Below are 907,639 nucleotides of genomic sequence, written 5' to 3' on the forward strand. Positions count from 1 at the left end.
AAAGATTTTCAATGGAGTCTGATGTATACATTTGCAAGAGACAGAAATGTGGTTCTTGAGTTACCAGTTGGATTGAATAAAGTAATTATTAATTCTGCTTATGATGCAGAGTTCGTGGCACAGGTAGGTAAACCAATGGGAACTTTCTTAGCTCCCGTTCCATCTTATGATCCTCAGAGAATAATAATCGTAGGTGACAATGGATTTCCGATAGTTGCAGCAGATAATGGTGAATATGGGTCGATGCAGCGCGATTTCTCTATGGGCTTGTCTAACTCATTTACTTATAAGAACTTTAATTTAGGCTTTACATTTGATTGGCAAAAAGGCGGTGTTTTCTATTCAGGAACAGCCGATTTGTTAAACTTTGTAGGTGCGGATAAGAAAACACTTTATAATGACCGCAGACCTTTTATTGTGCCTAATTCGGTAAAACAGGTAATTGATGCAAATGGTAAAACTACTTATATAGAGAATACAACCAGAATCACTGAAGGAAATATAGATGATTATTATTATCCTACGACAAACAGAGCATTGGTTTACAAAAACAGGATTTTAAGTAAATCATTCCTGAAATTGAGAGAAGTGACTTTGGGTTATAATTTACCTCAGGGTGTTGCTCATAAAATAGGGGCTCAGCGTGTTAATGTAGGTGTATTTGGCAGAAACTTAATTACCTGGTTGCCGGCTTCAAATCAAACAATTGACCCTGAAGTATCTAACTATGGTAATGATTTAACAAGTGAATTCGGTGAATTCAGAACCGCACCTCCGGTAAGATTCTTTGGTGCTACGTTAAAAGTTACATTCTAAATCAAAAGAAAGATGAAAAAGACTAATTTTAAATATAATACGCTGGTATTTTCAGCAATTCTACTGCTTTCATTTGGGTGTAAGAAAACCCTGGATGTAAACACGGATCCAAATAACCCATTAGTTGAGAAGGCTACGCCTGAAGTACTGTTCCCTTCTGCAGTAATGTCTACAGCGGCCGTTGTAGGTGGGCAGTTAACGATTCTGGGAGGTATCTGGTCTCAGTATTTTACGCAGGCTCAGGCTTCCAATCAATATAAAAATATTGATTCTTATAACCTGACAAAAAATGATGTTTCTGTTACGGTTCCTTACACGGAAATGTTTGGCGGGGCATTAATGGATTACAATGTGGCGCTTCAAAAAAGCGCAGGCACGCAGCGACTGGAAATATAACCTGATGGCTACTGTAATGAAAGCATATTCTTTTCAGGTGCTTGTTGACTTATATGATAAAGTGCCTTACTCTGAAGCATTTCTGGGGGCGGCAAATCTGCAGCCTAAATTTGAAAACGGAGATGTCGTGTATAATGGATTGTTAGCTGAGATCGATGCTGCTTTAGCGAAAGATTATATGGGTGGGACGGCGCTTACGACTGCGCAGAAAAACACAGATTTTTTGTTTGCTGGTGATATGAACTTATGGAAACAGTTTGCAAATACACTAAAGCTTAAAATGTATTTACGTATGATCAATGCTAATCCAGCAGCAGCACAAGCTGGTATTAATAAATTGTTTCAGGATAATGCTGTCTTTTTATCAGTAGGCGTAGGAATTAAAACATGGGGTGGAACACCAAACAATAGTAACCCATTCTATGAATTCAACATCAGACGCTTAAATACTTCAACTAATATAAGAGCGAGTGTTACGTTTGTAAGCTGGCTGACGGAAAAAAATGATCCAAGGATTGTTAACTATTTTGGCTCAGACCCGGTCATTCCTATGAATCAGGGAGACTTTGCTGCTACTAATGCACAGCAACCTACTTATGGTGATGCTACGGTATTTGTTCAGTCACCTAAAGATCCTGTTTGGTTTATTACTAAAGCAGAATCTTATTTTATGCAAGCAGAAGCTTTGGAGCGTTACGCTGGTGGTTCGGGTGCTGAAGCAGCATATAATAATGGCTTGCAGGCAGCATTTGACCAGGCAGGAAAAACGCTTAGCGGAGATTTAGCTACTACTTATGCTTATCCGGCAGCAGGCTCCCTTGAAAATAAAATAGAAGCAATTATTACACAGAAATGGGCGTCGTTCCCTGGAACACATGATATTGAAGCCTATTTTGAACAACAACGTACGGGATACCCTAAGTTCAGTCCTGTATATTCAACAAACCCGGCTTATATTCCCGGACAATTGGTGATTATTACACCAAATTCTGTTACCGCAGGTTTGCCTCCAAGACGATTGGTGCTTCCGGCAGCTGTAACTGATAGGAATTCTAATGCCCCGGCTGCAGTTCCAATTACCACTAAAGTGTGGTGGGCTAAATAGTTGTACCTAATTTAAAATCGACGATGAAAAAATATATAGCAATCATTGGCCTGGGCATTCTGGGTCTGACGATAAGTTCTTGTGAGAAAGAACCTTCATATAATTATCCGGCAGGACATGTTGGAGATTCAAAAATCACGGTTTATGCGACGGTGGTCCTTAAAGGAGATAAGACTGTCTTACTGACTAAGGGAACGGCCTTTACTGATCCTGGGGTAACGGCGCTGGAGGGAACGGCTGCGTTAACTCCTGTAGTTAAAGGTGCAGTTGATGTGAATACGCCTGGAGTATATCCTATAACCTATACTGCAACAAATAGTGACGGTTTTTCTATTGCTAAAACAAGGACTGTAATTGTGTATGATACAAAAGCAGACGCAGTAGGAAATGATTTCTCAGGTACTTATTCAATTGCTGAAGGTCAGGAATCTGTATGGACGAAACTGGCTGCCGGGGTTTATTCGGTTACTGATCCTGCGGGCACTGGATCAGGGGTGGCTCTGATTGCGTTTAATACAACTGGAAATACAATTCATGTTCCGGTTCAGTTGTCTGATGATGGGACGCTGATAAGTACTAAAAATGAGAGTTATGACCCTGTTGCTGGCACGTATTCATGGAGTATTGTTAACTTGGAATACCAACCGGATGCGCTTACTTTTGTTAAACAATAAATAATAGATTGAAGATGAAAAAATACTTATATATATTAACACTATGTGTGTTAAGCCTGGCGTCCTGTAAAAAGGATGAGGATCCGGGAGGAACTAAGGTACAGTCAATGGCTAATGAGTGGTTTGTTCAGGTGCAGACGGTAAGTGCGTCGACTGGTGCGGTAATCAAGCCATTTAATACTTATTCTCTGTTTCGACTTATAATACTTCAGATGATTCATCTGTATTGATGTGGTTGACGATGGACGCTACGAGTAAAAACGTAATTGGCTTTTCGACTAAAGTAAATGTAGACTTAGGAGCGAAGACTTTTAACGTTACTAGCGGTGATGACCAGAGTAATACAAGAAAGATAACTGTAAAAAATGGTAAAGTTGTTGTTGATGGTGCAGTAGGATCGGAAACTAAGACTGTTACAGATGCTATTTCTTTTGATGTCACTGTTGACAGCGATCCTTCAGTAATTTATCAGGTAAAAGGCTATGGCCGTACCAGGTTCACTGAAGATGATCACTAAATAATTTTAATTTATTATTAAAGCCCCGCGCGATTTAAATATATCGTGCGGGGCTTTGTTTTATATGGGATTTTGCGAAGATAAATTTAATATATATGGACTCCTGCTATAAGTTCAACCTTTTACTTCAATATAATCAGCAGATAATTTTTGTGTTACAACACGCAAAAAAGGAAAAAAAAAAACTAAAATCAGAATATTTTAGTTTATCTTAGATCCTAATTAACTTATTAATAACCTAGACGAATAATTTTATGAAAAAACTTATACTAAGTTTTTATTCTTGTTCTTGTCTATTGCAGTAGCTGCATTAGCTCAGGACAGAACAATAACTGGTACTGTTACAGGAAAGGATGACGGTCAACCTATTCCTGGTGTCAGTGTGAAACTCAGAGGAGCTCAAGGTGGAGCTCAAACAGGTGCTGACGGTAAGTACGCAATTAAACTTCCAGCCGGAGCTACCGGTATCGAGTTTAGCTCAATCGGATATATTTCTCAATACGTTCCGCTTAAAGCAGGAAACTTAATCAGTGTTAGTTTAGCTGGGGATTCAAAATCATTAGGTGAAGTTGTTGTAACAGCTAACTCAATCAAGAGAGAAAAGAGAACATTAGGTTATTCAGCTCCTACGATTAAAAATTCTGAATTAACTGAAGGTGGTAGTCCAAGTGCGATTACCTCTTTAACTTAACTGGTAAAGTTGCCGGTGTAAACATTACTTCAACTTCAAATACACCAGGTAGTTCGTCTCGTATCGTTCTTCGTGGAGGATCTTCAATCTCTGGAAATAACCAGGCGCTGATTGTTGTTGATGGTGTGCCAATTGATAACTCTTCAACAGTGGGTGGTCCTTCTGATTTATCAAGTATTGACTATGGTAATAGAGGAAATGATCTTGCTCCTGATGACATCGCATCTGTGACAGTCTTAAAAGGCCCGGCTGCTGCTGCCCTTTTCGGATCACGTGCATCAAATGGTGCGTTGATCATTACCACAAAAAGCGGAACTAAAAATGCTGCAAAAACCGAAATCACATTAACAACTTCAAATACATTTTCTTCTATTTTGAAGTTACCTGAATTTCAGAATGAATATGGACAAGGTTACTATACAGGAGATGATACAGGAAGACCATTAATTGTTAATGGTGTTTACCAATATACGAATGATCCTAGAGAAATGGTAGCTGGGGTGGCCCATTTACAGGTGTTGTACAGCCATGGGGACAATCTATTGACGGCGTGCGTCAGCAAAAAGCTTATTCTGCAGTTAAAAACAATGCAAGGGATTTCTTTGACACTGGTTTTTCAACAGACAATAACCTGAGTTTTTCAGGGGGTGGTGAAAAATCTAGTTTTTATTTAGGTTTAAATGCACTGAATTCTGATGGTCCATTTCCTGGTAAAAGCGATACTTATAATAAATATGGTGTAAGATTTAATGGTACAGCTGATTTTAGTAATAAATTTTCTGCAGGTGTTTCCTTTAACTACGTTAATATTAACAGTAATAATGTAGCTGGTGGACAAGGTGGTTCTTCTGTTTTAAATAACGTTTATCAAACGCCAAGAGACATTAATTTGACTGGTCTGGCTGATTTGAACAATAAATATAATGGTTATGGATACACAGATGCTCAAGGTTTACCTCATGATAACCAATACGGCTATTATGGTGCTATACGCTAAATCCGTACTGGGTATTGAAAAACTATCAAAATACTGATAATTTAAGCCGTATCACTGGTAACTTCAATATTTCATACAAAGCAAATAGCTGGTTAGATATTAAAGAAAAAGTTGGTATTGATACCTATTCTGATAGACGTAGACAATTAGCTCCTAAATATAGCTTTACTCCTGCTGATGATCTTGCTGCTAGCTCACCTGACAAATTCTATACTGCGGGTGATAACACAATTTCGGCTCAGGGTGGTTACGAAATCGATCAGGCTAACGTTACTGAATTGGTTCATGATTTGACGATTACCGCACGTCATAAATTCAATGAAGATTTTGAAGGATCATTAATGTTAGGTAATAACATTCGTCAAAGATCTACCAATTTCAATAATACTGCTACCAATACAGGTGGTGGTTTAGTTGTTGCTGGTTTTTATAATCTGTCTAACAGCAATGGACCTGTTAACATCTTATTAGATCAAATGAGTAAAAGAAGATTATTTGGTTTATATGGAGATTTAAATCTTTCTTATAAAAACTTAATTTATTTAGAAGCGACTGAAAAGAAATGACTGGTCTTCTACTTTACCTACAGCTAATAATTCATTCTTTTATCCTAGTGTAAGTACTTCATTTGTGTTTTCAGAACTATTGAAAGGATCATCAATAGCAAACTGGTTAACTTATGGTAAGGTGCGTGGAAGCTGGGCTCAGGTAGGTAATGATACTGATCCTTATCAGTTGACAACTGACTACAGAAGAGGTTTGATTAACGGTGGCTTTGGGCAAACAATTTTTCCATTTGGTAATGTTCCGGGATTCATGATTAACCCTACTGTTGGAAATCCTGATCTTAAGCCAGAAAAAACTACTTCTTTTGAAATAGGTACTGAACTTGGTTTCTTTGATAACAGATTATCTGTAGATTTTAGTTACTACAAGAACAGCTCTAAAAATCAAATCCTTAGTGTTCCAATCGCTGCATCTTCAGGATATGCTTTGGTGTAGTTAATGCTGGTGAACTTCAAAATAAAGGGGTTGAATTAAGCTTAAGAGGAACTCCAATTAAAACAACAGATTTCTCATGGGAAGTTTATGGTACCTACACTAAAAACGTCAGTAAGGTAATTTCTTTAATGCCTGGTGTTGATCAGATTAGTCTTGGTGGTTACAGCGGGATGAGTATTGTTGCTGCAGTTGGCAGACCTTATGGTGAGTTCTACGGTGTAGCAAATCAAACTGATGCCCAAGGCAGAACAATTGTAAATGCTGCTACTGGTATGCCGGTTAAAACGACTACTGCACAATATTTGGGTAGTTATAATCCTGATTACCAAGCTTCATTTGGTACTACTTTCAAGTACAAACAATTATCATTGGCAGTTCTTTTTGATACTAAACAAGGCGGTAAATTCTTCTCAAGAACTAAAGATATCTTAGGTTTTGCGGGTAGTTCTGCTATAACAGGTGGTGACAGGATGACTGCAATCTGGCCTATTCAGTTTATATATTGATAATACAGGTAATAGCGTAGTGAACAGCACTGTGACTTATAATAAACAAGACTATTATACTAATCAGGCTAACGTAGCTCCTAGTAATAATATCGTTGATGCTTCTTATGTTAAATTACGTTCGGCAAGTCTTTCTTATTCCTTTACTAAAGATCAGTTAAGACGTACTCCATTCGGTGCATTAGCAGTAGGACTTTATGGTAACAATTTATTCATGTGGACAGCTAAAGAGAATAAATATGCAGATCCGGAAATTAACTCTTCGGGTGCTGGTAATGCACAAGGTTTCGACTTTACTGCGCAGCCTTCTGTAAGAAATTACGGTATTAATCTAAAAGTTTCATTCTAAATATTACTCATAATGAGAAAAAAAAATATATATAACCCTAAGAAGTTAATCCTTCTTGTTTTTGTAGGCCTGATAGGTTTATCTGGTTGCAAAAAATTCTTAGACATTAATCAGAATCCTAATAATCCTAATGTTGTAGATCCGAACTTACTGTTTCCTACTGCACAAGCAGCAATAAGTCAGGTTGTAGGTAATAACCTTCAGATTTATGGTGGAATGTGGGCACAGTATTGGACGCAAAACACAAGTTCTGGTCAGTATAAAAATATTGACTTATACTCTCCAGTAAATACAGATTCAGACAGGCCATGGGCTAATTTATATAGTAAGGCACTGATTAATTTTCAGTTAATTATTGATAATAAAGGGTCTAATTTGGAGTACCTGAAAGGGATGTCTTATCTGATGAAAGCTTATACTTTTCAGGTGGGTACTGACGCGTGGGGTGATATTCCGTTAGCGGACGCTTTACATGCGGATAATGTAAAACCTAAGTACGCAACTCAGGAAGTTGTTTATGATAGTGTTTTCAATTATATTGATAAAGGTATTGCTTTATTTAGTGTGACTGGATCTACAAGCCCTGGCGCTCAGGATTTATTTTTTCAAGGTGACATTGCAAAGTGGAAAGCTTTCGCGAATACTTTAAAACTGAAAGCTTATTTAAGATTGTCAAAAGTTAACCCTGCTAAAGCTCAGGCTGGTATTGCAGCGTTATATGCTTCCGGCGCTACTTTTCTTACTCAGGATGTAACTCTTAAATATTCTTCTGTTAGTGGTAATGATAATCCACTTTATAATGAAATGGTTGGATTAGGCAGAACGCAAAATCTTGCAGCGAGTTCAACTGCTGTAGATCAGTTTAAGGCAAATAATGACCCAAGACGTCTTAAATTTTATAGTCCAATTGGTACTGGCACGGATATCACTTCTATTGCTCAGGGTAGCTATAATATATTTCCAGGTAAACCTACTTCACTTCCAGCTTCTTTGGTAGGTGCAAATCCAAGAGCTGCTGCTTCGGCATTGGCTCCTGTTAAGTTGTTCTCTTCTTCTGAGAGTTATTTCCTTCAGGCAGAGGCGGTAGCAAGAGGATGGGGTTCTGGTGATATTAATGCTCTTTATGCAAAAGGTAACTAACTGAGAGTTTTGCTGCGACAGGAGTTACTGATGCTGCTGCTATATCGACGTATATGACTGCTGCTAAGGATGGTCCGTTAGCTTTAGCTGCGGCCGCTACACCTGAAGCTAAGATTAAAGCAATCATTACGCAAAAATATTATGCAATGTGTGGGTTCCAGGGATTTGAAGCGTGGACAGAGTATCGCAGAACAGGGTATCCTGATTTCCTTGTGATTTCTGTTGCAGCTGCAGGCCAGGGTGCTACAAAAAGACCAGAAAGAATGATTTATCCAAATAGTGAAGCTATTTATAATGCGAACTTTCCGGGTAACGTAGATATTTTTACTCCAGTTTGGTGGGCTAAAAAGTAAAACAATTTGATACAAGCATAAAAAAAGAGGCCATCGTTAGATGGCCTCTTTTTTTATGCTTGTAATTTTTCTAAGTCTTATTTATAGGATAGCGTTACTTCATGACTATTGACATCCAGGATAGCTGTGCTTCCAACAACCAATGCCCTGTTATCTGGAATATGCCCTACCGGGAAATTAAAACAGACAGGATAATCATATTCCTTAACAATTTCAAGGATCAGCTCTTCTGGCGTTTGTCCAAAAGGAATCTCATCTGGTTCAATATTATTAAAGGCTCCAACAATTAATCCCTTTAGATGGGTTAATTTTCCACTGCGTTTGAGCATGCGCAGCATTCTGTCAATGGCATATTCTTGTTCTCCTACGTCCTCTATAAATAAAATCTTGTTAGTATAGTCCATTTCAGAAACTGAACCCTGCAGTGCGATCAGCAATGACAGGTTGCCTCCGATTAAAACTCCCTCTGCCTGACCTTTTCGGTTTGGAAAAGTACTGGTATAAGTATATTTGAGTTCTTCTCCAAACAGAGCTTTTCTTAAAGTTTCTATTGATAGTGGACTTGCGTTTTCAAAAGAAGCTAACATTTGTCCATGAATACTTTGGGCATGAAGTGCAGCCTCGATATGTGACAGGAATGTTGTTGTGTGTGTCGCTGAATCCGGCAATCCATTTAGGACTTTTATTAAAAGCATTGAAATTCAGTTGGTCAATAATCCGGATGCCTCCATAGCCTCCTCTGCCAGCGATGATGGCTTTTATACTATTGTCATCCAGAAATGTTTGCATATCGGCCGCTCTGAGCTGATCGTCTCCTGCAAAATTAAAATGGTTACCTGTAATCGTTTTACCAGTTATGACCAGGAGTCCCCAGCTTTCTAATATGGTAATTGCGGGAGCGATGGATTTCTTTAATTTATTTGCCGGGCAGACAATAGCGACCTTGTCTCCCTTTTTTAGATATGGCGGTTGTATATTCATAGATAAAGTCTTAATCGGCGGAAAAGAATATAAATTGGCTTGAATTGCCGTAATATAAGTAAACTATTTGTTACGTTATTTATAGGGTGTTATTTAGTGGAATTATGCTTAAAATCCGCTTTTTATATATTCATTTATTGCTTTAGAGTTGCTTTTTTATTTTCTTTTTGGTTATAATTCGTCGTTTTGAATTACACTCGTGAGTGGCTTTGTTTTAAATACAATAAAATTTATTAGAAATGTCCTTTGTGATTCATATTTCCCGATAATGAGGATTAATATATGTTTTCATTTTTCTCTGGTATTCTGACTAAAGAGGAGTAATTAATGAGTGATGTATTTAGGTAACTAAAGATTACTTAATTAATGTATTATTGTTGTTAATTGTTTTAATTATTAAAATTTGATTTTGTTATGGTAAAAAAAGTTTCTTTATTTACTTAATTTTGCTTCTTAACTATTTATTGTGCAGGTGTTTAATAATTGAGTCATTATTGTGTCATAAAGTGTTTTCTGTTCATTTTCTGCTGTTTTTTTTTTATTGCTAAATCGTCTATATTGGATTATTAACTAAACTAAAAACCAAAGAATTTATGAAAAAACTTCTACAAAGTTTATTCGTATTGATGCTATTTGCAATTTCAGCAATGGCTCAGCAGCGAACCATTACCGGTACTGTTACCGGAAAAGAAGATGGGTTGCCAATACCCGGCGTGAGCGTAAGGGTAAAAGGAACCAAAACCGGCTCACTTACGGGTGCAGCAGGTAAATATTCAATAAGTGTGCCTAAAGGGTCTGTTGAATTGATCTTTTCATCTTTAGGGTATATTTCACATACCAGAAACGCAAATTCAGACGTGGTTAATATTACTTTAGAAAGTGATGTTCAATCTTTACAGGATGTCGTTATTACTGGTGCTTATGGTAGTGAACAGACAAAAAAAACTCAGACGGGTTCTATTGGGATCGTAAGGGCTAAGGATCTTGAGGCAACGCCATTGGTTTCTATAGATAAGGCTTTACAGGGGCGTGTTGCAGGGGTAATGTCTGTTTCAGGAAATGGACAACCGGGATCAAGCCAGGATGTGCGTATTCGTGGTACGAGTTCTGTGAATGCAAGTAATCAGCCTTTGTATGTAATTGATGGGGTTCCTGTAAATATTGGGGTATTGCTCGTAATACGACTACTAGTAATACGCTTGCCGGACTTAATCCTAACGATATTGAAAGTTTAACTGTCCTGAAAGATGCTTCAGCTGCATCAATTTATGGTTCCAGGGCTGCTAATGGTGTAATTTTGATCACAACAAAAACAGGTAAAGCAGGTAAAACCAAAATCAGAGTTGATGCGGAGTACGGAATAGCGAAATCTGCCTTTCTGAGTGGGGTAAACACGCCGCTTAATGCTACTCAGTTAAGAGAATTGACAGCAGAGGGGTTAGTTAATGCGGGAAAAGTAAGTTCAACAGTTATCCCTGATCTTAATGCAGCATATAATTATTATGATAACACGATTGTGGGAGCTTCAAGGCAGGGGGTTAATACAGATTGGCTTGGTTTGGTAACACAAACGGGTAAACAGCAACAATATAATATTTCTGCAAATGGTGGAACTGAACAAACTCAATTTAATATATCAGGGGGCTATTTCAAGCAGGAAGGTACAGTAATTGGTTCTGAGTTTAACCGTTATTCAGGGAGTGTGAATGTCAGACATAAATACAATGACAGATTGTCTTTTGGTATTAATTTAAATGTATCTAATTCAGGTCAAACTGGTCCGTCAGCTGGTGGAGCATTCAGAAACCCTGTATTGGCAGCCTATTTTTTGAACCCTTATCAAAGTCCGCGTAATGCTGATGGAAGTGTTAATAATTCACCAACGGACTTTACTCCCGGAGCGATATTTAATCCTCTGACAGTTCTTGAGCTGGATAAAAATAAGTATAGCGCTCTTAAAGGAATTGGGGGAGTCGATCTTGCCTATAAAATTCTTCCAAACCTGAAATTTACTTCAAAGATTGGTATAGATTACAATGCTCTTGAAGAGGATTCTTATTGGAACCCGACATACGGAGATGGAAGAAATACAGCAGGTCAGTCGGCCAGATATTATACAAGATATTTTAACTGGGTAGCAACCAACTTATTGAATTACTCAGCAACGTGCTGGCCGATCATTCTTTAGTAGCAAATGTTAGGGCTGGATATGAAGCTCAAAAATCGAGTCGTTATACGCTTACTGCAATAACTACGGGTTTACCGGCTAATATTGATCTGAATGTTCCTTCTGCAGGTTCAGTATTAAATACTGCGAATGGTTCTAACGAAGATTATACTTTTGCTTCGATGCTGGCTATTGGAGATATCTCTTATAAAAACAAATATGTTTTACAAGCGAGTTTCAGAAGAGATGGTTCTTCAAGATTTAGTTCGAATCATGCTTATGGTAATTTCTGGTCTGTAGGTGCAAGCTGGAATATGGATCAGGAAGAATTTATTAAACAATACAAATGGATTGACCAGGTTAAGATCAGAACGTCTTATGGTACAAACGGGAATGCCGGTATTGGTAACTATGATTGGAGAGCATTATATGGATTCGGTGGTAGTTATAATTATAGTGGTCTTGGAGGAAGTGCTCCGTCGCAGGTAGGAAACCAGATTAACATGGGAAGTAAATAAACCATTTGATATTGGTGTGGATCTTGCATTTTTCAAAAACAGACTGGCACTGAATGTGGATTATTATTCAAGGAAATCTGAAAAATTATTATTAGATGACCCTTTGTCACTGACATCTGGTTTCGCCTCTTTCAGTAATAATGTCGGATCAATGAGAAACAGAGGGGTCGAGATTGGTATTACCGGAACACCAGTTGTTGCAGGTGACTTTAAATGGGATGTGTCATTCAATATTGCTTTCAATAAGAATACATTACTTGAATTGTCGGGTGGTGCAACCAGAGCAATTTCAACTGTAACAGTAAGAGATATTGGTTCTAACGTGACAACCTGGTTTATGAGAGAGTGGGCAGGTGTAGACCCGGCAAATGGTAACCCATTATGGTATACCGATGCCAGCAAAACTGCAACGACAAGTAATTATGGTTCTGCACAGCAGGTAAATACTGGAAAACAGGCAGATCCTAAAGGGTTTGGAAGTTTTTTAACTAACGATTTAAATTTAAATATAAAGGATTCAGTCTGGATGCAATGCTGTATTTTAGCTATGGTAACTACATAAGAGATGCATGGGCTGCCTATACGCAATCGGACGGTGCGAATGCGACGTTTAACAGAGTTGCTGCACAAATGGACAGATGGCAAAAAGCTGGAGATATTACTAATGTTCCTAAATATGTTTATAATAACTCCAATAGTTCTAATGCAACATCTACAAGGTTTTTGTATAAAGGAGATTATATTAGGTTAAGAGATGTGACTCTGGCCTATGACCTGCCTAAGTCTGTGTTGACATCCCTTAAAGTTTCAAGCATTAAAGTTTATGCAAGAGCATCAAACTTGTATACTTGGGTAAGAGATAAAAATCTACCTTATGATCCTGAGTCTTTTGCAACCAGTTCAACAAATTTTACAGTTTATATGCCAAAAACAATTGCTTTTGGAGTAAATGTAGGTTTCTAATTTAAATGATAATAAAAATGAAAAATATATATAAGAATTTCAATCATACTGACTGGGTTCATTGTACTGGGGACATTAAACTCCTGCAAAAAAAGCTTCCTTGATCAAAAACCATATACCAGTTTAAGTGTTGAAGACGCGATCACTTCCGAAAAGGATATGCTTGCAGCCCTAAATGGCACCTATTCTTCTCTCAGGTCGGCACTTGTCTCTTTTGGGGGAGCGGCATCTGCTGCTACTGCTACAAATGGTTTTGGCAGAAATATGCCGGTAATCGGAGACCTGGCAGCAGATAATGTGTTTGTATCAGCGAGAAATTCAGGTAGATACCTGACTTTTGGCGCTTATACCTGGACACTGGCTGCTACAGAATACCGTGATATGTGGGCAAATATGTATGCCACAATTTTAAAGGCGAATAATATAATTAATTCTCCTCTGGCACAAAGTGTAACTACAGATCAGTATAAAGGTGAGGCTTATGCGGTAAGAGCATTATGTTATTTTCAGCTGGCTCAATTTTTTGCAAAACCATATACTGACAGCCCTACCGGTGAGTGTGTTCCTCTTGTGCTTAAATTCGATGCATCGTTAAAACCTAAGCGTAATACCGTTAGTGAGGTTTATACACAAATACTTTCAGACCTGGAAAAATCATATACTTTGGCTGTTGCGTACAGAGGTAGTGGATATTTTTCTAAATATGCTGCGCGTGGTCTGGAAGCTAAGGTGGCGTTATTTAAAGGAGATTATCCGACAGCTTTAACATATGCTGAGGATGTAATTAAAAATAGCGGCTTTAATCTGTTAGTTTCGGCTAATGTTGTTAATTACTGGGCGGCAACAGCACCGCAGACAGCGACTAAAAATGAGACCTTGTTTGAAGTTGTTTCAGACAATGTTTTGAACCTGGGGACTGACGAGCTTGCTTATATGTACAGTCAGGATGGATATGGTGATTTGTTGTGCGCTCCGGAACTTTATAATTTATATCGTGCAACGGATGTGAGAAGATCTCTTATTAAGGCTGTGCAAGAACTAACGCAGAGAATCCGGCTTATATCGTTACGAAATTTAAATCTGTAACTGATGACAGGGATGATAAAAAAGTGATCAGAGTATCTGATGTTTATTTAATTGCGGCAGAGGCAGCCAAAGGAGCCAGTAATGAGCCTTTAGCTTTAACTTACCTGAATAAGCTGGTGTCTGAGAGAGACCCTGGTCTTATTTATGCATCAGCCGGATCACAGTTATTAGATGATATCATAACTGAGCGTAGAAAAGAACTGGCATTTGAAGGTGACAGACTACATACGCTTAACCGCTTGAGAAGAGATATCAAAAGATCAAATGTATTCCCTACGGCTGCTATGAATATCCCTTATACTGACTTTAGAAGGATTGGTCCGATCCCTCAGACAGAAACTAATAATAATCCGAATATTTCTCAGAACCCTGGTTATAACTAAGGTTTCAGAGGTTATATCTTAAATAAAAAAAATGGGCTGGTTTTCTTTAAGAGAGCTGGCCCATTTTTTTAAATTCTTTGCTATATTTAACTCTATATAAATCGATAAAATGAAAAAGATTCTTCTATTATGTTTTATGATGTTTTTTTTGACTAGTCTGAGGTCCAGTGCACAAAATATGTATATGTCGGATGTTAGTGGAAGACCAATACTTGGCAATATCTATGCAAATGTAACAGGTTCGCCTTATTTAAATGATGACTGGGTTTTGGGTAGCATTGTCCTGACAGATGCTAAAGCATATGAAAATGTTAGTCTGAAATATGACGAAATTAATGATGATGTGATTTTTAAAGGGAAAGATGGCGTGGCTATGGCTGCTGATAATGTAAAGCAATTTAAGTTAGCCCCATATGGAGATGTTAAAGATAGCACCTTATTCAGAAGTGGGTTTCCGGCAGTTAAATCTAATACGGTAAGGGGTTTTTATGAGGTTTTGGTTGATGGAAAGGTAAAACTCCTTAAAAAGACAATTAAAACAATCAATCAATTCCTTCCAGAGAATATACTCAACTCAGCTAGCGTTGATAAAACAGTGGTCGCTTCTTCTACCTATTATTTATTTACTCAAAGCAGTAATATAGTCTTTATTTCAAAAGACAAAAAGTCAGTATTGAAGGTGCTGACTGGAAAAGAAGCAGAATTGGATACTTTTATCTCTGCTAACAAGCTAAATCTAAAGAATGATGCAGATCTGGCAAAACTTGTTACTTATTATAATGGGCTATAGTCTTTAAGGCTGGTTCTCTGCTTTGAAATGAGTTCAGTTTCGTCTGTCTTTTTAGGGCTGGTGGTTACATAATCAGCCGTAAAACTCTTATCTTTGAGCAAATAATAAAAATAGTTTTGGATAACAGTAAAATAAAAAGATATACCGTTACGGCGGCATTACCCTATACGAATGGTCCGGTACACATTGGGCATTTAGCTGGTGTTTATTTGCCTGCTGATACTTATGTGCGCTACCTTCGTTCGAATAAAAAAGACGTTAAATTTATTTGCGGTTCTGATGAAAATGGTGTACCCATTACATTAAAGGCTAAAAAAGAAGGCGTTACTCCGCAAGTTGTAGTTGATAAATATCATAAAATTATAGGTGATTCTTTTAAAGAGTTCGGTGTATCTTTTGATATCTATCACCGTACCTCTTCTGAAATGCATCATGAAACGGCTTCTGATTTCTTCAAAACTCTTTATGATAAAGGTATTTTTACTGAGGAAGTAACAGAGCAGTATTATGACGTGAAAGCTCAGACTTTCCTTGCTGACCGTTACATCACCGGAACGTGTCCGAAATGTGGTAATGAGCATGCTTATGGAGATCAGTGTGAGAATTGCGGAAGTACATTGAATGCAACTGATCTGATTAATCCAAAGTCAACGTTATCTGGCGAACCTCCTGTCAGGAGAGAGACTAAAAACTGGTTTCTGCCACTAGAGAAATACGAAGAACAATTAAGAACTTATATTGAAGGGCACAAAGAGTGGAAACCGAACGTTTCCGGTCAGTGTGCCAAAGCTGGCTGAATGCTGGTTTACAGCCAAGAGCTATGACCAGGGATCTGGACTGGGGCGTAAAGGTTCCTGTAAAGGATGCTGAGGGTAAGGTCTTATATGTTTGGTTTGATGCACCAATCGGTTATATTTCCGCAACTAAAGAATTGTTCCGCTTTGCGGGTGCAGAAGGTGCAAATCCTAAAGCAGATGAATATTATCTGAATAAGGATGGTGTAGTACAAGGAAGCTGGGAAGATTACTGGAAAGATGATACGACGAAACTGGTTCATTTTATAGGAAAAGATAATATAGTATTCCACTGTATTATTTTTCCGGCGATGTTAATGGCTCATGGTGATTATATCCTGGCTGATAATGTCCCTGCTAATGAGTTTTTAAATTTAGAAGGACAGAAAATTTCTACTTCTAAAAATTGGGCGGTATGGTTAAATGAGTACCTGCTTGAATTTAAAGATAAACAGGACGTGTTGCGTTATGTTTTGACCGCAACTGCGCCAGAGACTAAGGATAATGATTTTACCTGGAAAGATTTTCAGGCAAGAAATAATAACGAATTAGTTGCTGTATTAGGGAACTTTATCAATAGGGTGGTTGTATTAACGCATAAGTATTTTGGTGGCAAGGTGCCTGCGCTAATGGAGTTAAATGAGCAAGATCAGCAGGTAATTGATGAGCTTGCTTTATATCCTGCAAAAATCAGCACTTCTATAGAGACTTACAGATTCAGAGAGGCTTTAACAGAAGTGATGAATGTGGCGCGTTTAGGGAATAAGTACCTGGCGGAGACTGAACCATGGAAAGTTATTAAAACTGATGAGAACAGGGTAAGAACGATCTTAAATATCAGTTTGCAGATTGTTGCCAGTCTGGAAATTTTAATAGAACCATTTTTACCATTTACCGCTGATAAATTAAGAGGTATGCTGAACCATGAAGGTCATTTATGGGGAGATGCCGGTAAAATGACTTTATTACAGCCAGATCATCAGTAATAAATGAAACGGCTTTGTTATTTGAAAAGGTAGAAGATGCTGAGGTTCAGGCTCAGATTGATAAGTTAAATCAAAGTAAGGTGGATAATATAGCGGCTAACGTTGTTGTTACTCCTGCTAAAGAAAATATAGATTTCGAACAGTTTAGCGCGGTGGATATCCGTGTGGCAACGATAATTGCCGCTGAGAAAGTTGAGAAAACTAAGAAATTACTGAAACTGACGTTAGATACGGGGTTAGATGAACGTACTGTTGTTTCAGGGATTGCAGAGTATTTTACTCCTGAAGAGGTAATTGGTCAGCAGGTTAGCTTACTGGTTAATCTTGCTCCAAGAGAAATCAAAGGAATATTATCTCAGGGAATGATTTTAATGTCTGAAAATTCGGATGGAAAACTTACTTTTGTGTCGCCTTTACAAAACCATGCGAATGGAAGCGTAGTCAGGTAGTACAGGTCCCGTAGTTCAACGGATAGAATAGAAGTTTCCTAAACTTTAGATATGAGTTCGATTCTCGTCGGGACCACTTTAATAACATTTTAAGCATCACAAACAGCCTTTACAGATCGTGGAGGCTGTTTGTGTTTTACACTTTTCCATATAACAGCGATAGACCGACAACCAAACCGACAACCAAATATGAGTTGTCACTGGTTCAAATAATCGTAACATGGCAGAGATTAACTTCAATCTTAGAAAACCAAACTCAGAAACTGAGACACCCATTAATGTAATCGTTAGATACGACGGTCGAAAACTTGTTTATTCTAGTGGTAAAAAGATCCTTCCTAAATTCTGGGATGTAATTAGTCAAAAGGCAAGAAAGGTAAAGGAGTACCAACAGGCAGATATTCTTAATTCGAATTTAAGGAGTATTGCAGAGGTTATATTCTCTGAATTGGAGAATTATCAAAAAGAGCATAGCCAACGTTTACCGGAGGTAATAGAGCTTAAGAACATCCTTGACATTAAATTCAGTAGGACGTCTGTGCCAGTTAAACGGAATTTCTTTGATTTCATCGATTGGTTCAGCTATCAATATGCTCCCAAAAAACAATTAGTCACAAATAATGAAACTAATCTTACAAGCGCTAACACACTTAAAACATATACTACCACGCTTCGGCTTTTAAAGGTCTTCGCAAAAGATGAAGGGCTTTTCGATTTTAAGGATATTAATATAGATTGGTATTTCCGGTTTACCGATTGGTGCAATGCTAATAAAAATTATAACCCAAGTACCATTGGCAAGCATATTAAAGTACTTAAGACATGGTTGAGAAAAGCAGAGGAAGAAGGATTACACAGCAGTACCTTCTACAAGCATAGAGACTTTAGGAAGCCTGCATACTTATCCGAAACAATATATTTGAATAAAGAAGAGTTGAAATTGATTTATGATCTGGACTTGTCACGGAGGATAGAGTTAGATCGTATCAGAGATTTGTTTCTTATAGGTGCATGGACAGGTTTAAGGTTCAGTGACTTTAACAGACTTAAAAGGAGGGAGGCCACATTCAAGAAGGATTTATAAGAATAAAGACGAGCAAAACAAGTTCTACAGCAGTAATTCCTATTAATAAGATTGTCGGCAATATATTTGAAAAGTATAATAAAGAAATACCTAATGGATATGCTAATCAGTATATGAATAGGCAATTAAAGGTGATATGTAAAATGGCGAGAATAGATTCTCCCGAAACTAAAGTCCAATTTTTAAACGGTAAAAAGAAGGTTGTTGAAGTCGAAAAATGGGAGCTTGTAAGCACGCATACTGCAAGAAGATCTTTTGCTACTAACTTATATGGACTAGTGCCGAATAATACAATAATGGCGATTACGACTCATAAGACTGAATCTGCGTTTTTAAGATACCTACGGAAGAGTAATGATGAGCACGCGCAAATTCTAAAAACGGTAATGGATAAGATGTAACATAGACAAATAAGGCGGAGTTTAATCCTCCGCTCTTCTTTTAAGCAAAATGTTATTTTTGTAATATAAGATCAACATTCAGATATATGCCTAATAACCCAAATGCAATCCTAGACCATGCCTTTTGCAAAGGCAAGAACACTAATGAATTTGAACTAATAGTCGACCTAAGATTAATTCGCAAATTTCACAAAATTGCAGAGTTTGAGGCGTACAACAGAGAACAGAATATTCTTGATAATGGAGAGACTCTATATCTAAACCTAGATGATGATAATTCGTTTATGATGGATCAGTTTAAAATGGACATTAAAATTGAGGATCTAATTGAGCTTAGTAACTTTCACAACCAGATAATAAAATTGAAAAAACAGAATATAGATTTAATACATTACCACAATTTAATCTATTCCGCTCAACAATCAATCACACTAGAGGAGCAACTTTTTAAAGAACATTTGATTCGTTACAGTTATATCCGGGAGAAGCTTCAATTTCTCCTTAAATTAGTTTCCCATCTACAGTCTAAGGATATAGGCAGAATAGAATTGGCCTTTTACTCTCAAATAGGTTCGCTAAAAAAGAAGAAGATTGTTTTGACTAACAATCAGCCTGATGACTTGATGAAGGTTTTAGTAACCCATTATAAGAATCGAATGTTAGATATCTATTTACCTATAATAAACGAGGTTCTCCAGAGTAAGCTAAATAAAAGGACAATACGATATTCGGATTTAGAGACGGTAATATCTAAACTTGATGATTATGTTAAAGCCAATTCCAAAGAGGCTGCACAAGAACATCTTAGATCAACCTTGCTTGTTTATATTCGAGAGAATAAAATTTTTAAATCCAAACCCGATTCAACGGTTTCAGATCACCCTAATTCCAATGAAGCTCGTTTAATCTATTTTATTCTTTGCACTACTGGGCAAAGACCAGTGTTATTACCACTCCCAAATCTTGAAAATAAATGGGAAGGAGATTTAAATAATCAAAATGATAGAATAATCAATCAAGTAATTAAACAGTTTAAAAAGCCATTTAAACATATAGCTTCTTTCGCTCCAAAGGATTCAAACATTTTCGAACCATACCTGTCTGCCTTTTTTGAATAAACGTTCGAAATCATTGTGGTTTATTTGCAGTGAACAAAGAGTAATACCGGTTAAGCTCATAGTTCATTAAATAATAAATTTTTATAAAATGATAAATATGTTAAAAGAACAGACGGTCTCCGAAGCAGATCAAAACGAGCAAGTATCTCATCGTACTATTAATGGAACAATTGCAGAAATAAAATCGTTCTTTACTGATGGAAAGACATTTGGTTTCTTTACTAAAGATGAATTTCTTAAATATATCGATACACTAAAAACGAAGAGAGTTTATTACATCTCGGTAAAATGTTCGAATTCTCTTCCAAAAGCTACCCAATTAATCATCTGATTAAGATCCAAAAAGATCACGCTAACGATACACAAATTATAAACTGTATTTTCAGTTTACCGAATGGAGATATTAGTTTAACTGTACCCGCGCATGTTGGCGTATTGCTCTTTCTATCCTGCTATCAGGAGGACATAGAAATGGGGTGGCGGGAATTGGACGATCTACTGCAAGAGGCTCATGATTACTAATATTAAATAATAAAATCCATCGGGAGTTGTTTCAACTCCTCACTTAATTAAGAATTTCTAACAATAAAAAAATCACGACACGGATCGTACAGGGATTCTATTGCCCTAAAAAAAATAAATTATGTATAATATGACTCCTCAAAAAAACGATGACATGCTTAATATGATTGTTTCAGAAAACATGAAAGCAAAGGCAGAAGCAACAACACAGAATGAACAATATAAAACGATGTTAGATGATAAAACATTTTTCATTGATAATATGGATGAAGGAATTATTCTAAAAAAGGATTTTATGAATCTAATAAGAAGGTCTTCAGTAAATGAGATTAAGTCTTTCTTCGGTTTACTGTCAATGATGACCGATGCAATTAAGTTTAATACTTCTAGTTTTCCTATGACCGACTCGGACGGAAAAGAATGCTATTGGATTAAACAACATGGCGATAAGGGAGGAACAACATTAAGAGTTGCAAATTTTACTGGTTTAAGCAAGCTAATTACTGGTTACTTATTTGGCGCCTATAATGTTAATGTTAGTATGCAAGGTCTATATGAAGAGGCAAAACTGGGCTAGTTGAGTCCAGAAAGGAGAGCATTTCGCTCTCCTTTCTATTAATCTAATTTTTAATTATTTAACCATCCTGTTGATGGACAAACAGATAGATAATGAATCAAGTAAAAATCAAACTTGGAAAAGGCCATTACATGGAAGATATCATGGAAGCCTTAATCTCAAACAGTATATATTTTAAAGTAATTCCTGGTATTCGTGCCACATCTATGGAACTTAATGCAAAAAGACATTCTATAATACTGGAGCCTAATGTTCCGGTAATACGTGGAAAAAGAACAAAAGGCTTCTTTGGGATATATGAAGGTATATACATAGAGGATATAGTAAACTACATGAAAAATGATAAAGTTGTGTTTAAGAAAATAATGGTAACTCCAGAATCTTTTTATAAGGTCATGGAAGCAGCAGAAATACTCGACATAGATCTTTATAAAGAATACTTTTTGCTTTTTGATGAGTGCGATCGAACAATGAAGGATGTTGCGTTCCGTGAGAAAATTCTTTTGCCATTGGACGACTTCTTTAAATTCGATCGGAAAGCATTTATATCAGCTACTGCTGTTTTACCAACTGATCCACGATTTATGGAGAACAATTTCCAGCAGGTATTAATAGAACCTACATATGACTATCGAAAAGAAATAGATATAATCCAAAGTAACAATGTATCTCTATCGCTTAAAAAGCTAATAGAGGGGCATAAAGACGCGACTCTTTGTATTTTTCTAAATTCCATCCGTGCCATAACCTCAGTAATTGAGGATTTACAGATAAAGGCAGAAAGCCAGATATTCTGTTCAAGAGAAAAGATGTATCCTCTTCGATCAAAGGGCTACAATTGTGATGAACAAATAACAGTAAGTTTGCCAGAATAAATTTCTTTACCAGTAGATTTAACTCCGCAGTTGATATAATAATGGATGTTAACCCAATAGTTATAATGGCAACAAACCTACATTTTGCTCACCATACAATGATAGATCCAAGATCCGAAGCTATTCAAATCGTTGGCCGATTCAGAAAGGGAGTTAACAAAATATATGCGGTAACCAATTTCTCTGAATCACTTAATGCTAAAAGACCTGAACAATGTATTAGTTTCCTTGATGGATGCGAACAGAGTTATAATGATATTAAGCTTCTGAGGCAATCTACCAATGATGAAGGTGCCATTCAAACATTGGATGAAGCCTTAAATTTAGTCACGTATTCCAATTTTATAAACAAGGATGGCTCAAAAAACCATTTTATGGTTGATCACTTTCTCTATGATCAAAGTGTAAGAATGATATTTCAGTCTTCTGACAATTATAAGGCAGCTTATAAAAATAATTACTTCAAGCCGATTATTACCCAAGAGTTTTATCATCAAATCGCCGATGCTGATTACAAAGTGGCACCCAATGGTATCTCAATGAAAAATTTAGTAATTAGTATTATTGATACCAAAAAAAAAAAAAGCAAAGGAATCAGCTTCAATGTATTTAATAGATAACAGGGACATTATACTTAATGAAATACAGAAGTGTTATCCAGACATTTATGAAGCATATTTTGTTTTAGGTGAAGAAGAATTACTGAAAATAGGATACTCCCGTAAGAAAATAATTGCAGCTACAAATGCAAAAAAAAACTTACAGAGAAGAAATCTAACTTTAACTTTATCCATGATTTAGATGAAGCGTTTGCTAATGATTTTGAAGCCACAACCGATGTTCTAAAATTTATGTTAGCGAAAATTATTGATAAAAACGAACTGTCGCTGAAGCCTACAATCAAACTTTTGGAAGAATATTTTGAATTAGGGCCACGGACTACACTAAAGTCTTATCCTGATAAAAAGGGATATAAAATACTCCGGGCCAAATTTAATAGAAAAAAAAAAAGTAAGACAGTAATTTATTGTATCTAACCCCAGATAAATTCGTGTCTGAAAGTTCTTCCTTAAACAGAAGAACTTTTTTTTTTTTTTATTTCTTATAATCTACCAAAAATATTTTTTTTGAAAATTTCTGGGGCATTTCCTCTCAAATCCTCTATCATCTAAGACCCCTTACATTATCTGGATGGGAAACGATTGCCTATTAGAAAAGACAAACCTCAGTTAAGAACAAGGCACGTCAATCGGACTGCATCTTTTCTTTTATAATAGATAAAACTCACCCGGATAGAATCCTAAAACCACTTAATAGACATACGCGACAAATTCATTCATAGAAATACGCAAGTCTAATCCATCCATTTTCCTTCCCGCAATACAACATATATAATCCACTAATAATTCATTAAACCCAATTAAAAGCAAGCTCTGAAATCTCAGGGCATTATATCGTTATGTCAAAAAAAAAAAACACAGTCAGTAACCAAATTACAAACCCTTAAAACCCAAGATGAAATGACCGTAATTGCACCAAGCGAAGAAACAATTCTCGTACAGAACTTAGAATTAAGAAATGAAAATGTTGAAAAAGCATATTACAACATTGTTAAACACACTAAAGAGCTACTAACAGCATTTGAAACGCTGAAATACCGGATTTCGGTAACTGTGGATCATACGCAGTCTGGTAAGGAAACCAAACTTATAAATGAATGGCTATGCTTCTTTTATAACTATACCCTAACCATGAACAGATTTGGATACAAGATGATTTACGTATCCTATGATGAAGACGCTCTAACACGCTTCGGAGATAAGCTATTCAACAGAATGCTACGGATTGTATTTAAATGTACCAATCTGGAATCCTCAGATATTAATATTGAGAATTGCATTAGAATAGATCATTCCGCTACAGATATTCAGCCTTTCTTTATTAACAGGTTATTCAATCAAGAAAAGGATTATGTGACTGTGACAACAGAAGAAAGAGTTCCTTCTTAAACGGCAAACGGCAATGAGTTGCGCTATAGTTTCATTCTTCTTTATATCTTTACGAGAAATAAAAACGGAGGAAGAAACCAGTGAGTTAAACTATTACTAAGAATTTACTTTATTTAAAATATAGCGTTAGCTATCAGTCTTTGCCTAAGAAATCTGGAAAATTTACAAGCACAAGGACAGATAAGTTTAATGCCTGCGCAATAGCGTGGGCTTAGCTTGTTTGTTGCATGGGCTTTTCCAGAGCCTCTTAGGACAGACATAGTTAGGTTCCACGCTATTTTGTTTACTAATTGGCCATATAGGAACATTATTGGCTCTCAAACCTAAATGAAGTTCGTAAGAAGCATTTTATCTCTAATAGGATTCTATCTATTATTCTGGATAGCAAAGTCCATCTATTATTCATTCCTCACCGAAGACGTTAAAATTGATACTATTACTAAAGTTGAATGGTGGATTGCAGGAATATCGGCTGTCATTGTGATTTTTATTAACTCAGCTATAATCAATGACAAAGACGAACAGCCCTTCTCTCCTGCTACAATAGTACTTGTATTAACTTTCTTTGCAACTTTTCTGCCCTTCTCATGGGGTTTCGTTGTCCTCTACAATATAGGAATCATTGGAAGCATCATTTGGTCTATTTATCAAAAACAATAAGCCCTATATATGCGACATTACTATAGAACAGCAATTAAAGATGGTTACAAAGGATGGGAAATATTCATATCAAAGGGATACAGCTATAGTAATGATCTTAAGGTCACTATAAGCCCAGGAGTTCAAATGGATAAAACGGTAACTCAACATTTGTCTCAGGTTGATAGTATGAAATTCAACATGCAGTTACAGAATAAGAGAGTAAAACACAGCCATGAACTTAGAATACAGGCTACAAAGACATTATTCATATTCCAATTTGTAACGCCTTGGATTCGTGCCAGAGAAAAGGCTAAAAAATTCATAGATAGCCGATTAGGGAATTTCAATCTACAGAAATTCATCTACGCACCTTAAAATCATTGTATAATTAATCACTAATAAATAATCTCAGTAAATGAAAACAACGAACATGTTAATGTTAATGGCGGTGCTTGCACTAAGCTCTTGTAAGAAGAATGGTAATAATGAACCTGAGAAGGTTTCTGGTAACTGTAAAATTGTGTCAATCAAAGAAGATAATGAACCTGCCACCACCTACAGTTACAATGCTTATGGTAAAGTTTCTAATGTGGCTAACCTTTATGGATTTGGAACTGGTGAATTTGCTTACCAAACTGGTAAGGTTAATTTTACTGATGCTAAAGGGACAGATAACAAATCCTTCAATGTTGATGCTTCTGGTCGTATAATCTCTGATGAATTTGATACTTATAAATATAATTCTGATGGTTACCTAATTGAGAAAACTGGTAAATCAAGCACTACACCTGAGTTTGTCTTATCATATAATAATGGTAATATGGTAAAAGTGGTTACTGATGGGACAGAAACGGCAAACATACATATTATGATGAGGATGAAGCTTCTCAGAATCTATTAGGCTATGAAAATGCTATTTATAGCAGCTTAATATTCAACCTGCATACGTTCTCAAATTTAACGGCAACATTTACTGGTAAGCCTTCTAAGAATTTTGTTAAAACTATTGCAATGCAGAGAACTGAGCAGGGTAAACTTCAACAGTTCAAGGAAACTTATGTTTATAAAAAAGATCAGGATGGAAAAATAATCTCATTGGTTATTACAAGAGAAGCTCCGGCTGGTTATGGCGCGGGTGTGAATACTATTAACTTCACATACGAATGCCAATAACCTATACAAACATATTACATAACACACCAAGATTAGAGCCGCATTTGTGGCTCTTTTCATTTAAACTTGTTACCTATAGTAATTGAGCAAGAGCCTTTGGAGGCATCAGATAACCTTCTTACCACCCACTAGACAAATGAGTGTAATTATTAGAAATGAAATGCTAAGTGCACTGGTAATTAACCAATGGATAAAATTCATTCAAATAAAACAGATTATGTTGATTCGTTGTTTATATTTGATACATAGCCAAATAGATTGACATTTACCGGACATCCACATGCTAACGAACAAGAAATACAAATCTGATAAGATAGTCATACCCTTAATTGTTTTACTAGGGATTGCTTCTATTGTAATCTATGTTACATCAAATAATAAGATCCTGTTATTAGTTTCTATAATTGCATTCATCACCACAATGCTTGGGGTGCCCATTTATCGAAGTTTTTTAGAAGATAATTGGAAAGGAGTTTTATACAATGCGATTGCTTTACTGCTATTATACTCCTATCTGATAATTTCAGCTCTGTATTTAAATCCCATAAAATTATGAAAGAGTGGCATATCAAATCACATAACATTCTATTGTCTGTGGATGGTGAGAATACAAACTCACTACAATTCAATGGGATTTGGATTAAATTTATGGAACAAGGCAGATCGATTATCACCCAAACGCATCAATGCGCATATATCGACACCGTAACAGCACGTGGTGAGCAAGGCCGGATACATTCTGGAGAGACTACCAGATCTGACGGAAGGATGGAGGAGATTAGCGGTAAGTTGAGAACAACAAACTCACCAACTCAACGAGATTCTCTAATGAATTTAAGCCGTGTTCAGAATTTGTTCCCTCAGGGAGTTCGTAACTTCAATAACCTGATCTACAATATAAAATCTTATAACAAAGCTCATTTTAACGAACAGAAGAATTACTACGCAGACCGTAAAGGCTTTGGTAAAAAGTATCTTGATGGTACTTTTACCGCTGCAACAACAGGCCCATTCCTGGGAAGTACGTTTCAAGCCGCTGCACTTCCAATTAAGGTATTTGCTCGAATTGGTACAGGCGTTGATTTTATGAATATGCTTAGTGAGGCATCTTTTAGTAATCTTTATGAGAATCTCGTTAGTCAATCCACCAAGAAGCCAGTTATTATACTGGATTTCGATTTCGATAAGGAGAACGACAGCCTAAGAGATTCAACTGGTCATGTAATTCGTGCCTTCAGCCGGAATATTATAAGTAAGCATAATGAAGTTATTTCTGACGACAATATCTTTCAAGCCATGTATCATGGTGTCTCTGGATATATAGATGGTTACATTAAACGAGCTAAGAGCTTACAATAATGAATAGCATTCCCAAAGCCATCCCTTCCACAGAAAAGCGGCTTAAGCCGTGAAAGGGATGGATTGGTCATTCGGTTATATTATAAAGTTCTTGCGGTGGTATTAAACCTGTGCCAGTACGGACTATTCGTTCTATCATTCTGGTTGTGGATTAACAAAGCTAGTCGCCGGAAAATCGGTATTCGTAACTACTAAGCTTTTGCATAAAAATCGCCAGATTTGCAATCTGTCATTCTTTATGCTGAAAGCAAGCGGCGTTACTCATAAAAAGCTTCTTATCTTCATTAAAGTCTTTACTTCGTTACGTCTTTAATAAATCTAATACTTTTTTCAGTTCAGCACCTACGCTCACCTACGTTCTCACTCAGGCTTCACAACTGTTATGATATTTGAGTCAAATATCTCACCAGTTGCTCGTGTTAAAACAAAGTCAATTGACGCACTTTGTGCTACCCCAATTGACACCTTCGATCAGTTCGCAGGCGGTGAGCATAAAGTTGTATTTTGTATTATTTGTGTTATTCTTGGAGAAGAAAGGGCATTCAACTTCGACAGTTCTACTATTAGTTTGCTAATAAATCAGTAATGGAATTATGGATTAGCCGTGAATTTGAATCGATGAATCATTGCAGTCTAGCACGACAATATGAATCCATATATCGGCCAATGATTAAAACCGAGAAACCATATTGCATGCACGACTAATATATTAACAAAACATTTCTGTTTGCATTTAAACTGGTTACTATTAATTTTCTTTACCACTAAGTATAAAGATAAGCCTATATTTGGGACTAGTGTCATAACCGTGGGCCGCCACCAACAGCCCTGTATTATGTTATACTGTGTAAAAATCTAACAAAATCTAAATTAAGATGTTACCATCTATCATAAAAAACAAAGTAAAAGAATTGTGGAAACAATTTTGGAGTGGAGGAATTAGCAACCCTTTGAATGCTATTGAACAAATCACTTATTTATTGTTTCTGAAGCAACTTGATGAAAATGATGAAATAAAAATAATTAATGCAAAACAGGTTGGTCAAAAAAATATAAATCAATATTTGATGGGGCAATTGAAGAGAAACGAGAAGATGGAACAATCTTAAAGACTATTCAAAAGTCATCATTAAGGTGGCGTAATTTTACAAAGCTTCCCGAAGAAACAATGTTTAATGTTGTTGGAACGCAGGTGTTCCCATTCATAAAAAGCTTAAATGGCTTAAATTCGCATTTTACTAGGCATATGAGCAATGCCCATTTTTTAATTCCCAGCTCAAGATTATTGTCTGAGGCTGTTAAGACAATTGACCAAATATATGAAGAGTTAAATAAGCAGAAGCGTTTTTTGGATGGATGCCCAAGGAGACTTTTATGAGGAGTTGCTAGATGAACTAAAAACCTCCGGCAAAAATGGTCAATTTAGGACTCCGACACATATCATTGAGTTGATAGTTGAATTAATTCAACCGAAGTTGGGACAAAAGATTGCGGATCCAGCGTGTGGAACTTCTGGTTTTCTAATTGCAGGCTACAAATATATTTTGACAAGTCAAACTAGCAAAAAGTATCTTCAACCTGATGATAACGGATTTGTTAGAGGTACAATGGCGGATAAATTAAAAAAAAAACATCCGATCGCGAATTATTGGAGGAAAATACTTTTTTTGGTTTTGACATTGACCCAACAATGATACGGATTGGATTAATGAATCTAATGATGCACGGAATAAGTCAGCCGAAGATAGATTATACAGACACTTTAAGTAAAAAATTATAATGAGGACAATTTTTATGATGTTGTCCTTGCGAACCCTCCTTTCACCGGTAGTATTGATAAGGGAGACCTAAAAAATCATTTACGGTCAATACAAATAAAAGCGAACTCCTATTTTTGGAAAGAATATATAAAATGCTTAATCACGGTGGAAAGGCTGGTGTAATTATTCCGCAGGGAGTTTTGTTCGGCTCTGGTACAGCCTTTATAGATATAAGAAAGATTTTAGTCGATCATTGTAACTTGGAAGCCGTAATAAGTATGCCTAGTGGGGTCTTCAAGCCTTATGCTGGAGTCGCTACTGCCATTCTCATTTTCACAAAAGGTACTATATCGAATAACGTGTGGTTCTATGACATGAAAAGCGATGGGAGAAGTTTAGATGACAAAAGAGCTGAGTTAAGAGATGAGAAGGGCAAAAGAGATTTTGGAGACTTACACAAAATAATACACGAATTCAGATCTGACAATAAAAAAATAACAAGGGATGATCAACATTTTCTTGTTCCTGTTGAAGAAATTAGAGCAAATGGCTATGAATTATCCTTTAACCAATATAAAGCAGACACATTCGGGATTATCTTTATGAGGATCCTAAAATACTTTTAGGCAAACTCATGACCCTTGAAAAAGAAATCTCTGATGAAATGAAATCGCTAAATAAAATACTAAGATGAAATCCAATTTTCCAATAGTAAAACTCGGTAGTTACATCGATGAGCTTTCTGTTAGAAATAACAAAAATAGGATCGATCAAGTTTTCTCGATTACAAATTCAGAAGGGTTTGTCAAATCCACGGATTTTTTTGATAAAGAAGTATTTAGTAAAAATATAAGCAATTACAAAATAGTACTTCCCAGCCAATTTGCATACAATCCATCCCGTATTAATGTTGGATCTATAGATTACCTTAGAGAAGACTTCCCAGTAGTCGTCAGTCCACTATATGCTGTGTATCAATGCCACCCAGAACTTACACAATCATATTTATTAAATTTCCTCAAAAGTCCCATGGGAAATATTCAGATAAGGAATAAAACTCGTGGAGCGGTTAGAGATAATTTAACCTTTGATCGATTAAAGGATATTGATATTCCGCTACCTTCGATACCAAATCAAATCAAAATAGCATTATTGCTATCTAAAATAGAAAATTTAATTAAGAAGAGACGGAATGCCATCCTAATAGCTGATGATTTTTTGAAAAGTCAATTCAACAAATTGTTTGGGGATCCTATTAAAAATGAAATGGGTTGGGAAAGTGATTATCTCGAAAACCTCGTCGCACCTACCTGCCCTGTTGCATATGGTATTGTTCAACCAGGAGACGAGGTTCATGGTGGAATTCCAATTGTTAGACCAGTTGACTTACATAAAAGGTTTATTGATCGCGTAGGTTTAAAAAAAATTGATCCAGTCGTGTCTAAAAAGTATAGTAGAACAGTATTAAAAGGTAATGAAATCCTTATGTCTGTTCGTGGTGTAACTGGAAATATGGCATTCGCAACAGAAGATTTAAATGGCTGCAATGTTTCAAGAGGCATTGTTCCACTGTGGTTCGATGGAACATTCAGTAAACTATTTGCATATAATCTGCTAAAAACAAAAGCATTTCACAATGAAGTCCAGAGGCTTACTTATGGAGTTGCATTGCAGCAAATTAATTTAGTAAGCTTACGAAAAATCAAGTTAATTAAGCCGCCGAAACAATTACAAGCGGACTTTGAATCTTATGCCATAAAATTAGAATCCATTAGAAGGAAACACGAGCTGTCATTACAGTATTTAGAATCTCTGTTTATAAATGTAAGTACTCTAGCTTTCAATGGTGATTTGAAACTTGATAAAGTTCTAATTGATCACATTGAACCACGTACAGAAATTGCTTTAAATTATAGCAATCTAGTTTTATCCAAATACGAGGATAATACCTTTAAAAAGGATATTTTTGATGAGGTAATAAACCGTGATTTTAAAGTTAACTCTTTTACTTTTGAAGAATTAGCAGAGAATATTCAGTCGAGCTTAGGAGATGAAGAATATGATTATAATTTAATTAAGGAGCGCATTTTTGATGCCTTAAGAGGAAAAGGCAATATTAAACTTGTACAAAAATTTAATAGGGACTTGAACAAAATCATGCTTAAATTAGAAAAATGAAATTAATACGGTTGAAGATTCTAGCACCCTTTAGAAGCTTAAATGCTGGATTTGAAGTTAATTTTATTGAGCATTTACAGGAAGGGAAATTCAAGTTTGCGCCATATTGTCTAATCGGGAGAAATGGAAGTGGTAAATCTAATATCTTGGAAGCTTTAGCGGCTATCTTTTACCATTTAGAATGTACTAACCTAAAAAATCTACCCACAAGTTTTGTTTATGAAAAAGATGACAATCCTAATGGCTTTTCAAGTGACAAAGCAACAATTGACGAATTTGAATTAGAATATTATTTTCCTGTTGAGAGGTCGGTTAAAATTTTGCATCAACCAGAGATGGTTCATATCCTGATAAAAAAAGAAAAAGAAAAATCTCCGCAGATATTTAGAGTTTACAAAAAAATCACACAGGGAGACCTGAAAATGTTCTATTGACATCTTTAGAGTCGAAACAATTTTTTTCCTGATTATATTTTGGCGTACTCATCTGGAGAAAATGAAATATTAAGTCTTCCATTTTTCAAAATGCGTTTTATCAACTACGATGAGTATGAGCAGGCTCTTAGAGATGAGTTGCCTTACGTACAACCGGAGGGAAGGCTAATATACTTTGATAATAATTTTAGCCAAGCAGTATTTCTTACAAACTATTTAATGCAACCTACGAAAGTTTTGGAACCTATTCACAGGACTTTAGGGATTAAGGGAATATTACAGTTTCGAATAATAATTCGATTAAATGAAATAAGACAATTTTATGTACCGCTAGAATATGGTGCTGAGTCAATGAATGCATCTATACAAGATAGTGAAATAAAAACTGTTAGCTTAAGCTCCAAACTGGAGGGTTTAATTACAACTTTAAAGAACTGCTCAACTTCATGGGATAACTCTGAGGGGGTTCTTTTGCTAGATATTGTGTAAGTGAAGAGACTAAAGAGGCATTCAAAGCTAATTTTGATAATGATGAAATTAAGTTATTCCAATCATTTCAAATATTACTCACCTTAAATTTATTTGATGTAAGTTTCGATTTAAAAAAGGAATTGTACGAAAGTAATAGCCTTTATGTCAATGAGACTGTTCCTATTCTAGCATCTGATAAAAGAATAATGAGATTTAAGGATCTAGAAATTGAGACTGTTTTAAAAAAAAAAGAATATCTATAATAAATCTTTATCAGATGGCGAGCATCAATTTCTTCATGCCATGGGTATATGTCTCCTATTCAGGAATTCCAATTCATTATTTTTAATGGATGAACCTGAGACACACTTTAATCCCGATTGGAGGTCAAAGTTCATCAGTACTTTGAAAGACTGTTTAGACCAGAAGAACCAGACTTATCTGTCTGAACTGCTAATTACGTCTCATTCTCCCTTCATTGTGTCAGATTGTTTTCAAGAAAATGTTCTAATTCAAAAGTCAAAAGCATAAATTTGGTTCAAAAAATGTATCAAGACCTGATTTCAATACATTTGGAGCATCAGTAAACCTATTGACACACAAGTTGTTTCAAAAGGATGAGACGATCTCAGAAATAGCTAACATGGAACTTAAGAAGATACTGAAAAATTATAAAGCCAAGAAGGTTACCGCTGCTGAAAGTATATTTAAAGCAAACGAATTAGGTGATTCAATAGAAAAGCTTATTGTAATTAATGAGATCAAGCATATTGAACTAGAAAGCAAATCTAAAAAGATGAAATAATGCTCTACCACTATAAATCTGTCAAACACGATTTCCAGAAATTTCATACTTATATCGAACATCTGGTACTTAAGGTCTGGTGTAATCCAACTGGAAACTATTCTATTAGTAAGTTGCACCCCGACTTCATTCCAATTGTCGAGGGGCTAAATCCAAAATATCTTAAAAAACCTATTCATGAAATTTATAAGATATGTAAAAATCTAACTGCTGCTCAGAGAGGGCTATTGATTAATGGTTTTAATAATAATAATTCAATTGAAGATTTATGTAAGGGGATCGGGACACCATTGTTATATGGCCAAATTGGTCTCTTCAGTATTCCTTTACAACGTAAGTTGAATCTGTTTTTTAAAAATATTTATTCTATAGTGCCACAGAGGTCTCCCTTTAAAGTTGTTTGTGGAAATCTTGATGATTATTATGATGATCTTGTTGGGCTTAACGAGAAGTGCCCCTTTTGTGGTATTGCTGACATTTTAGGATCTGGGCATTCAAAAAGAGATGCTTTAGATCATTATCTTCCAAAAGATTCATATCCATTTAACTCTGTTAACCCTAATAATCTAGCACCTATTTGCAGAACATGTAATGAATCCTACAAAGGAGTTTCAAGTCCCATTCAAGATAGTTCAGGAACCAAAAGAAAGGCATTCTACCCATTCGCTAGTAAGAGTTATAAATTAAAGATCAAAGTGGATTTATAAAACCCACCATATCAAAACTTACAAAACAGGATGTAAAAATCACTATTACCAACGTTGGTTATACCGAAGAAATAGACACATGGAAGAAACTATTTGGTATTGAGGAAAGGTACAAAATGAAATTGATTAGTAAGGACGCTATAGTGTGGCTCGACACTATGCTTATAGATTTCAAGCTTAATCCGAAAACGAAGAACAAAAGTTACAAAGAAAAAATTAAGTACTTTGAAGGGAATCCAATTGCAGATAATAATTTCCTTAAGGTCCCTTATTTTAAGGCTTGTGTAAAAATTGGAATTTTATCATTGTAAATAATGACTCCACCGGGCTAAGGCTTGTTACTTCAGTAGGTTTAAAGAAAGCAATACATGCAAATTGATTGAAGCCCGGAGGTTATTAAAATTGCTAACTAATGAAATAAGAAATTCTTCAATTTTAGCAACATGAATTAAGAGCGAAAGTTTAAAGTGTTGTTGTGCTAAACAGTGCTGGTCCAAAGAGATGACGGCGAAAGGGGTATTGACTAACACAAACGTATTTACTGCGAATACTATAATGAGACTAAATTCGAAACAGTAAATTATAATGAAGATATGATTAAAAGGGCATAAGTGATTTGTAAATTACTCCACAAAGGTAAGGCTTGTCCCTTCAACACGTTTCAAGAAATTCCGGCATAAATACTCAAAATGGCCTTTGCGCTCATTGTCCATTTATTCCGTTGCTTCTTGACTTAGTTGAGTTGAAAGCTTGGTTGGGTATCCATAATTAATTAAAATCATATGGTATTACAATCAAAATTATTCAAAGTTGCAGAAGTGCAGATCAGTTACAATCTAAAGTTTAAGGTTTCAGAAAGGCCGCAAATAAGAGGCTGTGAGGATGCCTACGGAGTGTTAATACAGCAATTGAGTAAAGACAGAATCGAGTACTTAGAAGAGTTTAAAATCATCCTCGTAAATAGGAGAAACAGAGTGTTAGGTCTGGTTGACATTTCACAAGGTGGAATACATGGAACACTAGCTGATCCAAAAGTGGTATTTGCAGTTGCATTAAAAGCGGGTGCTAGTGGAATTATACTCGCACATAATCATCCTAGTGGAGAACTGGAACCGGGAGTCGAAGACATTGAAGTCACAAATAAATTGAAAGAAGGAGCTAAAATACTTGATATGGAGATTTTAGATCACTTGATCATTAGCAAAAATGGATACTATAGCTTCCAGGAGAATGGGATATTATAAAGTATCATAACTTCGCAATTAATTAATCAAATTTATAACATGGTTAATTGCTGTTGTATTTGAAACGGATGAAGGTAAAGCGACAACCAAACCGACAACCGAGGTAAATGAGTGATGGCTTAAAGTGTTAAAAGGTCCCGTAGTTCAACGGATAGAATAGAAGTTTCCTAAACTTTAGATATGAGTTCGATTCTCGTCGGGACCACAAAAAGGGTGAAATAATGTAATAATTATTTCGCCCTTTTAGTTTGTTGTACAACTTTTTTTGCGGGGTTGGACAAAAAATAATTTCTCTGACTCCATTTTGGTAATTTAAAACCTTCTATCAGGCAATTGAATATCAGAACATTTGTATCTGGCATAAAATCTTTGTCTTAACTGAACTTAATACAGGTTCTCTATTTGGTATAAAGCAGTATTCATTGTTTTTTGCTGAAATTCACAAGCGTATCGTCAACCAGTTGAGAGATTTTTAAAAAATTGGAGGCAAGTTTTAATACCTCATGTTTAAAATTATCAGCATCAGTCTTTACCCAGCCTTCCATTAATGTTAAGGGGCCGAATTTTAGGCTAACATTTGGCCACTGGTTTTCAAGCGGTTTAAAGTAAGAACGGAATAACTCCGCAAATTTTTTGCTTTCTATCTTATAGCCACGAAGCTCTCTTAATTTAAGTGCGTGGATGTTATAAAATATTTTTTGCTCGTTGTGTACATCATCACTCATCCAAATAGAAAAGAATATCCTGGACCGCGCTGTCAGGGGCTCCTCATGTAAATTAGCCCAGGATCTTTTATAGAGCTTTAAAGCGACACAATTCAGGACTTCGACTACAGCAACTTCAATACGGGTTTCTTTTAGTAGTTTTTGGTCAAGGTGATTTGCAGTTTCCTGGAATAATTTTAAATAATTAGCTGACTCGATCATAAATGGTTTTCTGATAAAAAATCGATTAAATTTCTATTTCCTCTATTGTCGATTTTCCTAATTTAAAATTAATTGTAAAATCTTCTTTTATATAAAATGAGATCGTCCAATCAGGGCTAAGCAAAAGCAAGTTAAGGCTAATTCTCTTAAGAATGGGGTAAGTCTCTGTAAAAGAGATCAAAAATCTGGATTTGAGACGAGGGAATTTATCATATAATTCGAGGATTGCCTAAATTATTCTTCAACTGAATGCCGGCGAATTCAGCTGAGGGTTTCCCGGCTAAGGCCTAAATGGATGCGGAGTAATAAAAATTCTTAACTCACTGTCCACTCATTTTTGGTAACTCCAAACTATTATATTGTAGGATAATATGTAAGTATTGACTTTAGTAATGCACTAATCCCAGAATATATTCAATCTTAAAGGATCATTTGTTGAGAGCAGAACACAAATAATCAAAAAGGCTTTAATCTGTCCAGACTTTAAATGGATAGATAGATCCGGCAAGACTTAATTAATGAGTTTTAATGACTTTTTCTCGTCCGAGAGCGATGAATGTTCCGTATATTCATGAGTTAAGTTAGCTGTGAGTTAAAAAGAATAAATAAACTCAAAATTATGAAAAACTTTTATCTATACTTTGCATGCATTTTAATTTCAGCCCAAATGAATTTATCTGCTCAAAATCTAAAAAAAAGAAAGACAATTATACTTATGTAGTAAGAGAAGAAAAAGGCGACTTAAATAATGACGGTAAAAGAGACAAAATAATGGTAAAAATGGACACAATAGGTGAAACAAGACCATTAATATTGCAAATTTTTTTTCTATCTCAGCCAAATGGAAAATTAACTTTAGCTGTATCTTCAACTAAAATAATTGAACCACAATATCCTGCTGAAAACCATGGAAAAACATAGTGAATTCCAAATTCCAAATTTTTTTATTGAAAAAGGGATTTTAAGAATGTGGAGTGAAATTGAAAGGGGAAATATTACATGCGATTTCAAATATCACAATGGCAATTTTGAATTAATTAAGGTGGAAAAGTTTACCAATAATGCAACAGAAGGATATATTAACGAATATACAATATTTACGGAAACTAAATTTAACTTAATCACGGGGCTCAGAACCGAAACTGATGATAGCTTATCATCAGGGAAAATATTAAATAAAAGAAAAAAAATAGTTTTAATTAGACCCTTGCCTAAAATACAGGATTTCAAGTTTTCCGATAAAAAATTATATTAAAAGTACCGAACGGCTAATATCAGCTTGACAATATGGCTTGGTGTGGTGCTAAATTCAATTTGAAATAGTTATTAATTCGACAAGTGCCATTCCAAACCAAAGGAGGTTCTGTTTTTAGTGTTTTTGATGGCTACTAAAAACAAGCTTGCTTTTAGTAATGAATGTTAAGTCATATCAAAAGTTTGAAGTTTATGAAAGGAAAACTAGTCGTATTAATCGTTTTAACCTTTTTGAGTTGTAATTCTGCAACTAAAGATCAGGAAAAGAAAATCATTGGTAATTGGGTTGGAGAAATAAAGCTTCCTAAAACGGGTAAATACATCGGGAAAATGTATTTACAGTTCACCCAAAAAGGTGAGTTTTTCCAAAAAACAGGAGAAGGAAGCGAACAGGTTGTTTCAAAAATGACTTATAAACTTAGGAGGGATAAAATTTTTTACAAAGGGAAAGCAACCTCAAATGAAGAATTCGGTTCCAATTATTCTTTTAAGGGGGGATACTTTAGTTGTTGAATCTGAGGGCGAAAAGGCTGAATATGTAAGAATTAAATAGAATTTGATTAGTATTTATCTATTTTGATATATTAATAAGTAATTAATAGGTATATTCATATAACTTATTAATCCTAAATATAAACAAATGAAAAAAAAATATTAATCAGAACATTGCTGGTGTCAATGTTTTTAAGCTTCTCGATTTTACCTTCGTTTGCAAAAACAGTAACTCCTGTTCATAGCAATCAAAAAGCAAATGCTTACTTAGGTTACCTTTACCAGGGTCAGTATACCATTTACATTTATGGGGATCTTCAGACGGGCAGAGTCTCATCTGCTAATATTATCGTGACTGCTACTGGTCAGGAGATTATAGTTGCTGATATACAAAATGGAGGTGTTAGTGAAAGTGGTGGAGTGGTTCGCGTAAATATAAAAATCACTACCACAGATGGGACTCTGATCAGGGTAGGTGGAACACTTACTAAATAATCGAGCTTTAGAAATAAGTTTGATCCTCATCAGAACCATAACAAAAAAGCCACTCTAAAAGTGGCTTTTTTGTTAATTACTTGGATGGCTTAATTAACGGATTAGAAGAATGAGAAATTATAGAGTTGCCATATCAATAACGAATCTATAACGAACATCTCCTTTAAGCATCCTTTTGTAAGATGCAGTGATATCCTTAATGTCAATAACCTCAACATCAGAAACAATATCATGCTCTGCACAGAAATCAAGCATTTCCTGAGTTTCAGCTATACCTCCGATACCTGAGCCTGCAACACTTTTGCGTCCACCCAATAAAGAGAATGGCTGAATTGCGTAAGCTTCTGAAGGTACACCTACACAAATATGCGTCCCATTAGTTCTCAATAAGGAAATGTACATATCCATATCATGCACAGCAGATACCGTGTCTAAAATAAAGTCAAATGAGCCTTTTACTGCCTCAAGTTGCGCTGGATCTGAAGTCACTACAAAGTGATGTGCACCTAATGCTTTTGCGGCTTCTTCTTTTGAAGGAGAAGTGCTTAATACGGTTACTTCTGCACCAAAAGCTACACCAAACTTAACGCCCATGTGACCAAGGCCCTAAACCTAAAACAGCAAGTTTATGTCCTTTACCAACTTTCCAGTGGCGTAAAGGTGAGTATGTAGTAATACCTGCGCAAAGTAATGGTGCTGTTGCTGCCAGAGATAATTTTTCCGAAATGTGCAAGACAAATTCTTCGCGGACAACAATTGTATTGGAGTAACCTCCGTAGGTTGGTACGCCAGATCTGTCATTATTATTATAGGTCTGTGTACTGCCCTCGAGGCAATATTGTTCCAGCCCATCCTTACAGTTCTCACAAATCTGACAAGAATCGACCATACAGCCAACGCCAGCAAGTTCTCCAACGCTGAATTTCTTCACGTGATCACCAACTTTAACAATTTTACCTACAATCTCATGTCCGGGTACCATTGGGAATATACCAGGGAACCAATCGTTTTTAATCTGGTGAAGGTCAGAGTGACAAACACCACAATATGATATTTCAATCTGGACGTCGTGTGCTCCGACTTCTCTGTGTTCAAAATTCCAGAGCTAAATCTGTTTGAGCATCTTGTGCTGCATATCCTTTGGCTTGTATCATGGTTGAAATCTTATGTTTTATATGACACAAATGTATGGTCTGTAGTTTGAACTATAATTGCAAGATTCAAACCAATAATTATACTTTTCAAAGAGTTTTTCGAAAGCTCATTGGAGTAAGACCAACATGTTTTTGAAAAAAAAATTATTAAAATATGAAGCATAATCAAAGCCAAGGCTGCGCGCTATTTCTGCTACATGCCAATCGGTATGTGTTAATAAGGATCGTGCTTCGGCAAGTATTCTATTGTTAATGTGATGGGTGGTCGGCCTGCCTGTTATTTCACTTACTGCTGCATTTAAATGGTTAACATGAACAGCTAGCAGATCAGCATAATCACTCGCCTTTTTGAGTATAAGGGTGTATTGCTGGGAGTCTACCGGGAATTGTTTCTCTAATAGTTCCAAAAATAGTTTTGCAATGCGTGATGCCGCTTTCTGTGGTGAAAAATAGGCGATTGCAGGTTGCATTTTAATTGCTTCGTGAATGATGAGGTTCAGGTAGTTACGGATAAGATCATGTTTGTAAATGTATTCGCCCGCCTGTTCCTGTTTCATTCTGTCAAAGATACTATTGATATAATCGGCCTGCTGATCATTCAGGAAATAAATGGGATCACCGCCTGCTTTAAATAAGTTTGATTCTTCAAGGTTATGTATGCGCCCGTTTTCCTGAAGAAACTCCTTTGTAAATACACAAAAGTGCCCTACTGAGGTCTCTGGATTGCCTTCCCATGAATAAGGGATCATAGGGGTGGTGAATACTAGTGCCGGGCCGTTGATCTCAATAGCTCTGTTGGGATAATAAAGGACACTGTTGCCTTCCAGTGTTAGTGTGATTTTATAAAAATCACGACGGTTATATGAAGCCAGGCTACAGTTGGCCGTGCACGTGTCAGCTACCCTGAATTGTGTGCGCTCAGTATTTATGTTTTGCAGATATTGATCTGTGATGATGCCTGTTTCCTCTGGTAAGCTCATAGACAAAGTTAAATATTTCAAAGAGAAAATATCTGGGCTTAATCAGCCGTGTTTAGTTTAGGCTCTTAATGATTTTAGCTGCATTCGTATTGTTTGGATCAAGTTTGAACGATAGTAAGTAGTTTATTTTAGCTTGGTTTTTATCTCCGGCAGCCAGATAAGCCTCCCCAAGACTATCGTAAACATCCCCGCTATTAGGATATAGTATTGCATTTACTTTGAAAATATCTATGGCCTTTTTGACTTCCCTGGTTTTTAAAAAAATCTGTAACCTAGTCTGTTGATGTAAGCCTGGCTTAGTGCAAAATGTTCCGGACTCTCAGTTTTTGCCTGCTTGTAGGCTGACAATGCTTTTTCAAACTGGCCATCCAGTATGAATTCAAAAGGAACTTTTTCTTCAGCTTTTAACTCTGGATTTATAAAAGAAACAGAATCGGTACTCAAAACAGAAGCCAGATACCTGATGTGATCAGAAGATTATGAACGATTTTAGTCTGTGTTTCCCAATTTCGTAATGCATAAGTGTTTGCTGCAACTTTGAATAGTTCTTCAGGTTCTTCTGCATTTTTTTGAAGGAAGAGCCTTTCTCCATCGGCATAGATTTTTATTAACTCATATTTATCTGACCGGTACCTGCCGCCATTATTCTCTATATCAGCGGCCGTAATCTCTATCTTCTTATAAATGGGTAATACATAGTTGGGCCAGTTATAACTGATCGCTACAGAACGGATTAATTCTTCAATAAGCATTGGCTGATTCCCATTTGTAAGTATTGCCACGCCATAGCCTTTATCTTTATGGGCAATTATCTTACTTGAAAAACCTTCGTTCCACCCTCCATGGTTGAAATAAATATCCTGTTGCTTCTTCTCAAGAAAAATTCCCAAACCTTCAAAAGGTTCAATTAATGGACTGGTCATTTTATCCGCCATCTGCTGAGTCAGTACTTTTTTGCTTTGTCCCTTTACGGTTAATTGTAATTGTACGTCAATTGCAAATTTTGCAAGATCTTCAGCTGTAGTCCAGAGGCCGGCAGGAGCCATTTCGGGATAGGTATGTCTTTTCCCGGGAGTCTGTTTGCCATCAGGCAGATAGCCTGTTGCTGCCCATTTCAATTTATCTGCTGGTAAAGGTTGGCTATAGGTGCTATTTTTCATTTCAAGCGGGCCCAGTACCAGCTCTTGCATGATGTCTGGAAATGGTTTGCCTTCAATATCGATCAGCATCTGCTGTGCAATACAATACCCTCCTCCTGAATAGCTAAAAGTACCCCTGGTTCTTTATATACCCGGATCGCTCCTGAGTTGGCTGGAGTAGCTCCATTAAGTACCTGAAGTAGCGTAGGAACCTTATCGGAAATTGCATAACCTGCGAAACCCGATGCTGTGAGCCCTGCGCTGTGGCTAAGAATGTATTTCAGAGAGACTTTCTTTTTTGCTGTAAATTCATTTTCCGGGAGCTTCCATGATTTAAGATATGAATTTACATCTTCATCCAGATTGATTTTTCCTCTTTCGACCTCCTTTAGCGCTGCATAAGCACTTACTGGCTTACTGATGGAAGCTGCCTGAAAGAGTGTTTGATCCGTGACCGGTCTTTTAGTTTCTCTGTCAGTTACTCCATAACTTTTGACCCATATTATTTTTGAATCTTTTATGACTGCTATACTAAGACCAGGAACACCATAATGTTTCATCCGGTCTTCAATAGTCCATACAGAATCCCCTTCAAAACGTACAGGAGGTACTAAGCCTGATTCAACTTTTCTTATTTCTGCTTTAGTTATATTGTCAGTTTGAGCCGAAATATTCTGGCAGTATAAGGAAGCAATTAAAAATAGGATGCCTATAGACGCTTTGTTTTTCATAATTCTAATTAATTGAGAGAATTTATGAAAATGAAGATAGTTAATTGTTAATTAAATGAGGAATGAAACAAGAAGTGTTGCCTGTGATTAAACTATCATCTTCGCGAATGCCATACCTGAGGGTTGCTGGCCAATAATCCAGGAGCCGATAATCGGGATTTTATTTTCGAACCTTGGGATGTTAAATGTTTTTTGGCAGATGAAACCCTCTTTACCATATATGCCTTTGGTTTCCTCTATGATCTGCCCATTCTTAACTATACTGATATTGGCCCCTTCTCTGGAGTAAATAGGTTTTTTTACATAATCCTTTAAGTTGTTTTCTTCTTCAAAATAACACTCCAGGATGTAAGGGCAATTTGGAAATAATTTCCATAATACTGGCATCAGCGCTTTGTTGGAAAGGAGCATTTTCCAGGCTGGTTCTATCCAGTATACTTCTGGATTTAGCAGTAGCTGATCAAAGAAAGGCTCATTAACCATCCATTCCCAGGGATAAAGTTTAAAGATGTTCTTAATCTCCTGATCTTCTAAATCTATAAACTCACATTCTTCCTGATTCCATCCGATATCATCAATAAAAATGAGTTTTGTCGATATTCCAGCTTGTATTGCACAGTCTCTCATGTACTCTACGGTAGTTAAATCTTCCAGAGATTGTTTGACGCAGGCAAAGTGTAAAATTCCCTCATGCAGATAGGGCTTTAAGTATCTCCAGTAATCAATAAGACGTTCATGTACGGAATTGAACTGATCTTTATGTGATGCAAAATCCTGTAGCCAAAACCACTGTACAATTCCAGCCTCAAATAAAGACGTTGGAGTATCAGCATTAAATTCAAATAACTTTAAGTCATTTCCATCAAACCCGAAATCAAAACGTCCATAGATAGCAGGGACATCGTCATTCCAGCTTTTTTCTATAATTGCTATTGCTTTCTCAGGGATGGCAAATTTATGATATAGTTTGTTGTCTATAATATACTGTACGGCTTCAAGGCACATGCCCCAAAGTTCGGCTGTAGCAGTTTCGATTTTATTGACTTCCGAAAGTGAAAATTCGTAATAAGCCTTTTCATCCCAATAAGGAACATCCAAAGTATGGAAGCCCAAAGCCTATTTTTTTCTACTGAAGCCTGCCAGTTATTTCTGGGTGTAACGGTATGTCTTTGCATTATGATGAAACCGAGAATGAATGTGAACCTCCAAATCCGCCTCTTATTGTTGCGCCTTTCATTGCTGATCTGCCAATGTTTGAACGTTCAGAGATTGAAGAAGAATAATAGCCTGAATGGTGATATCTGCCACCGTAAAACATGCCGTATGGTCTGAATGCGTAGTACCATAGGAATGGTGAAAGATGCATGCCCTGGGTATGTGTGTAATTCGCTGTAGTATCAGAACGCATATAGACTTCATTAGAATCCCAGTCTGGCTTGGGCTTGCTGCAGGAAGCGAGGGCTGCGGTAACGAGTACGAGGGTTACTACCTTTGATTTCTTCATATTAGTTTACTGTAATAAAGATCTGGTAGTTTTTTTTAACCTTTATAGTAGAGTCCTGACCAGAACTGTTCTCTCCTTGTTCATCTGATATTCCCAGTGCTGGTATGGTGTCCAGCCGGATCACTCTTTTAACATCCTTGTTTTTGACCCAGAATATGTTTTCAGTTTTCATTACATCAAGTGAATCGGTTAGATGTGCGATGTGCACTTTAGTTTCTACCGAACCATTCTTATCTACCGCTTTGACTTTGTCATCATTTTCTTCCTTACATGCCATTAGCGACAAGATAAGGATGGAGAGTACCAATTTTTTCATGCGTTCTATTTGAGCAGTTATTATTGGAAAGATAAGAAAACTTAGTGCGATAAGAAAAATTAGATGATGGATTAATTCCTAACAGAAAAAATGGCCTTTCTAATTTAGAAAGGCCATTTTTTCTGAGCTTTTAAAAGCTTTCTCCTTTAAATAAAGAGTTTATGGTAATGTCTTTAATTTTTGCTAACCACAGTCAAGACATTTCCATTCTACAACGCCGTCGCCTGTTCCAAAGCGCTGCATAGTGAATTTTTCAATGTCAATTAAGAATCCAATCCCATTTTCATTGGCATTTTGTAGTACAGCATCCGTGACAATCGGAATCGGCACATTCGTCATAAACTTTGACGTCAAGTTGCTTACTTCCTTGTCTTATTCTCAGCGTTTTTAATTTATACTTACCAGCATCTTTGGAATGAATAGAAGCGATATCATGTGATTTTACCCAGCTTAATGGCTGAACGCCATTTAAAAATGCGAACTGACCGGCCCATAGGCAGCCATTGTAACCATCCGGGCTGCATTCTTCACTGCCGGGAGCCGGATAGGACTCGAAATTAGTAAGGTTAGCCTTACGCCACACATCGGGAGCGGCATTCACATTTTTTGTGGAAGCATCTGGTGATTCCGGACTTTGAACTTCACTTTCTTTTTTACAGGAAGCAAGCATCATCATGCCTGCCAGGATGAAAAGGGCAGTCTTAGCCCTTAACAACGTAGAAATTGTTAGGTTTTTCATAGTTTTTAGTTAGATTGTTGTAAATCAGTTATTTGGTAATGTATTTTAAATATAATTATTTTTTTAAGATTAAAATACAATATTTAAAATTTATATTATTTAATAATAAATGGAGTTATTTTTTGTATATTTGATATATAACGAATGCTATTTCTTTAGAAATTTATAAATATGATAAAATTGAAAAATATTCTTCCCGATGAACCGGGCCGTCCTCTGGCGAAGAAGTAAACATGAATTAGTCAATTAACTGAGTTCGTCTATTTTTAACTGAATTTCTTGTTGTTCAGTTAGTGTTTTGGCTAAAGAATACGCCCGCCCGAAGTTGAGTCTTGCTTTTTGGCGGTCGGTGGCTTTGTAAAGCTCGCCAAGGAGGATAAAGTAAAAATGATTGCTTTCTAGTTTTAGTTTTTCTGCCTCAATTAAAGCTGCCTGCTGTCCATTTGCTTTATATAAGGCAAAAGTCCTGTTCAGGGCGACACTTGGGGAGTAGTTAACGAGGAGGAGCTGATTATACAATTGTAAAATGTCTTCCCATTTTTCTTTTGTATCCTCTTTGATGATGCAATGCCAATAGGCAATTCTTGCTTCTAAATGATAGGAGCTGATCTCGTTTCCCTGTGCTGAAAGGCTTAAAAAGTATATCCCCTGATTTATTAAATCGGTATCCCATAATTGTTCATCCTGTTGTTCGTAAAGGATCATGGCACCCTCACTGTTCTCTCTTGCACTAAAGCGGGAGGCGTGGAAACACATCAGCGCAATTAAAGCATTTGTTTTTGGCCGGTTAGTTCTTTCATATGCGGTTAACATCAAACCCAGCCGTAATGCTTCCAGACACAAGTCTTTTCTTAAAATCTGATTTTGAGTTTTTGAATAATACCCCTCGCTGAAAAGTAAGTAGATAATATGTAAGACATTGTCGAGCCGGTTGGTTATTTCATTTTCTGACGGCAGCTCCATTTGCACCTTTTCAGTGCGTAATTTTTCTTTTGCCCTGAATAATCTCTTATTAATAGTTTCTTTATTGGATAAAAATGCTTCTGCAATTTCATCAATGCCGAAACCGCAAAGAATACGCAGCGCTAATCCAATCTGTGCTTCACTGGCAATAACAGGAGTACATATAGCAAAGAGCATTTGTATCTGGCTGTCTTTGATGTTCTGGCTGGAGAAGCTCAATTCTGAGATTTCATAGTCATTTTCTTGTCTCAGGTTTAGTTCTGGAAGAATTTTGTCGTTTAAAATCTTATTTCTTCTAAAATACTGAAGTGTTTTTTGCTTAGCTACGACATAAAGCCAGGCTGTTGGATTTTTAGGAATACCTTTCATTTTCCATGACTCGGCCGCAAGCAAAAATGTTTCGCTTACAATGTCTTCAGCAAGTTCAATATGCTCCAACCCAAAAAGCTTGCTGATGACGGCAACCATTTTAGAGAACTCCTGTTGAAACAGATACTTTAAAGATTCGCTTTCCTTTTCCATAATTAAACGCAAAACCTGCTCCTGTGATAGAGAAGGTTTTGCGTATTTAATAAGTTTTATACGAGTACAGGACGTATTTCAACACTACCACCAGCATCCAGTGCAGGACTGCCGTGAGCTAATGTAGTTGCCTCCTCTAAGCTATCTGCTTTAACAACAATAAAACTACCCAGGCGCTCTCTGATTTCAACAAATGGCCCATCAGTGATCACTCCACCAGCTTTAAGTACTTTGCCTTCGGGAGCAAGACGTTGCGGACCATTACTGGCGAGTTTTCCCTGTGCTGCTATTGCTCCAACCCAATCGTACCATCTCTTTGTAAGTGATTTCATCTCCTCTTGTGAGAGGTTACTGTAGTCATAGCTGGGTTGACGGAATAATAACATGAAGTCTTTCATCTTTTTCTGTTTTTATGGTTATTGAATATATGAATTACAAAATTCACTATGTAATAAAAATCTATTTCGTTTGTGCTGTGTGCTGATAAGATCCTCCCTTGATGCCGAAAGCAATGTTAAGACGATTATAGCTGTTGATCGTTGTAACAGCCAAAGTCAAATCAATTAATTCCTTCGCTCAGAAAATTGCTTTACAGCATTTTCGTAAATTTCATCAGGAACCTGGCCGTCTGTGATTTTAGTAACCGCTTCTGCCCAGGCAAGTGCCGCACACTCTCTGTCGCTATAAAGCGGTGCTTCACGCCATGCATTCAATACATAAAGACGCTGTTCTGTTTCGCCCATTGCACGCAATTCTTTTGCATGCATATCAAGACAATAAGCACAGCCGTTAATTTGTGATACTCTAAAATAAATTAATCTTAAAAGTGATTGTTCAACTGGCGATTTCGCCAGATAGGTACCTAAGCTATACATTGCTTTCATAGCGTTCTGACCTTTTTCGTGAAGATTGATTCTCTGTCCCATTTTATTTTAATTAATAATGATTTATACCTCAGTAATGTTTGAGATTATAGGAATTGGACATCCGTTGAGAAATTTTTCTGTTGCCCTTGTTTTTTATTCTTTAACACTTAGATTTTCAGCTGGCAGATTACGTTATATTTGAAAACCTCATTCGATCGATGGAATTTTATGAAAGCAATACTTTTTTCTATTCTTCTCCTTTTTTTAGTCAATACAGCTGTCTTTTCTCAGGAATGTAACTGTGCCGAAGAATTTCAATATGTTAAAAGTAAGATCGAAAAAAACTATGCTGGATTTAAGGATAAAGTCAACCCTAAAACCATGATCGCTTACCAAAAATATACTGCGCAGGTGTTGGAAAGATCAAAAAAGATCACTTCTTCACCCTATTGCATTAATCTCATTAACGAGTGGATTGGGTTTTTTAAAGATGGACATATTGAAGTCGGGCGGAACAGACTTTCTAAAGAGAAATATGATGCCGATCAGCAGAGGCTGATTGCAGGTGTCGAAAAACAGGTGGTGGGTGAAAACGAATTAAGCAGGCTAAAAAAATCTGTGGGTATAGAGGGAGTCTACTGGGATAAAGACTCTGTTTATAAGGTCGCGGTGATAAAAAACGAAAATGGTTTTCGTGATTATGCGGGTGTCATTCTGGAATCAAAGATCAAAGCATGGAAACCGGGCTTTATAATTTTAGAATTAAAAGATGAGAAAAAGATTTTAAAAGGAATAGCTTATGATAAATACTATACGCCTGAACCGGTATCTTTTAAATTAGGTCAAAATGCATTAGGCGATTGGCAAAGAGAGGGTACAAGCAGGACAAAAGTGGAAAAAGTTTTGAGTGATGATGTCTCGTGCAAATTGCTTTCTGATCAAACGTTCTATATACAGATTGGGACTTTTAACCAGAGAAATGCTAAAAGTATTGACTCTTTAATTCTTTTTAATAAAGAAATTCTGGATAAAACACCTAACCTGATTCTGGATTTGAGAAATAACGGAGGTGGTGCAGATTTCTCTTACCGCCCTCTGATACCTTATTTTTATACTAATCCAATTAAAACTGTTGGCCCGGATATCTTATCTTCAGATGATAATATAGCCGGTTGGGCCGGGCTGTTGAAAATGAATGATATGCCTGAAGATCAGAAAGTGTTTATCCGTGAAAAGATAGCAGCGATGGAGTCGCACAAAAATGAATTTATTGATTTAGGGGCAGACAAAGATCTTGTCCTGGATAGTATCAGCGTATTCCCTAAAAGGATTGTTGTCTTGATTAATAAAGGCTGTGGCTCAACAACCGAGCAGTTTCTTCTGGCCGCAAAACAAAGTAAAAAGGTAACCGTTATGGGTGAAAATTCTGCCGGAGTATTGGATTACGCGAATGTTAGAGATATCTCATTTAGCTGTATGCCATACGCGCTGCACTATGCAACGAGCAGGAGCAGAAGAGTCGATAAGGGGCAGGGTATTGATAATGTTGGTATCAAACCTGATCATCTATTGACCCCATCCCAAAATTGGGTAATAGCGGCACAACAGTTTTTAGAGAAAAAATAAAGCTGCTTAAATGGTAAATCCTTTGCCAAAAACATCATGCACGTCGTGGATCACAACAAAAGCATCAGGATCTGTTTCGTGTACCATAGTTTTTAGCTCTATTAATTCAGGCTTACTGATCACTACATAAATGACCTCTTTGCGATCTTTGGTGTACGCACCATGGCCGTGTAGTACTGTCGCCCCTCTTACAAGGCCTTTAGTTATTTTTTCGGCAATGATTACGGATTGAGCAGAGATGATTGTAACCGCTTTTTTAGTATTGAATCCTTCGACAATAAAATCTACAACTCTGGCGCCGATATAAACTGCAACAAGCGTATACATTGTTTTTTCAGGGCCGATAATGAAGGTAGATAGTCCGATAACTACAATATCAACAATCAGCATTGCTGTGCCTAGTTTCCATCCCCATAATTTTTGAAAAAGACGGGCTATAATTGCAGAACCACCTGTTGTTCCCCCAGATAGGAAAACCAATCCTATACCTCCACCGACAAATAAGCCAGCAAATATAGCGGCAAGTAAAGGATCTGAAGTTAAAGGAGGATGTGTGTTTTCTGTAAGGAATAGAAAACAGAGAGGAAAAGATACCGAACAGCGTATATACAATTGTACGTTTGTCGAGTAATTTATACCCTATGGCCATCAGTATAGCATTCAGGATCAGGTTTAAAATACCTGGCGACCAGTGGAAATAATAAAAGGCCACAATGGTCAATCCGATTACCCCACCTTCGGATAATTTATTTGGAATGGCAAAGTAGTTAATACCCGAGGCAAAAATAAGGGTCCCTAAAATTATCAATGCGATATTTTTTGCGTGTTCTTTTGTTGCCAGCGTTGCCATGATGTTGTTTTAGATATTGTAGGTAAATAGAATTGAGCGATCGTTAAAAAGGCTTTCAGCGATATTTATTCTGCAAATATCTAAAACAAATCCGGGTTTTATACAACTAATTCCATCCTCCTCCTAACGAACGGTAAAGATCTACCATTGCACTGAGTTGCTGACGTTCTATATCCATGAGGCTCAATTCACTCTGTAAAACATTACTTTGTGCAGTAATTACCTCCAGGTAATTGGGCCATTTTTTTTTGAAGAGCATATCTGCATTTTTGATAGCCAGCTTCAGGGTTTGTACCCTTGATTCTTGTAAGCCGCGTTGTTTTTTTAATTTATTAAGTTTCACAAGCGCATCAGTTACTTCAGTAACGGCGTTAATAATTGACCGTTTAAATTCTATAACGGACTTGTCTTTGTCAATTTTGGCTAGTTCAAACTGCGTTTTCAGTTGACGGCGCTGAAATATTGGCTGCGTTACACCTCCTGCTACTGTACCGAATAATGAGCCTGGAATATTAAACCAGTTGCTGGCTTTAAAGGTATTAATACCTCCGCTTGCAGTAATCGTTAACGAAGGATACATACTGGCCTGTGCAGCTCCAATCCGGGCATTTGCAGCCATAACATTCAGTTCTGCGGCTTTGACGTCTGGTCTGATTGCAAGGATATCAGCAGGGATACCTGTTGTTAAATGTTCGGCTACAGAAAATGCTCCTAAGCTCACTTTTCTTTCAATTTTTGAAGGGAAAGTACCTGCCAGTGTTCTTAATGCGTTTTCCTGAATGGTGATGAACTGTTCCAGTTGAGGAACAAGTAATGCTGCAGAGAGCTGTTGTGCTTCGGCTTGTTGGACAGCAAGGATGTTTACCTGCCCCGCATCTTTCTGTAGACGGATAACAATCAGTGTGCTGTCATTAAGAACTACATTATGCTTCGCTATTTCTAACTGTGCATCAAGCATAAGCAAATTGAAGAATCCTTGTGCAACATTAGCTACAACCTGTGTTTGAACAGCTCTGGCGGCAGCTTCTGTTTGCAGGTAGCCATCCAGTGCGGCTTCTTTCGTTCTTCCAATTTTTCCCCAGATATCTGCTTCCCATGACAAGCCCAGGTTTGCGTTATAATCCTCAATATGTTTTGTTTGGGCAAACTCTGCAACACTTATCCCGTTGAGACTGTTGCCCGAAGGTCTGCTGCTTGATGCATTTATCTGTAAATTTACTTCTGGTAAAAATCCTGCATTGGCTAGTTTCAGGCTTTGTTTAGCACTCTCTATATTTTTAATCGCAAATTGCAGATCAAAATTGCGTAACACGGCGCTGTCTATTAATTCCTTTAAGGTCGGTTCTGTGAAGAAATCCTTATAGGCAATATTTGCTATACTTGGCCCGGAAGCAGTAGCTGCTGTCCGGGTATTGAATTGTTCTGGCAGGGCAGTCTGGGGTCTGACATAATCCTTCCCCATTTTACAAGCCGATAAGACCAGTGGTATAGATAAAACGTATATATATTTATTCAGTTTCATGTTCAAAATTTCTAAAGACCTGTTAAATTCTGTTCTTTGTGTGTGCCACTGATTTTCTCATGCAAATACTGAAAGGCGACGTAAAGTACTGGGATAATGAACACACCCAGTATTACACCCAGTACCATTCCGCCTGCCGCACCCGTTCCAATAGACCGGTTACCAAATGCTGATGGACCAACTGCCCGCATCAATGGAATTAATCCTACAATGAACGCAAGGGAAGTCATAATAATCGGACGTAGTCTGAGTTTAGAGGCTTCCAATGCAGATTCTAATAATGACATTCCTGCTTTACGGCGCTGTACAGCATATTCAATAATCAGAATTGCATTTTTTGCCAGTAAGCCAATCAGCATGACCATTGCAACCTGAACATAAATATTGTTCTCCAGGCCAGCCATATTGACTGCTAATAATACACCCAGTATACCTACAGGAACAGAAAGAATAACTGCCAGAGGTAAAATATAACTCTCATATTGGGCCGCCAGCAAGAAGTAAACAAAAAGTAAACATAAGCCGAATACTGTGGCAGCCTGTCCGCCGGATGATTTTTCTTCCAGAGACATCCCCGTCCATTCATAGCTATAACCAGCCGGTAAATATTTGTCAGCTACTTCTTCTGTTGCCGCGATTGCATCGCCTGTACTGTATCCGGCTTTAGCCATCGCATTAATACTGATCGCATTGAAAAGGTTATACCGTGAAACGGTTTCAGGTCCATATACTCTTTTCAGTTTAATCAGCGTATTGACAGGAACCATTTGCCCTCCCGTATTTTTAACAAATATTCCATTGATTGATTCAGGAGTAGCTCTTGACGCTACATTTGCCTGTACAACAACTCTGTAATACTTGCCAAAACGGTTGAAATCTGAAGTTTGTATACTTCCATAATAGGCTTGCATAACACCCATCAGGTCTTTGATGCTCACCCCCAATTGTTTGGTTTTTACGGCATCGACTTCCATTTCCAGCTGCGGATAGTCAGTTCTGAAAGTAGTAAATGCAGCCTGTATTTCTTTGCGTTTCATGAGCTCCTGCGTAAAGCCCTGAGCGATTTCACTGAATTTATCAAGTTTGGCTCCTGTACGGTCCTGTAAGACTAATTCAAGACCGCTTACATTCCCGAAACCAGGGACTGTAGGCATCGTGAATACAAATATGCTGCCTTCCAGAATGGTTGATAGCTTTTGGTTCATTACGCCAATGATTTCATTGATATCCTTTACTTCGCCCCTTTTATCGAGATCTTTTAGTTTGACGAAACCAACGCCAAATGATGGACTGGTAGCTGAGCTCAGCATGTCAAAACCAGAGATACTGGTAATGTTTTCAGTTGATGGCATCGTTTTGATAATACTGTCTGCTTTTTTCAAAGCTTTTCCGGTCCGGTCTAAAGAAGACCCGGCAGGCATTGCCATAGAAAAAACAACAAAACTGCCATCTTCATCAGGAATAAACCCTTTTGGTGTGGTACGCAGCATCCAGAAAGTTAAAAGCATCAATAAAGCCAAAGCACCAAAACTTGCCCATTTGAAACGGATCAGGACTTTGATGCTTTTAATATATCTATCGGTCATTGCCGAAAATCCAGTATTGAAAGCCGTGAAGAACTTGTCGCTGAATCCAACTTTTTTATTAGGATCTGTATGGTTGTTTTTCAAAAACAGCGCACATAATGCAGGACTAAGTGTTAATGCATTCACGGGGCCGAAATCACAATAGCAATTGCCAGTGTAAAAGCAAACTGTCTGTAGAATACTCCTGTAGGGCCTTCCATAAATCCTACTGGTAAGAACACGGCGGCCATAACCAATGTGATGGAGATTACTGCTCCGGTAATATCATGCATGGCAGATAAAGTTGCCGGGCGCGCAGCAAGATGTTCATGTTCCATTTTTGCGTGTACAGCCTCAACCACGACAATAGCATCATCCACCACAATTCCAATTGCCAGAACTAGTGCGAACAGGGTTAATAAATTAATAGAGAACCCAAATAGCTGCATGAAAAAGAATGTTCCTATAATCGCCACAGGGACTGCAATAGCCGGGATCAATGTCGATCTGAAATCCTGAAGGAAAATAAACACAACAATAAATACCAGTATAAAAGCCTCTATCAGGGTATGTATTACCTGTGAAATAGATTGATCCAGCTGAACTTTTGTGCTAAAAGGAGTCTGATATTTTAAGCCTTTAGGGAAAGTCTTTGAGAGAGCTTTTCCATAGCCATATTGATCTCTTCCTGTACTTTGTTAGCATTGGATCCAGCTGTTTGGTAAATAGCCATACCAGCACCAAATTTGCTGTCTACCCAGGTGTCTCCACTATAGGTATAAGAGCCAAATTCAACTTTAGCCACATCTTTTACACGTAATACTGAACCATCGGCATTGGCACGTATAATCATTTCTTCGAAACCGAATGGCTGATTAGATTTTCCTTTATATTTCAGGACATATTCAAAAGCTTCTTTACTTCCCTCTCCAAATTTACCGGGAGCAGCTTCAACGTTCTGATCCTGGATGGCTGCCATTACCTCCTGAGGACTCAATCCATAAGAAGCCATTTGCTCTGGATTTAACCAGATACGCATCGCATAATCTTTGTTCCCGAATACGGTGACGTTACCAACTCCTGAAACCCTTTTCAGTACTGGAATGACATTTATTTTTGCATAATTTTCTACAAAGGCAGCGTCGTATTTTGACTTTCATCGGAAATAGACATGAACATAATCATGCTGTTTTGTTGTTTCTGCGTAGTTACACCAATTTGGACAACTTCGGCTGGTAATTGACTTACTGCCTGTGATACTCTGTTCTGCACGTTTACTGCCGCCTGATCAGGATCTGTTCCAAGCTTAAAATAGACCTGCAAACTCAACGCACCGTCGTTACTTGAGGTTGACTTAATATAAGTCATGTTTTCCACACCATTGATTGCATCCTCCAAAGAGGGGGCAACAGTACGAGCCACCGTTTCTGCATTCGCACCAGGATATACTGCGGTAACGAATACACTCGGCGGTGCAATATCCGGGAACTGCGTAACCGGGAGTTTTGTCATACTTAAGAATCCAAGTATTAACAACAAAATGGAGATCACCGTAGCTAATACGGGTCTTTCTATGAATTTCTTAAACATGGGGTAATTGTATTATGATGCCGGATAATTCAATTACCCGGCTTATGTTTATATTATTTTTTCAGCTTTAACAGAGGCCGATGCAGAACCAGGCGTAATAACCATTCCTTCCTGTAAGCGATCAAGCCCTGTAAATACGATCTTGTCACCAGGTTTGAGACTGCCTTTAATGATGTAATCTGTACCGCTTTTACCAGCTATATCAATCATCACTCTGCTGATTTTATTGCTGTCAATTAGCTTATAGACAAATACTTTGTTCTGCAATTCCATTGTTGACGCTTGCGGAATCATTAAAGAGCTTTCGTGAACCTGATCGATTCTTACTTTTCCTGTATTTCCTGCACGTAACAAGCCATCCGCATTAGGGAATGTTGCCCTTAGCATAATTGAACCAGTGTTTTTATCAAACTGTCCATCAACCATGGTGATATGTCCAGGATGAGGGTAAATAGTGTAATCAGCCAGAAGTAACGAAACCGGAGGTATCTGTTTGATCTTCTCAGTCAGCGTTTTACCAGGGTATTGTGCTTTGAAATTGATGAAGTCACACTTTCTCTATTGAGAAATAAGCATAGATTTCATGTACGTCTGAAAGCGTTGTTAATGGTTGCTGGTCATTTTTACCGACCAAACTGCCCAGTCTGCGCGGGATTCTGCCTATGAAACCACTAACAGGAGCTTTGATACTGGTGAAAGCCAGGTTGATTTTTGCCGATCCTACAGCTGCTCTGGCTTGCTCAAGATTCGCTTTTGCCACATTATAAGTTGCCTGTACCGTCTTCAATTGTATAGGTGAGACTACATTGCTTTTAACCAATGGAATTACTTTATCTACTTCAAGCTGCGTATTGCTCAGGGTCGCTTCTGCGGCATGCATTACTGCAATTGCATTATTTAACTGCTGCTGGTAAGGCTGATCGTTAATTTTAAACAGTAGCTGGCCTGCCTGAACAAAAGCACCTTCATCTATATAAACTTTGTCCAGATAACCATCTACCTGAGGTCTGATTTCAACGTTTACTTTCCCTTCAAGTGTACCAGTATAGTCTTTAGTAGTTGCTGCAGATTTAGCAAGCGTAATTACTGGTATTGCAGGTGGAGGAGTCTGCCCGCCAGGGTTTTCATCCTTTGAATGGCAACCAAATAAAACAGTAATCAGTAATGCGGAACAAAATAAGATGCCCGGTCTTCGTAATAGAAGAGATTTGTTTTCAACTTTCATGAGTCTGATAGGATTTTCATAATTGCGGAAACCTATATTGCTTAATGAAATACAGATTACAACGATGCAATTTTATGATTAAAGCGACAAAGTGAAGGTGAAGAAATAACTGAGAACGCTTTATTGGCAGATGAAACAACTTTCAGCGCAACTGAATCAGCTATCGAGCCATTTTTTAAACTGGCTGGCCTTTTCTTTACTAATATGTATTTCGGCCGCTGCCGCAGGAGCAAGTATCAGCTTCAATTTTCCGTTAAAATAGTTGTGAATACTCTCCAGACTTTTGATATTAATCAGGTATTGTCTGTTAGCACGAAAAAATATTGCAGGATCAAGCTGTTCTTCCAATTCGTCCATTGTATAGGAAATAGCTTGTTCCTTTGCATCACTCGTCACAATATTTGTGATTTTGTTTTCTGAATAAAAGTAAGCGATGTCAGGAACCATAATTGTTTTATAACCATCCCTGTATGGGATTAGAAAACGGGAACGGTAATTAGGATTTTGTTTTTTAATAATCGCAACAACTTCCTCAATTGTTCCGGAAGAGATTTTCTGGGTGTTTTGTTGTTTGAATTTGGAAATACTTCCCCTTAATTCTTCTATATCTATTGGTTTTAAAAGGTAGTCGATGCTGTTCACCTTAAATGCACGCAGTGCATATTCATCATAAGCTGTAGTAAAGATAACGGGTACAGTAATCTCCACCTTAGTGAATATTTCAAAACAGATACCATCTGCCAGGCGTACGTCCATTAGAATCAGGTTGGGGTGTGGATTTGACCGCAGCCATTGCACACTATCGGCAATCGTATCGAGTATCGCAATGATTTCAGTCTGGCTGGCTATCTATTTCAAGCAATATTTTTTGCAGACGTATCGCGTTTAGTTTTTCATCTTCTATGATTAATACATTCATTTTATATTATTCTGATATTTCTAATAAAGGTAATTTAACGATGAATGTGTTTTCATTCTCCGTTATTTTCGGACAAGCGTCCGATAAGAGCCGGTAACGACTAATAATATTCTTCAGCCCTACCCTTGTTGAAGGGATATGAAAATTCACTAGCTGCAAATTATTCGAAACTTCGAGCCACCCATCTTCGTTGATACGGATGTCAATGTGTAAAGGGCGCGAACGGGATGCAATATTATGTTTAATTGCATTTTCTATCAGTAATTGCAATGTGATCGGTGGAACGCCTTTTGTTTCATAATCTTCTGGTATATTTATATCAATTTGCAAATTATCTGATACTCTTATTTTGATCAGGTAGATGTAAGAATTGATAAACTTAATTTCATCCTTTAATGAAATAATATCCCTGCTCAGATTAATAATCATATAGCGGTATACTTTAGAAAGGTTATCCAGGAAAAGAAGAGCAGAATCCGGGTTTTCAACAATCAGACTTGATAAAGTGCTGAAATTATTGAACATGAAATGCGGGTCGAGCTGTGCTTTTAATGATTGCAGTTCTGCCTGCATGGCGATCTGGTTCAGGTCATATGCCTTAAGTTCGAGTGCTGATGTTTCCAGCATAGAGATTTTCCATTTACGCAGGAAAAAGTCGGCGGTATAGATTGCACTGATTAATGTACTTATCACAATACTTACCATGAAAACCTGCCAGCTGAATGTTTTATCGCTCTGTGAATAATTGTTGTTTTGCGGATAAACGAGATGATCAATATAGAGCAGCATACTGATGACTATACATGCACTGATAATCTGTAGAAAAAACTGGCAAAAGAAACGTAATACGGGGGATTCCAGCCATGGTATATGACGATCCAGCCATCGGGCAATGAGTAAACTGGATTCCGTAATTAAAAAACAGACTACCATTACACCCAGCCATTCAGTCAGTAAGGTGTATAGGGTCTGGTCAAAATACCTGCTCCAGGATGGATCATAGGGATTTAACAGGTAAATAAAAATGTAAAAACAAAAGAAGACTATAGGTAAAATGAAAAATCTGAAATTCTGATAAAAGGCACGTTCACTTACTGTTTTATTCTTGGCCATAGCTTTAATGTTTATTATTCATCAATGTAACAGGTTACAACCTGTAAAATTAATGCCAGAATTAATAATGTAATGAGCTTATTGACTGAACGTCATATTTGTCACGCTGAAACAGTCTTTTAAGTTGCTCAATAGTACCAGCCATTAACGGGGCCTTTCACAGATATGACAAAGATAGAAAAAACAGGAGTGTAATCCTTACAGCTCAATATGGCTTTTTTATGTTAGCTAAATAGATTTTTCTATTTTGTAATACACTTTAGGTATAAATGCTTTCTTTTTGATAAAAATAGTTCTGAAATACAATAAATAATTCTTATTTAGCTAACTATTCTTACAAGAATAATTTATTCTACATATTGTGCCCCAAATAACAAATAACTAATCTTATTTATTCTAAATGAAAAGAAAACTACTCAATTTTATTGTGTTGAGCTTGCTATGCATTAGTTCTGCATTTGCACAAAACGCAACAATAAAAGGTAAAGTTACAGGCAAGGATGATGGTCTTCCAATTCCAGGAGTATCTGTGAAGGTGAAAGGCAAGACTGCAGGTGCTCAAACAGATGGAAACGGGGCCTTTATTGTAGGGCCGGTAACTCCAACAGACGTGATTGTTTTTTCAGCAATCGGTTATACTACTAAAGAACAGACGGTAGGATCAAATACAGTGATTAATGCCGCATTAAGTGAAGATTCTAAGTCTTTAAGTGAGGTTGTGATTAATGTCGCTTATGGAACTTCAAAGAAAGAAGCCATTACAGGTTCAGTAGCTCAGATTGGCAAAAAAGAGCTGGAGAGAGACCATTGACTAATATTAACAGCGCACTGTCAGGATCTTCTGCTGGTGTGATGTCTAGTGCAGGAAGTGGTCAGCCAGGTGCTGCAGGATCTATACGTATTCGTGGTTTTGGTTCTATTAATGCGTCAAATGTACCATTATACGTAGTTGATGGTGCACCTTATGATGGAGATCTTGCAAATCTGAATGTTAATGATATTCAGAATATTTCAATTTTGAAAGATGCTTCTGCATCGGCTTTATATGGATCACGTGCAGCGAATGGTGTCGTGATTGTAACCACAATTAAAGGTAAAAAAGGCGGCGATCAGTTAGGGGTGAATATTACTCAGGGCGTAAGCTCAAGAGGAATTCCTGAATATGAAAGAGTTGACGCAAATCAATATTATCCTCTGGCATGGGAGGCTTATAAAAACAACCTCGTTTTTAAAGGGGAAAGTGATGCGGCTGCCAGAATAAAAGCTAGTTCATCCATTAAAGGCGCTTTAGGATATAATCCTTTCAACGTCGCTGATGGTGCTATTGTAGGTACTAATGGATTGTTAAATCCAGATGCAAAGCTTTTATATAATGACTTTGACTGGACAGAACCATTAAGACGTGTTGGTAAAAGAACAGATGCGAATATCAATTACAGTGGTGCTTCTGAAAAATCCGACTATTTCATGTCACTAGGTTATCTGGATGACAAGGGATACGTTCAGCGTTCAGATTATAACAGGGTTACTGGTCGTATTAGCCTTAATGCAAATCCATTGACATGGTTCAAAACAGGTTTAAATATTTCAGGAAACCTGACTAAATCCAACAGAGCGAGTGGTCAAACCTTAAACTCTCAGGGAACGACAGCAACAACAGGTTATAACAATCTTTTCTATTTTGCGCGTAATATAGGTCCAATCTATCCAGTTTATATGCATGATGCTTCTGGAGCATTCATTACAGATAAAAACGGTGATAAAGTATACGATTTAGGTGATAAACGTCCTTCTGGTGCAAGTAGTGGCAGACAGACACGTTGTACAAGAAACACTTTTAAACACCGATTTAACTAAAATAAATACTTTGAGTGCAAGAACTTATGGAGAAATTACTTTCCTGAAAGATTTTAAATTCACTCAGAAACTTAATGTAGACGTAACGAATTTTAGCGCGAATGGTTATAATAACAAGTTTGTAGGTGACGGAGCTCCATCGGGGGCTGCTGACAATGTTCGTTCTACAACAACCTCATTCACTTCAACTCAGGTTTTGAATTACAATAAAACTATTGAGAAAAGTAATTTTGATTTTCTTGCGGGTCATGAAAACTATAAATATGATTATTCTTATCTGACAGGAGAAAGAAATGGTCAGGTTTTAGATGGAAATACGGAACTGATTAATTTTACTACAACAAGTGATCTGAATGGCTATAAAAATGTTTATAACCTTGAATCTTATTTCACGCAGTTAAATTATAACTACGATGGTAAGTATTTTGCTAACGGTTCATTCAGGCGTGATGGTTCATCTAAGTTCGGGCCGAATACAAGATGGGGTAACTTCTTCTCGTTGGGAGCTTCCTGGTTAATTTCTGCTGAAAACTTCATGAAAAATACCACTTGGGTAGACTATTTGAAATTGCGTACATCTTATGGTTCGGTAGGTAATGATAGATTACTGGATGCTGATGGCAGAGAAATCTACTACAACTATAAATCATACTATAGCTTAAACTATAACAATAACAAAGAAGGTGGATTAGTGATCAATACTTTGGAGACCCCTGCATTAAAATGGGAAACCAATTACTCTACAGATATCGCTTTAGAATACGGATTGTTTAAAAACAGGTTACGTGGTACGCTGGAGGTATTTGACAGAAGATCAAATAATTTATTATTTAATGTACCTAACCCACTTTCCAGTGGAGTCTCTACGATTGCCAGAAATGTTGGAAGTATGTACAATAAAGGTATCGAGATTGAAATTGGCGGAGACATTATTAAAAGAAAGAACTTTAAATGGGATGCCAATATCAACTGGACTGCAGTTAAAAATAGAATTACACAACTAGCTGATGAAACACCAGTAATTGTGAGTGGAACCAAGCAGTTAGAAGTTGGTCATTCCAGGTATGATTTCTGGTTAAGAAAATGGGCTGGTGTAGACCCTGCTGATGGACTTTCATTATATGTAAGAGATAAGAACATTCCTGCTGGCGATGCGTCGAAAAACAGAACCATTAACGGGGTAGATTATACCACAGATCAGAGTAAGGCAGAATTTGGTTATGCAGGTACTGCTATTCCAAAATTTGCAGGAAGTATTACTAATACGTTTAGCTATAAAGATTTCCAGTTTTCATTTATGGTTAATTACCAGGTTGGCGGTAAAGTTTATGACTCATCTTATGGCGGGTTAATGTCTTATGGTTCATATGGAGGAGCATTGCACGTTGATGCATTAAATGCGTGGAAAAATCCAGGTGATATTACTAATGTACCACGTTTGGATGTTGTACGTACGTCTGTTTCCAATAATGCAGCCTCAGACCGCTGGTTAATTGATGCTTCTTACCTGGCTTTCAGATCGGCAACTTTCTCTTATAGTTTACCAAAAGCATTAATTGCAAAAGCTGAACTTAAAAGTGCAAGGGTTTATGTTGGTGGAGAAAACTTATTCTTATTGTCTAAACGTAAAGGTCTTGATCCTAGTTCTTCTTATACAGGAACTGTTTCGGCTGGTTATTCACCAACGCGTACAATTACATTGGGTTTAAATGTTGCATTTTAATTAATTAAGCACGGATGAAAAATTTAAAATATAAAATACTTTCTTTTTTACTGATTGCATTGACCTTTGCATCGTGTAAAAAGTCTTTTTTGGAAACGGTTCCAACTGACAGGGCAGACGATGCTACTGTGTTTAAGAATACAACTAATATCATGGGAGCCTTAAATGGTATTCATCGGATGATGTATAAGCAGTTTGATACTGATTATCAGGATCAGGGTGGAGAATCTGGTATGAAAATCATGATTGACATGTTGGGAGAAGATGTTGTAATGACTGCAGCTGGTAACGGCTGGTATAATCGTGTTTACCAATGGATAGACCACAGAAATGCCGCCAGTGCGAGTGATAAATATGCTTACAAATTCTATTATACAGTCATAGTAAATGCAAATAAAATCATTGAAAAGGTAGATGCCGCCGAAGGTCCACAGGTAGAGAAGGATGTAATTATGGCCGAAGCACTAACCTATAGAGCATGGGCCCATTTTATCCTTGTGCAGTTATATGCCAAACGTTATGATGCAGATGGCAATAACACACAAGCTGGTATACCTATTGTACTAGTTGCGAATATTACACCACAACCAAGAGCAACTGTTGAAGCGGTTTATACGCAGGTAAATAAGGATATAGATGCAGCTATCGCTATTTTCGGTACCACACCAGCAAGAGCTAACAAATCTCACTTTGATTTGAAAGTAGCAAAAGGTATTAAAGCAAGAGTTGCCTTAACTCAGGGGCAATGGACTGTTGCTGCGGCTAATGCTGTAGCGGCAAGAGCTGGTAGCCCATTAATGAATAACGAACAATATAAAAGCGGATTTAATGCTTCTGAAAATCCTGAATGGATTTGGGGAAGTAAACAAATTGAAGATCAGAGTTCTGGTTTCTCTTCTTTCTTCGCTTATATGTCTGCTAATTTTAACTCTAGTAATATCAGGGCAAATCCTAAAGCGATTAACTCCGTATTGTATGATAAGATCTCGCTTACAGATGTAAGAAGAGGGCTTTGGGATCCAACAGGTACAAATAAAGATTTCCCAATTGCACCAAATGGCGCAAGAAAAACCATATATGAATAGAAAATTCCTGGTAGCCGGTAAAACTAGTGTAGGTGATGTTGTACACATGCGTACTGCTGAGATGTACCTTATTGAAGCTGAAGCTTTAGCAAGAGCTGGTCAAACTGGTCCGGCACAGGCTGCATTGTTTATATTAGCTAATACAGAGATGCTAAATATGCTTTATCAACCAAAACAGGTGACGATTTGATTAATGAAATTCTAATTCAGCGTCGTATTGAATTATGGGGCGAAGGTTTCCGTTTTACGGATCTTAAGCGTCAGAATTCTGCTTTAGACAGAACTAAATCTAATCATACTACTGAACTTGCACAAACTTTAAATGAAGTTGCTGGTGATGTGAGATGGCAATGGATGATTCCTCAGGATGAAATCAATACAAATCCATTGATTGGTAAAGGTGGACAAAACCCGTAGTGTTTTTTTATAGTATTCAGAGGCTATCCCAATAGGATAGCCTCTTTTTTTTGCAAAAATCTATTCTGATGACTTTAGAACAGCGGTGAGCTCCTGAAGGGTTTTATTTTTTACATCAGATTTCCATGGCTGAATCTTTCCGTCGCTGTAATAATCAAGTGTATAGGTTCCTTCAATGTCCCCGGCCTTATAAACGAAGCCGCTTACTTTACCGTCATAAACACCACAACTACCCATGTATACGCCCAGGCCATCATTGTTATCTGCTAGAAATTCCTTAAAAAAGGCATTGTCCAGTGGCTTGCCCCGGTCGTCGTATAAATACATGGAAAGTTTTTTCAGCTTACGGCTGTATTCTCTCTCATTGTTCTGACTTTCTTTTTCTGCAGCTTGCTCAAGGTAAAGTTTGTTATTTCTCTGAAAATAGGAGTAAAACCTTTTTTTATCAATGTTGTCCTGATCTGAAAAATCATAATACCTATATATAGTGGTTTTTTCAGTTTTATTATCCGGAGTTAAATCTTCTATTTTCCTTCCTCCTGGACTAAAGGTGATTCTCATTCCATTTTCTCCTGCATGTTCAAGCAAGTAGCCATGTGGAATTAAAGTCACGACGATCAGTTCTACGGCATGCGATCCAAAAAGACCAATCCTGAAAGCTTCTGTTTTTGAATTGTTAACCGTACGGACGATATCTCCAGAACCACCCTTGACCCGAACTGGAGAATTTCTATACCGTTCTCCAAAACACCATTGATGAAGCTGTTTTTTTTATCGACAGTCGTGAAGGCTGTCTGGTTATCTTGTTCAGTCATCATCAGCTTATAGAGGTCATTATACCATTGCTCAATTAGCTTTCCATTTTTATAATAGTCGAAAATCAGCCAGGGGCTACCAACGTTTGTCTGCTTAAAAAAACCATTATAGGGTTTTCCATCTTTCAGATCGCCTGTCAGATAATCACTATATTCAGCATTGCCCAGATATATTGGATTTATCCCTTTTTTGAGTACTGCTGAAACATGCAGATTCATATTGAGTTGTTTTGCGATTTTTTGCTGTGCGTTCAGACAATCATAACACAGTGCATATTCTCTCGACAATTCCTCGTTTTTAACACATTTGAAATCACTTTTTGTAGTTGTAATTTCATTTTTGCTATTCAAATAGAACTCATCTTGCTTTTCGTTTTGCGCAAAAGTAAGTAGTGGTGTCATCAGGAGTAAAGTGTTAATTTATACATATGATATTTATAGGATAACAGTAAATGTAGTTGAATGTTTTCCTGTTATCTCCTGAAGTTATTAAAATAATCATTTAGCTTTCCGGTAATCAATTAATATCTTAGCAGGATGTCATCGCATCATATAGTCAGAGAAAAACAGGAGCCAGCCTTATATATTCACAACCTGGGCAATTTTGATGAAGAGTATTTGGGACAGATCCTGGAATGGAGCCCTACTTTAATCGTCAATGGTGCCATTTATGAAAAAGTTCTGAGCCTGGGATTAAAAGTAGACGTTATTTTAAATAATGTAGAAGGATTAGTTCCCCAGGAAAACACGAAGTCTATTATTGGCCCGGGAGACGAATACAATACAGTATTAAATTATCTGATTTCAGAAAAATACCCAGCTGTAAATATCATTGATGATCAGAAAGCATTGTCAGATCTGGCTTTCTATCTTCCCAAAATCAACATTGTTCTATTTACAGCAACGGAAAAATCATATGCTGTTAAAACAGGGTTTAATGTTTGGAAGCCTGCAGGAAGTGTTTTTTTGATTGATGTAGTTTCCTATTTTGAAGCAACGAACCTGATGCAAAAAGAAGAGCGAGGATTTGAAGTAGTGAAGGATGGTTTTGTAGAATTCACCTTTAGTACTGAATACGTGTTTTTAACGGAAAAGATATGATTACTCTAAGAAAAGCGAAAGAAGAAGATCTGCCTGTTATTCAGCGGATCGGTACAATTACATACGGGCCAACTTATACGCACCTGATTGGTCAGGAGCAGGTTGACTTTATGCTTGATAAATTTTACAATATCGTTGCCTTAACGCAGCAGCTGATGGAAGGTCACACTTTTTTGATTGCACAGGAAGGAGACACCGATCTTGCTTTTGTATCTTATTCATTAGAAACACGCGGAGAGCGCAGTGTGGTCAAATTACATAAGTTATATGTTCTGCCTGAGGCTCACGGAAAAGGATTGGGTAAACTTCTGGTTAACGAAGTGCGGAATAAAGCTATAGAAGCTGGTGCAGTGAGCCTGGAGTTAAATGTAAACCGTTACAATAAGGCAAAAAGATTTTTATGAGAAGGCTGGTTTCATTATTAAAGAAACCGTCGACATTGAAATTGGCAACGGTTTCCTAATGAATGATTATGTGATGGCACTGCCTTTGGTACCTGTAAAATCCTAATTAGTTAGTTTAGGTATTCTGGTCGGCGTATCTGTACCTTTTACAATAGTTATCGCACTTTTAGCAATTGCTTTAATCGTGGATAATATGTTATCAGTATCCAGGGAGCTGTATTCATCTTTTACTGTATGATACAGTTTGTCTGTATCTATCTGATCAGTACTAATCGTATGCGCAGGTACACCTAAAGCAGCTAGAGTAGCATTGTCACTTCTGTAGAACAGATTCTGTTGCGGATAAGGATCAGGATGAAAAGTAAATGCCGTTCCTTCCAGATTCTTTTGCAGGATCTTTCCAAATCTGATTTATCAAAACCGGTAATGAAAGCTGTATTTTTTCCGAACTTACTTTCTTTCCCGATCATCTCAATATTAAACATTGCGGTAACTTCATCAGGATTCAATTGCTGTGAGAAATATCTTGCACCAAAACCTCCTATTTCCTCCGCTGTAAAAGCAACGAAAATAAGTGTGCGCTCATTGTTGTTCAGTTTTTTATAATATTTGGCAAGGGCTATCATTGCTGTAGTACCAGAAGCGTCATCGTCTGCACCATTTGCAATGCTGTCCTGATCTGCTGAATGAATTATGCCCAGGTGATCGTAATGTCCGGAAAAGACCACTAATTCTTTGGCTTTTGATTTCCCGGGAATAATTCCTGCAACATTAAACAGTGGTAATTTATCGATGTTGTTTTTTAAGGAAACATTGAAGGTTTTTAAAGTCGTATCAGAAGATAATACCAGCACTAAAACAGATGGATTAGCGTGATCTACGGTTTCTTCGTCTACAACAGCAGCTTTTGAAACGTAGTCCTTTAACTGGTTAAATTCATTGGTGAATTTTTTTTATCTACCAGAACCAGCTGACGTTTTTTGTTGCGTACTAAAAGCCTGTATTGTTCTCTGAATGACTTTGAAGGATCAAGTTTTACCCAGCCATCGCTGTTTGTGTTGTCTAAATTCAGAGTGGCAGCAGTATTTCCCCAAATAGCTACTTCGGCCGGAGTGATAGCTTTTCCGTCAATAGATACTTCTGCTGATGTTGGTTTAACCTGGTATTTATAGAAAGTTTGTCTGTAGCTTGCGGCACCTTTTAATGGTTGCAATCCAATTTTCTTGAACTCAGCTTCAATAAAGGTTGCAGCTTTATCAATCCCGGGACTAAATGTTGCTCTTCCCTGCATATCATCACTACTCAGGGTTTTAATCAGGTTGTCTACGTAATCTTTAGAGATAATTTTATCAATATCCTGGGCTGTTGCCGTTCGGGCGATAAAAAGTAAGATTAAAGGGTAATAAAGTATTTCATCATAATTTAGTTAATGTTTCTTTTTGATTCTCTATTGCTGTTTCTACTCTCGTATCATGCACTCCATCGGTAACTTCAATCTCAAAATCCCTGTCTTTCTCCGAAGTATGGATCTGACTAGTCTCAAGATTTTCAACTGACCTGTCGTATGGACCTCTGGAACTCATCATTTTCACAAAAACGGGCAAACATTCAAAGAAGATAAAGAGCAGGCCGATGAATGTAACAGCCAGTGCAGTTGTCGTATCCCGGCTGCCATTCGTATTAAAGCTTAATTGCCCTAATGCCCAGTTGCGATCGGCGAATCCGGCAATATTTGTTAAACTATCCAATTGTTTGCCTGTGTAAAGCCGTTCGGATAATAAACCATCAAATTGCTTTCTGCCATCCACAAAATGCTCCATCCTTCTTACATCCGCATTCAGCGAATCCAGGTTTTGTTGTCTTTGTTTTAATTCTTCTTCTTTTCTTTTTGCATAAGGGCCATACCCCATTACCCCTGATGTTTCAGTTGTTTTGGTGCCGAAGACTTCAAAGTTAAGCTTTTGTCTGTCAGATTTGATCCCGCTTTCCAAAGAATCCCGCTGCGCTTTAGATTCCTTCAGCTTGTTCAGCTCTATGGTATATTTATTTGTGAAAGCCTTATTTAAGGTGTCGATCTTTGAACGCTGATTATTCAGATAACTTACTTTTAGCCGCTCTTTAATCTCCTTATCGAAGATTTTAAGTTCTAACGGGCGTGAAATTACCATACCAATCATAATGGCCAGTAATATACGCGGGGTTGCCTGCAAAATCTGCCTGGTTGAAGAAGAATTCTTATTGATACTGGACACGATATAGCGGTCCATGTTAAAAATAGCAAGCCCCCAGAGTATGCCGAAAAATATGGCAAAAAGGACAGCGGCAGTATCACCCTTAAAAACAAAGTACATGGCATATCCGCCAGACAATGCGGCAAATAAACCGGTAAAGAAAATAGTTGCGCCAATACCAACATATTTAGTGTGTTCGGTAGGGTGCTTCTCTAATGTAGGCTGGTGTATTCCAGAGCAGAACCAGAAGAAACGTGACAGAGCATCCATAATAACAAAGTTAAGAAAGAATACTATTAAACGCCCGGCATTCTTAGTTGTTACAACGTATAAGCCGAAACCATAAAATTTGACGTGTGTTTAGCAGATAAGTTATTGATAAACTTTATATTTGGAAATTATATATGGATAATGAACCATCCATTTAAAAGCATAAAAGATGAAAGAAATTAGCGTAGAAGAACTGAAACAAAAAATAGATAACAAGGAAGATTTTCAACTGATTGATGTAAGAGAAACTTTCGAATATGATACCTCAAACCTGAACGGTGAAAATATCCCTTTAGGAGGAATTCTGATTGAAGTGGATAAAATTGCTACTGATAAACCAGTAATTATGCAATGCAGAAGCGGTAAACGCAGTGCCGCGGCAGTAATGCAGTTAGAGCAGCTTCACGGTTTTACAAACCTTTATAATTTAAAAGGTGGTATTCTTGCGTGGCAGGCGGCATTTGATCCTAGCATGCCAGTTTACTAAGATGAAGAAGAAAATTGCATTAAATACATTTTATACCATAGGTATAGTAATCTCTGTAATCGGTCTGAAATGGGCTTTCCAGAATGCTAATTATCCAATTGCCGGATTATTAATCGCTACAGGTTTATTTTTCATTTACCTGAAGATCAATATTGTCAAAGAAGTAAGAGCTGGTATAAAAGAAAAAGAAAATAGCCTGAATTCTTCCGTTAAGGATGAAACAAATTAGGAGAAAGACCTTTCAGCCCTAAACCTGGAAGGTCTTTTAGCACATATCTGCCATCTTTAAATTCAGGTTGGTCAAATGGGTTGTTCTTAGTCAGGAAAGGCCCATCCAAATCTGCCCAGTCACATAAAGGAGCGAGTGCCAGTCCGGCCAGAGTAGCTACAGAAGTTTCACTCATGCAGCCAATCATTACCTTCATTCCATAAGAGCGGGCTTTTAAAATCATCTGGTGTGCTTCATAGATCCCACCGCTTTTCATCAGTTTGACATTGATGCCATGATATGCACCCCTGATCAAATCGATATCTGATAACCTTTGTACAGCCTCGTCTGCAAGAATAGGAATTGGACTGCGGCCGGTTAACCAGGCATTGCCATCCATATTTTTTTTGTCCATAGGCTGTTCAATCAACACTACTCCCTGATCATATAGCCAGTAAATCAGATCTATAGCCATTTTTCTGTCTGTCCAACCCTGATTAGCATCTACATATAGCGGTAAATTACTCACACTTCTAATCGCGGTGATCAGTTCTTTATCATTCGCTGATCCTAATTTGACCTTGAGCACTTTAAAATTTTTAGCCCCGGCTACTTTTTCTTTAATAATTTCCGGTGTGTCAATACCTATGGTATAAGATGTAACAGGCATCTTCGCAGGATCTGCTTTATAGATCTCAAAACATGGTTTTTGTAAAATCTCTTTCCATTTATATCATTCAGGGCGATGTCAATCGCAGCCTTTATAGCTGGATTACCAACGTCAATAGTATTCAAATAGTTAATTACTTCACCAAAGTCAAATGGATGCTTAAAACGTGTCCAGTTTACTTTTTTAAGAAATGCTTCTGCTGAATCATAACTCTCACCCAAATAGGGAACCATAGAGGCTTCGCCATATCCTTCAATATTTTCATAAGTCAATTTCAGTAATAGTAAAGGAGTGCTTGTTCTGGTAAATCCGGCAATAGAAAATGGGTGTTTAAGTTCCAGGTTAAAAGAAATATGAACTGCTTGCATGTGTTTTAAAAGCTTTTGGTAATATCAAAGTTAAAAAATGGGCGCCTCACCGAATGTAAAAATAATATCCCTAATATTGCGCTTAATATGAGTAACACAATCTATCAGCCGTTTAAAAACTTCGACTTTAAATTCAAAAACTGCTTTTTGAGCGGAGATACTTTTGATGCACCTATATCATACAGACAGATATATTACCTGCATGGTTGTTAGAAGTAGCTAATTTTAGCGGCGATGAGCAGATTAAGTTACTGGATGAGTCTATCAGATCCTACAATACGCTAAAAGTACCTGTTAGTGAAGAGGTGCTACTCAATTTTATCGGCCCGCTGGAGGATAAAATAGCAGCTGCTTTTGCGGAAGGATTTACCAGAGTTTCCAAATTGGATGAGCTGGATTTGTTTAAATGGGTTGGCAAATTTCTATATAGTCTGATTTATATTGAAATGAATGCAGCTGTTCGTTTACAGCAATTAAGTGATGATGGTCTGAATATGTCACAGGGCCTGATGCATAAATTCGGGAATTTGCAGACAATGATCCAGGGTATTTACCGGAGTGTTGTGCTGGAAGATTTTACACCATGGTCTTTCGTGATTGTACCGTTAGAGCAGAACGATATTCCTTTCAGCTTCAGAGATGAAATCAATACACTTACTTTCTCTTTAAAACTAAAGATTTTTGGTATCATAGCCTGTTTACAGGATAATGGAACCAATAAAAGATATCACCAGGAGATTCTTGATCAGATTGGCGATGGAAAAGTAACAGACCAGCAATTTGAAGAATTATGCGGACGTTTCTTTTATTCTGCTTATTTGTTCAATCGCTTACCGGAGTATACGATTATGCCGGTCGAAGGAGCTATCTATATTGATGCGATGCCTTTAAGAGGAACTACTAATAAACCCTTATTTGACGCCTGGCAGCATAAAGTTTATGCCCAGGTTTTAGAAACTTTCTGGAAACCATGGGGAAACCTGCTGATGGAAATCAGAAAAGATCCGACAGCACCAACAAGTTATTTCGATCCACCGTCTTTACCGTCTACAGACTAACCTCCGAAACGGGCGGTAATTGCAGCTATAAAATGTGGTACGATACCTGGAACTACTAATATCGTGATGATTATGCCTGTGATCGCACCGAATAAATGCGCATCATGGTTAATGTTATCTCTGGAGAGCTTTTTGACATATAATAAGAGTATACCAGGTATAATACACCAAATAAAGCTGCCCAGATAGGAATTGGTAAAGGGAAGATCATTAATGTATTCAGCGGATAGAATAAAATATAACTGAATAGTACGGCCGAAATTGCCCCGGAAGCACCAAGACTATGATAATGATAATCATCTTTATGTTTGATTACAGAAGGAATATCACTTAAAATTAATCCTATAAAATAGATCAGTCCGAATCTCAGGCTTCCTACCGTAGCTTCCAGGGAGAAAGCAAAGAAAAAAAAGTAAACATGTTGAATGCCAGGTGCATCCAGCTTCCGTGAATCAGTCCGCTGGTTAATAAGGTATAGACATTACTTCTACGGTATACACTGTAAGGATGAAGCATGAATTTCCCGTAAAGTGAGTTATCATTAAAGGCATAGATACTCGTAACCAGTGTGAAAATAAAAATCAGAGAGGCAACAGGGGTGTTTATAAGGTATTCCATCATATTGTATCGAATCGGATTTAATAATTATTGCAATCTAGCAATTGGATAGCGTAAATGTGTTTTTTCGTAATAATTTGAATTCTTATATACAAATTCAAGCTGTGCCGATGGGTTTTGAGCAAATGTACTATCACTTATTTTTTTTTGATTCAGTTTAGCTTTAAGATCGGGGTTATCTTTAATAAACCGGCTGCGGTGTCTTCAAATACATAAGGAGAATAATGCTCTTTCTGATCAAGGATAGAATCGAAAAAATTCCAGTTAAAGAAAGAGTCCGTCGCCTGTGGTTCCAGTGTTTCCATGATATATCTGTTTTGTGGCTGATCTACATAAACCAGGTAATCACCTTTGTAGAAATTTAAAGTCTGCTTTTTTGTGCTGAGCTCAACACTGTTATGAATGTAATGGCCTTCGTAAGGTCTGGATGAAGTTTTATAGTCGGCGATATAATAAACATCTACAGCAAGTTCTTTATCCTCTTTTAGCTCCTGTAGTTTACACCGTTTAGTTTTAACAAGTCAATTACCTTATCCCATCCCTTTGGAATTACATAAGCGAGAGGTTTCTGTACCGTAAGTTGCGGCTCAAATTTGTTCCAGTACTTAATGTTTTTGGTATAGGGTTCATTTCTGTCATAATAGAGCCTGTCTGCGCCACTCACAGCACTAGGTTTATACTTAGCTGCAAATCCTTTAAAAGAAAGAAGTTCATGTGTAGTTTCATTCAGTTTCCAGCTCAAAGGAAATTCTTTTTGATTCGCAGTAGCTTCATCAGCCTTGCGTTTATTTTCCCCGATAATTTTCGCATCTCTGCTGATCAGATCAATATAGGTTTGTAGCAATTGATAGGTAGATTCTACTCTCTTTTGATAAGCTTTCAGCATATGTGTCTCTGGCATGAAACCAATGGTATTATGTAATGCAGCATAACCGGTTGAGTAACGGGGAGTTTCCAGAAATCCAGTAATTCCCGCATCCGGAGTGTTTTCTACGGAGTTGATGATGTATGGAATTAGTTCGAACCCCTTTTTCTTCATCTCTGTATATAAAGCAGGAACCATTGTATCTGTCAGATAATCGGCGAGAATAGGATTTAACTTGTCTTTTTGCGTTGGGATAAGTGTCATTGTATATTGATAGTCCGCACCGTTGCTGGTGTGGGTATCTACAAAAATTTCTGGTTGCCAGATATTGAATATCTCCTGAAAAGCTGCTGAGTTTTTAGAATCAGTTTTAATGAAATCTCTGTTGAGGTCATAATTTTTACTGTTCCCTCTAAAGCCATAAGCTTCGGGGCCATTCTGGTTTGCCCTTGAGGTGCTGCTACGATTAAATGCCCCATCTATATTATAAACCGGAATAATACAGATGATCACATTATCTGGTAAATGATTGTCTTTTAATAAGTCTCTGGCCAGCATCATTGAAGCATCTATACCTTCGGGTTCGCCAGGATGAATGCCGTTATTTATTAATAATATTCTTTGATTATTTTTCCTGATTTCAACGGGGTCAAAGACCTTGTTTCTGGATAAGACAAGCAGATGAAGTGGTTTCCCAAAATCTGTAGTTCCATAGGAAAGAAGTTTTGCCTGTGGAGATGCTTTGGCCAGCAGTTTGTAAAAATCAATGGCCTCCTGGTAAGTCGCTGTCTGATTCTTACTACTTAACTCGTAAGGTGTTTTTTGTGCAAATGTTTCCATCGTTAATGTAAGGATTAAAAACAGTAAAGAATGTTTCATTGTAGCATATTTATAATCGGGTTAATCACCTTGTAAGGTTAAAATCACCGGAATGTTTTTTTATACAGGCCCATTTTTCCGAAGTTGTATTTAACCCCTATCGAATAAAAAGTATAAATGTCGGGGCTACCGGATCTATGACGCTGCATGGAGTCGTCATAGCCATCAAGACCTTCCCCAAGAGTTACATTACCCTGGCAGTTAATGTTCAGAACATATCTGTAAAAACCATCGTGATCCGGGAAAAAGAAATTTATTTCCAAGGTTCAGCGGGAAGAAAATATCCTTTGAGGTGTCCTCTCCCGGGTAATAAATGTCCGGATCAGTGAGATTGCGGCGGTTTATTCCTTTCATCTTGTTTTGAATAACCCCTATGCCGCTGCCTAAATACAGGCCTCTGAGTTTGTTGGAAAAGCTGTTATAGTTAAAATCTATAATCTGGCCCAAAGATATTTTGCCATTAACGGATATTGCCTGATACGAATTGATGAATTGACGGTTATATGGATCAGTATTGATATTTCCTCCATTGATTTCTCCTTTTTGGAATTCCAGGCCAAGACTTACATAAGGTGTAAATAAATAATCAAGTGTACCATATCCAGCCAGCCCGAAGTCATGTTTCCTGACATCTGCAAAAGACTGTGTGACACCGGCGCCAGCACCAATAGAAAGTTTGTAGAAATTTGACTGTGCAAAAGACTGTAACGTTAATGCTAATAAAATGGTAGAAATAAGTATCCTTTTCAAGTTATGCTGATTGTTTATAGATAAAATATCATCTTTGGTTACCTTTACTTTTTTAAAATTATGCTAAAATATCATAACACAGGTAATTCTTTGCAAAATAGATTTACTGAATACGTAAAAATAGACACACAGTCTGATCCTGAGTCCGCAAGTGTTCCTTCAACTGAAAAACAGAAGAACCTTGGAAAGGTCCTGGTTGCTCAATTATTGGAGATGGGGATAACCGATGCGCACCTGGATGAATATGGATATGTATACGCGACTATTCCTTCAAATACAACTAAAAACGTTCCTGTAATTTGCTTCTGCTCACATATGGATACTTCTCCGGATTGCAGTGGTTACGGCGTTAAGCCTATTATCCATACCAATTACCAGGGACAGGATCTTGTCCTTCCTGATGATCACTCCGTAGTACTGAGAATGAGTGAACACAAAGATCTGAAAGATCAGATTGGAAATGATATTATTACTGCCAGCGGTACAACTTTGCTGGGTGCAGATAATAAGCTGGTTTAGCTGAAATTATGGAGGCAGCAGCTTTCCTGATGCAGAACCCGGCACATAAACATGGTAAAATAAGAATTCTTTTTACCCCTGACGAAGAAATTGGCAGAGGAGTAGATAAAGCAGATCTGGAAAAACTAGGTGCTGATTTCGCTTATACTATAGATGGAGAAACCTGTGGTTCTATCGAGGATGAAACTTTTTCTGCAGATGGAGCTGTCTTAACCATACATGGTATTAGTTCTCATCCTGGTTTTGCAAGAGGCAAGATGGAAAGCGCTATTAAGATTCTGAGTGATATTATCAGTGCTTTACCAAAAGATAAGCTGACACCAGAAGCGACATCGAAAAAAGAAGGGTTCTTGCACCCGGTTACTATGCAGGGAAATGTAGAACAGGCAGAAGCACATTTTATTATTCGTGATTTTGATGATGCTTTACTGGCCGAACATGGTCGTACTTTAGAAACTATTGTTAAAAAAGTTATAGCTGCATATCCAAGTGTGCTACTTACGAGCTGAAAATTAAAGAGCAGTACCGTAATATGAAAAAGGTACTGGATCTGCATCCGCAAGTTTTAGAATATGGTGTTTTGGCTATTGAACGTGTAGGTATTCCGGTGAAAAGACAAAGTATCAGAGGTGGAACTGACGGTTCAAGATTGTCGCTGATGGGCTTACCTTGTCCAAATGTTTTTGCAGGAGAACACGCATTCCATGGTAAACAGGAATGGGCTTCGGTACAGGACATGGAAAAAGCTGTTGAAACCATTATAAATATTGCACTGATCTGGGAAGAAAAGAGCAACTAAACTATTTCAGATACATTGCTGCTAAAAGCTCGTAAGAACGCAGCCGGTCTTCGAAACTCTCTGTGATTGTTACGGCCATCAGCTCGTTTACCTTGTAATCAGCCAGCAATGTATCTATTTTTACCTTCAATACATCCGGGGTTCCGATTAACATTCTTTGCCTGTTATGGGCTATTCTTTCCTGTTCGGCAGCAGCATTATAACTGACCTGTTTAATGTCATCATAACCAATGGGAAATAGCTTTCCCCCCTTTTCCAGCTGGAGATATCTGTAATCCATTACTGCCTGCTGACGAAATATCACTTCCTCATTTTCCGAGCAAAAAATACCCACGCCCACATTTACCTCAGGTACAGATCTGTCAATTGAAGGCTGGAATCGATCGCGATAAAGCTGAACAGACTCTGGTCCGCCTTTCGGGTTAATAAAATGTGCAAATGACATCCCCATCCCAAAATGTGCTGCGAATAATCCACTTTGTCCACTGGAGCTTAATAACCACATCGGTGGCACGGTTAAGGCCTGTGGAATTGCAATAATTCTTTCTTGTATAGTACCCGGTTCTGCGGTGTCATGCAGGTAATTCCTCAGCTCGTTCAGTTGCTCTAAAAAATCTTGTTCTTTCCATTGATTGGAAGGATTAAGCACACTCGCGGTAATTCTGTCTGTCCCAGGTGCCCTGCCTAACCCAAGATCAATCAATCCTTCCTGGAAAAAAAAAGTACCTCGAGCATGCGGAAATTTTCAGCTATTCTTAATGCGCTGTGATTAGGAAGCATTACGCCTCCTGAGCCTAACTTTATATTTTTAGTTACTCCTGCCAGATGTGCGATCAGGATTTCTGGTGTAGAGCCAGCAAGTGCAGTAGTATTATGATGTTCAGAAACCCAGAAACGGGTATAGCCAAGATTGTCTGCAAGTTTTGCAAGTTCAACGGTTTCCTGTATTGCTTGCTGTGCGGAAACGCCTTTTCTGACCGGTGATTGGTCAAGGATACTTAAACGGATAGGGTTAGTGCTCATATTGACAAATTGTACTACAAAAATACAATGTCTGTATTCCGCAAATGAGTTTCTGAATTATTGTGACTTCCAGATTATTGAGTTACTCTCATTTCTGCAAGATACTGGTCCTGGCCGTCATCGAAAAGTAAATGACATTCCCATCCGCATTCCTTAGCAATTAGCAATTTTTTTTAGGAGCTGGGGGTCCCATATAAAGCCAGTTAAACCATTCGCCTTTCTGTTCTCTATACTCATATTGATAGGCTATTTCCCCGAGATATTTATCAGCAGGTTTTTCCATATCTTCATAGAGGTAAGAAATATCAGAAGTATCAAATAATAATTGCCCGTCTTCGTTTAATAATGATTTTGCATGATTGAGAAATGTCTTGAAGCCTTCGATTGTACCTGTTAGTCCGATCCCGTTCATCAGGAATAGTAAAGTATCAAACTTTTCCCCCTGATAACTGAAAACGTCTCCTTCTACGGCATTTTTCACGCCTCTTGTTTTCATGATTTCAACTGCGATTGGAGAGATGTCAAGTGCAATCACGTCAAAGCCGCGTTCTTGCAGGATAAGTGCATGACTGCCTGCTCCTCCGCCAACATCCAGGACTCTGCCTTCACAAAGATCCATTGCTTCCAGTTCTATGTCCGGCATTTCTTCTTCTGTACGGAAAAAGATGTCAACAGGCATCTCCTCCGGTTCATCATCATAAGAATTATGCAGCATTAATGTTGCTGCGGTACCATTAGTAAACTGATCTTGTAAAGCAATTCCGAAAACGTCCATCGGGGCAAAGATATCAAATTATTTTTTTTTTTTTGAAGTATGGCATCACCTTCTTCGTGCCCTGGTTTGTTTTTGTATTCCAGTCTTGTTTTAGGTAAGCTTTCCGGGTAGTTCTCTCTGACGAAAGCTATCATTTCTTCCCGGATGTAACAGCGGAGGTCAAATGCCTGTGAAGAATTCCGTGCGCTCATTAAAAAGCGAACTTCTACTACCGATTCTTTATTATCTGTTAGCTGGACGACATTAACTCTCTTGTCCCATAAAGGATGGGTAGTAAGTAATCTTGTTAATTCATCTCTTAACGGTGGGATAGGGATGGTATAATCAAGATATAGGAAAACAGTACCTAATAGCTGAGCAGATACTCTTGTCCAGTTCTGAAAGGGCTTTTCAATAAAATACGTAATAGGTAAGATCAACCTGCGCTGGTCCCAGATGTTTATCACCACATAGGTTAATGTAATTTCTTCTACCCGGCCCCATTCTCCTTCAACAATTAAGACATCGTCAATTCGGATAGGCTGAGTAAAAGCAATCTGAAAACCCGCGAGCAGGTTCCCTAGTGACTTTTGAGCTGCGAAACCAATAATAATACCGCCAATACCTACCCCTGTCAGCAAACCTGTGCCAATTTTACGCATACTCTCAAAGCTTAGCAGGATAATAGCAACGGTAACCACGATAATCAGCGAGACTACAAATTTCCGGATAAACTGTAGCTGTGTTCTGATTTTCCTTTCTTTAAGGTTATCCTCTTTATTAAGATCATATTTATGATAAAAGTAATCCTCAAATACTTTTATGATCCGGATAAGGATTAAAGCAAATGTGACCGTCAGGCATATTTCTATTATCCTGCTCAACTGAGTTATGATGGGTTTGTCCATGACCATAAAACCCATTGATATATTAAGCAGTAGTAATGGAATGGAATAAAGATGCCAACCGGGCCATTAAGATGTTTAATAATGGATTGAATCTCAAAGGTAGCCCAGAATCTGGCGAAAAATTTAAAGATTTGCCGAATGATTACAGTGAGTATAATCCCCAGCAAACAGCTACAAACAGCTATAATTATATTTTGAAGGAATTGTGGAACCTCGTATCCAAAAAAATCATTTATGTATTCCATACTGGTTTAGCCTCGCAGTCAAACACCTGGTGATATTCAGGAATAGCCACATGTTTAAATCCATGGTCATTCAGTCGTTTCGCAAAATGCTGTTGTACCGGGTATTCCCCATGTACAAGGAAAAGCTGTTTCACCAATGATGGGTCCTGAGAAGAAAGGAATTGTAGTAAGTCTTCGTAATCCCCGTGTGCACTCATAGACTGGATAGAAAGTATCTCGGCGACTACTTCAATATTTTGTCTGAACAAATATACTGTTTTATCTCCTGCCAGCAGTCTGCCTGCCAATGAACCAGGAGAGAGGCATAACCAACCATTAAAATGGTGTTTTTACGATCTCCGATAGTATTATTGATGTGGTGTCTTACTCTTCCTCCTTCGGCCATGCCGGATGAAGAAATAATTACGCAAGGTCTGTGGTCGTTATTGAGTGCTTTAGATTCCTCTACGCTTTCAATGAATTTCAGCCCTTTGAAGCTAAATGGATCTTCATCTATTTTCATTACTTCCTTAACCCCGTTGTTATAAACTTCGGGATGATTCTTTAAAACCTGTGTAGCCTGAGCAGATAAAGGACTGTCTACGTAGAAAGGAACATCCGGTAATTGATGTTTAAGCTCAAGGTTATTTAAAGCATATAATAATTCCTGGGTTCTTCCTACACTAAATGCAGGAATAACTACTTTACCTTTTTTATCTATACAAGTATGCTGAATAATTTTAAGCAGCATGCTTTCGATTGGTTCAATATCTTTATGTAATGAATCACCATAAGTAGACTCCATGATAATATAAACTGCCTGCCTGTGAAAAGGTTTGCGGGCTTTTCAGTAAAAGATCCCCGTATCTGCCCACGTCTCCGCTAAAAGTAACCCGTGTAGATTCACTATCTTCTTTGATGTTAAGGTGTACTGCTGCACTGCCTACAATATGTCCTGCGTCGGTGAAGCATACAGATACTTCCGGGCAGATATTAAATTCTTTACCGTAATCAACAACTTTGAACTGACTTAATGCTGTGACCACATCGTCATCTGTATATAAAGGTTCTTCGGCTTCTTCTCCCTGCTTTTTTTTTTTTATTTGCATATTCAGCATCCTGCATCTGAATTTTTGCAGAATCCATTAAAAGGATTCTTGCCAGATCCATTGTTGCCGGTGTACAAAATATGTTTCCCGTAAAACCTTCTGCGACCAAACGGGGCAGCAGGCCGCAATGATCAATATGAGCATGCGAAAGAATCATGAAGGTAACTTTTGAAGGTTCAAACCCGAAATAACTATTGAGTTTTTCTGTCGCTTCTCCCATGCCCTGAAACATGCCGCAATCCAGTAGTATTTGAGTGTTGTTTTTTAAAGTAATCAGGTGTTTACTACCGGTAACGGCGCGTGCTGCACCATGGAAAGCGATTTTCATCAGATGTTATATTAGGTATAATAGTAATAATGGCACTGGTATTTACCGGTGCCATTTATAAAATCAAAAGAGCCTTAAGCTCTTACTTTTGCAATTTTGTCTTTTACAGTATCAGTAACATCTGATATCTTGTCTTTAGAAGCATCCAGTAAATCGCAGAACCAATCTGTTACTTTATCTTTTAAGTCATCACTTTTGTCTGAAGATAAGATTAAAGCTACCGCAGCACCTAAGGCAGCTCCTGCCAATATACCTGCAACTATTTTCGTTTCTTTTGTCATAATAATTGTCTTTTTGTAATAGTGTAACAATATGCGAATAAAAAGGTTCTGATAAACTGTTAATTTTACATAATAAACGTGGTTTTTGAAAAAACAGATATATGCTTTAAACTTTATCCTATCTGAACCTAATTTTTGCAGTCCTTTATTTTTTGGCCTATTTACTGAATGGTAATCGCTGGGTTGTTTTTGGGCTGCTGATTGTCATCGTTTTTAACTGGCTGATTTTGCGCGGCATGGAAACCCTGCAAATAAAATGGTCAGTTTTTCAATGGCTGGCAGGAGTTATAACTTTATTATTTGCTTCCTATATGGGATATAGTGCAGTTTTGTTATTAATTGATACCAGTCGATATAATTACTATCCCACAGAAACGATCTTATTAATCAGCTCGGGTCTTTTATTCTCTTTTACTATCTTTTTACAGCTTTTAATAAGCTTGTATAAAAAAATAGATAAAAAATGTGAGTAACTATTTGAAAATTACACATATTAATCTATCTTTGCAGTCCCTAAATCCTAGGGGAAAAAAATAATTGTTTAACAAATTAAATACAAGCAAGTGAATACGTTAAGTTACAAAACTGTCTCTGCCAATGCTAAAACTGTTAACAAACAGTGGGTTGTTGTTGATGCACAAGGCGAGATTTTGGGGCGCTTGTCATCGAAGATCGCAATGATCATCCGTGGTAAAAACAAGCCTGAGTACACCCCACACGTAGACTGCGGCGATAATGTGATCGTTATCAATGCGGACAAGATTAAGTTGACCGGAAATAAAATGAACGACAAACAGTACGTTTCATATACTGGATATCCAGGTGGTCAGCGTTTCATCTCTCCAAAAGAGTTATTGGCGAAACATCCTACACGTGTAGTAGAAAAAGCAGTTCGTGGTATGTTACCTAAAACAAAATTAGGTGCGAAATTATACACAAACCTTTTTGTTTATGCAGGTACTGAGCATCCTCATGCAGCACAATCACCAAAAACCATTACACTTTAATTAAAGGAAGAAAGAAATGTCAGTTACTAACACTTCAGGAAGAAGAAAAACTGCTGTTGCGCGAATCTACATGAAAGAGGGCAACGGTACAATTACGTAAACAGTAAAGATCACAAAGTATATTTCCCTACATTACCTTTACAATATATTGTAAACCAAAGTTTTGAAGTTTCAGAACTTATCGGTCAATATGACGTAAAAGTAAACGTAGCAGGAGGTGGTATTAAAGGCCAGGCAGAAGCTGTTCGTTTAGCTATCGCTAAAGCTATTGTTGAAATAGATGCTGAGAAAAAACCGGCATTACGTGCTAAAGGGTTAATGACCCGTGATATGCGTATGGTTGAACGTAAGAAACCAGGTCGCAAGAAAGCTCGTAAAAAGTTCCAATTCAGTAAACGTTAATCTCAAGGAGGACAAAGACAATGGCAAGAACAACATATCAAGACTTATTGGATGCAGGTGTACACTTTGGTCACCTTACCCGCAAATGGAATCCAAAAATGGCACCATATATTTTTATGGAACGCAATGGGATTCACATTATAGATTTAAACAAAACTTTAACTAAAACTGAAGAAGCTGCTTCGGCGATCAAACAGATCGTAAAATCAGGTCGTAAGATCTTATTTGTAGCGACTAAGAAACAAGCTAAAGAAATCGTTGCTGATCAAGCAAAAAAAAGTAAACATGCCTTTCGTAACTGAGCGTTGGTTAGGTGGTATGTTAACTAACTTTCAAACTGTACGTAAGTCAATCAAAAAGATGTCTAACATCGATAAAATGACTAAAGACGGTACTTACTCTATTCTTTCTAAGAAAGAGCGTTTGATGATCCAGCGTGAGCGTATTAAATTAGAAAGCTTATTAGGTGGTATCGCGGATTTAAACCGTTTACCGGCTGCTATCTTTTTAATTGACGTTAAAAAAGAGCATATCGCTGTTAGTGAGGCGTTGAAATTAAACATTCCAACTTTCGCAATGGTTGATACTAACTCTGATCCTTCTAACATCGATTTCCCTATTCCAGCGAATGATGATGCAACTAAATCTATCTCTTTAATTACTGATGTTATCATCAAAGCAATTGAAGAAGGTTTAGATGAGCGTAAACGTGAAAAAGATGATGAAGCTGAAAAAGAAGCTGTAGCTGCTAAAACTGCTGCTGATGCTCCTGAAACTGCTGCACCTGGCGCAAGAAGAGCAAGAAAAGAAAATGCTGATACCGAAGAAGGTACAAGCGAAGCATAAATAATATATTTTTGGGTTGTATGTTGTGCGTTGCGGGTTATTACTTACAACATACAATGTACAACCCATAATTTTTTAGATAAAAACTTAAAAAGAAAATAAAATGTCAGTACAAATTTCTGCAGCAGATGTAAACAAATTACGCCAACAAACCGGTGCCGGTATGATGGATTGCAAAAAAGCATTAATAGAGGCCAATGGCGATTTCGAAGCTGCGGTTGATTACTTACGTAAAAAAGGAGCTAAAGTTGCAGCAAGTCGTCAGGATCGTGATTCTAACGAAGGTGTTGTAATTGCAAAAGCTACAGCTGACGGAAAACGTGGTGTTGTAGTTGAATTAAACTGCGAAACAGATTTCGTAGCTAAAAATGCTGATTTCATCGCTTTAGCAAATAAATTCACTGATTTAGCAGTTGAGAAAAACCCAGCTACATTAGAAGAATTATTAGCTCTTGAAGTTGATGGTCAGAAAGTTTCTGATATCATCGTTGAAAATACTGGTAAAATCGGAGAGAAAATTGGTATCTCTAAATTTGAAACAGTATCAGGCGAAAAAGTTGTTCCTTACATCCACAGTAACTACCGTTTAGGTGTTTTGGTTGCTTTAAACCAAGTTGTTGCTGGTGCTGACGAAGCTGGAAAAGATGTAGCTATGCAAATTGCTGCAATGAACCCGGTTGCTTTAGATAAAGCAGATGTAGATACACACACTATCGAACGTGAAATGGAAATTGCTAAAGAGCAAATCCGTGCAGAAGGTAAACCAGAAGAAATGGTTGAGAAAATTGCTGCTGGTAAACTGAACAAGTTCTACAAAGACAGTACTTTATTAAACCAGGAATTCGTTAAGGATTCTTCTTCTAAAGATGTTCGTAAATTTTTAAATGACACAGCTAACGGTTTAACTGTTACTGCATTTAAACGTGTTCAATTAGGATCATAGTTCCTTCATGATAAATTAAAAGGTCCCTTATTTTAAGGGACTTTTTTTTTGGCCTTATTTTTTGCCCATATTTAGGAATTGTTTAGAAATTTATCGGATTAGCCTCTTTTAATTATTAAAATCAAGACATGATAGCAATCAAGAATTCCAGATTTTTTAAAGACAAGCAACTGATCACCGATGCGACTGTTTTAATCGCAGATGGGTTGATCAAAGAAATTACTCATGATGTTATTCCTGCAGGATATGAAATTGTAGATGGTCAGGGAAGTTATCTTTCTCCAGGGTTTATTGACCTGCAAATATATGGCAGTGGTGGTAATTTATTTTCGGCATACCCTACTGTGGAGACATTGAAACAGATGGATGATGATCTGATCATTAAAGGAACAACGGGTTTTCTTGCTGCCTGGCAACAAATACTCTTGAAATATTTAAGGAAGCCATAGAAGCTGCTAAGGCATATATGCCGCATGCCCGTGCATTTTTAGGTTTGCATCTGGAAGGCCCGTATTTAAATCCTGAAAGATTAGGAGCACATCCGCTTGAATATGTTCATAAAGCAACTCTTGAAGAAGTAAAATGGTTATTAGAAGGTTCAGAAGGTGTGGTTAAAATGATGACTATAGCTCACGAATTACAAGATGAGGAAGTAATCAATTATTTACTGGATCAGGGAGTAGTCTTGTCTCTTGGACATAGCAATGCCAATTTTGAACAGGCAAATCATGCTTTTAGCAGCGGTTTTACGACCACTACACATTTATACAATGCAATGCCTTCTATTCATCATAGAAATCCAAACTTACCAGCAGCAGTTTTTAATCATCCTGTTGCTATGGCCAGTATTATTGCAGATGGTGCCCATGTCGATCTGGAAATTGTTAAGATGACTTATAAATTAATGCCTGAAAGATTATTTCTGATTACAGATGCCGTTACAGCCTGCACCATTGGCCCTTATAAGCATCAACTGGAAGGGACAAGGTATGTTACCCCTGAAGGGACAATTTCGGGTTCTAATATTACTTTACTGGATGCGGTGAATAATTGTGTTAAATATTGTGATGTACCTTTGCCCGCAGCCTTAAACATGGCTTCAGCTCATCCGGCTAGAGTTCTGAAAATAGATACTCAATATGGACAGATAGCCGTAGGAAAAGCAGCGGATTTATTATTAATAACGGATCAATTGACCTTACAAAACGTTTTTGTGGCTGGTTTGAGAAACGTTTAAATATTTCAGCTTAATAATTAAAACAAATAGTTATTTTTTGGAGTCATGAAGTATAAAAGGATCCTACTCAAGTTAAGCGGAGAGTCGCTAATGGGCGAAAAGCAATATGGTATTGATAATGACCGCGTTAAACAGTACGCAGAAGATATTAAAGCTGTTCACGCACAGGGCCTGGAAATTGCTATAGTTATAGGTGGTGGTAATATTTTCAGAGGTTTGAGCGCAGAGAAATCTGGTATGGATCGTGCACAGGCTGATTATATGGGAATGTTAGCTACTGTAATTAACAGTATGGCTTTGCAGGATGCACTGGAAAAAGTAGGACTTAAAACAAGATTACTTACAGCAATTAAAATGGAGCAGATCTGTGAACCATTTATTCGCAGAAGAGCAGTAAGACACCTTGAAAAAGGGCGTGTAGTTATATTCGGTGCAGGTACCGGGAACCCTTACTTCACAACAGATTCGGCTGCAGCATTACGTGCAATTGAAATTAAAGCAGATGTAGTACTTAAAGGAACGCGTGTAGATGGTATCTATACTGCAGATCCGGAAAAAGATCCTTTGGCAACCCGTTATAATGAAATCACTTTCAAAGAAGTTTACTCAAAAGGATTAAACGTTATGGACATGACCGCTTTCACACTTTGCGAAGAAAATGAGCTTCCTATTATTATTGTTTTCGATATGAACAAGACAGGAAACTTTATGAAAATTGCTCAGGGCGAAGAGATTGGAACACTGGTAAAAGGCTAGATTTAATACAAATATATTTTTTGATAAAAAGCACAAATTATGAACGACCTCATAAAGAAACAATTACAAGATGCTCAGGCAACAATGGACAAGGCAATTGCTCATTGTGAAACTGAATTGACTAAAATACGTGCGGGTAAAGCGTCAGCAGGTATGCTGGACGGAATTATGGTTGACTATTATGGTAGTGCAACTGGTTTAAGCCAGGTGGCAAGTATCACGACCCCTGATGCACGTACTATTCTTGTTCAGCCTTGGGAAAAAAAATATGTTAGTCCCTATTGAACGTGCAATTATGGAAGCTAACATTGGTATCAATCCACAGAATGATGGTATTGTTATTCGGTTGGTAGTTCCACCTCTTACTGAAGAACGTAGAAAGGACCTGGTAAAAAAGGTTAAAGAAGAAGCAGAACGTGGTCGTATCACTATTCGTAACATTCGTAAAGATGCGAATGAGAAAATCAAAAAGCTGAAAGGTGAGAGCGTTTCAGATGATGAAATCAAAACTGGTGAAGGTGAAGTACAGAAAATGACTGATCTTTATATTGTGAAGGTGGATAAACACGCTGAAGCAAAAGAGAAAGATGTAATGACTGTATAAGTCTGAACAACACAAATATAATTTGAGAGTAATTAAAAGGGAATGTGGCTTTTGCTATATTCCCTTTGTTTATTTTTTTGTCCTCTATTTTTTCTCCATGAACTTATTAGTACAATACCTTAAAAATTATAAATGGATAGTTTGTCTGGCTCTTGTCCTGGCTGCCATTAACATAGGTTTTTCTTTGCTTGACCCTTATATTACAGGACGTATTGTAGATCGGTTCATCGAGAAGAAAGATGTCCTGAGCAGGGATCAGTTTGTCTGGGGTGTCCTGGGATTGATCGGATTAGGTGTTGGGGCTGCTATGGTATCCCTATAGCTAAGAATTTTCAGGATTATTTTACCAGTATTATTGTTCAGAAAGTAGGTGCACAGATGTATGCTGACGGTCTGAAACACTCTCTTGAATTACCTTACCAGGTTTTTGAAGATCAGCGTAGCGGAGAAACATTGGGCATCCTTCAGAAAGTGAGACTGGACAGTGAAAAGTTCATTACTTCTTTCATCAGTATTTTATTTGTCAGCCTGATTGGGATGGTCTTCGTGATTGTTTATTCCGTGACCGTAAGCTATAAAGTAACAGTCATTTATTTCCTGGCTATTCCAGTGATTAGTTTTGTCAGCTGGTTTCTGAGCAGAAAGATTAAGGTTATTCAGCGTAATATTGTTGCTGAAACTACCGCATTAGCTGGTTCAACAACTGAATCGTTAAGAAATATTGAACTGGTAAAGAGTTTAGGACTTGCCAATCAGGAAATTGACCGCCTGAATAAAACCACATACAAAATTCTCGGACTGGAACTTAGAAAAGTTAATATGTAAGGAGTATGAGTTTTGTACAAGGAACTACAGTTAATCTGGTCAGAAGTATCATGGTCGTAGTGCTGCTGATCCTTATTTTTGAAAATACAATTTCTGCCGGACAGTATTTCTCTTTCCTGTTTTACTCATTTTTCCTTTTTGGCCCTTTGCAGGAATTAGGTAATGTGATTTTATCCTGGAGAGAGGCGGAGGTTTCCCTTGGTAATTTCAAAAAAATCCTCAGTACCCCTATTGATCAAAAACCTTTAAATCCTAAGGTGCTTAATAAAATTGAATCACTAGAGTTTTCAGGATTAAGTTTCAGACATCTGACCGGTAAAACAAATGCCCTGACTGAGATTAGTTTTAAAGCCAATGATGGAGAAACTATCGCTTTTGTAGGGCCGTCGGGTTCAGGTAAAACAACTCTGGTCAAACTTTTAGTCGGGCTTTATCAGCCAGAAGTTGGAGAAGTATTGTATAACGGTATTACCAGTAAGAGAGAGATTGATCTGATCAGTTAAGGGAGAAAATTGGTTTCGTGACTCAGGATACGCAATTGTTTTCTGGTACAATCAGAGAGAACCTTCAATTTGTTCGTCCGGGAGCAACTGATGAAGAATGTTTACGTGTTATGGAACAGGCAGCTTGTCAGACACTTTTAGCACGTGCAGATAAAGGACTGGATACAGTGATTGGTGAGGGGGGAGTGAAAGTATCCGGAGGAGAGAAGCAAAGGCTGTCAATTGCCAGAGCGTTATTACGCAGACCGGACATCCTTGTTTTTGATGAGGCAACATCTTCACTGGACTCTTTGACTGAGGAAGAGATTACAGCAACTATCAGAGAGGTTTCAGAATTTACGAATCATATTACGATATTAATAGCACACCGGTTATCCACTATCCGTCATGCAGACCGGATATATGTGCTTGAAAAAGGGCATATTATCGAGCAGGGAAAGCATGCTGACCTTTTGGAAGAGAAAGGACTGTATTATGCCATGTGGAGACAGCAGGCAGGTAGAGAGAAAGATAAGTATTAGATAGTTTCTTCGTGAATATCCTGTAAAGTAAGGCCAAGCAGGCTTTTGGTTTTGGTATAAGTGATACCGGCTATAATAATAGTCATGCATCCGCCAAAAAAAAACTACTGCGGGAACTGTTCTCATTAATTTTGCTGTAAGGCCGGATTCAAATGCACCGATTTCATTAGAGGAGCCTATAAACATACTGTTTACTGCTGAAACCCTGCCGCGCATTCTGTCTGGGGTCAGTAATTGCATGATTGTAGACCTTATAAGGACGCTCACGCTGTCAAACGCACCTTCCATAAATAGGAAGACTAAGGTTAAATAGAAGTTCTTAGAAAGACCGTAGCAGATAATACTGGTGCCAAAGCCAACTACAGCTACTAAAAGGTTTCTCCATGGTTTGTTCATCGGAGAGATCCTGGTCATTACCAGCATAGTTAATACGGCACCTCCTGATGCTGCAGCACGCATAAAACCAAGGCCTTCAGAACTACATTTAAAATATCATTCGCAAATACAGGCAATAAAGCAACTGCACCACCAAAAAATACAGAGAACAAGTCTAAGCTCATTGCGCCCAGCATCATTTTACTCTTGAATACAAACTGTACACCCTCAGTAAGACTTTTCATAATGCTTTCTTTAGGAATATACTTTGGCGGATGTGATTTTAGAAAAAATACACAAACTAAAGCAATGAAAATAAAAAGGATAATGACCATATAAGTAATCGTGATCCCATAAAAGCCATAAATTAATCCGCCAACTGCGGGACCCAGAATAGAAGCTGTCATATAAGACGAGCTGTTCCAGGTACTGGAGTTCGGATAAAGTTCTCTTGGAATGGTCATAGCCATCAAAGAAGATGTAGCAGGGCTGAAAAATCCTCTGGCTATACCTATCCCAAAGACCATACAGTACATAATGGGTACAATATAGCTTTCCGGTACATAAGGCCGCATTTGATGTGAAGTAGAAATCAGCATAACCAGTGTGAACAGATAAATACGCCCAGAAATATTTTGAGCAGTAACCCTCTTTTTTCAGACTTATCGGCCACATAACCTCCATAAAGTGCAATACCAATTGCAGGAAGTGCTTCGCAAAGACCAACCAGGCCTAATGCAAGCGGGTCTTTTGTCAGGTGGTAAATGTGAAAGCCGATAATTACAGCTTGCATCTGATAGGCAAACGTAAAAAAGAAACGCATACCAAGGAAAGATCTGAACTCCCTGTAACGCAGGGCTGCATAAGGATCTTGTTTGTCTACAATTGTGGGACTGTCCAAAAGAATTTGATTTGGAACAAATGTATATTATAAGAAAGTATTTTTGAAATGTAATGTCAAATATGACAGAATCATATTTGACATACGTAATTATTTTACAAGATCGTAGAAATCCTGATAGGCATGTTTCATATTTTCAGCCTGATTAATTGCGGAAGAAGCAGCAATTCCAAATATGCCAGTTTCCATCAATGCTTCAACATCAGTTAGTTTAACCCCACCAACAGCTAACACCGGCAGGTTAATCTCTTTTTCTTTGAGTGCAGAAGCAATTTTTGCGTAACCCTCCAAACCTAACCACGGCGCGTTATTAGGTTTGGTATCGGTATGGCTAAACGGCCCGCAGCCAGCATAATCAGCACCTTCGTCAGCTATTCTGATTAATCCTTCGAGTGTATTTGAAGAACCTCCTATAGTGATGTCTTCACCTAATTGCTCACGTAAAGCTTTAAAATCAGCATCCATATCCTCTATGTGAAAACCTTGTATATCTGCTTTTCTGTTCAGATGAATATGATTGGTCACGATCAATGTAGCTCCCCAGTCATCACAAATCTCTGCTATAGCATGAATATCTTTTAAAAGGGCTTCATCATCTTTAGTCAGACAACGATACTGTACCCATTTTGCTCCTGCTTCACAAGCAATCTGTGCTTGTTCTATGTGAGTTAAAGTATCAATATCGTGTGTGATAAACTGAAGCTTCTCAATGAATTTTTTCATTAGTATATATTGTTATAAAGGCTTTCTAATTAAAATTTTCTAAAGTTAAATCTTAAAACTTAACATTCAGGGATAATAATAAGTTAGTTCCTGCTTGTGGAAAATAGTAATTGCTAGTTGTACGTTTACCATCACCATAAGAAGCATAGGTAGCGCCATTGGACTCATACTTTTTATTCAGGATATTATTTGCCAGTAAACCAATATTCATGTTTTTTACACCTTTAAAACTGAAGTCATAGCCTAAACGGATATTGTTTACCCAATAGCCATTCAGTTTCCTGCCTTCATTTTGTGTATTATCCAGGTATTGCTTACTCACATATTTACTTTGTAAAGCAATAGCGAAACTGCTAAATGGTTTATAAACCAATTCTCCAAACAAGACCGCGTCTGGTGAGAATGATATATCCGTATTCGGGTAGTTAAACAGAACTTCTTGCTTCGTATCACCATCTTTAAGCACCTCAGTGAAGTTCTTGATTTTATTTTTACTCAATGCAGCATTTGCATTGATCAGAAAATAACGGCTTAATGTGTAAGATCCATCAAATTCTACCCCTATTCTGGAGCTGTTAGGGACGTTTTGACGAATAGGTGCGCCTACATCACTTAACTTGCCGGTTACTACAAGCTGGTCTTTGTAGAACATACCATAAACGTTCAGGCCAGCGCTATAACTGGCATCTTTGATACGATATCCTGCTTCTACATTATATAGACGCTCGGGATGAGGAACTGTTCCTACATTGGCATTTACATAATCATCACGGTTACCTTCTTTATTTCCAACACTCAGAGAAGCATAGATATTACTTTTTGGATCTACAAAATAGGATGCGCCAATTTTTGGATTGAAGAAATTAAGCTTGTCATGGATATTTAGCGGTAACAGATCATTGTCCTTACCAGTAATATCGTAGTTCAATCTTCTATATTGTAAATCTGCAAATAAGTTAAGTTTTTCAATAGGGCTATAGAGACTTTTGCATAGATATTGAAATCGTTTTTATTTCCATCTCCATCATAATAATGGTCAGTATTATTCAGGTTTGAAGAAACCTGTGACCAGTTGATCTGGCCATAATGTTTACCGCGATATTGGTTATACGCGCCGCCAACCGTGAAATTTAATTTAGAAGAGGCTTTGTAATTGAAACTATAAGTTGCCCCATAAAAATTATTGTTCAACCAGCGTCTTCTGACAAGATCTGTCGTTAATACCGGTGCTCCGTTGATGATTGGATTTGGTAATCCATAGTCTGCAAACAGTTGTCCGGGTTGAAATTCTTCATAATAACCTCTTCCATAGGTATAGTGCAATGCACCATTAAAAGAAAACTTATCATTTAACTGTTTCGCATACAATACCTGATAATGATCCTGCCAGTAATTATCATTCTGATCTTTGTATAAGAAGGAATTATATTTTCTGCTATCAGAATTTAATAAGTTTGCCGCGTCGGCTTCATTGAGACCATTTTCGGCAATATAATTTTTAATCGCCGGCACATCACCTCTTAGTTTGAATTCCGGGATACCATTCCATGATTGGTAAGTTTTTTCTGAACCAGAAAAGACATTGATACGTAACAGATCCGTTTTTCCATGATAAGCACCAGATAAGAAATAAGATTTCAATAAGGATGCACCACGGTCTATAAAGCCATCTGATTGTATGCGGGATAAACGGCCATCAAAACTGAATTTATTATCGATCAGTCCTGTTCCGATTTTTACTGTATTTTTTAGTGTGTTGAAAGAACCGTACGTACTGTTGATTTCTGCATAAGGCTCTAAACCAGGGGCAGAAGTCTGGATGTTTAAGCTTCCGCCAAATGCGCCTGCACCATTAGTTGATGTTCCGACACCACGCTGAATTTGAATGCTCTCTACAGAAGAGGCAAAATCCGGCATATTAACCCAGAATGCACCCTGACTTTCAGCATCATTTAATGGAATTCCATTTACGGTGATATTAATCCTTGCTGCATCACTTCCTCTGATCCGGATACCTGTATAACCGACACCAGTACCTGCGTCAGAAGTCACTACTACGCCCGGTGTATTGTTAAGGATAAAAGGTAAATCCTGTCCAAAATTGTTAGTCTCAATATCAGACTTACTCAGGTTTTTATAAGTTGTACCTGATTTTTCAGTGGCTCTTGTGGCCATGACAATAACTTCGTCGGCAAGATAAGCAGATGACTCCATAGCGAAATCAATACGCTGATCTCCATTAAGCTCTATAGTTTTATGCTGTGTTTCATAGCCGAGAAAACTTACAGTCAGGACATATTTACCTGCTTTGATGTTTTTTAGCTGATATTCTCCGCGGGTGTTACTACTTGTGCTGCTTATATTTTTTAAGCTGATACTTGCTCCGGGTAAGCTGTTATGATTGGTTTTTTCGGAAACAGATCCCGAAATCGTGAATTGCGCTTTGGCAAACACAGGTAAAAGGAACACAGCTATAACTGCGATCGATCAATAATTTTTTCAATTTGCTACTGTTTTTTAGTAAAACCTGTTGTAAATAGGGCGAATACAACATAATTAAACTCCATAACTCCAATCCCTCCGCCGGCATTACCCGGATCAGGTGCATATTTGAATAGCATGATATAAAATCAGCTCTCAAATAATGGGTATGATCTCAGCCTGTCTTTGTGTTTTTTACAAAACAAGGCACCCCTTTTGATATCGGCAAATGTATAAAATATTTTAGATATAGCAATTAAGCGGCATTTGTGCCGTTATTCAATATCTTCTTTTTCGTTTAATGCGTTATTATATCCTTGCGAATATTTGATACTTCCCCAGGCAGTTAACATGGTGATAATATCTTCATCCTTAAGCGGACCTGTTAATTGACTTTTACAATAATCTAAAAATTCTGTTTCGTTCATCTCGTATTCTATTTTATTCTCTAAATTTTAAACAGGTTTTATTCCTAAAAACTGATCTACTGCTGCAATTGCGTTTGCAGACGGTCTTCAATGCCATTAATAACAAGATAATTAGCATTCAGGTTTTTCAATTCTTTATGCCACGTGGACATAAAATGTTCACGCATATGAGGAAAGTCGCGCAGCGGATCTTCCTGCCATGGCAAATCAATGTCCAGCAGTAAATAAAGATCGTAGGTTCTCTCAGTCAAAGCATCCAGTACCATTTGCGGAGTCTCACCAAGCATCTCATCACTCCATATTTTTACAGTCAGGAAGGTTGTGTCACAAAAAATGAAATCTTTTTCTGTAGTAGCGAGAATAGATTCTTCAAGGGCAACTTGTCCGTGAAACATGTTAATCTCATCCTGCATAGTACACGGGGCTGTTAGTGCGGCACAATAATACCGCGCAAACTCAGCTACCCAAAGTGTATCATAATGTTTAGCCAATAATTTTGTAATCGTTGATTTTCCCGTGCTTTCAGGGCCAACAATAGCTATTTTCTTAGTCATGACTTTTTAATTAATTGCGTTTCTAACCGTGATTTTTTCCATCCCTGGTACCCTACCCATGCGATATAAACATATAGAGCATACATAATTGCCGTAGCATAAAGATCTTTTGAAATATAAACGCCCACATAAATAATATCAACAAAGATCCAGATCAGCCAGTTTTGTAAAACTTTTCTGGCAAGGAATATTTGAGCGACAAGGCTGCAAGCTGTACAAAAACTATCCAAAAACGGATAAGATGCTTTTGTAAAGTAATGAAGCAATGTTCCGGGAAGAATGGTCAGGAGAATAATAGCGATAGCAGATAAGCCCATCTCTTTGTTGGTAATGATACTGACTGGTCTGGATGATTCAGGATTATTTCTGTTTTTGCTCCAGAAATACCAGCCATAGGCATTGGTCACTAGAAAATAGACCTGCAAACCCATGTCTGAGTATAATTTACTTTCAAAAAAGATGAAAATATAGATCAGTACGCTAATAATAGCAAGAGGCCAGTTCAGGATATTATTTTTTGCAGCCAGCCACACGCAAAGTGTTCCGGTGATTACACCACACCATTCCAGCCAGCTGGTTATTTTGAAAAAATGTTCAATGCTCTCTCTGATTACATCAACTATAGCTACCATGCGTCAAATGTAAAATTTTTTTTTTTGCCTGCTATCTATTTAGAATTGTTTTAAATAGTTTGAGTTTTAAGGTTTCATCTCTTGCTTTTGCGATTATTCATAATCAATCCAAATAACACACGTCAAATGCTTATGTTTTCGGAGTGAAGGGCTATGGGACTTTGCCTGTTGATCTTTCACAATCAGATCCTTTGATCCCGCCTGCTATTATCAACGGCCAGAGCATCACTCTGAATGTACGTGAATGCCGATGGAACAATCATTCGCAGCATGGCGTTAAGAAATTACAGAATAGGCATTTATTATTTTTTATTGTTGGGTGAAGAGCTGAAACTCAGAGAGGTTCTGACGCTCACATCCGTAGTTAATTTTTTCTCTTAATACATATTCCAGTCTTACTTTCACACTATTGCCTTTAACATATTTGTCTACAAACTGGGAATTATCGATATCCAGTACCAGGGAAGACCCAATATGTTCTGCAACATCATTTCTTGAGGCAACCATAATTTCACCACTGGTTCCATTCGAAACAAATATTTTGATGGATTTAAATATACCCATGCTTTTATCATTCGGATCAGCTGCGATAATCTTCGCTGATGCAATTCTGACATCTCTGATGTAATCACTTCCACTCTGGTTCCCAAATACTTCATCAAAACTGCTGGCCGTACTTGTCACCGAAGCAGTTGTATCTGTTTTGGAAGATTTAGGAATAACCAGTGTTGCAGTATATGGAAAACTGGATTTAATGATGGATTGGACAGTTCCGCATCCACTAAATAAGATAACAGCCGCTAAGACTGTAAATAGTGATTTTTTCATTGTTTTTTTTTATATAGTATGACAGCGTCAGATATTTTCTAATTAACGCACAAAAGTTGTTCAAGTAGTACGCTAATAAAAATCAAACCGCCTCCAGCGCTAAATAATCCCATTTTTTGACTATAATTATTACATACTTTATTTAAGAAATTCTTTAAAAAAATCTGAATTATTACCGGCTAATGATGTATCTTTGCATCCCGACAGAACAGTCGGGATTCTTTAGCAATAGCACATAAAATCTCGCCCAGCTATCAGTCTTACAAGACGAACATTTTTTAACAAAACACTTTAGACTTTTTTAAAGCCTTATGCCTAAAGACACCTCCATACGTTCAGTATTGATTATCGGTTCCGGACCTATTATTATTGGCCAAGCCTGTGAGTTTGATTACTCCGGATCCCAAGCTGCCTTATCCTTAAAAGAAGAAGGAATTGAAGTTTCTATTATAAACTCCAATCCTGCTACGATTATGACTGATAAGATCATTGCAGACCATGTTTACCTCAGACCTTTAACGGTAGACTCTATTGAGCAGATTTTAATAGAGCGGAAAATTGATGTGTATTGCCAACAATGGGTGGGCAGACTGCCTTAAACCTTTGTATAGAAGCTGAAGAACGTGGTGTTTGGGAAAAACACGGCGTTAGAATAATTGGTGTTGATGTTGCTGCAATTGAAAAAACAGAAAACAGAGAAGCTTTCCGCCAGTTAATGGTTGATATAGGTGTAGGTGTTGCACCCTCAAAAATTGCAAACTCTTTCCTTGAAGGTAAAGAAGCAGCACAGGAAATTGGCTATCCGCTGGTTATTCGCCCTTCTTATACACTGGGAGGATCGGGTGGTGGTTTCGTACATAAGAAAGAAGAATTTGATGCTGCGTTAAAACGTGGTCTTGAAGCTTCTCCAACACACGAAGTATTAGTAGAAAAAGCCGTTTTAGGCTGGAAAGAATATGAACTGGAGTTATTAAGAGACAGCAATGATAATGTGATTATCATTTGTTCTATCGAAAACTTTGACCCAATGGGTATTCACACTGGTGACTCGATTACAGTTGCACAGCAATGACTTTATCTGATACCTGTTACCAGGAGATGCGTAACCAGGCCATCAAGATGATGCGTTCGATCGGTACTTTTGCAGGTGGGTGTAACGTACAGTTCTCAGTTAACCCTGACAATGACGATATTATTGCCATCGAAATTAACCCAAGGGTTTCACGTTCATCAGCATTGGCAAGTAAAGCAACTGGTTATCCGATTGCTAAAATTGCTTCTAAGCTGGCGATTGGTTATAACCTTGATGAGATCGAAAATCAGATTACTAAAACTACTTCGGCTTACTTTGAGCCTACGTTAGATTACGTAATCGTTAAAGTACCACGCTGGAACTTTGACAAATTTAAAGGTGCAAATATGGAGCTTGGCTTACAGATGAAGTCTGTTGGTGAAGTAATGGCTATTGGCCGCAGCTTTATCGAAGCGCTTCAAAAAGCATGTCAGAGTTTAGAAATCGGACGCGCTGGTTTAGGTGCTGATGGAAAACATAACAGAAGTATCGAAGAGATTATGCACGGCTTAGAACATCCAAGCTGGAACCGCTTATTCCTGATTAAGGATGCAATGAGCATGGGCGTTCCACTAGAATCTATCCGTAAAGTAACTAGAATTGATAAATGGTTCTTATCACAGATCCAGGAATTGGTACACCTGGAAACAGAATTAAAACGTTATTCATTAAATAACATACCGAAGGAATTCTTCTTCACGCTGAAACAAAAAGGATTCTCTGATATCCAGATTGCATACCTTTTAGGTAATGTAACGGAAGATGAGGTTTATGACCGCAGAAAATCGTTAGGGATCAGAAGAGTATATAAAATGGTAGATACCTGTGCAGCTGAGTTCTCTGCACAAACACCATACTACTACTCAACTTTTGAGGAGGAGAATGAATCTATCCCTTCAGATAAAAAGAAAATCATTGTATTAGGATCAGGCCCGAACCGTATTGGTCAGGGAATTGAATTCGATTACTCTTGTGTGCATGGTTTACTTGCAGCAGCAAAAGAAAGCGGATTTGAATCTATTATGATCAACTGTAACCCTGAAACTGTTTCTACAGATTTCAACATGGCAGATAAGTTATACTTTGAGCCGGTATTCTGGGAACATGTACGTGAAATCATCGAACTGGAAAATCCGGTAGGTGTAATTGTACAATTAGGTGGTCAGACTGCTTTAAAAATGGCAGAAAAACTTCATGAGAATGGAATTAAGATTATCGGTACTTCTTATAACGATATGGATGTCGCAGAAGATCGCGGACGTTTCTCAGACTTGTTAAAAGAACTGAATATCCCTTACCCTAAATATGGTGTTGCGGAAAATGCGGAAGAAGCTATCGTTGTAGCTAATGAAGTAGGTTATCCGGTACTGGTTCGACCTAGTTATGTATTAGGCGGGCAAGGAATGAGCATCGTGATCAATGATGAAGACCTGGAAAAAGCAGTAGTGAAGTTATTAGGTGATTTACCGGGTAACAGAGTACTGATTGACCATTCCTTGACAGAGCAGAAGAAACCGAGTCAGATTCAATCTGTGACGGTGAAGATGTACATATCGTAGGTTTAATGGAACACATTGAGCCTGCGGGTATCCACTCAGGAGATTCATTCGCAGTATTACCTCCATTCAGCCTTTCTGCTAAAGTGATGGAAAGCATGGAGACGTACTCTAAGAAAATTGCAAGAGCTTTAAATGTAATTGGTTTACTGAACATTCAGTTTGCTGTTAAAGATGAGCAGGTATATGTAATCGAAGCGAATCCAAGAGCTTCAAGGACTGTTCCTTTTATCGCTAAAGCATATGATGTTCCTTACATCAATATTGCAGCTAAGATAATGTTAGGTGTTAACAAACTGAAAGATTTCAAAATTGAACGTAAGTTAGAAGGTTATGCGATTAAAGAACCAGTTTTCTCTTACGATAAATTCCCTGAAGTACCTAAGGAGTTAGGTCCTGAGATGAAATCAACTGGTGAATCTATCCGTTTTATCAAAGACCTGGAAGATCCATATTTCAGAAAGCTGTATAAAGACAAATCAATGTATTTATCAAAATAATAAATAGTTGAAAATGAAAAAGTCCCGTAATTACGGGACTTTTTTTATGTGTTGATTTTAATTATTCTCTGAACCCCTGGAAAAAGACAGGCTAAACGACTGGTTTGAAGATCCGTTTTAAATGGATGTTTTCAACCGGATAAACCACTAGCGGGATCTTTTCAATAATGGTTTCACTGGTATCCAGTCCAAAAGCTTTGGTGTCAGATTGAGCGAGTCTTTTAATTGCGAAATAGCTTCTGAGTATAAAGCCGTCTTTCAGGCTGAACTCGTTCTCATAAGAGAGGAATTTTTCCATGATCACAAAACGGAAATCTGCCGCCAGGTTAAATTTATTCAGGGAATCATATTTACTGGTAATATCAATTTCTTTATTGGCTACCATCTCCTGTACCACTTTTCTGAATAGTACATTGATCCGGGGATGGATACGGAACCCAGTCTGAATTCTATGCGGATAATTTTATCATCGGCTAGCTCCTCAACCATAAATTCCATTGTATACGGTTCATCTGTTCTTTCAATATGTACAAACCAGTATACATCGGCCCGCTTAGGATTACGGCTAAATATAGAATAAAGAACTTTTTGTTCAATTTGTTTACTGTTGTTCGCTTTGGTCAGATAGATCAGGTGTGTACAATATTTAGCTATCGAGCGATCTTCACTTAAAGCCTGCAACATTGGAACCTGGTCTTCAAGATCTACAAATTTCAGGAAGCGGTTAGTGATTTTACGGGCTTTAAACCAAACAAACATGGTGAAAATCAAGCCGACCTCAAATACTAAAAAGAATAGACGTTTGACGATTTTTACCGAGTTCGCAACGAAGAATGATAGCTCTATAACTGCAAAAATACTTACGATCGGAATGACCAGCCAAAGTGGCCAGCGCTTTATATAGCGCATAAAATAGTACATCAGAATGGTGGTCATCAGCAGCATCGCAATGGTAATGGAAAAGCCATATGCTGCGGTCATATTTTCTGATGTCCTGAAATACAGTGAAACGGCAATACATCCTATGCAAAGTAACCAGTTTATACTTGGGATGTAAATCTGTCCTCTGATGTTGGTCGGATATTTTATCGTAACCTTTGGCCAGAAATTCATACTCACCGCCTCACTAATCAGCGTAAAGGAGCCTGAAATTAAAGCCTGACTGGCAATAATAGTGGCCATTGTGGCTACAATTACTACAGGGATCAGAAATAAATGAGGAACAATCTCAAAGAATGGATTTATCCCGTTAAAACTTTTCTGCGGGCTTTGCATTAATACCCATGCACCTTGTCCTAAATAGTTAAGGACCAATGCTGTTTTTACAAAGATCCAGCTGATCTGGATGTTTTTCCGGCCGCAGTGGCCTAAGTCAGAATAGAGCGCCTCTGCACCCGTCGTACATAAAAATACCGCTCCTAACAGCCAGAAGCCATGTGGATGATCCATTAACAACCTGGCACCGTAATATGGGTTTAGGGCTTTAAATATATCAGGATAATGAATCACCTGTACAAGTCCAAGCAAGGCAATCATTAAAAACCAGCAGAACATAATCGGGCCGAAAGAGGCGCCAATAACTTTAGTTCCGAATTGCTGAAAGAAGAACAGTAAAACAATGATTGTAATGACTATACCCAGAATCAGGGTATTGCCAGGAACAATAATCTGAGATAAAGCTGGAACGAGGTTTAGCCCCTCAATGGCTGATGTGACTGAGATAGGGGGTGTAATAATTCCATCTGCCAGTAAGGTTCCTGCCCCAATTATAGCAGGAATTGCCATCCACTTGCCATAACGCCTTACTAATGCATAAAGCGAAAATATGCCTCCTTCTCCTTTATTATCGGCCTGAAGTGTAATGAAGATGTACTTGAAAGTAGTTTGCAGGGTAAGTGTCCAGAATACGCACGAAATAGCGCCTAATACCAGGGGGCCGTTAACTTGTCCACCCTCTTTGAGTAATACCTGGAAGGTATAAAGCGGCGAAGTTCCGATATCACCGAAGATGATACCGAGTGTAACTAACATACCCGCTGCGGATAGTTTTTTAAGATTAGGATGCATGATTATTATTTGGCTATTTTTAATCAAAACTACGCTTTCTTATTCTATGCCAGGGACATGTGGTTTAATTTTAACCACATTTTAATCCTTGACCAAAAATATTTTTCCTCAAAGGAATAGGTTGCTATCCAAACAATAAAGTGAAAACATCTTCTATTTTGTTTACACCAGTAATCTCCAGTTTGTATTTATCTGTAATCAGTCCTTTCAAATTATAATTGGAAACAAAAATCCTTTCAAAACCCAGTTTGTCAGCCTCTGCAATCCGTTGCTCTATCCGGTTTACGGCGCGAATTTCTCCGGATAAACCTACTTCTGCTGCAAAACAGATTTTTGAAGAGATAAAGATGTCCTCGTGAGATGAAATGATTGCCGCAAGAATAGCCAGATCAATTGCAGGATCTTCTACTTTAATACCACCAGCGATATTTAAGAATACATCTCTTGTACTTAGCCTGAAACCACAACGTTTTTCCAGCACAGCAAGCAACATGTTCATTCTTCTGGTATCAAAGCCAGTAGCTGAACGCTGAGGCGTGCCATAGGCTGCGGTGCTCACCAAAGCTTGCGTTTCAATTAACATCGGTCTTGCGCCTTCTAAAGTCGCAGCAATAGCAATTCCACTTAATTCTTCGTCTCTTTGGGATAACAGGATTTCAGAAGGGTTAGATACTTGTCTCAGACCACCGCTGTGCATGGCATAAATACCCAGCTCTGCAGCTGCACCAAATCTGTTTTTAATGGAACGGAGGATCCTGTAAACATGATGTCTGTCGCCTTCAAATTGTAAAACGGTGTCAACCATGTGCTCCAGGATTTTAGGGCCGGCAATGGCTCCATCCTTGGTGATATGCCCGATTAAAAATACCGGAGTATCTGTTTCTTTAGCGAAACGTAATAATTCTGCTGTGCATTCCCTTACCTGCGAAACGCTGCCGGGTGTGGAGTCAATATGTGCTGAATGAAGTGTCTGTATAGAATCAACCACAATAATATCTGGTTCCAGTACTTCTATTTGTTTGAATATATTCTGGGTTGAGGTTTCAGTAAGAATATAACATTCTGCAGTTGGACTGTTTGTTATCCTTTCTGCGCGCATTTTGATTTGCTGTTCACTTTCCTCTCCTGAAACATACAGTACTTTTTTTCCTGTGATGTTTAAAGCAAGCTGTAACATCAGTGTAGATTTACCTATTCCTGGCTCACCACCAATAAGGACAACAGAACCTGCAACGAGTCCTCCACCGAGTACACGGTCAAGCTCGAGGTCATTAGTGGAGATTTTGTTCTCTTCAGAGAAAGCAATATTTGTTATTTTGTTAGGCTTGTTAGATCTTTTTGTTGATCCGGATGTCTGCCATGCAGGCACACTGGGCTCCTTTTTTTCAATTACTTCTTCTACGAAAGTATTCCATGAATTACAAGAAGGGCATTTCCCAAGCCATTTGGCTGATTCATACCCACAACTCTGACAGAAATATGCTGATTTAGTTTTAGCCAATTGATTTGAGATTAAGACACGAATTTAAGATAATAATAACCTGTTTAAAACATTAAACGGACATAAAATAGAAAAGCCCGGTACTTGAGGTGACCAGGCTTTTCTATTATGTTTTGAACATGAGATTTACAGTTTTATTTCTTCGTCTTTAGAAGAAATAAAATGAAACTCTGTTAGTAAGTAAGACGGAACTGCCTTTACTTTAATTTTCTGTCCGAATTTAAAGAACCACTTCCATTGCAGGGAGTAAATACCTTTTTTGATAAAGGCCTCTATATACGGGTGTACACAAAGTGTAATATTTTTTTCATTCTGCTCACGCAAAATATAGTTCATATTACTTTCAATATCATCCATTAAAACAATACTAGCTTTAATTTCACCAGTACCATGACACATAGGACAAACTTCGCTGGTCACAATGTTCATCTCAGGACGAACACGCTGACGTGTTATTTGTACAAGGCCAAATTTACTTGGAGGCAGAATAGTGTGTTTAGCACGATCCAACAGCATTAATTCGCGCAGGTAATCAAATAACATTTTACGGTTAACTGGTTTGTGCATATCGATAAAATCGATGACAACAATACCACCCATATCACGTAGTCTGAGCTGACGCGCAATTTCTTTTGCGGCCTCTTTGTTTACCTGTAAGGCATTTTCTTCCTGATTCTCTTTATTGGCTGTTCTGTTACCGCTATTTACGTCGACAACATGCAGTGCTTCGGTATGTTCAACAACAAGATAAGCTCCGCCGGCAAGATTTACGGTTTTGCCAAAGCCATTCTTAATTTGTTTTTCAATTCCGAAATGCTCGAATATAGGCTCCTTGTGCTTATAAGGTTTTACTATTTTCTCCATTTCAGGAGAAAATCTCATGCACATAAGAACGGATATCTTCAAACAAACCTGCATCGTTCACATAAACATTGGTGAAATCTGCACTTAAAATGTCACGAATTAACGTTGACGTTCTGTCCATTTCTCCCCAAACACGTTTGGAAGGCTCTGCATCAGGTAATTTCTTGATGAAATTTTCCCATTTAGAGACAGAATCCAATAAGTCTTTTTGTAATTCCTCAACACCTTTACCTTCAGAAACTGTTCTGATGATGACACCGAAATTTTTAGGTTTAATACTTTCAATAATCTTTTTTAAACGATTACGTTCAGTATTACTCTTAATTTTTTTCGAGATTGAGATTACATTAGAAAATGGGACTAATACAATGTACCGTCCTGCAATAGAAAGATCAGAGCTTAGACGCGGTCCTTTAGTTGAAATAGGCTCTTTAGCTATTTGAACAGGTATAAGCATGTTTTTGGAAACGACCTCAGATATTTTGCCAGCCTTATTAATATCGGCTTCAAGCTTTTAAATTGTCTAATAACGTCCCACTAACAGTGCCATTCCGCTTAATTTTTGTAAGCTTTAATAAAGATTGAACTTGCGGACCAAGATCGAAATAATGCAAAAAAGCATCTTTCTCATAACCCACATCAACAAACGCAGCATTTAGTCCCGGCATAATTTTTTTTATGCGGCCTAAATAAATATCGCCTACGGCGTAATTTGTATTGATGTGTTCTTTATGAAGTTCTACAAGTTGTTTATCTTCAATCAAAGCTATGGTTACTCCCGTAGGAGACGAATCGATAATTAATTCCTTTACCAAAAGCTATACATTTAAAGGGATGAATCCCTTATTAAACACATGGACTGAATATATAAAAAAAACAGATCAACGAACAATAGATACTAAGAATATTCCTAGTATCTATTGTTCGTTGATCATGAAGAAAAATCTATTTTTTCTTATGTCTGTTTTTTCTTAAACGTTTTTTACGTTTGTGGGTGGCCATTTTATGTCTTTTTTTTTTTTTTACCGCTTGGCATAATTGTAAGGTTTAAATTTTTTTTATAAATCTGTTTATTAGTTTTTGGTTTTCAGTTCGGCCACTTTCTTATCAATGAAGTTAGATAAGGTTGGATTTGCTGCCAATTTTTTACTGTTCAGGTAAGCCTCAACAGCTTCCTTGTTTTTGCCCAGGTTTTCATAAGCTGTAGCCAGATAGAAATAAGCATCTGGTGAAGGCTTCTTGGCAATTATACCATTAAACCTGGTTATTGCTTTATCAAATTGTCCGGATTTTATTGCAAAAGTTCCTAAGCTCATGTTTGCTTTCAGATTATCAGGATCTTTTTTAATGACGTCCAGCAACATTGCTATTCCCGACATTGGTGCACCCATGCCATTAACGACAGTGATTCCCAACCCAGTTTTAGCTTCAAGATTTGTTGAATCCAGTGCTACAGCATTCGTATAAGCTGCATTTGCTTTTTGTAATAAAACCGGAGAGATTAAACTAACTATCCGAGTATTATCAAAAGCTTTCATCAATCTGCCACCAGCAGCTAACCAGGTATTCAGGCTACGCTCTTTACCAGCAATGATTTCCAGATATAACGCGCTTGGAACAGCTTGCTCAACATCATCCCATTTTTCTGCAAGAACTTTCGCTGCATTCACTTTTTGATCTTCAGATGCAGTTTTATATGCATTTTCCAATGTAGTGATTTCAGCAGCTAAGTTAGCATTAATTGAATTTTTAGCAGCGGTCGAGACCTCTGTTAAATTAATTGTACTGCCTGCTGAAGTAAGTTGTCCTCCGGCAGGAACGCCAGATGTTTCTTTCTTCGGCTTCACTAAACCTTTAATATCTCTTGTAAACAAAAATACTGCAAGCAAAACTACTGCTGCAATAATAAGTGTTTGTTTAGACCGGATAGTGTTCATCATAAGCAGATTAAGCTTCTACGCTTAGTTTTTTTGAATTGTTTTTTACTTTATCAACAAATACTTTTGCTGGTTTGAAACTTGGTACAAAATGCTCTGGAATAATAATCGCAGTGTTTTTTGAAATATTTCTGGCAGTTTTTTTGCTCTTTTTTTAACAACAAAACTTCCAAAACCCCTAACGTAGACATTCTCGCCACCGATCATACTACTTTTGATTACTTTGAAAAACGCCTCAACGGTTTCTTGTACATCTACCTTTTCAATTCCTGTTTTCGTTGATATTTCTGAAATAATATCTGCCTTAGTCATATTTTCTATTATTAATTGTTGTGTGTTTAATATTATAAGTGATTTGGGGTTGCAAAAGTATTGCTTTTTAATGAGATAGGAAAATAAAAGATCAATTATTTATCTCGAATAGTATCAGGGAATTGCAAGTTTTACAGAAATGGACTTTTCTACACGGTAAAGCAAAATATACATTGGAGAATTTTGAGCTCGGAAAAATAATAATTTATAAATCGACAAAATAATGGATTACTTGTATTTTTGGGGTTATGGCATTTCAGCAAGAGCTTATCAGATGGTATCTGGTCAACAAAAGAAGTCTCCCCTGGAGAGATACACAAAACCCATATATTATCTGGCTATCAGAGATTATATTACAGCAGACAAGAGTGGAGCAGGGATTGCCTTATTTTAACCGGTTTCTGGAAGCCTATCCTACAGTTCAGGATTTTGCTGCTGCTACAGAAACACAGATTCTAAAGCTCTGGCAGGGGTTAGGATACTATTCCAGGGGTAGAAATATGTTGTTTACAGCCCGCCAGATCATGGATTTACATGCGGGTGTTTTTCCTGTAAAGTACCAGGATCTAATCAAACTTAAAGGTGTTGGAGAGTATACTGCGGCTGCGATTTCTTCTTTTTCATCAGGTGAGGAAAAGGCCGTTTTAGACGGTAATGTATTCCGCGTACTTTCCAGATATTTTGGAATCAGCAACCCGATAAACAGCTCTTCTGGTAAAAAAGAATTTTCGGAACTTGCCCAATCTTTGATTTATAAAGACGATCCGGCGTTATATAATCAGGCGATTATGGAGTTCGGTGCTTTACAGTGCAAACCAAAATCCCCTGATTGCGGGGTTTGTCCCCTCATGCTTTCCTGTTATGCAAAAAATAATAATCTGGTCCCAGTCCTTCCGGTTAAACTCAAAACGGTGAAGGTCCGGACACGATATATTAACTATTTTGTCATGGAAAAGGAGGATAATGTACTGGTAAATAAAAGGATTTTTGAAGATATCTGGCAGCATTTATATGATTTTCCAAGGATTGAAACTTCTATAGCAGCTGATACTGATCAGGAAGAATTTACTAAAGAAGTTAAACAAAACTTTGGTTTAGATGTTGTTATCCGTCCGCTAATGCAGGCGAAACATTTGTTGACGCACCAAATTATATACGTTCAATTTTTTGCTTTAGATAATTATATCACTAACTTTAATGTTAGCGCAGAAGCGAATTGGGTCACTTGGGCCGATTTAGATCAACTGCCACAACCGAAAATTCTAACCAAAAATTTATTAACTTCTATTTTAACAAATAGTAAACTCCAAATTCATGTCAGGTATTAACAAAGTAATTTTAGTTGGACATTTAGGGAAGGATCCTGAAGTCCGTCACTTAGATGGTGGTGTTACTGTTGCCAGTTTTCCATTGGCTACGTCAGAAACCTATAACAAAGATGGTAAGCGCATTGAACAAACGGAATGGCATAATATCGTGCTATGGAGGGGATTAGCTGAAGTGGCATCAAAGTATCTGCAGAAAGGAAAACTCGTTTATATAGAAGGAAAACTACGTACACGGTCATTTGAAGACCGGGAGAAGATAAAAAAATATGTAACTGAAGTCGTTGCAGAGAATTTTACTATTCTGGGCAGGAAAAGCGATTTTGAAAATACACCAGTAACGACTAATAGTACACCAAAAAGTGAAAATGATTACCTGGATGCAGATGGCATTTCAGGTGATTTGCCTTTTTAATCCGGCAAACCTAAAAAATTTAATATTTCGTATAAAAAGCCTGGATATCCTGATGTGATATTCAGGCTTTTTTTATTTAAGCTCCTGATGGGATGGTCTGGTCTGGGTCGGACGAACATGCGTGTGAGTCCACGTCAAGTCCACCTCGGGTCCACCTCGAGTCCGCCTTTTTCTGTAAATAGGTGGATTCGGGATGTAACGCACGTTGATCTGAGATGTAAACACACAGATCAACGTCAGGCTACTACCTTAATTTGCTGCGTTGATCTGAGAATGTCAGGAAACAAAACAGGCCGCCCTGATACGGCAGCCTGTTTCTGATTATATATCGTTAAAACCTAATTCGGGTTTTTAATGTAGTAGATGTTAAGTCTGATTCTTCTCTTTGTAGTAGAGGGATCTTTACTAAAGGCACCGATTGTTGCTCTTCCTCCAGAAGTTGGATAAGCAAATACATTAAATTCAGACGCAGCTGTTACACCCAGATAGGTTCCGTAATCAACAGTTTTATTGTCAATCAGATCCTGAATATAGTTCGTTCGTAATCACAAACGTATAGCTTTTCTTCGTGTTATCGTAATAACCTCCAAAAGGGAATACAGCACGTGGGTCGCCCGACGGATTCGTTTGTGAAGCCGGGTTGTTATCAGGTAAATTCTGTCTCTGTTTTGCTATATCTAATTTGTATAATGAAAGACGTGGTGGTATTTTAAATGGAATTGAATCAGCGGGATCATTGATGTCAACGACAAGTTCGGCCTTGTTGATTACAATTTTACCTAAAGAAGCTTTCAGGTTTTTAAGATAAGGAAAGGTGATCAGGTTTCTTACGCCACTCATAGCCTGTAAATAAGTTACGGGATAATCGGCAGGTGTTGCAATTTGTGCAGCTACAGGAGTATTTGTATAGTCATGCTGAACAGATGCGGCTACCGGAGTCGTAGTGCCACTCAGAGAAATTGGGAATGAAGCAAACACTGTATCTATAGCTTTATTAGCTACTGTACTTGTTCTTTTATAATAGATCTCCAGGTTAGCAGCATTTCCAGTTCTGAATTCAAAGAACATGATTCCTCCTGGTTTTCCTGAAGCTTTTTTTTTGCTGTTACCTTTAAGCCTCTGAATGCTGCGTTCAGATTGCTATTAGTACTTAAGGTTGCTGAATCCAGGGCCAGAATTTTACTTTGTATCATGGCTGCGTTCAGTTTAACCCTGATCTGAGGTACTGCATTGTAAACAGTGTCAGGTTTGCTGTCTATTACTCTTGTAACTTTAACAGAGGTAGTTGGTCTTGACAACATCTGTAATGAGCCAAGCTGATCAGTTGATGTGTATACCGTGTTACTCATAAACTTAGTCTGCGCATACAGATTCTGATCTAACTGACTTACATTTACGGTGAAAGCTGTTGTACTGTCTCCATAGAATGGTGAGAAAAGATTCAGTGCAGCTGTACTTCCGGCAGTTACCTGGTATGGTAATACTAAAACCGCTGAGTCAATTACTGCATTTTTACCAACAGTATAGCCAGCGCCTGAAAGGCAGGCCAACTGACAGTGCCAGGCTTGCTGTAGTCGATCCGAAAACAGGATCAAGCATTTCTCCCAGTGGATATCTTGGCAATCCGGCGAATCCTCCTGAGGTACCCGAAGAGAAAAAGGTCGCCGAAGGCTCATCTAAAACAGTTCTTGACGTTACAGTAGCTGTATCCACAAGTATTCCATCAATTCTGGTGGCAGGGCTAACATCTAAACCAATGGTACTGGAGTCTTTACAAGACGAAAAAAAAAAAAAGACTTATCAACAGGGTCAATAAGTCTAGTTTTGAAAATTTCATAATTAATTTAATAATACCTGAGTTTATGCTATTGAAACCAATTCATCATTCGAGATTTCCTCATATAAAGAGTAAAAGTTCTCGAAATTTTCGGTTAAATTAAAGGCTAAAGTTGGCTTATTTGAATCTTTAACAAATTTTAACACATCAGCATCAATTTTTTCATCGGCCAAAACTACGGCGTCAGAATAAGTAATAATTGCCGATATGCAAAGTGTTGCTGTCTGCATTTTCGAAAACTTTAGTGTCATCTGCTGTCATATTGTTCATCACTGCTTTTTTATGCAAATCAGCATGCAAAGTTTCAGTGAAGCAATTCTCATATACAGAATAAACCACTTTTGAGTTCTTAAATGTCGGGTCGTTTTTGTAAGAAGTCTTAATATATACAGGAACAAGTGAAGTCATCCAGCCATGGCAATGCACGATATCCGGTGCCCAGCCTAACTTTTTAACAGTTTCTAATGCACCTTTACAAAAGAATATTGTTCTTTCGTCGTTGTCTGCATAAAACTTATTCTCTTTATCTCTGAATACATACTTGCGCTGGAAATAATCTTCATTATCCAGGAAGTAAACCTGCATACGGGCTGCTGGAATAGATGCGACTTTGATAATTAGTGGGTTGTCATTGTCATCAATCATGATGTTCATCCCCGATAAACGAATAACTTCGTGCAGCCTGTTCCTACGTTCATTGATATTTTTCCGAACCTTGGCATAAGAATACGGATCTCAAATCCTTTTTCTTGCATTGCCTGAGGCAATTGACGGGTAATCTCTGAAATTTTGGTGAGTTCCAGGAAAGGCGACATCTCGTGTGTAACAATCAGTAGCTTCGTTTTTGCCATCTCCATATTTGTGAATAAATATTTATGTTAAAGAAAAGATAATCAAGGGGGCAAAGGTAAGCAATTTATTCAAATTTATCAATATCTTGCCTAGATGTTTTGTTGGGATTATATAATTAACCAACTTTGGACTTTGAAATTTTACAACCCGGTTTGGAAGTTATAAATACTATAGCAGGTTTAAATAGCTTGCTGAAGCCACGAAAATTGGCTCAACAAAAAATTGCATTAGTGCCTACAATGGGCGCTTTGCACAAAGGACACGTATCTCTCGTTAAGATTGCTCAGCAACATGCAGATGTTGTGGTATGCAGTATTTTCGTGAATCCAACACAGTTTACAGACCCAAAAGATCTGGAAAAAAAGTATCCAAGACCCCTGCAGCATGATATCGAAATGTTACAGGATGCAGGGTGCGATTATGTGTTTATGCCCTCTGTTAAAGAGATGTATCCTGTGCCTGAGCACTGGCATATTGATCTTGGGCCTGCTGAATTTTTGCTGGAAGGTGAATTCAGACGCGGGCATTACCAGGGAGTCACACAGATTGTTAAAAAACTTTTTGATGCAGTTGATCCTGATGTCGCTTTCTTTGGTCAGAAAGACTTTCAGCAGGTGCTGATGATCCGGAATATGGTGGCGCATTTCAAGTTGCCGGTGCAAATTATCTCCTGCCCGATTATCAGGGAGGATGATGGTTTAGCGATGAGCTCAAGAAATATTCACCTTTCTGCTTTGGAGCATGAGCATGCATTAGTGCTGAGTAAAGCGTTATCTTATGTGAAAGACCATTTTCAGACTGAAAACATAGAAGCCTTACTCAAAGAGGCTATAGCTATTATTCAGCGTGTAGAAGGCGTTGAACTCGATTACTTTACGATCGCGAACAGTGAAACCCTGCTTCCTGAAAATGATAAAACGGCGCAGCATCTGGTTGCCCTGGTTGCGGCGAAAGTCGGAGAGACCAGGCTGATCGATAACATGATGCTGAACTGACACGAATTACAATGAATCAATATAATATTATCTAACTTTACAGCATGATTATCGAGATATTAAAATCGAAAATACACCGTGTCAGAGTGACACAGGCGGAATTAAACTATGTAGGCAGCATCACAATTGATGAAGACCTGATGGATGCCGCGAATATCATTGCTAATGAAAAGGTGCAGATTGTCAATAATAATAATGGGGCAAGATTTGAAACCTATGTGATTAAAGGTGAGCGCGGTAAGGGTACAGTATGTTTGAATGGTGCGGCTGCAAGGCAAGTACAGGTAGGAGATACTTTAATTATCATTTCTTATGGATCCTTGCCAATAGAAGAAGCTAAAAAATATAAACCAATCCTGGTTTTTCCTGATGATAACAATCACTTGCTGAAATAAGGCGTTTTATGGTATTATAATTATTTTTTCGGAAAGATACTATGCAACCATAGTATCTTTCGATTGGAAATACTAAATTTGGCAAAAAGTAATTTTCCAAAAATAATTATTATGCTATTTCAACTAAGTGAAGAACAATTGATGATCCAGCAGGCTGCGAGAGATTTTGCGCAGAATGAATTGAAGCCTGGCGTGATTGAAAGAGACGAGCACCAGAAGTTTCCTGCAGAGCAGGTGAAAAAACTTGGCGAACTGGGGTTTTTAGGAATGATGGTTTCAGAGAAATTCGGCGGCAGCGGATTGGATGCAGTATCCTATGTGCTGGTCATGGAAGAACTTTCTAAAATCGATGCTTCAGCTTCGGTTGTGGTTTCAGTTAATAATTCTTTGGTTTGTTACGGTTTGGAAGCTTATGGTTCTGAATTCCAAAAAGAAAAATATCTTAAACCTTTAGCTTCAGGGCAAAAAATTGGTGCATTCTGTTTATCTGAACCAGAAGCAGGTTCTGATGCGACTTCTCAGCAGACTACAGCGGAAGATAAAGGTGATTATTATTTGTTAAACGGGACAAAAAACTGGATAACTAACGGAAGCACTGCCTCTACTTACCTGGTTATTGCCCAAACTCATCCGGACCTTAAACATAAAGGAATTAATGCTTTTATAGTAGAAAAAGGAATGGAAGGCTTTACTATTGGGCCGAAAGAAAATAAAATGGGTATCCGCGGATCTGATACACATTCTCTGATGTTCAATGATGTTAAAGTTCCTAAGGAAAACAGAATTGGCGAAGATGGTTTCGGATTTAAATTCGCTATGAAGACATTGGAAGGCGGCCGTATTGGTATCGCAGCCCAGGCACTGGGTATTGCGGCTGGTGCTTATGAGCTTGCTCTTGCCTATTCTAAACAACGTAAATCATTCGGTAAGCCGATTGCAGAACATCAGGCAATTGCCTTTAAATTAGCAGACATGGCAACTAGTATTGAGGCAGCAAGAATGCTGGTTTATAAAGCAGCCTGGTTAAAAGATCAGGGGCTTCCTTATACGCTGGCCGGTTCTATGGCTAAATTATATGCTTCTAAGGTAGCAATGGATGTGACAGTTGAGGCTGTTCAGGTGCATGGTGGTTATGGTTTCGTTAAAGAATACCATGTGGAACGTTTAATGAGGGATGCAAAAATCACACAGATATATGAAGGTACTTCAGAGATCCAGCAAATGGTAATCTCGAGAGAGATACTGAGATAGTATTATTTATCATTAATAAGAAAAGTCGCTTGGATAATTGTCTTTTTTTTTTTTTTGTTATTGGTAAAGTTTTTTTTTTACGAAAATAATATGAGTGATTATTTTATAATTAATTAATGTTGATGCATATTATTTTGATTATTATTGCAAATAATCAAAATAATATGAAAAATAAATTTATTAAAACGTTAAAAATTGCGGTTTTGCCATTTTTGTTTTATGCTTGCTTTATCGGCGTGTAAAAAGGATGAGAGAGCTATTCAGCAGGTTGACGTATCCGCCAAAGTTATGGCAGATCAAAAACTGGATCAAAAAGTTCTAAACTATTTGTCAAAAATACGAGGGAAGTGAAACTTGAAGAAATCAAATTTGATAAAATAAAAAACAGTTACCTGATACGCGGATATGAGCTTCTTAACAGGGATACTGTTTTGGCTCAATATGGTAGAGCAAATGAATACAAATTCAACTTTGAAAAATAGTTAATTATATAATAATAAAAAAAGCACTAATATTATTTGCTATTCTGATTTTTGTGAATGTTTCACTGTCAAAAGCTACAATAAATGTTTCCTCTTTTGCTATTAACGCAAAGTATCTTCAAAATGGATCGGTTTATGTAAACCCGGCTACTGGCCAAAACATTCATTGGGGTGTGGAATTAATTAGAACTACTTTACAAGATCTATCCTATGAAGACGGAACGTGTACAATTACCCTGGTTATGAACACTAATCTTGGATATAGAGATATTTCAGTTCCTAAGAAACTTACAGAGTCTGATTGGAAATCGTCAGGTGATAATGTTTCGAGAGGTACAACTGTGATTAACCAAACTTCATTAATCCCTGCACTAAATGCTTATGGCAGGCTTTATCTGAAGATAAACCGATATAATAAAGATAATAAAGTTTGGGAAGATGTTTACTCTGGTTTTTCGTATCCAATAACTACAGTTGTTACAGTTGCGTTACCCGAAAGTATGAAGAAGTTTGTTCTGATTAACGACGTTCTTCCTGCGATGCCGAGCACGAAATTTTATCCAAGTAGTACTGTTCCAATATTAACTGTTGGACAAAATGTATATTCTCCTAATCGTCAATATTATCTTACTCTACAGACAGATGGCAATCTTGTTTTGTATCGTGCTGATGGACTTGCAGTTTGGTACAGTAATACAAATAATACTAGTCCAGTGCCTGCCCAGTCTTTATTTTTTCAAACAGATGGCAATCTTGTTTTATACGTTGGTTTTGGTGATAATCCGAATTCAACCTGGAGTAGTAAAAGGTATGCTACTAATGGAGAGACCTTAGGCGATAATGCCTATTACGCACTTGAGGATAATGGTAACCTTGTTTTGTATTTCACTTACCCAGGTTTGTCTCCGGGAGTAACAATGGCTTATGTTTTGGCATATTCCGGATCAAATGGTCATGTCAGTCCTTTTCCAGGAAGACTGGCGCCCTAGTAGTTAATGAATTGAATAATCTTTAGGCCAGTAAACTTCATGTGCGTTAATGCAGGAAGCTTACTGGCTTTTTTACAACTAATTATTATCTGTACCGGCAATAGTGCCGAACAACGCCTTGATTATAGCTATAACAATCGCTAAAAATGCAGCGGCGAAGAATCCCGAGGTGTTAAATCCTGACATCATACTATCTACTAAAAGAATCATTAATACGGTGATAATAAATGACATCAAACCTAAAGTCAGGAAGTTAACCGGAAAAGTAAGCAGTCTTAAGATGAATCCGATTGTCGCATTTGCGAGTGCAATCAGGATGGCAGCAATAATCGCGGTACCAAATCCGTCGATATGAACGCCGGGAACGATGTATGAGCCTAGCAGCATGGCCAGCCCCATCAATAAAATTTCGATAATAAGTTTCATAATGTTTAGTTTTAAAAAATGTACAGCTATTTATTTAAAATACCGCCGTTGTTGTTTGGGGTGGCCTGTTTAATGTCTTGTTCATTAGCAAATAATAAGCCACTTTCTATAAAATTTTCGGCTGATAGCACTTCAATTGTCTTTTCTGATATTGATCCTGCTGGTTTATGGCAGATTAAGAACAGGCCGGGTATTGATACTGCACATGCTGACGTGGTCTCGGTATTGGAAATGTCATCTGATGATGATACTTCTGGTATAGAGCATAATGTGGCTGGTAAACTGATGATCACAGATAGTAACTTGGTTTTTAAACCAGTGAAATCATTTATTTCAGGAAAAAATTATTTGGTTATATCTTATATGAATGTAAAGTTTGCTAGTAATCAAAAGATAATCAGTGGACAACTAAATCATAGTGTAAAGCCTCAGCAGGTGGTGCTAAAGCGTTAAGTCAATTCATTCATCCCGATTTTATTTTTTTTTATTTTCTGTTTCAGGCTGTTATTTAATTTTTTTAAATTAGATCTGGTAAACGTCCAATGGATTTACAAGCGGTATTTGTTTTTATTTTTGAAATAAAATTCCTACCTTTGCACTGTTATAGAGGGGCAAGAGGGGGCAGATGTCCCCTCTTTTCTTTTATCCGCAAATTGGTTTATGCAAGTAGAGAAAAGAGTAATAGAATTAGTAGAGGAAAAAATTTCGGACAGACCGGAGTTATTTTTAGTTGAAGTAAAGTTGCTGCCTGGCAATAAGTTAATCATTCATGTGGATGGTGACGAAGGCATCAGTATTCAGGATTGTGCTGCGATTAGCAGACACATGTTGGATTTCATCTGGAAGAAGAGAATACTATTGAGAAAGCATATAACCTGGAGGTTTCCTCTCCTGGTGTTGGCGAACCTCTGAAACTTAAAAGACAGTACGAGAAAAATATCGGACGCGAATTAAGTGTTAAGGTTACCGGAGGTGATATTATGGAAGGAAAACTGCTGTATGTAAATGAGCAGTCGATTACCATAGAAGCGAAAGTAAAAGAAAAAGGAAAGAAAGCACAATTGGTTGAAACCAGTCTGGACTTTAATAATATAATAGAAACAAAGGTTTTAATTTCATTTAAATAAAAATGAGCAATATTAATTTAATCGATTCATTTCAAGAATTCAAAGAGTTCAAGAACATCGACCGTCCTACGGTGATCAGTGTGCTGGAAGAAGTATTTCGTAGCATGTTACGTAAGAAATATGGTACTGATGAGAATTGTGATGTAATTGTTAACCCTGATAACGGTGATTTAGAGATCTGGCGCACAAGAAAAGTAATGGAAGACGGCTTTTCTGAGGATGATGATCTTGAAATCGAGTTGGCTGAGGTTAAGCAGTTAGATGCAGATATGGAAGTTGGAGACGACTACATTGAGCAGATTACTTTAGAGAGTTTTGGAAGAAGAGCTATTTTAGCTGCACGTCAGACACTGGTATCTAAAGTACTTGAATTAGAAAAAGACGAGATCTTTAAGAAATATAAGGACAGAGTTGGAGAAATTGTAACAGGAGAAGTTTACCAGGTTTGGAAAAAAGAAACGTTAGTACTGGATGATGAAGGTAATGAGTTGATCATGCCTAAAACAGAACAGATACCAGCTGATTATTTCAAAAAAGGTGATACGGTTCGTGCGGTAATCTTAAAGGTGGATATGATGAATAGTACACCAAAGATTATTATTTCAAGAATTGCTCCTGAGTTTTTACAGCGTTTGTTCGAGATTGAGGTTCCTGAGATTTTTGATGGTTTAATTACCATTAAGAAAATCGTTCGTAACCAGGAGAACGTGCTAAAGTTGCTGTTGAATCTTACGATGACAGAATTGACCCGGTGGGTGCTTGTGTTGGTATGAAAGGTTCACGTATTCATGGAATCGTGAGAGAACTTAAAAATGAGAATATTGATGTAATCAATTTCACTAATAATATTTCTCTTTATATCACAAGGGCTTTGAGTCCTGCTAAAATCACTTCAATTAAATTGGATGACGTTACTAAACATGCTTCGGTTTATCTGAAGCCTGACCAGGTTTCTCTTGCAATTGGACGTGGCGGACATAATATCAAGCTTGCCGGTAAATTAACTGGTTACGAAATTGATGTTTACCGTGAAGCTGGTGAAGAAGATGAAGATGTGGATATCGAAGAATTCTCGGACGAAATCGATAGCTGGATTATCGACGAATTGAAAGCAATTGGTTGTGATACAGCAAGAAGCGTACTAGCGCTGTCAGTAGACGAATTAGTAAAAAGAACTGATCTGGAGGAAGAAACTATTAAAAGTTATCAGTATATTACAGTCAGAATTTGAATAAGCGTTGACTTGATGAGAAAAAAAAACAAGAATAAACGTTACTTTTGTATAAGAATTAAGAAAAAATAGGATATCAATGTCAGACGACAAACCAATAATTTTATTCAAAGCAGTTAAGGAACTTAACGTAGGGATAGCTACGGCCGTTGAGTTTTTAGAAAAGAAAGGCTTTTCTGTTGAGAATAAACCCACTACTAAACTCTCCCGCGATATGTATAATGCATTATTGAAAGAGTTTCAGGGAGATAAAATCGTAAAAGAAGAAGCCAATCAAATTGTTATAGGTAAAATTCGTCGTGATGAGCCTGAAGTAACTGAAAAAGTTGCTGACGCACCTAGAAAGAATGCTGAATTCGAAAGCGAGGGTATTTTAATCAAAAACCTTCATTCCTATACTCCTCCTACAGTTGAGAAACCTAAGGAAGAAGTCGCTCCTGCACCTGCTCCTGAAAAAGAAGCAGCAATAGAAAAGGAAGCTGAAAAGGTTGAAGAAGGAACGCTGAAAGGTGTTAAAATTGTAGGGAAAATTAATCTTGACGATTTAAACGCTAAGACCCGCCCTACTAAAAAAGAAGAACTTCCAGTTACTGAAGTTGTTAAAGCGGAAGCTCCGGTTGTTATACCGGCGGCTCCTGTAGAAGCACCTGTTGTACCAGCAGCAATTATCCCAGAGGCACCTAAGGTAGTTCAGGAGGAAGTTAAGCCAGTAGAAAAACCTATTGAGGCTAAACCTGTTGAAATTAAACCTGAAGTAGTTAAAGCTGTGGAAGAAGTTAAAGAAGAAAAACAAAAACCTGTGGAATCACCTGTTGTTAAAGCAGAGCCGGTTAAAGAAGTTGTTACACCGAAAGCGGATAAACCTGACGAAGTCGAGGTTATCAAAGCCCGTTCAGTAAAACTTTCCGGACCAAATATTATTGGTAAAATTGTCTTGCCGACAACACCTGAACGTAAATCACAACCTGTAGTAGCTTCTTCAGCTGACAGTAATGATGCGAAAAGGAAACGCAAGCGTAAAAAGGCTCCGGGCTCACCTGGACAGAATCAGTCGTCAGGAGGTAATCCCTCAGCGCCTGGTCAGCAAGGAGGAAATAATCCTGCTACACCTGCAAAACCTGCGGGCGTGCCAACTTTTACCAACAGACCTGATTTCAGGAACAATACGAACAATACAGCCAACAGGCCTAACTTTAGAAACAGCAAACCAGGCGGACCTGGAGGCTCTAAAGAAGAACCTACGGAAAAAGAAATACAAGATCAGATTAAAGCAACGCTTGCACGTTTAAGCGGCGCTGGTAAATCTGGAAAATTTGCACAACGTGCAAAACTGCGTCGTGGTAAACGTGATGATGTGGCTCTTTCTGCGGAAGAAGCTGCAATGGAACAGGAACTACAGTCTAAAGTGTTGAAAGTAACAGAATTTGTTACGGCAAACGAACTGGCGAGTATGATGGATGTACCAGTTACCAAAAAATTATTGGTACTTGTATGAGTCTTGGTATGTTCGTTTCGATCAATCAGCGTTTAGATGCAGAAACATTAACGATTGTTGCAGATGAGTTTGGTTACGAAATACAATTCGTTAAACCAGATGATGAAGGCGATAGTATTATTGAAGAATTAGATAATCCTGAAGATTTAGAGCCAAGAGCTCCGGTTGTTACGATCATGGGTCACGTCGATCATGGTAAGACATCTTTACTGGATTATATCCGTAAAGCGAATGTTGTAGCTGGTGAAGCAGGTGGTATTACACAGCACATTGGTGCTTATATGGTAACTACACCTACTGGTAAAAAAGTAACCTTCTTAGATACACCGGGTCACGAAGCCTTTACAGCGATGCGTGCACGTGGTGCGAAAGTAGCGGATATTGCAATTATTGTTGTTGCAGCGGATGATGCAGTAATGCCTCAGACTAAAGAAGCAATTGCCCATGCTCAGGCAGCCGGCGTTCCTTTAGTGTTGCTTTCACAAAAATTGATAAGCCTGGTGCTAACTCTGATAAGATCCGTGAACAGTTATCGATCATGAATATCTTAGTAGAGGATTGGGGTGGTAAATTCCAGTCTCAGGAAATCTCAGGTAAAAGCGGCTTAAACGTTGATCTTTTATTAGATAAAGTATTATTAGAAGCTGAATTATTAGAATTAACAGCTAACCCTAATAAACGTGCTACTGGTAGTGTAATTGAAGCGACCTTAGATAAAGGACGTGGTATTGTAACTACTGTACTGGTTCAGGCTGGTACTTTAAAAGTTGGTGATCCGATCTTAGCGGGTAGCTACAGTGGTCGTGTGAAAGCGTTATTTAACGAACGTGGACAAAAAGTAGAACAAGCTGGTCCATCAGTACCGGTACAGGTATTAGGTATGCAGGGCGCACCTACAGCAGGTGATAAATTCAATGCGGTAGAGAATGAGTCTGAAGCGAGAGAAATTGCAAACAAACGTTTACAATTAATGCGTGTGGCAGGGCTTGAGAACACAGAAACATATCACTCTTGATGAGATTGGCCGTCGTTTAGCAATTGGTAACTTTAAAGAGCTTAACCTGATTGTTAAAGGTGACGTGGATGGTTCGATTGAGGCATTAGCCGATTCATTACTGAAACTATCGACTGAAGAGATTCAGATCAATATCATCAGTAAAGCGGTGGGTCAGATTTCAGAATCTGATGTATTGTTAGCTTCGGCTTCTGATGCGATTATCATCGGTTTCCAGGTTCGTCCTTCTTCAGGTGCAAGAAAACTGGCTGAAGCTGAACAAATCGATATTCGTTTGTACTCTATCATCTATGACGCGATCAATGAGATCAAAGCTGCGATGGAAGGTATGCTTGCTCCTGAGTTCCAGGAGAAAATTACTGCAAACGTGGAGATCAGAGATACCTTTAAAATCACGAAAGTGGGAACCATTGCTGGTTGTATGGTATTGGATGGAACGATTACACGTAATAGTAAGATCCGTATATCGTCAGAGACGGTGTGGTTGTCTACACTGGTGAACTTGCTTCACTGAAACGTTATAAAGATGACGTGAAAGAAGTAGCAAGAGGTTACGAATGTGGTCTGAACATACATAACTTTAATAACATTGAAGTTGGTGATATCGTTGAAGCTTACGAACAAGTAGAAGTAAAAAGAAAGTTATAAGTTTTTATTTAAACTCATATCAAAACGCCCTGTTAATGAATCTTGAAAAAGATTTATAACAGGGCGTTTTTTATTGTATTAAAACTAAATTAGCGTTCTGTTTGGAATGATATCTATTCTGCAGGAAAGGGCACCTAAAATGAATATAAAAAGAAGTATCAGTAAAAAGGTCAACAAAATATTTGGAGTAAAAATTACAAATCCTGATGATGCGCCAATTTATAATCTATATAAAACAGATTATAAGAAAACCGTCCTTATATCTTATATAACACAGCCATTTCATAAGGCTAATCATTTTACTCACCAGAATTATATCACGTCACATGTCATCGCTGAGAGCTTCTCTGAATTGGGATATAATGTTGATGTCGTAAATTATCTGGATCAGACTTCTGAGATTAATTATGGAAAATACGCGGTGATATTTGGCATGGGGCATCGTTTCGAGGACTCCTTTTATTATCCTGACCGAAGTATTCCTCGGGTGATGTTTGTGACTGGTGCCCATGAAAATCTGCACAATGAAATGTGCTTAAGAAGTATCAAGGACTTTTATAAATTATCTGGATTATGGATGGCAAATGAAACTAATGTTGTTACTGCAACCACCTATTTTTCTCTTTTTAATTCGGATTTCGCAATTATTCTTGCCAGAGGATTTGTTTATGAGGATTATAAATCTAGGTTTGAGAATCATTTATATTCATTAAATAATAATATTCTTGGTTCATTCAGTCAGTTTAAACTGAAAACGGCCGAAACCCGTACGAAAAACTTTTTATTTCTGACTGGTGCTAAACTGGTGACGAAGAAGGTTTGCATATTTTACTGGAGGTTGCAAAATTACGGTTAGATTTGAATTTCTATATTGTAGTGCCGGGTATGGATACATATTTTGAGAATTACTATCAGAAATTATTATATGAGAGCCCTAATGTATTTTTGTATAAAAACATCAGAATGGATTCTGTAGAAATGAGACAGATTATAGAAAATTGCAGCTATACTGTTGCAAGTAGTTATATTGATGGCTTACCGGGAGGAACAATTGAACCCATGTCTGCAGGTGTAATCCCTATAGTAAGTAAATACTGTGGCTTTGCTCAGGAAAAATTTATATTTGAAATGGATGAATTGTCACCAGCTGGGCTAATTGGAGCCATTGACAGGGTATTGGCTTTAGACGAACAGACTTATGCTGAGTATAGCGCGTTAGTGAAAGATTATACGCTAAATAATTTCTCTGCTGCTTCTGTTAAAAGTGATTTATTGAAGCTATTGAAAAAAGAACTTGATCATGTTTAAACTGTATGGTGAATTATCGCCATATTTAGCCTGAAAGTAATTTATAAGTGTATTTTTTTAGAGAATAATGATGAAAAGTAAGATTACCGGTGGATTAACTAAACATATTTTTAATGCCAAAATACTGGGTAAATATGATGTTAAGTATTATCAGTGTGAGGAGACTGGATTTATTCAAACTGAAGAAGCTTATTGGTTAGAAGAGGCTTATTCATCAGCAATAACAAAATTGGACCTGGGGCTTGCTCATCGGAATGAAATGCTTAGAGAGCGCGTAATTAAGGTATTGAATAAGTACTTTGATAAGAATGCGGTCTACCTCGATTATGCAGGCGGATACGGGTTATTTACCCGGATTATGAGGGATAAAGGATACAATTTTTATCATAGTGATATCTATTGTCAAAATTTATTTGCTGAACATTTTGATGTTAGTGAGCTGAATACCAATACGAAATTTGAATTGGTAACTGCTTTTGAGGTATTTGAACATATGTCTGATCCGGTTACCGAAATAGAGGTAATCACACAAAAAATATGGGGACAATATCTTGTTTACTACAGAAATACAGCCAGAACAGGACTTGACTTCAATAGCGGACTGGTGGTACTTTATACCTGAAACAGGACAACATATTGCGCTGCATACCAAAAAATCTCTTGAATATATTGCACGTTCATTAGGGTATAACTTTTATACGGACGGGCAGAGCAATCACTTGTTTACCAAAAAAGAACTATCAACTAATCCTTTCTCAGTAAACAGAGATCCATTTTTTATCAGAAAGATGAAAAAAATAGTTAACAAATTTGATCGCAAAGCAATACCGGAAAAAGAATCCCTTTTGGCTAAAGATTTTGATTTTGTGAAATCAAAGCTGAGCTAAGAATTATTCTTTAACTCTTCTTCCACTAATAAATCTAAAGTCTGATAGATATCCAGGTCATATACCCAGCCTAATTCTTGTTTGGCTTTAGAATTATTACCATAAATATTTTCAATCTCTGCGGGTCTGTATAGCTGATCATCTATCTGGTACAAATCATGGGAGATATTCAGTTTATCGAAGATATAATGAATAATTTCACGTAAGCTTATGGTTTGTCCTGAACAAATGAGGTAATCAGAAGGGTGTTCCTGCTGTAGAATGAGATACATAGCTTCAGTGTATTTAGGAGCATATCCAAAATCCCTTTTGACATCAATATTACCTACTTTAAGAACGTCGATCAGCCCCTTGCTTATTTTGATACTTTCTTGTATAACCTTCTTTACAAAGAAAGTATTTTGTCTGAGGTAAGACTCATGATTAAAAAGCACTCCGCAACTGACATGTAATTTATAACTTTCCCGGTAATGAATACAGGTAAAATGTGCTGCTGCTTTAGAGATTGCATAAGGGCTTAAAGGGTGCAGTACGCTGTTTTCGGTAATAGGTAGTTCATTCACTTTTCCATACATCTCACTACTGCTGGCCTGGTAAAAGCGAATGGTTTTATCAACCATTTTTATGGCCTCTCTAAAAGTTTAAATACACTGAGTGTATTGAATTGAAATGTTCCGATTGGTTGCTGGAAAGAAAGAGATACGGAGCTTTGTGCTGCCAGATTATAGATATGTGTAGGTTTAAGCTGCTGGATAATCTTTATGATTTGTGAGATGTCCAGTAAATCGCAGGTTATTAGTGTAACTTTTTCTTTTATACCCAGATAGGAAAGCCCGTTTAAGTTGTCGTTATGGTAACCACGTGTCAGTCCGATCACTTTAAAATTGTCATTAAGCAATAGCTGAGCAAGATAAGCTCCATCCTGCCCTGTAATACCTGTTATAATTGCAGTTTTCTGCGTCATAATACTGTTTGATAAACTTTTAAACATTCATCTGTTGTTTTTTTCCAGTTAAATTTACTTGCCTGAATTAAACCTTTTAATTTATATTCTTGTCTGAAACTGATATTGTCTAGCAGTAGGGTTAGTTTCTCCTTTAAATCGGCAGGATTGTTGAGTTCGAAGTATATATACCTGCATCTCCGGCCACTTCGGGGAAGGAGCTATGGTTTGTTAAAACTACTGGACATCCGCAAGCCATTGCTTCGAGCACGGGAATGCCGAAACCCTCATATTCTGAAGGAAAGACGAAACACAATGCTTTTTTATAGTAGTCAGCTAATTCTGAATCTTTAAAATTACGCTGTATCAACTGATCTCCGACTCCTGATTCACTAATGAGCTGAGTTTCTTCCTCATTAAAGTCATTTCCGCCTGCACAAAGAATAAAAAGATCTTTACGATTCTTCAAAATGGGCACAACGGCTTTTAAAAAGAAGATGAAATTTTTATAAACCGTTCTGTTGCCAATAAATAGAATATAGTTTTCAGGAGTTTGTACTTCCGTCTGAACTTCTGTTTTTATAGTATGTGCTAAATAAACAATGTCAATTTTTTCTGCAGGAATATTTGGATAGATCCTCAATATATCTCTTTTAGTGCTTTCTGATATAGCAATTATTTTTGCTGCATTCCAGCAGCAGTATTTTTTTGTTCGGGACTGTAGTTTTGTCGTTTGTGAAATAGTGAGGATATAATTCGTGGATCATATCATACACTGTAAGTATGAATGGTTTGTTTTTTAAATGAGCCAGGAAATAAGGATCATAATAAGTAGGAATAAAAACGTCGAACTCTTGCTTTTTTAGTAGAGATATTGTCTCTTTTTTGCTTTTCTTTTTTAATTTTCTTGGTAAATAGCCTCTGAATAACTCACTATATTTTATTAGAATTTTTTTTCTTTTCTGATAGCTGTTTTTGAAAAGAGGACTTTCTTTAAAATGAATATTATCTGTATAAAGAATGGGGCAGGTAATTTGTATTTCGGGATTATTTTCGAACGCACTATAAAGTTCTGTGTAATATCTGGAGATACCACCGAATTCCTGAAGAATAAATATTTCTGGGTCTAAAAGTACTCTTGTCATTCTTTAAATGTGCTCTTTGTACCTGCTAAAGGTAATAAACTTGTGTTAGAACCCCACCGTTAATTAATTGGGTAACTATATTCTCTTTTTAGGGATAAATAAGAGAATTGTTTTGATACAGGCTTTTAGAATCTTCCATGCAAAGGGATGCTCTTTAATATAAAAGAATTGCTTCACCCTTCTGTGTTCTAACTCGGATATCTGAGTATAGTCATCTATAAAAGCGGGAAAATGCTTAAGCAGAGATATCTTACGCTCCTGGTACATCATTTTAAGGTTATTGGAATCTGAGGAGATGCCATTCCCATCATAAATGGTAGTTAATACATCCAGATGTTTATAAGATACATTCTGTTTGCAGATCGCATAAATAAAAAATTCCCAGTCTGATACTATTTTAAAATCTTCGTTGTATAGGAATATCTCCTCAAAAAGTGTCTTTTTTATAAAGCTTGCCTGATGTGACAAACTCTGTTTGAAAAAAAAAGTGAATGATAGTGTATCGGGAAAAACAACCTTTTTTTGTTGTTTGGGTTCATCGAAGATAATATCACCATAATAAATGCCATAAGTACCATCTATTTCACTATCAATCTGTTTAATCACCTCATTGTCAAATAATACATCACCGCTATTTAAGAACAGTAAGTATTGTCCGGTAGCCATTTGGATACCTTTGTTCATAGCATGGTAAATACCGCGGTCTGGCTCACTAACCCAGCGCATAGACTGATCCCTGTTTTGCTGCAGAAATTCTTTGCTTCCATCATTGCTGTTACCGTCAATAATTATAAATTCAAAATTTCTGAGGGATTGATTTAAAACACTATTAATTGTTTTTTGTAATCCGGAATTGTCATTATAATTGACAGTAATTATTGATATTTTAGTACTCATAATTACCCTTTAAAGCCTCTTTTTCTCCGTTTATGAGGCAAATAAAGATTCGAAGGTAATGTTAATTTTATTCAAATACAGCCGAAAGAGAACCAGATTGTTTTTTTGTAAGTTTGTGCTGCTAAGATCGTGGCGGTTTCATCAATATTTAACTACGTTTGATCTTGAGCATCAATAAAAGACATAATACGACGAAATAATATATACTGATGAAAAAAATTGCCTTAGTTGTACAGCGATACGGTTTAGAAGTGAATGGTGGGGCAGAATATCTTTGCAGAACATTAGCAGAGAAATTGAGTTCACTATATGAGGTGGAGATCCTGACTTCTTGTGCTAAGAATTATTTTACCTGGGCAAATGAGTATCCTGAAGGAGTAACAACAATCAATGGAGTAAAAGTGAGGCGGTTTAGTGTGCCTCAGGAAAGGAATAAGAGTAAGGTGCATCGTTTAGTGCGAAAATTGCAATCCAGAACTTTTTCTCAAAGAATATTGAACTTGTTTGGGATCGCGGATCGTACTGATTTTGAAAAAAAAAAACAGTTATGAATGGTCTAAACAACAAGGGCCGTTTACGCCCGGACTGATCAGTTATCTGGAAACAAATCAAAATGAATATGATGCGTTGATTTTCTTTACTTATCTCTATTCCCTACGCTTTATGGACTCAAAGCAGCGGCAGACCGTTCGATCTTAATTCCTACTGCACATGATGAAGAAGCAATCTATTTACCTGTGTATAAATCTTTCTTTAAATTGCCGAAAGCTATCTTATACCTTACGCTTTCTGAAAAAAGGCTGGTAAACCGGTTATTTAATAATGAAGATGTTTACAGTGATATTGTTGGTGCTGGAATTGAGAAAATAATACCTGAACAAAAGTTTAGTGCAGCAGAGGTTTTAAAATCTGATCAGCCTTATATGATCTATATCGGACGAATTGATCCTGATAAAGGTGGAGTGATCCTGTTTCAGAATTTTTTAAAGTATAAAGAGGCCACTGGCAGTCCGGTGAAATTAGTGCTGGTTGGAACTCCATTTATGGATATTCCCAAGCACGAAGATATTATCAGTATGGGATTTATAGCGGATGATGTGAAGCATGCTTTGTTACAAGAGGCAAAAGCACAATTATAATTATGCCTTCCTTTTAAAAGTTTGTTTGTCGCTGGTTACTTTAGAGGGGATGCTGGCTGGAGTTCCGGTTATTGCTAACCGGGATTGTGAAGTGCTTAAAGATCATATTGAAAATAGTCAGGCAGGATTTACTTTTAATGACTTTGAAAGCTTTAAATCTGCCGTAGATAAGGTATTGAATGATGGTCTTGATCTTAGTCTTTTACAGCAAAATGGTAAGAAATATATAAATGATAATTATAGCTGGGAAGCGGTGATTAGTAAAATGACCCAGGCCATAGACTTTGTTTCTGAATAAAGCTATTGATTTAAAGTCTCTCTATAAACCTTCCAGTAGGCTTCGGCACTACGATCCCAATTAAACTGTTTGGTGTGGTTGATGATTTGTTGTGCTGGCTGAGTTCGGTTATAGGTATTCATTCCATCTTCAAATACTTGTTTCATGTCCGCAGGGTCATAAGTGTTAAAATAATAAGCTGCATCTCCTCCGATTTCTGGTAAAGAAGTGGCTTTGGAAAGGAAAGTCGGTTTTCCAAATCTCATGGCTTCTATAGGGGGGATGCCAAATCCCTCAGCGATGGACGGAAATAGAAAAGCTTCGCAGTTTTTATAGTACCATAATTTCTCCTGTTCAGAAACGGGACCAATAACTTTTACTCTGTCTGCCACTTGATGTGCTGCTGCCTCCTGCATTATTTTGTCCCTGTAGTCAGGCTCAATTTTTCCTGCAATAATCAGCTCAAAATCGTTACCAGTCAGTAAAGGGATTAAGACATGGAAATTTTTCTTTGGATTTACTGTTCCTAAAGCAAAAAGAAATGGGCTGGCAACTACATATGCTGGTTTTTCTGAAATGGATAGTATTCCTTCAGCGCAGCCATTGTAAATTACTGTGATTGGCTTATTTCTTGTATCCAGATTTTTTAGGATATCCTGTTTGGTGAAGTTTGAAATAGCTACAATATGATCTGCTAAGTCGATGATTTTTTGGTGTTTCTTTAGGTATTTTTCCGTTTTGGAGGAGGATTTACCTTCGTGTAAAAAGTTCAGATCGTGAATTGTCAGTACACGTTTAATGGATTTGCTTGTTGGAATATAGGAAGACAACTGGTAGGTAGTATGCCATAAGTCTATCTGTTTATGTCTTGGAAAAATGAACTTCTGAAAGCTATTCTGATCAAGAAAGCTATCCTCTTTATTGAAATATTGCTGTAGATCCGGATGAAGATAATAACTGATCTGATCTGTAACATCCCTGCCTGCCTTTAATGCCTGGCCCAACTGATGACAGTACTCAAATATTCCTGTATGAGAATACTTCATTCGTTCACAATCAAAGGCTAATTTCATCTAGTAAAGGGTTGTTGGTTTCAGTTTGTATGGATTAATCTGCAAAGGTCTGCATGTCAATAAGCCTTCTGTAAAGGCCATTCTGGGCAAGTAATTCAAGGTGGGTACCGCGCTCTGAAACTGTCCCGTTATCTATTACAATGATGGTGTCAGCATGCTGAATTGTACTTAACCTGTGTGCAATTACAATTGAGGTTCTATTTTTCATCAGATTATTTAAGGCATCCTGTACCAGTTTTTCAGATTCTGTATCTAATGCTGAAGTTGCTTCGTCGAGCAGCATGATTGGTGGATTAGCTAACACTGCTCTGGCAATACATATCCTTTGTTTCTGACCACCTGATAATTTATTGCCCCTGTCCCCTATGCTGGTTTCATAGCCAGTGTCTGTCTTCAGAATGAAATCATGTGCATTGGCAATTTTTGCAGCGGCAATAACTTCTTCCTGAGTCGCTTCTGGTTTTCCGAATGCAATGTTATTATAGATGGTGTCATTAAAAAGAATAGATTCCTGATTAACAGTTCCCATCTGATGTCTCAGACTGTTAAGTGCTACGTCTTTTAAATTGATACCATCAATAAGGACGTTGCCGGATTTCGGGTCATAAAATCTTGGGATAAGGTCTATAAGTGTACTTTTTCCACCACCTGAAGGGCCAACCAGAGACTGTCTGACCTTTGGTAATTGTAATATTGATATCTTTCAAGACTTCTTTATCACCGTAATTGAAAAAAATATGCTCAAATTGAATACGGTCATTAAATTCACTGATCTGGATAGCATTTTCTTTATCTGTCAATTCCGCTTTAATATCTACCAGGTCGAGAACTCTTTCACCGGCTGCTATCCCCGTATGGATTGCACTGAATGAATCTGATAGCGCTTTGATTGGCTGCATTACCTGTGAAAATACAGCAATGTATACCAGGAATTTTGAAGGGGTAAGATCTCCCTGGTTGTTCAGAATCATTGATCCTCCGTATAATACAATAAAAACAACCACAAGTACTCCCAGCGTTTGAGATACCGGTGAAGCCAGTTGTTGTCTGCGAGCTATTTTTCTCGTTAAACCCGAATAATAAATATTTTCATTGTGAAATTTATCCTTTATTCTTGTAGTTGCATTAAAGGCTTTAATGATTCTTATCCCACCTAATGCCTCATCTAAAAATCCGATCATCTTCGCAAAACTTTCATGTAACTCCTTTGCCTGCTGTCTTAATCTTTTAACAATTTTACTAATGATAAAGCCGGAAATCGGAATAACCAGAAGAGAAAATACGGTCAGTTTTACAGAAATAGACAATAAAACTCCAATATAAAATATGACCTGAACCGGCTCTTTAAAAACCACCTGCAGCGTATTGGTAACTGTACCTTGTACTACCTGAACATCTGATGCAATTTTAGAGATAATATCGCCTTTCTTCTCATTGCTGAAATAACCAATATGCTGATCCATAATATTATTGAAAACCGCCCGGCGTAAATTAAGCAGGGTGTGAACTCTCAGGTCTTCCATGATGCGCTGAGACATGTAACGGAAAAAATTCGCTAGGAAGACGCTTGCAACTATAATTCCGCAGACTATCTTTAACGTATATAATTTACCATAAGTGACTATAGTAAAATTGATATAGCTATTGAACTGACCAATAAAGTCAGTGCTGATGCTTTTTCCAGCATAGTAACTTTTGTAGTAGCAAATAAGGTTTCCAGCAAGGGCCCTAACAGAGTAAAGAGAAATGTATTGAAAAATATAGCGAGCAAGGTTACCAAAATATATGGAATGGCATATTTTTCAATTGGTTTTGCAAAGCTTAATAACCTGAAATAGATCTTCATTGGAATTTAAAAATTTTTCAAAGCTACGGATTTACTAGCTTTGTTTATAATAAGTGTTATTTACCGGGTTTCTTTGCGGTTTCAATAGCTCCGGTAATTCATTTCCAATATTTTAAACAGAAACAAAAATGACTAGCTGTTCATCTCTTATTGCCGATATTAAGAAGGGAAATTTTATAGCGCTGGCCAGAGCCCTTACGCTGGTTGAAAATAGTATTAAAGGGAGCGAAGAGTTATTAAAAGAGATAAATATTAATCAGCATATTCCTGTTATCGGTATTACGGGGCCTCCGGGAGCAGGCAAAAGTACATTGGTCAATGCGATGATTGAAAAATGGGCTGGTATGGGAAAGCGTGTAGCTGTTATTGCCGTCGATCCCACTTCTCCATTTAACCTGGGATCACTTTTGGGAGACAGGATCAGGATGTCTGCTCATTTTAATAAACCGAATGTATTTATCCGTTCGGTTGCCACAAGAGGATCTGTAGGTGGGCTTTCAGCAAAGATTATTGAAATGGTAGATGTTTTGAGGTCTGCTGATTTTGACTATATAATCGTGGAAACTGTTGGAGTGGGCCAATCGGAAATAGAAATTGCTGGTCTGGCTGATTTAACTGTCATAGTACTAGTACCTGAGGCAGGTGATGAAATTCAACATATCAAATCTGGTTTGATGGAAATCGGAAATGTTTTTGTAGTGAATAAGGCTGATCGGGATGGGGCGGCAACATTTGCGAATAACCTTACAAAAATGCTGCATCAGCGAAGTACCATTGTTCCCGTTTTTAAGACTGTGGCGGATAAAGGAACGGGTGTAGATGAACTTTTAAACTGGATCAGCGAGACACCGGTTCATGAAAATGAGCGAAAACTATATTTATATGCTGAAAAGGCGTTCAAGCTCATTCAGAATTACAGAATGAAAGATGTGATCAGGCTGGAACTTCAGCAGAAAATAGCTGAAGCCTATAACAGAGCTGATTTTAACTTATATCAATTTATCAATCAGTATAAATAGATTATTTGACGATTTTATAGTTTTTATATTCCCCAATCCTGATTCCGGTAAGTTTATATATTTTCAACAATAACCTGATTCGGAAACTATCATTATTCTTTGTTTTTGTGGGGTCAATACTAAATTTCCAGTTTGCCTGAGCGATACGGGCAGCCATTACGGCTGGATGAGTTCCTTTAAAGTGGATGAGCTTATCTGCGTTACCGTAGTCAAAAGTTGCGGTTACCGGTACCTCTCTGATTACCGCATCAGGGTTATAGAAGGTATTGAAGTTTAGTCCTTTTTTAACTAACCCATGTGGTGGTTTTACCCAGCCATAGTGGTTAATATGGGCATCGATCAATTTAACATTTATTTTTCTTCCGTCAATTCTGAAACCCTGGGCATCTCTGTAAGAGCTGACATTTAAATTTCTTCTTACAATCCGGATTTCTCTTCTGTACCATCTTCTGGATTCGGCGGTATAATCATATGAACCGTAGAAATGATTGTACTTAAAGAGCAAACCTTCAACCTCCTGATTTTTCAGGTTATCCTGCATCTGTTTCAATATTTCAGGAAGGTCATCTTCATGTACACATTCATCTCCCTGTATATAAAAGGCCCAGTCTGTATCTTTTGAAATTGCTGCAAAAGCTTTATTTGTTTCAGTTGCAAAGACAGCTCCGCCCTCTCTGAGATTTTCTTCCCAGATGGTGTCAATCATTTTTATTTTAGGTGAGTTAATCTCTTCAATCAATTTTCTGGTACCATCTTCTGATTTTCCAACTGCAACAATAAATTCGTCACAAATAGGAAGAATAGAGGAAATTGCTTCAACAATAGAATAGTCATTTACTACTGCATTTTTAATAAAGGTAAAACCGGCAACTTTCATGGATAATTTTGATTGGATTATTAATTGCGACAAATATAGGTTTATTCGGGCTTCAGAACCGGCTTTGTCAATTGTGCTTTTTTCCAGTGTTCACCTTTTTCATAAAGGAACTTGCTCAATGGATATTTAAATTTAAAATGATGATCATAATCTACCCCTAAAATGCGGTGAGCAATGCCGGGCGATTCTTTTAAACATTCACGAATAGCTCTGGTATAAACTGAGGGACCAGTCATTTGATGTACGTCATGTGGATATTTATTGTTTCTGATATTCTGGCACATCAGCTCCATTGTTTTTTTTTTAGGAAAGGATGGTGAGGTTCATATACCAGTGCCCACTGTACAAACAGGTCTGGATTCCCTTCAGGAGCAATTATGGCGCTGTCGCTGTCTAGTATAAAATCATCGAGACGATCATTAATTCCACTATCTATCAATATCCAGGTAAACTCCACCCTTTTTGTATAGGACTGCATATCTGAAAAAATCTGCTTTGGCAGCTCCGATATTAATCCTTTTATATAGAGACAGCATATCTTCATCAAATTCCTTCAATAAGAAGGCTTCAATCCGCAGGTCATCATAAAACTCGTAACTATACTCAGGATTTTTCTTTCTGAATCTTGCAATATGCCAACGCGTGATCACCGGTAATTTAGAAGTCTTAAATGTTTGATGTATGATTTTTGGTATTGACATCTTTAAATGAGTTCTGTTTTAATTTAGATGGAACTGTTCATGATTTCTTCAATTTCTTCGGCATCAATTGGGATATTTGCCATTAAATCGATATTTCCGTCAGCAGTTATTAAAATATTGTTTTCCAGGCGAATACCAAATCCTTCTGCGGGTATATAGATTCCTGGCTCACAAGTTAATACATTACCGGCCTGAAAAGGAGTGTAACGGTGGGCGAAATCATGTACATCAAGTCCAAGGTGATGGCTTATCCCGTGCATAAAATATTTTTTATAAGCCGGATGGGCAGGGTTTTGATTTTTCACCTCCTCCATAGAAATTAAACCTAGTCCGATCAGTTGTTCAGTCATCAGTTCACCTACACTTTCGTTGTAATCATTTCCTGAAATGCCCGGTTTCAGCAGTTTTTTGGCTTCCTCCATGACATATTGTACAGACTGGTATACACTTTTTTGTCTGGGTGTAAACCTGCCACTAACAGGAATGGTACGGGACAAATCTGCATTGTAATTTGCGTATTCTGCACCGAAGTCCATGAGAATCAATTCATTCTCTTTGCAGATTTGATTATTATCACCGTAATGAAGAATGTTTGCATTATTGCCTGAGGCGATAATTGGGGGGTAGCCATGTCCGGTTGCCTGCTGTCGGATAAACTCGTGTATGATCTCTGCTTCGATTTCATATTCGGTTACCTGCGGACGGGTAAATTTAAGTACCCGTATAAAGGCATCTCTGGTTATATCACAGGCTTTTTGAATTAATTTTATTTCTTCATCAGATTTTGTTTCGCGCAACTGACGCATAATAGGTGCGGACCTTTCATAGTGATGTAAAGGATATTTCGACTTCATCTGTTCAATAAAACGGATATCCCGGTCGGCTACAGTATATGGTGTGTTATCATTCTCGTTCGTATTCAGGTAAATGTGATCCGCATAGGATATAATACTGTGAAGAATATTATCAAAATCTTCCAGCCAGCAGATTTTTTTTATACCTGATGACAGTTCTGCCATTGATTTGGTGTATTTATGGCCTTCCCACACTTTGATGTGCTCATTTGTCTGTCTTAAAAAAAGGACTTCTCTATATATAGGATTAGGACAATCCGGGTAAAGTAAGAGGATAGTCTTCTCCTGATCAATACCAGAAAGATAAAACAGGTCACAATTTTGTTTGAAAGGAAAACTCTGATCACCGCTTCTTGGAAACTCATCATTAGAATGAATATAGCTAATGAATTGTTTTTGAGGTGTTTATTTAAATTTGTTCTATTCTTAACAAAGATTTTATTTTCTAAATTCTGATATTTCATATCCAGCATTATGAGTGGGCAAATAAAGTCATTTATATTGAATTCTTAAAATTTGTTAAAATTGGAACGGAGTTTGTATATGCCTTGTGAGAATTAAAAATTTGTTTAATTTTGCTACACAAAAAAATTATACATTTTTAAATTTGTTTAACCTTAAAAAAGAAAAATTATGAATTATTCTACTTTAAAGAAGGGTTTAGCAGTTTCTTTTGTTGCTGTAATGGGTGTTACCACTCTTGCTTCAGCTCAGGATTCTACTTCAACTTCAACTTCAGCCAAAGTGTTTGGCGGAAGAGGCCAGTACAGAACTTGGTCTATTGGTGTTAATGCAGGTGTTTTATCTCCATTCGTTGCGATTGGTGGATCAAATGACTTCAAAAATGCTGACGTTAACTTAGGTTACGGTATCTCATTGAAAAAAAACAACTAGGTCATGCTTTTGGTTTAGAAGGTAACATTTTCCGCGGAAAAGTTTCTGGAACAAACAAAGATATGCCAGGTGGTCAGGCAAATGGTATTACTAACTTTGAAACTCAAATCGGTTATGCAGCTGACATCCGTGGTGTTGTTAATGTTGCTACTGTAGATTTCTTGCGTCGTGAGAACTCAGTTAACTTCTTCGTTACTGTTGGTTACGGTTTAGTTGCTTATGCTCCTAAAGTAACTTCAGTAGGTGGTGGTGTTACTGACTGGAAAGACAAAGCTGGTGATAACCATGACAAAACTTACGTTAAAGAATCTTACATCCCAGTTGGTGCTGGTGTGAAATTTAAAGTTTCTGACCGTGTTGCTTTTAACTTAGGTTACACAATGCACTTCATTGATGGTGATAACTTCGACGGAGTTTACGCTAAAGGAACAACTAAAGATAAATTCTCATACGGTTATGCTGGATTAGAATTCTCATTAGTTCTAAAGCTAAACCAAACCTGGACTGGGTTAACCCACTTGCTATGATGTATGATGAGTTGAAAGACCCTTCATTACGTCGTGAAGTTGAAGCACTTAAAACTCGTGTATCTAACGTTGAAAAATCTGTTGAAGATGAAAAAAAAAGATAGCGATGGAGACGGTGTTTCTGATCAGTTTGACAAATGCCCAGGAACTCCTGCAGGTACTGCAGTTGACGGATCAGGATGTCCTCTTCCAGTTGCAGCAGCAGTAGCTACTGTAGTTAACGCTGGTAACTTAACTGGTTTCGAAACTATCCAATTTGAATTCAACTCTTCAGTTTTAAAAACTGAATCATACCCAACTTTAGATAAATTATCTTCAGTGTTGAAAGAAAACAACGGTAAAGCCTTAGTAAAAGGTTATGCTTCTAGCGAAGGTACTGCTGCTTACAACTTGAAATTATCTAAAGACAGAGCAAACTCAGTAAAAACTTACTTAGTTAACTCTGGAGTTAGTGCTAGCAAAGTTGCTACAAAAGGTTTAGGTGAAGCAAATCCAATCGCTTCTAACGATACTGAAGAAGGTCGTATCCAAAACCGTCGTGTTGAAACTTCAAGAAACTAATATTTCTTAAACAACATAGAAAAGGGTTCTGATTTATCAGAGCCCTTTTTTTATGCGCTGGATTTTATACATTTGTGACATGTACTTTTTTAGAAAAAAAGATCCGAACAGGCCAACTAGTATTGACATAAAAATCATGCATGTCATCAATGCGCTTGCCATATCAATTTTCGTAATTGGAATCATCTTGAAACTTATACACTGGATATAATGAAAACAATCATCAATACTTCGAATGCACCAGCTCCAATCGGTCCTTATAGCCAGGCTGTTTTAGCCAATGGATTTTTATATGTATCCGGACAAATCCCAATTAATCCTGCAACAGGAGAACTTACACAATCTTCAATCAAAGAAGAAACCGAGCAGGTTATGCGTAACCTGAATGCTGTCTTATTTAGAGGCGGGATTTGAATTCACACATATTCTGAAGTCAACTATCTTTTTATCGGATATGGATTTATTTGCAGAAGTGAATGAAGTTTACGGATCGTATTTTGAATCTGACTTTCCTGCACGTGAAACTGTAGCTGTAAAGGGACTTCCTAAGGGAGTAAATGTGGAGATCTCAGTGATTGCTTATAAAGGATAAATTGGCGAAGTCAAATGTACGTTACCTGCTGGCAGGATTCATCCCTTTTGTAATCTGGGGATGCTTTTCTATTCCATTACGGAATATTAAAGGCTTCCCATCCGAAGAAATTCTGTACTACCGTATATTCACTTCGTTAATTCTGCTATGGACAGTTATTCTGCTTTTTAGAAGGAAACAACTAAAAACAGATATAACTTATATTAAAGCTGTAACTAAAAAACAGAGAGTAACCTATATGTGGCAGATTCTTCTGGCAACTATATTTTTGACGCTCAACTGGTACACCTTTATTTATGCGTCAATAAAATATGTTAGCCTCACTTCAGGAGCATTTGCTTATATGGTCTGTCCGCTGCTGACTGCATTTGGCGGGTTTGTGATTCTTAAAGAGGAGCTGTCCCGCCTGAAGCTGATTTCATTGGTTGTAGCACTGATTAGTGTAGTCTTTTTAGCTACAGGTTCGTTGAGAGATGTCATGTGGTCGGTTGTTATTGCTGCATTTTATGCTGGTTATCTTGTTATTCAGCGGAAAATGCAGGGAATTGATAAACTCAATGTACTGGCTGTTCAGTTTTTAGTTTCCTGCTTAATACTGCTGCCATTTTACTTTTATCAGTATCAAGGCGTTCCGCAAAGCGGGTGGTTTTGGTTACATATTATCATTATTGCTGTTGTGTTTACGATCATTCCCTTGTTTTTAAGTCTTTATTCGCTTATTGGCATACCTTCATCGACACTGGGCATTCTGATTTATATTAATCCGATTATTGCCTTTGCAATAGCTGTGTTGTATTTTGGTGAGCGATAAATGCTAATCAGGTATATGCTTACCTGTTATTATTGTTTTCAGTAATTTTGTTCAACTGGAACCTGATCAAAGAGATGTTTTCTGTCAAAATAGTTAATACCTAATTACCAACAACTTGTTTGCTTCTGATTTAGATACAACGATTGAATTTTTGAAAGGGGTAGGCCCTAAGCGTGCCGAAATCTTACAAAAGGAGCTGGGTATATTTACCTATGCCGATTTACTGGGCTGTTATCCTTTCCGGTATATTGACAGAACACGTTTCTATAAAATCAATGAACTCCATTCGGATTTACCCTATGTTCAGATTCTTGGACGTATTACTGGTAAAGAAACTATAGGTGAAAAACAAAAAAAAAAGAATTGTAGCAAGGCTGACCGATGAGACAGGAACTATTGAATTGGTTTGGTTTCAGAGTTTAAAATGGGTGGATGAAAATGTGATGCGTGGCAAGGTCTATATTGCATTTGGTAAGCCTGCTGTTTTTTTTTAATGGCTCTTACACAGCATTTCTCATCCTGAAATGGAGACTTATCCACGGCCGGCTACCATCACAGGAAACCTGACTTTACAGCCTGTTTATAATTCTACAGAAAAGCTGAAGAAATTTTCTCTGGATAGCAAAGGAATCCAGAAGATGCAGGCATTAGTGATTGAACAATGTTTGCATGAAATCAAAGAAACAATTCCAGCTTATATTTTAGAGAAGTACCGGATGGTTAACCGCCGGGAAGCATTATTAAATATTCATTTTCCAAAAGATACTACAGCTTTACAGAATGCAGAACGAAGACTGAAATTTGAGGAATTGTTCTTTATTCAATTGCAGTTACTGAGTAATAAACAATTCAGAGAGCTGAAATTCAAAGGTCATCTGTTTAGTACGGTTGGTGAAAGGGTTAATACCTTTTACAATGATATATTACCATTTGCGCTGACGGGAGCCCAGAAACGGGTGATCAAAGAAATCAGAACTGATACGCAGCGGGGCATTCAGATAACCGTTTGGTACAGGGGGATGTGGGAAGTGGAAAAACTGTAGTTGCACTAATGAGTATGTTGCTTGCAAATGATAACGGTTATCAGGCTTGTATGATGGCCCCCACGGAGATCCTGGCACGCCAGCATTATCATTCTATATCCTCGTTATTAGATGGAGGATTAATTAAGGTTGATATCTTAACAGGTAACACAACTAAAAAACAGCGGATACTTTTACATGAACAGCTTGAATCTGGTGAAATTGATATCCTTGTCGGGACGCATGCGCTTATTGAGGATAAAGTAGTCTTCAAAAACCTGGGATTGGTCGTTATTGACGAGCAGCATCGTTTTGGTGTGGAGCAAAGAGCTAAGCTGTGGCGTAAAAACAGTATACCTCCGCATATTCTGGTGATGACAGCGACGCCGATTCCAAGGACGCTGGCAATGACCTTATATGGTGACCTGGATGTCTCTATGATAGATGAACTTCCTGCTGGCAGGAAGCCGATTGAGACTAAACATTTGCTGGAAGGACAGCGTTTGAGAATGTTTGGTTTTATGAAAACCGAGATTGCTAAAGGCAGACAGGTTTATGTTGTTTATCCGCTAATTAAAGAAAGTGAGAAGCTGGACTTACTTCATCTGGAAGCCGGTATCGAACAGATGCGTTATCAGTTCCCATTACCGGACTATCAGATTAGTATTGTTCACGGGCAGATGCCTAATAAGGATAAACAATTTGAAATGCAGCGGTTCATAGATGGTCAGACGCAAATCATGGTAGCGACAACGGTAATCGAGGTTGGTGTGAATGTCCCTAATGCTTCTGTGATGATTATAGAGAATGCAGAGAGGTTCGGTCTTTCACAATTACATCAGCTGCGTGGAAGAGTAGGCAGAGGTGCTGAACAGTCCTTTTGTATCCTGATGTCTGGTGAAAAGCTAAGTAGAGAAGGCCGGAAAAGACTGGAGACGATGGTACACACTAATAATGGATTTGAGATCTCTGAGATAGACCTTGAACTGAACGGGGGGGTCCTGGTGATCTTTCAGGTACAATGCAAAGCGGTGTGCTGGATCTTAAACTGGCAGATTTGGTAAAGGATCAGCAAATTCTACAGGAAGCAAGAAATACGGTAATTGAAATTTTCCAGCAGGACCCTACACTTTCTTTACCGGAAAACGCTTTACTTAAGCGCTTTGTCGATAAAAAAAGCAGAGGGATCGCTTTGGATAAAATATCTTAGTTTATTAATCTTCGTCACTTCCTGGCATAGAGCCGCTTCCTGTATAGGCACCTTTTCTGATTATCGGAACACCAAGGTGTTTGTACAGATCATCTAAATGCATTAAGCTTCCGTTAGTCAGATTACCCAGAAAAATAATAACGATATTCTTTTGTATGTCACGTACATAGATGTGACGGAACCCATGCCACCAGCCAGTATGGTAAACTACTTTGCGTCCGTTTTCCCCATCAAACATTCTCCATCCGTAACCATAGTTAAAGTGGCCGTTAATAGCTTTATTATGTCCCGTGTAAGCAGAATCAAGACTGGCTTGTTTTAATAATCTGCCTTTCTTTAATGCATTGTCATAGAGTACCAGATCATGGATTGTACTGTAAATACCTTTATCGCCAACAGGGCCATCAAGGAAATTTTGTACCACTGAATATTTCCAGGTACGGTCATGTCCTACTACATCAACCGGGATTTTTGAGTACGTAGTCGTAGAATATACGTGGGTATGTTTCATGCCCGCAGGCTTAAATACATTTTCCATCATATAATCAGCATATTTTTTACCAGTTACTTTTTCAATAATGGCACCCAGAACCATGAAATTAGAATTGTTGTAATGAAATCTTGTATCTGGTTTAGCGTAACGGTTAGGTTTATATTGTGCAATGAGGTTCATGACATCAACATTACTCATGGGTTTCTTTTTGTCTTTCCAGACACCGTCACTGAAATAAACATAGTTCATCATTCCGCTGCGGTGTGTAAGTAATAGCTTTACAGTGATATCTTCATATGGGAAATTAGGGTAGAATTGTTTAACATTATCTGTTAATTTAAGTTTGCCCTGTTCAACCAGCTGCATGATAGCAACTCCTGTAAATGTTTTGGTAATAGAGGCCAGTTCAAATTCAGAATTGATCTTTAAACTATCACGGTGAAGATAATCTGCCCATCCAATCGCTTTTTCATAAAGTATTTTGCCGTCTTTGGCAACGAGCATATTCCCGTTAAACCCAAATTTCTTATGCAGATTGTCTACAAAATTAGCGATCCATTTATCCCCTTTAGCCGGGTCGTATGAAATGAGCAGGCTATCAGTCTTATCATCATTTGCGGTTCTGATCTTTGGATCCTGATCCTGATGTTTTTTGTTAGTATGTGAACAGGCGCTAATGAGTAAAGTGGCTAGTAGAGCCACGGGAAAAAAGGTACGGTAGGTCATGAATTAGATTAGTCTTTTTTGAAGGCCGAAAAATAAACAATATTAACCCTTTAAACGCAAAAGAGTTTTAAACATTATCATATACTTTACATTCTTCTATAGAGATAAAAGCTTATTTTTGAAAACCATTATGATTTTTCAAATTTCACAGGAAATAAATATAAAATCATAATAGCTTCATCATCGATGAAAAACAAACTATACATTGAAAAAAAAAAACAAAAGAAATGAATTTTAGAACCGAACACGACACCATGGGCGAAGTGCAGGTCCCTGCTGATAAGTATTGGGGAGCACAAACTGAACGTTCACGTAATAATTTTAAAATTGGTCCTGAGGCTTCAATGCCAAAAGAGATTATCCATGCTTTTGGTTATCTCAAAAAAGCTGCAGCACTGGCCAATAAAGAACTTGGTGTGCTTGCAAGTGATAAAGCGGAATGGATTGCTAAGGCATGCGACGAAGTAATCGCTGGAAAATTAGATGATCAGTTCCCACTGGTAATCTGGCAGACAGGTTCTGGAACGCAGAGTAATATGAATTCAAATGAAGTGATTTGCAAACCGTGCACATGTGATGAACGGTGGCAGCCTGACAGATGAAAAGAAAATCCTGCATCCGAATGATGATGTCAATAAATCACAATCTTCAAATGATACTTATCCTACAGCTATGCACATTGCTGCATATAAACAAGCTGTAGAGATCACTATACCAGGATTAGAAAAACTGGAGAAAACATTACAGGCTAAAGCAGCTGAGTTTGCACAGATTGTAAAAACTGGAAGAACTCACTTTATGGACGCAACTCCGTTAACGCTTGGACAAGAGTTTTCAGGTTATGCACAGCAAATCACGAATAGTATCAGAGCAATTAAAAATGCTTTGGTTATGATTACTGAATTAGCTTTAGGTGGTACTGCGGTAGGAACGGGATTGAATACCCCTAACGGATATGATGTGCTGGTTGCCCGCAAAATTGCAGAACTTACTGGTTTACCATTTGTTACTGCTCCAAACAAATTTGAGGCATTGGCTGCGCACGATGCAATGGTAGAATTATCCGGTGCTTCCGGTGCTTACAAACGTGCTGCTGTAGCTTTAATGAAAGTTGGTAACGATGTAAGAATGTTGAGTTCAGGCCCGCGTTCAGGTATTGGTGAAATTATCATTCCTGACAATGAGCCGGGATCTTCTATTATGCCTGGAAAAGTTAATCCAACTCAGCCGGAAGCACTGACAATGGTTTGTGCACAGGTAATGGGAAATGATGTAACTGTAGGAATTGGTGGTAGTAACGGACATTTTGAACTGAATGTTTTTAAACCGGTTATTGCTGCGAATGTATTACAGTCGGGAAGATTATTAGGTGATGCCTGTGTATCATTTAATGATAACTGTGCCGTAGGTATTCTTCCTAATTTACCAGAGATCAAAAAACACCTTGAAAACTCTTTAATGCTGGTTACAGCTTTGAATCCGCATATCGGTTACGAGAATGCTGCTAAAATTGCTAAAAAAAAAAAGCACATAAAGAAAATAAAACTCTTCGTGAAGCTGCGGTAGAACTGGTTTATTAACCAGTGAGCAGTTTGATGAATGGGTAAGACCAGAAGATATGGTGGGTAGCTTAAAATAATATGAATAGATACCATTATCTGATTATTCTAATTTGTTTGATGGCGTTTCTCGGTTGTGAGAGACGCCCAAACGTTCAGGGTAATGGAGAGAAATTTTTGCAGGGTGTCTGGAATCAGGATAGCATCACTAATGCATCTAAACTGATGAATTATACACAGCACCAGGTGAAAATTACCTGTGATTCCTTTTATGTTGACCTGACTACACACTCGAAGGTCAATTATTATGAAGATCCATGTTATAATAATGGCGTTTGGAAAGAATATGCAAAGGGTGTATACCAGGTAAGAAAAGACAGTTTGTTTTTAGAAGGAACTTATACCAAAGCTAATTATAAGCAAAAAGTTTTTCTGGTTGTTATACCGTTGGGATATATAGAAAAAGCTTCCTGATTAAATCAGCTGATTCTACTCACCTTTCATTACAAAGTTTAAGTGATCAAAGAGATCTCAATCTTGTTCTGAAACAAAAAATCACGTGTGTACCACAAGAATTATAAAATAAAAATAATGATTTCAGTAGTTAAAATTAAAAGGGTTTGTATCGCTATTGCACTGATCGCCTACCTGCCATTGAACGCCGCTGCCTGGGGACAGACTGGGCACCGGATTGTTGGGCAGATTGCCGATTATTATCTCACGGCAAAAGCCCGTAAAGGAGTAAAACAGGTTTTGGGAAATGAAAGCATGGCGATTGCGAGTAACTGGCCGGATTTCATCAAGTCAGATACAACGTATAACTATATGGGCAGCTGGCATTATGTAAATATCCCTGGTGATTTAGATCAGAATGGAGTATTTAACTTTTTGGAAACCAGTAAGGACGCGAATGTTTACAATAAGATTCCAGAGATGATTGCCATACTTAAGGATAAAAAAAGTACTGCAGATAAACAACAATGGGCTATGCGCTTATTAATACATATGATGGGTGACGACGTTTCATCAGCCAATGCATACTGCAAGAAAAGAAGATCTTGGAGGTAATAAAGTAAGCGTAATGTGGTTTGGGCAACGTTCTAATCTTCACCGTGTATGGGACGAGGATCTGATTGACAGACAGCAGTTAAGTTATACAGAATATGCAGAAGCGATTAATCATCCTTCAAAAGAACAATTCTCTAAATGGACCCATGACTCGCTAAAAGAAACAGTTTATGAATCTTATATGGCTTGTAATAAAATCTATGACAAGACTAAGGCTGATGATAAATTAAGCTATCGCTATAATTTTGAGTTTATCGATTTGCTGAATGAGCAATTATTAAAAGGTGGTGTGCGTCTGGCACAGATGATTAACGATATTTATTCATAGACCTATGAAGATCCTGATGGTTTGTTTAGGTAATATCTGCCGTTCTCCCCTTGCAGAAGGAGTAGTCAGGCAATTAATTGCTGATGAGAATCTGAATTGGGAAGTTGCTTCGGCAGGAACGGGAGACTGGCATACTGGTCAGCCGGCCGATCATCGTAGTATCGCCATTGCTAAGAATTATGGATATGATATTTCCAGACAGCGGGCCCGTCTTTTTGGACAGGAGCTGTTTGATGAATTTGATCATATCCTGGTGATGGATAAAAACAATTTGCGTGATGTATTAAAGCTAGCTGCAAATGAAGAACATCGTAAAAAAGTGAGATTGTTCCTGACAGAAGATCAGGAAGTTACTGATCCTTATTTTGATGACCAGTTATTTGATCCGGTTTTTCTAACCATTGAAGAAAGAGCGAAACTTCTGATTGAGGAATTAAAAAAATAAAGAATGGAGTCTCTGAAATTATATCAATTGTTATTAGGTTGTAAACCTGCTGGCAGGAATACAGAACAACATGATGTGTTGTTTGCTGTAGGAACCTGTTTAAAAGATCTGATCCCGGAAATCCTGAATTTCTGGCCGGAGGCAAATGGTAAAATACATTTAGATGCCTGGAGGAAGTTACTGTTACTGCTGTTGAAGGTTTCAGTATACAGATCGTAGATAAAGAGAAGGTACAGGAACAATCTGCAGAAGCACTGTTTTTTCTCAACCTGGGAGGTTATAAAAAGGATGAGTTTGATGAGTTGCATTATAAAATGCTTTTAATCGGGGCGGATAAAGCTGAGGTTATTAAAAAAGCTAAAGAATCGGCGTTTTATCTGCACGCGGGTTTTTTGCCGGAGCGCCATCTCATATAGATGATAAATATGGTGTTGATGTAGATGATATCTTTGAAATTGAAGATGTACTGCCATCCGGAGTTAAAGAAAAGTATAAGATTGTAATATCAGCTTCTGAAAATCTGGTAAAGGATGAAATCCATCTTGGGTATTTTGCTTTAAAAAGTTTTTAAATGTGCCATTCTAAAAGAGAATACCAATAAAAAGGCCGGAGATTTTAAGAGGGCACTGAAAAAGTCCTTTAGATTTAAAGGTTAAAAAGCGAGCAGAAAAACTAAGGTTTACTGCTCGCTTTTTTTTTTATCTTAAAGTTCGATTTAGAAATGCTTTTAGATGTTAGCTCACCAACAAGAACTTCAGTTCAGTTCCTTTTCGAGGTTATATGACCTGATCATTCCCAAGGACAATCTGCTTCGCAAGATCAGCGAACTGATAGATTTCACCTTTATCTACGAAGAACTGCTGGACAAATACTGTTCAAATAATGGGCGTATGGCGGAAAGTCCCGTGCGCATGTTCAAATACCTGTTGTTGAAAACAATCTATACTGTTTCGGACGTTGATGTGGTTGAGCGCTCGCGCTACGATATGTCCTTCAAATATTTCCTTGACATGGCTCCTGAGGATGAAGTTATCAATTCCAGTTCATTGACTAAGTTCCGAAAGCTCCGTTTGAAGGATACAGATTTATTGAACCTGCTGATCGGAAAAACGGTCGCTATAGCCCTTGAAAAGGGTATTATTAAGTCCAGATCTATTATTGTTGATGCTACCCATTCTCTGTCCAGATCAAATCCAAATCCATATTCCGTAGTTGAGGTGCTGAGAGAACGCTCAAAGTTGTTGCGAAAAGCGGTTTACAGTATAGATGAAGAGATGAAAGAGCGCATGCCGAAAAAGAACGATTCGGCTGAGCTGGAAAAGGAATTGGCTTACTGTAAGGAGCTTGAAAAGCTTATTGAATCAGATCATACATTAAGTTCAATTCCAGCGATCAAAGAGAAGTTAAATCTATTGAAAGAGACTGTGGAAGATACACAGGAAAACTATACGCTCTCTAAAGATACGGATGCCAGAACCGGTCATAAATCAGCTGACAGCAAATTCTTTGGCTACAAGACCCACCTGGCCATGACAGAGGAACGCATCATTACAGCTGCAGTGGTCACCTCTGGTGAAAAAGGTGATGGCCCTGAACTGCCAATGCTATTGGAAATAAGTCAGGATAATGGAATCGAGGTAGATACGATAATCGGTGATTCAGCTTATTCCGGTAAGGAAAACCTTATACTGAAAACAACGACGACGATCAGAACATAAAGATAGTAGCAAAGCTGAACCCTTCAATAACCCAGGGGTTTAGAAAGGAAGAAGACAAGTTCGATTATAATAAAGATGCTGATATGTTTGTATGTCCCGCCGGACACATGGCCATCCGAAAAGCGCGGCAGGGGAAGAAGAATATTGGTCAAAATCAATCGTACACTTACTATTTTGACGTTGAAAAATGTAAGACCTGTCCATTAAAACAGGGGTGTTATAAACCTGGAGCTAAGGCAAAAACTTATGCAGTAACTATAAAATCAACCATACATCAGGAGCAACAAGCTTTCCAGCAAACAGATTACTTTAAAGAAAAGGCCAAACATCGATATAAAATCGAAGCGAAAAATAGTGAGTTAAAAAATGTACATGGTTATGGACGGGCGACATCCTATGGCATTACAAATATGCAGATGCAGGGAGCAATCGCCATATTCACTGTTAATTTAAAGAGAATCATCAAATTAACCCCCTAAGTCTGTAAAACCGAAAGGAAACGGGCTATCAGACCAGTTATCGCCCTTTTTTAGCGCCAGTTCATCCGCAGGTATTACTCACGATTCCATAGCCAATAAAAAAAGCGATTAAGTAAAAATCATGTTTTACTTAATCGCTTTAGAATGTTACCCATTAAAGAGGAACTTTTTCAGTGCCCTCGATTTTAATCTCCGGCCTTTTTATATCAATTTGTTTTGGGTTGCCCAATTAACGAGGAATTATATACCAAATTCCTTATCCAGATATTCTGTTACCTTTTCTATTGCACTGTCAATTGTATCACTTAGAATAGTGATAAAAGAACCTGATTTTGCAGTTGCTATTAAGAACTTCAAGCAGTCTGAAGAATCATTGTTAATGATGATTTCCATGTTAGGCTTGACTTCTTTTATTCCTGATATCAGCAAGTCTATAATTTCCTGTGGCTGACGGCCGCGGAGATATCTTTCCTGACAAATGATAATTTTATATCAAATCATCTGTGCCGAAATACGGGCGGTTTTTCTTTAATATCCTCATCACGTCTGTCACCAGTACCTGAAATTACTCCGATATGTTCTGTAGCTTCAATAGTTTTCAGATAATCTTTGATCCCGTTAAATCCGTTTGAGTTATGTGCAAAATCAACAAGGATTTTAAACTCTTTAAATTTAAAGATGTTCATTCTTCCCGGTGTTTGTGCAGCAGAAGGAATGAAAGTTTCCAGTGACATTCTGATATCTTCAATCTTATATCCCCAAAGGAATGTCGACAATGTTGCAGCCAGGACATTCTGGATCATAAAATCAACACTACCACCAAAGGTCAGGGGGATATGAGTAACTTTATCTACTCTTATCTTCCAGTCGCCTTTTTTAATGGTTATATATCCGTTCTCATAGATTGCCGCTGAACCGCCTTTTTTGCAATGTTCTACAATAACAGGATTATTTTCATCCATACTAAAGTAAGCTACCTTGCAATCTGCAGTTTCAGCTATTTAAACACAGTGTTTATTGTCTGCGTTCAATACTGCCCACCCATCTCTTTTAACAGCGCCAATAACAACTGCTTTTACTCTTGCAAGATCATTTAAGTTATGAATATCTGCAATGCCAAGGTGGTCTTCCTGAATATTGGTTACTACACCAATATCACAGCGTTTAAACCCAAGTCCCGCTCTTAGAATACCACCTCTTGCAGTTTCCAATACCGCAAATTCTACTGTAGGGTCTCTTAAGATAAATTCTGCACTGACAGGACCGGTAGTATCGCCTTTCATCAGCATCGTGTTTTGAACGTAGATACCATCTGAGGTCGTAAAACCAACTCTGGTTCCATTGCTCTTAACAATGTGAGCGATTAGCCTTGTTGTTGTTGTCTTTCCATTTGTACCCGTTACTGCAATGATCGGGATCCTGTTTGCTTTACCGGGAGGATATAACATATCAATAACCGGAGCAGCAACATTCCTTGGTAAGCCCTCACTTGGTGCAAGGTGCATACGGAACCCTGGTGCAGCGTTAACTTCGAGAATTACACCACCATTTTCTGTTAGTGGTTGTGTAAGATTTTGTGCCATTACATCAATTCCGCAGATATCTAAGCCGATAATGCGGGATATGCGTTCACTGATGAAAATATTCTGTGGGTGTACAAGGTCTGTTACATCTATAGATGTTCCGCCTGTACTCAGGTTAGCTGTTGATTTTAAATAAACAAGTTCTCCGTTAGGTACAACCGTTTCCAGTGTATAGTTCTTTTTAGATAGTAAATCCAGCGTATCGCGGTCAACAAGAATTTCTGTTAAGACATTTTCATGTCCGTATCCGCGTCGTGGATCTTCATTTTCTTTATCAATCAGTTGTTGAACAGTTGCAATTCCGTTGCCGGTTACATGAGCAGGTACACGTAAAGCAGCTGCCACCATTTTGTTATCGATTACCAATATTCTGAAATCATAGCCCGTGATGAAGCTTTCAATGATTATTCTTCTGGAGTATTTTTTTAGCATGTTCAAATGCAAGTTTTGCAGCTTCCGGGGTTTTTACATTGATCGATGCACCTTTACCGTGATTGCCATCAAGAGGTTTAAACACAAGAGGGAAACCAATACTTTCAATGGCATCATCCAGTTCGCTGATATCAGAAATGGTAACTCCATTTGCAACTGGTATCGCAGAATCCTTTAAGATACGTTTGGTCTCATCTTTATCGCCTGCAATATCTACAGCGATACTGTTTGTTCTTTCGGTCATGGTAGCCCTGAAGCGCACCTGGTTTTTACCGTATCCTAACTGGATTAAAGAACTTTTGTTCAATCTGATCCATGGAATATCCCTTGCGATCGCTTCATCAACAATAGAGCCGGTACTTGGGCCAAGGCGTTCCATTTGTCTTAATTCCCTTAATCTGTGGATATCAAATTCAAGATCATAATCCAGATTGTCAATTAAGGCTTCAGCAATTCGAACGCTGGCTTCAGCTGCATAAATACCTCTTTTTCTTCAAGATAACTGAATACCACATTATATGTACCCTCAGTTTTAGTCTGTCTTGTTCTTCCAAAGCCAGTGTCCATTCCTGCCAGGGTTTGGATTTCAAGGGCAATATGTTCTATAACATGGCCCATCCATGTTCCTTCTTTGATACGGGCGAAGAAGCCTCCGGGTTCACCTTTCGAGCATCTGTGCGTAAATAAAGTTGGCATCATTTTTTCCAGACGATCACCAAACCCATCAATTAAATTTGTAGGACGTTGTTCCATGTCCTCCAGATCTAATCTCATTTGTATTAGTTTTTTTCTGTTGACCGACCAGATATTTGGTCCCCTTAGCACTTGAATGCCGAGTATTTTCATATATTTTCTTATTGTTTTTTAATGGTAATGAAGCTTGCCGGGCTGAAGAGCCCTTACAGGTTTCATATATTTTCTTATTGTTTTTTAATGGTAATGAAGCTTGCCGGGCTGAAGAGCCCTTACAGGTTTCATATGTTGTCTATTGTTTTTTTTGTGTGATCAAGAGCTCGCAGGCTCAGTCCGTAAGATTTTTGGTAATGCGACTTATTTGAAGCCTATCTATTCTCTTTTTTTATAGGTAATGTTTTTTGCATTAAACCTGTCGTTCCTGAGGAACACCCGGTTTCAGGTTATTCTGTGTTAAATTTCAATAAGGCCGTATATGGATAATTATCCGTTGTTGTCTAATTGGGTTTTTGTTCTTAAAAACGCTGTTAAACAGAAGTATTAATATATGAATTTTTTTTTTTTATAAATAACACATGTTATCCGGTTAAAAACGCATAAAATATAAACGTGCATAAATTTAAGCAAAGAATTGGATTATAAAGGAATAATTGTTGTTTGCACTCAGATTATTGATGAAATATGGTAATATTTAAAGTAATGCATATATATTTGAGATTTTAGGTTAAGAAAATAAATAAGATGGTTCCAAAAGGTAAATTGATAATTATTGGTGGTGCAATAAATACCGGAAGTTTTACTGAAACACAATTCGGGCTACCTCAGAATATGAATTTCTTTGAGCGCGGAATTCTAAAACGTATTACTACTGAGTCTGCAAAAGAAACATTATCCCGTTTCGAAATTATTACTACGGCCTCATTGGTTCCGGAGAAAGTTGGAGAAGAATATATTAAAGCCTTCGCGCAGCTTGATGTCCATGATGTTGGCGTATTAAATATTGTGAACAGAGAACAGGCAAATGACTTGTTAAATTGTGAACGGGTTAAAGCAGCCGACGTACTTGTCTTTACCGGAGGAGATCAGTTAAGGCTTTCTTCTATTTTTGGAGGAACGGCTATACATGAAATATTACTGGATAAATACGCAAACGAAGAAGTTGTCATTGCGGGAACGTCGGCCGGAGCTGCTGCAAGTTCAAAAAACATGATATACCAGGGTAACAGTAAAGATGCTTTGCTGAAGGGTGAGGTGAAAATTACTGCTGGATTAGGATTTATAGATGGTGTGATTGTCGATACACATTTTGTACAGCGCGGACGTATCGGACGTCTTCTTTATGCAACAGCCAGCAGTCCGGGGATACTTGGAATTGGTTTGGGAGAAGATACTGGTCTTTATATCTCTAACGGAAATACAATGGAAGCCATCGGTTCTGGTATGGTAATTCTAGTAGACGGAAGAAGTATGTCAGATACCAATCTGACTGATGTTGAGATGGGGCAGCCGGTTTCTATCAAAAATATGGTTGTACATGTAATGTGTGACGGTGATATTTATGATCTTACCGCTCATCAGCTAACTATTCATCACCCTAAGGTTATACCTACAGCTTAATCAAAATGAAGTTAATTATCCACGGTGGTTTTTTTAGTGAGTCTTCAACAAATCAGGAAACTAAGAAAGCCAAACAAGACGCATTAGCAGAAATTGCTACACTTTCTCATGCCTATCTGCAATCCCATACAGCTTTAGAAACGGTAACTTATGCGGTGAATCTGCTGGAAGACAACATACTTTTTTTTTAATGCTGGTTTAGGATCACAGATTCAAAGCGATGGCAAAGTAAGATTAAGTGCCTCTATTATGGATGGGAAAACACAGAAATTTGCCGGAGTAATTAATATCGAAGATATTCAGCATCCAATTGAGGTTGCTTCTTTGCTATTAAACTATGAAGACAGTGTTTTAAGCGGGGAAGGTGCTGCCGGTTTCGCCCGGAAAAATGGATATCCCTATTTTGATCCCATTACACCTCAGCGTTTAGCTGAATATGAATTGAAACTTAATCAGCAGAATAAACTGGGAACAGTTGGTTGTGTTGCGCTCGACGCTGCCGGAAATCTTGCTGCGGGAACCTCTACAGGAGGGAAAGGGTTTGAAATCCCATGCAGGGTCAGTGATTCTGCAACTGTGGCTGGTAATTTTGCCAATGCCTATGCAGGTATCTCATGTACAGGTGTAGGTGAGGATATTGTTAGCGTAGCTTTGTCTGCCAGGATTGTTACCCGTGTTATTGACGGCTTTACTTTGAAGGATGCCTGCGACAAATCTTTCGATGAGCTTAAAGCTATAGACGGCTTTGCAGGGGTAATTGGCATAAGTGCTGCGGGCGAAATTTACCATACTGATTCGCATCCTTATATGGTATGGGCTTCTTTTGATCTTAGTTTACAGGTGTTTAACTAAAATATATATATATTTGTAATATGTATAAACTCTGTTTCGCTTTGCTATGTCTTGTGTTTTCGGGAACAGCAATGGCACAAACAAATACTTTTGTTCAGCAGGAACCACTTTCAAGCAATGGCTCGATCACTATTGCTGTATCCGGAGCGGATGGTGATTTTTATTTTGAACAGGCTGAAAAGAATGAAAAGAGCGGCGATTTGAACGACGCCGTAACCCTGTTTGGAAAAGCTGCTTTTGAGTATAACAACTCTAAAAACTTTTCCCGTTATGGTGCTTCTCTCTTAAGGTTAAGTAATGTTCATTATTTAATGGAGCATTATACAGAAGCGAACAAAGTTACTTTAAACGTTGCACTTAAAACCTATTCCCGTTTTGGAAACAGGGTTGGGCAAATGGCCTCCTACAATCAATTGGGGAAAATTTATCTGGCATCAAACAAGCTTACACAGTCGATGTGGTTTTTTACCCAGCAGGGAATTTTGGCGAAACAGGTTAATAATAATTCAGCTTATATTGACTCTATTCTGGGTCTTGTACAGGTGAAAATGAGAAAAAAAGAATTTTCACTTGCTTTAAAAGATATTAACCGGGCTGAATTATTGGCTAAAACGTCAAAGATTAATCAGTTTAACGGGCAGTTTAAGCAGGCAAGAACCTCTATTGCTGAAAAAAAGAGCAATTTAAAATAAAATCAAGCAAATTTATTTAAGCTGAAAATGCTGTTTACGTGGGTTTTAGCATGTATTTTAATTGTGATGTTGGATCGCATTATACAGTATTTAATTATATTTGGTAAAGATTACAGAAAAGAGACAGTATTATGCTGTCTCTTCTTTTCTGTTTATTTGAGAAATTGGTATCATATTGGTTGTTAATATAAAAATGGATTTTAAATTATTTAAAGAGATGTTAAAAAGAATATTACTGGTAACCTTCACTGCAGCTGTACTCGCTTGCTCTGCCGCACCAAAACCACAGCAGCTGGTTGAAGGTATCCCTAATATTAAGCCTGATGAGCAACAGAGTTTGGTATGCAAGGAAATCGTTGCACTGATAGAAAACTATAACTATAAGAAATTAACAGTAAATGATTCTATTTCATCTCTCGTACTTGACAAATATATCAAGGCCCTGGATCCATACAGAAGCTATTTCCTGGCTTCAGATATTAAAGATTTCGAACAATTCAGAACTACTCTGGATGATGCTTTCAGAGCAGGAGATTTAAGTGCTCCGTTTTATATTTTCAACGTTTATTCTAAAAGATATAATGAAACTCTGAATTATGCGATGGCTCATATCAAAGACAAATACGATTTTAACCAGAATGAACCTATGTTTTTGACAGAGAGAAAATGCCATGGGTAACTTCTACATCAGCGTTAAATGACATATGGAAAAAGAGAGTAAAGTACGAACTGATCAATTTAAAAATTGCAGGTACACCTGAGGTAAAAAATGTAGAAACTTTAACTAAAAGGTATCAGAGTCTGAAGTCGCAGTCTTCTAAATTGAATAATCAGGATGTATTCCAGATGATCATGGATGCTTTTACAGAAACTATTGATCCGCACACTAATTATTTTAATCCAGCTAAAGCGGTTCAGTTTAACGAAGACATGGCGCGTTCATTTGAAGGAATTGGTGCTCGTCTGCAATTAGAGAATGACATCCTTAAAATTTCAGAAATCATTCCTGGTGGACCAGCTTTCAAGAGTAAACAATTAAATTCAGGAGACCGGATTATTGCTGTTGGACAGGCGACAGGTGAGTTTGAAGATATTATCGGTTGGAGAATTGATAACTCTGTAGCAAAAATCAAAGGCCCTAAAGGCACTAAAGTAAGATTGAAAATCATTCCTGTAGGTCAGGATATGTCTTCTAAGCCAATCATTGTTGAAATGACCAGAGAGAAGATCGTAATGGAAGATCAGTCTGCTAAAAAAGAAGTAAAAACGATCGAATCCAATGGCAAAACCTATAAAATAGGTATCATTAGTGTACCTGCATTTTATGCTGATTTTAAAGCAGCCAATGCTGGTGATCCAAACTATAAAAGTACAACACGCGACGTAAAGCTATTAATTGATACCCTGAAAAATAAAGATAAAGTAGATGCTATCGTAATGGATCTTCGTGCTAATGGAGGCGGTTCTTTACTGGAAGCAATTGATCTGACGGGATTATTTATTGATAAAGGTCCGGTTGTTCAGGTTAAGGATTTAAAAGGTAATGTAGAAGTTAGTAATGACGAACATCCGGGTGTTGCCTGGGACGGGCCTTTCGGTGTAATGGTTGACCGTTTGAGTGCTTCAGCATCTGAGATCTTTGCCGGTGCGATACAGGATTACGGAAGAGGAATTATTATCGGTACACAAACTTATGGTAAAGGTACTGTTCAGTCCTCTATTGACTTAAATAAGCTTGTTAATCCATCAATCCTTCAACGTCTGGCAAGTCTTGTGCAGAAAGGAGCCCCTGGGTCTGGTTTGGCTATCAAAGGAGGAAAAGACACTCCCCAGTTAGGACAAATCAACTTAACTATGGCTAAGTTCTACCGTGTAAACGGCAGCAGTACCCAGCATAAAGGAGTAATGCCAGATATTACTTTACCATCATTCTATCCGATGGATAAGATCGGTGAGGATACAGAAACATCGGCATTGCCATGGGATGAAGTTCAGAAATCTAACTTCGTACCAGTTGCTAATTTAGCATCAGTTAAACCAGAGCTGATCAAACTTCACGAAGCAAGAATGGAGAAATCATTAGATTATAAAATTCTGATTCAGGGAATTGCTGACATGAAAAAACGTGATTTGGAAACATCAGTAACACTGAATGAAGCCAAATTGAAATTAGAAAGAGACAGTCTGGAAGCCAAATCTTTAGAAAAGACAAATAAGCTCAGAGCTTCAAGAGGTCTGCCAGCGGTTAAAAAAGGTGATAAGATCAACAAGAAGGAAGATTTTGACTTCTTCCAGGACGAGAGCTTAAGAGTTATGGGAGATTATATCCAGGTAAAGAAATAGCAATATTAAGACAGCAATTGTCTTAGTAAACAAATATAACATAGAAATAAAAAAAGGCCCTTCTCAAATCGAGAGAAGGGCCTTTTTGTTAAGCTATATTCCTGATTAATTTTTAGGCTTCTGGAATTGCATCGCCATCATTTCTTTCATTGTTTTGTTCATCCCGTCAGTAGAACCGTCAAGGAAAATCACATTACCATCGCTATTCTCAGCAAAATGCTTAATAGATTCAGTCCACATCGTAAACAGGATTACTGAAATATCCAGGTTTGCTTCTTCCATTTCCTGAGCAGCTTTATCATCATACCATGAGCAACTTCTGCTCTGAATAATGCAATACCCTGTCCGCGCAATTGCGCAGCTTCGCGTTCAGCTGCCGCTGCAATTTTAATCGCATTACCGTCAGCCTCGGCCCCTTTGGTTTTAGTAATTAATAAAGCCTGTCCTTCATTCTCAGCTGCGGCCTTAAGGTTATTTGACGCTACTACGCGGCTCATAGAGCGCATAATTTCATCATCAAAAGTAATATCATTCAATTGCAGGTCCTGCAAATGATAACCCCACGACTCCAATACGATATCAATCTGTTCCTTCACATGCATAACAATCTCATTTCGCTGAGCTAGAACATTAGCCTGATTCTGCGTTGCTACATAAGCCCTGATAGAGCCTTCAATAGTGCGGATCAGTGCTTGCATTAAGTTTGTCGCATCGACGAATTTAAAAGCCACATTCTTAATGGTTTCCTCATCATGATTCAGTACCGAATACAATAGCATGGCCTTGAAATACACATTGGCCTGATGATCCTGGGTTACTGCTTGAAAAGATAACTCTACCGAACGGTTCTGAATTGAAATTCTGGAGTGAATAACTTCAACAAGAGGAATTTTAAAATTTAGTCCAGGTCTCAGCTGGCGTCTGTATTTCCCAAAGACTGTAACAACAGCAATTGTACCTTGCTTTACCGTTACAAAAGAGCTAAAAAGCACGATGAGGACAAAGAAGAAAAAAATGTACATGGCGTAATTCATGATTAGTAATTAAATAAGTTAAACTTTCTCAAGATACGCAATAACTATCAAATGCAAATCTTCTGGTGTTTAAAGACTCCGGGCACAGATATTGTATAAGAAGATTTGAATTAACCTAATCATTATGAACGTAAAAAGAATTTTTGGTACAATTTTAACTATCCTTGGCATTATCGGTCTGATCTATGCTGGTATTGGATTTGTAAAGCATACGATGATGACGCGTGAACTTTTAGTTTCAGCAGTAATCAGTATAATATTCTTTTTTTCTCAGGTATAGGTCTGATTAAAAACACAAAAGATGAAGCTTAATCCTTCATCCGGATCTTCTGGTCAGTAAATTTTAGATTATGGCCAGGAAAATCTGCTGCTGTTAAAGAGATTATCTTTTTGAAAGCAGTTTGCGCTGTATCCAATGTAAGCCTATGAACCTTATCCTGCTTAACAGAAACTACATCGGCATACAGAAAATCTCCTTTACCATTGATTTTAATCGTTAAAAGAGGGGCAAAACCATTTGGCCCCTTTAAACTGAACATGCCATAAGTGCAAAAATTACCCAGGCTGTATGCTATGAACTTGTTCTTATAAACCTCAACTGCACGTGTAACATGAGGCCCCTGTCCTAATACAATATCTGCACCTGCATCTATTACCGCATGAGAGAAAGCATAAACATTTCCCCGGTTTTCCTTATAAAAGATCTCATTTGCTCTTGGTACATGCTCAAACCTTGCACCCTCACCACCACCATGAAAAGAAACGATCACGATATATCTACCTGTTTTTTAAGGAAAGCAACTAACTGTTTCGCGCTGTCTACCTGGTTAATCGAAACCGTGTTTTCATTAGGAGCAAAGGCACAAAAACCATATTTAACACTATCTTTTTCAAAAATTGTATAAGGATGAGAAGTTAAACCAGCATATTTAATATCCAGAGAATCCAGTATAGCTGCACTGCGTTTTCTTCCTTTCCATCCGAAATCTCCCACATGATTATTGGCTACGCTCAATAAATTGAACCCTGCTTCTTTATAAATACCCGCATAACGCTCCGGCATTCTGAAAGCAAAACAGCTATTCCCTATGGTATCCTTGCATTTCGTAGATTTTCCTGAGTTCAGGAAACATCCCTCCAGATTACCGAATACGATATCCCCCTTTAAAAAAGAAGCTACATTTTTGAAACTGCCAACCGCGTCATCTGAAGGAAGGTTAGATTTTGAAGGATAAGCAGAGCCCAGCATGATATCACCAACTGCTGTAATAGTAAGCGCGTATCCTTCTTTGGTCTTAAAGTCGTATCTCTTTTTGTCTCTTTTGCTGTCGTCTGTTCGGCAGCCATATTAATGTTACCTGTACAACTTAACAGGATAAGGCTTGTGATTGCAGTAAGAAGAATAAAGCCTGTTATTTTAAGTTTCATTGGTATAATTTGTTTTCTGTATATCTATTGCATAAAAAAATCCTTCTAAAAAAAAAAAAATCTAGAAGGATCGTATGTTTATTTGAACTGAAGATATTATTCTTCGATCAGGTCTTTTTTAGCAGATTCTAAGATCCGGCCACCCTTATAAAAGAAGCGCGAATAGTAAGGCTCGTTCAGATTGCTGATCACGACACCTCTTGAAGATGAAGCGTGTGCAAAGCGGTTATCGCCTAAATAAATTCCTATATGTGTAATTCTTGTACTTCTGATTTTAAAGAAAACTAAGTCTCCTTCTTTTAGTTCATCTTTAGGTAGTGGGTCTACCATGCTGAAGATGTCTCTTGAATTTCTTAACAATGTAGTGTTGAAAACTTTATCGTAGATCGCCTTTGTAAACGCTGAACAATCAATTCCTTTCTTGGTATTTCCTCCAAACCGGTAAGGAGTTCCTATCCATTCATAGATGAATTTGTAGAGTTTAACGTTTGATGTCGCGTCGACTGCGATACCCATTACCTGGGAGAAATATTGGGAAGCTAAGTTGTCAGGATCCTCTAATTTGTTGGTTTCTTTTGTTTTAGTTTGTGCGTTTAAAGCAGTTACGCTGCACAAAGCAATAAGGGCAGAAAACAAAAATCTTTTTATCATGTTACACTATTAAGTTTGGGTAAAAGGTACTTGCACTTAAACGTACACCAGCTAAGGCTTATTGTCAGGTTGTCAAAACTATGTAAATAAGATATGTTATCCAAATGTATTTTGATGAATTGTGTGACTTATTAACATTTTACGGTCATTGATCACATCCATTTTACAGTAATCCTTCGATATATTACAATAAAAAAGTAGATTTGCTCTCTCTCATAAATAAAAATCAATAGCCAAAAATGAGTGCAGTAGAAATTAATAAGGATACCTATCTGAAGTGGTTTGAGTCGATGTTACTAATGCGTAAATTCGAAGAGAAAACTGGTCAACTTTACGGACAACAGAAAATCCGTGGTTTTTGTCATCTATACATCGGTCAGGAGGCTGTGGTTGCCGGAGCGATTTCTGCATTACAACCTGAAGATTCTATGATCACTGCTTATCGTGATCACGCTCATGCTTTGGCGAAAGGTGTAAGTGCAAACAGTATCATGGCAGAGATGTACGGTAAAGCTACAGGCTGTTCCAAAGGTAAAGGTGGTTCAATGCACATGTTTAGCAAAGAACATAATTTTTATGGTGGTCACGGAATTGTGGGTGGACAAATACCATTAGGTGCAGGTATCGCATTTGCTGAAAAATTTAAAGGAACTAAAAATCTGAACGTTTGTTATATGGGTGATGGTGCTGTTCGTCAGGGCGCACTGAATGAATGAAGCCTTTAATATGGCCATGTTATGGAAACTTCCGGTAATCTTTGTTTGTGAGAACAATGGTTACGCAATGGGAACTTCTGTAGAGCGTACTACTAATATGTTAGATCTATATAAAATCGGTTTAGGGTTTGATATGCCATGTGCTCCGGTTGACGGAATGGATCCTGTTGCTGTTCACAATGCAATGGACGAAGCTGCTCAGCGTGCACGTAATGGTGAAGGACCAACATTCTTAGAAATGAGAACTTACCGTTACCGTGGACATTCAATGTCTGACCCGGCTAAATATCGTACTAAAGATGAATTAGAAGAATATAAAGCTAAAGATCCAATTGAATCAGTAAGAGAAACTATTCTTAAAGAAAAGTATGCTGATCAAGCCTGGATCGAAGAAATTGAAGCTAAAGTGAAACAGATCGTGGATGAGTCTGTGAAATTTGCTGAAGAGTCACCATGGCCAGAGGCATCAGAATTATATACTGATGTTTATGTACAACAAGACTATATCCATATATCCAAGATTAATTTTACAACCTATTTTCAATTGATATTATAGAATGGCTGAAGTAGTTAAGATGCCCAAAATGAGCGACACCATGACCGAAGGGGTAATGGCGAAGTGGCATAAAAAAGTTGGCGATAAAGTTAAAAGTGGAGATGTTCTGGCAGAAGTAGAAACCGATAAGGCGACTATGGATCTGGAATCCTACTGGGATGGCACCATCCTTTTTATTGGTGTAGAAGAAGGAAAAGCTGTTCCTGTTGATGCTGTAATTGCAGTTATTGGTAAAGAAGGCGAAGATTATAAAGCTGCTCTTGATGCAGAAGGTGCAGTTGCACCGGCAAAAGAGGAAAAAGCTGCAGAAACAAAACCTGCTGAAGAAGCTCCTAAAGCTGAATCAAAAGGAGCTGCGGTAACTGATGCTGATCTGGAGAAACAAGGTGTTACCGTAGTACGGATGCCTTTGTTAAGCGATACGATGACTGAAGGCGTAATTGCTGAATGGCATAAAAAAGTAGGTGATAAAATTAAAAATGATGATATCCTGGCTGATGTAGAAACTGATAAGGCGACTATGGAAGTAATGGGTTATGCAGATGGAACTTTATTACATATTGGTGTAGAAAAAGGTGCTGCTGCTAAAGTAAATGGTATTATCGCGATTGTAGGTCCGGAAGGATTTGATATCAGCGGGATACTAAGTCAGGGTGATGCTCCGGCAAAACCTGCTGCGGATAAAGCTGATGCTCCTGTTAAAGAAGCTGCTGCTCCTGCAGAAGCACATGAAGAACAACATACTGCTGATGGTTCACGCCTGAAAGCATCTCCTTTAGCAAAAAGAATTGCAAAAGAAAAAGGTATAGACCTTGCACAGGTTGCAGGTAGTGCTGATGGTGGCCGTATCATTAAAAAAGATATCGAAAACTTTAAACCAGTTGCTGCTCCGGCAAAAGGTACAGAAGCTGCTTCAGCACCTGCATCTGCTGAGAAACCGCTCCTGTTCTTGCTCAATATATCGGAGAAGAAAAATATACGGAGAAACCAGTTTCTCAAATGCGCAAAGTAATCGCGAAAAGATTATCTGAAAGCTTATTCACTGCACCACACTTCTATCTTACTATGAGTATTGATATGGATGCTGCTATGGCTGCACGTGTGAAGATGAATGAATTTTCTCCGGTTAAATTATCATTCAATGATTTAGTGATCAAAGCGGTTGCTGTTGCCTTAAAACAACATCCAAATGTTAATTCTTCATGGTTAGGTGATAAAATCCGTTACAATGAGCATGTTAACGTTGGTGTAGCAATTGCAGTTGAAGATGGATTATTGGTTCCTGTAGTACGTTTTGCTGACGGAAAATCATTATCGCGTATCTCAGCTGAGGTTAAAGATTTCGCACAACGTGCAAAAGCTAAAAAACTTCAGCCTTCGGACTGGGAAGGTTCAACTTTCACTGTATCTAACTTAGGTATGTTCGGTATTGATGAATTTACAGCTATTATTAATACACCTGATTCTTGTATCCTTGCTGTTGGCGGGATTTCACAAGTACCAGTAGTTAAAAATGGTGCTGTTGTTCCTGGAAATGTAATGAAAGTTACATTGAGCTGTGATCACCGTACGGTTGATGGTGCTACAGGTGCTGCATTCTTACAAACATTCAAAGCATTATTAGAAGAACCAGTAAGATTATTGGTTTAATAATATTGAAATATTTAAAAAGCTGCTTCGGCAGCTTTTTTTATGCGTTGTACTTTTTGTACTTTTGCCCCCATGTCAAACATTAAACCGTCTTTAGCAAAAGGAACCCGTGATTTTTCACCTCAGGAAATGGTGAAACGTAATTACATATTCGATACTATTAAAAAGGTATTTAAGAAATATGGTTACGCTGAAATACAGACCCCAGCGATGGAAAATCTTTCTACGCTGACAGGTAAGTATGGGGATGAAGGAGATAAACTGATTTTTAAGATTTTAAATTCAGGAGTTTTTCTAAAGCTAAAGCTAATGCAGCTCATTTAAGTACATTAAATTCTAATGCACTGATTTCGTCGATTAGTGAGAAAGCATTGCGTTATGACTTAACTGTGCCCTTCGCACGCTACGTAGTCATGCACCAGAATGACATTTCTCTTCCGTTCAAACGTTTCCAGATCCAGCCTGTATGGAGAGCTGACAGGCCTCAAAAAGGACGTTACCGTGAATTTTATCAATGTGACGTAGATGTAGTAGGTTCTGAGAGTTTATTGAATGAAGCAGAATTTGTACTGATCTATCAGGAAGCTCTGTGTAATTTAGGGATGACCGATTTCACCATTAAAATAAACAACAGGAAAATTCTTTCAGGAATCGCCGAAATTATCGGGAAACCAGAATTGATTATCGATATGACTGTTGCCATAGATAAACTGGATAAGATCGGCTTTGATGGGGTAACCAAAGAATTGCTGGAAAGAGGGTTTACCGAAGACGATATTACAAGATTAAAACCTGTAATCTTATTAGAAGGTACCAATGCAGAGAAACTAGGCAGGTTAAAAGAAGTTTTAGCAAGTTCTGAAGTTGGATTAAAAGGAATAGCAGAAATTGAAAGCGTATTTGCTTATGTACAGGGACTGTTAAAAAACAGCGGTCTGAGACAGCCGGATCTGGAACTGGACATTACATTGGCCCGCGGTTTAAACTACTATACCGGTTGTATATTTGAAGTAAAAACAAATGAAGCAGCAATGGGAAGTATCTGCGGAGGTGGTCGCTATGACGATCTTACCGGAATGTTCGGATTAAAGGGGTTGACAGGGGTGGGTATCTCTTTCGGAGCTGACCGTATTTATGATGTTTTACAGGAGTTGAATCTGTTCCCTGAATCAGCCGCTGCCGGGACAAAGGTGCTGATCAGCAATTTTGATGCAGAGTCAGAGCTTTATGCTTTGCCATTACTGCAGCAACTAAGAGATGCAGACATTGCTGCAGAACTTTATCCTTCTGCGGCTAAACTAAAAAAAAAACAAATGGGTTATGCAGATGCTAAATCTATTCCTTATGTAATATTAATAGGAAGTGATGAATTGCAGAGTGGTATACTGACCTTCAAAAATATGCATACAGGTGAGCAACAAAAAATCACAGCAGCAGCCATTATAGAAATACTTAAAGCAGAAATATCAGCCAGTTAACTGGCTAATATTTCATCGAAGAATAATAACATATGTTTCCATGATCTTTTCGCGGCCAGTTCATTGTAAGCTGAGCCTTTTGAATTGGAATTGCCAGCTTCACGGTCAGTAAATGCATGTACAGCATTTGCGTACTCAATCATTTGCCAGTCAGCTTTAGCAGTTCTCATTTCCTGCTGGAAACCTAATACCTGTTCCGGAGTCATCGTTGGATCATCTGCGCCATGTAAGATCAATAATTTGGGCTTAATGATCACAGAAGCTCTTTCTCCTGCATATTGAGCCAGGCCACCGTGAATAGAAACCACACCTCTGACAGGGAAATTAGCTCTTGCGGCCTCCAATGCCCCTGTGCCACCAAAGCAATAGCCGATAATTATAATTCTTGAAGGATCAGCACCTGCTTTGACAAGCTGTTCCATAGCAAGCTTAATTCTTTGCTGATATGCTGCAACGTCCTTTTTATAATGACTTGATTGCTGGCCAGCTTCTTTTGCGTCTTTAGGGTAGTTACCCTCCCCATATATATCTGCTATAAAAGCATAATAACCTTGTTCACCTAATTTAGCTGCAGCTTCTTTCGCATTGTTATCTATTCCTTTCCATGCCGGAAGGATTAGTATTCCTTTTTTTTTCTGTGTCGCCTTAGCCGGCATAACCACAAGACCCGTTAATTTTTGCGTACCATCTTTATAAGCTACAGGTTTGAGCTGTGCGAAGGAACCGGATACGATAAGTGTCATAACAATTGTAAGAACTGGTTTCATCTTAATTTATTTATTGTTTTTTTTCTGTTAGATGAACCCGACATGATTAAATAATTATTTTAATCATGTCGGGTTCATAATTGAGATTTATTAATAATAACAAAAAAGCCAGGCATAATGTTTAACCATGATTAAGCACGGGCAGTAATATATAAACGAAGATTTTCAGCGGCCCGCTTACGGATCTTATTTTTCAGAAAATCTGTCCAGCCTAACAATATTCCAGGTAAACCCAGGGCCTGACTGGACCATTTATAAAAGCTGAAGCTGTCTACATGCTTCACTATTTTTCCATTTTCGAATACAAAGGATGCGTTAATCCTGTTGACTACCTTTTTTCCTGTAGCTGAAAAAGTATAATGTGCCACCCATTCTGCAGAGCCTGTTTCCTCATTTGCTTTCACGTGATTATATTCGACACGCATATCTTTTCCGCTTTTAATAAGCATTTCCCACATACTGCGAACCTGTGCAGCATCCAGATTTCTAAATGCCTCATCATTGAAGGTCGCATTATCGGCGTAACAATCCTGCATGCCTTTAATATCCTTGTTTTTGAAAAACAAGTATAAAAATGATGAATGAGGTCTTCGTTGGTCTTCATAGGTTTTTAGGTTGTGATTAGCGTTTGGGTTTTAGCTACACTAATATATGTATTATTCTGTACACTGGATTTTGATATGTTGTTTTTCTGTAAAAGAAACATGCTGTGTATGAGTGTGTTTTTATTTTTTTAATTTATTTTTATCATTAATGTTTGTTTTTGGTATTTAAATTCTTTATATGAAATTTATATTGTTTTAAGGTTGTTTTTTTAAATTCAATTAAATAAATTTAAAATACTATAAAGATATTTTTTTTTCATTTCTTTGCGTTTTACTAAAATATGAATATGAAAAAAAAAACTAGTATCATCATTGCTGTTATCAGTAGTTCTTCTTAATGCCTGTAAGAAGAATGAAAAATTACAAGAGAGTCCGGAAGGACAAAAAATAACTAATGAACTGAATCAGTTTAAGGACCTTAAAACTCCAGAAACTTCTAAATCCGCTGAGTCAGATAAAAAGAAAAGTGGTTTAACCAGAATGGATGCTACTGGAGACTGTGCTCCTGTGTTGCACACTCAATCTACAGAATTTGATAAGTTATCTGTGCTGGATCCTTCTACTGATATTATGTATGTGGGGTCATTGATGGACGGGGCAAGTATCCAAAACGGGACCTATAAGCCATTGTTTTTGCCATCTGACTATGTACGTAAGCCTATTACCTACTCTGTTTCTATTCAGGGGTCTAATAGTCCAATCATTAAAACTATCAATCCCGATCTGGCTAGTTTTAGGAATTCTATGCAAGAAGTTATGAATTCATATATTGTTGGTCAGCAGCCTGCCAACTTTACATTTGAATTGGTTCATGCACGTTCCAGAAGAGAAATAGAAATGAAGATTGGTGCTAATCTAAAGATTGGATCATTCTTCAGTTCTGTAGCAAACTACAATGAAAGTTCAACTAGTACAAGAAGTTATTATCTATTGAAAATATACCAGAAATTCTTCTCTGCGGATATTAATATTCCTGCAGATGGCAACTTGTTTAATAAGCCGGCTAATTTTGATGGTACCGTAGCTCCGGTGTATATTTCCACAATTGATTATGGAAGAAGTGCGTATTTACTTATGGAAAGTTCTTTCGATTCTACTCGCGTCCAAAAAGCTCTTGAAGCATCGTTTGCCTTCTGGAAAATTGGAGGCGGAGCCAGTGTTTCTGAGGAACATAAAGAAGTGATGGACAACATGACAATAAGTGGGACTATTGTTGGCGGATCATCTACTGATGCGGCAAAAACGATAAACGGTGTTCAGGCTTTCCATGATTATGTTGTGAATAGTGGTAATCTGGGACCAGATTCAAGGGGTGAAATCATTGCCTATAAATTGAGAAACGCTAAAGATCACGGTATCTATAAAACTCTGATCAATGGAGATTATTACTCATCAGACTGTTATTCTGAATTATCAGCTGTTACAGCTTCTGTTTATAATATGCATTCAAGTGGTCCAGGTGGTGTAAATTATTTATCTATCGACGGAGTCATTCCGGGTGGGTTCAAAAGAACCGGAACAGCCTTTAAAGCTTATAAAAAACAAATTGCAGGTACAGTGCCTATCTATGAATATATCGGTTACAATAAAAGCGGAGAGTGGTCTCCATATGATTATCTGTATAACCAGTCACCAACGCAGAACAATTACTGGAGATATCAAAAAGTTGCATTTTATGCATTTAATACGCAGGTTCCCGGTTCTGTTCCAATTTATGCAAATACAAGTCATGGCAATAAAGACTGGCTTTTCTCAACATGGCCTGGAAATGATTCATACTGGAAAAACTGGGGAGTTTATTTCTATGCTTTCCCGGTAAACTAATGATTAAACAAAACACCTGGGTTAAGTTCCGGCTGTTTTGTTTAGTCACTATTTGATGATAAATGATGTTTTCCTAATAATAATAGGAAACATGTTGAAATGTTAAAAAATAGTTTCAATCTCATTGAAACCTTTTCAGTTCATTTACGTCTTATATACAAGTTTTTAGGTTACAGAGGTATAGTTGTGGCGACTATACCTCTGTCTTTGTTATAGATAGCAATTTGCCCGTTTAGTAGGAAATTAGCTGATATGCGGATTGTAAGTGTCTGTTTTCACTGTAGCCTTTAATTCATGCAGAATTGTGTATAAGCCGAAATTAGTACGGTTTATATAAATGAAGTGTTTTTTACACCTCTTGCTTGTTTAAACTCGGGTGTTTTAGCGATTTTCTCCCCATAAGCATATAACTGAGCAAAGAACTCTGGCTGACTAAAGTCAAAGATTTTGCTTGTATAAGGTTTGGCAAATAACTGTATCATTTCCAGATACGCTTTATAATAAAATTCCAGCTGTGCCGGGGTATCATCTGCATGTATCATTTCCAGTTTCCTGAAAGCTTCAATAGTTTTCTTTTTATCATTGATAATATCCGATGAAATCAGCGAGAAGAAAGGCTGATAAAAATCATCAGGCATTTCTTTGATACAGCCGAAATCTATTACCCCTAATTTTTCATCAGGCGTAATCATAAAATTCCCCGGATGAGGATCTGCATGTACAGCTCTCAGCTCATGCTGCTGGAAATTATAAAAATCCCATAAGGCCTGACCGATTTTATTTCTCAGCTCTTGTGGCGGATTAGTCAACAGGAATTCTTTTAAATGAAGACCATTAATCCAGTCCATGGTGATGACCCGTTTGCCTGAAAGTTCAGGGTAGTAAGTTGGAAACACCACGTTGTTTAAATCCTTACAAGCCTCAGTAATTTCAATAGAACGGCGAACCTCCAGTTCATAATCAGTTTCTTCCAGTAACCTTTCCTCAACCTCTTTAATGTAGATGTTGAGTTCTTTCTCGTTCATCCCCAATAAACGAAAGGCAAAAGGCTTTACTAATTTCAGATCTGAAGAGATACTATCCCCGACTCCGGGATATTGAATTTTAACGGCAAGTTTTTTTCCATTCAGCTCTGCCTCATGAACCTGTCCTATAGAAGCCGCATTGGTAGAAACAAGGTTGAATTTATCATAAATAACCTCTGGAGTTTTACCGAAACTCTTCGTAAATGTCCTTACAATCAGCGGGCCTGATAGTGGCGGTGCATTATATTGAGATTGTGTGAACTTGTCAACATATGATTTGGGAAGGATGTTTTTATCCATACTCAGCATTTGTGCAATTTTCAAAGCACTGCCTTTAAGTTCACTCAGGGACTTGTAAATATCAGTTGCATTGTCCTCATTGAGTTCATCCCTGCCTAATTGCGGATTAAACAGTTTTTTAGAATAATGCTTAATATAGTTTCCGCCAATCTGAAAACCAGTTTTAACAAATTTGGCAGACCGTTCTGTTTTAGTTACGGGAATACTGTTCTGTTCTGCCATGTTATTGGTTGCTCCTGTTTTCTGCGAATTTTCCATTTCTGGATAAGAACTTTCCATATTCTAACAGGTTATCAATAGGAGAACGCTGAAATAAATCAAAAGTCACATTGATACCTTTTTCAATAGCTTCATCTGTTTTTTCAAATTCAGCACTATCATCATTAACCCAGAAATTGATGATAAAAGCATACTGAATCCAAAGTGCATCTTTATAACGCTTAGAGAAGAACTTCCGGTCTGCCAGTTCGCCACTTTCCAGGCCCTCATTGATCAGTCCTTCTGCGAAGTTTTCAAAAACAGGTTTTACGCCAGATAATACCTGCGGAGTAGCAAATCTGTCTTTATGGTTTTTAAGACTATAAACAATAAAGCTTCTGTGTTTTTTTAACAATTCAACATAGCTGTAGAAAAATGAAAGCATTCTATCTCTCGAAGAATACTGTGCCCAAACCTCTTGTTGTTCGATAGCACCAATAGTTTCCACCGTAAGGTCAACCCAGACCATTTTTTCAATGCTTTCAAAAGAACCATAGAATTCATAGAACTCAGCTTCTGTAATCTTTAGTTTTTTTGCAAAACTATAAACAGACTTAGGTTTTTCGTCCTGCGTTAATACATAATCGATGTAAGCAGTTCTGATTTGTTGAGACGTTGCCATATCTTTTCTATAATTAACGGTTTATAACCTGGAATAGTTTTCTCATAACTATAATGGATCATCTTTTGAATGAATAAAAGCATTCGGATGACATATCTTTTTGTTTTAGAGCTAAAACGCTATTCTATGCTGTTTTGGGCCATATAAAAGCATTGTTACGTGAAAATTACCCGAATTGTGCAGATTTGATTACTTTTGTCTTTAATTGAACAATAGACGTTTACATATCAACCGGATTTTCGCAACGTTACTGCTTTGGGTATTTGCCATTGCACTGACACCGTGGAGCTCTCTTCATCATCATGAAGAGCAGTCAGACTATTGCGCAAAAAGTGGTAAAGAATGTATGCATAAAGTGCATGTTGGCAGCGAAAGACATAATTGTCTGATCTGTTCTGCACATTTTGAAAAGGATTATTATACTGTTGTTGCAATAGCTTATCAGGCAAAGCTTGAAAGCAAAGCAATCGAAAAAAAAACTATGCTTTGACAGGATTTGCTTATACTGCATTAATCAGTACTTCTCTTCGCGGGCCCCCTATAGCCTGATTTTCTAAGAACATTTTAATTTATTGATATAGCTGAACTGGGTTATACTCGTACAGATATATGCGATTTTATTCAAAAAGACACACACATTTATGAAACCTGAATGAGCTTTTCTGCTCATCAAAGCTTCATAACCAAAAAAAATATAGGGAATATGAAAAAGATACATCTATTATTAGTTGTACTACTATCCGCTTTTAGTTTCACCAGCGCATTCGCTGCTGATATCGCTGAATTCAAAGGCAAAATTATTGACGCTCAAACTAAATTACCATTGCCAGGTGCTTCAATCACTATTCCTGATTTGCGCACCTCAGCTATTACTAATCAAAACGGGGAATTTACTTTCAAGAATGCACCAGCACACGGACGCTTTCTGTTCAGATCAGCTATATAGGCTATAGAACAATCACGCAATCTATAGACTTAGCTAATCCGGGGAAATTGGAGTTTGCTCTAGAGCCAAGTGTTATCGAAGGCAGAGAAGTGGTGATTACGGGGTCGGCTTCCAGCTCTGACAACCGTAAGAACAGTACTTCAGTAACGACTGTTAGTAAGGCTGACTTATTATACCGCCCTTCTACAAACCTGATGGATGCGATTTCGCGTGTACCAGGAGTGTCTCAAATCACTACAGGCCCTGCGATTTCCAAACCAGTTATCCGGGGTCTGAGCTATAACAGAGTAGTTACGCTGAGCGATGGAGTAAAGCAACAAGGGCAACAATGGGGAGATGAACATGGAATTGAGATTGACCAGTACAGTGCAGACCGTGTAGAGGTTTTAAGAGGCCCGGCAAGTTTAATGTATGGTTCGGACGCATTGGGTGGGGTAATTAATATCCTTGATGGATTACCTGCACCAGAAGGAACCTTAAGAGGTGAGTTTTTAACCAATTACGCGACCAATAATGGAATGTCAGGAAGTTCATTAATGCTTCAGGGTAATGAAAATGGGTTCATTTACAAAGCCCGCGGATCTTATAAAAATGCTTACTCTTATAAAACGCCTACAGAATACGTACCTAATTCTGGTTTCAACGAAACCAATTTTGAAGGACAGGTCGGATTAAATAAAAAATGGGGATATGCGCATTTGGATGCTTCCGTTTTCCGTACAAATATTGGCTTTTATGAACCTAAAAGGAATGAAACCGGTCAGTTGGTAGGAGAGGATGATCAGCCATTTACAGATGCACAAAATAAAGACAGAACGCTTGCTTATCCTAAACAGGATGTTCGTCACTATAAATTAGCTTTAAACAGTAATATCCTTTTAGGTGAAGGTAGTTTGAAAGCCACTTTAGGTTATCAGCATAATTTACGCAGAGAGCTGGGTACAGCAGGAGAAGGTCCTGATTTGTTCCTGAACAGCTATATTATAGTTATGACCTGAAATATTCCCTTAAAGAAATAAATGGCTGGGCACCAGTTGTTGGTGTTTCCGGAGAATATATCCATAGTTTAAATACTACAGGAAAAGAACAGTTAATTCCTGATTTTGATACCCAGGCATTTGGTGGTTTTGCTTTCGTTAAAAAAACTTGGGACGATGATACCTTTAATGCAGGTATTCGCTTTGACTATAGAAAAATGACCGGGAAAGAATTTCATGGTGATTCAGATTATCCCGCATTCAGCAATAAATTCTCTCATATTACCGGAGCCTTGGGTTATACCCACGAATTTAATGAAGCTTTTAGTTTTAAAGCTAATGCCGGAAGTGCTTTCAGAGCACCGAACATTGCAGAATTAGCCTCTAATGGTGTACACGAAGGCGTATTCCGGTACGAAGTAGGTAATCCAAACCTTAAGCCAGAGCAGAGTTACCAGTTTGATGCTTCCTTTGATTATCAGAATCAATATGTAAAGTGCTAGTTTAGGTGGGTTTCGCTAATTATATCAATGATTATATTTATTATAATACTGACGGAACTACCAAAAAGGTGGATGACAGAGATTTTCCAGTATATAACTTTGTACAGGATAATGCTTTTTTGCGTGGTATAGAGGCATCCTTAACCTTACATCCGGTTAGTTTTATCCATTTCGAAAACGGATTCTCTTATACCAGGGCAACTAACCGCACAACTAAACAATCACTTCCATTTATCCCGGCGGCAACTTTACATAATGAATTGCGTTTTGAGCCGACTATAGCCGGAACTTCACATTCTTATGTTTCTGTAGGAATTGATAATTACTTTAAACAAACCAAGATTGATAGTTTTGAGCAACCAACCTCAGGTTATACTTTGTTAAATGCGTCGGTTGGAACAACTTTAAAATTAAGCAAGAATCAGGACATCACAGTTTATCTGGCTGGAAAGAACTTGTTGAACAAAGCTTATTATGATCATTTAAGCCGCTTTAAACCAGGAAGGCTTAGCGATGAGGATGAAAACCTTGGTATTTACAATATGGGCCGTAACATCACATTTGGGGTGAACATTCCATTTACATTAAAAAAATAACAAACAGACGATAAACACACACACGTTTGAAACGAAACCTCGCTTCCTGTTTAAGGAACGGGGTTTTTCTGTAAAATAATCGTTAGTTTTAGAACTTTCGGCCTCTAGTTTTGTTTGTAGGCTAAATCATCGAAATTATATGTTCAGAAAACTACTTTTACCTGCTATCCTTTTATTTTGTGCTTCTCTATCCGTATCTGCGCAACAGGCAGATACACTGTCTATTACATTAGAGAATGTCAAATACGCTTATCCAGTAAAATACTTCCCTATTCACACTGAAGGACAGGACATCCGTATGGCCTACATGGACATCGCTCCTGTGCAAAATACAAACGGCAGGACAGTAGTCTTGTTTCATGGTAAAAACTTTGGAGGATATTACTGGACAAATGTAATTAAAGCCTAACAAGCAGAGGATTCAGGGTAATTGTACCAGATCAGATCGGGTTTGGTAAATCTTCAAAACCATATATCCATTATAGTTTTCATCAGCTTGCACGCTGGAATAAAGCACTTTTAGATACACTGGGTATTCAGAAAGCAAATATTCTGGGACATTCCATGGGAGGGATGCTGGCCACGAGATTCGCTTTAATGTACCCGCAGACGACTGAAAAGTTATTACTTGAAAATCCTATTGGCCTGGAAGACTACCGTGCCTTTGTTCCCTATGTAAATACAGAAGATCAATATAAAACAGAGCTTAAAGCAACTGCAGAAACTATCAAAAAATATTATCAGAGTTCTTATTTCACTGTTTGGAAACCAGAATATGATGAACTGGTCAGAATTGCTGCGGGTGTAACTTTTAGTTCGGATTACCCGCGATGGGCAAAAGTGGCAGCTATGACTTTTACGATGATCTATGAACAACCTGTTGTTTATGAATTTCAAAATTTAAACGTTTCCAACTATTCTCTTTATCGGGAAAGAAGACAAGACTATTGTAGGAAAAGGCTTATTAAGCCCACAGGAGCAAGCACTTCATGGTCAGTATAAATTGCTGGGAAAACAGATTGCAGCGAAAATACCGAATGCCAAGCTGATAGAATTTGATGGCAGCGGGCATATCCCTCATCTGGAAGTGCCCACTGAATTTACAGTTGCCTTATTAGGCGGTTTGTAAAACCGGTTTAAATCAGGCTTTGTAATTTATTTCTTTACCGGATCTTGTGAGAACGTAGCAGAAAGAATTTCGTAGAGTTCAGGGTGTTTATCTTTGAACTGCGCTGGCTTTTCAAAAAAATACTCTGAAACTACGGCAAGAAATTCTGCTTCGTTGGTTACCGCATACGGATTGATATCAGATTTTCCAGCCTCAATTTTATTGATTTCCTGATGGATCATTTTTATCCAGGGGATGATATACTGATGGGGCATCAGGTTTTCAGGGATCCCATCTGTTGCACCATCCATCCGATTTATCCAGCAGGTGTACAAACTCATGGATAGCTGTATTTTCCTTATCTGCACTAATAGAAAACCCTTCTAATAATGCAGAGCGTGACAGGATCATTTGTCCGTTCATATACCCTGTACCTACCATTCCAAGAATGTTGCGGTCACCACCTTCAAATTGAAAATCTTTATTAAAAGTATCAGGGTATAAAATTACTGCGTGAAGGTTCTGATATTTCCAATGCCCAAATCCAAAGACCGGAATTATCGCACTGCATGCGATTAATAAACGATCAGTTGCATCCGGGGTCAGGTCTATTCCCTCAATGCGTACATAACTTAAAAAGTCTCCGAGCATTTGCTCGAATTTTGTTCGGTTTACGGCGTCCAGGTTTTGATAATAAGCAACATGATTCAGTAATATCTGCTGATCTGCTCCATTAATGGTGTTTTCAGGAAGCTGTTTTGATTTTTTATCTCTGAATATAAAATACAGCGCAATTAAGAATGCGGCAAGTAAGATGATATAAGTTGTCATTATTCAGCTTCCAGAATTTCAATCTGCTTTAATATTTCTTCCTGTAATATAGGAAATGGCTCATCGTTGACCATTGATTGATATACTGCTTCAAAAAGAGAAATATAGCTTGCTGGTTTAGAAGGGATGAGACGTTTTGTTCTGTCTCCATTTTCATGGATCAGTGTAAGTTTGCCTTCTTTACCTTTCGCTTCGATTCCAAAGCCAGGTTCATTTGGTTTGATACCTTTTAAAAGCTGTTCTTCCTGTACATCAGCTCTTTCTTTAATGAAGCTGCCATTTCTTCCGTGGAGCACAAAAGAAGGCTGTATGTCAGTAATCATCATGTTTGAATGAACAAAGACATTTAAGCTGTCAGGATAACTCAAATGAATTGATAAAAAGTCATCTACCTGTGTGTTTTCCCTGTTTCTGCCTAGTATTTTATGAAATGAACCTGGCTGGCCAAACAGACTAATCGCCTGATCTATTAAATGCGGGCCTAAGTCATATTGTAAGCCACTCGCTGCTACCCCGGATTCTTCCTTAAAGCTTTTCACACCAATACTGGCCTTATATCTGTCAAATCTGAGATGAACCTCTGATAATTTTCCTAGTTTATCACTTTTAATTATGTTTTTTACGGTGACAAAATCACTGTCCCATCTGCGGTTCTGGTAAACAAATACTTTTTTACCCAGGCTTTCTGCCAGTTCAAATATTTCAATGGCTTCTACAGACGTTGCCGCAAATGGTTTTTCTACTAAAATATGCTTGCCGGCATTTAAAGCCTGTTTAGCATAGTCGTAATGTGTATAGTTAGGAGTGTTGATAATAATAAGTTCAATGCTTTTATCATTCAATAAGTCTTCTATACTATCATAACTGATTATTCCTGCGAAATCTTTCTCCGCATTCTTTTGATTACGTTCCGTTACCGCATGGAGTTTAAATCCCTGGTGTGCGGTAAGAAAAGGGCCATGAAATATCTTGCCAGACAGACATACCATAAGCCATCAGGCCAGTTGTGATTACTTTATTCATCAATATCTATATTTTGACGACTAAATTAGTAAATCCAAAACCTGATGTTTTAATAATATTGTCATAAACTGTCCAACCCATGGTATTTATTGAATAAATATAAAGCGGGGCCTTACAATTTTTTATCTTTGATTTATGAAGCCCGCAGAAATTAACGCAAAATGGAAGATTCTACAGCAAAAAATTGCTCAGGAATTTGATTCAGATATACCTGATTTAAAGGTAATGTTATTCTTGATAGGCGTTCAGGAACTCGGTAAGGGGCCAGGTAAGTATAGCAAACGTCAAAAAGAAGAGCTTATGCATATCGCTACCTGTCGTTTAATGAGTGAAATGGGATTTTACGAGCTTGAAGGACTGGATCAGGACGGATGGCCGCATTGGAAGCTGGTAAAGCAGGTTCCGTCATTTGCAATGATGGAGCAGGAATTACTCTTGAAATCCCTGGCAATTCATTATTTCGAAGATATCTATCAATAAAACAGGATAAAAAATCTATCTCCATAAAAAAGCCGAAGTACAATTACTTCGGCTTTTTTTTTATGGAGATATTTTTTTTTATTAGTCAGCAGGAAAAGCATAAAATGCTATCCCGTAATTTGACCAGTATCTGCTGTCAAGATTTGGATTCGGTGTTGTAAAATGATCACCCTTACGTGCTGCATGGTTGTAGTATAGGTAAATTGGAATTGTTCCGGGTACCTGGGTTGGGTAGGCATAGAAAGAAATTCCTAAGTATGTCCAGTTTGGATGACCACTTACAGCATTAATATCCATTGAAATATGATGATTAAAACCTGGATTCTGATAAAATAAATAAACAGGTTTTGTTCCTGGAACCTGGCTTCTATGTGCTTTAAAAGAGACTCCTTCGAACTGCCAGCCTGAAAAACCATCTACTGCATCCATATCCGGGGAGGTATAATGATTACCTGCGCTATGGTAAAATTGATAATAGGTTCTGGCGAAGATGATATCTGGCTGTTTAATATATACTTCTCGACATATGCTTTAACCAGGCTCCTTTTACCAGCATCTGGAATTAACTCATAAATAGGAATCAATCCATTACTCCTGATATCGATCAATTGTGAATTTTCAATAGTCACACTACTCTGCCAGGAAGTTACATTGATTACTGGTAAATCCTTGCCTATAGGTATTTGTCCGATTAAAGAGATTGTTGGATCGCCACCTACGGTTTTATAATTTATTGACTGACTATAATTCTTCAGGGATTCCTTAGAATCTGTATTAATGTCTGCAGTAATTCCAAATATTTTGGCTAAAGGCATATTGATTCCAGCCATTGCGGCTTTAATTCTATCTGTATTTTTGGTTTCCGAACGATAAAGAAATGATATTTTTCCACCAAGAACAATATTAGATAAAACGTGAGTGCCATATCTTGCAACAATATTTTGAGGCGTACTTTTTTGAGCATCAGCTATAAAGCTGCGGATAGATATTCTCTTAACAACTCATTGTCCGCACTGAATTTTAGTGCTTTGCGCTGAATAATATTCTCATAACTGCTATACAGATATTTTGATGAGAATTTGCTAGAATCAGCATAAGAAGATTTTATTGTTCCAGTGAATAATTTCAGACCAAGTGAGGCCTCAAATTTTGCACTTAGGTTTTTTGTGTAATCCTCACTATTTTCTCCAACGTCAAGTTTTGGGTAACTAAATTGGGATGGATCAATATCCACCCGGGTATTGTGTTCTCTTTTTAATTTAGCAACATCTACAACCAGGTACCTTGCGGCGCTTGGATTTGCATACTCTCCGGTTACGTCATAGCCATAACCGAGAAAGTCATATTCACGTTCTGCTGCTGATTTGACTTCCATAGATTCTGTATTGGCCGTTTTTGTTGAATCATGGTGGAATTTTTCCTTAGCGCATCCGCTTATTAGAACGATAGCTGCGATTAATAATTTTTTGGTAAATTATTATTCTCATAATATGATATTTTTTATTTTCCTGAAAATAATCAATGGTATCCTATTATGTGTTTGTTTTACGTCAACATGATTTTTCTCAATGCGAACTGTCTGCGTTATTACGTGAATGAAATTTTTACTATAAATAAATAATAAATATATGAAAGACGCTAAGAGATCATATGAATTGCGAATATTATGAAAAAGCTTATCGCATAAAAAAAGCCGAAGTACAATTACTTCGGCTTTTTTTTGTTATTAAAATAGGTAGATCTTAATATTTTTAGTTGTTAGCTGATTGAGCTTGTTTTTTCAATTGATCATTAGCAACGATAACAATTTCAACTCTACGGTTAGCAGCTCTTCCAGCGTCAGTTGCGTTATCAGCAATTGGCTCAGAGAAACCTTTACCAACAGTAGTTAAACGTGATGATGGTACACCTTGTGAAACTGCGTAAGCTTTAACAGATGCCGCTCTTCTTTCAGAAAGGCTCATGTTATAAGTTTCAGTTCCTTTACTATCTGTATGACCAATAACTTTGATTTCAGTATCAGGATATTTTTCTAACGAACCTGCTAATGATTTTACATTGTCTTTAGCGTTCACTTTTAGGTTTGCACTATCAAAATCAAATAAGATTCCACTATCAAATTTAACAATGATACCTTCACCTTCACGTACTACTTCTGCGTTTGGAATAGCATTCTGAATTTCAGCTGCTTGTTTGTCCATACGTTTTCCGATGAATCCACCAGCAGTACCACCAATTGCACCACCTAAGATCGCTCCAATTGCAGTGTTACCAGCTTTCTTTCCGATAATAGCACCCAAAACTCCACCTGCAGCGGCACCAATACCAGCTCCTTTTTGTGTTTTAGTTAAACTGTCACAGCCTTGAAAAGCCATTGCGCTTAATGATAACGCTATACTGAATGTAGCTATTTTGAATTTCGAAGTAATCATGATAATAAGTTATTTGTTTATAAGGGCATTTACTCAAAGGTAATGCCAGTGTGTAAGTTTTCTGTGATTTATCGTATTAAGAGAGGATTTTTTCATAAATTCCAGTGAATAATTGACACAGTATTGTCTTGATATACGCAAATTGACTACAATTCTGTACAATTTGTCTTGAAAAAGGAGACATCTAATCGAAACAATGGACATGCACAATTGAAAGAATAGTGATACAATTGAACAGGCTATCTAGTAATCGTATTTGTCTTTCCAGTTTTGCTTAAGTTTTTCTCTGAGTTTATCCTCTGCCGGATTATGTCCGGGATCATAAAGTTTAGTCCCGCTGATCAGATCGGGTAAATACTCCTGAGCAGCGAAATTTCCTTCATAACCATGAGAATATTTATAATCTTTTCCATAACCGATGTTTTTCATCAGTTTGGTCGGTGCATTTCTGATATGTAATGGAACTGGTAAATTACCAGTTTGCTTAACCAGTTGCTGTGCATTATTGATGGCTTCATACGAAGCATTGCTTTTTGCCGATGACGCCAGAGATAAGTAACGGCCTGAGCAAGGATAATCCGGGCTTCCGGATATCCGATTACATTCACTGCCTGGAAACAGTTATTAGCCAGTAATAAGGCATTCGGGTTGGCATTGCCAATATCTTCGGAAGAAAGGATAAGTAATCGCCTTGCGATGAATAAAGGGTCTTCTCCGCCTTCAATCATTCTGGCCAGCCAATATACCGCTGCATTCGGATCACTTCCCCTGATTGATTTGATAAAAGCAGAGATGATATCATAATGCTGTTCACCTGCTTTATCATATAAGGCGAGGTTCTGCTGGGCATGCTTTAATACATTTTCATTGGTTAATACTATCTTTTCGCCTCCGATACCATTAACGGCAATTTCCAGGACATTTAATAACTTTCTTGCATCACCGCCCGATAAGCGGATCAGGGCTTCATGTTCCTTAATGGTGATTTTCTTCTCTTTGAGAATCACATCTTCGCGGATAGCTGTTTGCAATAAACCAGAAAGCTCATCTTCGTCAATCCAATGATTTAAGGATATAAACCTGGCTCCGGGATAATAAAGCGGAAATGACTTCAAAAGAAGGGTTTTCTGTTGTAGCGCCAATTAAAGTTACCAGTCCGCGTTCTACCGCCCCCAGTAAACTATCCTGTTGTGATTTACTGAATCTGTGAATCTCATCAATGAATAAGATTGGTAAACCCAGGAAGCTATCTTTTAATAATGCCGCTTTATCAATTACGTCACGTATGTCTTTTACGCCTGAATTAATCGCACTCAGATTAAAAAACGGGCGGTCAAGCGTTTGTGAAATGATATAAGCCAGGGTAGTTTTTCCGACTCCGGGAGGGCCCCAGAAAATCATAGAAGGAAGCTGCCCGCTTTGTATCGCTTTGCGCAAAACGGCATCCGGTCCTACCAAATGTTGTTGTCCAACATATTCGTCCAGATTTTGAGGACGCATGCGTTCTGCTAATGGAGGTAGGTTTTGCATAAATGTAAAGATAAAAAAACAGGAGCAAAAAAAATTACTCCTGTTTTAGAACTGCTTAATTTTACAAAAATAAGCGTTAACCGATTTGAAAATAAACGGCTTCTTAATATTATTCAGCTTTTGGAGCAGAACCTTCTGTCTTGGGCGCAGCATTTTCAGCCTTTGGAGCGCTTTCAGCTCTTGGAGCCGAACCTTCTGTTTTTGGTTTCTTTTTCCAAAATTTACGCTGGGGTGCTTTTCTGTCTTTATGCTCTGATCTTGAAGATGCTGTAGCCGCTGTTTCTACAGGTGCTTCGCCCAAATGTTCAGGTAAAGGCATTCTGTCAATAGTTTTGTCAATCAGCTTCTCAATGTTCGCAAACTTACGTTTATCCTTATCGTTCACTAATGTAATCGCAGTACCGGTAGTTGCAGCTCTTGCTGTACGGCCAATCCTGTGAATATAGTCTTCCGGATCGTGAGGCACATCAAAATTGATAACCAGTGAAATTCCTTCTACATCAATACCTCTAGATAATACATCTGTTCCAATGAGTACAGGAACACGTTTATTTTTAAACTCTGATAAAATAGCTTCTCTTTCTTTCTGTCCCAGATCTGAGTGAAAAGCTTCTGCTTTAAATCCAAGTCCACGGAAAACCTTACCCAGATTTTTAACCTTTTCTTTAGTTGAAGCAAAGATTAATATACTTGGGAAGTCCACATTTTTCATCAGCTCTGTCAGTAATTTTACCTTTTGGGTATCATGTACGATATAAGCCTGCTGATTAATTCCTGCTGCTGGTTTTGAAATTGCAATACTGATCTGCTCAGGGTCCTTTAATAGAGTGCCCGCAAGCTTTCTTATTTTAGGAGGCATAGTAGCCGAAAACAATACAGTCTGTCTTTTCTCAGGAAGGAAACTTACGATGCGCATAATATCATCGTAAAAACCCATATCAAGCATTCTGTCAGCTTCATCTAAAACAAGATGTTGTAACTGATCCAGTTTGAGTAATCCAGATGAAAGATGAGAAATAAGTCTCCTGGTGTAGCAATGATAATATCAACGCCTTCACGCATACTGCGCTTCTGCTGTTCATAGGCAATACCATCACCACCTCCGTATACGGTCAGCGAACTGATATTTGTGAAATAAGAAAGAGCTTCAACCTGCAAATCAATTTGCTGTGCAAGTTCACGTGTAGGGGCAAGAATAAGTGTATTATTATGTCGGTTCTCCGTCTGGCTGATCATATTCATAACCGGCAGCAAATAAGCTCCTGTTTTCCCTGTTCCCGTTTGGGCACACGCTATCAAGTCTTTTTTTGCTAAGATGAGGGGAATTGCTTCCTGTTGTATAGGGGTTGCATTTCTGAAACCCATTGCTAATAAACCCTCTAATAAATCAGGGTTAAAATTAAAATCTTTAAAATCCAATATACTTGTATGTTATTCGTAATTGTTCTGCATAAAAGTAGCCTTTATTTCTGGCTTTTTTATTTTTTTTTCTGATCGGCGTATCCGAATACTTTTTGAAGTACTGATGTGGTACGGCCGCCTAAATTATTTCTGATAGTCAATTCTTCCTGTGCAACCTGAATAAACATACCTTCTACTGCTTTTTGAGTTACGTAACCTGTAAGATCTGTAGTTACTGGTTTAACCAGAGGTAATTTGTTATACTGGCCCGTTGCATCTCCCCAATATTTTGCTGCTCCAACCTTGCTTAAACTCGCATTAACCACAGGCTTGAATTTTTCCATCAGCTGTGCTGTAGTTGCTTTTTTAAAATATTCAGTTGCTGAGTTTTCACCTCCTAATAAAATATTTGTGGCATCAGTAATGGTCATTTGTTTAATTGCAGAAACAAATATCGGTTTAGCTTCTTTCGCTGCATCTTCTGCGGCTCTGTTTAAACTTGTGACTACATTATCAGCCAGAGAACCCAGACCGATACTTCTTAATGTTTTCTCGACTTTTTGTGCTTCTGGAGGGAATAAAATTTTAACAGCCATATTTCCTAAGAAACCATCTTTTAGTGATAACTGATCTGCACCTTTAGAAATCCCTGCTTCTAATACTTGTTTGATCCCGGTACCGATTTCTGAGGTTGTTGGTTTAACGACTGTAGAAGTAGTTGCTGTAGCTGATGACTGATTTGCTGGTGTTTTAGTCTCTGTTGCAGATTTTACTTTCTTTAAAATGCTTCCAAGTGATTGACTTTTTGCATTGTAGCTGTTGAACGCAATGGCTGCAACAGCCAGAGATACTAATTTAAATTTATTCATGATTTTGTGTAAAACCAATAGTAAGCAAATTTCCAGCCATTAAATGATGATTATTGATTTTATCACTTGATAATCATATCCTTTTGATGATTTTTAAGGTATTCTAGGAAAATATTTTTATACTTGAAAAGAATTTTCCTTCATACACACCTTGAAAATTTATAAAAAATACAACAGGAATCAAAGATCTTGATGATGCAGCCCTTCTTTTACGGTACAAAAGTACAGGAAGTCTGGATGCGTTGGGAATGCTTTTAACCGGTATATGCACCTTGTTTATGGGGTTTGTCTTAATTATTTTAAGGAAGAAGAAGCTAGTAAAGATGCGGTTATGCAGATCTTTGAAGAACTCGTCGTCAAACTGAAGATCCATGAAGTGCAGAACTTCAAAAGCTGGCTGCATGTGCTAACCAGAAATCATTGTTTAATGGCATTGAGGAAGTTAGCAAAAAACAATACGGTATCAATTGATGATACTTTTGTGGAAAATACCGATTTTGTGCATCTGGATATAGACGATACCAAAGAAAAGCAATTGACCATTATGGAAAAGTGTATGGAGACCCTGACCGAAGAGCAGCGCAAGAGTGTTGATTTATTCTATCTCCAGGAGAAATGTTATAAAGAGGTGGCAGAGCTAACCGGTTATGAAATGGTTAAAGTCAAGAGCTACATCCAAAACGGGAAACGAAATTTGAAAATTTGTATAGAGAAAAACAGCAGTGAATAACGATTGGTTAGATATAGAATTACTGGAAGATTAAGATTACCTGGATGGTAAGCTTGATAGCAAAGCTATGCACAAGATTGAAAAGGAGGCTCTCGAAGATCCTTTTGTTGCACAGGCGCTGGCTGGATTAAGTGAGTCCCGCGGGAAAGCTGTACAAACTGTATCTCTGCTTCAAAAACAGCTATACGAGCGTATTGCACAGCAACAGGAAACGAAGAAGGAAACCGTGTTTACCTGGCAGCGTTTAAGTGTTGCGGCGGCGGCTGCAGTTATGTTTATTTCAGTGAGTATCATGTTCTTTATGAAGGATAGGGAGAAAAGGGAACAAATGGCAAAGAATCAGCCTAAAAAGGTAGAAGTAAATATTGCTCCTTTAGCTGGTCAGGCAGTTATAGATTCTGCTAAAAACGATATTTATGCGGCCAACATTCCTGCAAAAAGAGAAAAAACAGTAGTTGCCGGACAGGTAAACCCTAAAAAAGAAATACAGGCAGAAATTGCTATGGATAGAGTTGTTCAGCCTTATGCGATCACAAAGTGCACCTGTTAAAATAGATAGTGCCACGGTTCCTGTACAGGCGATGCGCAGAATGAGTAAAGCTGCTCCGGCAGCAGCAGAGCCTCTGATGGGGAAAGTAGCTGATGCAGCTGTTTCTATAGCAATACCCTCTGTTTCCACTCCGATAGGCGGATGGGTAAATCTGGACACCTACCTGAATGACCACAATAAACTGCGTGGTACAGGGGACAAACTGGTTGAATTAAGCTTTTTGGTAGATAGCGAAGGAAAGCCTGCTGACCTGAAAGTAACTAAAGGGATTAATAAAGAATTTGATGAGGAAGCCGTTCGGCTGATTAAAGAGGGCCCGAAATGGGAACAGCCTAAAAATAAGGAAAGCCGGGTGAGTTACACCGTTTCATTTTAAAAAATAAAAAGCCCTTGAATGTAAAATTCAGGGGCTTTTTGTATGATGTTAATTCTGTTTAGACAGCTCCAATACCTGGAAAGAAAAAGTCAACCAGTTTAAAGATGATTGCAGCCAGTAATGCTGAAACCGGAATGGTTAATACCCATGCCCATAGCAGACTTACCGTTACTCCCCATCTTACTGCTGAAACTCTTTTTAATAAACCAACCCCAACAATTGAACCTGTAATGGTGTGTGTCGTAGAAACCGGGATACCAAAGTGTTCTGTGATTCCAAGAGTTACCGCACCTGCAGTTTCTGCTGCTACGCCCTCAAAAGCATTTACTTTCGTGATTTTTGAACCCATTGTTTTTACAATTTTCCATCCACCACTCATGGTACCTAAAGAGATCGCTGCATAACAAGTAAATGGAATCCATTCTGGCATCGTATCGCCTGTCTTTAAGACTTTGGCAGCAACCATGGCCACATAGATAATACCCATTACTTTCTGTGCATCATTTCCACCATGTGTGAAACTTAGTGCTGCAGAAGAGATCAGTTGTAGTTTCTTGAACCATTTTTCCGCAACTGATGGTCTTGCATTTTTAGAAAGATGTAATAAGATGATCGAAATGATCACCGATATAAACATCCCGATAACAGGGGCAAGAACAATAAAAGCGATGATTTTAAGAATCGGAGCAAGGTTGATTGCAGACATGATTCCGAAACCCAGTGAACCTGCTTTAGCCATACCAGCTCCGGCAAAACCACCAACTAAGGTGTGTGATGAACTCGAAGGGATACCATACCACCAGGTAAATAAATTCCAGGTGATAGCTGCAATCAGTCCGGCGAGGATAACCTCGAGGGTGATAAAATTCTCTACAACCGTTTTAGCTATAGTATTTGCAACTTTGTGATCTGTAAAATAGAAGTAAGCAGCAAAGTTAAAAAGTGCTGCCCAGAGTACTGCCTGAAAAGGAGTAAGTACTTTTGTTGATACAACCGTTGCAATAGAATTGGCTGCATCATGAAAACCATTGATATAATCGAAACCGATAGCCAGTACAATTACGACGATCAATAAGGGTGTAAGCATTTCGTTGAATTTTAAGCGTTTAACCAATATAGATTCCAACACATTTGCTGCATCTTCACATTTATCTGTAGCCATTTCAAGTGTTTGAAGAACTTCTTTTTGTTTGATCAGTTCAATTGCATTGGTTTCAAATTCAAATAACCTTGCAATTGCGATATTACAAACGTAGTCCGCCTGATTTTCGCCACTATTAATACGCACACAAGCATCAGCAATGACACGGATGTTTTTAAAGCTTCTCAATTCTTTGATCGCTTTATCTAAATCTGTACACATTTCAACCAGTAATTCTGCCAGTTTAATCATGGCATCACCGATATTCGTGATGTTATACAATTCTATATTACTTGCCGAAGCATGAATATAATCTGCAATATCATCCACTGCACTTGCCAATGCATGAATATCTTCCCTGTCGAAAGGTGTGATAAAGTTTTTACTTAATTCTAAGAAGATAGAGTGAGTGATATCATCACCAACGTGCTCAAGACGTTCAATCTCTTTTTATATATTTTTTTTTTTTCCAGATCTTTGGTACTTAAAGCAAGAAAAAGTGCTTCTGAGATCTTCAATACATTACTTCCGGCTTGTTCAAACAGCGGTTGGAATTTTTTGTCTTTTGGTGTAAAGAACTTAAAAATATTATTCATGTTAACTATAAGATATGGTTACAAAAGTAGGATCGCAATGTTAAGTTAGTGTTAAGTGTTAACATAAAAGGAATATTTCTTTAAATCTTAACCGATTTTTTGCAATGTAAACGCAAAAGTTGTTCCGATCTGAAGGGTACTTCTAACCGATATAATCTGTTGATGCGCTTCCAGAATATGCTTTACAATAGCCAGTCCCAGGCCTGTTCCGCCCACTTCTCTTGATCGGTGAGAGTCTATTCTATAGAAACGTTCAAAGAGTCTTGGCAAGTGTTTTTCATCAATTCCAATTCCATCGTCTGTGACTTCAATCAGGTATTGGTCATGCAGTTCAAATATCTTAATTGCAGTAGATCCGTTCTCTTTTCCATATTTAATGGAGTTGGAAATCAGGTTAATCATCACCTGTCTGATTTTTTCACGGTCTGCATTTACAAATGCAGGGTGCATATATTTCTCTTTAAAGGAGAGTTGAACAGATCTTTTACCGGCTTTATCCTCTAAGGCATCCATGACCTCTTTGGCGAGCAGGACAAAATCGAATTTCCGGTAATCAATAGGTACTTCGCCAGATTCCAGTTTGGAGATTGCATCCAGGTCATTGATCAGATAGCTCAGGCGTTCTACATTCTTTTCCGCTTTTTTCAGGAATTTAACGGCCATTTCAGGGTCGTCTAAAAGACAGTCCTGTAAAGTTTCTATATAGCCCTGAATCGCAAAAAGAGGGGTTTTAAATTCGTGAGAGACATTAGATAAAAACTCTCTTCTGAACTGTTCTTGTTTTTTAAGCAGGTCGATTTCCTGTTTTTTTGCTCCCGCCCATTCTTTCACTTCATGTTCCACATCATTAATTGGATCAGTACTGACATATTATTCGCCTAATGCATCTTTCAGGTCTTTACCCAATTTAAGATTATGGATCAGTTTATAGATCAGTTTGATTTTGGAATAGATATACTTTTCCAAGAGATAGTAAAACATGATAAAACTCGTCACAAACGACACGGCGAAAGAGACAAGCATAAAATACCAGCTTTGCTGGAAGTGAAAATTTACCAGCCCGATAGACAGGCCGACTGCGAGGGCGGTAATTAGAACAAGGACACTTAACTTCATAGAGGCAATTTACAAGATAATTTTTAATTTATTCATCTGATCAATCCTGATCAGGTTGTTTTTCAGTAAGGTATTTCCAGTATCTTTTTGGGACATGCTGAATATGTAATTTAGTATTTTTTCTGGCTGCAATATTTGTGCTTTTAAAATAGTCTTTCCAAAGTACAGCATAAAAGCCCTCTTTTTCTGATAAGATGGAGCCTGATGTGTCTTTCATTTGCTGCTGCCGATTAAAATTTATATTTATTTCTTCTTCACTTTCTGAAGATCGTAAAACAAACCATAATCTCTTTTAAGATCATAAATGATCCATTGCTGATCAGCATACCGGTTCTTGAAATGTGCTGCAATTAATGGCAGAACATTAAAATCCGGGTCTATTCCACAATAATAAATACCATCTGCATTTTGTTGAAAGCGGATAAAAGCTTCCATCCGATGTTTTTCCCTTTCTACTTTTCTGGCTATTTTGCTTAGGGCAAGAACATAAGGATTGCCATAGTTTTTTTCTATTGCTGCCCCCTCTGTAAACAGATAACAGGCAAATTCTAATAATGCCGTATAACCTTCATCGAGCTCTGATAAATAAGTACAGTAAAAATTCCGGATTGCAGCTTTGGATAACTTTGATTGTAAGCCATTCCAAACCCGATCTGCCTTTTGCCGCTCGCTGGCTATATGCAGACAAGGTGTAAAAGCATCCGGCTGGAAAGTAGCTGCTGTTTGAAGTTTTATGCTGCCGGGTCTGCGTTCAAAACCAATTAAACACCGCACACAACAAGCCCTCAAAACTTCCGTCGAATACATAGATATACATTTAAAAAAGAATAAGCTGGGCGGTGTCATATTTCAGATATTTACTTTGACTTTCAGCCTGTATAAATGATTTGATCTGGTTCCCCTGGTAATCTTTAAGCTGATATGGGCTGTCTGCACATTTGATGAAATATTTAGCACGGTTATAAGCCACTCCGATTTTTTTAAGCTGATCAATACGTAATTTTCCGAATTTACGTGCCTGCACGATTTTTTTTGCAGAACTAACCCCAATTCCCGGAATGCGGAGAATAACCTGATAAGCAGCAATGTTAATATCAACAGGGAAATGCTGTAAATTACGCAGGGCCCAGCTTAATTTTGGATCAATATCAATGTCCAGATGTGGATTTGAATCGTTGAGGAGCTCATTGACGTGGAAGCCATAGAACCGCATCAGCCAGTCAGTTTGATATAGCCTGTTTTCTCTGATTAGCGGTGGTTGAGAGCCGATCATGGGTAGTCTCTTATCGTTGCTTATGGGGATGTATCCCGAATAGTAAACTCTTTTCAGAGAGAAACTGCGATAAAATTTATCTGCGGTCTGCATGATTTCCTGATCTGTTTCGGGAGTTGCGCCGATAACCATTTGCGTACTCTGACCGGCGGGAACGAATCTTGGAGTGCTTTTAATAAGTTTACGTTCCTCCTTAAATCTGACCATCTGATTCTGAATAAAATTTAATGGACGGATCACTTCCTGATGATTTTTTTCAGGGGCAAGGAGTTTAAGGCCACTCTCAGTTGGCATTTCCAGGTTAATACTCATTCTGTCTGCATACATACCTGCTTCCATAATGAGTTCTTCACTTGCTCCCGGAATTGTTTTTAGATGAATGTAACCGTTGAAGCGTTCTTCGAGTCTGAGTTTTTTTACAACCCTCAGTAAACGTTCCATGGTGAAATCGGCATTTTTGAAAATCCCCGAACTTAAAAAGAGACCTTCTTCAATATAGTTTCTTCTGTAAAAATTCATAGTGAGTTCTACTACTTCTTCTACAGTGAAGGCGGCTCTTTCGATATCATTGCTTTTCCTCGAGACACAATATGCACAATCAAAAATACAATGATTGGTCAGCAGGATTTTGAGTAGAGAAACACACCTGCCATCTTCTGTATAGGTGTGACAGATGCCAGAAATATGACTATTTCCCAGTCCTTTATTATCATTTTTTCTATTCCCACCGCTTGATGAACAGGATACATCATATTTAGCGGCATCCGCCAGAATATTTAGCTTTTCTCTAAGACGTTCAGACATAATACTATATTTACTAACAAATATAGTATTTAATTGCTAATTATTTTAGCTTAAACCTTCCCATTCTGAATAAAACTGATCCAGATAAAGCTGCATAAACTGATGTCTTTGCAGTGCGAGCTCTTTTCCGGTTTTGGTTTTCATCAGATCTTTTAAGCGAAGAAGTTTCTCATAAAAGTGGTTGATGATGGTTGGGGCAGTAGAATTTTTATAGACTTCTTTACTCATATTCAGGTCAGGCTGGATTTCGGGGTCGTAGAGCACCCTGTTTTTAAATCCACCATAAGTGAACGCTCTTGCAATTCCAATCGCACCGATAGCGTCTAACCTGTCTGCATCCTGTACAATATCCAGTTCTTTAGAAAAGAATTCTATTTTGCCAAGACTTGCTTTATAACTCAGGTTTTTGATGATTTGCTGTACTTGCAGAATAATGTGGTCGGCAATGCCGATTGTTTTCAGAAAATCGCCTGCAACTCTGGGGCCGATCTCTTCATCTCCATTATTGAATTTACTATCTGCGATATCGTGTAATAACGCGGCAAGAGTGACAATCAGTAAATCACCATCTTCTTTTGTATTGATGCTTAAGGCTGTTTTATAAACCCTTTCAATATGAAACCAGTCGTGACCTGCTTCGGCTCCTTCAAGTGTTTTTTTTACAAAGCTGATCGTTTTTTTTTTTATAGTATCCAAGTCCATTTGCATGAAACAAAGATATTATATTCCCGGTTATTCGGTTAATTGATTAAGGTTAATACCATGACTATGATCTACAATTATCAGCTGCATGACTCTCACATCCAGTATGGCTGCTATCTGGAATAATCTTTCTACAGTAAGCTTGCTGTAGCCCAGTTCAATTTTGCTATAGGCATTTTGAGAAATTGACAGTTTGGCGGCAAGATAATCCTGAGTGTAATTTCTGAATTCTCTGATTTTCCTGATGTTTGCTGCTACAATTTCTGGTTTTAGATCCAGGACGTCTTTCATAAAAATGAGTTAAGCATACATAATGACCTAACTAACGTAAATTAAGAATGCGCGGATTTCAAAATGAAAAATATATTCCTGATAGGGGTATAGAAGGGTAATTCAATCAGCATATATGAATAAGCCACAGGATGTGTAAAACATGTGTAATGGGTTTATGTTGGGAAGGGGTTGGTAAGGCCATTGGCCTTACAACCCCCTTCCCAACATAAACGTCAACCCGATCACTACCCGTCCCTGTTGTCACAGTGAGCTTTACATCCATAAAAAAAGACCTGTAAGCCCGGACATTTTTTTTCCTTTTAGGGAATGTCCGGGCTTACAGGTCTTTTATATCATTACCTGCTTTAAAACAGGATTAATCTTCCTGGTTTTCCTCTTTAGGTGCCTGTTCTTTAGGCTGAGGTCTTTCGTCTTCAGCTCTGCGTGTACCATCATACAATTCATACTCCATCATACGGCAATCTAATTTACCATTGTAGAATTCAACTTTGCGTGATGCTTTTAAGCCGATTTTTTTAGCCAGATCAGGATTACCAGTGAAAATATAACCACTGTAACCTTTACAATCTTTCTTTAAGAAATCGCCAATACGTTTGTATGTCAGTTCCAGTTGAGAGTGAACACCTAAACGCTCACCATATTCAGGATTAAATACAACTACACCTTTTCCGCCTTCAGGAACCTGTGTGTCTGCGAAATCACAAACTTCAAAAGTAATTAAGGTATCTACACCTGCTGTCTGTGCATTTTTACGGCTGATATCAACTGCATCTTCAGATAAATCTGTAGCTACGATTTGTAAATCAATATTTTTGATCACCTGTTCTTTAAGGATTCTGCGTTCAGCAAAGAATACTTCCTCATCATAACCGATGATATGCATAAAGCCATAATTCATACGGAACAATCCAGGTCTTCTGTTTGTCGCAATTAATGCAGCTTCAATTGCCAGAGTTCCGGAACCACACATCGGGTTGATAAATGGTGATTTCTGATCCCAGTTAGTACTCATTACCACACCTGCAGCAAGGGCTTCAAGCATAGGTGCTTTTCCAGGAATTTTACGATAACCGTGTTTAGCTAAAGTTTCTCCTGAAGTATCGATGAAAATATCTGCTTCGTCGTCTTTCCAGTATAGGTGGACGACAGTTTTGTTAGCATCTGAACCTGAATTCGGACGCATTCCTTTTGTCTTTTATTCTGTCAACGATTGCATCCTTAACTTTCAGATTGGTGAAAAGCGGGGTAGTTATCGTTGGATTATCTACGTTAGAAGTAACCGAGAAATAGCCTGAAAAATCGATCAGATCTTCCCATGGCATGTCTACCAGTTCACGGTACAATTCTTCTGGATTATTGACTTTAAAGCTATTTAAACAGTATAAAATCTGACTGGCACATCTTAAGTTTAAATTCAGTTTAATGCACTCTGTCAGAGTGATATTAAGCTCAACTCCCGTAGGGAAATCTCTTACGATTTCATAGCCAAGCGCTTTTACCTCTTCTACCAAATAAGGCGAAAGTCTTTTGTTACAGGTTAAAATAACCTTACTTTTGTTGTGGAAAACTTGCATAATTATTGTGCTAAGTTATCAATAATAATATAGAGATTTGAACTAGTAAGTAGAATAAAAGAGTTATTGTTATGGAATTAAAAGGAAAAGTGCACGAAATTGGTGCATTACAGCAGGTGAGTGAGACTTTTAAAAAGCGTGATCTCATTATTGAATATGCAGAAAACCCAACTTATCCTGAATATATCAGGTTCGAGGCTTTACAAGATAAAACTGCTTTATTTGATAGCTTAAAAACTGGTGATGATGTTGAAGTTTCCTTCAATCTGCGCGGTCGTCCGTGGACAGATAAAATGGGAAAAGTTTCTTATTTCAATAGTTTAGTAGTTTGGCGTATCAATGCGCTAACTAATAGTGGTGCTGCGGCTTCTACTCCACAATATGCTCCCCCTGCAGATTTAAACAGTGCACCGGGAGAAGAAGATGATTTGCCATTTTAAAAGATCTTTTTTATAGGAAACAAATTGTATGAAAGTGCCGGGAATCAGTTCCCGGCACTTTTTTTTGTGCTAATAGCGGGATTTTAAAATCTCATATTGAGTATGCCCCCTGTACGCAGGACTTTCAGTGATTTTTTCTTTCCATAAAGGGTCTAAACGATCCAGAATATAACCAAGAGCAGCTCCTTTTTTGAGTAGGAGGCTGTTCTCTCCAGGAAGTAATTATTCGTACTGTCTTTTAATATACCCTCCTAAATCCGCATAATTATTTTCTGGCGTTCTTTTTACAGCGAAACTAAAAACGAACAGCATAAATGCTCCTGCCAGCAAAAAATAAAGAAGATGTATTTAAACAGGTTTTTGATGAAATTCATTTTTCTGTGTAACAAATATTAAACCACTCGTGTTAAATATTGTTAAAATAGAACTTATTGCGTCACTCTTCCTTATTTTTGATTTTCAATAATGAAGAAAAGAAGTCTTTGGCTAATCACTGCCCTCATGACCATAGCTCTGCTTGGCGTGTTTGTAATGCAATTGTATTACATCAGGGAAGCCTACAGACTTAAAAACCAGCTTTTCGAACAAGAAGTAAATCAGGTCTTAAGTTCTGTAGCCGATAAGGTGCAGCGTTTAAATGCGGTAACCCATATCAATAAGAAAGGTATGGAATGGCAGATTAAATTGGAAAATCAACGCCGTGACCGTACACGTCAGTTAATAGATCTGGATCAGAAATATAAAGAAGAAGAACGGAAAAGGAAATATAATCAGCGTAAGCAGATGATTGATGAACTCAATTATCAGGATGCAATGATCAGAAAGATGTATCTGAGTCCGACTATAATCTCTGAAACTGACTTTTATAATCTCGCGAACCAGGAAAGTACACCTTTGAACGTGGATGTTAACGTTGGTTTTGATGCGAACCTGAATATGGTTGGAAGCAACGTACAGAAAACTTTCAAAATCGGATCTGTTAAAACTTTTGATATAGAGCCGACAAAATTACCAGATAGTATCCGTTACCTTGTATATAGTCGTTATGACAGCAGACCTTTAAGAGTTTCTCTGCCTAGTTTGAATGGGGATATGCGTATCAAATTCAAAGTAGAAGATGAAATCGCAACCAGAAGACGGAATTATGCTTTAAAAGAATTACAGGCAGATACTGTCCGTCTGTTAGATGAACGAAGCTTTAATGTCCTGGAAGCAGCAGCTAAAGAAATGAGCCAGATCGCTGTTCCATTAACTGAGCGGATCTCAAAAGCCACATTGGATACTTTATTGCGCGCAGAGCTGAATAATAAAAACATCAATCTGGATTATAATTTCTGGTTGAAAAGTGTAGTGAACGATTCTGTTTTGTTTCGTAAAGTATCTTCCATTTCAGGTGAGATATTGCCTTCCAATACCTATAAAACTACGCTTTTCAGTAATGATGTCATCAGAGATCCGGGAATGCTGTATATCAGCTTCCCGAATAAAAATGAGGCAATATTCAGTAATCTGGGTGTAACGATGGCCTCGTCCGCAGGACTATTGATTGTATTGATTTCTATCTTCTCTTATACGCTGTATGCAATATTGAGACAGAAAAAGATTGCGGAGATGAAGACTGATTTCATTAATAATATGACTCATGAGTTCAAAACTCCGGTTTCTACGATTATGATTGCGCCAGTGAAGCGCTTAGAGATCCTGAGATTTTGGAAGATAAAGCCCGGATAGGAAGGCTTGCAAGCATTATATATGATGAAAATGTTCGTTTGGGCAATCATATCGAACGTGTGCTGAGCATTGCAAAACTAGATAAAAAGGAACTGAAGTTAGAGGCAGAAGATGTTGATATGAACGAACTGGTTGCCGCTGTAGCAGATAGTATGAGTTTGCAGTTGCAGAAGAGGGATGCTGTTTTGACTTTAAACCTGAATGCTTCCTGTTCGGTAGTAATCGGAGATGAGCTGCATTTATCAAATGTAATTTATAACTTAATAGATAATGCGAATAAGTACAGTATCGGGCCGCCTCAAATTATATTAAGCACAAGGAATTCCGGTAAGAATCTTTATATAGATGTGGAAGATACAGGTATTGGAATGACAAAGGAACAGTGTAAGCGTGCTTTTGATCAGTTTTATCGCGTGCCTACCGGAAATTTACATGATGTAAAGGGATTGGGCTAGGTTTGAATTATGTACTGGACATCGTTACACAGATGAACGGCACAATCAAGGTGAAGAGTGAGAAGGATAAAGGAACATTATTTGAAATAATTATACCCCTAAAATAACATGAAGAAACCTGCTGCAGCTGCAAGCTCCAGCAAGCTTCATTGCCATTAAAAAACAATAAGCGCTTATGAAAATTCTATTGGTCGAAGATGATCCTAATCTGGGAATGTTGCTGCAAGATTATTTACAGCTAAAGGGTAAATTTGATGTAGTGTTATGTGCAGATGGCGAAGAAGGCCTGCGGGCTTTTAATAAACAGGCTTTCGATTTATGTATCCTGGATGTAATGATGCCAAAAAAGGATGGATTTGCGTTAGGTAAAGAGATCCGCAAGACCAATGAAAATATTCCTATTATTTTTGCTACTGCAAAAGCAATGATGGAAGATAAAGCCTCTGCTTATGATTTAGGAGGGGATGATTATATTACTAAACCTTTTTTTCGTATAGAAGAGTTATTGCTAAGAATCAATGCTTTATTGAAACGGGTGTCTGCAAAGGAAACAAAGGTCACTGAACCTGTTCAGTCACAGTTTCAGATAGGCAGTTATACTTTTGATTATACCACACAGCTCATTCAGCACAATGGACAACAGCAGAAACTTTCAACCAAAGAGGCTGAGCTGTTACAGTTACTTTGTTTAAAACAAAATGCGGTCCTTACACGTGAAGAAGCGTTGCTAAGTATCTGGCATGATGATAATTACTTTAACGGAAGAAGTATGGACGTGTTCCTGAGCAAACTCCGTAAGTATCTGAAAGAAGACCCTAAAGTGGAGATTTTAAATGTACATGGCAAGGGCTATAAACTTTTGATTAATTAGTTTCTGGAAAGCTTTAGTACCTTTGCATTTCAAAATTGGTGCAAGATATGTCTGAATACAACCCTGCTGAGATAGCGGCTAAATTTATCAATTACACTTCAAGGCACATCTTCCTTACGGGGAAGGGCAGGAACCGGGAAGACTACTTTTTTGAGAAATTTAATTGAACTGACGCATAAAAAAGCAGTTATTGTGGCTCCTACAGGGATTGCTGCAATTAATGCTTCGGGGGTAACAATTCATTCGCTTTTTCAGCTTCCATTTGGGACTTATTTGCCTAAGCAACCCACTGTAGAGCCTGTTAATCAGCAGTATAATACGCCAAGGTCTATTGTTCGTCACTTACAGATGAACACGACCAAAAGAAGAATATTTCAGGATCTTGAATTATTGATTATCGATGAAGTAAGTATGCTGCGTGCAGATTTACTGGATGCGATTGATATGGTTCTGCGTTATATCAGAAAAAATAATGCCAGTTTTGGAGGGGTACAGGTTCTGTTTATCGGAGATTTGCATCAGTTGCCCCCGGTAGTGAAATCTAATGAATGGCAGCTTCTGGGCGAGTTTTATCAAAGCGTCTATTTCTTTGATGCCCATGCATTGTATCACAATCCACCGGTTTATATAGAGCTGGAGAAAATATACAGGCAGGCCGATTCTGTATTTATTAACTTATTAAATAACCTCAGAAATAACGAAATCACGGCAGAGGACATCGCCCTGCTGGAAAAATATTATAAAGCTGGTTTTGAACCGGCAAAAGAGGATAAATATATCACACTGACTACTCATAATCAGCGTGCTGATACTTTAAATAAGAAGAGCCTGGAAGAACTTGGCGGAGATTCTTATTTTTTCAAGGCTACTGTAGAAGATGAGTTTTCTGAAAATTCTTATCCGGCAGAGAACTCGCTGGAATTAAAGCTGGGTGCCCAGATCATGTTTATTAAAAATGATCAGAGTGGAGAACGCCGTTATTTTAATGGAAAAATCGCAACTGTTATTAGTCTTAGGAACGATGCTATAGAAGTAGAAACAGAAGGGGAACGGGAAAAGATCGTTCTGGAGAAGTTTACCTGGAAAAATATAAGATATAGTAATCATAAGGTTACCAATGAGATTGAAGAAGAAGTAATAGGTAAATTTATTCAGTATCCAATCAAACTGGCCTGGGCGATTACCGTCCATAAAAGCCAGGGTCTGACTTTTGATAAGGCTATTATTGATATTGGGAATGCTTTTGCTCCCGGACAAATTTATGTGGCACTGTCACGTTTGCGTTCGCTGGATGGGCTGGTGCTGACTTCTCAGATTTCCAGAACAGGGATCAAACAGGATCAGAATGTGTCACAGTTTTCAAAAAACAAACAGAAAGAAGAAGAGCTGAATGCACAGATCGTACAGGAAAGTGAAGCTTTCCTGAAAAGTTACCTGTTGACTTGTTTCGATTTGACGCCACTTGATAACTATGTCTATGAGCATGTTCATTCTTATAGTAAGGATATCAATAAATCTGCGAAACAAAAACACGTAAAGTGGGCTCAGCTTTTGTTAAAGGATCTCAGTGAGATCAAGACCAATGCAAATAAATTCCTTGCGCAGATTCAAAGGTTAAGTAATGATCAGTCAGAAGAAGGACTGGCTAACCTGCTGGTGAGAACTACCGCTGCGGAGAATTATTTTAATCCGCTGATCCTGGATCTTTCCAAACGGATTTTTGAGCGAATGGAATTAGTTAAACAAGATAAGCAGGTAACGGCTTTTCTAACTGAATTGCTGGAAATGGAATCATTGTTTTATGAGCAATTTAAGAAGATAAGAAAGGCTACCGGGCTATTGCAGGCCACGATCAATGGAACAGATTTCACGAAAACCGACGTTGGTTCTTTATTGAATCAGAAAGAACGTGAAGCACAGATGAAAACGGTTTACGCAATGCCGAATAAACTGGATTTTACGGCTAAAAAAGAAAGGTCGAAAAAACCTGCTGTTGCTAAAGCACCAAAAGAAGATACCAAAGTGGTTTCTCTGGAGCTGTTTTTGAAAGGCAAGAGCATCATTGAAATTGCTGAAGAGCGAAAGATGGTGATGGGAACTATAGAAGGGCACCTTGCCCATTATGTAGCTTTACAGGAGATTTCTGCTCAAGATATCTTAGGGCGCAAAAAACTGGATAATATTCTTCAGGCCATTAAAGATTTGAAGACCATGAGCCTTGCGCCGATCAGAGACCATCTGGGAAAGGGTTTTACTTTTGGAGAAATTAAAATAGGCATTGCTGCCCATCTCGCAGAGAATTAGCATTCATCTTGCAGAGGGTTAATTCTCTGCTTAAATGTGCTTGATATCTCCTTCAAAAACAAGTTCTGCAGGGCCGCAAAGGAATACTTTAGTAAACTCATTGCCGTCATAATTGAATCCAACACGAAGATTTCCACCCAGTACTTCTATATCGGTAACCTGGCTGCCTGTTTTTCCAGTATGTTTGGCCATAGCCAGTGCAACCGCAGTAACCCCGGTTCCGCAAGCAAAAGTTTCATCTTCTACACCACGTTCAAAAGTTCGGACAAATAAATGATCGCCTTTGTCTTCTACGAAATTTACATTGATCCCTTCTTTTTGTAGGTAGAATTGTTGCGGATCTTTATGCCTTTTTTATAGACATCCATTTCTTTTAATGCTGTAACCTGCTCTACATAATGCGGAGAGCCAGTATTCAAAACATAGGCGTCGCCATCTTTACCGATTTGATGGACATCAATCATTTGCAAATCAACCCAGTCACCTTTCGCTGTAATTTTGGCATAATGAGGGCCATCTACTGCCAAAAAGTTAGTCTGAGTATCTATGATACCCAAATGTTTAGCAAAGGCGACAATACATCTTCCTCCGTTTCCGCACATGCTGCCCAAGTTTCCGTCAGCGTTGAAATAAACCATTTCAAAATCGTATTCTGAATGGTTTTGCAAGAGCATTAAACCATCAGCTCCGATACCAAAACGCCTGTCACAGAGTTGGTGAACAAGATTATTATCCTTATATTCAAATGTTTGACGGCGGTTGTCGATTAAAACAAAATCGTTGCCTGCTCCCTGGTATTTGTAGAAATGAGGTTTTAACGGATCGATCGATGGATTTGGTATTTAACATTTTTTAACAATTAAGGGATGCTTTGGTGACACAAATATCGTTGTATTGGTATTAAATTTGAATTGTATTGGCAAAGGAAATTAAATATTACACACAAATGAAACCTGCATGGGCTAACTTGCTCAAATTAAGGAATAAACTTAAGCTCACGCAAGCTTCGATACCATTAATTAATAAATTAACAAACTAATGAAAAAAATAGCATTAATAGTTTTAGCTGCATTCATTGGAGGTGCAGTAGCAATTGGCGGTTATAAAATGTTAGAACGTAATACAAGCGGACTGACGCTGGCTGAAAAGCAAAATGTTCTTTTTGCAAGTAATCCATCAAACATCTCTTCGACGGGAGCCGTGGATTTTGTACAGGCAGCAGCAGCGGTTTCTCCGGCAGTAGTACATATCAGAACAACTTTTAAGTCTGAAAGTTCAGAAGGAGGCTCAGGTTCTCCGATGGATATGATGGAAGAGTTTTTCGGTGGCCGTGGAGGCGGTAGAAGATCACGTGCACCAAGAGCTGCTTCTGGTTCTGGAGTGATTTTAACGCCTGATGGTTATATCGTTACAAACAATCACGTGGTAGATAATGCAGAGAAGATCCAGGTAGTTTTATCTGATCGCCGTAAAGTTGACGCTAAAGTAATTGGCAGAGACCCAAATACAGATCTGGCTTTAATTAAAGTTGATGCGACGGATTTACCTGTCGTAAAAATGGGTAACTCTGATAACGTTCAGGTAGGGGAATGGGTATTGGCTGTAGGCTTTCCATTAGATTTGCAGACTACTGTAACTGCTGGTATTGTAAGTGCTAAAGCACGTTCAATCGGTATTTTAAACAGAGATCAGCAGCCTACTGAAGAAGAATATGAAGAATATCAGCGTACTGGAAAAGCACCTGCAAGAACTAACAGTGCTATAGAATCCTATATTCAGACTGACGCGGCAATTAATCCTGGAAACAGTGGTGGTGCATTAGTGAATGCGAACGGTGAGCTGATTGGTATCAATGCAGCGATTGCTTCTCAAACAGGAACTAATGAAGGCTATGGTTTTGCTATTCCGGTAAACCTTGCTAAAAAGATTCTTGAAGATTTCAAAAAAAATATGGAAGTGTGAAACGCGGTTATGTTGGAGTTACTTTCCAGGAATTGAATGCTGATGCAGCAGACAACCTGAAAATTAAAGACGTTTCTGGTTTATATGTAAATGATGTCATGCCAAATGGTGGTGGTGCTGCGGCAGGAATTAAAAAAGGTGATATTATTAAAAAGGTAGAAGGTAAAGAGGTGTTTGCTTCTCCGGATCTACAAGAAAAGATCGGTCGTATGAGCCCTGGTGATAAAGTTCAGCTGACTATTTCCAGAGATGGAAAAGAGCAGAATGTGAATGTTACTTTGAAAGGTGATGAGAGTTTAAATAAAGCGAAAACTACTTTAGCTGCAAAAACTACTGGAACAACAATGAGTAAGCTGGGTGCTTCCTTTGCGCCTGCCTCACCTGAGGTGAAAGCTAAATTTGGGGCTAAAAATGGAGTGGTTGTGACAGCTGTTGAGCCGGGTAAGGCTTTTGATAACCTTGATATTCCTAAAGGATTGCTGGTAACAAGTATCAATGGTAAACCTGTGAACAGTGCGAAAGACGTTGAAGCTGCTTTGCCAACTTCTAAAAACGGAAAAACAACTGTTTCGGGAGTAGGACCTAATGGAAACTATACTTTTAGCTTTAACTAAAATAAAAATCCGGATATAAATAGCTTTAAATTTTAAAGATTTTCTAACGGGAAGCAACAACATCGCTTCCCGTTTTTTTTATGCCCCAGAATTCGTGTAATTTGTACAATAACCCTCTAAAAGCATAAAACTTAGAACGTTTCTAAATAGTTTATTTATTGATTTTAACTGGAATTCTTGTATAAATTAAGTCATTTATTAAATACTTTTGCAGGAATAGAACTCAAAAATATAAATCTAATGGCTAGTTCGGAAACGCTTTTTTTCCTCGTCTATAGGGAAAAAAAAAAACTAATAATGGGTATCACCGGCCTGTTTCTTATTTTATTTCTAATTGTGCATTGCTTTATCAATTCGTTGATATTTCTGAATGACGGTGGATTAACATTCAATCTTGGTGCTCACTTCATGGCTACAAACTGGTTAATCAGAGGGTCAGAAGTTATACTGATGGTTGGTTTGCTTGCGCACATTGTGCAGGGGCTTCGTCTGACTTTTCAAAATCAGGCTTCCCGTCCGGTAAAGTATGCAGTGAATGATGGAAATGCAAATAGTAAATGGTACTCCCGCTCAATGGGATTATTAGGAACATTATTGTTAATCTTCCTGATTGTGCATTTATCTAATTTCTGGATAGTATCTCGTTTTACAGGTATCCCGACAACAGATTCAAATGGACATGAAGATTTGTTCGCAGTAATGAGAGAGACTTTTCAAAATGTTTGGATCGTGGTTTTATATGTCCTTGCAATGGCATCTTTAGCTTACCATTTATTACATGGTTTCGCTTCTGCATTCCAGACATTGGGATGGAATCACAAAAAGTACACTCCGCTTATTAAAGGGCTTGGCGTATGGTATTCAATTATCATCGCGTTACTTTTTGCAGCTATGCCAATTGCAGTGCATACAGGACTTATTAAATAAAATTTCGAACGTATAAAACGCTAAATAAAATGGCAGATTTTAATGCAAATATACCGGAAGGGGAACTGACCGTGAAATGGACTAAACTGAGGTCTTCAATGCCTCTGGTTAATCCGGCGAATAAAAGAAGTATAGAAATTGTAGTAGTAGGTTCAGGACTTGCGGGTGCTTCGGCAGCAGCGACCCTGGCTGAAATGGGATATAAAGTTAAATGTTTTTGTTTCCAGGATTCACCACGAAGAGCGCACTCTATTGCAGCTCAGGGTGGTATCAATGCAGCAAAAAATTATCAGAATGATGGTGACAGTGTTTACCGTTTATTCTACGATACAATTAAAGGTGGTGATTACCGTGCCCGTGAAGCTAACGTTCACCGTTTAGCTGAAGTAAGTGCGAATATCATTGACCAGTGTGTAGCTCAGGGAGTTCCTTTAGCAAGAGAGTATGGTGGATTACTGGATAACCGTTCATTCGGTGGTACCCAGGTTCAGCGTACATTTTATGCTGCCGGACAAACTGGTCAGCAATTGCTATTAGGTGCATACAGTGCTTTAGAGCGTCAGATTGGTATGGGTAAGGTGGAGATGTTTACCCGTCACGAAATGCTTGAAGTAGTTGTGATTGAAGGTAAAGCCCGTGGTATCATTGCACGTAACTTAATCACAGGTGAACTGGAACGTCATTTTGGTCACGCTGTATTATTAGGGACCGGTGGTTACGGAAACGTATTCTATCTTTCTACAAATGCAATGGGAAGTAACGTTACTGCGGCATGGAAAGCGCACAAAAAAGGAGCTTTCTTTGGTAATCCTTGTTTTACCCAGATCCACCCTACGTGTATCCCGGTATCAGGAGATCACCAATCTAAATTAACCCTGATGTCTGAGTCATTACGTAATGACGGACGTATATGGGTTCCTAAGAAAAAAGACGATCAGCGTAAAGCAACAGATATTCCGGAAGACGAAAGAGATTATTATTTAGAGCGTCGTTACCCTGCTTTTGGTAACCTTGTACCACGTGATGTGGCTTCAAGAGCTGCTAAAGAACGTTGTGATGCAGGATATGGTGTAGGTGTTTCTAAACTGGCTGTATACCTGGATTTCAAAGCGAATACAGAACGTTACGGACGTATTGAAGCTTCAGTACACAATATCCACAATCCGGATAAAGAAACATGCATGCGCTTAGGCCGTGATGTAATCAAAGAGAAATACGGAAACTTGTTTGACATGTACAAACAGATTACCGGTGAAGATCCTTATGATTTACCAATGCGTATTTATCCAGCGGTTCACTATACAATGGGTGGATTATGGGTAGATTATACCTGATGACAACTGTACCGGGCTTATATGCTTTAGGTGAAGCTAACTTTTCAGACCATGGTGCTAACCGTTTAGGTGCTTCTGCTTTAATGCAGGGGCTTGCGGATGGTTACTTTGTGATTCCTTATACTATTGGTTCTTATATTTCTAAAGAGCTTGCTACTAAAGCAATTCCTTTAGATCACCCTGCATTTGTAGAGGCTGAGGCCAGCGTTAAAGCTATCCTTGATAAATTCATCTCGATTAAAGGGACTAAATCTGTAGACTTCTTCCACAAGAAATTAGGTAAGATCATGTGGGATAAATGTGGAATGGCCCGTAATGCAAAAGGATTATCTGAAGCGATTGTTGAAATTCAGCAGTTGCGTAAAGATTTCTGGTCTGATTTACGTGTTCCAGGTTCAACAGATGAGTTCAATCCTGAATTAGAAAAAGCTGGCCGTGTGGCTGACTTTATCGAGTTAGGTGAGCTGATGTGTATGGATGCATTGAACAGAAATGAATCATGCGGAGGTCACTTCAGAGAAGAATATCAGACTGAAGAAGGTGAAGCTTTAAGGGATGATGAAAACTATGCTTACGTATCTGCATGGGAATACAAGGATGATGTTAAATTCGAACTTCATAAAGAAGAATTGAAATTCGAGAACATCAAAATTGCACAAAGAAGTTATAAATAATCTAGTACTAAAATCTCAATACCATGAGTACAGGAAATATGAATTTAACGCTGAAAATCTGGCGTCAGAAGAATAACAAAGCCAAAGGTAATTTGGTAGACTACAAAATATCAGAAATTTCTCCTGATATGTCTTTCTTAGAAATGTTCGACGTTTTAAATGAGCAGCTAATTAATAAAGGTGAAGAACCGGTAGTTTTCGATCATGATTGCAGAGAAGGTATTTGCGGTGCATGTTCAATGTATATCAACGGAAGACCACATGGACCAAAAGACGGTATTACTACCTGTCAGTTGCACATGCGTTCTTTCAAAGATGGTGATACCATTGTTGTAGAACCATGGAGAGCGAAGGCTTTTCCGGTAATTAAAGATTTGACGGTAGATCGTACTGCATTTGATAGAATTATTGCAGCAGGAGGGTTTATTTCAGTAAATACTGGTAATGCGCAGGATGCTAACAATCTGCCTATTCCTAAATTCCAGGCAGATTTAGCTTTCGAGGCTGCGGCATGTATCGGTTGTGGTGCTTGTGTGGCTACTTGTAAAAATGCATCAGCGATGTTATTTACTTCGGCTAAGATTTCACAATTAGCGTTATTACCTCAGGGTCAGCCAGAAAGGTACCGTCGTGTACAAAGTATGGTTGCGCAAATGGATGCTGAAGGTTTTGGTAACTGTACCAATACCGGTGCTTGTGAAGCTGAATGTCCTAAAGGAATTTCTTTAGAGAATATTGCAAGAATGAACAGAGATTTTTATTCAGCAAAATTTGTTTCTGAGGAAGAAGTTTAATAAATTTAGACAACGAGACAAGGATTTAAACACAGAACCCCGGCTATTTTAGCTGGGGTTTTGTGTTAAATGTCTTCTTTCTTTTTTTTTTTTGTTGTGATTACGATTACGCCGTTCTCACCACTTTTACCGTAAAGTGCTGTAGCTTTTTCTCCTTTTAAAACGCTTACTGATTCAATATCATTAGGATTGATAGCATCCATAGCGGCTTTATCTGAAAGCTTTTTACCATCTATAACGTAGAGTACATTTGCAGGCGGGCCGCTTGGTTGAGCAGGTGACGCCGGACCTTTATTGTCCGATACCATTGAAAACGAGATAGGTATATTGTATTTAACACGAACAGGTTCATCATTCTGATAGCCTGGAGTCCATTTTGGGGAATTCTGTAAAAGTCTCACAGCCTCTTCATCAGTTCCGCCTCCGAGTCCGCGCATTACCTGGATATCTTTCAGCTGCCCATCTTTTTCTACAATAAACGATAGAAACACTTTTCCCTGGATGTTGTTTTTTATTGCTTCTTCCGGGTATTTAACGCGCTCGCTGCAAGATATTTATAGAATTTATCCATTCCTCCAGGGAATTCAGGTTGTTTAGTTATAGAAACAAAATCATAAACCTTAGCAGCATCATCCTCAGGTTTCTTACTGTTGTAAGCTGTAATTGTAATTAACTTCAAAGGCTTATATCCTTTTAGCGTAATGTTACCAGTGTTTTCTGGTGGCGTAGTTACTCCGTCCAGTCTGAAAGCCACCGTAATGGTAAACTGGCCATTTTCAGCTGATTTAAAGCCATCGAAATTCAGAATAGCTCTCATTACCTCAGTGTCACATCCAGACCCGAGCTGGTTGATTGCACCTACGTTTTTAGGCTCGCCATTTTGGAGTGCAAATTTAACAGTTACATTTCCCTGCAACTGTCCTTTATAAGCAGATGCCGGATATTTAATATGCTTTGCTAAATACTTATAAAAAGGTGCCCATACGCCCGTTTCTTTTTTAACTACGTTATTGTTAAGTGTTGGTAAAGGTGTGATTCAGAGATTGAAATTGGAGCGGAGATTTTTTCTGCTACTTCTTTTAAGCTTTCATTTCTACTGATTGTTGCTGAGGATAATAGCAAAGTGACTGCGAACAGTGGTAAAAACAGGCCATATTTCAATATGGCTGTTTTGGCAGAGCGTTGTTTGTATAGCATAAATACTCGTTTTTTAATTAGTGATTTGTTGAAAAAAAAAAACTATTAGTTAATACATTCTGATCTACTCCGAATGCCTGGCTCAGAATAAGCATGGCATAAGTTTCCTTGTCCCCCTGAAATATTGCAGCTTCTTCATCTGCCAGATATTCATGGATGTTTTTTACTGTGGTTTTATATAAATAAATAATGGGATTGCACCAGACGAGGATGCCAAGGAGTTCGAAAAATAAAACATCGAATGTATGATGCTGACGAATATGGATGTCTTCATGTTTTTCGATAATATCTGATCCCGGAAGTTCGGGGTCTATTACTTTCTTCCCAAAAAATGAAAAGGCATCCCTCCGGGGTTTGCTTTGATTTTTTTTTTTTAACCGCATACAGCTGGAAAATAAACCGGCCAATGAAGAATAGAACCCCAATCAGGTAAATCACAACCAAAGCTTTAATCAGGCTAAACGGATGACTTTCATCTGGTGCTATAGTGCCTTGTGCCATCATCATATTCAGCTGGTCAATACTGATTTTGATTTGTTGAGTGGCTGGCTGTCTGACGAACCATTCAGGTCTTAAAAATGGGATAATCAAAGAAAGCCCGCCTGCAGCAATCAGGTATATCCTGTTCAGTACAAAGTAGGTCTCTTTATCCAGTAACAATTTATAGAATGCGTAAAATATAACCAAGTATATGTTTACTTGCAGAAAGTAGTGGGCCCAGGTCATTTTGATTTATTTTTAAGTTTGCTGATCATTTTAAGAATTTCATCCACATCACTTACGTCCATCTTTTCTTCCTTCACAAAAAAGGAAAACATACTCTCTACTGAGTTTTCAAAATAGCCCCCAGTAGTAGTTTTTCAGTTGCATGGCGCTTATAGTCCTCTTTAGAAATCAGCGGATAATACCGATGAGCTTTTCCAAATGCTTCATGACCAATAAAACCCTTGACTTCCAATATTCGGATAATAGTAGATACTGTATTGTAAGCCGGCTTGGGTTCGGGTAAAAAATCCATCACATCCTTGACGAATCCTTTTTCAATTTGCCAGACAATCTGCATGAGTTGTTCTTCGGCTTTTGTGAGATCTTTAATTTCCATATAGCTAGTATTCTTTGGTTTAGGTGAGAACTAAAAAAGTAGTTATATAAATGTATGAACTAATTATTTAGTTTCAAAATATAATAGCAAAAAAAATGGAGACCATCCAGTCGCCATTTTTTTTAACTATTAACTAAAAACTAAATTATAAGGGAAGATCCAGGATTATTTCGCCTGGTAATATGCTGTTTTTGCAATTTCATTTGCAGGAGCAGCTTTCATAGCCACCTCATTGCGCTGAGTGATACTTTTATTGCTGGTTATGGCAAAAATCATCATTACAAAAACAGGGATCAGCAAAAGGATAAAGGGAGATACATTTGTTAATTTTTTCATGATATAAGTATTTACATTACTCAGTTTGCTGATTTCTAAACGATATGAATCGTGCAGTCTGTTATTTACAGTAGTATCGAAGTATTGAATAGATGCAGTTTTCATATGATTATATTTTTTTTAACGGTGATGAAGCTATCATGTGCTAGTTAGTTTTGTTTACTTCGGATTGTGTAGTGCTGCACATGATGGTTTCATAATTGTTTCGTTTTGATGAAACAAATAGACTCAAAAAATGAGTATCGCTAAAATGTTTTATACCAAGTGGATATAATTATAGATCAACGGGTTTTTTGGCCATGAAAAGCTAGAATACATAGTTTTTAACCGTTCGTAGAAAAAAAATGCCAGTTCGTCGAAAGCTACGGCCGAAAAACGTTACTTTCATTACTTTGGAAGGCTAATATAAGGGGCATCGGTTAAACAATAAATTCAAATGAAGGATAAAAGAGAGTTAATAGCACATTTAGTTTACTGGCTGTTTCTTGGCGGGATTTTCTGTCTGGCAATGCTTTTAAATGCCAAGAGTATTAGCCCGCAGGAGTTCATGGTGGTTTTTGGCTATTATTCAGTCATTAACATTTCTATCTTTTACATCAATTATACCCTGCTTATTCCTCAGTTGTTGAAAAAATACTGGGTATATGTGATTTCTATTGTTGTGCTGATCATTGTCATGGCCGGAGCTAAAACGATACTCGCTGTACTTTACAGGGATATAATTTTGCAGCATGTCAATCCTAAAACAGGAGTTGCTGAATATAAGGATCTTGTCTCTTATGTGATTGTGACCATATTTGTCTCCGGATTTTTTATCATTTCGAGTTGTCTGATCAAGTTTATGCTGGACTGGTTTAGTAATACCCGTATCCAGCGCAGTCTTGAAACAGAGAAAAAGAAAAAGGACATGGAACTGCTGCAATTTCTAAAATCGCAGCTTAACCCTCATTTTCTTTTCAATTCTCTGAATAATATCTATTCACTTGCTTATCAGAAATCAGATAAAACGGCAGATGCGATTTTAAAGCTTTCGGAAATTATGCGCTACATGATCTATGAAAGTAATGATAGCTGGGTAGCTTTAAGCAAGGAAATTGAATATGTACAAAGTTATATTGAGCTTCAAAAGCTAAGATTTAAAAATGGTGCTGCAGTAGAGATGACGTTGAATGGGGAGATTGATGACCAGCAGATTATACCATTGATACTTATTTCATTTGTTGAAAATGCATTTAAACATGGGGTTGCCAATGATCCTAAAGATCCTATCAGGATAAATATTATTGCCAATCAGAAGATCCTGCACTTCAGTATCACGAACAAGAAAAGTACCGGCAATAAGGATGAAGTGGGTGGAGTAGGCTTAAATAATGTTGAACGTCGTCTGCAGTTACTTTATCCTGAAAGGTATAAGTTAAATATTGTAAATTCGGCTACCCATTATACAAGTGAGTTGATGCTTGATATATAATAGAATCAAAAAAGATAAAAATAATTACAAATGACACTAAAATGTATAGCTGTAGATGATGAGCCTTTAGCGCTGGATATCATTGAAGATTATGTTTCAAAAGTGCCCTTTCTGGAATTGGTGAAAAGGACAGAGAATGCTATTGAGGCTTTGCAGCTCGTTCAGGCTGGGGGCATAGATTTGGTATTCTTAGATATACAGATGCCGGATTTAACAGGTATTCAGTTTCTGAAAATAGCCAATAATAAAGCGAGTTACATTTTAACAACAGCCTATTCACAATATGCGCTGGAGAGTTATGATCTTAATGTTTCTGATTATTTATTAAAGCCAATTGCTTTTGACAGGTTCTATAAAGCTGTAGAAAAAGTGCATAATCAGCATAAGAATAATGCAGAAGCTGTGGCTATTCCTGCTCCGGTGGCTATTGTCGCTCCCGTTCCGGTGGCATACATACAGCCAGTTCAGGATTTTATCTTTGTAAAAACCGAGCATAAAATTCAGAAGATTGAGTTGAATGACATTCTTTATATCGAAGGATTAAAGGATTATATCTCAATTTTCACGAAAACAGAGCGGGTAATTACGCTTCAGAACATGAAAAAGATGGAAGAAACATTGCCTTCCGCTCAATTCATCAGGGTACATAAATCTTATATTATTGCACTCGATAAAATAGAGAGCATAGAGCGTAGCCGGATTGCGATTTGCGGAAAGATTATCCCAATAGGAGATACCTACCGGGATGAATTTTTTAAGCGGATAGAGAATAAAAATATTTAGCTCTGGGGCCTGCTTTAATCTTTATTGATTTAAAGCCTTTTTAATAGCCTGTTCGGCGGCAAGTGTAAGTTCTTCAGGGTTCAGGCCAGTTGTTTGAATAGGAGGAAGGACAGTCCATCTGATCTTTTCTCCGCAGCTTAGCGGAAAGGCTCCATACTGTACAAATTTTCCAGGAGTTCTCAATTGCGATCGGAACAATCATTGCACCAGGTGCAGCCTTTAACAAGGTTGCTATTCCTCCCACATGGAAAGGCTTCACCTGGCCATCTTTGGCTCTTGTGCCTTCTGCAAAAATCGTAGCAGACCAGTTGTTATCCTTCATTCTGCGCCCTAATTTGATAATCTCAGACACTGCCTGTTTGCTATCCTTGCGGTCAATATTTGCGCCGCCACCATATTTTAAATTAAATGATATTGAAGGAATACCCTTAGTCAGTTCAATTTTTGAAATGAACTTCACGTGATGTTTCCTTAAAAACCAGATAATTCCCGGAATATCGTACATACTCTGGTGATTGGCCACAAAAATAATTGGTCTGTCGGTTGGCAGATCCTGGTGATTAGTAAACGTTGTTGAATTGCCTAAAAACACCTGGCAGTACGTCAGGAAAAAATTCAAACAATCTACCGAGACCTTATGTGCTTTATAGCCAAAAAGGCGGAAGCATATCCATTCCATTGGATAGGCTGAAAGATAATTAGTGTCAGAAAAAAGAAAATGTAAAATACAGGAGTAAAGATATATCCTAAAAATTTGTTCATATGATTTCTATAGTTTGCCTTCGAGTAATAATATTTTGGTCTTCAGCAATGCTGCAACACTCATGCTATCGGTAATCCTTCCGTCAATTGCCATTTGATAAGCTTCCTCAAACGGTAACTTACGTAAAACCAGCTCTTCAGTTTCTTCCGGTTCAGCTTCCCCCATGGTGAGTCCTCTTGCCACGTAAATGATTGCAAGCTCATTGCTTACCGAATTTGATAAATGCATTCTTTGTATCTCAGTCCAGTCCGTAGCAGCCAGTCCGGTTTCTTCCTGGAGCTCACGTTTGGCACTATCCAGTGGTGATAAACCCAGGGGGCCGCCACCTTCAGGGATCTCCCAGCTATACGCCTTAAGAGGGAAACGATACTGACCGACAATCCACGTATTCATATCCTCATCCAATGTAGAATGCCAATTGCATAATTCCGGAAGTGTACCTCCCCATAGATGCCTTTTCCACCAGAAGGATTAATAACATTATGTTCAGTTACCCCAATCCAGTTATTTTCATAAATCTTGCGGCTATCTAAAATAGTCCAGGGATTGTGGTCTTCCATGCCCGCAAGTTACAAATTTCTAAAAAGTATAGCTAACGATAAATCTAAAGCCGGTAATAAAATCAGATAACAAATTGTAAATTCAGTTGTTCTAAGAGCCTGTAAACAATTTTATCCTCTAAACTTAAACAAGCTTTAACACTAATTAACCAAACCAAAACCAAAACCAAAACATAACCATATGTGGGGAGATCAACCTTGGGATAACGACCGTGCTGCCGATTGGTATGGCACGATGATGAAGAAAACAGGTCTGGCAGCACACGTCCGTAAAACCTTAACGGAGGAGCTACATAAAGATAGTTCGGAGGTACTCAGAGCAGCAGCATTTTGTGTCGTGCAATTGGCGCATTTATGTATGGCCAGGTGATGAGCTTAGAGATGACCTTAAACTGGCGATCGGGGCATTGAATCAAGTCCTGAATGATGATGACTATTGCCATTCCATAGAAATCACTGTTGATGTCCGCGCTGAACTTGCACAACTCGAGGAGCGTTTAAAAACTATCATATGGGATGTCTGAGCGTATAGCTTAAAGCCATATCAAATGGGGAACTTAAAAGTATAACTAAGGGTGTAGTCTAAAGCTATATCAAGTGGTATAATCTAAAGCTATACCAAAGGGGTGTGGTGTAAAAGTATAACTAAGGGTATAATCTAAAGCTATACCAAAGGGGATTGGTGTAAAAGTATAACTAAGGGTATAATCTAAAGCTATACCAAAGGGGATTGGTGTAAAAGTATAACTAAGGGTATAATCTAAAGCTATACCAAAGGGGATTGGTGTAAAAGTATAACTAAGGGTATAATCTAAAGCTATATCAAGGGTGTGTGGTGTAAAAATATAACTAAGGGTATAATCTAAAGCTATACCAAAGGGGATTGGTGTAAAAGTATAACTAAGGGTATAATCTAAAGCTATATCAAGGGTGTGTGGTGTAAAAGTATAACTAAGGGTGTAATCTAAAGCTATATCAGGGTGTGTGATGTAAAAGCAGTAGTCGGTGGGTTTTATTTCCCATGACGCAGAAGGAGGGCCCGAGTCTTGTTGAGGGGCTTAAAGAATTTTAAAAAAAGACGGCCATGTTTTTTGACATTGTTCCTCCCTTCAGAGGAACGCGGTTAAAAAACATGGCTGCTTTTTTTAAAACCCTGAGAAGAAACTCCTAGACGAAGCTTCCTTAAAAGGAACCTTCGTCCGGTTTACCTTCCTGCTGTTCCGGTTTCTTACTTTTCTTCATAAAGCTCGTTTTTCCAAACCTGTATGAAAAAGTCAAATTCCCCATTGGTCCTTGCTGGTATCTTTGAAAGTCGATAATAGAATTCGTATCCTGTGTAACCATGGCCCATTTCCTCGTATTAAAAATATCCCTTACATTCAAACTAAGCGAAGCCTTCTTATTTTTAAAATCATATTTTGCACCACCGTCAACCCCGTACATCGCCTTTCTTGTACCCTGCGCCATAACCTGTGAAGAATTATAATCCGCTCTAACCTGAAGCGTAATACTGTGCGGTAATACAAAATTATTAGTCAGATTCGCATTCCAGCTGAAACCAGAATTGCCCTTAATATCGTAGGCCGGTACAGCGTCAATCTTACTATGATAAATATTCACATTCCCGGTAAAGTTCCATGCTTTCACTGCATCCACTTTCGCGATAAACTCCAGTCCGCTCGAAAGATCCTTCGTTAAATTCTGAGGAGTCGTTGTAATTACACCATCAGCATCAGGAACTGAGCGTACCCTTTGAATCAGGTCATTCGTCTGTCTCATATAAGCACTGGAAATCAAGGTCACCTTAGGCCAGAACTTACTATAGCCTAATTCAAAAGAATGCACATCTTCAGGCAGTAAATTTGGGTTACCCTTACGCCAGTTCAGCGGATCAGAATAATCAATAAACGGATTCGTGTCCCATGGTCTCGGTCTGTTTACCCTTCTGGTATAGCTTAACTGAATCTGCTGTTCGCCCGTAAATTTCTGCGTTAAATAAACACTCGGATATAATCGTTTATAAGCAATGCGTGCGGGGGCAGAAGCGAATTGACCTGTCAGATCATAGCCGCCCGAAGTTGTATTCAGCAAAGCATCCTCAGCCCTTAATCCAATCTGGTATCCAAAATTCTTAATCTGATTCTGGTAGTTCAGGTAAATCGCATGAACCTGATCTTTACTGTCAAAATCATTTGATAGTGGCAGATTATCTACATAAGTACCAGAAACATCATCAAACCTCTTCGCTACTGTATTCGCATCAGAAAACTTAATCTGGCTTCGGTAACCAGTTTCAATTTTACCAAGCTTGCCTAGTGGCATCATATAATCAATCAATCTGTATATTATATTCTTATTCGTTCCGTCATTCGTGTTATTCAGCAATTCGGGATTTGCAGAAACAGGAACCCCATTTACACTATAAACCGAAGTATTATAAAGTTGAAAATTATCATTCGTTCCATTAGAATATCCAAAATTAAAAGTCAGTTCCTGGTTAGGCTTAAATTTGTGGCTATAATCCAGATTCAGATCATAACTATGCCCGCTTCCATTATTCGTATTGGTTCGTCTGCTAAATTCCAGCGGTGCTCTTCCCTGTCTGTACTTATTTATATTCAGATTTTCAGTACGGTCATTGTCCCGGCTATTAAACCCTCCCGAGAAACCTAAGATATCCTTATCCGTCAGGTAATAATCCAGACCAGCTTTTACATTATGACTTTTATCAGTCGATTCCCATTTGCTTAACTGATCAGCATAAGCCAGTGAATCTTTACGCGTCAGGTATTGAATATTATTATAGCCGCCACCCGGGCGATTGCCATACCTGTAACCATAATTTCCATAAATATATTGATCTTCTTATTCTGGAAGCTTAAACTCATATTTCCATTATAATTGTCTCTGTTACCCGCAGTCAATGCCACATTTCCATTAAAACCCAGCTTAGTATTCTTCTTCAATACAATATTAATAATACCCGACTGACCTTCCGCATCATATTTTGCAGAGGGATTGGTGATCACTTCTACCGTTTCAATAGAGCTGGCAGGTATAGAGGCCAGCACCTGTGCGATGTTACCACCCGCAATCAAAGAAGGTTTGCCATCTATTAAAACTTTAACGCCAGTAGACCCTCTCAAACTCACATTGCCATCAACATCAGTTTGCACAGAAGGGACATTTTGTAATAAATCACCAGCAGAGCCTCCCTCGCTTACCAAACTTTGATCTACAGAGAAAACCTTTTTATCGATACCCAGCTGGATCGGACTTTTCTGCCCCGTTATGGTGACTTCACTAAGTACATTTCCTTTTGCTGCTCTCATTTTTATAGTCCCTAAGCTATTAGCCGCTGATTTTTAGTGATAGCCACCGAATCCCTGACCATAGTCTGATAGCCAACATAACTAATCTTAAAAGTAAACACACCTGTTGGTACATCATTCATAATTAATGAACCATCGGCATCAGTCTGAGCTACTTTTACAGTCGCTTTTTTTTTTTCTATTAATTAATACAGCAGTCGCAAAAGGAACTGTTTCATTATTTTGGTTGTCTACTACTTTTCCAGTAAGTTTACCGTTAGACAGGTTTTGTGCATTTAGTTGAAAAATTGTAGTACAAATAGTGAATGTTACGAATAGAAATTTAAAGAGATACTTCTTCATTTAGAATGGTCTGTGTTTAGGTTTTTTATATAGCGGCAAAGTAACGGCCTGAGAACGGAAAAAACTGGGGGTAACTATTTTATTACAGCATGATTATGAGTAATTACAGTAATATTTTTGTGAATGAAGGATTGACCTATTTCCAATATAGGGATTTGATAGATTCTCTTCTTAAAAGCAATAAAACAACGGGCGAAGACAATAGTGAAGCGATGCTGCACTATAGTAAAATGAACGTGCAACGGATGAGCAGGGTTGATAAAACTGCTGTGCTCAATGAAGCTTTCATCCATGCGATCAAAAAGCTGGATAAGAAATACCAGCTATTGGTGATTTCTGAAGGATGGTGTGGAGATGCTGCACAGATCGTTCCCTTGTTTCATAAGATGACCCAGTTTGCACCAGATAAATTTGCTTTGCGGTTTGTGCTCAGAGATAAAAATCTGCCATTGATAGATGCACACCTGACAAATGGAGGCAGAGCTATTCCAGTATTGTTATTACTCGATGCAGAAGGTGAGCTGATTTCGAAATGGGGTCCAAGACCCGATGTCCTGCAACATTTATTAGGCGGATGGAAGACTGAAATCTCTGATATGTTTGAATTAGCTGAGCGTTTGCATTTATGGTATGCCAGAGATAAAACACAAACTACCCAGCAGGAATTAACCGCATTAATCAGTAACCTGGAATCTTAATCTACAGTTACTGTTAAGCCTTCCTGCTGAAGGATTTTACGGTATACCTCCATTTCAGTGAAAGAACCTTCCAGTACAGCACATTTACCTTTATTATGCACTTCCCATGCGATTTTTTCTGCCTGGGAGTCTGTATAATCAAGGTATTTTGTCATACAGTAAATTACATGATCAAAAGTATTTACATCGTCATTCCATAAAATCAGTCTATGCGAGGTTTTAAGTGAAGTTAAAATCTCCTCCAGTGTAAACGTTTCTTCTTTTGTTTCTGTTGACATGATACAAAAATAAGCTATTATCAGATGAATTTTAAATGGTTTACAGAAATAAGAGACTGTTTGTTTATAAATTAACAGTCTCTTATTACATTCTGAATGATTTTAGCTAAAAAGAATCAGATTAACTGCCTTTGGCTGATCTGGTCATTTGTTCAAAAGCATCCCACATTTCGCCGGGAATAGCTTCCAGTCCGTTGAATTGTCCTGCTGCTCCCTGTAACCACTCACCACCGTCGATAGTAATTACTTCTCCGTTGATATATCCTGAGAAATCACTGACCAGGAATGCCGCAAGATTTGCCAGCTCCTGGTGGTCACCTACACGTTTCAGCGGTACACGGTTTTTGAAATCAAACTTTTCTGCCAGATCACCAGGAAGTAGACGCTCCCAGGCACCTTTAGTAGGGAAAGGACCGGGTGCAATTGCATTTGTCCTGATTCCATATTTCCCCCATTCGACAGCAAGAGATCGTGTCATGGCTAATACCCCACCTTTGGCACAAGCCGAAGGAACTACGAAAGCCGAACCAGTGAAGGCATAAGTGGTGACGATATTTAAAATGCTGGCTGCTTGTTTTTCTTTGATCCAGTGTTTACCAAAGGCAAGTGTACAATTCACCGATCCCTTTAATACAATATCAATTACTGTAGAAAAGGCATTGGCCGATAAACGCTCAGTAGGAGAGATAAAATTCCCTGCTGCATTATTGAGCAGGCTATCTACACGTCCGAAAGTTTTCAGCGTTTCTGCCAGTACATTTTCCACCTGTTCATAATCTCGTACATCGCAGGTTACAGCCAGAACTTTTCCACCAGTTTCTTTTTCCAGCTCATCAGCTGTTTTTTGTAATACATCAGCTTTACGACTGGTAATTACCAGGTTCGCGCCCAATTTTAGAAAGTACGTGCCCATTGCTTTGCCCAGACCAGTACCACCGCCTGTAATTACAATTGTTTTGCCCTTTAAAGCATCATCTCTTAACATAGGTTGATTGTACATAGCTTATTTCTTTTGAAGGTTATCAATAATCATTTTCAAAATATTCCTGGTAGCTGGAGACCACCATTGTGCGAGCATAATTTTTAGTGCATCAGACTGATCAGCAGAAGTCGCAGTAATCAGCTCCTTTCTGATGTTCAGTTTACTTTGCTGCCATGTATTAGGCTCCAGTGCCATATACTTTCTTATCCTGCGCTCTGCGCTCTGCCGCAGTCATAATACTATCCTGATTAACCAGTTCATCTACCAGGCCAATAGCCAAAGCCTCTTCAGGACTAAACAATTTACCTTCCAGTAAACTTCTTGTTGCAGGACCTTTCCCTAACCAGAAAGAATACAGGCTGAAAATGCTCTCTGGTACGATAATTCCCACCGGGACTTCATTCAGGCCAATAATAAATTTGCCTTCGGCCATAACCCTGGCATCACAAGCAAGCGCGATCACACATCCTCCGGCAGGAGAGTGTCCATTGATTGCGGCAACCATTGGCTTTTTAAAAGCCGTAATCTTAGCTATGAAATCCAGGAATAAATGCCAGAAAGATTTGGCTTCTTCTTCATTATAGCCATAAAGCTCAATCAGGTCAAGGCCAGCAGAAAAGAAGTTCTCCCTGCCTGCAATGATCAATCCGCCAATATTATCATCATTGGCTATATTATGGAGCATATCAGTAAGCTCAGTAATCATTTCCCTGTTCAGGGCATTAGATTTACCTCTGTTAAGAGTTATCAGCGCTAAACGGTCTTTTATTGTCACATTTATTGTGTTCATAGCTTATTTTATTTTACGTCGTAAGTATATACTTTTCTGGCCAGATGACCTTCGGCATTGATTCCTTCTATAACAACTCTATAAGTTCCGGATTCGTCTGTATTGTAGAAATTAAATTTAGCAGATCCGGTTGCATTTGTCGGCAAGTGAGGATTCCAGTAAACCGTAGTTCTCTTGTCAGCTGCTCTTACAGCTTGCGGGGTCTCATATTTTGGAGAATAGAACTGTCTTACCGCATAAAAGCCAGCAGGTGTAGTAGTGACAATTCCCGGAGCATATCTGACATAGCCCGAATCTCCGCCTCTTTTGGTGGTGATGATTAAAAAAACACCGCCTGCTCCCTGAGAGCCATATATGGCTGTATTACCACCACTTTTTAAGACCTCAATAGTTTCTACCTCAGTAGGCTGTATGTTATCCAGAAAATCAGATCCAACATTTAGTCCGTCCGTCCAGGATAATTTGCATAGGCGTATTATTGCTTCGCATTAAATAAGCTTTTCCATCCCTGACCATTAGTCCGGCAACTCTTCCCTGCAGACATTGAGATAAATTGATGCAATAACTCAAATCTGATGCTTTTATAATGGCGTCAGCATGGCCGGCACCATTTAGATTTGAAGAGTTTTTTGCTTGTATTTTCTTCTGTACAATATTGATCTGGTCAAGTGTATAGCTTCTTTCCAGTAAGCCCCGTTTCGCGAGGTCATCAAAATAGCCTTCACTTTTCATGATGTAGCTTTGTATAGCCTCATTGACGTTAACTTCAATGTCGCCGGTATTTTTATTCCTGGTGACCACTTGTCCCGGAACCCTGTCTATGTTTATTTCAACGAACTTTTTGTCTTTGGCGTTACGGGCCTGAACAACAAACTTCGTGCTGTCACCAAACGTAAGGTTATCAAAGTTAAAATGGCCCTTAGCATCTGTTAAAGTGTCGAGCATAAAGATGCCCCCGGCATTCGAAAATAAAGTAACCTTGCCATTAGGGATTGGTTTTCCACCCGGAGTGGTCACCGTGCCGCTAACTTTTAGTGACTTTTCTGCCGCGAATACAGGCTTGGTCAGTGTATTACCGATGATGTCTTTCCATAGCAACCTGCTCCAGCCTTGTGTCAGCATGAGCTGATCTAAATTCTCTCTTGTTTGTTTACTGTTATCGCGGAAATACTGATTAGGTTTCTCAATATATCCTTTCAGATCTGAGCTCAGCAATAAAGAAGTCAGGATATTACTTTCATTGTCGATGTCAGGATCTACAATGCTGGCATTGGTTACTGCAATAGAAAAACTACCTATCGTAGGCTTTCCTTCATCTTTAGCAGCTAATTCAAGTGGAACGTTTTCTCTGATACCATATGATTTTTTTAAATTCAGCAGTTCAGCATCGATCTGATCGGCAGGATTGTTAATAAAGATCAGTCTTTCCCCAGCAGGAATATTACTGGCGTAAACAAAGTGAAATGAAGTATGCCCGAGGGCAGATCTTTTTTATTCAGCGCCATTATGCTCACCTGTTTTATCATATTGACTTTCAATACTGTCGATACCGTATTGTTGTGCTGAATAACCAGTTTCATTTCTCCTTTGTTCAGTAAAGATTCAGAGATTAATAACTTAACGCTCACTTTACTGCTGTCTATATTGTTTATAGTCATTACATAACCCGCTGTGAGTGCTTTAGGCAGCGCTATATTTTGAACAGAGCCATCTTTTAGTTTAATCTTTGCAGTATAAGTTTTTCCAGGCTGCGGGTTCAGAACGAAACTGCCCATACCCTGGTGCGTAGTTTTGAAGGGAAGTACTTCCGCACCTTCATTGTCTGTAATTGTACCTGAGACGTTTTCGCCAAGACCAGAAGAATTAATAGCTTTTATCCCTACCCTTGAAGGAAGATCTTCAACCAGATTTCCACTTTCCGGGAATAGCTGAACAGAAAGTGCATCAGAAATTGCTTTTAACGGGATAGTTTTAACAATTTTCTCTTTAGTTGGTAAAGTTAGTGTCGCTGTGATTTTTCCGGATATATACGAATCCGATTGTTTGCTGTTAAAGGAAATAGACACAGCACCCTGTGCATTAGTTACCGCTTTTCCTCTTTCTACTGTTTTATCTTTTAACTGAACATTATAGCTGACAGGAAGCTCTCCATAAGGTTGTCCTTTTTTGTCCGTAAACGTAATTTCTGCATTTACATTATTGTCGTTGCCGGTTTTGCTATAGGTATATTTTGTGCTCGTCAGGACTTTGTTTGCCCAGGCATTTCCAATTTTTAAAGTTTTATCGAAAAAGAAATCGGGCCCGGCATTTCTCATCCATTGGGTATATGCCCTGATCCTGTAATTCCCTTCCGGTAAAGTGTCCGTTAGTTTGAAATCTCCCCATGACAAGCCAGATTCCAGCGGAAGTTTAACCTGTCTTTTTACAGAGTCATTTTCATTACAGTTCTACATATAAAATATTGCTGATTTTGGAAAGCTGGTTGGTGGAGTTATCCGTGACATAGGCTTTGAACCAGATGTTATCGCCAATAGCATAATAAGGTTTGTCCAGATGCAGGTGAACTTTTTCCTGCGGATTTTCCTCATTATAATCAGAAAGTTTTTTTAAAAGATTTTCGAAGGGGTCATCTGCCAGTTTGAATGCAAAAGAAAGCATGCATACCAATAAAAAGAGACAGGCATAAAGATATTTGGTTTTCATAATACAGCCTAAAAAATAGAGCCTCAATATAGGGATATTGAGGCTCAAATGCTATATTATTAACGCAAAGTTTAAACAGATTCTAAAACGTGTTTTTCCACATCATACTTTCTACCGGCTTGGTAGTTTTGTTGCTATACTTCGCATCGTCCTTTGCATTGTACAGGGTTTCAATGTCACCTTCTACTGCAAAATAAATCAGCTGCCCGATAGGCATGCCTGCATAAATTCTTACTGGCTGTGCACAGGAAATTTCCAGTGTCCAGGTATTGCAGAAACCTACATCACCTTTTCCGGCGGTAGCATGGATGTCAATTCCTAAACGGCCTGTGCTCGATTTTCCTTCCAGAAAAGGAACATGAGCATGGGTTTCAGTATATTCAAGGGTTACGCCCAGATATAAAGTGCCTGGTTGCAGAACAAAACCATCTTTTGGAATCTCAAAATGCTGAATTTTATTATGTGCCCTGGCATCAAGCACCCTGTCAGTATAAGTCGCCAGGTATTTCCCAAGATGAACATCATAGGAATTTGTGCCTAAACAACCTGGATCAAAGGGCTCAATAATTATTGCACCTCTGTCAATTTCTTCTAGAATACGCTTATCGGAAAGTATCATTTGTAAAGTCTTTGGGCGAAATTATGATTAATTTAAGATACTTTTGCATTGATTTTTTAAATACGATGCCTGTAATCTATAATAAAGACATTGACGATCAAACCATACTTGCCGTATGGAAATTGAAGAACGGGAAGAAGACCTGATTTCCGGCCTGCAGTTAAAGAAGCATGAGCTGGATTTTCTAGCCACTTTAAACAACGGTAAACGACTGTTGCACTGGTTAAGTACGCGATTGCTTTTGCGCACGATGCTGAACACTGCAGACTATATCGATTGCCGGATTGATGAACATGGAAAGCCATATCTGGTTAATTCAACCTCTACGATTTCGCTAAGTCATTCTTTTGATTATGCGGCTGTGATGATTGGTAAAAAAAATGGAGTAGGCGTAGACATTGAAAGAATCGAACCTAAAATCCGCCGGATTCAGCAAAAATTCCTGTCGCCTCCCGAACTGTTACATGTGGAGGATAATATTGATGCACTGTATGTTTGCTGGTGTGTTAAAGAAGCCATCTATAAATGGTATGGTAAAAAAGGGCTTGAATTTAAGAAGCATATCCATATACAACCATTCGAGTTGCATGAAGAGGGTACGCTGACTGCTTTTGTCGATCTGCCTGACGGAAGAAGAACTTTGACCGCGAACTATTTTAAAACAACAGATGGTTATATGCTCGGATATGTGGTTGCCTAATTTTGATAAAAATGAATAAAAAAGTAAAATTTGTTGATTGGGGATTGGTGGATTATCAGGATGCATGGAATAACCAGGAACTTATTTTTAAAGATACAATTGTTGTTAAAACAAATAACAGAATACAAGGCACGACTGACGAGACGCCTAATTTTTTGGTGTTTTGTGAGCATCCCCATGTCTATACTTTAGGTAAAAGCGGACATCCGGAATATCTTTTACTGGATGAAGAAGGGCTTAAAGAAAAAAATGCCACCTATTATAAAACTAACCGTGGTGGCGATATTACCTATCACGGGCCTGGTCAGATCGTAGGTTATCCAATCCTTGATCTTGATAATTTCTTTACCGATATCCATTTATACCTGAGAACACTTGAAGAAGCGGTGATTCTGACACTAAACGATTATGGTATTACTGCTGACAGATATCCAGGATTTACAGGAGTATGGCTGGACGCAGATAACGAAAAAGCAAGAAAAATTTGTGCACTGGGTGTGCGCTGCAGCCGATGGGTAACTATGCATGGCTTTGCTTTTAACGTAAATGCTGATCTGGATTATTTCAAAAACATAATTCCTTGTGGGATAGATGATAAGGATGTAACCTCTATGCAAAGAGAACTAGGCTGCGAATTAAATTTGTCTGAGGTGAAAAATGTACTTAAAAAACATATTTCAACTCTATTTCAAATGGAGTTTATTAAGTAATTGTTATTTGTCAGATTTTAGTAAAACATTTATTTATTTTTTTTCCTATCTTACGAAATACTAAAAAAATAAATTATGGATTATAACTCTTCAGGAACTTCAGGTCTGTCTACAGGAATAGGCGTATTTGGTGGGTTCACGTACTTCGCAATCATCGTTTTGATTGTTTACTCCTTGTGGAGAATTTTTGAAAAAGCTGGTAAACCGGATGGGCTGCAATCATTCCCATTTATAACATCATTATCTTATTGGAGATCATAGGGAAACCACCGATCTGGATCTTATGGATGATTTTACCATGTTCGAATATTGTTTTCGGTATCTGGTCGATGAACCTGTTAGCCAAAAGCTTTGGTAAAAGTGAAGGTTTTACAGTAGGCTTACTTCTTTTACCATTTATATTTTACCCATTACTAGCTTTCACAGATGCGAGATATCTGGGCCCATCTGCTAAAGAAGCGAACGGTTTTGGTCCTAATAATCAATTTGGTGCAAATAATCCTTTCGGTGATAAGAATCCTTTTGGAGGAAACAACCCTTTTAATCAACCACCGGCTACACCACCATCAACACCGAATCCTCCTACACCTCCAACAACACCAGAGGCTTAATTTCAATGCATAGAATATTTCTTTTATCCGCTTTCTCTTCTTTTTTAGAGAAAGCGGGTAATTATATGCTTCCCTGTCCGGTTAAATATGTTATGTTACAGGATACGATTGTCCCGGCTGCGGGTTTCAACGGTCTTTTTTAGCACTGCTTAAAGGAGATTTTTATCATTTTTTTTTATCTATATCCTGCGACTGTTCCTATACTGATTACTGTGATAACTGGTGTCTCTGCCCATTACTGGTGGGGTCCGAAAAGTAAAACTCTGATTAATGTGATGTACATGATTACAGCGTCAATCATTACGATCAGTTATTTGCTCAAAATTTTTGCGCCACATGTTCATCAATAAAAGGTGATCTGTTCAAAACAAAACATATAAATTATTATCTTCAGCATCTGATTCCTTACATCCTTCGTAAATTTCTGAATGAAGTTAACGACAATACTTATCCTGCTGATTTTCCTGATAGGATGTGAAAAAGATTCAACAAATGGCATGAATAAAACTGTTATACCTCAAACCGATCCACCCACAAACCAGTTGTCTTATCTCGCACTCGGAGACTCTTATACTATCGGAGAACAAGTGATGCAGAGCGAGAGCTTTCCTTATCAGTTGAGAAATAATCTGAGCAAGCTTTCAATAAATTTATCGGCACCTAAAATTATCGCCACAACCGGATGGACTACCGGGGAGTTAATTGCGGGGATTAAAGCTGAAAAACTCAATGCTAAGTATGGTCTGGTTACCTTGCTGATAGGTGTTAATAATCAGTATAGAGGTAATTCAATTGAGCTGTACCGTACAGAGTTTAAAGAGCTGTTACAAACAGCAATTGCTTTTGCAGGCGGAAATATCGCACATGTATTTGTGATATCTATACCAGACTGGGGAGTTACGGCCTATGGTGCACAAAGTGGAAGAGATGTGAAAGTTATTGCGAAAGAAATAGATGATTTTAATGCTGTCAATAAAGAAGAAGCTTTAAGAGCAGGGATAAGCTATACTGATATCACTCCGGCTTCAAGAAATGCATTGACAGATGTCTCACTGATCACAACTGACGGGCTTCACCCCTCTGGAAAAATGTATAAAGAATGGGCAGATAATAATCTTAGCCCATCCATTATTAAGTCCTTCAAATAATTAACATTCAGGTAAGCTGATTGGGATATTAGTCGCTAAGCCACCGTCCGAAGTTTCTTTATATTTAGAGTTCATATCCAAAGCAGTTTCCCACATGGTATTCACAACTGCGCCTAAACTTACTTTTGCCTTATCAGGATTACTTTGTAAAGCCAGCTGACTTGCAGTAATCGCTTTAATTGCACCCATCGTATTCCTTTCAATGCAAGGAATCTGCACAAGTCCGCCAATAGGGTCACAGGTTAAACCTAAATGATGTTCCATGGCAATTTCTGCAGCCATCATCACTTGTCGCTGAGAACCGCCCATACATTCTGTCAGTGCTGCCGCAGCCATTGCAGAAGAAACACCGATTTCGGCCTGACAACCGCCCATTGCAGCTGATATAGTTGCCCCTTTTTTGAAAATACTTCCTATTTCAGAAGCACAGGCAACAAATTGTATGACTTTTTGACTTTTTCTTCATCGAAGCCAGCCATCGCAGAAAGCGATGTAATATTGCAGTACTGCCGGAATTACACCCGCAGCACCATTTGTTGGTGCGGTGACTACACGGCCAAATGATGCATTTTCTTCATTCACAGCCAAAGCGAAACAGCTTACCCAGTCTAAAGTATAATTAAAGCTATTTCCGCCCGCTCTGATGGCTTCAATCCAGCTTTCATAATCTGTATAAGGTCTGTTACCAATCAGTTTCTTATTTAAAGCTGCGGCTCTGCGGCCAACATTTAATCCCCCTGGTAAAAAGCCTCCGGTATGACAGCCACGGAAAGTACATTCTTTCATCACTTTAAAGTGCTGTAGAATCCCATGTTTGGTTTCTGCTTCAGTACGCCACATCAGTTCGTTTTCCATGACAACTTCAGAGACTTTTAAGCCTGTAGTCAAACACCAGTGTAGTAAATCTCCTGCAATTTCAACAGGGAATGGTAGTTCTACCTGTTCTTTATCTCCACCAGATTCACCTTCTTTGACTACACAAAGCCACCGCCAATAGAGTAATAAGTTTCAGAAAATGCAGTTCCGTTAGTCAGAAAAGCCTGAAAAGTAACTGCGTTAGGGTGAAAAGGCAGACTTTCATTAAACAAGAAAATCAGGTCATCAGTATAACTAAAGGCGATCTGATGCTGTCCGGCAAGTGATAATAGCTGCTCAGTTTTAATCGATTCAATAGTAGAATCAATTGCATTGACATCAAAAGTTACCGGATCAGCACCGACCATTCCTAATAGAATAGCGATGTCAGTACCGTGGCCGTGACCTGTTTTTGCAAGGGAACCATAAAGCAATATTTTTATTTGTTCAACATCGCTCAGCAAATTTTTGCTGGCTAAAGAAGCGGTGAACTGCTGTGCAGCCCTCCAGGGTCCTAAAGTATGTGAACTTGACGGGCCTATCCCGATTTTAAAAATATCGAATACGGAGATTTGTTCTCTATGCATAGTGCAAAGCTAAATAGTTTAAGGTGAATTAAAGGCGGTTTAGAACTGAAATTCAAGAATTTTTTCATCTTGTAACATGTGATCGACAAATAGCTTGTGGTTTTTGGGACTGCCAACAGCAATCCATGTACCACTGATAATTCCATCTGACATTCTTTGCTGGCCACGGATTAACTTTAAGCGGGCGATTTTAAAATGCTCCTCATAACTGTCAAGCCCCTCATTTTCGTATTGTTTTACAATTTTGTACTCTCTTGAGGTAGAGCGGCTTTGAACAAACTCTTCTACATAAGGAAAGAAAATCAGCGCAAGTAAAACGACTATAGTCACGCCAATAGACTGTTCAGAATAACCGGCACCTACAGCCATGCCAATAGCTGCTACAATCCAGATTACACAGGCAGTTGTTAATCCCTTTACCCGGTTCTCTTCTTTGAAAATCACGCCGGCCCCAAGGAACCCAATACCTGTAACAATGTTGGAAGCAATACGGTCCTGGCTGCCTAAACCTATCTTAATAGATAGAACGGTAAATAATGTAGAGCCCAGGCCAATCATAATCATGGTTTTTAACCCTGCTTGTTTAGCTCTTAATTCGCGCTCGAAACCAATGAGGCCGCAAAGTAATATAGTCAGTAAAAATTTATATACTTCGCTCTGCGTAAGAAAATGATTGCCCTCAATAAGTTGTTCCATTGTGATCAGAGATGTAAAAACTGTTTGAAATTTCAAACTTTTATAAAGATAATGAAAGAATTTCAGATAGTTTAACGGCTCTAGTAGAAGTCATAACACCTTAAACCATTGAATTTATTATAACTGGAACTATTGGGGAAATACTTTTGATAACCGACACTAGCTTCTGTTGTACCATTTGTATTGGTATAATTGATTTTCGAAGTTGTTGCATCGTGACTGATCCCCAGCCTTAGTTTCTCTCCGTTTTCACGGCCGGTAAAAATATCGAAGATCAGGGAAACCACGATCGCGTCGGGGCCACCTTCACCGGAGGTTCGATACCAGAGTCCGGATTCAGCCCTTTTGTGTTTAAACTGTGCACCTGCGCTCATAGAGGATACATTTCCCTGTTTGTAATAAACCACAGAGGGGATCAGGTAAGATGCCTCATCTGCACCATAGGTATAGTTTTGTGTTAAAGCAATTCTGTAACTGGCATAACCCGTAAGCCGGGCTGGAAGTTTTGCCTGGGCACCACTAAAGGACTCGTCAGGCTGGTTAATATGGTGCATTGCAGCACCTGCCATGAAATTTCCGTAAACCAGATTGACTCCTGCTGCAGGGTCGAAATAGTATTTGCGTGATTGACCTGGAGATTGTGCAGCGCTGATACTCCCCGGAATATATCCCAGCCGGTTGTCAATCTGATCGGAGAAAACAAGTTTGCTCCAATCGATTTGCCTGCTGGTGAAACCTGCCTGAATACCGAAAGATAAAATAAACCCGTCAGTTCCCACGCTATAAGAATAAGTTGCGGCAACGTTGTTTTTTACCAGGAATGCTGTGCCTTCTGAGCTGCGGTTAAACTGTAAGCCTACGCCACCACCAAAGCGTGGAATATTCAGGTCGGCCGAAGCATTGATGTAAGACAGTGTTCCATTGAGTCCTGTCCATTGATTCCGGTAGATCATATTCATTCTGAAATCACCCTCAAACTGCCCGGTTAGTGAAGGATTTAGATATAGTGGGGCATTAAAAAACTGGGAATAGATATGGTCCTGCGCAGATACAGTGGTGGATCCGGCAAACAAGCATAAGAGTAAAATACATTTTGAAAGCTTCATTTTCCGGTTATCTGATCAAGTGAATAATTCCTGTTTTTTTTGGTGCAGAAGAATCGTAGGTCATTCCTTTCCAAGCGGTACCATTAATCAATTCAACGTCGATCTTCCAGAAGTATACGTCCTGAGGGACGGGGGTTCCACTGAAGATACCGTCCCAGCCTTCAACAGGCCGGCCTTCCTCCAATTTGGTTGTTTCCCAGAGTGATTGCCCCCATTTATTGAAGATGCTCATCTTCCACGTTTTAATGCCAGATCCTTTGGCTTTAAAAACCCGGAGCTCAGGAGTTTCGCTACCCGGCATAAATGAATTGGGGACATATAAATATCCAGGAACGCCAACTATAGTTACTTTTTTGAAAGTAGTCGTAAAACATCCCTGCTGATTGGTCACTTTTAGGGTCACTACATAGGTTCCTGTGTCAGGATAAGTATGCGTTGGATTCTTTAAAGCAGAAGATTGTTTATCTCCAAAATCCCATGACCATATCGACGGATTTCCGGTACTCTCATCTTCAAACCTGAACGTATAATCAGGGATGCTAATCAGCGTTGATGGTAATACGTTGAATTGAGCAACAGGAGGGGGCACAATATGAATATATTGAATCATTGCCAGGGTATTTGTACAGCCTAGCGTATTGGTTGCCTGAAGTGAGACCGTGTAAAACTCCTGATTACCATTGAAAATATGTTTTGGTTCAAATTCAGCTGATGTAGTTCCATCTCCAAAGTCCCACAAATAGCTAATCCCGCCGCTGCTGGTGTTTTTGAATTGAACAGCTAGTCCGGGGCAACCTAAAGTTATATCAGCTGTAAAGGTAACAGCTGGTTGTGGAAGAACTTTAATGGTTTCTGTAGTGGTTGTGTCAGAACATCCGTTTGAAGCAGTTAGCGTAACGATAAAGGTTCCTGAAGTGTTGAATGTATGTGTTACAACCTCTGGTGCAGTTCTTGTCACCAGGGTGCTTCCGTCTCCAAAATCATATTTGAAGCTGCTTGCTCCTTTACTATTGTTATAGAAGTTTACTTTCAAAGGAGCACAGCCTTCTTTTTCGTTCGCATTCACTACTAATTCTGGTAAAATGGTATTCGGAGATACGCGGATTGTGTAAGAAGTTTCTTCGCTGCCGCAATCATTTTTAGCTATCATTTTGACCACATAATCTTTTACAGCTCCTGTGATATAAGTATGTTCAACCGGCGATTTATCAGTTTTTGTCAATAATGTACCATCTCCAAAATCAAAATAATAGGTGTTTGTCCCTCCGGGAGAGGTATTACTGAAAGTTACTTTCATTGGCGAGCAGCCGGCTGTTTTATCCGGAGAGAAAAGTGAAAGTGGTTTAGCTTTAACAAATACGCTATTGATCACTGTAACTGCACCGCAGGAAGTGGTTGCCGTCAATGAAACATTATAGGTGGTATCCTTGCCCAGCGGATCAGGTAAAAAAGTAATCTGACCAGGCATGACCTGTGTGGTGGTTATACCATTTCCAAAATCCCATTTGAACGTTGCATTGGTTAAAGAAGTTGATGTATTGATGAAATTGACTTTCAGCGGACCGCATCCTTCTTTTGCGCTTTGGGTAAAGGCTGGTACTACATTTTCTATGGTACTGAAAGTGTGACTGAATTCATCTTGCGTACATCCCAGGCTACTGGTTACAACCAATTTAATCACGACAGTAGCATTGCTGTTTTTCATAATATAGCCCGAAAGCTTAAAGCTTACGCGGTACCTATGGGTAAATTGTCGGCGTACCACGTGTAAATATCATTACGGTCAGGGTAAGGAACGGTAGTTATATTTAAAGGGAAAGGGATACAGCCATTGTCAGCTGTAAAAGTATATTCTGCTTTCGCATTAGGTTTAACTGTGATTTTAACAGACGGACTAATACTTTGTAAAGCGCCATTACAGGTTTGAGTGCTCACTTTTCGTCTGTAATATGTGGTTGTGGTCAAAGCTCCTGGGCTATAATCAGCAAATACAGCACCGCTGATGTCTGCCCAGTTTGCATTATCGGTGCCAGACTCCCACTGATAATTAAAATGACCATCTGATCCGGTTGGAATACTGCCTGCTAAAGGAACCGGAACCAGTCCGGTACAGATCGTCTGAGCTGTACCGATCGTGTTATCTTTAATTGGCGGTTGTGCGATAACACTGATTACGTTGCTTATTTTTAAACATGGGCTACTGTTTACCGTTCTTCTGAAGCTTAAAGTTTGTAATAATTGAAAATTCAAATCTTTCAGCGTCTGGCCGGTAATGAGGTCCCATGTAGTCCCGTTATCTGCACTGTTTTCCCAGGTGTAGGTGTAACTTCCGTTTCCTCCGGCTGGCGTGTCACCTGTAATCGTGATGTTTTGTCCATAGCAAACTTCTGTGCTGCTGCTGGTAATCGTATTGCTTATTGGAAGAAGATCAGTAATTGTTACTTCTGCGTAGGTTGGTGAGCATTGAGCACCTTTAATAGTCCATCTTAAAACATAGGTTTGACCTGCACTCAATCCTGTTATTGAAGTTGCCGGATTTGCCGGATCTGTAATAACAGGTGCTCCTGAAATAATTGACCATAGTCCTGTTTCTCCGGTTTTGGGTGTGTTGCCCGCAAGAACGGTACTGTTTTGGGCGCATAGAGTCTGTGCAGGCCCGGCGGTAGCAACTGTTATTGCCGGATCAACCGTTATTGTGATGGTTACTATAGTGCCTTTACAATCAGTAGCAGAGATGGGGGGGGGTAATTGAATAAGTAACGGTTCCCTGTACAGCACTACTATTCGATAAGATATCATTGATAGCGGTCAAAGCGGCAGGAACAGCCTGGTTGGTATTGCCGGTTATACCTGCAGAAGCTGTACTTGTCCAGGTATATTTTGTATTTGAAATCGTTGAAGTCAGTGTAATTCCCGCAGGCTCATTACCACAAATGACTGGTTGAGCTGCGGTAGCGGTAGTCACTGGGATTGGTGTAATGGTTACGGTGAAAGTGTAAGGAACACCATCACAACCATTGCTTTTAGGGGTAATTGTATACACTACCACAGCATTGGCTGTTGCATTTGTATTCGTGATCGCTTCATTAATCGGCCCAGTCCCGGAGGGTGAAAAGCCAGTTGCTAAGCCATCGGTATTTATAGCTGTCCAGTTAAAAGTACTACCTGTTACGCTGGATGCGGGTGTATGAAATGCACTTTGACCGGAACAAATATTCTGCGTGACATTTGTCCCTGTATTGTTAGGAAAGATCTGAATTAACAGATTGGTTTCAACCTGTGCACAGGGCTCTGGAAGGCCGGTTTTAACCCGTAATATAATTGTTGCAGCACCTGCGTTACGTTCAGCAGCAGTAGGCGTATAAGTTGTAGTCAGGTTATCCGGTGCAGAGAAAATACCACCATTGCCAACCCATTCAAATTTAGTATTTGGATTGTCATCAATAATTTTCCCTGTTAAACTGATTGCTGCATTATAACAGACTGGGTTTGGCAAGGCTGTTATTTCTGGTTTTGGTGATTTTGAAAGCGTAATGTTTTGTGTTTTGATGACCGTACCGCAATTGTTGGTATGGGTTAATGTGACCGTGTAAGCAGCATAATCAGCAAAGTTGATAGTCGGATATTTTGTGGTGGGACCATCAGGAGTGACAAAAGTGTAATTACCTCCGCTAACTGTCCAGTTATAAGTTCCGTTGATTTCATCGGCAGTTCCGCTAATTGTGGATTGGGTAGGGCAGCTGTAGGGTTAAAAGTATAATTTCCGGTAGCGCATAAGATAACATCAGGTGACAAAGATGCCTGAGGTTGTGTATTGACTACAATTTTTTGCGGAGTGGTGGTCACTGAGCAGGTCCCTGACTGAACAGTCAGCGTCACGCTGTATATTCCGGTCTGAGTGAATTTGAATTGCGGGGTTTTGCTGTTTGGGGCAAAAGTGACACCAGTCGAAGGACTGACTTTCCATGTATAAGCAGGCGTAGCGGCAGGACAAGTATTATCCAGAATAGTGGTATTGGTTGGTGTTAAAGTTCCTGGGGTTAAGCAAATGAGCGGGTTCCCCAGATCAAAGCCCGGTTTTGGAGGATCCTGGACACAGACATCCTGCTCCACGTCATCAGGCTGACAATTGCCCAAGCTCCTTGCAGAAAGACGTATCTTATGCTGCCCTTTGGTTGTAAATACAATATCAGGGATAAATGAAAAGGGTACATCCGTTGCAATGGCTACACCATCCGCATACCAGGTATAATAAATCTGATTATCAGTACAGCCGGAAGAATTAGAGTTCGGATTTTGACCCGCAGTAGACTGATTGGTTATAGCAAGATGATCACCAAGACAGGCAACAGCAGGGGCGCTGAATCTGTTAATAGGTCTGGAGACAACTCTTGCTGTTGTGGAAATAGGCGTACCAATCGCTGCGCAATACGGACTGTAAACACCTACATTAATCCCAAATGCATTATAGGTAGTCTGATTGCCTGTCGTATAGGTGAACCCACAGGATGATTTGGTAAATGTGTGCTGTACTTTATTATTATTAGAGGTGATATCACAAATCGTATATTCATTTGATGTTCCGTCTCCCCAGTCTATTTTATAAGTATTACCTGGAAAATTTGCCCCGATACCTGATTGTTTGTTTACATCTACACCATATTCAAAGGAACCTATAGGATAACAGACCGTATTGCTGCTTGAAGTAGTAAATGCAGTTACGGCAAGATTGTTAACAAAAATAAGCCTGTGTACCTACTGTCCCATCAGGGGCTGTTGCTTTGACAAAAATGGTATAGTGAGCCAGATTTGCTTTGAATGTATTTACGGTGGTAGCACCAGAGTAGGTTAATGTCGCTGGCGTTCCTGGATTTAACTCATTGTTAATTGAAGCCGTTACCTGGTTGGTAGAGGAGGTGTTGGTGAAATTGAAATCAGTATTATTTGCGCTGTTGCAGGAGCCAAAAGTTACCGGATTATTGCTGATTGTAGAAGCTACGCTACTGAGGGATGCTTTAACTGGTGTGCCAGCTCTGATTTCAAAAAAAACTGGCGAATCAGTACTCAGTGCGGGGTTTGTAGATTTAACCCTTAATTTATAACCTGTGCCGGCCGGGGTGTTTGCTGGTATTACCCCATTGACAAAAGTAGTGTAGAATCCATTGTAAGATCCGATGTTGATTTCGTTCCCTGCGGTATTGACTAAAAACAGGTTGAACGTATTACCAATCTTAATGCAGCTGCTTCCTTCCGTCAATCGTAAAAGTGGCGCTAATGGTCGATCCGGGCGTATAAGGTCCTCCATCCACCATTCCAATAGTAAGTTGTGCATTGGAATGAAAGGATATAATACTAAGGAAGAGAGCGAAAAAAGCAGTTAGAATTTTCCTCATATTGTATCGGTATATCAATTTAGAAAATAGAATCTAATTTTCCAAGTAACTGCCTAACAACGAGTTGAAATTTCTACAACGTAAAAAACCTCTGGATTTTGGCCCAGAGGTTTTAATTGATGATTAACAGAATTGGCTTACATCATTCCGCCCATTCCACCGCCACCCATAGGAGGCATAGCAGAACCACCAGCATTATCTTCAGGATCATCAGCTAATACACACTCTGTTGTTAACAACATCGCTGCGATAGAAGCTGCGTTTTCTAAAGCTACACGACCAACTTTAGTTGGATCGATAACACCTGCACTGATTAAGTTTTCATAAACATCAGTACGGGCATTGTACCGAAATCACCTTTACCTTCTTTAACTTTTTGAACTACGATAGAACCTTCAATACCTGCATTCTGGCAGATTTGACGTAATGGCTCTTCGATAGCACGTTTAACGATTGCGATACCAGTAGTTTCGTCTTCGTTAGATCCTTTCATACCTTCTAATGCTTCGATAGCACGGATGAAAGCAACACCACCACCAGCAACGATACCTTCTTCAACAGCCGCACGGGTTGCATGTAAAGCATCATCAACACGGTCTTTTTTCTCTTTCATCTCAACTTCAGAAGCTGCACCTACGTAAAGAACTGCAACACCGCCAGCTAATTTAGCCAAACGCTCTTGTAATTTTTCTTTATCGTAATCAGAAGTAGTAGTCTCGATTTGAGCTTTGATCTGGTTAACGCGCGCTTTGATATCATCAGATGAACCAGCACCGTTAATTATAGTCGTATTGTCTTTGTCAACAACGATTTTCTCAGCAGTACCTAAATAAGTAAGGTCAGCATTTCTAATTTGTAACCTCTTTCTTCAGAGATTACAGTACCACCTGTTAAGATAGCAAGATCTTCTAACATTGCTTTTCTACGGTCACCAAAACCTGGAGCTTTAACAGCAACAACTTTCAGAGAACCACGGATTTTATTTACTACTAAAGTAGCTAAAGCTTCACCATCTAAATCTTCAGCGATGATTAACAATGGTTTGCCAGTTTGAACTTGTTTCTCTAAAATCGGTAACAATTCTTTCATGTTACTGATTTTTTTGTCATAGATCAAAATGTAAGCGTTTTCTAGTTCCGCTTCCATTTTATCAGCATTAGTTACAAAGTATGGAGATAAGTAACCACGGTCAAATTGCATACCTTCAACTGTTTTTACTTCAGTTTCAGTACCTTTTGCTTCTTCTACAGTGATTACGCCGTCTTTACCTACTTTACCCATTGCTTCAGCAATCAGTGCACCAATAACTTCGTCATTGTTTGCAGAGATAGACGCAACCTGTTTGATTTTGTTGTTGTCTTCACCTACAGTTTGAGACTGAGCTTTTAAGTTCGCTACAATTGCAGTCACAGCTTTATCGATACCACGTTTCAAATCCATTGGATTTGCACCAGCAGCAACGTTTTTAATACCCGCTGTAACGATCGCCTGAGCCAATACAGTTGCAGTTGTTGTTCCGTCACCTGCGATATCGGCAGTTTTAGAAGCAACTTCTTTAACCATTTGAGCACCCATGTTTTCGATTGGGTCTTTTAATTCAATTTCTTTTGCTACAGTAACACCATCTTTAGTAATAACTGGTGAACCGAATTTTTTATCAATGATTACGTTACGTCCTTTTGGACCTAAAGTTACTTTTACTGCATTAGCCAAAGTATCAACACCTCTTTTCAGGGCGTCACGGGCTTCTACGTTATATTTTACTTGCTTTGCCATTTTTCAACTATTTTTTTAATATTTGGTGTGATTCGCCGGGATTAAACCAGCAACTAAAGAACTGCGTAAGATCAGTCTCGCGCATAATAAGATACTCTTTACCTTCAAAAGTAATTTCAGTACCTCCGTATTTGCCATATAAAACTACATCACCAACTTTAACGCTCAATGGTACTAAGTTTCCTGTTAACTCGGCATATTTACCCGGGCCAACCGCAACTACTGTTCCTTGCTGAGGTTTTTCTTTAGCTGTATCCGGGATATAAATACCCGAAGCAGTTTTTTCTTCGGCAGGAGCAGCTTCAACAACTACTCTATCTGCAATGGGTTTAATGTTTAAAGCCATAACTTAATTATTGTTTTAATTTAAAGGTTAACGTATAAATTTTGTAATAACGCTAAAGATACATCAGTTTTTATGCCAAGGGGCATTGTGTTGCCAAATTTACACAGGCTTGTCAGCTAATAGATTATGCACCTATTTTTTTTGTGTCAGACTGGCAGGGATAAACGAAAGAAGCCCGTCAGAAATATTTTCTGACGGGCTTCCTGAATGATGTATTTCAGCTTATTTTTTCGGTGCTGCCGGCGTAGTTGCAGGAGCAGGAGTTGTATTTGGTTTTAAACCACCGCCAATTGGTGAAGGTGCAGGTGTTTTATCCAATTGTTGTTGAATTTTAGAATCTCCACCGCCAGTAGCGCCAATTGATCCTGTTTTTCCAATAGCAGTAATCGCCAGTGAAAATACAACAACTAATGTTAAAAGAACCCAGGTGCCTTTTTCAAGTACATCACCTGTACGTTGCACGCCGAACATATTGCTGCCCGATCCGCCTGTTGCCAGACCACCGCCTTTAGGGTTTTGTATTAATACAAACAGGCCTAATGCAACACAAATAATGATCAATAAAATAATTAAAAAAAGCATAGTATGTTAAAGGTTAAATTTTCTTTTCTATAGATTGGATAAGGTCGGCAAAGTAACGTCTTTTTTCTGGAAACTTCAAACTTAATTTTTCATAAGTATCTATCGCCTTGTCGTAAAGCATTTGCTCGATGTAAATAATTGGCCAGTGTTTCAGATACAAGGTCATTCTGATCCTCTGCACTTTTCTTAGCCTTGTTTTCATTGTCGATCTGCTCTGCTTTAGGAGGCATAATCTGCGGATCGTTTTTGATAAAACTTTCTATAATCTCAGCATCTTTCGTTGCCGGTCTGTGTTGTTCTTCATTTTCCAGTAAGGGGTCACTGCCGGTCAGATGGCTCTGTATATGGAAAATATGTTCCACATATTGCTGCTGTAATTCCTGAGAGTTATTTGTTTTTGGTAAAGCATAAGGCTGAAATATACTCTGATGCTCTTTACGGGTTTTTGCCAGCCACCATAAAAAGGTATATGGTAAATTTTCATCATGGTAATTGCTGATCTGGCTGTTTTCTACTTCAGCCGCTGCCACTGCTTCATGCTCTTCAATAACAGGTATTGTCAGCTCTTCTGCAGCAGGCTCTTCCTCTTGCGGTTCAGCAGTCTCCGTACTGAAATTCTGTTCAAATGCGAAGAAATCTGTAGAAACAAACAATACTTTCGAATACAAAGTCATCTTCCAGAGAATTCTTGCGTTCAGTAGTTTCCTGAGTTCTTACAGTTTCGGCAGGTTGCTCTGAATTTTTAAACGGACGATAGTTTGTATGATCAATTTCTGCAATTTCCTCATAGACCTCTTCCAGCTCATCAAAACTTTCCTGTTCATTATCTTCCCGTACGCCCTTACAGCCATTGACAATCAGAAAATTTGCCGGTGTATTTTCTGTCTTAAACAGGAATTGGTGTAATAATAGCCCGTTGGTATAAAGCGAGGCCTGAGCAAGCTGATTCGTGTCTTTTGCCCGCTGCAAATCGGCTTTCGCCAATAACAGATGTAAAGGTTGATAATAGGGGTAAACCTGCAATAAATTACTTAACATAGCAGAATGCTGCGAAGATGCCTTTTGAGGATCCGCAATTAATTCAGCAAGTTGTTGTTGTATGTCTTTATCGAGCTTCACGAGACTAAGTTAATAATTGAAATTTTTATAATTAGAGAATATCTGTTTTTTCTATTCCCCTACCATTGCGCAAAAGCCCGGTTGAATATATCTTCACTGAGCTGAAGATTGATATCCTTAATTAATGCATTTTGAACCGACTCTAAACTTTGAGACCCCATATTAAACACTTTGAATCTTTCAAATGCTTCTTCAAAACTTTGCTTTGGATTCAGATTATTCGTGTATTTTACACTAATTCTGATCGTCAGCTGATTTGCACCCGCTACTGGTGCATTGTTGTTTTGGAGGGCGACAGGTTTGATATCATAACCTGTGATTCTTCCTTCAAAAATCGCATCAGCATTACTTTGCGTAACAGCCAGACGTGTCTGATTCCTTATCCGCAGTTTTAATGCCTCCGTGAAATCAGCACTTAATGTTGGAATAACCAATGGTGCATTATTTTCAAAATAGGATACTGTTACCGTTTTCATCTCTGCAGGAATAGAAGCTCCGTTTAATTTTACTGAACAAGAGTTCAAAAAGTAAGTGCAGGAAGCAGCAACAGTAAACATATGGTTTTGATCGGTGTATATTGTTTCATCACTAATTTAAATTTAGTTCCTTGATTTTTCTATACAATGTACGTTCTGAAATCCCCAGTTCCTGGGCTGCGAACTTACGTTTGCCTTTATGTTTTTTAAGCGCCTTTTTAATTAAGTCAGATTCTTTGTCAATCAGGGAAAGTGATTCTTCCACCTCTTCCGCATCATGCGTATAGTTATAATCTACAGGAGTATTCTGAGGAGATTTTTTAATCGTAAAAGTTGAATCATTACTAGTCGTCTGATCTACCTCCTGGTAAAGCTGATTAATATAATGTGGGTTATCTTCCATAATATGCGAAGTATTTCCACCACTCTGAATAATCTCAGCAACCAGTTTTTTCAGATCCATCATATCCTTTTTCATATCGAAAAGGACCTTGTAAAGGATGTCTCTTTCAGAAAAATCCTCTTTATTGTTTCCATTATTTAAGGCATTGGCAAATTACTACCACCTTCGTTAGGAATATAATTCAATAAAGCATTGGCCGTTACATTGCGGTCTTTCTCTAATACACAGATCTGTTCTGCGATATTCTTAAGCTGTCTTACGTTTCCAGGCCAGCTGTAGTTACTCAGCATCTGGATCGCATCTGGTTCCAGGTGGATACCCGGGCTGCGGTACTTATCGCTAAAGTCGGCGGAAAACTTTCTGAACAGCAGGAAAATATCTTCTTTACGTTCATGTAAAGCAGGAATGCGTAAAGGCACTGTGTTCAAGCGGTAATATAAATCCTCACGGAACTTACCTGATTTAACTCTGTTATAAACATCCACATTTGTAGCTGCAATGATACGAACATCAGTTTTCTGTACTTTAGAAGAACCTACTCGTAAGTATTCCCCGCTTTCTAATATCCTCAATAAGCGCGCTTGTGTGCCTAAAGGTAGTTCCGCAACCTCATCAAGGAAGATTGTACCTCCGTTTGTTTGCGACTTCAAAATATCCTTTACGTGCTTCGTGTGCACCAGTAAAAGAGCCTTTCTCATGTCCGAATAATTCTGAGTCAATTGTACCTTCAGGAATTGCCCCACAGTTTACAGCAATAAAAGCACCATGTTTACGGGTGCTCATCTGGTGGATAATGTGTGAAAATACTTCTTTTCCACTACCACTTTCTCCAGTAATTAATACTGACATATCCGTTGGTGCTACCTGTCTGGCAATATCAATAGCACGGTTTAAAAGTGGAGAACCACCAATAATACCAAATCGGTTTTTAATATCTTGTACGTCCAAAATAATTTTATATTTAAATTTTCACCAGGATGTATTTTTTTTATTTTAATCAGTAATCCTGCCCAGTAATGTCGCTGATGTACAACGCTCAATAATGACATTTACATATTGCCCGGGCATCACATTTTCTACCGCAGGGAATACAATCATTGCATTCTGGTCATTTCTGCCACAAAGATCTTTGTCAGATTTTTTTTTAGAGAACCTTCTACTAAGATCCTTACCGTTTTTCCGACAGATTTTTCTAACCTGTAATGAGATGTGGTCTGTTGTTTTAATAAGATTTCCTGCAGACGGCGTTTCTTTACGTCTTCCGGAATATCATCTTCCAGTTTTCTTGCTGCCATTGTTCCTGGTCTTTCAGAATAACTGAAACAGAAGGCGAAATCATAATGTACATAGTCCATCATGCTCAGTGTTTCCTGATGGTCTTCTTCAGTCTCAGTGCAGAAACCAGCAATGATATCAGAAGAAATTGCACAATCCGGAATAATACTTCTGATGGCATCAATCCTGTTAATATACCATTCACGGGTATAAGTACGGTTCATCAGTTCCAATATCCTTGAGCTTCCCGATTGTACCGGTAAGTGGATATTATTACAGATATTATCATATTTTTTAATTGTATATAATACTTCGTCAGTAATATCTTTAGGGTGAGAAGTAGAGAAACGGATACGCAATTCAGGGCTGATTATTAGTGCACTTTTTCCAGTAACTGGGCAAAGTTAACCATGATCTCTGCTCCATCTTCTGCATCGTCCTTGCCTTTCCATTTATAGGAATCCACATTCTGTCCAAGCAATGTAACTTCTTTATAACCGCGGTCATGCAAATCCTGCGCTTCAGCAAGAATAGAATGAGGGTCACGGCTGCGTTCACGTCCTCTTGTAAAAGGAACCACGCAGAAAGAACACATATTATCACAACCACGCATAATGGAAATGAAAGCAGTAATCCCGTTTCCGTTTAAACGAACCGGACTGATATCTGCATAAGTCTCTTCTCTTGATAATAAGACGTTAATTGCTTTCTGTCCTTCACCCACCTGTTCTATCAGCTGTGGTAAATCACGGTAAGCATCAGGGCCTACAACCATATCAACCAGTTTCTCTTCTTCAAGGAATTTAGATTTCAAACGTTCTGCCATGCAGCCTAAAACCCCAACAATCAGTTTAGGATTTTTACGTTTTTCTATACCAAAACTGCGATAACCTGTTACGGACACGCTGTTCTGCATTTTCCCTGATAGAGCAGGTATTGATAAATATTGCATCTGCTTCCTGGTAATTACCTGTTGTTTCAAAACCCTGATCTAACAGGATTGAAGCAACAATTTCACTATCAGCGAAGTTCATCTGGCAACCATAACTTTCAATATATAGCTTTCTCGCATTAAGCAGTTTTGGGGCATCAACAACCAGGGCTTCACCCTGGCGGCCTTCATCATGTGTTTTGTCTGTTAGCTGTAAATCGATCATAAATGGTAACATTCTATAAGGGGACAAAAATACTAAATTTAATTTGTAAATGACAAATTGGCAGAATTTAAAAACGAGAGACTAATTAAATTATTATCCCCATAAACTTATAATCGGGTCTTACTCGTTTCAAATATCGAAAACATTATAAGTCCTGAGGTGTAATCTTAATGAAAAAATACAAATATGACAGACAAAAGATCAGGGAGTAAAAAGTTATATGCATGGATTACTGCAATAATTATCACTCTGATCGTCATTATTGGTAGTGCTTCTCTGTATGTGAGTTTAAGCTGGAAACCAGTATTGATAAAGAAGATCAAGGAGGTGGTTTACAATGGATCAGAACAGTTATACAGAATTGATTTTAAGGATATTCACCTGAACCTGCTTTCCGGAAGTGTAACTGTTGACAGCATTTTACTTGCGCCGGATACGGTCGTTTTTAATGCAAGAAAGAAGCTCGGAACAGCACCTGTACACTTATTCCAGGTTAAATTAGCCAGGTTACGGCTGCGCCGGATAGGGGTCTTGAAAGTCTATTTTCAAAAAAAGATAGATATGAATGATATCATCCTTGAAAATCCTTCGATCAATATGATCTATAACAAGGTTTATAAAAAAACTGCGCCTGTTAAGGATACACGCAGTCTTTACCAGCTGATCTCTAAAACACTGGCTTCTGTTCATATCAGGGGAATTAAAATTGCTGATGCTGATTTTGATTATATCAATGGCTCGACAGGTCGTTTGCTTAATTCGGTAAAGCATCTCAATGTACAGGTGCGGGATTTCAAACTTGATGGTAGTACCGAACACGATACAACAAGATTTTATTATGCTAAAGATGTGTCTTTTGAGCTGGCAGGGTATCATTCTTTATCAAAAGATAAACTTTATACAATGAAAGTTGATACCATTACCGGCTCTGCAACAGGTAAAACAGTCCGGATTAAAGGGGCTAAAATGATTCCGATGTATCCTGATCTGGCTTTCAGCAGAAAACTTAAGACTCAAAAAGATCGTTATGACTTGATTTTTGGTCTGCTCACCTTTAAAGGGGTTGATTTTGTAAAATTTAATACCGATCGTGTGATCCATGCGCAATGTCTAAAAATTGAGAATACGGAGGCTAAGATATTTATGAACAGGGAAATGCCTCCTGGCCATGCGGATAAAGGAAACAATTTCCCGCATATGGCTTTACAGCGATTACCTGTCTCATTGACTATCGATACACTCAGGCTCAAAAGGGTTAATGTTGCCTATACAGAGTATAATCCAATGTCACAGCAGCGGGGAACAGTGAATATTGACCAGCTGAATGGTCAGGTGCTTAATGTGACAAACGATTCTGTATCCCTCGCTAAAAATCATTATGCGGCGGCTGATTTGCATGCATCCCTGATTAAAGCTGCAAAACTTCATATCCTTATAAACTTCAATTTGTCCTCCAAAAACGGGGCATTTAATTTTAAAGGGACCATCGGGCAACTGGATATGGTGAAATTAAATCCATTGTCTAAGCCGCTTGGGATGGTAGAGATTGAAACAGGACAAATACAGAAAATAGACTTTCAGGCTGTTGCGAATGAAAAGGGGTCTGATGGAACTATGCAGTTGTATTATAATAAGCTGAAAGTGAAATTGCTGAAAGAGGGAGAAGATGGGAAGCCTGCCCAAAAGAAGGGTCTGCTATCTTTTCTGGCGAATACATTAATTTTAAAAGATGCGAACCCCTCAAAAGGAGATGCTGTACGGACAGCAAAAATTCATTTTGAGCGTCCTGCTGGCGCTTCTTTCTTTAACCTTTTATGGAAAAGTGTTTTTGTCGGCATGCGTGAAACAGTAGGACTGGGGATAATCCCAATGGAAAGCCCTGAAAAAGGAAGAAAAGCTGTGGTGCAAAAAATGGAAGAGCGTAAAGAGAAAAGTGCCAAAAAGAAGCAGCAGAGCAAGTAAAAGGAAAATAATTTTGTTTTATAGCGTTGTTAAAAAACGTATATTGGATTTCTGTTTAATTTAAACAGATTCTGGTTTTTATATGCAGGTTAGGAATGATTAAAAGAACCCGAAAAACATTTACGGTATTTAAATGGGTTGCAGGAATCATGTTTCTGCTGTTTCTGGCAGCGGATGCCATGTCCTGGTATCTTAGCGTGAAACTAAGGCCTGTTATTACAAAAGAACTTAAAGATTTGGTGCTGAATGCAACGGATAGCTTATATCGTATTGAATTTTCTACAGTGAACACGAATTTCCTGCTGGGGAATGCTTCTGTCAGCGATGTGAAAATTATTCCTGATACCAACATCTTTAATAAATTGATTACGCTTAAGCGTGCTCCGAATAATATTTATGAAGTGAGTCTGAAGAAGCTGACTATCCGGAATTTTCACCCGCTTAGTATTTATAAAGATAAAGAGCTGAATGTCGATCAGCTTTTATTTGAACATCCTAAGGTGGTGATGATCAACAGGCAGTTTGATTTTAATGAAAATAAACCGCCAAGACCGAATAAGTCGCCTTATGAATATATTTCAAAATTCCTTAAAGTAGTTAGTGTTGATCAGATCAAACTGAAAGAGATCAGCTTCAAATATATTAATAAAAACCAGCCAGTACCGGAGATAGATTCTGTGAATAAGTTGGATATTACACTCAAAGATTGGTTAATTGATGCACAGTCGGCTACAGATCCAACTCGTATCTATTTGTTAAAGGATGATGTTTGATTAATCTGAATGATTACCAGTTCGCAACTCCGGATAGTCTATATTTTGTACAGATGAATGAGTTTTCTTTTGCTGCCTCCACAGGGAAGTTAAATGTTAAAAAATTTGGTGTTGTCCCCCGGTATTCCGAAATGGATTTTGGACGTAAAACGGGATTCTCTAAAGAAAGGTTTAGTATCCAGCTGAGTGACATTAACCTGAAGGGGATTGATTTGCCGCTATATGTAAAAAAACAGGTCCTGGTGGCTAATGAAATGAATATTGCTAACGGGTATGTCTCGGTATTCAATAACAATGAACTGCCTGGGCAAGGTGCAGAACGTGTAGGGAAGTTTCCACATCAGCTTTTACAAATGGTTAAAGCGCAACTTACAGTGAAAAAACTGAATTTGAGTGATGTGGATATCAGCTATGCTGAATATGATAGTGATAGCAAACAAAAGGGAAGGATCACTTTTGAGAAAACGTCGGGGACAATTTTAAATGTGACGAACGAAGCAAAAAGGTAAAAGCGAAGAACCCGTTTATGCAGGCTAACCTGAATACTTATATGATGGGGCAGGGGAAATTGATGGTTAACTTTAAGTTTGACCTGAATGCGAAGAACGGTGCTTTTTCTTATAATGGTGAACTATCTAACATGGATGGGGGTGTGTTAAATAGAATCACTAAACCTTTGGGCATGCTACAGGTGAATAGTGGTGTAGTTAAGAAGTTAAGTTTTAACGTGGTGGCCGATGAGGCTAAAGCAAGTGGTGATCTGAACTTTCAGTATAAGGATCTTTCTATTGGGCTACTGAAAAAGGTACAAGGAAAAAATAGACTGGTTAAACTGGGGCTGTTTTCTATGCTGGCAAATTCTTTGGTTATCAGACCGGATAATCCTGACGCAAAGGGGATCATGGTGCCTGCTTCTATTTATTTTCAACGTGATCCAAGGATTTCCTTTTTTAGCTTTATCTGGAAAACTTTGTTACAGGGTATCAAGTACACGGTTGGGCTGACGCCTGAGAAACAGGCAGAAATTGATGAGCAGATCGCGAAGTTTGAGAAAATGAAGAAGGATAGGGAGCTTCGCAGGGAAGCTAGACGGCTGCGCCAAATAAAAAAATAAGGTATACCACATTCAGACTTCGTCCCCCTGAAGAGGGGAACAGCTATGTCTGAATGTGGTATACCTTATTTTTTTATTCTGTACCCACCATGGAGAGCGCCTTACCTGGAGACGCTTTAGGTGAGTTATTAGATAACGCCTTAAGATAGAACCCTTGATTTGAGGGATCTGTCTTAAGGTACAACTATCAGGTGAGATTTGTTACTTTAAGACTTCGGCTGGTGCAGGTTTATCGAGCAGGTTATTATAGTAGAAACGTGCGCGCTCTGAAAAGTCATGCTTGCCTTTAGCTGGTTTCCAACCGTGTCTGCCACCAGGGTATATCATTAATTCGAAGTGTTTGTTTTCATCTTCTAGTTTGTTGATTTGATTAGCTGAATGGTTTTTTGCATATGGACGTTATCATCCATATCGCCATGCATGATACGTAAAAGGCCTTTGTATTTTTCTGTGTAAGTTAATACGGAAGCGTTTTTGTAGCCTTCCGGGTTTTCCTGAGGGGTATCCATGAAGCGTTCTGCATAAACGGTATCATACAATTCCCAACTGGTAACTGGTGCACCTGAATAACCGTAGTCGAAGTAGTCTGCTGCATAGGTTAAAGCCATTGCTGTCATGTAACCGCCGTAGCTGTGACCGGTGATCAATAGCTTTTTATTGTTTACCCATGGTTTTGCTTTTAACCATTTTTTGCGGCTGTGATATAGTCTTTCATCTCCCATTTGCCAAGGTTCCTGTGCATTAAGGCTACGCCTTCTTTACCGAATTTACCTGAGGCACGGTGATCTACTTCAATCTGGATTATGCCTTCATTTGCCCACCATTGCAGGTCATTCTTTTTCCATGTGTTTTTTACGGTTCCTGCGTTAGGGCCTCCGTAAATACTGAAAAAATAACCGGGTATTGCTTAGTGGCATCGAAATCTACAGGATAGGTAATTACGGCTGGCAGGTTATAACCATCGTCAGTTGGAATGGTGATCATCTCAGTTTTTCCAATGTTGTAGCTGGCGAAGTCTGCTGATTTACTATCTGCGATTTCTTTGATGATCTTTCCGGTGTTATCTACTAATGTACGTTTTGTTGGGGTAGATACGTTGGAGTAAGTCGTGATGAATTTACTGCCGGATGGGGAAATTTCTATTTCGTGGGTATACTCACCAAAAGTCAGTCTTTTGAAGTCTTTGCCGTTATAGTTTACACGATATAGGTCGGTTCTTGTTGAAGCTTCTTTAAAGGCAGTGAAATAAACAACTTTGTTCTTTTCATCAACTTTGAGGATGTCTTTTACCTGCCATTTACCACTGGTTAATGGATTGATCAATTTACCGTCCAGGGTGTACAGATAGTAATGTGCCCAGCCTGTTTTATCGCTTTTTAAGATGTAGTGTTTTTTATCTTTCAGATAGGTGATACGACCATCATAGTCTAAGTCTACCCATGAGGACTGTTTCTCGTCGTAGATTTCTTTTTTGGCCCCGGTTTCTGGTTTAACGGCATAGAATTTCAGGTTATCCTGTCCTCGGTTCATCCACTGAACCATCATATTGCTGCCGTCATGACTCCAGTATGGGGTCCCGAAATACTGATCGTCTTTTTCATTGAAATCTGCCCATACAATAGTACCGCCGGCTGCCGGAACGAAACCTATTTTTACTTCTGGATTTGGATCTCCGGCCTTAGGGTAACGTGTTTTCTCTACGTACCCGTGTTGCCCGGTTGATCCGTTAATAGGAAACATCGGTACTTTGGTATCGTCGAAGTGCATGAAAGCAAGATGTTTGCTATCTGGTGACCACCAGAAAGATCTGTATTTTGTAGGTCTTCCCAGGATCTCTTCGTAATAAACCCATGAAGAATATCCATTGTAAATTACATCTGTGGCATCAGTGGTATATATCTGATCTCTTTACCTGTTAATACGTTTACTGCATAAAGGTCATTGTCACGGGTAAAAGCAACGTATTGACCATCTGGTGAAAGCGTAGGGTTTTTCTCCTCCTGAGGATTATTGGTTAAGCGTTTTGGCTCAGCCTTACCGTATTGGATATAGACATCATTATCTTTCACCATCACATCTACATCGCTTTTAGGTGGCGGAGTATATGCTGTACGTGTACCAGAATTGATATCTACTGCGTATAGCTGACGGTTTTTATCGTCTTTTTCTATGAAATGATTTTCATCGCTCCAACCATATAGTTTATTCAGACTATTGGTCAAAGAGGGTGTGTGGTCCTGGGTTTGCTCAAAATTAAGTCTGTGCTGCTGGGCTTGCAGATTGAAACTGATAGCTAATCCAACGGCCAGACTAAATAGTAGAGAATTCTTCATGTTAAAATTTTTTTGAGGCAAACATAATAAAGCTGATGCGCATTATGTGTATTGTTTAACAGATGTTACTTTATAAAAAAAAGCATGCTGTGTTTGAACATAGCATGCTTTTGAAAGTATATCCTGATTTGCAGGAATTTATTCTATTACTCTTTTGGCGTCGTCGTGTTTGATCCGGTATCTAAATCAGACATGCCAAACATCACTACGAGTTTATTGCCGAGGTAAAGATTTAAAGTCTGATCGGCAATGTCGTATCTGAATGTTTTATCATTCAGCATATTCACAAAAGCATTTTCTAATTTCATTTTCTCTTCAGAACAAGCCATCATTGTACTGCCGATTTGCTTAAAAGTAATCGCTCCTTTGCTGAATTCATAAGCTCCGAAAATATTATTGCAACCGGCTGATCCGTTAAATCTCTGGTCTTCTCTATGAAAAATCAGGTACGCAGGAGATTGTTCCTGAGTAATCCCGTCCAATTGAATCAGGTTCCATTTATGATTAAATATAAAGGCTGTTTCAGCTGTATTTTGTGTTGTTCCGGTCCCCTGAGATATTTTTTGTCTCTTAATAACTCTCTTTACTCTATAAAGGTACATGGACGCATCAGCGGGGACATTTGTTCTTCTGGTGCGGGTAACTAAAAGGGTATAACGATAGCCGGGTTTGTAATTGAAGCCTGTGATACCACCATAGAAAAATTCCCAGTCTTTACTGGTCTTGTATTTAACAAGGTAACAGGTCTGAGGCCCCATCCCAGTACAGTTTGCACGCTCTTCTTTGATAACCATCTGGATGTCCTCCGCTTTGGTATAGATCGAGAGGCCAACTATAAATGCAACTGTTAAAATTAGTTTTGTGCCGAAGTTTTTTAGTGTGTGTGTCATTGTGTATGTTATTATTTACTCCAACAAGATGTCCAAATGGACTCTTTTCCATAAATATAAAAAAAGGGATGCTCATAAACTATGAACATCCCCACTTTATTTCGAAATTGTTTACGATAGAGATGTAAAATTTCTTTTGTTTATTTTGAATTAAATCGTCCAGTTCCAGCCGCCGAATTCGTCAGCCGTAACTCCGTAGCGGATATCATTTAATTTTTTAGCGATTGCAGTAGAAACAGTACGGGTGGCAGGGTCTGTAAGGTTGTATTTTTCACCTTCATAAGTGATCTCACTGATTTGGGTAACAGTTGCCGCAGTACCTACAGCAAAAGCTTCTGTTAAAGTGCCATTTTCAATGTTGTCCAAAACTTCCTGGATCAGCACCCCCTTCTTTCTTCTACTTCAATACCCATGCTTTTTGCCAGAAGGATAATCGTATCTCTTGTTACACCGTCCAGAATAGTTTCACGCACTTCAGGAGTTACGATTTTACCATTGATGACAAACATCAGGTTGGCTGCGCCTGATTCTTCTAAGTATTTATGTTCTTTAGCATCTGTCCAGATTAACTGGTCAAAACCCTCAGCCTGTGCTTCAGCAGTAGGAAGCATTGCTCTTGAGTAATTACCTGCTGTTTTCGCAGCACCGACACCACCATCAGCCGAACGTGATAATGTGTTTCAACTTTAACTTTTAGTGGTTTGCTGTAATATGGAGCACTTGGATTAGCAAGGATCACAAACTTGTAAGTTGATGACGGTTTTACACCTAAAACAGGGTCCGTAGCAAACATTACTGGTCTCAGGTATAAAGAATAATTTTCTTCAGATGGAACCCATGCTTTATCAATATCAATCAATGCAGCAATACCATGCATAAATACTTCTTCAGGAATAGTTGCCATCGCCATGCGGACAGCAGATTTATTGAAACGTGCAAAGTTTTTATCGGCTCTGAATACGCTTACGCTGCCATCAGCTTGTTTATAAGCTTTCAGTCCTTCAAAAATTGCCTGTCCATAGTGTAAAGCAGAAATAGCCGGACTCATCGGAATAGGGCCATAAGGAAGGATTTCGAAATTCTTCCATTCTCCGTCTTCATAATCAGCCACGAACATATGGTCTGTAAAAACTTTTCCAAAAGGCAAGTCAGTATAATCTGTTTCAGCAGTCTGGAATGACCAGCTTTTGTGGTTTTTATAGTTAATGTATCTATCACGGTTTCTCTATTTAAATCAGTACAAAATTACGAAATGTTCGGCTTATAAAATATTTTATTTCTATTTATGACAGTTCTCCGTTATCGTTGATAGGGGCTGCCATGAAAAATTTGTTATCTTTTGATAGTCTTCAGGACGTTAACCACCCATGCTTTTCCCCATTCTTCCACTTGTTCTTCTGTCCACAGGAAAGGGTAAAAGATCCTTTTCTGAAAACGCGGAGGCAGGTATTTCTGCCAGTTGGTTCCTCCTGTAGCAGCGATGTCTACCGGGTCTCTTTCCAGATATCTTACCGCAGACTTATAATGTGATAAAGGCCATTCTACATTGACAAAAAGATCCAGCTTTCTTAATTCTTCTGCTAATAAACTTACATCCTGACCATCGTCAGCGAATTTTGTATATAGAACAGAGAAATTAGTGTGTTCCCGTTCCTTAATCAACCCAACCCGACTGTGTCGCATATTTGGAAATAAACTGTTTTAAGGTCAGTGTTTGTTTGCCGGTAGCCAGTTCTGTTGCACCAAACTTCCAGTAGATATTCTCAAACTTCTCTTCAATACTTGCATTTGCAAGTTCTTCTCTTTTACTCTTATCAACTAATCTTGTAAAATCAGTTGCGCAAATTTCTATCATTCTATACTGGCCGGACTGAAAACCACTGGCTGGTAATAATGACATCCGGAATTTAAGAAACTGCTCCTTTTCCATTCCATCTACCATAACATCAAAAGAACTTGTCAGGGCAGTGAAATAAGCATTGATACGTTTCACACGGGTGGTGAAAAATTCTACTGTTAAAGCAGGGTGTTCAGCGATTTGTTTGCATTCATGCAGGCAAAGCTTAAAATAAAGCTCTGTAATCTGATGATACATAATGAAGATTTCCTCGTCCGGAAACGGTGTTTTCGGATTCTGAAGGCTTAGTAAGGTATCAAGATGGATATAATCCCAGTAGGTTAAGAAATCAGCATATAGGAGCCCGTCTAAATAGGCGGCCATGTCCTGGCCCATAGCTTCATACTTTTCCTGTAGTTTATCCAGCTTGCTTTTTATTTCTGGTGTAAGTTCCATTTTAGTAGAGTACTCTGAATTTTATTGTATGTTCAATTTTTTTTAAAGACTTAAAAAGGTCTTTGTCATATTCTGCATTGATGTCTGTAATTGCATAACCAATAGTAGCGTTGGTCATCAGAAACTGGCCGACAATATTGATGCTGTGTTTCGCAAAAACAGTATTGATCTGCGCCATAATTCCTGGTACGTTATGGTGGACGTGGATCAAACGGTGAGAAGCATCAATCCTTGGCAATTGTAAATTAGGGAAATTACTACTCAGATAAGTCGTGCCTTTATTCATAAAATCCAGCATCCGCTTAGGAACAAAATTGGCGTTCCTTGGATTGTTTTTTGGATCTTCAAAAACCACGATCCCCATAGCTGTACAAGTTTGTGTAAATCCAGTTTTCCAACTGCACTGCCCAGGTAACCTATTGTTTTTAGTTTCAGAGCGATTTTTAGTTTTTCAGGATCCATTTTCTCGCCTTTAGCCAGCAGGATCATATGGACATCTTTCACATATTTATCTTCAAAAGAAGTTTTGTGACGAATAGAAAGACCGTCTTTTTTTAAAAGTGCAAGGCTTTCTTCCGGGATATCTCCGATAGCCAGACATAAAATCCTGTTTTTAGGATAAGAAATCGCCCTTGGCAGATTGTTGACGTATAAAAACTCGTCAAAACTTGGTGTAACATGGTCAGCTCTGCTTACAATGCTTTCCCGGGAGATGTTTTCCGTAAAAGCATAGAATTTTTTTTTGATCATCCCGCTTTCACGAAGCTGAAAATCTGAGTAACCATCACCAATTCCATACAAGTCTCCTTCAAGGTTCAGATGCTGCATCAGTTTTACTTTGCCGCCTTCCTCGCTCAATGGGTTTGCATGATCGTAATCTATATTTTTTGCCGTCTCCAGTGGTCACAAAAGTATTGGCGTAAATATTTTCTTTTTTGATATGATACTGACTTACCACGGGGGTGATAAATTCTTTAAATCCTCCGGATACAATCAATACCTGATCGGCATGTTTCTTAAAGAAAGCTGCATTGCGGGAAAAGGATTTTGATACTTTCTTCTTTAACCGGGTAATCAATTGTTTCAAATGATCTTCTGAAGCTTCCAGTAATTTTACCCTTTGCGCAAGACTTTCACCAAATGATAATTTCCCTTCCATCGCGAGGTTGGTCAGGTCTTCAATCTTCTTGAAGATGGCCTCCTTATCCGGATGTTTTTTTAGCGAAATACGGGCAAGCTCATCAAGAGCCTCTACCTGGGTGAAGGTACTGTCGAAATCAATGATGTAAATATTCTTTTGCTTCATTTTAAAGTTTTTTTAAACCTGCACACACTTCTTGAATACTCTGATGCAGGGGCTTAAAGGTGATACCCGTAATATTTTTGATTTTATCGTTACTGTATAAACTAATATTTAAACTGCTTTTGGCAGCATCGCTGGTCAGTGCGGCTGTTTTTCCTGTAAACAGGGAGGCTAATTTTGCTCCGCGCCATGCCAGGCCAAGCATCCATGGTTTTGCTTCTTTGGATGGAGTTTTAACACCCATACCCTGAGCAATTTCTGAAAAAAACTGTTTATAATGATAATTCTCTGCCGATATTGTAAATCTTTCGCCTGTAATTTCACTTTCCATCAGTGCGATCATACTCTTTGCAACATCTTCTACATCTACAATTCCAGTAGCGCCTTTGGTATAATAGCCCAGACCGTCTTTGACAAGTTTGAAGATTGCACCGCTGCCTGTATACCCGGCATTGGCGCCGATGATTACTGAGGGGTTAACGATGACGGCATCCAGGCCTTCGGCCATGCTGCGCCAGACTTCCATTTCTCCTTCGTATTTGGAGATTGCATAAGAATGCACATTCGCATCATACTCCCAAAGTCTTTTTCTGTAATCTGTTTTCCTTTTTTAGGTTCACCCAATGCGGCAACTGAACTTACATGAAGAAGCCTTGCATTGTGATGAACACATAGATTGGCCACATTGCTGGTGCCTTCAATATTAACCTTTAATAAGGCTGCTTTATCTTTGGGATCAAAAGATACTATTGCTGCACAATGATATACTTTAGTGATACCTTCAAAGGCATCATCCAGTGCAGACAGGTCATTGATGTCGGCTACAAACCATTCAATGCGTGTATTATCTTTCAATAAAACAGGAATTGCAGATTGTTCCCTTTTCAGGGCGCGTACACTTTTACCCTGCCCCGTTAGCTGATGAATGAGCTCAGATCCTAAAAATCCTGTAGCACCGGTAACTAAAATCATTTCATTTTTTTTAGGATGTTCATTAATATATGATCTCAAAAATAGATATTTGATGGCATAGATACCATTAATTATGTCCTTATCCGATTTTTTCTCCCCTTTAGCTCTCGAAAAATTCACGCCTAAACAGGGCTTTTATACCAGTCAGCTGGGAATGAAGGCTAGTTTTTACACGGAAAAATTTCCTGAACTGGGTGATAAAGAATTTGATATTGCTATTATTGGTGTTAAGGATGACCGTGCTGCGGTGAATAACAGCGGCTGTTCTTTAGGGCCGGATTACTTCAGGGAACAGTTTTATCTGTTACATGAAGGCGCTTTTGAAAGCCGTATAGTAGATCTGGGTAATATCCTTGCCGGAGCAACAATTTCTGATACTTATGTCGCTGTAAAAATGGTAGTCACTGAACTGATGAGACTGGATATTGTTCCGGTAATTATTGGTGGTGGGCAGGATCTGACTTATGCGCAATACATGGCTTACGAAGCTTTAGAGCAGAAGGTTGATTTAGTGGTTGTGGATAATAAGTTTGATCTGGATGAGGATGAAAACGAACAGGGGAGCATAGCTACCCGGTCAGATAGTTATCTGAACAGGATATTTATGCATCAGCCCAATTACCTTTTCAATTTTAGTAATATCGGTTTTCAGACTTATTTGGTGAATCAGGATAGCTTAAAAGTGATGAACAAACTGTATTTCGACGTTCACCGTTTGGGTGAGTTTTTAACTGATGTGAGTTCTGCTGAACCTGTGATCAGGAACGCAAACATGATGAGTTTTGATTTTTCCTGTATCCGTTCTTCTGATTCTTCGGCAAATGGGAATGCTTGTCCGAATGGGTTTTATGGCGAGCAGGCTTGTAAGATCGCGCATTATGCGGGATTAAATGATAAGTTAACCTCTATCGGCTTTTATGAATTTAACCCCGCTTTTGATAATGGCAGTCAATCAGCAATGCTGCTGGGCCAGATGGTCTGGTACTTTGTAGATGGTTTTTATAACCGTAAAAAAGATTTTCCATTAAATCCTAAATCTCAATATTTAATTTATCGTGCAAGTCTGAATGACGGAACAGGTGAAATGCTTTTTGTAAAGAGCAAAAAATCTGACCGCTGGTGGATGCAGGTACCTTATCCTTCGGGAGTTTCTAAAAACGAAAGATTCCATCTTGTTCCGTGTAGGTACGAGGACTATACGATGGCCGTGAACGGGGAGATGCCTGATTTATGGTGGCGTACTTATCAAAAGCTGCTTTAGACCAGTTGGTTCGACCCCAGGTTCTATCCTCCGCAAAGAGAAAATCTCCTTCTGTGATGATCGCACTGCAGATTTGTGCCGGATTAAAGTCTTTATGATTATAAAGCAAGGTCAAATTATATTTTTTGTAAAAGTACTGAATGGCGATACCTGTTATACAAAGACAACCAGCTGGCAGTTGAAAGCTTAATTCTTGTTTTTCTAGTGTTTCCTGGTCTTGTTTTATCTCTATCTGTCTGATGTCAGGATGCAGCGATCTATAGCCATTATTCATATCAAAGGAATTTGTGCTGATGGTAATGGTACATTTTTCGCAGTCTTGTGGGAATTTCAATTCGATAGGGATTTAATTTCAGGCAGGGTCACCCGAAGCTCATTGCCTGATAAAGCAGTTACCGGTTTTACCCACAGACTTTTATTTAAAGGTGAATTCAGATTGAAATCGAATCCGTTTAATGCCGCAAAACCATCTGTCGTAAATTGGTGTATTTCATTGTCCCCGGGGTAGTATGGCAGGAGTATTTCCTGAAGTTTTTTGGTTAAACGGTTAACCATAGGGCCATCATGAAATTCAAAAATGAGATTTTCAACTAATGTGCGGATAAATTTCCCTAAAGTACTTGCTCTTCCAAAAAGGTAAGCCTTTTTTTTGGTGTCTGGTGTTTGTCTTACCATGCCCTTTCCGGGCTTGGTCTGCAAAATCTGTACATTTTTTTGTTTTCTGTAGACGAGGTTTTTTAGCTTTCCAGTCAGGAAATTGCCTTTGCGTATTGCCATAATGTGAATAATTAATTGTGAATTTATATTTTGTTCTACTTCAAGTTAAGTTAACTTCTGTGTGAATCCAAATCTGGTAAATTGACGGTACATCGTGAGTCCACCTATTTTCATGAAAAGGTAGACTCACTGTGGACCCGAGGTGGACCTGACGTGGACTCACACGGATGCTGGAGCGACGTTAGCTCTATTAGTAAAGGTTTTTTTGACTTTGCGTAGTCTGACTTTATATTTTGTCTTTTAAGTGTTGTTTGTGTTTGTTCCTGGGCAAATAAATAACCTATTTTCGGTAGGTTTTGTCATTTTGTTCGTATATTGGGTGACGTTTACCTGTCTAATAGCTGTGTTTGCGTAATAAATAGGATTGGGGACAATATTCCAGCCTAAACGATAAGATAATCAAAAAAAAAAACAGGTCAGAAGATATGAATTATATGGTAATGTATACATTGGCCGTAAGCCTTGCGGTATCGGGCTTTGGTCTCTTTAAGATCCTTCGTAGAAAACAATATAAGAGATCTGGAATAAGAGTTGATGGTATTGTTTCTGATGTGGTGATGAGCGGGAGGAATTTATTATCCGATTGTTCGTTATAAAGCACTGGATGGAGTTGAGGTTGAAGAAGAGTATTCGTTGGGAACTTCTCCATCAACCTTTAAAAAAGGTGAACGCATTGCCGTGTTTTATAAGCAGGGAAATTGTAAGAAATTCATTATTGATCATAAAAAGGCTGAATATATTGAGTTTGGTATGGTAGCAATTGGAGCACTGGTTTTTCTGGTTTCTGGTTTTTGTTTAATAGATTCAGACTTGGTTTGACCCCTCCATAATTAAATTTCATAAACTGGTATAAGATGACAAGAGCTAGTGTAAATCTGATTGTAATGCCTTGAATTACTTATTAAAAATCGGGCGTTGGCCATTATTGCTGACCATATTTGTTCCGGCTATTATGCTGGAGATATTGAAGCCTGAAGACGGAAGTGTCTACAGCCTGTTTGGGTCTATTTGGATAATGACTGTTTGTCTATTGTGGATTTATTCAGTCGGAACCATTAAAAAAAAAACGTACGTACACTGGTACTTCCTGTTCTTATCGGAGTTCTTTTATGTGTGTTCGCTTACGACAGCTATCTGCAATATTCTGCTTATGATCCGGAGATGGTGAGTTTTTCATACGAGTTTGTTTTTTCGTGTTTATTAGGAGCAATTGCTTTTTTATATCTTCTATATTTTACTTCTGGCGCTTATGTTGATTTTAGAAAATCAAAAGGTGAAGAAGATGTAAGTTTGCTTTTAACTTTTGTTTCTTTTTGGTTTTTTCCTGTGGGCGTGTTTTTGATGCAGCCAAAGTTAAACGAATGGCAGCCTCATAAGAGCCCTTTTCTTGGGGATGGGGAGGAGAGGCCTTTGGCCACTGTAGGTGGGTTGCTTATCGATGATTTAGATACATTAACAGGGACCTTAAAAGATGTGACAGATATCTTAACAGGAGCATTTGAAGATTGGCCGGTTCCTGCAATAACACTGGATGATTATGAATTTGCAGTTAGCCAATTTATTGGAGGAGAAACAACTGAGGATAGAATATCTTGTGCTTTAACTTATTGTGTTGACTACTCAAATTATATGTGGCAGGCTGAGTCCTTAAGGGGACTTCTGGAGGTATTTTGTTTTTATAATGAAGGAATATCTCTTAAAGAGATTATAGCAGAACTAAAGATTAAAATTGTAGAAAAAAAAAACAATAGGAACGCCAGTTCTTTAAAGATGAATGAGTTAAAGAAACATAGGCCATATGAATATTGAAATAGACAAAATTCCAAATTCGGACACGAAAATTATATTTGGTGTTCTTAGTATACCCTTGTTTCTCTTATTTGGATTTCTTTCATGGAATATGATTTTCAGGCCTGATCATTTAGAACTGGTAAAACAAAGAGATCTGCCTCTGGAATTTAATGGAAAGATTGATTCATTATATTTTGATGAGCGTAATCATAATGTGAAAGTTGCGGTGTTGAATAATCAATACGAATTTCATATTCCCAGGAACTGGGAGCACCATTTAGAGATAGGTGATTCATTGTTAAAGAAAAAAGGCTCGTTTGAAACGGAGGTTTACAGGGATGGCAAAAGGAAAATTATTCTGGACTATACTGATTTTTATACAGATGAAGAACGGAAGTTATTGGCGAGAGTTTTTGTTTCACCTATTTTTGAAGACAGTGGAATGTTAGATAAAGATGCGGTATTAAAAGCAGAATTTAAAAAAAACTCTCCGCCTTTGAACAGTTCCCGGATTATGGCTATCATTTTTTAATTACGGCTGAAGGGAAAATAAAACCATCTTCTTTTCGTAGAGGGGTTATTTATAATCCACTCAATAAACTGATTAAGGAAACTTTTAACTCCTATAAATGGAAGCCGGCTTATCAGACAAATAATCCGAAAACCGGAATAGCCGGAACAGGGAGTCTTTCTGTTAATTTTTTAAACAATAAAAGGAATGTCCGGCTCAAAATTATCTTCCGGGATGAATATGAGCGTTTTGAATGGAAAACAGTTTATGACAAAATATACTATTATGATAGGCAGAAGTATCTGTTAAATAATAGAAATTAAAAAGGCCATTTTTTTTTTACTTTTGGTGCAGATTCACTGAAAGCATATGATATATCCGATAAAAACAACCGCTCTACAAGAAAACCTTGACTTCTATGCTGAAGTGATCCTGATGGAGGAGAAAGCAACTCAATATATAAAAGGATTTCCTTGGTGTAAAGCGGTTATAGAATCGTCGCTTTACTTCAATTTGGGAGAGAAATTATGTGTTTTCTTATATGAAATTGATAATTCTTCAAGTAAGGAAGATAACTTTCTCTGGGTAGTAGTTGGTGATCTTCCTCCTATGTATCTGGATATTTATGGGCCTAAAAATACTGTTCATGTACTTGCAGATTATGTTGACCTGGCAAAAAACTGGATATCAAATATAGAGGCTGGTTTGTCGGTTGCAGGTTGCTACCCTTTTAATGTTGCACCGACAATGGAAATGGCAGATCTGTTAAAGAAGAGGATTGTGTTGATTGAGAATGCAATTCTTGCTAATATGGATGAGGTTGAACTGCCGGATGCTTTGCTAAAGGGCTTATAGGGTGTTCGTTATGTTCATCTTTGGAGTTGTAAACTATTATACCTGGAGTTGTTAAATCAGAGAATAAGGAAAAAGCAGGTTCAGGAACTCTGAGGAAAAAGAGGCTTGATAAATTGAGAAAAGAATGGGAAGAAGCTGAGAATTATGTCTCGTTATCTGAAGATTGGATCTCAAATGTTGAATCGGGATTGTCAGTTAAGGATTGTTATCCTTTTGATGCTGATCCAACATTGGAAATGGCTGATCTTTTAAAAAGACGAGTAGCTATAATTGAAAATTCTATTATTCCTAATATTGATGAAATTGAATTACCACCATTAGTTAATGGCTCTATAAGCTTGGAAGTGTCTATTGTGAAGCTAGTAGGCAAAGCTTGGCTATAAGCCGGGCTTTACTGTTTATTGCCCGTAAGCTTTCCTGGCATTTGCATCCCTAAGAAAGGCATCAATAATAACCAGTGGCTGAGGATAATGAACTTTGACCAAAGCAGCCAAAGTGATATGCCCAGGCTACTGGGTGAGTTCCTGAGCTTTCTGGTATCCTATGGCTACCAGGTGGCCTTTTGGTTTTTAATGGTTTTTTGAGTGAATAGGTTAAAGATTATAAGGGGGCAATTGGGATTTTTTATCTTCTTATGACTAATATTGTTATGATATTTGTTATATTTGATATATGGAAAGGCTAAGTATTCAAAAAAAAAAGAGTAGTCGTAGTTTTTTTGGAAAAATAACACAGAGAATCCTTTTGAAGTATTTTCTAATCTAAAGAACTTTTGTTTAAGCTATTCACAGTTTAATTACAATACCATAAGTAATTATTTGAGTAAGGCTAAAGTTGCTTACGAAAATCAGGAAATACGAATAGAACGTAAAAATATTATTTTAAAGCCTAAGATTGCTCCTGAACCCCGAATTAGAAAAATAGTACCTGTACTAAGAAGGGTTATGATGAAAGATGCCAATGATGAACAAGATGACCTGAAATATTGGTTAGGCCGGCCGGTAAAAGAGCGTGCTGCCGCTGTTACTTACATCATTTCTCAATCTTTAACAAAGGGACAAAGAATGGATAAAACTAAGCTGGTAAAGAAAAGAATGTACGCATGACGTTAGCCGAAGATTTTGAAGATTTTGTTAAATTGTTAAACCAATACGATGTTGAGTACATGGTTGTGGGAGGCTATGCACTGGCATTTCATGGTAAGCCTCGTCACACAGGTGACATCGATATTTGGATCAATGTATCTGAAGAAAATGCAATTCGAATGCTCAAAGTTGTGAATGATTTTGGGTTGCAATCTCTTGGCTTCCAAAAGGAAGATTTTTTAACAGAAGGATTAATTAGCCAGATTGGATATCCACCATTACGGATTGATGTGCTGAACCTCATTGATGGCGTTAAATTTAGTGAGGCGATCTTAAATATGGAAAAGATAGAACTCGAACTCGAGAATGATCTTGTCATCAACTATATCGGCCTTAGTGATCTAAAAAAAATAAACAAGTCTCCGGCCGCAGACAAGACATCACCGATGTTAAGACATTACAAAAGTTAATAAAATCTAAAAAAGGTGGTTTTCTGGATACTGCCGATGAACATTAATGGCATATGATTAATAGACTTCATAGTCTTACAGTTGTTTGTATCGGTGGTTATTAAAACAAAAGCTATGATGGTGTTATTGTCCAGGAGGGTACTTATCAGCCATACTATCTGAAAGAATCAAAGATCGGCAATATAAAAGGAATAAAAAGAGTGAAAATCTGTAGGTTTAAAGAAGGTGATTTTTTTAGCTATATCATTATATTTATAGTTACAAATGATTTAAAACTTGAAGTTCGGAAACCTGATGTCAGCAGGTACAAATATTTATTAGATGCTTTAAAATCCAATGGAATTATCCTTGACACATCTATAATTTATAGAATTGTATTTGCGCGAATGCTGAAATGAATAATAAACTTATCGCAATAAAGTTCAGAATCATATATAAATCAAAAGGCCCGGACAATTGTTCCGGGCCTTTTGATTTATATATGATTCTGAACTTACATCAAATCAAATCCTATATCTTCTCTGAAATATTTACCATCAAAATATATCCTTGCGGCATCAGCCGTTGCTGACTGTAACGCCTCAAACATGTTATCCTGTAAACTAGTTACCGCTAAAACGCGTCCGCCGTTACTTTTGATCACACCTCCTTCAGCAACTGTTCCGGCGTGGAAAGCTAAGGACTGACGAATATTATCAATTCCGGTCATTACTTTACCTTTTTCATAGTCGCCAGGATAACCGCCTGCTACAATCATTACCGTAGCTGCGCTTTTAGGACTGATCTTTAACTGAACATCTTTCAGCTTCTTCTTAGAAGTAGCGATGAAAAGTTCTACCAGGTCATTTTCAATTCTTGGTAAAACACTTTCTGTTTCAGGATCACCCATTCTGCAGTTATACTCAATGATCATTGGTTTATCACCAACTTTGAATAAGCCGAAGAAAATAAAGCCTGTATAATCTATCTTATCTTTCTTTAATCCGTTTATAGTAGGAATGATAATGCTGTTTTCTACTTCTTTTAAGAATTTCTCGTCCGCAAAAGGAACCGGAGAAACAGAGCCCATACCTCCTGTATTCAGTCCGGTGTCACCCTGACCAATACGTTTGTAATCTTTTGCTTCTGGTAAAATCACGTAATTATCACCATCAGTTAATACAAATACGGACAGCTCAATACCTGTTAAAAACTCTTCAATAACTACGATTGCTCCTGCATTACCGAACTTGCCTTCACTTAACATCAGGGTCAATTCTGCCTGCGCATCTGCTGCGGTTTCACAAATTAAAACACCTTTACCTGCTGCCAGACCATCTGCTTTTAAAACAACTGGTAAGCTGTGGTTTTCAAGGTAAGCTAATCCATCTGCCAGTGTATCTTGGTGAACGATTTAGAACCCGGATGCGGAATATTGTGGCGTGCCATAAATTCCTTTGAAAAATCCTTGCTGCCTTCTAATATAGCGCCTTCTTTTTTAGGGCCAATTACCGGAATTCCTGCAAGTTTTTCGTCCGCCAGGAAGAAATCGTGAATACCATTTACTAAAGGTTCTTCCGGCCCGACCACAACAAGCTCAATTTTTTCCGTTAAAACAAATGTTCTGATTGCTGCAAAATCATTTGGATTAAGGTTTACATTTTTACCATATGCTGCTGTTCCGCCATTACCTGGTGCGATAAACAGTTTTGAGCATTGTTCAGACTGACTCATTTTCCAGGCGAAAGCGCTTTCTCTTCCACCAGAACCTAATAATAAGATATTCATATCAGCAAAGATAAACGCTTTGCCTAAATTTTAGACAGACTCTCTTAAATTATATTCACCTGATCATTACCTAAAGATGACAATTTGTACTTATCTGCTTAAATAAAGCCAGTATAGCCGTTACAATTACAAGATATTTTGTAGTTTTATCCCTCGATAACTGCCAAAGTGACTTGTCAAATGGTGTGGCTTGGTTGTTGTAAAATGATGATTTTAAAACAAAAAAAACATAAATAGAAACGATGCTAGGATTTTTAACCAAAGTTTTTGGAAGCAAATCAGAAAGAGATATTAAGGCAATCCAACCACTTGTCATTAAGATAAATGAAGAATACGCTAAACTTTCGGCTTTAAGCAATGATGAATTGCGTAACAAAACTGTCTACTTTAAAGACGTAATCGCTAAATCTTTAGCTGAAATTGATACTCAAATAAGTACACTGAAAACTGATGCTGATGGTCAGGATTTATCCTTACCTGAAAAAACTGCCATTTATGAGCAGATCGATGTATTGGTAAAAGACAGAGATAAAGCATTGGAAGTTGTATTGATGGAAATTCTTCCTGCTGCTTTTGCGGTAGTTAAAGAAACTTCAAGACGTTTTGCTGAAAATCCTGCACTTGAAGTAACAGCTTCGGCTTATGACAGAGACTATGCAGCACGCAGAGCCAATGTTAAAATCGAAGGTGATAAAGCTTTCTGGGCTAATTCATGGGATGCCGCGGGAAGTACAGTAGTATGGAACATGGTTCACTATGATGTTCAGTTAATCGGTGGTATCGTATTACACAATGGTAAAATTGCTGAGATGGCAACGGGTGAGGGTAAAACGCTGGTAAGTACATTACCTGCTTACCTGAATGCTTTAGCTGGTCAGGGTGTACACATTGTAACCGTGAATGATTACCTGGCACGACGTGACTCGGAGTGGAATGGTCCATTATTCGAATTCCACGGGATCAGAGTAGATTGTATCGATAAACATGAGCCTAACTCTCAGGAACGCAGAAATGCTTACCTGGCTGATATTACTTATGGTACGAACAATGAGTTCGGCTTTGACTATCTGCGTGACAATATGGCGCAGGAGCCAGGACAACTGGTACAACGCAAATTGCATTTTTGCAATGGTTGATGAGGTCGATTCAGTTTTAATTGATGATGCACGTACTCCGTTAATTATCTCAGGTCCGGTTCCTTTTGGAGATCAGCATGAATTCCATGAGCTGAAACCAAGAATCGAACGTTTGGTTAACGCACAGAGAGAATATGTAACCAAAGCTTTAAATGAAGCTAAAAAATTAATCGCAGATGGTAAGACCGGAACCGAAGAAGGTGAAGGTGGTTTAGCTTTATTAAGAGCACACCGTGGTTTACCAAAAAACAAAGCACTGATCAAGTTTTTAAGTGAAGGAAACAATAAAAATATCCTGCTTAAAACTGAAAACAGCTATATGGCTGATCAGTCGAAAAATATGCCTAAAGTAGATTCTCATTTGTATTTCTACATTGATGAGAAAAACAACCAGGTAGAATTAACAGAAAAAGGAATTGAGCTGATCACTAAATCTGGTGAAGATGAGCATTTCTTCGTATTACCTGATGTAGGTACTGAAATTGCTGAAATTGAGAAATCAGCTTTAGAAAGTGAAGACAAACTTGCTCAGAAAGATGCGTTGATGCGTGATTACTCTATCAAGGCTGAACGTGTTCACTCGGTGAACCAGTTGTTAAAAGCTTATACCTTATTCGAAATCGATGTTGAATATATCATCGATGAAGGTAAAATCAAAATTGTAGATGAGCAGACTGGTCGTATCATGGATGGCCGTCGTTATTCTGATGGATTACACCAGGCGATTGAAGCTAAAGAAAATGTGAAAGTAGAAGATGCTTCACAAACTTATGCTACAGTTACTTTACAGAACTTCTTCAGAATGTACCATAAATTATGTGGTATGACTGGTACGGCAACAACTGAAGCTGGTGAGTTCTGGTCTATTTACAAACTGGATGTGGTAGAAATACCTACAAACAGAGTGATGCAGAGAAATGATGAGCAGGATTACGTTTACCGTACTGTTCGTGAAAAATATAATGCACTTGCAGAAGAGATCGTTATCGTTAAATTAACAGAAGCAGGAAGACCAGTATTGGTAGGTACTACCTCTGTAGAGATTTCTGAACTGTTAAGCCGCATGCTGAAATTACGTGGTATTAAACACAACGTACTGAATGCAAAAATGCACCAGAAAGAGGCTGATATTGTAGCTGAGGCTGGTCAGGCTGGTACGGTTACAATTGCAACGAATATGGCTGGTCGTGGTACCGACATTAAATTAGGTGCTGGTGTTAAAGAAGCAGGTGGTTTAGCTATTGTTGGTACAGAACGTCATGAGTCACGCCGTGTAGACAGACAGTTACGTGGTCGTGCAGGTCGTCAGGGAGATCCGGGTTCTTCTCAGTTCTTCGTTTCACTGGAAGACAACTTAATGCGTTTATTTGGTTCTGAGCGTATCTCTAATATCATGGTTAAAATGGGAATTGAAGATGGTGAAGTGATTCAGCATTCTATGATTACCAAATCTATTGAGCGTGCACAGAAGAAAGTAGAAGAAAACAAACTTTGGTATTCGTAAACGTTTACTGGAATATGATGATGTGATGAACTCACAGCGTTCGGTAATCTATGCTAAACGTAAAAATGCTTTGTTCGGTGAACGTCTGGATGTAGACATGAACAACATGGTATTTGATGTTGCTGAAGATGTTGTTTCTGAATATAAAGAAGCTGGTAACTATGAAGGTTTCAAATTAGAGGTGATTAAAAACTTCTCTTTGGATACTGATATTACTGAGTCTGAATTCAATTCAAGAAGCATTCATATTTTAACGGATAAGTTGTTTGAAGAAGCAACTACTTTTTACGCAAGAAAATCTGAGAACATCATTCTTCAGGCGATGCCGGTATTAACACAGGTGTTTGAAGAACGTGGTGAGCATATTGAGCAAATCGTTGTTCCTTTCACAGACGGAATCAGAAGTATCCAGGTTCCTGTGGAATTGAAAAAAGCAATTGCCAATCATGGCAGAGAAGTAACGAAGTCATTTGAAAAAACTATCGTTCTTGCTTTAATTGATGAATCATGGAAAGAGCATTTACGTGAAATGGATGAATTGAAACAATCTGTTCAGAATGCAGTTTATGAGCAGAAAGATCCCTTAATCATTTACAAAATGGAAGCTTTCAACTTATTTAAAAATATGTTGAACGCGGTAAATAAAGAAGTAGTAAGTTTCTTATATAAAGGTGGTATCCCGATGCAGCAGGAAGCTGATGACATCAGAGAAGTTGAAGCACCAAGACCAGCACCAAGCAGACTTAAGATGTCAAAACCTGAATTTGCTTCGTCAACCAGTACAGGAGATGTACAGTTTGATGACACCCGTGAGGCTGTTCCGCAACAACCGATACGTAAAGAAGTTACTATCGGAAGAAACGATCCTTGTCCTTGTGGAAGCGGCAAGAAATACAAAAACTGTCATGGTGCAGGATTGTAATTTGTAATACACATAAAGAATGCCGATTTTTGTAAAAAGAAATCGGCATTCTTTTTTTTTAACAGTTTTTTACCCCTTCCTATGAGATCATTTTTTACATTTATTATTTGTTGCTTTTCTTTAGCTGGTTTTGCCCAGAAGAGAGGGGAAGTGGTCATTGTCAAAGATCCGCTGGTAGACAGCCTGATTGAGAAGAGGATCGCTTTAAACAAAAAATCGGCTCCTGTAGCTACGACTACTCATAGAGCTGGCGGGGCAATAGTTTCGCAAATGGGCTTCCGTGTACAGGTCTTTTATGGCTCAGACAGAAGACAGACTTTTAATGAACAGGCACGTTTCAAATCGGCCTATCCAAAACTGAACACTTATATTACTTATAAAGTACCTAATTACTATCTCCGTGTGGGAGATTTCAGAACACGTCTGGAAGCCCAGAGACTGATGAATGAACTCAGATCAACATTTCCGACTCTGTTCATTTTCAGAGAAAAAATCAATGCACCCCGTTTATAGCCAATCAGATGATTAATAAAGAACAGATTCAAAATTTAGCACATACTATCTTTCAGGACGTTGTCGGTTATCGCCAGCATCTTCACATGAATCCGGAACTTTCTTTTGAAGAGTTTCAGACCTCAGCATTTATTAAGGACAAACTAACTACATGGGGCATCCCTTTCACGAGTATGGCTAATACTGGTGTAGTTGGCCTGATTAAGGGAGATCTGCCGTCTGAAGAGGTTATCGCCCTGCGTGGTGATATGGATGCTTTGCCAATCATTGAAGCGAATGATAAGCCTTATGTTTCGCAGAATCCGGGTGTAATGCACGCCTGCGGACATGATGTACATACTTCTTCTTTGTTAGGAGCTGCTTATATTCTGAATCAGATGAAGGCAGAGTTTGGGGGAACAATTAAACTGATTTTCCAGCCGGGTGAAGAAATTCTGCCAGGCGGTGCAAGTCTGATGATTGCTGAAGGTGTATTGGAAAATCCAAGACCAGCAAGTATTATCGGACAGCATGTAATGCCGTGGATTGATGCCGGAAAAGTTGGTTTCCGTTCGGGTATTTATATGGCATCAGCCGATGAATTATATGTAACTGTTAAAGGAAAAGGCGGACATGGTGCGCAACCTCAGCAGAATATTGACCCGGTATTGATTACTTCTCATATTATTGTTGCCTTACAGCAGATTGTGAGCCGTAATGCAGATCCAAGATTACCTTCTGTGCTTTCTTTTGGAAAGGTAATTGCAAATGGTGCGACTAATATTATTCCTAATGAAGTGAAACTTGAAGGAACCTTCAGAACACTGAATGAAGAATGGCGTGCAGAGGCGAAACGTCTGATGAAGAAAATGGCCGAAGGTATTGCCGAAAGTATGGGCGGCAGCTGTGAATTTAACATCATGCATGGTTATCCTTTCCTTGTAAATGAAGAAAAACTAACTGCAAGTGCACGTGGTTATGCTGAAGATTACTTAGGTAAAGAAAATGTGGTTGATCTGGATATCTGGATGGCTGCAGAAGATTTTGCTTATTATTCTCAGGTAACTGATGCTTGTTTCTACCGTTTAGGTACAGGAAATGAGGCTAAAGGAACTAAATATTCTGTCCACCATCCTAATTTTGATGTGGATGAGGATGCTTTGAAAATATCTACTGGTCTGATGGCTTATATAGCTTTAAAGCAATTGGGTAACTAAATGAAGAGTTTGCTTATCGCTGCTTTAATGGTATGCTGGTATGGAGGATTTGCGCAGCAGATCCCCCGTTTTAATCCGGATACGATTAAAACCATTCAGCTGGATTCTAATGTGAATATCGTAGCGCAAAAGCTAAGTGTGGAAACCTTTATTAAGGCTATTACGACTGATACGAGTTTCTATGCTGCGTTCAGAAAGATGAAAAAGTATAGTTTCATTGCTGAAAACCGCATTTTCACTTATGACAAGAAGAATAAAATAAACGGAAAGATTTATCGCAAGATCAGACATTCCAATTCAGGTCCTGTAAGAATGGAGTATCTGGTTAAACAGGATACAGGTAAGGTCTTTTAGAAGAATGGCAAATATCAGCTATACACCGTAGAAATGTTTGATTATATTTTTATGAATGCTTATAAGTCTGACCTGGTTTCTGATGCACCAACTTCTTCTCCGGGAGGAAAAGGTGATACCAATTCAGGTTATAAGGATAAATTGAAAACGTTGATTTTTAATCCGGGAAAACCGGTAAAGGGAATCCCTTTTATTGGAAGCAAAACGGAAATTTTTACGGCGAATATGCGCCAGTATTATGATTATAATTTCCAAAGCGGAACTTACCTGGATTCTATTCCGGTATATCGTTTCAAGGTTAGCGTAAAGGATGATTTGAGTAAATGGACTAAGGATGGTTTGATGATTAAAGAGCTGGTTACGATTTTTGATAAGCGTGATTTTGCAATCCTTGGCCGTTATGTAGATATGAAATACAGTAATATGCTATTTGATTTTGATGTGCAGATGAACATTGAAATGGGGTATTTCGGGGAGGATAAATTACCAACCAAAATTACGTATATCAGGGTAATTGGAATGTGCCTTTTAAGAAAGAAGAGCGGGCAAGCTTTTTGATATTGCATAAAGATTACCACTAAAAACAACTAATTATCCTTGCAAATCGAATATTTAATGTTATAATTGCAAGGATGATAGCTAGGAAAGTAAAACAGGAAATCGTTGAATTGCTAGAAGAATTTCCGGCAGTAGCTGTATTAGGGCCTCGTCAGGTTGGTAAAACAACACTAGCGATAGAGATTGCTGATTCAATGACGCAGGAGTATATTTACCTGGATTTGGAGAGCCCTGCTGATCAGGCTAAATTGAGCGAAGCTGAGGCTTATTTTGAGTTCCATAAAGGAAAACTAATTATTCTTGATGAAATTCAGCGTGTCCCTGAACTTTTTGCTATTCTTCGTGGAGTTATTGATAGAAGGCGTAAGCAAGGGTATCGAACCGGTCAGTTTCTTATTCTTGGATCTGCTTCTCTGGATCTTTTAAAACAATCGTCTGAAAACTCGCTGGACGTATTGCGTACAAAGAATTATCAGGGCTTAACGCAATTGAAATAGAATCTGATGAAAGAACACAAGATGAGCTTTGGCTTAGAGGCGGTTTCCCTGATAGTTTTCTGGCAAGAAGTGATGAGTCAAGTTTAAGATGGAGGTTGAACTTTATCAGTACTTATCTCGAAAGAGATGTCCCTCAATTGGGACCCCGAATTCCAGCTGTAACTTTAAGACGGCTTTGGACCATGCTAGCTCACCATCAGGGAGGCCAGCTTAATGTTGCACATCTTGGCGCAAATCTTGATGTCACTGCGCCAACGGCAAAAAGATATATAGAATTATTAGAGGATTTATTATTGATCAGAACAATACGTCCATGGTCAGGAAATATTGGAAAAAGACTTGTTAAATCTCCTAAGATATATATTAGAGACAGTGGTCTTGTTCATGCGCTACTTCAGCTGAAGACGATTGAAGACATCTTAGGGCATCCGGTTGTTGGAGGAGCAAGCTGGGAGGGTTTTGTTATGGAAAACCTACTTTCCTGTTTACCCATAGGTGTCACACCATGGTTTTATCGTACAGCCGCTGGTGCAGAAATTGATCTCGTTATCGAACAAAATCTGAAAAGTATATATGCTATTGAAATAAAAAGATCAATGACACCAGTGCTATCAAAGGGGTTTTATTTGGGTTGCGAAGATGTTGGTGCTACAAAACGTTTTGTAGTTTATCCGGGAAAGGAAAGTTTCTCTATTTCTAAGGAGGTTAAAGCGGTGACTTTAACTGAAATGATGCGCATAATTAACGAAATTAGTTAATATTAAGCTTTACCTAAAAAACAGCTAAATTGGTTACCTTTGATTCCCTGGGGATTTTAACCAGATTTCCGGCTGTACAAACCTATTCTAACCATCAAACCGCATGTTAATGAAAAGACTTATCCAAACCATGGCATTTCTGGCTGCAGGATGCCTGTTGATTACTTTTACGGCTATGAAAGCCAAATCTAAAAAGATTATTTTCTTTGGAGATTCTATTACTGAGCAGGGTGCTAAGCCCGGTGGTTATGTTGATCTGATCAGCAAAACATTAAGTTCCTCAGCCTACGAAGTAGTAGGTGCTGGTGTGAGCGGTAATAAAGTATATGACCTTTATCTGCGTTTAGAAGATGATGTGTTAAACAAGAAACCTGATGTGGTGGTTATTTATATCGGCGTAAATGACGTTTGGCATAAACAGACTTCTCATACGGGTACTGATCTGAATAAGTTTGTAAAATTCTACCAGGCTTTAATTAATAAAATTCAGGCTAACGGCGCTAAAGTTGTGGTTTGTACACCTGCTGTAATTGGAGAGAAGAAGAACGGTGCTAATGAAATGGATACTGAACTGGATAAGTTTTCAGTTGCTATTCGTGAACTGGCAGTTAAAAATAAGCTGCCGTTGTGTGATTTAAGAAAGTTGTTTACGGATTATGATTTGCAGAATAATCCGGAAGATCTTCCGAGGGGGGATTTTGACAACTGATGGAGTCCATCTGAATGAAAAAGGTAACAAAACTTTGGCTGAGACGTTGTTACCATTTGTAAAGTAATTTGTTTTAATGATATATCAGGATACTATTAACAAAATCATGGACACTTCCCGTATTGAGGAGGTTGTTGGTGATTTTGTGTCTTTAAAAAAGCGTGGGACAAGTTTAATTGGTAACTGCCCTTTTCATAATGAAAAAACACCTTCTTTTCACGTATCGGTAACTAAAGGTATTTATAAGTGCTTTGGTTGCGGTAAGGGAGGGGATTCTGTACGTTTCATTATGGACCACGAGAAGTATTCTTATCCTGAGGCTTTAAAATACCTGGCGCAGAAATACAATATTGAGGTTGAGGAGAAGGAAGAAAGCCCGGAAGTTCTTGAGGCTAATAATGCAAGAGAAAGTCTATATGTAGTATCTTTATATGCGGCAAATTATTTTGCCAACGAGTTATGGACTGGTGAACAGGGACGCGCAATCGGGCTAAGCTATTTTAAAGAACGCGGGTTCCGGGAAGATATCATTAAGAAATTTGAATTGGGATATTCTCCTGATCAGTGGGATGCTTTAATCTTAAGTGCAGCTTCGGCAGGGCATAAGGAAGAGTATCTGGAAAAGACTGGTCTAGCAATCCGCAATGAGAAAGGAAAGGTTTATGACCGTTTCCGTGGCAGGGTAATGTTCCCTATTCATAATTTTACGGGCAGGGTGATTGGTTTTGGTGGCAGAACGCTAAAAACTGATAAGAATGTTCCGAAATATGTCAACTCTCCTGAAAGTGATATTTACCATAAATCGAATGTGCTTTATGGCTTGTTTCAGGCTAAGAAGGCTATTCGTGATGCTGATAATTGTTATCTGGTAGAGGGTTATGCGGATGTACTTTCTGTACATCAGGCAAATATTGAGAATGTAGTGGCCTCGTCTGGTACTTCACTGACTATAGAGCAGATCAGGCTGATCGGGCGTTTTACACAGAACGTAACTATCTTATACGATGGGGATGCGGCGGGTATTAAAGCTTCACTACGCGGACTGGACATGATCCTTGAAGAAGGGTTGAATGTGAAGGTTGTTAACTTTCCTGATGGCCATGACCCGGATTCGTATATGCACAAGGTTGGTGCTGGTGCTTTTAAAATCTATATAGAAAATAACCGTAAGGATTTTATTCTTTACAAAGCTGACACGCTGCTTAAAGAGGCGGGGACAGATCCGATTAAACGTGCGGGTATTATCAGGGATATTGTAGAAAGTATCGCAAAGATACCTGATGATATTAAAGCTTCTGTCTTTATCAGGGAATGCAGCCATCTGCTCCAGGTAGAGGAGCGTATGCTGATGACTGAACTGAATAAAATCAGGGCAGCTAAGTTTAAAAAAGGGGGCCAGGGTGGGCAGCAGTATCAAAGACCATCCGGTAACCAGTCGTCTTCTCCGTATCCGGATGGGCCGCCAGATAATCTGTTTGATGATAATGCCGGTCCTGACCTTCCGGAGATAGAGGTCGCTGCAGACGATGATTTACTACAGGAACATGAGATCATCAGACTTTTATTAGCTTTTGGGCATGAGCTGGTGAGCTGGGACAATATTGATAATATGTACATCGGATCGTTTATCATGCAGAATCTGTCTGATGTAACTTTCGAAGATGAAATTTGTAAACTGATTATTCAGAATTATAAAGAAGAAATTGAGAACGGACATTTACCTGTAGCAAATCAGTTTATCACCAATGAGGATCGTAAAATCGCAGATTTGGCAATTACTTTATCTACTTCTCCGTATTCACTAAGTGAGAACTGGTATAATAAACATCAGATTTATGTGCGGGATGAAACAGTTAATTTGAAAGCTACTATTCTTGGTGGGCTTTATCACCTGAAAAAGAAGAAAGTTGAACGTCTTTTATTAGGTTTATTGCAGGAAATAAAGGTGGAACCTGACCCTGTTAATCAGGATATTCTGATGAAATACGCTTTTATGAAAAATGTGGAGCGTGAGATATCTAAATTTTTAGGCTCAGTAGTTATTAAATAATGGCAGCACATAACGAGCTGGGGAAAAGAGGGGAGCTGCTTGCAGCAAACTATCTGGAGACCTGCGGTTATCGTATTCTGGAAAGAAACTGGGTTCATAGAAGGGCAGAAATAGACCTGATTGCTTTTTATGACAGTAAGCTTATTTTTGTGGAAGTAAAAACCCGTAGCTCTGTCAGCTATGGAGAACCGGAGGATTTTGTGGACTGGAAGAAAGAGAAACAATTGGAATTTGCCTCCTCTGTTTATATCGAAAGAAAGAACCATCAGGGGGAAATTCGGTACGATATTGTTGCAATTGTTTTTGAAAATGAACAACTTTATAAAATTAATCACATCGAAGATGCATTTTGGCCAAACTAATACGCTTATCAAATTACCTAAATTAATCCTACTGATCTGTGCGCTTACGGGCATTACTTTCGTGATTTCTGTAAAAGTGGTGGCAGTCATAGTGAGATGCTGAGTTTCAAAATGCCTGAACAGGGACAGGGTTACGGACTGGGTGAAGACGTTAAAGTACAGCTGAATGTACCTGCGGATGATAAAATCAGTAGTGTGAACTATTTGCTGGATGGTAAAGTGGTTGGATCAAAGAATAATGCAGAAGCGTTGACAATCAAAACTGATGGTTTATCTCTGGGTTATAAACTGATCACAGCAATAGTGGATAACGGAGCTAAGAAAGATACGGTTACGATTAATATTGTCTTAAAATCGGCGGTTAAACCGACTGAATTTAGTTATAAAGTTATCAATACATTCCCGCATGATACAAGTTCATATACACAAGGGCTAGAATATCATAATGGCCGTTTACTGGAAAGCAGCGGTGAATATGGCTTTTCTACTTTAAAATGGGTAAACCTGCAAACTGGTAAAGCGTCTCCAAAGATCGATCTGGAGAAGAAATTCTTTGGAGAAGGTTTACGCTGATCGGGATAAAAAAAAATCTTCTGCTGACCTGGAAAGAAGATATTGGCTTTGTTTATGACGCGAAATCTTTAAAACAATTGAGCACTTTCCCTTATCAGAATAGCAGAGAAGGCTGGGGACTGGCGTTTGATGGAAAGCGTATCATCAAGTCTGACGGAACGAACAGGATCTGGTTTTTAAACAAAGATACCTATCAGGAAGAAAGTTATATTGATGTGTATGACAATAACGGTCAGGTAGATCAGCTGAATGAACTGGAGTATGTTGACGGAAAAATTTATGCGAATATCTATCAGACAGATAAAATTGCTGTTATTGACCCTAAAAACGGCTCTGTAGTGAGTTATATAGATCTGACCGGGATCTTGCCTGCAAAAGATAGATTTCCTAATACAGATGTCCTGAACGGCATTGCGTGGGATGCTGCTGGTAAGCGTCTTTTTGTTACAGGCAAGAAGTTTAGCAAACTGTTCCAGATACAACTGGTTCCGGCTGTTCAAAATAGGTCTTTATTGCTTGTTTTCCTTTTTTAGCTTGGGCTCGTTTATCGTTCCGGTATAGCTAATGGACTGCTGACTATTACTTGTGATGGTCAGCGAAGCGTTGCCTGTTTTGGTCACGGAAAGTGTCAGGTTGTAATTGTCTTTCACATCTTTTGGCTTCATCTGGATCAGCCATCCGCCTTTTTTATTCTTTGTGCTTTTATAACTGAAATCTTTAGACTTGAATTTGATCCCGCTATCATTAGAGTCTCCTATTTTTGGGGTATAAGAACGGCCATAATACGGAAGGTAAGCGACAAGACTGTCTGGTGTGATCGATAGGTCATAGTTTGACCCGTTGAGGTTAATATTGCCTCCGCCTGTATAACCAGGCATTTTACTCATTACGTTATTGATGTCTGCTACATTTAAAGGAGTTGCACTTGTGGCTGCAAATACATAATTCTTAGCGTCAATAACTTTTGCTGTGGTTTCCTGATCGCTCTGTGCTTTAAGCTGTAAGCCTGAAAAAAGCAGGGCCAGGATTAGAAAATTTTTAAACGTTTCCATTTGTATTTATTTATGTGTGTAGAACTTAGATGATCTTTTGATACAAAGGTTTAAACAATAACTAAAGATACGAATGAAAACGTTTATATAATAGAGCTGTTTTAAAGCTTAACTGGCACTTTACGAGTTTATTAAGCTTTAAAACAGCTCTTGAACTATCTCCAGTTTTTATACTGGTTGATCAGTCCGTTGGTCGAAACATCATGTGAAGAAACTGCATCGTTATTCTTCAATTCAGGAAGGATGCTTTTTGCCAGTTGTTTTCCCAACTCAACGCCCCATTGATCGAAACTGAAAATGTTCCAGATAATTCCCTGAACAAATATCTTATGTTCATAGATCGCAATCAGGGTTCCAAGACTACGTGGAGTAACTTTCTTCAATAAGATAGAGTTAGTTGGTCTGTTACCTTCAAAAACTTTGAATGGTGCAAGTTTTTCTTGATTTCTTCTTCAGATTTGCCTTCTTTTTTCAATTCTGCGGTAACCTGTTCTTCGGTTTTACCGTTCATCAGGGCTTCTGTCTGTGCAAAGAAGTTAGATAGTAAAATCGGATGGTGTTCGCCTATAGGGTTTAAACTTTGTGCGGGTGCGATAAAGTCACATGGGATGATACGCGTTCCCTGGTGGATCAATTGATAAAATGCGTGCTGACCGTTTGTACCTGGTTCTCCCCAGATGATCGGGCCTGTTTCGTAAGTTACGTCGTTACCGTTACGGTCTACATGTTTCCCATTACTTTCCATATCTCCTTGTTGGAAATAGGCAGCGAAACGGTGTAAGTACTGATCGTATGGCAAGATCGCTTCTGTTTCTGCATCAAAGAAATTGATATACCATATGCCAATTAAAGCAAGGATTACAGGAACGTTATTTTCGAATGGAGTATTTTCAAAGTGTTCATCTGCCGAATGAGCACCAGCAAGTAATTCTTTGAAATTAGCAAATCCTACGCTCAGGGCGATAGGCATTCCGATCGCACTCCATAAAGAGTATCTTCCGCCAACCCAATCCCAGAAACCAAACATGTTTTCGGTATCAATACCAAATGCAGCTACATCTTTAGCATTGGTTGACAAGGCCGCGAAGTGTTTCGCTACGTCATCTTGTTTTGCACCTTTGCTCAGAAACCATTCTCTTGCTGTATTGGCATTAGTCATTGTTTCCTGAGTAGTGAACGTTTTAGAAGCTACCAGGAATAAGGTGGTTTCAGGATCAACTGTTTTCAGGGTTTCTACGATATGTGTGCCGTCAATGTTAGACACGAAATGCATTGTTAAATGGTTTTTATATGCTTTTAAAGCTTCAGTAACCATTACTGGCCCTAAATCAGAACCACCAATGCCGATATTTACTACATCTGTAATTGCTTTACCTGTATAACCTTTCCATGAGCCGGAGATGATTGCTTCACTGAATTTCTCCATTTTGGCTAGTACTTCGTTTACACATCGTCCATGACATTTTTACCATCAGCATAAACCGGCTTATTGCTCTGGTTACGCAATGCGGTATGTAAAACGGCTCTGTCTTCTGTCTGATTGATCTTTTCTCCGCTAAACATCGCCTTAATGGCTTCATCCAGTTTACATTCTCTGGCAAGCTGCATGAGTAATGCAAGGGTCGTATCATTGATCCTGTTTTTAGAATAATCCAATAGGATATCTTCGAAAACTAGGGAAAACTTCTCAAAACGCTTTTCATCTTCTGCAAACAGTTGTTTTAAGTTTTTCTCATTGATGTCAATGAAGTGATCGGCCAGATATTTATAGGCCGCTGTCTCTAAAAAAATTTATGGTTGGTAGCATAATGTTGGTGTTTCTTTCTGTAAATGTAATGATTTATAAGATGAACTAAATGTCGTCAGAATGGGTTGTAATTAATAGTAAAAAAGACACTAAGTAAGAATATTTTACTTTACACTGTTGTTTGGTAAACATTAATGTTCATCCTCCTGATGTTACTAGTTAAATGGGCAGCTCCCATCCGGAATATAAGCTGATAGTTAATGTATTATAAGATTAGATGCAATGATCTGATTTTGAAGAAATAGTGCTTTTTTTATCGTGCATCTCTGGTTTTAATTATATTATATTTAATAAAAAATAACTTTCACCTATAAAACTACCCATCATGTTAGAAAATTTAAATCAATTGGTAAAAGATAGTACTCAGGATGCTATCGTAAATAATACTGATATTCCTAATGAGCACAATGAGGCTGCTATTTCTGCTGCTTCGGGCTCTATCATTGATGCCTTAAAACAACAATTGTCTTCTGGTAATATCGGGGGTCTTGTTGACGCATTTAAGGGTGGGAATATTGAAGGAAGTGCTGTTGCTCAGGATGCCTCGGCAGGCTTTGTTGATAAACTGGCTGGTATGGGTATCAATCTGGATACTGCTAAAGGAATTGCGGCTTCTGTGATTCCCGGTATAATCGGTAAATTCATTAATAAAACAAAAAACAAATGATCCTAATGACAGTTCTTTTGATATCAAAGATGTCCTGAGTAAAATATCAGGGCCGGATGGGAAATTTGAACTGTCTGATCTGACAAACTTGTTCACTGGTGCTAAAGAAGGCGAAGCTGGTGCTCAGGGTGGTGGTATTGTAGATAAGCTTAAAGGGCTTTTTAGCTAAACACATAAAAGAAATTTGACAAAAGGCTATCTGGACATTGTTCAGGTAGCCTTTTGTGTTTAGCAACTGTTTAAATTTAAACGGGGTCTTAATATTTATATATTTGTGATTATGACAAAAGAACAAATACAGGATTTAAGGGACAGAGTAGCGTCACTGAGGAGGCATCTTTGACGTCGAAACCCGACTCGAAGCTATTTACATAGAACAGGAGCTTACCTTACAAACAGATTTTTGGGATGATCCTAAAAAGGCTGAAAAGCATTTAGCGGAAATGAACGCTAAAAAAGTGTGGACTGATGCATGGCAGAAAGTAACGCTGAATTTGAAGATACACAGGTGTTATTTGATTTCCTGCAATCAGGAGATGCGACCAAGGAAGAGATGGAGGAGCAGTACGAAAGATGTCTGCACCTGATCGAGGATCTGGAATTAAAAAAACATGCTGAGCAGCAAGGAAGATCAGCTGAACGCGGTAATGCAGATTACTGCCGGAGCTGGTGGAACTGAAAGTTGCGACTGGGCAGCAATGCTGATGCGGATGTATATCATGTGGGGTGAAAAGAACGGCTACAAGGTAACTGAACAGGATTTTCAGCCTGGTGAGGTAACGGGTGTAAAAACGGTTACTTTACAATTTGCGGGAGATTTCTCTTATGGATATTTAAAAGGAGAAAATGGAGTACACCGTCTGGTTCGTATTTCACCTTTTGATTCTAATGCACGCCGTCATACTTCATTTGCTTCAGTTTACGTTTATCCTTTAGTGGATGATACTATTGAGATCGAAATTAAAGATGCTGATATAGAATTTGAAACTTTTTCCGTTCTGGTGGAGCGGGTGGGCAAAATGTAAATAAAGTGGAAACAGCGGTACGATTGTATCACAAGCCTTCTGGTATTGTAATTAAAAACCAGGAGTCGCGTTCGCAGCTGCAAAATAAGGAGAATGCATTAAGGCTCCTTAAATCACAGTTGTATGAGGCGGTAATGCGTGAAAGAATGCTGGCATCTGCGGCAGTAGAAGGCTCAAAGATGAAAATAGAATGGGGCTCACAAATCAGGAACTATGTTTTACATCCGTATAAACTGGTCAAAGATCTGAGAACTAATTACGAAACTTCAAATGCTCAGGCTGTCCTTGATGGAGAGCTGAATGACTTTTTGAAAGCATATTTAATGGAATTCTAATGAATAAATGCTGGTTGCTAATTTTGGTTATGGGAATAATAGGTTTGAATGGGGTAAATGCTCAGGAAATCATGAAATTGTATCCGGGGAAAATACCGGGGGCAATAGCTGCACCTGTTACGTATATAGGAAGGAAAAGGAAACAATCATCAATGGGAAAGTCTTTGGACTGAGCAAGGTCACTGACCCTTCGCTCAGTCTTTATAAAGCTGATCCGCTGAAAGCAAATGGAACAGCTGTTATTATTTGCCCGGGTGGCGGCTATGCATTTCTGGCAACTGACCACGAAGGGGAAGAAGTGGCACGCAGATTTGCTGCATTGGGTGTAACAGCCTTTGTTTTGAAATATCGGCTGCCAAGTGATACGATTATGACAGATAAGTCTTTCGGTCCTTTACAGGATGCTCAGCAAGCAATTTATATGGTGCGTAAAAATGCAACAGCCTGGGGTATTAATCCTGCTAAAATTGGGATTATGGGTTTTTCTGCTGGCGGACATCTTGCGGCTTCACTGGCTGTTCATTATGCAGACAGTAAAATTAAAAATACTGAAGGATTGAGTTTGAGACCAGATTTTGCTGTTCTGATCTATCCTGTAATCAGTTTCACTGCTTCTGCACATACCGGGTCTGTAAAAAATCTGATCGGTGCTAATGCCAGTCAGTCACAAAAAGAATATTTCTCTAATGAGCTGCATGTGAATGCACAAACTCCAATAAGTTTCCTGGTGCATGCGAATGACGACGATACTGTACCAGTTGAAAATACCATCCTGTTTAACCAGGCCATGGTGAAGAACAAAGTTGCTGTGGAAACACATCTTTACCAGGCCGGAGGGCATGGTTATGGAATGCACAACAAGAAAACTTCTGATGAATGGTTTCTTCGTTTACAGGAGTGGATGGCTGGTAATCATTTACTGGATTAGAAATGGCCTAAATTTCTGGATTGATCAGAATATCCTGTAATTCTTTCAGTTCCTGTACCTTCTCTTCTGAACCCAGATTCTCATAAGCTGAGATCAGGTTACGGATAATCCTGCGTATAATTTCCACGTTACTGCAAGGGGCATAGAATCCTGGTAATGGTTTCAGATTAAGCTGACGCAGAAACTGGTCTACATCATGTTTGCAAAGATCGCTCCCTTATTGAAGGCATTTATATAAAACAGGACACCGAACTCATGCTCTTCTCTTTTACTCTCATCAATATAACCGAGGATGAAGTGCTGCGGCAGGTTGACACCATAAACCGGAATATCAAGTTTCTGTGCAATGGTTGCATATATAATTGCCAGTGAAATCTGGTTCCCCTTTTTAGTTTCGAGTACCTGGTTAATATAGGAATTTTGCGGATCATGGTGATTTTTCGTATTCCCCTTGAAGCCGTGTATGTTGTAAAAAATATGGTTAATGAGTTTGATCTTTTCTACAGAACTCATCTCATACTGTAAGCTGGTCCATATTTCTCTTTTAATTTCTTCGAGCTGATTGATTACCTTTTGTTCGTCAAGATCGGGGTACTGGTAGCGGTTGATCACTAAAGCTCCTTGTAAAAGATCAAAAGCCCCACTCTGATACCAAAGGTTAAGGTCTTCTTTTACAGTATTAAACTGGATTTGATGAACGATGTTTTCAATTCGTTCCTGTAATAAAGTGTCGAGTGATTTTTCCCATTCTGTTTCCAGAAAATGAATTACAGAGGTTCCATGTTCGAGCAGTCGCTTTGCGACTTGTTCGAAAACTTCAGGATCAGTATCATCCAGTAATTTTACCAGTGCTTTTATTTCTGTACTATTTTCCATTAAAATACCAATTAGAATAATCGTTTATCTATTTTTGCAGTTATGGCATTACAATTTATCAGTGACTATCTGAAACATCGTTTAACCTCTAAAAGCAGACACGGAACTCATTCACCCTTTGTTTATCATTTGGTAGATGAGGTAATTTACGACTTTAACTCCAAAACTGAATATAAAGGCATTGAGGAACAAAGAAAAAAACTTTTAAATGACGATGCCTTAATCACGGTTACGGATCTTGGTGCGGGTTCTCATCTGAACAAAAACCGTACTAAAAAGGTAAAAGAAATCGCTAAAAATGCTTTAAAATCACCAAGGCTTGCGCAGTTGATCTATCGCCTGGCTAAAAATAGTAAACCTGCTAATATAATTGAACTGGGAACTTGTCTGGGGATTACGACGGCTTATTTGTCTAATGGCTGTCCTGATTCGGACATTATTACGATTGAAGGTTGCCCGGAGACTGCAAAAAAAGCATATCAGAATTTTCAGGATCTTGAACTGGATAATATAGAACTGCAGGTTGGTAACTTTGACGAGCTATTGCCAGCAGTTATTGAACACGCTCCTCAATTGGATTTTGTCTATATCGATGGTAATCACCGTAAAGATGCAACTATAAATTATTTCAAATGGTGTCTGCCTAAGGTGCATGAAAATTCATTACTGATCTTCGATGACATCTATTGGAGCAAAGGGATGAAAGAAGCCTGGGAAGAAATAAAAAACCATCCGGATGTTACAGTAACTGTTGATTTATTCTGGATAGGTCTTGTTTATTTCAAAAAAGGGCAGAAAAAAGAGCATTTTAAGATTAAATTCTAAAAATGCTTCTGCAAGGCTCAGGTAAAACCCTGATTGTCTGGCTTCGTTAGGCCTTTTTTCTCCAACGGCATAATCTGCTCTTACGCTCAGGCCTTTAGCCGGATCGTAGAAGTATCTTACCCCAGCACCGAAGGATGGTTTAAACTGTTTAAGAGAGAAATCGCCATTAGCAAAAACACGTCCGCCACCACCAAATGCAACTAAACCAAAGCGGTTATTGTAGCGGTAGCGTAATTCTGTTTGTGCTGCCAATAAGTTTTCATCTCTGTAGCGGCCCGAATAATAACCGCGCATCATTTCGTCATTACCGAGTTGTGGTAAAAGATAGAATGGGGTATTACTGCTTTGTACAGTATGATAAATCCCGTTAACACCTAATACGAATTTTCTGGAAATTGGCCAGAAGTTACGGACAACAACTTTGATCTGACTGCCTGAAAAGTCATTTCCACCAAAGATGTTTGGCGCGTACTGGTAGGATACTCTTCCGAAAAATCCTTTAGTAGGGTAGTTGTTTGAATTTCTTGTATCGTAAGTCTGGGATACACCAAGATAGACAACTGATCCGCCGTTTTTACCTAATACAGCAGGGTCTGTAGCATAAATTCCTCCCGGTTCTTTATCCTTGAAACTAAAGTTCTCGAATCCCAGGGATACTCCTGTATAGGCAAATGGAAGGATGTTTTTCTCTACGTCAAAAAAGGCCCGGACCTGGCGTTGTACCAGCCTGTCTTTATTAGCTTCAAGGGTTTGGTTACCTATTCCGAAAAAGTCAAAAGGCATGCTTCTGAAACGCAATTCGCTGATCAGGTGAAAAGTATTATGTTTTGTCCATACGTCGCCTTTCAGGCTGACATTATATTGTTTCTCAGTAGAAAAAGAAAGTACGGTAGAAAAATTAGAACTACGGTTTAAGGTATCTTTTCTGTCCAGATATGTCGAATAAAGACCGCCAAAACCAAACTCTAAACCTGTCTCCTGTGAATATCTTAGCAGGGGAAGCGGCATAAAACTCGCTTTACGCGTAGTGTCTACATCCTCTGATAGCATACGTTTGATCAGTTTCATTTGTCCAAATCCATGAAGCGTTGAGAGCAATAGGGTGGTGCAAAGTAAAAATTTTCTCATTAGAAGGGGCTGCGCGCTTTATAAATGGTAAAATAAAGGCGCTAAAGTAAGCAATATTAAGAATAAAATCAGGCTGTGCTTTAATTATCGCTACTGGTTTGTTCCCGGCTCTGTTCCCATCAGGGTGTAGACTTCTTTCATGAATACGGCTTCGTTTAACATAGAACGGAAAGCATCCAGCTCTTCATAAGTAAAAGCAAAGCTGATATCTTCATGTGGTGTACGTAATAATATTCGCTCTTTCTTATCAGGAAAAGGGAGGCTTGTCTCAGTAAATGAGAAGTTTTCAATGATATCCTTGAAATTCAAAAAGTCGTTGTGGGTGAAGTTTAATAGCAAATTATTGTGCCATATGTAAAATACATCGCAGCAAGCAATGAGAAATTGCAGTGTCTTTTCCTGAACTTAAAACTGTTGTTTTGCACATAATATTGCATTTTTGAGTTTAACCATTAAGCATAAAAAATGAGAGCGTCTTTCTGGAATAATTCAAACATAACACATTATTTATAATAATTCTAAATAAAATAGAGTATTAATTTTTACCTATATATAATTAGGTGTCCTGTCTTTTTTTTATCCCGGTTGTTCATTAATAATATGGTCTGTGAACCGGAACTCGTTTTTACATAATATTTACTAATTTTGCGGCGGTTTATACAAAACAGAATAATCTTAATTAAAATGAGCGTAACAAGAGGACCAATATCAAAATTCATGGAAGGGCACTACCTCCATTTCAATGCAGCAGCAATGATGGACGCGGCTAAAGGCTATGAAACGCATTTAGACGAAGGTGGTAAAATGATGATTACCCTTGCAGGTGCAATGAGTACTGCTGAACTGGGAATTTCATTAGCGGAGATGATCCGTCAGGATAAAGTTTCTATAATTTCATGTACAGGTGCGAATCTGGAAGAAGATATTATGAACCTTGTTGCCCATTCACATTATAAACGTGTACCTAACTACCGTGATTTAACTCCTCAGGACGAGTGGGATTTATTAGAAAACCATTATAACCGTGTAACTGATACTTGTATCCCTGAAGAAGAAGCTTTCAGACGTTTACAGAAACATATCCAGGATATCTGGTCAAATGCTGAAAAAGCAGGTGAGCGTTATTTCCCACATGAATATATGTACAAAATGTTGTTGAGCGGTGTGCTTGAACAATATTATGAAATCGATCCTAAAAATTCATGGATGCTTGCAGCTGCGGAAAAAAATCTGCCGATTGTAGTTCCGGGATGGGAAGATTCAACAATGGGAAATATCTTCGCTTCCTATGTAATGAAAAACGAATTAAAAGCTTCTACTGTGAAAAGCGGAATTGAGTATATGGGTTACCTTGCTGACTGGTATATTAAAAAAGCGGTGGAAAAGGAATCGGATTCTTCCAGATTGGTGGTGGTATCGCCGGAGATTTCCCGATTTGTGTAGTACCTATGCTGTATCAGGATATGGAAATGGAGAACATTCCTTTCTGGACTTACTTCTGTCAGATCTCTGATTCGACTACTTCTTACGGATCGTATTCTGGTGCTGTTCCTAACGAAAAGATCACCTGGGGCAAGCTGGATATCAATACGCCTAAGTTTATCGTCGAGTCTGATGCGACGATTGTAGCGCCTTTGATTTTCGCATGGATATTAAAAATGTAAATTAAAATTCCAAATCCTTCTTTGGATTTTGTAAGTAAGAAAATCAGCAAATAGAAAAATTTGCTGATTTTCTTCGTTTAAAGCCATAAAAAGGAAAAGTTTAGAATGATTATAAATTGTATTTACTGTCATTTCTTTGTCATTGGTAACTTAATAAATTTTACTTTTGTGGACGTTTTGGTGAAGAACAAGAGTTTAAACATCAATCGTTTATTAGTTTTTTAAAAAAAAATAAAGCATAAAATACTCATTATGAGGAATATCTCATTGATCATTAGAAGAGTTTGGAAGTCGGCATTTATGTTTACGGCTCTATCTGTTTTAATCGTTTCTGGTACGCAAGCACAAGACGCAGTAGAAGGTAGAAAAATCTTCAAGGAAAAATGTACTTCATGTCATGCACTGGACCGCGATTTGATCGGCCCGGCATTACAAACGATTGTACCTACAAAGAGCGAAGCGTTTTTGTTGAAATGGATAAACAATGCTCCGGCATTTATCGCGTCGGGAGACAAAGAGGCTGTAGAGGCTTCGAAGTTCAATCCGAATGCCGATATGACAGCGTTTCCATCATTAACGCCTGAGCAGATTAAAAGTATCCTTGCTTACGTAAAGGCAGGTGAGCCTAAAAAAGTTGAAGCTGCTGGCGCTGCTACTGGTTCTGATGAAGTTTCAAACTTCTCTATCGTAGGAGTAATTGCAGTAATCCTGATCTCTATTATTGTATTGGTGATCCTGGCAAGAGCAATTAAGATGCTTGAGCGTCTGATCCTGAAAAAACAAGGTGTAGAAATCGAAGAAGAACAAGAGAAAGTTTCAATGATGGCTGGCATTGGTCAGTTATTCAAAAAAACAAGAAGTTTGTTTTCTTTGTGATCCTGTGTTTAGTAATAAGCTTAGGTTCATTTGGATGGATGGGGATGTGGAACACTGGTGTTGCCACTGGCTATCAACCAACTCAGCCAATTAAATTCTCTCACGAATTGCACGCTGGTGTGAACCAGATTGATTGTCAGTACTGTCATGCTGGTGCATTTGAATCTAAAAACGCAACCATACCTTCGCTTAACGTTTGTATGAATTGTCACAAACAGGTTCAGGCCAGAGACAGCCATGATGGAAACATCTCTCCTGAGATTCAGAAAATCTACAATGCATTGGGTTACGATGCAGATAAAATGACTTATGACAAGTCTAAAGAAAAACCAATTGAGTGGGTACGTGTTCACAACCTTCCTGATTTCGCTTACTTCAATCACTCTCAACACGTTGTTGTAGCTGAAGAAGCTATCCGTAAAGAAAAAGGGTTGAAACCAAACGAACCGGTTTGTTTTGCTTGTCACGGACCAGTTAATACAATGGAAGAGATCTATCAGTATTCTCCTCTAACCATGAAATGGTGTATCAACTGTCATAAAGACACCAAATTAGAAGTTAAAGACAACGCATTCTACACCAAAATTATTGAGGCTCATGAGAAAATCAAAAAAGGTGAGAAAATTACACCTGCAGCATTGGGTGGAATTGAGTGTGGTAAATGTCACTATTAATAGAGTTTAGTAAAAAGAACGTTCGATAAACAGTAATATAGCTTAAATGGAAAGCAATAAAAAATACTGGAAAGGCTTAGAGGAATTTAACAAGACCTCCGATTTTGTTGAAAACAACAAAAACGAATTTGCGGAGCCGCTTCCAATAGAAGATGTTTTAAATGAAGCAGGAGCAGGATTAAGTACAGTAACTCCTCGCCGTGACTTTTTAAAAGCCTTAGGCTTTGGTCTTGGTGCGGTAACACTTGCCGCTTGTCAGCCTGCTCCGATTCACAAATCAATACCTTACCTGATTAAACCTGAAGAAGTAATCCCGGGTATCCCGAATTACTATGTTTCAAGTTATAATGGCCAAAGTATCCTGGTGAAGACCAGGGAAGGAAGACCTATCAAAATTGAGCCAAATCCTAACGCAGGAGAATTCAATTGTGGTACTGATGCTCAGGCTCAGGCTTCTGTACTTGATTTGTACGATGTTTCGAAACTTAAAGCACCTGTATTAAAGAATGATGAGACTACCTGGGCGAAGGTTGATGCATTTGTAGCTGCAGAGCTGGCAAAAGCAAAAGCTTCGGGCAAGAAGATCCGCATCGTTTCTTCATCTGTAAACAGTCCTTCTACTAAAGCAGTAGTTGCAGACTTTATAGCTGCTTACCCTGCAACAAAACATGTACAGTACGATGCAGTATCTTATACTGGTATCATCAAAGCAAATGAGAATAGCTTTGGTAAGGCTGTAATACCTAAATATAACTTCGACAAAGCTGACTTAATCGTGAGTTTTGCTGCTGACTTTTTAGGAACATGGATTAGCGAGAGAAGAATTCACTTCTCAGTATGTGGCTAACAGAAACCACAAATCACTGGCAAAAGGCAAAATGTCCCGTCATTTCCAGTTCGAAGCTGGTATGAGTTTGACAGGTACCAATGCTGATACACGTATCCCGGTTAAATTATCAGAGCAGGGTCCTGCGCTGATTACCTTATATAATGAAATCACTGGTGGCAATTTAGCTGGTGGTTCTTTACCTAAGAATGGTACTGCAGAAAAAGCACTTAAACTGATTGCTAAAGAATTAGTTCAGCAAAAAGGAAAAGCTTTAGTTGTATGTGGTTCTAACGATGTTTCTACTCAAATCCTGGTAAACGCGATCAACGCTGCTATTGGCAGTTATGGTACAACTATCGATTTGGATAATCCTAACAAACGTTATTCAGGTAATGATGCTGAATTTGCTGAATTCTTAAATGAGATGAACAGGGGCGAAGTTGCTGCTGTATTCTTCTTAGATAATAATCCTGCTTACGATGTGGTTAATTCCAAATCATTCACTGATGGATTAAGTAAAGTTCCATTGAAAGTTTCTTTCTCAGACCGTAAGGATGAGACCTCTACTTTATGTGATGTAATTGCAACTAATCAGAATTACTTAGAGGCATGGGGTGATGCAAACAGCTACGAAGGATCTTATTCTATCGTTCAGCCAACAATCAACCCGGTATTCAATTCACGTCAGGCTGAAGAAAGTTTACTGATCTGGTCTAACGCACCTGTTAAAGAGTACTACCAGTATGTACGTAACAACTGGGAGAAAAATATACTTCCTGCTTTAGGTAAAACATGGAATGATGTATTAGAGACTGGAGTATTTGCTTCAGCACCTAAAACAGCAGGAGCTTACAGCTTCAATCTTTCTTTAGCAGCTGTTGCTCCATCAGTAGTAAAAAGCAGTGCTGCTTTAGCTAAGGATATCGAGCTTCAGGTTTATGAAAGTGTAGCAATGCGCGATGGTAGACATGCAAACAATGCATTTTTACAGGAATTGCCTGACCCGGTTTCTAAAGTAACCTGGGATAACTACATCGCTCTTGCGCCTAAATTCGCAGAGTCTTTAGGAATTAAAGAATTTGATGTTGTTGACGTAAAAGGAAGCAACGGATATACAATCACTTTACCAGTTCTGGTTCAGCCAGGACAAGCAATTGGTACTGCTTCTATAGCTTTAGGTTATGGACGTACTAAAGTAGGTAAGGCTGGTGATAATGTAGGTAAGAATGCATATCCATTTGTAACTTTCAGCAATGGAACATTACAGTATGCAAATACCATCACGATTACTAAAACTGGTGCTACCAACGAGCTTGCTCAAACACAAACTCACCACTCTTTTCGAAGGAAGAAACATTATCCGCGAAGCAACTTTCAAAGAATATGTGAAAAAAATCCTTCAGCTGGTACTGGTAAGCATGACAGCGAACATAAAACTTACGATTTATGGGATAAATATGAGAAACCAGGAAATAACTGGGTTATGGCAATCGATCTGAATGCTTGTACTGGTTGTGGTTCTTGTATTGTAGCCTGTAACGTAGAAAACAATATCCCTGTAGTTGGACGCGATGAGGTTCGCAGACGCAGAGAGATGCACTGGATCCGTATTGACCGTTACTATAGCTTTGAAGAAGGTGATAAGAGTGTGTCTGAGGAAAAAGAGATTGCACACATGGAAAATCTTGACCGTGTAACTGTTGTACATCAGCCGATGTTATGTCAGCACTGTGATCACGCTCCTTGTGAAACTGTCTGTCCTGTACTGGCAACGACTCACTCTTCGGATGGTTTAAACCACATGGCTTATAACCGTTGCGTTGGTACTCGTTACTGTGCAAATAACTGCCCATATAAAGTTCGTCGTTTCAACTGGTTTAACTACTGGAATGATTCACGTTTCGATAACTACCTGAACAATGAATTCACTCAACTGGTTCTTAACCCAGACGTGACTACCCGTTCAAGAGGTGTTATGGAGAAATGCTCAATGTGTATCCAACGTATCCAGGCTGGTAAATTGTCAGCTAAGATTGCGAAACGTCCGTTGAAAGATGGAGATATCAAAATGGCATGTCAGGAAGCTTGTTCAGCAAATGCAATTATATTTGGTGATGGCAACGATCCGGAATCAGAAGTATCGAAAGCATTACGCAGTGAGCGTATTTACTATGTATTGGAAGAGGTAAACACTCAACCGGGAATAGGTTACATGACAAAAATTAGAAACACAGATTCATTACCAACAGTACAAGCGTAAGCTGATATTAAAGAAAACACATTATGTCAGGACATAACGAATCAATATTAAGAGAACCACTAATCACCGGCAATGATATCACGTATGCAAAAAAAATTACGGATGATATCTTAATGCCAGTTGAGAATAAGCCCAACAGGGCCTGGTGGATAGGTTTTATAGTTTCCCTTATGGGAGCGACCTTATGGTTAGTTGCAGTAAGTTATACTTTCTGGAACGGTATCGGATCATGGGGTCTGAACAAAACTGTAGGATGGGCATGGGATATCACCGGTTTCGTATGGTGGGTAGGTATTGGTCACGCAGGAACATTGATTTCGGCGGTACTATTACTTTTCCGTCAGAACTGGCGTAACTCGATTAACAGGTCGGCAGAGGCGATGACGATTTTCGCCGTTATCTGTGCCGCAACATATGTTGTATCCCACATGGGAAGACCATGGTTAGCTTACTGGGTATTACCTTTACCGAATCAGTTCGGTTCATTATGGGTAAACTTTAACTCACCACTGGTTTGGGATATGTTTGCGATCTCTACTTACTTCTCTGTATCCTTATTATTCTGGTATACAGGTTTATTACCGGATATTGCTACTATCCGTGACCGTGCGACTGGTTTACGCCGCAGAATTTACTCTATCTTCTCTTTCGGATGGAGCGGTAACGTTAAAACATGGCAGCGTTTCGAGACTGTGTCTCTGATCCTTGCCGGTATCTCTACGCCACTGGTACTTTCGGTACACACAATTGTATCGATGGACTTTGCAACCTCAGTTATCCCGGGATGGCACACTACAATCTTCCCTCCATATTTTGTGGCTGGTGCGATCTTCTCTGGTTTCGCCATGGTGTTAACCTTATTACTGGTCGCCCGTAAAGTATTGGGTCTTGAAAACTACATCACCATGTTCCATATTGAATCGATGAATAAGATCATCATTCTTACAGGATCAATCGTAGGTGTGGCTTACATCACTGAGTTTTTTATTGCCTGGTATTCAGGTTCAGAATATGAAGCATATGCATTCATCAACCGTTCAACTGGTCCATACTGGTGGGCATACTGGATGATGATGACTTGTAACGTAATTTCTCCGCAGTTACTGTGGTTCAAGAAAATCCGTTTGAGCATACCTGCAACATGGATCTTATCTATCGTGGTTAACATCGGTATGTGGTTTGAGCGTTTCGTAATTATCGTTACCTCATTACACCGTGATTACCTTCCATCAAGTTGGGCGATGTTCTATCCAACATGGGTAGATGTGAGTGTCTTTGTAGGTTCAATCGGGGTATTCTTTACTTTATTCCTGTTGTTCTTAAGAGTTCTGCCTTCAATTGCAATTGCAGAGGTGAAACTATTACTTAAAACATCAAGTGAGCAAGCTAAACTTGCACAGATTAAAGAAGGTCATTTGGACAAAGCTCACGTTAAAGAATACGTTGAGTCTCTAGAGAAATTTGATAGTGTTAAACAAGAAGAATACGCAAAAATATAACAATGAGTAATATCAAATATATTTTAGGCAGTTTTGGCGATCCTGACGAAATGATGCATGGCATCGAAAAGTTACAGGAGAACAACATAAGATCCATCCATGATTTTTATACGCCTATGCCTATCCACGGCATCGAAGCCAAACTAGGAATTAAAAGATCAAGATTGGATATCCTTGCATTTTTCTGCGGGATAACAGGAACAGTATCTGCATTTGCACTAATCTACCTTACTTCGGTAGTAGACTGGAGACATAATATTGGTGGTAAACCAGCTTTCGCATTACCGGATTTTATTCCGATTATGTTTGAGGTAACTATTTTATTCTGTGCATTTGGATTAGTAGGATCTTATTATGCATCTACTCACCTTTTCCCAGGAAGAGCACCAAGAGTAATGGATTTAAGAGCCACAGATGATAGATTTATTATAGCTGTTGATGCTCAGGAAAACGGAGATCACAGTAAAATTGACGGATTATTAAAAGAAGCTGGTGCTATAGAAGTTAAGCACAATGAAAGGAAGTATATTAGCTATGAATAAGAATAAAATAGTTGCAGCCTCATTTGTTGTTCTTGCCCTTGCTGTTACAACACTTTCGTCTTGCAGGAATAAGAATAATCCAGGTTTGGAATATGCGAGGAATATGTATGATCATATTGCTTACGACCCTGATCAGGCAAATAAGAATTTTGCAAACGGACAAACTGCACAAACGCCTCCTGCTAACACAAGTCCGGTAGGATTTGTAAAGTATGAGTATGCAAATACTAAAGAAGGTTACGAAGCCGCAGGTTTAAACCTACACAATCCTTTAGCTAAGACACCACAGAATTTATTGTCAGGTAAACATTACTTTACTGTATTCTGCGGACCTTGTCATGGTGAAAAAGGAGATGGTAAAGGACACCTTGTTCAAATTGAGAAATTTACAGGTGTACCAGCTTATCATGGTGATGCAGCGTCATCACGTGGTGGTATGATGAAAGATTTATCAGAAGGTAAAATCTATCACACTATCATGTACGGGTTAAATAACATGGGGTCACATGCCTCTCAGCTTACTCCAGATCAAAGATGGAAAGTTGTGATGTATGTTCAACAATTACAAAAAAATACAATAGAAAAGCAGATATAAATGGGAACTCACAATTATAATTTCAATGAGCAGTTTGAGTTTACAGGAAAGGCTAAAACTTTAAGCATTGCAGCGATCGTTATTGGTATCGCAAGTATAGCTTATGGTTTCTCTGATCATGGACTCCATGAGCGGACTTTTGCCAACCTGTTACTTATGGCCTATTACTTCGCCTGTGTATGTATGTCGGGTGCATTTTTTTTAGCTGTTCAGTTTGTAGCGCAGGCGGGATGGTCTGCATCTATCTTACGTGTACCTCAGGCTATGGCAAAAACATTGCCTATCGCAGTAGTGATCCTGATCGCTGTTATTGGTCTGGGACTATACACACATAATCTTTATCATCACTGGAATGCACCGGGCTTAACTGATCCGACTTCTGAACACTATGATAAATTAATCGACGGAAAATCAGCTTTCTTAAATGTGCCTTTCTTCTTAGGACGTCAGGTTGTATTTTTAAGTATCTATTCTTTCTTCGCTATCTTACTTTCTAAATTATCAACTAACGAAGATTTAGAAGGTGGTTTAAATTCATACACGAAAAGTTTTAAATACTCTTGTATATTTTTAGTTATCTACGGTTTTACAACTCCAATCTTTGCATTTGATACTGTGATGTCATTAGAGGCACACTGGTTCTCAACTATGTTTGGATGGTACAACTTCGCAGCAATGTGGGTAAGTAGTTTAGCTACAATTGCTATCATTATCATCCTGTTAAGAAAAGCAGGTTATATGCAATGGGTTAATAATAGTCACCTTCATAACTTAGGTCAATTCATCTTCGGGTTCTCAATTTTCTGGACTTATGTATGGTTTGCGCAATTTATGTTGATCTATTATGCCAACATGCCGGAAGAAACTGTGTATTTTTACAAACGATTTGAATTCTACAAGTTCTGGTTCTTCCTGAATTTAGTATTGAACTTCCTTGCTCCGGTTCTGTTATTGATGGATCGTGATAATAAAAAAAGGCAGGAAAATATTATGCTGGCTGTATGTATAGTTGTTTTGTGTGGTCACTGGGTAGATTACTACCAAATGATTATGCCAGGAACTGTAGAGTCACATAATGGTTTTGGTATTATTGAAATAGGAACAGCTATTGGTTTTGTAGGCTTGTTTACCTTTACAGTATTATCTGCATTAAGTAAGAAACCTTTAATTGCAAAGAATCACCCTTTCTTACAAGAAAGTCTGAATCATCATTTGTAGTCCCGGGTTAGAGTTATATACATTAATTTATAGTAGAAGTACATCGTACTACTTTTAAGAAAATGAGTTTAAGAAAATTTATAAGCAATAAGACAATAGCGGCCCTGGCAGTAATTCTTACTGTGTTTGCAAATACGAGCGCATTTGCACAAGAAGCTGCCGCCGGTGCTGCCGCTACGGCTGCCAAAAAACCTATTGATATGTTCCCGGTCTATAAGTCGGCAGCATTCTATACCCTGTTATTTTTACTGCTTTGCTTATTTATAGCAATAGTTGGTAAAGCGATGCGTGTGTATGAATTAACACGTGAAGCTCAGGATAAACCTGCCGGAATCAACTGGAATACTGTGAATGGTGTTCTGTTTGTGATCTTCTTAATCGTTGGATTATACGGTGTTTATTTTGAATATACAGTTCATGGAAACATGATTCTTCCTGATGCTGCTTCTGAGCACGGTGCGAAAATTGACCAGATGTTCAACATTACGCTGATCCTGACAACTATCGTATTTATCGGAACACACCTGGTATTATTCCTGTTCTCTTATTTCTACAAGAATACTGGTAAAAGAAAAGCTTATTATTACCCACACAATAATGCATTGGAGCGTATCTGGACAATTGTTCCTGCGTTAGTGCTTACTGTATTGGTATTAATGGGATTCCTTACCTGGAGATCAATCTTTTACAAAATTGAAGATCCTAATAACAAACCATTGAGTATTGAGATCACTTCTCAACAGTTTGCATGGACTATCCGTTATCCGGGAGCTGATAAGATTGTAGGAAAGAAAAACTATAAATTGATTACCGGAACAAACAGTTTGGGTATGGACTTCAATGATAAAGACAATCTTGATGATCAGATGGCAGAGGAAATGGTTATTCCTGTCAACAAACCTGTAAGATTGATTTTAACAAGTAAAGATGTCCTGCACAGTTTTTATATGCCGCATTTCAGGATTCAGTTAAACACTGTTCCGGGTATGACTTCTTATTTTGAATTCACACCAACTATTACTACTGCTGATATGCAGACTAAAGTAAATGATCCAGCATTTAAATTCTTGTTCTATTGCTCAAAAATCTGTGGATCTGGTCACTATAATATGCAAAAGGTTGTTAGAGTTGTTTCTCAGGCTGAATATGATGCATGGGTAGTTAAACAACCTAAGTTTATCAATAACGATTTGAGAAAGCAATTTAACTTGCCAATCGTACCAGAACCAGCAGCTGCACCGCGGCGGCGCAGCAGCACCAGCTGATAGTACAGCTAAAGCTGCGACAAGTGCTCCTGCTGTAGCAATGAATAAACCGGCTTTAACAAAATAATTATACTGGAATAGCGCATTATGTCAACTATAACATTACACGATACACATAACAACGATCACCATGACGGTCACGATCATGGGCATCACGAACAATCTTTCATAACTAAGTACATTTTTAGCCAGGATCACAAAATGATCGCTAAACAGTTTTTAATAACTGGTATTGTTATGGCTGTTATTGCAATGGGATTGTCTATCTTATTTCGTATGCAACTGGCCTGGCCAGACAAAAGTTTTCCTATTCTTGAAACATTTTTAGGAAGATGGGCAGAAGGAGGAAGAATCAAACCTGATTTTTACCTTGCTCTGGTAACGATACACGGTACCATCATGGTATTCTTTGTACTGACTGCAGGATTGAGCGGGACGTTTAGTAATTTACTGATTCCTCTTCAGCTCGGGGTACGGGATATGGCATCATCACCATTTATGAATATGCTTTCATACTGGTTATTCTTTATCGCTTGTATCGTAATGATGAGTTCATTCTTTATTGAAACAGGTCCTGCAAGTGCCGGATGGACAGTATACCCACCATTATCTGCGCTTCCAAAAGCTATTTCAGGTTCAGGTTTAGGTATGACATTATGGTTAATCAGTATGGTTCTTTTTGTAGCTTCTCAGTTAATGGGTGGTATCAACTATGTAAGTACTGTATTAAACATGCGTACTAAAGGTATGGACCTTTGGAAAATGCCATTAACGATCTGGGCTTTCTTATTAACAGCTATCTTAGGTATCTTATCATTCCCTGTTTTAGTTGCAGGTGTAGTGTTATTGATCTTTGACCGTAGTTTCGGTACAAGTTTCTATTTATCTGATATCGTTATGGGTACTCAGGTATTACCTAACGAAGGTGGTTCTCCAATCTTATGGCAGCATTTATTCTGGTTCCTTGGTCACCCTGAGGTATATATTGTAATTATGCCGGCTTTAGGTATCTCTTCGGAGGTTATCTCGGTAAATTCAAGAAAACCAATTTTTGGTTACCATGCGATGGTTTATTCACTAATCGGTATTACTATCCTTTCGTTTATTGTATATGGGGGGGCACCATATGTTTGTAACGGGGATGAATCCGTTATTAGGTGTGTTTTATGATCACTACACTGATTATTGCTGTTCCTTCAGCAGTAAAAACTTTCAACTACTTAGCTACACTGTGGCGCGGTAATATCAGGTTCACACCTGCAATGTTATGTGCTATTGGTATGGTTTCATTCTTTATCTCTGGTGGTTTAACTGGTATCTTCTTAGGTAATGCATCTTTAGATATAAATCTTCACGATACTTACTTTGTAGTTGCCCACTTCCACTTAGTAATGGGATCTGCTGCTATATTTGGTATGCTTGCCGGTGTTTATCACTGGTATCCAAAAATGTTCGGAAGAATGTTAAACGAGAAATTAGGATATCTTCACTTCTGGGTTACATTTATCTGTGCTTACTTAGTATTCTTTCCATTACACTTCTTAGGTTTAGATGGTGTACCACGTCGTTACTATGCATTCACTGAATTTGAATTCATGCAGAAATGGGTTACAGTAAACATCTTTGTAACATGGGCTGCGATCGTTGCCGCTTTAGCTCAGGTTGCGTTCCTGTTCAACTTCTTCTACTCGATCTTCAAAGGTAAAAAAGCAACACAGAATCCTTGGGAATCTAATACATTAGAATGGACTACCCCTGTTGAACATATCCATGGTAACTGGCCAGGAGAAATCCCAACAGTATACCGTTGGCCATATGATTACAGTAAGCCAGGTGCTGAACATGATTTCATCCCTCAAACTGTTCCTTATTCTCAGACCATGAGCTCTAACATGCCACATGACTTTGAAGGAAACGCTGAATCTGAGCGCATCCAGAGAGAGTGGGAAGAAAAACAAGCAAAAGAAAAAGCAATACTGGATTAATCTCCTTTATTAAAATTATACAATGAGGTTATCTGCTTGAGTATCTACTTAGAACGATAACCTCATTTTTTTTAAAATCAAACCAATGGTTCCTAAATCTGAAAAGAGATTTATCCGGTTAAACCTGATTACTTTAATAGTGACGTTAGTACTTATCTTAGCAGGTGCAGTAGTACGCAGTACAGGTTCAGGTATGGGGTGTCCGGACTGGCCAAAATGTTTTGACCAATATGTTCCACCAACCTCGGTAGATCAGCTTCCGAAAGACTATAAAGAGAAATACGTAGCAGGCAGGGTTAAAAAGAATGAGCGCTTTGCGCTTATACTTGATAAAATGGGTAAAAAGGATGTTGCTGACAGTATTCGTCACGATCAAAGCATCACAGTTCCTGAATCATTCAATGCTGCTAAAACCTGGACTGAATATATTAACCGGCTTACCGGTGCAGCTACGGGATTTTTATTAATTGCAGTAACCGTTCTTTCATTTACGTATAAGAGTAAAAGCTAAAAGGATTATAGTATTAAGCATACTGAATTTTTTTATGGTAGTTTTTCAGGCCTGGCTGGGATCAATAGTAGTTTCAACCAATTTATTAGCCTGGGTTGTAACTGTTCATATGCTGCTCGCCCTGGTTATGCTGGCGATACTGGTCTATACTTATTACTATGCGCAAACACTGTATAAGGAAGCGACAGTAGTCATTTCTAAAGTATTCTGGTTAAAGGTGCTGATCCTTGTTTCTTTAGTGCTGAGTATATTGCAGATTGTTTTAGGAACAGAGGTAAGGGAAGCAATTGATGAAATTTCAAAAAATCTGTTGTATCAGGAAAGACATACCTGGATAGGGAAAATAGGTGATATATTCTCTTATCACCGCGATCTGGCAATTTTTGTAGTCGTACTGAACGCATTTATTTACCAGTTTGTGATGAACAAGTTTGGTGGTAAAGCAACAGAATTGAAGTTAGGTAATTCAATTGTGCTGTGTGCTGATGGTACAAATTGCGAGTGGGTTATTATTAGCTAACTTTGCACTGCCGCCTGCAGCTCAGGTTATACATTTAGTGTTCTCAACAGTTCTGTTTACACTCCAGTTTTATCTATATCTGCTGGTATACAGAACAAGTACTTATAATCAATAATATTAAAACACATAGAATTGAAATTATTTTTCTCAGATTTATCTAAACTCATCAAATTCAGACTTACTTTTCTGGTTGTGTTTTCTGCGTCAGTTACTTTTCTAATTGGTTCAAGAATGCAGGTTGCCAGGGGAGAGGTTCCGTCTATTGACTGGGGAAACTGGCTTATTCTGGTTGCGGGTGGATTTTTAGTTACCGCAGCTGCCAACTGCTTTAATGAGATTATAGAAAAGGATTTGGATAAACTGATGACCCGTACAATGGATCGTCCGATGCCAGCAGGTAGAATGACAACAGGCCAGGGCTTAGTTTTGGGGTTGATCATGGGCATGCTCGGAACCTGGTTATTAGGGAAATTAAATCTTGAAAAAGGGGGCTTTTATCCGTCTTCTCTATCTTATTATATGCTTTTGTGTATACGCCTTTAAAACGTAAATCTCCGATTGCAGTATTTGTCGGAGCAATACCAGGTGCTTTACCACCGCTAATTGGTTATTTAGCGGCCTTAGGTCATACAACAAACTTTACGCATGTGGATTATGAAGTGGCAGGAATTCTTTTCCTTGTTCAGTTCGTATGGCAGTTCCCACATTTCTGGGCAATTGCATGGGTTTTTGATGATGATTATAAAAAAGCAGGTTTCAGATTGTTACCTACTAAAAAAAGAGATAAAACAAGCGCATTTCTTGTTTTCTTAAGCACGTTAATATTAATACCTGTGAGTTTGCTTCCTACCTTTTTTGGATTTGGCGGTTATTATATTGCAGGGGTTTCAATCATAGCCGGAGTGATCTTTGCATTGCTGGCATTTAAACTACTGGTAAAACTAGATATAGACAGCGCTCGTAAAGTCATCATGTTCTGTTCTTTCTTTTATATACCACTGGTTCAACTGATTTTATTGTTTGATTTTATAGGTAAATAGTTTTTTTTTTTTTATATGGTACATACATTAAAACAGGAAGACGTGGCGCAGGATAGATTAGCTACCTCTTTTAAAGCTAAGAAATTTGTTCTTTGGCTTTTTGTAGTCTCTTCAACTATTATGTTTGGGGGATTTACAAGTTATTATATTGTTTTTGCAGCATCAAAAGGTAAAGGACATGGATTAGTTCTTCCGGACGTCTTTGCGTACAGTACAGCGGTGCTTGTATTAAGCAGTATCTGTTTATTTTTCGCGGCAAAGGCCGTGCGTCAGCAAAATATACAGACACAAAAAATATTTCTATGGGCGACCATGATATTGGGGATTGCTTTTGGTTATCTTCAAGTCGATGCGTGGTCGGCATTATACCGGAGTGGTGCTACACTTGTAAACAATAACGCAGCAATTTCTACGATTTATATTGTTTCGGGGATGCACTTACTACACATTTTTGCAGGTCTTTGTTTCATCCTGAACAGTCTTTGGGGTGCATATAGCAAAGTTCCTAAAGAAAATGCGGTATATCGTATAGAAATAGCTTCTATATTTTGGCATTTTATAGATATATTATGGATATATCTCTATGTTTTTTTACTTTTGAACAGTTAGACTTTTTAACAAACTATTACAATTTTTAAAATGAATTCATTATCACAATTAGATCAGGTAAAAACTACTCCATGGAGTGGCGGCCGTTCACCGTGGTCGGTAGAGTACGGAAAAATAATGATGTGGTTTTTCTTGCTATCAGATGCATTTACATTCTCTTCATTATTGGTATACTACGGAGCACAACGTTTTACAAAGTTTACATGGCCTGATCCGGATTTGGTATTCCAGTCTATTCCAGGCATAATGGATTCTGGAGCACCGTTGGTGTTCGTAGGTTTGATGACTTTTATCCTGATCATGAGTTCAGTAACGATGGTATTAGCTGTTGAGCTGGCTGGTCACAGACGTGCTAAGAAACAAGTTATCTGGTGGATGGTTGCAACCATTATTGGTGGTTTTATGTTCCTTGGATGTCAGGCATTAGAGTGGTCTCACCTTCACCATGAAGGTTTCTGGTGGGGAAGTATTCCTAAGCCAGAAGAATTACAGCATTTCTTTGTTGGTCCTGTGTCTAACGTTGCAGCACAACAGTTTGCTAACCTATTCTTTACCATTACAGGATTCCACGGATTTCACGTATTTACAGGTGTGCTATTAAATATTATCATTTTATGTATGACTATCAACGGAACTTTCGAGAAACGTGGTCATTACCTGATGATTGAAAAAGTAGGTTTATACTGGCACTTTGTTGATTTGGTTTGGGTATTCGTATTTACCTTCTTCTATTTAGTTTAATTCCCTAAAATAAACCATCATTAGCCGCAGGCTCATGATAGCTTTAGTACCAATTAAAATAAATGTTATCTAAATAAAAAAATATTATGTCTGACAACTTACTTAAAAATACAGAAGAGCATGCACATGATGAGCATGCTGGCCTAAGCAAATCTAAAATCTGGCAGGTATTCTTTATCTTATTAGGGATTACTGTAGTAGAATTTATCATTGCATTAGTGATTTTACCAAAAAATCTGATTCCTCATACTGCTGGTAATATTGCTTATATCTTATTAACCCTTTTAAAAGCATATTATATTGTTGCCTACTTTATGCACCTTAAGTTTGAAAAGACCGGGTTGCAACTGTCACTGGGGCTTGCATTTATATTTATCGCTTACTTTATAACCTTGATGCTTATCGAGGGTGGTTATTTGCATATACACATGACTGTTTAATTCATGAAGTTTACTTCAATAAAGAAAATAATAATCCTGGTATCGATTTTAGCGGTACCGGGATTTTTATATTATGAACTGGTTGAACAAGGAAAGAACAGGTATAAGCCATTGCCCTTTTTCGGCCCTAAAAAAGTAGCCACTACTTTTCATTCTAAAAGAGGAAAACAGATTCCTGATACCATTTATCATCAGTTGCCCGACTTTAAATTCATTAATCAGCAGGCAGACACAGTAAGCTGGAATAATTATAAAGGAAAGATCCTGGTGCTGAATTTAGTTTATACTTCTGGAAACAACTATGCGGTAGAGTTTGCTAACAAAGCAATGAATGTTTTTGCGAGTACCTATGCTAAGAACCCTTTAATTCATTTTATAGGTCTCAGTATAGATCCGGTAACGGATGTACCAGCCAAACTGCTTCCTTATGCAGCTCATTTAAAAGCTAGGGCGGGTAAATGGGATTTGCTAACGGGAGATAGTACCGAGGTTTATAACTGGATCAATAAAGGGCTTTATATTGATGCCCAGCAGAATATTGAAAAAGGACAGCGCAAATTTATTTATAACAATCTATTTGTTCTTCTGGATCCTCAGCACCGTATCAGAGGTTATTATGATGCGACTAATCAGGAAGCGCTCTCTAAGCTGAATGATGAAATAAAAAAGTTCTCGTTGCCGAAGAGCTTAGAAATGTAAGAGACGGAAGGTAGCCAGCTTTGCAGGCCGCCTGATGCTTAAAATAAGATACACACCATGAATATTAATGACAAATTCTTTTTACGTCTGATCTGGATTGTTACCGCAGTAGTACTTGCAGTAGTAATTACCTTAAAGGTCGTACCCCCACCTACAGTAAAACCATCATTTATCTATTTATTACCTCATTTAATCGGTGGTATTAATGCAACTTGTGCAGTATTGCTGATCCTTTCTCTGATTTTTATTAAAAAGAAAAATATACAGGCGCACAAAGTAACGAACGTGATTACGTTTATTCTGTCAGCTATCTTTCTTGTTTTTTATATCCTGTTCCACCTGTATGAGAAGGATACTAAATATGGGGATATAGATCATAACGGGATACTATCTGTTGCTGAATTAGCGGCTGTAAGTGGAACCAGGATGATTTATTTCATTATTCTGATTACACATATCATGCTGCTGGCCATCGTTGTGCTGCCACTGATTCTGATTAGTTTCCTTAGAGGCTTCAGTATGCAAATCGAAAGACACCGCAAGATTGTCAGATGGGCTTATCCCGTGTGGTTATATGTTGCGGTTTCAGGTGTAATTGTATACCTGATGATTTCTCCTTATTATAATTTTTAAGGAAGGCCCGGCATTTTTACATTAGACTTATGTAAATGCGGGGCTTAATTGTTCGTTTAATCTTATATTTGCTGTAGTTAGTAATTAACATCATGAAACCTGTTTTATTACAAGCTTCATAAACAATAGAATTGATGAAACCATCATGTGCAGCAGAACACAAACCGAAATGAACAAAATCGGGTAGTACATGATAGCTTCATTACCGTTAAAAAACAATTATATACTAATGAAAAAAGCACTTGTTATTTTTATTCTTTTGATTGCTGTAACAGCAGGAGCTGGTATACAGAAAGCGGCAGCACAATGTGCGATGTGTACAATACAAGTGCTGAGAGCAGGGGACTCAAAATGGGAATACGCAGGCTGTAGGATTAAACACTGGTGTGTTATACCTGATGGCGATTCCTTATTTGATGATTGCTGCTATTGGCTTTCTGTGGTATAAGAGATACCGCAAGTCACAAGCTTCTCTTCGTTCCTGATTTCTAACATTTTAAATGGAGAAAACAACAAAACTATATGCACTGGTACATGGTAAATGTCCGCATTGCCGTAGGGGGGATATCTTCACAGGTTCTTTATATGGTTTCAATTTACAACGTACAAATGATATCTGCAGTCACTGCGGGCAGCGCTACGAGATAGAACCAGGATACTTTTATGCCTCGATGTATGTCAGTTACGCCATGAATGTGATGGAAATGATTGCTGTAGGAATTGCAACTTATGTTTTTTCGGGTGGTAATCTTGAATTTGATTCTTTATGGCTTTATGTAGGTGTAATTTTCAGCGGATGCTTTATACTTGCACCGTTTAACTATCGTTATTCACGTGTGATTTTATTACATTGGCTCTCACCAAAAATTAGTTATAACGCCTATTACGACCAACCATGATTAAGCCAGATACACTAGCTTTTTTAAGCGCAGTAGCAGCAAATAATAACAGGGAATGGTTTGCCCTGAACAAGGAATCTTATGAAACAGCTAAGGCTGATGTTATTGGCTTTGTTGAGAAGCTTATTCCTGTTTTAGCAGTTGTAGACCCGCAGTTCCCACTAGAAACGCAAGCTAAGAAATGCGTGATGCGTATTTACAGAGATGTTCGTTTCAGTAAAAATAAAGATCCTTATAAAAACAACTTTGGCATTTCATTTTCTGTTAAAAATACAAATGGAAACGGGCCTGAGTTTTATCTGCATCTTCAGCCAGGGAATTCTTTTCTGGCAGGTGGGTATTGGATGCCTGAAGCGTCACTGCTGAAAAAAAAAAATAAGAGAAGAAATAGATTATAATACCTCTGAATTTCTGGAGATCATTGAGGCCGAAAGTTTACGGAGCTATTCAGTTTAAGTAAAGAAGAGACTTTAAAAAAGGCGCCTAAAGGGTACGATCCGGAGCATCCTCAAATTGAGCTGCTGAAACTGAAGAGTTTTATTGGTTTGCTTCCGATCAAAGACGAGGACTTGTTAAAACCAACAATAGTTAATCACTTAAAAAAGGCTTTTACGGCTATATATCCGTTTATCCGCTTTTTGCGGGGAGCCATTGCACCATAATTATGAAGAGAGTCGTTTTATTTTTAAGTATTGGCTTATTAGCCAGTGCATTTAGTTCGTGTGTAGTCCTGTCACCTAAAAAGTATAAAGCTTTACTGGCGAAACAAGACTCCTTAAGCAATGGCTGGAGTGCAGCACAGGTCTCTATGGATGAGCTGCAAAGTGCTATTGCTAAATTACAACGCGATACCGCAAATTTGAAGGGACAGTTGAATGAACTTCAGGGCAAATATAAAGCGATAGATGGCAATTATGCCAAATTGAAGAACAATAGTTCATCTGCAATTAGTAAGCTGTCAGAAGACCTTAAAAAGCGTGAGCAACGTCTTAAAGAAGTAGAAGAGGTTTTACGTAAGCGTGATGAAGCTTCTAACCAGTTAAAAGAGAAATTACAACAGGCTCTGCTTGGTTTTTCTAAGAATGGGTTAACTGTAGAAATGAAAAACGGAAAGGTCTATGTTTCTCTGATGGATAAATTACTATTTCCTTCGGGAAGTATAGTGATCGATGAGAAAGGTAAGCAGGCATTAACTCAGCTGGCCAAAGTTCTGAAAGAACAACCTGAAATCATTATTGCCGTGGAAGGACATACCGATTCACAGAAAATAACTAATCTGGGTCAGATTAAAGATAACTGGGATTTAAGTGTATTGCGCTCTACCTCTGTGGTTCGTTATCTTACAGAATCTGAAAAGGTTCCGGGAGTAAGACTGACTGCTACTGGAAAAGGAGAATTCCAGCCATTAGAATTAAATACTACACCAGAAGGACGAAGCAAAAATCGCAGAATTGAGATTGTATTATCACCTAAACTGGATGAACTGTACGACCTGATCAAAAAATAAACCATAAACTATTCAATTAAAAAGAGGGATTCCGGATTATGGAAGCCCTCTTTTTAATTGAACCTTCCTTTAAGGAAGATTGAGAATACTGAGTTAAAAAGGACTCACGAAATCTTTAAATGAACTTAAAACAAGATCTTTATCAGAAAGTAAAAGCTCTTCTTTAGCCAGTTCTTCGCTCCAGTTGATATTCAAATCCGGATCATTCCAGATTACACCACATTCAGAATCTTTATCATAATAGCTAGTCACTTTGTAAGTGAAAATAGTATCATCTTCAAGAGTTAAGAAGCCATGAAGGAATCCTGGTGGAACCCATAACTGTTTATGGTTATCTCCACTAAGTACAATACTGAAGTGCTGACCATAGGTAGATGATTCTTTTCTTACATCCACTGCAACATCAAGTACCTTTCCCTGTATTACTTTACCAGTTTACCTTGTGCAAAAGGTGCTTTCTGTGCATGCAAACCACGCAGCGTTCCTTTTTGCGAAAAGGATTGGTTGTCCTGTATAAAATCGGCTTTAATGCCAGCTCCGGCAAATGCACGTGCACTAAAACTTTCGTAAAAATAACCGCGGTTATCTTTCCATATTTTAGGTTCGATGACAAAAAGGTCAGCTATTGGTGTTTGTATTATGTTCATATTTAGGCTATATATTCCATTACGGTAGTGAAAGAAACAAATTTGTCTTTAAAACGGCTGTTTAATTCTGCTGCAAATGTATCAGCATGTTTGAGCTGATAAGCATCATAATCTTCGATTGACTGAACGACATACTGGGCACAATAAGTTACACCTTCATTTGGTGAATCAACCACTTTTAACAACCTGTTGGAAACAAATAATCCAGTGGCCATCACTTCAGGCACATGCTCTTCTTGCATCCATTGCAGCCATGCTGCAGCAGAAAAACTTCTTCAATAATCAGGGTTACATTGTATAATAACATGGAGCAAATATATAAACTAAGATTCAATATTATCACCTCTGATTTTTCTGAAATGTTTACGTGCTTCAGTCACAAACATGCTTCCTGGAAAATCCGTAATCAATTGCTGATAAAGTGTTTTTGCCTGCTCAGGATCATTTAGCTGATCTTCATACAACCCGGCAAGAATAAAAAGAGCTTCATCTGCCCAATTGCCTTTTTGCTGATGATTGATTAGCTCTTTGAGTAGCGGGACAGCCAGTAAGAAGTCTCTGTTTTTGATATAAATGTCTGATTTGAACATTAAAATATCGTCAGTAAGGCTGTTTTTCGGATACAATATTGGAATGCTGTCCACTTTGGCAATCGCTGCTGCTGAGAGATTGCGAAATTGTAATGCCCCGGCAGCTGCATACATTTTGAGTGCCAGTGTATCTGTTGAGGTCTCCAGATGATCGGAGATTAAAAGACTAAGGTTAAGCGCATCATTTGCAATTAATTGTTCCGTTGAAGCTTTTAATACATCAGCCTGAGATTTTGCATAGCTGAAATTTCCCTGCTCAAATGATAACCTGGCAGATCTGTATTTCGCTTCTGTTCCTATGTTTTGATTCTCAAATTCTTTAGCAACCTGCCCATACATCAGAATAGCTTCCCATGGTTGCTGGGTAAGCCGGTAAATATCGCCTAACTCTAGTTTCATCTCGCCCATTTCTGTACTGGAGATACCAGGTAGTTTTATGGCTGTTTCTAATGCAGCCTCCGCTTTCTTTGGATCCTGCAAATAATAAGTTTGTAAATTGGCCCACTTTCTTAAGGCAAAAAGTGTTCTTGCATTGCTTCCATATTCGTTCAGAATTTCCTGATATTGATCGGCAAGAATGATAACATCTTTTTTGTCATTTTTACCGGCCAGCAGTAATTGATACCGGGCATCAATCATGGCTAATTTTGAAGGGAGGTAATATTCGCCCTCTTTGCCTTTTAACAGTAAGTAGGTATAAGCTTTGATTGCCGTGTCAAAAGCTTTGTTGGATGTAAACAATTGTGCATGCTGAAATAAAATAGTCCCGTTATCTTTAATTCTTTTATCCTGTGCAATTAATTGGCGCAGTGCCATTTCATAATCTTTCTGCTGGATGTACTGCCAGATTAGCAGCTTTGAGTAAGATTCATTTTGAGGGTCCTTCTGTATTCTCCTGAGTAATGAATTTTGCAATGTAAGGTAATCTGCATTGGTCTCAAATACAGAAGGAAGCACTGTTTCTGCCTGCTGGAGCATTTGTGGCATTGTGGACAACGCATTCAGATATTCCTCACTCAGCTTGATCTTCTCTTTTTTAAAGCGGTAAAGGCTCAGCAATTCAAAAGTAAAAGCCTGATCGTTTTTTAGATTTTTCCTCCCCTGTAAAAACACATTCACAGCGAGTTCATATTCACCCAGCTGATAAATATCATTAGCAAGAGATCTTATTTTAGCCTCATCATCAGGCAATGCACGCAAGAGGTTGTCAAAAGCTTTGGCTGAATTTTCAAGATCACCTTTTTCTTTATAAATTCTACCAAGTAAAAGCGCATATTTTAAGGATTCTGGATTCTGTCTGATTAGCTTTTTAATTGCCTTATCAGCTATTTCATATTGTTTTGATTTCAGCAGGGCATTAAAATAAAGATCCAGATAAGCTTCGTTTTTTGTTTTGAATACTATCTTTTCGAGCAGAACCGCGGCTTTTTGATAATCTCCATTTTGATAGTATTGCATGGCCATTTCATTATCATTATTATCCTGTGCAAATAAAGTAATTGAGCAGGCAAGAAAGAAGATGATTGCAAATACTGTTTTTATCATGTTGTGAATCATTCTGAATATCAAAAATAAAGATAATAAATTCCGTATGCCTTCTTTAATGTCACCCCGGTATTTTAAATGTTACCCTGTTTTTCTTTGACAGCGGTAAAATATTGCTATTTTGACTCGCTCTCCATTTGCGGTTAAGGTAACAATATTAGTGTATTGCCCGTTTAGACAAATGGCGTTGCGTATTTTTGCAGGCTACCAGAATGCTATGACCGTAAAGAAAAGATATCTATTTATTGTTCTCCTTGCCCTGTTCAGTGCTTGCCGGCAAAACATGCAGGTCAGAGTTATTCCTGTGGCAGACTTCTTTAAGTCGCAGGAGAAGGGGTTTTATGCGATTTCTCTGGACGGTAAAACGATGTCTTATTTAAAGCTGCAAGGTAAAAAACAGAATTTGTTTGTTGAAGATCTCGCAACAGGGAAAGCGGCTCAGATCACCCAATTAAATGAGAAAAATATCAATTACTACTTTTGGGTAAGTAATGATGAGATTGTCTATTATAAAGAGAAAGCGGGAGCAGAGCGGCTATCAGATTTTTTTATAATCAATAAAAACGGAGAAAATGAACGTCAGTTGAGTGACAACGGTAAAAGCCGGATGCATGTACTGAAAGATCAGCTGATAGATGGCAAGTTTTTACTGGTTTCCTCTAATAAAAGAGATTCAACTGTATTTGATGTTTACCGGTTAAACGTAAGAGATGGCCTTATGGATATGGCTGCCAAAAATCCGGGTAACATTACCAATTGGGTTACTGATTCTAAAGGACAGATTCGTCTGGCAACAACCAGCGATGGCGTAAACCAGACTTTACTTTACAGAGAAACCGAAAATCAGGCTTTCAGATCTATAGTAACCAATAATTTCAAGACTACTTTTACACCTATCGCCATCTCGGATGACAGGCCAAATATCGTTTATGCGATTTCTAACGTAAACAGGGATAAAAATGCATTGATAGAACTTAATTGTGTTACCGGAAAGGAAAGCAAGGTGCTTTTCAGTAACGATACACTGAATGTTGTAGATGCGCAATACTCCGAGTCTAAAAAGAAGATAGGTTTTGTGATTTGTGAAACCTGGAAAAAAGAGAAGCATTATCTGGATTCAACGGTTAGGAAACTATATGCAAAACTGGATAAGCTGTTACCTGGTACTGAATCAAAGATTATTGACAGGGATAAAGCAGAGAATACTTTTATTGTAAGGACTTTTACAGATAGAAATCCAGGATCTTACTATCTTTATGTAGCAGATAAAGGTACAATCAGGAAACTGAGCGATTTTAATCCTTATGTGAAGGAAGGTGAGATGTGTGAGATGAAACCTGTTTCTTATACTGCACGTGACGGATTAAAAATCCAGGGTTATCTCACCTTGCCAATTAATAAACCGTCAGAGAATCTTCCTGTTGTTGTGCTGCCGCATGATGGCCCGGGGCGTAGAAATTCATGGGGTTACAATGCCGAAGTGCAGTTCCTTGCTAATAGAGGGTATGCAGTTTTTCAGGTTAATTACCGTGGATCATCTGGTTATGGGAAGTCCTTTGCTGCTGCAGGGTCTGGTCAGTGGGGGGGTAAAATCAAGGATGATATTAATGATGGTGTCAGGTGGCTTATCGAAAATAAGATAGCAAATCCCGAAAAAATAGCCATTTATGGTACGGGGTTTGGTGGGTATATTGCATTAAATAGTCTGTACTCCAGTCCGGGAATGTATGTGTGCGGCGGATCAAATTCAGGAGTACTTAATTTATTTAGTTATTTAAAATCTATTCCTCCATTCTGGAAAACCAATTTACAGATGTACTATGAGGTAATAGGTAATCCTGCAACAGAGGGTGACCGGATGCGGCAGGTGTCGCCGGTTTTCCATGCAGATAAATTCAGGGTGCCAGTGTTTATTGCGCAAAGCCCTAAAGATCCAAGAAGCAATTCGGGTGAGGCTATTCAGTTTGTAAAGGAACTCAAGAAACGGAACGTAAATGTTACCTATCTTGAAAAGGAATACAACGAGTTTTCTCCGCAGGGCGAAGATGTGCGTCAGGCACTGTATGCTTCATTAGAACAATTTTTATCGGCTAATTTGTCTAAGAAATAGACTATATGGGTTCAGAAAAACAAAGTGGCTACCGTAAGAACTTTTCATTGATCGTGACCTTTATTGTGCTGATCTCTGTGCTGTTTGTTTTGTCGTTGTTTTTGGCTTATAACTTTAGTAAGAAATTCATAGAAAATGAATTTGTATCTGAAAAAGTAAAAGTATTAGAAGAAAGTATCAAACCATATAATGAATTCTTTCAGAATAAGGTTCCTGAAATTTCTTATTATAACGGCTTTCTTGACTCAGCAAGTGCATCAAAATTTGTAGATACAGTAATCAATAATTACCCATTTGTTTCAAAAGTGGTGTTTTATGATTCGGAGATTGGAAATACGCAAGTAGGAGATGGATTAAATACTGGTCACTTTGCTTTTGGTCCGAAATCTATTTATCAGTTTGGCGATCTGGTTCCTTTGGATTCAGTGAAACTGTTTTCAAGAGATGATACAAAAAAGTTTAGCCGGGGTGATGATTTTAATGCTTTAGGAATAAAGCTGATCTCTTATATTGAAAGTCTGGATACCACAAAGGCTCCCAGTCAGGAAGAGCTTTTTACCAATTTCAGTATTATTCGTTCAAACAAAATCACTTATTTAAATATACCAAGGCTGGAAGATCTGAAAGTTTATAAGCAGATGCTCAGGCAGCAACTTAGTCCATCACCAATTTATCAGCAGGACATGTTATCTTTTCATCTTGATCCTTATAAGATTAAGATTATCAATACGCGTCCATTATTATATCAAAACATAAGAATAGAGCCGTTAACCTATGACCCTTTAAATACGTCAACAGAATATGTAGCTACGGAAATTACTCTGCCAGGACCATTTTCTGACTATAAGCTCTATTTTATTTCTGCAAAGTCATTTGTCGCTCAGGAAATCCTGAGTTATTTTCTGCCTATAGCCATGGTGATGTTATTGTTTTATGGGATTTTGGTACTGGTCACTGTGCTGATTTACAGAAACCTGAATATTAATCACAAGATGTTTAAACTGCAATACGATTTTATGAATAACCTGACTCATGAGTTTTAAGACTCCTGTCAGTGTAATTAAAATTGCGGGCAACAATATCAAAAGTGCAAGTTCACTGACTGAGCGCGAGCTTAAGTTATATGGAAAAATCCTTGATGAGGAGGCCGATAAATTAAATGGGCTGATGAATAAGCTTCTGGCTTTCACGCAAATTGAAAATGGAGCCATACAACTGAACCAGGATGAAATCAATATCGTTGATTTTATTGAAAGCACAATCGAGTCTCATACCTTGAAACACCCTGATTTTGCGGTCACCTATGAGGTAACGGGGTTTACTACATTTATTACGGACCCGGTATTATTGGGCAGTCTTTTTGATAACTTAGCTGAAAATGCTTATAAATATTCACCCCCTGAACATAAGCGACTGCACATCGTAGCAAGGATGATCAAGGGAAAAGTTGTATTCAGGTTTATAGATCAGGGAATTGGTATTCCTACACCAGAAATTAATAATATCTTTAAGAAGTTTTACCGCATACAGAACCAGTACAATCAAAATGGAAGCGTAGGCCTTGGTTTAGCTTTCTGTAAAGAGCTGGTGAATTTTATGAAAGGTGAAATCACGGTAAAAAGTAAAGTAAATAAAGGAACGGAATTTAAAATAGTACTGCCTTATAATAATTAATGATATGTCTAAAGGAATTAAAATACTGATAGTTGAGGATGATGAGAATTTAAGGTTTTTAGTGGTACACAGGCTAAAATCAGAAGGCTATGAAGTGCTGGAAACCGGTGACGGAGAGTTGGCGGTGAAAGTTATCATGGAAGAAAAACCTGATATTGTTTTGTTAGACTGGATGCTTCGGGTAAGCAGGGATCAGAAGTTTGTCAGGAAGTTCGTGAGCAGGGGTTTGAAAATCTGATCATTATGATGACGGCCAAAGCTCAGGATGTAGATAAGATCGATGCTTATACTTTTGGTGTCTCTGATTATGTAACCAAGCCTTTTAATATGGATGTACTGGTTGCTATGCTGGAAAGTAAAGTGAAGTTTCTATTGAACAATGATAAATCAGAAATTCATCGTTTCGGAGATATGGAGCATCATCCAAATATCCATACGCTTTACAGAAGCGGAAGGAAAATCGAACTGACCATATTAGAGAATAGAATTTTATTGTATTTCCTTAGAAATCCTAATAAAGTGATTAACCGCGATGAGCTGATGCTGGTTGTGTGGGGATATAATTCTGATGTGAACACGCGTACACTTGATATGCATATCGTTCGTTTAAGAAAGAAAATTGAATTGAACCCTGATAACCCTCAGTTGCTGCAAACTGTAAGAGGAGTGGGATATCGTTTTAACGCCGGATAATCAGACTGGCGTTTAGAAATGTTTAAGATGGAACATTTTTTTTTTTATATGACAAGTTCTCTTATAATAAAAGAAGCTTGTCATATAATATATTTTAATCTTTCAGGCGGGTCGCCCAAAAAGGATAGGCTTCTCCTTCTTTAACGAAATTCAGGAAATAAGTCTCGTCCGGCAGGATTAATACGCCGTGAATTTTTCTGATGACACTGAATATGCTCTGATCATGCCGATGGCCTATTAGGTCCGGATGCTGAATAGCGGGGTCTTTCTCATCTGTAAATAAAGAGGAGTTTTCATATAAGGTATCGTACCACAGGTTGACAAGGTTGGTCGTATGCTCACATTTTCTAAGCAGAATTACAGTTGCCATCAATTGATCTGAATTGATAATTGAATCCGACGTTTGAAAATGATCAAAAACTTCATGTTTTGTATATTCATTCTCTTTATGAGGTAATTGAAATGCAAGCGCACCTGTATCGGTGGCTTCCAACAGAAGTTTGTAGTCGTTGAAGCGTTGCTTTTTTTTTTATTAATTAGACATCCTGCATCAGCATATACAAGTATATCGTCATCGGGAAGGTCATCCAGTGTTTTTTTGATAAAGTAGGGTTTCCATATCCAGTACCCTCCTCCTTTGCCTTGTTCAAGAATAGATTGGAAGCGTTTGGCAAAAACGGGTTCGATTCGATAGAAGAGGGACTGAAAACCTTTACTTCGTCAAAAAAAGCGGAATTCAGAGCTGTTTGCTTGAGAAGTTTCCTCTGATCTCTGTATTTATCGTCTCCGTAGGTTATAAAGTGAGTTTTCATAGCGATTAATTTATTAATAATGTAATAAATTAATTTTAACGAGTGCAAAGGAGTTGTTAAAGAGTTCTCAACAAAAAAAAAATAATCATGCTATGTTCGGTCGGCATTGCCTTCGCTGAAGAGCTCGGAAAGCTATGCCCTCACATTAGCATAATTATTTTTTTTCTATTTCCAACCCTGAGAGGGTGGTTACTGGATAAGATATGGTTTGTTATTAGAGTTGCTTTATGGCGAACTACTGGGATTGCTTTATGGTTTGTTATTAGAGTTGCTTTATGGTTTACTATTAGGATTGCTTTATGAGTTACCTATTAGGATTGCTTTATGGTTTACTATTAGGATTGCTTTATGGTTTACTATTAGGATTGCTTTATATGGTTTACCTATTAGGATTGCTTTATGAGTTACTAATAGGATTAAGCTCTTTTAAGTGTGAAAATTGTAATCTCTGGTAAGATACCTACTCTGCCGGGATAACCCAGGAAACCGTAGCCTACGTTGACGTAGAGCTGTTGTTTTTGTTCCTGATATAATCCTGCCCATTCTTTATAGATATACTCTATTGGGCTCCACTGATATTTTTCGGTACGGACACCGAATTGCATACCATGGGTGTGACCACTAAACATCGCATCTATCTGAGGGTATTTCGGAAGTACTTCGGCACGCCAGTGTGAAGGGTCGTGTGAAAGTAAAAGCTTTACCGGAAGGTCATCTGTGTTTTTAGTGGCGAGATCCATACGGCCATATTTAGGGAAACGTCCCATACCCCAGTTTTCGATACCAAGGATACCTATTTCTTCCCCATCGATTTTTAATCTCCGGTGCTCATTCATCAGCAGATCCCATCCCATCAGTTCGTGGGTTGGGTGATCACATCTTTGAGGTTTCTGGCTTTGGCAGGAGAGGCTTCTTTTCCAAAATGATAGTCTCCGTAATCGTGGTTTCCAAGGGATGAGAAAACTCCAAGGGGAGCCTTTATTTTACTGAAGATATCCTGATAGTCTCTCATCTCAGTAGCCATGTCATTGACGATGTCACCAGTGAAAAAGATAAAGTCAGGCTTTTCTCCAAGAAGCATTTCTACACCGCCTTTTACGGCCGTTTTATTATAGAAACTTCCAGAGTGAATATCTGAGATCTGCCCCATAGTGATGCCGTCAAAGGCAGCTGGTAAATTTGGCAGGATCAGGGTTTTTCTTCTTACCTGGTAATCATAAGCCCCGGATGTAATCCCCCACGTTAAAGAAGTCAGCGGAACGGCTGCTGCAACCAGACCTGCTTTCACGAGAAATGAGGAACGGCTGATTGGCTCGGCACCTGTTAAAATAGCTGGATTGGCTACAGGGTTTAAATCCGTTGAAATTTTACTTCAGACTTTCTGAGCTTTCTATACAAAGTGATAATTAATCTGCGCAAATCATCAACTAAAAGAAATGGCAGCATCACGATTTTGCATGCTGTGGTAAGGAAAAAAGAAACCAGTATAATTGCACGCAGTGAAAGAAAGAGGTTTAAGAATATACCTGCAAACACCCCGGTCACTAATACAATTGTAATACCCCAGTAGATACGGGTAAACCTGGTTTTTGCTTTTTCACTCCAGTTTTTAAAGACAGATAAAATCGCCTTTACAAAATAAAAATCGAATGCTATTATTAAAAGGCATCCTGCAATAAGAAAGGGTAATCGGCCCATTATTTATGTTTAATATATAAAAATCAGAGATCTGTTTTTTGTACAGCTCTTATGCATTGAAGTCAATGTCATCATCGTCATCATCTCCTGGCTCAGTATTAAATAAGCTGTCGAACATATCAGAGAAACCAAAACCACCACTAAGGTATTTTTTGTTTAGCTGAGAATATTCTGCTGCTAGGCCGTGGAGGATGAATTCCATCATTAATAAGGTTTGGTTGGCGCTCAGCTTAGGATGAAACTTTTTAACCAAAGCATTCAAGCCTTCAACCTGCATCAGCTCTTTTTTTATATTGTGCTGCTGTTAGATTATCTGCAACATCAAGCGTGTTACCGTCTGTGAACCAATCTGTAACCGATTGATAAGGATTTGCTGTTTTGCTTTTCTTAGCTTTTTCAGGATCAGGGAAATAACGGTTGAAAAGACTTTTAATAGCTTTCCCGATTAAGGTATTGGCTACTTTAGCCGGGCCTTCCAGTTCACCTTCATAAACTAACTCTATTTTACCTGTTACTGCAGGGATGATACCAGTCAGATCAGCCAATCTGACAAAAGTGCTTTCTTCTCCATTGATCAGCATTCTTCTTTCTGCAGTACTAATCAGGTTTTCATAAGCCGAAATCGTTAAACGCGCAGACACACCGGATTTTTGATCGATGAATTCACTTTTACGTGCTTCAAAAGCAACCTGTTCAATCAGATCTTTGACTAAACCGTCAGCTTCAATAGTTAGTTTTTGCGCCTCTGTAATTTTGGCTTCCTGAAAAGTGATTTTTCTGGAGATCGCAATTGTTTTTGGATAATGCGTAAGGATCTGACTTTCAATCCTGTCTTTTAATGGTGTTACAATAGAACCCCTGTTGGTATAATCTTCAGGATTGGCTGTAAATACAAATTGTACATCTAACGGAAGACGTAGTTTGAAACCTCTGATCTGAATATCTTTTTCTTGTAGCATGTTAAATAACGCCACCTGTATCCTTGCCTGTAAATCAGGAAGCTCGTTGATCACAAAAATACTTCTGTGTGCCCTTGGGATTAATCCGAAGTGAATGACACGCTCATCGTTATAAGTTAACTTCAGTGTAGCGGCTTTAATCGGGTCCATATCACCAATTAAATCTGCGACAGTCACATCGGGAGTAGCCAGCTTCTCTGTATAGCGGTCCGAACGGTGCTGCCAGCTGATTGGTGTTGCATCACCATGTGCAGCAACTTCCTGCTTTCCATACCAGGAAATAGGGTTCAGTGGATCATCAAATATTTCACTTCCTGTAATGTATGGGATATATTCATCAAGTAAGTTGACCATTAAACGTGCAATACGTGTTTTAGCCTGTCCTCTTAAACCTAGTAACAAGATATTATGTCTGGATAAGATCGCAGTTTGTAATTCTGGAATAACAGTATCGTCGTAACCTAAAATCCCTTCAAAACCAGCGTCTTTATTTTGAAGCTGCTGAATGAGGTTCTTGCGTAATTCGTCTTTTACTGTTAATGAGATGTAATTTGAGGCTTTTAGTTCGCCAAGAGTTTTAATTGAGATCTGCTCCATATGTTTTCTTTCCGTATTAACGGACTGTTTTTCTTCTGTTCTTAATGTAATCTTCAAAAATATATTCACCTAAACCAGTCAGCGAGCTGTAGAATGCCCTGCCGCCATTTATTTCTGTAAATTCTCTTACAAATTGTTGTAAATAAGGGTCCTGAGCGATCATAAATGTAGTAATCGGGATATTCAGACGTTTACATTGAGCCGCCATATTCAGGGTTTTGTTAATTACCTTCCTATCCAGACCCATACTGTTTTTATAGTAACGGCCATTCTCTTTCAGGCAGGTTGGCTTACCATCGGTAATCATAAAAATCTGTTTATTATGAGTCTTCCGGCGGCGAAGTAAATCGGCTGCAAGCTCAAGACCGGCAAGGGTATTGGTATGATACGGACCAACTTGCAAATAGGGTAAATCTTTAACCGTAATCGGCCATGCATCATTACCAAATACCACAATATCTAAAGTGTCTTTTGGATAACGGGTATGAATCAGTTCAGCAAGTGCCATTGCGACTTTTTTTGCAGGGGTAATCCTATCTTCTCCATATAAGATCATAGAGTGGGAAATATCAATCATCAGCACTGTTGAAGTTAGTGTCTTGTAATCTTTTTCCTCTACCTCAAGATCGTTCTCCGTTAAAGTGAAATTGCCAATACCATGATTGATCTGTGCATTCTGGATAGAGGCAGTCATATCGATCTGGTCAAGACTGTCACCAAAAGTATATTCACGGCGATCCGCGTTCTTTTCTTCCCCGATACCAGAAATGTTACTGTTGTGATTGCCTTTGCCTGCTTTTTTTAGTTTTCCAAAGATTTCTTCCAAAGCAGACTTACGGATAACCTGTTCAGTCTTGGAAGTAATATCCATATTACCATCTTTTGAGTTCTCTTTGATGTAGCCTTTGTCTTTCAGCTCATCGATAAAATCACCCATACCATAGTCGCCTGTGGTAAACTTATACTGTTTATCCAGTTCGTTCATCCATGCCAATGTTTCACCTGCATCACCCGCAGTATAATTCAAGAGCTGGGTAAATAACTTCAGCATTTCATCAAACCCGCCTTTAGGCTTGTCATCTGCTTGAAAATTAGAAAAATGGAAACCTCTCATATTGTTATATATAACGGAATATCGAAGGTAAAAGTTTGACCGGGAACTAATGTTACCTGCTTGTAAAAATACCCTGGGGAAAATTTATAAAAAAAGAACCCGTACTCAGGGTGAATGAGTACGGGTTTATAAGTGATAGTGGCTATATATATGCCATAATTTGAAAGATATTATGACACACAGATGTGTGCTTATTTTTTTGGATAACCTTTAGCTAATGCCTTTTCAGCTCTTTTAACTGCAAGTTTTTCCCTGAATTCAGCATAAGGAGCTTTAAGTGCCATTTTTAAAACACTATCCAGACCACCTTTGATCGCGAGATTAAATAAACTCTGCGCTTTTCTGATCGGAGAAGCATCCCATGCTCTTAAACTCAGAGAGAAAGAACCATCCAGATATTTCATCCAGTGCCACATACCTGTAGGCATGAACAGGGTGTCGCCGTGCTCAAGGAAAACTTCATATCCTTCTACACCTCTAAGTGCAGGGAACTTATCAAAGTCAGGATTAGCTACATCATAATCTTCCAGCGCATATGTTGCGTTTGGAATGCAATAAAGACGCTCTTTCCATTTGTTATCAAATAATATGATATGTTTTCTGCCACCAAAATGGGTATGGAAAAGGTGTGGGAGATCTATGTCATAATGCAGGAAGGTTACGGAATTTGAACCTCCAAAAAACATGGCTGGCATACTTTCAATAAAACCACCCATTAAATCTTTAGGCAGGACAATGTCTTTAATCAGACTTGGTACATGCTTAAACAGGTTAAAGAAAAATATACGCAGTTCCGTAGGTTCTGATTTAATCAAATCAAGATAATCACCGAAACGCATATGCGCCGCCGCTGAATTGATCGGTTTAGAAGGGTCTACTTTTGCATTGTCATATAAAGGGACTTCCAGGTCTCCGGCAATTTCCTTAAGGTATTCAGTTGTCCACTTTTCTCTTGCAGGCCAGCTTTTAGTTAAGCCCTTAATGATTAGAGGTCTTCTTGGGTCTAAATAGTTTTTTTTTTAAAGTCTGCTGGACTGATATTCTCAACGGTATCTACCGGCTTTAATATAAAGCTCATAATCAAAAAAGATCTTGTTTGAGAACAAAAGTGTAAATTAAATTCTATTTATTCATATAAAAAGGCAAGGTATGACTCAGAAATAGTTAACTATCTAAGATTAAACTGATTCTTAATTAGGATGGGACATGTTCTGCCAGCGCCTTATTTGCCCTTTTAACAGCCAGTCTTTCTTTCCATGCCATGTATTTCTCTTTGAAATTGGCTTTCATAAAATCATCGAATTTACGCTGGATGGTAAGGTTATATAAACTCCTTGCTTTGACTGCCCATGATTTGTCCCACGCCCTCAGGCTGATAGAAAAAGAACCATCCAGGTATTTCATCCAGTGCCAGTAACCAGTAGGCATAAACAGGGTGTCACCATGTTCCAGATAAACTTCTATACCTTTTACTCCTTTTAAAGCCGGAAATTTATCAAAATCAGGGTTCTCTATATCATAATCTTCCAAAGCATAAGTCGCATAAGGAATCTGATAAAGACGTTCCTTCCATTTATTCTCAAATAAGATGACATGTTTGCGGCCATTAAAATGAGTATGGAAGATATGTGCCATATCTATATCGTAATGAAGGAAAGTCACAGAGCCTTTTCCACCAAAGAACATATTTGGATAACTATCCAGAAAACCTCCCATCAAATCTTTTGGCGCGATATAGTCTTTTAATAAGTTAGGCGCCTGTTTAATCGGATCAAACAGAAAAATTCGGAGATCAGTAGGGGTAGTTTTGATCAGGTCAATATAATCTGCAAACTTCATTTCAGCAGCAGCAGCATTAATCGGCTTGGAGGGGTCCGCTTTCGAGCTGTCATAAAGTGGAACCATTTTGTCTCCAACTATAGTTTTCATGTAATCCATAGACCACTTTTGATACGCTGGCCAGTTTTTAGCCATGTTTTTGATCACTAATGGTCTGCGTGCATTGAGATAATTTTTCTCGAAATCCTCTTTGGAAATATCATCGACGCAATCAATCTGAGCTAAATCAAACTTCATGTTAAAATAATGTTAATTCATGTAAAATTATAGATTTTTCAATGCCCGTGCCAGTGTGTTTAAGAAAATAAAAAATTCTGACAATAAAAAAACACAGCAAGGATGGCTGTGTTTTTATTATTACAACAAATAAAATTCCGAAATTAGTTAGGCATCAAAACGCTGTCGATAACGTGGATAACACCATTTTTCTGCATTACGTTTGCAATAGTTACTGTAGCTGTTCCACCTTTTTCATCAGTTAAGATTAGTTTGTCACCATCCATAGAAGCCCATAATTTACCCCCCGATACAGTTGTTAACTCAGCTTTACCATTTCCGGCTTTAATCGCTTTGGCAATTGTTTTTGCATCCATTTTCCCCGCAACAACGTGGTAAGTAAGGATTTTAGTTAACATGGCTTTGTTTTCTGGTTTCAAGACTGTTTCCACAGTGCCTGCAGGAAGTTTGTCGAATGCTTCATTTGTTGGAGCAAAAACGGTGAACGGGCCTGCACTTTTTAAGGTCTCCACAAGGCCTGCGGCTTTAACAGCGGCAACTAATGTCGTGTGGTCTTTTGAGTTTACCGCATTATCAACAATATCTTTAGTGGAATACATTGCTGCGCCTCCAACCATCGGATTTTTTTGTGCGTAAACTGAAGTTGAAAATGTCATAGCTGCTATGACAAATACAGATAAGATGATTCTTTTCATGGTTTTGTTTTATAGCAGGAGATACGGCTAATATTAGCGCTTGGTTTTTTCTGATTACTGATATTTATTGTTCGCATGTATTTTGAAAACCTCAATGGGAAGAAACGTTTGAATAAAATACCTTTCACTTCTTTGCCACCCATATACACTTCTTCTTTGTTGAGCTGAATGGCTTTAACGATTTCCTTAGCGCAATCAGCTGGTGACAGACCGTTTTCCTGATTTTCGTCCATTTTTTTGTGCGCAGAGCCATTTGCAGTGACTGCATTCAATGAAATACTGGTCTTAATATAACCGGGACAAACCATCGTTATCTGAATATTTTTATCAAATACTTCTGAACGGAGAGAATCGAAATAGCCATGTAAAGCATGTTTTGATGCTGCATAACCAGAGCGTAGGGGAGTGCCAAATTTGCCCGTCAGGCTGCTGATGCAAACAATTTTACCACCGCCTTTAGCAATCATTTCGGGTAATACGGCTTTACTTAAAGCTACTGTCCCCCAAAAATTAACGTTCATAATTTTCTGTTCAACGCTCAGTTCTGTTTCCAGAGCTAAGGAACGCTGGCTGATTCCTCCACTGTTAATCAGCATATCTATCTGTCCAAAGATTTTCTGTGCATCTCTGGCTTTATCATTTAATGAGGCCGTATTTTCCAGATCCAGAGAAAGAACATGTACGTTAATCTGATTTTTACAATTTCCTTTTACTCTGAACAGTTCATCCCTGTTCCGGGCAGAAATAATCAATTTTGCTCCTGAATTATTATAGGCATATACGAGTGCTTCTCCAATACCGGAAGACGCTCCTGTGATCCAGACTACTTTATTCTTCATTCTCTTTAATTAATCTTCAGGATGTTCATCTAAAAGGAACAGTTCTGAAGCGATATAATCTGCAAATAACTTACCATCCGGTGTAAGTATCAATTTATTATTTTCATTTTTCAACCAGTCTCTCTGTATAAAAGGAACAATGTTTTTCATTGTGTCTTCCAAAAAGATCTTGCCGTATTCATTGCCTATCTTTTGTAAATCTGTGCCCCACATTGTACGCAGTGAAGTCATCACATACTCGTTAAAGCGATCGTAAATATCCAGTTCTTCGACAGTTTCGGCCAGTTTACCTAAGGCTAATTGCTGCATGTATTTCGCGTTGTTAGCAATATTCAGATATCTGTTATGACCATTGAAACCATGTGCAGATGGGCCAATACCTAAATAGGGAATACCTCTCCAGTAATTTGTATTGTGTACCGCATGACGGCCTGGCAAACTATAGTTTGATATTTCGTAATGATCAAAACCACCAATAGCCAGTTTCTCTGTCAATGTGATAAACTGAGCTGCACTTTGCTCATCATTAACAGGGATCTGCCTGCCCTTTTTTATGGCTGCGGCTAAAGCCGTTTTAGGTTCTACTGTTAAGGAGTAGGCCGAAATATGCGGTGTTTGCAGACTGATAGCTTTGTTGATATTACTCAGCCATTTTTCATCAGTCAGTAGTGGAAAACCATAAATCAAGTCAATACTCAGGTTCTCAAAACCAGCATCCTGACTGCGTTTAATACAAGTTTCTGCCTCGTTAGAAGTATGCGCCCTGTTCATCCAGACCAGGTCATCATTAAAAAAAGACTGTACACCAATGCTGAAACGGTTGACAGGAAGCTGGCGCAATTGTGCGATTTTGTTCGCATCCAAATCGTCAGGATTGGTTTCAATCGTGATTTCAGCATCACTGATATAGAAAAATTAGAAGTTAAAGTGTCAAATATTTTGGCGAGTGATTTCTCAGGTAAAAGAGAAGGTGTGCCTCCGCCAAAATAGATACTGCCTATTTGCTGATCAGAAATCCTGCTCTTTTTTAAAAGGATCTCTTTACAGATTGCGTCAGTCATTTCATCCACATGCTGCAGAGAAGTGCTGAAATGAAAATCGCAATAATTACAAGCTTGTTTACAAAAAGGGATATGGATATAAATTCCTGCCATGCTTTTATTTAAATATAGTTGTTAATAGAGGTGGATAGAATTTAATAGTCAAATGTTTGTTACTGTTTTTTACTTTTGTCACTCATAAAGCTCAAGATCATTTTTTGTTGATTAACAAAAGCTGTAAATCAAGGCTTCAGGTCGCAAAGGTAAGTGCAATTATGACTTTTTAAGTATCTGCACTGCTAAATAAGAAGAACCATGAAATTAGAACCAATATCTTTTATCTTAACCATGGTGTACTGGGTATATCTCATCGACCCATTTTGTAGCAGACCCTCTAAGCGCAATTATTTAAAATTATATAAAGAATCTCGATTTCTGGTTGTTAGCTTATTATTTGCTATGGTATTTCCAATAGTTAAGCTGTTTTATGTAACTTTTGATCATGTAATTGCTTTTTCTACCGTTCCTCTTTTTTTTATTATTATCGACTTGCTGCTTATTAAAGTATCAATTTTTCGTTTTGGACGTCCATTTAGATTTATTCAAAGGGGTGATTTCGTAAAAGGAAATTTTATTGAATATTTATACTCAATTGTCCTTCTCCTATTCCCATTCTTGTTGTCATTTGTTTTAGAAATGTTATTATTATGAAAAAGATTGTTTTAGCTACAGCATATATAATATGCAGTTTTGCTTTACCCTTATCGGTAAAATCGCAAACCAAAATCGTAATTATCCGGCATGGTGAAAAACAGGAGCAAAATGAAAACCTGAACTGTAAAGGGCTTAACCGGTCTTTAAAGCTTACTAGTGTGCTTTATAAGAAAATTGGAATGCCGGCCGCAATCTATGTACCTTCTCTGGGTAATGGAAATCAGACAAGTCATTCGAGAATGTTTCAAACCATCACACCTTTTGCAGTTAAATACGATATCAGGATCAATAGTAGTTTTGATGGAACTGATTTTACCAGTATAGCTAAAGAACTCAAGCATAAAAAAGGGACTATATTATTGGTCTGGAATCATGGCAATATTCCGGCTCTGGCTAAAGCTTTGGGAATTAAGCACCAGAAACTTGTCTGGAACCAGAATGATTTTGACTCGATATGGATTATTACCGGTAGTGGTAAGAATAAAGTTTTGAAAGTAGACCGGGAAGGAATTCTGCCTGCTACTGCCTGCCCTGTGTATTAAGCTTTTTTTATCTATTCACGGCAAAGACCTATTGTAAACCTAAATCAGTAAAAACACTCCGCTTTTTGTAAAGTAAAACCAGTAGAAGACAAACGTACCGCGTGGGGGCGAAGATGCGTGTGAGTCCACGTCAAGTCCACCTCGGGTCCATCTTGAGTCCGCCTTTTTCTGAAAATAGGTGGATTCACTATATAATTGCGCTGCAGTTGAATTGGAAATACACAGAACTTCCTCCCTCTTCTATACGTTCACAGCTATTCTGCCACAATACATGAATGTGAAATAATAATATCTTAGCTTTGCACAAAGGAATAATCCCGTTACTTTTATAGGTCGATGTATAAATATTTTTTGGTAACTTTTTTCCTGCTGTGCATTGCGGGCTTTGGAAAGGCAAATGCGCAGAATCTGTCAGTTGTCAGAGATTCTACTGTGAAACGCAGGGTTTATAAACCCAGGTTTATCAGAGATTCTGCATTTTTAGCGCGGCAGAAGTTCGTTACTGATTCTATAATGACGCATACCTGGATCCTTCCGGATTCATTAATCAATAAGCACATCCTGATAGACAGTATCGTAAAAGCTAACGTTTTTGAGAAGCTTGTCTTGATGATGCCTGGTTCAAAAAGTACAGTAAACTGAAGAAAATAAGCCGTTTCAGAACAGGTAATCCTTTACTCAAAGGACAGACCTGGGTGCTCGGTTTTATAGTGCTCCTTCTGGTCATTTTTGCCATACTCCGGATCTCTTTTTCGAAGCAATTACAGAGTATTATTCAATCTTTTTACAGTAATCGCGGCTTAAATAATCTGAATAAAGAAGATAATGTGTTCAGTTCGTGGCCTTTTTTGTTCTTATTTATTCAATTTGGGTTCACAATTGGAATGTTTTTTTACCTGGTTGCGCAATATTATCAGCTCGCTTATGTTCATCAGGGCTTCCGTTTTTTTGTCAGCGTTTCAATTCTTATTGTGGTATTATATGCAACGAAAATTCTTTTATTGCGTGTACTCGGATATCTGTTTAACATCCAAAAAGCCGTCCACGAGTACGTTTCTATATTATATTTGAGTTATTTTAACATCTCTTTAATCTTCATTCCACTGGTTGTAGCTTTTGCCTTATCACCAATGAAATATGGTATATACTACATAGTTATCTCATTTATTTTGTTGGGGATTATCTTCACGTTTCAATTTATAAGAGCAGGAATAAATATTTTATCTCATTATCGGTTTTCTAAGTTCTATTTATTTATGTACTTTTGTGCCCTCGAAATATGTCCCATTTTGATATTAATCAAGGCCATAGGATTGGAGCTGTAATTAGGTAAAATGCAAGAAAAAACAGAAGATAGGTTGCGTAAAGTAAAAAGTATACTGATAACTTTGCCAAAGCCCGAAACAGAGAAGTCCCCATACTTTGATTTGGCTAAGAAATACAATTTAAAAATTGATTTCAGATCCTTCATCCATGTGGAAGGTATTCCAGCAAGGGACTTCAGAAAAGACAAGATCACATTAGCTGATTTTACTGCTGTAGTATTTACAAGCAGGAATGCGGTAGATCATTTTTTTAGAATTAGTGAGGAAATGCGGTACGAAGTGCCCGCAGATCTGAAATATTTTTGTATTTCAGAATCAACCGCGCTATATCTTCAGAAATATATCCAATACCGGAAACGCAAGATATTTTTCGGAAAGCAGACTGCTGCCGATTTATCTGAGGTATTGAAGAAACATGCGGGGGAGAAATTCCTTTACCCATGTTCTGATGTAGCGACAGAAGATACAATGAATTTCCTGTTGAAAAATGGATATGATCTGACACCGGCGGTATTATTTAAGACCGTAGTAAGCGATCTTTCAGATCTTGCTGAAGTGACTTATGATATCATCGCTTTTTTCAGTCCATCTAGTATTCAGTCACTTTATACAAATTTTTCTAACTTCCAACAAAATAATACTCGTATTGCAGCGTTTGGAGTAAATACGCACAAAGCGGTCATGGATAATAACCTGATCGTTGATATTGCAGCCCCGTCACCGGAATCCCCTTCGATGATTATGGCTATCGAAAACTACATTAAGAAGTCCAATAAATAAGGGAGACTGACTGTTGATTTATTTTCCCAATTTGGGGAATGAGGTCTCTTGCCGATAATTTTAAAATCTGAAAAGCAAGATGTTATGAAATCGTTAACATCTTGCTTTTTTTGCTTTTAAGACATATTTTTATCTCATAATAATTGTTTATATCAATCATAATTGATAAAATTGTTGTAAAATTGCTCTAGGGCTTATGAGGAAAATTTACACACTGGGTTTTTTTTATTAATAACAGCATTGTTTTCTAGTTGCGGAAAAGGCGGTCAGGGAGAGCTTGTTGGAGTTTATAGTAAGAAATTCAATAACAAGAAAATGCCGAGAGGAATGGTCTATATTCCTCAGGGTAAAACGCTGATCGGCATGTCTGACGAGGATATTAATAACTCACAGACTTCCCCAAGCAAGATGACCTCATTTAGTGCATTTTATATGGACGAAACTGAGATCACCAACGCGAAGTACAGACAGTTTGTGAATTGGGTAAGAGACTCAGTCGCTTTGACTACTGTTGGCCCAAGCGGAGCTCCTGGTTATTTCATTACCCCTAAAACCCAGACTGCTGGAGGCGCCAGCCTTACTTCAGGACAGAAAAATATCGACTGGAAGAAAGTTGGTAATGGTTCTGGACTCTGGAATGATAAAAAAGGCGGTTTAAGTGCTAAGTTCAAGGATATGTATTATTCCGGAGATGATGCTTTACCTGGCCGTAATGATTTAGACATTAGAAAATTCAGATATTCTTATAGTTTCGTGAACCTTGACCTGGCAGAAGCCGGCAGAAAAGATCCGACTAAAAAACGTAAAGACTTTATTGAAAGTTATGTGGATTCACCTGATCCGAATAATCCTAACCAGTTTCCATCGGTAAATGTTTACCCGGATACGATGGTCTGGAAAATAGATTATTCTTATTCTCAGAATGATCCAATGGTAAAATCTTATTTCAATCACCCTTCTTATGATAATTATCCTGTAGTTGGGGTAACCTGGGAACAGGCAAATGCATTTTGTGTTTGGCGTACGCGCTTATACGAGCCAGTTGCAGCTTCAAGAAAAATTCCTTTAAGCTCACGTCCTGAATACAGATTACCTACAGATGCTGAATTTGAATATGCAGCAAGAGGTGGTAATGTGAAAACAAAATACCCATGGGGTGGTCCTTACGTAAGAAATACTAAAGGATGTATGCAGGCCAACTTTAAAGTAGGAAGAGGAAATTATTCGGATGATGGCGGTTTATATACCGTTAATGTGCGTTCTTATTTTCCTAACGACTATGGTTTGTACAACATGGCTGGTAACGTTGCTGAATGGACGGTAACAGCTTATAACAATTCGGCAGCACCTTTATTGCTGGATTTTAACCCAAACTTCACTTATGTAGCTAAAACTACAGACAGTAAATATCTTAAACGTAAAGTGGTTAGAGGTGGTTCATGGAAAGACATCGGTTTCTTTCTTCAAAACGCAGTAGGCACTTACGAGTACCAGGATCAGGCGAGATCTTACATCGGATTCAGATGTGTTTCTTCATTCGCAGGTACTGACATTCATTTCAAAAACTAAAAAACAACATCTATTCAATAGAAATATGGCAGCTAAAAAGAATTCTAACTGGTTACACACGGCAATCTCATGGGGTGCGAGTATTGTAATTTTGGGGGCATTATGTAAAATCCTTCATATCGGAGGCATTTGGGGAAGTTATGCAATTGGTATAGGTTTAGGTGTTGAAGCGGCTTTGTTCTTTATCACCGGATTTTTTTTCCACCAGAACCAGAATTGGCATGGGAAAAAGTATATCCTGAATTAAGAGAAGATTTTAAAGGTGAATTGCCTGTAGCTACTGCAAGACCAGTTGCTGCGGCAGATTTTTTCATCTACAGCAGCATTGGATAAAATGCTGGGTGATGCTAAAATTGGCCCTGAATTAATTGAGAGCCTGGGAAGCGGATTACGTAATTTCGGTGATAAGGTTGCTAACCTGTCAACGGTTGCGGATGCTGCTGCAACTGCTGCTACGAATGACTTTACAGGAAGAGTAAAACAGGCTTCTGCTGGTTTTGATCAGTTGAATGGTGCTTTTGGTAAAGCAACATCGCAGCTGGTAGAACTGGGTGAAAGTGGTAATGCATCAAAAGCTTACCATGAGCAGGTAAATAACCTTTCTAAAAATCTATCTGCTTTAAACGCAGTTTATGAATTGGAATTACAGGATTCTACTTCGCATCTTAAATCAATGAACAAATTCTATCAGAATCTTTCTGCTACAATGGGTAATTTCAATGAATCACTGGATGATTCAAAACAATTTAAGGAAGAAGTAGGTAAACTGGCTAAAAATCTGTCGTCGCTGAATGCTATTTATGGCAATATGCTAACAGCAATGAATCAGCCACGTCCATAATCAGGTAATCAATTTATTTACTTAACCACAGAGAACCATAACTAATGGCCGGAGGAAAAGAAACAACGAGGCAGAAGATGATCAATATCATGTATTTGGTATTGTTAGCTATGCTTGCGTTAAACGTATCTGATACTATACTGAATGCCTTTAAGAATATCAATGATAGTCTTGATTCGTCACGAACAAATGTGAGTACGAGCATCGATCAGTTATTCACTTCATTTCAGAACACTAAACTTAAAGAAGAGCCTGCAAGGGCACAGCCGATTTGGGAAAAAGCCAATCAGGCAAAAAAATATGCGGATGACCTGAATGGTTATATTCAGCAGTTGAAACAACAATTCAACACTGCTGGTGGTGGTATAGATCCTGAAACAGGTGATTTAAAGGAAAGAGGAAATCAGGACATCGCCCAGGGAATTATGATTAATGCAAAAGAAGGCGAGAAGCTGAAAGCTAAAATCAATGAAACCCGCGAAAAACTAATTGCATTGTTAGAAAAAGATGACAGGGCGCATGTTTCGTTTTCTTTAGAAGCTAAGGATTCGGAAAAAAGTATAGAGGGGAAAAAGAAATGGGAAGATATTAATTTTGGTGAAGGCACCCCGTTAACTGCTGCAAACACAGTATTGACTAAAATTCAGTCCGATGCAAGAAATGCAGAGGCGGAAGTAGTTAAAAAGCTGTTTGGAAATATGGACAAATCGCTTGTTAATCTTGACCAATTTGCTGCTGTAGCTGTTGCACCTACTTCATATGTTATTCAGGGACAGCCATACAGTGCACAGGTATTCCTGACAGCAAGTGATTCTAAATCAAGTCCTGAAATTAGTGTTGGCGGTGGCAGACTCGCTACTAAAGATGGAAAAGGAACATATACCGGAGGAACTGGTTCTGTAGGTGTGTTTAAGTGGGTTGGAACAATCCGCGTAAAACAAACTGATGGACAAATTAAAGAATACAGAACACCAGAACAAACTTACCAGGTAGCGAAGCCATCGGCTACTGTTTCTCCTGATAAAATGAACGTGATCTATGCAGGGATTCCAAATCCGTTCTCTGTTTCGGCAGCGGGTTTCCCGTTAGAAAGTGTGAAAGCAAGTATTTCGGCGGCGGCTCAATGAGCGGTTCAAATGGTAAATATACAGTAAGTGTTGGAGGTGACCAGATTGGTAAAGTGTTAAACATTACTGTTACGGCTAATAATGCTGGTAAATCAGTTAATTTAGGATCGCAACAATTCAGAGTGAAAGCGTTACCTACACCAAAAGCCTTTATTAAAGGTAAATCGGGTGGAAGTGTTGATCTGGAATGGTTATCAAGATCTAATGTGATTGAAACTCAGCTGGATGATTTTGTGTTTGATATTAAATATAAAGTTGTCAGGTTTAACGCTACCTTTATTAACCCGAGATCAGATGCTGTGAATATCCCTAATAGTGGTGGTTCTTTCAGCGGACAGATCAAAGGCGCTTTGAATTCGATTAAGCCAGGGGCAACTGTTATCTTTAAAGATATTATTGCTGAAGGGCCTGATGGAAGACAAAAGAATTTAGATGGTATTACATTTACAGCTAAATAGAATCAAGATGAAAAAAATTTTTATATCTGATTATCCTGTTGTTCGTGGGCACTGCATCTTTCGCTCAGAACAAACCTGTAAAACCAATAGTAAGCCAGCGTCCTAAAATAAAACCTGTTAAACCGACGGCTACGCCAGTAACGCCTATTGCAGAACCTGCGGTTGCACCGGCTACACAAACTGTTGTGCCAGCAGCGCAGACGGTTACGCCAGCTAATAGCCAGACAGCTACACCAGTTGTAAATACCCCTGCTGTCAACACACCATCGGTAAATATCCCCGTAACTACAGCGGCTACTACTCCCTTGCTTAAAAAATCTAAGATAAAAACACCACCAAAAGATGGTTTTTTTTTTGCCAGAAAAGATGTGGATAGCAGCGTAATGGTTCCATATGCTGACGTAAGAGAAGAAGATGTGTTTTATTCTAAACGTGTATGGAGAGAAATTGACCTGCGTGATACGATTAACTCAGTCCTGAATACAGAAAGCTCTAAACTGATTGAAATCTTACTGGAAGCAGTAGGAAATGAAGAGTTGACAGCTTATTCACCAAAGGATACTACTTCGGGGAAATTACTGGAAGACAATGACTCTTTCAAGATTGCTTTAACTTCTGCCGAAGCATTGAGAAATGCAAGAGGAACATCTGAAGGTGAAGCTGATGAAAAAGGTAAAATAGGAGAGCCAATACTTAAACGCTTAAGAGCTGATGAGTTTTTGAAATACAGGATTAAAGAGGATTGGATCCTTGATACTAAAAGGTCAATATTTGAACCACGTATTGTTGGATTAGCTCCATTGAAAATGGTAGAAGGTAACTGGCAGCCGGTATTCTGGATTTATTATGATGAAGCAAGAACGTTGCTGAGCAAGAAAAAACTGGTAGATCCGGCAAATGATGCTTCGGTATTGACGTTCGATGATTTCTTTGTAAGACGTCTGTTCTCAAGTAATATCGTAAAAGAAACTAATCCGGCAAATAAAACTATCGTGGAGATTCTGAATCAGACCGATCCTAAAGATCCTAAAGATACAGAGAAAAAAGTTATATGAGTCTGAACGGATTAAAAAGGGGATGGCTGACTACGAACAGAGTTTGTGGGAATACTAAACCTGATATCAATTTAAACAAAAAGCACCGTCATCTTTAAGATAATGGTGCTTTTTGCTTTATAGAGGTTGCTCAAATATCTTTTGGAGTAAAGTGTGTAAGCAGCGTTTTGACCTGAGCTTTGTTTAAGACCTTTTCCAGTTCAGCTTCAGTTGCTTCTCTGATCTTTTTAACAGATTTGAACTGGCGTAAAAGCTTATCGGCCGTTGCCTTACCGATACCGGGGATATCTTCAAGTTCTGTTTTTAAGGTGCCCTGATCTCTTTTCTTTCTGTGGAAGGTAATTCCAAAGCGGTGGGCTTCGTCACGAAGCTGCTGGATCACCTTGAGCGTCTCAGACTTTTTATCCAGGTGAAGCGGGTAACTGTCACCAGGGTAGTAGAGTTCTTCGAGTCTTTTGGCAATACCGATCACTGTAACTTTATGTTCTATGCCTAATTTCTTTAAACTGCTTACTGCCGACGATAGCTGGCCCTTACCGCCATCAATGATAATGAGTTGAGGTAGTGACTCCTCTTCTTCTAACATGCGCTTATATCGTCTGTAAACGGCTTCTTCCATTGTAGCAAAATCATTGGGGCCTTCAACGGTTTTTACGTTGAAATGCCTGTAATCTTTTTTGGAAGGTTTAGCATCCTTAAATACCACAATTGCTGAAACAGGATAAGCCCCCTGGAAATTCGAGTTATCAAAACACTCGATATGTACAGGCAGCTGAGTAAGCATTAAATCTTTCTGCATTTGTGTTAAAATGCGTTCAGATCTTAAATCCGGATTTAGTTTTTCATACTGATTCAGTTTTTCGCGTCTGAAGAACAATACGTTTTTATGAGAAAGTTCCAGCAGGTTTTTTTTTTCACCTAGCTTAGGGACAGTAAACTTTAAATTTTCATCTTTTAATTTGATATCAAAAGGAACGATGACTTCTTTTGAGGTACTGCTGAATTTTGTCCTGAACTCTGTGATGGCTAGTGTAAGCAATTCTTCATCAGATTCATCCAGACGTTTTTTGATCTCTATCGTTTGGGTCTGAATGATGCTGCCATTCATAATCTTTAAGTAATTGACAAAAGCATAACGTTCATCAGAGGCAATACTCACCACATCGACATTGGTAATAGAGCTGTTAACCACAGTTGATTTACTTTGATACTTTTCTAAGACCAGTAATTTCTTTTGATACAAATGGGCATATTCAAAATTCAGTTCGTCGACTGCTTTTTTGATAATCTGTTTAACGTCTTTGATTACATTGCCGATCTTACCATTCAGAATATCCTTGATTTCTTCGATACTCTGATCGTAATCGGTATCTGTCTGATAAGCCTGACAAGGGCCTTTACAATTGCCGATCTGGTATTCCAGACAAACTTTGAATTTTCCGGCATTGATATTCTCTTCACTGAGCGGAAGATTACAGGTACGTAAAGGGTAAAGTTTCCTTAATCAGGTCGAGGATCGTATGCATCATCCCTACAGAAGCATAAGGGCCAAAATAGGTTGATCCGTCTTTAACCATTTTCCTGGTCCAGTACAAACGCGGAAAGGGCTCCTTTTTGATGATAATCCATGGATAGGTCTTATCATCTTTCAGCATGATATTATACTTTGGCTGATGCTTTTTAATCAGGCTGTTTTCAAGCAGCCAGGCATCAATCTCCGTATCAACAATAGTAAAAGTAATTTTGCGAATCTTGGAAACCAATACTTTGGTTTTACCATTCATCTGATTATCACTATTGAAATAAGAGCCGACCCGGTTTCTTAAATCTTTGGCCTTGCCGATATAGATCAACATATCTTCCTGATCCCAGTATTGATAAACACCGGGTTTATGTGGAATATCGGCTAATGCCTTTTTGTAATCAAAAATGCTCATTTAAAAACCCAGCTTCTTGTCCAGTTCTGTGGTATCAGTTTGCTGTTGTTGATATTGGTTACAGTCGTAAGTAATAGATACTCCGCCTTTCGGTGCTTCAAAGTCTCCTTTGCCCACTTTCAATTTAGGATTAGCGTATACTTTCTTGAAAAATCCACCGAAAACAGGCATCGCAGTTTTAGAACCTTCTCCTTCTCTGGTACTGATAAAGTGGAATGCACGGTCTTCACAACCTGTCCATACTCCTGCTACAAGATCGGGAGTAATCCCTACAAACCAACCATCTGAGTTGTTCTGCGTCGTTCCGGTTTTACCACCAATAGGATTTTTAAGTCCGTATTTACTAATCAGGCCGTAACCATAACCATTTTTAACCACACCTTCCAGCATACGGGTCATCACATAAGCGACGTCTTCGTTCATTGCAGGGTGTTTCTGTGGTGTTTGAGAGAACAGTACTACTCCGTTTTTATCTTCAATTCTTAGAATATAGGTAGGCTGTGTCCATACGCCTTTATTGGCAAATACGCTGTAAGCTCCAACCATATCAAATACAGAGGCAGAGGCATCAAAAGAGCCCAGTGCGATAGATGGATAAGAAGGTACATTGGAAGTGATCCCCATGTTTTTTGCCAGTGTAGCCACAGCTGTAGGTCCTACCTGTTTCATTAAATAGGCAGCAATATAATTCTGAGAAAATGCCAGTGCTTTTTGTAAAGTGATATAGCCTGGTAAGGTACCACCGGATTTTGGTGTCCATGGGGCACTGCCGGGAACTTCAATGGTAACAGGTTCATTTAAGACCTGGTAACAAGGAGAGTAACCATTTTCTATGGCTACTGAATAGGTGAAAGGTTTTGCCGTTGAGCCTACCTGTCTTGTTCCCATTTTTACCTGGTCGTATTTGAAATGCTCGTAGTTGATACCGCCAACCCATGCTTTAACATAACCTGTTTTCGGGTCCATCGCCATCATGGCATTTCTTAACAGCAGTTTGTAATATCTTACTGAATCGATCGGTTTCATCAGCGTATCCAGATTTCCTTTCCAGGTGAAAAATGCTCATTTCAGCAGGGGTATTAAAATCTGTTTTAATCTCTTCTTCAGATTTTCCTTCCAGCTGTAAAGCTTTATAACGGTCAGATCTTTTAACACCTTGTTCAATCTGCATTTCTTTGCCTTTGAAAGGATTTTTACCTTTCCAGCCTCTGATAAATTGTGCCTGAAGAACTTTCATGGCATCTTTCTGGGCTTCCTCAGCATAGACCTGCATATCATAATTGATAGTCGTAATAATTTTCAGTCCGTCTCTGTCCAGATCGTATGGCGTGCCATCAGCTTTTAAGATAGAACGTTCCTGGAAGATTTTCTTGATATCACTTTTTAATACGGCTCTGAAATAAGGAGCAATTCCGTCATTTACAGTTGCAGCACTAAATTTAAGCGCAAGTGGCTTTGCTTTTTCTTCATCAAACTGCTGTTGTGTTAACAGATCTTCTTTCACCATATTGGCCATTACCGTATTACGGCGGGCCAATGATCTTTCCGGGTTACGGGGTAGGTGAGTAGCGGGTAATTCCTTTTTGCAGCCCAACCAATGTCGCGGCCTGAGCCACTGTCAGCTGATCTGGAGTGGTATTGAAATAAACTCTTGCTGCAGATTTAATTCCATAGGCTTGATTACCAAAATCCACTGTATTTAAATACATGGTGATAATCTCTTCTTTGGTAAAGTTACGTTCCAGTTTTACGGCAACGATCCATTCCTGGAACTTTTGCATCAGACGTTTGAAAAAATTACGCTGACGGCCCTCTTCCGAGAAAAGGTTAAGTGCCAATTGTTGTGTAATGGTACTGGCACCTTGTTTTTTACCAACTATATTGTAAAATATAATAGTGAATGTACGTTTGAAATCGATACCTGAATGTTCTTTAAACCTGGTGTCTTCTGTTGAGATCAGCGCATTGATTACATTCTGAGAAATCTCAGGATAAGTTACATTAGAACGGTTTTGTACGAAATAAGTACCTAAAACCCTTTTGTCCTCTGTTAAAATTCAGTAGCCTGATTACTTTTAGGGTGTTCAATATCTCTGAAAGAAGGCAATGTTCCAAATAGCCCAAAGCCGATTGCAACGATAAAAATTGCAAACAGGATCATTGCACCTATCAATAACTTCCAGAGCGTAATGTTATAGCTTTTTATCTCTGCAGCCGAAATATTTTTGGTCATTTTTAGTAGTTGTTTTTGTAGAAATCTAAATACTTAGTTACCAGCTCCTTGTTCCGGAGTTTTTCGAAATTCTCCTTACTGATAATGAAGCTGCTGTAAACACCAGCAGGTACTTTCATAATCTGTTTTAATTGAGGAGTTATTCCGTCAGCGTAACTTTTTACTTCTGCAAAACTAAGAAAGTTCCCAACATATATCAGTTGGTCATTGTCAAATTCTGTTAATTGATGTCTCAAACCACCTCCGGGGAAGTTTCCGCGGTTAAATTGACCAATACCAAAACGCGAAGAGCTGAGCGTTAAACTGGCATCGGCAACGTCGATTACAAAATAATAGACTTTAGATATATCTGTGCTGAATATTTTGTCTTTGACAGGAACCGGAACTTCTACCGCTTTTACAGGGGCAGGGGTTTCTGTTGCGGGAGTGACAACTGCTACAACCGGTGCTTCTTTTACTACCTCAGTAACAGGAGGCACAGCAGTTGCAATAACAGGAGTGATTGGCTGATTTACAGGTACTACTGCTGCCTCTTTTGGTACTGCGGGTTGAACAACTGGCTGTTTAACAACTGTAGCAAGTTGTTCTTTTACAGGTTGTACAATAGGCTGAAGGTCTGGTTGAGCAGTAACCGGAACAATTTTCTCTGCTATTGGCGCTGAGGTGAAGAAACGAGGCTCTGCCGGGTCAAAATCTGGTAAGGCTACTCTTCTTTTACGGAATTCATCCTGATGAGTGGCAATATAGGCCAGGTGATCTTTCACTAATGGAACGATTAATTTATCATCCGGATACAGATTCGTAATCGCTTTGAATGCTGATGTCAAGCTATCAATCTGCTGGGTTCTTCCTATCGCTATGGCTCTCAGGTAACTTAATTGCGGATTAATCAGGCCAGCAGGATATTGCTGAATAGTTGTATTTACTTCGGTAATTACAGCAGGGAATGCTTTTCCCTCATAAAGTTCAAATACCTGGTTGTATTTCTTGATCCCTGCTGCTTCGAGGTCTGATTGTTTCATGGAGTAATCGGGATCCAGAATAGTTTTAGCATAAACACTTGCTGGAAATTTATCCAGTACCAGAGCTTTATACTTAGCTGCGTTTGCCGGATCTGATTTTTTAGAACATAGGTATAAACTATAATAAATAGAGCCCAGGTGATTATTGTCCGGGAAACGGCTTAGTATTAATTGATAAATACGAATAGCTTCCTGCTGATCATCCAGCTCCTGCTGATAGAAATTGGCAATTTCATAGTAAGCGTCAATAATTTTACCATTAGAAGCCATTATCGCCTGGGGTGTAAGTGGGATAGCGGCTATAGTGTGTTTTCCGCTGGTATCTTTTTCCGCTATTATTTTTTCTGCTCCAATACTATCCAGAGGATAACCATTATTTGTAACCTTAGCAATATTTTCTCTTGCGGTTTGCGAAGATGATTTAATACTCTGTCTCCAGTTATCTTCTAATTTTCTACTTCCCCATTTCGTCTGGAAATCACTCAGTCCTCTGCTTAATGCAGCTGGATTGCTGAAATAAAATGAACTTGTTTGTGCTCCGGCGGTATTATTACGTCTTTGCGCATCAGGGAAAAGGTCATTTCTAAATGTCACGGTATTAGCTGTAACGGGTATTACTTTAACAGCAGTAAGTTTTTTGATTTTAGCCATGCGGCTTGCTTCTGGTAGTTTTGCCAGCATTTGCAACGTATCCTGATAAGCAATAACATCATACCTGTTGGTAATATATTCCAGGTTCTGACTCTTCTTTAAGATTTGTACATATCCAGGATAATTTTTAGGCAAAGTGTTGACTGTTGACTGTACTGTCATAGTATATATGATTTTGCCTTTAAGAAGTCTTTATGTTTATTAAAGTTTAAATCTGCCATCCTGAGATAAGACAGTCCTTTCTGATAATTATTCTTGGTACTGTTCCGTATAGATAACTTATAATATTTTTCTGCCTCGGTGATATTGTCTTCTTCTGCGTAATCTTCTGCGATCTGATAATAGATCTGATCATGATAGTCCAGGTTCTTATCATCTTTTAACAGGGCAAGCAATTCTTTTGTCCGGTTTAAATGTTCTCCGTTTAATATACCTGTAATCTTAATCTTGTTTAGGTTAGCATTGAAGTATAATTCAAAACCCGCATTGCTTTTTTGCACTTTAGTATAAAGAGCTAAGGCCTGCTGATATTTTTTCTGACGTTCATACAACTGGGCAAGTATATAAGTCCAGCGAATCCGGTTGCGCTGAAGCGAACTTTCCTTGACTGCGTTTTCCAGAATAGGAATTGCATCATTATACCTGTTCTGATAAATATAGGACTGGGCAATGGTAGCCATTGGTTCAGATCTCTTTTTCTTGATCAGGGCCAGGTTATCATAAACAGTGTCCAGTATAATTGCAGCATCTTCCATATTATTCAGCTGCATCAGGCTTCGTGCTTTCCAGTTTTGAGCATTCACCAGCACATTCATATCTTTAGTATATGTTTTGGCGGTATAATCGAAGTATTCTTCGGCAACGAAATAGTTGGTTTTAAGATAATATGCCTTTCCTAATAAGAGATAGGCATCGTCTATATAATTACTGAATGCTTTATCAGCGATGATTGCTCTTGACTTTTTTACAATGGCATCCAGCGCTCTGTCATTGGCTGGCGGATGAAGCACGGTTTCTGAACTGAATTTCTCCGGATCGGTATATACCGGTAAAACATCACTGTAGTTATCTATATATGAATTATATGATTCTTCTTCGTAGTTATTCAGAATAACATTAGCATTGTAAATATAGTTATAGCGTGCAGTTAAATTTTGCATAGCTCTGCTGCTCGTTGCCGTATCTTTAGGAGTACTGCAGGCCATTAAGAAGGAGCTTCCCAGGTAAAATAATACTAATTTCAAACCAGAGCGTCGGAGATTCTTCAAATAAGTAGTTTGAGTGAACATTTAAAATAAGCTAGAATGTATGCAAAAATATTTTATTCATCTGTATTTCAGTGCAAATTATTAATTTTTTACCATGAGCGATCCACAGAAAGATAAAAAAGCAACAAACTTTGTTAAGTATACTGGGATTGGTTTTCAGATGCTGGCCACTATTGGCATATTTGCCTTTGCGGGATATAAAATTGATAATTATAGAAATAGTGAAAAATTGATTTTTACTGCATTGCTTGGTCTTTCTGGTGTGGTCATTTCGCTTTATCAGATTATCAGACAACTGAATAGTAAAGAGTAACACTAACAATCTTTACCAATTAAATAATTTTATCATCTAAATTCAAACAGATTCTCATACTTTTGTCAAAAAAAAGTATTTTGAGTGTTTTAAAGTTTACGTTATACTATCTGCTCTATTCGCTGCTCCTTGCCGGGGTCGCTTTTGCCTTACCTGTATTATTTCCCGGGGTTCCTTTACTAGCAAATAAATTTTGGTTGCTGTTTGGTTTTACAGGAGGTCTTACCTATATAGCCTATGTAATGGCTTATTTAGGGATAAAAATGGATCCGGAGACAGGTATAATGGCTATTATGGGGTCAATTGTTTTGAAAATGATATTTTCTATGGCTTTTGTCCTGATTTACAGCCTGAACACCAAGGAAAAGGGGTTGGTTTTCGCGCTCAACTTTTTTTCTTTATATTTATTGTTCAGCTTCTTTGAAATATACTCGCTGTTATGTAACTTGCGCCACCAAAATAATAAGTAAAAATCTGCCAGTAAATGGATTGTAGCCACGTTTTTGATTTTAAAGTTAATAGGTTAACCCTTGTTTTTACGCTTTTTTTAGCGTTATTCTTTGTAACACCCCTGTTATATGCACAGGAAGACACATCGAAAGCAACCGTAACCGCTCACGCCGAACCAGAGGCTGAGAAAAAGTTCAATTTAGGTAAGTTCGCCTTACACCACATTGCGGATTCGCATAGCTGGCATGTAATCGGTGACACTTTTATTGGCCTGCCAGTCATTTTGTATACACAAGGTGGATTGGTTATGTTTAATTCTGATGAGTTTCATGGAGATGATGAGGCGAAATTAGTAGTTGAGCGTGCCGGTCAGCGTTTTGTTAAGTTGCATGAAAAGATATACTATGCTTCTGAGGCTGCAAATGCCGAAGGAGAATATGTAGAGCTTGATGCAAATCATCATGCACATAATGCACGCCCTCTGGATTTTTCAGTAACCAAGAACGTATGTACTTTATTGCTTTCTGTAGTTGTGATGCTGGCTGTATTCTTAAATGTTGCTAACGGATACAAGAAAAGAAAAGGTAAATCTCCAAAAGGATTACAGTCATGGATTGAGCCTCTTATTTTATTTGTACGTGATGACATCGCAAGACCAAATCTTGGTCACAAGTATGAGCGTTTTATGCCATACCTGTTAACAGTATTTTTCTTTATCTGGTTCAACAATATGCTGGGCCTGGTTCCATTCCTTCCGGGAGGAGCCAACTTAACAGGAAATATTGCTGTAACTGCGGTATTATCAGTGATAACATTAATCATTGTGGTGACCAATGGTAATAAATATTACTGGAAACACATCTTTACTCCAGATGTACCATGGTGGTTATATATCGTATTGGTACCAGTTGAGATTATTGGTGTATTTACAAAACCTATCGCCCTTGCGATACGTTTATTTGCAAATATTACTGCAGGTCACATTTTAATGTTATCATTAATCGGTTTGATCTTCGTATTTAACTCTGTATATGTTTCCATAGTATCGGTTCCATTTGCCTTGTTCATCGGAGCAATCGAATTGCTTGTTGCTTTTATACAAGCGTTTATTTTTACCATGTTATCTGTTATCTGCGTTGTCATTGGAATGGCGATAGAAGAACACCATTAATTAGAATTTTTTAACAACAATTAATATATATAATCATGATTACAGGAAGTATTGCTGCAATTGGTGCTGGATTAGCTGCTATTGGTGCAGGTGTAGGTATCGGAAAAATCGGTAGTTCAGCTATGGAAGGTATTGCTCGTCAACCTGAAGCAGCCTCTAAAATTCAAACTGCGATGTTAATCGCTGCTGCATTCGTTGAAGCAGTTGCTCTTTTCGCAGTAGTTGTTGCATTAATTGCCAACTAAAAAAAATGGTCATGTGCTTTGCAGGATTGCTGCAAAGCACATACTATGATTTAAGAAATAAAGATTTAATATATATACTTAGATGGAATTATTAGTACCGGAAATTGGTTTAGTTGTTTTTCAGACAATAGCATTTCTATTGTTGATGTTTGTTTTGGCCAAGTTTGCATGGAAACCTGTATTAGCGGCTATTAAAGAACGTGAGCATAATATCGATGAAGAAGCTAAATAAAGCTGAATTGGCGAAACAGGAAATGGTACGCTTAGCTGCACAAAACGAGGAGTCTATGAAAGAAGCCCGTGCAGAAAGAGACCTAATGCTGAAAGAAGCAAAAACGTTAAAAGATTCAATCGTTAATGAAGCTAAACATCAGGCACAGACTGAAGGAGCTAAATTAATCGAAAAAGCAAGAATTGAAATTGAGAATCAAAAGAAAGCTGCTTTAGCTGAATTGAAAGATCAGGTTTCATCATTATCAATTGATATCGCTGAGCGCGTATTACGCAATCAGTTAGCTGATAAAGCTAAGCAACAGGATTTCGTTGCTGATTTATTGAAAGATATTGAATTGAACTAATTCCCTGCCAACAAATTAAATTAACATGTCAGAAAATAAAGCAGCATCAAGATACGCCAAATCATTAATTGACCTTTCTACAGAGCAAAATGCTTTGGAAGAAATGAGAAGTGACATGGTGCTTATTGAGCAGGTTATTGATCAAAAACAGTGAGTGAGCTTGAGGCGATTCTTCAGAACCCTGTTATTCCTCTGGATAAAAAATATTCGATTTTGGATGGAATCTTTGGTAAAAGCGTTCACGCGATTACCCGTTCTTATTTGAAACTGCTTGTCAGTAAAGGTCGTGCTGCTATTTTATTTGATACTACTAAAGCATTCGTCAGACAATATAATACTATCAAAGGTATTGTAACTGCTGAAGTATTATCAGCTATAGCACTAACTGATGCAAATAAAGCAGAGATTATCAGTGTGGTTAAAAGAGAAATTGGAGCAAACCAGGTAATCATTCAGGAAAAAATCAGCGATAAATTAATCGGTGGGTTTATCTTAAAGGTTGGCGACAAACAATTTGATGCCAGTATCGCTGGTAGTCTAAATAAACTAAAAAAGGAATTAGCCCAGGGCGTGGTTTAGATCCGATAACAATATACAGAATTACAAAAGAAATAATATAAAATTATGGTAGAGGTAAGACCAGACGAAGTATCGGCAATTATCAGGCAACAATTGTCGGGCTTTAAATCAGAAGCCGAACTTGAAGAAGTTGGTACCGTATTACAAGTGGGTGATGGTATTGCCCGTGTTTATGGTTTGACTAAAGTTCAATCAGGTGAGCTAGTTGAATTTGAAACAGGCTTGCAAGGTATTGTTTTGAACCTTGAAGAAGATAATGTTGGTGTGGTTTTATTAGGCCCGTCAAGCACGATCAAAGAAGGCGATACAATTAAACGTACTAAAAAAATTGCCTCTATTAAAGTTGGTGAAGGTATGTTAGGCCGTGTAGTAAATACATTAGGTGAACCTATCGACGGTAAGGGACCGATCATTGGTCAGACTTACGAAATGCCAATCGAACGTAAAGCTCCAGGTGTAATCTACCGTCAGCCAGTTAATGAGCCTCTTCAAACAGGTATCAAAGCTATTGATGCAATGATTCCTATCGGTCGTGGTCAGCGTGAGCTGGTTATTGGTGATCGTCAAACAGGTAAAAGTGCTGTTTGTATTGATACTATCATCAATCAAAAAGAATTTTATGAAGCAGGTAATCCTGTTTTATGTATATATGTTGCTTGTGGTCAGAAAGCAAGTACTGTAGCAAACGTTGTTCGTACTCTTGAAGAGAACGGTGCAATGGCTTATACAGTAGTAGTTTCAGCTTCGGCTGCAGATCCTGCTCCATTGCAGTTTTATGCTCCATTCTCAGGTGCAGCAATTGGTGAGTACTTCCGTGATACTGGTCGTCCGGCACTGATCGTTTATGATGATTTATCTAAACAAGCAGTAGCTTACCGTGAGGTATCTTTATTACTTCGTCGTCCACCGGGCCGTGAAGCTTATCCTGGAGACGTATTTTACCTGCACAGTCGTTTATTAGAACGTGCTGCTAAAATCAACTCTAACGATGATATCGCACAAGCGATGAACGATTTACCTGAATCTTTGAAAGGTATCGTTAAAGGTGGTGGTTCATTAACTGCATTGCCTATTATATCGAAACTCAGGCTGGTGACGTTTCTGCTTATATCCCAACTAACGTAATTTCGATTACTGACGGACAGATCTTCTTAGAATCTAACTTGTTTAACGCAGGTGTTCGTCCGGCGATCAACGTAGGTATCTCGGTATCACGTGTTGGTGGTAACGCACAAATTAAATCAATGAAAAAGGTAGCTGGTACTTTGAAATTAGACCAGGCTCAATACCGTGAATTAGAGGCATTCTCTAAATTCGGATCTGATTTAGATGCTGCTACTAAGTCTGTATTGGATAAAGGTTCAAGAAACGTTGAGATATTAAAGCAGGGTCAGTTCTCTCCGATGACTGTGGAGAAACAAGTTGCGATCATTTATATTGGTACTAAAAACCTGATGCGTTCAGTTCCTGTAAATAAAATCAGAGCATTTGAAGCTGAATATTTACAACAATTGGAATTACGTCACCCAGAAACATTAGCTGCTTTGAAAGCTGGTAAACTGGATGATGATGCAATTACATCTGTATTGGAAACTGTGGCTAAAGAATTAGCAGGTAAATACTAAATAAAATAAAAGAGCCTGTTTAATTTTTAAACAGGCTTAAAGAAGATTAAAAAAGAATGGCTAATTTAAAAGAAGTAAGAATTCGTATATCATCAGTGCAGTCTACGCAGCAGATCACCAAAGCCATGAAAATGGTTTCGGCAGCTAAGCTGAAGCGTGCAACTAATGCTATTATACAGTTACGTCCGTATGCTACGAAGCTAAAAGAGATCTTAGGGAATCTTTCTGCCAACCTGGAAGGATCTTCATCCCCATATATTGAAGAACGCGAGCCTAACAAGGTATTAATCGTAGTTGTGTCTTCAAACCGTGGTTTAGCTGGTGCATTCAATATGAATGTAATCAAGGCAACTAATAACCTGATCGCAGAGAAATACAGTGAGCAGTTCAAAAATGGTAATGTAAGTATTGTCGCTATCGGTAAAAAATCTCAGGATTTTTACGAGAAGAGAGTTACAACGTTATTGGTAACAACAACGAAGTTTATACTGCATTAACATTTGAAAACGTAACTAAAATTACTGATTCAATTATGGCCGGATTTAAAAACGGTGATTATGATAAAGTAGAATTAGTTTATAACCGTTTCAAAAATGCTGCTGTACAGATTTTAACTACTGAACAGTTGTTGCCTTTACCACAAAACGAAAAAGCAGAAGAAGTTAATCAGCACCAGGTAGATTATATTCTTGAGCCTTCACAAGAGGAAATCGTTAAAGAATTAATCCCTAAGTCGATCAAAATTCAGTTATTCAAAGCGGTATTGGACTCTCATGCTTCAGAACACGGAGCAAGGATGACTTCAATGGATAAAGCAACAGAAAACGCGGGAGACCTGTTGAAAGCATTAAAACTTTCATACAACCAGGCACGTCAGGCTGCAATTACTACAGAGCTTACAGAGATTGTAAGTGGTGCAGCAGCACTGAACGGATAATACGACCCGTTATCAAATAATTGAAAGGCTGTTGTCGTTAGATAACGGCCTTTTTACATATAAACAACTTTTTAAGGTGTTTGAATAATTATTTTTGCGCAAACATGATGATGATGACAAAATTATTTTTCCCGCTAGCATTGGTTTTTATGCTTCCATTAGGTTCATTTGCACAGACCAATCCGACTGCTGAGGCAGCAAAAGACTATACTATTGCTGTAGCATGGCAACAACATTCAGGCGAGTACAGAGCCCTGTCTTTTCAAGCCTATAACTTTGCTAAACTCTCTTTACAGGAACGTTTAAAAGGTGCAGATACGACAAAGCTTAACTGTGTTGTTGTTGATATAGATGAAACGGTTTTAGATAATTCTCCTTTTCAGGGACATGAAATTCAAAAGGGATTAAGCTATGCGCCTAAAGACTGGTCGGAGTGGACTGGTAAGGCAGCAGCTGATACTGTACCCGGTGCATTGGGTTTTTTAAAATATGCACAGACTCAAAAGGTAGAGACGTTTTTTACATTACTAACCGCGATCAGGCGGACTATAAATCGACCATGAGTAACCTACAGCGTTTAGGATTTCCTTATGCTGACGATGCGCATTTGATGGTTAAACAAGGTACTTCTGATAAGGAAGTACGCAGACAAGAAGTATTGGGAAAATATAATATACTATTGCTTTGCGGAGATAACTTAAGCGACTTTTCGAATGTCTTTTACAGAGAAGGAAAGAATACAAAAGAAGAGGTAGATAAAGCGCAGCAAGAATTTGGGAATCACTTCATTGTCTTGCCTAATCCAATGTATGGTGACTGGGAGAAACTACTTTATAAAGGGGGGCATCTGAGCGAAACAGAGCGGTCAAAACAACGAATTGAAGGCTTAAAAAGCTATTAGGAACATTATTCAATAAATTCTTAGTTGAACATGCCTTTTTTGTTGGAATAATATTAATTTTGCAGCAGAATTAAAAAATAAAAAAAATGGAGCAAACGCCAAAACACAATACTAAAAGCATGCATGCAAAATGCAAATCAAACATCAATATATAAATTATTGGTTGCGGGTATCGTTGTGAGCATGTTAGGAGTTTATTTGCGTTTCGCATTTGACTCGAATACTTTATCTCTGGTATCATGGATCGTATTATTCCTTGGTGCATTTATTTGCTGCAAAGCAGTATTCAAAATACTCGGTTCATAATCCCAGAAAATATAAATGGAAAAGCCTTCTGTAACTGATGTTGCAGAAGGCTTTTTTATGCTGTTAAATTCCTAAACAGTTATTGCTTTTGTAAAATACAGAGGTGCAATTTGAGGTAATTACTCCCGGACTCATTCCTGTAAAGGGTAAATGCTTAAATCCTTTTTCTTTCAGAAAAGGGAAAACTTCAGCATAGTCCGGACGCTCTGAATTGTCCAGTACAATTACCCCATCCTCAGTGAGTGACTGTAATGATTCCTTGCAGCAATTCACACGATCCCTGCCATCCACAATAATAATGTTAAACTTTTTGTTAGTTGTAACGGCACTTTTAGAATATTCACCACCGCGAACCAGTTCGCAATAGATCATTTTTACATTAGGTATTTTGATGCTTGCATTTCTTTCAAACCAGGCTTTGTCATGCTCTACAGAAGTTACCGATCTGGAGTTTTTTGCATAAAACAAAGTTGAGTTTCCACAGCCAAATTCAAAAATGTCATGCTGATTGTTGATCCTGTCTTTTATGAAATCAATGAAGGAATAGGTTACCCATGGGATTGCTTCTCCATGCTCGTCTACAGATGATTTTGTTTCAAGGGCTTTAAACCAGCCTTTTTGTGCTAAATATCCTTTAAATCCCAGTGATAATAATGTGCGTAATTTGCTGGGATTAAGTAGGGTTAGTTTTGATAGATTATTATCCAAAATTGTAATTGATTAAAACTCAAATGTACCATTATTTCACTCTTTTCTGATTGTCTTTCGCAAAAGCATCCCATCCTGAATAAGATTTGCCGCTACCACTTGTGGATACTCTCTCTGGAAAGAATGACAAACTGCAACTGCTAATCCGTCCGTTGCATCTAAGAACTCAGGAGTTTCTTTAAAATTCAGAAGTCTCTGCAGCATTGCTGCAACCTGCTCTTTTCCGGCACTTCCATTGCCTGTAATCGACTGTTTGATTTTTCTTGGTGCATATTCTGTAATCGGAACATCTCTTGACAACGCGGCAGCCATGCAGATTCCCTGCGCCCTGCCTAATTTAAGCATGACTTGAATATTCTTTCCATAAAACGGAGCCTCCAATGCCATGACATCAGGCTTATACTGTTCTACCAAACTGACTGTTTTGGCAAAAATGCGTTGCAGTTTTAAAAAATGATCATCCAGGTGATTCATCTTTACGATACCCATCGCAATGAGTTCTATCTTGCTCCCCTTCTCTAAGATTACACCGTAACCCATTACCGCGGTTCCAGGGTCGATGCCCATGATTACCCTCTCCTTTTTTTCAGCCAACATAGAACAATATTAAGCATATTTGCACAATATAAAAGAAACGATAACTTGAGATCTGACTATAAACGTATATTTTCCATTGCAATAAAAGTGACAATAGTTTCTTTTGCATTCTGGTTCATCTATCATAAACTCACTTCGAACGAGAATCTTGACAAGTTCAGGGGCATTATTTCGACCATCCCGCGCACAGAAATTATTGCGGTAATTTCGTTAGTACTTGTGCTGATGCTGGTCAACTGGGGACTTGAGGCGCTCAAGTGGAAAAGGTTACTCCGGCAGATTGAAAAACTAAGCGTATGGCAATCGATTGAATCTGTCTTTTGCGGTTTGACACTAGCGATCTTTACGCCAAACAGATTAGGTGAATATGGTGGAAGGGTATTTTTTCTGTCCCCTAAACGGAGGATTATTGGTGTAGTAGCCATGGCAGTAGGTAATATTGGTCAAATGGTACTAACCAATATTTTTGGTGCAATTGCATTGTGTATCTTTTTACTCCGTTTTCTTCATCTGGGATTACCGGCTTAATTATGCGATCATTGCTTTAGCGGTAATGTTCTGCCTGTTTTTCTTAACCTTCTTTTTTAATATCCGCTGGTTAAACGGGTTATTGCTTTCCATGCGTTTTACGAGGAAATACAAGAAGTTTTACAGTATTCTGGGACGCTATCATAAAAAAGAGCTTTTTCAAATACTGATGTTTTGTCTTGCCCGTTATGTTGTATTCAGTACGCAGTACTTTATTATGTTCTACTGGTTAATTGCAGATATTCATTATCTGGACATCCTGATGATGGTTTGTATCTTGTTTTTTGTACAATCTACCTTACCATCTCTTGATTTATTTGATATTGGGATAAGAAGTGCAACTGCGTCTTATTTTTTTAGCTTTGTAACCAAACAGGACGTCGCTGTCATTGCATGTACTGCAAGCATCTGGCTGATAAATATTATTATTCCTGCTATATTAGGTTCATATTTTGTTTTTAAATTAAATTTTTTTGGAAGTCTTAATCGTCGTTAGTTAGTTACCTATCCGCATTTTTAACCGTTATATATCTTCTTGTCGTTGCCGGGTTTATCCGGGGCTGGCATAAACTGATCCCATTCAAGTATAAGCAAACTACAGGTTCTACTGCTGTCTCTATTATTGTAGCTGCCCGTAATGAAGCTGATAATATTCACCGTACGCTAGAAGCGTTACTTGCTCAGGATTATAATAAAGCACTGACTGAAATCATATTTATTGATGATCACTCTACAGATAATACTGCGGAAATTGTCAGATCATATGCTTCATCTGGTGTAAAACTGATCTCTCTGAAAGAAAACCAGGCTTTAAATTCCTATAAGAAAAAAGCTATTCAGACAGCAATAGGGCAAGCTACCGGTGATTTAATTATTACGACCGATGCTGATTGCCGGATGGGAACAGCATGGCTTAAAACTATTATTGCGTTTTATGAAGAGAAGCGTTATAAGATGATTTCATCGCCTGTGGCCTATGATGAAGAGAAAGTTTTTTTGAAAGAGCACAGTCACTGGAATTCCTTTACCTGATTGGTTTAGGTGCTTCAACAATAGGAAACAAAAAACCTTCTACCTGTAACGGCGCAAATTTAGCTTACGAAAAAGCTGCTTTTTATGAAGTTGGCGGTTTCCAGGGAATAGATGACCTGGCTTCTGGAGATGATGAACTGTTATTACATAAAATTGCTGCCCGTTATGATAACCACATTGGTTTCCTGAAAAATTCTGATGCGATGGTTTATACACATGCTAAACCAAATCTGGGAGAATTTATACAGCAGCGTAAACGCTGGGCTTCAAAAAGCACACGTTATAAAAACAAATCTATCATTGTACTGGGTGTATTTATCTGGTTTTTCAATGTGAGCATACTGTTGAACCTGTTAGTAGGTTTGTTCTTTATCGGCTTCCTTAAAATTTTCCTGATCCAGTTGCTTTTAAAAATAATAGTAGAATTTATATTCCTGATGGATGTCACTAAATTCGCTAAAAGAAGAAGCCTGATGGTTTTATTGCCTTTGCTTAACGTACTCCATGTACTTTATATCATTTATATCGGGATCGCAGGTAACTCAGGTAAATACAACTGGAAAGGCAGAATGGTCAAGTAATGGAAAAAAGTGTTAGCCCCTCAAAAAGAATCTGGGCCAGGTTTAGAAGAAATAAACCTGCCGTTGGGGGACTAATATTTATTTTGCTGCTCTTATTAATGGGGCTGCTGGGTTATCTGATCACACCAGATCAGACGCCAATGGCCAATACTATGCATTTGCAGTTAAGCAATAAAAAGCCAGGCAGATCATTTCAGTTTTTAGTGATCAGCTACAACCCTGATTTTAAGAAGGTCAGTTTCCTGGAAAAGATGTTATTCGGAGAGGAAGCTGAATTCAAAAGCATTCCTGTTACAGGCTATAGAATTGCAGGAAATAAACTCTTCATCAAAGAATATATCGGTGATGATGAAGAGGCCGCAGAAAGCAGTATTCCGCTTCCTGCTGATCATCAGAAGTACCTTGCAGCACACATTTATCAGCAAACCTTCTGGCTTGGTACTGACGGCTATGGAAGAGATTTATTAAGCCGTTTAATTTTGGGTATCCGTGTATCACTCTCTGTAGGCTTGCTTGCTGTACTTATTTCAATGAGTATAGGATTAAGTCTCGGAGCTATGGCGGGATATTTTGGTGGAATGACAGATTCAGTAATCAGCTGGTTGATGAATGTGATCTGGTCTCTGCCTTCACTATTATTGGTTATTGCCATTTCTTTTGCTTTAGGCAAAGGTTTCTGGCAGATCTTTATTGCTGTAGGTTTATCCACGTGGGTAGATGTATCAAGATTAGTCCGCGGACAGGTTATGGCGCTCAAAGAAGCCGAATTTGTTGAAGCAGCCAGAGCATTAGGGTTTCCAACTTTCCGGATTCTTACCAAACATATCCTGCCTAATATAGCGGGCCCGGTACTGGTTATTGCTTCCGCCAATTTTGCTTCGGCTATCCTGCTCGAAACAGGACTGAGTTTTCTTGGTTTTGGTGCACAACCACCTATGCCAGGCTGGGGAAGTATGATTAAGGAAAACTACGGATATATTGTAATGGATGCCGCTTACCTCGCCATTTTTCCGGGGATGGCTATTATGCTGACCGTTTATGCATTCAATCTGATGGCAATCGGCCTGAGTGATGCTTTTAAAGTGAAATCTCCAGGCACACTAGTTTAAAAAATCCCTTAACTTTACCTCATATGTTATTAAACTGTTTTCAACAAGAATTTTTAGAAGCGGGTTGTGATGAAGCTGGCAGAGGTTGTTTAGCCGGGCCTGTTTATGCAGCCGCAGTAATTTTACCTTTGGATTTTGTTGCCGGAGAACTGAACGACTCAAAAAAACTGACACATAAACAGCGTGTAGCTTTACGATATATTATCGAAAAAGAAGCAATAGCCTGGGCAGTAGGCTCAGTTGATAACCATGAAATAGACGAAATCAATATCCTGAATGCTTCATTTCTGGCCATGCACAGAGCCGTTGAACAATTGGTTGTGCAGCCTGGATATTTAAGCATTGATGGAAACCGTTTTAAAACCTATCCTGATATTCCGCATAGTTGTATTATCAAAGGTGATGGTAAATACCTGAATATTGCTGCTGCCTCTATACTGGCCAAAACGCACCGTGACCAGTACATGGATAATCTCGCTGAGCAATTTCCGGTTTATCAGTGGAAGAAAAATAAAGGCTATCCGACTAAAGTTCATCGTTCGGCAGCACTGTTGCATGGGCTTACTCCTTATCACCGTAAAACTTTTGCAATAAGTGATCCTGAAAGAATTCTCGTTACAGATAATGCGGGATAATTCGTATTTTCACCTTATTGAAAACGCTTATACTCAGCAACCGTGTCCCTTTTCCTCCCAATAGCGGTTATCCGATCGTAGTTTACAACACGATGAAAGGATTACTGAATCTGGGGGTAGAAATTACTTTGTTCAGTATTAACACCAATAAGCACCGGGTAGATGTAGATGATATTTACGATCCGGTATATGATCAGATCAAATTTCACTCTTTTGATCTGGATACAGAGGTTAATCTCTGGGGTGCATTCTTCAATATCTTTTCCAATGAGTCGTATAATGTTTCCAGATTTTACGATGATGATGCTGCGAAATTACTAGAGAATATTCTTCGTGAAAACGAATTTGATATTATCCAGTTTGAAGGATTATTTGTGGTACCCTATCTGGATATCGTTAAAACTAACAGTAAAGCGAAACTGATTTACCGGGCGCATAATATTGTTTTTGACGTATGGGAACGTTTGGCGAATTCGGAACGTTTCACACCCAGGCGTAAATATCTCCAGTTTTTAGCACGCAGGTTAAAGATTTATGAAACTGAACAGATTAACCGTTTTCATCAGATTTTTGCAATCAGTCAGCCGGACAGACATAGCATTCTCTCCTTTGGCTGTGAGATAGGAATCAAGTATTCCCTGTAGCACTGGATTTCGAAAAGTATACAATTGACCTTTCAAAAACCAGTTTCCCTACTTTGTTCCATTTAGGGGCGATGGACTGGCGGCCTAATAAAGAAGGCCTGGAATGGTTTATAGAAGAAATCTGGCCGGATATAGAAAAACTAAGTTCAGAACTCCGGTTTTATGTAGCGGGTAAAAGTATGCCTCAGCATTTTTATGATTACGACTCCGATAACCTGGTGGTTGAGGGCGAGGTTTTTGATGCCGTTGAGTTTATGAATTCCAAAGCTATTATGATTGTTCCTCTGCTTTCCGGTAGTGGGATGCGTGTGAAAATTATTGAAGGCATGGCAATGAAAAAATGTATCATTGCTACTACTTATGCAGCAGAAGGGCTTAACTGTGAGAATGGTAAAGACATCCTTATTGCAGATACTGCAGACGAGTTTTACCGCTGTATTTTACAATGTATTACCCATCCGAACAGGTGGCGTGAAATTGGTGAAAATGCCCGTAGAACCGCAGAAAGAGATCATAATCTCGACACTATTTCACAAAGGATGCTGAAAGTCTATGAGCGATTAGTAAATGGATAATTTTTATGTACTTTTGCCCTCAATTTTAAGAGCAATATCGCATGAATAATACCGCATTAACAGAGAAACATATTTCATTAGGAGCCAAGATGGTTCCATTTGCAGGATACAATATGCCCGTTCAATACGAAGGCATTAATGCAGAACATGCTACAGTGAGAAAAGCCGTAGGCGTTTTTGACGTAAGCCACATGGGTGAATTCATCCTTAAGGGTGAAAATGCATTGGACCTGATTCAACGTGTAAGCAGTAATGATGCTTCAAAATTATATGATGGTAAAGTTCAGTATGCTTATCTTCCAAACGAAGATGGTGGTATTGTAGACGATTTACTGATCTACAGAATTGACGAAAAAACTTATATGCTTGTTGTTAATGCTTCAAACATTGAGAAAGACTGGAACTGGACTTCAAAAAAATTCAATACACAGGGTGTAGAAATGCACAATATATCTGATAAAACTTCTTTATTAGCAGTTCAGGGTCCTAAAGCAGCAGAAGCATTACAGAGCTTAACTGATATTGACCTGGCTTCTATGGAATACTATACGTTTACTAAAGGCATGTTTGCTGGTGTAGACAACGTAATCGTTTCTGCAACTGGTTATACAGGTGCAGGTGGTTTTGAGTTGTATTGCGATAATGAGCATGCAGAAACTGTTTGGAATGCTGTTTTTGAAGCAGGGGCAGCGTTTAACATTAAACCAATTGGTTTAGGTGCACGTGATACTTTACGTTTAGAAATGGGCTTTTGTTTATATGGAAACGACATCGATGACACAACTTCTCCAATTGAAGCTGGGTTAGGATGGGTAACTAAATTTACTAAAGCATTCACCAATTCAGAAGCTTTGCTTGCAGAGAAAGAAGCTGGTGTTAAACGTCGTCTGATTGGTTTTGAAATGATTGACCGTGGTATTCCACGTCATGACTATGAAATCGTTGATGCAGAAGGAAACGTGATTGGAAAAGTAACTTCAGGTACACAATCTCCATCGTTACAAAAAGCGATCGGAATGGGTTATGTAACTAAAGAATATGCTAAAGAAGGTACTGAAATTTATATCAGCATCCGTAATACTTCAATCAAAGCTAAAGTAGTAAAATTCCCTTTTTATAAATAATCCGCCCGCCTTTATATGCAAAGAAAGATAGAAGTCTGTTTAACTCCTGCCCTTATCGATTTATACACTATTGAAAATAGTATTGTCGTAGTGATAGATATTTTAAGAGCAACCTCTTCCATGGTTTATGGAATTGATAACGGAGCACAGTCGATCATCCCGGTAGCTCAGGTAGAAGAATGCATGAGTTATGCAGGTAAAGGCTATTTGCTGGCAGCAGAGCGAAACGGGGAAGTAGTTGAAGGATTTGACTTCGGTAATTCCCCGTTTTCTTATACCACTGAAAAGGTGTGGCAGGTAAAACGATTGTTCTGACTACGACAAATGGCACGAAAGCATTGCATTTAGCAAGAAAACGTGCAAGTCAGGTGGTGATTGGTGCTTTCCTGAATTTAGAGGCTTTATGCGAATGGCTTAAAACTCAGGATAAAGATGTATTACTGCTTTGCGCAGGATGGAAAGACCAGTTCAACCTGGAAGACACTATTTTTGCGGGTGCCGTAGTTAACCAGCTTCGCAATGGTTTTACGCATTACGATGATGCAAGTGTAGCGGCAGAGGATTTATATCTGCTGGCTAAGGATGACCTGAGAGCATATATTCACAAATCTTCTCACAGTCACCGTATGGTTGCATTGAATATTGAAGAAGATGTGAAATTCTGTTTGCAAACCAATATTTGCCGGACCATCCCTGTATTGGAAGGCGATCAATTGGTTGCTTTAAAAACCGGCTTATAAATCGTCCGGGGAGTTTATCTCTCTTAATAATTCTTTAAAAGCTTCGTGTGCTGAATAGTCTTCAGTGTCTCCTCGTAAGCAAGCCAGTAAATTGTTTCAGCTTTTTTCATGTCGAAAGTGCTGATTTCACCCATTCCTTTAGGTTCGATTAAAAGATTACAGAAAGCAGCCTTCTGTTCCATGTCTTTATTGACTGACATCAGCCCTGCTCTGGCCATTAAGGTGGTAATATGAGTGATACTGTCCACCGGCTTCAGGTGATTACAAGAAGATCCGATAATAAAATCGCAGTTATTCAGTAAGGGTTCAACAGGAAAGTTATTCAGGATTCCGCCATCAACATACATCTGTCCGTCAATCATAATGGGTTTGAATATGCCTGGAATACACGAAGAAGCCTGAACAGCTCTGATTAAAGGTCCTTCTGTAAAATAGACAAGTCTGCCTTCACTGAAATTGGTTGCTGTAATAGTCAATGGGATTTTCAGGTTTTCTATCTTATTATCTGGAAAAAAGTCCTGTAATAATTGTGCTGTATGTTCAATGCTAACTACTAATCCCAATGCACCTAAAGATGGTCTTACGAACCGCAGCAGCTTGGTTTTCATAAAGATATCCAGTGCATATTCGGGGTCAATTCCTGCGGCATAAAAGGCACCTACTATGGCTCCAGCACTTGTTCCGCTGATATGACTGAATGTTATTCCTGCATTGGTTAATGCTTTTAAAACACCAAGGTGAGCAATTCCCCTGATTCCGCCGCCAGACAAAACAATTCCTACTTTCTTCATAATTAACTTACATTTTGGGTTTATATTTTGCCCCGTTTAATATCTTTTGAGGATCTTGCTCTTTCATCAGTTCCTGCAAGGTAACCTTTGGGTTTTCGGCCATATATTTTCTGACCATTTGCCAGCCTATCCACACACCCAGTTTAGGAGCGGATTCATTTTTTACACCTAAGCCCGGAGTAAATGGGGCTTCACTAACATACATCTGTATTTTTTGACTGTCTGTTTCAAACAGCAGGTTGTTTTCAATCAGGTATGCCCAGATATCACCTTCAAAAGTCTTACACCAGGTCAGTTGTTTCTCTGTATAACCGATTTTCAGGGTATCCGGGGTGTTATCCGGTAATACTTTGTCCATAAAATACAGAATCTTTCCGTTCTCAACCATTTTGGAGAGCAGTGAATGATCTTCGTCTTTTTGAGGAAACAGTTCTTCCCTGGCAAACGTTTCCGTTATCCGGGGTACGATATAATCTGGGGTAAACCTTCTTGATAAATACTGAGGAACGCTTTTTACAATCGCTCTGTAAAATTTACTGTCTTTCCCTAAAAACATATCCAGTCCTATACCCATATACCCATCACCAATAGGGGTTTGAACAGAGAAACCGGAGACGAAAGAAATGAACCTGGGAACTTTGATTTTAGGGTAATAATATTTGATATATTTAAAGGTCTGGGTCAGTCCCTGTTCTATAGGTTTCATGTCCTTGAATACACTGTCGGCTTCGGCGTTCAGATCTGTATAAGCCTGATCCTTGTAGAGCGCGTAGACAAGATTTTATCGTCACTGTAACTTTTATCACCCACCATTCTGTGGATATAATCATCATAAAAATAATTATACTTTTTACGTAGAAACAAGTCCGTTTCCTCAATCTTTTTATGCTGTCCTGCGTATAAGTCCCTGTCAAATCTTTCGATCTTAATATCAAGCTTTATATCATCCACATCGGGCTTCCCTGCCTGTTTGCAGGAAAAAAAAGTGGCTATACACAGAAAAAAAATTAGATAGATTTGAAGATGTTTAACGTTATAGTTCATTGGTAACAAATATAAACAGATCAGGGAGTAAACCATCATCAGCCTGCTTCAAAAAAAAAGATAGAAAAGCCTGTGAGCGTGCTCCAATACTTATTACAAACAAATATGATACAAATGAAACAATTACTAACCGGACTTTTACTGACATTTTTAACTGCCACAGCTTTTGCACAACAAGGGCCTGAGCCTTATTATGGCTTTAGATTGGGCTTAACAGCACATCCTTTTTTGGATGGGCTAAACCTGAGAATGGTAAAGGCAACGGATTCAGTCTTGGTTTTTCTTATGGTTTAATGGCTGATTTCAATTTCGCAGAGAATTATAGCTTTGCTACAGGATTGACAATTACCAGTATCAATGGTAAAACATCAGAGATTAACCCAAGTCCTTATTATGATGCTGCGGCATATCCGAACCCTACGCTGTACGATTTGAAATATAAAATGCAGTATATTGAGATTCCTTTAACGCTGAAGCTGAAGACGGATAAAATAGGGGACGTGCGCTGGTACGGACAATTTGGTCTTTCCAATGGCTTTAATATCAGTGCGAGACAGGATGTTTCAGTTGCTGGAAAAAGCATTGTAAAGGATCAGCATATCAAAAAAGACACTAACTTTTATCGTGCTGGTCTGATTGTTGGCGCAGGACTGGAATATGATGTGGCAAAAAACACAAGTGTAACTACAGGGTTAACATTTAACAATGGATTTACTGATATTTTCTTCTGCATCAGGCAGGTCTGTACGCAGTCATTATGTAGGTTTAAATTTCGGGGTATTCTTTTAGCAGATTATGAAGATAACATTAGCGCAGCTCAATTACCATATTGGTAATTTTGAAAGCAACACAAAAAAAATAATAGACCATATTAAACTGGCAAAGGCCGATGGAGCAGACCTTGTTGTATTCGCAGAGCTGGCAGTTTGTGGTTATCCGCCACGTGATTTCCTGGAATTTGAAGAGTTTATTTCTTTATGTGAGGATGCGGGGAAAGAGATCGCTGAACATTGTACGGGAATAGCTTGTATTGTTGGTCTGCCGGTTAGAAATGAGCAGATTGCAGGTAAAGACTTATATAATGCGGCTTACTTCATAGAAGATAAGCAGATTAAATCGATTGCGAGAAAAGCGCTGTTGCCTAATTATGATGTTTTTGATGAATATCGCTATTTTGAACCTGCTACATCTTTTGAATGTATTGATTTTAAAGGGGTAAAGATTGCGCTAACGATTTGTGAGGATCTGTGGAATATTAACAATAATCCGCTATATGTTTCTAATCCAATGGATGCACTGATTCAGGAGAATCCTGATGTGATGATCAATATTGCGGCTTCTCCGTTTTCTTATCAGCACGATGATGAACGCAGGGTTGTACTGGCTGATAATGCGAAGAAATATAACCTGCCTTTGTTATATGTGAACCAGGTTGGTGCTCAGACGGAAATCATTTTTGATGGTGGCTCTATGGTGTTTGATCAGGATGGGGACATGCTGGATGAGATGGATTACTTTAAGGAGCAATTAAAGACTTATACGCTTGTTAAAGGGAAGATTGAAGGATACACTCCTTCAGAGCATAGACCTGTGTCTGATATCGCTCAAATCCATGATGCACTTGTATTAGGGATTCAGGATTATTTTGTAAAGTCTGGATTTTCGAAAGCGGTGTTAGGTTTGTCAGGTGGAATAGATTCTGCGATAGTTTGTGCGTTGGCTTGCCGCGCTTTAGGGCCGGAGAATGTAATGGCTGTATTAATGCCAAGCAAGTATTCTTCGGATCATTCTATTAAGGATGCGCTTGATTTAGTGGAGAACTTTGGTTGTCAGCATGAAATTATCTCTATTGCGGAAGCGGCAGATGCTTTTGATAGCATGATGGCAGGTGCGTTTAAAGGACTCCCTTTTAATTTGACGGAAGAGAATATCCAGGCAAGAAGCAGGGGGATTGTGGTTATGGCGATGTCTAATAAGTTTGGCTATATTTTATTGAATACTTCTAATAAAAGTGAATGTGCAGTAGGATATGGAACTTTGTATGGTGATATGTGCGGTGCGATTGGGGTGATTGGGGATGTTTACAAGACGCAGATTTATGAGCTTGCACATTATATTAATAAGGATGGAGAGGTTATTCCGGAAAATACTATTGTTAAGCCGCCTTCGGCGGAGTTAAGACCAGGGCAAAAGGATTCTGATTCGCTGCCGGACTATGATACGCTAGATACGACGATTTTTCCAGTTTATTGAACTGAAAAAAACATCGAAAAAAAACATCGAAGGATATTATAAAGATGGGTTATGAGGAGGGGTTAGTGAGAAGGATTATTAAAATGGTGAATGGTGCGGAGTTTAAGAGGTACCAGACTCCACCGATTCTGAGGGTTTCTCCGAAAGCTTTTGGCAGCGGGAGAAGGATGCCGATTGTAGGGAAGTACCTCGCTTAAGGTTTCATCCACCGTTAAGCGAATTCTTCGGTAAAATAAAGAAGGGTACTAGTTTTCTGTCCGCGTTCATGAATTATGAACGATGTCAGAAAACTAGTACCCTTCTTTATTTTTATCCGGAAAATTTTGAAGGTTCCTTCATTTGGGCATGATGCAGATTTATGTTATTTGTTGGATTGCTAATTTGGCGACGTAGTTTTTAAGGATTGCTATATTGACTGGAATAATAGGTAACTTGTTGATTGATTAGATTATACGTATATTTAATAATGCCAATATGATTATTGCCTTATTTATTGGTATTATATACATTATTCGTTATGATGTCTTAAATCTTTATGAATTGCAGTTAATCTAAATGTCCAGTCTTCATTTTAACCATCCAATAAGATGCCTGCTGAATATACCTCACTCAAGATTGATACTCCTAAGAAAAGTAGCTCAATAAATGAAAATGCAGGGACAAAAGGACTCCAGTTGCCTGCAGTGCCTATACAGTTCGTGGTTATACCAGATTTAGGTAAAAAGCCATTGCCTAATGAAGAGGTATGGGAAGAAGTGAAATTTTATATGGAAGAGTTACCTGTTTCTAAAGATCACGAACAATGGATGAAAACTTACCTGGAAAGCAGGGAGATGAAAAATAAATCGTTTGATACCTATGAGGATGTAGGTGACTTTCTGCTTGAAAAGGTGAATGCAAAGTTTGGTACTTCCTATCAAATTTCTGACGATGACAACGAAGATGAAGACGAAGATGCGCAGGAAAAACAAATGCCAAAGAAGAGCCTATTGAGCGCCGGGATGGTGGGCCTGGTAAAATACCTGGCTATTTTTAGTGCTGTTCAGGCAATTGGAGGTTCAATTCCGGGTGCTGAAGCGCATACCCTCCCCCCATCTCCAGGTATGAAGCCTCTTCCTGGTGTATGCCCGCCGCTTTCTGGCTTTGGAAATTCCTCAATTGTGCCAGTAAGTTTGCCAATGTGCCCGCTTCCGGAAGTAATCCCTTCACCTTCTCTTAATGTAGGCTCTTTAGCCAACTTGATCCCTTTTCAGCGAATATTGACGACAGATTCGGGCGCTGGATTAGTTAGAAACTCTTCTGCTTACAGTGATAAGATTGGATTAGGCAAGCCAGCTGAAGACCGAAGTATTGCCCCGGAGGAAGTAGACTATCTGCAAGGTGCTAGTTCAGAAGAATTTATAGGACGGTTTACACCATATGCGTTAGCGATACTGAAAAGCAACCGGGTAGCTCAGACAGAGAAGGCGAATGCTATGTCGCATTTTAATACCAGGCTTATATGACTACGAACCAGGGTAGTGAGCAGGCTAAAGTGCTGGGGGATGCACATGAACGATTTGAAAAGGGCAGACCCCAGGAAGGTGTAAAATCAGAACAATTGCCAGACTCTATCGCCGATAAGATCAATAATGCAAGGGCCCGTGTACTGGCTGAGGCATACAAATCACAAATGCCTGGTATTAACGAGCAGGTCGCTTTAGCTGTGATGCATAAATTAAAACTAACTTTTGATGCCTGGCGTGAAAAGGTTACATCTTCTCCTCTGATTTCTTTAGAGCCTTTCGTACAGCGGGACTTTGTGGATGTGCTTTTTCAACACTCCTGGGAGAGTGGCCACCTGGCAAAGGCTGTACCCCATGACAAGGATTATATCAAAAATCTATCTGCTAAAGACTTTCAGGATCATTTCATCACACCATTGTCCCATCTATGGCACGACTACGGTGTAACCGAACTGTTTACCAAAGTGGAGATGGAAGAATTACGAATAAAGATCCAATGTTCCCACAAAGGGAACGGATCCCCGTAGACCAGTTAATGCTTCCGGATTAGAGTGACCCAAAGATCTGTTAATTTTTAAGGGTATAACAGCTTATTTCTGGGATGACTCACTACTGTTTCATGCTTCCTTATTTTTATCGGGAAAATTACTCAAGGTTCCTTTATTTGGGCATGATGCCGATTTAGATTATGGTAATTTAGGCGGATACTCAATGCCTTCTTCCAGGATCAGTTCGTAACCATACTTCATGATCGTTTCGATAATAGGGATTGCCTTTAAGCCTTTTTCTGTGATGCTGTACTCTACTTTGGAAGGGACAACAGGGTAAACTTTTCGTTCGATTAGCCCTTTTTCTTCGAGATCTCTTAATTGGCTGGTAAGTACCTTGTCGGTGATATGGGGGATGTCTTTTTTTAGTTCACCAAATCTTAAGACATTGTTATGCAAGCGCCAGAGAATGGGCATTTTCCATGTTCCACCTATGTGGCTCAGGGCAAATTCGATGGGAGTGTAGTATAGTTTTTTATCGTGGAAAAATTCGGGCATAATGCGTGTTTTTGTTTTATACTTTCCTAAAGGAAAGTGTCATACATAAAGGTTTGTACGGTAAAGAAAGCTTGTTTGTTTGGCAAATTTGCACAAAAATAACAGCAACGAAAAATTATGAAACGAACACTTTATGTACTTGCCCTGGGTATTTTCGGCCTTGCCACAACGGAGTTTGGCGTAATTGGGATTTTACCTCAGATATCTTCTGCTTTTCATGTTAGCATTGATAAGGCGGGTTGGTTACTGAGCGCCTTTGCCTTGATTATAGCGGTGTTTGGACCTTTTATGATGATGGCGGTTTCCCGTTTTGACCGGAAGAAAATCCTGGCGTTGGTGCTGGCTGTTTTTACGCTGTCTAATATCATGTCGGCTCTTTCTCCTTCTTTTAATGTCTTGTTGATCGCCAGGATCCTGCCTGCATTTCTGCATCCTGTTTTTTTGGTCCATCGGGCTGGCAACAGCGGCTAGTTCTGTACCGGCAGAACAATCACCTAAGGCGGTAAGTATTGTGTTTTCGGGTTTTACCATTGCGAGCGTTTTTGGCATCCCTCTGGCTACTTTTATGGCCAATATTTTTAACTGGCAAGCCTCCTTTATTTTATCAGCATTTATAAATGCCATTTCTTTTGTGGGATTGTTGTGGCTTTTACCACCTATTCCCAACCCGGTAAAAAATGATATGACCGGACACCTGAATATTTTCAGAAAAAGGATCTTATGGATCAATCTTCTGCTTGCCTGTTTAATGATTTCAGCTATGTACGCGACTTATGGCTATATGGCGGCATATTTAGAACGGATTACGTTAATGAAGGGTGGGCAAATCAGCCTGATGCTTTTGCTTTTTGGTGTTACTGGTGTCGGAGGAAACTGGCTGGCAGGTAAATATTTAAGTAAGAATATCAATAGGACTACATTGGTCTTTATTGTTCTGTGATGGTCATCCACCTGCTTTTGTTTTGCTTTGGTGGTGATTTCGTTGCTATGGTTATTATGGTTTGTTTCTGGGGCTTAATCCATACGGGAGGATTTTTGATCAGCAATGTAACGGTAACTTCATCTACCACTGAGGCCCCGGAATTTGTAAATAGTATTTTTACTTCCTGTGGAAATCTGGCAGTCACCATCGGGTCTACTGTGGGTGGCCTGACGATAGCAAAAATAGGGATCCATCAAATCCCTTTGACCAGTGTGATTTTACTCGTACTTTCATTAGGTGTGCTGTTATTGAAACATATGTCGGCAATTGGGACTAAAAGGCAGGAATAATCCCCCTGAACTAAAGGAAGAGAATTAGAAAAGATGAAGAAATATAAAAAAAAGGTGCCCATGTTGGACACCTTTTTTTATACTGATTTTATGAAGTTAAAGCTATTACGTTTGCTTATAGCTTTGCTTTCTTCTTTTTGAAGAAGGTCTTGTAAGGGATAAACAAAGCGAGTACGATACCAATGATACTCAGGAGCTGAGCAATGATATCTCCGCTTTTTACATAAAGGGTAAGCTGATCGTTTAGATTCACATCCATTTTCAGGGCGTCACGTGTCCACCACTTAGATTGTTTGACAATATCCCCGCGCTGATTGATAAAGCCTGAGATTCCGGTGTTGGCAGAACGGACTACCCATCTGCGGGTTTCTATGGCTCTAAGCTTAGCGTATAGAAAATGCTGGTCTTTGCCGGAGGTGTTACCCCACCAGCCATCATTAGTGATGATAGCGATGAGCTGAGCGCCGTTTTTAACGGATTCGCCAATCCAGCTTCCCCAAAGGGATTCATAGCAGATAACCGGAGCTACGCCTACACCATTCTGGGAGTAGAAGACACCAGGATTCTCCTGCCATCCCCAGCCGGAAACAGTACCGCCAAGGCCCGCGAAAACAGGAGCAAGGAAGGATAAGGCTTTTGGAAAGGGCATTTTCTCTACACACCAGGGACCAGTTTTGATTTATGATAGAATTGAACATTTGCTGAGTTCTCAACCTGCATGGCTGAGTTGTAGTTGTCAAAGTATTGGTTGTTGTTAGGATCGAATTTGGCCGAAATAGTACTTTTATCGTTGTAGAATTTAAGACTTTCTATTCCTGTAATCAGGGTTCCGTTTTTGTATTTATTCAGGAAGGATAGGGCGGTCATGTATTCTGAGGTACTGCGAATGCGATCTTCGTTAGCGTAGCTTGGTATAGCGGTTTCCGGCCATATGAAGTATTCGGTGTTGACCTGTGCTACGGAGTCTGATAAATGGATAAGGGTTTTCAACTGGTCAGCAGGGGTGATACCTCCCATTTTTTCGTAGGGATCAATGTTAGGTTGTACCACAACTACGTTGATGGGCAGGTTTTTTTCTTTATAACCATAGTATTTGACAAGAGAAATTCCAGCGGGTACAATCAGAAAGATCAGCCAGCCAAGAGCAGGTCTGATTTTAAGGTAGTACGGTGTGTTTGCTTTAAAGCTTTTGTAAGCTTCAAATGCAAGAATATTACTGACTAATATCCAGATGGAGCCGCCGTAGACTCCGGTTGATTCATACCATTGGGCTAGCTGATGCATGCCGGCAAGTCCGTTACCCAGGGTCATCCACGGGAAGGCAAGATCCCAGGTGGCGTGGAGGTATTCCATGCCTATCCAAAAGCTGACTAAAGCCAGGTAAGCAATACGTTTGTGATGCACGATAGTGCTGAAACGGTAATAAAGCCAGAAAGCGAAAGTCATCAGTAGGGCTCCGAGTCCATAAGGGATCAGAGAGATTACCATGGCGACAGCGGGATTGTTATAGGCACTTATGGCATTGTATACCCAATAGATGCAAGCGGTATTCCAAACCAGAAAGGTTAAGCCTGCAGTCAGGAAAACCTTTTTACCTGTTTTTTTTTTTTTCTCCTTTAGCAATGATGTGATCGAGTGCGATAAACAAAGGTACAAAACCGACAAGTAAAAGGGGAGCTGCAAAGGTATGCGGTGGCCATGCCAGCCATAGTAAAAATGCACTTAATAGGGCAAGCAGGTAGGTTTGTATCGCTTTCATGGATAGGGTATGAGCTTAAAAAGTATCCAGGATGTCGGCTTTTTTAGCCTCGTATTCAGCCTGGGTAATTAGTTGTTTATCGTATAAAGTTTTTAGCTTCCTTAATTTCAGGGTAGTCTCATCCTCTGGCTCTTCCACTGGTACAGGTGGGACATAAGCTTCAACTACTGGTTCTTCTGCTGGAATGCTTTCCGGAACTATGGTTTCTATAACTGGAACTGCAGGAGCTGGCTGCTGTGCTCTTTTATCTTCAAGCTCGGCCTGTCTTAGTTGTTCTTTATAAGCTTCTAACTGCTCGTATGCTGCCTGATATAATTTTCTGGCTTGTACTTTAGGGATGTATTCTGTAATGATGTTCTCTCCATGCTGCGGTACACAAATGAATTTAGAACCGAAGATCTCTTCTTTGAAGGATACTACTTTCTTTAATGCTTTTCCAGGAGATGTCCTTGAAGTTCATCGTGATACCAAAGTTTGCGGGCTCACAATAAAAAATGCGTTTATTACTGACTACAATACAATCAGGAAGAAGATTTACTGCGGGTCTTTTTTGTACCGCAAGGTAGATCAGCTCTTCATTGGTCGTTAACATGTCATTCAGCTTACCTAAAACTTTTTCAACAGCTTTAGGATCTTGCTCATCGCTCAAAAATCTATCTATTAAAATCATATTGTTTTATTTTAAGCTCTTAGTCCTTTTCGTAAGAGCGTTTTTCCTTTTTAGTTTCTTCTTTACCAGCCACACAAATAACAAACTCGCCCTTAAGGATATTGTTTTCAAAGTGCGTTTTTTTTTATTTCTACTAATGTTCCTCTAACAGTTTCTTCATACATTTTAGTCAATTCCCTGCTTACGGAAGCTTGTCTTTCCTCACCAAAAAACTGGGCAAACTCTTCGAGTGTTTTTAATAAGCGGTGCGGCTCTCATAAAGGACGATTGTTCTTTCTTCGTCCGCAAGTTTCTTCATACGGGTTTGTCTGCCTTTTTTAACAGGCAGGAAACCTTCAAATACGAATGCATCTGTTGGTAAGCCAGAGTTGACCAATGCCGGTACGAAGGCAGTTGCACCCGGTAAGCATTCTACAGGTAAATCATTTTTTAACACTTCTCTGACCAGGAAAAAGCCGGGATCGGAGATTGCAGGTGTTCCTGCATCCGAGATTAGTGCTACATTTTTACCTTCCTTTAGAAATTTGATAATCTCTGAAGTAGCCTTATGCTCATTATGCTGATGATGTGAGTAGGCCTTTTTATCAATGCCAAAATGCTTCAGTAAAGGGGCACTTGTACGGGTATCTTCTGCCAGAATAACATCTGCTTCCTTTAAAACGCGGACAGCCCTGAAAGTCATATCTTCAAGATTACCGATTGGTGTAGGAACCAGAAATAGTTTACCGCCCATAATATTCTCCAAACTCTTGTTATATTTGTTAAAAAAATTAAATAATGCTGCAAGTTAACTATATCCGCGAAAATAGAGAGAAAGTTTTAGAACGCTTAGGCGTCCGTAATTTCAAGCAACCTGAACTGGTTGATGAAATTATCAAATTAGATGAAGAACGCAGACAGACTCAAACTTCGCTGGATAACCTATCCGCTATCGCCAATGCCAATGCCAAACAAGTTGGTGAACTGATGCGAAATGGTAAAAAAGAGGAGGCTGAGGCAGTTAAAGCAGAGACTACTTCTAACAAAGAACATATCAAAACGCTGTCTGACCAATTGAATGTGGTAGAACAGCATTTATACAATGCATTAGTACAATTACCTAATTTACCCGGGGAGTTGGTTCCTGCGGGTGCTACACCAGAAGAAAACGAGGTTGTATTGACACATGGAGCTCCGGCAGAACTACATGGTAAAGCTTTACCACACTGGGAACTGACTGCGAAATATGACATTATAGATTTTGAACTGGGTACTAAAATTACCGGTGCAGGTTTTCCAGTATATAAAGGTAAAGGAGCACGTTTACAGCGTGCCCTGATTAATTTCTTCTTAGACCGTGCTACAGAGCAGGGTTACAGAGAAATGCAGGTGCCTTTGATGATCAACGAAGCTTCTGGTTTTGGAACAGGACAGTTACCTGATAAAGAAGGCCAGATGTATCATTCTACAGTAGATAATCTTTACCTGATCCCTACTGCCGAAGTTCCTGTGACTAACCTTTACCGGGATGTCATTTTAAAAGAAGAAGAATTACCAGTTAAAAATACAGCTTATACGCCCTGTTTCCGCCGTGAAGCAGGATCATACGGCGCGCATGTACGTGGTTTAAACAGACTGCATCAATTTGATAAGGTAGAGCTGGTACAGGTTGTACACCCGGATAAATCATACGAGGTTCTGGAAGAGATGAGTGCTTATGTGCAAGATCTTTTAAAGGATCTTGGTTTACATTTCCGCGTATTGCGTTTGTGGGTGGTGATATGGGCTTTACTTCGGCAATGACTTACGATATGGAAGTGTGGAGTGCAGCACAGCAGCGCTGGCTTGAAGTTTCTTCTGTTTCTAACTTCGAATCTTTTCAGACTAACCGTTTGAAATTAAGATTCAAAGGAAATACAGGGAAAACACAATTGGCACATACTTTAAACGGTAGTGCATTAGCTTTACCACGTATTGTAGCAGCTATTCTGGAAAACTATCAGACAGAAGACGGGATTAACATCCCTGAGGTTTTAGTGAAATATACAGGATTTGACCGTATAGATTAATCCTTAGAAGTTATAAGCAATAAAAAAAGCTGATGCTCCTTTCAGGAATATCAGCTTTTTTATGTGAGTTTGTCTTGTGTTTGATTACAAGATCAGGATCAATAATAAGATAATGATGATAATTGCACCAACAGAAAGATAGACACCTCCACCCATAGCGCGGGCTTGTTTTTTCATTGTTCTAAGTTCCTTGCGCAATTCTCTTTTTCTCTGCTCTGGATAGATTAGACTTATCCATTGCTCTGATTTCTTCAACCCTGTTAGTAATTCTTTCTAACTGAACTTTTTGTTCAGTAGTCATTTCAACTTTGTCTTTAACTGTGGCAGCAGAGACAGTGTTAGCACTTAATCCTAAGACAAAGATTAGCAGAAAAGAGTAGATTAATTTTTTCATGGTTATAAATTTAAATTGAGTGGGTTTGACAGATTAACAGCATAACAAAAAACCTACCAAATTGTTGGTAGGTTTCGTTTGAATAGTATTAGTGTTTGATTGATAGCTATTTAGCTGAAGCACTAGCAGTCGTATTCATAAGCTGTATACGATTCATTCACATGAAATGTATACAGTAGTAGTCATTATTTAATTTCGAAAACTGTGTTCATCACATAGCTTAACTTAATTTTTTTGAAGTCAATCTCAGGAGCACTACCAGCAGAATCTTCTGCCATAGCAGATTTCATCATCATACCGCTTGCACGGTAAACAGGATAGGATAGTTTTCATTATTTTGTTCCTGAATATCAATTACACCACCTAACTGGTTTCCTAAAGCTTCAACTAAATAAGTTGCTTTTGTTTTTGCAGCCTGTAGTGCTTTAATTTTTAATTCTTTCTTTAAAGCTTCAATTTTAGAGTAATCGTAGCTATCAATATTTGTATAAGCTACACCTTTAGGATCTACTGAACCAATGATTTCGTTCCATTTGTTAAGGTCAGTAACCTTAAGGCGGTATTGTTTGCTTACTAAGAAATCAGGATTTTTCTTTTTCTCAGGAGCAGTATTGAAGCTCGATAAGCTGTTGATCATTAAATTTTCTTTGGCGATTCCAGCAGATTGTATCGCGTTGTATAACTGTTTTTCAAGATCAGTAATATCAACTTTCTTTTTGCTGTTACCATCTTTCAGATATTCCTTCAGCGAGATGCTCAAGTAAATAATATCCGGAGTAACTTCCGTTTCAGCGGTTCCGCTAACGGTGATCTTTTGCGTAAATCTACTTGTTGGGCCATAGCGCTAACACTGATTAAAGTAACAAAGGCAAATAATAATAACTTTCTCATAATAATGTTCAATTTGTGTGTATTTACAGATTAGATGTAAAAACCATGCCGATTCCATAACAAAAATGCAGGAATTTTAATTTCCTGCAAATTAAGAATATTCCCGGAGCAAGCCTTTATTTATTTTTTTTCATAAAAAACACCTGAGAATGAGCCCCTTTACGCCTCGGTGGATCGTATTGCAGGCTGATGATCTTCCAATAATTCATTCACAATTGATTATTATTATTTGTCTGGTCATTCAATCAAATTCAACCGGCACTCCACTCAGCAAGCCACTCTGTCATTTTTACATCAACCAACAAACAAACCAGCTGCATTTTCATGAAAAATATCTTTCACGAAAGAGGAGTTTTTTATAAAGCAATCCCCAGACGTGAAATCAAAAACAGTGTGTATAGTTTTCTGGCATCAGGGCCCTCGCAGAGGGAACGTAGCCAGAAAACTATACACACTGTTTTTGATCCCCGTCCTTCAGCACAAAAAAAGGCCTCCTCTTTCGAGAAAGCCTTTTAAATGAATTAAAATCAGCTAGTCTTCTACTACCTCATTATTTGGCCCAATCTCTTCCTTAACCTCTTCCTTGAAATATTTTTTCTGGAAGATAAGAATAGCGATTACCCCAACAGATATGGCAGCATCCGCGACGTTAAAAACCGGTCTGAAGAAAATGTAGTCTTCCCCGCCCCATACAGGCACCCATTTAGGAAAGACGCCCTCCATTATCGGAAAGTAGAACATATCCACTACGCGGCCATGAAACAGCGATGAATAGCCGTATATCTTACCATAAGCAACAGAGTCAATAATGTTCCCCAATGCACCGGCAAAGATCAATGCCACATTCAATACCAGTCCTCTGTGATATTTGTGTTTAACCAGGTAGTACAGACCATATCCGATCGCTGCAATCGCTGCAACCGCAGCTATTCTGAATAATGATAAAGCCAGTTTCCCAAATTCACCACCAAATTCCATTCCGAAGGCCATTCCATTATTCTCCGTAAAATGTATAATGAACCAGTTTCCAATAATCTTGAATTCCTGGCCGATATACATATTAGTTTTAATCCAGGTTTTCAACACCTGATCCACAAGGAGGACAAGGAAGATAACCAGCAAAGGTTTAGAATAGCCTTTCATTATGCTTGCTTCAATTTTGCTTCCATGCTTAAAGTTGCATGAGGTACAGCGCGTAAACGTTCTTTCTGGATTAGTTTACCAGTTTCACGGCAGATGCCATAAGTTTTGTTTTCTATACGTACCAGTGCAGCCTCTAAATTCTCGATGAATTTTTTCTGACGTGCAGCTAATTGATTTAATTGTTCTTTTTCCAACGTGGCTGACCCATCTTCCAAAGTCTTGTAAGTACCTGAAGTATCTTCAGTACCATTAGAGTTCGGGCTGCTTAAAGAATTCGTTAAGTTGAGAAATTCCTCTCTCTCTCGCCATACGCAGTTTATCCTGGATCAGTTCTTTGAATTCTTGTAGCTCGTTATCTGAGTAACGGGTTTTTGTAGGTTTTTCCATATTAATTATTGTTTTGCAATCAGAATCAGCAGTTCAACTTCATCGATTACGATTTTGTTTCCTTTATCTAAATTAGTTATCAAATTAATATCATCCGCCAATATTTCAGCGCAAATGTATGTTTTATTCTGTGCTACCGCGCCGGAGATCAAATTATGATTTTGTAAACTCACGGTAATGCGATCAGTCACTTCAAAATTAAGTTCTTTTCTTAAATTCTGGATTCTGTTGATCAATTCACGTGATAAACCTTCCTCTTTTAACTCTTCAGTTATGGTAACGTCAAGAGCAACAGTAAGGTTACCAAGATTTGTTACTTGCCACCCAGGGATGTCTTCAGCAATGATTTCAACATCTTCCAGCAAAATCACATAGCTCGTCTCCGGCACAAGATAAGAACCTTCTGCTTCAAATTTGCTTAAATCTTCCTGACTCATGCCGGTAATTGTCTCAGCCACCGATTTCATATCTTTACCAACCTTTGGCCCAAGAGCCTTGAAATTAGGTTTGATCTTTTTCTTGATGAAACCAGCCGCGTCAGTAATATATTCAATATCCTTGATATTCGTTTCTGACAGGATAATTTCTTTAACAAGTTCCACTCTCTCTTTGAAAGTTTTGTCCAGTACCGGTACTAATATTTTGGCCAGAGGCTGACGTACATTGATACTTGATTTCTTTCTTAACGAAAGGGCCATTGAAGAAATATTCTGTGCCAGTTCCATGCGCTCATTTAATTCTGTATCAATCAGTGAAGTATCACCTTCTTTCCACAAACTCAAATGTACAGACTGTTCTGCAGTTTTTTTATTGACTGATAAGTTCTGGTATAACCAATCTGCAAAGAAAGGAGCAACCGGAGACATTAACTGAGATACACTCATTAAACAAGTGTACAGCGTCTCTAAGCAGCCTTTTTATCGTCAGTCATTTCTCCTTTCCAGAAGCGGCGGCGTGACAAACGGATATACCAGTTACTTAAATGCTCATCTACAAAAGTCTGAATAGCTCTCGCTGCTTTCGTTGGCTCATAAGTATTATAACTTTCATCCACCTCATTGATCAGGTTCTGTAACAGCGATAAAATCCATCTGTCCAGTTCAGAACGATCTTTTACAGGCGTTTCATTGCTTTCGTCAATCTCAAACTTATCGATATTCGCATATAAAGCGAAGAAAGCATAAGTGTTATACAGTGTACCAAAGAACTTACGTCTTACTTCATCCAGACCTTCGGTATTGAACTTCAGGTTGTCCCATGGAGATGCATTACTGATCATATACCATCTGGTTGCATCAGCACTGTAAGTATCGATGGTATGGAAAGGGTCAACGCCATTGCCTAAACGCTTAGACATTTTGTTGCCGTTTTTATCCAGTACCAATCCATTGGAAACTACATTTTTATAAGCAATACCTTTATTGCCGATACGCTCATTGATCGCTTTGATCTCGTCGCTGGTTTCGCTTAACATGACGGCAATCGCATGTAAAGTAAAGAACCATCCGCGTGTCTGATCTACACCTTCAGCGATAAAATCTGCAGGATAAGCATTTTCAAACTCTTCTTTATTTTCAAAAGGGAAATGCCATTGTGCATAAGGCATTGCACCACTATCAAACCATACATCAATCAGATCCAGTTCGCGGGTCATTTTCTCACCTTTTGAAGAAGTTAAGATGACATCATCCACAAAAGGACGGTGCATATCTTTCAATTCAAAAGCAGCTTCCATGAAACCAGCGTCAACAGATTTTTTGATCTCTGCATTCAGTTCAGCGATAGAGCCGATACATTTTTCTTCCGTTCCATCCTGAGTTCTCCAGATTGGTAAAGGAGTTCCCCAATAACGGGAGCGTGATAAATTCCAGTCTACCAGGTTTTCCAGCCAGTTTCCAAAACGGCCTGTTCCTGTAGCTTCCGGTTTCCAGTTAATAGTTTTATTCAATGCTACCATTTTATCTTTAACAGCAGTTGTTTTAATAAACCAGCTGTCAAGAGGGTAATATAAAATAGGTTTGTCAGTTCTCCAGCAATGCGGATAGCTGTGTTCGTATTTTTTTACGTCAAATGCTTTGTTGTCTTCTTTCAGTTTAATTGCAATCAGGACGTCCGTAGGCTTGAAATCAGCCGCTTTACGTTCCTCATCACTATAGTATTCTTCTTTTACATAATAACCGGCAAAATCAGTGACTTCGTCCACAAATTTACCCTGTTTATTCACTAAAGGAAGTTCATTGCCCTGTTCATCTTTAACCATGACATAAGGCATGTCATTTTCTTTTACTACACGAAAATCGTCCGCTCCGAATACAGCGGCAAGATGCACGATACCAGTACCATCTTCTGTGGTCACGTAATCTGCAGGTATCACACGGAAAGCCTTTGCTTCTAATTCGGCATTAGTCACATAAGGCATCAGCTGGTGATAGTTCAAACCAACAAGGTCTTTACCTGTAAACTCAGCTGTGATCGTCCACGGAATCAGTTTGTCACCACCTTTGTAATCTTCAAAAGAAAGGTCTTTAGCCTCAGCTTTGAAATGTTTTCCAACCAGGTCTTTAGCTAATATTACACTAACAGGCAGGAAAGTATATTGATTGAAAGTCTTAACTTTTACATAATTTATTTTCGAGCCAACTGCTAGTGCACCATTCGACGGTAAAGTCCATGGTGTAGTTGTCCATGCAATAAAGGCTGTTTCTTCTGTATCGTTTTCAAATAATAAAGACATTGCCGGGTGCTGCTGCTCTTTTTTAATAGCGAACTGTGCAGTGATCGAAGTATCTTTCAGCATTTTATACGTACCTGGCTGGTTTAGTTCATGTGAACTTAAGCCCGTTCCCGCAGCAGGAGAATACGGCTGTACTGTATATCCTTTGTATAAAAGCCCTTTATCATAAAAGGTCTTTTAAGATCCACCAAAGAGACTCAATATATTCGTTTTCGTAAGTGATATAAGGTTTCTCCAGGTCTACCCAGTAACCCATTTTCTCAGTAAGGTCATTCCATATATCGGTATAACGCATTACTTCTTCACGGCACGCCGCATTGTATTCTTCAACAGTGATTTTAACCCCGATATCAACTTTAGTGATACCCAGTTTCTTTTCTACAGCAAGCTCAATAGGTAAACCATGTGTATCCCATCCACCTTTACGTTTCACCTGGAAGCCTTTAAGGGTTTTTGTAACGACAGAAAATATCTTTAATAGCACGAGCCATGACATGGTGAATACCAGGCATGCCGTTAGCTGAAGGCGGGCCTTCATAAAAAGTAAATGGGTTGGACTTCGGACGAGAAGAAATACTTTTTTCAAATATATTTTCTGCCTTCCAAAACTCCAGTATCTCTTCGCCTATCTTAGGTAGTTCTAATTGTTTAAATTCCCTATACATCAATCCATATCTTAAAAAAAATGAGGATGCAAAGTTAAGTATTAAGAATTAAAAAAAGGTAGATATAAAGGAAATACATTGATCTTCAAAAACTTAAATTGGTTTGGTTTTTGATGATCATACTTAAACAGTTTTTTAACTGACATAAATTAACAACATCAATCTCAAAGTTATGATCAAAGTAATGAAACTTCAAAGGGCGGTAATCGCCATAATTCTAGCTATAATCGCGCTTGTCGCTTATATCATTCTGAGTGCTAACGGGGTTGTATGGAGCAAATATGTGCTGGAAACATCCGGCTTATTCCTGATGCTGGGCGCACTTCTTTTTCTTTATCCTATATTATTTGCAAGAAAAGATAAAGAAGGATGTGTCGAACTTGATCCTGATGCACCAGTTGAAACTGCGAAACCTGTCGAAGATTGAGAAAGTCTATATATAAAAAAAATGGCTGTATCTTAAAAAGTACAGCCATTTCTTATTCGTGAGGATTTTATAATCCCAGTTTTTCTTTTTCTTCTTTCTTTAGTTAGTGCTTTTTTGGCAGTACAAGGCTAACCGTGTTAATGGCAAAATAAGGTTCAGAAACTTGTATATAGCCCTTGAACGGGCCTACTTCACCCCATGAGTTTTTAACTTTAAAAAAGTATTTTCCATCTGCTGATTGCTCCAGACCAATAAGGTGCATTAAGTGATCATCCTGTGTAGTTAAATCTTCATATAGCTGCTGACGCAATTCAGGAGTATAAGTCTTTTCTTTTATAGCCGGATTCAATACAGGTAATTTAGCATCAGCAGTATCTGCAAATAAGATCGCATAACCTTTTTTCTGCTGGAAGTTTTTATTGCTCACATCTGCATCCCACATGACAGTATATCCGTCTTTTACAGCTGTTTTAGTCATATTAATCATTTCTTCCAGAGGCAGGTTGTAAAAAGATCCGTTTGCAAAATTATCAGGAGCTTCCAGAATGAACGGAGCATAATAAGGATGATGTGTAAACGACGTGATGTTTACATAGTCATTCGCGTCAAACTTTAGTACTTCTTTAGCAAAAGTCTGTGGGGTATAGTTTTTTCCTTTATAATCAAAATTCGCTGGCGGATTACCAATTTTCTGATTCAGGATCTGCTCAAAACCCTTTAACCAGTTTGCAGCTAAAGGACGGTGTTTTAATACTTCATCAAGATAGTTTTTAAGTGTATCTGCTAAACCTCTGTGATCAGGGATCTCACCGGTTACTCCCTGGAAAGCCTCTTGCGGCACTGCGCCATAACGGGAAATACCACGGATCAGGTCATGACCAAGGCCACCTTCACTAAACTGTGCTTTGCCTTCACGTAAAATATAGTTTTTTGCTTTTTCTACGTAGATGTTACGTGCAATGTACATTTCAGAAAGATTAAATTCTCCTAATCCTTTACGCAGTTCTTCGGACTCGACAAGAGAAGTAGCAGAATAATTCCAGCAGGTTCCTGATTGTCCCTGATTCTTAACTGCTGTAGCAGCATTGACTTTAATGGGTTTTAAAGTGGCTTCCTGCGCTTGTGCAGAGAAGATTGCGCCTAATCCAAAGGCTATAAAGAGAATTCTTTTCATTATGTTAATAATTTTAGCTGCGATTACGGATTGTTTTAGAAGGCCTAAAATAAAAAAAATACCGGGCATAAAAGAGACCGTATCGTTTAAAATACAGTCTCTTTTATGAGCGGTTTAAAAATGAGCTATAAACAAACTTCAACAGTTGGTTGTTACTTGCCTGTAAATAATTTCATAATTTTTTTGAAAATTTCAGTATTAGAATAAGTACCAGTAAAATCACCAGAACGCGGACCGTATGCATAAACAGGTACCATAATATTGGTATGATCGTTTGTACTGAACTCTCCCTGAATTCTGCCTTCAGCAGCAGAAGCATCCAGTAAAGTAAGCCCGCCGGTTTCATGGTCAGCTGTGATTAAAACCAGCGTTTCACCATCCTGATCTGCAAAACGTAAAGCCTCAGCTACTGTTTTATCAAAATCATGTAATTCAGTTACTACATATTTTAGATCATTTAGATGGCCTCCGTAATCAATCTGAGCACCCTCAGTCATTACAAAAAATCCCTTTTTATTAGCTGATAACAACTTGATCGTATGTTTTAAAGATTGAGCAAGCATATCGCCTCTGCCGTCTTTTACAGGGCGGGTTGCCGAATCCGGTAATAAAACCAATTGTTTGCCACTAGTTTTTTGTTGGAAATCTGAGAGCGATTTATTTAAAGTATAACCTTTGTTCTCTAACTTTTTTATTAAACCAGCATCCGGATTCTGAAAAAAGCTTTTCTGATTAGAACCAACCAGAATATCTACATGACTATCCAGAAAATCCTTCGCAATAGCTTCACTATAAGAACGATCTAACTGATGTGCATAAAAAACAGCTGGAGTAGCATCGGTAATATCGCCAACACTGATAATGCCGCTTTTCAAACCATAAGTTGCTAAAGTGTCTACCAGGTTAGTCGTTTTTTTTATCATCCGGGCCCATCCCGATATAACGGTTATTTGTTTTTTTCTCACCCATGGCAATAGCCGATCCACCTGCCGCAGAATCTGTATTTCCCGAATTAGCAGCTGCGGTTTGTGAAAAACCGCTATTACGCAGCATCGTGATATTCAGGTTTCCATGATTAGCAATCCATCCCGCATGAATCTGAGCTAAACCCATTCCGTCACCAATCAGCAGGATGATGTTTTTAACTTTTTTATTTGAACCATCCGATTTATAAGTCGGCTGATAAACAGGATAAGCAACCGGGTTCGTATAAGTCAGTTTATCCTTACGTAAATAGAATTCGTGCAATTTTTCAGGTACATCAGTATTGATCCAGTCTACCCCGAATTTCTCCAGTTCTACCCAGGTATTCGGACTATCCTGGCTTGCCCAGAAGCGAAAAGGCTTACCTTTTTGATGCGCATCCTCAATTACCTTTTTCAGCTTCTCTGTATCAATCTCTGTAGGCGTTCCTTTACCATTCCAAACCGTATAGTTCTTTAAATCTTCACTGATCATGGCTACCCGCTCCAATTGTTCATTTGTATAAACAGTTGTAGGGCGGCCATCAAAAGAGATCAAAGCAGGATAGTTTTTAAAGTTATCCGGTATTGGCATATCCCCGCTGATCACGATACTTACCGCATCAGGGTTAACCGGTTTGTTTACCATATCCTGGAAAGGTTTTAATTCTTTCAGTAATTGGGGTAAAACATGCTGATAATCTTCTTTAACATCAATAACCAGTTGTAACTTTAATTTAGGGTCAGCATAAGGGTGATTCCCGTTTTGTTTATACAACTTGTAAAGCGGTTCCAGATATTGTTTTAAAAGTGTCGCTTCCGGCTTGATCTCTTTTAATTCATGCGCCACATATAATTGACCATTCTTCAAAAAGACATCGGCTTCAATAGATCCCATGCCCGCATAATAAGCGCGGAGCAAAGGGATATTTTGTTTATAATCATTGTGGCTATGTCCTGAATTAAATGATAAAGACTGTTGTGCCTGTACATTCACAGCCATTAGCAGCAGTGCAAAAAAGGAATAACGCGATAGTTTTTTCATGTGCTTAAATTTATTCATTTACCAGCCAGCATTTTGTGTAATTACACCACCGCTGTTATCAATTTCTTTTTGTGGAACAGCCCATACATCATGTACCTGTGGATTAAATCTTCTTGCAGGCCATACTATAACTCCGCTGAATCCATGTGCAGGTTGCGCATAAGCAGCCTCGGCATCTCCCCAGCGTACCATATCACGGTGTCTGTCTGCCCATTCACCCGCCAGCTCACTACGACGTTCTCTTTTAAGATCAGCCAGTGTCATTCCGTTTACAGCAGCAAGTTTTGCGCGTACACGAATCCTGTTTAATTCTTTATCACCAGCTCCGGCACCACGCTGCATAATCGCCGCTTCTGCTTTAATGAGTAAAACTTCTGCAAAACGTAGTAGTGGAAGATTTAGATCTGAGTCGGGTGATCGCCGCTTTGGCTGATATGTTTACCTACCGGATCGGCAAAACTAAACGGGTCCATATATTTTCTGAACTGGAAGCCAGATAAACTGTTGATAGACGAATAGACGTTGTCTTCGCCAAAGAACATAAAGTGATCGCCAGGTTTTAAGATGGTTGCCTCACGGCGGATGTCACCTGCCTGATAAGAATCATATAATTCTTTAGTTGGTACATAATAGCCCCAGCCATTGTATTTTCCCCATCCTTTATTTTCAAGCATTACACCCGGAAGGATACTTCCCCAGCCACCTGCACCTGCAGGAGTAGAAACTGCCGACCAGATATATTCCGGGCCCCAGTTGTTTGTTGCTTTGAAGACATCAGCAAAGTTTGGCATCAGGTCACGTTTTCCGAAATTGATAACAGAATCTGCATATTTTTCTGCATTAGCATAGTCTTTTTTATATAAGAAAGCTTTAGATAATACTGCCCATGCTGCTACCTTATGCGGAGGCCCATAATCTACTGCACCCAGCTGATCAAAATAAGGAAGATAATTTGCTGCCTGCTGTAATTCGCTGATCAGATAATCATAATTCAGATTAACATTTGCTGCTCTTGGTGTCGGGTTAGGATCGTCCATATTGGCTCTGCCAACAATAGGAACCCCAGCTTTGGCATTACCATAATTAGAGGCTAACTGGAAATACATATATCCGCTGGTAAAGTAAGCTTCTCCGATTAGTCTCTTTTTTAAGTTAGCATCCATTTCAATCGCAGGAACGTAACGGATTACATCATTAGCTCTTTTAATGGTTGCATATCTCATTTTCCATTGTCCTTCGGTATAATCTCCACCAATATAAGCAGAGTTGAAGTCTCTTACATTATCGCCCTGAGCCTTTACGCGCCCGGTAATCATGTCATCACTTGCATTGATGAACCAGAAGAAACCACGGCCGTAGAAGTTTTCGTCATCATAAAGGTCATACATGGCATTTGCACCTTTTACTGCATCGGTACTGGTTTTCCAGAAGTTACCTTTTGAAGGTGCGCCTTCGGGCGTGATATCTAATTGTTTTTTACAAGAGCTGATCGTTACAAGGGTTAAACCAGCTATGAATATGTGGAGTAAATTCGTTTTCATTATCGTTGATTAAATACGGGTTATAAATTAAGACTTGCACCAAACAGGAATGTTCTTGCTTGTGGGTAACGGCCTACATCTACTCCATACTGATCCATTCCTACTTCTGGGTCGAAACCAGAGTAATTAGTAATGGTGAACAGGTTATTAGAAGTTACATAAAGACGCAGATTACTGATTTTAGCAGTTTTCAAAAGATCTTTGGAGAATGTGTAACCTAGTGTAGCACTTTTTAATCTTAAATAAGAGCCGCTTTCCAGGTAAAAATCTGAAGTCGTAGAGAAATTGCCATTTGCATCACTTGCCGAAATACGTGGTAAACTACTTCCTGTATTGGTTGGGCTCCATGCATCTAACACACCTTTCAGCAGGTTGTAATTCTGACCGCTACCTGCATTCAATCCTGTATATTTTAGTGCGTTGAAAAGTTTGTTCCCTTTCACACCCTGAGCAAATAAGTTCAGATCAAAACCTTTGTAGCTTGCATTGAAACTAAATCCGTAAGAGAAATCCGGATAAGCACTGCCTCTGAATACGCGGTCATTGTTATCGATTTTACCATCATTATTGCTATCTGCAAAACGGAAATCTCCAGCTTTTGCATTTGGCTGAATCATATTTCCACTTGCATTTTTATAACTCTTAGCTTCTGCATCTGACTGGAAAATACCATCAGTTTGTATTACGTAATAAGAATATAATGGTTCACCAACTTGTAAACGAACCGGGGTCAGTGTACCACGAACATTAAAATCTACTGCCTGACTGGTCAGGCCTGCTGGTAAAGAAACCAGGTTGTTATTCATTTTAGTGAAGGTTGCATTAATACTGTATTGGAAAGCCGCTTCCGGTTTATTGTTGTAATTTAATCCAATCAACTTCAATTCCTTTATCTCTTGATAAACCGCCATTTTTCCATTGTCCGTCAACACCAGTAGTTCCTGATAAAGGCTGATAGATTAACATATCCTTAGTATCCTTAATGAAATAATCAGCAACCAGGCTCAGCCTGTTTTTGAATACGCTTAAATCCAGACCAATATTTGTCTGTTTAGATTTAGCCCAGGTTAATTCAGGGTTTGACAATACATTTTCATAATATCCCTGGTACTGACCCGGATTTAATCCCATGTAAATAGTTGTTTTTTTAAGGGTCGGGTTAACTGCCTGAGCGGTTACACTGGCAAGGTTCCCAAGCAGACCGTAACTACCTCTGATTTTCAGATTGCTGATCCAGTCAATTTTACTCATAAAATCTTCTCTGCTGATTACCCATCCTGCGGATGCAGAATAATAATTAGCAAAACGATTTTGCTTTGCGACCAAAGATGTACCATCTCTTCTTCCAATTAATGAAAGCAGGTATTTGTTTTGTAATCATAATTTGCACGGGCAAAAAACGAAGTCAGAGCTTCTGTAGATACATAACTATCTGGTAAGAATGGGATAGTTGCATTCACCATATAACGGTATTTAGGAGATTCATCATCAAATCCTTGTGCAAAAACAGTCAGATATTCTGCCTGTCTGTTCTGGTAAGAGAAACCGCCGATTGCATTTAAGTGATGTGAACCAAAAAACTTATCATAGGTAAGTACCTGCTCCGCTAACAGGTCATTTGTGTTGTTAGAAGTCTGTGTCAGCTGATTAAAATCAAAGATCTTACCAATTTCAGGAACTTTAGTCTGGAAGGTTTTACTGTTATTAAACGTTTTAGTGAAAGATAAGTTAGAACGGAATTTCAACCCTTTTAACAGATCAAGTTCTGCATAAGGATTAGCCACAATGGTATTTACAGGATTGCTTACATCCAGTCTTTGTAAATAAGCAACCGGATTGATAATATCTCCATAAGCACCGGCATATTTTAAAGGTAAACCTGAAAAACCACCTTCTGGTGTATATGGCGCTACATTTGAAGGATAAAAGATAGCTGATATAATTGCACCTGTATAGGCGCTTTTTGTATTCGCACCATTGATTGTAGGGCTGTTAGAGTTCGATCCGTTTCCATTGGTATAATCGTAGAAAAGATTTTCTCCTACTTTCATCCACGAATTGATACGGTGTTCGGAATTGATACGGAAATTATAGCGGTTGCCATAAGTGTTTAATAACGTTCCTTCTGCCTTACGGTAGTTGAAGCTCAGGTAAAAGCTCGACCTGTCGTTTCCACCGCTTATCCCCATATTGTAATCCTGAATTAATCCTGTTCTGAAAATTTCATCTACCCAGTCTGCGCGGGTAATCTGTCCATCAGGATATTTAATTGCGTCAAAAGCTTCTTTTCTAGGGATCCCTGCATTATCAGCAGCAAGGTTTGAAATGTCAGCAAATTCTTTTGCGTTTAATGATTTAAGTTTTTTCCAGGGCAGTTTGTGTGCCCACCTTTGCATCGAATGTGATATTCAATTTTTGGTTAGCTCCTTTTTTTGTGGTTACCAGAATAACCCCGCCCGAAGCTCTTGCTCCATAAATTGCTGCGGCCCCGTCTTTCAAAACAGAAATAGATTCTATATCATTTGGATTCAGTACTGGTGTGCCATAAAACAGCGATCCATCGATTACATATAAAGGACTTTCTCCGTTGATACCACCCTGACCACGGATATTTACTTTTGCCGTAGCCGTAGGGTCCCCACTTTCATTTACAACAACAACACCGGGTGCTTTTCCTTGTAAAATACTACCGATATCGCTCACTGATCTTGAATTTAATTTATCAAGTGATACTTCTGCTACAGCCCCTGAAACGGTAATTTTCTTTTGTGTACCATAACCTACAACTACAACCTCATTCAGTTGAGAGTTGTCTTCTATCAGCATAATATTAATAGTGCCTTTTCCTTCAATTTTTACCTGTTGTGTTTTATAACCAATCATGGAAAAAATCAAAGAAGATTCTTCAGGTGCAGAAACACTGTATTTTCCATCGGCATTTGTTGTTGTTCCCTGAGTTGTTCCTGATACTTTTACCGATACACCCGGCATAGCCAGTCCGGTAGAATCTTTGACTGTTCCTGAAACCGTACGGTCTGCTTTTTTTACAGGTGCAGGTTTTTTTTTTTTTGATGATCACATAATCACCTTTTTCCAGACACTCAAATCCAAGCTTATGCAACACAAATTCAACTTTTTCATTTTTAAAAGTCTCGTTCAATGCTTGTTTGTTGATGGATAGCTGATCCTGATTGTAAACAAAATGAAGGCCTGTTTTGGCTTCTATTTCTTTCAGAATTGCTTGTTGTGATTTCTCTTTTGTAATTGTTAAGGTTACGGTCGCACGATCTAATTTCTGGGCCATTGTTGCCGAGGCGAACAATGTTCCGCAAAAGGTACAAATGAGCGAGAAGATTAATAATGAATACTTCATGGCTTTTTATAAAGGGCTGTTAACCTCTTATAGGAGGGTGTTTTCATATTGTTAATTGTTTTTAGCGCGTTAATTGAATGATGAATTAAATGTAGAAGCGGGCGCTGATCTGACCGGCGCCGGTTGATGAATGGGGGCTAGCTGTTCATTACTTATAGATTTTAAATGATTTATGATCAGGGGTTGTCTCATATTTAAGATTATATAAACTGGAAATGATTCCAATGATTTCTTCTGGCTGCTGTTTACTGTGGAAGGTTGCTGTGCAGCCGAGGTTTCCAAGAAGGGCAGGGTTCAGGTTAATTTTTATGGTGTAGATATATTCTAGTTTTTGCAATGCCTGCTTCAGGTTTATCCCTTCAAATACAATCCTGGTATCGGGAACAGGAGTCTGGCTGATGATGGCCGTTTCTTTGTTTTTGTCATAAGTAATCTGCTGACCTTTAATCAGGGTTCCGAATACCTGGTTTTTATTTCCGACAGCTACCTTTCCTGTGTTTACCGAGATATTCATGGAGTTGGAAGTTTTAAAGGCGCGGATGGTAAATGAGGTCCCTAATACTTTTGTATAAAGTTTGCCGGGTAGCTGTACAGTAAAGGGGCGTTTTTCTTCATGGGCGATTTTGAAAAATGCTTCTCCTTCTTCAAGGGAAATCTGTCTTAGTGAGGAAGTGAATTTTGCAGGATAGGACAGCCGGCTTGATGGACTCAGGATAACCTCTGAACCGTCACCCAGTCTGATCGTCTTTTTTTCGTTTGGTTTGGTACTCGTTAATAAAGATGCAGCGGGAAGTGTTTTTTGTATAGGGTGGGGAGCGATTTTCCACCAGGCTAAACCAATACTGCAAAGCAGAATTGTTGATGCTGCAATTTGAAGAAAAGAATTTCTCCGGATAAAAGAGATCTTTGGTTTTGCATTCTCATGTATGTGCTGTTGCAGGTTAATCAGCATTCGGCGCTCTATAACTGCTTTCCGGTTTTGACTTAACACCTTGTTCCCCCCCCTTCATAGGAATTGTACCAGTTTTCGACCTGTTCAATTTCTTTTGGGGTAGCTTTAGCGTCTAAATATTTTTTCAGCAGATCTTCTGCAAGCCTTTTATCTTCCATCTACAAACCAGTCAGTTAAAAAGGTAAGTAGTACCGGGTCTGTGTGTTAACGTTAGGTTACGTTTGTGTTAAAAGAAGAATACAGTAAGATAAGCTAATCTTTTCCTGATAATTTTCAACGCTGCGGTAAGCTGGTTCTTTACCGTCTGTATCGACAGGTTGAGTTCTGTGGAGATCTCATTGTTTGATTTTTCCTGTTTCCGGCTCATGGAAAAAATCAGGCGCATCCGTTCTGGAAGCTCTGCTATAGCCTGGTCAAGCTCTTTGTGTATTTCTTTGACTGCTAGATTATTGGTTGCATGGAGAGTAGAGGTGTTGCCCATCAGAGAAAGGAGATCTTCGGTATATTTTTCTTTAGTAAGGTTGGCCTTGAAGTAGTTGATTACCCGATATTTTCACTGATCCCTGAAGATATGCGGCTAATGATTCCCTGATTTCAAGGGTTTCGCGCTTTTCCCATAAGGATATGAAAATATCCTGGGTGATGTCCTGTGCAATGTCTTCTGATCCAATACGTTTGTAGGCAGCATCAAAGACGTGCTCCCAGTGTTTTTTGTAAATAATTTCCATTGCTGTTTGATCGCCTTGTTTTAAGGAAGTGATGAGATCCATAGCTGTGATGGTTATTAGTTTTTTTTTGCAAAAGTAAAGTATTGGTGTTGTCTTAATGTTACGAAAAAAAAACAATCAGATAATATAATGACTACGTTCCCCTGCGGGGCCCTGATGTCATTATATTATCTGATTGTTTTTTTTCGCCAATGTCAGACTGGGGGGTGAGTTGCTGGTTGGTTAGATTGTTATTTGTTAGCGTTGATTTTGCTTTTGCCTGAAAAGGAGAAGTATATACTACTAGCGGTTCGCCTGTTATTGAAGGGGTATTGTCAATAAGTTAAGGTATGAAGTGAAAGAGGTTCAGTTCTATAAGACATTTATGTTGGAAGGGGGTTGGAAGGGCTAATCGCCCTTCCAACCCCCTTCCAACATAAATGTCTTATGCATGTGTCCTATACTGAGATTAGTTTACAGTCATTCTGTACACTTTGTCATACAGGATGTCTGAAGTCTTAAAGTCCGCATTTAACATATTTGCACTGTTTATCTGCCGGGATTTAGGGAGATGATTAAATTTATTTGATAAATTTGGTTCTATAAATAATCAAATATGTTCGCTAAAGAAATCTACCAGGAAAGAAGAAATAAACTTAAGTCAGTGATAGGTGAAGGAATTATCCTTTTGCCGGGAAATGAAGAAAGCGGGATGAATTTCAGGGATAATACTTATCATTTTCGTCAGGATAGTTGTTTCCTTTATTTTACAGGGATCAGCAGACCAGGGCTTTGCCTGGTGATTGATATTGATAATGATCAGGAGATTTTATTTGGGGATGAACTTACAGTAGATGATATTGTATGGACGGGTGCATTGGAGACGATTGAAGCTCAGGCTGAAAAGGCCGGAATTGCCTTTACAAGAAAGAAAACGGAAGTGATCAATGCTTTGGCCGGGAACAGGAAAGTTCATTTTCTGCCGGTTTACAGAGCGGAAACTTCTATGAAACTGATTGATTGGGGATTGACAGGACAACCATCGGTTGAACTGATTAAAGCGATAGTTGCACAGCGGGAAGTCAAAAGTGAACAGGAAATACAGGAGATTGAAAAGGCGGTTCGGATTAGTACCCTGATGCAGTTAAAGGCACAGGAAATTGCACGTCCGGGGCTTTCTGAATTTGAAGTCGCAGCGCAGTTACAGGCGGTGGCTATCGCAAATGGCGGTCAGCTTTCTTTTGCAAGTATCCTTACGGTAAATGGAGAGATTCTTCACAATCATGCAAGTAAGACTATCCTGAAGGACGGACAAATGGTTTTATGTGATTGTGGTGCTGAGAATGATATGTTCTATGCCGGTGACTTAACACGTACTTTTCCGGTTGGTAAATCTTTCACACCATTACAGCAGGATGTTTATAATATTGTTTTAAATGCACAGTTAAAGGCTGTGGAAGCTCTTAAACCAGGAATATTATTTAAGGATGTTCACTTGCTTGCGTGTGAACATTTAGTACAGGGATTAACTGATTTAGGTTTGATGAAAGGCGATCCGAAACAGGCAGTTGCTGAAGGCGCACATACTTTGTTTTTTCAATGCGGTTTAGGCCATATGATGGGACTTGATGTACATGATATGGAAAATCTGGGGGAAGAATACGTAGGGTATACAGCTGAGCTCAAAAAGAGTAAGGATTTTGGTCTAAAATCCCTTCGCTTAGGTAAAGAACTTGAACCAGGTTTTGTCGTTACTGTTGAACCGGGGCTGTATTTTATTCCTGTATTAATTGATTCATGGTCTGCTGAAAATAAACATGCCGAATTTATTAATTATGAAAAAGTGAAGCAGTTTCAGAGATTTTGGTGGAATAAGAATAGAAGATGATTACTTAATTACTACAGCGGGAAGTCGTCTTTTAGGCCCCCCGCTGATTAAGACATTAGAAGAGGTCCATGCTAACCGATAGGGGTTAGAATCGCTGTATAGCCGCCACCAGCGGCCATATCGATATGCAGGGTTTCTCCGGCACTAACTTCTTTACTGATGATCTGATAGTCGGCAGCATGTTTGCCGACATTAATTCCATCTTTTAATATTTCGATCTTATACTTTTTACCTTCCAGGAAAGTCAGGGGGATATCAAAAGCCCTGGCATCCCAGTTGGTCATTCCACCTATGTACCAGTTGTTCCCATTTTTACGGGCTACAACTGCGTATTCTGATATTTTACCTTCCAATGCAATTGTTTTATCCCATATTGTTGGAAAGCGGGCTATGTAATGCGTGTATACAGGCTCTTTTAAGTAGTTGGAAGGATTATCACAGAACATTTGCAGTGGACTATCAAAAGTACGTACATAGAGGTTTGATGCGCTCTTGTCCCTCTGCTTATTGGCGAAGTCATACTTACATGGAATTCATCTTTATTGCTGTTCAGCATAGCACCGGGTGTGTAATCCATCGGTCCTGCCACCATTCTGGTAAAGGGTAAAGTGGTATTGTGAACGGGGGTAATGGTTTCTTCCCATTTATTATTTTCCATTCCTTTGACTCCTTCATAATTGATGACGTTAGGATACTGACGATTTAAACCTACTGGTTTATAAGCTCCATGAAGATCGAGAAGTAATTTACGTTTAGCGGTTTCCAGGGCTGCTCTTTCATAGAAATTGACCATGTACTGATCGGCCCTTGCCATGAAATCTACTTTTATTCCTTTAACGCCCCATTTGACATATTGATCGAGGATGGCGTCCATATTTTGATCCAGAGGTTTCCAAAGTGCCCATAAAATTACGCCTACATTTTTGGCAGTTGCATATTTAACTAGGCCTTCGATATCAAGCTGAGGATTTGGTGCGAGCAGATCTGTTGTTGCCCGTGACCAGCCCTCATCGAGGATGATATATTCCAGACCATAGGCTGAGGCAAAATCGACATAATATTTATACGTTTCAGTATTGATGCCCGCTTTGAAATTAACGCCATATATATTGTTGTCGTTCCACCAGTCCCAGGCTACTTTACCTGGTTTGATCCATGCTGTAGCAGTCAGTACATTTGGTTCTGCGAGTTTATAAACCATTTCATTCTCCAGTAATCCTTTATCAGTTGGACTGATAATAATCGTTCTCCACGGGAATGTTCTGTTTCCTGTTGTTTTAGCATGGTAGTCCGCTTTTTTAACAATGATTTCTGCACGGTCTGAATTTGGTTTTGGTGTTGCCTCCAGGATAACTTTAGGGAAACGGCCCGTAAGTGTTTTAGTGCCTGTTCCATAGAGGAAGAGATTTGGATAGTCGTGAAGATCGGCTTCGGTGACAACCATCTTAGTGCCAGTTGGAGTAGCTATATATAGGGGTAGATAACCATATTGTTCAACAGGGATTTCCTCAAGTTTCATAGGTTTGAAATCACCTTCATAATGTGACTGTAATTCAGGATTATTCTCTTTAGGGAGATAGATCTGGCAATTCTCATTAAAATTGAAAGTCACCTCTTCATAGTTGACTTCAATTGGCTGTGAGCCTAATTCGGTGACGAAGCGATAAGCAACACCATCATTGTAGGCTCTGAACTCTAAGCCATAATTACCTTTCATCTGGAGTTTAAGCTCATTATAGATTTCAGGGATTAGTTTATTACGTACAGGAACAATTGAAACGATAGTTTGATTAACAGATTTACTGATAGCTTTTGAAACGACCGGTATAATACCTGGATTTTTGCCATCCTTTAAAACCATGCTCATTGCACTGGGCTTAATCAGGATTTCCTGATCTTTCATGACTGACCAGGTGATGTTTTTACCAATTGAAATTTTTATGGTTATTTTTTTATCGGGAAGCTTAAAGTGTAGTCTTTTGCGAAGGCTGCGGTTTGTATCAGCAAGGCAAAACATAGAATTTTAATTGTTTTAGACATAGTGAAATTGGTTGTTGATGAGCTGTAAATGATTGGGTTTGTTTTTGGTTTTGCTAAAACCTATTAACGTATTGTGTTGATAGTTAGATAAATATAGTTATTTATCGGAGCTGTCAAAATGTTTTGATAACCTCTGGTCAGGAGGCTGATATTTCCAGGAGAGGCTGGTATATATAAAAGATTTCAGGGTATTGATATGTTCAAAACAATCTCCTAACTTAGACTTGCTTAAACGTTTTACCTTATATAGTAATTGCGGGGGTTTAATTTAAAAGCAACCAAATAATTAAACAACAATTAATCATCTACCAAATTAATTAGTATGAACACAAAATTCAATGCAATCTTAAAAAAGACTGCAATCACTTCGGTGAGTCTTGTTCTTTTAATGGCTTCAGCCTGTAAAAAAGATCAGCCAGTTCAAAAATTCAGATCAAAGTCTTTCAGGGGCTAAAACAGAGGCTATCGGCCAGACAGGCCCGGTTGGGGTTTGTTATGTAGAAGTGAACAGTAATGATATGTTAGAAGTTGGTAAGTATAAGTTAGCGAATGGCAAGCAATTATTTGATATCGGGATAATCTTCGCTGCCAACATTAATTATAATACGACTACACAAAAGGCGGAGCTGTTTTTCAATCCACAGGTAACTAGTGTGCTAAATAATAGAGCAACTAAAATCAAGCCACTTCAGGATAAAGGTATTAAGGTAATGCTGTCTGTTTTGGGTAATCACCAGGGTGCTGGTTTTGCTAATTTCCCTAACCAGGCAGCTGCACAGGCTTTTGCACAGCAATTGAGTGATGCAGTAACGACTTACGGACTGGATGGTATTGATTTTGATGATGAATATTCAGAATATGGTAACAATGGAACGGGACAACCAAATTCAAGTTCTTTCGTATATCTTGTTACTGCTCTTCGTCAGTTAATGCCTAATAAAATTATATCATTTTATAACATTGGCCCATCAGCTTCTAACTTGTCTTATAACGGTGTAACTGTAGGATCTAAAGTGAATTATGCATGGAACCCTTACTATGGTTCATATTCTGTACCTAATATTCCAGGTCTGACTAAAAGCCAGTTAGGCCCCGCTGCAACTGATATTCAGGCAACAAGTGTTTCTACAGCAACAACTAATGCAACTAAAACTGTGAAAGATGGTTATGGTGTTTACTTGTACTATAATCTGACAAGCACTAATAAGGCTACTTATCTGTCCAGTATATCAAAAGCACTTTATGGTGGTCAGGCAACAACTTATACCCCATAGTATTTAATCATATACTACACACCAAAATGAATGAGGGGCGCCAAAAGCGCTCCTTTTTTATGCACTTCTGTTAAGACCCTTATCATCAGAAATAATCATTTTTGTTAAAGAAGGTGGCTTAGCAGATATGCATCTTGAACAAACGTTTGTGTGCAACTTTTGACCGCTAAACAGTCAGACAAATTTAATTCACTATTTTTCAGTTAATTACAAGAATAAATATCGACCTCAATAGAGGTGCTAGCCAGTGATTGTAGCAAAATAAACCTAACCAAGAGCTTTTTTTTACTATTATGTAGCTGGATTATTTGGAGATGCACCGTTGATCAACGAGTCAAATTACGCCAATACCGAAACGGCTAAAAGTTTGCCAGGATCGCCGGTGGCGAAGAATCCGGTATTAACACAAAATTCCGGTTATTAAAAGACGCTTATTTGTTTATATTTATGTTCTGTCAAAAAACGAATTGTTTAAAACAAATTGGCCCTGGTGATCGTAGTAAAAGTATCACAATAAATACTTAGAAATGGATTCAAATCTTAACATTGAAGAATTAGCAATTAATACTGTACGTACCTTATCAATTGATGCTGTACAGAAAGCGAACTCCGGACATCCGGGTATGCCTATGGGTGCTGCACCAATGGGACATGTGCTTTATGCTCATTACATGAAATTTAACCCGAAAAACCCGGATTGGGCAAACAGGGATAGGTTTATTTTATCAGCGGGGCATGGTTGCATGTTACAATACAGCTTATTGCACCTTACTGGTTTCAATGTCACTATTGACGATCTTAAGAATTTTCGCCAGTTAAACAGTAAAACTGCTGGTCACCCAGAATATGGTTTGATTGACGGTGTCGATGTAACTACAGGGCCATTGGGGCAAGGTTTTGCAAACGGGGTAGGTTTTGCAATTGGGCAAAAGCACCTTGCAGCAAGATTTAACAGACCAGGATTTGATTTGTTCGATTATAAAATTTACGCAATATGCAGTGATGGTGATATGATGGAAGGCGTAACTTCCGAAGCAGCCTCTTTAGCAGGTCATCTGGAGCTTGGTAATCTGATCTATTTATATGACGATAACCATATCTCTATTGAAGGTGATACCGACATTGCCTTTACAGAGGATGTATCCAAACGCTTTGAAGAAGCCTATAACTGGCACGTGCAGGAAGTGAGTGATGGTAATGATATTACTGCAATTATTAATGCCGTCAGAAATGCGAAAGCAGAAATCCATCGTCCGTCTTTAATTAAGGTTCGTACACAGATTGCTTATGGCAGTCCGAATAAAGCAAATACTGCTGGTTCCCACGGTTCTCCGCTGGGTGCTGATGAGATTAAACTGGTCAAAGAATTTTTTGGTTTTGACCCTGCGAAATCATTCTTTGTACCACCGGAGGTTGATGCATATTATCAGGCTGCGGGTAAAAAAGGAACAGAAGCTAATCAAAAATGGGATGAGCTTTTTGCACAGTATAAGGTAGCACACCCTGAGCTTGCTGAAGCATATGAACAAGCATACAACGGAGAATTACCAAAAGACTGGAAAAAATCATTACCGGTATTTGCCCCTTCAAAAGATAAAATGGCTACCCGTCAGGCCTCCGGAAAAGTATTGAATGCAATAGCTTCAAGTTTACCTGGTTTTGATAGGAGGAGCTGCGGATTTGGCCCCGTCTACCGATACCAACCTCAAAGAATATACCTCTTTTACTCCTGAGGATCGTACCGGACGTAACTTCCACTTTGGTATCCGTGAACATGCAATGGGCTCAGCTCTTGTGGGAATGGCCTTAACTAAAGGGGTTATTCCTTTTGGAGCAACCTTCCTGATGTTCTCAGAGTATATGCGTCCGCCAATCCGTTTGGCAGCCATTATGAAAATCAGGCCTATCTTTGTATATACCCATGATAGTATTGGTCTGGGGGAAGACGGAACCACGCATCAGCCTGTAGAACAACTTATCTCTCTGCGTTCTATACCAAACATTACCCTGATCCGTCCGGCTGACGCCAATGAAACAGCTCAGGCATGGCGTGTAGCCCTTGAGCATAAAGACGGGCCAGTTGTTCTGGTGTTCACCAGACAAGGTTTACCTGTACTTGATCAGGAGAAATACGGTAAAGCAGAAAATCTTGAAAAGGTGCATACATTCTGTCCGAAGCCGAAGGCAAGGCCGCAGATCTTATCCTGATTGCTACCGGCTCTGAAGTAGCGCTGATCCTTGACGCACAGGCGAAGTTAAAAGAAAGCGGAATAGCCGCCCGGGTAGTAAGTATGCCATCATGGGAGCTTTTTGAAAAACAAGATGCAGCCTACAAGGAAAAAGTTTTCCCTAAGGCAATCCGCAAACGTCTTGCTGTAGAAACTGGTTCTCCATTGGGCTGGCATAAATATGTAACTGACGAAGGTGACATCATTGCGATGCATACTTTTGGAGAATCCGCACCAGCAGAAGAACTTTATAAAGTATTCGGTTTCACAATCGATAATGTAGTTGCGAAAGCCAAAGCACTGCTAGGCAAATAAAATCTTTATGTTAAATAGAAAAGCCTTCAAATCATCATCTGAAGGCTTTTCTATTTACTGCTCTTTTCAAGTTTTCCTTCTAATTTTTTAAGATCTTTACTGAAAACTGCTAACCTGCTATATACGTTTGAGAACCATTCTATATGTTATTATAAATTATGATAGAAATACCAAAAGATATACTAAGCAATAATTCATATCTAAAGTTAAGACAGGCTGACATGTACGCGGTGATTATTGAAAGCGAACATAAATCTGAGGATGTGTTGCAAACTGGTCATTGTCTTGAACTTGTATTAACTGGTTCAATAGACATTAGGTCTGGCGGTTATGTTCAGCGTCTTTCTGTGAATGATATCCAGTTCAGGAAGCGGGGTAATTACCAGCTATTTCCATCTGATGATTATAAGAGCGTACTCGTTTTTATGGAAAATGAGTTTGTTCATAATTTTCTTGAAACTCACGTAATTGAGCGCAAGGAGGAGAAATTTAATGCGGATTTAGCTCCTTACCTTTTTAAAACTACAGATTTTATTGCAGTCAATCGTGCTGAGGCTATTCAGCATATTCAGCATCCTCAGGAATATTCAAGATGCATTTTGAGGTTTATTACCCATCAGATTCTTTTGCAGATTCTGTCGGGCGACAGCTCAAGGACGTTTGCGTCCTTTTTGAAATATTTGGTGAGTGAAAGGAAAATTGACCTCGCTTATTTTATGGAAGCTAATTTTTCCAGACAGCTGTCATTAAATGATATGGCAAAATTAACGGGTAGAAGTGTGAGTACCTTTAAGAAGGAGTTTGTAGAACAATTTAATACTACGCCAATAAAATGGCAAACAAACAGGCGTTTAGAATATGCAGAATACCAGATTAAGAGTTCCAGTGATACAGTTTCTATGATTGCATATGCCAGTGGATTTGAAAATTTGTCGCATTTTTCAAAAGTATACAAGCAAAAAATATGGTGTGTCACCCACTCGGGGGCGCGTGATAAAAAAACAAACAAATAAAGCCTCTCAGCAAAGTTTGGTAATGCGGGGAATTGCAATTTCGGGTTATGAAAATATTAAAAAACACATTACCTGCATTGATATTGATAGATATTCAAAAAGCTTTTGATCACATTGACCATTGGGGAGGAGAAAGGAACAATCCGGAAGCTGAGTTAAATGCGAGGAAATTATTAGATTATTGGAGAAAAAATGATCTTCCACTTTTTCATATTCAACACTGCTCCGTACACCCCGACTCTTTACTTGCGGAGGGCAACCCTGGAAACGAACATAAAGATATTGTAAGACCCCTGACTGGTGAGACAATTATCAAAAAATCAGTAAACAGTGCTTTTATTGGTACTGATCTGAAAGAAAGATTAGATGTCGCAAACATTGATACTTTAGTTATCATAGGTTTAACCACGGAACATTGTGTCTCAACAACAACAAGAATGGCCGCTAATTTTGGCTATAACGTCTTTGTTGCAGCTGATGCTACAGCTGCTTTTGCGAAAAAAGGGATTAATGGAGAGCGATATGATGCGGAGACCACACATCTAACTGCATTATCTCATTTGAATAAAGAATTTGCAATCATTGTGAACACTGATGAAATAATTTGTCAATTAGAAGAAACCACATAGACCTCCTGAAAATAAAGCGCCATCCAGTAGATATCCCCATGGATGATCAATTTTTTTCAAAAATAGAGAAGAAACTACCTGTCCCACCACGTTTTCGATGTCAGTAAATCTCCTCCAGGCAGCCTTGCCACGGCCGCCCTATAATTATCCGTATTGTTCAATACCTCTGTCGATAAATAAATAAGTCTTCTGGGAATGGTTCCATTCGTTACATTTCCAGGATAATTAACTGGGGTTAGTATTGGGTACCCAGATCTTTTCCAGTTCAGCCAGCTTTCAATAAAGTTAAAGTAAGTACCTGTAGTTATCCAGTATTGCGTATTAATCATCTCCAAAGCTTTCGCATTACCCGATTCATCCAGCGGATGTTTTGTCACATAATCATTAATCACCTCGTCAGGAATCACCGCCAGTTTATCCAGTTGCTCCATTCCTTTTAGCGCGCCACGTAAACCATTCGCATAATGTCCTGCTGCCGTGCCCTGAATATTCCATCCTCTTGTTTTGGCTTCAGCCAGCAATAATTCTGTTTCTGCATAAGTCATGATAAAATTCGGGCCTCCCAGTTTCAGGTAAACAGAAGTTCTTGGTCTTGAATATTTTCCAAGCGGGGCGAAATCAGAGCCCGTTCCCGTGCCTCCCGGATATCCTGTATATTTACTAATATCATATCCGCCACCTGATAAATCATAACCATTAGGCAAACCAATCTGTACTGAAGGATCAATATTCCCTGCAAGATTCTCATTGATGTTATTCGCTAAACCATTTTGTGGAACCTCGGCAATTACTTCCAGCCGGGGATCATTGGTTTTTCTCAATTCATCAATCAGAGTTTTGCTCCATCTTACTTCTCTGTAATCAGAGACCGTCCTTAGTGCCAGAGAAGTACCATTCTGACCATCCAGATTTGATTCGTCAGTCATGATCAGCGCATTATCACTAATATCAGAAAATGCTCCTGCTGCTGCTTTCTCTACCCATTGTTTAGCCTTGTCGGGGGCAACCTTTGTTAAACGCATAGCCACCTTTAACATTAGCGAGTATCCGAATTTTTTCCATTTCACAATATCCCCTTTATAAAACAAATCTGCCGTCGGTTTCGGTTTTGCGGGATCTAAACCACTGATCGCCTGGTCAAGATCAGCCAGCATTGTGTTATAAATATCCTCCTGTTTATCATACACAGGGTACTTAATTCCTTCTCTTGCTTTTGAAGCCTGCGAATAAGGTACATCTCCATAAGTATCCGTAATCCGCTGTAAGATCAGTACAAACATGATATCACCGATATTAATCAGGTTTGAATACTTCTCAGGATCTTTCTCCCTGGCAAGACGCTGCATCTCTCTGATTGTAGAAGCGTCAGCATACCCTTCCTCAAATATTCTGCCCTGGTAATCCGTGAAACTACCCGCGTTCACATATTTATCACCATTGTTATAATATAGATAAGTAGAGGCCAGCAGCTGCATCATGGTACTTTGATAAAGCAATTGATAGTACCCTTTATTAGAAGATTTGAACTGTGCTGTCGAAAGCAGCTCGTCCGGGTTATAAGACTCCCCGGGTAATTTTGTCGGATCAGTATTAATTTTATCCAGCTGTGCCTTGCTGCAACCCAATTCAATGACTATTAAAAAACTCAGCAGGAGTAAGCAAACCTTCTTCATTATTTCTTTGTTTGTTGAAATTTGAAATTGACATTTATACCGAAAGTCCGGGTGGCAGGAAAAGAAGCTCCTTCTATACCTGCATAATTCAGGCTGGAAGCAAATTCAGATTCAGGATCAATATTCCTGGTGTATTTAACCAGTGTAAATAAATTTCTAGCGACCAGGTCGATAGAAATAGCATTGAAAGGTGTTCTCTTTAATTGATGAGCGGGAATTGTATACCCTAAAGTAACCTGTCTCAATTTGATAAAGCTACCATTCAGAACAGATAGCGCTGAGATATTAGTCGCCGCAGCTGCGGATAATAATTATAGGCAGGCACACTGGTCGTATTTACTGTACCATCAGGATGTATGCCGGGTGCAATGATACCCGTCTCTCTGCCATCCAGCGTTGCTTTATTCAGCCCAAACACATAAGAGTAATTTTCTGTAGCTGATAAAATCTTGTTCCCATATTTGAAATCAATCAGCATGGAAAAGCTGAAGTTCTTATAGTAAAAGTTGTTGTTGAATCCGCCAAAAACATTTGGAAGGGTGCTTCCCATCGGTTTTAATTCTCCGCGTGCAGGTATACCATCAGAACCAATAACCATATTCCCACCAGCATCTCTTAAGTAGTCGTAAGCCATGATTTGCGTAATTGGTTTCCCAACGACCATGGCTGTATAAGCATTTAATGGTCTGTAAGTACCTGTTAATGCATATTTACTGGAACCATCAATTGATAGCAGGCGGTTATCAATATGACTGATATTAAAACCTGCTCTCCATTTGAAATTCTTATGGTCTATAACAATACCCTGCAAAAGTACCTCAACTCCAGAATTGCGTGTTTTGCCTAAATTAACATATGCAGAAGTAAAGCCAGAAGTAACCGACTGTTTCGCATTGATGATTTCATTATGAGTAACCCGGTGGAAATACGTAAAATCAAAGAAGAGACGGTTATTAAACATTTTTAAGTTAATCCCTGTTTCAAATTCATTAAGTGTAAAAGGCCTCAGATTATAATTAGGCAGATCTCTGGAGAAATTGCCCAATGGAACTCCATTTATATCACTGGTGGTATAATAATAAGTTTGCGTCGTATAAGGTTGAATCGGTTCTCCGCTGGTCTTGGCAAAACTTGCTCTTAATTTACCATAATCAATGCCCTTCAATTTCAACAGATCAGAAAAGACGAAACTTGCTGAGACACCCGGAACGAAGATGCCCCGGTTGTTTCGTGGTAGGGTAGAGTAAACATCATATCTGCCCGTTGCAGAAAGATTCAGATAGTTCTTATAGTTTAGATAGCAGTATAATAAGCAGATTCAGTTACAATTTTGGCGTAAGTATTATTGTTAATTATCGTGACAAGATTTGATGGGGTATACAAATAAGGGACAATGAATCTTGACCCCATCAGCCCGTTAGATTCTACTTCTCTTTTTCGGAAATTCGTTCCTACAGACACATCAAGGTTAAGATCCTGGGTAAGATTCCTGTTTGCAGCTAGTAAGAAATCACTGTTTAATTCTGATATGCTGGACTTCTTCATCGAATTGATACCCCCCTCTCCATTTACAGAAAAGGCAGCACCAGTTGGAATAACACTCAATATATTATCATTGCTCACATCATAGCCCAGGCGGGCCTGCAGATAAATCCAGTCACTAAATTTGTATTTAGCAGAGGCTGAAGAAATAAAACGGTTGCGACTTGAATAATCAGCCTGTTTATTGAGTATGAAATAGGGATTGGTTTTATACTCATCGTTGTTCCAGGGAGTTTCGGCTCCTGTATTTGGGTTAAATCCGGGGGGGGGCTAATGTTGCCTGGTCAATATTTGTGGCCAGTGCTGCGATACCATAATTGGTGTTCAAAGGCCCATCACTCAGGTAAGATCTGTTTTTATTATACTCATGGATATAATTTCCATTAAAAGTAACGCTTAGTTGTTTGCTCAGCTCATGGGTTGCGTAAAGGTTGACGGTTTTTCGGTCTAAACTGCTATTCCTGATAATAGACTGCTGGTTGAGCTTGGAAGCTGATAAATGAATAGTCCCGTTTTGTCCGCCATGGCTTATTGAAACGGTATTCGTAAAAGCCGGAGCTGTTCTGTAGAATTTCTGAATATTATCTTTTACCGCCGAATAAGGATGTTTATTTCCATCAAACTGGATTACCGGCTGACCATCCAGTTTTTCTCCCCAGCTATAAAGTCCGGAAGCTACAGCCGCAGCGACAGTCTCAGGTCTCTGGTTTTGTGTACCCTGACCATATACATACTGGAAATCCGTATTGTTAACCGCTTTTATCAAATGATAAATTAGTATTATATTCTATTGCGATACCTGAGTTTTTTCTTGCACTTTTAATGGTAATCAGGATTACACCATTTGCAGCACGGGCACCATATAGTGCCGAAGCTGCTGAACCCTTTAAGATAGTAATTGTTTCTACATCATCCGGATTGATATTACTGATGCCATCTCCGTAATCCGGGCCTCCATATTCATTTGCGCTTCCGCGTTGTGTATTGTCAAGAGGGACCCCGTTTACTACAAATAGTGGGGAGCCTGCAGTCATACTTGCTGCACCGCGGAGTAAGATTCTTGCGGAAGAACCTGGTCCGCCATTTACTCCGCTGATATTCAAACCCGCTACCTGCCCTTCGAGTGCAATCATGATATTTGATTCTCTTGCTTTTGTTAATGAATAACCGCTGATTGCAGATATGGCATAGCCAATTTTTCGTTCTTCTTTGGGAATATTCAGGGCTGTAATCAGTACTTCGTCCAGATCGTTTTGTAATGGCCGCATGGAAATTTCGACGTACGTGTTTTCTTTTATAGGAAATTCCCGGTGCTGATAGCCGATCTGGCTGAGCACAAGAATTGAATTTGGAGCTGCGGTTATCGAAAACTCACCTTTATCATCTGTTTTTGTCCCTAAACGGGTGCCTTTGACTTTAACAGAAGTTCTGGTTATGGAAATCCCGTTTTCATCTGTTATTTTTCCTCTAATCAGGCTTATATTCTTGTCTTCTGTTGCTGGTCTTATAGCAATCAGATTGTTCTCTAATAATTTATAGGTAAAGCCAGTATCTTTTAAGAGCTGATCAAGCACAGAAAAGACATCTTTATCCTGAACTTTAATAGTGGTTTTTTTTGAAGGTATCCGGGCTTCGCTATAAATGAAGTGGTAGGGAGTCTGGTTTTGTATGGCATCAATTACTTTTTCAAAATCTACAGATTTCAATTTCAGTGTTACCTTACTTTGTGAATGAGCATTCAGGGCAACTTGCAGCGCAAAAAAAATCAGCAGTTTTTTACTACGGTCTTCATCTATAACATTTACGCTTGGCAAAAAGCCATATCGCTTTAGCGATATTACTTTACAGCGTAAAGATAGATAGTTTTTCCTTGTATTTTATATTCAAAAGGGGTAATGGCTTGTAACGCTTTTAATGCTTCCGATAAGCTCTCTTTCTCAAATTCTCCGGTGAACTTAGCATTTTTCAGTTTATCTGATTCAAAGATAAAATTTACGCCGTACCATCTGGATAAACGCAGGCTCAGCAGGGAGAAAGTCTCATTTCTGAACAGGATTTTGTTATTCATCCATGAGGTTTCAAGAATAGTATTCTTGTCATTATTATAATAACTAATTGGTGTAATGCTGTATATATCTCCGTTCAAGTGCTCCACACTACTGTCTGCAGCATGAATTAATGTGAATTTTTCAGCAGGACTTAGCAGGATGTGTTTTGCCGGTCTATTATTCAGTGTAATTTCTACTTTTCCTCTCAGTAAAGTAGTTTCAGTTAAATGTTCTTCAGGATAGGACTTGACATCAAATGCGGTTCCAAGAACTTTGATGCTTATATTTTTGGTATGTACAATAAAAGGGTGCTGATGATCTTTTGCTACATCAAAAAAAGCTTCACCACTTAAATAGACTTCCCTTGTCAGACCGTTAAAGGTGTCAGGGTATTTAATTTCACTTTCTGCATTCAAAGTAACTTTACTTCCGTCAGCAAGTACTACTGTTGAGGTTTGCCTGCCTGGAGTATTTGTCTTTTTCCAGGCTATGGCTGTGCCTGTATCCGCAATATTTTTTGCTTCGAAGAATTGATAAGCGAAAAAGGTACAAAGTCCGAAAACAAAAATAGCTGCAATACGGTACCATTGCTTAAAAGGTTGTGCAGAAGGTTTTGAACTAAAAATCAGTTTAGGCTGGGCACCAACAACATTAATTCTTTCTTTTATTTGTTGAAATATACCATCGATGTTGTCATAAGGACGATCCTGCTGCTGGAAATAAAATAAGTACTTAAAGATTCGTATTCGCGTCTGTAATCTTCATTATCTGCAAGCATTGCCATAAAATACTGATCATTATCGGTGGAGATTTCTCCCGATAATTTTTCGCTAAGTAATTCAGTGAATTTTTGATCAGTCATTGGACAATATTTATACTTTGTATATAGTAGTACCCTTTTTTGTTAAAATTGCTTACAAGAATTGAAAAATATGTAAAAAAAAAAAAAATATTAAAACTATTAAATTGAGGGAGTTGTCGCTCTTTGTATCTTGTGTATAAATATGGTGATAAGCTTTAAGGCTTATCCTTAATTTATCTATTGCCCTGAATAATTGTGTCTGTACTGTCCTTGGCGAGATCTCCAGAATTTCTGCCACCTCTTTGTATTTCATGCCGTTTTCTTTAATTAGCTTAAAAATAATCCGGGCTTGCTTTGGAAGTTTGTCGATCGCCTGATCTAATTTATGATGTAGTTCTTTATTCTCCAATTCTTTTTCCGGATCTGCATGATCCAGAAACTGAAACTCATTAGATGGTTCGATTTCTACTAAATGTACGCTGGCGTGTTTTTTAATATATTTTAGAGATTGATTCCTGACTGCAGTAAAAAGATAGGTTTCAAGGTTGAGAATTACTGTTTCTGCCTTCCTGTTTTCCCAGCACCTGACCAGAATGTCAGAAATAATCTCTTCGGCTATTTCTTTTTTTCCTACATAATAAATGCAGAATTTGATAAGCCGATTGAATAAAAGATAATATAAAACTTCAAAAGCTTTAACATCATCTTCTACGCAAACCTTTGTCCATAAGGGAGATAAGTCAGGTTTCAAGGCCTTTGGGAATTAATAACAGTTATAAGAAAAGGCAAGATAAATAATATAAATAATAAATCAACCATAGTTTAAATGCTTGCTAATTCGATTTTATTGAAAAAAAAGAGATAATCTTGTAGGCAATTTTAGCGTTATAGGGGTCTCTACCTTAACGCGTATTTTTTTTACTAGGTACCGGGTTTGTCATCGCCGATTTTTGAAGACAAAAGAGCTAACCAAAATATTTAACTGTAATCAGCAAAAATGAAAAAAAAACATTACAATTGACGTGTTTACTACTTTACGCATCGTCGCATGCTTTTGCAACGGTAAAGTCAGATCATCCTAAACTATTAACGCCTTTATTGAGTATTCCGGGCTTCTCTGCTGCAGATGAAGTGAAAGGAACGGTACGTGATGCTAAAGGCGTTACATTACCTGGAGTATCAGTTCAGGTGAAAGGAACTAAGCTGGTTACGCAAACCAACGCGTCCGGACAGTATGGTATTACTGCTAAAGCAGGGGATATCATCGTTTTCTCTTATATTGGATATGATAAACAAGAAGTCACGGTAGGCAGTCAGACTACTGTTGATGTAGTGATGAAAGATAATGCACAAGAGTTGAATACTGTAGTAGTAACAGCTTTGGGTATTAAAAGAACGAGCCGTTCTACAACTTATGCTACGCAGTTGTTGCTGGTGATGAGTTAACAAGGGCTAAAGATGCCAACCTGGTGAACTCATTAAATGGTAAAGTTGCCGGTTTAACAATTTCACGCAGTTCATCTGGTGTGGGTGGTTCTGCAAAAGTAATTCTGAGAGGAAGTAAATCAGCTTCGGGAAGTAACCAGGCTCTTTATGTTATTGACGGAGTTCCGATGAATAACAGTATTTCGACTCAGGCAGTTTCAAGCACGGGGAACGGTGCTTCAACTCAGCCAAATTCTGCTTACGGCGGAAGTAATTCGTATGATGGCGGTGACCCGATCTCAAATTTAAACCCGGAAGATATCGCTAGCATATCTGTACTGAAAGGTGGTTCTGCAGCTGCATTATATGGTAGTCAGGCGGCAAACGGTGTAATCATCGTAACGACTAAGTCTGGTGAGGCAGGAAAAGCGAAAGTTAATTTCACTTCATCTTTAAGTCTTGATCAGGCGGCAACTAAACCGAAATTTCAAAATGGTTACGGACAGACTTCAGGAACTTCTTCTCAAAGCTGGGGACCTGCAATAACTAATGGTCAGGATAATTTAGACTCCTATTTCAAAACAGGACAAAGCTATACGAACTCAATCAGTCTGTCTGCGGGTTCTGAGAAATTACAGACCTATTTTTCTTATGCCAATACTACTGCATCAGGAATTCAACCAGGTAACAAGTTAAGCCGTCATAACATCAATTTGAAAGAGACAGGTAGTTTCTTTAATGACAAGTTAACGATTTCAGGAAATGTAAACTATATCAGACAGAAAATCGATAACTCTCCATTGATCGGTCTTTATTTTAATCCATTAACCGGATTATATTTATTTCCAAGGGGCAATGATATACAACAATACAAATCTGGATTTGAGAAATTTGATCCGACAAGAAACCTGAATACACAAAACTGGCCTTTCTTATCTGAAGACATTCAACAAAATCCATGGTGGATTAACAACAGAAATCAGAATGAGCTGAACAGAGATCGTCTGATGCTGAGTGTAAGTGCTAAATATAAAGTAAATCCATGGTTAGATTTTCAGGCACGTGGAAGTATGGATACCTATACTGATACTTATGATCAGAAAAACTATGCTGGAACCTCTGTTACCTTAACAGATAAAAATGGTGGGTATGTTTATACGAACAATAATTCCAGACAACAATACGCCGATGTGATTGCGAATATCAATGTTCCTTTAGAGCGGTTTAAAATTACCGGAACTGTAGGTACCAGTATTCAGGATTTTTATGATAACGGAGTTACTTTTAACTCAGGAAAAGACGGGTTGAATATCCCGAATAAGTTCGTGCTTCAGAATTTTAAAGCATTAAATCCTTTAAATTCTGGTAATACTTATAACCACAAACAGATCCGTTCAGTTTTTGCGAGTGCAAGTGTTGCATTTGATAACTGGATCAATTTAGATGCAACTATCCGTACTGACTGGTCATCGGCTTTAGCTTTTACTACAGGTAATCCGTTTTCTTATCCTTCGGTAGGTCTTAACTTTATTATTAACGAGAAGCTGAATCTGCCTCAATGGGTAAGTTTCGCGAAAATTCGTGGTTCTTATGCGCAGGTTGGTAATGATGTACCAAACTATGTGACTAACATCCTGAACTCTTTTGGTGCAGGTGGTGGAATTTCAACTCCAATTAAATCGTCTTTCGCGGATTTAAAACCTGAGCGTACTAACTCTATTGAGTTTGGAACAGAATGGAGATTCTTAAACAACCGTTTGAATTTTGACTTTACATTTTATAAAACGAATACTAAGAACCAGTTTTTTACAGCTGATGCTTCTCAGGCTTCTCTGTATAACCAATACTATTTCAATGCTGGAGATGTTCAGAATAAAGGTATAGAGGTTATTCTTGGTTACGATGTTTTAAACGGAGATGGTTTGAAATGGAAAACAACGGTTAATTATTCAATGAACAGAAATAAAATTCTGGCTCTTTCTCCAGAAAAATCACTGAATTTTACTTTAAGTGGTGCTTCGGGGGCTAATTATGTTTCTAAATTCAAAGAGGGTGGATCATTTGGTGATATCTATGGTACTTCATTAAAACGTGATGCTCAGGGAAGAGTATTGATCATTGATGGAAAACCTACGGCAGCTGATGGAGGTAATAATACTTTCCTTGGCAATGCTAATCCAAGATGGCAGTTAGGATGGGGTAATACATTCAACTATAAAAATTTCTCTTTAAGCTTCTTGCTTGATGGTAAATTTGGTGGTAAAGTAATGTCTATTACTGAATCTATGCTTGAACAATATGGAGTTGCTAAAGTTACTGGTGATGCCCGTGATCAGGGAGGTGTTTCTGTGAATGGTGTTGATCAGGCAGGAAATCCTGTTTCAAAAGTAGATGCACAGAAATGGTACAGCGTTGTTGGTGGTAGAGAAGGTATCTCAAGTGAGCATATGTACAGTGCTACTGTAGTTCGTATGAGAGAATTGTCTTTTGGTTATAATGTACCTATGAAACCAGGTTTCATTAAAAACTTAAAGTTATCTGTTACTGGTAGAAATCTGTTCTATCTGTATAAGAAAGCTCCATTCGACCCTGAATTGAGTATGTCAACAGCAAATGGGCTTTCAGGTGTAGATATCTTTATGCCGCCAGCGTTGCGTAATTATGGCTTCTCTTTAAATGCTAACTTTTAGTAATCAGTTGTTCTGTTAACAATAAGATAAAAAAAATGAAAACGAAATTCAATATATCAATTCCGGCAAGCAGGCTACGTGTAATGGGTGCACTATGTCTGGCCGTGTTGACAATCACTTCCTGCAAAAAAAGCTTTGAAAATATAAATACTGATCCTGTTGGTATCTCTGATAAAGAATTAATCTCAGATTATAATGACCTGAAGTTTTTCTTCCAGATGGAGCAAAGATCAATTGTTAATTTCTCTGGCGGTGGTGATCCAAACTCTTACCAGGTTCAGCAAAGTTTAAATGCTGATAACTTTTCTGGCTACTTTATGGCACCTAATCCATTTAATGGTGGTAATAATAATACCAACTATTTCATGGTTCAGGGTTGGAATGGTGAGGCATTTAAAGTGGGCTATTTAAATATAATGGCCAACGTTAGAAAATTAAAGAACAACGGAATCGATCAGACTTATCCATCAGTCTGGGCAGTATCTCAGCTGATCAAAGTTACTGCGATGAGCAGAGTGACCGATATCTATGGGCCTATACCTTATAGCACTGTTGGTTTAAAGGTGAATAATCCATATGATAGTCAGAAGGATGTTTATTATCAGTTTTTCACAGAGCTGGATGATGCTCAGAAGAAAATTAATGACTTCGTATCGACTGGCAAAACTCTTCCTTTCAAATTCAGTGACTTTGATTTGGTTTATAATGGTAACCTGGCTACCTGGTTGAAATATGCAAATTCTTTGCGTTTGAGACTGGCATTGCGCCTGGTGAAGGTTGATCGTGCAAAAGCACAATTAGAAGCAGAAAAAGCAATGAATCCTGCAAACGGCGGATTGTTGACAAGCCCTGCTGATAACATGTCAGTTAAAGTAGTTGGAGTAGGATTTAGTAACCCATTGGTGTTTATCTCTCAGGATTGGGCGGATACAAGAATGGGTGCTGCAATAGAATCTTATTTATCTGGTTATGCAGATCCAAGATTACCTAAGTATTTTGATAAAGCTACTGATGCTAAAGTAGCAGGTCAGTATAAAGGAATCCGTATCGGAGCAAATATTGCTTCGAAAGATGATTATTCTGGTTATTCTGGTCTTAATGTAAGTGATGGAACACCTACATTTTCAAAATCAAGCCCTGTTCAGTTAATGACTGCTGCGGAGGTTTATTTCTTACGTGCTGAAGCTGCCTTAAGAGGATGGGCCAATGCAGGTGGAAGTGCTCAGAGTTTATATGAATTGGGTATCAGTACCTCATTCCAGCAATATGGACTGGGTGATGCGACTGCTTATATCAATAATTCTACGAATGTCCTGCGCCTTATGCAGATCCTAGAAATGCATTGAACAATGCACCGTCGCCAAGTAATGTGACTGTAAAATGGGATGGTGCAGCTTCTAATGAGCAGAATTTTGAACGTATCATTACTCAGAAATGGTTAGCTATCTTCCCTGAAGGTCAGGAAGCGTGGTCTGAATTCCGTCGTACCGGATATCCAAAACTTTTCCCTGTTGTTCAAAATAACAGTGGAGGTACTATCAGTACTGCAATTCAGATCAGAAGATTGCCATTTCCACAAAATGAACGTAACACGAACAGTACTGAATTAGATAAAGGTATTCAATTATTAGGAGGACCTGATAATGGTGGTACAAGATTATGGTGGGATGTAATCGGTCCAAATTTCTAAAACAATAAAATTACACACACCGGTCTTTTTATCGCCTGTTTTTGGCATAGAAAGGCCGGTGTTTTTTTATTTTTACAAATTATATAATTAAAATGAGTAGAAAAAAAACAGGTCTGATCTTATTTGCAGTTTCATTTTTAGTTTTAATCTGAGTGCACAGAATAATTTGAGTCAATATGTAGATCCGATCATCGGTTCGGGTGCGCATGGACACGTATTTGTTGGTGCTAATGTGCCATTTGGAGCAGTGCAATTAGGTCCTGCAAAATATTTTTGAGGGTTGGGACTGGTGCAGTGGTTATCATTATTCCAGTAGTACTATCGTCGGTTTTACACATACGCATTTGAGTGGTACCGGAATTGGTGACCTGAATGATGTACTGGTTATGCCAGCTACAGGTAAGGTGCAATTGGACAAGGGGACTAAAACTGATCAGAAAAATGGTTATGTATCTACTTTCTCTCATGCGAATGAAGTAAGTAAACCAGGATATTACAGTGTTGTGCTTGATAAATATAAGATCAAGGCAGAACTTACTGCCTCTGAAAGAGTTGGTTTTCACCGTTATACTTTTGCCCCGAAACAAGGTAACCCGCATGTAATGCTGGATTTGAGTGATGGGATAGGCTGGGATAAACCGGTAGAAACTTATATCAAACAGGTAAACAGTACGACTTTGGTAGGCTACCGTTTGTCTACTGGATGGGCTAAAGATCAGCGTTTATATTTTGCTGTTAAGTTGTCACAACCTTTAAGCAGCATTTCACTTTACGACAGCACAGCGGTAGCTTCTGGTGTCGAAGCTAAAGGCAGAAAGATGAAAGCTGTACTGAATTTCAAAGCTATTGAGCAAAATGTCCTGCAAATGAAAGTGGGGATTTCTCCGGTAAGTTATGAAAATGCACTGGCTAATATAACCGCAGAGATTCCGGCATGGGATTTTGCGAAAGTAGTTGCAGCAGCAAATACTAAATGGAATAAAGAATTATCGAAAATTCAGATTGAGGGGAGTAAGGAGACTAAAAAAGTTTTCTATACCGCTTTATATCATACGATGATCGCTCCGTCATTATTTAATGATGCAAATGGCGATTATCGTGGTACGGATAAGAAAGTTTATCAGAAACCGGGATTTAATAACTATACTACTTTTTCTTTATGGGATACCTACAGGGCTTTTCATCCTTTGTATACTATTGTACATCCTGATAAAGTATCAGACATTATCAATTCATTTCTGGCCATCTATAAACAGCAGGGGAAATTGCCTGTATGGGAGTTAATGGGTAATGAAACTAATACGATGATTGGGTATCATGCAGTACCGATTATTGTAGACGCTTATTTGAAGGGTTTCAGAAAAAATATGATACGGCGCTTGCTTACGAAGCGATCAAACATTCTGCAATGCAGAAAGAGGATGGTATAGAATATGCACAGCAATTGAAATACATTCCTGCTGATAAAGTGAATGAAGCAGTTGCAAAAGGATTAGAATATGCCATTGATGACTGGTGTATCGCCCGTATGGCAAAAGCGATGCATAAGGAAGAGGATTACCTTTATTTTAGTAAAAGAGCTAAGCTATATGCGGAGTATTTTGATCCGAAGATAGAATTTATGCGTGGCAAACTGGCTGATGGCAGCTGGCGCAAACCATTTGACCCTGTAGCTTCTAAACACCGCGAGGATGATTATACTGAAGGAAATGCGTGGCAATATACCTGGCTGGTTCCGCAGGACCCGGAAGGTCTGATCCGCTTATTTGGCGGTGAAGGTGGTTTTACCAAAAAACTGGATTCTTTGTTTAGTATTAGTTCAGTAGTAGAATCGGGTGGTTCTCCTGATATCAGTGGTTTAATTGGTCAGTATGCACAAGGGAATGAGCCTAATCATCATACTCCTTATTTATATGCTTATGCCGGGAAACCGTGGAAAACGGCTCAGGTAGTACGTCAGATTACAGATTCTCTGTATACTTCTAAGCCTGATGGTCTTTGTGGCAACGAAGATTTAGGACAGATGTCGTCATGGTACGTGTTTTCGGCTTTAGGGTTTTATCCTGTTAATCCGGCTAACGGAGAATATGTATTTGGTTCTCCGCTAATCGATAATGCGGTTATTAATCTGCCTGCCTGAGGGTAAGAAATTTGGAATTAAGGTGATTGGTAACAGTCCGAAAAATAAGTACATCCAAAAGGCTGTATTAAATGGTAAGCCTTATACCAAAAGCTATCTGAGACACGCAGCTATAGTAGCAGGAGGGATGCTGACATTATATATGGGTGATCAGCCGTCTGCTACATGGGGTGTGATTGAGGCAGACCGGCCTAAGTCTGGTGGAGCTGAATAATGCACTGCTATATTCAATCTCATTAGTTTATACTAAAAGAGGGACGTCCATATCGGGCGTCCCTCTTTTAGTATAGTATTTACGCTGTTTGCCTATTTAACCTCGTTATAGCTGATTTTAAGTTTTTCCAATTCTGAGACCGCTGCTGCGGCTTTCTCAATATAGATGTTAAAGACAGCTTTATTTCTGAAATCTTCTTCTCCGGGATAATTAGGAACGTTATCCCATTGTTCGGCTACATCATTCAGCAAACTCAGTAAATTGGTTTTCCGGGCGAGGTTCTTTTCTTCACATAAGAAGAAAGAGTAATTACGGACTATAATAGCAAACCGCGATTCATCGAGCCAGCTTAAATCGTTCAGCAATTCTTCCAGTGAATCCAGACTGCTGCTATAGTAATCCGGAAAGTCCAGTTGTTTGGCTAATTCGTGAATAAACTCATCCACAGTTACAATTTCCCGGCCGTCTATCCGTACAATACGTGCGTTGTCCTTAATCAGGTCCTTTTCTTTTCCAGCTTCAAAGAGGCAAAATCCGTTCATATCTTTAAAATTTTGTAAATGTTCTATAATGATCTCCCGTATAATAGCGAACGCCATCGGCTCCAATGATAATTCGTTCTGCCCCTCTGTTCTGTCCTCTGACTTTGGGGTTTACGTCATATTCTTTATAAGCTACACCTTGTGGTAATCGCCCTTCCCTGTTCTGGAAGATTGTTCCGCCAACATAACCCTGAGGGGCTTTGTTGTTTTTAGCAATATAAGCAGCAACTGTATAAGCCTTTTGAGGGACTCCGGCTACCTTTACATTATCTTCGGCATCTGTATCCGTTGATGTTGCTGTACCTGCTGCTGTCGTTTCCTGTTGTGCTGCTGCCTGATCTATTGATGAGTGGGCTCTTCTGCAAGAAAAAAGCAGGATACAGCAGGTCATTAAGGTTAGTAGAATTCTCATGTTCTTCTTTTTTAACGGCTAAATACCCGGGCTTCATAAAAGTCCCCCTTAAATATCAATGATTTATATGATAAATTTATATGATTCCGAATATTTAATCAAATGATAATCACAATAAAACATATATAAATGTGATGATAAGATAAGGGGGGGACGTTAATTAATTTACATCAAACCAAAGTTTTGTGGTTAAGGCATCTGCTCCCTGATGAGCTACTGCTGCTTTATAACCGTCAGGATTTAATGATTGCTCAGTTCCAGGATAGATAAATCTTACAGGTATCTTACCGTTTAGTGAACCAGCTATTGCTGGTGTCAATATTGGATAATCAAGTCTTCTCCATTCGGCAAAGGCTTCTAAACCCTGACCAAATAAGGCTATCCATTTTTGGTTCCCAATTGATTTCTTATAATTTGAAGCATCATACTGAACATCTGGTCTTGCCTGATAAGTTGCAATGTCTGCCGTAGAAATACCATACTGTAACAAGGAAGCTTCTACTGCCTGGTTATAAAGTGTTGAAGCATCTTCGTTTGTAAACCCTCTGGCCGCAGCTTCTGCACGATCAAATAATATTTCTGCATAGCTGATGATTACGGCAGGTGCAGTAGGGGCAATAAAATAAGCACCTGGTTTTGAAGTACTGGTTAATCCAAGAGCAGAAGCATCACCAGGCAGTAATCCGTTAGGTACACCAGTATAAAGCTGTGTTTTAACTGCTTTACTTGCGTATACCGGGAGACGTGGATCACTTAAAGCAGTAAGCTGGTCTACAACTGTTTTACTGATCCGGTAATCGTCACGGGTGTCAAAGAGATTGCTGATCGGATTTTGGTTAGGAGAAGCCTTATAGTTCAGCTGTGCATTTTCAGCATTTGAGCTGATATAAGTGCCACCCTCGGTTTGTATAGCAGTAATAACCTGTTTTGCAAGTTCTGGTTCACGATCTGCAATCCGCAGTGCGATTCTTAAACGTAAAGAGTTTGCGAACTTTTTCCATGAGGCAATTGAGTTTGCATAAATTACATCACCCAAAATCGGTTTCCCGGCTGGATCTAAATTGGCTTGTGCAGTTTTCAGATCGTTTAATATGCCCAGGTATACATCCCTTTGGGCATCATACTTAGGTGTCAGATACTGACTGATGTCACCAGCCTGTGAATAAGGAACATCACCGTAAGCATCGGTTTCCAACGCGAAGATCCATGATCTGAGCACAAGTGCAACCCCTTTGTAATTTGTGTTTCCCTGGCCGTCTGCCAGTTTAATCAGCTGATTCAGGTTGACAACTCCCAGACGGTACCCTGATGTCCATAGTTCCTGAAAAGCTGTATTACTAAAGATATATCTGTCTGGGTCTGTATATTGGATTTTAGCCCAGTGCTGTACAAAAAGTAAACTTGAGTTCATATTATTGGTCGTGCCCCAATAAGTATCAGAAGTGTTCTTAATTGCCGCTGTTAGCAGAAATTCTGGTTGTGCTGTTTGTGAGGCATTTGGATCTACATTTGTTTCGTCCAATGCCTTTTTGCAGGATGTAGCTGTAATAAGTAACAATCCTGACAGTAATAGAGGTATATATTTTGTTTTCATGGAAATTAGAATTTGAAATTAAGATTGAAACCAATAGTACGGACAGTAGGTAAACCAAGATCTTCCAGACCTTGTCCGTTACCTGTGTTAAAAGCGGACTCGGGATCGATGTTAGGAACATTCTTATGCAGGATAAATAGATTTCTGCCTACCGCAGAAATAGTGGCACTTTGCAAGCCTATAGATTTTATCCATTGAGATGGAAGGGTATAGCCTAATTTTATTTCTCTCAGTTTAATATAGGTTGCACTGTAAACTGACGCTTCATCTATATTATTGAATGATTTATAATACTGACTGGCTGGTATGATTGTATTGTTCGCTGTGCCATCTGCTAAGAATCCTTTAAAAATCATTCCGTCGTCATATATGGTTGCACCTGCGGGGGTACCCGCACCAGCTTGTATCGCCTTTCCGGTAGAATTGATATAATAACTTATTCCACCATTTTCAGTCCCACGTCCTGGAAGGGTAGAAGCTAATACTCCTGTGTAGGTTCCTGTACTGTTGGTCCCTGAGTAAATCTGTCCACCAATGTGTGCGTCAACCAATACACTTAAACTGATGTTTTTGTAAGTGAAGCTATTGGTAACACCACCTAACCAGTTTGGTGTGTATTTTCCAAGAATCTTTTTAGAGGCGCTTGCCTGTGGTGTGCCGTCTGCTCCAACAATAATATCTCCGGTTGCGTTTCTTTCATAAGCAGTGCCGAAAATTGTTCCGTTGGCTGGCTGTCCAACAGTAGCCAGTATCTGAACTGATCCGTCTGATCCCAGCTGATAACTTTTTAAGTCCTGATAAAGGTCTTTTACTTTACTGCGGTTCATCGAGTAATTTACATTGATATCCCAGGTAAAGTTTTTTGTTTTAACGGGTGTAATTCCTAATTGCGCTTCGATTCCTTTATTATTAATTGTCCCGCCGTTAACCAGCTTTTTAAGGAAACCCGTAGTCGGACTAACATCCAGACTTAAAATTTGGTTAAAACTGTTTGTGTTGTACACACTGAAGTCAAAGCGTAACCTGTTTTTAAAAAAGCCCAGTTCAAAACCTGCTTCTGTCGAGTTGGTCGTTTCTGGTTTCAAATTGGGGTTCAGATCTGTATCGCTAAGGTTTTGCTGTGGATTACTGTCAAATGGTGCAGTAAATGAATAATTGTTATATAATTGGTATGGGCCAGCATCTTTACCAACCTTAGACCACCCGCCGCGAAGTTTTGCGAAATTAAGGACATCATCGTTCTTAATGTCAAATGCTTCGGTAAGGATTAAACTTGCATTTACTGAAGGATAGAAATAAGAGCGGTTTTGAGGAGGCAAAGTAGATGACCAGTCATTACGTGCAGTTAAGTTTAAGTAAGCGTAGTTTCTAAAGCCTAGCTGTGCAGAGCCAAATGTACTGTATACACGTTGTTTGGTGTAAACATTAGAAGAAATAAGCGGATCACGCGAGTTGCTTAAAGTATAAAGATTATTAATGGCCAGCTTGGGTGCTTTCTGGTCATTATTTTCAAAAGTAGTTGTACGTATATTTCCTCCTAATAAAAGGTCAAGGTTAAAATCTGAGTTCAGTTTTTTATTAAAATCCAATCTTCCTTCGGTATTGTTTTCGCTGAAGGTATAGGCATCTTCTTCATAAGAACCAAATGGGGTGCCATTTGTTCCATAGGCGATTTTGATTTTTCTGCGGTCTGTATAATAATCGTTTCCTGTTCTGAAGTTTGCAGATAAACCATCTATTTTTTTTTATAATTTAATTCCGCGCTTCCAATCAGCCTGTTACGGACCTGGCCAACTGTGTTCTCGTAAGCAACAAAATATGGATTGCTATAATAGCTGTTATTCCAGTTGATATTATTTCCAAAGGCATCTTTATAGGTTTTTAACTTGTCTACGTCAACCTGACGACCGAACCAGGTAAACTGCAACATTGTACTGCTTGCTCTTTTTCCACCTGAACCAGGCAGGTTAGCAGCACTGCTGTTTACATAATTTACTAAGGCATTGAAAGTTAATTTTGGCGTTATTTTATAGGTTGCATTTAGGAGGAAGGAGTTTTTTTTGATTGTGATGAATTTGGAATAACACCTGTTTGATCCAGATTGTTGTAGGAGAAACGTAAATCATATTTATCTCCTGATCCTGAAATAGCGATGCCATTATTAAGGGTACGACCCGTATTAAAGAAATCGCGTACATTACTTGGATGTGCGATAAATGGAACTGGTGTGCCATTAGAGAAAAAATTGCGGAATTAAACGTCCATCTAATCTTGGTCCCCAGCTTTCATCTACACCATCATTAATGCCTCCGCCTTTACCATCTACATAACTGAATTGCCCGTTAGCACCCTGTCCGTATGAATTCTGGTACGATGGGATGGTTAATAAAGTTGAAAATGTAGCATTTGAATTTACACTTATCCCCAATCCCTGTGCATTTTTACCTTTCTTAGTTGTAATCAATACGACACCAGCAGCAGCTCTGGACCCATAAAGGGCAGCCGCATTAGGCCCTTTTAGGACACTCATAGATTCAATATCTTCAGAATTGATATCTGAAATTGTATTGGCAAAATCGCGTGATCCACCTGTGCCTAAATTTTGTGCATTATCTACTGGTACCCCGTCAATAACAAATAATGGCTGATTATAACCTGATATGGAAGTTTCTCCTCTGATGATGATCCTGGATGAACCCATATCGCCCTGACTATTGGTTACCTGTACACCGGCTACCCTTACCTGATAAAGCATTGATCAGATTCGTTTCTTTTGCCTCAGATAAATCCTTTGATTTTAGCTCCTGTACTGAATAACCCAGTGATTTCTTTTCTTTAGGGATGTTCAAAGCAGTAACAACAACTTCACTTAAGGCGTTTGAAGATTCTTCCAGCTGAACAGCAAACGAAGTTGCTGTTGTTATTTTAAGCTCCTGATTGCTATAACCAATGGATACGATTCTTAGTATATCGTTTGGTTTAGCGGTGATACTGAATTTACCGTTGCCATCTGTCTGGGTACCGATATTTGTTCCTTTAACGGTAACACTTACCCCAGGGATAGGTTGCCCGTTAGATTTCTCTGTGACCACTCCAGAGATTTTTGAGGATTGTGCCGCAGCAGTCTGTACGATTAGAAAGGATAGTATTATCCCAAATAAGTATTTGTAAGTTTTATACATATCTAATTGAATAGCGGAATCATGTTCCGGATTTAAAAAATGGTGTGTTATTTTAAGATCGCTGATCAGCTGATCAGCGATTATTTGTTATGCGTTAACAACAGCAGGTTTTCTGCATATAGCTGTAAGACTGCATATATAGAAGATGTATTGGAGCAGAGCTGCTCTTAAAATGGGTGTGTAATTGTGTTTTCATCGAATTATATAATTGTTGTGTTTATTTCATCTGTATTTATGATCCGGATATCCCCTGAAGGTTTTTAATCCCAGAAATGATTAAGGAAACAGATGACAGTAAACCAAATTATTATATGATTATAGCTGTCACTTATCTTTTCCGCTTCATGTGGATAGGAGTTAGCACCTTTTACGTTATATTGTATAGGTTGCTAAGACTTCATAGGGCCTTTCCCTCGGTCTTTCTGGATAAGTAAAAATCAATGAACATTTTAAATCTTTGGCAAATATATAAATAAACTACTAAATCTATAGTATTTATTTTGTTAATGATGTTTTCTGAGATTTGGCAGACAAATGCTAAGGGATATTTTAGAGCAGATTTACAAATTATGAGGTAGTTCAACTAAAATGCACGAATGTTTGTAAGAAATAGTAGTATTTCTCTTTAAAGTGACATAATGTGAAATTGTTGACTATTTAAAGAAGGGCAATTCTCTAATTATTGCGTTTTTCATATATTATTTGATGTTTTTTAGTGAAAAATGTAATTTTTAATAAGTAATCGGGGTTTTTTTTTGTACTACATATGTAACTTTTGTGTTAAAATAATTTTAAATTTTTTTTTTTTGACTGCTAAATTATTTTACCTTACGGACGAATCACTATTAAAACCTAAATTTTTTATGAAAAAAAAAAGACTACTATTTTTCTGTGTCTTTTTGCTGTTTGCTATACAAGTAAACGCGCAAGATAAGACAGTAACGGGGACTATAACCTCAAAGTCCGATGGAATGCCACTTCCAGGTGTTACCATCCGTGTTAAAGGAGCGAAACAAGGAGCAATGAGCTCTACAAATGGAAAGTTCTCCATGTCTGTTCCAAAAGAGTCAACTACTATTGATATCAGTTACATTGGGTATGTTGCTCAAAGTATAACCATTCCGGGGTCTAATATTGTAAATGTTTCTTTATCTGAAGATTCAAAGCAACTGGAACAGGTTGTGGTTACAGCAATGGGTATTTCCCGGAAAAAGAATGAGCTGCCATTTGCTGCTCAGGAATTGAAAGCTGAGGAAATTACCAGAACAAGAGATATTAACCTTGTAAACTCATTAGGTGGTAAAGTTGCTGGTTTAGATGTTAAACGTAGCAATGCCATGGGTGGATCAACAAATATTGTTATCCGTGGTGCCAAATCCATTACTGGTAATAACCAGGCGTTATTCGTAATTGATGGTGTTCCCGTGTCAAATGCAAGTTCCAACACTGCCGATCAGAATTCGGGCCGTGCTGGTTATGATTATGGTAATGCAGCATCAGATATCAATCCTGATGACGTAGCTTCAATGACTGTCCTGAAAGGTGCAGCTGCTACAGCACTATACGGATCCAGAGCTGCAATGCCAATGGTGTAGTTATCATCACCACAAAGAAAGGAAGCAAAAATTCAACCAATATTACTGTAAACAGTGGTGTGACTTTCGGAAAAATCGATAAATCTACATTTCCAAAATATCAGACAGAATATGGTCAGGGATATGGCTCTCCGGCTACAGATGGAGACGGTAATGTTGTTCCAACACCAGGTTTCTGGTACAGGGACGTTTTTGGTACAGGTAAAGTAATGACTCCTCAGTTTAGTGCTGATGCTTCTTACGGTCCTAAATTTGATCCGGGCCTGTTGATTTATCAATGGGAATCATTGGATCCTTATTCTCCAAAGTACAAAACAGCTACACCATGGGTAGCGGGTGCTAATGACCCTTCAACTTTTTTCCAGACCGCTGTTACCTCTAACCAGAGTGTGAGCATTGATGGAGGTGGTGAGAAAGGTACCTTTAAAATTGGTTACACCCGTAACGATGAAAGAGGAATCCTGCCTAACAGTAAGATCACTAAGAACCTGTTTAACTTCGGTAGTACTTATGAAATTACAAAAAATCTTACCGTTAATGCTTCTGCAAATTACTCTAAAGTAGATGGTTTAGGCCGTTATGGTACTGGTTATACCGGGTTAAATCCTATGCAGGGTTTCCGTCAGTGGTGGAACGTAGCTGCTGATATCAAGGACCTGAAAACTGCGTATGAGAGAAACAATAAAAATATTAGCTGGAACTGGTCAGATGCAACTGGAAAAGGTCCTATCTATGCAGATAACCCTTATTTTAACCGTTATCAAAACGTTGCAGGCGATACAAGGGATCACTACTTCGGTAACGCTGGTCTGAATTATAAAGTAAATGACTGGTTTGATGTTATTGGCCGCGTATCTTTTGACGGGACTTCCAGCATGCAGGAAGAACATATTGCTATTGGTAGTACACAACTTCCTCTTTATTCACGTACTAACGGAACATTTGCAGAAACCAACTTTGACCTGTTGATGAACTTAAACAGAAAAATTTCTGAAAATATTTCATTCAAAGGTTTATTGGGTGCCAACTTACGCCGCAGTAAATTAACAAGCATTACGGCTAAAACGAATGGAGGTCTGGTTGTTCCAAACCTTTACTCTTTATCTAATTCAGTGAGTCCGATTGAAGCTCCTCTGGAGTTATTGGAAAGAAGAGCTGTAGATGGTTATTTTGCGAGTACTACATTCGGCTTTAAAGATCTGTTCTTTTTAGATGCAACAATCCGCAGAGATCAGTCTACAACTTTACCTACTAATAAAAATTCTTTCTGGTACCCATCAGTAGCAGGAAGTTATGTTTTCTCTAATTCATTGAAAGATCTGACCTGGTTATCTTATGGTAAGGTGAGATTAAACTATGCTGAAGTTGGTAATGATGCACCTCCTTTAAGTATTTTTGATACTTATTCTAAACCAACCGGATTTGGTACTATTCCACTTTTTGCTGTGGCGGATACAAAAAATAACGGGGAGTTAAAACCTGAGCGTACTAAAAGTATAGAGGCGGGTCTGGAAACGGCATTCCTGAAAAACCGTTTAGGATTTGAGCTGACTTTCTACAAAACAAATACTGTAGATCAGATTACACCGGTTCAGGTATCTTCTTCAACTGGTTATCTGAGAAAATTTGTGAACGCTGGTGAGGTACAGAATAAAGGGATGGAGGTATCTGCATTCTTTATTCCAGTAAAAACAAGAGATTTCTCATGGACATTGAACTTGAACTGGTCAATGAACCGCAGTAAAGTTGTTTCTCTTTTTGAGGGGGTATCTAACATACCTATTAACTATGCTTCTGCAACTGGTGCTACTACGCTATCAGGTTCTGTTACCTATAATGCCGCAGTTGGAGAGCCATACGGTATAATCCGCGGAACAAATTATATTTATAAGGACGGTAAACCTGTTGTGAATGCCAATGGATACTATGCAGCTACATCAAGTGCATCAGAAATTATTGGTGATCCTAATGCAAAATGGATGGGTGGTATTGGAAACACATTCAAGTATAAAAATGTTTCCTTAAACTTCCTGATCGATATCCGTAAAGGTGGTGACCTGTGGTCATTGGATCAGTGGTATGGTCAGGGAACTGGTTTGTATGCTAGTTCTGTAGGATCAAACGATTTGGGTAATCCGATAAGAAGTTCACTGGCTAATGGTGGCGGTATTATTTTACCTGGTGTTTTAGCTGACGGTACACCAAATACGAAACGTATCGACGTGTCTACTTCTGGTAGTTCTGCTTATGGTTATCCATTGAATCCACCACGTGCTTCAGCGATCTATGATGCAGGTTATATTAAATTAAGAGAGCTGGCTTTAAATTACGCTTTACCTGCTAAACTGGTTAGTAAACTGCGTGCATTTAAAGGTATCGATGTTTCCCTGATCGGACGTAACCTTTGGATCATCCATAAAAATGTTCCTTACGCAGATCCTGAAGATGGTTTAAGTTCTGGTAATGTTCAGGGCTATCAGAGGTGGGTCTTACCCGGCGGTAAGAACTTTTGGTTTCAATGTTAGATTTAAATTATAAGAAGATTATGAAAAAAATATATATCATTTTAGTAGCAGCAGCATTGTTCAGCTCTTGTGCTAAAAATATGGGAGACTACAACGTCGACCAGAAGAAGGCAACTGCGGTTCCTGGTGTTATGTTTGTCTCCAATGCGGAGAAAAACTTTACTGATATCCTGACCACTCCAAACGTAAACAGTAATGTGTTCCGCTTTTTTTATGTACAGTACTGGACCAGTACTGAATATTTGGATGAGCCAAGATATAATTTAACAGCAAGGGCTATACCTGCAGCACTTTGGGATGCAGTTTATCAGAAAGTAATTGTCAACCTGAGGGAAGGTAAAAAACTTATAGAGGCAGATGCGCTGCTTAATGCAGATATAAAAGCCAATCAGGTTGCGCAGGCAGAGATCCTGGAAGTAATGGCATGGTCTACTTTAGTCAATGCATTTGGAAATGTTCTTATAGCCAGCCAGGCAATGGATATTAATATCGTTAATCCAAAATATGATGACGCTGCAACGGTTTATAATGATCTGCTGGTACGTTTAGATGCGGCACTTGCGAAATTAAAACCTGCTGCCGGTGGTTTGGGAACAGCTGATATTATCTATAAAGGTGATATCAATGCATGGGTTAAATTTGGTAATTCCTTAAAATTAAGACTAGGATTAATCATTGCAGATAAAGACCCGGCAAAAGCTAAAACTGTAATTGAGTCTGCAGCAGCTAATGTTTTCAAAAGCGCAGCTGATAATGCAGTTTTTAAATACCTTGGCAGCTCGCCGAATAATAACCCTATTTCAACAAATGCGAATAGCTTATTGACAAAAAGACAAGATTATGTTGGAGCTAAACCATTCATTGATAGGTTAAACGTGTTGCAGGATCCGCGACGTAAAGGATTTTTTACGACAATCGGTGGTAACTTTGTCGGAGGAAATTACGGGGGTCTCTCTCTAACTCTTTGGGAATTGCTCTACGATGACTGACAAAATCATTTCTCTTGATTTTGAAGCATTGTTGCTTGACTACCCTGAAACCGAATTTGCGCTTGCAGAAGCTGTCGAAAGAGGATTCAATGTTGGTGGTACAGCTGCTGACCATTATAACAAAGCGGTAACTGCTTCTATTCTTTACTGGACTGGAACTGCAGATGAAGCTACAACCTATCTTGCCCGTCCGGATGTTGCTTATGCAACAGCTAATGGAAATTACAAAGAGAAAATTGGTACTCAGAAATGGATTGCACTTTACAACAGAGGTTTCGAGAGCTGGACAGAATGGAGACGTTTAGATTTTCCTAAACTGGCACCGCCAACAGCTGCTACTGCTCCTGCGGGACAAACTGTACCTGCTGGTTTAACTATACCGTTACGTCTGATCTATCCAATCGGAGAACAGACATTGAACGGAGCTAACTATTCAGCAGCAGCTGCTGCAATGGGTGGTGATGCTGTAACTAGCAGAATGTTCTGGGATCTTCCATAATAACTGTTAGTATTTTATTTTTTAAAGGCTGTATCATTTAATTATGATACGGCCTTTTTTATTTAGTTATATTTTTTTGCGTTAAATAACGGCCGAGGCAATTATATTTTCCTGATAACCCAATTCTAAAGCTGAATTTAATTTCCCGGATAAACTTTCCCTGGAAGGATAAACTAAAAGTGGTAAATTAGTATTCGCTGCCATCTTTTGGGTGTTACTCAGGTTCAAAAGCTCTTCGAGAAAGCTTTTATGACGATGTACCATCACAAATAAATCACAGGCAACGTTTTCAGTGAGCCATTTTAATCCTGCTTTAAGCGGGATTCCTTTTACTGTTCTGTAATATATTTTAGGATAGTTTATTTTATTGGATACTTCTTCCAGAAAATTAGTGACCAGTTTTTTGGTTTCATTCTCCGGTGTTCCCGGGTTTTCTATATAAGCTAACGTAATGTCTGCATGAGAAGGTTTTGCAAAGCGCTGTAAGCGACTGAATGATGTCAAGATCACTATCATTCATGTCTGTGGCAAAAATCAGTTTATCAAGCTTTCTGAAAGATTGATTTTCTGGTATGATCAGAACAGGAAGAGATACAGATCCTATGATATCCCGCATATGATTGCCCATGATTAATGAAGCAAGTCCTTTTCTATGTGTGCCCATCACCAGCAGCATCACATCTCTGTTAGCTGCTATTTTATTGATGTACATATACAAGGGGCCTTCCTGGCTTTTACAGGATATTGCTGGCCGGAAAGTATTCACAGAAGAAGTTGATAATTCCTCTCTCAGTCTGTCAGCTAGTAAATCCAGTTGTTTTTCACTGTCTTGCTGCAACACATTATAATCCTCCATTGACCAGTATACCTGGCCTCCTAATGGCTCTGCAGCAGGTACTAAAAAGGAATTATAAAGTATAATATTTGCGTGCAGCTGCTGAGCCAGGTGTATGGCATATTTTGCAGCATTTTCTGCTCTTTTTTCGAAAAAATCAGTCAGTCAGTACGGTTATAGTTTTCATAGCTGAGAATATTTAATTTTACTGCTATAAATTTCTGATAAATTCTATTGGTTAACTGTGATAATCATCACGTTATGGTATGATATTCATCATCATGAAAATATTTTTAGTACTAAATATTGGGAATAATAAAAATACTTGCTATATTTACGTAATCGGTTACGTAAATAAGTGTATATAATGGAATTCTTCAATCAGGTAGGTAAAAAAGCAATAGGAAGCAGACTGCGGATGTTAACCGAAAAAATAACAGAAGATGCGGCTCAGATTTATAAATTCTATGATATTGATATGCAGCCCAAATGGTTTCCTGTTTTTTATGTGCTTTCACAGGGGGAAGCAATGACTATTACAGCTATAGCCAAGGAGATTGGCCATTCTCATCCTTCGGTAAGTAAAATTATTGGAGAAATGGTAAAAAAGGGTTTGGTCGACGAAAAGAAAGATGAAGCTGACGGCCGTAGAAATATGGTTAGCCTTTCAGCAAAGGGGGATGAAATAACTGTAAAAATACAACATCAGTATGCTGATTTGGATAAGGCAGTGGCCGATATAGCTTCACAGTCCAGGAATGACCTTTGGAAAGCGATGGAAGAGTGGGAGTTCTTATTAGGGCAGAAAACACTTTTACGCCGGGTACAGGAAATTAAAAAAGAGAGAGAAAGCAAAGAAGTAAGCATTGTAAATTACATACCGGCTTATCAGCAGGCATTCAGGGCTTTGAATGAGCAGTGGATATCGAACTGGTTTAAAATGGAGCAGGCAGACTATAATGCGCTTGACGATCCTCAGGGTTATATTCTGGATAAAGGTGGCTATATACTGGTAGCCGTATATGAAGGTGAACCTGTTGGGGTTTGTGCCCTGATCAAAATGGATGATCCGGACTACGATTATGAGCTGGCTAAAATGGCTGTATCCCCGGCAGTACAAGGAAAAAGTATTGGCTGGTTACTGGGCAGTGCGATCGATCGCTCAGAAAGCAAAAGAACTGGGGGCTAAGAAAATATATCTGGAAAGTAATACGATTCTGAAACCCGCAATTAATTTGTACCATAAGTTAGGGTTTGTTAAAGTCGCCGGACGTATTACTCCATATGAACGTTGTAATATTCAAATGGAACTCAAGCTGAGCAAGGATTAGATTTTTTGCTGCGCCTTTATCGCCAGATACCGGTTAACCACGTTGATGGTTAACTTTTCTGGTGGGGTAAGGATACTCAGAATACCATGTTTGGCCAGTTCTTTGACCATTAACCTCTTTTCATAGACAAATTTCTCAGCGATAGTTTTAATGTAAATACCCTCAACATTCTGTGCGGGTATTTCACTCATCGATTTGACCTCAGTATTCTCAAAAAAGACGATCATTAATAAATGAAACTTAGCAATATGCTTTAAAAACGGAAGCTGTCTGTGTAATGCAGACATGCTTTCATAATTAGTGAAAAAGAGCAGTAAACTGCGTTGTTTGATGACCCTGCGAACTGCCAGATTCAACGCCTCAATATTGCTTTCCAGATACTGCGTCTTTTCTTTATATAAAACCTCCATTATTTTGCCAAGCTGACCGGGTCTGCGATCTGCTGGTACTATGCTTCCTATCTTTTCTGATAATGTGATTAATCCTGCTTTATCATCTTTTAACAAGGCTACATTAGAAAGTACTAAACTTGCATTGATTGCATAATCCATTAGACTTAATCCCTCAAAAGGCATTTTCATAGCCCTGGATTTATCGATGATGCAATAGATATGCTGTGCTTTCTCATCTACAAAAGAATTAACCATGAGCTCACCTTTTCTGGCTGTTGCTTTCCAGTTCACTGTACGGTAATCATCACCCTGTACATAGTTTTTAACCTGGTCAAATTCCATGCTATGGCCAATACGCCTGATTTTTTTGATTCCCATCTCAGTCAGTCTGTTTGATATGGCCATCAATTCATATTTACGCAGCTGGAGAAAGGAAGGGTAAACAGGTACGGTGTTTTCTTTTCCGAAATTGAATCTCCTGGAAATCAGTCCAATTGGCGATTTTACATACAAACGGGTCTGGCCAAATACATATTCACCTCTTTTTGTTGGTCTCAGTGTATAAGTGATAGTCTTATGTTCACCTGCTTTTAAAGTGCTTTTGAACCATAGATCTCTTTTTTGAAACTGGAAGGGGATTTCATCTATAATTCCGATATCGACCGGGAAGGTAAAAAAAAAACTCTCCACATAAATATGAAGCTCATTGTCATCTCCATTACTTAGTCTTTCCGGAAGGTCGCGACGAAGAAAGATACCTTTAGTCCTGAATAATAATCCCAGATCGATAAAGATCAGTAAAATCAATACGCCAAAGCAGATATAAGGCAGGTCACCCAGCCAGGGCAGGAAAAATGTAAACAGAAATAAACTTACACATAAGCCTAAACTGGCAAACAGTCTTCTACCCAGAAAAAGGTCTTTATAAAATGGTGAACAAGTCTTTCAATCTCTTGGTGATTTATCTTGGGATCTCTATTTTTTGAATGATCTGAGCTACAATGTCAACGGTGGTTAACCCTTCCATTTCTTTATCAGGACTAAGCATAATCCGGTGTGCAAGTACTGGTGCAGCTACTTTAATAATATCTTCTGGAGTCACAAAATCACGTCCCTGCATTGCAGCAATAGCTTTTGCGCCATTGATGATGGCTAAAGAAGCACGGGGAGAGGCACCCAGGTAAAGTGATTTGTTATTACGTGTTTCATGTACAATCTTTGCCGCATATTCAATTAATTTAGGCTCAACATGTAATGCTTTAATCATTGCCCGGCAGGTCTTGATCTGATCGATACTTAAAACGGGTTTAATCTCTTTTAGTTCATCTTCAAGTTTATGCTGATGCTGTCCGGATAAGATCATTATCTCTTCTTCAAGTGTAGGATATTTAATCTCTATCTTGAATAAAAACCTGTCTAACTGAGCTTCTTGGCAATCTGTAAGTTCCTTCATGTTCAATTGGGTTTTGTGTTGCAAGTACCATGAAAGGCTCATCCATCGGGTAGGTATGGCCATCAACAGTAATCTGTCGCTCTTCCATAACTTCGAATAATGCAGATTGTGTTTTTGCAGGTGCCCGGTTAATCTCATCAATTAATATAATATTACCGAAAACCGGACCTTTTCTATACTCGAAGGATGCTGATCTGGGATCAAAAACAGACGTCCCTAAAACATCAGATGGCATCAGGTCAGGTGTAAACTGAATTCTTGAAAAGACAGCATTTATGCTTTTTGCTATTAATTTAGCGCTTAATGTTTTAGCGACTCCTGGAACACCTTCCAGTAAAAGGTGGCCATCGGCCAGAATGCCTGCAATCAGAAATTCAATAGTATCTTTTTGACCTACAATGATATGACCAATTGATTCTCTGATTTGCTCTACGGCCAGATTAAGCTGGGTGAGGTCGGTTCTTTGATTAGATAGATTTCAGCTTCCATTATTTCGCTTGATTATAAAATTTCTCTATGAGTTTGTTCAGTTCTATGAGAAGGTTGTCGGTAACTTTATTACCATTTTGAATCCCATTGATTAAGATAAATAATTTTCTGACGGTTTCTTCCTGTGCGCCCGAAATCAGGATTAGAGCAGATATCAGTTCTTCGTCTGTTTTTAAAGTTTTCAGACGATAAGTTAATCTGATAAATTCCAGAAAATAATTGATCTTCTTTTGTGCGATATCACTGTTGTCACGCTCCTGATAGTATACCTTTCCGACAACCTTTACAAAATCGGCAGAAGAGTTTTTTAAAGGCAGTAAAACAGGGATAATCCGCTGTCTGCGTTTGATTTCATAAATGACAAAAACCAGCAGGCCAATTAGCGAGATATAATAGGCCCAGCGCAGCTGACCGTATTTGAGGAATACTCTGAGTAAAGATTCATTATTGGAGGTTCCCCTGGTGCTATGTTCATCCCATATCAGCGTTTCAGTTTTTTGAAGATAAGAAAGGGCTTTAGATGCGTAGTCTGCGCCCGCAGGATTTAGCAAACTATAATTAGTTAATAACTGCGGATTTGGCAAAATGTACAATGCCCCTTTACCAAAAGTATATTTTACAAAATTGATATCGCCTTTTCCATTTTTTCCAAGTACAGTACAGCGTGAAGAGTCAACACTGGTGAAATACTGATCTCCGATACCTTTTTCAAAGACATAACCGTTTTTTGATTTGAGAGCAGGGTTGACAAAGTAGACAGGTTCAGATCGTAGCTTAGGTGCGAAATTGTTGTTTACCTCTAGCTTCAGGGTGTCATTAAGTAGTTTTCCGAGATCGAACGCTGCAATAAATACCTGGTTCCCGCGGTTCATAAATTTCACAAGCTCCTGGTAATCCAGTTTATCAAAATTAAGGCTGCTCGCTATAAAAAGATAAGCAGTGTTTTTATAGTTATGATCTTTCAGCGTATTATATACAGGCAGCTTTGATTTTTTATAATCGCCTCCGGAAAGACAGCTGTCTTCTCGTGGTCTAAGATATAAAGGCCATAAGGGATCTTATCTTCCTTTAAATAACTTGGAGACCAGTCAGTTGGTTTAGGCTTATAATATTGTGCAGCCAGGTACAAGATTAATGCTGTGGCACTGCCGATAAGATATAATTTCATACCCTTCATCGTGTTTCAGTATTAAACTGGTCATAATTATTTTTCACCTGTTTGAAGTTCTCTTTATCAATAAAGAATTCTCCATACCATATGTATTCAAACTGCGTAGTAAGCTGACTGAATTGTTCTCTTTTATGCGGATCGGCAATCTCTTTGATATAAGTTTGATTAGTTTTCTCCGGTTGCCAGTTTATCAGATTGTTGTTGTTTAATGTCTTCAGTGAGCGCAAATACATCAATCTAACTGCAAGTCTGTAATTTGCGCTCATGATTGCTTTATCTATTTCCGTTTTGAAATCTATTTCATGGATATTATCAGAAGATTCAGCATAAGGAACAGTTATTGTTTTCGATTTTCCACTAAATAGCTTGAAGTCAACGCCGGTGAATTTAATGACGATAAAAACAATTAATGCGATGAAGGCGGCAATAATAATATACCTGAACATACTGGCCGAATAGTTTGCTGTAGCAATACCCCTGAATTGTCTCCAGAACCAGGCCCAGAATTTATCCCATAAACTACTATCTATAGGTAGTGTCTGATTATATCTGAATTCTGGCTGCTGTTTATAGATGTTGATTTTTTGCGTATCAAAGTGTCTGAGCTGTAGTTTGCTGCTGTCACTTTTGAGTTGTTTGGCTTTTACTTTTATAGGCACAGCCTGATCAGCAAGAACAGGGAAAGACTGTACTGTTAAAAACAAAAACAGGAAAGTGAACAGATATTTAAACATACTAGTATTCTTCTTTGCTCTGGAAGGGGTTTTCATTCTGACCCATTTTCTGAATGCGATCCATCAGACCACTGCTGCTTTGACGTTCAGACAAATTAAAATAACAAAGAGATATACCTATAATTGGTATAATCATAAAAATCTTGCAGAGTTCCTGCAGAATTGCAGAAAAAATGATGACCCCATCACTCAATCCCTTAAAGCCTCCGGTTAGTGAGCTGACCATAACCATAATAGTAGCTGGCAAAGAGGCGAAAGCAGAAGTTGCATAGGTAATGACCCACAGGATAAGTATGGTCGCTGCGGTAGTCCACCACTGTTCTTTCAATAGCTTGAAAGATTTGCTGAATGAATAGCTCAGGCTGGCATTTTCAAAAATCATAATTGGAAGCATCAGCGAGATCGCAGGAAACATATAAAAACCCGGAATAAGGCACATTGAAAAACTAATGATCATCAATAAACTTAACACCAGTCCACTGCCAAATACCCGCAGGAAATAATATTTAAAATATCCCCAGACTTCATCTACTGTAGGTGCTGTGTTCCCCTTTTTTCTATATATATAGCTATAAAACTCAGGATTGAAACATTTAATGCAGCATAGCTTACTGTTGCAATTAAGGCTACGAAAAAATAGCTGATAGAAGCATAGCCTGCAAGTCTGCCGAAGGTATCCCTGGGATCAATATTTCTCCATGCTCTTTGCATACCAGTCTGCTGTAGAATTGAGGCAACTATTCCAGCCAGGATAAATATCCCGCAAAAATAAACGAATACTTTAAGTAAAGCCCTAAAGTTCTCTTTAGAGAACCGGATGGTATCATTAATTATTTCTCCAAACTCTCTGAGTTTTTTGAATTCTACTTTTTCAGACATTTTTATTGAGTTGATTACGTTTTGAAAGAATTGATGGATAGATGATGACGTACCAGATGATAAAGATCAGGGATGCTCCAAGTATACTTATACTTAACCATACAGGCATTTCTGTATGGCGGGTAATAAAGCCTTCAAAAAAGGCAGCGACTAATATAACCGGTATGATACCCACTGCGATCTTGGTCCCATCTTTAGCACTTTGTTTAAAAGCCTGGAAACGGGTATATGTTTTCGGGAAAAGAAGACCATGGCCCAGTACCAGTCCCGCAGCTCCGGCTATAATGATTGCAGAAATCTCTAAGGTACCATGAATCCAGATGACCAGGATGGATTCTATACCCAATCCTTTACTGAAAAAATAATATTCAAATGATCCCAGCATAATCCCGTTTTGCAGCAAGTGATAAATCGGGCCGATGGATAAAAATATGCCACTTACAAACATCATTAGAGATACATAGGTGTTATTTGCTGCAATGGAGAAAAACATCGGGAGTTCAGAACTCTTTTTATATACGCCAAAAGGATCACCTTTGGTAATGTTTTCATTGGTCATATTTACATAACTGTCTCCCAGGATTAGCCTGATGAAATTATCATCATATTTTGCTGAAAGTGCACCTATTGATGCCGAAATTGTAAAAAACAAAAAGGCGTATAAGATTTGCTGACGATAAGTATGAAAAAGCACAGGCAATTCAAACTTCCAGAAATTGATAAACCTGTTTTTATCTTCCTTTTTATTCTTGTAAATTGACTGATGCAGGGTTGAAGCTAGACCATTCAGATAGGCTGTGGTTTTAGATTTGGAGTAAAAGGTTTTGGCGTAAGAAAGATCGTTGGTGATGTCAATGAAGCGGTCTGCAACCTCATCCGGGCTTGTTGCGGGTGAGCGTTCATAGGCCTTCCATTTCTCAGAATTCTGTTTAACGAACAATGCCTCCCTCATATCGAATCTAATTTTCTGTTAAAATACTGACAAAAAGTGATTTTGCAAAAAAAAAATTAAATATCAATATTATATTTGAACTTAATGGAAACAATAAAGGTAAATACCAGCCAGCACGTAGATATAGACTATCCGGTTGCAGGATTGGGCGAACGTATAGCAGCAAGAATGATAGATTTTGGTCTGCTGATCGCAGTACTTTTATTATTTTTCTTATTTGCAGGACTGGTCTCAGATCCAAAGACGAATGTCTTTTTATCGGGCTGATGATTATCTATGCTGTGGCTTATGTTTTTTATCATCTGATTTGTGAGATTTTTTTCAATGGTCAGAGTCCGGGAAAAAAAAAATTAATGAAGATAAAGGTCATCAGCCTAGATGGCGGTCAGGCAAGTATAGGTCAGTATTTTATTCGCTGGTTATTCAGGCTGGTAGACTTTTGGCTATCAGGACAGGTGGGAGGGTTGTTGTGCATCACGCTATCTGAACGTAAACAGCGGATTGGAGATTTGGTGGCGGGAACTACTGTGATTAAGACTGTAGGACGTACCACGCTTGAACAAATTGCTTTTGAACCTGTAGAAGAAGAATATATTCCTGTTTTTACCAATGTGCATCAATTGAACGATCAGGATATGGAACTGATCCATGAAGTACTGACTACCTATTATAAGACAGCACACTATGAGCTTATTTATGCAATGGCTGATAAAATCAAGATGCGTCTTGGGGTAAGCTTACCAGCAGGAATGCATGAACTTGCTTTTTTGAATACGATAGTTAAGGATTATAACCAGGTAACTTCTGTAGCGCAATAAACCTGGCTGAATAAATACCCAGCCAGGTCATCACATTAAAATGTTTATTTCTTTCCTATATTAAAGCGAAGGTTAATCTCAAAATCACCACCGGTATAACCTTTTAATGCGGAGGTTGCAGTGTTGTAATAGGCCATAATGTATAAACTCTTCATGTAATTTATACCAAATCCGACTGTGGCATTTTCTGTACTGTGATACATACCCATAACAGTTAATTTATCATCTGCAAAATTGGCATTTACACCTGCGTCCCATAGGTTTTTGTAGTTCCTGATACCTCTGAACACACCTTTAGGTTCCAGATTGACGCCGTCCATACCGTTGCCAAATGCAAGCCTATAGCTGATCGCAGTGTAGAATGTAGGTTTATCGGCATAATTTATATCATCCTTTCTTAAAACTGACCGCATATTAGGCAATGTAGCCTCGATATTTAGTCCGTTAGAAGTATAGGATGCGCCGAAATCTCCATCGAAATAATAACCTCTGTCATTAAAGCGGGCTATCGATGGATCATTGCTGTCACTGTTATGTACGCTGCTCATATCAAACCTTTCTCTGCTTGTTCCAAAGGAAATACCAAAATTCAGTTTCCGGTCGTCATCATTTAATGGTAAGTGATAAGCAAAGGTGGCCATCGCTTTGGTGATCTGTATGCCTCCGGATTTTTCATTGTACACGTTAATACCCAGGCCAACTTTGTCTAGCTGCTGATCTAAGGTAATGCCTTGGGTAAGTGGTGCACCAGGAATATCAGACCATTGTTTTCGTAGACTGGCATTGATATTTAAACCGCTGCCGATCCCCGCCATAGCTGGATTTGCAAAATATTTATTCTGAAAATATTGAGCATTAAGTGGTAATATCTGACTTTTTGCGGTAGTTGTAAGTAAAACGGTACCAGTAAGTAAACATCCAGTTATGCGGCTAATCTGTTTTCTATATATAATTAATCTCATGTCTGCTTAATATTAGTCTCTTAAAATATTGATATAACCTTTTAACGTTCCTAAGCCAGGGCCAAGTTCCAGGATGTAGTAATAGGTACCTTCAGTTAGCGGAAGCCCATTTACAGTACCATCCCAATCATTTGCATATGATCGTTTAGTATAAAACACGCGGCCTGCCTTATCAAATAATTTCAACGTGTTGTTTGGATAGTAATCTATGTTCTTAATCACGAACTTATCATTGATACCATCACCATTTGGTGTAACCAGGGTGCCTGCCTCCAGTTTATAATCATCAATAACAGTAATATAGATTGTCTGGTCTGAACTGCATCCGCTGATATTGGTTGCTTTAACTTTGTAGCTACCACTTTGTTTTGGTCTGATTGTTAAAACCTGATTACTTTGTCCTGCAAGTATTTCATTCCCGGTCCAGTTGTATTTTAAGCCCCCTGTTGCAGTAAGCTGTACTACTTCTCCTTTGGATATGCTTTCACCTTTATCACTAATGATTCTTATTGCCGGTAAATCATTAATAGTAACTACAGCTATTCCGTTCTGATACTGAGTCCCAAAAACGTCTGCAACACTGATCAGGGTATAGGTAAATACGCCTGAGTTATTTGTGGATACATTTAGTGTTGCGATAGCAGTGTTGGTCGTAATTGTTTTGGTACTTCCGTTCAGTGTATAAGTAAAAGTGTATGGAGCAGTTCCATTATTACCTGTAAAGGTTAGTACAGGAGATTTCTCATTTACACAAATTTGTACAGACCCGGTAAGGCTGGCAGTGGGAAGCGGGTGTACAATTACTGTTGCCGACCCTGTTTGTGTCTGACCACAGTTTGCATCACTTATACTTACCAAATTATAGACAAATGTACCTTCTGTATTAGTCGGAGCCTGCATTGTTGCTGTTGAACCAGTAACAGCAGAGATTGTTTGATTTGTTCCACCGTTGATATTGTAGGTAAAGGTGTATGGAGCTTCCGTTTGCAGCAGTAAATGTAATGACAGGTAAAACAGCATTGAGACTTGTTGATGCTGAACCCGATATACTTGCTGTGGCCAGAGGATTAACTGTAACCGTAGCCTGGCTGTTTTGAGCCTGAGCAGTATTTGCATCGCCGACCGACATCAGGTTATAAACAAATTTACCAGGCTGACTTGCCGGCGCCAGGATGCTGACTGAGTTACCAGATGTTGTTGTTGCAGTTAATGAATTACCTCCGTTAATGTTGTAAGTGAAAGTATAAGGGGCTGTTCCATTAGCACCAGTAAATATAACAGCCGCATCTGTAGAATTTAAGCATACGTTTTTTGTGCCGGAAATCGTGGCAGCAGGCAATGGGAAAACTGTAACTGTTGTGGATACATTTTGGATTTCACTGCTGTTCGCATCTGTGATTTTGGTCAGTGTGTACGTAAAGCTTCCTGCTGTAGTAGTTGGCGCTTCCAGAGTAGCCGTATTTCCTGTAGTTGTTAAAGTCTGCGCGGCACCATCATTGATCTGATATGTAAAAGTAAAGGGGCCTGTACCGGTCTTTGCTATGAAAGTAATTACGGGTGACGGTGCATTGACACTCGTTTTGATGTCTCCGCTAATATTACCTGAAGGTCTTTCGATAATCTGTAAAGCAGCAGGTGAATAACTGATCAGATAGTTTGAATCCAATGCCAGTGTTCCCTGATTGATTGTATAGCTTCCGGCAATCTCTCCTGCATCTCTGGTCAGGTTTCCTGTGAAAGCAGCGGTACCCACCAATGTTGAAGTCGTAGTATAGGTTAGTACCGGATCTGCAATACCCGTTAATTTCTGTTTAGCATCTGCTTTAACAAAAATAGACTTTGGAATTATAGTCAGTATTTGCTGCCCGGTTGCATCGCTAAAGTAAGCATCTCCTTTTTGATTGACAGTAATCGTAACTTTTCCTGGTTTAAGCAACTGTATTTTACCATCTGTAACTGTGGCTTTATTTGTGTCACTGCTGGTATATGTAAGTTTAATAGCTGGATTGTCACTGCTTGCACCTATTTCAAGATCAGGATCACCATAAGTAGCGCTTCTTTCCGGAGCAAAAGTGATCGTTTGTGTTTTTTTAACATAGCTATCATCGCGGTTATACCAGATTGGTGAAGTAATGATCCTGCTCCCGTCTGTTTCAATGATATCGGCATAATAGTAACCCGTTGTCAGGTTGGCTAAATCATTATGCGTAAAGTTTAAGGTTCCTGTAGAACTGCTTGTAATCTGGATAGGAGTAGTCCCGCTGCCTGGCGTACCGTAAAGTAGTTTTATACTGGAAACAGGGCTGGTTGTTGCTGTATTCAAAGAGATATCCGGGACACCTGCTCCGGTAAATATACTGCCAACAGGCTCTTTATTAACCAGGAATGTGACTTTTGCTGCTGAATCTTCAGAAGCGTAAAAACGCATTTTCTTCATTGCATCAAGCAAATCATTCTCTGTAAGTGCTGGTGCTGCTAAACAACTAGCCTTGCCCGTGTATGACGGCCAAAAGTCATGTTATGGTTATCGTGGTCTATTGTTGCACCAAGATGATAACCTCTGGCAAGCATCCGGTTATAGTAACTCAGATAACTCATCGAACTTGCCGGATCCGAATAAGTGAGGTTGGTAGAAAAAGCAGGTCCGCTTTCTAAAGCAGCCCCTACGATAGCGCTGTCAGCGCTGTTGTCGTAAGTTGAGGAAATATTATTGAAATCGGTTGTGTTGGGGTGGGCAAGGGTTGCAATAGCATTCAGACCATGGCGGTTAATGACTTTGAATAACCCTGCATTACCAGTGTAAGTGCTTTTTGGAACATAAATCTGATTCTCTCCAGGTTCCCATCCAATCAGAGAATCTATACCATAAACAATCACGTGACCACCACCACTGATTACTCCCCACTCCATACCATGAAGGGCAAGGAATGTCGATGTAGTTGCATTTTTTGCTGCATCAATACCTGGTTTCCAGTTTCAGCGACATACCTGCCTGTGTATGATTATGCTCTGAAATACCTAGAAAGTCCATTTTCATGGAGTTTTTGGCAAAAGCATAATCATCCTCTGGTTTTTTGTTTGTGTTGTCTTTATTTCCATCAGAATAACTGCTGTGACTATGCAGGTTTCCGTAATAGAAATTTAGATTGTCAGCATCCAGTACACCTGTTTTCTGAACACCGGTAAGTGGTGCTGCTATTAAATATAAGGGGCCGCCGCTGCAACTGCTGTTTACGGAGAAGATATAGAAATAATAAGTAGTGTTTTGTGCGAGTCCGCTTCTGATAAAGCTATTACCTGTACCTCTTTTAATGACAGTTCCACCGCCAATCTGATCACCGGTATTGTACATAGTCTGATTGGTTGGATTTGCTGTAAGTGAATTGCTGGTGCTCATCACGACAAGATATTCATCTGCTCCGGCAGCGGGCTGATAACTGCCCTGGATGAAATTGTAATTTGACGAGGTAACGGTAAAGTTTATCGGCTGGCTTGCTGGTGTAGCACAAACCGCTAAAGTTTTGGTGGTCACATCTGCCGTCAGGTAGTTTGTTGTCAGATATTTTGGCCCACCCGTACAGGAAACATTATTTAATGGAAATACGAAATAATAATATTTTGTAGAACTGCTCAGATTGATGTCAGTCAGGGTATTGTTCACAATGCGGCCGGAAACTATGCCTCCGCCTATTGCTGTACCCGCATTATAAACTGTTCCATCCTGAGGCAATGCAGTCAGGCTGCTGCTGGTACTGCGGATAATCAGATATTCATTCGCATCAGTTGAGGCTGTGAAGGCTGCTGTGATACTGTTTGTTGTTACTGCACTAAAAATTAAAGCAGTCGCAGCTATGGTTGGCGCTGTACATGGTGATAAATTAGGTGGGAAATGTACACCTAAGCTATTCAGGTCATCATCGTCAATAGCATTCTGAACAGTAGCTAAAGGCAGCCTTGTCCAGTCATCAGCAATAAAAGCAGGGGGCTGGGAGCAGTTACCGTTATATTTCTGACATAAGAAACATCTTTTGCATTTACACCCTGGCCAAAAGCATCAATAATATTATTGGCGGCATCCAGTATAGCTACACCATCATTTCCATTGAAATTAATGACAGCATTGTTGTTTTGAGCAGCACTGGTGGGTTTTAAATAGGGTACCTCATTCCCATTTCCTGTGTTCCCGATCAATACAGAACCCTGAGCAGGAATAATCACATTCAGATCCATCGTTTGAGAAGGGCTGGAGGTGATATTGATTGTTCCTGCATCTCCCGAAATATTATATAAAGCTAATTTGATTTGTGGAGAAGCGGTGTTTAACGGTGTATTTCCAAGATTAGTTAATTCGATCCATTTATTAACAGATGAACCTTCATAATACTGGCTGATAATAATTGGTGCACTGAGTAGCGGAGTACCGGTAGTGGTGGTGTTTAGTGTCGCAATTGTAGTCTGAAGATTCGGGGTTGTTGCTGCATCAGCAGCAGCGACAACATAAATATTATAGGCAGTTGATGCAGTAAGGCCGGCTATACTAACCGATGCCTCAGTATTTGCTGTATTGATGAAAGAACCAGCTTTGAAAGCGGGATTTCCATTTCCATCCTGGCCGGCTTTAACCTGGGCCGGAGTAGCCGGTGCCGTTCCGGTTGCCGGGATTAATATATAATAAGTTGTTCCTGCTTCATTGATGTTACTTAACAGGTTAACAGAGTTTGAAGTGATATTATTAGACTTTGGGTAAGTCGCTGTGTTTACCGGAGGAGTTAAATCACCAGCAGCCATTGTTGTTGCATTAATGGTAACGAAAGTGGATTGAAGATTTGGAGTTGTTGCGGCATCGGCCGATACTATATAAAGTTTATAAGCTGTGGAAGAACTTAAACCATTTAGTGTTAAGACTGCATCTGAATTCGCAGTATTGGCTAAGGAGCCTGATTTAAAGGCTGGGTTTGAATTTCCATCCAGACCAGATTTAATTTTGCAGTGCAGTAGTCAAAGGTGCAGTTCCTGTAGCAGGAATTAAGATGTAGTAAGTAGTTCCCGCTTCATTGATATTACTTAACAGATCAATAGAAGTTGAAGTGATATTACTGACTTTAGGATAAGTTGAAGTGTTAACTGGTGGGGTCAGGTCAGTACCCCCTCCAATATCTGTAATTGTGCCGCCTACTTTAAGTCCCTGATTTGGATCCGGTGAAAAGAACCCCCATCCGCCGGTTGTAGTTTGTCCGCTGGCAAAATAACGGAAGGTAACTGTGGTTCCTGAAGGTACATTTTGTAATGCAGTTACTCCCGAAAGGTCAATTGTGGGATATACCACGGCAGGAAGTGCACCTGTTTTTGTAATGATAGTAGGTGAACCAATCAGCGTAAAAGGGCCGCCATTCAGGCTATAGGCAAACTGATTTGAAGCACCGGCGCCGGCAAAATAAGTAGGAGTACCCTGATAGGCTGCATCTATGGTTGATAAGGACATTTTCTTGCCTTGCGCTTGCTGCGGAAAGTGCGAATTCAAAAAAGACAGGGTTTCCAGGAGCAATGGATAGATTTCCAAATTTGACCGTTCTAAATGAACTGCCACCTGCACTGGCGGCGGCAGCGGCAGACCTTATCAATACAGGAGTTGCAGACAGACCCGGATCAGAGGCTACTGCCGTAGAAGTTGTTAAGAGTCCTGGGCCCGTAAAATCCCATCGCGCGATCTGAGCAAAGATCTTTGCCGGCAGAAAAAGGCATGAATACAATAAGATTAAGAGTAGAGTTTTTTTCATATCTGAGATTTTTGTTTAGAAAACAAAAATATACGGATAAAAAGGCGCTGATGTTAGTATAACATTAATTATTGTGTTTGTGGAAAACTAAATTTAATATAGGCGTGCAGAAAATTCCTTGTAAACGAAAAAAAACCTCTCAGTATCACTGAAAGGCTTTTTGAAGTGGGAAATGAGGGGTTCGAACCCCCGACCCCCTCGGTGTAAACGAGGTGCTCTGAACCAGCTGAGCTAATTTCCCTTTGGTCTTGGTCAGTTTAGAGCCTTGACAGGCTTGGTTTAAATAAAAAACCTTCAATATATCTGAAGGTTTTTTATTTGGTGGGAAATGAGGGGTTCGAACCCCCGACCCCCTCGGTGTAAACGAGGTGCTCTGAACCAGCTGAGCTAATTTCCCTTGATCCTTCCTAACTTCGTTTTTGCTATTTGTGTAGCCTTCTTCGTTGTTGGGAGTGCAAATATACACCTCTAAACCAAAACTCCAAAACTTTTTTAATATTTTTAAGATAAGATCTCTTCCAATACCTGGTGAGATTTTATTTCTCCAAAAGAAGCGGTATGTAAGGTGTAGTATATCAGTATTTTATCAAGAACTATTCTTCTTGTTGCGTTATCTATTTTTATTTCATTTAATTTTTCAAAGGGCGTCGTGAAGAGCAGAATAAATAATTCAGCGGCAGTTTTTTCCATAAAATAAGGATGAACAGGTGTTAACGACTTGAATTCTCCTTCCTGTAAATCGAAATAACTCTGATCACTTTTCGTCTCCGTACTAGGTGCAAAACCTAAAAACCGGGATAGTTTTAATAAGAAGGCAAGATGAAAGTTTGCACTTGCCTGATCCGTTTCATCAAACCATGAAACAGCATTGAAGATATAATCAAAAATATTCTCATCCGCGTTCTGCTGGCGTATACTCTTATAAAGGACCTCATTGAGAAAAATTATAATTGTACTTTTTATAATATCATAAGGAATAGTGCGGAATACAGGAGAGGGCCGGAGTTCAGAAATACGCTGTATACTGGAGTTGGTTTTATGATAGACGACCATATCCACCAGGTGAAGAGCCTGCAACATATTCATTCTGATCTTAGCCTTTGGTTTTTTTACGCCATTAATCATATAAGACTGAATACCGAATTTAGCTGTAAAGATTTGTACAACTACACTGTTTTCACTGTATAAAGTTGTTTTTAAGACTATCCCACGGGTTTTTTGTGGAGCATATCAGATCAGTTTTGGAATAAAAATAATAGCAGCTATAATCACCGAAATAAAAGCAGCAACAATAACAGCTCCGGCGGCAACATCCTTCACCTTTCCCGCCTGTGCATTGAAATCCGGAGATACTAAATCAACCAAAAGCTCAATTGCAGTATTTAAAAGTTCGGCAACCAGGACAAGACCAATAGCCAGGACAATCCATAGCCATTCATTGCCAGATAGTTGTAAATACCATCCTGAAATTCCAACCAGCAGCGTAGCCGCCATATGGATCCTAAAGTTCATTTGCGTTTTTATGGTGTAAGCAATCCCGGATAACGCATATCCAAAACTCTTTATTAATCTTCGCATATCATGAGCTGTCAATCAAACTTACTGAATTAAATAAATATTTGGGTTTAATACCCTGTTACAATGTTATTTTTACCTAATCAACACAATTTTCCGTCTAAGAAACAGTTTATTTTCCTTTATTTGCTGATTCGATTAGAAGCCATTTAAAACGGTTCTTTCGTAGCAATTAACCAATTCAGATATTTTAATCAAACATGGAAACCATTAATCCCGTTAAAAAAAATAGTTCTATTATCCCTCTTGTTACAATGACTCTTCTTTTCTTTATGTGGGGATTTATTACCTGCATGAATGATATTTTAATTCCGCATTTAAAGGTGCAGTTTAATTTGAACTTTCAACAGTCAATGCTGGTACAATTTGCTTTTTTCGGTGCTTATTTTATCGGGTCATTAATCTACTTCCTGATTTCTTATTTTAATGGTGATCCGGTTAATAAGGTTGGTTATAAAAAAGGAATTATAGCAGGAGTACTGCTTTCTGCTGTCGGATGCTGTTTGTTCTATCCAGCGGCAACGCTATCTATTTATGGGGTCTTTCTGGCCGCCTTGTTTGTTCTGGGCTTAGGATTTACAATTTTGCAGATCACTGCAAATGCCTATGTGACCTTATTAGGGCCGGAAGGAAGAAAGTGCTTCACAAGCCGTTTAAACCTGACACAAGCTTTCAACTCATTCGGTACAACCATTGCACCAATTCTTGGCGGACACTTAATATTTACTTTGTTTCTTGAAAAAGACGGAGCAGCATCGGCAGATTCTACCCGTATTCCTTACCTGATTTTTGCAGGTATTCTAGTTTTACTAGCGGTAGTGATCAGTATGGTGAAACTTCCATCTTTCAGCAGTGAAGAGTCATCAGAGCGAGGTCTGGGTGCTTTGAAATTCCCTCAGCTTAAAATGGGGATCTTTGGGATCTTCTGTTATGTAGGGGCTGAAGTAGGTATCGGAAGTTTACTGATTGCTTTTATGGAACAGCCGGATGTAACCAACCTGACAGAAGTAGTTAGTAAAAATTATCTTGCCCTGTATTGGGGAGGAGCAATGATCGGAAGATTTTTAGGCTCGATTTCACTGAGTGAATTACCGCAGACTAAAAAGCTGATTTACATGATCCTTACAGCGGCAGCCGTATATTTGCTCTGGTATTCAGTATCGTTGATCTTACTTTTGCACAAACGAGCTTCTTTATCGTCTTTATTGTATTAAACATTATCGCTTTTGTAGTCGGTAAATCTGCTCCGGCACGTACACTGGTGATCTTTGCAGGTGTGAACATTGCATTATTGCTTCTTTCAGTTTTCAGCAAAGGCAGTATGGCCTTATACCCGATTTTAGGTATCGGTCTGTTTAACTCTATTATGTTCTCTAATATTTATACCCTGTCAATTTCCGGATTAGGAAAATATGTAAGCCAGGGATCTTCATTACTTGTTATGGCTATTTTGGGTGGTGCAATACTACCTTTAATTCAAGGTAGCATTGCCGATTCTAACGGTATTCAAAGCTCATTCATTCTGCCTGCATTATGTTATCTCTATATCCTGATTTTCGGGGTATACTGTGCTAAACGTGGTCATGGGGAGAATGAAAAGGCCGTAAGAACAAATCATTAATCGCTTTATCTAAGCTATAAACCGCCTGTTTTTAATTAAACAGGCGGTTTATGTTTTTATTAACAATATGGTAATGCCTGCTTCAAGTTAAGCGCATAGCCGAAGGATACTTTTGTCCTGTTATTAATTGAACAAGCTTAGAAATATGAACAGAAGATCATTATTAAAAGGAGGTTTGCTTGCCGGATTAGGTCTGCCTTTTTTATCGCCATCCGAATTATTAGCCCAGTCAAAGCCATTTGCTAAAAAGGCAAAGAACATTATCATACTGGTCAGCGATGGAATGAGTACAGGTACGCTGAACATGGCCGATATTTATGCAAACCGTGCCTTTGGTAAAGGAACGAACTGGATACAACTATACAAAGATTCTAAAGTTACCCGCTCACTGATGGATACCGCATCGGCAAGTTCAGTGGTTACCGATTCTGCTGCTGCGAGTTCTTCGTGGGGGGGCGGAGGGATGCGCGTGAAAAACGGATCTTTAAACGTAGGCCCGAAAGGAGAAATGCCTCAGCCAATTTTACAGAATTCAAACAAGGAGGTAAAAAGGTAGGTTGTGTGACTACTGTTCCGGTTACACATGCTACCCCGGCTGGTTTCTGCGTTAATATCGACAGCCGTGACGGGCAGGATGAAATTGCAGAAATGTACCTGAAATTGAAGTTTGATGTGATGCTGGGCGGCGGTGCTGAACATTTTAATGCCAAAAGAAAAGGCGGAAGTATTATACCCCAGTTTCTGACACAAGGGTTCCAGTTAGCTTTGAACAGGGGTGAAATGTTAAACCTTAAAAACTCCGGGCCGGTAATAGGGCTTTTTGCGGCTGATGGGTTACCTTATGAATTAGACCGTAAGAACTCCCCTGAGCTGATGAAAAGTGTGCCTTCGTTAGCTGAAATGATGAATAAAGCAATTTCGCTGATGAAAGATAATCCTAAAGGTTTCGCTCTTCAGGTAGAAGGTGGTAAGGTAGACTGGGCAGCCCATGGTAATGATACCGGTGGATTGATCTTTGATCAGCTTGCTTTTGATGAGGCTGTTGGGGCGGCTATTGCATTTGCAGAAAAAGATGGCGAAACACTCGTGATTATCACGACAGATCATGGAAATTCAAATCCAGGTTTATTTTATGGTGATAGCAATAAAGACTTTGACCGTATTCAGCAATTTAAACATAGTAATGACTGGATTTTAAATCAGCTGAACAATTCTTCGAGCGAAAAAAATGTAACCGAATTAATTGAGGCCGGAACAGGAATTGGAATTACATCCGCCGAAGCGAAACAATTACTTACACATTTCTCGGATATCATTCCTGGCGAATTATATAATGCCGCTAATCTCCCGTTTAATGAGCTGGCAAAAATCCAGGGGAAATATACACTGGTACAATGGGCTGGAATGAACCATACTGCAGACTATGTAGAACTGACTATGTTTGGCCCTGGAAGTGAGTTGTTAAAGCCGTTCATTAAGAATTACGAGCTGCATAATTTCATGTTAAACGCGGCAGAAATGTCAGCAGTTTTTTGGCTCCTGTGGTTAAATCCTAAGGTTATCTGTCAAAATCTATCAATTAACGCTTATCTTTGAGGTAAGCGTTAAATTATGTCTGTTGAAAAACAAATCCTGCATCCAAGAAATCTGCACCGTTCGAGGTACGATTTTCCACAATTAATTAACAGTTGTCCACAACTGGAGCCATTTGTGTTTATTAACCCTTATGGTGATCAGTCTGTGGATTTCTCAAACCCCGAAGCGGTAAAAAAACACTCAACAAAGCTTTACTGATCCATTTTTATGGCTTATCCGACTGGGATATTCCTGAAAATTATCTTTGTCCGCCTATTCCGGGCAGGGCCGATTATATTCATTATCTGGCAGACTTACTGGCATCTTCTAATGGAAATGAGATTCCAAAAGGTAATTCGGTGAAAGCGCTGGATATCGGCGCAGGAGCAAACTGTGTTTACCCGATTATCGGACATCAGGCATATGGCTGGTCATTTGTTGGCTCTGATGTAGAAAAAGAGCGATTAGTTCTGCAGAAAATATTGCTGCAATTAATCCTCCGCTAGCCAATGACCTGACTTTCAGAATGCAGAACTCTCCTTCAAGTATATTCAAAGGCGTAGTGAAACCCGGAGAATTATTTGATATAACCTTATGTAATCCGCCATTTCATGCCTCTGCCGAAGAAGCGCAAATGGGCAGTCAGCGTAAGGTTCGCAATTTAGGTAAACAAAAAGGAAGAGAGATTGTCCTTAATTTTGGAGGGCAGAATTCTGAATTATGGTGTAAAGGTGGTGAGGTAGAATTTATCCGCAGGATGGTTGAAGAAAGTGCTCAAATTGCCAAACAATGCGTTTGGTTTACGACTTTAGTTTCTAAAAGTGCACATCTCTCGACAGTTTATTACGCATTGGATAAGGTGGGTGTTAAAGGTGTGAAAACTGTAGAGATGGCTCAGGGTCAGAAACAGAGCCGTTTTGTTGCCTGGACATTTTTGTCTGCCGATGAGCAGGCGGAATGGAGTAAAAAGCGATGGAAAAAATAATTTAATATCTTAACTTTAAGCCATGATCTATAAACCCACTTATCAGGCGGCACAAATCATCGCTCCTAAGGTTGAAGCTATTTTTGCACAGCATCTTGCTGCTGCCAGAGAAAGTGGTGAGGAAGATCTTGCTCCTTTGCCTTCGGCAGAGATTGTTGAGGCTATTATTGACGCTACCTTTTGGGCGAGTATCCGTAAAGAAGAAGGGCATTCCCCTAAAATATCACTGGCCTTTTTGCCGCCCGCACAAGGAGGCAGTCCACTACTTTTTAAAAATCGCCTGCCACTTAACCCAACTATTTTAACCAAGATTGCACCCGGTGTTGAACGTGCGGGTATCCATATTGGGGTTTGGCAGGAAGATGGGGAGCTTTATATCTGGGGAACTACTACAAGTATTCCTAATTTTTGTTTTGTATTAGATGTGTCAGAACCTGCGCTGCTGGTGATTAAACACCGCAGGATCTATGGTTTTTTGGAAAGTTTACCAATATAGCAGTACTCAAAGGGGACCAGATTAAGATTGTCGATGTAAACAGTGCAAGACATCCGGATTGTCCGCCAATGTTGCTTTCACTTTTAGATCTTACAGCACCGTCTTACTGGAATGATACCGTTAATGTGCTGATCCAGCTTGCCGTTTCGATGCGTTCCCATGGGCGTGGAGGAACTTTATTAGTAGTTCCTAACGGTACCAAAAACTGGTTGCAATCCATTATTAAACCAATTCAATATGGTATACAGCCTGCATTTTGCGGTTTGTCTAATTTATTGAAACAAGATAGAAAACAGGCGAGCCAGATTTTCTGGCAAACTGTACTGAAAAGGGAAGTTGAGCATCTTGCCGGGTTAACCGCTATTGATGGCGCAACGGTGATCAGTGATGATTATGAATTATTGGCATTCGGTGCTAAAATAGGACGTGCAAAAGGTAAAGATCTGATTGAAGAATTATCATTTATTGAACCGATTGCCGGTGGTGGTGCCATTGTGATGCATCCTGCAAAAGTAGGGGGTACACGTCACCTTTCTGCTGCGCAGTTTATACAGGATCAGAATGATGCAATTGCACTGGTTGCTTCACAGGATGGACACTTTACTATTTATTCGTGGTCTCCGGTACAGGAACGTGTTATGGCACACCGGATAGACACGCTGTTGTTATAGACATAAAAAAAGCGTTCACCTCAGGCGAACGCTAAAAAAAAATTAATTATATTATTTAAAGCCTTTAAGAAAAGATAATTGCTCCGGCAATAACGCCAAGGAACAGCAAAATCATAACTACTCTGTCGATATTAACCCATTGTTTTTGAGTTATTGCTTTTTCTTGTCTCACACGCTCTGGCCTGGCAAAGGTTTGAGTTAACAGATTCAATTTAATTAGCATATCTGAGTATTTAATGATCTCTTGGTTTAAGACAAACCTTGCGCCAAAAACCTGGATAATGTTAAAATGTTAGTAATTATTTTCTTTCTGTTGACATAGCTTTTTTATTTTATAGAAAAGTTTTTTTTTTTTTGAATAATATTTAGCAGTCAACTTATTGTCTGTGTACTATTTAGAAGACAATTTTATAATGAAATTTATCTATTCCCTATTCATCGCTATGCTTTTTTCCAATGCTGGGATAGCCCAGGATAAAATAACTGCAGCACAATATCCCTGGTTGGCTAAATCAGGTAAATTTGGTTATTGTGATAGTGCTGGCAAGGTTGTCATTCAGCCCCAATTTGATTATGGAGAGCCATTTAAAAACGGTTACGCTGTAGTTAGCAAGAATGGGCTGGAAGGAGTAATTAACCGATCTGGAAAAGTAATCATCCCGCTTAAATATCCAACAGTTCGGCTTTATAACAGCGGATTATTTACGCTGGCGATTTACAAAAAAGAATACATTGCAAGGGCGAGATTCTGGAAATGGCGGGTAATGCCAGATTGGAATGTCTTAAGTACAAGTTATAAGGGCCCTTTTCTGTCAACCAGAGTTCCCAGAGCGGTATGGACGATTAAATCTTTGTCTGATGGAAAGGTTCTTTACAACACGAACAGAACTGAAGAAAGTCTGGAGAGGAGTCAATATTGGCGTAAAGACTGGCTTCCTGAACGTAATGTACCGAGGGACATCAAGATATCCGCTAAAGGGAAGGCTTTAAAAATAGCGGACCAATTATTCTTGTTAAATGCGCAGAATAAATTGAAAAAGATAGCAGATAATGTCCTGGAACTGATCGATGAAACCTCAGTTCTTGCTTTTAAGAAAGAACAATATTTTAAGATGAATATCAAAGGAGGTATTCAGGATAAGGAGAATTTTACGATGGTTGATAGTATCATTGTAACTGCTAATCCAGCTAAAAGCATTTATATCAGACAACAGAATCCTGGCATGTATCCATTCCGTACTATAGCTGATTTTATTTTTAAAAGCAGTAACGGTAAAACCTATCTCTTCCCGGATTTAAGGAAGTCATCCCATCCCATATTCAGGATTACAAAAGAGGCGAAGAGACAATTCCTGCTACAGAAATAATGGAAAATGCGATTACCATTGCTTCTGTTCCTGATAGTAAGTATTTTTTAGTATTGGCTATATTTGGAAAGATACGCGAACGCAGAACTTTACTGCTGGACAGTGACGGAAACTGGAATACTGAAATTCCGGCTTATACAGGTCTGGACCAGATGCTCGATAACGGAGAAATGCTGTTCACCCGTTCAGCTACAAAGGGTATTCTAACGCGTGATTTGAAATTTATATCATTCCCTTTTGCCCGTACTGCGCATCCCAATAATTTCTCTAAGAATATGTTCAGTGGTAAAGACGCAGTTTCTGAGAAGTATGGTATTTATGATTTTTTAAAACAGAAATGGCAGGTAACACCAGCTTACAGTTATATAGGAGATGAGGTGGTAATGGGAGTCTCTATTTATACAATCACAAAAGAAGAGAACGGATCCAAAAAAGAATGGTACGGGTTGATCGGTATTGAAAATAATACGCCCATTACTCCTCCGGTTTATGATACAATCAACTATGATTGCCGGGTTGGAAAAACAGAAAACGGGATGCAGATTTCATTTTATATTAATCCGTGTACAGGAAAAGAATACAGAGAATAAAAACGTTTCTGTACCTGTTTTTATGAGCAATAGCTTCCGTTCAAAATAGGGACTTTGACTTATATTGGCCAAAAATCATTAAAATATATCGTCTTAAATTATTTTTTAATAAAATTATACTGCTATAAATCAGCGTGTTATAATTTTATTTATATTTTATACAGTACTATGTATTGCATATTACTATATAAAACACATAACTTTGAATTATGATAGCAGAAAATACACAAACGCAAATGCGGAAGGGCATACTGGAATATTGTGTGCTCCTGATTATATCACGGGGAGAAATCTATGCCTCTGATATTATTGCCGAATTAAAGTCGGCGAAATTACTGGTTGTAGAGGGGACGCGCTCTATCCACTATTGACCAGGTTGAAAAATAATGGGCTGTTGAGTTATAACTGGGTTGAATCTACATCAGGGCCTCCTCGTAAATATTACACGCTAACGCCTTTGGGGACGTCAATATTGGCCCAGCTGGATGGAACCTGGCAAGAACTCTCTTTTGCTATAGCGAAATCAAAGAACCAAACTAACCTTTAAAACCATGAAGAAGACATTAAATATAAATATTGGTAACTCTATCATTCACATTGAAGAGGATGCCTATGAACTGCTTACCAGTTACCTGATCGAGGTTAAACAGCATTTTGGGAAAAGTGCAGATGATTTTGAAATTGTTTCTGATATAGAAAACAGGATAGCTGAAATGTTTACCGAGATTTTGCATACACAACAAAAGCAAGTTATCGAACTGGAAGATGTTCAGGTTGTAATTGGTTTAATGGGATCTGTTAAGGATTTTGAAGAGGGGGCTGACGAAGAACCAGCAGCTGACTATAACAATCCTTATTCTTCTGCATTTGCAGAACGTAAAATTTACCGGGATACAGATGAAGCAATGGTCGCGGGAGTTTGTTCCGGCTTAAGCCATTATCTTAAAATGGATGTCAGCATATTACGTGTCGTTGCGGTGTTGTCAGTTTTGCTGGGTGGTTCTGGTTTAATCGCATATCTGGTTTTATGGATTGCGATACCAAAAGCATCAACCAGAGCTGAGAAAATGGCTATGAAAGGAGAGGCTGCTAACCTGCAAGGTTTCAAGAGAAGTTTTGAAGAGGAATTATCTAATTTAAAAGAGAACCTTAAAAATGCGAACGAGCACTTACAGCCTTTAGTTAAACAGTCGGGTAATTTCATTACTGAGTTTATTGCAGTTTTAGGGAGTTTTTTGCAAGGATCAGGGAAGATCATTTTTAAGTTTATCGCAGTCATCATTTTGATTATCGGGTCGGTATTGCTGCTGAGCGATTTTATTACATTGGCAGCTGTTCTTGGTGTATGGTATGGAGTGACACAGGTTTTTCCTTTTAACATTGTTAACGGATCTTATTTAACGCTTTTCAGTATTTCTGCTTTCATTACTATAGGTATCCCACTTTTGGGAGTGATCTTACTTTCAGTGAGAGTAGCCTTTAACAGTCGTCCGATTAATAAGATGGTCTCTTACGGTCTGTTGTTAATTTGGTTATGTGCGCTTTCAGTTGGTGTTTTCTTTGTGGCAAAAATTGGAAGTGAGTTTAAAGAAGAAGCCAGTTTTACACAGGTTTTACCTTTGAAGACCCACCCTGTATACACGCTTGAAATAGATAAATCTATGTTTTTTAGTAAAGAAGATAGTTTACGCCTACAGTTGAATTCAACGGATTATGTAGGGAAAATTATTCAAAAAGATCCTGAAAGATCTAACTCAGCACCTAGAAGTGTAACGATCAGAATAGAGAAAAGTGAGGGTAATATACCGTCAGTTACAGAGAGCTACAGTTCACAAGGCAGAGATTTTGCAATCGCATTAAGCCAGGCAAAAAATATTCGTTATGACTTTATACAGAAAGATTCCCTGTTGAAATTCAGCCCGGAAGTTCACCTTCAAAAAAATGCTTATTGGAGAGATCAACGTGTAGAATTGTTGATTAAGCTGCCGGTAGGTACTAAACTAAGGATTAACAAAAACCTTGATCGTTATTTGAATGGATACTCTTTATGGGATTGTGATGATGATAATTTCGTAGATGACAGATATGAAGGGGTGATGACGGATGATGGATTAAAATGTCAGCTGGAAAAGAAATAAGGTTGTTTGCCCGAAATTTTACGCTGATAAAAAATACAGGTTAGGAATATACTATTTAAGATTTTTTTAGTAAATTTAATTAGCTAATTCTTAACCTGTTATGAAAACCGTAAAACAACTACTCAGCACTAAATCAGCACAGATCTTTTCGGTTACGGCAGAAACATCTGTTCTTGATGCCCTTAGCGTAATGATGGAAAAGAACATCAGTGCGTTGCTTATTCTGGAAAGCAGTCAACTATCAGGGATATTTACAGAACGGGACTATGCGCGGAAGATCGTTCTTCAGGGAAAAACTTCGGCCGATACCCCCCTAAGTGAGGTCATGACTGCAAATCCTATTACTGTTTCAAATGATGACAGTCTGGATCATTGCATGAAAACAATGACTGACAGGCATATCAGGCACTTACCAGTCGTATCGGATAACCAGGTGATTGGGATGGTCTCGATCGGTGATGTGGTTAAATTCATCATCGAAGATCAAAAACAGACCATTTCCCAACTGGAAGGTTATATCAATAGCTAATTTACCGTTAATACCTTTCTATTTAACAGTGTAACGATAAACGTAGCGGCCAACATTACCATTTACATCCACGCCTTCAATAACGGCTCTGTATGTTCCTTTGCCATCTGCGTTATAGAATTCAAGAACTGTATCGCCTGTGGCATTGGTTACAATTTTAGGGTTCCAGTAAATCGTTGTCCTTAAATCGTTACCAGTATATGAACTTGTTTGAGTCAGGTATTTAGGTGCATAGAATTCTCTTGTTTTATTATACCCTTTAGGAGTAAACTTAAGCATATTGCTTTGAGGCATCATTTTCTTTAAGTCAGCCAGACTCATATTTGATTTAGGTATTTTTTTAGTATTCACAACCAATACACCATTACAGTTGTAGTTCTTGAAAACAAGACCCAGCTGATCTTTTAAGAAGATTTCTACAGATTCTACGTCTGTTGGTTGAATACTGCTTAAGTTGATTGCGTCTACTGCGTTTCCGTTAATGAATACCTGTACCGGTGTGCTTTTGTTGCCCTGCATATAATCGCGGGTAACGAAAAATCTGTCCGTATCAAAAGTAAGGCCCATTGCCATTGATTTAAGACACATTAACATATCGTTGCACCCAGAGAACCGTTCGCCATCTATCAGGTGATCAGCCATCATGCTAAGCCCGGTTAAAGCTGTATGATGCGTGCGTGACTAGTTTTTTTTTTAACTGTTGCTCCTGTAATTTTCACCTCTTTCAGTGTACGCAGGTTACTGTATTTTTTTTTACTGTTATCCAGGTAAGCAGATAATGTACTGTCAATATTCACAACCTCAGTAGCCAGGTTAGGGTTATTCGTTATCTCAGGAAACGGAGGGTTATCCAATACAATCATCATATTGCTTCCTGCTGCATTATATTTTGCATTGATCAATAGTTCGGCTCCATCTTCGAAAACAAGATTTGGGAAAGCAAAAAGGCCTGAGTTTGTTGTCAGTGTTTCTGATGAAAGTGTTCTGCCCGGACTTGTTAAACGCAAAGCGCCTTTTCTAACCGGCATTCCTGTTCTATCTCTAAGAATTCCTGTCACACTTATTCCCTGTTCAGGAAGAAATGTGTTTGCAGGGAATCTGCTGGCCATGATCTCTTTGTATGAGAAACGGCGATAACCCTGTGTAAGCATTAATACATCCAGCTCTGCACGTTTTTTCTCATCGGTTTAACGAAGTAATAATTGGGACGCTCTACAAAACCCTGAAGGTCAGAGGTAAGCAAAAGAGAACTTAATATAGTCGTTTCTGTATTCTCATCTACAGGTACTTTCTGCTGATCGGTTACGCTAACTGAGAAATTTCCAACCAAACGTTGTGTTGAATCTTTAGCAGATACAGTCATTCTTACTTTTTGTCTGACTTTATAAGCAGGAAGATCTGTTTTTAAAGTCAGGTTCATCGCATTTTTATGAAGTACGAACACCAGGCGTTCACTGATAGGTTCTCCGGTTGCATTGAAAAGTGTTAACTGAATAATTCCTGAAGGGAATTTGTCAGTCGGTATTTTAGCTGCGGTAACCTGTGTCAATAATTTTGATTGTGCTGCATAGTAAACCTGACCAGCATTTTGTGCTACGAGATACACACTTTTACCCTGGTTTTGCTGGAAGTAGGTATCGCTGGCTACAATTTTAAAATTGATCAGGCCAGGATTTGCTGAGTTAGCCTGTACTGAAACTCCTGACTCTACAATTTTTGGCAAGTCTATTACTTTTTTAGTGCCATCACTAAAAGTAACCGTTGCTTTGTAGGTTTTTCCACCTTCAGGGTTCAGGTAGAAAGTACCCATACCCGCATGGGTTGAGTTAAAAGCCGTAATCTGATTACCATCGCTGTCTGCGATAGTTCCTTTGACTTCAATACTAAGGCCATCTTGTTTAATGGCCTTAAAAGCTATTTGAGTTGGGATACCTTTAATGAGTTCGCCACCTTCAGGGAAGAATTGGATATCAGTGCTTCCTGTTTTTGGCTTTAGCACAAAGGAAGAGTTTAAAACTTCCTGGTTGCCCATATTTAATTCAGTTGTCAGATCACCTTTAGTGATAAATTCATTTTTACGCGGACTGATACTTATTTTTAAGATCCCATTCTGGTCAGTAACTCCTCTGCCTTTGCTCACTACCTCGTAGTTAGACATTACACTCCAGTTGACTGGTTTATTGGCAAGGATAGGATAGCCTTATCCAGATTCTTAAACTGGATCTGCGCATTGATAACCTGGCTTTTATCGGTCTGTACGTTATTATAAGTTAAATGGGTGATCAGTTTTTTATCAATTGCCTCTCCGATAAGAATAGTTTTAGTGAAAAAATAATCTATACTTGAATTGAGCATCCATGTTGTATATGCCCGGACATAATAGTTTCCTTGTTTAAAATTCACCATGTCCAGTTCCAGACTTCCGTATGCCATGCTATTGGTTACTGGTAATTTAAGTGATTTTACCAGTGAATCCTGACTGTTCAGAACATCTACATATACTACTTTACTTAGCGGAGAAGGGATGTTTTGTTCAAAAGTGAGATAAGCTTTGAAGAACATGGTATCTGCTACGCTATAATAAGGTTTATCGAAATGGAGATAAACTTTTTCTACAGGATGCTGTTCAGCAATGATCTTGGATTTATTAAGAATGGAGCTTAGAATAACGGTATCCTGTTGAGCTGATGCTGGAAATTCAGGGAAAAGCAAAGTATAGATAGTGCAAATGATAATTTAAAGTAGTTCATGAATTGCTTATGATACAAGATTAATCTTGCTAATATATTGAATTAAGCAGGAGGTTCCATAACCTTCGGGAACGTTTAACATATTTTGACATTTCCAGACGGTTAGCAGGGTGGCTATGAAGCATTCGGAGGAACTTCTGTACGAATCCAGTTCTGATCCATAGGAGTTACACAGTGAATCCACCTATTTTCAGCAAAAGGCGGACTCACTGTGGACCCGACGTGGACTTGACGTGGACTCACACGCATGTTCGTCCGAACGTGGTACGCTTGTCTTATACTATCTTACCAAAGTCATTACGCCGCAGAACCGGGTTTTTTACCATAAAAAAAAGGAGCCGGGTTTCCCTGGCTCCTTTTCATTGATTGTCTGAATTTAAACAAGTATTATTTTAGTTATATTCAATAACGAATTCAGCTTTTGGTGTACGTACTTTTTTCAAGTTAACCAACCAGTCTTCACTTTCGCTTCTGTAACCTAATGGCAATAAAGTAACACTACGAAGACCTCTTTGTCTTAAACCTAATAGCTCATCCAGTTCTGCAGGATTAAATCCCTCCATTGGAGTAGCATCTACTTTTAACAAGGCAGCTTCTGCAAGTGCAACACCAAAACCAATATAGGCTTGTCTTGCAGCATGGTTAAAGTTGACTTCTTCAGTTCTTGTCGTGTAGTTTGAGCTCAGTTGGATTTCGTAGTCTGACGGAGTCTCATCTGGCAGACCGCGTTCTGCATTTGTACGTGCAAAAACAGATCTGATGTTCTGTTCAGTATAGTTATCCCATGCTGCGAAAATGAGCAGGTGTGAGGAATCAACTATTTGAGATTGTCCAAATGCAACGGTCTGGATTTTTGCCTTTAGTTCGGGGTTAGTAACCACGATTACTTTAAATGGTTGAAGACCAGATGAAGTAGGTGCAAGTCGTGCAGCTTCAAGAATTTGGTCAACCTTAGCTTGCGGGACCTTTTCTCCGTTCATTTTTTTTGTTGCGTATCGCCATTTAAGCGCATCTATTAAGCTCATATTTTTCTTGTTTCAGGGTGTAAAGCTGTTATAACACCTAATTAATAACAGTGTTAACAAATGTAAGTATGTTATTCAATTTTGATGAAAACGGCTTCTGATTTTACTTTTGTATGATATTATGGAACAGGCTCTGAATTAAATGAATAAAAGAAAACTGTCATAAGATTTGGATAAGTTTTCTTTTTTTAGTAAAATCGTTAATTGTTATGCTTGCATAAAATAATAATTTTAAAAAGCGGACACAATATCAATTTAATACCAACCAAATATGAAAAAGATTCTACTAAGTTTTTTACTGGCAGTGCCTATTCTTGGCTACTCCCAATCCTACCAGGTTAACCTTCAGGGACAAAAGCAGACCGCTATGGGCGGTGCGGGTACAGGGGTTGCTTTAGATGAAGCAGCTGTATTCTTTAACCCCGGTGCTGTATCATTTCTCAAGAAAAATGGAGTACAGGCTGGTGGAAGTGCAATTTTCCTGAAAGCAGCTTTTAAAGAGAATGGTTCTAACATCACAGAGTACACAAAAGACAAAACTGTAGTAGATCCATCAGCTTATGCTGTATTTGGTAATCCTAATAACAGACTTCGTTTTGGTCTGGGTGTTTACGTACCATTTGGTGGGGCTGTACACTGGGATCCAAACTGGACTGGTAAATACACAGTGACTTCATTAGACTTACAGGCTATTTTTGTTCAGCCTACACTGAGTTATAAAATTACAGACCATATCGGTATCGGTGCAGGGCTTGTATATTCAAGAGGAAAAGTTGATTTACAAAGAGCTGTTCCGCTTACTTTAAACGATGGTTCTTCGGCTACCGCACAACTTAAAGGAAATTCAAATGATTTCGGATGGAATGCGGGTATTTATGTAGAAACTGTATCTGGTATAACCATTGGTGTTACACACCGTTCACAGGTAACTGCACAGGTAAAAGACGGAGATGCTATATTTAAAGTTCCTGGTGCATTACAGGACGGATTTCCTACAAAATTCAGTGCTAATTTACCTTTGCCGGCAACATCTTCTATTGGTTTAGGTTTTTATCCAACTTCAAAAACTATTATTGCAGTTGATGCAAACTGGGTTCACTGGAGTAAATACAAAGTACTGGCCTTTGATTACAACAACAATTCAAGAATTCCAAATACAAGTTCTCCAAGAAATTACCATGATGGTGGTGCGGTGCGTATAGGTATTCAAAACATGGCTACAGAACGTTTGGCTTTAAGATTAGGTGCGGCTTATGCATTTACACCAGTTGGAAAAGGTTATGTAACGCCAGAAGTTCCTGATGCTAATCGTATCCTTTTAAGCGCAGGTTTAGGTTACAAAGCATCTGAGCGGTTCAGTATTGATTTATCTTTCTTATATGAAAATATCAAATCAAGAAATGAAACCAATATTGAAACCAATTTAAGCGGTGATTTCAAAACCGTTGCTTATATCCCTGGCATTGCTTTATCTTATAAATGGTAATCACCTTTCAGCAAAACATTATGAACTCGAAATTTATATTCAGAAGTATTCTTGCAGTCGCTGTTGTTGCAGCAGCATCCTGCAAGCCAGAACTAAAAACCATAACCCCCAGCAAAGGAAATGCTGATTTTTCAAGATATATTGCTGTTGGAAACTCCTTAACATCAGGGTTCGCAGATGGCGGATTGTATTTGGAAGGACAGCAAAATTCATTTCCATTAATGATTGCTACGCAAATGCAAACAGTTGGCGGTGGTACTTTCAGTACACCTTTTTTCAATGCCAACCAATCAGATGGATCGGGTTATAAAAAATTATCAAGCTTTACGGCTACAGGAGATCCTGTAATTACTGATGTACCAGCTAATGCAGTAATTGGTTCAGCAGTTGTACCAGGTTTCGGTACAGTGCCTCTTTTTGCAAAATATACTGGTGACCTGAACAATTACGGTGTACCGGGAATCAGGTTAAACAATATTACGCTTACTTATTATGGAAATGTAAACCCATATTTTGAGCGTATGCTTCCTAATACTTCACCAGCAAACACTACGCCATATCTTAATTTTGTAACGGCTAAGCCTTTTACCTTTTTCAGTATGTGGTTAGGAAATAATGATGTTTTGGGTTATGCATCAGAGGGAGGGGCAATAGCGTCAAGTTTCCCTACTGATAAGGCACTTTTTACTCAGTTATATAACCTTGCCGCCAGTACTATGGTGAAAGGGGGAGCTGGCGGTACTGGTGCTAAAGGTGTAGTTGCTACTATCCCTGATGTTTTAAGTACACCATATTTTACGACTGTTACATTAAAAGCATTGCTGGCAGCTGTTCAGGTTTCTGCACCAACTGTTCAGGCTATATTTATTCAGCCTGGCAGCGGAGCGCCAAGACCAGCTACAGCAGAGGATTACTTTCTGCTTCCTTTAAAGCTGCTAACGTAATTGGGAAGCCAAATGCAGCAGGTATCCCTTATGGTTTACATCCATTAAATCCGGTTGAAAGTAAATATGTACTGGATAAAGCTGAAGCAGCAATTGTTGTTGATTACACGAATTCATATAATGTTACGATCAAATCTGTAGCTGCTGCGAATGGTCTTGCTTTAGTTGATGCAAATGCTTTGTTTAAAAGCTATGCGGCTGGTAAAACGGTAAATGGTGCATTGGTAAGTGCGGCCTATATTACAGGAAACCTTTTCTCTCTGGATGGGATTCACCTGACTCCACTAGGCTATTCAATTGTTGCCAATGAATTTATCAGATCTATCAATGCACAATATGGTTCAAGTATTCCAATTGTAGATGTGACTAAATACAGAGGAGTAAAATTCCCTTAGTTTGGCTGTAATAATATAAAAAAAGGTGGCCTGATATCAGGCTACCTTTTTTTTGTGCATAGCTTTCGTGAGAAATTTAAAATTTATCAGTTCAATGTGAATGAATCACTTAGTGTTTTAGTTTGGCTTTAAAGATCTTTTCCAGTTTCTCCATCTTTGGCAGGATGACTAATCTGCAGTAAGGCTGATTAGAGTTCTTACTGAAGTAGTCCTGGTGATAACTTTCTGCAACATAAAAAGGCTCTGCTTTTGTTATTTCAGTAACTACTGGTTTTCCGAAGGCATTTGTTTTATTTAATTCGGCTTTATAATGTTCTGCTGCTGTTTTTTGTTCCGGAGAATTATAGAACACTACTGAACGGTATTGTGTGCCAGCATCAGCTCCCTGACGGTTCAGCGTTGTCGGGTCATGGCTTTTCCAGAACACTTCGAGCAATTCATCATAAGAGATCTTAGCAGGATCATAGGTCAATTCAATAACTTCTGCATGTCCTGTGGTGCCAGAACAAACGTCCTCATAAGTGGGATTGGGGATATTGCCGCCTTCGTATCCTGATTTTACTGCACTTACTCCATCCAAACGCTGAAATAAATGCTTCTGAACACCAAAAACATCCCATACCAAAAGTTGCTTTCTGTAGCTTTTTCTGCTGCGCGTTTGCACTGTTGACTGATAATAGGGTTAAAACCATAATTGCTAGATATTTCATTTTGACAGAGATTTAGAATGAAGAATAAATGAATTTTTAATCAGTAAACTATTTTAAAAAAAATACCTGATTGATATCAATTATACGTACGTAAGAAGCTTGTGGTTTTGTAATCAGGTTAATCTGATCTAAATTGACAGTGTGCTGATAAAATGGTTTTGCAGATTGCTATATGCGATCTGATTCAGCTCCCTCAAAAGATCTTGTCTAACAGCCGACAACTAGCTGATAACCTTTGTAAAACTTTTCATAGTAATAAATGTTAATAACTTAAAATGTTGTAAATTAGAATACTATGGTTCAATAATCCACCGCAGGCAACTTTATTAACAATTGTTTTATAATTTCGATTCAAACATTAAGCAAATATTATGTCTACACCTTATATTCCAACCTTAGATCTTGGTTCTTATATTGACGGAACAGAACACGACCGTAAAAAATTTTCTGATGAACTAGGCAGAGCCTTCAATGATTCAGGCTTTGTGACCATTACAAACCATGGCTTAAGCCAGGAGCTGATTGATAAATTATATCAGAATATCCAGGGAGTTTTTCGTTTACCAGCAGATCAGAAAGCAAAATACGAAAAACCAGAGCTTGCCGGACAACGTGGTTATACAAGCCCGGGTAAAGAAACAGCTAAAGGTGCTAAAACAGCAGATTTGAAAGAATTCTGGCAAATTGGTCAGACTGTAGTTGATGGAGACCCTATTAAATATGAGTATCCTGACAACGAATATCTGGAAGAAATCACAGGCTTTAATGAAGTGACAAACGAGGTTTATCAGAAACTGGAAAGTAATGGTAAACATTTGTTAAGAGCTATCGCTACTTACCTGAGCTTACCAATTGATTATTTTGATAAACATGTGCATAACGGAAATTCTATTTTAAGAGGTATTCATTACTTCCCTATTGAGAATCCGGATGCGTTACCAGATGATGCTGTTCGTGCAGGTGCACATGAAGATATTAACCTGATTACATTGTTAATCGGAGCAAGTGCTGACGGATTGGAAGTGTTAACACGTAGTAACGAATGGTTGCCGATTAAAGCACATCACTCTGATATTGTTGTAAACGTAGGTGATATGTTACAGCGTTTAACGAATAACAAACTTCGTTCAACTACGCACAGAGTAGTTAACCCGCCAAGAGAATTGATGAAAACATCACGTTTCTCAGTTCCTTTTTTCCTTCACCCGCGTTCTGATATGGATTTAACGAGTCTTGATTCATGTGTGGATGAAGCTCATCCAAAACAATATTCTGATATGACAGCCGGAGAATATCTGGACGAACGTCTGAGAGAAATAGGTTTGAAAAAGTAAGAAGTTTAAGCATAAAAAAAGGGTTCATGTAAATGAACCCTTTTTTTATTATTCCGAGCCTTCTATCGGGATCGAACCAATGACCTACTGATTACAAGTCAGTTGCTCTACCAGCTGAGCTAAGAAGGCTTTAAAGACGGTTATTCGCTAACCGGGTGCAATTATAGAAAAATTGATCCTGAATACAAAATCTCTCCCTTAAAAAAACGGTTTAATTTTATATCTGCCTGTTTTAGAGCGATTTTATTTTTCCATTCCCTTGTCAATTGCACTGTTAATTACATCCTGAATACGTGAACGAATTCCCATACTTACCAATTTATTAGTTACAGAGGGGTTGACCCGGTTTGATAAAAACACATAAACAAGCCCTCTTGCAGGATCTACCCATACAGCTGTTCCGGTATAGCCGGTATGTCCGTATGTTTGTGAAGAAGCTGTTGATGAAGGGTATTTCTTAGCTAAATTGGGGTCCCAGCGGTCAAAGCCAAGGCCTCTTCTGCTGATATTAGATTGCTGAGCTGTAAAAGTTTCTACAGTTTTGGGGTTTGAAATATTGCTGGCCGCCATAAGTTCCTTTATTCAAAAACATCTGATACATAATTGCCATATCATTTGTGCTGGCAAATAAACCGGCATGTCCAGAAACCCCGCCTACAAGGGCAGCACCCTGATCATGTACGTACCCAATCAATAATGTTTTTCTGAAATAAGTATCATCCTCAGTAGGGATGATCTGATCTTTGCTAAATCTGTTTCTGGGAAGGAAACCAGCAGTCTGCATCCCCAGTGGGGCGTAGAATTTCTCAGCTGTATAATCGTTTAAGTGTTCTCCGCTAATCTGTTCCACAATATCTTTCATCACATACATGCTGATGTCACTATAAACATATTTACCTCTGGTGCGGATCGGTGCATTGAGCATTTGCGGCCACATGACATCTTTAAAATAGTCTTTTCTGATAAAATATCCGTCGGCTACTTTAGTCGGGTAGGCTGCGGATGAATCCGGACTATGATCTGTGGGTCTTACACCGTCGTGGAACGCGATATAAGGGATAAAACCAGCCTGGTGCAGCATGACATCTCTAACCGGAATGTCATTCATTGCTGTAGGTCTTGCAAGGGCGATGTATGCACCAATATTGGTGTCTAATTTCAATTTGTTCTCTTCTACTAAACGCATGACCATAGGTGTGGTAGCTGTTATTTTAGTAATAGAAGCAACGTCAAATATGTCCGTAACTTTATCAGGCGGGCCGTCATAGGTATGGGTTCCGTAAGCCTTGTTAAAAATGACTTTTCCGTCTTTTGTAACTAAAACTACCATGCCCGGAGCAGCTCTTGCAGCAATAGCTTCGGCAGTAATATTATCAATTTCTTTCAGGTTATCAGAGTTGACGTCTGCGTCTTCCGGAACGGTATATTTTAAGCGGGTAACTGTTGTTGTATAACCGGATCCGGTAAGGTATTTACCTGAAATATTAGTGGTTAATTTATTGGTTGCGGCTATTCCTCCGAAAATGATTTGTGGAATCAGTGTTGCTGCCTGCATGCTTTTGTCCTGACTCCAGATTAACGGAGCGGTTAATGAGTCAAACGAGGTGAGGTTAGTTCTCAGACCGTATAAAGCAACAATAACAGATTTAGTCTTAGTTATCGAATTGATGAAGTTAATATATTTCGCTTTTGTTGTTTCCTGATCCGGGATGGAAACGATTACTGTATTGAAAAATTTCAGGTCATCTTCGAGCTTTAATAATTCAGGGGAATTCTCATATCCTGCAGAGCTGAAAGAAGTGACTTTCGCATATTTATTCAGTAAACTATCTGATACATTCTGAAAATCAAAGCCCAGGCTAACCGACGCAATATTCTTTTTTTCTAAGCCCGTTAAAGGAATAATCCTGTTCTGATTATTTAATAAAACAGTATGCTGGAGGATATTAGAATTGACTTTTAACAGTTCTTCATTTTTTTGATGTTCCTGTGCGCAGGCACTAAAAGAGGAAATGGCAAGAAAGCAAACAGTGATAGTTTGAACAAGATTTTTTTTGTACATAAAAAGCTTATAGTTCATTCAGAACGCTAAAGATATAAAAAGCTTGTACCGGCTTAGTCATTAAATGGTATTTATAATCAAAAGATTTATGTATAAGGCTTATTTTCGTTAAATTAGCGACCTTTACCAAGGAAATAAATGTCAGATATAATACAACTTTTACCCGAGAGTGTTGCGAATCAAATTGCTGCCGGAGAGGTAGTTCAGCGACCTGCATCGGCAGTGAAAGAGTTGATGGAAAATGCCATTGATGCGGGGGCGAATAAGATACAATTGATCCTTAAAGATGCAGGAAAAGCATTGATTCAGGTGATCGACAACGGATGTGGAATGAGCGTTTCTGATGCACGTAAGTGTTTCGAGCGTCATGCAACTTCAAAAGTGCGCAAGGCGGAAGACCTGTTTGCTATCCGTACCATGGGATTCCGTGGCGAAGCAATGGCGTCTATCGCAGCGATTGCACAGGTTGAGATGAAAACCCGCCGTTATGAAGATGAACTGGGAACTTTGATTGAGATTGAAGGGGCAACGATAACCAAACAGGAGCCTGTAGCTACACCGGAAGGGACAAGTATAAGTATCAAAAACTTATTCTTTAATACCCCGGCAAGGCGTAACTTCCTGAAAAGTAATCCTGCTGAAATGAGACATATTATGGATGAGTTTCAAAGAGTATCGCTGGCTAACCCTGCGATTTCTTTTACGCTGCACCATGATGGTATGGAGATTTTCAGGTTGCCTTCATCTGCTTTAAAACAACGAATAGTCCATTTATTTGGAAATAATTATAACGAAAGACTGATCCCGGTTGAGGAGGATACCACAATTATCAATCTTAAAGGATTTATTGGTAAGCCTCAGTTTGCTAAAAAAACCAGGGGCGAACAGTTCTTTTTTGTGAACAACCGTTTCATCAAGGATGCTTATCTGAACCATGCGCTTAACAAAGCTTATGAGGATTTATTATCAGATGATAACTTTCCTTTCTATGTGTGTTTTTTTATAGATATTGATCCTGCTAAGATTGATGTTAACGTACACCCTACTAAAACAGAGATCAAATACCTGGATGAGAAGTCGATTTATGCGATTATTCACTCTGCGGTAAAACGGTCTTTAGGCAGGTTTAATATTAGTCCGACTATAGACTTTGATCAGGAAACTGCTTTTAGCGGAATGATCAGTCCTAAGTCGCTGGATGAAATTATTCCGCCAAGTATTAGTTTTAACCCTGATTTTAATCCTTTTGCTGACGAGAAAACTGCTGATAAAGGCTTTTCCGGATTTAAAAGTGCAGATACGGCTGCTGGTACAGGGTTCAGAAATACAGAAAGCAGAGGGCAACAGCCTGTTGCTAAAAACTGGGGTTCGCTTTATGAAATTTCTAAAGAGAAACCCGTAGAGCAGGTTGCTATGGAGCTGCCTGGTAACGGGCCTGATGACAAATATGCGCCAATACAAAAACAGCTGATGCAGCTGCATAATAAATATATTATTTCGCAGCAGATTAAATCAGGTTTAATGCTGATTGATCAGCAGGCCGCACACGAAAGAATATTATATGAACGTTTTAGCGTAAACCTGGAGGATCGGAAGGGTGCTTCACAGCAAAGTTTATTTCCGCAGACTGTTACGCTAAGTCCTAATGACTATGAACTGGCTAAGAGTTTGCTGGACGATATTAAGAGCCTGGGATTTGAAGTGAGAGAGTTCGGAAAAAACACCCTGGTGATCGAAGGAATTCCTGTTGATTTGGGGAGTAACCAAATTAATGAGACGCAGCTCTTTGAACATTTAATAGAAGGGTTTAAAAACTCTCAGCAAGAATTAAAATTAGATAAAAGAGATTCTCTTGCCCGTAGTATGGCTAAAAACAGTGCAATTAAAAGTGGCGTTGTTTTGGGTCAGCAGGAGATGAATATGTTAATTGAACAGTTGTTTGCCTGTAAAGCACCAAACTTCAGCATCAGTGGCAGACCTGTAATCCAGACGATGTCACACTAACCGAAATAGACAGAAAATTTGATAAATAATGATGAATAATATTCATATACCCCCGGTTGTTAAAAATCTGCTGATCATCAACGGGTTGTTTTTTGCAGCTAAATATATTTTTGAATCTAAAGGAATTGACCTTGGTTATTTTCTTGGTGCCTTTTATTTTGATTCTCCACTGTTTAAGATCTGGCAACCTATTACGTATATGTTTATGCATGGGAATTTTACCCATATTTTATTTAATATGTTTGCCCTGTTTTCTTTTGGTTCGGTACTGGAGACAAGATGGGGAACCAAACGGTTTATCAACTTTTACCTGATTACTGGTTTAGGTGCACTGGCATTACAATGGGGGGTGCAGGCATTTGAAGTTTACCAGATGACTGGTTCTGCCATTAATCCAGGGGCTGTAACTATCGATATTGCAAAAGGAATGGCATCTTTAAATCTGAGAGGATTAACTCCTGATCAGGGTCAGACGCTATTAGGTATTTATCCGGCCCTATGGTTGGAGCTTCGGGCGCTATATTTGGTTTGCTGGTTGCATTTGGAATGCTTTACCCTAATGCAGAATTGTATATCATGTTTATTCCTGTACCTGTGAAAGCTAAGTATATCATTCCGGTGTATATTTTGATAGAACTGAGTTTGGGTGTAGCAAGTTTTCAGGGTGACTCTGTAGCACATTATGCGCATTTAGGTGGCGCATTGCTTGGATTTCTACTCGTGAAATTATGGAAAGAAAAAGATACATTTTACGATTATTATGACTAAGAAGAATCTGTTAGCGGAACTAAAATATAAAGTTTTCCAGTCTGGAAACCCGGTGTTTTTTTATATTGGTATCAATACGATTATTTATGTAGCTGTTGCACTTTTTGGTGTTACCTATTTTCTGGCCGGTAATACCAGTATCCGGTTTTTTGATTATTTGAGTGAGTATGTTGCTTTTCCGGCAGCATTGCCTAAACTTCCTTTTCGGTTCTATACAATACTGACTTATCAGTTTTTCCACACTGATATTTTCCACATATTATTTAATATGTTATGGCTCTTCTGGATGGGCAGGATCTTTTTAGACTTCCTGAAACCACGTCAATTCCATTTCGTATATCTTGCAGGAGGGATGATGGGCGCAGTGATCTATGCACTGGCTTATAATATCTTCCCTGCTTTTGCAAGTAGTGTTTATGCGGCAACGATTGTTGGCTCATCGGCATCGGTTATGGCTATTGCGGTAGCTACCGCAACTTTGCTGCCTGATTATACGATGAATCTGATGTTCATCGGCAATGTAAAGCTGAAATATTTATTAATGGCATATATTGTTATAGATCTGATCAGTATCGCTTCTCAAAATCCGGGCGGTAGTTTTGCACATCTTGGTGGTGCTTTGCTTGGTTTTGTTTATATTAAATTATTGCAGGGCGGGAACGATTTAAGTGGCTGGTTTGAACGTAAGCCGGTATTGAAGGTGGTTAAAAATGATAAACCTAATCCTGGAGCAAGAAATAAAACTGGTAAGGTTAATCAGAAAGAGGTTGATGCTGTTCTGGATAAAGTTTCCAAATCAGGGTATGATAAATTAAGTAAAGCAGAAAAGGAGATTTTATTCAAGGCGAGTAAGGATTAATGAAGAAACAGAAACGCAAGCTTACATTTTTAGGGAAGATCACACTGCTGGTTGGGATTGTTGCTGCCTTTGCCTTGCTACTAGGGATATTGGCTGGGAATCTTGATCCGCGTGAACATGAGCTCATCGCTTTCTTTGGGCTGGCCTATCCTTTTGTCTTGCTGATTAATCTAATCATTATTGGGTTTTGGATTTTACGTGGAAGAATAGTGTTTGCTTTAGGAACAATCGCCATCATATTGATTGGCTGGCATCCGCTGATTGCGACTGTTGGTTTTATAGGAGAATCTGGAGAAGGGCCAAAATCTGCACCAGAACTGGTTAGAATGATGACCTATAATGTGCATAGTTTTAAGCCTTATGGGGAAGCAAGTAACGAGTCTGTCAAGCAACAGATGCTGGAAGTAGTGAAAAATGAAGATCCTGATATTATCTGTTTTCAGGAATATTATACCCGTCGCAAAGGGACATTTGCAATCACAGATAGTTTGAAGCGTATTTTGAAGACTTCCAATTATTATTTCATTCCATCTTCGGGAATGACTATGAAGCTACCGGCCTGGCTATTTTCTCAAGATATCCGATCGTAAATAAAGGCAGTATTTTGTTTAGTACTAATCATGGCGGCAATGCGAGTATTTACATTGATATCCTGATTAATAAAGAGCGGGTAAGAGTGTATAATGTTCATTTGCAATCCATCTCTTTTGATAAACAGGATTATAATTACCTGGATAAAGTAACGCAGAAAATGGATACTGAGATCATGCCGGCAAAAAGAATTGCCAGCATGCTGAAAACGGCATTCCTTAAACGAAGTGGCCAGGTTGATATTATGAAAGATCACATGAAAACATGTAAAACCCCCTTTCTTTCTGATTGCGGGAGATTTTAACGATACGCCGGCTTCTTATGCCGTAACACAGCTTACAAAATCTTTGCATAATACCTTTGTGGAGCAGGGAACGGGGTTGGGCCGTACCTATAATGGGAAATTTCCTAATTTTCAGATAGATTATATCTCTGCAACAAAGAAATTCAAGGTAATTAACCACAGGATTATACAGTCCAGGTTATCCGATCATTTCCCTGTAAGAAGTGATTTAAGAATCAACTAATATACCCGCAAATTTTTATCTTTGTTATCCTGGGCCCTGCATATTCCTGGGCTAAATAAAAAATTATATACTAATGGAGAACGGTTTACAGCTTTACAATACCCTTACGCGCAAAAAAGAGAATTTTGAACCCCTAAACGGCCACCATGTGGGCATGTATGTTTGCGGGCCTACTGTTTATAGTGATGTGCATTTGGGTAATTGCCGTACTTTCATTTCGTTTGATTTAATTTTCAGATACCTTAAATATATGGGCTTCAAAGTTCGCTATGTACGTAATATTACAGATGCGGGCCATTTGGAAGGTGATCGTGACGAAGGGGATGACAAGTTTGCTAAAAGAGCAAAGCTGGAACAGCTGGAGCCAATGGAAATTGTTCAAAAATACACACTTGGTTTCCATGAGGTATTGAGAATGTTCAATACGCTGCCTCCAAGTATTGAACCAACTGCAACTGGTCATATTATTGAGCAAATTGAGATGATTAAAGATATCATCGCCAATGGCTATGCTTATGAAACCAGTGGAACGGTATATTTTGATGAAAAAAAAAATATAGTAAAACTTATAACTATACAGTATTGACCAATCGTAATCTTGATGATATGATGGCGAATACAAGAGAGCTGGATGGACAGGACGAGAAACGTGGAAGACTGGATTTTGCTTTATGGATTAAGGCTAAACCTGAAACACTGATGCGCTGGACTTCTCCATGGGGTGTTGGTTTTCCAGGCTGGCATATTGAATGTTCTGCAATGCAATGAGCGCGAAATATCTGGGCGAAGAATTTGATATCCATGGTGGTGGAATGGACCTTGCAGCAACTCACCATACCAACGAGATCGCGCAGTCAGAAGCTTGTTATCATAAACATCCTGCTAAATATTGGATGCATACGAATATGCTGACGGTTAATGGTCAGCGCATGTCTAAATCGGCTGGTAATGGTTTTATGCCTTTACAGTTGTTTTCTGGTGATCATCCTTTGCTAACAAAAGGATATAGCCCGATGACGGTTAAGTTTTTCATGCTTCAGGCACATTATCGCAGCACACTAGACTTCTCAAATGATGCACTGGATGCTTCAGAAAAGGGTTTCAGAAGATTGATGAATTCATTAAATCTACTGGAAAAACTAGTTCCTGCCGCAATCAGTGATTTTGAAATTGAGCCGATCAGATTAAACTGTGTAAAAGCAATGAATGATGATTTTAACAGTCCGGTAGTTATTGCTGAATTGTTTGAAGCTGCAAGAATTATCAATCAATACCGTTTATGATGGTAAGGCTGGTATTTCTGCTACCGAGCTTGAGAAATTAAAGCAGCTGATGCAAGACTTTGTTTATGATATCTTTGGACTGAAAGATGAAGAGAGTTCTAATACAGAATTAAATGATGTATTGGATATGGTTATCGATATCAGGAAAAGTGCGAAAGAGAATAAGGACTATGCTACTTCTGATAAGATCCGCATTGGCCTTCAGGATATCGGTATTCAATTGAAAGATAGTAAAGAAGGAACAACCTGGAATAAATTATAAATATATTATTAAACATGATCAATAAAATTATCTGCACGCTAATAGCTGCAACTTTTACTTTGGGTGCTTTTGCTCAACGTACAGATGGAAGTACAAGCTCATTAGTAAAAGCGGAACGGGAATTTGCAGCAAAGGCTGCAAAAGATGGTGTGAAATCTGCTTTTAACACTTATAGTTCCAAAGATGCACTGGTTTTCAGGCCTAACCCAGTAAATGCAAAAGCATTTTATGCAACTCAGCCTGACGATAAAAATCTGAGCTGGGTACCTGATTATGCAAGAGTTTCGCGCAGTGGTGACTGGGGCTTTACTTCTGGTAGTTATACAGTGGATGGGGAGACAAAATCATATGGGGAGTATCTTTCTATATGGAAATCCTTCAATGGAAACTGGGAACTGGTTATCGATTTAGGAGCTGAACATCATAAGCCTTTACAACCGGTAACGACTCATTTTATAGAACCTAAGGATTATTTTAAACCGAAATTTGGTGGGCCAAAACAGATTGCTGCGGGTAAGGATATCATCTTAACCACAGAAAAAACACTTAATGCAACTTTGAAATCTTACGGTATTGCCGCTTATGGTGGCTTCCTGAACCATGATGCAAGAGTTATTTTTCCTGGTTATGAACCTGTAATAGGAAAAGATAAGATTATTGCTTTCTATAATAGTATGATCAGTAAGATGAGTATCAGAACTGTAGATGCTGATAAAGCACTTGGTGGTGGTGATCTTGCCTATACTTATGGGGTGGCAACTATTGATTACAGAACAGATTTAAGAGAGAGCTTTAATTATGTTTTTATTTATGAGCGCCAACCTGATTATAGCTGGAATCTGATTCAGCAGGTTTATTCGCCTGCGGAACGTTAGGTTTCTCAGAGCCTGTTTAAAAATAAGCTATAAACAATTTTATCATCTAAATTTAAACAGGCTCTTATTTCCGAAAAAAAAAAAAAAAGGGTTTCTTAGTATTCGTTTAGATTTTAAACTGATACTAAGAAGCCCTTTTTTTTTTTGTATATAATAAATGGGGTTTATCCGTTAAATCATTGGAAGCTGTTTAAATTTAAATGATATAATAGATTATCGGATGAATTGAGCTTTGCTTAAAGAAAATAAACATGAAGAAACACTTACTATTTGGAGTCGCATTGTTGTTCAGTGTGCAGAGTTACGCGCAAACTTTTGATAAACAGGGACAGCGGGGTGCAAGAGGTTTGTGCCTGAAAACACAATCGGTGGTATGCTCAGGGCTTTGGATCTTGGGGTAACAACTTTGGGGATGAACGTAGTGATATCAAAAGATAAACAGGTAGTGCTTTCGCATGAACCTTATTTTAATAATGAGATCAGCCTGACTCCGGATGGTAAAGAGATTCCACTGAAAGAGGAGAAGAAGTATAATATGTATGAAATGGATTATGACCAGATCCGTAAATATGATGTTGGAAGTAAAGTGCATAAGCGTTTTCCGGGACAACAGAAGATTAAAACGTATAAACCGCTGCTGAGTGAAGTAATTGATTCGGTAGAGGCCTATGTTAAATTGCATAAGCTGGCTAAACCTAATTATGCGATAGAAATTAAAACTATCAGAAAAGGGGATCTTGAGTTTCACCCGGAACCTGCGGAGTTTTCTCAGCTGGTGATGGATGTGGTGGAGAAAAAGAAGATGATTAAAAGAACAATTATTCAGGCTTTTGATATCAGATGTTTGCAGTATGTGTACATGAGAAGTATCCGAAGATAAGAACGGATCTGATGATTGACGAGAAGGAAGACTTTGAGAATAATATTAAGGATTTAGGGTTTACACCGACATTTTATAGCCCGTATGCGGTTTTAGTTGGAAAAGGGTTAGTGGACAGGTGCCATGCGGCTGGGATAAAGATTGTGCCGTGGACGGTGAATAGTTTGAAGGATATGGAGTATATGGTAGGGTTGGGCGTCGATGGTATCATCACTGATTTTCCGAATTTATTCCAGAAATTGGAATTGCCAGGAAAGTAGTTTCTCCAATTTAATCATCTCATTTGTAAAAAAAAAGGACATGCTGTATGCTGACTACGCCCCCTTTTCAAGGGTGCTGATGTCAGCATACAGCATGTCCTTTTTTTACCCCCTCCAGCTGGGAAATTGTTCAGACATAATCTCCGGGAAATCCCAATAATGAATAATTGGAAAACAGCTCTTCATTGTTGGAAGGTTGGCGAAACAGTTGGCGAAACAGTTTGAAAGACTGGTTGGCGAAGCAGTTTGGAAAGACCGGTTGACGAAACAGTTTGGAAAGACTGGTTGGCGAAGCAGTTTGGAAAGACCGGTTGACGAAACAGGGTGGAAAAGACTGGTTGGCGAAGCAGGGTGGAAAAGACTGGTTGACGAAACAGTTTGGAAAGACCGGTTGACGAAGCAGTTTGGAAAGACTGGTTGGCGAAACAGGGTGGAAAGACCAGTTGACGAAGCAGTTTGGAAAGACTGGTTGGCGAAACAGGGTGGAAAGACTGGTTGACGAAACAGTTTGGAAAGACCGGTTGACGAAGCAGTTTGGAAAGACTGGTTGGCGAAACAGGGTGGAAAGACTGGTTGGCGAAACAGGGTGGAAAGACTGGTTGACGAAACAGTTTGGAAAGACCAGTTGACGAAACAGGGTGGAAAAGACTGGTTGACGAAACTGTTTGGAAAGACCGGTTGACGAAGCAGGGTGGAAAAGACTGGTTGACGAAACAGTTTAAAGACCAGACCAGTTGACGAAGCAGGGTGGAAAAGACTGGTTGACGAAACAGTTTGGAAAGACCGGTTGACGAAACAGTTTGGAAAGACCGGTTGACGAAGCAGGGTGGAAAAGACTGGTTGACGAAGCAGTTTGGAAAGACTGGTTGGCGAAACAGGGTGGAAAGACTGGTTGGCGAAACCTATGGGTTTTACAACAGGTTCTTGATGATCTTTTCTACGGATAGGCCTTCGGCTTCTGCACGGTAGTTTCTTACGATACGATGGCGCAGGATAGCTTCTGCGACTGCCTGTACATCTTCGATGTCAGGAGAATACTTGCCGGAGATAGCTGCATGGCATTTAGCTCCGAGGATCAGGAATTGGGAGGCTCTTGGGCCTGCTCCCCAGTTTACGTACTGGTTAATCTCAGGGGTAGCCAATGGGTTTCCAGGACGGGTCTTCCCAGTTAGTTTTACAGCGTATTCCAGGACGTTATCGGTCACAGGGATCGTACGGATCAATGCTGGAAGAATTGGATCTGGTCAGCATTGATTAGTTTTTTTAGGGTAACGGGGTTGTTTCCTGTTGAGTTCTTGACAATAATAAGCTCTTCCTGGAAGCTTGGGTAAGTTAACAGGACATTGAACATGAAACGGTCAAGCTGCGCCTCTGGAAGTGGATAGGTACCTTCTTGTTCGATTGGGTTTTGGGTCGCAAGAACGAAAAAGGGTTTGGGTAAGATGTGTTTGTGACCGGCTGCGGTAACGGATTTCTCCTGCATCGCCTCTAAGAGGGCTGCCTGGGTTTTGGGAGGGGTTCTGTTAATCTCGTCTGCCAAAACAATATTAGAAAAGACAGGACCTTTAATGAACTTAAAGTTCCTGTCTTCTCCTAAGATTTCTGAGCCAATGATATCCCCTGGCATCAGATCGGGGGTAAATTGTATTCTGTTAAAATTAAGGTCCAGTACGTCTGCTACGGTTTGCACCAGTAGTGTCTTTGCTAGCCCTGGTACGCCTACCAATAAGCAATGTCCATTGCTCAGGATAGAGATGAGTACTGACTTAACGGCCTCATCCTGTCCAATAACGACTTTACCAATCTCATTCTTTATATTCTTGTAGAATTGGTGAAGGGCATCAACTGCCTCTTTGTCGTTGTTGTACTGCATAGTTATTTTGTTTCTGCTGACACTGGTTTAGTCCAGATTTTGAGCTCACTACATGTTGAGTAATCAGGATCAATTCTAATGTAAGTATTTTTTCTGCGTTTTTCAAACCATTCACTCATTACACGGTCCATTTTCTGTTGCTGAGCCTTTTCCTTGAATTTAGTATAATCCTGCTCAAGGTTACCTTTGTGCGGTGCTATTTTAGATTTCAAAAGGACAATCTTATATCCCTCTTTTCCATCTGCTCCTGTAAATGGTACTGGTCTTGATATTTCACCAACTTTCATGGTGTCTACAACAAGGAATACTTTTGGGTCTAATTTATCTGCTGGAATAAATGTTGTTCTTGCAGTTACGTTATCAGCAAATAAAAGCATACCTCCGTTGTATTTTGACTCTTTATTTGAAGAGTAAAGGGATGCTGCTGCTGAGAAGCTTAGTTTGTTCGCAAGTACGTTATTGTAAACGCTGTCTGCGTGTAATTTAGCACGGTCTAAACTTTGTGGGGTAGTCTGTGGACGAATCAGGATGTGACGGGCATGAACCTGCTCTCCTCTTCGTTCTACAACCTGTAAAATATGGAACCCAAAGTCTGTTTCAAATACTGGAGAAAGTTCTCCTGGTTTTAATTTAAAGGCATAGGCTGTAAATTCTTTAGCCATCATGGTACGGTCAAAGAAACCTAAATCACCACCTTCTGGCGCTGAACCCGGATCTTCTGAATAAGTTTTTGCTAAAAAGCCGAAGTCTTCTCCACTCTTAACACGAAGTCTGATCGCATCCAGTTTATCGAAGAAACGTTGTTTCTCTGATTTTGTAAGCTCTGGATTAATAACTATCTCTCCAACTTCATATTCTGCAGGAATATCCGGTAAGCTATCTTTTTTATAAGAATCGTAATATTTTTTCACCTCTACAGGAGTGATACTCACTTTTTCAGTGATAGTTCCCTGCATTTTGTTGGCTTGAAGCTGATCTTTTACATCAGGTCTCAGCTCATCTTTATATTGTAATACAGAACGGTTCAGGAATTCTTCCAGTTTATCCTGGCCACCTGCACGCTGAATCTGGTAACGCATTCTTTTATCCAGCTCATCGTCTACCTGCTTATCGTCTACCATTACGGAGTCAATATTAGCCTGTTGCTTTAATAAGTGTTGAACCAGCATTTGTTGAAGGATATAACATTTTACCTTCTCATCAACCGGATTCCCCGAATTCAGGTACATTACATATTGTTGATTCAATTCGGACAATAGGATTACATCACTTCCCAGTACCGCAATCACCTTATCTACGCTTTTTGTTTGGGACTGTACATTTAAAAACAAGAAGAGCAATCCGCTTGCCATCAATAAAATTTTCTTCATTATACTCTTTTCAATTATATTTTATTTGCAAATTTACTATTATTCAATGATTTGTCTGCGGTATTATCTGATCAGTTTGTTTAATACATTCTGATCGATGGTTATTTTATATTTCTTCCGCAGCGCTGTTATCCAATTACACTCCAATTGCCTTTGATAGTCTTGCGCTACCTCACTTTTACTGTCTTCATAAGACAGAGAGGGATAGTTCCCGATATGTGCATTGTAGTATTCATGTATCAATTTATCATTATTATCAATTCCATCCCATATTTTCTTTTCTGATATATTGAAAAGTAACAGGGCTTCACAAAACTCGTTCGTTACCAGTGAAAAATCTGCTTTTTTAGCTTCTGGTGGCGCTGAGTCTAATAAGGCCTTCTTGTAATTCTTTGTTTCTGCAATATAAGTGCTGTCTTTATCTAATCCAGACTCCCGGGCATCCAGAACTTTAAGTTTAAAATCAATGTATATGTTTAAAAATGAAATTAAGTCTGTCTGTCAGTGTTGGTTTAGTGTTCTCCGGACGATGCTTCTGATATACCCATACAAATTCTTTCTGACTAACAGGGCTGCCGTTGATCACAGCTACGCTTTGTGCGACAGTACTGAAATAGAAAAAACAGAGAACAAGAATAAAACAGATTTTTCTCACAAAAAGGGTTAAATGGTATTTTTAAGGTATAAAAGTAATAAATTAAGGCACTATAATAAGATATTTAACTAATTTTAACACAAAAAATATTTCCCAAAAAAGGCATAATTCATGGGTGAACAGTTAACCACCAGCGCAGAGGCTCTTCGTTTATTTTTTACGGAGGATATTTACCTGGTCAATAGTGATAATAAAATACTTTCTGAAATACCGGCTGAAGCAAAATCTACCCCTGTAATTGAGATTGCAATTCCTGTGATTGAAGTTGAGAAACCGGTTGTAGAGTCTTTAATCTCTGTTGCTATACCTGTCATTGAGGTTGTTGAAGCAGCATCAGTTGCCAGGACTGTAGCTTTTAAATATCTGGGCAAGAATCTGAAAAATATCCTTATCCTGGTAAATGACGATCAGAATGATGTGAGTACAGACAGAGGAAAAGAATTACTGAGAAATATTGTGAAAGCACTTCAGTTAACTGCAAATGATTTTGCATTACTAAACTATGCTGCCTATAGGAATACTGGTTTTGATGAACTTAAAATCTTTTTTAAGAGTAATCTTATTCTTTCTTTTGGCGTTACACCTTTACATCTTGGGATGGATTCACAACCTGTAAACGAAATTATTATGCGAGATGCTGCACAACTTATTTTTTCAGCAAATCTGGATCAGCTTGCTGATGATCAGACTGGAAAGAAAACATTGTGGGGCAGCCTTAAAAAACTGTCCATATGATCAGACAATTAGTTTTTGCTACCAATAATCTAAATAAAACGAAAGAAGTCAGTACTTTACTGGCTGGTCAGTATGAGGTGTTGAACCTGAAAGATATTGGCTGTACTACTGATATTCCTGAGACAGCTGATACGTTTGCCGGAAACGCAGGTTTGAAAAGCCACTTTGTGGTAGAAAACTTTAAGCTTGATTGTTTTGCTGATGACAGCGGACTGGAAGTTGAAGCGCTAAACAATGAGCCGGGTATCTATTCTGCACGGTATGCAGGTGAAAGAGGAGATGAGGCGAATCTTGAACTGGTTTTACAGAAAATGCAAGGAGAGCAAAACCGGAAGGCGCGTTTTATTACAGTTATTTCATTGATTCAAAATGGAGAGGAATTTCTCTTTGAAGGTGTAATTAATGGCACAATCAGAGCATCCCGGACGGGCGTTAATGGTTTTGGCTATGATCCTGTTTTTCAACCTGATGGTTACGAAGAAACTTTTGCTGAGATGGACATGGAACAAAAAAATAAAATCAGTCACCGGGCAATTGCCATGCGCAAACTTATTGCTTTTTTAAAGGAACAGGCTGTTTAGCTAAAGAGTCTGCTTTCTTAATCAATGCAATGCAGGTAATACTTTTTTAATTGTATCTGCGATCTTTGGTGGAACCTTTTCGATCAGTTTTAATGGATTGATGTCCTTTTTTAATGAATCGACTTTCTTTTTCAATGAATCAGTGTTCTTTTTTCAAATTTAAAGAGTCAGTTGCTTTTTTCAAACCAAGCGAGTCAACTCCTCTAGCTGCCTTTTTGATAATGCCTTCCGCACCCGGTACCTGATCCGTAATTGCATCAATTATTCCATCTTTCAGATCTTTGACAGCAGGTTTCCCTGTTGTTTTTGAACCCGGTTTAACGGTCGCTTTTTCACCCGGTTTGGCAGTTGTTTTTCCGGCAGTTTTTGCTCCGGCTTTTGGTTTGGCTATCGGCTTTGGATTGGTAATATCTTTTTTTGAACGTGGCCGTAATTCTGGTTTCCATATAAAACCTGTTAGAATTACATCCTGTTTAATATCGGCGACAGGGGTAGTTGCACCTTCCACATCTTTTATAGGTACGACTTCATCAATTTCGTTCTTCTTGAAATTAACTTTGATCCTGCTGCTGATAGTTTGGTTCATTTTATCGTATTTCTTTCCATCATCTGTTTTCGTAAAATAAACGCTTTCTGCATTGCCATCTACGTACATGCTTTTTAATGCCCCGTCTTTAAAGAATCCAGTTATCATTTTACCTTTAATCTGGTTGAATTTGGCTGAATCAGTATCCACATTAACGGCAAATGCATTGCTGAGTACCTGTACAGAATTTATCTTTTTATTTCTCAGCTGCAGGTAAATTGTGTCACCTGTCTGCTGTGATTTTTCCGACCAGATGATTGGGTTTTTGTACCAGCGCAAGGTAGAATCTGCACTTGTATAGAACAGTGAATCTGCTTTGGCCTGCATATTTGTTTTGAAAACGTTGACATGGTGATATGCTTTGATACTACGGGTGAGCACAGTGTCTGCCGGGTTAAATGGCAAACTATCTTTAGTCGTTTTCTTGATCACAGCTTTTACCCCGGTTTTGAGTTTTGCAGTATCAATCCTGGTTTTTGCGGTATCTGTTTTGGTTTTTAAAGTGTCTGTTTTGACCTTTGATGGATCAATTTTAATTTTTGTTGGGTCGATCTTAATCTTCGAGGTGTCCGTTTTTAGAATGGGCCCTGTTTTTAAGATTTGTTTTTTCAAGCTATCGCCTTTGAGCACAGGAATGCCTTTTTTGATCACAGAATCAATACCTTTTATAATATCGCTTTTCTTTTTTAGCGTATCAGTAAGTTTAGTAAGATCTGGCTTATTCTGGGTTGCTGCTTTTTTTAACTGCTCCTGGACTTTTAACTCCAGAATCTTTTTCATGATTGAATCAACTGTTTTTATTGGGACCTTCGCTTTCAAAAGACTATCTCTTTTCAGACTGTCTTTGCCATTTAAAACAGGTTTGGAGAGGCCGACAGGTGCTTTAGGGTTTTTCCCATTTGCAGTAGTACCTGCGGGTTTCTTAGTGTCTCCAGCCTTCTTTTTCCCTACTCCCTACTTTACTGCCTTCCCGATCTTCCTCGCCCAGTTCATTGTCTTTTTTAATCACAGGGCCTTTAATCAGTTTTAAGGTTTTTTGTAAAACCATCTGAGTTTCCAGCGTGTCGGCACCTAACCAAAGTGTATCGGCACGTTTCACAGTTTTAACCGTAATAGAATCACTCGTTCCAATACCTGCATAGGCATTCCTGGTCACCAGGGTTCGCTGGTCTTTCTTGAAATAGAAACCCAGCTGACCGTGCATCAGCATCTTATCGATCGTATCCTTAAATACAATATTCCTTACGGCTTTGCCATACCCCGCACGTCCGTCATAATATAAACTATCTCCTTTAAGGGATTTACTGCCGGAGGTATAAAGGTTGTTTTTTCCAAAATAAGCATAAGTAGTCTTTGTATTATATGCCCCGTTTTCGGTGTACAGATTGCCACCATCTTTTTCCTTGATATTTGTTGGCCCGTAAAAGTAAGCCCAGTTTGAAAGGTATTATATCTTAAAGTATCAGATTTTATCGTGCTCTGATCAGTAACGACCAATACATTATAGCGAAAATAAGCATCTCTGCTGTTTGCAAAGTAATAACCGTTTTTACTGGTGATCGTTGCGTCCTTATTGACAATTTTACCACCACTTACATAAGTGCCGACTTTCGGACCCATGGCATAGTCCAGTATATTTGTTGTTAGTACTGACGTTCTGTCCAGCAAACGAACATTACTGGTCAAATGGGCTAGTTTAGCATTTCCATCGTAGGTAAGAAAATCTGAATAAATATTGATGGTATCTGCCTGGTTAATGTGCACGTTATTAAATGCCTCGAAATAATTCTTAGCCGTATAAAAAACAGCACTGTCACAGGTAAGAATAGCATTGTCTTGTTTGAATACTGGTTTCCTCAGATAGGTAATATCTGTTTTAGTAATGATTTTACTTCTCTCTGAGCTTTGCAGGATAATTTTTGTTCTTTGCTGGGCGGTTTGAATAGCCTGTTGCTGTGCAGAAAGCGTTAATGGAAATATGAAAAGCAGGAGTATTACGGCAGTCCTGATGATCAGGTTACTATATAATGAGTCCATGATTATGCCATGAGCGTTAAAAAACGTATTTATTTTACTGAAAGCGTGTATTTTTTGCACAATACAAAGTTAGTTTTTTGCTTACCATTATAGTAGCCTGTTTATAATTTATCTAATAATTTGTTTTTGCTTCTTTTTAGCGGCAAATCTTTAATTTTGGAAGATGTTACCATTGCAGAACTTCCTCGATTTTATCAGTCAGAATTCCTTATTCAATCCGGACCAGCGAATTCTTTTAGCCGTTAGCGGGGGGAAGGATTCTGTTGTAATGGCTCATTTTTTTAAGGAAGCTGGATTTAAGTTTGGGATTGCACATTGTAATTTCGGACTTAGAGGTGAGGAGTCACAAAGAGACGAAGGTTTTGTCAGTTCCCTGGCTACTCAGCTCGAAGTACCATTGTATGTAACGCATTTCGCTACCAAAGCGTATGCTGCCGAACATAAAGTATCCACTCAAATGGCAGCGAGAGATTTGAGATATCACTGGTTTGAGGAACTGAGACAGCAGGAAAGTTATGATTATATTGCTGTTGCACATCATCAGGACGATGCAATAGAAACCGTGCTGTTAAACCTGGTCAGAGGTACAGGCATAGCCGGGTTACATGGTATATTGCCAAAAAGAGATTACCTGATCAGACCGTTATTATTTCTTTCCCGTACAGGGATCGATGAGACTATCGATCAAAACAACTTTGATTTTGTCGAAGATAGTTCTAATTCAAGTACTGCTTATGCCAGAAATAAATTAAGACTCGGTGTAATTCCGCTGCTTAAGGAGATCAATCCCAATCTTGAACAGACTTTTGAACATAATATTCTTCGTTTTTCAGAGACTGAAATGGTTTTGCAGCACACAGTTGCCAGTCTCAGAACGGAGATTTGTGAGGAAAGGAAAGATGGTATATATCTTTCACTGGAGAAAATAAGAACCCTGAACCCTAAACGGCTTCTTGTGTTTGAACTGCTGAAAGCTTATAATTTCACTGAAATGGTGGTGGAAGATCTGCTGAATTCTTTAGCTAAGCAAAGTGGTACTTCTTTTTACAGTGCAAGTCATCGTTTAACATTGAACCGGGATGAACTGCTGCTGACTGTCATTCGAAAAGAAGAAGTTTATACGAACAAGATGATACATCCTTCCGATAAAGTCATATTATTCGGTAATCAGACTTTTGATATAGCTTATTCTGACCTGGTTGCTTTTGAGAATAATCCACAGAAAGCATTTCTGGACGCTGATAAACTGATCTTTCCAATAGTAATCAGAACATGGCATGAGGGGGACCGTTTTATGCCGATAGGGATGAGGAATTATAAAAAACTGAGTGATTTTTTTATAGACCAGAAAATACCTCTGCCCCAAAAAGATAGTATTCCAATCCTGATTAATGGGAATGGCGATGTGGTCTGGATATAGCAGGTTTACGTCAGGACAATAGATATAAAGTAACAGCTACAACAAAAAAAGTCGCTATATTCGAACAGAAATTAAATTAAATGGGCAATAAGTACGCTTTTCTGGAGAAACAATATATAGGCAGGGATTACATCAGGATATGTATCCGGTTGCTCATGGCCGCTTTCTGTTTTGGTGCATACGTGTATGAAAGAGATCGCGACAATACACAGGATTTATTTCTTGTGGTTGGCTTTGGTATCATTGGTATATCTATTGCATTATTATTCCTGATTCAGTATAAAACTATCATTCACAATAAAAGTATAATCATTGATGGTCTATGGACTGCGAAGAAGGTCAAAATTGATTTAAATAGTATTACTGACGTTAGAAAAGATACTTACAGCAGCTATCTTTTTAATAACCCGGTTTATAATCTGCACCGTAAAGGAAGTATCCGCTTTTACTCTTCCGGGAAGGATGCAGTAGTGCTAACAGACCGCGACGGACTGGACTGGAATATTATATTGGTACTCAACGACCAAATGAAATGCTTTTGGTTATTCAGGCCGAAATGAAAGATTAATTCTGTTACAAATTAAATAATTGCAATTGTTTAACACAAAGCTCAGTTTTAGTACTGTAATTTGCGGGTGCAACAGTTTAATTAAAACTGTTATAGATAATCTATAATTGATGAAAATAGGTATTGTTTGTTACCCTACATTTGGCGGTAGTGGTGTTGTCGCTACAGAATTAGGAAAGGCATTGGCCGATGAAGGACATCAGGTCCATTTCATCACCTATAGCCAGCCTGCAAGGTTAGACTTTTTCTCTGCTAACCTTTATTACCATGAAGTATCAGTCCGGGATTATCCATTGTTTGACTATGCACCTTATGAATCTGCATTAGCCAGTAAACTGGTAGATGTCGTGAGATTCGAGAAATTGGATATCCTCCATGTACATTATGCAATTCCACATGCTTCTGCTGCTTTTATGGCAAAACAGATTCTGGAAACTTACGGTATTTATATACCGTTTGTCACTACGCTCCATGGAACTGATATTACTTTAGTTGGAAAAGATCCTACTTATAAACCTGTAGTTACCTTTTCTATCAATAAGTCAGATGGAGTAACTACTGTTTCCAACGATCTGAAAGAAGATACCAATAATCATTTTGATATCACTAACGAGATCAGAGTGATTCCTAACTTTATAGATTTCAGCAGATTTAGCCTGAAACCAAAGGATCATTTCAAAAAGGCTATTGCGCCTAATAATGAAAGAATCCTGATTCATACTTCTAACTTCCGTAAGGTAAAAAGGACCGCGGATGTGATCAGAATGTTTAAGCTCATTCTGAATAAGATCCCTTCTAAATTATTGATGGTAGGGGATGGACCAGACCGTGCGAATAATGAGCAATTATGCAGAGATCTTGGTATTTGTGATCATGTTCGCTTTTTAGGAAAACAAGACGCTGTTGAGGAAATCCTTTCAGTGCTGATTTATTTCTGATGCCTTCCGAAACAGAAAGCTTTGGACTGGCAGCACTTGAAGCTATGGCTTGCAAGGTGCCTATTATCACTTCTAATGCTGGTGGTTTGCCAGAACTGAATATAGATGGGTTTTGTGGCTATATGAGCAATGTTGGTGATGTGGATGATATGGCAAGTAAAGCTATCACAATCCTTGAAGATGATGAAGTTTTAAACAGGTTTAAAGAAAATGCTTTTAAAAGGGCACAGGATTTTGACCTGAAGAAAATATTACCGCTATATGTAGATTACTATAATGACATCATAGCTAAAAATCATGCGGTACAGCCTTGTCATAAAGGTTAATAAACGAGAAAGACAAAAATAGAAAAGAGGCTGTATCATAAATCATTTTAGCCTCGAAGCCGCCAAATTATATTTTATCACGGCAGCTATTTTAATAAAAAACGGCAATTTTCAAAAAGAAAATTGCCGTTTTTTATTGTATTTCATTCCTTTCAGAAAGGACTCAAAATTAAATTCCGTTTCCGAAAAGTGATTTTGATTAATGATACACCCTCTTTTCTATTTGTAAACATTACCCTTTAAACACGAGTAATCGCTGCTACTTATTTTTTAGATACAAATTGGAAACATACAGGAGCACCTACTTCGATTCTCTTTCCGCTGTCTTTCAAGGCGCCAGTTACTTTGTCACGTTTAAATATGACCACGTTATTTGAATACTGATGACCAACTAATAACCAGTTACCACCTGGATCAATCACGAAAGCTCTCGGGCCGTTACCTAAAGTGCTTGTCTGACCTTTATTAACCAATTGACCATTACTTTCAACAGCGAAAGTAGTAATTGTATTGGCAGTACCTCTGTTACTTACATATAAGAACTTACCATCAGCAGTAAGCTGTATATCTGCACCTCCACTCTCACCTTTAAAGCCTTTGGCTACAAAAGGAATCTCCTGAATCTTTTTGAACACACCATCAGTATAACTGAAAACAGTTACTTCAGGTATCATTTCCTGTATCAGGTAAGCAAATTTACCATTGCTGCTAAAAGTGATGTGTCTTGGCCCACTACCAGGTTTGATGCTGATGCTGTCTTTTAAAACAAGTACATCATGCGCTGAATCTTTATTATATGCGTAAGTATAAACCTTGTCTTTTCCTAAATCATTAGAGATCACAAAACGATGGTCAGGACTAAAACGTACCATGTGAACATGGGCACTGCTTTGTCTGGCTTTGTTTATGCTTGATCCTATGTGTTTAACAACCTGTTTTGCAGGAGTCAAAGCACCGCTTGCCTCTCTGCCAAAGACACCGATAGTACCTCCGCTATAATTTGCAATCAGTACATTTTTGTCATCTGCGATCAGATAACAAGGATCTGCACCTTCTGCATTTTGTTTATTTAAGAAACCTAATTTACCTGTAACTGCGTCAAAGCTAAAAGCGCTTACCATGCTTTTGTCGCCATCCTCATTCACCGCATAAACAAATTTACGATCCGGTGTAACGGTAAGGAAGCTTGGATTAATCACGTTCTTCTCTACATTAGTATTCTTAAATGCAGCGTTGGACGTGTTAAAATCGTAAACATAAATTCCTTCACTTTTACCCGGAGCAGTATATGTTCCGATGACAAGATGAAAATCTGCCTGTTGTGCTTCAGCAGAAAGAAAAGAAATGGTAGCGGTTAACAGACAAATTAGTTTTCTCATAAACGGGGCTATAATTACTGGATCAGATGTTTGATCTGAATCAGTTCATGTTCTTCTAAAAAGCGCCATCTTCCACGTGGAAGATCTTTCTTGGTCAGGTTGCCATAAACCACACGGTCTAATTTAACAACTTCATAACCCAGGTGTTCAAATATTCTGCGGACAATCCTGTTTTTTCCACTGTGGATCTGGATGCCTACTTCACGTTTAGAACCTCCGGCAACGTAAGATACAGAATCCGGTTTAATAATACCATCTTCTAACTCCAGTCCGAACTGAATTTTGTTCAGGTCACCCTGACTTAAACTTTTGCTTAATTCAACATGATAGATTTTAGTAATACCATTTTTTGGATGAGATAGCTTATCAGCTAAGTCACCATCATTTGTCATTAATAAAAGGCCTGTTGTATTACGGTCTAAACGTCCTACCGGGTAAATACGTTCTCTGCTTGCTTTCTCTACCAATGACATTACTGTACGACGCTCCTGAGGATCATCTGTAGTAGTAATATAATCTTTAGGTTTGTTTAAGATTACGTAAACTTTCTTTTCACGTTTTAGCAACTCACCGTTGTAACGAACTTCGTCCTTACCCGGATCTACTTTGTATCCCAGTTCAGAAACTGGTACATTGTTTACAGAAACAACACCTGCGGCGATTAGTTCATCTGCCTTACGACGTGAACAAATACCAGAGTTGGCGATGTAACGGTTCAAACGGATTTTTCCGTCATCTATAGTATTGCTTTCCTTTCTTGCACGCATCACAGGCGCTGAATTTAGCAGCAAAAGGTCTTGGCGCACCAGAATATGGTTTTGCCGCCGCACCTTCTTCTCTCTTTCTGAAAGGTCTGCTATCTGTGCTTCTGGAAGAATTTTTTTTATCATCGAAAGTTCTGAATGGTCTTTCGCCATCAGTACTGAAATTGTCTTTCTTTACATAACTACGGCCTTCATTTCTTGGCATTTCTTTAGAACTACCTTCTTTAAATGCACGTGGTTTGAATGTTTTGCCGCCTGCACCTCTTGAGAAGCTTTTAGCATCACCATCTTTACCTGCTCTTGGTTTGAAACTGCTTTCGCCATCTCTTGGAGGTCTTGATGAGAAGCTTTTAGCATCACCATCTCTGCCTGCTCTTGGTCTGAAACTGCTATCGCCATCTCTTGGAGGTCTTGATGAGAAGCTTTTAGCATCACCATCCCTGCCTGCTCTTGGTCTGAAACTGCTGTCACCATCTCTAGGAGGTCTCGCTTTGAAATCATCACCATCTTTACTTGCTCTTGGTCTGGTCTGTAGTTATCCTTCCCAGCACCAAATTTACTCTTGTCGTTCCCCTCTTTATCCCCAAACTTGCTTTTACCTTTGTAAGAACTATCTGCTCCACTACGGCCTTTACCTGTTGTGCTTCGGTTTCCCGGTTTGGACTTGTCATCCCGACTGTTCCTGTTGTTGTTATTTGTCATGATACGCTGTTAACCACATAATTAATGCGGGGTGCAAATTTAATAAAAATCGCGCAAATAGTCATTTATATTTTCATCATGTTAGTTGAAAATAAAATCATGGCCTATGGGTGTTTAAACGTTGATTTTATTGCTTATTTCTGTAAAATGTTGATAATTAGATAAATATACATTACATTTGCAGGCGTTTTATAATTGTTCACCAAAAAAAGGAGGAAAATGATAAAGAAACACATAATAACATGTTCGGTAATTTTAGGATTATTGGTTATGGCAAAAGTGTTTGCTTACAACATGCCCCAAGCATTTAAAAGTCAAAAAAAAGGACTTAACAACACTACAAAAAGTATAATTACTACTACCACTACTATCACAGAAGAGCCTGTAAATCTGATAGCTCAGTTAAATTTCGCAGAAGAAACTTTACCTCTGGGTGACATCAGGGTGCAGCAAAAGATGAAGAAAATTCTTGCAGGGTATAATTATAGTAATCTACAGACAAATCGTTTACACAGGATGGCCGCAGAATGGTTCCCGATTATTGAGCCGATTCTTGCAGCTTACGGTATCCCAAATGATTTTAAATACATGCCTCTGGTTGAATCTGGTTTACAAGGCGGAATGTCCCCAAAAGGAGCAAATGGATTCTGGCAGTTTATGCCAGGTACAGCACGGACTTACGGACTAAAAGTAAACTCAGAAGTCGACGAACGTAAAAACTTACGTAAATCCACTATAGCAGCCTGCAAATACATCAAAGAATTGTATGGTGTTTTTGATAGCTGGACACTAGTCGCTGCTGCCTACAATGTTGGTGACCCACCACATGAGGAAGCAGATCAACAGACAAAATCAGGATAATTACTTCAAGATGAAACTTAACCGTGAAACAGGTGGTTATGTTTACAAACTCATCTCCATGAAAGAAATCATCAAAGATCCTTCACGTTATGGTTATCGTGCTTCTCCAAAAGGAGTATTGGCTATGAATACCCACAGCGAATAAAAAGAAATCAGACTGAAATGAAATTAAAAGCCGGCTTATGCCGGCTTTTTTTATATAATAAAATTCAATGTTCGCTGAAAATCCAAAATAAACTTAGCTTTATAACAGAAGAACATGATATGGAACATTTATACTATAAACCATCAGGAAAAATACCGGTAAAGGGCATCTTTATTTCTCTCGTAACCGCATTTGTGCTAACAGTAATACTGAGCATTCTTTATATTGCCCTGCAATGGTTTATTCCTTTTATTTATCTGAATTTCTTTATTGCTGTCGGACTGGGGCTGGGCGTTGGTGGTGGCGTATTTATAGCAATTGGATTGGGTAAGATCAGAAATACAAAATATGACCGCCTGCTGGCAATAATCAGTGGTATTTTGGCCTGGTATTCACAATGGGCGCTGTTTGTGTCTTTAATGTATGAGGCAGAAGGAAGTATGGCAGGTGGAATGTGGGTTCGTTCTTCTTTTAATCTGACCGGATTCTGGCATGTTTTTACGCATCCCGATGTTCTTCTTCAAGCGATGTTAAATCTGAATAATGCGGGTACTTTTACACTAAAACATAATACCGTTTCAGGTACTTTGCTATGGGTGGTTTGGGCTATTGAAGCTTTGATCATTATCGCAGTACCGGTTGTATTCTCCCTTTCAGGAAGGGCAACAACTCCATTTTCTGAGCAGAATGAACAATGGATGGAGGAACGGGATGTTGAGGGGAAGCTGAAAACCGTAGCTGATCCTGATCAAATGATAGCAGAGCTAAGCGCCGGTAATTTAAAATCCCTGAAAGATTTGCTGCCTGCTGATGATTACAGCATGACTATGCAACCTTGCGTGTTTATGAATCTCCAGGTGATCCTGTTAAATACATCAGTGTTACCAATGTTAGCCATACAGCCGATAAAAAAGGTGAATTAAAGAAAGAAACTAAAACTGTGATTGAGTATTTTAGAATTGAGGATGCTAATTTTCTGTAATGAATCCTCTTCTCGGAGTTAATGATTATTTCACCTTCTTTTAATTTAGAGGGTGATTTTAGTACGTCTGAAAACGTATATATTTAGTGAGTTTAAAAATACTCTGCTAATGAAATCTGCTATACGGATAATTTTAATAGGTATCGGTCCCCATTCAAAGCGTGTCTATCTGCCTGCATTGGCTAAATTAAAGGAGAAATTTGACCTTGAGATTTTATTGACAATTGATGTTAAGTCTGAATCCGAAAAGGTTAAACGTCACTTTGAAAAGCATGGTTATGTGATCAATACACTGTTTATTGATCCGTTTGCTGTTCAGCTACCTGAAGCTTTGAAAGCTGAGCTAAATCATTTTGTCTCTGAAAATGATATCAATGCAGTCATTATCGCTACCGAACCATCAGTTCATTATGCCTATGCAGAATGGGCATTAAGTTTAAGATTGCATATACTGATGGACAAGCCTGTTAGTACCAGGGAAAATGCTGTCTCTGAATTAGAACAGGCTAATGGAATCCTTTCTGATTATCTGGAATTGCTTAAGCTCTATAGTGACTTTCAACAAGAGAAGCCGACAATCTTTTCTATTAATGTGCAGCGGAGGTATCATCCGGGATTTCAATATATCATGGAAAGGATAAAAGATGTAAGTTCAGCAACCAATTGCCCCGTAACTTCTATTAATTCCAGTCATAGCGATGGGCAGTGGCGCCTGCCTTCAGAAATGATTCTGGAGGATTATCATTCCTATAATAAAGGACATGGAAAAATGTCTCATAGCGGTTATCATATATTCGATATAGTCAGCCAGCTTTATCATGCCCCGGATATAATTGCTAAAGCATCCGATAGTATGGACGTATTCAGTTCTCTGATTCAGCCTGATGGTTTTATTACACAAATGAATGAGCAGGATTATTCCGCTTATTTTAAAGATGATTACGGAAAAGTGAAGGCATTTGATGATCAGCAATTACTGGAAATTTTTCAGGATTATGGTGAACTTGATGCGACGGTTCTGATCCGGATGCTCAAAGAGCAGAAAAATATAGCCAATATAACCATCAACCTATTGCATAATAGCTTTAGCAGGAGGAGCTGGGCAATACCTGATGCTGACCTTTATAAAGGAAACGGCCGTGTAAAACACGAGTATCATAATATTCAGCAGGGACCATTTCAAAATATTCAGGTTCATTCTTATCAGGCTAAAGATAAGCATCATCATAACAATAAGAAAGATTATAAAACAGGAGGGAATAACCATTTCGATATTCATATTTTCCGGAATATTGGCATGCTGGGAGGTAAACGTCCGCTGGAGATCATTACAATGAAAGATCTTTCAGCTAAACACAAACTGGATGATTCCAAACTGTTAACAGAACAGGCCAAAACCTCAGTAATTGAAGAGTTTCTTAATTTCATCCAGGGTAATCTGGATAAAAAAGATCTGATATCAAATATCGACAGCCATCTTAATGGTGTGAAAATGATGTCGGCGGCATACCTGTCTCATATTTATCAGAAAGCTGGAAAAAATCCAGTGGTGAATATTTAAAAACATCCCATTGTCATACCCTTGTTTCTTTGGTGATATCCATTCGCGATATTGTAAATCCGGATAGGCTATTAAAAGAAAAATGGGTACTTTTGTGGCTGCAAATTTGCTTTCTTTATTTCAAAGATTTCAATAGCATTTTTTAGACATATATGAGCAAAAATACCATCGATCTGGGTGAACAAAAAGATGTTGAAGTATACGGTGCAAGGGTTCACAACCTGAAAAACATAGATATTTCTTTTCCACGTAACCAACTTGTTGTTATTACTGGTTTAAGTGGCAGTGGTAAGTCATCTCTGGCATTTGATACAATTTATGCCGAAGGACAACGTCGTTATATGGAGACTTTCAGCGCATACTCCCGTCAGTTTATGGGAGGAATGGAAAGACCTGATGTAGATAAAGTATCAGGATTGAGTCCTGTAATTGCGATTGAACAGAAAACAACAAGTAAAAACCCAAGATCTACTGTAGGAACGATTACAGAAATCTATGATTTCATGCGTTTGTTATATGCCCGTACTGCTGATGCTTTCTCTTACAATACCGGAGAGAAAATGGAGCGGATGAGCGAAGATCAGATCCTGAATAACATTTACAATAAATATGAAAATATCGCGGTAAATATTCTTGCCCCCGTAGTTAAAGGCCGGAAAGGGCATTACCGTGAATTGTTTGAACAAATTCGTAAACAAGGATATGTTAAGGTGCGTATTGATGGAGAAATACAGGATATGACTCCAAAAATGCAGGTTGACAGATATAAGATCCATGATATTGAAATTGTAATAGATCGTCTTTTAGTAGATAGAAAAGACCATAAACGATTAATCGATTCTGTTCAGACCGCAATGAAAGTAGGTAAAGGGATTATTAAAATCAGCGACAAAGAGAATAATGTTTCTCATTTCAGCCGCTTTTTAATGTGTCCTACTACCGGGATATCTTATGATGAACCTCAGCCAAACAGTTTTTCTTTCAACTCTCCTTATGGAGCCTGCGAACGATGTGATGGTTTAGGTTATATTTTCGTTGTGGACAGAGATTCTGTAATGCCTAATCCTAAACTCAGTATTATGAGTGGTGGATTAGCTCCGCTTGGTGAATACCGGGATATCTGGATGTTCCAGGTGATTAAGGCAGTGGCAAAAAAAAAAATATAACTTCTCTCTTTCTACACCTATAGAAAAATTAGGAGAAGAGAATATCAATATCATTCTGAATGGAAGTCCTGATTTATTGTCTGTAGCTGTTGAATATAACAAATGGAATGTACAGAACTATCAGATCACTTTTGACGGAATTATCAAATTACTGGAAGAGCAGAATGAAAAAAAAGGAGAAGGTGCTGTAGATGATATGGAAACCTTCCGTAAACTTAAAACCTGTCCTTCATGTAATGGCGCAAGGCTGAAAAAAGAAAGTCTGCATTTTAAAGTAGACGGAAAGAATATTTTTGAACTGGCAGAAATGGATATTAATAGCCTTAAAGGATGGTTTGATGACCTGGAAAGCCGTTTAAATGAAAGACAGAATACAATTGCTAAAGAGATTTTAAAAGAAATCAGAACAAGGTTAGGCTTTTTGACTGATGTAGGATTAAACTACCTTTCTCTGGATAGAACAGCAAGAACATTATCAGGAGGTGAAGCACAACGGATACGTCTGGCAACGCAAATCGGTTCACAATTAATGAACGTCATGTATATTTTGGATGAACCAAGTATTGGTCTTCATCAGCGTGACAATGAACGTTTAATTGGTGCACTGAAAAATCTGCGTGATCTTGGAAATACAGTATTAGTTGTTGAACACGATAAAGACATGATTCTGGAAGCAGATTATGTGATTGACGTTGGCCCTGCGGCTGGTTTGCATGGCGGACAGATTGTTGCTGAAGGAACCCCGGCAGAGATCCTGAAATCAGGAACACTGACTGCGGCCTACCTGAACGGAGATAAAGAAATCGCAGTTCCGGCAAAAAAAGAAGAAAAGGCAATGGACATAAGTTATCTATCATCAAAGCCAGTGGTCATAATCTGAAAGAAGTTTCTGTAGATTTTCCATTAGGTAAATTTATCGCTGTTACCGGAGTTTCAGGCAGTGGTAAATCAAGTTTGATCACAGAGACTTTATATCCGATTTTAAATCACCATTTCTTCAGAGCGAAAAAACATCCTTTGCCCTATGAGAAAATCAACGGGATTAAAGAAATTGATAAAGTAATTGAAATTGATCAGGCGCCAATTGGCAGAACACCGCGATCAAATCCTTCTACCTATACAGGTGTTTTCTCGGATATAAGAAACTTATATGTGCAGTTACCCGAAGCTAAGATAAGAGGGTATAAGCCAGGTCGTTTTTCTTTCAATGTGAAAGGTGGAAGATGTGAAACCTGTCAGGGGGCCGGAATGAAGGTTATAGAAATGAATTTCCTTCCTGATGTGCATGTGCCATGTGAAGAGTGTGGAGGCAGAAGATATAACAGAGAGACGCTGGAAGTGCGTTATCGTGGTAAATCGATCAGTGACGTACTGGATATGAGTATTGAAGATGCTTGTGCATTTTTCGAAAACATGCCTGTTATTTATCGTAAGATAAAGACTTTAAAAGACGTTGGATTAGGATATATTACCCTGGGACAGTCTTCTACTACTTTATCAGGTGGTGAGGCGCAAAGAGTTAAACTGGCTACTGAATTATCCAAAAAAGATACCGGAAAGACATTCTATATTCTGGATGAGCCAACAACTGGTTTGCATTTTGAAGACATCAATGTACTGTACTATTAGGGGTTTTAAATGAGTTAGTAGATAGAGGAAATACTGTTCTCGTGATTGAGCATAACCTGGACGTGGTTAAAGTGGCCGACTGGGTTATTGATTTAGGTGAAGAAGGTGGTGCTGGTGGTGGAAGAATCATTTTTGAGGGAACACCCGAAGGCCTGATCCAGAACCCAATCAGTTTGACTGGGAAATTCCTGAAAAAAGAAATGAAACATTAACAAAATTAAATGCAGAACCTGATTAATCAAGAGCAGACGCGTTCGGCAGACGTATTTACCATTAAAAATAAAGATATAACCTCTATAGAATTAATGGAAGCAGCTTCGGCGGCTTTTGCTGAAGAGTTTATAAAGGAGGTTACTGGTGAAGATACGCCAGTAGATATTTTATGCGGTAAAGGTAATAACGGAGCTGATGGATTGGCGATTGCCAGAATACTTAAAGATAAAGGGTATAACCGGGTTGCAGTGTATCTGATTGATTTTTCAGGTAATGAGACTGAAGAATATAAGGAAAACCTGAACCGTTTAAAAGATCTGTGGTTCTCATTAACTACAATCAAAGCCGTTGTAGAATTGAAATCTTTGACAAATGGGGTAATCATAGATGCCGTTTTAGGATCAGGATTGAATAAACCATTAACAGGTCTTTATCTGGAGCTTGCACAATTCATCAATGGATTGAACCGTCAGGTGATTGCTGTAGATGTACCTACCGGTTTTCCAGCAGAAGGGGCACTGGGCAAAGACAGTATCTATATTAAAGCTGATCTGGTGATCTGTTTTCAGCGGCCAAAAATTAATTTCTTCTTTCCTGAATCTGCTAATGCTTTAGCTCGTTTCAAAGTAACCCCGATTGGTCTTGATGAAGATTTTATTGAAAAGTTTGATTCTCCTTATAAACTTCTGGATGCAGAGGATATCAAGGCCTTAATCAAACCAAGAAAGTCTTTTACTCATAAAGGTACTTATGGACATGCATTGCTCGTAGCCGGACAGAAAGAAACTATGGGTGCAGCAATTCTTGCTGCCAGAGCATGTTTATATGGCGGAGCAGGATTAACAACCGTTTCTATCCCTGAAAGCGGATTAACAGCGTTAAATACAGCTCTCCCGGAAGTGATGTATTTAGACCGGACAGCGCTAAATGATGGACTTGAAAAATTCAAAGTAATCGCAGTGGGGCCTGGCTTAGGCATAGGCAAAGAAAGTATTGACATCCTGAAAAACCTGTTAAAATTAAAAGTACCCTTGATTATAGATGCTGATGCATTGCATCTGCTGGGAGATCATAAAGATTTACTTCAACAGGTAACAGAAGGATCTGTATTAACCCCCCATATGAAGGAATTTGATCATTTGTTCGGTACTCATGATTCATGGTGGGCCCGTTTGCAAACTGCAAGGGTACAGGCAATTGAACTGAAATGTATCATCGTGCTCAAAAATCAATATACGTTTATTATCGATCAGAAGGGAAGAGTAAAGATTAATTCAACCGGTAACTCAGCAATGGCACAAGGAGGAATGGGGGATGTACTGACAGGACTGATATCTTCATTCCTGGCTCAGGGTTACAGCGCAGATGAAGCTGCATACGCCGCTTGTTATATACATGGACTATCCGGAGATCAGCTTGCCGTATCCAGAGTTTCTGTCACAGCTTCCGCAGTCGCTGAATATGTACCCGAAGCATTAAAAGGATTAATTAAATAGAGACACCGCCCATAAGAACCATTTTTTCCATCGTAGGGCTAACACTACCACCACGTTTTTCAAGAGTTACTGCAAATGCCTGTGCATTTCCAACCTCTTTCATAGAAACTAATAGTTTTTTGGGTTCAGCAGTTGCATCGAATACACCAAGATCAACAGGTTTTCCATTTACAATTGCCCATAATTGGTATTGGTGAGCAGCGTCATTTTGAGGAAGAGCCATTTTGCTGTTATCCATCATTACATGCTGTCCTTTTCTATGCCAGTAAACCATCATCATGTTAGCCTGAGGAGAGATTTTAGTTCCGGCAAGTTTAACAGCTGTCCATGTTGGATCTGCTGCCATAGTCGCTATGGTCTGTAAATCTTTATTCTCATCTTTCATAAAGCTGACCGTACTGGCAAACTTCTCTTTATCAGTGTTTAGGGCTATAATCTGTTGATTAGCTGTATTTAATTTGTCATGTGTTGAATAAAGAGCAACGACACTGACTATTAACAGCCCGACACACGCTACCAGTGCATATCTTAGTGTTTTGATAGTTGAAGCCGCATTGTCTTTAGGTAAAGGAATAATTTTAGCTTCGTGGTTTGTTGTTGAAAGGTGGTTAGCTGTTGTAACGTGATTTTTTGTTGAAACAGATTCTTCTGGAGTTGCTATTTCATCAACAGGGACAAGTATCTTTTCAAATATTTGTTTATCCAGACCACCGGACGGTTGAATAGCGTGTTTAATCGCATACTGTTCCATAGCAATCTCGATCGCACTAATCTCTGCTTAATAACAGAATGTTTAGCCGCCATCTCTTCAACTTCATGTTGTTCACGGGCGCCTAATTGCCCAAGAACGTAAAGTTCAAGTATGCCTGTTTCGATATATGCTTTTGCTTCTTCCACTTTAATTAAAATACTTTCTTAATTCTATAATAGCCATTCTGACACGGGTTTTTACCGTACCTAATGGTAAATTCAGTTCCTCTGCAGCCTCGACATGAGTATAGCCTTTAAAATAGACCATATCCAATACGCTCTTGAATTCAGGTTTAAGTGCAGTAACCATATCTTTTAAACCCATTGTATCCGCATTAAAAGTTACCTTTCTTTGCTGGTCAATGAAATCTACGTTATTTTCTATATCCTGGTTTTTATTGGCATTCCTGAAATCTTTGGAGCGTATTTTATCTATAGCCAGATTACGGGCAACATTAATCATCCATGTGAATAAACGGCCTTTAGTACTGTCATAGCTATCTGCTGAATGCCAGATTTTGACAAAAGTATCCTGTAAGAGATCTTCAGCTATTTCCGAATGCTGTACAATTCTGAAAATCACACCTAACAGTGCAGCTGAATACATATCGTATAATGCCTGAATAGCGATCTTGTCGCGATCTTTCAGTGCACGCACCAGATCTTCTTCTGTAAGGGATATTTTATTATTTGGTGCCAATATTTGCTAATATACAGAATGTGTAACAAGTTTAAACATATTTTTGTTTGAAATGCTTTATGTATTAAAAATCGAAAAGATGTTTCTCCGCATGGTATGAAGAACGGACTAACGGGCCGCTTTCTACATATCTCAAGCCTTTAGCCATTCCTATCTCTTTATACTTAGCAAATTGATCAGGGTGAATCCAGTCAATAACCGGGTGGTGGTTACGGGTTGGCTGTAAATACTGACCTAAAGTCAGGATATGCACACCATTTGCAACCAGGTCATCCATTGCTTCCAGAACGTCGTCTTCAGTTTCTCCCAATCCAAGCATAATACCTGTTTGGTTCTCAAACCGAATTCTGATATTCTTTTCAGACATTCAAGACTTCTATCATATTTGGCCTGAACACGTACTTGTTTAGTTAAACGGCGTACAGTTTCAATATTATGTGACATAACCTCAGGACGCTCTTCCAATACACGGTAAAGGTTATCCCAGATACCTCTGAAATCAGGAATAAGTGTTTCTAAAGTTGTCGAAGGACTTTCTCTGCGAATAGCCTGTAAAGTTTCTGCCCAGATTATAGATCCGCCATCTTTCAGATCATCGCGGTCTACCGAAGTAATTACACAATGTTTTACCTGCATTAATTTAACTGAGTTAGCTACACGGTTAGGCTCATCTGTATCTACAGCTTTTGGTCTGCCTGTTGCAACTGCACAAAATGAGCAGGAGCGGGTACATATATTACCAAGGATCATAAATGTTGCCGTACCAGCACCCCAGCACTCACCCATATTAGGGCAATTACCACTTTCACAAATGGTATGTAGTTTATGGGTATCTACAAGACTACGCACTTGTGCATATTCTTTACCTACAGGAAGCTTAACTCTAAGCCAGTCTGGTTTACGTTGTACTGTGTTCGCTGAAACAACCGGAAGTTCGATCATGGGACAAAGTTAAGCAATAGGTTTGAATTGTTATAAACATGAAGTGTATGTAAGGTGTAATGTTATGCTTAAATACGTTAAAATATGACAAAATTGGGAAAGATTGATCTTTATGGGTTATTGATTTGGTAAATAATTAATGCTAATCTTGTAAAGCAGGTTTTAGAAACTGTTTAAATCAATATGGCAACTTCAAAAATAACTTATAACGGAGGGCTGAGAACCAGCTCTGTTCATTTACGTTCGGGAAATGAAATTATTACAGATGCACCTGTCGATAATAAAGGTAAGGGCGAAGCATTTTCACCTACAGATTTACTGGCTACCTCACTAGGGAACTGTATGATCACTATCGTAGGTATTGCAGCCGCAGAACACGGCTTTAACATTGATTGACGGGGCAACTTGTGAAATCACAAAAATTATGGCAGAAGGTCCCAGAAGAGTAGCCGAAATTATTGCTGTCTTCCAGTTTCCTGCGAATAACTATTCTGAAAAAGATAAGAAGATTATTGAAAGATCTGCAAATACCTGTCCGGTATTTTACAGTCTTCACCCTGATTTAAAGAAAACTGTTACTTTTAATTATTAATCAGTTCGGCCACTTCATCCGCTGAGATGTCACTATGTGAGGCATCAAGTACGCAGTCACCATTTTTGATTAATAAAATCTGTGGGGACTCATGATGAACTTGAAATGTTTCAGCTATCTGTGCAGAAATTGCACGATGGCTGATCAGGTCAAGGAAATACAGGTTTGTGTCTTCCGGGATAATTTCCCAGTCAAGCTCAAACGTTTTTTTTTTTTTTTGCCATCATACTCACTGAACAACGAGTGCTGTGTTTAAAAATTAAACTATAACCCGCCTGCGTTTTTATGTCACTGATCTGATTTTGATCAGTAATGTTCTTCCACTCCATCAAATTTCTATTTTAAATTATTTCCGGCTTACTTTCTCCGGTTGCCTTTTGGATACGAACTGTATGCCGGGCAGATACGGTTAGAGCAAGACTCTAAAACTATTATTGCAAAGAATACTCCAAGCAATACAATTGCTATCTTTTTCATTGTTGATTGTGTTAATCTTCTGCTAATCTACACTATTCCAGAAAATAAAACAATTCAGTATTCAGTGCTTTTAAACAAATCTTAAGCTGTTGCCAGCAAATGAGCCATTTTTATCGCTGTAATTGCTGCTTCATCTCCTTTATTTCCATGTTTACCACCAGATCTGTCTAATGCCTGTTGTAAATCATTAGTCGTTAATACACCAAAAATAACTGGTTTACTATACTTAATCCCTACTTGCGTTACGCCATTGGCTACAGCATCACAGATAAAATCAAAATGTTTGGTATCACCCTGTATTACACATCCAAGACAGATAACAGCATCAAGAGATCTGCATGTTTTTTTAACAAGATCTCAGCTGCACCAGTTAATTCGAAACTTCCCGGAACTGCAATAGAAAGAATATTCTCTTCTTTAACGCCATGTTTTAAAAGCGTTTCCAATGCACCTTTGTAAAGACTGCCTGTTACATCCGCGTTCCATTCTGCTACCGCAATAGCAATTTTATAAGCTGCGCCATCAGGTACAGTTGTATGAGAAAAGTCGGACAGGTTTTTTAATTGTGTTGCCATGGGTGCAAAGATAAGTATTAAAACAAAAAAAAGGCCCGCATAAAATGCAGGCCTTTGTCAAAATATTTTGAAAATGTTATTTTCCTTGTGCAGCAGTAGCGCGGGCGATATACTCATCAATCATCACAGCTTCCTGACTTCCAGGGAACTCAGCTTTGATTTTGTTATATGCTTCTTCTGCATTTTTGAAGTCTTTTTGTGATTCGTAAACTAATCCTAGTTTTTTAAGGAACAATGGAGAAGTAAACTTGTTGCTTGATTTTGTCAGCCGCTTTCTTGTAATAAGTAATTGCCTGGCTATAATCTTTCAGTTCACTGTAAGCATCACCTAACATACCTAATGCCAGTGGATCTGCAACAGGACTTCCTGTTTCTGAATATTTACCTAAAACCTCAGTAGCTTTTTTATACTCTCCTTTACGTAAATAGATTCCTCCAAGATACAGGTTAGCTAAGTTAGCTGATTTTGTATTGTTGTATTCTTCAGCAATTTTTTCAAATCCCGGGTAACCTGCGTCACCTGTGATAGCTTTATTAGCCAGAGAATCTACCCCAACAAATTGTTCTGCTTTGTACATTTTTGCAGAAGCCTCTTCAGCTCTGCCTTTCAAATATACATTCTGATACCAAAAGTATATGATCACTAATACGATTACCGCTGCGGCAATGAATAAAAGGCTTTTAGAGTTTTCCTCTAAAAATGAACCCTTTCTAACGTTATGATTTACTTCTTTTTCTGTTGTGGACATTTTTTATTAATAAAAATTAAGGATTGCAAAAATACATTTTTCGGTTAAAGTATCAACCTCTTTTTAAGTATTTAAATAAAAATTTTAAACGTATGGCGTTTTCGAACCCTCTGAATTAGATGTGAATAGGATATTGATGAAACAAATCTGTGTATCAGCATCTTTTAACAAAGCGAAACGGTAACTTTGCAGCTCATACTATGTGGTTAAAAAACATTACTCTGCTTAATTTTAAGAATTATTCTGATGCTGATTTGCGGTTTTCAAAAACAGTAAACGCATTTATTGGGAATAATGGTGCCGGGAAGACGAATTTACTGGATGCGATCCATTACCTGTGTCTTTGTAAAAGCTATTTCAATCCGATTGATAGCCAGCAGATAAAAACTGCCGAAGAACTTTTTATGATTCAGGGGGATTTCGATCGCCAGGAAAAGAATGAGAAGATTACCTGTGGTGTTAAGAAAAATCAGAAAAAGCAATTTAAGAGGAATAAAAAAGAATATGATAACTAGCTAGCTAATCATATCGGACTTTTCCCTCTGGTGATGATCTCGCCTTATGACGTGACCATTATCATGGATGGGAGTGAAGAAAGGCGGAAGTTTATGGATAATGTGATTTCTCAGACAGATGCACAATATCTGGATGAGCTGATGATGTATAACAGGCATCTTTTAAATAGAAATGCCTTATTAAAGCAAATTGCTGTCACCCGTCGTTATGATCCGGCTTTGCTTGAAATCTTTAATGAGCAATTAGTGAGCTGCGGCACGAAGATCTTCGAAAAACGCAAGCAGTTTATGCTTGATTATATAGAACTATTCAATAAATACTATCATTATCTTACAGCTGATGCAGAACGGGTAAGTCTGATTTATCATTCTCAGCTCAATGAAACACCTTTTGAAACCTTACTGCTGCAATCCGTAGAAAAAGATAAAATCCTCGAAAGAACAACTACAGGAATACATAAAGATGATCTGATCTTTACGATCAGTGATATGCCACTCAAGAAATTCGTTCAGGGTTCGCAGGGTCAGCAGAAGTCTTTTCTGATCGCCCTTAAACTGGCACAATATGCTTATGTAGAAAAATATAAAGGCTTTAAACCTTTATTGCTGCTGGATGATATTTTTGATAAGCTGGACGAACACAGAATGCATAAACTGATGGAAATGGTTTCGCACCATGACTTCGGACAGATTTTTATTACCGATACAGGAAAAGAAAGAGTGATGAATATCTTTGATAAGATCAAAGTTCCCGTAACTTTATTTGAAGTAATTAACGGAGCCATACAACATGCGTAAACCAAATGACATGACCCTTAAGGACGCCATTTCAAAAATGTTGTCTGTCTATAAGATTAAAGGGAAGTTTGATGAAACAGGCGTTATAGCGATGTGGCCTGAAATTATGGGTACTGCTATAGGAAACAGAACAACACAAATCTACATTGCACATAAAAAACTGTTTGTTCGTATTGAATCTTCTGTGATTAAGAACGAATTGCTCATGGTACGAACCGGCATCATTCAGAAACTGAATGAACGCGCCGGTTCAGAGGTCATCAATGAAATTGTATTTCTGTAAGCATTTGTTTAAACAAAGCTCAGGTCTTAGTTTCCGTTTCCGCCACCAAATATCTTGCTGACTACCCAGATAATCAGGGCAAGCACAACAACAACTACAATTATACCGGACCAGACTCCGGCCTTGAATATACTCTCCACAAGTTGACAGCTACTTAAAGTTGTCATTATTAATGCCACAAGGGCTAAGGGTAAATATCTTTTTATATTCATAGCAGATTAATTAGTTATATCTGAACAAGTCATCTGCGAAATGGTTTTTAAAAAAGAATTATTTACCGTTTACTTTTAATAACTCAACTTCAAAAATCAGCATACTGTAAGGAGGTATTTCTTTTCCCATCGGGCGCTCACCGTAAGCTAAATTATAAGGGATGAAGAATTTATATTTAGAACCCGGAGACATCAATTGCAAGCCTTCTGTCCATCATCCTGGGATAACTCTGTCAACACCAATAGTCAATGGTTCTTTTCTATCATAGGAGCTGTCAAACTGTTTCCCGCTAAGCAATGTACCTTTGTAGTTTACAGTTACCTGATCAGTAGGTTTTGGTTTTTGGCCTTCTCCAGGGGCAACAACAATGTACTGTAAACCACTCGCAGTGCGCTTTACTTCTATAACTTTCAGGTTGCCTTCAAGGAAGTTTTTTTCCTTAGCGATCTGTGCAGCATATTTTTCCATAGTAATTTCTTTAAAAAGATTACCGATAACTTTTTGTGATGCTTGTTCGGTTAATAAAGGTGTCTGACCCTGAAATGCATCTTTTAAACCTTTTGCCAGTAACTCGTAGTTTAGTGCTTTAACACCATTGGTTTTTAAACCTGATGCCATCGAAATACCAAAAGCATAACTTGCTGAGTCTGTAAGACTTGTCATCTTTATAGCGGCAGTTGTTTTTACCGGTGTTTTTCTGGTAGCAGGTTTACGTTTGGTTTTTGTGCGTTTACCGCATAACCACATAGCGGGATCAAAAGGGTAAGGGCTAATTTCTTCATTAGTTTATATTTTTATTTCAGGTTTTGTAATTGCGAAAGTCGATTTGTCTTAACGAAAATAAGCACCCTTTTGAGGTGCTTTTATTTGATAAGTTTATTCAGCAGGAACTAGAAACGTTCAGCAGCAGTAAAGAAGAAATCTCCTTCGATTGCAGCATTCTCGTCCGAATCAGATCCGTGAACAGCATTTGCATCAATAGATTTGGCATATTTCTGACGGATTGTACCTTCAGCTGCATCAGCTGGGTTTGTAGCACCGATCAATTTTCTGAAATCTTCGATTGCATTGTCTTTTTCAAGAATTGCAGCTACGATTGGTCCAGAAGACATGAAGCTAACTAAATCACCATAAAATGGACGATCTTTGTGTACTTCATAGAATTTACCAGCAGTTTCTTCTGTTAGTTTAGTGTATTTTAATGCAATGATTTTAAACCAGCGGCAGTAATGTCATTGATAATTGCTCCGATATGTCCATTTGCTACTGCATCTGGCTTGATCATTGTAAATGTTCTGTTTGTAGTCATCTTTGTGTTATTTATTTTGCAAAATTACATTTTCTACTGTTAATATTATACACCAAATTTTAAACCACATCTTAATCGGCGCCAGTTTGAAATTTATCTGATAATTTGTTTATGCTTTTTTTTAGCTGCAACTTCGTCATATTCATTTCAGGTATGAAGGCTACCGGAAATAAATATGACTCGTTTCGCTTAAAAATAAGCTATAAACAATTTTATCATCTAAATTTAAACAGGCTCTCATTAAATTATTAGATTTGCAGCGAAAATTATGCTATCCCTTTCCGAACTTAAAACATTGCTGGCAACGCCGCAGAAAATTGTAATTACTACACACCATAAACCTGATGGCGATGCTATGGGCTCTTCTCTGGGCTTATATGCTTATCTGATCCAGAAAGGTCATCATGTAAAAGTAATTACCCCAACAGACTATCCATACTTTTTACACTGGCTTCCAAATAATGCTGATGTAATGATTTATACAGAAGCTAAAGAAGAAGCTGAGCAGTTAGTTGCCGATGCTGCTCTTGTATTCTGTCTGGATTTCAATACTTTAAGTCGTATCAACGAGCTTGGAGAAGTGATACGGAATTCGTCTGCTTATAAAATAATGATTGATCATCATCTTGATCCTGAGGATTTTGATGATTACAGACACTGGAGTATCAATGCCTGTGCAGCTGCTCAATTGGTTTACGATTTTATTGTAAATGAACTGAATGACGGAGAATTGATGAACAAAGACATTGCTACCTGTTTATATACGGGTATTATGACTGATTCAGGATCTTTCCGTTTTCCTTCCGCTACCTCAACAGTTTACCGGATTGGTGCTGATTTGATTGATGCAGGAGCAGAACACTGGCGTATCCATCAGCTGGTATACGATAATGCAACAGAAAACCGCCTGCGTTTCCTTGGGAACTGTCTGACCAATAAACTGGAAATTATCAGAGAATTTAATACAGCTATTATCTCCGTTACTGCCGAAGAATTGAAACGTTTCAATATTGTTACCGGTGATACAGAAGGTATTGTTAACTATGCACTTTCTATCAATGGGATCAAATTAGCAGCTTTTATCATTGAAAGAACAGATAAAGTTAAATTATCTTTACGTTCAACAGGTGATTTCCCTGCGAATGAGATTTGTAAGAAATTTTTCAATGGCGGTGGACATAGAAATGCTGCCGGAGGGTACTCTGACAAGAACCTTGAGGACACTATAACTTACTTTAAATCAATTTTACCTGAGTATAAAACACAATTATTGCAGTAATTAATTTAAAGTTTGCTTAAACTTGCTCTTTATTAAAGAAAAAACAAATAAAATAGAACGTAAGGCTGATATTGTATAAATTGCAGGAAAGCTGAAGCGTGCTTTATGAAACTAAAACTAAAAAAAAAACATATAAATCTGAAATGAAAAAAACATTAGTAATTCTTTTTGCAGCTACACTTGGTTTAGCGGCTTGTAACAACTTCAAAAAAGGTCCGGGTGGCCTGATGTATACAATACACAAAACTGAAGGAAAAGATAAGATCGTTGAAGGTGATATCATCAAAATCAATGCAATCCAAAAAACTGAAAAAGATTCAGTAACCAGCAGTACTTATGATATTCAGCAACCAGCTGTATTCCCGGTATCTAAAAAACAATGGGCAGGAGATATCTCTGACGCTTTAATGTTATTAGCAGAAGGTGATAGTGCTACTTTCAAAATTGACCTGGATTCAATGGCTAAATATTCAAACCAGCCAAAACCAGCTACACAGAAAGATAAATACATGGTTTTCACTGTGAAAATCGAAAAAGTAATGCACAAAGCTAAAGGTGAAGCTGATTCAACTTTCCAGAAAAAAGCTACTGAGTTTTTCCAGAAAGATTTCCAGGCTACAGTTGCAAAACAAAAGCAGCTGAAGCAGGTAAAATCAAAAGCTTTATTGATGACAACAAATTAAAAGTACAAACTACAGCTACTGGCTTACAGTATGTAATTACCGCTCCAGGTGATGCACAAAGAGCTACGCCTACTGATACTTTAATGGTAAATTACACAGGTAAATTACTGACTAAAAAATCAAATGGTAAAGAAAGTATTTTCGATACAAGTATCAAACAGGTAGCTGTAGAATCAGGTAAATTCAACGCGATGGCACAATATGGCCCGCGTCCATTTACTATAGGAAGAGCAATTCCAGGATTTGACGAGGGTCTTAAATTAATTGGAAAAGGAGGAAAGATCACTTTAATCATCCCTTCTAAATTAGCTTACGGTGAAGGCGGAATGCCTCAGGGTGGTATTACTCCATTCTCTCCATTATGTTTTGAAGTTGAAATTACTGACATCAAAAAACCTACAGGAGCACCTGTAGCAGCAGCGCCGGTTATGGCTCCTGCAGCTAAAATAATTTTGATTTTTAATCATTACTATAAACCCTGTCCGGATTACCGGACAGGGTTTTTTTATTAACTTTGTTTTATGTTTTTAACCGATACGCATACGCATTTGTATTACGAAACGGAAGAGGAAAAGCAGGCATTACTTTTTGAGCGCTGCTTTGAAAATAAGATAGACCGTTTATTTCTTCCTAATGTAGATATCTCTTCGATCGCCAAAATTGATGATCTGGTCAGAAAGTATCCTGATAACTGTTTTGCAATGGCAGGATTACATCCCTGTGAAGTCAAAGAAGACTATACAGAGGTTCTGACTGAAATCTATAACAGCATTGCAGACAGAAAGATTTATGCTATTGGTGAGATCGGTATTGATCTTTACTGGGATAAAACTACACTGGGAATACAGCAGGATGCCTTCCGCGAACAAATCAGGTGGGCTAAAGAATTAAAACTTCCTATTGTGATCCATTGCCGTGAAGCTTTTGATGAAGTCTTCGAAATCCGGAATCCGAAAAAGGAGAGGACCTTAGAGGAATTCTTCATTGTTTTACCGGTAACCTGGAACAGGCAAAAAGAACTGTTGAACTAGGTTTTTACCTGGGAATAGGAGGGGTTGTTACCTATAAAAAGGCCGGACTGGACGAAGTGCTTTCGCATATTCCTCTGGAACACCTGGTGTTAGAAACAGATTCACCTTATCTGGCACCTGTACCTTACAGGGGTAAACCGAATGAAAGCAGTTACCTCGTACACATTGCACAGAAAGTTGCTGACATTTATCATATCCCTGTGGAAAAAGTCGCGGAAGTCACTACAGCCAATTCTATCAAAATATTTAACGTCTAAATTTACATGACAAAAATTCTCATTATCTATACAGGTGGAACTATCGGTATGGTCAATAACCCACTGACGGGTTCATTAATTCCTTTTGATTTCGAGCAGATCCAGCAGAATGTACCTGAGCTGGCCCGGTTAAATTATCATCTTTCAGTTCATTTCTTTGACCCTATTCTGGACTCTTCAAACATGGACCCGGTCATCTGGGCAGAGCTGGCAAGGATTATTGAAGACACCTATAATGACTATGATGGATTTGTTGTCTTGCATGGTTCAGACACGATGGCCTACACAGCCTCAGCATTGAGTTTTATGCTGAAAAATTTGAGTAAGCCAGTTGTGCTTACCGGGTCACAATTGCCAATTGGCGAAATCAGAACAGATGCAAAAGAGAATTTAATCACTGCACTGGAAATCGTAGCCACTAAGAATAACGGGGTTGCGATGGTACCTGAAGTCTGTATTTATTTTGACTATCAATTATTCCGCGGTAACCGCTCTATTAAATATAACTCGGAAAAATTTGAAGCTTTCCAGTCTCCTAATTACCATATTCTGGCAGAAGCAGGTGTAAATCTTTCATTTTATAACAATTATATCAATGAGTTGCCAAAGGAATCTTTGAAGGTACAGTCAAATTTCAATGCAAACATTGGTGTTTTTGAAATTGTACCCTGGCATTACAGCGCAGGCGGTTCAGGCGATTACCAGATCGGCAGTTGATGCGATTGTACTGGAAACCTTCGGGTCAGGCAATACCACAACTGCTCAGTGGTTTATTGATAGTTTGCAGGCTGCTATAGATCAGGGTAAATTAATTGTTGACATTTCACAATGTCAGGGTGGCTCAGTTGAGCTGGGCAAATATGAAACCAGTAAAAAATTGCAGCAGATGGGTATTATCAGTGGTTTTGATATGACATTTGAGGCTACAGTAACCAAGCTAATGTATTTGATGGGTCAAAATCTCACAAATACTGAAATAGCTGTGCTAATGGAGCAATCTTTGCGCGGAGAGTTAACAGCATAAATGATATGAAGATAGAACAGATTTATACAGGCTGTCTAGCCGAAGCAGCTTATTATATTGAAAGCAATGGAGAGGCGGCAATTATCGATCCTTTACGGGAGGTTCAGCCTTATCTTAAAAAGGCTAAACTGGCAGGTGCTAAAATTAAATATATTTTTGAGACACATTTTCATGCTGATTTTGTGTCAGGACATGTTGACCTTGCCCAGCATTCGGGTGCAAAGATTATATATGGCCCTACTGCACAAACAACTTTTGATTCTTATATCGCAACCGACGGCGAAACCTTTAAAATCGGTGAACTGACGATTACGACTTTACATACTCCGGGGCATACCCCCGAATCGACTACCTATCTGCTGAGTGATAAAGATGGTAAGCCTTATTGCATTTTTACAGGTGACACCTTATTTATCGGTGACGTTGGCAGACCAGACCTGGTACAAAAAGGCGCGCAATCAGCAGAAGAAATGGCAGGCACGCTTTATGACTCTTTGCATTCAAAAATACTTCCTTTACCTGATGATATCCTGGTTTATCCGGCGCATGGTGCAGGCTCTGCCTGTGGTAAACATATGAGTAAAGAGACATTTGATACGCTGGGTCATCAGAAGGAAGTGAACTATGCACTTAAAACCGCTGGCCGGGAAGATTTTATCAGACAAGTAACGGAAGGTACTTTACCTCCGCCACAATATTTCGCTAAAAATGCGGCAATCAATAAAAACGGTTATGAAAGCTTTGCCCAGGTTAAAGAGAAGGGATTAATCCCAATGCAGCCAGAGGAGTTTGAAGCAACAGTAAACCATGTTGGTGCACTGATCCTGGATACCAGAGATCCGCAGGAATTTGCAAAATCTTTTATTCCTTCCTCTATTAATATAGGTCTGAACGGACAGTTTGCTCCCTGGGTTGGCGCGTTGATTACTGACCTGAAACAGCCTTTATTATTAATTGTGGAAGAAGGCAAGGCCGAAGAAGCGATTACCCGTTTAGCAAGAGTTGGTTACGATCAGACTATCGGTTACCTGGAAGGCGGCATAGCTGGGTGGATAGCTGCTGGTAAGGATGTAGATACTGTTGATTCCGTTTCTGTTGCCGATTTTGAAGATGTTGTTCATACTAATCCGAATTTGAAAATACTGGATGTACGTAAGCCCGGAGAATATGAAGCGGGACATTTGGAATCTACATTAACCCGTCCGCTGGATTATATCAATGACTGGACAAATGAGATAAACCCTCAGGAAACCTATTATATTCATTGTGCTGGTGGTTACAGATCTATGATTGCCGCTTCTATTTTAAAAGCAAGAGGTGTAGATAAGGTAATCGATATCAAGGGAGGTTATGCTGCGATTCGTTCCACAAGTTTGAAACGTACAGATAGCTCTTCATCAGTAAAAGAAATTAAATCCTGATTTGTTAATGGAAGAATATGATGTTCTGATTATCGGCGCAGGCCCAATCGGTATGGCCTGTGGGATAGAAGCTAAAAAAGCAGGACTTAAGTATGTGATTGTAGAAAAGGGGGCACTGGTTAACAGTTTGTACAATTACCCTGTATTTATGACTTTTTTCTCCACTTCTCAGAAACTGGAGATTGGAGAAGTTCCATTTGTGAGTATCAGCCCTAAGCCAAACAGGAATGAAGCCGTGGAATATTATCGCCGGGTGGCAGAGAAATTTGATTTGCAAATCAATCTTTTTGAAAAGGTAGAGGAAGTAAATAAAATAGGAGCAGCGCAATTTGAGGTTAGAACTTCCAAAAGGACTTATAAAACTAAAAATGTGATTATATCCACAGGGTTTTATGATGTACCATTGTTGATGGATATTCCAGGAGAAAATCTGCCTAAAGTTGCACATTATTATAAAGATCCACATTTATATGCTTTTCAGAATGTAGTGGTTATTGGTGCAAATAATTCTGCTATCGATGCCGCATTGGAAACTTATCGTAAAGGGGCAAAGGTTACTTTGGTGATCCGTAATTCAGAGATTGGTTCCTATGTGAAATACTGGGTACGTCCGGATATAGAAAACAGAATTAAAGAAGGCGAAATCAAAGCTTATTTTAATGCAGAGGTATTAGCTATTGCAGAAGATAGTGTCACTATCAAAACTGAAGATGAAACTTTTGCACTGGAAAATGATTTTGTAATTGCTATGACTGGTTATAAACCTGATTTTGGAATGCTGAGAAAACTGGGTGTACAGCTTGAAGGTGAATCGTCTGCCCCTGCTTATAATCCTGAAACGATGGAAACAAATCTTCCAGGCTTATATCTTGCTGGTGTGGTTTGTGGTGGCATGGACACGCATAAATGGTTTATTGAGAACTCCAGGGTCCACGCAGAACAGATCTTTAAACACATTGCTGTTAAGCATTCATAGTAATAATTCAATTTTAAAATTTCATTCAAGCAGAATTAACTGAATTTAGTTAAGTTTGCACATATTTTCAAACCTGAATGCCGGGAATAAATCAGATTAAGAAACCCATAGCCGCAGATATAGCAGTCTTTGAAGAAAAATTCAAAGCTTCAATGCATAGTGACGCCCCATTACTGGATCGGATCACACACTATATCGTTAAGAGAAAGGGTAAACAAATCAGACCTATGTTTGTATTTTTGCCGCTAAACTTTGCGGGGGGATTATTGAATCTACACACCGTGGAGCTGCCCTGGTTGAGTTATTGCATACTGCCACCCTTGTCCATGATGATGTTGTGGATAATGCGTATGAACGCAGAGGATTCTTTTCTATCAATGCTTTATGGAAAAATAAGATTGCTGTACTGGTAGGCGATTATTTGCTGGCCAAAGGTCTTTTGCTTTCTGTAAACAATAATGAGTTCCGTCTTTTACAAATCGTCTCTGAAGCTGTCAAGCAGATGAGCGAAGGTGAATTATTACAGATTGAAAAGGTGCGCAGAATGGATATCAGTGAAGAACTTTATTTTGATGTTATTCGTCAGAAGACTGCTTCACTAATTGCTTCATGCTGTGCCTGTGGTGCTGCATCGGCTGGTGCTGACGATGAGACCATTGAAAAAATGCGGTTATTCGGTGAAAAGGTTGGTATTGCCTTCCAGATTAAGGATGATACTTTTGATTTTGGTACCGATGATGTGGGGTAAACCACTGGGAATAGATATTAAGGAAAAGAAAGTTACCCTTCCATTAATCTATGCGTTGAACCGTGCAGATAAGGCAGAAAAGAAGAAAATGATTAGCCTTGTTAAGAATCATAACGATGAGCCTGCTAAAATTCAGCAGATCATTGATTTTGTGAATAGCAAAGATGGTGTTCATTATGCGACTGAAAAAATGGCTCAGTATCAGCAGGAAGCATTTGATATCTTATATACTTTTGAAGAAAGTGAAGCCAGAACGGGTCTTGAACAGTTAGTCCGTTATACTACAGAACGTAAAAAGTAACAATTCCTATACACTATATTTTTGTCCCTGTATATTTTAATTAAAAGCTTATTTTAGAGCCTGTTTAAAATTCATCTGATAATTTATTTATGCTTCTTTTAGCTGCAACTTCGTCCTGTTCATTTCAGGTAGGAAGGCTACCAGAAACAAATAGGACTTGTTTCGCTTAAAAATAAGCTGTAAATAATTTTATCATCTAAATTTAAGCAGACTTTTAATCGAAATATATTTCCATGAAGATTCTTTTCTCTCTCTTTCTTGCCGGGCTGGCAGTTTCTGCGCATGCCCAGGATAATTTCAGCAAAGCTTTTAATCAGATCAATACTGATGTACAGGAGCATTCAAAGGCTTATGTTACCTTGAAATCTGCTACAGAAACTATTGGGCACCGTTTAACGGGTTCTGCCAATGGGGCTAAGGCTGAGGAATATGCTTTTAACTTATTTAAATCTTACGGTTATAATGTCCGTTATCAGCCTTTCGAAGTGGAAAGCTGGAGCAGGATCACCAATGAAACTAAAATTGGTGATGCGGCGGCTAGTTTGAAGGTGACACCTTCGGTGGCACTGGCGCATTCGCCGGTTAAGTCATCTGTGTCGGCAGAATTGGTGGATTTGGGTAATGGCCTGGAGAATGATTATGTGAAGGATGGGGGTAAGGTTAAGGGCAAAATAGCTTTGGTTTATCTGGGTGTGTATTACCGGGATCGCCGGCTGAAACTCCTTCTCTTCACCGTTCTGAGAAGACAGCAATTGCGATTAAACATGGTGCTGTCGGAATTATCATTATCAATGGGGTAAAGGGTGGTGTATTGCTGACAGGTACGGCTTCTGTGACGGGTAAACTGATTACTATACCTGCGGTTTGTATCGGATTAGAGAGTGGGATGGAAATTAAAGAACAGTTGAAGTCAAAGGCGCAGTTTGCGAGCCTGAATATGACGAATTTCTCCGGGATGATCAAAGCGAGAAATGTGATCGCTACGTTAAAGGGGGATTCACTTCCGGAGGAGAAGATATTGGTTGGCGGACATTTGGACAGCTGGGATCTGGCAACGGGTGCAATAGATAATGGTATCGGCTCTTTCGCTGTGATGGATATGGCAAGGTCTTTTAAGGTGTTGAAACTAAAAACGAAGCGTACGGTTGAGTTTATCCTTTTTATGGGTGAGGAACAGGGGTTATTAGGTCTAAAGCTTATATCGCTCAGGCGGAGAAGAAACATGAACTGGGTAAGGTGAAGTTCATGCTGAATTATGATATGACGAATGATCCTAAAGGGTTTGCCACGAGCAGGGTGGAAATGAAGGATGCGTTTACGAACTGGGGAAGTCAGATTGCTAAAATTGATACTGGATTTAAGAACGTGTTTGTCGCTGGGGCCTGGTTACATAGTGACCACCAGCCTTTTATGCTGGAAGGAATTCCTACTGGTGGTGGAGCAGGCGGACAACTGCCTAATCATTCAGGTCAGTTCTATCATTCTGATGGAGATAGTTTTAAACTGGTGGATGAACAGGGGTTGAAAAATACAGTGAGGTACAGTGCAATGTTAACATATGGGCTGGCTAATATGAAGGTTATCCCGGTTGGGAAGCAAGAAGAGGGGAAATTGAAAGCGTTCTTGATAGAGAACAAGCTGGAAGAACCGCTGAGAATTGCCGGGGAGTGGCGCTGGGGAAACTAAGTTTCTCCTATAAAAAACATGTATACCATGTTCGGTCGGCATTATTTTTCCTGAAGAAAAAAAAAAAAAAACGCTATGCCCTCACATTGGTATACATGTTTTTTATACGATATCCTGTAGCAGGGTGGATGGGAAGAATGGCCAGGATAGTTATGGATGTTTGCAGGATGGCAGGGTACAACAACTATGTACTTATATTTTCCTGACTAAAGCTGCAATAATTCTATTTTGTTCGGTGCATTCTTACTGAAATTTTGTTTCAATAGTATTGGTAGCCCCGTCTGGAATTATACTGACGGGTAATCTCGTAAAAGATTGGCTACTGTTTTTTCTTTATTCTTTTGTAAAAAAAAAAAAAATAAACTTTTAATAGGGAAATATGAAATAATCGTAAGATGAAATTAATATATTTAGGATTAATCAACTAATCCTACCCCCCTATGAAAAAAATAATGATTAATGCAATGATTGCTGGCTGTATGCTGGGGTCATTGACCCTCCAGCCGGTAATGCAGCAGCAGCAGTAACAGGTGCAATTGTAAAAGCCAAAAGCACAAGCATCAATTATGGCAAAGTAAAGCAAGGGAGATATATTGTCTCTTTGTATGGAGATAGTGCTCAGAATTTTACCAGTGCAGAAGTATATGACACAATCAGTGGTACCTGGTTAAACGTAACATCTATTACAGGAAAGATTTATCCTGATGGTAAGGCAAGTGCAGTGATCCGCTATGACAATGGCACCAAGACCCTGTATGTGGTGAATCAATTGTTTATTGAGTAATAAAAATAAGCCCGGCAAATAGCCGGGCCTATTTTTATTAAGCATCTCTTTGCTCTAAGATTACCAATCATTTTTTGATCCTGTTAACAGGATCAAATGTAGTAGCAATGAGAAATCACAAGTTATGATCATTTAGTTAATAAATCTTCCGCAATAGACACTTTTGGATACATGATCGCTCATTATGTCTTTAAAGGCTATAAATACCTCATAAGTCCTGCCTTTAGTATAAAAGGGGGGTTGAGGCGGAAAGTATCTTTTAATTCGTCTCTGCGCGCTCCACTATAGTTGGCATGTACATTCCCGAAAGTTTTATCGTATAACAGGATAATGGCGCGGTCGTTTGGTGACCCTATACCAGTTTGATCTTCATCCCATACGAAATTAAAGGTGTCTTCGGATAGTGTGACCATCACGTTTTCGGGTTTAACCAGTTCTCCGTTTGCAATCAATATGGTTTCCCAGTTGATCCCCTGCTGCGGAAATTCCCCTTTAATGGCATTTTTCATATTGAAGGACTTAGCAGCATTGTTGGCAGAGATATCCTGATTTGTGGCTATTATATCTGTTTTTTGGTATTACCAATATGGTTAAAAGAATAAGAATAAGTGTTGTTTTAAATTTATTTTAGAAAAGTAATTTACAAAAAGTTCACTATTTATTCAGCAGGAATCAAATGAGCTCTGTAGTTGCTGTGTAAGAACTGTGAATGATATCTGAACAAGCTGTTTTACTGACTGACCTTATTGTCAGGTATTTAGGATCTTCTCGTTTCGATCGTTTTTTAGGGGTTTTTCGAGCTGATTTGGGGTTGCTATGTGGTTATGCAATGGACTGGGTTACTGCATTCTAAAAAAAGGAGGCTGATTGAGGGGAACTAATTATAAATTAGGACAGGTTACTGATTTTCGGTTATATTTACCCTGTAAAAAATAATTGCAGAGGCGTAGATGCGTAATATCAATATAAAAGAACTGGCGAAAGCGCTTAATTTATCGACTTCAACTGTTTCCAGGGCTTTTCGGGATAATAGTGATATTAGCAAAGAAACCAAGGATAAGATATTGGCTGCGGCAAAAGAGCTGAACTATCAGCCCAATCATTATGCAAGTAACTTAAGGGAGCAACGTAGTAAAACTATTGCAGTTATTGTTCCCGAACTAGCCAATAATTTCTTTTCACAAGTTATTCATGGGATTGAGGGCGTTGCCAGGGCTAAGGGCTATCATATATTGATCTATTCTACGGATGATGATTATGAGAAGGAAGTTTCTTTCATCAGACACTTACACAATGGACGCGCTGATGGGATTATTATGTCGGTATCGGGCGAAGCCAATGATCATAATTATCTGAATGAACTGAATCAAAAAAGACTACCGCTGGTTTTCTTTGACAGGGTATATGAAGACATTATTACGCCAAGGGTAATTACCAATGATTATGATAGTAGCTTTTCTGCTGTTCAGCATCTGATCAAGCAGGGATGTAAGCGGATTGCTTGTTTAGTTATCAATAAGAATCTATCAATCGGTAAAACAAGGATGCAGGGTTACCTGGATGCACTGGCAAAATATAACATTCCTTTTGATGACCGTATGATTGTGGATTGCACCAATAGTTATAAGCGAAATAATGTGATTCTGAAGGATATGTTGAAACGCCTCAAACCTGATGGCGTATTTACTTCTGTAGAGCGTCTGGCTTTTGCTACTTATTATGCTTGCAATGATCTGGATGTGACTATTCCAGAACAGGTAAAGGTAGTAGGCTTCTCAAGTCTGCAAATTGCACCACTGCTCAATCCATCCTTAACTACAGTTACCCAACCATCTACGGAGATTGGGGTAGAGGCAGCTTTGCTTTTGTTCAAAATGCTGGAGCAACCGGAGACAGTCAATATCAACGAAAAAATTGTACTCGAATCTAAGTTAGTGAAGCGGAATTCTACGGCTTCAGGGGCATTAAAAAAACGTTAAATTTCTGTTACTAAATCGAGGGTTTTTGAGCAGAATATTTTGAGATTCTCCGAAAATACGCAGAATTTCAGTTTTTTTTTCTGTCGGCATTGTTAATAAGGCTTCTCAAGTTCGGGAACGTTCCCGGTATCGTTCCCGTAAAAGTCACTTAAAAATACTTAGTGTAAATAAAACACCTTAATAAGGTTTAAATTCCGATTAACTTATTGATTTACAGGTATATGATTGTGTGTTTTTAAGCTTTTTTGTTTTTGTGAAAATTGACTTAGAATATATTAAGGTGTTTTGACTGTTTTGAGATATTAAATATTGTGTTAAAAAATTATTTGATATAAAATTTTGAAATATGATCCTCAAATGTAAATTTACGATGTGTGTGATACACAGTCTAGATTATCCAAATATATAACCAAAAAAAGTTATTAAATATGAAAGTATTTTACGTGATGAGGTATTGTCTGCTAATGGTTTTGACCATCACAGCACTGGCCGTACAAGCACAAACCGGTTCAATCACTGGTAAAATTATTGATGAAACCGGTATAGGCCTTCCGGGAGCTTCGGTACTGGTTAAAGGTCAGGGCAGAAGCGCGAGTACAGATGCTGGTGGTAATTTCAGGATTGTTGGTGTCGCCAATGGGCCAGTCACCTTGACAGCAAGCTATATTGGCTACAGTTCTATTGATCTTAATGTAACTGTAAAGGGAAATATGGTGGCTAACTTTTCTTTGAAGCCCGACGCACAAAACTTAAATGAAGTTGTCGTGATTGGTTATGGTTCTGTACAGAAAAAAGATTTGACGGGATCAGTTACCACAGTAAGTTCAAAAGACTTTCAGGCTGGTAATATCACATCACCTGAACAATTGATTGCTGGTAAAGTAGCGGGGGTTTCGATTGTATCCAATGGTGGAGCACCGGGTGCAGGAAGTACGATCCGTGTACGTGGTGGTGCCTCTTTAAACGCAAGTAGTGATCCTTTGATTGTGGTTGATGGTGTCCCTTTTGGTACAAACCTTACTATTGGTGCCACAAATCCTAGTGTGATAGCAGGAGTTGCCAGCCCCTTAAGTTTAATTAATCCGAATGATATTGAGACTTTCACTGTCTTGAAGGATGCAAACGCAACCGCGATATATGGTTCTAGAGCCTCTAACGGAGTTATTCTGATTACGACTAAAAAAGGAAAATCAGGTGAGCCGGTTATCAATTTCAGTACAGTGAATTCTTATGCTACCGTTGCTAAAAAGGTCTCTGTATTAACAGGTGATCAGGTTCGTGCTTATGTCAATGCAAATGGAAATGATGCGCAGAAAGCCTTACTAGGTACTGCGAATACAGACTGGCAGGATGTAATTTATAACAATGCCTTCAGTACAGATAATAACATGAGTATTGCAGGAAGTTTTAAGAATGTTCCTTACCGGGTTTCTGGTGGCTACTTAGATCAAAGGGGGCTAATGGTTACAGATCGTATGACCAGAGCTACTGGTGGAATAACACTTAATCCAACTTTCTTTGATAACCATTTGAAAGTTGATTTGAGCTTAAAGGGTTCATTAAGTGAATCACATTTTGCGAATAATAAAGATAGAGACGCAATAATTGCGGCCATACAATTTGACCCGACTCAGCCTGTTCATGCAAATAACCAATATGGTGGATATTATGAATGGGTAGGATCTACAGGGCAGTTGAATCCAAATGCACCGAAAAATCCGCTGGGACTTATTGAAGAGAAACAGGATAATGGTAAGGCGGCCGAAGTTTTGGTAACTTAAGACTTGACTATTCTTTCCATTTTTTACCTGAATTACATTTTAATGTAAATGGTGGTTACGATGTGTCTAAAGGATATGGAACAACAATTGTTCCCGCTTATGCAGCACAAGAAGCTTCAACTTCTGGAAAAGCTTCACAATATGAAGCTGTTCAGCATAATAAGGTAGCAGAAGCTTTCTTTAGCTATAACAAAGATCTGAAAAGCATCAGAAGTAATATTAATGCAACTGCTGGTTATGGTTTCTATGAGAATTCAACCACAACTTATAATTTCAATAGTTATAATGCTCTGGGCAATTTACAAAGCACCCCGGTATTTCCTTTTGATACACAACAAAATAGACTGTTGTCTTATTACGGTCGTTTGGTATATACTTTTGCTGATAAATATATTCTTTCCGGAACGATGCGTTCTGATGGATCATCCAAGTTTAGTGAAACAGGCAGATGGGGTTATTTTCCATCAGCGGGGTTTACATGGAAAGCCATTAATGAATCTTTCTTAAAAGACAGTAAAGTGTTTTCTGATTTGAAAATGCGTTTAAGTTATGGTGTTACAGGTCAGCAGGATGGTATTGGTAATTATACTTACCTGCCTAATTATTATACCAGTGTAAATGAGTCGCAGTATCAGATTGGTGGCACGTTTTATCACATGTATACACCTATTGCTTATGATAAAAACTTGAAATGGGAAACTTCTACAACCTATAACGCAGGTATTGATTACGGTTTCTTTCAAGGAAGAGTATATGGTAGTATAGATGCCTATTACAAGAAAACTAAAGATCTATTAAGTCTGGTGCCGATTGCTGTAGGAACTAATTTTAGCAATCAGTTATTAACCAATGTGGGTAACATGGAAAATAAAGGTATTGAAGTAAGTATCAATGTTGGTATCATTAAATCTGCTGATGTGAACTGGGATATGGGCTTTAACTTTACTTACAACCAAAATAAAGTAACGAATTTATCCCTAAACCCAAGTCCTGATTTCAAAATAGGAACTGCTGACGGTAACATTGCCGGTGCAACGGCTACCACTCTGAAATGGAATTCACCTAATTATGCTCCCGGATCTTTTTTTATGTATATAAACAGGTTTATAATGCTCAGGGTGCACCAATTGAAGGAGTATATGCAGACCTGAATAATGACGGTGTTGTTAATGATCAGGACAGATATTTCTACAAAAATCCTGCGCCTAAGTATATTCTGGGTTTCACTACATCATTTAACTACAAAAAATTGACACTGAGTACAGTATTACGTGCAAACATTGGTAACTACATTTATGACAACGTTTCTTCCAATTTTGGTGTAAACAGAAATCTTCTGAGCCCAAGCGGATTGATCAACAACGCGAGTACTACATTTTACGACACTAACTTTTCTAATAACCAGTACCTGAGTGATTATTATATACACAATGCTTCCTTCCTGAAAATGGATAATGCTGGTCTTGCTTATAATTTTGGTCGTTTATATCGCCAAACTCAAAAGCGAACCTTCGTATCACTGCAAACGTTCAGAATGTCTTTGTGATTTCTAAATACAAAGGAGTTGATCCGGAAAGTAGTACTGGTATAGATTATAACCTATATCCAAGACCAAGAACATATAGTTTAGGTCTTAATCTAGGATTTTAATAATATAAACTTAAGAGAGATGAAAAATCTATTTAAAATATTTACGGCAACAGCCATTTTAATGGCAGCCTTCTCGTCTTGTAAGAAAGACCTGAACTTAAAGCCAACTAACGATATTACTTCAGATGTCGCTTATTCTACTCCGGCAGGTTATAAACAAGTGCTGGCTAAAATATATGGAAGTTTTGCAACCACAGGTGGTGGTGGCTCAGGTAACAGTGACCTGGGTGGCATTGATGCAGGAGCTTCTGATTTTATTCGTTTATACTGGAATGCGCAGGAACTAACCTCTGATGAAGGACTGTGTGTTTGGAATGACCCTGGAGTCTTTGATTTAAACTATCAGACTTATACTTCGGAGAATGTGATTCTGCGCGGTTTATATACCAGAAGTTTGTATCAGATCACGGTAGTCAATGAATTTCTCCGTGAAAGTACCCCTGAGAAATTAGCTTCACGTAATATCACAGGAGCCGATGCTACAAATATTACAGCCTACAGAGCAGAAGCAAGATTCCTCCGTGCTTATCAGTATTGGGTGCTGATGGATTTATTTGGTAATCCTCCATTTATTACAGAGGCCAATGAAATCGGTGTAGTTGCTCCTCAACAAATTAAACGTGCAGATTTATTCAAATATGTAGAAAGTGAATTGTTAGCTATAGATCCTTTATTACCAGCAACCAGTGACTACGGCAGAGTAACAAAAGGAGCAGACTGGATGTTGTTATCACGTCTGTATCTGAATGCATCGGTTTATAATGGTACTGCCAGAAATACAGAAGCAATTACCTATGCTAGTAAAGTAATTGGTGCTGGTTATAGCTTACAATCGGCTTATAAAAACTTATTCCTTTCCGATAATGATAAGAATAATAATGAAGTAATCTTATCTATTAATTATGATGGAAATCTGACCCAGAATTATGGCGGTACGACCTTCCTGATCAATGCGTCTATCAATGGAGATATGAGTCCGGCTAAATTTGGTATTCCTGCTGGTGGCTGGGGTGGTATCCGTACCCGTTCAACTTTACCTGCCATGTTTGGGATTACGGGTGGTTTTACTTCTAACCCGGATTCAAGAGCCATGTTCTATGGTGACAAAGCAGCTAATGATGATGTAGCAGTATTCACTGATGGTTTACGTGCAATAAAGTTTAGGAATGTTGATCGGAACAATGTTGCTGCTCCTTCTAATAATGGAACTTTTTGCTCTACAGATTTCCCCTTGTTCCGTTTACCAGAGGCTTATTTGAATTATGCTGAGGCTGTTTTGCGTGGCGGTGGCGGTGGTTCAACAAGCCAGGCAGTTACTTATGTCAATCTTTTGCGTCAGCGTGCTTATGGTAATGAAACTGGAAATGTAAATTCATTAACCTTAGACAATATCTTAACAGAAAGAGCAAAAGAATTCTTCTGGGAAGGATACAGACGTACAGATTTAGTCCGTTTTGGCAAATTTACTGATGGATCATATTTGTGGCCTTTTAAAGGTGGTGTTAAAGCTGGCCGTGGTGTAGAAGCAACCCGCAGTATTTTCCCATTGCCATCTGCCGATGTAATTGCCAATCCAAACTTAACTCAGAATCCAGGTTATTAATCAAAAATCTATTATAGAGATGAAATCATTATATATAAAAGCTATGACCTATAGCCTTTTCCTGCTATTATTTGTGTCATGTAAAAAGGATGAAACCAGGATTGTAGCAGGTAGCGGTACAGCGCCGGGTTTAACATCTACGCAAACAACCCTGGTACTGGATAGTGCAAGTGCAGCAAAAACGGCCGTTACCTTCAATTGGACAGCTTCTTCATTTGGTTATAGTGCTGGATTGTCCTATGCCTTGCAAATGGATGTTGCGGGAAATAATTTTAAAGCGCCTAAAGAGGTGGCAATGAATACGCTATTAACTAAGACTTTTACGGTTGCTGAGATTAATAGTTTAGTAAATCAGCTGAAGCTTACTCCGGCGGTGGCTGGTAAAGTTGAAGTGAGAATTAAAGCTAGTGTTAGTGATAAGTATACACCTGCTTATTCCAATGTCTTGCCAATTACAATAACCCCTTATCAGATTATTATTATCTACCCTTCATTATATGTTCCTGGCTCTTATCAGAATTGGCTACCAGACAAACCTACTGCGGCGAGAATTTCTTCTATAGCAGATAATGGTGCTTATGAAGGATATATTAATTTTCCTGACGCAACTACAGATTATAAATTAACCTCGGCTCCTGACTGGGCTCATGTAAATTATGGGACTTCAGCACCAGGTACACTGAATGCAGGTGGGGGTGACAATTTACATACAGCTGGTGCTGGATATTACGATCAAAGCAGATATCAAAGCGCTTACTTATTCAGTGACTAAGACAGTATGGGCAATAATTGGTGATGCAACTAGTGCCAGTGATGCAGCGATGACTTATGACACCACTAATCACGTATGGACTGTTACCAAAGCTTTATCTGCTGGTTCATTCAAATTCAGAGCGAATGGTACTGATGCGATCAGTTACGGGGATAAAGACGGTGTACCTGATCCTAAGGGTAGCAATATTGCAATTGCAGCTGCTGGAACTTATAAAATTACCTTAAATCTGAATAATCCAGGTAATTACACTTACAGTGTAGTTAAACAATAAAATACTGAAATGCCCTGAAGATAATTCAGGGCATTTCCTTCGTTACTCCCCATACTAATTTTTCCGATCCATATGAGAAAACTGACTACGATCCCTAACCTACTGCTGCTTTTAACTTTCCCTGTTGCTGCCTTTGCACAAAGCAATCCGGTACGGAATACAGGAAATATTACCTCGGTGAATATTGCCGGACAAAAGGTAGAATTTACTACAGCAAATGCATATGGTGAGTTAACAGTTTACAGTCCGTCTATCATCAGGGTCCGGTTAGATCAAAAGAATCTTGGCAAAGATTTCTCTTATGCAGTTATTGCTAAACCAGTTAAAACCAATGTTTCCATTACCCAAAATGCGCAGGAGATTACGGTAACGACCGATTCTCTTAAAGCAAAAATCACTAAAAAGCCTTATAGTATTGCTTTTTACACTTTAGACGGGCAGGTGATCAGTCAGGACGAAAAGGGACTGACTACATCGTGGGTAGCTAATGAAGTAACGACTTACAAAAAAATGCAGGAGGGGGAACGTTTTGTTGGCCTTGGAGAGAAAACAGGTAACCTTGACCGTAAAGGGAGCGGTTATACCAACTGGAATTTTGATGCCTATGGGTATTCAACCGGACAAGATCCGATTTATTCCACTATTCCTTTTTACATGGGGATACATCATGGGTTAAACTACGGTATCTTTCTTTCTGGACAATACTTTTCAGAGCGATTTTAACTTTGGTGCGAGTAACAACAGATTTTCATCTTTTGGTGCACAAGACGGAGAAATGAACTACTATTTCATTTATCATAAACGCCTGGCGGATATTATTACTTCTTATACAGCCTTAACAGGACGCATGAACCTGCCTCCTCTATGGAGTTTAGGCTATCAGCAAAACAGATATACTTATTACCCTGAGACGGAAGTTTTGCGTATTGCGCAAACGCTGAGGGAAAAGAAGATTCCCGCAGATGGAATCACACTGGATATCCATTATATGGATCAGTATAAATTATTCACCTGGGACAAATCACGTTTCCCAAATCCGCTGGCTATGAATAAAAAGCTGGCAGATATGGGTTTTACCACAACGGTTATCGTAGATCCGGGAATTAAAGTAGAAAAAGGTTATCAGGCTTACGAAAGCGGTCTGAAAGAAAATATATTTATCAAATACCCTGACAGTACAAAAATTATTCAGGACAGGTTTGGCCGGGATGGTGCAATTTCCCTGATTTTACAAGTGAAAAAGGAAGATCATGGTGGAGAAATGAAGTGAAGTTCTTCGCGAATACGGGGGTTTCAGGTATCTGGAATGATATGAACGAAATCGCTACATGGGGTAATAAAATGCCAAATAATGTCTTGTTCAACTATGATGGAGCTATTGCAAGTCATAAACAGGCACATAATGTTTATGGTTTACAAATGGCTCGTTCCAGTTATGAAGGGGCTAAAGAATCGATGGGTAACAAACGTCCGTTTATTTTAACTCGTGCGGGTTATGCTGGCTTACAGCGCTACACTGCAATCTGGACTGGAGATAATCGTCCTGAAGAAGATCATATGTTATTAGGTGTGCGTTTGATTAATAGTTTGGGTTTAAGCGGTGTGCCTTTTGCCGGAATGGATATTGGTGGATTTATTGGTACACCGAGTAATTCTCTGTTTGCAAGATGGGTTCAGATCGGTGCATTAATCCTTATTTCCGTAATCATGCTGCCGTGAATACACAATCTTCTGAACCATGGACACATGGGGAAGAAGTATTAGAAGTTTCCAGAAATTACATCAATCTCCGTTACAAACTGATGCCATATCTGTATTCTACTTTCTTTGAAGCTACGCAGAGCGGATTACCAGTGATGAGAACGCTTGCGATAGACTATACCTTCGATGCAAAAGTATTTGATACGCAATTTCAGAACCAATACTTATTTGGTAAAGCATTTATGGTACTGCCATTTGAAAGCACTAAAGAATTTGGAAATGCTTATTTCCCTAAAGGATTATGGTACGATTTGTATACGGATGAAACACAAACTGGCGGAACAGAAAAGATCCTTCGTTTGTCTAAAAACAAACTTCCTGTATATGTGAAAGAAAGCAGTATTGTACCGATGCAATCATTGGTTCAATCGACTCAGGAAAAACCAACTGATACTTTGGTTCTTCATATCTATAAAGGAACATTGAATAATTCTTTCGTGTATTATGAGGATGATGGTCAGACCTTTAATTATGAAAAGGGTGATTTTTATAAACGTAAAATCAGCTATGATCCTGCAAAGCGGAATATTATATTTGAAAAGGCAGAAGGTTCATTTAAATCGAAATTCAATCAGATTCAATTGGTTTTTCATGGTTTCAATGATGCAGATAAAATAAATAGTACAACAGCTCAATTAAATAATGGTCAAAAAATCAAAGAGTCTTTAAATTCATTCCTTACACCAATTTCCCATTTCGATCCTCAGGGAACTGCGAACCCGGTAGAAGGAGCTAAGGTTAAGAGTTTAACCCTTAACAATGCTTCTGCTCAGTTTGTGATTACCTATTAAAAAAAAAAAATAAAATGAAGAAACTATTAATTGTACTATTTGTTCTGATTACTGCAAATGCGTGGGCACAGCCAAAGCTGGATCATGTAGAGCCGATGTTCTGGTGGGCAGGAATGAAAAATCCAAAACTTCAGTTATTGGTGCATGTCATGGTCAGCATATAGGTGCATATACCGTGCAACTGGATTATCCAGGCGTAAAACTGATTGAGGTTCACAAAGTGGAGAATCCTAATTACCTGTTCATTGATCTGGAAATTACTACGGACGCTAAAGCTGGTAAATTCCCAATCTCTTTTATGGATAAGGGAAAAAAAATATTGGAGTATGGTTATGAATTAAAAAACAGAGATCATTCTACGGCTAGAATTCAGGGAGTAACTGATAAAGATTTTATCTATCTGCTGATGCCTGATCGTTTCTCGAATGGTGATAAATCAAATGATATCGTCAAAAAGTTCACAGAGAATAAATTGAACCGTGATTCTATGTATTACCGTCATGGCGGAGATATTCAGGGGGTGATTAATCATCTGGATTATCTGAAAGATTTAGGGGTAACTACGATCTGGATGACACCAGAAATAGAAAACAATATGCCTTTAGCTTCTTATCATGGCTATGCAGTAACAGATCATTATCAAATTGATGCACGCACGTTATGGAACAAACGTATTGTATAAAACCTATGTAGACAAAGTACATGCTAAGGGGTTAAAAGTTATCAAAGATATTGTACATAATCATATTGGTACCGGACATTGGATTTTTAAAGATATGCCAATGAAAGACTGGGTGAACCAATGGCCTGTTTATACACAGACAAGCTATCGTGATGAACCAGTAATGGATCCGCATAGGTCGGAAGCAGATGTAAAAAAAAACAACTGGATGGCTGGTTTGTACCAAGTATGCCCGATCTGAATGAAAGAAATCCTTATGTGCAAAATTATCTGACTCAAAATCATATCTGGTGGATTGAATATGCTGGAATTGACGGATTGAGATTAGATACTTATGCTTATAATGATCCTGAATATATGGCAGACTGGGCTTCAAAACTTAAAGCTGAATTCCCGGCTTTATCTATTTTCGGTGAGACTTTGGTTAATTCTGTGCCTGCACAAGCTTACTTTACTCAAGGAAATACGGTAAAAGGGGTTTTTTTGATACACATTTACCCGGTGTAACGGATAATATGATGAAGAGTGCTGTTTATGAAGCACTGAATAGTACAAACGGATGGACAGATGGTATTTTTAGATTATACAATGTCGTTTCGCAGGATTTCCTATATCAGGACGCAACAAGAAACGTTATCTATTGGGACAACCACGATATGAGCCGTTTTTATTCGATGATCAAAGAAGATATCAATAAATATAAATCGGGTATGGCTTTGTTGTTGACTATGCGTGGTATTCCTCAAATGTATTACGGAACAGAAATCCTGAAAAAAAACTATTCTGCTCCTGATGGGCTGGTACGTTCTGATTTTCCAGGAGGATGGGCAGGTGATGCAAAAGATAAATTTACGGCTGCTGGACGTAATCCACAGGAAAATGATGCCTGGAACTTTGTGAGTAAACTGGCTGTTTACAGAAAAAATAATCCTGCCTTGCAAAATGGGAAGATGATGCAATTTGTTCCTGAAGATGGGATGTACGTTTATTTCAGGTATCTTCCTGAAGGGAATGGTAAAGATGTAATGGTGATCCTAAATAGCGAAGATAAAACCAAGACGCTGAACGCTTCACGTTTTGCAGAAAGAATGAAAGATAAAAATTCGGCTGTGAATGTGATTAGCGGAGAAAAATTGAATGCAATTAAAACTATTAATGTTCCGGCTAAAACAACGCTGGTACTGGAATTGAATTAAGACTTTAGATGAGTAACATGGAGCCATAAGCTTCATATATAAATAGAATATAAGGATGGAACATACAAATATAGCCTGCATTTTTGATCTTGACGGAGTATTGGTAGATACTGCTGTTTATCATTATCAGGCATGGAAAAAATTAGCTAACTCATTGGGTTTTGATTTTAGTGAGGCGCAAAACGAACAGCTTAAAGGAGTAAACAGGATGCGTTCTCTGGATATGATCTTAAACTGGGGTGGGGTGACCAAAACAACGGCTGAAAAAGAAGAACTGGCTACTTTGAAAAATAGCTGGTATGTAGCTATGATTAATAAAATGTCTGTTGCTGAAGTATTACCAGGATCTCTGGATTTACTGAAAGCGTTAAAGGCTGAGGGAATTAAAATTGCTTTGGGGTCAGCGAGCAAGAACTCAGGCTTAATCCTGGAAAGAACAGAACTGGCACATTTCTTTGATGCTATCGTAGATGGTAATGCGGTAACGACGTCAAAACCTGACCCGGAAGTTTTCATTAAAGGAGCAGAATTATTAAATGCAGCAGCTGCTGATTGTATTGTTTTTGAAGATGCAGCGGCTGGTGTACAGGCTGCAATTGCAGCAAAAATGGCTGTAGTGGCTATTGGTACAGAAGCGAATTTGCCAGGAGCAGATGAGTTTCACAAAGACCTTTCGACTATAACTGTTAAAGGGTTGATTAATTTAGTAAAGGATAAGCATAGCGTAAAAGAGTAAACATGAAGAACTACATACAAGCAGAGCAGTGGAACATCATTGAGATGAATGGTTTTGATTCTCATTTGAATAAGATATCGGAAAGTATATTCAGTCTTGGTAATGGACGGATGGGGCAGCGTGCGAATTTCGAAGAAACCTATACTGGTGATACTTTACAGGGAAATTATGTAGCAGGCGTTTATTATCCGGATAAAACCCGTGTTGGCTGGTGGAAAAACGGATATCCTGAATATTTTGCTAAAGTATTGAATGCGGCTGACTGGATGGGGCTGGAACTTAAACTGGATGGAGAAATTTTAGATTTAAATCTGTGTAAGGTAACGGCATTCCAACGGGTGCTAAACATGCAGGAAGGTTATCTGGAACGTACGTTTACTGCTGAACTGGCTTCAGGTAAACAAGTACAGGTAAAAGCTAAACGTTTCTTCAGTATTGCCAATGATGAAATTGCTGCTTTACATTATCAGTTAATTCCGCTTAACTTTTCCGGAAAACTGGATTTAATATCTTTCATTGATGGAGATGTTAAAAATCAGGATTCAATTATGAAGAGAAATTCTGGGATGAGGTTAGCAGGGCGCAAGAGGCAATTGGTTCTTATTTAACATTACGCACTAAAAAAACGGAATTTGATGTAATTACAGGTGTTAAAACTGTAATTCTTAAAAATGATAAACCGGTTCAGTTATCAATAGATACTAAATCTCGTGAAAAATATCTTTCAGAAAGTGTTTTAGTAGACCTGACTTTGAATGAAGGAATCAATATTTATAAAATAGCGACTAATCTTTCTTCACAAAATTATGCTTCTGCTGATTTATTGGGAAAAGCTAAAGAAGTAATTCAGGCTGCAGCAGCAAAAGGTTTTGACGAATTATTGAGAGAACAAGCTGCAGCATGGGCAACCAAATGGGAGGAAGGTGATATTATCATAGAAGGTGACGTAGCTGCACAACAGGCTATCCGTTTTAACATTTTCCAGTTAAATCAAACTTATACAGGAAAAGATGCCCGTTTAAATATTGGCCCGAAAGGTTTCACACGGGAGAAAAATACGGAGGTTCTACTTACTGGGATACGGAAGCTTATTGTATTCCTTTTTACTTATCGACTGCACCACAGGAAGTTTCTAAAAACCTGCTGGTTTACCGTTATAAACATCTGGAAAAAGCTATTGAAAATGCGGGGAAATTAGGATTTCATAAAGGTGCTGCCTTATATCCGATGGTCACCATGAATGGTGAAGAATGTCACAACGAATGGGAAATCACTTTCGAAGAGATTCATAGAAATGGCGCTATAGCTTTTGCGATTTTCAACTACATCAGGTATACAGGAGACTCTTCTTACCTGAAAGAATTCGGATTAGAAGTGCTAATCGGTATTGCCCGTTTCTGGAAACAAAGAGTAAACTGGAGTGCTGATAAAAAGCAATACGTAATGCTGGGCGTGACGGGCCCTAATGAATACGAAAACAATATAAACAATAACTGGTATACAAATACGCTTGCTGCATGGTGTCTGAAGTATGCTGCGGAACTGCCGGAATTGTGAAAGAAGAAGATCCGGAACAATATCAGCGTATTGTGGCTAAAACTTCTTTAGAAGAAGCGACAGAGTTTGCAGACTGGAAACAGATCTCAGAAAATATTTATCTTCCATATGATGATGAACAAGGTGTATTCTTGCAACAGGACGGATATTTAGACAAGGAACAAATTTTGGTAAAGGATCTTCCTGCATCTGAGCGTCCGTTAAATCAAAAATGGAGCTGGGACAGGATTCTGCGTTCTTGTTTCATTAAACAGGCGGATGTTTTACAAGGGATGTATTTCTTTGAGGATGATTACGATATGGATTCTTTAAGACGAAATTTTGATTTTTATGAATCCCGTACTGTACATGAGAGTTCTTTATCGCCCTGCGTACACAGTATTTTAGCTGCTAAACTAAATGATGGGGATAAAGCTTATGAATTTTATCTGCGTACCTCACGTTTAGACCTGGATGATTATAACAATGATACCGAAGACGGTCTGCATATTATTACTTCTATGGCTGGTACATGGATGAGTATTGTAGAAGGATTCGGTGGAATGCGTGTGAAAGAAAATACGCTTTCTTTTAATCCATTCCTGCCTGAACAATGGACATCGTTTGCTTTTACGATTGGGTTCCGCGGGATTCAGTTAAATGTGAAGGTTAAAAAGGACGAGATCATCATCAATACCACCAGCGAAGAGTTGCTGCACATCAATATATTTAATAAGTTACACCTTGTTACTACAGGTGAAACAGTGATTAATTACAAGGGACTATTGGTATGAAAAACCGTTACCGGCTTTTAACCATAGTTGCTTTACTGTCTACTGGATTTATAAATAAGGGTATGGCGCAGAATAGTAAAAAGATAATGATCTACCAGCTTTTACCAAGGTTATTTGGTAATAAGCAACAAAATAATATCCCTTACGGGACTATTGAGCAGAATGGCAGCGGGAAATTTAACGATATCACTGCTCAGGCCCTTGATGGGATTAAAGAGCTTGGGACAACACATGTATGGTATACAGGTGTGATTGCTCATGCTACTTTAACGGATTACAGCAATGCGGGCCTACCGGCTAATAATGCCAAAGTAGTTAAAGGCAGGGCAGGTTCACCTTATGCGGTAAGGGACTATTATGATGTAGATCCTGATTTAGCAGTGGATGTGAATAGCAGAATGGCTGAGTTTGAAGCATTGGTTAAAAGGACACATGAAAAAGGGTTGAAAGTGATTATTGATTTTGTACCTAATCATGTAGCCCGTCAGTATCAGTCAGGAATGAAACCCCCGGGAGTTAAAGATTTTGGAGAAGGAGATGATGTGCATGTCGCTTTTAGCCCGGCCAATGATTATTACTATGTACCTGGAAAGGACTTTGTTGTTCCGGCTCCGAAGTCTGATCAGCAAACGCCGCTTTCAATCTTACAACAAGAGAATTATACAGAATCACCGGCTAAAGCTACCGGGAATAATGTTTTTTCGGCAAGCCCGTCAGTAGATGACTGGTACGAAACTGTAAAGTTGAATTATGGGGTAGACCAGCAGAATGGTATGAAACAATACTTTACCCCAACACCTGAAGTGTGGACTAAAATGAGAGACATTTTGGTTTACTGGACAGCAAGGGGGGTAGATGGTTTTCGTTGTGATATGGCAGAAATGGTTCCTCTTGAGTTTTGGCATTGGGTGATCCCGGAAGTGAAGAAGGTAAAACCTGAACTGATTTTTATTGGAGAGGCTTATGATCCTGCAACTTATAAATCATTTTTAACTACTGGGAAATTTGATTATTTATATGATAAGGTTGGGTTATATGATGGTTTGAAGAGACTGATCAGGAGTGAAGACAACGCTGATGTCAATGATATCAGAAGAGTCTGGCAATATGAAAGCGCAGGTTTTGGAGATCAGATGCTGCGGTTCCTTGAGAACCATGATGAGGAGCGGATTGCTTCTGCTGGTTTTGCAGGCGTTGCTGAGCTGGCGCTTCCTGCGATGGTCGTTTCTGCTACTTTATCGGGTGGCCCGGTGATGACTTATTTTGGTCAGGAAGTAGGTGAACCAGGCAGGGGTGCAGAAGGATTTGGTGGAGAAGATAACCGGACTACTATTTTTGATTACTGGGGGATTCCAGAACATCAGAAATGGATGAATAATGGTGCTTTTGATGGCGGGCAGCTAGTTGGTGCGCAAAAGGAACTGAGAAATTACTACGTTAAACTACTTCAGTTTACGGCTAAGTCAGAAGCTATCGCCAGTGGCCGGTTATGGGAAATCCCGGTTGGTGGCAATATGAACAAAAGGATGTATGGTTATGTCCGTTATACGGCCAATCAACGCTTACTGATCCTTGTCAACTTTGATCGTCATTACAGAATGGAAAGTCAGGTGCAGATTCCGGCAGAGATTTTACAGCATAGTCAGGTTACTAACGCTGCGGATCAGCTTTCTGACTTGAAATTAAATGATATTAAAGATAACACGATACCTATCTGGGTATTGCCTATGAGTGCCCGGATTATCGCATTCTAATACCTGAACCTCCAAACCAAACACATCCTTATGGAACAAAATAAAGTTGCGGCCTCCAAACCAAGATTGTCCAATGCACAGATTTTTAATATGAGTGCTGGGTTCTTCGGGATACAGTTTGGTTTTGCCCTGCAAAATGGAAATGCCTCAAGAATCCTGCAGACTTTTGGTGCGGATGTTGAACATTTATCTCTTTTCTGGCTGGCGGCGCCTTTGACTGGAATGATTGTACAACCTATTATCGGTTATTACAGTGATAAAACCTGGAATCGCTTTGGCAGAAGGAGACCGTATTTCCTGATTGGCGCAATTTTAACAGCTATCGCTTTAATCCTGATGCCTAATGCGGGGGCAATGGCCAGTTTTTTTTGCCACCTATTATTATCGGAGCAGGAATGCTGATGATTATGGATGCTTCTATCAATGTGGCGATGGAACCTTTCAGAGCTTTGGTTGGTGATATTACCCGAAAGCCAAAGGAGTTTTGGTTTTTCTATGCAGACTTTTTTAATAGGAGCGGGCGCGATCTCAGGTTCCTGGTTACCTTATATATTCTCTGAATATCTGGGGGCATCTAAAGTTGCAGCAGCAGGACAGGTTCCTCATAACGTGATCTATTCTTTTTATGCAGGCGCTGCGATTTTATTGATTACCATTTTATGGACGGTATTGACTACTAAAGAATATCCGCCAGAGGAAATGGCTTTATACCATGCTGCGGAACCGGAAACAGAGGAAAAAGAAGGCATATTGTCTATCCTTTCAGATTTTTCGAAAATGCCATTAACAATGAAACAGTTAGGTCTGGTTCAGTTTTTCTCGTGGTTTGCCCTGTTTTCTATGTGGGTATTTACAACGCCTGCTATCGCTCAGCATATATATAAGGTTCTTCCGGGAGATACTTCTTCCGTTAAATTTGCTGATGCCGGTAATTGGGTAGGTATATTATTTGGAGTCTATAATGGAGTATGCTATCTGCTATTTATGCATTGATTTTACCTTCGATCGCGCGGGCAACCAGTCGTAAAATGGCACATGCCTTTTCTTTACTGGCGGGGGGAGCGGGCCTATTGTCTATTTATTTTATCAGTAATCCTGATCATCTGATTTATTCTATGGTTGGTATCGGCCTAGCCTGGGGGAGTATCCTTTCTATGCCATATGCGATCTTATCGAGTGCTATACCCCCGCGCAAAATGGGTGTTTACATGGGAATCTTTAATTTCTTTATCACGATGCCGCAAATTGTAAATGGTATTTTCGGTGGTATAATCGTTAAAGAGTTTTACCATGGTGAAGCTATTTACGCAATTGTTCTTGCGGGAATATTTATGATCCTGGGAGCGATCTCGGTGTTGTATATACAAGGCAGTAAAGAAAAATAAGAGGCGGTTTGTATTTAAGGGGGATTCTAAAATACAGAAGAGTAACATTTTTAGGGTATTAGCAGATATTCTGATCTTTTTGATATTTAAGGGACCTAAACAACCCCTATTGAAATGAAGCTATTTTATACGCTAATCCTGGCTGGACTGTGTGCCGCTCAGACGGCAGCCGCACAAAAGATGCAGTCGATCAAACCTGTTACTGAAACCAAAAAAAAAACGATACTTTAGTAAACAATGAAGTAAACTCGCGTAAAATTGTCACAGAAAGTGCTGTAATTACCCAACATCAGGTTACCATTAAAGGACAGCGGATTCCTTACAAGGCTGTTACTGGCACTTTACCAGTCTGGGATGAAACAGGTAAAGCAATTGCCGGCCTGTTTTATACGTACTACGAAAGAACAGATGTGAAAGACAGGGCCAGCAGACCTCTGGTGATCTCTTTTAACGGTGGCCCTGGTTCTGCATCAGTATGGATGCATATTGCCTATACTGGCCCGGTATTGTTAAATATCGATGATGAGGGATACCCTGTTCAGCCCTATGGTTATAAAGAGAATAAGTCTTCTATATTGGATGTCGCCGATATCGATATCGTTTATATTGATCCGGTAAATACTGGTTATTCCAGAGCAATTAATAAAGATATACCGGGCAGTAAGTTTTTTGGCGTAAATGCTGATATCAAGTACCTGGCAGAATGGATTAATACATTTGTAACCCGCAATAACCGCTGGGGTTCCCCTAAATTCCTGATTGGGGAAAGCTACGGCACTACCCGTGTTTCTGGTTTAGCGTTAGAACTTCAAAATTCACAATGGATGTACTTAAATGGAGTTGTATTGGTTTCGCCAACTACACTGGGGATAGAAAGGGGGGATGCGTTGTCTGCTGCTTTACGTTTGCCGTATTTTGCTGCTACTGCATGGTATCATAAAGCATTAAAACCTGATTTGCAAGGAAGGGCCTTAAATGCCTTATTACCCGAAGTTGAGCAGTTTACCATGAACGAACTGATCCCGGCCTTAGCAAAGGGTAGTCAGCTGAGTGATGAACAGAAAAAAATGATAGCAGTGAAAAATGCTGCTGCTTATTCTGGGTTGAGTGAGAAAACTATTTTACAGCATAACCTGGATGTACCAGCTGACTTTTTCTGGAAGGAGTTACTTCGGGATAAAGGTTTTACTATTGGCAGACTGGATTCAAGATACCGTGGTATGGATAAACAGGATGCTGGAGAGGGGCCGGACTATAATGCAGAGCTTAGCTCATGGCTACATTCGTTTACGCCAGCTATCAATATGTACATCCGCAATGAACTGAATTATAAAACGGATCTGAAATATAATATGTTCGGTTCTGTTCATCCCTGGGATAATACAGGCAACCGTACCGCAGAGAATCTGCGTGATGCCATGGCGCAAAACCCTTCTCTTCATTTGCTAGTTCAATCGGGTTATTTTGATGGGGCATGCGATTATTTTAATGCAAAATATAACATGTGGCAAATGGACCCGGGAGGAAAATTAAAAGACAGAATGAGCTGGGAAGGGTACGAAAGTGGCCATATGATGTATTTAAGAAGTGCTGATCTGCAAAAAGGGAATGACGATCTCAGAGACTTTATTAAAAAATCTTTACCTAAAGCCGGAGTAGCTGCGAAGTTTTAAATAAAATACCTATTTTTACCGCCCACTTATGGAACAGATAAAAACGTCATTTGATTTTGAAAAACCTATTGCTGAATTAGTACAGCAAATTGAAAAGGTTAAACAGGTTGCTGATAAAACAAAAGTAGATATGTCTGCTACACTGATTGAGCTTGAAGATAAGCTGTCTAAAACGCAGAATGCACTTTATGCAAGCCTTACAGGCTGGCAGGAAGTCCAATTATCACGTCATCCGGAAAGGCCCCAGACGCTTGACTATATCGGAATGATCTGTGATGATTTTATCGAATTGCACGGTGACCGTACAGTAAAAGATGATAAAGCGATTATCGGTGGTTTTGCTACTATAGGCGGCGAAACGGTAATGATCATTGGTCATCAAAAAGGTAAAAATACTAAAGAACGCCAGTACCGTAATTTTTGGGATGGCTAATCCTGAAGGATACCGCAAAGCTTTAAGGTTAATGCGCCTTGCAGAAAAATTCAACAAACCAGTTATTTCTTTTATTGATACGATGGGTGCTTACCCGGGTATTGAAGCAGAAGAACGCGGACAGGGTGAGGCTATTGCCAGAAACCTGATGGAGATGTCTGTATTGAAAGTACCTATCATTTGTTTGATTATTGGTGAAGGTGCATCAGGTGGTGCATTGGGTATCGGTATCGGTGATAAGGTATATATGCTGGAACATACATGGTATTCGGTAATTTCTCCGGAATCATGTTCTTCAATTTTATGGCGCAGCTGGGACTTTAAAGAGAAAGCAGCGGAATGTTTGAAGCTGACTTCGAAAGATATGTTGAAAAACAAACTGATTGACGGGGTAATTAAAGAACCGTTGGGAGGTGCACATCAGAATCCTGCAGTAATGGCTGAAACGCTGAAAACTCAGATCCTGAAAGATATTAAAGCATTAGGGAAAGAGAAAACTGAAAAGATGATCTCTAATAGAATTGACAAGTTCTGCGCTATGGGCGTAGTGGTTGAATAAGCTCTGCCCTGTTTTATGTAAAAGGCTCAGATACTTCAGGTATCTGAGCCTTTTTTACTTTTAAAGGTTCTCTATTTCTTCAATTGAGAGTGCCGTAAATATGGCAATTTTAGCAAGATCAAAATTTTCTTCTTTCATTTTTCTTGCTATGGCCAGAGCAGTTTCATGTTTTCCCTGCGCTAAACCCTCTTGTAACCCCTCTTGTAACCCCTCTTGTAATCCCTCTTGTAATCCTTTTTCCTTTGCTCTGTCTTTTGCATATTCCATGATGCTTTCATCGTCAGCTTGCTTCTGTAAATACGATTCGTATAAAAATTGTTGTTCTGGTGATAGTCTGCCCATTTCAGCGATATTAAATATTTTTTGAAAAATACGTTTATCCAGATATTTAGGAATCTGATTCAAACTGTGCATGTGTTTAAGCAATAAACCCATTTATCCAGCTCATTTTCCAGTTCATCTTCTTTTTTATCAAATTTAGGCAGTTCTACAAACTTAAATCCCAGTCCATTGTGGAATACTTTGCCTGTACCCGTATTTACTAGCGAAATACTTTGCAAATAATGATCACTTAAACAATTTTTCATATTAAAATCCAGGATTGCAATCAGGAAAACTTCTTTCAGTTTAACTCTCCAATTACGCTTGCCCATTAACTTCTGCTGGTGAATCAGCCGGCTCAGGTAAAAAATACAACGGTCCTCAAAATTATCATGCGCCGCACGCTGCATCTCTACTATAAACTGTTCACCTTTGTCTCCCGTACACAATAAATCGAAGAATACTTTTTTATGATCCTTGTCATCACCGGCAAATTCAGTTGGGTTGTAGACAATATCAATAATTTGTTTTTCTCCCTCAAACAGCGCGTTTAAAAAGTCAATCATGACCTCTTTATTTGGTTCACCTCCGAAAAGATGTTTTAAACCGAAATCCGAAATCCGATAATGGATCAATGTATTTATTTGTTCTAGCTGACATAATTCAAATGATTTATGACAAGTTACTCTGATTTTATATTTAAAAGGTAATAAATGTTGTTATTATTATTAAATAGTTTTTTAAAGAAACTATCGCCGCAAAAAAAAAGGTTATATCATTTTATGTATGATACAACCTCTTTTAAATATAGATTATTTCTGTTATTCTTCCGGAGCTTGTGGTGCAGGGCCTTGTGGCTCCTGTGCCTGCTGCTGGAAGTATATAGAGAATCTCGATTCCAGACCTTGAAACTGCTGGGCTAGTTTCTGAGATAATTTAGTCTGTTTTCGATCTGCTGTAGTTTTAACCATCTGGTTAAGGAACTGCAAACCTAACTGAACATTTTGTCCGCCAACAAATCTGTTTTTGCTTTTTGAAACATCAGCCAGATACGTTAGTTCTTTCTGAATGTAATCAGCAGATTTCTCGATAAGCGAGAGTTAGCTCTGTTCGTATCTCCTAAAATGTAGAGATTCTCTGCAAAGAAGTAAACACCCATCATAGAACGCATACCGTAGAAACGCTCAGGCATTACTTCGAAATAACGCGCTACTACTTTTTTAGCATCAGCAATTTTTCCTTCTTTAATTAATCCGGAGATTGTTGTGTTGAACACATTATTAAAGATGGAAATATCATCCGATGATTGCGGATCAAGATAACTTGCATTTTTAACATTACCCCATTTGAATTTGGTGTACATGTTATGGTAAAGGATATCTGTGTTTACTAAATCTCCTCTGCTTGATGCTGAATCCGTTTTAAGCGGTAATAAGCGCATGGCAAGACCTTCGGTATATAAATAGTTATCTAAACCGTTAAACTGATCAGAAGGAACTGTACTTGCAAAATAGATCGGTCTTTTCCAGTTGTTATGTGCAAGGATGTCCAGCATAGCCAGTGTACCTTTTGTTACATAACTCTTATTGAAAGTCCATTCCATTACAGGAGTTTTTTGATCAGCATCAGCTGCTTTAACTGTTCCGGTTTTGATTACGTCTTCTGGATTAATGGTCAATTTGAAGTTCTTAGTAGGGATGAAATTCTCTTTAGTTCCGTTTTGCAATGGAATTTTATCATCATCATCATCTGACAATAATACATCAAGAATGTTCTTTAATTCTACTGAACCAGCAATTTTATAATCCTGGTAATACATCACATCTCTTACCCCTTGTACATATTGAGAAGGTTTCATGCTGATTGGAAGCGGAGCAGATTCGTTCTGCTTGCGTTTCATCCCATCGATGTACCAGTCCGTATCAAATAAACTCAGGTTAACGAGTCTTACATCGGGTCTTACGTTTTCTACTTCCTGGATATACCAAAGCGGGTACGTATCATTATCACCATAAGTAAATAAGATGGCGTTCGGTGCGCATGATTCCAGGTAATCGACTGCAATATCGTGAGCGACCATTTTCTCTGAACGGTTATGAGCTTTCCATCCTTGTGCACCCATAATTACCGGGCCTGCAAATAAGGAGATGGTAGTTGCTGCAATAGCACCGTTTTTTGGAGTGATTTTACTGAATACCCATTCCCTTAAGGCGAGTACTCCAAAACCTATCCAGATGGCAAAGGCATAGAAAGATCCTGCGTAAGCATAATCTCTTTCTCTTGGTTCCAATGGTTTCTGATTCAGATATAAAACAATAGCAAGACCTGTAAAGAAGAATAACAGACCAACAATACCTGCATCTTTCTCATTGCGTTTGAAATGCCATACTGCACCTAATAATCCTAAAATCAATGGAAGGAAGAAGAAGCGGGTATAAGCACTGCTTTCTACAATAGAAGGGGGTAAATTAGTCTGGTCACCCAGCATCATCGCATCAACAGGTTTAATACCACTTAAGAACTGACCCTGGTAAATACCAGCACCCTGATCGTCATTCTGACGGCCAACAAAATTCCACATGAAATAACGCATGTACATATTGCCAATCTGGTATTTAAACAAGTAAGAGATATTATCAAATAAACCGGGGAAGTGTGCATCATCAAAACCCATCAGGCTTTTATATTCCTGTACGTGTCTTGGATCATCACTGTACATTCTTGGAAATGGAGTAGTTTTATCATACTCATAGTCGGTTTTTTTACCTGCTACTTCGTATTTAGTATCTCCTTTTCTATAAATGTTTTTACCTTCTTTAAGGCTTACTTTTTCAGAGTTGTAGTTGGGGCCAAATAATAATGGTCTGTCTCCATATTGCTCTCTGTTCAGGTAACTTAAGAAAGAGAAGGCATTGTCCGGATTACTGTTGTTCAGGTTAGGGCTTGCTTTGGCTCTGATAATGATCATGGCAAATGAACAATAACCGAAAATAATCAGTGCTGTTGATAGCAATGCAAGGTTTAAGAACTTATTACGTTTTTTAATAGAGTAGGTGATTCCCCATGTTAAGGCACCGATCAGCAGGGCAGCGAAAAAAACTACACCTGATCCAAATCCAAGAGACCTAAAGTGTGTTAACGAAGAACAAGTCAAAGTAAGCACCAAAAGAAACTACGTACTGTATAATACCGTATTGCACGAACGCAAGGATCAGTACGCCTACAGCAAAGGTTTTGATGATTCCAAAATTAGTAGGTTTTGGAGTTTTCTTGAAATAGTATACAAAAGCTATCGCCGGGATAGTTAATAAGTTTAATAAGTGGATACCGATGGATAAACCCATGATATAGGCAATGAACAATAACCATCTGTCTGCACGCGGCTCATCTGCATTGGCTTCCCATTTCAGGATACCCCAGAATACGATTGCTGTAAACAGTGAAGAAAGTGCATATACTTCGGATTCTACTGCTGAGAACCAGAAACTGTCAGAGAATGTATAAGCCATAGCTCCTACAAATCCAGCACCCATTACAGTGATGATGTTTCCTGCAGTAAGATCTGCGTCAGTTTTAATGACCATCTTTTTAGCCAGGGCAGTAATTGACCAGAATAAAAATAGAATAGTTGCAGCACTTGCCAGCGCTGAACCCACGTTCATGAAGTAGGCTATTTTATGAATATCGCCGAAAGCAAATATCGAAAAGAAGCGCTGAATCATTAAAAACAAAGGTGCACCTGGTTGGTGAACGACCTGCATTTTAAGTGCAGAGGCTATAAACTCTCCACAGTCCCAGAAACTTACTGAAGGCTCTAAGGTAAGTATATAGGTGAGGGCCGCCAGGATAAAGCACGCCCATCCTGTAAGGTTATTGATTTTTGAATAGTTCATTTTTTTTTATTATAAAATTTTGGCTTAAAAAAATGCAGCCGAAAATAATCAAATAGATTGATAATAGTACATATATCCACGTACATTAACAAATTTTAATGTGTTAGATAGGTTTAAAGGCTGTTTTTAAAATTATTTTTTTTTTTTTTTGGGGAAGATTTGCATTTATCAAAAAGGTGCGTATATTTGCATTCCCAAACGAAACAACTCATGGTTATTTCGTCGGAGAAGATTGCCCGATAGTATAAAGGTAGTACAACGGTTTTTGGTACCGTTTGTCTAGGTTCGAATCCTGGTCGGGCAACTAAACAATATATCGGATTGTGATTACTCACAATCCGATTTTTTCGTAACCCAGCATTGATACCCGTCTAATCATGCCCTTGCAATTTAATCCAGTTAAACTTTTCGCCGGAACCGGTACAAAAGCATTAGCACACAAAATTGCCGAAAGTTACGGCAAACCACTCGGTAATGTAACCTTAAGCAGGTTTAGCGATGGTGAGTTTCAGCCTTCTTATGATGAAACAGTAAGAGGATGTGATGTATTTCTTATCCAATCTACCTACCAGCCTTCTGATAATTTAATGGAACTTTTGTTGATGATTGATGCCGCAAAGAGAGCTTCTGCGCATTATATTACTGCTGTAGTTCCTTATTATGGTTTGGCCAGACAGGACAGAAAAGATAAACCAAGAGTTGCTATAGGAGCTAAACTGGTAACTGGTAGCCAAATCTGTTGAAGTCTGCAGGTATCCACCGTATTATGACGATGGATTTGCATGCAGCGCAAATACAAGGCTTCTTCGATATTCCTGTTGACCATCTGGATGGTTCGGTGATTTTTGTTCCTTATATCAAAAGCTTAGGTCTGGAAAATCTGACTATTGCTTCTCCGGATATGGGTGGATCATACAGAGCACGTACTTTTGCTAAGTTTTTTAATGCAGAGGTTGTTATTTGTGATAAACGCCGCAAACGTGCCAATGAAATTGAGTCTATGTCAATTATTGGAGATGTAACGGGAATGGATATTGTTTTAATTGACGATATCTGTGATACGGCAGGAACATTGGCTAAAGCTGCGGCTTTAATCATGGAAAAAGGTGCAAAAAGTGTAAGAGCGGTTTGTACACACCCTGTGTTATCTGGTAAAGCATATGAGACTGTTGAGAATTCAATGCTTACCGAACTGATTGTGACGGATACGATTCCTTTAAAACAGGAAAGTCAAAATCAGAGTACTGAGCACAGCTGGTTTATTTGCAAAAGCAATTGCCAATGTAAATGAGCATGGGTCAATCAGTGATCTGTTTAGAGTTTAATATTAATAACAAATAAATAAATATAAAATGAAAATAATCGCAATTAGCGGTTCTCCAAGAGAGAACGTAGGGAAACGCGATGCTAAAGAGCTTCGCTATGAAGGTAAAGTTCCTGCAGTATTGTATGGTGGTAAAGAACAAGCACATTTTGCTGTAGTTATTACAGAATTAAAAGATGCTATTTACACTCCAGAAGCAAACTTTTTAGAAATTGATATCAATGGTACAAAAACCAAAGCAATCATAAAAGAGTTACAATTTCACCCATTAACAGACGTATTATTACACGTTGATTTTCTTCAGTTATTTGATGACAAAGAAATCGTTATGGAAATTCCAGTAAGATTAGAAGGAACTTCTCCAGGTGTTAAAATGGGTGGTAAATTAGTTCAGAAATTACGTAAACTTCGTGTGTTAAATCTTTCCCAAAAGATATGCCACAGGTAGTTGAAGTAAGCATTTCTAAATTAGAAGTTGGTAATTTATTCCGTGTACGTGACCTTGCAAAAGCAGCTTACACTATTACTAACACTCCAGAAGATACAATCGTTTCTGTTGGTATGTCAAGAGCTCTTAAACAAGCTGAGCAACAAGCAGGTAAAAAATAAGCTGATTTCTTTCAGTAATTTTAAAGCAGCACTGATTTCAGTGCTTTTTTTTTTTTTGTGCCTTATGGTTTCATCAGAAGCAGGTTTGACAGAAACTGTTATCTTTGCGGCATGAAATATTTGATAGTTGGTCTGGGAAATATCGGATCAGAATATTCCGGGACGAGACATAATATAGGTTTTGAGATTGCCGATGAACTGGTTAAACAGCTCGGTGGCTCTTTTTCTAATATACGTTTAGCTTATTATTCAGAAGTATCCTGGAAAGGGAGAAAATTGCATGTGATCAAGCCCACTACTTATATGAATTTAAGCGGAAGGGCAGTGAATTACTGGATGCAGGAATTGAGTATTCCATTGGAAAATGTATTGGTTATTGTAGATGATATTGCACTTCCTTTAGGAAAACTACGTCTTAAATTAAAAGGAAGCAGTGCCGGACACAATGGATTGAAAAGTATTGAAGCAAGCTGCGGGAGCCAGGATTATCCAAGATTACGTTTTGGGGTCAGTGATAATTTTGCTAAAGGAAGACAGGCGGATTATGTATTGAATGGCTTTGATAAGGATGAGTTGCCAGAGCTGCCTGCACTGATTGAAAAAAGTGTAGCACTGATCCAGAGTTTTGTAACCGTAGGACCAGCGCATACCATGACTGCTTTTAATAAATAATAAAAAGACATTAAAGCATTAATGTCTTTTTATCTATGAAATGTGAAATTTTTTGATGTAATAATCTTAATTCAAACGGTTTGCTTAACACATCGTTTGCACCAGCTTCAATAGCAGCTTTTTTATCGTTCTCCATTACAGCGGCAGAGAAGGTAATAATGGGAATGTCTTTCTTACCGGGTACGAAGTCTGTTCTGATGAGTTTGGTTGCCTCAAGCCCGTTCATTACTGGCATGAAAGTATCCATCAGGATCAGGTCATAGTTGTTGTCTTTGAGTTTATCCAGTGCTTCTTGTCCGTTATCTACAAAATCGGCAATTACTTCCCAGTCTTTCAGAATCTTAACAATGAGAAACTTGTTGATCGGGTTATCTTCAGCAACCAGAATTCTTACATTGCTGAATGGCAGCAGTTTTTCCTGGATCTTTTCTTTGACTTGAGGAATATCCTGCAGTACTTCATACCAATTAATGAAACTGAATGTGCTGCCCTCGCCTTCAGTACTGTCTACCGTAAGTATCCCGCCTTTCAGGCGGGATAAGTTTTTAACGATTGACAAACCAAGACCAGTACCGCCAAAATTCAGGGTAGTGTTATCATCTGCCTGTTCAAAAGTTTCAAATATCTTATCATCTTCTCTGCTGGAATGCCAATACCAGTATCGGTCACGCAAAATCTGATCTGGAGATTATTTCCTTTACGATCCATGACTTCTACTTTTAGTGTTACACTGCCTTTATTGGTAAACTTAATCGCATTGCCAATCAGGTTCATGAGGATCTGGTTCAGTCTTAAAGAATCTGCGGATACATTTTTAGGCAGATCCGGATCAAAATGAGTAATCAGTTCAAGATCTTTTTCTTTTGCTCTTATACTTAAGAGGTTGTTTACTGCGTGACAAACTTCAACGATATCTGTTGCGGTACGGTTAATTTTAAACATACCAGCGTCGATCTTCGATAAATCGAGGATGTCGTTAATTACGCCAAGTAAAGAGCTGGATGAGATTTGTAAAAGTGAAATCATCTCACTTTGTTCAGCAGTAAGTGGTGTCTTTTCAAGCAGGTTCGCCAGACCAATAATACCATTGATTGGTGTACGGATTTCATGGCTCATATTGGCCAGGAATCTCTTTTATTTTCTTTCCCTGCTCTGCAAGTTCTTTTGCTTTGATCAGTTCTTTCTGATAGGCTTCAAGTTGTTTATTCTTTTTAACAATATCACGCTGTGTCCTTACAAACTGTAAAAAGGAATCTACTTTTGCCGAAGTTACATATGGGTTTAGTGGTTTATATAAATAATCAACTGCTCCCGTGTTTAACCCTTTTACTGCATATTTAGCATCTGTTGAAATCGCTGTTACAAAAATAACAAGGATGTCTTTGGTTCTTGGATTGCTTTTTAATATTTCTACCAGTTCAAATCCGTCCATCTCGGGCATCTGAACATCTACTAATGCAATCGCAATATCCATTTCCCAAGCTAGTCTTAATGCTTCATTTGGCAGGGTAGTAGAAACAAGGTTTACATCGTCCCTTTCCAATAAGGCTTCTAACGCGATTATGTTCTCGGGTCTGTCATCAACAATAAGAATGTTAATCTTTTCCATAATTTTAAGGTGGTATCTTTTTGAAAAGAAGACTTATGCTATTTTCTGGTAAATATTTTTTTTTTTTGATCTACAATCTTGAAACGCCCGATTTCAGAACTTCTTAAGGTCTCTTTAGAGCCTAAACAAAGAAAGCCAAAATTAGCTAAACTATTGTAAAAAAGATCAATCACCTTTTTTTGAAGGGTGGTATTGAAGTAAATCAGCACATTGCGGCAGGAAATTAACTGGAACTCATTAAAGACTCCATCTGAAGCTAAATTATGTGCTGAAAACAGCATGTTTTTTTTTAAAGAGTGGTTGATGGAAGCAGCTCCGTAACGCGCAGTGTAATAATCAGCAAGCGTATGTAATGCTCCGGTTTTCTGATAATTTTCTGAATAATGTTTCATCTTTTGCAAATCGTATATTCCATTTTTCGCGAACTCTAAAACATCTGCATTAATATCAGTTCCATAGAAAAAACTCCGTTCATATAAGTTCTGTTCAGAGAACAGGATCGCAAATGAATAAAGTTCTTCGCCTTGAACAGCCCGCATTCCATACTTTGATCCTTTGATAAGATCTGAGATAGGGAATGATATGTTCAGCAACGGACTTATAAAAAGGCGGATCCCTGAACATTTCGGTCACGTTTACAGTAACTTCAATTAAAAAATACTCAAAGTAATCATGGTCGTTAGTCAATAATGTACGTAATTCGAAAAGACTTAGTTGTTGCAGCTGCATAATTCTTGTAACCCTTCTTTTCAGTGAGGCGGCAGAATAGTTACTGAAATCAAAACCATGTATATTATTAATGAAATCAGTGAGACTTTCCAGTTCCTCATAGCTAATCACTTCTTCTGGGTTGTCGGTATGCTGTCTCATGTTAACTTAACCAAACTCTTAACATGGACAGTAACTGATCAATATCTACTGGTTTAGCGATATAATCGTTGGCGCCAGCTTCGATACATTTTTCCCGGTCGTTCTTCATCGCTTTAGCGGTTAACGCTATAATTGGCAGTTTCTTATATTTCGTTGTTCCCGGATCGTTCGCATCGCTTCGTAGCCATCCATTTCGGGCATCATGATATCCATCAGAACCAGATCGATCGTTTCTGTTTCTGCTAACTTTTCTAATGCTTCTCTACCATTATTGGCGATTACAATATTAATGTCATAGACCTGCAAAGCACTTGATAACGCGAAGATATTTCTCATATCATCATCGGTAATCAATATGGTTTTGTCTTTCAATACTTTTTCTATGGTGGATACTGTTTTCGTTTTGGACGTTCCTTTAGTGGTAGTCTGAAAGTTATCCTGTTTTTTTTTTAACTTATTCATGAACAGGCTTACTTCATCAATCAAGCGGTCATTGGATTTGTTCGACTTCAAAACCATAGCCTCGGAGTATTTCATAATATGTGCGATCTTATCCTGATCGAGTTCCATTGCGGTATTGATAATTACCGGGATATGCGTAAATCTGTCTTGTGTTTTTATCTGATCAAGCAAATCAAACCCCGAAGCATCCGGAAGATTTAAATCAAGGATTATACAATCGAATACTTGTTTCTCCAGCATATCTAAGGCTTCTTGTCCGGTAAAGGCCTGGGCAACTTCAATTCCTTTTTCTACCAGCTGCTCTTTAACGGCAAGACTTTGCAGTTCATGGTCTTCAATAATCAGGACAGTCTGGAAATTATATAGAATATGGCCTGAGTTCAGAACAGAGAAGGCATGATCAAGCTGATCTTTTTCAATTGGTTTTTTTAAGAACCCGATTGCCCCTTCTTTTAAAGCCCTTTCACCCTTTACCTCTCCGGCAGACATCATGTGAATAGGAATATGTTTGGTTAGCGGATTTGATTTTAATCGTTTCAATATACTCCATCCGTCCATCACTGGTAACATGATGTCCAGAATAATTGCATCCGGAAGTTGTGTTGTCGCCATTTCCAAACCAACATCACCACTATGTGCAAGAAGAGGCTCAAATCCTTTTTCTGTAGCATAATCTTTCAATACATCGGCAAAAACCAGATCGTCTTCAACTATTAACAGGGTCTGTTTTCTGTTTTTATTTATTGGCTGAACAATGGGGGCTTTTGCTATAAAAGGCACCGTTACTGGTATAGGATGTTGTCTGGTCTCTGGTTCGGTTGTTGAAATTTGTCCACCATGTGCTACCGGCAGATAAAGAGTAAAGCAGCTTCCTGTGCCTGGCTCACTATTTACTTGTATTTCTCCGCCTAATATATTGGCAAGTTCTTTACTAATAGATAATCCCAGTCCGGTACCTCCATATTTTCTGCTCGTTGTGCCATCGGCTTGTTTGAAGGCCTCAAATATTAATTTCTGCTTATCTTCCGGAATACCTATCCCTGAATCTTTTACGCTAAAGGAGATGACTTGCTGTTTATTGTGTTTAAGGTTTTCAGAATAGAATCTGATCTGCTGATCTGCAGTACTGATCTCTAGTTTAATCTCTCCATTTTCAGGTGTGAACTTGAAGGCGTTTGATAAAAGGTTTTTTTATGATTTGTTCGGCCCTGGATAAATCCGTCATCATTCTCTCCGGTAAATCTGTGCCGAGGGTAACCTCATAATTTATCTTTTTACTTTTGGCAATTTCGTTAAAAAGAGATTCCATATTCTGTTTTACTTCCTGTGGTCTTACTGGTTCGATGTCAAGATCAACTTTACCGGATTCGATTTTAGACAAATCAAGGATATCATTGATTAACGTGAGCAGGTCACTGCCCGCATTATGAATCACCCCGGCATATTTGAGCTGTTCATCGTTTAGGTTTTCAGGTCTGTTCTCTTTTAATATTCTTGCCAGGATAAGAATACTGTTCAATGGTGTACGTAATTCGTGACTCATATTAGCCAGGAATTCGGATTTATATTTGCTGGATACTTCGAGCTCTTCTGCTTTTAAGCTCATCGCTTCTCTGGCTTCATTGACTGAGATATTACGTTCTTCCAGCAAACTTGCTTTTTCTTCCAGTTCGGCATTGGTTTGACGAAGCTCTTCCTGCTGTACCCTGAGTTCTTCTTCAGAGGCTTGCAGTTCTTCAGATTTATGGATCAGCTCTTCGTTGGTAGTTCTTAATTCTTCCTGCTGGCTTTCCAGTTCTTCTGCTTGTTGCTGAGTCTGCATAAACAGGTCGCGTAACTGAGCTCTTGCAACTGCACTGTTAATGCCGACACCAATACTTTCGGTAATGGTTGATAAGAAGAGATTAATAATCTCAGTAGGCTCAGCAAGAAGACCGAGTTCAATTACAGCGATAGTCTCTTCTTCAAAGAGTACTGGTAATACAACAATTGTATTGGGTGTTGTATTACCCAGGCCAGAAGATATTTTCAGGTAATCTGCAGGAACATCATTGAGTTGTTTAATGCGTTTCTCCAATGCAACCTGGCCTACCATACCCTCGCCTATGGTGATTTCTTTAATTCTGCCTTTCTTTTCCGGGTAAGCATAGCCACCACTCAGCTGTAAAGTTTGTCTTTTGGGATTAAATAAGTATAATGCACCCACAGATGCTGAGAGATAAGTGCATAACTCAGTAATGATATGTGTGGATAATTCATCCGTTTCCTGTTCTCCACGCATGGATTCATTGATCATGGATGCGCCGGATAATAACCAGTTCTTTTGCTTATTCTGTTCTGAAAGGGTCTCCAGCTGATTGTTATTCTCTCTGATGGTTATTTCTGTTAGTTTCTGTTCATCAAATGTTCTTTTGATAAAACTGAACAGATATAAAATAAGCCCGAAAATGATTATTGCACTAACTACAACAGTAATTGTAGATTGCTGGGCACTATTGATCCTATTCTCTGTTCTTACGCTGAGTAACCCCTTCTCTGCCTTTATAGCATCGTTATTAAGTCTGAGCATATTCATCTTCATAGCCCTGCCTTTATCGGTCAGGACCATTTGCACGGCAGCATCTTTACCAGTCGTATTGTTAGTTTGAAGAATATCCTCCATATCTTTTACTTTCTGTGCAGAATACAATTCAAGAGAGTCCATTCTCTGCTGCTGCTGATCTGGATTATCAGCTGTCATCCGTTGCATTTCCTTAACTTTGGGAATGATCTGATGAATATTTTTGGTGTAAGTATCCAGGTATTCATTACGCTGTGTAATGATATAGCCTCTTAAAGAGGTTTCGGAATTTAATAATTTCAATTCTATGTCTTGTGCGACATCAATTACGTCATAGGTGTGATTCTCCCATTTTGCATCTTCGTTTGTCTTCCGAATACTGATTGTGGAAGTGATTGCGGAGAGGAGAACGAATAACAAGGAAATAATAAAGCCTGTTAATACCTGCTGTTTAAACGTTAATTTGAACATATATACTTTGAAAATCAGATGGTTAATATTGCTAATTATTTAGTGTCTGCGTAATATATAAATACAAAAGACCTAAAATAACTAACAATTATACAGATAAATACGCATGGATTAGGAGTCGGCGTAAAATATGCTATTTGTTTTTAAGCGTATGTTAAAATTTTAACTTTTCTTAGAATTCTTGCAGACATTGGGCATAGGTAGGCCCTATTGGGATGATTTTATCGCCGATCCATACCTGGTTCCGGTCAAATCTTGTTACTGCACTTTTGGCAACAATAAAAGCACGATGTGTACGGATGAATTTTTGAGCAGGCAGCAAGGCGTGCATATCGCTGATTGGCATCCTGGTACTTAACGATGAGCTGTCCAGTAAATTAATCTGGGTATAGTTACCGGCGGCTTCAATAAACAGGATGTCATCAATTGCTACTTTAATCTGTTCGTAGCCATCTTTAATGAATACATGTGCTGACTGTGTATTATTCGTTGCCTTTTTGCGCAAGCTATAAAGTTCCTCTGCCTTATTACAGGCTTTTAAAAAACGGGCTAGTGAGAAAGGTTTAAGCAGGTAATCCAGTGCATTCAATTCAAACCCTTTGACCGCGTGTTCTGCATATGCAGTCGTGAAGATAACAAGCGGCGGGTTACTTAAGCTATTTAAAAAGTCGATGCCATTGATATCAGGCATCTTAATATCAAGAAAGATAAGGTCTACTTCGTTTTGCTGTAAAAAAGCAATTGCGTCAAACGCATTGGTAAATACAGCTTGTAGTGTAATAAAAGATACTTTAGAGGCGTGTGATTTTACCACATCCAATGCTATGGGCTCGTCATCTATGGCTATGGCAATCATTTTTTAATCCAGGTTCAACGTTAAATGTACAAAAAACTCCTTTGCACTTTCTCTGATGATCAATTCATGCTTTTTAGGATAGAGTAAATTTAAACGTTGTTTTACATTTTGCAGGCCTATACCGCTATTTATTTTTTCCGGATCACCGTCAGCTTTTAAATGGATGCTGTTATTGACGTCAAAGTATAATGTCTTTGCTTTGGTTTGCAGAGTGACTTTGATATGTGAAGGCGATTGTAAGCTAATACCATGTTTAAAAGCATTTTCAACAAAAGGAATCAATAACATGGGCGAAATTTGCAAATCCAAGCTGTTCTTCAATTTCTGTTTTGATCAGAATGTCTACCGTGGTAGAAGTTCTGAGCTTTTGCAGCTCGATATAATTATTTAAGTAATCGATATCCCGGGTCAATGAAATTTTGTCCTGCATATTTTCATGGAGCATAAAACGCATCATATCTCCGAGTTTCTGTATGCCTTCACCTGTGCGGTCGGCTTTTTCCTGCAGTGCTGTTCCATAAAGCGTATTTAAAGCATTAAAAAGAAAGTGAGGATTGATCTGTGACTTAAGGAACCCAAGATTTGCATCGGATTTTCCTAACTCTTTTTTGAGTGTGAATATCTGCTGATCGGTAGCATTTCTTGTTTTATAGATGTACCAGGCCAACGGTGTACTAATCAGTATCTGGGCTGAGATATGAAAGGCATTGACTATAGGAAACATTTCACCTCTTCCACTAATTACGATAGCAATTAGACCCAGAGGGATAGAAAAAAGAACAGTTAAAAGTATATTCTTGCCAAAAAAAAATGGCGGAACTTTTTTCCTTGAGTGAGGGTCGTTGGAATCAGATAGTAAATACTATATATAGTAAGAAATGTACAGGATCCGATCACTAGAGTCCAGCAAAGAATAACATCAAAATCTACTCCTATGGTAAGCCATACCAATATGCCGGCAAACCAGAAGGCAGATGCGAATGCAATTTCCAGCTTCATTCTTTTATTACTCTCTTCTCCTTTGTTTTCTACGAGGTGAATAATCAGCTTTTTCAGCGCAACATAGATTGCAGTCAGGACGATTACCCATCCGGCGTAAGCAAAGCCCTTAAAAAAAATATGATTGTAAGCTTCGTCAAGGTCATCGTATTCAACCAGCGCATAGGCATGACTATAAGTTTGGGCTATACTCAGCACCAATCCTGAAAATAAATAAACGCCAAACAGAATAGAAAGGTTAATGCCTGTGTTTTTCTTTTGATATAAGGGTGGCAGACAGCAAAAATTGAGTAAGAGGAAGCTGCTGAAATAAAGAATAGAGTACTTAAACAATCCTGGAAGGAAATAATTGGAAAGGTAACTAAAGCTTACTCTGGCCTCTTTAAAATTATAAGGGATTGAAATATTGTTATCTGAACCGTTGGAGATCAACATCATTATGGCAAAGCCATATATAATACTAACTGCCCAGAATTCTATTTTGCTTAAATCTTTGATATCTATCTTCATGTGGATGGAATTAACTGTTATACTCGGATTCCTCTGCAATAGTACAAAGCGTTTTTCTTTCTAGCGTCAAAATGTGATGAATGACCCAAAAAATGTGACGAATGAGGAAATATCGGTATCTTTAATTTTTATTTTATACAGATGATAGTTTACGGAATTCCAAATTGTAATACAGTTAAAAAAGCAAGAACGTGGTTAACAGACAATGGCATAGTCTACGAGTTCCATGATTTTAAAAAGCAGGGAATAACAGCTGAAAAGCTCCACGAATGGTGTGCTGTCTTTGGTTGGGAAGTAGTTCTAAACAAAAAAGGGACTACCTGGAAAAAGCTGACGCCAGAACAGCAACAAGCAGTTAAAGACGAAAAATCGGCTATAGCAGTTTTATTGAATAATACCAGTGCGATTAAACGACCTGTGATAGAGCAGGACGGTAAAGCAATTCTGATTAGTTTTGATGAAGAATTGTATAGCAAATTATTAGCAGTTGTCTAATTTATTCTTGTAAAGGGGAACAATTACCTGTTAATTTTTGTTAAAAAATAAGATGCGGGGGCAAACTGAATTATCTTTGAAACCTGCACTTATAAAAAACCACGTATGTTCTGGAATTCTTTAAAAGAGGAATGGCAGCAATATCGAAAAACAAACACAATGAAAACATTTAAGCAATTAATTGTCGTATTGTTCCTGACAATACCACTATATACATTTGCGCAGACCGGAATAACGGGTGGCGTATTTGATTATGATAACAAGAGTTTCCCTCTTCAAAAGGTAACAGTAAGAAACCTGAATAATAAGGAAACCACACATTTACCGGTGCTGCCGGACAATTTGCTATTAAAGCGAGCAAGGGCGATTTGCTGGAGTTCTCTTTACCAGGCTTTCATACAGATACCTTGTATCTGACCAATATGTTATCTAAAACTATTTATCTTCCTGCCTCGTCTACGACATTAAAACAGGTTGATATCCAAAGTGCAAAACTTTCCAAAGACCTGAAATTGAGAGATCCTAAAGCGAAGGGGTTTGAGCGTGTACACGGAATTTCTCCAACACAGAATATTCAGCGTGCTGGTGGAATTGGACTGGCCTTTGGTTCTGGAAAAGTAAGAAGAGAAAGAGCGAAAGAAAAGGCACTTGAAGAAAGAGGAGCATACGAAGCCGAAATCAGCCAGTATTTTAACGAAGAGTATATAAATAGTTTAATCAAATTACAAGGACAGGAGCTAAAAGAATTTATTGAGCTTTACCGGCCTACAGTAGAAAGAGTCAAAGCTGAAGATCCTTTCAATTATGATTACTATATATTGCCGTTGCTTATCAGACCTGGTTAAAATTACCTCCTGAACAAAGAAAACTACCTCCTATGAAAAAACCAGAGAAAAACTAGTCCGTTCAGCAACACATAAACCCCGATATAATGAACCATCAATTTATCCAGAGAACACTCCTTTTTGTAGTGTTTTTTGCTTTTAGCATCAATTCGCAGGCACAGCAGCAAGGTGCCGATAGTAAGTATGATCCTCACCTGGCTTTTAGCCCGCTGTTTTACACGCAAAATGGAAATGAGTTCCGTTCGGCAAGTGGTTATCCGGGTGCAAAATATTGGCAGAACAGAGCAGACTATAATATTTCTGCTGTTTTGGACGAAAAAAAAATACAGTGACCGGGACGGTAACGATAACTTATAAGAATAATAGCCCTGACCAGCTACCTTATATATGGTTACAGCTGGATCAGAACCTTTTTGAACAAAATTCGAGAGGTAACGGACTGATCAAAGTGGGAAGCCGCTATGGTGCAAGAGGTGAAAAGGTAAATGGTGGTTATAAAATTACTGACCTTGCTGTTTCTCAAAAAGCACAAGGGGTTAAATTCACTTCTATTATTGAAGATACACGTATGCAGATCCGTCTGGATAAGCCTTTAGCTGCAAATGGTGAATTGATTACTATAAAAATGAATTATTCTTTTGTGATTCCAATCAACGGATCAGATCGTATGGGACATTTGACTACTAAAAATGGAGAGATTTATTCTATTGCACAGTGGTTCCCAAGGTTATGCGTTTATGATGATGTGATTGGCTGGAACACGCTGCCTTATTGGGGAGCTGGAGAGTTTTATTGTGAATATGGAGATGTAAATTATAGCATTACTGCTCCTGCAAGTCATATCTTAATGGGATCTGGTGAGTTGCTGAACCCTGAAGAAGTATTTACTCCTGAGCAGTTCAAAAGATGGAATGCAGCAAAATTAAGTGATAAAACGGTTTCAATCCGTACGGCTGATGAAGTAACCGGATCCTAAATCCCGTCCAGCAAAAGATAAGCTGACCTGGAAATATAAAATGTCTAATACAAGAGACGTAGCTTTTGCTTCTTCTAAAGCTTTTGTGCTTGATGCGGCGAAGATCAATCTGCCAAGTGGTAAAAAATCTCTGGCAGTTTCGGCGCAACCAGTAGAAAGTAATGGTCGGGATAGTTACGGTAGGGGTGTGGAGTATGTCAAATCTACCATTGAACATTATTCAAATAAATGGTTTGAGTACCCTTATCCAATGGCTGTTAATATTGCTTCAAATATTAGTGGTATGGAATATCCAGGAATAGTTTTTTTGTGGCTGGAAGGCTAAAGGTGCAGAAGCATGGGGTGTGGTAGATCATGAGTTTGGTCATAGCTGGTTCCCAATGATTGTAGGTAGCAATGAACGTAAGTATGGCTGGATGGATGAAGGCTTCAATACTTTCATTAATGGAATATCTAAAGAAGCTTTTAATAACGGAGAATATAAAACTCCGCATGATATATATATGCAGGCGGCAGCTAAAGCTATGGCGAAACCAGAAAGAGAGTTTATCTTGTTAAGTCCGGATGCGATGGTAGAAAACAACATTGGTCAGAATTTATATTTTAAACCAGCTATTGGCCTTCAGATTTTGAGAAATGAAGTTTTAGGAGCTGATCGTTTTGATTACGCGTTCAGAAATTATATTAAACACTGGGCTTTCAAACACCCTACACCTTATGATTTTTTCCGTTCTATGGAAAATGGAGCAGGTGAAGATCTCTCATGGTTCTGGAAAGGATGGTTTTTGGAGAACTGGAAAATGGATCAGGCAATTACAAGTGTAACACCGGTGAAGAATGGCGGACAAATTGAGAGCTATAATATTGTTGTAGCTAATCTTGAGCAGATGCCAATGCCTATTATTTTGCAGGTAAAGGATAAGAATGGTAAAGTGGGTAATATTAAGATACCGGTGGATGTTTGGATGAGGAATAAGAGCTGGACGGTTAATTATCCAACAACAACAGAAGAATTACTTTCTGTGGAGTTAGATCCTGGAAAGGTTTTGCCTGATGTGGATGTAACAAATAATACGTGGTTTAAATAGATCAGCACATGTATTATTAGCAATAAAAAAACCAGCATGATTTAATTTGCTTTTTTTTTTTTTATTGCTCGTGCTTTGCCTGGCGTGGTTGAGGAGATGGGGGGTGGCTAACTGTTAACGGATCGTTAAAACTAATAGTAGTGGTATCTCCTGATGCCTCTGTTTCGTAAATCTGAAGATCAAAGTAACGGGCTGCTGCGATCATATGATCAAAGATATCTGCCATGATGTATTCGTAGTCTGCCCATTTCGTGGTGCTGGTGAATACATAAATCTCAATAGGTAAGCCATTAGGGGTGGGAGCCAGATGTCTGACCATCATAGTCATCTTTTTATGGGTTCCTGAATGGGCATTTATATAGTTATCGATGTATTTTCTGTAGAGTCCGGCATTAGTCAGGTTTCTGCCATTAATTAAAAAAAGGGACTTGTCAATGCCTAAGCGTTCATTGTTTTTATCAATGTCTTTCTGTCTGTGTTCAATATAACTGGTCAGGGACTGTATCTTTTTGAATTCTTCGACTTCGGCAGGGGTGATAAAACGGATGGTGGCCTGTTTGATCAGAATTGCTCGTTTTATTCTTCGCCCGCCTGCTTCACTCATTCCGCGCCAGTTCTGAAAGGAATCTGAAATCAGGGAGTAAGTAGGAATGGTGGTGATGGTTTTATCAAAGTTCTGTACTTTAACGGTAGTCAGGTTAATGGCAATTACATCACCATCGGCTCCGTATTTTGCCATGGTGATCCAGTCTCCGATTCTGACGGTGTCATTGGCTGTTACCTGGATGCTGGCTACGAAACCCATGATCGTATCTTTAAACATCAGGAGTAATACTGCCGATATCGCACCCATTGCTGTAAAAAACGCAATGGGAGATTGCCCGGTTAAATGTGAAAAGATAACTACTGCACCAACAAGGTACAGGATCATCCTTACTACCTGGATGTAGCTATCTATTGGTTTCTCACGAAAAGTAGATTTAGTACGGAGGTCATCGCCACTGGCTTTAATCAGGGCCATCATCATCCAGATTACAATGAACACCATATATACATCTGTTATGGCATTCATTGGTTTGATCATGTCAGGGAAATCCGAAAATAAGATCGGAATAACCGCATTGACGAGGATCAGTGGTGCGCACTGCGCTAAGAAGTGAGGAAACCTGTTGTTGAGTAAATGATGAAAGAACTTAATTTTTGAACGCTTGCTGAAACGGATCAATACGATACGCAATAGCCGTCTTACCACATGGTGGAAAACATATACAATAATGATCAGCGCAAAAAGGAGCAGGAAAAGATTGACAAAAGCTGCCAGATCTTCGGGCACTCCCCATTTGACCAGCAGGTTATAAGTCCAGCGGCTTGTTGTATTTAAGGTATAGGTAAATTTAAATTCTCTCATTCTTTTCTATCGCAGAAAGGAAAGCCGTATTTAGCGGGCTTTAAAAAAACTTTTTTTTAATTTTTGTGCGTCTATTAATGGTGCAGGCTCGTCCAGTCTGATTAACCAGCCTTTTTGTTTCAATAAGGCAATCTCTACTTTGGCTACAGAAAGGTCTTTTCCTTTGATGCTTTCACGATAGATAAGTGGAGCAGGAGGTTCAACATTTGCTGCGGTAGAGAACAAAACTTCAATATTGAATTTTGGCCATAATTGTATATCCCCAAGATTTGCAGAGAAGATCTTCTTAGCACTGTGTGCAGGGATAACTGCTGCAAATTCACCTTTATAATTTCCGTCTTTTTCTGTAGTTAAAGTAGCAAGGATCTGGAAAGATGTTTCGTTTAGTAAATTGAAATGGGCAACTGCTGTACTGTGCTGATCTGTTATCAGGCCAAGATAAACTCCTTCTTTGATGAATTCAGCAACCGGGACAACTACAGTCTGACGATTGGAAACTACTGTGTTCTCATCTGGGATCTCACCATGTACCAGGGTTACTTTAGAAGCTTGTACTGGAATTTCAAAATCATTTGAATCAGTTACGCCAATAGTGTCTTTGTCAATTATACGGGTAATATACCCTTCTATATTTTCGTCTACAAAACGAACGAAATCTCCTAAATTCAAGTTCATATGATTGTTATTTAATGAAAAGTGATGCTATTGAATACAAACCTAAGGAAAAATATATAGAATAAATGAGGTGGAGGTATATGGTAATAGTTTAATCAGTATAAGAGATCATCATACAACCCCAAATCGTGACTGGATATACAGCAAGTTTTTTATCTTTGTCAGCACAGGGAAATTTTATGTCGGAAGAGAAACAGGTTAACAATCCTTTACACGGGAAAACATTAGAGTTTATTCTCAAACAACTGGTTTGGCATTATGGATGGCCTGAACTGGGTGTATTGATAAAAATAGCCTGTTTTAACAATGACCCAAGCTTAAAATCCAGCCTGACTTTCTTAAGGAAAACGGAGTGGGCACGTAAAAAAGTCGAAAAGCTTTATCTGAATACTTTTCATTAGTAAGCTGCATAGATAAATTCAAACATTTTTCCGGATTACAATTAATTCAGGTAATTTTAAGAAATATGTTTCATCGGTTAAGTTTATTATTTTTTCATCTTATTTTTGGGGATCTCTGTTCAGGGACAAGAACTGCATGGGACGGTTGCCGACAGGGTAACTCAGTTAAGGCTGGGACAGGTCGAAGTGTTTAATCAGCAGACGGAAAAAAAACATTGACGAATGCTAAAGGTGAATTCAGTATTGCGGCTGTGGCTAGTCAGGTGATCATCTTTTATCAGCCGGGTTATTTAGCGGATACGCTTTTTCTGATTAACCTGAAACCTGTGAAAAGATATCTTTCACTGAATAATAAGTTATTACATACTGTAGAAATTAAGGCTGGTGCTTTTAATCCGGAGATAGAATACGTCGATGTGTACCATAAAGCACGATTTACAAAACTGGTTCAAAAACTGGTTCAGAATAAGCCGCTTAGGCTGTCTCCTTCGAGGATGTTTGGAAAAGAGGGCAGGGATGCCAGGCGTTTTAAACGGAATTTAGAAAGGGAAAAAAATGAGCGTAAAATAGACGAAAGATTTAATGAACGTGCCGTTACTTCGCTGACTCCATTGAAAGGAGCAGAGCTGGATTATTTTATGGTGCTTTACCGGCCCTCGCTCAAAGTGCTGGATAAATTGGATGAGGAAGATTTCAGATTCTATTTAATGAATGCTTATAAAACTTTTAAAGCTTTGCCTGATACGGGAAGAATTTCTCCGTCGCTGCGGGAAAAATAAACATTCTTTATCCCGTAAATAGCCTGTAAGTCTGTGTTTTTGTTTTTTTCTGTTTCAATGGCATTAAATTATAGTTAACCCCTTGATTTATAAAATGTATTGTCTTACCTTTGCAGTCCCTTATTGAGGGGTAAAGTTTTTAATAACAATATAGAAAAAAACAAAAACAATGCCAACCATTCAACAATTAGTTAGAAAAGGTAGAGTAGCACTGGAGTTCAAGAGTAAGTCTCCTGCGTTGGACAGCTGTCCACAGCGAAGAGGTGTATGTACGCGTGTATATACCACTACCCCTAAAAAACCAAACTCAGCAATGCGTAAAGTTGCACGTGTACGTTTGACCAATGGAAAAGAAGTTAACGCTTATATTCCTGGAGAAGGTCACAACTTACAAGAGCACTCCATTGTATTGATCCGTGGTGGTCGTGTTAAAGATTTACCAGGTGTACGTTATCACATCATCCGTGGAGCTTTAGATACTTCAGGAGTTGCTGGTCGTAACCAACGTCGTTCAAAATACGGTACTAAACGTCCTAAACCAGGTCAAGTAGCTGCCGCACCAACAAAAGGTAAAAAGAAATAATCAGGAGGAACAGAAAATGAGAAAGTCAAAACCAAAAAAGAGAATTATCCTTCCTGATCCGAAATTTAACGATGTTCAGGTACAAGATTTGTAAACAATATGATGTACGATGAAAAAAAAAAATCTATCGCTTACTCTATTTTTTATGATGCAGTAGAATTAGCTGAGAAAAAAGCTGGTGAAAACGGATTAGAAGTATGGAAACGTGCTTTAACTAATGTAATGCCTGCAGTAGAGGTTAAGTCACGCCGTGTTGGTGGTGCTAACTTCCAGGTTCCTACAGAAGTTCGTCCAGACCGTAAAATTGCTTTAGGCATGAAATGGTTAATTTCTTATGCACGCAGACGTGGTGAAAAAACCATGAAAGAAAAATTAGCAGGAGAAATCGTTTCAGCTGCTAAAGGTGAAGGTGCTGCAGTTAAAAAGAAAGAAGATACGCACAAAATGGCTGAAGCCAACAAAGCGTTCTCACATTTCCGTTTTTAATTATTGAAAACATAAGATGTCAAGAGATTTAAAATTCACAAGAAACATTGGTATTGCTGCGCACATTGATGCTGGTAAAACCACTACAACAGAGCGTATCCTTTTTATTATGCTGGTGTTAGTCACAAAATTGGTGAAGTGCACGAAGGTGCGGCAACAATGGACTGGATGGCACAAGAACAGGAACGTGGTATCACTATTACTTCTGCTGCTACTACTGTTGGCTGGAAATATAGAGGACAAGATTACCATATTAACATTATCGATACACCGGGTCACGTGGATTTTACCGTTGAGGTAAACCGTTCACTACGTGTATTAGATGGTTTGGTATTCTTATTTTCTGCAGTTGATGGTGTTGAGCCTCAATCTGAAACTAACTGGCGTCTTGCTAACAACTACAACGTTGCCCGTATCGGCTTCGTAAACAAAATGGACCGTTCTGGTGCAGATTTCTTGAAAGTTGTTGGACAGGTTAAAAGCATGTTAGGCAGTAATGCAGTTCCTTTACAATTACCAATCGGTGCTGAAGAAGGCTTTAAAGGTGTAGTTGATTTAATCAACAACCGTGGTATCGTTTGGAATGAGCATGATAAAGGTATGACCTTTACTGAAGTGCCAATTCCAGAAGATATGCTGGATGAAGTTGCTGAATGGAGAGAAAAATTATTAGAATCTGTTGCTGAGTATGATGAGTCTTTGATGGAGAAATTCTTCGAAGCTCCTGAAACTATCACTGAACGTGAAGTTTTAGACGCATTACGTCAGGCTGTATTAGATGCTAAAATTGTACCTATGGTTTGTGGTTCATCTTTCAAAAACAAAGGTGTTCAAACAATGCTTGATTACGTGATGGAATTATTGCCTTCACCAATGGATCAGGAAGGTGTAATTGGAACTAACCCTAATACAGGCTTAGAAGTTTTACGTAAACCAAGTGAGGCAGAGCCTTTTGCAGCTTTAGCATTTAAAATTGCAACGGATCCTTTCGTAGGTCGTTTATGTTTTATCCGTGTTTACTCGGGTAACTTAGAGGCTGGTTCATACGTTTATAACGCACGTTCTGAAAACAAAGAACGTATCTCCCGTATCTTCCAAATGCATGCGAACAAGCAAAATCCTATTCCAAATGTTGGAGCTGGTGATATTGCTGCAGTTGTAGGCTTTAAAGATATCAAAACAGGTGATACACTTTGTGATGAGAAAAACCCAATCATTCTGGAGTCAATGAACTTCCCTGAGCCGGTTATCGGTTTAGCTATTGAGCCTAAAACTCAAGCTGATGTTGATAAATTAGGTATCGGACTTTCTAAATTAGCTGAAGAAGATCCTACATTCAGAGTACAAACTGATGAGGATTCTGGTCAGACTATTATCTCTGGTATGGGTGAGCTTCACTTAGATATCCTTATTGACCGCTTAAAACGTGAGTTTAAAGTAGAAGTTAATCAAGGAGCTCCACAGGTTTCTTACAAAGAAGCAATCACTGGTACTATTCAACACCGTGAGACGTATAAAAAACAATCTGGTGGTCGTGGTAAATTCGCGGACATTCAAGTTGTTATCTCGCCAATCGATGCTGATTACGAAAAAGGTGGTTTGCAATTTGTAAATGAAATTTCAGGTGGTTCTATTCCTCGTGAATTTATTCCTTCAGTTGAAAAAGGATTTGCTGCTTCAATGTCTAACGGAGTTTTAGCTGGATACCCACTTCCAGATATGAAAGTTCGTTTAATTGATGGTTCATTCCACGCAGTCGATTCAGATGCTTTATCTTTCGAACTTGCTGCTAAAATGGCATATCGTGAAGCATTACCAAAATGTAGCCCAGTATTGATGGAGCCAATCATGAAAATCGAAATCTTAACCCCTGAAGAAAACATGGGTGATGTTATCGGTGACATGAACCGTCGTCGTGGTCAGCTTTTAGGTATGGATACACGTAATGGTTCTCAGGTAATTAAAGCAACTGTACCACTTTCTGAAATGTTTGGTTATGTAACTCAGTTACGTACAATCACTTCAGGTCGTGCAACGTCTACAATGGAGTTCGATCACTACGAACCAGCTCCAAGAAACGTTATGGAAGAAGTAATTGCTAATCTAAAGGAAGAATCAAGTCTTCAGATTAATAAAAAAACAAATCAGCTGCCTGTTATTAATAGCTCTAACAGGCGGCTTTAAATAAAAATAAGATGAGCCAAAGAATCAGAATTAAATTAAAATCTTACGATTACAACTTAGTAGATAAATCTGCTGAGAAAATTGTTAAGACAGTAAAACCTACAGGTGCAGTTGTTAGTGGACCAATTCCATTGCCAACAGAAAAGAAAATCTTCACTGTTTTACGTTCACCACACGTGAACAAAAAAGCACGTGAGCAGTTTCAATTATGTGCATACAAACGTTTGTTAGATATTTATAGCTCTAACTCTAAAACTGTTGATGCTTTGATGAAGCTTGAATTACCTAGCGGTGTTGAAGTAGAAATTAAAGTTTAATGCTTTTTTAGCTTACAAAATGAAAATGCCTTCGGAATTTCCGAGGGCATTTTCATTTTAAAGAATTTGTTTTGTTTGTTGGTGTTTTATGTTTAGTTTAGGTTAAATACTCAAACGAATGACTACTCTGAATGAACCCGCTTATATTGATGGATCTACTGCGTATGATGCTGAAATCGAACCTCAATATCTCATTAAAGAATCTAAATTTTTACTTTTGAGTATCCTGACTTTTGGACTTTATCCGGTTTGGTGGATTTACAAAGCCTGGATTTTTTTTATTCAGAAGGAGCGGTCTGATGCCAATCCGGCCATAAGAGTAGTTTTTAATCCCTTTTTCTTATTGCCCCTGCTCAATAGGATCCAGCGGTATGCGAAACAGGAGGGGTTTATAGGTAGCTGTTATCCGGTAATCAGTTTTATTATAATTGTTGTTGTAAGCTGCTGTTCATTCTTCCCACCTCCCTTTTCTTTTGTTGGTATACTGAATTGTTTGTTTTTCCTGCCGGCAGTTAAAGCTTTGAATTATGCCAAACAACAATCTCCTGAAATACTTACTTATACTGATGATGGAATGAAGACGAGGCAAATGGTGTTAGTCGTCATCGGCAGTATTCTTTGGGTGCTCATCATTATTGGGGTGTTAGGCATGGCGGTGGGGCAATAAAAAAGGCCAGCAAAATCTGATGGCCTTCTTATTTGTTAGCTATGTATCTTTAGATACCCCTGCTTTTATAATCGTCAAGTTTATTTCGTTCGTCCTGTAATTCTCTGGCCAATTTCTTTTCTTTTTCATTCGCCTTTACTTTATAAGCCTGATATTCCTGTGAGATTTCTTCATACAGGCCACTTCTGTATTTAGCTTCGTGAATATTTTTAGCTGATCTGATCGTGACAAAGGCAAAGCCTAATGCTAATACAATAATCAATGTCCATACGATAGTGTTATAAGTTCCTTTGGCAAAAGGAATTCCTAAAAAGGTAATCTCATTTACCTTTGAATTTGAAGAGGCCAGAGAGCTCTGGTTTCCTTTGATCTGATTATTCAGATAGGTGATTGTTTTTGCTTGTTCAGCAACTTTTGCATTCGCAGTTTTATAAGTGTTGCGTTCTTTTCTGATCGAATCGGTAACACTTTTATAAAAAGAAGAAAGCCTGTAAGGGTTGATCAGTTTATAAGTGCTGACCGTTTTTGATTTTGAAAGCATAAACTCATACTGACCTCTTAAGCTTGGGTCGGCTTTTGCACTATCAACAGGGGCTTTTATCTGGGCACTAGCCTGCATAAATGATAGGTTAATCATCACAAGGGTAAGGAGCGGGAATAAGAATTTGTTCATTTGGAATAGATTATTTATAATTTTTAACAATGAGATTTTAATTTTATTGTGTTTTGATTGTAGATAGTATATTTGTCTCAATGTCGGTATTACTATTTACAATTATTGTTTTGGCGGGTGCTTTTTTAGCAGGACTTGTCGGTTCTTTAACGGGCCTGGGTGGTGGAGTGATCATAATTCCCTTATTAACACTGGTTTTAGGGGTAGACATCCATTATGCGATTGGTGCCTCTATTGTTTCTGTGATCGCTACTTCTTCTGGTTCTGCGGCGGCTTATGTCAAAGAAGGGATTACCAATATCCGTATTGGGATGTTCCTGGAAATCGCAACGACAATCAGTGCGGTGATCGGCGCAGTAATTACTGTTTATATCAATCCCGGATACATTGCTGTGATCTTTGGTTGTATCCTGCTTTTTTCAGCCGCTATGATGGTGCGTAAAAAAGTTGATCATTCGGACGATAAAGCGACAGGTGTATTAGCTAATTTCTTTAAATTAAACGGGAGCTATCCAACTGTTGACGGTACAGTCAAGTACGGCGTACATAATGTGGTAGGCGGCTTTATTATGATGTTTGTGGCTGGAATTATCTCCGGTCTGCTGGGGATTGGTTCTGGAGCTTTAAAAGTGGTAGCGATGGATAATATCATGCGTTTACCATTCAAAGTATCTACAACAACAAGTAACTTTATGATGGGTGTGACTGCTGCAGCGAGTGCAATTGTCTATTTACACCGCGGACAAATTGATCCTGGAATAGCCATGCCTGTTACTTTGGGTGTACTGACAGGGGCTACTGTTGGCTCTAAATTATTAGTGAAGACAAATACAGACAAACTAAAGATTATATTTGCCGTGGTGGTAACTTTCCTGGCGCTGCAAATGATTTATAACGGGTTATCAGGAAAACTGTAATGAAGCAAACGGGTAAACATTATTTCGCGGATAAGGATATACAGGTAATTCTGGGAACATTACTCCGGGTAGGAGTGATCGCTTCAATGCTTGTCGTTTTTATCGGCGGGCTGATTTATCTGAGCGGATATAGTCGCGAAATCATTGATTACAGCGTTTTTAATCCTTCGAAAACAAAATATTCTTCCATTCTTGCTATCTTTCAGGGGTTGAGCGTATTAGATGGAAGGGCCATCATACAATTCGGAACTTTGCTACTGATATTTACGCCTGTTACACGCGTCGTTTTTTCGATTTTCGGCTTCTTAATTGAGCGCGATTATTTATATGTGCTGATCGGATGTTTGTATTGTGCGTAATTCTGATCAGTTTGAGTAACAAGCTAGTAGGATAAATAATGGCTTAATCGCGTTTTATCCATTCTCTCCAAAAATAATAGCAATTATTTGCAAAATAAATTCGCTAACTATTTGATCATTAAGATTTATTTCTTATTTTTGCCCTCCCTTAATAGGGATGTGTATCCACCTTGAACGAAGCCCTACTGCTTCGATGGGTGTTAAATTTAAAAAAGAAAATGTCAGGTATTATTGGAAAAAAAGTAGGAATGACCAGCATTTTCGACGCCGATGGAAGAAACATTCCATGTACGGTGATCGAAGCTGGGCCTTGTGTAGTTACACAGGTTAAGACCGCAGAGAAAGACGGTTACGTTTCAGTTCAGTTAGGCTTCGATGAAGCTAAAGAAAAGAACACCACCAAGCCTTTAAAAGGCCATTTTGCAAAAGCAAGCACAACTCCAAAACGCAAGTTGGTAGAATTTGAACCGTTTGAAGAATCGTGAATTTAGGCGATACTGTAACGGTTAACATTTTTGCTGAAGGCGATTTTGTTGATGTAGTTGGTACTTCAAAAGGTAAAGGTTTTCAAGGTGTTGTGAAACGCCATGGATTTGCGGGTGTGGGTGGACAAACTCACGGTCAGCATAACAGAATGCGTGCACCAGGTTCATTGGGTGCGGCTTCGTATCCAGCACGTGTATTTAAAGGTATGCGTATGGCAGGTAGAATGGGTGGAGATAGAGTGAAGGTTCAGAACTTACAGGTTTTGAAAGTTTATGCAGATCAAAATCTTGTTGTAGTTAGTGGTTCCATTCCAGGAGCTAAAGGTTCTTACGTAATCTTAGACAAGTAAGCAGATGGAATTAAATGTAGTAAACATTTCAGGAAAAGAGACAGGTGCCAAGGTGCAACTTCCTGAGTCGGTATTTGGTGTAACACCTAGCGATCATGCAATTTATTTAGATGTTAAACAGTATTTGGCTAATCAACGTCAGGGTACTCTCACAAGTCTAAACAACGTAATGAAATCGCTGGTTCAACACGTAAATTGTATAAACAAAAAGGAACTGGTGGTGCTCGTGCGGGTAGTATCAAATCTCCATTGTTTAATGGTGGTGGTCGTGTATTCGGTCCTCAACCACGTGATTACAGTTTTAAACTGAACAAAAAATTAAAATCACTGGCACGTAAATCTGCGTTGTCATATAAAGCTCAGGATTCAAACATCCTTGTTTTAGAAGATTTCACTTTTGATTCAATCAAAACTAAAAATTACATCGCTTTAGTTAATGCGTTAAGCTTAGCTGGTGAGAAAACTTTGTTGGTTTTACCTGTTCAGGATAACAATATTTATTTATCAAGCAGAAACATTCAGAAAGTAAAAGTAATTACTGTAGATCAGATCAATACATATGATGTATTAAACTGTGGTAAACTTTTGTTAACTGCAAATACTGTTAAAACATTGGAGGAGGCATTTGCCAAGTAATATGGAATTTTTAAAGAAACCAATACTAACCGAAAAAGCATCTGCACTTACAGAAAAGTCTAGCCGCTTTACTTTCCAGGTTGAACACAAAGCAAACAAACTGCAAATTAAACAAGCTATCGAAAAAATGTATGGTGTTAACATCCTTGCAATCAATACTATGATTGTAAACGGAAAGTTAAAATCAAGAAATACAAAAGGTGGTTTAGTTACGGGTCGTAGCCCGAAATACAAAAAAGCGATTGTTACTCTGGCAGCAGGTGAAACAATTGATTATTACGCGAACATTTAATAAGAATTGAATATTTTATAACTATGGGCTTAAGAAAATTTAAACCAGTCACTCCGGGTACCCGCTTTAGAGTTGGGGCCAGTTTTTCGGAGATTACAGCAACCAAGCCCGAAAAATCATTGGTTGTTTCTTCTAAGAAATCGGGAGGACGTAACAATACAGGAAAGATGACTATGCGCTACATGGGTGGTGGTCACAAAAAATCTTACCGTTTAATTGACTAAACGTGATAAATTTGATATTCCTGCAACAGTTGCTACTGTTGAATACGATCCAAACCGTACAGCACGTATCGCATTATTACATTATGCTGATGGTGAGAAGCGTTACATTATTTCACCAGAAGGCTTACAAGTTGGGCAAAAAGTATTATCAGGTGATACAGCGACTCCAGAAGTTGGAAACGCTTTAAAATTATCGAATATCCCTTTGGGATCAATTGTACACAACGTGGAGATTCATCCAGGTCGTGGTGCTCAATTGGCTCGTAGCGCTGGTGCTTATGCACAATTAGCTGCTCGTGACGGTAAATATGCTACATTGAAAATGCCATCAGGTGAGACAAGATTAATCTTGACTACTTGTTTAGCAACTATCGGATCTGTTTCAAATTCAGATCACGCAAATGAAGTATTAGGTAAAGCAGGTCGTAAACGTTGGTTAGGACGTCGTCCTAGAACACGTCCGGTTGCGATGAACCCTGTCGATCACCCAATGGGTGGTGGTGAAGGTGAAGGTCGTTCATCAGGTGGTCAGCCAAGATCAAGGAATGGTATGTATTCTAAAGGCTTCAAGACCCGTCAACTTAAAAAATACTCAAATCGTTTCATCATAGAGAAAAGGAAGAAATAATGGCTCGTTCGATTAAAAAAGGACCTTATATTGACCATAACGTAGAGAAGAAAGTAGTATCTATGAATGATTCAGGCAAAAAGTCTGTCATTAAAACTTGGTCACGCAGATCAATGATCTCACCAGATTTTGTGGGTCATACATTTGCAGTGCATAACGGTAATAAATTTATACCGGTATACGTAACAGAAAACATGGTTGGTCACAAGCTGGGAGAGTTTGCTCCAACCAGAACATTTAGGGGTCACTCTGAAAAGAAAAAATAATTAAGAGATGGAAGCAGTAGCGAAATTAAACAATTGTCCAACCTCACCACGTAAGATGCGTTTGGTTGTAGATCTTATCAGAGGTGAGCGTGTTGAGAAAGCATTACATATTTTAAAATTTACCAATAAAGAAGCTGCAATAAGAGTTGAAAAACTTTTGTTATCAGCAATCAAAAACTGGGAAACTAAAAATGAAGGTTCTCGCCCTGAAGAAAACCAATTATACGTGAAAACGATAATGGTTGGTGGCGGCCGTCAGTTGAAAAGACTGAGACCAGCACCTCAAGGTCGTGGTTACAGAATACGTAAGCGTTCTAACCATGTAACTTTGATAGTAGATAGTAAAAACGTTGAAACTCAAACTAATTAGTAGAAATGGGACAAAAAGCACATCCAATAGGAAACAGGTTAGGAATCATCAGAGGTTGGGATTCTAACTGGTTCGGTGGCAACAACTATGCTGACAAATTAGTTGAGGACGAAAAAATAAGAAAATATCTTTCTGTGCGTATCGCAAAAGGAGGAGTAGCTAAAGTAGTTATCGAGCGTACGTTAAAACGTATCACTGTAACTATCCACACTGCCCGTCCAGGTATCGTGATTGGTAAAGCAGGAGAGCTGAGGTTGATAAGATCAAAGAAGAGTTAAAGAAATTGACTAAAAAGGAAATTCAAATTAACATTTTTGAGATCAAACGTCCTGAGCTTGATGCACAACTGGTAGCAGAAGGTGTAGCAAAACAATTAGAGGCAAGAATCTCTTTCCGTAGAGCCATGAAGTCAACTATCGCATCAACAATGCGTATGGGAGCTGAAGGGATCAAAATAATGACTTCAGGTCGTTTAGGCGGAGCAGAGATGGCTCGTAACGAGCAGTATAAAGAAGGAAGAATTCCTTTGCATACTTTCCGTGCTGATATTGACTATGCATTAGCTGAGGCATTAACTACCTATGGTAAGATTGGTGTTAAAGTATGGATCTGTAAAGGCGAAGTTTATGGTAAACGTGATCTTTCTCCAAACATTGGTGCAGTAAGTAACGCTCCTGGTAAAGGTGGCAGACCTGAAGGTGCTTTTGGTGCAGGTGGCAGAGACAGAGATAACCGTGGGGTGGTGACAGAAGAAACGACAACAAAGGTGGTCGTGGAAGAGGTCCAGGTCAGGGTGGTCCAGGTCAAGGCGGTCCAGGTAGAGATAATAGAGGCGGAAATACTCCTAACAGAGGTCCTCGTAAATAATTAGTTAACAGATCGTTTTACGATAATATTAAGATAAAATGTTACAGCCAAAAAGAACGAAGTTCAGAAAGATGCAAAAGGGCAGAATGAAGGGTTTAGCTACACGTGGAGCTGAATTATCATTCGGGTCTTTCGGGATTAAATCTTTAGAGGCGACCTGGATTACAAGTCGTCAGATAGAGGCAGCCCGTATTGCGGTAACTCGTTTCATGAAACGTGAAGGCCAAGTGTGGATTAGAATTTTCCCGGACAAACCGGTTACTAAGAAACCAGCTGAAGTACGTATGGGTAAAGGTAAAGGTGCTCCAGAGTACTGGGTAGCTGTTGTTAGACCAGGACGCATCATTTTTGAAGCTGAAGGTGTATATCGTTAGAAGTTGCTAAAGAAGCAATGAGATTAGCTGCTCAAAAATTACCTATCCAAACAAAGTTTGTAGTACGTAGAGATTACGTAGAAGCATAAAAAGAGTTTTGGGGTCAATGTTGTAAGTAACTTGTTTTTATAACCGCTAGACCCAGAACATAAAAATTAATAAAATGAAGAACTCAGAAATCACAGGGCTTTCAAAAGAAGAACTAGTAGTCAGGATTGCAGAAGAAAAAGAAAACTTAGTTAAGTTAAAATTTGCACATACAATTTCGGCTATAGAGAATCCTACCCGTATCACTAAGGTAAGAAAAGACATCGCCCGATTAAATACTGAAATGACTAAGCGTAATGCTGAGTCAGCTAGTGAAACTAAATAACTTTAGAGTCGAAATGGAAAGACAATTAAGAAAAACAAGAACCGGGTTGGTGGTAAGCAACAAAATGGATAAATCTGTTGTTGTAGCGGTAGAACGTAAAGTGAAACACCCGATCTATGGTAAGTTTGTTAAGAAAACTACCAAATTTATGGCTCATGACGAGAAAAACGATTGTGGTATTGGTGATACAGTACTTATCATGGAGACTCGTCCGCTGAGTAAAAACAAGAACTGGAGATTAGTGGAAATTTTAGAAAGGGCTAAATAACATGGTACAACAGGAATCAAGATTAAACGTAGCCGACAATAGCGGCGCAAAACAAGTATTGGTTATCCGTGTACTTGGTGGAACCGGAAAGAGATACGCTTCTATTGGTGACAAAATCGTTGTTACCGTTAAAAGTGCATTGCCTTCAGGTAACATTAAAAAAGGAACCGTTTCTAAAGCAGTTGTTGTAAGAACAAAGAAAGAGATCAGACGTAAAGATGGTTCTTACATCCGTTTCGACGATAATGCAGCAGTCTTATTAAATGCACAAGATGAGCCGCGTGGAACACGTATTTTTGGCCCGGTAGCGAGAGAACTGCGTGAGAAACAATTCATGAAGATTGTATCATTAGCACCGGAGGGTATTATAAAATGAAAAATAAAGTAACTGTTCAACCAAAAATTAAAATCCGTAAAGGAGATTTAGTAAAGGTTATCGCTGGTGATTCAAGAGGCCAGGAAGGTAAAGTGCTTTCAGTATTAATTACTAAAAGCAGGATACTGATAGAAGGTGTTAACCTTGTGTCTAAACATACAAAACCAAATGCTGCTAATCCTAACGGAGGTATCATTAAAAAAGAGGCTGCTCTTCATATTTCTAACGTTGCGTTAATTGATCCTAAATCAGGAAAAACTACGCGTGTTGGCAGAAAGCTTAACGCTGCTGGGAAATTAGTTAGGGTATCTAAAAAATCAGGAGAGGAGATCAAATAATGACTTACATACCAAGATTAAAAACTAAATACAAAGAGGAAATTGTATCTGCTCTGAAAGAGAAGTTCAATTACAAAAGCGTAATGCAGGTTCCTAAGTTAGAGAAGATAGCTGTCAACCAAGGTGTTGGTCGTTTCTCTGTAACTGAAAAAGATTATGGACAGTTCTATTTTAGAAATGAGCACAATCACAGGTCAGCAGGCAGTAGGTGCGAAATCTAAAAAAGATATCTCAAACTTCAAATTACGTAAAGGTATGCCAGTAGGTGTACGTGTAACTTTACGTGATAACAACATGTTTGAGTTTTTAGATCGTTTAATTTCCGTAGCTTTACCACGTATCCGTGATTTCAAAGGTATTAACGATAAAGGTTTTGATGGAAAAGGTAATTACACATTAGGTATTACTGAACAAATCATCTTCCCTGAGATCAACATCGACAAAATCTCTAAGATTTTAGGTATGGATATTACCTTTGTAACATCAGCAACAACTGATGTTGAAGCATTGGAACTTTTAAAGCAATTTGGATTACCGTTTAAAAACCAAACCCTTAATACAGATCAATAATGGCAAAAGAAGGTGTAAAAGCTCGCGAAATTAAGCGCCAGAGATTGGTAGCTAAGTATGCAGATAAACGTGCAGAATAAAAAGCTGCAGGTGATTTCGAAGGATTAGATAAGTTACCAAAAAACTCATCACCAGTACGTTTACACAATCGTTGTAAATTAACTGGCCGTCCACGTGGTTACATGCGTACTTTCGGTATATCAAGGGTTACATTCCGTGATATGGCATTAGCAGGAAAAATTCCTGGAGTTACCAAAGCAAGCTGGTAAAATCGTTTTACGTTAGAGAGTTTTACGCGTCATGCGTTTAACTTCTAACGTTATACGCTTAAATAGAAAAATTAACCGATGGAAGGTCGCTCCGAATAGTTCGGAAAGGAAACCACTATCACAAATCAACAAAGATGAATACAGATCCAATAGCAGATTATCTTACAAGAGTAAGAAATGCCATTAAGGCAAATCACAGAATTGTAGAAATTCCTGCATCAAATCTTAAAAAGGAAATTACTAAAGTACTTTTTGACAAAGGTTACATTGCCAACTACAAGTTTGAGGACACAACAGTTCAAGGAACGACGATTAAAATCGCTTTGAAATACAATCCTATAACTAAAATACCTGCTATCCGCACATTGATGCGTATCAGCAAGCCAGGTTTAAGGCAGTATGCAGGCGTTGATAATATGCCAAGAGTATTGAACGGTTTAGGTATCGCTATCTTGTCTACTTCTAAAGGAGTTATGACAGATAAAGAAGCAGCCAGACTAAACATTGGTGGCGAAGTTTTGTGTCACGTTTATTAATTAAAGGAGGATAGCAAAATGTCAAGAATAGGAAAAGCCCCAATTAATGTACCTGCTGGAGTAACAATTACAGTTAATAAAGATAATTTAGTAACTGTAAAAGGCCCAAAAGGTGAATTACAACAAGCAGTTGATGTAGACATCACTGTTTCTCAGGAAGACGGTGTAGTTACTGTAACTCGCCCGACTGAACAAAAAAGACACAAAGCATTGCATGGTTTATACCGTTCATTGTTAAACAATATGGTTATTGGCGTAACAGAAGGTTACAAATCTCTCAGGAATTAGTTGGTGTGGGTTACCGCGCAACTAACACAGGTAATACACTTGATCTTGTTTTAGGTTTCTCTCACCATTATGTATTCCAATTACCGGAAGAGATTAAAGTTACTACGACTTCAGAAAAAGGTCAGACTCCTAAAATCATTTTAGAAAGTATTGACAAACAACTGATCGGTCAGGTAGCAGCGAAAATACGCTCGTTACGTGCACCAGAGCCATATAAAGGTAAAGGTATCAAGTTTGTAGGCGAAGTGTTAAGAAGAAAAGCAGGTAAATCAGCTTCTAAAAAATAATCATCATGGCAGGGAAAAAATTATCTCGTAGAGATCGTATAAAAAAAGGAATCAGAAAAAGACTTACCGGTTCTGAAAGCCGTCCACGTTTATCAGTTTATAGAAGCAATAAAGGAATTTATGCTCAAATCATTAACGACGTAACTGGAAGCACAATCGTATCAGCATCATCATTATCAAAAGATTTTTCTGGTAATGATGGAAACAAATCAGAGCAATCTGTAGCTGTAGGTAAATTAGTAGCTGAAAAAGCAATCGCAGCTGGCATTAAAGAAGTTGTTTTCGATAGAAATGGCTATTTATACCATGGTCGCGTAAAATCGTTGGCAGAAGGTGCCCGTGAAGCTGGTTTAGTATTTTAATCTGAAAATAGGAGAAGAATGTCAACTATCAATATAAAAAGAGTTAAGACTAGCGAGGTCGAATTAAAAGACCGTTTAGTTAGTATACAACGTGTTGCCAAAGTAACCAAAGGTGGACGTACTTTCAGTTTCTCAGCTATCGTAGTTGTTGGAGATGAAAACGGAATTGTAGGTTATGGTCTAGGTAAAGCAAAAGAGGTAACTGAAGCTATTGCTAAAGGTATCGATGATGCTAAAAAGAACTTAGTAAAAGTTCCTTTATTAAACGGTACTGTTCCTCACGAACAAATCGGTAAATTCTCAGGTGGTTTTGTATTAATCAAACCAGCTGCAGTAGGTACTGTACTGGAGTTATCGCGGGTGGTGCAATGCGTGCTGTTTTAGAGAGTGCTGGTGTACACAACGTATTAGCAAAATCAAAAGGTTCATCAAATCCTCACAACGTGGTAAAAGCAACAGTAGATGCTTTAACAAAAATGCGTGATGCTTATACCATCGCTCAGCAACGTGGTGTTGATTTAAACAAAGTTTTTAACGGATAAGAACATGGCTAAGATCAAAATAACCCAGATAAAAAGTATCATTGACAGAAGCGAACGTCAAAAAAGAACTATTCAGGCATTAGGTTTAAGAAAAATAAACCATTCTGTAGAAGTTGAAGCTAACGCTGCTATCATTGGAATGATAAGAAAAGTTAATCACTTAGTAGCTATCGAAAGTATATAATTCGCAGAGGTTGTAAATTAGTTTAATTTTGCTAATTTGCAACCTTTGTATATGTTTAACCGTTGCCCTGATTAGTGAAAGCGAAGGGCAGCACAATAAGTTTCAAAATGAACTTAAGTAATTTAAAACCTGCATCAGGTTCTACTAAAAATAGTAAAAGAATAGGTCGTGGTACTGGTTCTGGTCGTGGTGGTACTTCCACTCGTGGTCATAAAGGTGCTGGATCGCGTTCTGGTCACAAAACTAAAATCGGTTTTGAAGGTGGTCAAATGCCATTACAACGTCGTGTACCTAAGGTTGGTTTCAAACCAATTAACCGTGTTGAATATGTAGGCGTTAACTTAGACGTTTTACAAGGTTTAGCGGAAAGATTCAACCTGACTGCTATTGATTTTGCTACTTTGCAAGAACATGGTTTGGCGCACAAAAACGACCTTGTTAAGATCTTAGGACGTGGTGAAGTAAAATCTAAAATCGAAGTTAAAGCACATGCTTTTTCTGCAACTGCACAGAAAGCTATTGAAGCTGTTGGAGGCTCAATAGAGAAATTGTAATTAATTATAATTAATGAAGAAGCTCTTTACTACTTTAAGTAATATTTGGAAAATTCAAAGTAAAAAAAGAGCGTATAGTATTTACGCTTGTAATTCTTTTGGTCTACAGGTTCGTTTCTCACGTGGTTTTACCAGGTGTGGATGCAACAGCTTTAGGCGATAATCAGAAATCTGGAATCCTGGGTCTGCTGGATATGTTTGCTGGGGGATCATTCTCCCGCGTATCTATTCTCGCACTTGGGGTAATGCCATATATTTCTGCATCAATTGTAGTTCAGTTATTAGGTATCGCTGTTCCCTCTTTCCAGAAAATGCAAAAAGAAGGAGAGAGTGGCAGAAATAAACTAAATCAGATTACCCGTTACTTAACTGTAGCTATTACAGCTGTTCAGGCTGTTGGTTATGTAAAGACTCAGGTTCCAGCAGAAGCAATTCTGATAGACCACACTTTATTCTTTGTGCTTGCAACATTTGTTTTATCAGCAGGTACTTTGTTTGTGATGTGGTTAGGGGAAAAAATCACTGATAAAGGTATAGGAAATGGTATTTCACTAATCATCATGGTTGGTATTATTGCTCGTCTTCCGATAGCTTTACAACAGGAGATCAGTTCAAGATTTGTTGGAGACGGTGGCTTAATTGCGCTGGTTCTGGAAATCGTAGCACTGTTTGCTGTGGTAATGTTTACTATCCTTATTGTTCAGGGTGTCCGTAAGGTTCCTGTTCAATATGCAAAACGTATTGTTGGTAACAGACAATTCGGAGGAGTAAGACAATATATCCCATTGAAAGTGAATGCTGCAGGTGTAATGCCTATCATCTTTGCCCAGGCACTGATGTTTATTCCAACTACAGTTACTCAGTTCTTCCCTAAATTGCAGAACACGTGGTTAGTTCAGTTTAGTGATCCTACTTCACTGGCCTATAGCTTAACATTTGCATTTTTAATCATTGCTTTCACATTCTTCTATACTGCGATTACTGTTAATCCGGTACAGATGTCTGATGATATGAAGAAAAATGGCGGTTTCATTCCGGGTATTAAACCAGGTTTGTCAACTTCATCATTCATTCATGATGATGATGTAATTTCTAAGATCACCTTTCCAGGTTCAGTATTCTTAGCTATTATCGCTATCCTTCCATCGATTGCAGTAAAATTCGGTATCAAATCAGAATTTGCGCATTTCTATGGTGGTACATCCCTGCTGATTTTAGTAGGTGTTGTATTGGATACTTTGCAACAGATTGAAAGTTATTTATTAATGCGTCATTATGATGGATTAATGAAAACAGGAAGAGTAACAGGTCGTACCGGTGTAGCCGCTGCAAATACAAGCAGCAGCAGTGCTGTAATTTAATATTGAATGTCTAAGGTTTATTATAAGTCTCCCGAAGAGGTAGAGCTAATCCGGGAAAGCTCATTATTAGTGTCTAAGACGCTCGCAGAGGTTGCGAAAATCATAGCGCCAGGAGTTACAACGATGCAGTTAAACAAACTCGCGGAGACTTATATACAAGATAACGGAGCAATCCCTGCATTTCTAAACTATAACGGATTTCCGTACTCACTTTTATGTATTTCTCCTAATGAGCAGGTTGTTCATGGATTTCCAGGTGACTATGTGATACAGGAAGGTGATTTAATTTCTGTTGATTGTGGTGTTATTAAAAACAATTTCTTTGGTGACTCAGCTTATACTTTCTCTATCGGAGAAATTAGCCCTGAACGTCAGAAACTTGTTGATATAACTCAGGAATGTTTAAAGCGTGCCATTGATAAGGCTGTTGTCGGATCCCGTATCGGTGATGTGGGGTTTGCAGTTCAGTCACTGGCAGAGGAGAATGGTTTTGGTGTAGTGAGAGAGCTTGTTGGTCACGGTGTTGGTGTTAAATTACATGAGAAGCCTGAAGTACCAAATTATGGGAAACGGGGCACAGGGATGAAATTAGAGGAAGGAATGGTAATTGCCATTGAGCCAATGATTAATGCCGGTACTGCTAATGTAAAGTTTTGGTCTGATGGATGGACTGTTACAAGTGGTGACAATTCTGCGTCGGCACATTTTGAACACACAATCGCCATTAAAAAGGGAAAGGCAGACGTTTTATCGACCTTTTCATTTATTGAAGAAGTTTTAAAAGAAAAAAGGTAAATAATTAAATATTTTTATTTAATTTTGCAACCCTGTTTAATAGCAGCTAATCAAGTAAAAATCAATATTATATGGCTAAACAAGCCTCGATTGAACAAGACGGTGTAATAAGAGAAGCATTATCAAATGCCATGTTCCGCGTTGAGCTGGAGAATGGTCACGAGATTATAGCCCATATCTCAGGTAAAATGAGGATGCACTACATCAAGATATTACCAGGGGATAAAGTAAAATTAGAGATGTCGCCTTACGATTTATCAAAGGGCAGGATTACTTATAGATATAAATAAAATGAAAGTTAGGTCATCAATTAAAAAACGCAGCGCTGATTGCAAGATTATTCGTCGTAAAGGTAAACTTTACGTAATCAACAAGAAAAATCCTAAGTACAAGCAGCGTCAAGGTTAAAAAGAATTATTGAGGTATGATTAGATTGAATGTACAGGTTACTCAATCTGTCGTCAATTAATCAAACATTTAGTACAAATATGGCAAGGATATCAGGTATAGATTTACCAAGAAACAAAAGAGGCGAAATTGGACTAACTTACATCTTTGGTGTAGGCAGATCAACTGCTCAGCGTATATTAACTGAGGCAGGTATCGATTTTAGCAAAAAAGTACAAGACTGGTCTGATGATGAATTATCAGCGATACGTACAATCATTAACGACGGAATTAAAGTAGAAGGTGCTTTACGTTCTGAAGTTCAATTAAACATTAAGCGTTTAATGGATATTGGTTGTTACCGCGGATTACGTCACAGAAAAGGTTTACCGGTACGTGGACAACGTACTAAGAACAATTCTCGTACTCGTAAAGGCAAGAGAAAAACAGTTGCTAACAAGAAAAAAGCTACTAAATAAAATTAGTAACGAATAATAATTATGGCTAAGAGTAAAAAAGTAACCAAAAGCGTATTGTTGTTATTGAACCAGTAGGTCAAGCACATATCAATGCGACTTTTAATAATATCATTGTTACCCTAACAAATAACAACGGTCAAACTATTTCATGGTCTTCAGCTGGTAAAATGGGCTTCAAGGGTTCTAAAAAGAACACTCCATACGCTGCCGGACAAGCTGCATCTGATTGTGGTAAAGTAGCTTTTGATTTAGGTCTGCGTAAAGTAGAAGTTTTTTTGTTAAAGGTCCAGGTTCAGGTCGTGAGTCTGCAATTAGAACATTGCAAATCTCTGGTATCGAAGTTACCTCAATCAAAGATATTACACCGCTTCCACACAATGGATGTCGTCCTCCTAAGAAGAGAAGAGTTTAATTTATTAATTTTTAAAGCTAAGAGTCTGCAGCTTAAGGTTGTATGATACTTTAAAACAAAAAGCAATGGCAAGATATACAGGACCAAAATCCAAAATCGCGCGTAAATTCAGAGAACCAATTTTCGGTCCTGATAAAGTATTAGATAGAAAAAACTATCCTCCTGGACAGCACGGTGCGTCTAAAAGAAGAGGTAAACAATCTGAGTATTCAGTACAGTTAATGGAGAAAAAAAAAGTTAAATACACTTATGGTGTGTTAGAGCGTCAGTTCCGTAACTTGTTTACTAAAGCATCTTCCCGTCAGGGCATTACAGGTGATAACTTATTACAATTATTAGAAGCTCGTTTAGATAATACAGTTTATAGATTAGGTATTGCAACTACTCGTTCTGCTGCTCGTCAGTTAGTTAGCCATAAACACGTAACAGTGAACGGTGAAGTAGTAAATATCCCTTCTTATCAATTGAAAGCTGGTGACGTTGTTGCAGTTCGTGAGAAATCTAAAACTCTTGAAAGCATCACTAATTCAGTAGCAGGAAGAGTAATCAATAAGTTTAATTGGTTAGATTGGAATGCATCGGAATTAAGCGGTAAGTTCTTAACTTATCCAAATCGCGACGAGATTCCAGAAAATATCAAGAAAACCTTATTATAGAGTTGTACTCTAAGTAATAAATTTAGTTAAAGCCTTTTATACAGGCTTTAACTATTTTACGTTACATAATTTTAATAACGATCTAAAAACATTATAAATGGCAATTTTAGCATTTCAGAAACCCGATAAGGTCATCATGCAGAAATCAACGGATTTCGATGGTATATTTGAATTTCGTCCTTTAGAACCCGGTTTCGGTGTAACAATTGGTAATGCCTTAAGAAGAATTTTACTTTCTTCTTTAGAAGGGTATGCCATTACAAGTATTCGTTTTTCTGGCGTATCACATGAATTTTCTACAATGAAAGGTGTTGTAGAGGATTTAACTGAAATTATCCTTAATTTGAAACAAGTTCGTTTTAAAAAAGCTGGTGATTCAGGTGAATCTGAAAAAGTCTTTATTGTAGTTAATGGCCAGGATCAATTTCTTGCAGGCGATATAACTAAGTTCTCTAACAATTTCGAAGTCCTTAATCCGGAATTCGTAATTTGTAACATGGAGAAATCAGTTACTTTAGAGGTAGAATTAACTATCAATAAAGGACGTGGTTATGTTCCAGCTGAAGAAAACAAAATTAATGATGCTGTAGTTGGTGTAATCGCAATCGATTCGATCTTTACTCCAATGAAAAATGTAAAATACACGATTGAAAATTACCGTGTTGAGCAAAAAACAGATTATGAAAAATTAATTTTAGATATCTCTACTGACGGATCTATTCATCCTGAAGAAGCATTAAAAGAAGCAGCTAAAATTTTAATTCAGCATTTCATGCTGTTCTCTGATGAGAACTTAGTATTAGAATCTCAGGCTAAAGAAGAAACTAAAGAAGTTGATGAGGAAATTTTACATATGCGTAAAATCCTTAAAACTGAATTAGTTGATCTTGACTTATCAGTTCGTGCGTTAAACTGCCTAAAAGCAGCTGATATCCGTACACTGGCTGATTTAGTTTCTTATGATGTAGCTGATATGTTAAATTCAAAACTTCGGTAAGAAGTCATTAACTGAAATCCAGGAATTAGTAAAATCTAAAAGCTTATCATTCGGTATGAATTTAGGTAAATACAAACTGGACGAAGAATAATTTCAACAGACAAATAACAAATTGTTAATAGCCTGTAATTCCCTCTTTAATTCAGAAGAGACGGTACAGACTAAATAGAAAAAAAATGAGACACGGTAAAAAACACAATCACTTAGGCAGAACTAAGTCGCATCGTAAAGCGATGTTGGCTAACATGGCCTCATCATTGATCAAACACAAAAGAATCTCTACTACTTTAGCAAAAGCAAAAGCTTTGCGTATGTATGTTGAGCCTCTGATCACTAAATCTAAAAACGATACTACTCACTCTCGTCGTACAGTTTTTAGTTATTTACAGGACAAAGATTCAGTTACTGAATTGTTCCGTGATGTAGCTGCAAAAGTTGCTAACCGTCCAGGTGGTTATACCAGAATTATCAAATTAAACAATCGTTTAGGTGATAACGCTGAGATGGCATTCATCGAACTTGTTGATTACAACGAAGTTTACGGTAAAGAAGTTGCTACTGAAGAGAAGAAAACAACTCGTCGTGGTAGAAGTAAAGCTACTACTAAGAAAGCTGATGCTACTGACGCTCCTGCTAAAGCAGAAACTGCAGTTGAAACTGAAGCTGTTGTTGACGCTCCTGCAGCTGAAGAAACAAAAGAAGATAAAGGAGAATAATATTCTTCCTCATCAAAATACAGATAGCCCTGTTCTTAATTGGACAGGGCTTTTCTTATATATATAACGATCGTAAATTATGTCCAATCAATCTCTCCTTCAGGAATTCCAGAATCAGTTAGCAGATAGTATCCCGTCTAATGTATTTGTAAAAGTTTCCCTTGGTAATTACCAGGGGAATGATAAGGAACTAAAGAATGTATATGTACGCAGGATAAAGATTAAAAAAGTAGAGATGCTTTCTTTTACTTACCGGAACAAAACCAGAGACATCGTCAAGAATTTTTCAATCGCAGATGGTCTGACCAGAATTGGTCATTTTATCAGCAATGATTTTAGAATCTGTACTTTTTTCAGCACGGAGAAAGAAGTGATTGTTGAACATGATAAAAAAGGAGTAATTACTGTTAGAGAAAGACTAATCAAAACTGAAGTTCCGGTTACGCTCTCTCATGATAAAGAGAAGAAAAGATTGATTCAGCCTGCTGGTAAAAAACTTATTTGCAGGATTTAAAAGTTACTGACGATAACGGTATTGTTTATAAAAATGCACAGGATAAGTATAAACAAATTAATCAGTATATCGCTTTATTGGACCCGTTAATTAGAACTTTGCCTGTTAAGGGAATAAAAAACGTTGTAGATATGGGCTCGGGTAAAGGTTACCTTACTTTCGCTTTATATGATTACCTGGTTAATGTATTAAAGATAGAAGCGAAGGTTACTGGTGTTGAATACCGTCAGGATCTGGTCGATTTGTGTAATAAAATAGCTTCGGGGTCAAACTTTACCGGACTTGATTTTGTTCAGGGTACTATAGAAGATTATAAATCAGAAAATATTAATTTATTAATTGCTTTACATGCCTGCGATACGGCTACAGATGATGCGATTTATAAGGGAATTGCAGGTAATGCAGAACTTATTGTTGTTGCACCTTGCTGTCATAAGCAAATCAGAAGACAGATGGAAAAAGGGAAGGCTAGTAATGAACTTGATTTCCTGACTAAATATGGTATCTTTTTAGAGCGTCAGGCGGAAATGGTGACTGATGGAATCAGAGCGCTGATACTAGAATATTTTGGGTACAGGACGAAGGTATTTGAATTTATTTCAGATGCACATACACCGAAAAATGTACTGGTTGTTGGAGTGAAAACCAAAGAGCAATTGGTAGATAAAGAGGAGATCCTGAAGAAAATTAAAAGGACGAAAGAATATTTTGGCATTGAGTATCATCATCTTGAATCGTTAGTCAAGATTTGATGTATTTACAGCCATGAAAAATGTCAATTATGACAACCTGTCAGAATTGTAAAAGGTTTTTATTTACATTTTAACCAAAACATAAAAACCAGTGCCTGTTTAACTGACAAATGCCAATTGGCACATTGCTTGTTAAATAGAATTAGGAAATAAGAATTCATAACATAAACAAAGATAAAATAGCATGTCAAAAATTATTGGTATAGACTTAGGAACAACAAACTCTTGCGTAGCCGTAATGGAAGGTAACGAACCTGTAGTTATAGCCAACAGTGAGGGGAAACGTACAACGCCATCCATTGTTGCATTTGCAGAAAATGGTGAGCGTAAAGTAGGTGATTCTGCAAAACGCCAGGCAATCACTAACCCAACAAAAACAATTTATTCAATTAAGCGTTTCATGGGCAGCAGCTTTGCTGAGGTTGCTAAAGAAACTGGTCGCGTACCTTACAAAGTTGTTAAGGGTGACAACAATACTCCACGTGTTGAAATTGATGATCGTAAATACACTCCACAGGAAATTTCTGCAATGATCTTGCAAAAAATGAAAAAAACTGCGGAAGACTTTTTAGGTCATGAAGTAACAGAAGCAGTTATTACTGTTCCTGCTTATTTCAACGATGCTCAACGTCAGGCTACGAAAGAAGCTGGTGAAATCGCTGGTTTAACAGTTAAACGTATCATCAATGAGCCAACTGCAGCTGCATTAGCTTATGGTTTGGATAAAGCACATAAAGACATGAAAATTGTTGTGTTTGACTGTGGTGGTGGTACTCATGACGTTTCTGTATTAGAATTAGGTGATGGTGTATTTGAAGTAAAATCAACTGACGGTGATACTCACTTAGGTGGTGATGACTTTGACCACATTATCATTGACTGGTTAGCTGCTGAATTCAAAACTGAAAATGGTATGGACCTTAACCAGGATCCAATGGCATTGCAACGTTTGAAAGAAGCTGCTGAAAAAGCTAAAATTGAGCTTTCAAGCACTACTTCTACGAAATCAACTTGCCATATATCACTGCTGATGCAAGCGGACCAAAACACTTAGTTAGAACTTTAAGCCGTGCTAAATTTGAGCAATTGGCTGCTGACCTGATCAAACGTACTATCGAGCCTTGTAAATCTGCATTGAAAAATGCTGGTTTAAAAACTTCTGATATTGATGAGATCATTTTAGTAGGTGGTTCTACTCGTATTCCTGCTATTCAGGACGCAGTAAAAGCATTCTTCGGTAAAGAACCATCTAAAGGTGTAAACCCTGATGAGGTTGTAGCTATAGGTGCTGCAATTCAAGGTGGTGTTTTAACTGGTGAGGTTAAAGATGTATTGTTATTAGATGTAACTCCTCTTTCTTTAGGTATTGAGACTATGGGTGGTGTAATGACTAAACTGATTGAAGCTAACACAACTATCCCTTCTAAAAAAGCAGAGACTTTCTCTACAGCTGCAGATAACCAGCCTTCGGTAGAAATCCACATCTTACAAGGTGAGCGCGTAATGGCTGCTCAGAACCGTACGATTGGTCGTTTTATCTTAGACGGTATACCTCCATCTCCACGTGGTGTTCCTCAGGTTGAAGTTGCTTTCGACATTGATGCTAACGGTATCTTGCACGTAAGTGCAAAAGATAAAGCTACTGGTAAAGAGCAAAAAATTCGTATTGAAGCTTCTTCTGGTTTAACTGAAGAAGAAATCAAAAGAATGAGAGAAGAAGCTGAGCAAAATGCTGATGCTGATAAAATTGCTAAAGAAGAAGCTGATAAAATCAACAGTGCTGATGCATTAATCTTCTCTACTGAGAAACAATTGAAAGAATTTGGTGATAAAATCTCTGCTGATAAGAAAGCTCCGATTGAAGCTGGATTAGCGAAATTACAAGCAGCACACGCAGCAAGAAGTTTTGCTGATATTGATGCAGCTCAGGAAGAATTACAAGCAGCATGGAATGAAGCATCTGAAGAGATGTACAAAGCTGGTCAGGATGGCGGCGCACCTGCTGCTGAAGGTGGTGCTCAATCTAACGGTCAAACAGCTGATGCTGCTGACAACGTTACTGATGTAGACTTCGAAGAAGTAAAAGACGATAAGAAATAATCAAATCGTATAGAACAAAAAAAAGAGGGTAACTGTAAAGTTATCCTCTTTTTTTATGGCTTTTATTTTGCCGTTATCAAAGGCTGCTTAATTATTAAACAGCCTTTGGTTTTAGTTCCACAAGTTTTCCGGATAAACACCGTCTTTGATCAATTGATCAATACATGCTTGTACGATAGGTTTATCTTCTTTATAAGTTACTCCAAACCATTTGCTGTCTGTAGGTACTACTTTGAAATCTGCTGTTTCTGAACTTAGTAGACTATCAGCTACCAGGGGAATGAAAAATTCTGCTTTCGGATTATCTTTATTTGCATGGGCGAAGTCTCTGAAAAGTTCTTCAGAAATCTTGAACATCTCTGGTGTGAAACCCCAGAAATTCATCGATACACGAGTATCTAATGATAAAGGATATTGTTTTTCGTCTTCTTCGTATATGATAGCTTCACCATCACGCAATACTTTTGTACGCTCTATTACTTCTTCCAGGTAGCCGTCTGCACTGACTTTACATACACCACGTGATACAGAACCATAATCGGATAAAGTCTTACCTATTTCGTAGCCAATCATAGAGTAATTGCTGCCACTAACCTCGGTTGTTAAAAACTTAACCATTTTCTCATAAGCGTCCAGACCATAAAAATCATCTGCGTTAATTACGCAGAATGGCTCTTTTATCGCATGTCTTGCTGCAAGTACAGCATGTGCTGTTCCCCATGGTTTACTTCTTTCGATTTCAATATCAATTCCGTACTGCTTAAGGTCGAAATTCTGAAATACATAGTCTGTTTCGATTTTCCCTGCAAGTTTTGCATCGAAGATCGCTTTGAAATTTTCTACGTACTCTTCTTTGATAATGAACACTACTTTCCCAAAGCCGGCTTTGATAGCATCATAGATAGAATAGTCGATTATAGTCTCGTCATTCGGACCAAAACCATCAATTTGTTTCATGCTGCCATAGCGACTTGCCATACCGGCTGCGAGTATTAATAAGGTAGGTTTCATTGATTTTTATTTTTTTTAGTTCAAGGCATTTTGATTAATCGTCTGCCATAAAAAAGCGTGTCTGAAAGATCATACACGCTTAATATTCTGTGAATATAAGATCTTATTTATTGTATTTAAAATCGTGGTCTTTTTTTATGTTCAGCAAAGAATGATAGATCAGGCTAATTACATTATCTACGTCTTCTTTATGGATCATTTCAACTGTTGTATGCATATAACGCAAAGGCAGTGAAATTAGTGCTGAAGGCACTCCACCGTTTGAATAAGCGAAAGCATCAGTGTCAGTTCCTGTTGAACGTGATGAAGCCTGGCGCTGGAAAGGAATATCATTTTTCTCAGCAGTTTCGATCAGTAATTTATTCAGGTTTGTTTGTACAGCTGGTGCATAAAAAACAACTGGTCCTTTACCGCAGGCTAAATCTCCCTGTGTGATTTTATTAATCATTGGTGTGGATGTATCATGGGTTACATCGGTAACAATAGCTACATGAGGTTTAATGCGGTGTGCGATCATTTCAGCGCCTCTTAAACCTATTTCTTCCTGTACAGAGTTTACAATATATAAAGCAAATGGTAATTTCTGTTTGTTTTCTTTAAGTAAACGTGCTACTTCTGCAATCATAAACCCGCCTGCACGGTTATCCAAAGCACGTCCTACGTAGTAGCGATCGTTTAAAACCATAAATTCATCTTCATAGGTAATTACACAACCTACATGAACACCTAATGCTTCAACCTCTTCTTTAGTTGTACAACCGCAATCCAGGAAAATATTCTTTAAGGCAGGAGCTTCTTCTTTTTCGCCTGCGCCGCGTGTGTGGATTGCAGGCCAGCCGAATACAGCTTTTACCAGTCCTTTGTCAGTATGAATATTGACGCGCTTAGAAGGTGCAATCTGGTGATCTGAACCGCCATTTCTGATTACATAAATTAAACCATCACTGGTGATATAGTTTACAAACCATGAAATTTCATCAGCATGTGCTTCGATAACAACTCTATATTCTGCTTTTGGGTTGATAATGCCTACTGCCGTTCCATAGTTATCGATAAAACTTTCATCGATATAAGGTTTTAAATAATCTAACCAAAGTTTCTGGCCAGGGTATTCAAATCCTGTTGGGGATGGATTATTGATATATTCTTCAAAAAACTGGAGTGATTTCTTAGTTACAACAGATACATGTTTCTGCTTCTCGTCTTTCTTTTTAGCCATCTTTATATTTTTATGATAAACAAATATATAAAGATGGCTTTAAGCATCAAGTCTATTGTTGATATCTAACCGCATAATGACAGAATATGGAGCGGTTTTTTATTATAAAGGAATGTTTCCGTGTTTTTTGCGTGGATTATTGACTACTTTATTTTCCAACATCTTAAATGCTCTGATTAATTTGGCACGTGTGTCTGCTGGTTCAATGACTTCGTCTATGAATCCACGCTCTGCTGCACGGTATGGATTTGCGAAAATTTCCGCGTACATTTTTTCTTTTTCCAATAGCTTTGCAGCAGGATCAGCAGCAGTAGTTATTTCTTTTTTAAAGATAATTTCAGCAGCACCTTTAGCACCCATTACAGCAATTTCTGCCGTCGGCCATGCATAATTCATATCTGCGCCTATATGTTTAGAGTTCATTACATCGTATGCTCCTCCATATGCTTTTCTTATAATTACCGTGATTCTTGGTACTGTGGCCTCACTGAATGCATAAAGTAGTTTTGCACCATTTTTGATAATACCATTCCATTCCTGATCTGTTCCGGGAAGGAATCCAGGTACATCTTCGAGTACTAATAATGGAATGTTAAAACAATCACAGAACCTGACAAAACGGGCTGCTTTAATAGAAGCATTATTGTCTAATACTCCTGCAAGATAAGCGGGCTGATTAGCTACAATTCCAACACTTCTTCCTGCCAGACGGGCGAAACCTACTACTATATTTTCAGCAAAATCTTTATGTACTTCTAAAAAGCTGTCCTGATCACTTAACTGATCAATAACACCTCTAACATCATAAGGCTGATTTGCGTTTTCGGGTATAATTTTATTTAAAGAAGCTCTGGATTCATCCTGATCTTGTTTGTAAGCTAAGATGGCCGGTGTTTCTTCACAATTCTGAGGCATATAACTCAGTAATTGTTTGATGTGATTGATGGCATCAAGCTCATTTACGCAAGAAAAATGGGTTACGCCTGATTTTGTAGCATGTGTGCTTGCTCCGCCTAGTTCTTCGGAGCTTACTTCTTCGTGTGTAACTGTTTTAACGACGTTAGGGCCGGTTACAAACATATAGGAAGTGTTTTCTACCATCAGTGTGAAATCAGTGATTGCCGGGGAGTAAACTGCACCGCCAGCACAAGGTCCCATGATTGCAGAAAGTTGTGGGATAACCCCGGATGCCTGAACATTCCGGTAAAAGATATCGGCATATCCACCTAATGATACGACGCCTTCTTGTATACGGGCACCGCCACTATCATTTAATCCTATTAATGGAGCGCCGGTTTTTAAGGCCATTTCCATGATCTTACATATTTTTTCGGCGTGGGTTTCAGAAAGGGAACCTCCAAATATGGTAAAGTCCTGAGAGAAAATGTAAACGAGGCGGCCGTTAATGTTTCCATAACCGGTCACTACACCATCACCCAGATACTTTTCAGTCTCCATACCGAAGTCTGTACTTCTGTGGGTGACAAACATCCCTATTTCTTCAAAAGTTCCTTCGTCCATTAAAAAATGGATACGTTCTCTGGCGGTTAACTTACCTTTTTTATGCTGACTATCTATTCTTTGCGGACCACCGCCTGCATGTGCCTGTTCTATTTTATCCTGTAGTAACTTTATCTTATTATCCATGGAATTAAACTCAGTTTTTATAAATGTATAAAAGAACCTGTTTAAAGTTTATAAATTAAGAGATAAATTTTAAATATAGATTACCAGCGGTATTGTAAACGTGTGGTAAAGACATCGTCCCTGATATCTTTATTATAATCCGTTAACTGAGTAGGGGAGTTGATTACCCGTTCATTATAGACGGTAAGTTTTAGTCTTGAACTAAACAGATAAGTCATACCATATCCAAGAGTCCTGAATTTAATATCACCTGCAGTTGTATTGTTATTTAGCAGTCCGATTTGACTTTCATTAATGTTCCGGTTAGGGTCATAAACATCGTACGCAAGCAAAGCACTAAACTTACTTTTAAGAATTTGCTGGGTTAACCAGATATAATAGCCTGAAAAATTCCGGAGATAAAGATCTGTAGCGGGTTGGGTTGAAAAACTTTGACTGGCAAGCGTACCACTAACTGTACTTGATGACGCCACTCCTGGTTGTGTTCCGGCAACATATTCCGCTTTTAAATTAGTTGTTCCGAATGTATTGTCATTGGATCTGGACATTTCCGCCGTAGTAATTTCTTTTCAGATTAGAGCCTTTTATTAACGGGTCAGTGTTTTTTGTGAACCCATTTCCGTTATCTGAATAATAAGTCTCTGTATTACTCCTAACCGAACCCTTGTAAATTGAGCCTCCAAAACCGATATGGAGCTTCTTATTGGCGAGACTGTCAAACTTAAATGAGAGGTTACCTATAACATCTTTTTTTGAATCATAATCTCTGGCAAAAAGCCCGCTTCCGTTGACAACTGCGACATCTATGTTAAGGAAATGAAGTTCTTTGATAGGCTGGTAGGATAACATTGCACCAATATCACGCTCACGAGGCATAATTGTTTGAAATACTCTTGAACGTTCGGGGAAATCTCTGTAGCCTGAAGAGTACACAATTGAATAACCGAAAGGTCTGTTGAAAAGACCGGCAGTTAATTGGAACCTTTTGTTGTCAGGTTGATGAAGCTGTATAAAAGCGTCCATTAACTGTACGCCATTCTGAGTAGCATCAATCTGAAAGACAATGCTGGAATATTTATCTACCCGGTCAATTTTAAGACGACCCCTCCGGATCATGAAACGGTTATCAGAGTTTTCAGCAAAGTCTCCTCCGGAAAAAGATGAAATTCCTGGTGATTGTGCCATTTGAAACTGCGTTTGAAGATAACCTGTAATCTTAATATCATGGATGTCATAAGAAGACGGGGCATTATTACTCTGACTGAAGACTAACAGCGGGTAGAATAACACCAGGGTTAGCAGACTTTTTCTCATAGGTATTCTTAAGGTTTAGAACTGCGAAAGTACAGTTATTGCTAAATTAATACACCATGTAATTCCTGATTTTGAAGATCGGGCCTGCTACCTGAAAACTTAATTACATTTTTTTTACATATTTTTTTTTTGATAAAAAGTACTTCTTGGTATTACATTTGGGAAGTGAAAAAAGCTTGAATACCATAGAATGTTCCTTTATAAGTATCGATTACATATTGTTATTTTATAGCCTTTATAGGCATCTTCACCATGAAGATGATTATTTCTGCTGCGCCAGTATTTGTCGGTCATATGGATAAGAATACAATTAAAAGTGTTATTCTCCAGTTAGAACAGGAACATAGCTCTGATTGTGATTCAGGAAAGTCTTTACTTAAATTTATCGATTATAAACCGATTGATTTTCATAACACCTATACTTATGTCCCATTATTGGTAGATTTCGGAATCAGGAACTGTTATATTGATCACTTTAAACGGTATGTAAATCCTTATCATCCTTCCGTTCCCACTCCTCCACCTAACCTTAGTTAATTTATATAGATTATAATGGCTAAACCTATTGGTTTGACCACAATTAAATAATTATAAGTAATAATTAGCAGGAATGTTATGCAGAATGGAAACTCAATCTCCTCAAAGGTTGGATTGAAGAAATATATCTTAAAAAAGAATTTAAAGCGCGATTTGCCGGCTAGTATTGTCGTGTTCTTAGTGGCCTGCCCTGCCTTTGTGCCTGGGTATTGCCCTGGCTTCGGGCGCACCGCTGTTTGCCGGTCTTGTTACTGGTATTGTCGGTGGAATAGTTGTGTCCAGTATTAGTGGTTCTCAGTTAAGTGTAAGTGGTCCGGCTGCTGGTTTAACTGTTATTGTATTAGGCGCTATAGCTCACCTGGGTAGTTACCAGGCATTTTTACTGGCGGTTATGCTGGCAGGATTGATGCAGGTGGTTCTCGGACTGATTAAGGCGGGTACAATTGGTAATTATTTTCCTTCGAGTGTAATTGAAGGGATGCTTGCTGCTATTGGATTGATATTGATAATGAAGCAATTGCCCCATGCGCTAGGCGTTGATACTGATTTTCTGGATGAAAACTTAAGTAATGGTCATATGTTCGATGTAATGGTGCAGGCGTTAAAAATGCTCAATCCGGCTGCGATGATCATTGCTGTGCTTTCCATTGCCATTCTGGTTTTTTGGCCAAAATTCAAAAAACTGAGTGTGTAGTACCAGCTCCTTTACTGGTTGTTATACTGGGAATAGGATTAACACTGTTTTTTTTCAGCAGACACAATTTGCATTAAGAGCTGAGCAGATGGTTAATATTCCTGTGGTAACCGGATGGACGGAATTTTCCGGTCTGTTTACTATGCCCGATTTTTCAGCGATTAAGAATAGAGAAGTATGGACAATTGCCTTAACCATAGCCGTTGTGGCAAGTTTAGAAACCTTATTAAGTATTGAAGCTATAGATAAGATTGATCCTGTAAAGAGAGTTTCACCAACCAACAGAGAGTTGATTGCACAAGGAATTGGAAATATGACAAGTGGTTTGCTTGGCGGGTTACCTATGACTTCTGTAATTGTAAGAAGTTCTGCAAACGTAAATGCTGGAGGAAAAACAAAAATGTCAGCCATTTTACATGGTAGCTGGCTTTTATTATCTTTTCTTTTTATACCAGGACTGATCAATATGATCCCACTTGCCTGTCTGGCAGCAATTCTGTTAGTTACTGGTTATAAACTGACAAGAATCAGCTTATTCAAACATATGTACCATAAAGGCTGGGACCAGTTTGTTCCATTCTTTATTACTGTAGTTGCCGTTTTATTGACAGACTTATTAAAAGGTGTGGCAGTTGGTATGTTGTTATCAGTGTTTTATCTGCTGCGTACCAACATGCGTAATCCTTTCTTTTATAAAATTCAGGAGGAAGGAAATAAGAAAAATCTGAGAATTAAATTGTCGGAAGAAGTTTCATTTCTGAACAAGGCAGCAATACAGGTTGTATTGACAAAGATTCCTCAGGAAACAAATGTAATTATTGATGGAAGCAACTCCAGGTACATTCATCCTGATGTTTTGGAGACCATTTTCAATTTCAAGCATAATGCTTATACAAAGGGGATTATAGTTACCTTAGTAGACATAAAGGAGCATTATATAGTACCAAAGATAACAGACAAAATTATTGAAGATATTCATAAAATATAAAATATTATTGCGCAAAATTAGAATCTCACAATCACAATATAACTTACGAAGGATTATTACAAGGTAATAAGGACTGGGTAGCAAAAACTTTAGCTGAAGATCCTGCTTTTTTTGACCGATTATCTGCTGGACAGAAACCACCAATTTTATGGATTGGCTGTTCAGATAGCAGGGTGCCGGCTAACCAGATTACCAATACCAATCCTGGTGATATCTTTGTTCACCGCAACATTGCAAATGTTGTTGTACACACTGATATGAATATGTTAAGTGTACTGGATTATGCAGTAAACGTACTGGAAGTAGAACATGTTATCGTTTGCGGACACTACGGATGTGGTGGTGTTGCCGCGGCATTGAGCAACAAGCAATTCGGAATTATTGATAACTGGTTAAGAAATATAAAAGATACTTATCGTTTACATTATCATGAACTGGATAGGATATCAGACGATAAAAAACGTACAGACAGACTGGTTGAGCTTAATGTTATAGAGGGTGTATTTACTTACTAAAAACATCTATCGTTCAAAACAGATGGGCGAACGGTAAAAAATTGGGTATTCATGGCTGGGTTTATAGTCTGGAAACAGGATTGATCAAAGATCTGGGAGTAACAACAGAATCTAATGATCATATTTCTGCAGTGTTTAAAGTAGATGGTCTATCTAAACCTAAAGTTGAAGCTCCAGCTAAAACATCAGCTGATCAGAAATAATTTAGTACAATTATAATGTTATAAAAAAGCCGGTATTAACCGGCTTTTTTTTATGTTTTGATTATCCCATAAATGGGTAACGGTAATCCTTAGGCGGATCGAATGTTTCTTTGATTGTACGTGGAGAAGCCCAGCGTAATAAATTAATCATTGAACCAGCCTTATCGTTGGTACCTGAACCTCTGGCACCGCCAAATGGTTGTTGACCAACAACAGCACCAGTACATTTATCATTGATATAGAAGTTACCAGCTGCATTACGTAAAGCATAAGATGCTTTTTTTTTCGATAGCATAAACGGTCCTGTGCGATAACAGCACCAGTTAAAGCATATGGAGAAGTTGTGTCAATAATTTCTAAGACTTGATCAAAATCTGCATCATCATATACATATACACTTAAAACAGGTCCGAATAATTCTTCACACATGGTTGTGTATTTAGGGTCATCAACTACTAAAACTGTTGGTTCTATAAAGTAACCTTTAGATTTATCATAGTTTCCACCTGCAATGATTTCTACTCCTTTGTCAGCTTTTGCCTGATCAATATATTTAGCCAGTTTAGTGAAAGAACGATCATCAATTACAGCATTGATGAAGTTACTGAAATCTTCAGTTCCACCCATTTTGAAGGTAGCAAGATCGCGCAACATCAATTCTTTAATCTTTGGCCATAAGCTTTTCGCAATGTAAGTTCTTGAAGCAGCAGAACATTTTTGTCCCTGGTATTCAAAAGCACCACGTAAAATAGCTGTACTTGAAACCTCAGCATCAGCAGAACCATGGATCAGGATAAAGTCTTTACCACCAGTTTCGCCTACAATACGAGGATATGTTTTGTATTTATGGATATTTGTACCTATCGTTTTCCAGATGTTCTGGAATACAGCTGTAGAACCAGTAAAATGGATACCAGCAAAATCAGGACTGTTGAAGATAACTTCTCCAGCTTCAGGGCCGTCTACATAAACAAGGTTAATAACTCCATCAGGTAAACCAGCTTCTCTGAAAATCTCCATCAATAAATTAGCTGCATAAACTTGTGTATCCGCAGGTTTCCAAACTACAACGTTACCCATTAATGCTGCTGATGTTGGCAGGTTTGCCGCAATAGCGGTGAAATTGAAAGGAGTCAAAGCGAAAACAAAACCTTCTAACGGACGTTGTTCAACTCTATTCCAAACACCTTTAGGTGAAACTGGAGGTTGTTGTTTATAAATGTCAGCCATATAACTTACGTTGAAACGTAAGAAATCTATCAGCTCACAAGCTGCATCAATTTCTGCCTGGTAAGTAAGCATTTTTTTTGATTGACCAAGCATTGTTGCTGCGTTTAATTTATAACGATACGGGCCTGAAATTAACTCAGCGATCTTTAAAAATATAGCTGCACGTTGTTCCCATGGTAAGTTTTCCCATTGAGGTTTTGCCGCTAATGCCGCGTCAATTGCCTGTTGTACATGAGTTTTATCACCTATGCTATATTGTGCTAAAACGTGTTGGTGATCGTGCGGTGGAGTAACAGTCCCTTTTTTATCAGTATGGACTGCTTTGCCACCGATATACATTGGGATGTCACCTTTTTTTGAACGTGCTTCAGCTAAAGCAGCTTTCAATAATTCACGTTCTTTACTTCCTGGTGCATAACCTAAAATAGGTTCGTTCTCAGGTGTTGGTACGTTAAAAAATCCTTTGAGCATGATATAATATTGTTGTTTGCACAAAGATAGTTTTTTATTTTATTGCCTGTCAATCCATTCTACTATATGATATTCTTCTAACAGACAATAGAGCGGCAAAATAATTCTTATTTTTGAGGAGCTGTTTAAATTTAGCTGCTGAATCTATACAGCTTCCATAACATGATAAAATACGTCCGGTTACTATTACTGCCCTTTTCTGTGCTCTACGGTATAGTAGTTATTCTTAGAAATAAACTCTATGACTGGGGGTATTTCAAATCCACAAGATTTGAAATACCAGTAATCTGTGTAGGTAACCTGGTTGTAGGCGGCTCTGGGAAAAGTCCGGTAACTGAATATCTTGTGCATTTGCTCGCTGATTATAAAATTGCAATTTTAAGCAGAGGATACGGGCGGGAAACTAAAGGGTTTTTATATGCAGACCAGACTTCTACGGCAAAGTCAATAGGGGATGAACCTTTGCAGTTCTATCATAAATTTCCACAAGTAACAGTTGCAGTTTGTGAGGATCGGGTAAAGGGCATAACGCGGTTAAAAGACACGCATGACCTGATTATACTAGATGATGCTTTTCAGCATAGAAGATTAAATCCTGGATTTAGTATTCTTCTTTTTGAATTTCAGAAATTATTAGAAGGACAGTTTCTATTACCAGCGGGGAATATGAGAGAACCTTTTTGGGGTTATAAGAGGGCAGATATCTTATTAATTACTAAGTCACCTCAGGAGATTAGTGTTCAGCAAAAAGAGCAATGCGCTGTGCATTTTAGTAAATCAGCAGTGGCGGATAAACTTTTTTTTTTCTCTTCTATACTGTATAAGAACCTGCAAAGTCTTTTTACAGCGGAGCTATTAAGTGTTGATGTCCTGAAACATAAAAAAGTTTTTTTACTAACAGGAATTGCCAATCCAAAACCTTTATTTGAGTATCTGTCGCCGTTTTCTATGGCCATTGAACATCACGATTATCCGGACCACCATTCATACAGTTCGGGAAATTTGAGTAAATTGGTAAAAGCCTTTATTCAGGATCCGGCTAAAGAAAAAAATTATTATTACAACAGAAAAGGATGCGCAGCGTTTATTTGATGTTACAATCAAAGAATTACTGTTAAATTTGCCTGTATTTTACTTGCCTATCAATATAAAAATATTGAGGCGGACTATAAAAAAAAAATTGATCAAAAGATACTAAAATATGTTTCAGACACTACACGAGACCGTTGAATATATAAAACTAAAATGTAATAATTTCCAACCGGAAATTGGAATAGTGCTTGGAACCGGATTAGGCGGCCTTGTGAATGAAATCGAAGTAGAATTCAGTCTGATGTATTCTAATATTCCCAATTTCCCGATTTCCACTTTGGAGTTCCATTCCGGAAAACTGATTTTTGGGAAGCTGAATGGTAAAAATGTAGTAGCCATGCAAGGTAGGTTACATTATTACGAAGGATATTCTATGCAGCAGATTACTTTTCCGATAAGGGTAATGAAGGCGCTGGGAATTCAGCATTTGTTTATCTCTAACGCTGCAGGTTCTTTAAATTCTGATTTTAAGAAAGGTGATTTGATGATTATCAATGATCATATCAATTTGCAGCCTGAAAGTCCGTTGCGTGGAAGAAATGATGCTGATATGGGCCCAAGATTCCCTGATATGAGTCAGCCTTATCAAAAAGACTTTATTAAACGTGCACTGGAGATTGCTAAAGAAGAAAAAATAACCTGTCATCAGGGTGTTTATGTTTCTGTGACTGGCCCTAACCTGGAAACAAAAGCAGAGTATAATTATTTGCGCATTATCGGTGGAGACGCAGTAGGAATGAGTACCGTTCCGGAAGTTATTGTTGCTAACCACATGAGTATTCCTGTTTTTGCGATTTCGGTATTGACTGATGAAGGTTTTACAGATGTTTTAGCTCCGGTAAGCCTGGAAGAAATACTGGCAACAGCAAGAACTGCTGAGCCTAAAATGACAAAAATATTAAGCCAGTTAATTCTTTCTTTATAATGCGTAAAACCATTGTTTTATTTCTTTTAAGCTGTCTCTTTTTCGGGGCGAAGCAAACTATTGCCCAGGATTTGAAGACTTCCGTGAATCAGAAGAATAAAGAATTGGATTCCTTAAGAAGTAAGCTGGAAAATAGTAAAGACTCTGTTATTTTTACCTCCAGGTTTGTTCGTTATACAACACTTAAACTGACTAAAGATAGTATTCAGACATTAGGCCTTGACACGAGTTTAAAAGGAATGCAGAATTTTAATCCGATTATACAGCCAGGAAGACCTACTATTAATACGGGGAATATTGGACTTGCTGCCAAAGATTTATTATTTGAACCTTCAAAAACTATAGGTTTTGATCCCGGGTTTCATTCTCTGGACTGGTACGCCATTGGAAACGATGATATTAAATATTACAAGGCAAGGACGCCATTTAGTAATCTTTACTATGCAGGACAATACAGCGGTGATATAGAGCAGATTTTTAGAGTAACACATTCCCAGAATATCAAGAAAAATTTTAATGTTGGGGCAAGTTATAACCGGATTGGTGCTAACGGATTTTATCAAAGGCAAAGGGGGGATGTGCTGAATGGTACATTTTTTAGCTGGTATACTTCACCAAACAAGAGGTATTCACTTTATGCCAATGCTATTTTTAATACGCTGAAGGCTTATGAAAACGGATCAATTACAAATGATAATATCTACGGAGACAATCAGCTGTCTATAGACAGGATGTCTCAGAGTGTACGGTTATCTGCTACAAGACAGATTTACAGAAAGAATACGTTTTTCCTGAAACAAACTTATTTTGTGGGTCGTATTGATACGCTGGATCAGGAAATCAAAAAAAAAATCTTACCTACTAATAAAATCTCCTATACTATAAAATACGATAAGGATTCTTATGCTTTTCAAAAGAACGAATTGGATGATCATACTGTTCTGCCTTCCGGTATGCGTGACCTTAATTATACAAATGACAGTACTTCGGTAAAACACATTCAAAACGAGTTTATTTATAGTTTTTTTCTTCGTGGAAAATCCAGTTCTGTAATCAAAAATGAATTAAAGATTGATGCAGGGATACGCCATTTTTTTTATAACTATTCACAAATGGTTGGTGTGCTGCCCAGAACTAATACAGTTAGCAACACTGATGATAGAGGTGTAGTGACTACTACCACGACTATCGTTGATGACAAGTATTATTCTAATTATACCAAATCATTTCAAAACGTTACGCTGTTAGGATCTGCAGGATATAGATTCAGTAACCGGATAGATCTTAATTTTGATGTACAGCAGATATTTCAGGGTAGGCAGGCGGGTGATTTTATGTATGAAGCTAAAAGTAATGTGCTGGTTAGTAATAACCTGGGCAGGATAGTTTTAGGAGCTTATATTCAGAATAAATCACCAGAGGAGATTTATGATACGCATTACGGGAACCATTTTGGATGGACAAATGCGGTTTCAGACCCCAAATATGTCGAGTATAGAAATGGACTCCCTGCTCCAACCGCTACTACACCTGCTGTTGATCCTAATATATTTATCATTGAGCCGTTTAACAGGACAAAAACTGTTAACTTATCCTTTAAATATATCAATGAGAGACAGGGGCTGGAGGCAAAAGCAGAGTATTCTATGATCAATGGTTATTTATATTTTTTGCAGGGAAATACGACTGTTGATTCGCTTACTATTAAACCAATGCAGGAGACAGGAAGTATTAGTGTATTAAAGCTGACTTTAGGAAAGAAATTTACTTACGGCAGGTTTAATCTGGATAGTTATATTGTTTATCAAAAGACAAGCAGACAGGATATTATGCCAATGCCTGATTTTTATACTTTTAATAGCTTGTATATGAAGGCAACTGTTTTTAAAGTATTAAAAACAGAATTTGGATTTGATGTGAGATACAATTCAAAATATGTGAATTACTCTTATTCGCCAGCGGTTAGCCAGTTTTATATTCGCCAGTCGCAGCCAGACGCGGCCAATGCTTATGTGCCTGTGAAATTTAGTACCTATCCAATTGTAGACCTCTGGGTAAGGGCAAGTTTAAGAAAGGCAAATATCTTCCTTATATGAATATGTTAACCAGGGCCTCCAGTCTAAAGGGTATTATACAGTTAACAGGTATCCAATGCCGGACAAATTATTCAAGATAGGGCTGAGCTGGAATTTCTACGACTAGCGATCAGGTCTTCTGATGTTTTTTCTTTGCTGCCGGAAATAATACGTTGTTCAGGATCAGGCGGTATCCTGGTGAATTAGGATGAAGATTTAAGTCAGTGGGTGGATCACCCACTGCATGCTGATAATCCTCAGGATCATGGCCACCATAAAAAGTGAACTGTCCTTTTCCAATGTCACCATGCAGATAACGAACCTCAGCGGCTCCCTTGTTCTCCCCCAGAACAGTAATATTTGGTTTAATCAGACTTTTTCTGAATGCTGTTGTTTGCCCCATAAAACCTTTAATCACACGGTCATGGTTCTGGGTTAACATAGTTGGTACAAGATCTGATTTAGCAGAAAACTCAAATAAGGTAAAATAATCGTTTTGCTGTGTCAGGCTCTGGTTTGTGTGACATCAATATCAGAAAACTCATAATTTGCAGGATTGAGATCCAGTTTAAAATCCTTAAAAGCAAGCGTCTTCTTAAAATCGAGTTTTGACTGGGCATTCGGATCTTCTGCATCTCCATCAAACATGCTCGCGCAAATATCTACTCCATCTGCTGATAAGGCGATATCAAAGCTGTCAGTCGCAGAGCACATCGCAAAAAGAAAACCACCGCCGGCACAGAACTCCGTCATTTTCTTAGCCACAGCAAGTTTCATCTCAGATACTTTGCTGAACCCATTTCTTTTTGCTGTTGCTTCCTGTGTTTTAACATCTTCTCTATACCATGTTGCATTTTGGAAAGCACTCCAGAAACGACCATACTGCCCTGTGAAATCTTCATGGTGTAAATGGAGCCAGTCGTAACCGCTTAACTTATCTTTTAATACATCATCATCATAAACAATATCATAAGGTATTTCTGCGTAGGTAAGTACCATGGTCACTGCATCATCCCACCACGGTAATTTGCTTTTTGGTGAATAAACGGCAATTTTGGGAGCTTTTTCGAGTTTGACCATTTCCATGTTTACCTCAGGGTCACTAATCTCATTTAATATGGCAGTAACCTTGCCATCAGCGATAACCTGAAAAGAAACTCCTCTTGTTTTGCATTCATCTTCAACGAGCTTATTGTATTTAATCAGAAAGCTGCCTCCCCGGTAGTTTAGTAACCAGCTTACATCTGCATTTTGTTTAATGCTCCAGTAAGCAATGCCATAAGCCTTAAGGTGATTTTTCTGATCTTCATCCATATTGATCAGAATTGATGAGGCCTTTACGGCCATCGTAAAAATCAGCAACAACAGCAATAAAAAACTCTTTTTCAAAATCATAAGCAGGGCAGATCAGATACGAATCTAAACTTTTAAACATGTTCTAAGGGTGTGACTGAAATTTTTATTACTATTAAACGTTAAAATGAATCATTATATATACATTTATAGGTTGGATGGTTTTTTAAACCTTTAGTTTATCTAGTCATTTCAATTTACTAAATTTGACCATTACAAAAAAGGAATATGAGCAAAGCAATAATAAAAACAGAAAAAGGCGACATGACTGTCGAGTTTTATGACAAGGATGCCCCTAACACAGTTGCAAACTTTAAAAAATTAGCAAATGAAGGGTTTTATGATGGAATCACTTTTCACCGTGTAATTCCTGATTTCGTAGTACAGGCAGGATGCCCAAATTCTAAAGATGCAGCTACGGCTCATTTAGCTGGAACTGGTGGTCCTGGTTACAAAATTGACTGTGAACTTGATGGCGGAAATCAACATCATGAGCGCGGTGTATTATCTATGGCTCATGCAGGTAGAAATACTGGTGGTTCACAATTCTTCATTTGTCACAGCAGATCAAACACTGCACATTTAGATAGAAATCACACTTGCTTTGGTAAAGTGGTTGAAAATGTAGACATTGTTGACGATCTCAAACAAGGAGATAAGATTTTAGGTAGGTATAGAAGTGATAGAAGATTAAGACATGAATTTAAGAGGAATTGTAGCCGTATCTGGCAGACCAGGTTTATTTAAACTTGTTGGACAAAATAAAGCAGGTTACGTACTGGAAGGTTTAGATGCTCAAAAAGTTAAAATTGTAACTAGTATCTCTTCTACTAAACTGGCTTCATTAGAAGATATTACTATCTATGGTGAAGATGAAGATTTAAAGCTGATTGATGTTTTAGCAAATATTGCTGCGTTAAAAGGTGATGTTGCTGATGCTAAAGCTGATGCTTCAGTTTTAAGAGCATTATTTGTTGAGGTTGCACCTACACATGATCAGGAGAAAGTTTATACTTCAGATATGAAGAAAATCATTACCTGGTACCACTTATTAAAGGATCTTCCTTTATTCACTGAAGCTGCTCCTGGAGCTGTTGAAGGTGCTGAAGCGGTTAAAGCAGCGGAAGATAAGAAAGTTAAGGCTACGCCTAAACCTTCAAATGCTAAAGCTCCGGTTAAAACATCTCAGCCAGCTAAGAAAGCTAGCATGACAAGTAAAAAAGGAGTTTAAGAACTCATTTTATTGCATATAAAAAAACCGGATGTTCAACATCCGGTTTTTTTTATACACAAGAATTTCTTGTGTTTGCTAAATATGGTTTACAAATAATAAACGATCAGCAGAAATGCGAGTATTGAGATAATAATAGCAATTGTAAAACCCCAGCGGTTACCGCCACTTCTGCTTCTGAATCTGTATTTTCTTTTAAAATCTCCTGGTTGCATAAAATTCCTTTCTTTTTTAATAGGTTATGATGATGATGCACAAAACGAAATATTCCATAAATAAATTTTATTCATGATGATAAGGTTCTCCCTTTAAAATGCTAAAGGCTCTGTACAATTGTTCCACAAAAAACAGACGAACCATTTGATGAGAAAAAGTCATGTCCGATAAAGATATACTTCCGTTTGCTCTTTTGTATACACTTTCATCAAAGCCATAAGGTCCGCCGCCAATAACAAATATGATATGCTGAACACTGCCGATCATTTGTTTATTTAAATAATTTGCGAACTGAACAGAAGTGTATTTCTTCCCTTTCTCATCCATTAAAATAACCGTATCCAGATTGCTGATTTGTTTTTGGATCAGTTCAGCTTCTTTTGTTTTTTGTTGTGCTTCTGTTAAGTTCTTGGTATTCTTGACATCGGGAATAACAACCAGGCTGAACCCAATATAATGCTTTAACCGGTTAAGATATTTTTCAATGCCCTCGATCAGATATTTGTCTTCAGTTTTTCCAACAACGAGTAAAGTTATTTTCATTCAATATTAATCTGCTAGTTTAGTAATTCCTATATTTAGAAACAGCTTTTGAATAAGTAAGCGGTTTTAATAATTAAGAGGATTCAAAGATATGGTAAAATCTAAAGATAGTATTTTAAAGGACTATCAAAATAATGTTGCGACTCAGGAAATACAAATCAAAGAACTCAATAAAACCCTTAATAACATATCGTTAGCCAGATTAGGTTTGTTTATTATAGAGATACTTTTAGTAAGTATAACTATCTATTTTGGTTATCACTGGCTGATTGGTATACTCATGTGCATCCCTGTGTTATGTTTTATGATCATTGTGAAGCGTCAGACTGCTAAAGAAGATGAACTTAATTACACAGAGAAACTGCTCTTTGTATTTCAGAATGAGGTAAACCTGATTCTTACGGGTAAAAATAAATACAAAGAAGGTAAACACTTTGAAGATGAGTATCACCCGTACTCTTCAGATCTTGATATTTACGGACACTCTTCTCTATACGCGTTTATCAACCGTTCAAACACAGTGAATGGGATGAAGCTGCTGGCTGATAGTTTGAGTAAACCAGCTACTCCTGAGATCATTATGGAACGTCAGGATGCGATAAGCGAGCTGACCAGCCATATCGATCAGACTTTTCATTTCCGGGCAGGACTTCAAAACCATAAACCAGAGCAACTGGAAATTATCAGCTATAAACTGGAACATCAAATGCCAGACCAGCTAAAATTCACGCACAATAGCCTGCTGCGGTTTTATGCAGTTGCCTCACCTTTTATATCCGCCGGAATAATAATTCTGGGTATAGTATATGGTGACTTATATTGGAAAGGTCTGGGATTTTACGCCGTCATCAATGTTGCTTTATGTTTAGCTTTCGGTAAAAAGCTCAATCAGGTACATTCAGGATTTAGTGGAAGTGCAAGTTTGCTCAATGCAATATCGGGCACAGTAAAATGGACAGAGGAATTGAAATGGGAGAGTAAGTATATCAAAGGTTTTTTTACTGAAAGGACTTTAGCAGTACCGTTGAGTGTACAAATCAAAAAACTATCAGGCATTATCAATTCATTTGACGTGCGGTTAAACATGGTTGTTGGAACCTTGTTTAATGTATTCCTTTTATGGGATTTCAGATGTGCAATTCAGCTGGATAAATGGTTTGTTAATTCTTCAGATCAGTTGATCAGGGGCTTATATACTATTAGTCAGTTCGAGGAGCTGATCTCTTTTGCAACATTCAACCATAACGAGCCCAACCTTACTTTTCCGGTAATTGCAGATGCTTTTCATTTCGAAGTAAAAGAATTGGGACATCCGCTGATTGCAGAGAACAAACGGATCGTCAACGATTACAGTTTTGGTGATCAGCCGGCCGTTGATATTGTAACAGGATCAAATATGGCTGGTAAGAGCACGTTTCTGCGTACAGCTGGTATAAATATGGTATTAGCTTTTTCAGGTGCTCCAGTGTGTGCTAAATATATGAAGGTGTCGATTTTTGAAATCCTGACCTATATGAGGATCAAAGATTCACTGAATGATCAGACTTCAACTTTTAAAGCAGAATTGAACAGGTTAAAAATGATCCTTGAGGGAGTGACCAGTTTATCACATCCTTTGGTATTAATTGATGAGATGCTGAGAGGAACAAACAGTAAGGATAAGTACCTGGGATCAAAAGTTTTTTATTCAGCAGATGATCCTTAAAAAAAAAACACCAACGCTATTTGCCACACATGATCTTCAGTTATCAGAAATGATTGAAAAATATTCAGGCCTGGTAAGAAACTATCATTTTGATATTCAACTGGCAGAAGGGGAGATGAATTTTGATTACAAACTCAAAGAAGGAGCATGTAAAACATTTAATGCAGCACTACTGTTGAAAGAGATAGGATTGAGTTTCAACCCTGACGAACTGGACTCGTAATAAGCTGTTGGAAATCTAACCAGCTTATAACTTTACTGTAAACATAACATGAAGTTAACATCAAATTCTCATATTGCCTGTTATAGAACTCAGATATGATTAAAGCATCAGACTTTGGTGATGATTTTTCGTGGGGCGTGGCTACCGCCGCTTTACAGATTGAAGGCGCAGCAGATATGTATGGCAAAGGGCCATCTATATGGGATACCTTTTCCAAAAGATCGGGTAAGATCAAAAAAGGACACAGTCCGGCTATGGCCTGTGATTTTTATCATCGTTATAACGAAGACATTGCACTCGTTAAACTACTTGGGTTCTCCGTATTCAGATTTTCAATCTCCTGGCCAAGGATTCTTCCTTTCGGTAAAGGAATAGTTAACGAAGAGGGTATAAGGTTCTATCATAACGTAATAGATGAGTGTCTTGAACAGGGAATCACCCCTTACATTACATTATATCACTGGGATCTGCCCGAAGCCTTAGAAGAAGAGGGAGGTTGGACAGCATTTAGCATTAATATGGCATTTAATGCTTTTGTTACGCTTTGTGCCCGGACATACGGTGATAAAGTGAAAAACTGGATTGTGCTGAATGAACCTTTTGGTTTTACTTCTCTGGGTTATATGCTTGGTGTACATGCGCCAGGTAAAACCGGGTTAACTAATTTCTTTTCCGCAGTGCATCATACTGCAATCGCCCAGGCTGATGGCGGTCGTATTTTGCGGGCGGAAGTATCAAATGCGAATATTGGAACTACCTACTCCTGTTCCTGTTCAGAGATTATTCCTTATACGCAGAGCGATGCCGATATCCTGGCAGCCTCACGTGTTGATTGCCTGATGAACCGTTTATTTATAGAACCCACATTAGGAATGGGTTATCCCGGTCAGGAATGGGAGGTGATGGAAAAGTTTGCAATTTCACACTCTACCTGGAGACATACCGAGCGGTTAACGTTTGACTTTGATTTCATTGGTTTACAGAACTATTTTCCATTAACTATTAAATACAATGCGTTTATACCTGTGGTACAAGCCTGGGAGGTAAAAGCTAAAAACAGGAAGAAGCCGCATACCGCAATGGGCTGGGAAATTAATGGGGATAGTTTTTTTATAACATTATCAAACAATTCGCTTCTTATCCTAATATCAGGAACCTGGTCATTACGGAAAATGGAGCCGCTTTTCATGATAAGCTGATCGGTGGTGCAGTAGATGATACTGAACGTATAGAATATTTCAGATTATATCTGTTAGCTATATTAAGAGAGCTAAAAAAGAAGGCGTTAATATTACAGGTTATATGGCCTGGACGCTGCTTGATAATTTTGAATGGGCCGAAGGGTTTAATGCCAGGTTTGGCTTAATACATAACGATTTCAAAACTCAGCAGCGGACTATAAAATCATCAGGCTACTGGTGGCAGGAGTTTCTGAAAAAATAACCCCAAAAATAAAGAATACAGGAAGGCAGAAAATAAAGGACATAAAAAAACTCCCGTTTTAAAACGGGAGTTTTTTTATGAAGTTATAATATTATTGAGCTACTTGCTTACGAATAATATTCAATGCACCACCAGCTTTAAACCAGTCGATCTGTTGTGCGTTATAACTATGGTTAACTTTGAATTCTTCTTTCGTGCCATCAGCATGGTTTAACACAATTGTTAAAGGTACATCAGGAGTAAAAGTTGTTAATCCTGCGATATCGATTACATCATCTTCGCGGATTTTATCATAGTCTTCCTTGTTAGCGAATGTGTTAAACCTAACATTCCCTGTTTTTTCAAGTTAGTTTCGTGGATACGTGCAAAAGACTTAACCAATACAGCACGAACACCAAGGTGACGAGGCTCCATTGCAGCATGCTCACGAGAAGAACCTTCACCGTAATTTTCATCACCAACTACGATTGTTCCGATACCATCAGCTTTATAAACACGTTGAGTTGCAGGAACCGGACCGTATTCGCCAGTTACCAGGTTTTTAACATTGTCAGTTTTATCATTGAAATAATTAACTGCACCGATCAGCATGTTATTAGAGATATTATCCAGGTGACCACGGAATTTCAACCATGGGCCAGCCATAGAAATATGGTCAGTAGTACATTTACCTTTTGCTTTGATCAGTAATCTTAAACCAGTAAGATCAGTACCTTCCCATGGAGTAAAAGGATCAAGCAATTGCAATCTGTGAGAAGTTGGCGAAACTAAAATCTGAACACCACTACCATCGGCTGCTGGTTCCTGATAACCTGCGTCATCAACAGCAAAACCTCTTGGAGGCAATTCAAATCCTGTAGGCTCATCCAGTTTTACCTGCTCACCATTTGCATTTGTTAAGGTATCCGTTAATGGGTTGAAGCTTAGGTCACCTGCGATAGCTAAAGCGGTTACCAGTTCAGGAGAACCAACAAAAGCAAAAGTATTTGGGTTACCATCAGCACGTTTTGCAAAGTTACGGTTGAAAGAGTGAACGATTGTGTTTTTCTCTTGTTTCTCCGAACCTACTCTGTCCCACATTCCAATACAAGGTCCACAAGCATTTGTAAATACTTTAGCACCTATTTGTTTGAATACATCCATAAATCCATCACGTTGTATAGTGAAACGAATTTGCTCAGATCCAGGGTTAATACAATATTCAGATTTAGCTGTTAAGCCTTTTTCTGCAACTTGTTTTGCAACACTTACAGCTCTTGAGATATCTTCATAAGAAGAGTTCGTACAAGATCCGATCAAACCAACATCGATTTTCATCGGCCATCTAGCTAAAGCTAAAGCAACTTCTTTCATTTTTGAAATAGGAGTAGCTAAATCCGGAGTAAACGGACCGTTCAGATAAGGTTCAAGTGTAGATAAGTCAATTTCAATTACCTGGTCAAAATATTTAGCAGGATCAGCATAAACTTCAGCATCACCGGTTAAATATTCTTTAACTGCATTGGCAGCATCTGCAACATCAGCTCTGTTAGTAGCACGTAAATAACGTTCCATGCTCTCATCATAACCGAAGGTAGAAGTAGTCGCACCGATTTCAGCACCCATATTACAGATGGTACCTTTACCAGTACAACTCATATTTGTTGCACCTTCACCAAAATATTCAACAATAGCACCAGTACCACCTTTTACAGTCAGGATACCGGCCACTTTTAAGATAACATCTTTAGGTGAAGACCAGCCGCTTAATTTACCGGTTAACTTTACACCAATTAATTTAGGGAATTTAAGCTCCCATGGTAAACCTGCCATTACATCACATCACATCATCAGCACCACCAACACCAATCGCAACCATACCCAGACCACCAGCGTTTACTGTGTGAGAGTCAGTACCGATCATCATTCCACCCGGAAATGCATAGTTTTCCAATACAACCTGGTGAATAATACCTGCACCTGGTTTCCAGAAACCAATACCATATTTGTTTGATACCGAAGCAAGGAAATCAAATACTTCTTTACTTTCTGTATTTGCAGCAGGAAGATCCTGCTCCGCACCAAATTTTGCGGTAATCAAGTGATCACAGTGTACCGTTGAAGGCACAGCAACTTTCGGTCTGCCAGCCTGCATAAACTGCAATAACGCCATTTGCGCTGTTGCATCCTGCATAGCTACACGGTCAGGGGCAAAATCTACATAGTCAGTACCCCTTACGTAAGCGGTATTTGTATTTTCATCCCAAAGTGGGGGTATATAAGATTTTTTCTGAGAGTGTTAAAGGTCTGCCTACTAATTTACGGGCCGCCTCAACTCGGGGACCAAAGTTTGCATACACCTTTTTGATCATTTCTATATCAAAAGCCATTGATAATATGTGTTAAAAGGTAATATAATATAAATTATTTGTAGCGAATTTACAAAAAAAAAAACAGGGTCAGACTAACCTATATAAGTTCATTATATTATTTATACATGTTCTAAATAAAATAGATGCTTAGCCTTAAGCTCAATTTGTCAAAGTATGTCCATAAATGAACGATATCGTTCATTTATGGACATACTTTTTATAGGTTATGCTTCCGAGAGGTCACAGGAAGTCATTTTGCGGGTATTTTGTTTTTGGCCTGAACTTCGTAAAGGCTATAGAAAAATTAAAGCGTATGGAACTGATAACCCTGAGCGGTTAAGTATTTTAAGGTAGCTGGCAAAGCAAATTTTAACCTGTCAAATGCTTTTAGACTATCATGAAATACAATTATAGATCCATTTCTTGTGTTTTTGATTACGTTCTCATAGCATTTCTCAGGAGAAAGCTTAAGATCGAAATCTCCACTCAGTACATCCCACATAATAATATTAAGCTGTGGGTTAATTTTGCGGAGTTCTTTAATCTGAGATTTTTTTATTCGTCCGTATGGCGGCCGAAAAAGATGCGTATTTGTCAGTTGCTGGCAAGCCTGAAAATTTTGAACGTAGGTCTTATCCTCAGTTTTCCAGCCCTTTAGGTGGTTGAGCGTGTGGTTTCCAATTGCATGACCTTCATTTTTAACTTGTTCAAAAATTTCAGCATGTTTGTTTATATTGTCACCGATACAGAAGAAAGTTGCTTTGCAATTGAAACTTTTTAAAGTATTTAAAACAAACTCTGTAACAACAGGTATAGGTCCGTCGTCAAAGGTTAAATAGACGACTTTGTCAGACCGGCTTTTGTTCCAGACTAAGGATGGGTAATACCATTTTAATAAAAGAGGTGATTTAACCAGATACATTGACCAAATGTAAGAAATTACAGGTGGTTGTAAAGAAATTGATAAAATCGATAAGTTGTTTATTTAAGAAAAATATAAAAGCCAATGAAAATGTTTACTAATAATACGCTGTTCTCAAAATTAACCTTCGCTGTTACTTTTAGTTTGGTAACAATAGGTCTTTCCGTTAACCTGCATGCTCAGGAAACGCTTACTATTCAGGATGCTATTGACCGCATGCTGGAGAATAACCTGAATATTAAGCAGTCTGCACTTAATGTGGCTACCTCGGCAGTCACTCTGGAACAATCCAGAGCAGCTCTTTATCCAACTTTGAGCGCAGCAATGGATAATGATTTCAATTTCGGAAGAAGTTTGAACCCCACTACCAACGAGCTGGTATCTCAAAAGTTTTATCGGGGAACGGGTTCCCTCGCGACTTCAGTAGATCTGTTTGGCGGATTTGCCAAGCTCAACCAGATCAGGCAGAATAAGATTTTACTGGCAGCAGGAAACAGTAGTTTGGACAAGGTGAAAAATGATCTTATTTTACAGGTGGTTACTGCTTATTTTCAGGTTGTTTTTAATACAGATTTATTAAAAGCATCTAAAGAACAATTATTGGTTGCTGAGGAAACAAGGAAACGTGAACAGGCTTTACTGGAAGCAGGAAATAAAACACTGGCAGATATTTCGCAGGCAAAGGCTCAGGCGGCTACAGCCGAACTTAATGTAACCACAGCACAAAACCAGTTGACTATTTCTTATCTGACGCTTTCACAATTAATGGAAATGCAGCCGGATTCTCAGAATTATACTGTAGTTAAACCAACGATCAAAGATATTGCAGAGGCGCAGAAGAGTTATGATGCCAATGATGTCTACAATACCTCATTATCTTTCTTCCCGGATATTAAACTGGCGCAATTGAACAGAGAAGCAGCCGAAAAGGGAATTGCTGTAGCAAAAGGAGCTGCTTATCCCAAGATCTCCCTGAATGGTCAGCTTGCATCACAGTATGCATATGCTTTAGGTAAAAGACCACTTGTACCCTCACCGGATGGATTATCTTTAGTTCCTCCTACCGCGGAGGCAGCTTTGAAGGATCAGATCAGTACCAACTTCTCTCAGTATGTTGGGGTTTCTTTGAGAATCCCGATTTTCAATGGTCTGTCCATCAAAGGGAATGTTAGAAAAGCTAAAATTTCTTATGAAGGCAGTAAAATCAGTGAGCAGCTGGCCAAGAACAATTTAAATAAAGTCATTGCACAGGCAGTGGCCGATTTAAGAGCAGCAGATGGAAAATATAAATCAAATGAAAAAACATTTAACGCCCAAAAAGATGCCTTTAACGTAATTGAACAGCGTTATGCAGTAGGTTTGGTAAATTCATTAGACTACAATACTTCAAGAACAAACAGGAACAAAGCAGAAGTTGACTTTATTCAGTCAAAATATGACTTGTTATTCAAATCAAAAGTTATAGATTATTATTTAGGAAAACAGATAACCTTTTAATTAAGCCCGCAACACACAAATTAAACAGAAAGAAATGAAACTAAAACACATACTTATCGCTGTAGAGCGCTAGTCGTCTTACTGGTTATAGGAGCCATGACCGGATTAATAGGCGGTGATAAGGCGGAAAAAGTTACTTTAGAAAAAACTGCAACCAGGAATATCATTGAAACGGTTACTGCAAGTGGTAAGATTAAACCAGAAACGGAGGTTAAAGTAAGTTCAGAGGTATCTGGTGAGGTCGTAGAATTACGCGTTAAAGAAGGTGATATCGTAAAGAAAGGACAGCTTTTATTTAGAATCAGACCTGATGTATTGAAATCTGGTTTGGACAGAGCAAGTGCGACTTATAGCTCACAGAAAGCAACTGTAGGTTCATCTGCTCAGCAGTTAAAACAATCTGAGGCTAACTTTGTGAACCAGGAAGCAATTTACAAACGTAATGTAGAGCTGTTCAAAAAGAAAGTGATCTCAGTTGCAGAATTTGATGCCGCTAAAGCTGCTTATGTTACCGGTAAAACGAATTTGGATGGCGCAAGACAAACACTTATTGCTGCGAAATTTAAATCTTGCTCAAACAGGTGCAGGTGTTCAGGAAGCCAGTGCAAACCTCGCAAAAGCAACTGTATTTTCACCAGTTGACGGAGTAATCTCTAAACTATCTGTAGAACTTGGAGACCGGGTTTTAGGTACAGCCCAGTTCGCTGGTACAGAGTTAATGAGGATCTCTAACCTGAGTTCGATGGAAGTAAACGTTGATGTCAATGAAAATGATATTAACCGCGTCAATGTAGGCGACAATGCTGCAATCCAGGTAGATGCTTTTGATGATAAGAAATTCAAAGGAGTGGTTACTGAAATCGCCAGTTCTTCTAAAGATATCGCTGTAGCAGCTACCACAGTTGATCAGGTTACGAATTTCGTAGTGAAGGTTCGTATTTCAGCAGAATCATACAACGGAGTTAAAGGGGGAGCAAAAGATCTTCCTTCACCATTCAGACCTGGTTTATCAGCTACCGTTGATATTGAAAGTTCATCTGTAAAAAGTTTATCTGTTCCTATCAGGCTGTCTTTGTTGAAGGCCTTAAAAAGGATGCTGCTAAAGAAGATAAAGGGGATTCGGAAGAAGGCGCTGCTCCGGATAAACAGAAATCTAAGCTCAATGATAAAGCGATTAAGCAATACGTTTATACCTATGCTGATGGGAAAGTGAAAAAAGTTGAGGTTACAACCGGTATTCAGGATGATAAGTATATTCAGATTAAAAGTGGGTTGAAAGAGGGACAAGAAATCGTAAGTGGCCCATACTCAACCGTTCAGAATAAATTAAAGGACGGAATGAAGGTGGAAAAAGAAGTTAAAGATCAGTCAGCTTCTAAATCTGCTAAGAAGTAAAACAAGGCTGTTCGCAATAAATTAAGTAATTTGTCCCGGTTTAAAACATTAAGCCGGGATTTTTTTTATTTATATATGATGATACCAAAAGTCGCAATGATTGGTGGCGGTAGCTGGGCAACTGCTGTCATAAAAATGCTTTCAGATAATCTTACCGAAAAAGAGATCTATTGGTGGCTGCGTGATACCGCATCGATTGCACACCTGAAGCAATACAAACACAACCCAAAATACCTTAGTTCTGTAGAGCTGAGACTACCAGAAAATAATATCTCTCATGATATCAGTCAGCTCATTAAACAAGCTGATTATGTAATTCTGAATGTTCCCGCTGCTTTTCTAAAAGAGACCCTTCGTGGTGTTACTCCTGAAATGCTGGCAGGTAAAAAGATCGTTTCAGCTATTAAAGGGATTGTGCCTGATGAAAATCAGATTATCGGTGAATTTATGCATGAGAAGTTCAATGTTCCTCTGGATGATATCCTGGTGATCAGCGGGCCATGTCATGCAGAAGAAGTAGCCCTTGAGAAATTATCCTATCTGACTATTGCTTCTATTAACCTCGAAACAGCAGGAAGCTTCTCGAAATTATTGAATACCAGATATATCAAAACCAATATATCAGATGATATTTTCGGAACAGAATACGCTGCGGTATTGAAAAAAATATTTTGCTGTAGCCAGTGGTATCTGTCATGGAATAGGTTATGGAGATAACTTTCAGGCTGTTTTAATTTCAAATGCGATTCGTGAGATCAACCGGTTTGTAGAAGCCGTACATCCGATTAATCGTGATATCAAAGAATCGGCCTATTTAGGTGATCTGCTGGTAACAGCCTATTCTCAGTTTAGCCGTAACAGGACATTTGGAAATATGATAGGGAAGGGATATACCGTTAAATCTGCCCAGCTGGAGATGAATATGATTGCAGAAGGATATTATGCTGCAAGCTGTATGCATGTGATCAATAAGAAATATAAAGTAGAAATGCCTATCTGCCGTGCGGTTTATGCCATTCTTTATGAACGTCATTCGCCACAAATTGAAATGGCTTTACTGACTGAACAACTAAATTAAAACAATATAATTATCAGATTGTTATTGAATTTATACCATTGTATTTGAAAACTATTTTAGCTAAATTCAAATAGTTTCAAAATTCAGTTTCTAGAAGAGAAGCTGGATTTCTACAAATGGAAAACTTAAAAAACAATCTATAATATGAACAAGAAATATCTAGTGGGTTTATTAACCCTGGCATTAGCGGGTACAGTCTCTCTTTCTACTCAGGCACAAGAAAAAAAGAAAACTCTTGGTGAGAAGATCGAAAAAACAGCTTCATCAGTTGGGAACAAAACTGCAGAAGTAGCAGTAAAAGGCGTTTCAAAAGTAGGCGACAAAACTTATAAAGGTAAAGTTGCACCAGATGGTTCGGATGTTTATATCAACGGAAAAAACCGTAAATATTATATCAATAAAAAAGGAGCTAAAGTTTATCTTAAAGCTTCTCAGATTAAAGACAAACCAGCTGGCAAATAAGTCAGACCTTATCATAAATTCAATCCGGATCGTTAGATCCGGATTTTTTTTGACCTTTTTATCAACTATTCGTTAAATAATCAGGTCTTCTTATTAAAATCTACTAAATGAGTAGTTTTTAATTTTAATAAGAATATATTTGAAAGCAGTTGATAATTAGCTTTGTTATTTATCTGCAACCCTAAACCTAAACTAACGCATATGAACATTAAACTCTACTCAATCATCCTGGTTTTTACAACTCTTGCGCTGACCACGCAGGCACAGACCATACGCGGAACAGTAAGCGATACCTCCCAAACTATTATAGGTGCTACAATCTCTGTCATTGGAACGGGTCAGAAAGCAGGCACTAATGCTACAGGGAAATATCAGCTTAAACTGGTAAAAGGCGGTACTTATACAGTTGCGGTTTCTTATATAGGATACCAGACGCAGCAAAAGAAAATTACAATAGCAGAAAACGAGACCAAAGACCTGGACTTCCAGTTATTATCCAACAACAATAATCTTGAAAATGTAGTTGTGTTGGGTTCCAGAAGTGCACCGCGATCTAACTTAGATACTCCGGTTCCCGTAGATGTGGTTGACATCAGGAAAATCACACAGAATATTCCTCAGGTTTCCCTGATCAGATCCTGAATTTTGTAGCCCCTTCCTTCACCTCAAATGTGATGAGTCTGACCGATGGAACAGATCATATAGACCCTGCATCCTTACGTGGATTGGGGCCGGATCAGGTATTGGTTTTAATTAACGGAAAAAGAAGACATACAACTGCCCTTGTCAATATAAACGGCAGTTTAGGAAAAGGATCTGTAGGTACAGATATGAATGCAATTCCTACCTCAGCTATTAAAAGAGTAGAAATTCTGCGTGACGGAGCTGCGGCGCAGTACGGATCTGACGCAATAGCAGGAGTTATCAATATCATATTAAACGATGAAGTAAATAAACTGACGGCCAATGTTTCTGGCGGAGGATACACCGGGAAACATTCTGATGGCCTTGATGGAGAAACCATACAAGCCAATGTAAATTATGGAGTGAAACTAAGTGATAAAGGAGGTTTTCTGAATCTTGCAGGCTCTTATGATTACAGGGATTTCGCTTCCCGTACCACACCATATCGCGGAGTTATCTATTCAGACTATAACAATCCCGGTCTATATCCAACCCCGACCGGTGTTGATATTACAGATGCAGAGCTGGCAAGAAGGGGACAGACCAGATCTGATTTTGTGCCAAACATCGGCCAGTCAAAAAACAGGGGAGGAGCATTGTTTTTTAACTCAGTAATTCCTGTTGCACAGGATGCTGAAATCTATGCCTTTGGGGGAGTAAACTACAGAAACGGTATTTCCAATGCTTTTTACCGTACTCCGCGTCAGCTTAATCAAAACAATGCGATTATCTATCCAAACGGATTCTTGCCGGAAATTGTAACCAATAGCCTTGATCAGTCCGTTGCAGGTGGGATCAGAGGGAAATTAGGAGAATGGAAAGTAGATTTCAGTAATACTTACGGAAGAAACGTAATTGATTTTAAAACTGCCAACACAGTGAACGCTTCAATGCTGACCTCTTCGCCTACTTCATTTGAATCAGGAGGATATGAATTTGCGCAAAACACACAACTAATCTAGACTTCACCCGTTTCTTTGAAAGCCCATTAAAAGGAATCAACGTAGCCTTTGGATTTGAGAACAGATATGAAAATTATAAAATCAAACCAGGAGAAGAAGCTTCGTGGAGAAATTACGGCAATGCCCTGCAAGTAGGCGTTGACGGTGCAGGCAAACCAATCCTTATTCCTGATGCCAATGGAAATGTCTCAACCCGTTTTGCCCCAAATGGTGTTGCTTATGCAGGCGGCGCGCAAGGTTTCCCGGGGATCAGTACAGCAAACCTGACTAACGAATCCCGTAATTCAATTGCAGCATATGGAGACGTGGAATTAAATTTCACAGAAAAGCTATTACTGGATGCAGCTGCGCGATTTGAAAACTATTCAGACTTCGGCTCTACCGTAAACGGTAAACTGGCAGCCAGGTATAAATTCTCTGATAAATTCTTATTACGTGCTGCGGCAAGTACGGGTTTCAGGGCACCATCACTTCATCATCAGCAATATTTTAGTTCTACCTCATCAGTTTATGTAGATGGAAACATTGTAGAATCAGGAACTTTTGCGAATGACAGCCGTATTGCACAACTGTTGGGTATCCCCAAATTAAAACAAGAAACTTCAAAAAGTCTGAGTGCAGGATTCACCTCTAATCTTGGGAAACTAAAGATTACCGTTGATGGTTATTTTATCAGGATCAATGACAGAGTAATCTATACAGGACAGTTTACAGGTAATAATTCACCAACTGCCTCCCCTCAGGATAAAGAGATCTACGACCTGTTACGTTTAGCAAATGCGACCACGGCAAGGTTCTTTGCCAATGCTGTAAATACAGAAACCAAAGGACTGGATGTAGTTCTTTCTTATAATACCCGTTTAGGAGCAGGTAACCTGCGTACCGATTGGGCAACGACCTTTACCAGGACCTCTATAGTAGGGCCGGTACACGCATCGCCATTGCTTGCAGGAAAAGAAAGCACCTATCTGGACGATGCAAGTCGTATTCTGATAGAGAAAGTTACCCCACGTATAAAATCCAACATTACCTTTGATTACACCATCAATAAATGGAATGTTTTTTTGCGTAATGTATACTTTGGTAAAGTTTCGCAGCCAACCAATGTTGTTGCGAACAGACAAGAGCTTGCGGGCAGGGGGTAATTACAGATATAGGTGCAGGTTACAATCTGACAAAAAACCTTAAAATCACCATAGGAGCAAATAATTTATTTGACGTTTATCCACAAGAACTACTATTAGGTTCACAAGGGACTTCAGGAATATTATATCCTAACCAGGCACCACAATTTGGTTTCCTTGGCAGATACGTATTTACAAGATTATCACTGAACTTTTAATACCAATATAATTCTTTAAATTTATTGCGTTTTCCTGCCGCTGAGTTTGAGCCAGCAACAATAACAGGCTCAAACTCAGCGGCAGGATTTTTTATAATTTATCTTACAATGAAAGCAAAAACATCACTATCAAACCTGCTGTTGGCTCCCCTTTGCCTGGGACTTTTGGTATCCTTTACAGCAAGTAGTCAGGAATTAAATCAGTTCAAGCATGCTGCCGTAGTTACAGCCCATCCAGAAGCTTCTAACGTTGGGGTTGCCATCATCAGGCGTGGTGGAAACGCAGTTGATGCAGCAGTAGCAGTGCAATTCGCATTGGCCGTTGTTTATCCAAATGCCGGTAATATCGGAGGAGGAGGATTCCTTGTCTACAGAGGTAAGGGTGGAGATTCGGATGCCCTTGATTATAGAGAGAAGGCCCCTGAAAAAGCTTCCAGAGACATGTATCTTGATGCACAGGGAAATGCAATCACAGACAAAAGCCTTTACGGTGCATTAGCATCAGGAATTCCCGGAACAGTAGATGGAATGGTGAAAGCACATAATAAATACGGTAAACTGAGTTGGAAAAAGGATATTCAGCCAGCTATAGATCTGGCACAAAACGGATTTCAGATTACTGCGCAGCAAGCCTCAGAATTAAACAGCGTAAAGAGCAATTCCTGAAATACAATAAAAATCCAGTTGCCTTTGTCAGAAAAGATTTATGGAGAGCAGGTGATTTATTGAAACAGCCACAACTGGCAAAAACATTAAAACTGATCAGAGATAATGGCAGAAAAGGCTTTTATGAAGGACCGGTAGCAACGGCTATAGTTGCCTCGATGAAAAACACCAGTGGTGTAATCACAGAAAAGGACTTAAAAGATTACCAGTCCGTATGGAGAAAAACTGTATCAGGCAAATACAAAAACTATACAGTAATCTCTATGCCTCCACCATCAAGCGGAGGTATTGCCTTAATAACTATGTTACAGCAAGTTAGTGATTACCCCCTAAATAAATGGGGCTTTCAGAGAGACTCTACCGTACAGCTTATGGTAGAATTAGAACGTAGAGCCTACGCAGACCGCGCAAGTTATTTAGGAGATCCTGACTTCTTTAAAGTACCACAGGCGGCCCTGTTAGATCCTGCCTATATCAAATCAAGAACCCAGGGAATCAGCTTAGATAAAGCAACCCCAAGTTCAGAAGTTAAACCCGGTACATTACCCTTAAAAGAAAGCGAGCAAACCACCCATTACTCAATCGTTGACAGCGAAGGTAACGCCGTTTCAGCTACCACAACCTTAAACGGTTCTTACGGTTCCCTTGTAGTTGTAGACGGGGCAGGTTTCATCCTAAACAACGAAATGGATGATTTCTCTGTGAAACCAGGTACCCCAAACATGTACGGACTTGTGGGCGGAGAAGCGAACTCAATAGTTGCCGGAAAAAGGATGCTCAGCTCAATGACCCCAACCATCATCGAAGAAGACGGAAAACTAAGAATGGTCGTAGGAACCCCGGGAGGCTCGACCATCATTACCTCAGTTTTCCAGACCGTCCTGAATGTGCTTACATTCGGACAAACCATGCAGCAGGCCGTATCAGCCCCAAGGTTCCATCATCAATGGTTACCTGACGAAGTGTATGTAGAAAAAGGAGCAATCGACAACGCTACAAGAGTAAAACTCGAGTACAAAGGCTATAAAATAACCGAACGCGAACCCATGGGACGTGTTGACGCTATCCTTGTCAAACCAAACGGAACACTGGAAACAGGAGCTGACCCAAGAGGAAACGATAAAGGCCTCGGCTACTAAAACAGCCCTAAAAAACAAAAAACCTGCCAGGACTCCAGCAGGTTTTTTTATGCCTGGTTCTAACTTAATAGCCCTATTTATATTGCGCGTCTAACACCAACCATATTCTGCACCTCATAACACACCAACCAACAAATGAAAGAGTTTTGGCGGTATAACCCTATGGTGGGAGTGCAGAAGGCAAAGGAATTAGCGAGATCATCAGCTCCAGCCTGAATATAAAAGGGTGGGCTTCGTCTTGAGGGATTGTGTTTTGAAGGAGCTTCTTCTTAGAGGGATAAAAAAGCTTTGCTAACATGACGGCATCAGCGTTTCTTTTCCCCGCAGGGCAAAAGAAAAAGCCGGAATGTAGCAAAGCTTTTTTATCTCCCTAAAAACAACCCAAAAAAAAACAGCCCGATAAATCGGGCTGCTTAATTTTATATTTAGGTTGTGATTAAGATCTGCGTCTTCTTTCGCCTGTTCCGCTTCCGCCTTCGCGTGGTTTACCAGAGAAATCTCTGAAACCTCCAGCACTGCTTCCACCTTCACGTCTTCCGCTTCCGCCAGAATTACCGCCACCGTAGCTTTTTCTTTCGCCACCGCCATAACTCTTTCTTTCACCGCCACCATAGCTTTTTCTTTCGCCACCGCCGCCAGAACTTCTTCTGTCGCCGCCGCCACCGCTATAGCTTCTTCTTTCACCGCCACCAGACCTTCTTTCGCCACCTTCAGGAGCGTCGCCAGATTTTTCAATTCTAACACTTCTGTTATTGAACTGGATGTCTTTGAAATTTGCGAACAATGAATCAACAATAGCATTTTCAACTTCAAAGAATGAATAAACACCTTTAAGGTCATTTTACCAATGTTTTTTTTTTTCCACTGATTTTACCATTGTTACATACAAAAGATAATAAGTCACCTCTTGTAAATTCATCTACCGAACCTACGTTGATAAACAAACGGGTAAAATCACTGTTTCTAGCACCTCTTGCGCCACGCTCAGAACGTTCACCACGTTCGTCGTTAGCAGCTGCATTTAAATCAGGTGCATTTTTGTAATACTCTAAAAAGCGGTTAAACTCTAAAGATGCAAAACGTTTGATCACTTCTTCTTTGCTTAATTCAGCAAATTCATCCATGATTCTTGGGATGTACTGCTCAATTTGTGCTTCATTTACTTCAACATTATGAACTTTGTGAACCAATGAGAAAAGTTGTTTTTCGCAAACATCAAATCCTGTAGGTAATTCAGCTTTAGTAAATGCTTTACCGATGATTCTTTCAATCTGACGGATTTTTCCAGTTTCCTTAGAGTTGATGATACAGATTGAGATACCAGATTTACCAGCTCTTCCTTCCTGTACGACCACTTCTGTGGGTATAACTTTCAATTTCATCAGGTAGTGAATAGTTAACAACGTGAGTCACGTTATTTACATCGATACCACGTGCTGCAACATCTGTAGCAATTAATAACTGCATGTTACGGTCACGGAAGCGCTGCATAACTTTATCACGTTGTTGTTGTGATAAGTCACCATGCAAAGCATCAGCATTGTAACCATCCTTGATCAGGTTCTCAGCAACATCCTGTGTATCCATTTTGGTTTTACAGAAAACTACTGCGAAAATTTCAGGGTTGAAATCTACAATACGTTTTAAGGCAGCATATTTATCTCTGGCACGTACTACATAGTACTCATGCTCAATATTTACGTTACCTGTGTTTTTGGTACCCATGGTCAACTCAGTAGGGTTGTCCATGTAGTTTTTAGCTATTCTTCTAACCTCAGGAGGCATAGTAGCTGAAAACAACCATGTTTTTTTTTGTCGTCAGGAGTAGTAGACAAGATATCATTAATAATCTTCCTGGAAGCCCATGTTTAGCATTTCGTCAGCCTCATCAAGAACTACATATTTCACACTACTGAAATCTATAGCCTTACGACCGATAATGTCTAACATACGACCCGGTGTAGCTACAACTACTTGTACACCGTTTCTAATTTCACGCAATTGCTGCACAATGTTCGCGCCACCGTAAACGGCAACAACACTAGCACCAGGCGTGTTTTTTGAGTAATTTTTGATGTCGCTGGCAATTTGCAAGCAAAGCTCCCGGGTAGGGCATAGAATTAAAGCCTGAGGCTTATTCATCTTGAAGTCAATCAGTTCAATTAGCGGCAAACCAAATGCTGCTGTTTTTCCTGTTCCTGTTTGGGCCAAACCAACAAAATCATTATTGCCCTCTAACAGCACAGGAATAGCTTGCTCCTGAATAGGTGTTGGATTTTCGAAACCTAAATCCTTTACGGCATTAACAACGTCATCACTTATCCCCAATAATTTAAATGGGTTTATCATTTTAACTTTATTTATTAAGCCGCAAAGGTAAGCTTAATTTTCGGTATTTGTTTGGTACATAACCAAATAATAATTATAAGCTTAACTTTTTGAGTGTTAATCGTTAGGGTATTTGACCTTTAAGTAAAAAAATAAGTCCCTTATCTTAACCTGTCAGCCGATCTGATCAGCTTATCATCCTTATTGATACCCCTGATTGCCAGTAAACAAAAAAGAATAGAAAACACAGGCATATAAGCACCTGCACCATAATTTATTCCGTTTATTCCGCCTGGAGTATTCAGCGCATAGCTTGCAGTCCATCCCGCCAAAGCGATGATCAATACTATAGTAAGCACGATAATCCGTTTTTGAAGCGTTCTGTTTTTGAAATTGAAGATGTTTGCTAAACAAATCAGTCCGACCAGGATCGTTCCGCCGAAAAGCGCGGTGAAAGATTCTGTTTTCTGGCTGACATTGTTAATCTTCTGATAAATACCGCTTATCTGAAATGAAAGATCCCCCGGTAGTTCCCTGTCTGGTGAAAATAGGCAGAATTAACAGTAAAAAAAGCGTAGCAGATGCTAAAAACAACCAGATGGATTGAACCCTTTGTATCATATCAATTTAATAATTTTCAACAAATATATTAAAAGACATTAAACGTCTGTCTTGTTAAGCGGAAAAAAGTATTTTTGCATTACATTGAATATACAACGTTTTTTTATAGAATTAGCCTACGACGGAACCGCTTACCATGGTTGGCAGACACAGCCGAATGCAATCACTGTTCAGCAGGAACTGGATAAAGCTTTATCAGTTTTCTTCAGGCAGCCCGTTGAAACACTGGGCTGCGGCAGAACAGATGCTGGTGTGCATGCCAGTAAATTTTTTGTGCATGTAGATTTACAGGATGTCACAGAAGCCGCTGCGATCAATGCAGTAGGTAGTGTGAATTCGCTTTTACCATATCCTATAGCTATCAAAAGGATTTTTAGTGTTTCACCAACGGCCCACGCACGTTTTGATGCAACAGCCAGATCCTATGAATATCATTTTCATTTCCATAAAGACCCTTTCAAACTGAACCGGTCCTGGCTATATAAAGGTAAGCTGGATATTGAAGCCATGAATATTGCCGCTGCACAATTATTAAACTATACCGACTTTACAAGCTTTAGTAAGTCCAACACCTCAACGGCTACAAATAATTGTAAAATTACCGAAGCTTATTTCCGTGAAACGGCTAGTGGTCTTATATTTACTATCTCTGCAGACCGCTTTTTGAGAAATATGGTACGTGCGATTGTGGGAACCTTAATCATGATTGGCAAAAAAGAAATTGGTCTTGCACAGCTGGAAGAAATTATAAGAAGTAAAAACCGGAGTAATGCCGGGCAGTCAGTACCTGCCTGTGGTCTTTACCTCGTAAATATCATTTATCCTTTTGTAAAATAATATATGTCGAAAATTACTGGTGATGCGTTGAATGTTGGCTTATTGAAAAGAGTTTTTCAGTATGTGAGACCTTACCGCAGCATATTTATCTGGTCGGTTATTTTAACCATACTGCTCGCATTGATTGCCCCGGTAAGACCCTTCCTGATCAAATACACCTTAGATAATTATATTCTTAAGGGTGAGCATAGCGGACTGGTGATGATGACCATGCTGATGCTTTTTTTACTGGTCGTACAAAGTATCATTCAATACAGCCACACCTTATTAACAAATACCCTTGGGCAGTCAGCTATCCGTGATCTGAGAATTAATGTATTTAACCATATCACTAAACTCAGGCTGCAATACTTTGATAAAACCCCGATAGGACAATTGATAACCCGTACCGTATCCGATCTGGAAACCATATCTGATATCTTTTCGGAGGGATTGATTGTGATTATTGGTGATATACTACAGGTGATCGCCATTATAGTAGTTATGTTTTATGCCGACTGGGAGCTGACAGTGGTCGTGCTGCTGCCAATGCCACTGCTGATTATGGCAACCTCAGTATTTCAAAAATCTATCAAATCGGCATTCCAGGAAATCAGAACAGAAGTATCTAATCTGAATACCTATTTGCAGGAGCACATCACAGGCATTTCCATTATCCAGTATTTTGCCAGAGAAGACCAGGAATTTCGTAAATTCAAGAAAATCAATGCACGTTACCGCGATGCAAATATCCGTTCTAACTGGTATTACTCTATTTTCTTTCCTGTAGTAGAAATAATATCGGCCATGTCACTGGGTCTTTTGGTATGGTATGGTGCAAAAAGTATTCTAGCTAAACCCCTCGATGTTACCCCTGGTACTATCGCTGAATTTATTCTGTATATCAGTATGCTTTTCAGGCCAATCCGGGAGCTTGCCGATAAATTCAATACCTTACAAATGGGTATGGTAGGAGCAGAGCGTGTGTTCAAGGTATTGGATACTCAGGAACTAACGCCAAACAACGGGACTTACAAGCCAGAAAAAATGGCTGGTAATATTAATTTTGACAAAGTATGGTTCGCTTATAACGATGAAAACTATGTTCTGAAAGACCTTTCATTTGAGGTGAAAGCAGGCCAGACTGTAGCTATGGTAGGTGCTACCGGAGCAGGAAAATCGTCCACAATCAATATCCTTAACCGCTTCTATGCCATTCAAAAAGGTGAAATTAAAGTAGATGGCGTAAGCATTGATGACTACGAGTTAAACTATCTGAGAAATAATATCGCGACTGTTTTGCAGGATGTTTTCCTGTTCTCAGATACGATTTTCAACAATATCACATTAAATAATCCGAATATCACAATGGATGAAGTGGTTGATGCTGCACAAAAAGTAGGCGCACACGACTTCATAGAAAGACTTCCCGGAGGATACCAATATAACGTAATGGAGCGTGGAGCGACATTGTCAGCAGGACAAGCACAGCTGATCTCATTCATCAGAGCCTTAGTCTATAACCCTTCGATCCTTGTTCTTGATGAGGCAACCTCATCCGTAGATACCGAAACAGAAATGCTGATCAGGCCGCTATAGATAAACTGATGAAAGGCCGCACTTCCATTGTAATCGCTCACCGCTTATCAACTATACAAAAAGCAGATCAGATCATCGTACTCGATAAAGGAGAAATTAAGGAAATTGGTAATCACCAGGAACTGTTAAAACTAGACGGATACTACAAGAAATTGTATGATCTGCAATTCCATTCCACAGGTGTCACTAAATAAGGTTTGTCTAAAAGATTGTAAAAATTTGACTGGTGTATCCGGTCTACGCTCCATGCTGGAGCTGATGTCCGGATACACCAGTCAAATTTTTACAATAACATTTTTTCCTAACCCTTAAGGCGTTCACGGCCTGGTTGGTGTTCATAGTTGGTGTTCTTGTTTTATTTGATAAAAATCTGTGCAAATGATAACATGTTGTTGATTATTTCTTTGTTAGATGTCAAATTTTGTGATATCCAGCTAAATAATTAAGCAGCCTAACTTAATCTTTCTATAATCTAATTTTCGCTAGCTAACCACCAGCCCGGCCTTCCTTGTTTTTACCTATCTACCCCCCAAAACAAGTCAGATATCCGGAATAAAAGATGGGTGTGGTAGTTTTGTGGCATCGTTCCTCCTTCAGGGAACGTCGGCCATAAAACTACCACACCCATCTTTTATTAAAGTTTTCTTACGCGACCCCTTGCTCCCGGAAAACATTCTTTTCATTATAATTGGAAATGCATTTGCCATTCCATTCAATAATCTTAGATTTGCATAAAAAATTATAGATACATGAGTGTTTTAGTAAATAAAGATTCAAAAGTAATTGTACAAGGTTTTACCGGAAATGAAGGTACTTACCATGCTTCACAAATGATAGAATACGGAACTGACGTAGTTGGCGGGGTTACACCTGGTAAAGGCGGACAAACTCATTTAGACAGACCGGTTTTTAACACGGTTAAGGATGCGGTTGATCAAGCTGGAGCTAATGTATCTATTATCTTTGTTCCACCTGCATTCGCTGCGGATGCTATTATGGAAGCTGCTGAAGCTGGAATAAAAGTTATTGTATGTATTACTGAAGGTATCCCTACAAAGGATATGATTCAGGTTAAAGAATATATTTCTGGAAGAGATTGCCGTTTAATCGGTCCTAACTGCCCGGGTGTTATTACTGCTGATGAAGCTAAAGTTGGTATCATGCCAGGATTTATCTTCAGAAAAGGTACAGTAGGAGTAGTTTCTAAATCAGGAACACTTACTTACGAAGCAGTTGACCAGGTAGTGAAAGCTGGTTTAGGTATTACTACAGCAATCGGTATTGGTGGAGATCCGATTATCGGAACAACTACTAAAGAAGCTGTTGAACTGTTAATGAATGATCCTGAAACTGAAGGTATCATTATGATCGGTGAAATTGGTGGTGGTATGGAAGCTGAAGCTGCTCTTTGGATCAAAGAACATGGTACAAAACCAGTTGTAGGTTTTATCGCTGGTCAAACTGCTCCTGCGGGACGTAGAATGGGTCATGCTGGTGCTATCGTTGGTGGTGCTGATGATACAGCTGCTGCTAAAATGAAAATTATGGCAGAATGCGGAATCCGTGTAGTAGAAAGTCCTGCTGAAATCGGTGAAGCTATGGCAGAATTATTAAAGAAATAATCCTTCTTAAATCAAGAGCTTGTTCAGGCAAGATCTAATATAAAAGAGGTTCGCGTCAAAACGAGCCTTTTTTTTTGTTATATCACGTATTTGTCAGCTTAAATTTGTTGTACGCTAAAAACTGCGGAGCACCGTTAATCGTATATAAAACTATGAGAACGATCATCAGTAAATCAATATTAATAGCCGGGCTTGTTTGCATTTGCAATCTGATGGCCTGCGCGCAGAAACACGAAAAAGAACCTTCACCAAAAACCACCGGCAAAATGGAATGGAATAAATTAACCGCAGAAGAAGAAGATGTAATTGTACATAAAGGCACTGAATACCCGGGAACCGGAACGTTATTGAAAAATACAGCCAAGGAGGAACCTATACTTGCAAACGCTGCAATGCGCCTCTTTATAGATCTGAATCAAAATTTGAATCTTCATGCGGCTGGCCAAGCTTTGATGACGAGATCAAAGGTGCAGTAATCCGTATTCCGGATGCTGATGGATCACGTACCGAAATTGTATGTGCAAATTGTAAAGCGCACCTTGGACATGTGTTCATGGGGGAGGGCTTTACCGCAAAAAACACACGTAACTGTGTGAACTCAATTTCAATGAACTTTGTTCCCGATAAATAGCTTTTAAGGTGATTTAAACCCTTAAAATAGCCTTTGTCTTTTACGTAAATGCCCGATGATCAGCTCATTTTTTTTTTTTTTTTTTTGGTGGGATGTACTTTTTTTGTTTACCTTTGAAAGTTCACCAACAAATTTAAATATGAAATATTGTTTGCTTTTATTGAGTATGTTCCTGTTCTTGCGGGTTGACGCACAGGGAGATACTACAGCGCTAGACAGTACAACGTTAGACAGTGCTACGCGAATAAAAACAGGAATGGCAACCTATTATCATAGGAAGTTTGAAGGCAGAAGAACTACCAGCGGAGCCAAATACCGGGGAAAGAAATTAACAGCTGCGCACCGCACACTTCCCTTCGGTACAATCGTAACAGTCACGAACATCGCTAATGGAAAATCAGTAGATGTCGAAATCAATGACAGAGGCCCTTTTACAAAAAGATATATTATCGATGTTTCAGAAGAAGCGGCCAAAGAGCTTGGTTTTTTCAGAAAAGGACAATCGAAAGTTAAAATCAGCTACGATAAATCTTCTTAAATCCTGAATATCAGGTTGCAATAGTCAGATTCGCGAATGTTATTAACAGTTTTTTCAAGTCCCATTGATAACTGTAAAAATCAATAACAACTTTACAAAGTAAATTAACTGTAATTTTTGTTACCACTTGTGGATAACTACGCCCTCTTGTTAAGAACTATTGCTAACGTTTGAAAGCCTCAAAGTTTATATTTGTTTTAACAAAAATTCTGACATTATTATCAATAGTTTGTTAGGTAAAGGTTTAGTAATTAATATTTTATACTTAAATATTAGGCCTTATTTTATTTAAATCTTTTGATTTGTTGAAGCCGGTCTGCTAAAAGGACTGTTTAAGAGGATTTATACATATTGACATCGTTTATTACCCTTATAATATACCCATGGAAGAAGAAGTATTACTGAAAGAGAACAAAGATCGCTTTGTACTTTTGCCAATTAAATATCCGGCAATCTGGGAAATGTACAAAAAGAGTGAAGCTAGTTTTTGGACAGCCGAAGAGATTGATCTGTCTGATGATCAAAAGCATTGGGATAACCTTAATGATGGAGAACGCCACTTCATTTCTCACATCCTGGCATTTTTCTCAGCCAGCGACGGAATTGTGAATGAGAACCTTGCAGTCAACTTTATGAGTGAAGTCCAGTTGCCTGAAGCACGCTGCTTTTACGGTTTCCAGATTATGATGGAAAACATCCCTCTGAAACTTATGCCTTATTAATTGATACTTATATCAAAGATGAAGCAGAGAAAGACAGACTGTTCCACGCAATTGAGACTGTACCTTGTGTGAAAAGAAAAGCAGAATGGGCATTACGCTGGATTGACGGAGGAAACTTCGCTGAACGTCTGGTTGCTTTTGCAGCTGTAGAAGGTATCTTCTTCAGCGGAAGTTTCTGCTCAATTTTCTGGTTAAAGAAACGTGGATTAATGCCAGGTTTAACCTTTAGCAACGAGCTGATCTCAAGAGATGAAGGAATGCACTGCGAATTTGCCTGCCTGCTTTACAAAATGCTGAAAAACAGACTTACCCAGGAAGCTGTTCACGGTATTATCAAAGATGCTGTTGAAATAGAAAAAGAATTTGTAACAGATGCACTGCCAGTTGCACTGATCGGTATGAATGCCAAACTGATGTCTCAGTATATTGAGTTTGTTGCTGACAGATGGTCAACTGAATTAGGCTATGATAAAATATATAACGCTACTAATCCGTTTGATTTCATGGAGATGATTTCATTACAGGGAAAAACCAACTTCTTTGAGAAACGTGTTGGTGATTACCAGAAAAAGTGGTGTGTTGACGTCTTCAGAAGACAAAGCTTCGGCTTTCTCTCTGGATGATGATTTTTAATAAAAGAATATAAACTGTTGCCTATGTTCGGAATTGCTTTGAACAACGAGAATAAGCAGCATAAAACCTAAGAATATATGTTTGTAGAAAAAAGAGATGGTCGCAAAGAAGCGGTGCGGTTTGATAAGATCACTGCCCGAATCGAAAAGTTATGTTATGGCTTTAATGTAGAACTTGTTGATCCTATAGATGTAGCCAAGAAAGTAATTGAGGGATTGTATGATGGTGTTACAACCTCAGAATTGGATAATCTTGCTGCTGAAACTGCTGCCTCTTTAACGACTAAACACCCGGACTACGCTTTATTAGCCTCAAGGATAGCCGTATCAAACCTGCATAAGAATACTACGAAGTCGTTTTCAAAGACGATGGAAATGTTATATAGATATATAGATCCTAAGACTGAAAAGTCTGCTTCTCTGATCGCTGAAGATGTTTGGGAAGTCATTCAGGAAAATGCTGATCTTTTAGACAGTACTATTATCTATGACAGAGATTTTGGTTTCGATTACTTTGGTTTCAAGACCCTTGAAAAATCGTATCTGCTAAAAATTAACGGTGAAATTGTAGAACGCCCTCAGCATTTATTCATGCGTGTATCTGTAGGGATTCACAAAGGTGATATTGATAGCGTAATCGCTACTTATAACCTGATGAGTGAGCGTTGGTTTACCCATGCTACACCAACCTTGTTTAATGCAGCAACACCTAAACCTCAAATGTCGTCCTGCTTCTTATTATCTATGCAGGATGATAGTATCGAAGGAATCTATGATACTTTAAAACAAACTGCTAAAATCTCACAAAGTGCTGGTGGTATTGGTTTGAGTATTCACAACGTAAAGCTACAGGTTCTTATATCAGTGGAACAAACGGAACCAGTAATGGTATCGTTCCAATGCTAAAAGTATTCAATGATACTGCCCGTTATGTAGATCAGGGTGGAGGTAAGCGTAAAGGTGCTTTCGCAATCTATTTAGAACCATGGCATGCAGACGTATTCGCTTTCCTTGATTTACGTAAAAATCACGGTAAAGAAGAAATGCGCGCACGTGACTTGTTCTATGCACTTTGGGTTTGTGATTTATTTATGCAGCGTGTAGAAGAAAATGGCGAATGGAGCCTGTTCTGTCCACATGAAGCACCAGGACTTGCAGATTGTTGGGGAGAAGAATTTAACGCGTTATATACACGTTACGAACAAGAAGGCCGTGCCCGTAAAACGATCAAAGCACAGGAATTATGGTTCGCTATCCTGGATTCACAAATTGAAACCGGAACTCCTTACCTGTTATATAAAGATGCCGCAAACGGTAAATCTAATCAGCAGAACTTAGGAACTATCAAAGTTCTAACTTATGTACTGAGATCATTGAGTATACCTCTAAAGATGAAGTTGCTGTATGTAACTTAGCTTCACTGGCTTTACCAAGATATGTAATCAACGGAGAATTTGACCACCAGAAATTATATGATGTAACTTATCAGGCTACTTTAAACCTGAATAAGATCATCGATTATAACTTCTATCCGGTAGAAGAAGCAAGAAACTCTAATATGCGCCACAGACCAGTAGGTTTAGGTGTACAGGGACTTGCGGATGCATTTATCTTAATGCGTTTACCTTTCGAAAGCGAAGGTGCAAGAGAACTGAACAAAGAGATCTTTGAAACTATTTACTTTGCTGCAATGACTGCTTCGCATGATCTTGCTGTTAAAGACGGAGCTTATGAGACTTTCAAAGGTTCTCCTTTATCAAAAGGTAAATTCCAGTTTGATCTTTGGAACGTAACGCCATCGAGTAACCGTTGGGACTGGGCAGGTTTGCGTAAAAAAAAGTAGTTAAAGACGGTGTACGTAACTCTCTTTTGGTTGCGCCAATGCCTACAGCTTCAACTTCTCAGATCTTGGGTAACAATGAGTGTTTCGAACCTTATACTTCAAACATCTATACAAGACGTGTATTGAGCGGTGAATTCATCGTGGTTAACAAACACTTATTGAAAGATTTAGTTGCTTTAGGTTTATGGACACCAGCAATGAAAGACAGAATTATTTTAGCTAACGGTTCTATCCAGGACATCGCTGAAATTCCAGATTATATCAAAGAATTGTATAAAACAGTTTGGGAAATTAAAATGCGTAGTATCATTGATATGGCAGCCGATCGTGGTGCTTATATCTGCCAGTCGCAATCTCTGAACTTGTTTATTAACGCACCTAATACTTCTAAACTGACTTCAATGCACTTCTACGCATGGAAGAAAGGATTAAAAACAGGAATGTATTACTTGCGTACACAAGCTGCTTCTCAAGCCGTGAAATTCACTGTTGAGAACCAGGAGGTAAAAATATATGGAACCTGTAATTCCGGAACATATTGATCAAGTGGTTGAAGAGATCACTGATGGTCCTGTTTGTTCAATGGAAGAAGGCTGTATCAGCTGCTCAGGATAATCTAAATCTCATAAAATGAAAGGCATAAAGTACGGTAATTCAAATTACCGTACTTTTGTTGTATTATACCTTTTGTAAATGGCGAAACACGAAATTATACCATGCGAACGTTGCGGTGTGCCGATTGAGTGCAAGGCGAACTCCTACACTAAATGCCAGTGTAGTGTAGTTTATCTTGATCTGAATGAGGTGCAGTATATCAGCGAGCATTATGATAGCTGTCTTTGTGCTAAATGTTTGTTCGAATTACAGCAGGAATACAGGGATACTTTAACATCAACTACATAAAAACCAGATTTCTTCTTCCCGGATAAGATCGTAACAAATTCAACTTTTAAGCCTTTGTTCCTGTCTGAGAGACCCTTTTCAGAATAATGAACTACAGAATTTTTTTTCTGTTAACTTTGCAATCACAAAAATTCAAAGAATGGCTAAAGTACAAGTTGGATTGGTGCAGATGACCTGTTCCAATAATAAACAAGAAAATTTAGATAAAGCGATTGCAAAGATCCGCGAAGTTGCGGCACAAGGCGCCCAGGTGGTTTGTCTGCAGGAACTTTTTACCTCATTATATTTCTGTGATATTGAAGATTATGAAAACTTCAAATTAGCAGAAACTATCCCAGGCCCGTCAACCGATATTTTATCGGCCGTTGCCAAAGAACTAAACGTAGTAATTGTTGCCTCTCTGTTTGAAAAAAGAGCGGAGGGCCTGTATCATAATACTACTGCTGTTCTGGATGCAGATGGTGCATATTTAGGTAAATACCGTAAAATGCATATCCCTGATGATCCTGGATTCTATGAAAAATTCTATTTTACTCCAGGCGATCTGGGATATAAAGTTTTCAAAACTAAGTATGCAAAGATAGGAGTCCTGATCTGCTGGATCAGTGGTATCCTGAAGCAGCAAGAATCACTGCTTTAATGGGTGCTGACTTCTTAGTTTATCCAACCGCAATAGGATGGGCAACTACTCAGGACGAAGATACAAATAAAGAACAGTATAATGCATGGCAGACTATTCAGCGTTCACATGCTATCGCGAATGGTGTACCTGTAGTAAGTATCAACCGTGTAGGTGAAGAAGCTGGTGTTTCATTCTGGGGAGGATCATTTGTGTCTAATCCGTTCGGCTCACTTTTATACCAGGCTTCGCATGATAAAGAAGAATTGAAAGTAGTAGAACTTGACTTGTCTAAATCTGACAGTTACAGAACACACTGGCCTTTTTTACGTGACAGAAGAATTGATACTTATTCACCAATTACCAAAAGATATATAGATGACGAATCTATTTGATAACTCTCCGAAGAAAGCCGGATATAGCTTTCCTGCTGAATGGGCAAAACATGAAGCAACCTGGTTAACATGGCCTCATAAAGAAGCTTCATGGCATGGCCGGGTAAATTGGATACGATATATGCACCTTATTGTGAATTTATCAAAATTGTAGCCCAGGGAGAGAAGGTAAGAATCAATGTGAACGATGAAGCGACCAAAGCTTTTGCAATTTCAAAATTGCAGAAAGCTGGTGCAGATTTAACGCAGATCGAATTTTATTTCAATCCAAGTAATGATGCCTGGTGCCGTGATCACGGTCCTGCCTTTTTATTGAATGCGAAAGCGGAACAGCAAAAAGTAGTAATTGACTGGGGGTATAATGCATGGGGAAACAAGTATCCTCCGTATGAGCTGGATGATGTCATACCTACCCGTATTGCAGATCATTTTAGCTTACCGGTATTTAATCCGGGTATTGTAATGGAAGGAGGATCTGTAGAATTTAATGGTGCAGGAACGATTTTAACTTCCAGAGCCTGTCTTTTAAATACAAACAGGAACCCGCATTTGAACCAGGAGCAGATCGAAGAGTATTTGAAAGAATGTTAGGTGCAGAGCAGTTTTTTGTGGGTTGGAGATGGTATTGTAGGAGATGATACGGACGGGCACATAGATGATATAACCCGCTTTGTAAATGCAAATACTGTATTGACTGTTGTGGAGTCTAATCCGTTGGATGAGAATTATATTCTTTTAAAAGAGAATCTGGAAGAGCTGAAAGCGATGCGCTTGTTAAACGGAGAGCCTTTAAACATTATTCAGTTACCAATGCCTTCACCAGTTATCCATGAAGATACGCGTCTACCAGCTTCATATGCTAATTTTTATATTGCAAATGCGGCAGTAATCGTACCTACTTTCAGGGATGTAAATGATGAAATTGCATTGGATATTATCAGAGGTGCTTTCCCTGACCGTAAAGTGGTTGGGATTGATTCTACAGATATTATCTGGGGATTGGGAAGTTTCCATTGCTTAAGCCAGCAGGAGCCAGCAATTTAAGATGCTGCTTAAATTTGATTGATAGATTAGAACTTGAAATAACCATTATTAAAAAAATACATATACAATACATAGATGAAACTATTAGAAGGAAAAACAGCATTAATAACTGGTGCTTCAAAAGGAATAGGCCGCAAAATAGCAGAGAAATTTGCAGAACAAGGCGCGAATGTTGCTTTCACTTATTTGTCTTCAGTAGAAAAAGGAGAAGCATTGGAGCAGGAATTACAGTCTTTCGGGACTAAAATCAAAGGATACCGCTCTGACGCCTCTAAATTTGATGAAGCAGAAAAACTAATTAGTGATATCGTTGCTGAATTTGGTACTATCGACATCGTTGTAAACAATGCAGGGATTACTAAGGATGGTTTATTGATGCGTATGAGCGAAGAAAACTGGGATGACGTAATTAACGTAAACCTGAAATCTGTGTTCAATGTCACTAAAGCAGCTTCAAAAGTGATGATGAAAAACCGTAAAGGATCTTTCATCAACCTGAGTTCAGTAGTAGGTGTACAGGGAAATGCAGGACAGGCAAACTATGCGGCTTCAAAGCTGGTATTATTGGTTTTTCTAAATCTGTTGCTAAAGAATTAGGTTCGAGAAATATCCGTACTAACGTTGTTGCTCCAGGATTTATCCGTACAGAGATGACTGATGTATTAGACCCTAAAGTTGTCAAAGGCTGGGAAGAAGGTATTCCGTTGAAACGTGCAGGTGAGCCAGAGGATGTAGCGAATGTTTGTGTATTCCTTGCTTCTGATATGAGTGCGTATGTGACCGGACAGGTATTGTCTGTTTGCGGCGGTATGTTATAAGGTTGTATTAGCTAATATAAATTATTGAAAGGGTAAAAGTCCTCCTGTTAAGGGATGGATTTTTACCCTTTTTTTTATTAGGTATTGAAGATGTTCAGAACCTGTTAGAAAAAGGTAGTGGAAATGAAGTCAGATAAGCTGAATAAATACTTTACACAGTATTTATTCAGGGCAGAGTGAACAAGTTCTAAAGGTGGTCTGGAAGAACTGTGAACGATGTCTGAACAAGGTGCTTGTAGTGACTTGATTTCCAGGTAGTTGTGGATGTGCGGTTTTCACCTTTTTTGGGAATAAAAAACTGCCTTAAAACAAGCTGGTGAATTTTACTTTTCCGTAGAATTATGCAGTCAGTTTTTAAAAAATCAGCATCTTTACCCTGACCAATGAATGAGACCTTTAACTTTTATACCTTCCTTGCATTTACTGGCTGTTTAGCAGCTGGTTTATTTTTTGCATGGCTGCTCTATGGGAAAGCATCTAATTTAATCCGTCCGGTAAGAATAGGTTTGGCAGTAGCCAGAACGGTGGTGATGACTTTAATCTTATGGCTCTTGTTCTCGCCACTGATTAAACAAGTAAGTTATACGCTTGAAAAACCTATAGTCATCATTGCTCAGGATAACTCCGAATCTATTGGTGCATTTACAGCCGTGGGATTTGATAGTCTTAAATACAGAAAAGATCTTCAGCGCCTCCAGGGCGAGCTTTCAGCGAAATACGAGGTAAGAGTCTATAGTTTTAGTGATAAAGTGATTAGCGGGCTTGATTTTGATTATAAAGGGAAGTTAACCAATGCGGTTCAACTCATTAAACAACTCGGTGACGAGATGATGAATAAAAATGTCGGAGCTGTGATTCTGGCTACTGATGGCATTTTTAACAGAGGAGGAAACCCGTCGCAGGATCTGGCTTTGTTGAAAGCTCCGGTTTATACAATTGCTTTGGGAGATACAGTCCCTAAAAAAGATATATTGATCAGTTCTGTCAATATGAATGACCTGGTTTATCTGGATAATGATTTCAGAATGGAAGTGCAGGTGCAGGCTTATCAATGCAACGGGGTTCCGGTTAAATTAACTGTGCTGGAAGATGGAAAAAAAGTATATGAAGAAGCTGTTAAAGTAAATTCGGAGCTGTTTTCGAAAAATATTCCGGTTACTTTAAGAGCTTCAAAAACAGGTCAGCATAAATATCTCATTTCGTTATCTCCTGTTGAGCAGGAAATTTCCGTGAAAAACAATAGTTTTCAAACTTTAGTGGAGGTCATTGATGAACGTCAGAAAGTATTAATTGCCGCTGCGGGACCCCACCCTGATTTGGCTGTATTGAAGCAAGCAATCGGATTAAATAAACACCATGAAGTTTCAGTGGTACTGAATGATGATCTGTTAAAGATTGACCCTAAAGGTTATGGGCTGATCATTTTGTATCAGTTGCCAGATAATCAATTCGACGCAAATGGGTTAATTGCTAAAATAAAAGCCGAAAAGGTTCCGGTATGGTATATTGCAGGGGCGCAAAGTAATCTGAGCAGATTTAACCAGGTACAGCAGCAAGTGAATTTTTCAGGGAATAATGCATTACAATATCAGTACAGTGATATTGATAAAAATCTTTCCGTTTTCGATTTAGATCCTGCATCCCGCAAAGTGATCGAAAATTTTGATCCGCTGCAAGCACCCTCAGGCCTGTTTAAAATCCTGGGAAATCAGCAGGTCGTGCTTGATCAGCGCAATGGCAAAATAAAAACAGATCATCCACAGTTATTTTTCATGAATGATAACGGGCGTAAAACGGGTTACCTGATTGGAGAAGGCTTATGGAAATGGAAATTGTCCGAAGCACGTGAAAATCCACAGACCCCTGTTTTTAATGATTTAATGGGTAAGATCGTACAGTATCTTTCTGTTAAGGATGATAAAAGGAAATTCAAAGTCAGACCGGCTAAAAATACATTTGAAGAGAATGACCGTGTACTGTTGAATGCGACATTATACAATGATAGTTATCAGCCTGTAAATACGCCAGATGTAAATTTGCTATTAAAAGATGAAAAGGGGAAGACTTATAATTTTACTTTTTCCAGGTTTGAATCTTCTTATCAGTTAGATGCGGGGATACTGCCTCCGGGTAATTACAGTTACGTTGCCAATACCGTATTAGGCAGTCAGCGGTATCAGGATAAAGGTTCCTTTTTTGTCAACACCTTAACTGCCGAATTTCAGCAGACACTGGCAAATCATTATTATTATATCAGTTAGCTAATCAGACCAATGGAAAATTGTATCTTCCAGACCAGCTTTTGAAAATTAAGGATGACCTGCTTAAAAGTAACCAGTTGAAAACACTGAGTTACGAAGACCGTAAGTATGAGGAATTAATTAATTTAAAAAGTTTATTTGTACTGATTTTGATATTGCTCAGTATAGAATGGTTTGTACGTAAGAGAAATTCGGCGCTGTAATAAAGGTTAATTTATGGAATTTACTACCTCTCAGGTTATAGAGATTTTAGGTACTATCGCTTTTGCGATCTCTGGTTCATTTTCTGCTATACAGCGGCGCCTCGATCCCTTTGGTGTATTAATCATTGCCTTTGTGACTTCTATTGGTGGCGGTACTGTCCGTGATTTACTGTTAGGTGATACACCTGTTAAGTGGATGAGAGATGTAAACTATTGTTTGCTGATCCTGGTGACTTCATTATTGACTATCTTTTTAAAAAGACATAGAAAGCGGTTTACGGTTACGCTGTTTCTGTTTGACTCTATGGGACTTGGATTATTTACGATACTAGGGATTCAAAAGGGGATAGCTTTTGGTTTGAGCCCGGGGATCTGTATAGCTCTGGGTACAATTACCGGCTGTTTTGGAGGGGTAATCCGGGATACATTATTGAATACAATCCCTTTGATCTTTAAAAAGGAAATATATGCTACAGCTTGTATACTAGGCGGAATCCTGTATTTTACTTTATTGTTCTTTAATCTGAAAGCAGATGTGGCAAAAGTGTTGGTAATCGGGTTTATTTTCGCACTTCGTGTAGTTGTAGTACGTTATAAGCTGACTTTACCGAGATTCGGATATTAGATTTAACTGATTTTTAGTCTTTAGGAGCTGCTTTAATAATGACAAAAACATCCTCATTGTCTTTTTTCATAAAGTATTTTTCCCGTGCAAATTTTTCTGCTGTATTCAGATTGGTGTTTAGCTCGTTCAAATCTTTCTTCACCTGTGCAGTTTGCTTTTCATAGAAATCTTTTTCTTCCTGCAGTTTATGAACTTCTGTGCGGTACTCATATTGAGAAAGCATGTCGTTCTTATCAAAGAACATCATCCAGACTGCAAATGCTGCAGCAGAAAGAAAATATTTGTTGCGAAAGATTTCTAGTAATCTGTTCATATAAACAAAGATATAAATTATAATACAAAAAATGGTAGGGTGTTTTTTTGTGCTTTGATGTCAAATTTTGCGATATCAAAGCAGCATTTTGTTCAGGGTCTGAACGATGAAGCCATAAATAGATAAATACTCAGGGCTATGATAATCGTAATTCTTATCAGATGTAATTTTTTATATGTTTCCCCCTCTGTTCTATAAATCAGATAAAAAGATAATGGAAGTAATAGGGCTCCTTCTACATAAAAAAAGAAGAAACCTTGATAAAGGTTCCCAGAGTATATTGCAATGCAGGTAAGACAAATAGCATAAACGATCCCGCTTGAGATGGAAAGAGTCATATTCTTTTTATCACCAACAGGGAGCAGGTACCATCCAAACACGAGGAGATAGAGTGCCAGTAATAAAGAGATAATCATTCCTGGAATTCCATTACCAGTATTTATGATAAGAGTAGAAATAAACAATGATCCAAAAGCTAGCTCTTCAGTCTTGAATTTTTTTAATACCTCAGGAATTTTCATTTGATTTAACGAGTGCTGTAAAGGTATCTTTTATAGTTATGAATTATGCAGTTTAGTGATGTTTTTGAATAACGTGCTGATTAAAGGAATATATTTGGTGCACTATACTATTTAAAAAATGCTGATTATCCTTAATGAAATCTGTTAAGTGTCTTTATTACAGATTGTATAAATATTATTCAGAGCGACCCGATTTTAAAGGAAACAAAATGTACGGGAAATATAAATCCAATAATGGATAGCACGTCAATTACATAGTTTTCTGGTTCTAAATTATATGAAACCTTCCTTCACAAAAAAAAAGCATATAGCGTTTTTCCGACTATGCTTTCTATAAAAAACTGAAAAATCAGCTTATTTTTTCAAGAATTTGAAATCTTTACCAATGAAACGTGCAGCAGAACCTAATTCTTCTTCAATACGTAATAACTGGTTGTATTTTGCTATCCTGTCAGAACGTGAAGCTGAACCAGTTTTGATCTGACCACAGTTTAAAGCTACTGCTAAGTCAGCGATAGTTGTATCTTCAGTTTCTCCTGAACGGTGACTCATTACCGACGTGTAACCACTGTTTTGTGCCAGTGATACTGCGTTGATAGTTTCAGTCAATGTACCGATCTGATTTACTTTAACTAAGATAGAGTTAGCGATGCTTTTATCGATTCCCTGTTGTAAACGTTTTACGTTAGTAACAAACAAATCATCCCCCACTAACTGTACTTTGTTACCGATAGCTAAAGTTAAAGCTTCCCATGCATTCCAGTCATCTTCATCTAAACCGTCTTCAATAGAGATGATAGGGTATTTTTGTTAGCAGCCCAGTCAACCCAATATTTAACCATTTCGTCAGAAGTTAATTTCTCACCAGATGATTTATGGAAGTTGTAAGTTTTAGTTTTTGAATCATACATTTCAGATGCAGCAGCATCCATCGCGATCCAGATATCTTTACCAGGAGTGAAACCAGCAGTTTCAATCGCTGTTAAAACAGTTTCAATGGCTTCTACGTTTGAACCGATGTTTGGTGCAAAACCACCTTCATCACCAACATTTGTTGAATAACCTTTTTTCTTTAATACGTCTTTCAGGTGGTGAAATACCTGAGTTCCCATTTGTAATGCTTCAGAGAAACTGCTTGCACCCAATGGCATAATCATGAACTCCTGGAAGTCGATTTTGTTATCCGCATGTGCACCACCGTTTAAGATGTTCATCATTGGAATAGGTAATGTATTTGCATTTACACCACCGATATAACGGTATAATGGTTGTCTGCTTTCTGCTGCTGCTGCTTTAGCTACTGCTAAAGAAACACCTAAGATTGCATTAGCACCTAAATTTCCTTTGTTTTCTGAACCGTCAAGGTCGATCATCGCCTTGTCAATCAGATTTTGCTCAAAAACATCGATACCCTGAAGTTCCTTAGCTATTTTCTTGTTCACATTCTCAACGGCTTTTAATACACCCTTGCCCATGTAAACTTTCTTATCTCCGTCTCTTAGCTCAACAGCCTCATGTTTACCCGTACTTGCACCAGATGGTACAGCAGCGCGGCCCATTTGGCCATTTTCAGTGATTACTTCTACTTCAACAGTAGGGTTACCTCTTGAATCGAGGATTTGCCTTGCATGAACATCAATAATTAAACTCATTTTAGTTGTTTTAAGTGTTTTTATCTCCTTAGTGTAAATAATACAATTACCAGGTGATGATCAAAGTTAAAATAAAATTTAAATTATAAGGATTGATTCCCCATAATTTTATTCCCACTTGAATACCTTCACCGCTACAGCGTATATTCCTATCCCCCAGATCACCATGATTAAAAAAATCTGTTGTTTCACATCCCATAGTCCAGCCCCTTCAAAAGCAACTTGTCTCATTGCATCGTTTAAGTAGGTTAGCGGTAGTGCCCTGCTGATTGGTTGTAACCAGTTCGGGAAATTCTCTATAGAGAAGAACGTACCAGATAATAAAAATTGTGGTAAGGTAATAATATTTGAGATAGGGGGGATCGTACTTTCACTTTTTGCAATACCCGAAACGACAAAACCAAAGCCCATGAAGACAATTACACCAATTGTAGAAAGGAGGAGCATGTTTATGACTGTCGTGACCCCGTGTATAAGCGTGAAATGGAAAAAGAAGTGACCAATCAGAATGATAAACAAAGCCCCGATTAAGGCGAAACCTATTCTGGCCATTCCTTCACCAAGGATAATGCTTGATCTTTTTACCGGAGTGGCAAAAAAACGTTTGATCACCAGGGTTTGTCTTAAGCTGAAAAACACAAAGGCTGTTCCGAAAACACCCGTACTCAAAAAGAGAAACCCAATTGTCCCGGAAGGATAAAATCAATGGTACGGTAAGTTCTGCCATGAACTGTACTTTCTTTCAGCTCTGCTACTGATGGCTTCAGATCTTTAGTATTCAAAGCATACATCAGGTTATTTAAGATCGATTTAAGGATGTTTCCTTTATCCATCGATGCAGAAGTATATTTTACGTTTGCTAAATAAGCTGGTTGTGCAACGATGTTTTTATGGACATCAATTACACCGGCTATAGTTCCTTTTTCCAGGCGCTGCTGAAGCTCAATCTCACTTTTGTCTGTAATTAAATGTACTACAGGGGTATGCTGTAAGGCGATGATCACAGGATTCTGCATGTCAGATCCCGGTGCTACAGCAAGGTCTAATTTTACACCTCCGCCACCCAGAAAACCAAATACAAGGATAAAGATCAGTGGAAATGCGAGGGTGAAAACTACAGCTGACGGGCTGCGGGTAATAGATCTGAAACTTGCTTTCGCCAGTGCCAGTGTGGCTTTTGTATTGTTATATGATTTGTTCATTTTTGCGCTCATTTAACCTTCACGCCATTCCTGGCCTGTAAGATTGATAAATACATCTTCGAGGTTAGCTTTTTTAACTTCCTTTTTTCTTTCGAATCCGCTGTTAATTAACTGATCAATCAGATTGTCAGGAGTATCCAGCGCAATGATTTCTCCATGTTCCACAAAAGCGACACGGTCACAAAGTTGTTCTGCCTCATCCATATAGTGGGTGGTCAGTACGACTGTTGTCCCATTGTTCCTGATGTCAATAATCAAGTCCCACAAATTACGGCGTGCCTGAGGATCTAATCCCGTTGTCGGCTCATCCAGAAAAATGATTTTAGGAGAATTCAGTAAGGTTGTTGCGATTGAAAAACGCTGTTTCTGTCCGCCGGAAAGGGCTTTGTACTTTGCTTTTGCTTTATCCTGAAGATTTACTTTCTCGAGCATTTCCATTGGTTTGATGTTTACGCCATATAAGCCGGCAAAAAGCTCCATGAGTTCTACAAGGTTCAGGTTTGGGTAATAACCGGCAGCCTGTAGCTGTACACCAATAATCCTTTTGATTTCATTGGCATTTTTATCTACAGAAAATCCATCTACTGTAATTTCTCCTGAAGTTTTTTCCCGGAGCGTCTCAATAATTTCTAAAGTAGTAGTTTTTCCTGCGCCATTAGGGCCGAGCAGTCCGAAAATTTCATTTTCATAGACGTCGAAACTAATCCCTTTGACTGCCTGGAAATCAGCATAGTTTTTTACCAGATTACGGACACTGATAATGGTATTCGTTTTATCCATGCGATAAATGTAACAAGGTTTAATGTAAAAAGGATTGATGTGACTCAATCCTTTCTTAAAATGTCGGTAAAATGATGGTTAGAGCCGGTGATTACCGGTTTACCAGCTTAGTTCGCCTTTGATCAGGTTCACGAAGTCATCAAACAGGTAACGTGAATCATGGGGGCCAGGAGAAGATTCAGGGTGATACTGTACCGAGAATGCTTTTTTGCCTTTCACACGAATTCCTTCGATAGACTGATCATTTAAGTTGATATGTGTGATTTCCACTTTGTCAGAATTTCTCACTTCTTCAGGGATTACACCGAAACCATGATTTTGAGAAGTTACTTCGCAGTGGTTTTTAATAATATTTTTTACCGGGTGATTTAATCCCCTGTGGCCGTTAAACATTTTCATAGTACCAATTCCGTTAGCCTGAGCTAATAACTGATGACCTAAACAGATACCAAATAATGGTTTGTCTGAAGCAAGAATTTGTTTTACAGTTTCAATAGCATATGGCATTGCCGATGGATCGCCAGGGCCGTTAGACACGAAGTAAGCGTCAGCTCCCCATTTGTCCATTTCTTCGAAAGTAGTTTTTGCAGGGAAAACCTGTACATATAAATCTCTGTCGTCGAAATTGCGTAAAGTATTTTTCTTGATACCGAAATCCAGTGCTGCAACTTTATAAGCCGCTTCTGGTGAACCATAGAAATAAGGTTCTTTGGTAGAAACCTGTGAAGATAGCTCAAGACCATCCATAGAAGGTACTTGTGCTAATTTAGCTTTCAGTTCTTCGATGTCAGTGATTTCAGAAGAGATAATCGCATTCATTGCTCCCTGATCTCTGATTTTTCTTACTAAAGCGCGGGTATCGATATCAGATATTCCAACGATGTTTTCATCCTGGAAATAATCCTGTATAGATTCATTAGCTTCTTTACGGCTATAGCCGATGTTGTAGTTTTTGCAAACCAGACCTGCAATCTTAATCGAATCAGATTCGATTTCTTCTTTATGAATTCCATAATTACCAATATGGGCATTCGTAGTGACCATGATTTGTCCGAAATAAGATGGGTCAGTGAAAATCTCCTGATAACCCGTCATTCCTGTGTTGAAACAAATCTCTCCTGTCGTTGTACCAATCTTTCCGGCAGCTTTACCGTGGTAAACAGTACCGTCAGCCAATAACAGGATACAGGGTAACTTGGTGTAGTTAGTCATCGTAATTAAAATGAAAAATAAAGTTTAAAAAAGGGATTAATGAACGAAGATTTGCGATTTTGATGTCGCTATAATGATTAACAAATGTGTTGTTGTTTAACCCGTTCATTTCGGGATACAAAGATAGCTTTTTCATCCTAAAATCCATATTTTTTTTATCAGGATTATATTGTTACATCATATATCCCTCATATAATGAGAGGGAAGGGTAGTTTTCTCAATTGAATACCCTAATTTTGCTCCCCTAAAAGCATAAATTTATGTCTATACACAAAGAAGTAAAGCGTATTACAACCCACATTCTGCAAGCGATGAAACAGAGTGGTGAAAAAATATCGATGTTAACTGCTTATGATTATTCCATGGCTACGGTTTTGGATGATGCAGGACTTGATGTCTTATTGGTTGGTGATTCAGCTTCAAACGTAATGGCGGGCCATGAAACTACTTTGCCGATTACACTGGACACTGGACCAGATGATTTATCATGCACAGGGTGTCGTTAGAGGCGCAACACGTGCTTTTGTCGTAGTGGATCTTCCTTTCGGTTCTTACCAGGGGAATTCAAAAGAGGCTTTAAGCTCTGCGATCAGGATTATGAAAGAATCAGGTGCCCACGGTGTAAAACTGGAAGGTGGAACTGAAGTTGTAGATTCTATATCACGTATTATCACTGCAGGAATTCCTGTAATGGGCCATTTAGGCTTAACGCCTCAATCCATTTATAAATTTGGTACTTATACTGTAAGAGCTAAAGATGAGCAGGAAGCTGAGAAATTAAAAATTGATGCTCAGGCTTTGCAGGATGCTGGTTGTTTTGCAGTTGTACTGGAGAAAATACCTGCAGCATTGGCTAAAGAAGTTTCTGAAAGCCTGCATATTCCGGTTATCGGAATTGGTGCTGGTCCGCATTGTGACGGACAGGTTTTAGTTGTAAACGATATGATCGGTTTAACTAAAGGCTTTAAACCACGTTTTTTACGTCAATACATTATTAATTTGTATGATGGAATTTTAGATGCTGCAAAAGCATATATTAAGGATGTGAAAGCGAATGACTTTCCAAATGAAAAGGAGCAATACTAAAAATGTCGGTAACTGATAAAGATGTACTTTTCGAAGATAATCACCTGATTGCAATTTGCAAACGTGCAGGTGATATTGTCCAGGTTGATGAAACCCGTGATGAGCCATTGGAAGATATGGTGAAAAGATATATCGCTAAAAAATATAATAAGCCTAACAGTGCATTTTTAGGTGTGGTACATCGTTTAGACCGTCCGGTAAGCGGAGTGATCTTATTTGCCAAAACGAGTAAGGCGCTGGAAAGAATGAATGCCATTTTTAAAAACAGGGAGGTCAAGAAAACTTACTGGGCGGTTGTGCGCAACCGTCCCGCTAATATTTCGGGAACTTTAGTGCACTGGCTGGTTAAAAATCCAAAGACAAATGTGGTAACGCCACACAATATGGAAGTTCCGGGTAGTCAGCGTGCTGAATTAAGCTATAGGCTGCTTGGTGAGCTGGGGGGGTATTATCTGATTGAGGTTGATCCTTTAACTGGCCGTTCTCATCAGATCAGGGTACAGCTTTCTACATTAGGCTGTCCGATTGTTGGAGACAATAAATATGGTTATCCGCGTGGCAGTCGTAAGGGAAGTATCTGTCTTCATGCAAGAAGACTGCAATTCCTTCATCCTGTTAAAAAGGAGCCGGTAAATATCTTTGCCAAACTTCCTGTAGACGGATTTTGGGAACGTTTTGAATCCTTTTAAGGGTTCAAAACGTTTATTTCTTTTTTATTTGCAAGCTATAGGCGAAAGGGTGATGTCACCATATTTTAATCCAGCCAGATTTGTAAATACTCTTCTTCCATCTGTTTCCTGAGTCGGGCCATAACCTTCCAGCAGCTGATCGCCTTTTTTTACAAATGCAACCTGTCTGTAGGAGGTACTTCCTTCAGATTCGAAAGTATAATCTGCAATGATTGTATTGTATCTCCCTTAATTATACCTGCAATAGTGCCTGCATTTTTGTCTTTTTCATAAAAATTGTAGTTTAAACTACCTGCAACTGCGTTTCCTGCTGTAATTAATGATAATGAAACAGTATCTTTATCTTTAATATAGGCATAGCATGTTTTTGCCTTAGATGCATTGGTGTCAGGTGTTGTTGCAAGACTATCAATGTGTTGTTCTGTAGTTTTATTCTGTTGACAGGCCGAGAAAAGTCCCGCCAGTACCGTGAATAATAAAATAGTTTTTTTCATTTTGATGTTTTTGTGCAGGTTTTCTCTGCTAAAAATAAGTATATCGATTGTTTAGCACAAGAGTCTGGCCAAAAAAAGAGAGTAGCTACATTTGGACACCGGTTCCGGAATGGAACGTGGGCCATATACAGCTACTCTCTTTTTTATGAACTTCGGATCAGGTGGTTAATCCTTACCAGACATAGGTTGCAACAGCACCTTTTGGTAAGGATGTCTCTACCGTTTTCCCTTTATACTGAATGTTAAATGTCTTTTCAGCAGAGTTCCCATTGACAACAATCAATGCCGTCTTTCCATCAGGAGTCCTGAAGGCTACGTTCTCTAAATTGTCAGTAATATTGGAACTAATTCTATAAGAACCTGGTCTCACAAATTTAGAGGCGTGACCGATAATGTAATAAGCTACATTCCTGGTTACCTCAGGAGCTATTGTAATCGCTCCTAAGCAAGTTGTACAACCTCCAACAGTATGTGGGCCATATAAAGGATCGGCAGCTAAATTCCACTCTAAAACATTTCTGCTCCAATTACGTGTTGCCCCAATCACTAACGTAGAAACATGCCATTTCAAATCTTCATCAAACTTTCCCGGGCCTCCAACCCATTGTTCTGTGAAATAAAGGTTCTTATCCGGATGTGCTTCATGAACTTTTGATAAAGCTGTAATCTTTCCGCCATACAAATGGAAAGCTGAGCCATCAACATATTGTTTCGCCTGTGGATCATCCAGAATAGTAATCGGGTAATCCGGACGATCTGCATTATGGTCATAAATGATAATCTTTGTTTTAACGCCCGCAGATTTAAACACAGGGCCTAAAGCAGTTTTTATAAATATGGCCTGATCTTTCGCTTCCATGTACATACTAGGTACATTTCCCGGATGTAAAGGCTCATTCTGAATTGTAATTGCATCAATTGTAACTCCCTGGGTTTTCATCGCATGAATATATTTCACAAGGTATTTCGCATAAGACTCATAATATTCGGGTTTCAAACTTCCACCTTTAAAACTATGATTCGTTTTCATCCAGGTAGGAGCAGTCCACGGAGAACCTAAAATTTTCAGATCAGGGTTAATAGCCAGAATCTTTTTCAGGACAGGAACCAGATCCCTCATTTCTTTAGCTATAGAAAACTTATCCTGATTAATATCAGTCTGTCCTGCTGGCAATTCATTATAAGTAAAATTATCAGCACTCAAATCAGAGGCGCCAATACTAATTCTCAGATAACTGACACCGATACCATTTTTCTTAGCAGAGAATAATTCCTGTAATAATGCATCTTTCGCTTTTTCATCTAATGCATTGATTAAGCCAGCACTACCACCGGTCAAAGTATAGCCAAAACCATCAATAGTCTGGAATTTTTGCGTTTCGTCAACCTCAATGGTAGGGTTCGATGACTGAGATGTATTGAAATTTAGTTTTGTTGGCTGCTCTTCCAGCAAGGCTGATTTATCGCCTGTGGTAAGCCAGTACCTAACTTCTCCATTAGGAGCAGCAGATCCGTTAAGACCTGCTGCTCCTCTTTTTGCCGTACATGCCGATAAAGCAATGGCAAAAGCAAATAAGATATTTCTTTTCATAATTAATTACTGATTGTAAGTGAAACCTGCCTTTTGACCAGCAATTTGTATAGTAAAGTCTCCGTCTTCTGTTATTTTTTGACCATCTGAATTAATAAAGCCTAAATCATCAGCAGTAATTTTGAAGGCACGGTTTTAGTTTCGCCAGCTTTAAGCTCTATTTTATCGAAGCCTCTTAAACGTTTCACATCAGGACTAACCAATGTAGCTACAAGGTCTGATGTGAATAGCAATACACTTTCTTTGCCTGCAACTTTACCTGTATTGGTTACATCTACAGAAACAGTTAAAGTTTCTCCTTTTTTCAAAGTAGCTGTACTTAACCTGATCGGGCTGTATTGGAAAGTGGTATAACTTAGACCGAATCCGAAAACATATTGTGGATTGTAATCCGCGTCGTAGTTGTAAACACCTTCTGTAGTAGAACGTGACTCTGACGGTTTATGGTAGTAAGTGAATAAGGCATTAGGATACTGAGGATAAGTATAAGGCAATTTACCTGATGGATTCACTGTGCCAAAAAGAACATCAGCAATTGCATCACCACCAAAATTTCCTGGTAAATAACTTTGCACAATAGCACTCATTTTTTTCTCAAACTTAGAGATTACCCTTGGGCGGCCTTCATTCAATACTAAAATAATTTTTTTACCTGTTGCAGCAAGTTTTTGTGCAAGCTCAGTTTGAAGATCTGAAAGATACAGGTCACTTAGATTACCAGGAGTTTCTGTGTAAGAGTTCTCGCCTAAACAAAGGACAACAACGTCCGCATCTTTTGCTGCGGCAATAGCTGCATCCATTTGATCTGCATATTCTTCAAAATATTTGCCATCCATTTTGTAGCTCACACCCGGTACATAAGTCACGTTTTGTTTACCCGCTTTAAGTTCTAAAGCTTTTAAAATAGTATGGTATTGAGCAGCAAATTCTTCTACTTTTTCTCCCTGCCACGAATAAGTCCATGCACCATTCAATGTTCTCATAGAATTTGCATTAGGGCCTGTAACAAGAATCTTCACAGATTTATTCAATGGTAATGCCTGATCTGTGTTTTTCAATAAAGTAATAGACTCTGCGGCTGCCTGGTACGAAGCCAGTTCAAATTCTTTACTTCCAAATTTAGGGGGTAATCCTTAGGGTTGGTTGTTGGTTTATTGAAAAGGTCTAAATCATATTTTACCTGTAAAATTCTTCTAACTGCATCGTCAATACGACTTTCTTTAACTTTTCCTTCTTTAACCAGCGCAATCAGGTCATCACAAAAAGGCTCGTAGTTATAAGCTACCATCGACATGTCAATACCTGCATTAATTGCAATTCTTACCGCGTCTTTATTGTCTTTAGCTACATGATCTCTCTTGTAAAGATTCTCAATATCTCCCCAGTCAGTTACTGCTAAACCTTTGAAACCTAATTCTTCTTTTAATAATTTGGTCAGCAGGTTATAATTCGCATGAACCGGAACACCGTTGATGATTCCAGAGTTAATCATGATAGTTTTAGCACCAGCCTGAATAGCTGCTTTGAAAGAAGGTAAATGATATTCTCTCAATGCCTGATCAGAAATATATGCAGGAGTTCTGTCCTTACCTGAAATTGGTACCTGGTAACCTAAAAAGTGTTTAATCGAAGAGGCTACATGGTATGGACTGGAAACATCATTATTCTCTCCTTCCAGACCTTTTACAGCCTGAACACCCATTTCGCTAACTAAGTAAGGATCTTCTCCAAAACTTTCCCACTGACGGGGGAAACGTGGATCAGCACCCAGATCCAATAAAGGAGAGAAAGCCCATGGAATAGAACTCGCACGGGTTTCGTAAGCAGTGATTTCAGCTCCTCTGCGAACAAGGCTTCTGTTGAAAGTTGCTGCCTGTCCGATTTGCTGAGGGAACATAGTTGCACCTGCGGTATAAGTTTCCCCATGAATAGCATCGATACCATAGATGACAGGAATGCCATTCTTAGTACCTTTTATTGCAGTTTGCTGAATCTTGCTGATAATTTCATACCATACTCCAGGTGTTCTTGCTCTGTTGTTTGAAGTATTTAATACTGAACCCAGCTTATATTGGATCAGTGCTTTTTCCATTGCCTTTTGATCCAGTGAAAATGGTTCCGCGCTAGTATAACGGTCATTACCGGTTCCGATGACATCTAATGTGATCTGAGCCATCTGACCAACCTTTTCTTCCAGTGTCATTTTTTTAAGCAGGCTTTCTACTTTAGCGTTGTTTTTTGTCTGGCCATTAGCTATTCCACAAGAGATCAGCAATAAAAGAGCGGAGAGGGGTTTTCTTAAATACATTTCAATTTTTATTTTGAGCTTAATCCGAAGGCAGTCTGAACTGCCTTCGGAGTTGATTATTTTTTATCTGATATTAGGATTTCTATCTATTTCTTTTTGTGGAATAGGGAAGAGTAAGTTTGCAGGTGTTACATTGTAATTTAATGGATTTCCCTTGCCATCCAATTGTGCGTTCATTACCGCAATGGCTCTGTTGGTTCTTAATAAATCAAACCAGCGATGACCTTCAAATGCAAGTTCCAGTCTGCGTTCTTTTTCAATAGCCAGACGCATTGTAGTCTGACTGGTTGCTGGTGTTCCGGCTAACTTTACTCTTGCTCTGATATCTGATCTACAATGATTTTTGATTGTGCCCATCCTGAAGCGCCGGTTTCATTCAGTGCTTCTGCTTTTAACAGCAGGATATCTGCAAGGCGAAGGATATAGTTGTCACTTTTGTCGTCTGCTCTATACTTATTAATAAATGGGTAATTGTTTTTTGACCAGTAGCTGTCTGACCAGCCATCTGAGCTTACATTCTTAAAAAGGACACTTGAATTTTTCCGGATCAGATCTCCTTCGTCATCATATGCTTTGACTAGATCATTAGATGGCGTATTAAATCTTTTCCAGCCTGTACCGGTAATGATACCCGGCATCCAGTTACCATGTTCTCCACCGTTTCCTTGAAATTGTAACTCCCAGATAGACTCCGAATTATTTTTATTAGCGATATCAAATAACCCGTTGAAATCCGGGAATAAAGAGTATCCACCACTTATAGTGGCATCGCAATACTGATTAACTTTTGCCCAGTCAGGGGATGGCATAGTTGCATAAACTTTGGGCTAACAGTGCATTCGCTACGCCCTTTGTGAAAATACCTTTATTTGCTGATGTTGCATTTGCATTGTTTACTGCAAATTCAAGATCCTTGATAATCTGTGTATAAATCTGATCAATTGTTGCTTTAGGCTGCTGAGTATCTGTAAGATTTGTGGGCGTTTTTAAGATCAGAGGTACAGCTCCGAATAAACGGACCAGGTTAAAGTACATATAGGCGCGTATTCCGCTTGCTTCTCCCAGAATCTGATTTCTTCTGCCGCTGGCATCTAGCGAAGGATCAGGCACTTTAGGGATATTTTCTAAAACTTCATTTGCGTTCTTAATATCTGAGTAAAGAGCTGCCCAGTCGCGGTCAACATTTCCATTAGTTGAATTTGTTGTAAACAAGTCAAGCTGGATATTTGCAGGGTTATCACCACCTGCATATGCGTTATCGGAGATCACATCACCATTGGTCATAAAATCCCAGATATTGTAATCATTGTACATACCATCATAAAGCCTTTCATTAATTTATTAGCGCCTGCAGCATCTGATAAGGCAATCTCTCCGGTAATTTTATCAATAGGATCTTTTTTTAGAAAGTCCTTTTTGCAGCCAGACTGAATTGAAAGGACAAAAGCCCCGGCTGCGATCAGTGAATATATTTTTAAGTTCATTTTTTCTAAGATTAAAAGCCAACATTAATACCTAATAAGAAACTTCTTGATTGAGGATAGGTTCCATAATCAACTCCCATGTCAGGTCCGTTTGCATCGTAACGGCTCACTTCGGGGTCTAATCCGCTATACTTGGTAAAAGTCAGGAGGTTATATCCTGTAGCGAATATCATTAGTTTATCCATTTTTAACTTTCCTAATGCAGCTTTACCAAAACTGTAAGACAGTGTTGCAGTTTTCAATCTAAGATAAGATGCATTTTCTACAAATCTGCTGGAAGTCAGTGAATTGGTGTTTGTAAATGAAGAAGTAGTTAGCTGGGCCCTTGGAATATCTGTTACCTGTCCCGGGGTTGTCCATCTGTTTAACACACTTGCTGACTGATTTTTTGCATCGTACATTCCTTCGAGTTCAATTTTTGAAGCATTAAACAACTGGTTGCCCTGTACACCCTGGAAGAATACGGACAGGCCAAAATTCCCATAAGTGAAATTGTTGTTTACCCCATAAGTAAACTTCGGTTGCGCTGAACCGATAAACTGACGGTCGTCATTATCTCTCTGGCCATTATTGTTCGTATCCTGATAGGTAGCATTACCGGTCTTTGGATCAACACCTGTAAATACATAACCATAAATACTTCCCAACGGACGTCCAACGACAACTTTTATAGCAGCATCACGTTCGAAAATCCCGCCAAAATCAAGTGATTGTGTACTATTTCCCAAACTGGTTACTTTATTCCTGTTCAGTGAGAAGTTTAAATCTGTAGACCAGGTGAATTTACTTTTCTCAATGTTTTTGGTAGACAGGGCAAATTCCAATCCTTTATTTTCCATTGAGCCTACGTTAAGCGCCTGCGTACCCAGACCTGAAGATGGTGGCAGCTGAACTTTTACTAAAAGGTCATTGGTTTTCTTCAAATAAGCATCAGCCGTAAAAGTTACCCTGTTATTGAACATGGTTAAATCAAGCCCAATATTGGTCTGAGTGGTTTTTTCCCATGAAAGCTGATCATTGGCAGGTTGATTCAGCGTATAAGAATTCTGTGCGGTGATCTGATATAATTTCATATAAGCATAGTCACCAATACCTTCGTCATTACCAACTTTACCCCAGCTTCCGCGAATCTTTAAGTCGTTGATCGTTTTACTGTCTTTCAGGAAATTTTCTCCTGATATTCTCCAGCCTGCAGAAACAGAAGGGAAATAACCGAATTTATGATCGGGGGCGAAACGGGAAGATCCATCAGCTCTGAAGTTAGAACTCAGTAAGTATTTACCATCAAAGGCATAATTGATTCTTGCTAAATAAGACTGTTTAGACCATTGAGAACGTTGCGGTATTTTTGGTGCGATCGAAGGGGCAATCGGAAGACCTGACTGATCTACAAAACGGGTAGCCGAATATTCCAGATAGGTATAGTCAGACTCCTGAATAGTGTAACCCGCCAGAGCACCGAAAACATTTTTACCAATTGTTTTATTGTAGCTCAGGATATTTTCGTTCAGCCATACATGGTCGTTGGTTTTATTGTTATTGTAAATACCTCTTTCGTTACGACCGTAAACTGTTTTAAAAGGGTCTAGTGTATAATCGTAGTATTCGTTTCTAACATTAGTGCTAATGGTAGATTTGAAAACTAAATCTTTATTAAAATTGATCTCACCGCCAAAGGCACCGATAAACTTTAATTGTCTTTTCATGTTTTTAGAACCAAATGCATTACCGATTGGATTTTCATATCCCCCCGGTACAGGTGTGTAATTGCCATTTGATTCAAAAATAGTTAAGGTTGGTGGTGTAGTTAAAGCTGCCAGTATTACACCGCCTTTAGAAATGCCGGCCGGCATTATCTGATACGTCAATAGATTTGTTAGACGTTAAAGCAGCGGTAACGTTAAACTTTAACCAGCTGGTCATACGCTGACTACCATTGAAATTGAAGCTGTATCGGTCTAACTTGGCTGGTGCAACAACACCTTTGTCTTGTTGATAGCCTGAAGACAGGTAGTACTGTCCCCCTTTAGTTCCGCCTGAAAGCGATAACTGGTAGCTATTTTGCTGCCCGGTTCCAAATGCTTCTTTTTGCCAGTCAGTGTTTTGTGTACCACCAAATTCTGTATAACCCAGATCTTTCATCAGTGCAACATATTGGTCACTGTTAAGAACATCTTGTTTTCTCCAGAAGTTCGAGATACCCGTAAATGCGTTAAACCCGACTTTTACTTTGCCTGCCGAACCTTTTTTAGTCGTAATCAATACAACTCCATTTGCACCGCTTGAACCGTAGATTGCAGCGGCTGATGCATCCTTTAAAATGGTCATCGTTTCAATATCGTTTGGATTGATGATGAAACTTGCATCTCTGGAAGTAACTCCATTAATCACATATAAAGGACTGTTTGAAGCAGTCAAAGAAGTATTACCACGAATACTCACTGAAATACCTGCACCTGGTTTACCAGACTGAGAGGTAACCTGTACACCTGCTGCTTTTCCCTGAAGAGCTTGCAGTGCATTTGTTACTGGCTGGTTCTGGATGTCTTTAGCTGAAATAGAAGAGACAGCTGTAGTCAGGTCTTTTTTAGTCTGTGTACCATAACCAACTACAATGACTTCATTTAATTGCTGATTGTCGTCTGTCAGTTTTACACTAACATTCTTACGGTTGCTTATCGCTTCTTCTATTGTTTTATAACCTATAAATGAAAAAATAAGGGTACTGTTTGATGGTGCAGATAAAACGTAGGAGCCAGTTCCGTTTGTGACTACTCCATTGTTAGTACCTTTAACCTTTACCGAAACTCCTGGTAAAGGAAGCCCCTGGTGATCTTTCACTTCACTTTTATGGTAATGTCCTGTGCTATTGCTACAGAAATCCCGCATAAAAGACAAATGAGAAAAAGAGTAAAATTTTTAGTCATGATGTGCTTGTTTAGGTGTGTATTTGATTGTTAAAGTTAACGCCTAATATCTGTTAAAAGCAAGATATTAGGTAATTATATTTTACATAAAATACTGATATATAGATGATTATGTTATAATTGATACGCTTTGATACCGTAGTGTGAATAATGGTTTATAGCTGATTTACAGGGGGTAGTGAAAGATATTCCATTTGAGGCATCAGGTAAACGATACGCTCTGATACCCTTAAGAATTAAGGTGATTTTATAGAAGATTTAATAGCTTTTATTCGAGAACAAGCTGACTCCATCCATTTTTACTGGCCTTTTTTAATACTGCTTTTCTTTCTTCCATCAGAATTTTAATCTTGGATCCATAGGTCCAGCAGGTACTTTGACGGATATTTAAAATTTCAGCGAGCTTATGAGAAGAGAGAGATTTTTCTTTACTTTACTGGAGTAGATCAGGAAGATCATATAAAAGGCTTTGTTGATAGGGATTCTGGTATTTTGAAAAACAGTATAAGCGGTAACAGATTCTTCATATCCGCATTTGCTGCATCTTCTGCTAAATGCAATATGACCGCTATAGTAATGTGTGTTTTTGCATTTACGGCAGCTATAGCCGTCTTTCCATTTCAGTTCAGAAAGGAAAAGATTACAACTGTCTTTGTCAGGATAGATTTTACTGAACTCTTCGAAGTCGACATCGGCAGACATCACACGGTCACGGGTTACTTTTTCAACATTAGTTTGTAGTTCCTGGTTGTCTTGTTCCAGCAGGATATTCATCCTTGAAATTTCTTCTGCTTGTTGTTGTAACCGATCATTCACTTCAAGCAGCTCTGCATTTTTAGCTTCAATGATGAGTGACTTATGAAATACTTCCTTGGTGCGCTCTTCTACCTTAGTTTCCAATTGCTGGTTCAGGGTGTCTTTCAACTTGGCATTTTCAGCCATCTGGCGGATCATCTGACGCTGTACTTTTTCTTTCTTCGTTTTCAGGATACGTACTTTATCGCCAATGGCAAAAGAGAGAAATACCATTTCCAATACAAAACAGAAGCTTAGGCTATAATAACTGACCACACCAAAGTTTAACCATGAAAATCCTAACATAATCAGGAATTTTAAAGTAAAACCAATAAACAGGAAGCTATAGCCCAGAACAAAGAAACGTGCTGGTTTATAACCTTGTTTATAAATGTAAATACCAGTATAGAAGGCTACGGCCAATGGAATAAATTCAAGGAATTTATAGGTAAACAAAGAACGGTCAAAAAACAAGCTATAAAAGAAGAGTGCCGTCCTGATTCCAATAATACACAGAATGAATTTATTTAATCCGGGTGCTTTTGCTTTAACAAAGAGTAACTCTTTGCTAAACAGCAGTGCAAATACACTAGTGGCATAAAGAGCAAAGGCATAGGCAATTTGATTCCATGCAGTGGAGGCAGACCATAAATATTGATAAGCAATACCGTCTGTGCTCATTTCAAAGAAACCCACGCTTAGATTGTACAATACATAATAGAGGTATTGTCTTTGCCGCATAGCAATAAACATGATCAGGTTGTAAAAACTGAAGACCAGGATCATTCCATAAAAGATACCGAAGTAGAAATATTCGTCCAGGGCGTAAGATATAAACCAGTCTACGCTTCTCAGCACAATGATCGCGTCAGAGATCTGTGAGGATTGAAACTTGAAATAGTAAACCTGTGTTTCGTTGTTATCGTTATTAATATACAGTTCGAAGTTCTTATGATGAAGTTCGCGTTGTTCAAATTTAAACTGATCTCCAAACTGTCTAACTTCGTAAACTCCATTTTTTTGAGGTAAATAAGCGGTAACGTGGTCTATTGTCTGATCAAAAAACTCAAGAAGATATCTTTTATCGGCTTTGCTGTTATGTTTGATCTTAATCCTGAACCAGTAAGTTGCTTCAGAGATCTGTTGTTTGAGGTGTGCTTTTTAAGTTTTTTATGAAATGATGTTCATAACCTTTACTGCTAATCTGCTCGAAATTCAGCTTGTTAGTTGTGTCCTTTAGCCATTCTATCTCATTGAAATTAAAGATATGCTGATTGATATTGTCATCTACTGCGACAACTTTTTGCGCATAGGTGACCGGGCTAAGAACAAAAAAAATAATAGGATTGTTATGATGACACGTAAAAGGGAGAGAGAGAACCGGTTAAACATAAATGAATAAGGAAGCCCATGGCGTTTGGTATGAAAGCAAATATAAACTTAATTTGATTGCAATTCTGCAACGTTATTGCATATGTCTTTATATGGTCTATATTTGCAGGCGTTAACACAAAATTTTAAGCAGATATGAGCATAGCTACCATTATATGGAACCCCGGTGATTCAATAATAGATTTAGGATTTTTTGCATTAAAGTATTATTCCTTGTTTTTCCTGCTTGCATTTGTTTCCAGCTATATCGTATTGAAAAAACAGTTTGTTAAATATGGGATTGATGTTGAGCTGATGGATTCTTTAACTATATATGCTGTTTTAGGAACACTTATCGGGGCACGTCTTGGTCATGTTCTGTTTTATGATTTTGCTTATTTTTCTCAGCATCCGCTGGAAGCAGTGCTTCCTGTTACATTTACGCCGCATTTCCGTATCACGGGTTTCCTCGGTCTGGCAAGTCATGGTGGTGGAATAGGTATTATGCTAAGTCTGATCTTGTTTAGCAGGAAGTTTAAAGTGAAACTGTGGTTTTTGTTAGATCAGGTTGCCCTGGTGGTTCCGCTTGCAGGTACTTTCATCAGACTTGGAAACCTGATGAATTCAGAGATTATAGGAAAGCCAACTGATGTAAGCTGGGCTTTCGTATTTTTGAGAGATGATAATATTCCGCGTCACCCGGCACAATTATATGAGGCTATTGCCTACTTACTGATATTCGTTTTTGTATATCTGACGATGAAAAAATATCCAAAGTCTTCTGGTTTTTATTTCGGAATGGTCATCTTCCTGATTTTCTGCTTCAGACTCGCTATTGAATTTATTAAAGAAGATCAGTCTGCTTTTGAAGCAGGGATGCTTTTAAATATGGGACAATTACTAAGTATTCCTTTTATCTTAACGGGACTTGTTATTATGTATCTTAAAAGAGGGGAACCCGAAAATACACCAATGAAAACCGTTTAAGCAATAACGGTTTTTTTTATTTTTGTTCTGTTACTTAGCAGTGTAGTTAACAATACACATAGTAAGAAACCTCCAAAGGCTAATGCTGCCCCTACGTATTGCGGGGAGGTAAAACCATAAGCTGCAATTGGCAGGCCACCTAAAAATGCACCCAGGGCATTTCCTGTATTTGCACTGGCTTGCATAGAAGAAGAAGCCAGCATTTCGGCTCCTTTTGCTGCGCCGATCATCAGCATCTGTAAAGGTGCAATGACTGCAAATGCGAGCGCGCCGGTAATGAGGTCAATAAGATAGCAGCAATTTTAAAATGGCTTAACAGGGCTACCAATATTAAGGTTATAATCATGGCCAGTAATAAATAGGTGGTGGTTTTTAGCGGCGAAAATTTGTCTGCCAGACGTCCTCCTGCGAAATTACCCACCGCCATTCCAATACCTGCTATGACCATAATCGGGGTAATCATATTACTGTTAAAATGAGCAACTTCTGTCATTAGAGGTGCGATATAACTGATCCAGGCAAACAAACCTCCCGTTCCTATTGCACAAATTCCAATAATGATCCAGAGTTCTGGCTTTTTGAAAACTTTAAGGCTGTCTGAAAACTTGGTCTCTGATTGTGAAGGCAATACAGGTAACCATAATTTGATGCTGGCTGCAGTAATTAGTGCAATTACAGAAACTAACAGGAACGAGATTCTCCAGCTGACGTTATGACCAATAAATGTACCTAGAGGTACGCCTATGATATTAGCGATAGTTAAACCGGCAAACATGACAGAGACTGATTTGGCCTCACTTCCGGGATCTGCTAATCTGCTGGCAACTACTGCACCGATACCAAAAAAGGCACCATGAGGTAAGCCTACTAAGAAGCGTGCAACAAGCAGAAGTTCATAAGTTGGGGCAAAACTGAATAATATATTTCCGCTGGCTACGGTAATCATCAAGCCAATCAATACTTTTTTAGGGGGATATTTACCCAGAACAGCGACCATTATCGGAGCTCCGATAATTACACCTAAGGCATAAATGGAAATTAGATTTCCTGCAGAAGGAATACTGATGCTGAGGGTTCTGGCTACATCGGGCAATACCCCCATCATCATAAATTCTGTCATTCCCAGGCTAATGCCACCCAGGCAGAGTGTGATCAGACTTATTTTTGTGTTGGTAATTAGCTTCAGTAATTTCATAATGGCCGCAAAGATAAGATTGTTGATGCCAATTGTATGGTTTACAGATTTATATGATACGGATATGAAATTTCTGTCAGATCTTCAACAAGCTGATCCCAGTCTTCCAGTTCTCCTACAAGTGATAAAACCATTTCTTTGGTTAATGGTTCCTGATTGAAAATCCGGGTTACAGTATCCAGTGGAATTCCACTTTCTGTATAACTTCCTTTGAAATAATCTGTTGCCCATTTAATATAGGTAGCAGGTTCTCCATCCAGTGGACTAAGCAGTTCTGCAGAATGGTCATCGTTTTCCGTAAGAGTTCCTGTTGTCCAGGGCTGGCCATTTAACTGCCATACTGAAAATGTAGTTCCGGCAGAATTTACAGGTTCTCCAAAGATAAATTCATGGAAAACTTCTGGTAGCTGATTAGTTAGCTGAGCTTTTTCCCTTTGCTCGGCTTCTGAAAAATAACCATTAATTACGGCACCTTCATTTCTGAATAAGGCAAGTAACTGATCACCTTCTCCGTTACGCATTTCAAAGAATTCCTCTCCATCACTCCACTGGCTGTTATAAGAGTAATAACGGTAAGTCCAGTCCAGTCCTGACAAAGTATGGCATCTAATACGGCCATAGCTTTGCAGGTGGATTGTAGTTTTTTGTTGTCTGGCAACAATTGAAGGTCTGATGTATTGATCATAAATATTAAATAGGGTTTCTAGCCCTGAATTCCTTTTTTGCCTTCGACAGAAATATCTGAACCTTCTGCCAGCATTACTGATACTGGTTGCTGACGGTTTAGACAATCAAATTCCGGACCATAGGTATGGGCGAAATCTACGGCAATCTTAAAATCTTTTACTTTATATTGGGCCCATTTAGGGTGTTTTACTTCGTATTCATTGGTTTGGGTGTCATTACATCTGGTATATCCCCAATAGTGTCCGGTGATGAATTCTGCTTCACTGTCAGGAAGTATTTCTGATAAAGCTTTATTTGCTTTTACTGAGAAAACCTGCCATTCGCTTTTGCATCTCCAGCTGTATTCTACTTCTCTTTCATCTTCTGTTTCTGACCAGCGGTGGGTCATTGGCATTGCTTCATAATGTTCATGGTAAACAGTATTGGCTACTACAGAAAGTGCAAACTTAGGTACTATTTCCTTAATAAAGACTACACCCCGTTTGACGGCGTCTCCATCTTTATACTTTACATAGAAACGCAGGTTTACCTCTTCAAAATTTGCATGAAAAGGAACGCTGAATCCTAATAATTTAGTGTTTTTAAAAAGGAAACCTATTAAACTCACGTAACAGGTGTCATTCCAAATGTCCAGCTCTGTACCTGCTGGTAAGTACGGACGTAGGATCTCTTGATCGATGGCATAATTAGCTATTGCTAATTTTCTCCATTCTGCGGTTAAAAAACTCATTAAGGGTTAGGTCTAAATTGATTGATAGGCCAAAGTACTAAACCTAAATGATATTGAGGTACTAACATTGAAATAACCTGTCATTCGAATTTCAGGATTTAGTGGTTGAAATACTGATTTTGGGTATGATGCAGTGAATGAGAGACTTGTTTTATTGTTAATTCTAACTCATTTATTTTTTTTTATAGCCATAATTATAGCAGCAAATACAGATTTCTCCATTTTGTTCATCTAACTGATGTGTAGAAAAGCAGAAATTGAAACCGCTTGCTGAAAGTAAATGGAATGTGGTGGTTTTAACACCTTGCTGAACTAATTTTTCCAAAATGCCTGTGTTTTTTTTAAGAATACGGTTGATCTGTTTGAAATTTATGTCACGATCCCTGTTCGCTGCATTATTAAAATGGCCCCGGCAATGATCATCACAAAACTTTTTATCCGTACGTCCCCTGAGTATGGCTCCGCAATCCTGGCAATATTTCATTGGGATAAATTAATCTGTTTTGATTAATTTTTGGTTAAATATTTCTTCTTTTTAGTTTTTATTTAGCCGATTATAAGCGTTTAATGAACGACTAATAGTTATTGACTTTTCATATTTGTTTTACGGATTGCTATAGAATTTGTTTTTGTAGTTTTTTTTGGAAATGGTGCTTAAATAATAAAATGAATAAGGATAGAGATAGAGTAAGAAATAGCGTGCGTTTAACGGGTTATGCGGCTACAGATCCGATAATTGTTAATTTCGCTACAGGAAAAAAAATGGCCAGACTGAGTTTGGGTGTACATGAGTTTTTATAAAAATAGTTTAGGAGAAGCGGTAGATCAAACGCAATGGTTTAATCTGATTTTCTGGAATCAGAAAGTAGATTTGGTAGAGAACTTAGTCAGGAAGGGTTCAGCCTTGCGGGTCGAGGGCAAATTAAGTGCACAGACCTACACGGATAAAAATGGTGATCAGCGCTATACAACTGAAATTGTGATCCATAACCTGGAAGTGATTGATAAATATGAACTATAAAAACTATTCCCTCCGTGTATGAGAATTGGAGGGAATAGTTTTTATACTGAACTTAGAAATGCATGTTTAATCCGCAATAAAAATTTCTTGTAGCTGCGGCATTGAAGTATTTGCCTCCGGCAGCATTCAGGTCATTGCCAAGACTGTACTTCTGATTACTTCTGATTAACAGGTTATCTGCTCCTGCAAAAATCTCTGTAGGTATATTTCCAATCCGGAGCCCTTTCCAGCCGATTTTACTCTGGATAAGATGATAATCTTTAGCATATACGGTATTGGCATCTGTCAGGGGAATTTTTGAAGTATAGTTGTGTTGCAGGAAAATATAGAACCCCTTTGGCAATTGTAAATCTATCGAAGTAACAATTACATTTTTTGGTACACCAGTCAGGTCTTTACCTGACAGATCTAAATTGCGATCAAGATAACGATCAAATTTAAAACGGCTTAAAGTGTAGGCACTATTAATTGATAAAGCTCTGATTATTGCAGCTGTATTTGGTTTAATCAGCGTTGCAGAAATTGAAGCTTCCAGTCCCCATTGTTTTGTACCACCTGCATTAATGAAATATTCTGTCACATTTTCATTTAACCTTCTGACAATTGCATTTTTCAGCTGATAGTAAAAACCATTCAGGTCTAGTGTTATTCGTTTGTTTTCTGCCTGGTATCTGATTCCTGTTTCGTAATTCCATCCGCTCTCTGGTTGTAAATTGGTATTAATCACATTATCTGATGCCCTGATTTCTGCAAGAGTTGGTGGGGAATATCCTCTGCTCAGAGAGGCACGTAAGGATAGGTTTTTTGTGAATAAGTAGGAGAGGGCAGCCCTTGGCATAAATTGCAAATCAATACGCTGATTTTTTTTTTAGCTACAACAACTGGTGCACGGCTCTCATATCCGTATTGATATAAGTTCCCGCTGACTGATAATTCCAGTAAAAGTTTATGAAAGATATCCACATTTAAATGTGCATAACTATAATCAGTCATAGCATTTAGCTTGTCCGAAGCTTGTAAAGTACCGGGTGTTCCGTAGTTATTATTTGAATTAACGATGTCTGAGCTTGTTTTGGAGGCTTCCAGTCCTAGATTGAACCTCCATGTAATATCTTCAAGTTTTTTAAAGTATTCCACATATGTCCGGATTCCAAATGTGAATTCCTTCCTGTGCTCGTAATTTGTGATGAACGGATTTTTGAGATCTGTATAAGAAGTAAAGACTGAAAGGACATGTTTGAACTGTGAATTGAATTGTATAGTATTCTTAATACCAGCATAAAAAGTTTTGCTGTTAATTCCGGCTTGTTGTTCATCAGCACTTCTGATAGCACCAGCAGCTGGTCTTGACGATTGTGGGGTCAGTTCATATTGAATATCTGTTAATCCTCCGGGAGTTTCATAATGTAAATTGCTATAAAACATGAGGGCTGTTAGGTTTGCCTTAGCTGAATAATCCCATTTTTGGTGTAATTGGAAATACTTACGTTCCATTCTGCTATGGTCACGGTAGCCATCGCTTCTTTGATAAGATTGATTCAGGCTAAAACTGTATTTATTCCAGCGTTTACTTAAATTTATATTTTCATGGAATAGGCCGAATGAACCGCCGGTAAGATTTAAAGCAATCTTCGTGCTGTCTGTTTCGGCGGTATTCGGAGCTATCAATAACCCCTCCTGAATTTGCTCCGTAAAAGCTGCTTTGAGGGCCTTTCAAAATTTGAATGTTCCCTATACCTGATAAGTCAAGCGCATTCAGGTAGCTATTGCCACCAGCATCAGTCAAAGGGAACTCATCAAGATAAATCTTTATATTTCTGATCCCAAATGGAGAACGTAATAAACTGCCCCGGATAGATAGCCTATAACTTCCTGGCGAACGCTCTTCCATGCGTACACCTGATAGGGTATTCATCACGGTAACCAATGAACTGTTTGGTTGACGTTCCAAAGCCACTTTATTTAAAACAGTAACAGCCCCTGTTGTTCTTAACAAGGGCTGTGCGGATAAATAAGGCCGGATAACGACCTCTTCAAGTTTCTTTGTAGTATCCTGTTTAATCTGGCTAAAGCTATTTAAAGTAAGCGTTAGTAAGATAAGGGTAAGGAATTGCTTCATTTATTTAGCTGCAACTCTCCATACGGTACCACTTACATCGTCTGCAACTAATAAAGCCCCATCATTTGCCACTGCTACTCCAACCGGACGGCCATAAACTTCACCTTTAGCTTCGTCAGCAATAAATCCTGTTAAGAAATCTTCCAGTTTACCTGTCGGTTTTCCATCTTTAAATGGAACAAAAGCTACTTTGTAACCTGCTAGTTCTGATCTGTTCCATGAACCATGCTGACCAATAAATGCGCCGCCCTGATATCTTTCCGGAAATTTTTTGTCTGTATAGAATGCCAGTCCCAAAGAAGCAGTATGAGATCCAACTGCGATGTCAGGGACAAGGGCAGATTTAACGAGTTCCGGATGCTGGCCTTTTAGTCTTGGGTCTTCATGCTGGCCATAATAAGAATAAGGCCAGCCATAAAATCCTCCTGGTTTTACGCTGGTGATGTAATCAGGTACAAGATCATCTCCAAGTCCATCACGTTCATTGACTGCTGTCCACAATGCATTTGTACCGGGGGCCCAGGCTACACCTACAGGATTTCTTAACCCGGCAGCGTATATCTTTTCGCCTGTTCCATCAGGGTTAACTTCCAGAATATTTGCGCGGCGTACTTCATGTTCCATTCCATTCTCACCTGCATTACTTCCTGATCCTACAGTGATGTAAATTTTAGAATGATCTGCATTGGTAATCAGGTTTCTAGTCCAGTGATTGTTATATCCGCCTGCTGGTAGTTCCACAATTTTCCTGCCTTTTGAAGCGATTTTGGTGTCGCCGGTTTTATATGGATAAACGTATAAACCGTCTGTATTGGCTACATAAAATGAATTGCCAATAATCAAGACGCCATAAGGTTGGTCAAGTCCTGATAAGAAGGTAGCTTGGAGATCAAATTTACCATCCTTGTTGCTATCTCTGTAAAGCAAAACTGTATTTGCACTTGAGCCACTGACTTCTGCTTTGTCTTTACCGCTTAAAGCATTGGCGATTTTCTCTTTGGTATTACGTTCGGAATTGGAAAGTACAACCAGTATGTCGCCATTAGGAGCAATGTAAATGTTTCTTGGGCTTTTGATATTTCCTGCAAATCTGGTTACAGTGAATCCTGCCGGTGCGACAGGTGTCTTTCCATCCTGCCATCCGATAACTTTACTGAATTTAGTTTTTGAAGCATCTGTATCTGGCGCAGGCAGGTTTAATGCATTATTCTTAGTGGTGTCAGTACCAGTTGTATCTGACTTTGCTGTATTTGTTTTCGTTTGAGAATTACAAGACAGCATGAAAGGTAAGGCGCTAAGCAGCAGAAGATATTTTTTCATAATTAAAGGTTCAGAATTTTGTTAACAAGTTAGTTAAAAGGATGTTTCAGGAAAAATATATTTTTCCTGAAACCATATGAATTTAGATTTGGAAATTGTTTTGGTTTCGGAGACATAAAAAAAGAGGCTGTATCATAAATCATTTTAGCCTCGAAGCCGCCAAATTATATTTTATCACGGCAGCTATTTTAATAAAAAAACGGCAATTTTCTTTTTGAAAATTGCCGTTTTTTTATTGTATTTCATTTCATTCTTTTCAGAAAGGACTCAAAATTAAATTCCGTTTCCGAAAAGTGATTTTGATTAATGATACACCCTCTTTTAAATAAATTTACCTAATATGAATTAAGCTAATTTCGATTGTAAGTTTTCATCAATCGCAGCTAAGAACTCTTCAGTATATAAGTAATGAGTACCATGTTCTACTTTATTACCATGGATACAAACAGCTAAATCTTTAGTCATTTTTCCACTTTCAACAGTTTCAATACAAACCTGTTCTAAAGCATGACAGAAGTTAATTAATGCCTGATTGTTATCTAATACACCACGGAATTCTAATCCTCTTGTCCATGCAAAGATAGAAGCAATCGGGTTTGTAGATGTTGGTTTTCCAGCCTGGTGATCACGGTAGTGACGGGTCACAGTACCATGTGCTGCTTCAGCTTCCATAGTTTTTCCATCTGGAGTAACTAATACTGAAGTCATTAAGCCTAATGAACCAAATCCTTGTGCAAACTGTATCAGACTGAACGTCTCCATCATAGTTTTTACAAGCCCAAACAAAGTTACCATTCCATTTCAAAGCAGAAGCTACCATGTCATCGATCAAACGGTGCTCATAAGTAATACCAGCTTCTTTGAATTTAGCTAAGAAGTCATTTTCATAGATCTCCTGAAAGATATCTTTGAAACGGCCATCATATTTTTTAAGAATAGTATTTTTTGTAGATAAGTATAAAGGCCATTTTTTGATTAATGCCTGGTTGAAACAAGCATGTGCAAAACCACGGATACTTTCGTCAGTGTTGTACATGGCTAAAGCAACACCATCACCTTTAAAGTTATATACGTCAAATGATTGAACTTCACCACCGTCTTCTGGAGTAAACGTCAGTGTAAGTTTACCTTTTCCTTTTGTTACTAAATCAGTAGCACGGTATTGGTCACCAAAAGCATGACGTCCGATACAGATCGGCGCAGTCCAGTTTGGTACTAAACGAGGAGGAACATTGCTCATCACAATTGGCTCACGGAAAACAGTACCATCTAAGATATTACGGATGGTTCCGTTTGGTGATTTCCACATTTGTTTAAGATTAAATTCTTTTACACGGTCTTCATCAGGAGTGATCGTAGCACATTTGATACCTACACCGTATTTTTTGATAGCTTCAGCTGAATCAATAGTTACCTGATCGTTAGTCTCATCACGGTATTCTATACCAAGATCATAATATTTAATATCAAGATCAAGATAAGGTAAAATCAGTTTATCCTTAATGAATTTCCAGATGATACGGGTCATCTCATCACCATCTAACTCTACAACTGGCTGGTCTACTTTAATTTTTTGTACAGACATATTATGGTTTCAATTTTTACTTTATAAAAAAACAAAGATATAAATTTTGAGTTTATAGCCTCATTTTCGCGTAAATTACCAAAACAAATGAAGATTAAGTAACGTTATATTGACATAAAACATTAAGCTATGGTTACAGACACAAATAATGCAGGTAACGGTAAAGGATCTGGAGATAAAATCCATAATTCTGACTTAGGAGAGACAAAAGATTTTAACCAGTTATCTTTTGATAAAGAGAAGAATAGTTACGAGCTTGATGTAAAAGGTCCTGATAAGGATTATGATCATCCGCTTCCATATGATACTACGGCAGAGAATGGTGGTGATGAAAATTCAGATTATGACGAGGCTAACCCTTATGTAGGAGATGAATATGCAACCTGGGCAGAAAAAAGGAAGGCTGAACTGGATAACCAGGGGATGCACATTGATCATGGACATATTGTAGAAGTCAATGCTGAGGATGAATTTTTGGCAAGGACACCCGAAGATGACAGGACAGATCTGGATGAAGAAGGTTATCCGTTAAATGATGAACCTAAATTAAGGTAACAAATCCAGGTTAAGTCGTTTACGCAGCTCTTCAAGCTTAGGGTTCTTTTCTAAAAGGTAATGGTATTTTTCGATGCTGGTGTATAACCTGTTTTCAATTTGTTCTCTACTCTTTTAGTGACGATTCCTAGACTGAAGTTTTTTAACCTGGTTCTCAAAAAGTTCAGAAACTCTACCAGTTCATTTTGAAGGATACTTTCCTGTGCAAGATTGGTAATCGATACGGTAATCTGCTCAGGACTGGTTAGCTCCGGATCATTTGTAGTCAGGATGGTATAGAAGTTGATTTTATTTTCCTCCTTGATCTTCTGTGTATATTCTTTCCAGAGAACCATCAGATCGTCATGTGTAAAAGGTTCTTTATCCTCTCCGAATACAAATTTTGGTTCATCACTTTCTATACCACCCGCTGCATTTGTCAACGCAGTAAGAGATGGAATTAAAGTCCCTCCAGTCATATTTCCGGCAGAATTTGGCTTTAACGCAATCTTGTTAACAGAATTTAAATTCGGGGTTACCGAAACGCGGTTAGCACCAGATGGGATAGCTGGTGTCTGTGACGGAGCAGGCTTAGGAGCGGTTTCTACCGGTTTAGCAGCCATTTCTGCGGGAGGTGGCAGAGGCTCTGGCCTTTCCATATTCGCAGCAGATTCAGTTTTTACATTTTTTTTTTTTTTAGTCTGATCTGTGTCAGTTGCTGTTGTAGAAGCTGTATGGGGGAGTTGTGCAAGTTGCAGGACTGATGGAATATGGCACATCTTGATCAGTGCCAGCTCCACCTGTAATCGCTGGTTCTTGCTGTTTTTATAAGTAAGGTCACACTGGTTAGCCAGATTGAGCGCAGTAAGGATAAACGATACTTGTATCTGCTGACTTTGTGTAATATATTTTTGCTTTATGTTTTCGCTGACTTCCAGTAGTTTAACTGTCTGCGGGTCTTTGCTGACCAGCAGGTTTCGCAAGTGACTTGCCAGTCCGTTGATGAAATTATTTCCGTCAAAACCATTATTCAGAATTTCATCGAATAAAACCAGTGCCAAACTTACGTCTGCGCTGTTAAGGTATTGGGTTAACTTGAAATAGTAATCGTAATCAAGGATATTCAGGTTGTCAATTACTGATTTATAAGTCAGGTTCTTATTGGTATAACTAACAATCTGGTCAAACATTGAAAGGGCATCACGCAAACCACCATCTGCCTTTTGAGCAATGATATGCAGCCCGTCTGCTTCCACAGTAATCTGTTCGCGGATAGCGATTTTATTCAGATGGCCTGAGATGTCATCTACCTGGATTCTGTTGAAGTCAAAAATCTGACAACGTGAAAGAATAGTTGGTAAAATCTTATGTTTTTCTGTTGTCGCTAATATAAATATAGCGTAAGAAGGTGGTTCTTCCAATGTTTTCAGGAATGCATTAAATGCATTGGCCGAAAGCATGTGTACCTCATCTATAATATAGATTTTATATTTACCTGCCTGTGGCGGAATACGAACCTGTTCGATCAGGCTACGGATATCGTCTACTGAGTTATTGGACGCGGCATCCAGTTCATGGAAATTGAAAGAATGGCCGGTTTGAAAAGAAACACATGAATCACAGGTACCGCAGGCTTCAACTTCAGTGGTTAAATTGGTGCAGTTAATCGTTTTGGCAAGAATCCTTGCACAAGTCGTTTTACCTACACCTCTTGGACCGCAAAATAAGAATGCCTGGGCAAGCTGATTATTTTTGATCGCATTTTTTAAAGTTCCGGTAATGTGGTTTTGTCCGACAACGGTTTCAAACGTTGCTGGACGATACTTACGGGCCGAGACAATAAAATTTTCCATTTCACTGCGAAATTATAAAATTTTTATGGAGCAGAAGGGATTTTTGGCAAAATAAAATGAACCAGACATAATTATAGCTGGCATTAGGTGCAATTCAATGAATTGCGATGATTAGTCATGTTGTGTTTATTTTTTTAGTAATGTGCAATAATTAAAATTAGTTTAATCTAATTTATTAGATTTGCACAAACTAAAAATATAATTCAATTATGCTGAAACTCTATTTTAAACAATTGATCGTCATTTCGTTTCTTTTTCTTTTCTTTCCATAATTCGATGGCACAGGATATAGAAATATCCGGGGTGGTTAAGGATATCAATAGTAATGAAGCTATCGGTGGCAGTAATGTGAAGCTTAAAAACTCTAAGCGGTCTGCTGTTGCTGATAAGCAGGGGAAATTTCAATTGTCTGTTCCACAACAATTGAACGGAGGAAGACTTCTGATCTCTTATCTTGGTTATAAACCTGATACTATATTAATTGATACGAATAAAAGGTTTTATGAAATATTACTGAATACAAAAGCAGATGCGCTTAATGAAGTAGTTGTGACTGGTGTATCAAGGGCGACATTGTCCAGGGAAAACCCCGTGCCGGTTGTCAGTGTCTCTAAAAAGAAGATCGAGCAATCTTCGGAGAGCAATATTATAGACGTACTGGTTAGAAATGTTCCGGGGCTTAACGCTGTAAAAACCGGGCCTAACATATCGAAACCTTTTATCAGAGGTTTAGGATATAACAGGGTATTGACATTATATGATGGAATCCGTCAGGGAAGGCCAGCAGTGGGGAGATGAACATGGAATTGAAGTGGATGCCTATAATATTGAACGGTCTGAAGTGATTAAAGGGCCTGCGAGTTTAATGTATGGAAGTGATGCGCTTGCAGGTGTGGTTAGTCTGATGTCATCAATGCCAGCTCTAACTGATGGTCAGCTCCATGGTAAAGTGCTTTCTGAATATCAGAGTAACAATGGTTTAATTGGAAATGGTGCTGGTTTGTTTTATGCAGAAAATCGTTGGTCTTTTGCATTAAGGGGTTCTTACCGTATTGCTGAAAACTACAGCAATAAGGTAGATGGCAGGGTTTATAATACAGGTTTCAGGGAAACAAATGCGTCAGCAACTGCCCGTTATCAAACCAGTAAGGGCAATTCGACTTTTAACCTGACCCTTTATGATAATATCCAGGGAATTCCGGATGGCAGCCGTGATTCGCTGACCAGAAAATTTACCCGTCAGATCCATGAAGGAGATCTTGATGATATCAAGAGCCGTCCCGTTGTTTCCGACGAGTTGTTAAATTCTTACCAGATGAGTCCTTTACATCAGCATATTCAGCATTACCGTATCTATAGCAATAACCATTATGCAATTGGCAAAGGGGATATTGATGTGATGCTGGCTTTCCAGCAAAACATTCGCAGAGAATACAATCACCCTACGATGACTGATCAGGCTGGGATGTTTGTCAGGTTAAATACTATAAATTATGGAGTGAAATATAATGCCCCTGAAATATTGAACACTGAATTAACTTTTGGTATCAACGGGATGTATCAGAATAACCTCAATAAGAATGCGACAGATTTTCCAATTCCAGACTATAACCTGTTTGATGCAGGAGCTTATGTTTTTGCCAAATGGAAATATGAAAGATGGACAATCGGAGGTGGGATAAGATCTGATTTACGTTATTTAAATGCCCATGATTTTTATACTTCGACCAATCCTGAAACGGGTTTCGGTCAACAGGTTTCTAAGGCAGAAGATCCAAAGGCGAACTTACAATTTCCATCTTTCAGCAAGTCTTTTGGCGGGGTTTCATTAAGTCTGGGAACTACCTATCAGCTCAGTGATGAAGTTAGTTTGAAAGCAAATATTGCAAGAGGTTATCGCGCGCCAAGTATTACAGAATTTGCTTCTAACGGATTAGATCCCGGAGCACATATTGTTTATCTCGGGAATCGTGACTTTAAACCTGAATTCTCTTTACAGGAAGATATTGGTGCAGATATAACCTTGAAAGATCTGTCCGTATCATTCAGCATTTTTAATAATAATATTCAAAACTATATTTACCTGAGCCAATTGTTAGATGCAGGTGGAAATCCAATCATTAGTGCACAGGGTGATAAAACTTATCAATATCAACAGGCTTCTGCTCAGCTTTATGGATTCGAGGCTACCTTTAGTCTGCATCCTGAATCATTAAAGGGCTTTTCATTTGATAATTCATTCTCAGTAATTCAGGGATATAACAGGAAAGCAATATTTAAAGACAAAAAAACAAGTGGAGAATATTTACCGCTTATTCCGCCAGTAAGGTTATTGAGCAGTGTTAGCCAGGATGTAAGGTTGAATTCAAAACTGTTTTCCGGACTGAACTTTAGAATAGAAGGAGAATACAATGGAGTACAAAACCGTTACTTAGCTTTAAACGATACAGAAACCGCTACTTCATCGTATCTGCTTTTCAATATCGCTGCCGGAGCTACAATCAATTATTCAAAGAAACATTCATTGCAATTGCAGATACAGGCTAACAACTTATTCAATGAGATTTATCAGTCTAATTTGAGCAGGCTTAAATATTTAGAAAATTATGAGGAATCATCAAATGGATATAAAGGGATACAGGGTATTGGAAGAAATATTGGAGTAAGAGCTATCTTTTCATTTTAGAGAAAATTAAATATACCTTTTTTTTTTTTTATGTTTACTTATATAATTAATCACCGTATTTTAACTTAATTAATGAAACGCTTCTCTTAGTTTTTTTTATTAGGCATACCAGCCTTATCTTCAGCTCAATCCAATTTTCAAAAAGGATATATTGTTAACAATGTCATGGATACGCTCAGAGGGTATATCGATTATAAAGAATGGAGTTTAAATCCATCTTCAATGGCTTTTAAGACTGATCCGGATGCAGGAATTCAGGATTTTAATGTAAAAAATTCTCTGGCCTGGTCAATTGACGGGCTGGAATCTTTTCAAAAGTATGAGGTAGATATCAGTATGAGTCAGATAGGTCTTGATCGTCTTTCTGTAGGGCCGGACAATTCAAAAAAGAAAGCTGTTGTCTTTTTAAAAGTATTGCAGACAGGTAAAAATGCCACGCTGTTTTCTTATACAGATGCAATTAAGCAAAGATTTTATCTGCTGGAGAAGGGTGAACAGACTCCTTATGAATTGGTGTCACAAGTATATCTTAAATCGAAAGAAGAGAGTATGATGGTTACCGACAACCGTTATGTGAGACAATTGGCACACAGGTAATGAACAAATTTAACGTTGGTACAGCAGCAGAACAACGGAAACTGGAATTTTCGAGCTACAGAGAAAAAGAATTGATGAGTGCTGTTGCAGTAATTAATGAACAGCAATTGGTGAAAACGAAACATTCAGGGGTGAGGTTTTTTGCAGGTGCAGGTTTGAATATTAGCAATGCACACTATAAAGGGGACACTCCTTTTGCCTTGCCGGATGCTAAAAGTAAAGTTTCATTCATGCCTTTAATTACTACTGGTATTGATGTATTAGCTAATCCCGCTATAGGTAAGCTGATTTATAGAATGGAACTGTCTTTACTGATAAGTAAAAATGAAAATACGGTCAGTGAAGTTTCTCCTTCCAAAAATAGTATGACCCATGCTTTTAACCAGGTAACTGTTAGTTTTGCTCCCCAGGTTATTTATAACCTGTATAATACTGAGCGTTTAAAATTCTTTGTAGGTGGTGGGGTAGGATTGAACCTTTCAGGCTATAGTAATCATCAAAAAACTACGTTATATTATGGTGCCAAAAATGAGACTGTATTTCTTGATAAGAAGATAGATCTTGAGGCATTTAACTTCTCTCTGCCTTTTACAGCTGGTTTGGTCTTGAATAAAAGAGTAGAGATTTCTGCAGGTTATTCTTTTTCTTCACCTATAACAAACTACAGTCTCTTCAGTATTAATATGCAGCGTTGCCGGATTGGTGTTAATTACCTGTTTGGCAAGCTTTAAATGTTTTGAATTGTAGAAAATTATTCCTAAGTTTGCATCCCTGTTTAAGACAGGATTTAACATAAAATAATCATAACAATGAATCAGTACGAAACTGTTATCGTTCTAACCCCGTTGTTGTCAGAAGAAGTTGCGAAAGAAGCATTAGCGAAATTCAGCAAAATCATCACTGACAGCGGTGCCGAAATTGTTCAAGAGGACAATTGGGGTTTGAGAAAATTAGCGTATCCGATTGAAAAAAAAGCAAGCGGATTTTTCCACCTTACAGAATACAAATCTTCAGGTGAATTAATTAACAAATTGGAATTAGAACTAAAACGCGATGAGCGTGTTCTTCGTTTCCTTACCATTAGATTAGACCGTCACGCGGTTGCTTATAATGAAAAGAAACGCAGTGGTGCTTTTAACAAAAAACCTAAGAAAGAGGAGGCTGCAGCATAATGGCTAAAGATCAGATACAATATGTTACCGCTCCAAAAGTGGACGATAACAGAAAAAAATATTGCCGTTTCAAAAAGAATGGTATTAAATATATTGATTATAAAGACGCAAACTTCTTGTTAAAATTCATCAATGATCAGGGTAAAATTTTACCTCGCCGCTTAACCGGTACTTCATTGAAATTTCAACGTAAAGTGGCTCAAGCGGTTAAACGTTCTCGCCACATTGGTTTGTTACCTTTCGTTGCTGACCAATTAAAATAAGAGCTGAACATGGAAATTATATTAAAACAGGACATCAAATCTCTTGGAGAGAAAGATGATATTGTAAAAACGTAAAGCCAGGTTACGGACGTAACTACCTTATCCCACAAGGATTCGGTGCTTTAGCTACTCCATCTGCTAAAAAAGTATTAGCAGAGAATTTGAAACAAGCAGCGTTTAAACAAGATAAAATTAAGAAAGATGCTGAAGGTATTGCAACTCGTTTAACTGATGTTAAATTGAGTATCGGTGCTAAAGCTGGTGAAACTGGTAAAATCTTTGGTGCAGTAAACACTATTATGATTGCTGATGCATTAAAACAACAAGGTTTTGATGTTGACCGTCGCCGTATCACTTTCGAAACTGAACCTAAATTTGTTGGTGAATATATCGCTAACTTAAACTTACACAAAGAAGTGAAAGTTAAAGTTCCTTTCGCAGTTGTAGCTGAGTAATCTCATCTTAAACGAATATAAAAAAAGCGTTCCGATTATCGGAACGCTTTTTTTATGCTTTAGATTCTTCTTCTTTTCGATCTGTTTTCGTCAATTACTCTTCTGATTTCTTTGATGTCTTTCTTCGAGAATCCGTGAATTTCTACCTTATTGCCATTCACAAACAAACGCAGGGTCGCAAATCCAATCATCGGAGAATCGACTTCAATTGAAGTAATGTCTTCGTAATTCAGATATTTAGAGTCCCCGCTAAATAAACCTGGTACTTTTATCTCAATACTATTTTCTTCTAAATAGATCTCTGCTGGAAAAACCTTGTTTCCCTCTGAGAGCCTTGATGCTGTAAACTTCATTTTCTTTGATCTGAATGTAACGGCAAATCTAGTTATTAAGCTAATTGTTTTTGCTTTTCTATTGCATTTAATAATTTCTCATAAGGAGCATTGAATTTTTCTATTCCCTCATCTTCGAGTTGCTGGGTAAGTCTGGCCAGATCGATCTCTTCATGACGTAGTTGTGCTAATATAGCTGATGCACCATCCAGGTCTATTTCCAGCCTATTCTCCGGATCACCATGATCCTTGTAAGCTTCCAGTGTTTCTATAGGAAGGAATTGTATCTACAGTATCAGGGCCAATTAAGGCTTCTACATATTTAGTATCCTTAAAGGCCGGGTTTTTACTGCTTGTACTCGCCCAAAGCAAACGCTGAGGTTTTGCACCAAGAGCAGCCAGTTTTTTCCATCTTTCTCCGCTGAATACCTGCTTATAAATCTCATATGCTTTTTTCGCAGAAGCGACGGCAACTTCACCTTTTAGCTCACCCAGATGTTTTTCTTCCAGTATAGGGTCAATTAAAACATCTATACGGCTTAGAAAGAAGCTCGCTACGGAAGCAATATCTTTAATGGGTTCTCCATTAGCAGCACGTTTCTCAAGCCCCTCTATGTAGGCATCAGTTACTTTTTTGTAACGTTCGAGTCCAAATAATAAGGTGACATTGATATTTAGTCCTTCAGAAATAGTTTTTTTGATTGCAGCCAGTCCAGGTTGTGTACCCGGAATTTTAATCATTACATTTTTACGGTCTACTTCTTTCCATAGCTGTAGAGCCTGTTTGATCGTACCTTCGGTATCTAATGCCAGGAGTGGAGAAACCTCAAGACTTGCATAACCGTCACTGCCTTTTACTTCCTCATTATAGACAGGTAATAATAAGTCTGCCGCCTGCTGGATGTCTTTAATGGCCAGACGGTAAAAAATATCTTCGTTGCTTATTTTTTCTTTTGATAATTCTGCTATATCGGCATCATAATCAGAACTGCTGCTAATCGCTTTTTCGAAAATTGCCGGGTTAGAAGTTAAACCTCTTACGCCATCAATTGCTATCAGCTCTTTTAATTTACCAGATTTGATAATTTCACGATCAATAAAGTCGAGCCATATACTCTGACCATAATCATGTATTTTTTTTACTTTATTCGCTTCCATGTTGTATTCTTTTAATTAAAAACAAGTGAGAAGTCTGAATGTTTATAATGCTTTAAATCTATGCGCTCGCATGACAAATCTCAGCAAACAATTTTATCATCCCAATTTAAACAGTTTCTAATTTTTTATTACCTTTGGGCGATGGCTAGAAAACGTGGTAAAAGCAGTAAGTCAAGAAAATTCGATTTCAGGAATTTACCGATATTAATAGGGAAATGTATTTTATGGTTTTTCTTAAGCACAATCCTTTGGGTTCTGGCTTACAGGTTTATTAATCCGCCTTTTACTTCTTTAATGATCTTACGTAATATTGAGCGTAAATCTGACGGTAAAACCTTTAAAACAGAAAAGGAATGGGTAAAGCTGAGTGAAATGTCAGATCAGATTAAGCGCGCTGCTATTGCTGGCGAAGATCAGAAATTTGTTCATCACTGGGGCTTCGATATGAAGGCTATTGGCCGTGCATATAGTGCTAACAAAGAAGATAGCACAAAGGTTAAAGGAGGAAGTACCATATCTCAGCAAACGGCCAAAAATGTGTTTCTATGGCCTGGAAGATCCTGGGTACGTAAAGGTTTTGAAGCTTATTTTACCGTTTTGATTGAGATGATGTGGAGTAAACAAAGGATATTGGAAGTTTATCTCAATGTTATAGAGATGGGGGATGGGATTTATGGTGCTGAAGCCGCTTCACAAAGCTATTATGGGAAGTCATGCCGGAAACTGAACAGATCTGAAGCGGCATTAATTGTTGCTTGTTTCCCTAATCCATTGCGCTGGACCCCTTCACATCCTACCTTGTATATCAGGCATAAACAATATCTGATTATGAAAAATATCAGAAACCTCGGACCCTTGAAATTTAAGTAAATATCGAATAAGGCTTTCGCGGATTAAAGTAAATCTGCGAAGACCTTGTTATGCCAGCTCTCTTTAAAAGGAACTTCCCATTTCGTTTGGAAGTCTTCTAATGTTTGAACCATATTGTTAAATACAATAGAATCCGGTGTTATATTCTTAATGCTGATTAGTGTTTCAAAATCTTCTTTATTTACAACAATCACCTTTCCATCAATTTTGTAAGCCATATTGAAACGGTTAAATAGATCCGCCCCGTATTCGCTTTCAATTCCTTTGATGATGCGTACTGAGGCGTCAATAGAACAGCCTGTAGCACCAGCAGTAGCTTCATCTACAGTGAAAATTATAAAATAATTGTACCTGATTTCTGCTTTAGCCTGTAGCTGATGGCCATGGGCTTTCCATTGTGCAGTAAAACCGTCTAATTGTTGTTGAATTGCACTAACCTCCTGGTCACTGAATTCACGATCGCTCTGATAGATCCAAACTTTTGATTGTGGAGAAAAACTCATATCACAAATTTAACATTTTATTTAAATTGATTTACCCAAATAGCAATTGAGATGAAAAAGTTTACAATCTCCTTAAAAATAGTTGCATGTGTCCTGCTGTGTGCTGTTTTTCTTTCTTTTTCAATTGATGGACCGACTGAAGAGGAGGCTGTTTATGTTCAGCAAAAATTAGATGATCATTACAATATGGAGGCGAAAGGAGGGATTGTTAAGAAGTACGAACTGCATGTTACTAACACTGGATTTTGGCCGGTATAAGTGTTTTTTTAACAATGGAAAGATAGAGTATTTCTCTTTTAACTTTTTAAAGTACAGGGATATAGATTACTCAGGGACTTCACAATCTGGTACTTTAATCCTGCGGACAAAAGGTGATGATGTGATCGTACAGACTTATAATGATAGTAAAGGTGGGGATATTGATAGTATGGCCACTTTCATGGCCATACCACTTAAGAATATTGAGCCCGAAGAGTTGAATCAGCTGATGGAGAAATTTCAGCAGATGAGCCAGAAGCTCCGGAAATAGTAAATAACGGAGTTTCCATATCACGCGAAGCTACAATGATCATCGTATCCTGTGCATGTTCTTTAAACAGGGTTTCCACTAAAAGAGGATTGTTATTATCTTTTGATAAATGAGCAAGTAACAAATGCGTCAAATTAGCCGGACGGGAGGTTGTGAACAGTTCTAAAGCCTGCTTGTTACTTAAGTGACCAAAACCATCACTAATCCGCTTTTTCAGATAATAAGGGTAATTTCCGTTCTGTAAAAGCTCTTCATCATAATTTGTTTCCAAAAACGCAGCATCACACTGTTTGAAGTGAAGTGTCAGCTGTTCACATACGATACCAAGATCTGTAAAAACGCCTACTTTAATATCCCCGCAGGAAACCATAAAACTATGTGGTTCTGCAGCATCATGGATTTTAGGAAAACAAGTGATTTGTAATGATCCTATTGGTATAACCTGGTGACTGGAGAAAGAATTTACTAAATCTTCTGGTAACTCCAGTTTGCTATTGCCTATTGTTCCCGGAGTGATATAAACCGGGATCCTGTATTTTTTAGCCATGACATTTAAACCACGGATATGATCACCATGTTCATGGGAAATGAAAATAGCTTTTACTTTGCCCATGGATAAACCCAGACGAAGCATTCTTTTTTCTGTTTCCCGGCAGGATATTCCAGCATCTATCAGTACGGCCTCCTGTGCATTACCTACATAATAACAATTGCCGTTACTGCCCGAATTTAAGGAAGTAATAAAAAGAGGGTTACAACCCATTTGCTCTTACAGTAATTTCTGCTATATCTAATACCTGGACATTTTCATTCTGTTCTTTCATTTTAACACCATCGCTTAGCATAGTCATACAAAAAGGACAGCCAGCAGCAATAATATTAGGGCTGGTTTCCAGCGCTTCTTCAATTCTTTCGATATTGATATCTTTGTTACCTTTTTCTGGTTCCTTGAACATTTGGGCACCACCAGCACCACAACAAAGACCGTTAGACTTGCAGCGTTTCATTTCAACCAATTGTGCGTCCAGAACCTCCAAAGCTTTTCTTGGGGCTTCATATACACCATTACCACGGCCTAAATAGCAAGGGTCATGGTAAGTGATTTTTTTACCTTTAAAGCTTTCACCTCCTTCAGCTTTCAGTTTACCATCGTTGATCAGATCCTGAATCAATTGCGTATGGTGGATCACATCATAATTACCACCCAAACCAGGGTATATTTTTTTGATGGTATTAAAGCAATGCGGACAACCCGTAACGATTTTTTTAATATTGTAACCGTTCAGTACTTCGATATTGGTCATGGCCTGCATCTGGAATAAAAATTCATTTCCAGCACGTTTAGCAGGATCACCTGTACAGCTTTCTTCAGTTCCCAATACAGCATACTTGATGCCTACATGGTGAAGGATTTTACAGATATCACGTGTCGTTTTTTGTGCGCGTTCATCATAACTGCCTGCGCAGCCTACCCAGAATAAGATTTCAGGTTCTTCGCCCCTGGCAATCATCTCTGCCATTGTAGGTACTTCTATATTTAGTTTCTCGCTCATTATTCAGCTTGAGTAATAGATTAAAATTAGTTTTTTTTAGCCCAGTTCAGACGGTCAGCCGGAGAGTATTTCCATGGCGCACCGTTGTTCTCAATATTTCCAAGCATCGCATTGATACTTGATGGTGCCTGGGACTCCTCCATTACAGCATATCTTCTCAGGTCGGTAATAATTGCCAGAGGATCTATATTGATTGGGCAGGCTTCTACACAGGCATTACAGCTTGTACAGGCCCATATTTCTTCTCTGGTGATATAGTTGTCAATCAGTGATTTTCCATCATCAAAACCAGCTCCTCCGGTTTTATCAATGTTTTTACCCACTTCTTCCATACGGTCCCGGGTATCCATCATGATTTTACGGGGAGAAAGCAATTTGCCTGTAATATTAGCAGGGCAGACTGATGTACAGCGTCCGCATTCGGTACAGGTATAAGCATTCATGAGGTTTACCCACGATAAGTCATTCACATCTTTAGCACCAAATCTTCCTGCTTCTGCTTCAGGAGGAGTGAAGGATGGATCAAGCATCGCCTTAACCTCGTTGGTTACACTTTGCATATTGGTGAATTCACCTTTTGGTTCCAGGTTGGAGAAGTAAGTATTTGGAAAGGCGAACAGGATGTGAAAATGTTTAGAATAAGGAAGGTAGTTCAGAAAGAAAGCAAATACCTAAAATGTGAAACCACCAGCAGCCTCTTTCTATCGCAACCAGACTACCTTCACTTGCTGGCAGTAAGTTTTGTAAGAATTGACTTACCGGAAAAGAACCTGCTGTGATATAGTGATGTGCACCCAAAGCCTGTAATTTAGCATCTGCTGCATTCATCAGCAGAAATGCCGACATCAGCAGGATTTCTGTAATCAGGATATAATTAGCATCAGATTTTGGCCAGCCTTTCAGTTCAGGACTGTTTAATCTTTTTAGTTTTAAAATATTTCTTCTGATCAGGAAAATTGCACAGCCAACCCATACGCCTAAAGCCAGGATCTCAAAGGAACCTATCAAAAAGTTGTACAGACTGCCCAGACCTCCGAAAACACGGTGAGTGCCGAACATTCCGTCAATCATAATTTCGAGTACCTCGATGTTGATGATCACAAAACCTATATACACTACAAAATGCAGGGCAGCAGGGATCGGACGTACCACCATCTTACTTTTGCCCAAGGGCAGGGCAACTCTGATCATGGTCATCAATTTTTTTTTAGGCTGATCGGTGCGGTCTGCCGCTTTGCCGATTCTGATGTTGCGGATCACCTTTTTCAGGTTGAAGCTGAATAGAGCGATAGCCGCTAAAGTGATTGCTATAAATAGAATTTGTGAAATCATTATTTGGTTAATCTTTTACAGTCATGCTAAGTTAAAATAATTAGCAGTAAAAAAATACTATGCTTGCATAATTATTTCAAATTTAGAGCCGTTTTAAATAATTCTGAGCCGTTTTTAAATTATTTTCAGAAAAAGTTTTGCAATTCAAAAAAAGAAACTACATTTGCACTCCCAACCGAGGGGAACATGGTCAAACATGTTGAAATAAGATGGTGCGGTAGCTCAGTCGGTAGAGCAAAGGATTGAAAATCCTTGTGTCGCCGGTTCGATCCCGGCCCACACCACTTCTTCTAAAAGCTTCAGAGAAATCTGAAGCTTTTTTGTTTTAAAGGGTTTTTTATTTCCTGAGATCCATATAGATAATTCGTTTTAATAACTTAATGTTCTCTTAATATATACAAGAGTTTTGCCTGTTACTTTTGCGACCAAGAGATTCTTTGGTTAGCAAATGTCAAAAATAACAAACGATTTATCTGATAAGATTCTGCTGGAAAAGTACCGTAGTGGTAACACGGCTGCTTATAATGTGCTTTTTAAAAGATATTATAATGCGCTTTAAAAAATCTGAAAGAATCATGCGTAGCAGAAGAGCTTGTAATGGATGTCATGATGGGCTTATGGAAGAAGAAAGGAGAAATAATCATTGAAGAAGATCTTACAGCCTATCTCTACCGTTCTGTAAAGAATGCAATCTATAACCATTACCGTAAAAAAATACTACCTACTGTTTCTCTTGAGCTGGTCAGGGATCATCTGACTTTAACTTCTGCAGCTGTTGACCATGAACTGAACAGTAAAGAACTGGAGAGTTTTTACCGTCAGAAAATTAGTCAGCTCAGTCCGCAGCGCCGCAGAGTTTATGAACTCAGCAGAGACCAAGATATGAGTTATGCTGAAATTGCCAAAAATATGGATCTTTCGGTGAATACTGTTGAAAATTATATGGTGGCTTCACTTAGTTACTTTCGTAAGCAGTTAAATGAACATGCTGACTTTACACTCTCTATGGGGTCTGGCATTTGCCAGCCCTGATTTTAATTCATGATATTTTTGCAGTCAACAGATATTGCAATACTAATTTTATCTATTGTAGATGTAATCATATTAGTTATCATGCCTTTGATTGATAAAAAGCTTTACAGTAACAGATGAGTTATCAGGCATTTGTTTAAACCTTGATAAAACCTATTGATATCAAAAAGCCATCTCATATTGGACTGCCTCCAGTCCAATATGAGATGGCTTTTTATTTACTGAATAAAATATTCAGATTAATAGACCTGTTTTACTCTGCTTTCTCCAGAACCATAATAAAAGTTTACTACTTTTTTATCGCCTTTATTCATTAATAAAGAAGTATTGTTTATTTGTCTGTTTACAGCAATATTCAGGCTGTTGAAGTTCAGAGAATACGAATTTGAATACTGATCATAAAGGGCTGCTCTTAAGAATGCTCCCTTAGCATCTGGTAATAAATTCCCCGCGTCATCTCTTTTAAGCTGAAAATAACCAGATCCACCTTCATTAGAATAAGTGTAGGTTAATTTGCCATTTGAACCAACAGTTGCGATTAATTTTGGTGCGGTCTGGATTATAGACCCTGTTATGTCTACCAATTCTACATCAACCTTAGTATTAGGCTCATAGTTGTATTGATTAAGATCAGGGATGGTGTTATTATAATTATTGCTTACGACTCTTTCCATTTGATACTTGCTTCCAGTAGCTGATAAAAAAACTTGATTAGAGTAATAATTGTAATTTGGATTATAACCTTGAGCATATAGAGTTTTTCCTGCTTTGTCTGGAGCGACTTTAAAATAATAAGCACTTACTCCTGATGGAACTGTAGCATTGAAAGCATTTACGTTGAAATAGGTTTTTATAGTTGTGATTCTGGGTAGGCTATTAGGAAAAGAAGGAATTGCATCATCTTCGGTTGCACTCACATAAAGTTTTTGATCAGCAGCAATTTGTTCGAATGACAAATTATATCCCGCAGGGCTTGCTGGAACTTTTATAGAATAAGCTCCATCAGCAGTAGTATATGAAGGAAAATAAACAGTGTAAGATCCGGCTGTGCCTCCCTGGATAGTTGAAGAAGCAGTAACTAAAACATTAGCCCCTACTTTTTCTGAAGTTGCATTTGTTAAATCTGTTTCAATATATAAAGTACCAGAAATTTCATTTGACAAGTCTGTCGTATTCCATAATTTAGCTGCACCCTGAGTAATATTTCTTTGTAAAATCTGTGTTGCAGCATAACCTGTTTTTGAAATCAGGAAAGTGCTGGTTGGGAATAAATATAAAGACGAAAATGTAACCACTCCGTCTGCGCTTGTTTTGCCGCATATATTTTTCCTTCTGAAGAAACCGTAACGTCAGCTCCTGCAATTGGCGTGTTAGTATAAACATCAACAACAGTTACACTGTAATCTTGTTTTTTAGCATTTATAGCACTTTTAGTAGCTAAACTGTCATTCAGTTTAAGTTGTTCAAGGGCTGCCGTATTCAATAACTGTTGTAAGGCAGTTGCGCCTTTTTGCTTCAATGTTTCCAGGTCGATCTCATGCTGATATTTTAAATTCAGTAGGTCTTTTTGGGCATTGATGGCATCATTCTCGTTAAACTTATCCTTGCTGCAGCTTGCAATAAGGATGGTGAACGCCATAGCCATTAAAATAGTAAATTTTGACTTCATATTACGCTTTTTTATTTAAGTAAATTTTGATTTTGTGACTGAAAAATGGCCCTATTTGAGACCTGAGAGTGGCATAATGATGCCTAGTTTTGTCAGAAAAGAATTGGTTCTGATGTTTGTTCCAAAACCCACTTTTTCCATATAAGAATATTTATCCCTGGCTGTAGTTAACCCATTTAAGTATCTCATGTCTATGAGTAATAAGAACTTTGAGGTCAATGGCAATTTTAAATTTGCGCCGACTATTAGATTAATCCGTGAGGAATTGAATAGATTGGTTGCATTCTGCGATCCGCTAACTGTAGCGATTATATCTTCTCCAGGTAACAAATTACCAGTTTTCTGATACTTTTCGTTTACATTATAATTGTATGCATAACTTCCGCCTGCATATACTGAAGGTTTCCATAATGGCCTGATCTTAAATGTATAATTGATTAAAAGTGGGATTTCCAGACTATTGAGTGTATAAGAACTATTTTTGACATTTTTGGTCTCAAAGCTTTCAGGTAAACCAAGTCTGGTATCATCTTTAAAGCGAATCATCCGGCCACCCTGTTGCAGGCTATTTATTTCCAGTTGCAGACTTATTCCTTTAACCAGCTTATAGTTTGCAGAAATCCCCGCAGTATATCCATTGTTGAGCCAGTTTGCGGTTGTCCCTCAGTGAACTGATTTAAACTAAGACCTGCAGCTACTCCAATTTCAAGACGGTTCTTTAACGAATCCAAAAATTTATTGTGTTTGTCATTTTTCTGGCTGTTTTGGGCTGAAACAGTATATGTAAGAAAAAATATTAAGAGAAAAACGGGGGTGAATTTGGAAATTGCCTGATTATGAGATTTTTTTTTTTTTATTATAAAGTAACATTGAGAGCTTTAAGTGTTTTATTTTCCTAGAGAGCAAATATATTAAATTGTTTATTAAAAGATATTTTTATTTTTTTAAATTAATCCTGATAACTGTATTTGGTAATTTCCTGGAGTAATCCCTTCCAGTTTCTTGAATACACGGATAAAGTAATTGGCGTCGCTAAAACCAAGATCATAACTAATTGCTGTAATCTTTAAACCTGGTTTGGCCAGCATTTGTTTCGCACAGTTGATCTTTTCCGTCAGGATGAAATCGTTAGGACTGATTCCCAGTTCACGTTTAAATAACCTGTAAAAAGTAGCTTTGCTCATACAAGCCTTGCTGCTTAAACTATTGATACTTATTTTTTCGTTCAGATTTGCTTTGATATAACCAATTACATAAGCTAAAGGATTCTGACTGGCATATGCACTATGCTGACCAATGGTTTTTAAATTTTGCGTTTGCATAATTCTGACCAGTAATCCTTTCAGCGTCAAATCTGCCAGTACATCCTTCTCTTTTGATCCTTCTGCACAGATTCTGATAATCTTATTGATTAAAAAGGAGATTTCTTCATTGTTGTAAAAATGGTATTCATCATAATTGAGTGCCCATTGCTGACCTGTTGTTGCCTTAGGAAAATATTCATTAAGATACCGGATAGTCTGCTTAATCTGATCATTACCTATGGCCAGGGCGATACATTGAGCCGGGTTCTGGCCCGAGGCTTCAGGAAAATCTATTTGCATGGCCTGCGAAGGGGGTACAATTACGGTTTCTCCGGGGAGATAATCAAAGCTTTTTTTATCAGAGAGATGCATGACCTTTTTGCCACGCAGCATACTGGTTATGACAAAATCATTAAATACTAAAGGGACTTTATAGGACTCAGAATGGATTTCAAAAACGTTCAGTTCGCAGCGTTCCAGCGTATAGGCTGTTCTGTTTTCTACTAAGGTTTGTAAACCAGCTTCATTACTCAGTTCAACAAGATTTAATTTATGCTGTATCATAACCTGTAGTTTTGGTTAGTGCTAAGGTGTATTCTCAAATATAAATTTATTTCAATACTGTTACCAATTGTGCAACGATAATGCTACTACTTGCTACAATTGTCCTACCACTGCTTTCAATTAGCTGTTAGGTTTGTATGAACCAAATCATAAATTCAGACAATCATGGAAAGACCGGCATTTAAAACTTATTATGATAAATTTTATCGGAGGCAAATTTGTCCCGCCAGTAAAAGGCATATACTTTGATAATATCTCTCTGTGTAGACGGAAAAGTATTTACCAAAGCAGCAAGATCTTCTAAAGAAGATGTAAAGCTGGCGCTGGATGCTGCACATGAGGCCTTTAAAACATGGAGTAAAAGTTCTCCGACCTACAGAAGTAATATTCTTTTGAAAGTTGCGCAGAGAATAGAAGATAATTTAACTTACCTCGCTACCGTAGAAACTATAGATAACGGAAAGGCGATACGGGAAACACTAGCGGCAGATTTACCGCTCGTTGTAGACCATTTCAGATATTTTGCTGGTATAATAAGAGGTGAAGAAGGTACGATCGCGGAGCACGATGAACATACCGTTAGTATTGTACTGCATGAACCGATAGGAGTCGTGGCGCAGATTATCCCCTGGAATTTTCCTTTATTAATGGCCATATGGAAAATCGCTCCGGCATTAGCTGCTGGTTGCTGTACCGTTGTTAAACCAGCAGAGCAGACACCAGTTTCTATCATCATTTTAATGGAACTGACTGGTGATATTTTGCCTCCCGGAGTATTAAACACATAGTGAATGGTTATGGTTTGGAGGTAGGGAAACCACTCGCTACTTCACCAAGAATAGCTAAAGTAGCTTTTACAGGAAGTACAACTTCAGGGCGTTTAATTATGCAGTATGCTGCGGAGAATATCATTCCTTCTACCATGGAGCTGGGCGGAAAGTCACCTAATATATTTTTTGAATCTGTAGCTGCTCAGGATGATGAGTTTTTTGATAAAGCAGTAGAAGGAGCAGTCATGTTTGCTTTAAATCAGGGTGAAATCTGTACATGTCCTTCGCGTCTTTTAATACAGGAAAGTATTTACGATCAGTTTATTGCCCGTGTAATTGAACGTACAAAAGCGATTAAAACTTTGAACCCATTGGATCAGGAAAGTATGATGGGTGCACAAACTTCTAATGAGCAGTATCAAAAAATACTATCCTATATTAAAATAGGAATAGAAGAGGGTGCAGCAGTTTTAACAGGAGGTGAAATTAATAAATTGGCGGGAGATCTCTGAAACAGGTTATTATATCGAACCGACGATTTTTAAAGGGCATAATAAGATGCGTATTTTTCAGGAAGAGATATTCGGCCCGGTGCTTTGCGTAACTACATTTAAAACTGTAGAGGAAGCTATCGAAATTGCCAATGATACTTTATATGGGTTAGGTGCCGGCGTATGGACACGTGATGCAACATGAGTTATATCAGGTGCCGCGTGCTATACAGGCTGGTCGTGTGTGGGTGAATCAGTATCATGCTTATCCTGCTCATGCGCCATTTGGTGGATATAAAAAATCCGGCTTTGGCAGAGAAAATCATAAGATGATGCTTGACCATTACAGAAGCGTTAAAAACATGTTGATCTCTTATGATAAAAATAAATTGGGCTTCTTTTAAATCATTTTCAACCATGGGCAGCAAAAGGATTTTGGTTACTGAAAAGGCTATTGGTGTAATCAATCAGCTTAAAACAGAGTATGGTGAGTTATTTTTTCATCAGAGCGGAGGGTGCTGCCTGTGAAGGATCTTATCCGCATTGTTTTGAAAAAGGTGGTTTTCTGATCGGTTCTAACGATGTTTGTCTTGGAGAGATTGAAGGCTGTAAGTTCTATATGGCTGGAGATCAGTTCGAATACTGGAAACATACCCAGTTAACATTAGATGTGATGGAGGGGAGAGCCGCTGGCTTCTCCCTTGAATCAACCTTGGATATAGGGTTTATCATGCATTCAAGGCTGTTTACTGAGGAAGAATTAGCAACGCTGGAACCTGTAATTTCGGGCGCTGAAGAATAAAAATGCATTATTTTTAAATTAAAGTGCTTAACCGTTTTGAAATTCAAAAAAAGAAACTACATTTGCAGCCCACCAACCGAGGTGGAGCATGGTTGAAATCATGTTAATAAAAGGATGGTGCGGTAGCTCAGTCGGTAGAGCAAAGGATTGAAAATCCTTGTGTCGCCGGTTCGATCCCGGCCCACACCACTGCAAAAAGCTTCAGAGAAATCTGGAGCTTTTTTTTGTTTAAAAGTCGTTTTACTTCCCTGTATTTGCAGTTAGCACCCTTAAGAAATTCCCGCCAAATATCAGTCCGATTGTTTCTTCTTTATAGCCTATTTTACGTAATTCAGCAGCTATCTTAGGGTAATCAACTACAGAATCCAATCCTACAGGATAAGATTCAGATCCGTCAAAATCGGAACCTATGCCTACATGTTCAGCACCCATAACTTTAACCATATGATCAATATGCTGAATCAGCATACGCAGAGGCGGACGCATTTTGTCAGCTTCCGCTTTGTGCAGTTCATTGAGTTTCATTGAAGCATAAGGACCATAAATCTTATTTAAGGAGTTTAATTCTTTTGCATACTTTTTAAGGAAAAGTTGTTCCTTAGCATCATAAGAAGGGTCTAAAAAGCCACTATAAAAATTAACGAAAGCCACGCCACCATTCCTGGCTAATGCTTTAAGCTGCTTATCTTTTAAATTACGCCTGTGGGGATTCAGACTATAAGCGCAACTATGTGAGGCAATAACTGGCTTAGCAGTTGAAGCTAATACATCATAAAATGTAGCTTCACCAACATGAGAGATATCGACTATTACACCCAAAGTGTTTAGGCGATGAACAATTTTTTTACCAAAATCACTAAGCCCTTTATGCTTTAACTTAGTTTTGCCTGAAGTTTCATCTCTGGCCGAAGTGGCCCATGGAGTGCTGTTATTCCAGGTTAAGGTTAAATACCGCATACCCCGTTTTGCCAGGCTATCTAAATAATCCATACGGTTCTCGATCATATGACCACCTTCAACACCAATTAAAGCAGCAAGACGATTTTGTTTATAAGCCTGTCTTAATTCTGTAGCATTCTTTACCAGTACAATTTTTTTTGGATTACGTTTGATCAATGCATATAAAGAATCTATTTCCCGGTTAGCCCTTGAAAATGCCTTGCCTTTTCCCAGGCTTTCATCACACCAAATAGAAAATACCTGGGCATTTAATCCCCCTTTGGCGGCTCTGACCAGATCAAAATTGCCTGAATGGTGTAGCTTGCCCAGATCTGCCCTGGTTAGCAGCTGTGAAGAAAGTACATCATTATGCGTATCAACTAATAAATGTTGTTGTGCCTGTGATTTGAATAGGATCAGAAAAAATAGAGAAAAGAGTAATGACTTCATATATTTTGTTTTTCTATAGTTTTTGCACGTATTATACTTGTTCCTGATCTCTTTTTACATGATCCGCAAGCTTAAAGCCAGTATCGCCAATCTTCTTATCATCTAAAAACAATAATACCACTAACGAGACAATTGGAATCAGGAACGAAATAAAAAACCAGAACCAAAAACTTCTGCCCTGGCTTTTTGCAAAGATGCCAGCGATAGCTTGTGGTAATATTAAGCCCAGTATTAAAACAAATTCAAGCATAAAAATCTCTAAAAGGCTAAATCATGTACAATTTAATCATTAAGCCTGATATGCAGAGTTGATCAGACTCATCAGTACCATTAAGTGCCCAGCCCAGACCTGAAATAATACACAATACAGAACCCAGATTATTCTTTTTATCTGAAATGGACAATAGACCATAGACAAAAGAAACAGGCAATATAATCCTTACGGCATAAGTTATAATTTTATACGTCGTATCGGGGGCTACCTTCATTTCATAACTCGCATCAACTTCAAAAAATGTCAGGATAATAGATATAATTAATAGTATTAATGATATCATTGCATAGCGGAACGATCTTTTGGCAGCATTCATATTTTTGTAAATATTTCTAAATCTAATCAATTAATGAAAAAGATATTTTCAAAATCAGGAGAATATTTACTTGGTGTAAAGAAAACAGACGGATGTGATTTAAGTATACCTACGCAATTTTCTTCTTATACCATTCTTTTTGTACCAGAGGGGGAGGGAATATATCATGCAGATTTTGGAAGTTTTCCGTTTACCGGGCCAGTACTTTTATTCTCTACCCCATTACAGGTTATTCATATTGAGCAAATCAAGCCAATAAAAATTTTCATGTTGCAGTTCCACGGAGATTTTTATTGTATAGAATATCACCGTACAGAAGTATCCTGCAATGGTCTTTTGTTTAATAACATTTACATTGCCCCGGTCGTGGTTTTGGATGATAACGAAACCCGTATTTTTGATCATCTGCTAAATGACCTCGAAGAAGAATTTAATCAGAAGCAACCCTCAGAAATAGTGCTCAGGGCATATCTTCAATTGTTTCTCGCCAAATCAAGCAGTATTAAAATTAAATCAATCTCAGATCCCCGTGAGGAGCCAAAGCAGGATGAACAGATGGAGCAATTCCGTCTTCTATTAGAAGAACATTATGTTACTTTGCGTAAGCCTCTTGATTATGCCAGATTACTGGCGATGTCACCCAATAACCTGACTAAACGCTGTACCCGGTACTTTAGAAAATCACCCTCACAACTTATTCAGGAAAGACTAATACTGGAAGCCAAAAAGCAATTACACCTTACCCCCGTCTCAGTATTAAGGAAATTGCCTATTCACTAAATTTCACTGACGAATTCTATTTCAGCAGAGTTTTTAAAAAAGTAACGAAAGTTTCGCCTCAAATATTCAGAGACAGAACTGGAATCTCCGTAATGGCAGATTTATCCAAGTAATATCCCGTACCGTCCATGTTAACCGCCTATTGGCTTATCTAGATTTGTATTGATATTCAACTCCTGATATACAGGATGAAGAATCTATTAATAAATTTCAAATCTTTTTTTATGAAACCTTCTTTTTTAAACACCATCGCTCACCTTGATCAGTACGGGAAAAATGTAATCCGGTTCGGTATTGTTTTAGTCTTCCTCTGGATCGGAGGATTAAAGTTTTTTACATACGAAGCTGATGGTATTGTTCCTTTTGTAGCTAATAGTCCGTTGATGTCTTTTTTCTATAATCATCCCGCAGATTATAAAACCCATATGAATAAAGAAGGTGAGCTGATCCCGGCAAATCATGAGTGGCATGTCGCCCAATAATACCTATGGATTTTCAAAAGGATTGGGCACTTTTCTGATTATTCTTGCTGTTTTCATCGCCCTGCATAAAATAACGCCATTATCTAGCATGATTGCAAGTTTGCTTATTTTTCTGATGACGCTGGGGACACTTTCTTTTCTGATTACAACCCCCGAAAGCTGGGTGCCGCATTTAACAGATAATCAATGGGGTTTCCCATACCTTTCAGGAAGAGGCAGACTGGTGATTAAAGATGTTGTGATCCTTGGAGCTGCAATTATTACCATGAGTGAATCTGCAAAACTTTACCTGCAACGCCGGAAATTGAAAGAATAGGGTTACCTTCAATTGTTCAAATTATTTTGTGATAAGATGGCATTGAATATTTATAATCTACCTAATGATTTAACGCCCGGAGAGGTTAGGGAAAGCAAGTCTGTGATTATCAGGCGATATAAGGCACTGCATAATAGCACGAAGAATAAAATTATTCTGCATCAGAATATGATTAACTTATTAATCAGTGGTACAAAAACAATAACCTATCTCAACGGAACTATTACAATCCATGAGGGCGAGTTTTTGATTCTTTCCAAAGGCAATTGCCTGACTTCCGAGATATTACCCAAACAAGAATTATTTAGCAGTATTCTTCTCTATTTTAGTAATGAGCAGCTCTCTGATTTTTTTTATAAAATATGAGTCTTCTTTAAAAGAGGAAGAAGTAAATGATCAAAAGCCTTATCTCATTTTTAAACAAGATGCTTTCATTCTCAATTATATTAATTCTTTAAATCTGCTTTTACAATCGGGAATAGTATTAAGTGATGAATTCAATTTACTAAAGCTGGAAGAGTTGCTGCTTTACCTGCTTAAGCTTTACCCTGAAAAATTGCGGTCGTTACTGATCGTTGCCAAGGATAACGAGGATATGCAGCTAAGAAAGGCTGTTGAAAGTCATATCGGTCATTCTATTACGGTAGAAGACCTCGCCTTTCTATGCTATGCAATTACAGTATATCTACTTTTAAAAGAAAGTTTAGAAGTATCTATGCTACTTCTCCCCAAAAATGGTTTTTACAACGTAAAATGCAGCTTGCTGCTGATTTATTGAAACATCCGGACGAAAGACCTGGTGTAGTATATCAAAAAATAGGCTATGAAAACCATTCCAGCTTCACGCAGTATTTTAAGCAATATTATGGGATGACCCCCAGGAAATATCGCGATTTGAACGTCCAGCCTTAAAGTTTGAACTTCTAACCTTATCAGCTGCTTTTCAACCAGTCCTATCTTTGTTTTGTATAAACGGAGCTTCATAAATAAGCTCCTGAAAAAACAGAAATTAAGAAACCCAACTGTAAAACATGGAAACTCAACTGAAAAAAAACAAAGCAATAATCAGACGCTTCAATCTCGAAGTTATTGAACAAGGGAATTTGGAAAGCTTCAAAGAGCTGATGAACGATCAGTTTATTAACAGAACAGCACCTGAAGGAATTGATAATGGTCCCGGAGGAATGATTTATACCTTTAATCAAATATTAAGACCGGCTTTTCCTGATCTGAAAGTCACTATTTATGAACAGCTGGCGGAAGGTGATCTGGTCACCACACGGAAAACGATTACAGGAACACATGATGGTATATTTATGGGGGGGTACCACCAACAGATAAAAAAATAATAATTCATGTGATCGATATTGTGAGGGTTATAAATGGTCAATACTATGAACACTGGGGACTCAATACACTTTCTAACGTGCTAAATCAATTAGCTGCGGAATAGGTAATAAACCAGCCTGTTAAATTAAATTGAAGTTGGAATCTTCATCAGTAACTTATTTGATAAAAATTCTGAAATTTAATTTTTAATACTAAATTACGTACACCAAATACGAGCTAAAACCATTTAATATTAAAAGCAGGTAGTATGAACGAATTTCAAATTAAAAAGTCAGACGTCGAATATGACGCCATAATAGTTGGGTCAGGAGCAGGCGGTGGGATGGCAGGATATACGTACTGGCAAATGCTGGTCAGAAAGTATTGATGCTGGAAGCAGGTGCTTATTTTGATCCGCGCCTTGATGCGCAGCAACTAAAATGGCCATGGGAATCTCCAAGGCGTGGTGCAGGTACTGTACGACCGTTCGGTGATTTCGATGCTGCTTATGGAGGCTGGGAACTTGAAGGAGAACCTTACACCCAAAAGAATAATTCTGAGTTTGCCTGGTTCCGTTCAAGGATGTTGGGCGGCAGAACCAATCACTGGGGACGTATCTCTCTGAGGATGGGGCCTGATGATTTTAAATGTAAAGACGGACTGACAGATAACTGGCCGATTACTTATGATGAGATCAAGCCTTTTTATGATAAAGTTGACCGCTTAATTGGTATCTACGGAACCGTTGAAGGGATAGAAAGTGAACCTGATGGTATTTTTATGGCTCCGCCAAAGCCCAGGTTAAATGAACTGTTCATCAAAAAAGCGGCTAAAAAAAATGGTGTAACTGTAATTGCTGGCAGAGGCTCAGTATTAACCGAAGCACTACCAAATAATAAAGATCGTGCCCCTTGTTTCTATTGCGGGCAATGTGGCAGAAGCTGTAAAGTTTACGGTGATTTTTCTTCTTCTTCTTGCCTGGTTATACCGGCAGTGAAAACAGGAAACCTGACTGTAATTACCAATGCGATGGTACGCGAAGTACTAACCGATAAAGGCGGTCTGGCTACAGGTGTATCTTATGTAGATAAAACTACGATGGAAGAACACCAGGTTAGAGGGAAAGTAGTTATCCTTGGAGCCAGTGCTTGCGAATCTGCCCGTTTGTTGCTTAATTCTAAATCCGTAGCTCACCCTAATGGTCTGGCTAATAACAGTAACGTAGTAGGCAAGTATCTGCATGATTCTACAGGAGCAAGTTTAGGTGGCTTTCTACCACAATTATTAGATCGTAAACGTTACAATGAAGATGGTGTAGGAAGCGTTCACATTTACTCTCCATGGTGGCTTGAATAAAAAATTAGACTTTCCACGCGGTTATCATATTGAATATGGTGGGGGATTACACATGCCAGGCTATGGTTTTGGTGGCGGTATAGAAAACATGAACGGTGCAGTACCCGGCAAAGATGGTAAAATGAAAGAAGCCGGTGGATATGGTATAGGTCTGAAAGATGATTACAGACGCTTCTTTGGTACACAAGTTGGCATGGCCGGACGTGGAACAGCGATAGCAAGAGAATCTAACTACTGTGAGATTGACCCTGAAGTTGTAGATAAATATGGTATTCCAGTGCTCCGTTTTAATTATAAATGGGCAAATGAAGAGGTAAAACAAGCCAAACATATGCAAGAGACTTTCCAGGAAATGATGCATACTATGGGTGCTATTGTGACCTCAAAAATTCATGGCCCTGAAGATAATTACGGATTGGAAGCTCCAGGTAAAATCATCCATGAAGTAGGTACAGTAAGAATGGGAGACGATCCAAAGAAATCTGCATTAAATAAATGGTGTCAGGCACATGATTGTAAAAATCTATTTGTCGTAGATGCTGCCCCTTTTGTACAACAAGGTGATAAAAATGCAACCTGGACTATTCTTGCGTTATCAATGCGTACCGCAGAATATATCCTTGCAGAAAAGAAAAAACTAAACCTTAGCTAACGCAGATATGAACAGACGTGAATCACTAAAAGCCTTAGGCTTAACGGCTATAAGTTCAGCAGTATTGCTGGAGGCCTGTAAGCCAGGAGCGCTCAAAACAGAAAAAGCATTGGATGAAAAAGCTGCTGCCCAACCAGGCAGAGAGGCTTTCGAAGTAGAGAGAGACAATGCTTTAAATGCAGCGAAATTTTTTAACGAACATGAAATGGCCACTATTGCTATTCTCTCGGACATTATCATCCCAAAAGATGGAAAGTCAGGAAGTGCAACGGATGCTAAAGTGCCTGAATTTATTGAATTTATCGTCAAAGATATGCCCGGTCACCAGACGCCTATGCGTGGCGTTTAAAATGGTTAGATATCCAATGCCTTAACCGTTTCCAAAAAACGTTTAAAGAAGCATCAGAAAAACAGCGTATCGAAATGGTTGAAGATATTGCTTACCCTAAAAAAGTTAAACCAGGTATGCAGCAGGGAGCAGCTTTTTTTAGTTTAATGAGAGATTTGACGGCCTCTGGATTTTTTACTACAGAAATGGGCGTGAAGGATTTAGGTTATGTTGGAAATGTACCTAATAAATGGACCGGAGTACCTGCTGATGTATTAAAACAGTACGGAATGGAGAATGTTTAAATCATATGGTTTAACAGCATAAATAAACTGCTGAAAACGCAATTTTTTAAGCTGTAAACACGCAGTGTAACAATAATATACGGATTAAAATCCGTATATTATTTGCTCATAAAAAAAGCGAAATGACCCTTATTATTGTACTGTTATGCATTCTTTTACTGATCGTTATGGTATCCGCTTTGCGGATCAATGCCTTCTCTCTCTTTTCTCGTCGTCGTCTCCATCGTTGCTGGTATCGCACTGGGTATCCCGCTTGATAAAATTGCCGGCTCTGTTCAGAAAGGAATAGGTGATGTACTCGGTTCATTACTGATCATTATTACTGTCGGAGCGATGTTGGGAAAACTGGTTGCTGACAGTGGTGCAGCCCAGAGAATTGCTTCCGTTATTATGAACATCTGCGGAAAGAAATATATTCAATGGGGAGTCGTAGTTACAGGGTTTCTCATCGGTATCCCACTTTTTTATGGAATAGGCTTTGTCTTAATGATCCCGCTTATTTTTTCTGTGGTTTACAAATACAAAATACCAGCAATTTATATCGGCTTGCCCATGCTTGCTGCTCTGTCTGTAACGCACGGATTTCTTCCACCGCATCCTTCACCATCCGCTTTAGTTATACAGTTTAAAGCTAATATGGGGCTTACCCTTTTATACGGTTTGATCGTTGCCATACCTGCAATTATTATTGGGGGGCCTCTTTTTGCAAGAACTTTAAAAAATATTCCTTCTACACCCTTAAAAAGTTTTGTTCCTGTCGAAAAACCAGAGAACGAACTACCCGGAACTTTCAATAGTTTCTTTACTGCTCTTTTGCCGGTTTTACTGCTGGTCATTGCAGCGGTATTTTTTTTTTATGCCAGCCGGATGCCAGGGTTGGCAAATATAATAGCACTTGCCGGAGAGTCAAATGTAGTGATGCTGATCGCATTGACCACAGCTACGCTTACACTTGGTATTTTTCAGGGTAAGAAAGTGACTTATCTGATGGATCTTTATGGAGATGCTGTTAAAGATGTGGCCATGATTCTTCTGATTATCGGAGGTTCAGGTGCATTAAAAAACAAATACTTGTAGATAGTGGTGTAAGTGGAGAAATCGCCATCATGTTAAAAGAATTACACATGCAGCCTTTGTTTTTAGGTTGGCTGATTGCCGCTGTAATCAGATTTTGTGTTGGCTCAGCTACAGTAGCTGGGTTAACAACGGCTGGGATTATCTTACCTTTAATGATTGCAACCAATACAAATCCCAATTTGATGGTATTGGCGGTTGGGGCAGGAAGTTTAATGTTCTCCCATGTAAATGATAGTGGGTTCTGGATGTTTAAAGAATATTTCAACCTCAGCCTGAAAAATACATTTAAGTCATGGGCATTAATGGAGTCAATTGTTGGGATCGTAGGCCTGATAGGCGTACTTTTATTAAATCAAATTATCTAATAGAATATATCACAATGGAAAATTTAAGTGCAGAAGCGCAATTCGCAAAACTGGGATTAACATTACCACCAGCACCGACACCTCTAGGAGTTTATAAACCATATTTGATAGATGGTAAATATCTTTATCTATCTGGACATGGGCCTGTAAATGATGATAAAAGTCTGATTATTGGCCGCATTGGTGCAGATCTTAGTCAGGAAGAAGGTAAATTGGCAGCAAGACAAGTCGGTTTAACCATGTTATCTACCATCAAAACCAATCTGGGTACTTTGAACCGTGTAAAAAAAGAGTGATCAAAGTTTTAGGAATGGTCAATTGTACCTCTGACTTCGAAAAACACCCATTCATTATCAACGGCTGCAGTGAATTATTTGCGCAGGTATGGGGAGAAGAAAATGGAATTGGTACACGCAGTGCGGTAGGTTTTGGCTCATTGCCAGATAATATTCCTGTAGAAATCGAGGCGATGTTTGAATTGCATGAGTAATATGGATCAAACAGACTGGTATTTGATTGACGAGGTGGATCAGCTTGATTCGCCCGCCCTGGTATTTTATCAGGAAAGGATGACTGCGAATATTGAAAAATTAAAGCAGAGTATTGGTGATATAAACAGGTTGCGACCACATGTTAAAACCCATAAAACCATTGAAATCACTCAGCAACTATTAGGGGCTGGCATCACTAAATTTAAATGTGCAACTATTGCCGAAGCAGAAATGCTGGCTATCAGTAAAGCACCTGATGTATTATTAGCCTATCAGCCCACGGGCCTAAAATTGATAGATTTATTCAGCTGATCAAAACCTATCCGGAAACTTCTTTTTCGTGTTTGATAGACAATGAGTTTTCTTTAAAGTCGATTGCCCGTGGAGCATTAGCAGCAGGAGTGGTCATACGTCTTTTTATAGATCTGAACGTGGGGATGAACAGAACTGGTATTCATGCTGAACACGAGGCGCTGGAACTTTATGAATCTGCTATAGCTGAAAAGGGTGTGGAGATATTGGGGTTACATGCTTATGATGGTCACATCCATGATGCAGATTACACCATCAGAGAGAAAAAAGCTGCGGGTGTACTTGCATCTATTAGTAAATTAACAAAACGGCTGGTCTGGAAAGGGATGCCCGAACCAGTAATTATTGCAGGAGGGACACCAACCTTTCCTATTTATGCAAAACTGGAATATCTGGAATGCAGCCCCGGAACTTTTATTCTTTGGGATAAAGGATATCAGGATGCTTTTCAGGAACAGGGTTATCTGACTGTGCGGTAGTAATAACCCGTGTAATTTCATTGACAGATGCTACAAAAGTCACAGTAGACCTCGGGCATAAATCTGTCGCTGCAGAAAACGTATTAAAAAGAAGAGTCTATTTCTTAAATGCACCCAACGCAGAAGCTGTAAGTCAGAGTGAAGAACATCTGGTTCTGGAGCTGGGGCCCGATCATGGTTTTCAGATAGGCGATGTCTTGTATGGTTTACCTATACATATTTGTCCTACAGTAGCGCTTTACGGTAATGCGACTATTGTTACCAATCATAAAATAACAGGAGGGTGGAAGATAATTTCAAGGGAGAGGAAGATTAATATTTAATTTTTAAGCTGATGTTTACTATAGATGCACACCTCGATTTAAGTATGAACGCACTGGAATGGAACCGCGATTTGCGTTTACCAGTTTCGGCTATTAATGACAGAGAACAAGGACTAACAGACAAGCCGGACAGGGCTAAAGCAGTAGTCTCCTTGCCTGAACTGAGAAAAGGTAAGGTAAGATCGGTTTAGTTGTTGCCACCCAAATTGCACGTTATGTAGCTCACGGGAATAATTTACCTGGCTGGCATTCTCCTGAACAGGCCTGGGCACAAACTCAGGGGCAGCTTGCCTGGTATAAAGCTATGGAAGATGCGGGAGAAATGGTGCAGATCAACAATCTCGAAAGTCTCGAAAAACATGTTCTTTTATGGGAAAATGAACTGGCAGATGAAAAGAAACCCATTGGTTATATTTTAAGCCTGGAAGGTGCAGATTCTATTGTAAGCATTCAGCATCTGGAACGCGCCCATGCTAATGGGCTTCGTGCTGTCGGGCCGGCACATTACGGGCCAGGCAGATATGCACAAGGTACTGATGCCACAGGATTTATGGGCCCAAAGGGTCATGAACTCCTGAAAGAGATGGAACGTTTGAATATTATTTTAGATGCGACACATTTGTGTGATGATAGTTTCTGGGAAGCATTGGATCATTTTAACGGATACGTTTGGGCTTCACATAATAACTAACTGCAGAGCTTTAGTCAATCACAATCGTCAGTATAGTGATGGACAAATTAAAGCACTGGTTGAGCGTGGTGCAGTAATCGGCCTGGCATTGGATGCCTGGATGATGGTTCCAAACTGGGTTCGTGGTCAGTCTACACCACAAAATATGCATTGTAACCTTGAAGTGATGGTCAATCATTTAGATCATATTTGTCAGATTGCCGGTAATACACTACATGTTGGCATTGGGTCAGATCTGGATGGCGCTTTTGGAAGAGAACAATGTCCGTACGATGTGGAAAACATAGCAGACTTACAGAAAATACCCGGACATTTAGAGAAAAGAGGATATACAGCAGAGGATATAAGAAATCTGATGCAAGGTAACTGGCTTCGTTTCTTAAGAAAAGCATGGCTTTAAGCTATGTTAGAACGGCCTGTTGTTATTAACTAACAAGTTATCCACATAAAATGTGGATAACTTGTTAGTTTCAAAATCTGAGCATCAGACTCTGATATAGATTTTGCGTCTGTCAAGTACGTAAGCCACCAGCCAACACACTAGCATAAAGTTGATTGCAAATAACAGGGAGCCTATAGGGCCTGGTGCAATAATCTGGAAGAAATGAACATTTATCCACTTACTGAAATGTAATTGTGGAAAAAGTAAATCGATAATGATCAGTAATAAGTCTGCGACGATATAAATGAACAAAGGGTTTTTTCCAAAAATCACGAAGAATTTTGTCCACTTAACAGCTTGTCTGACCTCAATAATATATAGCAGGAGACCAATAATCATCAGATCAAGTCCGCAGGTTATCAGTACAAATGAGCTGGTCCATAATTTCTTGTTGATCGGGAGTACTGAATTCCAGCAGATAGCAACTAAGACCATTAAACTTCCCACAAGGAAAAGTTTGGCAATACTTTCATATCCTTTCCCTTTTTCCTGAATAAATTTACCGGCAAAGTATCCGATAATCACATTCACAATGGATGGGATTGTGCTGAGTATCCCTTCTGGATCGAAAGCAATATGTTTACCATTCATGAAATCACCATGATACAAATGAGAATCTCCAAGCACAAATCTATCCAGGTAATACCCAGCATTTCCTGTCATGGTTAATTCTGCACCCGGATCTCCAAAAACTAATAAACAGACCCAATAACCTACCAGGAAGAGCACACTCATCCAGATGACTGTTTTTCCTGATAAGTAATGGATCATTAGCGAAGCAATTCCAAAACACAGCGCTATTCTTTGTAAAACACCCATAATACGCGTGTTTTGTATGACTGCAAAAATGATGTTTCCCTGTTGATCATGTTTGAAAAATGGAAACCAGTAAATCAGGAAACCGATAAGGAAAATTAGAAAAGTACGTTTGAATATTTTTAGCAGTACCTGGGAATTGTCTATCTGGCTGAATTTTTTCATAGAAAAGCTCATTGCATTCCCTACTGCAAAAAGAAAAGAGGGAAAAACCAGGTCGGTTGGTGTAAAGCCATGCATGCCAGGCAGCGTGTTCAAGAATGCCAAAAGGTATTGCGCCTTTTCCAGGTGTATTTACAATGATCATGAAACATAAAGTCATGCCACGGAATACATCCAGTGAAAGAAAACGCTCGGTTAGTGGTTTCATAGGCTTAATAGATTTATTCATTTGTTGAACAGGAACTCCTTTTAAAGATAGGGAGTTCCTGAATTAATTTTCTGCTAATTGTACCCGGGGTTTTGAGTAAGTACTTTTGCACTGCCACTCACACTCAGGTCGATCTGACGCTGAGGAATAGGGTAATACTCATTTCTGCCAGTTGTGAATTTTCCTCTTCTTACATCAGAAGTTAATTTCCCCTGGTAATTAAAATAGGCGTTCAATTCTTTTTCTGCAAGACCCCAGCGTACCAGGTCAAAAAAGCGATGCCCTTCCATAGCCAGTTCTATTTTGCGTTCATAATAGATTGCACTCAGTGCATAAGCCTGACCCTGGCTGGCAAAATCACCGGCAGGGTATTCACTGACCTTATAGTTTGCTGCGGGGATTTCAGAGAATCCTTCAAGCGGATTAGTATCATCTTTGTATTTATAAACCCAGCCTTCTTTATTTGCAGCTCTCGCCCTTACTCTGTTTACATACTGTTGTGCCGTAGCCAGGCTTCCTGCCTGAGCTTCACATTCAGCAGCCTGCAATAATACATCTGCAAAGCGGATAACCAGGTAATTGATTGCTGATCCCGGTGCCCATGTAGTTTTGTCAGCATCAGTTGCAGCAGTTTTTTGCCAGTATATATTTTTCTTTGGCCCATAAGGTCCGCCGTAGCTCTGATCTCTGATCCACGAGGCGCCCGGGTAATTTCCCCAGTCCAGGTAAGGTACGCCACGTCGGCCCGCAGTCCAGTCTATCCTTGGATCAAGTGTTCCCTGATCAGGAATGAACTCTGTACCTCCACCAATACCCATGTCGTTTTTAACCGCATAGTCATTGTAATTGGAAAGATAGGGGAACCTGTCACCTCATTAGTTCTAAATCTGTTTACTAAATCAATTGAAGGCTGGAAGAAACCACAGCAGCCAAAAGGGCTGCCCCCGTAAGGGAAATTCAGCATATCCCCGTTATTACCACTAGTTGGTCCTGAAGGATCTGCATTAGCTGCCATTTGTATGGTAAATACTTCTTCCGGATTGTTTTCCTTACCAGGTATGAAATTATCTTCAAATGAAGTATTCAAGTCATACTTTTTACCACTGCTGGTTGCTCCTGAAGAGATCACTACATCAAATATCGCTTTAGCTTCTGCATATTTTTTTTGATATAAGTAAGACTTAGCCAGGTAAGCTCCGGCAGCCCATTTATTTACTCTGCCTATTTCGCCCTGTGTTCCAGGAAGATTCTCATAAGCAAATTTGAAATCAGTGGTGATCTTAGTCCATAAATCAGTACTCACAGGCTGATTAAAATCAGTTGTAGTTTCATCGATCCATGGTGCATTGTTCCACAGTTTTTTAATTTCATTTCAAAATAGAAGTGCGCTCTTAGAAACCTTGCCTGTCCGGCAATAGTTTTTGCTTCTTCAGGCGTGATGTCAGTTGCTCTCGCTAAAAATTTCAATACGTTATTTGTACGGGAAACACCTTCATATAGTGCTTTCCATTTTCCGTTATAAAAAGCATTGTTCGGATCAGAATAGAAGTTTGCAATAGGATCAATGGCAGGTTGGTCAGAACCATCACTGCCTTTAGAGGCATCACCGCCAGCAATAGATCCAAAAACCCAGTTGCTTGGTGAGCCCTGCCAGGCTTCACCACCACCCAAACTCTGATTACTTCCCTGCATCCCGTATAAGGCTGCATAAGATCCAATCAGTAATGAGTTTACTCCGTTTTTATTGGCCACCAGTTCTTCAGATACAGAGCCTAAAGGAGGCTGCTCCAATGCTTTTTTACATGAATAGAATAATTGTCCTGTAAAGACCAGTACAGTTAACAAAATAAATGTAGATTTCTTCATCTATATTTTTTAAACCAAAGGGTGATTAAAAGGATAAGTTTAAACCTAATAAGAAAGTGCGTTGACTAGGGTAAGAACCATCATCTACACCATAAGCAGTTTGTTGTCCTGTTTCGCTCGAAGTTCCAATCTCAGGATCGACACCTGAATATTTGGTAATCGTAAATAAGTTGGCTCCCGACAGGTAAACTCTTAATTTATTAATTCCTATTTTCTGTAGTCTTGCTGAATTAAAAGAATAACCAATCTGAGCATTCTTTAATCTCAGGTAAGAGCCACTTTCAACAAAGTAAGAGTTTGGAACAGCGTTAGTACCGAAAGAGTTCGCTGTTTCCTGAATAGGCGCTTTTGCATTATGATTTTGAGGAGTCCACGAATCGTATAAAGCTGTTTTGCTTTTTGCACCTCCAAATGATGGATTGAAATCTGTCCACCATTTTACCTGGTTCCAAATAGAGTTTCCTTGTACACCATAGAAGAAAGCACTGAAATCCCAGTTATAAGTTACACCTAAATTTAAACCATAACTGTAGTCCGGATTTGCATTGCCCAGAAATGTACGGTCATCGGCAGTAATACGGCCGTCACCATTCGTATCAGCATATTTAAAGCGTCCTACACCTATATCGGTCTGGTAAACGTCATTGGGATTACCGGTAGCTGCCTGCGCCTTTTTATTAGCCGCATCAACTTCTTGCTGAGAATTCCAGAAACCCTCTGTTTTATAGCCGAAGAACTGGCTGATCGGATGTCCTACCGCATTACGGATAATATTGCTTCCATCAAAACGACGGGCGTCTACATCATAATAATCAGAACCACCAGAAATCTTTTGAATCTCATTATGATAAGTAGTAATTGTAGCAGTTGCATTTAGTTTCACTGAGCTGCTCACCTGAGTGTTACCTGAAACCGAGATATCAAAACCATTGTTTTTCATCTGGGCTATGTTGACAAACGGAACTTTGGCTGCACCGCTTGTTCCAATCATTTCGGGATTATATATAACAGATCCTTGATGTTTTTACGGTAATAGTCGGCAGAGATTTCAATATGCCCGCCGAATAAAGTAGCATCAAAACCAAAATTTGAGTTGATGTTTTTCTCCCATTTAGCACCCGGATTACCTGTTTGATTCTGATAGAAACCAGAAACAATATTGTTCCCCCCACCAATTGCATAATAAGAAGTCCCTACAGCGCTTCCGAAAGTAGTGAATGAGTTACCACCGCTTACGTTAAGCTGATTTCCCATGATACCATAACCACCTCTGATTTTCAGGTCAGTGATCCATTTTACATCTTTAAGGAGCGGTTCCTGAGAAACTCTCCATCCTGCACTTACTGCCGGGAACCAGCCGTATACATTTTCAAGGAACTTAGAAGAACCGTCACGGCGGAGTGTTGCACCTATCAGATATTTATCATTATAGCTGTAATCTACTCTTCCAATCAGGGAAAATAATGTATTAGCTGTCCTGGCACTGGTAGTTTTCATTGGACCACTGCCTGTTGAAAGATTCGTATAGTCCGGATCAAAAGAAAAGTACCCTTGATTAGTTCCGGTTGAAACATGCGTGTTTTCTTTGAAAAATTCTGTTCCGGCCACTGCTTTGATGCGGTGTTTGCCAAATGTCTTGTTAAAAGAAAGCGTATTGGTCCAGCTGTAATTATAGCCATCCAAAGCAGATTCAGTATAAGAATTAATGGATGAGTTCTCCGAATTTTCGTATGTCGGATAAACAAATGCACGGGTAGCACCAGAATAATTCTCTCCGCCAAACTGTGTACGTAAAGTTAGAAAATCAGTTAGATCAGCCTCTGCAAAAACATTTCCGAACAACCTGTTCTGTTGTGATTTATTATTTTTGATACGTTCCAGCATAGCCACAGGATTATAAGCATCGCCCAGATTACCACCATAAGATCCTGCAAAGTTTCCCATAATATCTCTTACTGGAATAATAGGCTGCTCTCTAAAGGCATGACCAATGGCATTATCACCACTTAATCCGGAAATCTGAGGATTGTTAGTGATGGAATAAGCAAGGTTTTCGCCTACTCTGATTCGTTTACTAATGTTATACTGACTATTTGAACGGATCGTATATCTTTTCAGATAAGTATTTAAAAGTGTTCCCTGCTGATTGAAATAGTTAGCAGAAAATAAATAATTCCCCTGGTCAGATCCACCTGTTATAGCCACATTCTGACTGGTAATTGATGCGGGTTTGAAGATCTCATGATACCAGTCTGTTCCTTCTTTATTAGCCCTGGTAATACGATTAAAGCCATTGTATTCGTCAGAAGAAGTGTAAAATGGTTTTAGTTTATAAAGTGAAGGATTTGTTCTTGGATCACCTTCTTTAGCACCTGCAGGTAAGATATAGTCAGGCAGTATATAAGCCGGGCCGCTTCCATACAAAGAATCTGTAAAATCTGTTACTCCAGAATTTGTCCTTGCCAAATGCTTAAGATCTGCCATTTCCTGAGGAGTCAGGGTATATTCCATACATTGCCGCCTTTAGGACGTTGTGTCCCATAATATGCGTCATAACTTACGGTTACTTTACCCTTACCTTTTTTAGTCGTGATCACAATAACCCCGTTTGCAGCTCTTGATCCATAAATAGAAGCTGATCCGGCATCTTTCAAAACCTGCATCGTCTCAATATCATTTGGATTCAGGTCTGCGATACTTTGGGTAGGCACACCATCTACAACATATAAAGGATTATTATTCCCGAAAGTATTGACACCCCTGATTCTCACCTGGGGCTCTTCTCCTGGCTGTCCTGAGCCTAATACGGTCACACCCGAAGCCTGACCTTGTAAGAGATTATTAACTGATGAGGTAGGCTGTTTGATCATTGATCCCACATTTACTACCGATACAGCACTGGTCAGATCTTTTTTTCTTTGAGTACCATAACCCACAACGACAACTTCTCCCAAGGACGTAAGCTCTTCCACGAGCTGTACATTCAGGGTAGTGCGTCCGTTGACAGGGACAGGGATTTCTTTGGCTGTGAAACCGATATAAGAGAATATCAATATCGCATCCGGCGATGGTGCAACGATAGCGTAGCTACCATTTCCATCAGTAGTGGTACCAATTTTAGTGCCTTTTACATTTACACTTACACCAGGCAATGGCTCACCTTTATCAGAAGTTACCTTTCCTTTTACAGTGATTTGATTTTGATTAGCCAGTATACCAGATGATAATCCTGAAATATCTTTCTCATAAAGCAGGATCTGGTTGTCCTCCACTTTATAATAAATATTTAATGGAGTTAAGGTTTCATCAAGTAGCTGTCCCAGGCGCTTGTTTACTGCATTTACAGTAATCTTACGCTGAGCTTTGATTACAGTTGAGCTGTATACAAAATTGACACTGGTCAATTGCTGTATCTCATTCAGAATCTGTTTAATCTGGCCCTGATTGATATTAATGGAGATTTCTTTATTTAATATTTCCTGCCCCGTAACATTCTTTGCGAATGAAGTGCAGGTGAATAAAATGCCAAGAAAAATTTGTGTCATGGATATCCGCATTGCTGTTTTGATTAAAGCAACAAATCGCTTTTTTTTCATACCTTTAGAAGTTTTTGTTCGTTAATGTGAAAATTTCGTACAGAGATTATTGGCTGGCAATGTTGGGGAACTTTGTCAGCCTTCTTTTTTTGAGGAATTTGGTTAGTAGACTTTTACATGGTCCATAGGCTAATTGATTTTTGGTTGGTTAGGTTTAGTTGATCGGTTATTTTGTTTTGATAATTATTTTAGTACCTGATATTTCATAATGGGCCTTTATCGTATGGCACAACAGGTCTAGTTTCTTATATAAATTCTGTTTGGAAATATCTCCTGTAAATGTATTGTTGTAGAGCTCCTGGTCTTCAATAATGATCCCAATCCCATAAGTAGCCTGCAGCTGATTCAGAACTTCTGTTATAGGAGCCTCTTCAAAAAACATAAGTTGCTTTAGCAATTTTTTGATTACCAGCAGTAATTATAGGAATAGGGTCTGCCACTAAAGTGGTCTTAAAATCATCATTGTCTTTAGTATAGGTTGTTTTCTGATTAGGAGTGAGTACCACTTTTTTCTCCTGGTGAAAGAGGTGCTTAAGATGTAAGTGCTGATCCTCATTTCGGGAAACCATTACTTTTCCGGTTTTTACAATTACCTGCGTTTCATCAGTTGATGGATTGGCTTTAATGATAAAACTTGTACCAACTACACGTGTAATCACGTTTTTGTTATAGACAAAAAATGGTCTGTTTGGATTCTTACTGATCAGGAAATAACCCTCTCCGGTTAAAGATACTTCACGTATTTTAGCAGAGAAGTGCTCAGGATAAGATAAAGAAGATTGTGGCTGGAGTATAACGACACTACCATCTTCCAGTTTAAGCTCTAAAGGATTGCTACTGTTATTTTTCTTTTCCAGCATATTTGCCAGAGACTGAAATTTTAAATATTGCGGGTTTTGATGATTGTACAGAAGAGAGATATCCTGTAAACAGGGTCAGTGCAGAAATGGCAGCAGCAGCAGCAAACCAAACTATCCTGGGTAACCTTTTAACCGGGGTTAATTGCTCTTCTAAGGATGTGTCTTCATCACTGATACAGGTTTCAAGGTTGATCCTATCCCACAGTTTCTGCTCAAGCGTGGGTAATTCGTTTGGATAAATTTCCTCCAGATCATCCCTGTCAAGCATTCCATACAGTTTTTCAATCACTATCAGTTCCTCCACAGAACATTTGTTCTGTAAGTATTTTTCTAATAAGGAATGAAGGGCTTGTCTTTTCATTTGGTGCCTTTAAAGTATATGTACGTTTAAAGGATCTTATCCCTAAAGGAAAATAAAATAAATTTAAAATTTATGCAAAAAGATAAAAGAGAGCAAAATAAAGAGGTATTCTTTTAAATGGAAACGCATGCTCTTAATGGATTGTGTAATATGATATTCTACCACTTTTTCAGATATATTCAGTTGCTGGGAGATCTCTTTTTTGTAGAGCGGTTATCGATCCGGCTTAATTTAAAGATTTCGCCCGTTTTTTTTGGCAGTAAAGCGATTCCCTGATTAAGTGCTTTAGAAAGATCATTTACTAATACTAAATCGTCAGTACTATTAGCTATACTTTGTTTCTGACCATTCAAGTGATCCTGATACTTTTCTTTAACTAACTGGGATTTGTAATGATTTATGATGCTATATTTCAGACTTCCAAATAAATAGCAGTCCAGAGAATTTATAGTAATGGTCTCTCTTCTTCTCCAGAGATCTACAAATAAATTCTGCGTTAGTTCCTCTGCCAGTTCTTTATGGTAGATTTTTACATAAGCAGCTTTGTAAATCCCCATCCAATAACGGGCGTAAATTTCCTTAAAAGCTAGCCCATCACTAGCTTTTAGTAAATCTACCAACGAATTATCGGAGAGACTGGTGTATTTCATTGAAATTATATCTGGCAATAAAAGTTAATTATACTTTTAATTGTTTTAACATCTATTCGTGTAATTACACGGAATAAAAAAAAGGTTATTCGAGTTATATTGTAGAATATTTAATAATAACTGTTATATCCTTTAAAACAGGCTCTTAATTCTTGTAAATTTAAAGAGAAACTTGCTAAAAGCAATTTTTTTTTAAGTATCAAGGGCTTAAGTTAGCAATTTAATCAGTAATAATATTACAATACACATTGCTTTGGTTGTTTCATATATTTGTCAGGTAATATTGTTAATACATATGATAATTTATAGAAAGTAACAAGCTATTGTAATACTTAGACTTATAGGTAAAAATTAATGGTAGATTGAGTTAAATTTATTTTGATATAGAAAAAATATGTCCTATGTTTCTGTGTTTTTAATCAAAACTATTATTTTAGAGGTTTAAGTTCCCTAAGAACTATTAAGGCTATTTTTCAGGTTTTTGCAGACCGAATAAAGTTTCATCTTCCCGGAAGAAAGAAACCTGTTTTTATGTTTAAATCGTAATGGATAAGAAAAGATGGAAACAAAAAGACAAATTGAACTCAATTATACTCAGGAATTTAAAATTGCCTGTAAAATAAATAATTTGAAACCTGAAGAATTGCTGCAGTATTTTATCAGCCATGTTTCTTTTTATGCGTTCATAGGTGGTAACATGGAGGCAATTTATTTATGGGCAACAACGGTTTGCATTGACTTTAAGGAAGAGTATGGGGGAGAGCCTCATCCTGTGACTGACCACAGGATACAAGAGATTTCCCTGAAATATATCAAGAAGCTTACTGCTTTAAACATGAATTATGAAGCTCCTGAAACTTTAGAGAATTATAACAGTGTTTTTATTATGAAAGAATGGGCTGCTGAAATGCTTCCTGTTACAGATTATGAGAAGCAAGTACAGTCTAGTGATGGGGTGCTGCTTAATTTGACATTCGACTTTAATTTAGTATGCAGAATGAACGGGACAGAAATACAAGGGCTGCTCCAGTATTTTTAGGGTTTCTTTGGCAAGGGAGCGGGCTTTAAATCTTCATCAGTTAGTTAAAACAGATCCTAGTACAGCTTTCTTATTGCTGCTGCTTAGTAAACATGAAAACGTTAAGAATAAGGTCTTGCCCCAGCAGGAAATGTATAAGAAATTTGCTGCAGGATTATTGAAACTTGATGAAAAACAGGAGGAAGAGAGTAATTTTGAAAACAAAATAAGAAATTATAATATCTTTTATCTGGAGTGGTATAATGCGTTGAATAAGAATATCAATTGATTCATTTTTCTGATGATCAGTTCCGGTTAATTTTTCACCTTGATTACCTGAAGAAATATCAGTCAGGTATAATACACCAAAATTAAAATCCTGAGTCATGGACATGGTTATGCCTGTGAGGAATAAAAATAAATAATATGGACTCAAAAGAACGAGTTAGGTTAACCTATACTGAAGATTTCAAAGTGGCCTGTACTGTCAACAACCTGAAACATGAAGAGGTGTTGCAATATTTCATTAACAGGGTTTCTTTTTATGCATTTAACGGAGGCGAGATGGAGGCGCTGTCCCTATGGGCTACAAGTATTGTCGTCGATTGTAAGACTGAAGTTAACGGCGAAGTACAGGCAGTTACAGATCGAAAAGTAAAGCGGGTGTCTTTGAAATACATTCTAATGCTGAGTGAGCTAAACGATAATGCTTATTTGTCTACCGTAGATAAGATGAAAGAAAGTTTCCTGCTGATGAAAGAATGGGAAACTGATATGTCTCCATTGGTAGATTATCCCACCAGTTTTCAACTGGATGAATATCATTCCTTGTCACTTACATTCGATTTTAACCTGTTATGCAGGATGAATGGTGTTGCTGCAAGCCAGGTATTGCAATATTTTATGAATAATATTTCAATGGCACACGAAAGGGCTTTAAATCTGATAGAATTTAATAAAACTAATTCATGTATGTCTCTTTTTGGAATGATGAGACTTAGCCTTGGGGATAGAAAGAATAGAATCCCGATACATCAGGAAATTCATAAGTGGTATGGTGAAAAATTACTTTTACTGGACGACAGGCTGAAGAAAGAAGTAAGCCTGGAGAAAAGGACTGCTGTTTACAGGGCGTTTTATAAAGAATGGTATAACTCACTGCGAAAGAATATAAATTAACTGGTTTAACGGGTAATTAAGTTCCGTTAAACCAGTTTGTTTTTCAGACTATAGGTTTTTGTTTTTTTTTCGATCAGCGCTGCGTTCGGCAGGAAATCTCTTGGAGATAAACCGAAATGATCGGCGAATACATTGATGTGTTTCAAATTGTATTTTGCCGGATTACCGCTATTTTCGACATTGCCGATAAAGGATGCTTTTACTCCGATTATATAGGCAATATCTTCCTGTCTTAATTTCTTGTCAGCTCTTAATTTTCTGACGAAATCAACCACATGCTGTTCAATAAGATCGAGTTTTACCTTTCCTTCCATTTGCCGACTAAGTAATTTATATTCCCATTTATAATTATATATAAGTGTAATTATAGTGTATTTCTGTTATTTAAGTTAAATTATTGAAATTTGACAATATAATGTTGCTGATTTTAACCTGTTTCGTAATTGTAGAACCTCATTATCTTGTAATAAGAGATGATTCCTTTTAAACAATTTCTAACCCCTTCTGTGACAGAAGCTGGCCTTTAATATAATTGCAAAATAATTGAATGCAACAAGAGGATAAGATACAGAAAAAAAATTAACTGTATTATGTTTTGTAATTCTTACAAAAACCTCTACAAAAACTAATTCTGATGTATAGAAATATACAAAAGCCTGAATAATCACGTTCTTTCACTATATTTGTTACATTACAATTGACTTAAATTCTAAATGAATAAGACCATTGCTGGTTTGCTGGCTTTCAAACACCTGGATAGCCTTTTTGTTTCACTCCTGGGTTTTATCCTGATTTTAATTTATACCAGGCATTCTGGTATCGGGATTTCTCCGGATTCTATTGTCTACGTAAGTGTAGCAAGGAATATTAATGATCACGGTGCGTTGATAGAATACGGTTTTAATCCAGTAGTTGATTTCCCTGTGTTTTATCCGTTTTTTCTGGGTATTATAACTTTTTTTTCCAGAACAGATGCTGTCACCTTTGCACCATACCTGAATGCCTTCCTCTTTGCAGGCGTGATTTTTTGTTCAGGCTATCTGATCAGTTCTTTCAAAGAAAGCGGCAGGTTGTATAAAGTTGCCGTATTATTATCCATAGCAATCAGTCCTTCGCTATTCAATGTTTATAGCATGTTATGGTCTGAAACATTATTTATACTGCTAACCATTTTATTTATAGCAGTGCTTACAAGCTATCTCAGGACATATTCGGTTTCGGGGCTGTTGGTCTGTGCTCTTATTGCAGCAGTGGCCTGTGTGACACGTTATGCTGGTATTACGCTAATCGCAACAGGATTGATGATGATGGTTTTTGACCGTTCTTTGGAATGGAGCAAAAAAGTACTTCATTGTTTCATTTTTGGTCTGTTCTCTGTTTCGTTACTGATCGCGAACCTGGTTCGTAACAGCATAGTTTCCGGTCAGCTTACTGGTCCGCGAGAAGCAGGCATAACTTCTTTAAGAGATAATATTTTTTATTACGGAAAGGTATTCTGCTGGTGGTTTCCGGTTCTGGAAAATCACCCGGCAATTTATGTTTTAGTTTCTGTTTTCCTTTTCGTAATTATTTGCATCATATATTTAAAACGAAGCTGGTTTGCTGAAAATTATGCGACAGCAGAAAATTGCTTCATAGCCTCTTTTATTGTTTACACCGTATTCATTATCGGCGTTTCTACGCTTTCCCATTTTGAACAGATCAATAACAGGTTAATATCCCCGTTATTTATTCCGATGCTAATTGGAATTACCTGCTGGATACCAGGCACAGTCAGGAAGCTGACTGTGCCGTTACGTTATAGTGCTTTAGTATTTATCAGCTTGGCTACTATTGCTTTTCAGCTGGATGAACTTAAAAAATTAGATGAGATGTATCAGGAAGCCAGAGATTATGGAATAGCTGGCTATGCTGATGACTCATGGAGAAACTCGCAGACTTCAGCATTTCTCAGACAACATTCAGATGTTTTTAAACCTGGATATGAACTATACTCTAACGCTGCAGAAGCTGTATACTTTAACGGCGGACAAATAGCTGAGTCATTACCGCATTGTATTGATAAGAAGGGTATTTATAAATTTTTCCTGAAAAATGGGGTATATGTGATCTGGTTTAAAACAATAGATGAGCCAGAACTAATTGGTTTAACTGAACTGCGTAAGCGTGCACAAGTAACAAAACAATACAGTTTTAAAGATGGAGATATCTATTTTGTGAAGCCCTATCCTAATCTTTAGCATGAAAACACACTCTGCATCTTGGTTCGTAACTTTCTTTCTCTCCAAGCAGAATTTTAGCATCACTGGCTACCCTTCTAAAAGAATACATAGCAGGGCTGCCGCATCTTACACATACTGCGTTTACTTTAGTAACCAGTTCTGCAATAGCCATTAAGGCAGGAACGGGGCCAAAAGGCTGTCCGCTGAAATCCATATCCAAACCTGCTACAATAACCCGGATTCCTTTATTGGCCAGTTTATTACAAACTTCCGGCAATTCATCGTCAAAAAAATTGTGCTTCATCAATACCAACAACTTGAGTATCGGCTCTGAGTAATAAGATTGCAGATGAATGCGTTACAGGCGTAGCTTCAATAGAATTATAATTATGAGATACGACTGCAGTTTCGTCGTAACGGGTGTCTGTTGCAGGCTTATAGATCTCTACTTTTAACTTCGCGATCTCTGCACGCTTTAATCTTCTGATCAGTTCTTCCGTTTTGCCTGAGAACATGGAGCCGCAAATTACTTCAATGCTGCCGCCGTATTCTCCTCTGCTGTAATTTTGTTCGCTAAATAACATGCTGTATACTGGGGTGTAATGACCGGCGAATATCGAAATTTTGTAGTACTTTTGAGTGTTTAGTTATCAACATAAATCACTAATTCTTACGTTATAGTACTATGATGAACCAGGAGGACATATTCAAAAAGATAGGGCAGATACTCAATGAGTTAAATGATCAGTATCAATATTTAGCTCAGAATCCCCGTGAACTCAATGAATTAGAGCTTGAACTTTTTCTGGCGAATGCCAATTTTTTATCTGACCATGTCGATATAATCAAGAAGATAAATAGTGGTGCTGTCCAGCGGATCTTGTCCGGACATACAGAAACCATGCATGATGATGTGGCTGAACAACCTTCCTCTACACATGAAATATTACCGGCAAAACCTATCCTGGATGATATTTTTAAACTGGATAACGAACCGTCTAATTTTGAGTTTATTCTCAGTGAGAAACCATCCACAGATAAGTTTGAATTTGAAGAAAAGTCAGTAGATGCAATATTTGACAGACCATTAAGCAAAGAAGAGGAGCTGATTATCGCACAAAAGCAAAAACTGAGGGAAATGGATAGTTTGGGAATCCAATTGCCGGAAGATGATGAGGTGGGTCCTGAACCATTTTTGGTATCAGAAACAGTAGCAAAGGTTGAGGCTGAAGCAGCAGAAGCTGCTCATGAAGCAAAAGAAGAAATTGAACATACGGAAGAAGAAAAACATGAGGTAGCAGAAACAGTGCATATTGATGAGCCTGCGGAGCAAGAAATTAATCATGTAGCTGAACCAGTGGCAGTAGAATCTGTACCTGTAATTGAGCACATTCAAGAAGAAATTGAAGAGGAACCTGTTCCTGATTATAAAGCAGAACCAATTAAAGAACCTGTTTTTGCATTTGAGCCTAAGCCTGTTCAGGAAGAATTATTCGCTCCGGTGCAGAATCATACAGATAGTGAAACTGTAAAACCAGTTGCAAAGCCTACATTGAACGATATCCTGTCTGGTGGTGCTAGTACCTCCAATATTAACACGGAGAGCAGCAGGATCCAGATTAAGGACTTAAAACAAGCAATTAGTCTGAATGACAAGATGCGCTATATCAAAGATTTGTTTAATAGCTATAACCTGGCTTATGCCGAAGCAATAGACCTGGTCAATAAAATGCCTGACTTCAAGAGTGCAGATGAATTTTTACAACGCAATTATGCTGTGAAAAATAACTGGGCGGCTAAACAAGATACTGTAGATCAGTTTTATGAATTATTAAACCAGCGCTTTACTGTTAAATAAAGCCCATTCTATTTGAATCCAGTTTAAGGAAGATAAATAGTAATACCGTAAAACTCCACAAAGAAGAACCTCCGTAGCTGATAAATGGCAAAGGAATACCTATTACCGGGATGATGCCTATGGTCATCCCTATATTGATAAAGACGTGGAAAAAGATAATACTTGCCACACAGTATCCATAAACCCTTGAAAAGGTAGATCGCTGCCTTTCGGCCAGGTTAATGACTCTTAACAATAAAAAGATATACAATCCTATCACAACTGAACAGCCCAGGAAGCCCCATTCCTCGCCAATGGTTGAGAAGATGAAGTCGGTACTTTGCTCAGGTACATAACCGTATTTAGTCTGTGTACCTTCCAGAAAGCCTCTTCCGGTCAACTGTCCTGCACCAATAGCAATTTTTGACTGGATTACATTATAACCAGCACCTTTAGGATCTGTTTTCAGTCCCAGCATGATTTCTATACGGGTACGCTGATGCGGTTCAAGAACTTTTTCATAAGCGACTTTCACCAGAAATAAATAGGCAATGGCTATAATCGTAGCAAAGATCATGGAGAACATCATCTTTTGTTTTCTGCGGTTCTGATAAATAAAAAAACTGCCCACAACTGCAATAATTGGAATCAGAATATAGGAAGGGACAAGGAAATCAGCAATAAACAACACGATCATCCCCAAAAAAATCAAGAGGAAATAACCTGACAAACCTTCTCTGTACAAAGGAAACATAAAGGCAAGGAATACCAGTGCAGCATCCTGTATGTATCCGGTTGCAGCATAATCAACAAAAGAGGAAAAAACCTATAATCAGTCCGGCAAAGAAAATAGATTTAATATCAGTGAACTTGGGATTGAAATTCCCGACATACCTGGCAATCAGCAGTGCTGTACCAAATTTAGCCAGCTCAGAAGGCTGAAGCCTGAAAGCTCCTAAAGGAATCCATGCCTGGTTACCGGCAACTTTACGGCCTATGACCAGCACTGCCATAAGCAGCAGCATCGTAATCCCATAAACTATAGGTGAAAACACACTGAAAAACTTTGCATCAAGCAGCAGGATGGAGAACCCAAGGATTAACCCTGTGATGATATAAATCAGCTGCTTGCCGTAGTTACTGGCAAAATTAAATACTGCTGATGTATCCGGGTTATAAAGTGAAGCATAAATATTTACAAAGCCAATGGTACATAAAGCCGTGTAAATCAAGATTGTGATCCAATCTACATTAAAGAAGAAGCGGCTGCCTTGTTGCGTAGTCATTTGCTTAGTTAATAGTTGTTTTGTTCGTTACTATTTTATTTTCGGGCGAAGCCGGTAAGGTGGTTACAGGTTTAGCTGCGCTATCAGCACCTTTAGGAGCCAGCTTAATTTTAGGTTTCGGTACATCAGGTAAAACGACAACCTTTTTCATGACTTCTGACTGTGCCAGTCTGCCACCTGAAATTTTACCTGTCAGATATTTTTCTGTGATGTAACTAGCAATGGGGGCTGCGTAGACACCACCAAAACCGGCATTCTCTACAATTACAGCAATGGCTATTTTAGGGTTGTCACGGGGGGCAAAACCAATAAACACAGAGTTTTTTTTTCCGTGAGGGTTTTGTACTGTACCGGTTTTTCCGCACAGCAGGATGTTAGGTATGGCAGAAGCTCTGGCCGTACCATAAGGTGCATTTACTGCATCCTGCATTCCGTCAATTACAGGATCAAAATGAGCAGCATCAATATCAACCCAGTTTTTAACCAGATATTCTTTTTTTTACCTCTTTCTTTTCACCGATACCTTTAACCAGGTGAGGCTTGATATAATAACCCCTGTTGGCAATAATCGCCATAATATTGGCCATCTGTAGTGGGGTGGCACTCATTTCTCCCTGACCGATAGCCAGTGAAATTACTGTCGTATATCCCCAGTGTTTACCAAACCTTTTTGTATATTCTTCGGACGTGAATAATCTTCCTTTACGTTCAAAAGGCATATCAAGATCAAGTTTAGAACCTAAACCGAACTTGCGCACTTTAGCAGCCCAGGAGTCATAAGCCTCAATTTTGTTTTTGAATTTGCTTTGTGTCATCAGCTTCTGAAAGACATAGCAGGCATAAGTATTACAGGATCTTGCCAGACCTTTACGCAACGATATATTTCCATCTACGTGCTCGCAGCTTACAAAGTGGTTACCTGCCCAATAGCCACCCGGACAGTTAAAAGTCGTATTCGGATCAATCACACCTTCCTGCAGTGCGATTAAATCATCCAGCGGTTTTTAAAAGAAGATCCTGGTGAATAATATCCCGAAAGAGGTCTTACATTGAAAGGTCTGTTCGGAGAACGGAAAATATCCATGTAGTTATTTCCCTGCTGTCTTCCAACCATGAGGTTAGGGTCGTAAGTCGGGCTACTGACAAAAGCCAGCACTTCGCCAGTACCTGGCTCTATGGCTACGATACTTCCTACTTTATTTTTCAGGAGCTGTTCACCTAATTTCTGAATATCAATATCCAGTGAGGAAACCAGTGTTTCTCCCGAAATTGCCAGGGTATCAAACTTACCGTTCAGATAACTTCCCTGAGGTACGTTTCTTGCATTGTAAATTGTATTCTCGACCCCACGTTCTCCACGCAGTACATCGTTATACTGACGTTCTACACCTGATTTTCCGATATAGTCTCCGGGACGGTAATAACCTTCACTTTCTTCAATATCTTTATCTGAAACCTCTTTTACATAACCAAAAAACTGTCCGGCAACACTATCATCAGGATAATGTCTTACCGTTCTGTTTTGAGTCTCAAAACCAATAAAGCGGGAAAGTCTTTCCTGTAAAGCAGCGTAAGTTTGTACAGATAATTGTTTCTCAAATACAGAACGCTGGTATTTAGATTGGTTTCTTGCCTTGTTAAAGCGTTTGTGAAAGCCGTCCATATCAATACCGATAATTCGGCATAGTGCAAGGGTATCAAAGGGTTTGACCAGGCTGGGAGTGACCATCAGATCATATACAGGTTCATTCTGAACCAATACTTTATTGTTTCGGTCTGTAATTACACCACGTGCCGGAAAAGTATATTTTTTACGCAGTACATTACTGTTTGCAGACAAGAAATAACGGTCACTGGCTACTTGTATATAGAAAAGCTGCCCCATTAAAATAAGTGCAACTACTATGAACAGACCTTGTATGATATATTTTCGGTTGAAAAGATTCTCCATTAGCGCATTTTTTTCTATTATAGAAGATAAATTCTATCAATATAACAGTGAATAAAGTAAAGATACCGCTAAGCAGGCATCTTAACAAAGTATAGGAGAGTTCTGTTAATTTAAAAGCTTCTAATAAGAAAAGCACAAGATGATGCGCGAAGGTGCATAGTAAAGCGTATAAGCCAAACCACTTAAACCCCATATTACCCAGAGTAGGTTCTGGTTCATCAAAATTATCACGGCTTACTGTTACGGAAATGAACAAAATCCTAACAAAAACGAGTGTTACACAGGCAGCAGTATGCACACCTAAAGTATCATAAAAAGCATCCAGGGTTAAACCGGTACCAAAGGCTATAATGTATAAAACAGGATTAGGTATACTGAAAGGAAGCAGCAGTAAAAATAAGATGTAAGTGAAAGGAGTCGCCAGATCATAAAAGCTGAGGTTCCTTAACAAAAGAATTTGTATGGAAAGCAGGATGAACCACCTTAAGATATTGATTAATATGATTTTACTGTTCATTCGGCAATTTTGATTCTAATGCTTTTTCTTCCTCTGAGAATTTATTTTTACATATACATATTGTAAAGTACTGAAATCATTAAAAAGGTTAATCTGGATAGTCAGGAAATTATCCCCGGTCGAAATCCCTCTGTTACTGATTGTTCCTACCTGTATTCCAGGAGGGAATGATCCAAAACCAGACGTGATTACGGTATCCTTTAATTTTACTTTAAAATGGTTGGGAACATCTTTGATATAAGCTGTTCTGTAATCTGAGTTCCGGTCGCCCCATACCAGTGAACCTAATGCTTTTGTCGATTTGATGCTTACGCTGATTTTGGCATCCTTATTCAACAGGGATTCTATAGTAGCTAAATGAGGTGAAACATCACGGATAATACCAACGACGCCTCTGCCGGCAGAGATCACGGCCATGCCACTTTCTATACCATCCAAAGCTCCTTTGTTAATGGTGATCACGTTATTTCTTAAGGTGATAGAGTTTTTGATTACCCTTGCAGCAAGGTAAGTATACTGAACATGGGTCGCAGTATCTTTAACCACTGTGTTTTTGGCACTGTCAATATTTTTAAGGGCTAAAAGTGCAGTATGAAGTCTTGCATTTTCAAAGGCAAGGCTATCATTGACTGTGCCCAGATTCATGTATTTTTTAAATACATTCAATTTTTCATAAGCATGCCCTACAACCTCGTTTGTAGAGTTCAAAGTCACACTCCGCTGGTAAGCATTGTTTTTAACAGTAAGGATCAGACCAATGGTAAAAAAAATGACAAACAGGAAAAATGCGTTGTATCTGTTAATGAAAATCCAAAGGTTACGCATATTTCTTCATTCTGTATTGAAATACAGCCCTCATCTTTATTTTAATGATAAAATGTGAGCAGTTTTGAAGCTGCTCACATTTTTATGCTGTATGTGATGATTAATTTATTGCATTAAAAACTTATAGCCACCAATATTTTTCAGTGCGATACCTGTACCACGAACAACGGCACGTAAAGGATCTTCAGCTACGTGTACCGGAAGTTTAGTCTTAGCTGCCACGCGTTTGTCCAGTCCGCGTAATAACGCACCACCACCTGTCAGGTAAATACCAGTCTGGTAAATATCTGCAGAAAGTTCCGGAGGAGTAATCTCTAATGCTTTCAGAATTGCTTCTTCAATTTTAGATATAGACTTGTCAAGACAATGAGCAATTTCAGTATAAGAAACAGTAATCTGTTTTGGTACGCCTGTCATTAAATCTCTTCCCTGTACAGCGAAATCTGCGGGTGGATCAGATAATTCAGGTAAAGCAGCACCAACTTCAATTTTGATTTTCTCAGCTGTACGGTCACCAATCATAATGTTATGCTGACGGCGGATGTAATTTACGATATCTGAATCAAAGTTATCTCCCGCAACGCGGATAGACTGATCACATACGATACCAGAAAGCGCAATTACAGCGATCAGTAGTAGTACCACCACCTATATCGATGATCATGTTACCCATCGGCTCTTCTACGTCAATTCCGATACCTACAGCAGCTGCCATTGGCTCGTGAATTAAGTAAACTTCTTTAGCTCCGGCAATTTCTGCCGAATCTCTTACTGCACGTTTTTCAACTTCAGTAATTCCTGATGGAATACAGATTACCATTCTTAAAGAAGGGAACATCCAGCCTTTTCCACCGTTAAGCATACGGATCATACCTTTGATCATAGCTTCAGCAGCGTTAAAGTCGGCGATAACACCATCTTTTAGTGGCCTCACGGTACGGATGTTATCATGGGTTTTACCCTCCATCTGCATCGCCTGACGGCCTATTGCGATAATTTTATTTGTTTGTCTGTCAAAAGCAACTATTGAAGGCTCATCAACAACCACTTTATCATTGTGTATTATCAGGGTGTTGGCGGTGCCTAAATCGATGGCAACCTCTTGTGTGAACCAGTTAAATAAACCCATTTATAGGTGATAAGTTAAGTATTAAAAATTCTTGTATACTATTTAATGTAAAACTACGTCTTTTTATTGTATTCGCGCAGCTAAAAAATTAGTGCTTGAAATGTCTGATGCCAGTGGTTACCATTGCGATACCTTTTTCGTTTGCTTTGTTAACCGAATCCGCATCTTTAATTGAACCGCCTGGTTGAAGTACAGCTGTAATACCTGCATCAGCAGCAATTTCAACACAGTCAGGGAACGGGAAAAAGGCATCTGAAGCCATTACCGATCCGATTAAGCTAAAGTTGAAAGCATCCGCTTTCACAATTGCCTGTTTCAAAGCATCAACTCTTGAAGTCTGCCCAACACCACTCGCCAGTAAAGTGTTGTTCTTAACAAACACAATTGTGTTCGATTTAGTATGTTTCACAATTTTATTTGCGAAGAAAAGATCTTTTAGCTCAGCAGCTGAAGGTGATTTTTCAGTTACAGTAACCATTTGATCAGGTCCTTCGATGATTAAATCTTTATCCTGCTCAATTACTCCGTTCAATAAAGTCTTGAATTGTTTTTTACCTAATTCAACATGATTACGCTGCAAAATTACTCTGTTCTTTTTCGCTTTGAACAATTCAACCGCTGCTGACTCATAAGAAGGGGCAATTAAAACTTCGAAGAATAACTTGTTGATTTCTGTAGCTGTAGCCAGGTCAATTTCACGGTTTGCAATTAATACACCACCAAAAGCAGATACCGGATCACAAGCCAGTGCATCATCCCATGCTTGTCCGATTGTTTCTCTCGAAGCAATGCCACAAGCGTTAGTATGTTTTAAAATAGCGAAAGTAGGCTCAATAAATTCATCGATCAGGCTAACAGCTGCGTCAACATCAACCAAATTATTGTAAGAAAGTTCTTTTCCGTTTAATTTAGTGAACATTTCATCCAGGTCACCATAAAAAACACCTTGCTGATGTGGATTTTCTCCGTAACGAAGAGTTTTTGCTGTATTGATACTTTGTTTGAATAAAGTAAGCGGCTCTTCTGTGTTGAAGTAATTGAAGATTGCTGTATCGTAGTGAGAAGAAGTATGGAATGCTTTTTTAGCATAAGCTTTACGCTGTGCTAAAGATGTTTCTCCGTTTTGTTCTTCTAATTGTTGTTGTAAAGTTGAATAATCGTCTTTTGATGCTAAAATAACTACATCATTAAAGTTCTTTGCAGCAGCCCTGATCAGGGAAATACCGCCAATGTCAATTTTTTCAATAATTTCCTCTTCAGAACCACCAGCTTTAAGTGTTTCTTCGAATGGATATAAATCAACGATAACCAGGTCGATTTCAGGAATTTCATATGCTGCAATCTGTGCCTTGTCTTCCTTTAAGTTTCTGCGGTTTAAGATACCACCAAATACTTTTGGATGCAACGTTTTAACCCTTCCGCCTAAAATAGAGGGATAACCGGTCAGATCTTCAACAGCTGTAACAGGTAAATTCAAGTCTTTAATGAACTGTTCTGTTCCACCTGTAGAAAACAATTGAACACCTTGCTGTGCAAGCAAGCGAACAAGTGGTTCTAGACCGTCTTTGTAATATACTGAGATTCGTTTTTTGATCTTTATTTGTTGACTCATTGGGTGTGATTTTTGAGCCGCAAAATTATGATTTTTAAGCGATAAATTTTAGAGAGAAATGAAAAAAAAACATCTTATTTTTTTATCTTTTTCAAAATACTCTCCACAATCCTGGGATAATGTTGGTGTTCAAGCTGTTGTCCCTTGAATTTTACCATTTCCAAATTGTCATCTTTATCAATTTTATATTTCGCCTGGTAGACATATTCTCCTTCATCATAATTTTCATTTACGTAATGAATAGTGATGCCACCTTCTGTTTCGCCTGCTGCTAATACTGCTTTGTGTACATGATCTCCGTACATTCCTTTTCCGCCAAATTTAGGAAGGATAGCAGGATGGATATTGATAATGCGGCCTGGATATTCTGCAATCAGGTTTTTAGGGATCAGCCAAAGGAAACCAGCAAGGACAATCAGGTCTATATCAAGGTTTTTTAACAGATCAATAATAGAATCGGTCTGATAGAGAATTCTTTTCTGTCAAAAATATGTGATGGGATTTCAAAATTATCTGCACGCTGTAAAACGTATGCATCAGGGTTATTGGTTAATACCAGTGCAATTTCTACTTCAGGACTGTGTTTGAACAGTTCCATAATTTTCTGGGCATTGGAACCCGAACCGGAGGCAAAGATTGCTATACGTTTTTTCATGTGTGTGTTTTTTATTTGTATTCAAGCTGTTTGTGTAGCTGAATCCATATAAAGTGGTTTTTTGTCAAAAATAGTATTTTGAGTATTGAATGAAAGGGTTTAATGAGAATATATTCATTTTTTAACGTAACACACTTATTATCACATTAGTTTCTCCAGCATTTTTAATACCCATCCCTTTTTATCATAAGGAGGATAAATCATTCCTGACATATTCACTGATGATTGAAATACTACTGACCGCTCATGTGAAAATGCTTTGAAGCCAAAAATACCGTGACAACTACCTGTTCCGCTTCCATTGACTCCGCCAAATGTAAATTTGGGTTGGAAATATGGATCAGTACATCATTTATACACGCTCCGCCTGAACTTGTACTTTTTAACAGATGTTTAATATTAGACTTGCTTTCGCTAAAAATATACATCGCCAGTGGCTTACTTTTTTCATTGATCATTCGGATAGCAGTATCAATGTTCGTAAACGGGATTACAGGTAAAACCGGGCCAAATATCTCTTCCTGCATGATTTTACTGTCAAAATCAACGTTTCGCAGTATTGTAGGATTAATAGTGTGTTCCAGTATCACAGTGTCTCCTCCCCAGGCAATTTCAGCACCTTTATTTACCGCATCTTTAATCAGTGAGGTTAAACGGTCGAAATGTCTGAGGTTGATAATCTTTGCATAGGTTGATTCGTTGGCCTGTCCATTTTTATTCAGGAACATGTCCTGTGCCGCTGATTTATAAAAAGCTATAAATTCTTCGATTCTGGATTCGTGTACAAATACATAGTCAGGAGCGATACAGGTTTGCCCTGCATTAATTAGTTTACCCCAGGCTACTTTTGTTGCTGCATTTTTAATTTTTGCGGTCTCATCAATAATAACCGGCGATTTTCCACCCAGTTCCAGTGTAACTGAAGTGAGGTGTTCTGCTGCTGCTTTCATCACTATTTTCCCGACGGCCGTACTGCCTGTAAAGAAAATGTGATCAAATGGAAGTTCCAATAAAACTTTAGAAACAGATTCATCTCCTTCAAAACAGGCTACTTCGTCTTTATTAAAGACTTTCCTAATGATTTTCGCAATTACAGCACTGGTGGCAGCGCTGAATTCTGAAGGCTTTAAGATGGCACAATTGCCAGCAGCAATAGCTGAGGTTAAAGGGGCCATCATTAACTGAAACGGGTAATTCCAGGGAGAGATAATCAAACAAACGCCTTTTGGTTCGTAATAGATCCTGTTTTTGGCGAGTAAACTTGCAATACTTTTCCCCGCATATTTGGGATTCATCCAGCTTCTCAGATTCTTAATTGCAAAATCTATTTCGCTGTAAGTGAAGATCAATTCGGTTACCGCAGCTTCAAATTTGCTTTTTCTCAAATCAGTTTGTAAAGCAGCATAGATTTCTTCTTCGTACTCTATTATGGTTGATTTCAATAAGTGTAATTTATCAATCCGCTCAGTAGCGGTACTCAGTCTGAGTGAGTACTTATTCTTTTGCTGAGCGTCAAAAACAGTGTTAATTATCTGTGTCATCACCTTATTGTTGTTGTTAAGAGAACGTTAAGTTATCGATTAATTTTCAGGGTTTAACCTGATTTATGAAAAGATAATAAGAGAGTTATGGCCAGAGTGTGTTCAGTATGTGTAAGGTATCTATGTTGGGAAGGGGTTGGTAAGGCCATTGGCCTTACCAACCCCTTCCCAACATAGATACCTTACACTTCTGTCCTGTACTGAGATTAGTTTACCTGGTTACCGTTTCGAATCAGCTGTTCGGTACTGATATATAAATTTTAAAAAGCAATGACAGTTAACCTAAAAAATGATTAAATTGAATGTCTTTATTTAACCATGCCTCATGTCTGTAATCACATCTTTTAGGGTTAGTTCTATTTTTAAAATGGCTTTGGAAAGTCGTTTTTCTTTATTGCAGACTCCAAGGGAGAAGAACATATTTATTCTGATAACCTTTGTTTTCAGTCTTCTTTTTATGGATACATTCGTTCCTTTTAATATCAATAAATGGTATGATTTAAGCCAGGTATCATTATTTGAGATCATCTGTATTTTTTCAATCTTCGGGGCTTTAACCCTTGTTTTTACTCAGTACGGCTTAAGAGAATGGTTGCATTTGAAAATACTGACCTGTTCGCAGTATATTTTGTGGGTAATTGGGGAAATCATGATTTTATCGACAGTCATGTTAGCAATTGACTGGCTGCTTAATAAACACCCCGATTTAACCATAGACTATTACCTGATCACCTTTAAGTATACTTTACTAATCGCGATTATTCCTTACATAGTTTCTCTCTGCTTGTTTTGTTCGCCCTGCAAAAACATCAGCTGGCCCGGTTCCTCTTAAAGTTGAAAGATTCCAGACCGCTTTCTGATAACATGCCTATAGAAGATGAAAAGGGGAAGGTGATCTTAACACTGCATCCTGATCATTTATTGTTTTTTAAATCAGAAGACAATTATGTAGATGTTTATTATTTGCTGGGTGGCCAGGTGAAAAAAGAACTGGTAAGGACTACGCTGAAAAAGATTGAAGAGAGGTGTAATTATTCTGGTCTGATCAGGGTTCACCGATCGTATGCGATCAATGTAAAACACGTTTCGTCTTCCCGGAAAACACCCAAAGGTTACCTGTTGCAATTTGACGTTTTGCCAGATCTGCATATTCCGGTATCAGCCTCTTATCAAAAGCAATTTGCGGCTTTCCCATTCACCCCATAATAGCGGTACTTCATCCCAAAATGGGTTGTAATGCATAGGATTGATGGTGAGGTGATTTATATTGCACCTAACCAAATCTAATCCTAAATTATCTGAGCATGAAAAAAAATGTGTTATGCTTTCTGCTATTCTCAATTTTTATTTTTGCTGATTTAAAGGCGCAGGTCATTAGAGGAATCCTCAAAAACGAGGTCACACAAGAACCTGCCTACGCCGTATCTATTCATGTGAAAAATTCAACTGAAGGAACGTATTCAGATGACCGTGGACGATTTCAGCTGACTGTGAAAAAGAAACTTCCAATCACATTAATTGTTTCTTCAATTGGTTTTGAAACTAAAGAAGTACCGGTACCGAATTTCGGTGCTGTAATTGAAATCACACTTAAACCGACTTCGATATTAGGACAGGAAGTTGTCGTATCTGCCAGTCGTGTAGTACAGAAAAAAAAAACTATCCTCTCCGGTTACTATTGAACAGATCAACAGCAAGGAAATTTCCGGCTCGCCTCAGCTCAATTATATGGATATGATACAGGGTTTAAAAGGGGTGGATGTAACGGTGTCCAGTATCGTTTTACCAGTATATCAACCAGGGGATTTAATACCAGCGGGAACACAAATTTCACGCAAATAGTGGATGGAATGGATAACCAGGCACCGGGGCTTAATTTTCCTCTGGGTTCTGCAATCAGTTTAACACAGCTTGATGTCGATAATATTGAAATACTTTCTGGGGCATCCTCTGCATTATATGGTTCAAGAGGATTGAATGGTACAATGGTTATGTCAGGTAAAAATCCGTTTAAATACCAGGGTTTAAGTGTGCTGATTACGCAGGGAATTAACCATGTTGGTGGGAATAACAGCAAAGATCCTGTGGGTGCCTCACCTTATTATGACTGGACTATCCGCTATGCGAAAAAGATCAATGAAAAGCTGGCGTTTAAAATTAATGCGCAGTATACACAGGCTAAGGATTGGGTAGCGACAGATTCTACCAATAAAAATGGAACCGGAACAAGATTCACTGATCCAAATTATAATGGGGTAAATTATTATGGGGGTGCTAGCTCACTGATATTAACCCTTTTTTGCAGGGCGCTTTGGCAGGAAACCCTGCCTTAGCTCCTATTATTGATCCGTTATTGGCTAAGCCCAATTATATTTCCAGAACGGGTTATCCTGAATATGGTTATCTGGATAATAAAGCCAGGATGCTTAAACTCAATGCCGAAATCAGGTATAAGATCAATCCTAAACTAGAGGCAATTTTATCCGGGACTTATGGCACTGGTAATGTCGTTTATACCAATGATACCCGTTATCAGCTCAAAGACTTTAAAGTAGGGCAATATAGAGTGGAGTTGAAAAGTGACAAATGGTTTGTACGGGGATACACTACACAGGAGAATTCAGGGCATACAATTATTGCCGGCCCAACTGCTCAGTACATCAATGAAGCCTGGAAAACAAGTTATGACGGTGGTACAGGTGGCTGGTATCCGGAATACACTGCTGCATTGTTAGGTGCATTGGCGGGTGGGGCAGCTTTAAACGATGCGCATCTTGCTGCCAGAGCCTTTGCTGATCAGGGTAGGGTAGCGCCTGGAAGCCCAGGATTTAACGAATTAAAAGATAAGATTACCAGTACACCAATTTCTGAGGGTGGAACACTGTTTTTAGATCGCAGTAAACTGTACAATGCGGAGGGGCAGTATAATTTCTCGGAGCTCGTTAAGTTTATGAGTGTAATTGCCGGTGTAAACTGGAGGTTGTATAGTTTAGATAGTAAAAACACACTTTTCCCTGATAAGGATAAGCCTATTCATGTTAAAGAATATAGTGCATATCTACAGCTGGGGAAAAAGCTGGCTAATGACAGGCTGAATATCAGTACTTCCTTCAGGTATGATAAAAATACTTTGTTTTCTTCTCCTAAAGTGACTTCCAGGGCTTCTTTGGTTTATGAGGTCGCAAAAGAGAATTTTATCAGGTTCTCTTATCAGAATGCTTATAGTTTTCCTTCAAATATTCAGGCTTTACAGAATACCCTTAACGGATATAACAGTTATGCTTCCGGTGGTTCTTCTTTTTTATTGAATGATACTTATCATTTTGATAAAAACCCGCCTTATACGCTGGAAAGTGTCTCTGCTTATCAGCAATCGGGCGATGCTACTGTCTTAAAGAAATTTGCATACAGTGATATTAAACCTCAGTCTGTAAATGCTTTTGAACTGGGGTATGCTGCGCTGATCGGGAAAAGGGTGCTGTTTGATGTGTTGGGATATTTCTCGACCTGGAAGAACTTTATTGGCTATGCGAATGTCGCAAATACGCCGGGTACAGATGATGTGAATGCTTTTAAGGATCATAGTACGTATGTTCAGTATAATATTGCTTTTAATGGCGGACAAACTGTAAATACCTATGGTTATGCAGCGAGTGTCAGCGTTGACTTATCACATAATTTCATGGCGAAGATCAATTATTTTTCAGATCATTTGAAAAATAAGAATAACACGCAGGTTAATAATTTCAATACACCAAGTTATCATATCAACATGGAGTTCGGGAATAGCGGCTTTGGTAAAAAGGAGGTCTGGTCTTTCAGTACTGCGCTGCGCTATAAACCGGGTTATTTTTATGTAGTAACAGGAGGTCTGGCTGAAGGTCAGGTACCTTCTTCTGCTGTGATTGATGCACAGGTAAGTTATAAATTGATTAAAGCCCGTTCGGCGATAAAACTTGGAGCTACCAATATTACCAATAAATACTATTCTACAGGAGTTGCCAATCCGAATATTGGTGGAGTGTATTATATGACCTATGCTTATAACGTGTTATAAAAAGATAAATATTTTAAATCAACTGCTATGAAACATCTATTTCCAATAACCTTTCTCATTTTACTGGTGGGGATTACTTTCCTGTTCTCCTGTACCAGTCCTTCAGTTCCTAAAGATGAATATAAAATAAACCTGAGTTTTAAACCTGGCGAAGAGGCGAAAATCGCTGAAGCTTTTTTAGCTATAAAAGATAGCACCAGGATCTTGCTGAAGGCAGGGTTGATATAAGTTTGATAACTTAAGTATAGCCCAGGTAAATCATATTATGATACAGGGAGAAGGATATGCTCAAACCATTCTTGATTTTTCGCAGCAAAGTCAGGGAGGAGAGGGGATCAGAGTAACGAATGTGAAGCATTTTACGATTGATGGGATGACAATCAAAGATTCTAAAGGGGATCTGCTGAAAATTAACAAGAGCCGTGATGTAGTAATTAGTAATCTTCATGCGGTATGGAGCAAAGCTGATTCTACAAGCGGAGGATATGCCATTTACCCGGTAATGTGTAAAAATGTATTAATTGAGAATTGCTATACAGAAGGATCTTCGGATGCAGGGATTTATGTAGGACAAACTGATAGTGCTATTGTAAGGATGTGTAAGGCAGCTAAAAATGTAGCTGGTTGTGAAATTGAAAATACCTCTCACGCACAGGTCTATGACAATGAATTTTATAATAATACAGCGGGTTTCCTTGTTTTTGACTTACCTGATCTTTCTAAAAGAGGAGGACATGTGAAGGCGTATAATAATTATATCCATGATAATAATTTCAGGAATTTCGCGAAATCCGGAAGTTTTGGGACTACCTGGGGCGTAGGAAATGCTTCTCCAGGTTCTGGAATTATCATATTAGCAGCTTCTGATATTGAGATTCATCATAACCGTATTATTAATAATAACTCTTCGGCTATTATGATAGCCTCAGGTTTTGCTGTTGATGCTAAAGCAGGTGAAAAGATCAATGCCAATTATTTCCCTATTCCTAAAAACATCAATATTCATAGCAATACGATTGCCATGGGGGCTGCTTTTCCTAAGCCTGCTTATGAACATCGTATCGGGAAAACTCTGATAGCTATTGAACAGCAGTTGAACAGGCTTGATCCATCGAGGAAAAATAAACGGATACCCTTTATCATGTATGATGGGATTTCGAGTAATATACTAACAAAGGGCACCGCCCTGAATCCGGACTCGATTTGTATCAGGCAAGCTGGTGATAATAATGTGTTTGTTAATGCTGATTTTCTGAATATAGCTCATGTTCAGAACTGGAAGCCTGATACGAATATGAAACCGTTTAGTTGTGATGTACCGGCTAAGGGGCATTAAGTCAGGGTTACGCTGAGTGATAAATTTAAATAGAAGGTACCTTAATCAAATGATATCAAATGCGCAAAACTTATATTTTTAGCAGTTTGCTCCTTTTCGCACTCTTATTATCAGTTGTGGGTGAGCAGGGCTGTCAAAATAAATCGGTTCAAAATACAGGTCAGTCAGGAAAAGAAGAGTTTCAATTCAAAGACAAACTATCTGAATATGGATTTTTTAAAGATAAACTAAATACGCTCAACCCCCGGGATGGTGTGCTGGCCTATGAGCTCAGTACGCCATTATTTACTGATTATGCAGTTAAAAAGAGGTTTATTGTATTGCCGAAAGGGAAAGTGATTAAATATACTGCTAAAGGAGTGCTGGACTTCCCGGATTCTACAATTATCATAAGAATTTCGCTTATATCAATACAGCTCATCAGCATGTAATGATTGAAACCCGCTTACTGGTCAAAGATCCGAAAGATAAAAGCTGGAAGGTAATGAACTATCTGTGGAATAAGGAGCAGACAGAAGCAGTTAAACATATCACCGGAGGGAAAGTTCCTATCACCTTATTAGATAATGATAACAAAAAGATATTTACTAATTATCAGGTGCCTAATACGAATGATTGTAAAAGGTGCCATATTAAAGACGATGTGCTCATTCCGATCGGTCCTAAAGCAAGGAACATGAATTTTATCATTCCTGGTGAAAAGGAAAATCAGCTGCAGGCTTTAGCGCGAAAAGGAGTTTTAACCGGGCTGCCAGCAATTGCAAATGTTGAACAGCTGCCAAACTGGGCAGATTCAAAACACTTTAGCTTAACACAACGGGCAAGGGCTTATCTGGATATCAACTGTGCACATTGCCATACTAAAGGCGGAGACGCTTATAATACGGGTTTGTTTTTTTGGAGTATGAGCAGAAAATCCCTGATCATCTGGGAATGAAAAAAGCTCCGGTTTCTGCCGGAGGCGGAGCGGGAGGGCTTGATTATGACGTGATTCCGGGTGATGCAGACCATTCTATATTACTTTATCGGATGAATAGCGCTGAGCCGGGGACTGCAATGCCAGAGCTTGCCAGAACTGTTGTACATAAAGAGGGAGTGAAACTAATAAGGGAATGGATAAATAGTCTGGCGAAAAAGCCTTGATCTGTTTGGAGTATGTTACTTATTTTGGACGTTATATTGTTTTAATATGACTGAAAATGAATACAGTAGGTGTCGTCTCTTAGAATTTTGAAATTTTAATTTCCAGATAGTATATGTTCAATGTGTTTCAATAGCTGTTTTTTAATTTTCATGTGTATTAGTCTGATTATTAGTGGATAGTGGCAGAATTTTTGTCGTTATTTAAAAAGGTAATCAAATAATAACCCTAAAACTAAAAGTTATGGCTTTCAAAGCAAGATTAAACTTTTCGGGCAAGGAGTACGATGTGCTTCACTGTGCCTATTCTCTAAACCGTGATGTAGATGCAAAAGGAAGACCCTCTTCCGGTGTTTATGGTGGAACAATCGATATCGAACTCGAATCTACTGAAGACACTTCTGTCATCGAAGCAATGGTAAACAACCAGTACAAACCTTTAGCTGGCACGCTGCTGATTAAAAAATCAGAAGAAGATGCGAAGATGAAGGAAGTTCATTTTGAAGACGGGTATATTGTGAAATATACCGAAGGAATTAACATCACCGGCGCAAATCCGATGACACTCAAATTCCAGATCTCTGCACGCAAATTAAAAGCGGGCAATGCCGAGCATGTCAATGACTGGCCAAAGGCGTAATTCAAATTAAGGAAGTTTAACATTTAAAGAAAATTATCATGGCATTTAAAACCAGATTGACTCTAGGGTCGAAAGAATTCGATGTGCTGCAGTGCAGCTATTCATTAAACAGAGATGTAGACGCAAAGGGACGTCCTTCATCAGGGGTTTATGGTGGAACTATTCACCTTGAAATTGAATCAACTGAAGATACTTCGGTGATTGAATCAATGGTTAACAATCAGTACAAGCCGCAGGCAGGTACAATTGTTTTCAAAAAGGGTGAAGAAGATGCAAAGATGAAAGAATTGCATTTTGAAGATGGTTACATCATCCAGTACAATGAGGGGATTGCTGTAAATGACAACACCCCAATGACTTTAAGTTTCGTGGTGTCTGCCCGTAAACTTAAGATTGGTAATGCTGAGCATACCAATGATTGGCCAAAAGCTTAAAGAGAATAGGCTAAACTGAGTAAGCCGGAAGCATTTTTGTCTTCCGGCTTACTTTAACGATTCAAATCTACGTTATGGTAAATAAATTAGTAGTAGACATCAGCATTGAGCAGGTGGCTATAACGCATTTCAGCCGTTTTACGCTGGATCAGCGTTTCAACGAACATCATACTTTCGAACTTCGTATTAATCACGACCAGATTGAAGAAACTGGCGGGATTACGCTTGCAAAGTCTAAAGGGTTTATAGGAAAAAATCTGACAATACAATTTGGGCGATTGGGAGAGTCGGGGACTCTTTTTACAGGAATAATTACTAAAGTAGAGATTGCTCAAACTCATGGTTTCAGGGGAGATATTGTCGTTACTGGTTATAGTCCTGATATTTTGTTGGACAGAGGGCCGGATCTGGGATCTTATTTAGGTAAAAATCTGAAGACAATCCTGCAGCAGGCAACAAATGATACGCCACAGAATGATCTTGATTTTCAAATCAATCCGGGCAACAGTGCTACCATTGATTATATCATACAATATAAAGAAAGTGATTTTGATTTCATTAACAGGCTTTCGGCAGAATACCATGAATGGTTCTATTATGATGGCCATGTGCTGCATTTTGGTAAGCCTGATAAACAGGAAGAAATTGCACTGATCTATGGGCGTGATCTTCAAAGTTTACAGTATGGGATGCAAATCGCTCCGCTGAATTATAAGAAATTCGCTTATCATTCTCAGCAGGATGAGTTGCTGAGTGCCCAGCCTTCGGCAGCAAGTTCCAGCCTCTCGGATGTCTCGCACGCAATTTCTGCTTCTAATGATGTTTTTAGTAAACGGTTTAACCTGCCTTTAGGTGTCAGGGTTAACTCTCAAAGTGAGATTGACACTTTTGTGAATGATGAGCATAAAGCTTTGGTGTCGGGATTGGTCAGTATTTCTGGCAGGGGAGATAATGCGAAAGTAGGGATAGGGAAAATTGTGGATATCAGTACAAGTATGCATAATGGACTTGACTTTCAGGTAGAGGACTTTGGAAGATTCGTTGTTACAGCTATACATCATGAGATTGATGGTATCGGTCATTATCATCATACTTTTGAAGGGGTATCAGCTGATAGTGAGAAACTCCAGGTGCGACAAATGCAGAAGCCATTTGCTGATATGCAACTGGCAGATGTGGTAGATAATAATGACCCTCAGGGACATGGCCGTATAAAAGTCAAGTTTAAATGGGCCTGTCAGGTAAATGATGTTACGGAATGGCTGAGGGTAATGACTCCTGATGCAGGGAGCAGTGATAAAGTAAGTAAAAACAGAGGTTTTGTGTTTATTCCTGAAGTTGGTGACCAGGTGGTGGTTGCTTTTGAAGAAGGGAATATTGCCAGGCCTATAGTGATGGGCAGTGTATTTCATGGGAAAAGTGGAACTGGTGGCAGTGCCAGTAATAACAGTAAAAGTCTGACTTCAAAAAGCGGGCATACTGTTCAGTTGAATGATGGCGGTGGAATAACGATAAAAGATAAAACCGGAGGTAATCATATTGTTGTGGATGGCCAGAATAAGGTTACGGTTACTTCAAGCCAGACTGTGGTTTTAACAAATGGTACTGCGGCGATTACATTGGAGAAGGATAAAATTACTATACATGCTTCTGAAATCGAGATTGCGAAGAAGAAAGATGGAAATCTGCGAAAATTGATATTAATGGTGATGCGACCAATATCAATACAAAGGATATGACTATTACTTCAACGAATAATACGATTACGGGCACAAACAATACGATGTCGGGTAAGAAATCATATCACGGGGGTGATACAAAAATTGATATGGGTGATGTTTTTATTAATTAATATAGGATGAAAGATTCTAAAATACTCATCAAACAGCCATTTCATGAACAATACACTATCAGAATAGAATCTGAAGTTAATGGTGTAGATGTATTTGTAACCTCTACTGTACAGTTGAGATATGATTTCAATGTATTAAAAGTTGAAAATAACCGCATAGAGATCAGGCTAATTCAATTGGATAACGTGCTATTGGAAGCTAACAATCCCATGGTAAGAGAGGTTGCACAAATTAGCCAGGTATTTGGGAGAATGTATAGTGAACTCCATTTGTTATTAGATGAGAAGGGGACAATATTACAGGTACTGAATAATGATTTGATTTTATCCAAATGGGAGCAGACTAAAGTAGAAATGGAAAAACATATCGCTGGAAATGACGACTTAAAAAATGCGATTTCTTTGAATGATGCGATTTTCACCAGTCCTGAAAAGGTAAAAGTTGCCGCACAGGCGAATGAGTTTTTACGTGTGTATTTTGGACAGATATATGGTGTGTATTTGCCCGTAAAAACAAGTTTTAAAGGGACTAACATTTTTAACACTGTAGAGATGGATTGGACACTTTCAATCAATAGCTCTGTTCCGTTACCTCCTGTAAATGGTATCGGTTCACTTACTGTAACGACTAAAGCTGTCCCTACTATGGCTTTGAATTCCAAATTTTATCAGGAGGCATATAATCAGTTCGCAACTAAAATTGATATCAAAAATCTGAAGACTGTATTGGTGCAGGAAGAAACAAGGGTTCTGGATTATCAAACCGGAAGAATACAGGAAGCGGAAACCAGCAAGATTGAAATAGCTGATGAGAAGAAATTGTACAACAATTGAGGTACGTTCTTAAAAGCGATTCTGGAATAATAATTAAACCTGTGGAAAGTAGTAAGCAGTCTTCTGTTTTAGTGGAAGAGGAAAAGAAAGAAACGGGTTCGAAATTTAAGTTTTTTTAGAAGGTGTTTAAAATTAGATAATCAGGCTATGGAGAACAAATTAGGAGCACCAATAAAAATTCTAAGTCAAACTACTTTACGTCTCGGCATCTGTACACTTCAATTTGGCGTTTTTACCGAAAAATTAGCTGATCAGGGAAAGAGTACTAATGTTCTGATCAAATTCTCGGGTAAAGAACCTAGGAATATTGGTGAAACTGTAGATGTTTTGAGCCTGGGGCTTAAAATAGTCAGACATGGTGAAAGGTTAGGCATGGGATTTATAAAACGTAAACAGACCATTCAAAAAGTATAAATAATGGGGCATAAAAGAATTACGGAAAAGGACTTTTGGAAATGTACTGAAGGTAATATGCCAGCCCAGCTTCAATCTACCAAACAACGGCAAAGAAGAGCTCGGGAGAAAAGTATATTACGATTAAAGATACGTCTACCAGCAGCTGGATAGATTTTAGCTGTAAAAAAGCCATGCTTATTTATGCGATTATAGCTGCTGCTGCTGTTGTAATCGCGGCTATGATTGTTGGTACCGGCGGAGCAGCACTTATAGCACTTGGAGCATTGGCTGGTTTGGCCGGAGCGGCATGGGGTGCGGTGGTCGGCGCGTTATTATGTGGTCAGACAGCCGCCAAAGGAAGAAAATGGGTAGAAGTACCAAAAAGCAGGATGACTGCTGTACAGGGGGTGCGCCAGATCACTGGAGATTGTACGATGACTTGTATAGTAGGAGGTGTAATCACTTTTGACCCGCAAATTAAGAACTGGAGCCAGGCTATTGCTTTGGGTGCGGGTAATTATATTGGCGGATTAATGGAAGGTATGATGGCTGGTGCTGCCATTGGTATGGGCGGAGCTGCGCTAAGTGGTGGGGCCGGTGCTTTTTTTGCTTCGGGTGGAGCCAGGGGGCTTGGTCAGGCAGCTTTGCAGTTTGCAAAGAGTGCTCCCATGAATGTTCTTCGGAATATTGGAGCTTCATTTGGGTATGCAGGTGCAGGTGCCAGTGCATCTACCGCTTATACTACAGCTGCGGCTGCGGTAGGACTAAGAGGGCTTACAGCTGCTCAATCTGGATTAACACATTATGGTAGTACAGGAGAGTCAGGCTGGGGCGCTGCAGGTAAGGGTGTTTTTGGAATGGAAACGGGTATGTACCATTCTGTTAATAATCTGACGACTTTCCATAATCCTGAAACTGGTGCATTTGAATGGCAGGGAACGTGGCAGGATGTTACGGGATTGGCTTTGTTGCTTTCTCCTGTTCATAAAGCGGCGGAAGAGGCTAAAGGGAAGGGAAAGGGTAAAGGGGAAGAGGCTCCGGCACAAGATGGAGAACCGGTACAAGATGGGGAGGAAGTTGTTAGGGATCCTAATATTAATAATGAAACTACTGAAGGTCAGCAGGGAGAGCATGCGACATTTGAGGCCGAACCTGAAGGGCCAAGATATGGGGAGCGACGTATTTCTGATGAACTATATGATGAGCTTAGAGATGAAACGCCAACCCAAGAAATTAGGGATTTAGTAAATGAAGGGGTACAGCTTCCGATGGCGGACCCTGTTTTACCAGGTCTACAGATAACTAAGAGATTGCATGCAGATCATATTGTGCCTATGGACAAAATCACTAAAATGGAGGGGTTTGGGGAGTTAACCAAAGAGCAACAATTGCAAGTGTTAAACAATCCAGACAATTTTATAGGGCTAAGTGAATCTGCAAATTGTTCAAAGGGTAGTAAAACCTATCAAGAGTGGCTTAGACATAAAAGCAAAGGAATTGATGTTGACCCGGTTTTTAGAAATGAAATGATACAAAGAGAAGCACAGATAGAAGGTCAATTACAACAGCAAATTGATAATTTAAATAGCCTTAATTTGCGTTGAATAAAAAAATAATATATATTTATCTTATGGAAAAAATGGCGTATTTACAGAAATATTCAAGAGATATTAAGCTTGTTGATATTAATTCTTTAACTGTAGACATCAAGAATACTCTACCTGAATATTGGAATAAACTTTTGTTAACGGATGATTTTGAACTAAGGAAGAATATCTTATTTGGAGAATGGAGTAAGTATAATTATCAGTACCAATCTACCATCAGTTATTTAAAAATAAACTTAACTGAGGTTGAATTGATTTTTAACAATAATAATTATTCTTTACTCTATTCTGTCAAAAATAAGTCCGGTAATGTTGTCTATTATGAAGGCAAAAATCCATTAGATAAACAGATACCTGAAAACATAAAATCAATATGGAATAAGATCCCTAATACATTCACAGATATTTATGATAATTTACATAACGGCTGGGTATATTTTGCATCTCAATCGAGTGGTTTATCTCCAATAGAAGATGTCATAATTCTGGGAGATTTAGACTGGGGTATATTAGATGATATAGATGTTAATACACTACCTTTTAAGTTAGACAATTGTGTCGGTTTTTTTAATAATGGATTGGGAGATTTTGCATCTATAGATATAGAAAGTAAAGACAGAAACTCTGGTTTTATTTGGTGGCATACAAAAGCCCCAAAATTAAATATTGAAGTGTGGCCTGTCATAGACGAATGGACAAAGATCGGTATGGAGAAATAATAAAATGTTTAACAAATTCTTTAAAACATACCCAGATTTTAGCGTTACCGAAAAACCAGTGAAGCAGGTAATTGATAACTATAAAGATAAATTTCCGGCTGAATTGGTCAAATTCTGGCGGGAATACGGGTTTGGTATTTATATGGATGGGTACCTTAAGTTAGTCAATCCAGAGATTTACCAGCCGATTTTAAATGAAGGATATAATACTGAAAATAATAAAGAAATAGTTTTTGCAGTTACTGGCCTTGGTGACTTTGTTGCATGGGTGGTGATGCTATACGTTTAGTTGATTTTAGACATGGCAAATACGCAATAGTCAATTCTAGTAATTTTGGTAGATTTTTTAAAAAAAAAGGCTATGTGATGATTCATTCCTTAAAATCGAATTTAAAAACGAGAATTATTCACCTGCAAAAGTTAGATTAGGAGCTTTAGAATTCGATGAGTGTTATGGTTATGTTCCTTTACTTGGAATCGGCGGTTCTGAAAAAAAAGCAGAAAACTTACAAAAAGTAAAAAATAAGAGAGCATATATCAATAATTGCTCAGATGCTAGGTAAAATAGAATAATATTTAATTGGTAATACTTGAAACTGCCCAATGTGGCGGTTTTTATTGGGTTATAAACTTAAGGGGAATTTCTTAATCACCATACATCTCACATTGTTGTAACGCATGGTATAGATCTCAAAAGTGTTATTTAACTTATTGATCTGCTTTATAACTTGTTTCTGAAAACGTGTTCCTAAACCATATGATTGGTAATTATACCAGTCTGTTGCCTTTTGAATATCGTTTAGAGCATCAGGAAAGACCTTAATTTTGTAAGATGGCATTTATGATTTAAGCTTTTTTGAAGCAAGATTCCAATCCAGTAAAATTTCAGGATTGGCCTTGTACTCAGAAATCCGATCATTTACTATATTCTGGTGCTCTATTGGAATCGTTACATCTTCAGCCCATATTACCTCATTGAGTTCCAGCTTTTCAGCAGGTGATAGTTGTTTCACCGCATCTATTAATTGTCTAAATGATAATTCTACAGCGATCATAGTATTTTTCTTTTAATCCAATAACAAATTTACCTAATTTTTTCTAGAAAGTGTTTAAAAGAAAAATTCTGTAAACTTTAAGATTGTAGTATATTAGGAATGACAGGTTGCTGATGAAATACATATTCAAAAACTAAATAATATTTTTGGAGGCTTTTTTGATTATCACCTAATGCCCGAAGCCTAGCTCCTTTAGCCCCCTCTACATCATATTACCCTATAATCAAATATTATTATTTAAAATATTTGTGATATCGTTTTGCATATTAAAAACATAAGTTCTATATTTGCAGTCCGAAAAAGGATAAACAAGGTTTGTTTTAGTTATCAGACCTTTACATATAAAAAAAATATTATTATACTAAAAAATGGCAAATCATAAATCATCTTTAAAAAGAATCAGAGCAAACGCTACTAAACGTTTACGTAACAGATACCAAGCAAAAACTACTCGTACTTTTGTTAAAAGATTACGTGCATCTGTAGATAAAAAATCAGGTCAGGAGTTATTGCCTAAAGTGATTTCTATGTTAGATCGTTTAGCTAAGAAAAACGTTATTCACAAAAACAAAGCTGCAAACAACAAATCAAAGTTAACTAAATTTGTTAACGGCTTAAAATAGTAATAACTTTACAATATTGTAAACGGGATAGGCTTTGGCTTATGCCGTTTTTTTGTTTATGGTAAAATATGAACAAAATTTGAATATTAAATCTTTAACACTGGCAGAGCGTCCACGTGAAAAATTAATTCTGAATGGCAGAAGACATTTGTCAAATGCAGAGTTAATTGCCATTCTAATAGGCTCAGGGCACAGAACTGAGACGTCTGTACAAGTTGGTCAGCGAATCCTTTGTAATTATAACAATGATCTTGATGTATTAGGCAGGACGTCTGTTGAGGATCTTACCATGTTTAAGGGGATCGGTGAGGCTAAAGCGCTGTCTATTATCGCTGCACTTGAACTTGGCCGTCGCAGAAGGGAGCAAGCCCCTGCTAAGTTACAACAGATCCACTCTTCCAATGATGCTTTTGATTTGCTGCGGCCTACGCTCGCTGATTTGGATCACGAAGAATTCTGGATGCTGCTTTTAAATAAAGCTAATTTTGTGACTTGTACACATATGATTAGTAAAGGCGGACAGGCCAGTACAACCGTTGATCCTAAAATCATCTTTGAAAAGGCACTCAAAATGAAAGCGGCCTACATCATTCTTGCCCACAATCACCCCCTCAGGTAATTGTCAGCCCAGTAAAGAAGATGTCGCTGTGACCAAAAAACTGGTTGAAGCAGGTATGCTGATGGATACTCCCATCCTTGATCACCTCATCATTACCAATACGCAGTTCTACAGTATGGCCGATCAGGAAATTATTTAGTATCAATTCCCTATGTTTCTGTCCTAATAAATATAAGCAAAGCATTATTTTATATCTTTGCATTTTAGAATAAAATATAACATGAAGATATCATACAACTGGCTTAAACAATTCATACAAACTGACCTTAACCCACAGGAGCTTTCATTGATACTGACCAATATTGGTCTGGAAGTAGAAAGCCTTGAAAAAGTACAGCCGGTGGTAGGCGGTCTGGAAGGATTAGTGATTGGCCATGTGCTTACATGCGTTCAACATTCCAATGCTGACAAGCTGCGGGTTACTACTGTAAATGTTGGAGCGGCAGAAGCTATACAGGTTGTATGTGGCGCGCCAAACGTAGCAGAGGGCAGAAAGTTGTTGTGGCTACTGTTGGGACAACTGTTTATCCGAATGAAGGCGAACCTTTCAAAATCAATAAATCAAAAATCAGGGGCGAAGTTTCTGAGGGGATGATTTGTGCAGAAGATGAAATTGGTTTGGGAGGTTCTCATGCTGGTATCATGGTACTTGAGGCAGATGCAATTATTGGTATGCCAGCTAAAGACTATTTCAAAATGGAAGATGATTATCTTTTTGAAATAGGGTTGACGCCAAACAGAGCTGATGCAGCTTCGCATTTGGGTGTTGCCAGAGATTTGGCAGCGTACCTGAGAATCGACCTGAAAATGCCGGAAATTGATTCTTTTAAAACAGCTAATGAAAACTTAACTATTGCAGTTGAAGTCGCAGATACGGTTGCCTGCCCGAGATACAGTAGTGTTTCGATCAGTGGGGTAACTGTTAAAACTTCTCCTGACTGGTTACAGGACAAATTGAAAGTTATCGGCATACGCCCGATTAATAATAGTAGTAGACATTACCAATTATGTACTTCATGGTTTAGGCCAGCCGCTTCATGCTTTTGATGCGGATCAGATTGCAGGTAAAAAGATCATTGTACAGAAGGTTGCTGAAGGAACTCCATTTGTTACTTTAGACGGTGTTGAACGTAAGTTGTCTGCAGAAGATCTAATGATCTGTGATACAGAAAAACCGGTAACTATTGCTGGTGTTTACGGAGGTAAGAATTCTGGTGTAAGTGCTGAAACTAAAAATATCTTTTTAGAAAGTGCTTATTTCAATTCTGTATCGGTTCGTAAAACGGCGAAAAGACACGGTTTAAAAACAGATGCTTCTTTCCGTTATGAACGTGGTACTGATCCGGAAATGACTATCACAGCTTTAAAATATGCTGCTTTATTAATCCAGGAACTGGCAGGAGGAGAGATCTCTTCTGTGGTTTCAGATTTATATCCACAGCCGGTTGCTCCTTTTGATGTAGAGGTTACTTATAAAAACATTACAGAGGCTGATTGGTGCTGCTATTCCGGATGAAGAGATCAAAGCAATTATTACTTCATTAGGTATTACTGTAGTCAGCGAAACGACTGAAGGTTTATCTTTAAAAGTTCCTAGCTTTAAAGTAGATGTTACCCGTGAATGTGATATCACCGAAGAAGTCTTAAGAATTTACGGATATAATAATATTGAGATCCCGAGTAAGGTGAACGCTTCACTTACTTTTTCTGCTAAGCCAGACAGAGAGCAGACACAGCATGTGGTTGCTGATATGTTAACAGCTAACGGATATCTTGAAATCTGGTGTAACTCTTTAACTAAAGGTGTTTATTCTAAAAATGAAGAAGAAGTAGTACGGATTTTAAACCCTTTAAGTTCAGATCTGAATGTAATGCGTCAGAGTTTATTGATGCCGGCACTGGAAAGTGTTGCTTATAACCAGAACAGAAAGAACGGTGATGTTAAATTCTATGAGTTCGGTAAAACTTATCATTTGATAAATGAAAATATGTAGAACGTCCAAGATTATTATTAGTTCTTTCGGGTTCGGATATCACTGAACAATGGAATCAAAAACCAGCTCCTGTGAGTTTCTATAACCTGAAAGCTGCAGTTGATGCAGTGATCGGCAGATTGGGAATTACCAATTACCAGACTGAAGAAGTTAGTGATGAAAACTTTGCTTTTGGATTGAAATATTTCAGAGGCCCACAACCAATTGTAACTTTCGGTGCGGTAACAGCAGCGGATAAGAAACAGGCTGATGTGGATAAAGATGTATATTACGCAGACTTTGACTGGGCTTTATTGTTGGATATCGTTCGAAAAAACAAGGTAATCAGTAAAGAGATCCCTAAGTATCCGGCAGTAAGAAGAGATCTTTCGATGCTGGTAGATACAGACGTTACGTTTGATGCTTTGAAAACTATAGCTTTCAAAACGGAAAAGAAACTACTTAAAAATGTTCAGATATTTGATGTCTATGTTGGTGATAAATTACCAGAAAACAAAAATCTTATGCATTGAACTTCACCTTGCAGGATGACCAGCAGACTTTGACTGACAAGCAGATTGATGCAGTTATGCAAAAGATTATAGCTAACTTAGCCCAAACTGCCAAAGCAGAGATAAGAAAGTAATTTTATTTGTTACTTTTAGGAATATTATAAATACTATCAATTTTTAAATAAAAGATGTCTTCGGTTGCAGAACAATTAGATTCAGTATTACTTAAAGCTGCTCGGCTTATCGAGCTCTGTAATGCATTACAAGAGGAAAATGAGTTGTTAAAGCAGGAGAATTCATCTGTAAAGTTAGCCTTGAATGCTGCTAAAATTAAAAACTCAGATCTTGACGAAAAGATGAGAGTGCTTAAATTAGCGAAGAGTATTGAAGGAACAAGCGAAAAGACACTTGATATAAAGCAAAAAATTAACGATTTTGTGCGTGAAATCGATAAATGTGTGGTGTTGCTTAAAAAATAAGGATTACACGAAATTGAAACAAAGCTAAGAAATGGGAGAAATCTCGATAAAAATAACTATCTCGGACCGCATTTACCCTTTAAAGGTGAATATGGAGGAGGAAGAAATTGTAAGGCGGGCAGCCAAAAAATTATTAACGAGCGTATAAAGGACTATCAGGAAAATTATGCGGTCAGAGATAAACAGGATTTGCTATCTATGGCAGTGTTGCATTATGCAACGGCTGTATTAAGGGTAGAAAATAAAGTGCAGGATCAAGATACTGCAGTAGCTGAAAAAGTTGAAGAATTAGATAGTTTACTGAACGATTTTTTTACCAAATAGAATCGTCCTGTAATTTCAAAGCGTAGAAAAAATTTAACCGTTGTTAAGTTTTAGTTTCATTGTTTCGTAATCTTTAAATACAGGCAGGGTGGCTGGGATCAGCTACTGTTAATTATTGCATGTATTTAAAGCTGTAAGACAGGAATTAAAATTTAACGGCGGTTTTTTTTTAGATTAGAATTTAACAATGGTAATGAGAGACTTGCATGCATAAGCATACGGAAATAGGTTATGTTTATGCACGTTTATATATAAATTAAAATGGAAATAATAGGAATAATTGGATATGTACTGGCCAGCTTAGTTGTTGGTATACTGGTGGGCAGATATTTGCTGCGCAGCCTGTTGAAAAAACAGGAGGTTGCCGCACAGTCAAAAGTGAAGAAAATTTTAAAAGAGGCTGAAAGTAACGCTGAAATTTTAAAGAAAGACAGATTACTGGAAGCTAAAGAGAAGTTTTTACAATTGAAGACTGAACATGAGCAGGAAGTAAATGCTAAAAACAACCAGGTCAACCAACGTGAGAATGCCATTAAACAGAAAGAACAATCTGTAAACCAGCGTTTGGAAAATATGAACCGCAAGGAACAGGAACTGGATAACAGCAAGAAAAATCTGGATAAACAGACTGACATTGCGATTAAAAAACAGGAAGAAGTTGATCTGCTGAAAAATCAGCATGTGAAACAACTGGAAACAATTGCTCTGTTTTTAAGTGCTGAAGAAGCTAAAAACCAGTTGGTTGAAAACATGAAACAGGAAGCCAGAACACAAGCAATGATCCAGGTTAAGGACATCGTTGACGAGGCCAGACTGACTGCAACTAAAGAAGCTAAAAAAGTCGTTATCCAAACGATACAGCGTACTGCTGTTGAGGCGGCAATCGAAAATACAGTATCTATTTTTCATATTGAGAGTGATGAGATCAAAGGTCGTGTAATTGGACGTGAGGGTAGAAATATCCGTGCGCTTGAAGCAGCTACTGGTATTGAGATCATTGTGGATGATACTCCTGAGGCAATTATCCTTTCAGGTTTTGACCCGGTAAGAAGAGAGATTGCCCGTTTAGCATTACACCGTCTGGTAACTGATGGCCGTATCCACCCTGCACGTATTGAAGAGGTGGTAGCTAAAAAAAAAAAACAGATTGAAGATGAGATTGTCGAAATCGGTGAACGTACTGTAATTGATTTAGGTATCCATGGTCTGCACCCTGAGTTAATCAGAATGGTTGGACGTATGCGTTACCGTTCGTCTTACGGACAGAACTTATTACATCACTCACGTGAGGTAGCTAATTTCTGTGCAACAATGGCAGCAGAATTAGGCTTAAATGCTAAGATGGCTAAACGTGCAGGATTACTTCACGATATAGGTAAAGTACCTGATGACAATCCAGAATTGCCACACGCTATTTTAGGAATGCAACTGGCAGAAAAATATAAGGAGCATCCAGAAATTTGTAATGCTATCGGAGCCCACCATGATGAAATCGAAATGACTTCTATGATCTCACCGATTATACAAGCTTGTGATGCGATTTCTGGTGCACGTCCTGGTGCAAGGCGTGAAGTGGTTGAAAGTTATATCAAACGTCTGAAAGAATTAGAAGAATTAGCTCTTTCTTATCCTGGTGTAGAGAAAACTTTCGCTATCCAGGCAGGTAGAGAATTAAGAGTTGTAGTTGAAAGTGAAAGAGTAACAGATCAGCAGGCTGAATTATTAGCAGCAGATATCTCTAACCGTATCCAGACTGAAATGACTTACCCGGGTCAGATTAAAGTTACGGTAATCAGAGAGACCCGTTCGGTTGCCTTTGCTAAATAAGTTAACTACTAAATATTATTACCGAAGCGATAGATTATTCTATTTTTTTTTTTTTTTATTTTTATACTATGAAGAAGCAGAAACCCGCAGTGGGAAAATTGGAGAATAAAAAAGAAGTGGATATTCTATTTGATACCTACTCAGAAAGTCATCAGAACCCTTCTAATGAACTGATTCACTGGATCTGTGTGCCTTTGATTGTTTTTAGTTTATTAGGACTGGTCTGGTCAATCCCTTTTCCTTATCTGGGGTTCCTTGGGAAATATGACGGATTTGTGAACTGGGCTTCTTTTCTGATTGCTTTTTCGGGATACTATTATTACCGCCTTTCTCCGGTACTTTCTTATATGATGATCTTGTTGATCTTTGCAGCAGCATTTATTATTGTGCAGCAGCTGGAAAAGTGGGCTTTGGCTGGCGGACCTGCACTTTGGCTGGTTTGTGTGGTGATTTTCGTGCTTTCATGGGTCGGTCAGTTCATCGGTCATAAAATAGAAGGAAAAAAACCCTCATTTTTACAGGATGTTAAGTTTTTGTTAATCGGACCAATCTGGTTATTACATTTCATTTGTCTTAAAGTCGGGTTGAAATATTAATTCTATACGTTTTAGCTAACCTGTTATGGCAGTGGCTTAATCTTAATGTCTAAAAGACATAAAAAACAAGGCCGCAGAGTGATCACTCTGCGGCCTTGTTTTTGCAATATATCCGGATTTGCGCCTGCTTAACGTAAGCTTAATATTGAGGAAACACTATTTTAAGGCTTCTTGTAAGTCTGACGAAACATTCTTTTAGCCTTCTACCCCTCTTTTGGAGGGCTTAATGATACATTTTTACTTGTTTTTAACTGAGTTTTAATTTATCTATAATTTGATATTAACTCATGGGCTCTCATTAATGTGAAATTAATATTAACGTCACATTGCGACCCTAGTTTTACAAAAAAAAACAGAAGCAAGAAAAATGAAAAAATTTCTAACAATTAATCTCTCCTGCGTATTGCTTACTTTCCTCCTTTTTATGGGGTTAGGTGTGAATGCTCAGGTAACGACATCAAGCATTAACGGTAAAATTAAAGATGCAAAGGGACAGACTATTCCTGGAGCGAGTGTTTTGGTTTTACATACCCCTACGGGAACTAAGTACGGTGCTGTTACCGGAGCGGATGGATATTTCCGTATCAATAACTTAAATCCTGGTGGACCTTACAAAATCACTGTTACTTATGTAGGTTACAACAAACAGGAAAAAGAAATCAGCAGCCTTGGTCTGGGTACTGATCAGCGTATGGACTTCACTTTAACAGATGAAGGACAACAACTGAGTGAAGTTACTGTCAAAGGTAAAAGAGGTGGCGTTAAAGTTGGTGCAGGCACACAGATTGGCGAACAGCAAATCAAAAACATACCTACAGTTAGCAGAAGCTTAACTGATTTAACCCGTACAACTCCACAAGGTAGTAAGGATAACTCTTTTATGGGTACCAACTTCAGATACAATAACGTAACTATTGATGGTGCGATTAATAATGATGCAATTGGTTTCAGTCCTTCATTAGGTGGTCAGAGCGGAAGCTCTGGTATGCCAGGTAGCAGTACTAGAACAAATCCGGTATCGATTGATGCGATTCAGGATGTTCAGGTTTTACTAGCTCCTTACGATGTTAAGATTGGTAACTTTACAGGTGGTAGTGTGAATGCGGTAACGCGTTCTGGTACAAATGATGTATCAGGATCAGTGTACGGTTACGGTCGTAATGCGAGTTTGATTGGTAAAAACAAAACTGGTGATGGTTCTAAAATGCCTTCTGATTTCCACGATTATCAGACTGGTTTCAGATTAGGTTTCCCGATTATTAAAAATAAATTATTCTTCTTTACAAATGAGAGATTACACGTCGTCAGGATCCTGTAATTTTAGGTGCTGGTTCTCCGGATAATAAAGTAATTACTTTAGATCAGGCTCAGCAGATTTCTGATTTAATGAAAAACAAATATGGTATTGATGCAGGTTCTTTTGGAAACTATAATATCTATGCCAGATCAAATAAATTCTTCAACCGTGTAGATTGGAATATCAATGATAAAAATCAGTTGACTATCCGTAACAACACGATTACTTCTACAGCAACTAACTTAGAGCGTGACCAGTCAAACTTCAGATTTGGTGGAATTGATTATAAACAAACAAATAATCAAAGTTCAACTGTTGCTGAGTTAAAAAGCAGAATCAACAATGATATGTCTAACAGCTTAGTAGTTGGTTATTCAAGCATTCATGATTTCAGGGATCCAACATCTAATCCTGCTATACCGCAGATTGAGATTGGTGGTGGTGCTGGTGGAACGATTTTCTTAGGTACAGACCGTGAAGCAAGTGTTTTTCAATATGATGAAACAAAAGACGTTTGAATTTACGGATAACTTTACTTTAACTAAAGGAAAACACACATTTACTTTTGGTACCCACAATGAGTTATATAATATCACTTATGGTTTCGTGAATGCATGGAATGGTCGTGTTTCCTATAAATCTGTAAATGATTTCTTAGCTGGTAATCCTGATCGTGTTCGTACTAACTATAATTATGCTGATAATACAAGGGATAACATTATGGCTAACCCACCAGCACAATTCAAGTTAAATATGTTCAGTGTATATGGTGAAGATCAATGGCAGGTAACTGATCGTTTCAAATTAACTTATGGTGTGAGATTTGATTTAGCTGATATGCCGAACAAACAACCTTTAAGTTCAAAGACTACGGGTTCTCCTGTTGATCCTAACTATGGAACTACTTATACTTATACTCAGCCTAGCCAGATTAAAAATGATTTCTTTGGTCAGATACAAATATCTCCACGTGTTGGATTCAACTTCGACGTGTTAGGTGACCAGAGTTTAATTATGCGTGGTGGTAGTGGTTTATTCACTGGTAGAGTTCCTTTTGCATGGTTAGGTTATGCTTATTATAATAATGGAGCAACTTATGGTGCATATGATAACCAGGTTAGTAAAGCAGGAAGTCCAGCTTTTGTAGCTGGATCAGATCCAATCAGAGATGCTTTAAACGGAAATGGTGAAGCTGGTTTCGTTACTAAACAAGGTAAAAATGTTAATGATGCAAGTGGTGCAACTCAGGTAGATTTAATTGATAACAACTTCAAAATGCCTAAAACATGGAGAAGCAGTTTGGCTTTTGATTATAAGACTGATGACCAATGGAAGTTTACACTAGAAGGTATCTATACTAAAGTAATTAATGACCTGAAATTTCAGCAGATCAATTATGTAGATAACCCTACTTACCTGGTTTATGATACGCAACATCAGCAACCAATTTATTCAAATACGAAGATCAATCCTTTATATACTAATGCATACTTGCTTTCTACAACACAAGCAAAGGTTACCGTTACAGTGTAACTGGTCAGATTGCTAAATCTTTCCCTTTTGGTTTAGATGTAATGGCGGCATATACTTATGGACAGTCTAAAGATGTGACTAATGGTATTAGAAACTCAATGGAGTCTAACTGGCAGTTGAACCAGGCTTTAAGCCCAAATAATCCACAATTAGCTACTTCTAACTTCGACGTTCGTAACCGTATCATATCTACTGTTAATTATAGATTTGCATGGGATAAGGCTAATAAATATGTGTCAAGTTTCTCACTGTTTTATAGTGCACAATCAGGCACTCCTTATTCTTATGGATTCGTAGGTTCTACGATCAATGGTACAGGACAGACTGTTAGTTTAGCATATATTCCTAAAGCAGGCGAGACAGTTAACTTCTTTAAGGATATCGCCGGTGGAGCAACAGCAGCAACACAAGCAGCAGCATTTGATACATTCATTGATGGTGATAAATATCTTAAAACAAGAAGAGGAATTTCACTGAAAGAAACGGAGCGCGTACACCCTGGAATACACAACTTGATTTCCGTTTTGCTCAGGATATCAGAATCATAGAAAACGGTTCACATAAGCATACGCTAACGTTTACTTATGACATCGTTAACTTAACTAACCTATTAAATAAGAACTGGGGAGTTCAGTATTTCTCTCCAAACACATTTAACTCAATGGCAAGTGTAGGATTGAGTGCTGTTAAAGGTGCTACAGGTAATGCTACTACTTATCCAACTTATACGTTTGATCAGAAAAATACAAGTAATTATTCAAAAGACTTTTTCGCATCTAGATTCCAAATGCAATTTGGTTTGAGATATAGCTTCTAATGAATTGTTAGCATCTCTTTTAAGAGGAACATAATTGAGAACCCTTATCTATTAATTTAGATAAGGGTTTTTTAATGTCTGATCAATTAGGTACAACCCATCAGAATCTATTATATTGGCCTGAAAATGATGATTTGTTCATTTATTTTAAATGTGGTTACAGAATTTATGAAGCGTATAGTTTTAAGTTTATTAGTTTTTAGTATTGGAATAGTAGGGGCATCCGCTCAGCAGAAGGGTTTTACAATCAAAGGGAAAATCGGGAATCTCAACGCTCCTGCAAAAGTCTATTTTGTTTCTCATGAAACAAAAATTCTGGATTCGGCAGTTTTAGAGAATGGCATTTTTCAATTTAAAGGCATGGTGAAAAAGCCTGGGTTTGCAGATCTGAGTTTAGACAGATATGGAGTTGGGAGGGATAGTATTGATCTGGAAGATAATACTGATGAACTAACATTTTTTTTAGACAATTCAGAAATTACTGTTACTGCGACTGATTCTTTGATACGTGGAGAAGTTACAGGTTCAAAAGGAAATGATCAGTATATGACCTATAATAAATTTATAGGCGGAACAGTCACCGCTGCTTATAAAAATTACCGGAACAGAATTTCGCCTTATTTATGGAGATCATATCCTTTTACCAAAGGAATTGAATGATGAATACATGTATCAGTTCAAGGCGAAGCGTTTTGAAAAACAATTACAGTTTATCAATGAGAATCCTGAATCTTTATTCAGTCTGTATGCGTTAACTGATATAACCGCTATGGGGTATGAAAAAGATATGGGAAAAACAGGCGCTGCTTACCGATCTATCGATGCGAAATTGCGTAATACTAAAGAGGGGCAACGGATAGGAAGATTGATTCAATCAAGAAGTCAGGGAGCTGTAGGTACAATGGCACCGGACTTTACTTTGTATGATGTCAATCATAAACCAGTTACCTTATCCTCTTATCGTGGCAACTATGTCGTACTGTATTTCTGGGTAACCGGAAATGATCTGATCAAAGCAGAAAACTATAGAATGACCAAAGCTTACGAATTGTATAAAAACAAAAAATTTAAGATTATCAGTATTTCTTTAGATCCTGAAAAAAGAAAAGCTGTCTGGCAGAAAGAAGTTAAGGAAAATAAACTACCATGGGTTCAGGTCTGGGGATTAAAATCCGGGCCTCTTGCTACAACAAAGCTTTACGGGAATTTAGGAACTCCGGTGAGTATTGTAGTTGATCCGGATGGAAAGATTGTTTTAAAAGACTTGAATGGCCATGAATTACAATATCAGCTCGCCGAATATATGAAATAGGTGATATGTTATTAATGTATAGAAATGTTTAACACAGATAACTAATCCTTAATCCTGACTTAACATATGGCCTCTATATTTGTGGTGTAAATATTTGGTTAGTATTTATCAAGTTTAGGTTTAGTTGATAACAAAATAGCCCGGGTGGATGTCCGGGCTATTTGTTTTTTAAAAGTTTTTGCCAATTTTCTCCAGCATCTCTGGCGGGATACTTTGCATATCCACAACGAGGAATCCATCCAGGCAATCCGAGAACTTCGGATCTATATTAAAACAGATGATTTTCGCATTCAGGTTAAGGTACTGTCTTAACAATACTGGAATTTTGATATGTGTATTTTCAAATATCAGATATCAAGACGTCAAGATCTTTCAGTGAGTCACTGCTTTCAATAAGCAGGTCTTTATCTATCGCAGACAAATCTGCCTTGAATTTATTTCTTGGTCTCACATATTGTCCTAACTCGTAATCAAAATGGTTCTTGGTGATGAAATCAACAATCAGCGATTTAGAAAACTTAGAGAAGTTATTACTGATACTTACCGGGCCAAACATGTAACGGTACTGCGGGTTATCCAAAAGATATTTTAAGATACCTTTCCATAATAAAAACAGGGGCAAAGCCTTTTGCTGATATTCTTTACGGATCCATGAACGTCCCAGTTCAATTCCCTGCTGTAATACAGGATAAAATGGTTCTTTGATTTTAAAGAGTTCAGAAAGATAAAACCCTCTTTTTCCTAAGGTATTTAGAATTTCATCACCTTTACCAATCCGGTAAGCTCCGACAATGTTCTGCTGCTCGGTATCCCAGATAAATAAATGATGATAATAGATATCATAGTTGTCAAGATCTATCTTTTTGTTAGATCCTTCGCCTACTTCCCTGAAAGTTATTTCTCTCAAACGGCCTATCTCTCTTAAGATGTTTGGGATATTAGCCGAAGGGCTGATATAAACTTCGTAGTTTTTCTCAGACCATACACGGTAGGTTTCCAGCTGGTCAATCTCTTCGATGATACTCGCCCTTGAAGTTTCTTCAATAATAGGTTCAGGAGTTTTCTTGATTTTGAAAAGATTGATTGGATTAAACAGTTTCCTTTCCTGTTCGATACTTGTGCCCAGGGCATAAGTACGTGCGCGAAGGAAATCCAGAAGCTTATTTGTATTGTTACGGTAAGAGATATCCTCAATGTGGATAGGTTTCCCGATTCTGACTTTTATCTTTAATCCTTGTTTATTTAAAAACTCGGAAGGTAATTTCGCTGTGCGAAGGGTAGGGTGGATGAAACTAAGGATATTAAAAAGTACGCCATTATTACCATGGAAATAAATAGGTACTACGGGTACTTTCGCACGGGCGATTAATTTTCCAACAACCGGATGCCATAAGCGATCTGTGATTTCCTGTTTGTCAAGGCTAAAAGTCGATACCTCGCCTGCAGGGAAGATCCCGATCGGTACACCGTTCTGTAAAAGATCGAATGTTGCTTTTAATCCGCTGATACTCGAAGAATGCTGTACATTCTCAAAAGGGTTGACAGCAACAAAAAACTCATTCAGGTTAGGGATCTTTTGAAGGATGAAATTAACCATTACTTTGGCTTCCGGCCGTACAGTACATAATAGCTTTACCAATGCAAGCCCTTCTATCCCGCCATATGGATGATTTGCAATTGCAATAAAACCACCTGTTTTTGGAATGTTTCTTAAATCATCCTCATCGAAATCAATAGATACCCCAATTGTTTCCAATATCTTATCTACAAACTCTAAACCATTGAAATGCTGATTCTGAGAGAAAACTTTATTGATATCGTTTAATTTCATTACTTCCTTCCAGCAGATCTGCTGCCAGTCCCGGAACACCGAGTTTATCAATTTTAGTGGCCTTAGCAAATTCTTTGGTGGTTATGATCTTCATATCTGTTTTTAAAAGAGGGGGATTAAGTACATATTCAACCTAAGGGTTTAAATATGTATCCGAATCAATCTCAAAAATAAGATTTATATTCTTAAATAACGGAAGTACATTGTATGGAGATGCGAAAATGGCTAAATATTTATTTTAATTTCTCCAAACGAGAATATAATGGCTTGCTGGTGATGATTGTGCTGATCGGATTAATCAGGGCAACTCCATTAGTCTACGATTTTTTTGTTGTTGAGGAATGGGATCTCAAGGCAGAAAGCTCTGCTATTAATCAATTGATCCTGATGAAGAAGAACGAGGCAGCTAAACAGGGTACTGTGCCAGTTAAGCAGTCCAGGCTGTTCAATTTTGACCCTAACCTTATTGGTGCGGATGATTGGCAATTGCTGGGGTTGTCTGCAAAACAGGCAGCTGTCATCTTAAGGTATCGAGAAAAGGGGGGAAGATATTATAAAAAGGAGGATCTGCAGAAAATGTATGTGATCAGCTCCGAAATGTATGAAAGGCTTACACCTTATATATATATTAAGGAAACGGAGCAAAAGGATAGTCATTCATATCCTGCATATAACCATCCTGCGAAGCAGAAACCTGTATTAATATCATTGAATACAGCAGATACTTTACGATTAATGGAAATTAAAGGTGTGGGGCCGGCTTTTGCCAGAAGGATTTTCAATTACCGGCAGCGTCTGGGTGGGTTTTATAAAAAGGAGCAGCTACTGGAGGTCTATGGGCTGGATAGTTTAAAGTATAATGAAATTAAAGATCAGCTGGTTCTGGATGATCAGCCGCTGATCAGAATTAACCTGAATACTGCTTTGTTTGATGATTTGAAAAATCACCCCTATTTAAAGTATAAACAAGTCAATGCGATCATTCAGTTTCGAAAACAACACGGAAATTATGAATATATTGCAGACTTAAAAAAAGTGGCTATTCTATCTGCTGAAACTATAGAGAAGTTAGCCCCATATATCTCTTTTTAATCATGATTGAAACAAAAATTAAACAGGTTGTACGTGATGTAAACGATTTTCCAAAAGCTGGTATCGTTTTTAAAGACATTACTCCGATTTTAAAAGATGCAGTTTTGTGCGGTGAAATTACTACGGCACTTGCGATGCAGCTTTCAGCAGTTAAGATCGATGTGGTAGCCGGAATTGAAAGCAGAGGTTTTCTGTTTGGAATGGCTTTGGCTAATTTACTGAATGTTCCGTTTGTACCTATCCGCAAAGCAGGTAAGTTACCTTATAAAACTATACAGCAGTCTTATGATCTGGAATATGGAAGTGCTACGCTGGAAATGCATGAAGATGCAATTTTACCAGGACAGCATGTATTGATCCATGATGATTTACTGGCAACCGGGGGTACTGTTGTTGCAGCTTCTAAACTGATTGAAAAACTGGATGCTGTTGTTGCGGGTTACTCTTTTATCATTGCACTTGACTTTTTAAATGGAAAAGATAGGCTGAAAGCCTTTTCTGCTAACAATTTCGCTTTAGCTTCTTACTAATATTTGAAATAAAATTCCTGTCGTTTTAGCGGGTCTATGCTTGCGCCATACTGTAAAATGAACTAAATACTATTTCGTTCTGTTACCGGGCAAATATTCAACTGCTGGTTTGGGCTTAGATTATCTATACTTGCCTTATTCAAATATAAAACATGCAAGATACGTTGGCACAAAATACAGGTTTCAATTTTAGTACTTCAGAAAATCAATTGATGATCAGAAGTATGGTTAAAGATTTCGCGGAAAAAAATATCCGTCCACATGTAATGGAATGGGATGAAGCACAGACTTTCCCTGTTGAGGTTTTTAAGAAATTGGGTGAGCTGGGAATGATGGGTGTATTAGTCCCTGAAATTTATGGCGGTTCGGGATTCGGTTATCAGGAGTATGTTGATGTAATTGTAGAAGTCGCTAAAGTTTGCGGTTCTATTGGTTTATCTCTTGCTGCTCATAATTCTTTATGTACAGGGCATATTCTTGCTTTTGGAACGGAAGAACAAAAACATAAATGGCTGCCTAAACTGGCAACGGCCGAGTGGATTGGTGCATGGGGATTAACTGAAGCAAATACAGGATCTGATGCATTGAGAATGATGACTACTGCTACTTTAGATGGCGATCATTATGTGTTAAACGGTGCGAAAAACTGGATTACTCATGGTAAATCGGGTGATATCGCTGTTGTTATGGTGCGTACAGGTGAAAAGGGAGATTCTAAAGGTATTTCAGCTATTGTGGTTGAACGTGGGACTCCGGGCTTTTCAGCTGGTAAGAAAGAAAATAAGTTGGGGATGCGTGCATCTGAGACTACAGAAATGATATTTGACAATTGCCGTGTACCGGTAGCTAATTTACTGGGTAATGTAGGTGAAGGCTTTAAGCAGGCAATGATAGTGCTGGATGGTGGAAGAATTTCTATTGCCGCATTGTCATTGGGTATTGCAAAAGGTGCTTATGAAGCTGCACTGGCTTATGCTCAGGAGAGACATCAGTTTGGCCAGCCGATTTCAAGTTTCCAGGCGATCAGCTTTAAGCTGGCTGACATGGCTACTGAAATTGAAGCGGCTGAATTATTAATCAGACAATCTGCTGATTTAAAGAACCGCGGACAGAAAATGACTAAAGAGTCAGCAATGGCTAAATATTTTGCCTCAGAGGTTGCTGTAAGAGCGGCTACTGAAGCGGTACAGATCTTTGGTGGTTATGGGTATACAAAAGACTTCCCTGTAGAGAAGTTTTACCGTGACAGCAAGTTATGTACAATAGGTGAGGGGACTTCTGAAATCCAGAAGATCGTAATTGCCAGAGAGATATTAAATAAATAATAACAGCCTAAACCTAAAACAGCTGTTATCTTACAATAAGACATATTCTAACCAAATATATTTTACCAATCCAGTGTACGAAAGTATACTGGATTTTTTTTATGCTTGTTTTATAAGGTTTTATGTTCTACCTTTGCAATCCTTAAAACAACGAGAGGAGGTATTTTAACGTTATGATCATAATTAATATTAAAGACGGCGAATCACTTGATAAAGCCCTTAAACGTTTCAAAAAGAAATTTGAAAAAACTGGTGTATTGAGAGAACTACGTAGCCGTCAGGCATACGAGAAAAAATCTGTAGCTCGTCGTACATTAGTTAAGCACGCGATTTATAAAGAAAATATGCACTTAGAAGGAAAAATCTAATTTTTCACCTTTAAGTTTCTAAATATTTTAAAGCGCCGTCGGATTTTTCCGATGGCGCTTTCTTTTTATGTACAAATTCCGTACATTCACTCTCAGAGTTCGTTTAATCTTAAACCGGCTCTTACAGGATAACAATTGTAATCAATGTCAGTAGAATCCTACCTAAACTATCTTCAACACGAGAAGCGCTATTCTCCGCATACTGTAACGGCTTACGGCTTATCGGACGGACCTGGTGCAGTTTGATGAATATATCGAACAAACTTATGAGATGAAGTCTGAAGAGGCTAAATATGTACATATAAGGGATTATATCGTTCATATGATGGAGGATGAGGTTGGAGCCAATTCTATTGGAAGAAAATTATCCAGTCTGCGCGGGTTCTATAAATATCTTTATCGCCAGAAAATTATCCTCACAAGTCCGATGACTATGATCAAAGCTCCAAAAACACCTGAGCGGTTACCGGTGTTTATAGATGAAGAGAAGCTGGATCGTCTGCTGGACTCAGGAGAGTTCTTTGACGAGACTTTTCCTTCGGTGCGTGATAAAATGGTCATTGAAATGCTTTTTGGTACAGGGATGCGTTTAGCTGAGCTTTTAGGTTTGAAAGAAGCAGACGTTGACTTTTATCAGGAATCTGTAAAGGTTTTGGGTAAAAGAAAAAAAGAAAGAATTATTCCGGTGACCAAACAACTTATTAATCAGCTTAAAGAGTATATTGGTTTAAAATCGTTACAGAAATTTAATAACAAAACGGATGATTTGTTCGTTACTAATAAAGGAACTGCAGTATACCCGGTCTTTATCTATAAGATTGTAAAAAGTTATTTGACGTATATATCCACACAGGATAAAAAAAGTCCCCATGTACTGCGTCATTCGTATGCAACAAGCCTGCTGAACAGGGGGGCAGATTTAAATGCAATTAAAGAATTACTTGGGCATGCCAGTTTAGCGGCCACCCAGGTGTACACGCACAATTCCATAGAAAGATTAAAATCAATATATAAACAGGCCCATCCAAAGGCATAAAAAAAGGAGGACAACATGAAAATTACAGTTCAATCAATCCATTTCAATGCAGATCACAAATTATTAGACTTTATTCAAAAGAAAGTTGATAAGCTGGAACAATTCCACGACCAGATCATAAGTGGTGAAGTTTATTTAAAATTAGAGAACGTAGACGATGAGGCTAACAAAATAAGTGAAATAAAAAACTGATGGTTCCTGGCGGAATTTTGTTCGCAAAGGAACAATGCAAGTCTTTCGAAGAAGCGACAGATTTGTCAATTGAGTCGTTAAAAAAGCAAATAACAAAACATAAAGAAAAAAAAATAGAATAAAAGTTTCTGAGCTAAAGGCGGTATTAAATGCCGATGAAGTATCTGATTATTAGGGATCTATTTTTAGGAATTTTAAATATAAAACCAGCAGAATACAGTCTGCTGGTTTTTTTTTCAAAATAGTTTTGCAACTACAAAATATTCTTGTAGATTTGCATTCCAATTCGGAACAGGGGTTAACCCATAAAGAGTTGGTTTGTTCTGTGAATGTTTAATAAATAATAATAAGCCTCCTTAGCTCAGCTGGTAGAGCAACTGACTTGTAATCAGTAGGTCATTGGTTCGATCCCGATAGGAGGCTCTTTTAAACCTGCATCTTAATGGTGTGACGGTTTAGGAGGAATGGGGGGATACCAGAGTGCCAAAAATGGGACAGACTGTAACTCTGTTGTCGCGAGACTTCGAAGGTTCGAATCCTTCTCCCCCCACTTTATAATAAAAGCGAAAGTAGCTCAGTTGGTAGAGCGATAGCCTTCCAAGCTATAGGTCGCGAGTTCGAACCTCGTCTTTCGCTCTTGATTCAAAGAGCAGTCGGCATAATGGTCACAGTTTAAATGCCGGACCGGTATTGAAGATTGTGAAGAGAATAAAAGCCGACGTAGCTCAGCGGTAGAGCACTTCCTTGGTAAGGAAGAGGTCATGGGTTCAAGTCCCATCGTTGGCTCAGGAATAAAGATAAAAAAGCTTTGTTAAATCTGTTTTTATAGACAGAATCAACAAGGTTTTTTGTATTGAATTGTATCAAAACAATAATTAAAAATAAAAGTTAACCTACTAATAAGTATAAAAACATGGCAAAAGAAAAGTTTGACCGCAGCAAGCCGCACTTAAACATCGGCACTATCGGTCACGTTGACCACGGAAAACAACCTTAACAGCAGCTATCACTAAAGTGTTATCTGATGCTGGTTTATCTGAGGCGCGTTCATTTGATTCGATTGACTCTGCTCCAGAGGAAAAAGAAAGAGGTATCACTATTAACACTGCACACGTTGAGTATTCAACTGCTAACCGTCACTATGCTCACGTTGACTGTCCAGGTCACGCGGATTACGTGAAAAACATGGTTACAGGTGCGGCGCAAATGGATGGTGCTATTATCGTTGTAGCGGCTACAGATGGTCCTATGCCACAAACTCGTGAGCACATTCTATTGGCTCGCCAGGTAGGTGTACCTTCATTGGTGGTTTTCATGAACAAAGTGGATATGGTTGACGATCCTGAATTACTAGAATTAGTAGAGATGGAAGTTCGTGAATTATTATCTTTCTATGATTTCCCAGGTGATGATATCCCAGTTATTCAAGGTTCTGCTTTAGGTGGATTGAATGGCGATGAGAAATGGGTTGGTAAAATCATGGATTATAATGGATGATGCTGTAGATAGCTACATTCCAATTCCTCCACGTTTGACTGAACTTCCTTTCTTAATGCCTGTTGAAGATGTATTCTCGATCACTGGTCGTGGTACTGTTGCAACTGGTCGTATTGAGCGTGGTGTAATCAACTCTGGAGATCCGGTTGAGATCTTAGGTATGGGTGCAGAAAATCTTAAATCAACTGTAACAGGTGTTGAGATGTTCCGTAAGATCCTTGATTATGGTGAAGCAGGAGATAACGTAGGTTTATTATTACGTGGTATTGAGAAAACTGATATCCGTCGTGGTATGGTTATCTGTAAACCAGGTTCTGTAACTCCTCACACTGATTTCAAAGCTGAGATCTATGTATTATCAAAAGCAGAAGGTGGACGTCACACTCCATTCTTTAACAAATACCGTCCACAATTCTATTTCCGTACCACAGACGTTACTGGAGAGATCACTCTTCAAGAAGGAACTGAAATGGTTATGCCAGGTGATAACGTTACAATCAATGTTAAATTGATCAACGCAATCGCAATGGAAAAAGGACTTCGTTTCGCTATCCGTGAAGGTGGTAGAACAGTAGGTGCTGGTCAGGTAACTGAAATTGTAAAATAATTACTTAACCGTCCTTCGGGTCGCTAAGCAATTAAATAATAATACAAAGTACTCGGACGTTAAACTCTGAGTACTTTGTTCTAAAAAATGTTTGTATTGGCCTTCAGGGGTTGATTCTTATACACGGGAATAGTTCAACGGTAGAATAGAGGTCTCCAAAACCTTTGATCAGGGTTCGAATCCTTGTTCCCGTGCAAAAACTTAGATATGGCTAGCATAGTTCAATTTATTAAAGAATCGTATGAGGAAATGACCCAGAAGGTTACCTGGCCTACATGGGGAGAACTGCAAAGTTCTGCAGTGCTGGTTTTGGTAGCTTCGTTTATTATTGCAGTGGTTATCTTTGCAATGGATAAAGGATCTACTTTTGTGTTAGATACTTTTTAAAAATCACTTTCTAATTAATAGAACTAAATGAACGATCAGCTAAAATGGTATGTAGTTAGGGCGGTAAGCGGAAAAGAGAAGAAGGTAAAACAATACATCGATTCAGAGATCAGTCGTTTAGGTTTTTCTCATCTTGTTCCGCAGGTATTAATCCCTATGGAAAAATACTACCAGATGAAAGAAGGAAAGAAGATTGCAAAAGAACGCAACTTTTATCCTGGTTATGTTTTGATTGAAGCAACTTTGGACGGTGAGTTAGAACACATTATTAAAAATGTGAACAGCGTTATCGGTTTCTTAGGGGATAAAGGTGGAAACCCGGTTCCTATGCGCCAGGCAGAAGTTAACCGTATCCTGGGTAAAGTAGATGAAATGAGTCAGCAGGGTGAGACTATGAATGTAGCTTACTACGTTGGCGAGAACGTCAAAGTTATGGACGGTCCTTTCAATGGCTTTACTGGTGTGATTGAAGAGGTTAACGAAGAGAAGAAAAAACTAAAAAAGTAATGGTTAAGATTTTCGGAAGAAAAACTCCTCTGGAGCTTAACTATATGCAAGTAGAAAAAGAATAGAATAAAGATCTTAAATGTTACATGCTTCCAACATTTTAACATTGAGTATTACAATTAACAAATCAGAAAATGGCAAAAGAAGTCAGTGCGCTTGTTAAATTACAAATCAAAGGAGGAGCTGCAAATCCATCACCACCAGTAGGACCTGCATTAGGTGCTAAAGGTGTTAATATCATGGAATTTTGCAAGCAGTTTAATGCTCGTACCCAAGATAAGCCTGGTAAAGTATTACCTGTTGTAATTACTGTTTATGCTGACAAGTCTTTCGAATTTATCATCAAAACCCCGCCGGTTGCTATCCAGTTAAAGGATGCTACTAAATTAGCGAGTGGTTCTGCTGAGCCCAACCGTAAGAAAGTTGGTTCGGTGACTTGGGATCAGGTTAAGTCAATTGCTGAAGATAAAATGACTGATTTAAATGCATTCACTATCGAGTCGGCAATGAGTATGGTTGCCGGTACAGCACGCAGTATGGGAATCACCGTTAGCGGCGATGCACCCTGGACAAATTAATTAACAAAAAACAGTTTACAACAGTGGCTAAATTAACAAAAAATCAAAAAAAGGCACATGCTAAACTAGAATCTGGTAAAACGTATTCTTTACAGGATGCGGCTGCTTTGGTAAAAGAAATCACTACTACTAAATTTGATGCTTCGGTTGATATCGACATCGCTTTAGGAGTTGATCCGCGTAAAGCGAATCAAATGGTACGTGGTATCGCTACTTTACCACACGGTACAGGTAAAACTGTACGTGTATTAGTTCTTTGTAATCCTGATAAGGAAGACGAAGCTAAAGCAGCAGGTGCAGATTTCGTAGGTTTAGACGAATATGTTGCCAAGATTGAAGGTGGATGGACTGATGTTGACATTATTATCACTACTCCTGCTTGTATGGCTAAAGTAGGTAAACTGGGCCGCGTTTTAGGTAGGTCCACGTAACCTTATGCCAAACCCAAAATCAGGTACTGTAACTAACGAAGTTGGTAAAGCAGTAACTGATGTAAAAGGCGGTAAGATTGATTTTAAAGTTGACAAAAGTGGTATCATTCATGCTTCGGTAGGAAAAGTATCATTCCCAGCAGAAAAAATATATGAAAATGCATTAGAAGTTCTTCAAGTAATTTCTAAGCTTAAACCATCTGCTGCTAAAGGAACTTATTTTAAGAGCATTCATGTTTCTTCTACAATGAGTCCTGGAATCGCAATCGAAACAAAATCAGTAGCAGGGATCTAATTATGAACAGAGAAGAAAAACACGAAGTAGTTTCGGCTCTTCAAGAGAAGATGCAGGACTTTGGCAATTTTTTATATTGCTGATACATCAAGCTTATCTGTTGAGAAAATTAACAACATCCGTCGCAAATGTTTCGAAAGCGGTATTGAAATGCAGGTTGCTAAAAATACTTTAATCAGAAAAGCGATTGAAGGATTGGAAGGCGATAACTCAAGTATTTTTGAGGCATTAAAAGGCCAGTCAGCAATATTATTCTCAAGAACAGGTAATGGTCCGGCTAAGCTGATCAAAGCCTTGAGAAAAGGTTCTGACAAACCACTATTGAAAGCTGCGTTTATTGACACAGCAATCTATGTTGGAGATAATCATTTAGATTCATTAGTAAGCTTGAAATCAAGAGAAGAGCTTATTGGAGACATCATTGGCTTGCTACAATCGCCAGCTAAAAATGTTATTTCAGCACTTAAATCTAGTGGTGGTAAAATCGCAGGAATTGTTAAAACTCTTCAGGAAAGAGAAGGTTAAGGAACACCTTATAAGTTTCATATTATTATAAATTATTTTTCACGTCAAATTTTAAAAACTCTATAAAATGGCAGATTTAAAAGCGTTTGCTGAGCAATTAGTAAACTTAACAGTAAAAGAAGTTAACGAATTAGCTCAAATCCTTAAAGACGAGTATGGTATCGAACCAGCTGCTGCTGCAGTTGCTGTTGCAGGTCCTGCTGGTGATGCTGCTCCTGCAGCTGAAGAAAAATCTACTTTCGACGTTATCTTGAAAGAAGCTGGTGGTTCTAAATTAGCAGTTGTTAAGTTGGTAAAAGACTTAACTGGATTAGGTTTGAAAGAAGCTAAAGACTTAGTTGACGGTGCACCAAAAGAATTAAAAGCTGGTGTTTCTAAAGACGAAGCTGAAGCTTTGAAAAAACAATTAGAAGAAGCTGGAGCTGTAGTTGAGATTAAGTAATCACTTATTTTTTTAATATAACTTTAAACATAGACTCCGACTGTACAGTCGGAGTCTATACCTGTTTATATACATTTCATCTAAGTTTGGTTGGTGAGATGTTCACGGCAAACCAAACAAATAGTTTATTCTTAAACTAAATTAACTTTAGTACCTTGGCAAATAAAGTCGACCAAAGAGTAAATTTTGCACGTAGTAAGCACATCATAGATTACCCGGATTTTCTAGATGTACAGTTGCAATCATTCAGAGAATTTTTTCAGATAGAAACTACTTCAGACAACCGTCACACAGAGGGCTTGTTTAAAGTGTTTGCTGAAAACTTTCCAATCACTGATTCCAGAAATATTTTCGTTTTGGAATTCCTTGATTATTTTATTGACCCGCCTCGCTATGATATACCTGAGTGTATTGATCGTGGGTTAACTTATAGTGTTCCCTTAAAGGCAAAGTTGAAATTGTCTTGTAATGATGCGGAGCACGAAGATTTTGAAACTATCATTCAGGATGTATATCTGGGTACTATTCCATATATGACCCCTAAGGGTACATTCGTAATCAACGGTGCAGAGCGTGTAATTGTTTCTCAGTTACACAGGTCTCCAGGTGTGTTCTTCGGCCAGAGCCGTCACACAAATGGAACCAAGCTTTATTCTGCGCGTGTGATTCCTTTCAAAGGATCCTGGATCGAGTTTGCTACTGACGTAAATAACGTCATGTATGCTTATATCGACCGTAAGAAAAAGTTCCCGGTTACCACATTATTACGTGCTATTGGTTACGATTCTGATAAAGACATCCTTGAATTGTTTGACCTGGCTGATGAGGTTAAGGTTAGCAAATCTGGTTTGAAAAAATATATCGGACGTAAGCTTGCTGCGAGAGTTTTAAGAAAATGGGTTGAAGATTTTGTAGACGAAGATACTGGTGAAGTAGTTTCGATAGATCGTAACGAAGTGATCTTAGACAGGGATACTGTTTTAGAAGACGAGCATATTGATATGATCATTGATGCTGGCGTTAAAACTATTATCTTATCTAAAGATGATGGTGCTAGTCAGGCTGATTATACTATTATATATAATACATTACAGAAAGATACTTCAAACTCTGAAAAAGAGGCGGTTGAAAACATCTATCGTGCTTTGCGTAACGCAGAACCACCTGATGAGGAAACTGCAAGAGGTATCATTGAGCGTTTATTCTTCTCGGACAAACGTTATGACTTAGGAGATGTTGGTCGTCGTTACCGCATCAATCGTAAGTTGAAAATGGATACTCCTGATCATGTTAAAGTATTAACAAAAGCAGATATTATAGCAATTGTTAAATACCTGATCAAATTAATCAACTCCAAAGAAGAGGTCGATGATATTGACCACTTGTCAAACCGTCGTGTACGTACAGTAGGTGAGCAGTTATATGCTCAGTTTGGTGTAGGTCTGGCGCGTATGGCTCGTACAATTCGTGAGCGGATGAACATTCGTGATAATGAGGTTTTCACACCAACAGATTTAATTAATGCCCGTACTTTATCGTCGGTTATTAACTCATTCTTTGGTACAAACCAGTTGTCACAGTTTATGGACCAGACAAATCCTCTTGCAGAGATTACGCACAAGCGTCGTCTTTCAGCATTAGGCCCAGGTGGTCTTTCCCGTGAAAGAGCTGGTTTCGAGGTGCGTGACGTTCACTATACCCACTACGGTAGGTTGTGTACGATTGAAACACCCAGAGGGACCAAACATTGGTTTGATTTCATCTCTTTGTGTACATGCGAAGATCAATACATTAGGATTTATAGAAACTCCATACAAAATCGTAAGAGACGGTGTGGTTGCTGTAGATGAAGATGTAATTTATCTTTCTGCTGAAGATGAAGATGGTAAAACTATCGCACAGGCAAACGCTGCTTATGATGATAAAGGTAATTTCACCACTACCCGTGTTAAAGCACGTTATGAGGGTGACTTCCCGATTATTGAGCCTGAGAAATTAGACTTAATGGATGTGGCACCTAATCAGATTACTTCGATTGCTGCTTCATTGATTCCTTTCCTTGAGCATGATGATGCGAACAGGGCCCTGATGGGTTCCAACATGCAACGTCAGGCCGTACCATTATTACGTCCTGAGGCTCCGATTGTTGGTACTGGTCTGGAAGGTCGTGTTGCACGTGACTCTAGAACATTGATCAATGCTGAAGGTGATGGTGTTGTTGAATATGTTGATGCAAATGAAATCACTATCAAATATGTAAGAAACGATGCAGATCGTTTAGTATCATTTGAAGGTGATAGCAAAACTTATAGATTAATTAAATTCAAGAAAACCAATCAGAATACTTGTATCAACTTAAAACCAATTGTTAAAAAAGGTCAGAAAGTTGTTAAAGGACAAGTACTTTGTGAGGGTTATGCAACTGAAAACGGTGAACTTGCTTTAGGCAGGAACCTTAAAGTAGCGTTCATGCCTTGGCAGGGATACAACTTTGAGGATGCGATTGTAATCAGTGAACGTATTGTTCGTGAAGACATTTTCACTTCATTGCATATTGAAGAGTTTGAATTAGAAGTGCGTGATACGAAACGTGGAGAAGAGGAATTAACACCAGATATCCCTAACGTTTCTGAAGAAGCTACTAAAGATTTAGATGAAAACGGTATCATTCGTATCGGTGCTGAAGTAAAAGAAGGCGATATCCTTATTGGTAAAATTACACCAAAAGGTGGAGTCTGATCCTTCACCGGAAGAGAAATTATTACGCGCTATCTTTGGAGATAAAGCAGGTGATGTGAAAGATGCATCATTGAAAACTCCTCCTTCGATCAGAGGTGTTGTAATTGATACTAAATTATTCTCAAGAGCTAAGAAAACTACTAAAGCTGAAGAAAAAGCAGCAATAGAGAAATTGGATAAGAGATATAATCTGGCTACAACCAATCTTAAAAATGAGTTGGTTGACAAATTGTTCCAGATTGTAAATGGTAAAACTTCTCAGGGTATTTTCAACGTTTACAAGGAATTATTATTCCCTAAAGGTGCTAAGTTCACTCAAAAAAGTTTAGCTGATTTAGAATTCGCTCACATTAATCCATACAAATGGACTACTGATGACGATAAAAATGATCAGATCAAAATTTTGATTCATAACTATGGTATCCGTGTAAACGAAGAACTGGGTGCATATAAACGTGATAAATTCGCCATCAGTGTTGGTGATGAATTGCCATCAGGTATTGTGCAAATGGCTAAAGTTTATGTTGCTAAAAAACGTAAACTAAAAGTAGGGGATAAGATGGCTGGTCGTCACGGTAATAAGGGTATTGTTGCCCGTATCGTTCGTGATGAAGATATGCCGTTCCTTGATGATGGAACTCCTGTTGATATCGTGTTGAACCCACTGGGTGTACCTTCACGTATGAACCTTGGACAGATCTACGAAACTGTATTGGCATGGGCCGGTAAAGAATTGGGTGTGAAATTTGCAACTCCGATCTTTGATGGTGCTAAGCATGATGAAGTTGAAGCGTGGATCGCTAAAGCTGGTGTTCCTGCTTCAGGAAGAACCTATTTACATAATGGTTTAACAGGTGAGCGTTTCGACCAGCCGACTACAGTAGGTATTATCTACATGCTGAAATTAGGTCACATGGTTGATGATAAAATGCACGCCCGTTCAATCGGACCATATTCATTAATTACACAACAACCATTGGGTGGTAAAGCTCATTTCGGGGGTCAGCGTTTTGGTGAGATGGAGGTTTGGGCATTAGAAGCATTTGGTGCGGCTAATATTCTACAAGAGATCCTGACTGTGAAGTCTGATGATGTAATCGGTAGAGCCAAAACTTATGAAGCAATTGTAAAAGGCGAAAACCTGCCGACTCCAGGTGTACCGGAATCATTCAATGTACTGGTACATGAGCTGCGCGGATTAGGTTTAGATATTACGTTAGACTAATGTTGAATTTTTTAATGTCGGAATGGGATCTGTTAGAGGAACCCATTCTGACTTTTTAAATTTTCAAATTCAAACAACAGAGCTATGTCTTACAAAAAGGATAATAAATTAAAAAGCAATTTCACCTCGATTACCATTAGTTTGGCATCGCCGGAGGCTATTTTAGAGCGCTCTAGTGGTGAGGTGTTAAAACCTGAGACTATTAATTATCGTACTTACAAACCTGAACGTGATGGTTTGTTTTGCGAGCGTATTTTTGGTCCCGGTAAAAGATTATTACGAATGTCACTGTGGTAAATACAAACGTATCCGTTATAAAGGTATTGTTTGTGACCGTTGTGGTGTTGAGGTAACGGAGAAAAAAGTACGTAGAGAGCGTATGGGACACATTAACCTGGTAGTTCCTGTTGCGCATATCTGGTATTTCCGTTCATTGCCAAACAAAATTGGTTACTTATTAGGCCTTCCTACCAAAAGATTAGATTTGATCATTTACTACGAGCGTTATGTAGTTATTCAATCTGGTTTAATGGAAGAACAAGGTATCCAGTATATGGATTTCCTTACTGAGGAAGAGTACCTTGATATTCTTGATAAATTACCTAAAGAAAACCAATACTTAGACGATAAAGACCCTAATAAATTCATCGCCAAAATGGGTGCTGAAGCATTAGAAGATTTATTGAAACGTATTGACTTAGATACTTTATCTTATAACTTACGTCACCAGGCTGCAAACGAGACTTCTCAACAACGTAAAAACGAAGCAGCATTAAACGTTTACAGGTTGTTGAAGCTTTCCGTGGTGCAAGAACACGTATTGAAAATAATCCAGAATGGATGATTATCAAAATTGTTCCTGTTATTCCACCGGAATTACGTCCGTTAGTACCTCTTGAAGGTGGTCGTTTCGCTACTTCAGATTTAAATGATCTGTACCGTCGTGTGATTATCCGTAACAACCGTTTAAAACGTTTGATCGAGATTAAAGCACCAGAGGTTATTTTACGTAACGAGAAACGTATGTTACAGGAAGCTGTAGATTCGTTATTCGATAACTCACGTAAAGTAAATGCGGTTAAAACTGAAGGTAACCGTGCTTTGAAATCTCTTTCAGATATCCTGAAAGGTAAACAAGGTCGTTTCCGTCAGAATTTATTAGGTAAACGTGTGGATTATTCTGCTCGTTCGGTAATTGTTGTAGGTCCAAACCTTAAATTACACGAATGTGGTTTACCTAAAGATATGGCTGCTGAGCTATTCAAACCGTTTATATTCGCAAGATGATTGAACGCGGAATCGTGAAGACAGTTAAATCTGCAAAGAAAATTGTGGATAGAAAAGACCCGTTAGTTTGGGATATTCTTGAAAACGTTTTAAAAGGACACCCTGTATTACTGAATCGTGCGCCTACACTGCACAGATTGGGTATCCAGTCTTTCCAGCCTAAATTGGTGGAAGGAAAAGCAATCCAGTTGCACCCGTTAGTGTGTACTGCATTCAACGCCGATTTTGACGGTGACCAGATGGCTGTGCATTTACCTTTAGGTCATGCTGCTATTTTGGAAGCCCAGGTATTGATGTTAGCTGCTCACAACATTCTGAACCCTGCAAACGGTACTCCGATTACTGTACCTTCTCAGGATATGGTTTTGGGTCTTTATTACATTACTAAAGGCCGCAGAACTGACGAAAACCGTGTTGTTAACGGACAGGATTTCTCATTCTATTCTCCGGAAGAAGTTATCATTGCTTACAATGAGAAACGTATCGATCTTCACGCATTTATCAAAGTAAAGGTAAATGTTAAAGATTCTGACGGAAATATCGTTAATAAATTAACTGAAACTACTGTTGGTCGTGTACTGTTTAATCAAATGGTTCCGGCAGAAGTAGGATATATCAATGAATTGCTGACTAAAAAATCACTGAGAGATATTATCGGTGATGTAGTTAAGGTTACTGGTATGGCTCGTGCATCAAGATTCCTTGATGATATTAAAGAGTTAGGTTTCCAAATGGCATTCAGAGGTGGACTATCGTTTAACTTACAGGATGTTAACATCCCTGCAGAGAAACAAGTTCTTTTAGAACAAGCATCTGCTGAAGTTGAAGAGGTAAGGAATAACTATAACATGGGATTCATTACCAACAACGAGCGTTACAATCAGATTATCGATATCTGGACTCGTATCAACAACCGTTTAACATCATTCGTGATGACTCAGTTATCCAGCGATAACCAAGGATTTAACTCGGTATATATGATGCTTGACTCTGGAGCACGTGGATCTAAAGAGCAGATTCGTCAGCTTTGCGGAATGCGTGGTCTGATGGCAAAACCTCAGAAATCAGGTTCAGGTGGTGAAATTATTGAGAATCCGATTCTTTCGAACTTTAAAGAAGGACTATCAGTATTAGAATACTTTATCTCTACCCACGGTGCGCGTAAAGGTTTGGCGGATACAGCGTTAAAAACTGCAGATGCTGGTTACCTGACCCGTCGTTTACATGACGTTGCTCAGGATATGATCGTGAACGCTGCTGATTGTGGTACTTTAAGAGGTATGTACACTACTGCATTAAAAGATAACGAAGATATCGTTGAACCATTATATGACAGAATTTTAGGTCGTATTTCACTTCATGATGTATTTAATCCTCTGGATGGTGCATTATTAGTAGGTGCTGGTCAGGATATTGACGAGGATATCGCTAAAGCAATCGAAGAATCTCCTTTAGAAGGCGTGGAAATACGTTCAGTATTGACATGTGAAAATAAAAGAGGTGTTTGTGCGCTTTGTTACGGACGTAACCTTGCAACTGGTAAACGTGTTCAACGTGGAGAAGCTGTCGGTGTAATTGCTGCACAGTCTATCGGTGAGCCGGGTACACAGTTAACATTACGTACGTTCCACGTGGGTGGTACCGCATCAAACATTGCTGCTGAATCTCAGATCAATGCGAAGTTTGATGGTATCATAGAATTCGAAAACGTTCGTACTGTAGCAAATGATACAGGTGAGCAAGGTGTGAAACAAATTGTTTTAGGCCGTTCAGGTGAATTCAAGATCGTAGAAAAAGGTACTGGTAAAGTTATCATGACTAATAACATCCCTTACGGTTCATTCTTATATGTTGAAGAAGGAGCTGAAATTTCAAAAGGTGATAAGATTTGTTCATGGGATCCATATAACGCGGTTATTATCTCGGAGTTTGCCGGTAAAATCGAATTTGATGCAATTATTGAAGGTGTTACCTTCCGTGAAGAGACAGATGAGCAAAGCAAACTGGTCACCGTGAGAAAGTAATTATCGATACACGTGATAAAACTAAAAATCCATCAGTAAGAGTAGTAGATAAAAAAGGTGAATTAATCAGACAGTATAACATTCCTGTTGGAGCTCACGTTTCTATCGATGATGGAGAAGCAGTTAAAACTGGTCAGATCTTAGTTAAAATCCCTCGTGCTACAGGAAAAACAAGAGATATTACGGGTGGTTTACCACGTGTAACTGAATTGTTCGAAGCACGTAATCCTTCTAACCCGGCTGTAGTAACCGAGATTGATGGTGTTGTAACTTTAGGTGGTGTGAAACGTGGTAATCGTGAGATGACTATCGAATCAAAGGATGGTGAGATCAAGAAATATCTGGTACCATTATCTAAACACATCCTGGTTCAGGATAATGACTTCGTGAAAGCTGGTATGCCATTATCAGACGGATCGATTTCTCCTGCGGATATTTTAGCAATTAAAGGTCCTGCTGCTGTACAGAATACTTAGTAAATGGTATCCAGGAGGTTTACCGTTTACAAGGTGTAAAAATCAATGATAAACACTTTGAGGTTATTGTACACCAGATGATGCAGAAAGTTCATATTGAAGATCCAGGTGATACTACATTCTTAGAAAATAATTCTGTAGATCGTTGGGACTTTATGATTGAAAACGATGATATCTATGACAAGAAAGTTGTTATTGATGCTGGTGATTCAAATACTGTAAAACCAGGTCAGATTCTTTCTCTACGTAAATTAAGAGACGAAAATTCTCAGTTAAAACGTAAAGATTTGAAACAGATCGAAGTTCGTGATGCAAGATCAGCAACTGCTAGTTCTGTATTACAAGGTATTACACGTGCGTCATTAGGTACGAAATCATTCATCTCTGCAGCTTCCTTCCAGGAAACTACAAAAGTATTGAACGAAGCTGCGATTGCAGGTAAACGTGATAACATGCTTGGATTGAAAGAAAACGTAATCGTTGGTCACTTGATTCCTTCAGGTACAGGTACTGGTGTTCGTGGATACGAACGTATTATCGTTGGTTCTCAGGAAGAGTATGATAAATTATTAGCTTCGAAACAAGAAGAAGAAATTGAAGCATAATTTAAATAGTTAATTTTTTTTTAATCCCCCCTCGATCTTTTCAGGGGGGATTTTTTTTGCCTTAAAATAAATCAGTTAAGGCTACCAGCCTAATCATTTAAAAAAGTAGTTTTGTGTTATGGAAAACGAAAACAACGAGAATCAGATTAATATTGAACTTTCTGAAGAAGTAGCAGAAGGTATATTTTCAAACCTTGCAATCATTACCCATTCCAATACTGAGTTTGTACTGGATTTTATCAGAGTAATGCCAGGAGTACCAAAGGCGAAGGTGAAATCAAGGATTATCCTTACCCCGGAGCACGCTAAAAGATTAATGATAGCAATGCAGGATAATATAGAAAAGTTTGAAGCAATTAATGGCAGAATCAAAACTCAGGAAGAACCATCAGATTCCCAATGAATTTTGGAGGCCCAACTGCACAGGCTTAGACTTTTAATACAGCTATCTTTCCAAAGAAAACCATATAAATTTTGTCCGGAGCCGGATGCGATTTATATGGTTGATTCTAAATAGTTGATGCTAAAGGTCAGCTGTGATCAGGGAACCTTATGAATTGAATGTTCAAGGAAATTAATGACGTCACCAGATTGATCAGGGGTGAACCAATGAATTTGGTCATCTCTTCTGAACCATGTTAACTGTCGTTTTGCAAAGCGGCGGGTATTTTGCTTGATCTTTTCAACAGCAACATCATAGGTAATTGTACCATCCAGATAGTCAAAAAGCTCCGCATATCCTACGGTTTTCAGTGCATTGAGTTCTCTGTAATCCTCCAGTGATTTTACTTCTTCTAAAAGGCCTTCCTGCAGCATCAGGTCTACTCTATGGTTAATCCGCTGATAAAGCAGGGGTCTTTCCATATTCAAACCGATTTTTATAATATCAAAGGCTTTTTTTTTTTGCTGTTTGTTAAAAATGAAGAAACCTTTTTTCCAGTAGACAGGAAAAATTCCAGTCCGCGGATAAGACGTTGTGTATTTGCCTGGTCTACTTTAGCATAATATTCAGGATCTACAGCCTCAAGCTGTGCTTTGATTGGCTCCAGACCTTCTGTCTCAAATAAATTATTCAGCTGATTCCTGATTTCCATATCAGTATCAGGCAATTCATCAAGCCCTCTGGTTATAGCATCCAGATATAAACCAGAACCTCCAACCATAATAGCCAGATCGTGTCTGGTGAATATTTCATCTAAAACCTCAAGGGCTTGTTTCTCGAAGTCTCCGGTACTAAAGAAAGTATTGATAGAGTGGGAATCAATAAAATGATGCTTAGCTGCTGCAAGTTCATCTGTATGAGGTTTCGCTGTCCCGATTGACATCTCTTTGAAAAACTGTCTTGAATCAGCAGAGATGATTTCTGTTGTAAAATGTTGAGAGCCAGCGTAATAGCCAAAGCAGTTTTACCTATCGCCGTTGGCCCAGCAATTACAATTAATGTTTTATTTTTTGCCATTATATGGCTTAATAATCTTCTTTGCTATCGTATTCATCTTCATGATAATCCTCATCTTCAGAGAAATCGTCCGAATCTGATTCCTCATCGTCAGCATCTACGCTTTTTTCTGATGATGTAGTAATACCTCTGCCATCCATAGCTTCAATTTCTTCTGTATCTTCAGGGACAAAATCCATTTCATTAAGGAAATCGAAGTCATTTGAAATCGGATTATTCGTTACTACTTCTGTAGGGATATTATTTGCATCAAAAATCTTTGGCGCTTCACCAATGCTTTTAAAAAGAACAGGATATTCAATATTAGGATCTGCCTGCAAAATAATCTTGATCAGTTCCACATGAAATTCATAAGGACGGTCAAAATTGTATATATAATAGAATTTCTGATGTGGATCTTCAATAAAGGCACTAAGTTTTGCCTTTTCCATTAAAGCTACGCCACGGTCAGTTTTCTTCTGAGTTGGAAGATAGGCGATTTCATCCCCTTTGATCCAGTGATCAGAACTCACATAAAATGAAGAAGATTTTTCGGCATTGTAACCTGTTGTACGGTGTAATGCTTTATGTAAATCTTCAAAAGTTTGTGTTGATTTGATGTCGATCTCTCTGATTACTTCATCGTAATCGTCAAAACTAAGTCTGAATCTGTAAATTGCCATTTTGAGCTTTATTTCTAATAGTATAAAATTATAAAATAAAATATGTTTTTCATTTGAATATATTTTATTTTACGAGATATGACCACACTATGAGCTGTAATTCTGTGAATTACGTCTATAGTGGTAACATTATTTATTTAGGTTGTTCTGTAACGGGTGTCAGTCCAAACTCTTTTCCCTTACGCAGCATAAATGCTAACGCTTCATCGGGTGAGTTTGTTATTTCGCCTTCCAGAATTGCTTCACGGATTGCATTTTTTATCATGCCCACTCTTTACCGGCAGCAAGGCCAAATACTTCCATGATGTCATTTCCTGAAACAGGAGGTTGCCAGTTTCTTATTTTGTCACGTTCTTCAACATCTTTCAGCTTTTGTTTAACCAGCTCAAAGTTATTACGGTACTTTTTGACTTTATATTCGTTTTTTTGTGGTCACATCTGCATTGCAGAGTAACATCAGACTTTCAATATCTTCACCGGCATCAAACAATACACGTCTTACAGCAGAATCAGTAACAACTTCTTGTGCCAGAACGATAGGGCGTAAGTGCAGCTGAACAAGCTTTTGAACAAATTTCATTTTCTCGTTCATCGGAAGCTTCAGCTGTGCAAAGATCTGAGGAACCATTCTTGCCCCTTTATCCTCATGTCCATGAAAAGTCCAGCCATGATTTTCTTCAAAACGTTTAGTTGGCGGTTTAGCAATATCATGCAGAATCGCTGCCCAGCGCAGCCAAAGATCTTCTGTAACTTCACAGATATTATCCAGTACCTGCAGGGTATGATAAAAATTGTCTTTATGTCCTTTTCCATTGATGATCTCTACCCCAAATAAATTAGCCATTTGCGGGAATATGATATGGAGCAGGCCGGTATCGAAAAGATATTTGAAACCTATAGAAGGAACAGGAGAGAGGATAATTTTATTCAGTTCATCCGTAATTCTTTCTTTGGAAACAATGCTGATTCTTTCTTTCTGTTTTGCAATAGCAGCTAATGCCTGATCATCAATATTGAAATTCAATTGAGTCGCAAAGCGGATAGCCCGCATCATACGCAAAGGATCATCTGAAAAAGTGATCTCAGCATCCAGTGGAGTACGGATTAATTTATTGTTCAGGTCTTCTACACCGTTGAACGGGTCAACTAATTGACCAAAATTCTCTTTATTTAATGAAATTGCCAAAGCGTTGATGGTGAAATCTCTTCTGAGCTGATCATCTTTTATAGTCCCGTTTTCTACAATAGGTTTACGGGAATCAGCGCGATAGATTCTTTTCTTGCCCCAACAAATTCAACTTCAAGGTCGCGGTATTTTAACATAGCCGTACCGAAATTCTTAAAAACAGCAACTTTGCTCTTTAAATGTTTTCCGGCAAGCTCAGCAAATTCAATTCCATTTCCTAAAACGACTACATCAATATCTTTTGATGGTCTTTTCAGAAAAATATCCCGTACGTATCCACCAATCACATAGGCCTCGATATGACTTTCATCGGCAATGCCAGCCAGCACCTTAAAAACAGGATGTTCTAGATTTTTTTTTTCAAAATTATATATTGTTTTGAGCTTATAAGCTCAACGTTGATTTCAATGAGATTACAAAAATAGCAAAACTTACTTTCTAATGAAGGAAAATTGACCAGATGGACTTAATTTCATAATGGTCGATGATTTTTTAACCTCTTTAAGTTCCTGTTCCCAGTCTACGACATAGTCAACAGCACTTTTAATCTCTTCATCAATTTCGTCAAAAAAAGCCGGTGTTGGCTGTCCGGACAGGTTTGCTGATGTAGAGACAATTGGCTTTCTGAAACGTTGTAATAGTTGTTGAACAAAATCATGTCTGATCACCCTTATGCCCACACTTCCATCTTCATTGATCACATTTTTAGCCAGATTTTTTGCTCCTGAAAAGATTATGGTTAATGGATGTTCAGCATATTCAATCAGGTCGTAAGCTACCTCAGGCACTTCGTTGATATAACTTTGTATTTTCGAATCATTATCCACCAGGATAATAAAACTCTTATCAGATGAGCGGCCTTTGATTGCATTGATTTTTTCGACTGCTGCTTCATTCGTAGCATCACAACCTATACCCCAGACTGTGTCAGTAGGATAGAGGATTATGCCCCCATTTTTCAAGACCGTTAAGGCCTTGTCAATTTCCGTTTTTAGCATGGTGTAAATTTATTAAATAATCTTGTTATTTCAGCTTTTCTTAGCCCTGGGAGATCATGTTCCTGTAAGAATCCATCAGTTGACGGGCTAAAGTTGAGGTGTTGAATTTCTGCGCATAGGTTAATCCTTCTTCTTTCATCCGGGTAGCAAGATCCTGATCAGCTAAAACAGAGTTCACGGCTTTTGCCAGCTCGGTAAAATCAGTAGGGTTTACGTATAGACTATGAGGGCCGCCAGCTTCTTCCAGACAGGAACCTGTTGCAGAAACAACCGGGATTTTCCCATAAAGCGCTTCAATGACGGGGATACCAAATCCTTCGTAAAACGATGGATAAACAAATATTGTGGCCAGCTGATAGATAGAAGGGAGGTCTGTGAATGGAATGTCTTTCAGAAAAATCACCCTGTCTTCCAGACCCAGGTGCTGAATTTCATCAATTACCTTTTGTGTATAAGGTTGCTTTTTACCGACGACAACCAATTTAAATTCTGGATTGATTGCAGGTAATGCCTTTACCAGTGTCAGTAAATTCTTTCTGGGTTCAATAGTTCCTACATTCAGGATGTACTTTTCAGGGAGATTATACTTTTACGTATAGTATTTTTAAATTCCTGTGGAATCAGCTGCTTGAACGAATCATCACAGGTTTGATAAAGTACTTCTATTTTCGAAGGATCAATTTGATAATATTCAATAATATCATTTTTTGTCTGCTCGCTGATTGCGATAATATGATCTGCATGTTTGCATGCATATTTACTTTTGAAGTTGTAAATAGTACGGTCTATGAATTTGTAGTACTGCGGATAACGCAGGAAAATAAGATCGTGTATCGTGACAACAGTTTGAATAGAAGAAGGCATCCCAATCGGGATTTCATTACTCAAACCATGATAAATGGCAATATTGTCTTTCTTTAATTGCTTTTTGATCCCAAAACTTCTCCACAAAAGTGAAGAATTCCGGGGCAGCATAAGGTGGATATTTTCCTTTTTGAAAAAAGAAGAAATCTGCCCGTGGTTTTTGACTTTCGGGCTATAAACAAAGTATTGGTTTTGAGGGAAAAATTCTGATAACTGTAAAAAACAAGAGAGACCTGCTGTAATTACCTAAACCAGTTAGGTTATTGGCAGCCCTTTTTCCATCAAAACCAATATTCATTAAACTGCTACGTTATTTTCTCTTAATGCATCATTAAGTGAAGTCTTTTTATCTGTAGATTCTTTACGTTTTCCAATGATCAGTGCACATGGAACCTGGTAGTCACCTGCAGGGAATTTTTTAGTATAACTTCCCGGGATCACTACTGATCTTGCAGGTACGATACCTTTATATTCAACAGGAGTACTTCCTGTAACATCAATAATTTTAGTAGAAGCTGTTAATACAACGTTTGCACCTAAAACGGCTTCACGTTCTACACGTACACCTTCAACAACAATAGCTCTTGAACCGATGAAACAGTTGTCTTCAATGATAACCGGAGCAGCTTGAATTGGCTCTAAAACGCCACCAATACCAACACCACCACTTAAGTGTACATGTTTTCCGATTTGTGCACATGAACCAACAGTAGCCCAGGTATCAACCATTGTACCTTCATCAATATAAGCACCGATGTTCACGTAAGATGGCATTAAAATCACACCTTTAGATAAGTATGATCCATAACGTGCACTTGCACCAGGAACAACTCTTACACCAAGCTCTTTATAATTGGTCTTTAATTTCATTTTATCATGAAATACAAAAGGACCAACTTCAATTTCTTTCATTTCTCTGATAGGGAAATAAAGAATTACTGCTTTCTTAATCCACTCATTGATTCCCCATGAATTCAGGATGGGTTCAGCAACACGGATTTCTCCTTTATCAAGTTGCATTACAACAGTCTCGATCGCTTCACAATATTCAGTATATTCTAATAAAGTTCTGTCTTCCCAAGCAGCCTCTATTAACTTTTTCAACTCTTTAATCATTATCAATTTTATTTTTTCACAAAATAAATCAATTTTATGTATTGAGCGATCTTTTACTTATGTATTTTTGATTTTTTATGGCAGAGCAGGAAAAATTAAGGATAGAGAAAACTTGTGGGCAATAAGATTGTTTAAAACAAGAACTTTAGCAACTGAAGCGTGTAAAGCTGGCCGCGTTAAATTTAACGGTCAGAATGTGAAAGCTTCTGTAGTTGTAAAACCCGGTGATGTTTACCAGGTATCAAAAGGAATCGAGAAAAAGATCATTGAGGTGGTCGAACTTTTGTATACCAGGGTAGAATCCAAGATTGCGGTTACAAAATATAAAGACATTACACCGCTGGAGGAAACCCAGGGATATAAAACCATGTACCATTCTCCTGTGTTAATACGGGACAGGGGCGCGGGCAGGCCAACTAAAAGAGACCGGAGAGAGATCGATGATTTAACAGGCAGTCTGTTCGATGAAGATAAAAAAGATGAATAAACAAAAAGGCCCCGGAATCAATCCGGGGCCTTTTTCATGAGCTGTAACAGCTTATTTCTTGTCAGCTTTATAACCGTCGTTAAGACCAGTAATTACTTCACTTGTAACATCTAAAGAAGGATCAGCGCGAAAAAATTGCGCTGTTACCTTTCTGGTAAGTCAATACCATTTTGTAACCTTTACCCTTAGCATAGATTTTCAGGTAATCAGCAATTTTGTTGTACAATTTCTCTTGTTCAGTACCTTGCTCATTTTGCAATGCTGCACCAGCATTTTGCTGATAAGCTTGTAATTCTTGTTGTTTACGTGCTAATCTCTGCTCAGTAGTAGCTCTCTGGTCAGCAGGTAAAGTGTTTTGAGTTTGCTGATATTGAGCAACCTCACGTTGAAAAGCTTGTTGTTTAGCAGCAAGATCAGTTTGAGCAGCTTTAGATTTAGCGTCTAATTTAGTCTTAAGATCTTTGAAGTACTGGTACTTAGTTAATAAAGAATCTGAATTTACATAAACGATAGGCTCGTTAGCTTTAACTGGAGTTGCAGCAACGTCAGTTTTTACCGCAGTATCAGTCGCAGCTTTGTTGTCTTTATTCTGGCATGAAGCCATTACTGAAACTAATGCTACAGCGGTAAACAGTGTGTGTGCTTAGTTTGAAGGATGTTCTGTTCATTTATGCGCTTATTTTTTTTTTGTTTTTTTTAATTCTTTTTCAGCTTTACTACTCTTTTATGGTTTAAACTGAAGGAGTAAATTTTAGCAAATATAAAATTTCCAATTTAGTATCCTAAATAACTTGTTTTTTTTGGGTCATTAATGTACTTTTTTGATCAAATAGTTATCCACATTTGCCTTTAATTGGCCATAATTGGTTATTTTTGAATCTTATTTTTTATTAACATTTATGAGCGAAGAAAAAGATTCAAAGTCAAATTATTCGGCAGATAATATACAGGTATTAGAAGGTTTAGAAGCGGTGCGTAAGCGCCCTTCAATGTATATAGGTGATACGGGTGTTAAAGGATTGCACCATTTGGTTTATGAAGTTGTAGATAACTCTATTGATGAGGCTTTAGCCGGACATGCCAATACAATTACAGTAAATATCCTTAAAGATAATTCTATCAGAGTTGAGGATAACGGTCGTGGTATTCCGACAGGGATTATGCAAAAAGAACAAAAATCGGCACTTGAGGTTGTAATGACCGTATTGCATGCCGGTGGTAAGTTCGATAAAGACACTTATAAAGTTTCCGGAGGATTGCACGGTGTAGGGGTAAGTTGTGTAAACGCACTATCTATACATTTGAAAGCAGAAGTACACCGTGAAGGTAAAATCTGGGCACAGGAGTATCGTGAAGGTAAACCACAGTACGATGTGAAGATTGTTGGAGAAACTGAAAAAAGAGGTACTGTAATTACTTTCACTCCGGATGACAAGATCTTTACCCAGACTACAGAATATCGTTACGATACACTGGCTTCACGTTTAAGAGAGTTATCTTTCTTGAATAAAGGAATCAGCCTGACGCTTACTGACGAACGTGAACTAGATGATCAGGGAAATCCCCTGACTGAGCTTTTTCTTTCTGAAGGTGGTTTAAAAGAATTTGTTCAGTTTTTAGATGGAGGTCGTCCTTCATTGATCGCTGAGCCTATTTATGTAGAGGGGATTAAAAATGGTATCCCTGTAGAGCTTGCTTTGCAGTACAATGACAGCTATGCTGAAAATGTACACTCTTATGTAAATAATATCAATACACATGAAGGTGGTACGCACATTGCCGGTTTCAGAAGAGGTTTAACCCGTACTTTGAAAGCTTATGCTGATAAATCAGGTTTACTTAAAAACGTGAAATTCGAAATTACAGGTGATGACTTTCGTGAAGGTCTTACTGCAGTAATTTCAGTAAAAGTACAAGAGCCGCAATTTGAAGGGCAAACCAAAACCAAATTAGGTAATACTGAGGTTATGGGTGCTGTAGATATTGCTGTTGGTGAAGCATTAGGTATCTACCTGGAAGAATATCCAAAAGAAGCCAGAATGATTGTCAACAAGGTTATCCTTGCAGCAACTGCACGTGCAGCAGCACGTAAAGCGCGTGAGATGGTTCAGCGTAAAAGTGTAATGGGCGGATCTGGATTACCAGGTAAGTTAGCCGATTGTTCTGATAGCGATCCGGAAAAATGCGAATTATACCTTGTCGAGGGAGATTCGGCGGGTGGAACTGCAAAACAGGGACGTGACCGTAATTTCCAGGCTATTCTTCCATTAAAAGGTAAAATCCTGAACGTGGAAAAAGCAATGGAGCATAAAATCTACGAAAACGACGAGATCAAGAATATGTTTACTGCCCTTGGGGTAAGTATTGGTACTCCTGAAGATGACAAAGCATTGAACATTACCAAGCTTCGTTACCATAAGATCGTGATTATGACGGATGCGGATATTGACGGATCACACATTACTACACTGATCCTGACATTTTTCTTCAGATATATGAAAGCATTAATTGAAGCGGGTTACGTTTATATTGCAGCGCCACCACTTTACCTTGTTAAAAAAGGAAAAGAGCAGGAATATTGCTGGAATGATCAGCAACGTGATGCAGCAGTACAACGCTTAAAAGGACAAGGTAAAGAAGAAAGTGTTCACATTCAACGTTACAAAGGTTTGGGTGAGATGAACGCAGAACAACTTTGGGATACTACATTGAATCCAGCCAACCGTACTTTAATGCAGGCTACAATTGAAAACGCTGCTGAGTGTGACCATACTTTCTCTATGTTAATGGGAGATGAAGTAGCACCTAGAAGAGAGTTCATCGAAAGAAATGCTAAATACGCGAAGATTGACGCTTAAGTTTTCAATCTTTTAATCATAAAAAAAGGAGGTGCAAATTTTGCATCTCCTTTTTTTTATAGTATAAAATTTAACCAGACATAATTGATCAGCTTTAGCTGAAACCTATATCTATAATATATAATAGGTCTTTGAATTATGAACAGGTTCCATAGCCATTTTGTCTTCCTGGTAATGTGCATCATTCAGCATCTGCGATAAATCGCGTTCTATTGTTTTAGAAATTGTAGTTGTAGGCGTATCCGTAGGCTTGTTCTCAAAAGGATCCTGCAGATGAATGAATAGCCATTTTCTCAATTAATAAGAAAGCTGCTGCGATAGCGATTACCACAGGTACTTCAATATAGCCAAAGAACTCAATCAGTCCGAAAGGCAGCATGATAATAAACAGGTAGATCGTCATATTGATATACTTACTGTAAGTAACCGGAAACACTGTGTTTTTTATCCGCTCAGAACCACCCATGCGGTCACATAGATTAGATAAAGTCCTGTCGATTTCAATCTGCTGATATGTATTAATCCAACCCTCTTTAACAGCCATTTTAATATCCCGTGCATGCAGTTCCAAAATAGACATCGGTACATTTTTATATCTGCTGATAAAGTCAATCTCTTCAGGTTTCATAAATTTATCCAGTCCAAGTGTTGGATGATTATTTCTAAGCGATTGACTTAAACCATGGGCCCAGGCAATTTGTCTTTTTACAAAGCGCTCTTTAAATAATTGGATCTCTGCAGAATAATAAGGGTCATCAATAAAATATAGCACCTGTCTTGCTAATGATCTTGAATCATTGACAATTCCGCCCCAGAGAATCCTGGCTTCCCACCAGCGGTCATAAGCCTGGTTAGACCGGAATGCCAGTAAAAGAGAGATGACTGTACCCAGCAGCGCAGGGACCGCAATTGGGATAGAGATTCTGGTAAAATGAAAGTTTTCATAAAGCACTACAATACCAACGGCATATAGCGTAACCAAAATCAGATCTTTATAGATTTTACCAAATATATAGGTAAGAGGAACATTTTTCTTTAATAACATATCATATGTTTTAATAGGTAATGACTAGACAAGTTGAGCAACTTCATGCTCCAGAGAGATCGCTTTGTTTACTTTAACCGATGGTTCATCCTGCTCAATTGTTTTAATGACCGGGATGCCTGATTTATTGAGGAATACATCAGGGTTTATGCTGTATTTTGAGATCGGGCGGAAAGTATAAGTTGCCGGGCAGTAAATGAAATCAACCTCATTTGCCTCAGCGAAATTTCTGAAAGCAGCCATTGTACTGCCATAGAAATATTCTATTGTTATAGCTTCAATTTGTCCCTGGTGTGTTTTTTTTAAGTCGTAACAAGCTCTGTGAAAAGATTCGGGAATTTGTCCGTACTCAGCACTTCTGCGGGAGAGCATTAATAAATCAGAGATTGAATCCGTTAGCTTATAAGCATGAAAGAAAATGAGCTTAACCGGTTCATTTTTAAAATTCTTTAGAATATCTTCTGAAAGATAGACCGATGTTTCGTTGAAATCTGTAGGAATTAAAATGGTTTTCATATTGTATCTTGATTAGTTAATGATACAATAGTACAGCCCTGACATTACAGCCGTATAAGAGTGAGATTAGAAAGAGATTAGAATTGCAGACAGGCTGCGCGATTAAGACAAACCTGGTAAGAATTAAAGGGAGCGGGGTAATAAAATACTCATTTCAGTTCCGGATTCCTGAACAGTTTTAATAGCGATACTGCCTTTGTGGAGGCGGATAATATTTAAAGATAAAGGCAGGCCTACACCATAACCATTATAGCGTGTCGTATTTGATGCACGGAAAAATGGCTCAAATACATGCTGTAACTCATCTTCAGGTATTCCGATGCCCTGATCCTTCACACTGATCACGATATTTGTACGTGTAACTGATAAACCCAGCTCAACAATCTTGTTGTCAGAATATTTACAGGCATTATTCACAATATTGGTTACAGCAAGCTTAATCAGGTTTAAATTTCCATTCAGATTAATGCTTTCAGGGTTGTCCGGAAGTTTAGAAAGATCAATATGAATCTGATTGTCCGGGTTAACCAGATCAATAGAAGCTTTTACATCCCAGATCAGTTCATCTAAACGTATATTTTCCCAGCGCTGTTTTTCACCATCAAAACCAGACTGTGCTAAACTCAGCAAACTGGTCAGTATATTTTCCAGGCGCTCCGCTTCAGTCTGAATCGTTGCCAATGACTTTTGAAGTTCAGGGGAAAGATCTCCGGCTCTCTGAAAACTGCGAGTTCAGCTTCTCCACTGATAATCGTTAATGGAGTCCTTAATTCATGCGAAGCATTGCTGATAAAATTATTCTGTGTTTCAAATGCTGTTTCCAGTCGATCCAGCATATCATTGAAAGTCTGTGAAATTTCTGCAATCTCATCATTGCCCTTGATTAACGGGAGGCGCTGATGTAAATTCTCTGCACTAATCCCCTTTGCCTTTTTAATTAAGACCCTGATAGGTTTAAAAGTAAAGTTGGAAAATCTTCTCCCCACAAAATAAGATAGTAAAACCGATAGGAAGAACCCTATAAACAATATTTTCTGTAAACTCTTTAGTTCCCTGTAGCCATAAGGATCTTTTGCGGAAATGATCACTATATAGCCATTTACTCCCTGTTTAAAATATTTACCCGCATAAAACACATTTTCATTTCTATGACGCGCCATCAGGCCGGATTCAATATTCTTATAAAAGCTGGCAGGCAGGTGTACCCTTTTGTCAAAGCTATTTTACTTGCTTTGTCGGCTGAAAAAACCTGTTCTTCCTCTTGCGGGAGGCGTTCCAGATATTTTTGTCGTACCTCATTATATTCAGCCGTATTTTTTCCCGTTGCCACTTTGATCTGGCTGGCTATGTTTACCCTCGCCTCTAATCTTTTGTAGAAATCTTCAAAAGCAAACTCATTTGCAAAGTACCATACAAACCCACTTAATAAAGAGATAATGATCGCAGATAAAATAGCAAATAAGAAAGTGATGCGGGTATTTAAATTCATTACATTGATTTTTCTTTTAACATATAGCCCAGGCCAACTACCGTATGAAGAAGCTGGGTACTAAATCCTTTATCTATTTTTTTTCTCAGGTAATTGACATAAACATCAACCACATTAGTTCCCATATTAAAATCAATATCCCAGACATTTTCGAGAATATCAATTCTGGATAAAGTCTTGTTTTTATTCCTGGAGAAAAACTGAAGCAAACGATATTCGGTCGCTGTCAGAATGATGATTTCCCGATCTGCCCTGGTTACTGTTTTAGCAGAAATATTGATTTGTAAATCACCTACAGAGATAATTTCATCTGCTTGCTGAAAACCAGCGTACCTTCTTAACAGTGTACGGATTCTGGCACTCAATTCTGCGATTTTGAAAGGTTTGACCAGGTAGTCATCCGCTCCATTATCAAGGCCGGTAACTATATTTTCAGTACTGCTCAAAGCAGTCAGCATGATGATAGGGGTATGCGGATAATTTTTCTTGATTTGTTTACATAAGTCCAGTCCGTTGATTCCGGGAAGCATGATATCAAGGATAATCAAAGCAAAAGAATGGGCAGCAACCATTTCCAGTGCTATAAATCCATCAGGTGCGATGCTTAGCTCAAATCCCTCATTGCTTAAACCTCTTTTCAGAACTGACACCACATTTGGTTCGTCTTCAACAATAAGGAGTTTCATAAACAGGTATTTTATTTGGAAGCAAATTTAAGCAAATAAACAAAATTTAGCCCGGTTTAGCAGAAAACAGAATCTTTAGCTTCTTGTAATTGATTTTTGCCTGGTATTTATGGAAGATATCGCTTCCGATAATAGCTACAATCCGGGGGTGCCCCATCAATACATAAGCATCATTTACCGTTTCCAGGTCCAATGCTACGGCAGGGTATGATTTAATAATCAGTTTACCGATTTTTAATTTTGGAATAACAGCCTGTATCGTACTTGAGGTGGTAAAAAGCGTAGTGGCATTGGTCTCTTCCAGATCTGGGATGACAATATTGTCACTGTTCTGCTCAATAAAAGTTTTATTAAATACAGATCTCGAAGCCCCGGTGTCTACCACAGCCCAGTGTTTTGTCCCAAAAACAACGATTTCCACCAATAGGTGGAAACCGTCATCATTTAAGTTTATTAAAGTAATAGGTACTGTAATCGTACGCATTAAATAAGCTTCATTTCTTTAAGCACATTATTCATTGCTCTTACAGCATCAGCACTTTTATTAAAGGCTGTTTGTTCATCATCATTCAGTTTATAATCTATAATCTTTTCCCAGCCATTACGACCTACAATTACAGGTACACCTAAACAAATATCTGTCTGACCATATTCACCTTCAAGGGCTACACAGCAGGTAAATAGTTTCTTTTCATCACGAACGATACTCTCTACTAAAGCAGCGCCGGCAGCACCAGGTGCATACCATGCGGAAGTACCCAGTAAACCAGTTAATGTCGCTCCGCCCACCATAGTGTCAGCAGCAACTTTAGCCAGTACATCAGGAGCTAAAAGATTGGTTACCGGTAAACTCTGGTAAGTCGCATAACGTGTCAGTGGAATCATCGTTGTATCACCATGTCCGCCAATCACAAATCCTTGTAAATCATTTGAGTTGCAGTTTAATGCAACACTCAGATAATACTTGAACCTTGCGCTGTCCAGTGTACCGCCCATACCAATGATCCTGTTTTTAGGCAGACCCAAAGATTTAAGAGACAAATAAGTCATCATCGTATCCATTGGATTACTGATTACGATAATAATCGCATCCGGAGAGAACTTCAATATATTTTCAGCAACCCCTTTAACAATGCCTGCATTGATACCAATTAACTCTTCACGGGTCATTCCTGGTTTACGCGGAAGTCCCGAAGTAATTACAGCCACCGCAGAACCTGCAGTTTGACTATAATCATTAGTCACACCAGTGATTTTTGTGTTAAAACCCAATAATGCAGCAGTTTGCATCATGTCTATCGCTTTACCTTCGGCAAAACCTTCTTTGATATCTAATAAAACTAACTCTTCTGCTAATTCTTTTCTGGCAATATTATCTGCGCAAGTAGCACCAACTGCTCCAGCACCAACAACTGTTATCTTCATGGATTCAATTTTTAAATTGTAATAAAATCTTCATCAGATCTTCCTGCCCAAGTTATAAAATTTAAGGGAGTTTTAAAAAATCTTTAAAAATGCTTTTTAAAACTTTATCTAACCTTCTTGGTTTATGAGAGAAAGAATTTACATTTGCTTAACGTCTGTTTAAATTTGTAAATTGATTATGGTCTATAAATCTAAACACGAATTCATCCATATTTAATAAGGGAACGCTATGTTAGAGAATAAGCCTGTTGAAAAAGTTGATATAATGTCTTACGCAGGTAAATGGTATTCATTATGCTCTATACCCACCTTTATGGACAAAAACTGGCATGAAACTACAGAGACGTATGTGATACATCCGGATGGTTATTATGCAGTCTTTACCACCTATAAATTACCGGGAGATAAAGAAACAAAATACGTAAGATCGAAACTTATCGTTGTTCGCGGTACAAGTAATGCACAGCTTAAAGCACAGTTTGTCTGGCCATTAAAAGTAGATTACTGGATTATAGAGCTAGGAGAAGACTATTCCTATGTCGTTGTCGGACACCCTAAACACAAACATCTTTCCATCATGTCCCGAAAGCCTGAATTGTCACAAGAGCAACTTGATGAGATTATCTGGCGGTGTCAGGAAAAGGGTTATGATATCTCAAAGCTTGTCTCACAGGAACATAAGCCGGCAGCCCTAAAAGGACAGGCACATTCTTCCTGAAATTTGTGAATTTTTAGACATAAGAATTTTAAAGCAGTTTAAAAATCCGTAATTTTGTACCTCTCTTTGTTTGAGGAATCATATCCGCAGAACAGGGATTCATAATTACCCTTCTATGTATTTAATTTTTGATACCGAAACTACAGGTCTACCTGGCAATTACAATGCACCCGTATCCGATACTAACAATTGGCCAAGGTGTATCCAGATTGCCTGGCAGTTACATGATGCATTAGGAAACCTGGTTGAACATCAGGACTATCTGGTTAGGCCGGATGGATTTAATATTCCATATGATGCTGAACGTATCCACGGTATTTCTACAGAATTAGCCACAGAACAAGGGATTGATATCCGGGAGGTGCTGGAGAAATTCAACATTGCCCTTTCCAAAGCGAAATTTGTAGTAGTAGGACAGAATATTGGCTTCGACGTCAATATCATGGGGTCTGAGTTTTACCGCATGGGTGTAGAAAGCCCGATGGCTCAAATGCCTGTTCTGGATACCTGTACAGAAGTTACCGCTAATTTATTAAAGATTCCGGGAGGTAGAGGAGGCAGGTTTAAATTGCCGACACTGACCGAATTACATAGTTACTTATTTGGAGTACCATTTGCAGAAGCGCACAACGCAACGGCGGATGTTGAAGCGACCACGCGCTGTTTCCTTCAATTAGTTAAAATGGAGGTTTTTACTCCTGAACAGCTACAAGCCGATCAGGACTATATCCGTTCATTTATTGCCAGTCAGCCAGCTGTTATACCAAGTGCAGGTATTCAGCATATCAACCTTAAAGCCGCTTCTGATGAGATCAGGAAAAGACAGGCAAAAGCTGAAGGCCCTGGTGTTTCTAAACAGACTTTAAAAGATAATCAGCAAGAACTTAAGGATGCGACTTTTGTCCATCTGCATAACCATACGCAGTTTTCAGTATTGCAGTCTACCATCAATATCCCTGGTTTGATCGCTGCGGCAGCGGCCGATAAAATGCCTGCGGTAGCGATGACAGATCATGCCAATATGATGGGGGCTTTTCACTTTGTGAACCAGGTACTCAATCATAACAAGGGCGTTGAAGCAAGAAATGCAGCAGTTCTGGAAAAAGGAGAGGAGCCCTCAGAAGTTCCGATTACGCCAATTGTTGGCTGTGAATTTTTTGTCTGTGAAAATCACCTGGATAAATCCCGTAAAGACAACGGTTATCAGATGGTACTGCTGGCTAAGAATAAAACAGGTTACCACAACCTGGCAAAAATGTCTTCCGTTGCCTACACTAAAGGATTTTACTATGTTCCAAGGATTGACAAAAATGTCATTGAAAAATACAAAGAAGATATCATCGTCCTTTCCGGAAACCTGTATGGCGAGATAGCCAGTAAGATTCTGAATATGGGTGAAAACCAGGGAGGAAGCTTTGATCTGGTGGAAATCATTGTTCGGCCCTGATTTCTATATGGAGATTATGCGCCACAGCCAGGACGACGAGAATGTAGTGAATAAGACATTGATCTCCTTAGCTCAGAAACATGAGATTAAGCTGATTGCGACTAACAATACCTATTATATCAATAAAAAGGACGCCAACGCCCATGATATTTTATTATGCGTAAAAGATGCTGAAAAGCAGGCGACACCTATAGGCAGGGGACGTGGATACCGTTACGGTTTACCAAACCAGGAATATTATTTCAAATCTTCAGAAGAGATGAAAAAACTGTTTGCGGATCTTCCGGAAGCAATTTTAAATATTCAGGAAGTAGTAGACAAAATATCGATCTACAAACTTGCCAGAGAAGTTCTCTTACCTAAATTTGATATCCCTGAGCAATTTTTGGTTAAGGAAGATGAAGACGATGCAGGAAAAAGAGGAGAGAACAAGTATTTACGCCATCTTACCTATGTAGGTGCAGAAAAAAAAGATACGGAGAACTGACTCCGGAAATCATAGAACGTCTGGATTTTGAACTGCAAACGATAGAGAAGACCGGTTATCCGGGTTACTTCCTGATTGTGCAGGATTTTATCAGGGAAGCCAGAAATCTGGATGTTTCTGTAGGTCCCGGACGTGGTTCTGCTGCGGGTTCCGTTGTAGCTTATTGTTTGTGGATTACCAATATTGATCCGATCAAATATGACCTCCTTTTTGAGCGTTTCCTGAATCCTGACCGTGTATCCATGCCCGATATTGATATCGACTTTGATGATGAGGGCAGGGGCCGCGTAATGGACTATGTGATCAAGAAGTATGGTGCAAACCAGGTGGCCCAAATTATCACCTATGGTACAATGGCGGCTAAATCTTCTATTAAAGATACCGCCCGCGTATTAGACCTGCCGCTTTTTGAAGCAGATAAAATAGCCAAGCTGATTCCCAATCTCAAGCTTGCGAAGATCTTTAACCTGGATGAGAAATCGCTCAGAGGAGTATTACGCGCAGATGAATATGAAAAAGTTGTTGAATTAAAAGATATAGCCGATTCAAAAAGTTTAAGTGCCGAAACGATCCAGCAAGCCAGGATACTGGAAGGCTCGTTAAGAAATACAGGTATCCATGCCTGCGGGGTAATTATTACCCCTGATGACATTACGAATTACGTGCCAGTGGCGATGGCCAAAGATTCAGATCTGTACGTAACCCAGTTTGATAACTCGGTGGTAGAAAGTGCAGGACTACTTAAAATGGACTTTTTGGGGTTAAAAACACTGACCCTGATTAAAGATACCGTTAAGCTGGTACGTTTGAGAACCGGTATCCAGCTCGATCCTGATGAATTTCCTATTGATGATGTCAGAACCTATGAACTGTTCCAGCGTGGAGAAACGATAGGTATTTTCCAATATGAGTCTACCGGGATGCAGAAATACATGAAGGAATTAAAGCCTACCGTATTCGGAGATTTAATTGCCCCCATGAATGCCCTGTACCGTCCTGGACCACTGGAGTATATCCCAAGTTTTGTCCGCAGGAAAAACGGAGAAGAAGAGATAAAGTACGATTTAGATGCCTGCGAAGAATATTTGCAGGAAACCTACGGAATTACAGTATACCAGGAACAGGTGATGCTTTTATCGCAGAAACTGGCAGGTTTTACCAAAGGTGAGGCCGACGTTCTGCGTAAGGCGATGGGTAAGAAACAGAAAGACGTTCTGGATAAGATGAAACCTAAGTTTGTTGCCCAGGCAGCAGAAAAAGGGCATGCTCCGGCTACTTTAGAAAAAATATGGAAGGATTGGGAAGCTTTCGCTTCTTACGCCTTCAACAAGTCCCACTCTACATGTTACGCGTGGATTGCCTATCAGACCGCTTACCTGAAGGCACATTATCCGGCTGAATATATGGCTGCGGTACTGACCAATAATATGAGTGATATTAAGCAGGTAGCCTTTTTCATGGAAGAATGTAAACAGATGGGGGTGCAGGTATTGGGGCCGGATGTAAACGAATCCATTTTGAAGTTTTCTGTAAATCAACAGGGAGAAGTACGTTTTGGTCTTTCAGGGATCAAAGGAGTGGGGGAGAAAGCCGTAGAAAGTATTATAGAAGAACGCAACACCAACGGATTCTACAAAAGTATTTATGATTTTGCAAGACGGTCCAATACCCGAACGGTAAATAAGAAAGCTTATGAGAGTTTTGTGTATAGCGGGGCCTTTGATAGTTTTGGTTCTCACCGGGCACAGTTCTTCTTTATAGGAATGAATGATAAACTTAACGGCATTGAAAAGCTGATCAAATATTCAAATGACTTCCAGAACAGTGAATCTTCTGCGCAATCATCTTTGTTTGGTGGTACAGTAGCGGATATGATTAATGAGCCTACCTTACCGGTAGCCGCTGAGTGGACTTTAATAGACAGGTTAAAATACGAGAAAGATGCAATCGGGATTTTCCTGAGTGGCCATCCGCTCGATAATTATAAATTAGAGCTGAAAGAATTCTGTCAGCACAACGTTCGTCACCTTTCTGTGGTCAATAAAATACGGATGGGCGACACAAATGAAGACGTATTGGCAGAGTTTGAACAGATAAAAAACAGGGAATTAGTAGTCGGAGGACTGGTTGTGATCTCAGCTCAGCGAATGACTAAAACCGGGAAACCATTTGGTACAATTGTTTTTGAAGATTATAATGACAGTTGCGAACTGGCTTTATTTGGAGAAGACTTTGTGAAATTTAAACAATTTATGACCGATGGCTATTTTCTTCAAATCCGTGGCCGTGTAGGTGAACGGTTCCGAAAAGAGGGCGATTGGGAGTTTAAGATCACTTCAATGGCCCTATTGTCTGATTTGAGAGAAAAGCTGGCCAAAACGATCACGATACAAATTCCAATTCAGGGAATTAATGATCAGATCATCACCCAGATTCTGGCGATGATTGAAGAAAACAAAGAAAATACAGAGCAGCAAACTGTCAATTGAATTTTATTGTGTACGATAGAGAACAAAATGTTTCGCTAGATCTTCCTTCTAAATCATTGAAGATCAACCCTGATAACCAATTTTTAGATCAGCTGAAAGAGCTGAATGTGGTGAGTTATAAGTTGAACTAATGTCATTTTGGCATTAGAAAATATGGTGGCATTACAATTGATTATATCTTTGTGTAAATAAAAATAAGAATTATGGCTATAGAAATCACAGACGCAAACTTCGAGGAAGTTGTGTTGAAATCAGATAAACCCGTTTTAGTAGACTTTTGGGCAGAATGGTGTGGTCCATGTCGCATGGTAGGTCCGGTAGTAGATGAAATCTCAAAAGAATACGAAGGAAAAGCAGTAGTGGGTAAAGTAAATGTGGATAATAACCCACAGATTTCTACTCAGTTCGGTATCCGTAACATCCCTGCGTTGTTATTTTTCAAAAATGGTGAAGTAGTTGACAAACAAGTTGGTGCGGTTCCAAAAACAGTATTAGCTGGTAAATTGGATAAACAATTGTAATCAACCCGATATATATCAGGAAAAGCATCTGTATAACAGATGCTTTTTTTATGTGATCATAATTCTATTGCGAATTATCATTATTTTCCTCCTCAGGAAAGCGTTCTTCCTCATCATTGTCTTCTATAATTGTTTCTTCCCCTTTCAGCAGGTTATCGCTCCAATAGCAAAACATAGCAATTACAGTTAATATACCGATCTGGAGATAAGAAATTTCTACAGGATGTGCACTGTTCAAATTGAACAATCCGGCCTTTGCAGCTATGCAGAGTACTACAGCAAGTGTAAACAGCCATTTGAAATTTCCAGTACTGCTCGTTAATCGACTTAGGTGTTTGGACTTCAGTGTTAAAGCCTTTAATGCAGTGATCAAAAGCACCAGAAACAGGATACTAAGCAAAATATACTTTAGGAAACCAAGCATTGGAATAGGTTCCAGCTTAATAATACCGCTAAAGAAGTAAACAGAAGAAACCAAAACCAATCCGCTCAGAAATAATAACAAGTAGAAGGTCACGATACCTCTTAATGTCAGGCGATGTATATATGACGAGGAATTGGTTGCGTTGGGAGCTTTATTCATTTCTATCTATGAATGGCACAAGTTAGAGTTCTTTTACTAAATTTAGAATTTTAAACAGATTCTTACAAAATGAGAACTATAGCTGATCAGTCTGAATATCAATTTAACAGTAACCTGGAATTACTCGCTAAGCAGGTGGTTGAAGGATTTATCACAGGTTTGCATAAAAGCCCGTTTCATGGGTTTTCAGTAGAGTTTGCAGAACACAGAGCCTATAACAGCGGTGATAATGTCAGAAATATTGACTGGAAACTATTTGCAAGGACTGATAAATTATATACCAAAAGATATGAAGAAGAGACAAATCTGCGTTGCCAGTTTGTAATTGATACCTCTTCTTCCATGTATTTTCCAGAGGGAGATTATAACAAACTTACTTTCTCAGTTCAGGCAGTGGCAGCATTGATTGAACTGCTTAAAAAGCAAAGAGATGCTTTTGGGCTAAGCCTGTTCACAGACCAGTTAGTTCTGAATACACCAGCAAGATCAACAACTGTGCATCAGAAGTATTTGTTTACACATCTTGTACAGGTGCTGAGGGCTCCTCAGATGAACTTAACTACAGGATTGACTTTATCACTCCATCAAGTTGCAGAGTCTGTTCACAAGCGCTCTATGGTCGTTATTTTTACGGATCTTTTAACTGGTGCTTCTGGCGATCACGATCAGGAAGGGTTATTCTCTGCTTTGCAGCATTTAAAATTTAATAAACACGAGGTTATCATTTTCAATGTAAGTGATAAAGCTAAAGAAGTAGACTTCAATTTTGAGAACAGACCTTATCAGTTTGTAGATATGGAGACTGGCGAATTATTGAAAGCAAATGCAGCTACGGTTAAAGACGCGTATTTAAAATCTTATGGAGATTACCGTAAGATGCTCGCACTAAATGTGCCCAATATAAAATAGACTTGATTGATGCAGATATTGCTGCTGGTTTTTCGGGCGTATTATCTGCTTACCTGATCAAAAGACAAAAGATGAATTAAAATTATTTTTTAGCTTCTCTGTATCTGCTCAGTAATTCCCTTTTGAAAGTCTGTTCAGCTCTGTAATATTTACCCACAGTCTTTATTGGCAAGCTGCTTTTAAATTTATTATAATACTTGCGGTCAATATTCAGATCTTTCTGTTTAAAGTTAAGGTCATTAACGATCAGGCTTTCAACCTCTGTATCTGAAAGATTCTCGATTTCAGTACTTTTTCTAAAGCTGATCATATTCTTTCTGCGCTCCTGGCGTAATTCAGACTGCTCACTCTGCATCGAATTATAGATCGGCCAGAATATCTTCGCTTCTTCGGGCGTAAGTTCTAATTTTTCTTTTAGATATGTGCTTTTATAAGCTTCTATTTCCTTACTTCTTCCTTCATTCCTTTGTGCTGAAGTAAGAAAAAGGGAGGCATAAGAGAAAGGCGATGGCAAGTATGTTCTTCATAATATATTAATTATAATGCTGATGACAGGTCACTTTGAGAATAATTGTTCAGGATATAAGTTTCTAAGTCTGCTTTGGCAGTATTGTCATTTTGTACATCCACATTGTTGCCTGCTACATGATCAATAATATCTTGTTCATTCATATCATATAACATTTGTTCACTAACCATATCAGCAGTTTTGTTTTCTGTATTGAAATTTTGCTGATTCAGGTAAAGACCAAATGCCGTAACCAGAATGAAACAAGCTGCCGAAGCATATTTAATCAGATCATTATGCCATAAACGAATGAGTTTAGGCTGTTGTTTAACAGAGGAATCAGATTCTGTTACTTTAGCAGGGGAATCATGAACAAGAAGATCAGCTCCGGTTGTTTTTGCCAGAATGCTGGCCTGTAATTTTTGAAAATATAAATCAGGTGTATGAAAACCCTCAGACTTTGGTAGGTTTTGTAAGTCAGTCATCTCCCTGATTTTCAGCTAAAATACAGCGCTGTAAAATCTCAAAATACTGATCAGGCACGATAAATCCGGACACAGGAATAGCTTCCTTAAGCTCATTTACGTAAACTACGTGATGAATCAGCTCAGGTAAGGCATCAAAATACTGTTCCGGGACACTAAATGGATTTTCCTTTTTAAGGGAGGCGAGATAACGAGCCTCTGGTTTCCATTCATTGTCTTCTGCATCGTGTTTCATTGTTGATAATTTAGCTATTTCAGGGGTATAACCTTGTGGTTTCCTGAATTGTATGCTATATGGATACTTAAAATCGCAAAAGGTTTAAAAAGTAATGTCATCATTTAGCATAAAAACTTCTATTTTTTTTACTGCAATATGAAATGATGCTTTTAACGCACCTACTGACGTACCCAGAATTTCAGAAATCTCTTCATATTTGAGTTCGTCATAATACTTCATATTAAAAATCAGCCGCTGCTTTTCGGGAAGGATCAGCAATGCCTGCTGTAATTTCATCTGGATTTTATCCCCATTAAAATAAGAAGAGGCAATTAAACTTTCAGAAAGCTCATCAGAAACATCATCCAGAGGAATATTATTCCGCTGTTTTTTCTTGTTTAAAAAGGTGATGCAATCATTTGTTGCGATCCTGTAAATCCAGGTATAAAGTTTAGAGTCACTCCTGAATTTGGACAGGTTTTTCCATACTTTGATAAAAACCTCCTGTACAAGATCATCTGCATCGTCATGGTCAATTACAAGGCGGCGGATATGCCAGTAGATCTTTTCCTGGTATTTGGTAACAAGCAGGTTAAAGGCTTCATTACGCGTGCCCTCAACAGAGAACTTTGCTAAAATTTCATCATCTTCAACCTGCTTCATTGATTATTTTTTTCTTTTAATTACTTTCTGAGCTGCTTCAACAATGTTAATTGTATCCAAACCGTATTTAGTCATTAACTGATCCGGTGTTCCGCTCTCTCCAAAACTATCATTTACAGCCACAAATTCTTGTGGAGAAGGAAGTTCAGTAGTTAACAAACGGGCAACACTTTCACCTAACCCACCAAATTTATTGTGCTCTTCGCAAGTCACAACGCAACCAGTTTTCTTAAGCGACTTCAAGATTGCCTCTTCATCTAACGGTTTAATTGTGTGAATGTTTATAATTTCTGCATCAATACCTAAAGCAGCCAATTGTTCTCCAGCCTCAATAGCTTTCCAAACCATGTGTCCGGTTGCAATAATAGTTACATCAGTACCTTCATTAACCATCCATGCTTTACCAATCTCAAATTTTTGATCAGGGTCAGTAAATACAGGAATGCTTGGCCTGCCGAAACGCAGGTAAACAGGGCCTTCGTATTCTGCAATAGCTAAAGTTGCTGCTTTAGTTTGATTATAGTCACAAGGATTAATCACGACCATTCCAGGTAACATTTTCATCAAACCTATATCTTCAAGGATCTGGTGAGTAGCACCATCTTCACCTAAAGTTAAGCCAGCATGAGAAGCACAGATTTTAACGTTTTTATTTGAATAAGCTACAGATTGTCTGATCTGGTCATAAACTCTTCCTGTAGAGAAGTTTGCAAAAGTACCAGTGAAAGGAATTTTTCCTCCAATTGTCATACCAGCTGCAATACCAATCATATTTGCTTCAGCAATTCCGATCTGAATAAACCTTTCGGGAAATTCATCTGCAAAAGCATCCATTTTCAAGGAGCCTTTCAGATCCGCACAAAGTGCAACCACATTTGGGTTTTTCTGACCAGCTTCATGTAAACCAGCACCAAAACCAGAACGGGTATCTTTCTTTTCTGAATATGTATATTTTTTCATTTTGTATTATCTTTTTTTATCGCTCATCTATCAGGATCAGCGCTTTTAATGGTTATGAATTAATAATCCCCTAATGTTTCTTTGTTCTGACTTAAAGCAGAAGCCAGTTGCTCATCATTAGGCGCTGTACCATGCCATTTATGTGAACCACCCATGAAATCTACACCATGGCCCATTTGAGTACTCATTAAGTTTAAGATTGGTCTGCCCTTACCAGTAAGTGATTTGGCATATTCCAAAGCTTTAACAATATCTTCCATGTTATTTCCATTGGAAGTGATTACATGCCATCCGAAAGCTTCAAATTTTGTCTGTAAGTTCTCTAATGATAATATCTTTTCAGTAGGGCCATCAATCTGCTGTCCGTTATAATCAATAGTAGAGATCAGGTTGTCAACTTTATTGTGAGGAGCAAACATAATCGCTTCCCAGTTTTGACCTTCCTGTAATTCACCATCTCCATGTAAACTGAAAACCAATGAATGATCTTTATTTAATTTCTTGGTTAAAGCTGCACCGATAGCAACAGACATACCCTGACCTAAAGATCCCGAAGCAATCCTGATACCAGGTAATCCTTCATGCGTAGTAGGGTGACCCTGAACACGTGAATTTAACTTTCTGAAAGTAGCTAATTCGCTAACTTTGAAATAACCGGAACGGGCAAGCACGCTATAAAATACCGGAGAAATGTGACCATTAGAAAGGAAGAACAAATCTTCTCCTTTACCATCCATTTTAAAATCTGTGGAGTGGTTCATGGTTTCGAAATATAAAGCTGTCAAAAATTCTGCACAGCCAAGCGATCCACCCGGGTGTCCGGACTGGCAGCCATGTACCATTCTTACAATATCTCTTCTTACCTGAGAAACAATGTCCTCTAATTCATTGATTGTATGTTTCATCTAAATTGTTTATCTATTGATAGCAAATATAGTTTATTGCTATCATTATCATTTAATGTAATAATTCAAGGATTTGTGCAGTTGAATTTTTAGTGTCAACTTTTTTAATGATATGCGCAATGATGCCATTTTCGTCAATCACAAAAGTAGTGCGGTTGGTGCCCATATATTTTTTACCATACATGTTCTTTTCTCCCCAGACGCCGTAAGCTTCTACAATTTTTTTATCAGTATCAGCCAGTAGGGTAAAAGGAAGACTGTGTTTAGCCGCAAATTTCTGATGTGATTTTTCATCATCAACACTTACACCAAGCACAACAATATCTTTCGCTTTCAATCCCTGGTAATTATCCCTGAAATCACAGGCTTCAGCTGTGCAACCAGGTGTATCATCTTTAGGATAAAAGTATAAAACCACTTTATTACCTGCAAACTGACCCAGAGAGACTTTATTTCCATCCTGATCCGCTGCGGTAAATTCAGGGGCTTTCTGACCTTCTTTTAATTCACTCATAACTATTTTATAAAATTAATTGAATACGTTTTAATGTTTCCTTTCATGTCTTCCACAACAAGTTTGAACCGGTGTTTTCCAACTGTTGTACGTTCATCGAAAGAATGCCATAAGGTAGCAGTTTTCGTGTCAAATTCCATCAAAACCCAATTTCCATCAATATAGCCATTAAAGCTTTTAATTCCGGAAAGGTTGTCACGGATTTTGAAAATCATTTTTGCTATACCAGCCATTTTTTTTGCCATCGGCGATGTTAACCGGGACAACAGATGGAGGAATCGTATCAACAGCGATATAATAACTGCCAAAATTCCGTGGAGTAGCTTTCACATAACCGTTTTCGAAAACACCACCCTGTGATCCTCCACTAGTGCTTACAATCACTGCTTTATCTTTTAGCGAACCTAAGCGGGCATCCGCTTTAATCCATAAATCAAACCCGATATGTAATGGGGTAAGGGTATTGTGGATTTGATAAACCGGAGAATATGCACCCTTTGCAGGTTCTGGTTTAACTTTATATACCAGGTTGAAATCATTGTATAAAGTTCCTTTTGGCAAAACTACTTTGACACCAGCGGTAGAAAACTCATTCTCTTTATTATAAAAGAACGGGATGCCGTCCGGTTGATCTGGTGTAGAAATAACTGCTTGCCCATCAGATCTTACGGTAAATGGCAAGATACTTTTATTCCCTTTAGCATCTGTAACGATATACTTCAGCTCATGTCTGCTGATCCTTAAATTCAATTCTGCCATTGTTAACCAGGTTGCTATAGATCTGCAAAGGATTCCCCGGATCTACAAAACTTTTCTGGATACTCCTTTTTGTGGTCATAAAAGCCGGGTAATCAATATGCGAATTAATCGCCTTGCTGTTTTCAAAAGCAAACTTCTCTAAAGACGAAGTATAGACAGTGTTGCCATCCACTTCCAGTTCAATGGAATAGACTCCGTTAATTCCCGAAGCCCCATTGTGTCTGTCTGTTGCCGTAATTCCAAATCCAACTTCACCACTTACGTTTACGGGATCTGCTTTCGCCGGCGCATATTTCCCAGCTCCGCCAGTCACCTGGATTAAAGTTTTAGGGGTATATTCACTGAAAGGTTTTTTATTCAGCTTATACACGTATAAAGCATAAATAACCGGTGGAATATTATCAGGAATCTGAATTCCGAATAACTGCGGGTTGATTGTGTTTTCTGTTTTAGAATCCCTGATTTCAAAATGAAGATGCGGGCCCCCTGAACTTCCCCGGTTTCCGGAATAAGCAATTACATCACCCTTATGAACCGGGAATGCGTCAGCAACAGGGAATTCATCCAGTTCAAAAGTTTTTTTCTGATACTGTAAAGCTTTCACTGCCTCTGCAATTTTAGGTGCAAAGCGTGATATGTGGCCATAAACTGAAGTATATCCATTAGGATGTACTAAGTATATAGCCTGACCAAACCCGCTATTCTGAACCCTCATTCTGGAAACATAGCCATCAGCAATCGCATGAACAGGATAACCTTCACGCTGATTGGTACGGAAATCTATTCCCGAATGAAAGTGATTACCTCTAAGTTCACCAAAAGAACCAGCCAGTGCCGGAGGAACAATGTCAAGTGGCGGACGGAAATCTACCAGCGGATATTTATTATTACTAAAAATTTGTTGTGCCTGAGTACTGATTGCAAATACAAAAAGAAGAAACAGGAAAATGCTTTTTTTGATCATCAAAATTATTTTTATCGTCGAAATTCAGGAATTGCTCTTCGCCTATCCAGGCTTCGAGTTTATCACCCGGATGAACCTGGCCAACTCCTTCAGGAGTTCCGGTAAAAATCAGGTCTCCTTTTTTTAAAGTGATGTATTGTGAAACGAATGAAATAATTTTTTCAAAAGAGAACAGGATATTTTTTGTATTCCCATTCTGACGGGTTTCTCCATTTACTTTCAATTCAAACTGTATATCGTTTAAGTCTTTTAACTGAGTTTTAGGAATAAAATTGCTTACAGCAGCTGAGTTATCGAAAGCTTTGGCCAGTTCCCATGGTAATCCTTTTTCTTTAAGTGCAGATTGAAGATCACGTGCTGTAAAATCGATACCCAAACCAATTTCATCATAGTAATTAGCAGCAAATTTTTCTGCAATATGTTTTCCTTCTTTATTGATTTTAATTACAACTTCCAGCTCGTAGTGAACATCTGATGAAAAATCCGGAATGTAAAAAGGTTTATTGTCTTTAAGTACTGCCGCCGTTTCGGGCTTCATAAAGATTACCGGACTGGATGGGAGCGGGTTGTTTAATTCTTTAGCGTGTGCAGCGTAGTTACGGCCAATAGCAATTATCTTCATTGTGATAGGTATATAAAAAATTCTTTTATCGGAACATGCAGGTAGCATGATGCGTAAAAGTAAATTATATCCTTTAAAAAAAAGATTGATAAGGAAATTAAAATAAGCTCTTAAAGAATAGAAATGCGTTTTACCACTGTTTCTGAGCCAGCAACAAAACGAAGGAAGTAGATACCACTGTTCAGGCGGTTAGGAATGGTAAAGGTTTTAGTTTGTTCTCCGGCAGATAAACGTTCGTTAGATAACGTAACAACTTCATTGCCCAGCAAATCCATTATTTTAATAGACAGGTTAGATTCGCGCTCTAAACGTAAAGTAAGATTGATCTGATCGTCTACCGGATTAGGATAAACTTTAAGTACTGTAAGAATTTTATCAGGTCTGCCATTACCCGATCTGCCATGTGAAATCAGACTGTTATATGGTGTAAATGATGATCCAGGTAAATAACTTGGTTTGTAAGATGGAACCTCACCTCTGATTTGAGGGGTTCTGACGATTCTTTTGTATTTGGAATTAATGTTGATACTGTCAGAACGCTGAGCAAAAACTGTTGTTCCACAGCATATACTGATGCAAAAAATGCAAAGTATGTAAATCAGTGAGATCGTTTTAGTTTTTGTATTCATCTATTGCAACAAAAGTAGTGAATAATTCTACACAATAATTAAAGTTTTTTTCATCAGGACAATATTTAACACATTTTAACAGTTGTCAAATCCTGAATCCCACTTAGTGTCTTTTTTACGCATATTTTTCGCCAGACTATGGAGTTTTTTTATTGATTTCTTTATTTTTTTTATATAAATATCAAAATACTAAATATGAATCATAGTAGTATCGTTTTTACACATAATAGTACGGTATAATGACATCGTATTGCATCTCAGGGAATTGTTTTTATAATTTCGAAGCCGTTATCAATCAACTAACCTATTTTATGAAAAAAAGATTTTTACTATTTCTCCTGTGCATTCTTGCCGGGACACTTACACTGCATGCTCAGTGGTCTGCCGGACTAGAAGCAGGCTACAACAAGAACTATCTCTTTACCAACACTGGTTTCAGGGCCTTTACCGAATATAAGCCTTTAGGTGGATTTAATATTGGTATCCCTGTAAAATACACGTTTAATAACTGGTTTGGTATACAGGCTGATCCTCAGTTTATCCAGAAAAATTATAAGATGGAGAGATCCGGTTTTTTTGAGGGTGTTTATCAGAAAAACACTAACAGTTATATCCAATTACCTCTGATGGCTCATTTTACATTTGGTGGTGAGAAAATCAAAGGTTTTTTTAACCTCGGGGGGTATGCGGGTTACTGGACTTCATCCCATATCAAAGGGACTCAGCTAAATACTTTTTCTCAATCAAATGATCTTCCGGATGACTTTCAATCTAAAAGACTCCTTGATTTTGAACAAGGTTATAATTATGATGAGAAATATGAATTTGACAAACGCAAGGATCGCCGGATTGAATTGGGCTTAATGGCCGGAACCGGTGTAAGCTATCAGCTAAAACCCCGGTATGAACTTTTCGCAGAAGGGAGATACTACAGGGCATTGACTGATCAGCAGAAAAACTATATGCTCAATCAGATTCCCCGTTACAACGACACATTTACAATTCAGGTGGGTTGTATGTACCGTTTAGGCAAATAAGCCTCTTTTCTAATTTATTCATCATTATTAAAATATTATGAACCCGATTTTTATCATTTTTTATATAAAAATATATTCCAGTTTATCCTGGGAATCTTTGTCATCAGTACAGTAACCTCATGCCGGAAAGAGCTGCCGCAGGTCAATCAGCCTGAACGTTATATTTCCGGTAATTTTAGTGAGGCATTTGAAGCGTACTGGAATGGAATGAACAATAATTATGTCTTTTGGGATATAGATCCGACTAATTGGGATGACGTTTACAAAAAGTATCAGCCATTATTTGCTAAGATGAACATCAATGATTCTACGGATGTAAGAAAATCCTATACTTATTTTAAGGAAATGACCTCGAAGCTTGTGGATTCACATTATGCACTGGCGATAAACAGTAAATATGTAAAAGATTCGGCAACTTATATTAGCCCATCTGATTTAAGGCATCAGAAGCAACCGGACTATCATGGTAGCATCAATCCTAACTTCTTTTACAACAGTATTCCTGCAAAATATCTTGATCCTGGTTCTGTAAAAGGCTTTGTCAATTTTCCTGATGGAAGCCAGTTCTTTGCTATTTCAGGAAAGATTAAAAATAATATTCTATATCTGCACTTTAACAGTTTCAAACTCAATACAGTCATTAATGCTACAACCGCAAATAATGCTCAGAAAGTGTTGAAATACTATTTTGATCAGATAAAAAGCACACCAAATCTTAAAGGTCTGATCCTCGATGTGAGAAGTAACGGTGGCGGTGCATTAGCCGATCTGGATTTGCTGATAGGTGCTTTAACGGACAAGGCTTTTGAGATTGGTGCGACAAGAGCGAAAGGTGGTATGGGACGTCTGGATTATACGCCATGGATACCGGCATCTGTTCATCCGGCTAAAGAAGCGAAAGCGTTTACAGCTCCGATTGTTGTTCTGGCAGATTTAAATTCAGTGAGTATGGCCGAGATGACTACGATGGCATTGAAAGCATTACCGACAAATAACGCAACATTTGTTGGTGAACGTACCTGGGGAGGTAATGGTCCACTTTACTCAAATGACGATTTTTTCAATGGCGGACAGTTTAAAACTGATTTTTTGAGTCTGGTTTATACTTCGACTTTGATGCTGCGCTATAAGGATGGTAAAATCTATGAAGGAATAGGTTTTCCGCCTGATGTAGAAGTGAAATATAATAAAGCTGCGCTGGATGCAGGAAATGATCCTCAGCTGGAGAAAGCGATCAGTTTGATTCCGCAATAAGGTTAATTAAAGGTCTTTTTTTTAATACTCCTTAAAGCCGTCCTCTATGTATATAGAGGACGGCTTTTTGCATGTTATAATACTAGTTGAAGCAAGTTGGAGGCGAGTTTAAGGCAGTATACTAACTGTGTTTGAAGCGGGTCTGATACGGGTCTGATACGGGTCTGAAACGCCTCGACCCGTTTCAGACCCGTATCAGACCCGCTTCAAAGGCGTATTAAACTGAAGTGAAGTATAATTTTGATATTTTGTTTTAATTTTATTTTTATAATGTATTTAAATGTCTATATTGTTAATATGATATAGTTAATATAAAAATTAAGATTATGGCAGTATTCAAAAAAGGTTCAAATGATGGCTTTATTGGCAGGATTGGTAATACGGTGACCTATATGCGGTATGGAAAGCTTGAGAAGAGAACAATTGGTTTACGAACAGATAAACCTACTATCCCGGTATTGAGAAGCAGGCAGGTAACTGCCTGCCTTGACTACTGCTTTATTGAAACCTGTTAAAGCATTTATTGCTGTTGGATTTGAACTGGAAGGAAAACTGGAGCTTAAAAGTTATTATACCGTAGCAACCTCATATAATCGGTTAAATGCAATTACAGGTACCTATCCTAAGCAGAAGATCGACTTTGCAAAAGTTCTGTTTAGCCACGGTAAAATGGCGGTCACACCAAACGTTTCTGTAAACCCGACAGAGAAAGGTTTGGTCTTTAACTGGGATGCAAGTTTTACGGCAAAAGAGATAAGTGGAAATGATCAGGTCATGCTGATGGCCTATTCTCCAGGAAAGCCTGGCACCGTATTTCAATTGAATGCTGGCAGAAGAAGCGAAGGAACAGCTAGCTTATCCATCCGAAAAAGGAGAAAACCACTATTGCTGGAAACTTATATCTCATTTATCTCTGAAAATAGAAAAAGAGTTTCTAATAGTATTTATACGGGTCAGATTATCTGGTAAAGAGATTGATTGCTTCTATAAGCCGCTCATCAATCAGTTCACATAGAAAAACAAACAATTATGGCAATCTTAAAGCAAGGCTCAATAGGAATATTCACCGGACAAATAGGTGCATTGGTAATTTCTAAATGGAAAGATGTATATGTTGGGAAAAGTAAACCAAGATCATCTTCGAAAAAACCTACAGTTTTATTGAAAACCCAGCAGGCTAAGTTCAAAATAGCTGGTGAATTTTTGCGTATGGTTAAGTCTGTGGTTCTTTTTAGTTTTCAAAAGGTACCTAAAAATATGACCGCGATGAACTATGCAATGTGTTATAATCTAAATAATTCAATTAGCGGCATATATCCGGATTTTACTTTGGACTATGCAAATGTGAAATTAAGTCAACCTACCGATTATACTACTGAAATTGATAATGGGTTTAATGTATTAGGAACGGCATCCGGCAAAAAGATCAGAATATCATGGGAAGATGATGATATGCCGGAGTATGATGAAACAAAACCTACAGACCGGGCTTATTGTTTTATATATCATTCGGGAAAGAATATATCTATTGATCCGATACCTCCGCAAAGAAGTGAGTTAGGCATAGAGGTTAATTTGCCGCCTGTATTTGTTGGCGAGGTGCACGTATGGATTTTCTTTGCGTCTGAGGATTATAAATTTGTGTCAGAGACACAGTATCTGGGAGAGTTTAATGTGGATGCTTGATTGGTTATTTGATATAGTGAGGGTTCAACTCCCGGAAGAATTCGGGGAGTTGAACTTTAATAGGGATAAATTGCAAAAAGGTGCAGTTAGCCAAATGCCTTGGGATGATCACGCCTGCAATCATTAATCTGGAAAGACGAGAAGCCGAGGGGGGAACTTCGCTTATATCATTATTTTTACTGTGACGCTCCGATAGATTATGTACAGGTAATTCTTTTTTTCATTAAATGATAATTTTGACTAGAGTTTTGTTAACTTTAATTGTTTGATATTCAATTCATTTCAAATCTAAAAAGTTATGGCTTTCAAAGCAAAATTACACTTTTCGGACAGTGACTGTTGTATGCTTTCATTTGTTCATCTCTTTGGTCAAAACTCTGAACCAAAACAAAAAATCCCTTACAGAGAAGAAGCCTGTGTTATTAAAATCGGTATTTTTAATTGTACATCGTCAGCAGTATAAACGCTTAGTCTTAAAAATTCTAAATTCTTATGGAGTATAAATTAAAAATAGAAATTAATATAGAAGGGACTCCTATACCCATTTTTAGTAGTTTTGATTTACACCAGCGCTTCAATGATCATCATACATTTGAATTGTGTGTGAATCTTGATCAGGTAGAGCTTCCCGGATCTCTTTCACTGAATAATTCCAGAGGATTTATTGGTAAAAGCATAACCGTAGAGTTTGGGAAAACTAATGGTTATGAAACCCAGTTTTTGGGGTTGATTACTAAAGTGGAAATCGCTCAGGGACATGGTTTAATGGGGGATGTTATTCTGAGTGGGTTCAGTCCAACTATTGTTATTGTTATTGACAGAGGACCAGATTTGGGTTCATATCTAAATAAAAACCTAGAGTCTATTGTAAGTCAGGTTACGAATGGAATTATCGTAAATAGTTTGCATTTGCAAATAAATCCTACGATGACAGCTCCTATTGATTATATTATTCAATATCAGGAAAGTGATTTCAATTTCATTAACCGGCTTTCTGCGCAATACCATGAGTGGTTTTATTATGATGGGAGAGAACTTATATTCGGAAAACCAGACAAGCTTAAAGAGGTGCAGCTGGTATATGGCCGTGACTTGAACAATATCCGTTATGGTATACAGATTGCTCCGCTTAAGTACAATAAATTTTCATACTATGCAAAAGAAGATCAGTTATTAAACGCTGATGGAGAGGGGCGGGTTTCGGGAACTGGTGATTTGTCTCAGGCTATCGCAGCTTCAAATCAGGTCTATTCTGATACCTATGGACAAGCATTAACTACACGTGCTGACAGTAGTATGGCCATTAATAAAGCAGTCCAAAATGAACAAGACAGCTTGATTGCTGATCTCTTGCATATCCATTGTAAGGGAGATAACCCTAAAGTTGCAATAGGTGTAATTGTCAATATTAGTAGAAGTGTTCGTAAAATTAACGATTTCATTATTGAAGATTTTGGTAAGTTTTTAGTCACTTCTATATCTCACCATATTGATGGGGTTGGAAGATATCACAATACTTTTGATGCTGTGTCTTCAGATACCGAGCGAATCAAAGTCGATTCTGTGAAATATCCGCAACCAGATATGCAAATTGCCAATGTAGTTGAAAACAATGATCCTGATGGACAAGGCCGTGTTAAAGTAAAGTTTAAGTGGTTGTGTAGCTGTAATGATGTATCAGAATGGCTTAGAGTATTGACACCTGATGCTGGTAACAGCGATAAGGTGAATCTAAACAGAGGATTTGTATTTATTCCCGAAGTTGGTGATCAGGTGATGGTCGCCTTTGAAGAAGGCAATGTAGGTCGTCGTCCTCTAGTAATTGGCAGTTTATTTCATGGTAAAAATGGCGGCGGCGGCGGTACCTCGAATAATACTAAAAGTATTACTACCAGAAGCGGACATACCGTCGAATTAAATGATGGGGGCAGTGGTACTCATATTATCATTCGTGATCCCTCTGGAAATGAAATCTTTCTTGATACGCAAGGTAAAAATATTACGATTACATCACCTGAGACAATTACGCTGAATGCTAAAAATATCGTTATGAATGCTGATGAAAATATTACAAAAACTGCTGGGAAAAATGTTGCCACCTCAGCTGGTGCAACGGTTAGCACCACTGCAGGCGTAGATATTCGTCAAACAGCAACTAAGGACTTTACAATGATGGCTACTAACATTATAGGTACGGCAGATGAAAATGTAACTCATAATGCGAGTAACAGTATTACCAAAAGAGGGCAGACTATCAGCGCTTCGGCGACAGAAGAAGATTTTAAATTGTACAGCTCCAAAAAGTAGTGAATACGAGTGGTGAAAAAGGTAAGTTATTTTAATTAGCAAAATCATGGGGGATATCATTTTTACAGCTAAAAAAATAACTGAACAATCGCGTATAGCCACGTGGATTGCAGATGGAGGTGATATGAATTTGAGCGCTCTGGGTGTTGTAAGCCAAAAAGGAGATGCAGGTGTAGATCTTTTGATTGGACAGGTACCAGACAAACCAGCAATAGAAACTAAATCGAAATGTATTGCTCAATTCAGGCCAAATAGTAGCTGGAAGGGGAAGTTTGGTTTTGACTGGTATAGAATTGGTGATACTAATTTGGACGGGGATGTCTTATTTGACGATCTTATTGGACAGTATTATCTTAAAGATCCCAATGCTGCAGATTCCAGGCGCAATAACAATCCTAATTCATGGACTAAATTTTTTCAAAATGATCCTCAACCTTTGGCCTTCACTAGATATGAAAGATTAGTAGCATTAAAGGCACTTTATGGATGGTTTAATATTCGCTTGAAAAAGATAAGGATGGTAAACCGGTAAACAAAGCATATTTTATTCCTCGTCTGGCCCTTTTTCCCAGAACTACGGATCCTGTTACTAAGAAAGTAGTTGAAAGTGGAGAAGCGGAACTGAAATTACTGATTGAGTTTGAGAAAATTAATGGAAAAGTCACTAAACCGTTGCGTTTGCAGTTTGAAATGGATGGTGTAGTGATGGATGAAAAGCATCCTTTAGTTAGTGTTGAACCTGCTATTGTTCTTCAGGATAAAATAGGCAATAAAGTGAATATTAAGATAACCTGTAAAGATACCTTTGATACGGACAAAGAGCTGGAAATATGGGCGGTTACAAAGGATAAAGACGGAACAGAAGAGAGTGAACTGGCGGGAAAATTAATTGTAATAGCACCTAAAAAGCGAATGACATTAGATGTTGTAGTGGTAAGAGTGAAAACTAGTGCGGGAAAAGGAAGCGCTAAAAGTTTAAATATATTCCAAAGAAATTTGAGGCAAGCATTGATAGATGTGAATGTTGTAACTATGGATACTAATAGTATTCCAATCTCTTTGGATCTGACCAACCCGGCGAATAATTATAATAGTATTAATTTTAATACTGAATATGAGGTGAGTGTTGGCGATATCAAAAAAACATCGGGGCAAAGTATTGAATTGGAAGATTTGCTTAGCCATCAGCTTGAGAAAATATACCCCGGTAAATTTACCAATCATTTTAAACTATTTTTCCTGAATAATTCATGCGGGACTGAAGATGTAAAAGATGGTAGTGGAGCTATAATAAGTCAAAAGAACAAAGCTGGGTATTCCAAGCTTGATACAACTTATGGCATAATGTTTAGCACGCATAATGATTCAACTATTGGTCATGAATGTATGCATGGACTAGGTTTACATCATACGTTTTTTGATGAAAGGTTTACATATAAAGCCCTTAAAACAGATAATATTATGGATTATTCTCAATTGACTTTAGATACTGTTACTGGATCTCCAAACAGTCCTATAGAGCGGGTTAGTTCATTCTATTGGCAATGGGGGATAATTAAAAAAAAAAAAAATCAATCAAGCATGAACAAGAAATTAGGGATCATAGTTGTAGTATTATTAATTACCAGCTGTACAACAAATTATCTGGCAATGGGACAAAAAACAATGAATGGAATGTTTGAAAAGTTCGATATACAAGATTATAAAAATAAGAGCAGAGACAGTAAGGAAGATCAGGATCTCAATGATTTTACATTGAAAGATGGAACAAGAATTATAAGATCAGGGGCCTCGTATGGTTTTGACGAAGAGCAAATTTCCGCTAAGCCTGATTTCTACAAAATAGTAAAAGAATTTTATCCTTCCGGATCAATTAAACAAAAAGGATACATGTTTGGGAATCTCTCTCTTGGAGCAAACAGCATCAAAATAGGAAAATGGTATTATTTTAATGAACAGGATAAACTAGACAAAGAAGTAGACGAGGATAAAAAATTTGAGCTTTCGGATATCATGAATTATTGGTTTTTTTGGATAAGGAAGGGCTAATTAACATTCATAATGGTAAAAATCGTGAGAATCTTTATGTAGAATTTATAGAAAAAACGGGTGGGGAGAAAATCTGGAAGGTCAAAATTATTATTGAGCACCTTTCTAGTTCTGAAGAAAGGGCAATTCAATATCTGCTTGATGGAAATACCGGTAAAATTCTTAAAAAGGACAAGTTTATCATTAATAGTGTAGAGTAGTTTACAGATTTGATTATAATGAAAACCTGGAATAGCATAGAGAATTTCTCATTCTTAGTATATTTTGGATTTATGATTGTAAGGTCAATCACATGAATGATAAACCAGAAATATTGAGCCCTAAGTTTGAAAAATTTGATATAGTGAGTTTTATAAGCAGGAATTTGGCTAAAAAGGGTGATGAAACTCCTAATGAGTTTAAACTTTTGGATGGGACCAGAATTTTTAGAAGTGGTAATGAACGTTATGGATTTAGTGAAGAGCAGATTTTAGCCAAGCCTCATTTTTATAAGATAATTAAAGAATTTTATCCTTCGGGTTATATCAAAGAAAAAGGGCGCATGTTTGGTGATATTTCCCCATGTGCAAATTGTGTGAAAATTGGAATCTGGTATTATTTTGACCCCCAGGGCAAACAGGATAAAGTAGTCGATGAAGATAAGAAAATTGGATCTTTTGGCTATAAAGAGCTATTGCACTTTCTGCAAAAAGAAGGATTTGTTGATGTAAATAGTGGTAAAAACCGTGAAAATCTATATGTCCAATTTGTTGAAAGTGCGGATGCAAAAAAAGGTGGGAAGTACAAATAGTTACGGAGCATGTTTCCAACGCTTATGATAAAGGGTGGGGATATAGTATTGATGGAAATACAGGAAAAGTTCTTAAAAAGGACAAATTTATAACTAGGTACACAGAGTTAGGTTATCATCATCTTAATCAATATGGACGCACCGGTACAAAAGAAACTATTGCAATTTATCCCTCTCCAATCTGTAAAACATATGGAGTGGTATTTAAATTTGGTGTTCAGTATCAGGTACATTATGAGATAGAAGTTTCCTGGATAAGAGAATTAAATGAGGCTTCTTTTTTATTTGAATTGGATAAAAAACAAGTTTATATAAACAACAAAGCTCCTGATAAAATAGTAGACAAATTAGCGGAGGAAATGGGAAAGATCCTTTATCCTCTTCAGATTGTAACAAATAAGTATGGCTTTCTCACAGGGATCGCAAATATAGGAGTAGTCAGAGAAAGATGGCTGGTGCAAAAGAAAAGCATTGTACAGCGTTATGAAGGTAAAATAAGTGATGATGCCATAGCAGCTATGGACTCTTCGCTTTCTGACCTGGGGGGCTTAATCGAAACTATAAAAAAAGATTGGTTTATAGCCCTTTTGTTTTCTGGTATCTATGGGTTGAAGCAGGGAGATTCTAAAGAACCCATTGGGTTTAAACTGCCATTTTTATACCTTATTCGCCATTGGTTAACTATGATGGTGTCCGTGAAATCACAGAGACTCATAATTCCAGCAAATGTTTTTGTATAACTTATAATGGCCAGGCAGCACAATTATGGGGCACTAAAAAATCTGAAGGAATATTCAATGCTGAATTCAGCTTGTATCATGAAGACTTCACAGTGAGATCGATTGTAGGAGAAGGTACATTCTGTTTGCCCGGCGGGGAAAATAAAACTACCAGTTTTGAGATTTATCATTTACCTGAAAAAGATAAGATGTTAAATACCAGCTTTGAAAAAGAAGAGGCAGGGGCTGAGAGAACAGAAGTTAAGAAGAGTTTTTGGAACATATTCAAATAAACACGATGAGTGAGAAACATTTAGTCTGTAATGGTGCTGTTTGCCAGTGTAAATTCGGCACTGCACCTGATAAATTGAAGGTAAAGCAGAAAGATTATTACATCAACGAGGATGAGGCTTCTAAGAAAGCAATAGCCAACACTAAGGAATTGGACAGCCTTTTGAAGCAAATACTTTTGGAAGTTGTAAAAAAATGAATAATAATCCTTGTAAACCAGCAATCACAAAATGGCAGGCCTTTTATGAAAAAGTAACTCTTCATAACGGAGGTAAACCATTACTGGAAGATAGTAAAGCAACCTGTTCTATAGGGGGAAGTCCATGTATTGATATAACGTTTCATGGGCAAACAGCCCAGCCAACATCTCAGCAAGCAGGCAAAGTGAATGAAGATGTGCAGGCACAATTAAATATCCTGGTTAATATAAAGGAAGCAGGAAGCCGGGTTATCCTGATACCGGTTAATTAATAAAGATAATAGTGATGTCCGAAAAAAAAAAGCAGAGAAAAAGGCAAATGCAGACTTGCATGTTCTTGTTAAACCAAAAGCCGGGGAGGATTATGATCCATCCTTCGGGCTCTTAAAGCTGCAGAAGGGAGGAGTTTATTTTTCTGTATCTATTAAAGAGTACAGTGATGAATTGAAGAAAATTGATGCAGATGAACTGGATGCCAAAAAATTCATTGATAGTAAATTGGTTAGTAATGAAGATTATCAGAAACTAACAGCTCCGCAAAAAAGCACCTATGATGCCAACATATTGGCCTACAATAAAAATGTCGAAAACAGAGAGAAGCGGAGAATTAGTTTAAAGGAATCTTATAAAACGGTTTGCTGGGCCTGGCAGTTAGCAGGGAATGGCGTAGAAAGCAGTTTGCTGGTTTTAAATGAAGCTCTTGGTATCGGTATTGAGAGTGACATTGGCAGGTCTGGTCATCGGCAAATTTATTATCCTACTCTATTAGAAGGTGGGGGACTAACATGGTTGGAACCATTTTTTAAGGAAAAACAACCAAAAGGAAAAATACCTCATGGCTGTTATGTCTCTGCCATTGGTTCACCTGATATTATTGATACCATCTGGACTGATATGGACAATAATCCAATTGAAGATACAGAAGTGCAATTTGGGTCCTGCTTAATATTACATGTTTATATACAAGGGCCTTGTATGGACAGGAGCTGTCTATAAAATTAGTAGACAGGGATATCTTTGATCCCAATGACGATTTGAAACTTACTAATAATAAAGATATCCTGGATAAATTTGTCTTTATTAAAGAAGTGAATGTTATTAAGGCGCTAGCATTTGAAGTTGGCAAACCAGGTGTATCTGGTACTTTACTGGATCCGGGGCAGGATGTAAACAGTAAAGTTTTTAAATCTACATCCTTTGTGCAAAAATGCAAATTCACTGTATTTATTGATCCGGCCTGGAAATCAGAAGCGGGAAGCAGTTTGAAGATATTTCCTGTGATCAGGTCTGGGGCAACGGCCAAATATTTTGAGAATTTCCCCCGTAAGTTTCTTACGATTACTGAGAACGGTAAAAAACATGAAGATTCATCTACTAAATCAAATAATCCTATTCTGGTTGATGAAGTAGAAACCAATGTTGCTGCTTTTCATCCTTGCGGATATACTGTTGTAACAGCAAAAAATAATGAAAGAGATTTTGAAATGTATAATCAAAAATCAAAGGTTTTTGAAGATAGATTTGAGGTGGTTGCAGGAACTATCTTTACGCAGGAAGTTTCCATAGCTTTAGACGAGAAGTCTTCAACAGATGACTGCAGATTTAAAAAAGATCCTAATCGTTACCATAAAGATCATGTTTTTAAAATTGTTAGTTATCCGGAGAAAACAATCGGAAAAGCTGGGGGACACAAAGCTCCATCAGATTTTTCAATAACAAGTAATACTAAGATTAGTGTTGGCGGAATTTCTAAAAAGGAGAAGCATGTTATCTATATGGATGATATCGAGCTAGAGTTTAAGGAGGATCCTAAAGATAGAAAACTTACACTTTTATCCAGGTTCGTTTATAATTCAGAACCACTTCCCGGTGATTTGCCATATATTCTCAGGTATTTCTGGACGGGAAAAGGAGGGAGCACCTGTGAATATGTAATTAATATTAATAGTTGCAGACATGAATGTCAAACAATTAGGGTAATAACATATCCTGATATTAAATGGAGCTTGCGTCTCGATTATAAAAATTTGAAAGCTGAGAATATTAAGGAATCCAAAGAAATAGTATCCAACCAGACCTATAAAGATACGAAGGCTGCAAAGTTTAAAAGAGAACCCACATCATGGGTCACTCCAGATAAACAGGGCAGAAGCTTTGGACTGAGTCTGAAAGCTAAGTTTAATAATAAGCCTGCCGGATATCAGTTAAAAGGAGATAAAACTTTCTCTGTAGCAAAAAATGATGGTGAAGAATGGGATGTTACTGACGAGGTTACCAAGAAAATAGAAGATGCGGTAAAACCCATTAATGATATATTAGAATTTCTTGATAAGACCTTTAGTGGTAAAAGAAATAATGCTGGTGGGGGAGACACACCTACAGAGGAAAATAAGAAAGCGCTGGATCAGGTTAAAAATAATCCCCGTAATAAAGCGCTTATGGATCTTAGTAAGGAATTTGACAGCAATAAAAATAAACTGCTGAATAATCCGGTTGATTCTAAAGAATACAGAGATGCAGAGAAAAACAACCAGCTTCTACAAAGAAAGATGGATAGCAGAAGTTCTTCGCTGGATTTAAAACTCACAAGACCAGTTGTAGGTGTAGAACTGTACTGGCCGGAATTTGGTTTAGAATTTGACTGGAGCCGGGTTCCGGTTAAGAATAAAGGGTATGAATATAAGTTTAACAAGACCGGTGTTCTTTTAGAAGGTGTTCTGGAAGCAAAACCACTGATCGGTATAAAGGCTTATCTTGATTTCTTAGCATTGGTTCAGCGTGCACACCCCATCGCACTAGCAATAATTGCTGCTGCGGACATTGCTATGGCATTGATTGGAGATGGGAGTAAAATCACTTTGGAACTTTCGGCATCAATGATCCTTAGTGGGAAGTTACAAGGCTTTTTTAACACCGAAACGGGAGAGAATTCGTTTAATAGTGAAGACAGGGATGCTAATAGTAAAGCTCTGAGTGAAATAGGGGGGGAAATCGTTATTAAAGTTACGGCTAGTGTTAAAATGGCACTTACCAAACGTGCTTTGTTTATTATTGTAAAGGCTGAATTAGAGGTAGGGGTAGAAGCGGAAGCAAAGTTTAATGCGAAAACGGGAATAGATTACGATGATCATGGTATCTTTATTGCTCCCGAATTATCTTTTGATGGGATTCAGTTGAAAGGTAAAGCTAATATTAAAGGATCTGTTAATGTCAAAAAGAATGATTGGCTTAAAGTCGATTCTAAAAATGAATTTGTTTATCAGGCCATCGATAGACAAAAGCCAGAAAAAATAGGTAAAATTTATATTAAAGCATTTGAATAGATGAGAAAAATACACTTTGTTAGCCTTTTCATGGGCATTTTATTAATAGGTAATCAATCATGTAGTCAGAATAAAAAAGTAATGGACGAAAAAGCAACAACAATTTTAGGGAATCTTTATAAAGATGTTAATTCAGAGATCAGGCTGTAAATTATCATGCCGAAATACAGATTGGCGGCTGTGCTTTTGAAGTACTTGTAAATGATATGCCGGTTTATAGGTATGCAGGGAATGATGGTTCTGGCAGTATCGGATTAAGCGCACCTATAAACACCAACATTTTGAAATCGGGGCTACAAACCTGGGAAGTCAGGGTCTTTCCTCCCGAGCTGAATGGTAAAAGACTTACTTCACTCCCAGAAGGCGTTAAATTGGAATTGTCCATAGAGATATTAAAATTTAGAGCAGATGGTGTTGATCAGGGAGCTGTGCCTGTAAAATTGATAGAAACACCTAAAAAAGAGAAGGATGGTAAACAAATCTATGCTGATGCTGGAAAGCCTTTTATGGTTTATAGGGGAACATTTAATGCTGAAGTTCCTTATGAATTAGAGGGCTGGGCGAAAAGTGTAGATTTAGCTAAAGAAGATAGTACAGCATTGAAAAAAGAGCTTATTGCTGAGTATGAAAAGTACAGAGGCTGGCTTCAACACCATGATGGAGATAAGCTAGCTAATGGTGTGTTAAAAAGAGAGAAGGAAACGGCGCAGTCTCTTTTTTATGATAAAGCAATGAATGACGATTTCTTAAAAACATTTCTTTCAACCTATATTACTGAAAAATTAACGATGTACCCGTTGGAACATTATAAGATGGTGTTCTCTGGAAATGGGAAAATGGTTAGTCTGGAGAGAGTTGACCATATCTATGATCCGGCTTTAGCTGGTTGGTACCTGGTGAAAAAAGACGATGAAGAGACAAATATGCTGAATACTTATTACCTTAATTTTCATCGTCCAAAGGCAGGTTCTGGTTTGGAGGTAATCAGGTAGTTAAACGAAATGAATTACATTGTTTCCTATGCCTTTTTAATTGTGTCAGCGGTCAGCTTCTATTTTGTTGTGAAACATATCAGAAAATTGTACCACTTTTTTAAGCACGGATTTCGTACAGTAGCTACTGTTTATGAACTAGTGGAAGCACATGATCCTCATATTCAGGAACGTGGATACCTGCCTGTTATCACATTTAAATCGCATCATGGAATGATAGTAAAAGTAACCTCCACTTTTTTTTGCAACGAACTTGAGGGGGACCCAAAATTGCAGATTGGTTACCAGTTTGAAATTATTTATCAGACGAAAGATCTACATAGTATGGTAGAAGTGTCCAAGCTTAAAGGTCAAATTATGACATACGTTATAGTTGCTATATTTCCTGGTTTGATACTTCTGAGCTGGATAATTTCCTGTTTTTTTAAATAATAATATGATTTCCCTGGGGGATTGATCAATCTCGATTTGGTAGCAGCATCTCCATAATAATCAGGAGAATTTAATTTTCAACAATGTTTCTGTTTTAGAAAATTTCACCTTCTCATGGTAGGATAAAATCTAAGTTGACAGATTGGAAAACTGGGGAGTGTAGATACTGCCTTCACACTCCCGGTATATCTCTTCAAATATATGGTGTATCGAATACGAATACTATAAATAGATGGAGCTTTAAGCTGTAATTACTTGGCAGATCTTAAAAGCTCTACTTTTTCTTTTTCACTTTGCAATAAACGCTCGTAGAGGTTCTTGTTCTCAGTTTGTAAGGCTTCCAGCTTTTCAAGCGTTTCAACCCATTTATCAATAGGATTAATTGCGCAATCGGTATAGATAATATCACCTCCTGCTACTAATGCACCAACCCCAGAATTTGAACCTTCAAAATTAGTATTAATGTTAAGGAGCGCTGTTTCTTCATCAAAGTTTCTGATTGCCTGTTCAGGAACTTTTAATACCTTTGCTATCTCAGCCAGAACATCATCATCAATTTTCTCTTTTGATTCTAAAACAGAAACCCGTTTTTGACTCCAATCCCCTCCCAATTCAAACGCAAGCCCCTCCTGCTTAATAGAGAGCATTTCTCTAAATCTCTTTACATTTCGGCCTTCATGCACCTTTTTTGAACGATTTTTTTCAGTAGTACTCATATTGATTGATCAGGTTTAGAATTCAAAGGTAATACAATCCTTCAGCAGATTGGTTAAATAAAGAAACGAATTCTATTCCTAATAACATATACTAATTCCCCGTTTAAATTATTCAGCAGAATATAATAAGGCCGTATTAAAATTAGGATAAGGATACTGTAGTTGAGATTAACATTCATATCTGTTAAAGATATAATACAGGCTACCTACTTTTAACATCTGATTATGACATGTATTTAAGAGGTTAAATAATTCTAAAATAAATAATTCCAGTTCAATGGCCGAAACTAACCGTATTGAATATAAACAAGAACTTACAGACTCGTTAGAGAAAGAAGTAAACAAACAGGTTTTGGATAAAATTGATTTGGAGAATAAAACAATTACCCTGATTACTGCAAAAGAAAGAAAAGAAACCAGGTTTTGGAATCCGATTGCTTTACGTGAGGCCGTAATTAATGCGTTTGTACATAACGATTACACTAGTGAAGTACCACCTAAGTTTGAGATTTTTGATGATAGGATTGAAATTACATCAACTTGCAGTTTGCCTGATGAACTGAGTCTTGAAGAGTTTTTTGAAGGGTTTTCTGTACCAAGAAATAAAGAGATCATGCGGATTTATAAAGATCTGGATCTAGTTGAACAATTAGGTTCAGGTATACCTCGTATATTGGAGTCTTATGATAAGCAATGTTTTAAGTTCTCAGATCATTTTTTGAGAATGTCTTTTCCAATTAACAAGGAAACAGATGATAGCGTAATTAATTATGTTCCAATAGGGGCTACTATAGGTGGTGCAATAGGTGGTGCAATATTAAATCTAACAGATAGACAAGAAGAGGTGTTGGCAATTATAAAAGCTGATCAGACTATTAGTTATAGAGCGATTGCTGAACAATTAAAAATCAATGAATCGGCAGTATTGAAACACATTGATCTTTTGAAAGAAAAAGGATATCTCACACGAATTGGTGGTACAAGAGGGTATTGGCAAATTATGAAAAAATGATGTCCTTTTGATGTCAAAACTAGAGCTAACATTAAAATGTACATGTTTTTAATGCCAGCTCATAGGTAAATAAACGAACAACCCCGTCTTCTGATCATTTCAAAAGACGGGGTTGTTTGTTTTATCATTAGAGCTTTTACGCCGGGTTATTCTTTACATTCAGCTTACTATGGTGAAAGCCATATAAGAAATAAACTACCAGTCCTATAACCAGCCAGATTCCAAATCCGATCCAGTTAGAAATACCCAGTTCACACATCATATATAAACAGCTCAGTAAACCTAGTACCGGGATCAGAGATAAGTTATGAGTGATACAGAAATAAGTGATCACTACACAAATCACAAAGAAGATCCACATTGGGATTTTATGTTTAAATAAAGCCCAGCCACTTTCAAATTTCTTATCAGCACTTACTGCGCTATTCTCTATAAAACTCTTATACTGCTCAGTAGTAAGGCTATTTAGATAAGCTTCAGAATCAATATTCTTTTCTATAACTATAACATTCAACGTTTTTTTGCTCCGCTTTAATTTCATCCTTCACACTATTCAGCTCATTTTTATCAAGCGAGGTAATGAAACTTATAGGGTCATGTACCTTTGTCTCATTCGTAATAAAAGCCGTTGTTTCCGCTTTAAAAAAGATGAAACCAGAAATGATTGCACCAATAAATACAACAGGGATGATGAACTTTGAATTCACATAAGGAGTTTTGAACTTACCCCTTGGAATATCTGTTTTGTTTTGTAAAACCAATACACCAGCACATACCAGCACGAAAGCAAATAGTGTACCTATTGAACATAAATCCGTAACGATAGTCAGGTTCATAAACAATGAAGGCACGGCAACGACAAACCCGACAACAATAGTCGCAAATGAAGGCGTTTTATAAACAGGGTGGATCTTCGAAAATCTTTTAGGTAGTAGACCATCGCGGCTCATACTCATCCAGATTCTTGGTTGCCCCATTTGGAAAACAAGCAATACACTCGCCATCGCAAATACAGCACTCACCGCAATAATCCCGCTCATCAGTTTCAGGTTGATATGATCAAATACAAAAGCCAGCGGATCACCTACAGCCAGCAGGTCATATCTTACAATTCCTGTCAATACCAGCGCAATAGCTACATAAAGAACCGTACATATAATAATCGCCCACATCATACCTCTTGGTAAATCCCGCTGCGGGTTTTTACACTCTTCGGCAGTCGTAGAGATCGCATCAAAACCAATATAAGCAAAGAAGACGGCTGAAACACCTTTAAGGATACCAGAAACACCGTTTGGTGCAAATGGGTTCCAGTTCTCCGTATCTATATAGAATACACCTACGGAAAGAACCAGTAAAATCACAGCCAGTTTGACAATTACCATGGCGTTACTTGCATTTTTAGACTCTTTCATCCCTCTGTAAACCAGCCAGGTAATCAAAATGATGATTCCTAAAGCAGGTAAATCAGCTACAATATGGAAACCACCAATTGTAGGCTGTAGCCCATGCGTTGTTCGCAATACGGGTTGCATCATCCAGGTTAGCAAAACTCTTACCTGCATTTAATAAGGCCTCAGCATGTTTGTGGCCATTAAAAGCGGTCAGGTAATCCATAGTCGTCCAGTCGGGAAGGTTGATCCCGTTGATGCCTAATGCCGGTATTCGGATGGAAGAGAGCAGCCCAGTGAAGTAATCGGACCAGGATATCGCGACGGTAATATTTCCGATCGCATATTCCATAATCAGTGACCATCCTATAATCCAGGCTACCAATTCGCCAAAGGCTACATAAGAATAAGTATAGGCACTACCCGAAACCGGTACCATAGAAGCAAACTCTGCATAAGCAAAGGCAGCAAAACTACAGGCCACGGCCGTGAAAATAAATAAGAAAATTACAGCAGGGCCACCATCGGCACTTGCCTTTCCAATCGTACTGAAAATCCCCGCACCAATAATGGCGGCAATTCCAAAAGCAGTAAGATCTCTTACACCCAGTGTTTTATTTAGAGATGCGCCATGATCGCCATAGCCCTTTTCGGCATCTTCTAATATTTTAGTAACGGACTTTTTTCTGAAAAGATTTTCAAACATAATGGGCAATTTGGTTAGATGGTTTTGCTTTAGGTTAAATAGGCGCCTGTTTATATTTCATAATAGGCGCCTATTTGCTCAAAGTATAAAAAATTAATCTAATTTATCTAATTCATCCTTTACAAAGGAAGCGAGCTCTTTAATATATCCGCTGCTAAAGTCAAATTTAATACCCGCAGTTTCATAAATCTCATTCATTGGTTTTGTATAGCCTAATGCCAATGCGTCAAGATATTGTTGTAGTGCTTTTTCAGGGTTCTCTTTATAGTTTTTCCAGATCGCAATAGCGCCTAACTGTGCAATTGCATATTCTATATAATAGAAAGGAACCTGGTAAAGATGCAGTTGTTTCTGCCAGATATTACCAAACTCCTGATCCAGTCCATCCAATTCAATTCGAAAGCCTGCCAAATCTTTCATAGATCTGTTTAAAGGCAACCTCTCTGTCGGCTGCGTTATGTGTAGGGTTTGTATAAATCCAGTGCTGAAACTGATCGATTACGGCTACCCATGGCAAGGTCTTTAAGACATCCTGCAGTTGCTCTTTTTTCGCACGGATCAGATCTGCCGGGTTATCAAAATAGATATCCCACTGATCCATGGAAATCAGTTCCATACTCATCGATGCTAACTCTGCAACTTCCGAAGGACAATGTTTAAAGTCATTGAGTTCAAGGTTTGCAGTCAGGAAAGTATGGATCGCGTGTCCGCCTTCATGAATCATCGTAGTCAGATCTCTTAATGAACCTGCTGAGTTCATGAAAATAAAAGGAGCGCCTGTTTCTGCAAGCGGATAATTATATCCCCCTGGTGCTTTACCTTTTCTGCTTTCTACATCAAACAGGTTATTCGCTTTCATGATCGAAAGCATCTGACCTAGTTTAGGATCAATCGCAGTGAAAGCAGCAATACTTTTTTCGATCAGCTCTTCACCATTTCTGAATGGTTTCAATGCTGCTTTCCCAGAAGTGCTTACTTCCATATCCCATGGTTTCAATTCTTCAAGGCCCAATAATTCTGCTCTTTTTTCAGCTTGTTCTTTTAAAATCGGAACGATTTCTTTTTCTATAGCTTCAGAGAAGGCATAACAATCCTTAACACTATAATCAAACCGGCCTAAAGCCTGGAACATATAATCTCTGTAGTTTTCGAATCCTGCGTTCAGGGCTACCTGATGACGCATCACTACCAATTCATCGAACACAATGTTCAAAGCATCTTTATCTACCAGGCGACGTTGCTGTATAGTTTCCCATGCCTGCTGACGCACAGCTCTGCTAATATCTTTGGTCAGGACAGCTGCCTGTTCAAGCGTGTACTCCTGATCATTGATGACCACACTCATTGCACCAGTAGTTGACTGGTATTGTTGTTGTGTAATTTGCAGTTTAGTGAACATTCAACGTTCTCTCATCTCTGTAGATTTCAAGTGCTTTTTTTATGGCTCTTAAATAAACAAAGTATTTAGTCTGATCAAGCTCGTCTATGAAAGGACTTTCTACAAGTTTCTTGTTTAATAAATTCGCAATAGGAGAGATTTTTGGTTCAATTTCAGTTGCAAAATATTGAAAGCTGCTAACCAGTTCTTCATTTGCTGTATCACAGGTCATTTTAATATATCTCCACGCAAAATCTTCTTCCAGTGCGGCTTCAAATTCACTTTTGTCTTTCAGCCATTTTTCCAGACCGGCAACATCAGCGATTTCTCTGTTCAGCAATTCATCCAGTACAGGAGAAAGGTTCTCCCATTTAATTTCAAGTGTCTGAGGGATATAGGTCCTGGTTTTTTTCGGTATAATAAGATTGATCATCGTTCTAAAATTTGAAAATTGTTCTTAAAAAAGCATCCAGCAAAAAGCAGGCTGCAAAAATCACAGAGGCGAATCCGTTAGTGGTTGCAAATGCCCTTGTTCACTTTACTGATGTCATTAGGTTTGACCAGCAGATGCTGATAAATTAACATCGAACAAAAGAAAGTCACACCCAGATAATAGGCCCAGCTAAAGGTAGAAAATACGATAGGTAAGATGACACAAATAGCAGACAGAACATGTAAAAATTCAGATAGTCTGAGTGCTTTTTTACGGCCGATTGCCGAGGGGATAGAATGTAATTTTTCTCCCTTATCAAACTCTTCATCCTGCAAAGCATAGATAATATCGAAACCGCTTACCCAGAATAATACAGCAAGCGAATATAATACAGGAACCAATGCAAATTCACCGGTTACGGCAATATAGGCACCAATAGGAGCGAGGGATAAACCCAGTCCAAGAACCAGGTGACATAATGCTGTGAACCTTTTTGTATAACTATAAAATAAGACTACAAACAGGGCGACAGGTGAAAGATATAAACATAATGGATTAATGAATGCTGTAGTGATAATGAAAAGCACACAGTTAATGATTACAAATATCAAAGCTTCATTAGCGGATACTTTTCCGGCAGGTATGTCACGCATATTGGTACGTGGGTTTTTAGCATCAATATCTCTGTCAAGATACCTGTTAAAGGCCATTGCAGAATTTCTGGCAAATACCATACAAAGGAGTACTAACAACAAAATCACCCAGTTGAAAGGGTGATCGGTAGTTGTAACTCCTAAAAAGAAACCAATCATCGCAAAAGGTAGTGCGAAAACTGAATGTGCAAAAAGCACAAGTGAAAAATACTTCTTCATTTAAATTATTAATCTTCGTCAGGCGTCAGAATAGGCATTGCAAAATCAAGATTAGTCTGGTCAATGAAATTCAGGATCTCATCTTTTCCAACCAGTTTTTCTGCTGAAGTAGCAAATATTGGCGGGATTTCTTCAAACCATCCTGAAAGTTCTTTTTTGAAAAGAGCGATATTCTGAGTTGTTTTGTTAACTGATTGTTTATCGGACTTTGTAAAGGCGAGAACGAAAGGGATTTGTATCTCTCCCATCCAGCAGCAAAACTCAATATCAATCTTTTGTGGCGGAAGACGACTATCAATTAAAACGAATACACATTGTAAACTTTCTCTCTTGGTGATGTAATTACGGATAAACTTCTCCCAGCTTTCACGGCTGTTTTTAGAAACTTTCGCATAACCGTAACCTGGTAAATCGACGATATACCATTTTTCGTTGACCAAAAAGTGGTTGATTAACTGTGTTTTTCCTGGTTTTTGGGACGTTTTAGCCAATCCGTGCTGATTGACCAGCATATTAATAAGGGATGACTTTCCTACGTTAGAGCGGCCAATAAAAGCATATTCGGGCATGTTGGCTACTGGCAGTGCCGATATCTTGGTATTACTGCAAATAAATGTTGCTGATTTTATAATCATTTGACAAAGGTAGAAAATTAGTTTTCAACAATACTTATCTTTGCCCCACACCATGAACGAAAAAATAACTCCATACCAATCTGCTACAATTACGAAAAAGGAAAAGGAACAGGTGACTACAATGTTCGATAACATTGCCGGAACTTATGACTTCCTGAATCACTTTCTTTCGATAGGAATAGACATCCTATGGCGCAAGAAGGCCATTCGCGAGTTGTCAGCGTTAAAGCCACAGCATATTCTGGATGTGGCAACAGGAACGGGTGACTTTGCTTTTGAAGCGATCAAAATACTTCATCCTAAAAAAATAACGGGGGTAGATATTTCTGCCGGAATGCTTGATGTAGCCCGCAGAAAAATTGCAGAACGCAATTTACAGGATACTTTTAGTGTAGAAATCGGAGATTCGGAAGGTCTTAAGTTTGAAGACAACCATTTTGACGCGATTACAGTTGCATTCGGAGTGAGGAACTATCAGAACCTTGAACAGGGGTTGTCAGACATGCTGCGGGTATTAAAACCAGGCGGTAAAGTCGTGATTCTTGAGTTTTCAAAACCTGTGGTATTCCCGGTTAAACAACTGTATAATTTTTACTTTAAATATGTATTACCATTTTTTGGGAAGATATTTTCTAAGGATGCCAGGGCATACACTTATTTAAATGAATCGGCAGTTGCATTTCCTGATGGAAAGTCTTTTATTGCAGTGATGGATAAAGTGGGTTATAAAACTACAAAACACAGGCCCCTGACATTTGGGATCAGTACAATATATACCGGAATAAAAGGTTAATAGATTCAGATGAAATTAAAAATAAGCCTGCTTCTTGTTCTTCTCTTTTCATTTGCTGCTGCCAGGGCTCAGAACTGGGGTGGCGGTGTAGATGATGAGAAATTACACTTTGGCTTTACTTTTCAATATACCGGGTCTTCTTATAAAGTCAGGAAGAAGGAAAACTGGAGAACCCCTTATCAGTCGGTTGATCCGGCAAGAGGTCAGCTTACAGATTCACTGAATGCTCTTTATGGTAAATCATCTCCGGGATTTGGAATTGGCTTTGTGGTTAATGGCAGGATCAGTAATCATATAGATGTGAGAGATTAACACCCACACTGGTTTTTACAGACAGGCTGATGGAATATGAATATTCTACGATTAACCCTATGCCAAAATCTCCATTCAGCCAGGTTGAAAAGAAGGTGGTGGCGACTATGGTAGAATTCCCTTTAGGAATTAAGATCAAGTCCGATAGAAGAAATAATCTCAGGCTTTATATGTTATATGGTGCAAAGTATTCGATGGACATTGCCTCGAAGAAAAAAACAGACGATTCGGCTTTGGATGAAGAGTATAAATTCCTTAAAAATACAAAGAGTTACTGGTCAGCTGAGGCAGCGTTTGGGATGGATCTGTATTTTGAATATTTCAAGATGTCTCCTGAAATCAAATTGTCTTATTCTTTAAATGATATTTTAGACAGGAAGGAAGTAAACCCGTTTAATAATCCAATTGATAAATTGATGTTGCGTCATGTGACATTCAGTTTATTCTTTGAATGATGCTGCCAAGGTGAAATTTAATAGCTTTGTTTGAAAAGGGCTTTTTATCCTTCCCGGATGAATAAGAATTTTACCGCTAACAATTTATAATTATGAAACCATCATGTGCAGCAGAGCACAAACCGAAATGAACTAAATTAAGTAGCACATGATAGCTTCATCACAATTAAAAACAAATTCATACAGATGAAAACTGCATTAATTACAGGCGCGACTTCAGGAATAGGTAAATCATGTGCACACTTATTTGCACAGCAGGGATATAAATTGGTATTGGTAGCCAGAAGAGAAGAGAAATTGAAAGAAGTTGCTAAACATTTAGCAGATAAATATGCAATTGAGGTTAAAACATTGATTGCAGATGTAAGAGATAAAACGGTTTTGACTGAAGTACTGGAAAGTCTGCCGGAAAACTGGAAACAAATAGATGTCCTGATTAACAATGCAGGTCTTAGCCAGGGGCTGGATCCGATCGATAAAGGTGATACCAATGACTGGGACAACATGATCGATACCAATGTAAAGGGTTTATTTATGTGACTAAAATCGTGTCAAACTGGATGATTGCAGCTAAGAAAGGTCATATCATTAATATCGGTTCTATTGCCGGTAAAGAGGTATATCCGAATGGAAATGTTTATTGTGCCACAAAACATGCAGTAGATGCCCTAAATAAAGGAATGCGCATGGATTTACTGCAACATGGTATAAAAGTTACCGCAATTAATCCTGGTATGGTTGAAACAGAGTTTTCTGTTGTCCGTTTTAAGGGAGATGAAGATAAAGCAAAGAAAGTTTATGAAGGGTTAGAACCTTTATTAGCACAGGATATCGCAGATGCGATCTGGTTCGTGGTCAGCAGACCAGCACATGTAAATATAAATGATATGCTGATTATGCCAACTGCACAGGCATCGGCAACATTAGTAAATAGAAATTAGAATAAAATCGTAAGAATATGGTATCAGCAATTATAGATCAGGAAATAAAAAAAGCAATGTTAGCCAAAGATCAGGCTTCATTAAGAGGATTACGGGCTATTAAGGCTGCATTATTAGTAGCCAGAACGGAAAAAGGATCGGCAGAAGAAATTACTGAAGATGCAGAAATGAAAATCCTTCAGCGCTTAATTAAACAAAGAAAAGAATCTTCTGATATTTACAAACAACAAGGAAGGGAAGATCTGGCTGTGATTGAAGATGAAGAAATTGCAGTGATCAGTCAGTTCATGCCACAGCAATTAAGTAAAGAAGAAGTAGAAGTTCTGATTGCTAAGATTATAACGGATTCTGGTGCAAGTACAATGAAAGATATGGGCCGTATTATTGGTCTGGCAAATAAAGAACTGGCGGGGAAGGCAGATGGCAAATTGATAGCTGAAATTGTTAAAACTCAATTGGCATAAATTGTGTTAGAAGGCTATCTGAAAATATTATTTTTAAAATTAACAGTTTTTTTTGTTTAAAATTAAAATAGGCGACTAACTTAGTAGCGTATCTTTAGAAACAATGATGGGCCGGACACCATTGTGGCAAATAACATTCCGGGAAATATTTACAGAAATATATAATATATATACATGAAATACGAAGTAATAGAAGAGGATGGGTTTAAGTATATAGAGGCTGGAAAAGGCGAGACCCTGGTATTACTTCATGGTTTGATGGGAGAGTTAAGCAATTGGGAGCCGGTTATTGATCATTTTAAAGAAAACTATCGCATACTAGTACCAATTTTGCCTATATACGATTTACCTATTCTTACATTGGGTGTTAAAAGTCTGGCTAAGTACATTCATAAATTTATTAAATTTAAAAAACTTGGACAGGTCGTTCTTATTGGTAATTCATTAGGCGGACATCTTGGACTTGTCGTTACCGCGGCACATCAGGAAAGTGTTAAAGCATTAGTATTAACGGGTAGTTCTGGTTTATATGAAAATGCATTTGGCGGTACTTTTCCAAGAAGAGAAAGCTATGATTACATCCGTGAAAAAGTAGAGTTTACTTTTTATGATCCTACTATTGCTACTAAAGAGATGGTGGATGAGATTTTTAAAACGGTAAATGATCGTTCAAGAGTTATCCGTATTCTGGCTTTGGCGAAATCTGCCATCCGTCATAATATGTCTAAGGAACTGAATAAAATAACAATCCCTGTTTCGTTGATCTGGGGAAAAAATGACCAGGTAACTCCGCCTGATGTAGCAGAAGAGTTTCATCAGCTGCTGCCTAATTCAGAGTTGAACTGGGTTGACAAATGCGGACATGTTCCAATGATGGAGCATCCCGAAATTTTTAACAATTATCTGAGTAAATTCCTGGATAGAATTTTATTAAAATAACAATGTTTGCATCTGAACTCATATCTAATTCAATTCCACCGTTACAGACTTCTGAAACGGTGCATATGGCTTTGGATAGAATGGCTGAGTTCAAATTAAATCATTTACCGGTTTTGAACAATGGCCAGTTTCTGGGCATTGTTGCTGAAGAGCACCTGATGGAAATAAGAAATGTAGAAGAGCCGATTGGTGCGCTGCGCTTCTTTAACAATTCTGAATCCGTTTGTTTATCAGGATGTACATGTTTATGATGTCATCAGGATCTTTGATCAGCTCAAGCTTTCTTTAGTACCAGTACTTGATTATAAAAAGAATTACCTTGGGGTTATTTCTATACATGATTTATTGAAGTATACCTCAGATATTTTTGCAGTTAAAGAACCAGGCGGGATTATCGTTCTGGAGATCAATAACCGCAATAATTCTTTATCGCATATGGCCCAGATCGTTGAGGCTGATAATGCACAAATCTTATCCTCTTACGTGCAGAACTTTCCAGATTCTACGCGATTAGAGGTCACGCTGAAAATTAATAAAACTGAATTATCTGGTATTATATCTTCTTTTGAAAGATATGATTACCAGGTTAAGGCGGTTTTTAACAGTACTACCCAGGACAACGGAACGGAAGACAGATACAATTTGTTAATGAGTTATTTAAATGTATAATTCATTCCTGTAACCATTCAACATACAATATTTATCTAATGAAGATTGCAATTTACGGCAGAGAGTTTAATAATAGCGTTTTACCCTTTGTACAAGAAGTTTTTGATGCCCTGGCACATTATGGGATTGAAACTATTGTTCATAAGGAATACAACGATTTTATTGAAGATAAAGTAACTACCTCTGCTAATCTCAAGACTTTTTCCAATCATCTGGAATTACGTGATCAAGCAGAGATTCTGATCAGTTTAGGGGGGGATGGCACATTGCTCGATACGCTGGCTTTAATCAGGGACTCTGGGATTCCAGTGATCGGTATTAACTTTGGCAGGCTCGGGTTTTTAGCGAGTATCAACAAAAATGAGATTAGAAATGCGATCGAAGCATTGGTTAATCACGAATATTCTTTGGATAAACGGACTTTACTGCATGTTGAATCTAAAAATAATCTTTTTGGAGATGAGAATTTTGCGCTGAATGATATCACTATCCACAGACGTGATAATACGGCGATGATGATTATACATGCTTATATGAATGATGAATTTATCAATTCATACTGGGCAGATGGTTTAATTATTGCCACACCTACTGGTTCAACAGCGTATTCTTTGAGTTGCGGCGGGCCTATTATTTTTCCCAGTGCACAAAATTTTGTGATTACGCCTATTGCACCGCATAACCTGAATGTCAGACCGGTAATTATTCCTGATGATGTCACGCTGCGGTTTGAGGTGGAAGCACGGAGTACCAAGTTTTTGGTGTCCTGCGATTCCAGAACTGCCACAGTTGACAGGTCTGTGAAAATAATAGTGAATAAGGCTGCTTTTCATGTGAACCTGATTCGCTTGAATAATGAAAGTTATCTTACTACCTTGAGGAACAAATTACTTTGGGGAATTGATACACGTAATTATTAAGATGGGATTCAAAAAGTTTGTATTTTCTGTTGTGCTTAGCTGCATCTTTTCCAGCGCTGCGATCTCTCAGACTACGGAGCTGGGTATTAATGCCGGTGCTGCGGGTTATATATCGGTGATATTAATCCTTCTAATCTTTTTAAACCAAGCGGAATCGCTTTTGGTGCTTATGTAAAACGTAATCTTGATCCTTACTGGGCCATCGGTATTCATTATAATTATGGAAAAGTCAAGGGTTATGATGTAAACTCCGATGATGCGAGTCTGAGAACCCGTAATCTTAATTTTTCTACTTCACTGAATGAACTGAGTTTACAAGTAGATTTCAACTTTCTGGAATATTTTTCTGGTGGCGGTGTAAAGAATTTTACGCCTTATATATTTGCCGGGGTCGGTGGTGTCCTGTTCAATCCGAAGGCTAAATATAATGGAGAAACATTTGAATTAAGATATTATCAGACCGAAGGGAAGAAGTATAAAAACTATGCGATCAGTATCCCTTATGGGGTGGGGATGAAGTACAGAATAGGGGAGCGTCTGGGCATATTTACACAATTGGGATATCGGACTGCAAAAACGGATTACCTCGATGATGTTGGTGACAGGTATATACTTCTCCTGTCTTTAGTGATCCAAGTAATAAAAATCCCAACGGTGTGAATCTTTCTGATCCGTCAGGGAAGAATTTTCCTGTGGGTGTGCAGCGTGGTAATTTTGTTAAAAATGACACTTACTTTTTTGTACATATCGGACTTTCCTATACGTTCACTTCTGATAAATGTTACTCTTTTTAGTCTGACTTATTCCTGTTTCGCATCATAAAATCATGATATCCTTCGTTTAGACTATACGATTATGATAGAAATAAACAAAATATCTTATAACTTTGACGCTTTCTAACATGCCATTCTTCTGTATGTTAGACATTTTAGCCATATTTGCACAATAAATGGGATTTAAAGAACAAATCGATACTAGTCGCTTACCGGAACACATCGCTATTATTATGGATGGGAATGGAAGATGGGCTAAAAATCAAGGCAAATTCAGGTCTTTCGGTCACGAAAGCGGCGTGATATCTGTAAAAGATATTGTGGAAGGATGTGCCGATATTGGTGTGAAATATCTTACGATTTACGCCTTTTCTACTGAAAACTGGAACAGACCAATTGACGAAGTCAATGCCCTGATGGAGTTGCTGATTGCGACAATCAACAATGAAACAGATACGCTTAATAAGAACAATATCAGGTTAAATGCTATTGGTGATATTGCCTCTTTACCTCAGAAATGTATTGATGATTTAAAGAGTGCAATGGAAAAAACAGCGGCGAATACTACTTGTACTTTAACGCTGGCCTTAAGTTACAGTGCTAAATGGGAGATTCTGGAGGCGGCAAAAAAGATTGCTTTAATGGTACAGGATGGGAAAATTAAAGTGGATGAGATTGATGAAGCGCAGTTTTCTTCTCAGTTAACTACTGTAAATATCCCTGATCCTGAGTTAATGATCCGTACCAGCGGAGAGCACAGGGTAAGCAATTTTCTGCTTTGGCAGATGGCTTACAGTGAACTGTATTTTACCGAAACTTTATGGCCGGACTTTAGAAGAGAAGACCTTTTTGAAGCTATTGTAGACTACCAAAAGCGCGAACGTCGCTTCGGTAAAATTAGTGAACAGTTGAACTAATTTTACTTTTAACACTTTTTAACATGTGTTTAAATTAACTTAGCAACGTTTTTTAGATTGTAAATGAAAAGAATATACCAACTCATATTATTGCTATTGATCGGGTCACCGGCTATGGCACAGATTACCCGTCCAAAGTCCAATCCAAATACCCCCAGCTTAAAAGTTAGCGGTACCGATATGGACTATTTTCAACCTAAAGAATATATTATAGGAGGAACTACTTTAAGCGGCGCAAAGTTTATTGATAAGGAAGTTATTATTACACTTTCGAAGTTGATTAAAGGTGAAAAAATCTTGCTTCCTGGTGAAGCTACTTCCAATGCAATCAAGACATTGTGGGCACAGGGATTATTTGATGATATCGAACTTGATATCTCTAAAATGGTTCTGGATACTGTTTATTTATTTCGATATCAAAGTGGTGGTTGAAAGACCTCGTTTAAGTTCTTTTGAACTGAATGGATTGAGTAAATCTCAGAAAACAGATATTACCGAAAAATTGAATTCCAAGTCAGGAAAGACGATTATTAACGAAAATACTTATAACAGTACTACTGGTATCATCAATAAATATCTTGCTGAAAAGGGTTATTTCTTTACTAAAGTTGACTACAAAACTAAACCTGATCCGAACATGGAGAATGGGGTAGTATTGCAGGTTTTTGTAGATAGGGGAAATAAAGTAAAAGTACATGAAATCGAATTTACCGGTAACAAAGATTTCAGAGCTTCGACTTTACGCAAGTATTTGAAAAAGACTAAACAGCAGGCTTTCTATAAAGTATTCGGTTCTGGTAAATTCAGCAAGGAGAAATATAAAGAGGATAAAGAAAAGCTGATCGCTAAAATGCAGGAAAAAGGTTATCGCGATGCGGTAATTATCAAAGACACGACTTACCAGTACAACAAGAAATCTGTTTGGGATTAAGATCGATTTATATGAAGGTCCAAAATATTATGTTGGAAATATTACCTGGGCTGGAAATGCAAAATATGCAACTAAAGATCTGAACAAAGTATTGGGTATTGAGAAAGGTGAAGTTTTCAGTGAAGAGAAGCTAAATGCTAAACTTCACGGTAATGGTGCTGAAAGTGATGATGTATCGAGTATCTATCTGAATGATGGTTACCTGACGTTTAACGTTGAGCCTGTTCAGACAAAAATATACAATGATACTGTAGACTTAGAAGTAAGAATTTATGAAGGTCCTCAGTATACCAATAACAGGATTACTGTTAAGGGAAATACAATTACAAATGACAGGGTAGTATTACGTGAGGTACGTACAAGACCAGGTGATAAGTTCTCTAAAGATTTATTGGTTCGTACAGTACGTGACCTTGGTCAGCTGGGTAACTTTGATGAGTCTAAAACTGTACCAACTCCAAAACCAAATCCTTCTGATGGTACTGTTGATATTGATGCTATGCTGTAGAAGAGAAACCTTCTGATCAGGTAGAATTATCTGGTGGTTTCGGTGGCGGTCGTGTAATCGGAACAGTTGGTTTGACTTTCAATAACTTCTCGTTAAGAAATATATTCAATCCAAAAGCTTACAGACCACTTCCAAAAGGTGATGGTCAGAAACTAAGTCTTCGTGGACAGACCAACGGTAAGTACTACCAGTCTTATAGTTTCTCTTTCTCTGAGCCATGGTTAGGTGGAAAGAAACCGGTAAGTTTTGGTGTAAGTGCATTCACTTCATCTCAGGTTACGAGTATTGGTACTAACGGACAGTCTGATGGTCGTATTCGTTTAAATGGTGTGACTTTCAGTTTGGGCAGAAGATTAAAATGGCCTGATAACTATTTCCAGATATCGCATGCAATCAATATGCAGCAGTATATTCTGAATAACTATAACGGTTATTTGTTCAATACAGGAACATCATACAATTTGAACTTAACACAGGAGATTAGCAGGGATTCAAGAAAAATTCGCCGATCTTCCCGACTGAAGGTTCTTACTTTAAATTTACTATACAGGCAACTCCACCTTACTCGTTGTTGAATAAAACTAACTATGCAACAGCATCGGATAAAGAACGTTATAAGTTTACTGAATATCACAAATGGAAATTTGAGGGACAGTGGTTCCAGAGGTTAGGTGGCAAATTAGTATTTAAAGGTCAGGCTCAGTTTGGTTTCTTAGGTTCATACAACCAGGCAGTAGGCCAGTCACCATTTGAAAGATTTAAACTGGGTGGTGATGGTATGCAGGGATTTGATTTCCTTCAGGGATCTGAGATTATTACGATGCGTGGTTATGCAAATAATGTGGTTACTCCGGCAACGGCGGTTACAAATCAGCAGATTCAGATTGCAACACAATCAGGAAGTGCTATCTATACTAAATATGTGATGGAATTAAGATACCCGGTTATTGCAAGTCAGCAAGCTACTGCGTATATTGTGGGCTTCGCTGAGGGTGGTAATACCTGGAATAAATTTGCAGATTACAATCCTTTTAATGTTAGAAGGTCTGCAGGTGTTGGTGCTAGAATATTTTTACCGATATTTGGTATGCTGGGTATTGATTACGGATTTCCGTTTGATAGTATTCAGGGACAGGCTAACGGGGGTAAACAAAACTTCACGTTTAGTATTGCTCAGCAATTGGGTGGATTTAATTAATATAGAAATGAAGAAAGTTATTTTAATCGGGTTTTTAGTTTTCGCAGGATTTGGTGCTTTTGCACAGAAGTTTGCTTATGTTGATACAGAGTATATTCTTAAAAATTTACCTGAATATAAGTCTTCACAAAACCAGTTGAACGTATTATCTCAGCAATGGCAAAAAGAGGTTGATGCTAACTTTACGGCGATCGACAAGATGTATAAAGCTTATCAGGCAGATCAGGTATTATTGACTGATGATATGCGCAAACGCAGAGAGAATGATATCATTGAAAAAGAAAAAGCAGCTAAAGAATTCCAGCGTCAGAAATTCGGACCAGAAGGAGAGCTTTTCCAGACGAGAGCAAAATTGCTTAAGCCTATTCAGGATAAAGTAACTGGTGTGATTGCTGACCTTGCAAAAACTAAGTTCCTGGACTTTATTTTTGATAAAAGCAGTGAAGCTACCATGATGATTTATGCGAGTAGCAATTATGACCTGAGTAATGACGTTATTATCAGATTAGGTTATAAACCGAACACCGTAAAATAAGACACACCAAAATAAATTTTAAAAACAATTATTAAGAACAATAGAAATGAGAAAGTTAATTAACGTATTTTTTGTGGCAGCTGGCCTTATGTTTACTGCTAATGTTGCTAGTGCTCAACAAAAAATTGCACATCTTGATTCTGAAGCAATCTTTGCTACTATGCCTGAAGCAAAAACTGCATCGGCTCAATTAGAGACTCTTCAAAAACAAAAACAAGCTGAAATTGAAAAAATGAGAAGTGAGTACACTGTGAAGTATGAAGCTGCAGTTGCTAAAAACAAAACTTTGAGTGAAGCGAATAAAGAAGCTGTTGGTAAAGAATTACAAGCTATGGGTGTTGAATTACAGGATATGGAAAAACGTATCGGTGAAGCAAGCCAAAAAGCTCAACAAGATATTGCTACTAAACAAGGTGAATTGTTGGCTCCTTTAAACGCTAAATTCCAGACTGCAGTTAAAGCTGTAGCTAGAGATAAAGGTTTAGCTTATGTATTTGATAGCTCTGCTCAGAATGGTGCAAACAACCTGTTAGCATGGGAAGGTGGTGACGATGTTACTGCTTTGGTTAAAGCTAAATTAGGTATCTCTGCATCAGCAGTTCCTGCTCCTAAAAAATAGTATTTAAAAAATATTTAAATTGCGGCACCGGGTATTTTCCCGGTGCCGCTTTTTTTTGTCATGATAAATAATAAATCTATAGGTGTTTTTGATTCGGGATATGGTGGCTTGACTGTGTTTGAGTCAATCGCTAAATAATGCCTGATTATAATTATATCTATTTGGGTGATAATGCCCGTGCACCTTATGGTGACCATTCTTTTGAAACGATTTACCAATATACGCTTGAATGTGTGGAGTGGCTGTTTGAACAGGGTTGCCCGTTAGTGATACTGGCTTGTAATACGGCTTCAGCGAAAGCTTTGCGTACGATTCAGCAAAAGGTACTGCCGGTGAAGTATCCCGGGTTTAGGGTACTGGGGGTGATCAGGCCTACTGCGGAAGTTATTGGTTCTTATACGAAGACGAATACGATTGGGGTAATGGGAACACGGGGGACGGTTAATTCTGAGTCTTACCCGATTGAGATTCATCATCAGTACCCGGACCTTAATGTGATTCAGCAAAGCTGCCCGATGTGGGTGCCGCTGATTGAAAATAATGAGCATGTGAATGAAGGGGCCGATTACTTTGTGAAGAAGTATATTGACAGGTTGATATCGAAGTCGGGGGATATTGATACAATATTACTGGCTTGTACGCGCATTATCCGTTGTTAGTACCTAAGATGAAGGAATATCTGCCGGAAGGGGTAACACTGGTTGCACAGGGTGATATTGTTGCTGACAGCCTGGTTGACTACCTGAAGAGACATCCTGAGATGGAGAGTCAGTTGACGAAGGAAGGAGTTATGAGTTTTTATACTTCCGGAGATAATATCGTGTTTGATCATAATGCTTCGATATTCTTTTCTAAAAAAGTGGTTTCTTCCCAGGTTCGATTAAGTTGTAACTCCTCGAAAAAATAAAAAACGGGACAGTCCCATTTACAAGCCGCGCCCATCTGAAGAGATGGCCAATGCTTGAAATGGGACTGTCCCGTTTTTTTTATTTTCCATTCTCCAAGCCTGTTTAATTTGTTAGTTGGGTGGCTGGGGATGGTTTTCTTGGATAATGAATTACTAGATAATGCTTTTTTGATGCATTATTAGGGTGTCTTGATTTACTGGATAATGCTTAATAGGTTGTGTTATTTTAAAGTAATACTCTTGATTTTATAATAACAATCCTGATTGTTTACAAATTGTACTCTAGTGTATTCAGATAGTATTCCAATGTTCTGAATCTGGTTGTAGTTGCACCAACTATGGTTTTCTCGTACTCGATTACTTCCGGGAAACTAAAGGCTAATTGGTCTAATACGTAAACTGTGCTGGCTGGCTTATAGGGTTTGTTGTAGTCAGAGCGGGTCTTGTCTGGTGCCCATCCGGTGTTCACAAATTCAAGGTGTACATTGTTCATTGGATCTATCAGATAGGGTTCCCAGAAGGTCATGGTGTTTGGGAGGGTTACGTTGATGGTGTTGACCTTGTTTCGTATGCTGGTTCCGGCTGCCGGACCATCATATAAGAAGACAGCTCTTAAGACTCTTGCATAGAAGTAAAGATTGTAGGCATGGTAGGCAAAGGCATCTCTGCTAACGTAGTCTTCTGTTTTGCCACCGGCATACAGGTTTACATTGAGCTGTGTGGTGTATGCTTTTTTAGCATGGGTAAGGATGGTCGCATCATTTAGAATATAGCCGATGTCATATAAGATGTTGAGTCTGATAGTTTCCCAATTGTTCTCTCTGCTAGCGTAACCTGATGCATTGGTAATGTAGTAGTTTGCTGTCCTTTTTAACCAGGCATCAATTGTTGTTTTGCTTGCTGCCAGAATGTTTGGTTTGATGATAGAATAGGCTTCGAAGATTTCTATAAAGGCAGCTTCGGTCGGCGTACTGCTCGAAGGGGTGTTTACTGCTGCCCATGCCAGCAGGTTGGCTGTTGCTTTGTCAAGATACTTGGTCGCGGTATCACGTCCCGGAGAGATTGCATATTGCAGGGCAAGACATTTTAGCTCTGTTCCCTGTGTTCCAACTGCTGTTGTGTTGGTTGTTTTGGTCAGGGCTGCATAAGCGGGATTGGTAATTAGCTTTTGGATTTGTGCCTGGTTTGTGCCGGCTAAATCTGTACTGATTTTGTTTAGTCCGGCAGCACTAAAGACCCATTTTTTTTTTTGAATAGGTAAGGGTATCACCAATACCTTGTTTTTTGTGGATGGGTTTGGAGTCCCATTTTCATGGGATGACTCTTTTTTACAGCTGGTGGCGCATACCACCAATCCGATAACTGCTAAGTAGCTTAATTTTTTCATCGTTCTTTTATTGTTAATTTGATACTGCAAATTCGCTGTATCATCATTACCGGAGAGGATGAAATTCTAATTAAAGAGGGGTGAAAATCTAAATTTTTTAATTCCCATCCACTTCATGATGAAGCCCATTATTCAGTGGATGGGTTTAAGGCTTAATGGCCCTGTATAAATTTGAAAATCAAAATTGCCAGTGCAATAGCTCCCCAAATGATACCCCAGTATTGCAGTGGGATGAAATAAAGGTCATTAACGGACTTTTTGTTTAATCGTATTCCGATGATATAAATCAACGGTGCTGAACATAAGAGGCAGTACAGGAATAATTCCAGACTTGAATTTCCGTTTTTACCAAAGAAGAATATACCAATCAGAATGGTGCATACCGGAATTAATAATGCCAGTGGACCCCAGCCTTTGTAAATAATCATATTGTTTTTTTATTGATAGCAGTTTAATTTTTGTTGATCATTTTGTCCAGTAAGGAAACAAAGCTTTTACCGCTGAAAATTCCGTTAGTGGCTGTGCTGAAAACAACCTTGTTTTTCTTTATTATGTAAGCTGATCTGACTGATCCAATTATTTACGGCAAAACGATTGAGATCTGCTATCATGATTTTTGTTGAATCAATCATCAGGTGATCACTGCTAATAATGATTTCTTTTGGTTGTACATTTAAGAAAGAGTTTGTACCTGTAGCAAATAGTTTTTTGCCCAGTGCTGTATCATAATTGATGTACTGAAAAGTGACGCTTTTATGCTCTTCCAGTGCCTTTAATGCCTTGGGTACAAACAGAGTCTCATGCTGAGTGGTGATGAAATCAATAGCCTTAAATACCTGGGTATAGCGGGCAGTTATGGTCTCCCATTTTCCTTCTGTTCTATTACGGAAAGCAATGTTATTGGTTAGGAAAGTACGTCCGGAACTGAATAGGTAAAGATCTTCTAAATCTTCAAAAAGTTGTGTCTTGCTTTCTCCGTTTCCTTCGGTAAGGATTCCCTTTTCATAGAGGTAAAAGGTCTTGCCCTTACTAAGTTTTAAGGCCAGTAGTAAAATGCACAATCCAAGTCCCATGATAAATGCAATAACCCAGTAAAGCATGCTGATATCTCCAGAGAAGTTCATCTTTCCTTCTTTGACCGCAAGGATTGCTCCGAAATAGATCAGACCTGAAATGGCTGAGAATAAAATAAGAATAAAAATTGCGAAGTAAGTGAAGCCCTTTCCAGGATTGTGTTTGCTTTTTAAGGCACCCAGTTCATGTGTCTGATTCATGTGTTGTGATAAGTTGTTTAACGTTAGTTAATTGTAATTTAATTTTTGTTTCATAAATTTCAGGAAACTACCCTTGTGCAAAATTGCGTACCGGAATCGGGGAACTTGCTGTTGCCAATTTTATGAACCGGACCTCTTGGTATCACTTAATGATTGAAAGTTATAGTATACTACTTTGAATAATTTAGACGGGACCGGAATTAGTATATGTTATTAAGTATAGAATTCGTTTCTTTATTTAACCAATCTCAACAAGGATTGTATTAACTTTGAATTCTAATCTTAAATACCATGAGTACAACTGCAAACCGTCCAAATAAAGTTCACGAAGGCCGAAATGTAAAGCGTTTCAGAGAAATGCTTGGGATTAAGCAAGATGCACTTGCGTATGAATTAGGTGGGGAGTGGAGTCAAAAAAGAATCTCTGTTTTAGAATCAAAAGAGAAAATTGAGGATGATGTACTCGCTGAAGTTGCTAAGGCGTTAAAAGTTCCGGAAGATGCTATCCGAAACTTTGATGAGGAAACAGCCATTTTTAATATTAGTAATAATTTTGAAACAGCCGCTTCTGGTTCGTTAGTAGTCGGTTACAATAAGGTTGGCAATAATAATTCTTATACTGATTGTGCTATTAACCCTATTGATAAATGGGTTGAAACACTTGAAAAACTAGAAGCCTTACAAGCCGAAAACAAAGCTCTTTACGAGCGTTTATTGCAAAGTGAAAAAGAAAAGGTTGAGCTTTTAAGAGCTGTTAAGTAATTGTTGATTTACGTACGCAAAATGAATAAGGCATTTAGCAAGGTTTAGAATATGGAACCCTGATTCTCATAAGATGCTGGAAATAGAAATTAAGCCTAACTTTTTAGACAGGGATCGGAAATTGATCATCAGTTTAGATCGTGTCACTTATGAGGATTCAAACTGGAAAGATATTCCGAATACCACATTAACAAAGATGAAATTGAAGGCCTTAGATTTGGTGTAGAACCCATTCGAGGATATGTCTTTACTATTGGTCGCAGATATTGCGTAGATATTAAGGGGTTTGATGGTAGTTTAATGAAAATTAGATTTACATCTTTGTATGGTATGGAATCAGAAGGAAACAACTTCATGAAAAGTATGTCAGTATTCTCAACTCCTTATTCAATACCCATCAGGATGACATTATCAACCGGCATATAGAATCATTTAATAGAATTTCATTTGTAGAAATTCAGGATACAACTTTCAAGACAGACGTAGTAAAACTAAACTGAAATAATATACCTTACAGTGATTTAGGTTTTAAAGAATATGAAGGGTACTTTGCCCTATTCTCCAAAAGTAATCCAAAGCTTTATAAAACTTATAGCTATTTAAAGGATTGGAATTCTGCAGTGGTTTATAGTATGTCTAAACAGCTATTGGCCAGAGTAAATGAAGATCTTTCGCAGGGCAGTATTTAAATGGTTGAACTTGTGTGGAAAATGCAACAGTTGAAATCAAAGTATTTATCAGCCATATTAACACACCAACCAACAGATGTCCGCAGAATGAAAATCAAGCCGTCTTTAAAAGTACAATCCTTCATCGGCTCCATGTATGTTTTAAGGAATCTGCAATGGTGGAATCTGGAAAAAATAAAAGCATACTAATGTAAGAGCATAGCATTGCGTTGCCCTTTTCGGGCATAAGTAAATGCAGCTCGAGCATAGTATGCTTTTATTTTTTTACCAGATCCCTTCCATAACCCCCAAAAAACATACATTTCGCTGATGAAAGATTGTATTTTTAGCTAGGTTCTGATTTTTATTAAAGGTAAATTTGCGGCTCAAACCACAAACAAATGAGTGACCAGATAAAACACGAGTGCGGAATTGCTTTTATCCGTCTTTTAAAACCTCTCTCATTCTACCAGGAAAAGTATGGTACAGCCCTTTACGGACTGAATAAACTATACCTTTTGATGGAGAAACAAACACAACAGAGGGCAGGACGGCGCAGGAATTGCAACAATCAAATTAGATGTAAAACCAGGTCACCGGTACATTAGCCGTTACAGGTCGATGGCGCAGAATGCCGTTGCAGATATCTTCGGATACGTTCAGGGTAAATTCGCAGACATTCAAAACGAGACACCTGAATTAATGCAGGATGCAGAGTGGCTGAAACAAAATGTGAGTTTCATAGGAGAGGTATTGTTAGGACACCTTCGCTACGGAACACACGGTCAGAACAGTATAGAGAACTGTCACCCATTTCTTCGTCAGAATAACTGGATGACACGTAACCTTGTTATTGCAGGTAACTTCAACATGACTAACGTTGATGAGTTATTAGAGCAACTATACGAATTGGGTCAACACCCGAAAGAGCAGGCTGATACTGTTACAGTATTAGAAAAAATCGGTCACTTCCTTGATGATGAAAATCAGGAGCTTTTTGATAGCTACAAAAAAAAAAGAAGGACTATCAAATGTAGAGATTACTGCTAAAATCTCTCAAAACTTAAACATCGCGAATATCCTTACCCGTTCTGCTAAGAACTGGGATGGCGGTTATGCTATCTCTGGAATCGTAGGAAATGGTGATGCATTTATTCTGCGTGACCCATCAGGAATCCGTCCGGCATTCTTTTATCAGGATGATGAAATTGTTGTGGCTGCTTCTGAGCGTCCTGCAATTCAAACTGCATTTAACGTAGGTATTAACAGTGTTCAGGAAATCAAACCAGGACATGCACTGATCGTTAAAAAAGATGGTACAGTAACACAGGAAATTTTCAGAGAGCCTGAAGAAAAAAGAGCATGTTCATTTGAACGTATCTATTTCTCCCGTGGTAGTGATGCTGATATCTATAAAGAAAGAAAACAATTAGGAAGACTATTGATCGATCAGATCCTGAAGGCAGTTAATTCAGATTTGAAGAATACAGTTTTCTCTTTTATTCCAAATACTGCTGAGATTTCATTCTATGGTTTAGTAGAAGGATTGCATAAGCACATTAAGAAAATTCAGAAGAATACGCTTATTGAGCGTAAAGAAACTCTGACTGATGCAGAACTGGATGAATTACTATCCATGGCTCCGCGTGTAGAGAAGCTGTATATTAAAGACGTTAAATTACGTACTTTCATTACTGCTGATGCTGATCGTAAAGAAATGGTGGCGCACGTTTATGATACCACTTATGGGGTAATCAAAAACGATGTGGATACGTTGGTTGCTGTGGATGATTCTATTGTAAGAGGAACTACACTGAAGCAAAGTATTATCAAGATTATCGACAGGTTACACCCTAAGAAAATCATTATTGTTTCTTCGGCACCACAAATCCGCTACCCTGACTGTTACGGAATTGATATGTCTAAATTAGGTCAGTTCGTAGCCTTTGAAGCAGCTATACAGTTGTTAAAAGAACGCGGATTAGAACATATTATAGAAGAAGTATATCAGAAATGTAAAGCTTCTTTATTATTACCTAAAGAAGAAATTGTAAATCATGTGAAAGATATCTACAGACCTTTCAAACAGGAAGAAATCTCTGCACAGATTACGAAGATCATTACACCTGCGGATACGGTTGCACAAGTAGAAGTAATTTATCAGACACTGGATAATTTACATATCGCTTGTCCTAATCATACAGGTGACTGGTATTTCTCAGGTAATTATCCAACTCCAGGTGGAAACAAAGTCGTTAATAAGGCTTTTGTAAACTGGAAAGAAGGAAACAACCAGAGAGCATACTAATCAGCATTATCTTATTTTAGAAGGCCGGTACTGTTTCAGTACCGGCTTTTTTGTGGAATTGTATTTCTCTCCGGAAGATTAACTGATTTTTATCGTTGGATCCCATTGGAAATAACCATAAACCTGTTGTGTCTCTTTAGCCGCATCTAATTCAAATAAGGCAAACTGGATCACATAAAGTTCACTTCCTTGTTTTTGTACTGTAGAACTATAAGAATAGAAGCTTACATTGGTTGAAATAGGAGGAAGACCATTGGGCGTTTGCGGGTTAGGCACTGCAGCACCCAATCTGATTACCTTATCATAATTGAAAGTGTTGAATAAATCAGATTGACCTGCACCATAAGGTTTAATACCATAGATTATGATAGCATCATCCGAGTTGTTATAAACTGATACCCCTCTAAAAGAAACCCTGTCATCCGGTGCAGCATTAAATGTAAGATCTGCTGTTCCCTGTCCTTTGACACCATTGGAACCTGTTGCTATCACATATTCTGACAAATGATCGATAGGATATGGATTACTCTGACTGTTGTTACGGGGACAATTTGCTTTTATATAATCGGTATCGATTACAACAATAACGTCAATAAATGCTGCTGATGATTTACGTTCTGACATGGTAAATAATTTTAGGTAATGTAGCCTACTCTGTATGGTTTTCGGCTTTCCCAATCTTTTGTTGCTGTGCTTCCAAATGACAATGTAAAGGAAGAAAGAATGGGATAGATAATAAAGAGTGTAAATACTGTCTTTCAGGATTAAGTATATTTACGTTTAAAATTATATTTTTCTGAAAAATGTATCTTTCAGAACCTTTAGAGCCCGTAGGAGTAGGGTGGGATCACCTTTTTGATTATGATTGCTGTAATATTTGATGGCTACTTCGATAAACAACCTGATCGCAAAAATAATGATGACAGCACCGGCAATCCTGTTCAGGATCTTGATGTTTTTCTCCTTGATCCGGTATCTTAATTTAGCCGCATAATAGGTTTTGATAAAATCTACGAAGAGCTGGGTACACATGGCAACAACAAAGAATACTACTTTTTCTGCCATTTCATAATGCAGCTGACCTGATACAATACCGCCCACCATGATCCAGAACATTAATGTCGTAGGGGAGAGCAGGCACATTAAGAATCCTTTGATGATATATCCGCGCTTGCGCACCTTGACAATTTCAGAAGTTTCGTAGTTTACCGTGACTTTATTAATCAGGTAATACAAACCAACTCCTAAAAGGAAAAGCCCTCCAATAATGCCTATGTACTGGTTATAATTTGCATTATAATCAACAAACTGAGAACTGAAAATCGTGAGACTGATAAATATAATGTCACTTAAGATCACGCCAATAGCCAAAGAAAAACCAGCTTTAAAGCCCTTTTCGATGCTGGTTTTGATCATGGAAAAGAAGACAGGGCCCGTTAAAAACGAAAACAAAATACCCGCACCTATCCCTTGTAGTATCGCTTCAATCATTCAACTTCATATAATTCGCGCTAATATCTGATTTTAAAGTATAATACCGCCTATTTTTTTTGCTTCATTTATTGTGTACACTATACACAATATTTTAATTATGTTTATGCCTTGTATTATCAACACTATGTATTGGTAATATTAAGACAATAATAATACGGAACAATCCTAACCATAAGATAGTTTCAGACAACCAAAAAAAACTTGTATAATCAATGGAAAACCAAAAACAAAAAAACTATGGAACGGCGTTGTACTCCATCATCACCGTGTTCTTTTTCTGGGGCTTTGTGGCCGCATCGAACGGTATTTTTATACCTTTCTGTAAGTCACACTTTAACCTGACACAATTTGAGTCTCAACTAATTGATTTTACGTTCTATGGCGGATATTTTATTGGTTCATTAATTTTATACTTTGCTTCTCAGGCCAGTAAGGTCGATATCCTTAATAAAATAGGATATAAAAAAGGGATTATCCTGGGACTGATCATTTCTGCGGGTGGTGCCTTATTAATGGTTCCTGCTGTTCATTCAGGATCATTTCTTTTTATTTTAGTAGCCTTTTTCGTTATTGCAATAGGGTTCTCTTTACAGCAAACAGCGGCGCAACCTTTTGTGGTGGCCTTAGGAGCACCTGAAAGTGGTACGCATCGTTTAAACCTTGCTGGTGGGGTAAATAACTTTGGTGGTTTAATGGGACCGGTAATTGTAAGTCTTGTGCTTTTTGGTTCTGCGAGTGATGCAGTTGCTAAAACAGTAGAGATTTCCTCTATCACTACCTTATACTATGCTTTATCTGGTTTATTCTTATTGGTTGCTGGTTTCTACGCCATCACTAAATTACCAGAAGTAACGAGTAAAGAAACAATGGAAGCTAGTCCAAAATCAAATGGACCGCTTTTAGTAATCATCCTTGGGTTTTTAATGGTACTTGCAGCTAAACCTTTAGCTGGTTTAACTCATCTGCCGGAAGCAAATTTTGTATATTCTTCGCTTGCTATTATCATTGGTGCATTAATCTTTGTACTGCTTAAAAAGAAAGAAAACGGGAATCAATGGGGTGCAATGCAATATCCTCAGCTGATTATGGGTATGATCGCCATCTTTACTTATGTAGGTGTTGAGGTAACTATTCAGAGTAACCTGGGTGCTTTACTACACCTGAAAGAATTCGGTGGTTTCCCTGAGTCTGCAATTAAGCCTTATATCGCCCTGTATTGGGGAAGTATGATGATTGGTCGCTGGACAGGTGCTGTCAGTGCTTTCAATTTATCGAAAATCACTAAAAACATATTGACCGTTATTGTTCCTTTTGTTGCTTTTGGCGTGATCCTTTTAGTAAATCACTTTACTGGTACTGATGTAGGTAACTTATATATCTATGGTGTTTGTGTTGCTGTATTGATCGTAGGATTCTTCCTTGGTCAGGAGAAACCAGCTAAAACACTAGCTATTTTTGCCACTTTAGGGGTAATTTGTATGATAGTTGGTTTAATGACTACAGGTGAAGTTGCTACGTTTGCATTTATCAGTGGTGGTTTATGCTGTTCAATTATGTGGCCTTCTATTTTTGCATTATCTATCACAGGATTAGGAAAATATACAAGCCAGGGTTCATCATTCCTGATTATGATGATTTTAGGTGGTGCTATTCTGCCACCGGTACAAGGACAATTAGCGGATACACATGGTATCCACCACTCTTATATTATCCCGCTGTTTGGGTTTGTTTACCTGATATTCTTTGCGTGGAAAGTGAGTTCGGTATTGAAGAGACAAGGAATTGATGTAGAACATATCGAAGCAGAAGGGGGCCATTAATTTTATGACAGTTAAACCTGGTTTTAATGATATTTATATGAATCTGGCGGTAGACCTTGCCGCCAGATCTCATTGTGTAAGGGCACAGGTTGGTGCTGTATTAACAAAAGATACCCGTATAATCTCTATCGGGTATAACGGGCCACCATCGGGTACCCATAATTGTGATGAAGAATGGCCTGATAAAGGCTGTGATAAAGATTCCAGGGGCAGTTGCTCACTGGCGCTTCACGCAGAGGAAAATGCGATTTTATACGCTTCCAGAAATGGATCTAAAATTGAAGGGGCTACCTTATATACTACGCTTTCTCCTTGTATCGCCTGCGCGCGATTAATCCTTTCGTCAGGGATAAAAGTTGTTTATTTTAAAGATTCTTATGCAGCTTACAAAGGGTTGCCTAGTGATGAGGGTGTGGATTTCTTAAAAAGATTCGGTGTTGAAGTGAATAAATACTAACTTTGGCCATGCTAGAAAAAATCATCATTATCGATTTTGGATCTCAATTCACACAATTGATAGCCCGCAGGGTGCGTGCGTGAGCTAATGTTTATTGCGAAATACATCCATTTAATAACATTCCGGAAACCCTATCAGATGTTAAAGGTATTATCTTTTCAGGGAGCCCGTATTCTGTGCGTCAGGAAGATGCACCTCAAATAGATTTAACACGCTTTCATCAGAAATTTCCAGTACTGGCTGTTTGTTATGGTGCACAATATCTTGCGCAGCATTCTGGCGGCGATGTTCAGGCTTCTTCAACCCGTGAATATGGAAGAGCAAATCTGAATTTTGTTCAGTCAGATAGTAAATTATTAAAAAACATAAGTTTAGATTCTCAGGTTTGGATGTCACATGGTGATACCATCACTGCTGTTCCTGAAACTTTTGAGATCATAGCAAGCACTGACAGTGTAAGAGTTGCCGGTTTCCATGTGAAAAACTCGGATACTTACGCGATTCAGTTCCACCCTGAAGTAACACATAGTACTGACGGAAAACAATTACTGGAAAATTTCCTGGTTGATATTTGTGGTTGCAGTCAGAACTGGACACCAGATGCTTTTGTTGAAACAACAATTGCAGCCCTGAAAGAGAAATTAGGCAACGATAAAGTTGTTCTTGGTCTTTCTGGTGGTGTGGATTCAAGCGTTGCAGCAATTCTTTTGCACAAAGCTATAGGAACTAACCTTCACTGTTTTTTTGTAGATAACGGCTTATTACGTAAAGATGAGTACGACGCTGTTTTAGAACAATACAAACACTTAGGTTTAAATATTAAAGGTATTGATGCAAAGGACCGTTTCTTAAGCCAGCTTGCTGGTATTAAAGATCCTGAGCTGAAACGTAAAGCTATAGGCCGTGTATTCATTGAAGTATTTGATGATGCAGCGCATGAAGTACAGGATGTAAAATGGCTTGCACAGGGTACGATCTATCCTGATGTTATTGAGTCAATTTCTGTAAAAGGCCCTTCAGCAACAATTAAATCTCACCATAATGTTGGTGGTTTACCTGATTTCATGAAACTTAAAGTAGTGGAACCTTGAATACTTTATTTAAAGATGAAGTAAGAAGAGTTGGTAAATCATTAGGTTTAGAAGACTTTATCTTAGGCCGCCACCCTTTCCCGGGTCCAGGTTTAGCGATTCGTATTCTGGGTGATGTAACTGCCGAAAAAGTAGCGATCCTTCAGGAAGCTGATGCGATCTATATTAATAATCTTAAAGAAGCAGGCTTATACGATCAGGTTTGGCAGGCAGGTGCAATATTCCTTCCGGTTCAATCTGTTGGTGTAATGGGCGATGAACGTACTTACGAAAACGTAATCTGCCTTCGTGCTGTAGAATCTGTGGATGGTATGACTGCCGACTGGTGTCATTTACCTTACCCGGTTCTTGCGAAAATTTCTAATGAAATAATCAATAAAGTCAAAGGTATTAATAGGGTTGTATATGATATTAGTTCAAAACCACCTGCAACGATTGAGTGGGAATAGATTCTGGTGTCTGATATTTATTTGTTTTTGTCTGGCGGCCTGTTCGCCAAAGACAAGAACAAATAAGTCACCTAAAAAAGAAACCGGAAAAGTAGAAGATAAAAAAGATATGGCATCAGAGAAGAAATTCACTGAGGCCAATATCTCTTTACTGGTTCCGCTGAACCTGAATAGTGCCAGAATTAAATCAGGCAGTAAAGCTGAACTGGAAAAATCTGCCATGGCCATTGATTTTTATCAGGGCTTCAAAATGGGGGTTGACTCTGCAGCTGCTACCGGGATGAACTTTAAGGTAAAAGTGCTGGACACACGTGATAATAATGTTCAGATTACTTCTTTGATCAAATCAGGCCAGATTAAAGGCACTAACTTAATTATCGGCCCTGTATTTCCTGATGGGGTGAAGTTTATTACCAACTATTCTATAGCGAATAATATTCCCGTTGTATCGCCATTGGCAGCTACACATCCTCAGGAATTTAATAATCCCAATCTGATCTCTATTGTGAATAATATTGATCTGCATGCTGATAAAATCGGGGATTATATCAGAAGGGAATATGATCCGGGAAAAACCGTAGTCGTTTTGATTGATCCAAAGAAATCGGGTGATGAGATATTAGGCGATCCTTTACGTGATTATTTCCAGAAGGGGCGGGGTTCCCGTTATACTTTTCAGGAGTATAGCTCAGTATTTACCATGGAAACTAAAATGGTTCCTGGTAAACAATATGCAGTGCTGATTTCTTCGTCTGACAGGGCTTTTGTAGTAGGGAGTTTAGATAAACTTGCTAAGATGAAAGGTGCTGGTAATGCAATTGAATTATTTGGTCATCCAAACTGGATCAAGCAGAATTACAATACAGAGAAATTGCAGTTATTGCATACAAGAATTACGACATCTTACTGGGTAGATTATAAAAGCCGGGATGTGATCAATTTCGTCAGAAAGTATCGCCAGCTTAATAAGTTTGAACCTGCTGAGTATTCATTTAAAGGGTTTGATATCGGGTTTTTCTTTGGTAAATTGTTGGCTGAACATGGGGCAGGTTATTTAAAACATCTGACCACAGAACGACACGATGGACTGGGTAATTCTTTCCGGTTTATCAAAGATGAAAAACTGGGTTATATCAATACGAGTCTGTTCTTACTGGAGTATAAAAACTATACTTTAGATCCAATAGAATAGGTTTTACATCTACCGAAAAACAATATGAAGTTAGAATATCAAGTACGTTCCTTTGAGGATGTCTTCAGTAAATATGACGGGGTTTTACCTTTGCACAGGTTTCTGGTTACCTATTTTAAACAGCACAAGCAAATGGGCTCGTCAGACAGACGCTGGGCGACCAGGTACCTGTATAGCTATTTCCGTTTAGGTCAGGCATTAAAGAAAGAGAAGCAACTGTTACGCCTTGCTATTGCAGATTTCCTTTGCAATCAGACAGAGAGTATGATGATCGATCATTATCTGCCTCAGTTTAAAGAGCAGTTGCTGTTACCGATACAAGCTAAGTTAAAGCTGGTTGAAGATACTTTCCCGAAATTTAAATTAACGGATGTTTTTTCTTTCAGCACTGAATTGTCTGAAGGGATCGATCTGACTGATTTCTTACAGTCATTCTTTATTCAGCCTGATTTGTTTCTCCGGATTAAATCTGCACATCATAAAAAGATCTTCGATTTGCTGGTTGCAGCTGAGGTTGTTGTGAAGGAAATTAGTGATAAAACACTGGCATTACCTAATGGTACAAAATTAGAAAAACTGCTTCCGGAAGATCAATATTACCAGGTACAGGATTTATCATCTCAAAAGACGGGTGAATTCTTTGCTCCGCAGCCTTATGATTATTGGTGGGACTGTTGTGCCGCGTCTGGAGGGAAATCTCTTCTGCTGCATGATATGGAGCCTAAAATAGAGCTGCTGGTCAGTGATGTCAGAGAGAATAGTTTGCACAATCTGGATGAGCGTTTTCAGGCTGCGGGTATTAAGAAATATCATAAGAAGGTGCTTGATCTGCTACAGAATAATGATCAGGATTACATGACTATGTGTTTGATGGGATTATCCTTGATGCGCCATGTACGGGTTCCGGTACCTGGGGCCGCACACCAGAAATGCTGGTTCATTTTGATGCACATAAAATTGAGTACTTCTCTAAATTGCAAAAAAGTATTGCTGAGCGTATCGTGAAATATCTGAAAGTGGGCAAACCATTGATTTATATCACTTGCTCGGTATTCAAAAAGGAAAATGAAGAAGTAATCGCTCACCTGCTTGCTAACTTACCAGTTACGCTGGAAAGTATGCAAAGCATTACTGGGTATAATGATAAAGCTGATACGATGTTTATCGCAAGGCTGATTAAAAAAGATTAATAATAGGGTCTGTCTGAAGGGTTTCGGCTTTTTTGGACAGATCCTTTTTTTAATGTTTTATAAACCTGTGTTACTTCTGAACAGCTTAATCGCGATAGCCAGTAAGATTACACCAAATGCCTTTCTCAATACGTTTAAGCCTGACTTTCCGAAAAGCTTTTCTAAACGTTCTGTATTCTTCAGCACGAAATAAACGAACATCATATTGATTAAGATACCTACTATAATATTCTGAGTAGCGTATTCAGTTTTAAGAGATAACAAGGTTGTCATGGTTCCGGCTCCCGCGATCAATGGGAAGGCCAGGGGAACTATAGAGACTGTTTCGGGAGCATCTTCATGGAATAAGGTTAGCCCCAATACCATTTCCATTGCAATACAAAAAATAACAAGTGAGCCGGCAATGGCAAAAGATTCTACATCCAGTCCTATAACTTTCAACAGGGTTTCTCCTGCAAACAGGAAAATGATCATCAGGCAGGTGGCTACAATTGTGGCTTTTTCGGACTCGATATGACCTGCTTTACTACGTAGCTGAATAACCACAGGAATAGCACCTAATATATCAATGATCGCAAACAAAACCATTGAAGTTGAGAGTATTTGACTTAGATTGAATTCCATGGTGTATTTTTGTGTAAATGTAAAATGAATTAAATAAAAAGCCACTTATATAAGTGGCTTTTTTATTTAATTCATTTTAAAGAGGGCTTATTTTAATAAGCTGTCATTATATTCTCTTCTGATCTTGCTATGTTTCTTACTGTAAGCGTAATAGATGATCACACCCAATCCCATCCAGATCGCTAAACGCTCCCAGCTGACAATAGGTAAAGAAGCCATCATCAATACACAAACGACAACACCTAATATCGGAATCAGAGGAACCCATGGCGTACGGAAAGGTCTTTCCAGTTCAGGATTAGTTTTTTCTCAAAATCAATACACCTATACAAACCAGTGAGAAGGCAAATAAAGTACCGATACTTACCATATGGCCTAAGTCTGATACTGGAACAAACCCAGTAAAAATACTTACGAAAACCATGAATACAAGGTTAGTTTTCCATGGAGTCTGGTTTTTAGGGTGTAAATCTGAGAAGATTTTAGGCAATAACCCGTCTTTACTCATACTGTAGAATACACGGCTCTGACCTAATAACATCACCAGGATTACTGAGGTATAACCAGCAAGAATGGCAATCATTAAAAAGCGGTTTAAGAAAGTATATCCTGTTTGTGCAAAGGCAGTAGCAACCGGTTTGGCATCACCAGCAAATTTGGTGTAGTTTTCCAGTCCTGTCATTACATAAGAGAACAATACATATAATAAGGTACAGACAATCAATGAACCGATAATACCAACAGGCATACCTTTTTGTGGATTCTTAGCTTCCTGCGCAGCAGTACTTACAGCATCAAAACCGATAAAGGCAAAGAAAACAACGCCCGCGCCACGCAATACACCACTAATACCGAAATGTCCGAATTCATCACTCGAAAAGAATTCGAAGAATCCTCTTGTACCTGCTTTTACAGCTTCTTCACCTGGATTAACAGGAATGAATGGATGATGATTAGCAGGGTTGATGAAGCTCCATCCTAAAATAATAAAGATCAATACTACAGCTACTTTTACAATAACCAATACGTTATTTACAGCTGAATGAGTCTTTTGTACCTTTCATTAACAGCAAAGACAACAAGCAAACAATTACAATTGCTGGTACATTGACAATTCCACCTTCCCATGGGCCGTGTAATAGGTTTTGGGGGAAATGGATACCGAACTCTAAGAGGAATTGTGAAAAGTACTGTGACCAGCTTGATGCTACTGTAGCTGCACTTAATGCGTATTCGAGAACTAAATCCCATCCGATGATCCATGCCATAAATTCTCCCATAGTGGCATAAGAGTAAGTATAGGCACTTCCTGCAACAGGAATCATAGAAGCAAACTCTGCATAGCAAAGACCTGCGAAACCACAACCAACTGCAGCGATGATAAAGGAAAGTATTACTGCAGGACCGGCATTATCTGCCGCTGCAATACCTGTAAGGGAAAATAATCCTGCACCAATAATAGCACCAACGCCTAAGGCTACTAAATTAAAACTGGTTAGGGAACGCTTTAATGTACCCTCACCACTCTCATTTGCCTCAGCTAATATTGTTGTGGAATAGATTTTTTAAATAACATAAGTTAATTTGATAGTTAAGATTGTTTTGTTTTTGGGAATAGGGTTAATTCAATCTCAAACCTAATTAAAATATATTAAAAAATAAAAGGGATTCTCGTTGAAAATCCCTTTTATTCAATATAATGTATGGAGTGATAACAGATTAACTTTTTGTCTGTCACATAGATAACGTTTAAGCTTTATGCTGATTTCTAATCTTACTGTGTTTTTTACTGTAAGCGTAGTAGATAATGATACCTAATGCCATCCAGATCGCTAAACGCTCCCAGCTTACAATAGGTAAAGAAGCCATCATCAGTACACAAACAATGATACCTAATATAGGGACCACTGGAACCCATGGCGTGCGGAAAGGTCTTTCTAATTCGGGGTCTGTTTTTCTTAAGATCAGAACTCCGATACAAACCAGTGAGAAGGCGAATAGCGTACCGATACTTACCATATGACCTAAGTCAGATACTGGAACAAATCCAGCAAAAAGACTTACGAAAACCATAAATGCAAGATTGGTTTTCCATGGAGTCTGGTTTTTAGGGTGTAGCTCCGAAAATACTTTAGGCAACAATCCGTCTTTACTCATACTATAGAATACACGACTTTGTCCTAGTAAGAGTACCAGGATCACTGAAGTATAACCAGCAAGAATGGCAATCATTAAAAAGCGGTTTAAGAAAGTATATCCTGTTTGTGCAAAGGCAGTAGCAACGGGTTTGGCATCACCAGCAAATTTGGTGTAGTTTTCCAGTCCTGTCATTACATAAGAGAACAATACGTATAATAAGGTACAGACAACCAATGAACCGATAATACCAATTGGCATACCTTTTTTTGTGGGTTCTTCGCCTCCTGCGCAGCAGTACTCACGGCATCAAAACCGATAAAGGCAAAGAAAACAACGCCTGCACCACGCAGGATACCACTAATACCATAATGGCCGAAATCATCACTTGCAAAGAATTCAAAGAAGCCTTTGGTACCTGATTTTACCGCTTCTTCGCCTAAGTTAACAGGGATGAATGGGTGATGGTTCACAGGATTAATGAAACTCCATCCTAAAGCAATGAAGATCAATACAACGGACACCTTCACAATAACCAATACGTTATTTACTGATGAGGAGTCTTTTGTACCTCTCATTAACAGCAGAGATAGCAAGCAAACAATTATAATTGCAGGCAGGTTGACAATTCCGCCTTCCCATGGCCCGTGTAACAGGCTGGTGGGGAAATGGATGCCAAACTCTAAGAGAAATTGTGAGAAATATTGTGACCAGCTTGATGCTACTGTAGCTGAACCTAATGCGTATTCGAGAACTAAATCCCATCCGATGATCCATGCCATAAATTCTCCCATAGTGGCATAAGAATAAGTATAGGCACTTCCTGCAACAGGAATCATAGAAGCAAACTCTGCATAGCAAAGACCTGCGAAACCACAACCAACTGCAGCGATGATGAAGGAAAGTATTACCGCAGGACCAGCGTTATCTGCCGCTGCAATACCTGTAAGAGAGAATAATCCTGCACCAATAATAGCACCAACGCCTAAGGCTACAAGATTGAAACTGGTTAGGGTACGCTTTAATGTGCCCTCGCCACTCTCATTTGCCTCAGCTAATAGTTGTGGGATAGATTTTTTAAATAACATATTCAGTTTGATGGTTAAGTTGATTTGTTTTTTATAGAGTTAGTTCAACTTCAAACCTAATTAAAATATATTAAAAAATAAAAGGGATTTTTGTTGGAAATCCCTTTTATTCAGAACAATATATGGCTTAATTAAGGATGAATCAGCGTATCTGTTACATTTTTAACGGTGTCAATCTTGATTTTCCCTTTTGAATCTGTCGATTTACTGATTTGTATTTCCTTTCTGATCTCTGTCGTGCCTGGATTATTGATACCTACAGCAATGTGAGGTGCAATAATCAGTGAAACGATAGACATCAGCTTAATCAGAATGTTCATTGAGGGGCCTGAAGTATCTTTAAACGGATCTCCAACAGTATCTCCGGTTACAGATGCTTTATGAGGATCTGATCCTTTATATTCCATTTTACCTTGAATCATGACTCCTTTTTCAAAGGATTTCTTAGCATTATCCCATGCTCCACCTGCATTTGACTGGAATATTCCCATCAATACACCTGAAACTGTTACGCCTGCAAGCAGTCCGCCTAATACTTCGGGGCCGAAAGTGAAACCGACAATAATAGGTACGATTAAAGCAATTGCTCCTGGTAGCATCATTTCACGAATAGAGGCTTCGGTCGAAATAGCAACACATTTATCATATTCGGGTTTAGCTTTGTATTCCATGATCCCTGGAATTTCTTTAAATTGTCTTCTTACTTCCTGTACCATCGCCATCGCCGCACGGCCTACCGCTGCAATACAAAGAGAAGAGAAGATGAAAGGAATCATACCGCCTACAAATAATCCGGCAAGTACATTCGCTTTATAGATGTCGATAGAGGTGATACCTGAAATTCCTGCGAATGCAGCAAACAAGGCAAGTGAGGTTAGGGCAGCTGAAGCAATAGCAAAGCCTTTTCCTGTCGCAGCGGTTGTGTTTCCTACTGCATCCAGCATGTCTGTTCTTTCTCTCACTTCTTTTGGTAATCCGCTCATTTCTGCAATTCCACCCGCGTTATCGGCAATTGGACCAAAAGCATCAATAGCCAGCTGCATTGCTGTAGTGGCCATCATCCCGGCTGCGGCAATGGCCACACCATAAAAACCTGCGAAATAGTAAGAGGCATAGATCCCGGCTGCCAGTACCAGAATTGGTAATACTGTTGATTCCATTCCTACAGACAAACCACCAATAATGTTTGTTGCATGCCCGGTTGAGGATTGCTGAATGATTGAATTTACCGGGCGATTACCCATTGCTGTATAATATTCTGTGATCAGACTCATTAATGTGCCCACGAGCAAGCCGATTAATATCGCATAATAGACAGAGATAAGCGGTGAACTCGAATCCGCGGATAGACATTACCGGAGGTAACAGCCAGCGAACAGCGAAATAGGAGGCAATAGCGGTCAGTACAATAGACAGCCAGTTGCCCATGTTCAATGCGCTTTGCACACTGTCGGTTTCTTTCTTGATTTTAACAAACAGGGAAGCTACTATGGAGAAGATTAATCCTAATCCTGCAATAAGCATTGGTAATAATACGGGGGCCATGCCTCCAAACAGATCGACCGAAACAATTTCCTGCCCTAATACCATAGTCGCAAGGATCGTCGCTACATATGAGCCAAATAAATCGGCACCCATACCTGCTACGTCTCCAACGTTGTCTCCAACGTTATCTGCGATGGTTGCAGGGTTACGTACGTCGTCTTCCGGGATTCCTGCTTCTACTTTTCCAACAAGGTCAGCGCCAACATCTGCTGCTTTGGTATAGATTCCTCCGCCAACTCTGGCAAAAAGGGCAATACTTTCTGCCCCTAAAGAGAAAACCGGCTAAAACTTCGATAGTCTTTTTTAATTCTGCTGATGATCCCGGGGTGCCAGGATGTACAAAGGTATGGTAGAGAATAATAAATAAGGTTCCTAAACCCAGAATGGCTAATCCGGCAACGCCAAATCCCATTACTGTTCCTCCTCTGAATGAAACTTTTAAGGCTTGCGCTAAACTGGTTCTGGCTGCCTGTGTGGTTCTGACATTGGCCTTTGTAGCGATGCGCATTCCTAAATAACCAGCGAAGGCTGAAAATACTGCGCCTATTAAAAAGGCTACAGCGATTATAGGACTGGAATGAATTGGGCTTGCGGCACTGCCGGTCAGTGTGCCTGACCAGGCTAATAATATGCCAGCAATGATAACGAAATAACTGAGCACTTTCCATTCTGCTTTCAAAAAGGCCATAGCTCCGTCTGCTATGTAACCTGCGAGTTCAGACATGTTTTTGTCTCCTGCTTCCTGCCGGGTGACCCAGGCACTCTGGAAGGCCATAACCAGTATCCCAATAAGGCCAAAAAGGGGGATGAAGTAAATTAAATTCTGTTGTAAAAAAATCATATGTTGTTTAAATTTGGTTTCATCAGGTAGATGGCAACTCAGGCCGTTATACAAAATAAAGAGAGTTTCTGACATTGCCAAATTAATCGTGTCTGGCTGAGAGATTTACAATATAGTTGTGACCTAGTATTTTAGGATGCTTTTATTTTGATAATTTAAATATATTAGCGATGACAAACCATCCGTAACGGATTATAAAAAAATCAACCAACCAAAACCAACCAATGAACAAAGAAATTGAGGATACCTCTTTTAAGAGGGAGCTTGGCCTTTTAGACGGAACTATGCTAGTCGTAGGCTCGATGATCGGATCAGGTATATTTATTGTAAGCGCTGATATTGCCAGACAAGTTGGTTCAGCCGGCTGGCTTATCCTGATCTGGGTGCTGACAGGACTGGTAACTGTAGTGGCTGCTGTAAGTTATGGTGAGCTCAGCGCGATGTTCCCAAAAGCAGGCGGGCAGTATGTGTATCTTAAAGAGGCGTATAATAAACTGATCGCATTTTTATATGGGTGGAGTTTCTTTGCGGTTATTCAGACGGGTACGATTGCTGCGGTAGGGGTAGCCTTTTCTAAGTTTGCGGCTTACCTCTATGAGCCTTTAAGTGATGCGAACATATTATATAGTGTAGGGTCTTTTCATTTGAATGCGGCTCAGCTGGTTTCTATTGTGACAATTATTCTGCTTACTTATATCAATAGCAGAGGGGTGAAGGATAGTAAAATGCTTCAAACTTTTCTGACTATCATTAAGATTTTCTCTTTACTGGGCTTGATTGCCGGCGGATTTTTAATTGCTGCAAATACTGAGGTATGGAATGCGAATTGGGCTGATGCATGGAATACGAGGGCTTTTGATGCACAGCATGGTTCGTGGGTTTCTATTGGTGGTACTGCCTTGCTTTCAGGAATTGCAGCAGCAATGGTGGGCTCTCTTTTTTCGAGTGATGCCTGGGTTGGTGTAACTTTTATTGCTGGTGAGATTAAGAAACCGGAGCGTAATGTAGGACTTAGCTTGTTTCTCGGGACTTTCATTGTGAGTGTGATTTATATATCGGCGAACCTGATGTATATCTCTGTGATGCCTTTAAATGAGATCGCTTTTGCGAAATCGGATAGGGTGGCTGTTGTAGCAGCGCAATATATTTTTGGGGATGTAGGTACGATCACTATTGCAGTGATGATCATGATTTCAACTTTTGCCTGTAATAACGGACTGATCATGGCTGGTGCAAGGGTTTATTATACGATGGCTAAAGATGGTTTGTTCTTTAAAAAGGCGGCTGAGCTGAATAAGTCGAGTGTACCGGGATGGGCTTTGTGGTTCCAGTGTATCTGGGCTTCTGTGTTGTGTTTAACCGGGAAGTATGGCGATCTGCTGGATTATGTAGTGATTATTGTGATGATCTTTTATATTTTGACCATTTACGGGATTTTTATTCTGAGAAGGAAACGTCGGGAGTTAGTTCGCCCGTATAAGGCGTTTGGATATCCGGTACTGCCAGCTTTGTATATGGTGGTGGCTGCGGCTATTTGTGTGGCATTGCTGATGACTAAGTTTAGTACGTGTGGCTGGGGTGTACTCATCATGCTCGCAGGGATACCTGTCTATTACTTTTCTAAGCCTAAAGAGGCTATCCAATAAGAAATAAAAAAATGCTTTACCATGTTCGGCCGGCATTCTGCGCCCGAAGAGGGCTTGATTGCTATGTCCTCACATTGGTAAAGCATTTTTTTTATTTTTCTAACCTGGCCGGGCCTTTAGACTTGAGAAAAGAATAGGATGGTGATACTGATGAGCATAACTCGTTGGATTGTTTGTTGGGTGGCTTGTTAGGATTGCTTAGTTGGATTGCTTGTTAGGATTGCATAGTTGGGTGGCTTTGTCATCTGGTGCTAAGTTTTTATTATTATTATCGTTTCGTACGGGATAATATTCAGAAAGTTGCTTAAATTTAGGTGATAAAATTATTTACAACTACCTAAATCAGCAGGCATGAAATTTATTTGGACTTTAGTGTTTGTTTTTTGTTCTTCTTACCTTTTCGCTCAGCGGATCACAGGAACTATTATTGATAAGGATACCAGGCTGCCAGTTGAGAATGCCACGATAACCACGGGGTATGGAATTGTTTTTAGTAACTCGAAAGGGGATTTCGGGCTGGCTGATATTAATACGGGGGAAGTTATCAAGGTTAGCCGGGCAAATTATGTTACTTACTCTTTTACGCTTAAGGGAAATAAGGGGAATATGGTGATTATGCTTGAACCTCTTCCTTTAATATTACAGGAAGTGAGAATTGAGGCGAAAAATAAGTATCACTTTGACTCGTTGAGAAACAGACAGGAATTCAGGTCTGTGTATGGGTACAAGAGCCCGAAGATCCAGAATGTACTTGTTTCAAAATCTGCTTATGTCAGGTCTCCGCGTTTTCCTGATCGGAATATATAAATACCATGAGCACAGCTGCTATTGCTGGTATTGATGTGCTACAGTTTATTAATTTTTTTGGTAAGGATAAAAGTCCAACGTCGAGATTACAAAAAACACTTTTGGTAGGGGAAGACAATAATTATGTGGATAAGGCCTTTTCAAAATCAAAGATAACCAGGGTGACTTCTTTAAAAGGGGACCCGCTTCAACAGTTTATTAATAAATACAGACCATCACGTGCTCAGGCTGAAGATATGTCGGATTATGAGATGATTATTTATATCAAAAAGAGTTATAGCGACTTTACTAAGTCAGTTAAGAGTGGAAATCTGCCTGCTCTTAAGTAGATTTAGCCTTTGGTTTCTCCCAGTTGTTGCTTTCGTATGGCTTGAACTTTAAATTAAAAGGTGTATTTTTGCAAAAAAAAAAAAATAATAAAAAGCAATTTGGGAACTCCATTAGATTCAGGCATAAAAGGTTATAATAATTACGGTACTCACCTCACCTTAAGGAAAAGTATAAAGGACAACGTGTGTTCAAAGTGATTGTTGACGGTGGGTTTACCTGTCCGAACCGGGATGGTAGTAAAGGCTATGGAGGATGTACTTATTGTAATGTTGATTCTTTTACTCCTGAGCTTTCAAGGAAGTTACCTACAATCAGGGAACAACTGGAACAGGGAATGGAACGCGGTAAGGGCTTTTATAAAGCGGATAAATTTATCGTTTACTTTCAGCCAAATACGAATACTTATGCTCCGGTGCATTATCTGAAAATGATGTACGATGAAGCTTTATCTATTAATAGTGAAGATGTAGTCGGATTTTCAGTTGGAACGCGCCCGGATTGTATCGACGCTGAAAAGGTAGCATTGCTTGAAAGTTATGCTGATCGCTTTGATGTGGATCTGGAAATGGGAATGGAGTCTATTTATGATGATACGCTAAATCAGATTAACAGGGGATGCAGCCACGCAGAATTTGTTGAGGCTGTGAAATTACTGGATAATAGTAAGCTTGATCTTTGTGTGTGCATACGATTTTTGGTTTTCCATGGGAAACTGAGGATATGATGCTTGAATATATTCATGAGATTAATAAGTTTCCGAAAATTAAGTTTGTTAAATTCCACCACCTTCATATTGTTGAGGGGTCTATTATGGGGGCTAAATACAAAAAAGAGCCTTTCAAGTTGTTTACGCTTGAAGAATATACTGACCTTTTATGTAAATTGATTCCTTTGCTGAGACCTGATGTGGTTATTCAGCGTCTGTTTGGTATTTCTGACTGGGATTTATTAATCGCTCCAAACTGGGGATTAAATAAATCATCTATTCAGACTTATATTGACAGGGAAATCGAGAAAAGAGGTATTGTACAGGGTTCTGCCTATGTACCTGCCGTTGCCTTGGTATAATCCCCGAATAATTCAATTGTCTTCTGCTTTCTGAAATTAAAGATCTGCTGTAATTTTCGTGCTACGAATATACTATTGGCAATATTTCCGATAATTCCGTAGGGTAATCCATAGGTAAGGATGTCTGTCATTTCCACACCTCCGGGTATCTGCCTGAAATGATGCTGATGGTGCCAGAATTTATATGGACCAAACCGCTGTTCGTCAATAAAATATTTATGATCTGCTATCTGGGTGATTTCTGTCATCCAGTTTAATTTAATGCCTGCTACCGGGGATACTTTATAAGTAATAATCATTCCGGGATACATTTTTTCGGCTGTTTGCGGTGAGGTTACAGTAAAAGCCATGTCTTTGGGGGTGATTTTAGCGAGGTTTGCAGGAGAAGAGAAGAAATCCCATGCTTCGGACAGACTTATTGGAAGGAATTGAGAGAATTTAAGATGGAAAGCTTTCATGTTTTGATCAAAAAAGGTGTAGGCTAATAATAAACAGTTTAAACTACTTCTTGTTTGTGTTTTTTCTGGTAAAACTGAATAAAAACAATAATCATATATTTTCTGGCTGTTTTTTGAATTAATTTTAAATATTGTTATTGATTTTACTGTAAAAAATTCGAATAATGTATTTTTTATTATTTTTTTTTTTTTTTTTTTTTTTTTGTGATTTATGATATGTTTTTGGTCTTTTGTTTTAGTGTTTTTTTGATTTATTTGTTATTTATTTATTAATGTTTATTACTATTTTTATGTTTATTGCATAATAAATCAACCGATAAACCAATAAAAATATAATATATATGAATAAAGTTCTATTTAAACAGGTAATTCCGTTCGTTATTCTTGCGATTGTCGCAATTGCAGCGCTTTTTGTTCCATTACATGCTGATTTTGATGCAGGAAAATACAATGCAGCTGATATTGCATGGATTTTAGTTGCAACTGCATTGGTGTTTTTGATGACGCCGGGCCTTGCTTTCTTTTACGGCGGTATGGTTCACAGAAAAAATGTGATCTCAACTATGATTAAAAGTATAGTTTCTGCAGGTGTTATTAGTGTACTATGGGTAACCGTAGGCTTCAGTCTGGCCTTTGGGGAAAGTATTCATGGTCTGATAGGCAATCCATCTACTTTTCTGTTTTTCCAGGGGGTTAATTCTGGTCCGGCGTGGAGTCTTGCTCCGACTATTCCTTTAACCTTATTCGCTTTGTTCCAGTTAATGTTCGCAATCATTACTCCGGGACTGGTAGTAGGAGCTGTTGCAGAACGTATCCGTTTTACATCTTATATTTTGTTTATCGTGCTGTTCGCCATATTTGTTTATTCTCCGCTGGCACACTGGACATGGCATCCTGATGGTATTCTGTTTAAAATGGGGGTACTGGATTTTGCTGGTGGTACAGTAGTGCATATTTCGGCAGGTATGGCTGCACTTGCAGGTGCATTGGTACTTAAAAGAAGAAAAGTTCACCAGGATCATCAGGAAATCCCACCTGCAAATATCCCTTATGTATTAATTGGAACAGGTCTTTTATGGTTTGGCTGGTTTGGATTTAACGCAGGTTCTGCCTTAGGTGCAAATAACTTAGCGGTATCTGCTTTTGCCACAACAAATATAGCTGCTGCTGCTGGTGCAGCAGGTCTTTCGTGGATGTTTTTTGATGTATTGAGGGGTAAAAAACCTTCGGTATTGGGTTTTTGTATTGGTGCTGTAGTAGGTCTTGTTGCTATTACTCCGGGAGCGGGATTTGTAGCTATTCCCCATAGTATTTTCATCGGTGTTGCTGCTGCTATTATATCTAACCTTGCGGTGATGTGGAAATCTAAAACTAGCCTGGATGATACACTGGATGTATTTCCTTGTCATGGTGTAGGTGGTATTGTAGGGATGTTGCTAACTGGTGTGTTTGCTACTAAAACAGTAAATGCGGCTGGAGCTGATGGTTTATTCTACGGAAACCCCGCTTTCTTTTTTACGCAGTTAAAGGGGGGGGTGCTGATTGTAGCTGTATTCAGTTTCGTCGTGTCTTTCCTGATTTTTAAACTGATCAATGTAATTCAACCTATTCGTGTGTCTTCCGAAGAAGAAGAGGAGGGGCTTGATGCAAGTCAGCATAATGAGAAAATATTCTCTCAGGGTACTTTGATTGTCTCTTCAACAGGGCTTGAAATGGAGCAATCTACATTGGTATGATCTCATAAAATATCTTTTGCAACCTAAACCAACCTAACCAACCACTATGAAGCTTAAATCTTTTTTCACGCTTTCTGCCCTTACCATGAGCGCTGCCACTTACGCTCAGGAAACGACATCATCATCGCCGCTGCAGATTTCGGGGTCGGCCGATGTCTATTACAAATATGATTTCTCTAAGAAGCCGAACATTGGGACGAGCTTTGCGAATGATCAGAATTCAGTATCAATCGGAATGATTGACCTGGCCCTAAAGAAAACTACAGGAAAGGCCTCTTTCGTAGGAGAATTATCTTTTGGCCCGAGGGGACAATACGGCTCAATACCCAATGGGGAAGGAGAGGCTGGAAATGCTGATAACTCTTTTCATATTCAGAACTTATATATGTCTTATGCCGTAACTAATAAGTTAGCACTGACCGCTGGATATATGAGACGTACGTTTATTGGTTATGAGGTGATTGTCCCAACGGGTAATTTTAATTATTCTACTTCGTACCTGTTTACAAGCGGGCCTTTTCAGAATGCGGGAATAAGAGCTAACTATACCTTTTCTCCGAAAATCGCTTTGATGGTGGGCTTGTTTAATGATTGGAACGCTTATAAAGATGTAAATGGGGTTACGCATTTCGGAGCTCAACTGACTGTGGTTCCTGTTGAAGGATGGACTGCTTATCTGAATTTGCTGACTGGAAGAGCTGCGGGTGCCACAGGAACAGGGTCGATTTATGACCTGACTACTTCCTATCAGGTAACTGAGAAAGTTAAAATCGGGCTGAATGCTGCTGATTACTCTGTAACTAATGATAACGGCGGTTATAGTGGTGCTGCGCTTTATTTGCAAAATGCTTTTACCACAAACTTTTCTTTAGGGCTGAGGGGTGAGTATTTTAAGACTAAGGATATTCCTGATCTGAAAGGTTCGAATGTTAAATCGATCACTTTAACGGCTAACTTAAAAGCAGGCGGACTGACGTTTATTCCTGAGGTCAGATTTGATAATGGCTCTACGGCAAGATTTGTTAAAAATAATCTTGATCCTACAAAAAATGCTTCTCAATTTTCATTAGCTGCTGTATATGCATTTTAGATTCAACTATAACCACGAAATGTATCAGGCCTTATGGCCTGGTGCCTTTCTATTTTTTTTATTCTTGCTGCTGATCGTCTCAGGCGCATTTGCCCAGGGTAAAAAAGAGCTCAAAGAATTACAAAAGGATGAAAGCGGGAAGTATATCTATTATGAAGTAGTTCCTCAAATCCCTGTGTCTGCTGATTCTCTGTACTTGAGGGCGAAAGCATTCTTTAAGCAAAAAAAGATGGCTCCTTTTTCGGTTGATAGTGTCGCATTAGAGAAGCAGGGTAAATTTGTAATTAGTAAAACTGCATTTGTATTATCACATCCCAGCGGCGAGGTGTTATATAATTTCAGGTTTGAAATTAAAGGGGGCGATATATAGGTTCTGGTTAACAAATTTCTTGTTTATTCCCTATCAAAGGGATCGCTATGGTAATTTTGTCCCTTCAACTGTTAAAGGAATACCATTAGAGAAAAGCCCGGGCAAATTAAATGCGGGAGAGTGGTCTTCTTACGTAAGTGACGCGGGCAGACAATCGGCCGCCCTTGCTGCCGAGTTCAAAGAATATCTGTCTGCATCGCAACAAGCCAAACCGCTTAATAAAACCCAATTTACGATTTCTACTAAAAGCTGGTAAGCCCGTTTTGCTAATGAACCATTTTATCTGCACAGGTTGAGCTGGCAAAAGCCTCTGGTTTAGCTTTGAAAATAAACCCCATGCTTAGAATATATCCCATAGCCTCGTTCAATGCTTTGTTAGATTTGAACATCGGATTGGTGTTAATGTCTGCATGTACTTCAAGATCTACATCATATAAGTCCAGCAAGTCACATACAGCATAGGCTGTTTCTATGGATTTCTGTACTTCAATCAGCATTCTTTCTTTGATACTCATTTGTTGCGTTGTTTTCTCCTGATGGATGTACATAAACCCGCCATGCTGTTCTCTCAATAAAACAATCACGGTAGCAAAATCTGTGTAAGCACCTTTAACCTGCGAATCTGTACCAACGCATACTTTAAGATGATAGCCATTTTGGGTTTCTCTGATGATGGCTTTTTCTACTTCTTCTAAAATCGGCAAGTGGATTACTTCGCCATTGAATTTTTTCCAGGTCATACGTTATAGGTGTTAGATTAACAACCCGTATTCAGGTTTCCTAAAATTAAGGTGATTATGTTAAAGATACGTTAATTATTTGTTGTTTAATTACTAACAATCAGATAGTTGTCAACAGTGGTCAGGTTATTTTGTTCATACTTGTAATTTCTTTATTACATAAAAATTAAAACAATATGTAAGAAATCATGTTAATTAAGCTATAACATGGTGAATAAAACAATTATAGTTTCAAACAGATACCCGTAAAAAAAAATAGTAGAAGAGAATGGGGAATACCTACTGAGCCCAAGTGAAGGAGGTCTCGCCACCGGTTTAGGATCGGTATATAAAAAAGGAAATAACATTTGGGTAGGATGGCCTGGAATAGAGGTTCCTGAAGAAAGACAGCAGGAAGTTACCGATAAGCTTGCTGAATTAAATCTGATACCGGTATTTTTAACTCCCGATGAAATCAATCTTTATTACGAGGGGTTCTCCAATGAAGTGTTATGGCCTGTTTTTCATTATATGGTCACCTATGCGCATTTCGAACAAACTTACTGGGACTTTTATCAAAGTGTAAATGAAAAGTTCAAAGATGTAGTTACTGCAAATCTTAATGAAGGAGATACAGTCTGGGTACATGATTACCAGCTTTTATTACTTCCTGAATTAATCAGGGCTTCACAGCCTCATGTCATCATTGGTTTCTTTCAGCATATCCCTTTTCCTTCTTATGAGATGTTTCGTCTTGTTTCGTCTTATTCCCTGGAGAGAGAATTGATTAGCGGAATGTTCGGGGCTGATTTACTTGGTTTCCATACATTCGATGATGTAAGGCACTTCCTGAGTGCAGCTTCGCGTTTATCTACTGCGAAAGTATCAAATAACGTAATCAATTATAAAGACAGGCAGATTGTTGTAGAAGCCTTTCCTATGGGAATTGATGCAGGAAAATTTGAGGACCTGACTCATGATCCGGTTGTGGCTGAACATGTGGCGTCTCTTAAAGAGACGATGCACGGTTGTAAGGTGATTTTAACTATTGACAGACTTGATTATAGCAAAGGGATATTACAACGTTTACAGGCTTATGAATTATTGCTGGCAACTCATCCTGAGTATATAGAGCAGTTATCATTGTATATGATTGTTGTCCCTTCAAGAGATACCGTCGCTCAGTATAAAGAATTAAAAGATCAGATTGATCAGCTGGTTGGGAATATCAATGCACATTTCAGAACATTAAATTGGGTACCTGTACATTATTTCTATCGTTCTTCTTTCCCTATAGAGTTTTTATCAGCATTATATTATACCGCCGATATTTGCCTGGTTACGCCAATGCGTGATGGGATGAACCTGGTCAGTAAAGAATATGTGGCCAGCAGAGCAGATAATACCGGGGTGCTCATTTTAAGTGAAATGGCAGGTGCCTCGAAAGAATTGAATGATGCGCTGATTGTAAATCCTAATAATATAGGTGATGTCATGCGGGCAATTGTTACTGCGTTAAATATGCCGGCCACGGAGCAGAAAAGAAGGATGTCTGTCATGAGGCAGATTGTGAAGAAATTTGATATACACCTTTGGGTCAAGAATTTTATGGATAAGCTAGATGAAGTCAAACATATGCAAGAATCATTGTTAACTAAACACGCTGTTAAAGCAATAAGAGAACAGATTGGGGCGGATTATGCGAAAGCCACAGACAGATATGTATTTCTGGATTATGACGGTACTCTTGTCGGTTTTAACGGAGATATAGATAAGGCTTCGCCGGATGAAGAGTTATATCGTATACTCCAGGCTTTAGCTGCAGATCCTGCAAATAGTGTAGTTATTGTCAGCGGGCGCAGGCATGAGACATTGGAAGAATGGTTTGGGCATTTGAAACTTGGTTTAATAGCTGAACATGGCGCATGGCAGAAGCATGATCAGCAAGAATGGAAGTCTCTGCCTTTACTGACTGATAAGTGGAAACAGGAAATAAGAACGGTACTTGATGCTTATACTGACCGTACTCCGGGCTCCTTCACGGAAGAGAAAAGTTATTCATTGGTTTGGCATTACCGTAAGGCAGAAGAGGGCCTGGGGGAGCTCAGAGCGAATGAAATCATCAGTCACCTGGCAGCAACTGTCGCTGATCATGGTTTGCAGATGATGCCTGGCAATAAAGTGATTGAATTTAAAAATGTTGAGGTTAATAAAGGTAAAGCTACTTTAGCCTGGTTATATGATCATCATCCTGATTTTATTATCGCATTGGGCGATGACCATACAGATGAAGATATTTTTAAGGCATTAAAACCAGAAGATTATACAATTAAAGTAGGCAGCAATATTTCTGCAGCAAGATATTACCTGAGAGATTTTGTGGAAGTCCGTGAGTTCCTGAAAACATTATCAGCAACATCATAGACCCCCTCAAAATATTTAAGCAAGCCCGTTTCCTATAAGAAAGCGGGCTTGTCTAGTTTAATAGCTATTCTGTGCGCAGCATTCATTAGTCCCACATGACTGTAAGCCTGTGGGAAATTCCCCCATTGACTGCCATCTTTTTCATCTACATCCTCTGCAAAAAGATCAAGGTGGTTACCATAACCAATCAATAATTCAAATTCTCTTACTGCGTCATCTAACCGGCCTACGATGGCCAGCGCTTCCACATACCAGAAAGCACAGATCAGGAACGTTGTTTTAGGTTTACCAAAGTCATCGGTATGACGGTAACGGTAAAACAGGCCGTTTGCTCCTTTAAGTTCTTGTTCCAAAGCAATAAGGTGATCTTTTGCCCGCTGTGAATCGGGATCAAGGTAATTCATTAAGATCAGCTGTAAAGTACTTGCATCCAGATGTGCACTATCAACTGCATGGTTGTAAACTTTTCTCTCAGGATCGTAACAAGCTTCAATATGGGTTGTTGCACGGTCAATCAGCAATCTTGCCCGCTCTTCAAATTCTTTGTTTCCTATAGTTTTAGCCATTTTTAAAGCTGCACTGGCACCTGCCCATTGAAAAAGGTTCGTGTAACAATGCATATTGGCCTGATTTCTGAATTCCCAGATTCCCGCATCCTTTTCATCTATTGTACTTTCAATCTTACTCAATAAGTAATCAAGCCAGATTGCAGAATCTTTACGTTCGCTAAAAACAAACCTGTTATCTGTATATAAAGGCAGCATAGAGATTAATACCTGTCCATAAATATCATTCTGAATATGTTCATAGGCCTGGTTACCTACACGTACAGGCTGGTTACCCATATAACCTTTCAGGTTAGTTAGTCAGAATACGCTCTGTAAGGACACGCTCACCAGCTATCCCAAAGAGTGGCTGATATCGTTTGTCATCCCGGAAAGAAATATCTGTGATATAGTTAAAATACCTTTCCATTTCTTCAAAATGGCCAATATGGTTTAATGAGGTGATCACGTAGTAAGTATCCCTCATCCAGCAGTAGCGGTAATCCCAGTTACGTGTGCTTCCCGGAGATTCTGGTAAGCTGGTTGTACTGGCAGCAATAATTGCCCCTGTGTCTTCGTATTGATGGATTTTCAGGACTAATGCCGAACGGATAACCAGCGACTGATGAAATCCTGCGATGGTAGAATGTTTGATCCACGTTCTCCAGTATTTCCTGGTCTCTGTAAGAAATCGCTCTGCAGTACTCTCAATAGGGGCATCCAGATCGTGTCCGTAAGTAAGAATAAGGTATTTAGTATCGTTCAGTGCAAAGTGTTTTTCATCCTCAATGTATGAAAGTGAGATGTTCGTACTTAACTGCATATCATTTTCAGCTCCGGTAAACTGGATATGGTTACTGCCTCTTGAACCTTGCTGTTTTCCTTCTCCATAATTAAAGACAGGATTACAGGCTACTTTAATTCTTGGATTACCCTCAAGCGGTTCAATCTTACGGATTAACATTAATGGTTTATAGAATCGTTCATGCTGATAAAATCTTGGTGCGAAATCGGTAATCCGGTATTTTCCTTCTTCATTACTGATTACAGTACATAGAATATTGGTATTTTCCATATAGTACTGTTCGGAGGTGTATTCTCCATGAGGAAGGATAGAAAACTCTCCGCCCTGTTCCTGATCAAGCAATCCGCCAAAGACGAATGAGCTATCGAATCTTGGCCAGCATAACCAATCAATATTAGTGTTTTTGTTGATGTGCGCAAGAAAGGCACAGTTTCCAATTATTCCTGTCTGATAGGTATGTCTGTCCATTAAATGTGTGTTTTATTATATTATTATTGTGTTTGATATTAATAGAAATAAACAAACTTTTATACTATTTGTTGACATAAAGAAATTATGTATATTTATAAGAGCGATGATGATACTATTGTACGATTGCCGGTCGTTAAATAATTAAAAACCGAATCCTCATTTAAAGCCTTTAAAGATGAAAACAGAACTGTTGAATGAATTCTTCTTACTGCAACAAAGCAGGTCTAATGCTAAATATCTTGATATTCTGGAGGAGAGGATCTATTCCCCAATTCAGAAGGCTAACAATAAAGTCACTTCCTGGATGACTAAGAGGGGAATGATGTTGATGAAGCTGGAAAAAAATGCACAGCTGCGGATGAATAAAATCAGAAAGAAATTCCTAAAATATTAGACCATTCCCTTTTGCGCTAATCTTTGCTTAATTCCGTTATCTTTGCTGCATGATGGTAGAAAAGGTATTGGGTAATTTAAAAAAAATCGCTTCTTTGAATGAAATGCAGCTGGCAGCAATTGCCGCTACAGATAAAGGAAAGGATGTAGTTTTGCTTGCGCCAACAGGTTCTGGTAAAACTCTTGGCTTCTTATTGCCAGTTTTAAAAAATTTAAATGCTGCTACAAAAGGGGTACAAGCGTTGGTATTGGTTCCTTCAAGGGAGCTTGCTTTACAGATTGAGCAGGTATTTAAACAAATGGGTACTGGTTTCAAAGTTAACTGCTGCTATGGCGGTCACCCGGTGAAAACTGAGAAAAACAACTTTGAACAACCTCCTGCTGTGCTTATTGGTACACCTGGAAGGATTGCTTATCACCTGAGAAAAGAAAACTTTGATGAATCATCTATTACCACTTTGATACTGGATGAATTTGACAAAGCCCTTGAGTTTGGGTTTCAGGAAGACATGGCTTATATTATTGGTAACCTGCGTTCCTTAAAACAACGTATGCTTACTTCTGCAACACAGATGGAAGCTATTCCTGATTTTACCGGCCTTAAGTCTTCTGTAGAAATCAATTTCCTGAAAGATGTTAAGGTTGCACCGGATTTGAAAAAAAAAAGGTAATGACTACCGCAGAAGATAAACTGGATACTTTATTTGAACTGATCTGTAAAATAGGAAATAAAAACTACCCTTCTTTTCTGTAATCACAGAGAAACGGTTGATCGTATCAGTGACTTGCTTATTGATAAGGATCTTGCACATGATATCTTTCATGGTGGAATGGAGCAGGATGAAAGAGAACGTGCTTTACTGAAATTCAGAAATGGAAGTATTAAAATATTAATCACTACCGATCTGGCTTCGCGCGGACTTGATATTCCGGAAGTAGAATATATCATTCACTACCAGTTACCTTATACAGAAGATGCATTCTTGCATAGAAATGGCCGTACAGCACGTATGAATGCTAAAGGAACAGCTTATCTGATGATGACTGAAGAAGACAAGTATCCTTTTTTGAAAAGTGATATTGAAATCGAAAAATTAAAAGGTAATTATCAGTTGCCAAAAGATAGCCAGTGGCAGACTTTATATATCGCTGCGGGTAAAAAAGATAAGGTGAACAAGATTGATATCGTTGGTTTACTGCTTAAAAAAGGTGGATTAGAGAAGGATGATGTTGGATTGATAGAGGTAAAAGATACGAGTTCATATGTGGCCATCAAACGCAATATGGTTAATAAGGTTCTTGCAGCTCTGGCCAACGAGAAAATAAAAAATAAGAAAGTAAAGATAGAAGTAGCGATGTAATTATGAGCAACAACGACATTTTAAAAAAACTCCGCGTAGCGCTTGAGTTGAATAATGAAGATATTATTAAAATCCTTGAACTGGTAAACTTTAAGGTAACTAAAAGTGAACTGGGTTCGTTTTTCAGAAGTGAAGATCATCCTAATTTTAAACCATGCGGTGATCAGATCCTGCGTAATTTCCTCAATGGATTAGTAATCTTTAAAAGAGGTCCGAGAGTTGAGAAATTGACTCCTCCAGCAATCGATTAAAGGCTTTTAATTGCAAAATCCCGGGAATTCTCCTGTATTTTTGAAATTGGGTTAATTTACTCGAACAAACAGTTATACTTGTGAAAAGAAGGCTTAATATTGCCTTCTCACAAGGATTGCATTTTTGAAAATGGCCAATAGGATTGCATGACGAATGATTAGATTTTTAAAATTTACTGGAAATTCAGGTCATTTAAAATGTATAATTTTATTCCATGCCTTTATGTTTCTTTGTTCCTATGCTGCTTTTGCACAAACGCCGCATAGACTGACAGGAACTGTAATAGATTCATTGAAAGATGTAGTGTCCGGAGCTGATGTTTTTATCATTGCAGATAAAGACACGCTCTCTACGGTCACCAATACCCACGGAAGATTCATTTTTTCAGGTTTTAAAGCTGATAAGATCTCTCTGCTCGTTATGAGTGTGGGTTTCAAACCATATACCAAATCTTTTCAATTTAAACAGGGGCAGCAGAATCTGGATCTGGATATGATCGTCCTTGACCTGGAATCTAACCTGCTTAACGAGGTTGTGATCAATGGAATGGAGGGATAAACCTATAAAAATAAAGAAAGACACAATTGAATACAATGCTTCTTTTTACCAGGTTTCTGAAAATGACAGGGTAGAAGATTTATTGAGGCAGTTGCCTGGTATAGAGGTCGATGAGCACGGTAATACCACTACAATGGGGCGGCCATTGCAGAAATTAAGAGTAAATGGCGAAGATTTTTTTACCAGTAATGTAAAAGATTTCATCAGTCAGCTTCCCGCAAGTGTAGTAGATAAAGTGGAAATCATTAATGATTATGGGGATGAAGCTAATTTTACAGGCATGAAAACCGGAGAACCCCAGAAAATGTTGAACCTGGTCACAAAGGCCGGACAAAATAAGGGGACTTTCGGAAATATTCTGGTTAGCGGAGGTACAAATAAGCGTTATGGCCTGCAGGGGAATGGAAATATATGGGATGGCAGTCAGCAGATTGGGTTTAGCAGCAGCTCAAATAATACGAATAATGAAGCAGGTGTGAATACTACTGCAACAGCAGGTGTTAATTACAGGGACAAGTTATCAAATGAGGTTACGGCCAGCGCAGGCTATAATTATAGTTATAATAAAAAATCTCTCACAACAGCAGAATTCGACTGAAACTATAACCACAGAAGGCACGATTAAGAATAAATCGGAATCGGCCGCTAAATCGGAAGATAATAATCATAATATTAATTTTAATATCCAGTCAATAGCGAATAAGAGCTATTTTCAAGCCTCTTTGGGTGCTTCTCTGGCAACGAAAAACAGAGACGGAAGCATTGGTTCCAAACAAACCGGACTGATCATGCAGGATCTGCAAAATGGGAGCGGATCATATGTGAAGACACCTAATCTGAATGGTAATTTTGTATGGGCAAGGAGCATGGAGAAACCTGGCAGAAGTATGGCGGCAGGGGTGGTTGTGAGTAGTGGAATCAACCAGATTAATGATGATTTGCGCAATAAAATCAGTTATTATGATCAAGGGGAATTGGTGAAAGACTCTCTCTGGTTAACCGGTTTGTAGATACCGAGAACAGAACAAATACAATTACTGCTGACTTTAGATATAGTGAGCCTTTAAATTCTTCCAGCGACTCATTGGTTAAAAGAAACATAGATTTCTCTTATTTCTTTTCTCTGAGCAAAACCAGGAATAGTTTGTATACAAAAATCGATAATAGCATTGGTAAGACTAGTGTAGTAGATTCGCTGAGTTCTATATATTCATCTGCATTTATGTTTCAGCGTTTTGCAGTAAGTTATCGTTATCAGGCTGAACGTCTCAATTATAGTTTTGGTGTAACTGCTCAACCAAGTCTGCTAACCGGCCAATATGCTGGTAACGAAAATCGGATCAGCCACTTCGAACTTAACGTTTCACCAATTGTGAATTTAAGCTATAATCTGTCCAATTGGGACAATGTGGCTTTCGTGTATACCGGAAGTAGTACTGCTCCTGATTTTTATCAGCTTCAGCCTGTACCGAATATCAGTAATATATCAATGTTATTATTGGTAATCCAAATCTGAAATCTAGTTTTACCCATTCAGGAAATCTTAGTTACCAGCATACCGATGAACAAAATGGGTCTACCCTGCAACTTGCATTAAACGGATCTGTGGTGGAAGATCAGGTGGTCAGTAATGTGGTGTTGTTAAAAGATACACTGAACAGCTTAAAGCAGGAAACGCACTATGCAAATGCAAATGGTGCCTATTTAATAGGGAGTATGTATTCTTATGCTGTGCCCTTTGCGAAGAATAAATTCAGTGCGGAATTCAGAGGTACATTTGATTATATCAATATGATCTCTTATACTAATAATGATCTGAATCAGAATAGAAATATCAATTTTTCGCAGACCATGAAATTAAGAATGAGTCAGCGCCGCCTAACTTTATCTACTTCTGCAACCTATACTTATAGCAGTAACCGTTATTCTATTGAATTGCTGAAATTGAGAAATATTGAAACCTGGCAATTTAACTGGAGTGGCCGTGCCTGCCTTTGTGGATAAAAACTTTTCACTGAGTGCGGATGTCTCCAAGAAGATTAATTCTGGTTATTCACTTGCGATAGCGAATCCATTGCTGATTAATCTGAGTCTGGAGAAGATCCTGTTTAAGAATAGACAGGGAACGATCTCTTTGCAGGCTTATGATTTATTGAACCAGGGAAATAACCTGGTTAGAAGTATATCTGATAATTCGATTACTGATAGTCGGTATAATCAAATTACCAGATATTTCCTCGTTAGTTTTAATTATCGCTTACAGAATTTCGGCCATAAAAAAGCTAAGTAAACAGCTTGTTGTTAGCTTAATTTTTTATATCTGATTCTGTGCGGAGTTACATCTCCTAAGCGTTTCTTGCGGTTCTCTTCGTAATCACTGTAGTTCCCTTCAAAGAAGTAAACTTGTGAATTACCTTCGAATGCCAGAATATGTGTACAAATACGGTCTAAGAACCATCTATCGTGACTGATGACTACTGCACAACAACACCAAAGTTTTCCAATGCTTCTTCTAGTGCACGTAAAGTATTTACGTCAATATCATTGGTTGGCTCATCCAGCAGTAAAACATTCGCTCCTTTTTTCAAGGTGATTGCAAGGTGTACCCTGTTACGTTCTCCACCTGATAGTATACCTACTTTCTTCTGCTGATCACCACCGTTAAAGTTGAACTTCGAGACATAAGCACGTCCGCTTACTGATTTGTTACCTAACATAATGTTATCAAGTCCGTCAGTAATGTTTTCGTAAACTGTTTTGTTCCCGTCAAGGTCATTGTGCATTTGATCCACATAACCTAATGCTACAGTTTCACCTACTCTGAAAGTTCCTTCATCTGGTGTTTCCTGCTCAGTAATTAAACGGAAAAGGGTAGTTTTACCAGCTCCGTTAGGACCTACAATACCTACAATTCCCGCTGGAGGAAGAGAGAAACTCAGGTTTTCAAAAAGTATTTTATCTCCGTACGATTTAGTTACGTTATTGGCTTCTATAACTACATTACATTACCCAACCTTGGACCAGCTGGGATAAATAGCTCCAGTTTGTCCTCTCTTTCTTTAGAATCCTCTGAGGCCAGTTTATCATAATTTGATAAACGTGCTTTAGATTTAGCATGTCTGGCTTTTGGTGCCATACGAACCCATTCCAGCTCACGCTCTAATGTTTTCTGACGTTTACTTTCAGTTTTCTCTTCTTGTGATAAACGTTTAGCTTTCTGATCTAACCATGAAGAGTAATTACCTTTCCATGGAATACCTTCTCCACGATCAAGTTCAAGAATCCATCCGGCAACATTATCAAGGAAGTATCTATCGTGGGTAACTGCTATTACTGTTCCTTTATAATCTTTCAGGAATTGCTCCAGCCAGTCGATACTTTCTGCATCAAGGTGATTGGTTGGCTCATCCAGTAATAAAACGTCTGGTTCCTGTAATAACAAACGGCACATAGCTACACGACGACGCTCACCTCCTGATAAAACACCAATTTTAGTGTCAGGATCAGGATCAGGGCAGCGTAAAGCATCCATCGCACGTTCCAGTTTATTGTCCAGTTCCCAGGCATTTACTGCATCGATTTTATCCTGCAGTTCACCTTGTTTAGTCATCAGTTTATCCATTGCATCAGCATCTTCATAAACTTCTGGTAATCCGAACTGCTCATTGATCGATTCGTATTCTTTTAAGATAGCAGTAATCTCTGCAACACCTTCTTCTACAACTTCACGAACAGTTTTGTTCTCATCCAGCTCTGGTTCCTGTGCAAGATAACCAACGGTATAACCTGGTGAAAATACAACCTCACCCTGAAATGCTTTGTCGATACCTGCAATAATTTTTAATACAGATGACTTACCCGATCCGTTAAGACCAATAACACCAATTTTGGCTCCGTAGAAAAATGAAAGGTATATGTTTTTTAATACTTGTTTTTGAGGGGGGTAAATCTTATTTACTCCCGCCATTGAGAAGATTATTTTTTCGTCTGACATAATTGGGGTTTAATATTTTATGCCTTTAAAAGGCTTTCTTATTTATTGTTAAATCTCTGATTGGTTTCTCTGTCCTTATTTTAGATAGAGCTCACAAAGATAAGCAAGGTAAACCCATTAAAAAATTGTTTGTCAGATATAAGGTCGAATTTTGCGATAAACCTGAAATAAGAATGAATTCAATATAGGAAGGAGTATAAAGTTACTGTGGAGACTTTTTAGTCAATTCCTTTAATTTCTGAATAAGTAACGGGGATGATGGTCTTTCTGCGATTTTGGGCAAGGGCTTCAATAATTTTGCTGGTATTGATTTTCCAGTCATCATCACCTATTTTATCAAAGGGTATAATGATATCTTCTTTTGTATTGATTTCAAGCATAATATAAAATGAGTGTTATGGGCAAGAATAGCTGTTGAAAACGAAGGTTTTTAATCTTTGCTATACAAAACAATGATAATTGAAATATATCATATAATACTTGTTGCCCGCACTTATTGTTTGAGGAAAATATTAAATAATGAAATGCTCATTTTAAGCTTTGGAAAAAGAAGGCATAAAGGAAGGGATTGTATTAAGATGGGGACAGTGACTGTCCCCTAAAAGCTCATATTGTATGTTTTTTTGCTATTCTGCCCGGGGTACATCTTCCAGACGATAATATACTTTTAACCCTCTTTCTGTTGCAATTCTTACATCTTCGTCAGCTCCTTTTGAAGCACCATCCAGACGAAGCACAGCATCACACTTTAAAAGTAAACGATGTGCTACTGGATATAAAATCTCTTCATAGGCTGGATCACCTGGTTTTGTGGAGCCGGCAAGATGAAGCAGAGGTAAGGCAACCCATTCACCAATCATTGGAATGTGCCCTAATCTAAATAAAGGAAGAGCTGCCGCTTCTAATCTGATTAGATTTTGCTGCATTAATTTAGGATCGTCATTTGTACCGCTGCGGTAAGGCCCTGCTATAAGTATTAACATATCTTTTTTTTTATTTCTACAAAACAAGGGAACAAAATCTCTGAAAAAAATAAAGTAGTTTAAGAAATCATAAGTTTGTCTTTTAATCACTTCTTGTGTTTATTTCCTCTGATCATACTTAGAAATTCTGGAGTAATGCCCAAATAGGACGCTATTTGTTTTTGAGTAACCTGCCTGACTACCTGCGGATATTTATTCAGGAATATATTATACCGCTGCTCTGCCGAAAGCGACAGGTTTTCTATAGTCCTCAGCTGTTCTCTGATATATGCGTTTTGGAAAATTACCCTGAAGAATCTTTCAAATTTGGGTATTTTGTTATATAACTGATCAAGATCTGCTTTTGATAGCTGAAAAATGATACTTTCTTCTACTGCTTCAATGGTCAGCATCGCTGGCTGTTGATTGATGAAACAAAACATGTCTGTTATCCACCAATCGGTAACAGCAAACATAATAGTTGATTCTTTGCCGGCTTTGTCCAGGTAATACGCTCTCAATGTACCAGAATGCACAAAATTGATATACTTACTTACAGATTTCCTCTCCCTTGAGTATGAATTCCTTTTTTTGGACCTTCTTTTGTTTTAAGAATGATGTGAAACAGTCTGCTTCCTCTTTATCGAGTGAAATATGTTTGGCAATATTTTTTAGAATAAGCTCAGGTATCATCATATCAATTGAAGGATCTGTCTCTGGAATAATTTCTTCTCCAAGAATAGGTAAAATTTTTAGAGATTTGATGCGTTAAATATATATCAACGCCTATTTATGGAGCAGTACATCTACGAAGATGAATATCGTGGTCAAAAAAGAAAATTTTTAATACTATCAGTAGCGGATGGCTCAGGTTACAGGGTGTTTTTAGAAGATAAATTTATTGGGTTAATTAGTCCTGTGATCAGTGATGAAGCTATAATCTGGCAAACAGAATATAATATGCTAAAACCTATTGTCAAAAAAATAGGGGAGTGGATTGAAAATTCTAAAGATGACTGCCATTTTGTTGCTTTTAAATTATAATAACTAAAAATGACAGGTGGTTTGTGGCATAATAATCATTACATTTTAGGGACAATTCTCCCAAAATAAGGATGATCAGTTTCTCTAATGATTATTTAAACTACTTTAGAACATATTTTATTTTTCTAATACAAATAAAATAATATTGCGATTAGTGTCAAAACTTAGTAAGTTTAGTGGAATAAGGTCATTAACGAAATCTATCCTCTGCCGTATGGCGTAATTGTTGATAAAATAAATCATATAGGTGACGCTCTTTTATAAAACATATTTTATAGTTTAGGGGCGTTGCGTTTAAGAAAAGGTATATATGGAAGCTAAATTTTCACCACAGGTAAAAGACGTGATTTCGTTTAGCAGGGAAGAAGCCCTGAGATTAGGTCATGATTATATAGGCGCTGAACATCTTTTGTTAGGTCTGATTCGCGAAGGCGACGGAATGGCCATCAAAATATTGAAATCGCTGGGGGTTGATACGTCTAAATTGCGCGCTCTCAATTGAGGAGGGCAGTAAGGGGTACTTCCAGTGTTACGGTTAATCTGGGAAATATCCCTTTAACTAAACAGGCCGAAAAAGTATTAAAAATCACATATCTGGAAGCCAAAATCTTCAAGAGTGATTTAATAGGAACAGAGCACTTGCTGTTGTCAATCCTTCGTGATGATGATAATATCGCATCTCAGATATTATTACAGTACAGTATCAATTACGAAATCTTCAAACAAGAAGTAGAAGTAAATAAAAATGGTTTCAGAGATGAAACTCAAGGTAGCGCTTCTACTGGTGGTGATGATGATTACCGTGAAGAGGAAAGCTTTAGCAGTCCTAAGAAAGTATCTGACATTAAATCCAAAACTCCTGTTCTGGATAACTTTGGAAGAGATTTAACAAAAGCTGCGGAAGAGGGCCGTTTGGATCCTATTGTAGGACGTGAAAAAGAAATTGAACGTGTGTCTCAAATCCTTTCCCGTCGTAAAAAGAATAATCCTATTTTGATTGGTGAGCCAGGTAGGTAAATCAGCGATTGCTGAAGGCCTTGCTTTGCGTATCGTTCAACGTAAGGTCTCAAGAGTATTGTTCAACAAACGTGTGGTTACGTTAGATCTTGCTTCTTTAGTTGCAGGAACTAAATACCGTGGACAGTTTGAGGAACGTATGAAAGCGGTAATGAATGAACTGGAAAAATCAACTGATGTAATTTTATTCATTGATGAGATCCATACTATTGTTGGTGCTGGTGGAGCCTCTGGTTCCCTGGATGCTTCCAATATGTTCAAACCTGCTTTAGCAAGAGGGGAAATACAATGTATTGGTGCAACTACTCTTGATGAGTACCGCCAGTATATTGAGAAAGACGGAGCTTTGGATCGTCGTTTCCAAAAGGTAATGATAGAGCCTGCTTCTCCTGATGAGACTATTGAAATTTTAAACCGTATTAAAGAGAAGTATGAGGAACATCACGGTGTTACTTACACAAATGAGGCAATAAATGCCTGCGTTGCTTTAACTACAAGATATATTACTGACAGATTCCTTCCGGATAAAGCTATTGACGCACTGGATGAAGCTGGTTCAAGGGTGCATTTGACTAATATTCATGTTCCCGAAAACATCATTGATATTGAAAACAAGATTGAAAATATCAAGGTTGAAAAGAATAAAGTTGTAAAAAGCCAGAAATATGAAGAAGCTGCAAAATTAAGAGATACTGAAAAGAATCTTTTGGAAGAGCTTGATCGTGCAAAAACTGAATGGGAAGCTGAAACTAAAACTAAACGTTACACGGTAACTGAGGATAATGTTGCTGAGGTTGTTTCCATGATGACTGGTATTCCTTTACAACGTGTAGGTCAGACTGACAGCGTGAAATTGCTGAATATGTATGATACTATAGCTACTAAAATTATTGGTCAGGACGATGCGATCAAAAAATTAAGTAAAGCTATTCAACGTACAAGAGCTGGATTGAAAGATCCTAAAAAACCAATTGGTTCGTTTATTTTTTAGGGCCTACTGGTGTTGGTAAAACTGAGCTTGCTAAAGAACTGGCCAGATTCATGTTCGATAGTGATGACTCACTGATTCAGATTGACATGAGTGAGTATATGGAGAAATTCGCTGTTTCACGTTTAGTGGGAGCGCCTCCGGGATATGTTGGTTATGAAGAAGGGGGTCAGTTAACTGAAAAAGTACGTCGCAAACCTTATGCTGTTATTCTGTTAGATGAGATTGAAAAAGCTCACCCTGATGTGTTTAATATCCTGTTACAGGTGTTGGATGAAGGTCAGCTGACTGATAGCTTAGGCCGTAAAGTCGATTTTAGAAACACGATTATTATCATGACTTCTAATATTGGTGCACGTCAGCTTAAAGATTTCGGTCAGGGTATCGGTTTCTCTACAAATGCTAAAACAAACCAGGTTGATGCACATTCAAGAGGGGTAATCGAAAATGCATTGAAACGTGCTTTCGCTCCTGAATTCCTGAACCGTGTTGATGATGATTGGTAGTGTTTAATACGCTTGGTAAAGATGAGATCTTCAAAATCATTGATATCGAACTTAAATCGCTATTTGGAAGGGTTCATAGTTTAGGTTATGAAGTTAAATTGACTGATGTGGCAAAAGAGTTTATTGCTGATAAAGGTTTCGATATTAACTTTGGTGCCAGACCATTGAAACGTGCGATTCAAAAATATCTGGAAGATCCTATCGCTGAAGAAATCCTTAAAGGAGAGATTAACGATGGGGACACGCTTGAAATAGATTACAATAAGGAAACTGATCTTATTGTAGTTGAAAATAAGAGCCCGGGTAAGAAGAAAAAAAAGAAGAAGGAAGTATTGAGTAATCACTCCAATACTGACATATAAAAGGCTGCCTCCAAAGGGCGGCCTTTTTAATATAAAAAAACCAGGCTTTGTATTTTTACAGACCGCGTTCATCTGAAGGGATGAACAATGTCTGAAAAATACAAAGCCTGGTTTTTTTTCGTTTGTCTGACCTTGGAAGATGCCAATTATATGATGTTAATTGGAAGGATTACTTTTTGAAGGTTTGGCAGGGTGGTTAATTTATTTAGAAGGAATGCTTGGTTTGCTTTTAGAAGGAATGCTTGGTTTGCTTTTAGAAGGAACGCTTGGTTTGCTTTTAGAAGGAACGCTTGGTTTGCTTTTAGAAGGAACGTTTGGATTGCTTTTAGAAGGAACGTTTGGATTGCTTTTAGAAGGAACGCTTGGTTTGCTTTTAGAAGGAATGTTTGGATTGCTTTTAGAAGGAACGCTTGGTTTGCTTTTAGAAGGATTACTTTTTGGAAGGCTGGTAAGGTGGCTCTTCGTCAATAATGGTTAGGGATCGGTGTTTTTGTCCTCAAACTGACGGTTTATTTTTAGGGTAGTATAGTTTAGGTTGTTTGTGTGTAAATGGAGTCCTGGTAATGTTTTTTTTTTTTAGTTTTTGGCGATCTTCCTGATTTAAAGGATCTGGAATATGCTTAAAAAGAAGTCCGCCTGATCCTAAGTTTAGATCAGCGATTAAATTTTTCTGAGTAGTCAGTACGGCTTTTATTTTACGGGGTAATCTCAAATTGGCTTTCTGAGAGAGGTCGGGTACAATATTAATCTCATTAAAGGTTTCTGGTAATACATATTCTTCTACGTAGTGGAGGTTGTTCGTCGTGTATAACCAAAGTTTGTTTCCTTTTTCTAATGAAATATTTTTTTATTCCAATTACTACCATTATCGTAATCCATACCGGGTGTGATGAAAGTCGCTATATTATAGGCTTTGTTAATAGAGAACATGGTATTAGCTGTGTTTGGAAGGTAGTTATAAATGATTCTTCTACTCTTAGGGATGACCGGATTATAAGCGGCATAGATATCAAAAAAGGTTTGTGCTGTTTTATCCTGTTCGAAGTATACAGAATCACCTTTAATGGTATATTTTCCCCTAATCTCGAGGATTGTTGAACCGGATTCTAGTTCTAAGGCGAAACGATGATCGGGACAAATAGAATTGTATGTGTGTTCCATTTTGAGCTGTATACTCGTAGGCACCAGCTACTATGTTTTCCTGTGTGCATACTAAAGATGAAAAGAACATACTGCAAAAAGAAAGCAGGATAATAGTTGGGATTTTTCTAATGAAATGAATCATATTTTCTATCAAAAATCATTTATTGTTTAGCAATATAATTCATTTTTTCGTTTTAACTGATGTCGGAAGCTAAAACAGGCTTAGCTGAGGTTTAGGGATTTTGAATATACTGGAGTCCAAATGAGTCCTTTTCACATTTAGGTGGTTGAGTCTGCAATGAAGTTTGAAGGTGTCGTGAATCATTTTTGCAATATTACCCTCGCCCCGCATTCTATCGCCGAAACGGCTGTCGTTGACTTGTCCGCCATGGCAAGACTGGATCATATGCCATACTTTGTCGAAACGGTCCGGGAAATTCTGACGCAACCAGTCTTCGAAGATTGGGCCAATTGCGCCGTTCAGCCTGACGATGGTATAGCCGGCACTTTCTGCGCCGCAGGATGCTATTGTTTTCAGAATAGCGGGGATTTCATGGTCGCTCAGTCCGGGAACAAGGGGAGCGACCATTACACCGGTCGGAATACCGGCTTTGCTCAGCTCTTCGACTACTTTTAGCCTTTGTCTGATAGTTGTAGTACGGGGTTCCATCTTTGATCTTAACTTTTCATCGAGGCTATTGATAGAGAGGTAAACTGTGCAGAGGTTATACTTAGCCATTTCTTGCAGGATATCAAGATCACGAAGGATAAGGGCATTTTTTGTGATCATACCGATGGGCTGCTTGTAGGCAAGGGCGATTTCCAGGAGCTGGCGCGTGAGTTTATACTCGCGTTCTGCGGGTTGATAACAGTCAGTATTTCCTGAGAGGGAAATAGTCTCCGCATTCCAGCCTCTGCGCTCCAGAAATTTTTTGAATAGTTGTGGTGCATCTTTTTTAACGATGACTTTTCTTTCGAAATCCAAACCGGCACTAAAACCCCAGTATTCATGTGTGTTCCTGGCATAGCAATAAGTACAGCCATGTTCGCATCCCTGATAAGGGTTTAGTGAATAGGCCATACCAACATCGGGGCTGGCTACTTTATTGACGATAGTTTTGGACTTTCCGATGATGAAGGTCGTCTTGTGGTTTTCGTTTTCCCAATCGTCTATTCCTTCACTATGCTCTTTGACGTAAGAGTGGGTTAAAAAATGATTGTGGGGATTAAATTGTGCGCCTCTCCCTTTCAAATATTGCTCTTCTGGCTTTTCCGCTGAAATCATCTTTAAAATTACTAATTTTTTTAGTAATTAAGAAGGAGTTTTATCTTTTATTTGAGGGGATGTAATCCATCGGCACCATATCACCGATTTTTTCGTATGCCCAAAAGCCTTCAAATAAGATGGCTTTTGAATCATGTATCGCACCATTTGGATAGAAACTCACAGGACCTTTGAGCATACTGACCACCGAAATCTGGTAGTTTGGAACGGTTAATGGCCGCATGATATAATGACCTGTGTTAGAGTAGGCATTACTTTCTTCTTCTTTGGTATACATGATATAGAGTTCATCCTTATAGTTGATGGTTTTCATGTTAGGATAGATACTTTTAACAAGGGTATCTATTGCTACTCCTGACATATCAAGGGTGGTAAATTCTTTAGGAAGATCATATAAACGCTGCATCATTAACAGGGAATCACTAAATACAGAGCCAATTGTACTTGCTCCATGCATCCTTTTCATTAGCCGTGCTTTTGTAGCAGCAATATAACTATCAGGCGGTCGGTTTGGGTTCTTTGTTTTAATCCGTTTATAGATAATGAATCCGTTTTCTTCTACTTTGTTCTGATAAAGGGATTGAAAAAATTGCTGCGGAGAACCGGCATAGGCGATCTCTCTATTGTTTAACCAGGTTCTTCTTTTCCTTCCTGAACCTTTTAGATCTTCAAATACTGGAAGGCCCGAGAAATAGACAATCCTGTATTGTAATTTGTATTCGAAAAGGTTAAGCATGTATTTGAGACGATAACCTAATGCTTTATTTTCTACGACCAAAAATTCATTGGTTATTACACTAAGAATTTTAGTATCTCCATCGTATTTGATATAAAGTACCTGGGGATTAAGTATTTTGCATTTTGCTGAGTTAGGGGTTCTGCCAATAAAGAAGTCTTCAAATAGTTTAAGGTTTTTTTCTCTGTCCGGATCTGCCCTGATCACAACTTCATTAAGTTGTATCGTGTTTTCTGCAAGGGTAATCGTAATGTTGACTGATTTATCTGAAATGACTACGCTTTTACTATATGGTAAATAACCAATCATTTGTACTACGACCTCGTAAGAGCCTGGTTTTATTTTAGCCAGAGAAAATTGCCCGTCCTGATTGGTAACTGTAGCTGTGGTATATCCACTTAAGTAAATACCGGCTCCAGGGAGTGTTTCTCCTTTTTTATCCTTAACCTGCCCACTTATAGTATACATATTTTTTGTGCATGGGTGTTCAGGCAAAATAATAAAAGTAATACTGTCCCAAAGAGATGTCTTATCATGGAGCTAATTTAAAGATCTACAGGTTATTTTGTAATAAAAATAGCCCTTTAAGGGCTATCTAAATGTTAAATAAAGTTAATTGATTTATGCTTCTGTATCAACACCTAACCTTTGCATTACTTCGTCACTTACTCCAGTTGATGAGTAACCTCCATCATGGAAAAGATTTTGCATCGTAACCATACGTGTCAGGTCTGAGAATAAAGTGATGCAATAATCTGCGCACGAAGCTGCATCTGCATTTCCTAATGGAGCAACTGAGTCTGCGAAGTCAAAGAAGTCACCAAAACCTTTAACACCTGTTCCGGCAGTAGTTTTTGTTGGCGACTGAGATACAGTATTGATTCGGACTTTTTTCTCTACTCCATAATGATAACCAAAACTTCTTGCTATAGATTCCAGCATAGCTTTAATATCTGCCATATCTGTATAAATGGATAAGTTCTTTGGGCTGCCATATAGGTAAGGGCAACCACACTTCCGCCTTCATTAATAGCATCCATCTTTTTTGCTACTGCAAGCATCTTATGTAATGATAAAGCAGATACGTCTATCCCTTTTTGGAAATAATCATAGTTTAACTCAGTATAGGGGATCTTTTTACGGATGTTAACACTCATTCCGATAGAATGCAGAACGAAATCAATTTTACCACCTAATATTTCCTGAGCCTGTGTGTATAAGTTAGTCAGGTCTTCTACACTTGTGGCATCTGCAGGAACAATCTGTGAATTTGTTTTTTCTGCAAGCTTGTTGATTTCACCCATTCTCATGGCAATAGGAGCATTGGTCAAAACGAATGTAGCTCCTTCTTCGTGGGCTTTTTCGGCAACTTTCCAAGCTATAGAATTTTCATCTAAGGCACCTGTAATGATCCCTCTTTTACCTTTTAATAAATTATACATATTAATATTTTTGTTGTTTGTAATTAACCTTTAAAACTTAACAAATCCTGTGCATTTTTCAAGGCCGACTCTCCCGGATTTTTACCGCTTAGCATTTCAGCAATTGCCAGGATACGTTCCTGCGGATTAAGTCTGCGTATACCTGTAGTAGTCCGCTCTGATTCTTCTTTTTTATAAACAAAATAGTGTGCTTCTCCTTTGGCAGCGATCTGCGGAAGGTGGGTGATACAAATTACCTGCATATTTTGCTCAAGTTCTCCAATAACATCCCCTACACGAAGTGCTGTTTCTCCAGAAATACCGGTATCGATTTCATCAAATATCAAGGTCGGGAGCGAGGTATGTTTAGAAATGATTGATTTGATTGCTAACATTAAGCGGGAAAGCTCACCACCGGAAGCTACTTTTCCTACTGGTGCAGGGGCCTGTCCTGCGTTTGCAGAAAACAATAGGGAAATCATATCTTTCCCATCTTTGTTTAAATTCTCAACAACCGTTTGCTCAATCTTAATCTTAGCATTGGGCATAACCCCACGCGGACTAATATCTCGCCTACTTGTTTTTGAGCAACACTAATTGCCTTGCTGCGGTTCTTTGATAGTGTATCCGCTATCTTTTCCAGTTCAATTTTCAGCTTATTAATAGCCAGAATTAAACGTTCTATTTCTTCGTCACTGTTTAAAAGCGTATTTAAATTGTCAGATAATTCTGCCTGTATAGCCAGCAGCTCGTCCACAGAGGTAACCCGATGTTTCTGCTGTAAGGTGTAAATCGTATCAAGCCTGATATTTATTTCATCAATCCTTGCCGGACTAAATACAATATTCTCTTCCAGAACTATAGTTTCTTCAGCAATATCTTTGATTTCTATCATTGCTGAACGTAAACGCTCATTCAATGCACTATAGGAAGAATTGAACTTCTCGATGGCCTGAATCTGATTGATAACTTCTTTTAATATAGGAAGTACGGCGGTTTCTTCACCATCTAATAAAACATGACCGTTTAGTAAACCTCTTTTAATACTTTCGGCATGGTTCAGAGCTTCCATCTCGATTTCTAGTGTACCCTGTTCACCAGGCTGTAAGTTTGCACTCTCCAGCTCGTTAAACAGAAATTGCTCATAATCTTGTTTGCTTCTGGCTTCATCAGCCGATGTTTGCATATTAATAAGCAGCTGGAGATTCTTCTTATATTCTCTGAATTTTAATCTGTACTGCGTAAGTAAGGGTAAATGGTCAGATAAAGTATCTACTACTGATAACTGAAAGCCAGGATCATTCACTTCGGATGTAGCATGTTGTGAATGGATATCGATCAGCTTTTCGCCGATCTGTTTCATCACTGCAAGTGTTACCGGCGTATCATTAATGAAGGCTCTGGATTTACCATCAATAGAGATTTCTCTTCTCAGGATACTATCTTGTTGATAATCTAAGTCGAACTCGTCAAAATAAGGCTGTAATCCGGAACCGGAAAGTTTAAACTGCCCCTCTATCACACACTTTTTAGCCTGATTGAAAAAAATTTGTTTCTGCCCGCTGACCCAAAATCAAAGATAGCGCACCTAACATAATAGATTTCCCTGCACCGGTTTCACCAGTAATGATATTTAAACCTTTATCAAGTTCTAAATCAACACTATCAATCAGTGCGTAGTTACGTATAGAAAGTTTCTGTAGCATATTTGATTGCTAAATTATGAAAACTTACTCATTCGGTGTTTATTCTTTTTGAACAAAAAAGCGGCAGAAGATTTTCTTCTGCCGCTGCGGTTATTTGTGTATTAAGGTATTAGGCTGCGTCTAAATTCTTATAGCTGATTCAGACGGCTTTTAATTACTATCTTTTTTAAGTTTTTCAGCTTTCAGCTTCTCTACATCTTCATCAAATTTCTTTTTCAATTTTTTGTATTCTGCTGTTTGTTTAAGCTTTTGTTGTTCTTCTGTATCGCCTAAGAAGACAATGCTGCCAGGGTTTTTTCCATTGATTATAACTCTTGTTCTGTTTTTGAATTCAGGGGAATTAATGATTTTCTGAGCATTTAGTCCATTCAACTTTGCCTCTTCCATCATTTTTTTCATTTTCTCCTTTTGTTCTGGTGAGTTGTATTTAGCCTGCATTTCGGCTGCATATTTAGCCCATTTAGCTCTCTCTGCAGGAGAATCAAATCTTTTTTGCATTTCCGAAGCCCTTTTTTCCATTCTGGCAGCCATAATGGCCATTTTGCTCTGATCAACAGCTGATAGACTGGATTTTATGCTGGCAGAGGTAAGATTACTTACATCTAAAGCGAGTTTTGACAGGGAGACAGAGAGCTGAGGACTTATTATAGAGTCAACATTAAGACTAAGTATATTATCAGAAGTTATATCCATATGTTTAGCAGGTGTATCAGGATTAATAATTATTTTATCAAAAGATTTGATTACATCAGGCTCTCCTGTTTTTTTTATGATAATAATGTTCTTTAATTTCTTTTTCCCCGTATCTGAAGGAAGCTGAACAGCTGGGGGCACTATAACTGCAGATTTTTTGCTTGCTCGCGCAGGCTTCTGCTGTTGCTCACTTTTTGCAGGACTTATCCAGGCAAGTGAAGCTATGGTAGCAATAGCTAGCGTAACTGCAAACAGCTTTTGTTTTGAGTTCATATAGTTCGTCTTCATATCTGTGATTCTTTTGATTCGTTGATAGAGATGTTGATTATTTCCGGTTGCTGCTAAAGCAAATGATGGTGAACTCTTATCTGCCAGCAATTCTACCTGTAGTAATGCATGTGCATATGTGAGTGGGGTATTTGTTAGCGTAACCACAAGATCATCACAAGCATGTTCGCGTTCAATATCTATAAACTTCCCGGTCAGCCATACAAAAGGATTAAAGAACAAGATGGTTTCAATCATGGTTCTGATCAGGTTAAATACATAATCGTTCCTTCTGATATGGGAGAGTTCATGAATTAGAATAGCTTCAACATGTCTCATATCCATTTGTGCTGCCAGTGCTACCGGGAAAAGAACAACTGGTTTTTAAAGAAAAACCAATCACTAAAGGAACATTTACATGGTCAGATAAATGAAAGGTAATGTGTTTACTAAGATTCATTTTTTTTGTTAGAGCTTCAAAAAGGATATTCCATTCTTCTGAAATATTTATGCGTGCCGCGTTTTTCAGACTTTGTATTTTGCTATATCCTTTAAAAACAATAAAGGATTGAATCAGTAAACCTATGCTATAAAGTAAAACCAGGAAAGGGAAGATCTTTTCTGCATACTGGGTCATGGTTGCCGCTAAAATAGATCTGGTTGTTTGGTCGGTGTAAGTATTAGTGGTAGCCAGAGTTGCACTGTTCTGATCCGCTGGCCATTTAAATACGGTAAAGAAAGTAAGAGCAAAACAAATAAATATGATGACGTTGGCCATATAGGCCAGGTTATATTTAGTTTTTGCTGTTAGTTTGAATACTGACATTTGACTGGGAAGGAGCAGTGCGTAAATTAATGCAGCCTGCCAAAGCGAATGCAGGATGCTCCACCCTGTTGCCTGTATGAGATTGTTTAATAAGGTTTCCATAATCCTATTTATTATCTAATTCATTTAAGTATTTTTTTATTGCTTCTATTTCATCTTTACTCGAGGTATGATTGCCCAATGCCTGCATGACTAATCTTGCTGCTGATCCGCTAAAGGCATTGTCAATTAATTTAGAAACCAGATGCTCCTGTGTTTTCTGCTGACTGGCCAGTGCACAGTATATATGAGTCTTTGAACTAGTATCTCTTTTTACCAGCCCTTTTTCGTGCATGATCTGCATAATTTTAAGGGTGGTCGTATATCCGGCTTCTTTGTTCAGGGTAAGTATTTCGTGCACCTCTCTAACCGTACAGTTCCCTTTCTCCCATAAAATCTGAAGTATTTCCAGTTCGCTCTCTGTTGGTTTTGTTGTGATTTCTGATGACATATTTAGTTTACGAATTGTTTCGTAGTACTAATGTACGAATATATTCGTATATCAAAAAATATTTTTAAATAAAATAAGAAATGCTAAAATAAAGGGATAGAGGGGACTTAAAGGTTCTTTTTCAGAACTTCGTATTTACTTATATTGGCAGGGTCAACTTCACTAAGTATATTATACGCCTGGATTTTATCCTGAGTATTTCCTGTGGTAAGAATATTGACCATTTCTTCTGCTTTAGTAGTCAGGTAGACATTAGGGAAAATTGAACCTAATTTTTGTCTGTCCATTTGTTTGAGGTCAGGTAAAAAGCCTAGTAACATCTGGCAGCCTTTTGTTGGGTTTTCCTGTATACGGTCAAGTGTATTGGTATGATAGTTATAAATGAATATCCTGAGGTCTTCAAAACTTTTGTTGAGCAGGTTTTCATTTAACCAGTATCTGTTACGCAGACCATCATAAGCTTTCCAGCCGTTATTGCCTGATACCTGCGCTACATTTAGAATATTCTGAGCTTTCAGGTAATACTGGGTTCCGCCCAGTTTACTGAAACTATCTTTATCCAATCCGATGATTGTATAGGCATAATAGGATAATAATGAACCAAGGTTACTTAAAAAGTTCTGATCTGAGAAGTTTACAGGCTCACCTTCATTATAGTTGAAATCGAAATCTTTATCACTTAAATTGAGCAGTGTGCTATTATAGGAAGTACCAAAAATAGGTCTGCTGGTTTGTATCTGTGCGTCTGCTTTATAACCAGAACCACCGTCCCATGCGCTGATTGTAATCACAAGATTACTCTCTATTCTTTCCTGAGGCTGATAGGTCTCATTACTCCACTTGTTGTTATTCAAGAATTCACGAACTGTAGTCTGGATCAGCTCTATATTCTTTTTATTCATGTTAGGCACTGTAGGTGCTGTAACTGTTACCCTGGTATTTAGTTCCTGGGCAAAACCAGTTAAAAAGAAGAAGAGTGAAGCGAAAACTAGAGAAGTGATTTTTTTCATGCCTGGCGCAGCTTTAATATTTCAGTGCAGATATCTTTGGCAACCTCAGTCTTTGATTTTACTGCAGCATACACCGTTTTTTCTAAGCACTGATTAAAGATAGTAATTTTGTTCGTATCTTTTTGAAAGCCTGCTCCTGCATCATTTAATGAATTGAGGATAATCAGATCAAGGTTCTTTTTGATCAGCTTAGCTTTTGCATGTTCTTCTTCGTTATTAGTTTCCAATGCAAAGCCGACAAGGATTTGTTCTTTTGTTTTGGTCTGACCTAAAGTGGCCAGAATATCTATTGTCTTTTTCAGTTCAATACTGAATTCTTCTGTTGCTTTTTTGATTTTTTGTGCAGCTACATGAACAGGCGTATAATCTGCAACCGCTGCGCTCATCACGGTAATTGAGTTATTGTGGAAATTGCTTTTGCATGCTTCAAGCATTTCAGCAGCGGTAGTCACATCTATTCTTTTTACCTGCTGGATACTTTTTTCGGAGGTAGGCCCGCTGATCAAAGTTACATCTGCACCTAAACGTGCCATTTCATCGGCAAGGGCAAAACCCATTTTACCGGATGAATGATGATTACCTATGAAACGTACAGGATCTATTGGTTCGTAAGTAGGGCCAGCAGTGACCATTACTTTTACACCATCCAGAGGCAGATCTTTTCGGATTGTATCAGAAAGAAAGGTTACGATTTCTTCCGGTTCTGCCATTCTTCCTTCTCCGTATAAGCCACTGGCAAGTTCTCCGTTGTTTGGAGAGATGATGGTATTACCGAAACTTTGTAATTTCTCTATATTGGCTTTCGTACTTTCATGTCTCCACATATCAAGATCCATTGCCGGAGCATAAAAGACAGGACATTTTGCGGAAAGATATACAGCACTAAGCAGGTTATCACAAAGGCCATTAGCCATTTTACCGATAGTATTTGCACTGGCAGGGGCTATGATCATATAATCCGCCCACAGACCTAATTCGACATGGTTACTCCATACGCCGGTTTCTTCTTCGAAGTATCTGGTGTAAACAGGGTTTTTAGATAGGGTAGCAAGGGTTAGCGGAGTAATAAGTTTTTGCCGCATCTGCTGTAAGAATTACCCTGACGTTTGCACCAGCCTTAATCAGTAATCTGACTAGTACCGCGGATTTATATGCTGCAATACTGCCGCAAACGCCAAGGATGATATTTTTATTTCTGAGCATGGTTTATTAATGCAAGTGTTTATGCGATTTAATACCTATGCAAAATTTATTGTGAATCTTTAGATGGATTTCTGTGGTAAATTTTATCATTCAGAAATTCATCAATCGCAATAAGGCTTGGTTTTGGCATGCGCTCATAGTGCTTGCTGATTTCAATTTGCTCTCTGTTTTCGAAAATCTCTTCCAAGTTATCATTAGAAGAAGCAAACTCAGCTAATTTGCCATGTAACTCCTCTTTCATGTTATTTGAAATCTGATTAGCCCTTTTAGAAATAATCACTAAAGACTCATAAATATTGTGGGTCTTTTGATCTAAATCGTTTACATTTCTTGTTACCGTAGTGTTTGGTATTGCGGGTTTATTCGTATTCATTATTATGGGTTGGGGGTTTTAATCGTAGTAGTATCTTTCGGTGCATTTTTTTCCATTAATGCTTTATATTTTGCTTGTAATTTAGCATCCTGCGCCATCAATTGCTTTGCATTTGCTATTCCGTCTTCACTATTTGTTTTAAGCAACTTCACTTCTGGAATATACTTACTTTCAGGATGTGCTTCAATAAATTCATTTGCATAACCAATTGCTTCGTTATATCTGTCTTCCTGACGGAATGCATAACTGTTTTTAGCATATGAATACTGTGATTTAGCAATCAGCAAATCCATATCTTCAACATATTTGATATCCGGGAAATCGATCTCTGCATTTTTCAAAGCAATTAGATGATGATTTATAGTAAGATATATCATATCCACCCAAATCATAGTATAACCTTGCATTGGTATAAGCTTTTAACTCAAGTTTTGCACGCAGGTCAGTAATGTATTGACTTGCTTGTGCAACACGCTCACTTTTAGGGTATAAGTTGATAAACAACTGTAATGCATCAATTGCTTTATAGGTGTTTTCCTGCTCTAATGTGTATTCAGGAGAATCCAGGTAGTAGCAATAAGCCCCCATATATCTGCATTCTTCAGCATTTTTACTTGTAGGATAAGTATCCGCAAAGTATTTGAACTGATAACGTGCAGTAGTGAAATCCTTTAGTCTATATAAAGTATAAGCGTAGTAATAATTCAAATCTTCTGCTTCAGTTCTTCCTCTATATTTTTGAGAAAGATCTTCAAATAAGATAAGGGCTTTTGAATAATCCTTCTTGTTATATAGTTTTATTGCCTCCTGATATTTTTTGGCCACATCATTGCTGAGCCTGATTTTTTCAAAACGGCTTTTGCAACCTGCAATACTCAGGGCAATAACGGTAAAACTTAGTATAAAAACGTGTTTAATTTTAAACATTGTGCAAAGATAAGTTAATAATACGATAACGTCAATTAAAAATAATCGACCGCTAAGCTATATAAAGCCTTTTTATATAAGTCAAGCTGTTAACATATTTTAACAAATAAATTCTCTGGAAGCGGTTATATGTTTAATTAGTGGCAAAAAAGAGGCAGAATTCGTTAGTATATATAGTGGTATTTTGTTTCTGACGGGGATTGAGAATTGTGTGGCCAGTTGAATATTGTGCTGGAACTGCAGCGGTATAGCGTTGAATAAGCAAAATTATTGTTCAATAGAAGATGTTTATTATTTCGGAAAGGGCAAATTGAATTTTTAACCGTTGATGAAAATTCTGGCGGTCAAAATGCCTGATTGATCTTGAATTTCGCCCAGCTTACCTTTAATCGCTCTGTATTTTTAAGACTATTGATCAGTTTTGGTTTAAGAACAATCTTAAATACTAAATCATGACTTTGAAAACAGCAAAAAGAATTTATCGGAGCGGTATTGCATTAATCTCATTATGGTTTGGCACGAGTGGGGTTTTTGAGCTTACCGATGTTCCGTTTCAGGTTTTCTGATTGGGACTTTTGCGTTTAAGAACTGGTTTAAAAAGGCTGATCGATATTCGTGCAGTAATTATTCTCAGTGTTGATTGCTGTATGTATAAATATCTAGTATGTTGAAATTAGTATAGGAGTAGATTGAATGGGTTTTGATATTGTTTTTGTATAGTATATATAGTGTATGCATATATACTATATAAGGTACAGGCAGGAAAATAGGGTTAATAGTAGTTTGATAGTGTGTTGAGGAGTATTCAAGGCAATGTAGGAGCATTATTATCGCTGTATTGTGGCTCAGTCTGAAGCGGGTCTGATACGGGTCTGAAGCGGGGCAAGGCGTTTCAGACCCGTATCAGACCCGCTTCAAAGCCGTATCAAGGTGAGCTTGTATAGAGTTGATTCCTTGTTTCTGACTTTTTTTTGGTGTTTGTTAACTATAATGCTGGTATTACCTGGGGCCCTAAGTCTTTAGTTTTAAGATGAAACAAAGGCTATTGCATTGAAAAGGGAAGAACTGATTGGTTTGTTTGTCTTATTGTTTGATGCTGTTTTTTCTTTGATTTCGGGGTTGAAACCCTTGTGAATTGGCGGGGCAGAATGAAGAAATGCGCTTCAATTTGGTTCTGCTAGATCTGGATTAAAGTTTTTAGTGTTGTAAACCATGGAGTTATGGATTGTATACAAGTAATAGTGTGTTATTGTTTGGTGGGTGGCATAATTTTCCTACATTTGCATCCCGCTTCGGAGGAAGGGAAAGAGTGAAAAGGAAGATTGAAAGGATGTAGAGTAGGAGTGTTAGTAAGCATTTTAGGAAGGGATAAAAAACTTCTAAAAATAAAAAATAAAAAGCTTGCCAAAACGAAAAAGATTTCTACCTTTGCAGTCCCAACAAAAACGGGAAGCTTTACAACGGATGTTGATAGGGCAACAATAACAAGATTGAAACGATGAGAGCTGGAAAATAATCAGGAACATTAAGACCTGAATAAAGGAGAGTAATCATTGGAAAATATATAGACTGCCGTGAGGTTAAGTCGATAAGTTCATTAAAGAGATGTCATTTACAAACGTAGCGAGGTAAACACGTACAAGTTCAAAGTACATGAACCGCGCGTTTTTTTTTTTAAGTCTATTCTGACAGACAAATAAGAATAAGACTATTATTAATACAAGTTAAGAATGGTCAGTGTTCAAACAACAACATTTTACAATGGAGAGTTTGATCCTGGCTCAGGATGAACGCTAGCGGCAGGCCTAATACATGCAAGTCGAACGATACTCTTTAGCTTGCTAAGGAGGAAAGTGGCGCACGGGTGCGTAACGCGTATGCAACCTACCTTAATCAGGGGGATAGCCCGAAGAAATTCGGATTAACACCGCATAAAATCACAGTACAGCATTGTACAATGATCAAATATTTATAGGATTAAGATGGGCATGCGTGACATTAGTTAGTTGGCGGGGTAACGGCCCACCAAGACCACGATGTCTAGGGGATCTGAGAGGATGACCCCCCACACTGGTACTGAGACACGGACCAGACTCCTACGGGAGGCAGCAGTAAGGAATATTGGTCAATGGAGGCAACTCTGAACCAGCCATGCCGCGTGCAGGAAGACAGCCCTCTGGGTCGTAAACTGCTTTTATTCGGGAATAAACCTACTTACGTGTAAGTAGCTGAATGTACCGAAGGAATAAGGATCGGCTAACTCCGTGCCAGCAGCCGCGGTAATACGGAGGATCCAAGCGTTATCCGGATTTATTGGGTTTAAAGGGTGCGTAGGCGGCTTTTTAAGTCAGGGGTGAAAGACGGTGGCTCAACCATCGCAGTGCCCTTGATACTGAAGAGCTTGAATGAATTAGAGGTAGGCGGAATGTGACAAGTAGCGGTGAAATGCATAGATATGTCACAGAACACCGATTGCGAAGGCAGCTTACTATGATTTTATTGACGCTGAGGCACGAAAGCGTGGGGATCAAACAGGATTAGATACCCTGGTAGTCCACGCCCTAAACGATGAATACTCGCTGTTAGCGATACACAGTTAGCGGCTAAGCGAAAGCGTTAAGTATTCCACCTGGGGAGTACGGTCGCAAGATTGAAACTCAAAGGAATTGACGGGGGCCCGCACAAGCGGAGGAGCATGTGGTTTAATTCGATGATACGCGAGGAACCTTACCCGGGCTTGAAAGTTAGTGAATCATTTAGAGATAGATGAGTCCGCAAGGACACGAAACTAGGTGCTGCATGGCTGTCGTCAGCTCGTGCCGTGAGGTGTTGGGTTAAGTCCCGCAACGAGCGCAACCCCTATGTTTAGTTGCCAGCACGTTAAGGTGGGGACTCTAAACAGACTGCCTGTGCAAACAGAGAGGAAGGAGGGGACGACGTCAAGTCATCATGGCCCTTACGTCCGGGGCTACACACGTGCTACAATGGATGGTACAGAGGGCAGCAAGCTGGTAACAGCAAGCAAATCTCCAAAAGCCATTCACAGTTCGGATAGAGGTCTGCAACTCGACCTCTTGAAGTTGGGATTCGCTAGTAATCGTATATCAGCAATGATACGGTGAATACGTTCCCGGGCCTTGTACACACCGCCCGTCAAGCCATGGAAGTTGGGGGTACCTAAAGTATGTAACCGCAAGGAGCGTCCTAGGGTAAAACCGATAACTGGGGCTAAGTCGTAACAAGGTAGCCGTACCGGAAGGTGCGGCTGGAATACCTCCTTTCTGGAGAAAGGTAGATTACTCGCTGCGTAAATGATATACTAACAAGGACTCGAAAGAGAGGTGTTTTAGTATATATAGTAAATGACAATAAAATCTCAAAAGAAAACCCATAGGATGAAACATCAAAATTAGTGTTGTTCACCTACTGAAAGAAGGTATTGACCGAGGAAAAGGAATTGTGCTGAGACACCTCAACAACAAAACCAGACCAAAGTAAATAGTCCCGTAGCTCAGTTGGTTAGAGCACTACACTGATAATGTAGGGGTCAGCAGTTCAAATCTGCTCGGGACTACATTATATTCTAAGGGGGATTAGCTCAGCTGGCTAGAGCGCCTGCCTTGCACGCAGGAGGTCAACGGTTCGACTCCGTTATTCTCCACAATTGGCCCGTGTTTAAGATAAAAGACACGAGAAATAGGGTACGAAGTAGCAATACTGGGTATCTGGGACAATAAAGTTCTTTGACATATTGGAAGAAGTTAATAAAGAAGAGCAAACAACAATAGAGACGTTGTTAGCTTTGAGGAAGTGAATGTGCTTGCACATGAACTAACGAAAGGGTTAATAACCATCAAAAAAAGCATTTCCATAGGCGCAAAAGGCTATGGAGAGAAGAAAGTAAGAAAGAGTACACAGGGGATGCCTTGGCTCTCAGAGGCGATGAAGGACGTGATAAGCTGCGATAAGCTCCGGGGATTAGCAAATATGAATTAATCCGGAGATTTCCGAATGGGGAAACCTGGCTAGTTGAAGACTAGTCGCATTACGATGCGCAAACCTGCCGAACTGAAACATCTAAGTAAGCAGAGGAAGAGAAAATAATAATGATTTCCTAAGTAGTGGCGAGCGAACGGGAAAGAGCCCAAACCAGTTATGTTACGGCATAGCTGGGGTTGTAGGACTACAATATGGCATTAATGAAATGAAGTGGAACAGGATGGGAAGCCTGGCAAGATAGCGTGAGAGCCGCGTACACGTAAGTAACATTAGTCTAGTAGTATCCTGAGTACCGCGAGGTCGGAGACGCCTTGTGGGAATCTGCCGGCACCATCCGGTAAGGCTAAATACTCCTGAGAGACCGATAGTGAACCAGTACCGTGAGGGAAAGGTGAAAAGAACCCCGAACAGGGGAGTGAAATAGAACCTGAAACTGTGTACTTACAAGCGGTCGGAGCGTCCAGGTGGCGTGACGGCGTGCCTTTTGCATAATGAGCCTACGAGTTACTCTTCTCTGGCAAGGTTAAGTGTTTAAGACACGCAGCCGAAGCGAAAGCGAGTCTGAATAGGGCGTATAGTCAGGGGAGGTAGACGCGAAACCTTGTGATCTACCCATGGACAGGTTGAAGGTGCGGTAACACGTACTGGAGGACCGAACCGATAAACGTTGAAAAGTTTCCGGATGATCTGTGGGTAGGGGTGAAAGGCTAATCAAACTGGGAAATAGCTCGTACTCCCCGAAATGTTTTTAGGAACAGCGTGGTGGTAAAGTTTAATAGAGGTAGAGCTACTGATTGGGTGCGGGGGAGTCAAATCCTACCAAATCCAGACAAACTCCGAATGCTATTAAATATACACTGCAGTGAGGCCCGGGGTGCTAAGGTCACGGGCCGAGAGGGAAAGAACCCAGACCATCAGCTAAGGTCCCCAAGTTACTACTAAGTTGAACTAACGAGGTGCGATTGCCTAGACAGCTAGGATGTTGGCTTGGAAGCAGCCATTCATTTAAAGAGTGCGTAACAGCTCACTAGTCGAGCGATCGTGCATGGATAATAAACGGGCATAAAGTAGTACACCGAAGCTATGGGTATGGGTAATATGAATTTATTACGGTAGGGGAGCATTCCAGCGGCAGCGAAGTTATGACGTAAGTTGTGGTGGAGCTTCTGGAAAAGCAAATGTAGGCATAAGTAACGATAAGGCAGGCGAGAAACCTGCCCACCGAAAGGATAAGGTTTCCTGATCAACGCTAATCGGATCAGGGTTAGTCGGGGCCTAAGGAGAACCCGAAGGGGAAATTCGATGGACAACTGGTTAATATTCCAGTACTTTTTATAACTGCGATGTGGGGACGGAGTAGTGACACTGCCGCGATCTGACGGAATAGATCGTTAAAGACTGTAGGTATTGGAGAGGTAGGCAAATCCGCCACTCTAGCTAAAAGTCGATAGTACCGCAAGCCTTCGGGTAAGTGGATAGCGCAGGTAATCAGACTTCCAAGAAAAACCGCTAAGCTTCAGGTTATAAAAACCCGTACCGCAAACCGACACAGGTATCCGGGAAGAGAATTCTAAGGTGCTCGAGTAAGAATCATGGCTAAGGAACTCGGCAAAATGGCCCTGTAACTTCGGGAGAAGGGGCGCTGACAGCAATGTCAGCCGCAGTGAAAAGGCCCAGGCGACTGTTTAACAAAAACACATGGCTTTGCAAAATCGAAAGATGAAGTATAAGGCCTGACACCTGCCCGGTGCTGGAAGGTTAAGAGGGGATGTCATCTGTTAAAGGAGAAGCATTGAATCGAAGCCCCAGTAAACGGCGGCCGTAACTATAACGGTCCTAAGGTAGCGAAATTCCTTGTCGGGTAAGTTCCGACCTGCACGAATGGTGTAACGATCTGGGCGCTGTCTCAGCCATGAGCTCGGTGAAATTGTGGTCCCGGTGAAGACGCCGGGTACCCGCAACGGGACGGAAAGACCCCATGCACCTTCACTACAATTTAACATTGACATTGGATACAAGATGTGTAGGATAGGTGGGAGACTATGAAGTGGCATCGCTAGGTGTTGTGGAGTCAACGTTGAAATACCACCCTTTTTGTATTCGGTGTCTAACCCCTTCAGGGGGGGACATTGTTTGATGGGTAGTTTGACTGGGGTGGTCGCCTCCAAAAAGGTAACGGAGGCTTTCAAAGGTAAGCTCAATACGCTTGGTAACCGTATGAGGAGTGCAATAGCATAAGCTTGCTTGACTGTGAGGCAGACAAGCCGAGCAGGGTCGAAAGACGGATATAGTGATCCGGTGGTTCTGCATGGAAGGGCCATCGCTCAAAGGATAAAAGGTACGCTGGGGATAACAGGCTGATCTCCCCCAAGAGCTCATATCGACGGGGAGGTTTGGCACCTCGATGTCGGCTCGTCACATCCTGGGGCTGGAGAAGGTCCCAAGGGTTCGGCTGTTCGCCGATTAAAGTGGCACGCGAGCTGGGTTCAGAACGTCGCGAGACAGTTCGGTCCCTATCTGTTGTGGGCGTAGGAATTTTTTGAGTGGGGCTGACCTTAGTACGAGAGGACCGGGTTGGACTAACCTCTAGTGAATCTGTTGTTCCGCCAGGGGCATTGCAGAGTAGCTACGTTGGGAATAGATAAGCGCTGAAAGCATCTAAGTGCGAAACTAGCCACGAGATGAGAATTCCATATAGGACCGTAGCAGACTACTACGTTGATAGGTTATAGATGTAAAGCTGGTGACAGCATAGTCGAGTAATACTAATCATCCGAAGCTTTCAAGAGCAATAAACTGTTGTTTGTTCTTCATAACTAACTTCTTTCAATAATATGTCATCGTTTGATTCCAAAGATGGAAAGGTATAATGCAGCAATGTAAAAACCGGAACTGAAAAGGACAAACCATAATAAAATATCAATCGAGTAATAATAACAAAAGCTGGATAAAGACATTTAGGTGCCTATATCGGTGGTGTCCACCTCTTCCCATTCCGAACAGAGAAGTTAAGCCCACCAGAGCCGATGGTACTGCGGTAACACGTGGGAGAGTAGGTCGGTGCCAAATCTTAAAGAAAGCCTGTAGGAAACTACAGGCTTTTCTTGTTTATAACCTTTTTTACTCCTTATTATCGTTAAAATCTGCAACAATTTCTCCCTTTCAAACGTTGTATAGGCAGATGTATAAAATTCTTTTGCAATTTGTCTTTACGGATTGATATTTTTTAGCTTAATCTGCTATTAAATAGCATCAGAAAGGCATTATGAAATAATTTTGGTTATCTTTGGTGTTAAACTAAAACACACATATAATGAGTTTTTTTGCTGAAAAAAGACGGGAAGTAATGCTTCACATTGAGCAATATATGCTTGATATGATGGATACTTACCTGAAACCGATTGATACTAATTGGCAGCCAACTGATTTTTTGCCTGTTTCTACCAGTGATACTTTTATTCAAGATATAAAATCCCTTCGCGAAACTGCAAATGACCTTTCGTACGATCTTGTTGCGGTATTAGTCGGTGATACCATTACAGAAGAAGCACTGCCAACATATGAATCATGGTTATCCATGGTTGATGGATTTCCCGTAATGAAGAGGGGGTGGCTGGATGAAATGGGTACGTCACTGGACTGCTGAAGAAAACAGACATGGAGATTTGTTAAACAGATATCTTTATTTATCGGGTCGTGTTGATATGCGCCAAATGGAAATCTCAACGCAATATCTGATTGCTGATGGTTTTGACATTGGTACAGGTCATGATCCTTACCGTAACTTTATTTATACTAGTTTCCAGGAACTGGCGACTAATGTGTCTCACCGTAGAGTAGCTTCTTTAGCTAAAAAAGACGGCGATACATTGCTTTCTAAGATTTGTGGTGTAATTGCCTCTGATGAAGCAAGACATGCAAAAGCTTATAAGGATTTTATGTCTAAAATATTTGAAGTGGATCCTAATGAAGCAATGATTGCTTTCGAAGATATGATGCGTATGAAGATTGTTATGCCTGCTCACTTCCTGAGAGAAATGGGATTGAAAATGGGACAAACTTTCGGTCACTTTACTGATGCTGCACAACGTTAGTGTTTGTTTATACTGCAGTTGATTATGTAGAAATCATGCAACAGCTTATTGTAGAGTGGAAAATTGAAAGCATGCAGGATCTGAACGAAGCTGGTGAAAAAGCACGTGATTATATCATGGCTCTGCCTAGCCGTTTATTACGTGTTGCAGAAAGAATGAAAACTCCAACAATGGACTATAAATTTAGCTGGATACACGCTTAAAAAACGAGCACAGACAAAATTGTAATTCCAATACTAACCATAGAAAAACGTCTTATAACAGGAAAGGCCCGGATATATCATCCGGGCCTTTCCTGTTTAATAAGGGCTTGGTAAAAAAAACACACCTTATTATATGTAATGTTTATTGTTTTTTACAGGTAATCAATAATATCTTCTATATATTATTTTATATTAGACTTATTATAAATACATCCTATTATTATGAGAAACAAAATGAAACTAGCCGCTACGATGTTTGCGTTAACTGTATTTTTTGTCGCGGGATGCAGCAGCAAAAAATGAAGAGAATTTAACCACTAAGTCAGATCCTGAAAATCCTATCGCTGCCGGTATGAAAAGTACTACGTTGAAGGAATTAGGGTATAATAGTGTAGATGAGATGATTAAAGAGGGATGGCAGATTGTAGAAGAGTTTAAACCTGCTCATTTATTAAAGTCAAATACCGGATCAGAGTTGATATCAAGTGCCGGATCAGCTGTCAAAAATACACAAGCAGACAACAATATCCCTTTGACCCTGGATCATTTGAGACAGCTGGGTTTTAATCCTGATAATGAAGCAGGCAGGATAATATTAAGAGATTTATTTCGAAGAAGTGGTGTGAGGCCAGATGGTATAGTACTTAGCAGGAGTCAATATATTGAAGGTGGAGTTGTAACTTCAGATGTTGCCAATGGTAATGTACAGGCCTTTGTGACTACCGGTTCACCAATTGTAACTGTAGATGCTAAAGGAATTGAATATCCGGATGAGGTTTATACCACAGAAGCAATAAATAACGCTGATACCAGTGCTAAAAAAATTACTGTAGATTATACTTATCAGTCTGGTTATAAAACGAGCTGGTCAAGACAGGTAACAGGTTCTTTTAAGCTTGGTGCTAAAGGAAAAATTGGGATTCCGTTTGTTGCTGAAGGTGAAGTGAGTACCGAAATCATGATTGGTGGAGCAACAACTGATGGTACAGAATCTTCCAATACTAAAACTATAAAGAGTGCATATACTGCTGATGTTCCTGCAAATTCAAAGGTGATCATCACAGTACTTACCAGGAAAAAGCAGTCCAAAGTATCTTATAAAGTACCTATGGAATTAACAGGTCAAATTAGTGTGAATTATCCTTCATCGGTAGATGGCCATTATTTCTGGTATGATAACGCAAATATATTATTAAAAAACCCTAAAGCAGAAGAAGGAGTTGCTCAGGCCGTAGAAAATATAACTACACAAATCATCGCTTCGAAGCCCGTTAAGATCTGATTTATTGAATAACATATTGAGAAAAAAAACAAACAGCAGAGTAATACCTGGATAATGGTATTACTCTGCTGTTCTTATTTTGCAATTTGCCGGATATCTACAAATAGAGCTTACATATTTCTTCTGTATTGTCCGCCTACTTCATATAATGCGTTAGAAATCTGCCCTAATGAACAAATCTTACAGGCTTCCATTAGCGCTTCAAAAGTATTTCCGCCAGTGACTGCAATCTTTTGTAACTCTTTCAATGCTTCTACAGTATGGTCTGCATTTCTTTTCTGGAATTCATCCAGTGCTTCAATCTGAAATTGTTTTTCTTCTTCTGTTGCGCGGATAATTTCACCAGGAACTACTGTTGGTGATCCGTTTTTATTTAGGAAGGTGTTTACACCTACAATAGGATATTCACCATTGTGTTTTAAAGTTTCATAGTATAAACTTTCCTCCTGGATCTTACCACGCTGGTACATGGTTTCCATTGCGCCTAAAACACCACCACGATCATTGATCCGCTTAAATTCTGCTAATAATACAGCCTCTTCAACAAGATCAGTTAAATCTTCAATGATAAATGCGCCCTGTAATGGGTTTTCATTTTTCGCCAGTCCTAGTTCTCTGTTAATGATCAATTGAATAGCCATTGCTCTTCTTACAGAATCTTCTGTAGGAGTTGTAATAGCCTCATCATAAGCGTTCGTATGCAGTGAATTACAGTTATCATAGATTGCATATAATGCCTGTAACGTGGTTCTTATATCATTGAAATCAATTTCCTGAGCATGTAATGATCTTCCCGAAGTTTGAATATGATATTTAAGCTTCTGAGAACGGTCATTTCCTTTATACTTGTTCTTGATCGCTTTTGCCCAGATACGTCTGGCTACACGACCAATAACGGCATATTCAGGATCTATACCATTAGAGAAGAAGAACGAAAGGTTTGGTGCAAAATCATCAATATGCATACCTCTGCTCAGATAATATTCTACAAAAGTGAATCCATTACTTAAGGTAAATGCAAGCTGTGATATCGGATTTGCTCCCGCCTCAGCAATGTGATATCCTGATATGGAAACAGAGTAGAAGTTTCTGACTTTTTCGTCAATGAAATATTTCTGAATATCACCCATCATTCTCAGTGCGAATTCGGTAGAGAAGATACAGGTATTCTGTGCCTGGTCTTCTTTAAGGATATCAGCTTGTACCGTACCACGAACGGTACTGATCGCATACGCACGAATCTTAGCATATACATCTGCTGGTAAAACCTGATCTCCGGTAACGCCTAACAATAATAAACCAAGTCCATTGTTACCCTCTGGCAATGCTCCACTGTAAACAGGCTTTTTAATTTTCTTACTCTTATAGATCTGGTTTATTTTCTCTTTAACCTCATCTAACAGCTCATGTTCAATAATGTATTTCTCACATTGCTGATCAATAGCTACATTCATAAAGAAGCCTAAAAGCATAGGAGCGGGGCCGTTGATCGTCATTGAAACAGATGTAGAAGAAGCACACAGATCGAAACCTGAAACCTGAATATAACTTCTTAGCATCATCAAGTGTTGCAATGCTCACGCCTGAGTTCCCTATTTTACCATAAATATCCGGTCTGATATGCGGATCTTCACCATATAGCGTTACTGAGTCAAATGCAGTAGAAAGGCGGTGAGCAGGCTGTCCCAGGGAGACATAATGAAAACGCTTATTCGTTCTTTCCGGGCCGCCTTCTCCTGCAAACATCCTCGTTGGATCTTCTCCGTCACGTTTCAGCGGGAATACACCTGCTGCATACGGGAATTCACCGGGTACATTTTCTGTTAGTAACCAGCGCAGGATATCTCCCCAGTCTTTATATCTTGGCAAAGAAACTTTAGGTATTTTAAGCTGTGATAAAGATTCATAGAACAATGGTTGTTTAATTTCCTTATCTCTGACTTTATATACAAAGTACTCTTCTTTATATTTTTGAACTGTTTCAGGCCATTCTCTCAGTAATCTGCGGCATTGACCATCCAATCGTTCTTCCAGATGATTGTAAATATCTGTAAGAGAAGTTTTCAAGGTTTCAGTAGCTGAAGGAGTTTTTTGCTTTTCATCTTCACAAAGTTCCAGTACTCCGCTAAGCTGATAAAGCTTTCTGGCAATACCGCTTTGTAATTCTACCCACTCATTATAAGCCTGACTGGATTCAGCGATTTCTGCCAAATACCTTGATCTGTCTGGTGGAATGATGTATATTTTTTTTTCTGACTGACCAGCGGTCATCAGCATTCTTGCTTTGAAATCAGTTCCTGTTTTCTCTTTGATTTTTGACATCAGTGCAGTAAACAGGTTATTCATTCCCGGATCATTGAACTGAGACGCCATAGTTCCGAATACAGGGATGGTATCGTCCTTAGCTTCAAACAGGTTGTGATTCCTTTTATATTGTTTACGTACATCGCGCAAAGCATCTAAAGCCCCGCGCTTATCAAACTTATTAATAGCTACCAGATCGGCAAAATCAAGCATATCGATTTTCTCCGTTGTTGTGTAGCAGCACCGAATTCGGGTGTCATCACATATAAAGAAACATCACAATGTTCTGTTATTTCCGTGTCAGACTGGCCAATACCTGATGTTTCTACAATAATCATATCATAGCCGGCAGCTTTACAGATATCAATACTCTCCTGTACATTTACAGACAAGGCTAAATTTGCCTGTCTTGTAGCCAGAGAACGCATATAGATTCTTGGATTGTTAATCGCATTCATCCGGATACGGTCACCAAGTAATGCACCACCCGTTTTTCTTTTAGAAGGGTCAACGGAGATAATTGCCAGTGTTTTGTCTTTGACCTCCATCAGGAAGCGTCTTACCAGCTCATCTACCAGTGAAGATTTTCCTGAACCACCCGTACCGGTAATACCCAGAACAGGAGCCTGACTTTTACTGGTCAGTACTTTAAGTTCATTGACAAAGCCTTGCGCACCAGCAGGATCATTTTCAGCAACAGTGATCGCAGAAGCGATGCTTCTTACTTCCTTGCGCGGAATCATTTCGAGTTCGTTGGTAATCGATTTAGTGGTGATAAAATCAGTTTGCTCCAGCATGTTATTAATCATACCCTGCAAACCCATTTTACGGCCATCATCAGGAGAGTAAATCCTGGTAATTCCGTAAGCTTGTAATTCTGCAATTTCAGCAGGTAAAATTACACCACCACCACCTGCAAATATCTTGATTTTTGTCGCTCCTCTTTCCTGAAGCAGATCGTACATATATTTGAAATATTCCATGTGCCCACCCTGATAGGAGGTCATGGCAATACCTTGAACATCTTCCTGAATCGCACAGTTGACTACCTCATCTACAGATCTGTTATGTCCCAGATGGATAACTTCCGCTCCTGATGACTGTAAAATACGGCGCATGATATTTATGGTTGCATCGTGCCCATCAAACAGGGCCGCTGCTGTTACAAAACGAATTTTATGTTTGGGTACGTAGCTCTTAATTGGTTCCATTAATGAAATTATATTTGTCGTCAGTAAAGTTAATAAAAACTAAATAGCAAGTTTGATTATTGAAAGTCAAAATAAAATATAGAAGCAGTTTGAAGCGGCTTTGCAATATATAAGACATAAAAAAAGACAAACCCTGCCTGAACATGCATACCTTTTTCAAAGATAAGAGAGCGGAGAGGGTTTGTCTTTTAATTTTTTTTATTGATGCGTAAGCTCTGTAATAGGTTCCCCTACACAGCCGCTTGGCATTTGAATATGAAGCATTGCGGCTATTGTAGCTGCAATATCTGTCATATGATGTGTTTTATTCGTCTTACCGGGTTTCACGTTCCAGCCCATGAAAACCAATGGAATATGTGCGTCATATGGATTCCATGCACCATGTGTTGTACCAGTTTTTCCACCGTCAAACCAGTTTGGTTGTAAAATAAAATAGATATCCCCGCTGCGACGTGCATTGTATCCGTTGGTAATCATTTGTTTTTGTACAGCAGTCAATGTGCTTTCTGATATGCGGGCTAATCTATTGCGTCAGCAAATCCTTCAAGTGTTTTTAGATATTCTATAGACGCAGATTTCATTGCAGTGAAGTCTATCTGTTTGAAATCAGGGTTTTCATGGTTAAAGATGATCTGATTGTTCATCGCTAACAATACTGGTTTCTTGATTTTGAACTGGCTTTCCAAAAAAATATTCAGGCTGGTCACAATAGCTTTATCATCTACTACGCCACCAGGAAGTTTGTTTTCTTTCATAAAACCAGGAACATGTGCTGCACCGTGGTCTGCTGAAAGGAATAAAAGATAGTTTCCTTTACCTACTGTTTGATCCAGGTAATTGAAGAAGTCTTCGAAATCTTTATCTAAACGCAGATAAGTATCTTCTGCTTCGATTGAATTTGGGCCGTACTGGTGACCGATATAATCAGTTGAAGAACAACTTACAGCCAGAAAATCTGTGATATTATCTTTCCCTAAATCTTCTGCTTTAATAGCTGCTTTTGCAAGATCAAGTGTAATTGTATTTCCATAAGGAGTACTTCTGATCATGTCATAGTTTTTCCCTGCATACAGTTTTAAAGGATGTGGGAAAGTTGGAGTTTGTTCTCCTCTGGTTTTACCTTCATAATCTTTATTGTCAGCCGTGCTTTGTACATAGCTTTCGATAGGATAAAGGGTATTCCAGTTCTGATCATAATATTTATTGGCCATTTTAAGTTTATTATAGTCCTGTACCCAGGTTGGCAGCTGGCTCATATAATAAGTACTGGTGATCCAGTCTCCGGTTTGTCCGTCGTACCAGTAAGCACCATTTGGCGTATGACCTGCAGGCAGGATAGATCCACGGTCTTTTAAGGATATACCAATTACTTTACCTCTGAAATTTGTAGCCAGACGAAGTTCATCAGTAATTGTAGAGCTTAATAAATTTTTAGGAGACATCATACCTGCTCTTGTAGTTGAGCCTACAGATACTACAGACGTATCTTCTGTACAGTAAACGTTTCTTTTTAATTGCGGATCATACCAGTCATCATTACCAACAATACCAGTAATTGCTGGCACAGAACCAGTGTAAATACTTGAGTGGCCAACGGCAGTATAAGTAGGGGTATATGGAATAAAAGTGTTCTCAGCTGAAAAACCGTCGTTGATCAGGCGTTTGAAACCTCCGTTTGAATATCTGTCATAATAGCGGTACAGGTAATCCCAGCGCATTTGATCAACTACAAGTCCGATGACCAGTTTTGGACGGTCAATAGTTGCAGGATAAACTCCCGTGCTTGTACTCTTTGTTTTTTTTTGTGCTAAAGTCACGCTGCACAGACAACAAAGTGCGGTGAATAACAAGTAAGTTTTTTTCATCAGTTGCTTATTGTTTTTTTTGTAATGAAACCTGTGTGAACTTAAGGGAGTTCACACAGGTTTCATCAGTATCAATTACATTATTTAGTTTCGGAGCTTTATATGACTTCTGCCACCACGAATGTGCTGCCGCCAACAAAGATTAAATCATCGGCTTCAGCACTCTCTTTTTGGCTGCATTCAAAGCTAACGTTACGGTTTCGAAAATGGGTCCTTGTAACATAAATTTTGCTGCCTTTGCAGCCAGTTCATCAGCTGGCATTGCTCTTTCCAGATCGGGCTGGCAGAAATAGTATTTTGCATGGACAGGTAAGAGCTTCAGTACACTGGTAATGTCTTTATCGCTCAGCATACCTATTACCACATGTAAACTGTGATGTTCAGTGGCTTCGATATTTTCCAGCACTTCCTGGATACCTGCAATGTTATGTCCTGTATCACAGATGATCAGCGGATTTTCACCGATAGTCTGCCATCTGCCTTGTAAGCCAGTGATCTGAACTGTATTCGCAAGACCGCTGTAAACTGCTTCATCAGAAATATTAAAGCCATTCTGGTTGAGTGTTATAACAGACTGAATAACGGTCAGCACATTTTTTAGCTGGTAAAAACCAGTGAGATCCAGTTTAAGATCTTTAAATAAACAAGTGCCCTTTTGATAAACTGAGGTGCGCAATTGCATACCCTCACGAACGGTATCCCTGACGTGAAGTTCATTATTGGCAAAGACCAGTTTACTGGATGTTTCTGTGGCTTCGTCTATAAATACCTGCGCTATTTCTTCTTGTCTTTCACCTATAACAGCGGGAACTCCGGGTTTGATAATACCGGCTTTCTGACCTGCGATTTCCTGCAGGGTATTACCCAGCAGATTGGTATGGTCAAAGCTGATATTGGTAATGACCGATAATTCCGGATGAATGATATTCGTTGAATCTTTTCTACCGCCCAGGCCAACTTCAATAATCGCAACATCGACATTTTCGGCTGCGAAATAAGCAAATGCCATAGCAACCGTCACTTCAAAAAAGGAGGGGCTGATGGATTCGATCAGGTCTTTTTCCTGTGCAGTAAAATCAACGACGTACTCTTGAGTAATCATCTCACCATTTACCCTGATTCTTTCTCTGAAATCTTTTAGGTGGGGAGAGGTATATAAGCGGTTTTTATAGCCTGCTTTTTGTAAAACAGCGGCCAGCATATGGGAAGTAGAACCTTTGCCATTTGTACCGCCAACATGAATAGTTTTGAATTTGTCTTGTGGGTTTCCAAGGTTTTCACACATTACGATTGTATTGTGTAAATCCTTTTTCATTGCTGCTGCACCGATACGGGTAAACATTGGAAGCCTGCTGTACAGGTAATCCAGGGTTTCTGAATAAGTCATTGAAATGATTTTAAGGGTGCAAATTAGTAAAGAAACCTAATTATTTCACTTTAAAATTGAAAACTACAACACCAACCTGCAGATCAGGAGCATTATCGGACTGATTCAAACGGGCACCCATTACGGCTGTTTTACATTTAGCCCAAAGATCTAAATCCTGTAAGGTTGTTCCTTTGACACCAGGAGTGGCATCAACTACGATTCCTTGCTTGTTAATGCTGATACGAACTGCAATTTTACCTGTTTTCTGCCCGTTATCCTGAGAGAGTAACCAGGTTTGTGAATCGTCTTAAAGCGATAGGTGTACCGCCAAAACCAGAACCGCCTTCACCATAATTGTTGGCAAGGGGATCGCCGTTAACTGAACCCTGGTTTCCAGGAGTTGTTCCGGTTCCATCACCCTGTCCTGTACCTTTATTGGCTTTACCTTTGTAAAGTGCATTTTGGTTTACAGTTGGTTTAGCTGGTTTGTCAACAACTTTAGTTGTCGCAGCAGGGGTAGATGGTTTGCTTGTTTTTTTTTGTGCTGATACTTACTGCTTCTTCATTATCCTGGGTAGCAATTTCCTTATCTGTACTTTCTACAGACTTTACAGGGGTAACCTGTTTTTCAGGAACTACCTTATCAGGAAGTTGTTTGTTTGCATTGGGATCAGCAGAAGGCTCTTCGATACTGGTATAATCAGTACCCATACCCTCTACAGAAGTACCATAATTAACCACCATTCCGCCCATACCTGCTTCTTCAACAGGTTTGAATGTCCCGATAGCGATAGCAATAAAAAAGCTTAATACCAATAAACCAGCCATGATCGCGGTGGATATTGCTACGGCTTTAGGATAATTATTTTCTTCTTTATGGTAAATCATTATTTTTTTTTGGTTCTACAGCTAATACAACTTTCAGTTTCAACTGATTGGCTACATCAAATACGGCCATAGTATTTTCAATGGACACTCCTCTGGCAACATACAATACAATAGTCAGATCCGGAGATGCCTTCTGATAAGCTTCAATACTTGCCTTCATCTTATCCAGCGTAACAGGTTGTTTCTCTACAAAATAAGTCAGGTTATCATTGATAGAGACAGTGACCGTTTTTTTTGAGCAGCAGATTGCTGTCCGGAGTCAGAACGCGGAAGAAGTAGTTTTACGACCTGCGGATTTACTGCTGCCGAAGCAAGCAGGAAGAACAACATCAGGAAAAACATGATGTCATTCAGCGCAGAAGTATGTACCTCAACAGTTCCTTTATTTCTTTTGCGTAGATTCATTATTTACCTGGTTCCTCTAATAGATCAATAAACTCTAATGCATCTGTTTCCATTCTCAGGATGATTCTTTCTACCATCGCATTCAGGATATGGTATAAAACGTAAGCGATAATACCTACAATTAAACCTGTTGCTGAAGTAATCATTTTAGTGTATAAACCACCAGATATAGTTCCAATTTCAATTGCACCTTTAACAGATACATCATGGAAAATTGTAATTACCCCGATAATTGTTCCTACGAAACCAAGCATCGGTGCTATACCGGCTATAATACCCAGAATACTGATGTTTTTCTCCAGTTTAGAGACTTCAAGTTTACCTACGTTCTCAATTGCAGCTTCAATATCCTTGATTGGACGGCCAATACGTTTCAGGCCTTTCTCCAGCATACGTCCCAATGGGGAATTTGTATTTCTGCATAAAGCAATCGCATTTTCCAATCTGCCATCATGGATGTATTGTTTAATCTGAAGCATCAGATTAGATTCAGTTTTAGAAGATTTTCTGATAGTCAGATAACGTTCAACGAAGATTACCAAACCCGCGAAAGCAAGAAATGCAAGTGGGAGCATTACCCAGCCACCCTTCATCAATAAATCAAAGAAGTGCAGTTCCGGAGGTGCAGCAGTTACAGCCTGTTTCGCAACGTTGGCGGAATCTGTTAATTGTTGTACTGTATCTGTAGCAACCTGTAGCAAAGTGATCATATTTATTGTTTGTTTTTATAAATGTACATTTTCGGTATCTTCAGTTTTTTGGTTAACCTTTCCAGCTCAATCTTAGCTGATTCATTATCCTTTAACGTTGCAATACTGATTTTTAGTTTCCTTCCGGACATATTTGTTACTACTTTGGCGTTAATACCGCTCTTTTTCATTTGCCCAATGAACTTATCTGCTTCTTTTTGATCGTGCATTGAAGCAGCCATAACTTCATAGACGGTAGCTGTATCAGTAGTTTTTACTACAGTCTTTTGAATTACTGAATCTTTCTTTACTGGTTTGGTCGCAGCCGGAACAGTTGTTCCCGGAACGGTTTTCTTAACCGTATCTGCAGTAGCAGTTGAATCTGGTTTGTATCTTACCTGTATAGGCTGTTTAACTGGTTGCTCAGTTTTCGGAGTTGTAGTAAAAGGGTTATTTGCTATGATTCCGTTAAACCATTCTGGTTTGACTATGTAAGCAACAATCATCATAATAATCAGGATCAGCAGACCAAGAATTATTTTCAGATATAAAGGGGTTGTTTTAGTAACTGGTTCCTCTTCTTCAGGAGTGTAAACCTCTTCGTTCTTATTGTAAAACTGAGCAGGCTCAGTAGTTTTAGTATTATCTTTTATATTCCAGATCACTTCTTCCTGTTCAGGTGTAGTTGTTTTGGCAACCGGAGATTTAGAACGATAAAAATTCAGTGCTTCGATTTCTGCACGAAGTTGTTTCTCATCTTTACGCGGTGGAACCGGGCTATCCGGAATAAAGTTTTCATGGTCAGGAACAACAGTTTCTATTGCTGGCTCTTTAACAGAGAGACAACTACTGGTTCCTCCACAGGTGCTACTTCTTCCGGGGCAGTTACTGGTTCTTCCTCAGGAGTATTTACATACTCTTCTATATGTTCTTGCGAAGTTTCTGTATGCTGCTCAACAACCGGAATTTCAAAAGGCAGTACTTCTTCTTCCGGAGCAGTTACTGGTTCTTCAACAAGCTCTTCTGGAGTTTCTGTATGTTCAACGACTGGGGGTTCAGAAGATGTTACTTCTTCTTCTGCGTGTTCTGTAACAACCGGGATTTCTAATGGTAATACTTCTGTTTCCGGAGTAATTTCTTCTTTATGCTTCTCCGGAGCCTCTATATGTTCTTCAACAACAGGAATCTCAAAAGGTATTACTTCATCAATATGACTATGTGCATGTTCTTCTACAGATGGGGTTTCTGGCATAATCTCTTCTGCCGAAGGTTCCTGCTCTGCTTTCACAACAGGTAAGCCATAAAAATCGAAACCGTAATTTTTTTTTTTTTTCTGATGGCTCAAAGCGCAGTTCATCTTCTGCTTTATATAAATTGCCCAGGTCACCAAAATCTGCTTCCTGATGATCATTTAACTGCTGTAAAATACCATTGCTGAATTCATCAATAAAGTAATTGGCAGTATCATTTGATACATTCCTTTTTTTACTGATGAATTCAGCTAATATTAGCTCTTCTTTAACTTCAGGCGTAAAGTCAATAGTATAACTAGGGGGTACAAACGAATGCGTTTCTGCATCGTACCTTCCCGGTAATTTCTTTTTGTAGACAGTTCCCAATCCGGAAACTCCTACAGCTTTACGGGTTTGAATAAGTTCTGAGAGGTAAGACAAGATATCCATTCTGGTAAAAATAAATTTTAATTCCGTATCAACCAATTATAATTGTAATTGGTTAGCTGAATTTAGGCAGGCTCTTAGAACGAATAACTGATTCCACCGAATACATTAACGCCAATTGCCTGGTAATATAAGTATCTGCTATACTTTTTATTAAGCAGGTTATTTGCTTTAGCGAAGGCTGAAAATCTGTTATTGATCTTATAAGTTGCACCAATTCCTAAATCGACAAATCCTTTCACATTAACTACTTGTTCGTTAGCTGTGTTAGGGATGACGTATGGCGATGAAGGGGCCGTTGTATAGATTTTTGCATTAGATGCATCCTGAATAACTACAGCAGCACTAAAACCGATCTTATCCGTTACATTATATAACAGGTCTGAACTTACACGCAATTGAGGTTTAAACCAGCTGTAAGTTTCTGACGATGGTTTGTAATCTTCCAGGTTTACTTTTCCTGTCCATTTTAACTGATCACTCACCTGTACTGAAACTTCACCTTCTAAACCTAACAGCTTCATAGTACCGAAATCATAGATCACATCAAACTTATTGAAGTCAGTGTAGTTATTTACGAACAGTGGCATATCAGTAATTTCTTTGCGGTATACTCTTGCTTTGTAACCAAAACCAGGGCCACCAGTACCTTTAATACCAGCACTGAAACTTAATTTTTCAATAGAGTTTTTGATAGCAATATTACTATTCAGGAAAGGATTTTCATCGGTGAATTCTTTCATAGAGTTTCTGTTCACGTCTCCTTTGATTTCACCAAAGATCTGTAAGTAATCAGGAATAATAGTGAAGTCTGCGGTTACAGCAGGAAAGATTCTCGATTTAGATACCGTACCAAACTCCTGAACAAAGTTGATTCCTGCAGTAATTTTTATACCATTAGCCTGTAAACGGATATATGGATTTAAGCGAAGCAGGTTGTTCGATACACTTGTTAATACATCTTTAGTATTACCAAATTCTCCGGAAGCAGCTAAACCGAAATTGAAACTGCTGATTCTTTTATTTAAGTAACCGTTAATTACAACAGAGTTTTCTGTAGCGGATAACTGGTCTCCCCAGATATAGCCATTCACTTTAGCTGCATAACTTAAAGCATCTTCATCTTCACTGTGTTTGTTTACAACTTCAGCTTCTGCCTCTATGAAATTGAATGATTGCTTGGCTGGGTTAGGATTTCTATTTGGATTAGTTTCATCATAACCATAGAAATAAACACCTTTTCTTTCATAGTTAATACGACCGCTGAATATTGCTTTCTCGCCAATGCTGCGACCAAAAATACTTAATTGCTGCTGATTGAATTTCTGCCCGTTTAATTTTCCTGACTGACTAAAGTGTCTGAAAAAACCACCTAACTGTAAATCCTCAGAACGGCCCATATTGATATAAGCTTCACCAAGAACTGTACTTGCAGAACCAAATCCGCCTTTTACATAATTATTAATGATTTCAGTTTGTCTTTCCGCTGCTACTTCCTGTGCATACAGTTTATCAATATCAGAATTCAGTTCCAGTTTTCTGTCTGTCAGGCTATAATTGAAACGTGCTTTATAAGTTTTAACATCATTCAAATCAGGGCTTCTTCTGAGTTTAACCGCTTCTGCTAAAATTGGCTTATACGGTCTTACTACTACTTCATTTTTCTTCTGTTACCTGTTTATCATCAGGGTTTTTCTCAGGAGCTTTTTTCTCAACTGGCTTCTTCTCAGCAGTTTTCTTTTCTGTAGTCTTTTTCTCGGTCGTTTTTTTATCCTGAGCTTTGATGGTCAGTGTACCCGCAGTTAGTAAGAAAACAGTAGTATATATAAATTTGTTAAATCTCATGGTGCTTTGTCTTATTTAATTTTTTCTAATTTTTCTTTGGCAGTAGCGACAATTTCATCTTTACCGTCATAGTTATCAATAATACTTAAGAGCGTACTTTTTGCCTGCAGTTTGTCTTTTAATGCGACATAATTATCTGCCAGCAGGATGAACGCCTTAGCTACCCAGTAATCGTAAGAAGGCATGTTATTGACTAAATCAAAACAAGTTTTCTGAGATGTTTTATAGTCATGTTTATTGTATTGAATTTCTGCCAGTGTGTATTTAGCTTCGGCAGCTGCCAGCGTCTTTGTTTTACCAACTACATTTGTGAATGATTTTTTACAGCCATCGTTGTATCTGCTTTTAACAGGTAAGCTTTACCTGCATACAGATCTGCACTGTTTACTTCTTCTTCAGAGGCTTTATCAGACTCTTTAGTTAACAGCACATATTTAAGCATGTCATCCGGCATATTTAAAGCTGTATAGGCCTTAAGCAGGTTATTGATTGCAAATGAATAATGCGCTTTGTAATCTGCAGTAGTTTCCAGTCTTTTCAGATAAACGACTGCTTCATTGTATTTTTTCTGTGCAAGGAACAATTTAGATATACTAACCAGTGAACGTTCTGTGTAGTCACTTGTCCAGTCATTCAGAATAAATTCGTAATCAGGAATAGCCTCATCAGGACGATTTAGTTTGACCAGTGATTCTGCTCTGATGAATTTAGCCTCTTTAGCATGGATCGCTTTCGGATACTTATCAAAGTAAGCGTTAACACTTTCAACAGTTCCCTGAGCGTCGCCTTTCAGATAGGTGTTTTTAGCTGCCTGGAAAAAACGATGTTGTCCTGCTCTGCTACGGTGTAGTTACCGATAGGTGTCGTATTAGCATAAGCAATAAAGCCATTTGCATCGCCACGGTCTACATAGATATTTTTGATAGATTCTAAAGCTTGTTTAGCTTCTTCTGTACTTGCATAATCAGTAATTACTTTCTTAAAGGTAGCCAATGCTTCTTCATCTTTATCCTGGTTATATTGTACAAGACCGATGGTAACCAGTGCTCTTGGTACATAACTGCTGTTTGGATACTTACTGATTAAAGCGGTCAGGTCAGTTCTTGATTTGTCAAGATCACCTTTATTGAAATAAGTATAGGCAATTTCGAAACCTGCGTCATCTGCATAGTTTGAGGAAGGGAATTGTTGTAACAAGCTTCCCATTGTAGCAATCTTGGTATCGTCCTGTCCCTGTAATCCCTGGATCATTCCTCTTTGGAACAAGGCGTAGTCTTCACCAGTCGATTTGTCAGCAATAATTCTGTTATAGTAAGTCAGTCAGTGCATTTCCATAGCTCTTACTTACAAAGTATGAATCTGCTAAACGCATAGTTGCATCAACTACTGTATTTTTATCTTTATCATTTCCACTCAGGAAACGTTCATAGTAAGTTGCTGCTTTTGCATATTTCTCATCTTCAAATGCAGAATAGGCCAGCGCGTAATTAGCGAAGTTATATACCTTGGTTTTTTCCGCATCAGGCATCGTAAGGAATTTCTCGAAAGTCTTTACCGCTTCTCCGTACTTACGTAATTCATACATCGATTCTGCCATCCAGTAAGTGCTCAGTGCATGGATTTCGGCATCGCTAGGTAATGCATTAGAGCGTTGGAACATAGAAAGGGCATTTGGGAATGCACGTTCATTGTAAAATTCCAGACCTCTGAAATATAGTACTTTTTGATAAGCCTCTTTTGCCTCTGGTGATTTATCAGGAATAGGGTCTAAGATATCAATAGCGGCCTGGTAATTTTTACTGGTCAGCAAAATTTCACCAAGCAATGTTTTAGCTTCGTTTACTTTGCGTGATTTAGGAAATTGTTTTAAGAAGCTCTGTGTCGATTCTAATGCCTGCTGATTAAAGTCAAGTTCATAGCTTAATCTTGCATAATTGATCCACGCATCTTCCTGAGTTACTTTATCAAATTCAAGACGGGATGCTCTGAAGAAAGCACTTCTAGCTTTTGATTTGTCACCCAGTTTGATAAAGGCACGTCCCAGTGTGTGCATTCCGCTTTGCAGATATACATCATCAGCAGTTAACTGCTCCAATATGCCTACCGATTCTCTGTACATACCTAATTCAAACAGTGAATAACCGTACTGATAAATGAAAAGGTTGTTTTTGGTTTTAGTGGTGCCACTTTTTGTATAGAAATCACTGAAATACAGTGCTGCATTTTTATAATCTGATTTGGCGAAATAAGAAGCTGCGATTAAACTCAGCATCTCCGCTTCAAATTGTTGTTTAGTACTTTTTAAGATTGGAACACAGCAGCATAATTGATTACATCATCATAACGCTCATCCAGGTAATACATGGAAGTGATATAATAAGGATAACTAGCTTCGTAAGTCTTAGAACCTTTCAGTTTTTCAAAGTTGCTCAGTGCTGTTTTATATTCTTTGTTCAGGTAATTGATATAAGCAAAATAATAAGTTGCACTTTCCTGAAAAGGGCCGTCAACTTTTTTTACCGCTTCAAATAAAGGTTCTGCTTTTTCTATGTTTTTCAGTTCGAAATAAGAATATCCCTGTTTGAACTGATATTCTGTTCTTTGTTTCTGAGAAAGAGTAGAAGGGTCGGTTTTTTCAAACCAGTCTAATGCTTTCTGATAATTTTTCTGTGCGAAATAAGATTTACCTACGTGGAAGTAAGCAAGTTTTGTGTTTGGGTTTAAAGGGTAGTCTTTAATGAAGGTTTGAAATAAGCTTTCCGCATCGCGATTGCCTAATTCTAATGCACAGACAGCTGCATAAAACTTGGCATTTTTCTTTTAATAAAGAAAGTTCAGCATTGCTTTCCTGAGCGGTTCCGGGTTTCTGTCTTAACTGTTCAACCAATCTGAATTGTTGAGCTGCAGCAACATACTTTTCATTTTGAAGTAATTCAAGGCCGGTCTGATAGTTTTTATTGAGGTTTACTAACGCACTTACCTGCGCATAACCTGCGGTAAGGTTACCAGCTAATAAAAGCGGAATAAAAAAGTATTTTTTCTTCATTGGTGTTTAATTTCTTTAAGCGGTTATGAAACTAACATGAACCCTTTCTATCAGCTGTTTAAAGAGCGATAGGCACATGATGGTTGCAATGATTTCAAATATGGTTGCTGCTAATATAATTATTGTAACGTGGCTTATTAACATAAGAAGTTAACAAGTGTTGATAACACTGTTTAACGCTAATTTAGCCAGAATGGTATAAAAGAAAAGGGATGAGGACTAATCTCTCTGAGATGCAAGCAGATAAAGTACAGCCATTCTGATAGCTACCCCATTTTCTACCTGATCTAAAATGATCGATTGTTTACTGTCAGCCACGTCACTTGTAATCTCAACCCCTCTGTTAATCGGGCCTGGGTGCATGACAATAATTTCTTTATCCAGGTTATCAAGGATTTGCTTGTTAAGACCATACATCATCGCATACTCTCTTAAAGACGGGAAGTATTTGATATCCTGTCTTTCCAGTTGAATACGAAGCATATTTGCAACATCACACCAGTTTAATGCCTTGATCAGATCATGCTCTACTTTGACACCCAGGCTGGCAATATGTTTTGGAATCAGGGTTGTAGGGCCACAGACCATGACCTCTGCACCTAGTTTTTGCAGGCATAGGATATTGGAAATGGCTACTCTTGAGTGCAGTATATCTCCGACAATGACAACTTTCTTACCTCTTACCTCACCTAGTTTCTCGCGAATAGAGTAAGCGTCAAGTAATGCTTGTGTAGGATGCTCATGCGCACCGTCTCCGGCATTGACAATCTGTGCATTGATATGTTTACTGTTTACTCAGGAATACACCGGCACCAGCATAAGGGTGTCTCATCACTACCATATCCACTTTCATAGCCAGTATGTTATTGACTGTGTCGATTAGGGTTTCTCCTTTACTTACCGAAGAGGATGATGCTGCGAAATTAATCACATCTGCTGAAAGCCTTTTTTCTGCCAGTTCAAAGGATAATTTTGTACGGGTAGAGTTTTCAAAGAAGATATTTGCGATGGTAATATCACGCAGGGAAGGGACTTTTTTAATCGTCCTGTTAATGACACCTTTGAAATTATCTGCAGTCTCAAAAATCAATTCAATATCATTCAGGGTAATATCTTTAATGCCTAAAAGATGTCGGGTTGATAGTTTTTTTTCTGCTGCCATTTTTTATTTATTTCTGTCTGATAATAAAATTACTTTGTCTTCTCCTTCTGTCTCTTTCCAGCTTACTTTTACCATTTGGGAATCTAGGCTGTCGACCTGTTGTCCGATATAATCAGGTTCAATAGGTACGTGTCTTGAGAATCTTCTGTCTATTAAGACCAGAAGTTCTACTTTAGCTGGTCTTCCAAATGCAAGCAATGCATCCAATGCCGCTCTGATGGTACGGCCTGTCCATAGTACATCATCAATCAGAACGACATTACATCCTTCAATGATAAAATCTATAGTGTTGCTGTTTGCGGAAACAATTCCATCTTTTCTCCTGAAATCATCTCTAAAGAAAGTGATATCAAGATTACCTTTTCTGATGGTCTTGTTTTTAAGAATTTCTGAAAGTTCCTGTTTGATTCTGTCTGCGAAGTAACTGCCGCGGGGCTGTATACCAATGAGTACGGTATTAGAAAAATCGTTGTGATTCTCAATTAATTGATGACAAAGTCTCTTAATTGTGATTTGGAATTTTTTACCGTCTAGCAGGGTTCTCTTTTGCATTGACAAATTGATTAGGCAAATATAAAAAATCGGATTGAATTATGTGTCCGCAATTTTAATTAATTTCAATGAGGTTCTGCTTTTTTTAATTATAAAATAAAGCTAATTGCCTGATTCATATGTACAAATTAACCTTATTCTTTTTGCAAAAAGAGGAGAGATCCGGGGGAGCGATTCTTTATTTTAGCTATCCGTATTGTTAGGGAGAACTTAAACAGGATTAAGCGTAAGGGTTTTTAGGAATGTTAACTATTTTATAGTTAAGTGCTTTCAATTCTATTAACAGCTCCGGCGCTGGATTTTCTTTAAATACAATAACTGATAAAACCTGTCCGGGAATAACAGTCATTTTTACCAGGATATCTAAAACCTTCTTTTTCCTGTTGATTTGCCTAAAATGTTTTTCGTTTTTTGAAGCTGGTAAGCTTTCCATTCCTTTAGCGTAGAAATTGGGGTTAATTTGTTTAAAAGCAACCATCGGCAGGCCAAGGCCAGCAGCAAACTTCTCAAACTCTCTTTCGCTGATTTTATAAACGAAGTTACCAACGGGTTCATAAGAGAATTGATTTTTCCACAGCTTTTTTATAAGCGAAGGACTGGACTTTGCCAGGATATTTAATATACCTAATAACATAGGCATTTTTGTTACCGGATCCTGAGGCTCAATGATTACAATTCCTTTTTTAGCCACACGTATCATTTCATACAGTGCAGCATATGGCCTTGGAAAATGATGATAAGTTTCTTTACACAGGATATAATCAAATGTATTATCCTGAAAGGTTAACTTTTCCGCATTCTGAACGGAATAGTTGTTTATAATCCCATTTTGCATAGCAATTTCCAAAAAATCACTATTCAGGTCGCTGGCTTCGGCATGCTGTGCGTTATTGGATTGCTGGATATATTGGGCATCAAATCCATAAGCATCACCTACAGTGAGCCACTTCTGATCAGCTTTTCTGAGTAAAGGATTTATACAGGTGAAGAATATATTCTGTAACCAGTTATTGACCGTTTGGGCTTTACTGTCATTTCTTTTTAGATAAGCTACCTTGTCTTCGGCTGTTGGGAAGTTTACATTGTACCAGTCCTCATGTTTCTTGTAGCTATCGTGGTGATACATAAATGGATATCTGTTTTACTAAATATAAGTAATTTATTTTAGCCTAAACTGTTAAAAGATGTTAAGAAAAGAATTTGTGTTGCATAACAATTTCGCAATTATTAACATTGCTTTCCGTTATATATAAGTGACAGATATTATAAACACCTTAACTGACTAATTTGACTATGCAGTATTCTATCATATTTTTTGACGGTGTTTGTAATTTATGTACAGGCTCCGTTAAATTTGTCATTAAGAGAGATCTGAAGGATCAGTTCAGATTCGCTGCGCTGCAAAGTGATGTTGCACAGCAATACCTGGGGCCCTTTGGATTATCATTAAGTGAATTAAGCAGTATTATCTTGTTTGAAAATGGGAGGGTTTATCAGCGTTCTACAGCTGCGTTGCGAATTACAAGACATCTTAGCGGAGCATGGCCTTTACTGTATGGTTTGTTAATAGTACCTGCCTTGCCTTTATCAGGGACTTCGTATATGATCAGATCGCAAAGCGCAGATATTCGATCTGGGGGAGGGAGGAGAGCTGTATGGTACCTACCGCTGTACTGAAGGCTAAGTTTCTATAACCTTTATTGAAAATACGTATTCAATCATCTTACAAATTTCAGAACATAAAAAAAGAGGGTGTCTTTTGGACACCCTCTTTTTAATATATAAGCTTGAAGATTATTTAGCTTTGTTTTTGCTTTCTTCGCCTTCCATTTGCTCTTTCAATTGTGCAAGAACACCTAGATCACCAAGAGTTGATTTCTCAACTGAATCTTTAACTTTTTTAACTGCATTGCTTGAAGCTTTAGCATCTTTTTTCTTAGTAGCTCTTTCTTCAGCAGCAACTTCAGCTTTAGCCTCTTCCCAGATACGGGCATGAGAAACAACGATACGTTTTGCATCTTTGTTAAACTCGATGATTTTGAAATCATTAGTTTCTTCAGCTTTAATAGTAGTACCATCTTCTTTAGCCATGTGTTTAGTTGGAACGAATCCTTCTACACCATATGGTAAAGCAATAACAGCACCTTTATCAGTTACTTTAACAACAGTTCCCTGGTGAATTGAATCTAACGTGAAGATAGTTTCAAAAGTATCCCAAGGGTTTTCTTCTAATTGTTTATGACCTAAGCTTAATTTACGGCTATCAACGTCTAATTCTAAAACAACTACGTCTAATGTATCACCTACTTTAGTGAATTCGTTAGGGTGGTTAACTTTTTTAGACCATGAAAGATCAGAGATATGGATTAATCCATCAATACCTTCTTCAATTTCCACGAATACACCGAAGTTAGTCATGTTTTTAACTACAGCAGTATGTTTGCTTCCGATAGGATATCTTTCAGCAACATTTTGCCATGGATCCTGAGTTAATTGCTTAATACCTAAGCTCATTTTGCGTTCGTCTCTGTCTAAAGTTAATACTTCAGCTTCGATTTCGTCGCTAACTTTCAAGAATTCCTGTGGGGGCTGCGTAAGTTTTGAGACCAAGACATTTCTGATACGTGAATTAAACCTTCAACACCAGGAATGATTTCTAAGAATGCACCGTAATCGGCTACAGTAACGATTTTACCTTTAACTTTAGATCCAACAACAAGGTTAGTATCTAAACTTTCCCAAGGGTGTGGAGTTAATTGTTTTAAGCCTAATGCAATACGTTTTTTCTCGTCATCAAAGTCAAGAACAACAACATTGATTTTCTCATCTAAGCTCAATACTTCTTTTGGATGCTCTATGCGGCCCCAAGAAATATCAGTAATGTGAAGTAAACCGTCAACACCACCTAAATCGATGAATACACCGAAGTCAGTAATGTTTTTAACAGTACCTTCTAATACCTGACCTTTTTCAAGTTTAGATACGATCTCAACTTTTTGACTTTCTAAATCGTCTTCGATTAAGATTTTGTGTGATACTACAACGTTTTTAAATTCGTGGTTGATTTTCACAACTTTGAATTCCATTGTTTTACCTACATAAACATCGTAATCACGGATCGGTTTGATGTCGATCTGAGAACCAGGTAAGAAAGCTTCAACACCCATGATGTCAACGATAAGACCACCTTTAGTACGGCTTTTAACAAATCCGTTGATGATTCTGTCATTGTCAAGGGCTTCGTTGATAGATTCCCAAGATCTCTGAGTTTTTGCTCTTTTACGAGATAAAATCAATTGACCATTTGCGTCTTCCGGAGCTTCAACAAATACATCAACTGTATCACCGATTTTCAAATCAGGTGTATCACGGAATTCAGAAGTTGATACTAAACCGTCAGATTTAAATCCTACGTTTAATACAACGTCTTTATTGTTGATTGATACAACAATACCGCTGATAATTTCACCCTGGTTGATTTGATTGAAAGTATCGGTATACATGTCTTCAAACTTTTTACGGTCTTCGTCAGAGTATTTTCCGAAAGCTTTATCGTCTGCATCCCAGTCAAAGTCCTGATCTGGTGTTGCTAGTGATGATTTGATCTGTTCGATCGACAATGAATCTGCTTCAGATTCAATGGTTTCTTTTTCAGTCAGACGAGCGTCTGTACCTTGTAATTCGGCTTTTTTAGCCTCTAATTCTTTTTCTGCTACTTGTTTTTTTGCCATTAATCATTTAATCTCCTTTTCCCTTTAGGGACTGCAAAGATAGAAATTAATATTTTTAATGAAAGAATTTTTTAATAAATGTTGTTGATTTTGAACAGTTTGTCTTAATTAATATGTATTTCGAATGACAATCGGGTGTTAATTCCCCAGATTCCTATTTCATACCAGCTGTGGGATGAAGGGGGTAACTTTATTTAGCGCAAATTCAAGCTGCTCAGCAGGAGTAATTTCTGTATTGTCCAGAATGATAGCGTCTTCTGCACGAACAAGTGGGCTTTCTTTTCTCGTGGTATCTGCATAATCCCGGTGTGCAAGATTCTCGAAAACTTCTTCCAGCGTAGTAGTTGTATCGCCTTTACTCTGTAATTCTTTGAATCTTCGCTCTGCTCTTACTTTAGGATCTGCTGTCATAAACAGTTTGACCTGGGCATCAGCAAATACAGTAGTACCAATATCACGGCCGTCCATAACTATATTTTTGGACTTACCCATGCGTTGCTGCTGTTTCACCATCTCTTTACGTACTTGTTTAAGAGCGGATATTTCACTTACAGTTTCAGAAACAGGCATTTGTCTGATTTCTTCCGAAACTTCTTCGCCATTCAGGGTGATGTGCGATTCGTAATCTCTGGAGTGAAAATTCAGTTCAATGTGCGCCAGGGCATCGGTTACCGCTGCCTCATCGCTTACATTAATATGATTGCGTATAAAATATAAAGTCACCGCTCTGTACATTGCACCGCTATCTATATAGATAAAGCCCAATGTTTTTGCCAGTGCTTTTGCCAGCGTGCTTTTACCGCATGAAGAATAACCATCAATGGCCACAACTACATTTTTTCTCATATAGGTGCAAAAATATACTGTTTTGAGGGTTTTTTAAAATAGTTTTAAAGAAAAAGAATTATTTTTGCGGGTATGTATAAAGATAGAAAAGAACTCGTTAAATCGCTCACCTTTAAAACTTCCAGGAGTGGGGGGAAAGGCGGACAAAATGTCAACAAGGTCTCCAGTAAAGTCGAGGTCATCCTCCATGTAGAGTCTGCTGAATTTTTTCTCCACGACAGAAAAAGCATTGCTTGCAGAACGTCTGGCAAACCGGATTGATACAGAAGGTAATCTTCATGTAGTTTCACAAGAGGACAGAAGTCAGCTGGTCAATAAAGAACAAAGCATTATCAAACTGATGGCTTTATTGAAAATAGGTCTTCATGTTGACAAAAAAAGAAAACCTACGCATACACCAAAAAGTGTTATTCTGAGAAGGAAAAGCGACAAGAAATCAATTGCAGTAAAAAAAGAAAACAGGAAAAAGCCAGGCATGGATGCCTGGTTAAACTGATCCAGGTAAAATCGTTGTCTAGTTAAATCTGTAAGACACGGTAATCGATCCCCACTGATGTGCTCTTGCGATACTCTTAATTTCTTTCGTTTTAAACAAAACGCCAAAATCAGCAGTAAATCGATCCACACTGTAATCTATCCCCAATTGCTGCGCAAATACAACGGGTTTCTGACTAAAAGTTACCGGACTATTGTTGTTAAACATACTTCCCTGGATAGTCGCATCATAAGCCACCACATTTAGCTGAGGTTTAGCATAGAAAAACATTTCTCTTTTTACCAGTGATTTAGTTTTTGCATTATTGCCAACAACTGCATGTGTATAAGCAGAATTAAATAACTGGTTCAGATTACCCGTTCTGAAAAGTAAACCCGCACCCGCACCACTAAAAGTCGTTCCTAGGTTAGCATATCCTTCAAAAGATAATTCAACGGCATTGCCGGCTGTGCGTGTCAATAATTTAGTATACTGTGCAGAAAGGTTAACTGCCAGTTCGTTCTTAATCTGGTAATCCCATCATCCGCCAACATCATAGAAGCCAAATGTTTTGTGCAATAATTTCTGACCTGCTTCACCTAACGAGTTTTTTCCGGTCGTACCAATTTGTGCGCTTGCACTGATGATACTTTCATCACTATAAAACCAGTTCATCGTACCACCTACATATAAATAACCTGCAAAAGGACGATCTTGTTTAGCCGGATCAGGAGCATAACCTGAATAAGGATTAAACATCATCTGACCTGCACTGATTTCGTAGGTTTTTTTCTCCAGTCCGGCCTTTAACTTTTGCTGATCCGTAGCATGACGGAAGTAAAGAAACAATCCGTTTGTATAATAACGGTCAGAACCCTGAGCCAGATAGGAATCATTATCACTTTTAAAACCAATCTCATTTTTAAAAGATTGTGAATAAAAAAAGAAGAGCAGAATAATAAAACGAAAAGGATCGAATACCCGGTGTATTTCATGTGAATTATAAAAAAAAGCCCCGGTTATTCCGGAGCTTTAAATATATGAGTTAAAATCTATCTGCGCAATTAGTTTGCAACTGTTGCTGGTTTGATTTTGACACTCAGGTCCTGAGGATCTTTAACCTGATCTTTCATCAGCGCCAGTTCAATTACTTCTTTCATTTCAGTTACATAATGGAAGTTAAGATCCTTGATATAACTTTCTTTGATTTCCAGGATGTCTTTACGGTTTGATTTACATAAGATGATATCTTTAATGTTAGCTCTTTTAGCCGCAAGGATCTTTTCTTTGATTCCGCCTACAGGTAAAACTTTACCACGAAGTGTGATTTCTCCAGTCATGGCTAAATTAGATTTTACCTTACGCTGCGTAAATGCCGAAGTCAGTGCAGTCAGCATAGTAATACCTGCCGAAGGACCGTCTTTTGGTGTTGCACCAGCCGGAACGTGAACATGAATGTCCCAAAGATCAAACAGTTGGTTGTCAATGCCAAATAAAGAGGCATGAGCTCTAAGATAAGCTAATGCGATGACAGCAGATTCTTTCATTACATCGCCCAGATTACCAGTTAAGGTTAACTTTCCTTTACCAGGACTCAAACTGGCCTCTATAAATAAAATATCACCTCCTACTTGTGTCCAGGCGAGTCCGGTTACCACACCAGCTACCTCATTACCTTCATATAAATCCTTATCATATATAGGTGCACCTAAAATGCGTTCTACATCTTCAAGACCTAATGCTGGCTCATAGGTTTCTTCCATAGCAATTTTAGTAGCTACGCCACGTACCAGTGAACCTATTTTTTTCTCTAAACCACGCACACCGGATTCACGGGTATAGTCTTCAATTACTTTCTCGATCAGGCTTGATTTTAAAACAATATCTTTTGTTTTAATACCATGCTGTTCTTTTTGCTTAGGTAAAAGATACTTTTTTGCGATTTCTATCTTCTCTTCAATGGTATAGCCATTTACTTCAATGATCTCCATACGATCCAGTAAAGCTGGCTGAATGTTACTCAGTGAATTCGCTGTTGCGATGCGATAAATAATACGTTAGACAAATCGTAATCAGTCTCTACATAGTGATCATTGAACGCGCTGTTCTGTTCAGGGTCCAATACTTCAAGTAATGCCGAAGAAGGATCTCCTCTGAAATCAGACCCCACTTTATCAATCTCATCCAATACAAATACCGGGTTAGCGGCACCTGCTTTTTTGATAGACTGAATAATACGTCCCGGCATTGCGCCTATATATTTTTTTTCTGTGACCACGAATTTCTGCTTCATCTCTGATACCACCTAATGCCATACGGACATATTTGCGGTTCAAAGCTTTGGCAATTGATTTACCAAGTGATGTTTTACCAACTCCCGGAGGGCCTACCAGACAAATGATAGGTGCTTTCATATCACGTTTCAGCTTAAGCACAGCCAGATATTCAATGATACGTTGTTTCACTTTCTCTAATCCGAAATGATCTTTGTCTAATACTCTTTGCGCACGTTTCAGGTCGAAATTATCTTTAGTGAAATCATTCCATGGCAAATCAAGCAATAATTCAAGGTAATTAATCTGTACAGAATAATCAGGGGCAGCAGGATTCATTCTGCCTAGTTTTTCCAGTTCTTTACCAAAATGGTCTTTTACCTGTACTGACCATTTTTTCTTCTTCGCACGAACTTCAAGCGCTTCATATTCAAGATCTGAAGAGTTTCCTCCCAATTCTTCCTGGATAGTTTTAAGCTGCTGGTTTAAGAAGTAGTCTCTTTGCTGTTTATCTAAATCAACACGTACTTTAGATTGTATCTGGTTTTTAAGTTCCAGCATCTGCAGTTCCAGTGTCAGTAATTCCATCACCATTAAGGCCCTTTCTCTTAGATTGTCCATTTCAAGCATTTTTTGCTTGTCTTTGACATCTGCATTCATATTTGAAGAGATGAAATTGATCAGGAAAGAAGTGCTTTCAATATTTTTAAGAGCCATCGCTGCCTCACTTGGAATATTTGGTGAAAGCTGGATGATTTGTGAAGACATTTCCCTGATAGAAGCCACCAGTGCTTTGAATTCTTTATCTTTTTTATGTTTTGCCTCATTAAATTTACTGATAGTAACTTTAATATAGGGCTCAGACTGTACCTCTTCCAATAATCGGAAACGTTGTTTTCCCTGGATGATCACAGTTGTATTACCATCAGGCATCTGCAGCATTTTGATAATATGGGCTACAGTACCGACTTTATTTAACTGTTCAAATGTTGGATCTTCAATAGATACATCCAACTGGGAAACTACACCAATAATTTTGTCACCTTTATAGGCTTCTTTTATCAGTTTTATGGACTTGTCTCTTCCAACGGTAATTGGGATGACAACTCCAGGAAATAAAACCGTATTTCTCAATGGAAGTATGGCTAGTATTTCAGGTGTTTCTTCGTTATTCATCTCATCTTCATCCTGTTGGGACATCAAAGGGAAAAATTCCGTATCTTCATTTATGATGGGTAATGCATTGCCAAAATCAAACTGATCTTTTATACTCATTAATAGGCCTTTCTAGAATAAAAAAACGACAATGTGACAGGCTGTCGCTTATAAAAATTATAATTATATATTGCTGTGTATAATTTCAACTCCTGTGCCAAACATTCATTATTGCTTTTTATCTGTTAAAAAGTCAGAATATGCAAAATTAATTGACCTCTGTATCATATTTTGGTTTTTTAAGCGTTTAGCTTTTAATATCAATAAATGATGCGTAAATTATGGGTACTTATATCTATCATTTCATATCTTTATTCTTGATTAAATAAAATTTGATGAACTATATTAAAAAAGCGCTTATACTATTTTTGGTTGTTTCTGCCAATGTCAGCTTTGCTCAAAGCGGAAGTTATGATAAATTAGGAATGCAGGCAATGATGAAAGGCGACTATAAAGGAGCAGTAGCTCAGTTAGAGAAGGCCGATTCTAAAACCCCAAATAACCCAAGCGTATTGAAGATGCTGGGATACTCTTATTTTCAATGTGGTAATTTTGAAAGCTCAATTGAGACCTATAGCAGGCTGATTACTGTAAAACCATCTGATTATTCTGCTTATTACTATAGAGGTAAGGCGAGACAAAACGTTGCCAACGACCCTAAGGAGTCTTTAAATCAAATGCGTGATACTTTCTATCTGTCAGCGATTAAAGATTTTACCAAAGCAATTGAAATCAACGGTGAAGAAGATACTCAATTATTACAAAACAGGGGTTTAGCTTATAAGGACTATGCTATTTACAAGTCTTATAAAATCAAAAAACGTGTTGATAAAGATGCTTGTATTGTATTGTTTAACAATTCGGTAGCAGATTTTCAAAAGGTTTTAACTGTTCAGCCATTGCGTAAGGATATCATTTCATTGATAGACTATGTAAAGGCACAGATTGTAAGCCTGAAATAATAATCAAACCAGGATAATCTGGAAACATTGATAAACAAAAAGCCGGAAACATGTTTCCGGCTTTTTGTTTATCAATGTTTTTATTTGAATCTCCCTGTGATGGTGTAGCTTTTCCCATTCAGCAGTCTAATATTTTGTATCTTTTTAACTTCATACAGACTATCCGGAAAGTAGGAAAGTGTATCGTTAGAAGTATAAAGTGAGTTCGTATTCCTGATCAGTAACCTAATGCCATAAATCTTACCATTTTTATAGCTGATGTTTAAAGATTTTACTGGTACTTTCTCATTGTCAGAAATATAAGTTTCTGAATCCTTTGTCTTGTCAGCTATAAATAATCCCTGCCAGGCAGATTTATTAATGTCAGCATCAGAGAAGGAGGATAGCTCTTTTGGCCAGTCGGCAATCTTTACTTTCTTTTGCTCTCTGGCTTTATTGACGATAACCGTTTTATCTATCTCAGGATTCAATGCCGTAAGACGTTTAGTCTCTTTAGTGATATAGTCCTTCAGATCGAAGTAAGCTAATTTAGCATCTTGTTTTTTCGGCGCTGCAGAATTACAGGCCGCAAAAAATAAGATGCTTAAGGAAAGGATTGACAGTTTCTTCATTATATCAGATAATTTCCTGTCATAATCTCTGGTTTCTCAATTCCCATTAACTTAAGAATTGTTGGTGCAATATCACCTAGTTTACCATCAGCAATAGACGTATAATCAGTACTTACTAAAATACAAGGAACAAGATTAGTGGTGTGTGCTGTGTTAACCGAACCATCTCTGTTGACCATAAATTCTGAATTTCCATGATCCGCAAGGATAATAAAAGAATATCCATTTTCAAGACCTTTGGTTACTACAGCTTCCGCACAGCGATCTGCTGTTTCCACTGCTTTGACAACGGCCTCAAAAACTCCTGTGTGTCCAACCATATCCGGATTGGCGAAGTTCAGGCAAATAAAATCTGCCCAGCCAGTTTCCAGTTCTTTTGTAATCGCATCTGTAATTCCCTGTGCACTCATCTCTGGTTTAAGATCATAGGTAGCTACTTTTGGTGAAGGGATCATTAGTCTCTTTTCGTTCTCAAAAGCAAGCTCTCTGCCACCAGAGAAAAAGAAAGTTACGTGAGGGTATTTCTCAGTTTCAGCAATTCTGATCTGGTTCTTATGATTTTTCTCTAAGATTTCTCCCAGCGTTTCTGTCAGGTCATCTTTAGTGAAAACAACCTTTACATTTTTAAAGTTTTCATCATAAGTAGTCATCGTTACATAATATAACGGCAATTTATGCATCTCAAACTCAGGATAGTCATTTTGTGTCAGCACAGCAGTGATTTCGCGGCCTCTGTCTGTTCTGTAATTGAAACAAATTACTACATCATCAGGTTGAATGGTCGCTAAAGGCAGATTATTTTCGCCTGTGATCACAATAGGTTTGATAAACTCATCAGTAATGCCATCTGCGTAAGATTGCTCAATAGCTGCTAATGGATCTTGCGTATGTGCGCCAACTCCTTTAGTTAGTAAGTCATAAGCTTGCTTAACTCGTTCCCAGCGTGAATCTCTGTCCATCGCATAGTAACGGCCAATTAAACTTGCTATTTTACCAGTGGAGGTTTTTAAATGCTGATCCAGCTCTTTAATGAAGTCCAATCCCGAATTCGGGTCTGTGTCCCTGCCATCTAAAAAGGCATGAACAAAAACATCTTTCAGGCTCTGATCATTTGCTGCATCACATAATCCTTTCAGGTGATTGATGTGAGCATGTACACCTCCATCGGATACTAATCCGATAAAATGAACTGCTTTATTATTTTTCTTTGCATAATCAAATGCATCAACTAAAGTCTGATTAGTCTTAATTGAACCGTCGCTGATTGCTTTATTGATTCTTCCCAGTTCCTGGTAAACTACTCTTCCGGCACCAAGGTTCATATGCCCAACCTCAGAATTCCCCATCTGTCCGGCAGGTAAACCTACTGCTTCACCAGATGCTTCCAGTTTTGAGTTAGGATAGTTTTTCAGTAAAGAATCAAAGAAAGGTGTATTTGCTGCATAGGCAGCGTCCGAATTGTCTTGGTTTCCGTAACCCCATCCATCAAGAATGATGAGGAGCATCACTTTTTTATTATTCATTTAAATTGAATTGATATTTCGCTGATATAATAATGTCTGTTATCCTGTTTCTTATCAAGTAATAGCCTGAATTGAGGCAGGTGTCAAACAAATATAACTCTAATTGATTTTGGATGAGAAATCTAATTGTAATTTATACACTTGCTTTGATTATTTATATTGATTTTATTGTTAGTTCTTCATCCGTATTTTTATAACCTGGATTTCACTACAGGGAGCAGAGCTGCTTTTAGGTAATTCCAGTGAAATCTGATTGTTTTCTGCAGCACTGAATTTAACTGGCATGTCTGATTCCAGTAATTTACAATCGCTAACAGCTGAAATGGGAAATGGCAAGAGGAGTGTGCCAGAGCTTAATGGCTTAACAATGCTTGCGAAAACATATTTTTCGCCATTTGCTGTTGTTTTCTGTGTAAGATAAACGTTTTTAATTGCCGGTACATCGACATGGGAGGCACCATATACAGCTTCTCCGTTTGCTATGAGCCATCCGCCCATTTCACGTAATCTTTGAATTGCTGCCTTTGGAATTTCGCCATTTGGTTTAGGGCCGATATTTAATAAATAATTACCTCCTTTAGCAACGTTACTGATCAAGTAGCCGAGCATTTCGTTCGCAGGTTTCCAATTGTAATCTTTAGCATGCCAGCCCCAGGAATTGACCATTGTTGCAGCAGTTTGCCAGGGCTTTGTTTGTAATTTTTCGGGATAGGTATTGTCCATCATTTCTAAGAAATCGATATCGTCACCAGGATTCAGATAAGAAATGCGGCCGTTAATTAAACATTTCGGGCTTTCCTTTCTGATGAGTGAGATTAACTGATCACGTCGTTTATCAGAAATAAATGTCTTTTCCTGTTCATCGCCCCAGGTGTCAAACCAAAATAAGTCTGGATCATAATTATGGATTAACTCCGAAATTTGCGGCAGGCACTTTTGATTCCAGTATTTTTCGAATTCTGCATCCGTTTTTCTGGGTAGCCAATCTGGTGTCGCGCCACCCGGATGTTCCCAGTCTTCGCAATGCGAGTAGTAAAGGCCAAATTTTAACCCATACTTTTTACATGCCTTAGCTAAATCTGCTAAAATATCTCTTTTGTAAGGGGTACTTCCAATATCATAAGATGAAACTTTGGAATCCCATAGGGCAAATCCATCATGGTGTTTAGCTGTAATCACAAAGTATTTCATCCCTGCATTTTTAGCCTCAAATATCCATTTGTCGGCATCAAAATTTACAGGGTTAAATTGTTTTATTAAAGCCTGATACTCTTTCTCTGGTACTTCCAGTCTTTGCTGTGCCCATTCGGCATACCAGCCATTCGCGTGTTTTAAAGTTGAATCGGGCAAAGTATGGCCATTGTAACTTCCACCCAGAATACTATACAAGCCCCAGTGTACCATCATTCCAAATTTAGCCTCTTTAAACCATTGGGCGCGATCAATATTATTGATTTGTCTTCTGTTGTGGTAAATAATAGTAAAGCTAACAAGAATGTGACAGTTGTTTTTTTTTTTTTAGCATTTGAAAAGATATTTGGTTTAAGGTCAGGAGCTAAGTTACTAATGTGCACGGGAAAATTTATTATTTGAAATTATAATCCGCAAGTTCTTAATGGCATAATTTGTGTGCGTAATATTTGTTATCTTTAGAATATGATTAGACCCTTACTTTCGGTACTGATTTTCCTGACCCAGACATTTCATCCTGGATTACTTCAAGGGGATATTGTTGATTCTTTATCGGCCTTATTCAAGTCTGCGAATTCAAAAGAAATCAGTAAAAATTTTTCCCCATCTGTAGAATTAACAATAAATGAGGAAGAAGATGTATATACTAAAGCACAGGCCGAACAGATCGTCAGGGAATTTTTTACTAAAAATGCTCCTGTTAACTCAACAATAGTACACCTCATTAATACCAATCCGAATTATAGGTTTGGCATCCTGTCTTTAAGTACAAAAACCGGGAAATTCAGGGTGGCAATTACACTCAAAAAAACAGCTAACACCTTTTTTATCACTGAATTACGGATTGAGCCGGATAAATAGTAATGCAAATTTAGGTAAAAATGCTATTTTTGATCTAAAATACATGTTTTGGATAAGAAATTAATAGACCTATTTATAAAAAATGCTATTGCCGAAGATCTTGGTGATGGTGATCATACCTCTATGTCTACCATCCCTGCCGGAACTCAGGGAAAAGCAAAGCTTTTGGTTAAAGAGGATGGTATACTTGCCGGAGTAGAGCTTGCAATCGAGATTTTCAACCAGGTAGATTCGGCGTTACAAACCGAAGTCTTTTTAAGGGACGGAGATGAAGTGAAATACGGTGATATTGCCTTTACAGTTAGTGGCAGCTCTCATTCTATCTTACTGGCCGAAAGACTGGTTTTGAACTGTATGCAGAGAATGAGCGGGATTGCAACCAAAACAAATCACGTTGTAAAATTACTTTCAGCTTATCAGACCCAAATACTCGATACCCGGAAAACGACTCCGGGAATGAGATATCTGGAGAAATGGGCTGTCAGAATCGGCGGTGGCGTGAATCACCGGATTGGATTATATGATATGATCCTGATCAAAGATAATCATGTTGATTATGCTGGTGGAATTGCTAATGCAATTACCGCTGCGAATCAGTATCTTGCAGCTAAGGGAAAACTACTGGAAATAGAGATTGAAGTAAGAAACCTGGAAGAGTTGAACCAGGTATTGGAAAAAGGTATGGTAAATAGGATTATGCTGGATAATTTTAGCTTTACTGACCTTAGACAGGCTGTGAAACTGATTGATCATCGTTTTACTACAGAAGCATCTGGTGGGATTACCGAAGAAAGTATAACTGAATATGCAGCATGCGGAGTTGATTATATCTCCATGGGCGCATTGACTCACTCAGTTAAGAGTTTAGACCTGAGTTTAAAAGCCTATTAAGGTATGATATCTATCTATTCTATTTCTGCAGTTATTCTGGCTTATCTCTGCGGGTCTATCCCAACAGCGGTTTGGATCGGGCAGGCATTTTATGGCATTGACGTAAGAGAATACGGCAGTGGAAATGCTGGTGCCACAAATACTTTCCGCGTACTGGGTAAAAAAGCAGGTATGGCCGTAATGACCATTGATATTGCTAAAGGGTACACTGCTACGAAACTTGCCTATTTTATAGGTCTTTCTGTGACCGGACCACATAACTCATCCCAATTTGTTAATTATGAGCTTGCATTGGGTGTAACAGCCGTAATGGGCCATTTGTTCCCTATCTTCGCTGGTTTCAGGGGAGGAAAGGGGGTAGCTACGCTTTTTGGAATGATTTTGGCAGTTAATTTCCCTGCAGCTATGCTTTGTGTTCTTGTTTTTGTGGTAGTGCTTCTGGTTACGAAATATGTATCCCTGAGTTCTATATGTGCTGGGTTCACCTTCCCGTTAGGGATTGTTTTTGTATTGCATTCCCCGATTAAGTCTGAGGTTTTGTATGGGATGTGCGTCTGTATATTAATTCTGGTTACACATCAGAAAAACCTGGAGCGCTTACTTAAAGGCAAAGAATCTAAAGTTTATCTGTTTAAGAAGAAAGCAAATATTAACTAAACACCGATGAAGAAATTAACGTTATTAGGTATTGCCGCTGTAGTATCTATGGCTTATGCATGCTCTACAGTTCCCTTGTCAGGGAGAAGCAGGATAAGTTTTGTAAATGAAAGTGAAATGCAGTCTGCCGCTGCACAAAGTTATACCACACTTTTAAAAGATCCTAAAACCAAGATCTTAAATAACGCTGATGCACAGAGAGTCAAACGAATAGGGGAGAAGATTGCAGCAGCAGTGACAAAATATATGAATGCGAATGGTTATGCCGCACAGATCCAGGGTTTTCGCTGGGAATTTAATCTTATTGACAGTAAAGAAGTAAATGCATGGTGTATGCCAGGTGGTAAAGTTGCTGTTTATTCAGTATATTTTACCTGTAACCAGGGATGATGCGGGGCTGGCAACAGTAATGGGACATGAAATTGCCCATGCAATAGCGCAGCACTCGTCAGAACGAGCTTCGAAAGCAGCGGTAGCACAAGGTGTTGGAGGTTTGTTAGGTGCTGCAACAGGTAATCAGTCTGAGGCAACTCAGGCTGCAATCAGTAAGATTTATGGGGTCGGTGCACAAGGCTTTTACCTTTTGCCAAATTCAAGAACTCAGGAGCTGGAAGCAGATCACCTTGGGTTGATCTTTATGTCTATGGCTGGTTATGATCCTGCAAGCGCAGTTAGTTTCTGGCAGAGAATGGCTGCTGTAAGTCAGTCTTCACAGAAACCACCTGAATTTTTAAGTACTCACCCTGCTGACGGAACAAGGATTGCTCAGATTCAGAGAGATTTACCTGAAGCAAAAAGATATTTTAACTCTCCTTCGGGAAGACCAATCAGATAAGGACTATCAATCAGACAAGAACAAACAAGATCTGATGATGATCATAAACTACGCTAAAAGGGTCGCTAATGCGGCCCTTTTAGCGTTTTAATCATTGCTGAAGCTTTCAGCATACATTCTTCATACTCCGCTTCGGCAGAAGAAGCGAAAGTAATTGCTCCACCAACCTGGAAAGACAGGTATTTCTTTTCCTCATTATAGAGAATGCTGCGGATGACCACATTAAAATCAAAATCTCCCTCAGGATTAAAATATCCGATAGCTCCGGAGTAAATTCCTCTTCTGCTGCATTCAGTTTCTTCTATTAATTCCATTGCCCTGACTTTAGGAGCTCCGGTCATAGAACCCATAGGGAAAGCTCTTTCTATAGCTTCAACAGGATGCAGTTCAGGGTTGAGCTCACAACTTACGGTAGAAATCATCTGGTGTACCTGTGGGAAGCTGTAGATGCCAAAAAGCTCATCCACTTTAACAGTTCCGGGAATGGCACTTTTTGTTAAATCATTTCTGACCAGATCTACAATCATTACATTTTCGGGCTTGTTCTTTAAGGTTGTTTTTTAAAGTGGTTTTAATCAGCTCATCTTCAGCTTGATCATGACTACGTTTGGCAGTACCTTTAATGGGCTGAGAAATTAACCGGTGTCCGCGCTTACACATAAAACGCTCCGGACTTGCAGAAAGGATATACTTTCCGCTCAATTTAAAGAAGCCGGAAAATGGAGTAGGAGACAATTTATTCAGATTCAGATATACTTCATAAGGGTTTATAGAAGCATTTTCTGCAAAAAATTCCTGACAGAAGTTAACCTCATAAATATCTCCCCTGGCAATATGTTCCCTCAGTTCATTAACCTTAGAAAGATAAGTTGTTTTATCCATTTTAGGCTCCATGTGTATAGGAGCAGTAGCGGGTGATAGGTCTTGATGATATTCATTAATAGCATTCAATAAATCAGATGTTCCTGTCAGGATCTCTATCCGCCCATTTTTAACGGCAATCAGGTATTGAGGAACAAAGAAAAACAGATCCGGGAATCTAACTTGTTTTCGTGTGCAGAAGTTAATGCTTCTACCTCATCTTTAAGATCATAACTCAGTAAACCGAATAACCAGCCCGGGTTAGCCAGGGAAAATGTTTTCAGCGCTTTGAATGCATCGCCTGTGGCAGCATTTAGCTGATAACTAGCTCCTGCAGCAAGCAGGAAGTCATATTTGGAATAAGGATCAGTATATTCATTTGAATCTAAACAACAGCAGACCTCAAACTGATTTGCCCATTGTAAAGCTTTTTGTTTAAATGAAGTTAGTTCCCGGGAGTTCATGGTATTGAAAATTTTAAATCCTGAAATAAAAAAAGGCGGCACCAGGCCGCCTTTTATATATCAATTGATTCCTTAAGGAAGGATCAATGTTTGTACTCTATCAGGACCAACAGAAAGATATCTTACTGGTACTTCTAATTCTTTTTCTAAGAAAGCGATATAAGAAGCAAGCTGAGCAGGGATCTGATCAACTTCCGTGATTTTAGTGATGTCAGTTTTCCAACCTTCAATTGCTTTAACAACTGGGGTAGGTTTGATCGTGATGATATCATACGGCATGTAATCAATCGTTTCACCATTGTGCTCATAATGCGTACAAGCGTAGATCGTATCAAATCCACTCAATACATCAGCTTTAGTCATTACCATTTCAGTAACACCATTCAGCATGATTGCGTATTTCAGCGCAGGAAGGTCAATCCATCCGCAACGGCGTGGTCTGCCTGTAGTAGCACCAAATTCATGGCCTACCTGACGCAGGTTTTCTCCAACTTCATCTTCCAGTTCAGTAGGGAACGGGCCGCTTCCAACGCGTGTGCAATAAGCTTTGAAAATTCCGATAACACTTCCGATTTTGTTTGGCGCAACACCTAAACCTGTACAAGCACCAGCAGTAGTTGTGTTTGAAGAAGTTACGAAAGGGTAAGAACCGAAATCAATATCCAGTAATGTACCTTGTGCACCTTCAGCAAGAACTTTTTTGCCTTCTTCTTTCACAGGTAACCATTTACAAAGTGCTCACTGTCAACATGAGGAATAGTTTTAATAAACTCAATAGCCTCAAAGAAAGCAGCTTCTTTTTCAGTCAGGTCATACTCAAAGTTATAATGAGAAAGTAATTCCTTGTGTTTAGTAACCAGCTTGTTGTAACGCTCCTTGAAATCTGGTAAAGTGGTATCCCCAACACGTAAACCATTACGTCCGGTTTTATCCATATAAGTCGGGCCGATACCTTTTAGGGTAGAACCGATTTTATCTTTACCCATTTTCTGCTCATTTGCAGCGTCTAGAAGCTGGTGAGTAGGAAGAATCAGATGTGCTTTGCGCGCAATCACCAGTTTGCCATTGGCAATTGGATCGTGACCTGCTGTTTTCAGGTTATCTAATTCTCTTTTTAAAATGATGGGATCGACTACCACACCATTACCAATCAAATTCATGGTGTCTTTGTTGAAAATACCAGATGGAATAGTATTTAGAACAAACTTTTTGCCATCAAACTCTAAGGTGTGGCCGGCATTCGGTCCGCCTTGAAAACGAGCTATCAAATCATACTGCGGACATAATACGTCAACAATTTTTCCTTTGCCCTCATCGCCCCATTGCAGGCCAAGAAGCACGTCTACTTGCGTCATTATTTTAATTTAAGAAAAGATTATAATTGTGTTGTTTAACTTGCGTGTTTAATATCCTCTTTTTGTTTAATGGATGCTTTTGCTGAACAGTCAAAGCAGCTGCCATATAAATTTAAAGAGTGATGTTTGATTTCGAATTTCAATAAATCACCAACCATGCTCTGAATCTGATGGATCCTTGGATCACAGAATTCAACAACTTTACCACAATCAATGCAAATTACATGATCATGCTGGTGGTAACCGTACGACTTTTCGAACTGGGCCA

At 38.4% G+C, this 907,639-nt stretch carries 979 protein-coding genes, 15 tRNA genes, 3 rRNA genes, 163 pseudogenes and 1 riboswitch (2 of these 1161 only partly in view); of the genes and pseudogenes, 653 read left to right on the plus strand and 507 right to left on the minus strand.

Going from position 1 to position 907,639, the window contains the following annotated elements:
- From ACWYN3_RS29410 to ACWYN3_RS29480, 15 genes and pseudogenes are all read left to right on the plus strand, one after another.
- Positions 1 to 816, plus strand: a pseudogene (locus ACWYN3_RS29410) (TonB-dependent receptor domain-containing protein); its annotated part reaches 423 nt to the left of the window's first position; the annotation flags it as partial.
- Between the two features lie 12 nt (positions 817 to 828).
- On the plus strand, positions 829 to 1,212 hold the full coding sequence (locus ACWYN3_RS29415) for a hypothetical protein (RefSeq protein WP_456217489.1): 384 nt from the start codon (positions 829 to 831) through the stop codon (positions 1,210 to 1,212).
- The gene (locus ACWYN3_RS29420; protein ID WP_456217490.1) at positions 1,166 to 2,317 is read left to right on the plus strand and encodes a SusD/RagB family nutrient-binding outer membrane lipoprotein; all 1,152 of its coding nucleotides are present in this window, start codon (positions 1,166 to 1,168) and stop codon (positions 2,315 to 2,317) included. Before ACWYN3_RS29415 ends, ACWYN3_RS29420 begins: the two co-directional genes overlap by 47 nt.
- 23 nt (positions 2,318 to 2,340) lie before the next feature.
- A complete protein-coding gene (locus tag ACWYN3_RS29425) occupies positions 2,341 to 2,991 on the plus strand; it encodes a DUF5011 domain-containing protein (RefSeq protein ID WP_456217491.1) in 651 nt (216 codons plus the stop codon).
- Positions 2,992 to 3,005: 14 nt separating this feature from the next.
- Positions 3,006 to 3,221, plus strand: a complete 216-nt coding sequence (locus ACWYN3_RS29430; protein ID WP_456217492.1) for a hypothetical protein — start codon at positions 3,006 to 3,008, stop codon at positions 3,219 to 3,221.
- Positions 3,221 to 3,508, plus strand: a complete 288-nt coding sequence (locus tag ACWYN3_RS29435) for a lipid-binding protein (protein WP_456223193.1) — start codon at positions 3,221 to 3,223, stop codon at positions 3,506 to 3,508. Before ACWYN3_RS29430 ends, ACWYN3_RS29435 begins: the two co-directional genes overlap by 1 nt.
- A 289-nt stretch (positions 3,509 to 3,797) precedes the next feature.
- The gene (locus tag ACWYN3_RS29440) at positions 3,798 to 4,199 is read left to right on the plus strand and encodes a carboxypeptidase-like regulatory domain-containing protein (protein ID WP_456217493.1); all 402 of its coding nucleotides are present in this window, start codon (positions 3,798 to 3,800) and stop codon (positions 4,197 to 4,199) included.
- 62 nt (positions 4,200 to 4,261) lie between these two features.
- Complete coding sequence (locus ACWYN3_RS29445) at positions 4,262 to 4,834, plus strand: TonB-dependent receptor plug domain-containing protein (protein ID WP_456223194.1); 573 nt, start codon at positions 4,262 to 4,264, stop codon at positions 4,832 to 4,834.
- Positions 4,750 to 5,196, plus strand: a complete 447-nt coding sequence (locus ACWYN3_RS29450; RefSeq protein ID WP_456217494.1) for a hypothetical protein — start codon at positions 4,750 to 4,752, stop codon at positions 5,194 to 5,196. The genes ACWYN3_RS29445 and ACWYN3_RS29450 overlap by 85 nt, the downstream gene beginning before the upstream one ends.
- Before the next feature lie 14 nt (positions 5,197 to 5,210).
- On the plus strand, positions 5,211 to 5,762 hold the full coding sequence (locus ACWYN3_RS29455; RefSeq protein ID WP_456217495.1) for a hypothetical protein: 552 nt from the start codon (positions 5,211 to 5,213) through the stop codon (positions 5,760 to 5,762).
- Entirely contained in the window at positions 5,749 to 6,198 is a 450-nt protein-coding gene (locus tag ACWYN3_RS29460; protein WP_456223195.1) for a TonB-dependent receptor domain-containing protein, read from the plus strand. The genes ACWYN3_RS29455 and ACWYN3_RS29460 overlap by 14 nt, the downstream gene beginning before the upstream one ends.
- Positions 6,199 to 6,326: 128 nt before the next feature.
- Entirely contained in the window at positions 6,327 to 6,704 is a 378-nt protein-coding gene (locus ACWYN3_RS29465; RefSeq protein WP_456217496.1) for a hypothetical protein, read from the plus strand.
- A gap of 19 nt (positions 6,705 to 6,723) precedes the next feature.
- On the plus strand, positions 6,724 to 7,053 hold the full coding sequence (locus tag ACWYN3_RS29470) for a hypothetical protein (protein WP_456217497.1): 330 nt from the start codon (positions 6,724 to 6,726) through the stop codon (positions 7,051 to 7,053).
- A gap of 12 nt (positions 7,054 to 7,065) precedes the next feature.
- Complete coding sequence (locus ACWYN3_RS29475) at positions 7,066 to 8,193, plus strand: SusD/RagB family nutrient-binding outer membrane lipoprotein (protein ID WP_456217498.1); 1,128 nt, start codon at positions 7,066 to 7,068, stop codon at positions 8,191 to 8,193.
- 53 nt (positions 8,194 to 8,246) lie between these two features.
- Complete coding sequence (locus tag ACWYN3_RS29480) at positions 8,247 to 8,546, plus strand: SusD/RagB family nutrient-binding outer membrane lipoprotein (RefSeq protein WP_456217499.1); 300 nt, start codon at positions 8,247 to 8,249, stop codon at positions 8,544 to 8,546.
- A gap of 77 nt (positions 8,547 to 8,623) precedes the next feature.
- Here the strand turns inward: ACWYN3_RS29480 and ACWYN3_RS29485 are convergent, their stop codons facing one another.
- Positions 8,624 to 9,133, minus strand: coding sequence for a S66 peptidase family protein (locus ACWYN3_RS29485; RefSeq protein WP_456217500.1), 510 nt, complete (start codon positions 9,131 to 9,133; stop codon positions 8,624 to 8,626).
- Positions 9,117 to 9,527, minus strand: coding sequence for an LD-carboxypeptidase (locus tag ACWYN3_RS29490; RefSeq protein ID WP_456217501.1), 411 nt, complete (start codon positions 9,525 to 9,527; stop codon positions 9,117 to 9,119). Before ACWYN3_RS29490 ends, ACWYN3_RS29485 begins: the two co-directional genes overlap by 17 nt.
- Before the next feature lie 593 nt (positions 9,528 to 10,120).
- On the opposite strand from ACWYN3_RS29490, the gene ACWYN3_RS29495 reads away from it, so the two are divergent.
- The 34 genes and pseudogenes from ACWYN3_RS29495 to ACWYN3_RS29660 all read left to right on the plus strand — a co-directional run bounded on the left by ACWYN3_RS29495 (position 10,121) and on the right by ACWYN3_RS29660 (position 35,227).
- Positions 10,121 to 10,762 (plus strand): carboxypeptidase-like regulatory domain-containing protein, encoded by a 642-nt coding sequence (locus tag ACWYN3_RS29495; protein ID WP_456217502.1) that lies wholly within the window; start codon positions 10,121 to 10,123, stop codon positions 10,760 to 10,762.
- A pseudogene (locus tag ACWYN3_RS29500) lies at positions 10,750 to 10,797 on the plus strand (hypothetical protein); the annotation flags it as partial. The gene ACWYN3_RS29495 and the pseudogene ACWYN3_RS29500, both read left to right, overlap by 13 nt.
- A gap of 27 nt (positions 10,798 to 10,824) precedes the next feature.
- Positions 10,825 to 11,715: a hypothetical protein gene (locus ACWYN3_RS29505; protein WP_456217503.1), complete on the plus strand. Its 891-nt coding sequence runs from the start codon at positions 10,825 to 10,827 to the stop codon at positions 11,713 to 11,715.
- Positions 11,694 to 12,212 carry a hypothetical protein gene (locus ACWYN3_RS29510; protein WP_456217504.1) on the plus strand — a complete coding sequence of 173 codons (519 nt, stop codon included), beginning with the start codon at positions 11,694 to 11,696 and terminating at the stop codon, positions 12,210 to 12,212. The genes ACWYN3_RS29505 and ACWYN3_RS29510 overlap by 22 nt, the downstream gene beginning before the upstream one ends.
- Before the next feature lie 16 nt (positions 12,213 to 12,228).
- Positions 12,229 to 12,774, plus strand: coding sequence for a TonB-dependent receptor domain-containing protein (locus ACWYN3_RS29515; protein ID WP_456217505.1), 546 nt, complete (start codon positions 12,229 to 12,231; stop codon positions 12,772 to 12,774).
- Positions 12,744 to 13,175 carry a hypothetical protein gene (locus ACWYN3_RS29520; RefSeq protein ID WP_456217506.1) on the plus strand — a complete coding sequence of 144 codons (432 nt, stop codon included), beginning with the start codon at positions 12,744 to 12,746 and terminating at the stop codon, positions 13,173 to 13,175. The genes ACWYN3_RS29515 and ACWYN3_RS29520 overlap by 31 nt, the downstream gene beginning before the upstream one ends.
- A gap of 159 nt (positions 13,176 to 13,334) precedes the next feature.
- A complete protein-coding gene (locus ACWYN3_RS29525; protein WP_456217507.1) occupies positions 13,335 to 14,261 on the plus strand; it encodes a RagB/SusD family nutrient uptake outer membrane protein in 927 nt (308 codons plus the stop codon).
- A 23-nt stretch (positions 14,262 to 14,284) separates the two neighbouring features.
- A complete protein-coding gene (locus ACWYN3_RS29530) occupies positions 14,285 to 14,644 on the plus strand; it encodes a RagB/SusD family nutrient uptake outer membrane protein (RefSeq protein WP_456217508.1) in 360 nt (119 codons plus the stop codon).
- Between the two features lie 109 nt (positions 14,645 to 14,753).
- Positions 14,754 to 15,434 (plus strand): hypothetical protein, encoded by a 681-nt coding sequence (locus ACWYN3_RS29535; protein ID WP_456217509.1) that lies wholly within the window; start codon positions 14,754 to 14,756, stop codon positions 15,432 to 15,434.
- Between the two features lie 116 nt (positions 15,435 to 15,550).
- A pseudogene (metG, locus tag ACWYN3_RS29540) lies at positions 15,551 to 17,663 on the plus strand (methionine--tRNA ligase).
- A gap of 4 nt (positions 17,664 to 17,667) precedes the next feature.
- Positions 17,668 to 17,739: transfer RNA gene (locus tag ACWYN3_RS29545), tRNA-Arg, on the plus strand.
- 144 nt (positions 17,740 to 17,883) lie between these two features.
- The gene (locus ACWYN3_RS29550; protein WP_456217510.1) at positions 17,884 to 18,747 is read left to right on the plus strand and encodes a phage integrase SAM-like domain-containing protein; all 864 of its coding nucleotides are present in this window, start codon (positions 17,884 to 17,886) and stop codon (positions 18,745 to 18,747) included.
- A gap of 487 nt (positions 18,748 to 19,234) precedes the next feature.
- Entirely contained in the window at positions 19,235 to 20,266 is a 1,032-nt protein-coding gene (locus ACWYN3_RS29555) for a hypothetical protein (protein ID WP_456217511.1), read from the plus strand.
- Positions 20,267 to 20,354: 88 nt separating this feature from the next.
- Positions 20,355 to 20,597, plus strand: a complete 243-nt coding sequence (locus ACWYN3_RS29560) for a hypothetical protein (protein WP_456217512.1) — start codon at positions 20,355 to 20,357, stop codon at positions 20,595 to 20,597.
- 312 nt (positions 20,598 to 20,909) lie between these two features.
- Positions 20,910 to 21,365 carry a hypothetical protein gene (locus ACWYN3_RS29565; RefSeq protein WP_456217513.1) on the plus strand — a complete coding sequence of 152 codons (456 nt, stop codon included), beginning with the start codon at positions 20,910 to 20,912 and terminating at the stop codon, positions 21,363 to 21,365.
- Positions 21,366 to 21,457: 92 nt separating this feature from the next.
- Positions 21,458 to 22,240, plus strand: a complete 783-nt coding sequence (locus tag ACWYN3_RS29570) for a hypothetical protein (protein WP_456217514.1) — start codon at positions 21,458 to 21,460, stop codon at positions 22,238 to 22,240.
- 41 nt (positions 22,241 to 22,281) lie between these two features.
- Positions 22,282 to 22,860 (plus strand): hypothetical protein, encoded by a 579-nt coding sequence (locus tag ACWYN3_RS29575; protein ID WP_456217515.1) that lies wholly within the window; start codon positions 22,282 to 22,284, stop codon positions 22,858 to 22,860.
- Between the two features lie 900 nt (positions 22,861 to 23,760).
- The gene (locus tag ACWYN3_RS29580; protein WP_456217516.1) at positions 23,761 to 24,249 is read left to right on the plus strand and encodes a hypothetical protein; all 489 of its coding nucleotides are present in this window, start codon (positions 23,761 to 23,763) and stop codon (positions 24,247 to 24,249) included.
- A gap of 669 nt (positions 24,250 to 24,918) precedes the next feature.
- Positions 24,919 to 25,266 carry a hypothetical protein gene (locus tag ACWYN3_RS29585; RefSeq protein ID WP_456217517.1) on the plus strand — a complete coding sequence of 116 codons (348 nt, stop codon included), beginning with the start codon at positions 24,919 to 24,921 and terminating at the stop codon, positions 25,264 to 25,266.
- A 40-nt stretch (positions 25,267 to 25,306) separates the two neighbouring features.
- Positions 25,307 to 25,792: a hypothetical protein gene (locus tag ACWYN3_RS29590; RefSeq protein WP_456217518.1), complete on the plus strand. Its 486-nt coding sequence runs from the start codon at positions 25,307 to 25,309 to the stop codon at positions 25,790 to 25,792.
- Positions 25,793 to 25,902: 110 nt separating this feature from the next.
- On the plus strand, positions 25,903 to 26,064 hold the full coding sequence (locus ACWYN3_RS29595; RefSeq protein WP_456217519.1) for a hypothetical protein: 162 nt from the start codon (positions 25,903 to 25,905) through the stop codon (positions 26,062 to 26,064).
- A gap of 588 nt (positions 26,065 to 26,652) precedes the next feature.
- Entirely contained in the window at positions 26,653 to 27,423 is a 771-nt protein-coding gene (locus tag ACWYN3_RS29600) for a hypothetical protein (protein ID WP_456217520.1), read from the plus strand.
- Positions 27,424 to 27,805: 382 nt separating this feature from the next.
- Entirely contained in the window at positions 27,806 to 28,009 is a 204-nt protein-coding gene (locus ACWYN3_RS29605; RefSeq protein ID WP_456217521.1) for a hypothetical protein, read from the plus strand.
- 289 nt (positions 28,010 to 28,298) lie between these two features.
- Positions 28,299 to 28,532 (plus strand): type I restriction-modification system subunit M N-terminal domain-containing protein, encoded by a 234-nt coding sequence (locus tag ACWYN3_RS29610; protein ID WP_456217522.1) that lies wholly within the window; start codon positions 28,299 to 28,301, stop codon positions 28,530 to 28,532.
- Positions 28,533 to 28,775: 243 nt separating this feature from the next.
- Positions 28,776 to 29,117, plus strand: coding sequence for an N-6 DNA methylase (locus ACWYN3_RS29615; protein ID WP_456217523.1), 342 nt, complete (start codon positions 28,776 to 28,778; stop codon positions 29,115 to 29,117).
- Positions 29,114 to 29,809, plus strand: a pseudogene (locus ACWYN3_RS29620) (HsdM family class I SAM-dependent methyltransferase). Before ACWYN3_RS29615 ends, ACWYN3_RS29620 begins: the two are co-directional and overlap by 4 nt.
- 64 nt (positions 29,810 to 29,873) lie before the next feature.
- The gene (locus ACWYN3_RS29625) at positions 29,874 to 31,361 is read left to right on the plus strand and encodes a restriction endonuclease subunit S (RefSeq protein ID WP_456217524.1); all 1,488 of its coding nucleotides are present in this window, start codon (positions 29,874 to 29,876) and stop codon (positions 31,359 to 31,361) included.
- Entirely contained in the window at positions 31,358 to 31,795 is a 438-nt protein-coding gene (locus ACWYN3_RS29630) for an AAA family ATPase (RefSeq protein WP_456217525.1), read from the plus strand. Before ACWYN3_RS29625 ends, ACWYN3_RS29630 begins: the two co-directional genes overlap by 4 nt.
- Positions 31,796 to 31,834: 39 nt before the next feature.
- Positions 31,835 to 32,284, plus strand: coding sequence for a hypothetical protein (locus tag ACWYN3_RS29635; protein WP_456217526.1), 450 nt, complete (start codon positions 31,835 to 31,837; stop codon positions 32,282 to 32,284).
- Between the two features lie 237 nt (positions 32,285 to 32,521).
- The gene (locus ACWYN3_RS29640; protein WP_456223196.1) at positions 32,522 to 32,797 is read left to right on the plus strand and encodes an AAA family ATPase; all 276 of its coding nucleotides are present in this window, start codon (positions 32,522 to 32,524) and stop codon (positions 32,795 to 32,797) included.
- Positions 32,798 to 32,858: 61 nt separating this feature from the next.
- The gene (locus tag ACWYN3_RS29645) at positions 32,859 to 33,071 is read left to right on the plus strand and encodes a hypothetical protein (protein WP_456217527.1); all 213 of its coding nucleotides are present in this window, start codon (positions 32,859 to 32,861) and stop codon (positions 33,069 to 33,071) included.
- Positions 33,071 to 33,778 (plus strand): hypothetical protein, encoded by a 708-nt coding sequence (locus tag ACWYN3_RS29650; protein ID WP_456217528.1) that lies wholly within the window; start codon positions 33,071 to 33,073, stop codon positions 33,776 to 33,778. The genes ACWYN3_RS29645 and ACWYN3_RS29650 overlap by 1 nt, the downstream gene beginning before the upstream one ends.
- Positions 33,779 to 34,560: 782 nt before the next feature.
- Complete coding sequence (locus ACWYN3_RS29655; RefSeq protein WP_456217529.1) at positions 34,561 to 35,022, plus strand: JAB domain-containing protein; 462 nt, start codon at positions 34,561 to 34,563, stop codon at positions 35,020 to 35,022.
- A gap of 133 nt (positions 35,023 to 35,155) precedes the next feature.
- Positions 35,156 to 35,227, plus strand: a tRNA-Arg gene (locus tag ACWYN3_RS29660).
- A 214-nt stretch (positions 35,228 to 35,441) separates the two neighbouring features.
- Here the strand turns inward: ACWYN3_RS29660 and ACWYN3_RS29665 are convergent.
- The gene (locus ACWYN3_RS29665; RefSeq protein WP_456217530.1) at positions 35,442 to 35,948 is read right to left on the minus strand and encodes a hypothetical protein; all 507 of its coding nucleotides are present in this window, start codon (positions 35,946 to 35,948) and stop codon (positions 35,442 to 35,444) included.
- A 645-nt stretch (positions 35,949 to 36,593) separates the two neighbouring features.
- On the opposite strand from ACWYN3_RS29665, the gene ACWYN3_RS29670 reads away from it, so the two are divergent.
- From ACWYN3_RS29670 to ACWYN3_RS29685, 4 genes are all read left to right on the plus strand, one after another.
- On the plus strand, positions 36,594 to 36,869 hold the full coding sequence (locus ACWYN3_RS29670; protein WP_456217531.1) for a hypothetical protein: 276 nt from the start codon (positions 36,594 to 36,596) through the stop codon (positions 36,867 to 36,869).
- Positions 36,856 to 37,203 (plus strand): hypothetical protein, encoded by a 348-nt coding sequence (locus ACWYN3_RS29675; RefSeq protein ID WP_456217532.1) that lies wholly within the window; start codon positions 36,856 to 36,858, stop codon positions 37,201 to 37,203. Before ACWYN3_RS29670 ends, ACWYN3_RS29675 begins: the two co-directional genes overlap by 14 nt.
- A gap of 191 nt (positions 37,204 to 37,394) precedes the next feature.
- Positions 37,395 to 37,715: a hypothetical protein gene (locus tag ACWYN3_RS29680; RefSeq protein WP_456217533.1), complete on the plus strand. Its 321-nt coding sequence runs from the start codon at positions 37,395 to 37,397 to the stop codon at positions 37,713 to 37,715.
- A 165-nt stretch (positions 37,716 to 37,880) separates the two neighbouring features.
- Complete coding sequence (locus ACWYN3_RS29685; protein ID WP_456217534.1) at positions 37,881 to 38,189, plus strand: hypothetical protein; 309 nt, start codon at positions 37,881 to 37,883, stop codon at positions 38,187 to 38,189.
- 117 nt (positions 38,190 to 38,306) lie between these two features.
- On the opposite strand, the pseudogene ACWYN3_RS29690 reads toward ACWYN3_RS29685, so the two are convergent.
- The 12 genes and pseudogenes from ACWYN3_RS29690 to ACWYN3_RS29745 form a co-directional block, all read right to left on the minus strand.
- Positions 38,307 to 39,343, minus strand: a pseudogene (locus ACWYN3_RS29690) (NAD(P)-dependent alcohol dehydrogenase).
- A gap of 107 nt (positions 39,344 to 39,450) precedes the next feature.
- On the minus strand, positions 39,451 to 40,323 hold the full coding sequence (locus ACWYN3_RS29695; protein WP_456217535.1) for a helix-turn-helix domain-containing protein: 873 nt from the start codon (positions 40,321 to 40,323) through the stop codon (positions 39,451 to 39,453).
- A 255-nt stretch (positions 40,324 to 40,578) separates the two neighbouring features.
- Positions 40,579 to 40,767, minus strand: coding sequence for a hypothetical protein (locus ACWYN3_RS29700; protein WP_456217536.1), 189 nt, complete (start codon positions 40,765 to 40,767; stop codon positions 40,579 to 40,581).
- Positions 40,764 to 41,552: a serine hydrolase domain-containing protein gene (locus ACWYN3_RS29705; RefSeq protein WP_456217537.1), complete on the minus strand. Its 789-nt coding sequence runs from the start codon at positions 41,550 to 41,552 to the stop codon at positions 40,764 to 40,766. Before ACWYN3_RS29705 ends, ACWYN3_RS29700 begins: the two co-directional genes overlap by 4 nt.
- Positions 41,546 to 42,193 carry a serine hydrolase domain-containing protein gene (locus ACWYN3_RS29710; RefSeq protein ID WP_456217538.1) on the minus strand — a complete coding sequence of 216 codons (648 nt, stop codon included), beginning with the start codon at positions 42,191 to 42,193 and terminating at the stop codon, positions 41,546 to 41,548. Before ACWYN3_RS29710 ends, ACWYN3_RS29705 begins: the two co-directional genes overlap by 7 nt.
- Before the next feature lie 87 nt (positions 42,194 to 42,280).
- Positions 42,281 to 43,306: a glutathionylspermidine synthase family protein gene (locus ACWYN3_RS29715; RefSeq protein WP_456217539.1), complete on the minus strand. Its 1,026-nt coding sequence runs from the start codon at positions 43,304 to 43,306 to the stop codon at positions 42,281 to 42,283.
- A gap of 61 nt (positions 43,307 to 43,367) precedes the next feature.
- Entirely contained in the window at positions 43,368 to 43,697 is a 330-nt protein-coding gene (locus tag ACWYN3_RS29720; protein WP_456217540.1) for a hypothetical protein, read from the minus strand.
- Between the two features lies 1 nt (position 43,698).
- A complete protein-coding gene (locus tag ACWYN3_RS29725; protein ID WP_456217541.1) occupies positions 43,699 to 44,013 on the minus strand; it encodes a hypothetical protein in 315 nt (104 codons plus the stop codon).
- Between the two features lie 283 nt (positions 44,014 to 44,296).
- Complete coding sequence (locus ACWYN3_RS29730) at positions 44,297 to 44,752, minus strand: hypothetical protein (RefSeq protein ID WP_456217542.1); 456 nt, start codon at positions 44,750 to 44,752, stop codon at positions 44,297 to 44,299.
- A gap of 246 nt (positions 44,753 to 44,998) precedes the next feature.
- Positions 44,999 to 46,237, minus strand: a complete 1,239-nt coding sequence (locus ACWYN3_RS29735) for an RNA polymerase sigma factor (protein WP_456217543.1) — start codon at positions 46,235 to 46,237, stop codon at positions 44,999 to 45,001.
- A gap of 56 nt (positions 46,238 to 46,293) precedes the next feature.
- A complete protein-coding gene (locus ACWYN3_RS29740) occupies positions 46,294 to 46,635 on the minus strand; it encodes a YciI family protein (RefSeq protein WP_456217544.1) in 342 nt (113 codons plus the stop codon).
- 165 nt (positions 46,636 to 46,800) lie between these two features.
- A complete protein-coding gene (locus ACWYN3_RS29745) occupies positions 46,801 to 47,163 on the minus strand; it encodes a carboxymuconolactone decarboxylase family protein (protein ID WP_456217545.1) in 363 nt (120 codons plus the stop codon).
- 168 nt (positions 47,164 to 47,331) lie between these two features.
- Between ACWYN3_RS29745 and ACWYN3_RS29750 the strand changes: the two genes are divergently transcribed.
- On the plus strand, positions 47,332 to 48,729 hold the full coding sequence (locus tag ACWYN3_RS29750) for a S41 family peptidase (protein WP_456217546.1): 1,398 nt from the start codon (positions 47,332 to 47,334) through the stop codon (positions 48,727 to 48,729).
- Positions 48,730 to 48,735: 6 nt separating this feature from the next.
- On the opposite strand, the gene ACWYN3_RS29755 is transcribed toward ACWYN3_RS29750, so the two are convergent.
- From ACWYN3_RS29755 to ACWYN3_RS29790, 8 genes and pseudogenes are all read right to left on the minus strand, one after another.
- Positions 48,736 to 49,008, minus strand: a complete 273-nt coding sequence (locus ACWYN3_RS29755; protein WP_456223197.1) for a YitT family protein — start codon at positions 49,006 to 49,008, stop codon at positions 48,736 to 48,738.
- Positions 48,994 to 49,579, minus strand: a pseudogene (locus ACWYN3_RS29760) (YitT family protein); the annotation flags it as partial. The pseudogene ACWYN3_RS29760 and the gene ACWYN3_RS29755, both read right to left, overlap by 15 nt.
- A gap of 106 nt (positions 49,580 to 49,685) precedes the next feature.
- Positions 49,686 to 51,101, minus strand: coding sequence for an efflux transporter outer membrane subunit (locus ACWYN3_RS29765; protein ID WP_456217547.1), 1,416 nt, complete (start codon positions 51,099 to 51,101; stop codon positions 49,686 to 49,688).
- 11 nt (positions 51,102 to 51,112) lie between these two features.
- Positions 51,113 to 54,256 (minus strand): annotated as a pseudogene (locus ACWYN3_RS29770) (efflux RND transporter permease subunit).
- A 48-nt stretch (positions 54,257 to 54,304) separates the two neighbouring features.
- On the minus strand, positions 54,305 to 54,682 hold the full coding sequence (locus ACWYN3_RS29775) for an efflux RND transporter periplasmic adaptor subunit (protein ID WP_456217548.1): 378 nt from the start codon (positions 54,680 to 54,682) through the stop codon (positions 54,305 to 54,307).
- Positions 54,683 to 54,803: 121 nt separating this feature from the next.
- Entirely contained in the window at positions 54,804 to 55,481 is a 678-nt protein-coding gene (locus tag ACWYN3_RS29780; RefSeq protein WP_456217549.1) for an efflux RND transporter periplasmic adaptor subunit, read from the minus strand.
- Positions 55,482 to 55,637: 156 nt separating this feature from the next.
- The gene (locus ACWYN3_RS29785) at positions 55,638 to 56,279 is read right to left on the minus strand and encodes a LytR/AlgR family response regulator transcription factor (RefSeq protein ID WP_456217550.1); all 642 of its coding nucleotides are present in this window, start codon (positions 56,277 to 56,279) and stop codon (positions 55,638 to 55,640) included.
- A gap of 127 nt (positions 56,280 to 56,406) precedes the next feature.
- Complete coding sequence (locus ACWYN3_RS29790) at positions 56,407 to 57,513, minus strand: sensor histidine kinase (RefSeq protein ID WP_456217551.1); 1,107 nt, start codon at positions 57,511 to 57,513, stop codon at positions 56,407 to 56,409.
- Between the two features lie 400 nt (positions 57,514 to 57,913).
- Between ACWYN3_RS29790 and ACWYN3_RS29795 the strand changes: the two genes are divergently transcribed.
- The 6 genes from ACWYN3_RS29795 to ACWYN3_RS29820 are packed head-to-tail and all read left to right on the plus strand — an operon-like array spanning position 57,914 to position 62,595.
- A complete protein-coding gene (locus ACWYN3_RS29795) occupies positions 57,914 to 58,324 on the plus strand; it encodes a carboxypeptidase-like regulatory domain-containing protein (protein ID WP_456217552.1) in 411 nt (136 codons plus the stop codon).
- Positions 58,321 to 59,370 (plus strand): TonB-dependent receptor plug domain-containing protein, encoded by a 1,050-nt coding sequence (locus tag ACWYN3_RS29800; RefSeq protein WP_456217553.1) that lies wholly within the window; start codon positions 58,321 to 58,323, stop codon positions 59,368 to 59,370. The genes ACWYN3_RS29795 and ACWYN3_RS29800 overlap by 4 nt, the downstream gene beginning before the upstream one ends.
- A gap of 10 nt (positions 59,371 to 59,380) precedes the next feature.
- The gene (locus tag ACWYN3_RS29805) at positions 59,381 to 61,093 is read left to right on the plus strand and encodes a SusC/RagA family TonB-linked outer membrane protein (protein ID WP_456217554.1); all 1,713 of its coding nucleotides are present in this window, start codon (positions 59,381 to 59,383) and stop codon (positions 61,091 to 61,093) included.
- Positions 61,094 to 61,107: 14 nt separating this feature from the next.
- The gene (locus ACWYN3_RS29810) at positions 61,108 to 62,178 is read left to right on the plus strand and encodes a RagB/SusD family nutrient uptake outer membrane protein (protein ID WP_456217555.1); all 1,071 of its coding nucleotides are present in this window, start codon (positions 61,108 to 61,110) and stop codon (positions 62,176 to 62,178) included.
- The gene (locus ACWYN3_RS29815) at positions 62,171 to 62,368 is read left to right on the plus strand and encodes a RagB/SusD family nutrient uptake outer membrane protein (RefSeq protein ID WP_456217556.1); all 198 of its coding nucleotides are present in this window, start codon (positions 62,171 to 62,173) and stop codon (positions 62,366 to 62,368) included. Before ACWYN3_RS29810 ends, ACWYN3_RS29815 begins: the two co-directional genes overlap by 8 nt.
- Entirely contained in the window at positions 62,365 to 62,595 is a 231-nt protein-coding gene (locus tag ACWYN3_RS29820; protein ID WP_456217557.1) for a RagB/SusD family nutrient uptake outer membrane protein, read from the plus strand. The genes ACWYN3_RS29815 and ACWYN3_RS29820 overlap by 4 nt, the downstream gene beginning before the upstream one ends.
- Before the next feature lie 60 nt (positions 62,596 to 62,655).
- Here the strand turns inward: ACWYN3_RS29820 and ACWYN3_RS29825 are convergent, their stop codons facing one another.
- Together ACWYN3_RS29825 and ACWYN3_RS29830 are read right to left on the minus strand one after the other, a co-directional pair.
- Positions 62,656 to 63,207 carry a hypothetical protein gene (locus ACWYN3_RS29825; RefSeq protein ID WP_456217558.1) on the minus strand — a complete coding sequence of 184 codons (552 nt, stop codon included), beginning with the start codon at positions 63,205 to 63,207 and terminating at the stop codon, positions 62,656 to 62,658.
- An 11-nt stretch (positions 63,208 to 63,218) separates the two neighbouring features.
- Complete coding sequence (locus ACWYN3_RS29830) at positions 63,219 to 63,812, minus strand: hypothetical protein (protein ID WP_456217559.1); 594 nt, start codon at positions 63,810 to 63,812, stop codon at positions 63,219 to 63,221.
- Positions 63,813 to 63,947: 135 nt separating this feature from the next.
- On the opposite strand from ACWYN3_RS29830, the gene ACWYN3_RS29835 reads away from it, so the two are divergent.
- Both ACWYN3_RS29835 and ACWYN3_RS29840 read left to right on the plus strand, forming a co-directional pair.
- Positions 63,948 to 64,511 (plus strand): thiamine pyrophosphokinase, encoded by a 564-nt coding sequence (locus ACWYN3_RS29835; RefSeq protein WP_456217560.1) that lies wholly within the window; start codon positions 63,948 to 63,950, stop codon positions 64,509 to 64,511.
- Positions 64,508 to 64,915, plus strand: a complete 408-nt coding sequence (locus ACWYN3_RS29840) for an N-acetyltransferase family protein (protein WP_456217561.1) — start codon at positions 64,508 to 64,510, stop codon at positions 64,913 to 64,915. The genes ACWYN3_RS29835 and ACWYN3_RS29840 overlap by 4 nt, the downstream gene beginning before the upstream one ends.
- Positions 64,916 to 65,017: 102 nt before the next feature.
- On the opposite strand, the gene ACWYN3_RS29845 is transcribed toward ACWYN3_RS29840, so the two are convergent.
- The 4 genes from ACWYN3_RS29845 to ACWYN3_RS29860 form a co-directional block, all read right to left on the minus strand.
- Entirely contained in the window at positions 65,018 to 65,326 is a 309-nt protein-coding gene (locus ACWYN3_RS29845) for a M28 family peptidase (protein WP_456223198.1), read from the minus strand.
- On the minus strand, positions 65,215 to 65,769 hold the full coding sequence (locus ACWYN3_RS29850) for a M20/M25/M40 family metallo-hydrolase (RefSeq protein ID WP_456217562.1): 555 nt from the start codon (positions 65,767 to 65,769) through the stop codon (positions 65,215 to 65,217). Before ACWYN3_RS29850 ends, ACWYN3_RS29845 begins: the two co-directional genes overlap by 112 nt.
- Positions 65,770 to 65,837: 68 nt before the next feature.
- Positions 65,838 to 66,206: a hypothetical protein gene (locus ACWYN3_RS29855; RefSeq protein ID WP_456217563.1), complete on the minus strand. Its 369-nt coding sequence runs from the start codon at positions 66,204 to 66,206 to the stop codon at positions 65,838 to 65,840.
- 124 nt (positions 66,207 to 66,330) lie between these two features.
- A complete protein-coding gene (locus tag ACWYN3_RS29860) occupies positions 66,331 to 67,416 on the minus strand; it encodes a DUF4407 domain-containing protein (protein ID WP_456217564.1) in 1,086 nt (361 codons plus the stop codon).
- 169 nt (positions 67,417 to 67,585) lie between these two features.
- Here ACWYN3_RS29860 and ACWYN3_RS29865 point away from each other — a divergent pair, with 169 nt between their 5' ends.
- Both ACWYN3_RS29865 and ACWYN3_RS29870 read left to right on the plus strand, forming a co-directional pair.
- Positions 67,586 to 67,903 (plus strand): rhodanese-like domain-containing protein, encoded by a 318-nt coding sequence (locus ACWYN3_RS29865; RefSeq protein ID WP_456217565.1) that lies wholly within the window; start codon positions 67,586 to 67,588, stop codon positions 67,901 to 67,903.
- Between the two features lies 1 nt (position 67,904).
- A complete protein-coding gene (locus tag ACWYN3_RS29870; protein ID WP_184661276.1) occupies positions 67,905 to 68,132 on the plus strand; it encodes a DUF6358 family protein in 228 nt (75 codons plus the stop codon).
- Here ACWYN3_RS29870 and ACWYN3_RS29875 read toward each other — a convergent pair.
- Positions 68,113 to 68,781, minus strand: coding sequence for an enolase C-terminal domain-like protein (locus ACWYN3_RS29875; protein WP_456217566.1), 669 nt, complete (start codon positions 68,779 to 68,781; stop codon positions 68,113 to 68,115). The two genes, ACWYN3_RS29870 and ACWYN3_RS29875, sit on opposite strands and share 20 nt — an antisense overlap.
- Positions 68,757 to 69,149 carry a hypothetical protein gene (locus tag ACWYN3_RS29880; RefSeq protein WP_456217567.1) on the minus strand — a complete coding sequence of 131 codons (393 nt, stop codon included), beginning with the start codon at positions 69,147 to 69,149 and terminating at the stop codon, positions 68,757 to 68,759. Before ACWYN3_RS29880 ends, ACWYN3_RS29875 begins: the two co-directional genes overlap by 25 nt.
- A gap of 206 nt (positions 69,150 to 69,355) precedes the next feature.
- On the opposite strand from ACWYN3_RS29880, the gene ACWYN3_RS29885 reads away from it, so the two are divergent.
- Complete coding sequence (locus tag ACWYN3_RS29885) at positions 69,356 to 70,207, plus strand: hypothetical protein (RefSeq protein WP_456217568.1); 852 nt, start codon at positions 69,356 to 69,358, stop codon at positions 70,205 to 70,207.
- Between the two features lie 70 nt (positions 70,208 to 70,277).
- On the opposite strand, the pseudogene ACWYN3_RS29890 reads toward ACWYN3_RS29885, so the two are convergent.
- The 4 genes and pseudogenes from ACWYN3_RS29890 to ACWYN3_RS29905 form a co-directional block, all read right to left on the minus strand.
- Positions 70,278 to 70,828: pseudogene (locus ACWYN3_RS29890) on the minus strand (rhomboid family intramembrane serine protease).
- A 149-nt stretch (positions 70,829 to 70,977) separates the two neighbouring features.
- Positions 70,978 to 71,130 carry a hypothetical protein gene (locus ACWYN3_RS29895; RefSeq protein ID WP_456217569.1) on the minus strand — a complete coding sequence of 51 codons (153 nt, stop codon included), beginning with the start codon at positions 71,128 to 71,130 and terminating at the stop codon, positions 70,978 to 70,980.
- A 179-nt stretch (positions 71,131 to 71,309) separates the two neighbouring features.
- Complete coding sequence (locus tag ACWYN3_RS29900; protein ID WP_456217570.1) at positions 71,310 to 72,569, minus strand: M14 family metallopeptidase; 1,260 nt, start codon at positions 72,567 to 72,569, stop codon at positions 71,310 to 71,312.
- Between the two features lie 201 nt (positions 72,570 to 72,770).
- Positions 72,771 to 73,319: an outer membrane beta-barrel protein gene (locus ACWYN3_RS29905; RefSeq protein WP_456217571.1), complete on the minus strand. Its 549-nt coding sequence runs from the start codon at positions 73,317 to 73,319 to the stop codon at positions 72,771 to 72,773.
- 60 nt (positions 73,320 to 73,379) lie between these two features.
- On the opposite strand from ACWYN3_RS29905, the pseudogene pepT reads away from it, so the two are divergent.
- Positions 73,380 to 74,637: pseudogene (pepT, locus tag ACWYN3_RS29910) on the plus strand (peptidase T).
- A 1-nt stretch (position 74,638) separates the two neighbouring features.
- Here pepT and ACWYN3_RS29915 read toward each other — a convergent pair.
- The 9 genes from ACWYN3_RS29915 to ACWYN3_RS29955 form a co-directional block, all read right to left on the minus strand.
- Entirely contained in the window at positions 74,639 to 75,340 is a 702-nt protein-coding gene (locus tag ACWYN3_RS29915) for an MsnO8 family LLM class oxidoreductase (RefSeq protein ID WP_456217572.1), read from the minus strand.
- Positions 75,337 to 75,660: an LLM class flavin-dependent oxidoreductase gene (locus ACWYN3_RS29920; RefSeq protein WP_456217573.1), complete on the minus strand. Its 324-nt coding sequence runs from the start codon at positions 75,658 to 75,660 to the stop codon at positions 75,337 to 75,339. Before ACWYN3_RS29920 ends, ACWYN3_RS29915 begins: the two co-directional genes overlap by 4 nt.
- A 160-nt stretch (positions 75,661 to 75,820) precedes the next feature.
- Positions 75,821 to 76,435 carry a class I SAM-dependent methyltransferase gene (locus tag ACWYN3_RS29925; protein WP_456217574.1) on the minus strand — a complete coding sequence of 205 codons (615 nt, stop codon included), beginning with the start codon at positions 76,433 to 76,435 and terminating at the stop codon, positions 75,821 to 75,823.
- A complete protein-coding gene (locus ACWYN3_RS29930) occupies positions 76,375 to 77,337 on the minus strand; it encodes a mechanosensitive ion channel family protein (protein WP_456217575.1) in 963 nt (320 codons plus the stop codon). Before ACWYN3_RS29930 ends, ACWYN3_RS29925 begins: the two co-directional genes overlap by 61 nt.
- A 217-nt stretch (positions 77,338 to 77,554) precedes the next feature.
- The gene (locus ACWYN3_RS29935; protein ID WP_456217576.1) at positions 77,555 to 77,815 is read right to left on the minus strand and encodes an MBL fold metallo-hydrolase RNA specificity domain-containing protein; all 261 of its coding nucleotides are present in this window, start codon (positions 77,813 to 77,815) and stop codon (positions 77,555 to 77,557) included.
- Positions 77,791 to 78,351 (minus strand): hypothetical protein, encoded by a 561-nt coding sequence (locus ACWYN3_RS29940; RefSeq protein ID WP_456217577.1) that lies wholly within the window; start codon positions 78,349 to 78,351, stop codon positions 77,791 to 77,793. The genes ACWYN3_RS29935 and ACWYN3_RS29940 overlap by 25 nt, the downstream gene beginning before the upstream one ends.
- Positions 78,332 to 78,655: a hypothetical protein gene (locus ACWYN3_RS29945; RefSeq protein ID WP_456223344.1), complete on the minus strand. Its 324-nt coding sequence runs from the start codon at positions 78,653 to 78,655 to the stop codon at positions 78,332 to 78,334. Before ACWYN3_RS29945 ends, ACWYN3_RS29940 begins: the two co-directional genes overlap by 20 nt.
- The gene (locus ACWYN3_RS29950) at positions 78,597 to 78,983 is read right to left on the minus strand and encodes an MBL fold metallo-hydrolase (protein ID WP_456217578.1); all 387 of its coding nucleotides are present in this window, start codon (positions 78,981 to 78,983) and stop codon (positions 78,597 to 78,599) included. The genes ACWYN3_RS29945 and ACWYN3_RS29950 overlap by 59 nt, the downstream gene beginning before the upstream one ends.
- Positions 78,984 to 79,057: 74 nt before the next feature.
- Positions 79,058 to 79,264, minus strand: a complete 207-nt coding sequence (locus ACWYN3_RS29955; protein ID WP_456217579.1) for a YtxH domain-containing protein — start codon at positions 79,262 to 79,264, stop codon at positions 79,058 to 79,060.
- 563 nt (positions 79,265 to 79,827) lie between these two features.
- On the opposite strand from ACWYN3_RS29955, the gene rplM reads away from it, so the two are divergent.
- From rplM to ACWYN3_RS30015, 12 genes and pseudogenes are all read left to right on the plus strand, one after another.
- Positions 79,828 to 80,271, plus strand: a complete 444-nt coding sequence (gene rplM / locus ACWYN3_RS29960; protein ID WP_068404336.1) for a 50S ribosomal protein L13 — start codon at positions 79,828 to 79,830, stop codon at positions 80,269 to 80,271.
- Positions 80,272 to 80,287: 16 nt separating this feature from the next.
- Positions 80,288 to 80,673: pseudogene (gene rpsI / locus ACWYN3_RS29965) on the plus strand (30S ribosomal protein S9).
- Between the two features lie 20 nt (positions 80,674 to 80,693).
- Positions 80,694 to 81,519, plus strand: a pseudogene (rpsB, locus tag ACWYN3_RS29970) (30S ribosomal protein S2).
- A 103-nt stretch (positions 81,520 to 81,622) separates the two neighbouring features.
- Positions 81,623 to 82,462 carry a translation elongation factor Ts gene (gene tsf / locus ACWYN3_RS29975; RefSeq protein WP_456217580.1) on the plus strand — a complete coding sequence of 280 codons (840 nt, stop codon included), beginning with the start codon at positions 81,623 to 81,625 and terminating at the stop codon, positions 82,460 to 82,462.
- A gap of 128 nt (positions 82,463 to 82,590) precedes the next feature.
- Entirely contained in the window at positions 82,591 to 82,911 is a 321-nt protein-coding gene (locus tag ACWYN3_RS29980) for a hypothetical protein (protein ID WP_456217581.1), read from the plus strand.
- Positions 82,908 to 83,699, plus strand: a complete 792-nt coding sequence (gene nagA, locus ACWYN3_RS29985; protein WP_456223199.1) for an N-acetylglucosamine-6-phosphate deacetylase — start codon at positions 82,908 to 82,910, stop codon at positions 83,697 to 83,699. The genes ACWYN3_RS29980 and nagA overlap by 4 nt, the downstream gene beginning before the upstream one ends.
- A gap of 45 nt (positions 83,700 to 83,744) precedes the next feature.
- Positions 83,745 to 84,455, plus strand: a complete 711-nt coding sequence (pyrH, locus tag ACWYN3_RS29990) for a UMP kinase (protein ID WP_456217582.1) — start codon at positions 83,745 to 83,747, stop codon at positions 84,453 to 84,455.
- A gap of 39 nt (positions 84,456 to 84,494) precedes the next feature.
- Positions 84,495 to 85,059 (plus strand): annotated as a pseudogene (gene frr / locus ACWYN3_RS29995) (ribosome recycling factor).
- A gap of 97 nt (positions 85,060 to 85,156) precedes the next feature.
- On the plus strand, positions 85,157 to 85,381 hold the full coding sequence (locus ACWYN3_RS30000) for a hypothetical protein (RefSeq protein WP_456217583.1): 225 nt from the start codon (positions 85,157 to 85,159) through the stop codon (positions 85,379 to 85,381).
- Between the two features lie 56 nt (positions 85,382 to 85,437).
- Positions 85,438 to 85,884, plus strand: a complete 447-nt coding sequence (locus tag ACWYN3_RS30005; RefSeq protein WP_456217584.1) for an ABC transporter transmembrane domain-containing protein — start codon at positions 85,438 to 85,440, stop codon at positions 85,882 to 85,884.
- Between the two features lie 5 nt (positions 85,885 to 85,889).
- A complete protein-coding gene (locus ACWYN3_RS30010) occupies positions 85,890 to 86,387 on the plus strand; it encodes an ATP-binding cassette domain-containing protein (protein WP_456217585.1) in 498 nt (165 codons plus the stop codon).
- 17 nt (positions 86,388 to 86,404) lie between these two features.
- Positions 86,405 to 86,908, plus strand: a complete 504-nt coding sequence (locus tag ACWYN3_RS30015) for an ATP-binding cassette domain-containing protein (protein ID WP_456217586.1) — start codon at positions 86,405 to 86,407, stop codon at positions 86,906 to 86,908.
- Between the two features lie 425 nt (positions 86,909 to 87,333).
- Here the strand turns inward: ACWYN3_RS30015 and ACWYN3_RS30020 are convergent, their stop codons facing one another.
- The 9 genes from ACWYN3_RS30020 to ACWYN3_RS30060 form a co-directional block, all read right to left on the minus strand.
- Complete coding sequence (locus ACWYN3_RS30020; RefSeq protein ID WP_456217587.1) at positions 87,334 to 87,882, minus strand: MFS transporter; 549 nt, start codon at positions 87,880 to 87,882, stop codon at positions 87,334 to 87,336.
- A complete protein-coding gene (locus tag ACWYN3_RS30025; protein WP_456217588.1) occupies positions 87,876 to 88,184 on the minus strand; it encodes a hypothetical protein in 309 nt (102 codons plus the stop codon). The genes ACWYN3_RS30020 and ACWYN3_RS30025 overlap by 7 nt, the downstream gene beginning before the upstream one ends.
- Before the next feature lie 90 nt (positions 88,185 to 88,274).
- Entirely contained in the window at positions 88,275 to 88,907 is a 633-nt protein-coding gene (locus ACWYN3_RS30030) for a thiamine phosphate synthase (protein ID WP_456217589.1), read from the minus strand.
- A 52-nt stretch (positions 88,908 to 88,959) separates the two neighbouring features.
- Positions 88,960 to 89,835, minus strand: a complete 876-nt coding sequence (locus ACWYN3_RS30035) for a TonB-dependent receptor domain-containing protein (protein ID WP_456217590.1) — start codon at positions 89,833 to 89,835, stop codon at positions 88,960 to 88,962.
- Positions 89,832 to 91,376 (minus strand): carboxypeptidase-like regulatory domain-containing protein, encoded by a 1,545-nt coding sequence (locus ACWYN3_RS30040; protein ID WP_456217591.1) that lies wholly within the window; start codon positions 91,374 to 91,376, stop codon positions 89,832 to 89,834. Before ACWYN3_RS30040 ends, ACWYN3_RS30035 begins: the two co-directional genes overlap by 4 nt.
- A 287-nt stretch (positions 91,377 to 91,663) precedes the next feature.
- Positions 91,664 to 91,816, minus strand: a complete 153-nt coding sequence (locus ACWYN3_RS30045) for a hypothetical protein (protein WP_456217592.1) — start codon at positions 91,814 to 91,816, stop codon at positions 91,664 to 91,666.
- A 56-nt stretch (positions 91,817 to 91,872) separates the two neighbouring features.
- The gene (locus ACWYN3_RS30050; protein ID WP_456217593.1) at positions 91,873 to 92,370 is read right to left on the minus strand and encodes an AAA family ATPase; all 498 of its coding nucleotides are present in this window, start codon (positions 92,368 to 92,370) and stop codon (positions 91,873 to 91,875) included.
- Complete coding sequence (pnuC, locus tag ACWYN3_RS30055) at positions 92,367 to 93,002, minus strand: nicotinamide riboside transporter PnuC (protein WP_456217594.1); 636 nt, start codon at positions 93,000 to 93,002, stop codon at positions 92,367 to 92,369. The genes ACWYN3_RS30050 and pnuC overlap by 4 nt, the downstream gene beginning before the upstream one ends.
- Positions 93,003 to 93,311: 309 nt before the next feature.
- Positions 93,312 to 93,830, minus strand: coding sequence for a hypothetical protein (locus ACWYN3_RS30060; protein ID WP_456217595.1), 519 nt, complete (start codon positions 93,828 to 93,830; stop codon positions 93,312 to 93,314).
- 311 nt (positions 93,831 to 94,141) lie between these two features.
- Here ACWYN3_RS30060 and carB point away from each other — a divergent pair.
- Positions 94,142 to 96,958: pseudogene (gene carB, locus ACWYN3_RS30065) on the plus strand (carbamoyl-phosphate synthase large subunit).
- A gap of 91 nt (positions 96,959 to 97,049) precedes the next feature.
- Here carB and ACWYN3_RS30070 read toward each other — a convergent pair.
- The 6 genes and pseudogenes from ACWYN3_RS30070 to ACWYN3_RS30095 all read right to left on the minus strand — a co-directional run bounded on the left by ACWYN3_RS30070 (position 97,050) and on the right by ACWYN3_RS30095 (position 103,639).
- A complete protein-coding gene (locus ACWYN3_RS30070) occupies positions 97,050 to 97,343 on the minus strand; it encodes a hypothetical protein (RefSeq protein WP_456217596.1) in 294 nt (97 codons plus the stop codon).
- Positions 97,337 to 98,989, minus strand: coding sequence for a KUP/HAK/KT family potassium transporter (locus tag ACWYN3_RS30075; protein WP_456217597.1), 1,653 nt, complete (start codon positions 98,987 to 98,989; stop codon positions 97,337 to 97,339). The genes ACWYN3_RS30070 and ACWYN3_RS30075 overlap by 7 nt, the downstream gene beginning before the upstream one ends.
- A gap of 160 nt (positions 98,990 to 99,149) precedes the next feature.
- Positions 99,150 to 100,526, minus strand: a complete 1,377-nt coding sequence (gene radA / locus ACWYN3_RS30080) for a DNA repair protein RadA (protein ID WP_456217598.1) — start codon at positions 100,524 to 100,526, stop codon at positions 99,150 to 99,152.
- Positions 100,527 to 100,652: 126 nt separating this feature from the next.
- Positions 100,653 to 102,205 (minus strand): annotated as a pseudogene (locus ACWYN3_RS30085) (Rne/Rng family ribonuclease).
- A gap of 258 nt (positions 102,206 to 102,463) precedes the next feature.
- Complete coding sequence (locus tag ACWYN3_RS30090) at positions 102,464 to 103,330, minus strand: tetratricopeptide repeat protein (RefSeq protein WP_456217599.1); 867 nt, start codon at positions 103,328 to 103,330, stop codon at positions 102,464 to 102,466.
- Between the two features lie 7 nt (positions 103,331 to 103,337).
- Positions 103,338 to 103,639, minus strand: a pseudogene (locus tag ACWYN3_RS30095) (HU family DNA-binding protein).
- A gap of 248 nt (positions 103,640 to 103,887) precedes the next feature.
- Here ACWYN3_RS30095 and mutY point away from each other — a divergent pair.
- Positions 103,888 to 104,967, plus strand: a complete 1,080-nt coding sequence (gene mutY / locus ACWYN3_RS30100; protein ID WP_456217600.1) for an A/G-specific adenine glycosylase — start codon at positions 103,888 to 103,890, stop codon at positions 104,965 to 104,967.
- The gene (locus ACWYN3_RS30105) at positions 104,954 to 105,379 is read left to right on the plus strand and encodes a single-stranded DNA-binding protein (protein ID WP_041883024.1); all 426 of its coding nucleotides are present in this window, start codon (positions 104,954 to 104,956) and stop codon (positions 105,377 to 105,379) included. The genes mutY and ACWYN3_RS30105 overlap by 14 nt, the downstream gene beginning before the upstream one ends.
- Before the next feature lie 513 nt (positions 105,380 to 105,892).
- Here ACWYN3_RS30105 and ACWYN3_RS30110 read toward each other — a convergent pair.
- From ACWYN3_RS30110 to ACWYN3_RS30125, 4 genes and pseudogenes are all read right to left on the minus strand, one after another.
- A pseudogene (locus ACWYN3_RS30110) lies at positions 105,893 to 106,974 on the minus strand (DUF4270 family protein).
- A complete protein-coding gene (locus tag ACWYN3_RS30115; RefSeq protein WP_456223345.1) occupies positions 106,892 to 107,092 on the minus strand; it encodes a hypothetical protein in 201 nt (66 codons plus the stop codon). Before ACWYN3_RS30115 ends, ACWYN3_RS30110 begins: the two are co-directional and overlap by 83 nt.
- A 307-nt stretch (positions 107,093 to 107,399) precedes the next feature.
- Complete coding sequence (locus ACWYN3_RS30120) at positions 107,400 to 107,870, minus strand: glycogen/starch synthase (protein ID WP_456217601.1); 471 nt, start codon at positions 107,868 to 107,870, stop codon at positions 107,400 to 107,402.
- On the minus strand, positions 107,867 to 108,067 hold the full coding sequence (locus ACWYN3_RS30125) for a glycogen/starch synthase (protein WP_456217602.1): 201 nt from the start codon (positions 108,065 to 108,067) through the stop codon (positions 107,867 to 107,869). The genes ACWYN3_RS30120 and ACWYN3_RS30125 overlap by 4 nt, the downstream gene beginning before the upstream one ends.
- Positions 108,068 to 108,220: 153 nt before the next feature.
- On the opposite strand from ACWYN3_RS30125, the gene panC reads away from it, so the two are divergent.
- The 5 genes from panC to ACWYN3_RS30150 all read left to right on the plus strand — a co-directional run bounded on the left by panC (position 108,221) and on the right by ACWYN3_RS30150 (position 112,180).
- Positions 108,221 to 109,063, plus strand: coding sequence for a pantoate--beta-alanine ligase (gene panC, locus ACWYN3_RS30130; RefSeq protein ID WP_456217603.1), 843 nt, complete (start codon positions 108,221 to 108,223; stop codon positions 109,061 to 109,063).
- 44 nt (positions 109,064 to 109,107) lie between these two features.
- Positions 109,108 to 109,458 carry an aspartate 1-decarboxylase gene (gene panD, locus ACWYN3_RS30135; RefSeq protein WP_041886236.1) on the plus strand — a complete coding sequence of 117 codons (351 nt, stop codon included), beginning with the start codon at positions 109,108 to 109,110 and terminating at the stop codon, positions 109,456 to 109,458.
- A gap of 111 nt (positions 109,459 to 109,569) precedes the next feature.
- Positions 109,570 to 110,709, plus strand: coding sequence for an acyl-CoA dehydrogenase (locus ACWYN3_RS30140; protein ID WP_456217604.1), 1,140 nt, complete (start codon positions 109,570 to 109,572; stop codon positions 110,707 to 110,709).
- Between the two features lie 347 nt (positions 110,710 to 111,056).
- Positions 111,057 to 111,191, plus strand: coding sequence for a hypothetical protein (locus ACWYN3_RS30145; protein WP_456217605.1), 135 nt, complete (start codon positions 111,057 to 111,059; stop codon positions 111,189 to 111,191).
- Between the two features lie 53 nt (positions 111,192 to 111,244).
- A complete protein-coding gene (locus ACWYN3_RS30150; RefSeq protein WP_456217606.1) occupies positions 111,245 to 112,180 on the plus strand; it encodes a hypothetical protein in 936 nt (311 codons plus the stop codon).
- Between the two features lie 78 nt (positions 112,181 to 112,258).
- Here the strand turns inward: ACWYN3_RS30150 and ACWYN3_RS30155 are convergent, their stop codons facing one another.
- Positions 112,259 to 112,606, minus strand: coding sequence for a phage holin family protein (locus ACWYN3_RS30155; protein ID WP_456217607.1), 348 nt, complete (start codon positions 112,604 to 112,606; stop codon positions 112,259 to 112,261).
- 18 nt (positions 112,607 to 112,624) lie between these two features.
- Between ACWYN3_RS30155 and ACWYN3_RS30160 the strand changes: the two genes are divergently transcribed.
- The 8 genes and pseudogenes from ACWYN3_RS30160 (at position 112,625) to ACWYN3_RS30195 (ending at position 120,317) form a co-directional block, all read left to right on the plus strand.
- Complete coding sequence (locus ACWYN3_RS30160; RefSeq protein WP_456217608.1) at positions 112,625 to 113,059, plus strand: hypothetical protein; 435 nt, start codon at positions 112,625 to 112,627, stop codon at positions 113,057 to 113,059.
- Positions 113,060 to 113,266: 207 nt separating this feature from the next.
- Positions 113,267 to 113,733: pseudogene (gene rimP, locus ACWYN3_RS30165) on the plus strand (ribosome assembly cofactor RimP).
- A gap of 2 nt (positions 113,734 to 113,735) precedes the next feature.
- Positions 113,736 to 114,968, plus strand: a pseudogene (nusA, locus tag ACWYN3_RS30170) (transcription termination factor NusA).
- 75 nt (positions 114,969 to 115,043) lie between these two features.
- Positions 115,044 to 118,122 (plus strand): annotated as a pseudogene (gene infB / locus ACWYN3_RS30175) (translation initiation factor IF-2).
- Between the two features lie 139 nt (positions 118,123 to 118,261).
- Positions 118,262 to 118,978, plus strand: a complete 717-nt coding sequence (locus ACWYN3_RS30180) for a hypothetical protein (protein WP_456217609.1) — start codon at positions 118,262 to 118,264, stop codon at positions 118,976 to 118,978.
- Between the two features lie 2 nt (positions 118,979 to 118,980).
- Entirely contained in the window at positions 118,981 to 119,430 is a 450-nt protein-coding gene (locus tag ACWYN3_RS30185; RefSeq protein ID WP_456217610.1) for a hypothetical protein, read from the plus strand.
- A gap of 67 nt (positions 119,431 to 119,497) precedes the next feature.
- Positions 119,498 to 120,052, plus strand: a complete 555-nt coding sequence (locus ACWYN3_RS30190) for a methyltransferase domain-containing protein (RefSeq protein WP_456217611.1) — start codon at positions 119,498 to 119,500, stop codon at positions 120,050 to 120,052.
- Entirely contained in the window at positions 120,015 to 120,317 is a 303-nt protein-coding gene (locus ACWYN3_RS30195; RefSeq protein ID WP_456217612.1) for a hypothetical protein, read from the plus strand. Before ACWYN3_RS30190 ends, ACWYN3_RS30195 begins: the two co-directional genes overlap by 38 nt.
- Here the strand turns inward: ACWYN3_RS30195 and ACWYN3_RS30200 are convergent.
- The 5 genes from ACWYN3_RS30200 to ACWYN3_RS30220 all read right to left on the minus strand — a co-directional run bounded on the left by ACWYN3_RS30200 (position 120,314) and on the right by ACWYN3_RS30220 (position 123,302).
- Positions 120,314 to 120,937, minus strand: coding sequence for a GDP-mannose 4,6-dehydratase (locus ACWYN3_RS30200; RefSeq protein WP_456217613.1), 624 nt, complete (start codon positions 120,935 to 120,937; stop codon positions 120,314 to 120,316). The two genes, ACWYN3_RS30195 and ACWYN3_RS30200, sit on opposite strands and share 4 nt — an antisense overlap.
- Before the next feature lie 2 nt (positions 120,938 to 120,939).
- A complete protein-coding gene (locus ACWYN3_RS30205) occupies positions 120,940 to 121,281 on the minus strand; it encodes a GDP-mannose 4,6-dehydratase (RefSeq protein ID WP_456217614.1) in 342 nt (113 codons plus the stop codon).
- Positions 121,282 to 121,414: 133 nt separating this feature from the next.
- Positions 121,415 to 121,903 carry a glycosyltransferase gene (locus ACWYN3_RS30210; RefSeq protein ID WP_456217615.1) on the minus strand — a complete coding sequence of 163 codons (489 nt, stop codon included), beginning with the start codon at positions 121,901 to 121,903 and terminating at the stop codon, positions 121,415 to 121,417.
- Between the two features lie 10 nt (positions 121,904 to 121,913).
- The gene (locus ACWYN3_RS30215; RefSeq protein WP_456217616.1) at positions 121,914 to 122,405 is read right to left on the minus strand and encodes a hypothetical protein; all 492 of its coding nucleotides are present in this window, start codon (positions 122,403 to 122,405) and stop codon (positions 121,914 to 121,916) included.
- Positions 122,406 to 122,480: 75 nt separating this feature from the next.
- Positions 122,481 to 123,302 (minus strand): glycosyltransferase family 2 protein, encoded by an 822-nt coding sequence (locus tag ACWYN3_RS30220; RefSeq protein WP_456217617.1) that lies wholly within the window; start codon positions 123,300 to 123,302, stop codon positions 122,481 to 122,483.
- A 209-nt stretch (positions 123,303 to 123,511) separates the two neighbouring features.
- Here ACWYN3_RS30220 and ACWYN3_RS30225 point away from each other — a divergent pair, with 209 nt between their 5' ends.
- From ACWYN3_RS30225 to ACWYN3_RS30235, 3 genes are all read left to right on the plus strand, one after another.
- Entirely contained in the window at positions 123,512 to 123,853 is a 342-nt protein-coding gene (locus tag ACWYN3_RS30225; RefSeq protein ID WP_456217618.1) for a hypothetical protein, read from the plus strand.
- A 186-nt stretch (positions 123,854 to 124,039) separates the two neighbouring features.
- Positions 124,040 to 124,441, plus strand: coding sequence for a hypothetical protein (locus tag ACWYN3_RS30230; RefSeq protein ID WP_456217619.1), 402 nt, complete (start codon positions 124,040 to 124,042; stop codon positions 124,439 to 124,441).
- A gap of 49 nt (positions 124,442 to 124,490) precedes the next feature.
- Positions 124,491 to 124,739 (plus strand): glycosyltransferase, encoded by a 249-nt coding sequence (locus tag ACWYN3_RS30235; protein WP_456217620.1) that lies wholly within the window; start codon positions 124,491 to 124,493, stop codon positions 124,737 to 124,739.
- Positions 124,740 to 124,741: 2 nt separating this feature from the next.
- On the opposite strand, the gene ACWYN3_RS30240 is transcribed toward ACWYN3_RS30235, so the two are convergent.
- Together ACWYN3_RS30240 and ACWYN3_RS30245 are read right to left on the minus strand one after the other, a co-directional pair.
- A complete protein-coding gene (locus ACWYN3_RS30240) occupies positions 124,742 to 125,791 on the minus strand; it encodes a glycosyltransferase family 4 protein (protein WP_456217621.1) in 1,050 nt (349 codons plus the stop codon).
- A gap of 34 nt (positions 125,792 to 125,825) precedes the next feature.
- Positions 125,826 to 127,637 (minus strand): annotated as a pseudogene (locus ACWYN3_RS30245) (ABC transporter ATP-binding protein).
- Positions 127,638 to 127,765: 128 nt separating this feature from the next.
- Between ACWYN3_RS30245 and meaB the strand changes: the two are divergent.
- Entirely contained in the window at positions 127,766 to 128,656 is an 891-nt protein-coding gene (gene meaB / locus ACWYN3_RS30250) for a methylmalonyl Co-A mutase-associated GTPase MeaB (protein WP_456217622.1), read from the plus strand.
- 1 nt (position 128,657) lies between these two features.
- Here meaB and ACWYN3_RS30255 read toward each other — a convergent pair whose 3' ends face one another.
- The 4 genes from ACWYN3_RS30255 to ACWYN3_RS30270 form a co-directional block, all read right to left on the minus strand.
- Positions 128,658 to 129,533, minus strand: coding sequence for a glycosyltransferase family 2 protein (locus tag ACWYN3_RS30255; RefSeq protein WP_456217623.1), 876 nt, complete (start codon positions 129,531 to 129,533; stop codon positions 128,658 to 128,660).
- A gap of 41 nt (positions 129,534 to 129,574) precedes the next feature.
- Positions 129,575 to 129,826, minus strand: a complete 252-nt coding sequence (locus tag ACWYN3_RS30260) for a hypothetical protein (RefSeq protein ID WP_456217624.1) — start codon at positions 129,824 to 129,826, stop codon at positions 129,575 to 129,577.
- 135 nt (positions 129,827 to 129,961) lie between these two features.
- On the minus strand, positions 129,962 to 130,234 hold the full coding sequence (locus ACWYN3_RS30265) for a glycosyltransferase family 32 protein (protein ID WP_456217625.1): 273 nt from the start codon (positions 130,232 to 130,234) through the stop codon (positions 129,962 to 129,964).
- A 23-nt stretch (positions 130,235 to 130,257) separates the two neighbouring features.
- Positions 130,258 to 131,475 (minus strand): aminopeptidase P family protein, encoded by a 1,218-nt coding sequence (locus tag ACWYN3_RS30270; protein WP_456223200.1) that lies wholly within the window; start codon positions 131,473 to 131,475, stop codon positions 130,258 to 130,260.
- A gap of 246 nt (positions 131,476 to 131,721) precedes the next feature.
- Between ACWYN3_RS30270 and ACWYN3_RS30275 the strand changes: the two genes are divergently transcribed.
- The 11 genes and pseudogenes from ACWYN3_RS30275 (at position 131,722) to ACWYN3_RS30325 (ending at position 136,705) form a co-directional block, all read left to right on the plus strand.
- Positions 131,722 to 131,982 (plus strand): hypothetical protein, encoded by a 261-nt coding sequence (locus tag ACWYN3_RS30275; RefSeq protein WP_456217626.1) that lies wholly within the window; start codon positions 131,722 to 131,724, stop codon positions 131,980 to 131,982.
- Between the two features lie 62 nt (positions 131,983 to 132,044).
- Positions 132,045 to 132,509: a hypothetical protein gene (locus tag ACWYN3_RS30280; protein ID WP_456217627.1), complete on the plus strand. Its 465-nt coding sequence runs from the start codon at positions 132,045 to 132,047 to the stop codon at positions 132,507 to 132,509.
- An 87-nt stretch (positions 132,510 to 132,596) separates the two neighbouring features.
- Positions 132,597 to 133,070, plus strand: a complete 474-nt coding sequence (locus tag ACWYN3_RS30285) for an OmpA family protein (RefSeq protein ID WP_456217628.1) — start codon at positions 132,597 to 132,599, stop codon at positions 133,068 to 133,070.
- 79 nt (positions 133,071 to 133,149) lie between these two features.
- Complete coding sequence (locus ACWYN3_RS30290) at positions 133,150 to 133,281, plus strand: DUF6728 family protein (protein WP_456217629.1); 132 nt, start codon at positions 133,150 to 133,152, stop codon at positions 133,279 to 133,281.
- A pseudogene (locus ACWYN3_RS30295) lies at positions 133,281 to 133,662 on the plus strand (RidA family protein). Before ACWYN3_RS30290 ends, ACWYN3_RS30295 begins: the two are co-directional and overlap by 1 nt.
- A 1-nt stretch (position 133,663) precedes the next feature.
- Positions 133,664 to 134,473 (plus strand): EamA family transporter, encoded by an 810-nt coding sequence (locus tag ACWYN3_RS30300; RefSeq protein WP_456217630.1) that lies wholly within the window; start codon positions 133,664 to 133,666, stop codon positions 134,471 to 134,473.
- Between the two features lie 115 nt (positions 134,474 to 134,588).
- The gene (locus tag ACWYN3_RS30305) at positions 134,589 to 134,858 is read left to right on the plus strand and encodes a hypothetical protein (protein ID WP_456217631.1); all 270 of its coding nucleotides are present in this window, start codon (positions 134,589 to 134,591) and stop codon (positions 134,856 to 134,858) included.
- Positions 134,815 to 134,967 (plus strand): OB-fold nucleic acid binding domain-containing protein, encoded by a 153-nt coding sequence (locus tag ACWYN3_RS30310; RefSeq protein WP_456217632.1) that lies wholly within the window; start codon positions 134,815 to 134,817, stop codon positions 134,965 to 134,967. The genes ACWYN3_RS30305 and ACWYN3_RS30310 overlap by 44 nt, the downstream gene beginning before the upstream one ends.
- Positions 134,968 to 134,997: 30 nt before the next feature.
- Complete coding sequence (locus ACWYN3_RS30315) at positions 134,998 to 135,516, plus strand: hypothetical protein (RefSeq protein ID WP_456217633.1); 519 nt, start codon at positions 134,998 to 135,000, stop codon at positions 135,514 to 135,516.
- Entirely contained in the window at positions 135,495 to 136,559 is a 1,065-nt protein-coding gene (locus tag ACWYN3_RS30320) for an ATP-dependent DNA helicase RecG (protein WP_456217634.1), read from the plus strand. The genes ACWYN3_RS30315 and ACWYN3_RS30320 overlap by 22 nt, the downstream gene beginning before the upstream one ends.
- Positions 136,553 to 136,705 (plus strand): hypothetical protein, encoded by a 153-nt coding sequence (locus ACWYN3_RS30325; RefSeq protein WP_456217635.1) that lies wholly within the window; start codon positions 136,553 to 136,555, stop codon positions 136,703 to 136,705. Before ACWYN3_RS30320 ends, ACWYN3_RS30325 begins: the two co-directional genes overlap by 7 nt.
- Positions 136,706 to 136,709: 4 nt before the next feature.
- Here the strand turns inward: ACWYN3_RS30325 and ACWYN3_RS30330 are convergent, their stop codons facing one another.
- Positions 136,710 to 137,924, minus strand: coding sequence for a serine hydrolase domain-containing protein (locus ACWYN3_RS30330; protein ID WP_456217636.1), 1,215 nt, complete (start codon positions 137,922 to 137,924; stop codon positions 136,710 to 136,712).
- A 227-nt stretch (positions 137,925 to 138,151) separates the two neighbouring features.
- Here ACWYN3_RS30330 and fumC point away from each other — a divergent pair.
- From fumC to ACWYN3_RS30365, 7 genes and pseudogenes are all read left to right on the plus strand, one after another.
- Positions 138,152 to 139,563: pseudogene (gene fumC / locus ACWYN3_RS30335) on the plus strand (class II fumarate hydratase).
- A 1-nt stretch (position 139,564) separates the two neighbouring features.
- Complete coding sequence (locus ACWYN3_RS30340; RefSeq protein WP_456217637.1) at positions 139,565 to 139,957, plus strand: hypothetical protein; 393 nt, start codon at positions 139,565 to 139,567, stop codon at positions 139,955 to 139,957.
- A 117-nt stretch (positions 139,958 to 140,074) separates the two neighbouring features.
- On the plus strand, positions 140,075 to 140,551 hold the full coding sequence (locus ACWYN3_RS30345; protein WP_456217638.1) for a S1/P1 nuclease: 477 nt from the start codon (positions 140,075 to 140,077) through the stop codon (positions 140,549 to 140,551).
- Entirely contained in the window at positions 140,517 to 140,879 is a 363-nt protein-coding gene (locus ACWYN3_RS30350) for a S1/P1 nuclease (RefSeq protein ID WP_456217639.1), read from the plus strand. Before ACWYN3_RS30345 ends, ACWYN3_RS30350 begins: the two co-directional genes overlap by 35 nt.
- 4 nt (positions 140,880 to 140,883) lie before the next feature.
- The gene (locus ACWYN3_RS30355) at positions 140,884 to 141,324 is read left to right on the plus strand and encodes a low molecular weight protein-tyrosine-phosphatase (RefSeq protein WP_456217640.1); all 441 of its coding nucleotides are present in this window, start codon (positions 140,884 to 140,886) and stop codon (positions 141,322 to 141,324) included.
- 3 nt (positions 141,325 to 141,327) lie between these two features.
- On the plus strand, positions 141,328 to 141,543 hold the full coding sequence (locus ACWYN3_RS30360) for a DUF1543 domain-containing protein (RefSeq protein WP_456217641.1): 216 nt from the start codon (positions 141,328 to 141,330) through the stop codon (positions 141,541 to 141,543).
- Between the two features lie 512 nt (positions 141,544 to 142,055).
- Positions 142,056 to 143,521, plus strand: a pseudogene (locus tag ACWYN3_RS30365) (IS1182 family transposase).
- Between the two features lie 240 nt (positions 143,522 to 143,761).
- On the opposite strand, the gene ACWYN3_RS30370 reads toward ACWYN3_RS30365, so the two are convergent.
- The 5 genes from ACWYN3_RS30370 to ACWYN3_RS30390 form a co-directional block, all read right to left on the minus strand.
- Complete coding sequence (locus ACWYN3_RS30370; protein WP_456217642.1) at positions 143,762 to 143,950, minus strand: hypothetical protein; 189 nt, start codon at positions 143,948 to 143,950, stop codon at positions 143,762 to 143,764.
- 68 nt (positions 143,951 to 144,018) lie between these two features.
- On the minus strand, positions 144,019 to 144,483 hold the full coding sequence (locus tag ACWYN3_RS30375) for a hypothetical protein (RefSeq protein ID WP_456217643.1): 465 nt from the start codon (positions 144,481 to 144,483) through the stop codon (positions 144,019 to 144,021).
- A gap of 39 nt (positions 144,484 to 144,522) precedes the next feature.
- Entirely contained in the window at positions 144,523 to 145,536 is a 1,014-nt protein-coding gene (locus ACWYN3_RS30380; RefSeq protein WP_456217644.1) for a Mur ligase family protein, read from the minus strand.
- Positions 145,502 to 145,915 carry an ATP-binding protein gene (locus ACWYN3_RS30385; protein WP_456217645.1) on the minus strand — a complete coding sequence of 138 codons (414 nt, stop codon included), beginning with the start codon at positions 145,913 to 145,915 and terminating at the stop codon, positions 145,502 to 145,504. Before ACWYN3_RS30385 ends, ACWYN3_RS30380 begins: the two co-directional genes overlap by 35 nt.
- Positions 145,916 to 145,974: 59 nt before the next feature.
- Positions 145,975 to 146,310, minus strand: a complete 336-nt coding sequence (locus ACWYN3_RS30390; protein WP_456217646.1) for a cyanophycin synthetase family protein — start codon at positions 146,308 to 146,310, stop codon at positions 145,975 to 145,977.
- A gap of 660 nt (positions 146,311 to 146,970) precedes the next feature.
- Here ACWYN3_RS30390 and ACWYN3_RS30395 point away from each other — a divergent pair.
- From ACWYN3_RS30395 to ACWYN3_RS30420, 6 genes and pseudogenes are all read left to right on the plus strand, one after another.
- A complete protein-coding gene (locus ACWYN3_RS30395) occupies positions 146,971 to 147,846 on the plus strand; it encodes a cyanophycinase (protein WP_456217647.1) in 876 nt (291 codons plus the stop codon).
- A gap of 5 nt (positions 147,847 to 147,851) precedes the next feature.
- Positions 147,852 to 148,037: a hypothetical protein gene (locus ACWYN3_RS30400; RefSeq protein WP_456217648.1), complete on the plus strand. Its 186-nt coding sequence runs from the start codon at positions 147,852 to 147,854 to the stop codon at positions 148,035 to 148,037.
- Between the two features lie 55 nt (positions 148,038 to 148,092).
- Complete coding sequence (locus tag ACWYN3_RS30405; RefSeq protein WP_456223201.1) at positions 148,093 to 148,698, plus strand: isoaspartyl peptidase/L-asparaginase; 606 nt, start codon at positions 148,093 to 148,095, stop codon at positions 148,696 to 148,698.
- A gap of 20 nt (positions 148,699 to 148,718) precedes the next feature.
- Positions 148,719 to 149,390 carry a hypothetical protein gene (locus tag ACWYN3_RS30410; protein ID WP_456217649.1) on the plus strand — a complete coding sequence of 224 codons (672 nt, stop codon included), beginning with the start codon at positions 148,719 to 148,721 and terminating at the stop codon, positions 149,388 to 149,390.
- 217 nt (positions 149,391 to 149,607) lie between these two features.
- Positions 149,608 to 151,316, plus strand: a pseudogene (locus ACWYN3_RS30415) (S41 family peptidase); the annotation flags it as partial.
- A gap of 12 nt (positions 151,317 to 151,328) precedes the next feature.
- On the plus strand, positions 151,329 to 151,733 hold the full coding sequence (locus ACWYN3_RS30420; protein ID WP_456223202.1) for a carboxy terminal-processing peptidase: 405 nt from the start codon (positions 151,329 to 151,331) through the stop codon (positions 151,731 to 151,733).
- Between the two features lie 105 nt (positions 151,734 to 151,838).
- Here ACWYN3_RS30420 and ACWYN3_RS30425 read toward each other — a convergent pair whose 3' ends face one another.
- Positions 151,839 to 152,015 carry a hypothetical protein gene (locus ACWYN3_RS30425; RefSeq protein ID WP_456217650.1) on the minus strand — a complete coding sequence of 59 codons (177 nt, stop codon included), beginning with the start codon at positions 152,013 to 152,015 and terminating at the stop codon, positions 151,839 to 151,841.
- On the minus strand, positions 151,985 to 152,767 hold the full coding sequence (locus ACWYN3_RS30430) for an SPFH domain-containing protein (protein WP_456217651.1): 783 nt from the start codon (positions 152,765 to 152,767) through the stop codon (positions 151,985 to 151,987). The genes ACWYN3_RS30425 and ACWYN3_RS30430 overlap by 31 nt, the downstream gene beginning before the upstream one ends.
- A gap of 124 nt (positions 152,768 to 152,891) precedes the next feature.
- Here ACWYN3_RS30430 and ACWYN3_RS30435 point away from each other — a divergent pair, with 124 nt between their 5' ends.
- Positions 152,892 to 153,047 (plus strand): hypothetical protein, encoded by a 156-nt coding sequence (locus tag ACWYN3_RS30435; RefSeq protein WP_456217652.1) that lies wholly within the window; start codon positions 152,892 to 152,894, stop codon positions 153,045 to 153,047.
- A 28-nt stretch (positions 153,048 to 153,075) separates the two neighbouring features.
- Here the strand turns inward: ACWYN3_RS30435 and ACWYN3_RS30440 are convergent, their stop codons facing one another.
- The 3 genes from ACWYN3_RS30440 to ACWYN3_RS30450 form a co-directional block, all read right to left on the minus strand.
- On the minus strand, positions 153,076 to 153,537 hold the full coding sequence (locus ACWYN3_RS30440; protein WP_456217653.1) for a CapA family protein: 462 nt from the start codon (positions 153,535 to 153,537) through the stop codon (positions 153,076 to 153,078).
- Positions 153,534 to 154,016 carry a CapA family protein gene (locus ACWYN3_RS30445; RefSeq protein WP_456217654.1) on the minus strand — a complete coding sequence of 161 codons (483 nt, stop codon included), beginning with the start codon at positions 154,014 to 154,016 and terminating at the stop codon, positions 153,534 to 153,536. Before ACWYN3_RS30445 ends, ACWYN3_RS30440 begins: the two co-directional genes overlap by 4 nt.
- A gap of 275 nt (positions 154,017 to 154,291) precedes the next feature.
- On the minus strand, positions 154,292 to 154,846 hold the full coding sequence (locus ACWYN3_RS30450) for a C40 family peptidase (protein WP_456217655.1): 555 nt from the start codon (positions 154,844 to 154,846) through the stop codon (positions 154,292 to 154,294).
- A 239-nt stretch (positions 154,847 to 155,085) separates the two neighbouring features.
- Here ACWYN3_RS30450 and pdhA point away from each other — a divergent pair.
- The 3 pseudogenes from pdhA (at position 155,086) to hisS (ending at position 159,246) form a co-directional block, all read left to right on the plus strand.
- Positions 155,086 to 156,118, plus strand: a pseudogene (gene pdhA, locus ACWYN3_RS30455) (pyruvate dehydrogenase (acetyl-transferring) E1 component subunit alpha).
- Position 156,119: 1 nt separating this feature from the next.
- A pseudogene (locus ACWYN3_RS30460) lies at positions 156,120 to 157,768 on the plus strand (2-oxo acid dehydrogenase subunit E2).
- A 72-nt stretch (positions 157,769 to 157,840) separates the two neighbouring features.
- Positions 157,841 to 159,246, plus strand: a pseudogene (gene hisS, locus ACWYN3_RS30465) (histidine--tRNA ligase).
- On the opposite strand, the gene ACWYN3_RS30470 reads toward hisS, so the two are convergent.
- Together ACWYN3_RS30470 and ACWYN3_RS30475 are read right to left on the minus strand one after the other, a co-directional pair.
- Positions 159,243 to 160,013, minus strand: coding sequence for a dienelactone hydrolase family protein (locus ACWYN3_RS30470; RefSeq protein ID WP_456217656.1), 771 nt, complete (start codon positions 160,011 to 160,013; stop codon positions 159,243 to 159,245). The pseudogene hisS and the gene ACWYN3_RS30470 sit on opposite strands and share 4 nt — an antisense overlap.
- Positions 160,014 to 160,144: 131 nt before the next feature.
- A complete protein-coding gene (locus ACWYN3_RS30475; protein ID WP_456217657.1) occupies positions 160,145 to 160,549 on the minus strand; it encodes a nuclear transport factor 2 family protein in 405 nt (134 codons plus the stop codon).
- Between the two features lie 381 nt (positions 160,550 to 160,930).
- Between ACWYN3_RS30475 and ACWYN3_RS30480 the strand changes: the two genes are divergently transcribed.
- Positions 160,931 to 162,442: a thiol-activated cytolysin family protein gene (locus tag ACWYN3_RS30480; protein ID WP_456217658.1), complete on the plus strand. Its 1,512-nt coding sequence runs from the start codon at positions 160,931 to 160,933 to the stop codon at positions 162,440 to 162,442.
- A 329-nt stretch (positions 162,443 to 162,771) separates the two neighbouring features.
- Here the strand turns inward: ACWYN3_RS30480 and ACWYN3_RS30485 are convergent, their stop codons facing one another.
- Positions 162,772 to 164,025, minus strand: a complete 1,254-nt coding sequence (locus tag ACWYN3_RS30485; RefSeq protein WP_456217659.1) for an ABC1 kinase family protein — start codon at positions 164,023 to 164,025, stop codon at positions 162,772 to 162,774.
- Positions 163,991 to 164,647 carry a TetR family transcriptional regulator C-terminal domain-containing protein gene (locus tag ACWYN3_RS30490; protein ID WP_456217660.1) on the minus strand — a complete coding sequence of 219 codons (657 nt, stop codon included), beginning with the start codon at positions 164,645 to 164,647 and terminating at the stop codon, positions 163,991 to 163,993. Before ACWYN3_RS30490 ends, ACWYN3_RS30485 begins: the two co-directional genes overlap by 35 nt.
- A gap of 205 nt (positions 164,648 to 164,852) precedes the next feature.
- Here ACWYN3_RS30490 and ACWYN3_RS30495 point away from each other — a divergent pair, with 205 nt between their 5' ends.
- The 8 genes from ACWYN3_RS30495 (at position 164,853) to ACWYN3_RS30530 (ending at position 168,798) form a co-directional block, all read left to right on the plus strand.
- Positions 164,853 to 165,137: a hypothetical protein gene (locus ACWYN3_RS30495; protein WP_456217661.1), complete on the plus strand. Its 285-nt coding sequence runs from the start codon at positions 164,853 to 164,855 to the stop codon at positions 165,135 to 165,137.
- A 213-nt stretch (positions 165,138 to 165,350) separates the two neighbouring features.
- Positions 165,351 to 165,593, plus strand: coding sequence for a carboxypeptidase-like regulatory domain-containing protein (locus ACWYN3_RS30500; RefSeq protein WP_456217662.1), 243 nt, complete (start codon positions 165,351 to 165,353; stop codon positions 165,591 to 165,593).
- A 47-nt stretch (positions 165,594 to 165,640) separates the two neighbouring features.
- Positions 165,641 to 166,591, plus strand: a complete 951-nt coding sequence (locus ACWYN3_RS30505) for a TonB-dependent receptor plug domain-containing protein (protein WP_456217663.1) — start codon at positions 165,641 to 165,643, stop codon at positions 166,589 to 166,591.
- 95 nt (positions 166,592 to 166,686) lie between these two features.
- Positions 166,687 to 167,073: a TonB-dependent receptor domain-containing protein gene (locus tag ACWYN3_RS30510; protein WP_456223203.1), complete on the plus strand. Its 387-nt coding sequence runs from the start codon at positions 166,687 to 166,689 to the stop codon at positions 167,071 to 167,073.
- 5 nt (positions 167,074 to 167,078) lie between these two features.
- A complete protein-coding gene (locus tag ACWYN3_RS30515) occupies positions 167,079 to 167,669 on the plus strand; it encodes a hypothetical protein (RefSeq protein ID WP_456217664.1) in 591 nt (196 codons plus the stop codon).
- A 139-nt stretch (positions 167,670 to 167,808) separates the two neighbouring features.
- The gene (locus ACWYN3_RS30520; protein WP_456217665.1) at positions 167,809 to 168,078 is read left to right on the plus strand and encodes a hypothetical protein; all 270 of its coding nucleotides are present in this window, start codon (positions 167,809 to 167,811) and stop codon (positions 168,076 to 168,078) included.
- A gap of 35 nt (positions 168,079 to 168,113) precedes the next feature.
- Positions 168,114 to 168,671, plus strand: a complete 558-nt coding sequence (locus tag ACWYN3_RS30525) for an alpha/beta fold hydrolase (RefSeq protein ID WP_456223204.1) — start codon at positions 168,114 to 168,116, stop codon at positions 168,669 to 168,671.
- Between the two features lies 1 nt (position 168,672).
- Positions 168,673 to 168,798, plus strand: a complete 126-nt coding sequence (locus ACWYN3_RS30530; RefSeq protein ID WP_456217666.1) for an alpha/beta fold hydrolase — start codon at positions 168,673 to 168,675, stop codon at positions 168,796 to 168,798.
- Between the two features lie 26 nt (positions 168,799 to 168,824).
- Here the strand turns inward: ACWYN3_RS30530 and ACWYN3_RS30535 are convergent, their stop codons facing one another.
- From ACWYN3_RS30535 to ACWYN3_RS30545, 3 genes are read right to left on the minus strand one after another with little or no spacing between them, the layout of a single operon-like run.
- Positions 168,825 to 169,088 (minus strand): zinc-dependent peptidase, encoded by a 264-nt coding sequence (locus ACWYN3_RS30535; RefSeq protein WP_456217667.1) that lies wholly within the window; start codon positions 169,086 to 169,088, stop codon positions 168,825 to 168,827.
- A complete protein-coding gene (locus ACWYN3_RS30540; protein WP_456217668.1) occupies positions 169,060 to 169,608 on the minus strand; it encodes a zinc-dependent peptidase in 549 nt (182 codons plus the stop codon). The genes ACWYN3_RS30535 and ACWYN3_RS30540 overlap by 29 nt, the downstream gene beginning before the upstream one ends.
- The gene (locus ACWYN3_RS30545) at positions 169,608 to 170,597 is read right to left on the minus strand and encodes a Gfo/Idh/MocA family oxidoreductase (protein ID WP_456217669.1); all 990 of its coding nucleotides are present in this window, start codon (positions 170,595 to 170,597) and stop codon (positions 169,608 to 169,610) included. Before ACWYN3_RS30545 ends, ACWYN3_RS30540 begins: the two co-directional genes overlap by 1 nt.
- 169 nt (positions 170,598 to 170,766) lie before the next feature.
- On the opposite strand from ACWYN3_RS30545, the gene ACWYN3_RS30550 reads away from it, so the two are divergent.
- Positions 170,767 to 171,111 (plus strand): hypothetical protein, encoded by a 345-nt coding sequence (locus ACWYN3_RS30550; RefSeq protein ID WP_456217670.1) that lies wholly within the window; start codon positions 170,767 to 170,769, stop codon positions 171,109 to 171,111.
- Positions 171,112 to 171,192: 81 nt separating this feature from the next.
- Here ACWYN3_RS30550 and ACWYN3_RS30555 read toward each other — a convergent pair whose 3' ends face one another.
- The 10 genes and pseudogenes from ACWYN3_RS30555 to ACWYN3_RS30600 all read right to left on the minus strand — a co-directional run bounded on the left by ACWYN3_RS30555 (position 171,193) and on the right by ACWYN3_RS30600 (position 177,343).
- Positions 171,193 to 171,540: a hypothetical protein gene (locus ACWYN3_RS30555; protein ID WP_456217671.1), complete on the minus strand. Its 348-nt coding sequence runs from the start codon at positions 171,538 to 171,540 to the stop codon at positions 171,193 to 171,195.
- Positions 171,528 to 172,100: an MAC/perforin domain-containing protein gene (locus ACWYN3_RS30560; RefSeq protein WP_456223205.1), complete on the minus strand. Its 573-nt coding sequence runs from the start codon at positions 172,098 to 172,100 to the stop codon at positions 171,528 to 171,530. The genes ACWYN3_RS30555 and ACWYN3_RS30560 overlap by 13 nt, the downstream gene beginning before the upstream one ends.
- Complete coding sequence (locus ACWYN3_RS30565; protein WP_456217672.1) at positions 172,079 to 172,486, minus strand: hypothetical protein; 408 nt, start codon at positions 172,484 to 172,486, stop codon at positions 172,079 to 172,081. Before ACWYN3_RS30565 ends, ACWYN3_RS30560 begins: the two co-directional genes overlap by 22 nt.
- Positions 172,487 to 172,862: 376 nt before the next feature.
- Positions 172,863 to 173,543 (minus strand): OmpA family protein, encoded by a 681-nt coding sequence (locus ACWYN3_RS30570; protein WP_456217673.1) that lies wholly within the window; start codon positions 173,541 to 173,543, stop codon positions 172,863 to 172,865.
- A 243-nt stretch (positions 173,544 to 173,786) separates the two neighbouring features.
- Complete coding sequence (locus tag ACWYN3_RS30575; protein WP_456223206.1) at positions 173,787 to 174,053, minus strand: AAA family ATPase; 267 nt, start codon at positions 174,051 to 174,053, stop codon at positions 173,787 to 173,789.
- A complete protein-coding gene (locus ACWYN3_RS30580) occupies positions 173,972 to 174,658 on the minus strand; it encodes an AAA family ATPase (RefSeq protein ID WP_456217674.1) in 687 nt (228 codons plus the stop codon). Before ACWYN3_RS30580 ends, ACWYN3_RS30575 begins: the two co-directional genes overlap by 82 nt.
- Positions 174,597 to 175,073, minus strand: coding sequence for an AAA family ATPase (locus ACWYN3_RS30585; protein ID WP_456217675.1), 477 nt, complete (start codon positions 175,071 to 175,073; stop codon positions 174,597 to 174,599). Before ACWYN3_RS30585 ends, ACWYN3_RS30580 begins: the two co-directional genes overlap by 62 nt.
- A 109-nt stretch (positions 175,074 to 175,182) precedes the next feature.
- Positions 175,183 to 175,989 (minus strand): helicase-related protein, encoded by an 807-nt coding sequence (locus ACWYN3_RS30590; RefSeq protein WP_456223207.1) that lies wholly within the window; start codon positions 175,987 to 175,989, stop codon positions 175,183 to 175,185.
- Positions 175,972 to 176,438 (minus strand): annotated as a pseudogene (locus ACWYN3_RS30595) (DEAD/DEAH box helicase); the annotation flags it as partial. The gene ACWYN3_RS30590 and the pseudogene ACWYN3_RS30595, both read right to left, overlap by 18 nt.
- A 113-nt stretch (positions 176,439 to 176,551) precedes the next feature.
- Positions 176,552 to 177,343, minus strand: a complete 792-nt coding sequence (locus ACWYN3_RS30600; RefSeq protein WP_456217676.1) for a DUF4197 domain-containing protein — start codon at positions 177,341 to 177,343, stop codon at positions 176,552 to 176,554.
- Between the two features lie 265 nt (positions 177,344 to 177,608).
- On the opposite strand from ACWYN3_RS30600, the gene ACWYN3_RS30605 reads away from it, so the two are divergent.
- From ACWYN3_RS30605 to ACWYN3_RS30615, 3 genes are all read left to right on the plus strand, one after another.
- Positions 177,609 to 178,073: an RNA polymerase sigma factor gene (locus ACWYN3_RS30605; RefSeq protein WP_456217677.1), complete on the plus strand. Its 465-nt coding sequence runs from the start codon at positions 177,609 to 177,611 to the stop codon at positions 178,071 to 178,073.
- A gap of 67 nt (positions 178,074 to 178,140) precedes the next feature.
- Entirely contained in the window at positions 178,141 to 178,623 is a 483-nt protein-coding gene (locus ACWYN3_RS30610) for a hypothetical protein (RefSeq protein WP_456217678.1), read from the plus strand.
- Complete coding sequence (locus ACWYN3_RS30615; protein ID WP_456217679.1) at positions 178,598 to 178,999, plus strand: energy transducer TonB; 402 nt, start codon at positions 178,598 to 178,600, stop codon at positions 178,997 to 178,999. Before ACWYN3_RS30610 ends, ACWYN3_RS30615 begins: the two co-directional genes overlap by 26 nt.
- Before the next feature lie 58 nt (positions 179,000 to 179,057).
- Here the strand turns inward: ACWYN3_RS30615 and ACWYN3_RS30620 are convergent, their stop codons facing one another.
- The 9 genes and pseudogenes from ACWYN3_RS30620 to ACWYN3_RS30660 form a co-directional block, all read right to left on the minus strand.
- Positions 179,058 to 180,086: an anion permease gene (locus ACWYN3_RS30620; RefSeq protein ID WP_456223208.1), complete on the minus strand. Its 1,029-nt coding sequence runs from the start codon at positions 180,084 to 180,086 to the stop codon at positions 179,058 to 179,060.
- Positions 180,087 to 180,104: 18 nt separating this feature from the next.
- Positions 180,105 to 180,736 (minus strand): annotated as a pseudogene (locus ACWYN3_RS30625) (DUF47 domain-containing protein); the annotation flags it as partial.
- Between the two features lie 87 nt (positions 180,737 to 180,823).
- Positions 180,824 to 181,852 (minus strand): annotated as a pseudogene (locus tag ACWYN3_RS30630) (sensor histidine kinase).
- 40 nt (positions 181,853 to 181,892) lie between these two features.
- Positions 181,893 to 182,069: a DUF4130 domain-containing protein gene (locus ACWYN3_RS30635; RefSeq protein ID WP_456217680.1), complete on the minus strand. Its 177-nt coding sequence runs from the start codon at positions 182,067 to 182,069 to the stop codon at positions 181,893 to 181,895.
- A gap of 26 nt (positions 182,070 to 182,095) precedes the next feature.
- Positions 182,096 to 182,659 (minus strand): TIGR03915 family putative DNA repair protein, encoded by a 564-nt coding sequence (locus ACWYN3_RS30640; protein ID WP_456217681.1) that lies wholly within the window; start codon positions 182,657 to 182,659, stop codon positions 182,096 to 182,098.
- Between the two features lie 10 nt (positions 182,660 to 182,669).
- A complete protein-coding gene (locus tag ACWYN3_RS30645; RefSeq protein WP_456217682.1) occupies positions 182,670 to 183,929 on the minus strand; it encodes a putative DNA modification/repair radical SAM protein in 1,260 nt (419 codons plus the stop codon).
- Positions 183,930 to 183,974: 45 nt separating this feature from the next.
- Positions 183,975 to 184,631 carry an HD domain-containing protein gene (locus tag ACWYN3_RS30650; RefSeq protein ID WP_456223209.1) on the minus strand — a complete coding sequence of 219 codons (657 nt, stop codon included), beginning with the start codon at positions 184,629 to 184,631 and terminating at the stop codon, positions 183,975 to 183,977.
- Positions 184,632 to 184,661: 30 nt separating this feature from the next.
- A complete protein-coding gene (locus ACWYN3_RS30655; protein WP_456217683.1) occupies positions 184,662 to 184,922 on the minus strand; it encodes a helix-turn-helix domain-containing protein in 261 nt (86 codons plus the stop codon).
- A 358-nt stretch (positions 184,923 to 185,280) separates the two neighbouring features.
- Positions 185,281 to 186,499: pseudogene (locus ACWYN3_RS30660) on the minus strand (THUMP domain-containing class I SAM-dependent RNA methyltransferase).
- A gap of 71 nt (positions 186,500 to 186,570) precedes the next feature.
- Here ACWYN3_RS30660 and ACWYN3_RS30665 point away from each other — a divergent pair.
- The 6 genes from ACWYN3_RS30665 (at position 186,571) to ACWYN3_RS30690 (ending at position 192,300) form a co-directional block, all read left to right on the plus strand.
- Positions 186,571 to 186,939: a DUF3127 domain-containing protein gene (locus tag ACWYN3_RS30665; protein ID WP_068404163.1), complete on the plus strand. Its 369-nt coding sequence runs from the start codon at positions 186,571 to 186,573 to the stop codon at positions 186,937 to 186,939.
- A gap of 465 nt (positions 186,940 to 187,404) precedes the next feature.
- Positions 187,405 to 188,670 carry a hypothetical protein gene (locus tag ACWYN3_RS30670; protein ID WP_456217684.1) on the plus strand — a complete coding sequence of 422 codons (1,266 nt, stop codon included), beginning with the start codon at positions 187,405 to 187,407 and terminating at the stop codon, positions 188,668 to 188,670.
- Positions 188,649 to 189,125 carry a sensor histidine kinase gene (locus ACWYN3_RS30675; protein WP_456217685.1) on the plus strand — a complete coding sequence of 159 codons (477 nt, stop codon included), beginning with the start codon at positions 188,649 to 188,651 and terminating at the stop codon, positions 189,123 to 189,125. Before ACWYN3_RS30670 ends, ACWYN3_RS30675 begins: the two co-directional genes overlap by 22 nt.
- A 32-nt stretch (positions 189,126 to 189,157) precedes the next feature.
- A complete protein-coding gene (locus tag ACWYN3_RS30680; protein WP_456223210.1) occupies positions 189,158 to 189,232 on the plus strand; it encodes a hypothetical protein in 75 nt (24 codons plus the stop codon).
- Between the two features lie 68 nt (positions 189,233 to 189,300).
- Positions 189,301 to 189,996 (plus strand): response regulator transcription factor, encoded by a 696-nt coding sequence (locus tag ACWYN3_RS30685; protein WP_456217686.1) that lies wholly within the window; start codon positions 189,301 to 189,303, stop codon positions 189,994 to 189,996.
- Positions 189,997 to 190,146: 150 nt separating this feature from the next.
- Positions 190,147 to 192,300: a helix-turn-helix domain-containing protein gene (locus ACWYN3_RS30690; protein ID WP_456217687.1), complete on the plus strand. Its 2,154-nt coding sequence runs from the start codon at positions 190,147 to 190,149 to the stop codon at positions 192,298 to 192,300.
- Between the two features lie 30 nt (positions 192,301 to 192,330).
- On the opposite strand, the pseudogene dapF reads toward ACWYN3_RS30690, so the two are convergent.
- Positions 192,331 to 193,127, minus strand: a pseudogene (gene dapF, locus ACWYN3_RS30695) (diaminopimelate epimerase).
- Positions 193,128 to 193,338: 211 nt separating this feature from the next.
- On the opposite strand from dapF, the gene ACWYN3_RS30700 reads away from it, so the two are divergent.
- The 5 genes and pseudogenes from ACWYN3_RS30700 (at position 193,339) to ACWYN3_RS30720 (ending at position 198,605) form a co-directional block, all read left to right on the plus strand.
- Positions 193,339 to 194,262: a S1C family serine protease gene (locus ACWYN3_RS30700; RefSeq protein ID WP_456217688.1), complete on the plus strand. Its 924-nt coding sequence runs from the start codon at positions 193,339 to 193,341 to the stop codon at positions 194,260 to 194,262.
- Positions 194,259 to 194,876: a PDZ domain-containing protein gene (locus ACWYN3_RS30705; RefSeq protein WP_456217689.1), complete on the plus strand. Its 618-nt coding sequence runs from the start codon at positions 194,259 to 194,261 to the stop codon at positions 194,874 to 194,876. Before ACWYN3_RS30700 ends, ACWYN3_RS30705 begins: the two co-directional genes overlap by 4 nt.
- Positions 194,877 to 195,173: 297 nt before the next feature.
- Complete coding sequence (locus tag ACWYN3_RS30710; protein WP_456217690.1) at positions 195,174 to 195,803, plus strand: succinate dehydrogenase cytochrome b subunit; 630 nt, start codon at positions 195,174 to 195,176, stop codon at positions 195,801 to 195,803.
- A gap of 29 nt (positions 195,804 to 195,832) precedes the next feature.
- Positions 195,833 to 197,811: pseudogene (locus tag ACWYN3_RS30715) on the plus strand (fumarate reductase/succinate dehydrogenase flavoprotein subunit).
- Positions 197,812 to 197,834: 23 nt separating this feature from the next.
- On the plus strand, positions 197,835 to 198,605 hold the full coding sequence (locus ACWYN3_RS30720) for a succinate dehydrogenase/fumarate reductase iron-sulfur subunit (protein ID WP_456217691.1): 771 nt from the start codon (positions 197,835 to 197,837) through the stop codon (positions 198,603 to 198,605).
- Between the two features lie 65 nt (positions 198,606 to 198,670).
- Here the strand turns inward: ACWYN3_RS30720 and ACWYN3_RS30725 are convergent, their stop codons facing one another.
- The 6 genes and pseudogenes from ACWYN3_RS30725 to ACWYN3_RS30750 form a co-directional block, all read right to left on the minus strand.
- Positions 198,671 to 199,096, minus strand: coding sequence for an energy transducer TonB (locus tag ACWYN3_RS30725; protein ID WP_456217692.1), 426 nt, complete (start codon positions 199,094 to 199,096; stop codon positions 198,671 to 198,673).
- Between the two features lie 20 nt (positions 199,097 to 199,116).
- Complete coding sequence (locus ACWYN3_RS30730; RefSeq protein ID WP_456223211.1) at positions 199,117 to 199,641, minus strand: energy transducer TonB; 525 nt, start codon at positions 199,639 to 199,641, stop codon at positions 199,117 to 199,119.
- A gap of 178 nt (positions 199,642 to 199,819) precedes the next feature.
- Positions 199,820 to 200,185 (minus strand): M56 family metallopeptidase, encoded by a 366-nt coding sequence (locus ACWYN3_RS30735; protein ID WP_456217693.1) that lies wholly within the window; start codon positions 200,183 to 200,185, stop codon positions 199,820 to 199,822.
- Entirely contained in the window at positions 200,073 to 200,528 is a 456-nt protein-coding gene (locus ACWYN3_RS30740; RefSeq protein ID WP_456223346.1) for a hypothetical protein, read from the minus strand. The genes ACWYN3_RS30735 and ACWYN3_RS30740 overlap by 113 nt, the downstream gene beginning before the upstream one ends.
- Positions 200,525 to 200,904 (minus strand): annotated as a pseudogene (locus ACWYN3_RS30745) (BlaI/MecI/CopY family transcriptional regulator). The gene ACWYN3_RS30740 and the pseudogene ACWYN3_RS30745 overlap by 4 nt, the downstream one beginning before the upstream one ends.
- Positions 200,905 to 201,069: 165 nt before the next feature.
- Positions 201,070 to 201,345 carry a hypothetical protein gene (locus ACWYN3_RS30750; RefSeq protein WP_456217694.1) on the minus strand — a complete coding sequence of 92 codons (276 nt, stop codon included), beginning with the start codon at positions 201,343 to 201,345 and terminating at the stop codon, positions 201,070 to 201,072.
- Between the two features lie 331 nt (positions 201,346 to 201,676).
- Here ACWYN3_RS30750 and ACWYN3_RS30755 point away from each other — a divergent pair, with 331 nt between their 5' ends.
- Together ACWYN3_RS30755 and ACWYN3_RS30760 are read left to right on the plus strand one after the other, a co-directional pair.
- Complete coding sequence (locus ACWYN3_RS30755; RefSeq protein WP_456217695.1) at positions 201,677 to 202,711, plus strand: sensor histidine kinase; 1,035 nt, start codon at positions 201,677 to 201,679, stop codon at positions 202,709 to 202,711.
- Between the two features lie 30 nt (positions 202,712 to 202,741).
- Positions 202,742 to 203,494, plus strand: a complete 753-nt coding sequence (locus ACWYN3_RS30760) for a LytR/AlgR family response regulator transcription factor (protein ID WP_456217696.1) — start codon at positions 202,742 to 202,744, stop codon at positions 203,492 to 203,494.
- Positions 203,495 to 203,567: 73 nt separating this feature from the next.
- Here ACWYN3_RS30760 and ACWYN3_RS30765 read toward each other — a convergent pair whose 3' ends face one another.
- The 3 genes from ACWYN3_RS30765 to ACWYN3_RS30775 all read right to left on the minus strand — a co-directional run bounded on the left by ACWYN3_RS30765 (position 203,568) and on the right by ACWYN3_RS30775 (position 204,817).
- Positions 203,568 to 204,173 (minus strand): lysophospholipid acyltransferase family protein, encoded by a 606-nt coding sequence (locus ACWYN3_RS30765; protein WP_456217697.1) that lies wholly within the window; start codon positions 204,171 to 204,173, stop codon positions 203,568 to 203,570.
- A 90-nt stretch (positions 204,174 to 204,263) separates the two neighbouring features.
- Positions 204,264 to 204,650 (minus strand): NUDIX domain-containing protein, encoded by a 387-nt coding sequence (locus tag ACWYN3_RS30770; RefSeq protein WP_456217698.1) that lies wholly within the window; start codon positions 204,648 to 204,650, stop codon positions 204,264 to 204,266.
- Entirely contained in the window at positions 204,647 to 204,817 is a 171-nt protein-coding gene (locus ACWYN3_RS30775) for a hypothetical protein (RefSeq protein WP_456217699.1), read from the minus strand. Before ACWYN3_RS30775 ends, ACWYN3_RS30770 begins: the two co-directional genes overlap by 4 nt.
- A 332-nt stretch (positions 204,818 to 205,149) precedes the next feature.
- Between ACWYN3_RS30775 and ACWYN3_RS30780 the strand changes: the two genes are divergently transcribed.
- Positions 205,150 to 205,341, plus strand: coding sequence for a hypothetical protein (locus tag ACWYN3_RS30780; protein WP_456217700.1), 192 nt, complete (start codon positions 205,150 to 205,152; stop codon positions 205,339 to 205,341).
- A gap of 658 nt (positions 205,342 to 205,999) precedes the next feature.
- Here the strand turns inward: ACWYN3_RS30780 and ACWYN3_RS30785 are convergent.
- Complete coding sequence (locus ACWYN3_RS30785; RefSeq protein WP_456223212.1) at positions 206,000 to 207,670, minus strand: outer membrane beta-barrel family protein; 1,671 nt, start codon at positions 207,668 to 207,670, stop codon at positions 206,000 to 206,002.
- A complete protein-coding gene (locus tag ACWYN3_RS30790; protein WP_456217701.1) occupies positions 207,601 to 208,149 on the minus strand; it encodes a TonB-dependent receptor plug domain-containing protein in 549 nt (182 codons plus the stop codon). The genes ACWYN3_RS30785 and ACWYN3_RS30790 overlap by 70 nt, the downstream gene beginning before the upstream one ends.
- Positions 208,150 to 208,586: 437 nt before the next feature.
- On the opposite strand from ACWYN3_RS30790, the gene ACWYN3_RS30795 reads away from it, so the two are divergent.
- Complete coding sequence (locus tag ACWYN3_RS30795) at positions 208,587 to 209,189, plus strand: thioredoxin family protein (protein ID WP_456217702.1); 603 nt, start codon at positions 208,587 to 208,589, stop codon at positions 209,187 to 209,189.
- Here the strand turns inward: ACWYN3_RS30795 and ACWYN3_RS30800 are convergent.
- From ACWYN3_RS30800 to ACWYN3_RS30825, 6 genes are all read right to left on the minus strand, one after another.
- A complete protein-coding gene (locus ACWYN3_RS30800; protein WP_041878221.1) occupies positions 209,186 to 209,467 on the minus strand; it encodes an ATP-dependent Clp protease adaptor ClpS in 282 nt (93 codons plus the stop codon). The genes ACWYN3_RS30795 and ACWYN3_RS30800 overlap by 4 nt on opposite strands.
- Before the next feature lie 121 nt (positions 209,468 to 209,588).
- Positions 209,589 to 210,467 (minus strand): SDR family oxidoreductase, encoded by an 879-nt coding sequence (locus ACWYN3_RS30805; RefSeq protein WP_456217703.1) that lies wholly within the window; start codon positions 210,465 to 210,467, stop codon positions 209,589 to 209,591.
- A gap of 3 nt (positions 210,468 to 210,470) precedes the next feature.
- The gene (locus ACWYN3_RS30810; protein WP_456217704.1) at positions 210,471 to 210,644 is read right to left on the minus strand and encodes a hypothetical protein; all 174 of its coding nucleotides are present in this window, start codon (positions 210,642 to 210,644) and stop codon (positions 210,471 to 210,473) included.
- A complete protein-coding gene (locus ACWYN3_RS30815; protein ID WP_456217705.1) occupies positions 210,628 to 211,239 on the minus strand; it encodes an enoyl-CoA hydratase/isomerase family protein in 612 nt (203 codons plus the stop codon). Before ACWYN3_RS30815 ends, ACWYN3_RS30810 begins: the two co-directional genes overlap by 17 nt.
- Before the next feature lie 8 nt (positions 211,240 to 211,247).
- Positions 211,248 to 211,385 carry a hypothetical protein gene (locus tag ACWYN3_RS30820; protein ID WP_456217706.1) on the minus strand — a complete coding sequence of 46 codons (138 nt, stop codon included), beginning with the start codon at positions 211,383 to 211,385 and terminating at the stop codon, positions 211,248 to 211,250.
- 280 nt (positions 211,386 to 211,665) lie between these two features.
- The gene (locus ACWYN3_RS30825) at positions 211,666 to 212,454 is read right to left on the minus strand and encodes a carboxypeptidase-like regulatory domain-containing protein (protein ID WP_456217707.1); all 789 of its coding nucleotides are present in this window, start codon (positions 212,452 to 212,454) and stop codon (positions 211,666 to 211,668) included.
- Positions 212,455 to 212,485: 31 nt separating this feature from the next.
- Between ACWYN3_RS30825 and ACWYN3_RS30830 the strand changes: the two genes are divergently transcribed.
- Entirely contained in the window at positions 212,486 to 212,635 is a 150-nt protein-coding gene (locus tag ACWYN3_RS30830) for a hypothetical protein (protein WP_456217708.1), read from the plus strand.
- A 22-nt stretch (positions 212,636 to 212,657) separates the two neighbouring features.
- Here the strand turns inward: ACWYN3_RS30830 and ACWYN3_RS30835 are convergent, their stop codons facing one another.
- The 3 genes from ACWYN3_RS30835 to dcd form a co-directional block, all read right to left on the minus strand.
- Entirely contained in the window at positions 212,658 to 213,629 is a 972-nt protein-coding gene (locus ACWYN3_RS30835) for a hypothetical protein (RefSeq protein WP_456217709.1), read from the minus strand.
- A 49-nt stretch (positions 213,630 to 213,678) separates the two neighbouring features.
- Positions 213,679 to 213,942: a hypothetical protein gene (locus tag ACWYN3_RS30840; RefSeq protein WP_456217710.1), complete on the minus strand. Its 264-nt coding sequence runs from the start codon at positions 213,940 to 213,942 to the stop codon at positions 213,679 to 213,681.
- An 82-nt stretch (positions 213,943 to 214,024) separates the two neighbouring features.
- Positions 214,025 to 214,561, minus strand: a complete 537-nt coding sequence (gene dcd / locus ACWYN3_RS30845) for a dCTP deaminase (RefSeq protein WP_456217711.1) — start codon at positions 214,559 to 214,561, stop codon at positions 214,025 to 214,027.
- A gap of 115 nt (positions 214,562 to 214,676) precedes the next feature.
- Here dcd and ACWYN3_RS30850 point away from each other — a divergent pair, with 115 nt between their 5' ends.
- The 7 genes from ACWYN3_RS30850 to ACWYN3_RS30880 all read left to right on the plus strand — a co-directional run bounded on the left by ACWYN3_RS30850 (position 214,677) and on the right by ACWYN3_RS30880 (position 217,730).
- Positions 214,677 to 215,261 carry a 4'-phosphopantetheinyl transferase family protein gene (locus ACWYN3_RS30850; protein ID WP_456217712.1) on the plus strand — a complete coding sequence of 195 codons (585 nt, stop codon included), beginning with the start codon at positions 214,677 to 214,679 and terminating at the stop codon, positions 215,259 to 215,261.
- Positions 215,262 to 215,272: 11 nt separating this feature from the next.
- A complete protein-coding gene (lipB, locus tag ACWYN3_RS30855) occupies positions 215,273 to 215,971 on the plus strand; it encodes a lipoyl(octanoyl) transferase LipB (protein ID WP_456217713.1) in 699 nt (232 codons plus the stop codon).
- A 75-nt stretch (positions 215,972 to 216,046) separates the two neighbouring features.
- Positions 216,047 to 216,232, plus strand: coding sequence for a hypothetical protein (locus tag ACWYN3_RS30860; protein ID WP_456217714.1), 186 nt, complete (start codon positions 216,047 to 216,049; stop codon positions 216,230 to 216,232).
- Positions 216,220 to 216,582 (plus strand): DUF5684 domain-containing protein, encoded by a 363-nt coding sequence (locus ACWYN3_RS30865; protein ID WP_456217715.1) that lies wholly within the window; start codon positions 216,220 to 216,222, stop codon positions 216,580 to 216,582. Before ACWYN3_RS30860 ends, ACWYN3_RS30865 begins: the two co-directional genes overlap by 13 nt.
- Positions 216,583 to 216,587: 5 nt before the next feature.
- Entirely contained in the window at positions 216,588 to 216,725 is a 138-nt protein-coding gene (locus ACWYN3_RS30870) for a hypothetical protein (protein ID WP_456217716.1), read from the plus strand.
- Positions 216,668 to 216,841 carry a DUF2752 domain-containing protein gene (locus ACWYN3_RS30875; RefSeq protein ID WP_456223213.1) on the plus strand — a complete coding sequence of 58 codons (174 nt, stop codon included), beginning with the start codon at positions 216,668 to 216,670 and terminating at the stop codon, positions 216,839 to 216,841. Before ACWYN3_RS30870 ends, ACWYN3_RS30875 begins: the two co-directional genes overlap by 58 nt.
- A gap of 169 nt (positions 216,842 to 217,010) precedes the next feature.
- Complete coding sequence (locus tag ACWYN3_RS30880) at positions 217,011 to 217,730, plus strand: SGNH/GDSL hydrolase family protein (RefSeq protein WP_456217717.1); 720 nt, start codon at positions 217,011 to 217,013, stop codon at positions 217,728 to 217,730.
- Here ACWYN3_RS30880 and ACWYN3_RS30885 read toward each other — a convergent pair.
- From ACWYN3_RS30885 to miaB, 16 genes and pseudogenes are all read right to left on the minus strand, one after another.
- Positions 217,731 to 219,172, minus strand: a pseudogene (locus tag ACWYN3_RS30885) (L-serine ammonia-lyase). It lies immediately after the preceding gene.
- Between the two features lie 39 nt (positions 219,173 to 219,211).
- A complete protein-coding gene (locus ACWYN3_RS30890; protein ID WP_456217718.1) occupies positions 219,212 to 219,868 on the minus strand; it encodes an MgtC/SapB family protein in 657 nt (218 codons plus the stop codon).
- Positions 219,869 to 219,948: 80 nt separating this feature from the next.
- Complete coding sequence (locus tag ACWYN3_RS30895) at positions 219,949 to 220,974, minus strand: PorP/SprF family type IX secretion system membrane protein (protein WP_456217719.1); 1,026 nt, start codon at positions 220,972 to 220,974, stop codon at positions 219,949 to 219,951.
- A gap of 7 nt (positions 220,975 to 220,981) precedes the next feature.
- Positions 220,982 to 222,679, minus strand: a complete 1,698-nt coding sequence (locus ACWYN3_RS30900) for a PKD domain-containing protein (protein WP_456217720.1) — start codon at positions 222,677 to 222,679, stop codon at positions 220,982 to 220,984.
- Between the two features lie 23 nt (positions 222,680 to 222,702).
- Positions 222,703 to 223,752: a hypothetical protein gene (locus tag ACWYN3_RS30905; RefSeq protein WP_456217721.1), complete on the minus strand. Its 1,050-nt coding sequence runs from the start codon at positions 223,750 to 223,752 to the stop codon at positions 222,703 to 222,705.
- Positions 223,697 to 224,470 carry a PKD-like domain-containing protein gene (locus tag ACWYN3_RS30910; RefSeq protein ID WP_456217722.1) on the minus strand — a complete coding sequence of 258 codons (774 nt, stop codon included), beginning with the start codon at positions 224,468 to 224,470 and terminating at the stop codon, positions 223,697 to 223,699. The genes ACWYN3_RS30905 and ACWYN3_RS30910 overlap by 56 nt, the downstream gene beginning before the upstream one ends.
- A gap of 80 nt (positions 224,471 to 224,550) precedes the next feature.
- Entirely contained in the window at positions 224,551 to 225,111 is a 561-nt protein-coding gene (locus tag ACWYN3_RS30915; protein WP_456217723.1) for a PKD domain-containing protein, read from the minus strand.
- A 595-nt stretch (positions 225,112 to 225,706) separates the two neighbouring features.
- Positions 225,707 to 226,306, minus strand: coding sequence for a hypothetical protein (locus tag ACWYN3_RS30920; RefSeq protein WP_456217724.1), 600 nt, complete (start codon positions 226,304 to 226,306; stop codon positions 225,707 to 225,709).
- Between the two features lie 198 nt (positions 226,307 to 226,504).
- Positions 226,505 to 228,143, minus strand: a pseudogene (gene groL / locus ACWYN3_RS30925) (chaperonin GroEL).
- A gap of 7 nt (positions 228,144 to 228,150) precedes the next feature.
- The gene (locus ACWYN3_RS30930; protein WP_456217725.1) at positions 228,151 to 228,489 is read right to left on the minus strand and encodes a co-chaperone GroES; all 339 of its coding nucleotides are present in this window, start codon (positions 228,487 to 228,489) and stop codon (positions 228,151 to 228,153) included.
- 222 nt (positions 228,490 to 228,711) lie between these two features.
- Positions 228,712 to 229,071, minus strand: a complete 360-nt coding sequence (secG, locus tag ACWYN3_RS30935; RefSeq protein ID WP_456217726.1) for a preprotein translocase subunit SecG — start codon at positions 229,069 to 229,071, stop codon at positions 228,712 to 228,714.
- Between the two features lie 89 nt (positions 229,072 to 229,160).
- Positions 229,161 to 229,745, minus strand: coding sequence for a hypothetical protein (locus ACWYN3_RS30940; protein ID WP_456217727.1), 585 nt, complete (start codon positions 229,743 to 229,745; stop codon positions 229,161 to 229,163).
- Entirely contained in the window at positions 229,693 to 230,190 is a 498-nt protein-coding gene (locus tag ACWYN3_RS30945; RefSeq protein WP_456217728.1) for a hypothetical protein, read from the minus strand. The genes ACWYN3_RS30940 and ACWYN3_RS30945 overlap by 53 nt, the downstream gene beginning before the upstream one ends.
- Before the next feature lie 59 nt (positions 230,191 to 230,249).
- A complete protein-coding gene (locus tag ACWYN3_RS30950; RefSeq protein WP_456217729.1) occupies positions 230,250 to 230,747 on the minus strand; it encodes an LptE family protein in 498 nt (165 codons plus the stop codon).
- Positions 230,748 to 230,778: 31 nt separating this feature from the next.
- Positions 230,779 to 232,017, minus strand: a pseudogene (locus ACWYN3_RS30955) (sigma-54 interaction domain-containing protein).
- A 45-nt stretch (positions 232,018 to 232,062) separates the two neighbouring features.
- Positions 232,063 to 233,501, minus strand: a pseudogene (gene miaB / locus ACWYN3_RS30960) (tRNA (N6-isopentenyl adenosine(37)-C2)-methylthiotransferase MiaB).
- A gap of 186 nt (positions 233,502 to 233,687) precedes the next feature.
- On the opposite strand from miaB, the gene ACWYN3_RS30965 reads away from it, so the two are divergent.
- The 4 genes from ACWYN3_RS30965 to ACWYN3_RS30980 all read left to right on the plus strand — a co-directional run bounded on the left by ACWYN3_RS30965 (position 233,688) and on the right by ACWYN3_RS30980 (position 237,350).
- Positions 233,688 to 235,463 (plus strand): hypothetical protein, encoded by a 1,776-nt coding sequence (locus ACWYN3_RS30965; RefSeq protein ID WP_456217730.1) that lies wholly within the window; start codon positions 233,688 to 233,690, stop codon positions 235,461 to 235,463.
- A 95-nt stretch (positions 235,464 to 235,558) separates the two neighbouring features.
- Positions 235,559 to 236,236: a hypothetical protein gene (locus tag ACWYN3_RS30970; RefSeq protein ID WP_456217731.1), complete on the plus strand. Its 678-nt coding sequence runs from the start codon at positions 235,559 to 235,561 to the stop codon at positions 236,234 to 236,236.
- A complete protein-coding gene (locus ACWYN3_RS30975; protein ID WP_456217732.1) occupies positions 236,233 to 236,745 on the plus strand; it encodes a hypothetical protein in 513 nt (170 codons plus the stop codon). The genes ACWYN3_RS30970 and ACWYN3_RS30975 overlap by 4 nt, the downstream gene beginning before the upstream one ends.
- 17 nt (positions 236,746 to 236,762) lie before the next feature.
- Complete coding sequence (locus ACWYN3_RS30980; RefSeq protein WP_456217733.1) at positions 236,763 to 237,350, plus strand: hypothetical protein; 588 nt, start codon at positions 236,763 to 236,765, stop codon at positions 237,348 to 237,350.
- 201 nt (positions 237,351 to 237,551) lie between these two features.
- On the opposite strand, the gene ACWYN3_RS30985 is transcribed toward ACWYN3_RS30980, so the two are convergent.
- The 16 genes from ACWYN3_RS30985 to ACWYN3_RS31060 all read right to left on the minus strand — a co-directional run bounded on the left by ACWYN3_RS30985 (position 237,552) and on the right by ACWYN3_RS31060 (position 245,141).
- Positions 237,552 to 237,677 (minus strand): hypothetical protein, encoded by a 126-nt coding sequence (locus tag ACWYN3_RS30985; protein ID WP_456217734.1) that lies wholly within the window; start codon positions 237,675 to 237,677, stop codon positions 237,552 to 237,554.
- Between the two features lie 26 nt (positions 237,678 to 237,703).
- Positions 237,704 to 238,072 carry an alpha/beta hydrolase family protein gene (locus ACWYN3_RS30990; RefSeq protein ID WP_456217735.1) on the minus strand — a complete coding sequence of 123 codons (369 nt, stop codon included), beginning with the start codon at positions 238,070 to 238,072 and terminating at the stop codon, positions 237,704 to 237,706.
- Complete coding sequence (locus ACWYN3_RS30995) at positions 238,030 to 238,254, minus strand: prolyl oligopeptidase family serine peptidase (RefSeq protein ID WP_456223214.1); 225 nt, start codon at positions 238,252 to 238,254, stop codon at positions 238,030 to 238,032. Before ACWYN3_RS30995 ends, ACWYN3_RS30990 begins: the two co-directional genes overlap by 43 nt.
- Entirely contained in the window at positions 238,203 to 239,249 is a 1,047-nt protein-coding gene (locus ACWYN3_RS31000; RefSeq protein ID WP_456223215.1) for a DPP IV N-terminal domain-containing protein, read from the minus strand. Before ACWYN3_RS31000 ends, ACWYN3_RS30995 begins: the two co-directional genes overlap by 52 nt.
- Entirely contained in the window at positions 239,222 to 239,683 is a 462-nt protein-coding gene (locus tag ACWYN3_RS31005) for a TolB family protein (RefSeq protein ID WP_456217736.1), read from the minus strand. The genes ACWYN3_RS31000 and ACWYN3_RS31005 overlap by 28 nt, the downstream gene beginning before the upstream one ends.
- 146 nt (positions 239,684 to 239,829) lie before the next feature.
- Positions 239,830 to 240,573 carry a DUF4377 domain-containing protein gene (locus tag ACWYN3_RS31010; protein WP_456217737.1) on the minus strand — a complete coding sequence of 248 codons (744 nt, stop codon included), beginning with the start codon at positions 240,571 to 240,573 and terminating at the stop codon, positions 239,830 to 239,832.
- A gap of 150 nt (positions 240,574 to 240,723) precedes the next feature.
- A complete protein-coding gene (locus ACWYN3_RS31015; RefSeq protein ID WP_456217738.1) occupies positions 240,724 to 240,957 on the minus strand; it encodes a hypothetical protein in 234 nt (77 codons plus the stop codon).
- Complete coding sequence (locus tag ACWYN3_RS31020; RefSeq protein WP_456217739.1) at positions 240,951 to 241,184, minus strand: aminotransferase class IV; 234 nt, start codon at positions 241,182 to 241,184, stop codon at positions 240,951 to 240,953. Before ACWYN3_RS31020 ends, ACWYN3_RS31015 begins: the two co-directional genes overlap by 7 nt.
- The gene (locus ACWYN3_RS31025) at positions 241,139 to 241,720 is read right to left on the minus strand and encodes an aminotransferase class IV (protein WP_456217740.1); all 582 of its coding nucleotides are present in this window, start codon (positions 241,718 to 241,720) and stop codon (positions 241,139 to 241,141) included. Before ACWYN3_RS31025 ends, ACWYN3_RS31020 begins: the two co-directional genes overlap by 46 nt.
- A 185-nt stretch (positions 241,721 to 241,905) precedes the next feature.
- Positions 241,906 to 242,235, minus strand: a complete 330-nt coding sequence (locus tag ACWYN3_RS31030) for a hypothetical protein (protein ID WP_456217741.1) — start codon at positions 242,233 to 242,235, stop codon at positions 241,906 to 241,908.
- Positions 242,228 to 242,866, minus strand: coding sequence for a tryptophan 2,3-dioxygenase family protein (locus ACWYN3_RS31035; RefSeq protein ID WP_456217742.1), 639 nt, complete (start codon positions 242,864 to 242,866; stop codon positions 242,228 to 242,230). Before ACWYN3_RS31035 ends, ACWYN3_RS31030 begins: the two co-directional genes overlap by 8 nt.
- Before the next feature lies 1 nt (position 242,867).
- On the minus strand, positions 242,868 to 243,152 hold the full coding sequence (locus ACWYN3_RS31040) for a hypothetical protein (protein WP_456217743.1): 285 nt from the start codon (positions 243,150 to 243,152) through the stop codon (positions 242,868 to 242,870).
- Positions 243,149 to 243,724 (minus strand): hypothetical protein, encoded by a 576-nt coding sequence (locus tag ACWYN3_RS31045; protein WP_456217744.1) that lies wholly within the window; start codon positions 243,722 to 243,724, stop codon positions 243,149 to 243,151. The genes ACWYN3_RS31040 and ACWYN3_RS31045 overlap by 4 nt, the downstream gene beginning before the upstream one ends.
- Positions 243,675 to 244,172, minus strand: a complete 498-nt coding sequence (locus ACWYN3_RS31050) for an HAD family hydrolase (RefSeq protein WP_456217745.1) — start codon at positions 244,170 to 244,172, stop codon at positions 243,675 to 243,677. Before ACWYN3_RS31050 ends, ACWYN3_RS31045 begins: the two co-directional genes overlap by 50 nt.
- A 1-nt stretch (position 244,173) precedes the next feature.
- Entirely contained in the window at positions 244,174 to 244,695 is a 522-nt protein-coding gene (locus ACWYN3_RS31055) for a hypothetical protein (RefSeq protein ID WP_456217746.1), read from the minus strand.
- Entirely contained in the window at positions 244,635 to 245,141 is a 507-nt protein-coding gene (locus tag ACWYN3_RS31060; RefSeq protein ID WP_456217747.1) for an NAD-dependent epimerase/dehydratase family protein, read from the minus strand. The genes ACWYN3_RS31055 and ACWYN3_RS31060 overlap by 61 nt, the downstream gene beginning before the upstream one ends.
- Before the next feature lie 73 nt (positions 245,142 to 245,214).
- Here ACWYN3_RS31060 and ACWYN3_RS31065 point away from each other — a divergent pair, with 73 nt between their 5' ends.
- Complete coding sequence (locus ACWYN3_RS31065; protein WP_456217748.1) at positions 245,215 to 246,402, plus strand: formimidoylglutamase; 1,188 nt, start codon at positions 245,215 to 245,217, stop codon at positions 246,400 to 246,402.
- Positions 246,403 to 246,732: 330 nt separating this feature from the next.
- Here the strand turns inward: ACWYN3_RS31065 and ACWYN3_RS31070 are convergent, their stop codons facing one another.
- A complete protein-coding gene (locus ACWYN3_RS31070) occupies positions 246,733 to 247,179 on the minus strand; it encodes a hypothetical protein (RefSeq protein WP_456217749.1) in 447 nt (148 codons plus the stop codon).
- Between the two features lie 425 nt (positions 247,180 to 247,604).
- Here ACWYN3_RS31070 and ACWYN3_RS31075 point away from each other — a divergent pair, with 425 nt between their 5' ends.
- The 7 genes from ACWYN3_RS31075 (at position 247,605) to ACWYN3_RS31105 (ending at position 251,891) form a co-directional block, all read left to right on the plus strand.
- On the plus strand, positions 247,605 to 247,775 hold the full coding sequence (locus ACWYN3_RS31075; protein WP_456217750.1) for a hypothetical protein: 171 nt from the start codon (positions 247,605 to 247,607) through the stop codon (positions 247,773 to 247,775).
- A 517-nt stretch (positions 247,776 to 248,292) separates the two neighbouring features.
- Positions 248,293 to 248,988, plus strand: coding sequence for a hypothetical protein (locus tag ACWYN3_RS31080; protein ID WP_456217751.1), 696 nt, complete (start codon positions 248,293 to 248,295; stop codon positions 248,986 to 248,988).
- The gene (locus ACWYN3_RS31085; protein WP_456217752.1) at positions 248,978 to 249,502 is read left to right on the plus strand and encodes a hypothetical protein; all 525 of its coding nucleotides are present in this window, start codon (positions 248,978 to 248,980) and stop codon (positions 249,500 to 249,502) included. Before ACWYN3_RS31080 ends, ACWYN3_RS31085 begins: the two co-directional genes overlap by 11 nt.
- Positions 249,503 to 249,850: 348 nt before the next feature.
- Positions 249,851 to 250,336, plus strand: a complete 486-nt coding sequence (locus ACWYN3_RS31090; protein WP_456217753.1) for a hypothetical protein — start codon at positions 249,851 to 249,853, stop codon at positions 250,334 to 250,336.
- Between the two features lie 113 nt (positions 250,337 to 250,449).
- Positions 250,450 to 250,719, plus strand: coding sequence for a hypothetical protein (locus tag ACWYN3_RS31095; RefSeq protein WP_456217754.1), 270 nt, complete (start codon positions 250,450 to 250,452; stop codon positions 250,717 to 250,719).
- 435 nt (positions 250,720 to 251,154) lie between these two features.
- Positions 251,155 to 251,442, plus strand: coding sequence for a hypothetical protein (locus tag ACWYN3_RS31100; RefSeq protein ID WP_456217755.1), 288 nt, complete (start codon positions 251,155 to 251,157; stop codon positions 251,440 to 251,442).
- Complete coding sequence (locus ACWYN3_RS31105) at positions 251,439 to 251,891, plus strand: hypothetical protein (protein ID WP_456217756.1); 453 nt, start codon at positions 251,439 to 251,441, stop codon at positions 251,889 to 251,891. Before ACWYN3_RS31100 ends, ACWYN3_RS31105 begins: the two co-directional genes overlap by 4 nt.
- Before the next feature lie 493 nt (positions 251,892 to 252,384).
- Here the strand turns inward: ACWYN3_RS31105 and purD are convergent.
- Positions 252,385 to 253,658: pseudogene (gene purD / locus ACWYN3_RS31110) on the minus strand (phosphoribosylamine--glycine ligase).
- A 242-nt stretch (positions 253,659 to 253,900) separates the two neighbouring features.
- On the opposite strand from purD, the pseudogene secA reads away from it, so the two are divergent.
- From secA to ACWYN3_RS31170, 12 genes and pseudogenes are all read left to right on the plus strand, one after another.
- Positions 253,901 to 257,220: pseudogene (gene secA, locus ACWYN3_RS31115) on the plus strand (preprotein translocase subunit SecA).
- An 81-nt stretch (positions 257,221 to 257,301) separates the two neighbouring features.
- The gene (locus ACWYN3_RS31120) at positions 257,302 to 257,733 is read left to right on the plus strand and encodes an SPOR domain-containing protein (RefSeq protein ID WP_456217757.1); all 432 of its coding nucleotides are present in this window, start codon (positions 257,302 to 257,304) and stop codon (positions 257,731 to 257,733) included.
- A gap of 8 nt (positions 257,734 to 257,741) precedes the next feature.
- Complete coding sequence (locus ACWYN3_RS31125; protein WP_456217758.1) at positions 257,742 to 258,929, plus strand: M20 metallopeptidase family protein; 1,188 nt, start codon at positions 257,742 to 257,744, stop codon at positions 258,927 to 258,929.
- Positions 258,930 to 259,283 (plus strand): hypothetical protein, encoded by a 354-nt coding sequence (locus ACWYN3_RS31130; protein ID WP_456217759.1) that lies wholly within the window; start codon positions 258,930 to 258,932, stop codon positions 259,281 to 259,283.
- A 33-nt stretch (positions 259,284 to 259,316) separates the two neighbouring features.
- Positions 259,317 to 259,841, plus strand: coding sequence for a hypothetical protein (locus tag ACWYN3_RS31135; protein ID WP_456217760.1), 525 nt, complete (start codon positions 259,317 to 259,319; stop codon positions 259,839 to 259,841).
- Positions 259,842 to 259,915: 74 nt separating this feature from the next.
- Positions 259,916 to 260,338: an AAA family ATPase gene (locus tag ACWYN3_RS31140; RefSeq protein WP_456217761.1), complete on the plus strand. Its 423-nt coding sequence runs from the start codon at positions 259,916 to 259,918 to the stop codon at positions 260,336 to 260,338.
- A gap of 137 nt (positions 260,339 to 260,475) precedes the next feature.
- On the plus strand, positions 260,476 to 261,096 hold the full coding sequence (locus ACWYN3_RS31145) for a DUF4143 domain-containing protein (RefSeq protein WP_456223216.1): 621 nt from the start codon (positions 260,476 to 260,478) through the stop codon (positions 261,094 to 261,096).
- A 109-nt stretch (positions 261,097 to 261,205) separates the two neighbouring features.
- Positions 261,206 to 261,805 (plus strand): SGNH/GDSL hydrolase family protein, encoded by a 600-nt coding sequence (locus ACWYN3_RS31150; protein ID WP_456217762.1) that lies wholly within the window; start codon positions 261,206 to 261,208, stop codon positions 261,803 to 261,805.
- 76 nt (positions 261,806 to 261,881) lie between these two features.
- A complete protein-coding gene (dnaG, locus tag ACWYN3_RS31155) occupies positions 261,882 to 263,855 on the plus strand; it encodes a DNA primase (protein WP_456217763.1) in 1,974 nt (657 codons plus the stop codon).
- Positions 263,855 to 264,217 (plus strand): YraN family protein, encoded by a 363-nt coding sequence (locus ACWYN3_RS31160; protein ID WP_456217764.1) that lies wholly within the window; start codon positions 263,855 to 263,857, stop codon positions 264,215 to 264,217. The genes dnaG and ACWYN3_RS31160 overlap by 1 nt, the downstream gene beginning before the upstream one ends.
- A 96-nt stretch (positions 264,218 to 264,313) precedes the next feature.
- A complete protein-coding gene (locus ACWYN3_RS31165; protein WP_456217765.1) occupies positions 264,314 to 264,790 on the plus strand; it encodes a glutaminyl-peptide cyclotransferase in 477 nt (158 codons plus the stop codon).
- A gap of 77 nt (positions 264,791 to 264,867) precedes the next feature.
- On the plus strand, positions 264,868 to 265,323 hold the full coding sequence (locus tag ACWYN3_RS31170) for a glutaminyl-peptide cyclotransferase (protein WP_456217766.1): 456 nt from the start codon (positions 264,868 to 264,870) through the stop codon (positions 265,321 to 265,323).
- On the opposite strand, the gene ACWYN3_RS31175 is transcribed toward ACWYN3_RS31170, so the two are convergent.
- Together ACWYN3_RS31175 and pgi are read right to left on the minus strand one after the other, a co-directional pair.
- Positions 265,300 to 265,842 (minus strand): DUF4251 domain-containing protein, encoded by a 543-nt coding sequence (locus ACWYN3_RS31175; RefSeq protein ID WP_456217767.1) that lies wholly within the window; start codon positions 265,840 to 265,842, stop codon positions 265,300 to 265,302. The genes ACWYN3_RS31170 and ACWYN3_RS31175 overlap by 24 nt on opposite strands.
- A 155-nt stretch (positions 265,843 to 265,997) precedes the next feature.
- A pseudogene (pgi, locus tag ACWYN3_RS31180) lies at positions 265,998 to 267,649 on the minus strand (glucose-6-phosphate isomerase).
- A gap of 325 nt (positions 267,650 to 267,974) precedes the next feature.
- On the opposite strand from pgi, the gene ACWYN3_RS31185 reads away from it, so the two are divergent.
- From ACWYN3_RS31185 to ACWYN3_RS31195, 3 genes and pseudogenes are all read left to right on the plus strand, one after another.
- Positions 267,975 to 268,316, plus strand: coding sequence for a hypothetical protein (locus ACWYN3_RS31185; RefSeq protein ID WP_456217768.1), 342 nt, complete (start codon positions 267,975 to 267,977; stop codon positions 268,314 to 268,316).
- A gap of 280 nt (positions 268,317 to 268,596) precedes the next feature.
- Positions 268,597 to 269,676, plus strand: a pseudogene (gene prfB / locus ACWYN3_RS31190) (peptide chain release factor 2).
- A 7-nt stretch (positions 269,677 to 269,683) separates the two neighbouring features.
- Positions 269,684 to 270,604 carry an alpha/beta hydrolase gene (locus ACWYN3_RS31195; RefSeq protein WP_456217769.1) on the plus strand — a complete coding sequence of 307 codons (921 nt, stop codon included), beginning with the start codon at positions 269,684 to 269,686 and terminating at the stop codon, positions 270,602 to 270,604.
- A gap of 7 nt (positions 270,605 to 270,611) precedes the next feature.
- Here ACWYN3_RS31195 and ACWYN3_RS31200 read toward each other — a convergent pair.
- Positions 270,612 to 271,480 (minus strand): annotated as a pseudogene (locus ACWYN3_RS31200) (transglutaminase-like domain-containing protein).
- A 42-nt stretch (positions 271,481 to 271,522) separates the two neighbouring features.
- On the opposite strand from ACWYN3_RS31200, the gene ACWYN3_RS31205 reads away from it, so the two are divergent.
- The gene (locus ACWYN3_RS31205) at positions 271,523 to 272,305 is read left to right on the plus strand and encodes an O-methyltransferase (RefSeq protein ID WP_456217770.1); all 783 of its coding nucleotides are present in this window, start codon (positions 271,523 to 271,525) and stop codon (positions 272,303 to 272,305) included.
- Here the strand turns inward: ACWYN3_RS31205 and ACWYN3_RS31210 are convergent.
- Both ACWYN3_RS31210 and ACWYN3_RS31215 read right to left on the minus strand, forming a co-directional pair.
- The gene (locus ACWYN3_RS31210) at positions 272,237 to 273,373 is read right to left on the minus strand and encodes a BamA/TamA family outer membrane protein (protein ID WP_456217771.1); all 1,137 of its coding nucleotides are present in this window, start codon (positions 273,371 to 273,373) and stop codon (positions 272,237 to 272,239) included. The genes ACWYN3_RS31205 and ACWYN3_RS31210 overlap by 69 nt on opposite strands.
- Before the next feature lie 150 nt (positions 273,374 to 273,523).
- The gene (locus tag ACWYN3_RS31215; RefSeq protein WP_456223217.1) at positions 273,524 to 273,823 is read right to left on the minus strand and encodes a DUF6686 family protein; all 300 of its coding nucleotides are present in this window, start codon (positions 273,821 to 273,823) and stop codon (positions 273,524 to 273,526) included.
- A 294-nt stretch (positions 273,824 to 274,117) separates the two neighbouring features.
- Between ACWYN3_RS31215 and ACWYN3_RS31220 the strand changes: the two are divergent.
- The 23 genes and pseudogenes from ACWYN3_RS31220 (at position 274,118) to ACWYN3_RS31330 (ending at position 294,439) form a co-directional block, all read left to right on the plus strand.
- Positions 274,118 to 275,097 (plus strand): annotated as a pseudogene (locus ACWYN3_RS31220) (deoxyhypusine synthase family protein).
- Between the two features lie 252 nt (positions 275,098 to 275,349).
- The gene (locus ACWYN3_RS31225) at positions 275,350 to 275,973 is read left to right on the plus strand and encodes a c-type cytochrome (protein WP_456217772.1); all 624 of its coding nucleotides are present in this window, start codon (positions 275,350 to 275,352) and stop codon (positions 275,971 to 275,973) included.
- Between the two features lie 38 nt (positions 275,974 to 276,011).
- The gene (locus ACWYN3_RS31230; RefSeq protein WP_456217773.1) at positions 276,012 to 276,647 is read left to right on the plus strand and encodes a cytochrome c3 family protein; all 636 of its coding nucleotides are present in this window, start codon (positions 276,012 to 276,014) and stop codon (positions 276,645 to 276,647) included.
- Between the two features lie 46 nt (positions 276,648 to 276,693).
- A pseudogene (locus ACWYN3_RS31235) lies at positions 276,694 to 279,736 on the plus strand (TAT-variant-translocated molybdopterin oxidoreductase).
- A 23-nt stretch (positions 279,737 to 279,759) separates the two neighbouring features.
- Positions 279,760 to 281,235, plus strand: coding sequence for an NrfD/PsrC family molybdoenzyme membrane anchor subunit (nrfD, locus tag ACWYN3_RS31240; protein ID WP_456217774.1), 1,476 nt, complete (start codon positions 279,760 to 279,762; stop codon positions 281,233 to 281,235).
- A gap of 2 nt (positions 281,236 to 281,237) precedes the next feature.
- On the plus strand, positions 281,238 to 281,777 hold the full coding sequence (locus ACWYN3_RS31245; protein ID WP_456217775.1) for a DUF3341 domain-containing protein: 540 nt from the start codon (positions 281,238 to 281,240) through the stop codon (positions 281,775 to 281,777).
- Complete coding sequence (locus tag ACWYN3_RS31250; protein WP_456217776.1) at positions 281,770 to 282,372, plus strand: c-type cytochrome; 603 nt, start codon at positions 281,770 to 281,772, stop codon at positions 282,370 to 282,372. The genes ACWYN3_RS31245 and ACWYN3_RS31250 overlap by 8 nt, the downstream gene beginning before the upstream one ends.
- Complete coding sequence (locus ACWYN3_RS31255) at positions 282,373 to 283,590, plus strand: quinol:cytochrome C oxidoreductase (protein WP_456217777.1); 1,218 nt, start codon at positions 282,373 to 282,375, stop codon at positions 283,588 to 283,590.
- 62 nt (positions 283,591 to 283,652) lie between these two features.
- Complete coding sequence (locus ACWYN3_RS31260) at positions 283,653 to 284,855, plus strand: cytochrome c oxidase subunit II (protein WP_456217778.1); 1,203 nt, start codon at positions 283,653 to 283,655, stop codon at positions 284,853 to 284,855.
- 201 nt (positions 284,856 to 285,056) lie between these two features.
- A pseudogene (locus tag ACWYN3_RS31265) lies at positions 285,057 to 286,840 on the plus strand (cytochrome c oxidase subunit I).
- Between the two features lie 85 nt (positions 286,841 to 286,925).
- Positions 286,926 to 287,351, plus strand: a complete 426-nt coding sequence (locus tag ACWYN3_RS31270; protein WP_456217779.1) for a COX15/CtaA family protein — start codon at positions 286,926 to 286,928, stop codon at positions 287,349 to 287,351.
- Positions 287,352 to 287,385: 34 nt separating this feature from the next.
- A complete protein-coding gene (locus tag ACWYN3_RS31275; RefSeq protein WP_456217780.1) occupies positions 287,386 to 287,871 on the plus strand; it encodes a COX15/CtaA family protein in 486 nt (161 codons plus the stop codon).
- 132 nt (positions 287,872 to 288,003) lie between these two features.
- Complete coding sequence (locus tag ACWYN3_RS31280; protein ID WP_456217781.1) at positions 288,004 to 288,414, plus strand: UbiA family prenyltransferase; 411 nt, start codon at positions 288,004 to 288,006, stop codon at positions 288,412 to 288,414.
- Complete coding sequence (locus ACWYN3_RS31285) at positions 288,399 to 288,911, plus strand: UbiA family prenyltransferase (RefSeq protein WP_456217782.1); 513 nt, start codon at positions 288,399 to 288,401, stop codon at positions 288,909 to 288,911. The genes ACWYN3_RS31280 and ACWYN3_RS31285 overlap by 16 nt, the downstream gene beginning before the upstream one ends.
- A gap of 42 nt (positions 288,912 to 288,953) precedes the next feature.
- Positions 288,954 to 289,520 (plus strand): cytochrome c oxidase subunit 3, encoded by a 567-nt coding sequence (locus tag ACWYN3_RS31290; RefSeq protein WP_456217783.1) that lies wholly within the window; start codon positions 288,954 to 288,956, stop codon positions 289,518 to 289,520.
- 30 nt (positions 289,521 to 289,550) lie between these two features.
- Positions 289,551 to 290,261 carry a cytochrome c oxidase subunit 3 gene (locus ACWYN3_RS31295; RefSeq protein WP_456217784.1) on the plus strand — a complete coding sequence of 237 codons (711 nt, stop codon included), beginning with the start codon at positions 289,551 to 289,553 and terminating at the stop codon, positions 290,259 to 290,261.
- Between the two features lie 86 nt (positions 290,262 to 290,347).
- A complete protein-coding gene (locus ACWYN3_RS31300) occupies positions 290,348 to 290,701 on the plus strand; it encodes a cytochrome C oxidase subunit IV family protein (RefSeq protein ID WP_456217785.1) in 354 nt (117 codons plus the stop codon).
- Positions 290,702 to 290,704: 3 nt separating this feature from the next.
- Positions 290,705 to 291,400 (plus strand): SCO family protein, encoded by a 696-nt coding sequence (locus ACWYN3_RS31305; protein ID WP_456217786.1) that lies wholly within the window; start codon positions 290,705 to 290,707, stop codon positions 291,398 to 291,400.
- 57 nt (positions 291,401 to 291,457) lie between these two features.
- Positions 291,458 to 292,033 carry a DUF420 domain-containing protein gene (locus ACWYN3_RS31310; RefSeq protein ID WP_456217787.1) on the plus strand — a complete coding sequence of 192 codons (576 nt, stop codon included), beginning with the start codon at positions 291,458 to 291,460 and terminating at the stop codon, positions 292,031 to 292,033.
- Between the two features lie 229 nt (positions 292,034 to 292,262).
- A complete protein-coding gene (locus ACWYN3_RS31315) occupies positions 292,263 to 292,481 on the plus strand; it encodes a hypothetical protein (RefSeq protein ID WP_456217788.1) in 219 nt (72 codons plus the stop codon).
- A 52-nt stretch (positions 292,482 to 292,533) separates the two neighbouring features.
- Positions 292,534 to 292,932, plus strand: a complete 399-nt coding sequence (locus ACWYN3_RS31320; RefSeq protein ID WP_456217789.1) for a DUF983 domain-containing protein — start codon at positions 292,534 to 292,536, stop codon at positions 292,930 to 292,932.
- A pseudogene (locus ACWYN3_RS31325) lies at positions 292,929 to 293,594 on the plus strand (DUF2461 domain-containing protein). Before ACWYN3_RS31320 ends, ACWYN3_RS31325 begins: the two are co-directional and overlap by 4 nt.
- A gap of 2 nt (positions 293,595 to 293,596) precedes the next feature.
- The gene (locus tag ACWYN3_RS31330; protein ID WP_456217790.1) at positions 293,597 to 294,439 is read left to right on the plus strand and encodes an OmpA family protein; all 843 of its coding nucleotides are present in this window, start codon (positions 293,597 to 293,599) and stop codon (positions 294,437 to 294,439) included.
- A gap of 93 nt (positions 294,440 to 294,532) precedes the next feature.
- Here the strand turns inward: ACWYN3_RS31330 and rfbC are convergent.
- The 3 genes and pseudogenes from rfbC to ACWYN3_RS31345 all read right to left on the minus strand — a co-directional run bounded on the left by rfbC (position 294,533) and on the right by ACWYN3_RS31345 (position 297,221).
- A pseudogene (gene rfbC, locus ACWYN3_RS31335) lies at positions 294,533 to 295,086 on the minus strand (dTDP-4-dehydrorhamnose 3,5-epimerase).
- Positions 295,087 to 295,088: 2 nt separating this feature from the next.
- Complete coding sequence (locus tag ACWYN3_RS31340; RefSeq protein ID WP_456217791.1) at positions 295,089 to 295,328, minus strand: DUF4286 family protein; 240 nt, start codon at positions 295,326 to 295,328, stop codon at positions 295,089 to 295,091.
- Between the two features lie 81 nt (positions 295,329 to 295,409).
- Positions 295,410 to 297,221 carry a tetratricopeptide repeat protein gene (locus tag ACWYN3_RS31345; protein WP_456217792.1) on the minus strand — a complete coding sequence of 604 codons (1,812 nt, stop codon included), beginning with the start codon at positions 297,219 to 297,221 and terminating at the stop codon, positions 295,410 to 295,412.
- A gap of 217 nt (positions 297,222 to 297,438) precedes the next feature.
- On the opposite strand from ACWYN3_RS31345, the gene ACWYN3_RS31350 reads away from it, so the two are divergent.
- The 4 genes and pseudogenes from ACWYN3_RS31350 (at position 297,439) to ACWYN3_RS31365 (ending at position 301,698) form a co-directional block, all read left to right on the plus strand.
- The gene (locus ACWYN3_RS31350; RefSeq protein WP_456217793.1) at positions 297,439 to 299,331 is read left to right on the plus strand and encodes a prolyl oligopeptidase family serine peptidase; all 1,893 of its coding nucleotides are present in this window, start codon (positions 297,439 to 297,441) and stop codon (positions 299,329 to 299,331) included.
- 5 nt (positions 299,332 to 299,336) lie between these two features.
- Positions 299,337 to 300,374, plus strand: coding sequence for a hypothetical protein (locus tag ACWYN3_RS31355; protein WP_456217794.1), 1,038 nt, complete (start codon positions 299,337 to 299,339; stop codon positions 300,372 to 300,374).
- Positions 300,364 to 301,005, plus strand: coding sequence for a sensor histidine kinase (locus ACWYN3_RS31360; protein ID WP_456217795.1), 642 nt, complete (start codon positions 300,364 to 300,366; stop codon positions 301,003 to 301,005). Before ACWYN3_RS31355 ends, ACWYN3_RS31360 begins: the two co-directional genes overlap by 11 nt.
- Positions 301,006 to 301,009: 4 nt before the next feature.
- Positions 301,010 to 301,698: pseudogene (locus ACWYN3_RS31365) on the plus strand (response regulator transcription factor).
- A gap of 94 nt (positions 301,699 to 301,792) precedes the next feature.
- On the opposite strand, the gene ACWYN3_RS31370 reads toward ACWYN3_RS31365, so the two are convergent.
- The 11 genes and pseudogenes from ACWYN3_RS31370 to ACWYN3_RS31420 all read right to left on the minus strand — a co-directional run bounded on the left by ACWYN3_RS31370 (position 301,793) and on the right by ACWYN3_RS31420 (position 311,642).
- On the minus strand, positions 301,793 to 302,191 hold the full coding sequence (locus ACWYN3_RS31370) for a hypothetical protein (RefSeq protein ID WP_456217796.1): 399 nt from the start codon (positions 302,189 to 302,191) through the stop codon (positions 301,793 to 301,795).
- A 43-nt stretch (positions 302,192 to 302,234) separates the two neighbouring features.
- Complete coding sequence (locus ACWYN3_RS31375; protein WP_456217797.1) at positions 302,235 to 302,510, minus strand: hypothetical protein; 276 nt, start codon at positions 302,508 to 302,510, stop codon at positions 302,235 to 302,237.
- A 416-nt stretch (positions 302,511 to 302,926) separates the two neighbouring features.
- Positions 302,927 to 304,208 (minus strand): annotated as a pseudogene (locus ACWYN3_RS31380) (metallophosphoesterase).
- A 49-nt stretch (positions 304,209 to 304,257) separates the two neighbouring features.
- Positions 304,258 to 305,764: pseudogene (locus tag ACWYN3_RS31385) on the minus strand (sigma 54-interacting transcriptional regulator).
- Positions 305,765 to 305,780: 16 nt separating this feature from the next.
- Entirely contained in the window at positions 305,781 to 306,878 is a 1,098-nt protein-coding gene (locus ACWYN3_RS31390; protein WP_456217798.1) for a vWA domain-containing protein, read from the minus strand.
- A 191-nt stretch (positions 306,879 to 307,069) separates the two neighbouring features.
- Positions 307,070 to 307,956, minus strand: a pseudogene (locus tag ACWYN3_RS31395) (cupin-like domain-containing protein).
- Positions 307,957 to 308,072: 116 nt separating this feature from the next.
- Positions 308,073 to 308,954, minus strand: a complete 882-nt coding sequence (locus ACWYN3_RS31400; protein ID WP_456217799.1) for a cupin-like domain-containing protein — start codon at positions 308,952 to 308,954, stop codon at positions 308,073 to 308,075.
- Between the two features lie 143 nt (positions 308,955 to 309,097).
- Positions 309,098 to 309,649 carry a fasciclin domain-containing protein gene (locus ACWYN3_RS31405; RefSeq protein ID WP_456217800.1) on the minus strand — a complete coding sequence of 184 codons (552 nt, stop codon included), beginning with the start codon at positions 309,647 to 309,649 and terminating at the stop codon, positions 309,098 to 309,100.
- Complete coding sequence (locus tag ACWYN3_RS31410; RefSeq protein ID WP_456217801.1) at positions 309,646 to 310,488, minus strand: SDR family oxidoreductase; 843 nt, start codon at positions 310,486 to 310,488, stop codon at positions 309,646 to 309,648. The genes ACWYN3_RS31405 and ACWYN3_RS31410 overlap by 4 nt, the downstream gene beginning before the upstream one ends.
- Positions 310,489 to 310,497: 9 nt before the next feature.
- A complete protein-coding gene (locus tag ACWYN3_RS31415) occupies positions 310,498 to 311,352 on the minus strand; it encodes a coproporphyrinogen-III oxidase family protein (RefSeq protein WP_456217802.1) in 855 nt (284 codons plus the stop codon).
- Complete coding sequence (locus ACWYN3_RS31420; protein ID WP_456217803.1) at positions 311,256 to 311,642, minus strand: radical SAM protein; 387 nt, start codon at positions 311,640 to 311,642, stop codon at positions 311,256 to 311,258. Before ACWYN3_RS31420 ends, ACWYN3_RS31415 begins: the two co-directional genes overlap by 97 nt.
- Before the next feature lie 593 nt (positions 311,643 to 312,235).
- Between ACWYN3_RS31420 and ACWYN3_RS31425 the strand changes: the two genes are divergently transcribed.
- From ACWYN3_RS31425 to porN, 10 genes and pseudogenes are all read left to right on the plus strand, one after another.
- Positions 312,236 to 312,784, plus strand: coding sequence for a histidine phosphatase family protein (locus ACWYN3_RS31425; protein ID WP_456217804.1), 549 nt, complete (start codon positions 312,236 to 312,238; stop codon positions 312,782 to 312,784).
- A 336-nt stretch (positions 312,785 to 313,120) separates the two neighbouring features.
- Positions 313,121 to 313,426, plus strand: a complete 306-nt coding sequence (locus ACWYN3_RS31430) for a hypothetical protein (protein ID WP_456217805.1) — start codon at positions 313,121 to 313,123, stop codon at positions 313,424 to 313,426.
- A 68-nt stretch (positions 313,427 to 313,494) separates the two neighbouring features.
- Complete coding sequence (locus tag ACWYN3_RS31435) at positions 313,495 to 314,109, plus strand: DUF4271 domain-containing protein (protein ID WP_456223218.1); 615 nt, start codon at positions 313,495 to 313,497, stop codon at positions 314,107 to 314,109.
- 9 nt (positions 314,110 to 314,118) lie between these two features.
- Positions 314,119 to 314,889, plus strand: a complete 771-nt coding sequence (locus ACWYN3_RS31440; RefSeq protein WP_456217806.1) for a uroporphyrinogen-III synthase — start codon at positions 314,119 to 314,121, stop codon at positions 314,887 to 314,889.
- Between the two features lie 240 nt (positions 314,890 to 315,129).
- Positions 315,130 to 316,458, plus strand: coding sequence for a T9SS ring complex lipoprotein PorK/GldK (porK, locus tag ACWYN3_RS31445; RefSeq protein WP_456217807.1), 1,329 nt, complete (start codon positions 315,130 to 315,132; stop codon positions 316,456 to 316,458).
- Between the two features lie 25 nt (positions 316,459 to 316,483).
- Positions 316,484 to 316,705, plus strand: a complete 222-nt coding sequence (locus ACWYN3_RS31450) for a GldL-related protein (RefSeq protein ID WP_456217808.1) — start codon at positions 316,484 to 316,486, stop codon at positions 316,703 to 316,705.
- 45 nt (positions 316,706 to 316,750) lie between these two features.
- Entirely contained in the window at positions 316,751 to 317,299 is a 549-nt protein-coding gene (porL, locus tag ACWYN3_RS31455; protein ID WP_456217809.1) for a type IX secretion system motor protein PorL/GldL, read from the plus strand.
- Positions 317,300 to 317,388: 89 nt separating this feature from the next.
- A pseudogene (gene porM / locus ACWYN3_RS31460) lies at positions 317,389 to 318,494 on the plus strand (type IX secretion system motor protein PorM/GldM); the annotation flags it as partial.
- Positions 318,495 to 318,548: 54 nt separating this feature from the next.
- Positions 318,549 to 318,884: a GldM family protein gene (locus ACWYN3_RS31465; protein ID WP_456223219.1), complete on the plus strand. Its 336-nt coding sequence runs from the start codon at positions 318,549 to 318,551 to the stop codon at positions 318,882 to 318,884.
- Between the two features lie 44 nt (positions 318,885 to 318,928).
- Positions 318,929 to 319,939 (plus strand): type IX secretion system ring subunit PorN/GldN, encoded by a 1,011-nt coding sequence (porN, locus tag ACWYN3_RS31470; protein WP_456217810.1) that lies wholly within the window; start codon positions 318,929 to 318,931, stop codon positions 319,937 to 319,939.
- 130 nt (positions 319,940 to 320,069) lie between these two features.
- Here porN and uvrC read toward each other — a convergent pair.
- From uvrC to porW (ACWYN3_RS31490), 4 genes and pseudogenes are all read right to left on the minus strand, one after another.
- Positions 320,070 to 321,876: pseudogene (gene uvrC, locus ACWYN3_RS31475) on the minus strand (excinuclease ABC subunit UvrC).
- A pseudogene (locus ACWYN3_RS31480) lies at positions 321,877 to 324,109 on the minus strand (penicillin-binding protein 1A).
- Between the two features lie 2 nt (positions 324,110 to 324,111).
- Entirely contained in the window at positions 324,112 to 325,944 is a 1,833-nt protein-coding gene (gene porW, locus ACWYN3_RS31485) for a type IX secretion system periplasmic lipoprotein PorW/SprE (protein WP_456217811.1), read from the minus strand.
- Positions 325,941 to 327,026: a type IX secretion system periplasmic lipoprotein PorW/SprE gene (gene porW, locus ACWYN3_RS31490; RefSeq protein WP_456217812.1), complete on the minus strand. Its 1,086-nt coding sequence runs from the start codon at positions 327,024 to 327,026 to the stop codon at positions 325,941 to 325,943. Before porW (ACWYN3_RS31490) ends, porW (ACWYN3_RS31485) begins: the two co-directional genes overlap by 4 nt.
- 118 nt (positions 327,027 to 327,144) lie before the next feature.
- Here porW (ACWYN3_RS31490) and ACWYN3_RS31495 point away from each other — a divergent pair, with 118 nt between their 5' ends.
- The 13 genes and pseudogenes from ACWYN3_RS31495 (at position 327,145) to ACWYN3_RS31555 (ending at position 334,155) form a co-directional block, all read left to right on the plus strand.
- The gene (locus tag ACWYN3_RS31495) at positions 327,145 to 327,363 is read left to right on the plus strand and encodes an AtpZ/AtpI family protein (RefSeq protein WP_456217813.1); all 219 of its coding nucleotides are present in this window, start codon (positions 327,145 to 327,147) and stop codon (positions 327,361 to 327,363) included.
- An 80-nt stretch (positions 327,364 to 327,443) separates the two neighbouring features.
- Positions 327,444 to 327,833: a hypothetical protein gene (locus tag ACWYN3_RS31500; RefSeq protein WP_456217814.1), complete on the plus strand. Its 390-nt coding sequence runs from the start codon at positions 327,444 to 327,446 to the stop codon at positions 327,831 to 327,833.
- Positions 327,834 to 327,847: 14 nt separating this feature from the next.
- Positions 327,848 to 328,984, plus strand: a complete 1,137-nt coding sequence (atpB, locus tag ACWYN3_RS31505) for a F0F1 ATP synthase subunit A (RefSeq protein ID WP_456217815.1) — start codon at positions 327,848 to 327,850, stop codon at positions 328,982 to 328,984.
- A 38-nt stretch (positions 328,985 to 329,022) separates the two neighbouring features.
- Positions 329,023 to 329,229 carry an ATP synthase F0 subunit C gene (gene atpE, locus ACWYN3_RS31510; RefSeq protein WP_041879754.1) on the plus strand — a complete coding sequence of 69 codons (207 nt, stop codon included), beginning with the start codon at positions 329,023 to 329,025 and terminating at the stop codon, positions 329,227 to 329,229.
- A gap of 82 nt (positions 329,230 to 329,311) precedes the next feature.
- Positions 329,312 to 329,461, plus strand: a complete 150-nt coding sequence (locus tag ACWYN3_RS31515) for a F0F1 ATP synthase subunit B family protein (RefSeq protein ID WP_456217816.1) — start codon at positions 329,312 to 329,314, stop codon at positions 329,459 to 329,461.
- A complete protein-coding gene (locus ACWYN3_RS31520) occupies positions 329,445 to 329,807 on the plus strand; it encodes a F0F1 ATP synthase subunit B family protein (protein WP_456217817.1) in 363 nt (120 codons plus the stop codon). The genes ACWYN3_RS31515 and ACWYN3_RS31520 overlap by 17 nt, the downstream gene beginning before the upstream one ends.
- Positions 329,808 to 329,832: 25 nt before the next feature.
- Positions 329,833 to 329,961 carry a F0F1 ATP synthase subunit delta gene (locus ACWYN3_RS31525; protein ID WP_456217818.1) on the plus strand — a complete coding sequence of 43 codons (129 nt, stop codon included), beginning with the start codon at positions 329,833 to 329,835 and terminating at the stop codon, positions 329,959 to 329,961.
- The gene (gene atpH, locus ACWYN3_RS31530; RefSeq protein WP_456217819.1) at positions 329,958 to 330,386 is read left to right on the plus strand and encodes an ATP synthase F1 subunit delta; all 429 of its coding nucleotides are present in this window, start codon (positions 329,958 to 329,960) and stop codon (positions 330,384 to 330,386) included. Before ACWYN3_RS31525 ends, atpH begins: the two co-directional genes overlap by 4 nt.
- 45 nt (positions 330,387 to 330,431) lie before the next feature.
- A pseudogene (gene atpA / locus ACWYN3_RS31535) lies at positions 330,432 to 332,011 on the plus strand (F0F1 ATP synthase subunit alpha).
- Between the two features lie 56 nt (positions 332,012 to 332,067).
- Positions 332,068 to 332,948: pseudogene (atpG, locus tag ACWYN3_RS31540) on the plus strand (ATP synthase F1 subunit gamma).
- Positions 332,949 to 333,052: 104 nt separating this feature from the next.
- Complete coding sequence (locus tag ACWYN3_RS31545; protein WP_456217820.1) at positions 333,053 to 333,511, plus strand: HAD family acid phosphatase; 459 nt, start codon at positions 333,053 to 333,055, stop codon at positions 333,509 to 333,511.
- Entirely contained in the window at positions 333,472 to 333,849 is a 378-nt protein-coding gene (locus ACWYN3_RS31550; protein ID WP_456223220.1) for an HAD family acid phosphatase, read from the plus strand. Before ACWYN3_RS31545 ends, ACWYN3_RS31550 begins: the two co-directional genes overlap by 40 nt.
- A 123-nt stretch (positions 333,850 to 333,972) precedes the next feature.
- Positions 333,973 to 334,155, plus strand: a complete 183-nt coding sequence (locus ACWYN3_RS31555; protein ID WP_456217821.1) for a hypothetical protein — start codon at positions 333,973 to 333,975, stop codon at positions 334,153 to 334,155.
- Positions 334,156 to 334,218: 63 nt separating this feature from the next.
- Here ACWYN3_RS31555 and ACWYN3_RS31560 read toward each other — a convergent pair whose 3' ends face one another.
- Complete coding sequence (locus ACWYN3_RS31560) at positions 334,219 to 334,863, minus strand: FkbM family methyltransferase (RefSeq protein ID WP_456217822.1); 645 nt, start codon at positions 334,861 to 334,863, stop codon at positions 334,219 to 334,221.
- Between the two features lie 31 nt (positions 334,864 to 334,894).
- Positions 334,895 to 335,460: pseudogene (gene ruvC / locus ACWYN3_RS31565) on the minus strand (crossover junction endodeoxyribonuclease RuvC).
- A 45-nt stretch (positions 335,461 to 335,505) separates the two neighbouring features.
- Here ruvC and ACWYN3_RS31570 point away from each other — a divergent pair.
- The 9 genes and pseudogenes from ACWYN3_RS31570 to ACWYN3_RS31610 all read left to right on the plus strand — a co-directional run bounded on the left by ACWYN3_RS31570 (position 335,506) and on the right by ACWYN3_RS31610 (position 342,428).
- A pseudogene (locus ACWYN3_RS31570) lies at positions 335,506 to 336,484 on the plus strand (hypothetical protein).
- A 155-nt stretch (positions 336,485 to 336,639) separates the two neighbouring features.
- A complete protein-coding gene (locus ACWYN3_RS31575; RefSeq protein ID WP_456223221.1) occupies positions 336,640 to 337,020 on the plus strand; it encodes a glycosyltransferase in 381 nt (126 codons plus the stop codon).
- A complete protein-coding gene (locus ACWYN3_RS31580) occupies positions 337,020 to 337,601 on the plus strand; it encodes a glycosyltransferase family 2 protein (RefSeq protein WP_456223222.1) in 582 nt (193 codons plus the stop codon). Before ACWYN3_RS31575 ends, ACWYN3_RS31580 begins: the two co-directional genes overlap by 1 nt.
- A complete protein-coding gene (locus ACWYN3_RS31585; RefSeq protein ID WP_456217823.1) occupies positions 337,601 to 338,710 on the plus strand; it encodes an ABC transporter permease in 1,110 nt (369 codons plus the stop codon). The genes ACWYN3_RS31580 and ACWYN3_RS31585 overlap by 1 nt, the downstream gene beginning before the upstream one ends.
- 23 nt (positions 338,711 to 338,733) lie before the next feature.
- Positions 338,734 to 339,345: a ribonuclease HII gene (locus ACWYN3_RS31590; protein ID WP_456217824.1), complete on the plus strand. Its 612-nt coding sequence runs from the start codon at positions 338,734 to 338,736 to the stop codon at positions 339,343 to 339,345.
- A 17-nt stretch (positions 339,346 to 339,362) separates the two neighbouring features.
- Positions 339,363 to 339,989 (plus strand): hypothetical protein, encoded by a 627-nt coding sequence (locus ACWYN3_RS31595; protein ID WP_456217825.1) that lies wholly within the window; start codon positions 339,363 to 339,365, stop codon positions 339,987 to 339,989.
- Between the two features lie 53 nt (positions 339,990 to 340,042).
- Entirely contained in the window at positions 340,043 to 340,564 is a 522-nt protein-coding gene (locus ACWYN3_RS31600) for a glycosyltransferase (protein WP_456217826.1), read from the plus strand.
- 41 nt (positions 340,565 to 340,605) lie between these two features.
- On the plus strand, positions 340,606 to 341,688 hold the full coding sequence (gene gcvT / locus ACWYN3_RS31605) for a glycine cleavage system aminomethyltransferase GcvT (RefSeq protein WP_456217827.1): 1,083 nt from the start codon (positions 340,606 to 340,608) through the stop codon (positions 341,686 to 341,688).
- 15 nt (positions 341,689 to 341,703) lie between these two features.
- Positions 341,704 to 342,428: pseudogene (locus tag ACWYN3_RS31610) on the plus strand (2-phosphosulfolactate phosphatase).
- A gap of 23 nt (positions 342,429 to 342,451) precedes the next feature.
- On the opposite strand, the gene ACWYN3_RS31615 reads toward ACWYN3_RS31610, so the two are convergent.
- Together ACWYN3_RS31615 and gldB are read right to left on the minus strand one after the other, a co-directional pair.
- The gene (locus ACWYN3_RS31615) at positions 342,452 to 343,219 is read right to left on the minus strand and encodes a patatin-like phospholipase family protein (RefSeq protein WP_456217828.1); all 768 of its coding nucleotides are present in this window, start codon (positions 343,217 to 343,219) and stop codon (positions 342,452 to 342,454) included.
- Positions 343,220 to 343,226: 7 nt separating this feature from the next.
- Positions 343,227 to 344,263 (minus strand): annotated as a pseudogene (gene gldB, locus ACWYN3_RS31620) (gliding motility lipoprotein GldB).
- A gap of 203 nt (positions 344,264 to 344,466) precedes the next feature.
- On the opposite strand from gldB, the gene ACWYN3_RS31625 reads away from it, so the two are divergent.
- From ACWYN3_RS31625 to ACWYN3_RS31640, 4 genes are all read left to right on the plus strand, one after another.
- Positions 344,467 to 345,099, plus strand: a complete 633-nt coding sequence (locus ACWYN3_RS31625) for a porin family protein (protein WP_456223223.1) — start codon at positions 344,467 to 344,469, stop codon at positions 345,097 to 345,099.
- On the plus strand, positions 345,059 to 346,516 hold the full coding sequence (locus tag ACWYN3_RS31630) for an NAD+ synthase (protein WP_456217829.1): 1,458 nt from the start codon (positions 345,059 to 345,061) through the stop codon (positions 346,514 to 346,516). The genes ACWYN3_RS31625 and ACWYN3_RS31630 overlap by 41 nt, the downstream gene beginning before the upstream one ends.
- Before the next feature lie 587 nt (positions 346,517 to 347,103).
- Entirely contained in the window at positions 347,104 to 348,021 is a 918-nt protein-coding gene (locus ACWYN3_RS31635) for a hypothetical protein (RefSeq protein ID WP_456217830.1), read from the plus strand.
- A complete protein-coding gene (locus ACWYN3_RS31640; protein WP_456217831.1) occupies positions 348,018 to 348,548 on the plus strand; it encodes a hypothetical protein in 531 nt (176 codons plus the stop codon). The genes ACWYN3_RS31635 and ACWYN3_RS31640 overlap by 4 nt, the downstream gene beginning before the upstream one ends.
- A gap of 159 nt (positions 348,549 to 348,707) precedes the next feature.
- Here ACWYN3_RS31640 and ACWYN3_RS31645 read toward each other — a convergent pair whose 3' ends face one another.
- Positions 348,708 to 349,067 (minus strand): winged helix-turn-helix transcriptional regulator, encoded by a 360-nt coding sequence (locus tag ACWYN3_RS31645; RefSeq protein WP_456217832.1) that lies wholly within the window; start codon positions 349,065 to 349,067, stop codon positions 348,708 to 348,710.
- Positions 349,068 to 349,184: 117 nt separating this feature from the next.
- Between ACWYN3_RS31645 and ACWYN3_RS31650 the strand changes: the two genes are divergently transcribed.
- Genes ACWYN3_RS31650 through ACWYN3_RS31660 form a run of 3 tightly spaced genes read left to right on the plus strand, consistent with a single transcriptional unit; the run spans position 349,185 to position 350,339 of the window.
- Positions 349,185 to 349,538 (plus strand): MFS transporter, encoded by a 354-nt coding sequence (locus tag ACWYN3_RS31650; protein ID WP_456217833.1) that lies wholly within the window; start codon positions 349,185 to 349,187, stop codon positions 349,536 to 349,538.
- Positions 349,522 to 350,007, plus strand: coding sequence for an MFS transporter (locus ACWYN3_RS31655; protein ID WP_456223224.1), 486 nt, complete (start codon positions 349,522 to 349,524; stop codon positions 350,005 to 350,007). The genes ACWYN3_RS31650 and ACWYN3_RS31655 overlap by 17 nt, the downstream gene beginning before the upstream one ends.
- Positions 350,004 to 350,339 (plus strand): hypothetical protein, encoded by a 336-nt coding sequence (locus ACWYN3_RS31660; protein ID WP_456217834.1) that lies wholly within the window; start codon positions 350,004 to 350,006, stop codon positions 350,337 to 350,339. The genes ACWYN3_RS31655 and ACWYN3_RS31660 overlap by 4 nt, the downstream gene beginning before the upstream one ends.
- Before the next feature lie 115 nt (positions 350,340 to 350,454).
- Here ACWYN3_RS31660 and ACWYN3_RS31665 read toward each other — a convergent pair whose 3' ends face one another.
- The 7 genes and pseudogenes from ACWYN3_RS31665 to rsmI form a co-directional block, all read right to left on the minus strand.
- Positions 350,455 to 350,988 carry an apolipoprotein N-acyltransferase gene (locus ACWYN3_RS31665; RefSeq protein WP_456217835.1) on the minus strand — a complete coding sequence of 178 codons (534 nt, stop codon included), beginning with the start codon at positions 350,986 to 350,988 and terminating at the stop codon, positions 350,455 to 350,457.
- A 5-nt stretch (positions 350,989 to 350,993) separates the two neighbouring features.
- Positions 350,994 to 351,962, minus strand: a complete 969-nt coding sequence (locus ACWYN3_RS31670) for a hypothetical protein (RefSeq protein ID WP_456217836.1) — start codon at positions 351,960 to 351,962, stop codon at positions 350,994 to 350,996.
- Positions 351,931 to 352,098: a hypothetical protein gene (locus ACWYN3_RS31675; RefSeq protein WP_456217837.1), complete on the minus strand. Its 168-nt coding sequence runs from the start codon at positions 352,096 to 352,098 to the stop codon at positions 351,931 to 351,933. Before ACWYN3_RS31675 ends, ACWYN3_RS31670 begins: the two co-directional genes overlap by 32 nt.
- Before the next feature lie 15 nt (positions 352,099 to 352,113).
- Positions 352,114 to 352,236 (minus strand): SHOCT domain-containing protein, encoded by a 123-nt coding sequence (locus ACWYN3_RS31680; RefSeq protein ID WP_456217838.1) that lies wholly within the window; start codon positions 352,234 to 352,236, stop codon positions 352,114 to 352,116.
- Between the two features lie 210 nt (positions 352,237 to 352,446).
- Positions 352,447 to 352,497, minus strand: a pseudogene (locus tag ACWYN3_RS31685) (hypothetical protein); the annotation flags it as partial.
- The gene (locus ACWYN3_RS31690; protein ID WP_456217839.1) at positions 352,484 to 352,768 is read right to left on the minus strand and encodes a PH domain-containing protein; all 285 of its coding nucleotides are present in this window, start codon (positions 352,766 to 352,768) and stop codon (positions 352,484 to 352,486) included. The gene ACWYN3_RS31690 and the pseudogene ACWYN3_RS31685, both read right to left, overlap by 14 nt.
- A gap of 19 nt (positions 352,769 to 352,787) precedes the next feature.
- Positions 352,788 to 353,501, minus strand: a pseudogene (gene rsmI / locus ACWYN3_RS31695) (16S rRNA (cytidine(1402)-2'-O)-methyltransferase).
- A 44-nt stretch (positions 353,502 to 353,545) separates the two neighbouring features.
- On the opposite strand from rsmI, the pseudogene serS reads away from it, so the two are divergent.
- Positions 353,546 to 354,816, plus strand: a pseudogene (gene serS / locus ACWYN3_RS31700) (serine--tRNA ligase).
- 181 nt (positions 354,817 to 354,997) lie between these two features.
- Here serS and ACWYN3_RS31705 read toward each other — a convergent pair.
- From ACWYN3_RS31705 to ileS, 5 genes and pseudogenes are all read right to left on the minus strand, one after another.
- Positions 354,998 to 355,210, minus strand: coding sequence for a hypothetical protein (locus ACWYN3_RS31705; protein ID WP_456217840.1), 213 nt, complete (start codon positions 355,208 to 355,210; stop codon positions 354,998 to 355,000).
- Between the two features lie 292 nt (positions 355,211 to 355,502).
- Entirely contained in the window at positions 355,503 to 355,970 is a 468-nt protein-coding gene (locus ACWYN3_RS31710; RefSeq protein ID WP_456217841.1) for an SIMPL domain-containing protein, read from the minus strand.
- Positions 355,971 to 356,632: 662 nt separating this feature from the next.
- Positions 356,633 to 357,244 carry a lipoprotein signal peptidase gene (locus tag ACWYN3_RS31715; protein WP_456217842.1) on the minus strand — a complete coding sequence of 204 codons (612 nt, stop codon included), beginning with the start codon at positions 357,242 to 357,244 and terminating at the stop codon, positions 356,633 to 356,635.
- A pseudogene (locus ACWYN3_RS31720) lies at positions 357,244 to 357,631 on the minus strand (TraR/DksA family transcriptional regulator). Before ACWYN3_RS31720 ends, ACWYN3_RS31715 begins: the two are co-directional and overlap by 1 nt.
- A 5-nt stretch (positions 357,632 to 357,636) precedes the next feature.
- Positions 357,637 to 361,030 (minus strand): annotated as a pseudogene (gene ileS / locus ACWYN3_RS31725) (isoleucine--tRNA ligase).
- 172 nt (positions 361,031 to 361,202) lie between these two features.
- Between ileS and ACWYN3_RS31730 the strand changes: the two are divergent.
- Positions 361,203 to 361,457: an isoleucyl-tRNA synthetase gene (locus ACWYN3_RS31730; protein WP_456217843.1), complete on the plus strand. Its 255-nt coding sequence runs from the start codon at positions 361,203 to 361,205 to the stop codon at positions 361,455 to 361,457.
- Positions 361,458 to 361,560: 103 nt separating this feature from the next.
- Here the strand turns inward: ACWYN3_RS31730 and ACWYN3_RS31735 are convergent, their stop codons facing one another.
- The 14 genes from ACWYN3_RS31735 to ACWYN3_RS31800 form a co-directional block, all read right to left on the minus strand.
- Entirely contained in the window at positions 361,561 to 362,631 is a 1,071-nt protein-coding gene (locus ACWYN3_RS31735; protein WP_456217844.1) for a C1 family peptidase, read from the minus strand.
- A gap of 152 nt (positions 362,632 to 362,783) precedes the next feature.
- Positions 362,784 to 363,554 carry an alkaline phosphatase gene (locus ACWYN3_RS31740; protein WP_456217845.1) on the minus strand — a complete coding sequence of 257 codons (771 nt, stop codon included), beginning with the start codon at positions 363,552 to 363,554 and terminating at the stop codon, positions 362,784 to 362,786.
- Positions 363,535 to 364,638, minus strand: a complete 1,104-nt coding sequence (locus ACWYN3_RS31745) for an alkaline phosphatase (protein WP_456217846.1) — start codon at positions 364,636 to 364,638, stop codon at positions 363,535 to 363,537. Before ACWYN3_RS31745 ends, ACWYN3_RS31740 begins: the two co-directional genes overlap by 20 nt.
- 18 nt (positions 364,639 to 364,656) lie before the next feature.
- A complete protein-coding gene (locus ACWYN3_RS31750; RefSeq protein ID WP_456223225.1) occupies positions 364,657 to 365,001 on the minus strand; it encodes a RagB/SusD family nutrient uptake outer membrane protein in 345 nt (114 codons plus the stop codon).
- A 35-nt stretch (positions 365,002 to 365,036) separates the two neighbouring features.
- The gene (locus tag ACWYN3_RS31755) at positions 365,037 to 366,179 is read right to left on the minus strand and encodes a RagB/SusD family nutrient uptake outer membrane protein (RefSeq protein WP_456217847.1); all 1,143 of its coding nucleotides are present in this window, start codon (positions 366,177 to 366,179) and stop codon (positions 365,037 to 365,039) included.
- A gap of 20 nt (positions 366,180 to 366,199) precedes the next feature.
- Entirely contained in the window at positions 366,200 to 367,090 is an 891-nt protein-coding gene (locus tag ACWYN3_RS31760; RefSeq protein WP_456217848.1) for a hypothetical protein, read from the minus strand.
- Positions 367,032 to 367,505: a TonB-dependent receptor domain-containing protein gene (locus tag ACWYN3_RS31765; RefSeq protein WP_456217849.1), complete on the minus strand. Its 474-nt coding sequence runs from the start codon at positions 367,503 to 367,505 to the stop codon at positions 367,032 to 367,034. Before ACWYN3_RS31765 ends, ACWYN3_RS31760 begins: the two co-directional genes overlap by 59 nt.
- Before the next feature lie 23 nt (positions 367,506 to 367,528).
- Complete coding sequence (locus ACWYN3_RS31770; protein ID WP_456217850.1) at positions 367,529 to 368,575, minus strand: hypothetical protein; 1,047 nt, start codon at positions 368,573 to 368,575, stop codon at positions 367,529 to 367,531.
- Complete coding sequence (locus ACWYN3_RS31775; RefSeq protein ID WP_456217851.1) at positions 368,535 to 369,170, minus strand: TonB-dependent receptor plug domain-containing protein; 636 nt, start codon at positions 369,168 to 369,170, stop codon at positions 368,535 to 368,537. The genes ACWYN3_RS31770 and ACWYN3_RS31775 overlap by 41 nt, the downstream gene beginning before the upstream one ends.
- A complete protein-coding gene (locus ACWYN3_RS31780; protein WP_456217852.1) occupies positions 369,085 to 369,552 on the minus strand; it encodes a hypothetical protein in 468 nt (155 codons plus the stop codon). Before ACWYN3_RS31780 ends, ACWYN3_RS31775 begins: the two co-directional genes overlap by 86 nt.
- A gap of 148 nt (positions 369,553 to 369,700) precedes the next feature.
- On the minus strand, positions 369,701 to 370,504 hold the full coding sequence (locus tag ACWYN3_RS31785) for a FecR family protein (protein WP_456217853.1): 804 nt from the start codon (positions 370,502 to 370,504) through the stop codon (positions 369,701 to 369,703).
- Between the two features lie 32 nt (positions 370,505 to 370,536).
- Complete coding sequence (locus tag ACWYN3_RS31790; RefSeq protein ID WP_456217854.1) at positions 370,537 to 370,662, minus strand: hypothetical protein; 126 nt, start codon at positions 370,660 to 370,662, stop codon at positions 370,537 to 370,539.
- Between the two features lie 68 nt (positions 370,663 to 370,730).
- Complete coding sequence (locus ACWYN3_RS31795) at positions 370,731 to 370,985, minus strand: sigma-70 family RNA polymerase sigma factor (protein WP_456217855.1); 255 nt, start codon at positions 370,983 to 370,985, stop codon at positions 370,731 to 370,733.
- Between the two features lie 31 nt (positions 370,986 to 371,016).
- Positions 371,017 to 371,274: an RNA polymerase sigma factor gene (locus ACWYN3_RS31800; RefSeq protein ID WP_456217856.1), complete on the minus strand. Its 258-nt coding sequence runs from the start codon at positions 371,272 to 371,274 to the stop codon at positions 371,017 to 371,019.
- Positions 371,275 to 371,827: 553 nt separating this feature from the next.
- Here ACWYN3_RS31800 and ACWYN3_RS31805 point away from each other — a divergent pair.
- Positions 371,828 to 373,099, plus strand: coding sequence for an aminopeptidase P family protein (locus ACWYN3_RS31805; protein ID WP_456217857.1), 1,272 nt, complete (start codon positions 371,828 to 371,830; stop codon positions 373,097 to 373,099).
- 71 nt (positions 373,100 to 373,170) lie between these two features.
- On the opposite strand, the gene ACWYN3_RS31810 is transcribed toward ACWYN3_RS31805, so the two are convergent.
- Together ACWYN3_RS31810 and ACWYN3_RS31815 are read right to left on the minus strand one after the other, a co-directional pair.
- The gene (locus tag ACWYN3_RS31810; RefSeq protein WP_456217858.1) at positions 373,171 to 373,545 is read right to left on the minus strand and encodes a glycoside hydrolase family 97 C-terminal domain-containing protein; all 375 of its coding nucleotides are present in this window, start codon (positions 373,543 to 373,545) and stop codon (positions 373,171 to 373,173) included.
- Entirely contained in the window at positions 373,515 to 375,116 is a 1,602-nt protein-coding gene (locus ACWYN3_RS31815; protein WP_456217859.1) for a glycoside hydrolase family 97 catalytic domain-containing protein, read from the minus strand. Before ACWYN3_RS31815 ends, ACWYN3_RS31810 begins: the two co-directional genes overlap by 31 nt.
- Before the next feature lie 345 nt (positions 375,117 to 375,461).
- On the opposite strand from ACWYN3_RS31815, the gene ACWYN3_RS31820 reads away from it, so the two are divergent.
- From ACWYN3_RS31820 to ACWYN3_RS31850, 7 genes are all read left to right on the plus strand, one after another.
- Positions 375,462 to 375,593 (plus strand): hypothetical protein, encoded by a 132-nt coding sequence (locus ACWYN3_RS31820; RefSeq protein WP_456217860.1) that lies wholly within the window; start codon positions 375,462 to 375,464, stop codon positions 375,591 to 375,593.
- 10 nt (positions 375,594 to 375,603) lie between these two features.
- Positions 375,604 to 376,413: an endo-beta-N-acetylglucosaminidase H gene (locus ACWYN3_RS31825; RefSeq protein ID WP_456223226.1), complete on the plus strand. Its 810-nt coding sequence runs from the start codon at positions 375,604 to 375,606 to the stop codon at positions 376,411 to 376,413.
- A 527-nt stretch (positions 376,414 to 376,940) separates the two neighbouring features.
- Complete coding sequence (locus tag ACWYN3_RS31830) at positions 376,941 to 378,146, plus strand: hypothetical protein (protein WP_456217861.1); 1,206 nt, start codon at positions 376,941 to 376,943, stop codon at positions 378,144 to 378,146.
- Positions 378,094 to 378,621, plus strand: coding sequence for a hypothetical protein (locus ACWYN3_RS31835; protein WP_456217862.1), 528 nt, complete (start codon positions 378,094 to 378,096; stop codon positions 378,619 to 378,621). Before ACWYN3_RS31830 ends, ACWYN3_RS31835 begins: the two co-directional genes overlap by 53 nt.
- Entirely contained in the window at positions 378,621 to 378,956 is a 336-nt protein-coding gene (locus ACWYN3_RS31840) for a transketolase-like TK C-terminal-containing protein (RefSeq protein WP_456223227.1), read from the plus strand. The genes ACWYN3_RS31835 and ACWYN3_RS31840 overlap by 1 nt, the downstream gene beginning before the upstream one ends.
- Before the next feature lie 158 nt (positions 378,957 to 379,114).
- Positions 379,115 to 379,969, plus strand: a complete 855-nt coding sequence (locus tag ACWYN3_RS31845) for a helix-turn-helix domain-containing protein (RefSeq protein ID WP_456217863.1) — start codon at positions 379,115 to 379,117, stop codon at positions 379,967 to 379,969.
- Positions 379,970 to 380,016: 47 nt separating this feature from the next.
- Positions 380,017 to 380,598 carry an isochorismatase family protein gene (locus tag ACWYN3_RS31850; protein ID WP_456217864.1) on the plus strand — a complete coding sequence of 194 codons (582 nt, stop codon included), beginning with the start codon at positions 380,017 to 380,019 and terminating at the stop codon, positions 380,596 to 380,598.
- A gap of 74 nt (positions 380,599 to 380,672) precedes the next feature.
- Here the strand turns inward: ACWYN3_RS31850 and ACWYN3_RS31855 are convergent, their stop codons facing one another.
- The 9 genes from ACWYN3_RS31855 to ACWYN3_RS31895 all read right to left on the minus strand — a co-directional run bounded on the left by ACWYN3_RS31855 (position 380,673) and on the right by ACWYN3_RS31895 (position 387,414).
- Positions 380,673 to 382,271, minus strand: coding sequence for a SusD/RagB family nutrient-binding outer membrane lipoprotein (locus tag ACWYN3_RS31855; protein WP_456217865.1), 1,599 nt, complete (start codon positions 382,269 to 382,271; stop codon positions 380,673 to 380,675).
- Positions 382,271 to 382,516: a hypothetical protein gene (locus tag ACWYN3_RS31860; RefSeq protein WP_456217866.1), complete on the minus strand. Its 246-nt coding sequence runs from the start codon at positions 382,514 to 382,516 to the stop codon at positions 382,271 to 382,273. The genes ACWYN3_RS31855 and ACWYN3_RS31860 overlap by 1 nt, the downstream gene beginning before the upstream one ends.
- A gap of 17 nt (positions 382,517 to 382,533) precedes the next feature.
- The gene (locus ACWYN3_RS31865) at positions 382,534 to 383,442 is read right to left on the minus strand and encodes a hypothetical protein (RefSeq protein ID WP_456217867.1); all 909 of its coding nucleotides are present in this window, start codon (positions 383,440 to 383,442) and stop codon (positions 382,534 to 382,536) included.
- A gap of 122 nt (positions 383,443 to 383,564) precedes the next feature.
- Positions 383,565 to 383,894 (minus strand): hypothetical protein, encoded by a 330-nt coding sequence (locus tag ACWYN3_RS31870; RefSeq protein ID WP_456217868.1) that lies wholly within the window; start codon positions 383,892 to 383,894, stop codon positions 383,565 to 383,567.
- 172 nt (positions 383,895 to 384,066) lie between these two features.
- The gene (locus ACWYN3_RS31875; protein ID WP_456217869.1) at positions 384,067 to 384,579 is read right to left on the minus strand and encodes a hypothetical protein; all 513 of its coding nucleotides are present in this window, start codon (positions 384,577 to 384,579) and stop codon (positions 384,067 to 384,069) included.
- The gene (locus tag ACWYN3_RS31880; RefSeq protein ID WP_456217870.1) at positions 384,563 to 385,627 is read right to left on the minus strand and encodes a TonB-dependent receptor plug domain-containing protein; all 1,065 of its coding nucleotides are present in this window, start codon (positions 385,625 to 385,627) and stop codon (positions 384,563 to 384,565) included. Before ACWYN3_RS31880 ends, ACWYN3_RS31875 begins: the two co-directional genes overlap by 17 nt.
- Positions 385,628 to 385,650: 23 nt before the next feature.
- Positions 385,651 to 386,607, minus strand: coding sequence for a FecR family protein (locus ACWYN3_RS31885; protein WP_456223228.1), 957 nt, complete (start codon positions 386,605 to 386,607; stop codon positions 385,651 to 385,653).
- Complete coding sequence (locus tag ACWYN3_RS31890; RefSeq protein WP_456217871.1) at positions 386,526 to 386,723, minus strand: hypothetical protein; 198 nt, start codon at positions 386,721 to 386,723, stop codon at positions 386,526 to 386,528. Before ACWYN3_RS31890 ends, ACWYN3_RS31885 begins: the two co-directional genes overlap by 82 nt.
- 52 nt (positions 386,724 to 386,775) lie before the next feature.
- Positions 386,776 to 387,414, minus strand: a complete 639-nt coding sequence (locus ACWYN3_RS31895) for an RNA polymerase sigma-70 factor (RefSeq protein WP_456217872.1) — start codon at positions 387,412 to 387,414, stop codon at positions 386,776 to 386,778.
- Between the two features lie 266 nt (positions 387,415 to 387,680).
- Between ACWYN3_RS31895 and ACWYN3_RS31900 the strand changes: the two genes are divergently transcribed.
- The 7 genes and pseudogenes from ACWYN3_RS31900 to ACWYN3_RS31930 all read left to right on the plus strand — a co-directional run bounded on the left by ACWYN3_RS31900 (position 387,681) and on the right by ACWYN3_RS31930 (position 394,822).
- Positions 387,681 to 388,109, plus strand: coding sequence for a carboxypeptidase-like regulatory domain-containing protein (locus ACWYN3_RS31900; protein ID WP_456217873.1), 429 nt, complete (start codon positions 387,681 to 387,683; stop codon positions 388,107 to 388,109).
- Between the two features lie 23 nt (positions 388,110 to 388,132).
- Entirely contained in the window at positions 388,133 to 390,778 is a 2,646-nt protein-coding gene (locus ACWYN3_RS31905) for a SusC/RagA family TonB-linked outer membrane protein (RefSeq protein WP_456217874.1), read from the plus strand.
- An 83-nt stretch (positions 390,779 to 390,861) separates the two neighbouring features.
- Positions 390,862 to 392,468 (plus strand): annotated as a pseudogene (locus tag ACWYN3_RS31910) (RagB/SusD family nutrient uptake outer membrane protein).
- Positions 392,469 to 392,634: 166 nt separating this feature from the next.
- Positions 392,635 to 392,745 (plus strand): hypothetical protein, encoded by a 111-nt coding sequence (locus ACWYN3_RS31915; protein WP_456217875.1) that lies wholly within the window; start codon positions 392,635 to 392,637, stop codon positions 392,743 to 392,745.
- A gap of 43 nt (positions 392,746 to 392,788) precedes the next feature.
- Positions 392,789 to 393,898, plus strand: coding sequence for a GH92 family glycosyl hydrolase (locus ACWYN3_RS31920; protein ID WP_456223229.1), 1,110 nt, complete (start codon positions 392,789 to 392,791; stop codon positions 393,896 to 393,898).
- The gene (locus tag ACWYN3_RS31925; RefSeq protein WP_456217876.1) at positions 393,877 to 394,608 is read left to right on the plus strand and encodes a GH92 family glycosyl hydrolase; all 732 of its coding nucleotides are present in this window, start codon (positions 393,877 to 393,879) and stop codon (positions 394,606 to 394,608) included. Before ACWYN3_RS31920 ends, ACWYN3_RS31925 begins: the two co-directional genes overlap by 22 nt.
- A gap of 22 nt (positions 394,609 to 394,630) precedes the next feature.
- Entirely contained in the window at positions 394,631 to 394,822 is a 192-nt protein-coding gene (locus tag ACWYN3_RS31930; protein ID WP_456217877.1) for a glycoside hydrolase domain-containing protein, read from the plus strand.
- A 92-nt stretch (positions 394,823 to 394,914) separates the two neighbouring features.
- Here the strand turns inward: ACWYN3_RS31930 and ACWYN3_RS31935 are convergent, their stop codons facing one another.
- From ACWYN3_RS31935 to ACWYN3_RS31965, 7 genes are all read right to left on the minus strand, one after another.
- Positions 394,915 to 395,364, minus strand: a complete 450-nt coding sequence (locus ACWYN3_RS31935; protein ID WP_456217878.1) for a barstar family protein — start codon at positions 395,362 to 395,364, stop codon at positions 394,915 to 394,917.
- 4 nt (positions 395,365 to 395,368) lie between these two features.
- The gene (locus ACWYN3_RS31940) at positions 395,369 to 395,776 is read right to left on the minus strand and encodes a ribonuclease domain-containing protein (RefSeq protein WP_456217879.1); all 408 of its coding nucleotides are present in this window, start codon (positions 395,774 to 395,776) and stop codon (positions 395,369 to 395,371) included.
- Positions 395,777 to 395,936: 160 nt separating this feature from the next.
- Entirely contained in the window at positions 395,937 to 397,370 is a 1,434-nt protein-coding gene (locus tag ACWYN3_RS31945; protein ID WP_456217880.1) for a SusD/RagB family nutrient-binding outer membrane lipoprotein, read from the minus strand.
- 5 nt (positions 397,371 to 397,375) lie between these two features.
- Positions 397,376 to 399,109, minus strand: a complete 1,734-nt coding sequence (locus ACWYN3_RS31950) for a TonB-dependent receptor domain-containing protein (protein ID WP_456223230.1) — start codon at positions 399,107 to 399,109, stop codon at positions 397,376 to 397,378.
- Positions 399,106 to 399,300 (minus strand): hypothetical protein, encoded by a 195-nt coding sequence (locus tag ACWYN3_RS31955; RefSeq protein WP_456217881.1) that lies wholly within the window; start codon positions 399,298 to 399,300, stop codon positions 399,106 to 399,108. The genes ACWYN3_RS31950 and ACWYN3_RS31955 overlap by 4 nt, the downstream gene beginning before the upstream one ends.
- Before the next feature lie 303 nt (positions 399,301 to 399,603).
- Complete coding sequence (locus ACWYN3_RS31960; protein WP_456217882.1) at positions 399,604 to 400,125, minus strand: TonB-dependent receptor plug domain-containing protein; 522 nt, start codon at positions 400,123 to 400,125, stop codon at positions 399,604 to 399,606.
- On the minus strand, positions 400,082 to 400,552 hold the full coding sequence (locus ACWYN3_RS31965; protein ID WP_456217883.1) for a carboxypeptidase-like regulatory domain-containing protein: 471 nt from the start codon (positions 400,550 to 400,552) through the stop codon (positions 400,082 to 400,084). Before ACWYN3_RS31965 ends, ACWYN3_RS31960 begins: the two co-directional genes overlap by 44 nt.
- Before the next feature lie 325 nt (positions 400,553 to 400,877).
- Positions 400,878 to 400,985, minus strand: a riboswitch (SAM riboswitch).
- Between the two features lie 430 nt (positions 400,986 to 401,415).
- Between ACWYN3_RS31965 and ACWYN3_RS31970 the strand changes: the two genes are divergently transcribed.
- Genes ACWYN3_RS31970 through ACWYN3_RS31985 form a run of 4 tightly spaced genes read left to right on the plus strand, consistent with a single transcriptional unit; the run spans position 401,416 to position 406,160 of the window.
- Entirely contained in the window at positions 401,416 to 402,147 is a 732-nt protein-coding gene (locus ACWYN3_RS31970) for a carboxypeptidase-like regulatory domain-containing protein (protein ID WP_456217884.1), read from the plus strand.
- A 59-nt stretch (positions 402,148 to 402,206) separates the two neighbouring features.
- Positions 402,207 to 404,672, plus strand: coding sequence for an outer membrane beta-barrel protein (locus tag ACWYN3_RS31975; RefSeq protein WP_456217885.1), 2,466 nt, complete (start codon positions 402,207 to 402,209; stop codon positions 404,670 to 404,672).
- Between the two features lie 20 nt (positions 404,673 to 404,692).
- Positions 404,693 to 405,661: a SusD/RagB family nutrient-binding outer membrane lipoprotein gene (locus ACWYN3_RS31980; RefSeq protein WP_456217886.1), complete on the plus strand. Its 969-nt coding sequence runs from the start codon at positions 404,693 to 404,695 to the stop codon at positions 405,659 to 405,661.
- Positions 405,654 to 406,160 carry a SusD/RagB family nutrient-binding outer membrane lipoprotein gene (locus ACWYN3_RS31985; protein ID WP_456217887.1) on the plus strand — a complete coding sequence of 169 codons (507 nt, stop codon included), beginning with the start codon at positions 405,654 to 405,656 and terminating at the stop codon, positions 406,158 to 406,160. The genes ACWYN3_RS31980 and ACWYN3_RS31985 overlap by 8 nt, the downstream gene beginning before the upstream one ends.
- 81 nt (positions 406,161 to 406,241) lie before the next feature.
- On the opposite strand, the gene ACWYN3_RS31990 is transcribed toward ACWYN3_RS31985, so the two are convergent.
- The gene (locus ACWYN3_RS31990; RefSeq protein WP_456217888.1) at positions 406,242 to 406,676 is read right to left on the minus strand and encodes a hypothetical protein; all 435 of its coding nucleotides are present in this window, start codon (positions 406,674 to 406,676) and stop codon (positions 406,242 to 406,244) included.
- Entirely contained in the window at positions 406,570 to 407,160 is a 591-nt protein-coding gene (locus tag ACWYN3_RS31995) for a universal stress protein (RefSeq protein ID WP_456223231.1), read from the minus strand. Before ACWYN3_RS31995 ends, ACWYN3_RS31990 begins: the two co-directional genes overlap by 107 nt.
- Positions 407,161 to 407,362: 202 nt before the next feature.
- Here ACWYN3_RS31995 and ACWYN3_RS32000 point away from each other — a divergent pair, with 202 nt between their 5' ends.
- A complete protein-coding gene (locus ACWYN3_RS32000; protein ID WP_456217889.1) occupies positions 407,363 to 408,184 on the plus strand; it encodes a bifunctional helix-turn-helix transcriptional regulator/GNAT family N-acetyltransferase in 822 nt (273 codons plus the stop codon).
- Positions 408,078 to 408,326 (plus strand): GNAT family N-acetyltransferase, encoded by a 249-nt coding sequence (locus ACWYN3_RS32005; protein WP_456217890.1) that lies wholly within the window; start codon positions 408,078 to 408,080, stop codon positions 408,324 to 408,326. The genes ACWYN3_RS32000 and ACWYN3_RS32005 overlap by 107 nt, the downstream gene beginning before the upstream one ends.
- On the opposite strand, the gene ACWYN3_RS32010 is transcribed toward ACWYN3_RS32005, so the two are convergent.
- Genes ACWYN3_RS32010 through ACWYN3_RS32050 form a run of 9 tightly spaced genes read right to left on the minus strand, consistent with a single transcriptional unit; the run spans position 408,323 to position 414,396 of the window.
- Positions 408,323 to 409,630 (minus strand): DUF58 domain-containing protein, encoded by a 1,308-nt coding sequence (locus ACWYN3_RS32010; protein WP_456223232.1) that lies wholly within the window; start codon positions 409,628 to 409,630, stop codon positions 408,323 to 408,325. The two genes, ACWYN3_RS32005 and ACWYN3_RS32010, sit on opposite strands and share 4 nt — an antisense overlap.
- 49 nt (positions 409,631 to 409,679) lie before the next feature.
- Complete coding sequence (locus ACWYN3_RS32015) at positions 409,680 to 410,171, minus strand: AAA family ATPase (protein WP_456217891.1); 492 nt, start codon at positions 410,169 to 410,171, stop codon at positions 409,680 to 409,682.
- Positions 410,107 to 410,610: an AAA family ATPase gene (locus ACWYN3_RS32020; RefSeq protein ID WP_456223233.1), complete on the minus strand. Its 504-nt coding sequence runs from the start codon at positions 410,608 to 410,610 to the stop codon at positions 410,107 to 410,109. Before ACWYN3_RS32020 ends, ACWYN3_RS32015 begins: the two co-directional genes overlap by 65 nt.
- A gap of 49 nt (positions 410,611 to 410,659) precedes the next feature.
- Complete coding sequence (locus ACWYN3_RS32025) at positions 410,660 to 411,643, minus strand: DUF4350 domain-containing protein (RefSeq protein ID WP_456223234.1); 984 nt, start codon at positions 411,641 to 411,643, stop codon at positions 410,660 to 410,662.
- Complete coding sequence (locus tag ACWYN3_RS32030; protein WP_456217892.1) at positions 411,622 to 411,828, minus strand: hypothetical protein; 207 nt, start codon at positions 411,826 to 411,828, stop codon at positions 411,622 to 411,624. Before ACWYN3_RS32030 ends, ACWYN3_RS32025 begins: the two co-directional genes overlap by 22 nt.
- Positions 411,829 to 411,833: 5 nt before the next feature.
- A complete protein-coding gene (locus ACWYN3_RS32035; protein ID WP_456217893.1) occupies positions 411,834 to 412,565 on the minus strand; it encodes a DUF4129 domain-containing protein in 732 nt (243 codons plus the stop codon).
- Between the two features lies 1 nt (position 412,566).
- Entirely contained in the window at positions 412,567 to 413,037 is a 471-nt protein-coding gene (locus ACWYN3_RS32040; protein ID WP_456217894.1) for a hypothetical protein, read from the minus strand.
- Between the two features lie 56 nt (positions 413,038 to 413,093).
- The gene (locus ACWYN3_RS32045) at positions 413,094 to 413,444 is read right to left on the minus strand and encodes a hypothetical protein (RefSeq protein ID WP_456217895.1); all 351 of its coding nucleotides are present in this window, start codon (positions 413,442 to 413,444) and stop codon (positions 413,094 to 413,096) included.
- Positions 413,437 to 414,396, minus strand: coding sequence for a stage II sporulation protein M (locus ACWYN3_RS32050; RefSeq protein ID WP_456217896.1), 960 nt, complete (start codon positions 414,394 to 414,396; stop codon positions 413,437 to 413,439). Before ACWYN3_RS32050 ends, ACWYN3_RS32045 begins: the two co-directional genes overlap by 8 nt.
- An 84-nt stretch (positions 414,397 to 414,480) precedes the next feature.
- On the opposite strand from ACWYN3_RS32050, the gene ACWYN3_RS32055 reads away from it, so the two are divergent.
- Both ACWYN3_RS32055 and ACWYN3_RS32060 read left to right on the plus strand, forming a co-directional pair.
- Positions 414,481 to 414,663, plus strand: coding sequence for a hypothetical protein (locus ACWYN3_RS32055; RefSeq protein ID WP_456217897.1), 183 nt, complete (start codon positions 414,481 to 414,483; stop codon positions 414,661 to 414,663).
- A complete protein-coding gene (locus tag ACWYN3_RS32060) occupies positions 414,663 to 415,214 on the plus strand; it encodes an RDD family protein (RefSeq protein WP_456217898.1) in 552 nt (183 codons plus the stop codon). Before ACWYN3_RS32055 ends, ACWYN3_RS32060 begins: the two co-directional genes overlap by 1 nt.
- A gap of 44 nt (positions 415,215 to 415,258) precedes the next feature.
- Here the strand turns inward: ACWYN3_RS32060 and ACWYN3_RS32065 are convergent, their stop codons facing one another.
- Genes ACWYN3_RS32065 through ACWYN3_RS32085 form a run of 5 tightly spaced genes read right to left on the minus strand, consistent with a single transcriptional unit; the run spans position 415,259 to position 419,906 of the window.
- Entirely contained in the window at positions 415,259 to 416,176 is a 918-nt protein-coding gene (locus ACWYN3_RS32065; RefSeq protein WP_456217899.1) for a PorP/SprF family type IX secretion system membrane protein, read from the minus strand.
- Positions 416,177 to 416,188: 12 nt separating this feature from the next.
- Entirely contained in the window at positions 416,189 to 417,076 is an 888-nt protein-coding gene (locus ACWYN3_RS32070) for a gliding motility-associated C-terminal domain-containing protein (protein ID WP_456217900.1), read from the minus strand.
- Positions 417,060 to 418,613, minus strand: coding sequence for an MBG domain-containing protein (locus tag ACWYN3_RS32075; protein WP_456217901.1), 1,554 nt, complete (start codon positions 418,611 to 418,613; stop codon positions 417,060 to 417,062). The genes ACWYN3_RS32070 and ACWYN3_RS32075 overlap by 17 nt, the downstream gene beginning before the upstream one ends.
- 38 nt (positions 418,614 to 418,651) lie before the next feature.
- Entirely contained in the window at positions 418,652 to 419,086 is a 435-nt protein-coding gene (locus ACWYN3_RS32080; protein ID WP_456217902.1) for a hypothetical protein, read from the minus strand.
- 46 nt (positions 419,087 to 419,132) lie between these two features.
- Positions 419,133 to 419,906: a hypothetical protein gene (locus tag ACWYN3_RS32085; RefSeq protein WP_456217903.1), complete on the minus strand. Its 774-nt coding sequence runs from the start codon at positions 419,904 to 419,906 to the stop codon at positions 419,133 to 419,135.
- Between the two features lie 61 nt (positions 419,907 to 419,967).
- On the opposite strand from ACWYN3_RS32085, the gene ACWYN3_RS32090 reads away from it, so the two are divergent.
- Positions 419,968 to 420,111 (plus strand): hypothetical protein, encoded by a 144-nt coding sequence (locus ACWYN3_RS32090; protein ID WP_456217904.1) that lies wholly within the window; start codon positions 419,968 to 419,970, stop codon positions 420,109 to 420,111.
- A gap of 7 nt (positions 420,112 to 420,118) precedes the next feature.
- Here ACWYN3_RS32090 and ACWYN3_RS32095 read toward each other — a convergent pair whose 3' ends face one another.
- Together ACWYN3_RS32095 and ACWYN3_RS32100 are read right to left on the minus strand one after the other, a co-directional pair.
- Positions 420,119 to 420,964: a lamin tail domain-containing protein gene (locus ACWYN3_RS32095; RefSeq protein WP_456217905.1), complete on the minus strand. Its 846-nt coding sequence runs from the start codon at positions 420,962 to 420,964 to the stop codon at positions 420,119 to 420,121.
- Positions 420,965 to 421,154: 190 nt separating this feature from the next.
- Positions 421,155 to 421,658, minus strand: coding sequence for a hypothetical protein (locus tag ACWYN3_RS32100; protein WP_456217906.1), 504 nt, complete (start codon positions 421,656 to 421,658; stop codon positions 421,155 to 421,157).
- Between the two features lie 62 nt (positions 421,659 to 421,720).
- On the opposite strand from ACWYN3_RS32100, the gene ACWYN3_RS32105 reads away from it, so the two are divergent.
- A complete protein-coding gene (locus ACWYN3_RS32105; protein WP_456217907.1) occupies positions 421,721 to 421,888 on the plus strand; it encodes a hypothetical protein in 168 nt (55 codons plus the stop codon).
- A 231-nt stretch (positions 421,889 to 422,119) separates the two neighbouring features.
- Here ACWYN3_RS32105 and ACWYN3_RS32110 read toward each other — a convergent pair.
- The 4 genes from ACWYN3_RS32110 to ACWYN3_RS32125 all read right to left on the minus strand — a co-directional run bounded on the left by ACWYN3_RS32110 (position 422,120) and on the right by ACWYN3_RS32125 (position 423,531).
- A tRNA-Val gene (locus tag ACWYN3_RS32110) sits at positions 422,120 to 422,194 on the minus strand.
- Between the two features lie 78 nt (positions 422,195 to 422,272).
- Positions 422,273 to 422,350, minus strand: a tRNA-Val gene (locus ACWYN3_RS32115).
- A gap of 104 nt (positions 422,351 to 422,454) precedes the next feature.
- Positions 422,455 to 423,159, minus strand: coding sequence for a DNA repair protein RecO (gene recO / locus ACWYN3_RS32120; protein ID WP_456223235.1), 705 nt, complete (start codon positions 423,157 to 423,159; stop codon positions 422,455 to 422,457).
- Positions 423,160 to 423,183: 24 nt separating this feature from the next.
- A complete protein-coding gene (locus ACWYN3_RS32125) occupies positions 423,184 to 423,531 on the minus strand; it encodes a diacylglycerol kinase family protein (RefSeq protein ID WP_456217908.1) in 348 nt (115 codons plus the stop codon).
- A 197-nt stretch (positions 423,532 to 423,728) separates the two neighbouring features.
- Here ACWYN3_RS32125 and ACWYN3_RS32130 point away from each other — a divergent pair, with 197 nt between their 5' ends.
- From ACWYN3_RS32130 to ACWYN3_RS32155, 6 genes and pseudogenes are all read left to right on the plus strand, one after another.
- A complete protein-coding gene (locus tag ACWYN3_RS32130) occupies positions 423,729 to 424,742 on the plus strand; it encodes an MFS transporter (protein ID WP_456217909.1) in 1,014 nt (337 codons plus the stop codon).
- Positions 424,743 to 424,804: 62 nt separating this feature from the next.
- Positions 424,805 to 425,149, plus strand: coding sequence for a hypothetical protein (locus ACWYN3_RS32135; protein ID WP_456217910.1), 345 nt, complete (start codon positions 424,805 to 424,807; stop codon positions 425,147 to 425,149).
- Positions 425,150 to 425,453: 304 nt separating this feature from the next.
- Positions 425,454 to 426,745: pseudogene (locus tag ACWYN3_RS32140) on the plus strand (alkaline phosphatase).
- 15 nt (positions 426,746 to 426,760) lie between these two features.
- Positions 426,761 to 427,709, plus strand: a pseudogene (rlmF, locus tag ACWYN3_RS32145) (23S rRNA (adenine(1618)-N(6))-methyltransferase RlmF).
- Between the two features lie 22 nt (positions 427,710 to 427,731).
- On the plus strand, positions 427,732 to 428,205 hold the full coding sequence (locus ACWYN3_RS32150; RefSeq protein ID WP_456217911.1) for a putative sensor domain DACNV-containing protein: 474 nt from the start codon (positions 427,732 to 427,734) through the stop codon (positions 428,203 to 428,205).
- 68 nt (positions 428,206 to 428,273) lie between these two features.
- A complete protein-coding gene (locus ACWYN3_RS32155) occupies positions 428,274 to 428,876 on the plus strand; it encodes a hypothetical protein (protein ID WP_456217912.1) in 603 nt (200 codons plus the stop codon).
- Positions 428,877 to 428,940: 64 nt separating this feature from the next.
- Here the strand turns inward: ACWYN3_RS32155 and ACWYN3_RS32160 are convergent, their stop codons facing one another.
- Positions 428,941 to 429,099, minus strand: a complete 159-nt coding sequence (locus ACWYN3_RS32160; protein WP_456217913.1) for a hypothetical protein — start codon at positions 429,097 to 429,099, stop codon at positions 428,941 to 428,943.
- A gap of 190 nt (positions 429,100 to 429,289) precedes the next feature.
- Between ACWYN3_RS32160 and ACWYN3_RS32165 the strand changes: the two genes are divergently transcribed.
- The 5 genes and pseudogenes from ACWYN3_RS32165 to ACWYN3_RS32185 all read left to right on the plus strand — a co-directional run bounded on the left by ACWYN3_RS32165 (position 429,290) and on the right by ACWYN3_RS32185 (position 433,500).
- Positions 429,290 to 430,243: a WG repeat-containing protein gene (locus ACWYN3_RS32165; protein ID WP_456217914.1), complete on the plus strand. Its 954-nt coding sequence runs from the start codon at positions 429,290 to 429,292 to the stop codon at positions 430,241 to 430,243.
- Positions 430,243 to 430,833, plus strand: a complete 591-nt coding sequence (locus ACWYN3_RS32170; RefSeq protein ID WP_456217915.1) for a hypothetical protein — start codon at positions 430,243 to 430,245, stop codon at positions 430,831 to 430,833. Before ACWYN3_RS32165 ends, ACWYN3_RS32170 begins: the two co-directional genes overlap by 1 nt.
- A gap of 209 nt (positions 430,834 to 431,042) precedes the next feature.
- Positions 431,043 to 431,380: pseudogene (locus ACWYN3_RS32175) on the plus strand (PadR family transcriptional regulator).
- A gap of 4 nt (positions 431,381 to 431,384) precedes the next feature.
- On the plus strand, positions 431,385 to 432,971 hold the full coding sequence (locus tag ACWYN3_RS32180; RefSeq protein ID WP_456217916.1) for a PspC domain-containing protein: 1,587 nt from the start codon (positions 431,385 to 431,387) through the stop codon (positions 432,969 to 432,971).
- A 100-nt stretch (positions 432,972 to 433,071) separates the two neighbouring features.
- Positions 433,072 to 433,500, plus strand: coding sequence for a CBS domain-containing protein (locus ACWYN3_RS32185; RefSeq protein WP_456217917.1), 429 nt, complete (start codon positions 433,072 to 433,074; stop codon positions 433,498 to 433,500).
- A gap of 18 nt (positions 433,501 to 433,518) precedes the next feature.
- Here the strand turns inward: ACWYN3_RS32185 and ACWYN3_RS32190 are convergent, their stop codons facing one another.
- The 5 genes from ACWYN3_RS32190 to ACWYN3_RS32210 form a co-directional block, all read right to left on the minus strand.
- On the minus strand, positions 433,519 to 434,145 hold the full coding sequence (locus ACWYN3_RS32190; RefSeq protein ID WP_456217918.1) for a hypothetical protein: 627 nt from the start codon (positions 434,143 to 434,145) through the stop codon (positions 433,519 to 433,521).
- A gap of 11 nt (positions 434,146 to 434,156) precedes the next feature.
- Entirely contained in the window at positions 434,157 to 434,651 is a 495-nt protein-coding gene (locus tag ACWYN3_RS32195) for a carboxypeptidase-like regulatory domain-containing protein (RefSeq protein ID WP_456217919.1), read from the minus strand.
- The gene (locus ACWYN3_RS32200; protein ID WP_456217920.1) at positions 434,651 to 435,658 is read right to left on the minus strand and encodes a hypothetical protein; all 1,008 of its coding nucleotides are present in this window, start codon (positions 435,656 to 435,658) and stop codon (positions 434,651 to 434,653) included. The genes ACWYN3_RS32195 and ACWYN3_RS32200 overlap by 1 nt, the downstream gene beginning before the upstream one ends.
- Positions 435,658 to 436,212: a hypothetical protein gene (locus ACWYN3_RS32205; protein ID WP_456217921.1), complete on the minus strand. Its 555-nt coding sequence runs from the start codon at positions 436,210 to 436,212 to the stop codon at positions 435,658 to 435,660. Before ACWYN3_RS32205 ends, ACWYN3_RS32200 begins: the two co-directional genes overlap by 1 nt.
- A gap of 430 nt (positions 436,213 to 436,642) precedes the next feature.
- Positions 436,643 to 437,275 carry an NAD(P)H-dependent oxidoreductase gene (locus ACWYN3_RS32210; protein WP_456217922.1) on the minus strand — a complete coding sequence of 211 codons (633 nt, stop codon included), beginning with the start codon at positions 437,273 to 437,275 and terminating at the stop codon, positions 436,643 to 436,645.
- 271 nt (positions 437,276 to 437,546) lie between these two features.
- Here ACWYN3_RS32210 and ACWYN3_RS32215 point away from each other — a divergent pair, with 271 nt between their 5' ends.
- From ACWYN3_RS32215 to ACWYN3_RS32225, 3 genes are all read left to right on the plus strand, one after another.
- Entirely contained in the window at positions 437,547 to 438,761 is a 1,215-nt protein-coding gene (locus ACWYN3_RS32215; RefSeq protein ID WP_456217923.1) for an OmpP1/FadL family transporter, read from the plus strand.
- A gap of 20 nt (positions 438,762 to 438,781) precedes the next feature.
- On the plus strand, positions 438,782 to 439,705 hold the full coding sequence (locus tag ACWYN3_RS32220) for a hypothetical protein (protein WP_456217924.1): 924 nt from the start codon (positions 438,782 to 438,784) through the stop codon (positions 439,703 to 439,705).
- Positions 439,706 to 439,884: 179 nt separating this feature from the next.
- Complete coding sequence (locus ACWYN3_RS32225) at positions 439,885 to 440,100, plus strand: hypothetical protein (protein WP_456217925.1); 216 nt, start codon at positions 439,885 to 439,887, stop codon at positions 440,098 to 440,100.
- 109 nt (positions 440,101 to 440,209) lie between these two features.
- Here the strand turns inward: ACWYN3_RS32225 and msrA are convergent, their stop codons facing one another.
- Positions 440,210 to 440,764: a peptide-methionine (S)-S-oxide reductase MsrA gene (msrA, locus tag ACWYN3_RS32230; protein ID WP_456217926.1), complete on the minus strand. Its 555-nt coding sequence runs from the start codon at positions 440,762 to 440,764 to the stop codon at positions 440,210 to 440,212.
- Between the two features lie 417 nt (positions 440,765 to 441,181).
- On the opposite strand from msrA, the gene ACWYN3_RS32235 reads away from it, so the two are divergent.
- Positions 441,182 to 442,144: an isopenicillin N synthase family dioxygenase gene (locus tag ACWYN3_RS32235; RefSeq protein ID WP_456217927.1), complete on the plus strand. Its 963-nt coding sequence runs from the start codon at positions 441,182 to 441,184 to the stop codon at positions 442,142 to 442,144.
- Positions 442,145 to 442,200: 56 nt separating this feature from the next.
- On the opposite strand, the gene ACWYN3_RS32240 is transcribed toward ACWYN3_RS32235, so the two are convergent.
- The 3 genes from ACWYN3_RS32240 to ACWYN3_RS32250 all read right to left on the minus strand — a co-directional run bounded on the left by ACWYN3_RS32240 (position 442,201) and on the right by ACWYN3_RS32250 (position 444,206).
- Positions 442,201 to 442,273, minus strand: a tRNA-Thr gene (locus ACWYN3_RS32240).
- Between the two features lie 114 nt (positions 442,274 to 442,387).
- Positions 442,388 to 442,714, minus strand: coding sequence for a serine hydrolase (locus ACWYN3_RS32245; protein ID WP_456217928.1), 327 nt, complete (start codon positions 442,712 to 442,714; stop codon positions 442,388 to 442,390).
- Positions 442,653 to 444,206 carry a serine hydrolase domain-containing protein gene (locus ACWYN3_RS32250; RefSeq protein WP_456217929.1) on the minus strand — a complete coding sequence of 518 codons (1,554 nt, stop codon included), beginning with the start codon at positions 444,204 to 444,206 and terminating at the stop codon, positions 442,653 to 442,655. The genes ACWYN3_RS32245 and ACWYN3_RS32250 overlap by 62 nt, the downstream gene beginning before the upstream one ends.
- 138 nt (positions 444,207 to 444,344) lie before the next feature.
- Here ACWYN3_RS32250 and mutL point away from each other — a divergent pair, with 138 nt between their 5' ends.
- From mutL to ACWYN3_RS32310, 12 genes and pseudogenes are all read left to right on the plus strand, one after another.
- Entirely contained in the window at positions 444,345 to 446,210 is a 1,866-nt protein-coding gene (gene mutL, locus ACWYN3_RS32255; protein WP_456217930.1) for a DNA mismatch repair endonuclease MutL, read from the plus strand.
- A 31-nt stretch (positions 446,211 to 446,241) separates the two neighbouring features.
- A pseudogene (locus ACWYN3_RS32260) lies at positions 446,242 to 446,978 on the plus strand (rhomboid family intramembrane serine protease).
- Complete coding sequence (locus ACWYN3_RS32265; protein ID WP_456217931.1) at positions 446,971 to 447,837, plus strand: rhomboid family intramembrane serine protease; 867 nt, start codon at positions 446,971 to 446,973, stop codon at positions 447,835 to 447,837. Before ACWYN3_RS32260 ends, ACWYN3_RS32265 begins: the two are co-directional and overlap by 8 nt.
- Positions 447,837 to 448,427 (plus strand): hypothetical protein, encoded by a 591-nt coding sequence (locus ACWYN3_RS32270; RefSeq protein WP_456217932.1) that lies wholly within the window; start codon positions 447,837 to 447,839, stop codon positions 448,425 to 448,427. Before ACWYN3_RS32265 ends, ACWYN3_RS32270 begins: the two co-directional genes overlap by 1 nt.
- A gap of 14 nt (positions 448,428 to 448,441) precedes the next feature.
- Positions 448,442 to 448,732, plus strand: a complete 291-nt coding sequence (locus ACWYN3_RS32275; RefSeq protein ID WP_456217933.1) for a hypothetical protein — start codon at positions 448,442 to 448,444, stop codon at positions 448,730 to 448,732.
- 43 nt (positions 448,733 to 448,775) lie between these two features.
- Positions 448,776 to 448,955 carry a hypothetical protein gene (locus ACWYN3_RS32280; RefSeq protein WP_456217934.1) on the plus strand — a complete coding sequence of 60 codons (180 nt, stop codon included), beginning with the start codon at positions 448,776 to 448,778 and terminating at the stop codon, positions 448,953 to 448,955.
- Between the two features lie 73 nt (positions 448,956 to 449,028).
- Positions 449,029 to 450,500: pseudogene (gene cysS, locus ACWYN3_RS32285) on the plus strand (cysteine--tRNA ligase).
- Positions 450,501 to 450,514: 14 nt separating this feature from the next.
- Positions 450,515 to 451,375: a nuclear transport factor 2 family protein gene (locus ACWYN3_RS32290; RefSeq protein WP_456217935.1), complete on the plus strand. Its 861-nt coding sequence runs from the start codon at positions 450,515 to 450,517 to the stop codon at positions 451,373 to 451,375.
- A gap of 373 nt (positions 451,376 to 451,748) precedes the next feature.
- Positions 451,749 to 452,255, plus strand: coding sequence for a glycerophosphodiester phosphodiesterase family protein (locus ACWYN3_RS32295; RefSeq protein WP_456217936.1), 507 nt, complete (start codon positions 451,749 to 451,751; stop codon positions 452,253 to 452,255).
- A complete protein-coding gene (locus tag ACWYN3_RS32300) occupies positions 452,216 to 452,515 on the plus strand; it encodes a glycerophosphodiester phosphodiesterase family protein (protein WP_456217937.1) in 300 nt (99 codons plus the stop codon). The genes ACWYN3_RS32295 and ACWYN3_RS32300 overlap by 40 nt, the downstream gene beginning before the upstream one ends.
- Before the next feature lie 208 nt (positions 452,516 to 452,723).
- Positions 452,724 to 453,014 carry a hypothetical protein gene (locus tag ACWYN3_RS32305; RefSeq protein WP_456217938.1) on the plus strand — a complete coding sequence of 97 codons (291 nt, stop codon included), beginning with the start codon at positions 452,724 to 452,726 and terminating at the stop codon, positions 453,012 to 453,014.
- Between the two features lie 9 nt (positions 453,015 to 453,023).
- On the plus strand, positions 453,024 to 453,197 hold the full coding sequence (locus ACWYN3_RS32310; RefSeq protein ID WP_456217939.1) for a hypothetical protein: 174 nt from the start codon (positions 453,024 to 453,026) through the stop codon (positions 453,195 to 453,197).
- A 229-nt stretch (positions 453,198 to 453,426) separates the two neighbouring features.
- On the opposite strand, the pseudogene ACWYN3_RS32315 reads toward ACWYN3_RS32310, so the two are convergent.
- From ACWYN3_RS32315 to ACWYN3_RS32325, 3 genes and pseudogenes are all read right to left on the minus strand, one after another.
- Positions 453,427 to 454,388: pseudogene (locus ACWYN3_RS32315) on the minus strand (AAA family ATPase).
- A gap of 2 nt (positions 454,389 to 454,390) precedes the next feature.
- The gene (locus ACWYN3_RS32320; protein ID WP_456217940.1) at positions 454,391 to 455,758 is read right to left on the minus strand and encodes a peptidylprolyl isomerase; all 1,368 of its coding nucleotides are present in this window, start codon (positions 455,756 to 455,758) and stop codon (positions 454,391 to 454,393) included.
- A 63-nt stretch (positions 455,759 to 455,821) separates the two neighbouring features.
- Positions 455,822 to 456,001: a hypothetical protein gene (locus ACWYN3_RS32325; protein WP_456217941.1), complete on the minus strand. Its 180-nt coding sequence runs from the start codon at positions 455,999 to 456,001 to the stop codon at positions 455,822 to 455,824.
- A 523-nt stretch (positions 456,002 to 456,524) separates the two neighbouring features.
- On the opposite strand from ACWYN3_RS32325, the gene ACWYN3_RS32330 reads away from it, so the two are divergent.
- Positions 456,525 to 457,148: a hypothetical protein gene (locus tag ACWYN3_RS32330; protein ID WP_456217942.1), complete on the plus strand. Its 624-nt coding sequence runs from the start codon at positions 456,525 to 456,527 to the stop codon at positions 457,146 to 457,148.
- Positions 457,145 to 457,729, plus strand: a complete 585-nt coding sequence (locus tag ACWYN3_RS32335) for a non-canonical purine NTP diphosphatase (RefSeq protein WP_456217943.1) — start codon at positions 457,145 to 457,147, stop codon at positions 457,727 to 457,729. The genes ACWYN3_RS32330 and ACWYN3_RS32335 overlap by 4 nt, the downstream gene beginning before the upstream one ends.
- A 139-nt stretch (positions 457,730 to 457,868) precedes the next feature.
- On the opposite strand, the gene ACWYN3_RS32340 is transcribed toward ACWYN3_RS32335, so the two are convergent.
- From ACWYN3_RS32340 to ACWYN3_RS32350, 3 genes are all read right to left on the minus strand, one after another.
- Positions 457,869 to 459,095, minus strand: coding sequence for a hypothetical protein (locus ACWYN3_RS32340; RefSeq protein WP_456217944.1), 1,227 nt, complete (start codon positions 459,093 to 459,095; stop codon positions 457,869 to 457,871).
- Positions 459,096 to 459,237: 142 nt separating this feature from the next.
- On the minus strand, positions 459,238 to 459,525 hold the full coding sequence (locus ACWYN3_RS32345; protein ID WP_456217945.1) for a hypothetical protein: 288 nt from the start codon (positions 459,523 to 459,525) through the stop codon (positions 459,238 to 459,240).
- Between the two features lie 32 nt (positions 459,526 to 459,557).
- Complete coding sequence (locus ACWYN3_RS32350) at positions 459,558 to 460,352, minus strand: OstA-like protein (RefSeq protein ID WP_456217946.1); 795 nt, start codon at positions 460,350 to 460,352, stop codon at positions 459,558 to 459,560.
- Positions 460,353 to 460,515: 163 nt separating this feature from the next.
- Between ACWYN3_RS32350 and tilS the strand changes: the two genes are divergently transcribed.
- The 3 genes and pseudogenes from tilS (at position 460,516) to bshA (ending at position 463,604) form a co-directional block, all read left to right on the plus strand.
- Positions 460,516 to 461,772 (plus strand): tRNA lysidine(34) synthetase TilS, encoded by a 1,257-nt coding sequence (tilS, locus tag ACWYN3_RS32355; protein ID WP_456217947.1) that lies wholly within the window; start codon positions 460,516 to 460,518, stop codon positions 461,770 to 461,772.
- 80 nt (positions 461,773 to 461,852) lie between these two features.
- Positions 461,853 to 462,332 carry a hypothetical protein gene (locus ACWYN3_RS32360; protein ID WP_456217948.1) on the plus strand — a complete coding sequence of 160 codons (480 nt, stop codon included), beginning with the start codon at positions 461,853 to 461,855 and terminating at the stop codon, positions 462,330 to 462,332.
- 118 nt (positions 462,333 to 462,450) lie between these two features.
- Positions 462,451 to 463,604, plus strand: a pseudogene (gene bshA / locus ACWYN3_RS32365) (N-acetyl-alpha-D-glucosaminyl L-malate synthase BshA).
- A 263-nt stretch (positions 463,605 to 463,867) separates the two neighbouring features.
- Here bshA and ACWYN3_RS32370 read toward each other — a convergent pair.
- The 4 genes from ACWYN3_RS32370 to ACWYN3_RS32385 are packed head-to-tail and all read right to left on the minus strand — an operon-like array spanning position 463,868 to position 466,449.
- Complete coding sequence (locus ACWYN3_RS32370; RefSeq protein ID WP_456217949.1) at positions 463,868 to 464,983, minus strand: lactonase family protein; 1,116 nt, start codon at positions 464,981 to 464,983, stop codon at positions 463,868 to 463,870.
- Between the two features lie 14 nt (positions 464,984 to 464,997).
- Positions 464,998 to 465,750 carry a pseudouridine synthase gene (locus ACWYN3_RS32375; RefSeq protein ID WP_456217950.1) on the minus strand — a complete coding sequence of 251 codons (753 nt, stop codon included), beginning with the start codon at positions 465,748 to 465,750 and terminating at the stop codon, positions 464,998 to 465,000.
- On the minus strand, positions 465,716 to 465,952 hold the full coding sequence (locus ACWYN3_RS32380) for a hypothetical protein (protein WP_456217951.1): 237 nt from the start codon (positions 465,950 to 465,952) through the stop codon (positions 465,716 to 465,718). The genes ACWYN3_RS32375 and ACWYN3_RS32380 overlap by 35 nt, the downstream gene beginning before the upstream one ends.
- Positions 465,922 to 466,449 (minus strand): hypothetical protein, encoded by a 528-nt coding sequence (locus ACWYN3_RS32385; protein ID WP_456217952.1) that lies wholly within the window; start codon positions 466,447 to 466,449, stop codon positions 465,922 to 465,924. The genes ACWYN3_RS32380 and ACWYN3_RS32385 overlap by 31 nt, the downstream gene beginning before the upstream one ends.
- Positions 466,450 to 466,719: 270 nt before the next feature.
- On the opposite strand from ACWYN3_RS32385, the gene ACWYN3_RS32390 reads away from it, so the two are divergent.
- From ACWYN3_RS32390 to ACWYN3_RS32415, 6 genes and pseudogenes are all read left to right on the plus strand, one after another.
- Positions 466,720 to 467,310 carry a lytic transglycosylase domain-containing protein gene (locus tag ACWYN3_RS32390; protein WP_456217953.1) on the plus strand — a complete coding sequence of 197 codons (591 nt, stop codon included), beginning with the start codon at positions 466,720 to 466,722 and terminating at the stop codon, positions 467,308 to 467,310.
- Positions 467,311 to 467,320: 10 nt separating this feature from the next.
- Entirely contained in the window at positions 467,321 to 467,455 is a 135-nt protein-coding gene (locus ACWYN3_RS32395) for a hypothetical protein (protein ID WP_456217954.1), read from the plus strand.
- 119 nt (positions 467,456 to 467,574) lie between these two features.
- Positions 467,575 to 468,378: a hypothetical protein gene (locus ACWYN3_RS32400; RefSeq protein ID WP_456217955.1), complete on the plus strand. Its 804-nt coding sequence runs from the start codon at positions 467,575 to 467,577 to the stop codon at positions 468,376 to 468,378.
- A gap of 168 nt (positions 468,379 to 468,546) precedes the next feature.
- Positions 468,547 to 469,998 (plus strand): Gfo/Idh/MocA family oxidoreductase, encoded by a 1,452-nt coding sequence (locus tag ACWYN3_RS32405; RefSeq protein ID WP_456217956.1) that lies wholly within the window; start codon positions 468,547 to 468,549, stop codon positions 469,996 to 469,998.
- A gap of 152 nt (positions 469,999 to 470,150) precedes the next feature.
- Positions 470,151 to 473,005: pseudogene (gene uvrA, locus ACWYN3_RS32410) on the plus strand (excinuclease ABC subunit UvrA).
- A 9-nt stretch (positions 473,006 to 473,014) separates the two neighbouring features.
- On the plus strand, positions 473,015 to 474,502 hold the full coding sequence (locus ACWYN3_RS32415; protein ID WP_456217957.1) for an NAD(P)H-hydrate dehydratase: 1,488 nt from the start codon (positions 473,015 to 473,017) through the stop codon (positions 474,500 to 474,502).
- Here the strand turns inward: ACWYN3_RS32415 and ACWYN3_RS32420 are convergent.
- The 3 genes and pseudogenes from ACWYN3_RS32420 to lipA form a co-directional block, all read right to left on the minus strand.
- Entirely contained in the window at positions 474,495 to 475,253 is a 759-nt protein-coding gene (locus tag ACWYN3_RS32420) for an anti-sigma factor (protein ID WP_456217958.1), read from the minus strand. The two genes, ACWYN3_RS32415 and ACWYN3_RS32420, sit on opposite strands and share 8 nt — an antisense overlap.
- Before the next feature lie 147 nt (positions 475,254 to 475,400).
- On the minus strand, positions 475,401 to 475,952 hold the full coding sequence (locus ACWYN3_RS32425) for an RNA polymerase sigma factor (protein ID WP_456217959.1): 552 nt from the start codon (positions 475,950 to 475,952) through the stop codon (positions 475,401 to 475,403).
- A gap of 64 nt (positions 475,953 to 476,016) precedes the next feature.
- Positions 476,017 to 476,894, minus strand: a pseudogene (gene lipA, locus ACWYN3_RS32430) (lipoyl synthase).
- A 183-nt stretch (positions 476,895 to 477,077) separates the two neighbouring features.
- Between lipA and ACWYN3_RS32435 the strand changes: the two are divergent.
- A complete protein-coding gene (locus tag ACWYN3_RS32435) occupies positions 477,078 to 477,290 on the plus strand; it encodes an OsmC family protein (RefSeq protein ID WP_456217960.1) in 213 nt (70 codons plus the stop codon).
- A 28-nt stretch (positions 477,291 to 477,318) separates the two neighbouring features.
- Entirely contained in the window at positions 477,319 to 477,486 is a 168-nt protein-coding gene (locus tag ACWYN3_RS32440; protein WP_456217961.1) for an OsmC family protein, read from the plus strand.
- On the opposite strand, the gene ACWYN3_RS32445 is transcribed toward ACWYN3_RS32440, so the two are convergent.
- From ACWYN3_RS32445 to ACWYN3_RS32470, 6 genes are all read right to left on the minus strand, one after another.
- Positions 477,476 to 477,670, minus strand: coding sequence for a monothiol bacilliredoxin BrxC family protein (locus tag ACWYN3_RS32445; protein WP_456223236.1), 195 nt, complete (start codon positions 477,668 to 477,670; stop codon positions 477,476 to 477,478). The genes ACWYN3_RS32440 and ACWYN3_RS32445 overlap by 11 nt on opposite strands.
- Positions 477,671 to 477,683: 13 nt before the next feature.
- Positions 477,684 to 477,815, minus strand: a complete 132-nt coding sequence (locus ACWYN3_RS32450; protein WP_456217962.1) for a monothiol bacilliredoxin BrxC family protein — start codon at positions 477,813 to 477,815, stop codon at positions 477,684 to 477,686.
- 229 nt (positions 477,816 to 478,044) lie between these two features.
- Positions 478,045 to 478,281: a 6,7-dimethyl-8-ribityllumazine synthase gene (ribH, locus tag ACWYN3_RS32455; RefSeq protein ID WP_456223237.1), complete on the minus strand. Its 237-nt coding sequence runs from the start codon at positions 478,279 to 478,281 to the stop codon at positions 478,045 to 478,047.
- Entirely contained in the window at positions 478,263 to 478,538 is a 276-nt protein-coding gene (locus tag ACWYN3_RS32460) for a 6,7-dimethyl-8-ribityllumazine synthase (protein WP_456217963.1), read from the minus strand. Before ACWYN3_RS32460 ends, ribH begins: the two co-directional genes overlap by 19 nt.
- A 76-nt stretch (positions 478,539 to 478,614) precedes the next feature.
- Positions 478,615 to 478,773, minus strand: coding sequence for a hypothetical protein (locus tag ACWYN3_RS32465; RefSeq protein WP_456217964.1), 159 nt, complete (start codon positions 478,771 to 478,773; stop codon positions 478,615 to 478,617).
- Positions 478,763 to 479,287, minus strand: coding sequence for a tetratricopeptide repeat protein (locus tag ACWYN3_RS32470; RefSeq protein WP_456217965.1), 525 nt, complete (start codon positions 479,285 to 479,287; stop codon positions 478,763 to 478,765). Before ACWYN3_RS32470 ends, ACWYN3_RS32465 begins: the two co-directional genes overlap by 11 nt.
- A gap of 200 nt (positions 479,288 to 479,487) precedes the next feature.
- On the opposite strand from ACWYN3_RS32470, the pseudogene recF reads away from it, so the two are divergent.
- Positions 479,488 to 480,600: pseudogene (gene recF / locus ACWYN3_RS32475) on the plus strand (DNA replication/repair protein RecF).
- Entirely contained in the window at positions 480,593 to 480,883 is a 291-nt protein-coding gene (locus ACWYN3_RS32480) for a DUF721 domain-containing protein (RefSeq protein WP_456217966.1), read from the plus strand. Before recF ends, ACWYN3_RS32480 begins: the two are co-directional and overlap by 8 nt.
- Positions 480,884 to 480,909: 26 nt before the next feature.
- On the opposite strand, the gene ACWYN3_RS32485 is transcribed toward ACWYN3_RS32480, so the two are convergent.
- From ACWYN3_RS32485 to ACWYN3_RS32495, 3 genes and pseudogenes are all read right to left on the minus strand, one after another.
- Positions 480,910 to 481,050, minus strand: coding sequence for a hypothetical protein (locus ACWYN3_RS32485; RefSeq protein ID WP_456217967.1), 141 nt, complete (start codon positions 481,048 to 481,050; stop codon positions 480,910 to 480,912).
- Between the two features lie 103 nt (positions 481,051 to 481,153).
- Positions 481,154 to 481,759: pseudogene (locus tag ACWYN3_RS32490) on the minus strand (FKBP-type peptidyl-prolyl cis-trans isomerase).
- Positions 481,760 to 481,986: 227 nt separating this feature from the next.
- Positions 481,987 to 482,405: pseudogene (locus ACWYN3_RS32495) on the minus strand (nucleoside-diphosphate kinase).
- A 268-nt stretch (positions 482,406 to 482,673) separates the two neighbouring features.
- Between ACWYN3_RS32495 and ACWYN3_RS32500 the strand changes: the two are divergent.
- From ACWYN3_RS32500 to ACWYN3_RS32550, 11 genes and pseudogenes are all read left to right on the plus strand, one after another.
- Positions 482,674 to 483,684 carry a DHH family phosphoesterase gene (locus ACWYN3_RS32500; protein ID WP_456217968.1) on the plus strand — a complete coding sequence of 337 codons (1,011 nt, stop codon included), beginning with the start codon at positions 482,674 to 482,676 and terminating at the stop codon, positions 483,682 to 483,684.
- A gap of 143 nt (positions 483,685 to 483,827) precedes the next feature.
- A complete protein-coding gene (locus ACWYN3_RS32505; protein WP_456217969.1) occupies positions 483,828 to 484,367 on the plus strand; it encodes an FKBP-type peptidyl-prolyl cis-trans isomerase in 540 nt (179 codons plus the stop codon).
- Positions 484,368 to 484,450: 83 nt separating this feature from the next.
- A complete protein-coding gene (locus ACWYN3_RS32510; RefSeq protein ID WP_456217970.1) occupies positions 484,451 to 484,879 on the plus strand; it encodes an FKBP-type peptidyl-prolyl cis-trans isomerase in 429 nt (142 codons plus the stop codon).
- A gap of 9 nt (positions 484,880 to 484,888) precedes the next feature.
- Positions 484,889 to 485,655: pseudogene (locus ACWYN3_RS32515) on the plus strand (TatD family hydrolase).
- A gap of 6 nt (positions 485,656 to 485,661) precedes the next feature.
- Positions 485,662 to 486,679, plus strand: a pseudogene (locus ACWYN3_RS32520) (asparaginase).
- 5 nt (positions 486,680 to 486,684) lie between these two features.
- Positions 486,685 to 488,100, plus strand: coding sequence for an MBL fold metallo-hydrolase (locus tag ACWYN3_RS32525; protein ID WP_456217971.1), 1,416 nt, complete (start codon positions 486,685 to 486,687; stop codon positions 488,098 to 488,100).
- A gap of 7 nt (positions 488,101 to 488,107) precedes the next feature.
- On the plus strand, positions 488,108 to 489,076 hold the full coding sequence (locus ACWYN3_RS32530; RefSeq protein ID WP_456217972.1) for a YpdA family putative bacillithiol disulfide reductase: 969 nt from the start codon (positions 488,108 to 488,110) through the stop codon (positions 489,074 to 489,076).
- A 77-nt stretch (positions 489,077 to 489,153) separates the two neighbouring features.
- Positions 489,154 to 490,125: pseudogene (locus tag ACWYN3_RS32535) on the plus strand (polyprenyl synthetase family protein).
- Positions 490,126 to 490,358: 233 nt separating this feature from the next.
- Positions 490,359 to 490,925 (plus strand): hypothetical protein, encoded by a 567-nt coding sequence (locus ACWYN3_RS32540; protein WP_456217973.1) that lies wholly within the window; start codon positions 490,359 to 490,361, stop codon positions 490,923 to 490,925.
- Positions 490,913 to 491,811, plus strand: a pseudogene (locus tag ACWYN3_RS32545) (M28 family metallopeptidase). The gene ACWYN3_RS32540 and the pseudogene ACWYN3_RS32545 overlap by 13 nt, the downstream one beginning before the upstream one ends.
- A gap of 601 nt (positions 491,812 to 492,412) precedes the next feature.
- On the plus strand, positions 492,413 to 492,595 hold the full coding sequence (locus tag ACWYN3_RS32550) for a hypothetical protein (protein WP_456217974.1): 183 nt from the start codon (positions 492,413 to 492,415) through the stop codon (positions 492,593 to 492,595).
- A 197-nt stretch (positions 492,596 to 492,792) separates the two neighbouring features.
- Here ACWYN3_RS32550 and ACWYN3_RS32555 read toward each other — a convergent pair whose 3' ends face one another.
- The gene (locus ACWYN3_RS32555; RefSeq protein ID WP_456223238.1) at positions 492,793 to 493,158 is read right to left on the minus strand and encodes a DUF6266 family protein; all 366 of its coding nucleotides are present in this window, start codon (positions 493,156 to 493,158) and stop codon (positions 492,793 to 492,795) included.
- A 387-nt stretch (positions 493,159 to 493,545) separates the two neighbouring features.
- Here ACWYN3_RS32555 and ACWYN3_RS32560 point away from each other — a divergent pair, with 387 nt between their 5' ends.
- From ACWYN3_RS32560 to ACWYN3_RS32690, 27 genes and pseudogenes are all read left to right on the plus strand, one after another.
- On the plus strand, positions 493,546 to 494,574 hold the full coding sequence (locus ACWYN3_RS32560; RefSeq protein ID WP_456217975.1) for a LacI family DNA-binding transcriptional regulator: 1,029 nt from the start codon (positions 493,546 to 493,548) through the stop codon (positions 494,572 to 494,574).
- 428 nt (positions 494,575 to 495,002) lie between these two features.
- Positions 495,003 to 496,355 carry a carboxypeptidase-like regulatory domain-containing protein gene (locus tag ACWYN3_RS32565; RefSeq protein WP_456217976.1) on the plus strand — a complete coding sequence of 451 codons (1,353 nt, stop codon included), beginning with the start codon at positions 495,003 to 495,005 and terminating at the stop codon, positions 496,353 to 496,355.
- A gap of 53 nt (positions 496,356 to 496,408) precedes the next feature.
- Positions 496,409 to 497,506, plus strand: a pseudogene (locus ACWYN3_RS32570) (TonB-dependent receptor domain-containing protein); the annotation flags it as partial.
- A 98-nt stretch (positions 497,507 to 497,604) separates the two neighbouring features.
- Entirely contained in the window at positions 497,605 to 497,901 is a 297-nt protein-coding gene (locus ACWYN3_RS32575; RefSeq protein WP_456217977.1) for a hypothetical protein, read from the plus strand.
- A 123-nt stretch (positions 497,902 to 498,024) separates the two neighbouring features.
- A complete protein-coding gene (locus ACWYN3_RS32580) occupies positions 498,025 to 499,608 on the plus strand; it encodes a RagB/SusD family nutrient uptake outer membrane protein (RefSeq protein WP_456217978.1) in 1,584 nt (527 codons plus the stop codon).
- 19 nt (positions 499,609 to 499,627) lie between these two features.
- Positions 499,628 to 500,380 carry a SusE domain-containing protein gene (locus ACWYN3_RS32585; RefSeq protein WP_456217979.1) on the plus strand — a complete coding sequence of 251 codons (753 nt, stop codon included), beginning with the start codon at positions 499,628 to 499,630 and terminating at the stop codon, positions 500,378 to 500,380.
- Positions 500,373 to 500,654 (plus strand): hypothetical protein, encoded by a 282-nt coding sequence (locus tag ACWYN3_RS32590; RefSeq protein WP_456217980.1) that lies wholly within the window; start codon positions 500,373 to 500,375, stop codon positions 500,652 to 500,654. The genes ACWYN3_RS32585 and ACWYN3_RS32590 overlap by 8 nt, the downstream gene beginning before the upstream one ends.
- Positions 500,655 to 500,726: 72 nt before the next feature.
- Positions 500,727 to 501,377 (plus strand): hypothetical protein, encoded by a 651-nt coding sequence (locus tag ACWYN3_RS32595; RefSeq protein WP_456217981.1) that lies wholly within the window; start codon positions 500,727 to 500,729, stop codon positions 501,375 to 501,377.
- A gap of 124 nt (positions 501,378 to 501,501) precedes the next feature.
- On the plus strand, positions 501,502 to 501,924 hold the full coding sequence (locus ACWYN3_RS32600; protein WP_456223239.1) for a TIM-barrel domain-containing protein: 423 nt from the start codon (positions 501,502 to 501,504) through the stop codon (positions 501,922 to 501,924).
- A pseudogene (locus ACWYN3_RS32605) lies at positions 501,897 to 502,702 on the plus strand (glycoside hydrolase family 31 protein); the annotation flags it as partial. The gene ACWYN3_RS32600 and the pseudogene ACWYN3_RS32605, both read left to right, overlap by 28 nt.
- Before the next feature lie 63 nt (positions 502,703 to 502,765).
- Positions 502,766 to 503,206, plus strand: coding sequence for a DUF5110 domain-containing protein (locus ACWYN3_RS32610; RefSeq protein WP_456223240.1), 441 nt, complete (start codon positions 502,766 to 502,768; stop codon positions 503,204 to 503,206).
- A 14-nt stretch (positions 503,207 to 503,220) separates the two neighbouring features.
- The gene (locus ACWYN3_RS32615) at positions 503,221 to 503,370 is read left to right on the plus strand and encodes a cyclomaltodextrinase N-terminal domain-containing protein (RefSeq protein WP_456217982.1); all 150 of its coding nucleotides are present in this window, start codon (positions 503,221 to 503,223) and stop codon (positions 503,368 to 503,370) included.
- Between the two features lie 11 nt (positions 503,371 to 503,381).
- Positions 503,382 to 503,888, plus strand: coding sequence for an alpha-amylase family glycosyl hydrolase (locus ACWYN3_RS32620; RefSeq protein ID WP_456217983.1), 507 nt, complete (start codon positions 503,382 to 503,384; stop codon positions 503,886 to 503,888).
- Positions 503,881 to 504,129 (plus strand): alpha-amylase family glycosyl hydrolase, encoded by a 249-nt coding sequence (locus ACWYN3_RS32625; RefSeq protein ID WP_456217984.1) that lies wholly within the window; start codon positions 503,881 to 503,883, stop codon positions 504,127 to 504,129. The genes ACWYN3_RS32620 and ACWYN3_RS32625 overlap by 8 nt, the downstream gene beginning before the upstream one ends.
- Positions 504,117 to 504,395 (plus strand): alpha-amylase family glycosyl hydrolase, encoded by a 279-nt coding sequence (locus tag ACWYN3_RS32630; RefSeq protein ID WP_456217985.1) that lies wholly within the window; start codon positions 504,117 to 504,119, stop codon positions 504,393 to 504,395. Before ACWYN3_RS32625 ends, ACWYN3_RS32630 begins: the two co-directional genes overlap by 13 nt.
- A gap of 8 nt (positions 504,396 to 504,403) precedes the next feature.
- The gene (locus ACWYN3_RS32635; RefSeq protein ID WP_456217986.1) at positions 504,404 to 505,084 is read left to right on the plus strand and encodes a cyclomaltodextrinase C-terminal domain-containing protein; all 681 of its coding nucleotides are present in this window, start codon (positions 504,404 to 504,406) and stop codon (positions 505,082 to 505,084) included.
- A 55-nt stretch (positions 505,085 to 505,139) separates the two neighbouring features.
- Complete coding sequence (gene pgmB, locus ACWYN3_RS32640) at positions 505,140 to 505,820, plus strand: beta-phosphoglucomutase (protein WP_456217987.1); 681 nt, start codon at positions 505,140 to 505,142, stop codon at positions 505,818 to 505,820.
- Between the two features lie 2 nt (positions 505,821 to 505,822).
- On the plus strand, positions 505,823 to 506,428 hold the full coding sequence (locus tag ACWYN3_RS32645) for a hypothetical protein (protein ID WP_456217988.1): 606 nt from the start codon (positions 505,823 to 505,825) through the stop codon (positions 506,426 to 506,428).
- A 143-nt stretch (positions 506,429 to 506,571) separates the two neighbouring features.
- On the plus strand, positions 506,572 to 507,018 hold the full coding sequence (locus tag ACWYN3_RS32650) for a hypothetical protein (protein ID WP_456217989.1): 447 nt from the start codon (positions 506,572 to 506,574) through the stop codon (positions 507,016 to 507,018).
- Positions 506,916 to 507,377, plus strand: coding sequence for a hypothetical protein (locus tag ACWYN3_RS32655; protein WP_456223241.1), 462 nt, complete (start codon positions 506,916 to 506,918; stop codon positions 507,375 to 507,377). Before ACWYN3_RS32650 ends, ACWYN3_RS32655 begins: the two co-directional genes overlap by 103 nt.
- Positions 507,338 to 508,150, plus strand: coding sequence for a glycosyl hydrolase family 65 protein (locus ACWYN3_RS32660; protein WP_456217990.1), 813 nt, complete (start codon positions 507,338 to 507,340; stop codon positions 508,148 to 508,150). Before ACWYN3_RS32655 ends, ACWYN3_RS32660 begins: the two co-directional genes overlap by 40 nt.
- Positions 508,147 to 509,904, plus strand: a complete 1,758-nt coding sequence (locus ACWYN3_RS32665; protein ID WP_456217991.1) for an alpha-amylase family protein — start codon at positions 508,147 to 508,149, stop codon at positions 509,902 to 509,904. The genes ACWYN3_RS32660 and ACWYN3_RS32665 overlap by 4 nt, the downstream gene beginning before the upstream one ends.
- 30 nt (positions 509,905 to 509,934) lie before the next feature.
- A complete protein-coding gene (locus ACWYN3_RS32670; protein WP_456217992.1) occupies positions 509,935 to 510,306 on the plus strand; it encodes an MFS transporter in 372 nt (123 codons plus the stop codon).
- 93 nt (positions 510,307 to 510,399) lie between these two features.
- Positions 510,400 to 510,897, plus strand: a complete 498-nt coding sequence (locus tag ACWYN3_RS32675; RefSeq protein ID WP_456217993.1) for a hypothetical protein — start codon at positions 510,400 to 510,402, stop codon at positions 510,895 to 510,897.
- The gene (locus ACWYN3_RS32680; RefSeq protein ID WP_456217994.1) at positions 510,894 to 511,289 is read left to right on the plus strand and encodes a hypothetical protein; all 396 of its coding nucleotides are present in this window, start codon (positions 510,894 to 510,896) and stop codon (positions 511,287 to 511,289) included. Before ACWYN3_RS32675 ends, ACWYN3_RS32680 begins: the two co-directional genes overlap by 4 nt.
- Before the next feature lie 314 nt (positions 511,290 to 511,603).
- The gene (locus tag ACWYN3_RS32685) at positions 511,604 to 512,962 is read left to right on the plus strand and encodes a S10 family peptidase (protein WP_456223242.1); all 1,359 of its coding nucleotides are present in this window, start codon (positions 511,604 to 511,606) and stop codon (positions 512,960 to 512,962) included.
- A gap of 28 nt (positions 512,963 to 512,990) precedes the next feature.
- Positions 512,991 to 513,954 (plus strand): annotated as a pseudogene (locus tag ACWYN3_RS32690) (acetyl-CoA carboxylase carboxyltransferase subunit alpha).
- Between the two features lie 60 nt (positions 513,955 to 514,014).
- Here ACWYN3_RS32690 and ACWYN3_RS32695 read toward each other — a convergent pair.
- The 5 genes from ACWYN3_RS32695 to ACWYN3_RS32715 form a co-directional block, all read right to left on the minus strand.
- On the minus strand, positions 514,015 to 514,368 hold the full coding sequence (locus ACWYN3_RS32695; protein WP_456217995.1) for a hypothetical protein: 354 nt from the start codon (positions 514,366 to 514,368) through the stop codon (positions 514,015 to 514,017).
- On the minus strand, positions 514,356 to 514,841 hold the full coding sequence (locus ACWYN3_RS32700; RefSeq protein ID WP_456217996.1) for an Rpn family recombination-promoting nuclease/putative transposase: 486 nt from the start codon (positions 514,839 to 514,841) through the stop codon (positions 514,356 to 514,358). The genes ACWYN3_RS32695 and ACWYN3_RS32700 overlap by 13 nt, the downstream gene beginning before the upstream one ends.
- Before the next feature lie 255 nt (positions 514,842 to 515,096).
- Positions 515,097 to 515,264 (minus strand): hypothetical protein, encoded by a 168-nt coding sequence (locus tag ACWYN3_RS32705; RefSeq protein WP_456217997.1) that lies wholly within the window; start codon positions 515,262 to 515,264, stop codon positions 515,097 to 515,099.
- 65 nt (positions 515,265 to 515,329) lie between these two features.
- A complete protein-coding gene (locus tag ACWYN3_RS32710; RefSeq protein WP_456217998.1) occupies positions 515,330 to 517,438 on the minus strand; it encodes a hypothetical protein in 2,109 nt (702 codons plus the stop codon).
- A complete protein-coding gene (locus tag ACWYN3_RS32715) occupies positions 517,401 to 518,168 on the minus strand; it encodes a glycosyltransferase family 117 protein (RefSeq protein WP_456217999.1) in 768 nt (255 codons plus the stop codon). The genes ACWYN3_RS32710 and ACWYN3_RS32715 overlap by 38 nt, the downstream gene beginning before the upstream one ends.
- Before the next feature lie 233 nt (positions 518,169 to 518,401).
- On the opposite strand from ACWYN3_RS32715, the gene ACWYN3_RS32720 reads away from it, so the two are divergent.
- From ACWYN3_RS32720 to pth, 4 genes and pseudogenes are all read left to right on the plus strand, one after another.
- Positions 518,402 to 518,472, plus strand: a tRNA-Gln gene (locus tag ACWYN3_RS32720).
- A 73-nt stretch (positions 518,473 to 518,545) separates the two neighbouring features.
- Positions 518,546 to 519,493: pseudogene (locus ACWYN3_RS32725) on the plus strand (ribose-phosphate pyrophosphokinase).
- 27 nt (positions 519,494 to 519,520) lie between these two features.
- Positions 519,521 to 520,101 (plus strand): annotated as a pseudogene (locus tag ACWYN3_RS32730) (50S ribosomal protein L25/general stress protein Ctc).
- A gap of 111 nt (positions 520,102 to 520,212) precedes the next feature.
- On the plus strand, positions 520,213 to 520,773 hold the full coding sequence (gene pth, locus ACWYN3_RS32735; RefSeq protein WP_456218000.1) for an aminoacyl-tRNA hydrolase: 561 nt from the start codon (positions 520,213 to 520,215) through the stop codon (positions 520,771 to 520,773).
- Between the two features lie 10 nt (positions 520,774 to 520,783).
- Here pth and ACWYN3_RS32740 read toward each other — a convergent pair whose 3' ends face one another.
- The 13 genes and pseudogenes from ACWYN3_RS32740 to ACWYN3_RS32800 form a co-directional block, all read right to left on the minus strand.
- A complete protein-coding gene (locus tag ACWYN3_RS32740) occupies positions 520,784 to 521,332 on the minus strand; it encodes an ATP-binding response regulator (protein ID WP_456223243.1) in 549 nt (182 codons plus the stop codon).
- Positions 521,306 to 521,889: pseudogene (locus ACWYN3_RS32745) on the minus strand (sensor histidine kinase); the annotation flags it as partial. The gene ACWYN3_RS32740 and the pseudogene ACWYN3_RS32745, both read right to left, overlap by 27 nt.
- On the minus strand, positions 521,879 to 522,382 hold the full coding sequence (locus tag ACWYN3_RS32750) for a response regulator (protein WP_456218001.1): 504 nt from the start codon (positions 522,380 to 522,382) through the stop codon (positions 521,879 to 521,881). The pseudogene ACWYN3_RS32745 and the gene ACWYN3_RS32750, both read right to left, overlap by 11 nt.
- 38 nt (positions 522,383 to 522,420) lie before the next feature.
- Positions 522,421 to 522,921 carry a CheR family methyltransferase gene (locus ACWYN3_RS32755; protein WP_456218002.1) on the minus strand — a complete coding sequence of 167 codons (501 nt, stop codon included), beginning with the start codon at positions 522,919 to 522,921 and terminating at the stop codon, positions 522,421 to 522,423.
- Positions 522,869 to 523,252, minus strand: a complete 384-nt coding sequence (locus ACWYN3_RS32760) for a hypothetical protein (RefSeq protein ID WP_456218003.1) — start codon at positions 523,250 to 523,252, stop codon at positions 522,869 to 522,871. The genes ACWYN3_RS32755 and ACWYN3_RS32760 overlap by 53 nt, the downstream gene beginning before the upstream one ends.
- A 1-nt stretch (position 523,253) precedes the next feature.
- The gene (locus tag ACWYN3_RS32765) at positions 523,254 to 523,361 is read right to left on the minus strand and encodes a hypothetical protein (RefSeq protein ID WP_456218004.1); all 108 of its coding nucleotides are present in this window, start codon (positions 523,359 to 523,361) and stop codon (positions 523,254 to 523,256) included.
- Positions 523,362 to 523,378: 17 nt separating this feature from the next.
- A complete protein-coding gene (locus ACWYN3_RS32770) occupies positions 523,379 to 524,494 on the minus strand; it encodes a response regulator (RefSeq protein WP_456218005.1) in 1,116 nt (371 codons plus the stop codon).
- A 120-nt stretch (positions 524,495 to 524,614) separates the two neighbouring features.
- A pseudogene (locus ACWYN3_RS32775) lies at positions 524,615 to 524,857 on the minus strand (ATP-binding protein); the annotation flags it as partial.
- Positions 524,858 to 524,867: 10 nt separating this feature from the next.
- Entirely contained in the window at positions 524,868 to 526,745 is a 1,878-nt protein-coding gene (locus ACWYN3_RS32780; protein WP_456218006.1) for a CHASE3 domain-containing protein, read from the minus strand.
- A 172-nt stretch (positions 526,746 to 526,917) separates the two neighbouring features.
- Positions 526,918 to 527,601 (minus strand): LytR/AlgR family response regulator transcription factor, encoded by a 684-nt coding sequence (locus ACWYN3_RS32785; protein WP_456218007.1) that lies wholly within the window; start codon positions 527,599 to 527,601, stop codon positions 526,918 to 526,920.
- 3 nt (positions 527,602 to 527,604) lie between these two features.
- Complete coding sequence (locus tag ACWYN3_RS32790; protein WP_456218008.1) at positions 527,605 to 527,889, minus strand: hypothetical protein; 285 nt, start codon at positions 527,887 to 527,889, stop codon at positions 527,605 to 527,607.
- Complete coding sequence (locus ACWYN3_RS32795) at positions 527,867 to 528,325, minus strand: histidine kinase (protein WP_456218009.1); 459 nt, start codon at positions 528,323 to 528,325, stop codon at positions 527,867 to 527,869. The genes ACWYN3_RS32790 and ACWYN3_RS32795 overlap by 23 nt, the downstream gene beginning before the upstream one ends.
- 59 nt (positions 528,326 to 528,384) lie before the next feature.
- Positions 528,385 to 529,110 carry a hypothetical protein gene (locus ACWYN3_RS32800; protein ID WP_456218010.1) on the minus strand — a complete coding sequence of 242 codons (726 nt, stop codon included), beginning with the start codon at positions 529,108 to 529,110 and terminating at the stop codon, positions 528,385 to 528,387.
- Positions 529,111 to 529,251: 141 nt separating this feature from the next.
- Here ACWYN3_RS32800 and ACWYN3_RS32805 point away from each other — a divergent pair, with 141 nt between their 5' ends.
- The 7 genes from ACWYN3_RS32805 to ACWYN3_RS32835 all read left to right on the plus strand — a co-directional run bounded on the left by ACWYN3_RS32805 (position 529,252) and on the right by ACWYN3_RS32835 (position 532,514).
- Positions 529,252 to 529,605, plus strand: a complete 354-nt coding sequence (locus ACWYN3_RS32805; RefSeq protein WP_456218011.1) for an ArsC family reductase — start codon at positions 529,252 to 529,254, stop codon at positions 529,603 to 529,605.
- Positions 529,606 to 529,764: 159 nt separating this feature from the next.
- Entirely contained in the window at positions 529,765 to 530,022 is a 258-nt protein-coding gene (locus ACWYN3_RS32810) for a hypothetical protein (protein WP_456218012.1), read from the plus strand.
- A 5-nt stretch (positions 530,023 to 530,027) separates the two neighbouring features.
- Complete coding sequence (locus tag ACWYN3_RS32815; RefSeq protein ID WP_456218013.1) at positions 530,028 to 530,450, plus strand: hypothetical protein; 423 nt, start codon at positions 530,028 to 530,030, stop codon at positions 530,448 to 530,450.
- An 86-nt stretch (positions 530,451 to 530,536) separates the two neighbouring features.
- Positions 530,537 to 530,782, plus strand: a complete 246-nt coding sequence (locus ACWYN3_RS32820; protein ID WP_456218014.1) for a hypothetical protein — start codon at positions 530,537 to 530,539, stop codon at positions 530,780 to 530,782.
- Positions 530,779 to 531,426: a hypothetical protein gene (locus tag ACWYN3_RS32825; protein WP_456218015.1), complete on the plus strand. Its 648-nt coding sequence runs from the start codon at positions 530,779 to 530,781 to the stop codon at positions 531,424 to 531,426. The genes ACWYN3_RS32820 and ACWYN3_RS32825 overlap by 4 nt, the downstream gene beginning before the upstream one ends.
- Positions 531,427 to 531,466: 40 nt before the next feature.
- The gene (locus ACWYN3_RS32830; RefSeq protein WP_456218016.1) at positions 531,467 to 531,751 is read left to right on the plus strand and encodes a hypothetical protein; all 285 of its coding nucleotides are present in this window, start codon (positions 531,467 to 531,469) and stop codon (positions 531,749 to 531,751) included.
- A gap of 19 nt (positions 531,752 to 531,770) precedes the next feature.
- Positions 531,771 to 532,514 (plus strand): M1 family aminopeptidase, encoded by a 744-nt coding sequence (locus ACWYN3_RS32835; protein WP_456218017.1) that lies wholly within the window; start codon positions 531,771 to 531,773, stop codon positions 532,512 to 532,514.
- A gap of 61 nt (positions 532,515 to 532,575) precedes the next feature.
- Here the strand turns inward: ACWYN3_RS32835 and ACWYN3_RS32840 are convergent, their stop codons facing one another.
- Together ACWYN3_RS32840 and ACWYN3_RS32845 are read right to left on the minus strand one after the other, a co-directional pair.
- Positions 532,576 to 533,922 carry a mechanosensitive ion channel family protein gene (locus ACWYN3_RS32840; protein ID WP_456218018.1) on the minus strand — a complete coding sequence of 449 codons (1,347 nt, stop codon included), beginning with the start codon at positions 533,920 to 533,922 and terminating at the stop codon, positions 532,576 to 532,578.
- 30 nt (positions 533,923 to 533,952) lie between these two features.
- On the minus strand, positions 533,953 to 534,597 hold the full coding sequence (locus tag ACWYN3_RS32845; protein WP_456218019.1) for a hypothetical protein: 645 nt from the start codon (positions 534,595 to 534,597) through the stop codon (positions 533,953 to 533,955).
- 128 nt (positions 534,598 to 534,725) lie between these two features.
- Here ACWYN3_RS32845 and ACWYN3_RS32850 point away from each other — a divergent pair, with 128 nt between their 5' ends.
- The 8 genes and pseudogenes from ACWYN3_RS32850 to ACWYN3_RS32885 all read left to right on the plus strand — a co-directional run bounded on the left by ACWYN3_RS32850 (position 534,726) and on the right by ACWYN3_RS32885 (position 540,014).
- On the plus strand, positions 534,726 to 534,998 hold the full coding sequence (locus ACWYN3_RS32850) for a VF530 family protein (RefSeq protein ID WP_456218020.1): 273 nt from the start codon (positions 534,726 to 534,728) through the stop codon (positions 534,996 to 534,998).
- 215 nt (positions 534,999 to 535,213) lie between these two features.
- Positions 535,214 to 535,777: a hypothetical protein gene (locus tag ACWYN3_RS32855; RefSeq protein ID WP_456218021.1), complete on the plus strand. Its 564-nt coding sequence runs from the start codon at positions 535,214 to 535,216 to the stop codon at positions 535,775 to 535,777.
- A 169-nt stretch (positions 535,778 to 535,946) separates the two neighbouring features.
- Positions 535,947 to 536,360: a 30S ribosomal protein S12 gene (rpsL, locus tag ACWYN3_RS32860; RefSeq protein ID WP_008244597.1), complete on the plus strand. Its 414-nt coding sequence runs from the start codon at positions 535,947 to 535,949 to the stop codon at positions 536,358 to 536,360.
- Positions 536,361 to 536,459: 99 nt separating this feature from the next.
- Positions 536,460 to 536,846, plus strand: a complete 387-nt coding sequence (gene rpsG, locus ACWYN3_RS32865; protein WP_456218022.1) for a 30S ribosomal protein S7 — start codon at positions 536,460 to 536,462, stop codon at positions 536,844 to 536,846.
- 16 nt (positions 536,847 to 536,862) lie between these two features.
- Positions 536,863 to 536,919 (plus strand): annotated as a pseudogene (locus ACWYN3_RS32870) (hypothetical protein); the annotation flags it as partial.
- Between the two features lie 65 nt (positions 536,920 to 536,984).
- Positions 536,985 to 539,030: an elongation factor G gene (gene fusA / locus ACWYN3_RS32875; RefSeq protein WP_456218023.1), complete on the plus strand. Its 2,046-nt coding sequence runs from the start codon at positions 536,985 to 536,987 to the stop codon at positions 539,028 to 539,030.
- Positions 539,031 to 539,041: 11 nt separating this feature from the next.
- The gene (rpsJ, locus tag ACWYN3_RS32880; protein ID WP_008244591.1) at positions 539,042 to 539,347 is read left to right on the plus strand and encodes a 30S ribosomal protein S10; all 306 of its coding nucleotides are present in this window, start codon (positions 539,042 to 539,044) and stop codon (positions 539,345 to 539,347) included.
- 118 nt (positions 539,348 to 539,465) lie between these two features.
- Positions 539,466 to 540,014 carry a hypothetical protein gene (locus ACWYN3_RS32885; protein WP_456218024.1) on the plus strand — a complete coding sequence of 183 codons (549 nt, stop codon included), beginning with the start codon at positions 539,466 to 539,468 and terminating at the stop codon, positions 540,012 to 540,014.
- 49 nt (positions 540,015 to 540,063) lie between these two features.
- Here the strand turns inward: ACWYN3_RS32885 and ACWYN3_RS32890 are convergent, their stop codons facing one another.
- Entirely contained in the window at positions 540,064 to 540,687 is a 624-nt protein-coding gene (locus ACWYN3_RS32890) for a hypothetical protein (protein WP_456218025.1), read from the minus strand.
- 80 nt (positions 540,688 to 540,767) lie between these two features.
- Here ACWYN3_RS32890 and ACWYN3_RS32895 point away from each other — a divergent pair, with 80 nt between their 5' ends.
- The 34 genes and pseudogenes from ACWYN3_RS32895 to dnaK all read left to right on the plus strand — a co-directional run bounded on the left by ACWYN3_RS32895 (position 540,768) and on the right by dnaK (position 560,571).
- On the plus strand, positions 540,768 to 541,604 hold the full coding sequence (locus tag ACWYN3_RS32895) for a sulfite exporter TauE/SafE family protein (RefSeq protein WP_456218026.1): 837 nt from the start codon (positions 540,768 to 540,770) through the stop codon (positions 541,602 to 541,604).
- Positions 541,604 to 541,963: a DUF1634 domain-containing protein gene (locus ACWYN3_RS32900; protein WP_456218027.1), complete on the plus strand. Its 360-nt coding sequence runs from the start codon at positions 541,604 to 541,606 to the stop codon at positions 541,961 to 541,963. The genes ACWYN3_RS32895 and ACWYN3_RS32900 overlap by 1 nt, the downstream gene beginning before the upstream one ends.
- Before the next feature lie 218 nt (positions 541,964 to 542,181).
- A pseudogene (gene rplC / locus ACWYN3_RS32905) lies at positions 542,182 to 542,798 on the plus strand (50S ribosomal protein L3).
- 4 nt (positions 542,799 to 542,802) lie between these two features.
- A pseudogene (rplD, locus tag ACWYN3_RS32910) lies at positions 542,803 to 543,434 on the plus strand (50S ribosomal protein L4).
- A 1-nt stretch (position 543,435) separates the two neighbouring features.
- Positions 543,436 to 543,726, plus strand: a complete 291-nt coding sequence (rplW, locus tag ACWYN3_RS32915; protein WP_068403500.1) for a 50S ribosomal protein L23 — start codon at positions 543,436 to 543,438, stop codon at positions 543,724 to 543,726.
- Between the two features lie 23 nt (positions 543,727 to 543,749).
- Positions 543,750 to 544,578 (plus strand): annotated as a pseudogene (rplB, locus tag ACWYN3_RS32920) (50S ribosomal protein L2).
- A complete protein-coding gene (gene rpsS / locus ACWYN3_RS32925) occupies positions 544,578 to 544,844 on the plus strand; it encodes a 30S ribosomal protein S19 (RefSeq protein WP_008244581.1) in 267 nt (88 codons plus the stop codon). Before rplB ends, rpsS begins: the two are co-directional and overlap by 1 nt.
- Positions 544,845 to 544,851: 7 nt before the next feature.
- On the plus strand, positions 544,852 to 545,214 hold the full coding sequence (gene rplV, locus ACWYN3_RS32930; RefSeq protein WP_037442604.1) for a 50S ribosomal protein L22: 363 nt from the start codon (positions 544,852 to 544,854) through the stop codon (positions 545,212 to 545,214).
- A gap of 5 nt (positions 545,215 to 545,219) precedes the next feature.
- Positions 545,220 to 546,081, plus strand: a pseudogene (gene rpsC, locus ACWYN3_RS32935) (30S ribosomal protein S3).
- Positions 546,082 to 546,119: 38 nt separating this feature from the next.
- Positions 546,120 to 546,455: a 50S ribosomal protein L16 gene (gene rplP / locus ACWYN3_RS32940; RefSeq protein ID WP_456218028.1), complete on the plus strand. Its 336-nt coding sequence runs from the start codon at positions 546,120 to 546,122 to the stop codon at positions 546,453 to 546,455.
- A 163-nt stretch (positions 546,456 to 546,618) separates the two neighbouring features.
- Positions 546,619 to 546,828 (plus strand): 50S ribosomal protein L29, encoded by a 210-nt coding sequence (gene rpmC, locus ACWYN3_RS32945; RefSeq protein WP_068403496.1) that lies wholly within the window; start codon positions 546,619 to 546,621, stop codon positions 546,826 to 546,828.
- 13 nt (positions 546,829 to 546,841) lie between these two features.
- Positions 546,842 to 547,096 carry a 30S ribosomal protein S17 gene (gene rpsQ / locus ACWYN3_RS32950; RefSeq protein ID WP_037442595.1) on the plus strand — a complete coding sequence of 85 codons (255 nt, stop codon included), beginning with the start codon at positions 546,842 to 546,844 and terminating at the stop codon, positions 547,094 to 547,096.
- A gap of 1 nt (position 547,097) precedes the next feature.
- Positions 547,098 to 547,472 carry a 50S ribosomal protein L14 gene (rplN, locus tag ACWYN3_RS32955; protein WP_456218029.1) on the plus strand — a complete coding sequence of 125 codons (375 nt, stop codon included), beginning with the start codon at positions 547,098 to 547,100 and terminating at the stop codon, positions 547,470 to 547,472.
- Entirely contained in the window at positions 547,469 to 547,810 is a 342-nt protein-coding gene (rplX, locus tag ACWYN3_RS32960) for a 50S ribosomal protein L24 (protein ID WP_111633990.1), read from the plus strand. Before rplN ends, rplX begins: the two co-directional genes overlap by 4 nt.
- A pseudogene (gene rplE / locus ACWYN3_RS32965) lies at positions 547,810 to 548,380 on the plus strand (50S ribosomal protein L5). Before rplX ends, rplE begins: the two are co-directional and overlap by 1 nt.
- Positions 548,380 to 548,649, plus strand: a pseudogene (gene rpsN / locus ACWYN3_RS32970) (30S ribosomal protein S14). Before rplE ends, rpsN begins: the two co-directional pseudogenes overlap by 1 nt.
- A 134-nt stretch (positions 548,650 to 548,783) precedes the next feature.
- On the plus strand, positions 548,784 to 549,185 hold the full coding sequence (gene rpsH / locus ACWYN3_RS32975) for a 30S ribosomal protein S8 (RefSeq protein WP_456218030.1): 402 nt from the start codon (positions 548,784 to 548,786) through the stop codon (positions 549,183 to 549,185).
- Positions 549,186 to 549,203: 18 nt separating this feature from the next.
- Positions 549,204 to 549,760, plus strand: a pseudogene (gene rplF, locus ACWYN3_RS32980) (50S ribosomal protein L6).
- A 5-nt stretch (positions 549,761 to 549,765) separates the two neighbouring features.
- The gene (gene rplR / locus ACWYN3_RS32985; RefSeq protein WP_456218031.1) at positions 549,766 to 550,122 is read left to right on the plus strand and encodes a 50S ribosomal protein L18; all 357 of its coding nucleotides are present in this window, start codon (positions 549,766 to 549,768) and stop codon (positions 550,120 to 550,122) included.
- 18 nt (positions 550,123 to 550,140) lie between these two features.
- Positions 550,141 to 550,664 (plus strand): annotated as a pseudogene (gene rpsE / locus ACWYN3_RS32990) (30S ribosomal protein S5).
- A gap of 4 nt (positions 550,665 to 550,668) precedes the next feature.
- Positions 550,669 to 550,848, plus strand: coding sequence for a 50S ribosomal protein L30 (rpmD, locus tag ACWYN3_RS32995; RefSeq protein WP_456218032.1), 180 nt, complete (start codon positions 550,669 to 550,671; stop codon positions 550,846 to 550,848).
- Between the two features lie 107 nt (positions 550,849 to 550,955).
- Complete coding sequence (gene rplO, locus ACWYN3_RS33000) at positions 550,956 to 551,402, plus strand: 50S ribosomal protein L15 (RefSeq protein WP_456218033.1); 447 nt, start codon at positions 550,956 to 550,958, stop codon at positions 551,400 to 551,402.
- 13 nt (positions 551,403 to 551,415) lie between these two features.
- Positions 551,416 to 552,763, plus strand: a pseudogene (secY, locus tag ACWYN3_RS33005) (preprotein translocase subunit SecY).
- 6 nt (positions 552,764 to 552,769) lie between these two features.
- Positions 552,770 to 553,558, plus strand: a complete 789-nt coding sequence (map, locus tag ACWYN3_RS33010; protein ID WP_456218034.1) for a type I methionyl aminopeptidase — start codon at positions 552,770 to 552,772, stop codon at positions 553,556 to 553,558.
- Between the two features lie 71 nt (positions 553,559 to 553,629).
- The gene (infA, locus tag ACWYN3_RS33015; RefSeq protein ID WP_008244555.1) at positions 553,630 to 553,848 is read left to right on the plus strand and encodes a translation initiation factor IF-1; all 219 of its coding nucleotides are present in this window, start codon (positions 553,630 to 553,632) and stop codon (positions 553,846 to 553,848) included.
- Position 553,849: 1 nt separating this feature from the next.
- Positions 553,850 to 553,966, plus strand: coding sequence for a 50S ribosomal protein L36 (gene rpmJ / locus ACWYN3_RS33020; protein WP_010599887.1), 117 nt, complete (start codon positions 553,850 to 553,852; stop codon positions 553,964 to 553,966).
- 80 nt (positions 553,967 to 554,046) lie between these two features.
- Positions 554,047 to 554,424: a 30S ribosomal protein S13 gene (rpsM, locus tag ACWYN3_RS33025; protein ID WP_037442576.1), complete on the plus strand. Its 378-nt coding sequence runs from the start codon at positions 554,047 to 554,049 to the stop codon at positions 554,422 to 554,424.
- 21 nt (positions 554,425 to 554,445) lie between these two features.
- Positions 554,446 to 554,836, plus strand: a pseudogene (gene rpsK / locus ACWYN3_RS33030) (30S ribosomal protein S11).
- Between the two features lie 65 nt (positions 554,837 to 554,901).
- Positions 554,902 to 555,509: pseudogene (gene rpsD, locus ACWYN3_RS33035) on the plus strand (30S ribosomal protein S4).
- A gap of 80 nt (positions 555,510 to 555,589) precedes the next feature.
- Positions 555,590 to 556,580 (plus strand): annotated as a pseudogene (locus ACWYN3_RS33040) (DNA-directed RNA polymerase subunit alpha).
- An 85-nt stretch (positions 556,581 to 556,665) separates the two neighbouring features.
- The gene (gene rplQ / locus ACWYN3_RS33045; RefSeq protein WP_456218035.1) at positions 556,666 to 557,205 is read left to right on the plus strand and encodes a 50S ribosomal protein L17; all 540 of its coding nucleotides are present in this window, start codon (positions 556,666 to 556,668) and stop codon (positions 557,203 to 557,205) included.
- A gap of 79 nt (positions 557,206 to 557,284) precedes the next feature.
- The gene (locus ACWYN3_RS33050; protein WP_456218036.1) at positions 557,285 to 557,719 is read left to right on the plus strand and encodes a hypothetical protein; all 435 of its coding nucleotides are present in this window, start codon (positions 557,285 to 557,287) and stop codon (positions 557,717 to 557,719) included.
- Entirely contained in the window at positions 557,707 to 558,471 is a 765-nt protein-coding gene (locus tag ACWYN3_RS33055; RefSeq protein ID WP_456218037.1) for a class I SAM-dependent methyltransferase, read from the plus strand. The genes ACWYN3_RS33050 and ACWYN3_RS33055 overlap by 13 nt, the downstream gene beginning before the upstream one ends.
- Positions 558,472 to 558,655: 184 nt before the next feature.
- Positions 558,656 to 560,571: pseudogene (gene dnaK / locus ACWYN3_RS33060) on the plus strand (molecular chaperone DnaK).
- 111 nt (positions 560,572 to 560,682) lie between these two features.
- On the opposite strand, the gene ACWYN3_RS33065 reads toward dnaK, so the two are convergent.
- From ACWYN3_RS33065 to ACWYN3_RS33085, 5 genes are all read right to left on the minus strand, one after another.
- On the minus strand, positions 560,683 to 561,582 hold the full coding sequence (locus tag ACWYN3_RS33065; RefSeq protein ID WP_456218038.1) for a nucleotidyltransferase family protein: 900 nt from the start codon (positions 561,580 to 561,582) through the stop codon (positions 560,683 to 560,685).
- 103 nt (positions 561,583 to 561,685) lie between these two features.
- A complete protein-coding gene (locus ACWYN3_RS33070; RefSeq protein WP_456218039.1) occupies positions 561,686 to 562,801 on the minus strand; it encodes a M42 family metallopeptidase in 1,116 nt (371 codons plus the stop codon).
- Between the two features lie 102 nt (positions 562,802 to 562,903).
- The gene (locus ACWYN3_RS33075; protein WP_456218040.1) at positions 562,904 to 564,448 is read right to left on the minus strand and encodes an acyl-CoA carboxylase subunit beta; all 1,545 of its coding nucleotides are present in this window, start codon (positions 564,446 to 564,448) and stop codon (positions 562,904 to 562,906) included.
- 80 nt (positions 564,449 to 564,528) lie between these two features.
- Complete coding sequence (locus ACWYN3_RS33080) at positions 564,529 to 564,996, minus strand: hypothetical protein (RefSeq protein WP_456218041.1); 468 nt, start codon at positions 564,994 to 564,996, stop codon at positions 564,529 to 564,531.
- The gene (locus tag ACWYN3_RS33085) at positions 564,980 to 565,762 is read right to left on the minus strand and encodes a porin (RefSeq protein WP_456218042.1); all 783 of its coding nucleotides are present in this window, start codon (positions 565,760 to 565,762) and stop codon (positions 564,980 to 564,982) included. The genes ACWYN3_RS33080 and ACWYN3_RS33085 overlap by 17 nt, the downstream gene beginning before the upstream one ends.
- A gap of 252 nt (positions 565,763 to 566,014) precedes the next feature.
- Between ACWYN3_RS33085 and ACWYN3_RS33090 the strand changes: the two genes are divergently transcribed.
- From ACWYN3_RS33090 to ACWYN3_RS33105, 4 genes and pseudogenes are all read left to right on the plus strand, one after another.
- On the plus strand, positions 566,015 to 566,299 hold the full coding sequence (locus ACWYN3_RS33090; protein WP_456218043.1) for a hypothetical protein: 285 nt from the start codon (positions 566,015 to 566,017) through the stop codon (positions 566,297 to 566,299).
- 78 nt (positions 566,300 to 566,377) lie between these two features.
- Positions 566,378 to 567,981: pseudogene (locus ACWYN3_RS33095) on the plus strand (SulP family inorganic anion transporter).
- Positions 567,982 to 568,154: 173 nt separating this feature from the next.
- Positions 568,155 to 568,496 carry a carbonic anhydrase gene (locus ACWYN3_RS33100; protein WP_456218044.1) on the plus strand — a complete coding sequence of 114 codons (342 nt, stop codon included), beginning with the start codon at positions 568,155 to 568,157 and terminating at the stop codon, positions 568,494 to 568,496.
- A gap of 41 nt (positions 568,497 to 568,537) precedes the next feature.
- Positions 568,538 to 568,699, plus strand: coding sequence for a hypothetical protein (locus ACWYN3_RS33105; protein ID WP_456218045.1), 162 nt, complete (start codon positions 568,538 to 568,540; stop codon positions 568,697 to 568,699).
- Positions 568,700 to 568,760: 61 nt separating this feature from the next.
- Here the strand turns inward: ACWYN3_RS33105 and pruA are convergent.
- Positions 568,761 to 570,400: pseudogene (gene pruA, locus ACWYN3_RS33110) on the minus strand (L-glutamate gamma-semialdehyde dehydrogenase).
- A gap of 162 nt (positions 570,401 to 570,562) precedes the next feature.
- Here pruA and lpxK point away from each other — a divergent pair.
- From lpxK to ACWYN3_RS33130, 4 genes are all read left to right on the plus strand, one after another.
- Positions 570,563 to 571,492 (plus strand): tetraacyldisaccharide 4'-kinase, encoded by a 930-nt coding sequence (gene lpxK, locus ACWYN3_RS33115; protein ID WP_456218046.1) that lies wholly within the window; start codon positions 570,563 to 570,565, stop codon positions 571,490 to 571,492.
- A 109-nt stretch (positions 571,493 to 571,601) separates the two neighbouring features.
- A complete protein-coding gene (locus ACWYN3_RS33120; protein ID WP_456218047.1) occupies positions 571,602 to 572,417 on the plus strand; it encodes a purine-nucleoside phosphorylase in 816 nt (271 codons plus the stop codon).
- A gap of 71 nt (positions 572,418 to 572,488) precedes the next feature.
- On the plus strand, positions 572,489 to 574,513 hold the full coding sequence (locus tag ACWYN3_RS33125) for a putative porin (RefSeq protein ID WP_456218048.1): 2,025 nt from the start codon (positions 572,489 to 572,491) through the stop codon (positions 574,511 to 574,513).
- Positions 574,497 to 574,619, plus strand: coding sequence for a putative porin (locus tag ACWYN3_RS33130; protein ID WP_456223244.1), 123 nt, complete (start codon positions 574,497 to 574,499; stop codon positions 574,617 to 574,619). The genes ACWYN3_RS33125 and ACWYN3_RS33130 overlap by 17 nt, the downstream gene beginning before the upstream one ends.
- 3 nt (positions 574,620 to 574,622) lie before the next feature.
- On the opposite strand, the pseudogene ACWYN3_RS33135 reads toward ACWYN3_RS33130, so the two are convergent.
- A pseudogene (locus ACWYN3_RS33135) lies at positions 574,623 to 575,806 on the minus strand (asparagine synthetase B).
- 267 nt (positions 575,807 to 576,073) lie between these two features.
- Between ACWYN3_RS33135 and ACWYN3_RS33140 the strand changes: the two are divergent.
- Positions 576,074 to 576,592 (plus strand): peptidylprolyl isomerase, encoded by a 519-nt coding sequence (locus tag ACWYN3_RS33140; RefSeq protein ID WP_456218049.1) that lies wholly within the window; start codon positions 576,074 to 576,076, stop codon positions 576,590 to 576,592.
- Complete coding sequence (locus ACWYN3_RS33145) at positions 576,543 to 577,076, plus strand: DUF5606 family protein (RefSeq protein WP_456218050.1); 534 nt, start codon at positions 576,543 to 576,545, stop codon at positions 577,074 to 577,076. Before ACWYN3_RS33140 ends, ACWYN3_RS33145 begins: the two co-directional genes overlap by 50 nt.
- A 282-nt stretch (positions 577,077 to 577,358) precedes the next feature.
- Here the strand turns inward: ACWYN3_RS33145 and rlmH are convergent, their stop codons facing one another.
- The gene (gene rlmH / locus ACWYN3_RS33150) at positions 577,359 to 577,835 is read right to left on the minus strand and encodes a 23S rRNA (pseudouridine(1915)-N(3))-methyltransferase RlmH (RefSeq protein ID WP_456218051.1); all 477 of its coding nucleotides are present in this window, start codon (positions 577,833 to 577,835) and stop codon (positions 577,359 to 577,361) included.
- 91 nt (positions 577,836 to 577,926) lie between these two features.
- On the opposite strand from rlmH, the gene ACWYN3_RS33155 reads away from it, so the two are divergent.
- The 5 genes from ACWYN3_RS33155 to ACWYN3_RS33175 all read left to right on the plus strand — a co-directional run bounded on the left by ACWYN3_RS33155 (position 577,927) and on the right by ACWYN3_RS33175 (position 581,206).
- On the plus strand, positions 577,927 to 579,540 hold the full coding sequence (locus ACWYN3_RS33155) for a MutS-related protein (RefSeq protein WP_456218052.1): 1,614 nt from the start codon (positions 577,927 to 577,929) through the stop codon (positions 579,538 to 579,540).
- Positions 579,530 to 579,763, plus strand: a complete 234-nt coding sequence (locus ACWYN3_RS33160) for a hypothetical protein (protein WP_456218053.1) — start codon at positions 579,530 to 579,532, stop codon at positions 579,761 to 579,763. The genes ACWYN3_RS33155 and ACWYN3_RS33160 overlap by 11 nt, the downstream gene beginning before the upstream one ends.
- Before the next feature lie 95 nt (positions 579,764 to 579,858).
- Positions 579,859 to 580,962, plus strand: coding sequence for a glycoside hydrolase family 1 protein (locus tag ACWYN3_RS33165; protein ID WP_456218054.1), 1,104 nt, complete (start codon positions 579,859 to 579,861; stop codon positions 580,960 to 580,962).
- Positions 580,926 to 581,129: a family 1 glycosylhydrolase gene (locus tag ACWYN3_RS33170; protein WP_456223245.1), complete on the plus strand. Its 204-nt coding sequence runs from the start codon at positions 580,926 to 580,928 to the stop codon at positions 581,127 to 581,129. The genes ACWYN3_RS33165 and ACWYN3_RS33170 overlap by 37 nt, the downstream gene beginning before the upstream one ends.
- A complete protein-coding gene (locus ACWYN3_RS33175) occupies positions 581,066 to 581,206 on the plus strand; it encodes a family 1 glycosylhydrolase (protein WP_456218055.1) in 141 nt (46 codons plus the stop codon). The genes ACWYN3_RS33170 and ACWYN3_RS33175 overlap by 64 nt, the downstream gene beginning before the upstream one ends.
- Positions 581,207 to 581,297: 91 nt before the next feature.
- Here ACWYN3_RS33175 and ACWYN3_RS33180 read toward each other — a convergent pair.
- A pseudogene (locus ACWYN3_RS33180) lies at positions 581,298 to 583,575 on the minus strand (aconitate hydratase).
- A gap of 286 nt (positions 583,576 to 583,861) precedes the next feature.
- Complete coding sequence (locus ACWYN3_RS33185) at positions 583,862 to 584,479, minus strand: polysaccharide deacetylase family protein (protein ID WP_456218056.1); 618 nt, start codon at positions 584,477 to 584,479, stop codon at positions 583,862 to 583,864.
- Between the two features lie 84 nt (positions 584,480 to 584,563).
- Here ACWYN3_RS33185 and ACWYN3_RS33190 point away from each other — a divergent pair, with 84 nt between their 5' ends.
- The 10 genes and pseudogenes from ACWYN3_RS33190 (at position 584,564) to ggt (ending at position 593,704) form a co-directional block, all read left to right on the plus strand.
- Positions 584,564 to 585,976, plus strand: coding sequence for a TolC family protein (locus tag ACWYN3_RS33190; RefSeq protein WP_456218057.1), 1,413 nt, complete (start codon positions 584,564 to 584,566; stop codon positions 585,974 to 585,976).
- A gap of 96 nt (positions 585,977 to 586,072) precedes the next feature.
- On the plus strand, positions 586,073 to 586,618 hold the full coding sequence (locus ACWYN3_RS33195; protein WP_456218058.1) for an efflux RND transporter periplasmic adaptor subunit: 546 nt from the start codon (positions 586,073 to 586,075) through the stop codon (positions 586,616 to 586,618).
- Positions 586,527 to 587,189, plus strand: a complete 663-nt coding sequence (locus ACWYN3_RS33200) for an HlyD family secretion protein (RefSeq protein WP_456218059.1) — start codon at positions 586,527 to 586,529, stop codon at positions 587,187 to 587,189. The genes ACWYN3_RS33195 and ACWYN3_RS33200 overlap by 92 nt, the downstream gene beginning before the upstream one ends.
- Positions 587,186 to 587,371 carry a hypothetical protein gene (locus tag ACWYN3_RS33205; protein WP_456218060.1) on the plus strand — a complete coding sequence of 62 codons (186 nt, stop codon included), beginning with the start codon at positions 587,186 to 587,188 and terminating at the stop codon, positions 587,369 to 587,371. The genes ACWYN3_RS33200 and ACWYN3_RS33205 overlap by 4 nt, the downstream gene beginning before the upstream one ends.
- A gap of 75 nt (positions 587,372 to 587,446) precedes the next feature.
- A pseudogene (locus tag ACWYN3_RS33210) lies at positions 587,447 to 588,449 on the plus strand (NAD(P)H-dependent glycerol-3-phosphate dehydrogenase).
- Between the two features lie 144 nt (positions 588,450 to 588,593).
- Positions 588,594 to 588,911, plus strand: coding sequence for a hypothetical protein (locus tag ACWYN3_RS33215; RefSeq protein ID WP_456218061.1), 318 nt, complete (start codon positions 588,594 to 588,596; stop codon positions 588,909 to 588,911).
- A 201-nt stretch (positions 588,912 to 589,112) separates the two neighbouring features.
- The gene (locus tag ACWYN3_RS33220; protein ID WP_456218062.1) at positions 589,113 to 589,553 is read left to right on the plus strand and encodes a carboxypeptidase-like regulatory domain-containing protein; all 441 of its coding nucleotides are present in this window, start codon (positions 589,113 to 589,115) and stop codon (positions 589,551 to 589,553) included.
- Positions 589,554 to 589,585: 32 nt separating this feature from the next.
- Positions 589,586 to 590,557: a TonB-dependent receptor plug domain-containing protein gene (locus ACWYN3_RS33225; protein ID WP_456218063.1), complete on the plus strand. Its 972-nt coding sequence runs from the start codon at positions 589,586 to 589,588 to the stop codon at positions 590,555 to 590,557.
- 164 nt (positions 590,558 to 590,721) lie between these two features.
- On the plus strand, positions 590,722 to 591,702 hold the full coding sequence (locus tag ACWYN3_RS33230) for a TonB-dependent receptor plug domain-containing protein (RefSeq protein ID WP_456223246.1): 981 nt from the start codon (positions 590,722 to 590,724) through the stop codon (positions 591,700 to 591,702).
- A gap of 305 nt (positions 591,703 to 592,007) precedes the next feature.
- Positions 592,008 to 593,704, plus strand: a pseudogene (gene ggt, locus ACWYN3_RS33235) (gamma-glutamyltransferase).
- A gap of 436 nt (positions 593,705 to 594,140) precedes the next feature.
- Here the strand turns inward: ggt and ACWYN3_RS33240 are convergent.
- The 3 genes and pseudogenes from ACWYN3_RS33240 to ACWYN3_RS33250 form a co-directional block, all read right to left on the minus strand.
- Positions 594,141 to 596,053 (minus strand): annotated as a pseudogene (locus ACWYN3_RS33240) (DEAD/DEAH box helicase).
- Positions 596,054 to 596,193: 140 nt separating this feature from the next.
- Positions 596,194 to 596,538: a DUF4293 domain-containing protein gene (locus tag ACWYN3_RS33245; RefSeq protein ID WP_456223247.1), complete on the minus strand. Its 345-nt coding sequence runs from the start codon at positions 596,536 to 596,538 to the stop codon at positions 596,194 to 596,196.
- Complete coding sequence (locus tag ACWYN3_RS33250) at positions 596,513 to 596,653, minus strand: DUF4293 family protein (protein WP_456218064.1); 141 nt, start codon at positions 596,651 to 596,653, stop codon at positions 596,513 to 596,515. Before ACWYN3_RS33250 ends, ACWYN3_RS33245 begins: the two co-directional genes overlap by 26 nt.
- An 84-nt stretch (positions 596,654 to 596,737) precedes the next feature.
- Between ACWYN3_RS33250 and truA the strand changes: the two genes are divergently transcribed.
- The 15 genes and pseudogenes from truA to ACWYN3_RS33325 all read left to right on the plus strand — a co-directional run bounded on the left by truA (position 596,738) and on the right by ACWYN3_RS33325 (position 611,924).
- Positions 596,738 to 597,490 carry a tRNA pseudouridine(38-40) synthase TruA gene (gene truA, locus ACWYN3_RS33255; protein WP_456218065.1) on the plus strand — a complete coding sequence of 251 codons (753 nt, stop codon included), beginning with the start codon at positions 596,738 to 596,740 and terminating at the stop codon, positions 597,488 to 597,490.
- 3 nt (positions 597,491 to 597,493) lie between these two features.
- Positions 597,494 to 599,262 (plus strand): annotated as a pseudogene (locus tag ACWYN3_RS33260) (ABC transporter ATP-binding protein).
- Positions 599,263 to 599,817: 555 nt separating this feature from the next.
- Positions 599,818 to 600,690, plus strand: coding sequence for a succinate--CoA ligase subunit alpha (gene sucD, locus ACWYN3_RS33265; RefSeq protein ID WP_456218066.1), 873 nt, complete (start codon positions 599,818 to 599,820; stop codon positions 600,688 to 600,690).
- Between the two features lie 212 nt (positions 600,691 to 600,902).
- Positions 600,903 to 601,321 (plus strand): annotated as a pseudogene (locus ACWYN3_RS33270) (methionine-R-sulfoxide reductase).
- 139 nt (positions 601,322 to 601,460) lie between these two features.
- Positions 601,461 to 601,859, plus strand: coding sequence for a septal ring lytic transglycosylase RlpA family protein (locus ACWYN3_RS33275; RefSeq protein WP_456218067.1), 399 nt, complete (start codon positions 601,461 to 601,463; stop codon positions 601,857 to 601,859).
- Positions 601,860 to 602,242: 383 nt separating this feature from the next.
- Positions 602,243 to 603,214 (plus strand): annotated as a pseudogene (locus tag ACWYN3_RS33280) (ribonucleoside-diphosphate reductase small subunit).
- A gap of 77 nt (positions 603,215 to 603,291) precedes the next feature.
- A pseudogene (locus ACWYN3_RS33285) lies at positions 603,292 to 605,671 on the plus strand (ribonucleoside-diphosphate reductase subunit alpha).
- Between the two features lie 78 nt (positions 605,672 to 605,749).
- Positions 605,750 to 605,959 carry a cysteine-rich CWC family protein gene (locus tag ACWYN3_RS33290; protein ID WP_456218068.1) on the plus strand — a complete coding sequence of 70 codons (210 nt, stop codon included), beginning with the start codon at positions 605,750 to 605,752 and terminating at the stop codon, positions 605,957 to 605,959.
- A gap of 139 nt (positions 605,960 to 606,098) precedes the next feature.
- A pseudogene (locus ACWYN3_RS33295) lies at positions 606,099 to 606,973 on the plus strand (carbon-nitrogen hydrolase).
- Entirely contained in the window at positions 606,957 to 607,127 is a 171-nt protein-coding gene (locus ACWYN3_RS33300) for an agmatine deiminase family protein (RefSeq protein ID WP_456218069.1), read from the plus strand. Before ACWYN3_RS33295 ends, ACWYN3_RS33300 begins: the two are co-directional and overlap by 17 nt.
- Positions 607,064 to 608,017 (plus strand): annotated as a pseudogene (locus tag ACWYN3_RS33305) (agmatine deiminase family protein). The gene ACWYN3_RS33300 and the pseudogene ACWYN3_RS33305 overlap by 64 nt, the downstream one beginning before the upstream one ends.
- A 75-nt stretch (positions 608,018 to 608,092) precedes the next feature.
- Positions 608,093 to 608,835, plus strand: a pseudogene (fabG, locus tag ACWYN3_RS33310) (3-oxoacyl-[acyl-carrier-protein] reductase).
- A gap of 383 nt (positions 608,836 to 609,218) precedes the next feature.
- Positions 609,219 to 611,096, plus strand: coding sequence for a hypothetical protein (locus tag ACWYN3_RS33315; RefSeq protein WP_456218070.1), 1,878 nt, complete (start codon positions 609,219 to 609,221; stop codon positions 611,094 to 611,096).
- 20 nt (positions 611,097 to 611,116) lie between these two features.
- On the plus strand, positions 611,117 to 611,299 hold the full coding sequence (locus ACWYN3_RS33320; RefSeq protein WP_456218071.1) for a hypothetical protein: 183 nt from the start codon (positions 611,117 to 611,119) through the stop codon (positions 611,297 to 611,299).
- 13 nt (positions 611,300 to 611,312) lie between these two features.
- The gene (locus ACWYN3_RS33325) at positions 611,313 to 611,924 is read left to right on the plus strand and encodes a trimeric intracellular cation channel family protein (protein ID WP_456218072.1); all 612 of its coding nucleotides are present in this window, start codon (positions 611,313 to 611,315) and stop codon (positions 611,922 to 611,924) included.
- A gap of 13 nt (positions 611,925 to 611,937) precedes the next feature.
- Here ACWYN3_RS33325 and ACWYN3_RS33330 read toward each other — a convergent pair whose 3' ends face one another.
- From ACWYN3_RS33330 to carA, 7 genes and pseudogenes are all read right to left on the minus strand, one after another.
- Positions 611,938 to 612,237, minus strand: a complete 300-nt coding sequence (locus ACWYN3_RS33330; RefSeq protein WP_456218073.1) for an FtsB family cell division protein — start codon at positions 612,235 to 612,237, stop codon at positions 611,938 to 611,940.
- A gap of 92 nt (positions 612,238 to 612,329) precedes the next feature.
- The gene (locus ACWYN3_RS33335) at positions 612,330 to 612,758 is read right to left on the minus strand and encodes a hypothetical protein (RefSeq protein ID WP_456218074.1); all 429 of its coding nucleotides are present in this window, start codon (positions 612,756 to 612,758) and stop codon (positions 612,330 to 612,332) included.
- Between the two features lie 354 nt (positions 612,759 to 613,112).
- A pseudogene (eno, locus tag ACWYN3_RS33340) lies at positions 613,113 to 614,410 on the minus strand (phosphopyruvate hydratase).
- A gap of 108 nt (positions 614,411 to 614,518) precedes the next feature.
- Positions 614,519 to 615,079 (minus strand): ABC transporter permease, encoded by a 561-nt coding sequence (locus tag ACWYN3_RS33345; protein ID WP_456218075.1) that lies wholly within the window; start codon positions 615,077 to 615,079, stop codon positions 614,519 to 614,521.
- A complete protein-coding gene (locus tag ACWYN3_RS33350) occupies positions 615,076 to 615,612 on the minus strand; it encodes a hypothetical protein (RefSeq protein WP_456218076.1) in 537 nt (178 codons plus the stop codon). Before ACWYN3_RS33350 ends, ACWYN3_RS33345 begins: the two co-directional genes overlap by 4 nt.
- Positions 615,613 to 615,624: 12 nt before the next feature.
- Entirely contained in the window at positions 615,625 to 616,392 is a 768-nt protein-coding gene (locus ACWYN3_RS33355) for an ABC transporter ATP-binding protein (RefSeq protein ID WP_456218077.1), read from the minus strand.
- A 99-nt stretch (positions 616,393 to 616,491) separates the two neighbouring features.
- Positions 616,492 to 617,604: a glutamine-hydrolyzing carbamoyl-phosphate synthase small subunit gene (gene carA, locus ACWYN3_RS33360; protein WP_456218078.1), complete on the minus strand. Its 1,113-nt coding sequence runs from the start codon at positions 617,602 to 617,604 to the stop codon at positions 616,492 to 616,494.
- 260 nt (positions 617,605 to 617,864) lie between these two features.
- On the opposite strand from carA, the pseudogene panB reads away from it, so the two are divergent.
- Positions 617,865 to 618,690 (plus strand): annotated as a pseudogene (panB, locus tag ACWYN3_RS33365) (3-methyl-2-oxobutanoate hydroxymethyltransferase).
- Positions 618,691 to 618,692: 2 nt separating this feature from the next.
- Positions 618,693 to 619,379 carry an RluA family pseudouridine synthase gene (locus ACWYN3_RS33370; protein WP_456218079.1) on the plus strand — a complete coding sequence of 229 codons (687 nt, stop codon included), beginning with the start codon at positions 618,693 to 618,695 and terminating at the stop codon, positions 619,377 to 619,379.
- A gap of 149 nt (positions 619,380 to 619,528) precedes the next feature.
- Here ACWYN3_RS33370 and ACWYN3_RS33375 read toward each other — a convergent pair whose 3' ends face one another.
- From ACWYN3_RS33375 to ACWYN3_RS33430, 12 genes and pseudogenes are all read right to left on the minus strand, one after another.
- Positions 619,529 to 619,873: a hypothetical protein gene (locus tag ACWYN3_RS33375; protein WP_456218080.1), complete on the minus strand. Its 345-nt coding sequence runs from the start codon at positions 619,871 to 619,873 to the stop codon at positions 619,529 to 619,531.
- Positions 619,874 to 620,045: 172 nt separating this feature from the next.
- Positions 620,046 to 621,464, minus strand: coding sequence for a glycoside hydrolase family 30 protein (locus ACWYN3_RS33380; protein ID WP_456218081.1), 1,419 nt, complete (start codon positions 621,462 to 621,464; stop codon positions 620,046 to 620,048).
- A 101-nt stretch (positions 621,465 to 621,565) separates the two neighbouring features.
- A complete protein-coding gene (locus tag ACWYN3_RS33385; protein WP_456218082.1) occupies positions 621,566 to 622,522 on the minus strand; it encodes a glycoside hydrolase family 3 C-terminal domain-containing protein in 957 nt (318 codons plus the stop codon).
- Complete coding sequence (locus tag ACWYN3_RS33390) at positions 622,519 to 623,772, minus strand: glycoside hydrolase family 3 protein (RefSeq protein ID WP_456218083.1); 1,254 nt, start codon at positions 623,770 to 623,772, stop codon at positions 622,519 to 622,521. The genes ACWYN3_RS33385 and ACWYN3_RS33390 overlap by 4 nt, the downstream gene beginning before the upstream one ends.
- Positions 623,773 to 623,835: 63 nt before the next feature.
- Positions 623,836 to 624,129, minus strand: a complete 294-nt coding sequence (locus tag ACWYN3_RS33395) for a RagB/SusD family nutrient uptake outer membrane protein (protein ID WP_456218084.1) — start codon at positions 624,127 to 624,129, stop codon at positions 623,836 to 623,838.
- On the minus strand, positions 624,081 to 624,581 hold the full coding sequence (locus ACWYN3_RS33400; protein WP_456218085.1) for a RagB/SusD family nutrient uptake outer membrane protein: 501 nt from the start codon (positions 624,579 to 624,581) through the stop codon (positions 624,081 to 624,083). The genes ACWYN3_RS33395 and ACWYN3_RS33400 overlap by 49 nt, the downstream gene beginning before the upstream one ends.
- Complete coding sequence (locus ACWYN3_RS33405; RefSeq protein WP_456218086.1) at positions 624,568 to 625,086, minus strand: RagB/SusD family nutrient uptake outer membrane protein; 519 nt, start codon at positions 625,084 to 625,086, stop codon at positions 624,568 to 624,570. The genes ACWYN3_RS33400 and ACWYN3_RS33405 overlap by 14 nt, the downstream gene beginning before the upstream one ends.
- Positions 625,053 to 625,256, minus strand: coding sequence for a hypothetical protein (locus tag ACWYN3_RS33410; RefSeq protein ID WP_456218087.1), 204 nt, complete (start codon positions 625,254 to 625,256; stop codon positions 625,053 to 625,055). Before ACWYN3_RS33410 ends, ACWYN3_RS33405 begins: the two co-directional genes overlap by 34 nt.
- A gap of 11 nt (positions 625,257 to 625,267) precedes the next feature.
- Positions 625,268 to 627,109 (minus strand): SusC/RagA family TonB-linked outer membrane protein, encoded by a 1,842-nt coding sequence (locus ACWYN3_RS33415; protein ID WP_456218088.1) that lies wholly within the window; start codon positions 627,107 to 627,109, stop codon positions 625,268 to 625,270.
- Positions 627,090 to 628,097 (minus strand): SusC/RagA family TonB-linked outer membrane protein, encoded by a 1,008-nt coding sequence (locus ACWYN3_RS33420; RefSeq protein WP_456218089.1) that lies wholly within the window; start codon positions 628,095 to 628,097, stop codon positions 627,090 to 627,092. The genes ACWYN3_RS33415 and ACWYN3_RS33420 overlap by 20 nt, the downstream gene beginning before the upstream one ends.
- Positions 628,098 to 628,570: 473 nt before the next feature.
- On the minus strand, positions 628,571 to 629,836 hold the full coding sequence (locus ACWYN3_RS33425) for a 7TM diverse intracellular signaling domain-containing protein (RefSeq protein WP_456218090.1): 1,266 nt from the start codon (positions 629,834 to 629,836) through the stop codon (positions 628,571 to 628,573).
- 60 nt (positions 629,837 to 629,896) lie between these two features.
- Positions 629,897 to 630,118, minus strand: a pseudogene (locus ACWYN3_RS33430) (7TMR-DISMED2 domain-containing protein); the annotation flags it as partial.
- A gap of 387 nt (positions 630,119 to 630,505) precedes the next feature.
- Here ACWYN3_RS33430 and lgt point away from each other — a divergent pair.
- Positions 630,506 to 631,336 carry a prolipoprotein diacylglyceryl transferase gene (gene lgt, locus ACWYN3_RS33435; protein ID WP_456218091.1) on the plus strand — a complete coding sequence of 277 codons (831 nt, stop codon included), beginning with the start codon at positions 630,506 to 630,508 and terminating at the stop codon, positions 631,334 to 631,336.
- Here lgt and ACWYN3_RS33440 read toward each other — a convergent pair.
- The 5 genes from ACWYN3_RS33440 to ACWYN3_RS33460 all read right to left on the minus strand — a co-directional run bounded on the left by ACWYN3_RS33440 (position 631,333) and on the right by ACWYN3_RS33460 (position 634,432).
- A complete protein-coding gene (locus ACWYN3_RS33440) occupies positions 631,333 to 631,572 on the minus strand; it encodes a hypothetical protein (RefSeq protein WP_456218092.1) in 240 nt (79 codons plus the stop codon). The genes lgt and ACWYN3_RS33440 overlap by 4 nt on opposite strands.
- Positions 631,566 to 632,531 carry an MFS transporter gene (locus tag ACWYN3_RS33445; RefSeq protein ID WP_456218093.1) on the minus strand — a complete coding sequence of 322 codons (966 nt, stop codon included), beginning with the start codon at positions 632,529 to 632,531 and terminating at the stop codon, positions 631,566 to 631,568. Before ACWYN3_RS33445 ends, ACWYN3_RS33440 begins: the two co-directional genes overlap by 7 nt.
- A 41-nt stretch (positions 632,532 to 632,572) precedes the next feature.
- Positions 632,573 to 633,127, minus strand: coding sequence for a hypothetical protein (locus tag ACWYN3_RS33450; protein ID WP_456218094.1), 555 nt, complete (start codon positions 633,125 to 633,127; stop codon positions 632,573 to 632,575).
- A 107-nt stretch (positions 633,128 to 633,234) separates the two neighbouring features.
- Positions 633,235 to 633,948 carry a YqjF family protein gene (locus tag ACWYN3_RS33455; protein WP_456218095.1) on the minus strand — a complete coding sequence of 238 codons (714 nt, stop codon included), beginning with the start codon at positions 633,946 to 633,948 and terminating at the stop codon, positions 633,235 to 633,237.
- Positions 633,949 to 634,120: 172 nt separating this feature from the next.
- Positions 634,121 to 634,432 carry a hypothetical protein gene (locus ACWYN3_RS33460; RefSeq protein ID WP_456218096.1) on the minus strand — a complete coding sequence of 104 codons (312 nt, stop codon included), beginning with the start codon at positions 634,430 to 634,432 and terminating at the stop codon, positions 634,121 to 634,123.
- Between the two features lie 182 nt (positions 634,433 to 634,614).
- Between ACWYN3_RS33460 and ACWYN3_RS33465 the strand changes: the two genes are divergently transcribed.
- The gene (locus ACWYN3_RS33465) at positions 634,615 to 634,749 is read left to right on the plus strand and encodes a hypothetical protein (RefSeq protein ID WP_456218097.1); all 135 of its coding nucleotides are present in this window, start codon (positions 634,615 to 634,617) and stop codon (positions 634,747 to 634,749) included.
- Positions 634,736 to 634,969, plus strand: coding sequence for a single-stranded DNA-binding protein (locus tag ACWYN3_RS33470; protein ID WP_456218098.1), 234 nt, complete (start codon positions 634,736 to 634,738; stop codon positions 634,967 to 634,969). The genes ACWYN3_RS33465 and ACWYN3_RS33470 overlap by 14 nt, the downstream gene beginning before the upstream one ends.
- Before the next feature lie 52 nt (positions 634,970 to 635,021).
- Here ACWYN3_RS33470 and ACWYN3_RS33475 read toward each other — a convergent pair whose 3' ends face one another.
- From ACWYN3_RS33475 to ACWYN3_RS33500, 6 genes are all read right to left on the minus strand, one after another.
- The gene (locus ACWYN3_RS33475; RefSeq protein ID WP_456218099.1) at positions 635,022 to 635,807 is read right to left on the minus strand and encodes a TonB-dependent receptor; all 786 of its coding nucleotides are present in this window, start codon (positions 635,805 to 635,807) and stop codon (positions 635,022 to 635,024) included.
- Entirely contained in the window at positions 635,747 to 636,463 is a 717-nt protein-coding gene (locus ACWYN3_RS33480) for a hypothetical protein (protein WP_456218100.1), read from the minus strand. The genes ACWYN3_RS33475 and ACWYN3_RS33480 overlap by 61 nt, the downstream gene beginning before the upstream one ends.
- Positions 636,464 to 636,554: 91 nt before the next feature.
- Positions 636,555 to 637,088 carry a TonB-dependent receptor plug domain-containing protein gene (locus ACWYN3_RS33485; RefSeq protein WP_456218101.1) on the minus strand — a complete coding sequence of 178 codons (534 nt, stop codon included), beginning with the start codon at positions 637,086 to 637,088 and terminating at the stop codon, positions 636,555 to 636,557.
- A complete protein-coding gene (locus tag ACWYN3_RS33490; RefSeq protein ID WP_456218102.1) occupies positions 637,089 to 638,408 on the minus strand; it encodes a PQQ-dependent sugar dehydrogenase in 1,320 nt (439 codons plus the stop codon). It abuts the gene before it with no gap.
- Positions 638,409 to 638,753: 345 nt separating this feature from the next.
- Positions 638,754 to 639,173 carry an isocitrate/isopropylmalate family dehydrogenase gene (locus ACWYN3_RS33495; RefSeq protein WP_456218103.1) on the minus strand — a complete coding sequence of 140 codons (420 nt, stop codon included), beginning with the start codon at positions 639,171 to 639,173 and terminating at the stop codon, positions 638,754 to 638,756.
- Positions 639,070 to 639,993, minus strand: coding sequence for an NADP-dependent isocitrate dehydrogenase (locus ACWYN3_RS33500; protein WP_456218104.1), 924 nt, complete (start codon positions 639,991 to 639,993; stop codon positions 639,070 to 639,072). The genes ACWYN3_RS33495 and ACWYN3_RS33500 overlap by 104 nt, the downstream gene beginning before the upstream one ends.
- A gap of 129 nt (positions 639,994 to 640,122) precedes the next feature.
- Here ACWYN3_RS33500 and ACWYN3_RS33505 point away from each other — a divergent pair, with 129 nt between their 5' ends.
- A complete protein-coding gene (locus tag ACWYN3_RS33505; protein WP_456218105.1) occupies positions 640,123 to 640,548 on the plus strand; it encodes a hypothetical protein in 426 nt (141 codons plus the stop codon).
- Positions 640,549 to 640,598: 50 nt separating this feature from the next.
- On the opposite strand, the gene ACWYN3_RS33510 is transcribed toward ACWYN3_RS33505, so the two are convergent.
- Complete coding sequence (locus ACWYN3_RS33510; protein ID WP_456218106.1) at positions 640,599 to 642,380, minus strand: DNA polymerase III subunit gamma/tau; 1,782 nt, start codon at positions 642,378 to 642,380, stop codon at positions 640,599 to 640,601.
- Between the two features lie 276 nt (positions 642,381 to 642,656).
- Between ACWYN3_RS33510 and ACWYN3_RS33515 the strand changes: the two genes are divergently transcribed.
- The 7 genes and pseudogenes from ACWYN3_RS33515 to rplI all read left to right on the plus strand — a co-directional run bounded on the left by ACWYN3_RS33515 (position 642,657) and on the right by rplI (position 647,553).
- Positions 642,657 to 643,178 carry a carboxypeptidase-like regulatory domain-containing protein gene (locus tag ACWYN3_RS33515; RefSeq protein ID WP_456218107.1) on the plus strand — a complete coding sequence of 174 codons (522 nt, stop codon included), beginning with the start codon at positions 642,657 to 642,659 and terminating at the stop codon, positions 643,176 to 643,178.
- Positions 643,138 to 645,066: a TonB-dependent receptor gene (locus ACWYN3_RS33520; protein WP_456218108.1), complete on the plus strand. Its 1,929-nt coding sequence runs from the start codon at positions 643,138 to 643,140 to the stop codon at positions 645,064 to 645,066. Before ACWYN3_RS33515 ends, ACWYN3_RS33520 begins: the two co-directional genes overlap by 41 nt.
- 165 nt (positions 645,067 to 645,231) lie before the next feature.
- A complete protein-coding gene (locus ACWYN3_RS33525) occupies positions 645,232 to 645,663 on the plus strand; it encodes a hypothetical protein (protein WP_456218109.1) in 432 nt (143 codons plus the stop codon).
- Complete coding sequence (locus ACWYN3_RS33530) at positions 645,663 to 646,394, plus strand: hypothetical protein (protein ID WP_456218110.1); 732 nt, start codon at positions 645,663 to 645,665, stop codon at positions 646,392 to 646,394. Before ACWYN3_RS33525 ends, ACWYN3_RS33530 begins: the two co-directional genes overlap by 1 nt.
- A 78-nt stretch (positions 646,395 to 646,472) precedes the next feature.
- Entirely contained in the window at positions 646,473 to 646,835 is a 363-nt protein-coding gene (rpsF, locus tag ACWYN3_RS33535) for a 30S ribosomal protein S6 (protein WP_037444035.1), read from the plus strand.
- Positions 646,835 to 647,098 (plus strand): 30S ribosomal protein S18, encoded by a 264-nt coding sequence (gene rpsR / locus ACWYN3_RS33540; protein ID WP_008244392.1) that lies wholly within the window; start codon positions 646,835 to 646,837, stop codon positions 647,096 to 647,098. Before rpsF ends, rpsR begins: the two co-directional genes overlap by 1 nt.
- A 9-nt stretch (positions 647,099 to 647,107) precedes the next feature.
- Positions 647,108 to 647,553: pseudogene (gene rplI / locus ACWYN3_RS33545) on the plus strand (50S ribosomal protein L9).
- 59 nt (positions 647,554 to 647,612) lie between these two features.
- On the opposite strand, the gene ACWYN3_RS33550 reads toward rplI, so the two are convergent.
- The 3 genes from ACWYN3_RS33550 to tal are packed head-to-tail and all read right to left on the minus strand — an operon-like array spanning position 647,613 to position 649,043.
- Positions 647,613 to 647,906, minus strand: coding sequence for a hypothetical protein (locus ACWYN3_RS33550; protein ID WP_456218111.1), 294 nt, complete (start codon positions 647,904 to 647,906; stop codon positions 647,613 to 647,615).
- Positions 647,907 to 647,941: 35 nt separating this feature from the next.
- Positions 647,942 to 648,172: a transaldolase family protein gene (locus ACWYN3_RS33555; RefSeq protein ID WP_456223248.1), complete on the minus strand. Its 231-nt coding sequence runs from the start codon at positions 648,170 to 648,172 to the stop codon at positions 647,942 to 647,944.
- Positions 648,123 to 649,043 (minus strand): transaldolase, encoded by a 921-nt coding sequence (gene tal / locus ACWYN3_RS33560; protein WP_456218112.1) that lies wholly within the window; start codon positions 649,041 to 649,043, stop codon positions 648,123 to 648,125. Before tal ends, ACWYN3_RS33555 begins: the two co-directional genes overlap by 50 nt.
- Before the next feature lie 141 nt (positions 649,044 to 649,184).
- On the opposite strand from tal, the gene mtgA reads away from it, so the two are divergent.
- Positions 649,185 to 649,913: a monofunctional biosynthetic peptidoglycan transglycosylase gene (gene mtgA, locus ACWYN3_RS33565; protein ID WP_456218113.1), complete on the plus strand. Its 729-nt coding sequence runs from the start codon at positions 649,185 to 649,187 to the stop codon at positions 649,911 to 649,913.
- A 23-nt stretch (positions 649,914 to 649,936) separates the two neighbouring features.
- Here mtgA and ACWYN3_RS33570 read toward each other — a convergent pair whose 3' ends face one another.
- Positions 649,937 to 650,416, minus strand: coding sequence for an ABC transporter ATPase (locus tag ACWYN3_RS33570; protein WP_456218114.1), 480 nt, complete (start codon positions 650,414 to 650,416; stop codon positions 649,937 to 649,939).
- A 51-nt stretch (positions 650,417 to 650,467) separates the two neighbouring features.
- Here ACWYN3_RS33570 and ACWYN3_RS33575 point away from each other — a divergent pair, with 51 nt between their 5' ends.
- Both ACWYN3_RS33575 and ACWYN3_RS33580 read left to right on the plus strand, forming a co-directional pair.
- Complete coding sequence (locus tag ACWYN3_RS33575; protein WP_456218115.1) at positions 650,468 to 650,674, plus strand: hypothetical protein; 207 nt, start codon at positions 650,468 to 650,470, stop codon at positions 650,672 to 650,674.
- Positions 650,643 to 650,945 carry a hypothetical protein gene (locus tag ACWYN3_RS33580; RefSeq protein WP_456218116.1) on the plus strand — a complete coding sequence of 101 codons (303 nt, stop codon included), beginning with the start codon at positions 650,643 to 650,645 and terminating at the stop codon, positions 650,943 to 650,945. The genes ACWYN3_RS33575 and ACWYN3_RS33580 overlap by 32 nt, the downstream gene beginning before the upstream one ends.
- Here ACWYN3_RS33580 and ACWYN3_RS33585 read toward each other — a convergent pair.
- From ACWYN3_RS33585 to ACWYN3_RS33595, 3 genes and pseudogenes are all read right to left on the minus strand, one after another.
- A complete protein-coding gene (locus tag ACWYN3_RS33585; RefSeq protein WP_456218117.1) occupies positions 650,869 to 651,708 on the minus strand; it encodes an MBL fold metallo-hydrolase in 840 nt (279 codons plus the stop codon). The two genes, ACWYN3_RS33580 and ACWYN3_RS33585, sit on opposite strands and share 77 nt — an antisense overlap.
- A complete protein-coding gene (locus ACWYN3_RS33590; protein ID WP_456218118.1) occupies positions 651,698 to 652,498 on the minus strand; it encodes a (Fe-S)-binding protein in 801 nt (266 codons plus the stop codon). The genes ACWYN3_RS33585 and ACWYN3_RS33590 overlap by 11 nt, the downstream gene beginning before the upstream one ends.
- Before the next feature lie 26 nt (positions 652,499 to 652,524).
- Positions 652,525 to 653,830, minus strand: a pseudogene (locus ACWYN3_RS33595) (4Fe-4S dicluster domain-containing protein).
- A gap of 211 nt (positions 653,831 to 654,041) precedes the next feature.
- Between ACWYN3_RS33595 and ACWYN3_RS33600 the strand changes: the two are divergent.
- A tRNA-Phe gene (locus ACWYN3_RS33600) sits at positions 654,042 to 654,114 on the plus strand.
- Positions 654,115 to 654,427: 313 nt separating this feature from the next.
- Positions 654,428 to 654,862: a sigma-70 family RNA polymerase sigma factor gene (locus ACWYN3_RS33605; protein WP_456218119.1), complete on the plus strand. Its 435-nt coding sequence runs from the start codon at positions 654,428 to 654,430 to the stop codon at positions 654,860 to 654,862.
- Between the two features lie 239 nt (positions 654,863 to 655,101).
- Here ACWYN3_RS33605 and ACWYN3_RS33610 read toward each other — a convergent pair whose 3' ends face one another.
- The 4 genes and pseudogenes from ACWYN3_RS33610 to ACWYN3_RS33625 all read right to left on the minus strand — a co-directional run bounded on the left by ACWYN3_RS33610 (position 655,102) and on the right by ACWYN3_RS33625 (position 658,399).
- Positions 655,102 to 656,157 carry a hypothetical protein gene (locus tag ACWYN3_RS33610; RefSeq protein WP_456218120.1) on the minus strand — a complete coding sequence of 352 codons (1,056 nt, stop codon included), beginning with the start codon at positions 656,155 to 656,157 and terminating at the stop codon, positions 655,102 to 655,104.
- Positions 656,109 to 656,531, minus strand: a complete 423-nt coding sequence (locus ACWYN3_RS33615; protein ID WP_456218121.1) for a hypothetical protein — start codon at positions 656,529 to 656,531, stop codon at positions 656,109 to 656,111. Before ACWYN3_RS33615 ends, ACWYN3_RS33610 begins: the two co-directional genes overlap by 49 nt.
- 51 nt (positions 656,532 to 656,582) lie before the next feature.
- Positions 656,583 to 657,161: pseudogene (locus ACWYN3_RS33620) on the minus strand (outer membrane beta-barrel protein); the annotation flags it as partial.
- 314 nt (positions 657,162 to 657,475) lie between these two features.
- Positions 657,476 to 658,399 carry an AraC family transcriptional regulator gene (locus ACWYN3_RS33625; protein WP_456218122.1) on the minus strand — a complete coding sequence of 308 codons (924 nt, stop codon included), beginning with the start codon at positions 658,397 to 658,399 and terminating at the stop codon, positions 657,476 to 657,478.
- Between the two features lie 245 nt (positions 658,400 to 658,644).
- Here ACWYN3_RS33625 and ACWYN3_RS33630 point away from each other — a divergent pair, with 245 nt between their 5' ends.
- The 7 genes from ACWYN3_RS33630 (at position 658,645) to ACWYN3_RS33660 (ending at position 660,651) form a co-directional block, all read left to right on the plus strand.
- Positions 658,645 to 659,187, plus strand: a complete 543-nt coding sequence (locus ACWYN3_RS33630) for an aldehyde dehydrogenase family protein (protein WP_456218123.1) — start codon at positions 658,645 to 658,647, stop codon at positions 659,185 to 659,187.
- Positions 659,187 to 659,681, plus strand: coding sequence for an aldehyde dehydrogenase family protein (locus tag ACWYN3_RS33635; protein ID WP_456218124.1), 495 nt, complete (start codon positions 659,187 to 659,189; stop codon positions 659,679 to 659,681). The genes ACWYN3_RS33630 and ACWYN3_RS33635 overlap by 1 nt, the downstream gene beginning before the upstream one ends.
- Positions 659,650 to 659,865, plus strand: coding sequence for an aldehyde dehydrogenase family protein (locus ACWYN3_RS33640; protein ID WP_456218125.1), 216 nt, complete (start codon positions 659,650 to 659,652; stop codon positions 659,863 to 659,865). Before ACWYN3_RS33635 ends, ACWYN3_RS33640 begins: the two co-directional genes overlap by 32 nt.
- A complete protein-coding gene (locus ACWYN3_RS33645) occupies positions 659,855 to 660,064 on the plus strand; it encodes an aldehyde dehydrogenase family protein (RefSeq protein ID WP_456218126.1) in 210 nt (69 codons plus the stop codon). Before ACWYN3_RS33640 ends, ACWYN3_RS33645 begins: the two co-directional genes overlap by 11 nt.
- 13 nt (positions 660,065 to 660,077) lie before the next feature.
- Positions 660,078 to 660,188 carry a DUF779 domain-containing protein gene (locus ACWYN3_RS33650; protein ID WP_456218127.1) on the plus strand — a complete coding sequence of 37 codons (111 nt, stop codon included), beginning with the start codon at positions 660,078 to 660,080 and terminating at the stop codon, positions 660,186 to 660,188.
- On the plus strand, positions 660,145 to 660,462 hold the full coding sequence (locus ACWYN3_RS33655; protein ID WP_456218128.1) for a DUF779 domain-containing protein: 318 nt from the start codon (positions 660,145 to 660,147) through the stop codon (positions 660,460 to 660,462). Before ACWYN3_RS33650 ends, ACWYN3_RS33655 begins: the two co-directional genes overlap by 44 nt.
- Positions 660,463 to 660,578: 116 nt before the next feature.
- Positions 660,579 to 660,651: transfer RNA gene (locus ACWYN3_RS33660), tRNA-Phe, on the plus strand.
- A gap of 51 nt (positions 660,652 to 660,702) precedes the next feature.
- On the opposite strand, the gene ACWYN3_RS33665 is transcribed toward ACWYN3_RS33660, so the two are convergent.
- Genes ACWYN3_RS33665 through ACWYN3_RS33675 form a run of 3 tightly spaced genes read right to left on the minus strand, consistent with a single transcriptional unit; the run spans position 660,703 to position 662,441 of the window.
- On the minus strand, positions 660,703 to 661,851 hold the full coding sequence (locus ACWYN3_RS33665) for a dipeptidase (RefSeq protein WP_456218129.1): 1,149 nt from the start codon (positions 661,849 to 661,851) through the stop codon (positions 660,703 to 660,705).
- A gap of 31 nt (positions 661,852 to 661,882) precedes the next feature.
- Positions 661,883 to 662,101: a hypothetical protein gene (locus tag ACWYN3_RS33670; protein ID WP_456218130.1), complete on the minus strand. Its 219-nt coding sequence runs from the start codon at positions 662,099 to 662,101 to the stop codon at positions 661,883 to 661,885.
- 16 nt (positions 662,102 to 662,117) lie between these two features.
- The gene (locus ACWYN3_RS33675; protein WP_456218131.1) at positions 662,118 to 662,441 is read right to left on the minus strand and encodes a hypothetical protein; all 324 of its coding nucleotides are present in this window, start codon (positions 662,439 to 662,441) and stop codon (positions 662,118 to 662,120) included.
- A gap of 33 nt (positions 662,442 to 662,474) precedes the next feature.
- On the opposite strand from ACWYN3_RS33675, the gene ACWYN3_RS33680 reads away from it, so the two are divergent.
- The 21 genes and pseudogenes from ACWYN3_RS33680 to ACWYN3_RS33780 all read left to right on the plus strand — a co-directional run bounded on the left by ACWYN3_RS33680 (position 662,475) and on the right by ACWYN3_RS33780 (position 672,127).
- Positions 662,475 to 663,221, plus strand: a complete 747-nt coding sequence (locus ACWYN3_RS33680; protein ID WP_456218132.1) for a helix-turn-helix domain-containing protein — start codon at positions 662,475 to 662,477, stop codon at positions 663,219 to 663,221.
- The gene (locus tag ACWYN3_RS33685) at positions 663,206 to 663,334 is read left to right on the plus strand and encodes an AraC family transcriptional regulator (protein WP_456223249.1); all 129 of its coding nucleotides are present in this window, start codon (positions 663,206 to 663,208) and stop codon (positions 663,332 to 663,334) included. The genes ACWYN3_RS33680 and ACWYN3_RS33685 overlap by 16 nt, the downstream gene beginning before the upstream one ends.
- 111 nt (positions 663,335 to 663,445) lie before the next feature.
- The gene (locus ACWYN3_RS33690) at positions 663,446 to 663,703 is read left to right on the plus strand and encodes a DUF417 family protein (RefSeq protein ID WP_456218133.1); all 258 of its coding nucleotides are present in this window, start codon (positions 663,446 to 663,448) and stop codon (positions 663,701 to 663,703) included.
- Positions 663,681 to 664,019, plus strand: a complete 339-nt coding sequence (locus ACWYN3_RS33695) for a DUF417 family protein (RefSeq protein ID WP_456218134.1) — start codon at positions 663,681 to 663,683, stop codon at positions 664,017 to 664,019. The genes ACWYN3_RS33690 and ACWYN3_RS33695 overlap by 23 nt, the downstream gene beginning before the upstream one ends.
- Positions 664,020 to 664,055: 36 nt before the next feature.
- Entirely contained in the window at positions 664,056 to 664,385 is a 330-nt protein-coding gene (locus ACWYN3_RS33700) for a hypothetical protein (protein ID WP_456218135.1), read from the plus strand.
- A complete protein-coding gene (locus ACWYN3_RS33705; protein ID WP_456218136.1) occupies positions 664,351 to 664,797 on the plus strand; it encodes a hypothetical protein in 447 nt (148 codons plus the stop codon). Before ACWYN3_RS33700 ends, ACWYN3_RS33705 begins: the two co-directional genes overlap by 35 nt.
- Entirely contained in the window at positions 664,683 to 664,931 is a 249-nt protein-coding gene (locus ACWYN3_RS33710) for a helix-turn-helix transcriptional regulator (protein ID WP_456218137.1), read from the plus strand. Before ACWYN3_RS33705 ends, ACWYN3_RS33710 begins: the two co-directional genes overlap by 115 nt.
- A gap of 119 nt (positions 664,932 to 665,050) precedes the next feature.
- Entirely contained in the window at positions 665,051 to 665,368 is a 318-nt protein-coding gene (locus ACWYN3_RS33715; protein ID WP_456218138.1) for an ester cyclase, read from the plus strand.
- Between the two features lie 367 nt (positions 665,369 to 665,735).
- On the plus strand, positions 665,736 to 666,704 hold the full coding sequence (locus ACWYN3_RS33720) for a GMC family oxidoreductase N-terminal domain-containing protein (RefSeq protein ID WP_456223250.1): 969 nt from the start codon (positions 665,736 to 665,738) through the stop codon (positions 666,702 to 666,704).
- Entirely contained in the window at positions 666,697 to 667,356 is a 660-nt protein-coding gene (locus ACWYN3_RS33725; protein ID WP_456218139.1) for a GMC oxidoreductase, read from the plus strand. The genes ACWYN3_RS33720 and ACWYN3_RS33725 overlap by 8 nt, the downstream gene beginning before the upstream one ends.
- A 205-nt stretch (positions 667,357 to 667,561) precedes the next feature.
- Positions 667,562 to 667,989: pseudogene (locus ACWYN3_RS33730) on the plus strand (gluconate 2-dehydrogenase subunit 3 family protein).
- Positions 667,990 to 668,178: 189 nt separating this feature from the next.
- The gene (locus ACWYN3_RS33735) at positions 668,179 to 669,066 is read left to right on the plus strand and encodes a gluconate:H+ symporter (protein ID WP_456218140.1); all 888 of its coding nucleotides are present in this window, start codon (positions 668,179 to 668,181) and stop codon (positions 669,064 to 669,066) included.
- Positions 669,067 to 669,095: 29 nt separating this feature from the next.
- Positions 669,096 to 669,431, plus strand: coding sequence for a GntT/GntP/DsdX family permease (locus ACWYN3_RS33740; RefSeq protein WP_456218141.1), 336 nt, complete (start codon positions 669,096 to 669,098; stop codon positions 669,429 to 669,431).
- A 14-nt stretch (positions 669,432 to 669,445) separates the two neighbouring features.
- Positions 669,446 to 669,727, plus strand: coding sequence for a RidA family protein (locus ACWYN3_RS33745; RefSeq protein WP_456218142.1), 282 nt, complete (start codon positions 669,446 to 669,448; stop codon positions 669,725 to 669,727).
- Positions 669,724 to 669,921, plus strand: a complete 198-nt coding sequence (locus ACWYN3_RS33750) for a RidA family protein (protein WP_456218143.1) — start codon at positions 669,724 to 669,726, stop codon at positions 669,919 to 669,921. Before ACWYN3_RS33745 ends, ACWYN3_RS33750 begins: the two co-directional genes overlap by 4 nt.
- On the plus strand, positions 669,914 to 670,234 hold the full coding sequence (locus ACWYN3_RS33755; RefSeq protein WP_456218144.1) for an alanine racemase: 321 nt from the start codon (positions 669,914 to 669,916) through the stop codon (positions 670,232 to 670,234). The genes ACWYN3_RS33750 and ACWYN3_RS33755 overlap by 8 nt, the downstream gene beginning before the upstream one ends.
- A gap of 32 nt (positions 670,235 to 670,266) precedes the next feature.
- The gene (locus ACWYN3_RS33760) at positions 670,267 to 670,713 is read left to right on the plus strand and encodes an alanine racemase (protein ID WP_456218145.1); all 447 of its coding nucleotides are present in this window, start codon (positions 670,267 to 670,269) and stop codon (positions 670,711 to 670,713) included.
- 20 nt (positions 670,714 to 670,733) lie between these two features.
- Positions 670,734 to 671,036, plus strand: a complete 303-nt coding sequence (locus ACWYN3_RS33765; protein ID WP_456218146.1) for a hypothetical protein — start codon at positions 670,734 to 670,736, stop codon at positions 671,034 to 671,036.
- A gap of 11 nt (positions 671,037 to 671,047) precedes the next feature.
- A complete protein-coding gene (locus ACWYN3_RS33770; protein ID WP_456218147.1) occupies positions 671,048 to 671,227 on the plus strand; it encodes a hypothetical protein in 180 nt (59 codons plus the stop codon).
- Between the two features lie 113 nt (positions 671,228 to 671,340).
- Positions 671,341 to 671,727: a membrane dipeptidase gene (locus ACWYN3_RS33775; RefSeq protein WP_456218148.1), complete on the plus strand. Its 387-nt coding sequence runs from the start codon at positions 671,341 to 671,343 to the stop codon at positions 671,725 to 671,727.
- Positions 671,663 to 672,127 carry a dipeptidase gene (locus ACWYN3_RS33780; RefSeq protein WP_456218149.1) on the plus strand — a complete coding sequence of 155 codons (465 nt, stop codon included), beginning with the start codon at positions 671,663 to 671,665 and terminating at the stop codon, positions 672,125 to 672,127. Before ACWYN3_RS33775 ends, ACWYN3_RS33780 begins: the two co-directional genes overlap by 65 nt.
- Positions 672,128 to 672,211: 84 nt before the next feature.
- Here ACWYN3_RS33780 and ACWYN3_RS33785 read toward each other — a convergent pair whose 3' ends face one another.
- The 12 genes from ACWYN3_RS33785 to ACWYN3_RS33840 form a co-directional block, all read right to left on the minus strand.
- Positions 672,212 to 673,252: an acyltransferase family protein gene (locus tag ACWYN3_RS33785; RefSeq protein WP_456218150.1), complete on the minus strand. Its 1,041-nt coding sequence runs from the start codon at positions 673,250 to 673,252 to the stop codon at positions 672,212 to 672,214.
- A 177-nt stretch (positions 673,253 to 673,429) separates the two neighbouring features.
- Positions 673,430 to 674,173, minus strand: coding sequence for a RagB/SusD family nutrient uptake outer membrane protein (locus ACWYN3_RS33790; protein WP_456218151.1), 744 nt, complete (start codon positions 674,171 to 674,173; stop codon positions 673,430 to 673,432).
- Positions 674,113 to 674,658, minus strand: a complete 546-nt coding sequence (locus ACWYN3_RS33795) for a hypothetical protein (protein WP_456218152.1) — start codon at positions 674,656 to 674,658, stop codon at positions 674,113 to 674,115. The genes ACWYN3_RS33790 and ACWYN3_RS33795 overlap by 61 nt, the downstream gene beginning before the upstream one ends.
- Positions 674,655 to 675,221, minus strand: coding sequence for a RagB/SusD family nutrient uptake outer membrane protein (locus ACWYN3_RS33800; protein ID WP_456218153.1), 567 nt, complete (start codon positions 675,219 to 675,221; stop codon positions 674,655 to 674,657). The genes ACWYN3_RS33795 and ACWYN3_RS33800 overlap by 4 nt, the downstream gene beginning before the upstream one ends.
- A 25-nt stretch (positions 675,222 to 675,246) precedes the next feature.
- Positions 675,247 to 676,212, minus strand: coding sequence for a hypothetical protein (locus tag ACWYN3_RS33805; protein ID WP_456218154.1), 966 nt, complete (start codon positions 676,210 to 676,212; stop codon positions 675,247 to 675,249).
- Positions 676,209 to 677,732, minus strand: coding sequence for a TonB-dependent receptor domain-containing protein (locus ACWYN3_RS33810; RefSeq protein WP_456218155.1), 1,524 nt, complete (start codon positions 677,730 to 677,732; stop codon positions 676,209 to 676,211). Before ACWYN3_RS33810 ends, ACWYN3_RS33805 begins: the two co-directional genes overlap by 4 nt.
- Positions 677,717 to 678,817 carry a TonB-dependent receptor plug domain-containing protein gene (locus tag ACWYN3_RS33815; RefSeq protein WP_456218156.1) on the minus strand — a complete coding sequence of 367 codons (1,101 nt, stop codon included), beginning with the start codon at positions 678,815 to 678,817 and terminating at the stop codon, positions 677,717 to 677,719. Before ACWYN3_RS33815 ends, ACWYN3_RS33810 begins: the two co-directional genes overlap by 16 nt.
- A gap of 166 nt (positions 678,818 to 678,983) precedes the next feature.
- On the minus strand, positions 678,984 to 679,199 hold the full coding sequence (locus tag ACWYN3_RS33820) for a FecR domain-containing protein (protein WP_456218157.1): 216 nt from the start codon (positions 679,197 to 679,199) through the stop codon (positions 678,984 to 678,986).
- A complete protein-coding gene (locus ACWYN3_RS33825; protein WP_456218158.1) occupies positions 679,189 to 679,677 on the minus strand; it encodes a FecR family protein in 489 nt (162 codons plus the stop codon). The genes ACWYN3_RS33820 and ACWYN3_RS33825 overlap by 11 nt, the downstream gene beginning before the upstream one ends.
- Positions 679,658 to 680,038 (minus strand): hypothetical protein, encoded by a 381-nt coding sequence (locus ACWYN3_RS33830; RefSeq protein ID WP_456218159.1) that lies wholly within the window; start codon positions 680,036 to 680,038, stop codon positions 679,658 to 679,660. The genes ACWYN3_RS33825 and ACWYN3_RS33830 overlap by 20 nt, the downstream gene beginning before the upstream one ends.
- A gap of 63 nt (positions 680,039 to 680,101) precedes the next feature.
- Positions 680,102 to 680,203, minus strand: coding sequence for a hypothetical protein (locus tag ACWYN3_RS33835; RefSeq protein ID WP_456218160.1), 102 nt, complete (start codon positions 680,201 to 680,203; stop codon positions 680,102 to 680,104).
- Positions 680,204 to 680,217: 14 nt separating this feature from the next.
- The gene (locus tag ACWYN3_RS33840; protein WP_456218161.1) at positions 680,218 to 680,688 is read right to left on the minus strand and encodes an RNA polymerase sigma factor; all 471 of its coding nucleotides are present in this window, start codon (positions 680,686 to 680,688) and stop codon (positions 680,218 to 680,220) included.
- A gap of 559 nt (positions 680,689 to 681,247) precedes the next feature.
- On the opposite strand from ACWYN3_RS33840, the gene ACWYN3_RS33845 reads away from it, so the two are divergent.
- The 3 genes from ACWYN3_RS33845 (at position 681,248) to ACWYN3_RS33855 (ending at position 682,885) form a co-directional block, all read left to right on the plus strand.
- Complete coding sequence (locus tag ACWYN3_RS33845) at positions 681,248 to 681,727, plus strand: hypothetical protein (RefSeq protein ID WP_456218162.1); 480 nt, start codon at positions 681,248 to 681,250, stop codon at positions 681,725 to 681,727.
- 7 nt (positions 681,728 to 681,734) lie between these two features.
- Complete coding sequence (locus ACWYN3_RS33850; protein ID WP_456218163.1) at positions 681,735 to 681,995, plus strand: hypothetical protein; 261 nt, start codon at positions 681,735 to 681,737, stop codon at positions 681,993 to 681,995.
- A gap of 137 nt (positions 681,996 to 682,132) precedes the next feature.
- On the plus strand, positions 682,133 to 682,885 hold the full coding sequence (locus tag ACWYN3_RS33855; protein ID WP_456218164.1) for a hypothetical protein: 753 nt from the start codon (positions 682,133 to 682,135) through the stop codon (positions 682,883 to 682,885).
- A 26-nt stretch (positions 682,886 to 682,911) separates the two neighbouring features.
- On the opposite strand, the gene ACWYN3_RS33860 is transcribed toward ACWYN3_RS33855, so the two are convergent.
- Entirely contained in the window at positions 682,912 to 683,199 is a 288-nt protein-coding gene (locus tag ACWYN3_RS33860) for a helix-turn-helix domain-containing protein (RefSeq protein ID WP_456218165.1), read from the minus strand.
- Between the two features lie 399 nt (positions 683,200 to 683,598).
- On the opposite strand from ACWYN3_RS33860, the gene ACWYN3_RS33865 reads away from it, so the two are divergent.
- Positions 683,599 to 685,125 (plus strand): hypothetical protein, encoded by a 1,527-nt coding sequence (locus ACWYN3_RS33865; RefSeq protein ID WP_456218166.1) that lies wholly within the window; start codon positions 683,599 to 683,601, stop codon positions 685,123 to 685,125.
- On the opposite strand, the pseudogene ACWYN3_RS33870 reads toward ACWYN3_RS33865, so the two are convergent.
- Positions 685,115 to 685,691: pseudogene (locus ACWYN3_RS33870) on the minus strand (thymidine kinase). The gene ACWYN3_RS33865 and the pseudogene ACWYN3_RS33870 overlap by 11 nt on opposite strands.
- 101 nt (positions 685,692 to 685,792) lie before the next feature.
- Between ACWYN3_RS33870 and ACWYN3_RS33875 the strand changes: the two are divergent.
- Positions 685,793 to 686,965, plus strand: a complete 1,173-nt coding sequence (locus ACWYN3_RS33875; protein ID WP_456218167.1) for a hypothetical protein — start codon at positions 685,793 to 685,795, stop codon at positions 686,963 to 686,965.
- On the opposite strand, the gene rodA is transcribed toward ACWYN3_RS33875, so the two are convergent.
- From rodA to ACWYN3_RS33930, 11 genes and pseudogenes are all read right to left on the minus strand, one after another.
- Positions 686,958 to 687,698 (minus strand): rod shape-determining protein RodA, encoded by a 741-nt coding sequence (gene rodA / locus ACWYN3_RS33880; RefSeq protein WP_456218168.1) that lies wholly within the window; start codon positions 687,696 to 687,698, stop codon positions 686,958 to 686,960. The two genes, ACWYN3_RS33875 and rodA, sit on opposite strands and share 8 nt — an antisense overlap.
- A gap of 52 nt (positions 687,699 to 687,750) precedes the next feature.
- Positions 687,751 to 688,230, minus strand: a complete 480-nt coding sequence (locus ACWYN3_RS33885; RefSeq protein ID WP_456218169.1) for an FtsW/RodA/SpoVE family cell cycle protein — start codon at positions 688,228 to 688,230, stop codon at positions 687,751 to 687,753.
- Positions 688,231 to 688,234: 4 nt separating this feature from the next.
- A complete protein-coding gene (locus ACWYN3_RS33890; protein WP_456223251.1) occupies positions 688,235 to 688,717 on the minus strand; it encodes a penicillin-binding transpeptidase domain-containing protein in 483 nt (160 codons plus the stop codon).
- Complete coding sequence (locus tag ACWYN3_RS33895) at positions 688,710 to 689,198, minus strand: penicillin-binding transpeptidase domain-containing protein (RefSeq protein WP_456218170.1); 489 nt, start codon at positions 689,196 to 689,198, stop codon at positions 688,710 to 688,712. Before ACWYN3_RS33895 ends, ACWYN3_RS33890 begins: the two co-directional genes overlap by 8 nt.
- Positions 689,199 to 689,215: 17 nt before the next feature.
- Complete coding sequence (locus tag ACWYN3_RS33900; protein ID WP_456218171.1) at positions 689,216 to 690,181, minus strand: penicillin-binding transpeptidase domain-containing protein; 966 nt, start codon at positions 690,179 to 690,181, stop codon at positions 689,216 to 689,218.
- Positions 690,081 to 690,698: a rod shape-determining protein MreD gene (locus ACWYN3_RS33905; protein WP_456218172.1), complete on the minus strand. Its 618-nt coding sequence runs from the start codon at positions 690,696 to 690,698 to the stop codon at positions 690,081 to 690,083. Before ACWYN3_RS33905 ends, ACWYN3_RS33900 begins: the two co-directional genes overlap by 101 nt.
- A gap of 15 nt (positions 690,699 to 690,713) precedes the next feature.
- Positions 690,714 to 691,523 (minus strand): rod shape-determining protein MreC, encoded by an 810-nt coding sequence (gene mreC, locus ACWYN3_RS33910; protein ID WP_456218173.1) that lies wholly within the window; start codon positions 691,521 to 691,523, stop codon positions 690,714 to 690,716.
- 105 nt (positions 691,524 to 691,628) lie between these two features.
- Positions 691,629 to 692,652 (minus strand): annotated as a pseudogene (locus tag ACWYN3_RS33915) (rod shape-determining protein).
- 88 nt (positions 692,653 to 692,740) lie between these two features.
- Positions 692,741 to 694,264: a bifunctional phosphoribosylaminoimidazolecarboxamide formyltransferase/IMP cyclohydrolase gene (gene purH / locus ACWYN3_RS33920; RefSeq protein WP_456218174.1), complete on the minus strand. Its 1,524-nt coding sequence runs from the start codon at positions 694,262 to 694,264 to the stop codon at positions 692,741 to 692,743.
- Positions 694,265 to 694,338: 74 nt separating this feature from the next.
- Positions 694,339 to 694,919, minus strand: a pseudogene (gene purN / locus ACWYN3_RS33925) (phosphoribosylglycinamide formyltransferase).
- 233 nt (positions 694,920 to 695,152) lie between these two features.
- Positions 695,153 to 696,460: an aldehyde dehydrogenase family protein gene (locus ACWYN3_RS33930; RefSeq protein ID WP_456218175.1), complete on the minus strand. Its 1,308-nt coding sequence runs from the start codon at positions 696,458 to 696,460 to the stop codon at positions 695,153 to 695,155.
- A 325-nt stretch (positions 696,461 to 696,785) separates the two neighbouring features.
- Between ACWYN3_RS33930 and ACWYN3_RS33935 the strand changes: the two genes are divergently transcribed.
- From ACWYN3_RS33935 to ACWYN3_RS34025, 19 genes and pseudogenes are all read left to right on the plus strand, one after another.
- Positions 696,786 to 697,292, plus strand: coding sequence for a hypothetical protein (locus tag ACWYN3_RS33935; protein ID WP_456218176.1), 507 nt, complete (start codon positions 696,786 to 696,788; stop codon positions 697,290 to 697,292).
- Between the two features lie 32 nt (positions 697,293 to 697,324).
- The gene (locus ACWYN3_RS33940; protein ID WP_456218177.1) at positions 697,325 to 697,666 is read left to right on the plus strand and encodes a LytTR family DNA-binding domain-containing protein; all 342 of its coding nucleotides are present in this window, start codon (positions 697,325 to 697,327) and stop codon (positions 697,664 to 697,666) included.
- Positions 697,667 to 697,764: 98 nt separating this feature from the next.
- Positions 697,765 to 698,142 carry a carboxypeptidase-like regulatory domain-containing protein gene (locus ACWYN3_RS33945; protein WP_456218178.1) on the plus strand — a complete coding sequence of 126 codons (378 nt, stop codon included), beginning with the start codon at positions 697,765 to 697,767 and terminating at the stop codon, positions 698,140 to 698,142.
- Between the two features lie 96 nt (positions 698,143 to 698,238).
- A pseudogene (locus ACWYN3_RS33950) lies at positions 698,239 to 698,793 on the plus strand (TonB-dependent receptor); the annotation flags it as partial.
- The gene (locus ACWYN3_RS33955) at positions 698,772 to 700,517 is read left to right on the plus strand and encodes a hypothetical protein (protein WP_456218179.1); all 1,746 of its coding nucleotides are present in this window, start codon (positions 698,772 to 698,774) and stop codon (positions 700,515 to 700,517) included. The pseudogene ACWYN3_RS33950 and the gene ACWYN3_RS33955, both read left to right, overlap by 22 nt.
- Positions 700,518 to 700,544: 27 nt before the next feature.
- Complete coding sequence (locus ACWYN3_RS33960) at positions 700,545 to 700,745, plus strand: hypothetical protein (RefSeq protein WP_456218180.1); 201 nt, start codon at positions 700,545 to 700,547, stop codon at positions 700,743 to 700,745.
- 10 nt (positions 700,746 to 700,755) lie between these two features.
- Positions 700,756 to 701,853 (plus strand): annotated as a pseudogene (locus ACWYN3_RS33965) (parallel beta-helix domain-containing protein); the annotation flags it as partial.
- A 59-nt stretch (positions 701,854 to 701,912) separates the two neighbouring features.
- Complete coding sequence (locus tag ACWYN3_RS33970) at positions 701,913 to 702,284, plus strand: hypothetical protein (protein ID WP_456218181.1); 372 nt, start codon at positions 701,913 to 701,915, stop codon at positions 702,282 to 702,284.
- A complete protein-coding gene (locus ACWYN3_RS33975; protein ID WP_456218182.1) occupies positions 702,284 to 702,790 on the plus strand; it encodes a hypothetical protein in 507 nt (168 codons plus the stop codon). Before ACWYN3_RS33970 ends, ACWYN3_RS33975 begins: the two co-directional genes overlap by 1 nt.
- The gene (locus ACWYN3_RS33980; protein ID WP_456218183.1) at positions 702,787 to 702,996 is read left to right on the plus strand and encodes a hypothetical protein; all 210 of its coding nucleotides are present in this window, start codon (positions 702,787 to 702,789) and stop codon (positions 702,994 to 702,996) included. Before ACWYN3_RS33975 ends, ACWYN3_RS33980 begins: the two co-directional genes overlap by 4 nt.
- Before the next feature lie 241 nt (positions 702,997 to 703,237).
- Positions 703,238 to 703,633, plus strand: a complete 396-nt coding sequence (gene tssD / locus ACWYN3_RS33985) for a type VI secretion system tube protein TssD (protein ID WP_456218184.1) — start codon at positions 703,238 to 703,240, stop codon at positions 703,631 to 703,633.
- A 38-nt stretch (positions 703,634 to 703,671) separates the two neighbouring features.
- Entirely contained in the window at positions 703,672 to 704,067 is a 396-nt protein-coding gene (gene tssD, locus ACWYN3_RS33990) for a type VI secretion system tube protein TssD (RefSeq protein ID WP_041878824.1), read from the plus strand.
- A gap of 74 nt (positions 704,068 to 704,141) precedes the next feature.
- Positions 704,142 to 705,806 (plus strand): type VI secretion system Vgr family protein, encoded by a 1,665-nt coding sequence (locus ACWYN3_RS33995; protein WP_456218185.1) that lies wholly within the window; start codon positions 704,142 to 704,144, stop codon positions 705,804 to 705,806.
- A gap of 119 nt (positions 705,807 to 705,925) precedes the next feature.
- Positions 705,926 to 706,753: a hypothetical protein gene (locus ACWYN3_RS34000; RefSeq protein WP_456218186.1), complete on the plus strand. Its 828-nt coding sequence runs from the start codon at positions 705,926 to 705,928 to the stop codon at positions 706,751 to 706,753.
- 147 nt (positions 706,754 to 706,900) lie between these two features.
- Positions 706,901 to 707,167, plus strand: coding sequence for a hypothetical protein (locus ACWYN3_RS34005; RefSeq protein WP_456218187.1), 267 nt, complete (start codon positions 706,901 to 706,903; stop codon positions 707,165 to 707,167).
- Between the two features lie 173 nt (positions 707,168 to 707,340).
- Positions 707,341 to 708,753: a hypothetical protein gene (locus ACWYN3_RS34010; protein WP_456218188.1), complete on the plus strand. Its 1,413-nt coding sequence runs from the start codon at positions 707,341 to 707,343 to the stop codon at positions 708,751 to 708,753.
- A 26-nt stretch (positions 708,754 to 708,779) separates the two neighbouring features.
- Positions 708,780 to 709,475: a hypothetical protein gene (locus ACWYN3_RS34015; RefSeq protein WP_456218189.1), complete on the plus strand. Its 696-nt coding sequence runs from the start codon at positions 708,780 to 708,782 to the stop codon at positions 709,473 to 709,475.
- Between the two features lie 4 nt (positions 709,476 to 709,479).
- The gene (locus tag ACWYN3_RS34020; RefSeq protein ID WP_456218190.1) at positions 709,480 to 709,764 is read left to right on the plus strand and encodes a GAD-like domain-containing protein; all 285 of its coding nucleotides are present in this window, start codon (positions 709,480 to 709,482) and stop codon (positions 709,762 to 709,764) included.
- Between the two features lie 85 nt (positions 709,765 to 709,849).
- Positions 709,850 to 710,038 (plus strand): annotated as a pseudogene (locus tag ACWYN3_RS34025) (T6SS immunity protein Tdi1 domain-containing protein); the annotation flags it as partial.
- Between the two features lie 60 nt (positions 710,039 to 710,098).
- Here the strand turns inward: ACWYN3_RS34025 and ACWYN3_RS34030 are convergent.
- Positions 710,099 to 710,314, minus strand: a complete 216-nt coding sequence (locus ACWYN3_RS34030; RefSeq protein ID WP_456218191.1) for a hypothetical protein — start codon at positions 710,312 to 710,314, stop codon at positions 710,099 to 710,101.
- Entirely contained in the window at positions 710,315 to 710,530 is a 216-nt protein-coding gene (locus ACWYN3_RS34035; protein WP_456218192.1) for an addiction module protein, read from the minus strand.
- Between the two features lie 368 nt (positions 710,531 to 710,898).
- Here ACWYN3_RS34035 and rpsT point away from each other — a divergent pair, with 368 nt between their 5' ends.
- From rpsT to ACWYN3_RS34090, 11 genes and pseudogenes are all read left to right on the plus strand, one after another.
- A complete protein-coding gene (gene rpsT / locus ACWYN3_RS34040) occupies positions 710,899 to 711,153 on the plus strand; it encodes a 30S ribosomal protein S20 (RefSeq protein WP_041878275.1) in 255 nt (84 codons plus the stop codon).
- 79 nt (positions 711,154 to 711,232) lie between these two features.
- Positions 711,233 to 711,772, plus strand: a complete 540-nt coding sequence (locus ACWYN3_RS34045; RefSeq protein ID WP_456218193.1) for a JAB domain-containing protein — start codon at positions 711,233 to 711,235, stop codon at positions 711,770 to 711,772.
- Positions 711,773 to 711,800: 28 nt separating this feature from the next.
- The gene (locus tag ACWYN3_RS34050) at positions 711,801 to 711,911 is read left to right on the plus strand and encodes a JAB domain-containing protein (RefSeq protein ID WP_456218194.1); all 111 of its coding nucleotides are present in this window, start codon (positions 711,801 to 711,803) and stop codon (positions 711,909 to 711,911) included.
- 81 nt (positions 711,912 to 711,992) lie between these two features.
- Positions 711,993 to 714,391, plus strand: a pseudogene (gene pheT / locus ACWYN3_RS34055) (phenylalanine--tRNA ligase subunit beta).
- A gap of 54 nt (positions 714,392 to 714,445) precedes the next feature.
- Complete coding sequence (locus ACWYN3_RS34060) at positions 714,446 to 714,736, plus strand: hypothetical protein (RefSeq protein WP_183881461.1); 291 nt, start codon at positions 714,446 to 714,448, stop codon at positions 714,734 to 714,736.
- Positions 714,737 to 714,767: 31 nt separating this feature from the next.
- Positions 714,768 to 715,060, plus strand: a pseudogene (locus tag ACWYN3_RS34065) (cell division protein ZapA).
- Between the two features lie 261 nt (positions 715,061 to 715,321).
- Positions 715,322 to 716,887, plus strand: a complete 1,566-nt coding sequence (gene rny, locus ACWYN3_RS34070) for a ribonuclease Y (protein WP_456218195.1) — start codon at positions 715,322 to 715,324, stop codon at positions 716,885 to 716,887.
- Positions 716,888 to 716,955: 68 nt separating this feature from the next.
- Complete coding sequence (locus tag ACWYN3_RS34075) at positions 716,956 to 717,483, plus strand: Mpo1 family 2-hydroxy fatty acid dioxygenase (protein ID WP_456218196.1); 528 nt, start codon at positions 716,956 to 716,958, stop codon at positions 717,481 to 717,483.
- Between the two features lie 367 nt (positions 717,484 to 717,850).
- A pseudogene (locus ACWYN3_RS34080) lies at positions 717,851 to 721,130 on the plus strand (outer membrane beta-barrel protein).
- A 168-nt stretch (positions 721,131 to 721,298) separates the two neighbouring features.
- Positions 721,299 to 721,790, plus strand: coding sequence for a DUF4369 domain-containing protein (locus ACWYN3_RS34085; protein WP_456218197.1), 492 nt, complete (start codon positions 721,299 to 721,301; stop codon positions 721,788 to 721,790).
- Positions 721,783 to 722,442 carry a peroxiredoxin family protein gene (locus ACWYN3_RS34090; protein WP_456218198.1) on the plus strand — a complete coding sequence of 220 codons (660 nt, stop codon included), beginning with the start codon at positions 721,783 to 721,785 and terminating at the stop codon, positions 722,440 to 722,442. Before ACWYN3_RS34085 ends, ACWYN3_RS34090 begins: the two co-directional genes overlap by 8 nt.
- A gap of 168 nt (positions 722,443 to 722,610) precedes the next feature.
- On the opposite strand, the pseudogene ACWYN3_RS34095 reads toward ACWYN3_RS34090, so the two are convergent.
- A pseudogene (locus ACWYN3_RS34095) lies at positions 722,611 to 724,367 on the minus strand (lysophospholipid acyltransferase family protein).
- 113 nt (positions 724,368 to 724,480) lie between these two features.
- Between ACWYN3_RS34095 and ACWYN3_RS34100 the strand changes: the two are divergent.
- The 23 genes and pseudogenes from ACWYN3_RS34100 (at position 724,481) to ACWYN3_RS34210 (ending at position 742,873) form a co-directional block, all read left to right on the plus strand.
- The gene (locus ACWYN3_RS34100) at positions 724,481 to 725,365 is read left to right on the plus strand and encodes a ComEA family DNA-binding protein (RefSeq protein WP_456218199.1); all 885 of its coding nucleotides are present in this window, start codon (positions 724,481 to 724,483) and stop codon (positions 725,363 to 725,365) included.
- A gap of 2 nt (positions 725,366 to 725,367) precedes the next feature.
- Positions 725,368 to 725,895, plus strand: a complete 528-nt coding sequence (locus ACWYN3_RS34105) for an adenine phosphoribosyltransferase (RefSeq protein ID WP_456218200.1) — start codon at positions 725,368 to 725,370, stop codon at positions 725,893 to 725,895.
- 152 nt (positions 725,896 to 726,047) lie between these two features.
- A complete protein-coding gene (locus ACWYN3_RS34110; RefSeq protein WP_456218201.1) occupies positions 726,048 to 727,220 on the plus strand; it encodes an acyl-CoA dehydrogenase family protein in 1,173 nt (390 codons plus the stop codon).
- 173 nt (positions 727,221 to 727,393) lie between these two features.
- Complete coding sequence (gene rpsU / locus ACWYN3_RS34115; RefSeq protein WP_041878250.1) at positions 727,394 to 727,588, plus strand: 30S ribosomal protein S21; 195 nt, start codon at positions 727,394 to 727,396, stop codon at positions 727,586 to 727,588.
- A 144-nt stretch (positions 727,589 to 727,732) separates the two neighbouring features.
- Positions 727,733 to 727,834, plus strand: a complete 102-nt coding sequence (locus tag ACWYN3_RS34120; RefSeq protein WP_456218202.1) for a site-specific integrase — start codon at positions 727,733 to 727,735, stop codon at positions 727,832 to 727,834.
- Complete coding sequence (locus ACWYN3_RS34125; protein WP_456218203.1) at positions 727,824 to 728,624, plus strand: tyrosine-type recombinase/integrase; 801 nt, start codon at positions 727,824 to 727,826, stop codon at positions 728,622 to 728,624. Before ACWYN3_RS34120 ends, ACWYN3_RS34125 begins: the two co-directional genes overlap by 11 nt.
- Positions 728,625 to 728,639: 15 nt before the next feature.
- Positions 728,640 to 728,816 (plus strand): HPF/RaiA family ribosome-associated protein, encoded by a 177-nt coding sequence (locus tag ACWYN3_RS34130; protein WP_456218204.1) that lies wholly within the window; start codon positions 728,640 to 728,642, stop codon positions 728,814 to 728,816.
- The gene (locus ACWYN3_RS34135; RefSeq protein ID WP_456218205.1) at positions 728,816 to 728,938 is read left to right on the plus strand and encodes an HPF/RaiA family ribosome-associated protein; all 123 of its coding nucleotides are present in this window, start codon (positions 728,816 to 728,818) and stop codon (positions 728,936 to 728,938) included. The genes ACWYN3_RS34130 and ACWYN3_RS34135 overlap by 1 nt, the downstream gene beginning before the upstream one ends.
- Before the next feature lie 228 nt (positions 728,939 to 729,166).
- Positions 729,167 to 729,239 (plus strand) — tRNA-Thr (locus ACWYN3_RS34140).
- A gap of 43 nt (positions 729,240 to 729,282) precedes the next feature.
- Positions 729,283 to 729,366, plus strand: a tRNA-Tyr gene (locus ACWYN3_RS34145).
- A gap of 13 nt (positions 729,367 to 729,379) precedes the next feature.
- Positions 729,380 to 729,452, plus strand: a tRNA-Gly gene (locus ACWYN3_RS34150).
- Between the two features lie 78 nt (positions 729,453 to 729,530).
- Positions 729,531 to 729,602, plus strand: a tRNA-Thr gene (locus ACWYN3_RS34155).
- A gap of 127 nt (positions 729,603 to 729,729) precedes the next feature.
- A pseudogene (tuf, locus tag ACWYN3_RS34160) lies at positions 729,730 to 730,920 on the plus strand (elongation factor Tu).
- 123 nt (positions 730,921 to 731,043) lie between these two features.
- Positions 731,044 to 731,114, plus strand: a tRNA-Trp gene (locus ACWYN3_RS34165).
- Between the two features lie 13 nt (positions 731,115 to 731,127).
- Positions 731,128 to 731,307: a preprotein translocase subunit SecE gene (gene secE, locus ACWYN3_RS34170; RefSeq protein WP_456218206.1), complete on the plus strand. Its 180-nt coding sequence runs from the start codon at positions 731,128 to 731,130 to the stop codon at positions 731,305 to 731,307.
- 27 nt (positions 731,308 to 731,334) lie between these two features.
- Positions 731,335 to 731,879 (plus strand): annotated as a pseudogene (gene nusG, locus ACWYN3_RS34175) (transcription termination/antitermination protein NusG).
- 69 nt (positions 731,880 to 731,948) lie between these two features.
- Positions 731,949 to 732,392, plus strand: a complete 444-nt coding sequence (gene rplK, locus ACWYN3_RS34180) for a 50S ribosomal protein L11 (RefSeq protein ID WP_037443979.1) — start codon at positions 731,949 to 731,951, stop codon at positions 732,390 to 732,392.
- Positions 732,393 to 732,415: 23 nt separating this feature from the next.
- A pseudogene (rplA, locus tag ACWYN3_RS34185) lies at positions 732,416 to 733,118 on the plus strand (50S ribosomal protein L1).
- 2 nt (positions 733,119 to 733,120) lie between these two features.
- Positions 733,121 to 733,643: pseudogene (gene rplJ / locus ACWYN3_RS34190) on the plus strand (50S ribosomal protein L10).
- 67 nt (positions 733,644 to 733,710) lie between these two features.
- Positions 733,711 to 734,085 (plus strand): 50S ribosomal protein L7/L12, encoded by a 375-nt coding sequence (gene rplL / locus ACWYN3_RS34195; RefSeq protein WP_183865812.1) that lies wholly within the window; start codon positions 733,711 to 733,713, stop codon positions 734,083 to 734,085.
- Positions 734,086 to 734,240: 155 nt separating this feature from the next.
- A pseudogene (rpoB, locus tag ACWYN3_RS34200) lies at positions 734,241 to 738,049 on the plus strand (DNA-directed RNA polymerase subunit beta).
- An 84-nt stretch (positions 738,050 to 738,133) separates the two neighbouring features.
- Positions 738,134 to 742,441, plus strand: a pseudogene (gene rpoC, locus ACWYN3_RS34205) (DNA-directed RNA polymerase subunit beta').
- 118 nt (positions 742,442 to 742,559) lie between these two features.
- Positions 742,560 to 742,873 (plus strand): annotated as a pseudogene (locus ACWYN3_RS34210) (DUF3467 domain-containing protein).
- 108 nt (positions 742,874 to 742,981) lie between these two features.
- Here the strand turns inward: ACWYN3_RS34210 and ACWYN3_RS34215 are convergent.
- The 8 genes and pseudogenes from ACWYN3_RS34215 to ACWYN3_RS34250 all read right to left on the minus strand — a co-directional run bounded on the left by ACWYN3_RS34215 (position 742,982) and on the right by ACWYN3_RS34250 (position 748,726).
- A complete protein-coding gene (locus ACWYN3_RS34215; RefSeq protein ID WP_456218207.1) occupies positions 742,982 to 743,305 on the minus strand; it encodes a tRNA (adenosine(37)-N6)-dimethylallyltransferase in 324 nt (107 codons plus the stop codon).
- Positions 743,306 to 743,319: 14 nt separating this feature from the next.
- Positions 743,320 to 743,766: a tRNA (adenosine(37)-N6)-dimethylallyltransferase gene (locus tag ACWYN3_RS34220; protein ID WP_456218208.1), complete on the minus strand. Its 447-nt coding sequence runs from the start codon at positions 743,764 to 743,766 to the stop codon at positions 743,320 to 743,322.
- A 142-nt stretch (positions 743,767 to 743,908) separates the two neighbouring features.
- The gene (locus ACWYN3_RS34225; RefSeq protein WP_456218209.1) at positions 743,909 to 744,562 is read right to left on the minus strand and encodes an IS1096 element passenger TnpR family protein; all 654 of its coding nucleotides are present in this window, start codon (positions 744,560 to 744,562) and stop codon (positions 743,909 to 743,911) included.
- Between the two features lie 133 nt (positions 744,563 to 744,695).
- Positions 744,696 to 746,122: pseudogene (locus ACWYN3_RS34230) on the minus strand (CCA tRNA nucleotidyltransferase).
- 57 nt (positions 746,123 to 746,179) lie between these two features.
- Entirely contained in the window at positions 746,180 to 746,746 is a 567-nt protein-coding gene (locus ACWYN3_RS34235; protein WP_456218210.1) for an L-threonylcarbamoyladenylate synthase, read from the minus strand.
- 40 nt (positions 746,747 to 746,786) lie between these two features.
- Positions 746,787 to 747,311, minus strand: coding sequence for a glycosyltransferase family 4 protein (locus ACWYN3_RS34240; protein ID WP_456223252.1), 525 nt, complete (start codon positions 747,309 to 747,311; stop codon positions 746,787 to 746,789).
- Positions 747,305 to 747,721: a glycosyltransferase gene (locus ACWYN3_RS34245; RefSeq protein WP_456218211.1), complete on the minus strand. Its 417-nt coding sequence runs from the start codon at positions 747,719 to 747,721 to the stop codon at positions 747,305 to 747,307. Before ACWYN3_RS34245 ends, ACWYN3_RS34240 begins: the two co-directional genes overlap by 7 nt.
- A gap of 186 nt (positions 747,722 to 747,907) precedes the next feature.
- Positions 747,908 to 748,726 carry a 2,3,4,5-tetrahydropyridine-2,6-dicarboxylate N-succinyltransferase gene (locus ACWYN3_RS34250; protein WP_456218212.1) on the minus strand — a complete coding sequence of 273 codons (819 nt, stop codon included), beginning with the start codon at positions 748,724 to 748,726 and terminating at the stop codon, positions 747,908 to 747,910.
- A 112-nt stretch (positions 748,727 to 748,838) separates the two neighbouring features.
- Here ACWYN3_RS34250 and ACWYN3_RS34255 point away from each other — a divergent pair, with 112 nt between their 5' ends.
- Complete coding sequence (locus ACWYN3_RS34255; RefSeq protein ID WP_456218213.1) at positions 748,839 to 749,213, plus strand: RNA-binding S4 domain-containing protein; 375 nt, start codon at positions 748,839 to 748,841, stop codon at positions 749,211 to 749,213.
- 121 nt (positions 749,214 to 749,334) lie between these two features.
- Here ACWYN3_RS34255 and ACWYN3_RS34260 read toward each other — a convergent pair whose 3' ends face one another.
- The gene (locus ACWYN3_RS34260) at positions 749,335 to 749,817 is read right to left on the minus strand and encodes an OmpH family outer membrane protein (RefSeq protein WP_456218214.1); all 483 of its coding nucleotides are present in this window, start codon (positions 749,815 to 749,817) and stop codon (positions 749,335 to 749,337) included.
- A gap of 295 nt (positions 749,818 to 750,112) precedes the next feature.
- Here ACWYN3_RS34260 and gyrB point away from each other — a divergent pair, with 295 nt between their 5' ends.
- The gene (gene gyrB, locus ACWYN3_RS34265; RefSeq protein WP_456218215.1) at positions 750,113 to 752,071 is read left to right on the plus strand and encodes a DNA topoisomerase (ATP-hydrolyzing) subunit B; all 1,959 of its coding nucleotides are present in this window, start codon (positions 750,113 to 750,115) and stop codon (positions 752,069 to 752,071) included.
- A gap of 111 nt (positions 752,072 to 752,182) precedes the next feature.
- Here the strand turns inward: gyrB and ACWYN3_RS34270 are convergent, their stop codons facing one another.
- The 9 genes from ACWYN3_RS34270 to ACWYN3_RS34310 form a co-directional block, all read right to left on the minus strand.
- Entirely contained in the window at positions 752,183 to 752,368 is a 186-nt protein-coding gene (locus ACWYN3_RS34270) for a hypothetical protein (RefSeq protein WP_456218216.1), read from the minus strand.
- Positions 752,328 to 753,116: a bestrophin family protein gene (locus ACWYN3_RS34275; RefSeq protein ID WP_456218217.1), complete on the minus strand. Its 789-nt coding sequence runs from the start codon at positions 753,114 to 753,116 to the stop codon at positions 752,328 to 752,330. Before ACWYN3_RS34275 ends, ACWYN3_RS34270 begins: the two co-directional genes overlap by 41 nt.
- Before the next feature lie 24 nt (positions 753,117 to 753,140).
- A complete protein-coding gene (locus tag ACWYN3_RS34280; RefSeq protein WP_456218218.1) occupies positions 753,141 to 753,632 on the minus strand; it encodes a hypothetical protein in 492 nt (163 codons plus the stop codon).
- A gap of 123 nt (positions 753,633 to 753,755) precedes the next feature.
- The gene (locus tag ACWYN3_RS34285; RefSeq protein ID WP_456218219.1) at positions 753,756 to 754,313 is read right to left on the minus strand and encodes a sensor histidine kinase; all 558 of its coding nucleotides are present in this window, start codon (positions 754,311 to 754,313) and stop codon (positions 753,756 to 753,758) included.
- Positions 754,268 to 754,792: a HAMP domain-containing protein gene (locus ACWYN3_RS34290; RefSeq protein ID WP_456218220.1), complete on the minus strand. Its 525-nt coding sequence runs from the start codon at positions 754,790 to 754,792 to the stop codon at positions 754,268 to 754,270. Before ACWYN3_RS34290 ends, ACWYN3_RS34285 begins: the two co-directional genes overlap by 46 nt.
- Positions 754,792 to 755,121: a hypothetical protein gene (locus ACWYN3_RS34295; RefSeq protein WP_456218221.1), complete on the minus strand. Its 330-nt coding sequence runs from the start codon at positions 755,119 to 755,121 to the stop codon at positions 754,792 to 754,794. Before ACWYN3_RS34295 ends, ACWYN3_RS34290 begins: the two co-directional genes overlap by 1 nt.
- Positions 755,121 to 755,807, minus strand: coding sequence for a response regulator transcription factor (locus ACWYN3_RS34300; RefSeq protein WP_456218222.1), 687 nt, complete (start codon positions 755,805 to 755,807; stop codon positions 755,121 to 755,123). Before ACWYN3_RS34300 ends, ACWYN3_RS34295 begins: the two co-directional genes overlap by 1 nt.
- A 46-nt stretch (positions 755,808 to 755,853) precedes the next feature.
- Complete coding sequence (locus ACWYN3_RS34305; RefSeq protein ID WP_456218223.1) at positions 755,854 to 756,291, minus strand: retropepsin-like aspartic protease; 438 nt, start codon at positions 756,289 to 756,291, stop codon at positions 755,854 to 755,856.
- Complete coding sequence (locus ACWYN3_RS34310) at positions 756,291 to 757,232, minus strand: malate dehydrogenase (RefSeq protein ID WP_456218224.1); 942 nt, start codon at positions 757,230 to 757,232, stop codon at positions 756,291 to 756,293. Before ACWYN3_RS34310 ends, ACWYN3_RS34305 begins: the two co-directional genes overlap by 1 nt.
- 229 nt (positions 757,233 to 757,461) lie before the next feature.
- Here ACWYN3_RS34310 and ACWYN3_RS34315 point away from each other — a divergent pair, with 229 nt between their 5' ends.
- The 3 genes and pseudogenes from ACWYN3_RS34315 to trxA all read left to right on the plus strand — a co-directional run bounded on the left by ACWYN3_RS34315 (position 757,462) and on the right by trxA (position 762,894).
- A complete protein-coding gene (locus ACWYN3_RS34315; RefSeq protein WP_456218225.1) occupies positions 757,462 to 757,950 on the plus strand; it encodes a lipocalin family protein in 489 nt (162 codons plus the stop codon).
- A 115-nt stretch (positions 757,951 to 758,065) separates the two neighbouring features.
- Positions 758,066 to 762,504 (plus strand): annotated as a pseudogene (gene dnaE / locus ACWYN3_RS34320) (DNA polymerase III subunit alpha).
- Between the two features lie 72 nt (positions 762,505 to 762,576).
- Complete coding sequence (gene trxA, locus ACWYN3_RS34325; protein ID WP_456218226.1) at positions 762,577 to 762,894, plus strand: thioredoxin; 318 nt, start codon at positions 762,577 to 762,579, stop codon at positions 762,892 to 762,894.
- 64 nt (positions 762,895 to 762,958) lie between these two features.
- Here trxA and ACWYN3_RS34330 read toward each other — a convergent pair whose 3' ends face one another.
- On the minus strand, positions 762,959 to 763,477 hold the full coding sequence (locus tag ACWYN3_RS34330) for a hypothetical protein (RefSeq protein ID WP_456218227.1): 519 nt from the start codon (positions 763,475 to 763,477) through the stop codon (positions 762,959 to 762,961).
- Positions 763,478 to 763,546: 69 nt separating this feature from the next.
- Here ACWYN3_RS34330 and ACWYN3_RS34335 point away from each other — a divergent pair, with 69 nt between their 5' ends.
- Complete coding sequence (locus ACWYN3_RS34335; protein ID WP_456218228.1) at positions 763,547 to 764,386, plus strand: DUF58 domain-containing protein; 840 nt, start codon at positions 763,547 to 763,549, stop codon at positions 764,384 to 764,386.
- A gap of 82 nt (positions 764,387 to 764,468) precedes the next feature.
- Here the strand turns inward: ACWYN3_RS34335 and ACWYN3_RS34340 are convergent, their stop codons facing one another.
- The 12 genes from ACWYN3_RS34340 to ACWYN3_RS34395 form a co-directional block, all read right to left on the minus strand.
- Complete coding sequence (locus ACWYN3_RS34340; protein ID WP_456218229.1) at positions 764,469 to 764,900, minus strand: hypothetical protein; 432 nt, start codon at positions 764,898 to 764,900, stop codon at positions 764,469 to 764,471.
- Between the two features lie 23 nt (positions 764,901 to 764,923).
- Complete coding sequence (locus ACWYN3_RS34345) at positions 764,924 to 765,379, minus strand: hypothetical protein (RefSeq protein ID WP_456218230.1); 456 nt, start codon at positions 765,377 to 765,379, stop codon at positions 764,924 to 764,926.
- Positions 765,372 to 765,614 carry a hypothetical protein gene (locus ACWYN3_RS34350; RefSeq protein ID WP_456218231.1) on the minus strand — a complete coding sequence of 81 codons (243 nt, stop codon included), beginning with the start codon at positions 765,612 to 765,614 and terminating at the stop codon, positions 765,372 to 765,374. Before ACWYN3_RS34350 ends, ACWYN3_RS34345 begins: the two co-directional genes overlap by 8 nt.
- Positions 765,615 to 765,698: 84 nt before the next feature.
- Positions 765,699 to 766,259 carry an RNA polymerase sigma factor gene (locus ACWYN3_RS34355; RefSeq protein WP_456218232.1) on the minus strand — a complete coding sequence of 187 codons (561 nt, stop codon included), beginning with the start codon at positions 766,257 to 766,259 and terminating at the stop codon, positions 765,699 to 765,701.
- A gap of 3 nt (positions 766,260 to 766,262) precedes the next feature.
- Positions 766,263 to 767,219, minus strand: coding sequence for a transketolase family protein (locus ACWYN3_RS34360; RefSeq protein ID WP_456218233.1), 957 nt, complete (start codon positions 767,217 to 767,219; stop codon positions 766,263 to 766,265).
- 59 nt (positions 767,220 to 767,278) lie between these two features.
- Positions 767,279 to 768,124, minus strand: coding sequence for a transketolase (locus ACWYN3_RS34365; RefSeq protein WP_456218234.1), 846 nt, complete (start codon positions 768,122 to 768,124; stop codon positions 767,279 to 767,281).
- A gap of 52 nt (positions 768,125 to 768,176) precedes the next feature.
- A complete protein-coding gene (bcp, locus tag ACWYN3_RS34370) occupies positions 768,177 to 768,638 on the minus strand; it encodes a thioredoxin-dependent thiol peroxidase (protein ID WP_456218235.1) in 462 nt (153 codons plus the stop codon).
- A gap of 2 nt (positions 768,639 to 768,640) precedes the next feature.
- Positions 768,641 to 768,853, minus strand: a complete 213-nt coding sequence (locus ACWYN3_RS34375) for a hypothetical protein (RefSeq protein WP_456218236.1) — start codon at positions 768,851 to 768,853, stop codon at positions 768,641 to 768,643.
- On the minus strand, positions 768,834 to 769,397 hold the full coding sequence (locus ACWYN3_RS34380) for a hypothetical protein (RefSeq protein ID WP_456218237.1): 564 nt from the start codon (positions 769,395 to 769,397) through the stop codon (positions 768,834 to 768,836). The genes ACWYN3_RS34375 and ACWYN3_RS34380 overlap by 20 nt, the downstream gene beginning before the upstream one ends.
- The gene (locus ACWYN3_RS34385; protein ID WP_456223253.1) at positions 769,363 to 770,361 is read right to left on the minus strand and encodes a M23 family metallopeptidase; all 999 of its coding nucleotides are present in this window, start codon (positions 770,359 to 770,361) and stop codon (positions 769,363 to 769,365) included. The genes ACWYN3_RS34380 and ACWYN3_RS34385 overlap by 35 nt, the downstream gene beginning before the upstream one ends.
- A complete protein-coding gene (locus tag ACWYN3_RS34390; RefSeq protein ID WP_456218238.1) occupies positions 770,288 to 770,983 on the minus strand; it encodes a fumarylacetoacetate hydrolase family protein in 696 nt (231 codons plus the stop codon). The genes ACWYN3_RS34385 and ACWYN3_RS34390 overlap by 74 nt, the downstream gene beginning before the upstream one ends.
- A 110-nt stretch (positions 770,984 to 771,093) precedes the next feature.
- Positions 771,094 to 771,612: a T9SS type A sorting domain-containing protein gene (locus ACWYN3_RS34395; protein WP_456218239.1), complete on the minus strand. Its 519-nt coding sequence runs from the start codon at positions 771,610 to 771,612 to the stop codon at positions 771,094 to 771,096.
- A 311-nt stretch (positions 771,613 to 771,923) separates the two neighbouring features.
- On the opposite strand from ACWYN3_RS34395, the gene ACWYN3_RS34400 reads away from it, so the two are divergent.
- The 17 genes from ACWYN3_RS34400 (at position 771,924) to ACWYN3_RS34480 (ending at position 786,259) form a co-directional block, all read left to right on the plus strand.
- Positions 771,924 to 772,649: a porin family protein gene (locus tag ACWYN3_RS34400; protein WP_456218240.1), complete on the plus strand. Its 726-nt coding sequence runs from the start codon at positions 771,924 to 771,926 to the stop codon at positions 772,647 to 772,649.
- A gap of 162 nt (positions 772,650 to 772,811) precedes the next feature.
- Positions 772,812 to 773,903, plus strand: coding sequence for a S41 family peptidase (locus tag ACWYN3_RS34405; protein WP_456223254.1), 1,092 nt, complete (start codon positions 772,812 to 772,814; stop codon positions 773,901 to 773,903).
- Between the two features lie 326 nt (positions 773,904 to 774,229).
- Positions 774,230 to 774,418 carry a hypothetical protein gene (locus ACWYN3_RS34410; RefSeq protein ID WP_456218241.1) on the plus strand — a complete coding sequence of 63 codons (189 nt, stop codon included), beginning with the start codon at positions 774,230 to 774,232 and terminating at the stop codon, positions 774,416 to 774,418.
- Complete coding sequence (locus ACWYN3_RS34415; protein WP_456218242.1) at positions 774,390 to 774,872, plus strand: DUF6266 family protein; 483 nt, start codon at positions 774,390 to 774,392, stop codon at positions 774,870 to 774,872. The genes ACWYN3_RS34410 and ACWYN3_RS34415 overlap by 29 nt, the downstream gene beginning before the upstream one ends.
- Positions 774,873 to 774,932: 60 nt before the next feature.
- Positions 774,933 to 775,589, plus strand: a complete 657-nt coding sequence (locus ACWYN3_RS34420; protein WP_456218243.1) for a DUF6266 family protein — start codon at positions 774,933 to 774,935, stop codon at positions 775,587 to 775,589.
- A 492-nt stretch (positions 775,590 to 776,081) separates the two neighbouring features.
- Positions 776,082 to 777,896 (plus strand): type VI secretion system Vgr family protein, encoded by a 1,815-nt coding sequence (locus tag ACWYN3_RS34425; RefSeq protein ID WP_456218244.1) that lies wholly within the window; start codon positions 776,082 to 776,084, stop codon positions 777,894 to 777,896.
- Between the two features lie 46 nt (positions 777,897 to 777,942).
- The gene (locus ACWYN3_RS34430; protein WP_456218245.1) at positions 777,943 to 778,428 is read left to right on the plus strand and encodes a hypothetical protein; all 486 of its coding nucleotides are present in this window, start codon (positions 777,943 to 777,945) and stop codon (positions 778,426 to 778,428) included.
- A gap of 158 nt (positions 778,429 to 778,586) precedes the next feature.
- Positions 778,587 to 779,945, plus strand: a complete 1,359-nt coding sequence (locus ACWYN3_RS34435; RefSeq protein ID WP_456218246.1) for a hypothetical protein — start codon at positions 778,587 to 778,589, stop codon at positions 779,943 to 779,945.
- Entirely contained in the window at positions 779,927 to 780,145 is a 219-nt protein-coding gene (locus tag ACWYN3_RS34440; RefSeq protein ID WP_456218247.1) for a hypothetical protein, read from the plus strand. The genes ACWYN3_RS34435 and ACWYN3_RS34440 overlap by 19 nt, the downstream gene beginning before the upstream one ends.
- Before the next feature lie 92 nt (positions 780,146 to 780,237).
- The gene (locus tag ACWYN3_RS34445; RefSeq protein WP_456218248.1) at positions 780,238 to 780,735 is read left to right on the plus strand and encodes a hypothetical protein; all 498 of its coding nucleotides are present in this window, start codon (positions 780,238 to 780,240) and stop codon (positions 780,733 to 780,735) included.
- Between the two features lie 197 nt (positions 780,736 to 780,932).
- Positions 780,933 to 781,475, plus strand: a complete 543-nt coding sequence (locus ACWYN3_RS34450) for a hypothetical protein (RefSeq protein ID WP_456218249.1) — start codon at positions 780,933 to 780,935, stop codon at positions 781,473 to 781,475.
- Positions 781,476 to 781,567: 92 nt separating this feature from the next.
- Entirely contained in the window at positions 781,568 to 781,747 is a 180-nt protein-coding gene (locus ACWYN3_RS34455; protein ID WP_456218250.1) for a hypothetical protein, read from the plus strand.
- Between the two features lie 5 nt (positions 781,748 to 781,752).
- Complete coding sequence (locus ACWYN3_RS34460) at positions 781,753 to 781,944, plus strand: hypothetical protein (protein ID WP_456218251.1); 192 nt, start codon at positions 781,753 to 781,755, stop codon at positions 781,942 to 781,944.
- Positions 781,941 to 782,216 (plus strand): PAAR-like protein, encoded by a 276-nt coding sequence (locus tag ACWYN3_RS34465; RefSeq protein ID WP_456218252.1) that lies wholly within the window; start codon positions 781,941 to 781,943, stop codon positions 782,214 to 782,216. Before ACWYN3_RS34460 ends, ACWYN3_RS34465 begins: the two co-directional genes overlap by 4 nt.
- A 55-nt stretch (positions 782,217 to 782,271) precedes the next feature.
- Entirely contained in the window at positions 782,272 to 782,940 is a 669-nt protein-coding gene (locus tag ACWYN3_RS34470; RefSeq protein WP_456218253.1) for a hypothetical protein, read from the plus strand.
- Positions 782,916 to 785,267 (plus strand): hypothetical protein, encoded by a 2,352-nt coding sequence (locus ACWYN3_RS34475; RefSeq protein WP_456218254.1) that lies wholly within the window; start codon positions 782,916 to 782,918, stop codon positions 785,265 to 785,267. Before ACWYN3_RS34470 ends, ACWYN3_RS34475 begins: the two co-directional genes overlap by 25 nt.
- 206 nt (positions 785,268 to 785,473) lie before the next feature.
- Positions 785,474 to 786,259: a hypothetical protein gene (locus ACWYN3_RS34480; RefSeq protein WP_456218255.1), complete on the plus strand. Its 786-nt coding sequence runs from the start codon at positions 785,474 to 785,476 to the stop codon at positions 786,257 to 786,259.
- 683 nt (positions 786,260 to 786,942) lie between these two features.
- Here ACWYN3_RS34480 and ACWYN3_RS34485 read toward each other — a convergent pair.
- Positions 786,943 to 787,407, minus strand: coding sequence for a helix-turn-helix domain-containing protein (locus tag ACWYN3_RS34485; RefSeq protein WP_456218256.1), 465 nt, complete (start codon positions 787,405 to 787,407; stop codon positions 786,943 to 786,945).
- Positions 787,408 to 787,684: 277 nt separating this feature from the next.
- On the opposite strand from ACWYN3_RS34485, the gene ACWYN3_RS34490 reads away from it, so the two are divergent.
- The gene (locus ACWYN3_RS34490; RefSeq protein WP_456218257.1) at positions 787,685 to 788,419 is read left to right on the plus strand and encodes an ATP-binding protein; all 735 of its coding nucleotides are present in this window, start codon (positions 787,685 to 787,687) and stop codon (positions 788,417 to 788,419) included.
- Between the two features lie 136 nt (positions 788,420 to 788,555).
- Here the strand turns inward: ACWYN3_RS34490 and ACWYN3_RS34495 are convergent, their stop codons facing one another.
- The 8 genes from ACWYN3_RS34495 to yihA all read right to left on the minus strand — a co-directional run bounded on the left by ACWYN3_RS34495 (position 788,556) and on the right by yihA (position 793,834).
- Positions 788,556 to 788,933 (minus strand): amino acid permease C-terminal domain-containing protein, encoded by a 378-nt coding sequence (locus ACWYN3_RS34495; protein ID WP_456218258.1) that lies wholly within the window; start codon positions 788,931 to 788,933, stop codon positions 788,556 to 788,558.
- Entirely contained in the window at positions 788,902 to 789,984 is a 1,083-nt protein-coding gene (locus ACWYN3_RS34500; RefSeq protein ID WP_456218259.1) for an APC family permease, read from the minus strand. Before ACWYN3_RS34500 ends, ACWYN3_RS34495 begins: the two co-directional genes overlap by 32 nt.
- Positions 789,887 to 790,516, minus strand: a complete 630-nt coding sequence (locus tag ACWYN3_RS34505) for an amino acid permease (RefSeq protein WP_456218260.1) — start codon at positions 790,514 to 790,516, stop codon at positions 789,887 to 789,889. Before ACWYN3_RS34505 ends, ACWYN3_RS34500 begins: the two co-directional genes overlap by 98 nt.
- A 93-nt stretch (positions 790,517 to 790,609) precedes the next feature.
- Positions 790,610 to 790,936, minus strand: coding sequence for a M3 family metallopeptidase (locus ACWYN3_RS34510; RefSeq protein WP_456218261.1), 327 nt, complete (start codon positions 790,934 to 790,936; stop codon positions 790,610 to 790,612).
- Positions 790,908 to 791,915, minus strand: coding sequence for a M3 family metallopeptidase (locus ACWYN3_RS34515; protein WP_456218262.1), 1,008 nt, complete (start codon positions 791,913 to 791,915; stop codon positions 790,908 to 790,910). Before ACWYN3_RS34515 ends, ACWYN3_RS34510 begins: the two co-directional genes overlap by 29 nt.
- Positions 791,905 to 792,327: a hypothetical protein gene (locus ACWYN3_RS34520; protein WP_456218263.1), complete on the minus strand. Its 423-nt coding sequence runs from the start codon at positions 792,325 to 792,327 to the stop codon at positions 791,905 to 791,907. Before ACWYN3_RS34520 ends, ACWYN3_RS34515 begins: the two co-directional genes overlap by 11 nt.
- A 77-nt stretch (positions 792,328 to 792,404) precedes the next feature.
- A complete protein-coding gene (locus ACWYN3_RS34525; protein WP_456218264.1) occupies positions 792,405 to 793,199 on the minus strand; it encodes a UbiA-like polyprenyltransferase in 795 nt (264 codons plus the stop codon).
- 8 nt (positions 793,200 to 793,207) lie between these two features.
- A complete protein-coding gene (gene yihA / locus ACWYN3_RS34530; protein WP_456218265.1) occupies positions 793,208 to 793,834 on the minus strand; it encodes a ribosome biogenesis GTP-binding protein YihA/YsxC in 627 nt (208 codons plus the stop codon).
- 52 nt (positions 793,835 to 793,886) lie between these two features.
- On the opposite strand from yihA, the gene ubiE reads away from it, so the two are divergent.
- The 20 genes and pseudogenes from ubiE (at position 793,887) to ACWYN3_RS34630 (ending at position 805,715) form a co-directional block, all read left to right on the plus strand.
- Positions 793,887 to 794,627, plus strand: coding sequence for a bifunctional demethylmenaquinone methyltransferase/2-methoxy-6-polyprenyl-1,4-benzoquinol methylase UbiE (gene ubiE, locus ACWYN3_RS34535; RefSeq protein WP_456218266.1), 741 nt, complete (start codon positions 793,887 to 793,889; stop codon positions 794,625 to 794,627).
- 9 nt (positions 794,628 to 794,636) lie between these two features.
- Positions 794,637 to 794,939 carry a hypothetical protein gene (locus ACWYN3_RS34540; RefSeq protein WP_456218267.1) on the plus strand — a complete coding sequence of 101 codons (303 nt, stop codon included), beginning with the start codon at positions 794,637 to 794,639 and terminating at the stop codon, positions 794,937 to 794,939.
- A gap of 29 nt (positions 794,940 to 794,968) precedes the next feature.
- Positions 794,969 to 795,394: an outer membrane beta-barrel protein gene (locus ACWYN3_RS34545; RefSeq protein ID WP_456218268.1), complete on the plus strand. Its 426-nt coding sequence runs from the start codon at positions 794,969 to 794,971 to the stop codon at positions 795,392 to 795,394.
- Between the two features lie 186 nt (positions 795,395 to 795,580).
- Positions 795,581 to 796,335 (plus strand): annotated as a pseudogene (locus tag ACWYN3_RS34550) (SDR family NAD(P)-dependent oxidoreductase).
- A gap of 17 nt (positions 796,336 to 796,352) precedes the next feature.
- A complete protein-coding gene (locus ACWYN3_RS34555; protein ID WP_456218269.1) occupies positions 796,353 to 796,799 on the plus strand; it encodes a GatB/YqeY domain-containing protein in 447 nt (148 codons plus the stop codon).
- Positions 796,800 to 796,973: 174 nt separating this feature from the next.
- Complete coding sequence (locus tag ACWYN3_RS34560) at positions 796,974 to 797,738, plus strand: alpha/beta fold hydrolase (RefSeq protein ID WP_456218270.1); 765 nt, start codon at positions 796,974 to 796,976, stop codon at positions 797,736 to 797,738.
- A 65-nt stretch (positions 797,739 to 797,803) separates the two neighbouring features.
- Complete coding sequence (locus ACWYN3_RS34565) at positions 797,804 to 797,989, plus strand: hypothetical protein (RefSeq protein ID WP_456223255.1); 186 nt, start codon at positions 797,804 to 797,806, stop codon at positions 797,987 to 797,989.
- On the plus strand, positions 797,928 to 798,407 hold the full coding sequence (locus ACWYN3_RS34570) for a CBS domain-containing protein (RefSeq protein WP_456218271.1): 480 nt from the start codon (positions 797,928 to 797,930) through the stop codon (positions 798,405 to 798,407). The genes ACWYN3_RS34565 and ACWYN3_RS34570 overlap by 62 nt, the downstream gene beginning before the upstream one ends.
- Before the next feature lie 38 nt (positions 798,408 to 798,445).
- Positions 798,446 to 799,327 carry an NAD kinase gene (locus tag ACWYN3_RS34575; RefSeq protein WP_456218272.1) on the plus strand — a complete coding sequence of 294 codons (882 nt, stop codon included), beginning with the start codon at positions 798,446 to 798,448 and terminating at the stop codon, positions 799,325 to 799,327.
- Between the two features lie 153 nt (positions 799,328 to 799,480).
- The gene (locus ACWYN3_RS34580; protein ID WP_456223256.1) at positions 799,481 to 799,987 is read left to right on the plus strand and encodes a DUF6089 family protein; all 507 of its coding nucleotides are present in this window, start codon (positions 799,481 to 799,483) and stop codon (positions 799,985 to 799,987) included.
- Between the two features lie 289 nt (positions 799,988 to 800,276).
- Positions 800,277 to 801,017 (plus strand): isoprenyl transferase, encoded by a 741-nt coding sequence (locus ACWYN3_RS34585; protein ID WP_456218273.1) that lies wholly within the window; start codon positions 800,277 to 800,279, stop codon positions 801,015 to 801,017.
- A gap of 63 nt (positions 801,018 to 801,080) precedes the next feature.
- Entirely contained in the window at positions 801,081 to 801,449 is a 369-nt protein-coding gene (locus ACWYN3_RS34590) for a hypothetical protein (protein WP_456218274.1), read from the plus strand.
- Positions 801,442 to 801,948 carry a POTRA domain-containing protein gene (locus ACWYN3_RS34595; protein ID WP_456218275.1) on the plus strand — a complete coding sequence of 169 codons (507 nt, stop codon included), beginning with the start codon at positions 801,442 to 801,444 and terminating at the stop codon, positions 801,946 to 801,948. Before ACWYN3_RS34590 ends, ACWYN3_RS34595 begins: the two co-directional genes overlap by 8 nt.
- 79 nt (positions 801,949 to 802,027) lie before the next feature.
- Positions 802,028 to 802,456, plus strand: a complete 429-nt coding sequence (locus tag ACWYN3_RS34600; RefSeq protein ID WP_456223257.1) for a POTRA domain-containing protein — start codon at positions 802,028 to 802,030, stop codon at positions 802,454 to 802,456.
- A 71-nt stretch (positions 802,457 to 802,527) separates the two neighbouring features.
- Positions 802,528 to 803,031 carry a BamA/TamA family outer membrane protein gene (locus ACWYN3_RS34605; protein ID WP_456218276.1) on the plus strand — a complete coding sequence of 168 codons (504 nt, stop codon included), beginning with the start codon at positions 802,528 to 802,530 and terminating at the stop codon, positions 803,029 to 803,031.
- Positions 803,028 to 803,654, plus strand: coding sequence for a hypothetical protein (locus tag ACWYN3_RS34610; RefSeq protein WP_456218277.1), 627 nt, complete (start codon positions 803,028 to 803,030; stop codon positions 803,652 to 803,654). Before ACWYN3_RS34605 ends, ACWYN3_RS34610 begins: the two co-directional genes overlap by 4 nt.
- Positions 803,655 to 803,661: 7 nt before the next feature.
- Positions 803,662 to 804,189: an OmpH family outer membrane protein gene (locus ACWYN3_RS34615; RefSeq protein ID WP_041882776.1), complete on the plus strand. Its 528-nt coding sequence runs from the start codon at positions 803,662 to 803,664 to the stop codon at positions 804,187 to 804,189.
- 46 nt (positions 804,190 to 804,235) lie between these two features.
- Positions 804,236 to 804,808: an OmpH family outer membrane protein gene (locus ACWYN3_RS34620; protein ID WP_456218278.1), complete on the plus strand. Its 573-nt coding sequence runs from the start codon at positions 804,236 to 804,238 to the stop codon at positions 804,806 to 804,808.
- Between the two features lie 137 nt (positions 804,809 to 804,945).
- The gene (locus tag ACWYN3_RS34625) at positions 804,946 to 805,467 is read left to right on the plus strand and encodes a glutamate racemase (RefSeq protein WP_456218279.1); all 522 of its coding nucleotides are present in this window, start codon (positions 804,946 to 804,948) and stop codon (positions 805,465 to 805,467) included.
- 8 nt (positions 805,468 to 805,475) lie between these two features.
- Entirely contained in the window at positions 805,476 to 805,715 is a 240-nt protein-coding gene (locus ACWYN3_RS34630; protein ID WP_456218280.1) for a hypothetical protein, read from the plus strand.
- Between the two features lie 268 nt (positions 805,716 to 805,983).
- Here the strand turns inward: ACWYN3_RS34630 and ACWYN3_RS34635 are convergent, their stop codons facing one another.
- The 3 genes from ACWYN3_RS34635 to ACWYN3_RS34645 all read right to left on the minus strand — a co-directional run bounded on the left by ACWYN3_RS34635 (position 805,984) and on the right by ACWYN3_RS34645 (position 808,376).
- A complete protein-coding gene (locus tag ACWYN3_RS34635; RefSeq protein ID WP_456218281.1) occupies positions 805,984 to 807,102 on the minus strand; it encodes an alginate lyase family protein in 1,119 nt (372 codons plus the stop codon).
- A gap of 152 nt (positions 807,103 to 807,254) precedes the next feature.
- A complete protein-coding gene (locus ACWYN3_RS34640) occupies positions 807,255 to 807,530 on the minus strand; it encodes a hypothetical protein (RefSeq protein WP_456218282.1) in 276 nt (91 codons plus the stop codon).
- Between the two features lie 84 nt (positions 807,531 to 807,614).
- Positions 807,615 to 808,376 carry a hypothetical protein gene (locus tag ACWYN3_RS34645; protein WP_456218283.1) on the minus strand — a complete coding sequence of 254 codons (762 nt, stop codon included), beginning with the start codon at positions 808,374 to 808,376 and terminating at the stop codon, positions 807,615 to 807,617.
- 291 nt (positions 808,377 to 808,667) lie between these two features.
- On the opposite strand from ACWYN3_RS34645, the gene ACWYN3_RS34650 reads away from it, so the two are divergent.
- From ACWYN3_RS34650 to ACWYN3_RS34660, 3 genes and pseudogenes are all read left to right on the plus strand, one after another.
- A complete protein-coding gene (locus ACWYN3_RS34650; RefSeq protein WP_456218284.1) occupies positions 808,668 to 809,138 on the plus strand; it encodes a helix-turn-helix domain-containing protein in 471 nt (156 codons plus the stop codon).
- A gap of 73 nt (positions 809,139 to 809,211) precedes the next feature.
- On the plus strand, positions 809,212 to 809,364 hold the full coding sequence (locus tag ACWYN3_RS34655; RefSeq protein WP_456218285.1) for a hypothetical protein: 153 nt from the start codon (positions 809,212 to 809,214) through the stop codon (positions 809,362 to 809,364).
- 843 nt (positions 809,365 to 810,207) lie between these two features.
- Positions 810,208 to 812,114, plus strand: a pseudogene (locus ACWYN3_RS34660) (amidophosphoribosyltransferase).
- Between the two features lie 78 nt (positions 812,115 to 812,192).
- Here ACWYN3_RS34660 and ACWYN3_RS34665 read toward each other — a convergent pair.
- On the minus strand, positions 812,193 to 812,738 hold the full coding sequence (locus tag ACWYN3_RS34665) for an inclusion body family protein (RefSeq protein ID WP_456218286.1): 546 nt from the start codon (positions 812,736 to 812,738) through the stop codon (positions 812,193 to 812,195).
- Between the two features lie 162 nt (positions 812,739 to 812,900).
- Complete coding sequence (locus ACWYN3_RS34670) at positions 812,901 to 813,605, minus strand: LysE family translocator (protein WP_456218287.1); 705 nt, start codon at positions 813,603 to 813,605, stop codon at positions 812,901 to 812,903.
- Positions 813,606 to 813,820: 215 nt separating this feature from the next.
- Between ACWYN3_RS34670 and ACWYN3_RS34675 the strand changes: the two genes are divergently transcribed.
- The 6 genes and pseudogenes from ACWYN3_RS34675 to ACWYN3_RS34700 form a co-directional block, all read left to right on the plus strand.
- Positions 813,821 to 815,428 (plus strand): MFS transporter, encoded by a 1,608-nt coding sequence (locus ACWYN3_RS34675; protein ID WP_456218288.1) that lies wholly within the window; start codon positions 813,821 to 813,823, stop codon positions 815,426 to 815,428.
- Between the two features lie 4 nt (positions 815,429 to 815,432).
- A complete protein-coding gene (locus ACWYN3_RS34680) occupies positions 815,433 to 815,885 on the plus strand; it encodes a deoxycytidylate deaminase (RefSeq protein ID WP_456218289.1) in 453 nt (150 codons plus the stop codon).
- Positions 815,886 to 815,893: 8 nt separating this feature from the next.
- Positions 815,894 to 817,425: pseudogene (gene guaA / locus ACWYN3_RS34685) on the plus strand (glutamine-hydrolyzing GMP synthase).
- A complete protein-coding gene (locus tag ACWYN3_RS34690; RefSeq protein ID WP_456218290.1) occupies positions 817,382 to 818,617 on the plus strand; it encodes an ABC transporter substrate-binding protein in 1,236 nt (411 codons plus the stop codon). The pseudogene guaA and the gene ACWYN3_RS34690 overlap by 44 nt, the downstream one beginning before the upstream one ends.
- Positions 818,618 to 818,641: 24 nt before the next feature.
- A complete protein-coding gene (locus tag ACWYN3_RS34695; protein WP_456218291.1) occupies positions 818,642 to 819,622 on the plus strand; it encodes an RsmB/NOP family class I SAM-dependent RNA methyltransferase in 981 nt (326 codons plus the stop codon).
- Positions 819,538 to 819,807, plus strand: a pseudogene (locus tag ACWYN3_RS34700) (RsmB/NOP family class I SAM-dependent RNA methyltransferase); the annotation flags it as partial. The gene ACWYN3_RS34695 and the pseudogene ACWYN3_RS34700, both read left to right, overlap by 85 nt.
- Positions 819,808 to 819,864: 57 nt before the next feature.
- On the opposite strand, the gene ACWYN3_RS34705 reads toward ACWYN3_RS34700, so the two are convergent.
- The 4 genes and pseudogenes from ACWYN3_RS34705 to ACWYN3_RS34720 form a co-directional block, all read right to left on the minus strand.
- Positions 819,865 to 820,431 carry a MarC family protein gene (locus ACWYN3_RS34705; RefSeq protein WP_456218292.1) on the minus strand — a complete coding sequence of 189 codons (567 nt, stop codon included), beginning with the start codon at positions 820,429 to 820,431 and terminating at the stop codon, positions 819,865 to 819,867.
- Between the two features lie 87 nt (positions 820,432 to 820,518).
- Positions 820,519 to 822,007, minus strand: a pseudogene (locus tag ACWYN3_RS34710) (amino acid permease).
- Between the two features lie 173 nt (positions 822,008 to 822,180).
- Positions 822,181 to 823,655 (minus strand): annotated as a pseudogene (locus ACWYN3_RS34715) (amino acid permease).
- Between the two features lie 131 nt (positions 823,656 to 823,786).
- Positions 823,787 to 826,041: pseudogene (locus ACWYN3_RS34720) on the minus strand (sodium-translocating pyrophosphatase).
- A 224-nt stretch (positions 826,042 to 826,265) separates the two neighbouring features.
- On the opposite strand from ACWYN3_RS34720, the gene ACWYN3_RS34725 reads away from it, so the two are divergent.
- The 4 genes and pseudogenes from ACWYN3_RS34725 (at position 826,266) to ACWYN3_RS34740 (ending at position 829,892) form a co-directional block, all read left to right on the plus strand.
- Positions 826,266 to 827,687 (plus strand): APC family permease, encoded by a 1,422-nt coding sequence (locus ACWYN3_RS34725; RefSeq protein WP_456218293.1) that lies wholly within the window; start codon positions 826,266 to 826,268, stop codon positions 827,685 to 827,687.
- Between the two features lie 351 nt (positions 827,688 to 828,038).
- Positions 828,039 to 828,494 carry a hypothetical protein gene (locus ACWYN3_RS34730; protein ID WP_456218294.1) on the plus strand — a complete coding sequence of 152 codons (456 nt, stop codon included), beginning with the start codon at positions 828,039 to 828,041 and terminating at the stop codon, positions 828,492 to 828,494.
- Between the two features lie 5 nt (positions 828,495 to 828,499).
- Positions 828,500 to 828,823, plus strand: a complete 324-nt coding sequence (locus tag ACWYN3_RS34735) for a hypothetical protein (RefSeq protein ID WP_456218295.1) — start codon at positions 828,500 to 828,502, stop codon at positions 828,821 to 828,823.
- 99 nt (positions 828,824 to 828,922) lie between these two features.
- Positions 828,923 to 829,892, plus strand: a pseudogene (locus ACWYN3_RS34740) (TIGR01212 family radical SAM protein).
- On the opposite strand, the gene ACWYN3_RS34745 reads toward ACWYN3_RS34740, so the two are convergent.
- Entirely contained in the window at positions 829,865 to 830,350 is a 486-nt protein-coding gene (locus ACWYN3_RS34745) for an SRPBCC family protein (protein ID WP_456218296.1), read from the minus strand. The pseudogene ACWYN3_RS34740 and the gene ACWYN3_RS34745 overlap by 28 nt on opposite strands.
- 341 nt (positions 830,351 to 830,691) lie before the next feature.
- Here ACWYN3_RS34745 and ACWYN3_RS34750 point away from each other — a divergent pair, with 341 nt between their 5' ends.
- The 4 genes from ACWYN3_RS34750 to ACWYN3_RS34765 are packed head-to-tail and all read left to right on the plus strand — an operon-like array spanning position 830,692 to position 833,802.
- A complete protein-coding gene (locus ACWYN3_RS34750) occupies positions 830,692 to 832,086 on the plus strand; it encodes an ammonium transporter (protein ID WP_456218297.1) in 1,395 nt (464 codons plus the stop codon).
- 46 nt (positions 832,087 to 832,132) lie between these two features.
- Positions 832,133 to 833,176, plus strand: a complete 1,044-nt coding sequence (locus ACWYN3_RS34755; RefSeq protein ID WP_456218298.1) for an outer membrane beta-barrel protein — start codon at positions 832,133 to 832,135, stop codon at positions 833,174 to 833,176.
- A 19-nt stretch (positions 833,177 to 833,195) separates the two neighbouring features.
- Positions 833,196 to 833,546 carry a hypothetical protein gene (locus ACWYN3_RS34760; RefSeq protein ID WP_456218299.1) on the plus strand — a complete coding sequence of 117 codons (351 nt, stop codon included), beginning with the start codon at positions 833,196 to 833,198 and terminating at the stop codon, positions 833,544 to 833,546.
- 19 nt (positions 833,547 to 833,565) lie between these two features.
- Positions 833,566 to 833,802 carry a hypothetical protein gene (locus ACWYN3_RS34765; RefSeq protein ID WP_456218300.1) on the plus strand — a complete coding sequence of 79 codons (237 nt, stop codon included), beginning with the start codon at positions 833,566 to 833,568 and terminating at the stop codon, positions 833,800 to 833,802.
- Positions 833,803 to 833,812: 10 nt separating this feature from the next.
- On the opposite strand, the gene ACWYN3_RS34770 is transcribed toward ACWYN3_RS34765, so the two are convergent.
- Positions 833,813 to 834,286: a ribonuclease H-like YkuK family protein gene (locus tag ACWYN3_RS34770; protein ID WP_456218301.1), complete on the minus strand. Its 474-nt coding sequence runs from the start codon at positions 834,284 to 834,286 to the stop codon at positions 833,813 to 833,815.
- Positions 834,287 to 834,541: 255 nt separating this feature from the next.
- Here ACWYN3_RS34770 and ACWYN3_RS34775 point away from each other — a divergent pair, with 255 nt between their 5' ends.
- Positions 834,542 to 836,689 (plus strand): bifunctional alpha,alpha-trehalose-phosphate synthase (UDP-forming)/trehalose-phosphatase, encoded by a 2,148-nt coding sequence (locus ACWYN3_RS34775; protein WP_456223258.1) that lies wholly within the window; start codon positions 834,542 to 834,544, stop codon positions 836,687 to 836,689.
- A 32-nt stretch (positions 836,690 to 836,721) separates the two neighbouring features.
- On the opposite strand, the pseudogene ACWYN3_RS34780 reads toward ACWYN3_RS34775, so the two are convergent.
- A pseudogene (locus tag ACWYN3_RS34780) lies at positions 836,722 to 838,507 on the minus strand (glycoside hydrolase family 15 protein).
- A 178-nt stretch (positions 838,508 to 838,685) separates the two neighbouring features.
- Between ACWYN3_RS34780 and ACWYN3_RS34785 the strand changes: the two are divergent.
- The 10 genes from ACWYN3_RS34785 (at position 838,686) to ACWYN3_RS34830 (ending at position 843,364) form a co-directional block, all read left to right on the plus strand.
- The gene (locus ACWYN3_RS34785; protein ID WP_456218302.1) at positions 838,686 to 838,904 is read left to right on the plus strand and encodes a hypothetical protein; all 219 of its coding nucleotides are present in this window, start codon (positions 838,686 to 838,688) and stop codon (positions 838,902 to 838,904) included.
- A gap of 49 nt (positions 838,905 to 838,953) precedes the next feature.
- Positions 838,954 to 839,574, plus strand: a complete 621-nt coding sequence (locus ACWYN3_RS34790; RefSeq protein ID WP_456218303.1) for a DEAD/DEAH box helicase family protein — start codon at positions 838,954 to 838,956, stop codon at positions 839,572 to 839,574.
- A 57-nt stretch (positions 839,575 to 839,631) separates the two neighbouring features.
- Positions 839,632 to 840,264, plus strand: a complete 633-nt coding sequence (locus tag ACWYN3_RS34795) for a helicase-related protein (RefSeq protein ID WP_456223259.1) — start codon at positions 839,632 to 839,634, stop codon at positions 840,262 to 840,264.
- A gap of 2 nt (positions 840,265 to 840,266) precedes the next feature.
- On the plus strand, positions 840,267 to 840,515 hold the full coding sequence (locus tag ACWYN3_RS34800) for a DUF1456 family protein (RefSeq protein ID WP_456218304.1): 249 nt from the start codon (positions 840,267 to 840,269) through the stop codon (positions 840,513 to 840,515).
- A 223-nt stretch (positions 840,516 to 840,738) separates the two neighbouring features.
- On the plus strand, positions 840,739 to 841,074 hold the full coding sequence (locus ACWYN3_RS34805) for a carboxypeptidase-like regulatory domain-containing protein (protein WP_456218305.1): 336 nt from the start codon (positions 840,739 to 840,741) through the stop codon (positions 841,072 to 841,074).
- The gene (locus ACWYN3_RS34810; RefSeq protein ID WP_456218306.1) at positions 841,058 to 841,672 is read left to right on the plus strand and encodes a hypothetical protein; all 615 of its coding nucleotides are present in this window, start codon (positions 841,058 to 841,060) and stop codon (positions 841,670 to 841,672) included. The genes ACWYN3_RS34805 and ACWYN3_RS34810 overlap by 17 nt, the downstream gene beginning before the upstream one ends.
- A gap of 124 nt (positions 841,673 to 841,796) precedes the next feature.
- Entirely contained in the window at positions 841,797 to 842,084 is a 288-nt protein-coding gene (locus tag ACWYN3_RS34815; RefSeq protein WP_456218307.1) for a hypothetical protein, read from the plus strand.
- Positions 842,085 to 842,158: 74 nt separating this feature from the next.
- Positions 842,159 to 842,590, plus strand: coding sequence for a hypothetical protein (locus ACWYN3_RS34820; protein WP_456218308.1), 432 nt, complete (start codon positions 842,159 to 842,161; stop codon positions 842,588 to 842,590).
- A 92-nt stretch (positions 842,591 to 842,682) separates the two neighbouring features.
- On the plus strand, positions 842,683 to 843,078 hold the full coding sequence (locus ACWYN3_RS34825; RefSeq protein ID WP_456218309.1) for a hypothetical protein: 396 nt from the start codon (positions 842,683 to 842,685) through the stop codon (positions 843,076 to 843,078).
- Complete coding sequence (locus ACWYN3_RS34830) at positions 843,053 to 843,364, plus strand: hypothetical protein (protein WP_456218310.1); 312 nt, start codon at positions 843,053 to 843,055, stop codon at positions 843,362 to 843,364. Before ACWYN3_RS34825 ends, ACWYN3_RS34830 begins: the two co-directional genes overlap by 26 nt.
- Positions 843,365 to 843,375: 11 nt before the next feature.
- On the opposite strand, the pseudogene ettA reads toward ACWYN3_RS34830, so the two are convergent.
- From ettA to ACWYN3_RS34850, 4 genes and pseudogenes are all read right to left on the minus strand, one after another.
- Positions 843,376 to 845,068: pseudogene (ettA, locus tag ACWYN3_RS34835) on the minus strand (energy-dependent translational throttle protein EttA).
- Positions 845,069 to 845,286: 218 nt separating this feature from the next.
- A complete protein-coding gene (locus ACWYN3_RS34840) occupies positions 845,287 to 845,448 on the minus strand; it encodes a hypothetical protein (RefSeq protein WP_456218311.1) in 162 nt (53 codons plus the stop codon).
- Positions 845,449 to 845,694: 246 nt separating this feature from the next.
- The gene (locus tag ACWYN3_RS34845) at positions 845,695 to 846,051 is read right to left on the minus strand and encodes a DUF4406 domain-containing protein (protein ID WP_456218312.1); all 357 of its coding nucleotides are present in this window, start codon (positions 846,049 to 846,051) and stop codon (positions 845,695 to 845,697) included.
- Between the two features lie 86 nt (positions 846,052 to 846,137).
- A complete protein-coding gene (locus ACWYN3_RS34850) occupies positions 846,138 to 846,566 on the minus strand; it encodes a Crp/Fnr family transcriptional regulator (RefSeq protein ID WP_456218313.1) in 429 nt (142 codons plus the stop codon).
- A 256-nt stretch (positions 846,567 to 846,822) separates the two neighbouring features.
- On the opposite strand from ACWYN3_RS34850, the gene ACWYN3_RS34855 reads away from it, so the two are divergent.
- From ACWYN3_RS34855 to ACWYN3_RS34865, 3 genes and pseudogenes are all read left to right on the plus strand, one after another.
- A complete protein-coding gene (locus tag ACWYN3_RS34855) occupies positions 846,823 to 847,074 on the plus strand; it encodes a hypothetical protein (protein WP_456218314.1) in 252 nt (83 codons plus the stop codon).
- 310 nt (positions 847,075 to 847,384) lie between these two features.
- Positions 847,385 to 849,947 (plus strand): annotated as a pseudogene (locus tag ACWYN3_RS34860) (ATP-dependent Clp protease ATP-binding subunit).
- A gap of 160 nt (positions 849,948 to 850,107) precedes the next feature.
- Complete coding sequence (locus tag ACWYN3_RS34865; protein WP_456218315.1) at positions 850,108 to 850,425, plus strand: hypothetical protein; 318 nt, start codon at positions 850,108 to 850,110, stop codon at positions 850,423 to 850,425.
- Between the two features lie 353 nt (positions 850,426 to 850,778).
- On the opposite strand, the gene ACWYN3_RS34870 is transcribed toward ACWYN3_RS34865, so the two are convergent.
- From ACWYN3_RS34870 to ACWYN3_RS34940, 15 genes and pseudogenes are all read right to left on the minus strand, one after another.
- Positions 850,779 to 851,108, minus strand: coding sequence for a hypothetical protein (locus tag ACWYN3_RS34870; RefSeq protein WP_456218316.1), 330 nt, complete (start codon positions 851,106 to 851,108; stop codon positions 850,779 to 850,781).
- A 193-nt stretch (positions 851,109 to 851,301) separates the two neighbouring features.
- On the minus strand, positions 851,302 to 852,375 hold the full coding sequence (locus tag ACWYN3_RS34875; protein WP_456218317.1) for a PA0069 family radical SAM protein: 1,074 nt from the start codon (positions 852,373 to 852,375) through the stop codon (positions 851,302 to 851,304).
- 40 nt (positions 852,376 to 852,415) lie between these two features.
- Positions 852,416 to 853,579, minus strand: coding sequence for a carboxypeptidase-like regulatory domain-containing protein (locus ACWYN3_RS34880; protein ID WP_456218318.1), 1,164 nt, complete (start codon positions 853,577 to 853,579; stop codon positions 852,416 to 852,418).
- A gap of 153 nt (positions 853,580 to 853,732) precedes the next feature.
- Positions 853,733 to 854,553 (minus strand): annotated as a pseudogene (locus ACWYN3_RS34885) (enoyl-ACP reductase FabI).
- A gap of 23 nt (positions 854,554 to 854,576) precedes the next feature.
- A complete protein-coding gene (locus tag ACWYN3_RS34890) occupies positions 854,577 to 855,080 on the minus strand; it encodes a hypothetical protein (protein WP_456218319.1) in 504 nt (167 codons plus the stop codon).
- On the minus strand, positions 855,032 to 856,054 hold the full coding sequence (locus ACWYN3_RS34895) for a hypothetical protein (protein WP_456218320.1): 1,023 nt from the start codon (positions 856,052 to 856,054) through the stop codon (positions 855,032 to 855,034). The genes ACWYN3_RS34890 and ACWYN3_RS34895 overlap by 49 nt, the downstream gene beginning before the upstream one ends.
- 7 nt (positions 856,055 to 856,061) lie before the next feature.
- Positions 856,062 to 856,238 carry an AAA family ATPase gene (locus ACWYN3_RS34900; protein ID WP_456218321.1) on the minus strand — a complete coding sequence of 59 codons (177 nt, stop codon included), beginning with the start codon at positions 856,236 to 856,238 and terminating at the stop codon, positions 856,062 to 856,064.
- 150 nt (positions 856,239 to 856,388) lie between these two features.
- On the minus strand, positions 856,389 to 857,543 hold the full coding sequence (locus ACWYN3_RS34905) for a M56 family metallopeptidase (RefSeq protein ID WP_456218322.1): 1,155 nt from the start codon (positions 857,541 to 857,543) through the stop codon (positions 856,389 to 856,391).
- Complete coding sequence (locus tag ACWYN3_RS34910) at positions 857,524 to 858,126, minus strand: hypothetical protein (RefSeq protein WP_456218323.1); 603 nt, start codon at positions 858,124 to 858,126, stop codon at positions 857,524 to 857,526. The genes ACWYN3_RS34905 and ACWYN3_RS34910 overlap by 20 nt, the downstream gene beginning before the upstream one ends.
- A gap of 4 nt (positions 858,127 to 858,130) precedes the next feature.
- The gene (locus ACWYN3_RS34915; protein ID WP_456218324.1) at positions 858,131 to 858,514 is read right to left on the minus strand and encodes a BlaI/MecI/CopY family transcriptional regulator; all 384 of its coding nucleotides are present in this window, start codon (positions 858,512 to 858,514) and stop codon (positions 858,131 to 858,133) included.
- 107 nt (positions 858,515 to 858,621) lie between these two features.
- Positions 858,622 to 859,524 carry a type IX secretion system protein PorD gene (gene porD, locus ACWYN3_RS34920; RefSeq protein ID WP_456218325.1) on the minus strand — a complete coding sequence of 301 codons (903 nt, stop codon included), beginning with the start codon at positions 859,522 to 859,524 and terminating at the stop codon, positions 858,622 to 858,624.
- Positions 859,521 to 860,727: pseudogene (coaBC, locus tag ACWYN3_RS34925) on the minus strand (bifunctional phosphopantothenoylcysteine decarboxylase/phosphopantothenate--cysteine ligase CoaBC). The gene porD and the pseudogene coaBC overlap by 4 nt, the downstream one beginning before the upstream one ends.
- Positions 860,728 to 860,773: 46 nt before the next feature.
- Entirely contained in the window at positions 860,774 to 861,100 is a 327-nt protein-coding gene (locus tag ACWYN3_RS34930; RefSeq protein ID WP_183881694.1) for a DNA-directed RNA polymerase subunit omega, read from the minus strand.
- Positions 861,101 to 861,102: 2 nt separating this feature from the next.
- Positions 861,103 to 861,441, minus strand: a complete 339-nt coding sequence (locus ACWYN3_RS34935) for a hypothetical protein (protein WP_456218326.1) — start codon at positions 861,439 to 861,441, stop codon at positions 861,103 to 861,105.
- Complete coding sequence (locus ACWYN3_RS34940; RefSeq protein WP_456218327.1) at positions 861,398 to 862,027, minus strand: outer membrane protein assembly factor BamD; 630 nt, start codon at positions 862,025 to 862,027, stop codon at positions 861,398 to 861,400. The genes ACWYN3_RS34935 and ACWYN3_RS34940 overlap by 44 nt, the downstream gene beginning before the upstream one ends.
- A 1,758-nt stretch (positions 862,028 to 863,785) precedes the next feature.
- Here ACWYN3_RS34940 and ACWYN3_RS34945 point away from each other — a divergent pair.
- The 9 genes from ACWYN3_RS34945 (at position 863,786) to ACWYN3_RS34985 (ending at position 871,605) form a co-directional block, all read left to right on the plus strand.
- Positions 863,786 to 865,308: ribosomal RNA gene (locus ACWYN3_RS34945) — 16S ribosomal RNA — on the plus strand.
- A gap of 219 nt (positions 865,309 to 865,527) precedes the next feature.
- Positions 865,528 to 865,601: transfer RNA gene (locus ACWYN3_RS34950), tRNA-Ile, on the plus strand.
- 13 nt (positions 865,602 to 865,614) lie between these two features.
- Positions 865,615 to 865,688: transfer RNA gene (locus tag ACWYN3_RS34955), tRNA-Ala, on the plus strand.
- 233 nt (positions 865,689 to 865,921) lie between these two features.
- A 23S ribosomal RNA gene (locus ACWYN3_RS34960) occupies positions 865,922 to 868,814 on the plus strand.
- A gap of 169 nt (positions 868,815 to 868,983) precedes the next feature.
- A 5S ribosomal RNA gene (gene rrf, locus ACWYN3_RS34965) occupies positions 868,984 to 869,095 on the plus strand.
- The 16S, 23S and 5S rRNA genes sit together here with 2 tRNA genes alongside, the layout of an rRNA operon.
- Positions 869,096 to 869,339: 244 nt before the next feature.
- Positions 869,340 to 869,672, plus strand: a complete 333-nt coding sequence (locus ACWYN3_RS34970) for an acyl-ACP desaturase (RefSeq protein WP_456218328.1) — start codon at positions 869,340 to 869,342, stop codon at positions 869,670 to 869,672.
- Positions 869,644 to 870,120: an acyl-ACP desaturase gene (locus ACWYN3_RS34975; protein WP_456218329.1), complete on the plus strand. Its 477-nt coding sequence runs from the start codon at positions 869,644 to 869,646 to the stop codon at positions 870,118 to 870,120. Before ACWYN3_RS34970 ends, ACWYN3_RS34975 begins: the two co-directional genes overlap by 29 nt.
- Complete coding sequence (locus ACWYN3_RS34980) at positions 870,120 to 870,323, plus strand: acyl-ACP desaturase (protein ID WP_456218330.1); 204 nt, start codon at positions 870,120 to 870,122, stop codon at positions 870,321 to 870,323. The genes ACWYN3_RS34975 and ACWYN3_RS34980 overlap by 1 nt, the downstream gene beginning before the upstream one ends.
- A gap of 274 nt (positions 870,324 to 870,597) precedes the next feature.
- Positions 870,598 to 871,605 (plus strand): aerolysin family beta-barrel pore-forming toxin, encoded by a 1,008-nt coding sequence (locus tag ACWYN3_RS34985; RefSeq protein ID WP_456218331.1) that lies wholly within the window; start codon positions 870,598 to 870,600, stop codon positions 871,603 to 871,605.
- 110 nt (positions 871,606 to 871,715) lie between these two features.
- On the opposite strand, the gene ACWYN3_RS34990 is transcribed toward ACWYN3_RS34985, so the two are convergent.
- The 23 genes and pseudogenes from ACWYN3_RS34990 to ACWYN3_RS35100 all read right to left on the minus strand — a co-directional run bounded on the left by ACWYN3_RS34990 (position 871,716) and on the right by ACWYN3_RS35100 (position 889,746).
- Positions 871,716 to 873,101, minus strand: a complete 1,386-nt coding sequence (locus ACWYN3_RS34990) for a methylmalonyl-CoA mutase family protein (protein ID WP_456223260.1) — start codon at positions 873,099 to 873,101, stop codon at positions 871,716 to 871,718.
- A complete protein-coding gene (locus ACWYN3_RS34995) occupies positions 873,043 to 874,122 on the minus strand; it encodes a methylmalonyl-CoA mutase family protein (RefSeq protein WP_456218332.1) in 1,080 nt (359 codons plus the stop codon). Before ACWYN3_RS34995 ends, ACWYN3_RS34990 begins: the two co-directional genes overlap by 59 nt.
- A complete protein-coding gene (locus tag ACWYN3_RS35000) occupies positions 874,098 to 875,120 on the minus strand; it encodes a cobalamin-dependent protein (RefSeq protein ID WP_456218333.1) in 1,023 nt (340 codons plus the stop codon). Before ACWYN3_RS35000 ends, ACWYN3_RS34995 begins: the two co-directional genes overlap by 25 nt.
- A 198-nt stretch (positions 875,121 to 875,318) precedes the next feature.
- Positions 875,319 to 875,618 carry a hypothetical protein gene (locus ACWYN3_RS35005; RefSeq protein WP_456218334.1) on the minus strand — a complete coding sequence of 100 codons (300 nt, stop codon included), beginning with the start codon at positions 875,616 to 875,618 and terminating at the stop codon, positions 875,319 to 875,321.
- A gap of 20 nt (positions 875,619 to 875,638) precedes the next feature.
- On the minus strand, positions 875,639 to 876,985 hold the full coding sequence (pafA, locus tag ACWYN3_RS35010; RefSeq protein WP_456218335.1) for an alkaline phosphatase PafA: 1,347 nt from the start codon (positions 876,983 to 876,985) through the stop codon (positions 875,639 to 875,641).
- 142 nt (positions 876,986 to 877,127) lie between these two features.
- Complete coding sequence (locus ACWYN3_RS35015) at positions 877,128 to 878,372, minus strand: bifunctional folylpolyglutamate synthase/dihydrofolate synthase (protein ID WP_456218336.1); 1,245 nt, start codon at positions 878,370 to 878,372, stop codon at positions 877,128 to 877,130.
- Positions 878,373 to 878,661: 289 nt separating this feature from the next.
- Positions 878,662 to 878,814 carry a hypothetical protein gene (locus ACWYN3_RS35020; protein ID WP_456218337.1) on the minus strand — a complete coding sequence of 51 codons (153 nt, stop codon included), beginning with the start codon at positions 878,812 to 878,814 and terminating at the stop codon, positions 878,662 to 878,664.
- 38 nt (positions 878,815 to 878,852) lie between these two features.
- Positions 878,853 to 879,242 carry a hypothetical protein gene (locus ACWYN3_RS35025; RefSeq protein ID WP_456218338.1) on the minus strand — a complete coding sequence of 130 codons (390 nt, stop codon included), beginning with the start codon at positions 879,240 to 879,242 and terminating at the stop codon, positions 878,853 to 878,855.
- Positions 879,229 to 879,647: pseudogene (locus ACWYN3_RS35030) on the minus strand (ExbD/TolR family protein). The gene ACWYN3_RS35025 and the pseudogene ACWYN3_RS35030 overlap by 14 nt, the downstream one beginning before the upstream one ends.
- Positions 879,647 to 880,357 (minus strand): MotA/TolQ/ExbB proton channel family protein, encoded by a 711-nt coding sequence (locus tag ACWYN3_RS35035; RefSeq protein ID WP_456218339.1) that lies wholly within the window; start codon positions 880,355 to 880,357, stop codon positions 879,647 to 879,649. Before ACWYN3_RS35035 ends, ACWYN3_RS35030 begins: the two are co-directional and overlap by 1 nt.
- 2 nt (positions 880,358 to 880,359) lie before the next feature.
- On the minus strand, positions 880,360 to 881,001 hold the full coding sequence (locus ACWYN3_RS35040) for a hypothetical protein (RefSeq protein ID WP_456218340.1): 642 nt from the start codon (positions 880,999 to 881,001) through the stop codon (positions 880,360 to 880,362).
- 152 nt (positions 881,002 to 881,153) lie between these two features.
- Complete coding sequence (locus ACWYN3_RS35045) at positions 881,154 to 881,588, minus strand: hypothetical protein (RefSeq protein WP_456218341.1); 435 nt, start codon at positions 881,586 to 881,588, stop codon at positions 881,154 to 881,156.
- Entirely contained in the window at positions 881,551 to 882,018 is a 468-nt protein-coding gene (locus ACWYN3_RS35050) for an HU domain-containing protein (RefSeq protein WP_456218342.1), read from the minus strand. Before ACWYN3_RS35050 ends, ACWYN3_RS35045 begins: the two co-directional genes overlap by 38 nt.
- Before the next feature lie 74 nt (positions 882,019 to 882,092).
- A complete protein-coding gene (locus ACWYN3_RS35055) occupies positions 882,093 to 883,607 on the minus strand; it encodes a hypothetical protein (RefSeq protein ID WP_456218343.1) in 1,515 nt (504 codons plus the stop codon).
- Between the two features lie 64 nt (positions 883,608 to 883,671).
- Complete coding sequence (locus ACWYN3_RS35060) at positions 883,672 to 883,860, minus strand: hypothetical protein (protein WP_456218344.1); 189 nt, start codon at positions 883,858 to 883,860, stop codon at positions 883,672 to 883,674.
- An 11-nt stretch (positions 883,861 to 883,871) separates the two neighbouring features.
- Positions 883,872 to 884,045 (minus strand): hypothetical protein, encoded by a 174-nt coding sequence (locus tag ACWYN3_RS35065; protein WP_456218345.1) that lies wholly within the window; start codon positions 884,043 to 884,045, stop codon positions 883,872 to 883,874.
- A gap of 116 nt (positions 884,046 to 884,161) precedes the next feature.
- Positions 884,162 to 884,443 (minus strand): hypothetical protein, encoded by a 282-nt coding sequence (locus tag ACWYN3_RS35070; RefSeq protein ID WP_456218346.1) that lies wholly within the window; start codon positions 884,441 to 884,443, stop codon positions 884,162 to 884,164.
- A 206-nt stretch (positions 884,444 to 884,649) separates the two neighbouring features.
- The gene (locus ACWYN3_RS35075; RefSeq protein WP_456218347.1) at positions 884,650 to 885,126 is read right to left on the minus strand and encodes a tetratricopeptide repeat protein; all 477 of its coding nucleotides are present in this window, start codon (positions 885,124 to 885,126) and stop codon (positions 884,650 to 884,652) included.
- Positions 885,127 to 885,166: 40 nt separating this feature from the next.
- Entirely contained in the window at positions 885,167 to 886,132 is a 966-nt protein-coding gene (locus ACWYN3_RS35080; protein ID WP_456218348.1) for a tetratricopeptide repeat protein, read from the minus strand.
- A 29-nt stretch (positions 886,133 to 886,161) separates the two neighbouring features.
- The gene (locus ACWYN3_RS35085) at positions 886,162 to 886,599 is read right to left on the minus strand and encodes a tetratricopeptide repeat protein (RefSeq protein WP_456223261.1); all 438 of its coding nucleotides are present in this window, start codon (positions 886,597 to 886,599) and stop codon (positions 886,162 to 886,164) included.
- A 526-nt stretch (positions 886,600 to 887,125) separates the two neighbouring features.
- Positions 887,126 to 888,068, minus strand: a pseudogene (locus ACWYN3_RS35090) (aspartate carbamoyltransferase catalytic subunit).
- A gap of 3 nt (positions 888,069 to 888,071) precedes the next feature.
- Positions 888,072 to 888,620, minus strand: coding sequence for a bifunctional pyr operon transcriptional regulator/uracil phosphoribosyltransferase PyrR (pyrR, locus tag ACWYN3_RS35095; RefSeq protein WP_041883417.1), 549 nt, complete (start codon positions 888,618 to 888,620; stop codon positions 888,072 to 888,074).
- 220 nt (positions 888,621 to 888,840) lie between these two features.
- Entirely contained in the window at positions 888,841 to 889,746 is a 906-nt protein-coding gene (locus ACWYN3_RS35100) for a class I SAM-dependent methyltransferase (RefSeq protein ID WP_456218349.1), read from the minus strand.
- Between the two features lie 167 nt (positions 889,747 to 889,913).
- Between ACWYN3_RS35100 and ACWYN3_RS35105 the strand changes: the two genes are divergently transcribed.
- Positions 889,914 to 890,297: a thiol-disulfide oxidoreductase DCC family protein gene (locus tag ACWYN3_RS35105; RefSeq protein WP_456218350.1), complete on the plus strand. Its 384-nt coding sequence runs from the start codon at positions 889,914 to 889,916 to the stop codon at positions 890,295 to 890,297.
- Between the two features lie 117 nt (positions 890,298 to 890,414).
- Here the strand turns inward: ACWYN3_RS35105 and rpsA are convergent.
- Together rpsA and cmk are read right to left on the minus strand one after the other, a co-directional pair.
- Positions 890,415 to 892,351: pseudogene (gene rpsA / locus ACWYN3_RS35110) on the minus strand (30S ribosomal protein S1).
- Positions 892,352 to 892,510: 159 nt separating this feature from the next.
- Positions 892,511 to 893,197, minus strand: a complete 687-nt coding sequence (cmk, locus tag ACWYN3_RS35115) for a (d)CMP kinase (RefSeq protein WP_456218351.1) — start codon at positions 893,195 to 893,197, stop codon at positions 892,511 to 892,513.
- 72 nt (positions 893,198 to 893,269) lie between these two features.
- Here cmk and ACWYN3_RS35120 point away from each other — a divergent pair, with 72 nt between their 5' ends.
- Together ACWYN3_RS35120 and ACWYN3_RS35125 are read left to right on the plus strand one after the other, a co-directional pair.
- Positions 893,270 to 893,458: a peptide chain release factor-like protein gene (locus tag ACWYN3_RS35120; RefSeq protein ID WP_456218352.1), complete on the plus strand. Its 189-nt coding sequence runs from the start codon at positions 893,270 to 893,272 to the stop codon at positions 893,456 to 893,458.
- Positions 893,427 to 893,693, plus strand: coding sequence for a hypothetical protein (locus tag ACWYN3_RS35125; RefSeq protein WP_456218353.1), 267 nt, complete (start codon positions 893,427 to 893,429; stop codon positions 893,691 to 893,693). Before ACWYN3_RS35120 ends, ACWYN3_RS35125 begins: the two co-directional genes overlap by 32 nt.
- Positions 893,694 to 893,711: 18 nt before the next feature.
- Here ACWYN3_RS35125 and ACWYN3_RS35130 read toward each other — a convergent pair.
- Both ACWYN3_RS35130 and lon read right to left on the minus strand, forming a co-directional pair.
- A pseudogene (locus ACWYN3_RS35130) lies at positions 893,712 to 894,695 on the minus strand (lipid A deacylase LpxR family protein).
- A gap of 41 nt (positions 894,696 to 894,736) precedes the next feature.
- Positions 894,737 to 897,220: pseudogene (lon, locus tag ACWYN3_RS35135) on the minus strand (endopeptidase La).
- Between the two features lie 275 nt (positions 897,221 to 897,495).
- Between lon and ACWYN3_RS35140 the strand changes: the two are divergent.
- A complete protein-coding gene (locus ACWYN3_RS35140) occupies positions 897,496 to 898,122 on the plus strand; it encodes a tetratricopeptide repeat protein (protein WP_456218354.1) in 627 nt (208 codons plus the stop codon).
- An 80-nt stretch (positions 898,123 to 898,202) separates the two neighbouring features.
- On the opposite strand, the gene ACWYN3_RS35145 is transcribed toward ACWYN3_RS35140, so the two are convergent.
- From ACWYN3_RS35145 to ACWYN3_RS35155, 3 genes are all read right to left on the minus strand, one after another.
- The gene (locus ACWYN3_RS35145; protein WP_456218355.1) at positions 898,203 to 898,733 is read right to left on the minus strand and encodes a hypothetical protein; all 531 of its coding nucleotides are present in this window, start codon (positions 898,731 to 898,733) and stop codon (positions 898,203 to 898,205) included.
- Complete coding sequence (gene gpmI / locus ACWYN3_RS35150; protein ID WP_456218356.1) at positions 898,733 to 900,256, minus strand: 2,3-bisphosphoglycerate-independent phosphoglycerate mutase; 1,524 nt, start codon at positions 900,254 to 900,256, stop codon at positions 898,733 to 898,735. Before gpmI ends, ACWYN3_RS35145 begins: the two co-directional genes overlap by 1 nt.
- 171 nt (positions 900,257 to 900,427) lie before the next feature.
- Positions 900,428 to 901,753, minus strand: coding sequence for an alpha-L-fucosidase (locus ACWYN3_RS35155; RefSeq protein ID WP_456223262.1), 1,326 nt, complete (start codon positions 901,751 to 901,753; stop codon positions 900,428 to 900,430).
- A gap of 159 nt (positions 901,754 to 901,912) precedes the next feature.
- On the opposite strand from ACWYN3_RS35155, the gene ACWYN3_RS35160 reads away from it, so the two are divergent.
- The 5 genes from ACWYN3_RS35160 to ACWYN3_RS35180 are packed head-to-tail and all read left to right on the plus strand — an operon-like array spanning position 901,913 to position 904,691.
- On the plus strand, positions 901,913 to 902,308 hold the full coding sequence (locus ACWYN3_RS35160; protein ID WP_456218357.1) for a DUF4783 domain-containing protein: 396 nt from the start codon (positions 901,913 to 901,915) through the stop codon (positions 902,306 to 902,308).
- Positions 902,309 to 902,356: 48 nt separating this feature from the next.
- Positions 902,357 to 903,199 (plus strand): carboxylating nicotinate-nucleotide diphosphorylase, encoded by an 843-nt coding sequence (gene nadC / locus ACWYN3_RS35165; protein WP_456218358.1) that lies wholly within the window; start codon positions 902,357 to 902,359, stop codon positions 903,197 to 903,199.
- A gap of 3 nt (positions 903,200 to 903,202) precedes the next feature.
- Positions 903,203 to 903,856: a glycerol-3-phosphate 1-O-acyltransferase PlsY gene (gene plsY, locus ACWYN3_RS35170; RefSeq protein ID WP_456218359.1), complete on the plus strand. Its 654-nt coding sequence runs from the start codon at positions 903,203 to 903,205 to the stop codon at positions 903,854 to 903,856.
- A 6-nt stretch (positions 903,857 to 903,862) separates the two neighbouring features.
- Positions 903,863 to 904,246, plus strand: coding sequence for a hypothetical protein (locus ACWYN3_RS35175; protein ID WP_456218360.1), 384 nt, complete (start codon positions 903,863 to 903,865; stop codon positions 904,244 to 904,246).
- The gene (locus ACWYN3_RS35180) at positions 904,197 to 904,691 is read left to right on the plus strand and encodes a M48 family metallopeptidase (protein WP_456218361.1); all 495 of its coding nucleotides are present in this window, start codon (positions 904,197 to 904,199) and stop codon (positions 904,689 to 904,691) included. The genes ACWYN3_RS35175 and ACWYN3_RS35180 overlap by 50 nt, the downstream gene beginning before the upstream one ends.
- 65 nt (positions 904,692 to 904,756) lie before the next feature.
- Here the strand turns inward: ACWYN3_RS35180 and ACWYN3_RS35185 are convergent, their stop codons facing one another.
- The 5 genes and pseudogenes from ACWYN3_RS35185 to ACWYN3_RS35205 all read right to left on the minus strand — a co-directional run.
- A complete protein-coding gene (locus ACWYN3_RS35185; protein ID WP_456218362.1) occupies positions 904,757 to 905,218 on the minus strand; it encodes a chorismate-binding protein in 462 nt (153 codons plus the stop codon).
- On the minus strand, positions 905,193 to 905,642 hold the full coding sequence (locus ACWYN3_RS35190) for a chorismate-binding protein (RefSeq protein WP_456218363.1): 450 nt from the start codon (positions 905,640 to 905,642) through the stop codon (positions 905,193 to 905,195). Before ACWYN3_RS35190 ends, ACWYN3_RS35185 begins: the two co-directional genes overlap by 26 nt.
- Before the next feature lie 50 nt (positions 905,643 to 905,692).
- Positions 905,693 to 906,016, minus strand: coding sequence for a hypothetical protein (locus ACWYN3_RS35195; protein ID WP_456218364.1), 324 nt, complete (start codon positions 906,014 to 906,016; stop codon positions 905,693 to 905,695).
- 72 nt (positions 906,017 to 906,088) lie between these two features.
- Positions 906,089 to 907,371 (minus strand): annotated as a pseudogene (locus tag ACWYN3_RS35200) (adenylosuccinate synthase).
- Positions 907,372 to 907,406: 35 nt separating this feature from the next.
- On the minus strand, positions 907,407 to 907,639 hold the 3' portion of the coding sequence (locus ACWYN3_RS35205) for a Fur family transcriptional regulator (RefSeq protein WP_456218365.1). 256 nt of this gene lie beyond the right edge of the window; the window shows 233 of its 489 coding nt (coding positions 257-489); its start codon lies off the right edge, out of view; it ends in the stop codon at positions 907,407 to 907,409.

The sequence above is a fragment of the Pedobacter sp. NJ-S-72 genome, assembly GCF_053890575.1.

Bases quoted from the DNA above. Each gene is read 5' to 3' on its own strand.
- ACWYN3_RS29415 (WP_456217489.1), top strand. From the start codon at position 829: ATGAAAAAGACTAATTTTAAATATAATACGCTGGTATTTTCAGCAATT.
- ACWYN3_RS29420 (WP_456217490.1), top strand. From the start codon at position 1,166: ATGTGGCGCTTCAAAAAAGCGCAGGCACGCAGCGACTGGAAATATAAC.
- ACWYN3_RS29425 (WP_456217491.1), top strand. From the start codon at position 2,341: ATGAAAAAATATATAGCAATCATTGGCCTGGGCATTCTGGGTCTGACG.
- ACWYN3_RS29430 (WP_456217492.1), top strand. From the start codon at position 3,006: ATGAAAAAATACTTATATATATTAACACTATGTGTGTTAAGCCTGGCG.
- ACWYN3_RS29435 (WP_456223193.1), top strand. From the start codon at position 3,221: ATGTGGTTGACGATGGACGCTACGAGTAAAAACGTAATTGGCTTTTCG.
- ACWYN3_RS29465 (WP_456217496.1), top strand. From the start codon at position 6,327: ATGCCTGGTGTTGATCAGATTAGTCTTGGTGGTTACAGCGGGATGAGT.
- ACWYN3_RS29475 (WP_456217498.1), top strand. From the start codon at position 7,066: ATGAGAAAAAAAAATATATATAACCCTAAGAAGTTAATCCTTCTTGTT.
- ACWYN3_RS29480 (WP_456217499.1), top strand. From the start codon at position 8,247: ATGACTGCTGCTAAGGATGGTCCGTTAGCTTTAGCTGCGGCCGCTACA.
- ACWYN3_RS29485 (WP_456217500.1), bottom strand. From the start codon at position 9,133: ATGTTAGCTTCTTTTGAAAACGCAAGTCCACTATCAATAGAAACTTTA.
- ACWYN3_RS29490 (WP_456217501.1), bottom strand. From the start codon at position 9,527: ATGAATATACAACCGCCATATCTAAAAAAGGGAGACAAGGTCGCTATT.
- ACWYN3_RS29495 (WP_456217502.1), top strand. From the start codon at position 10,121: ATGAAAAAACTTCTACAAAGTTTATTCGTATTGATGCTATTTGCAATT.
- ACWYN3_RS29520 (WP_456217506.1), top strand. From the start codon at position 12,744: ATGCTGTATTTTAGCTATGGTAACTACATAAGAGATGCATGGGCTGCC.
- ACWYN3_RS29525 (WP_456217507.1), top strand. From the start codon at position 13,335: ATGCTTGCAGCCCTAAATGGCACCTATTCTTCTCTCAGGTCGGCACTT.
- ACWYN3_RS29535 (WP_456217509.1), top strand. From the start codon at position 14,754: ATGAAAAAGATTCTTCTATTATGTTTTATGATGTTTTTTTTGACTAGT.
- ACWYN3_RS29550 (WP_456217510.1), top strand. From the start codon at position 17,884: ATGGCAGAGATTAACTTCAATCTTAGAAAACCAAACTCAGAAACTGAG.
- ACWYN3_RS29555 (WP_456217511.1), top strand. From the start codon at position 19,235: ATGCCTAATAACCCAAATGCAATCCTAGACCATGCCTTTTGCAAAGGC.
- ACWYN3_RS29560 (WP_456217512.1), top strand. From the start codon at position 20,355: ATGATAAATATGTTAAAAGAACAGACGGTCTCCGAAGCAGATCAAAAC.
- ACWYN3_RS29565 (WP_456217513.1), top strand. From the start codon at position 20,910: ATGTATAATATGACTCCTCAAAAAAACGATGACATGCTTAATATGATT.
- ACWYN3_RS29570 (WP_456217514.1), top strand. From the start codon at position 21,458: ATGAATCAAGTAAAAATCAAACTTGGAAAAGGCCATTACATGGAAGAT.
- ACWYN3_RS29575 (WP_456217515.1), top strand. From the start codon at position 22,282: ATGGATGTTAACCCAATAGTTATAATGGCAACAAACCTACATTTTGCT.
- ACWYN3_RS29580 (WP_456217516.1), top strand. From the start codon at position 23,761: ATGACCGTAATTGCACCAAGCGAAGAAACAATTCTCGTACAGAACTTA.
- ACWYN3_RS29585 (WP_456217517.1), top strand. From the start codon at position 24,919: ATGCGACATTACTATAGAACAGCAATTAAAGATGGTTACAAAGGATGG.
- ACWYN3_RS29590 (WP_456217518.1), top strand. From the start codon at position 25,307: ATGAAAACAACGAACATGTTAATGTTAATGGCGGTGCTTGCACTAAGC.
- ACWYN3_RS29595 (WP_456217519.1), top strand. From the start codon at position 25,903: ATGCAGAGAACTGAGCAGGGTAAACTTCAACAGTTCAAGGAAACTTAT.
- ACWYN3_RS29605 (WP_456217521.1), top strand. From the start codon at position 27,806: ATGATATTTGAGTCAAATATCTCACCAGTTGCTCGTGTTAAAACAAAG.
- ACWYN3_RS29610 (WP_456217522.1), top strand. From the start codon at position 28,299: ATGTTACCATCTATCATAAAAAACAAAGTAAAAGAATTGTGGAAACAA.
- ACWYN3_RS29615 (WP_456217523.1), top strand. From the start codon at position 28,776: ATGGATGCCCAAGGAGACTTTTATGAGGAGTTGCTAGATGAACTAAAA.
- ACWYN3_RS29625 (WP_456217524.1), top strand. From the start codon at position 29,874: ATGAAATCCAATTTTCCAATAGTAAAACTCGGTAGTTACATCGATGAG.
- ACWYN3_RS29630 (WP_456217525.1), top strand. From the start codon at position 31,358: ATGAAATTAATACGGTTGAAGATTCTAGCACCCTTTAGAAGCTTAAAT.
- ACWYN3_RS29650 (WP_456217528.1), top strand. From the start codon at position 33,071: ATGCTCTACCACTATAAATCTGTCAAACACGATTTCCAGAAATTTCAT.
- ACWYN3_RS29655 (WP_456217529.1), top strand. From the start codon at position 34,561: ATGGTATTACAATCAAAATTATTCAAAGTTGCAGAAGTGCAGATCAGT.
- ACWYN3_RS29665 (WP_456217530.1), bottom strand. From the start codon at position 35,948: ATGATCGAGTCAGCTAATTATTTAAAATTATTCCAGGAAACTGCAAAT.
- ACWYN3_RS29670 (WP_456217531.1), top strand. From the start codon at position 36,594: ATGCATTTTAATTTCAGCCCAAATGAATTTATCTGCTCAAAATCTAAA.
- ACWYN3_RS29675 (WP_456217532.1), top strand. From the start codon at position 36,856: ATGGAAAAACATAGTGAATTCCAAATTCCAAATTTTTTTATTGAAAAA.
- ACWYN3_RS29680 (WP_456217533.1), top strand. From the start codon at position 37,395: ATGAAAGGAAAACTAGTCGTATTAATCGTTTTAACCTTTTTGAGTTGT.
- ACWYN3_RS29685 (WP_456217534.1), top strand. From the start codon at position 37,881: ATGTTTTTAAGCTTCTCGATTTTACCTTCGTTTGCAAAAACAGTAACT.
- ACWYN3_RS29695 (WP_456217535.1), bottom strand. From the start codon at position 40,323: ATGAGCTTACCAGAGGAAACAGGCATCATCACAGATCAATATCTGCAA.
- ACWYN3_RS29705 (WP_456217537.1), bottom strand. From the start codon at position 41,552: ATGCTGATCGATATTGAAGGCAAACCATTTCCAGACATCATGCAAGAG.
- ACWYN3_RS29710 (WP_456217538.1), bottom strand. From the start codon at position 42,193: ATGAAAAACAAAGCGTCTATAGGCATCCTATTTTTAATTGCTTCCTTA.
- ACWYN3_RS29720 (WP_456217540.1), bottom strand. From the start codon at position 43,697: ATGAAGAAATCAAAGGTAGTAACCCTCGTACTCGTTACCGCAGCCCTC.
- ACWYN3_RS29725 (WP_456217541.1), bottom strand. From the start codon at position 44,013: ATGAAAAAATTGGTACTCTCCATCCTTATCTTGTCGCTAATGGCATGT.
- ACWYN3_RS29730 (WP_456217542.1), bottom strand. From the start codon at position 44,752: ATGAAAAACCTAACAATTTCTACGTTGTTAAGGGCTAAGACTGCCCTT.
- ACWYN3_RS29735 (WP_456217543.1), bottom strand. From the start codon at position 46,237: ATGGAAAAGGAAAGCGAATCTTTAAAGTATCTGTTTCAACAGGAGTTC.
- ACWYN3_RS29740 (WP_456217544.1), bottom strand. From the start codon at position 46,635: ATGAAAGACTTCATGTTATTATTCCGTCAACCCAGCTATGACTACAGT.
- ACWYN3_RS29745 (WP_456217545.1), bottom strand. From the start codon at position 47,163: ATGGGACAGAGAATCAATCTTCACGAAAAAGGTCAGAACGCTATGAAA.
- ACWYN3_RS29750 (WP_456217546.1), top strand. From the start codon at position 47,332: ATGAAAGCAATACTTTTTTCTATTCTTCTCCTTTTTTTAGTCAATACA.
- ACWYN3_RS29765 (WP_456217547.1), bottom strand. From the start codon at position 51,101: ATGAAACTGAATAAATATATATACGTTTTATCTATACCACTGGTCTTA.
- ACWYN3_RS29775 (WP_456217548.1), bottom strand. From the start codon at position 54,682: ATGGTTGATGGACAGTTTGATAAAAACACTGGTTCAATTATGCTAAGG.
- ACWYN3_RS29780 (WP_456217549.1), bottom strand. From the start codon at position 55,481: ATGAAAGTTGAAAACAAATCTCTTCTATTACGAAGACCGGGCATCTTA.
- ACWYN3_RS29790 (WP_456217551.1), bottom strand. From the start codon at position 57,513: ATGGCCAAGAATAAAACAGTAAGTGAACGTGCCTTTTATCAGAATTTC.
- ACWYN3_RS29795 (WP_456217552.1), top strand. From the start codon at position 57,914: ATGAAAAGAAAACTACTCAATTTTATTGTGTTGAGCTTGCTATGCATT.
- ACWYN3_RS29810 (WP_456217555.1), top strand. From the start codon at position 61,108: ATGAAAAATTTAAAATATAAAATACTTTCTTTTTTACTGATTGCATTG.
- ACWYN3_RS29815 (WP_456217556.1), top strand. From the start codon at position 62,171: ATGAATAGAAAATTCCTGGTAGCCGGTAAAACTAGTGTAGGTGATGTT.
- ACWYN3_RS29830 (WP_456217559.1), bottom strand. From the start codon at position 63,812: ATGACACCACTACTTACTTTTGCGCAAAACGAAAAGCAAGATGAGTTC.
- ACWYN3_RS29835 (WP_456217560.1), top strand. From the start codon at position 63,948: ATGTCATCGCATCATATAGTCAGAGAAAAACAGGAGCCAGCCTTATAT.
- ACWYN3_RS29840 (WP_456217561.1), top strand. From the start codon at position 64,508: ATGATTACTCTAAGAAAAGCGAAAGAAGAAGATCTGCCTGTTATTCAG.
- ACWYN3_RS29855 (WP_456217563.1), bottom strand. From the start codon at position 66,206: ATGCAGGGAAGAGCAACATTTAGTCCCGGGATTGATAAAGCTGCAACC.
- ACWYN3_RS29860 (WP_456217564.1), bottom strand. From the start codon at position 67,416: ATGGATGCTCTGTCACGTTTCTTCTGGTTCTGCTCTGGAATACACCAG.
- ACWYN3_RS29865 (WP_456217565.1), top strand. From the start codon at position 67,586: ATGAAAGAAATTAGCGTAGAAGAACTGAAACAAAAAATAGATAACAAG.
- ACWYN3_RS29870 (WP_184661276.1), top strand. From the start codon at position 67,905: ATGAAGAAGAAAATTGCATTAAATACATTTTATACCATAGGTATAGTA.
- ACWYN3_RS29875 (WP_456217566.1), bottom strand. From the start codon at position 68,781: ATGCCTGTTACATCTTATACCATAGGTATTGACACACCGGAAATTATT.
- ACWYN3_RS29880 (WP_456217567.1), bottom strand. From the start codon at position 69,149: ATGCAAGCAGTTCATATTTCTTTTAACCTGGAACTTAAACACCCATTT.
- ACWYN3_RS29895 (WP_456217569.1), bottom strand. From the start codon at position 71,130: ATGGAAACACTGGAACCACAGGCGACGGACTCTTTCTTTAACTGGAAT.
- ACWYN3_RS29900 (WP_456217570.1), bottom strand. From the start codon at position 72,569: ATGAAACATTCTTTACTGTTTTTAATCCTTACATTAACGATGGAAACA.
- ACWYN3_RS29920 (WP_456217573.1), bottom strand. From the start codon at position 75,660: ATGAGCACTAACCCTATCCGTTTAAGTATCCTTGACCAATCACCGGTC.
- ACWYN3_RS29925 (WP_456217574.1), bottom strand. From the start codon at position 76,435: ATGGACGTTTTCGGAATTGCTTTACAAGATCAGTTTACTAATGGTACC.
- ACWYN3_RS29930 (WP_456217575.1), bottom strand. From the start codon at position 77,337: ATGGGTTTTATGGTCATGGACAAACCCATCATAACTCAGTTGAGCAGG.
- ACWYN3_RS29940 (WP_456217577.1), bottom strand. From the start codon at position 78,351: ATGGAGTCTACTTATGGTGATTCATTACATAAAGATATTGAACCAATC.
- ACWYN3_RS29945 (WP_456223344.1), bottom strand. From the start codon at position 78,655: ATGCAAATAAAAAAAAAAAAGCAGGGAGAAGAAGCCGAAGAACCTTTA.
- ACWYN3_RS29950 (WP_456217578.1), bottom strand. From the start codon at position 78,983: ATGAAAATCGCTTTCCATGGTGCAGCACGCGCCGTTACCGGTAGTAAA.
- ACWYN3_RS29955 (WP_456217579.1), bottom strand. From the start codon at position 79,264: ATGACAAAAGAAACGAAAATAGTTGCAGGTATATTGGCAGGAGCTGCC.
- tsf (WP_456217580.1), top strand. From the start codon at position 81,623: ATGTCAGTACAAATTTCTGCAGCAGATGTAAACAAATTACGCCAACAA.
- ACWYN3_RS29980 (WP_456217581.1), top strand. From the start codon at position 82,591: ATGATAGCAATCAAGAATTCCAGATTTTTTAAAGACAAGCAACTGATC.
- pyrH (WP_456217582.1), top strand. From the start codon at position 83,745: ATGAAGTATAAAAGGATCCTACTCAAGTTAAGCGGAGAGTCGCTAATG.
- ACWYN3_RS30000 (WP_456217583.1), top strand. From the start codon at position 85,157: ATGAACTTATTAGTACAATACCTTAAAAATTATAAATGGATAGTTTGT.
- ACWYN3_RS30005 (WP_456217584.1), top strand. From the start codon at position 85,438: ATGTATGCTGACGGTCTGAAACACTCTCTTGAATTACCTTACCAGGTT.
- ACWYN3_RS30010 (WP_456217585.1), top strand. From the start codon at position 85,890: ATGAGTTTTGTACAAGGAACTACAGTTAATCTGGTCAGAAGTATCATG.
- ACWYN3_RS30020 (WP_456217587.1), bottom strand. From the start codon at position 87,882: ATGCTGATTTCTACTTCACATCAAATGCGGCCTTATGTACCGGAAAGC.
- ACWYN3_RS30030 (WP_456217589.1), bottom strand. From the start codon at position 88,907: ATGAAAAAATTCATTGAGAAGCTTCAGTTTATCACACACGATATTGAT.
- ACWYN3_RS30045 (WP_456217592.1), bottom strand. From the start codon at position 91,816: ATGAACGAAACAGAATTTTTAGATTATTGTAAAAGTCAATTAACAGGT.
- ACWYN3_RS30050 (WP_456217593.1), bottom strand. From the start codon at position 92,370: ATGACTAAGAAAATAGCTATTGTTGGCCCTGAAAGCACGGGAAAATCA.
- pnuC (WP_456217594.1), bottom strand. From the start codon at position 93,002: ATGGTAGCTATAGTTGATGTAATCAGAGAGAGCATTGAACATTTTTTC.
- ACWYN3_RS30060 (WP_456217595.1), bottom strand. From the start codon at position 93,830: ATGAAAAAATCACTATTTACAGTCTTAGCGGCTGTTATCTTATTTAGT.
- ACWYN3_RS30070 (WP_456217596.1), bottom strand. From the start codon at position 97,343: ATGGTAGCCAATAAAGAAATTGATATTACCAGTAAATATGATTCCCTG.
- ACWYN3_RS30075 (WP_456217597.1), bottom strand. From the start codon at position 98,989: ATGTTAGTTACACTCGGTATCATCTTCGGTGATATCGGAACTTCGCCG.
- ACWYN3_RS30090 (WP_456217599.1), bottom strand. From the start codon at position 103,330: ATGATGAACACTATCCGGTCTAAACAAACACTTATTATTGCAGCAGTA.
- mutY (WP_456217600.1), top strand. From the start codon at position 103,888: ATGGCATTTCAGCAAGAGCTTATCAGATGGTATCTGGTCAACAAAAGA.
- ACWYN3_RS30105 (WP_041883024.1), top strand. From the start codon at position 104,954: ATGTCAGGTATTAACAAAGTAATTTTAGTTGGACATTTAGGGAAGGAT.
- ACWYN3_RS30120 (WP_456217601.1), bottom strand. From the start codon at position 107,870: ATGAACATCATGATTGATGACAATGACAACCCACTAATTATCAAAGTC.
- ACWYN3_RS30125 (WP_456217602.1), bottom strand. From the start codon at position 108,067: ATGGCAAAAACGAAGCTACTGATTGTTACACACGAGATGTCGCCTTTC.
- panD (WP_041886236.1), top strand. From the start codon at position 109,108: ATGATTATCGAGATATTAAAATCGAAAATACACCGTGTCAGAGTGACA.
- ACWYN3_RS30140 (WP_456217604.1), top strand. From the start codon at position 109,570: ATGCTATTTCAACTAAGTGAAGAACAATTGATGATCCAGCAGGCTGCG.
- ACWYN3_RS30155 (WP_456217607.1), bottom strand. From the start codon at position 112,606: ATGAAACTTATTATCGAAATTTTATTGATGGGGCTGGCCATGCTGCTA.
- ACWYN3_RS30160 (WP_456217608.1), top strand. From the start codon at position 112,625: ATGTACAGCTATTTATTTAAAATACCGCCGTTGTTGTTTGGGGTGGCC.
- ACWYN3_RS30180 (WP_456217609.1), top strand. From the start codon at position 118,262: ATGAATATAAAAAGAAGTATCAGTAAAAAGGTCAACAAAATATTTGGA.
- ACWYN3_RS30190 (WP_456217611.1), top strand. From the start codon at position 119,498: ATGATGAAAAGTAAGATTACCGGTGGATTAACTAAACATATTTTTAAT.
- ACWYN3_RS30200 (WP_456217613.1), bottom strand. From the start codon at position 120,937: ATGGTTGATAAAACCATTCGCTTTTACCAGGCCAGCAGTAGTGAGATG.
- ACWYN3_RS30205 (WP_456217614.1), bottom strand. From the start codon at position 121,281: ATGACGCAGAAAACTGCAATTATAACAGGTATTACAGGGCAGGATGGA.
- ACWYN3_RS30215 (WP_456217616.1), bottom strand. From the start codon at position 122,405: ATGACAAGAGTACTTTTAGACCCAGAAATATTTATTCTTCAGGAATTC.
- ACWYN3_RS30220 (WP_456217617.1), bottom strand. From the start codon at position 123,302: ATGAGTACTAAAATATCAATAATTACTGTCAATTATAATGACAATTCC.
- ACWYN3_RS30225 (WP_456217618.1), top strand. From the start codon at position 123,512: ATGAAAAAAATTGCCTTAGTTGTACAGCGATACGGTTTAGAAGTGAAT.
- ACWYN3_RS30235 (WP_456217620.1), top strand. From the start codon at position 124,491: ATGCTGGCTGGAGTTCCGGTTATTGCTAACCGGGATTGTGAAGTGCTT.
- ACWYN3_RS30240 (WP_456217621.1), bottom strand. From the start codon at position 125,791: ATGAAATTAGCCTTTGATTGTGAACGAATGAAGTATTCTCATACAGGA.
- meaB (WP_456217622.1), top strand. From the start codon at position 127,766: ATGACTAGCTGTTCATCTCTTATTGCCGATATTAAGAAGGGAAATTTT.
- ACWYN3_RS30255 (WP_456217623.1), bottom strand. From the start codon at position 129,533: ATGAAAGTTGCCGGTTTTACCTTTATTAAAAATGCAGTAGTAAATGAC.
- ACWYN3_RS30260 (WP_456217624.1), bottom strand. From the start codon at position 129,826: ATGGAGCTGATGTGCCAGAATATCAGAAACAATAAATATCCACATGAC.
- ACWYN3_RS30265 (WP_456217625.1), bottom strand. From the start codon at position 130,234: ATGTCAATACCAAAAATCATACATCAAACATTTAAGACTTCTAAATTA.
- ACWYN3_RS30275 (WP_456217626.1), top strand. From the start codon at position 131,722: ATGAATTATTCTACTTTAAAGAAGGGTTTAGCAGTTTCTTTTGTTGCT.
- ACWYN3_RS30280 (WP_456217627.1), top strand. From the start codon at position 132,045: ATGCCAGGTGGTCAGGCAAATGGTATTACTAACTTTGAAACTCAAATC.
- ACWYN3_RS30285 (WP_456217628.1), top strand. From the start codon at position 132,597: ATGAAAAAAAAAGATAGCGATGGAGACGGTGTTTCTGATCAGTTTGAC.
- ACWYN3_RS30290 (WP_456217629.1), top strand. From the start codon at position 133,150: ATGTACTTTTTTAGAAAAAAAGATCCGAACAGGCCAACTAGTATTGAC.
- ACWYN3_RS30315 (WP_456217633.1), top strand. From the start codon at position 134,998: ATGGAGACTTATCCACGGCCGGCTACCATCACAGGAAACCTGACTTTA.
- ACWYN3_RS30330 (WP_456217636.1), bottom strand. From the start codon at position 137,924: ATGACCTACCGTACCTTTTTTCCCGTGGCTCTACTAGCCACTTTACTC.
- ACWYN3_RS30340 (WP_456217637.1), top strand. From the start codon at position 139,565: ATGAATAGATACCATTATCTGATTATTCTAATTTGTTTGATGGCGTTT.
- ACWYN3_RS30345 (WP_456217638.1), top strand. From the start codon at position 140,075: ATGATTTCAGTAGTTAAAATTAAAAGGGTTTGTATCGCTATTGCACTG.
- ACWYN3_RS30350 (WP_456217639.1), top strand. From the start codon at position 140,517: ATGCATACTGCAAGAAAAGAAGATCTTGGAGGTAATAAAGTAAGCGTA.
- ACWYN3_RS30355 (WP_456217640.1), top strand. From the start codon at position 140,884: ATGAAGATCCTGATGGTTTGTTTAGGTAATATCTGCCGTTCTCCCCTT.
- ACWYN3_RS30360 (WP_456217641.1), top strand. From the start codon at position 141,328: ATGGAGTCTCTGAAATTATATCAATTGTTATTAGGTTGTAAACCTGCT.
- ACWYN3_RS30375 (WP_456217643.1), bottom strand. From the start codon at position 144,483: ATGGATGAAAATAATCCTGTTATTGTAGAACATTGCAAAAAAGGCGGT.
- ACWYN3_RS30380 (WP_456217644.1), bottom strand. From the start codon at position 145,536: ATGCTAAAAAAATACTCCAGAAGAATAATCATTGAAAGCTTCATCACG.
- ACWYN3_RS30385 (WP_456217645.1), bottom strand. From the start codon at position 145,915: ATGGAACGCCTTGGCCCAAGTACCGGCTCTATTGTTGATGAAGCGATC.
- ACWYN3_RS30390 (WP_456217646.1), bottom strand. From the start codon at position 146,310: ATGAGATTAGATCTGGAGGACATGGAACAACGTCCTACAAATTTAATT.
- ACWYN3_RS30395 (WP_456217647.1), top strand. From the start codon at position 146,971: ATGGTTCCAAAAGGTAAATTGATAATTATTGGTGGTGCAATAAATACC.
- ACWYN3_RS30400 (WP_456217648.1), top strand. From the start codon at position 147,852: ATGAAGTTAATTATCCACGGTGGTTTTTTTAGTGAGTCTTCAACAAAT.
- ACWYN3_RS30410 (WP_456217649.1), top strand. From the start codon at position 148,719: ATGTATAAACTCTGTTTCGCTTTGCTATGTCTTGTGTTTTCGGGAACA.
- ACWYN3_RS30420 (WP_456223202.1), top strand. From the start codon at position 151,329: ATGGATAAGATCGGTGAGGATACAGAAACATCGGCATTGCCATGGGAT.
- ACWYN3_RS30425 (WP_456217650.1), bottom strand. From the start codon at position 152,015: ATGGAAGAAGCAAACCTGGATATTTCAGTAATCCTGTTTACGATGTGG.
- ACWYN3_RS30430 (WP_456217651.1), bottom strand. From the start codon at position 152,767: ATGAATTACGCCATGTACATTTTTTTCTTCTTTGTCCTCATCGTGCTT.
- ACWYN3_RS30435 (WP_456217652.1), top strand. From the start codon at position 152,892: ATGAACGTAAAAAGAATTTTTGGTACAATTTTAACTATCCTTGGCATT.
- ACWYN3_RS30445 (WP_456217654.1), bottom strand. From the start codon at position 154,016: ATGCTGGGCTCTGCTTATCCTTCAAAATCTAACCTTCCTTCAGATGAC.
- ACWYN3_RS30450 (WP_456217655.1), bottom strand. From the start codon at position 154,846: ATGATAAAAAGATTTTTGTTTTCTGCCCTTATTGCTTTGTGCAGCGTA.
- ACWYN3_RS30470 (WP_456217656.1), bottom strand. From the start codon at position 160,013: ATGAAACCAGTTCTTACAATTGTTATGACACTTATCGTATCCGGTTCC.
- ACWYN3_RS30475 (WP_456217657.1), bottom strand. From the start codon at position 160,549: ATGCAGGATTGTTACGCCGATAATGCGACCTTCAATGATGAGGCATTT.
- ACWYN3_RS30485 (WP_456217659.1), bottom strand. From the start codon at position 164,025: ATGGAAAATTCGCAGAAAACAGGAGCAACCAATAACATGGCAGAACAG.
- ACWYN3_RS30490 (WP_456217660.1), bottom strand. From the start codon at position 164,647: ATGGCAACGTCTCAACAAATCAGAACTGCTTACATCGATTATGTATTA.
- ACWYN3_RS30500 (WP_456217662.1), top strand. From the start codon at position 165,351: ATGAAAAAGATACATCTATTATTAGTTGTACTACTATCCGCTTTTAGT.
- ACWYN3_RS30520 (WP_456217665.1), top strand. From the start codon at position 167,809: ATGTTCAGAAAACTACTTTTACCTGCTATCCTTTTATTTTGTGCTTCT.
- ACWYN3_RS30535 (WP_456217667.1), bottom strand. From the start codon at position 169,088: ATGGATGGTGCAACAGATGGGATCCCTGAAAACCTGATGCCCCATCAG.
- ACWYN3_RS30540 (WP_456217668.1), bottom strand. From the start codon at position 169,608: ATGACAACTTATATCATCTTACTTGCCGCATTCTTAATTGCGCTGTAT.
- ACWYN3_RS30545 (WP_456217669.1), bottom strand. From the start codon at position 170,597: ATGGTATGTCTGTCTGGCAAGATATTTCATGGCCCTTTTCTTACCGCA.
- ACWYN3_RS30550 (WP_456217670.1), top strand. From the start codon at position 170,767: ATGAAGCCCGCAGAAATTAACGCAAAATGGAAGATTCTACAGCAAAAA.
- ACWYN3_RS30555 (WP_456217671.1), bottom strand. From the start codon at position 171,540: ATGGATGCAGTAGATGGTTTTTCAGGCTGGCAGTTCGAAGGAGTCTCT.
- ACWYN3_RS30565 (WP_456217672.1), bottom strand. From the start codon at position 172,486: ATGGAAGTCAAATCAGCAGCAGAACGTGAATATGACTTTCTCGGTTAT.
- ACWYN3_RS30570 (WP_456217673.1), bottom strand. From the start codon at position 173,543: ATGATTACTTCGAAATTCAAAATAGCTACATTCAGTATAGCGTTATCA.
- ACWYN3_RS30585 (WP_456217675.1), bottom strand. From the start codon at position 175,073: ATGCAAAACCTACCTCCATTAGCAGAACGCATGCGTCCTCAAAATCTG.
- ACWYN3_RS30590 (WP_456223207.1), bottom strand. From the start codon at position 175,989: ATGCGCATCGTAAGTTTCCTTCCTGAGAAAAGACAGACTGTATTGTTT.
- ACWYN3_RS30600 (WP_456217676.1), bottom strand. From the start codon at position 177,343: ATGAATAAATTTAAATTAGTATCTCTGGCTGTTGCAGCCATTGCGTTC.
- ACWYN3_RS30605 (WP_456217677.1), top strand. From the start codon at position 177,609: ATGCACCTTGTTTATGGGGTTTGTCTTAATTATTTTAAGGAAGAAGAA.
- ACWYN3_RS30610 (WP_456217678.1), top strand. From the start codon at position 178,141: ATGCACAAGATTGAAAAGGAGGCTCTCGAAGATCCTTTTGTTGCACAG.
- ACWYN3_RS30615 (WP_456217679.1), top strand. From the start codon at position 178,598: ATGCGATCACAAAGTGCACCTGTTAAAATAGATAGTGCCACGGTTCCT.
- ACWYN3_RS30620 (WP_456223208.1), bottom strand. From the start codon at position 180,086: ATGCTTACACCCTTATTGATCGTCGTAATTGTACTGGCTATCGGTTTC.
- ACWYN3_RS30635 (WP_456217680.1), bottom strand. From the start codon at position 182,069: ATGAAAGACACATCAGGCTCCATCTTATCAGAAAAAGAGGGCTTTTAT.
- ACWYN3_RS30640 (WP_456217681.1), bottom strand. From the start codon at position 182,659: ATGTATTCGACGGAAGTTTTGAGGGCTTGTTGTGTGCGGTGTTTAATT.
- ACWYN3_RS30645 (WP_456217682.1), bottom strand. From the start codon at position 183,929: ATGTCTGAACGTCTTAGAGAAAAGCTAAATATTCTGGCGGATGCCGCT.
- ACWYN3_RS30650 (WP_456223209.1), bottom strand. From the start codon at position 184,631: ATGGACTTGGATACTATAAAAAAAAAAACGATCAGCTTTGTAAAAAAA.
- ACWYN3_RS30655 (WP_456217683.1), bottom strand. From the start codon at position 184,922: ATGAAAGACGTCCTGGATCTAAAACCAGAAATTGTAGCAGCAAACATC.
- ACWYN3_RS30665 (WP_068404163.1), top strand. From the start codon at position 186,571: ATGGAATTAAAAGGAAAAGTGCACGAAATTGGTGCATTACAGCAGGTG.
- ACWYN3_RS30670 (WP_456217684.1), top strand. From the start codon at position 187,405: ATGAAGAAAAGAAGTCTTTGGCTAATCACTGCCCTCATGACCATAGCT.
- ACWYN3_RS30685 (WP_456217686.1), top strand. From the start codon at position 189,301: ATGAAAATTCTATTGGTCGAAGATGATCCTAATCTGGGAATGTTGCTG.
- ACWYN3_RS30700 (WP_456217688.1), top strand. From the start codon at position 193,339: ATGAAAAAAATAGCATTAATAGTTTTAGCTGCATTCATTGGAGGTGCA.
- ACWYN3_RS30710 (WP_456217690.1), top strand. From the start codon at position 195,174: ATGGGTATCACCGGCCTGTTTCTTATTTTATTTCTAATTGTGCATTGC.
- ACWYN3_RS30720 (WP_456217691.1), top strand. From the start codon at position 197,835: ATGAGTACAGGAAATATGAATTTAACGCTGAAAATCTGGCGTCAGAAG.
- ACWYN3_RS30735 (WP_456217693.1), bottom strand. From the start codon at position 200,185: ATGCGGTTAAAAAAAAAAAATCAAAGCAAACCCCGGAGGGATGCCTTT.
- ACWYN3_RS30740 (WP_456223346.1), bottom strand. From the start codon at position 200,528: ATGACCTGGGCCCACTACTTTCTGCAAGTAAACATATACTTGGTTATA.
- ACWYN3_RS30750 (WP_456217694.1), bottom strand. From the start codon at position 201,345: ATGAAAACTGCATCTATTCAATACTTCGATACTACTGTAAATAACAGA.
- ACWYN3_RS30755 (WP_456217695.1), top strand. From the start codon at position 201,677: ATGAAGGATAAAAGAGAGTTAATAGCACATTTAGTTTACTGGCTGTTT.
- ACWYN3_RS30760 (WP_456217696.1), top strand. From the start codon at position 202,742: ATGACACTAAAATGTATAGCTGTAGATGATGAGCCTTTAGCGCTGGAT.
- ACWYN3_RS30765 (WP_456217697.1), bottom strand. From the start codon at position 204,173: ATGGAATGGATATGCTTCCGCCTTTTTGGCTATAAAGCACATAAGGTC.
- ACWYN3_RS30770 (WP_456217698.1), bottom strand. From the start codon at position 204,650: ATGAATACGTGGATTGTCGGTCAGTATCGTTTCCCTCTTAAGGCGTAT.
- ACWYN3_RS30775 (WP_456217699.1), bottom strand. From the start codon at position 204,817: ATGGAAGACCACAATCCCTGGACTATTTTAGATAGCCGCAAGATTTAT.
- ACWYN3_RS30790 (WP_456217701.1), bottom strand. From the start codon at position 208,149: ATGAGAGCAGCAAAAGGAAATGTACTTAGTGAAGTCACCATAACGGGG.
- ACWYN3_RS30795 (WP_456217702.1), top strand. From the start codon at position 208,587: ATGAGTAATTACAGTAATATTTTTGTGAATGAAGGATTGACCTATTTC.
- ACWYN3_RS30800 (WP_041878221.1), bottom strand. From the start codon at position 209,467: ATGTCAACAGAAACAAAAGAAGAAACGTTTACACTGGAGGAGATTTTA.
- ACWYN3_RS30805 (WP_456217703.1), bottom strand. From the start codon at position 210,467: ATGTACAATCAACCTATGTTAAGAGATGATGCTTTAAAGGGCAAAACA.
- ACWYN3_RS30810 (WP_456217704.1), bottom strand. From the start codon at position 210,644: ATGGCACTGGAGCCTAATACATGGCAGCAAAGTAAACTGAACATCAGA.
- ACWYN3_RS30815 (WP_456217705.1), bottom strand. From the start codon at position 211,239: ATGAACACAATAAATGTGACAATAAAAGACCGTTTAGCGCTGATAACT.
- ACWYN3_RS30830 (WP_456217708.1), top strand. From the start codon at position 212,486: ATGTCAGGATCTACAATGCTGGCATTGGTTACTGCAATAGAAAAACTA.
- ACWYN3_RS30840 (WP_456217710.1), bottom strand. From the start codon at position 213,942: ATGAAAACCAAATATCTTTATGCCTGTCTCTTTTTATTGGTATGCATG.
- dcd (WP_456217711.1), bottom strand. From the start codon at position 214,561: ATGATACTTTCCGATAAGCGTATTCTAGAAGAAATTGACAGAGGTGCA.
- ACWYN3_RS30850 (WP_456217712.1), top strand. From the start codon at position 214,677: ATGGAAATTGAAGAACGGGAAGAAGACCTGATTTCCGGCCTGCAGTTA.
- lipB (WP_456217713.1), top strand. From the start codon at position 215,273: ATGAATAAAAAAGTAAAATTTGTTGATTGGGGATTGGTGGATTATCAG.
- ACWYN3_RS30860 (WP_456217714.1), top strand. From the start codon at position 216,047: ATGGATTATAACTCTTCAGGAACTTCAGGTCTGTCTACAGGAATAGGC.
- ACWYN3_RS30870 (WP_456217716.1), top strand. From the start codon at position 216,588: ATGCATAGAATATTTCTTTTATCCGCTTTCTCTTCTTTTTTAGAGAAA.
- ACWYN3_RS30880 (WP_456217717.1), top strand. From the start codon at position 217,011: ATGAAGTTAACGACAATACTTATCCTGCTGATTTTCCTGATAGGATGT.
- ACWYN3_RS30890 (WP_456217718.1), bottom strand. From the start codon at position 219,868: ATGGAACAACTTATTGAGGGCAATCATTTTCTTACGCAGAGCGAAGTA.
- ACWYN3_RS30895 (WP_456217719.1), bottom strand. From the start codon at position 220,974: ATGAAGCTTTCAAAATGTATTTTACTCTTATGCTTGTTTGCCGGATCC.
- ACWYN3_RS30900 (WP_456217720.1), bottom strand. From the start codon at position 222,679: ATGAAAAACAGCAATGCTACTGTCGTGATTAAATTGGTTGTAACCAGT.
- ACWYN3_RS30920 (WP_456217724.1), bottom strand. From the start codon at position 226,306: ATGCACAACTTACTATTGGAATGGTGGATGGAGGACCTTATACGCCCG.
- ACWYN3_RS30930 (WP_456217725.1), bottom strand. From the start codon at position 228,489: ATGGCTTTAAACATTAAACCCATTGCAGATAGAGTAGTTGTTGAAGCT.
- secG (WP_456217726.1), bottom strand. From the start codon at position 229,071: ATGCTTTTTTTAATTATTTTATTGATCATTATTTGTGTTGCATTAGGC.
- ACWYN3_RS30940 (WP_456217727.1), bottom strand. From the start codon at position 229,745: ATGACTTTGTATTCGAAAGTATTGTTTGTTTCTACAGATTTCTTCGCA.
- ACWYN3_RS30950 (WP_456217729.1), bottom strand. From the start codon at position 230,747: ATGTTTACTGTTGCTGCTTCCTGCACTTACTTTTTGAACTCTTGTTCA.
- ACWYN3_RS30965 (WP_456217730.1), top strand. From the start codon at position 233,688: ATGACAGACAAAAGATCAGGGAGTAAAAAGTTATATGCATGGATTACT.
- ACWYN3_RS30970 (WP_456217731.1), top strand. From the start codon at position 235,559: ATGATTAAAAGAACCCGAAAAACATTTACGGTATTTAAATGGGTTGCA.
- ACWYN3_RS30980 (WP_456217733.1), top strand. From the start codon at position 236,763: ATGCAGGCTAACCTGAATACTTATATGATGGGGCAGGGGAAATTGATG.
- ACWYN3_RS30985 (WP_456217734.1), bottom strand. From the start codon at position 237,677: ATGATATACCCTGGTGGCAGACACGGTTGGAAACCAGCTAAAGGCAAG.
- ACWYN3_RS30990 (WP_456217735.1), bottom strand. From the start codon at position 238,072: ATGGGAGATGAAAGACTATATCACAGCCGCAAAAAATGGTTAAAAGCA.
- ACWYN3_RS31005 (WP_456217736.1), bottom strand. From the start codon at position 239,683: ATGAAGAATTCTCTACTATTTAGTCTGGCCGTTGGATTAGCTATCAGT.
- ACWYN3_RS31010 (WP_456217737.1), bottom strand. From the start codon at position 240,573: ATGACACACACACTAAAAAACTTCGGCACAAAACTAATTTTAACAGTT.
- ACWYN3_RS31020 (WP_456217739.1), bottom strand. From the start codon at position 241,184: ATGCTTCCTACTGCTGAAGCACAGGCTGAGGGTTTTGACCAGTTAATC.
- ACWYN3_RS31035 (WP_456217742.1), bottom strand. From the start codon at position 242,866: ATGGAACTTACACCAGAAATAAAAAGCAAGCTGGATAAACTACAGGAA.
- ACWYN3_RS31040 (WP_456217743.1), bottom strand. From the start codon at position 243,152: ATGAATAAAGGCACGACTTATCTGAGTAGTAATTTCCCTAATTTACAA.
- ACWYN3_RS31050 (WP_456217745.1), bottom strand. From the start codon at position 244,172: ATGAAGCAAAAGAATATTTACATCATTGATTTCGACAGTACCTTCACC.
- ACWYN3_RS31055 (WP_456217746.1), bottom strand. From the start codon at position 244,695: ATGGAAGTCTGGCGCAGCATGGCCGAAGGCCTGGATGCCGTCATCGTT.
- ACWYN3_RS31060 (WP_456217747.1), bottom strand. From the start codon at position 245,141: ATGATTTTAGTTACCGGTGCTACAGGATTTTTAGGATCTGAGCTCATT.
- ACWYN3_RS31065 (WP_456217748.1), top strand. From the start codon at position 245,215: ATGTCCTTATCCGATTTTTTCTCCCCTTTAGCTCTCGAAAAATTCACG.
- ACWYN3_RS31070 (WP_456217749.1), bottom strand. From the start codon at position 247,179: ATGGCAATACGCAAAGGCAATTTCCTGACTGGAAAGCTAAAAAACCTC.
- ACWYN3_RS31075 (WP_456217750.1), top strand. From the start codon at position 247,605: ATGAATTATATGGTAATGTATACATTGGCCGTAAGCCTTGCGGTATCG.
- ACWYN3_RS31085 (WP_456217752.1), top strand. From the start codon at position 248,978: ATGAATATTGAAATAGACAAAATTCCAAATTCGGACACGAAAATTATA.
- ACWYN3_RS31090 (WP_456217753.1), top strand. From the start codon at position 249,851: ATGATATATCCGATAAAAACAACCGCTCTACAAGAAAACCTTGACTTC.
- ACWYN3_RS31105 (WP_456217756.1), top strand. From the start codon at position 251,439: ATGACGTTAGCCGAAGATTTTGAAGATTTTGTTAAATTGTTAAACCAA.
- ACWYN3_RS31120 (WP_456217757.1), top strand. From the start codon at position 257,302: ATGAGATCATTTTTTACATTTATTATTTGTTGCTTTTCTTTAGCTGGT.
- ACWYN3_RS31125 (WP_456217758.1), top strand. From the start codon at position 257,742: ATGATTAATAAAGAACAGATTCAAAATTTAGCACATACTATCTTTCAG.
- ACWYN3_RS31130 (WP_456217759.1), top strand. From the start codon at position 258,930: ATGAAGAGTTTGCTTATCGCTGCTTTAATGGTATGCTGGTATGGAGGA.
- ACWYN3_RS31135 (WP_456217760.1), top strand. From the start codon at position 259,317: ATGTTTGATTATATTTTTATGAATGCTTATAAGTCTGACCTGGTTTCT.
- ACWYN3_RS31140 (WP_456217761.1), top strand. From the start codon at position 259,916: ATGATAGCTAGGAAAGTAAAACAGGAAATCGTTGAATTGCTAGAAGAA.
- ACWYN3_RS31150 (WP_456217762.1), top strand. From the start codon at position 261,206: ATGAAAAGACTTATCCAAACCATGGCATTTCTGGCTGCAGGATGCCTG.
- dnaG (WP_456217763.1), top strand. From the start codon at position 261,882: ATGATATATCAGGATACTATTAACAAAATCATGGACACTTCCCGTATT.
- ACWYN3_RS31160 (WP_456217764.1), top strand. From the start codon at position 263,855: ATGGCAGCACATAACGAGCTGGGGAAAAGAGGGGAGCTGCTTGCAGCA.
- ACWYN3_RS31165 (WP_456217765.1), top strand. From the start codon at position 264,314: ATGCTGAGTTTCAAAATGCCTGAACAGGGACAGGGTTACGGACTGGGT.
- ACWYN3_RS31175 (WP_456217767.1), bottom strand. From the start codon at position 265,842: ATGGAAACGTTTAAAAATTTTCTAATCCTGGCCCTGCTTTTTTCAGGC.
- ACWYN3_RS31185 (WP_456217768.1), top strand. From the start codon at position 267,975: ATGTTAGAAAATTTAAATCAATTGGTAAAAGATAGTACTCAGGATGCT.
- ACWYN3_RS31195 (WP_456217769.1), top strand. From the start codon at position 269,684: ATGCTGGTTGCTAATTTTGGTTATGGGAATAATAGGTTTGAATGGGGT.
- ACWYN3_RS31205 (WP_456217770.1), top strand. From the start codon at position 271,523: ATGGCATTACAATTTATCAGTGACTATCTGAAACATCGTTTAACCTCT.
- ACWYN3_RS31210 (WP_456217771.1), bottom strand. From the start codon at position 273,373: ATGAAACTGATCAAACGTATGCTATCAGAGGATGTAGACACTACGCGT.
- ACWYN3_RS31225 (WP_456217772.1), top strand. From the start codon at position 275,350: ATGAGGAATATCTCATTGATCATTAGAAGAGTTTGGAAGTCGGCATTT.
- ACWYN3_RS31230 (WP_456217773.1), top strand. From the start codon at position 276,012: ATGGGGATGTGGAACACTGGTGTTGCCACTGGCTATCAACCAACTCAG.
- nrfD (WP_456217774.1), top strand. From the start codon at position 279,760: ATGTCAGGACATAACGAATCAATATTAAGAGAACCACTAATCACCGGC.
- ACWYN3_RS31245 (WP_456217775.1), top strand. From the start codon at position 281,238: ATGAGTAATATCAAATATATTTTAGGCAGTTTTGGCGATCCTGACGAA.
- ACWYN3_RS31250 (WP_456217776.1), top strand. From the start codon at position 281,770: ATGAATAAGAATAAAATAGTTGCAGCCTCATTTGTTGTTCTTGCCCTT.
- ACWYN3_RS31255 (WP_456217777.1), top strand. From the start codon at position 282,373: ATGGGAACTCACAATTATAATTTCAATGAGCAGTTTGAGTTTACAGGA.
- ACWYN3_RS31260 (WP_456217778.1), top strand. From the start codon at position 283,653: ATGAGTTTAAGAAAATTTATAAGCAATAAGACAATAGCGGCCCTGGCA.
- ACWYN3_RS31270 (WP_456217779.1), top strand. From the start codon at position 286,926: ATGGTTCCTAAATCTGAAAAGAGATTTATCCGGTTAAACCTGATTACT.
- ACWYN3_RS31275 (WP_456217780.1), top strand. From the start codon at position 287,386: ATGGTAGTTTTTCAGGCCTGGCTGGGATCAATAGTAGTTTCAACCAAT.
- ACWYN3_RS31295 (WP_456217784.1), top strand. From the start codon at position 289,551: ATGAATTCATTATCACAATTAGATCAGGTAAAAACTACTCCATGGAGT.
- ACWYN3_RS31300 (WP_456217785.1), top strand. From the start codon at position 290,348: ATGTCTGACAACTTACTTAAAAATACAGAAGAGCATGCACATGATGAG.
- ACWYN3_RS31305 (WP_456217786.1), top strand. From the start codon at position 290,705: ATGAAGTTTACTTCAATAAAGAAAATAATAATCCTGGTATCGATTTTA.
- ACWYN3_RS31310 (WP_456217787.1), top strand. From the start codon at position 291,458: ATGAATATTAATGACAAATTCTTTTTACGTCTGATCTGGATTGTTACC.
- ACWYN3_RS31315 (WP_456217788.1), top strand. From the start codon at position 292,263: ATGAAAAAAGCACTTGTTATTTTTATTCTTTTGATTGCTGTAACAGCA.
- ACWYN3_RS31320 (WP_456217789.1), top strand. From the start codon at position 292,534: ATGGAGAAAACAACAAAACTATATGCACTGGTACATGGTAAATGTCCG.
- ACWYN3_RS31330 (WP_456217790.1), top strand. From the start codon at position 293,597: ATGAAGAGAGTCGTTTTATTTTTAAGTATTGGCTTATTAGCCAGTGCA.
- ACWYN3_RS31340 (WP_456217791.1), bottom strand. From the start codon at position 295,328: ATGCAAGAAGAGCATGTGCCTGAAGTGATGGCCACTGGATTATTTGTT.
- ACWYN3_RS31345 (WP_456217792.1), bottom strand. From the start codon at position 297,221: ATGATAAAAACAGTATTTGCAATCATCTTCTTTCTTGCCTGCTCAATT.
- ACWYN3_RS31350 (WP_456217793.1), top strand. From the start codon at position 297,439: ATGACCGTAAAGAAAAGATATCTATTTATTGTTCTCCTTGCCCTGTTC.
- ACWYN3_RS31355 (WP_456217794.1), top strand. From the start codon at position 299,337: ATGGGTTCAGAAAAACAAAGTGGCTACCGTAAGAACTTTTCATTGATC.
- ACWYN3_RS31360 (WP_456217795.1), top strand. From the start codon at position 300,364: ATGAGTTTTAAGACTCCTGTCAGTGTAATTAAAATTGCGGGCAACAAT.
- ACWYN3_RS31375 (WP_456217797.1), bottom strand. From the start codon at position 302,510: ATGAAAACTCACTTTATAACCTACGGAGACGATAAATACAGAGATCAG.
- ACWYN3_RS31390 (WP_456217798.1), bottom strand. From the start codon at position 306,878: ATGAGAGGTTTCCATTTTTCTAATTTTCAAGCAGATGACAAGCCTAAA.
- ACWYN3_RS31400 (WP_456217799.1), bottom strand. From the start codon at position 308,954: ATGAAGTTTGATTTAGCTCAGATTGATTGCGTCGATGATATTTCCAAA.
- ACWYN3_RS31405 (WP_456217800.1), bottom strand. From the start codon at position 309,649: ATGAAAAGAATCATCTTATCTGTATTTGTCATAGCAGCTATGACATTT.
- ACWYN3_RS31410 (WP_456217801.1), bottom strand. From the start codon at position 310,488: ATGAAGAATAAAGTAGTCTGGATCACAGGAGCGTCTTCCGGTATTGGA.
- ACWYN3_RS31420 (WP_456217803.1), bottom strand. From the start codon at position 311,642: ATGGCAGGAATTTATATCCATATCCCTTTTTGTAAACAAGCTTGTAAT.
- ACWYN3_RS31425 (WP_456217804.1), top strand. From the start codon at position 312,236: ATGAAAAAGATTGTTTTAGCTACAGCATATATAATATGCAGTTTTGCT.
- ACWYN3_RS31430 (WP_456217805.1), top strand. From the start codon at position 313,121: ATGTATAAATATTTTTTGGTAACTTTTTTCCTGCTGTGCATTGCGGGC.
- ACWYN3_RS31440 (WP_456217806.1), top strand. From the start codon at position 314,119: ATGCAAGAAAAAACAGAAGATAGGTTGCGTAAAGTAAAAAGTATACTG.
- ACWYN3_RS31450 (WP_456217808.1), top strand. From the start codon at position 316,484: ATGGCAGCTAAAAAGAATTCTAACTGGTTACACACGGCAATCTCATGG.
- porW (WP_456217811.1), bottom strand. From the start codon at position 325,944: ATGACAGTACAGTCAACAGTCAACACTTTGCCTAAAAATTATCCTGGA.
- ACWYN3_RS31495 (WP_456217813.1), top strand. From the start codon at position 327,145: ATGAGCGATCCACAGAAAGATAAAAAAGCAACAAACTTTGTTAAGTAT.
- atpB (WP_456217815.1), top strand. From the start codon at position 327,848: ATGGATTGTAGCCACGTTTTTGATTTTAAAGTTAATAGGTTAACCCTT.
- ACWYN3_RS31515 (WP_456217816.1), top strand. From the start codon at position 329,312: ATGGAATTATTAGTACCGGAAATTGGTTTAGTTGTTTTTCAGACAATA.
- ACWYN3_RS31520 (WP_456217817.1), top strand. From the start codon at position 329,445: ATGAAGAAGCTAAATAAAGCTGAATTGGCGAAACAGGAAATGGTACGC.
- ACWYN3_RS31525 (WP_456217818.1), top strand. From the start codon at position 329,833: ATGTCAGAAAATAAAGCAGCATCAAGATACGCCAAATCATTAATTGAC.
- ACWYN3_RS31545 (WP_456217820.1), top strand. From the start codon at position 333,053: ATGATGATGATGACAAAATTATTTTTCCCGCTAGCATTGGTTTTTATG.
- ACWYN3_RS31555 (WP_456217821.1), top strand. From the start codon at position 333,973: ATGCAAAATGCAAATCAAACATCAATATATAAATTATTGGTTGCGGGT.
- ACWYN3_RS31585 (WP_456217823.1), top strand. From the start codon at position 337,601: ATGGAAAAAAGTGTTAGCCCCTCAAAAAGAATCTGGGCCAGGTTTAGA.
- ACWYN3_RS31590 (WP_456217824.1), top strand. From the start codon at position 338,734: ATGTTATTAAACTGTTTTCAACAAGAATTTTTAGAAGCGGGTTGTGAT.
- gcvT (WP_456217827.1), top strand. From the start codon at position 340,606: ATGAATAATACCGCATTAACAGAGAAACATATTTCATTAGGAGCCAAG.
- ACWYN3_RS31615 (WP_456217828.1), bottom strand. From the start codon at position 343,219: ATGAAGAAAGTAGGAATTGTTTTGTCTGGCGGCGGAATCAGGGGAATT.
- ACWYN3_RS31630 (WP_456217829.1), top strand. From the start codon at position 345,059: ATGAAGATAACATTAGCGCAGCTCAATTACCATATTGGTAATTTTGAA.
- ACWYN3_RS31635 (WP_456217830.1), top strand. From the start codon at position 347,104: ATGCCTGCTGAATATACCTCACTCAAGATTGATACTCCTAAGAAAAGT.
- ACWYN3_RS31640 (WP_456217831.1), top strand. From the start codon at position 348,018: ATGACTACGAACCAGGGTAGTGAGCAGGCTAAAGTGCTGGGGGATGCA.
- ACWYN3_RS31645 (WP_456217832.1), bottom strand. From the start codon at position 349,067: ATGCCCGAATTTTTCCACGATAAAAAACTATACTACACTCCCATCGAA.
- ACWYN3_RS31650 (WP_456217833.1), top strand. From the start codon at position 349,185: ATGAAACGAACACTTTATGTACTTGCCCTGGGTATTTTCGGCCTTGCC.
- ACWYN3_RS31665 (WP_456217835.1), bottom strand. From the start codon at position 350,988: ATGCCCTTTCCAAAAGCCTTATCCTTCCTTGCTCCTGTTTTCGCGGGC.
- ACWYN3_RS31675 (WP_456217837.1), bottom strand. From the start codon at position 352,098: ATGAAAGCGATACAAACCTACCTGCTTGCCCTATTAAGTGCATTTTTA.
- ACWYN3_RS31690 (WP_456217839.1), bottom strand. From the start codon at position 352,768: ATGATTTTAATAGATAGATTTTTGAGCGATGAGCAAGATCCTAAAGCT.
- ACWYN3_RS31705 (WP_456217840.1), bottom strand. From the start codon at position 355,210: ATGAAAAAATTAATCTACTCTTTTCTGCTAATCTTTGTCTTAGGATTA.
- ACWYN3_RS31715 (WP_456217842.1), bottom strand. From the start codon at position 357,244: ATGAAAGGCTATTCTAAACCTTTGCTGGTTATCTTCCTTGTCCTCCTT.
- ACWYN3_RS31730 (WP_456217843.1), top strand. From the start codon at position 361,203: ATGATCAAAGTAATGAAACTTCAAAGGGCGGTAATCGCCATAATTCTA.
- ACWYN3_RS31735 (WP_456217844.1), bottom strand. From the start codon at position 362,631: ATGAAAAGAATTCTCTTTATAGCCTTTGGATTAGGCGCAATCTTCTCT.
- ACWYN3_RS31740 (WP_456217845.1), bottom strand. From the start codon at position 363,554: ATGATAAAAAAAACGACTAACCTGGTAGACACTTTAGCAACTTATGGT.
- ACWYN3_RS31745 (WP_456217846.1), bottom strand. From the start codon at position 364,638: ATGAAAAAACTATCGCGTTATTCCTTTTTTGCACTGCTGCTAATGGCT.
- ACWYN3_RS31755 (WP_456217847.1), bottom strand. From the start codon at position 366,179: ATGAAAACGAATTTACTCCACATATTCATAGCTGGTTTAACCCTTGTA.
- ACWYN3_RS31760 (WP_456217848.1), bottom strand. From the start codon at position 367,090: ATGGCGGTTTATCAAGAGATAAAGGAATTGAAGTTGATTGGATTAAAT.
- ACWYN3_RS31770 (WP_456217850.1), bottom strand. From the start codon at position 368,575: ATGCAAAGGTGGGCACACAAACTGCCCTGGAAAAAACTTAAATCATTA.
- ACWYN3_RS31775 (WP_456217851.1), bottom strand. From the start codon at position 369,170: ATGCCGGGTGTATCGGTAAAAGTATCAGGAACAACTCAGGGAACAACA.
- ACWYN3_RS31780 (WP_456217852.1), bottom strand. From the start codon at position 369,552: ATGAAGTATTCATTATTAATCTTCTCGCTCATTTGTACCTTTTGCGGA.
- ACWYN3_RS31785 (WP_456217853.1), bottom strand. From the start codon at position 370,504: ATGCTGATTAACCTGCAACAGCACATACATGAGAATGCAAAACCAAAG.
- ACWYN3_RS31790 (WP_456217854.1), bottom strand. From the start codon at position 370,662: ATGGAAGATAAAAGGCTTGCAGAAGATCTGCTGAAAAAATATTTAGAC.
- ACWYN3_RS31795 (WP_456217855.1), bottom strand. From the start codon at position 370,985: ATGGGCAACACCTCTACTCTCCATGCAACCAATAATCTAGCAGTCAAA.
- ACWYN3_RS31800 (WP_456217856.1), bottom strand. From the start codon at position 371,274: ATGGATCTCATCACTTCCTTAAAACAAGGCGATCAAACAGCAATGGAA.
- ACWYN3_RS31805 (WP_456217857.1), top strand. From the start codon at position 371,828: ATGTTCGCTAAAGAAATCTACCAGGAAAGAAGAAATAAACTTAAGTCA.
- ACWYN3_RS31810 (WP_456217858.1), bottom strand. From the start codon at position 373,545: ATGTTCTGTGATAATCCTTCCAACTACTTAAAAGAGCCTGTATACACG.
- ACWYN3_RS31815 (WP_456217859.1), bottom strand. From the start codon at position 375,116: ATGTTTTGCCTTGCTGATACAAACCGCAGCCTTCGCAAAAGACTACAC.
- ACWYN3_RS31820 (WP_456217860.1), top strand. From the start codon at position 375,462: ATGAACACAAAATTCAATGCAATCTTAAAAAAGACTGCAATCACTTCG.
- ACWYN3_RS31830 (WP_456217861.1), top strand. From the start codon at position 376,941: ATGGATTCAAATCTTAACATTGAAGAATTAGCAATTAATACTGTACGT.
- ACWYN3_RS31845 (WP_456217863.1), top strand. From the start codon at position 379,115: ATGATAGAAATACCAAAAGATATACTAAGCAATAATTCATATCTAAAG.
- ACWYN3_RS31850 (WP_456217864.1), top strand. From the start codon at position 380,017: ATGAAAATATTAAAAAACACATTACCTGCATTGATATTGATAGATATT.
- ACWYN3_RS31855 (WP_456217865.1), bottom strand. From the start codon at position 382,271: ATGAAGAAGGTTTGCTTACTCCTGCTGAGTTTTTTAATAGTCATTGAA.
- ACWYN3_RS31890 (WP_456217871.1), bottom strand. From the start codon at position 386,723: ATGACTGATCAAAAATTCACTGAATTACTTAGCGAAAAATTATCGGGA.
- ACWYN3_RS31925 (WP_456217876.1), top strand. From the start codon at position 393,877: ATGCAGAAAGAGGATGGTATAGAATATGCACAGCAATTGAAATACATT.
- ACWYN3_RS31935 (WP_456217878.1), bottom strand. From the start codon at position 395,364: ATGAACGGATTTTGCCTCTTTGAAGCTGGAAAAGAAAAGGACCTGATT.
- ACWYN3_RS31940 (WP_456217879.1), bottom strand. From the start codon at position 395,776: ATGAGAATTCTACTAACCTTAATGACCTGCTGTATCCTGCTTTTTTCT.
- ACWYN3_RS31945 (WP_456217880.1), bottom strand. From the start codon at position 397,370: ATGAAAACAAAATATATACCTCTATTACTGTCAGGATTGTTACTTATT.
- ACWYN3_RS31955 (WP_456217881.1), bottom strand. From the start codon at position 399,300: ATGTTGCAGTTTACCTGGTTCGGTCGTCAGGTTGACGTAGACAAGTTA.
- ACWYN3_RS31960 (WP_456217882.1), bottom strand. From the start codon at position 400,125: ATGCTTTATCAGGTAAGGGTAGCCGGTGTACAGGTAACCAATAGTCAG.
- ACWYN3_RS31965 (WP_456217883.1), bottom strand. From the start codon at position 400,552: ATGTATAAAACTTACAAATACTTATTTGGGATAATACTATCCTTTCTA.
- ACWYN3_RS31970 (WP_456217884.1), top strand. From the start codon at position 401,416: ATGAAAAAAAAAAGACTACTATTTTTCTGTGTCTTTTTGCTGTTTGCT.
- ACWYN3_RS31980 (WP_456217886.1), top strand. From the start codon at position 404,693: ATGAAAAAAATATATATCATTTTAGTAGCAGCAGCATTGTTCAGCTCT.
- ACWYN3_RS31985 (WP_456217887.1), top strand. From the start codon at position 405,654: ATGACTGACAAAATCATTTCTCTTGATTTTGAAGCATTGTTGCTTGAC.
- ACWYN3_RS31990 (WP_456217888.1), bottom strand. From the start codon at position 406,676: ATGATAGTGATCTTGACATCATTCAGTCGCTTACAGCGCTTTGCAAAA.
- ACWYN3_RS32000 (WP_456217889.1), top strand. From the start codon at position 407,363: ATGGAATTCTTCAATCAGGTAGGTAAAAAAGCAATAGGAAGCAGACTG.
- ACWYN3_RS32005 (WP_456217890.1), top strand. From the start codon at position 408,078: ATGAGCTGGCTAAAATGGCTGTATCCCCGGCAGTACAAGGAAAAAGTA.
- ACWYN3_RS32015 (WP_456217891.1), bottom strand. From the start codon at position 410,171: ATGAAGGAACTTACAGATTGCCAAGAAGCTCAGTTAGACAGGTTTTTA.
- ACWYN3_RS32030 (WP_456217892.1), bottom strand. From the start codon at position 411,828: ATGAAATTATATCTTATCGGCAGTGCCACAGCATTAATCTTGTACCTG.
- ACWYN3_RS32035 (WP_456217893.1), bottom strand. From the start codon at position 412,565: ATGTTTAAATATCTGTTCACTTTCCTGTTTTTGTTTTTAACAGTACAG.
- ACWYN3_RS32045 (WP_456217895.1), bottom strand. From the start codon at position 413,444: ATGTCTGAAAAAGTAGAATTCAAAAAACTCAGAGAGTTTGGAGAAATA.
- ACWYN3_RS32050 (WP_456217896.1), bottom strand. From the start codon at position 414,396: ATGAGGGAGGCATTGTTCGTTAAACAGAATTCTGAGAAATGGAAGGCC.
- ACWYN3_RS32055 (WP_456217897.1), top strand. From the start codon at position 414,481: ATGGAAACAATAAAGGTAAATACCAGCCAGCACGTAGATATAGACTAT.
- ACWYN3_RS32060 (WP_456217898.1), top strand. From the start codon at position 414,663: ATGATTATCTATGCTGTGGCTTATGTTTTTTATCATCTGATTTGTGAG.
- ACWYN3_RS32065 (WP_456217899.1), bottom strand. From the start codon at position 416,176: ATGAGATTAATTATATATAGAAAACAGATTAGCCGCATAACTGGATGT.
- ACWYN3_RS32070 (WP_456217900.1), bottom strand. From the start codon at position 417,076: ATGCAGGCTCCGACTAATACAGAAGGTACATTTGTCTATAATTTGGTA.
- ACWYN3_RS32075 (WP_456217901.1), bottom strand. From the start codon at position 418,613: ATGAAGAAAATGCGTTTTTACGCTTCTGAAGATTCAGCAGCAAAAGTC.
- ACWYN3_RS32080 (WP_456217902.1), bottom strand. From the start codon at position 419,086: ATGGAGTGGGGAGTAATCAGTGGTGGTGGTCACGTGATTGTTTATGGT.
- ACWYN3_RS32095 (WP_456217905.1), bottom strand. From the start codon at position 420,964: ATGGCTGCTGGTGATTTAACTCCTCCGGTAAACACAGCGACTTACCCA.
- ACWYN3_RS32100 (WP_456217906.1), bottom strand. From the start codon at position 421,658: ATGTCCTTATCAACCATAGATGCAGCCTATCAGGGTACTCCTACTTAT.
- ACWYN3_RS32105 (WP_456217907.1), top strand. From the start codon at position 421,721: ATGGATAGATTTCCAAATTTGACCGTTCTAAATGAACTGCCACCTGCA.
- ACWYN3_RS32125 (WP_456217908.1), bottom strand. From the start codon at position 423,531: ATGCGAAGATTAATAAAGAGTTTTGGATATGCGTTATCCGGGATTGCT.
- ACWYN3_RS32130 (WP_456217909.1), top strand. From the start codon at position 423,729: ATGGAAACCATTAATCCCGTTAAAAAAAATAGTTCTATTATCCCTCTT.
- ACWYN3_RS32150 (WP_456217911.1), top strand. From the start codon at position 427,732: ATGATCTATAAACCCACTTATCAGGCGGCACAAATCATCGCTCCTAAG.
- ACWYN3_RS32155 (WP_456217912.1), top strand. From the start codon at position 428,274: ATGTTGCTTTCACTTTTAGATCTTACAGCACCGTCTTACTGGAATGAT.
- ACWYN3_RS32160 (WP_456217913.1), bottom strand. From the start codon at position 429,099: ATGCTAATTAAATTGAATCTGTTAACTCAAACCTTTGCCAGGCCAGAG.
- ACWYN3_RS32165 (WP_456217914.1), top strand. From the start codon at position 429,290: ATGAAATTTATCTATTCCCTATTCATCGCTATGCTTTTTTCCAATGCT.
- ACWYN3_RS32170 (WP_456217915.1), top strand. From the start codon at position 430,243: ATGGAAAATGCGATTACCATTGCTTCTGTTCCTGATAGTAAGTATTTT.
- ACWYN3_RS32180 (WP_456217916.1), top strand. From the start codon at position 431,385: ATGAAGAAGACATTAAATATAAATATTGGTAACTCTATCATTCACATT.
- ACWYN3_RS32185 (WP_456217917.1), top strand. From the start codon at position 433,072: ATGAAAACCGTAAAACAACTACTCAGCACTAAATCAGCACAGATCTTT.
- ACWYN3_RS32190 (WP_456217918.1), bottom strand. From the start codon at position 434,145: ATGATGGCTGATCACCTGATAGATGGCGAACGGTTCTCTGGGTGCAAC.
- ACWYN3_RS32195 (WP_456217919.1), bottom strand. From the start codon at position 434,651: ATGCTTACACAGGGTTATCGCCGTTTCTCATACAAAGAGATCATGGCC.
- ACWYN3_RS32200 (WP_456217920.1), bottom strand. From the start codon at position 435,658: ATGTCTAACTACGAGGTAGTGAGCAAAGGCAGAGGAGTTACTGACCAG.
- ACWYN3_RS32210 (WP_456217922.1), bottom strand. From the start codon at position 437,275: ATGAGCTTAATAGATGCGCTTAAATGGCGATACGCAACAAAAAAAATG.
- ACWYN3_RS32215 (WP_456217923.1), top strand. From the start codon at position 437,547: ATGAAAAAGATTCTACTAAGTTTTTTACTGGCAGTGCCTATTCTTGGC.
- ACWYN3_RS32220 (WP_456217924.1), top strand. From the start codon at position 438,782: ATGAACTCGAAATTTATATTCAGAAGTATTCTTGCAGTCGCTGTTGTT.
- ACWYN3_RS32235 (WP_456217927.1), top strand. From the start codon at position 441,182: ATGTCTACACCTTATATTCCAACCTTAGATCTTGGTTCTTATATTGAC.
- ACWYN3_RS32245 (WP_456217928.1), bottom strand. From the start codon at position 442,714: ATGGCGGCCAGCAATATTTCAAACCCCAAAACTGTAGAAACTTTTACA.
- ACWYN3_RS32250 (WP_456217929.1), bottom strand. From the start codon at position 444,206: ATGTACAAAAAAAATCTTGTTCAAACTATCACTGTTTGCTTTCTTGCC.
- mutL (WP_456217930.1), top strand. From the start codon at position 444,345: ATGTCAGATATAATACAACTTTTACCCGAGAGTGTTGCGAATCAAATT.
- ACWYN3_RS32265 (WP_456217931.1), top strand. From the start codon at position 446,971: ATGACTAAGAAGAATCTGTTAGCGGAACTAAAATATAAAGTTTTCCAG.
- ACWYN3_RS32270 (WP_456217932.1), top strand. From the start codon at position 447,837: ATGAAGAAACAGAAACGCAAGCTTACATTTTTAGGGAAGATCACACTG.
- ACWYN3_RS32290 (WP_456217935.1), top strand. From the start codon at position 450,515: ATGATCAATAAAATTATCTGCACGCTAATAGCTGCAACTTTTACTTTG.
- ACWYN3_RS32295 (WP_456217936.1), top strand. From the start codon at position 451,749: ATGCTCAGGGCTTTGGATCTTGGGGTAACAACTTTGGGGATGAACGTA.
- ACWYN3_RS32300 (WP_456217937.1), top strand. From the start codon at position 452,216: ATGTTTGCAGTATGTGTACATGAGAAGTATCCGAAGATAAGAACGGAT.
- ACWYN3_RS32320 (WP_456217940.1), bottom strand. From the start codon at position 455,758: ATGAAGAAAATTTTATTGATGGCAAGCGGATTGCTCTTCTTGTTTTTA.
- ACWYN3_RS32330 (WP_456217942.1), top strand. From the start codon at position 456,525: ATGGGTGAACAGTTAACCACCAGCGCAGAGGCTCTTCGTTTATTTTTT.
- ACWYN3_RS32335 (WP_456217943.1), top strand. From the start codon at position 457,145: ATGATCAGACAATTAGTTTTTGCTACCAATAATCTAAATAAAACGAAA.
- ACWYN3_RS32340 (WP_456217944.1), bottom strand. From the start codon at position 459,095: ATGAAAAAGATTCTGGAGTTAAAAGTCCAGGAGCAGTTAAAAAAAGCA.
- ACWYN3_RS32345 (WP_456217945.1), bottom strand. From the start codon at position 459,525: ATGCTGATGCACGGTCAGCTGGGTTTCTATTTCAAGAAAGACCAGCGA.
- ACWYN3_RS32350 (WP_456217946.1), bottom strand. From the start codon at position 460,352: ATGGACTCATTATATAGTAACCTGATCATCAGGACTGCCGTAATACTC.
- tilS (WP_456217947.1), top strand. From the start codon at position 460,516: ATGTTACCATTGCAGAACTTCCTCGATTTTATCAGTCAGAATTCCTTA.
- ACWYN3_RS32360 (WP_456217948.1), top strand. From the start codon at position 461,853: ATGGGCAATAAGTACGCTTTTCTGGAGAAACAATATATAGGCAGGGAT.
- ACWYN3_RS32370 (WP_456217949.1), bottom strand. From the start codon at position 464,983: ATGAGAAAACTAATTTGTCTGTTAACCGCTACCATTTCTTTTCTTTCT.
- ACWYN3_RS32375 (WP_456217950.1), bottom strand. From the start codon at position 465,750: ATGCGTGCAAGAAAGGAAAGCAATACTATAGATGACGGAAAAATCCGT.
- ACWYN3_RS32380 (WP_456217951.1), bottom strand. From the start codon at position 465,952: ATGCCAAGAAATGAAGGCCGTAGTTATGTAAAGAAAGACAATTTCAGT.
- ACWYN3_RS32385 (WP_456217952.1), bottom strand. From the start codon at position 466,449: ATGACAAATAACAACAACAGGAACAGTCGGGATGACAAGTCCAAACCG.
- ACWYN3_RS32390 (WP_456217953.1), top strand. From the start codon at position 466,720: ATGGCAAAAGTGTTTGCTTACAACATGCCCCAAGCATTTAAAAGTCAA.
- ACWYN3_RS32395 (WP_456217954.1), top strand. From the start codon at position 467,321: ATGAAACTTAACCGTGAAACAGGTGGTTATGTTTACAAACTCATCTCC.
- ACWYN3_RS32400 (WP_456217955.1), top strand. From the start codon at position 467,575: ATGGAACATTTATACTATAAACCATCAGGAAAAATACCGGTAAAGGGC.
- ACWYN3_RS32405 (WP_456217956.1), top strand. From the start codon at position 468,547: ATGAAATCTGCTATACGGATAATTTTAATAGGTATCGGTCCCCATTCA.
- ACWYN3_RS32415 (WP_456217957.1), top strand. From the start codon at position 473,015: ATGCAGAACCTGATTAATCAAGAGCAGACGCGTTCGGCAGACGTATTT.
- ACWYN3_RS32420 (WP_456217958.1), bottom strand. From the start codon at position 475,253: ATGGAACAGTATGCGATTAAACACGCTATTCAACCGTCCGGTGGTCTG.
- ACWYN3_RS32435 (WP_456217960.1), top strand. From the start codon at position 477,078: ATGGCAACTTCAAAAATAACTTATAACGGAGGGCTGAGAACCAGCTCT.
- ACWYN3_RS32440 (WP_456217961.1), top strand. From the start codon at position 477,319: ATGGCAGAAGGTCCCAGAAGAGTAGCCGAAATTATTGCTGTCTTCCAG.
- ACWYN3_RS32450 (WP_456217962.1), bottom strand. From the start codon at position 477,815: ATGGAGTGGAAGAACATTACTGATCAAAATCAGATCAGTGACATAAAA.
- ACWYN3_RS32460 (WP_456217963.1), bottom strand. From the start codon at position 478,538: ATGGCAACACAATTAAAAAACCTGTCCGACTTTTCTCATACAACTGTA.
- ACWYN3_RS32470 (WP_456217965.1), bottom strand. From the start codon at position 479,287: ATGTCCACAACAGAAAAAGAAGTAAATCATAACGTTAGAAAGGGTTCA.
- ACWYN3_RS32480 (WP_456217966.1), top strand. From the start codon at position 480,593: ATGCGTAAACCAAATGACATGACCCTTAAGGACGCCATTTCAAAAATG.
- ACWYN3_RS32485 (WP_456217967.1), bottom strand. From the start codon at position 481,050: ATGACAACTTTAAGTAGCTGTCAACTTGTGGAGAGTATATTCAAGGCC.
- ACWYN3_RS32500 (WP_456217968.1), top strand. From the start codon at position 482,674: ATGCTATCCCTTTCCGAACTTAAAACATTGCTGGCAACGCCGCAGAAA.
- ACWYN3_RS32505 (WP_456217969.1), top strand. From the start codon at position 483,828: ATGAAAAAAACATTAGTAATTCTTTTTGCAGCTACACTTGGTTTAGCG.
- ACWYN3_RS32510 (WP_456217970.1), top strand. From the start codon at position 484,451: ATGGTAAATTACACAGGTAAATTACTGACTAAAAAATCAAATGGTAAA.
- ACWYN3_RS32525 (WP_456217971.1), top strand. From the start codon at position 486,685: ATGAAGATAGAACAGATTTATACAGGCTGTCTAGCCGAAGCAGCTTAT.
- ACWYN3_RS32530 (WP_456217972.1), top strand. From the start codon at position 488,108: ATGGAAGAATATGATGTTCTGATTATCGGCGCAGGCCCAATCGGTATG.
- ACWYN3_RS32540 (WP_456217973.1), top strand. From the start codon at position 490,359: ATGAAGATTCTTTTCTCTCTCTTTCTTGCCGGGCTGGCAGTTTCTGCG.
- ACWYN3_RS32560 (WP_456217975.1), top strand. From the start codon at position 493,546: ATGCGTAATATCAATATAAAAGAACTGGCGAAAGCGCTTAATTTATCG.
- ACWYN3_RS32565 (WP_456217976.1), top strand. From the start codon at position 495,003: ATGAAAGTATTTTACGTGATGAGGTATTGTCTGCTAATGGTTTTGACC.
- ACWYN3_RS32580 (WP_456217978.1), top strand. From the start codon at position 498,025: ATGAAAAATCTATTTAAAATATTTACGGCAACAGCCATTTTAATGGCA.
- ACWYN3_RS32585 (WP_456217979.1), top strand. From the start codon at position 499,628: ATGAAATCATTATATATAAAAGCTATGACCTATAGCCTTTTCCTGCTA.
- ACWYN3_RS32595 (WP_456217981.1), top strand. From the start codon at position 500,727: ATGAGAAAACTGACTACGATCCCTAACCTACTGCTGCTTTTAACTTTC.
- ACWYN3_RS32600 (WP_456223239.1), top strand. From the start codon at position 501,502: ATGAACCTGCCTCCTCTATGGAGTTTAGGCTATCAGCAAAACAGATAT.
- ACWYN3_RS32610 (WP_456223240.1), top strand. From the start codon at position 502,766: ATGCAATCATTGGTTCAATCGACTCAGGAAAAACCAACTGATACTTTG.
- ACWYN3_RS32615 (WP_456217982.1), top strand. From the start codon at position 503,221: ATGAAGAAACTATTAATTGTACTATTTGTTCTGATTACTGCAAATGCG.
- ACWYN3_RS32630 (WP_456217985.1), top strand. From the start codon at position 504,117: ATGCCCGATCTGAATGAAAGAAATCCTTATGTGCAAAATTATCTGACT.
- ACWYN3_RS32635 (WP_456217986.1), top strand. From the start codon at position 504,404: ATGATGAAGAGTGCTGTTTATGAAGCACTGAATAGTACAAACGGATGG.
- pgmB (WP_456217987.1), top strand. From the start codon at position 505,140: ATGGAACATACAAATATAGCCTGCATTTTTGATCTTGACGGAGTATTG.
- ACWYN3_RS32645 (WP_456217988.1), top strand. From the start codon at position 505,823: ATGAAGAACTACATACAAGCAGAGCAGTGGAACATCATTGAGATGAAT.
- ACWYN3_RS32660 (WP_456217990.1), top strand. From the start codon at position 507,338: ATGGTGTCTGAAGTATGCTGCGGAACTGCCGGAATTGTGAAAGAAGAA.
- ACWYN3_RS32665 (WP_456217991.1), top strand. From the start codon at position 508,147: ATGAAAAACCGTTACCGGCTTTTAACCATAGTTGCTTTACTGTCTACT.
- ACWYN3_RS32670 (WP_456217992.1), top strand. From the start codon at position 509,935: ATGGAACAAAATAAAGTTGCGGCCTCCAAACCAAGATTGTCCAATGCA.
- ACWYN3_RS32675 (WP_456217993.1), top strand. From the start codon at position 510,400: ATGCAGACTTTTTTAATAGGAGCGGGCGCGATCTCAGGTTCCTGGTTA.
- ACWYN3_RS32695 (WP_456217995.1), bottom strand. From the start codon at position 514,368: ATGCACAGTTTGAATCAGATTCCTAAATATCTGGATAAACGTATTTTT.
- ACWYN3_RS32700 (WP_456217996.1), bottom strand. From the start codon at position 514,841: ATGATTGACTTTTTAAACGCGCTGTTTGAGGGAGAAAAACAAATTATT.
- ACWYN3_RS32715 (WP_456217999.1), bottom strand. From the start codon at position 518,168: ATGAACTATTCAAAAATCAATAACCTTACAGGATGGGCGTGCTTTATC.
- pth (WP_456218000.1), top strand. From the start codon at position 520,213: ATGAAATATTTGATAGTTGGTCTGGGAAATATCGGATCAGAATATTCC.
- ACWYN3_RS32750 (WP_456218001.1), bottom strand. From the start codon at position 522,382: ATGGAAAAGATTAACATTCTTATTGTTGATGACAGACCCGAGAACATA.
- ACWYN3_RS32755 (WP_456218002.1), bottom strand. From the start codon at position 522,921: ATGCGGGCTGTTCAAGGCGAAGAACTTTATTCATTTGCGATCCTGTTC.
- ACWYN3_RS32760 (WP_456218003.1), bottom strand. From the start codon at position 523,252: ATGAGACAGCATACCGACAACCCAGAAGAAGTGATTAGCTATGAGGAA.
- ACWYN3_RS32765 (WP_456218004.1), bottom strand. From the start codon at position 523,361: ATGAAGAACGACCGGGAAAAATGTATCGAAGCTGGCGCCAACGATTAT.
- ACWYN3_RS32780 (WP_456218006.1), bottom strand. From the start codon at position 526,745: ATGTTCAAATTAACGTTTAAACAGCAGGTATTAACAGGCTTTATTATT.
- ACWYN3_RS32785 (WP_456218007.1), bottom strand. From the start codon at position 527,601: ATGATTGCCATAGCCATAGATGACGAGCCCATAGCATTGGATGTGGTA.
- ACWYN3_RS32790 (WP_456218008.1), bottom strand. From the start codon at position 527,889: ATGTTATTGATTCCTTTTGTTGAAAATGCTTTTAAACATGGTATTAGC.
- ACWYN3_RS32795 (WP_456218009.1), bottom strand. From the start codon at position 528,325: ATGTTTCCTATAGTCAATGCCTTTCATATCTCAGCCCAGATACTGATT.
- ACWYN3_RS32800 (WP_456218010.1), bottom strand. From the start codon at position 529,110: ATGAAGATAGATATCAAAGATTTAAGCAAAATAGAATTCTGGGCAGTT.
- ACWYN3_RS32805 (WP_456218011.1), top strand. From the start codon at position 529,252: ATGATAGTTTACGGAATTCCAAATTGTAATACAGTTAAAAAAGCAAGA.
- ACWYN3_RS32810 (WP_456218012.1), top strand. From the start codon at position 529,765: ATGAAAACATTTAAGCAATTAATTGTCGTATTGTTCCTGACAATACCA.
- ACWYN3_RS32815 (WP_456218013.1), top strand. From the start codon at position 530,028: ATGTTATCTAAAACTATTTATCTTCCTGCCTCGTCTACGACATTAAAA.
- ACWYN3_RS32820 (WP_456218014.1), top strand. From the start codon at position 530,537: ATGAACCATCAATTTATCCAGAGAACACTCCTTTTTGTAGTGTTTTTT.
- ACWYN3_RS32830 (WP_456218016.1), top strand. From the start codon at position 531,467: ATGTCTAATACAAGAGACGTAGCTTTTGCTTCTTCTAAAGCTTTTGTG.
- ACWYN3_RS32840 (WP_456218018.1), bottom strand. From the start codon at position 533,922: ATGAGAGAATTTAAATTTACCTATACCTTAAATACAACAAGCCGCTGG.
- ACWYN3_RS32845 (WP_456218019.1), bottom strand. From the start codon at position 534,597: ATGAACTTGAATTTAGGAGATTTCGTTCGTTTTGTAGACGAAAATATA.
- rpsL (WP_008244597.1), top strand. From the start codon at position 535,947: ATGCCAACCATTCAACAATTAGTTAGAAAAGGTAGAGTAGCACTGGAG.
- rpsG (WP_456218022.1), top strand. From the start codon at position 536,460: ATGATGTACGATGAAAAAAAAAAATCTATCGCTTACTCTATTTTTTAT.
- rpsJ (WP_008244591.1), top strand. From the start codon at position 539,042: ATGAGCCAAAGAATCAGAATTAAATTAAAATCTTACGATTACAACTTA.
- ACWYN3_RS32885 (WP_456218024.1), top strand. From the start codon at position 539,466: ATGACTACTCTGAATGAACCCGCTTATATTGATGGATCTACTGCGTAT.
- ACWYN3_RS32890 (WP_456218025.1), bottom strand. From the start codon at position 540,687: ATGAACAAATTCTTATTCCCGCTCCTTACCCTTGTGATGATTAACCTA.
- ACWYN3_RS32895 (WP_456218026.1), top strand. From the start codon at position 540,768: ATGTCGGTATTACTATTTACAATTATTGTTTTGGCGGGTGCTTTTTTA.
- ACWYN3_RS32900 (WP_456218027.1), top strand. From the start codon at position 541,604: ATGAAGCAAACGGGTAAACATTATTTCGCGGATAAGGATATACAGGTA.
- rplW (WP_068403500.1), top strand. From the start codon at position 543,436: ATGGAATTTTTAAAGAAACCAATACTAACCGAAAAAGCATCTGCACTT.
- rpsS (WP_008244581.1), top strand. From the start codon at position 544,578: ATGGCTCGTTCGATTAAAAAAGGACCTTATATTGACCATAACGTAGAG.
- rplV (WP_037442604.1), top strand. From the start codon at position 544,852: ATGGAAGCAGTAGCGAAATTAAACAATTGTCCAACCTCACCACGTAAG.
- rplP (WP_456218028.1), top strand. From the start codon at position 546,120: ATGTTACAGCCAAAAAGAACGAAGTTCAGAAAGATGCAAAAGGGCAGA.
- rpmC (WP_068403496.1), top strand. From the start codon at position 546,619: ATGAAGAACTCAGAAATCACAGGGCTTTCAAAAGAAGAACTAGTAGTC.
- rpsQ (WP_037442595.1), top strand. From the start codon at position 546,842: ATGGAAAGACAATTAAGAAAAACAAGAACCGGGTTGGTGGTAAGCAAC.
- rplN (WP_456218029.1), top strand. From the start codon at position 547,098: ATGGTACAACAGGAATCAAGATTAAACGTAGCCGACAATAGCGGCGCA.
- rplX (WP_111633990.1), top strand. From the start codon at position 547,469: ATGAAAAATAAAGTAACTGTTCAACCAAAAATTAAAATCCGTAAAGGA.
- rpsH (WP_456218030.1), top strand. From the start codon at position 548,784: ATGAATACAGATCCAATAGCAGATTATCTTACAAGAGTAAGAAATGCC.
- rplR (WP_456218031.1), top strand. From the start codon at position 549,766: ATGGCAGGGAAAAAATTATCTCGTAGAGATCGTATAAAAAAAGGAATC.
- rpmD (WP_456218032.1), top strand. From the start codon at position 550,669: ATGGCTAAGATCAAAATAACCCAGATAAAAAGTATCATTGACAGAAGC.
- rplO (WP_456218033.1), top strand. From the start codon at position 550,956: ATGAACTTAAGTAATTTAAAACCTGCATCAGGTTCTACTAAAAATAGT.
- map (WP_456218034.1), top strand. From the start codon at position 552,770: ATGTCTAAGGTTTATTATAAGTCTCCCGAAGAGGTAGAGCTAATCCGG.
- infA (WP_008244555.1), top strand. From the start codon at position 553,630: ATGGCTAAACAAGCCTCGATTGAACAAGACGGTGTAATAAGAGAAGCA.
- rpmJ (WP_010599887.1), top strand. From the start codon at position 553,850: ATGAAAGTTAGGTCATCAATTAAAAAACGCAGCGCTGATTGCAAGATT.
- rpsM (WP_037442576.1), top strand. From the start codon at position 554,047: ATGGCAAGGATATCAGGTATAGATTTACCAAGAAACAAAAGAGGCGAA.
- rplQ (WP_456218035.1), top strand. From the start codon at position 556,666: ATGAGACACGGTAAAAAACACAATCACTTAGGCAGAACTAAGTCGCAT.
- ACWYN3_RS33050 (WP_456218036.1), top strand. From the start codon at position 557,285: ATGTCCAATCAATCTCTCCTTCAGGAATTCCAGAATCAGTTAGCAGAT.
- ACWYN3_RS33065 (WP_456218038.1), bottom strand. From the start codon at position 561,582: ATGAAACCTACCTTATTAATACTCGCAGCCGGTATGGCAAGTCGCTAT.
- ACWYN3_RS33070 (WP_456218039.1), bottom strand. From the start codon at position 562,801: ATGGCTAAAAAGAAAGACGAGAAGCAGAAACATGTATCTGTTGTAACT.
- ACWYN3_RS33075 (WP_456218040.1), bottom strand. From the start codon at position 564,448: ATGGATAATAAGATAAAGTTACTACAGGATAAAATAGAACAGGCACAT.
- ACWYN3_RS33080 (WP_456218041.1), bottom strand. From the start codon at position 564,996: ATGTCCAGATCCAATGACAATACATTCGGAACAACTAATTTAAAAGCG.
- ACWYN3_RS33085 (WP_456218042.1), bottom strand. From the start codon at position 565,762: ATGAGAAAAAGTCTGCTAACCCTGGTGTTATTCTACCCGCTGTTAGTC.
- ACWYN3_RS33090 (WP_456218043.1), top strand. From the start codon at position 566,015: ATGAAGATGATTATTTCTGCTGCGCCAGTATTTGTCGGTCATATGGAT.
- lpxK (WP_456218046.1), top strand. From the start codon at position 570,563: ATGATAAAATACGTCCGGTTACTATTACTGCCCTTTTCTGTGCTCTAC.
- ACWYN3_RS33120 (WP_456218047.1), top strand. From the start codon at position 571,602: ATGTTTCAGACACTACACGAGACCGTTGAATATATAAAACTAAAATGT.
- ACWYN3_RS33140 (WP_456218049.1), top strand. From the start codon at position 576,074: ATGAGCAAAGCAATAATAAAAACAGAAAAAGGCGACATGACTGTCGAG.
- ACWYN3_RS33145 (WP_456218050.1), top strand. From the start codon at position 576,543: ATGAATTTAAGAGGAATTGTAGCCGTATCTGGCAGACCAGGTTTATTT.
- rlmH (WP_456218051.1), bottom strand. From the start codon at position 577,835: ATGAAAATAACTTTACTCGTTGTTGGAAAAACTGAAGACAAATATCTG.
- ACWYN3_RS33155 (WP_456218052.1), top strand. From the start codon at position 577,927: ATGGTAAAATCTAAAGATAGTATTTTAAAGGACTATCAAAATAATGTT.
- ACWYN3_RS33160 (WP_456218053.1), top strand. From the start codon at position 579,530: ATGATCCTTAAAAAAAAAACACCAACGCTATTTGCCACACATGATCTT.
- ACWYN3_RS33165 (WP_456218054.1), top strand. From the start codon at position 579,859: ATGATTAAAGCATCAGACTTTGGTGATGATTTTTCGTGGGGCGTGGCT.
- ACWYN3_RS33175 (WP_456218055.1), top strand. From the start codon at position 581,066: ATGGCCTGGACGCTGCTTGATAATTTTGAATGGGCCGAAGGGTTTAAT.
- ACWYN3_RS33185 (WP_456218056.1), bottom strand. From the start codon at position 584,479: ATGTATCTGGTTAAATCACCTCTTTTATTAAAATGGTATTACCCATCC.
- ACWYN3_RS33190 (WP_456218057.1), top strand. From the start codon at position 584,564: ATGAAAATGTTTACTAATAATACGCTGTTCTCAAAATTAACCTTCGCT.
- ACWYN3_RS33195 (WP_456218058.1), top strand. From the start codon at position 586,073: ATGACCGGATTAATAGGCGGTGATAAGGCGGAAAAAGTTACTTTAGAA.
- ACWYN3_RS33215 (WP_456218061.1), top strand. From the start codon at position 588,594: ATGAACAAGAAATATCTAGTGGGTTTATTAACCCTGGCATTAGCGGGT.
- ACWYN3_RS33220 (WP_456218062.1), top strand. From the start codon at position 589,113: ATGAACATTAAACTCTACTCAATCATCCTGGTTTTTACAACTCTTGCG.
- ACWYN3_RS33225 (WP_456218063.1), top strand. From the start codon at position 589,586: ATGAGTCTGACCGATGGAACAGATCATATAGACCCTGCATCCTTACGT.
- ACWYN3_RS33250 (WP_456218064.1), bottom strand. From the start codon at position 596,653: ATGATACAAAGGGTTCAATCCATCTGGTTGTTTTTAGCATCTGCTACG.
- sucD (WP_456218066.1), top strand. From the start codon at position 599,818: ATGAGTGTTTTAGTAAATAAAGATTCAAAAGTAATTGTACAAGGTTTT.
- ACWYN3_RS33275 (WP_456218067.1), top strand. From the start codon at position 601,461: ATGAAATATTGTTTGCTTTTATTGAGTATGTTCCTGTTCTTGCGGGTT.
- ACWYN3_RS33290 (WP_456218068.1), top strand. From the start codon at position 605,750: ATGGCGAAACACGAAATTATACCATGCGAACGTTGCGGTGTGCCGATT.
- ACWYN3_RS33300 (WP_456218069.1), top strand. From the start codon at position 606,957: ATGACGAATCTATTTGATAACTCTCCGAAGAAAGCCGGATATAGCTTT.
- ACWYN3_RS33315 (WP_456218070.1), top strand. From the start codon at position 609,219: ATGAATGAGACCTTTAACTTTTATACCTTCCTTGCATTTACTGGCTGT.
- ACWYN3_RS33325 (WP_456218072.1), top strand. From the start codon at position 611,313: ATGGAATTTACTACCTCTCAGGTTATAGAGATTTTAGGTACTATCGCT.
- ACWYN3_RS33330 (WP_456218073.1), bottom strand. From the start codon at position 612,237: ATGAACAGATTACTAGAAATCTTTCGCAACAAATATTTTCTTTCTGCT.
- ACWYN3_RS33335 (WP_456218074.1), bottom strand. From the start codon at position 612,758: ATGAAAATTCCTGAGGTATTAAAAAAATTCAAGACTGAAGAGCTAGCT.
- ACWYN3_RS33350 (WP_456218076.1), bottom strand. From the start codon at position 615,612: ATGAACAAATCATATAACAATACAAAAGCCACACTGGCACTGGCGAAA.
- ACWYN3_RS33355 (WP_456218077.1), bottom strand. From the start codon at position 616,392: ATGGATAAAACGAATACCATTATCAGTGTCCGTAATCTGGTAAAAAAC.
- carA (WP_456218078.1), bottom strand. From the start codon at position 617,604: ATGACTAACTACACCAAGTTACCCTGTATCCTGTTATTGGCTGACGGT.
- ACWYN3_RS33370 (WP_456218079.1), top strand. From the start codon at position 618,693: ATGTCGGTAACTGATAAAGATGTACTTTTCGAAGATAATCACCTGATT.
- ACWYN3_RS33375 (WP_456218080.1), bottom strand. From the start codon at position 619,873: ATGAAAAAAACTATTTTATTATTCACGGTACTGGCGGGACTTTTCTCG.
- ACWYN3_RS33380 (WP_456218081.1), bottom strand. From the start codon at position 621,464: ATGAAAAGAAATATCTTATTTGCTTTTGCCATTGCTTTATCGGCATGT.
- ACWYN3_RS33390 (WP_456218083.1), bottom strand. From the start codon at position 623,772: ATGTATTTAAGAAAACCCCTCTCCGCTCTTTTATTGCTGATCTCTTGT.
- ACWYN3_RS33395 (WP_456218084.1), bottom strand. From the start codon at position 624,129: ATGGGCACAATCAAAAATCATTGTAGATCAGATATCAGAGCAAGAGTA.
- ACWYN3_RS33400 (WP_456218085.1), bottom strand. From the start codon at position 624,581: ATGCCATCCCCTGACTGGGCAAAAGTTAATCAGTATTGCGATGCCACT.
- ACWYN3_RS33405 (WP_456218086.1), bottom strand. From the start codon at position 625,086: ATGTACAATGATTACAATATCTGGGATTTTATGACCAATGGTGATGTG.
- ACWYN3_RS33410 (WP_456218087.1), bottom strand. From the start codon at position 625,256: ATGAACTTAAAAATATATTCACTGATCGCAGCCGGGGCTTTTGTCCTT.
- ACWYN3_RS33415 (WP_456218088.1), bottom strand. From the start codon at position 627,109: ATGCCGGCCGGCATTTCTAAAGGCGGTGTAATACTGGCAGCTTTAACT.
- lgt (WP_456218091.1), top strand. From the start codon at position 630,506: ATGAGCATAGCTACCATTATATGGAACCCCGGTGATTCAATAATAGAT.
- ACWYN3_RS33440 (WP_456218092.1), bottom strand. From the start codon at position 631,572: ATGCTGATGATCGGCGCAGCAAAAGGAGCCGAAATGCTGGCTTCTTCT.
- ACWYN3_RS33445 (WP_456218093.1), bottom strand. From the start codon at position 632,531: ATGAAATTACTGAAGCTAATTACCAACACAAAAATAAGTCTGATCACA.
- ACWYN3_RS33455 (WP_456218095.1), bottom strand. From the start codon at position 633,948: ATGAGTTTTTTAACCGCAGAATGGAGAAAATTAGCAATAGCTAATTAT.
- ACWYN3_RS33460 (WP_456218096.1), bottom strand. From the start codon at position 634,432: ATGAAATATTGCCAGGATTGCGGAGCCATACTCAGGGGACGTACGGAT.
- ACWYN3_RS33465 (WP_456218097.1), top strand. From the start codon at position 634,615: ATGAATAAGGATAGAGATAGAGTAAGAAATAGCGTGCGTTTAACGGGT.
- ACWYN3_RS33470 (WP_456218098.1), top strand. From the start codon at position 634,736: ATGAGTTTTTATAAAAATAGTTTAGGAGAAGCGGTAGATCAAACGCAA.
- ACWYN3_RS33475 (WP_456218099.1), bottom strand. From the start codon at position 635,807: ATGCCAAGGGCTGCCCTCTCCTACTTATTCACAAAAAACCTATCCTTA.
- ACWYN3_RS33480 (WP_456218100.1), bottom strand. From the start codon at position 636,463: ATGGAACGTAAGTATTTCCAATTACACCAAAAATGGGATTATTCAGCT.
- ACWYN3_RS33485 (WP_456218101.1), bottom strand. From the start codon at position 637,088: ATGAAGCAATTCCTTACCCTTATCTTACTAACGCTTACTTTAAATAGC.
- ACWYN3_RS33490 (WP_456218102.1), bottom strand. From the start codon at position 638,408: ATGAAAAAATATCTTCTGCTGCTTAGCGCCTTACCTTTCATGCTGTCT.
- ACWYN3_RS33495 (WP_456218103.1), bottom strand. From the start codon at position 639,173: ATGATGGAGACGTTCAGTCTGATACAGTTTGCACAAGGATTTGGTTCA.
- ACWYN3_RS33500 (WP_456218104.1), bottom strand. From the start codon at position 639,993: ATGTCTGTACAAAAAATTAAAGTAGACCAGCCAGTTGTAGAGTTAGAT.
- ACWYN3_RS33505 (WP_456218105.1), top strand. From the start codon at position 640,123: ATGGTTACAGACACAAATAATGCAGGTAACGGTAAAGGATCTGGAGAT.
- ACWYN3_RS33510 (WP_456218106.1), bottom strand. From the start codon at position 642,380: ATGGAAAATTTTATTGTCTCGGCCCGTAAGTATCGTCCAGCAACGTTT.
- ACWYN3_RS33515 (WP_456218107.1), top strand. From the start codon at position 642,657: ATGGCACAGGATATAGAAATATCCGGGGTGGTTAAGGATATCAATAGT.
- ACWYN3_RS33520 (WP_456218108.1), top strand. From the start codon at position 643,138: ATGATGGAATCCGTCAGGGAAGGCCAGCAGTGGGGAGATGAACATGGA.
- ACWYN3_RS33525 (WP_456218109.1), top strand. From the start codon at position 645,232: ATGGATACGCTCAGAGGGTATATCGATTATAAAGAATGGAGTTTAAAT.
- ACWYN3_RS33530 (WP_456218110.1), top strand. From the start codon at position 645,663: ATGAACAAATTTAACGTTGGTACAGCAGCAGAACAACGGAAACTGGAA.
- rpsF (WP_037444035.1), top strand. From the start codon at position 646,473: ATGAATCAGTACGAAACTGTTATCGTTCTAACCCCGTTGTTGTCAGAA.
- rpsR (WP_008244392.1), top strand. From the start codon at position 646,835: ATGGCTAAAGATCAGATACAATATGTTACCGCTCCAAAAGTGGACGAT.
- ACWYN3_RS33550 (WP_456218111.1), bottom strand. From the start codon at position 647,906: ATGAAGTTTACAGCATCAAGGCTCTCAGAGGGAAACAAGGTTTTTCCA.
- tal (WP_456218112.1), bottom strand. From the start codon at position 649,043: ATGGAAGCGAATAAAGTAAAAAAAATACATGATTATGGTCAGAGTATA.
- mtgA (WP_456218113.1), top strand. From the start codon at position 649,185: ATGGCTAGAAAACGTGGTAAAAGCAGTAAGTCAAGAAAATTCGATTTC.
- ACWYN3_RS33570 (WP_456218114.1), bottom strand. From the start codon at position 650,416: ATGAGTTTTTCTCCACAATCAAAAGTTTGGATCTATCAGAGCGATCGT.
- ACWYN3_RS33575 (WP_456218115.1), top strand. From the start codon at position 650,468: ATGAAAAAGTTTACAATCTCCTTAAAAATAGTTGCATGTGTCCTGCTG.
- ACWYN3_RS33580 (WP_456218116.1), top strand. From the start codon at position 650,643: ATGTTACTAACACTGGATTTTGGCCGGTATAAGTGTTTTTTTAACAAT.
- ACWYN3_RS33585 (WP_456218117.1), bottom strand. From the start codon at position 651,708: ATGGGTTGTAACCCTCTTTTTATTACTTCCTTAAATTCGGGCAGTAAC.
- ACWYN3_RS33590 (WP_456218118.1), bottom strand. From the start codon at position 652,498: ATGAGCGAGAAACTAAATATAGAAGTACCTACAATGGCAGAGATGATT.
- ACWYN3_RS33605 (WP_456218119.1), top strand. From the start codon at position 654,428: ATGGATGTCATGATGGGCTTATGGAAGAAGAAAGGAGAAATAATCATT.
- ACWYN3_RS33615 (WP_456218121.1), bottom strand. From the start codon at position 656,531: ATGAAGTCAAAATTTACTATTTTAATGGCTATGGCGTTCACCATCCTT.
- ACWYN3_RS33625 (WP_456218122.1), bottom strand. From the start codon at position 658,399: ATGATACAGCATAAATTAAATCTTGTTGAACTGAGTAATGAAGCTGGT.
- ACWYN3_RS33645 (WP_456218126.1), top strand. From the start codon at position 659,855: ATGCAACATGAGTTATATCAGGTGCCGCGTGCTATACAGGCTGGTCGT.
- ACWYN3_RS33650 (WP_456218127.1), top strand. From the start codon at position 660,078: ATGGGCAGCAAAAGGATTTTGGTTACTGAAAAGGCTATTGGTGTAATC.
- ACWYN3_RS33655 (WP_456218128.1), top strand. From the start codon at position 660,145: ATGGTGAGTTATTTTTTCATCAGAGCGGAGGGTGCTGCCTGTGAAGGA.
- ACWYN3_RS33665 (WP_456218129.1), bottom strand. From the start codon at position 661,851: ATGAAGTCATTACTCTTTTCTCTATTTTTTCTGATCCTATTCAAATCA.
- ACWYN3_RS33670 (WP_456218130.1), bottom strand. From the start codon at position 662,101: ATGCTTGAATTTGTTTTAATACTGGGCTTAATATTACCACAAGCTATC.
- ACWYN3_RS33675 (WP_456218131.1), bottom strand. From the start codon at position 662,441: ATGAATGCTGCCAAAAGATCGTTCCGCTATGCAATGATATCATTAATA.
- ACWYN3_RS33680 (WP_456218132.1), top strand. From the start codon at position 662,475: ATGAAAAAGATATTTTCAAAATCAGGAGAATATTTACTTGGTGTAAAG.
- ACWYN3_RS33690 (WP_456218133.1), top strand. From the start codon at position 663,446: ATGAAACCTTCTTTTTTAAACACCATCGCTCACCTTGATCAGTACGGG.
- ACWYN3_RS33695 (WP_456218134.1), top strand. From the start codon at position 663,681: ATGAGTGGCATGTCGCCCAATAATACCTATGGATTTTCAAAAGGATTG.
- ACWYN3_RS33700 (WP_456218135.1), top strand. From the start codon at position 664,056: ATGGCATTGAATATTTATAATCTACCTAATGATTTAACGCCCGGAGAG.
- ACWYN3_RS33705 (WP_456218136.1), top strand. From the start codon at position 664,351: ATGAGCAGCTCTCTGATTTTTTTTATAAAATATGAGTCTTCTTTAAAA.
- ACWYN3_RS33710 (WP_456218137.1), top strand. From the start codon at position 664,683: ATGCTATGCAATTACAGTATATCTACTTTTAAAAGAAAGTTTAGAAGT.
- ACWYN3_RS33715 (WP_456218138.1), top strand. From the start codon at position 665,051: ATGGAAACTCAACTGAAAAAAAACAAAGCAATAATCAGACGCTTCAAT.
- ACWYN3_RS33720 (WP_456223250.1), top strand. From the start codon at position 665,736: ATGCTGGAAGCAGGTGCTTATTTTGATCCGCGCCTTGATGCGCAGCAA.
- ACWYN3_RS33735 (WP_456218140.1), top strand. From the start codon at position 668,179: ATGCCTTCTCTCTCTTTTCTCGTCGTCGTCTCCATCGTTGCTGGTATC.
- ACWYN3_RS33740 (WP_456218141.1), top strand. From the start codon at position 669,096: ATGTTAAAAGAATTACACATGCAGCCTTTGTTTTTAGGTTGGCTGATT.
- ACWYN3_RS33745 (WP_456218142.1), top strand. From the start codon at position 669,446: ATGGAAAATTTAAGTGCAGAAGCGCAATTCGCAAAACTGGGATTAACA.
- ACWYN3_RS33755 (WP_456218144.1), top strand. From the start codon at position 669,914: ATGAGTAATATGGATCAAACAGACTGGTATTTGATTGACGAGGTGGAT.
- ACWYN3_RS33770 (WP_456218147.1), top strand. From the start codon at position 671,048: ATGTTTACTATAGATGCACACCTCGATTTAAGTATGAACGCACTGGAA.
- ACWYN3_RS33775 (WP_456218148.1), top strand. From the start codon at position 671,341: ATGGAAGATGCGGGAGAAATGGTGCAGATCAACAATCTCGAAAGTCTC.
- ACWYN3_RS33780 (WP_456218149.1), top strand. From the start codon at position 671,663: ATGATAGTTTCTGGGAAGCATTGGATCATTTTAACGGATACGTTTGGG.
- ACWYN3_RS33790 (WP_456218151.1), bottom strand. From the start codon at position 674,173: ATGGGTATTGGTGGAGGTACAGAGTTCATTCCTGATCAGGGAACACTT.
- ACWYN3_RS33800 (WP_456218153.1), bottom strand. From the start codon at position 675,221: ATGAAGAAATCTACATTTATTTTGTTAACTGTACTGGTCTTTACAGGA.
- ACWYN3_RS33805 (WP_456218154.1), bottom strand. From the start codon at position 676,212: ATGATTGGAACAAGCGGTGCAGCCAAAGTTCCGTTTGTCAACATAGCC.
- ACWYN3_RS33810 (WP_456218155.1), bottom strand. From the start codon at position 677,732: ATGGAATATACCCTGACTCCTCAGGAAATGGCAGATCTTAAGCATTTG.
- ACWYN3_RS33815 (WP_456218156.1), bottom strand. From the start codon at position 678,817: ATGAAAAAAAAGCGATTTGTTGCTTTAATCAAAACAGCAATGCGGATA.
- ACWYN3_RS33820 (WP_456218157.1), bottom strand. From the start codon at position 679,199: ATGTTTTTTGAAGAGGCTCCTATAACAGAAGTTCTGAATCAGCTGCAG.
- ACWYN3_RS33825 (WP_456218158.1), bottom strand. From the start codon at position 679,677: ATGCTGGAAAAGAAAAATAACAGTAGCAATCCTTTAGAGCTTAAACTG.
- ACWYN3_RS33830 (WP_456218159.1), bottom strand. From the start codon at position 680,038: ATGAAAAGACAAGCCCTTCATTCCTTATTAGAAAAATACTTACAGAAC.
- ACWYN3_RS33840 (WP_456218161.1), bottom strand. From the start codon at position 680,688: ATGAAATACACCAGTCTCTCCGATAATTCGTTGGTAGATTTACTAAAA.
- ACWYN3_RS33845 (WP_456218162.1), top strand. From the start codon at position 681,248: ATGGAAACAAAAAGACAAATTGAACTCAATTATACTCAGGAATTTAAA.
- ACWYN3_RS33855 (WP_456218164.1), top strand. From the start codon at position 682,133: ATGGACTCAAAAGAACGAGTTAGGTTAACCTATACTGAAGATTTCAAA.
- ACWYN3_RS33860 (WP_456218165.1), bottom strand. From the start codon at position 683,199: ATGGAAGGAAAGGTAAAACTCGATCTTATTGAACAGCATGTGGTTGAT.
- ACWYN3_RS33865 (WP_456218166.1), top strand. From the start codon at position 683,599: ATGAATAAGACCATTGCTGGTTTGCTGGCTTTCAAACACCTGGATAGC.
- ACWYN3_RS33875 (WP_456218167.1), top strand. From the start codon at position 685,793: ATGATGAACCAGGAGGACATATTCAAAAAGATAGGGCAGATACTCAAT.
- rodA (WP_456218168.1), bottom strand. From the start codon at position 687,698: ATGTTTCCTTTGTACAGAGAAGGTTTGTCAGGTTATTTCCTCTTGATT.
- ACWYN3_RS33885 (WP_456218169.1), bottom strand. From the start codon at position 688,230: ATGACTACGCAACAAGGCAGCCGCTTCTTCTTTAATGTAGATTGGATC.
- ACWYN3_RS33900 (WP_456218171.1), bottom strand. From the start codon at position 690,181: ATGGAGAATCTTTTCAACCGAAAATATATCATACAAGGTCTGTTCATA.
- ACWYN3_RS33905 (WP_456218172.1), bottom strand. From the start codon at position 690,698: ATGAACAGTAAAATCATATTAATCAATATCTTAAGGTGGTTCATCCTG.
- mreC (WP_456218173.1), bottom strand. From the start codon at position 691,523: ATGCGTAACCTTTGGATTTTCATTAACAGATACAACGCATTTTTCCTG.
- purH (WP_456218174.1), bottom strand. From the start codon at position 694,264: ATGAGTCAACAAATAAAGATCAAAAAACGAATCTCAGTATATTACAAA.
- ACWYN3_RS33930 (WP_456218175.1), bottom strand. From the start codon at position 696,460: ATGACACAGATAATTAACACTGTTTTTGACGCTCAGCAAAAGAATAAG.
- ACWYN3_RS33935 (WP_456218176.1), top strand. From the start codon at position 696,786: ATGTCTGTAATCACATCTTTTAGGGTTAGTTCTATTTTTAAAATGGCT.
- ACWYN3_RS33940 (WP_456218177.1), top strand. From the start codon at position 697,325: ATGCCTATAGAAGATGAAAAGGGGAAGGTGATCTTAACACTGCATCCT.
- ACWYN3_RS33945 (WP_456218178.1), top strand. From the start codon at position 697,765: ATGAAAAAAAATGTGTTATGCTTTCTGCTATTCTCAATTTTTATTTTT.
- ACWYN3_RS33960 (WP_456218180.1), top strand. From the start codon at position 700,545: ATGAAACATCTATTTCCAATAACCTTTCTCATTTTACTGGTGGGGATT.
- ACWYN3_RS33970 (WP_456218181.1), top strand. From the start codon at position 701,913: ATGCGCAAAACTTATATTTTTAGCAGTTTGCTCCTTTTCGCACTCTTA.
- ACWYN3_RS33975 (WP_456218182.1), top strand. From the start codon at position 702,284: ATGATTGAAACCCGCTTACTGGTCAAAGATCCGAAAGATAAAAGCTGG.
- ACWYN3_RS33980 (WP_456218183.1), top strand. From the start codon at position 702,787: ATGAAAAAAGCTCCGGTTTCTGCCGGAGGCGGAGCGGGAGGGCTTGAT.
- tssD (WP_456218184.1), top strand. From the start codon at position 703,238: ATGGCTTTCAAAGCAAGATTAAACTTTTCGGGCAAGGAGTACGATGTG.
- tssD (WP_041878824.1), top strand. From the start codon at position 703,672: ATGGCATTTAAAACCAGATTGACTCTAGGGTCGAAAGAATTCGATGTG.
- ACWYN3_RS33995 (WP_456218185.1), top strand. From the start codon at position 704,142: ATGGTAAATAAATTAGTAGTAGACATCAGCATTGAGCAGGTGGCTATA.
- ACWYN3_RS34000 (WP_456218186.1), top strand. From the start codon at position 705,926: ATGAAAGATTCTAAAATACTCATCAAACAGCCATTTCATGAACAATAC.
- ACWYN3_RS34005 (WP_456218187.1), top strand. From the start codon at position 706,901: ATGGAGAACAAATTAGGAGCACCAATAAAAATTCTAAGTCAAACTACT.
- ACWYN3_RS34010 (WP_456218188.1), top strand. From the start codon at position 707,341: ATGCTTATTTATGCGATTATAGCTGCTGCTGCTGTTGTAATCGCGGCT.
- ACWYN3_RS34015 (WP_456218189.1), top strand. From the start codon at position 708,780: ATGGAAAAAATGGCGTATTTACAGAAATATTCAAGAGATATTAAGCTT.
- ACWYN3_RS34020 (WP_456218190.1), top strand. From the start codon at position 709,480: ATGTTTAACAAATTCTTTAAAACATACCCAGATTTTAGCGTTACCGAA.
- ACWYN3_RS34030 (WP_456218191.1), bottom strand. From the start codon at position 710,314: ATGCCATCTTACAAAATTAAGGTCTTTCCTGATGCTCTAAACGATATT.
- ACWYN3_RS34035 (WP_456218192.1), bottom strand. From the start codon at position 710,530: ATGATCGCTGTAGAATTATCATTTAGACAATTAATAGATGCGGTGAAA.
- rpsT (WP_041878275.1), top strand. From the start codon at position 710,899: ATGGCAAATCATAAATCATCTTTAAAAAGAATCAGAGCAAACGCTACT.
- ACWYN3_RS34060 (WP_183881461.1), top strand. From the start codon at position 714,446: ATGTCTTCGGTTGCAGAACAATTAGATTCAGTATTACTTAAAGCTGCT.
- rny (WP_456218195.1), top strand. From the start codon at position 715,322: ATGGAAATAATAGGAATAATTGGATATGTACTGGCCAGCTTAGTTGTT.
- ACWYN3_RS34075 (WP_456218196.1), top strand. From the start codon at position 716,956: ATGAAGAAGCAGAAACCCGCAGTGGGAAAATTGGAGAATAAAAAAGAA.
- ACWYN3_RS34085 (WP_456218197.1), top strand. From the start codon at position 721,299: ATGAAGCGTATAGTTTTAAGTTTATTAGTTTTTAGTATTGGAATAGTA.
- ACWYN3_RS34100 (WP_456218199.1), top strand. From the start codon at position 724,481: ATGGAGATGCGAAAATGGCTAAATATTTATTTTAATTTCTCCAAACGA.
- ACWYN3_RS34105 (WP_456218200.1), top strand. From the start codon at position 725,368: ATGATTGAAACAAAAATTAAACAGGTTGTACGTGATGTAAACGATTTT.
- ACWYN3_RS34110 (WP_456218201.1), top strand. From the start codon at position 726,048: ATGCAAGATACGTTGGCACAAAATACAGGTTTCAATTTTAGTACTTCA.
- rpsU (WP_041878250.1), top strand. From the start codon at position 727,394: ATGATCATAATTAATATTAAAGACGGCGAATCACTTGATAAAGCCCTT.
- ACWYN3_RS34120 (WP_456218202.1), top strand. From the start codon at position 727,733: ATGTCAGTAGAATCCTACCTAAACTATCTTCAACACGAGAAGCGCTAT.
- ACWYN3_RS34130 (WP_456218204.1), top strand. From the start codon at position 728,640: ATGAAAATTACAGTTCAATCAATCCATTTCAATGCAGATCACAAATTA.
- ACWYN3_RS34135 (WP_456218205.1), top strand. From the start codon at position 728,816: ATGGTTCCTGGCGGAATTTTGTTCGCAAAGGAACAATGCAAGTCTTTC.
- secE (WP_456218206.1), top strand. From the start codon at position 731,128: ATGGCTAGCATAGTTCAATTTATTAAAGAATCGTATGAGGAAATGACC.
- rplK (WP_037443979.1), top strand. From the start codon at position 731,949: ATGGCAAAAGAAGTCAGTGCGCTTGTTAAATTACAAATCAAAGGAGGA.
- rplL (WP_183865812.1), top strand. From the start codon at position 733,711: ATGGCAGATTTAAAAGCGTTTGCTGAGCAATTAGTAAACTTAACAGTA.
- ACWYN3_RS34215 (WP_456218207.1), bottom strand. From the start codon at position 743,305: ATGGAAAGACCCCTGCTTTATCAGCGGATTAACCATAGAGTAGACCTG.
- ACWYN3_RS34220 (WP_456218208.1), bottom strand. From the start codon at position 743,766: ATGTCAATCGGGACAGCGAAACCTCATACAGATGAACTTGCAGCAGCT.
- ACWYN3_RS34225 (WP_456218209.1), bottom strand. From the start codon at position 744,562: ATGGCAATTTACAGATTCAGACTTAGTTTTGACGATTACGATGAAGTA.
- ACWYN3_RS34235 (WP_456218210.1), bottom strand. From the start codon at position 746,746: ATGCTAAAAACGGAAATTGACAAGGCCTTAACGGTCTTGAAAAATGGG.
- ACWYN3_RS34245 (WP_456218211.1), bottom strand. From the start codon at position 747,721: ATGCTGCCCCGGAATTCTTCACTTTTGTGGAGAAGTTTTGGGATCAAA.
- ACWYN3_RS34250 (WP_456218212.1), bottom strand. From the start codon at position 748,726: ATGATTAAAGAGTTGAAAAAGTTAATAGAGGCTGCTTGGGAAGACAGA.
- ACWYN3_RS34260 (WP_456218214.1), bottom strand. From the start codon at position 749,817: ATGGCTTCATGCCAGAATAAAGACAACAAAGCTGCGACTGATACTGCG.
- gyrB (WP_456218215.1), top strand. From the start codon at position 750,113: ATGAGCGAAGAAAAAGATTCAAAGTCAAATTATTCGGCAGATAATATA.
- ACWYN3_RS34275 (WP_456218217.1), bottom strand. From the start codon at position 753,116: ATGTTATTAAAGAAAAATGTTCCTCTTACCTATATATTTGGTAAAATC.
- ACWYN3_RS34280 (WP_456218218.1), bottom strand. From the start codon at position 753,632: ATGAAAACCATTTTAATTCCTACAGATTTCAACGAAACATCGGTCTAT.
- ACWYN3_RS34290 (WP_456218220.1), bottom strand. From the start codon at position 754,792: ATGGCGCGTCATAGAAATGAAAATGTGTTTTATGCGGGTAAATATTTT.
- ACWYN3_RS34295 (WP_456218221.1), bottom strand. From the start codon at position 755,121: ATGAATTTAAATACCCGCATCACTTTCTTATTTGCTATTTTATCTGCG.
- ACWYN3_RS34300 (WP_456218222.1), bottom strand. From the start codon at position 755,807: ATGAAACTCCTTATTGTTGAAGACGAACCAAATGTGGTGTCAGTTCTG.
- ACWYN3_RS34305 (WP_456218223.1), bottom strand. From the start codon at position 756,291: ATGCGTACGATTACAGTACCTATTACTTTAATAAACTTAAATGATGAC.
- ACWYN3_RS34310 (WP_456218224.1), bottom strand. From the start codon at position 757,232: ATGAAGATAACAGTTGTTGGTGCTGGAGCAGTTGGTGCTACTTGCGCA.
- ACWYN3_RS34315 (WP_456218225.1), top strand. From the start codon at position 757,462: ATGTTAGAGAATAAGCCTGTTGAAAAAGTTGATATAATGTCTTACGCA.
- trxA (WP_456218226.1), top strand. From the start codon at position 762,577: ATGGCTATAGAAATCACAGACGCAAACTTCGAGGAAGTTGTGTTGAAA.
- ACWYN3_RS34330 (WP_456218227.1), bottom strand. From the start codon at position 763,477: ATGAATAAAGCTCCCAACGCAACCAATTCCTCGTCATATATACATCGC.
- ACWYN3_RS34335 (WP_456218228.1), top strand. From the start codon at position 763,547: ATGAGAACTATAGCTGATCAGTCTGAATATCAATTTAACAGTAACCTG.
- ACWYN3_RS34345 (WP_456218230.1), bottom strand. From the start codon at position 765,379: ATGACTGACTTACAAAACCTACCAAAGTCTGAGGGTTTTCATACACCT.
- ACWYN3_RS34350 (WP_456218231.1), bottom strand. From the start codon at position 765,614: ATGAAACACGATGCAGAAGACAATGAATGGAAACCAGAGGCTCGTTAT.
- ACWYN3_RS34355 (WP_456218232.1), bottom strand. From the start codon at position 766,259: ATGAAGCAGGTTGAAGATGATGAAATTTTAGCAAAGTTCTCTGTTGAG.
- ACWYN3_RS34360 (WP_456218233.1), bottom strand. From the start codon at position 767,219: ATGAAAAAATATACATATTCAGAAAAGAAAGATACCCGTTCTGGTTTT.
- ACWYN3_RS34365 (WP_456218234.1), bottom strand. From the start codon at position 768,124: ATGAAACATACAATCAATGAATTAGAGGACATTGTTTCTCAGGTAAGA.
- bcp (WP_456218235.1), bottom strand. From the start codon at position 768,638: ATGAGTGAATTAAAAGAAGGTCAGAAAGCCCCTGAATTTACCGCAGCG.
- ACWYN3_RS34375 (WP_456218236.1), bottom strand. From the start codon at position 768,853: ATGATTTTCAAAATCCGTGACAACCTTTCCGGAATTAAAAGCTTTAAT.
- ACWYN3_RS34380 (WP_456218237.1), bottom strand. From the start codon at position 769,397: ATGGCAGAATTGAATTTAAGGATCAGCAGACATGAGCTGAAGTATATC.
- ACWYN3_RS34385 (WP_456223253.1), bottom strand. From the start codon at position 770,361: ATGATCAAAAAAAGCATTTTCCTGTTTCTTCTTTTTGTATTTGCAATC.
- ACWYN3_RS34390 (WP_456218238.1), bottom strand. From the start codon at position 770,983: ATGAAGATAATTGCTATTGGCCGTAACTACGCTGCACACGCTAAAGAA.
- ACWYN3_RS34395 (WP_456218239.1), bottom strand. From the start codon at position 771,612: ATGAATACAAAAACTAAAACGATCTCACTGATTTACATACTTTGCATT.
- ACWYN3_RS34400 (WP_456218240.1), top strand. From the start codon at position 771,924: ATGAAAAAAAGATTTTTACTATTTCTCCTGTGCATTCTTGCCGGGACA.
- ACWYN3_RS34410 (WP_456218241.1), top strand. From the start codon at position 774,230: ATGGCAGTATTCAAAAAAGGTTCAAATGATGGCTTTATTGGCAGGATT.
- ACWYN3_RS34420 (WP_456218243.1), top strand. From the start codon at position 774,933: ATGGCAATCTTAAAGCAAGGCTCAATAGGAATATTCACCGGACAAATA.
- ACWYN3_RS34425 (WP_456218244.1), top strand. From the start codon at position 776,082: ATGGAGTATAAATTAAAAATAGAAATTAATATAGAAGGGACTCCTATA.
- ACWYN3_RS34430 (WP_456218245.1), top strand. From the start codon at position 777,943: ATGGGGGATATCATTTTTACAGCTAAAAAAATAACTGAACAATCGCGT.
- ACWYN3_RS34435 (WP_456218246.1), top strand. From the start codon at position 778,587: ATGGATGGTGTAGTGATGGATGAAAAGCATCCTTTAGTTAGTGTTGAA.
- ACWYN3_RS34445 (WP_456218248.1), top strand. From the start codon at position 780,238: ATGAATGATAAACCAGAAATATTGAGCCCTAAGTTTGAAAAATTTGAT.
- ACWYN3_RS34460 (WP_456218251.1), top strand. From the start codon at position 781,753: ATGAGTGAGAAACATTTAGTCTGTAATGGTGCTGTTTGCCAGTGTAAA.
- ACWYN3_RS34465 (WP_456218252.1), top strand. From the start codon at position 781,941: ATGAATAATAATCCTTGTAAACCAGCAATCACAAAATGGCAGGCCTTT.
- ACWYN3_RS34480 (WP_456218255.1), top strand. From the start codon at position 785,474: ATGCCGGTTTATAGGTATGCAGGGAATGATGGTTCTGGCAGTATCGGA.
- ACWYN3_RS34485 (WP_456218256.1), bottom strand. From the start codon at position 787,407: ATGAGTACTACTGAAAAAAATCGTTCAAAAAAGGTGCATGAAGGCCGA.
- ACWYN3_RS34490 (WP_456218257.1), top strand. From the start codon at position 787,685: ATGGCCGAAACTAACCGTATTGAATATAAACAAGAACTTACAGACTCG.
- ACWYN3_RS34500 (WP_456218259.1), bottom strand. From the start codon at position 789,984: ATGCAGGTAAGAGTTTTGCTAACCTGGATGATGCAACCCGTATTGCGA.
- ACWYN3_RS34505 (WP_456218260.1), bottom strand. From the start codon at position 790,516: ATGTTTGAAAATCTTTTCAGAAAAAAGTCCGTTACTAAAATATTAGAA.
- ACWYN3_RS34510 (WP_456218261.1), bottom strand. From the start codon at position 790,936: ATGAAAGATTTGGCAGGCTTTCGAATTGAATTGGATGGACTGGATCAG.
- ACWYN3_RS34515 (WP_456218262.1), bottom strand. From the start codon at position 791,915: ATGTTCACTAAACTGCAAATTACACAACAACAATACCAGTCAACTACT.
- ACWYN3_RS34520 (WP_456218263.1), bottom strand. From the start codon at position 792,327: ATGATCAATCTTATTATACCGAAAAAAACCAGGACCTATATCCCTCAG.
- ACWYN3_RS34525 (WP_456218264.1), bottom strand. From the start codon at position 793,199: ATGAAGAAGTATTTTTCACTTGTGCTTTTTGCACATTCAGTTTTCGCA.
- yihA (WP_456218265.1), bottom strand. From the start codon at position 793,834: ATGATTATAAAATCAGCAACATTTATTTGCAGTAATACCAAGATATCG.
- ubiE (WP_456218266.1), top strand. From the start codon at position 793,887: ATGAACGAAAAAATAACTCCATACCAATCTGCTACAATTACGAAAAAG.
- ACWYN3_RS34540 (WP_456218267.1), top strand. From the start codon at position 794,637: ATGAAATTAAAAATAAGCCTGCTTCTTGTTCTTCTCTTTTCATTTGCT.
- ACWYN3_RS34545 (WP_456218268.1), top strand. From the start codon at position 794,969: ATGGAATATGAATATTCTACGATTAACCCTATGCCAAAATCTCCATTC.
- ACWYN3_RS34555 (WP_456218269.1), top strand. From the start codon at position 796,353: ATGGTATCAGCAATTATAGATCAGGAAATAAAAAAAGCAATGTTAGCC.
- ACWYN3_RS34560 (WP_456218270.1), top strand. From the start codon at position 796,974: ATGAAATACGAAGTAATAGAAGAGGATGGGTTTAAGTATATAGAGGCT.
- ACWYN3_RS34565 (WP_456223255.1), top strand. From the start codon at position 797,804: ATGGCTTTGGATAGAATGGCTGAGTTCAAATTAAATCATTTACCGGTT.
- ACWYN3_RS34575 (WP_456218272.1), top strand. From the start codon at position 798,446: ATGAAGATTGCAATTTACGGCAGAGAGTTTAATAATAGCGTTTTACCC.
- ACWYN3_RS34585 (WP_456218273.1), top strand. From the start codon at position 800,277: ATGGGATTTAAAGAACAAATCGATACTAGTCGCTTACCGGAACACATC.
- ACWYN3_RS34590 (WP_456218274.1), top strand. From the start codon at position 801,081: ATGAAAAGAATATACCAACTCATATTATTGCTATTGATCGGGTCACCG.
- ACWYN3_RS34615 (WP_041882776.1), top strand. From the start codon at position 803,662: ATGAAGAAAGTTATTTTAATCGGGTTTTTAGTTTTCGCAGGATTTGGT.
- ACWYN3_RS34620 (WP_456218278.1), top strand. From the start codon at position 804,236: ATGAGAAAGTTAATTAACGTATTTTTTGTGGCAGCTGGCCTTATGTTT.
- ACWYN3_RS34625 (WP_456218279.1), top strand. From the start codon at position 804,946: ATGCCTGATTATAATTATATCTATTTGGGTGATAATGCCCGTGCACCT.
- ACWYN3_RS34630 (WP_456218280.1), top strand. From the start codon at position 805,476: ATGAAGGAATATCTGCCGGAAGGGGTAACACTGGTTGCACAGGGTGAT.
- ACWYN3_RS34635 (WP_456218281.1), bottom strand. From the start codon at position 807,102: ATGAAAAAATTAAGCTACTTAGCAGTTATCGGATTGGTGGTATGCGCC.
- ACWYN3_RS34640 (WP_456218282.1), bottom strand. From the start codon at position 807,530: ATGATTATTTACAAAGGCTGGGGTCCACTGGCATTATTAATTCCGGTA.
- ACWYN3_RS34645 (WP_456218283.1), bottom strand. From the start codon at position 808,376: ATGAATCAGACACATGAACTGGGTGCCTTAAAAAGCAAACACAATCCT.
- ACWYN3_RS34650 (WP_456218284.1), top strand. From the start codon at position 808,668: ATGAGTACAACTGCAAACCGTCCAAATAAAGTTCACGAAGGCCGAAAT.
- ACWYN3_RS34655 (WP_456218285.1), top strand. From the start codon at position 809,212: ATGCTGGAAATAGAAATTAAGCCTAACTTTTTAGACAGGGATCGGAAA.
- ACWYN3_RS34665 (WP_456218286.1), bottom strand. From the start codon at position 812,738: ATGTCAGAACGTAAATCATCAGCAGCATTTATTGACGTTATTGTTGTA.
- ACWYN3_RS34670 (WP_456218287.1), bottom strand. From the start codon at position 813,605: ATGATTGAAGCGATACTACAAGGGATAGGTGCGGGTATTTTGTTTTCG.
- ACWYN3_RS34675 (WP_456218288.1), top strand. From the start codon at position 813,821: ATGGAAAACCAAAAACAAAAAAACTATGGAACGGCGTTGTACTCCATC.
- ACWYN3_RS34680 (WP_456218289.1), top strand. From the start codon at position 815,433: ATGACAGTTAAACCTGGTTTTAATGATATTTATATGAATCTGGCGGTA.
- ACWYN3_RS34690 (WP_456218290.1), top strand. From the start codon at position 817,382: ATGATATTAGTTCAAAACCACCTGCAACGATTGAGTGGGAATAGATTC.
- ACWYN3_RS34695 (WP_456218291.1), top strand. From the start codon at position 818,642: ATGAAGTTAGAATATCAAGTACGTTCCTTTGAGGATGTCTTCAGTAAA.
- ACWYN3_RS34705 (WP_456218292.1), bottom strand. From the start codon at position 820,431: ATGGAATTCAATCTAAGTCAAATACTCTCAACTTCAATGGTTTTGTTT.
- ACWYN3_RS34725 (WP_456218293.1), top strand. From the start codon at position 826,266: ATGAACAAAGAAATTGAGGATACCTCTTTTAAGAGGGAGCTTGGCCTT.
- ACWYN3_RS34730 (WP_456218294.1), top strand. From the start codon at position 828,039: ATGAAATTTATTTGGACTTTAGTGTTTGTTTTTTGTTCTTCTTACCTT.
- ACWYN3_RS34735 (WP_456218295.1), top strand. From the start codon at position 828,500: ATGAGCACAGCTGCTATTGCTGGTATTGATGTGCTACAGTTTATTAAT.
- ACWYN3_RS34745 (WP_456218296.1), bottom strand. From the start codon at position 830,350: ATGAAAGCTTTCCATCTTAAATTCTCTCAATTCCTTCCAATAAGTCTG.
- ACWYN3_RS34750 (WP_456218297.1), top strand. From the start codon at position 830,692: ATGAATAAAGTTCTATTTAAACAGGTAATTCCGTTCGTTATTCTTGCG.
- ACWYN3_RS34755 (WP_456218298.1), top strand. From the start codon at position 832,133: ATGAAGCTTAAATCTTTTTTCACGCTTTCTGCCCTTACCATGAGCGCT.
- ACWYN3_RS34760 (WP_456218299.1), top strand. From the start codon at position 833,196: ATGTATCAGGCCTTATGGCCTGGTGCCTTTCTATTTTTTTTATTCTTG.
- ACWYN3_RS34770 (WP_456218301.1), bottom strand. From the start codon at position 834,286: ATGACCTGGAAAAAATTCAATGGCGAAGTAATCCACTTGCCGATTTTA.
- ACWYN3_RS34785 (WP_456218302.1), top strand. From the start codon at position 838,686: ATGAAAACAGAACTGTTGAATGAATTCTTCTTACTGCAACAAAGCAGG.
- ACWYN3_RS34790 (WP_456218303.1), top strand. From the start codon at position 838,954: ATGATGGTAGAAAAGGTATTGGGTAATTTAAAAAAAATCGCTTCTTTG.
- ACWYN3_RS34800 (WP_456218304.1), top strand. From the start codon at position 840,267: ATGAGCAACAACGACATTTTAAAAAAACTCCGCGTAGCGCTTGAGTTG.
- ACWYN3_RS34805 (WP_456218305.1), top strand. From the start codon at position 840,739: ATGTTTCTTTGTTCCTATGCTGCTTTTGCACAAACGCCGCATAGACTG.
- ACWYN3_RS34810 (WP_456218306.1), top strand. From the start codon at position 841,058: ATGGAATGGAGGGATAAACCTATAAAAATAAAGAAAGACACAATTGAA.
- ACWYN3_RS34840 (WP_456218311.1), bottom strand. From the start codon at position 845,448: ATGCTTGAAATCAATACAAAAGAAGATATCATTATACCCTTTGATAAA.
- ACWYN3_RS34845 (WP_456218312.1), bottom strand. From the start codon at position 846,051: ATGTTAATACTTATAGCAGGGCCTTACCGCAGCGGTACAAATGACGAT.
- ACWYN3_RS34855 (WP_456218314.1), top strand. From the start codon at position 846,823: ATGGAGCAGTACATCTACGAAGATGAATATCGTGGTCAAAAAAGAAAA.
- ACWYN3_RS34870 (WP_456218316.1), bottom strand. From the start codon at position 851,108: ATGGAACACACATACAATTCTATTTGTCCCGATCATCGTTTCGCCTTA.
- ACWYN3_RS34875 (WP_456218317.1), bottom strand. From the start codon at position 852,375: ATGATTTCAGCGGAAAAGCCAGAAGAGCAATATTTGAAAGGGAGAGGC.
- ACWYN3_RS34880 (WP_456218318.1), bottom strand. From the start codon at position 853,579: ATGTATACTATAAGTGGGCAGGTTAAGGATAAAAAAGGAGAAACACTC.
- ACWYN3_RS34890 (WP_456218319.1), bottom strand. From the start codon at position 855,080: ATGCCCAATGCTAAGATTAAGATTGAGCAAACGGTTGTTGAGAATTTA.
- ACWYN3_RS34900 (WP_456218321.1), bottom strand. From the start codon at position 856,238: ATGCTACAGAAACTTTCTATACGTAACTACGCACTGATTGATAGTGTT.
- ACWYN3_RS34905 (WP_456218322.1), bottom strand. From the start codon at position 857,543: ATGGATATGAGACATGTTGAAGCTATTCTAATTCATGAACTCTCCCAT.
- ACWYN3_RS34910 (WP_456218323.1), bottom strand. From the start codon at position 858,126: ATGGAAACCTTATTAAACAATCTCATACAGGCAACAGGGTGGAGCATC.
- ACWYN3_RS34915 (WP_456218324.1), bottom strand. From the start codon at position 858,514: ATGTCATCAGAAATCACAACAAAACCAACAGAGAGCGAACTGGAAATA.
- porD (WP_456218325.1), bottom strand. From the start codon at position 859,524: ATGAAAAAAATCACTTCTCTAGTTTTCGCTTCACTCTTCTTCTTTTTA.
- ACWYN3_RS34930 (WP_183881694.1), bottom strand. From the start codon at position 861,100: ATGAATACGAATAAACCCGCAATACCAAACACTACGGTAACAAGAAAT.
- ACWYN3_RS34940 (WP_456218327.1), bottom strand. From the start codon at position 862,027: ATGTTTAAAATTAAACACGTTTTTATACTAAGTTTTACCGTTATTGCC.
- ACWYN3_RS34970 (WP_456218328.1), top strand. From the start codon at position 869,340: ATGAGTTTTTTTGCTGAAAAAAGACGGGAAGTAATGCTTCACATTGAG.
- ACWYN3_RS34975 (WP_456218329.1), top strand. From the start codon at position 869,644: ATGAAATGGGTACGTCACTGGACTGCTGAAGAAAACAGACATGGAGAT.
- ACWYN3_RS34990 (WP_456223260.1), bottom strand. From the start codon at position 873,101: ATGACGATCAACGGCCCCGCTCCTATGCTTTTAGGCTTCTTTATGAAT.
- ACWYN3_RS34995 (WP_456218332.1), bottom strand. From the start codon at position 874,122: ATGCTTGATTTTGCCGATCTGGTAGCTATTAATAAGTTTGATAAGCGC.
- ACWYN3_RS35000 (WP_456218333.1), bottom strand. From the start codon at position 875,120: ATGGAACCAATTAAGAGCTACGTACCCAAACATAAAATTCGTTTTGTA.
- pafA (WP_456218335.1), bottom strand. From the start codon at position 876,985: ATGAAAAAAACTTACTTGTTATTCACCGCACTTTGTTGTCTGTGCAGC.
- ACWYN3_RS35015 (WP_456218336.1), bottom strand. From the start codon at position 878,372: ATGACTTATTCAGAAACCCTGGATTACCTGTACAGCAGGCTTCCAATG.
- ACWYN3_RS35020 (WP_456218337.1), bottom strand. From the start codon at position 878,814: ATGCACTTTACAAAGGTAAAGCCAATAAAGGTACAGGACAGGGTGATG.
- ACWYN3_RS35025 (WP_456218338.1), bottom strand. From the start codon at position 879,242: ATGATTTACCATAAAGAAGAAAATAATTATCCTAAAGCCGTAGCAATA.
- ACWYN3_RS35035 (WP_456218339.1), bottom strand. From the start codon at position 880,357: ATGATCACTTTGCTACAGGTTGCTACAGATACAGTACAACAATTAACA.
- ACWYN3_RS35045 (WP_456218341.1), bottom strand. From the start codon at position 881,588: ATGCCAGAAACCCCATCTGTAGAAGAACATGCACATAGTCATATTGAT.
- ACWYN3_RS35050 (WP_456218342.1), bottom strand. From the start codon at position 882,018: ATGGATATCTTGTCTTACCTCTCAGAACTTATTCAAACCCGTAAAGCT.
- ACWYN3_RS35060 (WP_456218344.1), bottom strand. From the start codon at position 883,860: ATGAGATTTAACAAATTTATATATACTACTGTTTTCTTACTAACTGCG.
- ACWYN3_RS35065 (WP_456218345.1), bottom strand. From the start codon at position 884,045: ATGCCTTCTTACGATTACTGGGTAGCTAAGGCGTTCATCCTGCTGGCA.
- ACWYN3_RS35080 (WP_456218348.1), bottom strand. From the start codon at position 886,132: ATGCTGAGTTTAATCGCAGCTTCTTATTTCGCCAAATCAGATTATAAA.
- pyrR (WP_041883417.1), bottom strand. From the start codon at position 888,620: ATGCAAAAGAGAACCCTGCTAGACGGTAAAAAATTCCAAATCACAATT.
- ACWYN3_RS35100 (WP_456218349.1), bottom strand. From the start codon at position 889,746: ATGTATCACCACGATAGCTACAAGAAACATGAGGACTGGTACAATGTA.
- ACWYN3_RS35105 (WP_456218350.1), top strand. From the start codon at position 889,914: ATGCAGTATTCTATCATATTTTTTGACGGTGTTTGTAATTTATGTACA.
- cmk (WP_456218351.1), bottom strand. From the start codon at position 893,197: ATGAGAAAAAATGTAGTTGTGGCCATTGATGGTTATTCTTCATGCGGT.
- ACWYN3_RS35120 (WP_456218352.1), top strand. From the start codon at position 893,270: ATGTATAAAGATAGAAAAGAACTCGTTAAATCGCTCACCTTTAAAACT.
- ACWYN3_RS35140 (WP_456218354.1), top strand. From the start codon at position 897,496: ATGAACTATATTAAAAAAGCGCTTATACTATTTTTGGTTGTTTCTGCC.
- ACWYN3_RS35145 (WP_456218355.1), bottom strand. From the start codon at position 898,733: ATGAAGAAACTGTCAATCCTTTCCTTAAGCATCTTATTTTTTGCGGCC.
- gpmI (WP_456218356.1), bottom strand. From the start codon at position 900,256: ATGAATAATAAAAAAGTGATGCTCCTCATCATTCTTGATGGATGGGGT.
- ACWYN3_RS35160 (WP_456218357.1), top strand. From the start codon at position 901,913: ATGATTAGACCCTTACTTTCGGTACTGATTTTCCTGACCCAGACATTT.
- plsY (WP_456218359.1), top strand. From the start codon at position 903,203: ATGATATCTATCTATTCTATTTCTGCAGTTATTCTGGCTTATCTCTGC.
- ACWYN3_RS35175 (WP_456218360.1), top strand. From the start codon at position 903,863: ATGAAGAAATTAACGTTATTAGGTATTGCCGCTGTAGTATCTATGGCT.
- ACWYN3_RS35185 (WP_456218362.1), bottom strand. From the start codon at position 905,218: ATGATTGTAGATCTGGTCAGAAATGATTTAACAAAAAGTGCCATTCCC.
- ACWYN3_RS35195 (WP_456218364.1), bottom strand. From the start codon at position 906,016: ATGAACTCCCGGGAACTAACTTCATTTAAACAAAAAGCTTTACAATGG.